849 protein-coding genes, 12 tRNA genes, 12 pseudogenes and 1 riboswitch (2 of these 874 running past the window's edge) are annotated in these 889,950 nt (G+C 64.8%); of the genes and pseudogenes, 467 read left to right on the top strand and 406 right to left on the bottom strand.

Annotated features, from left to right (window positions below; genetic code table 11):
* Positions 1-1,290 carry the 3' portion of a PleD family two-component system response regulator gene (locus ACVW1B_RS15960; protein WP_028336389.1) on the top strand. It extends 84 nt beyond the left edge of the window, so only the last 1,290 of its 1,374 coding nucleotides appear in the window; the start codon falls outside the window, past its left edge; it ends in the stop codon at positions 1,288-1,290.
* A 104-nt stretch (positions 1,291-1,394) separates the two neighbouring features.
* On the opposite strand, the gene ACVW1B_RS15955 is transcribed toward ACVW1B_RS15960, so the two are convergent.
* Together ACVW1B_RS15955 and ACVW1B_RS15950 are read right to left on the bottom strand one after the other, a co-directional pair.
* Positions 1,395-2,600: a serine hydrolase domain-containing protein gene (locus ACVW1B_RS15955; RefSeq protein ID WP_456821765.1), complete on the bottom strand. Its 1,206-nt coding sequence runs from the start codon at positions 2,598-2,600 to the stop codon at positions 1,395-1,397.
* 149 nt (positions 2,601-2,749) lie between these two features.
* Positions 2,750-3,352 (bottom strand): TetR/AcrR family transcriptional regulator, encoded by a 603-nt coding sequence (locus ACVW1B_RS15950; protein ID WP_057020800.1) that lies wholly within the window; start codon positions 3,350-3,352, stop codon positions 2,750-2,752.
* A gap of 133 nt (positions 3,353-3,485) precedes the next feature.
* On the opposite strand from ACVW1B_RS15950, the gene ACVW1B_RS15945 reads away from it, so the two are divergent.
* From ACVW1B_RS15945 to ACVW1B_RS15935, 3 genes are all read left to right on the top strand, one after another.
* Positions 3,486-4,718, top strand: coding sequence for an MFS transporter (locus ACVW1B_RS15945; RefSeq protein ID WP_456821764.1), 1,233 nt, complete (start codon positions 3,486-3,488; stop codon positions 4,716-4,718).
* A 501-nt stretch (positions 4,719-5,219) separates the two neighbouring features.
* Entirely contained in the window at positions 5,220-6,617 is a 1,398-nt protein-coding gene (locus ACVW1B_RS15940) for an ammonium transporter (protein ID WP_274612836.1), read from the top strand.
* Between the two features lie 72 nt (positions 6,618-6,689).
* Positions 6,690-6,818: a hypothetical protein gene (locus tag ACVW1B_RS15935; RefSeq protein ID WP_256527872.1), complete on the top strand. Its 129-nt coding sequence runs from the start codon at positions 6,690-6,692 to the stop codon at positions 6,816-6,818.
* Here ACVW1B_RS15935 and ACVW1B_RS15930 read toward each other — a convergent pair.
* The 8 genes from ACVW1B_RS15930 to ACVW1B_RS15895 all read right to left on the bottom strand — a co-directional run bounded on the left by ACVW1B_RS15930 (position 6,815) and on the right by ACVW1B_RS15895 (position 17,188).
* On the bottom strand, positions 6,815-7,345 hold the full coding sequence (locus tag ACVW1B_RS15930; RefSeq protein WP_456821763.1) for a hypothetical protein: 531 nt from the start codon (positions 7,343-7,345) through the stop codon (positions 6,815-6,817). The genes ACVW1B_RS15935 and ACVW1B_RS15930 overlap by 4 nt on opposite strands.
* A 109-nt stretch (positions 7,346-7,454) precedes the next feature.
* A complete protein-coding gene (rpmG, locus tag ACVW1B_RS15925; protein ID WP_018271988.1) occupies positions 7,455-7,622 on the bottom strand; it encodes a 50S ribosomal protein L33 in 168 nt (55 codons plus the stop codon).
* Positions 7,623-7,750: 128 nt separating this feature from the next.
* Positions 7,751-9,076, bottom strand: coding sequence for an LLM class flavin-dependent oxidoreductase (locus ACVW1B_RS15920; protein WP_057020797.1), 1,326 nt, complete (start codon positions 9,074-9,076; stop codon positions 7,751-7,753).
* A 205-nt stretch (positions 9,077-9,281) separates the two neighbouring features.
* A complete protein-coding gene (locus ACVW1B_RS15915) occupies positions 9,282-10,031 on the bottom strand; it encodes an NUDIX hydrolase (RefSeq protein ID WP_310880581.1) in 750 nt (249 codons plus the stop codon).
* 36 nt (positions 10,032-10,067) lie between these two features.
* Positions 10,068-10,505, bottom strand: coding sequence for a DUF983 domain-containing protein (locus ACVW1B_RS15910; RefSeq protein WP_253608355.1), 438 nt, complete (start codon positions 10,503-10,505; stop codon positions 10,068-10,070).
* Positions 10,496-12,853 (bottom strand): ribonuclease R, encoded by a 2,358-nt coding sequence (gene rnr / locus ACVW1B_RS15905; RefSeq protein ID WP_456821762.1) that lies wholly within the window; start codon positions 12,851-12,853, stop codon positions 10,496-10,498. Before rnr ends, ACVW1B_RS15910 begins: the two co-directional genes overlap by 10 nt.
* Positions 12,854-15,628 (bottom strand): type I DNA topoisomerase, encoded by a 2,775-nt coding sequence (topA, locus tag ACVW1B_RS15900; protein ID WP_253608357.1) that lies wholly within the window; start codon positions 15,626-15,628, stop codon positions 12,854-12,856.
* 1,083 nt (positions 15,629-16,711) lie between these two features.
* Complete coding sequence (locus tag ACVW1B_RS15895; RefSeq protein WP_253608358.1) at positions 16,712-17,188, bottom strand: winged helix-turn-helix transcriptional regulator; 477 nt, start codon at positions 17,186-17,188, stop codon at positions 16,712-16,714.
* 109 nt (positions 17,189-17,297) lie between these two features.
* Here ACVW1B_RS15895 and ACVW1B_RS15890 point away from each other — a divergent pair, with 109 nt between their 5' ends.
* Both ACVW1B_RS15890 and ACVW1B_RS15885 read left to right on the top strand, forming a co-directional pair.
* A complete protein-coding gene (locus ACVW1B_RS15890; protein ID WP_057020793.1) occupies positions 17,298-18,071 on the top strand; it encodes an SDR family NAD(P)-dependent oxidoreductase in 774 nt (257 codons plus the stop codon).
* 254 nt (positions 18,072-18,325) lie between these two features.
* Entirely contained in the window at positions 18,326-18,484 is a 159-nt protein-coding gene (locus ACVW1B_RS15885) for a hypothetical protein (RefSeq protein ID WP_092078167.1), read from the top strand.
* Positions 18,485-18,541: 57 nt separating this feature from the next.
* Here the strand turns inward: ACVW1B_RS15885 and ACVW1B_RS15880 are convergent, their stop codons facing one another.
* Positions 18,542-19,150 (bottom strand): FMN-dependent NADH-azoreductase, encoded by a 609-nt coding sequence (locus ACVW1B_RS15880; protein WP_456821761.1) that lies wholly within the window; start codon positions 19,148-19,150, stop codon positions 18,542-18,544.
* A gap of 99 nt (positions 19,151-19,249) precedes the next feature.
* On the opposite strand from ACVW1B_RS15880, the gene ACVW1B_RS15875 reads away from it, so the two are divergent.
* Positions 19,250-19,654: a winged helix-turn-helix transcriptional regulator gene (locus ACVW1B_RS15875; protein ID WP_253608360.1), complete on the top strand. Its 405-nt coding sequence runs from the start codon at positions 19,250-19,252 to the stop codon at positions 19,652-19,654.
* Between the two features lie 124 nt (positions 19,655-19,778).
* Here the strand turns inward: ACVW1B_RS15875 and dprA are convergent, their stop codons facing one another.
* Positions 19,779-20,894, bottom strand: coding sequence for a DNA-processing protein DprA (gene dprA, locus ACVW1B_RS15870; protein WP_456821760.1), 1,116 nt, complete (start codon positions 20,892-20,894; stop codon positions 19,779-19,781).
* Between the two features lie 124 nt (positions 20,895-21,018).
* Here dprA and ACVW1B_RS15865 point away from each other — a divergent pair, with 124 nt between their 5' ends.
* Complete coding sequence (locus ACVW1B_RS15865) at positions 21,019-22,257, top strand: amidase (protein ID WP_253608367.1); 1,239 nt, start codon at positions 21,019-21,021, stop codon at positions 22,255-22,257.
* Between the two features lie 125 nt (positions 22,258-22,382).
* Here the strand turns inward: ACVW1B_RS15865 and plsY are convergent, their stop codons facing one another.
* From plsY to ACVW1B_RS15850, 3 genes are all read right to left on the bottom strand, one after another.
* Positions 22,383-22,979 (bottom strand): glycerol-3-phosphate 1-O-acyltransferase PlsY, encoded by a 597-nt coding sequence (gene plsY, locus ACVW1B_RS15860; RefSeq protein ID WP_076834465.1) that lies wholly within the window; start codon positions 22,977-22,979, stop codon positions 22,383-22,385.
* Positions 22,980-23,203: 224 nt separating this feature from the next.
* On the bottom strand, positions 23,204-24,505 hold the full coding sequence (locus tag ACVW1B_RS15855; protein ID WP_141341912.1) for a dihydroorotase: 1,302 nt from the start codon (positions 24,503-24,505) through the stop codon (positions 23,204-23,206).
* A gap of 5 nt (positions 24,506-24,510) precedes the next feature.
* On the bottom strand, positions 24,511-25,464 hold the full coding sequence (locus ACVW1B_RS15850) for an aspartate carbamoyltransferase catalytic subunit (RefSeq protein WP_026192854.1): 954 nt from the start codon (positions 25,462-25,464) through the stop codon (positions 24,511-24,513).
* A gap of 268 nt (positions 25,465-25,732) precedes the next feature.
* Between ACVW1B_RS15850 and ACVW1B_RS15845 the strand changes: the two genes are divergently transcribed.
* The 8 genes from ACVW1B_RS15845 (at position 25,733) to ACVW1B_RS15810 (ending at position 33,958) form a co-directional block, all read left to right on the top strand.
* Positions 25,733-26,467: a M15 family metallopeptidase gene (locus ACVW1B_RS15845; protein WP_456823035.1), complete on the top strand. Its 735-nt coding sequence runs from the start codon at positions 25,733-25,735 to the stop codon at positions 26,465-26,467.
* Positions 26,468-26,640: 173 nt separating this feature from the next.
* Positions 26,641-27,054, top strand: coding sequence for a hypothetical protein (locus ACVW1B_RS15840; RefSeq protein ID WP_092078151.1), 414 nt, complete (start codon positions 26,641-26,643; stop codon positions 27,052-27,054).
* A 32-nt stretch (positions 27,055-27,086) separates the two neighbouring features.
* Positions 27,087-27,539 carry a hypothetical protein gene (locus tag ACVW1B_RS15835; RefSeq protein ID WP_456821759.1) on the top strand — a complete coding sequence of 151 codons (453 nt, stop codon included), beginning with the start codon at positions 27,087-27,089 and terminating at the stop codon, positions 27,537-27,539.
* A 160-nt stretch (positions 27,540-27,699) separates the two neighbouring features.
* Positions 27,700-29,343: an acyl-CoA dehydrogenase family protein gene (locus tag ACVW1B_RS15830; RefSeq protein ID WP_253608369.1), complete on the top strand. Its 1,644-nt coding sequence runs from the start codon at positions 27,700-27,702 to the stop codon at positions 29,341-29,343.
* A gap of 128 nt (positions 29,344-29,471) precedes the next feature.
* Positions 29,472-30,242 carry a CPBP family intramembrane glutamic endopeptidase gene (locus tag ACVW1B_RS15825; protein WP_141341898.1) on the top strand — a complete coding sequence of 257 codons (771 nt, stop codon included), beginning with the start codon at positions 29,472-29,474 and terminating at the stop codon, positions 30,240-30,242.
* 66 nt (positions 30,243-30,308) lie between these two features.
* The gene (locus tag ACVW1B_RS15820; RefSeq protein ID WP_456821758.1) at positions 30,309-31,064 is read left to right on the top strand and encodes a CPBP family intramembrane glutamic endopeptidase; all 756 of its coding nucleotides are present in this window, start codon (positions 30,309-30,311) and stop codon (positions 31,062-31,064) included.
* A 210-nt stretch (positions 31,065-31,274) separates the two neighbouring features.
* Positions 31,275-32,486 carry an ABC transporter substrate-binding protein gene (locus ACVW1B_RS15815; protein WP_253608371.1) on the top strand — a complete coding sequence of 404 codons (1,212 nt, stop codon included), beginning with the start codon at positions 31,275-31,277 and terminating at the stop codon, positions 32,484-32,486.
* 353 nt (positions 32,487-32,839) lie between these two features.
* On the top strand, positions 32,840-33,958 hold the full coding sequence (locus ACVW1B_RS15810) for a GNAT family N-acetyltransferase (protein ID WP_253608372.1): 1,119 nt from the start codon (positions 32,840-32,842) through the stop codon (positions 33,956-33,958).
* A gap of 44 nt (positions 33,959-34,002) precedes the next feature.
* Here ACVW1B_RS15810 and ACVW1B_RS15805 read toward each other — a convergent pair whose 3' ends face one another.
* From ACVW1B_RS15805 to ACVW1B_RS15795, 3 genes are all read right to left on the bottom strand, one after another.
* The gene (locus ACVW1B_RS15805) at positions 34,003-34,929 is read right to left on the bottom strand and encodes an AEC family transporter (RefSeq protein ID WP_225158880.1); all 927 of its coding nucleotides are present in this window, start codon (positions 34,927-34,929) and stop codon (positions 34,003-34,005) included.
* A 2-nt stretch (positions 34,930-34,931) separates the two neighbouring features.
* Positions 34,932-35,414, bottom strand: coding sequence for a Holliday junction resolvase RuvX (ruvX, locus tag ACVW1B_RS15800; RefSeq protein WP_253609996.1), 483 nt, complete (start codon positions 35,412-35,414; stop codon positions 34,932-34,934).
* Between the two features lie 76 nt (positions 35,415-35,490).
* Positions 35,491-36,381 carry a LysR family transcriptional regulator gene (locus ACVW1B_RS15795; RefSeq protein ID WP_253608373.1) on the bottom strand — a complete coding sequence of 297 codons (891 nt, stop codon included), beginning with the start codon at positions 36,379-36,381 and terminating at the stop codon, positions 35,491-35,493.
* A 118-nt stretch (positions 36,382-36,499) separates the two neighbouring features.
* Between ACVW1B_RS15795 and ACVW1B_RS15790 the strand changes: the two genes are divergently transcribed.
* From ACVW1B_RS15790 to ACVW1B_RS15745, 10 genes are all read left to right on the top strand, one after another.
* On the top strand, positions 36,500-37,516 hold the full coding sequence (locus ACVW1B_RS15790; RefSeq protein WP_253608374.1) for an NAD(P)H-dependent flavin oxidoreductase: 1,017 nt from the start codon (positions 36,500-36,502) through the stop codon (positions 37,514-37,516).
* 109 nt (positions 37,517-37,625) lie between these two features.
* Positions 37,626-38,705, top strand: coding sequence for an NAD(P)H-dependent flavin oxidoreductase (locus tag ACVW1B_RS15785; protein ID WP_253608375.1), 1,080 nt, complete (start codon positions 37,626-37,628; stop codon positions 38,703-38,705).
* Between the two features lie 361 nt (positions 38,706-39,066).
* Positions 39,067-39,354 (top strand): Asp-tRNA(Asn)/Glu-tRNA(Gln) amidotransferase subunit GatC, encoded by a 288-nt coding sequence (gene gatC / locus ACVW1B_RS15780; RefSeq protein ID WP_225158886.1) that lies wholly within the window; start codon positions 39,067-39,069, stop codon positions 39,352-39,354.
* 78 nt (positions 39,355-39,432) lie between these two features.
* Entirely contained in the window at positions 39,433-39,675 is a 243-nt protein-coding gene (locus tag ACVW1B_RS15775; RefSeq protein ID WP_253608376.1) for a hypothetical protein, read from the top strand.
* On the top strand, positions 39,672-41,147 hold the full coding sequence (gatA, locus tag ACVW1B_RS15770; RefSeq protein ID WP_456821757.1) for an Asp-tRNA(Asn)/Glu-tRNA(Gln) amidotransferase subunit GatA: 1,476 nt from the start codon (positions 39,672-39,674) through the stop codon (positions 41,145-41,147). The genes ACVW1B_RS15775 and gatA overlap by 4 nt, the downstream gene beginning before the upstream one ends.
* A gap of 3 nt (positions 41,148-41,150) precedes the next feature.
* Positions 41,151-41,441, top strand: a complete 291-nt coding sequence (locus ACVW1B_RS15765) for a hypothetical protein (RefSeq protein WP_456821756.1) — start codon at positions 41,151-41,153, stop codon at positions 41,439-41,441.
* A 156-nt stretch (positions 41,442-41,597) separates the two neighbouring features.
* Entirely contained in the window at positions 41,598-42,959 is a 1,362-nt protein-coding gene (locus ACVW1B_RS15760; RefSeq protein WP_168858152.1) for a patatin-like phospholipase family protein, read from the top strand.
* 118 nt (positions 42,960-43,077) lie between these two features.
* The gene (gene gatB / locus ACVW1B_RS15755) at positions 43,078-44,565 is read left to right on the top strand and encodes an Asp-tRNA(Asn)/Glu-tRNA(Gln) amidotransferase subunit GatB (RefSeq protein WP_456821755.1); all 1,488 of its coding nucleotides are present in this window, start codon (positions 43,078-43,080) and stop codon (positions 44,563-44,565) included.
* 30 nt (positions 44,566-44,595) lie between these two features.
* Positions 44,596-45,273: a hypothetical protein gene (locus tag ACVW1B_RS15750; protein ID WP_456821754.1), complete on the top strand. Its 678-nt coding sequence runs from the start codon at positions 44,596-44,598 to the stop codon at positions 45,271-45,273.
* Positions 45,274-46,099: 826 nt separating this feature from the next.
* On the top strand, positions 46,100-46,366 hold the full coding sequence (locus tag ACVW1B_RS15745) for a hypothetical protein (RefSeq protein WP_456821753.1): 267 nt from the start codon (positions 46,100-46,102) through the stop codon (positions 46,364-46,366).
* Positions 46,367-46,407: 41 nt separating this feature from the next.
* Here ACVW1B_RS15745 and ACVW1B_RS15740 read toward each other — a convergent pair whose 3' ends face one another.
* The 4 genes from ACVW1B_RS15740 to ACVW1B_RS15725 form a co-directional block, all read right to left on the bottom strand.
* Positions 46,408-47,172 (bottom strand): sulfite exporter TauE/SafE family protein, encoded by a 765-nt coding sequence (locus ACVW1B_RS15740; RefSeq protein ID WP_456821752.1) that lies wholly within the window; start codon positions 47,170-47,172, stop codon positions 46,408-46,410.
* 72 nt (positions 47,173-47,244) lie between these two features.
* The gene (locus tag ACVW1B_RS15735) at positions 47,245-47,967 is read right to left on the bottom strand and encodes a helix-turn-helix domain-containing protein (protein WP_456821751.1); all 723 of its coding nucleotides are present in this window, start codon (positions 47,965-47,967) and stop codon (positions 47,245-47,247) included.
* A gap of 68 nt (positions 47,968-48,035) precedes the next feature.
* Positions 48,036-49,298, bottom strand: a complete 1,263-nt coding sequence (locus ACVW1B_RS15730) for an MFS transporter (protein ID WP_456821750.1) — start codon at positions 49,296-49,298, stop codon at positions 48,036-48,038.
* The gene (locus ACVW1B_RS15725; RefSeq protein WP_456823034.1) at positions 49,295-49,636 is read right to left on the bottom strand and encodes a PaaI family thioesterase; all 342 of its coding nucleotides are present in this window, start codon (positions 49,634-49,636) and stop codon (positions 49,295-49,297) included. Before ACVW1B_RS15725 ends, ACVW1B_RS15730 begins: the two co-directional genes overlap by 4 nt.
* On the opposite strand from ACVW1B_RS15725, the gene ACVW1B_RS15720 reads away from it, so the two are divergent.
* Both ACVW1B_RS15720 and gcvA read left to right on the top strand, forming a co-directional pair.
* Positions 49,598-49,852, top strand: a complete 255-nt coding sequence (locus ACVW1B_RS15720; protein WP_456821749.1) for a hypothetical protein — start codon at positions 49,598-49,600, stop codon at positions 49,850-49,852. The genes ACVW1B_RS15725 and ACVW1B_RS15720 overlap by 39 nt on opposite strands.
* A gap of 134 nt (positions 49,853-49,986) precedes the next feature.
* Positions 49,987-50,886, top strand: a complete 900-nt coding sequence (gcvA, locus tag ACVW1B_RS15715; RefSeq protein ID WP_456821748.1) for a transcriptional regulator GcvA — start codon at positions 49,987-49,989, stop codon at positions 50,884-50,886.
* An 80-nt stretch (positions 50,887-50,966) separates the two neighbouring features.
* Here the strand turns inward: gcvA and ACVW1B_RS15710 are convergent, their stop codons facing one another.
* A complete protein-coding gene (locus ACVW1B_RS15710) occupies positions 50,967-52,130 on the bottom strand; it encodes an IS4 family transposase (RefSeq protein ID WP_057015126.1) in 1,164 nt (387 codons plus the stop codon).
* A 263-nt stretch (positions 52,131-52,393) separates the two neighbouring features.
* Complete coding sequence (locus ACVW1B_RS15705; protein WP_456821747.1) at positions 52,394-53,167, bottom strand: AraC family transcriptional regulator; 774 nt, start codon at positions 53,165-53,167, stop codon at positions 52,394-52,396.
* A 111-nt stretch (positions 53,168-53,278) separates the two neighbouring features.
* Here ACVW1B_RS15705 and ACVW1B_RS15700 point away from each other — a divergent pair, with 111 nt between their 5' ends.
* A complete protein-coding gene (locus ACVW1B_RS15700) occupies positions 53,279-54,187 on the top strand; it encodes a DMT family transporter (protein ID WP_253608383.1) in 909 nt (302 codons plus the stop codon).
* A 423-nt stretch (positions 54,188-54,610) separates the two neighbouring features.
* Here ACVW1B_RS15700 and ACVW1B_RS15695 read toward each other — a convergent pair whose 3' ends face one another.
* Together ACVW1B_RS15695 and ACVW1B_RS15690 are read right to left on the bottom strand one after the other, a co-directional pair.
* The gene (locus tag ACVW1B_RS15695) at positions 54,611-54,892 is read right to left on the bottom strand and encodes a hypothetical protein (protein WP_141341851.1); all 282 of its coding nucleotides are present in this window, start codon (positions 54,890-54,892) and stop codon (positions 54,611-54,613) included.
* 163 nt (positions 54,893-55,055) lie between these two features.
* A complete protein-coding gene (locus ACVW1B_RS15690; RefSeq protein ID WP_456821746.1) occupies positions 55,056-55,730 on the bottom strand; it encodes a hypothetical protein in 675 nt (224 codons plus the stop codon).
* A gap of 1,250 nt (positions 55,731-56,980) precedes the next feature.
* Between ACVW1B_RS15690 and ACVW1B_RS15685 the strand changes: the two genes are divergently transcribed.
* Complete coding sequence (locus ACVW1B_RS15685) at positions 56,981-57,289, top strand: hypothetical protein (RefSeq protein WP_157340985.1); 309 nt, start codon at positions 56,981-56,983, stop codon at positions 57,287-57,289.
* A gap of 241 nt (positions 57,290-57,530) precedes the next feature.
* Here ACVW1B_RS15685 and ACVW1B_RS15680 read toward each other — a convergent pair.
* Both ACVW1B_RS15680 and ACVW1B_RS15675 read right to left on the bottom strand, forming a co-directional pair.
* Positions 57,531-57,624: transfer RNA gene (locus ACVW1B_RS15680), tRNA-Ser, on the bottom strand.
* Between the two features lie 239 nt (positions 57,625-57,863).
* Complete coding sequence (locus ACVW1B_RS15675; protein ID WP_456823033.1) at positions 57,864-60,350, bottom strand: transglycosylase SLT domain-containing protein; 2,487 nt, start codon at positions 60,348-60,350, stop codon at positions 57,864-57,866.
* Between the two features lie 331 nt (positions 60,351-60,681).
* Here ACVW1B_RS15675 and dapA point away from each other — a divergent pair, with 331 nt between their 5' ends.
* From dapA to ACVW1B_RS15655, 4 genes are read left to right on the top strand one after another with little or no spacing between them, the layout of a single operon-like run.
* Positions 60,682-61,572 (top strand): 4-hydroxy-tetrahydrodipicolinate synthase, encoded by an 891-nt coding sequence (gene dapA / locus ACVW1B_RS15670; protein ID WP_076834417.1) that lies wholly within the window; start codon positions 60,682-60,684, stop codon positions 61,570-61,572.
* Between the two features lie 59 nt (positions 61,573-61,631).
* Positions 61,632-62,048 (top strand): large conductance mechanosensitive channel protein MscL, encoded by a 417-nt coding sequence (gene mscL, locus ACVW1B_RS15665; protein WP_057020874.1) that lies wholly within the window; start codon positions 61,632-61,634, stop codon positions 62,046-62,048.
* A gap of 1 nt (position 62,049) precedes the next feature.
* Positions 62,050-62,523, top strand: coding sequence for an SsrA-binding protein SmpB (gene smpB / locus ACVW1B_RS15660; RefSeq protein ID WP_076834415.1), 474 nt, complete (start codon positions 62,050-62,052; stop codon positions 62,521-62,523).
* Between the two features lie 49 nt (positions 62,524-62,572).
* Positions 62,573-63,154 carry a peroxiredoxin gene (locus tag ACVW1B_RS15655; protein ID WP_253608387.1) on the top strand — a complete coding sequence of 194 codons (582 nt, stop codon included), beginning with the start codon at positions 62,573-62,575 and terminating at the stop codon, positions 63,152-63,154.
* Between the two features lie 230 nt (positions 63,155-63,384).
* Here ACVW1B_RS15655 and ACVW1B_RS15650 read toward each other — a convergent pair whose 3' ends face one another.
* Together ACVW1B_RS15650 and ACVW1B_RS15645 are read right to left on the bottom strand one after the other, a co-directional pair.
* Positions 63,385-64,044, bottom strand: coding sequence for a uracil-DNA glycosylase (locus ACVW1B_RS15650; RefSeq protein ID WP_076834401.1), 660 nt, complete (start codon positions 64,042-64,044; stop codon positions 63,385-63,387).
* A complete protein-coding gene (locus tag ACVW1B_RS15645; RefSeq protein WP_016844002.1) occupies positions 64,025-64,657 on the bottom strand; it encodes a LabA-like NYN domain-containing protein in 633 nt (210 codons plus the stop codon). The genes ACVW1B_RS15650 and ACVW1B_RS15645 overlap by 20 nt, the downstream gene beginning before the upstream one ends.
* 361 nt (positions 64,658-65,018) lie before the next feature.
* Here ACVW1B_RS15645 and rpoZ point away from each other — a divergent pair, with 361 nt between their 5' ends.
* The 12 genes and pseudogenes from rpoZ to ACVW1B_RS15585 all read left to right on the top strand — a co-directional run bounded on the left by rpoZ (position 65,019) and on the right by ACVW1B_RS15585 (position 77,594).
* Positions 65,019-65,411 carry a DNA-directed RNA polymerase subunit omega gene (gene rpoZ / locus ACVW1B_RS15640; protein WP_016844003.1) on the top strand — a complete coding sequence of 131 codons (393 nt, stop codon included), beginning with the start codon at positions 65,019-65,021 and terminating at the stop codon, positions 65,409-65,411.
* 210 nt (positions 65,412-65,621) lie between these two features.
* Positions 65,622-67,913 (top strand): RelA/SpoT family protein, encoded by a 2,292-nt coding sequence (locus ACVW1B_RS15635; protein ID WP_456821745.1) that lies wholly within the window; start codon positions 65,622-65,624, stop codon positions 67,911-67,913.
* 101 nt (positions 67,914-68,014) lie between these two features.
* On the top strand, positions 68,015-68,788 hold the full coding sequence (locus ACVW1B_RS15630) for a pyridoxine 5'-phosphate synthase (protein WP_310881964.1): 774 nt from the start codon (positions 68,015-68,017) through the stop codon (positions 68,786-68,788).
* Complete coding sequence (gene acpS / locus ACVW1B_RS15625) at positions 68,785-69,201, top strand: holo-ACP synthase (RefSeq protein WP_021078359.1); 417 nt, start codon at positions 68,785-68,787, stop codon at positions 69,199-69,201. Before ACVW1B_RS15630 ends, acpS begins: the two co-directional genes overlap by 4 nt.
* Before the next feature lie 283 nt (positions 69,202-69,484).
* A complete protein-coding gene (gene lepB / locus ACVW1B_RS15620) occupies positions 69,485-70,246 on the top strand; it encodes a signal peptidase I (protein WP_028333840.1) in 762 nt (253 codons plus the stop codon).
* On the top strand, positions 70,243-71,064 hold the full coding sequence (rnc, locus tag ACVW1B_RS15615) for a ribonuclease III (RefSeq protein ID WP_092078074.1): 822 nt from the start codon (positions 70,243-70,245) through the stop codon (positions 71,062-71,064). The genes lepB and rnc overlap by 4 nt, the downstream gene beginning before the upstream one ends.
* Positions 71,057-71,981 (top strand): annotated as a pseudogene (era, locus tag ACVW1B_RS15610) (GTPase Era). Before rnc ends, era begins: the two are co-directional and overlap by 8 nt.
* A gap of 14 nt (positions 71,982-71,995) precedes the next feature.
* On the top strand, positions 71,996-72,376 hold the full coding sequence (locus ACVW1B_RS15605; RefSeq protein ID WP_028333841.1) for a hypothetical protein: 381 nt from the start codon (positions 71,996-71,998) through the stop codon (positions 72,374-72,376).
* Positions 72,377-72,432: 56 nt separating this feature from the next.
* Positions 72,433-73,182: a DNA repair protein RecO gene (gene recO, locus ACVW1B_RS15600; RefSeq protein WP_057020749.1), complete on the top strand. Its 750-nt coding sequence runs from the start codon at positions 72,433-72,435 to the stop codon at positions 73,180-73,182.
* Positions 73,183-73,254: 72 nt separating this feature from the next.
* Positions 73,255-75,510: a DNA topoisomerase IV subunit A gene (gene parC, locus ACVW1B_RS15595; protein ID WP_456821744.1), complete on the top strand. Its 2,256-nt coding sequence runs from the start codon at positions 73,255-73,257 to the stop codon at positions 75,508-75,510.
* A 173-nt stretch (positions 75,511-75,683) separates the two neighbouring features.
* Entirely contained in the window at positions 75,684-76,634 is a 951-nt protein-coding gene (locus ACVW1B_RS15590; protein ID WP_253608392.1) for a cation diffusion facilitator family transporter, read from the top strand.
* Between the two features lie 132 nt (positions 76,635-76,766).
* The gene (locus ACVW1B_RS15585; protein ID WP_456780440.1) at positions 76,767-77,594 is read left to right on the top strand and encodes an N-acyl homoserine lactonase family protein; all 828 of its coding nucleotides are present in this window, start codon (positions 76,767-76,769) and stop codon (positions 77,592-77,594) included.
* Here ACVW1B_RS15585 and ACVW1B_RS15580 read toward each other — a convergent pair.
* On the bottom strand, positions 77,585-78,403 hold the full coding sequence (locus ACVW1B_RS15580) for a helix-turn-helix domain-containing protein (protein WP_456821743.1): 819 nt from the start codon (positions 78,401-78,403) through the stop codon (positions 77,585-77,587). The genes ACVW1B_RS15585 and ACVW1B_RS15580 overlap by 10 nt on opposite strands.
* Before the next feature lie 79 nt (positions 78,404-78,482).
* Here ACVW1B_RS15580 and ACVW1B_RS15575 point away from each other — a divergent pair, with 79 nt between their 5' ends.
* Complete coding sequence (locus ACVW1B_RS15575) at positions 78,483-79,361, top strand: DMT family transporter (protein ID WP_253608394.1); 879 nt, start codon at positions 78,483-78,485, stop codon at positions 79,359-79,361.
* Here ACVW1B_RS15575 and ACVW1B_RS15570 read toward each other — a convergent pair whose 3' ends face one another.
* Positions 79,362-79,553, bottom strand: coding sequence for a hypothetical protein (locus ACVW1B_RS15570; protein WP_028333848.1), 192 nt, complete (start codon positions 79,551-79,553; stop codon positions 79,362-79,364).
* 174 nt (positions 79,554-79,727) lie between these two features.
* Here ACVW1B_RS15570 and ACVW1B_RS15565 point away from each other — a divergent pair, with 174 nt between their 5' ends.
* Entirely contained in the window at positions 79,728-80,984 is a 1,257-nt protein-coding gene (locus ACVW1B_RS15565; RefSeq protein WP_253608395.1) for an adenylate/guanylate cyclase domain-containing protein, read from the top strand.
* 107 nt (positions 80,985-81,091) lie between these two features.
* Here ACVW1B_RS15565 and ACVW1B_RS15560 read toward each other — a convergent pair whose 3' ends face one another.
* The 4 genes from ACVW1B_RS15560 to ACVW1B_RS15545 all read right to left on the bottom strand — a co-directional run bounded on the left by ACVW1B_RS15560 (position 81,092) and on the right by ACVW1B_RS15545 (position 86,023).
* On the bottom strand, positions 81,092-82,333 hold the full coding sequence (locus ACVW1B_RS15560; protein WP_057020872.1) for an MFS transporter: 1,242 nt from the start codon (positions 82,331-82,333) through the stop codon (positions 81,092-81,094).
* A 142-nt stretch (positions 82,334-82,475) separates the two neighbouring features.
* The gene (locus ACVW1B_RS15555; protein ID WP_092078048.1) at positions 82,476-84,230 is read right to left on the bottom strand and encodes a flotillin family protein; all 1,755 of its coding nucleotides are present in this window, start codon (positions 84,228-84,230) and stop codon (positions 82,476-82,478) included.
* A gap of 3 nt (positions 84,231-84,233) precedes the next feature.
* Positions 84,234-84,896, bottom strand: coding sequence for an OB-fold-containig protein (locus ACVW1B_RS15550; protein WP_253608396.1), 663 nt, complete (start codon positions 84,894-84,896; stop codon positions 84,234-84,236).
* Entirely contained in the window at positions 84,893-86,023 is a 1,131-nt protein-coding gene (locus ACVW1B_RS15545) for a PspA/IM30 family protein (protein WP_253608397.1), read from the bottom strand. Before ACVW1B_RS15545 ends, ACVW1B_RS15550 begins: the two co-directional genes overlap by 4 nt.
* 121 nt (positions 86,024-86,144) lie before the next feature.
* Here ACVW1B_RS15545 and ACVW1B_RS15540 point away from each other — a divergent pair, with 121 nt between their 5' ends.
* The gene (locus tag ACVW1B_RS15540; RefSeq protein ID WP_253608398.1) at positions 86,145-87,521 is read left to right on the top strand and encodes an Nramp family divalent metal transporter; all 1,377 of its coding nucleotides are present in this window, start codon (positions 86,145-86,147) and stop codon (positions 87,519-87,521) included.
* Here the strand turns inward: ACVW1B_RS15540 and ACVW1B_RS15535 are convergent.
* The 3 genes from ACVW1B_RS15535 to hemB all read right to left on the bottom strand — a co-directional run bounded on the left by ACVW1B_RS15535 (position 87,518) and on the right by hemB (position 90,189).
* Positions 87,518-88,294: an arginyltransferase gene (locus ACVW1B_RS15535; protein WP_028340961.1), complete on the bottom strand. Its 777-nt coding sequence runs from the start codon at positions 88,292-88,294 to the stop codon at positions 87,518-87,520. The two genes, ACVW1B_RS15540 and ACVW1B_RS15535, sit on opposite strands and share 4 nt — an antisense overlap.
* 86 nt (positions 88,295-88,380) lie before the next feature.
* Positions 88,381-88,938, bottom strand: a complete 558-nt coding sequence (locus ACVW1B_RS15530) for an RDD family protein (RefSeq protein ID WP_092078031.1) — start codon at positions 88,936-88,938, stop codon at positions 88,381-88,383.
* A gap of 186 nt (positions 88,939-89,124) precedes the next feature.
* Positions 89,125-90,189, bottom strand: coding sequence for a porphobilinogen synthase (hemB, locus tag ACVW1B_RS15525; protein ID WP_253608399.1), 1,065 nt, complete (start codon positions 90,187-90,189; stop codon positions 89,125-89,127).
* A gap of 197 nt (positions 90,190-90,386) precedes the next feature.
* Here hemB and ACVW1B_RS15520 point away from each other — a divergent pair, with 197 nt between their 5' ends.
* The 4 genes from ACVW1B_RS15520 (at position 90,387) to ACVW1B_RS15505 (ending at position 92,708) form a co-directional block, all read left to right on the top strand.
* Positions 90,387-90,848 (top strand): DUF6163 family protein, encoded by a 462-nt coding sequence (locus ACVW1B_RS15520; protein WP_016845013.1) that lies wholly within the window; start codon positions 90,387-90,389, stop codon positions 90,846-90,848.
* A gap of 665 nt (positions 90,849-91,513) precedes the next feature.
* Complete coding sequence (gene ldtR, locus ACVW1B_RS15515; protein WP_018271925.1) at positions 91,514-92,032, top strand: transcriptional regulator LdtR; 519 nt, start codon at positions 91,514-91,516, stop codon at positions 92,030-92,032.
* 203 nt (positions 92,033-92,235) lie between these two features.
* On the top strand, positions 92,236-92,466 hold the full coding sequence (locus ACVW1B_RS15510) for a hypothetical protein (RefSeq protein WP_016845011.1): 231 nt from the start codon (positions 92,236-92,238) through the stop codon (positions 92,464-92,466).
* Positions 92,467-92,486: 20 nt separating this feature from the next.
* Positions 92,487-92,708 carry a hypothetical protein gene (locus ACVW1B_RS15505; protein ID WP_050384934.1) on the top strand — a complete coding sequence of 74 codons (222 nt, stop codon included), beginning with the start codon at positions 92,487-92,489 and terminating at the stop codon, positions 92,706-92,708.
* Positions 92,709-92,955: 247 nt separating this feature from the next.
* On the opposite strand, the gene ACVW1B_RS15500 is transcribed toward ACVW1B_RS15505, so the two are convergent.
* Positions 92,956-93,336, bottom strand: coding sequence for a hypothetical protein (locus ACVW1B_RS15500; protein WP_141341081.1), 381 nt, complete (start codon positions 93,334-93,336; stop codon positions 92,956-92,958).
* Positions 93,337-93,359: 23 nt separating this feature from the next.
* Here ACVW1B_RS15500 and ACVW1B_RS15495 point away from each other — a divergent pair, with 23 nt between their 5' ends.
* Positions 93,360-93,779: a DUF3551 domain-containing protein gene (locus tag ACVW1B_RS15495; protein WP_375167296.1), complete on the top strand. Its 420-nt coding sequence runs from the start codon at positions 93,360-93,362 to the stop codon at positions 93,777-93,779.
* A gap of 311 nt (positions 93,780-94,090) precedes the next feature.
* Here ACVW1B_RS15495 and ACVW1B_RS15490 read toward each other — a convergent pair whose 3' ends face one another.
* The 7 genes from ACVW1B_RS15490 to ACVW1B_RS15460 all read right to left on the bottom strand — a co-directional run bounded on the left by ACVW1B_RS15490 (position 94,091) and on the right by ACVW1B_RS15460 (position 97,657).
* Positions 94,091-94,264, bottom strand: coding sequence for a hypothetical protein (locus tag ACVW1B_RS15490; RefSeq protein ID WP_225158918.1), 174 nt, complete (start codon positions 94,262-94,264; stop codon positions 94,091-94,093).
* A 767-nt stretch (positions 94,265-95,031) separates the two neighbouring features.
* Positions 95,032-95,214: a hypothetical protein gene (locus ACVW1B_RS15485; RefSeq protein ID WP_253608400.1), complete on the bottom strand. Its 183-nt coding sequence runs from the start codon at positions 95,212-95,214 to the stop codon at positions 95,032-95,034.
* Positions 95,211-95,516: a hypothetical protein gene (locus ACVW1B_RS15480; protein ID WP_225644760.1), complete on the bottom strand. Its 306-nt coding sequence runs from the start codon at positions 95,514-95,516 to the stop codon at positions 95,211-95,213. Before ACVW1B_RS15480 ends, ACVW1B_RS15485 begins: the two co-directional genes overlap by 4 nt.
* 9 nt (positions 95,517-95,525) lie before the next feature.
* Positions 95,526-95,849 (bottom strand): hypothetical protein, encoded by a 324-nt coding sequence (locus tag ACVW1B_RS15475; RefSeq protein WP_092078022.1) that lies wholly within the window; start codon positions 95,847-95,849, stop codon positions 95,526-95,528.
* Positions 95,850-95,937: 88 nt separating this feature from the next.
* Positions 95,938-96,393: an Hsp20 family protein gene (locus tag ACVW1B_RS15470; RefSeq protein ID WP_057020733.1), complete on the bottom strand. Its 456-nt coding sequence runs from the start codon at positions 96,391-96,393 to the stop codon at positions 95,938-95,940.
* Between the two features lie 532 nt (positions 96,394-96,925).
* Positions 96,926-97,315 (bottom strand): PRC-barrel domain-containing protein, encoded by a 390-nt coding sequence (locus ACVW1B_RS15465; protein WP_028340955.1) that lies wholly within the window; start codon positions 97,313-97,315, stop codon positions 96,926-96,928.
* Between the two features lie 108 nt (positions 97,316-97,423).
* Positions 97,424-97,657, bottom strand: a complete 234-nt coding sequence (locus ACVW1B_RS15460; protein WP_253608401.1) for a hypothetical protein — start codon at positions 97,655-97,657, stop codon at positions 97,424-97,426.
* A 329-nt stretch (positions 97,658-97,986) separates the two neighbouring features.
* Here ACVW1B_RS15460 and ACVW1B_RS15455 point away from each other — a divergent pair, with 329 nt between their 5' ends.
* The 3 genes from ACVW1B_RS15455 to ACVW1B_RS15445 are packed head-to-tail and all read left to right on the top strand — an operon-like array spanning position 97,987 to position 100,951.
* Positions 97,987-98,955, top strand: coding sequence for a Bug family tripartite tricarboxylate transporter substrate binding protein (locus tag ACVW1B_RS15455; RefSeq protein ID WP_456821742.1), 969 nt, complete (start codon positions 97,987-97,989; stop codon positions 98,953-98,955).
* Positions 98,952-99,452, top strand: a complete 501-nt coding sequence (locus tag ACVW1B_RS15450; protein WP_253608403.1) for a tripartite tricarboxylate transporter TctB family protein — start codon at positions 98,952-98,954, stop codon at positions 99,450-99,452. Before ACVW1B_RS15455 ends, ACVW1B_RS15450 begins: the two co-directional genes overlap by 4 nt.
* Entirely contained in the window at positions 99,452-100,951 is a 1,500-nt protein-coding gene (locus tag ACVW1B_RS15445) for a tripartite tricarboxylate transporter permease (protein ID WP_456821741.1), read from the top strand. Before ACVW1B_RS15450 ends, ACVW1B_RS15445 begins: the two co-directional genes overlap by 1 nt.
* Positions 100,952-101,142: 191 nt before the next feature.
* On the opposite strand, the gene ACVW1B_RS15440 is transcribed toward ACVW1B_RS15445, so the two are convergent.
* Positions 101,143-103,419, bottom strand: coding sequence for a TonB-dependent siderophore receptor (locus ACVW1B_RS15440; protein WP_253608404.1), 2,277 nt, complete (start codon positions 103,417-103,419; stop codon positions 101,143-101,145).
* A gap of 603 nt (positions 103,420-104,022) precedes the next feature.
* On the opposite strand from ACVW1B_RS15440, the gene glyA reads away from it, so the two are divergent.
* The 9 genes from glyA (at position 104,023) to ACVW1B_RS15395 (ending at position 112,724) form a co-directional block, all read left to right on the top strand.
* The gene (gene glyA / locus ACVW1B_RS15435; RefSeq protein WP_253608405.1) at positions 104,023-105,324 is read left to right on the top strand and encodes a serine hydroxymethyltransferase; all 1,302 of its coding nucleotides are present in this window, start codon (positions 104,023-104,025) and stop codon (positions 105,322-105,324) included.
* Between the two features lie 26 nt (positions 105,325-105,350).
* Positions 105,351-105,833: a transcriptional regulator NrdR gene (gene nrdR, locus ACVW1B_RS15430; RefSeq protein WP_016844999.1), complete on the top strand. Its 483-nt coding sequence runs from the start codon at positions 105,351-105,353 to the stop codon at positions 105,831-105,833.
* Positions 105,830-106,990: a bifunctional diaminohydroxyphosphoribosylaminopyrimidine deaminase/5-amino-6-(5-phosphoribosylamino)uracil reductase RibD gene (gene ribD / locus ACVW1B_RS15425; RefSeq protein ID WP_253608406.1), complete on the top strand. Its 1,161-nt coding sequence runs from the start codon at positions 105,830-105,832 to the stop codon at positions 106,988-106,990. The genes nrdR and ribD overlap by 4 nt, the downstream gene beginning before the upstream one ends.
* 110 nt (positions 106,991-107,100) lie before the next feature.
* A complete protein-coding gene (locus tag ACVW1B_RS15420) occupies positions 107,101-107,709 on the top strand; it encodes a riboflavin synthase (protein ID WP_253609999.1) in 609 nt (202 codons plus the stop codon).
* A gap of 224 nt (positions 107,710-107,933) precedes the next feature.
* Complete coding sequence (gene ribH, locus ACVW1B_RS15415; protein WP_076834363.1) at positions 107,934-108,425, top strand: 6,7-dimethyl-8-ribityllumazine synthase; 492 nt, start codon at positions 107,934-107,936, stop codon at positions 108,423-108,425.
* A gap of 2 nt (positions 108,426-108,427) precedes the next feature.
* Entirely contained in the window at positions 108,428-108,922 is a 495-nt protein-coding gene (nusB, locus tag ACVW1B_RS15410; protein ID WP_016844994.1) for a transcription antitermination factor NusB, read from the top strand.
* A 150-nt stretch (positions 108,923-109,072) separates the two neighbouring features.
* Positions 109,073-110,074 (top strand): thiamine-phosphate kinase, encoded by a 1,002-nt coding sequence (gene thiL / locus ACVW1B_RS15405; protein WP_253608407.1) that lies wholly within the window; start codon positions 109,073-109,075, stop codon positions 110,072-110,074.
* Between the two features lie 285 nt (positions 110,075-110,359).
* Positions 110,360-112,480: a sodium-translocating pyrophosphatase gene (locus ACVW1B_RS15400; protein ID WP_028333872.1), complete on the top strand. Its 2,121-nt coding sequence runs from the start codon at positions 110,360-110,362 to the stop codon at positions 112,478-112,480.
* Between the two features lie 88 nt (positions 112,481-112,568).
* Entirely contained in the window at positions 112,569-112,724 is a 156-nt protein-coding gene (locus tag ACVW1B_RS15395) for a hypothetical protein (protein WP_167350400.1), read from the top strand.
* A 42-nt stretch (positions 112,725-112,766) separates the two neighbouring features.
* Here ACVW1B_RS15395 and ACVW1B_RS15390 read toward each other — a convergent pair whose 3' ends face one another.
* Together ACVW1B_RS15390 and ACVW1B_RS15385 are read right to left on the bottom strand one after the other, a co-directional pair.
* Entirely contained in the window at positions 112,767-113,774 is a 1,008-nt protein-coding gene (locus tag ACVW1B_RS15390; RefSeq protein ID WP_253608408.1) for a Bug family tripartite tricarboxylate transporter substrate binding protein, read from the bottom strand.
* 154 nt (positions 113,775-113,928) lie between these two features.
* The gene (locus ACVW1B_RS15385) at positions 113,929-114,405 is read right to left on the bottom strand and encodes an outer membrane protein assembly factor BamE (protein ID WP_018271914.1); all 477 of its coding nucleotides are present in this window, start codon (positions 114,403-114,405) and stop codon (positions 113,929-113,931) included.
* A 137-nt stretch (positions 114,406-114,542) separates the two neighbouring features.
* Between ACVW1B_RS15385 and ACVW1B_RS15380 the strand changes: the two genes are divergently transcribed.
* From ACVW1B_RS15380 to ACVW1B_RS15350, 7 genes and pseudogenes are all read left to right on the top strand, one after another.
* Positions 114,543-115,094, top strand: coding sequence for a ubiquinol-cytochrome C chaperone family protein (locus ACVW1B_RS15380; RefSeq protein WP_253610000.1), 552 nt, complete (start codon positions 114,543-114,545; stop codon positions 115,092-115,094).
* Positions 115,091-115,678, top strand: a pseudogene (locus ACVW1B_RS15375) (YceD family protein); the annotation flags it as partial. The gene ACVW1B_RS15380 and the pseudogene ACVW1B_RS15375, both read left to right, overlap by 4 nt.
* Before the next feature lie 317 nt (positions 115,679-115,995).
* Positions 115,996-117,051: a phosphate acyltransferase PlsX gene (plsX, locus tag ACVW1B_RS15370; RefSeq protein ID WP_225158932.1), complete on the top strand. Its 1,056-nt coding sequence runs from the start codon at positions 115,996-115,998 to the stop codon at positions 117,049-117,051.
* Positions 117,048-118,025: a beta-ketoacyl-ACP synthase III gene (locus ACVW1B_RS15365; RefSeq protein WP_092077980.1), complete on the top strand. Its 978-nt coding sequence runs from the start codon at positions 117,048-117,050 to the stop codon at positions 118,023-118,025. The genes plsX and ACVW1B_RS15365 overlap by 4 nt, the downstream gene beginning before the upstream one ends.
* A 170-nt stretch (positions 118,026-118,195) precedes the next feature.
* Complete coding sequence (locus tag ACVW1B_RS15360) at positions 118,196-118,492, top strand: integration host factor subunit alpha (RefSeq protein WP_456821740.1); 297 nt, start codon at positions 118,196-118,198, stop codon at positions 118,490-118,492.
* Between the two features lie 127 nt (positions 118,493-118,619).
* Positions 118,620-119,213, top strand: coding sequence for a MerR family transcriptional regulator (locus ACVW1B_RS15355; RefSeq protein WP_456821739.1), 594 nt, complete (start codon positions 118,620-118,622; stop codon positions 119,211-119,213).
* 112 nt (positions 119,214-119,325) lie between these two features.
* Positions 119,326-119,403: transfer RNA gene (locus tag ACVW1B_RS15350), tRNA-Pro, on the top strand.
* 837 nt (positions 119,404-120,240) lie between these two features.
* On the opposite strand, the gene ACVW1B_RS15345 is transcribed toward ACVW1B_RS15350, so the two are convergent.
* Positions 120,241-120,753, bottom strand: coding sequence for a MarR family winged helix-turn-helix transcriptional regulator (locus ACVW1B_RS15345; protein ID WP_168855931.1), 513 nt, complete (start codon positions 120,751-120,753; stop codon positions 120,241-120,243).
* A 454-nt stretch (positions 120,754-121,207) separates the two neighbouring features.
* On the opposite strand from ACVW1B_RS15345, the gene ACVW1B_RS15340 reads away from it, so the two are divergent.
* The gene (locus tag ACVW1B_RS15340; protein WP_057020678.1) at positions 121,208-122,740 is read left to right on the top strand and encodes a porin; all 1,533 of its coding nucleotides are present in this window, start codon (positions 121,208-121,210) and stop codon (positions 122,738-122,740) included.
* Positions 122,741-123,179: 439 nt separating this feature from the next.
* Positions 123,180-123,359 carry a hypothetical protein gene (locus tag ACVW1B_RS15335; protein WP_050999539.1) on the top strand — a complete coding sequence of 60 codons (180 nt, stop codon included), beginning with the start codon at positions 123,180-123,182 and terminating at the stop codon, positions 123,357-123,359.
* A gap of 184 nt (positions 123,360-123,543) precedes the next feature.
* On the opposite strand, the gene ACVW1B_RS15330 is transcribed toward ACVW1B_RS15335, so the two are convergent.
* Positions 123,544-123,681: a hypothetical protein gene (locus tag ACVW1B_RS15330; protein WP_253608412.1), complete on the bottom strand. Its 138-nt coding sequence runs from the start codon at positions 123,679-123,681 to the stop codon at positions 123,544-123,546.
* Positions 123,682-123,909: 228 nt separating this feature from the next.
* Here ACVW1B_RS15330 and ACVW1B_RS15325 point away from each other — a divergent pair, with 228 nt between their 5' ends.
* Positions 123,910-124,872: an SDR family oxidoreductase gene (locus ACVW1B_RS15325; RefSeq protein WP_310881940.1), complete on the top strand. Its 963-nt coding sequence runs from the start codon at positions 123,910-123,912 to the stop codon at positions 124,870-124,872.
* Between the two features lie 41 nt (positions 124,873-124,913).
* Here the strand turns inward: ACVW1B_RS15325 and ACVW1B_RS15320 are convergent, their stop codons facing one another.
* The 4 genes from ACVW1B_RS15320 to ACVW1B_RS15305 all read right to left on the bottom strand — a co-directional run bounded on the left by ACVW1B_RS15320 (position 124,914) and on the right by ACVW1B_RS15305 (position 128,801).
* Complete coding sequence (locus tag ACVW1B_RS15320; protein WP_076825272.1) at positions 124,914-125,381, bottom strand: GcrA family cell cycle regulator; 468 nt, start codon at positions 125,379-125,381, stop codon at positions 124,914-124,916.
* Between the two features lie 107 nt (positions 125,382-125,488).
* Positions 125,489-125,689, bottom strand: coding sequence for a hypothetical protein (locus tag ACVW1B_RS15315; RefSeq protein WP_016844973.1), 201 nt, complete (start codon positions 125,687-125,689; stop codon positions 125,489-125,491).
* Between the two features lie 174 nt (positions 125,690-125,863).
* On the bottom strand, positions 125,864-127,690 hold the full coding sequence (locus ACVW1B_RS15310; protein ID WP_253608414.1) for an AMP-binding protein: 1,827 nt from the start codon (positions 127,688-127,690) through the stop codon (positions 125,864-125,866).
* A 169-nt stretch (positions 127,691-127,859) separates the two neighbouring features.
* Positions 127,860-128,801: an acetamidase/formamidase family protein gene (locus ACVW1B_RS15305; protein WP_028340203.1), complete on the bottom strand. Its 942-nt coding sequence runs from the start codon at positions 128,799-128,801 to the stop codon at positions 127,860-127,862.
* 66 nt (positions 128,802-128,867) lie between these two features.
* Here ACVW1B_RS15305 and ACVW1B_RS15300 point away from each other — a divergent pair, with 66 nt between their 5' ends.
* From ACVW1B_RS15300 to ACVW1B_RS15290, 3 genes are all read left to right on the top strand, one after another.
* Complete coding sequence (locus tag ACVW1B_RS15300) at positions 128,868-129,662, top strand: YdcF family protein (RefSeq protein WP_253608415.1); 795 nt, start codon at positions 128,868-128,870, stop codon at positions 129,660-129,662.
* Positions 129,663-129,748: 86 nt separating this feature from the next.
* Positions 129,749-130,531: a DUF169 domain-containing protein gene (locus ACVW1B_RS15295; RefSeq protein WP_092077950.1), complete on the top strand. Its 783-nt coding sequence runs from the start codon at positions 129,749-129,751 to the stop codon at positions 130,529-130,531.
* 66 nt (positions 130,532-130,597) lie between these two features.
* On the top strand, positions 130,598-131,773 hold the full coding sequence (locus ACVW1B_RS15290) for a saccharopine dehydrogenase family protein (RefSeq protein ID WP_253608416.1): 1,176 nt from the start codon (positions 130,598-130,600) through the stop codon (positions 131,771-131,773).
* Positions 131,774-131,950: 177 nt separating this feature from the next.
* Here ACVW1B_RS15290 and ACVW1B_RS15285 read toward each other — a convergent pair whose 3' ends face one another.
* The gene (locus ACVW1B_RS15285; protein WP_253608417.1) at positions 131,951-133,150 is read right to left on the bottom strand and encodes an FAD-dependent oxidoreductase; all 1,200 of its coding nucleotides are present in this window, start codon (positions 133,148-133,150) and stop codon (positions 131,951-131,953) included.
* A gap of 123 nt (positions 133,151-133,273) precedes the next feature.
* Here ACVW1B_RS15285 and ACVW1B_RS15280 point away from each other — a divergent pair, with 123 nt between their 5' ends.
* On the top strand, positions 133,274-133,768 hold the full coding sequence (locus tag ACVW1B_RS15280; RefSeq protein ID WP_141341084.1) for a MarR family transcriptional regulator: 495 nt from the start codon (positions 133,274-133,276) through the stop codon (positions 133,766-133,768).
* On the opposite strand, the gene ACVW1B_RS15275 is transcribed toward ACVW1B_RS15280, so the two are convergent.
* The 4 genes from ACVW1B_RS15275 to ACVW1B_RS15260 form a co-directional block, all read right to left on the bottom strand.
* A complete protein-coding gene (locus ACVW1B_RS15275) occupies positions 133,740-135,008 on the bottom strand; it encodes an O-antigen ligase family protein (protein ID WP_253608418.1) in 1,269 nt (422 codons plus the stop codon). The two genes, ACVW1B_RS15280 and ACVW1B_RS15275, sit on opposite strands and share 29 nt — an antisense overlap.
* A gap of 144 nt (positions 135,009-135,152) precedes the next feature.
* Entirely contained in the window at positions 135,153-136,697 is a 1,545-nt protein-coding gene (locus tag ACVW1B_RS15270; RefSeq protein WP_092077940.1) for an undecaprenyl-phosphate glucose phosphotransferase, read from the bottom strand.
* A 115-nt stretch (positions 136,698-136,812) separates the two neighbouring features.
* Positions 136,813-137,952 carry a glycosyltransferase family 4 protein gene (locus tag ACVW1B_RS15265; RefSeq protein ID WP_168855926.1) on the bottom strand — a complete coding sequence of 380 codons (1,140 nt, stop codon included), beginning with the start codon at positions 137,950-137,952 and terminating at the stop codon, positions 136,813-136,815.
* Positions 137,953-137,955: 3 nt separating this feature from the next.
* Positions 137,956-138,567 (bottom strand): polysaccharide biosynthesis/export family protein, encoded by a 612-nt coding sequence (locus tag ACVW1B_RS15260; protein WP_253608419.1) that lies wholly within the window; start codon positions 138,565-138,567, stop codon positions 137,956-137,958.
* 175 nt (positions 138,568-138,742) lie between these two features.
* On the opposite strand from ACVW1B_RS15260, the gene ACVW1B_RS15255 reads away from it, so the two are divergent.
* Positions 138,743-141,079 (top strand): GumC family protein, encoded by a 2,337-nt coding sequence (locus ACVW1B_RS15255; protein WP_253608420.1) that lies wholly within the window; start codon positions 138,743-138,745, stop codon positions 141,077-141,079.
* A 9-nt stretch (positions 141,080-141,088) separates the two neighbouring features.
* On the opposite strand, the gene ACVW1B_RS15250 is transcribed toward ACVW1B_RS15255, so the two are convergent.
* Entirely contained in the window at positions 141,089-142,069 is a 981-nt protein-coding gene (locus ACVW1B_RS15250; protein WP_456821738.1) for a Bug family tripartite tricarboxylate transporter substrate binding protein, read from the bottom strand.
* 139 nt (positions 142,070-142,208) lie between these two features.
* Between ACVW1B_RS15250 and ACVW1B_RS15245 the strand changes: the two genes are divergently transcribed.
* Positions 142,209-143,168 carry a LysR family transcriptional regulator gene (locus tag ACVW1B_RS15245; RefSeq protein WP_253608422.1) on the top strand — a complete coding sequence of 320 codons (960 nt, stop codon included), beginning with the start codon at positions 142,209-142,211 and terminating at the stop codon, positions 143,166-143,168.
* Between the two features lie 34 nt (positions 143,169-143,202).
* Here the strand turns inward: ACVW1B_RS15245 and ACVW1B_RS15240 are convergent, their stop codons facing one another.
* Complete coding sequence (locus ACVW1B_RS15240; RefSeq protein WP_016844958.1) at positions 143,203-144,540, bottom strand: MFS transporter; 1,338 nt, start codon at positions 144,538-144,540, stop codon at positions 143,203-143,205.
* A gap of 323 nt (positions 144,541-144,863) precedes the next feature.
* On the opposite strand from ACVW1B_RS15240, the gene ACVW1B_RS15235 reads away from it, so the two are divergent.
* On the top strand, positions 144,864-145,802 hold the full coding sequence (locus ACVW1B_RS15235; RefSeq protein WP_253608423.1) for a LysR family transcriptional regulator: 939 nt from the start codon (positions 144,864-144,866) through the stop codon (positions 145,800-145,802).
* A gap of 4 nt (positions 145,803-145,806) precedes the next feature.
* Here the strand turns inward: ACVW1B_RS15235 and ACVW1B_RS15230 are convergent, their stop codons facing one another.
* Entirely contained in the window at positions 145,807-147,000 is a 1,194-nt protein-coding gene (locus tag ACVW1B_RS15230; RefSeq protein ID WP_253608424.1) for a GNAT family N-acetyltransferase, read from the bottom strand.
* Positions 147,001-147,167: 167 nt separating this feature from the next.
* On the opposite strand from ACVW1B_RS15230, the gene ACVW1B_RS15225 reads away from it, so the two are divergent.
* The gene (locus tag ACVW1B_RS15225) at positions 147,168-148,196 is read left to right on the top strand and encodes a polysaccharide deacetylase family protein (protein ID WP_253608425.1); all 1,029 of its coding nucleotides are present in this window, start codon (positions 147,168-147,170) and stop codon (positions 148,194-148,196) included.
* Here ACVW1B_RS15225 and ACVW1B_RS15220 read toward each other — a convergent pair.
* On the bottom strand, positions 148,193-148,402 hold the full coding sequence (locus ACVW1B_RS15220; protein ID WP_016844954.1) for a DUF2842 domain-containing protein: 210 nt from the start codon (positions 148,400-148,402) through the stop codon (positions 148,193-148,195). The two genes, ACVW1B_RS15225 and ACVW1B_RS15220, sit on opposite strands and share 4 nt — an antisense overlap.
* 195 nt (positions 148,403-148,597) lie before the next feature.
* On the opposite strand from ACVW1B_RS15220, the gene ACVW1B_RS15215 reads away from it, so the two are divergent.
* On the top strand, positions 148,598-149,683 hold the full coding sequence (locus tag ACVW1B_RS15215; protein WP_168855922.1) for a COX15/CtaA family protein: 1,086 nt from the start codon (positions 148,598-148,600) through the stop codon (positions 149,681-149,683).
* Between the two features lie 4 nt (positions 149,684-149,687).
* Here ACVW1B_RS15215 and nadC read toward each other — a convergent pair whose 3' ends face one another.
* From nadC to ACVW1B_RS15175, 8 genes are all read right to left on the bottom strand, one after another.
* Positions 149,688-150,539, bottom strand: coding sequence for a carboxylating nicotinate-nucleotide diphosphorylase (gene nadC / locus ACVW1B_RS15210; protein WP_456821737.1), 852 nt, complete (start codon positions 150,537-150,539; stop codon positions 149,688-149,690).
* Entirely contained in the window at positions 150,536-152,086 is a 1,551-nt protein-coding gene (locus ACVW1B_RS15205; RefSeq protein ID WP_456821736.1) for an L-aspartate oxidase, read from the bottom strand. Before ACVW1B_RS15205 ends, nadC begins: the two co-directional genes overlap by 4 nt.
* On the bottom strand, positions 152,083-153,069 hold the full coding sequence (nadA, locus tag ACVW1B_RS15200; RefSeq protein ID WP_253608428.1) for a quinolinate synthase NadA: 987 nt from the start codon (positions 153,067-153,069) through the stop codon (positions 152,083-152,085). Before nadA ends, ACVW1B_RS15205 begins: the two co-directional genes overlap by 4 nt.
* Before the next feature lie 54 nt (positions 153,070-153,123).
* Positions 153,124-154,080 (bottom strand): NUDIX hydrolase, encoded by a 957-nt coding sequence (locus ACVW1B_RS15195; protein ID WP_456821735.1) that lies wholly within the window; start codon positions 154,078-154,080, stop codon positions 153,124-153,126.
* Positions 154,081-154,094: 14 nt separating this feature from the next.
* Positions 154,095-154,502 (bottom strand): hypothetical protein, encoded by a 408-nt coding sequence (locus ACVW1B_RS15190; RefSeq protein WP_018271884.1) that lies wholly within the window; start codon positions 154,500-154,502, stop codon positions 154,095-154,097.
* 157 nt (positions 154,503-154,659) lie between these two features.
* On the bottom strand, positions 154,660-155,940 hold the full coding sequence (locus ACVW1B_RS15185) for an O-acetylhomoserine aminocarboxypropyltransferase (protein WP_038385449.1): 1,281 nt from the start codon (positions 155,938-155,940) through the stop codon (positions 154,660-154,662).
* 148 nt (positions 155,941-156,088) lie between these two features.
* Positions 156,089-156,673, bottom strand: a complete 585-nt coding sequence (locus ACVW1B_RS15180) for a CoA-binding protein (protein WP_057020656.1) — start codon at positions 156,671-156,673, stop codon at positions 156,089-156,091.
* Positions 156,674-156,779: 106 nt separating this feature from the next.
* A complete protein-coding gene (locus ACVW1B_RS15175; RefSeq protein ID WP_253608430.1) occupies positions 156,780-157,607 on the bottom strand; it encodes an enoyl-CoA hydratase in 828 nt (275 codons plus the stop codon).
* Between the two features lie 70 nt (positions 157,608-157,677).
* Here ACVW1B_RS15175 and ACVW1B_RS15170 point away from each other — a divergent pair, with 70 nt between their 5' ends.
* The 5 genes and pseudogenes from ACVW1B_RS15170 (at position 157,678) to ACVW1B_RS15150 (ending at position 160,948) form a co-directional block, all read left to right on the top strand.
* The gene (locus ACVW1B_RS15170; protein WP_028340177.1) at positions 157,678-158,106 is read left to right on the top strand and encodes a PaaI family thioesterase; all 429 of its coding nucleotides are present in this window, start codon (positions 157,678-157,680) and stop codon (positions 158,104-158,106) included.
* 152 nt (positions 158,107-158,258) lie between these two features.
* Positions 158,259-158,723, top strand: coding sequence for a 50S ribosomal protein L13 (gene rplM, locus ACVW1B_RS15165; RefSeq protein WP_016840522.1), 465 nt, complete (start codon positions 158,259-158,261; stop codon positions 158,721-158,723).
* Positions 158,723-159,199, top strand: a complete 477-nt coding sequence (gene rpsI / locus ACVW1B_RS15160; RefSeq protein WP_028333930.1) for a 30S ribosomal protein S9 — start codon at positions 158,723-158,725, stop codon at positions 159,197-159,199. The genes rplM and rpsI overlap by 1 nt, the downstream gene beginning before the upstream one ends.
* Before the next feature lie 249 nt (positions 159,200-159,448).
* Positions 159,449-160,667, top strand: a pseudogene (locus ACVW1B_RS15155) (GGDEF domain-containing protein).
* A 44-nt stretch (positions 160,668-160,711) separates the two neighbouring features.
* Positions 160,712-160,948 carry a hypothetical protein gene (locus ACVW1B_RS15150; protein WP_028333932.1) on the top strand — a complete coding sequence of 79 codons (237 nt, stop codon included), beginning with the start codon at positions 160,712-160,714 and terminating at the stop codon, positions 160,946-160,948.
* Between the two features lie 7 nt (positions 160,949-160,955).
* Here the strand turns inward: ACVW1B_RS15150 and ACVW1B_RS15145 are convergent, their stop codons facing one another.
* Complete coding sequence (locus tag ACVW1B_RS15145) at positions 160,956-162,092, bottom strand: AI-2E family transporter (protein WP_253608431.1); 1,137 nt, start codon at positions 162,090-162,092, stop codon at positions 160,956-160,958.
* 278 nt (positions 162,093-162,370) lie between these two features.
* Here ACVW1B_RS15145 and ACVW1B_RS15140 point away from each other — a divergent pair, with 278 nt between their 5' ends.
* Both ACVW1B_RS15140 and ACVW1B_RS15135 read left to right on the top strand, forming a co-directional pair.
* Positions 162,371-163,141, top strand: coding sequence for a gamma-glutamyl-gamma-aminobutyrate hydrolase family protein (locus ACVW1B_RS15140; RefSeq protein WP_021079122.1), 771 nt, complete (start codon positions 162,371-162,373; stop codon positions 163,139-163,141).
* Between the two features lie 359 nt (positions 163,142-163,500).
* The gene (locus tag ACVW1B_RS15135; protein WP_225642830.1) at positions 163,501-164,790 is read left to right on the top strand and encodes an IS4 family transposase; all 1,290 of its coding nucleotides are present in this window, start codon (positions 163,501-163,503) and stop codon (positions 164,788-164,790) included.
* Positions 164,791-164,803: 13 nt separating this feature from the next.
* Here the strand turns inward: ACVW1B_RS15135 and ACVW1B_RS15130 are convergent.
* Positions 164,804-165,567, bottom strand: a protein-coding gene (locus ACVW1B_RS15130; RefSeq protein ID WP_092083899.1) for an IS5 family transposase whose coding sequence is annotated in 2 segments (ribosomal slippage) — positions 164,804-165,229 and positions 165,232-165,567 — 762 coding nt in all. Because the reading frame shifts where the segments join, the coding sequence is not laid out codon by codon here.
* A gap of 493 nt (positions 165,568-166,060) precedes the next feature.
* Positions 166,061-166,870 (bottom strand): hypothetical protein, encoded by an 810-nt coding sequence (locus ACVW1B_RS15125; protein ID WP_456821734.1) that lies wholly within the window; start codon positions 166,868-166,870, stop codon positions 166,061-166,063.
* A 760-nt stretch (positions 166,871-167,630) separates the two neighbouring features.
* Here ACVW1B_RS15125 and ACVW1B_RS15120 point away from each other — a divergent pair.
* Together ACVW1B_RS15120 and ACVW1B_RS15115 are read left to right on the top strand one after the other, a co-directional pair.
* Positions 167,631-169,904: a PAS domain S-box protein gene (locus ACVW1B_RS15120; protein WP_253636033.1), complete on the top strand. Its 2,274-nt coding sequence runs from the start codon at positions 167,631-167,633 to the stop codon at positions 169,902-169,904.
* Between the two features lie 181 nt (positions 169,905-170,085).
* Positions 170,086-171,153 carry an ABC transporter substrate-binding protein gene (locus ACVW1B_RS15115; RefSeq protein WP_456821733.1) on the top strand — a complete coding sequence of 356 codons (1,068 nt, stop codon included), beginning with the start codon at positions 170,086-170,088 and terminating at the stop codon, positions 171,151-171,153.
* Between the two features lie 274 nt (positions 171,154-171,427).
* Here the strand turns inward: ACVW1B_RS15115 and ACVW1B_RS15110 are convergent, their stop codons facing one another.
* Both ACVW1B_RS15110 and ACVW1B_RS15105 read right to left on the bottom strand, forming a co-directional pair.
* Positions 171,428-172,657 carry an ABC transporter substrate-binding protein gene (locus ACVW1B_RS15110; protein WP_456821732.1) on the bottom strand — a complete coding sequence of 410 codons (1,230 nt, stop codon included), beginning with the start codon at positions 172,655-172,657 and terminating at the stop codon, positions 171,428-171,430.
* A gap of 184 nt (positions 172,658-172,841) precedes the next feature.
* Positions 172,842-173,819 (bottom strand): GlxA family transcriptional regulator, encoded by a 978-nt coding sequence (locus ACVW1B_RS15105; protein WP_456821731.1) that lies wholly within the window; start codon positions 173,817-173,819, stop codon positions 172,842-172,844.
* Positions 173,820-173,971: 152 nt separating this feature from the next.
* Here ACVW1B_RS15105 and ACVW1B_RS15100 point away from each other — a divergent pair, with 152 nt between their 5' ends.
* On the top strand, positions 173,972-174,235 hold the full coding sequence (locus ACVW1B_RS15100; RefSeq protein WP_225158964.1) for a tautomerase family protein: 264 nt from the start codon (positions 173,972-173,974) through the stop codon (positions 174,233-174,235).
* A gap of 166 nt (positions 174,236-174,401) precedes the next feature.
* Here ACVW1B_RS15100 and glnA read toward each other — a convergent pair whose 3' ends face one another.
* Positions 174,402-175,811 (bottom strand): type I glutamate--ammonia ligase, encoded by a 1,410-nt coding sequence (gene glnA, locus ACVW1B_RS15095; RefSeq protein ID WP_028333940.1) that lies wholly within the window; start codon positions 175,809-175,811, stop codon positions 174,402-174,404.
* Between the two features lie 151 nt (positions 175,812-175,962).
* Positions 175,963-176,301 (bottom strand): P-II family nitrogen regulator, encoded by a 339-nt coding sequence (locus ACVW1B_RS15090; protein ID WP_011441447.1) that lies wholly within the window; start codon positions 176,299-176,301, stop codon positions 175,963-175,965.
* Positions 176,302-176,655: 354 nt separating this feature from the next.
* Here ACVW1B_RS15090 and ACVW1B_RS15085 point away from each other — a divergent pair, with 354 nt between their 5' ends.
* The 3 genes from ACVW1B_RS15085 (at position 176,656) to ACVW1B_RS15075 (ending at position 178,914) form a co-directional block, all read left to right on the top strand.
* Positions 176,656-178,155: an NAD(P)H-hydrate dehydratase gene (locus ACVW1B_RS15085; protein ID WP_253608436.1), complete on the top strand. Its 1,500-nt coding sequence runs from the start codon at positions 176,656-176,658 to the stop codon at positions 178,153-178,155.
* Complete coding sequence (locus tag ACVW1B_RS15080) at positions 178,145-178,270, top strand: hypothetical protein (RefSeq protein ID WP_309145028.1); 126 nt, start codon at positions 178,145-178,147, stop codon at positions 178,268-178,270. The genes ACVW1B_RS15085 and ACVW1B_RS15080 overlap by 11 nt, the downstream gene beginning before the upstream one ends.
* Positions 178,271-178,356: 86 nt before the next feature.
* The gene (locus ACVW1B_RS15075) at positions 178,357-178,914 is read left to right on the top strand and encodes a flavin reductase family protein (protein WP_253608437.1); all 558 of its coding nucleotides are present in this window, start codon (positions 178,357-178,359) and stop codon (positions 178,912-178,914) included.
* Here ACVW1B_RS15075 and ACVW1B_RS15070 read toward each other — a convergent pair.
* The gene (locus tag ACVW1B_RS15070) at positions 178,911-179,810 is read right to left on the bottom strand and encodes a LysR family transcriptional regulator (RefSeq protein ID WP_253608438.1); all 900 of its coding nucleotides are present in this window, start codon (positions 179,808-179,810) and stop codon (positions 178,911-178,913) included. The two genes, ACVW1B_RS15075 and ACVW1B_RS15070, sit on opposite strands and share 4 nt — an antisense overlap.
* Positions 179,811-179,967: 157 nt before the next feature.
* On the opposite strand from ACVW1B_RS15070, the gene ACVW1B_RS15065 reads away from it, so the two are divergent.
* From ACVW1B_RS15065 to ACVW1B_RS15045, 5 genes are all read left to right on the top strand, one after another.
* Positions 179,968-180,969 (top strand): HpcH/HpaI aldolase/citrate lyase family protein, encoded by a 1,002-nt coding sequence (locus tag ACVW1B_RS15065; RefSeq protein WP_253608439.1) that lies wholly within the window; start codon positions 179,968-179,970, stop codon positions 180,967-180,969.
* Complete coding sequence (locus ACVW1B_RS15060; protein ID WP_456780443.1) at positions 180,959-182,158, top strand: CaiB/BaiF CoA transferase family protein; 1,200 nt, start codon at positions 180,959-180,961, stop codon at positions 182,156-182,158. Before ACVW1B_RS15065 ends, ACVW1B_RS15060 begins: the two co-directional genes overlap by 11 nt.
* Before the next feature lie 39 nt (positions 182,159-182,197).
* A complete protein-coding gene (locus ACVW1B_RS15055; protein WP_253608441.1) occupies positions 182,198-183,571 on the top strand; it encodes an LLM class flavin-dependent oxidoreductase in 1,374 nt (457 codons plus the stop codon).
* A gap of 62 nt (positions 183,572-183,633) precedes the next feature.
* The gene (locus tag ACVW1B_RS15050) at positions 183,634-185,052 is read left to right on the top strand and encodes an MFS transporter (protein WP_456780444.1); all 1,419 of its coding nucleotides are present in this window, start codon (positions 183,634-183,636) and stop codon (positions 185,050-185,052) included.
* Between the two features lie 140 nt (positions 185,053-185,192).
* Positions 185,193-186,020, top strand: coding sequence for a tetratricopeptide repeat protein (locus ACVW1B_RS15045; protein ID WP_456780445.1), 828 nt, complete (start codon positions 185,193-185,195; stop codon positions 186,018-186,020).
* A gap of 35 nt (positions 186,021-186,055) precedes the next feature.
* Here the strand turns inward: ACVW1B_RS15045 and ACVW1B_RS15040 are convergent, their stop codons facing one another.
* From ACVW1B_RS15040 to ACVW1B_RS15030, 3 genes are all read right to left on the bottom strand, one after another.
* Entirely contained in the window at positions 186,056-186,766 is a 711-nt protein-coding gene (locus tag ACVW1B_RS15040; protein WP_456821730.1) for a hypothetical protein, read from the bottom strand.
* 77 nt (positions 186,767-186,843) lie between these two features.
* Positions 186,844-187,929, bottom strand: coding sequence for an enolase C-terminal domain-like protein (locus tag ACVW1B_RS15035; protein WP_456821729.1), 1,086 nt, complete (start codon positions 187,927-187,929; stop codon positions 186,844-186,846).
* A gap of 18 nt (positions 187,930-187,947) precedes the next feature.
* Positions 187,948-189,297: a multicopper oxidase family protein gene (locus tag ACVW1B_RS15030; RefSeq protein WP_456823032.1), complete on the bottom strand. Its 1,350-nt coding sequence runs from the start codon at positions 189,295-189,297 to the stop codon at positions 187,948-187,950.
* A 136-nt stretch (positions 189,298-189,433) separates the two neighbouring features.
* Here ACVW1B_RS15030 and ACVW1B_RS15025 point away from each other — a divergent pair.
* From ACVW1B_RS15025 to lon, 5 genes are all read left to right on the top strand, one after another.
* Positions 189,434-189,518 (top strand) — tRNA-Leu (locus ACVW1B_RS15025).
* A 164-nt stretch (positions 189,519-189,682) separates the two neighbouring features.
* On the top strand, positions 189,683-191,041 hold the full coding sequence (tig, locus tag ACVW1B_RS15020) for a trigger factor (RefSeq protein ID WP_253608445.1): 1,359 nt from the start codon (positions 189,683-189,685) through the stop codon (positions 191,039-191,041).
* 240 nt (positions 191,042-191,281) lie between these two features.
* Positions 191,282-191,917: an ATP-dependent Clp protease proteolytic subunit gene (locus ACVW1B_RS15015; protein WP_016847729.1), complete on the top strand. Its 636-nt coding sequence runs from the start codon at positions 191,282-191,284 to the stop codon at positions 191,915-191,917.
* A gap of 441 nt (positions 191,918-192,358) precedes the next feature.
* Positions 192,359-193,633 carry an ATP-dependent Clp protease ATP-binding subunit ClpX gene (gene clpX, locus ACVW1B_RS15010; RefSeq protein ID WP_018271869.1) on the top strand — a complete coding sequence of 425 codons (1,275 nt, stop codon included), beginning with the start codon at positions 192,359-192,361 and terminating at the stop codon, positions 193,631-193,633.
* A 322-nt stretch (positions 193,634-193,955) separates the two neighbouring features.
* A complete protein-coding gene (gene lon / locus ACVW1B_RS15005) occupies positions 193,956-196,385 on the top strand; it encodes an endopeptidase La (protein WP_028333951.1) in 2,430 nt (809 codons plus the stop codon).
* A 66-nt stretch (positions 196,386-196,451) separates the two neighbouring features.
* Here the strand turns inward: lon and ACVW1B_RS15000 are convergent, their stop codons facing one another.
* The 3 genes from ACVW1B_RS15000 to ACVW1B_RS14990 form a co-directional block, all read right to left on the bottom strand.
* Positions 196,452-197,111 carry a glutathione S-transferase family protein gene (locus ACVW1B_RS15000; protein WP_253608446.1) on the bottom strand — a complete coding sequence of 220 codons (660 nt, stop codon included), beginning with the start codon at positions 197,109-197,111 and terminating at the stop codon, positions 196,452-196,454.
* A 133-nt stretch (positions 197,112-197,244) separates the two neighbouring features.
* Entirely contained in the window at positions 197,245-198,456 is a 1,212-nt protein-coding gene (locus ACVW1B_RS14995; protein ID WP_253608447.1) for an MFS transporter, read from the bottom strand.
* A 1-nt stretch (position 198,457) separates the two neighbouring features.
* Positions 198,458-199,126, bottom strand: coding sequence for a GntR family transcriptional regulator (locus ACVW1B_RS14990; protein WP_456821728.1), 669 nt, complete (start codon positions 199,124-199,126; stop codon positions 198,458-198,460).
* A gap of 199 nt (positions 199,127-199,325) precedes the next feature.
* Here ACVW1B_RS14990 and ACVW1B_RS14985 point away from each other — a divergent pair, with 199 nt between their 5' ends.
* Positions 199,326-199,736 (top strand): GFA family protein, encoded by a 411-nt coding sequence (locus ACVW1B_RS14985; RefSeq protein WP_076825336.1) that lies wholly within the window; start codon positions 199,326-199,328, stop codon positions 199,734-199,736.
* 63 nt (positions 199,737-199,799) lie between these two features.
* Positions 199,800-199,876, top strand: a tRNA-Val gene (locus ACVW1B_RS14980).
* A 127-nt stretch (positions 199,877-200,003) separates the two neighbouring features.
* On the opposite strand, the gene ACVW1B_RS14975 is transcribed toward ACVW1B_RS14980, so the two are convergent.
* Positions 200,004-200,252, bottom strand: coding sequence for a hypothetical protein (locus ACVW1B_RS14975; RefSeq protein ID WP_050384893.1), 249 nt, complete (start codon positions 200,250-200,252; stop codon positions 200,004-200,006).
* Positions 200,253-200,464: 212 nt separating this feature from the next.
* Between ACVW1B_RS14975 and ACVW1B_RS14970 the strand changes: the two genes are divergently transcribed.
* The 3 genes from ACVW1B_RS14970 to ACVW1B_RS14960 all read left to right on the top strand — a co-directional run bounded on the left by ACVW1B_RS14970 (position 200,465) and on the right by ACVW1B_RS14960 (position 202,015).
* Positions 200,465-200,746 carry a hypothetical protein gene (locus tag ACVW1B_RS14970; protein WP_038385060.1) on the top strand — a complete coding sequence of 94 codons (282 nt, stop codon included), beginning with the start codon at positions 200,465-200,467 and terminating at the stop codon, positions 200,744-200,746.
* Positions 200,747-200,768: 22 nt separating this feature from the next.
* Positions 200,769-201,074: a YciI family protein gene (locus ACVW1B_RS14965; RefSeq protein WP_253608448.1), complete on the top strand. Its 306-nt coding sequence runs from the start codon at positions 200,769-200,771 to the stop codon at positions 201,072-201,074.
* An 89-nt stretch (positions 201,075-201,163) separates the two neighbouring features.
* Positions 201,164-202,015: a class I SAM-dependent methyltransferase gene (locus ACVW1B_RS14960; protein ID WP_253608449.1), complete on the top strand. Its 852-nt coding sequence runs from the start codon at positions 201,164-201,166 to the stop codon at positions 202,013-202,015.
* Here the strand turns inward: ACVW1B_RS14960 and pepT are convergent, their stop codons facing one another.
* Together pepT and ACVW1B_RS14950 are read right to left on the bottom strand one after the other, a co-directional pair.
* Positions 202,016-203,272 carry a peptidase T gene (gene pepT / locus ACVW1B_RS14955; RefSeq protein WP_253608450.1) on the bottom strand — a complete coding sequence of 419 codons (1,257 nt, stop codon included), beginning with the start codon at positions 203,270-203,272 and terminating at the stop codon, positions 202,016-202,018.
* Between the two features lie 172 nt (positions 203,273-203,444).
* Complete coding sequence (locus ACVW1B_RS14950) at positions 203,445-203,768, bottom strand: HU family DNA-binding protein (RefSeq protein ID WP_259171327.1); 324 nt, start codon at positions 203,766-203,768, stop codon at positions 203,445-203,447.
* A gap of 308 nt (positions 203,769-204,076) precedes the next feature.
* Here ACVW1B_RS14950 and ACVW1B_RS14945 point away from each other — a divergent pair.
* A tRNA-Asp gene (locus ACVW1B_RS14945) sits at positions 204,077-204,153 on the top strand.
* A gap of 114 nt (positions 204,154-204,267) precedes the next feature.
* On the opposite strand, the gene ACVW1B_RS14940 is transcribed toward ACVW1B_RS14945, so the two are convergent.
* The 5 genes from ACVW1B_RS14940 to ACVW1B_RS14920 form a co-directional block, all read right to left on the bottom strand.
* The gene (locus ACVW1B_RS14940) at positions 204,268-205,572 is read right to left on the bottom strand and encodes a hypothetical protein (RefSeq protein WP_456821727.1); all 1,305 of its coding nucleotides are present in this window, start codon (positions 205,570-205,572) and stop codon (positions 204,268-204,270) included.
* Between the two features lie 157 nt (positions 205,573-205,729).
* A complete protein-coding gene (locus ACVW1B_RS14935; RefSeq protein WP_456780447.1) occupies positions 205,730-205,879 on the bottom strand; it encodes a hypothetical protein in 150 nt (49 codons plus the stop codon).
* A gap of 56 nt (positions 205,880-205,935) precedes the next feature.
* Positions 205,936-206,136, bottom strand: coding sequence for a hypothetical protein (locus tag ACVW1B_RS14930; RefSeq protein ID WP_028333962.1), 201 nt, complete (start codon positions 206,134-206,136; stop codon positions 205,936-205,938).
* A gap of 98 nt (positions 206,137-206,234) precedes the next feature.
* The gene (locus tag ACVW1B_RS14925; RefSeq protein ID WP_456821726.1) at positions 206,235-206,879 is read right to left on the bottom strand and encodes a haloacid dehalogenase-like hydrolase; all 645 of its coding nucleotides are present in this window, start codon (positions 206,877-206,879) and stop codon (positions 206,235-206,237) included.
* Positions 206,880-207,072: 193 nt separating this feature from the next.
* Entirely contained in the window at positions 207,073-207,276 is a 204-nt protein-coding gene (locus ACVW1B_RS14920) for a hypothetical protein (RefSeq protein WP_253608454.1), read from the bottom strand.
* Positions 207,277-207,475: 199 nt separating this feature from the next.
* On the opposite strand from ACVW1B_RS14920, the gene ACVW1B_RS14915 reads away from it, so the two are divergent.
* Entirely contained in the window at positions 207,476-208,489 is a 1,014-nt protein-coding gene (locus tag ACVW1B_RS14915) for a TRAP transporter substrate-binding protein (RefSeq protein WP_456823031.1), read from the top strand.
* Positions 208,490-208,530: 41 nt separating this feature from the next.
* On the opposite strand, the gene ACVW1B_RS14910 is transcribed toward ACVW1B_RS14915, so the two are convergent.
* On the bottom strand, positions 208,531-209,823 hold the full coding sequence (locus ACVW1B_RS14910) for a spinster family MFS transporter (RefSeq protein ID WP_456821725.1): 1,293 nt from the start codon (positions 209,821-209,823) through the stop codon (positions 208,531-208,533).
* Positions 209,824-209,872: 49 nt separating this feature from the next.
* Positions 209,873-211,063 (bottom strand): Rieske 2Fe-2S domain-containing protein, encoded by a 1,191-nt coding sequence (locus ACVW1B_RS14905; protein WP_456821724.1) that lies wholly within the window; start codon positions 211,061-211,063, stop codon positions 209,873-209,875.
* Between the two features lie 131 nt (positions 211,064-211,194).
* Between ACVW1B_RS14905 and ACVW1B_RS14900 the strand changes: the two genes are divergently transcribed.
* From ACVW1B_RS14900 to mtnK, 22 genes are all read left to right on the top strand, one after another.
* On the top strand, positions 211,195-211,710 hold the full coding sequence (locus tag ACVW1B_RS14900) for a MarR family winged helix-turn-helix transcriptional regulator (protein WP_057016467.1): 516 nt from the start codon (positions 211,195-211,197) through the stop codon (positions 211,708-211,710).
* Between the two features lie 214 nt (positions 211,711-211,924).
* Complete coding sequence (locus tag ACVW1B_RS14895; protein ID WP_018271860.1) at positions 211,925-212,290, top strand: NADH-quinone oxidoreductase subunit A; 366 nt, start codon at positions 211,925-211,927, stop codon at positions 212,288-212,290.
* A 50-nt stretch (positions 212,291-212,340) separates the two neighbouring features.
* On the top strand, positions 212,341-212,886 hold the full coding sequence (locus tag ACVW1B_RS14890; RefSeq protein ID WP_018271859.1) for a NuoB/complex I 20 kDa subunit family protein: 546 nt from the start codon (positions 212,341-212,343) through the stop codon (positions 212,884-212,886).
* Positions 212,887-212,896: 10 nt separating this feature from the next.
* Positions 212,897-213,514 (top strand): NADH-quinone oxidoreductase subunit C, encoded by a 618-nt coding sequence (locus ACVW1B_RS14885; protein ID WP_076825355.1) that lies wholly within the window; start codon positions 212,897-212,899, stop codon positions 213,512-213,514.
* The gene (locus ACVW1B_RS14880) at positions 213,511-214,707 is read left to right on the top strand and encodes an NADH-quinone oxidoreductase subunit D (protein WP_092077512.1); all 1,197 of its coding nucleotides are present in this window, start codon (positions 213,511-213,513) and stop codon (positions 214,705-214,707) included. The genes ACVW1B_RS14885 and ACVW1B_RS14880 overlap by 4 nt, the downstream gene beginning before the upstream one ends.
* A 41-nt stretch (positions 214,708-214,748) precedes the next feature.
* Positions 214,749-215,360 carry an NADH-quinone oxidoreductase subunit NuoE gene (nuoE, locus tag ACVW1B_RS14875; protein WP_253608458.1) on the top strand — a complete coding sequence of 204 codons (612 nt, stop codon included), beginning with the start codon at positions 214,749-214,751 and terminating at the stop codon, positions 215,358-215,360.
* On the top strand, positions 215,360-215,584 hold the full coding sequence (locus ACVW1B_RS14870; protein ID WP_050384881.1) for a hypothetical protein: 225 nt from the start codon (positions 215,360-215,362) through the stop codon (positions 215,582-215,584). Before nuoE ends, ACVW1B_RS14870 begins: the two co-directional genes overlap by 1 nt.
* 19 nt (positions 215,585-215,603) lie before the next feature.
* Positions 215,604-216,929 (top strand): NADH-quinone oxidoreductase subunit NuoF, encoded by a 1,326-nt coding sequence (gene nuoF / locus ACVW1B_RS14865; protein WP_028333971.1) that lies wholly within the window; start codon positions 215,604-215,606, stop codon positions 216,927-216,929.
* A gap of 8 nt (positions 216,930-216,937) precedes the next feature.
* Positions 216,938-217,426 carry a hypothetical protein gene (locus ACVW1B_RS14860; RefSeq protein ID WP_456821723.1) on the top strand — a complete coding sequence of 163 codons (489 nt, stop codon included), beginning with the start codon at positions 216,938-216,940 and terminating at the stop codon, positions 217,424-217,426.
* Between the two features lie 7 nt (positions 217,427-217,433).
* Positions 217,434-219,509 (top strand): NADH-quinone oxidoreductase subunit NuoG, encoded by a 2,076-nt coding sequence (gene nuoG, locus ACVW1B_RS14855; protein WP_456821722.1) that lies wholly within the window; start codon positions 217,434-217,436, stop codon positions 219,507-219,509.
* Between the two features lie 10 nt (positions 219,510-219,519).
* Positions 219,520-220,590: an NADH-quinone oxidoreductase subunit NuoH gene (nuoH, locus tag ACVW1B_RS14850; protein WP_018271855.1), complete on the top strand. Its 1,071-nt coding sequence runs from the start codon at positions 219,520-219,522 to the stop codon at positions 220,588-220,590.
* Positions 220,591-220,597: 7 nt separating this feature from the next.
* On the top strand, positions 220,598-221,092 hold the full coding sequence (nuoI, locus tag ACVW1B_RS14845; protein ID WP_018271854.1) for an NADH-quinone oxidoreductase subunit NuoI: 495 nt from the start codon (positions 220,598-220,600) through the stop codon (positions 221,090-221,092).
* A 9-nt stretch (positions 221,093-221,101) separates the two neighbouring features.
* Positions 221,102-221,740 carry an NADH-quinone oxidoreductase subunit J gene (locus ACVW1B_RS14840; protein ID WP_028333975.1) on the top strand — a complete coding sequence of 213 codons (639 nt, stop codon included), beginning with the start codon at positions 221,102-221,104 and terminating at the stop codon, positions 221,738-221,740.
* The gene (gene nuoK, locus ACVW1B_RS14835; protein ID WP_016841823.1) at positions 221,737-222,045 is read left to right on the top strand and encodes an NADH-quinone oxidoreductase subunit NuoK; all 309 of its coding nucleotides are present in this window, start codon (positions 221,737-221,739) and stop codon (positions 222,043-222,045) included. Before ACVW1B_RS14840 ends, nuoK begins: the two co-directional genes overlap by 4 nt.
* Positions 222,046-222,053: 8 nt before the next feature.
* On the top strand, positions 222,054-224,126 hold the full coding sequence (nuoL, locus tag ACVW1B_RS14830; RefSeq protein ID WP_057016474.1) for an NADH-quinone oxidoreductase subunit L: 2,073 nt from the start codon (positions 222,054-222,056) through the stop codon (positions 224,124-224,126).
* The gene (locus ACVW1B_RS14825; RefSeq protein WP_016841819.1) at positions 224,127-225,641 is read left to right on the top strand and encodes an NADH-quinone oxidoreductase subunit M; all 1,515 of its coding nucleotides are present in this window, start codon (positions 224,127-224,129) and stop codon (positions 225,639-225,641) included.
* A 10-nt stretch (positions 225,642-225,651) separates the two neighbouring features.
* Positions 225,652-227,088 carry an NADH-quinone oxidoreductase subunit NuoN gene (nuoN, locus tag ACVW1B_RS14820; RefSeq protein WP_456821721.1) on the top strand — a complete coding sequence of 479 codons (1,437 nt, stop codon included), beginning with the start codon at positions 225,652-225,654 and terminating at the stop codon, positions 227,086-227,088.
* A 61-nt stretch (positions 227,089-227,149) separates the two neighbouring features.
* A complete protein-coding gene (locus tag ACVW1B_RS14815; protein ID WP_456823030.1) occupies positions 227,150-227,956 on the top strand; it encodes a biotin--[acetyl-CoA-carboxylase] ligase in 807 nt (268 codons plus the stop codon).
* Entirely contained in the window at positions 227,956-229,626 is a 1,671-nt protein-coding gene (locus ACVW1B_RS14810) for a ribonuclease J (protein WP_456821720.1), read from the top strand. The genes ACVW1B_RS14815 and ACVW1B_RS14810 overlap by 1 nt, the downstream gene beginning before the upstream one ends.
* A 71-nt stretch (positions 229,627-229,697) precedes the next feature.
* The gene (mce, locus tag ACVW1B_RS14805) at positions 229,698-230,102 is read left to right on the top strand and encodes a methylmalonyl-CoA epimerase (RefSeq protein ID WP_057016476.1); all 405 of its coding nucleotides are present in this window, start codon (positions 229,698-229,700) and stop codon (positions 230,100-230,102) included.
* A gap of 6 nt (positions 230,103-230,108) precedes the next feature.
* Positions 230,109-230,384 carry a DUF1467 family protein gene (locus tag ACVW1B_RS14800; RefSeq protein WP_057016477.1) on the top strand — a complete coding sequence of 92 codons (276 nt, stop codon included), beginning with the start codon at positions 230,109-230,111 and terminating at the stop codon, positions 230,382-230,384.
* A 177-nt stretch (positions 230,385-230,561) separates the two neighbouring features.
* Complete coding sequence (gene mtnK / locus ACVW1B_RS14795) at positions 230,562-231,866, top strand: S-methyl-5-thioribose kinase (protein WP_456821719.1); 1,305 nt, start codon at positions 230,562-230,564, stop codon at positions 231,864-231,866.
* 367 nt (positions 231,867-232,233) lie between these two features.
* Here mtnK and ACVW1B_RS14790 read toward each other — a convergent pair whose 3' ends face one another.
* From ACVW1B_RS14790 to ACVW1B_RS14775, 4 genes are all read right to left on the bottom strand, one after another.
* Positions 232,234-233,268: an ABC transporter permease gene (locus ACVW1B_RS14790; RefSeq protein ID WP_038385101.1), complete on the bottom strand. Its 1,035-nt coding sequence runs from the start codon at positions 233,266-233,268 to the stop codon at positions 232,234-232,236.
* 94 nt (positions 233,269-233,362) lie between these two features.
* On the bottom strand, positions 233,363-234,865 hold the full coding sequence (locus ACVW1B_RS14785; RefSeq protein ID WP_253639759.1) for a sugar ABC transporter ATP-binding protein: 1,503 nt from the start codon (positions 234,863-234,865) through the stop codon (positions 233,363-233,365).
* A 9-nt stretch (positions 234,866-234,874) separates the two neighbouring features.
* Positions 234,875-235,912 carry a sugar ABC transporter substrate-binding protein gene (locus ACVW1B_RS14780; RefSeq protein WP_016848453.1) on the bottom strand — a complete coding sequence of 346 codons (1,038 nt, stop codon included), beginning with the start codon at positions 235,910-235,912 and terminating at the stop codon, positions 234,875-234,877.
* Positions 235,913-236,000: 88 nt separating this feature from the next.
* A complete protein-coding gene (locus ACVW1B_RS14775; protein WP_456821718.1) occupies positions 236,001-236,426 on the bottom strand; it encodes a globin in 426 nt (141 codons plus the stop codon).
* A gap of 427 nt (positions 236,427-236,853) precedes the next feature.
* Here ACVW1B_RS14775 and ACVW1B_RS14770 point away from each other — a divergent pair, with 427 nt between their 5' ends.
* The 10 genes from ACVW1B_RS14770 to ACVW1B_RS14725 all read left to right on the top strand — a co-directional run bounded on the left by ACVW1B_RS14770 (position 236,854) and on the right by ACVW1B_RS14725 (position 247,666).
* Entirely contained in the window at positions 236,854-237,255 is a 402-nt protein-coding gene (locus ACVW1B_RS14770) for a DUF2946 domain-containing protein (RefSeq protein ID WP_456821717.1), read from the top strand.
* A gap of 82 nt (positions 237,256-237,337) precedes the next feature.
* Positions 237,338-239,746: a TonB-dependent receptor family protein gene (locus tag ACVW1B_RS14765; RefSeq protein ID WP_456821716.1), complete on the top strand. Its 2,409-nt coding sequence runs from the start codon at positions 237,338-237,340 to the stop codon at positions 239,744-239,746.
* An 11-nt stretch (positions 239,747-239,757) separates the two neighbouring features.
* On the top strand, positions 239,758-240,984 hold the full coding sequence (locus ACVW1B_RS14760) for a sialidase family protein (RefSeq protein ID WP_456821715.1): 1,227 nt from the start codon (positions 239,758-239,760) through the stop codon (positions 240,982-240,984).
* Positions 240,981-241,478: a TlpA family protein disulfide reductase gene (locus ACVW1B_RS14755; protein ID WP_225647468.1), complete on the top strand. Its 498-nt coding sequence runs from the start codon at positions 240,981-240,983 to the stop codon at positions 241,476-241,478. The genes ACVW1B_RS14760 and ACVW1B_RS14755 overlap by 4 nt, the downstream gene beginning before the upstream one ends.
* 35 nt (positions 241,479-241,513) lie before the next feature.
* Positions 241,514-242,020 (top strand): copper chaperone PCu(A)C, encoded by a 507-nt coding sequence (locus ACVW1B_RS14750; RefSeq protein WP_253608467.1) that lies wholly within the window; start codon positions 241,514-241,516, stop codon positions 242,018-242,020.
* A 7-nt stretch (positions 242,021-242,027) separates the two neighbouring features.
* On the top strand, positions 242,028-242,555 hold the full coding sequence (locus ACVW1B_RS14745) for a YcnI family copper-binding membrane protein (protein ID WP_253608468.1): 528 nt from the start codon (positions 242,028-242,030) through the stop codon (positions 242,553-242,555).
* Between the two features lie 3 nt (positions 242,556-242,558).
* Positions 242,559-244,121 carry a copper resistance CopC/CopD family protein gene (locus ACVW1B_RS14740; protein ID WP_456821714.1) on the top strand — a complete coding sequence of 521 codons (1,563 nt, stop codon included), beginning with the start codon at positions 242,559-242,561 and terminating at the stop codon, positions 244,119-244,121.
* A gap of 164 nt (positions 244,122-244,285) precedes the next feature.
* On the top strand, positions 244,286-245,605 hold the full coding sequence (gene proS, locus ACVW1B_RS14735) for a proline--tRNA ligase (protein ID WP_456792300.1): 1,320 nt from the start codon (positions 244,286-244,288) through the stop codon (positions 245,603-245,605).
* A gap of 72 nt (positions 245,606-245,677) precedes the next feature.
* Positions 245,678-246,958 carry a lipoprotein-releasing ABC transporter permease subunit gene (locus tag ACVW1B_RS14730; protein WP_028339647.1) on the top strand — a complete coding sequence of 427 codons (1,281 nt, stop codon included), beginning with the start codon at positions 245,678-245,680 and terminating at the stop codon, positions 246,956-246,958.
* A gap of 9 nt (positions 246,959-246,967) precedes the next feature.
* Positions 246,968-247,666 carry an ABC transporter ATP-binding protein gene (locus ACVW1B_RS14725; protein WP_092077449.1) on the top strand — a complete coding sequence of 233 codons (699 nt, stop codon included), beginning with the start codon at positions 246,968-246,970 and terminating at the stop codon, positions 247,664-247,666.
* A gap of 111 nt (positions 247,667-247,777) precedes the next feature.
* Here the strand turns inward: ACVW1B_RS14725 and ACVW1B_RS14720 are convergent, their stop codons facing one another.
* Both ACVW1B_RS14720 and ACVW1B_RS14715 read right to left on the bottom strand, forming a co-directional pair.
* Positions 247,778-248,050 carry a DUF3551 domain-containing protein gene (locus ACVW1B_RS14720; RefSeq protein ID WP_057016489.1) on the bottom strand — a complete coding sequence of 91 codons (273 nt, stop codon included), beginning with the start codon at positions 248,048-248,050 and terminating at the stop codon, positions 247,778-247,780.
* 115 nt (positions 248,051-248,165) lie between these two features.
* Positions 248,166-248,462: a DUF3551 domain-containing protein gene (locus tag ACVW1B_RS14715; RefSeq protein ID WP_310879542.1), complete on the bottom strand. Its 297-nt coding sequence runs from the start codon at positions 248,460-248,462 to the stop codon at positions 248,166-248,168.
* Between the two features lie 291 nt (positions 248,463-248,753).
* On the opposite strand from ACVW1B_RS14715, the gene ACVW1B_RS14710 reads away from it, so the two are divergent.
* From ACVW1B_RS14710 to fabZ, 14 genes are all read left to right on the top strand, one after another.
* The gene (locus tag ACVW1B_RS14710; RefSeq protein WP_028333998.1) at positions 248,754-249,488 is read left to right on the top strand and encodes an outer membrane protein; all 735 of its coding nucleotides are present in this window, start codon (positions 248,754-248,756) and stop codon (positions 249,486-249,488) included.
* A gap of 192 nt (positions 249,489-249,680) precedes the next feature.
* A complete protein-coding gene (locus ACVW1B_RS14705) occupies positions 249,681-249,884 on the top strand; it encodes a GDCCVxC domain-containing (seleno)protein (RefSeq protein ID WP_253590635.1) in 204 nt (67 codons plus the stop codon).
* Positions 249,885-250,361: 477 nt separating this feature from the next.
* Complete coding sequence (gene dnaE / locus ACVW1B_RS14700; protein ID WP_253608472.1) at positions 250,362-253,886, top strand: DNA polymerase III subunit alpha; 3,525 nt, start codon at positions 250,362-250,364, stop codon at positions 253,884-253,886.
* 217 nt (positions 253,887-254,103) lie between these two features.
* Entirely contained in the window at positions 254,104-255,096 is a 993-nt protein-coding gene (locus ACVW1B_RS14695; protein WP_057016493.1) for a 30S ribosomal protein S2, read from the top strand.
* A 127-nt stretch (positions 255,097-255,223) separates the two neighbouring features.
* Positions 255,224-256,147 (top strand): translation elongation factor Ts, encoded by a 924-nt coding sequence (gene tsf, locus ACVW1B_RS14690; protein ID WP_057016494.1) that lies wholly within the window; start codon positions 255,224-255,226, stop codon positions 256,145-256,147.
* Between the two features lie 71 nt (positions 256,148-256,218).
* Complete coding sequence (gene pyrH / locus ACVW1B_RS14685; RefSeq protein ID WP_028334006.1) at positions 256,219-256,935, top strand: UMP kinase; 717 nt, start codon at positions 256,219-256,221, stop codon at positions 256,933-256,935.
* A gap of 74 nt (positions 256,936-257,009) precedes the next feature.
* The gene (frr, locus tag ACVW1B_RS14680; RefSeq protein WP_456792297.1) at positions 257,010-257,573 is read left to right on the top strand and encodes a ribosome recycling factor; all 564 of its coding nucleotides are present in this window, start codon (positions 257,010-257,012) and stop codon (positions 257,571-257,573) included.
* Positions 257,574-257,594: 21 nt separating this feature from the next.
* Positions 257,595-258,353 (top strand): isoprenyl transferase, encoded by a 759-nt coding sequence (locus ACVW1B_RS14675; protein ID WP_456821713.1) that lies wholly within the window; start codon positions 257,595-257,597, stop codon positions 258,351-258,353.
* Positions 258,350-259,198, top strand: a complete 849-nt coding sequence (locus ACVW1B_RS14670; protein WP_456821712.1) for a phosphatidate cytidylyltransferase — start codon at positions 258,350-258,352, stop codon at positions 259,196-259,198. The genes ACVW1B_RS14675 and ACVW1B_RS14670 overlap by 4 nt, the downstream gene beginning before the upstream one ends.
* Before the next feature lie 4 nt (positions 259,199-259,202).
* Entirely contained in the window at positions 259,203-260,429 is a 1,227-nt protein-coding gene (gene dxr, locus ACVW1B_RS14665) for a 1-deoxy-D-xylulose-5-phosphate reductoisomerase (RefSeq protein ID WP_253608475.1), read from the top strand.
* A gap of 44 nt (positions 260,430-260,473) precedes the next feature.
* The gene (rseP, locus tag ACVW1B_RS14660; protein WP_456821711.1) at positions 260,474-261,625 is read left to right on the top strand and encodes an RIP metalloprotease RseP; all 1,152 of its coding nucleotides are present in this window, start codon (positions 260,474-260,476) and stop codon (positions 261,623-261,625) included.
* Positions 261,626-261,800: 175 nt separating this feature from the next.
* Positions 261,801-264,341 (top strand): outer membrane protein assembly factor BamA, encoded by a 2,541-nt coding sequence (gene bamA / locus ACVW1B_RS14655; RefSeq protein ID WP_253608477.1) that lies wholly within the window; start codon positions 261,801-261,803, stop codon positions 264,339-264,341.
* A 32-nt stretch (positions 264,342-264,373) separates the two neighbouring features.
* A complete protein-coding gene (lpxD, locus tag ACVW1B_RS14650) occupies positions 264,374-265,435 on the top strand; it encodes a UDP-3-O-(3-hydroxymyristoyl)glucosamine N-acyltransferase (protein ID WP_253608478.1) in 1,062 nt (353 codons plus the stop codon).
* Positions 265,435-265,893: a 3-hydroxyacyl-ACP dehydratase FabZ gene (gene fabZ, locus ACVW1B_RS14645; RefSeq protein ID WP_076857667.1), complete on the top strand. Its 459-nt coding sequence runs from the start codon at positions 265,435-265,437 to the stop codon at positions 265,891-265,893. Before lpxD ends, fabZ begins: the two co-directional genes overlap by 1 nt.
* Positions 265,894-265,905: 12 nt before the next feature.
* On the opposite strand, the gene ACVW1B_RS14640 is transcribed toward fabZ, so the two are convergent.
* The gene (locus ACVW1B_RS14640; protein WP_253608479.1) at positions 265,906-266,229 is read right to left on the bottom strand and encodes a KTSC domain-containing protein; all 324 of its coding nucleotides are present in this window, start codon (positions 266,227-266,229) and stop codon (positions 265,906-265,908) included.
* 147 nt (positions 266,230-266,376) lie between these two features.
* Between ACVW1B_RS14640 and lpxA the strand changes: the two genes are divergently transcribed.
* The 5 genes and pseudogenes from lpxA (at position 266,377) to ACVW1B_RS14615 (ending at position 270,464) form a co-directional block, all read left to right on the top strand.
* On the top strand, positions 266,377-267,171 hold the full coding sequence (lpxA, locus tag ACVW1B_RS14635; protein WP_028334015.1) for an acyl-ACP--UDP-N-acetylglucosamine O-acyltransferase: 795 nt from the start codon (positions 266,377-266,379) through the stop codon (positions 267,169-267,171).
* Positions 267,172-267,190: 19 nt separating this feature from the next.
* Positions 267,191-268,050: pseudogene (locus tag ACVW1B_RS14630) on the top strand (LpxI family protein).
* On the top strand, positions 268,050-269,228 hold the full coding sequence (gene lpxB / locus ACVW1B_RS14625; protein ID WP_456821710.1) for a lipid-A-disaccharide synthase: 1,179 nt from the start codon (positions 268,050-268,052) through the stop codon (positions 269,226-269,228). Before ACVW1B_RS14630 ends, lpxB begins: the two are co-directional and overlap by 1 nt.
* 114 nt (positions 269,229-269,342) lie before the next feature.
* Positions 269,343-270,002: an SRPBCC family protein gene (locus ACVW1B_RS14620; RefSeq protein ID WP_456821709.1), complete on the top strand. Its 660-nt coding sequence runs from the start codon at positions 269,343-269,345 to the stop codon at positions 270,000-270,002.
* Positions 270,003-270,101: 99 nt separating this feature from the next.
* On the top strand, positions 270,102-270,464 hold the full coding sequence (locus ACVW1B_RS14615) for an ArsR/SmtB family transcription factor (protein ID WP_456821708.1): 363 nt from the start codon (positions 270,102-270,104) through the stop codon (positions 270,462-270,464).
* A 34-nt stretch (positions 270,465-270,498) separates the two neighbouring features.
* On the opposite strand, the gene gltA is transcribed toward ACVW1B_RS14615, so the two are convergent.
* Both gltA and gltX read right to left on the bottom strand, forming a co-directional pair.
* Positions 270,499-271,800 carry a citrate synthase gene (gltA, locus tag ACVW1B_RS14610; RefSeq protein ID WP_225647497.1) on the bottom strand — a complete coding sequence of 434 codons (1,302 nt, stop codon included), beginning with the start codon at positions 271,798-271,800 and terminating at the stop codon, positions 270,499-270,501.
* Between the two features lie 160 nt (positions 271,801-271,960).
* Positions 271,961-273,382 (bottom strand): glutamate--tRNA ligase, encoded by a 1,422-nt coding sequence (gene gltX, locus ACVW1B_RS14605; protein ID WP_456821707.1) that lies wholly within the window; start codon positions 273,380-273,382, stop codon positions 271,961-271,963.
* Between the two features lie 177 nt (positions 273,383-273,559).
* Here gltX and ACVW1B_RS14600 point away from each other — a divergent pair, with 177 nt between their 5' ends.
* The 3 genes from ACVW1B_RS14600 (at position 273,560) to ACVW1B_RS14590 (ending at position 276,321) form a co-directional block, all read left to right on the top strand.
* Positions 273,560-275,239, top strand: coding sequence for a glutamine--tRNA ligase/YqeY domain fusion protein (locus tag ACVW1B_RS14600; protein WP_456821706.1), 1,680 nt, complete (start codon positions 273,560-273,562; stop codon positions 275,237-275,239).
* 44 nt (positions 275,240-275,283) lie between these two features.
* Positions 275,284-275,670, top strand: a complete 387-nt coding sequence (locus ACVW1B_RS14595) for a YybH family protein (protein WP_253608487.1) — start codon at positions 275,284-275,286, stop codon at positions 275,668-275,670.
* 288 nt (positions 275,671-275,958) lie between these two features.
* The gene (locus tag ACVW1B_RS14590; RefSeq protein ID WP_225647504.1) at positions 275,959-276,321 is read left to right on the top strand and encodes an SPW repeat domain-containing protein; all 363 of its coding nucleotides are present in this window, start codon (positions 275,959-275,961) and stop codon (positions 276,319-276,321) included.
* Between the two features lie 313 nt (positions 276,322-276,634).
* On the opposite strand, the gene ACVW1B_RS14585 is transcribed toward ACVW1B_RS14590, so the two are convergent.
* Positions 276,635-277,963, bottom strand: a complete 1,329-nt coding sequence (locus ACVW1B_RS14585; protein ID WP_253608488.1) for an MFS transporter — start codon at positions 277,961-277,963, stop codon at positions 276,635-276,637.
* 430 nt (positions 277,964-278,393) lie between these two features.
* On the opposite strand from ACVW1B_RS14585, the pseudogene ACVW1B_RS14580 reads away from it, so the two are divergent.
* Positions 278,394-280,652 (top strand): annotated as a pseudogene (locus tag ACVW1B_RS14580) (ComEC/Rec2 family competence protein).
* Here ACVW1B_RS14580 and ACVW1B_RS14575 read toward each other — a convergent pair.
* The 11 genes from ACVW1B_RS14575 to ACVW1B_RS14525 all read right to left on the bottom strand — a co-directional run bounded on the left by ACVW1B_RS14575 (position 280,649) and on the right by ACVW1B_RS14525 (position 290,423).
* Positions 280,649-280,876, bottom strand: a complete 228-nt coding sequence (locus tag ACVW1B_RS14575; RefSeq protein ID WP_229193503.1) for a hypothetical protein — start codon at positions 280,874-280,876, stop codon at positions 280,649-280,651. The pseudogene ACVW1B_RS14580 and the gene ACVW1B_RS14575 sit on opposite strands and share 4 nt — an antisense overlap.
* Positions 280,877-281,021: 145 nt before the next feature.
* A complete protein-coding gene (locus ACVW1B_RS14570; protein ID WP_026192810.1) occupies positions 281,022-281,450 on the bottom strand; it encodes a hypothetical protein in 429 nt (142 codons plus the stop codon).
* Between the two features lie 243 nt (positions 281,451-281,693).
* Complete coding sequence (gene lexA / locus ACVW1B_RS14565) at positions 281,694-282,398, bottom strand: transcriptional repressor LexA (protein WP_016841600.1); 705 nt, start codon at positions 282,396-282,398, stop codon at positions 281,694-281,696.
* A 243-nt stretch (positions 282,399-282,641) separates the two neighbouring features.
* Entirely contained in the window at positions 282,642-283,853 is a 1,212-nt protein-coding gene (locus tag ACVW1B_RS14560; protein WP_253608489.1) for a molybdopterin molybdotransferase MoeA, read from the bottom strand.
* Between the two features lie 26 nt (positions 283,854-283,879).
* A complete protein-coding gene (locus tag ACVW1B_RS14555; RefSeq protein ID WP_229162852.1) occupies positions 283,880-284,506 on the bottom strand; it encodes an HAD family hydrolase in 627 nt (208 codons plus the stop codon).
* 453 nt (positions 284,507-284,959) lie between these two features.
* Complete coding sequence (locus ACVW1B_RS14550) at positions 284,960-285,115, bottom strand: hypothetical protein (protein WP_168855882.1); 156 nt, start codon at positions 285,113-285,115, stop codon at positions 284,960-284,962.
* An 87-nt stretch (positions 285,116-285,202) separates the two neighbouring features.
* Positions 285,203-286,474: a serine hydroxymethyltransferase gene (locus ACVW1B_RS14545; protein WP_456821705.1), complete on the bottom strand. Its 1,272-nt coding sequence runs from the start codon at positions 286,472-286,474 to the stop codon at positions 285,203-285,205.
* Positions 286,475-286,510: 36 nt separating this feature from the next.
* Positions 286,511-286,596: riboswitch (ZMP/ZTP riboswitch) on the bottom strand.
* A gap of 289 nt (positions 286,597-286,885) precedes the next feature.
* Positions 286,886-287,332: a YybH family protein gene (locus ACVW1B_RS14540; protein ID WP_028334032.1), complete on the bottom strand. Its 447-nt coding sequence runs from the start codon at positions 287,330-287,332 to the stop codon at positions 286,886-286,888.
* Between the two features lie 101 nt (positions 287,333-287,433).
* Positions 287,434-288,126 carry a winged helix-turn-helix transcriptional regulator gene (locus ACVW1B_RS14535; RefSeq protein ID WP_456821704.1) on the bottom strand — a complete coding sequence of 231 codons (693 nt, stop codon included), beginning with the start codon at positions 288,124-288,126 and terminating at the stop codon, positions 287,434-287,436.
* Between the two features lie 210 nt (positions 288,127-288,336).
* Entirely contained in the window at positions 288,337-288,999 is a 663-nt protein-coding gene (locus ACVW1B_RS14530; RefSeq protein ID WP_253608492.1) for a response regulator transcription factor, read from the bottom strand.
* Complete coding sequence (locus tag ACVW1B_RS14525) at positions 288,996-290,423, bottom strand: histidine kinase (protein ID WP_456821703.1); 1,428 nt, start codon at positions 290,421-290,423, stop codon at positions 288,996-288,998. Before ACVW1B_RS14525 ends, ACVW1B_RS14530 begins: the two co-directional genes overlap by 4 nt.
* A gap of 237 nt (positions 290,424-290,660) precedes the next feature.
* Here ACVW1B_RS14525 and ACVW1B_RS14520 point away from each other — a divergent pair, with 237 nt between their 5' ends.
* The 3 genes from ACVW1B_RS14520 (at position 290,661) to ACVW1B_RS14510 (ending at position 293,210) form a co-directional block, all read left to right on the top strand.
* Positions 290,661-291,596 carry a DUF2380 domain-containing protein gene (locus tag ACVW1B_RS14520; RefSeq protein WP_456821702.1) on the top strand — a complete coding sequence of 312 codons (936 nt, stop codon included), beginning with the start codon at positions 290,661-290,663 and terminating at the stop codon, positions 291,594-291,596.
* A gap of 137 nt (positions 291,597-291,733) precedes the next feature.
* Positions 291,734-292,645 carry an amino acid ABC transporter substrate-binding protein gene (locus ACVW1B_RS14515; protein WP_456821701.1) on the top strand — a complete coding sequence of 304 codons (912 nt, stop codon included), beginning with the start codon at positions 291,734-291,736 and terminating at the stop codon, positions 292,643-292,645.
* Positions 292,646-293,060: 415 nt separating this feature from the next.
* A complete protein-coding gene (locus tag ACVW1B_RS14510) occupies positions 293,061-293,210 on the top strand; it encodes a hypothetical protein (RefSeq protein WP_310879564.1) in 150 nt (49 codons plus the stop codon).
* Between the two features lie 54 nt (positions 293,211-293,264).
* On the opposite strand, the gene ACVW1B_RS14505 is transcribed toward ACVW1B_RS14510, so the two are convergent.
* Entirely contained in the window at positions 293,265-293,669 is a 405-nt protein-coding gene (locus ACVW1B_RS14505) for a hypothetical protein (RefSeq protein ID WP_456780455.1), read from the bottom strand.
* Positions 293,670-293,757: 88 nt separating this feature from the next.
* On the opposite strand from ACVW1B_RS14505, the gene ACVW1B_RS14500 reads away from it, so the two are divergent.
* Complete coding sequence (locus ACVW1B_RS14500) at positions 293,758-295,116, top strand: NADH:flavin oxidoreductase/NADH oxidase (protein WP_456821700.1); 1,359 nt, start codon at positions 293,758-293,760, stop codon at positions 295,114-295,116.
* Between the two features lie 153 nt (positions 295,117-295,269).
* A complete protein-coding gene (locus ACVW1B_RS14495; RefSeq protein ID WP_456821699.1) occupies positions 295,270-296,628 on the top strand; it encodes a S41 family peptidase in 1,359 nt (452 codons plus the stop codon).
* Between the two features lie 36 nt (positions 296,629-296,664).
* Here ACVW1B_RS14495 and ACVW1B_RS14490 read toward each other — a convergent pair whose 3' ends face one another.
* From ACVW1B_RS14490 to ACVW1B_RS14480, 3 genes are all read right to left on the bottom strand, one after another.
* Positions 296,665-298,014 carry an IS701 family transposase gene (locus ACVW1B_RS14490; RefSeq protein ID WP_225648232.1) on the bottom strand — a complete coding sequence of 450 codons (1,350 nt, stop codon included), beginning with the start codon at positions 298,012-298,014 and terminating at the stop codon, positions 296,665-296,667.
* A 267-nt stretch (positions 298,015-298,281) separates the two neighbouring features.
* Entirely contained in the window at positions 298,282-301,014 is a 2,733-nt protein-coding gene (locus tag ACVW1B_RS14485) for a bifunctional diguanylate cyclase/phosphodiesterase (protein WP_456821698.1), read from the bottom strand.
* Positions 301,015-301,287: 273 nt separating this feature from the next.
* Positions 301,288-302,694 (bottom strand): FAD-dependent oxidoreductase, encoded by a 1,407-nt coding sequence (locus ACVW1B_RS14480; protein ID WP_456821697.1) that lies wholly within the window; start codon positions 302,692-302,694, stop codon positions 301,288-301,290.
* A 163-nt stretch (positions 302,695-302,857) separates the two neighbouring features.
* Between ACVW1B_RS14480 and ACVW1B_RS14475 the strand changes: the two genes are divergently transcribed.
* Positions 302,858-304,075 (top strand): alpha/beta fold hydrolase, encoded by a 1,218-nt coding sequence (locus tag ACVW1B_RS14475; protein ID WP_456821696.1) that lies wholly within the window; start codon positions 302,858-302,860, stop codon positions 304,073-304,075.
* A 16-nt stretch (positions 304,076-304,091) separates the two neighbouring features.
* Here ACVW1B_RS14475 and moaC read toward each other — a convergent pair whose 3' ends face one another.
* The 4 genes from moaC to ACVW1B_RS14455 form a co-directional block, all read right to left on the bottom strand.
* Entirely contained in the window at positions 304,092-304,619 is a 528-nt protein-coding gene (gene moaC / locus ACVW1B_RS14470; RefSeq protein WP_456792284.1) for a cyclic pyranopterin monophosphate synthase MoaC, read from the bottom strand.
* Positions 304,620-304,623: 4 nt separating this feature from the next.
* Positions 304,624-305,445, bottom strand: a complete 822-nt coding sequence (gene trpC / locus ACVW1B_RS14465) for an indole-3-glycerol phosphate synthase TrpC (RefSeq protein WP_456792283.1) — start codon at positions 305,443-305,445, stop codon at positions 304,624-304,626.
* Positions 305,446-305,460: 15 nt separating this feature from the next.
* On the bottom strand, positions 305,461-306,474 hold the full coding sequence (trpD, locus tag ACVW1B_RS14460; RefSeq protein WP_028334043.1) for an anthranilate phosphoribosyltransferase: 1,014 nt from the start codon (positions 306,472-306,474) through the stop codon (positions 305,461-305,463).
* A 70-nt stretch (positions 306,475-306,544) separates the two neighbouring features.
* Positions 306,545-308,446 carry a peptidyl-prolyl cis-trans isomerase gene (locus ACVW1B_RS14455; protein WP_456821695.1) on the bottom strand — a complete coding sequence of 634 codons (1,902 nt, stop codon included), beginning with the start codon at positions 308,444-308,446 and terminating at the stop codon, positions 306,545-306,547.
* Between the two features lie 241 nt (positions 308,447-308,687).
* On the opposite strand from ACVW1B_RS14455, the gene tpiA reads away from it, so the two are divergent.
* On the top strand, positions 308,688-309,440 hold the full coding sequence (tpiA, locus tag ACVW1B_RS14450) for a triose-phosphate isomerase (RefSeq protein WP_456821694.1): 753 nt from the start codon (positions 308,688-308,690) through the stop codon (positions 309,438-309,440).
* Between the two features lie 223 nt (positions 309,441-309,663).
* Here the strand turns inward: tpiA and ACVW1B_RS14445 are convergent, their stop codons facing one another.
* Positions 309,664-310,194, bottom strand: coding sequence for a GNAT family N-acetyltransferase (locus ACVW1B_RS14445; protein ID WP_456780462.1), 531 nt, complete (start codon positions 310,192-310,194; stop codon positions 309,664-309,666).
* Positions 310,195-310,197: 3 nt separating this feature from the next.
* Entirely contained in the window at positions 310,198-310,764 is a 567-nt protein-coding gene (locus tag ACVW1B_RS14440) for a helix-turn-helix domain-containing protein (RefSeq protein ID WP_456780463.1), read from the bottom strand.
* A gap of 204 nt (positions 310,765-310,968) precedes the next feature.
* On the opposite strand from ACVW1B_RS14440, the gene secG reads away from it, so the two are divergent.
* Both secG and ACVW1B_RS14430 read left to right on the top strand, forming a co-directional pair.
* The gene (gene secG / locus ACVW1B_RS14435; RefSeq protein WP_283061332.1) at positions 310,969-311,358 is read left to right on the top strand and encodes a preprotein translocase subunit SecG; all 390 of its coding nucleotides are present in this window, start codon (positions 310,969-310,971) and stop codon (positions 311,356-311,358) included.
* Between the two features lie 167 nt (positions 311,359-311,525).
* The gene (locus tag ACVW1B_RS14430) at positions 311,526-313,157 is read left to right on the top strand and encodes a CTP synthase (RefSeq protein ID WP_057016524.1); all 1,632 of its coding nucleotides are present in this window, start codon (positions 311,526-311,528) and stop codon (positions 313,155-313,157) included.
* 23 nt (positions 313,158-313,180) lie between these two features.
* Here ACVW1B_RS14430 and ACVW1B_RS14425 read toward each other — a convergent pair whose 3' ends face one another.
* Positions 313,181-313,843, bottom strand: a complete 663-nt coding sequence (locus tag ACVW1B_RS14425; protein ID WP_057016525.1) for a class I SAM-dependent methyltransferase — start codon at positions 313,841-313,843, stop codon at positions 313,181-313,183.
* A gap of 204 nt (positions 313,844-314,047) precedes the next feature.
* On the opposite strand from ACVW1B_RS14425, the gene ACVW1B_RS14420 reads away from it, so the two are divergent.
* Positions 314,048-315,130, top strand: coding sequence for an IS630 family transposase (locus ACVW1B_RS14420; protein WP_253604297.1), 1,083 nt, complete (start codon positions 314,048-314,050; stop codon positions 315,128-315,130).
* 113 nt (positions 315,131-315,243) lie between these two features.
* On the opposite strand, the gene ACVW1B_RS14415 is transcribed toward ACVW1B_RS14420, so the two are convergent.
* On the bottom strand, positions 315,244-316,623 hold the full coding sequence (locus ACVW1B_RS14415) for a sensor histidine kinase (protein WP_057016526.1): 1,380 nt from the start codon (positions 316,621-316,623) through the stop codon (positions 315,244-315,246).
* Positions 316,620-317,294: a response regulator gene (locus ACVW1B_RS14410; RefSeq protein WP_141342680.1), complete on the bottom strand. Its 675-nt coding sequence runs from the start codon at positions 317,292-317,294 to the stop codon at positions 316,620-316,622. The genes ACVW1B_RS14415 and ACVW1B_RS14410 overlap by 4 nt, the downstream gene beginning before the upstream one ends.
* A 169-nt stretch (positions 317,295-317,463) precedes the next feature.
* Here ACVW1B_RS14410 and ACVW1B_RS14405 point away from each other — a divergent pair, with 169 nt between their 5' ends.
* The gene (locus tag ACVW1B_RS14405; RefSeq protein WP_456780466.1) at positions 317,464-317,790 is read left to right on the top strand and encodes an NIPSNAP family protein; all 327 of its coding nucleotides are present in this window, start codon (positions 317,464-317,466) and stop codon (positions 317,788-317,790) included.
* A 187-nt stretch (positions 317,791-317,977) separates the two neighbouring features.
* Here the strand turns inward: ACVW1B_RS14405 and ACVW1B_RS14400 are convergent, their stop codons facing one another.
* Entirely contained in the window at positions 317,978-318,313 is a 336-nt protein-coding gene (locus ACVW1B_RS14400) for a PAAR domain-containing protein (protein WP_456780467.1), read from the bottom strand.
* Between the two features lie 165 nt (positions 318,314-318,478).
* Here ACVW1B_RS14400 and kdsA point away from each other — a divergent pair, with 165 nt between their 5' ends.
* The 3 genes from kdsA (at position 318,479) to glsA (ending at position 322,562) form a co-directional block, all read left to right on the top strand.
* Positions 318,479-319,336 (top strand): 3-deoxy-8-phosphooctulonate synthase, encoded by an 858-nt coding sequence (kdsA, locus tag ACVW1B_RS14395; RefSeq protein WP_456792278.1) that lies wholly within the window; start codon positions 318,479-318,481, stop codon positions 319,334-319,336.
* 15 nt (positions 319,337-319,351) lie between these two features.
* Positions 319,352-320,545, top strand: coding sequence for an MFS transporter (locus tag ACVW1B_RS14390; protein WP_456780469.1), 1,194 nt, complete (start codon positions 319,352-319,354; stop codon positions 320,543-320,545).
* Between the two features lie 166 nt (positions 320,546-320,711).
* Positions 320,712-322,562 carry a glutaminase A gene (glsA, locus tag ACVW1B_RS14385; RefSeq protein WP_456823029.1) on the top strand — a complete coding sequence of 617 codons (1,851 nt, stop codon included), beginning with the start codon at positions 320,712-320,714 and terminating at the stop codon, positions 322,560-322,562.
* Between the two features lie 9 nt (positions 322,563-322,571).
* On the opposite strand, the gene queF is transcribed toward glsA, so the two are convergent.
* Together queF and ACVW1B_RS14375 are read right to left on the bottom strand one after the other, a co-directional pair.
* Positions 322,572-323,033: a preQ(1) synthase gene (gene queF, locus ACVW1B_RS14380; RefSeq protein WP_092083871.1), complete on the bottom strand. Its 462-nt coding sequence runs from the start codon at positions 323,031-323,033 to the stop codon at positions 322,572-322,574.
* 69 nt (positions 323,034-323,102) lie between these two features.
* Complete coding sequence (locus tag ACVW1B_RS14375) at positions 323,103-324,086, bottom strand: Vgb family protein (protein ID WP_253608511.1); 984 nt, start codon at positions 324,084-324,086, stop codon at positions 323,103-323,105.
* 173 nt (positions 324,087-324,259) lie between these two features.
* Between ACVW1B_RS14375 and eno the strand changes: the two genes are divergently transcribed.
* The 13 genes from eno (at position 324,260) to ACVW1B_RS14310 (ending at position 336,518) form a co-directional block, all read left to right on the top strand.
* Entirely contained in the window at positions 324,260-325,543 is a 1,284-nt protein-coding gene (gene eno, locus ACVW1B_RS14370; protein ID WP_057016595.1) for a phosphopyruvate hydratase, read from the top strand.
* Between the two features lie 47 nt (positions 325,544-325,590).
* Positions 325,591-326,727, top strand: a complete 1,137-nt coding sequence (locus ACVW1B_RS14365; RefSeq protein ID WP_456780471.1) for a zinc-binding dehydrogenase — start codon at positions 325,591-325,593, stop codon at positions 326,725-326,727.
* Positions 326,728-326,897: 170 nt separating this feature from the next.
* Entirely contained in the window at positions 326,898-327,449 is a 552-nt protein-coding gene (locus tag ACVW1B_RS14360; protein ID WP_212057694.1) for an NADPH-dependent FMN reductase, read from the top strand.
* Between the two features lie 139 nt (positions 327,450-327,588).
* Positions 327,589-327,900: an FtsB family cell division protein gene (locus tag ACVW1B_RS14355; RefSeq protein WP_028334062.1), complete on the top strand. Its 312-nt coding sequence runs from the start codon at positions 327,589-327,591 to the stop codon at positions 327,898-327,900.
* A 166-nt stretch (positions 327,901-328,066) separates the two neighbouring features.
* Positions 328,067-329,086 carry a pyruvate dehydrogenase (acetyl-transferring) E1 component subunit alpha gene (gene pdhA, locus ACVW1B_RS14350; protein WP_092083877.1) on the top strand — a complete coding sequence of 340 codons (1,020 nt, stop codon included), beginning with the start codon at positions 328,067-328,069 and terminating at the stop codon, positions 329,084-329,086.
* Between the two features lie 45 nt (positions 329,087-329,131).
* Entirely contained in the window at positions 329,132-330,526 is a 1,395-nt protein-coding gene (locus ACVW1B_RS14345; RefSeq protein ID WP_456821693.1) for a pyruvate dehydrogenase complex E1 component subunit beta, read from the top strand.
* 5 nt (positions 330,527-330,531) lie between these two features.
* A complete protein-coding gene (locus tag ACVW1B_RS14340; protein ID WP_456780472.1) occupies positions 330,532-330,837 on the top strand; it encodes a DUF5076 domain-containing protein in 306 nt (101 codons plus the stop codon).
* A 2-nt stretch (positions 330,838-330,839) separates the two neighbouring features.
* Positions 330,840-332,210 carry a pyruvate dehydrogenase complex dihydrolipoamide acetyltransferase gene (locus ACVW1B_RS14335; RefSeq protein ID WP_456780473.1) on the top strand — a complete coding sequence of 457 codons (1,371 nt, stop codon included), beginning with the start codon at positions 330,840-330,842 and terminating at the stop codon, positions 332,208-332,210.
* A gap of 12 nt (positions 332,211-332,222) precedes the next feature.
* Complete coding sequence (locus ACVW1B_RS14330; protein ID WP_168858567.1) at positions 332,223-332,399, top strand: hypothetical protein; 177 nt, start codon at positions 332,223-332,225, stop codon at positions 332,397-332,399.
* Positions 332,400-332,642 (top strand): hypothetical protein, encoded by a 243-nt coding sequence (locus tag ACVW1B_RS14325; RefSeq protein WP_456780474.1) that lies wholly within the window; start codon positions 332,400-332,402, stop codon positions 332,640-332,642.
* A gap of 17 nt (positions 332,643-332,659) precedes the next feature.
* Positions 332,660-334,081 (top strand): dihydrolipoyl dehydrogenase, encoded by a 1,422-nt coding sequence (lpdA, locus tag ACVW1B_RS14320; RefSeq protein ID WP_076825475.1) that lies wholly within the window; start codon positions 332,660-332,662, stop codon positions 334,079-334,081.
* Positions 334,082-334,228: 147 nt separating this feature from the next.
* Positions 334,229-335,470 carry a threonine synthase gene (locus ACVW1B_RS14315; RefSeq protein WP_057016596.1) on the top strand — a complete coding sequence of 414 codons (1,242 nt, stop codon included), beginning with the start codon at positions 334,229-334,231 and terminating at the stop codon, positions 335,468-335,470.
* A gap of 79 nt (positions 335,471-335,549) precedes the next feature.
* Entirely contained in the window at positions 335,550-336,518 is a 969-nt protein-coding gene (locus tag ACVW1B_RS14310; RefSeq protein ID WP_456780475.1) for a tripartite tricarboxylate transporter substrate binding protein BugD, read from the top strand.
* Between the two features lie 48 nt (positions 336,519-336,566).
* Here the strand turns inward: ACVW1B_RS14310 and ACVW1B_RS14305 are convergent, their stop codons facing one another.
* Positions 336,567-338,786, bottom strand: coding sequence for a lytic transglycosylase domain-containing protein (locus tag ACVW1B_RS14305; protein ID WP_456780476.1), 2,220 nt, complete (start codon positions 338,784-338,786; stop codon positions 336,567-336,569).
* Between the two features lie 300 nt (positions 338,787-339,086).
* On the opposite strand from ACVW1B_RS14305, the gene ACVW1B_RS14300 reads away from it, so the two are divergent.
* Positions 339,087-339,935 (top strand): SMP-30/gluconolactonase/LRE family protein, encoded by an 849-nt coding sequence (locus ACVW1B_RS14300; protein WP_456821692.1) that lies wholly within the window; start codon positions 339,087-339,089, stop codon positions 339,933-339,935.
* 17 nt (positions 339,936-339,952) lie between these two features.
* Here the strand turns inward: ACVW1B_RS14300 and ACVW1B_RS14295 are convergent, their stop codons facing one another.
* A complete protein-coding gene (locus ACVW1B_RS14295) occupies positions 339,953-340,153 on the bottom strand; it encodes a hypothetical protein (RefSeq protein WP_456821691.1) in 201 nt (66 codons plus the stop codon).
* Between the two features lie 85 nt (positions 340,154-340,238).
* On the opposite strand from ACVW1B_RS14295, the gene ACVW1B_RS14290 reads away from it, so the two are divergent.
* Positions 340,239-340,376, top strand: coding sequence for a hypothetical protein (locus ACVW1B_RS14290; protein WP_456780478.1), 138 nt, complete (start codon positions 340,239-340,241; stop codon positions 340,374-340,376).
* Between the two features lie 38 nt (positions 340,377-340,414).
* Here the strand turns inward: ACVW1B_RS14290 and ACVW1B_RS14285 are convergent, their stop codons facing one another.
* The 3 genes from ACVW1B_RS14285 to dctP are packed head-to-tail and all read right to left on the bottom strand — an operon-like array spanning position 340,415 to position 343,343.
* Positions 340,415-341,773: a TRAP transporter large permease gene (locus tag ACVW1B_RS14285; RefSeq protein ID WP_141340612.1), complete on the bottom strand. Its 1,359-nt coding sequence runs from the start codon at positions 341,771-341,773 to the stop codon at positions 340,415-340,417.
* The gene (locus ACVW1B_RS14280; protein WP_016842495.1) at positions 341,770-342,324 is read right to left on the bottom strand and encodes a TRAP transporter small permease; all 555 of its coding nucleotides are present in this window, start codon (positions 342,322-342,324) and stop codon (positions 341,770-341,772) included. The genes ACVW1B_RS14285 and ACVW1B_RS14280 overlap by 4 nt, the downstream gene beginning before the upstream one ends.
* Positions 342,321-343,343, bottom strand: coding sequence for a TRAP transporter substrate-binding protein DctP (dctP, locus tag ACVW1B_RS14275; RefSeq protein ID WP_057016540.1), 1,023 nt, complete (start codon positions 343,341-343,343; stop codon positions 342,321-342,323). Before dctP ends, ACVW1B_RS14280 begins: the two co-directional genes overlap by 4 nt.
* Positions 343,344-343,698: 355 nt before the next feature.
* On the opposite strand from dctP, the gene ACVW1B_RS14270 reads away from it, so the two are divergent.
* Entirely contained in the window at positions 343,699-343,932 is a 234-nt protein-coding gene (locus tag ACVW1B_RS14270; RefSeq protein WP_016842498.1) for a pentapeptide MXKDX repeat protein, read from the top strand.
* 73 nt (positions 343,933-344,005) lie between these two features.
* Here the strand turns inward: ACVW1B_RS14270 and ACVW1B_RS14265 are convergent.
* The 3 genes from ACVW1B_RS14265 to ACVW1B_RS14255 all read right to left on the bottom strand — a co-directional run bounded on the left by ACVW1B_RS14265 (position 344,006) and on the right by ACVW1B_RS14255 (position 345,627).
* Positions 344,006-344,769 (bottom strand): IS5 family transposase gene (locus tag ACVW1B_RS14265; RefSeq protein WP_092083899.1). Its coding sequence is split into 2 segments (ribosomal slippage): positions 344,006-344,431 and positions 344,434-344,769, totalling 762 coding nucleotides; the frame shifts between segments, so codons are not numbered across the junction.
* A gap of 68 nt (positions 344,770-344,837) precedes the next feature.
* A complete protein-coding gene (locus ACVW1B_RS14260) occupies positions 344,838-345,194 on the bottom strand; it encodes a DUF6481 family protein (protein ID WP_225161949.1) in 357 nt (118 codons plus the stop codon).
* A 208-nt stretch (positions 345,195-345,402) separates the two neighbouring features.
* Positions 345,403-345,627 carry a hypothetical protein gene (locus ACVW1B_RS14255; RefSeq protein ID WP_057016542.1) on the bottom strand — a complete coding sequence of 75 codons (225 nt, stop codon included), beginning with the start codon at positions 345,625-345,627 and terminating at the stop codon, positions 345,403-345,405.
* Between the two features lie 188 nt (positions 345,628-345,815).
* Between ACVW1B_RS14255 and ACVW1B_RS14250 the strand changes: the two genes are divergently transcribed.
* A complete protein-coding gene (locus ACVW1B_RS14250) occupies positions 345,816-345,992 on the top strand; it encodes a hypothetical protein (RefSeq protein WP_456780479.1) in 177 nt (58 codons plus the stop codon).
* A gap of 140 nt (positions 345,993-346,132) precedes the next feature.
* Entirely contained in the window at positions 346,133-346,408 is a 276-nt protein-coding gene (locus ACVW1B_RS14245) for a hypothetical protein (RefSeq protein WP_143270721.1), read from the top strand.
* 15 nt (positions 346,409-346,423) lie between these two features.
* On the opposite strand, the gene ACVW1B_RS14240 is transcribed toward ACVW1B_RS14245, so the two are convergent.
* On the bottom strand, positions 346,424-346,600 hold the full coding sequence (locus ACVW1B_RS14240; RefSeq protein ID WP_166205288.1) for a hypothetical protein: 177 nt from the start codon (positions 346,598-346,600) through the stop codon (positions 346,424-346,426).
* Between the two features lie 208 nt (positions 346,601-346,808).
* Between ACVW1B_RS14240 and ACVW1B_RS14235 the strand changes: the two genes are divergently transcribed.
* The 3 genes from ACVW1B_RS14235 to ACVW1B_RS14225 all read left to right on the top strand — a co-directional run bounded on the left by ACVW1B_RS14235 (position 346,809) and on the right by ACVW1B_RS14225 (position 348,729).
* The gene (locus ACVW1B_RS14235; protein ID WP_026192800.1) at positions 346,809-347,024 is read left to right on the top strand and encodes a hypothetical protein; all 216 of its coding nucleotides are present in this window, start codon (positions 346,809-346,811) and stop codon (positions 347,022-347,024) included.
* Positions 347,025-347,164: 140 nt separating this feature from the next.
* The gene (locus tag ACVW1B_RS14230; RefSeq protein WP_456781908.1) at positions 347,165-348,082 is read left to right on the top strand and encodes a 2-dehydro-3-deoxygalactonokinase; all 918 of its coding nucleotides are present in this window, start codon (positions 347,165-347,167) and stop codon (positions 348,080-348,082) included.
* An 11-nt stretch (positions 348,083-348,093) separates the two neighbouring features.
* A complete protein-coding gene (locus tag ACVW1B_RS14225) occupies positions 348,094-348,729 on the top strand; it encodes a 2-dehydro-3-deoxy-6-phosphogalactonate aldolase (RefSeq protein ID WP_229191489.1) in 636 nt (211 codons plus the stop codon).
* Positions 348,730-348,745: 16 nt separating this feature from the next.
* Here the strand turns inward: ACVW1B_RS14225 and ACVW1B_RS14220 are convergent, their stop codons facing one another.
* Complete coding sequence (locus ACVW1B_RS14220) at positions 348,746-349,051, bottom strand: hypothetical protein (RefSeq protein ID WP_057016599.1); 306 nt, start codon at positions 349,049-349,051, stop codon at positions 348,746-348,748.
* A gap of 232 nt (positions 349,052-349,283) precedes the next feature.
* Here ACVW1B_RS14220 and ACVW1B_RS14215 point away from each other — a divergent pair, with 232 nt between their 5' ends.
* The gene (locus ACVW1B_RS14215; protein WP_456780480.1) at positions 349,284-349,697 is read left to right on the top strand and encodes an SRPBCC family protein; all 414 of its coding nucleotides are present in this window, start codon (positions 349,284-349,286) and stop codon (positions 349,695-349,697) included.
* Between the two features lie 20 nt (positions 349,698-349,717).
* Positions 349,718-349,957: a YdeI/OmpD-associated family protein gene (locus tag ACVW1B_RS14210; protein ID WP_456780481.1), complete on the top strand. Its 240-nt coding sequence runs from the start codon at positions 349,718-349,720 to the stop codon at positions 349,955-349,957.
* Between the two features lie 666 nt (positions 349,958-350,623).
* On the opposite strand, the gene ACVW1B_RS14205 is transcribed toward ACVW1B_RS14210, so the two are convergent.
* Positions 350,624-351,094, bottom strand: a complete 471-nt coding sequence (locus ACVW1B_RS14205) for a DUF992 domain-containing protein (protein ID WP_456780482.1) — start codon at positions 351,092-351,094, stop codon at positions 350,624-350,626.
* Between the two features lie 736 nt (positions 351,095-351,830).
* Positions 351,831-351,907: transfer RNA gene (locus ACVW1B_RS14200), tRNA-Arg, on the bottom strand.
* 287 nt (positions 351,908-352,194) lie between these two features.
* Between ACVW1B_RS14200 and ACVW1B_RS14195 the strand changes: the two genes are divergently transcribed.
* From ACVW1B_RS14195 to ACVW1B_RS14165, 7 genes and pseudogenes are all read left to right on the top strand, one after another.
* Positions 352,195-357,402, top strand: coding sequence for an alpha-2-macroglobulin family protein (locus ACVW1B_RS14195; protein ID WP_456821690.1), 5,208 nt, complete (start codon positions 352,195-352,197; stop codon positions 357,400-357,402).
* A gap of 68 nt (positions 357,403-357,470) precedes the next feature.
* A pseudogene (gene pbpC / locus ACVW1B_RS14190) lies at positions 357,471-359,598 on the top strand (penicillin-binding protein 1C).
* An 82-nt stretch (positions 359,599-359,680) separates the two neighbouring features.
* On the top strand, positions 359,681-361,426 hold the full coding sequence (locus tag ACVW1B_RS14185) for an ArnT family glycosyltransferase (RefSeq protein ID WP_456821689.1): 1,746 nt from the start codon (positions 359,681-359,683) through the stop codon (positions 361,424-361,426).
* Between the two features lies 1 nt (position 361,427).
* Positions 361,428-362,273 carry a phosphatase PAP2 family protein gene (locus ACVW1B_RS14180; protein ID WP_168858553.1) on the top strand — a complete coding sequence of 282 codons (846 nt, stop codon included), beginning with the start codon at positions 361,428-361,430 and terminating at the stop codon, positions 362,271-362,273.
* Between the two features lie 66 nt (positions 362,274-362,339).
* The gene (locus ACVW1B_RS14175; protein WP_456780486.1) at positions 362,340-363,131 is read left to right on the top strand and encodes a glycosyltransferase family 2 protein; all 792 of its coding nucleotides are present in this window, start codon (positions 362,340-362,342) and stop codon (positions 363,129-363,131) included.
* Positions 363,131-363,469, top strand: coding sequence for a lipid-A-disaccharide synthase N-terminal domain-containing protein (locus ACVW1B_RS14170; protein WP_016845896.1), 339 nt, complete (start codon positions 363,131-363,133; stop codon positions 363,467-363,469). The genes ACVW1B_RS14175 and ACVW1B_RS14170 overlap by 1 nt, the downstream gene beginning before the upstream one ends.
* 203 nt (positions 363,470-363,672) lie before the next feature.
* A complete protein-coding gene (locus tag ACVW1B_RS14165; protein ID WP_456821688.1) occupies positions 363,673-365,472 on the top strand; it encodes a M23 family metallopeptidase in 1,800 nt (599 codons plus the stop codon).
* Between the two features lie 49 nt (positions 365,473-365,521).
* Here ACVW1B_RS14165 and ACVW1B_RS14160 read toward each other — a convergent pair whose 3' ends face one another.
* On the bottom strand, positions 365,522-367,222 hold the full coding sequence (locus ACVW1B_RS14160; protein ID WP_456821687.1) for a Na/Pi cotransporter family protein: 1,701 nt from the start codon (positions 367,220-367,222) through the stop codon (positions 365,522-365,524).
* A 334-nt stretch (positions 367,223-367,556) separates the two neighbouring features.
* Here ACVW1B_RS14160 and ACVW1B_RS14155 point away from each other — a divergent pair, with 334 nt between their 5' ends.
* Complete coding sequence (locus ACVW1B_RS14155; RefSeq protein WP_076828746.1) at positions 367,557-367,802, top strand: PilZ domain-containing protein; 246 nt, start codon at positions 367,557-367,559, stop codon at positions 367,800-367,802.
* 140 nt (positions 367,803-367,942) lie between these two features.
* Positions 367,943-368,767: a tetratricopeptide repeat protein gene (locus tag ACVW1B_RS14150; protein ID WP_076828747.1), complete on the top strand. Its 825-nt coding sequence runs from the start codon at positions 367,943-367,945 to the stop codon at positions 368,765-368,767.
* A gap of 19 nt (positions 368,768-368,786) precedes the next feature.
* Here ACVW1B_RS14150 and ACVW1B_RS14145 read toward each other — a convergent pair whose 3' ends face one another.
* The 5 genes from ACVW1B_RS14145 to metC all read right to left on the bottom strand — a co-directional run bounded on the left by ACVW1B_RS14145 (position 368,787) and on the right by metC (position 374,587).
* Positions 368,787-370,055: an AAA family ATPase gene (locus ACVW1B_RS14145; protein ID WP_456821686.1), complete on the bottom strand. Its 1,269-nt coding sequence runs from the start codon at positions 370,053-370,055 to the stop codon at positions 368,787-368,789.
* The gene (locus ACVW1B_RS14140; protein ID WP_456821685.1) at positions 370,052-370,792 is read right to left on the bottom strand and encodes a CpaD family pilus assembly protein; all 741 of its coding nucleotides are present in this window, start codon (positions 370,790-370,792) and stop codon (positions 370,052-370,054) included. Before ACVW1B_RS14140 ends, ACVW1B_RS14145 begins: the two co-directional genes overlap by 4 nt.
* A gap of 33 nt (positions 370,793-370,825) precedes the next feature.
* Entirely contained in the window at positions 370,826-372,274 is a 1,449-nt protein-coding gene (locus ACVW1B_RS14135; protein ID WP_018271717.1) for a type II and III secretion system protein family protein, read from the bottom strand.
* Positions 372,275-372,308: 34 nt separating this feature from the next.
* Entirely contained in the window at positions 372,309-373,109 is an 801-nt protein-coding gene (cpaB, locus tag ACVW1B_RS14130) for a Flp pilus assembly protein CpaB (protein WP_057016555.1), read from the bottom strand.
* A 281-nt stretch (positions 373,110-373,390) separates the two neighbouring features.
* Positions 373,391-374,587, bottom strand: coding sequence for a cystathionine beta-lyase (gene metC / locus ACVW1B_RS14125; protein WP_456821684.1), 1,197 nt, complete (start codon positions 374,585-374,587; stop codon positions 373,391-373,393).
* A gap of 329 nt (positions 374,588-374,916) precedes the next feature.
* Here metC and ACVW1B_RS14120 point away from each other — a divergent pair, with 329 nt between their 5' ends.
* From ACVW1B_RS14120 to ACVW1B_RS14105, 4 genes are read left to right on the top strand one after another with little or no spacing between them, the layout of a single operon-like run.
* Positions 374,917-375,933, top strand: a complete 1,017-nt coding sequence (locus tag ACVW1B_RS14120) for an amino acid ABC transporter substrate-binding protein (protein WP_028331912.1) — start codon at positions 374,917-374,919, stop codon at positions 375,931-375,933.
* 23 nt (positions 375,934-375,956) lie between these two features.
* Positions 375,957-377,162, top strand: a complete 1,206-nt coding sequence (locus ACVW1B_RS14115; protein ID WP_438080043.1) for an ABC transporter permease subunit — start codon at positions 375,957-375,959, stop codon at positions 377,160-377,162.
* Positions 377,159-378,679, top strand: coding sequence for an amino acid ABC transporter permease (locus tag ACVW1B_RS14110; RefSeq protein ID WP_456780492.1), 1,521 nt, complete (start codon positions 377,159-377,161; stop codon positions 378,677-378,679). The genes ACVW1B_RS14115 and ACVW1B_RS14110 overlap by 4 nt, the downstream gene beginning before the upstream one ends.
* Positions 378,680-378,690: 11 nt before the next feature.
* A complete protein-coding gene (locus tag ACVW1B_RS14105) occupies positions 378,691-379,431 on the top strand; it encodes an amino acid ABC transporter ATP-binding protein (protein WP_028331915.1) in 741 nt (246 codons plus the stop codon).
* A gap of 142 nt (positions 379,432-379,573) precedes the next feature.
* Here the strand turns inward: ACVW1B_RS14105 and ACVW1B_RS14100 are convergent, their stop codons facing one another.
* Positions 379,574-380,608: a cysteine synthase A gene (locus ACVW1B_RS14100; RefSeq protein ID WP_076828754.1), complete on the bottom strand. Its 1,035-nt coding sequence runs from the start codon at positions 380,606-380,608 to the stop codon at positions 379,574-379,576.
* Between the two features lie 614 nt (positions 380,609-381,222).
* On the opposite strand from ACVW1B_RS14100, the gene ACVW1B_RS14095 reads away from it, so the two are divergent.
* From ACVW1B_RS14095 to ACVW1B_RS14070, 6 genes are all read left to right on the top strand, one after another.
* Complete coding sequence (locus ACVW1B_RS14095) at positions 381,223-382,692, top strand: efflux transporter outer membrane subunit (RefSeq protein WP_456823028.1); 1,470 nt, start codon at positions 381,223-381,225, stop codon at positions 382,690-382,692.
* Entirely contained in the window at positions 382,682-384,127 is a 1,446-nt protein-coding gene (locus tag ACVW1B_RS14090) for an efflux RND transporter periplasmic adaptor subunit (protein ID WP_456821683.1), read from the top strand. Before ACVW1B_RS14095 ends, ACVW1B_RS14090 begins: the two co-directional genes overlap by 11 nt.
* Before the next feature lie 48 nt (positions 384,128-384,175).
* A complete protein-coding gene (locus ACVW1B_RS14085) occupies positions 384,176-387,304 on the top strand; it encodes an efflux RND transporter permease subunit (RefSeq protein ID WP_456821682.1) in 3,129 nt (1,042 codons plus the stop codon).
* Entirely contained in the window at positions 387,301-390,405 is a 3,105-nt protein-coding gene (locus tag ACVW1B_RS14080) for an efflux RND transporter permease subunit (protein ID WP_456821681.1), read from the top strand. The genes ACVW1B_RS14085 and ACVW1B_RS14080 overlap by 4 nt, the downstream gene beginning before the upstream one ends.
* Positions 390,406-390,440: 35 nt before the next feature.
* Entirely contained in the window at positions 390,441-391,166 is a 726-nt protein-coding gene (locus ACVW1B_RS14075) for a tRNA-uridine aminocarboxypropyltransferase (RefSeq protein WP_141340592.1), read from the top strand.
* 55 nt (positions 391,167-391,221) lie between these two features.
* Positions 391,222-391,295 (top strand) — tRNA-Cys (locus tag ACVW1B_RS14070).
* A 43-nt stretch (positions 391,296-391,338) separates the two neighbouring features.
* On the opposite strand, the gene ACVW1B_RS14065 is transcribed toward ACVW1B_RS14070, so the two are convergent.
* Positions 391,339-391,521: a hypothetical protein gene (locus ACVW1B_RS14065; protein ID WP_016842103.1), complete on the bottom strand. Its 183-nt coding sequence runs from the start codon at positions 391,519-391,521 to the stop codon at positions 391,339-391,341.
* Between the two features lie 396 nt (positions 391,522-391,917).
* Positions 391,918-392,538, bottom strand: a complete 621-nt coding sequence (locus tag ACVW1B_RS14060) for a TetR family transcriptional regulator (RefSeq protein WP_456780498.1) — start codon at positions 392,536-392,538, stop codon at positions 391,918-391,920.
* A gap of 111 nt (positions 392,539-392,649) precedes the next feature.
* On the opposite strand from ACVW1B_RS14060, the gene ACVW1B_RS14055 reads away from it, so the two are divergent.
* The 7 genes from ACVW1B_RS14055 (at position 392,650) to ACVW1B_RS14025 (ending at position 400,325) form a co-directional block, all read left to right on the top strand.
* Positions 392,650-393,135, top strand: a complete 486-nt coding sequence (locus ACVW1B_RS14055; protein ID WP_229161046.1) for an anthrone oxygenase family protein — start codon at positions 392,650-392,652, stop codon at positions 393,133-393,135.
* A 269-nt stretch (positions 393,136-393,404) separates the two neighbouring features.
* Positions 393,405-393,479 (top strand) — tRNA-Asn (locus ACVW1B_RS14050).
* Between the two features lie 135 nt (positions 393,480-393,614).
* Entirely contained in the window at positions 393,615-393,794 is a 180-nt protein-coding gene (locus ACVW1B_RS14045; RefSeq protein ID WP_028331942.1) for a hypothetical protein, read from the top strand.
* 135 nt (positions 393,795-393,929) lie between these two features.
* Positions 393,930-394,595, top strand: a complete 666-nt coding sequence (locus ACVW1B_RS14040; RefSeq protein ID WP_253608568.1) for a protein-L-isoaspartate O-methyltransferase family protein — start codon at positions 393,930-393,932, stop codon at positions 394,593-394,595.
* A gap of 215 nt (positions 394,596-394,810) precedes the next feature.
* Positions 394,811-396,214, top strand: coding sequence for a TolC family outer membrane protein (locus ACVW1B_RS14035; RefSeq protein WP_028331944.1), 1,404 nt, complete (start codon positions 394,811-394,813; stop codon positions 396,212-396,214).
* 334 nt (positions 396,215-396,548) lie between these two features.
* Complete coding sequence (locus ACVW1B_RS14030; RefSeq protein ID WP_456821680.1) at positions 396,549-397,283, top strand: DUF2497 domain-containing protein; 735 nt, start codon at positions 396,549-396,551, stop codon at positions 397,281-397,283.
* 174 nt (positions 397,284-397,457) lie between these two features.
* Positions 397,458-400,325: a valine--tRNA ligase gene (locus tag ACVW1B_RS14025; RefSeq protein ID WP_456821679.1), complete on the top strand. Its 2,868-nt coding sequence runs from the start codon at positions 397,458-397,460 to the stop codon at positions 400,323-400,325.
* 18 nt (positions 400,326-400,343) lie between these two features.
* On the opposite strand, the gene ACVW1B_RS14020 is transcribed toward ACVW1B_RS14025, so the two are convergent.
* Positions 400,344-400,949, bottom strand: a complete 606-nt coding sequence (locus ACVW1B_RS14020; RefSeq protein ID WP_456780501.1) for a DNA-3-methyladenine glycosylase — start codon at positions 400,947-400,949, stop codon at positions 400,344-400,346.
* Between the two features lie 165 nt (positions 400,950-401,114).
* Between ACVW1B_RS14020 and lipA the strand changes: the two genes are divergently transcribed.
* The 3 genes from lipA (at position 401,115) to ACVW1B_RS14005 (ending at position 403,171) form a co-directional block, all read left to right on the top strand.
* A complete protein-coding gene (gene lipA, locus ACVW1B_RS14015; protein WP_038386732.1) occupies positions 401,115-402,074 on the top strand; it encodes a lipoyl synthase in 960 nt (319 codons plus the stop codon).
* A 90-nt stretch (positions 402,075-402,164) separates the two neighbouring features.
* A complete protein-coding gene (locus ACVW1B_RS14010) occupies positions 402,165-402,704 on the top strand; it encodes a DNA topology modulation protein (RefSeq protein WP_456821678.1) in 540 nt (179 codons plus the stop codon).
* Positions 402,704-403,171 (top strand): type II toxin-antitoxin system RatA family toxin, encoded by a 468-nt coding sequence (locus ACVW1B_RS14005; protein WP_456780503.1) that lies wholly within the window; start codon positions 402,704-402,706, stop codon positions 403,169-403,171. Before ACVW1B_RS14010 ends, ACVW1B_RS14005 begins: the two co-directional genes overlap by 1 nt.
* Positions 403,172-403,257: 86 nt before the next feature.
* Here ACVW1B_RS14005 and ACVW1B_RS14000 read toward each other — a convergent pair whose 3' ends face one another.
* The 3 genes from ACVW1B_RS14000 to ACVW1B_RS13990 form a co-directional block, all read right to left on the bottom strand.
* Positions 403,258-403,653, bottom strand: a complete 396-nt coding sequence (locus tag ACVW1B_RS14000; protein WP_456780504.1) for a BA14K family protein — start codon at positions 403,651-403,653, stop codon at positions 403,258-403,260.
* Positions 403,654-403,827: 174 nt separating this feature from the next.
* A complete protein-coding gene (locus ACVW1B_RS13995; RefSeq protein WP_038386736.1) occupies positions 403,828-404,427 on the bottom strand; it encodes a CinA family protein in 600 nt (199 codons plus the stop codon).
* 1 nt (position 404,428) lies between these two features.
* Positions 404,429-405,655 (bottom strand): bifunctional 2-C-methyl-D-erythritol 4-phosphate cytidylyltransferase/2-C-methyl-D-erythritol 2,4-cyclodiphosphate synthase, encoded by a 1,227-nt coding sequence (locus tag ACVW1B_RS13990; protein WP_456821677.1) that lies wholly within the window; start codon positions 405,653-405,655, stop codon positions 404,429-404,431.
* Between the two features lie 285 nt (positions 405,656-405,940).
* Between ACVW1B_RS13990 and dusB the strand changes: the two genes are divergently transcribed.
* From dusB to mgtE, 8 genes are all read left to right on the top strand, one after another.
* Positions 405,941-406,942, top strand: a complete 1,002-nt coding sequence (gene dusB / locus ACVW1B_RS13985; protein WP_456823027.1) for a tRNA dihydrouridine synthase DusB — start codon at positions 405,941-405,943, stop codon at positions 406,940-406,942.
* Positions 406,939-408,114: a two-component system sensor histidine kinase NtrB gene (locus ACVW1B_RS13980; protein ID WP_026192783.1), complete on the top strand. Its 1,176-nt coding sequence runs from the start codon at positions 406,939-406,941 to the stop codon at positions 408,112-408,114. The genes dusB and ACVW1B_RS13980 overlap by 4 nt, the downstream gene beginning before the upstream one ends.
* Before the next feature lie 9 nt (positions 408,115-408,123).
* A complete protein-coding gene (gene ntrC, locus ACVW1B_RS13975; protein ID WP_050419700.1) occupies positions 408,124-409,566 on the top strand; it encodes a nitrogen regulation protein NR(I) in 1,443 nt (480 codons plus the stop codon).
* Positions 409,567-409,755: 189 nt separating this feature from the next.
* Entirely contained in the window at positions 409,756-412,239 is a 2,484-nt protein-coding gene (locus ACVW1B_RS13970) for an ATP-binding protein (protein ID WP_456821676.1), read from the top strand.
* A gap of 17 nt (positions 412,240-412,256) precedes the next feature.
* The gene (gene ntrX, locus ACVW1B_RS13965; RefSeq protein WP_028331957.1) at positions 412,257-413,627 is read left to right on the top strand and encodes a nitrogen assimilation response regulator NtrX; all 1,371 of its coding nucleotides are present in this window, start codon (positions 412,257-412,259) and stop codon (positions 413,625-413,627) included.
* A gap of 376 nt (positions 413,628-414,003) precedes the next feature.
* Positions 414,004-414,252 (top strand): RNA chaperone Hfq, encoded by a 249-nt coding sequence (gene hfq / locus ACVW1B_RS13960; RefSeq protein WP_006020546.1) that lies wholly within the window; start codon positions 414,004-414,006, stop codon positions 414,250-414,252.
* A gap of 11 nt (positions 414,253-414,263) precedes the next feature.
* Positions 414,264-415,646, top strand: coding sequence for a GTPase HflX (gene hflX / locus ACVW1B_RS13955; protein WP_456821675.1), 1,383 nt, complete (start codon positions 414,264-414,266; stop codon positions 415,644-415,646).
* A gap of 153 nt (positions 415,647-415,799) precedes the next feature.
* Entirely contained in the window at positions 415,800-417,170 is a 1,371-nt protein-coding gene (gene mgtE / locus ACVW1B_RS13950) for a magnesium transporter (protein WP_456821674.1), read from the top strand.
* 171 nt (positions 417,171-417,341) lie between these two features.
* Here the strand turns inward: mgtE and mazG are convergent, their stop codons facing one another.
* Positions 417,342-418,196 carry a nucleoside triphosphate pyrophosphohydrolase gene (gene mazG / locus ACVW1B_RS13945; protein WP_456821673.1) on the bottom strand — a complete coding sequence of 285 codons (855 nt, stop codon included), beginning with the start codon at positions 418,194-418,196 and terminating at the stop codon, positions 417,342-417,344.
* Positions 418,197-418,324: 128 nt separating this feature from the next.
* Between mazG and queC the strand changes: the two genes are divergently transcribed.
* Positions 418,325-419,044: a 7-cyano-7-deazaguanine synthase QueC gene (gene queC / locus ACVW1B_RS13940; protein ID WP_456821672.1), complete on the top strand. Its 720-nt coding sequence runs from the start codon at positions 418,325-418,327 to the stop codon at positions 419,042-419,044.
* A 236-nt stretch (positions 419,045-419,280) separates the two neighbouring features.
* On the opposite strand, the gene ACVW1B_RS13935 is transcribed toward queC, so the two are convergent.
* The 4 genes from ACVW1B_RS13935 to nthA all read right to left on the bottom strand — a co-directional run bounded on the left by ACVW1B_RS13935 (position 419,281) and on the right by nthA (position 422,743).
* Entirely contained in the window at positions 419,281-420,597 is a 1,317-nt protein-coding gene (locus ACVW1B_RS13935; RefSeq protein ID WP_456779949.1) for an ISNCY family transposase, read from the bottom strand.
* 483 nt (positions 420,598-421,080) lie between these two features.
* Positions 421,081-421,458, bottom strand: a complete 378-nt coding sequence (locus ACVW1B_RS13930) for a nitrile hydratase accessory protein (protein ID WP_456821671.1) — start codon at positions 421,456-421,458, stop codon at positions 421,081-421,083.
* Positions 421,458-422,117, bottom strand: coding sequence for a nitrile hydratase subunit beta (nthB, locus tag ACVW1B_RS13925; protein ID WP_456821670.1), 660 nt, complete (start codon positions 422,115-422,117; stop codon positions 421,458-421,460). The genes ACVW1B_RS13930 and nthB overlap by 1 nt, the downstream gene beginning before the upstream one ends.
* Entirely contained in the window at positions 422,114-422,743 is a 630-nt protein-coding gene (nthA, locus tag ACVW1B_RS13920; RefSeq protein WP_028344028.1) for a nitrile hydratase subunit alpha, read from the bottom strand. The genes nthB and nthA overlap by 4 nt, the downstream gene beginning before the upstream one ends.
* Before the next feature lie 74 nt (positions 422,744-422,817).
* On the opposite strand from nthA, the gene ACVW1B_RS13915 reads away from it, so the two are divergent.
* Together ACVW1B_RS13915 and ACVW1B_RS13910 are read left to right on the top strand one after the other, a co-directional pair.
* Positions 422,818-423,624, top strand: coding sequence for an enoyl-CoA hydratase/isomerase family protein (locus ACVW1B_RS13915; RefSeq protein ID WP_456821669.1), 807 nt, complete (start codon positions 422,818-422,820; stop codon positions 423,622-423,624).
* A 310-nt stretch (positions 423,625-423,934) separates the two neighbouring features.
* Positions 423,935-424,114, top strand: a complete 180-nt coding sequence (locus ACVW1B_RS13910) for a hypothetical protein (RefSeq protein WP_456821668.1) — start codon at positions 423,935-423,937, stop codon at positions 424,112-424,114.
* Here ACVW1B_RS13910 and ACVW1B_RS13905 read toward each other — a convergent pair.
* Genes ACVW1B_RS13905 through ACVW1B_RS13895 form a run of 3 tightly spaced genes read right to left on the bottom strand, consistent with a single transcriptional unit; the run spans position 424,111 to position 428,076 of the window.
* The gene (locus ACVW1B_RS13905; RefSeq protein ID WP_456821667.1) at positions 424,111-424,440 is read right to left on the bottom strand and encodes a DUF6496 domain-containing protein; all 330 of its coding nucleotides are present in this window, start codon (positions 424,438-424,440) and stop codon (positions 424,111-424,113) included. The two genes, ACVW1B_RS13910 and ACVW1B_RS13905, sit on opposite strands and share 4 nt — an antisense overlap.
* A gap of 42 nt (positions 424,441-424,482) precedes the next feature.
* A complete protein-coding gene (locus ACVW1B_RS13900) occupies positions 424,483-425,667 on the bottom strand; it encodes an acetate/propionate family kinase (protein ID WP_456821666.1) in 1,185 nt (394 codons plus the stop codon).
* Positions 425,668-425,670: 3 nt separating this feature from the next.
* Positions 425,671-428,076, bottom strand: coding sequence for a phosphoketolase family protein (locus ACVW1B_RS13895; RefSeq protein ID WP_456821665.1), 2,406 nt, complete (start codon positions 428,074-428,076; stop codon positions 425,671-425,673).
* 663 nt (positions 428,077-428,739) lie between these two features.
* Here ACVW1B_RS13895 and ACVW1B_RS13890 point away from each other — a divergent pair.
* From ACVW1B_RS13890 to ACVW1B_RS13880, 3 genes are all read left to right on the top strand, one after another.
* The gene (locus tag ACVW1B_RS13890) at positions 428,740-429,087 is read left to right on the top strand and encodes a response regulator (protein WP_057018642.1); all 348 of its coding nucleotides are present in this window, start codon (positions 428,740-428,742) and stop codon (positions 429,085-429,087) included.
* Between the two features lie 393 nt (positions 429,088-429,480).
* Entirely contained in the window at positions 429,481-429,678 is a 198-nt protein-coding gene (locus ACVW1B_RS13885; RefSeq protein WP_076828802.1) for a hypothetical protein, read from the top strand.
* 224 nt (positions 429,679-429,902) lie between these two features.
* Positions 429,903-430,082, top strand: a complete 180-nt coding sequence (locus ACVW1B_RS13880) for a hypothetical protein (RefSeq protein ID WP_456821664.1) — start codon at positions 429,903-429,905, stop codon at positions 430,080-430,082.
* Between the two features lie 316 nt (positions 430,083-430,398).
* Here ACVW1B_RS13880 and ACVW1B_RS13875 read toward each other — a convergent pair whose 3' ends face one another.
* Both ACVW1B_RS13875 and ACVW1B_RS13870 read right to left on the bottom strand, forming a co-directional pair.
* The gene (locus ACVW1B_RS13875; protein WP_456821663.1) at positions 430,399-430,578 is read right to left on the bottom strand and encodes a hypothetical protein; all 180 of its coding nucleotides are present in this window, start codon (positions 430,576-430,578) and stop codon (positions 430,399-430,401) included.
* Between the two features lie 87 nt (positions 430,579-430,665).
* Positions 430,666-431,286 (bottom strand): hypothetical protein, encoded by a 621-nt coding sequence (locus ACVW1B_RS13870; RefSeq protein WP_456823100.1) that lies wholly within the window; start codon positions 431,284-431,286, stop codon positions 430,666-430,668.
* Here ACVW1B_RS13870 and ACVW1B_RS13865 point away from each other — a divergent pair.
* From ACVW1B_RS13865 to ACVW1B_RS13805, 13 genes are all read left to right on the top strand, one after another.
* Positions 431,180-432,190, top strand: a complete 1,011-nt coding sequence (locus ACVW1B_RS13865) for a chemotaxis protein CheB (protein WP_456821662.1) — start codon at positions 431,180-431,182, stop codon at positions 432,188-432,190. The genes ACVW1B_RS13870 and ACVW1B_RS13865 overlap by 107 nt on opposite strands.
* Complete coding sequence (locus ACVW1B_RS13860; RefSeq protein ID WP_456821661.1) at positions 432,190-432,459, top strand: hypothetical protein; 270 nt, start codon at positions 432,190-432,192, stop codon at positions 432,457-432,459. Before ACVW1B_RS13865 ends, ACVW1B_RS13860 begins: the two co-directional genes overlap by 1 nt.
* Before the next feature lie 364 nt (positions 432,460-432,823).
* Positions 432,824-435,994: a CheR family methyltransferase gene (locus ACVW1B_RS13855; RefSeq protein WP_456821660.1), complete on the top strand. Its 3,171-nt coding sequence runs from the start codon at positions 432,824-432,826 to the stop codon at positions 435,992-435,994.
* The gene (locus ACVW1B_RS13850) at positions 435,995-436,741 is read left to right on the top strand and encodes a Crp/Fnr family transcriptional regulator (protein WP_310879221.1); all 747 of its coding nucleotides are present in this window, start codon (positions 435,995-435,997) and stop codon (positions 436,739-436,741) included.
* A 304-nt stretch (positions 436,742-437,045) separates the two neighbouring features.
* Positions 437,046-437,246: a hypothetical protein gene (locus tag ACVW1B_RS13845; protein WP_028331978.1), complete on the top strand. Its 201-nt coding sequence runs from the start codon at positions 437,046-437,048 to the stop codon at positions 437,244-437,246.
* A gap of 359 nt (positions 437,247-437,605) precedes the next feature.
* Positions 437,606-437,860 (top strand): hypothetical protein, encoded by a 255-nt coding sequence (locus tag ACVW1B_RS13840; protein WP_156436345.1) that lies wholly within the window; start codon positions 437,606-437,608, stop codon positions 437,858-437,860.
* A gap of 246 nt (positions 437,861-438,106) precedes the next feature.
* Positions 438,107-438,955 carry a hypothetical protein gene (locus tag ACVW1B_RS13835; RefSeq protein ID WP_456821659.1) on the top strand — a complete coding sequence of 283 codons (849 nt, stop codon included), beginning with the start codon at positions 438,107-438,109 and terminating at the stop codon, positions 438,953-438,955.
* Between the two features lie 33 nt (positions 438,956-438,988).
* Complete coding sequence (locus tag ACVW1B_RS13830; protein WP_050385371.1) at positions 438,989-439,210, top strand: hypothetical protein; 222 nt, start codon at positions 438,989-438,991, stop codon at positions 439,208-439,210.
* Between the two features lie 5 nt (positions 439,211-439,215).
* On the top strand, positions 439,216-439,659 hold the full coding sequence (locus tag ACVW1B_RS13825) for a hypothetical protein (protein ID WP_456821658.1): 444 nt from the start codon (positions 439,216-439,218) through the stop codon (positions 439,657-439,659).
* Between the two features lie 95 nt (positions 439,660-439,754).
* Positions 439,755-440,267, top strand: coding sequence for a hypothetical protein (locus ACVW1B_RS13820; RefSeq protein WP_456821657.1), 513 nt, complete (start codon positions 439,755-439,757; stop codon positions 440,265-440,267).
* A gap of 2 nt (positions 440,268-440,269) precedes the next feature.
* Positions 440,270-441,352, top strand: coding sequence for a YihY/virulence factor BrkB family protein (locus tag ACVW1B_RS13815; RefSeq protein ID WP_456821656.1), 1,083 nt, complete (start codon positions 440,270-440,272; stop codon positions 441,350-441,352).
* A 53-nt stretch (positions 441,353-441,405) separates the two neighbouring features.
* Positions 441,406-441,630: a hypothetical protein gene (locus tag ACVW1B_RS13810; protein ID WP_028331984.1), complete on the top strand. Its 225-nt coding sequence runs from the start codon at positions 441,406-441,408 to the stop codon at positions 441,628-441,630.
* A gap of 9 nt (positions 441,631-441,639) precedes the next feature.
* Positions 441,640-441,969 (top strand): four-helix bundle copper-binding protein, encoded by a 330-nt coding sequence (locus ACVW1B_RS13805; RefSeq protein WP_028331985.1) that lies wholly within the window; start codon positions 441,640-441,642, stop codon positions 441,967-441,969.
* Between the two features lie 192 nt (positions 441,970-442,161).
* On the opposite strand, the gene ACVW1B_RS13800 is transcribed toward ACVW1B_RS13805, so the two are convergent.
* From ACVW1B_RS13800 to ACVW1B_RS13780, 5 genes are all read right to left on the bottom strand, one after another.
* Positions 442,162-442,593 (bottom strand): CBS domain-containing protein, encoded by a 432-nt coding sequence (locus ACVW1B_RS13800; protein ID WP_057018654.1) that lies wholly within the window; start codon positions 442,591-442,593, stop codon positions 442,162-442,164.
* Positions 442,594-442,726: 133 nt separating this feature from the next.
* Positions 442,727-442,903: a hypothetical protein gene (locus ACVW1B_RS13795; protein WP_310879226.1), complete on the bottom strand. Its 177-nt coding sequence runs from the start codon at positions 442,901-442,903 to the stop codon at positions 442,727-442,729.
* 64 nt (positions 442,904-442,967) lie between these two features.
* Positions 442,968-443,720, bottom strand: coding sequence for a DUF72 domain-containing protein (locus ACVW1B_RS13790; protein WP_456821655.1), 753 nt, complete (start codon positions 443,718-443,720; stop codon positions 442,968-442,970).
* 33 nt (positions 443,721-443,753) lie between these two features.
* Positions 443,754-445,001 carry a DUF763 domain-containing protein gene (locus tag ACVW1B_RS13785; protein WP_456821654.1) on the bottom strand — a complete coding sequence of 416 codons (1,248 nt, stop codon included), beginning with the start codon at positions 444,999-445,001 and terminating at the stop codon, positions 443,754-443,756.
* An 87-nt stretch (positions 445,002-445,088) separates the two neighbouring features.
* Positions 445,089-445,577, bottom strand: coding sequence for a YciE/YciF ferroxidase family protein (locus ACVW1B_RS13780; RefSeq protein ID WP_456821653.1), 489 nt, complete (start codon positions 445,575-445,577; stop codon positions 445,089-445,091).
* A gap of 238 nt (positions 445,578-445,815) precedes the next feature.
* Between ACVW1B_RS13780 and ACVW1B_RS13775 the strand changes: the two genes are divergently transcribed.
* The 5 genes from ACVW1B_RS13775 to ACVW1B_RS13755 all read left to right on the top strand — a co-directional run bounded on the left by ACVW1B_RS13775 (position 445,816) and on the right by ACVW1B_RS13755 (position 451,902).
* A complete protein-coding gene (locus ACVW1B_RS13775) occupies positions 445,816-446,019 on the top strand; it encodes a CsbD family protein (RefSeq protein ID WP_028331989.1) in 204 nt (67 codons plus the stop codon).
* 101 nt (positions 446,020-446,120) lie between these two features.
* Complete coding sequence (locus ACVW1B_RS13770) at positions 446,121-446,729, top strand: cysteine hydrolase family protein (RefSeq protein WP_310879229.1); 609 nt, start codon at positions 446,121-446,123, stop codon at positions 446,727-446,729.
* A gap of 569 nt (positions 446,730-447,298) precedes the next feature.
* Positions 447,299-448,318 (top strand): TRAP transporter substrate-binding protein, encoded by a 1,020-nt coding sequence (locus ACVW1B_RS13765; protein WP_018271684.1) that lies wholly within the window; start codon positions 447,299-447,301, stop codon positions 448,316-448,318.
* A 22-nt stretch (positions 448,319-448,340) separates the two neighbouring features.
* Positions 448,341-450,227, top strand: coding sequence for a TRAP transporter large permease (locus tag ACVW1B_RS13760; protein ID WP_456821652.1), 1,887 nt, complete (start codon positions 448,341-448,343; stop codon positions 450,225-450,227).
* A 25-nt stretch (positions 450,228-450,252) separates the two neighbouring features.
* Positions 450,253-451,902, top strand: a complete 1,650-nt coding sequence (locus ACVW1B_RS13755; RefSeq protein ID WP_456780534.1) for an acyl-CoA synthetase — start codon at positions 450,253-450,255, stop codon at positions 451,900-451,902.
* Between the two features lie 4 nt (positions 451,903-451,906).
* Here ACVW1B_RS13755 and ACVW1B_RS13750 read toward each other — a convergent pair whose 3' ends face one another.
* The 6 genes from ACVW1B_RS13750 to ACVW1B_RS13725 form a co-directional block, all read right to left on the bottom strand.
* Positions 451,907-452,713, bottom strand: coding sequence for an MBL fold metallo-hydrolase (locus ACVW1B_RS13750; RefSeq protein ID WP_456821651.1), 807 nt, complete (start codon positions 452,711-452,713; stop codon positions 451,907-451,909).
* Complete coding sequence (locus ACVW1B_RS13745) at positions 452,710-453,501, bottom strand: TatD family hydrolase (protein WP_456781911.1); 792 nt, start codon at positions 453,499-453,501, stop codon at positions 452,710-452,712. Before ACVW1B_RS13745 ends, ACVW1B_RS13750 begins: the two co-directional genes overlap by 4 nt.
* A 14-nt stretch (positions 453,502-453,515) precedes the next feature.
* The gene (gene metG / locus ACVW1B_RS13740; RefSeq protein WP_456821650.1) at positions 453,516-455,510 is read right to left on the bottom strand and encodes a methionine--tRNA ligase; all 1,995 of its coding nucleotides are present in this window, start codon (positions 455,508-455,510) and stop codon (positions 453,516-453,518) included.
* A 73-nt stretch (positions 455,511-455,583) separates the two neighbouring features.
* On the bottom strand, positions 455,584-456,624 hold the full coding sequence (locus ACVW1B_RS13735; protein WP_456821649.1) for a DNA polymerase III subunit delta': 1,041 nt from the start codon (positions 456,622-456,624) through the stop codon (positions 455,584-455,586).
* Positions 456,621-457,307: a dTMP kinase gene (gene tmk / locus ACVW1B_RS13730; protein ID WP_456780537.1), complete on the bottom strand. Its 687-nt coding sequence runs from the start codon at positions 457,305-457,307 to the stop codon at positions 456,621-456,623. The genes ACVW1B_RS13735 and tmk overlap by 4 nt, the downstream gene beginning before the upstream one ends.
* A 1-nt stretch (position 457,308) precedes the next feature.
* Positions 457,309-458,568, bottom strand: coding sequence for a D-alanyl-D-alanine carboxypeptidase family protein (locus ACVW1B_RS13725; RefSeq protein ID WP_456780538.1), 1,260 nt, complete (start codon positions 458,566-458,568; stop codon positions 457,309-457,311).
* 162 nt (positions 458,569-458,730) lie between these two features.
* Here ACVW1B_RS13725 and ACVW1B_RS13720 point away from each other — a divergent pair, with 162 nt between their 5' ends.
* Complete coding sequence (locus ACVW1B_RS13720) at positions 458,731-459,666, top strand: alpha/beta fold hydrolase (protein ID WP_456780539.1); 936 nt, start codon at positions 458,731-458,733, stop codon at positions 459,664-459,666.
* 33 nt (positions 459,667-459,699) lie between these two features.
* On the opposite strand, the gene ACVW1B_RS13715 is transcribed toward ACVW1B_RS13720, so the two are convergent.
* Entirely contained in the window at positions 459,700-460,632 is a 933-nt protein-coding gene (locus tag ACVW1B_RS13715; protein ID WP_375166483.1) for a septal ring lytic transglycosylase RlpA family protein, read from the bottom strand.
* A 787-nt stretch (positions 460,633-461,419) separates the two neighbouring features.
* Between ACVW1B_RS13715 and ACVW1B_RS13710 the strand changes: the two genes are divergently transcribed.
* Positions 461,420-461,854, top strand: coding sequence for an NUDIX domain-containing protein (locus tag ACVW1B_RS13710; protein ID WP_456792249.1), 435 nt, complete (start codon positions 461,420-461,422; stop codon positions 461,852-461,854).
* Here the strand turns inward: ACVW1B_RS13710 and ACVW1B_RS13705 are convergent.
* Complete coding sequence (locus ACVW1B_RS13705; protein ID WP_253610014.1) at positions 461,808-462,287, bottom strand: arsenate-mycothiol transferase ArsC; 480 nt, start codon at positions 462,285-462,287, stop codon at positions 461,808-461,810. The genes ACVW1B_RS13710 and ACVW1B_RS13705 overlap by 47 nt on opposite strands.
* A gap of 987 nt (positions 462,288-463,274) precedes the next feature.
* Between ACVW1B_RS13705 and ACVW1B_RS13700 the strand changes: the two genes are divergently transcribed.
* On the top strand, positions 463,275-463,403 hold the full coding sequence (locus ACVW1B_RS13700; protein ID WP_310879235.1) for a hypothetical protein: 129 nt from the start codon (positions 463,275-463,277) through the stop codon (positions 463,401-463,403).
* Positions 463,404-463,447: 44 nt separating this feature from the next.
* Here the strand turns inward: ACVW1B_RS13700 and ACVW1B_RS13695 are convergent, their stop codons facing one another.
* Entirely contained in the window at positions 463,448-463,693 is a 246-nt protein-coding gene (locus ACVW1B_RS13695; RefSeq protein WP_141342008.1) for a hypothetical protein, read from the bottom strand.
* Positions 463,694-464,634: 941 nt separating this feature from the next.
* Here ACVW1B_RS13695 and ACVW1B_RS13690 point away from each other — a divergent pair.
* From ACVW1B_RS13690 to ACVW1B_RS13680, 3 genes are all read left to right on the top strand, one after another.
* Entirely contained in the window at positions 464,635-465,111 is a 477-nt protein-coding gene (locus ACVW1B_RS13690) for a hypothetical protein (protein WP_456780541.1), read from the top strand.
* A gap of 479 nt (positions 465,112-465,590) precedes the next feature.
* Positions 465,591-465,680, top strand: a tRNA-Ser gene (locus ACVW1B_RS13685).
* A 299-nt stretch (positions 465,681-465,979) separates the two neighbouring features.
* Complete coding sequence (locus ACVW1B_RS13680) at positions 465,980-466,534, top strand: SGNH/GDSL hydrolase family protein (RefSeq protein WP_456780542.1); 555 nt, start codon at positions 465,980-465,982, stop codon at positions 466,532-466,534.
* 7 nt (positions 466,535-466,541) lie between these two features.
* Here ACVW1B_RS13680 and ACVW1B_RS13675 read toward each other — a convergent pair whose 3' ends face one another.
* Positions 466,542-467,462 carry an alpha/beta fold hydrolase gene (locus ACVW1B_RS13675; RefSeq protein WP_456821648.1) on the bottom strand — a complete coding sequence of 307 codons (921 nt, stop codon included), beginning with the start codon at positions 467,460-467,462 and terminating at the stop codon, positions 466,542-466,544.
* A gap of 150 nt (positions 467,463-467,612) precedes the next feature.
* Here ACVW1B_RS13675 and ACVW1B_RS13670 point away from each other — a divergent pair, with 150 nt between their 5' ends.
* Both ACVW1B_RS13670 and ACVW1B_RS13665 read left to right on the top strand, forming a co-directional pair.
* The gene (locus ACVW1B_RS13670; protein WP_028340657.1) at positions 467,613-468,071 is read left to right on the top strand and encodes a winged helix-turn-helix transcriptional regulator; all 459 of its coding nucleotides are present in this window, start codon (positions 467,613-467,615) and stop codon (positions 468,069-468,071) included.
* 86 nt (positions 468,072-468,157) lie between these two features.
* On the top strand, positions 468,158-468,325 hold the full coding sequence (locus tag ACVW1B_RS13665) for a hypothetical protein (protein WP_016847764.1): 168 nt from the start codon (positions 468,158-468,160) through the stop codon (positions 468,323-468,325).
* 12 nt (positions 468,326-468,337) lie between these two features.
* On the opposite strand, the gene ACVW1B_RS13660 is transcribed toward ACVW1B_RS13665, so the two are convergent.
* Positions 468,338-469,156: an aminoglycoside phosphotransferase family protein gene (locus ACVW1B_RS13660; protein ID WP_456780544.1), complete on the bottom strand. Its 819-nt coding sequence runs from the start codon at positions 469,154-469,156 to the stop codon at positions 468,338-468,340.
* Between the two features lie 200 nt (positions 469,157-469,356).
* On the opposite strand from ACVW1B_RS13660, the gene ACVW1B_RS13655 reads away from it, so the two are divergent.
* Complete coding sequence (locus ACVW1B_RS13655) at positions 469,357-469,614, top strand: hypothetical protein (RefSeq protein ID WP_028340659.1); 258 nt, start codon at positions 469,357-469,359, stop codon at positions 469,612-469,614.
* An 18-nt stretch (positions 469,615-469,632) separates the two neighbouring features.
* Here ACVW1B_RS13655 and ACVW1B_RS13650 read toward each other — a convergent pair whose 3' ends face one another.
* The 5 genes and pseudogenes from ACVW1B_RS13650 to ACVW1B_RS13630 all read right to left on the bottom strand — a co-directional run bounded on the left by ACVW1B_RS13650 (position 469,633) and on the right by ACVW1B_RS13630 (position 481,713).
* Positions 469,633-470,976, bottom strand: coding sequence for a PQQ-dependent sugar dehydrogenase (locus ACVW1B_RS13650; RefSeq protein ID WP_456780545.1), 1,344 nt, complete (start codon positions 470,974-470,976; stop codon positions 469,633-469,635).
* Between the two features lie 79 nt (positions 470,977-471,055).
* Complete coding sequence (locus ACVW1B_RS13645; protein ID WP_456780546.1) at positions 471,056-472,669, bottom strand: DHA2 family efflux MFS transporter permease subunit; 1,614 nt, start codon at positions 472,667-472,669, stop codon at positions 471,056-471,058.
* A complete protein-coding gene (locus ACVW1B_RS13640; protein WP_456780547.1) occupies positions 472,666-473,694 on the bottom strand; it encodes an HlyD family secretion protein in 1,029 nt (342 codons plus the stop codon). Before ACVW1B_RS13640 ends, ACVW1B_RS13645 begins: the two co-directional genes overlap by 4 nt.
* A 213-nt stretch (positions 473,695-473,907) precedes the next feature.
* A complete protein-coding gene (locus ACVW1B_RS13635) occupies positions 473,908-475,404 on the bottom strand; it encodes a sensor histidine kinase (RefSeq protein ID WP_456781912.1) in 1,497 nt (498 codons plus the stop codon).
* Positions 475,405-475,420: 16 nt separating this feature from the next.
* Positions 475,421-481,713: pseudogene (locus tag ACVW1B_RS13630) on the bottom strand (HAMP domain-containing protein).
* Between the two features lie 273 nt (positions 481,714-481,986).
* Here ACVW1B_RS13630 and ACVW1B_RS13625 point away from each other — a divergent pair.
* On the top strand, positions 481,987-483,975 hold the full coding sequence (locus ACVW1B_RS13625) for a PAS domain S-box protein (protein ID WP_456821647.1): 1,989 nt from the start codon (positions 481,987-481,989) through the stop codon (positions 483,973-483,975).
* Between the two features lie 176 nt (positions 483,976-484,151).
* On the opposite strand, the gene ACVW1B_RS13620 is transcribed toward ACVW1B_RS13625, so the two are convergent.
* Both ACVW1B_RS13620 and ACVW1B_RS13615 read right to left on the bottom strand, forming a co-directional pair.
* Entirely contained in the window at positions 484,152-484,334 is a 183-nt protein-coding gene (locus tag ACVW1B_RS13620; RefSeq protein WP_225646739.1) for a hypothetical protein, read from the bottom strand.
* A gap of 169 nt (positions 484,335-484,503) precedes the next feature.
* A complete protein-coding gene (locus ACVW1B_RS13615; RefSeq protein ID WP_092084726.1) occupies positions 484,504-484,815 on the bottom strand; it encodes a hypothetical protein in 312 nt (103 codons plus the stop codon).
* Positions 484,816-484,876: 61 nt separating this feature from the next.
* On the opposite strand from ACVW1B_RS13615, the gene ACVW1B_RS13610 reads away from it, so the two are divergent.
* Both ACVW1B_RS13610 and ACVW1B_RS13605 read left to right on the top strand, forming a co-directional pair.
* Positions 484,877-485,077 (top strand): DUF3072 domain-containing protein, encoded by a 201-nt coding sequence (locus ACVW1B_RS13610; protein WP_026192767.1) that lies wholly within the window; start codon positions 484,877-484,879, stop codon positions 485,075-485,077.
* A 117-nt stretch (positions 485,078-485,194) separates the two neighbouring features.
* Positions 485,195-485,449, top strand: coding sequence for a hypothetical protein (locus ACVW1B_RS13605; protein WP_225164411.1), 255 nt, complete (start codon positions 485,195-485,197; stop codon positions 485,447-485,449).
* 173 nt (positions 485,450-485,622) lie between these two features.
* Here the strand turns inward: ACVW1B_RS13605 and ACVW1B_RS13600 are convergent, their stop codons facing one another.
* A complete protein-coding gene (locus ACVW1B_RS13600) occupies positions 485,623-485,880 on the bottom strand; it encodes a hypothetical protein (protein WP_456821646.1) in 258 nt (85 codons plus the stop codon).
* Positions 485,881-485,992: 112 nt separating this feature from the next.
* Here ACVW1B_RS13600 and ACVW1B_RS13595 point away from each other — a divergent pair, with 112 nt between their 5' ends.
* Positions 485,993-488,062: an ATP-dependent helicase gene (locus tag ACVW1B_RS13595; RefSeq protein ID WP_456821645.1), complete on the top strand. Its 2,070-nt coding sequence runs from the start codon at positions 485,993-485,995 to the stop codon at positions 488,060-488,062.
* Between the two features lie 159 nt (positions 488,063-488,221).
* Here ACVW1B_RS13595 and ACVW1B_RS13590 read toward each other — a convergent pair whose 3' ends face one another.
* Both ACVW1B_RS13590 and ACVW1B_RS13585 read right to left on the bottom strand, forming a co-directional pair.
* Positions 488,222-488,953 (bottom strand): adenylate/guanylate cyclase domain-containing protein, encoded by a 732-nt coding sequence (locus ACVW1B_RS13590; protein ID WP_225646743.1) that lies wholly within the window; start codon positions 488,951-488,953, stop codon positions 488,222-488,224.
* Between the two features lie 85 nt (positions 488,954-489,038).
* A complete protein-coding gene (locus ACVW1B_RS13585) occupies positions 489,039-489,335 on the bottom strand; it encodes a PilZ domain-containing protein (protein WP_210262664.1) in 297 nt (98 codons plus the stop codon).
* 219 nt (positions 489,336-489,554) lie between these two features.
* Between ACVW1B_RS13585 and ACVW1B_RS13580 the strand changes: the two genes are divergently transcribed.
* The 3 genes from ACVW1B_RS13580 to ACVW1B_RS13570 are packed head-to-tail and all read left to right on the top strand — an operon-like array spanning position 489,555 to position 492,586.
* The gene (locus ACVW1B_RS13580; RefSeq protein ID WP_456821644.1) at positions 489,555-490,961 is read left to right on the top strand and encodes an MFS transporter; all 1,407 of its coding nucleotides are present in this window, start codon (positions 489,555-489,557) and stop codon (positions 490,959-490,961) included.
* Positions 490,962-490,972: 11 nt separating this feature from the next.
* Positions 490,973-492,160, top strand: coding sequence for an acyl-CoA dehydrogenase family protein (locus tag ACVW1B_RS13575; protein ID WP_456792207.1), 1,188 nt, complete (start codon positions 490,973-490,975; stop codon positions 492,158-492,160).
* 24 nt (positions 492,161-492,184) lie between these two features.
* Complete coding sequence (locus ACVW1B_RS13570) at positions 492,185-492,586, top strand: VOC family protein (RefSeq protein WP_063790124.1); 402 nt, start codon at positions 492,185-492,187, stop codon at positions 492,584-492,586.
* A gap of 305 nt (positions 492,587-492,891) precedes the next feature.
* Here ACVW1B_RS13570 and ACVW1B_RS13565 read toward each other — a convergent pair whose 3' ends face one another.
* A complete protein-coding gene (locus ACVW1B_RS13565; protein ID WP_076828866.1) occupies positions 492,892-493,632 on the bottom strand; it encodes a Spy/CpxP family protein refolding chaperone in 741 nt (246 codons plus the stop codon).
* 454 nt (positions 493,633-494,086) lie between these two features.
* Here ACVW1B_RS13565 and ACVW1B_RS13560 point away from each other — a divergent pair, with 454 nt between their 5' ends.
* The 9 genes from ACVW1B_RS13560 (at position 494,087) to ACVW1B_RS13520 (ending at position 503,654) form a co-directional block, all read left to right on the top strand.
* Entirely contained in the window at positions 494,087-495,427 is a 1,341-nt protein-coding gene (locus ACVW1B_RS13560) for an ABC transporter substrate-binding protein (protein WP_028340671.1), read from the top strand.
* Positions 495,428-495,543: 116 nt separating this feature from the next.
* Positions 495,544-496,482 carry a carbohydrate ABC transporter permease gene (locus tag ACVW1B_RS13555; protein WP_028340672.1) on the top strand — a complete coding sequence of 313 codons (939 nt, stop codon included), beginning with the start codon at positions 495,544-495,546 and terminating at the stop codon, positions 496,480-496,482.
* Complete coding sequence (locus tag ACVW1B_RS13550; RefSeq protein WP_016847559.1) at positions 496,482-497,393, top strand: carbohydrate ABC transporter permease; 912 nt, start codon at positions 496,482-496,484, stop codon at positions 497,391-497,393. The genes ACVW1B_RS13555 and ACVW1B_RS13550 overlap by 1 nt, the downstream gene beginning before the upstream one ends.
* Before the next feature lie 4 nt (positions 497,394-497,397).
* A complete protein-coding gene (locus ACVW1B_RS13545) occupies positions 497,398-498,498 on the top strand; it encodes an ABC transporter ATP-binding protein (RefSeq protein WP_456784949.1) in 1,101 nt (366 codons plus the stop codon).
* A gap of 29 nt (positions 498,499-498,527) precedes the next feature.
* A complete protein-coding gene (locus tag ACVW1B_RS13540; protein ID WP_225646746.1) occupies positions 498,528-499,517 on the top strand; it encodes a hydroxyacid dehydrogenase in 990 nt (329 codons plus the stop codon).
* A 69-nt stretch (positions 499,518-499,586) separates the two neighbouring features.
* Positions 499,587-501,011 (top strand): amidase, encoded by a 1,425-nt coding sequence (locus ACVW1B_RS13535; protein ID WP_456821643.1) that lies wholly within the window; start codon positions 499,587-499,589, stop codon positions 501,009-501,011.
* Positions 501,012-501,153: 142 nt separating this feature from the next.
* Entirely contained in the window at positions 501,154-501,819 is a 666-nt protein-coding gene (locus ACVW1B_RS13530) for a hypothetical protein (protein ID WP_310879251.1), read from the top strand.
* A gap of 55 nt (positions 501,820-501,874) precedes the next feature.
* A complete protein-coding gene (locus tag ACVW1B_RS13525; protein ID WP_456821642.1) occupies positions 501,875-502,648 on the top strand; it encodes a transporter substrate-binding domain-containing protein in 774 nt (257 codons plus the stop codon).
* A 172-nt stretch (positions 502,649-502,820) separates the two neighbouring features.
* Positions 502,821-503,654, top strand: a complete 834-nt coding sequence (locus tag ACVW1B_RS13520; protein ID WP_456780555.1) for a DUF2147 domain-containing protein — start codon at positions 502,821-502,823, stop codon at positions 503,652-503,654.
* A 163-nt stretch (positions 503,655-503,817) separates the two neighbouring features.
* Here ACVW1B_RS13520 and ACVW1B_RS13515 read toward each other — a convergent pair whose 3' ends face one another.
* Entirely contained in the window at positions 503,818-504,222 is a 405-nt protein-coding gene (locus ACVW1B_RS13515) for a (R)-mandelonitrile lyase (RefSeq protein WP_076828878.1), read from the bottom strand.
* A 23-nt stretch (positions 504,223-504,245) separates the two neighbouring features.
* Positions 504,246-504,944, bottom strand: a complete 699-nt coding sequence (locus ACVW1B_RS13510) for a ribonuclease activity regulator RraA (RefSeq protein WP_076828879.1) — start codon at positions 504,942-504,944, stop codon at positions 504,246-504,248.
* A 212-nt stretch (positions 504,945-505,156) separates the two neighbouring features.
* Here ACVW1B_RS13510 and pxpB point away from each other — a divergent pair, with 212 nt between their 5' ends.
* From pxpB to ACVW1B_RS13490, 4 genes are all read left to right on the top strand, one after another.
* A complete protein-coding gene (pxpB, locus tag ACVW1B_RS13505) occupies positions 505,157-505,888 on the top strand; it encodes a 5-oxoprolinase subunit PxpB (RefSeq protein WP_456780556.1) in 732 nt (243 codons plus the stop codon).
* Entirely contained in the window at positions 505,885-506,919 is a 1,035-nt protein-coding gene (locus tag ACVW1B_RS13500) for a 5-oxoprolinase subunit C family protein (RefSeq protein WP_456821641.1), read from the top strand. Before pxpB ends, ACVW1B_RS13500 begins: the two co-directional genes overlap by 4 nt.
* A gap of 31 nt (positions 506,920-506,950) precedes the next feature.
* Complete coding sequence (locus ACVW1B_RS13495) at positions 506,951-507,724, top strand: LamB/YcsF family protein (RefSeq protein ID WP_057018693.1); 774 nt, start codon at positions 506,951-506,953, stop codon at positions 507,722-507,724.
* Positions 507,725-507,873: 149 nt separating this feature from the next.
* Positions 507,874-508,290, top strand: a complete 417-nt coding sequence (locus ACVW1B_RS13490) for a hypothetical protein (protein ID WP_253608640.1) — start codon at positions 507,874-507,876, stop codon at positions 508,288-508,290.
* Positions 508,291-508,364: 74 nt separating this feature from the next.
* On the opposite strand, the gene ACVW1B_RS13485 is transcribed toward ACVW1B_RS13490, so the two are convergent.
* The 3 genes from ACVW1B_RS13485 to ACVW1B_RS13475 form a co-directional block, all read right to left on the bottom strand.
* Positions 508,365-508,517: a hypothetical protein gene (locus ACVW1B_RS13485; RefSeq protein ID WP_016844408.1), complete on the bottom strand. Its 153-nt coding sequence runs from the start codon at positions 508,515-508,517 to the stop codon at positions 508,365-508,367.
* Positions 508,518-508,857: 340 nt separating this feature from the next.
* A complete protein-coding gene (locus tag ACVW1B_RS13480) occupies positions 508,858-510,015 on the bottom strand; it encodes a CmpA/NrtA family ABC transporter substrate-binding protein (protein ID WP_456780558.1) in 1,158 nt (385 codons plus the stop codon).
* Complete coding sequence (locus ACVW1B_RS13475) at positions 510,012-510,602, bottom strand: ANTAR domain-containing response regulator (RefSeq protein WP_028332037.1); 591 nt, start codon at positions 510,600-510,602, stop codon at positions 510,012-510,014. Before ACVW1B_RS13475 ends, ACVW1B_RS13480 begins: the two co-directional genes overlap by 4 nt.
* Before the next feature lie 116 nt (positions 510,603-510,718).
* Between ACVW1B_RS13475 and rimO the strand changes: the two genes are divergently transcribed.
* The gene (gene rimO, locus ACVW1B_RS13470; protein WP_456780559.1) at positions 510,719-512,044 is read left to right on the top strand and encodes a 30S ribosomal protein S12 methylthiotransferase RimO; all 1,326 of its coding nucleotides are present in this window, start codon (positions 510,719-510,721) and stop codon (positions 512,042-512,044) included.
* Positions 512,045-512,278: 234 nt separating this feature from the next.
* On the top strand, positions 512,279-513,475 hold the full coding sequence (locus ACVW1B_RS13465; RefSeq protein WP_456780560.1) for an acetylornithine transaminase: 1,197 nt from the start codon (positions 512,279-512,281) through the stop codon (positions 513,473-513,475).
* A 102-nt stretch (positions 513,476-513,577) separates the two neighbouring features.
* Here ACVW1B_RS13465 and ACVW1B_RS13460 read toward each other — a convergent pair whose 3' ends face one another.
* From ACVW1B_RS13460 to pcsA, 3 genes are all read right to left on the bottom strand, one after another.
* Positions 513,578-514,552 carry a quinone oxidoreductase family protein gene (locus ACVW1B_RS13460; RefSeq protein ID WP_456780561.1) on the bottom strand — a complete coding sequence of 325 codons (975 nt, stop codon included), beginning with the start codon at positions 514,550-514,552 and terminating at the stop codon, positions 513,578-513,580.
* 158 nt (positions 514,553-514,710) lie between these two features.
* Positions 514,711-515,436 carry a TerC family protein gene (locus ACVW1B_RS13455; protein WP_456780562.1) on the bottom strand — a complete coding sequence of 242 codons (726 nt, stop codon included), beginning with the start codon at positions 515,434-515,436 and terminating at the stop codon, positions 514,711-514,713.
* Positions 515,433-516,161, bottom strand: a complete 729-nt coding sequence (gene pcsA / locus ACVW1B_RS13450) for a phosphatidylcholine synthase (protein ID WP_456780563.1) — start codon at positions 516,159-516,161, stop codon at positions 515,433-515,435. Before pcsA ends, ACVW1B_RS13455 begins: the two co-directional genes overlap by 4 nt.
* Positions 516,162-516,293: 132 nt before the next feature.
* Here pcsA and ACVW1B_RS13445 point away from each other — a divergent pair, with 132 nt between their 5' ends.
* Positions 516,294-517,478 (top strand): UbiH/UbiF family hydroxylase, encoded by a 1,185-nt coding sequence (locus tag ACVW1B_RS13445; protein ID WP_456780564.1) that lies wholly within the window; start codon positions 516,294-516,296, stop codon positions 517,476-517,478.
* Between the two features lie 70 nt (positions 517,479-517,548).
* Here ACVW1B_RS13445 and ACVW1B_RS13440 read toward each other — a convergent pair whose 3' ends face one another.
* The gene (locus ACVW1B_RS13440; RefSeq protein ID WP_016845765.1) at positions 517,549-518,502 is read right to left on the bottom strand and encodes an AEC family transporter; all 954 of its coding nucleotides are present in this window, start codon (positions 518,500-518,502) and stop codon (positions 517,549-517,551) included.
* Between the two features lie 121 nt (positions 518,503-518,623).
* Here ACVW1B_RS13440 and hspQ point away from each other — a divergent pair, with 121 nt between their 5' ends.
* The gene (hspQ, locus tag ACVW1B_RS13435; protein WP_021081543.1) at positions 518,624-518,956 is read left to right on the top strand and encodes a heat shock protein HspQ; all 333 of its coding nucleotides are present in this window, start codon (positions 518,624-518,626) and stop codon (positions 518,954-518,956) included.
* A 47-nt stretch (positions 518,957-519,003) separates the two neighbouring features.
* On the opposite strand, the gene ACVW1B_RS13430 is transcribed toward hspQ, so the two are convergent.
* Both ACVW1B_RS13430 and ACVW1B_RS13425 read right to left on the bottom strand, forming a co-directional pair.
* Complete coding sequence (locus tag ACVW1B_RS13430; RefSeq protein ID WP_456780565.1) at positions 519,004-520,278, bottom strand: MFS transporter; 1,275 nt, start codon at positions 520,276-520,278, stop codon at positions 519,004-519,006.
* Between the two features lie 339 nt (positions 520,279-520,617).
* Positions 520,618-521,448 (bottom strand): invasion associated locus B family protein, encoded by an 831-nt coding sequence (locus ACVW1B_RS13425; RefSeq protein WP_028340693.1) that lies wholly within the window; start codon positions 521,446-521,448, stop codon positions 520,618-520,620.
* 370 nt (positions 521,449-521,818) lie between these two features.
* Between ACVW1B_RS13425 and ACVW1B_RS13420 the strand changes: the two genes are divergently transcribed.
* From ACVW1B_RS13420 to ACVW1B_RS13410, 3 genes are all read left to right on the top strand, one after another.
* Positions 521,819-523,552: an extracellular solute-binding protein gene (locus tag ACVW1B_RS13420; RefSeq protein WP_310879262.1), complete on the top strand. Its 1,734-nt coding sequence runs from the start codon at positions 521,819-521,821 to the stop codon at positions 523,550-523,552.
* A gap of 28 nt (positions 523,553-523,580) precedes the next feature.
* Positions 523,581-525,134 carry an AMP-binding protein gene (locus tag ACVW1B_RS13415; protein WP_456792195.1) on the top strand — a complete coding sequence of 518 codons (1,554 nt, stop codon included), beginning with the start codon at positions 523,581-523,583 and terminating at the stop codon, positions 525,132-525,134.
* Positions 525,135-525,240: 106 nt separating this feature from the next.
* Positions 525,241-526,467 carry a GGDEF domain-containing protein gene (locus ACVW1B_RS13410; RefSeq protein ID WP_253608650.1) on the top strand — a complete coding sequence of 409 codons (1,227 nt, stop codon included), beginning with the start codon at positions 525,241-525,243 and terminating at the stop codon, positions 526,465-526,467.
* Positions 526,468-526,520: 53 nt separating this feature from the next.
* Here the strand turns inward: ACVW1B_RS13410 and ACVW1B_RS13405 are convergent, their stop codons facing one another.
* Genes ACVW1B_RS13405 through ACVW1B_RS13385 form a run of 5 tightly spaced genes read right to left on the bottom strand, consistent with a single transcriptional unit; the run spans position 526,521 to position 530,968 of the window.
* Positions 526,521-527,456, bottom strand: coding sequence for an arginase family protein (locus ACVW1B_RS13405; protein WP_456780567.1), 936 nt, complete (start codon positions 527,454-527,456; stop codon positions 526,521-526,523).
* Positions 527,453-528,709 (bottom strand): M20/M25/M40 family metallo-hydrolase, encoded by a 1,257-nt coding sequence (locus ACVW1B_RS13400; RefSeq protein WP_456821640.1) that lies wholly within the window; start codon positions 528,707-528,709, stop codon positions 527,453-527,455. Before ACVW1B_RS13400 ends, ACVW1B_RS13405 begins: the two co-directional genes overlap by 4 nt.
* The gene (locus tag ACVW1B_RS13395) at positions 528,696-529,361 is read right to left on the bottom strand and encodes an amino acid ABC transporter permease (RefSeq protein ID WP_456780569.1); all 666 of its coding nucleotides are present in this window, start codon (positions 529,359-529,361) and stop codon (positions 528,696-528,698) included. Before ACVW1B_RS13395 ends, ACVW1B_RS13400 begins: the two co-directional genes overlap by 14 nt.
* Before the next feature lie 8 nt (positions 529,362-529,369).
* Positions 529,370-530,164: an ABC transporter substrate-binding protein gene (locus ACVW1B_RS13390; protein WP_456821639.1), complete on the bottom strand. Its 795-nt coding sequence runs from the start codon at positions 530,162-530,164 to the stop codon at positions 529,370-529,372.
* A gap of 27 nt (positions 530,165-530,191) precedes the next feature.
* A complete protein-coding gene (locus tag ACVW1B_RS13385) occupies positions 530,192-530,968 on the bottom strand; it encodes an amino acid ABC transporter ATP-binding protein (RefSeq protein WP_038386315.1) in 777 nt (258 codons plus the stop codon).
* Positions 530,969-531,158: 190 nt separating this feature from the next.
* On the opposite strand from ACVW1B_RS13385, the gene ACVW1B_RS13380 reads away from it, so the two are divergent.
* The gene (locus ACVW1B_RS13380; protein WP_076828905.1) at positions 531,159-532,064 is read left to right on the top strand and encodes a LysR family transcriptional regulator; all 906 of its coding nucleotides are present in this window, start codon (positions 531,159-531,161) and stop codon (positions 532,062-532,064) included.
* Between the two features lie 25 nt (positions 532,065-532,089).
* Here ACVW1B_RS13380 and mfd read toward each other — a convergent pair whose 3' ends face one another.
* Both mfd and ACVW1B_RS13370 read right to left on the bottom strand, forming a co-directional pair.
* Positions 532,090-535,608, bottom strand: a complete 3,519-nt coding sequence (gene mfd / locus ACVW1B_RS13375) for a transcription-repair coupling factor (protein WP_456780571.1) — start codon at positions 535,606-535,608, stop codon at positions 532,090-532,092.
* Complete coding sequence (locus ACVW1B_RS13370) at positions 535,605-535,895, bottom strand: FAD assembly factor SdhE (RefSeq protein WP_057018711.1); 291 nt, start codon at positions 535,893-535,895, stop codon at positions 535,605-535,607. The genes mfd and ACVW1B_RS13370 overlap by 4 nt, the downstream gene beginning before the upstream one ends.
* Positions 535,896-536,139: 244 nt before the next feature.
* Here ACVW1B_RS13370 and recG point away from each other — a divergent pair, with 244 nt between their 5' ends.
* On the top strand, positions 536,140-538,245 hold the full coding sequence (recG, locus tag ACVW1B_RS13365; RefSeq protein WP_456821638.1) for an ATP-dependent DNA helicase RecG: 2,106 nt from the start codon (positions 536,140-536,142) through the stop codon (positions 538,243-538,245).
* 247 nt (positions 538,246-538,492) lie between these two features.
* On the opposite strand, the gene ACVW1B_RS13360 is transcribed toward recG, so the two are convergent.
* The 6 genes from ACVW1B_RS13360 to ACVW1B_RS13335 form a co-directional block, all read right to left on the bottom strand.
* Positions 538,493-539,275 carry a DUF502 domain-containing protein gene (locus ACVW1B_RS13360; protein WP_456780573.1) on the bottom strand — a complete coding sequence of 261 codons (783 nt, stop codon included), beginning with the start codon at positions 539,273-539,275 and terminating at the stop codon, positions 538,493-538,495.
* 95 nt (positions 539,276-539,370) lie between these two features.
* The gene (gene glmS / locus ACVW1B_RS13355; RefSeq protein WP_456780574.1) at positions 539,371-541,197 is read right to left on the bottom strand and encodes a glutamine--fructose-6-phosphate transaminase (isomerizing); all 1,827 of its coding nucleotides are present in this window, start codon (positions 541,195-541,197) and stop codon (positions 539,371-539,373) included.
* Between the two features lie 174 nt (positions 541,198-541,371).
* On the bottom strand, positions 541,372-542,019 hold the full coding sequence (locus tag ACVW1B_RS13350) for a hypothetical protein (RefSeq protein ID WP_456792192.1): 648 nt from the start codon (positions 542,017-542,019) through the stop codon (positions 541,372-541,374).
* Complete coding sequence (locus tag ACVW1B_RS13345) at positions 542,016-542,291, bottom strand: hypothetical protein (RefSeq protein ID WP_057018715.1); 276 nt, start codon at positions 542,289-542,291, stop codon at positions 542,016-542,018. Before ACVW1B_RS13345 ends, ACVW1B_RS13350 begins: the two co-directional genes overlap by 4 nt.
* Before the next feature lie 135 nt (positions 542,292-542,426).
* A complete protein-coding gene (locus tag ACVW1B_RS13340) occupies positions 542,427-543,221 on the bottom strand; it encodes an adenylate/guanylate cyclase domain-containing protein (protein ID WP_057018716.1) in 795 nt (264 codons plus the stop codon).
* A 175-nt stretch (positions 543,222-543,396) separates the two neighbouring features.
* A complete protein-coding gene (locus tag ACVW1B_RS13335) occupies positions 543,397-544,461 on the bottom strand; it encodes a carbon-nitrogen hydrolase family protein (protein WP_456780576.1) in 1,065 nt (354 codons plus the stop codon).
* Positions 544,462-544,636: 175 nt separating this feature from the next.
* Here ACVW1B_RS13335 and ACVW1B_RS13330 point away from each other — a divergent pair, with 175 nt between their 5' ends.
* The 3 genes from ACVW1B_RS13330 to ACVW1B_RS13320 all read left to right on the top strand — a co-directional run bounded on the left by ACVW1B_RS13330 (position 544,637) and on the right by ACVW1B_RS13320 (position 547,586).
* The gene (locus ACVW1B_RS13330) at positions 544,637-545,587 is read left to right on the top strand and encodes a LysR family transcriptional regulator (protein WP_028332060.1); all 951 of its coding nucleotides are present in this window, start codon (positions 544,637-544,639) and stop codon (positions 545,585-545,587) included.
* A 76-nt stretch (positions 545,588-545,663) separates the two neighbouring features.
* Positions 545,664-545,990 carry a DUF485 domain-containing protein gene (locus tag ACVW1B_RS13325; protein WP_456780577.1) on the top strand — a complete coding sequence of 109 codons (327 nt, stop codon included), beginning with the start codon at positions 545,664-545,666 and terminating at the stop codon, positions 545,988-545,990.
* Positions 545,991-546,002: 12 nt separating this feature from the next.
* Entirely contained in the window at positions 546,003-547,586 is a 1,584-nt protein-coding gene (locus tag ACVW1B_RS13320; RefSeq protein ID WP_456792191.1) for a solute symporter family protein, read from the top strand.
* A 257-nt stretch (positions 547,587-547,843) separates the two neighbouring features.
* On the opposite strand, the gene glmU is transcribed toward ACVW1B_RS13320, so the two are convergent.
* Entirely contained in the window at positions 547,844-549,202 is a 1,359-nt protein-coding gene (gene glmU / locus ACVW1B_RS13315; protein ID WP_456780579.1) for a bifunctional UDP-N-acetylglucosamine diphosphorylase/glucosamine-1-phosphate N-acetyltransferase GlmU, read from the bottom strand.
* A 183-nt stretch (positions 549,203-549,385) separates the two neighbouring features.
* On the opposite strand from glmU, the gene ACVW1B_RS13310 reads away from it, so the two are divergent.
* Both ACVW1B_RS13310 and ACVW1B_RS13305 read left to right on the top strand, forming a co-directional pair.
* A complete protein-coding gene (locus ACVW1B_RS13310; protein ID WP_456780580.1) occupies positions 549,386-550,753 on the top strand; it encodes a hypothetical protein in 1,368 nt (455 codons plus the stop codon).
* Between the two features lie 94 nt (positions 550,754-550,847).
* Entirely contained in the window at positions 550,848-551,228 is a 381-nt protein-coding gene (locus ACVW1B_RS13305; RefSeq protein WP_016844836.1) for a hypothetical protein, read from the top strand.
* Here ACVW1B_RS13305 and ACVW1B_RS13300 read toward each other — a convergent pair.
* Positions 551,188-552,816: a glycoside hydrolase family 17 protein gene (locus ACVW1B_RS13300; protein WP_253608663.1), complete on the bottom strand. Its 1,629-nt coding sequence runs from the start codon at positions 552,814-552,816 to the stop codon at positions 551,188-551,190. The two genes, ACVW1B_RS13305 and ACVW1B_RS13300, sit on opposite strands and share 41 nt — an antisense overlap.
* Before the next feature lie 245 nt (positions 552,817-553,061).
* Here ACVW1B_RS13300 and ACVW1B_RS13295 point away from each other — a divergent pair, with 245 nt between their 5' ends.
* The 4 genes from ACVW1B_RS13295 (at position 553,062) to ACVW1B_RS13280 (ending at position 557,652) form a co-directional block, all read left to right on the top strand.
* Entirely contained in the window at positions 553,062-553,661 is a 600-nt protein-coding gene (locus ACVW1B_RS13295; protein WP_456780582.1) for a beta-1-3, beta-1-6-glucan biosynthesis protein, read from the top strand.
* Between the two features lie 194 nt (positions 553,662-553,855).
* Positions 553,856-556,705 carry a glycosyltransferase gene (locus tag ACVW1B_RS13290; RefSeq protein ID WP_456780583.1) on the top strand — a complete coding sequence of 950 codons (2,850 nt, stop codon included), beginning with the start codon at positions 553,856-553,858 and terminating at the stop codon, positions 556,703-556,705.
* 178 nt (positions 556,706-556,883) lie between these two features.
* Positions 556,884-556,959 (top strand) — tRNA-Lys (locus ACVW1B_RS13285).
* A 561-nt stretch (positions 556,960-557,520) separates the two neighbouring features.
* A complete protein-coding gene (locus tag ACVW1B_RS13280) occupies positions 557,521-557,652 on the top strand; it encodes a hypothetical protein (protein ID WP_256438746.1) in 132 nt (43 codons plus the stop codon).
* 364 nt (positions 557,653-558,016) lie between these two features.
* On the opposite strand, the gene ACVW1B_RS13275 is transcribed toward ACVW1B_RS13280, so the two are convergent.
* The 6 genes from ACVW1B_RS13275 to ACVW1B_RS13250 all read right to left on the bottom strand — a co-directional run bounded on the left by ACVW1B_RS13275 (position 558,017) and on the right by ACVW1B_RS13250 (position 561,241).
* Positions 558,017-558,253 carry a hypothetical protein gene (locus ACVW1B_RS13275; protein WP_057018484.1) on the bottom strand — a complete coding sequence of 79 codons (237 nt, stop codon included), beginning with the start codon at positions 558,251-558,253 and terminating at the stop codon, positions 558,017-558,019.
* Between the two features lie 142 nt (positions 558,254-558,395).
* Positions 558,396-559,301 carry a ribonuclease Z gene (locus ACVW1B_RS13270; protein ID WP_456780584.1) on the bottom strand — a complete coding sequence of 302 codons (906 nt, stop codon included), beginning with the start codon at positions 559,299-559,301 and terminating at the stop codon, positions 558,396-558,398.
* 215 nt (positions 559,302-559,516) lie between these two features.
* Positions 559,517-559,711 carry a hypothetical protein gene (locus ACVW1B_RS13265; RefSeq protein WP_016846119.1) on the bottom strand — a complete coding sequence of 65 codons (195 nt, stop codon included), beginning with the start codon at positions 559,709-559,711 and terminating at the stop codon, positions 559,517-559,519.
* Between the two features lie 522 nt (positions 559,712-560,233).
* Positions 560,234-560,692 carry a hypothetical protein gene (locus ACVW1B_RS13260; protein WP_456780585.1) on the bottom strand — a complete coding sequence of 153 codons (459 nt, stop codon included), beginning with the start codon at positions 560,690-560,692 and terminating at the stop codon, positions 560,234-560,236.
* Positions 560,693-560,728: 36 nt separating this feature from the next.
* A complete protein-coding gene (locus ACVW1B_RS13255) occupies positions 560,729-560,893 on the bottom strand; it encodes a hypothetical protein (RefSeq protein ID WP_016846117.1) in 165 nt (54 codons plus the stop codon).
* A gap of 87 nt (positions 560,894-560,980) precedes the next feature.
* Positions 560,981-561,241 (bottom strand): DUF3551 domain-containing protein, encoded by a 261-nt coding sequence (locus tag ACVW1B_RS13250; protein ID WP_028340725.1) that lies wholly within the window; start codon positions 561,239-561,241, stop codon positions 560,981-560,983.
* Between the two features lie 333 nt (positions 561,242-561,574).
* Between ACVW1B_RS13250 and ACVW1B_RS13245 the strand changes: the two genes are divergently transcribed.
* Entirely contained in the window at positions 561,575-562,366 is a 792-nt protein-coding gene (locus ACVW1B_RS13245) for a hypothetical protein (RefSeq protein WP_456780586.1), read from the top strand.
* A 156-nt stretch (positions 562,367-562,522) separates the two neighbouring features.
* Here the strand turns inward: ACVW1B_RS13245 and ACVW1B_RS13240 are convergent, their stop codons facing one another.
* Together ACVW1B_RS13240 and ACVW1B_RS13235 are read right to left on the bottom strand one after the other, a co-directional pair.
* Entirely contained in the window at positions 562,523-563,374 is an 852-nt protein-coding gene (locus ACVW1B_RS13240) for a 3-hydroxybutyryl-CoA dehydrogenase (protein WP_456780587.1), read from the bottom strand.
* 138 nt (positions 563,375-563,512) lie between these two features.
* The gene (locus ACVW1B_RS13235) at positions 563,513-563,704 is read right to left on the bottom strand and encodes a hypothetical protein (protein WP_310879275.1); all 192 of its coding nucleotides are present in this window, start codon (positions 563,702-563,704) and stop codon (positions 563,513-563,515) included.
* Between the two features lie 249 nt (positions 563,705-563,953).
* Between ACVW1B_RS13235 and ACVW1B_RS13230 the strand changes: the two genes are divergently transcribed.
* From ACVW1B_RS13230 to ACVW1B_RS13200, 7 genes are all read left to right on the top strand, one after another.
* Entirely contained in the window at positions 563,954-564,100 is a 147-nt protein-coding gene (locus tag ACVW1B_RS13230) for a hypothetical protein (protein ID WP_176936926.1), read from the top strand.
* 213 nt (positions 564,101-564,313) lie between these two features.
* Complete coding sequence (locus ACVW1B_RS13225; RefSeq protein ID WP_456780588.1) at positions 564,314-564,529, top strand: hypothetical protein; 216 nt, start codon at positions 564,314-564,316, stop codon at positions 564,527-564,529.
* 128 nt (positions 564,530-564,657) lie between these two features.
* A complete protein-coding gene (locus ACVW1B_RS13220; protein WP_057018491.1) occupies positions 564,658-564,915 on the top strand; it encodes a hypothetical protein in 258 nt (85 codons plus the stop codon).
* A 164-nt stretch (positions 564,916-565,079) separates the two neighbouring features.
* Positions 565,080-566,369, top strand: coding sequence for a hemolysin family protein (locus tag ACVW1B_RS13215; protein ID WP_028332081.1), 1,290 nt, complete (start codon positions 565,080-565,082; stop codon positions 566,367-566,369).
* Positions 566,370-566,490: 121 nt separating this feature from the next.
* The gene (locus tag ACVW1B_RS13210; protein WP_018271570.1) at positions 566,491-567,090 is read left to right on the top strand and encodes a formyltransferase family protein; all 600 of its coding nucleotides are present in this window, start codon (positions 566,491-566,493) and stop codon (positions 567,088-567,090) included.
* Positions 567,091-567,282: 192 nt separating this feature from the next.
* Positions 567,283-567,642 carry a hypothetical protein gene (locus ACVW1B_RS13205; RefSeq protein ID WP_076828571.1) on the top strand — a complete coding sequence of 120 codons (360 nt, stop codon included), beginning with the start codon at positions 567,283-567,285 and terminating at the stop codon, positions 567,640-567,642.
* A gap of 121 nt (positions 567,643-567,763) precedes the next feature.
* Positions 567,764-568,141, top strand: coding sequence for a hypothetical protein (locus ACVW1B_RS13200; protein ID WP_256559005.1), 378 nt, complete (start codon positions 567,764-567,766; stop codon positions 568,139-568,141).
* A 70-nt stretch (positions 568,142-568,211) separates the two neighbouring features.
* Here ACVW1B_RS13200 and ACVW1B_RS13195 read toward each other — a convergent pair whose 3' ends face one another.
* Positions 568,212-568,610 (bottom strand): RidA family protein, encoded by a 399-nt coding sequence (locus tag ACVW1B_RS13195; RefSeq protein WP_057018605.1) that lies wholly within the window; start codon positions 568,608-568,610, stop codon positions 568,212-568,214.
* 231 nt (positions 568,611-568,841) lie between these two features.
* On the opposite strand from ACVW1B_RS13195, the gene ACVW1B_RS13190 reads away from it, so the two are divergent.
* Positions 568,842-569,717 (top strand): DMT family transporter, encoded by an 876-nt coding sequence (locus tag ACVW1B_RS13190; RefSeq protein WP_456780589.1) that lies wholly within the window; start codon positions 568,842-568,844, stop codon positions 569,715-569,717.
* 81 nt (positions 569,718-569,798) lie between these two features.
* Here ACVW1B_RS13190 and ACVW1B_RS13185 read toward each other — a convergent pair whose 3' ends face one another.
* Together ACVW1B_RS13185 and cysK are read right to left on the bottom strand one after the other, a co-directional pair.
* The gene (locus tag ACVW1B_RS13185) at positions 569,799-570,038 is read right to left on the bottom strand and encodes a BrnA antitoxin family protein (RefSeq protein WP_050400483.1); all 240 of its coding nucleotides are present in this window, start codon (positions 570,036-570,038) and stop codon (positions 569,799-569,801) included.
* An 18-nt stretch (positions 570,039-570,056) separates the two neighbouring features.
* Entirely contained in the window at positions 570,057-571,031 is a 975-nt protein-coding gene (cysK, locus tag ACVW1B_RS13180; protein ID WP_456780590.1) for a cysteine synthase A, read from the bottom strand.
* Between the two features lie 224 nt (positions 571,032-571,255).
* On the opposite strand from cysK, the gene ACVW1B_RS13175 reads away from it, so the two are divergent.
* Positions 571,256-571,471, top strand: coding sequence for a hypothetical protein (locus ACVW1B_RS13175; RefSeq protein ID WP_028332087.1), 216 nt, complete (start codon positions 571,256-571,258; stop codon positions 571,469-571,471).
* A gap of 9 nt (positions 571,472-571,480) precedes the next feature.
* Here ACVW1B_RS13175 and tgt read toward each other — a convergent pair whose 3' ends face one another.
* Positions 571,481-572,614, bottom strand: a complete 1,134-nt coding sequence (tgt, locus tag ACVW1B_RS13170) for a tRNA guanosine(34) transglycosylase Tgt (protein WP_456780591.1) — start codon at positions 572,612-572,614, stop codon at positions 571,481-571,483.
* 249 nt (positions 572,615-572,863) lie between these two features.
* Here tgt and ACVW1B_RS13165 point away from each other — a divergent pair, with 249 nt between their 5' ends.
* From ACVW1B_RS13165 to ACVW1B_RS13150, 4 genes are all read left to right on the top strand, one after another.
* Complete coding sequence (locus ACVW1B_RS13165; protein WP_456781915.1) at positions 572,864-573,997, top strand: patatin-like phospholipase family protein; 1,134 nt, start codon at positions 572,864-572,866, stop codon at positions 573,995-573,997.
* A gap of 96 nt (positions 573,998-574,093) precedes the next feature.
* Positions 574,094-574,855, top strand: coding sequence for a TetR/AcrR family transcriptional regulator (locus ACVW1B_RS13160; protein ID WP_253608676.1), 762 nt, complete (start codon positions 574,094-574,096; stop codon positions 574,853-574,855).
* Positions 574,856-575,117: 262 nt separating this feature from the next.
* Positions 575,118-575,735, top strand: a complete 618-nt coding sequence (locus ACVW1B_RS13155) for a PepSY domain-containing protein (RefSeq protein ID WP_057018499.1) — start codon at positions 575,118-575,120, stop codon at positions 575,733-575,735.
* Between the two features lie 244 nt (positions 575,736-575,979).
* Complete coding sequence (locus ACVW1B_RS13150; RefSeq protein ID WP_057018500.1) at positions 575,980-577,017, top strand: aspartate-semialdehyde dehydrogenase; 1,038 nt, start codon at positions 575,980-575,982, stop codon at positions 577,015-577,017.
* 167 nt (positions 577,018-577,184) lie between these two features.
* Here ACVW1B_RS13150 and queA read toward each other — a convergent pair whose 3' ends face one another.
* The 5 genes from queA to coaD all read right to left on the bottom strand — a co-directional run bounded on the left by queA (position 577,185) and on the right by coaD (position 580,366).
* Positions 577,185-578,261 (bottom strand): tRNA preQ1(34) S-adenosylmethionine ribosyltransferase-isomerase QueA, encoded by a 1,077-nt coding sequence (gene queA / locus ACVW1B_RS13145; RefSeq protein WP_253608677.1) that lies wholly within the window; start codon positions 578,259-578,261, stop codon positions 577,185-577,187.
* 114 nt (positions 578,262-578,375) lie between these two features.
* Complete coding sequence (locus ACVW1B_RS13140; protein WP_028340742.1) at positions 578,376-578,840, bottom strand: peptidylprolyl isomerase; 465 nt, start codon at positions 578,838-578,840, stop codon at positions 578,376-578,378.
* The gene (locus ACVW1B_RS13135; RefSeq protein WP_253608678.1) at positions 578,816-579,253 is read right to left on the bottom strand and encodes a TonB C-terminal domain-containing protein; all 438 of its coding nucleotides are present in this window, start codon (positions 579,251-579,253) and stop codon (positions 578,816-578,818) included. Before ACVW1B_RS13135 ends, ACVW1B_RS13140 begins: the two co-directional genes overlap by 25 nt.
* Before the next feature lie 5 nt (positions 579,254-579,258).
* A complete protein-coding gene (locus tag ACVW1B_RS13130; protein ID WP_028332096.1) occupies positions 579,259-579,822 on the bottom strand; it encodes a peptidylprolyl isomerase in 564 nt (187 codons plus the stop codon).
* A 46-nt stretch (positions 579,823-579,868) separates the two neighbouring features.
* Positions 579,869-580,366, bottom strand: coding sequence for a pantetheine-phosphate adenylyltransferase (gene coaD, locus ACVW1B_RS13125; RefSeq protein ID WP_076828588.1), 498 nt, complete (start codon positions 580,364-580,366; stop codon positions 579,869-579,871).
* A 267-nt stretch (positions 580,367-580,633) separates the two neighbouring features.
* On the opposite strand from coaD, the gene ACVW1B_RS13120 reads away from it, so the two are divergent.
* The 3 genes from ACVW1B_RS13120 (at position 580,634) to ACVW1B_RS13110 (ending at position 583,937) form a co-directional block, all read left to right on the top strand.
* Entirely contained in the window at positions 580,634-580,891 is a 258-nt protein-coding gene (locus tag ACVW1B_RS13120) for a hypothetical protein (RefSeq protein WP_028340746.1), read from the top strand.
* Between the two features lie 166 nt (positions 580,892-581,057).
* Entirely contained in the window at positions 581,058-582,956 is a 1,899-nt protein-coding gene (locus ACVW1B_RS13115) for a potassium transporter Kup (protein WP_425249202.1), read from the top strand.
* Between the two features lie 21 nt (positions 582,957-582,977).
* A complete protein-coding gene (locus ACVW1B_RS13110) occupies positions 582,978-583,937 on the top strand; it encodes a phosphotransferase family protein (RefSeq protein ID WP_456780592.1) in 960 nt (319 codons plus the stop codon).
* A gap of 70 nt (positions 583,938-584,007) precedes the next feature.
* Here ACVW1B_RS13110 and ACVW1B_RS13105 read toward each other — a convergent pair whose 3' ends face one another.
* From ACVW1B_RS13105 to ACVW1B_RS13090, 4 genes are all read right to left on the bottom strand, one after another.
* Entirely contained in the window at positions 584,008-585,783 is a 1,776-nt protein-coding gene (locus ACVW1B_RS13105; RefSeq protein WP_456780593.1) for an adenylate/guanylate cyclase domain-containing protein, read from the bottom strand.
* A 171-nt stretch (positions 585,784-585,954) separates the two neighbouring features.
* Positions 585,955-588,681 (bottom strand): DNA gyrase subunit A, encoded by a 2,727-nt coding sequence (gene gyrA, locus ACVW1B_RS13100; RefSeq protein WP_456780594.1) that lies wholly within the window; start codon positions 588,679-588,681, stop codon positions 585,955-585,957.
* A gap of 224 nt (positions 588,682-588,905) precedes the next feature.
* Positions 588,906-589,304, bottom strand: a complete 399-nt coding sequence (locus ACVW1B_RS13095) for a DUF2306 domain-containing protein (RefSeq protein ID WP_456780595.1) — start codon at positions 589,302-589,304, stop codon at positions 588,906-588,908.
* A gap of 256 nt (positions 589,305-589,560) precedes the next feature.
* Complete coding sequence (locus ACVW1B_RS13090) at positions 589,561-590,055, bottom strand: single-stranded DNA-binding protein (protein WP_057018508.1); 495 nt, start codon at positions 590,053-590,055, stop codon at positions 589,561-589,563.
* A gap of 448 nt (positions 590,056-590,503) precedes the next feature.
* On the opposite strand from ACVW1B_RS13090, the gene ACVW1B_RS13085 reads away from it, so the two are divergent.
* The 5 genes from ACVW1B_RS13085 (at position 590,504) to ACVW1B_RS13065 (ending at position 596,329) form a co-directional block, all read left to right on the top strand.
* Positions 590,504-591,250 (top strand): outer membrane protein, encoded by a 747-nt coding sequence (locus ACVW1B_RS13085; protein WP_137480818.1) that lies wholly within the window; start codon positions 590,504-590,506, stop codon positions 591,248-591,250.
* Positions 591,251-591,506: 256 nt separating this feature from the next.
* Positions 591,507-592,166, top strand: coding sequence for an outer membrane protein (locus tag ACVW1B_RS13080; RefSeq protein ID WP_253608683.1), 660 nt, complete (start codon positions 591,507-591,509; stop codon positions 592,164-592,166).
* Positions 592,167-592,517: 351 nt separating this feature from the next.
* Positions 592,518-595,505, top strand: coding sequence for an excinuclease ABC subunit UvrA (gene uvrA / locus ACVW1B_RS13075; RefSeq protein ID WP_057018510.1), 2,988 nt, complete (start codon positions 592,518-592,520; stop codon positions 595,503-595,505).
* 13 nt (positions 595,506-595,518) lie between these two features.
* The gene (locus ACVW1B_RS13070; RefSeq protein ID WP_253608684.1) at positions 595,519-595,890 is read left to right on the top strand and encodes a hypothetical protein; all 372 of its coding nucleotides are present in this window, start codon (positions 595,519-595,521) and stop codon (positions 595,888-595,890) included.
* A gap of 76 nt (positions 595,891-595,966) precedes the next feature.
* On the top strand, positions 595,967-596,329 hold the full coding sequence (locus tag ACVW1B_RS13065; RefSeq protein ID WP_375167086.1) for an HNH endonuclease: 363 nt from the start codon (positions 595,967-595,969) through the stop codon (positions 596,327-596,329).
* A 39-nt stretch (positions 596,330-596,368) separates the two neighbouring features.
* Here ACVW1B_RS13065 and ACVW1B_RS13060 read toward each other — a convergent pair whose 3' ends face one another.
* The 5 genes from ACVW1B_RS13060 to ACVW1B_RS13040 form a co-directional block, all read right to left on the bottom strand.
* Entirely contained in the window at positions 596,369-596,737 is a 369-nt protein-coding gene (locus tag ACVW1B_RS13060) for a VOC family protein (protein WP_253608685.1), read from the bottom strand.
* Between the two features lie 117 nt (positions 596,738-596,854).
* Positions 596,855-597,187, bottom strand: a complete 333-nt coding sequence (locus ACVW1B_RS13055; RefSeq protein WP_229158910.1) for a PRC-barrel domain-containing protein — start codon at positions 597,185-597,187, stop codon at positions 596,855-596,857.
* A 261-nt stretch (positions 597,188-597,448) separates the two neighbouring features.
* Positions 597,449-598,387 carry a YVTN family beta-propeller repeat protein gene (locus tag ACVW1B_RS13050; RefSeq protein WP_253608686.1) on the bottom strand — a complete coding sequence of 313 codons (939 nt, stop codon included), beginning with the start codon at positions 598,385-598,387 and terminating at the stop codon, positions 597,449-597,451.
* A gap of 102 nt (positions 598,388-598,489) precedes the next feature.
* Positions 598,490-599,029 (bottom strand): SRPBCC family protein, encoded by a 540-nt coding sequence (locus ACVW1B_RS13045; protein WP_057018515.1) that lies wholly within the window; start codon positions 599,027-599,029, stop codon positions 598,490-598,492.
* A gap of 158 nt (positions 599,030-599,187) precedes the next feature.
* Positions 599,188-599,955 carry an AAA family ATPase gene (locus ACVW1B_RS13040; protein WP_253608687.1) on the bottom strand — a complete coding sequence of 256 codons (768 nt, stop codon included), beginning with the start codon at positions 599,953-599,955 and terminating at the stop codon, positions 599,188-599,190.
* Positions 599,956-600,038: 83 nt separating this feature from the next.
* Between ACVW1B_RS13040 and ACVW1B_RS13035 the strand changes: the two genes are divergently transcribed.
* On the top strand, positions 600,039-600,362 hold the full coding sequence (locus ACVW1B_RS13035) for a hypothetical protein (protein ID WP_253608688.1): 324 nt from the start codon (positions 600,039-600,041) through the stop codon (positions 600,360-600,362).
* A gap of 313 nt (positions 600,363-600,675) precedes the next feature.
* Here the strand turns inward: ACVW1B_RS13035 and ACVW1B_RS13030 are convergent, their stop codons facing one another.
* The 4 genes from ACVW1B_RS13030 to ACVW1B_RS13015 all read right to left on the bottom strand — a co-directional run bounded on the left by ACVW1B_RS13030 (position 600,676) and on the right by ACVW1B_RS13015 (position 604,933).
* Positions 600,676-601,551: a PCC domain-containing protein gene (locus ACVW1B_RS13030; protein WP_456792188.1), complete on the bottom strand. Its 876-nt coding sequence runs from the start codon at positions 601,549-601,551 to the stop codon at positions 600,676-600,678.
* 4 nt (positions 601,552-601,555) lie between these two features.
* Entirely contained in the window at positions 601,556-603,196 is a 1,641-nt protein-coding gene (locus ACVW1B_RS13025) for an acyl-CoA synthetase (RefSeq protein ID WP_076828728.1), read from the bottom strand.
* A gap of 210 nt (positions 603,197-603,406) precedes the next feature.
* The gene (locus ACVW1B_RS13020) at positions 603,407-603,808 is read right to left on the bottom strand and encodes an SPW repeat protein (protein WP_253608690.1); all 402 of its coding nucleotides are present in this window, start codon (positions 603,806-603,808) and stop codon (positions 603,407-603,409) included.
* 180 nt (positions 603,809-603,988) lie between these two features.
* Positions 603,989-604,933, bottom strand: a complete 945-nt coding sequence (locus tag ACVW1B_RS13015) for a tetratricopeptide repeat protein (RefSeq protein ID WP_456780597.1) — start codon at positions 604,931-604,933, stop codon at positions 603,989-603,991.
* A gap of 101 nt (positions 604,934-605,034) precedes the next feature.
* Between ACVW1B_RS13015 and ACVW1B_RS13010 the strand changes: the two genes are divergently transcribed.
* On the top strand, positions 605,035-605,307 hold the full coding sequence (locus ACVW1B_RS13010) for a GNAT family N-acetyltransferase (RefSeq protein WP_456780598.1): 273 nt from the start codon (positions 605,035-605,037) through the stop codon (positions 605,305-605,307).
* Positions 605,308-605,582: 275 nt separating this feature from the next.
* Here ACVW1B_RS13010 and ACVW1B_RS13005 read toward each other — a convergent pair whose 3' ends face one another.
* Positions 605,583-606,374: a fumarylacetoacetate hydrolase family protein gene (locus ACVW1B_RS13005; RefSeq protein WP_456780599.1), complete on the bottom strand. Its 792-nt coding sequence runs from the start codon at positions 606,372-606,374 to the stop codon at positions 605,583-605,585.
* A 105-nt stretch (positions 606,375-606,479) separates the two neighbouring features.
* Positions 606,480-606,893, bottom strand: coding sequence for a DUF3597 domain-containing protein (locus ACVW1B_RS13000; protein ID WP_229160630.1), 414 nt, complete (start codon positions 606,891-606,893; stop codon positions 606,480-606,482).
* 287 nt (positions 606,894-607,180) lie between these two features.
* On the opposite strand from ACVW1B_RS13000, the gene ACVW1B_RS12995 reads away from it, so the two are divergent.
* The 3 genes from ACVW1B_RS12995 (at position 607,181) to ACVW1B_RS12985 (ending at position 609,139) form a co-directional block, all read left to right on the top strand.
* On the top strand, positions 607,181-608,092 hold the full coding sequence (locus ACVW1B_RS12995; protein WP_057018609.1) for a DUF2189 domain-containing protein: 912 nt from the start codon (positions 607,181-607,183) through the stop codon (positions 608,090-608,092).
* 83 nt (positions 608,093-608,175) lie between these two features.
* Positions 608,176-608,316, top strand: a complete 141-nt coding sequence (locus ACVW1B_RS12990; RefSeq protein ID WP_156436338.1) for a hypothetical protein — start codon at positions 608,176-608,178, stop codon at positions 608,314-608,316.
* 7 nt (positions 608,317-608,323) lie between these two features.
* The gene (locus ACVW1B_RS12985) at positions 608,324-609,139 is read left to right on the top strand and encodes a lytic murein transglycosylase (protein WP_253608693.1); all 816 of its coding nucleotides are present in this window, start codon (positions 608,324-608,326) and stop codon (positions 609,137-609,139) included.
* Between the two features lie 145 nt (positions 609,140-609,284).
* Here the strand turns inward: ACVW1B_RS12985 and ACVW1B_RS12980 are convergent, their stop codons facing one another.
* On the bottom strand, positions 609,285-609,569 hold the full coding sequence (locus tag ACVW1B_RS12980; protein ID WP_028332121.1) for a hypothetical protein: 285 nt from the start codon (positions 609,567-609,569) through the stop codon (positions 609,285-609,287).
* 721 nt (positions 609,570-610,290) lie between these two features.
* Between ACVW1B_RS12980 and ACVW1B_RS12975 the strand changes: the two genes are divergently transcribed.
* From ACVW1B_RS12975 to ACVW1B_RS12960, 4 genes are all read left to right on the top strand, one after another.
* Complete coding sequence (locus ACVW1B_RS12975) at positions 610,291-610,443, top strand: DUF1127 domain-containing protein (RefSeq protein ID WP_016846063.1); 153 nt, start codon at positions 610,291-610,293, stop codon at positions 610,441-610,443.
* Between the two features lie 110 nt (positions 610,444-610,553).
* Complete coding sequence (trmFO, locus tag ACVW1B_RS12970; RefSeq protein WP_456780600.1) at positions 610,554-611,987, top strand: methylenetetrahydrofolate--tRNA-(uracil(54)-C(5))-methyltransferase (FADH(2)-oxidizing) TrmFO; 1,434 nt, start codon at positions 610,554-610,556, stop codon at positions 611,985-611,987.
* A gap of 5 nt (positions 611,988-611,992) precedes the next feature.
* Complete coding sequence (locus tag ACVW1B_RS12965; RefSeq protein WP_456780601.1) at positions 611,993-613,096, top strand: serine/threonine protein kinase; 1,104 nt, start codon at positions 611,993-611,995, stop codon at positions 613,094-613,096.
* A gap of 87 nt (positions 613,097-613,183) precedes the next feature.
* Complete coding sequence (locus ACVW1B_RS12960; RefSeq protein ID WP_225644360.1) at positions 613,184-613,468, top strand: DUF1488 family protein; 285 nt, start codon at positions 613,184-613,186, stop codon at positions 613,466-613,468.
* On the opposite strand, the gene ACVW1B_RS12955 is transcribed toward ACVW1B_RS12960, so the two are convergent.
* The 5 genes from ACVW1B_RS12955 to yajC are packed head-to-tail and all read right to left on the bottom strand — an operon-like array spanning position 613,465 to position 617,757.
* On the bottom strand, positions 613,465-614,328 hold the full coding sequence (locus ACVW1B_RS12955) for a phytoene/squalene synthase family protein (RefSeq protein ID WP_225644358.1): 864 nt from the start codon (positions 614,326-614,328) through the stop codon (positions 613,465-613,467). The two genes, ACVW1B_RS12960 and ACVW1B_RS12955, sit on opposite strands and share 4 nt — an antisense overlap.
* Positions 614,325-614,708 (bottom strand): Mth938-like domain-containing protein, encoded by a 384-nt coding sequence (locus tag ACVW1B_RS12950; protein ID WP_456780602.1) that lies wholly within the window; start codon positions 614,706-614,708, stop codon positions 614,325-614,327. Before ACVW1B_RS12950 ends, ACVW1B_RS12955 begins: the two co-directional genes overlap by 4 nt.
* A gap of 6 nt (positions 614,709-614,714) precedes the next feature.
* Positions 614,715-615,749, bottom strand: coding sequence for a protein translocase subunit SecF (gene secF, locus ACVW1B_RS12945; RefSeq protein WP_168858627.1), 1,035 nt, complete (start codon positions 615,747-615,749; stop codon positions 614,715-614,717).
* 10 nt (positions 615,750-615,759) lie between these two features.
* A complete protein-coding gene (gene secD, locus ACVW1B_RS12940; RefSeq protein ID WP_057018530.1) occupies positions 615,760-617,361 on the bottom strand; it encodes a protein translocase subunit SecD in 1,602 nt (533 codons plus the stop codon).
* A 39-nt stretch (positions 617,362-617,400) separates the two neighbouring features.
* Positions 617,401-617,757 carry a preprotein translocase subunit YajC gene (yajC, locus tag ACVW1B_RS12935; protein ID WP_026192737.1) on the bottom strand — a complete coding sequence of 119 codons (357 nt, stop codon included), beginning with the start codon at positions 617,755-617,757 and terminating at the stop codon, positions 617,401-617,403.
* 190 nt (positions 617,758-617,947) lie between these two features.
* Here yajC and ACVW1B_RS12930 point away from each other — a divergent pair, with 190 nt between their 5' ends.
* Positions 617,948-618,931, top strand: coding sequence for an ATP-binding protein (locus ACVW1B_RS12930; RefSeq protein WP_141340434.1), 984 nt, complete (start codon positions 617,948-617,950; stop codon positions 618,929-618,931).
* A gap of 241 nt (positions 618,932-619,172) precedes the next feature.
* Here ACVW1B_RS12930 and ACVW1B_RS12925 read toward each other — a convergent pair whose 3' ends face one another.
* Both ACVW1B_RS12925 and ACVW1B_RS12920 read right to left on the bottom strand, forming a co-directional pair.
* Entirely contained in the window at positions 619,173-620,564 is a 1,392-nt protein-coding gene (locus ACVW1B_RS12925; protein ID WP_253608698.1) for a LysM peptidoglycan-binding domain-containing M23 family metallopeptidase, read from the bottom strand.
* A gap of 110 nt (positions 620,565-620,674) precedes the next feature.
* A complete protein-coding gene (locus tag ACVW1B_RS12920; protein ID WP_253608699.1) occupies positions 620,675-621,331 on the bottom strand; it encodes a protein-L-isoaspartate(D-aspartate) O-methyltransferase in 657 nt (218 codons plus the stop codon).
* A gap of 536 nt (positions 621,332-621,867) precedes the next feature.
* On the opposite strand from ACVW1B_RS12920, the gene ACVW1B_RS12915 reads away from it, so the two are divergent.
* Positions 621,868-622,245, top strand: a complete 378-nt coding sequence (locus tag ACVW1B_RS12915) for a response regulator (RefSeq protein WP_026192734.1) — start codon at positions 621,868-621,870, stop codon at positions 622,243-622,245.
* A 108-nt stretch (positions 622,246-622,353) separates the two neighbouring features.
* Here ACVW1B_RS12915 and surE read toward each other — a convergent pair whose 3' ends face one another.
* From surE to ACVW1B_RS12855, 12 genes and pseudogenes are all read right to left on the bottom strand, one after another.
* Positions 622,354-623,121 (bottom strand): 5'/3'-nucleotidase SurE, encoded by a 768-nt coding sequence (gene surE, locus ACVW1B_RS12910; RefSeq protein WP_456821637.1) that lies wholly within the window; start codon positions 623,119-623,121, stop codon positions 622,354-622,356.
* Between the two features lie 79 nt (positions 623,122-623,200).
* On the bottom strand, positions 623,201-624,259 hold the full coding sequence (locus ACVW1B_RS12905) for a hypothetical protein (protein ID WP_456792187.1): 1,059 nt from the start codon (positions 624,257-624,259) through the stop codon (positions 623,201-623,203).
* 15 nt (positions 624,260-624,274) lie between these two features.
* Positions 624,275-625,606 carry a serine--tRNA ligase gene (serS, locus tag ACVW1B_RS12900; protein ID WP_253608701.1) on the bottom strand — a complete coding sequence of 444 codons (1,332 nt, stop codon included), beginning with the start codon at positions 625,604-625,606 and terminating at the stop codon, positions 624,275-624,277.
* Between the two features lie 204 nt (positions 625,607-625,810).
* On the bottom strand, positions 625,811-626,617 hold the full coding sequence (gene tatC / locus ACVW1B_RS12895) for a twin-arginine translocase subunit TatC (RefSeq protein WP_028342074.1): 807 nt from the start codon (positions 626,615-626,617) through the stop codon (positions 625,811-625,813).
* Positions 626,614-627,156, bottom strand: coding sequence for a Sec-independent protein translocase protein TatB (gene tatB / locus ACVW1B_RS12890; RefSeq protein ID WP_456780604.1), 543 nt, complete (start codon positions 627,154-627,156; stop codon positions 626,614-626,616). The genes tatC and tatB overlap by 4 nt, the downstream gene beginning before the upstream one ends.
* A 160-nt stretch (positions 627,157-627,316) precedes the next feature.
* A complete protein-coding gene (locus tag ACVW1B_RS12885) occupies positions 627,317-627,550 on the bottom strand; it encodes a twin-arginine translocase TatA/TatE family subunit (RefSeq protein ID WP_028332136.1) in 234 nt (77 codons plus the stop codon).
* Between the two features lie 162 nt (positions 627,551-627,712).
* Positions 627,713-628,597, bottom strand: a pseudogene (gene scpB, locus ACVW1B_RS12880) (SMC-Scp complex subunit ScpB); the annotation flags it as partial.
* A 22-nt stretch (positions 628,598-628,619) separates the two neighbouring features.
* The gene (locus ACVW1B_RS12875) at positions 628,620-629,441 is read right to left on the bottom strand and encodes a segregation and condensation protein A (protein WP_050420355.1); all 822 of its coding nucleotides are present in this window, start codon (positions 629,439-629,441) and stop codon (positions 628,620-628,622) included.
* Positions 629,438-630,460: a beta-N-acetylhexosaminidase gene (nagZ, locus tag ACVW1B_RS12870; protein ID WP_253608703.1), complete on the bottom strand. Its 1,023-nt coding sequence runs from the start codon at positions 630,458-630,460 to the stop codon at positions 629,438-629,440. Before nagZ ends, ACVW1B_RS12875 begins: the two co-directional genes overlap by 4 nt.
* 46 nt (positions 630,461-630,506) lie before the next feature.
* The gene (locus ACVW1B_RS12865) at positions 630,507-631,973 is read right to left on the bottom strand and encodes an SPOR domain-containing protein (RefSeq protein ID WP_253608704.1); all 1,467 of its coding nucleotides are present in this window, start codon (positions 631,971-631,973) and stop codon (positions 630,507-630,509) included.
* A gap of 118 nt (positions 631,974-632,091) precedes the next feature.
* Positions 632,092-633,888, bottom strand: coding sequence for an arginine--tRNA ligase (argS, locus tag ACVW1B_RS12860; protein WP_456780605.1), 1,797 nt, complete (start codon positions 633,886-633,888; stop codon positions 632,092-632,094).
* 9 nt (positions 633,889-633,897) lie between these two features.
* Entirely contained in the window at positions 633,898-635,106 is a 1,209-nt protein-coding gene (locus ACVW1B_RS12855; protein WP_141340440.1) for a deoxyguanosinetriphosphate triphosphohydrolase, read from the bottom strand.
* Positions 635,107-635,244: 138 nt separating this feature from the next.
* Here ACVW1B_RS12855 and erpA point away from each other — a divergent pair, with 138 nt between their 5' ends.
* Positions 635,245-635,574 carry an iron-sulfur cluster insertion protein ErpA gene (gene erpA / locus ACVW1B_RS12850; RefSeq protein WP_016846874.1) on the top strand — a complete coding sequence of 110 codons (330 nt, stop codon included), beginning with the start codon at positions 635,245-635,247 and terminating at the stop codon, positions 635,572-635,574.
* 63 nt (positions 635,575-635,637) lie between these two features.
* On the opposite strand, the gene ACVW1B_RS12845 is transcribed toward erpA, so the two are convergent.
* Positions 635,638-638,766, bottom strand: a complete 3,129-nt coding sequence (locus ACVW1B_RS12845; protein WP_253608707.1) for an efflux RND transporter permease subunit — start codon at positions 638,764-638,766, stop codon at positions 635,638-635,640.
* A 3-nt stretch (positions 638,767-638,769) separates the two neighbouring features.
* Positions 638,770-639,903: an efflux RND transporter periplasmic adaptor subunit gene (locus ACVW1B_RS12840; protein WP_456821636.1), complete on the bottom strand. Its 1,134-nt coding sequence runs from the start codon at positions 639,901-639,903 to the stop codon at positions 638,770-638,772.
* A 236-nt stretch (positions 639,904-640,139) separates the two neighbouring features.
* On the opposite strand from ACVW1B_RS12840, the gene ACVW1B_RS12835 reads away from it, so the two are divergent.
* Both ACVW1B_RS12835 and xth read left to right on the top strand, forming a co-directional pair.
* A complete protein-coding gene (locus tag ACVW1B_RS12835) occupies positions 640,140-640,565 on the top strand; it encodes a GNAT family N-acetyltransferase (protein ID WP_456780607.1) in 426 nt (141 codons plus the stop codon).
* Positions 640,566-640,610: 45 nt separating this feature from the next.
* A complete protein-coding gene (xth, locus tag ACVW1B_RS12830; protein WP_253608709.1) occupies positions 640,611-641,408 on the top strand; it encodes an exodeoxyribonuclease III in 798 nt (265 codons plus the stop codon).
* A 21-nt stretch (positions 641,409-641,429) separates the two neighbouring features.
* Here the strand turns inward: xth and ACVW1B_RS12825 are convergent, their stop codons facing one another.
* From ACVW1B_RS12825 to ACVW1B_RS12815, 3 genes are all read right to left on the bottom strand, one after another.
* Complete coding sequence (locus ACVW1B_RS12825; protein ID WP_026192730.1) at positions 641,430-642,266, bottom strand: tetratricopeptide repeat protein; 837 nt, start codon at positions 642,264-642,266, stop codon at positions 641,430-641,432.
* Positions 642,253-643,977, bottom strand: coding sequence for a dihydroxy-acid dehydratase (gene ilvD, locus ACVW1B_RS12820; protein WP_253608710.1), 1,725 nt, complete (start codon positions 643,975-643,977; stop codon positions 642,253-642,255). The genes ACVW1B_RS12825 and ilvD overlap by 14 nt, the downstream gene beginning before the upstream one ends.
* Positions 643,978-644,574: 597 nt before the next feature.
* Positions 644,575-646,191 (bottom strand): diguanylate cyclase, encoded by a 1,617-nt coding sequence (locus ACVW1B_RS12815; protein WP_456792185.1) that lies wholly within the window; start codon positions 646,189-646,191, stop codon positions 644,575-644,577.
* Positions 646,192-646,679: 488 nt separating this feature from the next.
* Between ACVW1B_RS12815 and ACVW1B_RS12810 the strand changes: the two genes are divergently transcribed.
* On the top strand, positions 646,680-646,862 hold the full coding sequence (locus tag ACVW1B_RS12810; RefSeq protein WP_092083416.1) for a hypothetical protein: 183 nt from the start codon (positions 646,680-646,682) through the stop codon (positions 646,860-646,862).
* A gap of 252 nt (positions 646,863-647,114) precedes the next feature.
* Here the strand turns inward: ACVW1B_RS12810 and ACVW1B_RS12805 are convergent, their stop codons facing one another.
* From ACVW1B_RS12805 to ACVW1B_RS12790, 4 genes are all read right to left on the bottom strand, one after another.
* Positions 647,115-648,029 carry a hydroxymethylglutaryl-CoA lyase gene (locus ACVW1B_RS12805; protein WP_456780609.1) on the bottom strand — a complete coding sequence of 305 codons (915 nt, stop codon included), beginning with the start codon at positions 648,027-648,029 and terminating at the stop codon, positions 647,115-647,117.
* Positions 648,026-650,035, bottom strand: coding sequence for an acetyl/propionyl/methylcrotonyl-CoA carboxylase subunit alpha (locus ACVW1B_RS12800; RefSeq protein WP_253608713.1), 2,010 nt, complete (start codon positions 650,033-650,035; stop codon positions 648,026-648,028). Before ACVW1B_RS12800 ends, ACVW1B_RS12805 begins: the two co-directional genes overlap by 4 nt.
* Before the next feature lie 14 nt (positions 650,036-650,049).
* Positions 650,050-651,654, bottom strand: coding sequence for a carboxyl transferase domain-containing protein (locus tag ACVW1B_RS12795; RefSeq protein WP_253608714.1), 1,605 nt, complete (start codon positions 651,652-651,654; stop codon positions 650,050-650,052).
* A 129-nt stretch (positions 651,655-651,783) separates the two neighbouring features.
* On the bottom strand, positions 651,784-652,956 hold the full coding sequence (locus ACVW1B_RS12790; RefSeq protein ID WP_456780610.1) for an isovaleryl-CoA dehydrogenase: 1,173 nt from the start codon (positions 652,954-652,956) through the stop codon (positions 651,784-651,786).
* 192 nt (positions 652,957-653,148) lie between these two features.
* Here ACVW1B_RS12790 and ACVW1B_RS12785 point away from each other — a divergent pair, with 192 nt between their 5' ends.
* On the top strand, positions 653,149-653,802 hold the full coding sequence (locus ACVW1B_RS12785) for a TetR/AcrR family transcriptional regulator (RefSeq protein ID WP_253608716.1): 654 nt from the start codon (positions 653,149-653,151) through the stop codon (positions 653,800-653,802).
* Between the two features lie 2 nt (positions 653,803-653,804).
* A complete protein-coding gene (locus tag ACVW1B_RS12780; RefSeq protein WP_028332152.1) occupies positions 653,805-654,299 on the top strand; it encodes an Lrp/AsnC family transcriptional regulator in 495 nt (164 codons plus the stop codon).
* A 34-nt stretch (positions 654,300-654,333) separates the two neighbouring features.
* Here the strand turns inward: ACVW1B_RS12780 and ACVW1B_RS12775 are convergent, their stop codons facing one another.
* Positions 654,334-654,639: an ETC complex I subunit gene (locus ACVW1B_RS12775; protein ID WP_016846428.1), complete on the bottom strand. Its 306-nt coding sequence runs from the start codon at positions 654,637-654,639 to the stop codon at positions 654,334-654,336.
* 243 nt (positions 654,640-654,882) lie between these two features.
* Here ACVW1B_RS12775 and ACVW1B_RS12770 point away from each other — a divergent pair, with 243 nt between their 5' ends.
* A complete protein-coding gene (locus ACVW1B_RS12770; RefSeq protein ID WP_050384313.1) occupies positions 654,883-656,046 on the top strand; it encodes an OpgC domain-containing protein in 1,164 nt (387 codons plus the stop codon).
* A 154-nt stretch (positions 656,047-656,200) separates the two neighbouring features.
* A protein-coding gene (locus ACVW1B_RS12765; RefSeq protein WP_456823026.1) for an IS5 family transposase occupies positions 656,201-656,964 on the top strand; the annotation gives its coding sequence in 2 pieces (ribosomal slippage) (positions 656,201-656,536 and positions 656,539-656,964; 762 coding nt in all).
* 53 nt (positions 656,965-657,017) lie between these two features.
* On the opposite strand, the gene ACVW1B_RS12760 is transcribed toward ACVW1B_RS12765, so the two are convergent.
* The 8 genes and pseudogenes from ACVW1B_RS12760 to ACVW1B_RS12725 all read right to left on the bottom strand — a co-directional run bounded on the left by ACVW1B_RS12760 (position 657,018) and on the right by ACVW1B_RS12725 (position 666,545).
* Positions 657,018-658,367, bottom strand: a complete 1,350-nt coding sequence (locus ACVW1B_RS12760; protein ID WP_253605578.1) for an IS701 family transposase — start codon at positions 658,365-658,367, stop codon at positions 657,018-657,020.
* Between the two features lie 92 nt (positions 658,368-658,459).
* Positions 658,460-659,542, bottom strand: a complete 1,083-nt coding sequence (locus ACVW1B_RS12755; protein ID WP_253604297.1) for an IS630 family transposase — start codon at positions 659,540-659,542, stop codon at positions 658,460-658,462.
* A gap of 180 nt (positions 659,543-659,722) precedes the next feature.
* Positions 659,723-661,541, bottom strand: a pseudogene (locus tag ACVW1B_RS12750) (carbamoyltransferase family protein).
* A gap of 994 nt (positions 661,542-662,535) precedes the next feature.
* Positions 662,536-663,312 carry a cyclase family protein gene (locus ACVW1B_RS12745; RefSeq protein ID WP_253608721.1) on the bottom strand — a complete coding sequence of 259 codons (777 nt, stop codon included), beginning with the start codon at positions 663,310-663,312 and terminating at the stop codon, positions 662,536-662,538.
* An 800-nt stretch (positions 663,313-664,112) separates the two neighbouring features.
* Positions 664,113-664,189 (bottom strand) — tRNA-Pro (locus tag ACVW1B_RS12740).
* Positions 664,190-664,309: 120 nt separating this feature from the next.
* The gene (locus ACVW1B_RS12735; protein WP_057018558.1) at positions 664,310-664,789 is read right to left on the bottom strand and encodes a DUF192 domain-containing protein; all 480 of its coding nucleotides are present in this window, start codon (positions 664,787-664,789) and stop codon (positions 664,310-664,312) included.
* Positions 664,790-664,911: 122 nt separating this feature from the next.
* The gene (locus ACVW1B_RS12730) at positions 664,912-665,574 is read right to left on the bottom strand and encodes a cold-shock protein (RefSeq protein ID WP_057018559.1); all 663 of its coding nucleotides are present in this window, start codon (positions 665,572-665,574) and stop codon (positions 664,912-664,914) included.
* Positions 665,575-665,783: 209 nt separating this feature from the next.
* On the bottom strand, positions 665,784-666,545 hold the full coding sequence (locus ACVW1B_RS12725) for an SIR2 family NAD-dependent protein deacylase (RefSeq protein WP_456792184.1): 762 nt from the start codon (positions 666,543-666,545) through the stop codon (positions 665,784-665,786).
* Positions 666,546-666,797: 252 nt separating this feature from the next.
* Here ACVW1B_RS12725 and ACVW1B_RS12720 point away from each other — a divergent pair, with 252 nt between their 5' ends.
* Positions 666,798-666,959: a hypothetical protein gene (locus tag ACVW1B_RS12720; protein WP_229189477.1), complete on the top strand. Its 162-nt coding sequence runs from the start codon at positions 666,798-666,800 to the stop codon at positions 666,957-666,959.
* Between the two features lie 434 nt (positions 666,960-667,393).
* Here ACVW1B_RS12720 and ACVW1B_RS12715 read toward each other — a convergent pair whose 3' ends face one another.
* Complete coding sequence (locus ACVW1B_RS12715) at positions 667,394-667,579, bottom strand: hypothetical protein (RefSeq protein ID WP_057018561.1); 186 nt, start codon at positions 667,577-667,579, stop codon at positions 667,394-667,396.
* A 254-nt stretch (positions 667,580-667,833) separates the two neighbouring features.
* The gene (locus tag ACVW1B_RS12710) at positions 667,834-668,277 is read right to left on the bottom strand and encodes a GrlR family regulatory protein (protein ID WP_253608724.1); all 444 of its coding nucleotides are present in this window, start codon (positions 668,275-668,277) and stop codon (positions 667,834-667,836) included.
* A gap of 75 nt (positions 668,278-668,352) precedes the next feature.
* Here ACVW1B_RS12710 and ACVW1B_RS12705 point away from each other — a divergent pair, with 75 nt between their 5' ends.
* The 5 genes from ACVW1B_RS12705 to ACVW1B_RS12685 all read left to right on the top strand — a co-directional run bounded on the left by ACVW1B_RS12705 (position 668,353) and on the right by ACVW1B_RS12685 (position 671,515).
* The gene (locus tag ACVW1B_RS12705; RefSeq protein WP_456821635.1) at positions 668,353-668,526 is read left to right on the top strand and encodes a hypothetical protein; all 174 of its coding nucleotides are present in this window, start codon (positions 668,353-668,355) and stop codon (positions 668,524-668,526) included.
* 68 nt (positions 668,527-668,594) lie between these two features.
* Complete coding sequence (locus ACVW1B_RS12700; RefSeq protein ID WP_456780611.1) at positions 668,595-668,819, top strand: hypothetical protein; 225 nt, start codon at positions 668,595-668,597, stop codon at positions 668,817-668,819.
* A 214-nt stretch (positions 668,820-669,033) separates the two neighbouring features.
* Positions 669,034-669,240: a hypothetical protein gene (locus tag ACVW1B_RS12695; RefSeq protein WP_253608725.1), complete on the top strand. Its 207-nt coding sequence runs from the start codon at positions 669,034-669,036 to the stop codon at positions 669,238-669,240.
* Between the two features lie 833 nt (positions 669,241-670,073).
* The gene (locus ACVW1B_RS12690) at positions 670,074-670,526 is read left to right on the top strand and encodes a VOC family protein (protein ID WP_016844600.1); all 453 of its coding nucleotides are present in this window, start codon (positions 670,074-670,076) and stop codon (positions 670,524-670,526) included.
* 347 nt (positions 670,527-670,873) lie between these two features.
* Positions 670,874-671,515, top strand: coding sequence for a glutathione S-transferase family protein (locus ACVW1B_RS12685; protein ID WP_253610018.1), 642 nt, complete (start codon positions 670,874-670,876; stop codon positions 671,513-671,515).
* An 18-nt stretch (positions 671,516-671,533) separates the two neighbouring features.
* Here the strand turns inward: ACVW1B_RS12685 and ACVW1B_RS12680 are convergent, their stop codons facing one another.
* The 5 genes from ACVW1B_RS12680 to ACVW1B_RS12660 form a co-directional block, all read right to left on the bottom strand.
* Positions 671,534-671,782, bottom strand: coding sequence for a hypothetical protein (locus ACVW1B_RS12680; RefSeq protein WP_092083430.1), 249 nt, complete (start codon positions 671,780-671,782; stop codon positions 671,534-671,536).
* 130 nt (positions 671,783-671,912) lie between these two features.
* Entirely contained in the window at positions 671,913-672,170 is a 258-nt protein-coding gene (locus ACVW1B_RS12675) for a PilZ domain-containing protein (RefSeq protein ID WP_092083431.1), read from the bottom strand.
* A 168-nt stretch (positions 672,171-672,338) separates the two neighbouring features.
* Positions 672,339-672,413, bottom strand: a tRNA-Glu gene (locus ACVW1B_RS12670).
* 154 nt (positions 672,414-672,567) lie between these two features.
* Positions 672,568-672,717 (bottom strand): hypothetical protein, encoded by a 150-nt coding sequence (locus tag ACVW1B_RS12665; RefSeq protein WP_016844593.1) that lies wholly within the window; start codon positions 672,715-672,717, stop codon positions 672,568-672,570.
* An 84-nt stretch (positions 672,718-672,801) separates the two neighbouring features.
* On the bottom strand, positions 672,802-673,146 hold the full coding sequence (locus ACVW1B_RS12660) for a hypothetical protein (RefSeq protein ID WP_253608726.1): 345 nt from the start codon (positions 673,144-673,146) through the stop codon (positions 672,802-672,804).
* Between the two features lie 166 nt (positions 673,147-673,312).
* Between ACVW1B_RS12660 and ACVW1B_RS12655 the strand changes: the two genes are divergently transcribed.
* Complete coding sequence (locus ACVW1B_RS12655; protein WP_253608727.1) at positions 673,313-674,545, top strand: Zn-dependent hydrolase; 1,233 nt, start codon at positions 673,313-673,315, stop codon at positions 674,543-674,545.
* Positions 674,546-674,552: 7 nt separating this feature from the next.
* Here the strand turns inward: ACVW1B_RS12655 and ACVW1B_RS12650 are convergent, their stop codons facing one another.
* On the bottom strand, positions 674,553-675,458 hold the full coding sequence (locus tag ACVW1B_RS12650; protein WP_092083434.1) for a sulfite exporter TauE/SafE family protein: 906 nt from the start codon (positions 675,456-675,458) through the stop codon (positions 674,553-674,555).
* A gap of 345 nt (positions 675,459-675,803) precedes the next feature.
* Here ACVW1B_RS12650 and ACVW1B_RS12645 point away from each other — a divergent pair, with 345 nt between their 5' ends.
* The 4 genes from ACVW1B_RS12645 (at position 675,804) to ACVW1B_RS12630 (ending at position 680,763) form a co-directional block, all read left to right on the top strand.
* Positions 675,804-676,841 carry a PrsW family glutamic-type intramembrane protease gene (locus ACVW1B_RS12645; RefSeq protein ID WP_028342108.1) on the top strand — a complete coding sequence of 346 codons (1,038 nt, stop codon included), beginning with the start codon at positions 675,804-675,806 and terminating at the stop codon, positions 676,839-676,841.
* Positions 676,842-676,962: 121 nt separating this feature from the next.
* Positions 676,963-678,780, top strand: coding sequence for an acyltransferase family protein (locus tag ACVW1B_RS12640; protein WP_456821634.1), 1,818 nt, complete (start codon positions 676,963-676,965; stop codon positions 678,778-678,780).
* An 88-nt stretch (positions 678,781-678,868) separates the two neighbouring features.
* Positions 678,869-679,441, top strand: a complete 573-nt coding sequence (locus tag ACVW1B_RS12635; protein ID WP_253608730.1) for an HdeD family acid-resistance protein — start codon at positions 678,869-678,871, stop codon at positions 679,439-679,441.
* Between the two features lie 236 nt (positions 679,442-679,677).
* Positions 679,678-680,763: a 3-deoxy-7-phosphoheptulonate synthase gene (locus tag ACVW1B_RS12630; RefSeq protein WP_057018573.1), complete on the top strand. Its 1,086-nt coding sequence runs from the start codon at positions 679,678-679,680 to the stop codon at positions 680,761-680,763.
* Between the two features lie 66 nt (positions 680,764-680,829).
* On the opposite strand, the gene ACVW1B_RS12625 is transcribed toward ACVW1B_RS12630, so the two are convergent.
* The 4 genes from ACVW1B_RS12625 to epmA are packed head-to-tail and all read right to left on the bottom strand — an operon-like array spanning position 680,830 to position 683,479.
* Complete coding sequence (locus ACVW1B_RS12625; protein ID WP_225644401.1) at positions 680,830-681,075, bottom strand: hypothetical protein; 246 nt, start codon at positions 681,073-681,075, stop codon at positions 680,830-680,832.
* A gap of 43 nt (positions 681,076-681,118) precedes the next feature.
* Entirely contained in the window at positions 681,119-681,370 is a 252-nt protein-coding gene (locus ACVW1B_RS12620; RefSeq protein ID WP_225644190.1) for a hypothetical protein, read from the bottom strand.
* Positions 681,339-682,430: a lysine-2,3-aminomutase-like protein gene (locus tag ACVW1B_RS12615; protein ID WP_253608731.1), complete on the bottom strand. Its 1,092-nt coding sequence runs from the start codon at positions 682,428-682,430 to the stop codon at positions 681,339-681,341. Before ACVW1B_RS12615 ends, ACVW1B_RS12620 begins: the two co-directional genes overlap by 32 nt.
* Positions 682,427-683,479: an EF-P lysine aminoacylase EpmA gene (epmA, locus tag ACVW1B_RS12610; protein WP_253608732.1), complete on the bottom strand. Its 1,053-nt coding sequence runs from the start codon at positions 683,477-683,479 to the stop codon at positions 682,427-682,429. The genes ACVW1B_RS12615 and epmA overlap by 4 nt, the downstream gene beginning before the upstream one ends.
* Before the next feature lie 416 nt (positions 683,480-683,895).
* Between epmA and efp the strand changes: the two genes are divergently transcribed.
* The 3 genes from efp to ACVW1B_RS12595 all read left to right on the top strand — a co-directional run bounded on the left by efp (position 683,896) and on the right by ACVW1B_RS12595 (position 686,964).
* The gene (gene efp / locus ACVW1B_RS12605; RefSeq protein ID WP_016844580.1) at positions 683,896-684,462 is read left to right on the top strand and encodes an elongation factor P; all 567 of its coding nucleotides are present in this window, start codon (positions 683,896-683,898) and stop codon (positions 684,460-684,462) included.
* A 128-nt stretch (positions 684,463-684,590) separates the two neighbouring features.
* The gene (locus ACVW1B_RS12600) at positions 684,591-686,195 is read left to right on the top strand and encodes a M23 family metallopeptidase (RefSeq protein WP_253608733.1); all 1,605 of its coding nucleotides are present in this window, start codon (positions 684,591-684,593) and stop codon (positions 686,193-686,195) included.
* A gap of 532 nt (positions 686,196-686,727) precedes the next feature.
* On the top strand, positions 686,728-686,964 hold the full coding sequence (locus ACVW1B_RS12595; RefSeq protein WP_456821633.1) for a DUF805 domain-containing protein: 237 nt from the start codon (positions 686,728-686,730) through the stop codon (positions 686,962-686,964).
* Between the two features lie 21 nt (positions 686,965-686,985).
* On the opposite strand, the gene ACVW1B_RS12590 is transcribed toward ACVW1B_RS12595, so the two are convergent.
* The 3 genes from ACVW1B_RS12590 to ACVW1B_RS12580 form a co-directional block, all read right to left on the bottom strand.
* Positions 686,986-687,879, bottom strand: a complete 894-nt coding sequence (locus tag ACVW1B_RS12590) for a dihydrodipicolinate synthase family protein (RefSeq protein WP_253608735.1) — start codon at positions 687,877-687,879, stop codon at positions 686,986-686,988.
* 146 nt (positions 687,880-688,025) lie between these two features.
* Positions 688,026-688,532, bottom strand: coding sequence for a cupin domain-containing protein (locus ACVW1B_RS12585; protein WP_253608736.1), 507 nt, complete (start codon positions 688,530-688,532; stop codon positions 688,026-688,028).
* A gap of 41 nt (positions 688,533-688,573) precedes the next feature.
* Complete coding sequence (locus tag ACVW1B_RS12580) at positions 688,574-689,053, bottom strand: carboxymuconolactone decarboxylase family protein (protein WP_253608737.1); 480 nt, start codon at positions 689,051-689,053, stop codon at positions 688,574-688,576.
* 95 nt (positions 689,054-689,148) lie between these two features.
* On the opposite strand from ACVW1B_RS12580, the gene ACVW1B_RS12575 reads away from it, so the two are divergent.
* Positions 689,149-689,724 carry a MarR family winged helix-turn-helix transcriptional regulator gene (locus ACVW1B_RS12575; RefSeq protein ID WP_456780615.1) on the top strand — a complete coding sequence of 192 codons (576 nt, stop codon included), beginning with the start codon at positions 689,149-689,151 and terminating at the stop codon, positions 689,722-689,724.
* A 113-nt stretch (positions 689,725-689,837) separates the two neighbouring features.
* A complete protein-coding gene (locus ACVW1B_RS12570) occupies positions 689,838-691,073 on the top strand; it encodes a lytic murein transglycosylase (RefSeq protein ID WP_253608739.1) in 1,236 nt (411 codons plus the stop codon).
* 223 nt (positions 691,074-691,296) lie between these two features.
* Here ACVW1B_RS12570 and ACVW1B_RS12565 read toward each other — a convergent pair whose 3' ends face one another.
* The 7 genes from ACVW1B_RS12565 to ACVW1B_RS12535 all read right to left on the bottom strand — a co-directional run bounded on the left by ACVW1B_RS12565 (position 691,297) and on the right by ACVW1B_RS12535 (position 699,018).
* Complete coding sequence (locus ACVW1B_RS12565) at positions 691,297-692,112, bottom strand: SDR family NAD(P)-dependent oxidoreductase (protein WP_253608740.1); 816 nt, start codon at positions 692,110-692,112, stop codon at positions 691,297-691,299.
* Between the two features lie 18 nt (positions 692,113-692,130).
* Positions 692,131-693,972: a single-stranded-DNA-specific exonuclease RecJ gene (recJ, locus tag ACVW1B_RS12560; protein ID WP_253608741.1), complete on the bottom strand. Its 1,842-nt coding sequence runs from the start codon at positions 693,970-693,972 to the stop codon at positions 692,131-692,133.
* A gap of 55 nt (positions 693,973-694,027) precedes the next feature.
* Positions 694,028-694,747: a haloacid dehalogenase type II gene (locus tag ACVW1B_RS12555; protein ID WP_456821632.1), complete on the bottom strand. Its 720-nt coding sequence runs from the start codon at positions 694,745-694,747 to the stop codon at positions 694,028-694,030.
* Positions 694,748-694,867: 120 nt separating this feature from the next.
* Positions 694,868-695,866 (bottom strand): class II fructose-bisphosphatase, encoded by a 999-nt coding sequence (gene glpX / locus ACVW1B_RS12550; RefSeq protein ID WP_050420275.1) that lies wholly within the window; start codon positions 695,864-695,866, stop codon positions 694,868-694,870.
* A gap of 79 nt (positions 695,867-695,945) precedes the next feature.
* A complete protein-coding gene (locus ACVW1B_RS12545) occupies positions 695,946-697,265 on the bottom strand; it encodes a homoserine dehydrogenase (protein ID WP_028342125.1) in 1,320 nt (439 codons plus the stop codon).
* Positions 697,266-697,303: 38 nt separating this feature from the next.
* Positions 697,304-698,524, bottom strand: a complete 1,221-nt coding sequence (locus ACVW1B_RS12540) for an LL-diaminopimelate aminotransferase (RefSeq protein WP_016842955.1) — start codon at positions 698,522-698,524, stop codon at positions 697,304-697,306.
* Between the two features lie 218 nt (positions 698,525-698,742).
* Positions 698,743-699,018 (bottom strand): hypothetical protein, encoded by a 276-nt coding sequence (locus tag ACVW1B_RS12535; RefSeq protein ID WP_253608743.1) that lies wholly within the window; start codon positions 699,016-699,018, stop codon positions 698,743-698,745.
* Between the two features lie 291 nt (positions 699,019-699,309).
* Between ACVW1B_RS12535 and ACVW1B_RS12530 the strand changes: the two genes are divergently transcribed.
* Both ACVW1B_RS12530 and ACVW1B_RS12525 read left to right on the top strand, forming a co-directional pair.
* Positions 699,310-701,118 (top strand): PHA/PHB synthase family protein, encoded by a 1,809-nt coding sequence (locus tag ACVW1B_RS12530; protein ID WP_253608746.1) that lies wholly within the window; start codon positions 699,310-699,312, stop codon positions 701,116-701,118.
* A gap of 73 nt (positions 701,119-701,191) precedes the next feature.
* Positions 701,192-701,590 (top strand): MAPEG family protein, encoded by a 399-nt coding sequence (locus tag ACVW1B_RS12525; RefSeq protein WP_253608747.1) that lies wholly within the window; start codon positions 701,192-701,194, stop codon positions 701,588-701,590.
* A gap of 50 nt (positions 701,591-701,640) precedes the next feature.
* Here ACVW1B_RS12525 and ACVW1B_RS12520 read toward each other — a convergent pair whose 3' ends face one another.
* From ACVW1B_RS12520 to ACVW1B_RS12490, 7 genes are all read right to left on the bottom strand, one after another.
* The gene (locus tag ACVW1B_RS12520; protein ID WP_456780617.1) at positions 701,641-702,231 is read right to left on the bottom strand and encodes a class I SAM-dependent methyltransferase; all 591 of its coding nucleotides are present in this window, start codon (positions 702,229-702,231) and stop codon (positions 701,641-701,643) included.
* 14 nt (positions 702,232-702,245) lie between these two features.
* On the bottom strand, positions 702,246-703,226 hold the full coding sequence (argC, locus tag ACVW1B_RS12515) for an N-acetyl-gamma-glutamyl-phosphate reductase (RefSeq protein ID WP_253608752.1): 981 nt from the start codon (positions 703,224-703,226) through the stop codon (positions 702,246-702,248).
* A 120-nt stretch (positions 703,227-703,346) separates the two neighbouring features.
* Entirely contained in the window at positions 703,347-704,393 is a 1,047-nt protein-coding gene (argC, locus tag ACVW1B_RS12510; protein WP_456780618.1) for an N-acetyl-gamma-glutamyl-phosphate reductase, read from the bottom strand.
* The gene (locus tag ACVW1B_RS12505) at positions 704,390-705,064 is read right to left on the bottom strand and encodes an FMN-binding negative transcriptional regulator (protein WP_057018592.1); all 675 of its coding nucleotides are present in this window, start codon (positions 705,062-705,064) and stop codon (positions 704,390-704,392) included. Before ACVW1B_RS12505 ends, argC (ACVW1B_RS12510) begins: the two co-directional genes overlap by 4 nt.
* Before the next feature lie 337 nt (positions 705,065-705,401).
* Entirely contained in the window at positions 705,402-706,391 is a 990-nt protein-coding gene (locus ACVW1B_RS12500; protein ID WP_253608755.1) for an MBL fold metallo-hydrolase, read from the bottom strand.
* Positions 706,392-706,608: 217 nt separating this feature from the next.
* Positions 706,609-709,260, bottom strand: coding sequence for a DUF3857 domain-containing protein (locus tag ACVW1B_RS12495; protein WP_456821631.1), 2,652 nt, complete (start codon positions 709,258-709,260; stop codon positions 706,609-706,611).
* A 141-nt stretch (positions 709,261-709,401) separates the two neighbouring features.
* The gene (locus ACVW1B_RS12490) at positions 709,402-709,932 is read right to left on the bottom strand and encodes a DedA family protein (protein ID WP_028332199.1); all 531 of its coding nucleotides are present in this window, start codon (positions 709,930-709,932) and stop codon (positions 709,402-709,404) included.
* Positions 709,933-710,117: 185 nt separating this feature from the next.
* Here ACVW1B_RS12490 and ACVW1B_RS12485 point away from each other — a divergent pair, with 185 nt between their 5' ends.
* The 4 genes and pseudogenes from ACVW1B_RS12485 (at position 710,118) to ACVW1B_RS12470 (ending at position 714,660) form a co-directional block, all read left to right on the top strand.
* The gene (locus tag ACVW1B_RS12485; protein ID WP_253608758.1) at positions 710,118-710,486 is read left to right on the top strand and encodes a hypothetical protein; all 369 of its coding nucleotides are present in this window, start codon (positions 710,118-710,120) and stop codon (positions 710,484-710,486) included.
* A gap of 126 nt (positions 710,487-710,612) precedes the next feature.
* Positions 710,613-712,674, top strand: a pseudogene (parE, locus tag ACVW1B_RS12480) (DNA topoisomerase IV subunit B).
* 226 nt (positions 712,675-712,900) lie between these two features.
* Positions 712,901-713,692: an outer membrane protein gene (locus tag ACVW1B_RS12475; protein WP_076828706.1), complete on the top strand. Its 792-nt coding sequence runs from the start codon at positions 712,901-712,903 to the stop codon at positions 713,690-713,692.
* A gap of 197 nt (positions 713,693-713,889) precedes the next feature.
* Positions 713,890-714,660 (top strand): SDR family NAD(P)-dependent oxidoreductase, encoded by a 771-nt coding sequence (locus tag ACVW1B_RS12470; RefSeq protein WP_253608761.1) that lies wholly within the window; start codon positions 713,890-713,892, stop codon positions 714,658-714,660.
* Positions 714,661-714,696: 36 nt separating this feature from the next.
* Here ACVW1B_RS12470 and ACVW1B_RS12465 read toward each other — a convergent pair whose 3' ends face one another.
* Positions 714,697-715,941, bottom strand: a complete 1,245-nt coding sequence (locus tag ACVW1B_RS12465) for an FAD-dependent oxidoreductase (RefSeq protein ID WP_253608763.1) — start codon at positions 715,939-715,941, stop codon at positions 714,697-714,699.
* 72 nt (positions 715,942-716,013) lie between these two features.
* Positions 716,014-717,510 (bottom strand): caspase family protein, encoded by a 1,497-nt coding sequence (locus tag ACVW1B_RS12460; RefSeq protein WP_253608764.1) that lies wholly within the window; start codon positions 717,508-717,510, stop codon positions 716,014-716,016.
* Positions 717,511-717,740: 230 nt separating this feature from the next.
* On the opposite strand from ACVW1B_RS12460, the gene ACVW1B_RS12455 reads away from it, so the two are divergent.
* The 4 genes from ACVW1B_RS12455 to ACVW1B_RS12440 all read left to right on the top strand — a co-directional run bounded on the left by ACVW1B_RS12455 (position 717,741) and on the right by ACVW1B_RS12440 (position 722,869).
* Positions 717,741-718,694, top strand: coding sequence for a helix-turn-helix transcriptional regulator (locus ACVW1B_RS12455; protein WP_253608765.1), 954 nt, complete (start codon positions 717,741-717,743; stop codon positions 718,692-718,694).
* Between the two features lie 252 nt (positions 718,695-718,946).
* A complete protein-coding gene (locus tag ACVW1B_RS12450) occupies positions 718,947-719,639 on the top strand; it encodes a helix-turn-helix transcriptional regulator (RefSeq protein ID WP_456780621.1) in 693 nt (230 codons plus the stop codon).
* A 251-nt stretch (positions 719,640-719,890) separates the two neighbouring features.
* The gene (locus tag ACVW1B_RS12445; protein WP_057018600.1) at positions 719,891-721,384 is read left to right on the top strand and encodes a DEAD/DEAH box helicase; all 1,494 of its coding nucleotides are present in this window, start codon (positions 719,891-719,893) and stop codon (positions 721,382-721,384) included.
* A gap of 417 nt (positions 721,385-721,801) precedes the next feature.
* Positions 721,802-722,869: a GGDEF domain-containing protein gene (locus ACVW1B_RS12440; RefSeq protein WP_253608768.1), complete on the top strand. Its 1,068-nt coding sequence runs from the start codon at positions 721,802-721,804 to the stop codon at positions 722,867-722,869.
* Between the two features lie 116 nt (positions 722,870-722,985).
* On the opposite strand, the gene ACVW1B_RS12435 is transcribed toward ACVW1B_RS12440, so the two are convergent.
* The 8 genes from ACVW1B_RS12435 to ACVW1B_RS12400 all read right to left on the bottom strand — a co-directional run bounded on the left by ACVW1B_RS12435 (position 722,986) and on the right by ACVW1B_RS12400 (position 730,688).
* On the bottom strand, positions 722,986-723,453 hold the full coding sequence (locus tag ACVW1B_RS12435) for a TfoX/Sxy family protein (RefSeq protein ID WP_253608769.1): 468 nt from the start codon (positions 723,451-723,453) through the stop codon (positions 722,986-722,988).
* Between the two features lie 176 nt (positions 723,454-723,629).
* Positions 723,630-724,019 carry a HesB/IscA family protein gene (locus tag ACVW1B_RS12430; RefSeq protein ID WP_146984699.1) on the bottom strand — a complete coding sequence of 130 codons (390 nt, stop codon included), beginning with the start codon at positions 724,017-724,019 and terminating at the stop codon, positions 723,630-723,632.
* Between the two features lie 158 nt (positions 724,020-724,177).
* Positions 724,178-724,549: an SUF system Fe-S cluster assembly protein gene (locus tag ACVW1B_RS12425; RefSeq protein ID WP_016845787.1), complete on the bottom strand. Its 372-nt coding sequence runs from the start codon at positions 724,547-724,549 to the stop codon at positions 724,178-724,180.
* On the bottom strand, positions 724,546-725,793 hold the full coding sequence (locus ACVW1B_RS12420; protein WP_253608770.1) for a cysteine desulfurase: 1,248 nt from the start codon (positions 725,791-725,793) through the stop codon (positions 724,546-724,548). The genes ACVW1B_RS12425 and ACVW1B_RS12420 overlap by 4 nt, the downstream gene beginning before the upstream one ends.
* Positions 725,790-727,112 carry a Fe-S cluster assembly protein SufD gene (sufD, locus tag ACVW1B_RS12415; protein ID WP_253608771.1) on the bottom strand — a complete coding sequence of 441 codons (1,323 nt, stop codon included), beginning with the start codon at positions 727,110-727,112 and terminating at the stop codon, positions 725,790-725,792. Before sufD ends, ACVW1B_RS12420 begins: the two co-directional genes overlap by 4 nt.
* A gap of 17 nt (positions 727,113-727,129) precedes the next feature.
* A complete protein-coding gene (gene sufC, locus ACVW1B_RS12410) occupies positions 727,130-727,882 on the bottom strand; it encodes a Fe-S cluster assembly ATPase SufC (RefSeq protein WP_028342146.1) in 753 nt (250 codons plus the stop codon).
* A 57-nt stretch (positions 727,883-727,939) separates the two neighbouring features.
* Positions 727,940-729,436, bottom strand: a complete 1,497-nt coding sequence (sufB, locus tag ACVW1B_RS12405; RefSeq protein ID WP_038380064.1) for a Fe-S cluster assembly protein SufB — start codon at positions 729,434-729,436, stop codon at positions 727,940-727,942.
* A 94-nt stretch (positions 729,437-729,530) separates the two neighbouring features.
* Positions 729,531-730,688 carry a cysteine desulfurase family protein gene (locus ACVW1B_RS12400; RefSeq protein ID WP_253610020.1) on the bottom strand — a complete coding sequence of 386 codons (1,158 nt, stop codon included), beginning with the start codon at positions 730,686-730,688 and terminating at the stop codon, positions 729,531-729,533.
* A 459-nt stretch (positions 730,689-731,147) separates the two neighbouring features.
* Here ACVW1B_RS12400 and ACVW1B_RS12395 point away from each other — a divergent pair, with 459 nt between their 5' ends.
* A complete protein-coding gene (locus ACVW1B_RS12395) occupies positions 731,148-731,795 on the top strand; it encodes an alpha/beta hydrolase (RefSeq protein ID WP_016843213.1) in 648 nt (215 codons plus the stop codon).
* Positions 731,796-731,988: 193 nt separating this feature from the next.
* Here the strand turns inward: ACVW1B_RS12395 and ACVW1B_RS12390 are convergent, their stop codons facing one another.
* The 3 genes from ACVW1B_RS12390 to ACVW1B_RS12380 form a co-directional block, all read right to left on the bottom strand.
* On the bottom strand, positions 731,989-732,318 hold the full coding sequence (locus tag ACVW1B_RS12390; protein WP_456821630.1) for a DMT family transporter: 330 nt from the start codon (positions 732,316-732,318) through the stop codon (positions 731,989-731,991).
* A gap of 3 nt (positions 732,319-732,321) precedes the next feature.
* Positions 732,322-732,999 (bottom strand): glutathione S-transferase family protein, encoded by a 678-nt coding sequence (locus tag ACVW1B_RS12385; protein WP_253608775.1) that lies wholly within the window; start codon positions 732,997-732,999, stop codon positions 732,322-732,324.
* Between the two features lie 82 nt (positions 733,000-733,081).
* Positions 733,082-734,185: an anhydro-N-acetylmuramic acid kinase gene (locus tag ACVW1B_RS12380; protein ID WP_456821629.1), complete on the bottom strand. Its 1,104-nt coding sequence runs from the start codon at positions 734,183-734,185 to the stop codon at positions 733,082-733,084.
* Between the two features lie 152 nt (positions 734,186-734,337).
* Between ACVW1B_RS12380 and tyrS the strand changes: the two genes are divergently transcribed.
* Entirely contained in the window at positions 734,338-735,591 is a 1,254-nt protein-coding gene (tyrS, locus tag ACVW1B_RS12375; RefSeq protein WP_253608780.1) for a tyrosine--tRNA ligase, read from the top strand.
* Positions 735,592-735,647: 56 nt separating this feature from the next.
* On the top strand, positions 735,648-736,895 hold the full coding sequence (locus ACVW1B_RS12370) for an MFS transporter (protein ID WP_253608781.1): 1,248 nt from the start codon (positions 735,648-735,650) through the stop codon (positions 736,893-736,895).
* Between the two features lie 677 nt (positions 736,896-737,572).
* Here ACVW1B_RS12370 and ACVW1B_RS12365 read toward each other — a convergent pair.
* Positions 737,573-741,274, bottom strand: coding sequence for a hypothetical protein (locus ACVW1B_RS12365; RefSeq protein ID WP_456780622.1), 3,702 nt, complete (start codon positions 741,272-741,274; stop codon positions 737,573-737,575).
* Between the two features lie 227 nt (positions 741,275-741,501).
* Here ACVW1B_RS12365 and ACVW1B_RS12360 point away from each other — a divergent pair, with 227 nt between their 5' ends.
* Positions 741,502-742,227 carry a peroxiredoxin gene (locus ACVW1B_RS12360; protein WP_253608785.1) on the top strand — a complete coding sequence of 242 codons (726 nt, stop codon included), beginning with the start codon at positions 741,502-741,504 and terminating at the stop codon, positions 742,225-742,227.
* A 100-nt stretch (positions 742,228-742,327) separates the two neighbouring features.
* Positions 742,328-743,683, top strand: a complete 1,356-nt coding sequence (locus tag ACVW1B_RS12355; RefSeq protein ID WP_456780624.1) for a peptidoglycan DD-metalloendopeptidase family protein — start codon at positions 742,328-742,330, stop codon at positions 743,681-743,683.
* Positions 743,684-743,753: 70 nt separating this feature from the next.
* On the opposite strand, the gene ACVW1B_RS12350 is transcribed toward ACVW1B_RS12355, so the two are convergent.
* Complete coding sequence (locus ACVW1B_RS12350) at positions 743,754-744,983, bottom strand: DUF5666 domain-containing protein (protein WP_456780625.1); 1,230 nt, start codon at positions 744,981-744,983, stop codon at positions 743,754-743,756.
* Complete coding sequence (locus tag ACVW1B_RS12345) at positions 744,980-745,855, bottom strand: DUF6502 family protein (RefSeq protein WP_253608790.1); 876 nt, start codon at positions 745,853-745,855, stop codon at positions 744,980-744,982. The genes ACVW1B_RS12350 and ACVW1B_RS12345 overlap by 4 nt, the downstream gene beginning before the upstream one ends.
* A gap of 162 nt (positions 745,856-746,017) precedes the next feature.
* On the opposite strand from ACVW1B_RS12345, the gene ACVW1B_RS12340 reads away from it, so the two are divergent.
* The 6 genes from ACVW1B_RS12340 to ACVW1B_RS12315 all read left to right on the top strand — a co-directional run bounded on the left by ACVW1B_RS12340 (position 746,018) and on the right by ACVW1B_RS12315 (position 752,375).
* Positions 746,018-746,449, top strand: a complete 432-nt coding sequence (locus tag ACVW1B_RS12340) for a hypothetical protein (protein ID WP_456780626.1) — start codon at positions 746,018-746,020, stop codon at positions 746,447-746,449.
* A gap of 294 nt (positions 746,450-746,743) precedes the next feature.
* The gene (locus ACVW1B_RS12335) at positions 746,744-746,956 is read left to right on the top strand and encodes a hypothetical protein (RefSeq protein ID WP_253608793.1); all 213 of its coding nucleotides are present in this window, start codon (positions 746,744-746,746) and stop codon (positions 746,954-746,956) included.
* Between the two features lie 17 nt (positions 746,957-746,973).
* Positions 746,974-748,914 carry a glycosyltransferase gene (locus ACVW1B_RS12330; RefSeq protein ID WP_253608795.1) on the top strand — a complete coding sequence of 647 codons (1,941 nt, stop codon included), beginning with the start codon at positions 746,974-746,976 and terminating at the stop codon, positions 748,912-748,914.
* 3 nt (positions 748,915-748,917) lie between these two features.
* The gene (locus ACVW1B_RS12325) at positions 748,918-749,658 is read left to right on the top strand and encodes an ABC transporter ATP-binding protein (protein WP_253608796.1); all 741 of its coding nucleotides are present in this window, start codon (positions 748,918-748,920) and stop codon (positions 749,656-749,658) included.
* Positions 749,655-751,082, top strand: a complete 1,428-nt coding sequence (locus ACVW1B_RS12320; RefSeq protein WP_456821628.1) for a glycosyltransferase family 4 protein — start codon at positions 749,655-749,657, stop codon at positions 751,080-751,082. Before ACVW1B_RS12325 ends, ACVW1B_RS12320 begins: the two co-directional genes overlap by 4 nt.
* A 6-nt stretch (positions 751,083-751,088) precedes the next feature.
* Positions 751,089-752,375: an O-antigen ligase family protein gene (locus ACVW1B_RS12315; RefSeq protein ID WP_456780629.1), complete on the top strand. Its 1,287-nt coding sequence runs from the start codon at positions 751,089-751,091 to the stop codon at positions 752,373-752,375.
* Positions 752,376-752,574: 199 nt separating this feature from the next.
* Here ACVW1B_RS12315 and ACVW1B_RS12310 read toward each other — a convergent pair whose 3' ends face one another.
* A complete protein-coding gene (locus tag ACVW1B_RS12310; RefSeq protein WP_253608802.1) occupies positions 752,575-753,810 on the bottom strand; it encodes an ABC transporter substrate-binding protein in 1,236 nt (411 codons plus the stop codon).
* Positions 753,811-753,970: 160 nt separating this feature from the next.
* On the opposite strand from ACVW1B_RS12310, the gene ACVW1B_RS12305 reads away from it, so the two are divergent.
* On the top strand, positions 753,971-756,124 hold the full coding sequence (locus tag ACVW1B_RS12305) for a carbamoyltransferase C-terminal domain-containing protein (RefSeq protein WP_456780631.1): 2,154 nt from the start codon (positions 753,971-753,973) through the stop codon (positions 756,122-756,124).
* On the opposite strand, the gene ACVW1B_RS12300 is transcribed toward ACVW1B_RS12305, so the two are convergent.
* From ACVW1B_RS12300 to ACVW1B_RS12275, 6 genes are all read right to left on the bottom strand, one after another.
* The gene (locus ACVW1B_RS12300) at positions 756,084-757,019 is read right to left on the bottom strand and encodes a DMT family transporter (protein ID WP_253608806.1); all 936 of its coding nucleotides are present in this window, start codon (positions 757,017-757,019) and stop codon (positions 756,084-756,086) included. The genes ACVW1B_RS12305 and ACVW1B_RS12300 overlap by 41 nt on opposite strands.
* Before the next feature lie 83 nt (positions 757,020-757,102).
* On the bottom strand, positions 757,103-757,972 hold the full coding sequence (locus ACVW1B_RS12295; RefSeq protein WP_253608807.1) for an NAD(P)-dependent oxidoreductase: 870 nt from the start codon (positions 757,970-757,972) through the stop codon (positions 757,103-757,105).
* A gap of 3 nt (positions 757,973-757,975) precedes the next feature.
* A protein-coding gene (gene prfB, locus ACVW1B_RS12290; RefSeq protein ID WP_141342568.1) for a peptide chain release factor 2 occupies positions 757,976-759,107 on the bottom strand; the annotation gives its coding sequence in 2 pieces (ribosomal slippage) (positions 757,976-759,037 and positions 759,039-759,107; 1,131 coding nt in all).
* Between the two features lie 106 nt (positions 759,108-759,213).
* Positions 759,214-761,715 (bottom strand): penicillin-binding protein 1A, encoded by a 2,502-nt coding sequence (locus tag ACVW1B_RS12285; protein ID WP_253608809.1) that lies wholly within the window; start codon positions 761,713-761,715, stop codon positions 759,214-759,216.
* Positions 761,716-761,952: 237 nt separating this feature from the next.
* Positions 761,953-763,266 carry an N-acetylmuramoyl-L-alanine amidase gene (locus ACVW1B_RS12280; protein ID WP_253608810.1) on the bottom strand — a complete coding sequence of 438 codons (1,314 nt, stop codon included), beginning with the start codon at positions 763,264-763,266 and terminating at the stop codon, positions 761,953-761,955.
* Between the two features lie 615 nt (positions 763,267-763,881).
* Positions 763,882-764,595: a hypothetical protein gene (locus ACVW1B_RS12275; protein ID WP_309145031.1), complete on the bottom strand. Its 714-nt coding sequence runs from the start codon at positions 764,593-764,595 to the stop codon at positions 763,882-763,884.
* Between the two features lie 27 nt (positions 764,596-764,622).
* Here ACVW1B_RS12275 and ACVW1B_RS12270 point away from each other — a divergent pair, with 27 nt between their 5' ends.
* On the top strand, positions 764,623-767,151 hold the full coding sequence (locus ACVW1B_RS12270; RefSeq protein WP_456780632.1) for an Rne/Rng family ribonuclease: 2,529 nt from the start codon (positions 764,623-764,625) through the stop codon (positions 767,149-767,151).
* A 106-nt stretch (positions 767,152-767,257) separates the two neighbouring features.
* Positions 767,258-768,490, top strand: a complete 1,233-nt coding sequence (locus tag ACVW1B_RS12265) for an NAD(P)/FAD-dependent oxidoreductase (RefSeq protein WP_456792178.1) — start codon at positions 767,258-767,260, stop codon at positions 768,488-768,490.
* 10 nt (positions 768,491-768,500) lie between these two features.
* Here the strand turns inward: ACVW1B_RS12265 and ACVW1B_RS12260 are convergent, their stop codons facing one another.
* Together ACVW1B_RS12260 and ACVW1B_RS12255 are read right to left on the bottom strand one after the other, a co-directional pair.
* Positions 768,501-769,835: a dicarboxylate/amino acid:cation symporter gene (locus ACVW1B_RS12260; RefSeq protein ID WP_057020000.1), complete on the bottom strand. Its 1,335-nt coding sequence runs from the start codon at positions 769,833-769,835 to the stop codon at positions 768,501-768,503.
* Positions 769,836-770,054: 219 nt separating this feature from the next.
* Complete coding sequence (locus ACVW1B_RS12255; protein WP_253608817.1) at positions 770,055-771,242, bottom strand: pyridoxal phosphate-dependent aminotransferase; 1,188 nt, start codon at positions 771,240-771,242, stop codon at positions 770,055-770,057.
* A 227-nt stretch (positions 771,243-771,469) separates the two neighbouring features.
* Between ACVW1B_RS12255 and ACVW1B_RS12250 the strand changes: the two genes are divergently transcribed.
* A complete protein-coding gene (locus tag ACVW1B_RS12250) occupies positions 771,470-772,876 on the top strand; it encodes a M48 family metalloprotease (RefSeq protein WP_057019998.1) in 1,407 nt (468 codons plus the stop codon).
* Positions 772,877-772,963: 87 nt separating this feature from the next.
* Positions 772,964-773,731 carry a DsbA family protein gene (locus ACVW1B_RS12245; protein ID WP_016840097.1) on the top strand — a complete coding sequence of 256 codons (768 nt, stop codon included), beginning with the start codon at positions 772,964-772,966 and terminating at the stop codon, positions 773,729-773,731.
* A gap of 18 nt (positions 773,732-773,749) precedes the next feature.
* On the opposite strand, the gene ACVW1B_RS12240 is transcribed toward ACVW1B_RS12245, so the two are convergent.
* On the bottom strand, positions 773,750-774,013 hold the full coding sequence (locus ACVW1B_RS12240; protein WP_253641399.1) for a hypothetical protein: 264 nt from the start codon (positions 774,011-774,013) through the stop codon (positions 773,750-773,752).
* A 110-nt stretch (positions 774,014-774,123) separates the two neighbouring features.
* Here ACVW1B_RS12240 and ACVW1B_RS12235 point away from each other — a divergent pair, with 110 nt between their 5' ends.
* From ACVW1B_RS12235 to ACVW1B_RS12200, 8 genes are all read left to right on the top strand, one after another.
* On the top strand, positions 774,124-774,942 hold the full coding sequence (locus ACVW1B_RS12235; protein WP_057019995.1) for a DUF1236 domain-containing protein: 819 nt from the start codon (positions 774,124-774,126) through the stop codon (positions 774,940-774,942).
* 334 nt (positions 774,943-775,276) lie between these two features.
* Entirely contained in the window at positions 775,277-775,750 is a 474-nt protein-coding gene (gene aroQ, locus ACVW1B_RS12230; protein ID WP_253608820.1) for a type II 3-dehydroquinate dehydratase, read from the top strand.
* Positions 775,751-775,802: 52 nt separating this feature from the next.
* Entirely contained in the window at positions 775,803-776,300 is a 498-nt protein-coding gene (gene accB, locus ACVW1B_RS12225; protein WP_253608821.1) for an acetyl-CoA carboxylase biotin carboxyl carrier protein, read from the top strand.
* 24 nt (positions 776,301-776,324) lie between these two features.
* On the top strand, positions 776,325-777,683 hold the full coding sequence (gene accC / locus ACVW1B_RS12220) for an acetyl-CoA carboxylase biotin carboxylase subunit (RefSeq protein ID WP_028344933.1): 1,359 nt from the start codon (positions 776,325-776,327) through the stop codon (positions 777,681-777,683).
* A gap of 99 nt (positions 777,684-777,782) precedes the next feature.
* Complete coding sequence (locus ACVW1B_RS12215) at positions 777,783-779,312, top strand: sensor histidine kinase (protein WP_253608822.1); 1,530 nt, start codon at positions 777,783-777,785, stop codon at positions 779,310-779,312.
* Positions 779,309-779,749, top strand: coding sequence for a response regulator (locus ACVW1B_RS12210; protein ID WP_092084305.1), 441 nt, complete (start codon positions 779,309-779,311; stop codon positions 779,747-779,749). Before ACVW1B_RS12215 ends, ACVW1B_RS12210 begins: the two co-directional genes overlap by 4 nt.
* The gene (locus tag ACVW1B_RS12205) at positions 779,746-780,837 is read left to right on the top strand and encodes a sensor histidine kinase (protein WP_253608823.1); all 1,092 of its coding nucleotides are present in this window, start codon (positions 779,746-779,748) and stop codon (positions 780,835-780,837) included. Before ACVW1B_RS12210 ends, ACVW1B_RS12205 begins: the two co-directional genes overlap by 4 nt.
* Before the next feature lie 236 nt (positions 780,838-781,073).
* The gene (locus ACVW1B_RS12200; RefSeq protein ID WP_253608824.1) at positions 781,074-781,688 is read left to right on the top strand and encodes a hypothetical protein; all 615 of its coding nucleotides are present in this window, start codon (positions 781,074-781,076) and stop codon (positions 781,686-781,688) included.
* Positions 781,689-781,713: 25 nt separating this feature from the next.
* On the opposite strand, the gene ACVW1B_RS12195 is transcribed toward ACVW1B_RS12200, so the two are convergent.
* The 7 genes and pseudogenes from ACVW1B_RS12195 to ACVW1B_RS12165 all read right to left on the bottom strand — a co-directional run bounded on the left by ACVW1B_RS12195 (position 781,714) and on the right by ACVW1B_RS12165 (position 793,166).
* Positions 781,714-782,040: a BA14K family protein gene (locus tag ACVW1B_RS12195; protein ID WP_253608825.1), complete on the bottom strand. Its 327-nt coding sequence runs from the start codon at positions 782,038-782,040 to the stop codon at positions 781,714-781,716.
* 11 nt (positions 782,041-782,051) lie between these two features.
* On the bottom strand, positions 782,052-782,360 hold the full coding sequence (locus tag ACVW1B_RS12190; protein ID WP_253608826.1) for a hypothetical protein: 309 nt from the start codon (positions 782,358-782,360) through the stop codon (positions 782,052-782,054).
* Between the two features lie 8 nt (positions 782,361-782,368).
* Positions 782,369-783,805 carry an efflux transporter outer membrane subunit gene (locus ACVW1B_RS12185; protein ID WP_456823025.1) on the bottom strand — a complete coding sequence of 479 codons (1,437 nt, stop codon included), beginning with the start codon at positions 783,803-783,805 and terminating at the stop codon, positions 782,369-782,371.
* Positions 783,806-783,841: 36 nt separating this feature from the next.
* Positions 783,842-787,127, bottom strand: a pseudogene (locus ACVW1B_RS12180) (efflux RND transporter permease subunit).
* A 3-nt stretch (positions 787,128-787,130) separates the two neighbouring features.
* Entirely contained in the window at positions 787,131-790,238 is a 3,108-nt protein-coding gene (locus ACVW1B_RS12175; protein ID WP_253608829.1) for an MdtB/MuxB family multidrug efflux RND transporter permease subunit, read from the bottom strand.
* Positions 790,235-791,542 carry an MdtA/MuxA family multidrug efflux RND transporter periplasmic adaptor subunit gene (locus ACVW1B_RS12170; RefSeq protein WP_256558727.1) on the bottom strand — a complete coding sequence of 436 codons (1,308 nt, stop codon included), beginning with the start codon at positions 791,540-791,542 and terminating at the stop codon, positions 790,235-790,237. The genes ACVW1B_RS12175 and ACVW1B_RS12170 overlap by 4 nt, the downstream gene beginning before the upstream one ends.
* A 178-nt stretch (positions 791,543-791,720) precedes the next feature.
* The gene (locus ACVW1B_RS12165) at positions 791,721-793,166 is read right to left on the bottom strand and encodes a DASS family sodium-coupled anion symporter (protein WP_225162515.1); all 1,446 of its coding nucleotides are present in this window, start codon (positions 793,164-793,166) and stop codon (positions 791,721-791,723) included.
* Positions 793,167-793,389: 223 nt separating this feature from the next.
* Between ACVW1B_RS12165 and aat the strand changes: the two genes are divergently transcribed.
* Positions 793,390-794,070 (top strand): leucyl/phenylalanyl-tRNA--protein transferase, encoded by a 681-nt coding sequence (gene aat / locus ACVW1B_RS12160; protein WP_057019982.1) that lies wholly within the window; start codon positions 793,390-793,392, stop codon positions 794,068-794,070.
* A 107-nt stretch (positions 794,071-794,177) separates the two neighbouring features.
* Here the strand turns inward: aat and ACVW1B_RS12155 are convergent, their stop codons facing one another.
* Positions 794,178-795,176 carry a DUF2155 domain-containing protein gene (locus tag ACVW1B_RS12155; protein ID WP_253608831.1) on the bottom strand — a complete coding sequence of 333 codons (999 nt, stop codon included), beginning with the start codon at positions 795,174-795,176 and terminating at the stop codon, positions 794,178-794,180.
* Positions 795,177-795,422: 246 nt separating this feature from the next.
* Here ACVW1B_RS12155 and ACVW1B_RS12150 point away from each other — a divergent pair, with 246 nt between their 5' ends.
* The 4 genes from ACVW1B_RS12150 (at position 795,423) to ACVW1B_RS12135 (ending at position 799,192) form a co-directional block, all read left to right on the top strand.
* Complete coding sequence (locus ACVW1B_RS12150) at positions 795,423-796,202, top strand: SDR family NAD(P)-dependent oxidoreductase (protein WP_253608832.1); 780 nt, start codon at positions 795,423-795,425, stop codon at positions 796,200-796,202.
* A gap of 111 nt (positions 796,203-796,313) precedes the next feature.
* Positions 796,314-797,255 (top strand): alpha/beta hydrolase, encoded by a 942-nt coding sequence (locus ACVW1B_RS12145; RefSeq protein ID WP_253608833.1) that lies wholly within the window; start codon positions 796,314-796,316, stop codon positions 797,253-797,255.
* 164 nt (positions 797,256-797,419) lie between these two features.
* The gene (locus ACVW1B_RS12140; protein ID WP_456780635.1) at positions 797,420-798,643 is read left to right on the top strand and encodes a citrate transporter; all 1,224 of its coding nucleotides are present in this window, start codon (positions 797,420-797,422) and stop codon (positions 798,641-798,643) included.
* A gap of 9 nt (positions 798,644-798,652) precedes the next feature.
* Positions 798,653-799,192: a hypothetical protein gene (locus ACVW1B_RS12135; protein ID WP_246715851.1), complete on the top strand. Its 540-nt coding sequence runs from the start codon at positions 798,653-798,655 to the stop codon at positions 799,190-799,192.
* 247 nt (positions 799,193-799,439) lie between these two features.
* On the opposite strand, the gene ACVW1B_RS12130 is transcribed toward ACVW1B_RS12135, so the two are convergent.
* Both ACVW1B_RS12130 and ACVW1B_RS12125 read right to left on the bottom strand, forming a co-directional pair.
* Positions 799,440-799,658 carry a hypothetical protein gene (locus ACVW1B_RS12130; protein ID WP_456780636.1) on the bottom strand — a complete coding sequence of 73 codons (219 nt, stop codon included), beginning with the start codon at positions 799,656-799,658 and terminating at the stop codon, positions 799,440-799,442.
* Between the two features lie 122 nt (positions 799,659-799,780).
* Complete coding sequence (locus ACVW1B_RS12125; RefSeq protein WP_310879417.1) at positions 799,781-800,719, bottom strand: GlxA family transcriptional regulator; 939 nt, start codon at positions 800,717-800,719, stop codon at positions 799,781-799,783.
* Between the two features lie 173 nt (positions 800,720-800,892).
* Between ACVW1B_RS12125 and ACVW1B_RS12120 the strand changes: the two genes are divergently transcribed.
* Positions 800,893-801,579, top strand: coding sequence for a DJ-1/PfpI family protein (locus ACVW1B_RS12120; RefSeq protein ID WP_456792173.1), 687 nt, complete (start codon positions 800,893-800,895; stop codon positions 801,577-801,579).
* Positions 801,580-801,952: 373 nt separating this feature from the next.
* On the opposite strand, the gene ACVW1B_RS12115 is transcribed toward ACVW1B_RS12120, so the two are convergent.
* Positions 801,953-802,363 (bottom strand): NADH:ubiquinone oxidoreductase subunit NDUFA12, encoded by a 411-nt coding sequence (locus ACVW1B_RS12115; RefSeq protein WP_057019975.1) that lies wholly within the window; start codon positions 802,361-802,363, stop codon positions 801,953-801,955.
* A gap of 268 nt (positions 802,364-802,631) precedes the next feature.
* On the opposite strand from ACVW1B_RS12115, the gene ACVW1B_RS12110 reads away from it, so the two are divergent.
* The gene (locus tag ACVW1B_RS12110) at positions 802,632-803,186 is read left to right on the top strand and encodes a BA14K family protein (RefSeq protein ID WP_456821627.1); all 555 of its coding nucleotides are present in this window, start codon (positions 802,632-802,634) and stop codon (positions 803,184-803,186) included.
* Positions 803,187-803,252: 66 nt separating this feature from the next.
* Here the strand turns inward: ACVW1B_RS12110 and ACVW1B_RS12105 are convergent, their stop codons facing one another.
* A complete protein-coding gene (locus tag ACVW1B_RS12105) occupies positions 803,253-804,149 on the bottom strand; it encodes a DMT family transporter (protein ID WP_253608837.1) in 897 nt (298 codons plus the stop codon).
* Between the two features lie 180 nt (positions 804,150-804,329).
* Here ACVW1B_RS12105 and ACVW1B_RS12100 point away from each other — a divergent pair, with 180 nt between their 5' ends.
* Positions 804,330-804,734, top strand: a complete 405-nt coding sequence (locus ACVW1B_RS12100) for a response regulator (protein ID WP_026192708.1) — start codon at positions 804,330-804,332, stop codon at positions 804,732-804,734.
* A 19-nt stretch (positions 804,735-804,753) separates the two neighbouring features.
* On the top strand, positions 804,754-806,991 hold the full coding sequence (locus ACVW1B_RS12095; RefSeq protein ID WP_253608838.1) for a CHASE3 domain-containing protein: 2,238 nt from the start codon (positions 804,754-804,756) through the stop codon (positions 806,989-806,991).
* Positions 806,992-807,204: 213 nt separating this feature from the next.
* Here ACVW1B_RS12095 and ACVW1B_RS12090 read toward each other — a convergent pair whose 3' ends face one another.
* Positions 807,205-808,098, bottom strand: a complete 894-nt coding sequence (locus ACVW1B_RS12090; protein WP_456821626.1) for a DMT family transporter — start codon at positions 808,096-808,098, stop codon at positions 807,205-807,207.
* A gap of 808 nt (positions 808,099-808,906) precedes the next feature.
* Between ACVW1B_RS12090 and ACVW1B_RS12085 the strand changes: the two genes are divergently transcribed.
* From ACVW1B_RS12085 to ACVW1B_RS12070, 4 genes are all read left to right on the top strand, one after another.
* Positions 808,907-812,680, top strand: a complete 3,774-nt coding sequence (locus ACVW1B_RS12085) for a vitamin B12-dependent ribonucleotide reductase (protein WP_456792170.1) — start codon at positions 808,907-808,909, stop codon at positions 812,678-812,680.
* Positions 812,681-812,819: 139 nt separating this feature from the next.
* Positions 812,820-813,374, top strand: coding sequence for a hypothetical protein (locus ACVW1B_RS12080; protein ID WP_456821625.1), 555 nt, complete (start codon positions 812,820-812,822; stop codon positions 813,372-813,374).
* Between the two features lie 104 nt (positions 813,375-813,478).
* Positions 813,479-813,619, top strand: a complete 141-nt coding sequence (locus ACVW1B_RS12075; RefSeq protein ID WP_456821624.1) for a hypothetical protein — start codon at positions 813,479-813,481, stop codon at positions 813,617-813,619.
* Between the two features lie 299 nt (positions 813,620-813,918).
* The gene (locus tag ACVW1B_RS12070; RefSeq protein WP_253641398.1) at positions 813,919-814,767 is read left to right on the top strand and encodes an SDR family NAD(P)-dependent oxidoreductase; all 849 of its coding nucleotides are present in this window, start codon (positions 813,919-813,921) and stop codon (positions 814,765-814,767) included.
* Positions 814,768-814,900: 133 nt separating this feature from the next.
* Here ACVW1B_RS12070 and ACVW1B_RS12065 read toward each other — a convergent pair whose 3' ends face one another.
* Positions 814,901-815,290 carry a lysozyme inhibitor LprI family protein gene (locus tag ACVW1B_RS12065; RefSeq protein WP_309145202.1) on the bottom strand — a complete coding sequence of 130 codons (390 nt, stop codon included), beginning with the start codon at positions 815,288-815,290 and terminating at the stop codon, positions 814,901-814,903.
* A 93-nt stretch (positions 815,291-815,383) separates the two neighbouring features.
* Positions 815,384-816,091, bottom strand: coding sequence for a L,D-transpeptidase (locus ACVW1B_RS12060; protein ID WP_168859022.1), 708 nt, complete (start codon positions 816,089-816,091; stop codon positions 815,384-815,386).
* Between the two features lie 352 nt (positions 816,092-816,443).
* Between ACVW1B_RS12060 and ACVW1B_RS12055 the strand changes: the two genes are divergently transcribed.
* On the top strand, positions 816,444-817,139 hold the full coding sequence (locus ACVW1B_RS12055; protein ID WP_253608844.1) for a hypothetical protein: 696 nt from the start codon (positions 816,444-816,446) through the stop codon (positions 817,137-817,139).
* Between the two features lie 283 nt (positions 817,140-817,422).
* Complete coding sequence (locus ACVW1B_RS12050; protein ID WP_063790162.1) at positions 817,423-817,677, top strand: hypothetical protein; 255 nt, start codon at positions 817,423-817,425, stop codon at positions 817,675-817,677.
* 97 nt (positions 817,678-817,774) lie between these two features.
* Here ACVW1B_RS12050 and ACVW1B_RS12045 read toward each other — a convergent pair whose 3' ends face one another.
* Both ACVW1B_RS12045 and ACVW1B_RS12040 read right to left on the bottom strand, forming a co-directional pair.
* A complete protein-coding gene (locus ACVW1B_RS12045) occupies positions 817,775-818,899 on the bottom strand; it encodes a metallophosphoesterase (RefSeq protein ID WP_253610021.1) in 1,125 nt (374 codons plus the stop codon).
* Positions 818,900-819,215: 316 nt separating this feature from the next.
* Positions 819,216-819,806 (bottom strand): hypothetical protein, encoded by a 591-nt coding sequence (locus tag ACVW1B_RS12040; RefSeq protein ID WP_253608845.1) that lies wholly within the window; start codon positions 819,804-819,806, stop codon positions 819,216-819,218.
* A gap of 311 nt (positions 819,807-820,117) precedes the next feature.
* Here ACVW1B_RS12040 and ACVW1B_RS12035 point away from each other — a divergent pair, with 311 nt between their 5' ends.
* The gene (locus ACVW1B_RS12035) at positions 820,118-820,846 is read left to right on the top strand and encodes a hypothetical protein (protein WP_253608846.1); all 729 of its coding nucleotides are present in this window, start codon (positions 820,118-820,120) and stop codon (positions 820,844-820,846) included.
* Positions 820,847-821,030: 184 nt separating this feature from the next.
* Here the strand turns inward: ACVW1B_RS12035 and ACVW1B_RS12030 are convergent, their stop codons facing one another.
* A complete protein-coding gene (locus ACVW1B_RS12030; RefSeq protein WP_456821623.1) occupies positions 821,031-821,171 on the bottom strand; it encodes a hypothetical protein in 141 nt (46 codons plus the stop codon).
* A gap of 85 nt (positions 821,172-821,256) precedes the next feature.
* Between ACVW1B_RS12030 and ACVW1B_RS12025 the strand changes: the two genes are divergently transcribed.
* Positions 821,257-822,252, top strand: coding sequence for an LLM class flavin-dependent oxidoreductase (locus tag ACVW1B_RS12025; RefSeq protein WP_253608848.1), 996 nt, complete (start codon positions 821,257-821,259; stop codon positions 822,250-822,252).
* Positions 822,253-822,290: 38 nt separating this feature from the next.
* Here the strand turns inward: ACVW1B_RS12025 and ACVW1B_RS12020 are convergent, their stop codons facing one another.
* Positions 822,291-823,520, bottom strand: coding sequence for a S1C family serine protease (locus ACVW1B_RS12020; protein ID WP_253608849.1), 1,230 nt, complete (start codon positions 823,518-823,520; stop codon positions 822,291-822,293).
* A gap of 273 nt (positions 823,521-823,793) precedes the next feature.
* On the opposite strand from ACVW1B_RS12020, the gene ACVW1B_RS12015 reads away from it, so the two are divergent.
* On the top strand, positions 823,794-824,144 hold the full coding sequence (locus ACVW1B_RS12015) for a zinc ribbon domain-containing protein YjdM (RefSeq protein WP_028332282.1): 351 nt from the start codon (positions 823,794-823,796) through the stop codon (positions 824,142-824,144).
* A gap of 11 nt (positions 824,145-824,155) precedes the next feature.
* Here the strand turns inward: ACVW1B_RS12015 and panD are convergent, their stop codons facing one another.
* The 6 genes from panD to ACVW1B_RS11985 form a co-directional block, all read right to left on the bottom strand.
* Positions 824,156-824,545 carry an aspartate 1-decarboxylase gene (gene panD, locus ACVW1B_RS12010; protein ID WP_253639907.1) on the bottom strand — a complete coding sequence of 130 codons (390 nt, stop codon included), beginning with the start codon at positions 824,543-824,545 and terminating at the stop codon, positions 824,156-824,158.
* Positions 824,546-824,787: 242 nt separating this feature from the next.
* Positions 824,788-825,090 carry a putative quinol monooxygenase gene (locus ACVW1B_RS12005; RefSeq protein WP_057019963.1) on the bottom strand — a complete coding sequence of 101 codons (303 nt, stop codon included), beginning with the start codon at positions 825,088-825,090 and terminating at the stop codon, positions 824,788-824,790.
* A 112-nt stretch (positions 825,091-825,202) separates the two neighbouring features.
* Entirely contained in the window at positions 825,203-826,486 is a 1,284-nt protein-coding gene (locus tag ACVW1B_RS12000; RefSeq protein WP_253608851.1) for a cystathionine gamma-synthase family protein, read from the bottom strand.
* A gap of 183 nt (positions 826,487-826,669) precedes the next feature.
* Entirely contained in the window at positions 826,670-826,930 is a 261-nt protein-coding gene (locus ACVW1B_RS11995; RefSeq protein ID WP_092086263.1) for a PepSY domain-containing protein, read from the bottom strand.
* 129 nt (positions 826,931-827,059) lie between these two features.
* Positions 827,060-827,797, bottom strand: coding sequence for an ROK family protein (locus ACVW1B_RS11990; RefSeq protein WP_456821622.1), 738 nt, complete (start codon positions 827,795-827,797; stop codon positions 827,060-827,062).
* Positions 827,798-828,253: 456 nt separating this feature from the next.
* Positions 828,254-829,192, bottom strand: coding sequence for a LysR family transcriptional regulator (locus ACVW1B_RS11985; RefSeq protein ID WP_253608853.1), 939 nt, complete (start codon positions 829,190-829,192; stop codon positions 828,254-828,256).
* A gap of 116 nt (positions 829,193-829,308) precedes the next feature.
* Here ACVW1B_RS11985 and ACVW1B_RS11980 point away from each other — a divergent pair, with 116 nt between their 5' ends.
* Complete coding sequence (locus ACVW1B_RS11980; protein ID WP_253608854.1) at positions 829,309-830,112, top strand: alpha/beta fold hydrolase; 804 nt, start codon at positions 829,309-829,311, stop codon at positions 830,110-830,112.
* Between the two features lie 273 nt (positions 830,113-830,385).
* Here ACVW1B_RS11980 and ACVW1B_RS11975 read toward each other — a convergent pair whose 3' ends face one another.
* Complete coding sequence (locus tag ACVW1B_RS11975; protein WP_253608855.1) at positions 830,386-831,051, bottom strand: FMN-binding negative transcriptional regulator; 666 nt, start codon at positions 831,049-831,051, stop codon at positions 830,386-830,388.
* An 86-nt stretch (positions 831,052-831,137) separates the two neighbouring features.
* Entirely contained in the window at positions 831,138-831,380 is a 243-nt protein-coding gene (locus tag ACVW1B_RS11970; RefSeq protein ID WP_253608856.1) for a hypothetical protein, read from the bottom strand.
* A gap of 588 nt (positions 831,381-831,968) precedes the next feature.
* Here ACVW1B_RS11970 and ACVW1B_RS11965 point away from each other — a divergent pair.
* The 7 genes from ACVW1B_RS11965 to ACVW1B_RS11935 all read left to right on the top strand — a co-directional run bounded on the left by ACVW1B_RS11965 (position 831,969) and on the right by ACVW1B_RS11935 (position 835,128).
* Complete coding sequence (locus ACVW1B_RS11965; RefSeq protein WP_016840760.1) at positions 831,969-832,142, top strand: hypothetical protein; 174 nt, start codon at positions 831,969-831,971, stop codon at positions 832,140-832,142.
* Positions 832,143-832,152: 10 nt separating this feature from the next.
* Positions 832,153-833,025 (top strand): pyridoxal kinase PdxY, encoded by an 873-nt coding sequence (pdxY, locus tag ACVW1B_RS11960; RefSeq protein ID WP_253608857.1) that lies wholly within the window; start codon positions 832,153-832,155, stop codon positions 833,023-833,025.
* A gap of 18 nt (positions 833,026-833,043) precedes the next feature.
* On the top strand, positions 833,044-833,670 hold the full coding sequence (locus ACVW1B_RS11955; RefSeq protein WP_028344883.1) for a LysE family translocator: 627 nt from the start codon (positions 833,044-833,046) through the stop codon (positions 833,668-833,670).
* Positions 833,670-834,014, top strand: a complete 345-nt coding sequence (locus tag ACVW1B_RS11950; RefSeq protein ID WP_057019951.1) for a tRNA-binding protein — start codon at positions 833,670-833,672, stop codon at positions 834,012-834,014. The genes ACVW1B_RS11955 and ACVW1B_RS11950 overlap by 1 nt, the downstream gene beginning before the upstream one ends.
* Before the next feature lie 140 nt (positions 834,015-834,154).
* Positions 834,155-834,385, top strand: coding sequence for a DUF6894 family protein (locus tag ACVW1B_RS11945; RefSeq protein ID WP_028332292.1), 231 nt, complete (start codon positions 834,155-834,157; stop codon positions 834,383-834,385).
* A 9-nt stretch (positions 834,386-834,394) separates the two neighbouring features.
* On the top strand, positions 834,395-834,568 hold the full coding sequence (locus ACVW1B_RS11940) for a hypothetical protein (protein ID WP_253608858.1): 174 nt from the start codon (positions 834,395-834,397) through the stop codon (positions 834,566-834,568).
* Positions 834,569-834,891: 323 nt separating this feature from the next.
* Complete coding sequence (locus tag ACVW1B_RS11935) at positions 834,892-835,128, top strand: hypothetical protein (protein WP_016840755.1); 237 nt, start codon at positions 834,892-834,894, stop codon at positions 835,126-835,128.
* Positions 835,129-835,213: 85 nt separating this feature from the next.
* On the opposite strand, the gene ACVW1B_RS11930 is transcribed toward ACVW1B_RS11935, so the two are convergent.
* Positions 835,214-835,399, bottom strand: coding sequence for a hypothetical protein (locus ACVW1B_RS11930; RefSeq protein WP_016840754.1), 186 nt, complete (start codon positions 835,397-835,399; stop codon positions 835,214-835,216).
* A 128-nt stretch (positions 835,400-835,527) separates the two neighbouring features.
* Here ACVW1B_RS11930 and ACVW1B_RS11925 point away from each other — a divergent pair, with 128 nt between their 5' ends.
* On the top strand, positions 835,528-836,256 hold the full coding sequence (locus ACVW1B_RS11925; RefSeq protein ID WP_253608859.1) for a class I SAM-dependent methyltransferase: 729 nt from the start codon (positions 835,528-835,530) through the stop codon (positions 836,254-836,256).
* On the opposite strand, the gene ACVW1B_RS11920 is transcribed toward ACVW1B_RS11925, so the two are convergent.
* The 3 genes from ACVW1B_RS11920 to ACVW1B_RS11910 all read right to left on the bottom strand — a co-directional run bounded on the left by ACVW1B_RS11920 (position 836,253) and on the right by ACVW1B_RS11910 (position 837,769).
* A complete protein-coding gene (locus tag ACVW1B_RS11920; RefSeq protein WP_057019948.1) occupies positions 836,253-836,459 on the bottom strand; it encodes a hypothetical protein in 207 nt (68 codons plus the stop codon). The genes ACVW1B_RS11925 and ACVW1B_RS11920 overlap by 4 nt on opposite strands.
* 104 nt (positions 836,460-836,563) lie before the next feature.
* The gene (locus ACVW1B_RS11915; protein ID WP_456821621.1) at positions 836,564-836,977 is read right to left on the bottom strand and encodes a hypothetical protein; all 414 of its coding nucleotides are present in this window, start codon (positions 836,975-836,977) and stop codon (positions 836,564-836,566) included.
* A 210-nt stretch (positions 836,978-837,187) separates the two neighbouring features.
* Positions 837,188-837,769, bottom strand: coding sequence for a septal ring lytic transglycosylase RlpA family protein (locus ACVW1B_RS11910; protein ID WP_253608861.1), 582 nt, complete (start codon positions 837,767-837,769; stop codon positions 837,188-837,190).
* Between the two features lie 582 nt (positions 837,770-838,351).
* On the opposite strand from ACVW1B_RS11910, the gene ACVW1B_RS11905 reads away from it, so the two are divergent.
* Positions 838,352-839,227, top strand: a complete 876-nt coding sequence (locus ACVW1B_RS11905) for a hypothetical protein (protein WP_225163042.1) — start codon at positions 838,352-838,354, stop codon at positions 839,225-839,227.
* A gap of 74 nt (positions 839,228-839,301) precedes the next feature.
* On the opposite strand, the gene ACVW1B_RS11900 is transcribed toward ACVW1B_RS11905, so the two are convergent.
* Positions 839,302-839,931: a L,D-transpeptidase gene (locus tag ACVW1B_RS11900; protein ID WP_016843930.1), complete on the bottom strand. Its 630-nt coding sequence runs from the start codon at positions 839,929-839,931 to the stop codon at positions 839,302-839,304.
* A 175-nt stretch (positions 839,932-840,106) separates the two neighbouring features.
* On the opposite strand from ACVW1B_RS11900, the gene ACVW1B_RS11895 reads away from it, so the two are divergent.
* Complete coding sequence (locus ACVW1B_RS11895) at positions 840,107-840,490, top strand: hypothetical protein (RefSeq protein WP_016843931.1); 384 nt, start codon at positions 840,107-840,109, stop codon at positions 840,488-840,490.
* 85 nt (positions 840,491-840,575) lie between these two features.
* Here the strand turns inward: ACVW1B_RS11895 and ACVW1B_RS11890 are convergent, their stop codons facing one another.
* On the bottom strand, positions 840,576-841,358 hold the full coding sequence (locus tag ACVW1B_RS11890; RefSeq protein WP_253608862.1) for an SDR family NAD(P)-dependent oxidoreductase: 783 nt from the start codon (positions 841,356-841,358) through the stop codon (positions 840,576-840,578).
* 34 nt (positions 841,359-841,392) lie between these two features.
* Entirely contained in the window at positions 841,393-841,983 is a 591-nt protein-coding gene (locus ACVW1B_RS11885; protein WP_253608863.1) for an NADPH-dependent FMN reductase, read from the bottom strand.
* Positions 841,984-842,175: 192 nt separating this feature from the next.
* Between ACVW1B_RS11885 and ACVW1B_RS11880 the strand changes: the two genes are divergently transcribed.
* The gene (locus ACVW1B_RS11880) at positions 842,176-842,427 is read left to right on the top strand and encodes a hypothetical protein (RefSeq protein WP_057019943.1); all 252 of its coding nucleotides are present in this window, start codon (positions 842,176-842,178) and stop codon (positions 842,425-842,427) included.
* A gap of 166 nt (positions 842,428-842,593) precedes the next feature.
* On the top strand, positions 842,594-844,675 hold the full coding sequence (locus ACVW1B_RS11875; protein WP_253608864.1) for a methyl-accepting chemotaxis protein: 2,082 nt from the start codon (positions 842,594-842,596) through the stop codon (positions 844,673-844,675).
* A gap of 149 nt (positions 844,676-844,824) precedes the next feature.
* On the opposite strand, the gene ACVW1B_RS11870 is transcribed toward ACVW1B_RS11875, so the two are convergent.
* A complete protein-coding gene (locus tag ACVW1B_RS11870) occupies positions 844,825-845,985 on the bottom strand; it encodes an acyl-CoA dehydrogenase family protein (protein ID WP_456821620.1) in 1,161 nt (386 codons plus the stop codon).
* A 232-nt stretch (positions 845,986-846,217) separates the two neighbouring features.
* Positions 846,218-846,895 (bottom strand): nitroreductase, encoded by a 678-nt coding sequence (locus tag ACVW1B_RS11865; RefSeq protein WP_456780639.1) that lies wholly within the window; start codon positions 846,893-846,895, stop codon positions 846,218-846,220.
* 150 nt (positions 846,896-847,045) lie between these two features.
* On the opposite strand from ACVW1B_RS11865, the gene ACVW1B_RS11860 reads away from it, so the two are divergent.
* Entirely contained in the window at positions 847,046-847,294 is a 249-nt protein-coding gene (locus tag ACVW1B_RS11860; RefSeq protein ID WP_021079659.1) for a hypothetical protein, read from the top strand.
* Between the two features lie 125 nt (positions 847,295-847,419).
* Here ACVW1B_RS11860 and ACVW1B_RS11855 read toward each other — a convergent pair whose 3' ends face one another.
* The gene (locus ACVW1B_RS11855; protein ID WP_076832093.1) at positions 847,420-847,665 is read right to left on the bottom strand and encodes a hypothetical protein; all 246 of its coding nucleotides are present in this window, start codon (positions 847,663-847,665) and stop codon (positions 847,420-847,422) included.
* A 71-nt stretch (positions 847,666-847,736) separates the two neighbouring features.
* Positions 847,737-848,570 carry a helix-turn-helix domain-containing protein gene (locus ACVW1B_RS11850; RefSeq protein ID WP_456780640.1) on the bottom strand — a complete coding sequence of 278 codons (834 nt, stop codon included), beginning with the start codon at positions 848,568-848,570 and terminating at the stop codon, positions 847,737-847,739.
* A 447-nt stretch (positions 848,571-849,017) separates the two neighbouring features.
* Here ACVW1B_RS11850 and ACVW1B_RS11845 point away from each other — a divergent pair, with 447 nt between their 5' ends.
* From ACVW1B_RS11845 to ACVW1B_RS11835, 3 genes are read left to right on the top strand one after another with little or no spacing between them, the layout of a single operon-like run.
* Positions 849,018-850,127: a DUF2336 domain-containing protein gene (locus tag ACVW1B_RS11845; RefSeq protein ID WP_253608868.1), complete on the top strand. Its 1,110-nt coding sequence runs from the start codon at positions 849,018-849,020 to the stop codon at positions 850,125-850,127.
* A gap of 8 nt (positions 850,128-850,135) precedes the next feature.
* The gene (locus ACVW1B_RS11840; RefSeq protein WP_253608869.1) at positions 850,136-850,438 is read left to right on the top strand and encodes a PilZ domain-containing protein; all 303 of its coding nucleotides are present in this window, start codon (positions 850,136-850,138) and stop codon (positions 850,436-850,438) included.
* A 36-nt stretch (positions 850,439-850,474) separates the two neighbouring features.
* Complete coding sequence (locus ACVW1B_RS11835; RefSeq protein WP_253608870.1) at positions 850,475-850,666, top strand: hypothetical protein; 192 nt, start codon at positions 850,475-850,477, stop codon at positions 850,664-850,666.
* 25 nt (positions 850,667-850,691) lie between these two features.
* Here the strand turns inward: ACVW1B_RS11835 and ACVW1B_RS11830 are convergent, their stop codons facing one another.
* The gene (locus ACVW1B_RS11830) at positions 850,692-851,567 is read right to left on the bottom strand and encodes an MBL fold metallo-hydrolase (protein ID WP_253608871.1); all 876 of its coding nucleotides are present in this window, start codon (positions 851,565-851,567) and stop codon (positions 850,692-850,694) included.
* A 110-nt stretch (positions 851,568-851,677) separates the two neighbouring features.
* On the opposite strand from ACVW1B_RS11830, the gene ACVW1B_RS11825 reads away from it, so the two are divergent.
* From ACVW1B_RS11825 to ACVW1B_RS11810, 4 genes are all read left to right on the top strand, one after another.
* Entirely contained in the window at positions 851,678-852,589 is a 912-nt protein-coding gene (locus tag ACVW1B_RS11825; RefSeq protein ID WP_253608872.1) for a dienelactone hydrolase family protein, read from the top strand.
* 65 nt (positions 852,590-852,654) lie between these two features.
* Entirely contained in the window at positions 852,655-853,629 is a 975-nt protein-coding gene (locus ACVW1B_RS11820; RefSeq protein WP_253608873.1) for a glycerophosphodiester phosphodiesterase family protein, read from the top strand.
* Positions 853,630-853,705: 76 nt separating this feature from the next.
* Complete coding sequence (locus ACVW1B_RS11815) at positions 853,706-854,338, top strand: DapH/DapD/GlmU-related protein (RefSeq protein WP_253608874.1); 633 nt, start codon at positions 853,706-853,708, stop codon at positions 854,336-854,338.
* Positions 854,339-854,446: 108 nt separating this feature from the next.
* Positions 854,447-854,983: an REP-associated tyrosine transposase gene (locus ACVW1B_RS11810; RefSeq protein WP_253608875.1), complete on the top strand. Its 537-nt coding sequence runs from the start codon at positions 854,447-854,449 to the stop codon at positions 854,981-854,983.
* 56 nt (positions 854,984-855,039) lie between these two features.
* On the opposite strand, the gene ACVW1B_RS11805 is transcribed toward ACVW1B_RS11810, so the two are convergent.
* Positions 855,040-856,662: an ABC-F family ATP-binding cassette domain-containing protein gene (locus tag ACVW1B_RS11805; RefSeq protein WP_253608876.1), complete on the bottom strand. Its 1,623-nt coding sequence runs from the start codon at positions 856,660-856,662 to the stop codon at positions 855,040-855,042.
* 159 nt (positions 856,663-856,821) lie between these two features.
* On the opposite strand from ACVW1B_RS11805, the gene ACVW1B_RS11800 reads away from it, so the two are divergent.
* Positions 856,822-857,265 (top strand): DMT family transporter, encoded by a 444-nt coding sequence (locus ACVW1B_RS11800; protein WP_016843015.1) that lies wholly within the window; start codon positions 856,822-856,824, stop codon positions 857,263-857,265.
* A 10-nt stretch (positions 857,266-857,275) separates the two neighbouring features.
* Here ACVW1B_RS11800 and ACVW1B_RS11795 read toward each other — a convergent pair whose 3' ends face one another.
* A complete protein-coding gene (locus ACVW1B_RS11795; RefSeq protein WP_057019933.1) occupies positions 857,276-857,980 on the bottom strand; it encodes a GrlR family regulatory protein in 705 nt (234 codons plus the stop codon).
* A gap of 288 nt (positions 857,981-858,268) precedes the next feature.
* Between ACVW1B_RS11795 and ACVW1B_RS11790 the strand changes: the two genes are divergently transcribed.
* From ACVW1B_RS11790 to ACVW1B_RS11775, 4 genes are all read left to right on the top strand, one after another.
* The gene (locus ACVW1B_RS11790) at positions 858,269-859,360 is read left to right on the top strand and encodes a hypothetical protein (protein WP_253608877.1); all 1,092 of its coding nucleotides are present in this window, start codon (positions 858,269-858,271) and stop codon (positions 859,358-859,360) included.
* A 145-nt stretch (positions 859,361-859,505) separates the two neighbouring features.
* Positions 859,506-862,280 (top strand): xanthine dehydrogenase family protein molybdopterin-binding subunit, encoded by a 2,775-nt coding sequence (locus tag ACVW1B_RS11785; RefSeq protein WP_456823024.1) that lies wholly within the window; start codon positions 859,506-859,508, stop codon positions 862,278-862,280.
* Positions 862,277-862,801: a (2Fe-2S)-binding protein gene (locus tag ACVW1B_RS11780; protein WP_253608878.1), complete on the top strand. Its 525-nt coding sequence runs from the start codon at positions 862,277-862,279 to the stop codon at positions 862,799-862,801. Before ACVW1B_RS11785 ends, ACVW1B_RS11780 begins: the two co-directional genes overlap by 4 nt.
* A gap of 10 nt (positions 862,802-862,811) precedes the next feature.
* Positions 862,812-863,429 (top strand): Isoquinoline 1-oxidoreductase subunit, encoded by a 618-nt coding sequence (locus ACVW1B_RS11775; protein ID WP_253608879.1) that lies wholly within the window; start codon positions 862,812-862,814, stop codon positions 863,427-863,429.
* A 16-nt stretch (positions 863,430-863,445) separates the two neighbouring features.
* Here ACVW1B_RS11775 and ACVW1B_RS11770 read toward each other — a convergent pair whose 3' ends face one another.
* The 5 genes from ACVW1B_RS11770 to ACVW1B_RS11750 form a co-directional block, all read right to left on the bottom strand.
* Entirely contained in the window at positions 863,446-863,595 is a 150-nt protein-coding gene (locus ACVW1B_RS11770; protein ID WP_092086355.1) for a hypothetical protein, read from the bottom strand.
* A gap of 63 nt (positions 863,596-863,658) precedes the next feature.
* A complete protein-coding gene (locus ACVW1B_RS11765) occupies positions 863,659-864,480 on the bottom strand; it encodes a tetratricopeptide repeat protein (protein ID WP_253608880.1) in 822 nt (273 codons plus the stop codon).
* 32 nt (positions 864,481-864,512) lie between these two features.
* Positions 864,513-865,199 (bottom strand): substrate-binding domain-containing protein, encoded by a 687-nt coding sequence (locus ACVW1B_RS11760; protein WP_225163023.1) that lies wholly within the window; start codon positions 865,197-865,199, stop codon positions 864,513-864,515.
* A gap of 5 nt (positions 865,200-865,204) precedes the next feature.
* Positions 865,205-865,909 (bottom strand): hypothetical protein, encoded by a 705-nt coding sequence (locus ACVW1B_RS11755; protein ID WP_057020062.1) that lies wholly within the window; start codon positions 865,907-865,909, stop codon positions 865,205-865,207.
* 183 nt (positions 865,910-866,092) lie between these two features.
* Entirely contained in the window at positions 866,093-867,127 is a 1,035-nt protein-coding gene (locus ACVW1B_RS11750; protein WP_024581543.1) for a glutamine synthetase beta-grasp domain-containing protein, read from the bottom strand.
* Positions 867,128-867,666: 539 nt separating this feature from the next.
* On the opposite strand from ACVW1B_RS11750, the gene ACVW1B_RS11745 reads away from it, so the two are divergent.
* Entirely contained in the window at positions 867,667-867,879 is a 213-nt protein-coding gene (locus ACVW1B_RS11745) for a DUF2735 domain-containing protein (RefSeq protein ID WP_456821619.1), read from the top strand.
* Between the two features lie 90 nt (positions 867,880-867,969).
* On the opposite strand, the gene ACVW1B_RS11740 is transcribed toward ACVW1B_RS11745, so the two are convergent.
* Positions 867,970-868,281 carry an MliC family protein gene (locus ACVW1B_RS11740; RefSeq protein ID WP_253608881.1) on the bottom strand — a complete coding sequence of 104 codons (312 nt, stop codon included), beginning with the start codon at positions 868,279-868,281 and terminating at the stop codon, positions 867,970-867,972.
* 85 nt (positions 868,282-868,366) lie between these two features.
* Here ACVW1B_RS11740 and ACVW1B_RS11735 point away from each other — a divergent pair, with 85 nt between their 5' ends.
* Positions 868,367-869,110 carry a tyrosine-protein phosphatase gene (locus ACVW1B_RS11735; RefSeq protein ID WP_253608882.1) on the top strand — a complete coding sequence of 248 codons (744 nt, stop codon included), beginning with the start codon at positions 868,367-868,369 and terminating at the stop codon, positions 869,108-869,110.
* Positions 869,111-869,182: 72 nt separating this feature from the next.
* Here the strand turns inward: ACVW1B_RS11735 and ACVW1B_RS11730 are convergent, their stop codons facing one another.
* Positions 869,183-869,389, bottom strand: coding sequence for a hypothetical protein (locus tag ACVW1B_RS11730; RefSeq protein ID WP_035634033.1), 207 nt, complete (start codon positions 869,387-869,389; stop codon positions 869,183-869,185).
* A 134-nt stretch (positions 869,390-869,523) separates the two neighbouring features.
* Positions 869,524-870,213 (bottom strand): SGNH/GDSL hydrolase family protein, encoded by a 690-nt coding sequence (locus ACVW1B_RS11725; RefSeq protein ID WP_253608883.1) that lies wholly within the window; start codon positions 870,211-870,213, stop codon positions 869,524-869,526.
* 125 nt (positions 870,214-870,338) lie between these two features.
* Between ACVW1B_RS11725 and fabG the strand changes: the two genes are divergently transcribed.
* Positions 870,339-871,019, top strand: coding sequence for a 3-oxoacyl-ACP reductase FabG (fabG, locus tag ACVW1B_RS11720; protein ID WP_028332327.1), 681 nt, complete (start codon positions 870,339-870,341; stop codon positions 871,017-871,019).
* On the opposite strand, the gene ACVW1B_RS11715 is transcribed toward fabG, so the two are convergent.
* Positions 871,016-871,360 (bottom strand): GrlR family regulatory protein, encoded by a 345-nt coding sequence (locus ACVW1B_RS11715; protein WP_035634127.1) that lies wholly within the window; start codon positions 871,358-871,360, stop codon positions 871,016-871,018. The two genes, fabG and ACVW1B_RS11715, sit on opposite strands and share 4 nt — an antisense overlap.
* A gap of 134 nt (positions 871,361-871,494) precedes the next feature.
* Between ACVW1B_RS11715 and ACVW1B_RS11710 the strand changes: the two genes are divergently transcribed.
* The 3 genes from ACVW1B_RS11710 to ACVW1B_RS11700 all read left to right on the top strand — a co-directional run bounded on the left by ACVW1B_RS11710 (position 871,495) and on the right by ACVW1B_RS11700 (position 872,983).
* Complete coding sequence (locus ACVW1B_RS11710) at positions 871,495-872,178, top strand: DUF2161 domain-containing phosphodiesterase (protein WP_253608885.1); 684 nt, start codon at positions 871,495-871,497, stop codon at positions 872,176-872,178.
* Positions 872,179-872,285: 107 nt separating this feature from the next.
* Positions 872,286-872,585 carry a putative quinol monooxygenase gene (locus ACVW1B_RS11705; protein WP_253608886.1) on the top strand — a complete coding sequence of 100 codons (300 nt, stop codon included), beginning with the start codon at positions 872,286-872,288 and terminating at the stop codon, positions 872,583-872,585.
* 89 nt (positions 872,586-872,674) lie between these two features.
* Complete coding sequence (locus ACVW1B_RS11700) at positions 872,675-872,983, top strand: hypothetical protein (protein WP_016843036.1); 309 nt, start codon at positions 872,675-872,677, stop codon at positions 872,981-872,983.
* 136 nt (positions 872,984-873,119) lie between these two features.
* Here the strand turns inward: ACVW1B_RS11700 and ACVW1B_RS11695 are convergent, their stop codons facing one another.
* Positions 873,120-873,743: an N-acetyltransferase family protein gene (locus ACVW1B_RS11695; RefSeq protein WP_456821618.1), complete on the bottom strand. Its 624-nt coding sequence runs from the start codon at positions 873,741-873,743 to the stop codon at positions 873,120-873,122.
* A gap of 140 nt (positions 873,744-873,883) precedes the next feature.
* Positions 873,884-874,282, bottom strand: coding sequence for a PaaI family thioesterase (locus ACVW1B_RS11690; RefSeq protein ID WP_253608888.1), 399 nt, complete (start codon positions 874,280-874,282; stop codon positions 873,884-873,886).
* 149 nt (positions 874,283-874,431) lie between these two features.
* On the opposite strand from ACVW1B_RS11690, the gene ACVW1B_RS11685 reads away from it, so the two are divergent.
* Entirely contained in the window at positions 874,432-875,220 is a 789-nt protein-coding gene (locus ACVW1B_RS11685) for a cobalamin-binding protein (RefSeq protein ID WP_456821617.1), read from the top strand.
* Positions 875,221-875,325: 105 nt separating this feature from the next.
* Here ACVW1B_RS11685 and ACVW1B_RS11680 read toward each other — a convergent pair whose 3' ends face one another.
* Both ACVW1B_RS11680 and ACVW1B_RS11675 read right to left on the bottom strand, forming a co-directional pair.
* A complete protein-coding gene (locus ACVW1B_RS11680; RefSeq protein WP_456780641.1) occupies positions 875,326-876,603 on the bottom strand; it encodes an ArgE/DapE family deacylase in 1,278 nt (425 codons plus the stop codon).
* A gap of 54 nt (positions 876,604-876,657) precedes the next feature.
* Positions 876,658-877,350, bottom strand: a complete 693-nt coding sequence (locus tag ACVW1B_RS11675) for a pyridoxamine 5'-phosphate oxidase family protein (RefSeq protein WP_456823023.1) — start codon at positions 877,348-877,350, stop codon at positions 876,658-876,660.
* A 105-nt stretch (positions 877,351-877,455) separates the two neighbouring features.
* On the opposite strand from ACVW1B_RS11675, the pseudogene pdxR reads away from it, so the two are divergent.
* From pdxR to ACVW1B_RS11660, 3 genes and pseudogenes are all read left to right on the top strand, one after another.
* A pseudogene (gene pdxR / locus ACVW1B_RS11670) lies at positions 877,456-878,969 on the top strand (MocR-like pyridoxine biosynthesis transcription factor PdxR).
* Positions 878,970-879,015: 46 nt separating this feature from the next.
* Positions 879,016-879,165 carry a hypothetical protein gene (locus ACVW1B_RS11665; protein ID WP_167350431.1) on the top strand — a complete coding sequence of 50 codons (150 nt, stop codon included), beginning with the start codon at positions 879,016-879,018 and terminating at the stop codon, positions 879,163-879,165.
* A gap of 11 nt (positions 879,166-879,176) precedes the next feature.
* Positions 879,177-879,422 (top strand): DUF6719 family protein, encoded by a 246-nt coding sequence (locus ACVW1B_RS11660; RefSeq protein ID WP_210262764.1) that lies wholly within the window; start codon positions 879,177-879,179, stop codon positions 879,420-879,422.
* Positions 879,423-879,473: 51 nt separating this feature from the next.
* Here the strand turns inward: ACVW1B_RS11660 and ACVW1B_RS11655 are convergent, their stop codons facing one another.
* Together ACVW1B_RS11655 and ACVW1B_RS11650 are read right to left on the bottom strand one after the other, a co-directional pair.
* Complete coding sequence (locus tag ACVW1B_RS11655; protein ID WP_057019915.1) at positions 879,474-879,881, bottom strand: hypothetical protein; 408 nt, start codon at positions 879,879-879,881, stop codon at positions 879,474-879,476.
* A gap of 39 nt (positions 879,882-879,920) precedes the next feature.
* On the bottom strand, positions 879,921-880,301 hold the full coding sequence (locus ACVW1B_RS11650) for a hypothetical protein (protein WP_253608892.1): 381 nt from the start codon (positions 880,299-880,301) through the stop codon (positions 879,921-879,923).
* A gap of 212 nt (positions 880,302-880,513) precedes the next feature.
* On the opposite strand from ACVW1B_RS11650, the gene ACVW1B_RS11645 reads away from it, so the two are divergent.
* A complete protein-coding gene (locus ACVW1B_RS11645; RefSeq protein WP_076832039.1) occupies positions 880,514-880,738 on the top strand; it encodes a hypothetical protein in 225 nt (74 codons plus the stop codon).
* 49 nt (positions 880,739-880,787) lie between these two features.
* On the opposite strand, the gene ACVW1B_RS11640 is transcribed toward ACVW1B_RS11645, so the two are convergent.
* The gene (locus tag ACVW1B_RS11640) at positions 880,788-881,345 is read right to left on the bottom strand and encodes a CreA family protein (protein WP_253608893.1); all 558 of its coding nucleotides are present in this window, start codon (positions 881,343-881,345) and stop codon (positions 880,788-880,790) included.
* 223 nt (positions 881,346-881,568) lie between these two features.
* Here ACVW1B_RS11640 and ACVW1B_RS11635 point away from each other — a divergent pair, with 223 nt between their 5' ends.
* The 5 genes from ACVW1B_RS11635 to ACVW1B_RS11615 all read left to right on the top strand — a co-directional run bounded on the left by ACVW1B_RS11635 (position 881,569) and on the right by ACVW1B_RS11615 (position 886,182).
* Entirely contained in the window at positions 881,569-883,290 is a 1,722-nt protein-coding gene (locus tag ACVW1B_RS11635; protein ID WP_253608894.1) for a L,D-transpeptidase family protein, read from the top strand.
* A 128-nt stretch (positions 883,291-883,418) separates the two neighbouring features.
* Entirely contained in the window at positions 883,419-883,988 is a 570-nt protein-coding gene (locus tag ACVW1B_RS11630) for a glutathione peroxidase (RefSeq protein WP_253608895.1), read from the top strand.
* Between the two features lie 171 nt (positions 883,989-884,159).
* Positions 884,160-885,161 (top strand): polysaccharide deacetylase family protein, encoded by a 1,002-nt coding sequence (locus ACVW1B_RS11625; RefSeq protein WP_253608896.1) that lies wholly within the window; start codon positions 884,160-884,162, stop codon positions 885,159-885,161.
* A gap of 17 nt (positions 885,162-885,178) precedes the next feature.
* Positions 885,179-885,736 (top strand): dihydrofolate reductase, encoded by a 558-nt coding sequence (locus ACVW1B_RS11620; protein ID WP_253608897.1) that lies wholly within the window; start codon positions 885,179-885,181, stop codon positions 885,734-885,736.
* A 17-nt stretch (positions 885,737-885,753) separates the two neighbouring features.
* A complete protein-coding gene (locus tag ACVW1B_RS11615; RefSeq protein ID WP_253608898.1) occupies positions 885,754-886,182 on the top strand; it encodes a hypothetical protein in 429 nt (142 codons plus the stop codon).
* Between the two features lie 91 nt (positions 886,183-886,273).
* On the opposite strand, the gene ACVW1B_RS11610 is transcribed toward ACVW1B_RS11615, so the two are convergent.
* Together ACVW1B_RS11610 and ACVW1B_RS11605 are read right to left on the bottom strand one after the other, a co-directional pair.
* Complete coding sequence (locus ACVW1B_RS11610) at positions 886,274-886,726, bottom strand: DoxX family protein (RefSeq protein WP_253608899.1); 453 nt, start codon at positions 886,724-886,726, stop codon at positions 886,274-886,276.
* Positions 886,727-886,882: 156 nt separating this feature from the next.
* On the bottom strand, positions 886,883-889,192 hold the full coding sequence (locus tag ACVW1B_RS11605; RefSeq protein ID WP_057019906.1) for an NADP-dependent malic enzyme: 2,310 nt from the start codon (positions 889,190-889,192) through the stop codon (positions 886,883-886,885).
* A gap of 232 nt (positions 889,193-889,424) precedes the next feature.
* Between ACVW1B_RS11605 and ACVW1B_RS11600 the strand changes: the two genes are divergently transcribed.
* Positions 889,425-889,950, top strand: partial view of a hypothetical protein gene (locus ACVW1B_RS11600; protein WP_456821616.1) — the start only. 1,466 nt of this gene lie beyond the right edge of the window; only the first 526 of its 1,992 coding nucleotides appear in the window; the start codon lies at positions 889,425-889,427; its stop codon lies off the right edge, out of view.

Raw genomic sequence — 889,950 nt, 5'->3', positions numbered from 1 at the left:
GTGCTGACTGCCTCCAACGGGACTGAGGCACTGGAAATTTGCGCACGCGCCGAATGCGACATCATCCTGCTCGACGTCATGATGCCCGACATGGACGGCTTCGAGGTCTGCCGCCGGCTGAAGTCGAATCCGGCGACCCATTTCATTCCGGTCGTCATCGTCACCGCGCTCGACAGCCCGGCCGATCGCGTGCGCGGCCTTGAAGCCGGCGCCGATGACTTCCTGACCAAGCCGGTGTCCGACGTCGTGCTGATCGCGCGCGTGCGCTCGCTGACGCGGCTGAAAATGATGACCGACGAATTGCGCATGCGCGCCATCACCTCGCTCGAGATCGGCATGCAGGCGCCCGAGCGCAGCGCGATCGCCGACAAGGGCACCGGCGGCCGCATTCTTCTGGTCGACGACCGGCCGTCGTCCTACGAGAAGCTGGCGCCGATCCTCTCGGCCGAGCATACCGTCGACGTCGAGATCAATCCGTCGGAAGCCTTGTTCCACGCCGCCGAGGGCAATTACGACTTGCTGATCGTGTCGCTCAGCCTCGACAATTACGACGGCCTGCGGCTGTGCAGCCAGGCCCGCTCGCTGGAGCGCACGCGCCAGGTCCCGATCCTCGCCATCTCGGATGCCGACAACAACACGCGGCTCATGCGCGGGCTCGAGATCGGCGTCAACGACTACCTGCTGCGTCCGGTCGACAAGAACGAGCTCTTGGCGCGTGCGCGCACGCAGATCCGCCGCCGCCGCTACACCGATCATCTGCGCGACAATGTGCAGAACTCGATCGAGATGGCGATCACGGATGCGCTGACCGGTCTCAACAACCGACGCTACATGGAAAGCCACCTCGCGACACTGGCGGAGCAGGCCTCGATCCGCGGCAAGCCGCTGGCGCTGATGATCCTCGACATCGACTACTTCAAGGCGATCAACGACACCTACGGCCACGATGCCGGCGACGACGTGCTGCGCGAATTCGCCGTCCGTATCCGCAAGTCGATCCGCGGCATTGATCTCGCCTGCCGCTATGGCGGTGAGGAGTTCGTCATCGTGATGCCCGAGACCGACTTGCATGTCGCCGGGATGGTCGCCGAGCGGCTGCGCCGCTCGATCGCGGGCGAGCCCTTCACCGTCGACAAGGGCGGCAAGCGGATCACCGTCACGATCTCGATCGGTCTCACCACGCTGGAGCGCAAGGGCGAGCAGGTCACCGATGTGCTCAAGCGCGCCGACACTGCGCTCTATCGCGCCAAGCATGACGGCCGCAACCGCGTGGTGTCTGCGGCAGCGTAGCGCGATCTCGTAGCCCGGATGCAGCGAAGCGCAATCCGGGGTATCGCGCCGCTTGCACCAGCTTCCCGGATTTCGCTGCGCTCCATCCGGGCTACGAAATGCCCTTAGCGGCCGCGTCTCACCGCGTCATAGGCCATCCGCTTGAACTCGAACGAGAACGGATGGACGAACGCCATCTGGCGCTGCGCCATCATCACGCCGGCGATGCCCGTTTTGGGCGAAATCCACCACTGCGTGCCTGCGACACCGCCCCAATAGAGCTCGCCGGCGGCGTCGGGATGATCGATCGGGGAGGGGTTGAGGATCAATCCGCCGGCGAGGCCGTAGGTCTTGCCGGGCTGCTCGCCCATCATCGCGAAGCGGATCCATTGGCCCGGTGTGAGCTGGTTGGTCATCGCCTCTGCGATCGTCTCCGGCTTCAGCAGCGTCGGACCGCCGGGCAGCAGGCTGCGGATCAGCGCGACCATGTCATGCAGCGTCGAGACGAGGCCGCCGCCGCCATTGAAGCGCGGCACCGGGCGCAGATAGGCGCCAGGATAGGGCGCGTTGTCGGTGCGCGTCAGCCCGGGCTTCATCGGGTCCATCAGATCGGCGCCGGCGTAATAGGCGACGAGCCGGTTGTGATCCTTCTCCGGAACATGGAAGCCGGTGTCGACCATGCCGAGCGGATCGAGGATGCGGGCCTTGATGAACTTGTCGAACGGCTGGCCGCTCACCACCTCGACCAGCCGTGCGACCACGTCGATGGCAACGGAATATTCCCATGACGAGCCGGGATGGAACACCAGCGGCAGATCGGACAGACCGTCGACCATGTCAGCGAGCGTCGTCATCGGATTGAGGATCTTGCGCTCGTTGTAGGCCTTGAAAATCGGTGTGCCCGGATCGAACAGGCCGTAGCTGAGGCCGGCTGAGTGGCTCAGCAGATGGCGAATGGTGATCGACCGCTGCGCCGGCTCGGTGTCGTCGACCGACGTCGCGCCCGGCCGCAGCACCTTGCGGTTTCTGAGTTGCGGGATGAAGGTCTCGATCGGATCGTCGAGCCGGAAGCGGCCTTCCTCGACCAGCAGCAGCACCGCGCAGGAGGTGATCAGCTTGGTGTTGGAGAAGACGCGGAAGATGTGATCGGTGCGCAGCGGAATCTGCGCTTCCTTGTCGGCCCATCCGACGCAGCCCGTGTCAGCGATGTCGCGCCCGACCAGAACCGTCCAGGAGATGCCGGACAGGAGATCGTTGTCGATGTAGCGCTGCATGGCCGCGCGCGCCGGCGCGAAATCATAGCCGGTGGCCGTCACCTTCAGATCTTCCATGGTCGTTTCCCCTGTTGTGCCGCAAGTCTTCTAAGTAGCAGGTCTTCGCGCGGTCGCTGCCAATCTCGCCGGACGGAATATCCAGCCGGGAATGCCGTGGCCTGCGGTCGGTGTTAACAACCAAACCTGACTTCCGCACGCAACCGGATTTATCCGGCGCGTTTCTTGCCGGCGGGGGCGGGGCTGCCGACCTTGACGCCTGCATTTGCCAGCAACACGCGCGCGGCTTCCTTGGCCGCGCGCGCCATCGCCGGATCGTCGCGCACCAGATCCTGCGCGATCGAGCCGTCGACCAGCAGCGTGAGCTGGGTCGCAAGTCCCTCGGCATCGGCGACGCCGAGCCGCCGCAGCAGATCGCGAAACCAGAGCCGGCGGCTTTCCTTGAAGGCGATTGCGATGTTCCTGAAGGTGCGATCCTCGTCCTCCGGCCCGAGCTCGGCCACCGCGTTCACGAACGGGCAGCCGCGAAAGTCCTTCGCCGAGAAGCGCCGCTCCAGCGAATCGAAGGTTGCGAGAATCTGCTCGGCCGGCGGCTTGTCGGAGGGACGCGGCTGCACGAAGCGGCGTTGCAGATAGGCTTCTATCAGCGCGTCCTTCGACGGGAAGTGGTTGTAGAGCGTGCGCTTGCTGATGCCGATCTCGGCCGCGATGGTGTCGACGCCGATGGCGCGAATGCCCTGCAGGTAGAAGAGCTTGTCGGCGGTCTCGAGGATCCGCTCCTTCATGGTCTGTTTGGGAGGCGGGGAAGCCATGCGCCAGCCGTGATCCTCTTCGCTTGACAGTCAGCCCCCTGTATAGCCTAAGTACACAGGTCTGTGTAACCAAAACATGCATGAATCGCAGGCCATGGCACGCGTGCCGTGCCGTTATGGGAGAATAAGAACAATGCCCCTGTTGCAGGTCCTGCGTCCCACCCTTCCCATCCTGATCGGCGCCTCCATCATGCTCACGCTGAGCATGGGGCTGCGGCAGAGCCTCGGCATCTTCATGCAGCCGCTGACGCACGACATCGGCATCTCGATATCCCACTTCACGCTGGCGCTCGCGGTGCAGAACCTCGCCTGGGGTTTTCTGCAGCCGGTCGCCGGCGCGATGACGGTGCGTTACGGCTTCCGCCCGATCATGGTGGTCGGCGCGCTGGCCTACATCGCGGGCCTCGTGCTGATGACGACGGCGCATGGGCTCGTTGCCATCATGATCGGCGCCGGTGTCCTGATCGGCCTTTCGCTCGCCTGCACCGCGAATGCGATCGCAATGTCGGTCTCGGCGCGCGCGGTGCCGGAGACGGTACGCTCGACAGTGCTCGGCATGGTCTCCGCCGCGGGCTCGCTCGGCGCGCTGCTGTCGGCGCCGATCGGCCAGATGCTCAATGAGGGTTTCGGTTGGCGCGTCGGACTTGCCGGTTTTGTCATTCTCTCGATCTTCATGATCCCGGCGGCGTTGTACGCCGGGCGCGTCGACAAGATTCCGCTGCCGAAGCCCGCTGGCGACGACATCGGCAACGCCACCGCGGCGACGGCGGCGAAGACCGCGTTCGGCAACGCACCCTTCGTGGTGATGACCTGCGCCTACATGGTCTGCGGCATGCAGCTCGTCTTCCTCACCACGCATCTGCCGTCGTATCTCGCGATCTGCGGGCTCGATCCGATGCTGAGCGCGCAGACGCTCGGCATGATCGGCGGCTTCAATGTGCTGGGCTCGCTGTTCTTCGGCTGGGCCGGCCAGCGCTGGAACAAGCTGGCGCTGCTCGGCGCGATCTATATTCTGCGCTCGCTGGCGCTTGCCTGGTACTTCATGCTGCCGGCAACGCCGGGCTCGACGCTGCTGTTCGGCGCGATCATGGGCTTCCTCTGGATGGGTGTCGGTCCGCTGGTCGCGGGCGCGGTGGCCGAGATGTTCGGCTTGCGCTGGCAGGCGATGATCCAGGGCCTCGCCTTCATGAGCCACCAGGTCGGCAGCTTCCTCGGCGCTTACGGAGGAGGGCTGATCTACGACTCGCTCGGCTCCTACACCATGGCCTGGCGCATCGGCGTCGCGCTGGGCCTTGCCGGCGGCATCATCCAGCTCGCCTTCGCGCTGATCCGGCCGGCGCAGCCGCCGCTGCTGAAGGCCGCTTAGCAGAATCCCTGCGAAGCTGGCGGCTGCTCCTTGCGAGGGCAGTCGCCAGATGCTGCCTAGTTTTTGACCGGCCACTTGCCGCAAGAGCGTGCAATGGAGCGCGATGCTGTTCCGGCCGCGGATCGAAGCGATAGCGTTTTCAAAGTGTTACGCGGCGCGCAGTGGTGGCACGAATCTTGTTTCAATTTGGCTAGAAATCGTGCCGGAAACCCTCGCTGAGGGTTCCGGCCTGGGGACTTTGGGAAGGGCTGGCCGCGATGGGGCTAGTCGCCGTCATTCTCCAGCCATCCGCGCACCACGGCCTTTGCCGCGCCGCCGAGCAGGAGGCCCTTGTGCCCTGCGTCGGGCCTGATGCCGCTGCGACTTCGCTGCATCCGGCCACCCGCACCGCGGCACTTCGAGACATCCCGATAGCCGGACGCGCGCTGTCCTTCGGCGCTCACGCTGCGAACGCGCCGCGCCCATTCCGAACGCCAGCATTTCTCTTGTGATGGGAGGTCGATGATGGAGTCTGCGACACACACGCGCCAGAAGCTCGTGAGAATCGTGGTTGCCTTGTTGGGCGTGGCGTTCCTTTGCCTGCTGTTCAACGATCTCGCGCTGGCCGAGGATGCGGCGGCGCCGCCTGCCTGTGGCGGCAAGATTCTCGAGAAGTGCACGCCGAATTCCGGCGACACCGCCTGGATGCTCACGTCAGTCGCGCTCGTCCTGATGATGACGATCCCGGGGCTCGGCCTGTTCTATGGCGGCATGGTGCGCAAGAAGAATGTCGGCGATACCGTGATGACCAGCTTCGCGGTCACCTGCCTGGTCACGATCCTGTTTGCCGTCCTTACCTACAGTCTGGCGTTTCGTGCCGGCACGCCGTTCATCGGCGGCCTCGATCGCCTGTTCCTCAAGGACATCCTGAGCGACATCGGCAAGGGAGGCATCGGCAATCCCAATCCGCTCGCTGCGACGATCCCCGAGTCCGTTTACATCTGCTTCCAGATGACGTTCGCCATTATCACACCGGCGCTGATCGCCGGCGCGTTTGCCGAGCGCATGAAGTTCTCCGCGATGCTCTGGTTCATCGGGCTGTGGGCGATCTTCGTCTATGCGCCGATCGCGCACTGGGTCTGGGGCCCTGACGGCATATTCTCGGCCGGCAACGACGCTGCGTATGTCAAGGTTCTCGATTTCGCCGGCGGCACCGTTGTGCACATCAACGCCGGCGTCGCGGGCCTGATGTGCGCCATCATGCTCGGCAAGCGCGTCGAGACGGGGCCGGCGCACAATATGGTGCTGACCTTCATTGGCGCCTCGCTGTTGTGGGTCGGCTGGTTCGGGTTCAACGCCGGCTCCGCTGTCACGGCCGGAATGCAGGCGGGCATGGCCATGCTGGTGACCCAGATCGCCACGGCGGTGGCGGGCTTCACCTGGATGCTGGTGGAATGGGCGTTGAAGGGCAAGCCGACCGTCGTCGGAATCTGCTCGGGTGCCGTGGCGGGCCTCGTCGCGATCACGCCGGCCTCCGGTTTCGTCGGGCCGGTCGGCGCTTTCGCGATCGGCATCGCCGCCGGCGTCTGCTGCTACTGGGGATGCACCGGCTTGAAGCGCATGTTCAGCTACGATGATGCGCTGGACTGCTTCGGTGTCCATGCCCTTGGCGGCATCGTCGGAGCGCTGCTGACCGGGGTGTTCGCGGTCGAGCAGTATGGTGGAACGGCAGGTGTTCTGGAAGGAAATCCCGGGCAGTTCCTCAATCAATGCATCGGCGTCGCGACGGTTTTCGTGTATGATGCCGTGGTGAGCCTGATCATCCTGTTCGTGATCAATCTCTTCGTCGGGCTTCGAGTGACGCGGGACATCGAGCGCGAAGGGTTGGATCTGGCACTGCACGGCGAGGTCGTGCAGTAGACTTTGGCGGCATTCCGCGCAGCCAGCGATCTTCGCCGGCTGGCGCGGATCTAAGCTGTTCGAGGTGATCCGATGAACTGGTTCTATTGGAACACAGCGTGGTCGCTGTTCTTCAGCCTCATTTGGTTCATGACGATCACACACAATCCGGATGCAGAGATCGCAGACGCGCATCTGCGTGACGAGGCGTTCAAGGGTTAGCTCCGGTAGTAACGCCACATCCTGAGGAACGTCCGGTGGATCTCGTCGGGCGTCCGGTCGAATGGCTCCAGATTGACGCGGACTACGCCACGATGGTCCATGCGCCACGGCAGGCGCATCAGCCGCCGGTAGGGTGGCCGCTTGCGCCAATCGGCCACCAGCGCGCTGCCGAGCGGCCCGCTGAGTGCGATCTGCAATTCGTGAACGGTCATAGCGCGCTCGGCGATCTCGACGAGGTCGATGCGTGTGATAGCGCGCCAGCGGATCAGCCCGAAGGCCTGGATGAAGATGCCGTACTGGTTGGCCCCGATCGTCGGACGACCGGCCTCCAGCAGGGGGATGTTGTAATAGGTGAAGCCGCCCGCTGCCGCTGCCGGCGCCAGCCAATAGATCGCGCCCGTGATCCAGGTCGCGGTCAGAAAGATCGCGGCGAGGGCTGCCGTGACATAGACCGGAAAGTAGATGTCCTCGCGTCCGTAAGCGACCGAGTAGCCGCCGACGTTTCCCTCGTCCAAGGTTACGATCATCTGAGCCCTGCGCCCGGGACTGCTCCGGGAATCATGAGGGATGACGCAAGCCTAGAAAGCAAAAACGGGGCCGCGAGGGCCCCGTTTGAAACGTCGGAAGCAGCCGATCTTACTTGATCTTGGCTTCCTTGAACTCGACGTGCTTGCGCGCGACCGGGTCGTACTTCTTCTTGACCAGCTTGTCGGTCATGGTGCGCGAATTCTTCTTGGCAACGTAATAGAAGCCGGTGTCGGCCGTCGACACGAGCTTGACCTTGATGGTGACCGCCTTGGCCATGTGCAAAACCTCGAAAATCGGGGGAATTCGGGAGCCGGCCAAATCGGCCCGCGTTTGGCCCGGAAACTAGCCAGAAACAGCCCAAAGTCAAGGATTTCTGAGCCAAGATCACCCCGATTCCGGGCCTATTACCCCTCGAAGAACTGATTTTTCGGCCGCGGCAGGCCCAAATTCTCGCGCAGGGTCCGACCTTCGTACTCAGTGCGGAAAATCCCGCGCTTTTGCAGTTCCGGCACCACCTTGTCGACGAACTCGAACAGGCCCTGCGGCAGATAGGGGAACATGATGTTGAAGCCGTCGCTGCCCCGGCCGGTCAGCCATTCCTCCATCTGGTCGGCGATGGTCTGCGGCGTGCCGACGAAGGCGAGCCCGCCATAGCCGCCGACGCGCTGCGCGAGCTGGCGCACGGTGAGCTTGTCGCGCGCCGCGACATCGACGAGGCGCTGCCGGCCGCTTTTGCTTGCATTGGTTTCGGGGATCGGCGGCAACTGTCCGTCGGGATCGAAGCCGGACGCATCGGTGCCGAGGATCACCGACAGCGAGGCGATCGCGCTGTCGTAATGCACGCGGCTGTCGAGCAGCGCGCGCTTCTCTTTTGCTTCTTCGACGCTGTCACCGACCACGACGAAGGCGCCGGGCAGGATCTTCAGATGCTCGGGATCGCGGCCGATCTTCTCCATGCGGCCCTTGATGTCGGCATAGAGCTTCTGTCCGTCGGCCAGGCTGCCGCCGCCGGTGAACACGGCTTCCGCGGTCTCGGCCGCAAGCTGCCTGCCGTCATCGGAAGCGCCGGCCTGCACGATGACAGGCCAGCCCTGCACGGGGCGGGCGATGTTCAGCGGACCGCGGACCGAGAGATATTTGCCCTTGTGATTGAGCACATGCATCTTGTCGGGATCGACGAACAGTCCGGACTCGACGTCGCGCACGAACGCGTCATCGGCGAAGGAATCCCACAGGCCGGTGACGACATCGTAGAACTCGCGGGCGCGCTTGTAGCGCTCGGCGTGCTCCATATGGTCGTCGAGCCCGAAATTCAGCGCCGCGTCCGGATTGGACGTGGTGACGATATTCCAGCCGGCGCGGCCGCCGGAGATGTGGTCGAGCGAGGCGAAGCGCCGCGCGACGTGATAGGGCTCGTCGAAGGTGGTCGAACCGGTCGCGATCAGGCCGATATTCTCCGTCACGGCGGCGAGCGCCGATAGCAGCGTGAACGGCTCGAACGAGGTCACGGTGTGGCTGCGCTTCAGCGCGTTGATCGGCATGTTCAGCACGGCAAGATGGTCGGCCATGAAGAAGGCGTCGAATTTGCCGGCCTCGAGCTTGCGGATCAGCGTCTTGATGTGGTCGAAGTTGAAATTGGCGTCGGGCCAGGCCCCGGGATAGCGCCAGGCACCGGTGTGAATGCTGATCGGCCGCATGAACGCGCCGAGCTTGAGTTGACGCTTCGCCATTGCCCCGTTCCGTTCTTGATGTCGTTAGCGGAACAGATAGGGAGGCGTTTCGCGGCGCGCCATCGGGAAGATTATTTTGTTTTTGGCCGCTCTCTCGACAGTGTCATTCCGGGGCATCGCGCAGCGATGAACCCGGAATCTCGCGCCGCAATCTCGGGATTCCGGGTTCGATGCTGCGCATCGCCTCGGAATGACGAGGATCATACTACGCCCCCAGCACGTCCTTCTGCATCTTGCCGCCGTAGAAATGGAAGAACGGCACCGGCGCGTCGTGGCGGAGCGGGCCGGTGGCGAGACGGCGATCGAGCTCGGCGAGCACGTTCTTGGTCATGGCATGCGCGTCGGCGAGCGGCTCGGAGCCGATCTCGACCCAGACCAGCTCAACCAGCTCGGCATCGGCATGCACCACGCCCTCGACACGATGCGCGATGGTCGACGCGTCGGCAGTGAAGAAGCGTGTATCGAAGCGGCGGACGCGGCCGGGCGGGGTGATCGCACGCGCGATCAGGAACAGACCGGACGGATCGGGCAACAGACCTGCATCGGCGAACGGCGCCCACGGGCCCTCGAGCTTGTGCGATTTCTCGACCTTGCGGCCGAGGCAGAGCCCGGTCTCTTCGCAGGCCTCGCGGATCGCGGCGTTGGCAAGCGCACGCGCGCGGCCGGGCGTGATCTTCGGGCTGCCCTTCAACAGATTGGCTTCGAGCTCCGGCGTGATCGGCGCTGCGACCGGCACGCGGTTGTCGGCCTTGTCGACGCGGCCGCCGGGGAAAACGAATTTGCCGGGCATGAACACGACCTTGTCGTGACGCTTGCCGACCAGCACCTTCGGCTTGGCGCCGGAGCGATCGATCAGGATCAGCGTCGCCGCATCCTTCGGCCGGAAATACGCATGATGGTCGGCTTCTTTTTCGCCCTGGTGGACGACAGCGGCGGGCGCGGCAGCTTCAGTCATTTCATCCCTTTCATTTCTTCTTGCGGCCCGGTTTAGCTAGACCGGCGGGATGTCGCTAGGGGGATTCTCGTCAAAGCCATGCATGCGCAGGGCCCATTGCAAGCCGATCACGGCTCCCTTCACCGGCTGCAACAGCGCCAGCGATGCGAACAGCGTGAACGGCAGATAGATCGCAAGTTGCAGCCACACCGGCGGCGAATAATTAGTCTCGATCCACAGCGCCATCGGTACCACGATATGGCCGACGATAACGATGACGAGATAGGCAGGCAGATCGTCGGCGCGATGCGGCGTGAAGTCGAGGTCGCAGACCGGGCAATGGCCGTCGCATTTGAGAAACTTGCGGAACAGTCTGCCTTTTCCGCAGCGCGGACAACGGCTGCGGAACCCGCGCTTCATCGCGCTCCACACGTCGCGCTTCTCGGGCTCGGCCGCCTCGCGAGTCCAGACCACCGTCGGCGGTGTCACATCCATGACTTGCCTCGCTTCGATTTGCCGGACTTCTGCTGCGCCGGCTTGCGATCCTTCTTGCGCGATTTCCGCTCCTTGTGCGCCTTCTTGCCTGATCCTTTCGGTCCATTGCCAAATCCGGCGGCACGGCGCTCGGCCGTTACGCTGTCGCGTTTTCTGCCGCGCGGAATTGCCTGACCATCGGATAATAACTCAAACCGCAGCGCGCCCGCTATCGGCGCGGCCTCCACCAGACGCACATCGACGACGTCGCCGAGCCGATACATGGTGTTGCTGCGCGTGCCGATCAGCGCGTGGCGGGTTTCGTCGTAATTGAAATATTCGCTGCCGATGGTGCGGATCGGGATCAGACCGTCGGCGCCGGTGTCGTCGAGCTTCACGAACAGGCCGGATCGCGTCACGCCGGATATGCGGCCCTGGAACGAGGCGCCGACCTTATCGGCAAGGAAATGCGCGATCAGGCGGTCGGTGGTCTCACGCTCCGCCTTCATCGCGCGGCGCTCGGTGACGGAAATCTGCGCGGCGATCTCGGCGAGCGTCTCCACGGTTTCATCGGTCGGCAACGCGCCTTCGCCAAGCCCGAGCGCGCGGATCAGCGCGCGATGCACGATCAGATCGGCATAGCGGCGGATCGGCGAGGTGAAGTGCGCGTAGCGACGCAGGTTCAAGCCGAAATGGCCGTAGTTCTCGGCGGAGTATTCGGCCTGCGCCTGCGAACGCAGCACCACCTCGTTGACCAGCGGCTCGTAGTCCTCGCCGGCAACCTGCGCCAGCACGCGGTTGAATTGCGTGGGACGCAGCGCGCCCTGCTTGGTGAAGGGCAGGTCGAGCGTCTTGAGGAATTCCTGCAGGTTGTGCACCTTCTCCTGGCTTGGCTCGTCGTGCACGCGGTAGATCAGCGGCAGCGCCTTCTTCTCCAGCATCTCGGCCGCGGCGACGTTGGCGAGGATCATGAACTCCTCGATCAGCCGGTGCGCGTCGAGCCGCTGCGGCACGATCACGCGATCGACGGTGCCGTCGGCTTTCAGCAGGATCTTGCGCTCGGGCAGATCGAGATCGAGCGGGTCGCGCTCGTTGCGTGCAAGCTTGACCAGCTCGTAGGCCGACCACAGCGGCTTCAGGATCGGATCGAGGATGGGGCCGGTGGTGTCATCGGGCCTGCCGTCGATCGCAGCCTGTGCCTGCGCGTAATGGAGCTTTGCGGCCGAGCGCATCAGCACGCGGTGGAAGGTATGCGAGCGCTTGCGGCCGTCGGCGCCGATCACCATCCGCACCGCGAGCGCGCCGCGCGGCTCGCCCGGCACCAGCGAGCAGAGATCGTTGGAGATGCGCTCGGGCAGCATCGGCACGACGCGATCAGGGAAATACACCGAGTTGCCGCGCTGCAGCGCGTCGCGGTCGAGCGCCGAGCCGGGCCGCACATAGAAGGCGACGTCGGCGATCGCGACATGGACGATGAAGCCGCCCTTGTTGTTCGGATCGGGATCGACTTCCGCATGCACCGCGTCGTCGTGATCCTTGGCATCCGGCGGATCGATGGTGACGAGCGGCACGTCACGCCAGTCCTCGCGGCCCTGCAAGGTTGCGGGCTTGGCGTCTTCAGCTTCGCGCAGCGCAGAAGTGGAGAACACCTGCGGGATATCGTGGGTGTTGATCGCGATCAGGCTGATCGCCTTCTCACTGGCGATCGAACCGAGCCGCTCCTTGACGCGGGCGGAGGCGAGGCCGTAGCCGCGGGTGCGGATCAGGTCGACGCTGATGAGATCGCCGTCTTCGGCGCCGCCGCTGTCGGCCTTGGCGATGTTGAGCTCGCGGCCGGCCTGCTTCTTGTCGACCGGGATCAGGCGCCCGCCGCCATCGGGATTGCGACGGAAGATGCCGAGGATCCGGGTGCGCCCGTGATCGATCACCTTGATGACGCGGCCGCGATAGGGTGTGCCGTCTTGCTCGTCCGTGACTTCGACGCGCAGCAGCGCGCGGTCGCCGACGCCGGCGGTGGTGCCGGGCTTCGGCCGCCGCGGCGTCTCGATACGGATTTTCGGGGCGGTGCCGTTCTCGTCCGAGTCCCACTCGGCGGGCGTGGCGATCAGCTCGCCGTCGCTGTCGCGGCCGGTGATGTCGGCGAGCAGGGTCGGCGGCAGCGCCGCCGGCTCGTGGATCTTGCGGCCGCGCTTGGCAATCGTGCCATCGTCGGCGAGCTCGCGGAGGATCCGCTTCAGCTCGACGCGGTCGGCGTTCTTCAGGCCGAACTCGCGCGCGATCTCGCGGGTGCCGACCTTGCCTGGATTGGCGCGGATGAAGGCGACGATGGCATCCCGGCCCGGAAAGCCATGGTCGGGTTTTCGTTTCACTTATCCTCGTGCCTTGCCGGCGCTCTTCTTCGCGGGCGCTTTCGCTGGTGCCGATGATTTTGCAGGCGACGTCTTGGCACCGGAGGCGACCGGCGCGCGCGCCTTGCTGGTCGCATCCGTCTTCGGCTTCGCCGCGGCTTTTTTCGACGCAGCCTTCTTGGCGGGCTTGGCGTCGGCGTCACCGTCGGCATCTTCAGCCTTTGCTGCCTTGGCCTTCGTGGCCTTGGCGGGCTTTTCCGCCTTCGCCTTCTTGGCCTTCTTGCCGCCGCCCTTGGCCGCGCGCTCGTCGATCAGCGCGATCGCCTCCGCGAGCGTGATCTGGTCGGGCGCGCGGTCGCTCGGAATCGTCGCGTTGACGCCGCCGGCCGCGACATAGGCACCGTAGCGGCCGTTCTTCAGCGCGACCGCGCCGAGCGTCGGGTGATCGCCGAGCGGCTTGCCGGGATCGGCGCCGAAACGGCGGCCGCTCGGGCCCTTCGCGATCTTCTCCGCGATCAGCGTGACGGCACGGTTCAACCCGATGTCGAAGACCTCGTCGCCGGCCTCGAGGCTGGCATAGGTCTTCTCGTGCTTGACGAACGGCCCGAACCGGCCGAGGCCGGCGGTGATCGGCTGTCCGGTTTCCGGATGCTTCCCGATCTCGCGCGGCAGCGACAACAGCTTCAGCGCCAGTTCGAGATCGACATCGGCGGGCGAGGTGCCCTTCGGAATGCCCGCGCGCTTCGGCTTCTCGCCCTCGGCGTAATCCTTCTGCTCGCCGAGCTGGATGTAGGGGCCGAAGCGGCCGGCCTTCACCGTGACATCGAAGCCAGTGTCGGGATCGGTGCCGAGCACGCGGTCGGCGCTCTCGGCGCTGTCGGCCGCGAGCGGACGGGTGTAGCGGCATTCCGGATAGTTCGAGCAGCCGACGAAGGCGCCGAACTTGCCGGCCTTGAGGTTGAGCCGGCCGGTGCCGCAGGTCGGGCATTGCCTGACGTCGCCGCCATCCGCGCGCGGCGGATAGATGTGCGGGCCGAGCATCTCGTCGAGCGCGTCGAGCACCTCGGCGACCCGGAGGTCCTTGATGTCGTTGACCGCGCCGATGAAGCCGCGCCAGAAGTCCTGCAGCACCTGCTGCCAGGCGATCTCGTTGTTGGAGATGCGGTCGAGCTGCTCCTCGAGATCGGCGGTGAAGTCATATTCGACGTAGCGCGAGAAGAAGTTCTCCAGGAACGCGACCACGACGCGGCCCTTGTCTTCGCCGTGCAGCCGCTTCTTCTCGAGCTTGACATAGCCGCGGTCCTTCAGGACCTGCAGGATCGAGGCGTAGGTCGAGGGGCGGCCGATGCCGAGCTCCTCCATCCGCTTCACCAGCGAGGCTTCCGAGAAGCGCGGCGGCGGCTCGGTGAAATGCTGGGTGACGGCGAGGCTCTGGCGCTTCACCGCCTCGCCCTCGCTCATCGCGGGCAGGCGGCGCGAATCCTCGTCCTCCTCGTCGTCGCGGCTTTCCTGATAGAGCGCGAGGAAGCCGTCGAACTTGATGACCTGGCCGGAGGCGCGCAATTCCAGCACGCGGGAGCCGGCCTTGGCCTCGATGTCGACGGTGGTGCGCTCGAGTTCGGCCGACTCCATCTGGCTCGCAATGGTGCGCTTCCAGATCAATTCATAAAGCCGCGCCTGATCGGCATCGAGTCTTCGGCCGATGGTGGCCGGGCGACGCGACAGATCGGTCGGGCGGATCGCTTCGTGGGCTTCCTGCGCGTTCTTGGCCTTGGCCTGGTACTGGCGTGGGGCGTCCGGCACGTAGGCGTTGCCATAGTCCTCGCCGATCACCTTGCGCGCCTGCGTGATCGCTTCGGGGGCGATCTGCACGCCGTCGGTTCGCATATAGGTGATGAGGCCGGTGGTCTCGCCGCCGATGTCGATGCCCTCATAGAGCCGCTGCGCGATGCGCATGGTGTGTGCCGGCGCGAAGCCGAGCTTGCGGCTCGCTTCCTGCTGCAGGGTCGAGGTGGTGAAGGGGGCCTGCGGATTGCGCCGCGCCGGCTTGGCCTCGACGGTCGCGACCTTGAACAGCGCGGCCTCGATCGCCTTCTTGAAATCCTCGGCTTCCGCGCCGGAGCCGATGTCGAGCCGTGCGATCTTCTTGCCGTCGGCGCCGACCAGCCGCGCCTCGAAAGCGTCGCCGCGCGGCGTCAGCAGCGTCGCGACCAGCGACCAGTACTCCTTAGGCACGAACTTCTCGATCTCGAGCTCGCGGTCGCAGACCAGCCGCAGCGCGACCGACTGCACACGGCCGGCGGAGCGGGCGCCGGGTAGCTTGCGCCACAGCACCGGGGAGAGGGTGAAGCCGACCAGATAGTCCAGCGCACGACGCGCCATATAGGCGTCGACCAGCGCGCCATCGATCTGGCGCGGCGCCTTCATCGCCTCGGAGACGGCCTGCTTGGTGATGGCGTTGAACACCACGCGCTCGACCTTCTGGTCCTTCAGCGCGCGCTTCTCCTTCATCACCTCCAGCACGTGCCAGGAGATCGCCTCGCCCTCGCGATCAGGGTCGGTTGCGAGGATCAGACGGTCGGCCCCCTTGAGCGCCTTGGCGATATCGTTGAGCCGGCTCGCGGCCTTGGCATCGACCTCCCAGATCATCTGGAAATTGGCGTCGGGATCGACGGAACCATTCTTGGCCGGGAGGTCGCGAACATGGCCGAACGACGCCAGGACCTCATAGGAGGACCCCAGATATTTGTTGATCGTCTTGGCCTTGGCCGGCGACTCCACAATGACGATATTCATGTCATTCCAATAGCTTACGGGAAAACTTGAAGACGGATTCCGCTAGACTCGCGGCCCGCCGTGTCGGGGCGAACATGGGTGCTGGGGCGGTCCCTGTCAAATCGCCAGATATTGAAGGGAGGCGCCAAGCTGTGGAGTTTCTATCCCAGGGGTTGCAAAATGCGTCCTAGAGTTGCGGCCGGAAAGGGCGTATCTCTTTATATATATATAGGGTAGGAATCGGATTAGGCCTTTTGAGCAGCACAGGGGGCGGCCGGAAGCGCAAGGCGTCCGGCGGCGGCGACCGGCGGGCGACGAGACGACTGGGGAGGGCGGCCCGGACGACGCCCTGGTCCTGATCGCAGCGGCGGCGACCGAACTCGCCAAACTCGCCCAGCGCCACAAATTCGAAGTCCTCGAGCGCCTATTCGCGATGGCCCGTCTGGAGGCCGACGAGCAGTTGCGCTCGCGCAGCCGGAGGAAGCTGTCGTGAGGGGCGTTACGGGAAGCAGGGCGCCTATGAGCGGAGCTCTCTCCATTCGTCGTCCTGGCGAAAGCCAGAACCCATAACCACCATGAACGAGATTGTGGCCCCAACGTCGCGCATCAATTGAGATTTGGGGTAATGGGTCCTGGCTTTCGCCAGGACGACGGTGGGGATGGTTCTCGATTCATGATGTCAAACGGCGCGGTGTCATCACCCGCGAAGGCGAAGGCAGGTGATCCAGTATTCCAGAGACGGCCGTGCTTGAATCGAGGGCCGCGGCGAAACAGAAGGCGTGATTTGCCACGCTTCCTGGAGAAAGGAAGAACGCTAGCTCGCGCCACATCCACCGCCGTCGTCCCGGCGAAGGCCGGGACCCATACGCCGCAGCGGGTGTTGTGAATGGGACTCGTCGTCTCAGCATCGTTCAACAACCAGCATTTGTGGTTATGGGTCCCTGCTTTCGCAGGGACGACACCCAATATGGGTCGTCGTATGTGAGTCATACATCCGCATCCTCGCGACGCGAGGCGTATTCGGATAAAGCGAAATATTTTCGCGGGCGAGGATTGACAAGTTTTTGGTGAGTTGCCCGTCGTGTCGTACCAGCAACACCGATCCTACGCACTGACGAGGCGCCGCGCGCGCTTTGCTGCAGGCCGCGGCTTCAGCGCGGTGTCGGCCGCGCCAAGCACGCGTCCGTCCTGCGAATAGAGCGCGAGCTTCTTCACCGGCTTGCCCTTGTCGCGGTCGACCAGGATGGTCGCGATCTCGTCCGGATGCTCGTCGAATTCCTCGGTCCATTGCCGCAGCGCGACCAGGATCGGAAAGATGCCGTGGCCCTTTGGCGTCAGGACATATTCTTGATAGGCGCTGCCGTCGGAGGCGGGGACCGTCTTCAGGATGCCGCGCTCGACCAGCGCGCGCAGCCGGGTGGCAAGGATGTTCTTGGCAAGCCCGAGGCTCGCCTGGAATTCGCCGAAGCGGCGCCGGCCGAGGCTGGCGTCGCGGATGATCAGGAGCGACCACCAGTCGCCGAACACGTCGAGCGCGCGCGCGACGGGACAGCTGTCGCCGGCAAGGCTGGTTCGTTTCACCGACCGTCTCCAGGGATTTGGGCCATCACGACCTTGTGTGGTTGCAATATTAAACCGTATGCCCTAGCTAAGCAACGAAGTTTAATAATGCAACCAACTGGAGGCGGACATGAGACTGGCGAACAAGACGGCGTTGATCACCGGCGGCAACAGCGGCATCGGGCTCGCGACAGCGAAGCTGTTCGTGGCGGAGGGCGCCAAGGTCGTCATCACCGGGCGCAACAAGGAGACGCTTGCGGCGGCATCCAGGGAGCTCGGGCCGAACGCGCTCGCGGTGGCGGCCGATGCCACCGACGTCGCGGCGCTGGAAGCCGCGGTGAAGCAGGGCGCCGAGAAGTTCGGCAAGTATGACGTGCTGTTCGCCAACGCCGGCATTCCCGGCCAGACGCCGGTGGGCGGCACCACGCTGGCCGCATTCGAGAATGTGATCCGGACCAATCTCACCGGTGTGTTCTTCACGGTGCAGGCGGTCGCGCCGTATCTCAACGACGGCGCATCGATCATTCTCAACGGCTCGGTGATTTCCGTGCTGGGCAATCCCGGCTACTCGGCCTATGCCGCGAGCAAGGCCGGCGTGCGCGCGATGGCGCGGGTGATGGCGTCAGAATTCTCGCCGCGCAACATCCGCGTCAACGTGGTGGCGCCGGGTGCCGTGCGTACGCCGATCTGGGGCGCGGCGATCGCGACGCCCGAGGCCGAGAAGATCTTCGAGCAGCGGATCGGCAAGACCACGCCGCTCGGGCGGATCGGCGAGCCCGATCACATTTCGAAGACCGTGTTGTTTCTCGCGTCGGACGACGCCGCGCATGTGCAGGGGCAGGAGCTGTTCATCGATGGCGGTGCAACGGCATCACCGGCGGGCGCACCGATCTATCGCGGATAGGGCCTTTCCGTTTCGATTAAATCGGAACGGGGCTCTGGTTTTATTCTGACGCGTTTTCTTCACGCGAACCGATATCCACTTCGCTCGAAAACGCTCTGGTTTGTTTCTCATTGTAACGAACGGCCGGTGTGAAGCGTTTCATACCGGCCGGTTTCGCTTGCGACTATCATCGCGCGCATTGAACCTTTGGCGTACTGCCCGGACTCCTGATTGGGCGGGGAATTTTTCACCACGGAATCATTTGGAGTGCCGCCATGCCGAAAGCAGCCCGCATTTCGACGTCGATCCCGGTTTCGCCCGCATCCGAAAGTTCAGATACGACGCAGTTCGTGACGGTCGCGCTGTTCTCCGGCATCGGCCTGTTGATTTCGCTGGTCGCCGTCATCCTCGGAATTCAGGGCGTCTGGTTCTGAGTTCCTCCACCTGAACGGCCTGCCGCCGCCAAGCGACGGCAGGCGCTTTGAATCACATCAGGCTGCGTTCAGGCTACCGGCGGCCTGCAGCGCGCCCGCAACAGCCTTTTCGCGATGCTCGGGGCCGACCTGGATGCCGTCGGCGGGGATGAACTCGACATTCCTGACGCCGATGAAGCCGAACACGCCGCGCAGGTAGGTCTCGAGGTGCTCGAGCGCGGCCATCGGCGTGTCGGCGCCGTAATAGCCGCCGCGCGAGATCGCGATGATGACGCGCTTGTTGCCGGCCAGTCCCTCGACGCCGCCGGCGCCATACTTGAACGTCTTGCCCGCGACCAGGATGCGGTCGATCCAGGCCTTGAGCTGGCTCGGAATCGTGAAATTGTACATGGGCGCGCCGATCACGACGATGTCGGCGGCGAGGAACTCGTCCAGCACCGCCTGGCCGGTCGCGATGTCGTCGCGTACCGACGGGTCCGGCGCCGCGCTCTGGCTGGCGGCGAGGTGCAGGCCGGAGAGGTGGGCGAGCGGCGTCTGGCTGAGGTCGCGGTAGCTGACGACGAGGCCCGGATTGGCCTGGCGCAGCCGCTCGACGGCAGCGGCCGAGACCTGGCGGCTGACGGAGTGGGGGCCGAGGACCGAGGAATCGATGTGCAGAAGTTTCATGGCTGGGGTCACCTTTGGTATAGGTTTGTAACTGGCGCTATATGAGTGACCGCCCTAAATCTCCGCAAGAACGCACATTTTTGAAACCCGAGCACAGAAATGAGACCCGAGAACATCGATGTGACTGCTCCGCCGCCGCGGCCCAGCCCCGACCACAGCGATTGCCGCGCGGTCGCCTCCGTGCTGGCGCGGGTCGGCGACAAATGGAGCGTGTTCGTGATCATGATGCTGATCGACGGGCCGAAGCGCTTCAACGAGTTGAAGCGCATGATCAATGGCATCTCGCAGCGGATGTTGACGCTCACGCTGCGCGGGCTGGAGCGCGACGGCCTGGTGACGCGTACGGTGTTTCCGACCATCCCGCCGCGGGTCGACTATGAGCTGACGGATCTCGGCCGCGGACTGGCGGCACCCGTGAAGGCGCTCGGCCAGTGGGCGTTCGCGCATCTGCCGGAGATCGAAGGCGCACGAAACGACTTCGATGCGCGCAACAGCGATGGTTAAGCACCCAGTTCCATCCGCGTCATTGCGAGCGAAGCGAAGCAATCCATCGCGCCGCGAGCGGGGAGATGGATCGCTTCGTCGCTGTCGCTCCTCGCAATGACGGGGAGGTCGGCGCAAGCCCGTGCTAGATCATCGACACCAGTCCGCCACCGTGGCGTTCGAGCCTGCCGGCGAGCTCGAGCTCGAGCAGCACGGCGCGGACAACGGCCGGCGACACGTCGGCCATCCGGATCAGATCGTCGATGCTGATCGGGCTCGGCCCGAGCAGGTCGATGATGCGGGCGCGATCGCCGCTATCAGTGGCAAAGTCCAGCGGCTCGTCGTCCTCGCGCGCGCCAAGCATCACCGGCCGCTCCATGATCGGCGTCACCGCGCTGATGACGTCGGCGGCTTCGGTGACCAAGGTGGCGCCTTGCTTGATCAGATCGTTGGCGCCGGCGGCGCGCGGATCGATCGGCGAGCCTGGCACCGCGAACACCTCGCGGCCCTGTTCGGCCGCCATCCGCGCAGTGATCAGCGAGCCCGAGCGATGCGCGGCCTCGACGATCACGACGCCGAGCGAGGCGCCCGAGATCAAACGGTTGCGACGGGGAAAGTCGCGCGCCCGCGGCACGTGGCCGAGCGGCATCTCCGAGATCGCCGCGCCGCGCTCGAGGAGGGCGGCCAGCAGATCCTCGTGCTCCGGCGGGTAGATCCTGTCGTGGCCGCCGGCCAGCACGGCGACCGTGCCGCTGGCAACGGTGGCGCGGTGCGCTGCCTGATCGATGCCGCGGGCGAGGCCCGAGATCACGACAAAGCCGGCGTCACCGAGATCGCGCGCAAGGGTGCCTGCAAATTTCAGCCCGGCGCCGGAGGCGTTGCGCGAGCCGACGATCGCGATCATCGGCCGCATCAGGACCTCGCGCGCGCCGCGCACGGCAAGAAGCGGCGGCGCGTCGTCGATGGTGGCAAGCCGCGCCGGATAATGCGCTTCCTCCGGCGCGACGAGATCGATGCCGAATTTGCGGCAGGCCGCGAGCTCGGCGGCGGCGTCGGCCTCGCTGCAGATCCGCCCGGGGCCGGAGGCGCCGCCGCGGCGCGCGAGGTCGGGCAGGCGCTCCAGCGCGTGCGCCGCATCGCCAAAATGGCGGAGCAGCGATGCAAAGGTGCGCGGGCCGACATTGTCGGAGCGGATCAGCCGCAGGCGGTTGAGCCGTTCGGTGTCGGTGAGTCTTGTAGGGCTGGGCGAGCGGTCATGCATGCGGGGCGCAGCTTCGCCCAACCTGAGATTGTGATCAACTGCGACATTGGCGCAGCCGCGCGCGACGCGCTAAAAGCGCTGGGCAAGAAGCCGCCAAAAACCGTCAAGGAACAGGAATCCGCCGATGATTTCGCTTGCCGATCTCCAACGCCGCATCGCCTCCGGCGAATTGTCCACCGATGTCGCCATTGCGCAGACGCGGGACGCCATCGCGGCGCAGGACAAGACCATCGGCGCCTTCGTCCGCCTCGACGAGAAGGCGCGTGCGCAAACTTCCGGACCGCTGCGCGGGATTGCGGTCGGCATCAAGGACATCATCGATACCGCTGACCTCCCGACCGAGATGGGTGCCGCGATCTATCGCGGGCATCAGCCGCGCGCCGACGCGCCGGTCGTGATGGCGCTGAAGCAGGCCGGCGCCACCATCATCGGCAAGACCACGACAACGGCATTCGCGGCGAACGATCCGACCGCAACGCTCAATCCGCACAATCACGCGCACACGCCGGGCGGATCGTCGTCGGGCTCGGCCGCCGCGGTCGCCGCCGGGATGATCCCGCTCGCGCTCGGCACGCAGACCGGCGGCTCGGTGATCCGACCGGCCTCGTTCTGCGGCGTCGCCGCGATCAAGCCGAGCTACCGGCTGCTGCCGACCGTCGGCGTGAAATGCTTCTCCTGGACGCTCGATACCGTCGGGCTGTTCGGCGCCGGCGTGCGCGACGTCGCGCTGGGGCTCGCTGCGATGACGAAGCGGCCCGAGCTGGTGGTGCCGTCGAAGGTTTCCGCGCCGCGCATCGGCGTCGTCACGCAGGCCTTCGCCGGCGCGCCTGAACCTTCCGGCGCGGAGGCGTTGCAGAAGGCCGCGCGTGCGGCGGAGCAGGCCGGTGCGACCGTGCGCGAACTCGCGATGCCTGAGGTCGTCGCGGAGGCGTGGCGGATCCATCCGGTGGTGCAGGAGTTCGAGGCGCATCAGTCGTTCGCCTGGGAATACGGCCAGAACTACGATGCGATGCCGCCGCTGCTGCGCGGCCGGCTCGACGAGAGCAAGGGTGGCACGCCGGCGGAATACGACGCGGCGATGGACGTCACGCTGCGCGCACGGCAGGCGCTGGCTGCTGTTCTCACCGAGGTCGACGTGCTCGTGACGCTGTCGGCACCGGGCGCGGCACCCGAGGGTTTGGCGTCGACCGGCGATCCCCGTTACAACCGGCTCTGGACCTTGTTGGGCGTGCCCTGCGTCAACGTGCCGACGCTGACCGCCGAGGGCGGATTGCCGGTCGGCGTGACCGTGATCGCGGGTTTTGGCAATGATGCCAAAGCGCTGGCGGCCGCGAGCTTTGTCGAGGACGCGCTGAAGCGGTAGGCTTGGTCATTCCGGGGCGATGCGCCGCATCGAACCCGGAATCTCGCCCCACAACTTCTGGATTCCCCGGTGCGCAACTGCGCACCTGAGGTTCATCGCTGCGCGATGCCCCGGAATGACATACGTCACTTCCGCTCGCCGATCTTGCCCTCGGTACCGGCCTGCAGGCGCTGGATGTTCTCGCGGTGCATGTAGAACAGCAGCAGCGTCAGCACGGCGAACAGCGAGGCGAGCGCGTTATGGCCGAACCACCACAGGAACAGCGGCGTCACGAACGCGGCGATCAGCGCCGACAGCGACGAGTAGCGCGTGGTGTAGGCGGTGCCGAGCCAGATCACGGCGAAGATCAGCGCCGCCGGCCAGAACAGGCCGAGCAGCACGCCGAGATAGGTCGCGACACCCTTGCCGCCGCGAAACTTGAGCCAGACCGGGAAGAGGTGGCCGAGGAAAGCCCCCAGCGCCGCCAGCATCGCCGCGTTCGGGCCGTCGATGGTGCCGGCGATGATGACGGCGACGGTGCCCTTCAACATGTCGCCGAGCAGCGTCGCCGCGGCGAGGCCCTTGCGGCCGGTGCGCAGCACATTGGTGGCGCCGATATTGCCCGAGCCGACCGTGCGCAGATCCTGCGTGCCGGCCATCCTGGTCAGCACCATGCCGAACGGGATCGAGCCCAGCAGGTAGCCGATCAGGAAGGCGAGCGGCAGCAGCCCATCAGCAGACATCGCAGTGGTTCCCTGGAGCGGTCCGGCCCGAACGGGGCAGTGCCGTCAATGAAATATTAACCATAAATCCGCACCATGGCCTTGGTAATGAGGGAGCTTATCATGGCTTCTGTTCGCAGGCGGCTGGAGCAGTTTTTCTTTGTCGTTTACGTCGCGGCCATCGTCGTTGGCACAACGATGGAAGCGATGTCGCAACTCGCGTCGCGCTAAGTTCCACCCCAGTTTCAGACGTGCTCGTAAACGGTCCGTCCGCCGACGATCGTCCGCGTCACGCGGCCCGAGAAGCGGGCGTCGTCGAACGGCGTGTTCTTGCACAGTGATTTGAGATCGTCGCGGTCGAGGACCCAGGGCGTGTCGGCGTCGATCACGATGACGTCGGCCGGCGCGCCCGCGCGCAGCGTGCCGCCGGGCAGGCCGAGCAGCTCCGCCGGCCGTGTCGACATCGCCCGGATCAGCGTCTTGAAGTCCATCTCGCCATTGTGGATCAGCCGCAGCGCCGCCGGCAGCATGGTCTGCAGGCCGACTGCGCCGCTCGCCGCTTCCGCGAACGGCAGCCGCTTGACCTCGACGTCCTGCGGATTGTGGTCGCTCATCACGACGTCGATCAGCCCGGAGGCCAGCGCCGCGACCAGCGCCTTGCGGTCCTCCTCGGTGCGCAGCGGCGGGGCCAGCTTGAGGAAGGTGCGGTAGGGGCCGATGTCGTTCTCGTTCAGCGTCACGTGATTGATCGAGACCGAGGCCGAGACATTGTGGCCGGCGTCGCGGGCGCGCTTGAGGATCTCCAGCGACTCGATCGAGGTCAGCGAGGCTGCGTGATAGCGCCCGCCGGTCAAGCCTGCGAGCCGCATGTCGCGTTCGAGCATGATCGACTCGGCCGCGGTGGGAATGCCGGCGAGGCCGAGCCTTGTGGCGAATTCGCCCTCGTTCATCACGCCTTCGCCCACCAGATTCGGATCCTCGGTGTGATGCACGATCAGCGCGTCGAAATCGCGGGCATAGGTCAGCGCGCGCCGCATCACCTGGGCGTTGGTGACGCTGCGGTCGCCGTCGGTGAAGGCGACGGCGCCGGCGGCCTTGAGCAGGCCGATCTCGGTCATCTCCTGGCCCTGCATGCCCTTGGTCAGCGCCGCCATCGGATGGATGTTGACGATCGCGGTGTCGCGGGCCCGGCGCAGCACGAAGTCGACGGTCGCCGAATTGTCGATCACCGGCGAGGTGTCGGGCTGGCAGATGATGGTGGTGATGCCGCCGGCCGCGGCGGCCTGGCTGGCGGAGGCGAAAGTCTCGCGGTGGCTGGCGCCGGGCTCGCCGACAAAGGCGCGCATATCGATCAGGCCGGGGGCCACGATCTTGCCGGCGCAATTGACGATGTCTGTGCCTTCGGGGACGCCGGCGGCGCCGATGCCGCGCTTGGCGTCACGGATGACGCCGTCGGCGATCAGGACATCGCCCGGACCGTCGAAATCGCGCGACGGATCGATGACGCGGGCGTTGGCGAGCAGGATGGGGCGGCGGTCGGTCAGCATCGGTCTCACGCGTTTGGCAGGTTGCGGGCGAGCGCTTCCAGCACCGCCATACGCACTGCCACACCCATTTCAACTTGTTCACGGATCAGCGACTGCGCGCCGTCGGCGACGAAGGTGTCGATCTCGACACCGCGGTTCATCGGGCCCGGATGCATCACCAGCGCATCCGGCTTGGCATAGCCGAGCTTCTTCTGGTCGAGGCCGAAATAGTGGAAATACTCGCCCGACGACGGCACGAAGGAGCCGTTCATGCGCTCGCGCTGCAGCCGCAGCATCATCACGATGTCGGCGCCGTTCAGCCCCTCGCGCATGTCGCGCGCGACCTCGACGCCCATCCGCTCGATGCCGGGCGGCAGCAGGGTGGAGGGGGCCACCACGCGGACGCGTGCGCCCATCGTGTTGAGCAGGAAGATGTTGGAGCGCGCCACCCGCGAATGCAGCACGTCGCCGCAGATCGCGATCGTCAGCCCCTCGAGCCGGCCCTTGTTGCGGCGGATCGTCAGCGCGTCGAGCAGCGCCTGGGTCGGGTGCTCGTGGCTGCCGTCGCCGGCATTGATCACGGAACCGTCAACCTTGCGCGCCAGGAGCTCGACCGCGCCGGAGGCGTGGTGGCGCACCACCAGGATGTCCGGGTGCATCGCGTTCAGCGTCACCGCGGTGTCCATCAGGGTCTCGCCCTTGCGGGTCGACATCGACGACACCGACATGTTCATGACGTCGGCGCCCAGGCGTTTTCCGGCGATCTCGAACGAGGATTGGGTCCGGGTCGAGGCCTCGAAGAACAGATTGACCTGGGTACGGCCGCGCAGGCTGGCGCGCTTCTTGTCGACCTGGCGGTTGAGCTCGACATACTCCTCGGAGAGGTCGAGCAGGCCCGTGATGTCGTCAGCGGAAAGGCCCTCGATGCCCAGCAGATGCCGGTGACCGAGGACAAAAGTCGATTTCAATGATGGGGTCATTAAAGCGAGAGCTATAGGCGCGGATGGCCGGTGGGGCAAGCGCGAAGAGGGCTCGCGGGAGTTTTCCCCGAGTAAGATATCGCCGCCTTCCCGGCGGTCCTGCCGGGGCTCGCCGCGGGACATCCGCGCCTTGCTTTTGCGGGGGTTTCCGGAACAAGACGTGGATGGCGGGGCACAGGCGGAGCGGCAGCGACGCCGTCCTCCTGACGGGCTATACCCGGCCGTGACGCCGGAGCGAGACCTCGTGAAAATTGTCGTGATCGCATGGATGGCCATCGCATTGATCCCGGGGGCGATCTCGCCTGCCTTCGCTCAGAACTTGCCCGGCGACTTCGCGTTCCTTCGCGACATCGATCCGACCATCATCCAGGACATCCGCTACGCCGGCGCGAACAATTTCATGGGGCGGCCGATCGCGGGCTATGGCGCGGCGGAATGCGTGGTGAAGCGGGAGGTCGGGCTTAGGCTCAAGGCCGTGCAACAGGAACTGGCCCGGCAAAGACTGTCGCTGAAGATGTTCGATTGCTACCGGCCGGCTCGCGCCGTCGCCGACATGGTGGCATGGTCGAAGAACGACACCGAGACCGCCGCCGAGCGGCGCTACAACCCGGCCTTTTCGAAGGCGGACCTGTTCCGCCTCGGCTACATCGCCACCCATTCGGGCCATTCGACAGGGGCCGCGGTCGATCTCACGCTGGTCGATCTTGGCGCCGACAATTCGCGCAAGTTCGATCCGGCCAGGGACTATGCCGACTGCACCGCGCCAGCCGCCACGCGCGCTCCGGAGGGCAGCGTCGACATGGGCACCGGTTACGATTGTTCCGACCTGAAGGCCCACACCGCGACGGGCTCGATCACGCCTGCGCAGAGGCGCTGGCGCGCCATGCTGGTCGCGGCGATGGCCCGGCAAGGGTTCGCGAACTATGCCAAGGAATGGTGGCACTTTTCGCTGCCGGGGGCAGGCCGGCCAGCTTACGACTTCCCGATCGTCCGGGCGCGGTAGCGCGTTTTCGAGCGAAATGGACGCCGGTTGGCGCGAAGCTCTAGTGCAGGATTTTCCTCAAATCCGAAACATTTTCGCAAGACGACGCTTGCCATCGCAAAAGTAGCCGAGCGCACTTTCAACACTCCTTAATTGTGGCCGTATGAAGTGCGGGCAACACGGGAGCATGCAGCATGCGTTTCGCAGCCATTGCAATTGTCGTCGTCGGCGTCGCCGGAGTCTTGATCTACGATCGACACGACAAGAGCGCGAATTATCAGCGCGTCGATGCCCGCATCAGCGGCGTCAGCGAGCAATGCTATCTGGAAAAGGTCGAGCGCGGGGTCATCACCAAGACGACGTCGACCTCCGATCTGACTCGCTGCGAGATTGCCGAGCTGCTGCGCAAGGAGCATCCGAAGTGGCAGGGCTATGACGTGAAGCACAAGATCGAGGTGAAGGTCGTCTATGTCTCGCCGGTCGACGGGGCCACCCACCAGTCGAGCCTGCAGATGTCCTATTTCCCCAACGGCAAGCCGCTGCGCGCCGGGGACGTGTTTCCTGTCCTCGCCTCCAAGACCAAGGCGGACAAGACGCGTTCGATTTGACCGACGCTGTTCGACAGGACGGAAGCACAACCATGCGCCTTGGCCTCTACGCTATGATCGCTGTCGCCGTCGCGAGCTTCTATGTCTATAGCGAGCTCGACAAGCGGTTGAACTTCCGGCCGATCGATGCGCGCGTCAGCAGCGTCAAGGAACAATGCTACATGGAGAAGACCGAGGGGGCGCGAAGCTCGACCTCCGATCTGTTGCCGTGCGAGCTTACCGAGCTGCTGGCACGCCATCATCCGAAGTGGCAGGGCGCCGACATCAAGCACAAGATCGAGATCCGGTTTGCCTACATCTCGCCGGTGGACGGCGCCGCGCATGAGTCCAACCTGCAGTTGGCGGCCTATCCCGATAACCGGCAATTGAGCAGCGGCGACATTTTTCCTGTCCAGGCTTCCAGGAAGGAGGCGAACCGGACCCGCGTCAATGACTGGGTCGACCGCTGGCTCGGCCGCCATGCGCCCAAGCGCGCAAGCATCTAAAGCATGGAAGCATCCAGCGGACGTGTACTTTTCGCTGCCCCGCGTCGGCTCGCAGGCTTATGATCCTCCGATTCCATTGCGCCGCGGCTGGCCCGTGATCCCGGCCGGAAGAGGCCGGTTGTCCAGGCCGCATGCGTGCAGACCAGTTGCCGAGGAGACCATGACGCAGGCTCCGTTTGCCACCCACGACGTCTTCAACCAGTCGCCGCCGTTCGAAAATATCGACCTGTTCACGGTGGATGCGCCGCTCGCCGCGGCGGTTGCCGCCAATGGCGGGGCGGCGGCAACGGCTGAGCTGTCGGATTTCGGCAAGCATTGGGGATCCGCCGCCATGGCGGAGCGCGGCCGCGTTGCCAACGAGAACACGCCGAAACTGCGGCTGTTCGATGCCAGGGGCAATCGCCGCGACGAGGTCGAGTTTCACCCGGCCTATCACGAGCTGATGGCGCACTCCGCGCATGCCGGCGTGCACAATTCGACCTGGAGCGCCGACGGCAGGCCGGCCGGCGGGGCGGCCGAGGTGGTGCGCGCGGCAAGGTTCTACATCGCCGCGCAGGTCGAGACCGGCCATCTCTGCCCGATCACGATGACGCGCGCCTCGGTCGCGGCGCTGGCCTCGCAGCCGGACATTCTGGCGAAGACGATGCCGGTGATCGAAACGCGCGCCTACGATCCCACCTTCGCGCCGTGGTGGACCAAGCGCGGCATGACCCTCGGCATGGGCATGACGGAAAAGCAGGGCGGCACGGATGTGCGCGCCAACATGACGCGCGCCGAGCGCGACGGCGGGGCCTGGCGCATCACCGGGCACAAATGGTTCATGTCGGCGCCGATGTGCGACGCCTTCCTGGTGCTGGCGCAGACCATGAATGGGCTGAGCTGCTTCTTCATGCCGCGCTTTGCGCCCGACGGCACGGTCAACGCGATCCACTTCCAGCGCCTGAAGGACAAGCTCGGCAACCGCTCCAATGCCTCGTCGGAGGTCGAATTCCACAGCGCCTATGCCGAGCTGATCGGCGAGGAAGGCAAGGGCATCCGCACCATCATCCAGATGGTGCAGCTGACGCGGCAGGATTGCGCGATCGCATCCGCCGGGCTGATGCGCTCGGGGCTGGCGCATGCGCACCATCACGCGCGGCATCGCAGCGTGTTCCAGAAACACCTCGCCGACCAGCCGCTGATGCAGGCGGTGCTGTCGGACATGGCGCTGCATGTCGAGGCGTCCATCGCGCTGGTGATGCGGCTCTGCCGTGCCTTCGATCGCGCACCGGGCGATGCGGGTGAGGCCGCCTATATGCGGCTGCTGACGCCGGCGATCAAATACTGGACCTGCAAGAGCGCGCCCGGCTTCCTCTATGAGGCGATGGAGTGCCTCGGCGGCAATGGCTATGTCGAGGAAGGCATTTTGGCGCGCCATTACCGGGAGTCGCCGGTCAACGCGATCTGGGAGGGGTCCGGCAACGTGATGTGCCTCGACGTGCTGCGCGCGCTCGGCCGCGAGGCCGATGCCGCGCTCGCGGTGCTGCGCGCGCTCGCCGAGGAGACCAGGGGCCTGCCCGGCGCCGCCGAGGCTGTTGCCTCGATCGGGCAGTCGTTCCGGCGGCCGGACAGCGAGCGCGTCGCGCGGCTTGCGGTCGAGCAGCTGGCGCTCCTGGCGGCAACCGCGGCGCTCAACCAGGTCTCGCCGAAAAACGCCGAACTGTTCGCGGTGACACGGCTTGCCGAACGCCACGCCGGCATGTACGGCGCGGTGGACTTATCCGATGCCGATCAGCGCGCGCTGCTGGCGCGGGCGCTGCCATGACCACATTGACCACCGTCATGCCCGGCCTTGTGCCGGGCATCCACGTCTTTGCTTCGACAGGGCAAGGAAAGACGTGGATGGCCGGGACAAGCCCGGCCATGACGAATTGATAGAGCCGAGGTTCGCTGATGGATTCTCTCACGCCGCAAGACGCGACTGCCGCGATCGAACCGCCGCCGCTCCCCCCGCGGGTCTGGAAATTCTGGGGCACCGCGCTGTGGGGCCTGTTGATCTTCGCCGCGATGTTCGTCGGCCAGGTCACGGTCATCGTCTGGCGCATCGTCGCGCAGGGCGGCGAGGTGTCGACGGCCGGCATCACTCATGTGGTCGCCGACGGCCTGACGATCTCGCTCTCGGTCCTCGCCGGCCTGCCGATGGTGCTGCTGGTGCTGTGGTTCGCGATCCGCCGGACCCGGATCCCGTTCGCCGATTACCTCGGGCTGCGCGGGACGTCGTGGAAGAACGTGATCATCGGCATCGTCGCGCTCGTCGTGCTGGTCGGAGCCTGGGACATGGTGTCCCGCGCCGCCGGCCGCGAGGTGTCGCCGGGCTTCATGGGCGACGTGCTGAAATCGGCGCAGGAGCACAGTGCACTGTGGCTCCTGGTGATCGCCTTCGCCGTGGCCGCGCCGCTCTGGGAGGAACTGTTCGCACGCGGCTGGCTCTACCGCGGCTGGTCGGAATCCGCGCTCGGACCCTATGGCGCGATCCTGCTGTCGTCGATCGTCTGGACGGTGATGCACCTGCAGTACGACTGGTTCTTCCTCTGCCAGGTGCTGACGATCGGCCTCCTGTTCGGCTATTTGCGCTTCCGCACCGGCTCGACCTGGCTGACCATCCTGCTGCACGGGCTGAACAATTTTGCGGCGACGATCCAGACCTGGTGGCTGGCTGGCTGAGAGTTCCCTATGCTAGGTTGAAGCTAGGCCCACCTTCGCTGCAACGTTGTTGCAGAAGAATCCCATATGTCGAACTTCGAGAATGCCAACGCGCCGGTACCGGCACCGCCGCAGCGGACCTGGGATTTCGTGGAGACGGCATTCGTCATCCTGATCGCTTACGGCGTTTTTACGCTGGTTGGAGGTTGGGCCATGACGATCATCATCGCGGCGCAAGACGGCGTAGCCAGAATGTCGCCGGCTCAATTGCGGGATTTCGCCGCCCAGGGGCGATGGTACGGCGCTGGCCTTACCATCGCGAGCCCCTTGACGATCGGCGTGCTCTGGATCGCGATCCGGAAGGCTCGCCGCGGGTTCGAGGAATATCTCGCGCTCAACTGGCCGAGCCCGGCCGAAGCCATGCGCGCATTTGCAATCTTTGCCGGCATTCTGCTCGGTGAATCGGTCATCAATTCGAGTGTTGGTGGCGAGGGGGCCGCGGTGGATGACCCGGTCTTCGTGGTCAAGGGCGCGAACGGCTTGATGATCCTGCTCATCGGTACCTGCATTGCAGGACCCATCATGGAAGAGTTCCTCATTCGTGGCTTCTTGTATCGCGGCTGGTCGGAGTCGTTTCTGGGTCCGATCGGAGCGATCGTTCTGACCGCCGCCGTCTGGGCTATGACCCACACACTTTATGACGTTTATGGGAAGTTGGAGATATTCGGGATGGGATTGGCGCTGGGCTATTGCCGTTGGCGCAGCAACTCAACCTGGCTGACGGTCATGATCCATTCCGCCCTCAACACATTCATCTTTTTCGTGACAGGCCCGTATGTCTAGGGCCCAACGGCTGCGATCACGATTGGCATCGTGATGTCCGGGATCGTCTGCGGCGTGATCATCATCCGGAACCAGCGCCGGTGCGTCGCCAGCCATCGGAAGGTTGGAGGATGCCAGCGGCCCCCTCGAGTGCTATGATCTAGATCAATGAATGAGCGCGGGCCGGACTGAAACCAGGCAGCGGCGGCTGCCGTCGTGCGAGCTCTTCTCATGGCTATCTTGATCCGAGCACTCCTGGCCGGCGTCGTCGCGCTGGCGTCTCTCGGCGCCATCACGCAGCAGGTGCGCGACCAGGGCGTTACCGACACCGAAATCCGCATCGGCAATGTCATGCCGTATAGCGGCGCGCTGGAGATTTTCGGCCAGATCGGCAAGGCGGAAGCCGCCTATTTCGAGATGATCAACGAACGCGGCGGCATCAATGGCCGCAAGATCCGCTTCATGTCCTATGACGATCTGTCAGATCCCTCCAACGCCATGGATCTCACGCGAATTCTGGTCGAGACCGACAATGTGCTCTTGATGTTCGGTTCGTTCGGCACGCCGGGGAATCTCGCGGTGCGGAAGTATCTCAACGAACGCAAGATCCCCCAGCTTTTCGTTGCTTCCGGCGATCACGAGCTCAGCGAGCCGTCGCGTTATCCGTGGACCATGGGCTGGCAGCCTTCGTATCGCGAGGAGGGACGCATCTACGCGAACTACATCCAGGCTTTCTATCCCGGCAAGAAAATCGTGGCGCTTTGGGAGAATGACCAGTTCGGGCGCGAATTGTTCAAGGGACTGGTGCAAGGGCTGGGCGACGTCGCCCACAACATCAGGGTCGACATCGCCTATGATGTCGACGATCAGCACCTGGACGGCCACGTTTCGATCCTGAAGCAATCTGGCGCCGAGGTCTTCGTGTTTGCCGGAGTACCGGAAAATGCCGCCAAGGTGATCCGCGCGGCGGCCGACCACGGCTGGCGGCCGGTGTTCGTCGTGAACCAGATGGCGTCATCGATCGAGACGGTGCTCAAGCGGGCCGGCACGGAGAATGCGACCGGCGTCATCACCGCCGCGTTCCTGAAGGATGCGAGCGATCCGGCCTGGAGGGCGGAGCAGGGCGCCTGGTACAGCTTCCTGGACAAGTATACCAAAGCCGGCGGCAAGGATGACGCGGCCGCAGTCTACGGCTATGCCGCCGCCGAAACGATGGTCGAGGTGCTCAGGCAATGCGGCAACGACCTGTCGCGCGAGAACGTCATGAAGCAGGCCGCGGCGCTCAGGGATTATCAGGCGTCCGCCTTGCTCCCCGGCATCAAGATCAACACCGCTCAGTTCCGACCGGTCGAGCAATTGCGGTTGCTTCAGTTCGATGGCCGTAGCTGGCAGCCGATCGGGGATGTGCTCGATACGGCGTTCGCCGGTTCGGCCGGGAAATAGCGGCGATCAGGAGAAGCCGTACAAGCTGCACCCAGTCGTTGCAGGCCCTCGCTCTTGCTGAAGCGCAAGGGCGAGTTGTGGCGCTACGTCGCTGGGACTCGCGGGCTGGTCTATTGCGGGAGGGCGCGCGCCGCTCGGCGCCGACGGGGCTTCAAAAGAGACGCGACTTCGAAAGTGATGACTTGTTGCGCGGATGGCACAGGAGCCCGCGGCCAAATCAGGTACATTGATACTGTATTGAAAGACTTTTCATCACCCGGAGCATTGCGTTGGCGTCAGACGCAGTCAGTCTGGCTGATACTACAAGCGTAGCGGACGCGGCGGCTGCTACAGCGCCTTTTCGCGTAAAGATCGTGACGCGCGACGAAATCGCCGGTTGTCCCGCTTGGGCTGCCAGTTTCGCCGACCTGCGCAAGGATCACCGTTACTACGAGATCCTGGAGGATACGCTCCGCGAGCGTGTCGAGTACCGGTACTTCGCGATCATCGACCGGGCGGGCTGTCTCCACGCCGTCCAGCCGTTCTTTCTTCTCGACCAGGACGTTCTCGAGGGACTTGGAGCGGAATGGCAGCCGCTGCTGGCGCGCATCCGAGGCTTCGTTCCCGGGTTTCTCAAAATGCGAACCCTGATGGTCGGATGCTTCGCCGGTGAAGGGCATCTTGCCGGATCAAGCACGGTGCCGTCCGGCAAGATCGCCGAGATTCTTTGCGGCGAAATCGTCACGCTCGCCCGATCGTGCGGGGCGCAACTCATCGTCCTGAAGGAATTTCCTGCGCGCTACCGGCCGGTGCTGGATTGCTTCGTCCGGCGCGGCTTCGCCCGTGCGCCGAGCATGCCGATGACGGCGCTCAATATCGAGCACGACGACTTCGATGCCTACATGCAAAATGCGCTGCCGCGATCGGCACGCTGGCAGCTCCGCAAGAAATTCAAGGCAACCGATGGTGAAACCATAGCCCTTACCGTCACCGACGACGCAAGGGATGCCGTCGACGAGATCTATCCGCTCTACCTGCAGGTCTTCGACCGCTCGAAATTCCGTTTCGAGAAACTGACAGCCGACTATCTTCGCCGGCTCGGCAGCGACATGAAGGACAAGGTCCGCTTCTTCATCTGGCGCCGTGGCGGGAAGGTGATCGCCTTCAGCCTTTGCATGGTCGAAGGCGACAGTCTGTTCTGGGAGTATGTCGGCCTCGACTATGCTGTCGCACTCGACCTTCATCTTTATTACTACACCATTCGCGACATGATGAATTGGGCGATCGCCAACGGTTACAGGTGGCTTCGAAGCACGGGTCTCAGCTACGAACCGAAATTCCGGATGCGGCATGACCTCGATCCGCTCGACCTCTATGTGCGGCTTCGCTCTCCGCTTCCGAACGCGATCTTCAGGCTCCTGTTGCCCTGGATCGTACCGGCCCGCTATGACAAGACCTTGCGCAAATTCGCGAACTATCGCGAAGTCTGGTAGCGACCGATTGCGCGGCGATATTCAAGGCCGATCGGGTACGCCTTCTAAAGCCCCACCGCGGCAATCACGATCGGCATCGTGATCGCGGCCAGAATTGTCTGCAGCGTGATGATCTGGGCGAGTAGCGGCGCGTCGCCGCCCATCTGGCGCGCCAGCACATAGGCTGACGGCGAGGTCGGCACCGCGGCGCAGGCCGCGACGATGGCGAGGTTGGACCCGGTGACGCCGAACCACACCGCGAGCGCGACGGTCAGCGCCGGCATCAGCACGAGTTTCAGCACCAATGCCGCGCTGGCAGCGAGGCTGGGGCGAAAGATGCCTTCCAGATGCAGCCCGGCCCCGGTGACGAGCAGGCCGATCGCCAGCGACGAGCCGCCGAGCGCGTCGGCGACGTCATACCAGATCTGTGGCAGCGGGATGTGCGCGACATTGATGACGAGCCCGATGACGCAGGCCCAGATCAGCGGGTTCTGTACGACAGTCATCACGATGGCGCCGGTCGAACGCTTCTCGGACGAGGCATATTTCGCCAACACGGCGACGCTGAACACATTGACCAGCGGGATGATCGCGACCATCGCGACCGAAGCCAGGGCAAGGCCTGTGCTGCCATAGAGATTGCGCGACACCGACAGCGCGACATAGGTCTGCCAACGGGTCGCGCCCTGGAAGATCGAGGTGAAGGCGGGGCCGTCGACGCCGGCGCGCGCCAGCGGGCCGCGCAGCGCGAGGCAGAATAGCGACATCACCAGCGCCGCGAGCAGCAGCGCGCCGCCGACGCCCGCGACCGGCACCGTGGTCAGGTCGGCCTTCACCAGTGTCTGCACCAGGAGCACCGGGAACAGCACGTAATAGGTCAGCCGCTCCAGCCCGTGCCATTGCGTATCGAGCGGCATCAGCGTGCGCTTCAGGACGAAGCCGAGCACGATCAAGAGGAACACCGGCAGCAGCGCCGCGATCACCACGACCATGGTCAGCGCTCACCGCGCAGCTTCGCGAGCCGGTCCAGCGCACCCTGCAGGATGAAGATCGCGGCGTGCTCGTCGATTACCTCGGCGCGACGAGCGCGGCTGACGTCCATCCCGATCAGCTCACGCTCGACCGCCGCAGTCGAGAGCCGCTCGTCCCACAGCCCGATCGCAAGCGCGGTGAGGCCGGCGAGGTTGCGGGCAAACGCCCGGGTCGACTGCGCGCGCGGGCCTTCGCTGCCGTCCATGTTGATCGGCAGGCCGAGCACGAAGCCGACGGCATTGCGTTCGGCGGCGATCGCGAGCAGCCGCGCCGCATCGGCCTTGAACTGCTTGCGCTGGATGGTCTCGACGCCAGTCGCCAGCCGTCGGTCCGGATCGGAGGCGGCAACCCCGATGGTCTTGGTGCCGAGGTCGAGGCCGACAAGCGCGCCGCGCTCGGGCCAGTGCGGCGCAGCTTCGATCAGGGGAAGGATGGGGGCGAGCATGGCGCTAGCGCTTAGCACGCAGCCGCGCGCCGAGGCAAAGCCCGGCACTGCCGTGGCGTCCATGCGAAAACGCCGGTCAGGCGGCGATCACCCGCTCGTCGCCACCGAGGCACGCGGCCAGCCCCTGCAATGCGCTGTACTGATGCGCGGTGCGGCGCTGGATGAACAGCGTCTCGACATGCGCATGCTGCGGACTGAGCTTGTGGATGTTGATGTCGCGCTGGACGTGATCGCGATCGACGACGGCGCGCGGCAGCAGGGTGACGCCCATGTCGGCGGCGACGCAGCCGACCATGCCGTCGAGCGTGCCGAACTCGAAGCGGACCGCCGACGGCCAGCCGAACTCGGTGAACACCTGTTCGAGACGCTGCCGGTAGGTGCAGCCGGTGCGGAACACCAGCGCGGTCGGGCCCGACTCCGGCGTGCCGGCGCGCAACGCGGCCAGCGATTTCCAGCGCTGCGCAGTGACCAGCACCAGTTCCTCGGTGAATGCTGATGTGGCTGACAGTTCGGCATGCTCGATCGGGCCGGCGACAAAGGCGCCGTCGAGCGTGCCGTCGAGCACGGCGGCCACGAGGTCGGCGGTCGGCGCGGTGCGCAAGGTCAGGCGCACCGCCGGATAGCGGCGATGAAACTCGGCGAGCAGCGTCGGCAGCCGCACCGCAGCGGTGGTTTCCATCGAACCGATCGACAGCGGACCCTTCGGCTCGCCATCGTCGCGCGCGGCGAGCACGGCTTCGCGCGACAGCGCCGCCATGCGCTGCGCATAGGGCAACAGGCGGCGGCCGGCGCCGGTCAGCGACATGCCGCGGCTGTGGCGCTCGAACAGCGCGGTGCCGATCTCGGCCTCCAGCGCCTTGATGCGCTGGGTGACGTTCGACTGCACGGTGTTCAGCTCGTCGGCGGCCCGGGTGATGCCGCCGAGCCGCGCGACCGTGGAAAAGGTGAGCAGGTCGGTCAATTCCATCTGGGACCACCGTTCTGATTTAGAGATGGTAGCGTTCTCTAGTATTCATTATCCGAGAATGTTAGGCCCGCTTAGGCTGCAAGTCCAGAACAGCAAGTCCAGAACAGGGAGCAAGCGCATGCCGATCAGCACCGAATTGACGGCACGTCTGGACATAGAGCATCCGATCCTGCTCGCGCCGATGGACACGATTGCCGGCAGCGGGCTGGTCAAGGCGGTCAGCGCCGCCGGCGGCTTCGGCATTCTGGGCGGCGGCTACGGCGACAAGACGCGGCTCGAGACCGAGACCGCGAAGCTGAAGGGTTTTGCAAAGCCGTTCGGCATCGGCTTCATCACCTGGAGTCTCGCCAGGCAGCCCGAGCTGATCGACATCGCGCTGGATGCGCGGCCGCGCGCGGTGATGCTGTCATTCGGCGATCCCGCGCCGTTCGCGCCGAAGATCAAGGCCGCAGGCGCGCTGCTGATCTGCCAGGTGCAGAACGAGGAGATGGCGCGGCAGGCGCTCGATTGCGGCGCCGACATCCTGATCGCGCAGGGCACGGAGGCGGGCGGTCACGGCGCATCGCGCACCACGCTCGACATCGTGCCGGCGATCATCGATTTCGCGGCGGGGCGCGTGCCTGTGGTCGCGGCCGGCGGCATCGCGGACGGGCGTGGCTTAGCTGCGATGATGATGCTCGGCGCATCCGGCGTGCTGATGGGAACGCGCTTCTACGCCAGCGTCGAGGCCGACGCGGCCGAGCAGGCCAAGCAGCTGATCTGTGCGGCAAAGAGCGGCGAGACGGTGCGCGGCGTGGTGTTCGACTGGTCGCGCAAGCTGATGTGGCCGGCGCCGTTCACCGCGCGTTCGCTTGCCAACGATCATCTGCGGCGCTGGAGCGGGCGCGAGATCGAGCTGATGCAGCGCGCTGACGAGGTCGCGGTGGAGTACGCCGCCGCGAAGGCCGCGGCCAATTTCGATGTCGCCGCGGTGTTTGCCGGCGAGTCCGTCGGCCTGATCCATGATATCGTTCCGGCGGCCGAGATCGTCGGCCGCATCGTCGCCGAGGCCGAGCAGTCGCTGCAGGGCCGGCGCAACTTTTTTCCTTCTCCCCTTGTGGGAGAAGGTGGCGCGGACGCAGTCCGCGACGGATGAGGGGTCTGTCCCCGCGGAGGGAAACCCCTCACCCGCGCTCGCCTTGCGAGCGCACCCTCTCCCGCAAGGGGAGAGGGTAATTCCGAGCAAGCCAGGAAAGAGACACGCCATGTGGCCGGACCGTCGATTGATCGATCGTTTCAAGACCGAATTCCCGATCGTGCTGGCGCCGATGGCCGGCGTGATGGATGCGGAGCTGGTGATTGCGGTGGCGCAAGGGGGCGGGCTCGGCTCGCTGCCATGTGCGATGCTGTCGGCCGAGAAGGCGCGCGAGCAGGTCAACATCATCCGTCAACGCGTCTCTGCGCCGGTCAACCTCAACTTTTTCTGCCACAAGGCGGTCGACGCCGATCCGGCGCGCGAGGCGAACTGGCGGCGACGGCTGGCGCCCTACTATCGCGAGCATGGTCTCGATCCGAACGCGCCGATCAATGCGGCGAACCGCGCGCCGTTCGATGCGGCGTTCTGCGCCGTGATCGAGGAGCTGAAGCCGGAGGTCGTCAGCTTCCATTTCGGCCTGCCGGAGCCAAATCTGTTGCAGCGGGTGAAAGCCACCGGCGCCACCGTGATGTCGTCGGCGACGACGGTGAAGGAAGCGATCTGGCTCGAGGAGAACGGCGCCGACGTCATCATCGCGCAAGGCGCCGACGCCGGCGGCCATCGCGCCATGTTCCTGACCGACAACATCGCCGAGCAGCCCGGGACGTTCTCGCTGCTGCCGCAGTTGGTGGATGCGGTGAAGGTGCCGGTCGTCGCGGCCGGCGGCATCGCCGACGGGCGCGGGATCGCCGCGGCATTCGCCCTCGGCGCCTCCGGTGTGCAGGTCGGTTCGGCCTATCTGCGCTGCCCGGAGTCCAAGGTGACGGCGCAGGCCCGCGTCGCGCTGGCGCAGGCGAGCGACGAATCCACCGTCATCACCAATGTGATGACCGGCCGCCCGGCGCGCGGCGTTGCCAACCGTGTGATGCGCGAGGTCGGGCCGATCTCGCCGGACGCGCCGGCGTTCCCGCACGCAGCAACCGCCCTCGGACCGCTGAAGGCGGCTGCCGAAAAACAGGGGAAGGTCGATTTCACCAATCTGTGGGCCGGGCAGGCGGTGCGGATGGGCAAGGAAATGCCGGCGGCCGAGTTGACCCGCGCGCTGGCCGGCGCCGCACTGGCGCGGATGGCGGCTCTGTCTCAGGCCTGACGCGCGGCCTCGTTCAGACCAGGCAGGCCACGTAGAGGATCGCGACCCCCAGCGCCGTGCCGATCGACCAGAGGGCCGGGTCCCAGCCCTCCGGGCGGGGGCTGCCGTTGAGCATTGACATGACGCGCTCCGAACTTTTCTGTTTGGGTCGAGTAGGCGCCGTGAATGTTTCGGGACGACTTCGCGGCGGCCGCGAACTGGTTTCGTCGTGCGTTTCGCAGCCGGAATCCGTGGCAGGATGTCTTGTCGGTCGCCGGATGGGCTCCAAAGCCCCGTCGGGTGGGCAAATCCGCGCGGTTGCGGCGCAAAACCGGCCTCTGCTATACGGCAGGCTGACCTTTCAGCCCCGAGGCCCTATATAATGTCCGTAGACGCCACGACCGTCCGCCGCATCGCGCATCTGGCGCGGATCGCGGTCAGCGACGCCGAAGTTCCCCATCTCCAGGGCGAGCTGAACGCGATGCTAGCCTTTGTGGAGCAGCTGTCGGAAGTGAATGTCGACGGCGTCGAGCCGATGACCTCGGTGACGCCGATGGAGATGAAGAAGCGCGCCGACGTGGTCAATGACGGCGAGATCGCCGACGTCATCGTCCGCAACGCGCCCGACACCGTGAACGACTTCTTCCTGGTGCCGAAGGTGGTCGAGTAACCCAAGCATCGCGTTTTCGAGCGAAGTGGATACCGGTTCGCGTGAAGAAAACGCGTCAAACAAAAGCGACAAAGTCCAATGTGTCTGCTGTGCGACGATGAGAAGGCCTACAAGGCCTATATGGACTTCCTCGATGCCATGGAGCGCAAGGGGAAGGTCGCCGATCCCAACGCGGCGATGGACGCCGTGCTCGACCATCTCGAGGCGCTCGACGCCGAGCGCGCCAAGGAAAATGGCAAGGCAAATAACCTGGCGCGCCAAGACGACCCCGCCAACGACAAGACCCTGTCTCCGTTCTTCTGCAGCCCGATCAATAAATGACTGATTTGACATCGCTGACGATCGCCGAGGCTCGCGAGGGCCTGGCGAGCAAGTCTTTCACCGCCCGCGAACTGACCGATGCGCATCTCGCCGCGATCGAAGCCGCGCGTGTGCTCAATGCCTATGTGCTCGAAACGCCCGACCGCGCCCGCGAGATGGCGAAGGCCGCCGACGCGAAAATTGCAAAAGGCGAGGGCGGACCGCTCGCCGGCATCCCGCTCGGCATCAAGGACCTGTTCGCGACCCGCGACATCAGGACCACGGCGTGCTCGAATATCCTCGGCAATTTCATTCCGCCCTACGAGTCGACGGTGACCTCGCAGCTGTGGCGCGACGGCGCGGTGCTGCTCGGCAAACTCAACAATGACGAATTCGCGATGGGCTCGTCGAACGAGACCTCGTGCTTCGGCCCGGTCACCAACCCGTGGCGACGCGAGGGCTCCAACACCAGGCTGGTGCCGGGCGGCTCGTCCGGCGGCTCGGCTTCGGCGGTGGCGGCTGCTCTCTGCATGGGCGCGACCGCAACCGACACCGGCGGCTCGATCCGCCAGCCTGCCGCGTTCACCGCAACCGTCGGCATCAAGCCGACCTATGGCCGCTGCTCGCGCTGGGGCATCGTCGCGTTTGCATCCTCGCTCGACCAGGCCGGCCCGATCGCGCGCTCGACGCGCGATGCCGCGATCCTGATGCGCTCGATGGCGGGGCACGATCCCAAGGACACCACGTCGGTCGACATCGCCGTGCCGGACTACGAGGCCGCGATCGGCAAGTCCGTGAAGGGCATGAAGATCGGCATCCCCAGGGAATATCGGCTCGACGGCATGCCGGCCGAGATCGAAAAGCTCTGGAGCGAGGGCGCGCAGTGGCTGAAGGCGGCCGGCGCCGAACTCGTCGAGGTGTCGCTGCCGCACACCAAATACGCGCTGCCGGCCTATTACATCGTTGCGCCGGCCGAGGCCTCGTCGAACCTCGCGCGCTATGACGGCGTGCGCTACGGGCTGCGCGAACCGGGCAGGAACATCATCGAGATGTACGAGAACACCCGCGCCGATGGTTTTGGCGACGAGGTGCGCCGCCGCGTGCTGATCGGCACCTATGTGCTGTCGGCCGGCTACTACGACGCCTATTATCTGCGCGCGCAAAAGGTCCGGACGCTGATCAAGAAGGACTTCGAGGACTGCTTCGCCAAGGGTGTCAACGCGATCCTGACGCCGGCGACGCCGTCGGCGGCGTTCGGCATCGGCGAGAAGGGCGGCGCCGATCCGGTCGAGATGTATCTCAACGACATCTTCACGGTGACCGTGAACATGGCGGGCCTGCCGGGCATCGCCGTGCCCGCCGGCAAGGACTCGCAAGGCCTTCCGCTCGGCCTGCAACTGATCGGCCGTCCGTTCGACGAGGAGACGCTGTTCTCGCTCGGCGAGGTGATCGAGCAGGCGGCCGGCCGGTTCACGGCGCCCAGATGGTGGTGAGCGATGGCGGATTTCCGCGCCAGTCTCGCTGACACCGCGCCCGATGCGGCGCTGTCGCCGCCGCTCGCCGCGTTATGGTGGGCGAAGAAGGGCGATTGGGACCAGGCGCACCGCATCGTGCAGGATGAGGGCGACGCCAATTCGGCCTGGGTGCATGCCCATCTGCATCGCGTCGAGGGCGATCTCGGCAATGCCGGCTACTGGTACCGCCAGGCCGGCCAGCCGGTCGCAAAGGACACGCTCGAGGCCGAGTGGGAGCGGATCGTAGCCACGCTGCTGGCGCAGCGCGGCTAAAGGACGCCGGTGCGGAGGCACCGCGAGCATTAACCTTGTTTCGGCCGCCATGCCGCCGCCCAGATTGGCCGTGATAGGCTAATGGAACCGGGCGGGGGCCAGCGGCAAAAGAGAGTATTCGTGCGTGGGTCGGGCATAGGGGGATGGCTGTCAGCAATGCTGGTGGCCGTGGTGGCGGCGGGCCTTGCCGGCTGCGCCTCCGTCTACAATCTGCCCGGCAATGTGCCGCTCGGCGCCGCGCTCGCCGACAACAGCAGCGCTCGCGACATTCCGGCCTACGAAGATGATCTGCTGCTCGCGCTGTCGTTCTCCGGCGGCGGCACCCGCGCGGCGGCGTTTTCCTTCGGCGTGCTGGAGGAGCTTGACCACACGCGTTCGAGCGCGGCGGGCACCAAGACGCTGCTCGACCGCGTCGACTTCGTCTCCGGCGTTTCCGGCGGATCGGTCACCGCCGCCTATTTCGGATTGAAGCGCCGCGCGGCGCTCGACGATTTCCGCCAGCGCTTCCTGCTGCGCAATGCCGAGGAGGGACTGAAGACCCGGATCTCGCTCGGCAATATCGGGCGCGCGCTCGGCGGCGGCGTCAACGACAGCCAGTTCACCGACTGGCTCGATCAGAATTTGTTCGATGGCGCGCGGTTCGACGCACTGGCCGACGATCGCCGGCCGCGGGTCTGGATCAACGCGTCTGATATCTACAACCGCACGCCGTTCGTGTTCGGCAAGACGTCGTTCGATGCCTTGTGCAGCGACATCAGATCGTATCGTGTCGCCGAAGCGGTGGCGGCATCCGCCGCGGTGCCGCTGGCGTTCGCCCCGATCGTGCTGCAAACCTATCCCGGCGGTTGCGCCGCGCCACTGCCGGCCTGGCTCGAGCGGGTGCGCAACGATCCGAACGCACAGCCGTTGCTGCGCGCCTATGCCGAGGCCCAGGCACATTACCGCGACGGCTCGATGCGCTACGTCAAGCTGCTCGATGGCGGCCTCGTCGACAATTACGGTCTGTCGGGGCTGAGCATCGGCTTGCTCGCCGCTCAGCGTCCCTACGAGCCGCTGAACGAACGGCAGGCGGCCAAGCTGAAGCGCATCCTGTTCCTGGTGGTCGACGCCGGCCGCGGCATCTCCGGCGACTTCGTGCAGACGCTCGAAGGGCCGAGTGGCGTCGAACTGGTGTCCGCGGCCGCCGACACCGCGATCGATGCCAGCGTGCGCTCCAGCTACGCCGCATTCACGGCGCTCGCCGAGGACTGGTCCGGCAAGCTGAAGCGCTGGCGCTGCGGGTTGTCGGCGGCGGAGCGCAGCCGGCTCGGCGTCGGCGCCGGCTGGAAATGCGGTGACGTCGCGATCTATGTCGAGCGGCTCGGCTTCGACCGCCTCGGACCGGACCGCGCCGGCATCCTGAACGCCATCCCGACGCGGTTGTCGCTGCCGCCGGAGCAGGTCGACCAGCTGATCGCGGGCGGTGCCGACGCGCTGCGCTCGAGCAAGGCCTACCAGCAGTTCCGGCGCGGGCTCTGATCCCGCCTCAGGCGACGGCGGCGGGCTGGAAGGGGACTGCAAGGCGGCTTGACTGGCGCGATCGGTTGCGCGAAGCCCAAGCCATCCCAGATATCCTTTTATCCGGAAACCGAGATCCATGACCGCATCTGCCGCCCCGCACAAACTGATCAAGAGCGCCACCGGCGATTGGGAGGTCGTGATCGGCATGGAGATCCATGCCCAGGTCACCTCGAACGCGAAGCTGTTCTCCGGCGCATCGACCGCGTTCGGCGGCGATCCCAATTCCCATGTCTCGCTGGTCGATGCCGCGATGCCGGGCATGTTGCCCGTGATCAATGAGGAGTGCGTCCGCCAGGCCGTGCGCACCGGTCTCGGGCTGAATGCGAAGATCAACCTGCGCTCGGTGTTCGACCGCAAGAACTATTTCTATCCGGACTCGCCGCAGGGCTACCAGATCAGCCAGTACAAGTCGCCGATCGTGGGCGAGGGCGAGGTGTCGCTCGAGCTCGACGGCGGCCGCAGCGTCACGATCGGGATCGAGCGGCTGCACCTGGAACAGGACGCCGGCAAGTTGCTGCACGATCAGTCGCCGACGATGTCCTATGTCGACCTCAACCGTTGCGGCGTTGCGCTGATGGAGATCGTCTCCAAGCCCGACATCCGCGACGCCGAGCAGGCCAAGGCCTACGTCACCAAGCTGCGCTCGATCCTGCGCTACCTCGGCACCTGCGACGGCGACATGGAGAAGGGCAATTTGCGCGCCGACGTCAACGTCTCGGTACGCCGTCACGGCGAGACCGCGCTCGGCACCCGCTGCGAAATCAAGAACATGAACTCGGTCAACTTCATCGGCCAGGCGATCGAGTACGAGGCGCGGCGTCAGATCGAGATCATCGAGGACGGCGGCTCGATCGACCAGGAAACCCGGCTGTTCGACCCGAACAAGGGCGAGACCCGCTCGATGCGCTCCAAGGAAGAGGCGCACGACTACCGTTACTTCCCCGATCCCGATCTGTTGCCGCTCGAGTTCAGCCAGGCCTTCGTCGACGATCTCAAGGCGCAGCTCCCGGAACTGCCGGACGAGAAGAAGTCCCGTTTTATTACGGGCTTCGGCCTGTCGCCCTATGATGCGAGCGTGCTGGTTGCCGAGCGCGAGAGCGCGGAGTTCTACGAGACGGTGCTGTCGGGTCTTGCCGACAAGGCGCGCGATGGCAAGCTCGCCGCCAACTGGGTGATCAACGAACTGTTCGGTCGTCTCAACAAGGAAGGCGTCGAGATCGCGGCCTCGCCGGTGTCGGCGGAGCAGCTCGCCGCGATCGTCGACCTGATCGGCGAGGAAACGATTTCCGGCAAGATCGCCAAGGACTTGTTCGAGATCGTCTGGCAGGAAGGCGGCGATCCGCGCGCGCTCGTCGAGGCGCGCGGCATGAAGCAGGTCACCGACCTCGGCGCGATCGAGAAGGTGGTCGACGACATCATCGCGGCCAATCCCGACAAGGTCGAGCAAGCGAAGGCGAAGCCGCAACTGGTCGGCTGGTTCGTCGGTCAGGTGATGAAGTCGTCGGGCGGCAAGGCGAACCCGCAGGCGGTCAACGACCTTTTGAAGTCGAAGCTCGGCATCTGAACAACAGGACAATGATGTTGTCCTTGGCGCATGATCCAACCGGATCATGCTCCCTTGCATGCTCCTTTGCCGTCACCTTCGGTGTCGTCGCGCGCGCGTGAACGCGGCGTGATCCTGCCTCACACCCTCCGTTCGTGGCGCGCCGGCGCCACCGGCGCCGAATCGCAGAAGCCGCGATTCGTTCGCAAATCCGGTTCGGATGACCTCAAACGAGGCAAAACCCGTCTTACCCACGAAATTTTTTTCGTTGCCAAAAATTACGACTCGGCGTCGGCGTCGCGCCGCTTTTTGTCGTTGCTCGCGACTCAGCGCAATGACGGTCGCGTGTCGATCGCTTCAATGCGAATTCAAGAAAGGCCTGCAATACAAGCGTTTCCTGCAAAGTTGACAAATGCCGATGTCGGCGGCTGTTGCACTTCTTGCATCGTCGCGCGATTGCATCGTCGATTTGAACGGCGACGCGCGCTGTGCGCGTTGCCACCGCTGCGTCAACACTTCCTTAAGCGGGACACTGTTTTTTTCGGTCTGTTGGTGTATTCGGGAAGTAGTGCATATCGATTCCCGAGTGCACGCAGCGAAGTAGAGCCATCTCACATACTGGAGGGCAACATGGCTAAGAAGGCAAAGAAGGCGAAGAAGGCGAAGAAGGCGAAGAGCGCAGTGAAGAAGACTGCGAAGAAGACCCGCAAGGTCGCCAAGAAGAAGTAAGCCTCTCGCCTCGAGAGGATTGCCGGCGGCTTGACGCCGGCACGTCGCGAGAGCCAGCGGACGGACTGCTGAGAGGCACATCCCACCCCCAAGGCTCTGGCTGACGAAAGAGGGTGTCGGCGAGACATCAGGTCAAACGGCTGGATCGAATTTCGGAGAGGGCAACCTTCCCAAAACCGGTCCGGCAGAAGAAACAGAGATTTCTTCGTTCGGTGCGGAGCCCGCTTGGTTCCGCAATTTCACCGGCGAGAATGCCGAGCTGAAATCTGGTCCTGACGTGTTCGCCGACCCCCTCGTTCCGGCGGCCCGCGCAGTCCGCGCCCGGCAGCCACTTTCCCCATCCATCCCCGTTCCGGATCGACGCTGGGCCTGACGGCCTCGCGTTGCTTTTGTCTGTGCACCCGACCGCACGCCGTTCCGCGGCTCGTCCATGGTCGCGCCGCCCCTCCGTCAATTTCGAAACTGATTGCCTGGTGGGACCCGCCGGCGCCGCGGCCAATGTCCGCCATGGTTATCGTTGTCCCAAACACCAGGGTAAACCGGCGTTCACGAATGCAAGGAAGTGCCTGCGGCACAGGCACTTCTGCGATTCCTCGATGCGCCCTCGGCGACGCCGATTTACATCCCGTTCATCGCGATACTTAAACCGCTCTTCAAATTTGATGGGCCATGATCATCCCAACAAGCCGGCAAACGGCACGCGGTGATCCCGAGGATCGGCGCGGGGCATGATCAAGAGATCAGCCCGGGAATGACAGGGTAGTTTCAACAGTGGACGGGGGCCGCGCTCGGGGGAGGGCGGCCAGCAACAAAAAGGGGAATGAGAATGTTTCAGGGGGTCATCGATCAGGAAGGCGCTGTCCCGGTTGCTGCAACGGCGATCCAGGACGTGCTGTTCGAACGTGGCATGTATTGGGCGAGCGGCCGCTCCGGCGTGGTCAACCTCGTCGCGGCGCACAAATGGTTCAACCTGGCGGCGCTCAAGGGACGTACTGACGCGATCGCGCACCGCCGCGAAGTCGCCGAGCAGATGTCCGATGTCGAGATCGCGGTCGCCCAGCGTGAAGCCCGCGCCTGGATGACGACGCACTAAGCCAACCGATATCGATGGGAGCCTCGGCTCCCTCGCTCCACCTAGAACCAGTATCGCGCCGCGTAGACCACCGTCATCAGCGCTCCGGCCACGATGACGAACTGCCGGACGGTGTGGCCGGGAAGGATCCGGATCAGGAAGCCTCCGGCATAGCCGCCGATCATGGCGCCGAGCAGCATCGCCAAGGTCTCTGGCCACCGCACCGCTCCCTGCAAGATAAAGATCAATGTGGCAGCGAGCGACACGCAGGTCGCGAGCAGGTTCTTCAACGCCTTGATCGCCCTGATGTCGTTGGGCTCGGTGATCGACAGCACCGCGGTCAGGATGACGCCGAGACCGGCGCCGAAGAAGCCTCCATAGATGCACGCCAGCCCCAGCCCAGCACCGCTCGCGCCGGTCGAGGGCAAGGCCGCGGCCTTGTGGCGCCCGACGGTCCATCCCTGGATCTGCGGGGCGAAGCCGAACAGCAGCGTTGCGAATGCAATCAAGGCCGGTACCGGCAGCAGGAACAGCCGCTCGGGAAGCAGCAACAGCACGCCGGCGCCGACCGCGCCGCCCACCGTGGCGATCACGACGTAGCTGATCGTGCGCCGCGTCGGCGGCGGCAGCTTGCCGCGATCGGCGAGCGCGGCGATCAAATGCCCCGGCGAGATCGCCACCGCATTCGACGCGTTGGCGATGACGGCCGACAGGCCCGCCGCGAGCATCGCTGGAAAGGTGATGAGCGTCGCACCGCCCGCCAGCGCATTGATGATCCCTCCGGCAATCCCGGCCGCCAGCAGCAGAAGACTTGTCTGGGTATCCATCCTTCACCCTCTTCAGGGTGAGCAGGCTAGCAGGCGGCGCGCCAATCGGTCTGGAACGTCTGTGACGTCACTTCAGTCGCGCCAGTAGACGCCCGGCGTCGTGCCAAAGGTGCGGCGGAACAGCCGGGTGAGGTGGCTCTGGTCGGAAAAGCCCGCATCGGCCGCGACGGCTGAGATCGGCTCGCCGGCGCGCAGCAATTGCCGGGCAAGATTGAGGCGGGCCAGCAGGCGGAAGGTATGCGGCGGGATGCCGAGCTCGCGGCTGACCATGCGGCTGAACCCTTCGCGGCTTCGCCCGAAGCCGGCGGCAATCGCGCCGATCGGCGCGACGCTCTCGGTCAGCGCGATGTCGAGCTTCGTCCTGTCGGTGTACCCGGCGGGGTAGGACGGCGCGCACGACAGGATGTCGTCGGCGATCTCGCTGACGTGCTCAGGCGAGATCTCGTCGACGTTCCGCCAACGCTGCCCGAAACGGATGATCCGCACCGACGAGCAGACGCGGCCGGCTGGAACGTAGGCGTTCAGGCAGACCGTTTCCTCGTCCGACATCGTCATCGGCGCATGCAGCATGCCCGCCGGAATGAGCGCGGCATGGCCGGCAGGCACGGTGACGGTCGCGCCGCCGATGCGAAAGGCGCGCGACCCCGACAGCACCAGCACGATCTGGCTCTCGTCATGGAAGTGCGGCTTGAGGCCAAGCGAGCCGGCGCCGCGCCACGATGCCAGCTCGACGATGTCTTCCCTGTCGGCTCGCTGATAAGTCCAGGCATTGGTCATGACGAGGCGCGTGATCACAGAGGCTCGAAACGATGGGGCGGTGATCTCCGAGCGTAGCACGGGGGATCACCGCCCGTCATGGGACGTCACCGCTGCGCAACCGAGGCGATCGGCGAGGCCGTTCGCATGGTCGCCATTGCAATGAGGACGGCGACGAGATTGGCGGCTGCACTGATCGCCACCGGAATGAAGTAGCTGTGGCTGATGTCGTAGGCGAAGCCGGCGGCGCTCGGGCCCAGCAGCGTGCCAACCGCGACGCTGGTGTAGAGGATGCCGATGATGCCGCCGACATTGCGGCCGCCGAAATGGTCGGTGACGACAGCGGGCAGGATCGCGACCCAGCCGCCATAGAACAGGCCGAACAGCAGCGCGAAGGCCGTGAGCGACCAGAAGGTGCCGGCGATCGCCCAGATCGCCAGCGAGACGGCCATGCCGAGATACATCGCGACCAGGAATACATCGCGGCCGACCCGGTCGGCGATGCCGCCGAGGAAGAACCGGCCGGCGGTGCTGCCGACCCCGATCATCCCGAGCAGCAGCACGGCAAGCGTCGGCGCCACCTGATGATCGACCGCAAACGGCACGAGGTGAACGAAGGGCACGAACACGCCGAACGCGCTGATCAGGCAGGCAGCATAGAGCCCGGCGAAGCGCGCGCTCCGTACCGCAGCGCGGATCGAGACGCCCTGGCGGAGCGGCGCGCCCGATACCGTCTCGAGCGGATCGCCGTCCGGTCCGGTGCCGTAGCGGCGCGGATCGTCCGCGATCAGCAGCGATGCACCGATCCCGGCGAGGGCGGCGACAACGCCCAGCACGACATAGGCATCGCGCCAGCCGAGGCTCGTGATCAGCCAGGTCGCAAGCGGCGGCATCACCAGTGTGCCGACCCCGATCCCGCTGACGGCGAGGCCCGACGCAAAACCGCGCCGCCTGACGAACCAGCGCTGCACGGCGCCCAAGGTCGGCACGTAGGCGCAACCGACACCGGCGCCGATCCCGATGCTGTAGGCGGCATAGACCTGGAGGATGGTCTGGGCCTGTCCCGCCAGCACCATGCCGAGACCGACCAGCGCCATTCCGAGGCTAGCGAGCCTGCGCGCGCCCCAGCGATCGGCAAGCGGACCGGAGATCATCCCCAGGCCGAAATACAGGAAGCCAGCGAAGGAGAAAACCAGCGACACCGAGCCGCGCGAGGCGCCGAACTCCCGCTGCAGGGACTCGACGAAGGACGAGAATGTGTAGGCGCTGCCGAAGCCGATCAGCGTCACGACGAAGGCTGCTGCGACGACGTACCAGCCGTAGAACGGTCTGGCTCGTTGATAACCGGCGTGCATGACGGCATTCCTCATGATCGTTCTCCCTGTGCCGCGTAACCACCGGCCTTGCTCGGCGGGTAGGGCAGCATCTGCGTGCAGCGAAACAGCGCGATGGTCTTGCCTGTCGCCTCGCTGCGGATCTCGGCGTCCCACACCTGGGTGGTGCGCCCGGCGTGAACGAGGCGCGCCTCGCAGCTCATGCCGCCTTCGCGCGCGGCGCCGATGAAGTTGATCTTCAACTCTCCGGTGGCGAAGCCGATGGCGCCGTCCGGCAACGAGGCGAGGCAGCCGAACCCGCATGCGGTATCGGCCAATGCGACGATGCTTGCGCCGTGCAGCAGCCCGTGCGGCGAGAAGTGCTTTGCGGCAATCTCGAAGCGGCCGCGGATCTGGCCGCGTCCGCCTTCGAGCCATTGAAAATCCAGCGGCCGGGCAGGCTGCCGGCTTGCGACGCGTTGATGCGCTCGACGAGCGGGCCGGTCTGGCCGCCTGCAGCGATCTCGCGGATGGCGAGCTTGCTTGCGACCTCAGTCATGGCTTGGCTCCATCAAGAAAACGGAGCCGTCGGGAGCGGCAAAGAAGGTTAGAAAATCTAAGTTCCATGGTTCGACTTTCTCTGCGTTGACGCGGCTTTCAGCATCGGATTAAGCTGATAGGGCGCCCGGAACGCCGAGTTGGCAAACCAGATTTGCTGGTCGATTAAGATTAGAAAATCTAAATCATGGAAAGCAGGCTTCCACCGCTGAACGCGCTCAAGGCGTTCGAATCCGCCGCTCGCCATCTCTCGGTGAAGCTCGCGGCCGAGGAGCTATGCGTGACGCCGGGCGCGGTCAGCCAGATGCTCAAGACGCTCGAAGCCGATCTCGGCGTGAAGCTGTTCGAGCGGGTGCCGCGCGGCATCTATCTCACCGACGCCGGCCGCGACTATCTGCCGTCGATTCGCAACGCGTTTCGCCAGATCGCGGATGCCTCGCGCCGCGTCGCGGCATCCGTCGATGTCGGTACGCTCACGGTGAGCGTCACGCCGTTCTTTGCGTCGGCCTGGCTGGTGCCCCGCATGGCCTCGTTTCAGGGTGCGCATCCCGAGATCGATCTGCAGATCGTCACCAGCAACACGGTGGTCGATTTCTCGCGCAGCGGCGTTGACGTCGCGGTGCGCCACGGCCTTGGCCGCTATCCGGGGCTGCGCAGCGACCGCGTCGTCACCGTGGAGATGGTGGCGGTCGCATCGCCGTCGCTGGTGGAGCAACTTGGCCGGCCGGCATCTCCGGGCGAACTCGCGGGCTGGCCGCAGGTGCATGACGCCGATCGCAAGGGGTGGAGCCTGTGGTTTCAGGCCAACGGCATCGCGGAGGTTCGCACGCCGCGCGGACCCTCGTTCGATGACAGCGGCCTTCTGCTGAAGGCCGTGCTGACGGGGCAGGGCGCGGGCCTGCTGCCGGCCGCGATGGTGGCACTTGAGATCGCGAGCGGTGAACTGGTCCAGCTGCTCGAGACGGCGCATCTGGAGGAGTTCGCGTACTATCTCGTCTGTCCCGACAACCGGCAGTCGCTTCCGAAGATCGCGGCGTTCAGGGAATGGATCCTGGGACCGGAGGCTCAGTCGGCGGCGGAGCACTAAAGCGCGACGAGATTATGTCAGGCCGAGCAACGGACTCTGCTTCACCTCGCCCCGTGTGCGGCAGGGGTGTCCGGGGAAATTCAGGCATAGCGGAGCTCCATCTGGTCAGGTGAGATGGTTGATTTCCGACGGCTGGGGTTGATGGGCGGAGGTTTGTCGATGGCAGCGAGGGATCGACGCGTGAGCAGGAGCTGGCCGACGAGTTCGGCGAACCTGAGCGGGAGCATTTTGATGCAGTTGGTGTGAGCGGCGATGCGCAGCAGCAGGTAGGCAATCATCGCAGCGAGCACCTGAAGGCGGATCGCGTTGTCGTTGGCGCCGAGGAACTTGCGAATATCGAGATGCTGCTTGATCCAGCGGAACAGCAGCTCGATTTGCCATCGGCTCTTGTAGAGGGCGGCGATCTCGACGGCGCTACGGGCAAGGTCGTTGGTCAGGAGTGTGATCTTGCCGCCTTTCTCGCGTCTGATCTTGATGCGGCGGAGCGGGATTGGAAGGCGCGAATCGCCCTTGCTGGTGAGCTTCACCTCGTCATCGGCAAGGATTTCGAAGCCATCCCCGTTACGCTTGCGGATGGCGCGATGCCTGAGCGAGCGAAGACGGATGCTCGTCTTCGCCCGGGTAACGAAGAAAGCCTTGCTATCATTGATCTTCTGCCACCAGTCGAAACGGCAATAGCCCTTGTCAAACACATAGGTGGTGGCGGGCTGGATTGGGGTCTGTCGGCCGATCTCGATGTCATTGACGTTCGCGGCCGTCATCTCGACGCAGGTCGGGACATCGCTCCTTGGGTCGTAGACGACATGCAGCTTCATGCCGCGGATGCGGCCGTTCCACGTCGCCCAACTGCAGACCTTGCCGAGCGGGATCGGACTGGCGTCGATCAGACGCACCATCTCCATGCCTTCACTCCGCAGCTGGCGACGCGCCATCGCCGACAGCGCCGCAAAGGTTTGCGCGAAAATGCCGATCGGACGGCGGGCATTGGCATCGGACAACGTCGAGCGCGACAGCTTGCCGGTTCCCAAGTGATAGTGATGCTGCGAATTGGCGTTGAAGCCAGTCACCACCCCGCGCAGACTGCTGTTGCCGCTAAGCTGGGCATAGATCAGCGCCACCAGATGATCCCAGCTCCTGAACGACTTGTCGTAGGCATCCCCGTCCAGACGATCCACAACCGTCTGAAACTGCCGTCGATTGATCGGTTCAAGCAGCCTTCCAAAAATGCTACCGCGATATCGCATGCTCGGCCCTCTGTGTCTCGACAACCAGAAAAGACCGATTTGCCTCGGTCCTGCCGAGCATGCACCGCGACACAGTGAATCATTCCCCGGACACCCCTGCGTGTGCGGGGAGAGGCCGGATCGCATGGAGCGAAGCGCAATGTGATCCGGGTGAGGGGGAAATCTCCGCGAGTCTAACTCGAAGTTGTTTTGCGGATGCAGCCTCTCACCCCAACCCTCTCCCCGTAAGAACGGGGAGAGGGAGCACAGCGGCAGTGGACGGCTTACCGATAGAACGCGTTGGGCGGCATGCCAAAATGCTTGCGGAACATCGCGGTGAAGGCGCTCTGGCTGGCATAGCCGGCATCGAGCGCGACATCGACCACGCGGGCGCTGCGCGCGAGGCGTTCGAGCGCGAACAGCAGGCGGGCCTGCTGACGCCATTCGCCGAACGTCATGCCGGTTTCCCTGGCGAACAGACGATGGATGGTCTTCGACGTCAGCTTCAGCCGGCGCGCCCAGTGCTCCGCCGTGGAGCCGTCGTCCGGGTGGGCCACCAGCGCGGCGCAGATCCGCGCGAGCCTTTCGTCGCGCGGCATCGGCAGGTGCAGCGGCAGCACATCGACTTCGCGCAGTTGGTCGAGCAGCACGCGCATCAGGCGCTCATCGGAGGTCGAGGGCGCATAGTCCAGCGGGACGCGCATCGCGGCGACGAACAATTCGCGCAGCAGCGGCGAGACCGCGAACACGCAGCTGGCCTGCGGCAGATTGGGAGCCGCGTCGGCGTCCACAAACACGGTGCGGATCTTGACCGCGCCGCACATCCGGACCTCGTGCGCGAGATCGGCCACCAGCCACACCGCCCGGTTGGGCGGCACCACCCAGGTGCCTTCAGCGCAGCGCACGACCATCACGCCCTCGATCGCGTAGAGCAGCTGGCCGCGCGGATGCGCGTGCAGGCCGGTCGACGCGCCGCTCGGATAGTCGATCTCCATCGCCGCCATCGGCCGCGCCGTGGCGTGATAGTCGAGGTGGCGTGTGATCAGCTCGTCCAACACGTCTTCATCTCGTATGTCCCAATCTCGCTAGGTGAGGTCATTCTAGCGTGAGACGGACGTCGGCGCGACAGGTAGTTGCTGGTGTGTCCTTCACCAACGCGCTGCCGGGTCATGTTCAAGCAGAAAGTCGCACTTCTCTATCCCTTCGTTGCCATCGTGCTGTGGGCAGGCAACGTCATCGTTTCTCGCCTCTCGGCGCACACGATCGGTCCGCAGGCGATCACCTTCTATCGCCTGCTGGTCGCGGTGCTGCTGATGTCTCCGTTCGTGGCGCGCGGCGCCTGGCGCAATCGGCATGCGATCTGGCCGCATCTTGGTCCGCTCGCGATCCTCGGCTTTCTTGCGATGTGTCTGTTCCAGAGCCTGTCGTATCTGGCGGCCGAGACCACCACCGCGACCAACATGGCGGTGTTCACCGCGCTGACGCCGCTCTTGACGGTCGCCCTCAGTGCCGCGCTGCTCGGCGAACCGCCGACGCTTGGCATGATCTGCGGCGCGCCGCTGTCGTTTGCGGGCCTCGTCTATCTCGTCAGCGGCGGCCACTTGTCGTCGTTATTGCAGAACGGCGTGCATGCGGGCGACGCGCTGATGCTGCTGGCCGCGATTGTCTATGCGCTGTACGGCGTGCTGCTGAAACGCTGGAATCTCCCGATCACTGGATGGCAATCCACCTACATGCAGGCGCTGTGCGCGCTGGCCGTGATGTTTCCCGCGTTCCTCGCGACGCCGGCGCCGCTGCGTCAGGTCAACGCCGAGACTTTGCCGCTGATCGTCTATGCCGGCGCGCTCGCCTCGGTCGTGCTGCCGTTCCTCTGGATCCGCGGCGTCGCGCAGCTCGGCCCGAACCGCTGCGCGATCTTCATGAATCTCTTGCCGGTGCTGACGGCCGCGGCCGCGATCGTGATGCTCGGCGAGCCGGTCAGGCCGTTCCACGTCATCGGCGGCGGCCTCGCGCTGCTCGGTGTCGCCTGCGCGCAAGCCTTGCCGCGGCCGCTAAAGATCACGATCGGTGCGCGATAACGAAGTGACGGATCGCCGATCTCGCTGTTTTGATCGCATGTGAGAAGCCAGGGCAGAATACAGCGCTACGTTCGGCGATCACCTGTTCGGTGAAACGGAGTGATCGTGATGCGTGTTGCCTTGCGTGTTTGCTTGCCTGTTGCCTTAGCCCTGACGTTGCCCCTTGTGGTCCTGTGGAGTGCGGATGCTGACGCCGCAAAGGCGCATCATCGTCGCGGGCGACAGCACCTCATCATCCGTCCAAGTGAACAGGTCGTGTCTCCGGACCGGTACGTATATCCGGGCTTTGGCCCGATCCCGCCCGGCGAGAACCGAAACCTCGATCCATCCACCCGCGGCAGCGGCTGACGTCGTCGCCGCCGCACTGATGCTTCATCGCATCGATCGCTCTGCCCGCGTGCAAGGAGCTGGTCAAAGACCGAGCTATGCTGCGTCGGTCACCAGCTTGTGCTGAGATCTCTCGGCGACACGCTTTTCGAGCGTGGCAATCGTTCCCTTGAGATTGGCGTGCCGCTCATTGAGCGACCTTGCCAAAATCGGATACCTCGCGTCCGATCGGTCATAAATTCCCACGCGCGCTTCTTCGGTCGCGATGTCGGCTTCGATCTGCCGGCAGGCCAGGACGAGATCGGACAGCATCTTGCTGACCGTCGACTCGCGTCCGCTACGTCCGCCAGCTGTCTCAAAACGATGATGCATGTTCATTTGCGTGCTCCGAATGTCTGAGTTCGGCACACCGAGAACAGCTGGCGCCGAACTATTCACGGATACATCGCAAGTTCCCTGCCAGTTGGGGGTCCGTAAGAATACTGTCGGGGCGGTGCGGCGCGGCGTGTGCCGCCGGCTGGCGACAGTCTGATGGCTCGGACTATTCTCGCCGCCACGCCGGAACGCAAGCACCTAGCGTGACGCGCTTGTAGTCTCGCGCGGCGTCCTGATCTCCTGCCTGTTCGGCAAACCTGACCGCTGCTTCCATGTCTTGAGCGGCGGACGCGCTGTCGCAGAATTGGCTGCGAATTTCAGCCCGGTATCGATATGCCCTGTAGTTCATCGGGTTGTACCGAAGCGCAAGGTTGTAGCTGTTTTGCTCCTCAGTGGCGCCTCGGCGTGCTTCATCCGACTGACTGCCGAAATTGGTTTGGCGATTGAGCGCCTGGAGTGTCCCGAGCTCCGTGTAACGCAGAGACATCGCGCCGAAACTGGCAGGAAGTGCGTCACCCGACGAAGAAGGTTGCCTCGCCGAGGTGCGTTCAATTTCGATCTTCTTGTACTTGATGGCGTTGCCGTAGTCCCGCAAGCCTTGGAAGGTGCTCGATATTTCGCCGGTGATCGACGCAAGATAAGCGGTCGAGAGGCGTCGATCGCTCAGCAGGTTGAGACACGCCCGTATCTTTGCCTGCGCAGGCAAGACGTCGCGACATTCCTTGTCAACCACACGCCACTCGTCCCGCGAATGCAGCGTCGGCGGCGTCTGCGCAGCAGGCAGAACGAGAACCAGCGCGAAACAGATCGCTAACCTGAGACCGCGACTTGGGCCATCCATCTATTTCTTCGCCTTCAGCTCGATCTCGACCGGCCGACGGATTCTTCGCGCGGGCGCCTTGATCATTTGATGCCAAATAATCAAGCCGAGGGAAAGCTGACGCGGTTCATGGATGGGCCTAAAAGTGGGGCCGTTCGTGACTGGGAAAGACCGAACGGCCCCAGCCGGCCCGTAGTGCCAAAATGGAAGAAATAGGCCGGCGCTCCAGTTACGGAGTCGCCGGACAAATGGTTTCACCAGAGCCAATTGACGTCGCTACCGTACGTCCCCAATGCGGCTGCTTGCTATGAACGGGCGGGGTCGGCTTGACGGCAGGTCGTCAGGACAAACGCTGCCTTGCTACATTGCCACTCGCTGCCAAGCGCAGCGCTCGAGACCGGCCGCGGGGCAGCAGCGATCGCCAGCACAACAACCATGCAAGCCAGCGAAGTTGCGACCACGAGCCTGCCTGCCTTGGATGAGAAGCGCTGCCGTAACCAGGGACCCAAGTCGGCGGATCGGCGAAGCTGGGCGTTACGCAGAACCTGGTCGGTATCCTGGAAGTGGATGCCACTGTCTTGCTGCATGGCTTTACCCCGGAAATGTTCAGGTGAAATAAACAATGCGGGGATGGTGGGCGCGGTTTGTTGCGTGCTCGCTTCGCGGAGCCGGGAATGATGTTTCATTCACGCGGAGGTGACAACCGGTCCAGGCCAGGGGCCGATGCCGGCATTCCTCCAGGACGACCCTCTTAGGACCGCCGCTCAAGAGTGAGTAAAGGGCTGCTTTTTCTGCGGCTTATGGACAATACCGGGCGAACAAGAGATCTGGAAAATACTTTCGAAGTCACAGTCAGCGGGTCGCACGCCAACACCGTTTTGGATGTGGGCGATTGCCTCGGCGGTCCCCCATTTCGGATGGAGCAACGGCGAAGGCGCCATCAAAGGTGCGGCGCTCGCCGTGTTGTTCGCTGGCCTGCTCGATAGGCCGCTTCCGGATCGTCTGCCCGGCTGGGCAACCGACTGGATCTGATCGAATCCCCAAAAAGTACGCCGCCGGTCTCAAAAATACACGCCCGGCGGCGTTTCCTTCCTGAACTGGGACACTGAAATCCCCAGCACGGTCCAGAGTGCAGGCACTATGCCATCGCGGTTCGCGCCGGGGCAGCTAAGTACCCATGTCGCGTCGCTGGATTGCTTGACCTAGATCAAACCCCACGACCGAAAAACAGCCTCGCATGCGCTCCTCCTGTAATTTCAATGGAGGGTAGCATGGCAGTAGTCGTGCAGTACGTGGTCAAGCCGAATCCAGGCGGTGACCTCGCAGGAATACTCGAATTGGCAAAGGAGAGTGCCGGGCTTTGGCGCAAGCATGGTGGCAAACCAAGGTTCTGGTCTGTCGCCGTCGGTGAAGCCGGCAATTTCGTTTTCTCAGTAAATTTTGAGACGTTTTCGGCTTATGGCGCGGCGGTTGACAAGCTGAACGCCGATCCAGCTTTCCAGACCTGGCAAGCGAAGAGATTGAAAGCGGGCTTGACCACCCTTGTGCGCGCGAACATGGCAATCGAGATTGAACTTTAAGGGAGCGCCGTTCAGCACGCCAAAAGTACGCCGCCGGGCTCGAAATGGCATTGTCCCGGCGGCGCTTCTTTATCCAGCCTTGGTCATATTTGCAGTAACGGTCGAACTGATCGCCGTCTCAAGTTTCGGAAAATCGGCGCGATTCTGAGAGATGAATTTGACCATGCTCTCGCACGAGGTTGTCACCCATGTCTGAGGTACGACCTGTTACCCATGTCTCCGGGCTGGACACATAGTTGGCTGGCGGAGACGGAGGGATTCGAACCCTCGATAGGCCTTTACAAGCCTATAACGGTTTAGCAAACCGCCGCCTTCAGCCACTCGGCCACGTCTCCAATGGCGCCGATATGCCCGAGAGGGCGCTGAGCCGCAAGCGGCAGATTCAGATTGCGCCAAGGTGATTTGAGGGCAGCTCGGCCGCCGGCCGTCCCCAAGCCTTTATAAACCGCGCCGATCGGCTCGTATCAGAGCGCGCGGTTGCTTAAAATGCAAGATATAACAATAGATTAGCTGGATCTTTGGTCGAGGCTGGAAGCTGCGGTCGCCCAGCCTGTTGAAAACCGGTTGCGCCGGCTCATTCCACGCTGGCGCCGCGTCGCAAATCGGCCTCGATCTGCAATTTGGTGCCGCCGCCGAACCGGGCCCGATAGACCTGCAGGTTTTCCATGATCCGCTGGACGTAGTTCCGCGTCTCCGAGAACGGAATCAGCTCGACCCAGTCGACCGCGTCGACCTTGGGATCGCGCGGATCGCCATAGCGCTCGATCCACTTCCGCACGCTGCCGCGGCCGGCATTGTAGGCGGCGAAGGTCAGGATGTAGGAGCCGCGATAGTCCTCGAGCAGGCCGCCGAGCTCGGCGGCGCCGAGCATCGCGTTGTAGACCGGATCGGTCTTCATCCGGTTGAGGTCGAAGCCGATGCCGGCGCGCTTGCAGACGTAACGTCCGGCGTCCGGCGTCACCTGCATCAGGCCGTAGGCCTGGGCCGGTGACACCACCGCAGGATTGAACGCGCTCTCCTGGCGCGCGATCGCGTAGACGACGCTCTGCTCGACCTCCGGCCCGACCTGGCGGAACGAGGGGATGCCGTTGACCGGATAGGCGTAGTGGTCGAACGGCAGTCCGCGGTTGAGCGCGGCCTTGCCCATCAGCAGCATGCCGCGGGCATCGCCATGGCGCGCGGTGAGCTCGCCGAGGCCGGCGAGGGCCTCCGGATCGCCATTGTCGCCCATGTCGCCGAAGATCGGGATCGCAAGCTCGCGCGCGTCGATTTCGTAGAGCAGCGCCACCGCGCGCACGATCTCCAGCCGCTCGGCGCCGCGGCCGCGCGGCGCGCTGTTCAGCTCGATCTGCGGCAGGCCGAGCTTGGCGCGCGCGAGCTGGCCGTAATAACTGGTGGACTGCTCGGCAGCGCGTCCGTAGGCGGCGCGCGCCTCCTGGCCGCGGCCGGCGGCCTCGGCGGCGCGGCCCTGCCAATAGCCGGCACGCGCCAGCGCGGTCGGATTAGCGCTGCCGACGCCGATCCGCGCGAAATGCTGGGCGGCGAGGGCGGGATCGTTGAGGAAGCGCAGCGCGATCCAGCCCGAGGTGAATTCCTGCTCGGTCTTGTAGATGTCGCGGGCCGGTAGCGCCGCGTCGCGCGCGATCAGATAGGCGGTGCGAAACTCGTTGGTGTCGATCATCTTGCGCGCCAGCAGCCGGCGCTCGATCCACCATTCGTCGACGTTGTAGAGGCGGGAAGCTTCCTTCGGTGCGCTCAGCATCAGCCGCGCGGCTTCGGAGAATTTCTCCTCGCGGCGGAGCAACTGGATCCTGGCGAACAAGTAGCCGGTGTCGCCGGAGAGTTCGCTCGGCACGGCTTCCAGCAGCGCGCGCAGGTTCGAACCCTTGCGGGTGGCGGCGATGCGTGCTTTCGCGAGCGCCACGTAGCCGGAGCCAAGGCGCTTGGCTTCGCGCATGCCGGCGGCCTCGTTGTCGGTGCCGTACAGCATGGTGTCCATGCGTGCCTTGTGGTCGCCGGCAGTCAGGAAGGAGCCGAACAGCTCGAGCGCGGTGTTTTCGGTATCCTCGCTCATTCCGTCGTTGCGCCAGGCCTCGCGGACCAGGCGCTCGGCATTGCCGCGGTCGCCGCGTCCGATCATCACCTTGGCGAGCGCGAGCCGGCCCTTGGCCGAGACCGGCGATTCATTCTGGAACCAGGCCCAGACCGCGGAGTCGTCGCGGTGGTCGTCCCACAGCGAAGCCTCGATGCGGCGACGCAGGAAGGTCTGCGACGGCCAGCTCGGATTGGCATCGAGGAAGGCGCGGTAGCGCTCGACCGAGGCGCCGTTGTCCTCGCTGCGCAGGATCAGCCATTCGGCAAGCTTGCGCGCGACCGGATCTGAGATCGAGGCCTCGGCCTCGGTGGCGTCCGCCGGCTTGCGCTTGCGCAGCAGCTCGACGACGCTTGCAAGCGCTTCCTTGTCCGAGTGCGACGTCGAGGATGTCGCGGCCACGGCCGCAGGCAGCACCGGCTTGCGCGCGATCGGCGCGGCATGCTGGCGGGTTGCCGGAACCAGTGCGGGCGCGGGCACTGACCTGTTCGATACAGTTCCCGTTGCAACCGGAGAGGCGGGCTTGGACGTGGTGGTCTTGGCCGCGGTGGTCTTGGACGTGGTACCCTTGGATTCCGTGGGCTTCGGAGCCGTTGGCTTGTGAGCTTCGGTCTTCGCAGGAGCGGCCTTGGCTCCGACTGTCTTGACCGCGCCGGACTTGGGAGACGTTGTCTTGTGAGCCTCGGTCTTGTGAGTGTCAGCCTTGGCCGCGTCGGACTTGGCCGCGTCAGTCTTGGCTGCGCTGGGTTTGGTTGCCGCTGGCTTTGAAGCCGCAGTCTTCGGAGCGGTGGACTTCGGTGCGGTCTTGGAGGCAGCGCTCTTGGAAGCGGTGTCTTGGGTGGCCGGCTTTGCGGTTGGAGCATCCTCGGCGGCCCAGGCATCGGCCGTGATGGCGGCAAGGCCGACAAAGAGCGCCAGGCTCGTCGCCAGCGCCGTCGACCGCAATGTGCCTGCACGAACGGAACGGATCACAGAAGTCCTCTGCGGCCCCGAATCATCTGGTCGTTTGGGCCATGGGTTCTTATTTGATTGAAAACGTACACAAAATACTAAGAAGCCTGCCGGTGCGGCTGTTTGCGCCAGCACAACGGCAAAATCGCGGCTGGAAACGATTTCGCGCGCCGCAGATTACCGCTGGGAATAGGTACGGTACGGCCCTTTCGCCTGTCCGCCAGACCCGATATGAATTGCCTTTCATGGCGTTTCGCAACAACCGGGTGCCGGTCGCACGGACGTGAAGCGCGCCAACAACAAAGGTCCGTCGACCTAGCCCTTAGCCTGAAGCGTTTGGAGGAAGTCCATGGCAGCCAAGACAAAATTCCGGGGATCATTCACTGCCTTGGTGACGCCCTTCAAAAACGGCTCGGTGGACGAAGCCGCCTTCCGCGGCCTTGTGAACTGGCAGATCGCCGAGGGCACCCACGGCCTAGTGCCGGTCGGCACCACCGGCGAGAGCCCGACGCTGAGCCATGACGAGCACAAGCGGGTGGTCGAGTGGTGCATCGAGGAGGCCAAGGGCCGGGTGCCCGTGATCGCCGGTGCCGGCTCGAATTCGACCAAGGAGGCGATCGAACTCGCCGAGCACGCCGAGAAGGCCGGCGCCACCGCGGTGCTGGTCGTGACGCCGTACTACAACAAGCCGACCCAGGAAGGCATGTACCAGCACTTCAAGGCGATCAACGATGCGATCGGCATTCCGATCATCATCTACAACATCCCGCCGCGCTCGGTGATCGACATGTCGGTCGACACCATGAAGCGGCTGTTCGAGCTGAAGAACATCGCCGGCGTCAAGGACGCCACCGCGAGCATGGTGCGGGTCTCGCAGCAGCGCGCCGCGATGGGCGAGGATTTCAACCAGCTCTCCGGCGAGGACGCCACCATCATCGGCTACATGGCCCATGGCGGCCATGGCTGCATCTCCGTGACCTCGAACGTCGCGCCGCGGCTGTGCTCGGAGTTCCAGACCGCCTGGCAGAAGGGCGACGTCACCACGGCACTGAAGATCCATGACAAGCTGATGCCGTTGCACACCAACCTGTTCATCGAGAGCAATCCGGCGCCGGTGAAGTACGCGATGTCCCTGCTCGGCAAGCTCGACGAGAAGCTGCGCCTGCCGATGGTGCCGGTCACCGAAGCGACCCGCCAGGCGGTCCGCAGCGCCATGGTCCATGCCGGCCTGATCAACTGAGCCGGACCGCGACCGCCGTGAACAGTGCCGTGCGCAACGTCGAGCAGAAGGGGATGGGCATGCTGAAGGAATTCCGCGAATTCGCCATGAAGGGCAATGTCGTCGACCTCGCCGTCGCCGTCATCATCGGTGCAGCCTTCGGCGCGATCGTCACCTCGCTGGTCGGCGACATCATCATGCCGATCATCGGCGCGATTACGGGCGGGCTCGACTTCTCCAACTATTTCACCGGGCTTTCCAAGGCCGTGAACGCGACCAACCTCGCCGACGCCAAGAAGCAGGGCGCGGTGCTGGCCTGGGGCAGCTTCCTGACGCTGACGCTCAATTTCCTGATCGTCGCCTTCGTGCTGTTCATGGTCGTCCGCTTCATGAATCAGTTCAAACGCAAGGATGAGGCCAAGCCCGCCGAACCGCCGAAGCCGTCCGACGAAGTCGTGCTACTGACGGAAATCCGCGACCTCCTCAAGAAGAGCTAAAGTGGCCGAGAAGAACGAACGCCCGATCAAGGTTGTTGCCGAAAACCGAAAGGCCCGCTTCAACTACGCAATCGAGGACACGATCGAGGCCGGCATTTCGCTGACCGGCACCGAGGTGAAATCAATCCGCAACGGCAAGAGCACGATCGCGGAATCCTATGCGGATTCCAAGAACGGCGAGATCTGGCTGATCAACGCCAATATTCCTGAATATCTGCAGGCCAACCGCTTCAACCACGAGCCAAAGCGGCCGCGGAAGCTGCTGCTGCATCGCAAGCAGATCAACAAGCTGCTCGGAGCGGTCGACCGCGAGGGCATGACGCTCATTCCGCTGAAGCTGTATTTCAACGAGCGCGGCCGTGCCAAACTGCTGCTTGCGGTCGCCAAGGGCAAGAAGCTGCACGACAAGCGCGAGACCGAGAAGAAGCGCGACTGGAGCCGCGAGAAGGGCCGCCTGATGCGGGCGCGGGGATAGCACGGTGCGGAACGGCGTCATTGCGATGACGGCGGATGGAGAGGGTCCGATGAGCCAAAGCAGCCTCACTGACGTCGACTGGAGCAAGATCCCGGCGCCGACGGATGACGGCGGCGCGGCGCACCTCGTCGGCATGACGATCCCGCCGGTCAGGCTGCGCGCCACCGACGACACCGCGGTGGCGCTGTCGGCGCTCAAGGGCCGCACCGTGGTGTTCGCCTATCCGCGAACCGGCGAGCCCGGCAAGATCGGGCTGGTCGACGATTGGGACATGATCCCGGGCGCCCGCGGCTGCACGCCGCAGACCTGCGCGTTCCGCGACCTGTTCGCCGAGCTGAAGGCGGCCGGCGCTGCCCAGGTGTTCGGGCTGTCGACGCAAAGCAACGCGTACCAGACCGAGATGGCCTCGCGCCTGCATCTGCCGTTTCCGGTGCTGTCCGACGAAGCGCTGGAACTGACGCACACGCTGAAGTTGCCGACGATGTCGGTGGCGGGGCTGATCCTGATCAAGCGGCTCGCCCTTGTGATCGACGATGCGCGCATCAGCCACGTGTTCTATCCGGTGTTCCCGCCCGACCGGAACGCCGGAGACGTGCTGGAATGGCTGAAGGCCAATCCGCGGACGGACTAGAGCAATATGAAGTCATGGGGTCGTTGCAGGGGGCGCTGCCAAAATATCGAGAACAACCCCATGCAAAGTAGCCGGCGGCGGCCGGCGTTCACCCAGGCAACTGTTCACCCAGGCAACTTGACACGTCGGGCAATTCAGGGGTATTTTCTATTATTCCGAAGTCGCGCGAGCGTCCTGTAGCATTTGCATGCTTTGGATAGCGGTTCGCAAAGCGGATACCGGAAGGGGCGCTAGCCGAGCTCCTTGCGCACGGTCGCGAACACCTTGCGGAACATATCGGTCGTCAACACGCCGGTGTTCGTGTTGTAGCGCGAGCAGTGGTAGCTGTCGTAGAGCTTGAATTTGCCCGCACTATGCACGGCACCGTGCACAAAGGGCGCGGCAGCCAAACGAACATCCAGTGCCTTGAGAGTCGATTCGTGGGCGATTCGCCCGAGCAGCACGATCGCGCGCAGCTTCGGCATCGCGGCGATGGTGGCGCGGAGGAATTGCCGGCAGGTGTTGATCTCGGCCGGCAGCGGCTTGTTCTGCGGCGGCACGCAGCGCACCGCATTGCTGATCCGGGCGTCGACCAGCTTCAGCCCGTCGTCCGGCCGCGCCTGATAGACGCCGCTGGCAAAACCATATTCGAGCAAGGTCGCGTAGAGCAGATCACCGGCGTAGTCGCCGGTGAAGGGACGGCCGGTGCGGTTGGCGCCCTGCAGGCCCGGCGCGAGGCCCACGATCAACAACCGCGCATTCGGATCGCCGAACGATTCCACCGGCGAGTTGAACCAGTCCGGATGCAGTGCGCGCGCCTGCGCGCGGAAGTCGGCCAGCCTGACACAAAGCTGACAGTTGCTGTCGGGGCGCGTAGCAGCAGCGACGAGATTACTCGTCGAAATCGTCATCGGCTCCCCGTGGGGCCATGGTGGTCGCGCGCTGCAGGAATTGCGGGGAGTGGTGGCGCGGTTCGCGCGGGGCCGGGCGTTCGGACGGATCACGGCCAAGCTTGGATTGCAACTCGACGAGGTCGGTGAAGACGTCGGCCTGGCGGCGCAGCTCGTCGGCGATCATCGGCGGCTGGCTGGCGATGGTGGAGATGACCGTGACGCGAACGCCGCGGCGCTGCACTGCTTCCACCAGCGAACGGAAGTCGCCATCGCCGGAAAACAGAATCATCTGGTCGATGTGCTCGGCGAGTTCCATGGCATCGACGGCGAGCTCGATGTCCATGTTGCCCTTCACCTTGCGGCGGCCGCTGGCGTCGATGAATTCCTTGGTCGCCTTGGTGACGACGGTGTAGCCGTTGTAATCGAGCCAGTCGATCAACGGGCGGATCGACGAATACTCCTGATCCTCGATGATCGCCGTGTAGTAGAACGCACGGAGCAGGGTGCCGCGACTCTGGAACTCCTTGAGGAGGCGCTTGTAGTCGATGTCGAAGCCCAGCGTCTTTGCGGTGGCGTAAAGATTCGCTCCGTCGATGAAGAGCGCGATCTTGTTGGAAACAGGTGACGACATCAAAGTGTTCTCGCGTGGTTGTTAGTGTTCTTAGCGCGGCGGTGATCAACCGCGCGCAATTTCCGGCGTTGCTGCCTAAAGTTCTGTGAATCTTTCCCCACGACAGTCACCACCGCAATTATGGTGAGGCGAGGGCAAAAAGCCCAGACCCTTGACATTGCAATGAAGAGATTTACTCGCCTGGGACAGCAACCTGGCCATGTCGTCAGACGCTCCGGCCCTTCTGGCCCCCGTCAGACCGGGTTATCAGAGCCTGTTCGGAAGGCAAATCACAAATTTTACCTTGCGAAACGGGGGCTAGCCCTATAACTAACCCTCATAACCTACATGTTCGGTCCCTTTTACCACGGAGCGCCTCGAGATGGCTCGCGTCACCGTCGAAGATTGCATTGACAAGGTCGACAATCGTTTCGACCTCGTCCTGTTGGCCGCGCATCGCGCCCGGATGATCTCCTCGGGGTCGCAACTCACGGTTGATCGCGACAACGACAAGAATCCGGTCGTCTCGCTGCGCGAGATTGCCGATTCGACGATCTCGCCGGAAGACCTGAAAGAGGAACTCGTTCACTCCCTGCAGAAGTTCGTCGAGGTCGACGAGCCCGAGCCCGACACCGTGCCGCTGATCGGTTCCGCCGGTGCCAGCGTCGACGCCGACGACACCGAGGTCGCGGTCGAGCGGATGACCGAGGAAGAGCTGCTGAAGGGCCTCGAGGGTCTGGCGCCCCCTGAGGAGCAGCCCGAGGAAGACGAGTAAGCTTGCCGTCGTTTCGAACAGGTTTGCCGAAGGCCCGGACATTGCTCCGGGCCTTTGCTTTTGTTGACAATTTTGCTGTTACGGTGCGTCCTACGCGGACGCGGGAAATTGAATGGTTTCAGGGCCCGCGCGGGGTGCTGCTTCATTGGAAAGCGCACTAGATTGAGGAAAGGTGGGACGTTCCGGTCCCGCGCGAGAGGCAGCGAGTCCATGGCGTATCGACGCCGCAGTTCCATCCAGATGCAGGCTGCAACCGAAACGGTCGCGGTGGCGCCGACGTCGTCCATGGCGGAGAGGCCGGCCAAGCCGCGGACGCGAATGATGCGACAATATGACCTTGTCGAGCGCGTCCGCTCCTACAACCCCGACACCAACGAAGACCTGCTCAACCGCGCCTATGTCTACGCCATGAAGGCGCACGGCACGCAGACCCGTGCTTCCGGCGATCCCTATTTCTCGCATCCGCTCGAGGTCGCCGCGATCCTCACCAACCTCAAGCTCGACGACGCCACGATCGTGGCGGCGCTGCTGCACGACACGATCGAGGACACCGAGGCGACGCGGGCCGAGATCGACAATGTGTTCGGCCACGAGATTGGCGCGCTGGTCGAAGGCCTGACCAAGCTGAAGCGGCTGGAACTGGTGTCGCGCGAGGCCAAGCAGGCCGAGAATTTGCGCAAGCTGCTGCTTGCGATCGCCGACGACGTCCGCGTGCTGCTGATCAAGCTCGCCGACCGGCTGCACAACATGCGCACGCTGGAATTCGTGCCGCCGGCCTCGCGCCGCCGCATCGCCGAGGAGACGCTGGATATCTATGCGCCGCTGGCCGGTCGCATGGGTATGCACGAGATGCGCGAGGAACTCGAGGACCTGTCGTTCTTCGTGCTCGATCCAGAGGCCTATGCGGTGGTCAAGCAGCGGCTCGACTCGCTGGCCGAGCGCAACCGCAATTTGATCGGCGAGATCGAAACCCAGCTCTCCAAGAACCTGCAGAAGAACGGCATCACCGCGCGGGTGTTCGGCCGCCGCAAGCAGCCGTTTTCGATCTGGACCAAGATGGAGCGCAAGTCGGTCGGCTTCGAGCAGCTGTCCGATATCTACGGCTTCCGCATCATCCTCGACGATGTCGGCGCCTGCTACCGCGCGCTCGGCATCGTCCACACCACCTGGCCGGTGGTGCCGGGCCGCTTCAAGGACTACATCTCGACCCCGAAGCAGAACGACTACCGCTCGATCCACACCACGGTGATCGGGCCGGGCAAGCAGCGCGTCGAGCTGCAGATCCGCACCGAGGACATGAACCAGATCGCCGAGTTCGGTATCGCCGCGCATGCCTTCTACAAGGAGGGCGCGGGCTCGCCGCACGAGCGGCTGAAGCACGAGTCCAACGCCTTCGCCTGGCTGCGCCACACCATCGGCATCCTCTCGGAAAGCGCCAATCCGGAAGAATTCCTCGAGCACACCAAGCTCGAGCTGTTCCACGACCAGGTGTTCTGCTTCACGCCGAAAGGCAAGCTGATCGCGCTGCCGCGCAACGCCAACGTGATCGATTTCGCCTATGCCGTGCACACCGGCGTCGGCAACAGCGCGGTCGGCTGCAAGATCAACGGCAAGTTCGCGCCGCTGTCCTCCGAGCTGCAGAATGGCGACGAGGTCGAGGTGCTGACCTCGAAGGCACAGTCGGCGCCGCCGTCGGCCTGGGAAGCGCTCGCCCGCACCGGCAAGGCGCGCGCCGCGATCCGCCGTGCCACCCGCGACGCGGTGCGCGACCAATATGCCGGCCTCGGCCGCCGCATCGTCGACCGCCTGTTTGCCCGCGCCAAGATCGAATACGCCGACGACAAGCTGAAGGGCGCGTTGCCGCGGCTCGCGCGCGGCTCGATCGAGGACGTGATGGCCTCGGTCGGGCGCGGCGAGATCAAGGCCTCCGACGTCGCGCGCGCGATGTATCCCGATTACAAGGAAGAGCGGCTGGTGCGCTATGGCGCCAAGAAGGGTCTCGCCGCCAAGCTGAAGACGCAGAACCCGCCGCATCCGGCGCGCGCCACCTCGGTGATCCCGGTGCGCGGCATCAATTCCGACCTGCCGGTGAAGTTCGCGCCGAACGGCGGTGCGGTGCCGGGCGATCGGATCGTCGGCATCGTCACGCCGGGCGAGGGGATCACGATCTATCCGATCCAGTCGCCGGCGCTAAAGGATTTCGAGGAGGAGCCGGAGCGCTGGCTCGACGTGCGCTGGGATATCGACGAGACCATGCCGCAGCGTTTCCCGGCCCGCATCCTGGTCCATAATGTCAACGAGCCCGGCAGCCTCGCCCAGATCGCGACCGTGATCGCCGAGCACGACGGCAATATCGACAACATCCACATGTCGCGCCAATCGCCTGATTTCACGGAGCTGACCATCGATCTTGAGGTCTATGACCTCAAGCATCTCAGCGCTATCATCGCCCAGTTGCGCGCCAAGGCCGTCGTCGCTCGGGTCGAGCGCGTCAATGGGTAACGTCTCGTCGTTGCCGGGCTTGACCCGGCAGCCCATCTTTCCAAAAGGATGGATGCGCGGGTCAAGCCCGCGCATGACGGGCTAGATTGCAGGTCAAAGAGATGTCCAAAACTCCGCCGCTGCGTCTCGGTATCAATGTTGATCACGTCGCCACCCTGCGCAACGCGCGGGGCGGAGCGCGGCCCGATCCGGTGCGGCTGGCGCTTGCCGCGATCGCGGCCGGCGCCGACGGCATCACCGCGCATTTGCGCGAGGATCGCCGCCACATCCGCGATGAGGACATGGCGCGGCTCAAGGCCGAGATCTCCAAGCCGCTGAATTTCGAGATGGCGGCGACCGACGACATGCTGCGGATCTCGCTCGCCACCAAGCCGCACGCGGTTTGCCTGGTGCCGGAACGGCGCCAGGAACTCACCACCGAAGGCGGCCTCGACGTGGTCGGCCAGCACAACGCGCTGGCCCCGTTCATCGCGCGGCTCAATGACGCCGGCATCCGCGTCTCGCTATTCATTGCTGCCGATCCCAGGCAGATCGAGATGGCCGCGAAGCTGAAGGCGCCGGTGATCGAGATCCACACCGGTGGCTGGTGCGACGCCGTGGTCGACAGCCACCAGGACAAGGCGGAGGCTGAATGGAAGCGCATCGTCGCCGGCGCCAGGCTCGCGCAGGCGGCCGGGCTCGAGGTCCATGCCGGCCACGGGCTCGACTATGACACCGCGGAGACGATTTCCGCGCTGCCCGAAATCCGGGAGTTGAACATCGGCTATTTCATGATGGGCGAGGCGCTGTTCGTCGGCATCGCCGGGACGGTGCGTGAGATGCGTGCGGCGATGGACCGCGGCCGCGCCAGGGCGCAGGGTGCGGTCAGCGCATGATCATCGGCATCGGCTCCGACCTGATCGACATCACCCGGGTGGCCAAGGTGATCGAGCGCCATGGCGAGCGATTCCTCGACCGCATCTTCACCGATGCCGAGCGCGCCAAGGCGATGCGCCGTGCCAACAACGAGAAGATGGTGGTCGCAACCTACGCCAAGCGCTTTGCCGCCAAGGAAGCCTGCTCCAAGGCGCTCGGCACCGGTATCCGGCGCGGGGTGTGGTGGAAGGACATGGGCGTCGTGAACCTGCCGGGCGGGCGGCCGTCGATGCGGCTGACCGGCGGGGCGCTGGCCCGGCTGCAGGAACTGACGCCCGAGGGCATGCAGGCGCAGATCGACCTTTCGATCACCGACGATTGGCCGTTGGCCCAGGCCTTCGTCATAATTTCGGCGGTTGCCCCCGCCAGATGATCCCGCGGTGCCGGATTCTGCCGGAAAACTTCAGCAAACTAAAAAATCATTGATATTTCAATGAATTGCGAAGTTTTGAGGCGGCGATTGATTGCGCCCCTGCGAACAACCGTCTAAAACGCCGCAGGGTTATATCGAGCGAGACGCTGATTCCGGGTTTAGGCCGGAATTTGCCCTCAAGATCAGAATCAAGGCCATTTTCCTCACGCGAAGGCCGAACGCTTCGCGCGAAGAGAACGTTCTGCCACCGCGTGGACATCAGTCCACGGGAATTGGGAAAGCAATGAGCGTGACCACCGGGACCAAATCTGAAAGCGGCTTGGGCGAGACCATCCGCGTCGTCATCCATGCTCTTCTGATCGCGCTCGTCATCCGCACCTTCCTGTTCCAGCCGTTCAACATCCCCTCCGGGTCGATGAAGGCGACGCTCCTGGTCGGCGACTACCTGTTCGTCTCGAAATATTCCTATGGCTACAGCCACTACTCGATCCCGTTCTCGCCGAACATTTTCTCGGGCCGCATCTTCGGTTCGGAGCCGAACCGCGGTGACATCGTGGTGTTTCGGCTGCCGCGGGATGACTCCACCGACTACATCAAGCGTGTCATCGGGCTGCCCGGCGACCGCATCGAGGTCAAGAGCGGGCTGCTCTACATCAACGATGAGCCGATCAAGCGGGAGCGGCTGAGCGACTTCGTCGGCGAGGATCCCTGCGGCTCGGCGGATGCGACCGCCCGCGTCAAGCGCTGGAAGGAGACGCTGCCGAACGGCGTCAGCTATGAGACGCTGGACTGCACCGACAACAGCTACATGGACAACACCATCGTCTACACCGTTCCGCCCGGGCATTTCTTCATGATGGGTGACAACCGCGACAACTCCACCGACAGCCGCTTCCTGTCGCAGGTCGGCTACGTGCCGTTCGAGAACATCATCGGGCGAGCCCAGATGATCTTCTTCTCGATCGCCGAGGGCGAGCAGGCCTGGATGATCTGGCGCTGGCCGCTTGCCGTGCGGTGGAATCGCCTATTCTCTATCGTGCGATGAACGACGATACCGCATCCATCAACGATCAAGCGCCGACCGGCGAGCCGAGCCAGACGCCTGCCGCCGACAGCACAGCCGCGCCGAAGAAGCGGCGCAGCAAGGCGGTCAAGGCCGCTGAGGAGAAGGCCGCGATCGCGGGCACCGAGGCGCGGATCGGGTACACGTTCCAGGATCCCGCGCTGCTGACCACTGCGTTCACCCACGTGTCCGCGCTGAAGCCCGCCACCCGCAACCGCGCCGACAGCTACCAGCGGCTGGAGTTCCTCGGCGACCACGTGCTCGGGCTGATCGTATCGGACATGCTGTTCCGGTCGTTCCCCAAGGCCGACGAGGGCGAATTGTCGAAGCGGCTCGCCGACCTCGTGCGCAAGGAGAGCTGCGCCGACGTCGCCAAGGCGCTCGGGCTGCTCGAGGACATCAAGCTCGGCATGGTGAAGGCGGTCGAGGGCGCCCGGCTGCGCAAGTCTGTGCTCGGCGATATCTGCGAAGCGGTGATCGGGGCGATCTTTCTCGACGGCGGCTACGAGGCCGCGCGCCAGTTCGTCGAGCGCAACTGGACCGAACGGATGCACAAGCTGCGCCGGCCGCTGCGCGATCCCAAGACCGTGTTGCAGGAATGGGCCCAGGGCAAGGGGCTGCCGACGCCGGTCTATCGCGAGGTCGAACGCACCGGTCCGCATCACGATCCACAATTCCGCGTTGCGGTCGACCTGCCGGGCCTGGCCTCCGCCGAGGGCCTCGGTGGCAACAAGCGCGCGGCCGAGAAGGCGGCGGCATCCGCGATGATCGAGCGCGAAGGCGTCGGCACCAATGACTGACGAGGCCAAAGGGCAAGGGGACGCGACGCGCTGTGGCTTCGTCGCGCTGATCGGTGCGCCCAATGTCGGCAAGTCGACGCTGGTCAATGCGCTGGTGGGCTCCAAGGTCACGATCGTTTCGCGCAAGGTGCAGACCACGCGCGCACTGATCCGCGGCATCGTGATCGAGGGCAACGCGCAGATCATTCTGGTCGACACGCCCGGCATCTTCGCGCCGCGGCGCCGGCTTGACCGCGCCATGGTGTCGACCGCCTGGAGCGGCGCGCACGACGCCGATCTCGTCTGCGTGCTGCTCGATGCGAAGTCGGGCCTCGACGAAGAGGCCAATGCGATCCTGGCCAAGCTCGAAACCGTCGCGCATCCGAAAATCCTGGTGCTGAACAAGGTCGATCTCGTGCAGCGCGAGAAGCTGCTGGCGCTGGCGCAGGCCGCCAACGAGCGGATGCGCTTCGAGCACACCTTCATGATTTCGGCGCTATCCGGCGACGGCGTTGCCGATTTGCGCCAGACGCTCGCCAAGCTAGTGCCGGCGGGGCCGTTCCTCTATCCCGAGGACCAGATGTCGGATGCGCCGATGCGGCATCTGGCGGCCGAGATCACGCGCGAGAAGATCCTACAGCCATCTGCATCAGGAACTGCCGTACCAGTCGACGGTCGAGACCGACAGCTGGACCGACCGCAAGGACAAGTCGATCCGCATCGAGCAGACGATTTTTGTCGAGCGCGAGAGCCAGCGCAAGATCGTGCTCGGCAAGGGCGGCGCCACCATCAAGTCGATCGGCGCGCAGGCGCGTGCCGAGATCGCCGAGATCATGGGCGTCCCCGTGCATCTGTTCCTGTTCGTCAAGGTGCGCGAGAACTGGGGTGACGATCCCGACCGCTACAAGGAAATGGGACTGGAATTCCCCAAGGAATAAGAGTCGACGCTTGCATGAACGTGCCCAGAAACGTGCTGTGGTTTGAGGTTCTGCTCTATCTGTCGCTGACGCTGGATGCGCTGTCGGTGGCGTTCCAGGACCGCACGCCGACCGTCCTGAAGACCGAGCAGGTGATCATGGGTGAGACCCTGACGGCCGGCTGCATGATCCTGCTCCTGATGTATTTCGTCCGGCTTGCCGCGCAGCACCGCAAGAACTGGCCGCGCTGGGCGCTGCTCGCGGTGCTTGTGTTGTCGGTGATGTCACTGGTGCAGGTCATCGGCGCAAGGGGCATGGAGATCGACAGCGCCATCGAGGTGGTGTCATGCATCCTGACCACGGCCGGGCTGTATTATTCCTTCACCGGCGACGCGCGGGGCTGGTTCAACGCGTAGCGAATGACGCGTGCGGAAAGCTGCGTTCATCCGCGGAATCCTGCTAGACTCCGCACATGGAATGGACCGACGAAGGCATCGTGCTGGGCGTGCGGCGGCATGGCGAATCCTCCGCCATCGTCGAGCTGTTGACGCGCGAGCACGGCCGCCATCTCGGCCTGGTGCGCGGCGGCGCCAGCTCGCGGATGCGGCCGCTGCTGCAGCCCGGCAACAGCGTCACCGCGGTGTGGCGGGCGCGGCTCGACGAGCATCTCGGCATGTATGCGCTGGAAGGCACGCGACTGCGCGCTGCGACGCTGCTCGGCTCGTCGCATGCGGTCTATGGTGTCACGCATCTGGCGGCGCTGGCCCGGCTGCTGCCCGAGCGCGATCCGCATGAGGACATCTACGAGATGCTGGAGGGGACGCTCGACGATTTCGAGGACGCCGGCGTTGCCGCCGTGCACCTGATCCGGTTCGAGCTCGCGATGCTGACCGAGCTCGGCTTCGGGCTCGACCTGGAAAACTGCGCAGCCACCGGGGAGACCACCGACCTGATCTACGTGTCGCCGAAATCCGGCGGCGCGGTGTCGCGCGCCGCCGGCGAGCCATGGCGCGACCGGCTGTTGCCGCTGCCGGCGTTCCTGCGCGAAGGCGAGGGCGGCGCCAACAGCTGGTCGGACCAGGACCTGCTCGACGGCTTCCAGATCACCGGCCTGTTCTTGCTCCGCCACGTGCTGGAGCCCCGCGGCCAGGGCCATTCCGACGCCCGCGACGGATTTATCAACGCCGTAACGAGGCGACGGGGCCGGAGCGCGGTTCCGTAAGGCCGATTCGGGCCTTAAATTCCCGCTGATTCGCGGCTTGCCCGATTCACCGCCAAGGTTTAACGCCTCCCCATGGGAAAACGACAGATTCCGCCGGAAGAGCCGGCCGAAATTCACGAGGTGCCGCTGCGTGACGCGCTCGAGGAGCGCTATCTCGCCTATGCGCTCTCGACCATCATGCACCGCGCGCTGCCTGATGCCCGCGACGGGCTGAAGCCGGTGCACCGGCGCATCCTCTACGGCATGGACCTGCTCGGGCTCGACCCGCGCGCCGCGTTCAAGAAGTCGGCCAAGATCGTCGGCGACGTGATGGGATCGTTCCATCCGCACGGCGACCAGGCAATCTATGATGCCATGGTGCGCTTGGCGCAGGATTTCTCCTCGCGCTACCCGCTGGTCGACGGCCAGGGCAATTTCGGCAATATCGACGGTGACAACCCGGCCGCCTACCGCTACACCGAGGCGCGCATGACCGAGGTCGCGCGCCTCTTGCTCGAAGGCATCGACGAGGACGGCGTCGAGTTTCGCCTCAACTACGACGGCCAGTCGAAAGAGCCTGTCGTCCTGCCCGGCGGCTTCCCGAACCTGCTCGCCAACGGCGCGCAGGGCATCGCGGTCGGCATGGCGACCTCGATCCCGCCGCACAACGCCGCCGAACTCTGCGACGCCGCGCTGCATCTGATCGAGAAGCCCGACGCCAAGTCGAAGGCGCTGCTGAAATGGGTCAAGGGCCCGGACTTCCCGACCGGCGGCATCGTGGTCGATTCCAAGGAAGCGATCGTCGAGGCCTACACCACGGGGCGCGGCTCCTTCCGCACCCGTTCGCGCTGGATCCAGGAGGAGGGCGCCCGCGGCACCTGGGTGGTCGTCGTCACCGAGATCCCGTGGCTGGTGCAGAAGTCGCGGATCGTCGAGAAGATCGCCGAGCTCATCAACGAGAAGAAGCTGCCGCTGGTCGCCGACGTCCGCGACGAGTCGGCCGAGGACGTCCGGCTCGTGATCGAGCCGAAGTCGCGCACCGTCGATCCGGCGCTGATGATGGAGTCGCTGTTCCGGCTGACCGAGCTGGAAAGCAAGATCTCGCTGAACCTCAACGTGCTGATCAAGGGCCGCATCCCCAAGGTGGTCGGCCTTGCCGAGTGCCTGCGCGAATGGCTCGACCATCTGCGCGACGTGCTGGTCCGCCGGACCAAATTCCGCAAGACCCAGATCGAGCACCGCCTGGAAGTGCTGGGCGGCCACCTCGTGGCCTATCTGAACCTCGACAAGGTGATCAAGATCATCCGGACCGAGGACGAGCCGAAGCCGGTCTTGATGAAGACCTTCAAGCTCACGGAGATCCAGGCCGATGCCATCCTCAACATGCGCCTGCGCAATCTGCGCCGCCTGGAGGAGATGGAGATCCGCACCGAGGACAAGGATCTTCGCAAGGAGCTGAAGGGGATCGAGGGCCTGCTCGCTTCCGAGACGGAGCAGTGGGCCAAGGTCAGCGATCAGGTGCGCAAGGTCCGCGACATCTTCGGGCCCAAGACGCCGCTCGGCAAGCGCCGCACCACCTTCGCCGATGCGCCCGAGCATGACCTCGCCGCGATCGAGGAAGCGCTGGTCGAGCGCGAGCCGTGCACCGTCGTGATATCAGAGAAGGGCTGGGTGCGGACGCTGAAGGGCCATGTCGAGGATCTCTCGGGGCTTGCCTTCAAGACCGACGACAAGCTCGAGCACTCGTTCTTCGCCGAGACCACCTCGAAGCTGCTGCTGTTCGCGACCAACGGCAAGTTCTACTCGCTCGACGTGGCAAAACTGCCGGGCGGCCGCGGCCATGGCGAGCCGATCCGCATGTTCATCGACCTCGAGCAGGACGCCGCGATCATCTCGCTGTTCGTCAACAAGGGCGAGCGCAAGTTCCTGATCGCGAGCAGCGAGGGTCAGGGTTTTGTGGTCAAAGAAGAGGACTGCGTCGGCAACACCCGCAAGGGCAAGCAGGTGCTCAATGTCGAGATGCCGAACGAGGCCCGCGCGATCACGACCGTGAACGGCGACACCGTTGCGGTGATCGGCACCAACCACAAGATGGTGCTGTTCGGCCTCGACCAGGTGCCGGAGATGGCGCGCGGCCGCGGCGTGCGCCTGCAGAAATACACCAGCGCGTCGCTGTCTGACGTTGCGGTGTTCGACGCCAAGGCCGGCCTGAGCTGGAAGGATTCCGCCGGCCGCGAGCACAGCATGACCATGAAGGAACTGGCCGACTGGCGCGGCAACCGCGCCGACGCCGGCCGGCTCGCCCACGGCCTGCCGAAGTCGAACAAGTTCAATCGCGGCGTGGAGTAACGGTGTTGTAGCCCGGATGAAGCGAAGCGAAATCCGGGAGTTCGCGCCGGATCACCAGTGATCCCGGATTGCGCTGCGCTCCATCCGGGCTACGGGGGCTCAGTGCGCGGTGTGATAGTATCCACATTTCACCGCGCTATAACCGTCGCCGACGACATCGGGCGACGGTTGCCATGGCGCACAATCACGACCACGACCACAGCGGTCATTCTCACGGACATGCCGGGCATTCCCATGCCGGGCACAGCCACGCGCCCGACAGTTTCGGCACGGCCTTTGCGGTCGGCGCGTCGCTGAACACCGCTTTCGTCGTCGCGGAGCTGATCTTCGGCTATTCCGCCAACTCGTTGGCGCTGGTCTCCGACGCGGTTCACAATCTCTCCGACGTCATCGCGCTGCTGTTGGCCTGGGGCGGGGCATGGCTCGCCGGCAGGCGACCGACCGATACTCACACCTATGGCTACCGTCGCGCCTCGATCCTGGCGGCGCTGTTCAATGCCGGGCTGCTCCTGATCGCGGTCGGCGGCATCGCGGTCGAGGCGATCAACCGCTTGCGCGAGCCGGCCGAGGTCGCAAGCTGGACCGTGGTCTGGGTCGCGGCGCTCGGCATCCTGATCAATGGCGGCACCGCGCTGCTGTTCATGCGCGGCCGCGACAGCGACCTCAACGTCCGCGGCGCCTATCTGCACATGGCGGCGGATGCCGGCGTCTCGCTCGGCGTCGTGATCGCCGCGCTCTTGATCATGGCGACCGGTTGGCAGTGGCTCGATCCGGCGATCAGCCTGGTCATCGCGGTGGTGGTGCTGCTGAGCGGCTGGGAGCTTGCCCGCGACAGCGTCAACCTCGCGCTCGACGCGGTGCCGAAGGGGATCGATCTCAAGCAGGTGAGGGACTACCTCGCCGCGCTCGAGGGCGTCACCGAGGTGCACGACCTGCACATCTGGGCGATGAGCACCAGCGAGACCGCGCTGACCGCGCATCTGGTGCGGCCCGGCGGACACGATGATGTCTTCCTGCATCACGTCTGCGCCGAGCTCTCGGAGCGCTTCAGCATCCACCACGCGACGCTGCAGGTCGAGATCAGCAGCGAGACCTGCCGGCTGGCGCCGGCGGAGATGGTCTAGCCTAGGCAGCCGCGATCCACTCGCATTCAATTGATCGATCGACCCATGTCCACGTCTTCCACGGGCGGCGACGACACGGCACATTGCGACCGCACGCGTTCAAATCACCGGCGCGATCAAACGGGGGGCGACATGAAGAAGGCAATCGGTCTTGCGATGCTGCTCTGGACTGTGGGCGCGCTGCCGCATGCGGACGCCGAGCCGGCGAAATCGGGCGTCGAGAAGCTCTACATCCTCAACTGCGGCGAAGGCGTTGCCGGCGACATTTCACGCTGGTCGCCCGGCGTCAATGAAGGCAAGTCGATGGACTTCGTGGACAATTGCTACCTGATCAAGCATGCCCAGGGCTGGTTCCTGTGGGACACCGGGATTCCCGACGCGGTGGCGGCAATGCCGAACGGCCTTGCGCCGGCCGACCCCAAGGCGGTCACCTGGCGGCGGCCGAAGACGCTCGCCGCGCAGCTCGACCAGCTCGGCGTCAAGCCGTCGGACATCAAGGCGATCGCCGTGTCGCACACCCATCCCGATCACATCGGCAATGTCGAGCTGTTCCCGGCCGCGATGCTGTATGTGCAGAAGGCGGAATATGAATGGCCGGGCGCCAACAACGCGCCGCGCTTCAAGCCCGAGCATCCAGTGACGAAGCTCGAAGGCGACCGCGACGTGTTCGGCGACGGCAGCGTCACCATCCTGTCGACGCCGGGCCATACGCCCGGCCACCAGTCGCTGCTGGTGAAGCTGCCGAAGACCGGCGCGATCGTGCTGACCGGCGATGCCGTTCACTTCAGGGATAATTGGGACAATCGGCGCGCGCCGAGCATGAACGCCAGCAAGGAGCAGACGCTGGCCTCGATGCAGAAGATCGCCGACACGCTGACGAAAGAGAAGGCGCAGCTCTGGATCAACCACGACAAGGCGCAGCGCGACGGGCTGAAAATGTCGCCGGAGTTCTACGACTGAGCCGCCTTGGCGGCGTTCGCTTTCGACCAGTTTCGAAAAATCAGCGCGGTCTGATCGTCCATCGGAAAGAAGCTTTCGATGCGCAGCTCCTGCAGCGTGACGTCCTGCGGCGTCCCCAGCGTCGCGATCGTGGTGAACAATTGCAGGCTGACGTCGCCCTTGCGGAATAGCATCGGCAGCACCGGTCCGGATGCGGGCCCGGTCGGCGCGGCCAACGCGGCCTCGACACCGTCATAGGCCAGCAGGCGCTTGAGCAAATCCGCCGTCGCGGTGGTGCCGTCGGCGGCGGCATCGGCCTCGACGCTGCGGATGAAGTAGCCGGCCACCTCGGTCCAGTTGGTGAGATAGGGGCGCAATACGCCGGGCGCGACCAGCGCGTCGGCGAGGTTGACCGCCGTGCCTGGCGCCAGCGGCCCGACCAGGAATTCCACCAGTTGGCTTGCGCCTGCATTGGCGAGCAGCAGATTCCAGTGCCGGTCGACCACGACCGCCGGGAAGGGCTCCTGCTGTGCCAGGATGAAATCGAGCGCGTAGCGGATCTGGGCGAGCTCCGGCGCGGCGAGGTCGGTTTGCCGCCAGACCGGCGCGAAGCCGGCTGCGACCAAGAGTGCGTTCTGCTGGCGCAACGGCACGTCGAGCGCCGCGGCAAGCCGGATCACCATGTCGCGGCTCGGAGCGGCGCGGCCGAGCTCGAGGAAGCTGAGATGGCGCTGGGAGATATCCGCGCGCCCGGCGAGCTCGAGTTGCGAGTGGCCCTTGCGCTGCCGCCACCAGCGCAGGCTGGCCGAAAAATCGCGCTGCTGCGACATGAATACCTGTGAAGTAGTTGCCGGAATGATCTCGCCGGGCAAGATGCCACAAACGAACCGAAAACGCATGGGGATCGGGATGGGCGAGTGGATCGGCGTTGCGATTGCACTGGTCTCGAGCTGCCTCGGCGGCACCGCCGCGGCGATCACGCGTTATCTGGCGGGCAATGCCGACCCGATCACGCTGGCGATCCTGCGCTGGGCGATCGGCTTTCTCTGCGTGCTACCGGCCGCGGTCCTGCTCGGCGCGAAGTGGCCGCGACGCGCGGATTGGCCGGCGGTCGCGGCGCTCGGCGTCGCCTTCTTCGGCGTGTTCTTCGTGCTCTATAATCTCGCGATGTCCTACACGACGGCGGCGCGCGCCAGCCTGGCGCTGGCGACCTTGCCGCTCTCCACCATGGTGGTCGGCGCCATGCTCGGCATCGAGCCGCTGACGATGCGCAAATCGATCGGGGTCTCGATCGCGGTGCTCGGCGTGGCGGCGGCGCTGGCATCCGGGCTGGCGGCGGCGCCAGTCGGTGCATGGCGCGGCGAACTGATCATGGCCGCCGCGGTGCTCTGCATGGCCTTCTACAACGTGCTGTCGCGGCCGTTCATCCGCCGCTCCAGCGCGCTCGGTTTCCTTGCCGTCGGCATGGGCGCCGGCGCGGCGGCGCTGGTGGCGGTGGGATCGTTCACTGACAGTCTGGCGACAATGCGCGAGTTCGGCACGTCGCAATGGATCGCGGGACTCTATCTCGGCATAGCCGGCGGCGCGCTGGCTTTCATCCTGTGGGTGCTGGCGCTCGAGCGGGCCTCGCCGACCCGCGTCGCCAACACCATGACGGTCAATCCGATCGCTGCCGGGCTGCTTGCGAAGCAATTGGTCGGCGAGCCGATCACGGCCAATCTGGTCGTCGGCCTGATCGCGGTCTTCGCCGGGATCTGGATCGCGACCTCGGAAACCAAATCGGGCTGATCAGCTGCGCGGGGCGGCAGGCGTGGCCGCCGGCGGCGCAGGCGAGTGCGTCGGCTTCAGCGTGCCGGCGTAGAACGACAGGACGAACACCAGGATGAGACCGACAAGATAGACCCCATAGGATTGCGGCGGGGTGATCGCCCATTGCATGAGGCGTCGGATCGGGTTTGGCGGGCCAGCGTCGTTGTCCATGCGCTGTTGTGCGCGAAGGGGTGGACAAAAGGAAGCGGAATCGGCGCCATTCGGCGGCCGTGTTCCGCGCGAAATGGTGAGGCGGGCGGCCTTGCAATGCCGCATTGGCGTTCGCATCTGTCACGCGACCACCAACCCTTCCTCCCGCACCAATTGCCCGGCATAATCCAGCTTATGGAACTGACGCCCCGTTTGCGCCTCATGAATTGGCTGGTCCGCCAGGGTCTGACGGGCCTGCCGGAAAACGACCTGCTGCGCGGTTTCTGCGAGCGCTGCCGGGCGGCCGGCATGCCGCTGTCGCGGGCAATCGTCTTCATCGATACGCTGCATCCGATCTTCGAGGGACGCGGTTTCCGCTGGAACGACGGCGAGAGCAACGAGGCCGACATCTTCGAATACGGCTCGACCAGCACCGGCGAAGCCAGCCAGACCTGGCGGCGGTCGGCCTTCTATCACATGCTCGAAAACGGCCATGACGAGATAGTGATTGATCTCGCCGACACCTCGCACGATTTCTCGATGATCGGCGAGCTGGCCGAGAAGGGCCACAAGCATTTCGCCGCCTTCGTGCATCGCTTCGGCGAGGCCGGCACGATCGGCGAGATGGACTGCTTCTACTCCTACTACACCACCCGCCATTCGGATGGGTTCGACGAGAACCACATGGCGGCGTTGCGCGACCTGGTGCCGGTGCTCGGGCTCGCGATCAAATCGGCCGCCCAGGTCGAGATCGCCCGCACGCTCGGACGGGTCTATCTCGGCCGTGACACCGCGGAGCAGGTGCTGCGCGGGCGCATGCAGCGCGGCATCACCGAGAAGATCAAGGCCGTGCTGTGGTACTCCGACGTGCGCGGCTCCACCGCGATCAGCGAACGGATCGGCCCGGACGAGATCATTCCGTTCCTCAACGATTATGCGCAGGCCTCGATCGACGCGATCCATGACGCCGGCGGCGAGGTGCTGAAGCTGATCGGCGACGGCGTGCTGGCGATGTTCACCGGAGAGAACGTGGCAGGCGCCAAGCGAGCGGCGCTGCGGGCCGAGCACAGATTCCGGCATAACATCCGCGTGCTGAACGATCGCCGCGAGAACGAGGGCCGGCCGACCACCACGGCCTATGTCGGGCTCCATGTCGGCCAGGTGTTCTACGGCAATATCGGCAGCGAGGACCGGCTGGATTTCACGGTGGTCGGGCCCGCCGTCAACGAGGTCAGCCGGATCGCATCGATGTGCGCCTCGGTCGACCGCGAACTATTGACCTCGACCGATTTCCGCACCGGGCTCGACGTCGCCGGCCGCAACTATCTGGTCTCCACCGGCCGCTTCGTGCTGCGCGGCATCGGCCATGCACAGGATCTATACACGCTGGATCCGGCGATTGCCGCCGACGAGGTCGTCGGCGGCAAATACGAGCGGTACCTGGCGAGCTAGACCTTCCCGTCATTGCGAGGAGCGAAGCGACGAAGCAATCCATCCCTCCGCAAGTGGAGACATGGATTGCTTCGCTTCGCTCGCAATGACGTGGGTGGAGAGTCCGTTCAGCACCGCGCGGGTTCGCCGACCATGTCGGGCTGGCGCGTCAGCGACACCGCGGGCGACATCAGGATCACCAGCGCCTGGGCGGCGAAGATCGCGGCCGCGAGATAGAGGCAGGCTTCGGCGCCGTAGAGGCCGCCGACGACCGCGCCGAGCGCGGAGCCGAGCGGGCGCGCGCCGTAGCTCATGATGTTGATCGCCGAGACGCGCCCGAGCAGCGAGGGCGGCGTCACCGACTGCCGCAGCGTGGTGGTCGAGATCACCCACAGGATCGGGCCGACGCCGAGCAGGAAGAAGCTGAGGCCCGCGAGCAGCGGCGTCGCAATCCAGGTCGTCAGCGCCATCACGGCCGCGGCGACGAAGCCGGTGACCGGGCCGAGCCCGATCACGGTGCCGAACGCCAGCCGCTTCATCACGCGGGTCGCGAACAGCGCACCGACCACCATGCCGACGCCGTACATCGCAAGCGTGGTGCCGACGCCGGTGGCGCTGAGCCCGAGATGGCGCACCGCATAGGGCACGAACACGGCGAGCAGCAGGAACGACGCGGTGTTGAAGATGAACTGGGTAATGAACACCGGCCGCAGCAAGGCGTGGTGCATCACGAAGGCCGCGCCTTCCTTGATGTCCTGCAACGGATGGCGCCGCGGGGCAGGCTGCCGCGCCGGCTCGTAGATGCCGGCGAGCAGCACGACCGCGATCGCCGACAATGCCGCGGCGAAGCCGAATGCGGGCGCGGCCCCGACCCAGCCGACCAGCACGCCGCCGAGCGCGGGGCCGCTGGCGAACGCGACGGTACGCGCGAGCTCGATGCGGGCGTTCGCCGCCGGCAATTGCTGTGACGTCACCAGCGAAGGGACCAGCGCCGGCGCAGCGACGCTGTAGGCGACCGTGCCGCAGACCGCGATGAAGCCGAGCAAAGCGAGCAGCGGCAGCGTCATCAGGCCGAGCCACAAGAGCAGCAGGATCGCGGCAAGCGCGGCCGCGCGCAGCGCTTCGGAGCCCGCCATCACCCAGCGCCGCGACACGCGGTCGGCGAGCAGGCCGGCGGGAATCGCAAACAGGATGAAGGGCAGCGTCAGCGCGGTCTGCAACAGGCCGGTCTGGCCTTCGCCGACGCCGAGCAGCAGCACGGCGACGATCGGCGCAGCCGCAAGCGCAATCTGTTCGGCCGATTGCGCGGCGAGGTTGGACCAGGCCAGGCGGTTGAAGGTGGCCGGCAGACGAGGCGTATCGGCAGACATGACGGAATCCTTGATCATTCGACTGCCCATAGTGTGTGGTTGGAAGAGGCCCGATCCCACCCGTTTCCCGATAACGCCAAAAGCAGAAGCCCGCCGAAGGGGATCGACGGGCTCTTCCAGAGTCAGACTTGGCTGAAAGCCGTCACTGCGGTTTGGGAGCAGGCGCCAGTTGGCCCGTAATGGTGCCGACCAGCGCGGTTGGCGCGCTTTCGATGCCCACCGTCGGTGTTTCGGCGACCTCGGCCTTGCGCTGCGCCAGCGCGCTGGTCAGGCTGGTGAGCGCGTCGGCTCCGGCCGGGAAGCCGGCCTCCGAGAGGATCTTGTCGATCATCGGCTTGAATGCCGAGACCGACAGCAATTGCGCGGCGAGGCCGTCGCCGAGCCCGAGGCCGCCATTGCCGTTGGCGTGGCCGTTGGCGCCGCCGCGGCCGAGCATGCTGCCGGTGTCGAAGATCCGGATGTCGGAGATCTTCTCGATCGGCTTCACCGCCTCGGCGAGAGCGCTCGGGATCACGTTGATCCGCGCGAGGTTGAGATCGTAGGCGATCATGTCGGCGCTCAGTCTGTTGCGCGCCTCCGCCTTCATGGTCGCGACCTCGGCTTCGGCCTGGCCGAGCGCCTTGACGCCGGCAGCGCGGGTGGTGGCAGCCGCCGCATCGGCCTTGGCCAGCACGTTGGTGGCTTCCGCCTTGTTGGCGGCGGCCTGGCGTTCGGCCTCGGCCATCACCGTGATCGGCATCGCGTCGGTCTCGGCCGCCTTGCGCGCCGCGATCACGTTGATGATCTTGTCGCGCTCGGCGATCTCGGTGGCGCGGGCGGTGGTGACCTTTTCCTCGGCGGCGATCGCGACGGCACGCGCGGTCTCGGCGATGGTCTGGGCTTCCGACTGCTCCTTGCTCTTGGCCGCGACCGCGATCGCGCTTTCCTGCGCCACGATCTGAAGGTCGCGCTCCATCTCGGTGTTGCGGCGCTTGACCGCGAGATCGGCCTCGATCTTGCGGGTGTCGCGGGCCTGGTTGGCCTCGGTCTGCTTGTTGGCGACCGCGAGCTCCTGCTGGATGCGGTATTCGGCCTCGTTCTGCAGCGCGGTCTGTTCGACCTGCGCCGTCTGCGCGCGCATCGCGGCGGTCTTGTTGGCGATGTCGCGCTGCTGGGCGAGCTCGGCCTCGCGTTTGGTGCTTTCGATCGTCAGCGTGGTCTGCCGCGCCACCAGGTCCTGCTGGGCGATGTTGACCTCGGTGGTGCGGACGATCTGGTTGCGCTCCTGCTCACGCTCCTTGGTGATCTTGGTCAGCGTGGTGAGACCATGCGCATCGAAGAAATTGCTCGGGTTGAAGTGCTTGATGTCGCTCTGGTCGAGCTTCGTCAGCGACACCGATTCAAGCTCGAGACCGTTGTTCTGGATGTCGGCGCCGACCGCGTCCTGCACCGCCTTGACGAAGGTGGCGCGCTGCTCCTGCAATTCCTCGAGGTTCATGGTCGCGGCGACCGAGCGCAGGCCATCGACGAACTTGGCCTCGACCAGCTCGCGCAGCTCGGCCGCGTCATTGGTGCGGTTGCCGAGCGTCTGCGCGGCGAGCGCGATCGACGACGAGTCGGGTTTGACCCGCAGGTAGAACTCGGCGCCGATGTCGACGCGCATGCGGTCCTTGGTGATCAGCGAGTCCGGGCCGCCGCGCGCGACCTCGAGCCGTAGCGTTTTCAGGTTCACCGCGGCGGTGGAGTGGAAGATCGGCAGCACGAGCGAGCCGCCGTCGAGCACCACCTTCTGGCCGCCGAGGCCGGTGCGGACATAGGCCTCGTCGCGCGTCGAGCGTTTGTAGAGCTTTGCGAACAGGAGACCGATAACGAGGATGACGATGACGCCAATAACGACGGGTACAGCAAGTTCCCACATGTGTTATGCCCTGTTGGAAGATCGTTGTTGTTCGACGAGGTCGGCTGGAGCGGCAATCGCGATGAAGCCCTTGGCATCGCGATCGACCAGCAGCACGCTGGCGCCGACCGGCAATGCCTCGGACTCCGCGCTGGCACGCGCCGACACGGTGTGCCAGTTGCCGAAGACATCCTTGAGACGGACCCGGCCGGGCAGGCCCTGATCGAGCGGGCCGACCGACACGGTTGCGACCTTGCCGACAAAGTCGCTGTCGTTGACCGCATAGCTCTCGTCGCGCGGAATGATGCGGGCGAGGCCACGGCTGGTATTTCTGATCACGGGGATGCTGCCTGCGGCAGCAACCACCGCGGCAAGCGAGACCGGGATGGCGGTGCCTGCGGCGTGCGCCAGTCCCTGAAGCAGGAAGCCTCCGATCGAGAAGATGCCGAGGATCAGGATGATCAGGATCAGGAGGGGAAGCCGCCCGGCGTTGATCCAGAGAAACAGGCCACTGAGAGCATTGTGGCTCTCGGCCTCGACCGCGAAATCCTTGCCGATCAATTCGCTGATCGAAAGTCCGACCATGGTGCTGAGCAGTTCGATACCGCCAAGTGCCATCATGATCGCAGCCGCGACCGCGAAGGGCCGCACGTCGGGGGCGAGCAGAATGTCGCCAACTGCACTCATTTTTCTGACTTGATCCTTTCAAGCCGCGCCGCGATTTCCTTCTCGCGATGCAGGCGATCGAGTTCGTCAAGCTCCTTGTCGCCGAGCACGCTGGAGGCGGGAACACCGGTGACCCGGGCGATCGCCGCCATGGCGCGCTCAGCACTCAATGTATTGGTCGCGGATGGGCCCCGGCTGGTTTCGTCCTGGGCCTCGCGGATCAGGCTTTGTTCGAGATCGGCCAAGCGCGTCTCCGCCTCGCGGCGCGCGCCGAGCATGGCCTGCAGCGCCTTGGTCTGCTCGTCGATTTCGAGCTCGATAAAATCCATCGCGCGTTCCAGCGCGATCACCTGCGACTCCAGATCAATTTGCCGTGCGACGCCGGCGCGCGCGAGATCCTCGCGATTTTCCGCAAGTGCGAGACGAATCTTCTCGTTCAGACCAGCCGTTTCGGTATCCAGTTCTTCGCGCCGCTTCTTCAGGCGGAATTCTTCGGCGCGCGACTTGCCGAGCGCGTAGCGCGCCTCGTCGGCGCCGGCGTCGATCTCGCGGATCGCCTGTTTGACCAGCGCGACCTTGTTGTTGTTCTCGACATTGTCGATGGTCTGGCTCGCGATGGCGGCAAGAAGCCGGCCCATGCGCGCAAGGATGCCTTCGTGAAGCATGGTCTTCTCCTCCGGTTGTGCTGATTTCGATTTGACGGCGATGTGGATTTCGTAGCCGCGTCCATCCGAGATCAAATGCGCCGGGAAGGGGCTTTCCCAGCCCGAGACATATCCCGGCACATCGAACGGCACCAAGACGCGTCCGCTAACAGTGCTAATGGTCAGTGAAGTTGGGCCCTTGATCGCAAACAACTTGTCGTCGAGCGGTATCCGGCGGACGGCGGCGCCTGCGATGTAATTGGCACGGTCGCGCAGGCCGAGCGTCACCAGCCGTGCGGGGAGGCCGGTCTCCTTGCGGATCTTCTCGTAGGCCTGGGCGTGCAGCGAGACGAGGTTGGCGCCGACGGGGGCGACCTCGGTGAGGATCGCCATCATCCGGTCATAGGCCGCAAAGGTCGCCTCGATCGCCTCGATGCCTGAAGGGTCAGGGGCGAGGGCGTAACGCAGGGTTGCGGTCGGCGTCTCGACGGGCAGCTTGATCATACATGTAACGTAAAGCACTTCCTCAGTACTTTACAAGCAGGACGGCTGATATCATTTTCGTGAGCCTAGATGCAGTTGCAAATGAGTTGCAATAACGGGACAGATCGGCCATCCTTGTCGGATGGATGCTAGGACCCCTGAACTGTCTTCCGTTTCCGTTCCCAATTCCGTGCCAGGCGGCGGCTGGCGGGGCGATGCCGGACATGTGCGCAGCCTACCGGAGGTGAATGCGACCGTCGCGGTGCCGTCAGGCGGCCTGTGGTGGCGGCGGCTGCTGGCGTTCGCCGGGCCGGGCTATCTGGTTTCGGTCGGCTACATGGACCCCGGCAACTGGGCCACCGACCTCGCGGGCGGATCGAAGTTTGGCTACACGCTGCTGTCGGTCATCCTGCTCTCCAACCTGATGGCGATCCTGCTGCAGGCGCTCGCAGCACGGCTAGGCATCGCCACCGACCGCGATCTGGCCCAAGCCTGCCGCGCGACCTACTCGCGCCCGGTGAATTTGCTGCTGTGGCTTGCCTGCGAGGCCGCGATCATCGCCTGCGACCTCGCCGAGGTGATTGGCACCGCGATCGCGCTCAAGCTGCTGTTCGGCATTCCCCTGATCGGCGGCGCGCTGCTGGCGGCGCTGGATGCGTTCCTGCTGCTGCTCCTGATGAATCGCGGCTTCCGCTTCCTCGAGGCCTTCGTCATCGCGCTCTTGATCGTCATCGCGGTCTGCTTCGTCGTCCAGATCGCGGCCGCCGCGCCGCCGGTGGCCGCCGTGCTCGGCGGCTTCATCCCGTCGCGCGAGATCGTCACCAATCCGGAGATGCTGTACATCGCGATCGGCATCATCGGCGCCACCGTGATGCCGCATAACCTCTATCTGCACTCCTCGATCGTGCAGACGCGTGCCTATCCGCGCACTGAGGAGGGACGGCGCGACGCGATCAAATGGGCGACCACCGATTCCACCATCGCGCTGATGCTGGCGCTGTTCGTCAATGCCGCGATCCTGGTGCTGGCGGCCGCGACCTTCCACAAGAGCGGCCATTCCGATGTCGCCGAGATCGACCAGGCGTTCGAGCTGCTGTCGCCGCTGCTCGGCCTCGGCATCGCCTCGACGCTGTTTGCCGTGGCGCTGCTCGCCTCCGGCCTCAACTCGACGGTGACGGCGACGCTGGCCGGCCAGATCGTGATGCAGGGCTTCCTCGACCTCAAGCTGCCCGACTGGCTGCAGCGGCTGGTGACCCGCGGCATCGCGATCGTCCCTGTCATCGTGGTCGCCGCGCTCTATGGCGAGAGCGGCACGGCGCAGCTGCTGGTGTTCAGCCAGGTCGTGCTGTCGATGCAGCTGCCGTTCGCGGTGATCCCGCTGGTGCGGTTCGTGTCCGACAAACGCAAGATGGGCGCGTTCGCGATCTCACGCCCCGTCGCGGTGGCGGCGTGGATCGTCGCCGGGTTGATCGTGGTCCTGAACGTGAAGCTGCTGATCGATACGTTCTTCGGCAGCTAGTCCTGCGGCTCGGCGAGCACCTCGCCTGATGCGTCGACGCGCAGCCAGCCCGACGGCGCGAGCCGCTGCTGCGGCAGGAAACGGCCCTTGTAGTCCATCTTCTTGGAGCCCTCGATCCAGTACCCGAGATAGACGTAAGGAAGGCCCTGCCGGCGGGCTCGGGCGATATGGTCGAGGATCATGAAGGTGCCGAGCGAGCGCGCCTCCAGCCCCGGCTCGAAGAACGAATAGACCATCGACAGCCCGTCGCTGAGCACGTCGGTCAGCGCCACCGCCATCAGCTCGTCGCCGCGACCGGTGATGGCGCTGTCGGCATTGCGCTTGCGGTACTCGATGATCCGGGTCTCGACATGGCTGTCCTCGACCATCATCGCGTAGTCGAGCACGGTCATGTCGGCCATCCCGCCGTTGCGGTGGCGGCGGTCGAGATAGGCCCGGAACACCGAATATTGCTCCGAGGTCGGCACTGCGGTGCGCTGCTCGCCGATGACGTCGGCGTTGCGGGCCAGCACCTTGCGGAAGTTGCGGGAGGGGCGGAATTCGTTGGCGATCACCCGGACCGAGACGCAGGCCCGGCACTGGTCGCAGGCCGGGCGGTAGGCGATCGACTGGCTGCGGCGGAAGCCGCCATGGGTCAGCAAGTCGTTGAGATCGCCCGCTTTGTCGCCGACCAGGTGCGTGAAAACCTTCCGCTCATGTCGGCCCGGCAAATACGGGCAGGGCGACGGCGCCGTCAAATAGAACTGAGGAGTATCACGCGAATGCTGGGTCACGTCAGATCGTCGGGCTCCACAAACAATACAGGCAGCCGAGTTAACATCGCCCCCCTGAGGCTAACGGTCAATTGGTTTAGGCGGGCCTAATAGGAGGTCCGCGCGGCCGGGGCGACCGGGGTCCGGACCGAGCTGTTGATAATGACGGTTCCGAGGATGATGTCGTGCAGCAGCCGGCGGCGGCCGTTGAGCAGCCCGATCAGGAGCACCAGCGGCGACAGGAACGAGATCGTCACCCAGAACAGCACCGCATGGGTGGCGCCGAGCACGAAATAGCCGCGCGCGCCGTACCAGGTCCGCAGTTCCAGATCCATCATGCGCATGCCGATGGTGGCCGAGTGCTGCCCGCCGATCGAGGCGCCGTAATAGACGATCGCCCAGACGATCGAGGCCGGCGAGACCAGCCAGAACAGCGCCCAGCCGAGACCGAGCGTGACGAGGCCGAACACCGCGATGAAAATCACCGCCAGGATCACCGGCACCGACAGCACGAACAGGTCGATCAGGAACGCAAAGACACGGCGCGTCAGCACGCCGCGGAACAGGTCCGGCTGCATCATTGGGTCGAACGCATGCGGAGGAACGCCGCCGTCGTTGCGCCAGGCCTCATTGCGCCAGGTGCCGCCGTCATTGCCGTAGGACATGACCAGCCTCCGATGAAAGTCCCGCGCAGGACATGGGAACAGGAGGCTAGTTCGCCAAGCCTGCGCGAACATTAACTAGCCGAAATATTCCGGCGATTCGGGGGCTGGATCGAGCGGTTCTACCTTCACGCCGTCATTGCGAGCGGAGCGAAGCGATCCACTTGTCGCAATAACGGGCGGCGGCCGTCAGCTCTCCGCCTTGATCCTTTCGGCGGCCTTCGGCGCGAAATAGGTGAGGATGCCGTCGGCGCCGGCGCGCTTGAAGCCGACCAGGCTCTCCATCATCGCGCGCTCGCCGTCGATCCAGCCATTGGCGGCGGCGCCCGCGATCATCGCGTACTCGCCGGACACCTGGTACACGAAGGTCGGCATCGCGAAATGGTCCTTCACGCGGCGGACGATGTCGAGATAGGGCATGCCGGGCTTCACCATCACCATGTCGGCGCCCTCGGCGATGTCGAGCTCGACCTCGCGCAGCGCCTCGTCGGAATTGGCGCTGTCCATCTGATAGGTGCGCTTGTCGCCGGTTAGCGTCTTGGCCGAGCCGATCGCGTCGCGGAACGGGCCGTAGAAAGCGGAGGCGTATTTCGCCGCATAGGACATGATTTGCACGTCGCCGAAGCCGCTGTCGTCGAGCGCCTCGCGGATCGCACCGATCCGGCCGTCCATCATGTCCGACGGCGCGATCACGTCGCAGCCGGCCTCGGCCTGGGTCAGCGCCTGCTTCACCAGCACTGCGACGGTCTCGTCGTTGAGGATCCTGCCGTCCTCGATCAGCCCGTCATGGCCGTGGCTGGTGAAGGGATCGAGCGCGACGTCGCAGAGCACGCCGATGTCGGGAAATTCCTTCTTGATCGCGCGCACCGCCTGGCAGACCAGATTGTCGGGATTGAGCGCCTCCGAGCCCTGCTCGTCGCGCAGCGACGGCTCGGTGAACGGGAACAGCGCGATGCAGGGGATGTTGAGCTTTGCCGCGCGCTCGGCGTCGCGGACGATCTGGTCGACGGTGAGCCGGTCGACGCCGGGCATCGAGGCCACCGGCGTGCGGGTGTTGTGGCCATCGACCACGAACATCGGCCAGATCAGGTCGTTGGTGGTCAGCACGTTCTCGCGCACCAGGCGGCGCGCCCATTCCGACTTGCGGTTGCGCCGCATCCGGATCGTGAGGTCGAGCGAGGGGGAGGCGAGGGCGTCAGTCTGGCGCCGCGGCGCATCGCGCAGTTCGATCGGGCGCCCGAATTTGATCGCCATGTTGTCTTCTCCTCGACGGACGGCTGGTCTGGACCTGATATAAGTCCGGTTCTAGCACCTGTCAGGGCCGCCGTCATTGCGCCGCTATTGCATCCGTGGCGCCCTTGATTTGCCGCAACGGCAATTGATTTTGCGTCCCCGGCGGGCCAAGACTGCGCCCATGAACCCCATTTTGCAGCCGCTCTGCGGCGATTCGGATGTCTGACACCTCTGCACGCGATCAGGCGCGGGACAATGCCATCTCGGTGAGCGCGATCTCGTCCGACCGGATCGAGCCGGACGACAATGCGTGGACGCGGCGCCTCGTCATCTTCCTGCGCATCATGGCTGTCGTCTCGGTCGCCAAGGGCCTCTATCACTGGGCCCAGGTAACCGGCTTCGTCGGCGGCGAGGAGGAGGCCTTCGAGAACCAGTCGATGGCCTGGCAGACCGCCACGATCTATTTCGCCGTCATAGAGCTCGTCGCCGCCGTCGGGCTCTGGCTCGCGACGCCCTGGGGCGCCGTGGTGTGGCTGACCACCGTGGTGTCGATGGCGGTCATCGAGCTGATGTTTCCCGGCATCTATGGCGGCAGTCTCACCGTGGTCGGGCTCGAGGCGCTGATGCTCGCCGCCTATCTCGCGCTGGCCTGGATGTCGGCGCGCGAACGCCCGCCATAGGCCGGCGTGCAGCGCTGGCCTGATGCACTGTTGCCCCGTGGCGACAGCGCCACGAATAGCCGGCCGCGGCCGGCAATATTTGCCAGCCGTGCGCGCAACGAGAAGACAGCTCTGCTGGTTCTGATAGGTGGGTGCCGACAGATCGCATCCGTTTGAGACACTCCCTTGCGGGACCGTCTCTACGGGACCTGCCGTCGGGGCCCATTTCACCGGACCTCGGCGCGTGTGCCGGCCGGCTTTGCGCGGGCCGACGGCGGAACCGGTCTTGCTCTCCGCAACAGATCTGCACCCGCTTGCGCGCATCGCGTGCACGTCTCGCCGCTGCACTCCGATAAAATTTTCAAAGAATTTTCCGGTAACCAATCGGTCACCGTAAAGGGTTCCCTCATACCCGTTACGCCACCGTTTCGAATTCAGACGATGCTGTTTCCGAATGTGACAGGGCAGGCAGACGAAGCGTGAACAAGGGTCCGCCACCGTCAATGAAAAGTTGCGAAAAGCCTTTGATCCATGGGCTTAATCCACGATTCACTGTCTTAAATTCATGATCTCTTTATTCTCTTATTTAAGCGGATATTCAAACGGCCCCCTTACGTTGGACCTATCAGGCGGGACACAAGTTTCGTCGAATAAAGTCGATAAAAACGACAAACAGGGGAAGTGTCATGATGAAAGCCGTTGCGACAACGGCGGCGGATGCCGCTGATCGCGCTACCGGTCAAGCTCCGGTGCAGCCGCTCTATCTCGAAGCCCTGACTTTGGTGGAGCGGCTGCATCGCCGGCTCCTCGACGTCATCAAGGACGAATTCGATCGTCGTGGCCGCGCCGACATCAACTCGGTGCAGGCGCTGCTCCTGTACAACATCGGCGACAAGGAGTTGACCGCCGGCGAGCTGCGCACCCGCGGCTACTATCTCGGCTCCAACGTCTCCTACAATCTGAAGAAGCTCGTCGAGCTCGGCTTCCTCGATCATCAGCGCTCGCGCGTCGATCGCCGCTCGGTCCGTATCCGTCTGACCCCGCAGGGCCAGGAGGTCCGCAAGATCGTCGACGCGCTCTATCAGAAGCACGTCAAGACGGTGGAGCAGGTTGGCGGCATCTCGAACGAGGAGTTCGCGAGCCTCAACAAGTCGCTGCATCGCCTCGAGCGCTTCTGGACCGACCAGATCCTGTATCGCCTCTGAGCCTTCCCGTTTTCGCCTGATGGCCAAGCCGGCCGCGCGAGAAGACCGGCAGCCTTCCTTCAGTCCAGCCTTGCTCCAGTCAACGCATCGGTCATGCCCGGCCGATGCGTTTTTCATGCTGCACCTGCGAAAATAAATGGGCCCCGGCGAGGAACCAAGGCGTTCCCGGCGGCTTATCCGTTAGCCAACGGAGAGGCAGGGATATGTTGCTCGAACGCGGGATTGAGGTGCTGAATGTCGAGGTCGTCGGTGACGCCTACGCGATCGCCTCGAACTATCTGCGCAAATCCGGCGCCATTCCCGACAATTTCGCCACCAATGAGCGCCTGCTCGGCATCATCGTGAAGCTGTTCCAGCGTGGTGAGATGAATCGCCTCCGCCTCGCCAACAAGGCGATCGCGAAGTTCGAGGCCGAGACGCTGGTGGTCGCCTGAGCGTCAACCCGGAGACTTCAATGGAAGCCGCTATCGATCGGATCATGCAGACGTATGATCTGCTGCTCAACCGCACGCCCGCTGCGAGCGAGGAAGCGCGGGCGAAGGTGACAGAGTACGTGCAGACGCTGTTCGACGCCGGCGAGCGCGATCCGCATCGCTTGACGGTGTGCGGGCTGACCTATCTGCGCCAGCTCGACGGTAGTACCGACCACGTGAAGGCCGGCTATACCGGGCTGTAGCGGCGCGCCTGGCTTCGCGGTCTGATTCCGCGTCGTCGGCAAGGCTTCCTCGGCGGCGATTTGCTTTGCTCGCAACGACGCGATGACGGTGCAGGTTCCTCGCGCACGATCGTCGTCCTGAAAGCAGGACCTATAACCACCGCATTTGGCGATGAGCGGGATCGCGGCCCCAGCGTCGCGCAACAATAGTGATTTGGGGTAATGGGTCCCCTGGCTTTCGCCAGGACGACACTGAGTTTGTCGCAACTCAAAACTGAAATGGAGCAACCGAAACCGCCAACTTTCCGTCGCTCGATTTCTGCACGGTGAATTCGACTTCCTTGGAAGCCTTGATGTCGCCCACGGAAACCGAGATGCCGCCGCTGCATTGCAATGTTCGCTTGTCCTCACTTGCCGAGGTCGTGACGATCTTTTCACCGAGGAGGTATTGTGGATTTGCGTTTTCCGCAGTGGGCTTCGCCGTCGATTCCCTGGCGGCGAAATTGACAAGCGGATTGCGGTGATCGTTGGAGATGGTCTGGAGCACGGCCTTCCGGGTTTCGATTGAATCGCACTCGAGTTGATCGCCGCAACCACCCAGAACAACCAGAACCGGAAACCCTAAAAACCAAAGCAGTCGTGACGGCATGCCGATTGACTTGTGTGGGATGGATGGTTTCCGACAACCGACCCAACGGAGCATGGTTCCTGCGCTCGCGCTCGGCGCGGCCGCTCCGGCTGCGGCTTGCGATCTTGCTAACCGGCCGGCCACTATCGAAGGGAACGCTGATCTTGCTGCTCCGTTGGTCCTCGATTGCTTGCGAGGAGCCGATCATGCGCACAACCGTCCTATTCGCTGTCCTGGCGTTCGTCCTGGCGTTCGGCGTTGCAGGACTAGCAAGTGTGAGCCCAGCCAGCGCCCGGGATTATCGCTGGTGCGTGCAGGGGCGCGGCGTCGGCTATCCCGGCGATTGCATGTACCAAACCCGCGCCCAGTGTCTTGCGTCAGCTTCCGGAAGGAACGTGACCTGCGGGATCAATCCTCGCGCCGCATATGGTCAGCAGCGGCGGGGATATCGCGACCGCTATTGATTGTCTCGCCGATGGCGCGTGCGAGACGGATGGGGAAGGGCGCACCCTAAGGGTGATGCGGTTAGCCGGGGCCGCTCTTTGAGCCTGCCGTTTTGAAACCTCTACCACCCTATGGATAGGTGTGGCCTTTCTGAGCAACGCGCACAGCCAATGGCGTGCGGGGAAGATCTCCAAACTCGGACGAGTCGTAGTCTCGGCCTTCAGGTGTCACGATGTGGATGTCGTAACACTGCGACCGTGAAAGCTCTTTTGCCTTGCGTAGAGCTGCCTCGGCCGTGCCACGACGGTGCACGATCTCTCCAAACTTGCACCTAGCTTTTACGGTGAAGCTCATCTTTCTTCTTTTTCTTGTTTCGCTTGACGACCTCGGCCTGAGCCCGGAACGCTTGCGCGAGGCTCTTCATTTGCTCGGCCGCGAATTCGTCAGCCGTCCGCACCGCCGCCTGCTCGGCGGTCTTGGCCTGTTTCTTCAGGTCCTTGGCCATGCCCATGCCCTGTAACGTCCATGCCGTTTCGCCAGTTCCATCCGTCTGATCTCATTGACGCGAAGCTGGCAGGAACTTTTTAGGCTTCCCGGGCTTTTTGATTTTGCTTTTGGGGCAGCCAAACGTCAGCGTTGGAGAGAGGAGCCATGAAGCGACGACGCCGGGTTAGGCAGATTTTCCCTCTTGAAAAACGCCTCGCCCAAGAAGCCGAACGGCTACGTCAACGGGCCAAGAACCTTCCTCCCTGTCGAGAGCGAGAGACCCTGTTGAGGCAGGCGCGGCATGACGAAACCACCGCCAATTTGGCGGCGTGGCTACTGTCTCAAGGTCCGCGGGCACCCATCTAGGAGGACGCTCAATGCAAACAAACCACCACCATATCGACGGTGTGGAGATTGCCTTTGTCAGCGCTGCGACCGTGTCGCTTGTGGCTCTCATCGCCTCCATGGCCTGGCTTTTGCTAGGGTAAAATTCCGAACCAGGGCTCCGATCCGAGACCTTCGATCGGGATCGTTAGGCGGAACCCATGGAATGAAAGATCTTCTCCAGCGTGACCAATGAGCCAAAGATTGCGCCGGTCACAGCGAGGAAGACAGCGAAATAGTAGATCCGATACATAAGGCAACCTCTCCCGGATGCGTACCAAGCCTCCGGATAACGGACGCGTCCTTTGATGGTTCGAAGGCACGCGGGTGGCTTTGCGGCCTTCGCGCGAGGCGAGCGGCGGGCATCACGAGCGGATTTGCTCTCCCGCCGCCATGAATCGCTCACGCCGCGCGTGACGACCGATCGGAATCGTCGAGCAACCGGCCTAGCATCCGGCGTTCTTCCTCGATCCTCCGTCGATAGCGTTCGCGCTCTTGTTCCGAGGTCGCGCTATCCAGCAGGAATTGATAGTGACCGATGACTTTTTCGCTGCCTCTTATAAGCAGTTGTTGCAGCCCATTCATGGCGTGATCTCCTCGCAAGCTGCGCGATCGAACGAGGAGGGAAGGGATGGAATGTCGGCCGCGAGGCCTTGCATTGCCGTGGTTTCTTCGGACAGCCGTCTTTCGATGAATTCGCGCTCGAGGTCGGAGAGCTGGGTCTGCAGCAATCGCCGATACCGATGAATATTGTTGCGATGAGCGCGCAACTGTTCAAGCCGGTGGTCGAACAGTTCTGAGCTCCGGCGCCTTGCCTGTCCAAATCTTGACCGCCAGCGTCCCTCGAGGCGGTCGATGACGTGCTTCGGTAGCCTGATGTCTGTCATCTCGCGCTCCTATGCAGCCAGGCAGCGGTCGACGGAGCGCAGGCGGGCAGGCCGGCCGCCTGGCGGATGGTGCGGATCGCTGTCGAGCGCGCGAAGCGCTTCGAGGATGTCGCTGACAGGAACGGGCGCTTTGAGCCCCTTGGGTGCGCGCAAAGCGGGATTGGACGCTACAGCGCTGGCGTCCGAGGCCCAGGATGCCAGGAGAGCGCGTTTCTCGGCCAGGCTCAGGCGAGAATCCCGCACCACATCGTGCGGGACCTCATATTGGTGGTGATCGCCAATCGGCAGATGAAAGCCAATAACGTTATGAGCAGGCGCGGTCGTCGGCCGCATGGATACCTCCGTTCGAAAGACGAGTTGCTGAGAAGAGTGAGAAGACGAAGCCGCGACCTGTTCGTCGGACGCGGCTTCGCCGGTTCAATCAGGCGGCGACGTTTTCGAGCTGTCGGGGCGCTGTGTTCGATGCCGCGTTGATCGCGATGCGTCGCGGCTTCATCGCCTCCGGCACTTCGCGCGCCAGCTCGATCCTGAGAAGCCCGTTGTCGAACGCCGCGCTCTTGACCTCGACGTAGTCGGCCAAGCTGAACTGGCGCTTGAATCTGCGCGTCGAGATGCCCTGATAGATGTATTCGCGCTCGGCCTTCTCGACCTTGACGCCTTCGACAGTCAGAACGTTCTGCTCTGCCGTGACGGAAATCTCATCCGGCGCAAAACCGGCGATCGCGAGCACGATCTGATAGCTGTCTTCGGACAGCCGTTCGATGTTGTAGGGCGGGTAGTGATCTTCGCCGGCCCGGTGGGCTGCTTCGGCGAGATCAAAGAGCCGGTCGAATCCGATGGTCGACCGGAACAGGGGAGAGAAGTCGTATGTGCGCATAGCCAAATCCTCCATAGAGCAAGATGGATATGAACGGCACCGGACACGACCGGTGCCCGTCTCGCCTGGCCCCGAGAGGCGACCAGGCCCCAGCCTCCGCGATGGGGGCTGGCGCGGAAGAAAATAAAAACCGGAGAAATCGTGTCAAGAACCCGGCCGAAAAATTTTTGCGGTTGCCGCGTCAGAACTGCCACCTGCGGCCGCGCCGTTTGAATGCCTGCGATCAGCCCGCCTCGCGGGAGGCGTGTTGCAGACAGGACATCGCCGTGGAAAATCGGATCGCCGATTTACATAAGCTAATGCTGGAACCGCGCGGTTCTTGATGGATGGGGGAGCCTGCCTCCAATAGCTCAGCCCCGGATCAGGCAAACGGCCCCAGCACCGGCCTCCAGGCCCCCAAAGGTGCTGGGGCCATTTCGTGGTTTGGCGCGTTACCTGATGCGTTTCGGGCGAGCTTCGACAGCGCCACCATCCCGTGAGTGATCTGCCGCAGCGTCCCGTCTGCCCTCAGTGAGCAGACGGGACGTCGGTGTTACTTGTTCTCCGGCTTCCACGTCGTGCTGGCGCGATCGTATTTGAAACCGGGCGCGGCCTTCAGGCTGTCCTTGGTCTCGTCGAGCGTAAGCCACCACTTGTCGTCCTTCTTTTGAGACTTGACGGCCGTGAATGGCACGATCACGTCCTTCTCGCCGGCGCCGAGGAAGCCGCCGACACCGACGACGAGACCGGTCACCTTGCCGGACTTGTCGACAAGCACGTCGTCGATTGTCCCGATCTTGGATTCCTTCGGGTCGTAGACATTCTGCTTGTAGTAGTTGGTGATGGTCGAACTGTCCGCCGGCGCGGCCGGCATGGTGGTTGCTGCATGCGCGGCGGTAGCGAACGCCGCAGCCATGATGCAGCCGATAGCCAACTTCTTCATAAGAGGTCTCCTTGCTTCAGTGCATATGGCCGATCAGGTAGATGCCGCCGCCGATGACGATGATCGCCGGCACAGCCCAGAGAATGATGACTGGCATGCGATCGCCTTCTAGTTCGAGGTGCAGACCTTGACGCTCTTCATGCCGGTCTCGGCCTCGGAGCGCGTCTTGTAGACAGTGCCCGACGCGCTGACGACGGTGGTCGTCGTGTCGACCGGCTTCTTGTCGACGATCGTGCACTTCTTCGTCTTCACGTCCTGCACGACGTAGAATTCATCCGCTGCAAATGCCGGCGTGACGAAAGCGGCAAGCAAAGATGCCGCGACAATGGTCTTAAACTTCATGTTCTCTCCTCCAATAGCCGTACCAATCGGCGGAGGTGGAACGGGAGAAAATGGCGAAGGTTCCTAGAACAGGCTTGCGTTGGCGAGACGCTCCGAATCAAAGCAAGCGAAAAATGATCGGAGATGGTGCGGCGATTTGCAGCACTGGCTAGCCGCGCCCTCCGGCTTGCCGAAGGCTGTGGCGAATGGTCGCTAGGGATACGCAGACGCGAGATCGGCGAGCGATTCCTGACCCGAAGGGACCGCGCTGTCCGAATGGCGATGCGGTCACGTGACCGGATGCAGCCGGCGATCGGCAGGCTGTTTCCGAAAATTCAGGAGGAAGCCTCATGATCCCGTCCCACATGCGCCTGGTCGGCGCGGTCGTCGCGCTGTTGCTTGGGGCGAGCGGTCCGGCGCCCGCGCAGCAGCTCGAGCTCAAGCTGATGGCGCCGGCGGCGCCCGGCGGCGGCTGGGATCAGACCGCGCGCTCGATGCAGCAGGCGCTGGTCGCCTCCGGTGTCGCACGCAGCGTCCAAGTCACCAACGTTCCCGGCGCCGGCGGCAGCGTCGGCATCGCGCAGTTCGTCAACGGCGCCAAGGGCGACGGCAACCAGATGATGGTGAACGGCTTCGTCATGGTGGGCGCACTCGCCATGAACAAGTCGCCGGTGACGCTGGATCAGGTGACGCCGATTGCGCGCCTCACCGAGGAGACCCAGGTCATCGTGGTGCCGGCGAACTCGCCGATCAAGACGGCGCAGGATCTCGCCACCGCGGTGAAGGCCGATATCGCCAAGGTGACCTTTGCCGGCGGCTCGGCCGGTGGCGTCGACCACGTGATGGCGGCGCTGTTCGCGGGCACGGTCGGCGCCGATGCCAAGAAGATCAACTACATTCCGTTCTCGGGCGGCGGCGAGTCGCTCGCAGCCATTCTCGGCGGCAAGGTCACGGCCGGCATTTCCGGCCTCAGCGAATATGAAGGCCAGATCAAGGCCGGCAAGTTACGCGCGCTCGGCGTCACGTCGGCGAACCGACTGCCGGGCGTCGATATCCCGACCTTCAAAGAGCAGGGCATCGATCTCGTGCTGGCCAATTGGCGCTCGGTGGTCGCACCGCCCGGCATCACGCCGGAGCAGCGCAAGGTGCTGAGCGATGCTGTCGAGAAGATGGTGAAGTCCGATTCTTGGAAGGAGATCCTGAAGCAGAAGGGCTGGGATGACGCCTATCTCGGCGGCGACGCCTTCGCGGATTTCCTAAAGAAGGAGATCACGCGCGTGACCGAGGTGCTGAAGTCCGTCGGCCTCGTGAAGTCATGACGCCGGACGCGGCGTCTGAAAACCTCCGGCCGGCGCCGGCACGCCGCGTCGATCGCGCCGGCGTGGTCATCGCGGCCGCGCTTGCCGGGCTTGCTGCGGTGCTGGTGTGGGACGCCAGCAAGCTGCCGTCGACCACGATGTACGGCATGGGGCCGGAGGCGATGCCGGTCGTCATCGCGATCGGCCTTGTCATCCTCGCGGTCGGCAATCTGATCGACGCGCTGCGCGGCAAGCTGCCGCCGCGCGAGAGCATGGATCCGAAACCGGTGTGGCTGATCATCGGGGGCCTGGTGCTCCTGATCGCCATCATCGGCTTTGGCGGCGGCTTCATCCTCGCCACCTCGGCGCTGTTCGTCACCACGTCGGCGGCGTTCGGCCGCCGCGCCGTCCTGGCCGACACCGCCATCGCGCTGGTGATCACGACGCTGATTTATCTCGCGTTCGACAAGCTGTTGACGCTGAGCCTTCCCGCCGGCCCGCTGGAGCGACTGCTGTGATGGACACTTTCGCCGCGCTGGCGCACGGCATGGCGGTCGCCATGCAGCCGATGAACCTGCTCTACGCCCTGATCGGCGTGTTCCTGGGCACCGCGGTCGGCGTGTTGCCGGGCATCGGACCGGCGCTGACGGTCGCGCTGCTGCTGCCGGTGACCTACAAGCTAGATCCCGGCGGCTCGCTGATCATGTTCGCCGGCATCTATTATGGCGGCATGTATGGCGGATCGACCACCGCGATCCTGATCAATACGCCGGGCGAGAGCGCGTCGATGGCGACCGCGCTCGAGGGCAACAAGATGGCCAAGGCCGGCCGCGGCGGCCCGGCGCTGGCGACCTCGGCGATCGGCTCGTTCGTGGCCGGCACCATCGCCACCATCGGCCTCGCATTCCTCGCGCCATGGCTGGTCGATTTCGCCGTGCGCTTCGGGCCGGAGGATTACTTCGCGCTGATGTGCGTTGCCTTCGTCACGGTGTCGGCGACCTTCGGCGACTCGCCGGTCCGCGGCCTCACCAGCCTGTTCATCGGCCTCACGCTCGGGCTGGTCGGCATCGACAAGCTGACCGGTCAGGCGCGGCTTGCCTTCGGCATCCCCGAACTGCTCGACGGCGTCGAGGTGACGACGCTCGCGGTCGGCCTGTTCGCGGTCGGCGAGGCGCTCTATGTCGCCTCGCGCCGGCATCACGCCGAGGAGAAGCTCGAGCCGGTGCGCGGCTCGCTGTGGATGACGCGGGAGGACTGGCGGCGGTTGTGGAAGCCGTGGCTGCGCGGCACGCTGTTCGGTTTTCCGATCGGGGCGCTGCCGGCCGGCGGGGCGGAGATCCCGACATTCCTGTCCTATTCCACCGAGCGGCGGCTGACCAAACATCCGGAGGAGTTCGGCAAGGGCGCGATCGAAGGCGTCGCAGGGCCGGAAGCGGCGAACAACGCGTCCGCCGCCGGCACGCTGGTGCCACTTTTGACGCTCGGACTGCCGACCTCGGCAACGGCTGCAATGATGCTGGCGGGCTTCCAGCAATACGGCCTCAACCCGGGGCCGCTGTTGTTCGCGGAGCGGCCCGACCTGGTGTGGGGCCTGATCGCGAGCCTGTTCATCGCCAACGGCATGCTGCTGGTGCTCAATCTGCCGCTAGTCGGCCTTTGGGTGCGGCTGCTGGCGATCCCGCAGCCCTGGCTCTATGCCGGCATCCTGGTGTTCGCCACCATGGGCACGATCGCTGCGAAGCCGTCGGTCGTCGAGCTGTCGATGCTGGCGGCGTTCGGCGTCATGGGCTTTCTGATGCGCCGGTTCGACTTCCCGATCGCGCCCGTCGTGATCGGGCTGATCCTCGGGCCGATCGCCGAAAGCCAGTTGCGCCGCGCGCTGGCGATCAGCCTCGGCGATCCCATGGTGCTGCTGCAAAGCCCGATGTCGGCGACGCTGCTCGGCATCGCGCTGATCGCGCTGCTGGCACCGTTTGTGCTCAAGGGATTGGGACGATTCAAGGCGAACGAGGATTAGGGCGCGACCAGACCGTAAAAGGCCCGCTCCGGGGCTCGCATTTCGGAGCGGGCCAGTCTGGGCACGGCAAATATCGCCGCGACGCGAAACCTAGCGCGACAAGCTGACACCACCCTGACGACAGCGAAAAAAGAGAGGCGGCCGGATACCGCCTCTCGGTCACATGATTTTCCGTGAACTGAAAGTTCAGCTCACCATTTGTAGGCGAGGCTCGCCGTGATGCGGCGGCGATCGCCGTAGTAGCAGGAGCTGATGGTCGCGCAGCTCGCGACATAGATCTTGTCGGTGACGTTCACGACATTGAGCGCCGCGCGCCAGTTGTTGTCCCATTCGTAATGCAAGGCGAGATCGCCCAGCACGACCCCCGGGACGCGTGCGGTGTTCGCTGTGTCGGCAAAGGACGAGCCGACATAGCGCACGCCGCCGCCGAAGCCGAAGCCCGTGAGCGGCCCGTCGCGGAAGGTGTAGTCGGTCCACGCCGATGCGAGCTGACGCGGCGCGTTGGTCGGCACGGTGCCGATCAGCGCGGGATTGAGGTCCTTGCTGACGAACAGCTCGTAATTGGTGTAGCTCGCCACCAGCTTGAAATCGCGCGTGATGTTCGCGACCGCCTCGAGCTCGACGCCGCGCGAGGTGACTTCGCCGTTCTGGGTCTGGAACAGCGGGTTGTTCGGATCTGTTGTCAGCGCGTTCTTGCGCTTGAGGTCGAAATACGCGACGCCGAACCGTGCGTTGAGCCCGACCGGCTCGTACTTGACGCCGACCTCGGTCTGCTCGGAGGTTTCCGGCAGCAGCAATTGGCCGGCCGCGGTGGTGCCGATGACCGGATTGTAGCCCGTCATGTAGGAGACGTAGGGCGCAACGCCGCTGTCGAAATTGTAGATCGCGCCGACACGGCCGGAGAACTTGCTGTCGTCGCGGCCCTGGGAGACGCCGATCCGGTTGTTGTTGGTGAGATCGACCCAGTCCTGGCGTCCGGACAGCACCACCGTCAGGCGGTCGAGCTTGACCTGATCCTGCAGATAGAGGCCGGCCATACCCTGGGCGAGATAGCCGTTCTGATAGAGCGGGCCGCTATACGGCAGGTTGGTGCCATAAACCGGATTGAGCACGTTGAGATTCGTGCCCATGCCAAAACCCTGGCGGTCGTCGATGCCGTAATATTTCAGATCGACGCCGACCAGCGCGGTGTGCTGCAGCGCGCCGGTGGTGAAGCGGTATTCGAGCTGATTGTCGAGGTTGAGCTGGGTGGCGATGCCGCGGGTGTAGAAATTGCCGCGGGTGATGTCGGCGGCGGCCGGCGTCGTCGCGTAGCCGAGCCCATAGAGGCCGGCATAATAGACGTCGACATGCGCCATGCGCGCGTTCTGGCGGAAATCGACGCTGTCAGTCACGCTCTTCTGGAACTGGTAGCCGACCATCTGCTGGTCGCGGCGGAACTGGTCCGCGCTGGGATCGCCGACGAACAGGCTGGTCGGAATCCGGCCGAACGGCGCGTTGGTGACGGTGCCGACATAGGGCAGGAAGTTCAGCGCGCGGGTGTTGCTGTGCGAGGCCATGCCGAACACGGTGAGGCTGGTGTCGGCATCGGGCCGCCAGGTCACCGACGGGGCGAAGAAGAAGTTGTTGTCGTAGACATAGTCGGTCTGGGTGCCGCCGCCCTGGGCCTGGCCGACGAGGCGGTACTGCACCTGGCCGTTGCCGGGCTGCGCCGTCGCGCCGCCGATGTCGAACTGGGTATAGGCGTTGCCGAAATTATTGACGCCGGTCTCGATGTAGCGAATGGGCTCGGCCTGCGGCAGCTTGCTCACCGCGTTGACGAGGCCGCCCGGCGCCGAGCCGCCATACAGGATGCCGGACGGACCGCGCAGCACCTCGACGCGCTCGAGATTGAAGGGCTGCAGCTTCCAGCTCGCATAGGAGGTGTAGAACAGCTGCAGGCCGTCGAGGAACAGCGACTCGTTCTGCGCCGGGAAGCCGCGGATCATGAACCAGTCGTTGCGGAAATCGGCGCCATAGGTGCCGCCGATGACGCCCGGCGTGTAGCGCAGCACCTCGTCGAACTTGCTGACGATCTTCTGGTCGCGGATCTGCTCGGCGCTGATGACCGACACCGATTGCGGCGTCTGGATGATCGGCGTGCTGGTCTTGGTGCCGCTGGCGCTCAGCCGCGCCAGATAGCCGGTGACCGGGCCGTTGGCGCGTTCGTGCCCGCCGCTGGCGCCCGCGGGTTGCTGAGCGGTCTGTGGCTGCGCGCCCACCGGGGCGGCCGTCGCGCGGCGCGAGGCGCTGCGTGCGCGCGTGGACCGTTGCGAAGGCTGCTGCGATCGCGCCGCTTGCCGCTGCGGCGCCTCGACCGTCACGGACGGCAATTGCGTCTGGGCGAAGACATCGTCCGCACCAACAACCGAAAACACAACGACAGCCGAAGCAGCAAACCGCTGCGGCCGAATCCACCTGCACGACATTTATTCCACGCTCCGTAAAAAAAATCTTGAGCGAGTCGTTATCACGGTGATTTTCGCGAGCAGCCTGCACGCGGTTAGAAGCTGTCGAAGTTGCACGCAAAGCTTGGCTGGGTGACCGGGAGACAACGGCGTATGACGCGCAATTGCACGCATCGCGTGAGAGCCTTGAATCGATCCAGTGTTGAACGATTCAAAAATCGAACGATTCAAAAATTGTCTCGTCATCTCGTGAGTCGATGCATCGCGATCGCGCGCGACATGATCAAGCCAGTCCGATGTCGCGCGGTTGCGCGAGCAACGCGTTGAAACCTCGAGGCGATAGTTGTCTCGTTCCGCGGTCCCGCGCGGTCGGGAAGGGGTGTCACGTTCCATTCGGCGGCTGCCACAGCCGTGCTGGCCGAGCGGCGGGAACCGGGGGGGCGGCCGTCCGGCCGGCTGGCAATCCCCGCCATCCCCACCATATCTGGCATAATTGACCGGCAGGGACCGCAACCGCTTGGCCATTTTGGGGCGATGTGATAACGCTCTGAAACCAGCTTCGACCGCCACTCGTGACCGTCCGCATCCTGCCTAAAGGCTTGCGGCGGTGGAGATATTTCGCCGATGACCTCGTCCAGCAAGACCGCTTCCGCGCCCGATTCCTTCTTCACCGCGACCCTCGCTGAGGCCGATCCCGAGATCGCTGCCGCGATCAAGGGCGAGCTCGGCCGGCAGCGTCATGAGATCGAGCTGATCGCCTCCGAAAACATCGTCAGCCGCGCCGTGCTGGAGGCGCAGGGCTCGGTGATGACCAACAAATACGCGGAGGGTTATCCGGGCGCGCGCTACTACGGCGGTTGCGAGTGGGTCGACGTCGCCGAGACGCTGGCGATCGAGCGCGCCAAGAAGCTGTTCGGCGCCGGCTTCGCCAACGTCCAGCCGAACTCCGGCAGCCAGATGAACCAGGCGGCGTTTCTGGCGCTACTGCAACCCGGCGACACCTTCATGGGCCTCGACCTCGCCGCCGGCGGCCATCTCACCCACGGTTCGCCGGTCAACATGTCCGGCAAGTGGTTCAAGGCCGCGCACTACACCGTGCGCCGCGAGGACCAGATCATCGACATGGACGAAGTCCAGAAGCAGGCCGAGCAGGTCAAGCCGAAGCTGATCATCGCCGGAGGCTCGGCCTATTCGCGCGCCTGGGACTTCAAGCGCTTCCGCGAGATCGCGGATTCCGTCGGCGCGTATCTGCTGGTCGACATGGCGCATTTCGCGGGCCTCGTGGCCGGCGGCGTGCATGCCTCGCCGGTGCCGCACGCCCACGTCACCACCACGACGACGCACAAGTCGCTGCGCGGCCCGCGCGGCGGTCTGATCCTCACCAATGACGAGACGCTGGCCAAGAAGCTGAACTCGGCGATCTTCCCGGGCCTGCAGGGCGGTCCGCTGATGCACGTCATCGCCGCCAAGGCGGTGGCGTTCGCCGAAGCGCTGCGGCCGGACTTCAAGGTCTACGCCAAGAACGTGGTCGAGAACGCCAAGGCGCTGGCGGAGACGCTGCGCGGCCATGGCCTCGACATCGTCTCGGGCGGCACCGACAACCATCTGATGCTGGTCGACCTCAGGCCGAAGGGCCTGAAGGGCAACATCTCGGAGAAGGCGCTGGTGCGCGCCGCCATCACCTGCAACAAGAACGGCATCCCGTTCGATCCCGAAAAGCCGTTCGTCACCTCCGGCCTGCGGCTCGGTACGCCGGCGGCGACCACGCGCGGCTTCGGCGTCGCCGAGTTCAAGCAGGTCGGCGGCATGATCGCGGAAGTGCTGAACGCGCTGGCGCAGTCGCCGGACGGCAAGGCGCCGCTGGTCGAGGCCGCGATCAAGGAGCGCGTCAAGGCGCTGACCGATCGCTTCCCGATCTATCAGTAAAAGGTCGTTGCTAGAGGTCCCGTCGGATGCGCTGCCCGAGCTGCAATTCTCTCGACACGCAGGTCAAGGACTCGCGTCCGACCGAGGACTCCGCGGTCATTCGCAGGCGTCGCGTCTGCATGGCCTGCAACTTCCGCTTCACGACCTTCGAGCGGGTGCAGCTGCGCGAACTGACCGTCATCAAGCGCAACGGCCGCCGCGTGCCGTTCGACCGCGACAAGCTGGTGCGCTCGCTGCAGATCTCCTTGCGCAAGCGCCCGGTGGAATCCGAGCGGGTGGAGAAGATGGTGTCCACCATCGTGCGCGAGCTCGAAAGCGGCGGCGAGGCCGAGGTCTCCTCTGAGGCGATCGGCGAGATCGTGATGGAGCATCTGCGCCAGCTCGACGACGTCGCCTATGTGCGCTTCGCCTCGGTCTACCGCAATTTCCGCGAGGCCAAGGACTTCGAGGCCGTGCTCGACGAATTGACCGGCGAAGAGGACCCGCGGCTCGCGACGCTACGCAAATGATCTTCCGCATTCTGGAAGACCAGTTCGCGCAGAAGGCCAGAGAGGCCAAGGAAGCGGCAAAGGCGGCCGATCTGCGCTTCATGCAGCTGGCGCTGGCGCTTGGCCGGCGCGGGCTCGGGCGCACCTGGCCCAATCCGGCGGTCGGCGCCGTCATCGTCAAGGACGGCGTGATCGTCGGCCGCGGCTGGACGCAAGCAGGCGGCCGGCCGCATGCCGAGGTCGAGGCACTCAGGCGCGCCGGCGGTGCCGCGCGCGGCGCCACGCTCTACGTGACGCTCGAACCCTGCTCGCATTTCGGCCGCTCGCCGCCCTGTGCGGACGCCGTTGTGGCGGCCGGGCTCGCCCGCGTCGTCTCGGCGATCGAGGATCCCAATCCGGAAGTCGCGGGGCAGGGGCACGCCAAGCTGCGTGCCGCGGGCATCGCGGTCGATGTCGGGCTGTGCGCGGAAGAGGCCGCGCGCGACCATGCCGGGCACTTCCGCCGCATCCGCGACAAGCGCCCGCATGTGATCCTCAAGCTCGCGGTGTCCGCCGACGACAAGATCGCTGCCAGCGGCCGTAAGCCGGTTACGATCACCGGAGAGGCCGCGCGGACGCGCGTGCATCTGCTGCGCGCGCAGAGCGATGCGATCCTGGTCGGCATCGGCACGGTCAAGGCCGACGATCCGCTCTTGACCTGCCGGCTGCCCGGCATGGCGGTGCGCTCGCCGGTGCGCCTGGTGCTGGACCGCGCGCTGCGGATCTCTGGCGACAGCCGCCTGGTGCATTCGGCGCGCGAGACGCCGCTCTGGGTGCTGACATCTGATATGGCGGAGGCGCCTGCCGCGGTGAAGCTAGGTGCCGCCGGCGCGCAGGTGATCCGCGTCGCCGCCAGCGCGCCCCAAGGGCTCGATCTGCCGTCCGTCCTGCATGCGCTGGCGGAGAAGGGGATCTCGCGCCTGCTGGTCGAGGGCGGATCGCGCGTGGCAAATTCTTTCGTGGCAGCCGGCCTTGTCGACGAGATCTGGCTGTTGCGCGGGCCTGATGCGATCGGTGCCGACGGCGTTCCCGCGCTGGACGCAATGCCGCTCGACGCAATCACGCAGTCGCCCGCCTTCAGCCTTCGTGCTAGCGAAGCCTTGGCCAAAGATGTTTTGACTATCTACGATCGATCCTAGGTCGTCATGCCCGGGCTTGACCCGGGCATCCACGTCTTGGTCGCCAGCAGTGAAGTAAGTCGTGGATGGCCGGGTCAAGCCCGGCCATGACGAAGAGTAAGAGGTTTGTTGTGTTCACGGGAATTGTCACCGATATCGGTGAGATCACCAGCCTGAAGCAGGTGGCGCAGGGGCAGCTGCACCGGATGCGGATTGCCTGCGACTACGACCAGACCACGATCGCCGACGGCGCCTCGATCGCCTGCAATGGCGTCTGCCTCACCGTCGTCGCCTCCGGCACCGCCGATGGCAAGACCTGGTTCGATGTCGATGCGGCGGCCGAGACGCTCGGCATGACCACCGCCAAGCATTGGGGACAGGGCAGCCGGCTCAATCTCGAGCGCGCGCTCAAGATCGGCGACGAACTCGGCGGTCACATCGTGGCCGGGCATGCCGACGGCATCGCGACCATCGTCAAGCGCGACGATCTGCCCGACATGGCGCGCTTCGAGCTGCGAACCACTCGGGAGCTGGCGCGTTTCATCGCGGCGAAGGGATCGGTCACGCTGGACGGCGTGTCGCTGACCGTGAATACGGTCGACGACATCAGCTTTTCGGTGCTGATCATCCCGCACACGCTTTCCGTGACGACCCTGAACGGCTGGAAGGCGGGCAGCGAGGTCAATATCGAGGTCGATCTGATGGCCCGCTACGCGGCGCGGCTGTCGGAGATGAAATGACGGCATGGCGGTCATTCCGGGGCGATGCGCAAGCATCGAACCCGGAATCTCGAGATTCCCCGGTGCACTATTGTGCACCTGCGGTCTGGTCCTTCGGACCATCTCGGAATGACAGTGCCTGAGGCATTCGTGCTTGGCTTCAGTCGTCGGGGCGACTACAAACTCGCGAAACGTTGACATCCAACGTTATCGGTAAATGTCAACAATATGAAATGGATACGTAGATGGCTGACGCGCGGCGCGCACCCCTGAAGGACCAGACCGACATTACCGGCGCACGCGTGCTGATCGTCGAGGCGCGGTTCTATGACGACATCCAGGACGCGCTGCTGGAAGGCGCGTTGGCCGAGATCAAGGCCGCGGGTGCGACGCACGACGTGATCACGGTGCCGGGCGCGCTGGAGATTCCGGCGGCGATTGCGATCGCGATCGATGCGGCTGAAGCGAACGGCAAGCCGTATGATGCGGCGATCGCGCTCGGCTGCGTGGTGCGCGGCGACACCATCCATTTCGAGATCGTCTCGCAGGAGTCCTCGCGCGGATTGATGGATTTGGCCATCAGCCGGAAATTCCCGCTCGGCAACGGCATCCTCACCGTCAACACCGAGGCGCAGGCCTGGGCGCGGGCGCGCGCCAGCGAACTCAACAAGGGCGGCGACGCGGCGCGTGCGGCGCTGGCGATGCTGCGGATCAAACGCCGCCTGGCAAAGGCCTGACCATGGCAGACAACAAGAAGCCCGCGAAAGCCCCCGACAGAAAAGCCAACCGCCGCGGCGCGGCACGGCTCGCGGCGGTGCAGGCGCTCTATCAGATGGACATTGGCGGCGCCGGCATCAACGACATCTTCGCCGAGTTCGAGAGCCACTGGCTCGGCAACGAGGTCGAGGGCGAGAAATATTTGCCGGCGGAAGCCGCGTTCTTCCGCGACGTGGTCTCCGGCGTGGTGCGCGACCAGGCCCGGCTCGATCCTTTGATCGACGAGGCGCTGTCGAAGGGCTGGCCGCTGAAGCGGATCGACGCCATCCTGCGCGCGGTGCTGCGGGCAGGCTCCTACGAGCTCGAGCACCGCAAAGACGTGCCGGGCCGCGTGGTGGTCTCCGAATATGTCGACGTCGCGCATGCCTTCGTTGAGAAGGACGAAACCGGCATGGTCAACGCCGTGCTCGACCAGATCGCGCGCCAGTTCCGCGGCGACGAGTTTGTGCGGAGCTAGGTGCCGCGATGCCGCCCACCTCCGTAGCCGTCACCCTGAGGTGCCGTAGCGAAGCGGAGGCCTCGAAGGGCGACGGCGTGGCGCTACGGTCGCATCGGGGCCGTGCATCCTTCGAGGCTCGCTTCGCTCGCACCTCAGGATGACGGGTTGATGACCCAAGCAAGTAAACATACCTCCGGCGAAGACTCCCTAATCGCGCGCTATTTCAAGCCGCTCGCGACCGATCCGGGTGCGTTCGGGCTCGACGACGACGCCGCCGCGCTGAGGGCGGCCGGCGAGGACATTGTGGTCACCACGGACGCCATCGTCGAGGGCGTGCATTTCCTCGGCGATGATCCGCCCGACACGCTGGCGCGCAAGGCGCTGCGGGTGAACCTCTCCGACATCGCCGCCAAGGGCGCGGTGCCGGCGGGCTTCGTGCTGACGCTGGCGCTGCGCGGCGCCGAGGAGGCCTGGCTGAAGCCGTTTGCCCGGGCGCTCGGCGAGGACGCCGCGCATTTCGGCTGCCCGCTGCTCGGCGGTGACACGGTCTCGACACCGGGGCCGCTGATGATCTCGATCACTGCGTTCGGCCGGGTGCCGCAGGGCACGATGGTGCATCGCGCGGGAGCACAGGCGGGCGACCGTGTGTTCGTCACCGGCACGATCGGAGACGCCGCGCTCGGCCTCGATGTGCTCCGGGGTGGCCCGGTCGCCGCGGCTCTGGCGGACGATGTCGTCGGGCGGGATTTTCTTGCCGCCCGTTACCGTGTTCCGCAGCCGCGCAACGCCTTGGCCACGGCCGTCCGCACCCACGCCAGCGCCGCGATGGATGTGTCCGACGGTCTTGCCGGCGATCTGACCAAGCTTTGCGCAGCCAGTGGTGTGGCGGGCGTGATCAACGTGCCGAGTATCCCGTTGTCGTCCGCGGCCGCAGGGCTGCTCGCACGCAAGGCGATCGATATCGAGACCTTGGTGGCCGGCGGTGATGATTACGAGCTCTTGTGCGCGGTCCCGAGCGATCATGTCGACGCCTTTCTGCGCGACGCACGGCAGGCAAAGGTCGCGGTGACCGCAATCGGCGGCCTGATCGCAGGCTTGTCGCCACCGAGCTTCCTCGACGGGCAGGGCCGGGAACTGAAGCTGAAGCGGCTGTCCTACAGCCATTTCTAGAGCGTTTTCGAGCGAAGCGGGCACCGGTTCGCATTAAGAAAACGCGTCGGAACGCAAGCAGCGCTAGACTCCCCGCGCCTGATCGCGCCGATTTTCCTTCTAAATAGCTGCCGATATCGGCGTTTTCGGCCACAGGTGGCGTTGCACAGCGGTAACGATTTTGGCAAGGTCGCGCCCGATTTGAGGCAATCCGTTTTTGGGGAGGATTGTCCTCGCAAAATAAGCGCCTGCCGCCCCCTAGCGGCACAAGAAGGCGCGGGGGTTACATCAAGGATCTGAGGCAACATGACAGCTTTATGGTTGATTGTGCTCTGCGGGGCGCTTTCCATCGTCTACGCGATCTGGGCGACGCAGTCGGTCTTGAACGCGGATGCGGGTAATCCGCGCATGCAGGAAATCGCGGCCGCGGTGCGCGAGGGCGCACAGGCCTATCTGCGGCGGCAGTACACCACGATCGGCATGGTCGGTATCGTGATCTTCGTGGTGCTGGCCTACTTCCTGGGCCTGCCGGTGGCGATCGGCTTTGCGATCGGCGCCATCCTGTCGGGGGCTGCCGGCTTCATCGGCATGAACGTCTCGGTGCGCGCCAACGTCCGCACCGCGCAGGCGGCAACCACCTCGCTCGCCGGCGGCCTCGAGCTCGCCTTCAAAGCGGGCGCGATCACCGGCATGCTGGTTGCCGGTCTCGCGCTGCTCGGCGTCACCATCTACTTCATGGTGCTGGTCAAGTTCATGGGTCTGGAAGCGGGCAGCCGCACCGTGGTCGACGCCATGGTGGCGCTCGGCTTCGGCGCCTCGCTGATCTCGATCTTCGCCCGTCTCGGCGGCGGCATCTTCACCAAGGGTGCGGACGTCGGCGGCGACCTTGTCGGCAAGGTCGAGGCCGGCATCCCCGAGGACGATCCGCGTAACCCGGCCACCATCGCCGACAACGTCGGCGACAATGTCGGCGACTGCGCCGGCATGGCGGCGGACCTGTTCGAGACCTATGCGGTGACCGCGGTCGCCACCATGGTGCTCGCGGCGATCTTCTTCGCCAAAACGCCGATCCTGGTGAACATGATGACGCTGCCGCTCGCGATCGGCGGCATCTGCATCATCACCTCGATCATCGGCACCTTCTTCGTCAAGCTCGGTGCCAGCCAGTCCATCATGGGCGCCCTCTACAAGGGCCTGATCGCCACCGGCATCCTGTCGCTGGTCGGCGTCGCGCTCGTGATCAATTGGCTGGTCGGCTTCGGCAAGCTCGACGGCGTCGACTACACCGGCATGGCGCTGTTCTGGTGCGGCGTGGTCGGTCTCGTCGTCACCGGCCTGATCATCTGGATCACCGAATACTACACCGGCACCGACTATCGCCCGGTGAAGTCGATCGCCTCGGCCTCGGTCACCGGTCACGGCACCAACGTGATCCAGGGCCTCGCGGTCTCGATGGAAGCGACCGCGCTGCCCGCGATCGTGATCATCGCCGGCATCCTCGTCACCTACAGCCTTGCCGGCCTGTTCGGCATCGCGATCGCGACCGCCACCATGCTGGCGCTGGCCGGCATGATCGTCGCGCTCGACGCCTTCGGCCCGGTCACGGACAACGCCGGCGGCATCGCCGAGATGGCGGGGCTGCCGAAGGAGGTGCGCAAGTCGACCGACGCGCTCGACGCGGTCGGCAACACCACCAAGGCGGTGACCAAAGGCTACGCGATCGGCTCCGCCGGTCTCGGTGCGCTGGTGCTGTTTGCGGCCTATAATCAGGACCTCAAATTCTTCATCAGCGACGCCAACGCCCATGCCTACTTCAAGGGCGTCAACCCGGACTTCTCCCTGAACAATCCTTACGTCGTGGTCGGCCTGCTGTTCGGCGGCCTGCTGCCGTATCTGTTTGGTGCGATGGGTATGACCGCGGTCGGTCGCGCCGCCGGTGCGATCGTCGAGGAAGTGCGCCGTCAGTTCCGCGAGAAGCCCGGCATCATGCAGGGCACCGACAAGCCGGACTACGGCAAGGCGGTCGACCTGCTGACCCGGGCGGCGATCAAGGAGATGATCATCCCGTCGCTGCTGCCGGTGCTGTCGCCGATCGTGGTCTACTTCCTGATCTACGCGATCGCGGGCGGTGGCGCAGCCGGCAAGTCGGCGGCATTCTCCGCGGTCGGTGCCATGCTGCTCGGCGTCATCGTCACCGGTTTGTTCGTCGCGATCTCGATGACCTCGGGCGGCGGCGCATGGGACAACGCCAAGAAGTACATCGAGGACGGCCACTACGGCGGCAAGGGCTCTGACGCCCACAAGTCCGCAGTGACCGGCGATACCGTTGGCGATCCCTACAAGGACACGGCGGGCCCGGCGGTGAATCCGATGATCAAGATCACCAACATCGTGGCGCTGCTGCTGCTGGCGATCCTGGCGCACTGAGCGGCGGACACGACTGAAACGAAGCCCCGCGGTGAAAGCCGCGGGGTTTTATTTTTGAACCAGACGCGAACAACACGGAGATCAATCGATGTCGCTCTCATCCGCACGGAACTACGCGCTCCGCGCCTCCAAATCGCAGGATCAGAAGGAGGCCATCGAGCTACTCTCGAAGGCGATCATGGAACTGGCGATGTCGATTGAAGCGACCGACGCCAAGGTCAAGAAGATCAACAAGTCGTCGTAGCATTGGCCGCAACGTGGTCAGGAAAGATCGTGACGGCGGCTGCTACTTGACCTCCATCTGCAAGCCTTCCTTCTCGATGATCGCCGCGAACTTCTTCGTCTCGGCATCGACGAAATCGGAGAATTGCTGGGGCGTGCCGTAGTCGGCGCGCGCGCCCATGCCGGCGATGTTCTTCTTGACGTCGTCGCGCTCCAGCATCGCCTTGACCTGGCGGTTCAACTCGTCGAGCACCGGGGCGGGCGCGGTCTTCGGCAGGAACACGCCGAACCAGGACGAGACGTCGAACTTTGCCAGTTCCGGCGCGCCCTCGCGCATCGTCGGCAGGTTCGGTGCGGAATCGCTGCGCTCCGGCGTGGTGACACAGAGGCCATTTAGCTTGCCGTCCTGCACCTGCGGCAGCGACGGATAGAGGTTGTCGAACAGGATCTGGATGTCGCCGGCGAGCCCGGCCTGCAATGCGGGACCGGCGCCGCGGAACGGCACGTGCGTCATCTTCAGCCCGGTGAGCTGCAGGAACCAGGCACCGGTGAGGTGAGGGCTTTGTCCGGTGCCGGACGAGCCGTAGGTGAGCTTGTCTGGATTCTTCTTCAGGAAGGCGATTAATTCGGGGATCGACTTGAGGCCGGTCGACGGATGCGCCGATACGATGTTCGGAATCCGGATCATGTTGGAGACCGGCTGCAACTGGTCGGCCGTGTAGGTCAGGTTGCGGAAGATGCTGTAGGCGATCGCGTTGGGGCCGGGATTGCCTATCAGGATGGTGTGGCCGTCGCCCTTGGCGCGTGTGACCTCGGATGTGCCGATGGTGCCGCCGGCGCCGGAGCGATTCTCCACCACCACCGACTGGCCCCAGAGCGGCTGCAAATGCGCCGCGAGCAGCCGCCCCATCACGTCGGTCGAGCCGCCGGCCGCCGCCGGCACGATGATGCGGACGGTCTCGGTCGGCCGCCAGTCGCCGGCGCCGAGGCTCGCGCGCGGCAGGATCGCCGCGGCCGTCAATGCGGCCGTGCCCGACAATACCGTACGACGGGAAAATCTCTTGGCTCTCATGCGTTTACCCCCTGCTCAGGCTCTTGTTTGCGAGCAAACTAGGGGACCGCTTGCCCCTCGGGCAAGCGACAACTTGGCGCAGCGGCTCATGCTCTGGACTCCGGTTTGACGCGTTGTCTCACGCGAACCGGAGCCCACTTCGCTCGAAAACGCTCTAGTTGAAGCTCAGCAGCTTGAAGAGCGGTGTCAGGTAGGACATTTCCTGGCCCGACGTCGGCGTGGACCGGCTGACGAAGTCGAAGATCTTGCCGTCCTTCAGGCCGTAATTGGCCAGTCGGCGCACCTGCCGGTTCTTGTCGAAATAGACCGCGATCACGCGCTGGTCGATCACCCGCTGATTCATGAAGGCGACCGGGCGGGAGGTCCGTTGCGAGATGTAATAAAACACCTCGCCGTCCAGCGTTGCGACCGTCGAGGGCGTGCCGAGCACGATGAGCACCTGGTCCTGGCTCGCGCCGATCGGGATCTGCTCGAGCGCCCCCTCGGGCAGGATGTAGCCCTTCTGGAATTGTTCCCCGGCGCAGCCGCCGAGTGCGGCGCAGACGAGGCCAATCGCCGCGACGGCGCGGAGACGCGAAAAGAACCCGCGCGCGGAAGCGGCGCGAGACTGTCGTGAAAGAGTGTGGTTCATCGGCGGAACTGATCCGTCCCCTTGCATCGGCCGAGGCATTGACGTACCGGGCAGCTCAATGGATTGCAATCATGCCGAGCTCCAATGGGCGACCTCTCAACAGGCGACCCTTTGGGGACCGGCAGCCGGAACCCGTCATGCTTTGGCCGTTCAATCACTTCAGAAGACCCCGGGTGCCCGCGCGCAGCACCATTGAGATCATCTATGGCATGATCGTGACGCAGGCGCGAGAACCGTTGTTTTACCGTGACTTGGGCGTTCCGGACACGGTTAACGGCCGTTTTGACCTGCTTCTGATGCATCTGTGGCTGGTGCTGCGGCGACTGAAATCCGTCGAGGGCGGCGTGGCGCTGTCCCAGGCCCTGTTCGATCATTTCTGCATCGATATGGACGACAATCTGCGCGAAATGGGCGTCGGCGACCTCACGGTGCCGAAGCGCATGCAGGCGTTCGGTGAAGCCTTCTATGGCCGCACCGCGGCCTATGATCTGGCGCTGACCGACAGCGAGGCGGCCTTGGCCGAGTCGTTCTGCAAGAACATCCTCAACGGTCAGAACATCGACAAGGCCCGCGAGCTCGCCGCCTATGCCAGGGAGGCGATCGAAGAGCTGGCGCGCGCCGATCTCGCGGCGTTGGCCAAGGGCGCGTGGCGCTTTCCGGTACCACAGGCTGCGGGGACGGCGGCATGAGCGGCGGCACCACAGGGCAGCCCGATGCACGGCGCGACCGCGACCCCTGGCGGGTTCTCGTCAATGTCGCGCAGATTCCGGAGACCGGCCTGCATCGCGAGATCGTAGCCGACGAGGCGGCGCGCAAGGCGATGGCCGAAGTTGCCGAGTTGCGGGAGGTCGTCTCCGCGCGTGCAGAGTTCGACCTGCAGCCCAAACGCGACGGCAGCTACCACGTCACCGGCAGAGTCAAGGCCAGGGTCGGGCAGACCTGCGTAGTGACGCTCGATCCGATCGAGAACGAGATCGATGAGCCGATCGATGTGGTGTTCGCGCCGCCCGAGCAGATCCCGCAAATGGCCGACTTGGTCGACGACGCCGACGACAGCGATGAGGAAACGCCGGACCCGCCGGAGCCGATCGTCGGCGGCTTCATCGACATCGGCCGGCTCGCCACCGATGCGCTGTTTCTCGGCATAGACCCGTATCCGCGCAAGATGGATGCGGTCTTTGAACAGAAGGCTGAAGCCCCTGACCCGGAAAATCATCCTTTCGCGGCGCTGAAGGCGCTGAAGGAAAAGCCGGACGGCAAGAAGCCCAAAGGGAAGTTGAGGGCGCCTGGCGCCACATTTGCGGGGATGGCTTGCCTGCAAGCTTGCGCGAGCACTGCTCCTTGTTACTTCAAATACGTGTCACAATACATTGAAATACAATGTATTTCTGGTATGCTCTGATGTGTTGCGTGACGGTTCGGCAGCTGCCTCATTTGCGGTCAAGAGGTTGTGTCGGACCGAGGACACGCTATTGTCGCGGCCCGGCCGGGACGCGAGTTGGTGTTTCGCCGCGCGCCGTTAACGGCGGTGACTTCAAGCTCGCGGTCCTCGTCTGAAGGGCTGCGGGAAAGCAGGCTTCCGGGACGTTCATGCCTCAAAAGGTTCGAATAGCGCTTGACGCCATGGGGGGCGATGTCGGCGCTGCCGTCGTCATTCCCGGCGCTGCGATCTCGCTGAGCCGTCATCCCGACAGCGAATTCCTGTTGATCGGGGACCGGGCCCAGATCGAGCCGGAGCTCGCCAAGCATCCGGCGCTGAAGGCGGTATCGAAAGTGATCCATACCGACGTCGCCGTGAAGAACGATGAGAAGCCGAGCCAGGCGTTGCGGCGGACCCGGCGGGCGTCATCGATGTGGCTCGCGATCGACGCCGTGAAGCATGGCGAGGCCGATGTCGCGGTCTCCGCCGGCAACAGCGGCGCGCTGATGGCGATGGGCAGCATCAATCTGCGGACGCTGCCGGGCGTCGACCGCCCGGCGCTCGCCGGAGTTTGGCCGACTCTGCGCGGTGACTCCGTGGTGCTCGACCTTGGTGCCACGATCGGCGGCGACGCCCATCATCTCGCGACACTGGCGGTGATGGGGAGCGCGATGGCCAGCGTGCTGTTCAACATCGAACGCCCCACCGTCGGCCTCCTCAACATCGGAGAGGAGGAGGTCAAGGGACATGAGGAAATCCGCGAGGCCGCCGAAATGCTGCGCGCCCTATCTGACATCAACTATATCGGCTTCGTCGAAGGGGATGGCATCGGCAAGGGGCGTGCCGACGTAATCGTGTCCGAAGGATTCAGCGGCAATATCGCGCTCAAGACCGCCGAAGGCACTGCCCGCCAGATGTTCGACCTGTTGCGCGAGGCGATCGGTTCGAGCTGGATCTCGCGCATCGGCTATCTGCTGGCCCGCGGTGCATTCCGGAAGCTGCGCGACAAGCTCGATCCCAACAAGTCGAATGGCGGCCTGCTGCTCGGCCTGAAGGGCGTGGTGGTCAAGAGCCATGGCGGCGTCAACACGGAAGGCTTTGCTTACGCGGTCGATGTTGGCTATGAGATGGCCCACTACGATCTCCTCACCAAGATCAATCAGATGCTTAATCGCGACGGCAGTGCGCTGGTGCAGGCGCAGACCGCGCAGGAGGCTGTCTCGTGACTGCGATACGTTCGGTAGTGCTCGGCTGCGGCTCCTATTTGCCGGAGCGGGTTTTGACCAATGCCGAACTGGCCAGCCGGATCGACACGTCGGACGAATGGATCGTGCAGCGCACCGGCATCAGCGAGCGCCACATCGCGGCCGACGACGAATTCACCTCGCATCTGGCGATCAAGGCGGCGCAGGCCGCGCTCGCCCACGCGCAAGTCGATGCGCAGTCGATCGACCTGATCGTGCTCGCGACCTCGACGCCGGACAACACCTTTCCCGCCACCGCGGTCGCCGTCCAGCACGCGCTCGGCATCAACCATGGCGTCGCCTTCGACCTGCAGGCGGTCTGCTCCGGCTTCGTCTTCGCGCTGGCCACCGCCGATAATTTCCTGCGCGCCGGCACCCACAAGCGGGCGCTGGTGATCGGTGCCGAGACCTTCTCACGCATCCTCGACTGGAACGACCGCGGCACCTGCGTGCTGTTCGGCGACGGCGCCGGCGCGGTCGTGCTGGAGGCGCAGCAGCAGTCCGGCACCACCAGCGACCGCGGCGTGTTGACGACGCATCTGCGCTCCGACGGCCGCCACAAGGCGAAGCTGTTCGTCGATGGCGGGCCCGGTTCGACCAGGACGGTCGGATACCTCCGGATGGAGGGCCGCGAGGTGTTCAAGCACGCCGTCGGCATGATCACCGACGTGATCGTCGACGCTTTCAACGCCACCGGCTTTACCGCCGAGGACATCACCTGGTTCATCCCGCACCAGGCCAACAAGCGAATCATCGATGCGTCGGCGCATAAGCTTCATATTGCGCCGCAGAAAGTGGTCCTGACGGTCGACAAGCACGGCAACACATCGGCGGCCTCGATCCCGCTCGCGCTGTCGGTCGCCGTGAAGGACGGGCGCGTCAAGAAGGGCGATCTGGTGCTGTTCGAGGCAATGGGCGGCGGCTTCACCTGGGGCTCGGCGCTCGTGCGCTGGTAGCGTATCGCCAAACAGTATCGACAGGTTGCCGGTATCTTTCCTGCGCCTGGGTGCTGGTCGCTGTTGACCATTGCGCGCTAAGCTTTTAATTTCAGTCAAGAAATTGTTCGCCGAGAGTGCGGGGCAGGCGATGACCACGGGAACCGGAAAAAACAGTTACGCGCGTCGATTTGTGTGAGGCGGTCTACCAAAAGGTGGGTCTGTCGCGCACGGAATCGTCGGCATTTGTCGAGTTGGTGCTGAAGGAGATCACCGATTGCCTGGAAAAGGGCGAGACGGTGAAGCTGTCCTCATTCGGCTCCTTCATGGTGCGCAAGAAGGGCCAGCGTATCGGCCGTAATCCGAAGACCGGCACCGAGGTGCCGATTTCGCCGCGGCGGGTGATGGTGTTCAAGCCGTCGGCGATCCTGAAGCAGCGGATCAATGGCCACGTCGTCACCAATGGCGACGGCAGCAAGGCCGACTAGAGCGTTTTCAAGCGAAGTGGATACCCGGTTCGCGTGAAGAAAGCGCGGCAAACCTAGAATCCGGAGCCCCGTTCCGATTCAATCGGAACGGAAAGGCTCCAGGCATTGAGCTCAAAGGAGCGGGCATTTGGACAAGGCGCCGGATGCGTTCCGTACCATCAGCGAGGTCGCTGATGAACTCGATATTCCCCAGCATGTGCTGAGATTCTGGGAAACGCGCTTCGCGCAGATCAAGCCGATGAAGCGCAGCGGCGGACGCCGCTATTATCGCCCCGACGACGTCGACCTGCTCAAGGGCATCCGCCGGCTGCTGTACGGCGAGGGCTACACCATCCGCGGTGTGCAGCGGATCCTGAAGGAGCACGGCATCAAATCGGTGCAGGGCATCGCCGACCAGACCGCGGCGGTCTCGTTCGGCGCGGTCGAGGAAGCCGTCGGCAACAGCATGGCCGAGCCCGACGATCTCGAGAGCAGCGACGGCCTCGATTTCGACGGCGAGGAGGGGGATGGCGACGAGAAGGGGATCGACTACCGATTCGTCGATCCCGACGAGGATCCGATCCTGTCGACCTACAAGGCGCACGCCCAGCCGGGCAAGGCGGCCGCCGCGCCGCCGGTTCGTCCCTCCGTTCCGTCAGTCGATCGGGAGCGGCTCGAACGCGTGCTGCAGGAGCTGGTCGCCTGCAGGCAGATGATCGACGCGGCGATGAAGGACGGCTGAGGCAAGGAAGCCCTTTCAAGGAAACCTGCCAAGGGAACCGGCCTCGGAATACAGTCTTTGAGAGCCTGCCCCGCCTTGCGCGAACGCAGGATCGCAGCTAATGGAACGGCATCGGAGCGTGGCGCAGCCCGGTTAGCGCACTAGTCTGGGAGACTAGGGGTCGGAGGTTCAAATCCTCTCGCTCCGACCATTTTTCTCAAAATTCGTTCGGTGTGGTTTGAAGCGGGCGCGCATCGCTCGCCGTCGGCTTGCGATTGGTTGCCAATGCTGTTCGCCAGTCGCGGAAAGCTGTGCGCGGAAGCCAACACGCTGTCGTTAATATCGAGCAAACGCTCGTTGAAGAGGCAGCACCAAGCCGATCGCATCGGCGGCTGTCGTTGTCGATGAACAAGCGTTCATGGAACGTCACTGATTTCAGGCGGTTAGTTGCGGGGCGCATTTTGGAGGACAAAATGAAGCACGCAATCATCGTCCTTTCCGCGGCATGCCTGATGGCTTCCACCCCGGTTGCTTTTGCACAGGGCGTTTCGAGCAAATCACCTGGACACGAGATGCAAAAGAAGGGCTCCAAGAAAGGCAGTCACGGCGCTTCGGGCTATGCACCCGGGCACGAGATGCAGGCACGAGGATCGAAAGCCGGGAGCCCAGGGGCCTCTGGCTACGCCCCTGGTCAGACGACGGGGTCGGGCAGCGGGATGACCGGAGGCAGCCCGACCAAGTCCAGATAGTTACACTCTAAGTTTTTCGGGGCCCCGGCCGTCAGCGCCGGGGCTCCTTTTCCATGGCCCGTTCACGGATCGACCGCGGCTTGGCCCGTTTCATGCTTTCCATTGAGGGGCAAATGGGGGGCCAACATGATTGCTGAACACTTTCTGGTCTGGGCTGCGCTGCTGAGCGTTCTCGCCTTCCTGGCGTTCCAGTCGCCGGGGCGCGGACACCGATAAGTCTCCGCTTCCAACGCTTCGCGAGGTGAGCGGCGCGATCATGCCGGTTGCCAGTCGTCCCGTCTGCTGCAGAGCCGGTCGCCTCAGGCCTCGGCCTCCATCGCAACAATCAGGCAGGCCTTTTCCAGGCGGTTGGTAAGCATCGAAAGCTTGGCCGTGAACTCGGCCAGCTCAGCCTCGCTGAACTCCTCGAACACGGTTTTCTTGAACGCCTTGTGCTGCTCGGCGAGGCCTGCGAGGTGCCTTTTGGTCTTGTCGGTCAGCGACAGCCGCACCACGCGCGCATCGGCCGGGGAGGGCGCGCGCCGCAGCAGCTCCTTCTGCTCGAGCAGCTTGGACTGCGTGGTCACGAACGACGGATCAACGTGCAGCAGTTTCGACACCACGTTGATCGGCACGCCGTCATCCTTGTCGAGATCCGAGATCGCGATGAGAATCATCCATTGCGGACCGCTGACGCCAAGCGACTTGCCCCAGAACTGACGGACGCGCTCCAGATGCGAGTTGATGGCCGAAATCTCGAGCGTGAACCGCTTGATGATGTCGAGATGTTCGATGGCGCGCTGGCGCGTCGAATCCTTCCTTGTCACTGACACAGCTTCCTCTTCCCTCGGGCGCCGACTCAGCTTTGTGCTGATTTATTTCTTGTTTTCCGCGCTGCAGTAGGTTTTTTCCCGCAAGCCGCCAACGAACGCAAGTGAACGTAAAGTAATTATGATGGTCGTATGACGGTTGGACTATTTGGGGTGTGACAAGTTTTCTCAGGTCGGCAAAGGGCTTACAGGCAGCGTTGCCGGCGAGACACAGTGTGGCCGCATTCGCATTCCTGACTTTATAAACTATTTTGATTGGCGAACTCGCCAATGCATATTGAACCCGGCGGTAGGGGAATCTCGATCGTCCCGTTGCGGTGATCGTTCAAGTCCGTCGCACACCACAGATTGATCTGAGGGTGCGGGGTTTGGGGAAAACGGTCTTGGACAATGCGGGAGGATCACGGGGCGCTCGCGGCCTCGGACTCTCCGCATATGAGCAACTTGGAGGTTTAATATGAATTTGAAGAGCCTTATCCTGGGCTCGACGGCTGCGCTGGTCGCGGTCGGCGGGGCACAGGCGGCCGATCTTCCCGTCAAGGCCAAAGCGGTCGAGTACGTGAAGGTTTGCTCGCTTTACGGTCCGGGCTTCTACTACATCCCCGGCACCGACACCTGCATCAAGCTGGGCGGCTATGTGCGTGCTGACGTCGTGGTGAACGGCAACAGCGTGTACGGCGCGAACTACAACGGCGCCAGCGGTGCCAACAACCGTTTCACGAACGGCTACACCTGGCGTTCGCGTGAAGACTTCAACATCGATACGCGCACCGCGACCGAATACGGCGTGGTCCGCACCTATTTCGATGCGGTGTTCACCTGGACCTCCGACACCTATGCCGGCCAGGGCAACGGCTCGACTGTGTACTCGGCGATCGGCTCGTCTTCTGCGCCGAACAACGCAGGTTCGGGCAACGTGGCTGCCGGTACGGTCGGCGTCTACTACGCCTTCATCCAGTTCGCCGGCTTCACGATGGGTAAGGCGGTTTCGCAGTTCGCTGCCCCCTGGAACGGTTATCCGGGCAACAACTACGACGCACTCGTCGGTGGCGTGAACACCACCAACGGCATCAACCAGTTCACCTACACCGCGCAGTTCGGCAACGGCGTGTCGCTGGCTCTGTCGGCGCAGGACCAGGTTGCCTACATGCAGGCTGGCGTGAACAACCTCGGCGTCGGTGGTGCCTACGGCTCCAGCGACTACGCCGGCACGATCGCTCCGGACTTCGTCGCTTCGCTCAAGGTTGACCAGGCTTGGGGTATCTTCCAGGCGTCAGTCGCCGCGCATGACAACCACGCTGCCTACTACGGCGGCACCGAGTTGACCGGTCATCCCGACGACAAGTGGGGTTGGGCTGGTGCGTTGGCCCTGTCGATCAAGAACATCCCGACCGGACCCGGTGACACCATCAACATCCAGGGCGTCTACACCGACGGTGCGACCCGTTACAACATCCAGGAACTGGCCAGCCAGGCCGGCGCGATCGCCATCTTCGGCGGTTCGAGCCTGCCGGGCGTCTATGGCAGCGTTGGCTTCGGTACGGCACCCGACACGGTGTTCGGCCCCGGCGGTCAGCAGCAGTCCATCAAGACCTGGGGTATGCGCGGTGCGTACACCCACAACTGGGATCCCTACTGGAACACCAGCTTGTACGGTGCGTTCGCCGCTGTTTCGTACAACGATGCGGCTAAGTCGCTCATCTGCGGCGTTGGTGGCGTCGGTGGTTCGTTCCGTGCCGCATTCGCTGGCGGCGCTGGCGTGACCGCCTGCAACCCCGACTACAACATCGCGCAGATCGGCGTGATCACCCGTTGGACCCCGGTCAAGAACCTGACCTTCTCGGCCGACGTGACCTACTCGCACCTCGATCAGAAGTATGCCGGCATCATCACGACGTCGTCGACTGCTATCGGCAAGCCGACCGCGACCTACGAGCTGAAGGATCAGGACACTGTCCAGATGCTCTTCCGCGCTCAGCGCAACTGGTAATTCCGGTTGATCTGATCACGATCCAACAGAACCCCGGCAGGCAACTGCCGGGGTTTTTCTTTGCGAAAGATTCTAAGGAGAGCTGAGCTGCGTCATTTCGGTCCACGCGAACGACGAAGACGAGCCATGCGATTCATTAGCCGCAGACTTATTTACTTACCTGATCTACTAAACTATATACGCCACGGCCAACACATTGAATGATGGCTCTTAGCTAGCTGCTAAGCCTCCCAAACCTCCGGCAATGCCCTGCCGGAGGTTTTTGATTCAAGGGCCCAGCCGGCGTCGACGATGGTGGCGCGCGCGGCCCGCGCAAGCTGCGGCCGGCGATCGGGTTGCCGTCGCCTTGCCGATTCGACGCCGTCAGGATTTGACGGAATCGATCCGCAGTGCATTCTCGCCATTCATGGGACGCTTCAAGAATAGCCGCCTGGCGCGCATGAGCAGCGGCCACTATTGCCTGATCCGGGATCTCGGGCTGGTAAAGGGCGGCAAGGGATTGCGGCACCATGAGGTGATCATCGATTTCTCGTGGCGCGGCCTGCTCAAGCTGGCCCTGAGTGCGGGTGCAGGCGTCCTGCGGCGGCGCGCATCCGTGCGCATCGAGACAGCCGAATAGCGCCACGCCGCGTCATGACGCGGCGTGGCCTGCAGCCAGGATGCGCGAGATCATCGCGTGAGGCTCACGCGCTTCGCAAACAAGTGTTCGAGTTCGGACGACGTGATCGCAACATTGTCAGAGCTTCGCCTATGACGATCGCGCGGTGTGCCACGCAGCGCGCTGCGCTATGCGCCGATTGCGATCAACGTGGTCCATCTGCACAGGTGCTGTCGCGCTGCTTCGCTGGTTTTACCTCGGCAGCTGCGGCCGCGGTGGAAATTTCGGCCGCGATCGCCATCAGCGTTGTCGCGACCAATCTGTTCAGGATGTGCACGATCATGGTCTCCGATTGTCGATGTCGGATTGTTCGCAACGCGGAATGATTTCGTTACGCGGCCACCGTCTCAACCCGCTGCAGGCGGCTCACTTGCGCGTGAGGCGGCGCCGTTGCTGGGCGACAATTCGGTGATGTAAGGTGCCGCAGCCAAGCGGTTGGGGTTGCGATCCGCGCTCCGGCCGAAACAAAGAAGAACAGGGCAAGAAAAATAAGGGAAGGAACGGATCTCACATGAAGGATTTCGCCGGAAAGATTGCCGTCATCACCGGTGGCGGCACGGGCATGGGGCGCGAGCTGGCACGGCAGCTCGTTGCCGAGGGCTGCAATGTCGCGATGTGCGACGTCTCGGCCGAGGCGATGGCCGAGACCAAGCGGCTCTGCGAGGTCGAGAAGCTGCCGCAGGGCCTGCGCATCACGACCCACATTGCCGACATCTCGATCGAGGATCACTACAAACGCTTCCGCGATGAGCTGATCGAGCAGCAGGCGACCGACAAGATCCACCTGCTGTTCAACAACGCCGGCATCGGTGGCGGCGGCAGCCTGTTCTCCAACACGCGCGAGCAGTGGGAGCGCACCTTCAACATCTGCTGGGGCGGCGTCTATCTCGGCGTCCGCACCTTCCTGCCGCTGTTGGTGAAGGCCGACGAGGCGCACATCGTCAACACCTCGAGCGTCAACGGCTTCTGGGCCTCGGTCGGCATGGGCGTGTCGCACACCGCCTACAGCGCGGCGAAATTTGCCGTGAAGGGATTCACCGAGGCGATGATCAACGATCTCCGGCTCAACGCGCCGCATGTGAAGTGCTCGGTCGTGATGCCCGGTCACATCGGCACCTCGATCGTGTCGAACTCGCGCAAGGTCCAGAACGGCTCCGACCAGCTCAACGCCGACGAGCTCAAGCAGGCCCGTCAGCGTCTGCAGGGGCAGGGGATCGACGTCGCCAAGATGTCGGACGCCGACATCCAGCAGCTCGCGCTCGATCGTGCCCGCATCTTCCACGACGAGGCACCGACTTCGGCCGCGGCCGCCGCCAAGATCATCCTCGACGGTGTGAAAGCCGAACGCTGGCGCATCCTGGTCGGCGACGATGCGCATCTGCTCGACGAGCGCGTGCGCAAGACGCCGGAACAGGCCTACACGCCGGAGTTTTATCAGGACCTCGTGGCAGCAACCGGGTGGAAGGTCGGCTGAACGGCCGTCCCGCATCGCGTGGGGACGGCTTCACTCAAGCGCTATCCGCGCATCGCGCGTTGGCGCGATCCCGCTTGATAGGCGAGGCGGTAATGCCCTGAGCAATAGGGCATGCCGCCGAGCGGTGTGTTGCCGCAGAAGCAGAAATCATCGGCGCCCGGGGTGCTGATCGGCCAGCGGCAGCGCTGCTCGCTCAGCTCGAACAGCGAGCAGCTGTTGGCGCTGACGATCGGGGCGTCGTCGGGCTCCTGCTCGTAGACCGCCTGGAGCAACCGGAGCTGCTGCTTGGCAGTCGCCCGTTGCGCGGCGTGGGCGGCGGATTTCTTGCGCCGCGCCCGACGTTCGTCCGGCGTCGTGCGTGTGAGGTTCAGCCGCGACAGCTTGCCGATCACCGCATTGCGGCTGACGCCGATATTGACGGCGATGTCGCGGCAGGAGAGGCCGGCTTCAAAGTAGATCTTGAGTTGGTCGACGCGCTCCGGCGTCCAGGTCTCTTGGATGGCAATCATCTGACGGTTCCACGTTCTGTGTTGAACCGCCGCGCCGGCACACGCGCCCTTAGTTCTTGAGCATGATCTTTTCGGAAAACCGGTTTCCACTTTTCCGGATCATGCTCTCAGGGCGTGCGGCCGTTGTCGCGGATTGCAAGCAACCCGTCCTTGATGGCGAGCCGAATGCCTTCCTCGATCAATGTCCGTGCGACGCCCGGGACGCTCGTGCCGTGGGTGCCCTGTCTCACCAGCTTCTCGAGGTATCCGATGGTCGAGAGCGCCAGCGTGACCGGGACGCGGTCGGTTTCGGCCTTTTCCGTAGCCATGGTGAAACGCTTAACCCCGAACGCCTGTACTGAAAAGTATCTATTTAGAGTCTATTTAGGAATGAGGCGGTTCGTCAAGCCGTGGGCGGCAAGAAACAGCCAGCCGCGCCCAAGCGCGCTGGAAGCGAGTTCCAGCGCGCGGGTGTCATCGAATTATTGAGATAGATGAAGGTGTTAGGGCCGTAACTCGACCTTGACCGGGAACTTCTTGAGAAGCCGCTCAGCCTTCTCGGCCTTTTCCGGAGGCGCGCTCACGCTCAGGTACAGTCCGCGCGACGGGTCGGTGATCGCGTCGACAGTGACCTCGCCGGACAATCCTTCCAGCGCCAGCAACTCGCGCGCCGCCTCGCCGGCGGCGATCTCGCGCAGCTTCGGCTTGAAGATCTTGCCGACCGGAGTCACCGGCATCTCCGGAATCACCGACACCACGCGCGGGCGCGCCGGCGGCTCTAGGATGTTGTCCTGCACGAAGGCGGCGAGCGCGTTCGGATCGATATGGGTGCCGGGCTGCGCCGAGACGAACAGCATCGGCACTTCGCCGGCGTAGGTGTCGGGACGTCCGACGGCCGCGGCAAGCGCCACGCCCGGAAACGCCAGCGCGGCGTCCTCGATCGCGCGCGGATCGATGTTGTGGCCGCCGCGGATGATGACATCCTTGGCGCGGCCCATGATGTAGACGAAGCCGTCAGCATCGATCCGGCAGATGTCGCCGGTGCGCAGCCAGCCGTCGCGGAACGCCTCCTCGGTCTGCTTCTTGTCGACATAGCCGGCGAACACCTGCGGGCCCCTGGTCAGCAGTTCGCCGACCGGCGAAGGCCACGGTCCCGTGTGGAGCTTGCCGCCGTCGAGGATCGCGAGTTCGACCAGCGGATTGCGGGTGCCGACGCTCTCGGCGCGCGGCTTCACACCGTGCACATCGTGAGTGATGGCGCCGGCGAGCTCGGTCATGCCGTAGAGCTGCTGGATGCAGGGGCCGCCCCAGGTCGCAAGATAACGGCGCTCGATCTCCGGCGGGCAGATCGAGGCGCCGGTGGCGGTGACGCGCAGGGTCGAGATGTCGCTGTCCGCGACCGGGATATCGGCGAGGGCGCCAAGTATCGTCGGCACGTTGCCGGCGATGTTGATGCGGTACTGCTCGATGATCTGCCAGAAGTGCCGGACCAGCGCCGGATCGCGCGCGCCGGCGGGACCGGGGATGACCATAGTCGTGCCGGCCGCCAGGGAATTGGCCGTGGTGCAGAAAAGGCCGCCGACATGGAACAGCGGCATCGTGATCATCGCGCGCTCGCCGCGATGGAAATCGAGCGCCATCCGCGAGGATACTGTGGAGGCGACCATCGCGCGGTTGGTGAGCCGCGCCACCTTGGGATGGCCGGTAGTGCCGCCGGTCGGGAGCATCACGGCGACGCGGTCGGCCTCGCTCATGTCCTTGGACTTGCCGTAGTCGTCGCGCCAGGCGGGATCAGGCCGCAGCACCTCACCGTCGAAGGCGATGCTGCCGTCGAGCGGCACGATCACAATGTGCTTCAGGGAAGGCACCTCGCGCTGCAGGCCCTCGACCCTCTCATAGAGCCCGCCTGGCATGCCCGGCGGCGGCGCCAGCAACAGCTTCGCGTGGATCGCATTGAGCTGGGCGACGATCGCTTCGCGCGTGAACAGCAAATTGAGCGGCTCGGCGACGCCGCAGGCGGCTGCGCCGAAGATCGCGACGACGGTCGCGGGGCACGCCGGGAGCAGGACAGCCACCGCGTCGTCCTTGCCGATGCCGTGCTTACGGAAATAGGTTTCAGCGGCCTTGATGCAGCCCATCAAGTGATCGTTCGAGATCACGACCGGATTGGGATCGAGCGGCGAGCGCAGATAGATCGCGGCTTCAGCGTCCGGCGCGCCCTGCGGGCCGCGGGCAATGAGGTCGAGGATGCGCGGGCAGGCGGCGAGCGTCTCCTGCATCTCCCTGTCGCGCGCAGCCTCGTCGGCCGGCGAAAGCCTGTCCTTCAGCATATCCGTCCCCGTCCATTCTTGTTCGTTGGGACGGGGATTGTATCGAGCCGTGCTCGCGGAACACAAGTGCGGCCATAGCACTCAGTCATCCCGGGGCGATGCGCAGCGTCGAAACCCGGAATCTCGAGATTCCGGGTCTGGTCCTTCGGACCATCCCGGAATGACGATCTCAGCCGTGGACCACGGATTTGGCGATCATGCAGTGGATGCCCTTGGAGCCGTTGACCGTCTGCGTCACGCGCAGGTCGGCCGCCAGACTGCACAGCGTGTAGGCATCCTCGCGCGACAGATTGCGCTTCTCGCCGAGCAGCACGATCATGTCGCGCAGCGCCCGCACCACGCACTGGTCGAGATCGGGATCCATCGCCATGGTCATGTAATGATCCGCGGTCTCTGCGCGCGGATAGGCGAGCTTGATATCCTTGCGCAATGTGAGGCGGAAGCGGCCGGTCAGCGCGGTCTCGATTGCGGTGACGCAGACCTCGCCGTCGCCCTGCACGCCATGGCCGTCGCCGCAGGAGAACAGCGCGCCCGGAACGAACACCGGCAGATAGAGCTTGGCGCCGGCGCCGAGCTCCTTGTTGTCGAGATTGCCGCCCATCGCGCGCGGGATCAGCGAGGAGATCCGGCCCCAGGCCGGCGGCGGCGACACGCCCATCACGCCGAAGAACGGCTTGAGCGGCAGATCGAGCCCCCAGGGCATGCGGCCGACCATGCGCCCGCGATCGAGCGGGATGTTGAGGACGCGTGTTTCGTGGAAATCGTCGGGCAGGGTGCCGGACAATGGCTTGATCAGATTGTAACCCCAGTCCTGTCGCAGCTGAACGTCGAGAATATCGACCTCGAGCACGTCGCCAGGTTCGGCGCCGGCAACGGCGATCGGGCCGGTCAGAATGTGTCCGGGTACCATCCGCTCGCACTTCGCATGGATGTCGTCGAGCTCCGGCGGAACGAAGAATTTGCCGCGGTCGGGCACCACGTCCGGGCCGCCGCTGACGGTCTCGATCGTGATCTCGTCGCCGCTCGCAACGGTCAGAACCGGTTTCAGCTTGGCTTCAAAGAAGCCCCAATGGCAGGTTTCAGGGCTCGACTTCAGATGATGATGGGTCATGTGACGGCTTTTGATTAGTTTCCCAGCAGCGTATGACGCTGTAGCAGAACTTCGCAGGGGCTTCTCTTGTTTTTTGTGCTCTCCAAGACGCTCGGCATCATGCTGTTGCCGATCAACTTCCTGATCGGTATCGGCGTGATCGGCACCGTGCTGCTGTTGACGCGGTTTGCGCGCCTCGGCCGCAGGTTGATGGTGGCCGCGCTGCTGCTGCTCGCGATCTGCGGCTTCTCGCCGCTCGGCAATGTCCTGATCTCCACTTTGGAGCAGCGCTTCCCGCCATGGGACGCCTCGCGCGGCGTGCCGGACGGCATCATCGTGCTCGGCGGCTCGATCGATGCCGATCTGTCGGTTGCGCATGGCACGCCGGTGGTGCGCAGCGCGGCCGATCGCGTCATCGCGGCGGCGACGCTCGCGCGCAGATATCCGAATGCGCGCCTCGTGTTCACCGGCGGCAGCGCGAACCTGATCTCGAACGATGCGCGCGAAGCCGACTATGCCGCCGAGATGTTCGAGGGGCTCGGCATTGCCAGGTCGCGATTGATCATCGAGCGCCGCTCCCGCAACACGGTGGAGAACGCCGAGTTCTCCAGGGCACTGGTCGATCCCAAGCCGGGCGAGCGCTGGCTGCTCGTCACCTCGGCCTACCATATGCCGCGCTCGGTCGGGCTGTTCCGCAAGGCGGGATTCAACGTCGAGGCCTATCCGGTCGACTGGCGCGTCGGCAATGTCTTCAGCTTCGCGACGCTTGCGATCGAGGGCCTGTCGCGCACCGATCTCGGCACACGCGAGTGGATCGGGCTTCTGGCCTATCACCTGGCCGGCCGAACCGATGATTTGCTGCCGGGGCCGGCCGCGCGCTGAGGCGTAGGCACTTGTCGCCTCCAACGGCCAATCCTAACATCGACGCAACAGGCGGCGCCAAGCCGCCGATCACGGGAGTTCACGCCATGCAACAGCAGACACCGCCGGAACAGTTCGACCTCGGCGCAATCGTCACCGATCTGAACAATCTGCTGCGGCTGAAGACCACGGTGATCGGCATCAAGATGTTCGCGCGCGCCGAGGAGATGGAGGCGATCCCGAAGATTCGCCGTCCGTCGGCGGTCCACACCACGGACCAGATCGTCAGCATGGCCTCGCGGCTCGGCTGGACCGTCGGCATCACCGGCGACGATCTGGTCGGCGCGCAATGCCGCGCCGTGATCGGGCTCGCGCCGCAGGATGAGAAATGGCTTGCCGGCGAGAACTATGTCGGCGTCTGGCACGGCACTGCCGAAGACGCGCGCAAGCGCCAGGAGGCGCTCGACGTGGTGCCGTACGGTCAGTACCAGGCGATGGCGGTCAGCCCGCTGACCAGCGGACGGCTCAACCCGCCCGACATCTGCCTGGTCTATGCGACGCCGGGCCAGATGATCATCCTGATCAACGGGCTGCAGTACACCGGCTACAAGAAGTTCGAATGGGGCGTGGTCGGCGAGACCGCCTGCGCGGATTCGTGGGGGCGGGCGCTGAAGACCGGCGAGCCGAGCCTGTCGCTGCCGTGCTTCGCCGAGCGCCGCTATGGTGGCGTGCCGGACGAGGAGATGCTGATGGCACTGCCGCCGGCCTATCTGGTGAAGGCGATCGCCGGCATGAAGCAGCTCGCCAAGAACGGTTTGCGCTACCCGATCGCGCCCTACGGCATCCAGGCCGACGTGCGCGCCGGCATGGGCGTCTCGTACAAGAAATAGCCGATTGCGTCGCCGCGTCCGCGATGACAAAAGGGCGCCCAATTCGCTGCGCAGGGAGCCTGATCCATGTCCTCGTCGAAACTCGACATCGTCGTCTATGGTGCGACCGGCTTCACCGGCCAGCTCGTCGCCGAATATCTCGCGGCGCATTATCGCGTCGGCAGCCTGAAATGGGCGATGGCCGGGCGCAGCAAGGACAAGCTCGCCTCGGTTCGCGACGCGATCGGCGCGCCCGCCGACACGCCGCTGATCGTCGCCGATGCCGGCGATGCCGCCTCGCTGAAGGCGATGCTTGCGCAAACCAGGTCTGTCATCTCGACGGTCGGACCGTATCAGCTCTATGGCAACGAGCTGATCGCGGCCTGCGTGGAAAGCGGCACCGACTATTTCGATCTCTGCGGCGAGCCGATCTGGATGCGGCAGATGATCGACAAATACGAAGCCGCCGCGAAGGCCAGCGGCGCGCGCATCGTGTTCTCCTGCGGTTTCGACTCGGTGCCGTTCGAACTGGGCGCGTTCTTCGTGCAGGAGGAAGCGAGGCGCGTGTTCGGCGCGCCGGCGCCGCGCATCAAGGGCCGCGTGCGCGACATGCGCGGCACGCTGTCCGGCGGCACCGCGGCGAGCGCCAAGGCGACCTTCGATGCGGTCGCCAAGGACCTCAGCCTGGTTGCGATCCTCAACAACCCGTTCGCGCTGACGCCGGGCTTCGAGGGTCCGAAGCAGCCGCGCGGCAGCAAGCCGGCCTATGAGGAGGATTTGCACTCCTGGACCGCGCCGTTCATGATGGCGCTGATCAACACGCGCAACGTGCACCGCTCCAACATGCTGATGGGCTTTCCCTACGGACAGGACTTCGTCTACGACGAGATGGTCCTGACCGGCCCGGGCGAGAAGGGCGAGGCCAACGCCAAGAAGGTGATGGCGTTGAATTCCGAGAAGACCGGCCCAAGCGCGCCGAAGCCGGGCGAGGGGCCGTCAAAGGAGGAGCGCGAGAACGGCCGCTACGATCTGCTTTATCTCGCGGTCGCGCCTGACGGCCGCATGGTCCGCGCCGGCATCAAGGGCGATCGCGATCCCGGCTACGGCTCGACCTCGAAGATGATCTCGGAATGCGCGATCTGCCTGCTGCGCGATACACCCGACGTCGCCGCCGGCTTCTGGACGCCGGGAGCCGCGATGCAGCACAAGCTCATCAGGCGCCTGGTCGATCACGCCGGGCTGACCTTCGAGGTCGAGAAGTAGCTTCGCTTACCTCGCCCCGCTTGCGGGGAGAGGTCGGATCGCTTCGTCAGATGCGATCCGGGTGAGGGTACAGGTCCGTCCGATCGCATTGCTCGTGGAAAGAGCCCCTCACCCCAACCCTCTAAGAGCGAGCTTCGCTCGTCTCGACCCCGTGAAGGACGGGGAGAGGGAGAGGCGCTACGCCGCCGCCCGCGGATCATACGCGTACATGAAGTCCATGCCCTTGGACGACACCGGCAGCAGCAGCTTCAGCATGTGATCGCGGAGCCAGGCGCCGGTCGGGCTGAACTCACGCTTGCTGTTGCCGTTGCGGCGGGCGATCGCCACGATCTTCTCGGCGCGCGGGCGCCGCTCGTGCTCGAAAGCCTGGAACGTCATGCCGAGCTCCTGGCCGCCGCGCATCAGGATGCCGAGCCGCAGCGCGTCCTCCAGCGCCAGCGATGCGCCCTGGCCGGCATGCGGGCTGGTGGCGTGCGCGGCGTCGCCGATCAACAGCGTGCGCTTGCGCGACCAGGTCGGCAGCGTCGCGACGTCAAGCGTGTCGGTGACCACGATATTCTGGGCGGCTTCGATGATCTCGGGGATCGGCGCGTGCCAGCCGGCGTGGAAATCGCGCAGATGCTGCCTGATCGCGTCCTGGCTCCGCAGGCGGTAGGCCGCCGCGGTCATGCCGTGCGACGGCTGCGTGCTCCACCACATCGCGCCCGTGTCCGGATCGGGGCTGCACATCCCATAGCCGAAGAAGCCGCTCTGCCCGAACGTGGTCGCCACCCTCTGGCCGATCGGCAGCTTCTCGATCACCGCGCGGGGCACGAATCCGCCGAAGCCGATCAGCCCGGTGTCGAACGGCGTCGGGCCGTCAGGGATCACGTGGCGCCGCACCGCAGAGTGCACGCCGTCGGCACCGATCACGAAATCGCCCTCGGCGGTGGTGCCGTCGTTGAAATAGGCGATCACGGGCTGGTCGCCGCGGTCTTCGATCTTTACAAGTTTCTTCTCGAAGAACACCGAGACGTTGGAGGCCCAGGCCTTGTCGATCAGCGTCTCGTTCAACGTCGCGCGGCACATGTTCACCGCGGGCTGGCCGAAGCGCTGCTGCATGTTCTGGTTGAGCGAGCCGAGCTTCTTGCCGCCCTGCGAATAGAAGTCGAAGGACTCCGCGATCGAGCCGTTTCGGATCAGTTCGTCGGCGAGGCCGAGCTCGGCCAGCACATGCATGCCGTTCGGCGCGATCTGAAGCCCGCCGCCGACCCCGGTGGAGTAGGGCCAGGCTTCATAGAGCTCGGTCTCGATGCCGGCGCGGGTCAGGAACATCGCAGTGACAGGACCTGCGATGCCGGCGCCGATGATCAGAGCTTTACGGGGACGTGAGGTCATGCCTTGCTCCATGCATCCGTGTGGGATAGGAAAGGTCAGTTGCTAATTATCTTAGTATATAAGATATTAGGCGAGTAAGATATAGGAGCCGATTTGTCAAGCACGACGTCGCGCGAAACGCTGATGCAGGAACTCGAGGAGGCGATGCGCCGGTCATCCGCGCAGGGCGTGATGTACGGCCAAGCCGTTGCAAACATGGCCGGAATCTCCAATTCCGACATGGAATGCATGGACATCCTGCATCTGGAGGGGCGGGTAACCGCGGGGCGTCTCGCCGAGGTCACCGGGCTGACCACCGGCGCGATCACCGGCGTGGTCGATCGTCTGGAGAAAGCGGGTTACGTGCGCCGCGAGCGGGACGAGAGCGACCGCCGCAAGGTCTTCATCTCGGTGGTGGAGGAAAAAGCGGCGGAGATCGGCAAGTTCTACGTGCCGATGCAGGAGGCGATGCTCAAGCTGTGGAGTAGCTACACCGACGACGAGCTGCGCTTGCTGCTGCGTTTCGCCAATGACGGCTACAAGGGCGTGCTGGAAGCGACCGGAGCATTGAAGGCGGTGATCGACATGCCGCCGGAGCAGCGCGCCAGCCTCAAGATGCCGCCGAAGACTCGTCGATGATCCGTGCCGACGTCGCGCGGTAGTGCTCGGCTGCCGCATACATGCCCCACATCGTGCCCAGCATCATCCAGAAGTGCCGCCAGTGGTCGGTATCGATGATGAAGCTCTCGCCGACGAAGCCGAGGAACGCCGAGAAGACCGCGAGATAGCCGCGCTGCCACGGCACCCGCATGTAGATGTAGCGGAAGCCGATGATCGCGGTGACGAACACCAGCGCCGGATAGCAAATCCCCGAGATCCAGCCGCCCGACATGAAGGCGTTGAGATAGGAATTGTGGGTGTCCTCGGGGAAGTAGGTGTGGAATTGCAGCGGCCCGATGCCGAACGGCAGCTCCAGCGCCATCTGGGCGCCGAGGATGTGGCGGCCGAACCGGCCGAAGCGGCCTTCGTCATAGCTCTGGTCGAAGCTCGCGCGCTGCTTGAACATGTCGGCGACCGAGCCGATCGAGAGCAGCACAGCGATCAGCGCCACGGCCAGGATCGCGGCGATCAAGGTCATCACGATGATGCGCGAGCGCTGCGCCTGCGAGCGGCTGGTGAACACCATCAGCGCCAGCATGAAGGCCGCGGTGATCACGAGGCCGCCCCAGGCGGCGCGCGAGAACGACAGCAGGATCGCGAGCGAGATGATGCCGAAGGCGATGGCGTTGCGGAGCGCCTTGCCGAAGCGGTCGGAGACCACGCTCTGCAGTGTGAACAGCGCCGGCAGGATCAGGAAGGCGCCGAGCACGTTCGGGTCCTTGAAGGTTCCGCGGGCGCGGTCATACAGCGTCAGCAGGTCGTAGCCGCCGGGCACCAGACGGAAGTAGCCGGCGATGCCGGCGAGCGAAGCGATCATCGCGCCGACGATCAGGCCGCGGCGCAGCATGTCGAGGCGGGCTTCGGTATCCTCCGACATCACCATCGCGAAGAAGATGACGGTGATGGCCATGTACCAGGAGGTCAGGATCCAGTTCACCACCTCCGGCTTGTCGAGGAACGGCACCGCACCGATGCTGTAGCCGACATTGAGCACGATCAATGTGAACAGCAGCGGCATGAACACCAGCCGCATGCGCAGGCCGGTGGCGAAGAACAGCACGCAGGCGGTCAGCGTGACGAGCTCATACGGGCTCGGCTCGATGAACACGATGGCGCCGGACGCGCCGGCCAGCCACACCAGCGCCCGCTGCAGCGCCAGCACGCCCGTTGGTGCTGATGTCAGCGAATGGGACGTCCCGGCTGTCGCCGCATAGGCCATCGGATACTCACGCAACTTGGTACAAGCACTCAACACATTGCTTCGTCATTGCGAGGAGCGAAGCGAGGAAGCAATCCATCTATCCCCGAGCCGCGATATGGATTGCTTCGCTGCGCTCGCAACGACGTCAGTAAGTCTCAACCTTCAGTACGCGTTCTCGCTTTTGGTCAGCAGCGAGAACGGGGTCTTGAGCAGGATGTAGAGGTCGAACAGCACCGACCAGTTCTCGATGTAATAGAGGTCGTATTCGACGCGCTTCTGGATCTTCTCGTCAGTGTCGACCTCGCCGCGCCAGCCGTTGATCTGCGCCCAGCCGGTGATGCCGGGCTTGACGCGGTGGCGGGCGAAGTAGCCGTCGACCGCCTCGTCGAACAGGCGGTTCTCCAGCTTGCTCTGCACGGCGTGCGGGCGCGGGCCGACCAGCGAGAGATTGCCCTTCAGCACAACGTTGAACAGTTGCGGCAATTCGTCGAGCGAGGTCTTGCGGATGAAGCGGCCGACGCGGGTCACGCGTGGATCGTTCTTGGTCACCACCTTGGAAGCGGTGGGGTCGGCCTGGTGGTGGTAGAGCGAGCGGAATTTGTAGACGTCGATCCGCTCGTTGTTGAAGCCGAAGCGCTTCTGGCGGAACAGCACCGGGCCGGGGCTGTCGAGTTTCACCGCGAGCGCCACCAATCCCAACACTGGCAGCGCCGCAAGCAAGGCCAGACCGCCGACCACGCGGTCGAACAGCCATTTCAGCACCAGATCCCAGTCGGTGATCGGCGCCTCGAACATATCGAGCGTCGGCACCTTGCCGATATAGGAATAGGAACGGGGGTGGAAGCGCAGCTTGTTGGTATGGGCCGACAGGCGGATGTCGACCGGCAGCACCCAGAGCTTCTTCAGCATTTCCAGGATGCGGGTCTCCGCCGAGATCGGCAGCGCGAACAGCACGAGGTCGACGCGGGTGCGGCGGGCGAATTCGACGATGTCATCAATCTTGCCGAGTTTCGGTGAGCCGGCGCAGGTATTAGTGGCGCGATCGTCATTGCGGTCGTCGAACACGCCGAGCAGATGGATGTCGGAATCATCCTCGGCGTTCAGCGCCTCGATCAGCTGCTCGCCATTGTGGTCTGCTCCGACGATGATGGTGCGGCGGTCGAGCCGGCCGTCATGCGCCCAGGCGCGCACCATCGATCGCAGCAGCAGCCGTTCGGCGATCAGCACCGCAAGGCCGACGCAGAAGAACGACGACAGCCAGACCCGCGATACCTCGCCGCCGAGCTTGACCAGGAAGGAGATGCCGATGAACAGCAGGAACACGACGGCCCACGACGAGATCATGCGCGTCATCTGGCGAAGCTGGCCGCGGAAGATCTGCACCTGGTAGATATCGGCGGCCTGGAAGCAGACCACGGCGGCAGCCGACATGCCGAGGATCGATGCGATGTACCCCCAGTGAATACTGCCGCCGGCGAGCGGCCTGACATAGGCGAGATAGAGCCCGACGCCGACCAGGCTGAGCAGCACGAAGTCGGCGAGGCGAACCACGCCGGCGATCACAACCGGCGAGTAGGCGCCGCGAACCTTCTGGTTGGTAACGGCGAGCGCGGCCGGCGAGAGGCGCCGGCGCCGTTCGATCTGCGGCTGAGCGGCCGTCGCAGACGCAGCGGCATCCAGCATCGAGCGTGCGTTAAACGGTTCCACGAGTCCACGTCCATTCCTGCGCATGCAGATGGGCATCCGCGCGCAGCACGAAAATTCCCCCGGGCGTGACTTAAGGGGACAAATCGGAAGAAACGGTTACGTGTGCAAGAAGTGGTTAACGTTTGGCAAATGCGTCGCGATAGCCGGCCAGTACCCCCTCGACCATCGCGCTTTGCGAGAAATGTTCCGAAATCCGCTCGCGCAGTCTCTCGGCGCGCGCCGCGGTCGCGGCGGGATCGTCGAGCGCGGCCTTGATCGCGTCGGCCATCGCTCCGGCATTGCTCGGCGCGAACAGGGCGTCGGTGTGGGTATCGAAGATCTCCGGGATGCCGCCGACATCGGCTGCGATCATCGGAACGCCCGCCGCGCCCGCCTCGATCACCACATAGGGCATCGAATCGCCGCGCGAGGGCACCACGAGCAGGCTGCCCTTCGAGAAGCCGTAGCGCGCCTTGACGTGACCGATGAAGCGGACTGCCTCACCGAGCGACAGCCGCGTCACCTGCTCCTTGAGGCGCTCGAATTCCTCGCCGTCACCGCCGAGCGTCAACGTCACCGGCTTGCCCTCGGCGCGCAGCTTCGCTACCGCGTCGATCAGGAGATCGGCGCCCTTGATGCGCCGGAACTCGCCGACATAGGCCACGTCGGTGGCATCGTCGGCGCCGGGGACCGGTTCGAATTCCTCCGCGGTGACGCCGTTGAACACGCAGCGCACGAGGCCTGCCGGCTTGCCGACCGTGCGCTGATAGGTGTCGCGGGCAAACGCGCTCTCGAACAGGAATAGGTCGGTGCTGTTCATCAGGGTGCGCTCGAGCTGGCTGTAGAAGCGGCCCTTCCAGGTGTCGAGCGGGTAGTGCAGCGAGCCACCATGCGGCGTGTAGACCCGGATCACCTTGCTCGACCGCCGCCGCAGCCGGACATAGGCGCCGGCCTTGGCGCCATGCCCGTGGACGACATCGGGTTTCAGCTTGCGGATCAGGCCGGCGATGTGGGCCCAGACCATGAAATCGGCGAAGCGCGGCTCGCGGCGTATTGCCACGCGGTGGACGCCGAGCTTGAGCCGCGGCTCGATCTCGGCAAGCGCCGCGTCGGCCCGCGCGCCGCCGGTCAAACTGTCGGCGACGATGCCGACATGATGGCCGCGTTCGATCTGGCCGTTGGCGACGTCGAGGATGTGACGAATGATGCCGCCGACCGGGGCACGCACCACGTGCAGGATGCGGAGGGGCGGTTGCTGATTTTGATCCTGCGCCATCGATCAGAACCAGCGCTCGCCGACGAACACGGTGTCGCCGGGGCCGATCGGCGTGCCCAGGGGAGCGACGAAGCGGCCGGCGCCGGATGCATTGGTGTGGGTGACGGTAACCTCGTCGCGCCTGGCGCGCGGCGAGAAGCCGCCGGCGATCGCGATCGCGCTTTCGACCGTCATCTTGGGCACATAGGGATATTGGCCGGGGGCCTGGACTTCGCCGAGGATGAAGAACGGCCGGTAGGCCTCGATCTCGACTGCGACCGACGGCTCGCGGATGAAGCCGTTGCGCAGCCGCGCGGTGATCTCGGCGGCAAGCCCGGCGGGCGTCCGGCCGCGCGCCGGCACCGAGCCGATCAGCGGCATGGTGATCGCGCCCGCGGCGTCGATCGCATAGGCGTTGGTCAGCCCTTCCTGGCCATAGACCACAACGCGGAGCTTGTCGCCGGGGCCGAGATTATAGCCCTCGCGCGTCGGTGCGGGATCGGCATAGGCCACGGGCGCAGCATACGCCATCGGTTCGAGACCGGGGTCGCCGGCAAGCGGCGACGTTCGGCCCATGCAGCCCGACAGCGCGAGCGCAGCGACCAGACAAATAAGGGGAGCGCGCAGATCGCGCATGCAAGGAATCCCGCGACAATATCGGCTCCGATTAACGGCACCCATGGTTAACAAAGAATGACGGGGCGGGTGGTGGCGGCCATGCCCGTCAACCCCACCGATTAACCCAGCGGCAACCTTAATGGACTGTAATCGCCCCATTGAGATGGAGTCGCGGTGTCCGCGGGGGTTCGTTATGCGTTTTGCATTCTGGCGTAGAGGCAAGGATAAGGCCGTCGTGCAACGGGCGTTGCCGAAGTCTGCGCCCGTCGCCGACGAAGCTGTCGTGAAGCCGGCTGCGCCCAAGCCTGCTCCTGACAAGCCTGCGCCCGACAAGCCGGCGCGCCCGGCGGAGGCGGCCGATCTCGACCTGCACGTGCTCGGCCGCGCGCTGGCGCGCAAGCGCGGCTGGATCATCGTGCCGACGGTGCTGGTGTTCGCGTTGTCGCTTGCCGCGGTCAACGTCGTGACGCCGCGCTACAAGTCGGAAGCGCGAATCCTGATCGACAATCGCGAGAACGCCTTCCTGCGTCCGAACGGCGAGCGCGACCTGGAGCGCACCTCGCTCGACGCCGAGGCGGTGACGAGTCAGGTGCAGCTGTTGCTGTCGCGCGATCTCGCGCGCGACATCATCAAGAAGAACAAGCTGGCCGAGCGTCCGGAGTTCGATCCGGTGTTGCGGGGCTTTTCGCCGTTGAAGTCGCTGCTGGCGCTGTTCGGCATCGGCCGTGATCCGTTCAGCCTGACGCCGGAAGAGCGGGTGCTTGATTCCTATTACGAGCGCTTCCAGGCTTTTGCGGTCGACAAGTCGCGCGTCATGGTGATCGAGTTCCAGTCGGAAGATCCCGAGCTTGCGGCGCGCGTCGCCAACTCGATCGCGGACGGTTATCTCGTGTTGCAGCAGGCCGCGCGACAGGACCAGGCCAAATCCGCCAGCACATGGCTGCTTGGCGAGATCGACAAGCTGCGCACCAAGGTCGCGGAGGCGGATTCGCGCGTCGAGGAATTCCGCTCGAAGTCGAGCCTGTTCGTCGGCACCAACAACATCCCGCTGTCGAACCAGCAGATGGGTGAGCTGAACACGCAGCTCAACAATGCCCGCGCGCTGAAGGCGGATGCCGAGACCAAGGCGCGGCTGATCCGGGAGATGCTTCAGGGCGGCAAGCCGATCGAGGCGTCCGAGGTCCTCAATTCCGAGCTGATCCGCCGGCTCGCCGAACAGCGCGGCACGCTGCGCGCGCAGCTTGCCGAGCAGTCGTCGACGCTGCTCGACAACCATCCGCGCATCAAGGAATTGAAGGCGCAGATCGCCGATCTCGACAGGCAATTGCGCGAGGAAGCCGGCAAGGTTTCGCGCTCGCTGGACAATGACGCCCGCGTCGCCGATGGCCGGGTCATGGCGTTGCAGGCGAGCCTGGACCAGTCGAAGAGGCAGGCGTCGTCTAGCAATAGCCAGGACGTGCAACTGCGCGGGCTGGAGCGTGAAGCCAAGGCGCAGCGCGACCTGCTGGAGGCCTATCTCGCCAAGTATCGCGAGGCGACGGCGCGCGAGAACATCGAGGCCGCGCCGACCGACGGTCGCATCATCTCGCGCGCCTCGGTTTCGAATACGCCGGCCTATCCGAAGAAGCTGCCGATCGTGCTGATCGCGACGTTGGCGACGCTGCTGCTGTCGTCCGGCATCATCATTACCGGCGAGCTGCTGCGCATCTCCGCGCCCGGTGCGGTTGGCCGCGCCTTCGCGCCGGCGGCTGCCGTGATCAGGCGCCGCGAGCCGGTCATGGATGCCGCAACCGTGGACCAGCCCGCGCTGTCGCCCGAACCCGCGCTCGCATCGCCGGTCGCGCCGAAGCCGGCGGTGGAGCCCGAACTGCCGCTGGAGCCTGCGGCTGCCTATGAATCTCCGCCGCAGCCTGATTCCGCCCAGACCGCCGACGAGATCGATGAGCTCGCCGAGCGCCTCGCCGCCGCCGGTCCCGCCGCCCACAAGGTCACCGTGCTCGGCCCGGCCGCGGCTGATAGCGTTACGCTGACCACCCTGACGCTGGCGCGTCTGATGGCGCGCCAGGCCAAGGTCGTCGTCGTCGATCTCGTCGCGTCCTCGCCGGTACTGACGTCGGCGACCGTCGATCCGGCGGCGCCCGGCCTTGCCGAGCTGATGCAGGGCGAGGCGACCTTCGCGCAGATCATCACCAAGGATCGGCAGTCGCGTGTTCAGATCGTCAGCGCCGGGCGTCCGGGCTTCGATCGCTCGCATCTGCAATCGCCGCGGCTCGCACTTGCGATCGACGCGCTGCTCAGGGTCTACGACCACGTGCTGCTCGACGCCGGTTCGGCCGTCGACCTTCCGGCCGAACTGCTGACCGCGAAGGCGCAGGCGGTCGTCGTGCCCGACGCCGCCATGGCGCAGGATGCCCGCCACTCGATGGTCGAGCAACTCAGGGCGGTCGGCTTCGCCGAAGTGACGATGCTGAGCAAGCCCTGCGCGGCGTCGGAAGCGGCTGTGAGGAGCCCGCGGGTGGTGGCTGCCTGAGCGCCGCCGTCAGCCCGTCGGGGTAAATCCTGTCGCCCGCACGATCCCTTTCCAGCGATCGGATTCGGTGGCGAGCAGTTGCGCAAAGTCATTCATCGCGATTGCGTCGACGTCGACCGACAGTTTGGCCATGCCGGACTTGACCTCGTCGCTGCGCAATGACGCCTGGATCGCGCTGTTGAGTTGCGCGACGATTGCGGGAGGCGTCTTCGCCGGCAGGAAGATGCCGAACCAGGTCACGTCCTGAAGCGCGGGGTAACCGGCTTCCGCCACCGTCGGCACATCGGGGAGAGATTTGAGACGGCTGGGACCGGTCGTCGCAAGAGCGCGAAGCTGTCCGGACTGGACCTGGCCCAGCAGGCTGTCGATCGGCATCACCGCCGACGCGATCTCGCTTTTCAGGAGATCCTGGACCGCCCCTCTGCCTTGATAGGGCACGTGGAGATAGTCGAAGCCCGCGGTCCGGCCGAGCATCGCACCGATGAAATGCAGCGTGGTGCCAACGCCCGGCGTGCCGTAGGTCGCCTGTGTCGGGTTGGCGCGGCACCAGGCGACGAAGTCGGCGAGGCTCCTGACATCGTTCGGGACTTTCGGGCCGATCGCCAGCAGCGTCGCGAATGAGCCGACGGTTGATACCGGCGTGAAGTCCTGCGGTGCGTATGTCAGCGACTTGTAGGTGTGCGGAAACAGCGCGATGAATCCAAGCGGCGCGAGCAGCATGACCGATCCATCGGCCTCGGCGTTCTTGACGGCCTCGATCGCAATCCGGCCGCTTGCGCCGGGCCGGGTCTCAACGACGATGGAATCGGCATAATCCTGCATCTGCCCGGCGATGAGCCTTGCGACGGCGTCCGGCAATCCGGGCGTGTAGCCGGTCAGGATATGGGCGGTCTTCAGGCGGGGCTGCGCGCCGACTGGCCGGACCAGGCCCGCGGCGGCGAGCGCGGCACCTGCCGCTGACGCGGTCAGGACGTCGCGACGGGTCAACATGCATGCCTCCAAGGTCATGGAGTCGCGCCGTCCGGGGCGCGACGATCTGCGTCATCGCACGCGGAGGATGCGTGAGGCGGGGATAAACGTCCAATGCTAGTGTCTGAGGCTTCCATAACCGTTTTGGTAAGGATCGCTGATGCAGGACATCGAGCGTGCCCGACGCCGGATCAAGCTGCGCGACCTGCACATCCTGCTCGTCATCGCGCAGCGCGGCAGCATGGCGAAGGCTGCCGCGGAGCTCGCGGTGTCGCAGCCGGCGATTTCGCGGGCGGTCAGCGACATGGAGCACGCGCTCGGCCGTCGGCTGCTCGATCGTTGCCGTACCGGCATCGAACTGACGGCCTATGGCCATGCTCTGGTGCGACGCGGGGTCTCGATCTTCGACGAGCTTACCCAAGGCTTGCAGGAGCTCGAGTTTCTGGCCGATCCGAGCATCGGAGAGTTGCGCATCGGCAGCACGGAGAGCATCGCAGCGGGCTTGCTCCCGGTGGCGATCGACCGCTTCACGCGGCAGCATCCCGGCATCCGCATCAATGTCGCGCAGACCGTTCTCAGCGATCTGCGCTACCGCGAACTGCGCGAGCGCAACATCGATCTGTTGCTGGGATGGACGCCGACACCGTTTGACGAGACAGACCTGGCGGTCGAGCCCTTGCTCGATGATCAGCGCGTCGTTGTCGCAGGAAAGCGAAGCAAATGGGCGCGCGCATCCAGGCTCGAATTGGCCGACCTCGCACACGAGCGCTGGGTGTTACCTCCGCCGGACACCTTTCCGGGCGCCGCAGTGGCGGAGACGTTTCGTGAATTCGGAATGCAGATGCCAAGCGCGCCGATCACGACGCTGTCGCTTCATTTGTGCTGCCGGCTCGCCGCGACCGGCCGCTTCATTACGGTGCTGCCGGGCTCGGTCGCGCGGTTTGCCGGCGGCGATCTCGGGCTGAAGGTGCTTCCGGTTCAGCTTCCGCGGGCGGCCGCCGTCTCGGCCGCGATCGTCACGTTGAAAGGCCGCACCTTGGGCCCGACCGCCGAGATCTTCATCGCCTGTATCCGTGAGATCGCCAAGGCGGCCGCAAGCAAGGCGGCCGCCGGCAAATGACGGATATTACAGGCGCCGTTCCGCGCAGGCGCGTTTAGTGCGCCATCATCGGCTCGCGCGCGGTTCGCTCGAGCACCGGATCGATCCGCAGCCTGATCGTGACCAGCGCGCCGATCAGTCCCATCACGGCGAGCAGCAGCAGCCCTGCCGTAAAGCTGCCCGTCAGGTCCTTCAGATAGCCGACGGCGAATGGGCCGGCGAAGCCTGACAGGTTGCCGAGCGAGTTGATCGCCGCAATGCCTGCCGCCGCCGAGGCGCCGGTCAGGATGCCGGCCGGCATCGGCCAGAACATCGGCGGCACTGCCGACACGCCGATCTGCGCAAGGCAGAGCAGGGCGACGATCAGCACCGGATTCGATACCAGCCCGGCAAGGCCGATACCGACGGCGGCGAGCGTCAGCGCGCCGGCGACATGGTATCGCCGCTCGCCGGTCTTGTCGGAATGGCGGCCGAGCAGCACCATGCCGACCGCGCCGAACACGAAGGGCAGGGCCGCGATCAAGCCAGTCTGGGTGTCGGTGACGCCAAACGCCTTGATGATGGTGGGCAGGAAGAATGCGACGCCGTAGCTTGCCGCGTTGAGGCAGAAATACACGAAGGCGCAGGCAAGGACCCGCGAGTCGGTGAGCGACTGCAGAACGGAAATATGCTCCACGGCCTCGGTTTGCTGCCGCTCGCGCTCAAGCGTGGTCTGGATCCACTTGACCTCGTCGGGCTGCAGCCAGCTTGCCTGACGCGGAAAGTCCGGCAGGAAGGTCAGGACAGCGAAGCCGACCAGGACCGACGGCAATGCCTCGCAAACGAACAGCCACTGCCATCCGGTCAGGCCGGCGCCCGACAGGTTGAGCAGCAATCCCGAGATCGGCGCCCCGATGATGCTCGAGATCGGGATCGCGAGCATGAACAGGCTGATGACGCGCGCGCGGTACACCGACGGGAACCAGAGCGTCAGATAGAAGATGATGCCGGGGAAGAAGCCGGCTTCGCAGGCGCCGAGCAGGAGGCGCAGGAAGTAGAAGATCCATTCGCTCGACAGGCCGCTCGCCGCGGACATCTGCGGGATGAAGGCAAATGCGGCCGAGACGATGCCCCAGCTGATCATGATGCGGGCGATCCACCGCCGCGCACCGAACCGCTCCAGCAGGATGTTGGAGGGCACCTCGAAGAAGAAGTAGCCGATGAAGAACAGACCGGCGCCGAGCCCGTAGGCAGCCTCGCTGAGGCCGAGCGCCGCGTTCATGTGCAGCTTGGCGAAGCCGACATTGACGCGATCGAGATAGGCCACGAAGTAACACAGGATGAGGAACGGAATCAGCCGCCGCATCATCTTTCCGATCGCGCGCTTCTCGACATCGTCGCTCATCGTTCCCATCCCTTCCTGTTTTTCGATTCGGCAGACGATCACTGCGCTGTTCGGGGCGGCACCTGGCGCACCCGCAGCGGTTCGTCGCGTTGCTCTTGCAAGTCTTCTTCATTGTTGTGTAATCGACTGCCGCGTGACTAATGGCATTTGGGAATGGAGCCACGGCGAAACTGTCATGATGCACCGCGGTATAAACGCGGGAACCCTGGAGCGTTTTCCGGCGAAGTGGCTGCCGGCTCGCGTCAAGAAAACGCCTCAAAGCAGAATCTGGAGCCCCGTTCCGGTTTAGCCGGAGCGGAAGAGGCTCTTTCCGGGCAGGATGGTGGCGGGCCGTGATCAGTAATCTGAAACTGCGCCAGCTGCGCCTGCTGGTCGCTCTCGACAATGAGCGCAAGTTGCAGCTCGCCGCCGAGCGGTTGAACATCACCCAATCAGCGGCATCGAAGATGCTTGCCGAAATCGAGGCGCTGGCGCGGGTTCCCTTGTTCGAGCGCACGGCGCGCGGCGTCGAACCGACGGCCTATGGGTCGATCCTGATCCGTGGCGGCAAGAGCGTGCTGGCCGATCTCGACCAGGTCACCGACGAGTTCGCGGGTTACAAGTCCGGTGAGCTCGGCACCGTCTCCGTTGGAACAGTCGCCAAGCCGAGCATCGACCTCGTCGTCGACGTCATCCAGTATCTCGGCGAAAAGCTGCATCGGGTGAACATCTCGCTCGATGTCAGCACCAGCCCGCCATTGATCACGCGACTGCTGGCGCTCGAGTTCGATTTCGTCGTCGCCAGGATTCCCGCCGGCATCGACCCCCGGCAATTCGACTATTACGAGATCGGCGCGGAGGAGGCGGTGCTGCTCGTTCGCGCGGAGCATCCGTTGGCCGGCCGCGAGACGGTCGAGCTGGAGGACATGGCCGACCAGCAATGGATCTGCCAGCCGCGCGAATCCTTCATGCGCCAGGCGCTCGAGAGGCTGTTCATGAGCCGCGGCGTGACGCCGCCGCGCCGGGTCATCAACACCGAGTCGTTTTTCGCCTCGGTCGGAATTGCGGCGGGCATCGACGCGATCGTGCCGGTCCCCATGCTGGTGTTCGATCTGGTCGATCCGCAGCGGTTCAAGGTGCTGCGCCTGCGCGACAGGCTGTTGTTGGAGAATTACGGCCTGATCAAGTTGCGCAAGCGCGCGCTGTCACCCGCCGCGACACTCTTGTTCGACGCGATGAAACGGCTCGGCGTACCGAATGGCGGTGCAGAGCAGGGCGACGCGGCGAGCTGAACACTCAGCGGAACATGCTGCGCAGGTTCTGGGCAATCTCGAACAGCGCCGGATTTTGCTTCACGGCGCGCTTGGCGCGATTGATGGCCGACAGCGCGCTGGCCGCCGGCTTGCCGCGCAAGCTGAGCGGAATGAAGCTGTCGACGACGGCTTCATCGTCCTTGCAGAACAGCCGCTTGTACTCGTCCGAGCCGATGCCGAGATCGAGAGCGCGGTAGTTCAGGCCGGCATGGCGATCGATGATATCGCGCATCAGGATCAGGCCGGGGCTGAACTTGGAATTGGCCGACATCGTGTAGGTGTTGAACATCATCGAGAAGCGATGACCGTCGGACACGCCGGCGAAGATCGCGATCACTTCCTCGTCGCACTCCAGCGCGTGGATGTCGATCGCATAGCCGTTGCCGTCGGCGCGCGGCGCGAGGCAGGCGGCACGAATGAACTGCTCGATGCCCGGCTCGGCGAACACGTTCGGCAGCTTCTGCTCGGCCATGCGCTGCGGCTTGACGCGGAAGAACCAGTCGAGCAGGCGGCAGACATCGGCGCTCTCGCTCGCGACATAATAGCGATAGCCGGGCAGCGCCTGCAGCTTGCGCTCCTTGCCCTTGAGGCGGCGGCGGAACGAGTTGCTGACCAGCGTCGCCGGTGCCGCGCCGGGCTCGATCGCCAGCACCGGGCAGTCGTTGACCGAAGGCTGACGCGGCAGCAGCGCCAGCGGATTCGGGAGGTCCTGCCAGCGCAGCGGCTGCTGGCAGAGCACGAGCGCATCGGCGCGGGAGCGTTCGGCGATCGATCCGATCAGAGCCGCGATGTCGGCTTCCGTCGCGTTGGCGGCGAAATCCTTCTCGCACAGCGCCATGTTGAAGGTCGTATGCTTGCCGCCCATGAAGCTCGCGCAGTTCGCGCCGAGGCGGGACTCGATTGCGAGCGGCAGCAGCAGCAGCGGCCGGCGTTCGCTGTCATGAGCGACGACGATGAAGGGCCGCAGGCCCTCGCGCTCGCCGACCTGGCGTTGCCAGCTGGCGAGGAAATCGAACCGCTGATAGGGCGTGTAGCTGTGCTGCGATGTCTCGAAGCCGCGCCAGGTCGCTTCGGCCGCGGTGAGATCATGAAAGATGTCGACGCCGGCAACGCGGATCGCGTTCGGCCACGCCCGCGTCTCAGCCGTCTGGCCTTCGATTGCCGCCGCCATGGTCATCTCGGAACCCGAAATTTTAGGGTATTAATTTACAGTTCTCGGCTGGGGCCGACCTTCGCAGGGAAATGTCAACAAAGAGTAAGAACAATGCCGCGGCGGTGTGCGGGAACCGCCTGACAAGGACGGGGATCTTGGCGCCGGACAGCGGGATTTTACGACGGGCCCGAATGGAGCTCGCGTATTTCAGTGGCGCCTTCAAGCTGCGGGAACGCGAGAGCGGCGGCGCCGGGGTGATCCTGCGCTTCGGCCGCGTTCGTCCCGCGCGACGCGGCCGGTTTCAGCCGCTGAAGTCCCAGGAGATCACCCCGGCTTTCCTCGATCGCACGATCCGCGCGTTGAAGCGCTGGCAGTATGACCTCGTCGGGATTGACGAGGCTTGCCGCCGCGCGGTGACTTTGCCGGAGCGCCGGCGCTTTGCCTGTCTGACCTTTGACGGCGCCAGCAAGGACATCGTCGCCCATGCCTGGCCGGTGCTCGCCAGGCACGGCGTTCCCTTCGCGCTGTACCTGCCGACGGCCTTTCCCGATGGCGTCGGCGTGGCGTGGTGGCTGGTGCTGGAGGACATCATCGCGCGCGAAAACCGCATCAGCATGATGATTGACGGCCGGGAGCGGCACTTCGCGATTTCAAATCTCTCGGACAAATACGAGCTGTTCGATTTCCTGTCCGGCTGGCTGCGCAAGCTGCCGCCGTCGGACCTGTCCTACGCGCTGAACGATCTCGCCAGGCGCTATTCGGCCGACGCAGCCCAATTGTCACGCAATGCGTCACTCGACTGGCAGGATCTGGCGAAGCTTGCCGCCGATCCGAACGTGACGCTCGGCAGCGCCACGGTGAACTATCCGGCGCTGTCGAGCCTCAGGGATGCCGACGCGCAGCGCGAGATGGCGATGGGCAAGGCGGTGGCCGAGAGCGCGCTTGGGCGGCAGGTCAGGCATTTCGCATTCCCGTTCGGGGACCGCGATGCGTTCGGCCGTCCGCATGTCGTGATGGCCGAGGAGGCCGGCTTTGCCAGCGCGGTGTCGACCATACCAGGGGTCGTCGAGGCGCAGGGGCGCACCAACCTCCACGCGCTGCCGCGCATCGCATGGGACGGCCGCGTGCGTTCGCTGCGGATGATGCGGGTGCTGCTGTCGGGCGTGATGTTCGCGCCGGTGCGGCCGACGCGCAGCGCGCGCGACCAGAACGTGACTTAGGCGCGATCGGGCCGCGACATCCAGGCGACGATCGGCATCGCCGGCAGCACCCAGCCGAGGCCGGCGACGACGTAGAAGATCGCCTGCAGCAACCCCGAATTGGCAAGCCACGGCGTCTGGGCGACCGTCATGCCAAGCAGTGACCACACCACCACCAGGATCAGCAGGAAGATGGTTCCGAGCAGTTTGCGGGTGCGTATGGCCATGGCGGATATTTGCAACTCGTGATCCAAGGCGTTTTTTCGAGCGAAGCGGGCACCGGTTCGCGCAAAGAAAACGCGTCAAAACAACGTTCTGGAGCTTGCTTCCGACTTGATCGGAAACGAGGCTCCGGACGGCGGCTTGCGCCGCGGGCGCGGCGGACTATAAGGGGCCCGAAAATCCAATCAAGTCAGGGCGAAATGGCCGGTATTTCCGCAAAGACATCGCAGCTTCGCGCCGTCAGGGTATGGCTGGTCGCGGTGGCCGCCCTGATCGCCCTGATGGTCTTGGTCGGCGGCGCCACGCGGCTGACCGAGTCCGGCCTGTCGATCGTCGAATGGAAGCCGGTGACCGGTACGCTGCCGCCGCTGACCGAGGCGCAGTGGACCCAGGCCTTCGAGGGCTACAAGAGGATCCCGCAATATCGCGAGCTCAACGCCGGGATGACGCTCGAGCAATTCAAGACGATCTTCTGGTGGGAGTGGAGCCACCGGCTGCTTGGCCGCGTGATCGGCGCGGCCTATTTGCTGCCGTTCCTGTATTTCCTGTGGCGCGGCGCGGTGAGCGGCGAACTCGGCCGGCGATTGTGGGTGATTTTCGGCCTCGGCGCGCTGCAGGGCGGCGTCGGCTGGTGGATGGTCGCGTCCGGCCTCTCGGAACGCATCGAGGTATCGCAGTATCGGCTGGCGACGCATCTTGTGCTGGCGCTTCTGATCTTCGCGGCGATCGTCTGGACGCTGCGGCGCCTGACCGACCGCCCAAGCGTGATCGCGCCGCTCAGGCTGAAGCTCACGAGCGCGGTGCTGCTCGTGCTGACCTTCGTGCAGCTCTATTTCGGCGCGCTGGTCGCGGGGCTGCGCGCGGGCAGGGTTTATAATACTTGGCCCGACATCGACGGCGGCTTCATTCCGTCGGCTGACCGGCTTTGGTTCGAGACACCGTGGTGGCGCAATCTGTTCGACAACACGCTGACGGTGCAGTTCGAACATCGCATGACCGCCTATCTGCTGTTCGCGCTGGCGATCGCGCATGCGATCGATGCCATGCGCGCGCGCGCCGGCGGCGCGGTGATCGCCGGCGCCTGGTGGCTGGTGGCGGCGATCACGCTGCAGGCGACGCTCGGCATCCTGACGCTGCTGCATCAGGTGCCGATCGATCTGGCGCTGACGCACCAGGCCGTCGCCATCGTCGTGCTGACGCTCGCGGTGCTGCAGGCCGAGCGCTTCGCCGCGCGCCGGACCGAGCGGGACCAGCCGACCCTCGTTGCGGTCGGCCAGCCCGGTTGATCGATCAGGACAGGTAGTCGAGCCCGATATCGAGCGCGGCCGAGCTGTGGGTCACCCAGCCGACCGAGATCAGATCGACGCCGGTTGTGGCAATCGCTGCGGCCGTCGCCGCGGTGATGCGGCCGGAGGCCTCGGTGATCGCCTTGCCGCGCGCCATGTCGACCGCCTGGCTGAGCTGCTCGGTCGTCATGTTGTCGAGCAGCACCGCGTCGACGCCGAGCGTCAGCGCCTCCTCGAGCTGCGACAGCGTGTCGACCTCGACCTCGATCTTGACGAGATGGCCGGCATTGGCCTTGGCGCGCTCGATCGCGGTGCGGATGCCGCCGGCGAGCGCGATGTGGTTGTCCTTGATCAGCACCGCGTCATCCAGCCCGAAGCGATGATTGCCGCCGCCGCCGGCGCGCACCGCATATTTCTCCAGCGCACGCAGTCCCGGCGTGGTCTTGCGGGTGCAGACGATCTGCGCGCGGGTGCCCGCCACGGCCTTGACCAGCGTAGCCGTTGCGGTGGCGACACCGCTCAGATGGCAGAGGAAGTTGAGCGCGGTCCGCTCGGCGGTGAGCAGGCTGCGGGCCGGGCCGTCGATGATCGCGATGACCTGGTCGGGTTCGACCGCGCTGCCGTCGGGCCGTTCGGCGCGCAGCGTGATGGCCGGCGACACCGTCTGGAAGGCTGACCGCGCGACATCGAGCCCGGCGATCACGCCGGGCTGCCGCGCCCGCATCACCAGCCGCGCCTGCTGGCCGGCCAGCACGATGGCGTCTGCGGTGATATCGCCGGCGCGGCCGAGATCCTCGCGCAAGGCGGTCTGCACGATCGGCTCATAGATCAGCGGCAACAGGGGGGTGAGGGTCATGACAGGGCACTCCTGGCAAATGGCGTGGATTCGACGATGTCGCGCGCGGCGGCGAGTGCATCGGCGCGGGTAAGGGACGACGTAACGGCCGACGCAGCAATGTGCGGGAAATCGGTGCGGAAGTGGCCGCCGCGGCTTTCCTCACGCCGGATGGCGGCAACCGCGACCATCAATCCGACCAATGCTGCGTCGGACGCCGCACTGTGACCGCATGCGAGTGGATAGAGACTGCGGATCGCGCGGGCGATCCCGTCGCGATCGCGCAGGACGCCGAGTCCCTGGGTGAGGATCGGTCGCACGGCGGAGTGATCGGAAGCCTGTGGCATCGCATCGTCGCGCAGCATGGCGCGCGGGCCCGCACTTACGCTTTCGATGCTCTCCGCGACCCAGCGCGCGCAGACGATCGCTTCCATCAGCGAGTTGCTGGCGAGGCGGTTGGCGCCGTGCAACCCGGTGCGCGCGGCCTCGCCGCAGGCCCACAGGCCCTGCACCGTGCTGCGGCCATAGCCATCAACCGCGATGCCGCCCATATGGTAGTGAACCGCCGGCCGGATCGGGATCGGATCATGGGCGGGGTCGATGCCGGCCATCTTGCAGAACGCGCTGATCACGGGATAGCGCTGCGCAAACTCCGCGCCCGGATGTTGGCGCGCGTCGAGGAAGGTGCGATGCCCCGCGGCGCGGTGGTGCCACACGGCGCGCGCCACGATGTCGCGTGGCGCAAGCTCGGCGCCGGACTGATCGGCCATGAAGCGCTCGCCGGTCTCGTCGATCAAGACCGCGCCGTCGCCGCGGATCGCCTCGGTCAGCAGCGGCATCGGGCGCGACGGCCCGTCGAACGCGGTCGGATGAAACTGCACGAACTCGATGTCCGACAGTTTTGCACCGGCATGTGCGGCAAGCGCGAGCCCCTGGCCGAAACATCCGCCGGGATTGGTGCTGTCGGCGAACAGCCCGCCGATGCCGCCGGTTGCGATCACCACGCGATTGGTCGTGATCGTCAGCGCGCCACGGTCGCTCGCTGCAAGCACGCCCCTGACTGCATTGTCCTCGACGATCAGCCGGCGCGCCTCGACGCCTTCCAGCAGTGTGATCGACGGCGTCTGGCGGACCGCCGCGATCAGCGCGCGCATGATCTCCCGGCCGGTGCCGTCGCCGGTGGCGTGCACGATGCGGTTGCGGCGGTGTGCGGCCTCGAGCCCGAGGCGCCAGCTGCCGTCGGCGTGCCGGTCGAAGGCGACGCCGAGTCTCGCCAGCTGCTCGACGGCGGCGGGCGCGGCGTGGACGATCCGACTCGCCGCGGCCGCGTCGCAAAGGCCGGCGCCGGCCGCGAGCGTATCGGCGAGATGCAGGGCAGGGCTGTCGTCGGCGCCGACCGGTGCGGCAAGGCCGCCCTGTGCCCACATGCTGGAAGCTTCCGCGCCGAGCGGCGACTTCGACAGCAGCACGACCGGCTCGGGTGCGAGCTGAAGCGCGGTCATCAGCCCGGCGGCACCGCCGCCGATGATCACCGGCCGGCCGTTGAGATCGGAGATATCGGTGCTCATATCGCCAGCATCCTTTCGACGCTCTTGCGCGCGCGATCGGCGATCGCGGGGTCGATGGTGACCTCGTGCTGGTTGGTCTCCAGCGCGTGACGGACGTTCTTCAGCGTGATCCGCTTCATGTGCGGACAGAGATTGCAGGGGCGGATGAAGTCGACACCGGGATTTAGCGCAGCGATGTTGTCGCTCATCGAGCATTCCGTCAGCAGCACGACGCGCGGCGGACGTTTGGTCTCGACAAACGACTGCATCGCAGCCGTCGAGCCGGCAAAGTCCGCTTCGGCGACCACCTCGGGCGGGCATTCCGGATGCGCCAGGATGGTGACATCGGGATGATCCTCGCGCAGCTGGCGCACGTCATCGGCGGTGAACAGCTCGTGCACCTCGCAGTGGCCCTTCCAGGCGATGATCTTCTTGCTGGTTTGCTTGGCGATGTTCTGCGCCAGATATTCATCAGGGAGCATGATGACGCGCTCGGCGTCGAGCGATTCAACCACCTTCAGCGCATTGCCCGACGTGCAGCAGATGTCGGACTCGGCCTTCACCGCGGTCGAGGTGTTGACATAGGCGACGACCGGTGCGTCCGGGTAGCGCGCGCGCATCAGCCGCACGTCCTCCGCCGTGATCGAATCCGCCAGCGAGCAGCCGGCCTTGAGGTCGGGGATCAGCACGGTCTTGGCCGGATTGAGCAGCTTCGCGGTCTCGGCCATGAAATGCACGCCCGCGAGCACGATGACATCGGCATCGACCTTGGTTGCTTCGCGCGCGAGCAACAGGCTGTCGCCGACGATATCGGCGACGCCGTGGAAGATCTCCGGCGTCTGGTAATTATGCGCCAGCACCACCGCGTTGCGGCGGCGTTTCAGCGCGAGGATCGCATCGACGTCCTCGGCGAATGTGGCCCATTCGAACGGCGGGATGACGCGCTTGACGCGCTCATAGAGCGGCGCGGTGCGGGTGAGCAGATCGGTATCGAGTGCAACCATTTATACTCTCCGTGAGCATAAGATGGCTTATACTTATCCTGAGCATAAGGCGTGTCAAGTGCGCGAAAGCGGGAGCTTGGTGCCGGCGATGGCCCGTTCGGCCAGCACGGCATGGCGGAAGCGGAATAGCTTGGCCGGCCGGCCGACGGTATCGGCGGCCATTGCGCCAGTCTCTTCAACGAGTTCCTGCTGCTCGATCAGCCGGCGGAAGTTCTGCTTGTGGACCAGCCGGCCTGCGAGCGCCTCAACACTGCGTTGCAGTTGCAGCAGGGTGAACTCGGCCGGCATCAGCTCGAATACCACCGGACGGTATTTGATCTTGGCGCGCAGCCGCGCGATCCCGGTCGCGAGAATGCGGCGATGATCCGCCGTCATCGGCTTGCCCGGCACGATCGGCGCCTCGCGGCCATGCCCGCGGCCGGCTTCCGGGATCAGCGCGGCCTCGTAGAGCAGCTCATAGCGCTGCAGCACCAGCTCTTCGTTCCAGTCGCGATCATCGAGACCGAAGGTGATGGCGCAACGTTGCCAGCGCTCGCGCTGCAGCGTCGGTGACGGCGCCGCCTTCGCCCACGTTTTGAGCTTCGGCGCGATCGTCTTGGCCAGGAAGGCCGGCGCGCCGGCGCGATGATCCTCCCAGGGGAAGTAGTCGTACCAGCCGGACCAGTCCGCCTCAAAGCCTTCGCCGACACGATCCTCGCGGGTCAGGCCGAGATAGCTGATCGAGACGCTGTGCGGCCCCTTGGTGTCTCCGGAGCGGCCGCGGTCGGCAAAGGTGTAGAGCTGCTCGACATAGCCGAGCGGGTGGCCGGTCTGCGCTTCGACCCAGGCCCGCAGCGCGGTCTGCAGCGAGCGATGGGTGAACTCGAACGGGCCGCTCGGCAGCGCGGAGCCGCCGGCGATGGTCATGATCTTCGGCGTGCCCTCGGTGACGGCGACCAGCACCGCGACGAGATCGGCGGTCACCGCATTCCCCGAAGCCGGTGTGCTGGATTTCTGCGGCGATCTGGCCACCCGATCGGTCCGCGCTAGCAGTAGCCGTAGACGCCACAGGCGTAGGGCAGGCGGTCCCAATAGGTCACATAGGCACCGCCGTAGTACGGGCCGAAATAGTTGTAGGAGTGCCAGTTGCCGTAATAGCCGGGCAGCGACGACGACCCCGGCAGCAGCGGTTCGCCGGGCACGAACGGGATATACGGCTCGGAATTGAGCGGGATCACCACGGGCTGCTCGACGACCACGAGCTGGCGTCCGCGCCGCACATAGGTCGGCGATGTGATCGTGGTGCGGTAGGCGTAATGCCGGTGCGGCAGGCCCGCCGGCAGCTGGCGCGCGGCCTTGACGGTCGCGCTCTTGGCGACGGCCGGGCCGTCGGCGGCGTCAGCAGGCGGGATCGCAAACAATGCGATCGCGAGCGGCAATGTCCAGCGCAGCATCAATGGTCTCCCGAATCATCCGGAGCCTATCACTGCCACTTTAAGCCGGATTGAACGTTAACGAGAGGCCCGTCGGTATTAAGCGTTAACGGGAGGTCGGTCGCTTTGGGCAAGTTGCCGGAGCGATACGGCGCACCGCTCCGGAACAATTGCGGGATCAGGCGCGCAGGGCCTGGTCGAGGTCGGCGATCAGGTCCTCCTTATCCTCGATGCCGATCGAAAGCCGCACCACCTCGGGCGCCGCGCCCGACCTCACCTTGGCGGCGTCGTCGAGCTGGCTGTGGGTGGTGGAGGCCGGATGGATCACCAGCGAGCGGGTGTCGCCGACATTGGCGAGATGCGAGAACAGCTGCAGGTTCGACACCAGATTGACGCCCGCGTCATAGCCGCCCTTCAGGCTGAAGGTGAACACCGCGCCGGCGCCCTTCGGCGAATATTTGCGCTGCAGGGCGTTGTACCTGTCGCCGGGCAGGCCGGCATAGTTCACCGCTGACACGGCGGGGTGGGTGGAGAGGAATTCCGCCACCGCCTTGGCGTTGTCGCAGTGCTTCTGCATGCGCAGCGGCAGCGTCTCGATGCCGGTCAGGATCATGAAGGCGTTGAACGGCGACAGCGCGGGGCCGAGGTCGCGCAGGCCGAGCACGCGGCAGGCGATCGCGAAGGCGAAGTTGCCGAAGGTCTCCTGGATCCGGATGCCGTGATATTCCGGGCGCGGCTCGCTCAGCATCGGGTATTTGTTGTCCTTCGACCAGTCGAAGGTGCCGGCATCGACAATGATGCCGCCGAGCGAGTTGCCGTGACCGCCGAGGAACTTGGTCAGCGAGTGCACGACGATGTCGGCGCCGTGGTCGATCGGCTTGATCAGATAGGGCGAGGCCAGCGTGTTGTCGACGATCAGCGGCACGCCGGCCTTGCGCGCAACGGCCGCGATCGCCTCGATATCGGTGATGCTGCCTGCCGGGTTGGCGATCGACTCGATGAAGATCGCCTTGGTGTGCGGCGTCACCGCGCGCTCGAAGCTTTCGATCTCATCGGGGTCGGCCCAGGCCACATTCCAGCCAAACGCCTTGAAGGCGTGGGTGAACTGGTTGATCGAGCCACCATAGAGCTTGCGTGCCGCGATGATCTCATCGCCGGGCTTCAACAGCTGCTGCAGCACGACGACCTGCGCCGCGTGACCGGAAGCGACGGCGAGCGCCGCGGTGCCGCCTTCGAGGGCTGCGACACGTTCCTCGAGCACGGCATTGGTCGGGTTGCCGATGCGGGTATAGATGTTGCCGAAAGCCTGCAGGCCGAACAGCGAGGCCGCGTGGTCGGCGTCGTTGAAGACGAATGACGTGGTCTGGTAGATCGGCGTCGCCCGTGCGCCGGTGGTGGGATCAGGCTGCGCGCCGGCGTGCACGGCGAGGGTGGAAAATCCCGGAAGGCGATCGGTCATTCTTTAGTATCCTGTTGTGGCCTGGTCGAAACGCGCGGCATGCTGATGGCGACGGCGCCCGCCGTCAAGCGAGTTGGGCGCATCGCCAGTTTTTGGAGGGGCATCCCGCGCTATACCGGATGATCGCAGCGATTATTCCGCCGCGAAGTCAGGTCGTCTCGGTCTTGTTCTTTGCCGCGCGGTCGGACGCCGCGGTCTGTCCGCCGCCGAAGCTCGTGCGATTGAGCGACAGCCGCATGCCCTGCGTCGGGATCGGCGCGCGTTTGGAACTCAGCGTGCGCGAGTTGACGCCCATCCACGAGATCTCCGACGACAGCCGGCCATACTCGATCTTCGGGCAGCGGTTCATCACCACTTTGAGGCCCGCGGCTTCCGCCTTCTCGGCCGCGGCGTCGTCGCGTGCGCCAAGCTGCATCCAGATCACCTTCGGCGGCGTCGACAATTTCAGCGCCTCCTCGACCACGGGCATGATGTGGCTTGAATTGCGGAAGATGTCGATCATGTCGATCGGCCGATCGATGTCCGCAAGCGAGGCGACGAACGGCTTGCCCATCAGCGTCTTGCCGACATGGCCGGGGTTGACCGGGATCATGTCGTAGCCGCGCTGCGCCAGATATTTGAACGCGAAATAGCTCGGCCGCACATTGACCGGCGAGGCGCCGACCATCGCGATGGTCTTGACGTTGTTCAGAATGCTGCGGATGTAATTGTCGTCGTAGGCGTCGTGATTCATTTTTCTTCCGGGTTTGTCATTCCGGGGCTCGCGCAGCGAGAACCCGGAATCTCGAGATTCCGGGTCTGGTGCTAACGCACCATCCCGGAATGACGACCTCAGGTCGTCACTTGTCCTGCCACTTCGGATCGCGCTTCTCGATGAAGGCACCGATGCCTTCCTCGGCGTCGCGCGCCATCATGTTTTCGGTCATCACCTCGGCGGCGAAGCGATAGGCATCGGCGAGGCTCATCTCGGCCTGGCGATAGAACGCCTCCTTGCCGAGCTTGACGGTGTAGGCCGATTTCAGCGCGACCTTCTCGGCCAGCGCGATCGCAGCGTCGCGTTCGGTGCCCGCGGATACCACGCGGTTGACGAGGCCGATGCCCTGCGCCGTTGCCGCCGAGACCGGCTCTCCGGTCAGCAGCATCTCCATGGCCTGCTTGCGCGGCACGTTGCGCGACAGCGCCACCATCGGCGTCGAGCAGAACAGCCCGATGTCGACGCCCGGCGTTGCGAACGCCGCCGCTTCGGAGGCGACCGCGAGGTCGCAGCTTGCGACGAGCTGGCAGCCGGCTGCAGTGGCGATGCCCTGGACGGACGCCACCACCGGCTTCGGCAGGCGCACGATGGCCTGCATCATCGCGCTGCAGGCGTTCATGATTTGCGCGAAATAGGCGCGGCCGCGGTCGGCATCGCTGCGGCGCGCGGTAAGTTCCTTGAGGTCGTGGCCGGCGCAGAACGCCGGGCCGTTGGCGGCGAGCACGACGGCGCGGATGCGCTTGTCACCGCCGACATCGTTCAGGGCGGCGTGCAGCTCGGCGATCAGGCCCTCGGAGAGGCTGTTGCGCGCTCCGGGGCGATTGAGCGTCAGTAGCGCGATACTGCCGACGGTCTCGCGCAGCAGGATCGGCTGGTGTTGCGGCGCTTCGGCGCGGGCGGCTTGGGCGGACATGCTGAAATTCCACTTTGGTCTCTGTGACAACTTAATGTAACAGGCAGGCTGAAGCGAGGGCAGGGACGGCATGGCGACTGCGAAAATGAGCGTGGCTGACGTGGAGGAGTTCCTGCGGAGGGAATTCCCGCAGGCGTTCGTCCACGACGATGTCCGGATCGAAAGCGCCGACGGCGAGACGGCCCTGCTGCGCCAGCGCTTCAGCGAGCGCATGCTGCGGCCGGGCGGTACGGTGTCCGGGCCGACCCTGATGGGGCTGGCGGATTTCGCGATGTACGTGGTGCTGCTGTCGGCGATCGGGCCGGTTGGCCTTGCCGTGACCACCAACCTCAACATCAACTTCCTGCGCAAGGGTCAGCCGGGGCAGGACGTACTTGCGGTGGCGAGGCTGCTCAAGCTCGGCAAGCGGCTCGCGGTCGGCGAGGTCAACCTGCTGTCCGGCTCGTCTCCCGATCCCATCGCCCATGTCACGGCGACCTATTCCATTCCAAATCAATAGGCTTTTCTACGGTATTATTGCACCATAATTGCAAGCCATTGTTTTTTCTGATGTAATTTGAGCGCGTGGGCGTTGACGCGCGATCGCGGCTTCTCTAGAAAGCTGCCAGTTCGGCGCATACGGCGCCGATTTCTTTTTCACGGATTTCACACATGAGCACGTTCTCGGCCAAGCCCGCCGAAGTGACGAAGAAGTGGGTCGTGATCGACGCCAAGGGTCTGGTCGTCGGTCGCCTCGCCACGCTCGTCGCGATGCGCCTGCGCGGCAAACACCTGCCCACCTACACCCCGCATGTCGATTGCGGCGACAACGTCATCATCGTCAACGCCGCGCATGTGGTGCTGACCGGTCGCAAGCGCGACCAGAAGACCTACTACAAGCACACCGGCTTCATCGGTGGCATCAAGGAGCGCACCGCGAAGCAGATCCTCGAGGGTCGCTTCCCCGAGCGCGTCGTCGAGAAGGCGATCGAGCGCATGATCCCGCGCGGTCCGCTCGGCCGCATGCAGATGGGCAATCTGCGCGTCTATCCCGGTGCTGATCATCCGCATGAAGCGCAAAGCCCCGAGAAGGTCGATATCGCTTCCCTGAATCGCAAGAACACGAGGGCCGCATAATGTCCGATACGTTGCAGTCCCTCGACCAGCTCTCGCAGGTCAAGCCGGCCGCTCCCGACGCGCCGAAATACGTCAAGAAGGTCGACAAGTACAATCGCGCCTACGCCACCGGCAAGCGCAAGGACGCGGTCGCCCGCGTCTGGGTCAAGCCGGGCTCCGGCAAGATCTCGGTCAACACCCGCGAGTTCGAAGTCTACTTCGCCCGCCCGGTGCTGCGCATGATGATCCAGCAGCCGCTGGTCGCTGCCGCCCGTAACGGCCAGTACGACGTGATCTGCACCGTCGCCGGCGGCGGTCTCTCCGGCCAGGCCGGTGCTGTCCGCCACGGCATCTCGAAGGCGCTCACCAACTTCGAGCCCGAGCTGCGCGGCGTCCTCAAGAAGGGCGGCTTCCTGACCCGCGACAGCCGCTCGGTCGAGCGCAAGAAGTACGGCAAGGCGAAGGCCCGCAAGTCCTTCCAGTTCTCGAAGCGCTAATTCGAGTTCTAAAATTCGCGGCAATTGCCGCGGGCATCGAGTTGCAGAGGGCGCCGCGAGGCGCCCTTTTTGCTGCGTCCGACCGGCGATGCTTCGGCGCGAATTAGCGCAGTTTTTCATGAAAACTTGCGTGTGCGTGCAAACGAAATTGGAACTCGCACCTTCTAGCTTGCGGGCTCGCAATGGCGCTGCATCACCGTATTTATTTGCGCCTGCGAACGTTGCATCACACCGGGCTGGGGTGAGTTTATGTCGTTCGATCCATCGACACTTTATTTGTTCGCCACCATGGTCGCGGGCATGCTCGGCGCCATGCTGTGGTTGTTCGGTAGGCAGGAGAACATTTCCGCGCTGAAATGGTGGGGCACCGCCTATCTGCTCGGCGCGGCCTCGGTTGCGGTCTGGACGGTCGGCAGTTCGACGCTCGATCCGATGGTTCTGCTGGGCCTCAATGCGATCGGCTTCGCCGCCTGCGGCGCTGGTCTGGAATGCCGCGCGCATTTTCCACGGCCGCAAGGCCAATTTGCTGGGCCTCGTGCTCGGCCCGATCGCATGGATCGGGGCGGTGACGACGGTTGAGGATCCCGCGATGCGCCTGACGATCGGCGCCGGGATCGTCGCGATCTACGCCGCGCTGACCGCATCAGAACTGTGGAGCGAGCGCCGCCGCGCGATGCAACGGCGCTGGCTTGCGATCGTCATCCCGGTCGCGCACGGTTGCGTCCTGATGCTGCCGATCCTGGTCGGCGACCTGCTGCGATTGAACGGCCAGAATTTCGTCTCCAGCTTTTGGGTCACGCTGTTTTCGATCGAACTCGTGCTGTACGCGATCGGCACGGTGTTCGTGATCTTCATGATGGTGTCGGACCGCGCGGTGGCCGTGCACAAGACGGCCGCGTCGATCGACCCCCTGAGCGGCATGCTCAACCGCCGCGGCTTCACCGAGGCCTGCGCGCGGGTGATCGAGCGCGAGTCCATTGCCGGCCGGCCGGTCACCGTGATGATCTTCGACATCGATCACTTCAAGTCGATCAACGACCGCTTCGGCCATCCCGCGGGTGACGAGATCCTGAAGCTGTTCTCCGCCGTCGTGGTCAACAGCCTCAGGATCAGCGATCTGTCGGGCCGGATCGGCGGCGAGGAATTCGCGGCGCTGCTGCCGTGCTCGCTGGAGGAAGGTGTGCTGGTCGCCGAGCGCGTGCGCGAAGCCTTCGAGAACAGCAACATCACCTGCGAGGAAGGCGCGGTCGACACCACGGTCAGCATCGGCGTCGCCGGTGGCCCCGCCGGCACCGAGCTCGAGGTGCTGCTGGCCTCGGCCGACACCGCGCTCTACCAGGCCAAGCGCGGCGGCCGCAACCGCGTCGAGGCGGCGGAGGAATTGCCGCTCTCGCTTGAGAACTGGCGGCGCAAGACTGCGGGCCTGCCGGCTTCGGCGCGGCAAAAGCCGGCAAGCGTCCGGGCATGAGTGCGGTAACGAGTGGTTAACCATTCGATCCCATGCTTTCGGGCATGGAGTCGATCCGCACCCGCAATCCTCAGTCAGCCCTGATGTCGCTCGAAGCCGACGCGGTTTCGGCGCGCAGCGGTTTCGCCTGCCTGTTCTCGGACTCCCATGAATACGAGACCGCGCTGATCGCTGAACGACGCGCGCAGGGGCGATACCAGCCGCCGAAGAGTCGCTGGCCGATGGTGATGCTGGCCGGCGTAATGCTGATGGTCGCGGGAACGGTGCTGCTGCTCTCCTGACGTGCGGTCACGCGGCCCGCTCCGGATCCTCGGTCTTGAAGTGATCGATCATCACCTTGGCGATCGCCATCAGCGGCAGCGCCAGCGCCAGCCCCCAGATGCCGAACACGACGCCGAGCAGGATCTGGAACGCGAACAGCGTGGCCGGCGGGATGTCGAGCGCCTGGCGCTGGATGATCGGCGTCAGCACGTAGCTTTCCAGCGCGTGCACGCCGAGGAACAGGATGAAGGCCGACAGCGCCGCGATCCATCCGGTCGCCAGACTCGCCAGCACCACGATCAGCCCGCCGAGGATCGCGCCGACGGTCGGAATGAAGGCGAGCAGGCCGGCCTGGATGCCGAGGATGAACGAGCTCGGAATGCCGATGATGGCAAGCCCGATCCAGGTGACGAGGAACACCGCCGTCATCGTGATGATCTGCGCGATCAGCCAGCGCTCCAGCGTCTCGCCGATGCGGTCGACGATGACGGTCGCCTGCGCGCGGTACTTCGCCGGCGCGATGAACAACAGCCCGGCGCGGTAGATGCTCGGCTGGGCCGCGAAGGCGAGCCCGAGAAACAGCACGATGAAGAAGTTGCCGACGACGCTGACTGTGCCGAGCAGCACCTTCAGCGTCTGGCTGATGATGGCGCCGCCGCTTGAGGCGAGCGCACCGGCGCCGGGGATGCCGTGGGACTGGGACGATGGGGGCGTCGTCGTTGTCGTCGTCACGGCGGTGCCTTCGCCCTTCGCCTCGCCCGCGGCATTGGTGAAATCGAGATAGCTGGTGTCGACCCCGTGCTGTTCGAGGAAGTCCTTGACGCTGCCGAGCTGTGATTTGATCGTGTTGCTCAGCACCGTGGCCTGCTGCGCGATCGTGGTGCCGCCGAGGAACACGATGCCGGACAGCAGCCCGGCCATCGCCAGGCAGACGATCGCAAGACGCAACGCGTGGGGCAGCTTGGTCAGCCGGCCGAGCAGGGTGGTCATGGCATTGAGGGCGACTCCGAGCAGCATGCCGGCGAACAGCAGGAACAGGGTCGCGGCAAAATGCCAGGCGAAGGTCAGCAGGGCAGCGAACAGCACCACGCCGATGCCGCCGACGGCGATCGCCCATGCCAAGTCGTTGCGGGCCTGCAGGCGATTGTCAGCCGAGTCTGTCACGGGTGATTCCCCCTTCGCGACGGTGTTTCGAGCAGTCTTTGGCGAAAACCGCGCCGGGATCAAGCTGGCGGGGCCATGCCGGTTCGCCGCTGACGCGCCGCGGCGCCCGGCGCGATCGGTGGGCATCTGGCCGGCTTTGGGTCCCGAGGGGTGCGAATCTGTGCAGGACTGCAAGCCCCCCTGTGCAGATATAGACAGTTGATCCAGCGGGAACTCGAAGGCATGATCGTCTCCGCAACGTCGCAAACTTAGAAGAATCATTGCGCGAGACTTCAATAATGAGACGGCCCGTGGTCGGCGTGATCGGAAACGCCCATCGCATCGAAAATCGTTTCACAGTCCAGATGGTCGGGGAGCGCAACCTTCGCGCGGTTGCCGAGGTGTCGGGCGCGGTGCCGCTGATGTTCGCCGGCAGCCCCGAAATCACCGAGGTCGGCGCCTTGCTCGACGTGGTCGATGGGGTGGTGCTGACCGGGGCCCGCGCCAATGTTCATCCGACCCGCTTCAATACCGAACCTTGCGCCGCCCACGAGCCCTACGACATCCACCGCGACGACGTTGCGCTGGCGCTGTCGGAAGCCTGCGTCGCGCGCGGTGTGCCGATCTTCGGCATCTGCCGCGGCCTGCAGGAGATGAACGTCGCCTTCGGCGGCTCGCTGCATCCGGAGATCCGCGAGATTCCGGGCCGCATGAACCACCGGATGCCGCGGCTGGAGAACGGCGAGATCCATCCTGACCCGACCGTTGTGTTCGCCGACCGTCATGACGTCGCGCTGACGCCGGGCGGCGCGTTCGCAAAAATCCTCGGCCGGGAGACCATTCGAGTCAATTCGCTGCACGGCCAGGGCATCCTCGAGCCCGGCAAGCGCGTCGTGATCGAGGGCATCGCCGAGGACGGCACCATCGAGGCGATCCGCATCGCCGATGCGCCGGGTTTTGCGCTGGGTGTGCAGTGGCACGCCGAATACGATCCGCAGCGCAATCCGATCAACCGCGCGCTGTTCGAAGCCTTCGGCGACGCGCTGCGCGAACGGCGGCGGGCGGCGTAGGACGGTTTCACCGCCTCCGTCCCTGTCCGTTAATCACGACGACGACGCGCTGTCGTCTTGCGAAAGCAAGGGACCCATGCTCCGCAGCGGTTGTTGTGGAGGGGCTCGTCATTGCAGCACTGCTCAACAATGACCATCGGTGGTTGGGTCCCTGCTTTCGCACTAGGGGATGCACACATCTGGTGCGACGGATTGACTCGGGTCAGAGATTGGGGATTCCAGAATCGGGGGTCTCGGTGACTTCTATTACGGCACTTCGGCTTGGGCGGAGGTGCCAGCATGTTGTCGCGGATTGACTGGACGTTGGGCCGGTTCGAGGATGGTCGTCTCGATAAAGGGGGGCGGCGCTCATCGGACGCATGGTCGCGGGCAAGGATGTATGCCTTCGGCGGCTTTCCAAGGGAGACCGCGCGCTGGAGGTGCGGTTCAACCGCTTTCTCGGTAACTCCAAGGTGACGAAGGAGCGCATCATCGAAAGCTGGAGCGAAAGCACGGCTGCGGCGGTTACAGGCCGCCATGTTTTGGCGATCCAGGACACCAGCGAGATCCACTTCAACACCACGCCGCAACGCCGGCGCGGGCTCGGGGAGATCGGCAAGGGCAATCACCACGGCGTGCTGCTGCACCCGATGCTGGCGGTGGATGCGGACAATGGCACCTGCCTGGGACTTTTGAGCGGCGAGGTGTGGACGCGTGAAGGCCCTCGGAGCGTCTCGCATGACAGCCGCGACCTGTCGGACAAGGAATCGCAGCGCTGGATTGCCACCGCCCTTGCGGCCAAGCCGCTGCTTACCGGTGCTGCAATGGTGACCCTGCTTGGTGACCGCGAGAGCGACATCTTTGCTCTTTATGCCAGCGCAGCCGAGCAAGACTACCGCGTGATCGCCCGCAGCATGCATGATCGCAAGCTGGCCGACACGACGGGTTTGTATGCGGCGATCGACGCCATGACGGCGGTAGAGCGTCGCATCATCGAGTTGCCTGCGCGTGCGGGGCGGCCTGCACGTCCGATGGACCTCGAACTTCGCTTCGGCGCAATCGAGCTGGCCCGGCCGCAAAGCAAGTTCCTGCGCCATTTGCCGAAAAGCCTGCATCTGGCCATCGTTGACGTCCGCGAGATCAATGCCGATCCCAACGTCGAGCCGTTGCACTGGCGTCTTCTCACCTCTCACGAGGTCACCAGTTCAGACGATGCCTGGCGCATTGTCGCCTGGTACAAGCAGCGCTGGATCATCGAGCAGTTCTTCCGCGTCCTCAAGACGCAGGGCTTCAAGCTCGAGGATAGCCAGATCGGCACCGCCGGCCGGCTTCTCAAATTGGTTGCCATCGCTGCCAAGGCCGCGATCATCACCATCCAGCTCCTGCAAGCGCGCAACGGGAGCCAGCAGTCGCTTCACGTTGCCTTCAATCCCAGCGAGATCGATGCGTTGACCGCCCTCAATCAGCAGCTTGAAGCCAGGAACAGACGACTGAAGAACCCGCATCCGTCCGATCGTCTTGCCTGGGCGGCCTGGATTATCGGCCGCATTGGAGGATGGGACGGCTATCCGTCCTCCAAGCCACCAGGCCCCATCACCTTCAAAAACGGTCTCGATTACTTCCGCGCCGTCGCTCTCGGATGGAGCCTCAGAAATGTGTGCATGCCCTAGGCGGTGTGGACAGTTATCGCAGCCATAGGACGATGGCTGCGAGAGTGATGACGGCAAGGTAATTTCGGGCGGTCTTTTCGAAGCGGGTTGCGACGCGGCGGAATTGCTTGAGCTTTGAGAAGCAGCATTCGACGAGATGGCGCTGGGCATAGAGATGCTTGTCGAGCGGATACTTGAGCGCGCGTGACGGGTTGTTGGGGATGACGGCGAGCGCGCCCTTGGCTGCAATGTCCTGGCGCAGGTGATCGGCGTCATAAGCCGTATCGGCCATGAAAACCTCGGCAGGCAATCCCTCGATCAATGTGGCGGCTTGCGGTGCATCGCCCTTCTGGCCTGCGGTGATCGTGAACCGTACCGGACATCCCAAGCCGCGAACGGCCATATGTATCTTGGTGCTCAGGCCGCCGCGCGAACGGCCAAGCGCCTGATCTTCAGACCCCCTTTTTTGGCCCCGGCAGCATGCTGATGGGCTCGAACAATGGTGGAATCGACAATCAGATATTCGAAGTCCGGATCGTCGGACATTGCCTCGAAGATCCGCCACCAGACGCCTTTGGCACTCCATCGGCTGAAGCGCCGGAACGCGCTGTTCCAATCCCCGAACGCTTCCGGAAGATCACGCCAGGGAGAGCCCGTGCGAACGATCCACAGCACACCTTCCACGAACATCCGATTGTCGCGCCCGGTCGAGCCCTTCTGGTCAGGCCGGCCTATGATCAGCGGCGCCATCCGCTCCCAAGCCGCATCGCTCAACACCAGACGATCCATCACACCCAAGACTGCCTCCCAAAAGCAGCCTTGAATCTGATTTGCTCCTAAAAGGGAATCCTTAGAGTCCACACCGCCTAGTGCTTTCGCAGGGACGACACCGAATGTGTGGCGTCGTCTGTCCGTCGGGTCGGTTTGTGGCACCTCGGTTCGGGAAGCAATGAAAGACGTGGAGCTTTCCTTTGCCAATCCATGCGAGCCGAGCGGCAGGCGAGTGGATCGTCCACTCAGGGCGTCACGAACGCAAAGTGTGTTGTCCCCGCAACGTCACAAGAGTTCCGTTGAGCATCGTACCTGTTGGGGCTTCACTGTGTGGCAAATTCCCAGTCTAATAACGGCGGACCTGAGGCAAAGATTTTACCACCAAGACGTTCATTTAAGATCAGGTTCAAGAGGCCGCTGACCAGCGCCAGCGGCCTCTTCGTGTTGCTTCATTGATCGCAAAGTGCAGGTATCGGCCGTTGCCGCGTCGACGGCACGCAGGAAGCAGCACGTCACGGCATTAGCGCACTGACCATGGCCATGCCGGCGGTTGCGGTTTGCTGGTGGCGTGCGGCCGCGTCGGGGTTGGCGCCGGTTTGCGCGCCTGGGCAACATCGGTCGACGGCCGCGGACGCGGCAGTGGTATTTCCGGGGCTACCGTTGGCTGTTCGGGGCTTACCTTTGGCTGTTCGGGGCTCACCTTCGGCTCTGCGGCGTTGGCAATGACACCGGCCAGCTGGTCCTGGCTTGCGTTGAGCCGCTCGGTGACCGTCTCGCTTTCGCGAGCCATCTGATCCTGGGTCGCCTTGATCTGGTCGATGATATCTTTGCTGCGTGCCATTTCTGCTTGGCTCGCCTCGAGTTGGCTTGCGACATTTTTATGGTCGCGGACCAATTGTTCTTGCCTCACCTCAAGCTGTTCGACCGCTTGCCTCAAGGCAGCGAGATCGCGCGCCATCGGTTGAAGCTGCTGCGCCAAGTCGGAAGAAAGTGCGGCGGCAGTCGGCGCAACGTCTTTCGGCGCGGCGTCCTTCGGCGGGGTTTGCGCAGGAGGTGAGGAGTGGCCAGGGGAGGCCGCCATCGCCGTATCGCTGGGTGACGACCACCACCAAGCAGCGCCACCAATGCATGCTGCCAGCACGGAACCGACAATGGCCAGGTGGCGCCAATCCGCCAATCGATGAACCGCTTCTAGCGGCGCGTGAAACGCTTTCTTGCCGGTCGGCGGGCCGGAAGGGCTGACTCCTGCTTCGCGCGCGAGGTTCGAAAGCTGCTCTTCCAAGCTCACGAGCCGCCCTTCCGCGACCCTGTCATTCAGCATGGAATCCATTTTGTGCTCCGTAGCAAATGCAAGGTCACCCGCCTTGAGAGCAGATCCGCTCTTCGGCGCGCTAACATTCAACGGGACCCAGATCGGTATTTGCAGCTTAAGCCTACGAGGGATGAGGATGCGGCCTGCACGTCACATCGTCTCTCTTTTTGTAAGCTCATCCTTCCTGAACTGTCCCGACGATTTTGGCCGAGATATTGTTCGTCCGCAATCGGGAACACCGCTTGCCACGGGGCGCTCGAGCTCGTGGATCGAGGTCCTGTTCGGCCGCCTCACGATGCGTCTCGCAGCCGAGGCACGTTACTTCGAGGTGTCGTAAGTCGGCGTTGAGAGCGTCGCCAAGCGCCGGCGAGGGCTGGGCTGGACCCTGAAACGCGGGAGTGTTCCATGTTTGGCGAGCGACCATGTCGGCATCCCGCCTGGCGCGTTCGGCCGACGGCTGACCACGGCGCCAAACATGTACTCCGGGGCCCTCCTGCAAATTCTCGGTATATTGAGTTGTGCTGCCGGCGAGATGTACCGCTGGTCGACAGGTCGCAGCTATACTTCCGGTATTGCGCGTGCGCCGGAATCGGCCTCCCTCCGTACTAATACGGATACGAAAGTGGCGGATTGCGGCGCCGGACTCGGCTAAGCAACAGGGATATTTGCTCCGGCGCCGACGCCCCTTTCCGAATACTGCTTTTCCTTTTCCATTTTCGGGTGCAGCCGACACGAGGGGTTGGTCGGGATGAATTTGTCGGGCCGTCTGGCGATGGGGATGTTGTTTCCCGTCGCCGCGCTCCTGCTCGCGCTGGGCTTCATCCATGGCGTGACCTGGCCGGGCGTTCTGCTCGCGGGTGGCGCGGTTGCGGTGGTATTGATGACGGCTGAGGTGATTGCGAGATCGCTGTCCAGGACGCCCGCCCAGCTGGTGCGGGCGGCGGAGGCGCTGTCGCGCGGCCAGCAGGTCTCGCTCGGCTCAAGCGATGACGGCGAGACCGCTCAGCTCGCGGCGACGCTTGCCGAATTGTCGGCGCAGCTGGGCAGCAGGCAGCACCTGCTGGAGAAGACCGTCGAGAGCATCCGCGATCCGGTGGTGGTCGCCGACGAGCACGGGATGATCGTGATCGTCAACGCCGCGGCGCGACGGCTGTACAGTGTCGAACCCGGTTTTGATACCCTGACCGGCGTTCGCACCTTCCAGAACTATTATGCCGACGGCACCACCGTGATGCCGATCCCGGACACGCCGATGGCGCGTGCGCTGCGCGGCGATGACGTCGACGATTTCGAGCTGATCGTCAAACCGCAACCGCCGCAACCGGCCGTCTTCCTTGTCGTCAACGCGCGGCCGCTGCGCGACGATACCGGCAATCTGCGGGGCGCGGTCGCCGTACTGCATGACGTCACCGCGCAGCGGCGGGCACACCAGGCGCTGGTCGAAAGCGAGCAGATGGCGCAGGCCATCGTCAGGACCGCGCTCGACGCCTTCGTCCAGACCGACCAGGACGGCGTCATTCTCGACTGGAGCCCGCAGGCCGAGGCGCTGACCGGCTGGACGCGCTCCGAGGCGGTCGGTTATCGGGTGGTCGAACTGGTGTTTCCGGAGGAGCTGCGCCTCGCGCACCGGCAGCGGATCACCCGCTTCCTGCAGGAGACCGCGGCCGGCGGCATGGGCATGCGCTTTGAAACGGCGTGCCTGCACCGCGACGGTCACCGGTTCTATGTCGAGGTGTCCCTCAACGCGCTGCGCCGCGGTGACGGCTGGATCATCAATTCCTTTGTCAGGGACGTCAGCCAGCGCCGGATCGCCGAGGAGCAGTTGATCCAGGCCCAGAAGTCGGAATCGCTGGGGCGGCTGACCGGCGGCATCGCGCACGACTTCAACAACATGCTGACCGTGATCACCGGCACGATCGAGATCCTTGCCGACGGCGTCAAGGACAACCCGCAACTCGCCGCGATCGCCAAGCTGATCAGCGATGCCGCCGATCGCGGCGCGCAGCTCACCTCGAGCCTCCTGGCATTCGCGCGCAAGCAACCGCTGCAGCCCGGCGAGACCGACGTCAACGACCTGGTCGGCGAGGTGGTCCGGCTGCTGTCGCAGACGCTCGGCTCGCAGACCGAGATCAGGACGGAGCTCGGCCGCAACGCCTGGCTCGCCTTCGTCGACCGCAGCCAGCTTGGTGCCGCGCTGGTCAATCTCGCCATCAATGCGCGCGATGCCATGCCCGACGGCGGCATGCTGAGCTTTGCGACCCGCAACATCCAGCTCGGGATTCCCGACGCCGTGGCGTGCGGCGTCGAGCGCGCCGGCGATCATCTCGTGATCGAGGTGACCGATACCGGCACCGGCATTTCGCCGACGCATCTAGAGAAGATCTTCGATCCGTTCTTTTCCACCAAGGAGGTCGGGCAGGGCGCCGGGCTTGGGCTCAGCATGGTGTTCGGCTTCGTCAAGCAAAGCGGCGGCGGTATCGAGGTCAAGAGCGAGCAGGGGCGCGGCACCATCTTCAGGATCTATCTGCCGAAGGCCGACGGCACCGCACAGCGCGCGGCGGAGGAGGACGATCTGCCCGTCAGGGGCGGCGACGAGACGATCCTGTGCGTCGAGGACGATCCTACGATCCGGGACTATGTCACGGGCCAGCTCGAAAGCCTCGGCTACCACGTTCTGGTTGCGGCGAACGCGGACGCCGCGCTCGAGATCGTCAAACGCGGCACCGCGTTCGACCTTCTGTTCACCGATATCGTGATGCCCGGCAGCATGAACGGCCGGCAATTGGCGGAGACGCTGATGGCCGGGCGCCCGGCACTGCGGGTGCTGTTCACCTCGGGCTACAGTGACGGCGTGCTGCCCGCGCAGCAGGGGCGTGGCGGCCACGGCATTCCGCTGCTGACCAAGCCCTATCGGCGCGGCGAGCTGGCGCGGATGCTGCGGCGCTGCCTTGATCTTCAGGTCGACTTTCAGGGCGATCCGGTTCCGCAGCCTTATTCCGTGCAGCCCGATCTCGAACGCTTCCTGCGCGAGAATCCGCCCGCGAAGACGTAGCCGCGGCGTGACCTGGATGCCAACGGGTCCGCAAGCGCGGCCCGATGATAAACTGCGCGAAACCCATCATCCCTGATGCGGCCGCTATTTGATGGGTTTCGCTTCGCTCTACCCATCCTACGCGCTAAGCTCCCGCGACAAAGGCGCGGCCGGTCAACGGCCCGATTTCAGGGAGTATGGAATGCAGGACCGCAAATGGTCGAGGCGCGACTGGCTCAAGGTGACGGCGGCCACCGCCGCCGGCATGGTATTCGCGGAGCCGCTGCACGCGGCGGCGCCGCCGGCGGAAGCCGTGACGCCGGAGCTGATCGCAGCCGCCAAGAAGGAAGGCAAGATCTCGTTCTACAGCGCGCTGGAGCTGAACACGGCCGAGCGTCTCGCGCGTGACTTCGAGCAGAAATATCCCGGGATCAGCGTCCGCGTCGAGCGCTCGGGCGCGGAGCGTATCTTCCAGCGCATCGCACAGGAGCAGGGCAGCGGCATCAACGCCGTCGACGTCGCCAATTCCACAGATCCCGCGCATTACCTCGACTGGAAGAAGAACGACTGGCTCGCGGCCTATGTGCCGGAGGACGTCGCCAGGCATTTTCCGGCCGACCAGATCGATCCCGACGGCACCTCGGCGACATCCTGCGCCTGGTTCGAGGTAATCGGCTACAACACCGAGCAGGTGAAGCGCGAGGAGGCGCCGAAGAGCTACGCCGACCTGCTCGATCCCAAGTGGCGCGGCAAGATCGTCAAGGGCCACCCGAGCTATTCCGGCGCGATCATGACCGCGACCTTCGTGCTGGCGCGCGACCTCGGCTGGCCGTATTTGGAGAAGCTTTCGCAACAGCGCGTGATGCAGGTGCAGTCGGCGGCCGATCCGCCGAAGAAGATCCTGCTCGGCGAGCGTGCGGTGATGGCCGACGGCAACGACTATAACCTCGTGCTGGCCAAGGATCAGGGCAAGCCGGTCGAGGTGGTCTATCCCGCCGAGGGCGCGCCGCTGATCATCGTCCCGAGCGGCATCTTCAAGAACGCGCCGAACCCGAATGCGGCGCGGCTGTTCCAGAGCTATTTTTTCAGCGCCGAGACCCAGCAGATGTTGGCTGACGAATTCGCGCACCGCTCGTTCCACGCCAAGGTGAAGGAGAAGGCCGGTCACGCGCCGCTCGACAAACTGAAAATGCTCAAGGCCGATCCGGCCCAGGTGCAGGTGCAGTCGGAGGAGATCAAGGCGAGGTACGCGAAGCTGTTCCGGGTGTAGGTCAAGCTCCGTAGGATGGGTAGAGCGAAGCGAAACCCATCGCTTGTGCAGGGGGCGAGATGATGGGTTTCGCTGCGCTCTACCCATCCTACAGATCCAAGGCTACTAGCGTCATTGCGAGCGAAGCGAAGCAATCCATCTTTCCGGATACGCGGAGAGATGGATTGCTTCGTCGCTTCAGCGCAAAATTGCTTTGCAATTTTGTCGCGAGCTCCTCGCAATGACGCGGATAACGCTCGGACCGCCGGGCGGCGCAGTGAGGGGCTGCGGTCGGCTAACCTCCCACTTCCGCGCTGAGCATCGGCCCGAACAGCTCCCATCGCTCGCCCTTGAGTCGTCTGAGCTGCATCTGCTTGATCGGCGCGAAATCGATCGTGCTGGTGTTCATTGTGATGCCGGGCAGCAGGTTGGTGGTGCGGAAGGCCTTCAGGTTGGCGGCCTGCTTCATGACGTTGGCGCGCGTGAGATCGTCGCCGCACTGCTTAAGCACCTGAACCAGCGTCTGAGCCGCATTGTACCCTGTCATAATCAGGCTGTCGGCCCGATTGCCTTCGGGGAAATATTTGGAGAGATATTCGTCGAACGCCTTCATGCCGGGATCGTCCTTCCATTGCGGATCGAGCGGATCCATCAGGTAGGCCACCGAGATGATGCCTTGTGCGTTCTCGAAGCCGGCAGGCTGGATCACGGCGCCGAGCGAGGAACCTACCGAGTTGAGGATGTGCAGCGGTTTCCAGCCGATCTCGGCCGCCTTCTTGATGGCCTGCGCCGCGAATTTCGGTGTGGCGATGTCGACGAATACATCGGCATTCATCGATTTCATCTTGACGATGTGCGTGTCGATGGTCGGCTCGGCCACCTCATAGGCATCCTCGATCACGATCATCGACGCAGCCTTGTCGCCGAGGCCGTCCTTCAGGCCCTTGAGATAGTCCTTTCCATAATCGTCGTTCTGGTAGAGGACCGCGATTCTGCCGTTCGGCTTTTCCTTCAATATGTGCTTGGCGTAGATCCGTCCCTCGCTCTGATAACTGGGCTGCCAGCCCATGGTCCATGGGAAGCTTTGCGGATCGTTCCACTTGGTGGCACCGGTCTGAATGAACAGCTGCGGTACCTTCTTCACGTTCATGTATTTCTGAATCGCGCCGTTGGATGCCGTGCCGAGAGAGGCGAAGATCAGCAAGACCTCGTCGCCTTCGACCAGCTTGCGCGCCTGCTCGACCGTCTTCGGCGGACTGTAGCTGTCGTCGTAGGAGATGAAGTTGATCTTGCGGCCATTGATGCCGCCCTCGGCGTTGATCTTGCGGAAATAGGCCGCCTGGGCCCGGCCGCTGGTGCCGTAGGCGGATGCGGGCCCGCTATACGGCATGATGTTGCCGATCTTGATTTCAGTATCGGTTGCGCCGATGTCGTATTTCTTCTGTGCCAATGCGCTGCCAGCACAGACAGCGAAAATGATGATGGCGGTCGAAAGCGCCGCCATTCGTCGAGCGACGAAAGACATCTCGTTTCTCCCCATGCAGAAAATGATTGCGTGTTTTATCGGAGGCCGCTTTCGGGTCCTTGCAGGCAGTGAACACCCGAGCCCAGGCGTTGTCGATCCCGGAAACACAACCTTGTGTGCGGTTCGCATCACGTCATCAGGTTCGTCAGCGTTGCTGACCGTAGTCTTCCGGGGCTTCCCGCGATCAGGCCGCGCGCATCGATCGCTGCACGCGGTAGGCCTGGGGTGAGGTGAGCGTGAGCTTGCGGAAGGCTTTTCGAAAGCTGCTCTCGTCCTCATAGCCGGTGGCGCGGGCGATCGCCTTGATCGGCTGCGCCGTGGTCTCCAATAGCGTGCGGGCGTGCTCGACGCGGCGGCGCATGATGAAGGCCTGCGGCGGCTCGTGGGTCAGTTCGCGGAAGCGGCGGTTCAGGGTGCGTTCGCTGAGGCCGAGCGCGTGTGCGAGGCCGCGCACCGTGATCGGGGCCTTGCCGGTGCGGCGCACCAGCATGTCCGCCTTGATCAGCAGCGGATCCTGGCCGAGCATGTAGCCGAGCGGCATGAAGATCGCCTGGGTGCGCTGCGCGGTGTCGATCACCGCATAGTCGGCGCAAATTTTTGCGACCTCCGCGCCTTCGACAAGCTCGATCAGCCGCAGCAACAGATCGACCCACGACATCGGGCCGGCGGCGCAGACCAGGCGATCGGCCTGCGTGATCACGGCATCACCGGCGAGATCGACCTTGGGATGGCGGCGGCGCAGCTCGCTCTGCAGCCACCACGTGATGGTGGCGCGGCGGCCGTCGAGCAGGCCGGCATTGGCGAGCAGCAGCACGCCGCTGCAGAATGCACCGATCAGCCGGCCGCTGGCATGCTGCCGGCGCAGCCAGGCGCCAGCACGGTCATATTGCGGTTGCAGGCGCTCGGCGGTGAGATGATCGACCAGGCTGCCCGGCACGATGATCGCGTCGCACGCCGTCCGCCTGCCCACCGCACCATCGACGGCGAGCAACTTGCCGCCGCCGGCGCGCACCGCCTTGCCGTCGAGCGAGAGCGTCTGCCAGCTGAAGCGCGCCTTGCCGCCGCGCAGCTGCATCACGTGGTTGGCGAGGGTGAGGATGTCGGCGATGCCGGCGACCGCCGATTGCATGCAGCCTTCCAGCGCGAGGATCGCAAGCTTCATGGGACCTCCGGAATTTGCCGTCATGCTAGCCGATCAGCGCAATCGGGCGGTGGCAGATATTGCCCGATCTCTGTCCGATCGGCCACTGCCTGATTGTGCCGTGCCGGTCCATCTTCGCTGCGTTGTCACACCCTCAGCAATGGAGAGAGACCATGCCTTACGTCACCATTTCCACCGTCCGCGGCATCTTCGATGTCGCGCAGAAGCAGGCGCTGCTGGAGCGCGTCACCGACCTCATGGTCGAGATCGAGGGGCAGGGCAACCCGGACTTCCGCCGCAACGTCTGGGTCAAGATCGAGGAGGGTGAGCCGGCGAGCTGGTCGCTCGGCGGCATGATCCCGACGCCCGACATGATCGCCGGTACCTTCGGCGCGCTCGACGCCGGCGGACGGCGGCTCGCCAAGGCGAAGGTGTAACCGCCCTTCGTAGGATGGGTAGAGCGAAGCGAAACCCATCATCTCAAGGCTTGCACCGGTGCGATGGGTTTCGCTTCGCTCTACCCATCCTACGCACCGTTCTCACCCAAAAACAAAAGGCGCTTCCGGTGGAAGCGCCCTTCGCTTGTCGTCGGTGCCGTAAGATTTACAGCGAGTAGTACATCTCGAATTCCACCGGGTGCGGGGTCATTTCGAAACGCGCGACCTCGGTCATCTTCAGCTCGATATAGGCGTCGATGAAGTCGTCGTCGAACACGCCGCCGTTCTTGAGGAACGCGCGGTCCTTGTCGAGGCTCTCGAGCGCCTCGCGGAGCGAGCCGCAGACGGTCGGGATCTGCTTCAGCTCTTCCTTCGGCAGATCGTAGAGGTCCTTGTCCATCGCCGGACCCGGATCGATCTTGTTCTTGATGCCGTCAAGACCGGCCATCAGCATCGCGGCGAAGCCGAGATAGGGGTTGGCCATCGGGTCCGGGAAACGCACCTCGACGCGCTTGGCCTTCGGGTTCGCGGTGTAGGGGATGCGGCAGGCCGCCGAGCGGTTGCGCGCCGAGTAGGCGAGCAGCACGGGGGCTTCATAGCCCGGCACCAGACGTTTGTAGGAGTTGGTCGACGGGTTGGTGAAGGCGTTGATCGCCTTGGCGTGCTTGATGACGCCACCGATGTAGTGCAGGCAGGTCTCCGACAGGTCGGCGTATTTGTTGCCGGCGAAGGTCGGCTTGCCGTCCTTCCAGATGGACTGATGCACATGCATGCCCGAGCCGTTGTCGCCGTAGACCGGCTTCGGCATGAAGGTGGCGGTTTTGCCGTAGATGTGGGCGACCTGGTGGATGCAGTACTTGTAGATCTGCATATGGTCGGCCATCAGCGTCAGGGTGTCGAACTTCATGCCGAGCTCGTGCTGGGCCGAAGCGACTTCATGGTGGTGCTTCTCGACCTTGACGCCCATCTTGGCCATCGCGCCGAGCATCTCCGAGCGCATGTCCTGCACCGAGTCCTGTGGCGGCACGGGGAAGTAGCCGGCCTTGGTGCGGATGCGGTGGCCGAGGTTGCCGCCCTCATATTCGGTCGCCGAGTTGATCGGCAGCTCGGAGGAGTCGAGGCGGAAGCCGGTGTTGTATGGTTCGGCCGAATAGCGCACGTCGTCGAACACGAAGAACTCGGCCTCGGGGCCGACGAACACGGTGTCGCCCACGCCCATCGACTTCACCATCGCTTCGGCCTTCTTGGCGATGCCGCGGGGGTCGCGGTTGTAGGGCTCGCCGGTGGTCGGCTCGAGCACGTCGCACGTGATGACCATGGTGGTCTCGGCGAAGAACGGGTCGATCGTCGCGGTGACCGGGTCGGGCATCAGGCACATGTCGGATTCATTGATCGCCTTCCAGCCGGCGATCGACGAGCCGTCGAACATCGTTCCCTCGGCGAAGATGTCATCGTCGATCATGCTGACGTCGAAGGTGACGTGCTGCCACTTGCCGCGCGGATCGGTGAAGCGCAGGTCGACGTATTTGACGTCGTTGTCCTTGATCGATTTCAGGACGTCTTTGGCGGTCTTCATGAATACCCCTTATGGATGTGCGGGTCGGTTTCCAGCGGAGAGCGACGTTATTCCCGCTTTTGGCGAGTTCGTGTGACTACACAAACGAAATCAGGCTGCCGAAGCAGCCTTTTTTCTCTTTTGCCGTCAGAAAATCCGGATAGCACCGCCCTTAAATAGCGTCCAGCCCGGATTCGCCGGTCCGGATGCGGATGGCTTCCTCGATGTTGGAGACGAAAATCTTGCCGTCGCCGATCCGGCCAGTCTGCGCCGCGCGGCGGATCGCGTCGATCGCCTTCTCGACCAGGTCGTCGCCGATCACGATCTCGATCTTCACCTTGGGCAGGAAGTCGACGATGTATTCCGCACCGCGATAGAGTTCGGCATGGCCCTTCTGGCGGCCAAATCCCTTGGCCTCGGTGACGGTGATGCCTTGCAGTCCGACTTCCTGGAGCGCTTCTTTCACCTCGTCGAGCTTGAAGGGCTTGATGATGGCTTCAATCTTCTTCACTGAGCGCCTCCCGGGCATTGCAGATTGCAGGGTCGAGTTCGATGCGCGTGGGGCGCAGTCTGGTTGGTCTTAAGGCTTCCGGCCGGTGGCCGGAAACACGCGCAATGGTCGCATGAAGCGGCCTTGCGCGCGGCTTCCTCAAAAGCAGGGTCTATGCCAAGTTGTTAAGGTCCCCGATTTCAGAATGTTATCAGCCTTTTAACAGGCAATCGGCTGATATCGAACCACATGGGCTATGATATCCAAGCCTAACAAATAGGCAAATAGATCAATCCGTATGCAGTCGGCCAGTAGAAACCCCACGAACGTCACAGGAATTGCCTCTCGAAAAGGCGAAGCGATTGAGGATTCGGCATGGACGTTCTGACCACGACCGAGATGGAGCGCGCTGACCGGCTGACCATCGCAGCCGGAACGCCGGGCTTTGCGCTGATGATGAGCGCGGGCCAGGCCGTCGCGGAAGCCGCGATGGACCTGGTCGAGGAGGGGCCGATCGTGGTGGTCGCCGGCCGCGGCAACAATGGCGGCGACGGCTTTGTCGCTGCCGCCGAGCTTGCCGCGCGCGGCCGCGAGGTCTCGGTGATCCTGCTCTGCGAGCGCGACAGCCTGCAGGGCGACGCGGCGCTGGCGGCGAAGGGCTGGAAATATCCGGTGCTGCCGTTCAACCCGCAGGCGCTCGGCAAGCCGGCGCTGATCGTCGACGCGCTGTTCGGTGCCGGCCTCAACCGGCCGGTAAAGGGCGATCCGCTGGAGATGATCGCGGCGATCAATGCCAACGGTACGCCGGTGCTGGCGGTCGACCTGCCGAGCGGCATCAACGGCACATCGGGCGCGGTGATGGGCACGGCCGTGCAGGCCACCGAGACCGTCACCTTCTTCCGCAAGAAGCCCGCGCATCTGTTGCTGCCGGGCCGGATGTATTGCGGCCGGGTGCGCGTCGCCGACATCGGTATCGCCGCGCAGGTGCTCGACGAGATCAAGCCGCTGACCGCGGAGAATGCGCCGGAGGCCTGGCGATGGTCGTTTCCGGTACCGCGGATCGACGGCCACAAATACGCGCGGGGGCACGCCGTCGTGGTGTCGGGCGATCTCGCCTCGACCGGGGCGGCACGGCTCGCCGCGCGCGCCGCGCTGCGCGCCGGCGCCGGCCTCGTGACGCTGGCCTCGCCGCGCGACGCGCTTGCCGTCAACGCTGCGGCGCTGACCGCGGTGATGGTGCGCGCGGTCGACAACCCGATCCAGTTCGCCGAGTTGCTTGGCGACAAGCGCCTCAATGCCTGCGTGATCGGTCCTGGCGCTGGGGTCAGCGCGCGGACCCGTGACTTCGTCCACACCGCGCTGTCGGCGCAGCGGCATCTGGTGCTCGACGCCGATGCACTGACCAGCTTTGCCGGCGCGCCGGACCGGCTGTTCGAGGCGATCAAGTCAAGCGCCGGTCAGCAGGTGGTGCTGACGCCGCATGAGGGCGAGTTTCCGCGGCTGTTCAGCGATATTTCCAACAAGCATCCCGGCCGCTCCAAGCTCGAGCGCGTGCGCGCGGCGGCCGAGCGCTCCGGCGCGGTGGTGCTGCTGAAAGGCGCCGACACGGTGATCGCGTCTCCCGACGGCCGCGCCACTGTCGCCGCCAACGCGCCGCCGTGGCTCGCCACCGCCGGCGCCGGCGACGTGCTGTCGGGCATCATCGCGGGTTTCCTGGCCCAGGGCGTCGCGGCCTTCGAGGCGGCCAGCATCGGCGTCTGGATGCACGGCGAGAGCGCGAGCGAGGCGGGCCCCGGCCTGATCGCGGAAGATCTCACCGAAGTGCTGCCCGCCGTGTTCCGCCGTCTCTATGACGAGTTCGGGATTGAGTATTAGGCGGCTCGTGCTGGCCGACATGGATGTTGCCGCGCGCGTGCATCGCGCGGCATTCGATCAGGCGCTGCCGCGGCTCGCCGGCCTGCACACGCCCGGCATTGATCGGATGATCTGAACAACTGGTTAGATATTTGCGTTTCTGCGATCGATCCGGCTGGCCTATACGATTCAAAACCGTCGCCTCTCGCCCGGAACAGCCAGATGAATGCACCGACCAGCCTGCTTTCGACCGCCTCACGGACCGCCGCCGCTCCGGCTCACGGGAGCGTCGACCCCGCGTCCTATCGCGCGGCGATGCGCCACCACGCCGGTGCGGTGACGATCCTGTCGGCGGGCGGCCCGGGCGACAGAACGGGGATGACGGCGACGTCGGTCTGTTCGCTGTCGGACACGCCGCCGCGGCTGATCGCCTGCGTCAACCTCTCGGCGAGCGCGCATGGCCTGATCCGGCGCACCGCCGCGTTCGGCGTCAACATGCTGCACGCCGACCAGGCCGAACTGGCCAACGTGTTCGCCGGCCGCCGCGGCATCGAGCGGGACGATCGCTTTTCCGACGCCGACGGCTGGCTGTCGCTGGCCGCGGGCGCGCCGATCCTTAAGGATGCGCTGATCGGGCTCGACTGCGAGCTGATCGACGAGCATGCGCACGACACGCATTCGATCTTCGTCGGCGCGGTCCGCGCGATGCATCTGCGTGAGGGGGAGACGCCGCTAATCTATTTTGGTGGCGCGTTCTGCGGGTTGGCCCGGCGGACCTAAGGGCGCGGCTTGAGGAATTTGTGAATCACTGATGTCAGCGCGCCGGCGGCCGGCGAGAACGATTGTCCGCGCAGCGAGACGATGCAGACCGTGCGCTCCAGCACAGGATTGACAATCGGCAGCGCCTGCATCGTCTTCCTGACCGGCCGCGGCAAGGCGACCTTCGGCAGGATGCCGACGCCGAGGCCGGCGCCGGCCAACGCGGCCAGCGTATAGCTGTGTTCGACCTCGAACTTGATCTTCATTTGCAGATTGCGCGTGGCGAGCGCACGCTCCAGCATCGAGCGCAGCGCCGCCGATTTTGAGTTCAGCAGGATCGGATAGGCGGACAGTTCGGTGAGGTCGACCGCGCTGCGCTTGCGAAACGGAAACGCTCTTGTCGCCAACGCATAGATCGGGTCGTTGAACAGCGGCGCGAACTGAAACTCGGTCGAGCCGTCCATCTCCGGCCCGATGCCGAAATCCGCCTCGCGCCGGCGCAGGCAGTCCAGCATGTCCTCGGCCGCAAGCTCGCGCAGATTGATGTTGATGCCGGGATAGCTCGCCTGGAAGGCGTGCAGCGCCTGCGGCAGGATGGTCGCGGCAATGGTCGGGACGCAGGCCAGCGACAGCGTGCCGCGCTGGATGTCGATGACCTCACGGATCTCGCGCAGGCCGTTCTCCCATTCGCCGAGCGCGCGCCGCGCATGCGTCAGCAGTTGCAGTCCCTCCGCGGTCAGCTCGACGCGTCGCGTCGTGCGATGAAACAGCGCGGCACCGACCTGATCCTCCAGCAGCTTGATCTGCATGCTGACCGCGGATTGCGAGCGGTTGAGCTGCTCGGAGGCCTGGCGAAAGCTCTTGTTCTCCGCGACCGCGATGAACATGTGCAGCAGCTTGAAATTGATCTGCGACATCGTTTTGCCCTGCAGACGATTGTCCCGGAGAACTGAACAGTTCTTAAGATAATCTCGTTAGAAAGATCAGTGTCGGACATCTAGCATGATTGTTGTTGGCCGTGGGAGACGATCCTGCGGCGCGATGCAGAAAAGATGCTCCAGAAAAGACGCTCCGATGTCCTTCACCGTCACCAAGCCGCGCACGCGCCGCGTCCAGCGTTCCGAACTCGCGGTTCCCGCGACCTCGACCCATTTCTTCGAACGCGCAGCGAGTAGCGCGGCCGATTTCATTTTCCTCGATCTGGAGGACGCGGTTGCGCCGCCGCGAAAACCCGAGGCGCGCGAGATCGCGATCGAGGCGCTGAACCGGATCGACTGGGGCAACAAGACGCTGGCGGTGCGGATCAACGGGCTCGACACCGAATGGGCGCATCGCGACGTCATCGAGATCGTCAGCCGCGCGCCGCGCCTCGACCTCGTCATGGTGCCGAAGGTTGGCACCGCGTTCGACGTCCGTTTCGTCGACGCGCTGCTGGCGGGGCTCGAGCGCGAGTTCCCGCGCGCAAGGCCGCTGGGCATCGAGATCCTGATCGAGACCACGCTTGGGCTCGCCAATGTCGAGGACATCGTGCAGGCGTCGGAACGGCTGGAAGCGGTCATCTTCGGCATCGGCGATTACTCGATCGACCTGCGTACCTGCGGCGAGATCATCGGCGCCTCCGATCCGCGCTATGCCGTGCTCACCGATGCGGTCGAGGGCGGCGCGCGCCGCATGCACTGGAACGACCAGTGGCACTTCGCGCTCGCCCGCATCGCCAATGCCTGCCGCGCCCACGGCCTGCGTGCGATCGACGGCCCCTATGCCAATTTCGGCGATGCCGCAGGCTTTCGCGCCAGTGCGGCGCGGGCGGCCGCGCTTGGCTTCGAGGGCAAATGGGCGATCCATCCCTCGCAGCTCGAGACCGCCAACGAGGTGTTCTCGCCGACCGCACGCGAGATCGGCTGGGCGCGCGAGATCACGGCCAAGATCCAGTCCGCCAGCGCCGGCGGCGACGGCGCCTTCGGGCAGGACGGCGTGCTGATCGATCTTGCGGTGCTCAAGCGCGCGCAGGCGATCATCGAGCGCCATGACGCAATTCAGGCGGCAGGCAGACAAGGAGTGCGGGATGTCGCATGAGCCACCGCTCTCCGGAATTCGCGTGCTCGACATCGCGACCTTCGTGGCGGCGCCGTTCTGCGGGACGGTGCTGTCCGATTTCGGCGCCGAGGTGATCAAGATCGAGCAGCCGGGCACAGGCGATCCCTTGCGCCGGTTCGGCACCCCGAGCGACTGCGGCGACACCTATGTCTGGCTCAGCGAGGCCCGCAACAAGAAGTCGGTGACGCTCGATCTGCGCACCGAGCAAGGTGCCGCGCTGTTTCGCGAGCTGGTCCGCCAATCCGACGTGGTGCTGGAGAACTTCCGGCCGGGCACGCTGGAAAAATGGAGGCTCGGCTTCGAGGCGCTGCGCGAGATCAACCCAAAACTCGTGATGCTACGCATCAGCGCCTATGGGCAGGACGGCCCGCTGCGCGACAAGCCGGGCTTTGCCCGGATCGCGCACGGCTTCAGCGGGCTCGCTTATCTTGCCGGCGAGGCGGGACGCCAACCCGTGATGCCGGGATCGACCTCGCTCGCCGATTACATTTCCGGGCTATGGGGCGCGCTCGGCGTGCTGCTGGCGCTGCGCCATGCCGAAGCCACCGGACACGGGCAGGTGGTCGATATCGGGCTTTATGAATCGGTGTTTCGGCTGCTCGACGAGATGGCGACCGTGTTCGCCAAGACCGGCTTCGTCCGCGAACGCCTCGGTGCCGACACCGTCAATGTCGTGCCGCACAGCCATTACCAGACCGCCGACGGAAAATGGGTGGCGCTGGCCTGTTCGAGCGACAAGATGTTCGAGCGCCTGGCGCAGGCGATGCAGCGCCCCGAACTCGCGACCGACCCGCGCTATGCGGCCATGGCCGGCCGCCTGGCGCGGCGCGAGGAGGTCAACGGGATGGTCGCCGACTGGATCGGCTCCAAGCCGCTGGAGACGGCGCTTGCCGAGTGCGAGCGCTACGACGTGCCCTGCGGGCCGATCTACAGCATCAGTGACATCTTCGCCGACCCGCAATACCGCGCCCGCGGCAACATCGCCGAGGTGCCCTCGCGCGCCGGGCCGATTGCGGTGCCGAGCGCGATCCCAAAAATGTCGCGCACGCCGCCGCAGTTCAAGCATGCCGGCGTCGCGCTCGGCGCGCACACCGACGAAGTCCTGACCTCACTTGCCGGCGCAACCGCGGCGGCGCTCGCCGCGCTGCGCAGCGACGGGGTGATCTGACATGCCCCAATTCTCCCGCGGCCACGAAGGAACCACGCCATGACCAGGCAGATGAAATTGATCGGCTTCCTGCAGGCCCAGAATTGCTCGAACTATCCCGCCTCCTGGCGCCATCCCGACTCGAAGCCGAACTGGTTCTCGCGCGACTATTACCAGGAGATCGGGCGCACGCTGGAGCACGGCAAGTTCCATCTCGCCTTCTTCGACGACCGGCTCGCGATCCCCGATCGCTTCGGCGACGATTTCCGCGAGACCATCCGCCACGGCGTGCGCGCGGCGAAGCTCGATCCGGTCTCGGTTGCGCTCACGATGGGATTGGCGACCGAGCGGCTTGGCATCGGCGTGACCTATTCGACCACCTATTACGAGCCGTTCCACGTCGCGCGGGTGTTCGCGACGATGGACCTGCTGCTGAACGGCCGCGCCGCCTGGAACGTGGTGACCTCGCTGAACGACTCCGAGGCGGCGAATTTCGGCGCCTCGCAGCACCTCAGCCATGATCTGCGCTACGACCGGGCCGACGAGTTCATGGAGGTCGTGCTCGGCCACTGGAACAGCTGGGAGGACGGCGCCGTCAGCTTCGACCGCGAGAGCGGGCTATTCGCCGACCCGGCCAAGGTGCACCGGCTCGACCATCACGGCCAGTTCTTCCGCTCGCGGGGCCCGTTCACGGTGCCGCGCTCGCCGCAGGGCCATCCGGTGATCATTCAGGCCGGCCAGAGCGGCCGCGGCAAGACCTTCGCGGCGCGCTGGGGCGAACTGATCTTCGTGATCTATCCCAATCTCGACATCGCGAAGAAGCAGTATGCGGACTTGAAGGGGACGCTGGCCAAGACGGGCAGGGACATCAGCATCGCGCCGGCGGTCTATCCAGTCGTCGCCGAGACCCAGGCCGAGGCCGAGGACAAGTTCGCGGCGATCAACCGGCTCGCCAAGCCGATCGATGCGCTGACGCTGTTGTCGGAGGTGTTGAACTACGATTTCGCGGCCAAGCCGATGGACGAGCCGTTCACGTCGGATGAGCTGGCTTCGATCAGCGGGCTGCAGGCGATCCGCGACCGCGTGATGAATCTCTGCGGCAAGCCCAATCCGACGCCGCGCGATTTCGTGCAGTTCAGCGGCAGGGGAACGCTCGCCGAACTGCCGACCTTCGTCGGCTCGCCCAAGGCGGTCGCCGATCAGATGGAGCGCTGGTTCTGCGAAGGCGGCTGCGACGGCTTTGTCGTGGCGGCCACCCATGTGCCCGGCACCTATCAGGACTTCGTGCGCCTCGTCGTGCCCGAGCTGCAACGCCGTGGCCTGTTCCAGCGCGAGTATCAGGGCGACACCTTGCGCGAGAATCTCGGCCTGCCGCGGCCGCAGGCCGTGCATGCCGGCGTAGCCGACGAGGAGGCGCGCGTCTCGACCGGATGAGGTCGGGACAGAACGCCGGCGCAGACAACGATCAAAACAAAATCAAAATCAGGGAGGCTGAAGTGACCAAGGGCGTTAACGCGGGGGGCCGGCTCGATAGATTGCCGATCGCCGGATTTCACTACCGGATATTCGCGCTGATCGGAGCCGGGCTGTTCGTCGACGGCTTCGAGATCTTCCTCGCCGGCAGCATTCTCGGCGCACTGGTTCAGTCCGGCTATTCGGACCTCGCCCAGAATGCGCGCTTCATCTCGGCGACCTTTGTCGGGATGCTGATCGGCGCCTGGCTGGCGGGCGTCGCCGGCGACCGCTTTGGCCGTAAGTTCGCTTACCAGGCCAATCTCCTGATCTTCGGCCTCAGCGCGCTGGCGGCAACGCTCGCGCCGTCGATGAACTGGCTGATCGGGGCCCGCTTCGTGATGGGCCTCGGGCTCGGCGCCGAGATCGTCGTCGGCTATGTCGTGCTCAGCGAATTCATCCCGCCGCAGCAGCGCGGCCGCTGGGGCGCGGCGCTCGCGACCTGCACCAATGGTGCGTTGTTCGTCGCGACCCTGGTCGGCTGGGTCGTCATTCCGCATCTCGGCTGGCGCTGGATGTTCGCGCTGTGCGGCGTCGGCGCGATGATCGTCTGGTTCCTGCGGCGCTCGCTGCCGGAATCGCCGCGCTGGCTCGAGACGCAGGGCAAGAGCGCCGAGGCGGAGGCCGTGCTGACGGCGATCGAGCAGGAGGTCGGCAAGGGCCGGACCCTGGCGACCCCGGCCTATCAGCCGGCCCCGGTGCAGCCGGACGTTCGCTTCACGCGCCTGTTCTCGCGCGCACTGATCGCGCGGACCATCGTCGGCTGCCTGATCCTGATCGGGCTCAACACCGCGGTCTACGGCTTCATCGCCTGGATCCCGACCTTCTTCGTCAAGCAGGGCATCAACCTGTCGTCATCGCTCGGCTACACCATGCTGATGACGCTCGGCAGCCCGCTCGGCACGCTGTCGGGAATGTGGATCGGCGAGAAGATCGACCGCAAGCCGTCGCTGATCGTGCTGTCGCTCGCGGCTGCCGGGCTCGGACTGATCTATCCGATGTTCATCAACCCCGTCGCCTTCGTCGTGATCGGCTTCCTCCTGGTCTTCACGGTGGCGGTGATGCTGGCGCTGGCCTGGGGGCTCTACATCCCCGAACTGTTCCCGACCGAGCTCAGGATGCGCGGCTCCGGCATCTGCAACACCGCCGGTCGCCTGATGTCGATCGTGACGCCGTTCATCGTGGTCGAGCTGTTCACAAGGTTCGGTGTCACCGGCGTCGTCTCTGTGGTAGCCGGGCTCCTGGTGGTGCAGGCGATCGCGGTCGCGGTGCTCGGCATCGAGACCCGCAAGCGTCCGCTGGAGGCATTGCGGCCGGAGGCGATGGACGGCGAAGCCTCATCCGCGGAGGTGCGCGGCAAGCTGCAACCAAGCCCTAGTGGGATCGCCGCCGGCGGGGAGTAGCGGGACGAAGCGCGCGATGTCCGCGTGATCAACGGATGCGGACATCCGGGTCTCGTCCGTCTTACGATACTTTTGGTGGACGCGTCGAAAGATGCGGGCTAAACGCGCAGGGTATTCCCTCGGCACCGTGAATCTCGCTCGTGAGTGGCAGGCAGAACAATTTCCTCGCTCAGGCGCTGCAACAAGGTGCCTTGGCGTTGCGGGCGCAGCAGTTTGCTCAGGCCGAGCAGATTGCGACGAACGTCCTGAAATCGAACCGCACGGACAGACACGCCGCGCTTCTTCTTGCGCATGCCCTGATGGGGCAGAACCGGGGAGGCGAGGCGATCGCCGCGCTCGAGCGCGTTGCCCGTCGCGGCGACGATGGAGAGGTCGAGACGTTGCTCGGCGCGTTGCTGTGCGGCGCGGGCCGCGTCACCGACGGCATCGCACAGCTTCGGCGCACGGCGGCACGCCGCCCGCCATATTTTCCGTCCTTTCAAGAACTCGCCGGGCAGCTGGCCAAGGCCGGGCAACACGACGAGGCGATCAGCACGATCGAGGCCGGTCTCGCGCTGGCCCCTGAGAGCGTCGACCTGAAGCTCAATCTCGGGCGCCTGTTGCAGGAGACCAATGACATCGCGCGGGCTGCAAGCGTCCTGACGGCGGCACGTGATGCCGCGCCGGGACGCCCCGACATTCTCAACCAGCTCGGGCGGGTCCTGATCCTCCGTGGCGACTACGCCGCAGCCGCGGATGCGTTCCGCCGCGTGCTCGCGCAATACCCGGATGATCGCTCAACCCGCGCCCACCTCGCCACCTGCCTTTTCGAGCAGGGGGAGCGCGATGCTGCCGAGGCAGCGCTGCGCTCGGTGATGCGCGGTCAGCCCCAGCTGTTTGGACGCGCGGCATTCGTCATGGCCTCGGGATCTCATGGCCGCTTCTTCTTCTCCCAGAGCGCCGCTGCGAAGTTCCTCGGCGGGGAGTGAGATTGAGCGCGCGGCGGACGGCATTCCGCCATGCCTTACGCCCTGAAGTTTCTCCGGTAGAGGTTCAGCTGCCGTCTGAGCTCGGTGCGGAGTTCGCCGACCCGCTTGGCGTCTTCGGCGGTGAACGGCGTTGCCTGCGCGGTCCAGTCGTCTCGCTTGACGGGAATACATTGCGCGATCGGAGTCCCCTTGGGGAGGACGCCTCTGAAATTCCTGTCGTGCCAGTACGCCGGAAAGTGCACCCAATTGTCGGCATAGAGGTCGGAATTGACCAGGCCGCTGAGTGTGGTGAATGGCAGGTCGAAGCGGTTGACGGGATGGGTGAAGTAGATCGCGTAGCCTTCCGGGGCTTCGACGGTCCACAAATTGTGGAATTTGAGAAAGAAGCGGCCCTCTTCAAACAGCGGAGTGCCGGTGACCTGACCCGGGTCGTGGAAGCCGATCGGTGAGCGTGGGAATTCCGGCGTGCCTCCCGGCGGCAGGTCCTGGTCCCAGGTGATTTCGCCGTCCTCGACCTTGAGATCGCAAACCAGCGGCAGCAAGAACCCGCAGGTCATCGCATCCACGAACGGCGGGCAGCGCTTGATGGTGTCCTCGTCGTGCAGGTTGATCGAGGAGAAGGCCGTCGCCGGCATGGCCTTGAGCCAGTCGGGAACGCCCTGGGCCGCCGGTATGGGGGCCGGTATCAGTCCGTCAAGCTCCGTCGGACAGCGGAATTTGAGCGTCAGCTTGCTATTGGTCGACATTGGGCGCTCCGATTTCGGATCGACCTACATGAATGCGTCGCAAAGGTGAAGCGTGCGCTCACCGGCCAGGATCGCCGCTAGCTGACGAGATACTTCGCGACGGCCGACTCGTTCCACTCGATGCCGAGCCCGGGACCGCGAGCGGTCACGGCGCCGTCGACGATTTCGGCGGGCCTTGTGAGGATCGCGCCGGCGAAGTCGAGGAACTCGAGCCAGTGCGCGGTCGGCGTCACCGCGAGCAGATGCGCGCTGACTTCCGCGAACAGATGGCTCGACATCGGGATCGATGCGGCGTCGGCTTGGCCCGCGACCTGCATCCAGCCGGTGACGCCGCCGACCTTCATCACGTCGGGCATGATGAAGTCGGACGCGCCGGCCGCGATCGCTTCGGCAAAGCCGCGCGGAAACCACCAGTTCTCGCCGGCCTGGATCGGCGTCGGCGAGGTCTCGCGGACCTTGGCGTGGCCGGACAGACTCTCCTGCGGCACCGGCTCCTCGATCCAGTGCAAATCGTAGGGCGCAAGGCGGGCGATGCGGCGGGTCGCCTCCGCCGGATCGAGCGACTGGTTGAAGTCGATCATCAACGCAATGTCGGGGCCGAGCAGGGCGCGCACGCCCTTCACGACGCGCTCGTCATTGGCGGCATCACCGTCGCCGCCCTTGATCTTGATGCCCTTGAAGCCCTGGTCGAGCGAGCGGCGCAGCGCGCGCTCGTCGGCGACGGGATCGACTACGCCGTAGCTGTCATAGGCCTTGATCGGCTTCGCCGAGCCGCCGAGCAGTTCGACCAGCGGCCGGCCGGCAAGCTGTCCGAGTACATCCCAATACGCCATGTCGAGACCGGATACCGCCATGCCGACCAGGCCCTGCCAGCCGAGCAGCCGAAACCTGGCGTCCATCGCCTTCATCAGGTCGAACGGCGCGACCGGCTTGCCGATGAGCTCGCGGCCGATCTCCTCGATCAGATAGGCAAGTGCTCTAAGCGTGAGCTTGCTGTAGGCGAAGATATAGGTGCGGCCGGTAACGCCTTGGTCGGTCTCGACATCGATCAGAACCAGCGGGCCGGAATCGATCACGCCGAAGGCGTTCTTCACAGGGCGCTTGAGCGGCACCACGACGCTTCGCGCACGAACTCCGCGGATCGCTGCAACTGTCTGGCTCATGGACGTTTCCTCTTTTTGTTATTGGACACTGTACCATCGGACCAGCCGCGGCGCGGCCCAGTCGGTCGCGACCTGCTCGACCAGATAGCGGCCGGGATATTCGGCAAGGAAGGCGATGCGCTGGGTCTGGCCCGGCTCAATCGCGAGCGTGTCGAGCCAGAACGGCTTCCAGCCGTCGTCGAGCCGGTCGAGCAGACGGAAGTGATGGCCGTGCAGATGAAACACGCTGGCGATCGGGCCGCGGTTGGTCAGCGCGAGCACAACCGGCCGGCCGGCTTTGGCCTGAAAGGCCGGAGCGGCTGATGGCTTGAAGTCCGCCGGCCGGAACCATTCGGTCGGCGTGCCGAGGGTTAGCTCGAACCTTGCGGCGCTCTTGAGATCGAGCTGAGCGGGCATGTCGTTGCCGGGCAGCGGCGGTGCCGGCGGGAACGGCGCCGAGCGGACCGGCGGGTCGTTCGAGACGGCCAGCTTGCCGACCGGGCGAGCCTGTTTGCCGTCGTGCAGCAGGATCGGAAAGCTGGTTCCGGCCGGTCCGGCGGCGTCGACGAAGACATCGGTGCGGCTGCCGGGAGCGAGGACGAGCGCACCGTTGCGGGCCGAAAACGGTTCGGCCGGCTGGCCGTCGATGGCCATCACACGGACGTCGAGGTTCTCCAGCTTGATCGCCAACACGCTGCGTTGGCTGCCGTTGATAAAGCGGAGTCTGAGGCGGGCATTGGCCGGTGCGGAGATGTCGTATGAGGTTTTCCCGTTAATCGTATGAATTTGCGTCGAATCTTTTGGATCATTGCCGGCCGGGATTGCGCTTCCGTCCGGCCGCAGGCGCCACTCCTCGATCAGCAGGACCTCGTCGTGGTCGACCGCGACCGGCGAGGTGCCGCTCACGATAAGCGGCCGCGGCCGTGCCGGCGCCGTGCCGCCATCGCCGATCAGCGGCTCGCACAGGAAGGTGCCGGCATGCCGAAGCGGCAGCTGGAAGCTATCCTTGGCCCCGGCGGCAAGCAGCGCCCGGGAGGCCAGTGGCTCCGCCGCCGCGACGCCGTCGAGCCCGCGGCAGTCCAGCGCGGCCGCGACCGGCAGGTCATTGCCAAAGGTCACGTCAAGGACCTCGCCGCGTTTGAAGCGGAGGTCGCCGCTGCCGAGCGACCAGACCGATGTCTCCGGTCCGCCAGGACCCGGTCCGTCCGGACGAAGCGAGATGCGGTCAGGTTTGGCCTGGAGCGCGACCGCGGTCCGGCCCTGCGCCGCGCCGGTGGCCGGCAGAGCGGGGCAAAGCGCCGCGGCGCCGAGGGCGGCGATCAGGTTGCGCCGGGTGAGTGAAAATTCGGGACTTGCGGGAGGACTTGCCATCCGGCCGATGCGGACCATTTTCAAGAGTACCTGTCCAGTCGCGATCGGTCGCAGGGCGGGCTCAACAGCGGCCATTTTTTTGCTGCGAACCGGTGGGCGCATGTTATAAGCCCGGCCGCCCGCGGCATCGCGGCCGGACTGGGATGCTTTTCGCGCGGGCGTGGCGGAACTGGTAGACGCGCTGGATTTAGGTTCCAGTGACGAAAGTTGTGGGGGTTCGAGTCCCTCCGCCCGCACCAAGCGCTTACAGCGTTTGCATGACGAATTCTTGGAGAACCTTTGGCCCCGATGGGGTGAGGGTTCGCCGAACCCACAGACGTTAGGCCGCAAGGCCCATCGTCGAACAGATTGAACACTGCCACGGCCGCTCGGGCCGCGGCAAAAGCGGAAGAAGATTGATACCATGCAGGTCACCGAGACCCTCAACGAGGGATTGAAGCACGAATTCAAGATCAGCGTCCCGGCATCCGATCTCGATGCCAAGGCGGACGCCAAGCTGGTCGACCTCAAGGACAAGGTCCGTCTCAACGGCTTCCGTCCCGGCAAGGTGCCGGTGGCGCATCTCAAGAAGATCTACGGCCGCTCGGTGATGGCCGAGACCATCGACCAGACCATCAGCGACACCAACCGGCAGATCTTCGAGGATCGCGGCTTCCGCCTCGCCGGCGAGCCGAAGATCACGATGCCGACCGAGAAGGACCAGGTCGAGGAATTGCTGTCGGGCAAGACCGACCTGACCTACACCGTCGCGATCGAGGTCGTGCCGCCGATCCAGCTCGCCGATTTCAAGTCGTTCTCGGTCGAGAAGCCGGTCGTCGAAGTCTCCGACGCCGATGTCGACGACGCCATCAAGCGGATCGCCGAAGGCAGCCGCCCGTACAATGCCAAGGCCGAGGGCGCGGCGGAGAAGGGCGACCGCGTCACCATCAGCTTCAAGGGCACCATCAACGGTGAAGCCTTCGAGGGCGGCACCGGCGAGGGCATCCAGGTCGTGATCGGCGCCGGCCAGTTCATCCCGGGCTTCGAGGAGCAGCTGATCGGCATCGGCACCAATGAGACTCGCACGCTGAAGGTCTCGTTCCCGAAGAACTATCTGAACGAGAAGCTCGCCGGCCAGCCGGCCGAGTTCGAGACCACCGCGACGCTGATCGAGGCGCCCGGTGAGACCACGATCGACGACGAGTTCGCCAAGACGCTGGGCCTGGAGTCGCTCGACAAGCTGAAGGAGGCCGCCCGCGAGCGCCTGACGGCCGAGTTCGCCGGCGCCACCCGCCAGAAGGTCAAGCGCGCGCTGCTCGACCGGCTCGACGAGAGCCACAAATTCGAGGCGCCGCCGTCGCTTGTCGCCGAAGAGTTCAATCTGATGTGGAACTCGATCAAGGCCGAGATGGACTCGTCCGGCAAGACCTTCGCCGACGAGAACACCACCGAGGAAGCGGCAAAGGAGGAGTACCACAAGATCGCCGACCGCCGCGTCCGCCTCGGCCTCGTGCTGTCAGAGATCGGCGAGAAGAACAAGATTACCGTGACCGACGACGAGGTGTCGCGCGCCGTGATCGAGCGCGCGCGCCAGATGCCCGGCCGCGAGAAGGAAGTCTGGGACTACTACCGCAGCAACGCCCAGGCGTTGGCCCAGCTCCGCGCCCCGATTTACGAGGACAAGGTTGTCGACTTCGTCCTGGAGCTCGCCAACGTGACCGAGAAGAAGGTCACCAAGGAGGAGCTGTTCAAGGATGAAGACGCCGAGAAAACTGCCGCTTAATTTCGGCACCTCGCGTTAATGATGAACCGCGAAAGCGCGCCTCGCGACGGGTCCCGTCGCTAGGCGCGAAGACGCGAATCAGCTTGAACTTCTGCGACCTGCCCAGGTGGCTAGTGCGGCGAGTTGACGGCCTTGTCGGCCGGAAATTGGCCCATATCTGGGTTAAGCCTTGAGGCAGTGGTCTTGAGCCAAGTAGTCTTGAGCAAAGTTCTGCATCACCCCTAACCCTTGGGTTCTTTCATGCGCGATCCCGTTGAAACCTACATGAACCTCGTGCCGATGGTCGTCGAGCAGACTAATCGCGGCGAACGCGCCTACGACATTTTCTCGCGCCTGCTGAAAGAGCGCATCATCTTCGTCACCGGTCCGGTGGAAGACGGCATGTCGACGCTGATCGTCGCGCAGCTGCTGTTCCTCGAGGCCGAGAATCCGAAGAAGGAAATCTCGATGTACATCAACTCGCCGGGTGGCGTGGTGACGTCGGGCCTTGCGATCTACGACACGATGCAGTTCATCCGTCCGCCGGTATCGACGCTGTGCACGGGGCAGGCGGCCTCGATGGGCTCGCTGCTGCTGGCCGCCGGCGAGAAGGACATGCGCTTCACGCTGCCGAATTCCCGCATCATGGTGCACCAGCCGTCCGGCGGCTTCCAGGGCCAGGCCACCGACATCATGCTGCACGCGCAGGAGATCCTGAATCTCAAGAAGCGCCTCAACGAGATCTACGTGAAGCATACCGGTCAGACCTACAAGGCGATCGAGGACGCGCTGGAGCGCGACAAGTTCCTCACCGCCGAGGACGCCAAGGCGTTCGGCCTCGTCGACAAGGTCATCGACAAGCGTCCGGACGATCCGGCCGCCGCGAAGGCGGCCTGATCTGGGCAGGCATCTCGAGGCGTCGGTGTGATCTCCACATTGACGCCTCACATAACCGGCAAAAGCAGGGTGCTGGACCCGCCGGCGGGTGCATGCGCACAGCGGAAAGTTCCGCTTTCGTGCTCATATACCGACGTGGTAATCCCGCAACGTTCCGTGGATTTCGACGCGTATTCCACGTGCGATCGTTGAAAATCACGGTATTGTCACGGTCTTGAGCCGGCCATCCGATTAGCGAATTCTTGATAGTCGGGTGCCAGCATGGTTGGCTGTGATGCATCGGCTATGATCGCGGAGATTCGAATAAACCGTGATCCACACGGTCAGTATTGCGTAGGGTCTTTTTTGGTACGGAATTTGCTCTATCTACCCAACAGCCCGGTTGTGTGCCGGATTGGGTCGATCTGGCAAACAAGATCGAACGGCGGACGGAGATAATGAATGAGTAAGGTCGGCACGAGCGACGCCAAGAACACGCTATATTGCTCGTTCTGCGGCAAGAGCCAGCATGAAGTTCGCAAGCTGATTGCCGGACCGACTGTCTTCATTTGCGACGAGTGTGTCGAACTGTGCATGGACATCATTCGCGAGGAGAACAAGTCCTCGCTGGTGAAGTCGCGCGACGGCATCCCGACGCCGAAGGAAATCTGCAAGGTCCTGGACGACTACGTGATCGGCCAGAGCCATGCCAAGAAGGTGCTGTCGGTCGCCGTCCACAACCACTACAAGCGGCTCAACCATCAGACCAAGCACAACGACGTCGAACTGGCGAAGTCGAACATCCTGCTGATCGGTCCGACCGGTTCGGGCAAGACGCTGCTCGCGCAGACGCTGGCCCGCATCCTCGACGTGCCCTTCACCATGGCTGACGCGACGACGCTGACCGAAGCCGGCTATGTCGGCGAGGACGTCGAGAACATCATCCTGAAGCTGCTGCAGGCCGCCGACTACAACGTCGAGCGTGCGCAGCGCGGCATCGTCTATATCGACGAAATCGACAAGATCAGCCGCAAGTCGGACAACCCCTCGATCACCCGCGATGTGTCGGGCGAGGGCGTCCAGCAGGCGCTGCTGAAGATCATGGAAGGCACTGTGGCCTCGGTCCCGCCGCAGGGCGGCCGCAAGCATCCGCAGCAGGAGTTCCTGCAGGTAGATACCACCAATATCCTGTTCATCTGCGGCGGTGCGTTCTCGGGCCTCGAGAAGATCATCTCCGCGCGCGGCCGCTCGACCTCGATCGGCTTCGCGGCGCAGGTGCTCGCGCCGGAGGACCGCCGCACCGGCGAGATCTTCCGTCACGTCGAGCCGGAAGATCTGCTGAAGTACGGCTTGATCCCGGAATTCGTCGGCCGTCTGCCCGTCGTTGCGACGCTGGAGGACCTCGACGAGACCTCGCTGAAGAAGATCCTGACCGATCCGAAGAACGCGCTGGTGAAGCAGTACCAGCGGCTGTTCGAGATGGAGAACATCGAGCTGACCTTCGCCGACGAGGCGCTTGGCGCGGTCGCCCGCAAGGCGATCGAGCGCAAGACCGGCGCGCGCGGCCTGCGGTCGATCCTGGAGAGCATCCTGCTCGAAACCATGTTCGATCTCCCGGGCCTGGAAGGCGTCGAGGAAGTCGTTATCTCGCGCGAGGTCGTCGAGGGAACGGCGCGTCCACTCTACATCTACGCGGATCGTTCCGACCGCGCCGTCGAGAGCAGCGCGAGCGCCTAAACGGCGCTCGTCTCGACCCGCCAAAAATGCACGGCTGCCGGACGCTCCGGCGGCCGCCGTGGCGCAGCACCGGCGCCCTTACGGCGTAGCAGCAAATGCTTGTTTAGCCTATATTTCTCGACACTTCTGAGACTTGACACCCCCCCGCCTGATAGCCACCTAATGCTATCGGTGAGGGATCTCATCCGTTGAGATTCGTCGCTTCACGATGCGGAATAAGCGGCTGCCGACGGCATTCTCATTCCGCATCACCAAGGCACCTTGTGGCGGTTGCGCAAGCAGGCGGACTGCGTGCAAGGGGGCACAACAAAAGGATTAGGCCATGACGACCTCAAAACCCCGGCCAACGATCGTCCACGGCGAAAGCCACTCCTATCCGGTGCTGCCGCTCCGCGACATCGTCGTCTTCCCGCACATGATCGTGCCGCTGTTCGTCGGCCGCGAGAAATCGATCCGCGCGCTCGAAGAGGTGATGAAGAACGACGCGCTGATCATGCTCGCGACGCAGAAGAACGCGTCCGATGACGATCCGGCACCCGATTCAATTTACGAGACCGGTACGCTCGCCAGCGTCCTGCAGCTCCTGAAACTGCCCGACGGCACCGTGAAGGTGCTGGTCGAGGGCCTCGAGCGCGCGCGCGTCGAGAAGTATTCCGACCGCAGCGAATATTACGAGGCGACCGCGGTCGCGCTCGCCGACACTGACGCCAACTCGGTCGAAGCCGAGGCGCTGGCGCGGTCGGTCGTGTCCGACTTCGAAAGCTATGTGAAGCTGAACAAGAAGATCTCCGCCGAAGTCGTCGGCGTGGTTCAGGCGATCACCGATTTCGCCAAGCTCGGCGATACCGTTGCTTCGCATCTCGCGGTCAAGATTGCCGACCGGCAAGCGATCCTGGAGACGTTGTCCGTCACGCAGCGCCTGGAGAAGGTGCTGGGCCTGATGGAAAGCGAGATCTCGGTGTTGCAGGTCGAGAAGCGCATCCGCTCGCGCGTCAAGCGCCAGATGGAGAAGACCCAGCGCGAGTATTACCTGAACGAGCAGATGAAGGCGATCCAGAAGGAGCTCGGCGACGACGAAGGTCGTGACGAGTTGGCCGATCTGGAGGAGAAGATCTCCAAGACCAAGCTGTCCAAGGAAGCACGCGAGAAGGCCCAGCACGAGCTGAAGAAGCTGCGCCAGATGTCGCCGATGTCGGCGGAAGCGACCGTCGTGCGCAACTACCTGGATTGGCTGCTGTCGATCCCGTGGGGCAAGAAGTCCAAGGTCAAGAAGGACCTCGAGGCCGCGCAGGCGGTGCTGGACTCCGATCACTACGGACTCGAGAAGGTCAAGGACCGTATCGTCGAGTATCTCGCGGTGCAGTCGCGCGCCAACAAGCTGACCGGACCGATCCTGTGCCTGGTCGGGCCTCCCGGCGTCGGCAAGACCTCGCTCGGCAAGTCGATTGCGAAGGCCACGGGGCGCGAATTCGTGCGCGTGTCGCTCGGCGGCGTGCGTGACGAGGCCGAGATCCGCGGTCACCGCCGCACCTATATCGGCTCGATGCCCGGCAAGATCATCCAGTCGATGCGCAAGGCGAAGACCTCGAACCCGCTGTTCCTGCTGGACGAGATCGACAAGATGGGCGCCGATTTCCGCGGCGATCCGTCGTCGGCGCTGCTTGAGGTCTTGGACCCCGAGCAGAACTCGACCTTCAACGACCACTACCTGGAGGTCGACTACGACCTGTCCAACGTGATGTTCATCACGACCGCGAATACGCTGAATATTCCCGGCCCGCTGATGGACCGCATGGAGATCATCCGGATCGCCGGCTACACGGAGAACGAGAAGGTCGAGATCGCGCGCAAGCATCTGATCCCGAGCGCGCTCTCCAAGCACGGTCTGGACTCCAAGGAATGGTCGATCGACGACGCGGCCTTGCTCTTGATGATCCGCCGCTACACCCGCGAAGCGGGCGTGCGTAACCTGGAGCGTGAGCTCTCCACACTCGCCCGCAAGGCGGTGAAGGAGCTGATGATCTCCAAGAAGAAGTCGGTGAAGGTCACCGAGGCGAACATCGAAGAGTTCCTCGGCGTTCCGAAGTATCGCTTCGGCGAGATCGACGACGAGGATCAGGTCGGTATCGTCACCGGTCTGGCCTGGACCGATGTCGGCGGCGAGTTGCTCACCATTGAAGGCGTCATGATGCCCGGCAAGGGCAAGATGACCGTCACGGGCAATCTGCGCGATGTGATGAAGGAGTCGATCTCGGCGGCGGCGTCCTACGTCCGCTCGCGTGCGATCGTCTACGGCATCGAACCGCCGATGTTCGACCGCCGCGACATCCACGTTCACGTGCCGGAGGGCGCAACGCCGAAGGACGGTCCGTCTGCCGGTGTTGCGATGGCCACCGCGATCATCTCGGTCATGACCGGCATTCCGGTCCGCCACGATGTCGCGATGACCGGCGAGATCACGCTGCGTGGTCGCGTGCTGCCGATCGGCGGTCTGAAGGAGAAGCTCCTGGCCGCCGCCCGCGGCGGCATCAAGACGGTGCTGATCCCGGAGGACAACGCCAAGGATCTCACGGAGATTTCCGATGCGATCAAGGGCGGCATGGACATCATTCCGGTCTCGCGGCTGGATGAGGTCGTCGCCAAGGCGCTGGTCCGCGTGCCCGCGCCGATCGTCTGGGAAGAGGAGACCAGCAAGGTCGACGTCAAGCCCGATGCTTCCGATGAAGCGTCCGGCGGCCTGACGGCGCACTGAAGCGAGCTGCGATCGACATAAGAAAACGGCGCCTTCGGGCGCCGTTTTTGTTTTCGCTGTTCGCGATCAGGTCGGGAAGGCTGCGGCTCTGTCCGCGGCGGCAAAGTGCGCCATCTGATCGGCATGCGCTTTTGCGAAAGCCGGCCGGGCCGTGGCGCGCGCGACGTAGTCGCGACACGCGGGATATTCCGCCAGTCCGTCGAAGCGGTCGACCAGGCGCAGCACATCCGCCATGAGAACGTCGGCGACGGAGAACGGCCCGGCCAGCCATTTGCGGCCCGCGAGCACCGGCTCCATGTGCCTGAGCCGGGATTGCAGGAAGCCGTCGAAGCGTGTCCATGCCGACGTGCCGCCGCTCTCGCCCGAGAATACCAGGAGCGACCAGGGCAGGCTCGCCATCTCGACCGAGTTGAGCGCTGCGAACAGCCATTTCAAAGCCTCGTTGCGTTGGTGCGGATCGGTCGGCAGCAGCGCGTCGCTGCGCTCGCCGAGATGCAGCAGGATCGCGCCGCTCTCGAAGATCGAGATGTCGCCGTCGGTCAGCCACGGCACCTGGCCGAACGGCTGGTGCGCGAAGTGCTCGGCGCTCCGATCGCGAAATGGCACGCTCGCAACGCGATACGGCAAGCGCGCCTCTTCCAGTGCCCAGCGCACGCGGAGGTCGCGCACAAATCCCCGCGGCATCTCCGGAACCCAATCGAAGGTGGTCAGCGTCAGGTCGGCCATTGGGTATCTCCATTTGCTGGCTTCACAGGCAAAAGGACGAACGAATGGCGCGCGTTCCGACACCCCGACGGGCTTTTTCGTCGTTGCGGTACGGAACGATCGAGTTGTCGACGTGGGTACGCCGGCGCCGGAACTAGTCTTTCCTCTCGACGACGAAGTTGCCGATCGCGCCGAGCGCCATCAGCACGCTGGTGCCGAGGAACACCGCGGCCATGCCGATATGTCCGCCGATGAAGCCGCCGGCGAGCGGGCCGATCACCTGGCCGGCATATTGCGCCGAGATCGAATAGCCGAGCATGCTGCCGGTGACCGCATCAGGCACGTTGTGCCGGATCACGCTCGCGATGCAGGGCAGGAGGCCGCCGAGCGCGAGCCCCATCAGGAAGCGCAGCAGGATCAACTGCCAGCCGCTGACCACAAAGGCCTGCGGGATCAACAGCAGCGCGGAGGCAGCAAGGCAGATGGTGATGATCCGCCAGTGGCCGACCCGATCGGCCAGCTTGCCGAGATGCGAGGACGACAAGAGGCTGCCGAAGGCTGCCGCCGACATCACGAGGCCGGCGACGAACGTCACCTGCGGTGCCTCGACCAGTTGCGCGACATAGACCGTGATGATCGGCTCGATCGACATGTTGGCGACCATCAGCAGCAGGCCCGTTCCCCACATCGCGACGACAGGGCGCTTGTCCGGAACCAGCGACCAGCCGCCGCGCGCCTTGCCGCCTTTCGCGGTCTTCGGGCGTGCTTCCTCGCGGATCAGGAACGTCGTGCCGAGGAAGGTGAAGAAGATGACGCCGCCGATCAGGAAGAATGTCGCGCGGATGCCGATCAGCCCCGGCAGCACGCCGCCGATCAAGGGACCGACCAGGCTGCCGGCCATGATGCCGGCCGACAGCACGCCGATCGCCCAGCCGGATCGCGCTTTCGGCGTCTGCGCCGCGACCAGCACGGTCGAACCCGACGCGTAGCCGCCGAGCAGGCCGGTCAGCAGCCGCAGGCCGACCAGCTCATAGACGTTGTGCGCCATGCCGATCAGCGACATCGCGATCGCCATGCCGAGGCTGGCGCGGATCAGCATCAGCTTGCGGCCGTAGCGATCGGCGAGCCGTCCCCACAGCGGCGCCGTCAGCGCCGCGCTGAAGAAGGTCGCGCCATAGGCGAAGCCCGACCATTGCACGATCGCGGCATGATCGGTCACGCCGAGCTGCTCGACATAGAGCGGCAGGAACGGCAGCAGCAGCGTCATCCCCACGATTGTCGTGAAGGAGCCGAACACGCAGACGATCAAATTGCGTTTCCAGGGGCCCGCGTCGAGCAGGGCTTCGCGATCGACTTCGATGTTCATGTCAGCGCAGCCCGATCACGGCGAAGCCGCGCGCCCGCAGGCCGCGGCGATCCTCGTTCAGCGAACGCAGCAGGCGATCACGGGTATCGGTGATGTGGTCGGCGGCCTCGCGCGCGGCGGCCTCCGGATCGTTGGCCTTGATGAAGCCGAGGATGCGCCGGTGCTCGCGCCAGGCCTGCTCACGCGAGGGCTCGGTCCACACTTCCAGCCAGCGCGCCCGCGACAGCCTCGTCATGGCGCCGGCGATCGCCTTGACGATGAAGGGATTGCCGGAGAGCCGCGCGATCTCGACATGGAAATCGGTGCCGACCCGATGCCATTCCTCGCGCGGCGCGCCGGACTGGCAGGCATTCAGCATCTCCTCGACGCCGGCGATATCGGCTGCGCTCGCCCGCGCGCAGGCGAGGCGCACCGCCGTCGTCTCCAGCGGAATCCGGAACTCGGCCAGCGCCTCCAGCTCACCGAGGTCGATCGGTGCGACGATCCAGTTGCGGCCGTCGCGGCGCACCAGCTCTTCGCCTTCGAGCCGGACCAGCGCGGCACGGATCGGCGTGCGCGATCCCTCGAACCGGCTCTCCAGCCAGCGCTCGGTCAGCCGCTCGCCGGGGCCCAGGTCGAGCGACAGGATCATCTCCCGGAGCTGGTCATGGATCTGAAGCATCTGCGACATGGCGCCGTCCTTTGGCCGCTCGTTGGCGGGCGCGGAATCTCCATCAGGCGGCTTTCGTATCCCGATTTGGTATCCCAAACAAGGCGGCTATGGGATACCACGTTGCTCCGTTAAGGGAGGTGGGCCGAGAGCCAGGGCCCTGGACGATGGAACCGCGCCCACGGCGGTTGCTTGGTTTGACGGAATTGGAGAGCGCTACATGCGTATCGACGGGCAATGCCATTGCGGGGCTATCACCTATCAGGCCGAGATCGACCCGGAACGGGTCTCGATCTGCCATTGCACGGACTGCCAGGCGCTGACCGGCTCGCCCTACCGCGTCACGGTGATCTGCGACGCCGAACAGGTGCGGCTGACCGGAGGTGCGCCGAAGGTCTACGGCAAGCGGGGCGACAACGGCCGAATCCGCTTCCAGCACTTTTGCGGCGATTGCGGTTCGCCGCTGTTTACGAGCGGCGAGGACGGCGGGCCCGACGACTGGGGCATCCGCTGGGGCAGCATTCGCCAGCGCGGCCAATTGACCCCGCGACGCCAGGTCTGGTGCCGCTCCGCTGCGCCATGGATCAATGATCTCAAGGAATTGCCAGCGCACCCCAAGGACTGGAGCTGACGGATTGAGGTGTTGCGGCCTTGCGCCTCGGGGGCAGGCGAGGCTAAAGAGGCGCGCAGGTAAGGGCGGCTAGCTCAGCTGGTTAGAGCATCTCGTTTACACCGAGAGGGTCGGGAGTTCGAATCTCTCGCCGCCTACCAGCCTTTGAGCACGAATTCATCCGCTTGTTCGGTTCGCAGGGCGAAGGCTGTCGCACCGAAGCTCGAAGAGCGCAGGCGGACCGGCTGCCTGAATGTGCGGGCGTGCTTCCCCGTTTTGGATCCAGCCCTATGGCTGAAGCATCCTGATGGTCGCGATCGGCCACTTCCCGATGTGGCCCTTGATCGAGATGCGCAACCCATGAGATTCGTCCAGAAACACGCCCTCGACGGTCCCTGCGGTTCCATCGGTGAGAACCGCGGCTCGTCCGACCAGCTCGGCCTCCGCTTGCACATGCTCGCGCAGGATGACGGTGGCGCGGTGTTTCACGAGCTGCAAAGCGGCCTCTGGTTGATGAGCCCTACGGAGCAAGGCCATTGCACGGCTCTCGGTGAACGCGCGGAGAGGGCGCGATCCCGGCCGTGGGGTAGTTAGTCTCATGGGGTGGCCGGGACCGCGCTTGCTCCGCGCTGGCGTGCCGAATGTCATTCGATCCCCGATGGTGCGAAAGGTGCCGAAAGTCACGCGCTCAGATTTGATGCCGACGCTGCAGCGATGCTATTCTGTCCGCCTAACCGGGAACTTGATGCATGCGCAAACTCGCCGCGATTTTTCTTCTCACCATGATTGCCGGACCCGCATTCGCACAGTCGGATCACGTTCAGCGCTATCGCGAAGAGGTCGAGAAGTCGCCGGCCGATGCGGCCAACGAGGCGCGCCAGCAGCGAGCCTATCAGCGTGCGCTCAGCGGTGTGCCGGATCAGAAGCCGACCGATCCCTGGGGCATCGCGCGCAGTGACGGGCAGGGCGCGCCCAAGGCGAATGCCGCGAAGCCGAAGCCGGCCAAGCCCACGAGCGCAGCCGCCAAATAATCTCCGAGCGCGGATCAGGTCGATGAAATACTACGTCTGCAAATTGACCGGACCGCGCCCGACCTTTCCGCAGGACATGACGTCGCAGGAAGCCGCCATCATGCAGGCGCACGTCGCCTATTGCGGCGAACTGCTGCAGGCCGGCAAGGCGCTGGTGTTCGGACCGGTCGCCGATCCGGCCGGCGTCTGGGGCCTCGGCGTGCTGCAACTGCCCGACGACGCCGATCCGCAGGAGATCGTCGCCAACGATCCCGTCACCAAGGCGGATGCCGGATTCACCTATCAGCTGATGCCGATGCTGCGCGCCGCGACGCGCGAGACTTGCTAGGGCAAGATCCGGAAAAGTGCGAAGCGGTTTTCCGAAAGAGCATACCCAAACGTGAGACGACAGAAGGTTCCTGAGAAGGTTTGGATCGCATGAACGCAGGCCACCCGCAAAACGCCGATCAGATCGCATACTGGAACGGGCCGGGCGGTCAGCGCTGGGCCACACGGCAGGCCGCGCAGGACATCGTGCTGCAACCGGTGCTCGACCTCCTGATCGATCGCGCTGCGCCGAAAGCCGGCGAACGCGTCGTCGATGTCGGCTGTGGCAGCGGTGCCTCGAGCTTCGCGCTGGCGGCCAAGGTCGCGCCCGCTGGCCACGTGCTCGGCGTCGATGTCTCGGAGCCGATGCTGACGCGGGCGCGGCAGAGCGCGCCGCAGGGTTTGCCGGTCGAGTTCGCGCTGGCCGATGCGACCGTCTATCCGTTTGTCAGCGAGAGCTTCGATCTGTTGGCCTCGCGCTTTGGCGTGATGTTCTTTGCCGATCCCGTGGTGTCGTTCGCCAATCTGCGCAAGGCGATGAAGCCGACCGGCCGTCTCGCCTTCGCCTGCTGGCAGGAGCCGCGTGAAAATCCGTTCTTCATGACGCCGCTTGCTGCCGTCTACAAGCACGTGCCGAAACTGCCGCCGCTAGGGCCCGAGGATCCCGGCCCGTTCGCGTTCGCCTCCGAGGCCCGGGTGAAGCGGATCCTGGGCGAAGCCGGCTTCTCCGGCATTGCCATGGAGCCGTGCCGGGTTGAGCTTGATGTCGCGACCGGGCGCGGCATCGATGCCGCGATCCAGGGCGCGCTCGAGATCGGGCCGGCCAGCCGCGCGCTGGAAGGGCACCCTGATGAGGTGCGCGCTGCGGCGATCGCCTCGATGCGCGAGGCGCTGGCGCCGTTTGTCAAGGGCGATGCGGTGCTGCTGCCCGGCGCGATCTGGATCGTGACCGCGCGGGCCTGATCAGGCCTTCTCTTCCCAGATCATCGCCAGGTGCACGATGGTCTGCACGGCCTTCTCCATGTCCTGCCGGCTGACCCATTCGAGCCGCGAATGGAACGCGTGCTCGCCGGCGAAGATGTTCGGGCAGGGCAGTCCCATAAAGGACAGCCGCGAGCCGTCCGTGCCGCCGCGGATCGAGGTCTTCACCGGCGTGAGACCGGCGCGCTCGATCGCCTCGATCGCATAGGCCACGATCTGCGGGTGGCGATCGATCACATCCTTCATGTTGCGGTACTGCTGCTTGACCTCCATGCGGTAAGTCGAGCGCGGATAGCCCTTCATGACGTCCTTCACGATGTCTTCCAGCAGCGATTCCTTCTGCTTCAGGCCAGCCTCGGTGAAATCGCGCACGATGAAGTCGATCCGCGCGTTCTCCAGCGCGCCGGAGATCGCGACCGGATGCAGGAAGCCCTCCTTGCCCTCGGTGGTCTCGGGCGAGCAGGTGTCCTTGGGCAGGCGATCGACGATCGCGGCGGCGATCTTGATTGCGTGCTCCATCTTGCCCTTGGCGAAGCCCGGATGGGTCGCGACGCCTTCGATGATGATGCTGGCGCCGTCGGCCGAGAAGGTCTCGTCCTCGATATGGCCGGCGGTCTCGCCATCCATGGTGTAGCCGAAATCGGCCCCCAGCTTCTTGAGGTCGACCTTGTCGACGCCGCGGCCGATCTCCTCGTCCGGCGTGAACAGGATCTTGATGGTGCCGTGCTTGACCTGCGGATTGGTGATCAGGAAATGCGCGGCACCCATGATCTCGGCAAGGCCCGCCTTGTTGTCGGCGCCGAGCAGGGTGGTGCCGTCGGTGGTGATGATGTCGTTGCCGATCTGGTCGGCTAGCGCTTCGTGCTCGGCGGGGCGGATCACCTGCGAGGCATCGGCGGGAAGCACGATGTCGCCGCCCCGATAGTTCTTCACGACCTGCGGCTTGACGTTCTTGCCGGTGCAGTCGGGAGAGGTGTCCATGTGCGAGCAGAAGCAGATCACCGGCACTGTCTTGTCGGTGTTGGCCGGGATCGTCGCATAGACGTATCCGTGCGGATCAAGATGCGCGTCGGATATCCCCATCGCCTGCAGCTCGGCGACCAGCAGGCGCCCGAGATTCTTCTGCTTCTCGGTGGAAGGCGTGGTGGGTGAATCCGGATCGGACTGGGTGTCGATCACGACATAGCGCAGGAAGCGCTCGGTGACGGTGTGTTTGAAGTCGAGAGCCGGTGCCAGCATGAAAACCGCGCAAAAAACTGGAGAAAGGAACAATGCGCTTTGGCGAAGTTGGTTCGCGCGAGCAAACCGCGTCAAGGCGAGTTTCGAAGGACAATCCTATAACAGAAAAGCGCCACTCCGGGGCCGCGTCACGAGCCGGAATGGCGCTTTGTCTTAACGGAGAGAGTAGGCGCTAGACGGCTTCCTTCAGCTCCTTGGCGGCGCGGAAGGCGACCTTCTTGCTGGCCTTGATATGGATCTGTTCGCCAGTCGCGGGGTTGCGGCCCATGCGGGCGGCGCGCTTGCGGACCTGGAGGATGCCGAGGCCAACGATCCTGATGCGCTCGCCCTTCTTGAGGTGCTTGGTGATCCTGGTGACCATATCGGTCAGGATCGCCTCGGCCTGCTTCTTGGACAGCTCCTGCTCCTCGGCGATGGCCGCCGCCAAATGCTTCAGCGTGATCGTCGCCGGTGTCGCTGCTTTCTTCGCCATGTCTGGCCCTCCTCGTTGCTGAATGGCTGGATTGCTGCTTTTCACGCGAATGGCGCGCCGTTCGCGTCGGGAAAATGCGTCCGGAAAAGTCCTGAAAACCGCCGGTTCCGGGAACGGGCAGCGCCGGGCCGGCCACAGGAAACCCAGACGTATCAGGCCTTATTTGATTCGGGGCTTCGCTGACTACGCCGTTTCCCCTGAAAACAGGCGACAACCCGCGTACGCGCCGCGAAAATGCCGACGCTGTGCAGGGATCCGCAACGTCCTTGACTAACCGGATGCGGGCCTTTATGCCCTCGGTCCTGCGCGGATCAATCCGACGATCGGCATCCGCGGGAGTAGCTCAGTTGGTTAGAGCGCCGCCCTGTCACGGCGGAGGCCGCGGGTTCGAGTCCCGTCTCTCGCGCCATTCATTTCAATGACTTAGCAGCGTGTTTGGCCCGAAACCATTGGTCCCTGTGGACCGGTGCCATAACGAGTTGCCTCCCTCCTGTTCACTGCACCTGGCGACTGCCGCGACAGCTCAGGACGCCGCGAGGCCGACAACGCTGACCGGTTGAGCGGCCTGCTCGGGCCTGACCGATAATGCCACGCGCTGTTCGGGCGTCAGCCACCACAGCAGGAACAGCAGTGCTATCCCGTTCGACAGCAGGCCTGTCGTGAGCGGCACGTTCATGATCGCCTGAACTGCGATGCCCGACGAAACCGCGATGAAGCGCGGCGACAGGTGCTTTGAGACCATCGATCCCACTGACAGGATCAGACCACAGACGAAAGCCGACACCGGGGCGAGCGCAAGACCGACCGATGCGATGCCCTCGGTGGCGAGGAAGGACGCGTTGAAATTGCCGTCCTGATAAATCGCTCCGAGGGTCGGGCCAAGCTCGCCGTACGGGCAGGCGGCCATGTATCGCAGGACGGTGATCTGGCAGAACCGGGTGTGCTCGCGGTGCGCGAAGAAGTCGGCGTATTGATCGAGCGCGAGCGACGGGATCGCGACGAAGCGCAGATTGATGGTGCTGAACACGATGTAGGTCTTGTCGGCGACGAGAATGGCGAAAGCCAAAAGGCCGACGATCATCGGGATCAGAAATGCGAGCACCGTGGCCAGCCGCGGGTCGAACCGGCCGTACAGCCAGAACAGAAACGGCAGCCAGATCGGCAGCAACAGGACGGTCTTGTTGTTGACGACGGGATAAAAGCAAAGCGCAAGCAGCAGCACCCCGGCCGCCGGCATCCACCGCCTGCGCGATGCGAAATGCGCGAACAGGTAGGGCAGGACCGCGCCGATCATGATCCCGGTGAGATAGTTCATTAGGGCCGGCCGCACCACGGCGGTGCGGGCTGCGCCATAGGGATCGCCAAGATTGGCCCCGTAGGAGATGTCGCCGATCAGCACGGCAAGGCACGACGCCAGTAGCAGAACCGCGATGCGCTTGACGGCCGCTTCGGACAAATCGGGCCGCCAAACCGGGATGTTCTGTAACATCAGAGGGATCATCGCTGCGGCCAGCGCGGCGATCATGGCCCAGCGGGCGATGGCGTGCGGATAGTCGAACGCGCTGAAGAAGCTGAGCCAGACGAAGCCGAACACGGCTGACAGCAGCGAGAAGCCGACCAGATAACCGAAGCTGAATCGTACCGCGACGAACGCCGGGACGAACGCGACCATGATGGCGGTGCCGAGGACGGCTTGCGCGTTGATGCCGGATCGCCAGACATGCATCGCCGGAAATGCGTGCCCGCAGGCGATCATCGAGGCGACGCTGAGGACGAAGAACCCGGGGATGGTGATCCCGACAACCAGGTCATCGCGCGTCAATGTCATCGGTCCGTCCGAATCCGAAAGCTGCCAGGCAGCTAGCCGGTCGGCCCTGGACGAAGCAAGTTAAGCAATATCTCGGTCTGTGTTGTTATGTTTCTGCCTGGCCATTCGTCACCGCGATGCCCTATTGAATTCACACAACGGCAACACCTTGCCTTGATCAGGCAAAGAATGCGGCGACCGCGTTGAGGTCGGATTGTCCCGGCGCATCGCCGCGCAAATTGGCGTCGATGATGCGGCGACAGGCGTCAACCGTGTGGGTGTCGCCCAATTCGTTGGCGGCTTCGAGGATCGACCAGACCGTGTCCAAGGGAACGTCGCTCTGCGTAGTCGCCTTCGGGTCTGACAGCATTGACGGGGCCGCGGTTAGAATTCGAATAGGTCGCGGCCGCGCCGCGCCAAATTGTGCAGGTCCGCCACCGTGCCGCGCACAGCGTTGCAGCGGCGGCATTCGATGATGGTGTCGCCGGATGCATGCGCCGGATCGGCGACCTTGATCGCCAGGCTGCCGCAATCCGTGCAGATGATCTTGAAGCCGGTTGAAATTACTTGCTGCTGCAAATTCATTGTGGCCTGCGCCTTTGTTGACGCCGACCTTAGCCGGGCAACTTTTAAGACTGGGGTCGCGGAGCGGATTGCAATCGAACAACCGCGTTAGGGCGCGGTTAAGATTTCGCCGCGGCCGCGCGGCCCTGCAGATGCAGCGTCGGCCTGCCGAGCCCTGCCGCGGCGGCGCGCACGGCATCGCGGGCATTGACGGTGATGATGCCGGCGGCGTGGGCCCAGACCGCGAGGTCGGAGGCGCTGTCGCCGGCGTAGATGAAGCCCCCGGGGAATGTCTTCCGCAACAGGTCGGCCTTGTTGGCGCCCTTGAGATTATGTTCGCCGTCGGAGGCAAGCACCTGGTCGATCCAAGGCAGACGCGACGCCAGCTTGTGTGCGAGCAGCGCGTCGGCCGCGGTTGCCAGCACGATGCGGCGGCCGGCCACGTTCTCGCGCTCAGCCAATGCGACGACGTCCTGGTGCAGTTCGATCCGGCTCCAGTCGATGCGCTGGCGCTGTGCGAGCCGGCGCTTCAGCGCCGCGCGGCCGCGCGTCAGCCAGGCGGCGCATGACACGACGATCAGCGGATTGCGGCGCAGGATCGAGAAGAAGCTGAGATAGAGCAGGTCGCCCGTGATCAGCGTGCCGTCGAGGTCGAGCACCAGCGGCAGCGATGCCGGGAGGCCGAGCAAAGGGGGCGACCCGTCGGGGCGGGAAGCATCCTGTGGCTTCGCAGTGTCGTCGCCGGCGAGGCGAGGCTCAGTCATTCGCGGCACTCAGCCGGGTTGCGACGTTGCACACGCCTATGGCGCGCGCCCCGGTCTCGATGGTCCTGCAGTCGCCGTAGCCGAACTTGCTCGCAAAGGCCACACCATGCTGGTCCGAGCTTGAGACGATCAGGACCAACAAAAAAGGCCGCCCGAGGGCGGCCGTCTTACCTGTGGAAGCCAGCAGAAATCTTTAGCGGACCGTCGAGGTGCCCGACGAGGTGATCGCCACCGGTTTGCCGGCCTTGATGACCTGGGTGGTCTGGGCAGTCTGGGCGAAATCCGCGTTGTTCCGGGCCGAAATGCCGAGCGCCGCGATCCCGATCCCCGCAATAAGGGCAACCACCACAATCTTGAGATGGGTCGCGCGGTCAGCTGAATGGATCGAGTGGTTCATGGTCGCCTCCGGGCGTCTGTGCGCCGTCTATGGCAGGTACTGGTAAGGCCCATCTGTTTCCGGATCGTTTCGTGAGTTCCGGGAAATGGTTTCGTGCCACGGGCGGATTGGTTTCACCGTGCCTTGCGTCACACTGCCGGCCGGCTAAAACTGCCCCAGGCGCGGAAATGCGCTTGGGAGAAAAACAATAATGAAAACAATGAGACTAACCCGGCGCCGGGTGCTTGGAACCGGCTCCGCGGCACTCGCCGCCACGATGTTTGGTAAGCGCGCCGTTGCGGCGGCCGAGTTCGACTTCAAACTCGGTGTCAACACTCCGGAAACCCATCCGCTAACAATCCGCCTGACTGAGGCTGCCAAGGCGGTCGGCGCCCAGTCGTCCGGCCGGGTCAACATCACGGTGTTCGCCAACAGCCAGCTCGGCGGCGATCCGGAGATGCTGTCGCAGGTCCGCGCCGGCGGGATCGAGCTGTTGGCGGCGCCCAGCATGACGCTGTCGACGCTGGTGCCGCTATCGGGGCTGCCCAGCATCGGCTTTGCCTTCCAGTCTTACGACCAGGTCTGGGCGGCGATGGACGGCGGCGTCGGCGACCTCGTGCGCGAGGCGATCACGAAGACCGGCGTCGTGCCGCTCAAGAAGGCCTGGGACAACGGCTTCCGCCAGATCACCTCGTCGTCGAGCCGGCAGCTCAACAGCGTCGACGATCTCAAGGGTTTCAAGATCCGCGTGCCGGTGACGGCATTGCTGACGTCGCTGTTCTCAGGGCTCGGTGCGCTGCCGTCGAGCATCTCCTACAGCGAACTCTATTCGGCGCTGCAGACCCACATCGTCGAAGGGCAGGAGAACCCGCTGGCGCAGGTTTTGACCGGCAAGCTCTACGAGGTGCAGAAATTCTGCGCGCTCTCGAACCATTGCTGGAGCGGTTACTGGATCCTCGGCAACCGCCGCGCGATGGCCGGCCTGCCGCCCGATCTGCTCGAGCTTATCAATGCCGCGTTCGACGCCGCGGCGGTGAAGGAGCGCACCGATCTGGTCGAGATGGATCGCTCGCTGCAGGCCGAGCTGACCGAAAAGGGCATGACGTTCAACAAGCCCGATCCGGTGCAGTTCAGGGCCGCGTTGGTGAAGGCCGGCTTCTACACGCAGTGGCAGAAGACCTACGGCGCGGACGCCTGGGCGGCGTTGGAGAAATATACGGGAAAGCTAACGTGAGCGCCGCCTGTCATCACGCGCCGGCTCGGCTGAGACGGGTGCTAGCTCGCGCGCGCGATGTCGGCGCGGATCGCGCGTGCCGCCAACACGAACAGCAGGGCACCGAGCGTCGTCGTGAGCGCGGCCGACAGCAGCGAGTAGCGAACCGCATCGACACCGTAGGTGCCCTTCAGCGCGTCGTTGATCATGCCGACGGCGAGGGGGCCGACGCCCTGGCCGAAGCAGGTGGCGGTCAACAGCACGATCGCCGAGGCCAGCGCGCGCATGCTGGGTTTTGCCACCGTCTGCGCGATCGCGAAGATCGGGCCGAGATGGAAGCCGACCATGAACGAGGTCAGCGCCAGGGTCGCGACCATCAGCGTGAAGTTTTGCGTCAGCATGCACAGCGCGAACACCGGGCCGGCGAGGCCGGACATGATCGCGGGCGCCCACAGCTTCCAGCGGTCGTCGCGACGGCCGATCTGCGCCACCACGATGCCACCGATCAGCGTGCCCGCCATGCCGGCGAGACCCTTGAAGGTGCCAGCATAGGTGCCGATCTCGGCGCTGGTGAGGTGATGGATGCGCGCAAGGAACGGCGGGATCCACACCGCGGTGGCGTAGTTGGTGTAGGTCGTCAGACAAAAGCCGACCAGCACGATGACGAAGCTCGGCTGCGATACCAGGAAACGCAATGTCGGCCCGATCGGCTCGGCCTTGAAGCTCTCGGCCATTGCGCCGCGCTTCGGCTCAGTGATCGTCAGCCACAGCACGGCGGCGAGCGCGATGCCGGGCAGGCCCGCGGTGAAGAAGGCCATTCGCCAGCCATAGTGCTGGTTGACATAGCCGCCGATGAAATAGCCGAGGAAGACGCCGAGATAGGTGCCGATCGCGTAGATGCCGAGCGCGCGCGGTCGTTCGTTCTTGTCGAACAGATCGGCGATCATCGATTGCGAGGCCGGCGTGCCCGCCGACTCCCCGATGCCGACGCCGACCCGGGCCAAGGCCAGCGTCGTGACGCTGGAGGCGAGGCCGCAGAGATAGGTCATCGCGCTCCAGAACGCGAAGGCGACCGCGACGATGTTGCGGCGGTTGAGGCGATCGGCCATCCGCGCGATCGGAATGCCGAGCAGCGAATAGAACAGCACGAAACCGAACCCGGCGAGCAGGCCCATCGTGGTGTCGCTGAGCGTGAACTCCTTCTTGATCGGTTCGATCAGCACGTTGAAGATGGTGCGGTCGAGGAAGTTGAGGGCGTAGATGATCGTGAGCAAGGCGAGGACGTAGTAGCGGCGCGCCGAGGGCGCGGCCGCAGCTTGGGTTGGCGCGGCCGCTTGCGGTGCGACATCGACCATGACTTCCTCCCCCCGGATATTCTTTATTGTTGTTGCTTGCGCGCGGGCCTTACGCCTCGCGGCTGTAATTCCCTGCCTCGAATTCGACCGGCCTCGTGTCGGCGTCGAACGACACCCCGATCGGGTCGCGGCCGGCGGCCATGGCCTCGAGCTGCTCAGCGAGCATCCGGCGGATCATCAGGATGCCGCGGTCGCTCTGGCCAAAATGCTCTTCGGAATGGATCGTCACCGCGCCCTGGCCGACCTGGGCCTCGTAGTCGCCGGGAAATTGCTGGTGCTCGGCCTCGGTCATGTCCCACCAGAACTTGCCGTTGAACTTCGAGCGCATCCGCCCGATATCGCCCGCGTTCTTGACCCGGCCGGCGACGTAGATGCGAAACGAGGTGTCGTCGATCGGCAAGGTCCAGCCGATCGATTCGACGCGCGCGAACTGCGCGACGCGCGGATTGGGCACGACGCGGAGTGTGGGGAGGGCGGCCTCGGTGACGCGATAGAACACCTTGCCGTCGTCCTGCCTGCGGATCGAGCGCACCGCGACGCCGCGCGGCGACATCTCGAACTTCACTTCGGGCATCGAGGCCATCATGTTGGTGAACTGCGGCCCTGAGAACGAGCCGTGCAGCACCGGCACATGGTAGGGGTCGGCGACGTTCTCGAAATGCTGCAGCCAGTTGCAGGGGATCACGGCAGGGCCGCCGCCGCCGATCGAGGAATCGTCGGCCTCGACGAACTCGCCGTCGTCCATGTTTTCCAGGCACTCGTAGCGCGGCAGCACCGGCCTTTTCTCGGCCGGCCCCATATAGGCGAAGATCAGGCCGTAGCGTTCCTGCACCGGATACCAGGGCTGGCGCACCTTGTCCTTGAACAGGCCGCCGTCGGGCTCGCAGGGTTGTTCGAGGCAGCGGCCCTCGGTGTCGAATTTCCAGCCGTGATAGCAGCAGCGGATACCGTCTTCCTCGACCTTGCCGTAATAGAGCGTGGTGCCGCGGTGGCAGCAGCGCGCATGTAGCAGGCCGGCCCGGCCATGCCGGTCGCGGAACAGGATCAGGTCTTCGCCAAGTGCGCGGACTTTTCTGGGGATATCGGAGGCGTCACCGGTGAGGCCGACCGGGTGCCAATACCGGCGCAACAGCTCGCCCATCGGCGTGCCGCGGCCGACCGAGGTGAGCTCGGTCCGGGTGCTCGACGGCTTCATCGCATAGGCCGTGCCGAGATCGCGGTCCCGCTGGGTGATCGTCATGTTGTCCTCCCCCGCCGCTGGTCTGGCGCCGGCGGCTGATCTATCGTTGACCAAGTCAACGATATATCGATGACAATGTCAACGATATCGTTAAGCTTGGCAGCGCGCGGCTTTGTTGGCAGAGGTTGGTGATGACCGAGAAGCTCAGGACTGAGAGGGCCTTGCCGCCGGAGGCCGTTGTCGATTCCGAACTGGCACCGATCACCGCGATGATGTCGTCGCGGCTGATGGTGCTGGCGAACCTGCTCAGGCGCGGCGCGATGCTGCGCTACAAGCGCCTGACCGGCCTGTCCTCGGTCGAGTTCGGTCTGGTCGCCTCGCTCGGCCGGCGGCCGCCGATGAGTGTGGTGCGGCTCGCCGAGGCCGTCGGCATGGACAAGGGGCAGATCAGCCGGGCGCTCGCCGAGCTCGTGGCGCGCAAGCTGGTGGCGAAGGCGGCCAATCCGCGCGACAACCGGGAGACCCTGGTCTCTCTCACCAAGGCCGGCCTGGCCGCCCATGATGCCATCGTGGCCGGCGCGCAGGAGCGAAACCGGCACCTGCTGGAACAGCTTGCGCCGGGGGATCTTGAGCTGCTGCTCGGACACATCGATCGGCTCACCCTGACCGCCGCCGAGATGCTCGCCGCCGAGCGGGGGCTGGGCTGATATGGGGAGAGCGCAGGGCACCGGATGGCCGCCGCGGCGTTGCCCATGGAGGCAAGCGCATCCGCCTGATGAGGCCAAGAGCCCGCGGGAAGGACGGTAAAAGCGTCAAAATAGCTTGTCTTGCGCCCTCTGTTGCGCTGCGCTAAAGCCTCAAGAACAATTCCAATCAACGAATCTGCGGCACGTCCGAAACCGCAGCAAGAAGGCCTCGCCGATGACCGGCATCCTGCAGAATTATCTCCCACTTGTGGTCTTTATCGGAGTCGCGAGCCTGATCGGTCTGGCACTCCTGATCGCGCCGTTCCTGGTCGCGTTCCAATCGCCGGACCCGGAAAAGCTGTCCGCCTATGAATGCGGATTCAACGCTTTTGACGACGCCCGCATGAAGTTCGACGTCCGCTTCTATCTGGTGGCGATCCTCTTCATCATCTTCGACCTCGAAGTGGCGTTCCTGTTCCCCTGGGCCGTGGCGTTCGGAAAGCTCGGCGCCACCGGGTTCTGGTCGATGATGGTGTTCCTGGCCGTGCTGACGGTCGGGTTTGCGTATGAATGGAAGAAAGGCGCGCTCGAATGGGATTGAGCCCCACCGCCGCAACCTCCCAGCCGGCGATTGCCAAATCTGAGATCGCCATGGCTCCGAAGGGTATTCTTGATCCGTCGACCGGCAAGCCGGTCGGCGCCAACGATCCGTTTTTCCTTGAGGTGAATCACGAGCTGTCCGACAAGGGCTTCTTCGTCGCCGCGGCCGATGACCTCATCACCTGGGCGCGCACCGGCTCCCTGATGTGGATGACCTTCGGTCTGGCCTGCTGTGCGGTCGAGATGATGCAGGTCTCGATGCCGCGCTATGACGTCGAACGCTTCGGCTTCGCACCGCGCGCCTCGCCGCGGCAGTCCGACGTGATGATCGTTGCGGGCACCCTGACCAACAAGATGGCGCCCGCGCTGCGCAAGGTCTACGACCAGATGCCGGAGCCGCGCTACGTCATCTCGATGGGCTCCTGCGCCAATGGCGGCGGCTACTATCACTACTCCTATTCGGTGGTGCGTGGCTGCGATCGCATCGTGCCGATCGACATCTACGTGCCCGGCTGCCCGCCCACGGCGGAAGCGCTGCTCTACGGTGTGCTGCTGCTGCAGAAGAAGATCCGCCGTATCGGCACTATTGAACGCTAAGGTTTCAGGTATGGACGACGGCAAGCTCGACGCCCTTGGGCAGACGATCGTGAGCGCGCTTCCGGGCGCGGCCACGGCGCACTCGGTCGCGTTCAATCAGCTCACTATCGACGTCGAGATTGGCAGAATCGTGGAGGTCGCCAGGTTTCTGCGTGACGATCCCGGCTGCCGTTTCGTCAACGTCACCGACGTGACCGCGGTCGACTATCCGAGCCGCGAGAAGCGCTTCGACGTCGTCTACCATCTGCTGTCGCCGACGCTGAACGCGCGCGTCCGTTTGCGCGGGCAGGCCGACGAGACCACGCAGGTGCCGTCGATCATCGGCGTCTTCCCGGGCGCCGACTGGTTCGAGCGCGAGACCTACGACCTCTATGGCGTGATCTTCACCGGCCATCCCGACATGCGCCGCCTGCTGACGGACTACGGCTTCGACGGCCATCCGCTGCGCAAGGATTTCCCGCTCACCGGCTTCGTCGAGGTCCGCTACGACGACCAGGAGAAGCGGGTGCTGTACGAGCCGGTCCGGCTCAACCAGGAATTCCGCAAGTTCGATTTCCTTTCGCCCTGGGAAGGCGCGGACTATCCGCTGCCCGGCGATGAGAAGGCCAAGGCGGAGCCGAAGCCATGAATGAACAACCGCAAAACCTTCGTAACTTCACCATCAACTTTGGGCCGCAGCATCCGGCGGCGCACGGCGTGCTTCGTCTTGTGCTGGAGCTTGACGGCGAAGTCGTCGAACGCGTCGATCCGCATATCGGCCTGCTTCACCGCGGCACCGAGAAGCTGATCGAGCACAAGACCTATCTGCAGGCGATTCCCTATTTCGACCGGCTCGACTATGTCGCGCCGATGAACCAGGAGCATGCGTTCTGCCTCGCGGCGGAAAAGCTGCTCGGCATTACGGTGCCGCGCCGCGGCCAGTTGATCCGCGTGCTCTATTGCGAGATCGGCCGCATCCTGTCGCATCTGCTCAACGTCACCACCCAGGCGATGGACGTCGGCGCGCTGACCCCGCCGCTGTGGGGCTTCGAAGAGCGCGAGAAGCTGATGGTGTTCTACGAGCGCGCCTCGGGCTCGCGCATGCACGCGGCGTTCTTCCGCGTCGGCGGCGTGCACCAGGACCTGCCGCCGAAGCTGATCGACGACATCGAGGCGTGGTGCGATCCGTTCCTCAAGGTGGTCGACGACCTCGATCGGCTGCTCACCGGGAACCGCATCTTCAAGCAGCGCAACGTCGATATCGGCGTGGTGCCGCTGAAAGAAGCCTGGGAGTGGGGCTTCTCCGGCGTGATGGTGCGCGGCTCGGGCGCGGCCTGGGACCTGCGCAAGTCGCAGCCCTACGAGTGCTACGCCGAGATGGATTTCGACATTCCGATCGGCAAGAACGGCGACTGCTACGACCGCTATCTGATCCGCATGGAAGAGATGCGCCAGTCGGTGCGCATCATGAAGCAGTGCATCCAGAAGCTCAAGGCACCCGACGGGCAGGGCCCGGTCGTGGTCGAGGACAATAAGATCGCGCCGCCGCGCCGCGGTGAGATGAAGCGCTCGATGGAAGCGCTGATCCATCACTTCAAGCTCTACACCGAAGGCGTGCATGTGCCGGCCGGCGAAATCTATGCCGCGGTCGAGGCGCCGAAGGGCGAGTTCGGCGTCTACCTCGTCGCCGACGGCACCAACAAGCCCTACAAGTGCAAGATCCGCGCGCCGGGCTTCGCCCATCTGCAGGCGATGGATCACATCTGCAGGGGCCATCTGCTGGCCGACGTTTCCGCCATCCTGGGCTCGCTGGACATCGTGTTCGGCGAAGTCGACCGGTGACGATGTCCGCATCCGAACCGCGCGCAATGAGAGTTTGATCGATGTCCGTCCGCCGCCTTGCCCCGAAGGAATTGCAGCCCGCGAGCTTCACGTTCACGGACGAGAATCTTGCCTGGGCCAAGAAGCAGATCGAGAAATATCCGCCGGGCCGTCAGGCCTCGGCCGCGATCGCGATCCTTTGGCGCGTGCAGGAGCAGCATGACGGCTGGGTTTCGGAAGCCGCGATCCGCGCCGTCGCCGACCTGCTCGAGATGCCGCATATCCGCATGCTGGAGATCGCGACCTTCTACACCATGTTCCAGCTCTCGCCGGTCGGCAAGAAGGCACATGTGCAGGTGTGCGGCACCACGCCGTGCCGGCTGCGCGGCGCCGCCGACCTGATCGAGGTCTGCCAGCACCGTATCCATCACGATCCCTTCCAGCTGTCGAAAGACGGCAACTTCTCCTGGGAAGAAGTGGAGTGCCTAGGGGCCTGCGTGAACGCGCCGATGGTGCTGATCTGGAAGGACACCTATGAGGATCTGACCAAGGAAAGCTTCGGCAAGGTGCTCGACGGCTTTGCCGCCGGCAATCCGCCGAAGCCGGGCCCGCAGATCGACCGTCAGTTCTCGGCGCCCGCCGGCGGGCCGACGACGCTGAAGGAAATCACCTGATGCGGAGCTTTCAGGTGCTGGCAAACGGGCAGGAAAACAAGGCAGGGAGGGGCGCTGCGATGAAGGCCTGGCGCACGATCGCCCTGCATACCGCTGTCGCGGCGGGCTTCATGTTCCTGCTGCAACGCTACGGCCTGAGCGCCACGCTGGAATCCAGCCTGTTGTGGGCCATCGTGTTCGGCGGCTGCGCCGCCGGGCTCGCTTATTCGCAAGCCAATCGGTGATGTTCGGAAAGTTTTGAGCATGCTCGACGACAAGGACCGCATCTTCAAGAACCTCTACGGCCTGCATGATTGGGGCCTCGAGGGCGCGCGCCGCAGAGGCGCCTGGGATGGCACCAAGGGGATCATCGACAAGGGTCGCGACTGGATCATCAACGAGATGAAGGCGTCGGGCCTGCGCGGCCGCGGTGGCGCCGGCTTCCCGACCGGCATGAAGTGGTCCTTCATGCCGAAGGAATCCAAGGACGGCCGTCCGAGCTATCTCGTCGTCAACGCCGACGAGTCGGAGCCCGGCACCTGCAAGGACCGCGAGATCATGCGGCACGATCCGCATCTTTTGGTCGAAGGCTGCCTGCTCGCGAGCTTCGCGATGGGCGCGCATGCCTGCTACGTCTATATCCGCGGCGAGTTCATCCGCGAGCGCGAGCGGCTGCAGGCGGCGATCGACCAGGCCTATGAGGCCAAGCTGGTCGGCAAGGACAATATCAACGGCTGGCCGTTCGACATCTATGTCGCGCACGGCGCCGGCGCCTATATCTGCGGCGAGGAGACCGCGCTGCTCGAGAGCCTCGAGGGCAAGAAGGGCCAGCCGCGGCTGAAGCCGCCGTTCCCGGCCAATGTCGGCCTCTATGGCTGCCCGACCACCGTCAACAACGTCGAGTCGATCGCGGTCGCGCCGGACATCCTGCGCCGCGGCGCCGCCTGGTTCGCCGGCATCGGCCGGCCGAACAATGTCGGCACCAAGCTGTTCTGCATCTCCGGCCACGTCGAGCGGCCCTGCAACGTCGAAGAGGCGATGGGGATTCCGTTCCGCGAGCTGATCGAGAAGCATTGCGGCGGCATCCGCGGCGGCTGGGGCAATCTCAAAGCCGTGATCCCCGGCGGCTCGTCGGTGCGCATGGTGCCGGCCGAGCAGATCATCGACACGCCGATGGATTTCGACTCTTTGAGCAAGCTGCGCTCGGGTCTCGGCACCGCGGCGGTGATCGTGATGGACAAGTCGACCGACCTGATCCGGGCGATCGCGCGAATCTCCTATTTCTACAAGCATGAGAGCTGCGGCCAGTGCACGCCGTGCCGCGAGGGCACGGGGTGGATGTGGCGCGTCCTGACCCGGATGGCCGACGGCCGTGCCCACAAGCGCGAGATCGACATGCTGCTCGAGGTTACCAAGCAGGTCGAGGGTCACACCATCTGCGCGCTCGGCGACGCCGCGGCATGGCCGATCCAGGGCCTGATCGCGCATTTCCGTCACGAGATCGAAGAGCGCATCGACCAGTATTCGCACAAGGCCGATCTCGACGATCAGGGCGTTCGCGATCCCATGCACATGGTAGCCGCGGAGTAATGCTGGCGATGACGCAACAGGCCGCATGGTGGCAGAAATACGGGACGCTTGCGCAGATGGCGCAGGCGACCGTGGCGCTGCTCGGCTTTGTTGCAATCCTGCTGCAGATCAACGAAATCCGCACCTCGAACCGCGCCTCCAGCGCGCGTTCGGCGTTTCTCGGCTACACCGATCTCGCATTCCAGAATCCGAAATTCGCTCAGCCCGACTACGAGGCCATCAAGGCCGCCAGTCGCGAGGAGCGATCGCAATATGAGAGTTTTGTCTCGTACTTCCTCTATGCCTGCGAGGAGACCTTTGCCGCCTTCGCGGACAAGCGCGAATGGCAGGCATCGTGTGACTACGACCTGAAACCGCATCTGCCGTTCCTCTGCGAGAAGAACCAGGCGCAGCCTGCCTATCTCGCGACCTACGGCGCCGACACCCAGCAATGGGTGAAGACCTCATTGAAAACCGCGAGCGTCGCACCGCCCGACTGCAAGCTCGGAAAGACTTGAGACAGACATGAGCAAGATCATCGTCGATGGCAAAGAGATCGATGTGCCGCCGGAGTACACGCTGCTGCAGGCATGCGAGGCGGCCGGCGCAGAGATTCCGCGCTTCTGCTATCACGAGCGGCTGTCGATCGCCGGCAATTGCCGGATGTGCCTGGTCGAGGTGAAGGGCGGCCCGAAGCCGGTCGCGAGCTGCGCCTGGGCCGTGCGCGACTGCCGGCCGGGCCCGAAGGGCGAGCCGCCGGAAATCTCGACCCGTTCGCCGATGGTGAAGAAGGCGCGCGAAGGCGTGATGGAGTTCCTGCTGATCAACCATCCGCTGGACTGCCCGATCTGCGACCAGGGCGGCGAGTGCGATCTGCAGGACCAGGCGATGGGCTACGGCGTCGACACCAGCCGTTTCGCCGAGAACAAGCGCGCGGTCGAGGACAAGTATCTCGGCGCGCTGGTCAAGACCTCGATGAACCGCTGCATCCAGTGCACGCGCTGCGTCCGCTTCTCCGCCGAAGTCTGCGGCGCGCCGGAAATGGGCGCGACCGGCCGCGGCGAGGACATGGAGATCACCACCTATCTCGAGCAGGCGCTGAGCTCGGAGCTGCAGGGCAACCTCGTCGATATCTGCCCGGTCGGCGCGCTGACCTCGAAGCCCTACGCCTTCGCGGCGCGGCCCTGGGAGCTCGGCAAGACGCAGTCGGTCGACGTCATGGACGGCGTGGGATCTGCGATCCGCGTCGACACCCGCGGCCGCGAGGTGATGCGCATCCTGCCGCGCATCAACGAGGCGGTGAACGAGGAGTGGATCTCCGACAAGACCCGCCACATCGTCGACGGCCTGCGTACGCAGCGCCTCGACCGGCCCTATGTGCGCGAGAACGGCCAGCTCCGGCCGGCGACCTGGCAGGAAGCCTTCGCCGCCATCGCCGCCAGGGCCAGCCGCAGCGACGGCAAGCGGATCGGCGCGATCGCCGGCGATCTGGCCGCGGTCGACGAAATGTATGCGCTGAAGGAAATGCTCGCGAAGTTCGGCTCGGTCAATCTCGCCGTGCAGGGCGGCGATGCGTTCGACGCCAAGGCCGGCCGCGGCTCCTACATCTTCAATCCGACCATTGCCGGCATCGACCAGGCCGACGCGATCCTGATCATCGGCTCGCATCCGCGCAAGGAAGCCGCCGTGCTGAACGCGCGGATCCGCAAGCGCTGGCGCACCGGCGGCCTCAAGGTCGGCATGATCGGCGCCAAGGCCGATTTCACCTATGACCACGACTATCTCGGCGCGGGCACCGATACGCTGGCCGATCTCGCGGCGGGCAAGCACTCCTTTGCCGACGTCTTGAAGAAGGCGCAGCACCCGATCATCCTGGTCGGCGCCGGCGCCTACACCAGGCATGACGGGGCGGCCGTGCTGGCGCAGGCCGCCAAGCTCGCAGTCGACGTCGGCGCGCTGAAGGACGGCTGGAACGGCTTTGCCGTGTTGCAGGATACCGCCTCGCGCGCCGGCGCGCTCGATATCGGCTTCTCGCCGGCGGCTGGTGGCCTGACCTCAGCGCAGATGACGACCTTCGGCACGCTCGACGTGCTGTTCCTGCTTGGCGCCGACGAGATCAAGGTGCCGGGCGGTACCTTCGTGGTCTATATCGGCACCCATGGCGACCAGGGCGCGCATCGCGCCGACGTCATCCTGCCGGGCGCGGCCTATACCGAGAAGTCCGGCATCTACGTCAACACCGAAGGCCGGGCGCAGATCGCCAACCGCGCCGCATTCCCGCCGGGCGAGGCCCGCGAGGACTGGGCGATCATCCGCGCGCTGTCCGACGTGCTCGGCAAGAAGCTGCCGTTCGACTCGCTGCAGGCGCTGCGTCAGGCTATGTTCAAGGCCTACCCGCATCTGATGCGGCTCGACCAGATCGAGGCCGGCAAGCCCGACGACGTCAAGGCGCTGGCAGGCAAGGGCGGCAGCGTCGACAAGGCGGCATTCAAGCCGACCGTCGAGGACTTCTATCTGACCAACCCGATCGCGCGGGCCTCTGCCGTGATGGCGGAGTGCTCGCGGCTGGCGTCGGGCCGAATGCTGACGGCAGCGGAGTGAGCGTGACCTGATGGCTGAATTCTTCGCAAGCTCGTTCTGGACCGGCTTCCTCTGGCCGCTGATCATCATGGTCGCGGAGAGCCTGTTGCTGCTGGTCGTGCTCCTGATCGCGATCGCCTACATCCTGCTCGCCGACCGCAAGATCTGGGCGGCGGTGCAGATCCGCCGCGGCCCCAACGTGGTCGGGCCGTTCGGATTGCTGCAATCCTTCGCCGACCTCCTGAAATTCGTGCTGAAGGAGCCGGTGATTCCGTCCGGCTCCAACAAGGGCGTGTTCCTGCTCGCGCCGCTGGTGTCGTGCATCCTGGCGCTGGCCGCCTGGGCGGTGATCCCGTTCGATCTCGGCTGGGTGATCTCCGACATCAATGTCGGCGTTCTCTACATCTTCGCGATCTCGTCGCTGTCGATCTACGGCATCATCATGGCCGGCTGGTCGTCGAACTCGAAATATCCGTTCCTGGCCGCGCTGCGCTCGGCGGCGCAGATGGTGTCCTACGAGGTCTCGATCGGCTTCGTCATCATCACCGTGCTGCTCTGCGTCGGCTCGCTGAACCTGTCGGCTGTGGTCGAGGCGCAGAACACCCGCGGGCTTGCGCACCTGATCGGCCTGCCGCAGCTCACCATCCTGAACTGGTATGTGTGGCCGCTGTTCCCGATGTTCGTCGTGTTCTACGTCTCGGCGCTGGCCGAAACCAATCGTCCGCCGTTCGATCTGGTCGAGGCCGAATCCGAGTTGGTCGCCGGCTTCATGACCGAATACGGCTCGACCCCGTATCTTTTGTTCATGCTCGGCGAGTATGTCGCGATCACCACGATGTGCGCGCTGGCGTCGATCCTGTTCCTGGGCGGCTGGCTGCCGCCGGTCAATCTGCCGCCGTTCACCTGGATTCCGGGCATCGTCTGGTTCGCCCTGAAGGTGTTCTTCATGTTCTTCATGTTCGCGATGGCGAAGGCGATCGTGCCGCGCTACCGCTACGATCAACTGATGCGGCTCGGCTGGAAGGTGTTCCTGCCGCTGTCGCTGGCGATGGTGGTGATCGTGGCCGGCGTGCTGCAGTTCGCCGGCATCGCGCCGAAGTGAGGCCGTCATGAGTGTCAATGTCAACGCAACAGCCCGCTCGCTTCTGCTGTCGGAATTCGTCTCGGCGTTCTTCCTGGCGATGCGCTATTTCTTCCAGCCGAAGCCGACCCTGAACTATCCCTTCGAGAAGGGTCCGATCTCGCCGCGCTTCCGCGGCGAGCACGCGCTGCGCCGCTATCCGAACGGCGAGGAACGCTGCATCGCCTGCAAGCTGTGCGAGGCGATCTGCCCGGCGCAGGCGATCACGATCGAGGCCGGCCCGCGCCGCAACGACGGCACCCGCCGCACGGTGCGTTACGACATCGACATGGTGAAGTGCATCTATTGCGGCCTGTGCCAGGAGGCATGCCCGGTGGACGCCATCGTCGAGGGACCGAATTTCGAATTCGCGACCGAGACCCGCGAGGAACTGTACTATGACAAGGCCAAGCTGCTCGCCAATGGCGACCGCTGGGAGCGCGAGATCGCGAAGTCGATCGCGCTCGACGCGCCGTACCGGTGAGGTGAGGGCATGATCCTTCCGGCGCTGTTCTTCTACCTGTTTGCTGCGGCCTGCGTGGCCTCGGCGGTCATGGTGATTGTCTCGCGCAATCCCGTGCACTCCGTGCTGTTCCTGATCCTGGCCTTCGTCAACGCGGCCGGGCTGTTCATCCTGATGGGCGCCGAGTTCCTCGGGATGATGCTGATCGTGGTCTATGTCGGCGCCGTCGCGGTGCTGTTCCTGTTCGTGATCATGATGCTCGACGTCGACTTCGTCGAGCTGCGCGAGGGCTTCATCCAGTATCTGCCGATTGGCATCGTGATCGGCGGCATCTTCATGTTCGAGCTGCTGCTCGTCGTCGGCGCCTGGGTGATCAACCCGGCCGTGACCAAGACGATCACCGCGGCGATCCCGACCAATGTCAGCAACACCGAGGCGCTCGGCCTCGTGCTCTATACGAAGTATATCCATTACTTCCAGCTCGCCGGCATGGTGCTGCTGGTTGCGATGATCGGCGCCATCGTGCTGACGCTGCGCCACAAGGCCAAGGTCAAGCGGCAGAACATCAACGTGCAGAACGCGCGCACGCCCGAGATGGCGATGGCGATGCGCAAGGTGGCGTCGGGGCAGGGCCTGCAGGATGCCGACGCGGCGGAGTGGGTGAAATGACGATCGGGCTCGGACACTATCTCGCGGTCGCCGCGATCCTGTTCACGCTCGGGATCCTCGGCATCTTCCTCAACCGCAAGAACATCATCGTCATCCTGATGTCGATCGAGTTGATCCTGCTGTCGGTCAACATCAACCTTGTGGCGTTCTCGACCTTCCTCGGCGACATCGTCGGCCAGGTGTTCGCGCTCTTGGTGCTGACGGTGGCCGCCGCCGAGGCTGCGATCGGTCTCGCCGTGCTGGTGGTGTATTTCCGCAACCGCGGTTCGATCGCGGTTGAAGACGTCAATCTGATGAAGGGCTAGGCGCAGTTATGGTTCAGGCAATCGTATTCCTGCCTCTGCTGGGCGCCATCCTCGCAGGCATTATCTCGCTGGTCGGTGCCCATGCGCGCTGCCCGAGCGGCGATACCGTCGACCATCACGACGATGCGCATGGCGACGCCCATGCCTCCGCGGCCCATGACGATCACGGCCATGATGACCATGGCCATGACGATCACCATGTCTCCGAGCCGGCGGCCGCCGGCTCGCGCCTTGCCGAGCTGATCACCACGGGCCTCTTGTTCGTGTCGGCGGCGCTGTCGTGGTTCACGCTGGTCGATGTCGGCTTCATGCACCATGACGCGCGCGTCGTGCTGCTGCCCTGGATCAACTCGGGCGACCTGCAGGTGGCCTGGACGCTGCGGGTCGACACCCTGACCGCGGTGATGCTGGTCGTGGTCAACACGGTGTCCGCGCTCGTCCACCTCTATTCCATCGGCTACATGGACGAGGATCCGAACCGGCCGCGCTTCTTCGGCTATCTCTCGCTGTTCACCTTCGCGATGTTGATGCTGGTGACGTCGGACAACCTCGTTCAGCTGTTCTTCGGCTGGGAGGGCGTCGGCCTCGCGAGCTACTTGCTGATCGGGTTCTGGTACCAGAAGCCGTCGGCCAATGCCGCGGCGATCAAGGCCTTCGTGGTCAACCGCGTCGGCGACTTCGGCTTCGCGCTCGGCATCTTCGCGATCTACGCGCTGGTCGGCTCGACCGATTTCGAGACCATCTTCCATGCCGCGCCCGGTCTGACCGGCAAGACCATCAACTTCTTCGGCTGGCAGGCCGACGCGCTGACCTTGACCTGCCTGTTGCTGTTCATGGGCGCGATGGGCAAGTCGGCCCAGTTCCTGCTGCACACCTGGTTGCCGGACGCGATGGAAGGTCCGACCCCGGTGTCGGCACTGATCCATGCCGCGACCATGGTCACCGCCGGCGTGTTCATGGTGGCGCGGCTGTCGCCGCTGTTCGAGCTGTCGCCGACCGCGCAGGCGGTGGTGATGTTCTTCGGCGCGACCACGGCGTTCTTCGCCGCCACGATCGGCCTCGTGCAGAACGACATCAAGCGCATCGTCGCGTATTCGACCTGTTCGCAGCTCGGCTACATGTTCGTGGCGATGGGAGCGGGGGCCTATTCGGTCGGCATGTTCCATTTGTTCACGCACGCCTTCTTCAAGGCGCTGCTGTTCTTAGGGTCAGGCTCGGTGATCTACGCGATGCACCACGAGCAGGACATCCGCAACATGGGCGGGCTGTGGCGCAAGATCCCGTACACTTTCGCGGTGATGTGCATCGGCACCCTGGCGCTGACCGGCTTCCCGCTGTTCGCCGGCTACTTCTCCAAGGACGCGATCATCGAGGCGGCCTATGCGGCGCATAACCCGTTCGCGACCTACGCCTATCTCTTGACCATCGTGGCCGCCGGCCTGACCTCGTTCTACTCTTGGCGTTTGATCTTCAAGACGTTCTTCGGCGAGCCGCACGACCAGAAGCACTACGAGGCGGCGCATGAGAGCCCGGTGTGGATGTTGGTGCCGATCGGCGTGCTCGCCGCCGGCTCGATCCTGGCGGGCCTGCCGTTCAAGGAGCTGTTCGTCAACCCGCACGGCGTGGAAGAGTTCTTCCGCGAGTCCGTGAAGATGAACCCGCACATCCTCGAGGACATGGAGCACATGCCGGGCTGGCTTGCGCCGCTGCCCACCGTGATGATGGCGCTCGGCCTGTTCATCTCGTATCTGTTCTACATCCGCAGGCCGTACCTACCGGTCGAGCTCGCGCAGCAGCAGCCGATGCTGTACCAGTTCCTGCTCAACAAATGGTACTTCGACGAGCTGTACGACTGGATCTTCGTGCGCCCGGCGAAGTGGCTCGGCTACACGCTGTGGAAGAAGGGCGACGGCTTCATCATCGACGGCTTCGGTCCCGATGGCGTCTCCGCCCGCGTGCTCGACGTCACCCGCAACGTCGTGAAATTGCAGACCGGCTACCTCTATCACTACGCATTCGCGATGCTGATCGGGGCCGCCGGATTGATCACCTGGTTCATGTTCGGCTTGGGAGGCCAGTAGATGACAACCTGGCCCATCCTTTCGGTCACGACCTTCCTGCCGGCGGTCGGTGCGATCCTGGTCTATCTGCTGGCGCGGGGCGGTGACGAGACCGCGAGCCGCACGGCGCGCTGGATCGCGCTGTGGACCACGCTGATCACCTTCGCGATCTCGCTGATCCTGGTGGCGCGCTTCGATCCGGCCTCGACCGACTTCCAGTTCGTCGAGAAGGCGTCCTGGCTCGCCACCGGCATCACCTATCACATGGGCGTCGACGGCATCTCGCTGCCGCTGATCATCCTGACCACCGCGATCATGCCGCTCTGCATCATCGCGAGCTGGAAGTCGGTGACGCAGCGCGTCGGCGAATACATGATGGCGTTCCTGATCCTGGAAACGCTGATGGTCGGCACCTTCTCGGCGCTCGACCTCGTGCTGTTCTATTTGTTCTTCGAGGGCGGCCTGATCCCGATGTTCCTGATCATCGGCGTCTGGGGCGGCCCGCGCCGGGTCTATGCGTCGTTCAAGTTCTTCCTCTACACCTTCCTCGGCTCGGTCCTGATGCTGCTCGCCATCATGGCGCTGTACTGGAACGCCGGGACGACCGACATCCCGACCCTGATGCACACCGCGGTGCCGCGGTCGATGCAGACCTGGGCGTGGCTGGCCTTCTTCGCCTCGTTCGCGGTGAAGATGCCGATGTGGCCGGTGCACACATGGCTGCCCGATGCGCACGTCGAGGCGCCGACGGCGGGCTCGGTGATCCTGGCCGCGATCCTGCTGAAGATGGGCGGCTACGGCTTCCTGCGCTTCTCGCTGCCGATGTTCCCGCTGGCCTCGCACGACTTCGCGCCGTTCGTGTTCGTGCTGTCGGTCATCGCCATCATCTACACCTCGCTGGTGGCGATGATGCAGGAGGACATGAAGAAGCTGATCGCGTATTCGTCCGTCGCGCATATGGGCTTCGTCACCATGGGCATCTTCGCGGTGACGACGCAGGGCGTCGCCGGCGGCATGTTCCAGATGGTCTCGCACGGCATCGTCTCCGGCGCGCTGTTCCTTTGCGTCGGCGTCGTCTACGACCGCATGCACACCCGCGAGATCGCGGCCTATGGCGGTCTCGTCAACCGGATGCCGCTCTACGCGCTGACCTTCATGGTCTTCACCATGGCCAATGTCGGTCTGCCGGGCACCAGCGGATTCGTCGGCGAGTTCATGACGCTGCTCGGCACCTTCAAGATCTCGCTGCCGACGGCGTTCTTCGCCACCACCGGCGTGATCCTGTCGGCCTGCTACGCGCTCTGGCTCTACCGCAAGGTGGTGTTCGGGGCGCTGGTCAAGCCGTCGCTGATGTCGATCAAGGATCTCACCTTCCGCGAATGCGTGACGCTGTTCCCGCTGATCGCACTGACCATCCTGTTCGGCGTCTATCCGAAGCCGGTGCTCGACATGTCGGCGGCCTCGGTGCAGCAGCTCGTCAACAATTACCAAACCGCCGTGACTGCCGTGAAGGCAGCCGCGCTGACCGTCCAGTAAGGCCCTCGTCATGAGCTTTTCCAGTGCAGGTTATCAGTTGCAGCCGGTGCTGCCGGAGCTGGTGCTCGCGGTCGGCGCCATGGTGCTGTTGATGATCGGAGCCTATCGCGGGCAGGGGACGACGCGGCTCGTCACGGCGCTGGCGATCTGTCTCCTGGTGCTGACCGGCGTGCTGGAGCTCTGGTTGCCGGCCGGCAAGCTCGTGACCTTCGGCGGCAGCTTCATCGTCGATGATTTCGCGCGCTTCCTGAAGGTCCTCGCGCTGATCGCCTCGGCGGCAACCCTGATCCTGTCGACGGAGTACCTGTCACAGCCGTCGAGCCGCAACTTCGAGTTCTCGATCCTGGTACTGCTGTCGACGCTCGGCATGATGGTGCTGATCTCGGCCGGCGACCTGATCTCGCTCTATCTCGGCCTCGAGCTGATGAGCCTTGCGCTCTACGTCGTCGCCGCCAGCCAGCGCGACAACGCCAAGTCGAGCGAGGCGGGCCTGAAGTATTTCGTGCTCGGGGCGCTGTCGTCGGGCATGCTGCTCTACGGCGCCTCGCTGATCTACGGCTTCACCGGCACCGTCAGCTTCGCCGGCATCGCGGCCGCCGCGACGACCGGCAGCATCGGCATCGTGTTCGGCCTGGTGTTCCTGCTCGCCGGCCTCTGCTTCAAGGTGTCGGCGGTGCCGTTCCACATGTGGACGCCCGACGTCTATGAGGGCGCGCCGACGCCGGTGACGGCGTTCTTCGCGTCCGCCCCGAAGGTCGCGGCGCTCGCGGTGTTCACCCGCGCGACGCTGACCGCGTTCCCGGGCATCGTCACCCAGTGGCAGCAGATCCTGGTGTTCGTGGCGATCGCCTCGATGGCGCTGGGCTCATTCGCGGCGATCGGCCAGACCAACATCAAGCGGCTGATGGCCTATTCCTCGATCGGCCATATGGGCTTTGCGCTGGTCGGCCTCGCCTCCGGCACGGTCGAGGGCGCCCAGGGCGTCCTGATCTACATCACGATCTACGTCGCGATGACGCTCGGTTCCTTCAGCATCATCCTGGCGATGAAGCGCAACGGCCAGGCGCTGGAGCAGATCAGCGATTTCGCCGGGCTGTCCCGCACCAACCCGTTGCTCGCCTTCATCTTCGCGATGCTGCTGTTCTCGCTGGCCGGCGTGCCGCCGCTCGCCGGGTTCTTCGGCAAATGGTACGTGTTCGTCGCCGCGATCAAGGCCAATCTGTTCACGCTCGCCGTGATCGGCGTGCTGACCAGCGTGGTGGGTGCGTTCTACTATCTGTCGATCGTCAAGGTGATGTATTTCGACCAGCCGCTCGGCAAGCTCGACCCGGTCCGCGTCGAGCTGCGCACCGTGCTGGCGGTCGCCGGCATCTTCAATATCTTCTACTTCGCCTATCCGAGCCCGCTGGTGAGTGTGGCCACGGCGGCGGCCAAATCGCTATTTTGACGCGTGCGGTTCCGAAATCGGGATGCTGGCTTTCGGAACCAATCATGCGCATAACGCTGACATGACCTTCACGCTCGGGCCCCGGGCCATAGCGGCGGGCTATCGGCTCGCCGCCTTCGATCAGATCGGCTCGACCAATGCCGAGGCGATGCTGCGCGCCCGCGGCGGCGAGCGGGGGCCGATGTGGTTCGTGACGCCCGAACAGACCGCGGGCCGCGGGCGGCGGCAGCGGGTCTGGGTCGCGCCGCGCGGCAATCTCGCCAGCACGATCCTCGAGGTGACGGACGTCCAGCCGGCAGTCGCCGCCACGCTCGGCTTTGCCGCCGGGCTGTCGCTCGAAGCCGCGCTGCGGAAGGTCAGCATCGAGGCGGCGCTGCGGCTCGGGCCGGACAGCCCGAAGTTCACCCTGAAATGGCCGAACGACGTGCTGGCCAACGGCAAGAAGCTCTCGGGCATCCTGCTGGAGGCCGAGGCCATCGGGAGCCGGCTGGCGGTCGTCGTCGGCATCGGCACCAATGTCGTCGCAGCACCCGAGGGGACGCCGACGCCGGCCGTATCGCTCGCGGCGCTCGGCATCCAGATCGGGACGGAGGAGCTGTTTGCCGCGCTGTCGGACGCCTGGGTCGAGTTTCGCGGCATCTGGGACGACGGCCGCGGCTTCCCCGAGATCCGCCGGCTGTGGCTGGAGCGCGCGGCCGGGCTCGGCGAGAAGGTCGCGGTCCAGACCGGCTCGGCGACCCTTGAGGGCACGTTCGACACCATCGACGACACCGGCTGCCTGATCGTCCGCACCGCTGATGGCGAGCGCCTCCCCGTGACGGCGGGCGAGGTCTATTTCGGCTCCGCAGCCTCGGTGAGGGCGAACTAATGGCGCGTCCGGACGAGCTCACCTTTGCGCCGCTCGGCGGCGTCGGCGAGATCGGCATGAACCTGTCGATCTACGGCCTCGGCAACCGCCACCAGCGGTCCTTCCTCGCGGTCGATCTCGGCGTCTCCTTCGGCGACGAGGAGCATCTGCCGGGCATCGACCTGATCATGCCCGACGTCCGCTTCCTCGAGAAGGAGCGCAACAATCTGGTGGGCCTCGTGCTGACGCACGCCCATGAGGATCATTTCGGCGCCATCATCGATCTCTGGCCGAAGCTCGGCTGCAAGATCTACGCGACGCAATTCAGCGCCGCACTGTTCGAGGCCAAATGCGCCGCCGAGCGCAACCCGCCAAAAATCCCGGTCACGGTGATTCCGTCGGGCGGGCGGGTCGATATCGGTCCGTTCAATGTCGAGTTCATCCCGGTCGCGCATTCGATTCCGGAATCGCACGCGCTGGCGATCAAGACCGAGGTCGGCACTGTGCTGCACACCGGCGACTGGAAGATCGATCCGACCCCGATCATCGGCCAGCCGACCGACGAGCGGCGGCTGCGCGAGCTCGGCGATGAAGGCGTGCTGGCGCTGGTCGGCGACTCCACCAATGCGGTGCGCGACGGGCGTTCGCCGTCGGAGACCGAGGTCGCCGCCACGATCAAGAAGCTGGTCAAGGCGGCCAAGGGCCGGGTCGCGGTCACGACCTTCGCCTCCAATGTCGCCCGGGTGCGGGCGGTGGCGGACGCCGCCAACGCCGCCGACCGCGAGGTCGTCGTGGTCGGCCGCGCCATGGAGCGCGTGGTGCAGGTGGCGCGCGAATGCGGCTATCTCGACGGCTCGCATAAATTCCGCAGCGCCGACTATTACGGCCATTTCCCGGCCGACAAGGTGCTGGCGCTGTGCACCGGCAGCCAGGGCGAGCCGCGTGCGGCGCTGGCGCGGATCGCCAATGACGACCATCCGCAGGTCACCCTGAACAAGGGCGACACCGTGATCTTCTCCTCCCGCACCATTCCCGGCAACGAGAAGGCGGTCGGCTCGATCATCAACAACCTCGTCATGCAGGGCGTCGAGATCATCACCGACCGCGAGCATCTGGTGCACGTCTCCGGCCACCCGCGCCGCGACGAGCTGCGCGACATGATCTCCTGGGTGCGGCCGCAACTGCTGATCCCCGTCCATGGCGAGGCGCTGCATCTCGCCGAACACGCCAAGCTGGCGCGCGCCGCCGGCGTGCCCAAGGTCCTGACCTGCCGCAACGGCGACCTCGTCAAGCTCGGGCCCGGCGAGCCCGGCATCATCGGCGAGGTGCCGGCGGGGCGGCTCTACAAGGACGGAACCATCCTGGAGGACGCCAAGTCGCGCGCTGTGGTGGAGCGGCGGCGGATGGGCTTTGCCGGCTGCGCCTTCGTCGCCATCGCCATGACCGAGCAGGGCGAGCTCGTCGACGATCCCGAGGTTGATCTGGTCGGCATGCCGGAGAACAATGCGGCGGGCGAACTGCTCGACGACATCGTGTTCGATGTGGTGGTATCGACGATCGAGGGCCTGCCGAAGCCGCGGCGGCGCGATCCGGACGCGCTGGGGGAATCGGTGCGGCGCGCGGTGCGGGCGGCGCTGAACGAGCAATGGGGCAAGAAGCCGATCTGCGTCGTGCACGTTCTGACGGTTTGAGCCTAAGCATGATCCGGAAGAGTGCGAAGCGATTTTCCGAAAAGATCATGCTCAACTAAAGGGAGAGAGAGATGCTGGGCCGGCTCAATCACGTCGCGATCGCGGTCAAGGACGCCAAGCAGGCCGCGAAGATCTACGGCACTGCCTTCAATGCCGAGATTTCCGATGCGGTGCCGCTGCCGGAACACGGCGTGATCACCGTGTTCGTGACGCTGCCGAACACCAAGATCGAGTTCATCGAGCCGCTGGGCGAGACCTCGCCGATCGCGAAATTCGTCGAGCGCAATGCCGACGGCGGCATCCACCATGTCTGCTACGACGTGCCCGACATCATCGCGGCCCGTGACCGCATGATCGCCGAGGGTGCGCGGGTGCTGGGCGACGGCCAGCCGAAGATCGGCGCGCATGGCAAGCCGGTGCTGTTCTTCCACCCGAAGGACTTTTCCGGCGCCCTGGTCGAGATCGAACAGGCCTGAGGCCGCATGGCTTACCAAATCTCCACCGGACTTGCGATCTACTTCGTGCTTTGGTGGCTCGTGCTGTTCCTGACGCTGCCGTTCGGCGTGCGCAGCCAGCACGAGGACAATGTCGGCGCGCCCGGCACCGACCCCGGCGCGCCGATCCTGGCGCGGATGGGCCGCAAGCTGCTGTGGACCACACTGATTTCCGCCGTGATCTTCGCGATCGCGATGTGGGCCTATCATTCCGGCTATCTCTCGATCGAGCGGCTGTCGAAGCTGATGGGGATGCCGTTCTGATACGCAGTTTTCGTGGGATCAGAAGTAGCCCGCATGAGCGAAGCGACATGCGGGATCACTTTCCCGGGTATCGCTTCGCTCACCCGGGCTACGAACCGATGGGGATGCTGTCTTAGAAACTGATGCCAATGGAGTGGGGATCAACCTCGCCCTGGCAATGCGGAGGAGGCGACCACGATGAACCTGCAGTCCCAGCCGGGCTCCGGGCCGAGCGCATATCGAATCCTGCGGGAAGCCGATCTGCGGGCTTATCTCGCGGGACTGCCCGCCATCGTCGCGCAGCTCGGCGGCGCGCCGGCGGACTGGTCAATCAGCGAGGTCGGCGACGGCAATCTCAATCTCGTCTTCATCGTCAAGGGCGGAAGCGGCGGCCTCGCGGTCAAGCAGGCGCTGCCGTATGTGCGCCTCGTCGGCGAGAGCTGGCCGCTGCCGCTGTCGCGGGCGCATTACGAGCACATGGCGCTGGTGCATCAGGCGCGGCTGGCGCCGATGCTCGTGCCGGCGGTGCTGCATCATGATGCGCCGCTCGCGCTCACCGCGATGGAGCTGCTCGAGCCGCACATCATCATGCGCAAGGGCCTGATCGAGGCCACGTGGTACCCGCGCTTTGTCGAGGATATCTCAACCTTCCTGGCGCAAACGCTGTTCTTCACGTCCGACCTTGCGTTGTCGGCCGCGGAGAAGAAGCAGGGCATCGCCGATTTCGCCGGCAACCACGCGCTCTGCAAGATCACAGAAGACCTGATCTTCACCGATCCCTACCGCATCGCCGAGCAGAACCGCTGGACCGCGCCGTATCTCGACGCCACGGCGGCGGCGTTCCGCGAGGACCTCGACCTGCATGTCGCGATCTCCAGGCTGAAGCTGAAATTCATGGCGAGCCCGCAGGCGCTGCTGCACGGCGATCTGCATACCGGCTCGATCATGGTTACAGACAGCGAGACCAGGGTAATCGATCCCGAGTTCGCCTTCTACGGCCCGATGGGCTTCGACATCGGCGCCGTCATCGGCAACCTCCTGATGGCCTATCTGGCCTCCGCCGGCCACGAGCGCACGCCGGGCGAGCGCGCCTCGTTCGAGGCCTGGCTACTCGCGACCATGGAGGGCGTCTGGAGCGAGTTTTCCCGAAAGTTCTTGGCGCTGTGGCGCAGCGAGGCGAACGGCGACGGCTATCCGGTGTCGCTGTTTACCGGCGAGGCAGGTGCCGCGCGGTTGGAGGCAGAACGGCAGGCGTACATGGCGCGGCTGTTCGAGGACACCGTCGGCTTCGCCGCGGCCAAGACCATCCGGCGCATCCTTGGTCTCGCGCACAACATCGACTTCGAGTGGATCGCCGACGAGAAGCAGCGCGCGATCTGCGAGGCGCGGGCCCTCAAGCTCGCCCGCAATATGATGCTGGAGGCGCCGTCCTACACGACGATCGGCGCGGTCACCTACGCCGCCCGCGAGCTGCGCCACTGGCAGCCCGGTTTTGCGAGGTAGCCGGGAAGCGTAGGATGGGTGGAGCGAAGCGGTACCCATCATTCTGACCGCGCGATAAGAGTTGATGGGTTTCGCTTCGCTCTACTCGTCCTACGCAGCGCGGCTTTCCCTGCGCCCTCTTCAAACGCGAGGGCGGAACGAACAGCAAGCTCGGACAAATCATGTCGCGAGAATGCGGATGTTTGACTCACGAGCGATACACACTCGGCGTCGTCCCGGCGAAGGCCGGGACCCATAACCACCAACGATCATTGTTGAGCGACGCTGGAATGACGAGTTCCTTCAACAATACCCGCCGCGGCGTATGGGTCCCCTGCTTTCGCAGGGACGACGAATGGAGAGAGCTGTGTGCTCAGCTCCTTCATCCTTAATCCGCCGCCTGTTCCCGCAGCCGCTGCGCGTACACGTTGATGATCAGCGCCGCGAGCAGGATCAACCCGCGGATCAGGATCTTCAGGAAGCTGTCGATATTGACGTGGTCGAGGCCGTTGTTGAGAACGCCGAGCACGAACAGGCCGACGATGGTGTTGCCGATGCCGCCGCGGCCGCCGAACAGGCTGGTGCCGCCGACCACCACGGCCGCGATCGAATCCAGCAGATAGGTATCGAACTCGTTCTGCTGGGCGCTGCCGAAATGGGCGACGCCGAGCATGCCGCCGATCCCCGAGCACACCGCCGAGATCACCATCACACTGCCGAGGATGAGCTTGACGTTGAGGCCGGCAAATTCCGCGGCCTCGCGGTTGCCGCCGACCATGTAGACGTAGCGGCCGAACCGTGTGTAGGTCAGCACCAGGTGGCCGCCGAGCAGCATCACCGCGGCGACGATCACAATCCAGGGGATGCCGCCGATCGAGCCGGAGCCGAGCGTCGTGATCAGGTCCGGCACCTTGTAGGCGATCTGGCCGCGCACCAGCAGCGCCGAGACGCCGGCCGCAATCTGCATCATGGCGAGCGTCATGATGAAGGAGGGGATGCCGATCATGGTCAACCCCAGCGCGTTGACGAGGCCGAGCAGCGCGCACAGCGCCAGCGCCAGCAGGATCGCGACGATGCCCGGCATCGGGACATTGGCGATGTTGACGTAGGATTCCTGCAGCGTGAAGTACGCCACCGCAATGCCGGTGACGTTGGCGATGCTGGCGATCGACAGGTCGATCTCGGCGCACAGGATCACGAAGGTGAGGCCGACGGCGATGATGCCGGTGACCGACACTTGCGTGAGGATGTTGCCGACATTGTCGATGGTGGCAAACGACGGGCTCGCGATCGCGAAGAAGGCGCTGAGGAAGATCAGCGTCAGGAACGGCGCAATGTTGCGCATCTGCGAGCGCAGGAAGGGCGCCAGCCCGCGCGACCGCTGGTGATCCGCTCGCGCCGTGGCGCCGTCACTGCTTGCCATCATGTCTCTCCATCAAGCGCGATGAGGTGGTCATCGCGCTTTCTCTGTTTGTTTGAGCATCGGAAAACCGCTTCGCACTTTTCCGGATCATGCTCTAGGCCGCCTCCAGCAGCCGGTCCTTGCTGACCGCTTCGCCCGCGAATTCGCGCACCACCGCGCCGCGCTTCAGCACCAGGATCCGGTCGGCCAGCGACAGCACCGTCTCCGGCTCGGTCGACAGCACGATGATCGCCAGCCCCTTGGCGCGGAGATCGCGCACGATGTTGATCACGTCGTTCTTGGCGCCGACATCCATGCCGCGGGTCGGCTCGCACAGCACCAGGACGCGCGGCGGATAGGCTAGCCATTTCGCCAGCGCCACCTTCTGCTGATTGCCGCCGGACAGCATGCCGAGATCGAGGCCGACCACCGGCGGCCGGATCTGCAGTTGCTCGACCTGGCGCTGGGCGATCGCACGCTCGCGCACCGGCTTGAGCAGCAGCGCCGAGATCCGTTCGAGGATGCTGATCGAGATGTTCTTGTAGACCGGTTCCTGGTGGAACAGCATGGCGCGCCGGCTTTCCGGCACCAGGGCGACGCCGGCCCGTCGCGCCGCCGCGGTGCTGCGAAACGTCTTCGTGGCGCCGTCGACCGCAAGCGTTCCGCCGTCGGGTCGCAGCTTGCCGAACAGGATGCGCGACAGCTCCAGCTGCCCGCAGCCCATGAAGCCGTAGATACCGAGCACTTCGCCGGAGCGGGCCTCGAACGAGACGTCCTGCAGGCTGCGGCGCAGCGAGAGCTGATCGACCTTCAGCACCGCCGCGCCTCCGCTCGATTGCGGGAGCATCAGGTCATCGGTGTAGCTGTGTTCCAGCGCCTCGCCGCCGCGGCCGATCATGGCCTCGATCAGGGCGCCCTTGGTGGTGTCCGCGGACGCGGTCTCCGCGATCTTCCGCCCGTTGCGGAACACCGTCACCACGTCGGAGACCCGCAAAATGTCCTCGATGAAGTGCGAGATGAAGACGATGCTGGTGCCTTCGTCGCGCAGCCTGTGCAGCGTCGCAAACAGGCGTTCGACCTCGGGCGGAGAGAGGGCGGAGGTCGGCTCGTCCAGGATGATGATGCGTGCGCCGGAAAACAGCACGCGGGCGATCTCGATCAGCTGCTGCAGGCCGATCGGCAAATCGCCGAGCCGCGTCATCGGGTTGACGTCGATGCCAAACCGGGCCAGCTGCTCGCCGGCCTCGCGCGCCATCCGCCGCCATTGCACGAAGCCGAGGCGGTTGGTCGGCTGGTTGCCGAGGAACACATTCTCAGCGACCGTGAGATCAGGCGCGACGCTGAGCTCCTGATGCACCATGCCGATGCCGGCGGCGTGCGCGTCACGGGTGGAGCGGAAGCGGGTCTCCTTGCCGTCCAGCATGAAGCGGCCGGAGAACTCCGGATGCACGCCGGCGATGATCTTCATCAGCGTACTTTTTCCGGCGCCGTTCTCGCCGACGAGACCATGGATCTCGCCGGCGTGCAGCGCGAAGTCGATCCCACGAAGGGCTTCGACGCCGCCGAAGGCCTTCGTGATCTGGTGCAATTCGAGGATCGCCGAGCGTCCCTGCGTCATGAGGCCCGCTCAGATCAGGAAATGATCCTCCATCCATTGCATGCCGGCGGCGTTGGCCTTGGTCACGACGGGACCGTCGGTCACGACATTCTTCGGAATGCCCTGGCCGCTCTTTTCGCCGCCGACCACGGCGGCGACGCCCGCGACGATCGCGCCGCCATGGATGCGGCAGGACGGATTGCGGACGGTCGCGAACATGCGGCCTTCGCTGACCGCCTGAATCGCCGGCGGCATGGCGTCGACACCGCCGATCAGGATGTTGGTGCGGTTGCGCGCCTTCATGATGTTGTAGGCGGCGAGCGCCATGTCGTCATTGTGGAAGAAGGCGGCGTCGATCTGCGAGTATTTGGTCAGATAGGTTTCCCAGAGCCGGGCGGTCTTCGAGACGTCCCAGTCGGCGGGCTGCGTATCCAGCACCTCGATGTTCGGGAACTGCTTGATGACCGAGTTGAAGCCCTTGGCGCGGCCCTGCGCGCCGGTATGGCCGAGCGCGCCCTGGGTCATGATGACCTTGCCCTTGCCGCCGATCGCGTTGCACAGCGCCTGCGTTACGGAGGCGCCCATGAACTCATTGTCAGGTGCGAGGAACGAGTGGACGTTAATTTGATCGAGAGGAGCAATAAGCGTGTCCATGTCGATCACGGGGGTCCCGGCGTCGATCATCTTCTGCACCGGCTGTGTCAGCGTGCCGATGCCGAACGCTTGGATCGCGACGAAGTCCCATTTCTGCGACGCCATGTTGTCGATCGCGGCGCGCTGCTTGACGGCATCGAGCTGGCCGTCGAACCAGGTCACCTCGACGTTGAACAGCTTGCCCCAGAACTCGGCGGCCTGCTTGCCTTGCGCGCACCATGTCGCCTGCAGTCCGGCATTGGAGAACGCCGCCTTCAGCGGCTTTTCCGAGCGTCCCATTTCGGCGGCGAGCGCGGACGTCGTCATGCCCATTCCGCCGAACAGGCCGGCCGCAGCTCCACCTGCCGCCGCCATCTGCAGAAGGTCGCGCCGCGTCGTCGACGCCTTGTCCATCCCCTTGTCGGTCCCTGGCATTGCTTGCTCCCTCTTCGTTTTTCTGACCGTCGGCGTCTATTGCACGCGCCGCGGATAAAGCGAGTGTGTCACAATCGGAACGGTGACGCTACGGCCTCTCTTCCACGAGATGTTTCTGCTGCAGCACGATGGCTTCGATGTCGCCGAGCAGCTTGTGCCACGCAGCATCGATCTCCGCAGTCCACTGCTCGCCGAGAATGTCGCGCAGCGTATCGGCAATCACGGCGAAGAACGCGACGAACAGTTCGCGCGGCGTTCCGTAGGCGTCGTGTGAGAACACTTCCGATTCGATCAGGCGAAAATGTCCGCGGCGCTCCCCCGCGAAATCGAGGATGGCTTCGATCGTCAGCGCCAGCATCGAGCCTTTCACCGGCTCGCTGCCTTCGGTGCGAAACATCGCCTGCGCTTCGGGATGATCGCCAAACAGGCGGCGATAGACTGACGGTGTCAGATCATCGCAAGCCGCGGCTGCGAGTTCAAAGCTGCGTTCGATCGGATTCGATGATGGAGTCATAGCGGATTGCGATCATCACATAAAAAAAGAGCAGGGCTGAAAGCCCTGCTCCAAAAATTGTGTCGACCCTATTTGCCCCAAAAATTCGATTTGATCTTGATTGATGGGGTGACGCTGCTTGTGCGCGTCGGGCTCCTCCCGAGACTTGGACCACCAGGACACACCTCGCGGCTGGCCTGAGCCCGAATTGGTAGACTATCTTTCCAGGCTTGTCATCATTTTCGGCAACGATTGTTCAATTTTCGAGCAATTTGCGAAATGATTGGGATGGCGCCACTGGCGGTTGTAACCGGAGATGCAAAACACGTGGCAGGGTAAGGGGATACGACTGATTTCGGAGTTGCCGTGACGCAAGTGCCACGCTCGGTTATTTCCGTCGGCTGGAAGAAACTGGACGCGTCGGCGATCTCGACTTCCGGCGTGCATGGTGGTTAGTTCCGTCCCGGATGGTTTTGCGATGCGCCGGCGGCTGAAGAATTTTCTGCCCATCGTCCTGGTTGCCCTGCTGGTGCAGATTCTTGCACCGATCGGGGCCTGCTGGGCGGCGAGCCTTGCCGCGTCCGATCCGCTCGCGGCCGCCACCATCTGCCACGGCGATGCCGGCTCCGGAGCCGGGCAGGGCGACCAGACCGGTCACGACGCCCATGACGGCTGCTGCTCGGCGTGCAGCGTGCTGCAGACCGGTGCGCCCGTTGATAGCCCGCAAGTTGCGGCCCAGGCTGTCGAACGCCTGCCGAGCCGGATCGCCTGGCTTGATTTCGCCTCCGAGCTCGATCGTTCGCGCGCCGGCCTCTCGGCGCAAGCCCGCGCCCCGCCGCTGTTTTCCTGACGACCTTGTCGCTGCCGGTGCGTCCCGCGCCGGCAAGTGCCCTTGAGCAAGCCGGCCGAAGTGCCGGTGTCAGGATTCATCCATGTTTCGCTATCACCCGCTGGAGGCGGCAAGCATGCTCGCGCTGGGCGCGACGCTTTGCGCATTGCCGTCCGCTGCCGAAGCCCAGGCGCCCAGCACAGAGCTACCCTCCGTCACCGTCGAGGCGCCCCGGACGGCGGTGCGCGCCAAACCGGCGGCGCTGAAGCCGCGCGCTCGTGCGGCGTCCGTGCGGCGGCCACCGAAGCCGGCGACAGCGCCAGCCGTGACGGCGGCCCCGGCGGGCGGCGCGAGGCCGGGGGAGACGCTTGCCGCGACCCGCGACGGTTTGAACCGGGCGCCGACAGGCCAGACGCAGACGACCATCGACCGCAGCCAGTTCGACAACCGACCGGCGTTCTCCGTCGCCGATGTGCTGCGCGACAGTCCGGGCATCTCGATCAAGCAGGGCAACGGCCCACGTGATTTCGGTATCTCGATCCGCGGGTCGAATGCGCGGAACGGCTTCGGCATCCGCAACCTCGTCATCTTCGACGACGGTTTCCCGGTGACCCAGCCGGACGGCCTGTCGCGCAGCGACCTGATCGATCCGCATGCCTATGGCGCCATCGACGTGGTCCGCGGGCCGTCATCGGCGCTCTACGGCAATTATGCGACCGGCGGCGCGCTGAATTTCAGGACCCGGCCGGGCGGCACGATCGACGGCGTCGAGTATGGCGTCGACGGCGGCAGCTTCGGTTACCTCAACAACTATCTCGCGGCGGGCAAGAAGGTCGGCAATTTCGAGGGCTCGCTGTTCGCGAGCGACGCGCGCGGCGACGGCTACATCGGCAACAGCTGGTTCAACACCCAGACCGTCAATTTCCTCGGCACGCTGCAGGTCACGCCGGACGACCGCTTCACGGTGAAGCTGATCAATAATGACCTGACGACGCGCCTGCCGATCCGCTCCTCGCTCAACCAGTTCTACCAGAACCCGTTCCAGCAGGGTTGCACGACCGGCGCGACGGCCGCGCCGGGATGCGCCACCGTGACGCTGTTCAACAATGGGTTCAACGCGGCGGCCGGGACCGACAGGGAGACCGCGCTTCAGGCGGGCCTTGGGCGCGACGACCGCCGTACCATCGTCGGCGGCCGCTGGGAGCACGACTTCGACAACCAGACCACCTGGCGCAACCAGTTCGTGTTCGACGACCGCAACATCAACCAGCCGACGGGATCGACGAGCGCGATCGGCGACTTCCCGTCCTACAACTACATGAGCGACGTCGTCAGACGCGGCGATGTGTTCGGACTGGATTCGACCACCTATTTCGGCGGCTTCTACAATACGCTCACCGCCTCGAGCGATACGCGCAATGTGATGCCGGGCGGAAATGCGACGCTCGGAAGCCTGTCGAGCAATTTGTTCAGCACGACGACAAATTACGGTGTTCGCGCACGCGAGGAACTGAAGCTCACACCTGCGCTGACCGCCGTTGCCGGCATTGGCTGGGAGACCACCAGTCTGACGGGGCGAAACACCGCCTATAGCTATGCCGGCGCGGCCGGGACCAGGACCACGGCGATCACGACGGCGGACCGGCAATTCCAGAATACCGCGCCCGAGCTCGCATTGCTGTACCGACTGAGCAGCGAGTGGCAAGTCCGCGGGCGGGTGGCAACCGGATACGGCACGCCGCAGGTCGGCAATCTGTTCGTCCTGCCGAGTGGCGCCTCGGGCAACAACACCCAGCTGCAGACGCAAAAGAATCTCGGTTACGATGTCGGTGCCGACTGGACACCGAACAACGCGCTCAAGCTCAGCGTCACCGGCTTCTACGAGTTCTTCAAGGACGAGCTCGTTTCTCAGGCCACGCCGCTTGCGGGCATCTCCTACACGTTCAACGCGCCGCGATCGGAGCATCGCGGCGTCGAGCTGGCCGCCGACTGGAAATTCCTGCCGGGCTGGCGGTTCTCGGCGGCCTACACTTATCTCGACGAGGTCTACACGGAATACGTCGAGAACATCACGAACGGCGCGGTGTTCAGCTTCAATCGCGCCGGCAACAAGATTCCCGGCATTTCACCGAACGAGCTCACGGCGCGGTTGGGCTACGACCAGCTGTCGGGTCAGTTTCAGGGACTTGGCGGGTTCGTCGAAGTGCAGTGGAAGGACAGCTTCTACATGGACAACGCCAACCTCTTGAAGGCGCCGGGCTATGAGCTGGTCAATCTCAACCTGCACTACAAGACCGATCTCGTCTCCGATTACTTCAAGGCGCTGAACCTCTACATCGAGGTGAGGAACGTTTTCGACCGGACCTACGTGGCGTCGGCGAACAACATCTCAAATTCGGTGACCGCGGCAGGCATTCAAAATCCCGCGAGCGTACTGGCGAACTCGACCAACTCGATCTATGCCGGATCGCCGCGCGCCTTCGTGGCGGGTATGAAGATTGCGTTCAAATGAGGAGCGCATCGATGACCTATCGCAAACCGGTCGCCCTGACGCTGCTTGCAACGCTCGTGCTCGCGGCCTTGCCGAGCCTTGCCGTCGCACAGATGAGCCATCAGCACGCCTCCGAAGCGGCCTGCCAAGAGACGGACCTGCGCTGCGCGACCAAGGTCACGCCCGCCTTTGGCCAGGATGGGACATTGTGGCTGGCGTGGATGGCCGGAGGTCAGATCTCCGTCGCGAGCTCAAAAGACCAGGGCAAGAGCTTTTCCACACCGGTGCAGGTCACCCGGGAGCGGCTCAATCTCGATTGGGGACCGGATGCGCGGCCGAAGCTTGCGATCGATGCCAAGGGCAACATCGCTGTGGCCTTCTCGATCTTCCGCGATCAGAATTTCAACGGTCAGGTGCTGACCACGCGATCGACCGATGGCGGGCGCAGCTTCGAAGCGCCGAAGCCGATCACCGCGAGCAATGAGAGCCAACGTTTCGAGGCGATTGGCTTCGATCCTGCGGGGGCGGTGTTTGCCGCGTGGCTCGACAAGCGTAACCGCGTGCCGGCGCAGCAGCGCGGCCAGAAATATGATGGTGCCGGATTGTTTTTCGCGTCATCCGGAGATGGCGGAGCAACCTATTCCGACGCGCGGCTCGTCGCCGACAACACCTGCGAGTGCTGCCGCCTTGCGCTGGCATTCGATGGCGCGGGCCGTCCGGTGGTCGTGTTCCGGAACATCTTTGAGGGTGGCGTGCGCGACCATGCGATCGTGACGTTCTCCGACCTGGCTACGCCCGGCGAGATCGATCGGGTGAGCCACGACGACTGGCAGATCGCGGCCTGTCCGCATCACGGTCCGAGCCTGACGATATCGCGCGAAGGAACCTACCATGTGACGTGGTACACCAACGGCAAGGCGCGCAAGGGATTGTTCTATGCGCGCTCGCACGACGGCGGCAAAACCTTCTCCGATCCGCTTCCGGTCGGTCAGCCGAACCGCAGCCCGTCACGGCCGCAGATTATCGCGGGGCCGCAGGGGCTTGTCATGGCCTGGAAGGAATTCGACGGGCAGAAGACGACAATCGATCTCATGACATCGCACGACGATGGAGCGACATGGTCGAAGCCAAGGGTGATCGCGGATACCGCCGACAGTTCCGACCATCCGCTGCTCGTCTCGGACAGCCGGCAGACCTATCTGTCGTGGATGACGAAGGCCGACGGCTACCATTTTCAAGCGATCGAGGGCGAACCATGAAGCGTTATCTGCTCGCGGCGCTGGTCCTGCTCGCAACGCTGCCGTCCGCATTGGCGGCGGGAGAGGGCGCGCCAAAGCCGTTCGAACGCGGCAGCTGGCAGAAGCTGCTGCATGCGCATGCCGGTCGTCCGACCCTGGTGCATTTCTGGGGAGTGACCTGCGGACCATGCAAGGTCGAGCTGCCGGAGCTTGGCCAGTTCATGAAGGATCATCCCGGAATCGATATCGTCACGATCAGCGCGGATCTGGTTCCCAACCTTCCGGAAGCGACGCGATCGATGCTGGATCGCGCCGGCCTCGGCGCGGCCGAAAACTGGATCTTCGACGACGGCTTTGCCGAGCGGTTGAGATTTGAGATCGATCCGGCCTGGCAAGGCGATATCCCGCGAACCATGCTGATTTCCCGGGATGGAACGATCACGACGATCGAAGGGTCGGCCGAAATCGCCGATCTGAACAAATGGTCCAGCGCCCAGTCGGCAGCAACCCGATGACACTTGAATTTCAACTTGAAAGGAAATCCGTCGCCATGAAGACGCTCTCCCGCATCCTTGCCCTCGCAGCGCTGACCGCTGCACTCGTCTCGACGTCCGCGCGCGCGGAGGACGTCAAGGCCGGCGATCTCGTGATCACGCAGGCCTGGACGCGCGCAACGCCGAACGGTGCCAAGATCGGCGGCGGCTACCTGACGATCGAGAACAAGGGGACGACGCCCGACCGGCTGGTGTCAGGCACCGGCGATGTTGCCGGCAAGATCGAAGTCCACGAGATGTCGATGGACAATGGCGTGATGAAGATGCGTGCGCTCGACAAGGGCCTCACCATCGAGCCCGGCAAGACCGTGAAGCTCGCGCCGGGCGGCTATCACCTGATGATGTTCGATCTGAAGAATCCGCTGAAGCAGGGCGACAAGGTGCCGGTCACGCTCGAGTTCGAAAAGGCCGGCAAGGTCTCGGTCTCGCTGGACGTGCAGGCCGTCGGCGCGCAGGGGCCGGGCGGCGGTCATTCCGGTCACATGGACATGAAAAAGATGTGAGGCAGCCATGCGATCACAGACGCTCCTCATTGCCACGGCGGCGCTGCTCGCAGCGCAGCCGGCGATCGCGCATATCACGCTCGAAGGAAAGCAGGCGGTGGTCGGATCGTACTACAAGGCGGTGTTCGCCGTGCCGCATGGCTGCGCGGGCTCGGCGACAATCAAGATCCGGGTGCAGATTCCGGAGGGTGTGATCGGAGTTAAGCCAATGCCGAAGGCGGGTTGGACTCTCGATACGGTCACCGGCAAATACGCCGCGCAATACGACTATCACGGCGCCAAGCTTTCCGAGGGCGTCAAGGAAGTCGCCTGGAGCGGTGGCAAGCTTGCGGATCAGAACTACGACGAGTTCGTGATGCAGACGTTTGTCACCGATACCTTGAAGCCCAACACCACGTTGTACTTTCCGGTCGTGCAGGAGTGCGAGCAGGGCGTCAGCCGCTGGATCGATACCCCAGCCGACGGGCAGGGCGGCCGGCACGACCATGGCAGCAAGACACCGGCTCCCGGCGTCAAGCTGCTGCCGAAGTCGTAAGCGATGCGGCTGGTCGCAAACCTCGCAACGCTGCTCGTGGCGCTGTGTCTTGCGACCTCGGCCCATGCGCATGCCGTCCTGATCGGCGCAGAACCGGCCGACGGCAGTGTGATGGCTGAAGCACCCAGGACGGTGGTGCTCCGCTTCAACGAAGCGGTGGCGCCGACGGCGGTCAGCCTGCTCGACGCTGCGGGCAAGCCGCGCGACGTCGCGATCCGCGCCGTCGACCAGTCGGTGGTGGTGACGCTGCCGGCGGGCCTGCCGCAGGGCACGCAGGTGGTCAGCTATCGCGTGGTGTCGCAGGATGGCCATCCGGTCGCCGGCTCGTTGCTGTTCTCGATCGGCGTCGTCACCGGCTCGGCGGCGCCGTCAAGCGACGGCGTGCTCCATGCACTGATCTGGCTCGCGCGGCTCGGGCTCTATCTGGGCTTGTTTGTCGGCGTCGGCGGCGTGTTCTTTGCCGCCTGGATCGGGCAGGGCCCGGCCGGCGAACGGTTGATCATGTGGTCGCTGAAGATCGGCCTTGTCGGCGCGATCGCGTCGCTTGGACTGCAGGGCGTCGACCTCTTGAACCTGCCGCTCTCGGGCATCGTGACGTGGGCGGCGTGGGCCAGCGCCGCCGGCACCAGCCTGTTCCCATCGCTGCTGCTCGCGATGGCCGCGATGCTGATCGCGGCGATTGCCTGGCGCAGCCCGTCGTTCGGTGCAGCCTTTACCCGCACTGCAATCGCAATGATCTGGGTCGGGCTGTCGTTTGCGGTCAGCGGCCATGCCGCCACCGCCTCGCCGCAATGGCTGACGCGGACCGCGCTGTTCATCCACGGCATTGGCCTGGCGTTCTGGATGGGCGCGCTGGCGCCGCTGGCAGTGCTTGCCTGGCAGCGCAAGGATTCGCTGCTGCGGGTGCTGCGGCATTTTTCGACGCTCGCGGTGCCGGTCGTCGCATTGATCGCCTTGTCGGGCCTGGCGCTCGCCATCGTCCAGCTCGAAAGCTTTCACGCGCTGATCGACACCGGGTACGGCAACATCCTGGTCGCGAAACTGGTGCTGGTGGTGCTGCTGCTCGGGCTCGCTGCGCTGAACCGGTTGGTGTTCACGCCGGCCATCGCGCGCGAGTTTCATCGGACACGGCCGCTGCAGCGCTCGATCGGGCTCGAATTCGTGCTGATGATCGCCATTCTGGGCCTCGTCGCACTCTGGCGCTTCACGCCGCCGCCGCGCGTGCTGGCGATGTCGGCCGATGTTCCGCTCGCGGTCCACATTCACACTGATGCCGCGATGTTCCAGGTGCTAATCGCGCCGGGCAAGGTCGGGCCGAACAACTTCGTGCTGCAGCTGATGAACGGCGATGCCAGTCCGTTCGCGGCCAAGGAAGCGACGCTGACGCTGAGCCTGCCCGAGCGCGGCATCGAACCGATGGAACGCGCCGCGGCGCGCGGTGCCGATGGCTATTGGCACGTGCGCAAGGTGCCGCTGCCGGTGCCGGGCCGCTGGCACATGCAGATCGACGCCCTGGTGACCGATTTCAAGAAAGTGACACTGGAAGACGATTTCGAGGTCAGGTAAAGCCGCGGTCGGCGCGCTCGGCACTTCGATGGTACGCAATTCGTTCAAATGGCCGAAAATCGCCTGATTTGAAGGGTTTTTCTTATTTGGCGGCCTTGTGTTTTCACAGCCGATCCGGTTTCACTGCAGCTCTTCCCACGCTTTCCTGATTCCCGAGTAACGCCATGCGATTGTCGCGGTTTTTCCTGCCCATCCTGAAAGAAAACCCGAAAGAGGCGGAGATCGTCTCGCATCGGCTGATGCTGCGCGCGGGCATGATGCGGCAGGAGGCTGCCGGCATTTATGCCTGGCTGCCGCTCGGCTTCCGGGTGCTGAAGAAGATCGAGCAGATCGTTCGCGAGGAACAGGACCGCGCCGGCGCGCTCGAGCTCTTGATGCCGACGCTGCAGCTCGCCGATCTCTGGCGCGAAAGCGGCCGCTACGACGCCTACGGCCCGGAGATGCTGCGCATCCTCGATCGTCACAAGCGCGAGCTGTTGTACGGGCCGACCAACGAGGAAATGATCACGGAGATTTTCCGCTCCTACATCAAGTCCTACAAGAACCTGCCGCTCAACCTCTACCACATCCAGTGGAAATTCCGCGACGAGCAGCGTCCGCGCTTCGGCGTGATGCGCGGCCGCGAGTTCCTGATGAAGGACGCCTATTCGTTCGACCTCGACGAGGCCGGCGCGCGGCGCTCCTACAACAAGATGTTCGTTGCCTATTTGCGCACCTTTGCGCGGATGGGCCTCAAGGCGATCCCGATGCGGGCCGAGACCGGCCCGATCGGCGGCGACCTCAGCCACGAATTCATCGTGCTCGCAGAGACCGGCGAGTCCGGCGTCTACATCAACCGCGATGTGCTGGACCTGCCGGTGCCGGGCGCGGACGTCGATTATGACAGTGATCTAACGCCGATCATCAAGCAGTGGACTTCGGTCTACGCCGCGACCGAGGACGTCCACGAGGCTGCGCGCTTCGAACAGGAAGTGCCTGAGGCAAAGCGGCTGAACACGCGCGGCATCGAGGTCGGCCAGATCTTCTATTTCGGCACCAAATATTCCGAGACCATGAAGGCGATGGTGGCCGGTCCCGACGGCGTCGACGTGCCGATCCATGGCGGCTCCTACGGCGTCGGCGTGTCGCGTCTGGTCGGTGCGATCATCGAAGCGTGTCATGATGACGCCGGCATCAAATGGCCCGAGGCCGTCGCGCCGTTCCGCGCCGCGATCCTCAATCTCAAGCAGGGCGATGCCGCGGTCGATAGCGCCTGCGAGCAGCTCTATCGCGAGCTGTCGGCGAAGGGCGTCGACGTGCTCTACGACGACACCGACCAGCGTGCCGGCGCCAAGTTCGCCGCGGCCGATCTGATCGGCATCCCGTGGCAGATTCTGGTCGGACCCAAGGGGCTTGCGGACGGCAAGGTCGAAGTGAAGCGTCGCAGCGACGGCTCACGCGACAACATGAGCCCCGCCGACGTGGTCGCGAAGCTCGCGGGTTAAAGTTTATTCACGCCGTGCTGATCGGCGGGGTAATCCGGCCACATTTGGCCCGAATCATGGGATTATCGACAGATGGATGAGACCATGAGCGAGCCAGTCCGTACCCCGCCCTTTGCGCCATTCGAATGGCTGCTGTCCGGACGCTATCTGCGCGCGCGCCGCAAGGAAGGGTTCATTTCGGTCATCGCCGGCTTTTCGTTCCTCGGCATCATGCTCGGCGTCGCCACGCTGATCGTGGTGATGGCGGTCATGAACGGCTTCCGCAAGGAATTGCTGGACAAGATCCTCGGCCTCAACGGACACATTCTGGTGCAGCCGCTGGAATCGCCGCTGACCGACTGGAAGGATGTCGCCGACCGCATCAGCCAGGTGCAGGGCATCCGCCTCGCCGCACCGGTGGTCGACGGGCAGGGGCTCGGCTCATCGCCGTTCAACGCCGCCGGCGTCTTCATCCGCGGCATCCGCGCCGACGATCTCAACAACCTCACCTCGATCGCCAAGAACATCAAACAAGGCTCGCTCGAGGGCTTTGATGAGGGGCAGGGCGTCGCGATCGGTCGCCGCCTCGCCGACCAGCTTTCGCTGCATGCCGGCGACATGATCACGCTGGTCTCGCCGAAGGGCGCGGTGACGCCGATGGGCACCACGCCGCGCATCAAGCCCTACAAGATCACTGCGGTGTTCGAGATCGGCATGTCGGAATATGATTCGACCTTCGTGTTCATGCCGCTGACCGAGGCGCAGGCCTATTTCAACCGCAACAACGACGTGTCCTCGATCGAGGTGTTCACCACCAATCCGGACAAGATCGAAACCTATCGCAAGCTGGTGACCGAGGCGGCCGGCCGGCCGGTGTTCCTGGTCGACTGGCGGCAGCGCAATTCGACCTTCTTCAACGCGCTTCAGGTCGAACGCAACGTGATGTTCCTGATCCTGACCATGATCGTGCTGGTCGCGGCGCTCAACATCGTCTCGGGACTGATCATGCTGGTGAAGGACAAGGGCCAGGACATCGCGATCCTGCGGACCATGGGCGCCTCGCAGGGCTCGATCATGCGGATATTCCTGATCACTGGCGCATCGATCGGCGTCGTCGGCACGCTGGTCGGTCTGCTGGTCGGCTTGCTGATCTGCTTCAACATCGAAACCATCAGGCAATTCCTGTCGTGGCTCACCAACACGGAATTGTTCGATCCGACGCTGTATTTCCTGTCGAAGCTGCCTGCTGAAATCGATTTTGGCGAGACGCTCGCCGTCGTGATCATGGCGCTGACGCTGTCCTTCCTTGCGACGCTCTACCCGTCGTGGCGCGCCGCGCGCCTCGATCCGGTCGATGCGCTCCGGTACGAATAAGGAGCGCACATGGCGGAGGGGGCGGAAGACACACCGGTCGTCTATCTTCATGACATCAAGCGGGAATACCGGCAGGGCGAAGCGACGCTGACCGTCCTGAACGGCGCCACGCTCGCGCTGTGGCCCGGTCAATCGGTGGCGCTGGTGGCGCCGTCGGGATCCGGCAAGTCGACATTGCTGCACATCGCGGGCCTGCTGGAGACCCCTGATGACGGCGAAGTCTATGTCGCGGGCACGCCGACCTCGCAGATGTCCGACGTCGACCGCACCCAGATTCGCCGTTCCGATATCGGCTTCGTCTATCAATCGCACCGGCTGCTGCCGGAGTTCTCGGCGCTCGAGAACGTCATGCTGCCGCAGATGATTCGCGGCCTCAAACGCTCCGAAACCGTGAAACGGTCGACCGAGATTCTCTCCTATCTGGGGCTCGGCGATCGCATCACCCATCGCCCAGCCGAGCTCTCGGGCGGCGAGCAGCAGCGTGTCGCGATCGCGCGCGCGGTTGCCAACGCGCCCCGGGTACTGTTCGCGGACGAGCCGACCGGCAATCTCGATCCCGGCACGGCCGACCACGTCTTCAACGCGCTGATGCAACTCGTGAAGGCGACCCGGGTCGCGATGCTGATCGCGACTCACAATCTGGATCTCGCCGCGCGAATGGATCGCCGGGTGTCGCTGTCGAACGGACAGGTTGTCGAGCTCGAATAGTGCGCCGTCGCGTGAACTGGCTAGCGGTGCGCGTGAAGAAGCCGCGCTAAGACGAGAGAATCCGGAGCCTTTTTCCGTGTCGCTTCGATCGGAACGAAATGCTTCTGGCTCTCAATAAGCGGGGCGAGGCCGTCTGCCGGATGCTCTCGGCTGCCTGTCGATCGGCGGCCCGGCATAATAGGGGTTGTTGATGCAGATCGCCGCGAGGCCGGACGCCGAAGCCTGGCACTGCGCGATCGACGTGTAGCCGCAGTCGGTATCCTCACCGCCCCATCGGTAGTTGGTTTTGCAGACCGGCGAGGTCGAATCGTATTTCTGGGCGCTGGCCGGCGCGGCTGCCAAGGCCAGGAGTGTCGGCAAGAGTGCCAGAATCAGACTGCGCATCAGAAATCTCCTCGTCGGCGCCGGCAATGCTGATGCCGAGCGCGCGCGAATAGGCACCTGTGCGCAGCGCCGGATCAACTCACATTCCCGCGCCGGGGTTGCCGGACCGAGCGTATCAGTGGATGAACAGGTCGAAGAAATTGCCCTCACGGCGGTCCCGCGGGGACACGTGAAGATACGAGCGCGGGTCGTTGTCGCCGGCATAATAGGGGTTGGCGATGCAGTTCTGCCCGATGCCCGAAGCGGTGGCCAGGCACGCCTCATACGACGGATAGGAGCAGTTGCTCAGGCCGGGATAGCGGTCGCCTTGAATGCAGAACGGGTAACGCACGCCGACGGCGTGTGCGGGCGCAGTCCCCAGCGTCGCGAATGCGACCACGGACGCCGCAGCAGCAAGAATCATCGTCCGCATGTGCATTCCTTTTGCTGCGAAGATTCGACCTTGGCGACGATCCAAATCGGACAAGCCGGTTCCGGTCAACGATCTTGCGCGCAGCTGCGCACGCAGATCCGAATTGTGAAGATTGTGCGGCAACTATGTGGCAAAAGTTCCAGGAAGTGCCCGTAATACAGTATTAACTTCAAATTTGAGGGAAGTCGTTTGGCCCTGCCTGTTGCCGCGAAGTTACAGCAATTCCGCCGGGGGCTGCTATGACGGTGTCTCGCGGCCTTGGGGGCCTGTAGAAAAAGTTGGAACGGGAAAATGAAAAAGATTTTGCTTGTCACCGCCAGCATGCTCGCGCTCAGCGCGACTGCTGCTTCCGCGGCTGACCTCGCGGCTCGCCCTTACACCAAGGCTCCGCCGCCCATGGTTGCCGCTGTTTATGATTGGACTGGCTTCTACATTGGTATCAACGGTGGTTGGGGCCAGAGCCACGACAACCGTTCGGTCGACGGCTTCGGCGGCGTCGGAAGCTTCGACGCCAACGGCGGCACCGTCGGTGGCCAGATCGGCTACCGCTGGCAGGCCGGCGGCTGGGTGTTCGGTCTGGAAGCTCAGGGTAACTGGGCTGACTTCTCCGGCAGCACCGGCAACCTGGTCGTCCCGGGCGGCATCGTTCGCTCGAAGACCGATGCGTTCGGCCTGTTCACCGGTCAGATCGGCTACGCCTGGAATAACGTCCTGCTGTACGCCAAGGGCGGTGCTGCGGTCACCGATCGCAACTTCCAGTTCCTCAACGCGGCCGGCAATCTGGCGTCCGAGACCGGCTTCGACACCCGTTGGAGCCCGACGGTCGGTGTTGGCCTCGAATTCGCCTTCTCGCAGGGCTGGTCGCTCGGCGTCGAGTACAACCACATCTTCGAAGACACCCATGGCGCGACCTTCGTGACCCCGGCTGGTGTTGCCGTGACCGGCTTCCACACCGGTGGCGACACCGACATGGTCCTCGGCCGTCTGAACTACAAGTTCGGTGGCCCGGTCATCGCGAAGTACTGATCGCTCGCTTAATTCAAGCGGCATCGAAAACCCCGGGCTTTGGCCCGGGGTTTTTTGTTGGCCTGGCGGCGCCGCCGATCGGCCAGGAGCAGGGGACGGGCTTTGCCGTCCGCTCCGGGATTCGGGTCGGGTTTGATTGGGCGGGGCTTTCCAACCGAACAGTCAACGCCGCATATTCGCGGCATGACGGACCTGCAGCTGACTTCCCAACTGACGTGCCCATCCTGCGGCCATGTCTCCATCGAGACGATGCCGACCGACGCCTGCCAGTTCTTCTATGATTGCAAGGGCTGCGGCACTCGCCTGAAACCGAAAGCAGGAGATTGCTGCGTGTTTTGCTCATACGGAACGGTCCCTTGCCCTCCCAGGCAGGCTGGGAATTGCTGCGGTAACTAGCTCCCCGGAGGCTCAAGACGAGTTCGCCATCCGGATCACTGTCGGCGGCGAGACGTCGGCCGCTCAGGAATTAACCACAGGGGTCACTTCTCGAACTGAGTCGCCGGCATTGCTTGACTCCTAGAACAAAAAAGGAACAATGTTCTGCATACGTTCCGGTTCAGGGAGAGCGGCCATGTTGAAGATTTTCGTGCAAGAAGCTGCAGCGCTGGCATCGATCACGCTGTTCGTCGGGATGATCGCGGTGTGGGCCCAGCTGATCACCCAATTCTGAAAATTCGCCCGCGGGGACAGGGGCATCGCCGGCGGCATGGTCTGCCCCTGGGGAAAAGCAGGAGGACTTGCCGCCACGCCGCGTTCGGCGTGGACTTGGCAGGGGTCAGGCCCCACCATGGGATTGCGAGTCGGGTCTGACACTTTCGAGTTCCGGCCCTGGCGCTCGCTCCATCCCTGACTCAAGAGATTCCGTAAGCAGCCATGCCGAATGCCGGATTCGTTCACCTTCACGTTCATTCCGCCTATTCGCTGCTGAAGGGCTCGATCAAGATCGCCAAGCTGGGCGAGCTCGCGAAGGCCGACCGCCAGCCGGCGCTGGCGCTGACCGATACCGACAACATGTTCGGCGCGCTGGAATTCTCCGACAAGATGGCCGGCTACGGCATCCAGCCGATCGTCGGCTGCGAGCTGGCGGTGGATTTCGGCGACGTCGATCCGAATACGCGCAGCATCCTTGCGACGACGGGCCCGGCGCGAATCGTGCTGCTGGCGGCGCGCGAGCGCGGCTACCGCAGCCTGATGCGGCTGAACTCGCGGGCGTTCCTGGAGACGCCGGTCAACCAGACCCCGCACATCAAGTTCGATTGGCTCACCGACGACGCCGAAGACCTGATTGCGCTGACCGGCGGCCCGGACGGGCCGATCGCGCTGGCGCTCCGGGCCGAGCAGGCGGCGCTGGCGATCACCCGCTGCGAACGCCTGGCCGGCCTATTCGGCGATCGCCTCTACATCGAATTGCAGCGCCACGGCGCCGACAAGGAACGCCGCACCGAAGGCGGCCTGATCGATCTCGCCTACAGCAAGGGCCTGCCGCTGGTGGCGACCAACGAGCCGTATTTTGCCAGCAATGACGACTACGAATCGCATGACGCGCTGCTCTGCATCGCCGGCGGCCATCTGATTGCCGAGACCAACCGCGAGCAACTGACCCCGGATCACCGCTTCAAGACCCGCGCGGAAATGGCGGTGCTGTTCGCCGACATCCCGGAGGCGCTGGCCTCGACGGTGGAGATCGCCGAGCGCTGCTCGTTCCGGCCGAAGACCCGCAAGCCGATCCTGCCGTTCTTCACGGTGGGTGCCGCCGCCAGCGCCGATGCCGCCGCCGACGAGGCCGCCGAGCTGAAGCGCCAGGCCGAGGAGGGGCTCGCGAATCGCCTGCGGGTGCACGGTCTCTCGCCGGGAATGACCGAAGAGGACTACAGCAAGCGGCTTGCCTTCGAGCTCGACGTCATCACCCGCATGAAATACGCGGGCTACTTCCTGATCGTCTCCGACTTCATCAAATGGGCGAAGGCGCAGGGCATTCCGGTCGGACCGGGCCGCGGCTCCGGCGCCGGCTCGCTGGTCGCCTGGGTGCTCACCATCACCGACCTCGATCCGATGCGGTTTGCGCTGCTGTTCGAGCGCTTCCTCAATCCCGAACGCGTCTCGATGCCGGACTTCGACATCGACTTCTGCCAGGACCGCCGCGGCGAGGTGATCCAGTACGTGCAGGAGCGCTACGGCCGCGACCAGGTGGCGCAGATCATCACCTTCGGTACGCTGCAGGCGCGCGGCGTGCTGCGCGACGTCGGGCGCGTGCTGCAGATGCCCTATGGGCAGGTCGACAAGCTGACCAAGCTGGTGCCGCAGAATCCCGCTGCACCCGTGACGCTGGCGCAGGCGATCGAGGGCGAGCCCAAGCTGCAGGCGTTCCGCGACGAGGATCCGGTGGTGGCGCGTGCGTTCGATATCGCGCAGCGCCTCGAAGGCCTGACGCGCCACGCTTCGACCCACGCCGCCGGTATCGTGATCGGCGACCGGCCGCTGAGCGAGCTGGTGCCGCTCTACCGCGATCCGAAATCCGACATGCCAGTCACCCAGTTCAACATGAAATGGGTCGAGCCGGCGGGCCTCGTGAAATTCGATTTCCTCGGCCTGAAGACGCTGACCGTGCTGGACGTCGCGGTGAAGCTGCTCAAGCAGCGCAACGTCCATGTCGATCTCGCGACGCTGCCGATCGACGATGCGCCGAGCTATCAGATGCTGGCGCGGGGCGACGTCGTCGGCGTGTTCCAGGTGGAAAGCCAGGGCATGCGCCGCGCGCTGATCGACATGCGCCCGGACCGCTTCGAGGACATCATCGCGCTGGTGGCGCTGTATCGCCCGGGCCCGATGGCGAACATCCCGACCTATTGCGCGCGCAAGCACGGCGACGAGGAATCGGAATATCTGCATCCGATCCTGGAGCCGATCCTGAAGGAGACCTTCGGCGTCATCATCTATCAGGAACAGGTGATGCAGATCGCGCAGCAGATGGCGGGCTACTCGCTCGGCCAGGCCGACCTGCTGCGCCGCGCGATGGGCAAGAAGATCCGCGCCGAGATGGACAAGCAGCGCGACATCTTCGTCGACGGTGCGATGAAGAACGGCGTGGCGAAGGGCCAGGCCGAGACGATCTTCGAGCTGCTCGCCAAGTTCGCCGACTACGGCTTCAACAAGAGCCACGCGGCGGCCTATGCGCTGGTGTCGTACCACACCGCCTATATGAAGGCGCACTACCCGGTCGAGTTCCTCGCGGCGTCGATGACGCTCGAACTCAACAACACCGACAAGCTGTCCGAATTCCGTTCCGAGGCGCAGCGGCTCGGCATCAAGGTCGAGGCGCCCAACATCAATCGCTCCGGCGCGACCTTTGAGGTCAGCGACAACACGATCTACTACGCGCTCGCGGCGCTGAAGGGCGTCGGCATCCAGGCGGTCGAGCAGATCATCGAGGAGCGCAACAAGAAGGGCGCCTTCACCTCGCTCGCCGATTTCGCCGCGCGGGTGAGCCCGCGCGCCGTCAACAAGCGGATCATCGAGAGCCTTGCGGCGGCCGGCGCCTTCGACACGCTGGAGCCGAACCGCGCGCGCGTCTTCGCCGGCGCCGATGCGATCCTCGCCGCCTGCCAGCGCAGCCATGAGGCGGCGACCTCGGGTCAGAACGACATGTTCGGCGGCGCGGCGGATGCGCCGAGCATTATGCTGCCGCAGATCGAGCCGTGGCTGCCCGCGGACCGGCTGCGGCGCGAATACGACGCCATCGGCTTCTTCCTGTCGGGCCATCCGCTCGACGACTACGCGACCGCGCTGAAGCGGCTGCGCGTGCAGTCCTGGGCGGAATTCTCGCGCGCGGTGAAGACCGGCGCCACGGCGGGCAAGGTCGCGGCAACCGTGGTGTCGCGCATGGAGCGGCGCACCAAGACCGGCAACAAGATGGGCATCATGGGCCTGTCGGACCCGACCGGCCATTTCGAAGCGGTGCTGTTCTCGGAGGGCCTTGCGCAATACCGCGACGTGCTCGAGCCGGGCGCGGCCGTGCTGTTGCAGCTCGGCGCCGAATTGCAGGGCGAGGACGTGCGGGCGAGGGTGCTGCACGCCGAGCCGCTGGATCACGCCGCGGCCAAGACGCAGAAGGGCCTGCGGATATTCGTGCGCGACACCAAGCCGCTGGAGTCGATCGCCCGCCGGCTCAACATGCCGGAAGCCGCGCCCGCCCCGGGCGGCGCCGCAAAGGCACCGGCCGTGAAGCCGGCCGCCGCGCCGCCACCGGCGGCGGGGGCCGATGGCGACGTCTCGCTGGTGATGATGCTGGACCTCGAGACCGAGGTGGAGATGAAGCTGCCCGGCCGCTACAAGGTCTCGCCGCAGATAGCCGGCGCGATCAAGGCGGTGGCGGGCGTGGTCGACGTGCAGACGCTGTAAAGGGGGCCTCCGGGCCGCCAAACAGGGCCGTTTCGGCACGATTTTGGGCCGTCCGGCCGGTGCAACCGGCCGTATTTCCTTGCTTCTGGCGCAAATCGCGCTATACAGCGCGCCATCTCACACGGAAACATGGCTCAAAAGGCCGTCCGGTGGCAGCCGGGCCATAAGGCGCGTCTGCTCACACGTTTCCGGAGGAACCAACCGGAGAATTATCACTATGTCGCTACCCGATTTTTCTATGCGTCAGTTGCTTGAAGCTGGCGTTCACTTTGGCCACCAGGCCCACCGCTGGAATCCGAAGATGCAGGATTACATCTTCGGCGCCCGCAACAACATTCACATCATCGACCTCGCACAGACCGTGCCGATGCTGCACCGTGCCCTGCAGGCGGTCAGCGATACCGTCGCCAAGGGCGGCCGCATCCTGTTCGTCGGCACCAAGCGCTCGGCCCAGGACGGCGTTGCCGACGCTGCCAAGCGTTCGGCGCAGTACTTCGTCAACTCGCGCTGGCTCGGCGGCACGCTGACCAACTGGAAGACGATCTCGGCCTCGATCAAGCGTCTGCGCCATCTCGACGACGTACTGTCGTCGGGCGAAGCCAACTCCTACACCAAGAAGGAGCGACTGACGCTGCAGCGCGAGCGCGACAAGCTCGACCGTTCGCTCGGCGGCATCAAGGACATGGGCGGTCTTCCCGACATGATCTTCGTGATCGACACCAACAAGGAAGACATCGCGATCCAGGAAGCCCAGCGGCTCAACATCCCGGTCGCGGCGATCGTCGACACCAATTCGGACCCGAAGGGCATCACCTATGTGGTGCCGGGCAATGACGACGCCGGCCGCGCGATCTCGCTGTATTGCGATCTCGTGGCGCGCGCCGCCATCGACGGCATCTCGCGCGCTCAGGGCGATTCCGGAATCGACATCGGCGCGTCGGCGACGCCCGTGCAGGAAGACCTTCCGGCGGCTGCGCCGTCCGGCTTCCAGGGCCTCGCCGGCCCGCGCGGCACCGCCGACAACCTCAAGAAGCTCACCGGCGTGTCCGGTGCGATCGAGAAGAAGCTCAACGACCTCGGCATCTTCCACTACTGGCAGCTCGCCGAGCTCGACCACGACACCGCGCACAAGATCGGCGAAGAAGTCGGTCTGCCGAGCCGTGCCGACGCCTGGGTCGCCCAGGCCAAGACGCTCGCCGAAGCGGAATAAAGGCTACGCGGCGTGGCCGGGTCTCGCCCGGCCGCCGCTTCTATTCCACGAACAACGATCTCCCTGTCGCAGATAGCGGCGCCATCGGGCGCCGCGGTTTCTGTACAGGCAAGAAGGACATTGAACGATGGCAACGATCACAGCAGCGATGGTCAAGGAGCTCCGCGAGTCGACTGGCGCGGGCATGATGGATTGCAAGGCGGCGCTGACCGAGAACAACGGCGACATGCAGGAAGCGCAGGATTGGCTGCGCAAGAAGGGCCTCTCCAAGGCCGCCAAGAAGGCCGGCCGCGTCGCGGCCGAGGGCCTGATCGGCGCGCTGACCTCCGGCACCAAGGGCGTGCTGGTCGAGGTCAACTCGGAGACCGACTTCGTTGCGCGCAATGAGCAGTTCCAGGGCCTGGTCAAGATGATCGCCCAGGTCGCGCTGCACAACGGCGCTGACGTCGAGAAGATCAAGGCGGCCAAGGTCGGCGACGTCACCGTCGAGACCGCGATCTCCGACGCGATCGCGACCATCGGCGAGAACATGACGCTGCGCCGCGCCGCCTCGCTCGAGGTGAGCAAGGGCGTGGTGTCGAGCTATGTCCACAACGCGGTCGTCGAGGGCGCCGGCAAGATCGGCGTGATCGTGGCGCTGGAGTCCGCCGGCAAGACCGACGAGCTCGCGGTGCTCGGCCGCCAGCTCGCCATGCACGTCGCGGCGGCGAAGCCGCTGGCGCTCGACCCGGCCGGGCTCGATCCGGAGACCGTCAAGCGCGAGAAGGACGTGCTGGCCGACAAGTACCGCCAGCAGGGCAAGCCGGAGAACGTCATCGAGAAGATCGTCGATTCCGGCCTGAAGACCTACTACAAGGAGGTCTGCCTGCTCGATCAGGCCTTCATCCACGATAGCGGCAAGTCGGTTGCCCAGGCGGTGAAGGAAGCTGAGGGTAAGGTCGGCGGGCCGATCAAAATCGCTGGCTTTGTGAACTATGCTCTCGGTGAGGGAATCGAGAAGCAGGAAAGTGACTTCGCCGCCGAAGTCGCGGCCGCCAGCGGCAAGAAGTAACCGCTGACACCAGGGCGTCCGGCGCTCTGCGCCGGAGGCCTGCCTGCGCGGGATAAGAAAGCGATCGCATCATGGCTGAGCCGATCTATCGTCGCGTGGTGATCAAGCTGTCCGGCGAATATCTGGCCGGCTCTCACGGGTTCGGTATCGATCAACCGACGGTCGATCGCATCGCCGACGACCTGATCGCGGCCCGCAAGCTCGGTATCGAGGTCGCCGTCGTGATCGGCGGCGGCAACATCGTCCGTGGCGTCGAGGTGTCCTCGCGCGGCGTCTCCCGGCCGACCGGCGACACCATGGGCATGCTTGCCACCATGATGAACTGCCTCGCGCTGGAGGCGGCGATCGAGCGCAAGGGAACCCCGGCGCGGACCTTGTCGGCATTCGTGATGCCGGAGATTTCCGAGCTGTTCACCCGTAGTGCAACGCACAAATATCTCGCCGAGGGACGCATCGTCCTGCTCGGCGGTGGAACCGGCAACCCGTTCTTCACGACCGACACCACCGCCGTGCTCCGCGCGGCCGAAATCGGTGCGCAGGCGGTGCTGAAGGCCACCAATGTCGACGGCGTCTACAGCGCCGATCCGAAGAAGGACCCCAAAGCCAAGCGCTTCGACCGCCTGACCCATTCGCAGGCGATCGAGGGCGGCTACAAGGTCATGGACGCGACCGCTTTCGCACTTGCCCGCGAGACGTCGCTGCCTATCATCGTGTTCTCTATCGCGGAGCCCGGTTCGATCGGTGCGATTCTGCGCGGTACCGGACACGGCACCGTCGTCGCCGGCTGATTGCCGCGCCTCCGGGTCCAGATTTTGGATCCGAGGGCGTCGACAGCCGGTTTCTAGTGAAAGGGAGAAACGTCATGGCCGCAGCTGGTTTTGACATCAACGACGTGAAGCGCCGCATGCAGGGCGCCACGCAATCGCTCAAGCACGAGCTCGGCGGCCTGCGCACCGGCCGTGCCGCGGCCTCTATGTTGGAGCCGGTCCAGGTCGAGGCTTACGGCTCGCATATGCCGCTCAACCAGGTTGCCACCATCAGCGTGCCCGAGCCGCGCCTGCTCTCGGTGCAGGTCTGGGACAAGACGATGGTCAAGGCCGTGGAGAAGGCAATCGTCGACTCCAACCTCGGCCTGTCGCCGGCGACCGAAGGACAGGTGCTGCGCTTGCGGATTCCCGAACTCAACGAGGAGCGCCGCAAGGAGCTCGTCAAGGTCGCGCACAAATATGCGGAAGCGGCCAAGGTCGCGGTACGCCACGTGCGCCGCGACGGCCTCGACGTGATCAAGAAGCTCGAGAAGAATCACGAGATCTCCGAGGACGATCACGAGCGCCTGTCGAACGAGGTGCAGAAGGCGACCGACGGCGTGATCGCCGAAGTCGATCAGCTGCTTGCCGCCAAGGAAAAGGAAATCCTGACGGTCTGAAGGCGCTACGGGAACGAGCCGATGTCGAACGCCGCCGCCCCAGCAACTGACGGACCGGATCGCTCCGGCAGTCCGTTGCATGTGGCCATCATCATGGACGGCAACGGGCGCTGGGCCGCTTCGCGCGGCCTGCCGCGCGTCGAGGGCCATCGCCGCGGCGTCGAAGCGCTGCGCCGCGTGGTGCGTGCGGCCCATGAACTCGGCATCGTCTATCTCACCATTTTTTCTTTCAGCTCGGAAAACTGGTCGCGGCCCGCGAGCGAGATCGGCGATCTGTTCGGCCTGTTGCGCCGCTTCATCCGCAACGATCTGGCGACGCTGCATCGTGACGGGGTGCGGGTGCGCGTGATCGGCGAGCGTGACGGGCTTGACGCCGACATCTGCGCGCTGCTCAACGAGGCGGAGGAGCTGACGAAGAACAACGTCAAGCTCAACCTTGTGGTCGCCTTCAACTATGGTTCGCGGGCGGAGATCGCCGCCGCGGCGCGGCGCCTTGCGCGCGAGGTCGCCGAAGGCAAGCGCGACGCCAACTCCATCGATGCCGACACGCTCGGGCAATATCTCGATGCGCCCGACATTCCGGATCCGGATCTGATTATCCGCACCAGCGGCGAGCAGCGTCTGTCCAACTTCCTGATGTGGCAGGCCGCCTATAGCGAACTCGTGTTCGTGCCGATTCACTGGCCGGATTTCGACAAGGCGGCGCTCGAAGGCGCGATTGCGGAATACGGCAAGCGCGAGCGCCGGTTCGGCGGGCTCGCTGCGAAAACCGGATCGTGACCGAGGACGAAGCCGCGCCGGCGGCCGCAAGCGAGCAGGGTTCGCGCAATCTCGTGATGCGCGTGGCCGCTGCGCTGGTGCTGGCGCCGGTTGCGATTGCACTGGCCTATATGGGTGGCGTCGCCTGGTCGCTCCTCGTGACATTGGCGGCGGCCGGATTGTTCGCGGAATGGCTTGGTGTCACCGGACTCGGACGCGAACTCCCTGTCGTGGTGCCCGGCGTGGTCGCGTTGCTGCTCGCCGGACTGTGCCTGATGGCCGGCCGTATCGATGCGGCCCTGATCGTACTCGCCGCCGGTGCGGTTGTTGTGGCGCTGACGTCCGGCGCGCGGCGCAACTGGGCCATTGCGGGATTGCTCTATGCGGCAGGGGCCGAGATCGCATCGGTCCTGCTGCGCCTCGACACGGCGAAGGGCTTTGCCGCGCTGATGTTCGTGTTGCTGATCGTGTGGGTCACCGATATCGGCGGCTATTTCGCGGGCCGCAGCATCGGCGGGCCGAAGCTCTGGGTGCGGGTCAGCCCGAAGAAGACATGGGCGGGCGCGGTTGGCGGCTTCGTGGCGAGCCTGCTGGTCGCTGCCGGCTTTGCCGCCCTTGAGATCGGCTCGACCGGTCCGCTCTTGATGCTCGGCGCCGTGTTGTCGGTGGTCTCGCAACTTGGCGATCTCTTCGAATCCGCGGTGAAGCGGCGGTTCGGCGTGAAGGATTCGAGTCACATCATTCCCGGTCACGGCGGCCTCCTGGACCGCCTGGACGGATTTGTCGCGGCCGTCATTGTGGCGGCGATTTTCGGCTTTCTCCGTGGTGGCGCCGATGGCGTCGGGCGCGGTCTTATGGTTTGGTGATGAGATGAGCGCAGTTCCGTTGCGTAACAACAAGGCCGCGGCGGCATCCGCCGCGCGCACCGTAACCGTCCTCGGTGCCACCGGCTCGATCGGCGACAGCACTATGGACCTGCTGCGTGGCGCGCGCGACCGCTACCGGGTCGAGGCGCTGACCGCGAACAGCAATGTCGAGGGCCTCGCCAAACTGGCCAAGGAATTCGGCGCGCGGTTCGCAGCCATTGCCGATCCGGCGAAGCTTTCGGAACTGAAGGACGCGCTGGCCGGAACCCGGACCGAATGCGGGGCCGGGGAGAGCGCGATTATCGAAGCGGCCGCGCGGCCGGCCGATTGGGTGATGGCGGCGGTCAGCGGCGCGGCCGGGCTGAAGCCCGCGCTTGCCGCGGTCGATCGTGGCGCCACCGTCGCGCTGGCCAACAAGGAATGTTTGGTCTGCGCCGGCGATATCTTCATGGAGCGGGCCAGGAAGGCCGGCGCCTGCATCCTGCCGGCGGACTCCGAGCACAATGCGCTATTCCAGGCGCTGGCTTCCGGCAACCGCGAGGAACTGACGCGGGTGATCATCACCGCGTCCGGCGGGCCGTTCCGCACCTGGGCGCCCGCCGACATCGAGCAGGCGACGCTGGAACAGGCTCTGAAGCATCCCAATTGGAGCATGGGGCAGAAGATCACGATCGATTCCGCCTCGATGATGAACAAGGGTCTCGAGGTGATCGAGGCGTCCTATCTGTTCGCTTTGACGCCCGACGAAATCGACGTGCTGGTGCACCCGCAGTCGATCATCCACGGCATGGTCGAGTTCTCCGATCGCTCAGTGGTCGCCCAACTCGGCACGCCCGATATGCGGATCCCGATCGCGCATTGCCTCGGCTGGCCCGACCGCGTCGTCGGCCCGTCCGCCAAGCTCGACCTCGCCAAGATCGGACAGCTCACCTTTGAGGCGCCGGATTTTGAACGCTTCCCGGGGCTGCGGCTGGCCTACGAGGCGTTGCGGATGGGGCACGGCGCGACGACGGTCTACAACGCTGCGAACGAGATCGCGGTCGCCGCGTTTATCGCCGGCAAGATCAAGTTCGGCGCGATCGCCCGGCTGGTCGAGGCGACGATGAACGATTGGATCAAGTCAGGGAATCAGCCACCACTGCACTCGGCGGATGATGCGATTTCCGTTGACCATATCGCGCGAAATAAAGCTGCCGCCCTATTGCCTCAAATTGCCTTAAAGGCAACCTAGAGGGTTGGGGACGGAGCCTTTGGCTCTTGTCGAGGGAAAATCGAATGCCCGAGTATTTTATTCATAGTATCAATGCGTTGAGTCATGGGCTTCTCGGTACCATCGTTCCCTTCCTCTTTGTCCTGACCATTGTCGTCTTCTTCCATGAGCTCGGCCACTTCCTGGTCGCGCGCTGGGCCGGCGTGAAGGTGTTGACGTTCTCGCTGGGCTTCGGGCCGGAGCTCGCCGGCTTCAACGACCGGCATGGCACGCGCTGGAAGATCTCGGCGATTCCGCTCGGCGGTTACGTCAAATTCTTCGGCGACGAGAGCGAGGCTTCGACGCCGTCCACCGAGGCGCTCGCCGCCATGACGGCGGAAGAGCGTGAAGGCAGCTTCCATCACAAATCGGTCGGAAAGCGCACCGCCATCGTTGCGGCCGGCCCGGTGGCGAACTTCATTCTCGGCGCCCTGATTTTCGCGGGCATGGCGCTCTACTACGGCAAGCCGAGCACGATTGCCCGGGTCGACGGCCTGGTGGCCGAAAGCGTCGCCGCGAACGCCGGCTTCAAGGTCGGCGATGTCGTCGTGGATATCGACGGCAGCGCGATCCAGAGCTTCGCCGACATGCAGCGGATTGTAGCTTCGAATGCTGGTTCAGAGCTTGGATTCAAGGTGAAGCGCGATGGTGCGATTGTCGCGCTCAAGGCGACGCCGGCGCTCCGGGAGGTCAAGGACCCCTTCGGCAATGCCCACCGAATCGGCGTGCTCGGAATTGAGCACAAGGCTCAGGTCGGCGAAGCGACCAGCGCCTCGGTCGGCGTGCTGGAGGCCCTCAAGATCGGCGTCGAGCAGGTTTGGTACATCATTTCCAGCACGTTCAAGTTCCTGGGCTCGCTGTTCGTTGGAACCGGCAATCCGGCCGAGGTGAGCGGCGTCATTGGAATCGCGAAGCTGTCGGGGCAGGCCGCGAGCGCCGGGTTCCAGTTCGTGATCAATCTTTGCGCCATCCTGTCGGTCTCGATCGGCCTGCTGAACCTGTTTCCGATCCCGCTTTTGGATGGCGGACACCTGCTTTTCTACAGCGCGGAGGCGCTGCGGGGACGCCCGCTGTCGGAGCGGACTCAGGAGGTGGGTTTCCGAATCGGGCTGGGTCTGGTCCTGATGTTGATGGTGTTTGCGACGTATAACGACATCCTCAGGATCGCCGGGTCCTGAAACAGGCTTTTTTGTGGCGTTGCCAATGGGCAACGTCTTGGAACGAAAATGGAAATGTTCGGCTCTAGTAAGTTTGCCCCCTTGGCAAATTTGGTTACAAGCTGAGCGGCAGGTTGGGAATCTGTCGGGTCGTTGGGGAACGATCTGGCATCGTTAAGATAAGGGCGCATTGCGCATGATGTTTGGAATGCGAGTGAGGGGGGGGCTGTTCGCCGCCTTGGTCATGTTCGCCGCGCCGGTGGTTGCCACCTTGGCGACCGTAGCTGTGTCTGTGCCTGCGTCGGCGCAGACCGTCGATTCGATCACGGTGGAGGGGAACCGCCGTGTCGAGCTTGAAACCATCCGCTCCTACTTCCATCCCGGACCGGGCGGTCGGTTGGCCCAGGCCCAGATCGACGACGGTCTGAAGGCGCTGATCGAGACCGGCCTGTTTCAGGACGTCCATATCGACCAGCGGGGCGGGCGCCTCGTCGTGGTCGTGGTCGAGAACCCGGTGATCGGCCGCGTTGCCTTCGAGGGCAACAAGAAGATCAAGGACGAGCAGCTCACCGCTGAAGTTCAGTCCAAGCCGCGCGGCACGTTCTCGCGCCCGATGGTCCAGTCGGACGCCCTGCGCATCGCCGAAATCTACCGTCGGTCCGGCCGCTATGACGTGCGGGTCAATCCGCAGATCATCGAGCAGCCGAACAACCGCGTCGACCTGATCTTCGAGGTCAATGAAGGCGTGAAGACCGGCGTCCGGTCGATCGAGTTCATCGGCAACAGCGCCTATTCGGCGTCCCGCCTGCGCGACGTCATCAAGACCCGCGAATCGAACATCCTGAGCTTCCTCGGCGGCAACGACGTCTACGATCCCGACCGGGTCGAGGCCGATCGCGACCTGCTGCGTCGCTTCTATCTCAAGAACGGCTATGCCGACGTCCAGGTCGTGGCCGCGCTGACCGAATACGATCCCGAGAAGAAGGGCTTCCTGGTTACCTTCAAGATCGAGGAAGGCCAGCAGTACCGCGTCGCGTCGGTCAACTATACGTCGTCGATCGCAACGCTCGACCCGAACGCGCTGCGCACCTACTCGCGCGTCAATGTCGGCTCGCTCTACAACGCCGAGGCGCTGGAGAAGTCGGTCGAGGAGATGCAGATCGAGGCATCGCGCCGCGGTTACGCCTTCGCGGTGGTCCGGCCGCGCGGCGATCGCAACTTCGACAATCACACGGTGTCGATCACCTTCGCGATCGACGAAGGTCCGCGCACCTATATCGAGCGCATCAACATCCGCGGCAACAGCCGTACCCGCGACTACGTGATCCGCCGCGAGTTCGATATCTCGGAAGGCGACGCCTACAACCGTGCGCTGGTCGACCGTGCCGAGCGCCGGCTGAAGAACCTCGACTTCTTCAAGACGGTGAAGATCACCACCGAGCCGGGCTCCTCCAGCGATCGCGTCATCCTGATCGTCGATCTCGAGGAGAAATCGACCGGCGACTTCTCGGTGTCGGGCGGCTACTCGACCACCGACGGCGCGCTGGCCGAAGTCAGCGTCTCCGAGCGCAACCTGCTCGGCCGCGGCCTGTACGCGAAGGCGTCGGTGACCTACGGCCAGTATGCCCGCGGCTACTCGCTGTCGTTCGTCGAGCCCTATCTGCTCGACTACCGCGTCGCGCTCGGCCTCGACCTGTATCAGCGCCAGCAGCTGTCCAACAGCTACATCGCCTACGGCACCAAGACGCTGGGCTTCAGCCCGCGGCTCGGCTTCAGCCTGCGGGAAGATCTGTCGCTGCAGCTGCGCTACTCGATCTACCAGCAGGAAATCACCCTGCCGTCGACGCTGAACAACTGTAACAACGTGCCGACCCTGCCGGATGGAACGCCCAACCCCGCGTTCAATCCGAGCCCGGCCTATGCGAACCTGAACGGGATCAGCCTGGTGTCGACCAATGGTCTCGGCTGCTTCTTTGACGGCGAAGCCTCGCTGCCGGTCCGCAAGGAGCTGGCGGGCGGCAAGACCCTCACATCGGCGCTGGGTTACACGCTCAACTACAACACGCTCGACAACAACAAGAACCCGACCGACGGTCTGATCGTCGACTTCAAGCAGGACTTCGCCGGTGTTGGCGGTGACGTCAGCTACATCAAGACCGCGATCGACGCGAAGTACTACACCCCGCTGGTCTCCGACATCGTCGGCGTGATCCACGCGCAGGGCGGCATCCTGAACAAGCTCGGGACCTCGGATCTGCGCATGCTCGATCACTTCCAGATGGGCCCGAACCTGGTCCGCGGCTTTGCGCCGAACGGTATCGGTCCGCGTGACATCAACCCGTACGGCACCATGGACGCCATCGGCGGCACCAAGTACTGGGGCGTGTCGGCGGAACTGCAGATGCCGTTCTGGTTCCTGCCGAAGGAAGTCGGGCTCAAGGGCGCGGTCTATGCCGACGCCGGCGGCCTGTACGACTACCAGGGCCCGACCTCGTGGGCGGCGACCGGCGAAGTCAACGTGCCTGGCTGTATCAGGCCGACGAACAATCCGCCGTCTCCGGGTACGTGCCTTGGCCTGAGCTACGACGACAGCAAGGTTGTCCGTACCTCGGTCGGTGTCGGCCTGATCTGGCAGTCACCGTTCGGCCCGCTGCGCTTCGACTACGCGGTGCCGCTGACCAAGGGTGCGTTTGACCGCACGCAAGAATTCCGGTTTGGCGGCGGTACGACGTTCTAAGACCGATTGCCAACCGGACTGCGACGGATGGAATGGCGCAGCCGATCTTCTACAAGAGTCCTCCTTCGTCATCGCTGGCCGAAATAGCCGCGCTGACGAAGGCGCAACTGGTCGACCCCGAAAGGGGCGCGCTTCAGATCAGGGGGCTGGCCTCGCTCGACGAGGCCGGTCCGATGCATCTCGCCTTTTTCGACAATCTGAAATACGCCGACCAGCTTGCCGCGACCAAGGCCGGGGCGTGTCTGGTCAGCCCGCGCTTCGAGGCGCAGGTGCCGAAGGGCACTGCCGTGCTGCGGGCGGCGAAGCCGTTCCAGGCGTTCGTCGAGCTCGCCCGGCAATGGCACGCCGATGCCCTGCGGCCGCAATCCTGGTTCGACACCGAGGGCATCGCGCCGTCGGCGATCATCGATCCCACCGCGCGCCTCGAGGACGGCGTCATCGTCGATCCGCTGGTCGTGATCGGCCCGCGGGTGGAGATCGGCTCGGGCACCATCATCGGCGCCGGCGCGGTGATCGGGGCCGACGTCAAGATCGGCCGCGACTGCAATGTCGGCGCCAAGACCACCATTCAGTTCGCGCTGATCGGCAACAACGTCCTGATCCATCCCGGCTGCAATATCGGCCAGGACGGCTACGGCTTCATCTTCTTCGGGCCGGCCGGCCATGTGAAGGTGCCGCAGACCGGCCGCGTGGTGATCCAGAACAATGTCGAGGTCGGCGCCGCCTCGACCATCGACCGCGGTTCCCTGCGCGACACCGTGATCGGCGAGGGCACCAAAATCGACAATCAGGTCCAGATCGGCCACAATGTGACGATCGGCCGGCACTGCCTGCTGGCGGCCCAGATCGGGCTCGCCGGCAGCCTGACCATCGGCGACAATGTCGCGCTCGGCGCCAAGGTGGGCATCAACAACCACCTCAAGATCGGCGACGGCGCCCAGGTGACGGCAATGAGCGCGGTCAAGGACGACATCCCGGCCAACGGTCGGTGGGGCGGGCATTTCGCCAAGCCGACCAAGCAGTGGTTCAGGGAAATTATCGCAGTGGAGCGTCTGGTGCGCGACAACGAAGCCAAAGGTGAGGGGCAGGAGTGATGGAGGAGGCACCGGTCAAATTCGAGCTGGTGGATATCAACGATATCCTGAAGACGCTTCCGCATCGCTTTCCGATGTTGCTGATCGACCGGGTGATCAATATCCGCACCGACTACAGCGGCATCGGCATCAAGAACGTCACCTTCAACGAGCCGCCGTTCCAGGGCCACTTCCCGGACCGCCCGGTCTACCCCGGCGTGATGATGATCGAGGCGATGGCCCAGACCGCCGGCGTCATCGGCATCAAGTCGGTCGAGGGCACCGAGAAGCCGCGCGCGGTGTATTTCCTCACCATCGACAAGTGCAAGTTCAGGAAGCCGGTGATGCCCGGCGACACCATCGAGTATCACATGCGCTCGCTCGGCCGGCGCAAGACGATGTGGTGGTTTCACGGCGATGCCAAGGTCAACGGCCAGGTCGTCGCCGAGGCCGATGTCGGTGCGATGCTGACGGATTAGTCCGCGCCGGGCTCACGACGTTGTGCAGGTGTAGCGGCCGTCCGCGCCCGCGATCCGCAGGACGCGATTGAGGAAGATGCCCATCGACGGTGCGTTCATCAGCGCGTCGTAGGTTTCGGCAGGGACGCCGCAATAGTGCTGGTAGCTGCCTCTGACCGCGACCAGCAGCGCGCGTTGATCCGTGCTGTAGCAGACCCGCTGGACGATCGTGCTCCGGTTGATGTCGTGGCATTCGAAGCTCGAGAGATCGACCGCCGTGCTGTTGCCGAGATCGACCGTCTCCGGGCCGACTGGCGCAGAGAGCAGGCTGAGGATCAGCGCGGCGGCCCGGACCATGGATCGGTTGCGACCTTCTCTTGCAACAGGCCGTCATCATACGTCACTGGACAGGGCAGGCAAAGTCGCGCTAACGACCGCCCAAATCGACAGCCTGGCGCCTCGATAGCACCTTGGCGCCATTAACGAATTCCGGACCGAAACTTCATGAGCATGATCGACCCGACTGCGCGGATTGCCGATGGCGCTGTGATCGGGGCCGGCACCGAGATCGGTCCGTACTGCATCGTCGGCCCCAATGTCGTGCTCGGCGAGAACTGCAAGCTGATCGCGCATGTCACGATCAGCGGGCATACCAGGATCGGCGCCGGCTGCATCATCTCGCCGTTCGCAGCGCTCGGCGGGCCGCCGCAGGATCTCAGCTATCGCGGCGAGCCGACCCGCCTCGAAGTCGGCGAAGCCTGCACCATCCGCGAGGGCGTGACGATGAATGTCGGCACGGTCAAGGGCGGTGGGCTCACCCGCGTCGGCGATCGCGGCTTCTTCATGAACAACAGCCATGTCGGCCATGACTGCATGGTCGGCAATGGCGTGATCTTCGCGACGTCGGCGACGCTCGGCGGCCACTGCGAGATCGGCGACTTCGTCTATATCGGCGGGCTGTCGGCTGTGCACCAGTTCACCCGCGTCGGCTCGCAGGTGATGATCGGCGGCGTCTGCGGCGTGCGTGGCGACATCATCCCGTTCGGCCTCGCCAACGGTCAGTACGCGGTTCTCGAAGGACTCAACATCATCGGCATGCGGCGCCGCCAGTTCACCAAGGCGCGGCTGGCGACGGTGCGCGCGTTCTATCAAAAGCTGTTCCACGGTCCCGGCATCTTCGCCGAGCGGCTGGCCTCGGTGCAGCCGCTGGCGGGCGAGGATCCCGCGATTGCGGAAATCCTGGCCTTCATCGAGGGCGGCAAGCTGCGCCCGCTCTGCCTTCCCGCCGATACCAATTGAGCAGGGGATGGCCGCCAGCATGACGTCAGCGGCTCCCTCGCTTTCCTCGCCGGTCGGCGTCATCGCCGGCGGCGGCGCCATGCCGTTCGCGGTCGCCGAGTCCCTGGTTGCGCGCGGCATCACACCGGTGCTGTTCGCGCTGCGCGGCGCCTGCGATCCGGCGCGCGCGCAGCGGTTTCGTCACCGCTGGATCTCGGTCGGCCAGCTCGGGCGGGCGACCCGGCTGTTCCACGACGAAGGCTGCCGCGATCTGATCTTCATCGGCACCCTGGTGCGGCCCGCGCTGTCGGAGATCCGGCTCGACTGGGGCACGCTGCGCCTGCTCGGCCACGTCGTGCGCGCATTTCGCGGCGGCGACGATCATTTGCTGTCGAGCGTTGGCCGCATCCTCGAGCAGCAGGGCTTCCGCATGGTCGGGATCAAGGATGTCGCGCCCGATCTGTTGATGCCGGAGGGCGCCGTGACGCGCGCGGCGCCCGACAGCACGGCGCTCGCCGACATCGCGCGCGCGGACGCGGCGTGCTTGACGCGCTCGGCCCGTTCGACATCGGTCAGGCGGCCGTGGTGATCGACGGTCATGTGGTAGCGGTCGAGGATATCGAGGGTACCGACGGGCTGCTCGCGCGCGTCGCGCGGCTGCGCGCCGAGGGTCGCATTCGCGCCAAGGCCGGCCGCGGCGTGCTGGTGAAGGCTCCGAAGAGCCGGCAGGATCTGCGCTTCGATCTGCCGACAATCGGCCCGCGGACGGTCGAGGGCGCGGCAGCAGCCGGTATCGCCGGCATCGCCGTGATCGCCGGCAATACGCTGGCCGCCGAGCCGCAGGCCCTGGTCGAGGCCGCCGACGCCAGGGGGCTGTTTGTGATCGGACTGGCGGGCTGATGCAGCTGCGCAGCCACAGCACCGCTCGCAAGATCTTCCTCATCGCCACCGAGGAATCCGGCGACCGCCTCGGCGCGGCGCTGATGCAGGTGCTGCGCCAGCGGCTCGGCGATGCCGTGCAGTTTTCCGGCGTCGGCGGCCGGGCGATGACTGCTCAGGGAATCGTCCCGCTGTTTCCGATCGAAGAACTCTCGATCATGGGCTTTGCCGCCGTTGTGAAGCAATTGCCGAAAATCCTGCGATTGATCCGGCGCACCGCCGATGCCGTGCTCGCCGACGCGCCTGACATGCTCGTCATCATCGACAGCCCCGATTTCACCCACCGCGTCGCCCGTCGCGTCCGCGCCCGCAACCCGAACATTCCGATCGTCGATTACGTGTCGCCGTCGGTCTGGGCGTGGCGGCCGGGCAGGGCGCGCGCGATGCGGGGCTATGTCGATCACGTGCTCGCGCTGCTGCCGTTCGAGCCGGAGGAATATCGCAAGCTGCAGGGACCGCCGTGCAGCTATGTCGGCCACCCCCTGACCGAGCAGCTCGCCTCGCTGCGGCCGAACGAGGACGAGCAGAAGCGGCGCGATGCGCAGCCTCCGGTGCTGCTGGTGCTGCCCGGAAGCCGGCGCAGCGAGATCAGGCATCATCTGGCGCTGTTCGGCACGGCGCTCGGCCAGCTCAACAAGCAAACGCCGTTCGAGCTCGTGCTTCCCACCATGCCGCATCTCGAGGCGATAGTGCGCGAGGGAGTCGCGTCGTGGCCGGTGGTGCCGCGGCTCGCGATCGGCGAGACCGAGAAGCGCGCCGCGTTCCGTGTCGCCCGCGCTGCGCTCGCGAAGTCGGGCACGGTGACGCTGGAGCTCGCGCTGTCAGGGATTCCCATGGTGACGGCCTATCGCGTCGGCGCCGCCGAGGCGTTCATCCTGCGCCGGGCGATCCGGGTCTCCTCGGTGATCCTCGCCAATCTCGTGATCGGCAGCGATATCATTCCCGAGTTCCTGCAGGAGGACTGCACGCCGGACAAGCTCGCAGCGGCGCTGGGCGACGTGCTTGCGGATACGCCCGATCGTCTGCGGCAGCTCGTGGGATTCGCGACGATGGACGGGAAGATGTCGACCGGCGACCAGCCGCCGAGCGTCCGCGCCGCCGACATCGTGCTGGCGGAAATGGGCCGCCGTTCGACCTAGCCAATCGATCGTGTCCTCGTTCTGTAGCGACATCCCGCCGCGACGATCCCGCTTGCGCCAGATATTTAGACCGTACTAATATTAGCAATAGCTAATATTAGTACGGAGCCTGCCATGAAGATCGACCCGGTCGCCTATGTCGAAGCCGTCGTTCGCGAAGTCGCGTTCCGGGAACGCGACGGCAAGCCGGCGCGGGCGGTGATCGCGACCCGCAGCTACGACACCGACATCGCCGATCTCTGGGATGTGCTGACCAACCCCGAACGTATTCCGCGCTGGTTCCTGCCGATCTCGGGCGACCTGAGGCTTGGCGGCCGCTATCAGTTCCAGGGCCATGCGGGCGGCGAGATCACGGCGTGTGAGCCGCCGCGCCGGCTTGCCGTCACGTGGGAGTCCATGGGCACGGTCAGCTGGGTTACCGTGACGCTGGCCGAGAACGGTCCGGACGCCACGCGCCTGGAATTGGAACACCTCTCGGTGATCGAGGGCGACTTCTGGGGCCGCTACGGGGCCGGTGCGGTCGGCGTCGGCTGGGATCTCGCGCTGCTAGGGCTCGCGCTCTATCTGGCCATGCCGCCCGGCGAGCAATTCGACCGCGCCGCCGCGTCCGCCTGGCCAGCCACCGACGACGGCAAGGAATTCATCCGCCGCGCCAGCGAGGACTGGTGCAGCGCCTCGATCGCGGCGGGCACCGAGGAGGCTGCGGCGCGCAGATCGGCCGCAAACACCACGGCGGCCTATTGCGGCGAGCCGGAGCCGGGGAGCGGAGGCTAGAGCATGATCCGGAAAAGTGTGAAGCGGTTTTCCCTCGCGACAAACGCGAAGCGTTTGCGCGGAGATCATGCTCAAACGAAGGGCTAAAGCGGGATGACGATGCAGTCTCATCGCGCTTTAGCGACCTTGCACGCCTTCGACATCCTCGGCGATCCCGTCCGCCGGCGCATCCTGGAACTGCTTGCGACCGGCGAGCACAGTTCGGGCGACGTCGTTGCGGTCGTGCAGCGCGAGTTCGGCATCACCCAGTCGGCGGTGTCGCAGCAGCTGCGGATCTTGCGGGACGCCGGTTTCGCGTCGGTGCGCGCCGAGGGCACGCGCCGCATCTATGCGGTCGAGCCGGCGCGGCTGCGCGAGGTCGACGACTGGCTCGACCGGTTCAGGGCGTTCTGGCTGCCGCGCCTTGACGCGATCGCGACCGAAGTTGCGCGGGGCAAACGAAAACGGCGCCATCAGGAATGATGGCGCCGTCCCGGATTCTCTTCAGCGATGCAGCTTACTTGCGCTTGTCGATCTGCACATAGTCGCGGCGCGCGACGCCGGTGTAGAGCTGGCGCGGACGGCCGATCTTCTGCTGCGGGTCCTCGATCATCTCGCTCCACTGGCTGATCCAGCCGACGGTGCGGGCGACCGCGAACAGCACGGTGAACATCGAGACCGGGAAGCCCATCGCCTTCAGCGTGATGCCCGAATAGAAGTCGACGTTCGGGTAGAGCTTGCGATCGATGAAGTAGGGATCGCTGAGCGCGATCTTCTCGAGCTCCATCGCGACCTTTAGCATCGGATCGTCGCCGTGGCCGGTCTCCTTCAGCACCGCGTGACACATCTTCTGCATGATCTTTGCGCGCGGATCGTAGTTCTTGTAGACGCGGTGGCCGAAGCCCATCAGGCGAACTTCGCTGTTCTTGTCCTTCACCTTGGCGATGAAGTCCGGAATGTTTTCGACCTTGCCGATGTCGTAGAGCATGTTGAGCGCGGCCTCGTTGGCGCCGCCATGCGCCGGGCCCCACAGGCAGGCGATGCCGGCCGCGATGCAGGCGAACGGGTTGGCGCCCGAGGAGCCGGCGATGCGCACCGTCGAGGTCGAGGCGTTCTGCTCGTGGTCGGCGTGCAGGATGAAGATCTTGTCGAGCGCGTCGGCGAGCACCGGGTTGATCTTGTAGTCCTCGCAGGGCACCGCGAAGCACATGTTGAGGAAGTTCTCGGCAAACGAGAGCGAGTTCTTCGGATACACGAAGGGCTGGCCGACGGTGTACTTGTAGGCCATCGCCGCCAGCGTCGGCACCTTCGCGATCATGCGCATCGAGGCGATCATGCGCTGGCGCGGATCGTTGATGTCGGTGGAGTCGTGATAGAACGCGGCCAGTGCGCCGACCGCGGCGACCATGATCGCCATCGGATGAGCGTCGCGGCGGAAGCCCTGGAAGAACCGCGCCATCTGCTCATGCACCATCGTGTGATGGATCACGCGATGGTCGAAGTCCTTCTTCTGCGCCGGGGTCGGAAGATCCCCGTACAGCAGCAGGTAGCAGGTCTCGAGGAAGTCGCCGTGCTCGGCGAGCTGCTCGATCGGATAGCCGCGGTATTCGAGCACGCCGGCGTCGCCGTCGATGTAGGTGATCTTCGACTGGCAGCTGCCGGTCGAGGTGAAGCCGGGGTCGTAGGTGAACACCCCGGCCTGGCCGTAGAGCTTGGCGATGTCGATGACATCAGGCCCAACCGTGCCGCTCAGGATCGGGAAATCGTAGTTCTTGTTGCCGATGGTGAGTGTGGCTGTCTTGCTGGATTTTGCGTCCATCGTGATATCCCCGATGAATTCGTTGCGAAAACCGACCTTGCCCAGTCGCTAAATTGCGGCCCGTGGCGGGGCGGAACGGCTTGTGGAGAAAGCGTCCGGGATTGGGTAGCTCATTGCCATGTGCGCTGCAAGATGGACCCTGGAGGGGGTCCATGCAGGATCACGCCGCCTGATCGGCGAGACGGGCAAGGCACTCCTGGCGTCCCAGCACGGCCAGCACGTCGAATATGCCCGGCGACGTCGTACGCCCCGTCAGCGCCACCCGCAGCGGCTGGGCGACGGCGCCGAGTTTCAGGTTGCTCTGCTCGGCGAAATTCCGCATCGCGGTCTCGGTGGTTTCCGCCGTCCAGTCGTTGACGGCTTCCAGCGCGGTGCGCAGGCGGCCGATCAACGCGCGCGTTTCCGGCGTCAGCAGCGCCACAGCTTTCGGATCGAGCGCGAGCGGACGATCGGCGAAGATGAAGTAGGCGCCCGCGATCAGCTCGATCAGCGTCTTGGCGCGCTCCTTCAGGCTCGGCATCGCCCGCAGCAATTGCGCGCGTGTGGTGTCGTTGAGCTTGGCCTTCAGCGCGGCGCCCTCGGGAACATAATCCAGCACGCTCTCGAACTGGGTCACGAGGGATTGATCGTCGCTCTGCCGGATATAGTGACCGTTGAGGTTTTCCAGCTTGGCGAAATCGAACCGCGCCGCAGAGCGGCCGATGCCCGAGAGGTCGAACGCGTCGATCATCTCCTGGGTCGAGAAGATCTCCTGATCGCCATGGCTCCAGCCGAGCCGGACGAGGTAGTTGCGCAAGGCGGCCGGCAGGTAGCCGAGGGCGCGGTAGGCGTCGACGCCGAGCGCGCCATGGCGCTTCGACAGTTTCGAGCCGTCGGGACCGTGGATCAGCGGAATGTGGGACATGCTCGGCAGTTCCCACTCCAGCGCGTCGTAGATCTGCTTCTGGCGCGCGGCGTTGATCAGGTGGTCGTCGCCACGGATGATGTGAGTGACGCCCATATCGTGGTCGTCGACCACGACCGCGAGCATGTAGGTCGGGGTGCCGTCGCCGCGCAGCAGGACGAGGTCGTCGAGGTTCTCGTTCTGCCAGACCACGCGGCCCTGCACCTGGTCCTCGATCACGGTTTCGCCGGTCTGCGGCGCCTTGAGGCGGATCGTCGGCTTGATGCCGGCGGGCGCGGTGGCCGGATCGCGGTCGCGCCACATGCCGTCATAGAGGCGGGTGCGGCCCTCGGCGCGCGCCTTCTCGCGCATCGCGGTGAGCTCTTCCGGCGAGGCATAGCAGTAATAGGCGCGCCCGGCGGCGAGCAGGCTCTCGGCGACCTCGCGATGGCGGGCTGCGCGGCTGAACTGGTAGATGACCTCGCCGTCCCAATCGAGCTCGAGCCACTTCAGGCCGTCCAGGATGGCGTCGATCGCCTCCTTGGTCGAGCGTTCGCGGTCGGTGTCCTCGATCCGGAGCAGCATCTTGCCGCCGAGTTTCCTGGCATAGAGCCAGTTGAACAGCGCGGTGCGGGCACCTCCGATATGGAGGAAGCCGGTCGGTGAGGGGGCGAAGCGGGTAACGACGGGTTTGTTCATGATCGAGCGAGACGTATGCTGAGACGGCGGTGGTGTATATCAGGAACCGGACATAACTAAACCCCCGGCTGACCTTTTGCCCACCAAACCAGGCCTCAAACCAGACTTGAAACCAGGCTTGGCCGGACGGCACGAATTTGGCAGAAGGTTGAGCCGACTCCTCCAGGGAACCCTTTGATGACGACTGATACGACGGCAGAGGCAGGGCGCGACTTCATCCGCGACATCGTCCAGGCCGATCTCTCCTCCCACAAGCACAACCGGATCGTGACCCGTTTTCCGCCGGAGCCGAACGGCTACCTGCATATCGGCCACGCCAAGTCGATCGCCCTGAATTTCGGCATCGCGCAGGAGTTCGGCGGCCAGTGCAATTTGCGCTTCGACGACACCAATCCGACCAAGGAGGAGCAGGAGTACATCGACTCCATCCAGGCCGACGTCCATTGGCTCGGCTATGACTGGGGAGCCAACCTGTTCTATGCGTCGGACTATTTCGAGCGCCTGTACGATTGGGCCGAGGGTCTGATCAAGGCCGGCTATGCCTATGTCGACGATCAGTCCCAGGAGGAAATCCGGCTGTCTCGCGGCACGCTGACCGAGCCCGGCAAGAACTCGCCGTTCCGCGACCGCTCGGTCGAGGAGAACCTCGATCTGTTCCGCCGCATGAAGGCCGGTGAGTTCTCGAACGGCGCCCGCGTGCTGCGCGCCAAGATCGACATGGCCGCCGGCAACATCAATCTGCGCGATCCGGTGCTCTACCGCATTCTGCACGCCCATCATCCGCGCACCGGGGAAAAGTGGTCGATCTATCCGAGCTACGACTACGCGCACGGCCAGTCGGACGCGATCGAGGGCATCACCCATTCAATCTGTACGCTGGAGTTCGAGGATCACCGCCCGCTCTATGAGTGGCTGCTCGACAAGCTGCCGGTGCCCTCGAAGCCGCGCCAGTACGAAATGGCACGGCTGAACCTGACCTATACGCTGCTGTCCAAGCGCGTGCTGACCCAGCTCGTCCGTGACGGCCACGTCTCGGGCTGGGACGATCCGCGCATGCCGACCATTGCCGGCTTGAAGCGGCGCGGCGTGCCGCCGGCCGCGGTGCGCGAATTCATCAAGCGCATCGGCGTCGCCAAGGCCAACAGCGTGGTCGATGTCGGCATGCTCGAATTCTGCATCCGCGAGGAGCTGAACCGCACGGCGCTGCGCCGGATGGCGGTGCTGCGGCCGCTCAAGGTGGTGATCGAGAATTATCCGGAAGGGCAGGTCGAGCAGATCGAGGCGATCAACCATCCCGACAATCCGGAAGCCGGCACCCGCAAGATCGCGTTCGGACGCGAGCTCTATATCGAGCGCGACGACTTCATGGAGAATCCGCCGAAGAAATTCTACCGCCTCTCGCCCGGCAACGAGGTGCGGCTGCGCTACGCCTACTTCATCAAGTGCACCGGCGTGGTGAAGAACGACGCCGGCGAGATCGTCGAACTCCGCGCGACCTACGATCCCTTGACCAAGGGCGGCAATGCGCCCGACGGCCGCAAGGTCAAGGCGACGATGCACTGGTTGCCGGCGGCGCAGTCGAAGCCGGCGGAGATCCGCATCTACAACCAGCTGTTCGCCAATCCGAGCCCGAACGCGGCCGATTTCGCCGCCGACCTCAATCCGCAGTCGCTCGAAGTGCTGAAGGATGCGCGCGTCGAGCCGGCGATCGCCGAGAGCAATTCACCCGATCCGGTGCAATTCGAGCGGCAGGGCTATTTCGTGCGCGACGCGGATTCGACGCCGGACCGGCTGGTGTTCAACCGCACCATCGGCCTGCGCGACACCTTCGCCAAGGAAGTCGGCGGCAAGGGCTAGCCGAGAGGAAGCGCGTCCCGCGCGGACAAGCGGACGGGGGATCGATGCCTGATGAATCCGACGAGATCGTCTCCGCCATCATCGCCAGATGGTCGGCGGGTTTCAGCAGGCTCGATGCGAATGCGTTAAGCGCGCTCTATTCGAAGAGCGCGTTCTTCTTCGGCTCGAACCCGACGCTGTATCGCGGCCGCGACGGCGTCAAAGCCTACTTTGACGGTCTGCCGCGCTGGCACGCGCCGCGCGTTCAGTTCAGCGATGTCAGGGCAGAGCGGGTCAACGCCGATCTCGTCAACATGGCGGGCATCGCGTCATTCGTCCTCGACGGAGATGCGCCCTCGCTCGCCGTCAAGATCACCTGGGTGATCGCGCGCGAGGACGGCGACTGGAAGATCGTCTGCCACCACGTCTCGTCGCAGACGCCGCTGATCTAGGCTCAGCGCTGGAGCTGACGAAAAAAGTCGAGGGCCGGCCGGGCCCTCGTAGTCAGGGAGGGTGCGCGGGGCCGGGCGCCTCGCGGCTGCACCCAACTCGCAGGCTATCCGGATCGCGCTGCATTGCGAGGAGGGACCAAGGTCGTAGGCTGCGGAGCGCGGCTTCGGGGCGCCCGGACGGCAGCATGGTCGTCGGCTCGCGGATCAGCAGCGGCAACACATCGCAGGTCGGACAGATGCTTTTTTGTCCGCGCCGCACCATATCTTCGGAAGAAGGAGGTGAGGATCATGCGCATTCAACACTGGCAGGATGCTGCCAGCCTGTTGGTAGGCGCCTGGCTGGTCGCATCGCCGTTTGCACTGGGCTTTTCCGGGGCAGCTCTCTGGATCTCCATCGCGCTCGGATTGGGCGTCGTGCTGTTCGCCCTGGAGGCATTCATCATTCCGTCCTATCTGGAGGAATGGGGCGAGATGCTGATGGGGTTGGCTCTGGTGGTCGCACCCTGGACGTTCAACTACCAGCAGGGATCGGTCACGACGAGCAGCGTGCTCGCCGGGGTCGCGGTGATCGTGCTCGCGTGCTGGGAGCTGACGATGGATCGTGATTTCGCCACCTGGTGGCACGATCGCTGGCATCACCGAGCTGGCTGAGAGGAAGCTGACTGAGACGTTGGCCTGACCGCCAACCAAAGGCGGCCGGAGCGGGGATTTGCGTGGCGCGGGATCCCCTCTGCCGCCCGATGCAGGTTCTACAGAGACATCACGCCAGAGACGGCGGGTACGGGACGGATTCAGAAGCGTCGTCCCGCGCTCGCTGGACCGCAGCATGGCGCCAGGGTGAGAGCGGTTTCGACTGGCGTGGATAGCGGCTCGCGTAAGGAAAACGCGTCGAGACAAGCTTCTAGAGCTCCGTTCCGATCCCGTCGGAACGGAGCTCTAGTCGCCCGTCAGCATGGTGACTCCCTCACGATGCGGCTTTCGCCTCGATCTGCTCCCAAATTCTGGTCTTGCGTGTCTCGGGCATGATGAAGACGGCGATCACGAAGCACACCGCGGGAACGACAATCGGGTAGATCAACGCGTAGCCGATGCTGCCGGTCGCCGCGAAGGCGGCCGATGTGATGAACGGCACCAATCCGCCGCCCCAACCATTGCCGATATGATACGGCACCGAGACCGAGGTGTACCTGATCCTGGCCGGGAAAAACTCCGCCAGGAACGCGCCGACCGGCCCGTACACCATCCCGACATAGCAGACGAGGATGAAGATGATGAAGACGGCGACCGGATAGTTGATGTGTCCCGGCTGCGTGACCATGCCGAGCCACAGATACAGCGGATAGTAGGTGATCGCGGCAAGCAGCATTCCTCCGAGGATCACGGACTTGCGGCCGATCTGATCCGACAGCCAACCAAAGAAGATCAGGCTCGGCGTTGCGATCAACAATGCGGCCCCCACGATGTAGGCCGAGGTAACCGCATCGACCTTGGAGACCTGCTGCAGGAAGTACAGTGCCCAGAATTGACCACTGTACCAGACCACGCCCTGTCCAATCAGGACGACGATGGCGATCAGGATGTACTTGATGTTGGCGCTGAGGAAAGCTTCCCGCCAGGGATTCCTGGTCATCTGTCCCTGTGCCTTGATCTCCTGGAAAATCGGTGTCTCCTGGAGCTGCAGGCGGATGTAGATGGCGATGGCCACCAGCAGGAACGAGACCAGGAACGGGACGCGCCACGCCCATTCGTCAAAGGCCTGATTGCCGGCCCAGGTTCGGGTCAGAACGATCACCGCCAGCGACACCACGATCCCCAGCGTCGGCGAGGTTTGTAGCCAGCCCGTGTAGTAGCCGCGGCTGTCGTCCGGAACATGCTCGGCGACGTAAGTGATGGCGCCGCCATACTCGCCGCCCAGGCACAGACCCTGGATCATCCGCAAACCGAACAGAATGAATGCGGCCGTCAGGCCGATCGACTGATAAGTTGGGATCAGTCCGATCGCTCCCGTTCCTAGGCCCATTCCGCTCAGCGTAATGAGGAATGTATATTTGCGGCCGACCCGATCGCCCATCCATCCGAACAGGAAGGCCCCCAGCGGGCGGATCAGGAATCCCGCAGTGAACAGCGCGATCGTGCTCAGCAGGGCTGCGACAGGGTGGGATTGCTCAAAGAACTTGACCGAAAGAACCGCGGCCAGGCTGCCAAAAATATAAAAGTCGTACCATTCAATGATGTTTCCCACTGACGCAGCGACAATCACGCGGCGAAAATCGCTTGGTACTTGAATTGCCATGTGCTGCTCCTCTCAAAAGCAAACGCTACTCCTCGCGTTTTTCAGCGATCTATCCGCTCGCGGAGTGCGCGTGGTGCGCGGCGTTACAGGCGAGATTTGCGCGTTCGTCCGCAACGCCTGATCTCAGGGGAGTTGTGGCCACCTGAGAGGAGCTCCAGCGGCCTTCAAGTGCCGCGAGCCGTCACTGCCTCATCCCCGTCTCTTTGGGAGTGGAGGCATCGGAACAGTCTATTCCTAATGTGATCGGTATCTTAGTGAGACTTTCGGCTCGATCGATTTGACGCAGGCGGCAGCCGTGGCCCGGCGCGAGCTAGGCAAGGCGCGACGATCCAGGTACCCGGGCGTTGCCGGTCCGTATTCTGCATCCGTTCCGCTAGTCGGGTGACGGGGCCATCCGCTAGCCTGCCGCCCGGCAGGGATCGCAAGCGGAATGGCGGAGCAGGGCACGACGCCGGGCGGCAAACGCGGCTACGCGGGGACGTGGCCGCCGCGCACGGCTGCGCCGGTCGGCGGCTTTCTCCCGGCGCGCGCCGGCATCTGGAAGCCTCTCGTCGAGACAGTGCGGCAATCGGCGCGCGCGGAGGCGGGGGCGGGCCGCCTGTTGCCCTGGGTGCCGGTGGCGTTCGGCACCCGCATCGCGTTCTATTTCGCGGCCGAGCACGAGCCGGTGCTGTCGGTCGCGGCCACCGTCGCAATCCTGCTCTGCCTGCTGGCGCTGCTGCTGCGGCGGCGCAGCGTGTTTCCCGTTATCGTGATGCTGGCCGCGGTCGCCGCGGGCCTTGCGACGGCGACCTGGAAGACGGCGCGCGTCGCTCACACGGTGCTGGCGCGACCGATGTTCTCGGTGGCGCTGACCGGCTTCGTCGAGACGCGCGACATCCGCGAGTTTCGATGGAGAGCCCGCGCGACATGACGAAGCTCAATCGGGTCCGGCTCTCGGTGAAGAAGGGCACCGCGCCCGATGTCGGCAGCTTCGTTGAGTTGAAGGCGCGGCTGTTGCCGCCGCTCGGGCCGCAGCGCCCGGGCTCCTATGATTTCGGCCGTGACCTGTATTTCCAGGGCATCGGCGCCTCCGGCTTCGTGATGGGCGCCGTCAAGACCAGGGAGCCGCCTGCGACCGGCGGCTTTGCGCTGCGCTACGCCGCCTTCATGCAGGGCCTGCGCGACGCCATCGACGCGCGGATTCGCACCACGCTCGACGGCGACCAGCGCGCGATCGCAACCGCCTTGCTCACCGGCCGGCGCGATGCGATCTCGACGCCGGTCAACGATGCGATGTTCATCTCGGGGCTCGGCCATGTGCTGTCGATCTCCGGCTACCACATGGCCGTGGTCGCCGGCGTCGTGTTCTTCGCGGTGCGCGCGCTGCTCGCGCTGTTTCCGGCGCTGACGGCGGGGCATCCGATCAAGAAATGGGCCGCGGCGGCCGCGCTGGTCGCCGCGGCGTTCTATCTGTTGCTGTCGGGCGCGGAGGTCGCGACGCAACGGTCGTTCTTCATGACCGCCGTGGTGCTGCTCGCCGTGATCGTCGACCGCCGCGCGATCACCTTCCGGACGCTGGCGGTGGCGGCGCTGATCGTGCTCGCGATCGCGCCGGAGGCGCTGGTGCATCCCAGTTTCCAGATGTCGTTCGCCGCGACGCTCGGGCTGGTGGCGCTGGTGCAGATCGGGCTGCCGAACCTGCTGGCGTCGCCCGACCATTCGGCGACCGCGCGCGTCGCGCTGTGGGGCGGGCGCGAGCTCACGATGCCTGATGCTGGCCTCGCTGGTGGCGGGGCTGGCGACGACGCCCTATGCCGCATTCCATTTCCACCGCGTGACGCCCTACGGGCTGCTTGCGAACCTTGCGGCGATGCCTGTCGTCTCGGCGGTCGTGATGCCGGCCGGCCTGCTCGGGCTCGTCGCCATGCCGGTCGGCTTCGACGGACTGTTCTGGGCGATCATGGGTCTTGGCATCGACTGGATGATCCTGGTGACGCAATGGGTCGCCGCACTCCCGGGCGCGGTCGGCCGCATGGCGGCGTTCGGCATCGGGCCGCTGATCGCAGCGAGCGCCGGCATCATCCTGCTCGGGCTGCTGCGCACGCCGCTGCGCTGGTCAGGCGCGGTGCTGCTGCTGGTGGCCTCGGTCTGGGCGCTCAGGGTGCCGCAGCCGGACGTGCTGATCTCGGGCGACGGCCGCAACGTCGCGGTGCGTGGCGGTGACGGGTGGCTGCATCTGATGCACAGCGCCAAGGATGCATTTTTGGTCAAGGAGTGGCTGGCGGCGGACGCCGACGCGCGCACCGCCACCGATGCGTCGCTCGGCGAGGGCGTCTCGTGCGATGCCGGCGGCTGCGTGACCCAGGGACCCGGCGGCGTCTTCGTCGCGCTGGCGACCCGGCCGGAGGCGCTGGCGGACGACTGCGAGCGCGCAGCCCTGATCGTGACGGCGCGGCCGGCGCCGCAGGGCTGCGCGGCATCGGTGATCGATGCCGAGCGGCTGCGCCGCCACGGCGCGCTGGTGCTGCGAAGGATCAGGGACGGCTACGCCGTCGATGCGGTCAAGCCCGGCGGGATCGACCGGCCGTGGTCGCCGGCGGTTCCCGGCGACGGCGAGAGCGAAACGACGCTGCGCGCGCCCGCCGCCGCGCCGCGGCCTGCGGTGGATGCGACGCCGGCCGAGACCGATCTGCAGGGCGATGATTAGCCGTGGTCCGGCGAGGGGCCGCTCGGCAGCTCGAACAGGCCGAGATGGTATTCGTCGGAGTCGGGGCCGGCGTCGGGCTTCTTGACGAGGGTGAAGGAAGCCTCGGGAAATTGCTCCCAGACTTTCAGGTCGTCGGCCGTTACCGTCAGCCAACCGAACCGGAACATGTAGCGGCCCGGTTCCGTGACGCGTCCAGCCTTTTGCCATGTGACCTTATCGACCACCGCGCACGTCCTCCGTGCCCGATGATGCGCCAAGGCGCCGGCCGACGCAAATCTCCTTCTGCGCCCCGGAAGCGGGAGTCCGGGGTCGCCCGAAATTGCTTAGGTCATCCGCCGCCGAACAGCTCATTCCGCGGCGACGATGCGCTCAACCCAAAAACAGCGTTGCGAATGCGGAGGGCCGCCGCTCCACAACCTTCGGCTTCTGCTCGACCGGCGGATGCAGCGCCGGCAATTGCAGCACGCTAACGCGCTGTCCCTCGACCAGCTGGGTCACCAGCACATGGCTGCCGTCGGGGAATTCGACCGCGTCATGATGCCGATCAGGCACGTCGGGCTCGACTTCGTTGAACACGCCGACGCGATAGTTCAGCGTCTTGGTCCAGATCCAGCGGCTGTCGTAGCGAACGTTCTCGGCGAAAGCGAGCTCGGTGCCCGGCAGCATGCAGACCGCGACAGTGGGGTCATTCTCCGAAGCAAAGCCGCGGGTCGACGTGCCGCGGAACGTCGTCGTGATCAGCGTCTCTCCGACAATGGCGGGGCGCGATGCCACGGCGTGCAGACTATAGTCACACATCGGATGGCTCCTCATTTCGAGGTAGCGACCCGTGCCTCTCCTTGAGGCATTAGGGCCTCTACCAGAGTGGACGATAGCGAACGAGCGTCTGCTCGTTTCTGGGCGATTGTACGACTGGTCCGAGATCGCTCCGATCACAAACACGCGACGCTGCGCGAGAGGTATCGGAGCGCATCGGGCAGGCCGTACGCAAGGAACGATCCGACGTGTTGCTCGTTCCCGGCCGCCGCAAGTATTTGCAATTCAGTATTTGCGATAAAGGCCGATCAGCTTGCCCTGGATGCGGACCCGGTTCGGCGGCAGGATGCGCACTTCATAGGCGGTGTTGGCCGGCTCGAGCGCGATCGATGCGCCGCGGCGGCGGAAGCGCTTCAGGGTGGCTTCCTCCTCGTCGATCAGCGCCACCACGATGTCGCCGGTATTGGCGACGTCGTTGCGCTGGATCAGCGCCATGTCGCCGTCGAGGATGCCGGCATCGACCATCGAGTCGCCGCGCACCTCGAGCGCATAGTGCTCGCCGGCACCGAGCATGTCGGGCGGCACGCTGATGGTGTGGCTGCGGGTCTGCAGCGCCTCGATCGGCGTACCGGCGGCGATCCGGCCCATCACGGGGACCGCGACCGGACGGTTGCCGTCGTCCTCGGCAATCGGCGGCGTGCTGGCGCGCCGGCCGAGGGTGCCTTCGATGACGCTGGGCGTGAAGCCGCGGCGGCCGTTGCCGCCGCCGGCCGAGAGTTCGGGCAGCTTGATGACCTCGATGGCGCGGGCGCGGTTCGGCAGGCGGCGGATGAAGCCGCGCTCCTCCAGCGCAGTGATCAGGCGGTGGATACCGGACTTCGAGCGCAGGTCGAGTGCATCCTTCATCTCGTCGAAGGAGGGCGGTACGCCGGCCTCTTTCAGACGTTCATTGATGAAACGCAGTAGTTCGTACTGTTTGCGCGTGAGCATCTCGAGTATTCCCCCGGTTGATAGCGTCGTTCGATTCCGAGACTCTTCTGGTGGGGCCTGCAGGCCGGGCCTGACCTCAGGAGCATGTGCTCGATGCACCTGCTTCCACGCGGCTTCCCGATTGTAGACACCAGTACTCGAAACAAATCATGAACGGACACTATATGTTCGATATGTGTTCCGCAACCACTTAATTTCCGGTGAACGCGTCGGGCAACGCACAATCGGCGGGGCGCGAAAACCCTATTCGGGCAGTGTCAGAATCTCGCATTCGCTGCCTTCGACGGCCGCCGCTGCAAACGGCGGACGCACGAGAAGTGCCCGTGCCGCAGCGAGATTCCCGAGCAGCGACGAGTCCTGCTGCGTCACCGGCGTTGCGATCAGCGTGCCGTCCTCGCGCGCTTCGAGCCGCGCACGCAGATAGTCCTCGCGCTGGTCGTTGGCGGCGAGGTCGCGGCCGAGCAGGGCGCTCGCGCGGCGATGATGAATCACTTTCCGGCCGCTCAGCGCCCGAATCAACGGCACCAGGAACAGGAAGGCGCAGACATAGGACGACACCGGATTGCCGGGCAGACCGATCACCCGCATCGCGCCGAGCCGGCCATGCATCATCGGCTTGCCGGGCCGCATCGCAATCCGCCAGAACGCCATCTCGACGCCCTCGGCTTCCAGCGACCGCTTGACGAGATCGTGGTCGCCGACCGAGGCGCCGCCTGTCGTGATGAGGACATCGGCGCCGGCCTCGCGTGCCCGGCGGATGCCCGCCGTGGTCGCCTCTACCGTGTCGGCGGCAACGCCGAGGTCGACGGTCTCGGCGCCTTCGGCGCGCGCCAGCGCCCGCAGCGCGTAGCCGTTGGAATAGACGATCTGGCCGGGACCGGGCTGCGAGCCCGGCATCACCAGCTCGTCGCCGGTCGCCAGCACCGCGACCTTCGGGCGGCGGCGCACCGCAAGTTCCGGATAGTTCATGGCGGCCGCCAGCGACAGCGCGCGGTCGGACAGGCGGCTGCCGCCGGCGAGCAGCACCTCGCCCTCACGGAAGTCGACCCCAGCCGGGCGGATGTGCCGCCCGACGCTGGCGGCCTCCGTGATCGTGATGTGGTCGCCGTCGACGGCGGTGTCCTCCTGGATGATCACCGCGTCGGCGCCATTGGGGATCACGCCGCCGGTGAAGATCCGCACCGCCTCGCCGGCGCCGACCGTCCGCTCGAACGGCCGGCCGGCGGCGACTTCGCCGATCACCTTGAGCCGGGCCTTTAGATCAGCCGCATCGGCGGCGCGCACCGCATAGCCGTCCATCGCCGACATCGGCTGCGGCGGCTGGGTGCGGAGCGCCGCGAGGTCGTGCGCAAGCGTGCGGTGGTAGGCGGCATCGAGCGCGACCATCTCCTCCGGCAGCGGTTCGGCGCCGGCGAGGACGGCGGACAGGGCATCGGCAACCGGCATCAGGGCCACGCTCAGAGCTCCTCAATTCTTAATGTTCAAATTCCAAGTGCGGTCAAAGCCCTTGCCACGTCATCCGTCGACGTCACGTGGATAGCATGAAGGCCGCGCGCCCGCGCACCTTCGATATTGGCGGCCAGGTCGTCGAAGAACAGGATCCGCGACGCCGGCACGCCGATGGCTTTTACCACATGATCGTAGGCCTCGGCGTCGGGTTTGCGGAAGCCGATGCTCGAGGACAGGAAGACGTTGCGGAAATGGCTGAGCAGCTCGGCATGGGTGACCGAGAAATGCGCGACATGGGCCGGATTGGTGTTGGAGAAGGCGTAGAGCGGCATCCGCTTGGCGGCCGCCGCGAGCAGCGGGGCGATGCCCGGCATCTCGCCGGTGAAGATCGCGTTCCAGCCTTCGAGGAACTGGGCGTCCGTGATGTTGATGCCGAGCGTCCGGCGCAGATTCTCGAAGAATGCCGCGTCGTCGATCCGGCCGATCTCGTGATGCTTGAAACTGTCGTCGACGACAAAGCGCGTGGCGAGCTCGGCGGGCGCACAGCCGGCATGCTGCGCCCAGTGCGCCATCACCTTGTCAAAGTTGATGTCGAGCACGACGCGGCCGATATCGAACAGCAGCACGTCGACGGAGTTGGGAGAGAATTGCGAGGTCATTGCGTGAAACCGTGTACGAGAATTGCGGGCAGGCGGCAATGTCCTCGATTTCAGTGACCGGTGTGTGGATTGTGCGTGGCGTTGCATTCATCGCGAGACTGTTCCCGCGCACACCGTCGTCCCGGCGAAGGCCGGGACCCATAACCACAGGGTTGGGTTGTTGAGAGGAAGCTGTGGCCCCAGCGTCGCGCAACAATTGAGATTTGGGGTAATGGCTCCCGGCCTTCGCCGGGACGACGGCGGGTGTCGTCGCTTGTGCGTCAAACATCCGCATTCTCGCGACATGATCTGTCCGAGCCTTGCTCTTTTCACCCTATATTTTTGCTGCGGGGCTTGGCTTGCCGCGTCGGGCAACTCAGTGGCACGCACGCACGAGCTTTCAGCGCACCAAGCGACTTGATGCTTGCCGCGGCCTGACGCCCGCGGTGGCTTGGTGCCCGCCGGACGTAGCTCTCACAGCCTGGACAGTGCCAAGCCGAGGTAACCGATCAGCGCACCGGTGCTGAGAATGATGACGACGAGCGCCTGTTCCGAGCGTGCTTGCAAGGTTTTCCGGGTCACGGCGTTGGACGCTCCGTCTTCGAGATCATGCGGTCCAACGAACAGCATCAATTTCCGTTCCGGTCCTTCCCCCGGGAACCTTCACGACCTGCCGAGTGACGCGACGGGCGCGGAACAGGAACGCGGGTCGGCCGCCTACGAGGGCGGCGCGATGCCCGGAACGGGGAAAGCGCGGCACATCTCGACGCTGTTCGACCTCAGTCGCTTGACGACCGCTGCATCTCCCTTCGACCGGAGGGACTCCGCAATGAGTTCGGCGATCAGGCGCATTTCGGGCTCACCCATGCCGCGCGTGGTCGGCGCCGGCGTCCCGAGGCGAATGCCGCTCGGCTTGAGCGGCGGACGCGGATCGTCGGGAATGATCTGCTTGTTTGCGGTGATCCCGACGGCGTCGAGGATGTTCTCGGCCGCGCCGCCGTCCACGCCGACGCTGGCCACCGTATCCACAACCATCATGTGATTATCGGTTCCGCCGGTGATCAACGTTATGCCGCGTTCCATCAACGCTTCGGCCAGGACCTTCGCGTTGCGCATGACCAGTCTTGCATAGGCCTGAAAATCGGACGTCGATGCCTTCTTTAGCGTGACCGCGGTTCCGGCCACAACGTTCATGTGCGGACCTCCCTGCAGCCCCGGGAACACCGACGCGTCGATCTTGCCGGCGAACTCCCGGCGACAGAGAACGATGCCGCCGCGCGGCCCGCGAAGCGTCTTGTGCGATGTCGTCGTCATCACGTCGAAACCCGCATCGAGCGGATTGCGCAAGGCATTGCCGGCGATCAGGCCGCCGTAATGGCTGACGTCGGCCATGGTCAGTGCACCCACCTCATCGGCGATGCTCTTGAAGGACGCATAATCCAGATCGCGCGGATAAGAGCTGTAGCCGCACAGCACCAGCTTCGGGCGGACGTGCCGGGCCATGGCGCGGAGCTCATCGAAATCGATGGCGCCGCCGTTTGACGGCTGCGTCTTGTAGCGGGCGAAGTTGAAGAGCCGCCCCATGTGCGACACCGGCGCGCCATGAGTGAGATGGCCGCCGTGTGACAGGTCCATCGCCAAGATCGTATCGCCGGGCTGCAGCAGGCCGAGATACACGGCCTGGTTCATTGGCGACCCGGACAGAGGCTGAACGTTGGCATGTTCGGCGCGGAACAGCGCGCAAGCGCGCTGGCGGGCAAGGTTCTCTATCTGGTCGGTAAATTCCTGGCCGCCGTAATAGCGGCGTCCCGGATAGCCCTCGGAATACTTGTTGGTGAACACCGATCCGAGCAGCTCGAGCACCTCGGGATAGGTGTAGTTCTCCGACGGAATCAGCTCGACGCCGTCTTGCTGGCGGCGCTCTTCGCCCTCGAGCGCAAGGGCAACTTCCGAATCGTTGAGATGGAGTTCATTGCGGAATGACGGCATGGTCCGGGCTCCCTAAGACGCTGAATCATCAGCTGAACGGGTTGCCCAGGCGAACGGCGTTGGAACCCTTCGCGCTTCACCGTGGTCAATTCCACGTAAGCTCGCCAGTCGCGCGAGGGGCGAATGAGCCTGCGAAGCTCATCGCGAGCAGAAGGCTATCCAATCCCCGGCGGGCTCGCAAGGGTTGATCGCGGGCGTCGCCGCGGGCCCAGCGTTGGGCGAGATCGAACATCTGGCGACAGCCACGGCAATGGCGACCAAACCGAGGGACGTCCGGCTTACCCAATGAACCGATGTCCCGATGATCAATGCCGTCTTCGGCTGAGGGCCAACAAGGTGCATGACCATCCGTCACTTGCGGCCCGTCAGGCTTGCGGGGTGGCTGACCGTGTGGCTGTGGCACCCGCGAATCTATTCCTTGACGAAGATATGAGACTTTATCTTCCACTGCCCGTCGGGTTGGCGTTCAAGCAATCTCACGGTGCTGCCAGAAATTGGCGCCGCCTTCTCATTTACTACTAGCGTGGCCGTGAAATGCGAGGTGGTGTAGGCGTAGTTTCCCATGGGCAACACATCGAGCAGCTCAACCTTGTGATCTCTGACGCTTCTTCCCCGCCCGGCAAAGAAATTACGGATTGCCAAAGGGCCGGTGACTGGCTGCGCACCAGGCGGCATCAATCTGGCGTCAGCGGCATACAACGGTAACAGGGCATCGAAGTCTGCGTTGTTGATGGCGGCATCCCATTTGGCAGCCGCCGAGGAAAGTTCGTCGGCAGGTGGGGCTGCCCCTGCGGGACTGACGCAAGTACAAGTAAAGATCAACAACAGGGTGCATGAAAGAAGAGAAGGGCGGCTCATCTTTGCCTCCTTTAGCTGAGATGCTTAGCGCGGGAGCGCATTCGCAAACGCTATAGCCGAGGCAAGCAGAACCACTAGTCCAGAAAGTGGACTGGATATCCTCAACTGGCTGAGACTCGATCTGCGGCCGCCGGCGCCTCATCGGCATATTTGCTGCGTGGGAACCAAGCCCGCATGCTGTTCACAAGATGCCTGGGACCGTCGATCTCGATTTTGCCGAGCTCACACGCCCGTAGCAGCGGCATCTCGTCTACGAAAATCTGCACGAGCGTCAGCAGACTCGCATAGAGGCTGATATCGACCTTGAAGCCGGGGTCATCCCAGCAAAGATCGGCTTCCTCCTTCTTCACAACAAACCACCAGCGCTTTGGCCGAGCGTCCGCAATCTCGATGTACAGAACGAAGTCGCATGGAATGTGCCTTAGATCGAACGAACGGCGCATATTCCACATGAGCCGGCCCGCGTGAAGTTCGTTGGGTGTGAGCTGGCTGCGAGCCCATTTGTGGCCCCAATAGCCCATTGCATCGATAATTGGCTTGGCTTCCCTGGCTGCCTGGGTTGGATGGTACTCCCAATGCCCGTTATCGCCTGATCTGCGTGAGATTAGCCCGGCTTCTTCTAGCGTTTGCAGGCGCTTGGAGAGGAGGGTCGGCGACATCTGCGGGATGCCGCGGCGAAGCTGGTTGAAGTGGTGGGACCCCAGCAACAGTTCGCGGAGCAGGAGCGGGGTCCACCGCTCCGTGAGAATTTCCGCAGCTTTGGCTACGGGGCAAAATGATCCATAGCCTTTCATGACGAGAACTTTAGCATCACGAGGGCTACCAAGGTAGTCCAGGTTCTGAACTATGTCCCAGACGAGCCAGCATCGAGGCTGTCCTGGAGGTCTGTTACGCGATTTTCTCGAGACTCGGCCATTCGACGATGCCGGCTCGATGTTCGGTTTGCCCGAAGGCAGATGCGGCTCGATTTGCCAGTACGCGGCCTGGCTGGTGCCACCGCGGGCTCAGCGTTCGCCGAGATCGATCTGCGTGAGGATGCCTTGCCGCAGCGCGAGGCGGACCAACTCGATATCGGTGCCGACGCCGAGCTTGTCCTTGATCAGGGAATGCAGGTTCGCGACCGTCTTGGGGCTGAGGTGCAGCGCCTCGGCGATCTCCTCGGTGGAGTTTTCCGCGAGCAGCATCCGCAGCACCTCGAATTCCCGCGCGGTCAGGAGGTCGGCCGCCTTGGTCTCGCCGGCAAGGTGGCTGAGCGCGAGCTCGTGGTCGATATCCGGGCTGATCGCGATCTTGCCCGACAGCGCATCCATCACGGCGTGCACCAGCGTCTCCGGCGGGCTGGTCTTGGTGACATAGCCGCTCGCGCCGGCGCGGATCGCCTGCACGGCAAAGGCCGCGTTCTGGTGCATGGTGAACACCAGGATTTTTGCGCGCCTGTCCCACTGCCGGAGGCGGCGGATGGCCTCGATGCCGCCGATGCCGGGCATCGACAGGTCCATGATGACGAGGTCGGGCCCGGTCTCCTTGTAGAGGCGGTAGGCCTCGACGCCGTCGGAGGCTTCGGCGACGACGCAGAGGCCCGGCTGCTTCTGCAGCATCGCCCGGTAGCCCTCCCGGACGACGGCGTGGTCGTCGACCAGCATGATGGTGCGCGCCGCGTGGCTCATGCCGCGCGCTCCACCGGTGCGGCCTCTCGGCTGGCCGCGACGGGAACGATGACGCGGAGCGAGGAGCCGCTGGGCTGTCCGGTCTCGAAGCTGAGCCCCCCGCCCAGCGCGGCGACCCGTTCGCGCATGCCGAGCAGGCCGAGGCCGGACCTGAGCTGGGGATCGCCTTTGGGATCGGGATCGCCGGGCTGGCCGTCATCCTCGATCGCGAGCACGATCGCGCTGTCGCCGCCGCCGGGCGCCGCCTCGCGCATCTCGAGCCGCAGCATCACGCGCGTGGCGCCGGCATGCTTGGCGGCGTTGGTGAGCGCCTCCTGCACGATGCGGTAGAGATTGGCGCTGACGGAGGCGGCGAGGTGCTCGAACGATCCCGATATGGCGATCTCGAACCGCGGCTGTCCGCGGCTGCGGCCGTTCCAGCCGGCGACTAGGCCCTCGAGGCTGGCCGCAAGTCCGAGTTCGTCGACATCGGGCGGGCGGAGCCGGAAGAGGGCGCCGCGCAACGTCTCCATCATGTCGGTCGCGGTCCGCGCGATGCCGTCGCATTCGGCGAGCAAAGGCGGGCAATCCGCGGCCGCGGTCTGGCGCGCCGAGGCGGCGAGCGCACGGATTGCGGCCAGCGACTGCCCGAACTCGTCATGCAGCTCACGCGCGAGGTGCCGGCGCTCCTCGTCCTGCACCAGGATCAGTTTCTGCGTCAGCGCGTTGCGGTCGGAGAGCGCGGCGGCGAGGCGCTCGGCGAGCTGGTTGAAGACGTTGCCGATCGCGGACAGTTCGGCGAGATCGAACGGCGGCAGGCGCGCGGCGAGGTCGCCTGCCGCGATCCGCTCGAGCCCGTCGCGGATCTGCCGCGTCGGACGCAGCGCCCGTGCCAGCGCCGCATAGACCAAAGCGCAGAGCAGCGGCAACGCGATCATGAACACCGCCATCAGCCGGCCGGCATCGTGCCAGGCCTCGGCTGTCGGCACCGCCGGATCGATCCAGGCGACGGCCTCGCCGATGGCGTTGCCGCGCGAAACCACTTGCCGCACCGCCTCGCGGCCGGGATCGAACAGGCGGCGATAGAGCGCCGCGAAGGCCAGCGGCGGCGCGGCCGTGTCAGTCTGCGCGCCGCCGCAGAAGCGTTGGCTGATCTCGCCGCTATTGCTGCGAAAGGCGATGCACAGTCCCGGCGTCATGACCGTCGCGGCAACGCTGTCGAGATCGGGAAAGTCGGAACGCGCATTGTTCAGCCACTGGATCTTGCTCTGCTGCAGCTCCAGCGTCTTGGCGGCGACATCGGCAACGGCCGCGATCCGCCCGCGCACCGAGCGGTCGGCCTCGATCAGGAAATAGCCGGAGATGACGGCAAAGCAGAGCGTCGAGACGATCGCCACGCGCAACGTCAGCCGCAGTTTCAGATCGCTTCCGGACCAATTCCACATTGGCGTATCCTCAAGATCGAAGGCGGGCTTCGGCGCGCGATCGCGGGCAGGGCTGTCAGGCACATTAAACGGCAGAACGGAGGCGCCGAGAAGCGCCGGCTTGGGCGTTCTTTTGGCGCGGACCATCGTCGTGAAAATTTCCCGGCACCGGGCGGGAGGCACTCCGCTGCGGCGCGGCGGCCAGTTGGCCCAGGATGCGACCGACCCGCCCGCGCCAGCACCCGAAAGGCCCAGACCATGCGACAATCCCGTCTTGTCTTGTACGCCCTCGCGTTGACCGGCCTTCTGGCCGGACCTTGTCAGTTGCGCGCCGAAACCGGCGTGGTGGCGGCATCTCAGCTTGGCGTCAGCATCGACGATTTCAGCTATGTCGACACCTCGGGCGAGATCATTGATCAGACTGCCGCGCATCAGAAGCGGCTCGACGCGTTCATGCGCGCGCTGCGCGCCGACATCGCCGCGGAGCCGCGCTATCGCCTGGTGCCATCGAAGGCACCCGCAGGCGAGGCCCGGATCAAGGTGGTCGGCGGCGTGCAGAAGATGAGCACGCTGGTGCAGTGGGCCAAGGTGGCGGTCATCGATGTTGAAGGGAGCCGCGTGCTGTACGAAAAGCTCTACACGTTTCGCGGCGACAATGACGAGGCATGGGACCATGCACGGGTGTTCGTGTCGCGCGAGGTGCGCAGCGTCCTCGCGGGCGTGTTGCCGCCGACGCAGACCGCCACGGCTGCGCCGATCGGGCTTGCGGTGTTCGAATTCGAGCTTGAGGACACCTCCGCGGCGCCGGCATCCGGTCTTGCCGACGCCGATGCGGCCTACCTCGCCGATGTGACCAAGGGCGTGCGTGACCGGCTTGCGCAGTCGGGCCGCTACCGCCTGGTCGATACCGGCGGCGCGACCGCGGCGCTCGTCAAGGCACGTGCGCTGCGCGACTGCGATGGCTGCGAGGCCGCGATTGCACAGCAGCTCGGCGCCGATCAATCGCTGATCGGCGTGATCAGGCGGGTCAGCCGGACCGAATACACGATCGGCTTCCAGCTGCGCGACGCCCGCAGCGGCGCGGTCGTCTCACGCGGCGACAGCGGCCTGCGGATGGGCGCCGATTATTCCTGGACCCGTGGCGCGGTCCGCCTGGTCGGCGATCGCCTGCTCGAAGGTGGGGCGCAGCGCTAGGGATGCTTCGCGGCTGCGGCTGCAACTCTGGCAGGCGGACCATAGCAAAGTGCGATAGCTGCTAGACACACCGTCGTCTGGCTCCGGGCTCATGCGTGCGCTATCACCGCCGCCCGATCACCGCACAGGAGCCGCCGATGCGTTTGCCCGCCATCTTCTTCGCCCTCACGCTCGCGGCAAGCCCCGCGGCGGCCGAGGAGCTGTCGGGCACGCTGCAGAAGATCAAGGAGACGAAGAAGGTGACGCTCGGCTTTCAGGAGGCTTCCGTTCCCTTCAGCTATCTCGACGACAATCAGCGGCCGATCGGCTTTGCGCTCGACATCTGCCTGAAGATCGTCGATGCCGTGAAGAAGGAGCTCGGCGCATCTGACATCGCCATCGATTACCTCCCGGTGACCTCGTCGAACCGCATTCCGCTAATGGTCAACGGCACGATCGATTTGCATTGCTCGGCGACCACCAACAGCGCGGACCGCCAGAAGCAGGTGACCTTCACCAACACGCACTTTCTCAGCGCGACACGCTTTGCCGCCAAGAGATCCGCAGGGATCAACACGATCGACGATCTCAAGGGCAAGTCCGTCACCGCCGTTGCGGGCTCGGTGAACCTCACGCAGCTCATCAAGGTCAACACCGAACGCAAGCTCGGCATCAACGTTCTCCCGGCAAAGGACCAGGCCGAGGCGTTCCTGATGCTGGAGACCGATCGCGCCCAGGCCTACGCGCTCGACGATGTCCAGCTTGCGGTTGCGATCGCGCGATCGAAGCAGCCTTCGCTCTACATGATCAGCGAGGAGGCCTTCTCGAAGGCAGAGCCGTTCGGCATCATGCTGCGCAGGGAGGACATCCCGTTCAAGGCGCTCGCCGACCGCGCCACGGCGGAGCTCTACAAGAGCCCCGAGATCGAGGTCATGTACAGGAAGTGGCTGGAAGCGCCGACCCCGCCGAAAGGTATCAATTACAACGTCCCGATGTCGCCGGCGCTGCGCCACGCGTTCGCCCATCCGAGCTCGAGCTTTGATCCCGATGTGTACGAGGTCGGCAAGTAGCGTCATTTGCGGGCGCGCCCGCGCAAATCGATCGTGGCTCTCGGAGATCGTTCACTCACCCCGCAACCAACAGCAGTCCGCGTGCAGCTCCAATGATTTGCGGCCCCAGCGTGACGGCTGGGGCCGCAGGAGGTGGTGTGTGCCTCTGGGGCAATGAATCAGAGGACAGCCACTGAACCGCACACCGATGACAATGTTCCAACCGGCTGCGGCCGGCCGTGCCATGCTGCCATGCAGACTGAGAAGCTTGCAGACCGCGCCAGGACCGTACCATCATGACGTCGGCCGGCCCGAATCGAATGCGGGTCCGGTGGACGTCCCCAGCGTCGGCCTTCGGCCCCCAACGGGCGCTGGCGACCGCATTCTGCTTGCAGCTGATTTTTTTCGCTATGCCGATTGTTCTGCGGAGCCGACATTGAACCACGACGCATTGGCCAAGCTCACCGTCACCATCATTGTCCTGGTCGCGTTGCTGATATGGCGCGTTGCTGACCAGAAGAAATCGATTGAATGCGGCGCAAATTGCCCAACCGACCTCTCTGCGAGCCGGAAGGCCGCCCAATAATATCTGAGCGACTCGATCCCGGTTCACGGCCGCCTGGTCAGCATGGCGCGTAGCCTAGCGCTTTGCGGGTGGGCCGCTCTTGTTGCCTGGTTGTCCCTTGATGTTCGACGAATCCTGTTCCTGGACATGCAGGTTCTGCGAGTTCGAGCCGACCGTGCCTTGCTTGGCGGGCGGCCCGCTCTTGTTGCCCGGCGCGCCGGCGATTCCGGTTCCGGAACTTTGAGCGCTCGGGGACGTCGTGGCGTTTGGGGAACCGGCGGCCGTGTCGGGGCGCCCCGGAGGCGTTGCGGCCGCGCCGGGCCTGTCCTGATCGCCGACATAGCCGGATTCACCGGAGTTGCGGGTCTTGGCACCCTTGTCGGCCTCGTTTTGCAGGTTCTGGGCAACCGCGTGTTGCGCCAGTATCGGGCCGGTTGCCATGGCACCGGCGATGAGCAGTGCGATTGTGCGGGTCCTCATGAGTGTCCCTCCTCTGGGTTGCCGGGGACAACACGCATCGCGATCATCATTTCCTGTGCGCGCGAAAAATCGCCGCGAGGGAACAGGCATGGCGAAGGTGCCGCGGCCCGCTACAGCGCTGCCATGCCGCGATCCGTTTGAGCGGCCGCCCGCGTGCCTCTATCGGCCATCGCGCGGTGCGTATATCGTCCGCGCCAAATACAAGATCGGTCCCGCGCGCCGGGTAACGACGCCTAATGAGGAAGCGATGTCCGACAAGCTGCTGTTCTCGCCAATGACCATCAGCGGCGTCACGCTGAAGAACCGCATCGTGGTGCCGCCGATGCACCAGTATTCCGCCGAGAAGGGCTTTCCGACCGACTGGCATCTGATGAATGCCGGCAAGTTCGCCGCCGGCGGCGCCGGTCTCGTGATCGTCGAATCGACCAAGGTCGAGCGGCGCGGCTGCGGCACGATCGGCGATCTCGGCATTTGGGACGACAAGTTCATCGCGCCGCTCAGCCGCCTCGTCGGCTTCATCAAGCAGCAGAATGCGGTCGCCGGCATCCAGCTCGGCCATTCCGGCCGCAAGGCGCGCGCGAGTCGGCCCTGGGAGGGCGATCGCCCGCTCGAACGCACCGCCGAGATCGAGGACGAGGACTGGGATGCCTGGACGCCGGTGGCGCCGAGCGCGATCGCCCATAGCGAGCGCTGGCCGGTGCCGCGCGCGCTGGACACGCATGAGGTGAAGGACCTCGTCGCAGCCTGGGGGCAGGCGGCACGGCGCGCCCATGCGGCAGGGTTCGAGGTGCTGGAACTGCACGGCGCCCATGGCTATCTCGTGCACGAATTCCTCTCCGGGCGCTCCAACCAGCGCAGCGACGAATATGGCGGCTCCGAAGCCAACCGGATGCGCTTCCTGATCGAGGTCACCGAGGCGGTGCGGGCGCACTGGCCGGATCACAAGCCGCTGTTCGTGCGGCTGTCGGTCGAGGACAACGCCGGCTGGGGCCCGGAGCAGAGCGCCCGGCTCGCCAGGATCCTGAAAGCGAAGGGCGTCGATGTGATCGACTGCTCATCGGGCGGAATCAGCGAGATGGCGCCGATCCTGGGCAAGGAGATCAAATACAACTATCAGGTGCCGCTCGCGGAATATGTCCGCACCCATGCCGATATCATGACCATGGCGGTCGGCCTGATCATCCACGGGGACCAGGCCGAACAAATCCTGCGTGATAAACAAGCAGATTTGATCGCGGTCGGCCGGGAAATCCTCAATAACCCGAACTGGCCGATGGACGCCGCGCTCAAGCTCGGCGTCGAGGGGCCGTTCCTCAATGTTCCTCCGCAGTTCGGCTACTGGCTGGGCACGCGGGCCAAGCGCGGATTCGGCACCCAGCCGTCGACCTGGCAGAACGGGTTGCAGGAGACTGGGCCAGAGGCCGACGAAAGGCTGACAGGGGGCTGACAAGAGGCCGATCCGGGCACCGTGACAGGACCGTAATGGTCCGGTGACAGGGCGGCCTTGATCCGACCAAAAAGCCGTTGTGTGGTGCCCCGCGTCGGGGTGGGGCCGAATGTTGCGAAACGTTGCCGGCCGTTAGCGAAGGGATCACGGATAATGCGCAAACATGTTGGCTTCTTGCTCGGGACGGTCGCGGGCGCGTGTCTCACCCTGCTCGTGGCCTCGCCGCAGGGCGCGCATCTGTTCGCCGTCGCCAACGCCGCCGCGCATTCCGACAACAGCAACACCTATTCGCAGCTCAACCTGTTCGGCGAGGTGTTCGAGAAGGTCAAGACCGACTACGTCGAGAAGCCCGAGGACTCCAAGCTCGTCGAGGGCGCGATCAACGGCATGATCTCCTCGCTCGATCCGCACTCCCGCTACATGAACGAGAAGGGCTGGGCGGAGATGCAGGAGACCACGCATGGCGAGTTCGGCGGGCTCGGCATCGAGGTCACCATGGAGGACGGCTTCGTCAAGGTGGTGGCGCCGATCGACGACACGCCGGCCTCGCGCGCCGGCATCATGTCGGGCGACGTGATCACCTCGATCGACGATGACCAGATCCAGGGCATGACGCTCGACCAGGCCGTCAACAAGATGAAGGGCGCGCCCAACAGCTCGATCCGGCTGAAGATCATCCGCAAGGACGCCGACAAGCCGATCGAGGTCTCGATTACGCGCGAGATCATCCGCGTCCGCCCGGTGAAGTATCACGTCGAGGGCGGCGACATCGGCTATATCAGGATCACCTCGTTCAACGAGCAGACCACCGAAGGTCTGCGCAAGGCGATCGGCGATATCCAGAAGCAGGTCACGCAGGACAAGCTCGCCGGCTACGTCGTCGACCTCCGCAACAATCCCGGCGGCCTGCTCGACCAGGCGGTCTCGGTGACCTCGACCTTGATGCAGCGCGGCGAGGTGGTCTCGACCCGCGGCCGCAATCCCGAGGAAACCCAGCGCTTCACCGCGCATGGCGGCGACATGACCAAGGGCAAGCCGCTTGTCGTGCTGATCAACGGCGGCTCGGCCTCGGCCTCCGAGATCGTCGCCGGCGCGCTGCACGACCACAAGCGCGCGACCCTGATCGGCACCCGCTCGTTCGGCAAGGGCTCGGTGCAGACCATCATTCCGCTCGGCACCGGCAATGGCGCGCTGGCGCTGACCACGGCGCGCTATTTCACGCCGTCGGGCCATTCGATCCAGGCACTCGGCATCAAGCCCGACATCGAGGTGCTGCAAGACGTGCCGGACGAGTTCAAGACCCGCTCGGAGATCAAGGGCGAGGCTTCGATGCGCGGCCATCTCTCCGCCGAGGGCGCCGAGCAGACCGGCTCGCAGTCCTACGTCCCGCCGGACGAGAAGAACGACAAGGCGCTGGCCGCGGCGTTCAACCAGCTGCGCGGCGTCACCGTCAACGCCGATGCCAAGAACGCCGACACCAAGGCCGCGCAGAAGCGGCCGGTGCCGAACTAGCACTACTTTGGCAGATTGTGTTTTCGCCGCTGTTTTTCAGGGATTTCCTTTCGGCAATATGGGCACTGCTGAGGCGGCGGCCGAAGGATGAGATCGACGATGGCGTGACGTACGGCTGGCATGGTTGGCTGAGGCGGAGGCCCGTTGATTCTTTTTTTTCCGCCCCGCGTATGCGAGGCGACGATGTTGCAGGAAGGCGTAGGCAATCATTGTCATCAAGGCGTGGCGATGAAGACCTTGCCATGACCGCCCTTCGAAGTGATCAAGTCCAAGCTCCTCCTTCAGCTGTTGATGCGCCTGCTCACAAATCCACCGTGCCTTGATGGTGGCGGCCAGCGTGCGCAGATCCGTCGCCGCCGGAAGATTGGCGAGATAGTATTTCTTCTCCCCGGAGGCACGTTGCTCACCAATGAGCCAGGCTTCGTCGCCTGGCAGATGCTGCTGACCTTTATCCCATATTCGCTGCGGAGGGCCGTCGGCGGTGCGGACACGGAGAGCAGCAAATCGAGCTTTGAGCCGACCTTTCGTCCCGCTACGCCAACTCAGGGTTTTCCATTTGGCGCTGGCCAGCATTTGTTCGGCCGCAATCGATAAGATATCGGGCACGTGGTGCTTTCGTGGTTTGCCACGGACTTTGGTGATCGGCCAAATGAGCTTCACATCGACCGGATACACTTTCTGGTGCCGAGGGATACCGACAGCCCAGGTCAGCCCGCGCTCTGTTAGCCCTTGTCGAAACGGTGCGCTGAGGCCGTATCCTGCATCCGCCAGCACACATCCAAAGCGCATGTTGGCTGCCATCGCGCGGTCAATCTCGGCCAAAGCGATCTCCGGCTTGGACCGTGGCGTTCGGTGTTCGACTGGCACGCGAGCGCGCTTCAAACGAGACATGTCGCTTGTCCAGCTGTCAGGCAGAAAGAGACGTAACGCGACCATCACTGGCACTTCGCCGCGTGCAAGCGTTAAAGACACCAGCGTTTGGCAATTTGCGGTTTTACCGAGAGCCGACGCGTATTGAGCCGCAACACCGACCGATCGCTCACCCTTCTTGGGAAGTGAGGTGTCATCGATAACCAGCATCGCATCCCTGCCGCCGACAAGTCGGTCCGCCTGGTTGAGCAGCTCCGTCTCCAGCGGCGTCGCATCCCAGACACCGTCCGCAATGAAATGGTGCAACTGGTCGTAGTTGCTCGTGGCAAGGCGTTCCGCCATCGGCTGAACGCTCTTGCGATCGCCCGGACCGATCAATCCCGCAACATACAGAGGACACATCCGCTGCCGGGTCTTATGACCCAGCCGGTCCAAGAACGGCATTAGCCAGCGTTCGAGTTCGTCTTCCCATCTCGGCATGGTCAGCCCTCCAAGAGCCGACCACCCATGAATCATTGAAAAATTGATTCGGGAATCCTATAAAACGCGGCAAAATCAACAATCTGCCAAAGTAGTGCTAGAACCTGTAGCCCGGATGGCTCCATCCGGGCTACGCAGCTGCCAAAATATCGAAAACAACCCCATGCAAAGGAGCCGGTGGCGGCTGGCGCTCGACCAGGCAGCGCTCGACCAGGCAATTTGACACGTCGGGCAATTACAGGGTATATTTCCAAAATTCCGAAATCGTGCAGGCGCCCCTCGGGCTCCGACTTGCGAGCAGCCTTACGCCGCGCCGGCGACCGGCTTGCGTCGCCGCGCCGTGCTCGCGCCCGCAGCGGGGCCGCGGCGATGCCCGGCCAGCAGCTCGCGGATCTGGGCAGCGGGCTTTGGCGGGCTGAACAGATAGCCCTGCATCTCCGAGCAGCCGAGCTCGCGCAGCAATTGCTGTTGCTGCGCGGTCTCGACGCCTTCCGCCGTCGTCGTCATGCTGCGCTCGGCGGCGATGTTGACGACGGCCTCGACGATGCCGGCCGAGCCTTGCGGATCGGCGATGTCGGTGACGAAGCAGCGGTCGATCTTGATCTTGTCGAACGGGAATCGTTTTAGGTAGCTCAGCGACGAATAGCCGGTGCCGAAATCATCAAGCGCGATCCTGATCCCGATGGCGCGCAGCTGGTGCAGTGCGGCCAGCGCCGTCTCGTCGTCGCGGATCAGCACCGCCTCGGTGATCTCGAGCTCGAGCCGGCTCGCTGACAGCCCCGACGATGCAAGCGCCGCGATCACCTTGAGCGCCAGCGTGCCGCTGCGGAACTGCACCGGCGAGACGTTGACGGCGAGCCTGACGTGGTCGGGCCAGTTCACGGCTTCCTTGCAGGCCGTCATCAGCACCCACTCGCCGAGCTGGTTGATCAGGCCGGTCTCTTCCGCGATCGGCACGAATTCGGCCGGCGAGATCATGCCGCGCTGTGGATGACGCCAGCGCACCAGCGCCTCGCAGCCGGTGATCTCGTTGCTGCGCAGGTCGACGCAGGGCTGGTAATGCACTTCGAGCCCGCTGCCGGCGGCGATCGTCTGCCGCAACTCCATCTCGAGCTCGCGGCGGGCGCGGGCGTCGGCATCCATCGCCGGCTCGAAGAAGCGGAAGACGCGCCGGCCGGCCGACTTCGCCGCATACATCGCAAGGTCGGCGTTCTTCATGATCTGGTCGAGATCGGTGCCGTCCTTCGGTGCCAAGGCGATGCCTATGCTGGCGTCGGTCGTGACCTGGTGGCCGAGGCACTGATAGGGCGCGCGGATCACCTCGTAGATGCGCGCGACGAGGTCGGCGACCTCGGCCTCGCTCTTCACCCTGGTCTGCACGATCGCGAACTCGTCGCCGCCGAGGCGGGCGACGAAATCGCCTTCGCCGATCACGCCGCTCAGCGTCCGCGCCACGGACTTGAGAAGCTCGTCGCCGACCATGTGGCCGAGCGAGTCGTTGACGCCCTTGAATTCGTCGATGTCGATATAGAGCACCGCAAGCTGGCTGTCGGGCGTGACATGCGGCAGCTCGCGCCTGATCTCCTCGTGGAACAGCGCGCGGTTCGGCAGGTCGGTGAGTGCATCGTAGTGGGCAAGATGCGTGATGCGCTCCTCGGCGCGGCGGCGCTCGGTGACGTCCTCGTGGGTCGCAAGCCAGCCGCCGTCGGCCAGCGGCTCGTTGACGACCTGGATCGAGCGCCCGTCGGGCGTCGTGATCACCATGGTGTTGCGGATGCCGACGTCGCGCAGCACGAGATTGACGTAGCGCTCGACGTCGCCCTGGAACGATCCGGTCCGGTGTCGATGCACGATGACGTCGCGGAAGCTGCAGCCGGGCCTGATGATGTCGGCCGACAACCCGTACATCTCGATATAGCGCCTGTTGCAGATCACGAGGCGCTGCGCGGCGTCGAACAGCAACAGCCCCTGCGTCATGTTGGTGACGGCGGTGTCGAGCCGCAGCTTCTCCAGCGTCAGGCGTTGCTGCTGGGCGCGATGCTGCTGCACCAGCTTGCGCACCACCAGCGTCAGCAGGATCGCGATCGCCAGCACCGAGATGCTGGTCACCGCGATCAGGATGCCGATCTGCTCGCGCCAGTTGGCGAGCGCTGCCTCGGTAGTGCTTGTCGCGACGACGACGATCGGGAATTTGGTCAGTGCCCGCGACGACACCAGGCGGTCCTTGCCGTCGACCGGGCTGGCGAGCCGCGTCGTGCTCTGCGGCTGCTCGAAGACCTGCTGCTGATTGACCGGACCGTTGCGGAAGTTCCTCCCGATCAGCTCCTCGACATGGGGATAGCGCGCCAGCAGCGTGCCGTCGCGATGATGCATCGAGATCGCGGCGCCGTCGCCGAGCGCCACCGTGGAGAAGAACTTCTCGAAGGTCGCCGGCTCGATGCCGCGGCCGACCACGCCGAGGAATTCGCCATGCGGACCGGTGACCTTGCGGACGATGACGGTGGTCCAGTTTCCGGTGACGCGGCTCACCACCGGCGCGACCTGCATGTCGGGCGAATAGGGGCTCGATTTGAAGATCTGGAAATAGGGGCGATCGGCAATGCTGGCCTGCGGCAGCGGCCAGGCGCCCGAGCTGTTGATCAGAACGCCGTCGGCGTCGAACACGTTGAGGCTGCCGACATTGGACAGCGCGTCCATCTTGGATTTGAGCATCGCATGGATGTCGGCGGCCGACATCCGGCGCCTGTAGTTCTCCGGCGTCGCGATTGCATTGTCGCGCATGAACGCGATCAGGTCGCGCTGGACGACCTCGAGATCGTCGAGCTGCTGGTCGAAATGCCGCGCCAGCAGCAGCACGGTGTTCTCGAGCTCACGCTCGCTGTTGTGCAAGGCGCGATCGCGGAAATTCTCCGCCATCAGCGTAGCGCCGATCGCGATCGCGGCCATCAGCACGGCGCCGCCGAGGATCAGCCAGCGGATCGGACCGCTGCCGATCACCGAGGTGATGTTGAACGAGGCGCTGCCGTTTGGATTCATGTGCCGCAATCGCTTCCAGGTGTTTCACCCGGAAGTAGGTTTCGTGCACCCCCGGCCCGCGAAAGTCGTATCCAATCGAAATGGAGCGCGGGTTAGCGAGATTGGTTAACGAATGGTTGATGAGGGCGGCGAGGGAGCAGAGCTCACGCCGCATTTGCGCTATGGCGCGACGGCTCAGAGTGCGCCTCAGCATCATGCTCGTCGCGATTCCACAGAATTGCCACGCGCCGGAAGTCAGGCAGTGAATGCTTGGGCGGCGCGGCAGTTCGAAGATCAGCCGTCCAGCAGCGCTGCCATCCGACGTCGATCGATGATGCCGGGAGCCGACGCCAACGGCTGGTCGTCCAGTTCGGCCAGCTTTGCCGCGACATGCGGTCTGGCGATGACCTCCTGAGGCAGTGCAACGCACATCGCGATTTCAAGCATGCCGCGAAACACATCGGCGTCGTGGGATGCGGCAGCAAGAAGCCTGGCCATGACCGGATTGGGCGCCGGCATCGGCAAACCTTCGTCCAGCGCGTTCATCTCGGCGACGCGCGCGCGGTCGGCGGCGATCTGGTTTCGATAAAACGGACCGACCTGGCGTTCGGTCTCCGCGTCGTAGTCCCGGGTGAACGCTTCGGGATCGTTGATATGCCGGCGCGCGACATCGCGGAGCAGCTGCGCGTGCAGAAGACCGACGCTCAAGCCCCGCCCGGCGGACGGGTTCGTGCAGGCCCACGCGTCACCGACAGCGGCGAATCCCGTGACGACGGGCCGGTCGTCGACGACGAACCGCCGGTACCGGTCGAGAACTCCCGCCAGCAAAAGGACTGGCGTGATCGGCTCCCCATCGAGCCAGTGGGCGTGCTGCGGGCACGCGGACACGACGCGATGGAATGTGACCGGATCACGCAAGGCGCGCATCGCCTTGTTTTTCGACGAGGTATACAGAGTGACCGACCAGGTGTCGTTGTCTCCGTCCAGCGTCAGGATCGAGACCAGGCCCATTGGCGTGAGTGTGCTGCCCATCCTGCGTGGCCGTTGCCGCCCCGAGAAATAGCGTCCGAAATAGACGAAGTTGCAATCTTCGGCTTCCTCGATCGGACTGCGGCCACCTGCATTGAGGATCCATTCGCGGGCCGGGCTCCCCCGTCCCATGGCGTCCACGACCAGATTGGCGCGGATCTCTTCGGCAGACGTCGTGCGGACCCCGGCGATATGCGACACCCCTGACATGGCCGATCTGCCCGTGATCAATTCGCGAACCTTCACGCCCCGGCGGATGGTCACGTTCGGCGCCGTTTGCGCCATCGCGGCCACCGCCCATTCGACGGTCGGCCTGCGCCCGGCGATGCATCGCATCGCTTCATCGCCCGGACGCGGCGCCCGGTCCGTGATCGTTGGGGGAAGGAATTGACAGTCGAGATAATCCACCCAGACGCATCCGGCGCGAAGCAGGCCGTCCGTGAGCCCTGGCAGTTCACGATCGCTGATCATCCGAAATCGCGAATGGAGGCTATGGGGTTGTCTGAATTGGGCAACCCCGGGGCGTTGCCACGAATCCCAGCCCTCGATGGAGGTCGAAGGTTGATCTTCGGGGTCGGCCTCCAGCACCGTGACGCGGTGGCCGTCGCGGCCAAGCATCATCGCCGCGCACAACCCGATCACGCCGCCGCCGCAAACCAGGATTTTGCTCATGTCTTCTCCCCTTGCTGCCGTGGATGGCTCCGGAGCGCGGGGCGAGCCAAATCCCGACCTTAGCGTTATCAAACGACCGTGGTATTGCCTTTCAGAAAGCCTTGATTTTCGCTTGAGAAGCTTGTGATTTGTATGCGAGCCAAGCTCACCCCTGAGGGGCCTTATGCGCTTCAAGTTCGGCGACTACGTTCTGGATGCGGGGCGACGCGAGCTGCAATGCGGCGTTCAAACAATTTCCATCGAACCGCAGGTCTTCGATCTGCTTCTGTACCTCGTTCGGCAACGTCATCGGATTGTTTCCAAAGATGATCTCGTGACCTCGGTCTGGTGCGGCCGGATCGTCTCGGACTCGACGATAGCCAGCCGCATCAACGCCGCTCGCCGCGCCGTCGGGGATGACGGCGTCAACCAGCGATATATTCGGACAGCCGCGCGGCGTGGAATCCGCTTTGTCGGTGAGGTGCAGCAGGAGGAGACACGAGCAGCCTCAGAACATGCCTCGCCCCGTTTTCCAAGAGGTGCGTCGGGGCCGCCCAAGGAACTTGGATTGCGCGAGGAGATCACGTTCTGCAAATCGGCGGATGGCGTCCATCTTGCCGCGGCGAGCGTTGGCCAAGGTTCTCCCATCGTCAAGACGGCGAGCTGGCTGACACATGTCGAGCATGACTGGCAAATGGAGGTTTCGAGTCCGCTCTTCGCTCAACTGGCTCCTCGGCACAAACTGGTTCGATACGATCAACGCGGTAACGGTTTGTCCGACTGGCGCGTCGCCGACTTCTCGTTTGCGGCCCTCGTGCAGGACCTTGAGACTGTCGTGGATGCACTGTCGCTGGAGCGTTTCGCCTTGTTCGGCATATCGCAGGGCGCTGCGGTTGCCATCGCGTATGCCGCGCGACATCCCGATCGCGTGGCGCGCCTCGTCTTGCACGGCGGATACTCGCGCGGTTTTCGCAAACGGGGCGCTCCGGACCAGATTGCCAGGTGCGAAGCTCTCGCGACTCTGATCCGGGAAGGGTGGGGCAAAGACACCCCGGCATTCCGTCAGGTCTTCACCTCGCTGGTGCATCCAAACGCGACGCAGGAGCAAATGCGCGACTTCAACGAAGTGCAGCGCATTTCAACATCGCCGGAGAACGCTGCGGCGCTATTCCTGGCCTTTGGCGACATTGACGTTTCCGAGGCGCTGCAACACATCGCGGCGCCGGCACTCGTCATGCACAGCCGCGACGATGCACTGGTCCCGTTCGATCAAGGCCTGGCACTCGCGCACGCTATTCCGGATGCGCGGTTCGTTCCGCTTGAAAGCCGCAATCATATTCTGCTTCCAGACGAACCTGCATGGCCCGGTTTTGTCGCCGAGATATGCGATTTCCTCGAGTAGTCGGGCGCCAAAAAATTCAAGCGCCGGCGCGATAGTGCCCCGACTTGCCGCCGATCTTCTCGACGAGGTGGATGCCCTCGATGCGGATGCCGCGATCGACTGCCTTTACCATGTCGTAGATCGTCAGGCATGCGACCGAGACCGCGGTCAGCGCCTCCATTTCGACGCCGGTCGGCCCCGTCACCTTGACGCTGGCGCGGACGATGCAGCCGGGCAGCTTGCGGTCGGGTGTGATCTCGATCGTGACCTTGGTCAGCGCCAGTGGATGGCAGAGCGGGATCAATTCCGAGGTCCGCTTCGCCGCCATGATGCCGGCGATGCGCGCCGTCGCAAGCACGTCGCCCTTCTTGGCCTGGCCGGTTTCGATCAGCGCCAGCGTCGCCTTGCTCATCACGACGCGGCCTTCGGCGACCGCGGTCCGCTCGGTCGCGGGCTTGGCCGAGACATCGACCATCCGCGCGTCGCCCTTGGCGTCGATATGGGTGAGGGCGGTGCCGGAGCCGGACGGCTCGGCCTTGGTCTTGCCCTTGCTGTTCCGCGCCATTGCGTCAGCGCGTTGCGGTGGCGCGCGGGGCGGCCTGCCGCGCCAGCAAGGCGCGGGTGGCCGCGGTGACGTCCTGCTGCCGCATCAGGCTTTCACCGACCAGGAAGGTCGACATCCCGACCCGTTCGAGCCGGGCGAGATCGTCCGGCGTGAAGATGCCGCTCTCGCCGACCATCAGGCGGTCGCGCGGGATCAGCGGCGCCAGCGCCTCGCTGGTCGCGAGCGTGGTCTCGAAGGTGCGCAGATTGCGGTTGTTGACGCCGATCATCGGCGAGCGAAGTTTCAAGGCACGGTCAAGCTCGGCGCGATCATGGATCTCGACCAGCACGTCCATGCCATAGCCGAGCGCGGCGTCCTCGATCTCCCCGGCCGCCGCGTCGTCGAGCGCGGCCATGATGATCAGGATGCAGTCGGCGCCATGGGCGCGCGCTTCCGCTACCTGATAGGTGTCGAACATGAAATCCTTGCGCAGCACCGGCAGGCTGGTCGCCGCGCGGGCCGCAACCATGAAGTCGAGATGGCCCTGGAACGAGGGCGCGTCGGTCAACACCGACAGGCAGGCCGCGCCGCCGGCCTCATAGGCCTTCGCGAGCACGGGCGGATCGAAGTCGGCCCGGATCAAGCCCTTCGAGGGCGAGGCCTTCTTCACTTCCGCGATCAGCGCGTAGTCGCCGCGCGCATGCTTGTCCTTGAGGGCGCGGACGAAGCCGCGCGGGGCCGAGGCCGATTTGGCCTGCGCCTCGACCTCGGCGAGCGGATGGGCGCGCTTCGCGGCGGCGATCTCCTCGCGCTTGTAGGCCTCGATCTTGGTCAGGATGTCCGACATCGCTTGGCGCCTTGCTTAACCGTTCGAAACCGCGACCAGATGCTTCAGCCGCGCCGCGGCAGCGCCGCTATCGAGCGACTGCGCGCCGATCGCGACGCCTTCCTTGAGGTCCTTGGCGCGGCCGGCCACGATCAGCGCGGCGGCGGCGTTGAGCAGGGCGACGTCGCGATAGGCGCTCGGCTTGCCCTGCAGCACGCTGGAAAGCGCGATCGCATTGGCATCGGCGTCACCGCCCTTTAGCGCCTCGCCGCCGACGCGGCCAAGGCCGGCATCCTCGGGCGTCACCTCTGATGTCCTGATCTCGCCGTTCTCGAGCGTCGCAACGAAGGTCGGGCCGGTGAGGGTGATCTCGTCGAGGCCATCGGAGCCATGCACGACCCAGACCTTGTCGGAGCCGAGGTTCTTCAGCACCTGCGCCAGCGGCTGCACCCATTGCCGCGAGAACACGCCGACCATCTGCCGCTTGACGCCGGCCGGGTTCGACAGCGGCCCGAGCAGGTTGAAGATGGTGCGGGTGGCGAGCTCGACCCGGGTCGGACCGACATTCTTCATCGCCGGATGATGCGCGGGCGCGAACATGAAGCCGATGCCGGCTTCCTTGACGCAGCGCCCCACCTGTTCGGGCGTCAAATCGAGCTTGACGCCGAGCGAGGCCAGCACGTCGGCGGCGCCCGAACGCGACGACAATGCGCGGTTGCCGTGCTTCGCCACAGGCACGCCGGCGCCGGCCACGATGAAGGCCGCGCAGGTCGAGACGTTGACCGAGCCGGAGCCGTCTCCGCCGGTGCCGACGATGTCGACGGCCTCCGCCGGCGCCGTGACCGGCAGCATCTTGCCGCGCATCGCGGTGACGGCGCCGGTGATCTCCTCGACGGTCTCGCCGCGCACCCGCAGTGCCATCAATAGCCCGCCCATCTGCGAGGGCGTGGCTTCGCCCGACATCATGCTGTCGAAGGCGGACGCGGCCTCTTCACGCGTCAGCGTGGCGCCGGTGGCGACTTTTCCGATGATCGATTTCAGGTCGTCCATTCGCTGGCTCAGGGTCTGTTGTTGGAGCTTGATCGCCGCGCAGCGCGTCGTCGCGCTGTCCCGATCATGCTCAATTATTTGCGCCTGTCACCTGTGCGAAGGCTGCCTGGTTGATGGTCACGCCGATATCGGACTCGATCTTCGTGACATATTGCGCGACCTGCTCGTCGCTGAGCGACCGCCGCAGCGCCTCGGTGAGCTGCTTGGCCGCGTCGGACGCGAAGTCGACCGGCGGCACCGTCACGTTGGTGACGCGGAAGACCACCCACTGACTGCCGCCGGCGACGGAAGTCTGTCCATCGCCGTCCTTGGCGGTCCGGAATGCGGCCGCAATCACGCCTGCCGGCACGGCAGGCAGCGAGGCCTCGCGGTTGAAATTCGCCGCGGTTTCGACCTTGACGCCGGCAGCGGCGGCTTCGTCGGCGAGCTTGGCGCCGCTGTCGAGCTTCTGGACGATCTCGGTCGCCTTGGCGCGCAGCTTGGTGGAGATCTGGTCTTCGCGCCACTTGGCCTCGACCTGATCGCGAACCTCGTCGAGGCTGCGTTCGCGCGACGGCGTGATGCCGAGCACGTCGTACCAGACATAGCCGCCGTTGAACTGGATCGGGTCGTTGTCGACGCCAACGTCGCTGTTGAAGGCCTGCGACACCACGTCGAGGCCGCGCGGGATGTTGGTCGCGACCTGGCCGTTCGGCAGCCGCCCGGAGCGATCGACCGCGTCGATGGTGACGGGCGTCAGCTTCAGCTTCTGTGCGGCTTCGACGACGCTGGCGCCGCCGCCGCGTTCGTCTTCCATCTTGTCGCGCAGGTCGGCGACCTTGGTGCGGGCGCGCTCGGAGGCGATCTCGTTCTTCACCTGCTGGGCGAGGCTCTCATAGCTCGGGGTCGCGCCGGGCTCGACCTTGCCGACCTTGACCAGCGCGACACCGAAGCGGCCCTGCACCGGCTGGCTGACTTCGCCTGCGGGCAGGGAGAAGGCGGCATCGGCGACGGCAGGGTCGAGGATCGCCGACTTCGCGACCAGCCCGAGATTGACGTCGGCCAGATTGAGGTTGCGCTCCTTGGCGATGTCGTCGAACGACGTGCCCGACGCGATCCGCCCGCGCGCGGCCTGCGCCTCGCCGGCGTCCGGAAACACGATCTGCGAGACCTCGCGCTTCTCCGGCGTGCTGAGCCGGTCCTTGCGCTCCTCGAAGATCTTCCTGGCGTCCTCGTCCGACACCGTTTCCCACTTGCCGATCTCCTCGGGCGTGATGGCGACGAAGGAGATCTTGCGGTATTCGGGCGCGCGGAACTGGGCCTTGTGGTCCTCGAAATAGGCGGCGAGCGCCTCGGGCGAGGGCGGATCGATGGTTCCGGCCTGCGCGGCGCCGAGCGTGATGTAGTCGATCGAACGCTGCTCGTTCTGGAACCGGGTCAGCGCCTCGACCAGAGATTTCGGCGGCTCGATCCCGGACGAGATGGTGCCGGCGATCTGCCGCCTGAGGCCTACGCGGCGCTGCTCGGCGATGTAGCGACCTTCGGTATAGCCATAGTTGCGGATCACGGCCTGGAAACGCTGCGGGTCGAACTGGTTGTTGAGGCCCTTGAAGTTCGGATCGTTGTAGATCGCGCGCAGCACCTCGGCGTCGGACACATTGAGGCCCATGCGGCGTGCTTCCTCGTCCATCGCGGCTTCCGCAAGCGTCTGCTGCAGCACCTGGCGGTCGATGCCGAAGGCGCGCGCCTGGTCCGGCGTCAGCGGGCGGCCGAACTGGCGGCCAAGCTGCTGCAGGCGGTCGGTATAGATCTGGCGGAACTGCTCGGCCGAAATCTCGGTCCCGCCCACCTTGGCGAAGGTCGACTGGCCAAACCCCTTGAAAATGTCGGCAATGCCCCAAATTCCGAAACTGACGATCAAAACGCCCATCACCACGGCCATAATCGTCTTGCCGAGCCAGTTTGATGAGGCTTTCCGCATTCCTCGAAGCATGGGTCCAACTTGTTTTACAGGAGGGGAACCGGGTCGTGCCCAATGGGGAGCTGAAAGTCGAGGCTTTTGTCCCGCAGCAGGGCGTCACCGGATTGAAAACCCATCATAAAGTGGCCGAAGCGCCCCCGCAACCTTGGCCGCGCGGGTGGAAGCGTCGCACGGTGTGCGCGAAGCCGCGCTCTGGAAGTCGCCGCCCGGCTCTGGTAGCGCAGGGACACGCTTGAACGATGGGAAATCCGACATGACGGACGCCATCCGGCCGCTGATCGCCGGCAACTGGAAAATGAACGGCCTGAAATCCTCTTTTGTCGAGTTCGACGCGATGCTGGCGGGCGCCGGCGATGTCGCCGGGAAGGCTGATCTCCTGGTCTGTCCGCCCGCGACATTGGTCGGGGCGTTCGCTGACAAGGCGCGCGGCTCGAAGGTCGCGGTCGGCGCCCAGGATTGCCATCCCAAGGCATCGGGCGCCCACACCGGTGATCTCTCGGCGGAGATGTTCAGGGATCTCGGCGCGGTCGCGATCATCGTCGGCCATTCCGAGCGGCGCGCCGACCACGGCGAGACCGACGCCTTGATTCGGCAGAAGGCGGAGGCCGTCTGGCGCGCCGGGTTGACCGCGATCGTCTGCATCGGCGAGACGCGCGAGCAGCGCGACGCCGGCAAGACGCTCGATGTCTGCGGTACCCAGCTTGCGGGCTCGCTGCCCGACGGCTCGACCGCGGCCAACCTGGTGGTGGCCTATGAGCCGGTCTGGGCGATCGGCACCGGCCTGACCCCGACCGCCAAGGATGTCGAGGAAATTCATAGGTTTATCCGAGGTCAGCTCACCGATCGCTTCAAGGGCGAGGGAAACAGGATCAGGATCCTCTATGGCGGCTCGGTCAAGCCGTCGAACGCGGCCGAGCTGATGGCGGTCGCCAACGTCAACGGCGCCCTGGTCGGCGGCGCCAGCCTGAAGGCGTCGGACTTTTTGGCGATCGCTGCGGGGTGTTAGGGCTGCCCCTTTCGCACCGAGCTCTCACACCGTCATCCTGAGGAGGCCGCAACGCGGCCGTCTCGAAGGATCGACGGCCCAGCTGGTGGCCGTCGACCCTTCGAGACGCGCGGAGCCTGTCATCGGGCCGCGCTTTGCGCGGACCCGTTGGCGCTCCTCAGGGTGATGGGATTGGCAGTGTTGCGCAGACAGTTGCCATCGGCATCTCTGCTTGGCTACGGATTCAGGCTGCCGCCGCCCCGATCCGCTTCCAGTAGATCATCGTCCCGGTGAGGCCGCCATGCGGCTTCAGCGCGTAGTCGGGGATGATGCCGGTGAGCTGAAATCCCAGTCCTTCATAGAGTGGCGCGGCGCCATCCTCTTCGGCGGTGTCGAGCACCAGCAGCGTGCGGCCGTGCGCGATCGCAAGCTGCTCGACCGTGCGCATCAATTCCGTCGCGACGCCGCGATGGCGATGGGCGACGCGTGTCATCATCTTTGCAATTTCCGCCCGATGCGGCTGGTTGGGCGGCAGGTTGAGCAGAAGCGTCACGGTGCCGATCAGATCATTGCCGGTGAATGCACCGAGCACGATGCGCTCGCCACGCGTGGCGGCGCCGAGCGAGTCCTGCCAGAATGCATCGGCGTCATCCGGCGACAGCGGATGCATGAAGCTCACCGAGCCGCCGCTGGCGACGGTCTCGATCAACAATTCGCTGAGCGCGCTGCGAATCCCGGGCTCATCGGCGAGTGGCTTGATCGAAAACTGCGGCATGCATCAGCTCCGGGCCAGGGCGACCACATAGGTGCAGGAGGCGTTGGTCTCGTTGGCGAAGGTCGTCTCTGCCGGCGGGCCGAATCCGAGGCAATCGCCGGCGGCGAGCACGTGGCGTGCGCCGCCTTCGGTGATGACGAGGCTGCCGCTGAGCACCCAGACCAGTTGGCGGATATGCGCGTAGGAGGAGGCGGGCAGGGTCACGGTCTGCTTCGGCGGCAGCTCGACCCGCACCAGCTCGACCGGATGGTCGGGACGGCTGAACACCTGGCGGCGCAGATAGCCGGTTTCCGGATCACGCCAGGCCGGTTGCGCGGCGGCGCGCGACAGCCGTTCGCCCTGGCCTTCGGCGCGCAACATCAGGCCGGCCAAAGTGAGGTCGAACGCCGAGGCGAGGCGCACCAGCACGACCGCGGTCGGGCTGACCTCGGCGCGCTCGATCTTGCTGATCGTCGCCTTCGAAACCCCGGCGCGCTCGGCAAGGTCGGCCAGCGACCAGCCCCGGCCATCGCGTTCGAGCCTGATCCGCTGCGCCAGGCGCTGGCTCAGATCGTCTACCAAAGTATCCATCTGTCTACTATAGTAGAAATTGCCGATTCCCGGCAAGGCCTGGCCGGGCCGCGATCGGCGCCGCTTGTGATCGTCGACAGTGCGACTATCTCGGGGGTGACAATGCCCGGTGCAATCGTGTAACAGGGCGCGACTTCACGAAAACCGTAGAGCCGATAGCGCCGTTTGTCTGGCCGCTTGGCGGCTTGTCACGGAAGGCTTGCGATGCAGACTGTCGTTATCATTGTCCACCTCATGATTGTCGCCGTCATGATCGGCGCCGTGCTGTTGCAGAAATCCGAAGGCGGTGGCCTTGGCATGGGAGGCGGCGCCGGCTTCATGTCGAGCCGCGGCACCGCCAATTTGCTGACGCGAACCACGGCGATCCTCGCGGTGGGCTTCTTCGTGACCAGCCTGTTCCTGTCCTGGTACGCGGGCTACGACCGCAAGCCGAGCTCGATCGTCGGCACCGGCGCACCGGCACAGACGCAGCCGGCCGGCGGCACGCCGATGAACGCACCGACCTCGGGCGGCATCCTCGATTCGCTGAAGAAGGCCGACGAGCAGCAGGGGCAGCAGGCCCCGAGCGGCCCGCAGGCGCCACGGTCGCAATAAAGCAGGGTGGCCATGCAGGATGCCCCGCTGGCATCCTGCATCAGAAACCCCCATCAATGCTCTGAAATCGCTTCCAGTTTGATGCAACCCACAGCCCGGCGAATTGTTTGCCGGGAACAGCCGATTCGTTTTGCGAATCGCCGGAGTCGGATTAAAGGTAAAGTCCCATGGCGCGGTACATATTCATCACCGGCGGCGTGGTCTCCTCGCTCGGCAAGGGTCTGGCTTCAGCGGCGCTCGGCGCTCTGCTGCAGGCCAGAGGCTACAAAGTCCGCCTTCGCAAGCTCGATCCCTATCTCAACCTCGATCCCGGAACGATGTCGCCGTATCAGCACGGCGAAGTGTTCGTGACCGACGACGGCGCCGAGACCGATCTCGATCTCGGCCATTACGAGCGTTTCACCGGTCGTCCGGCCACCAAGGCCGACAACATCACGACCGGGCGAATCTACCAGGACATCATCACCAAGGAGCGCCGCGGCGATTATCTCGGCGCCACTATCCAGGTGGTTCCGCACGTCACCAATGCGATCAAGGAATTCGTGCTGTCGGGTAACGACGAGTTCGATTTCGTGCTGGTCGAGATCGGCGGTACCGTCGGCGACATCGAGGGCCTGCCGTTCTTCGAGGCGATCCGCCAGCTCAAGAACGAACTGCCGCGCGATCACGCCGTCTACATTCACCTGACGCTTCTGCCGTACATTCCAAGTGCCGGCGAACTCAAGACAAAGCCGACGCAGCACTCGGTGAAGGAGCTGCGCTCGATCGGCATCCAGCCGGACATCCTGCTGTGCCGCACCGACCGCGAAATCCCCAAGGAGGAGCGGCGCAAGCTCGGCCTGTTCTGCAACGTGCGCGAGAGCGCCGTGATCGAGGCGCGCGACGTCGACAACATCTACGCCGTGCCGGAGGCCTATCACGCCGCCGGCCTCGACGACGAGGTGCTGGCCGCGTTCGGCATCACCGCGAAGATTCCGCCGGCGCTGCAGAGCTGGCACGTCATCAACGAGCGCGTCCGCAATCCGGAAGGTGCGGTGACGATCGCCATCGTCGGCAAATACACCGGCATGAAGGACGCCTACAAATCGCTGATCGAGGCGCTGTCGCACGGCGGCATCGCCAACAAGGTGAAGGTCAATCTCGACTGGATCGAGAGCGAGGTGTTCGAGAACGAGGACCCGGCGCCGTTCCTCGAACACGTCAACGGCATCCTGGTGCCCGGCGGTTTCGGCCAGCGCGGCGCCGAGGGCAAGATCCGCGCGGCGCAGTTCGCGCGCGAGCGTGACGTGCCGTATTTCGGCATCTGCTTCGGCATGCAGATGGCGGTGATCGAGGCGGCGCGCAATCTGGTCGGCATCGAGGACGCCAACTCGACCGAGTTCGGCCCGACCAAGGAGCCGCTGGTCGGCCTGATGACGGAATGGCTGCGCGGCAACGAGCTCGAGAAGCGCTCGCAGAGCGGCGATCTCGGCGGCACGATGCGGCTAGGGGCCTATCCCGCGGCGCTGAACCGCGGCAGTCGCGTCTCGCAGGTCTATGGCGGCGCGACCGAGATCTCCGAGCGGCACCGCCATCGCTACGAGGTCAACACCGCCTACAAGGACCGCCTCGAGCAGCACGGCCTGCGCTTCTCCGGCATGTCGCCCGACGGCGTACTGCCGGAGATCGTGGAGTACGAGGACCATCCCTGGTTCATCGGCGTCCAGTTCCATCCCGAGCTGAAATCGCGGCCCTTTGAACCGCATCCCCTCTTCGCGTCGTTCATCGAGGCGGCAGCCAAGCAGAGCCGGCTGGTTTAGCTGAGCGGCCGTCAGCTGCGCCGCTACACGGCGCAGTCCTCGCTGGTCCGGCGTTCTTTCTTGATCGGTGAAACGTTTGCACCAGCCGCCGGCGTGCCGTCGCGCGTCATCAGCTTGTATTGCGGGCGTCGCGTCAGCCGGTAGACCGCGGCCGGCGGCACGTTGAGGATGGCGCGATCGACCAGCGTGGCGCGCAGGCCGAGTCGGTCGAGGATCGGCCGCGGCACCGGACAGCGCATGCCGTAGGTGAATTGATAGAACGCGCCGCCGGGACGTAGATAGCTGAACGCGCCGCCGACGATCGAGATGACCTTGCGCGGCGACATGTTGAGCAGCGGCAGTCCGCTGACGACGGCGCCGACCGGCGCGCCATCGTAGAGCCGCTCAGAGGCGAGGCGCGCCGCGTCCATCCACAGCACGCGCGCGCCGGGAAAGCGCAGCTGCAACAGCCGCATGAAATCCGAGCCGTATTCGATCAGCGTCAGATCCTGCTGGCGCACGCCGCGCTTCAACAGCTGATAGGTGAACGCGCCCGTGCCCGGACCGAGCTCGAGCACCGGGCCGGTGTCGGCGCTGATGTCGCGCGTGATCAGTTCGGCGAGCGCGGCGCCCGACGGCGCGATGGCGCCGACGCGGCCGGGGGCCGCCATCCACGCCGTGAAGAAAGACAGCAGATCATGTGACATTGGGATTCCCAGCAAAGTGTCGCGGCGCTTCGACTCAGATGCGAAGCGTGACGCCTTGTTTGCGGGAGCTGCATTGCGACAACATTGCGCGAGAGCCCCGTTCCGATTGAATCGGAATGGACTCTAGTGTCCTGAATCAAAAGTTCGGCGGACTCCAAATCGACTCGATGATAGCGGACTCTCCTGATTTGGGGAGGATTGGCGATGGGTCGGCGCTTTGCTCCGCTGGAGCTTGATGAGGTGGAACGTGCTGAGTTGACATCGTTGGCGTCGCGTCGAAGCACTGCTCAGGCGTTGGCACTGCGGGCTCGGATCGTCCTGGCCTGTGCTGAGGGCGAGCAGAGCAAGGTCGTGGCGGCCCGTTTGGCTGTCGATCCCGACACGGTCGGCAAATGGCGGCGGCGGTTCTCCGAGCATCGGCTTGAAGGTCTTTGGGACGAGCCGCGATCGGGGACGCCACGCACGATTGAGGATGCCCGGATCGAGGCGGTGATCGTTCGCACCCTTGAGACCCAGCCTCCCGGGGCCACCCACTGGAGTTCGCGCAGCATGGCGCGGGCCAGCGGGCTGTCAGTCTCAACAGTACAGCGTATATGGCGCGCTTTCGGCTTGCAGCCGCATCGGTTGGAGACCTTCAAGCTCTCAACCGACCCCGACTTCGTCGCCAAGGTTCGCGACATCGTCGGCCTTTACGTAGCTCCGCCCGAGCGCGCCATCGTACTGTGTGTCGATGAGAAGTCGCAAATCCAGGCGCTGGATCGCAGCCAGCCCATGCTGCCCATGCGACCTGGCCAGCCGGCGCGCCGTAGTCACGACTACAAACGCCATGGCGTCACCTCGCTGTTTGCCGCCCTCGACGTCGCAACCGGCCGGGTCATTGGCAAATGCTATGGACGCCATCGTGCCAAAGAGTTCCGCAAGTTTCTCGATGAGATCGAAGCTGCGGTTCCAGACGATCTGGACGTCCACCTCGTCATGGACAATTACGCAACCCACAAGACGCCGTTGATCCGCAACTGGCTGGCAAAGAGGCCGCGCTGGCACGTCCACCTGACGCCAACCAGTTCATCCTGGCTCAATCAGGTCGAACGCTTCTTTGCACTCATCACCGAGCGTAAGATTAGGCGCGGCATCTATCGCAGTGTGGCGGCGCTACGGGCCGAGATTGCCTCCTTCATCGACCATCACAACGCTGACCCAATGCCGTTCCGATGGACCAAATCAGCTGACGACATTCTCGGCTCAATCGAACGCTTCTGCGCTTACAATCTGCCCGCCAAGGCATAAAATGCCATGAACTTTTGGTTCAGGACACTAGTTTCGACGCGTTTCCTTCACACGAACCGGTGCCCGTCCCGCATCGAGTACGGGACAGGCTTCGCTCGAAAACGCTTTGGCAGTCACGACGCGAACGGCGCCGGCGGTAAGGTGAGGCGAAAGCACGCGCCGCCCTTCGGACCGTCGAGCACGGAGACGTGACCGCCGTGCAGCCTTGCGATCTCGCGCACCATGTTGAGGCCGAGGCCGGCGCCGCGGTCGAGCGGCGCGAGCCGATAGAACGGATCGAAGATCCGCGTGCGCTGATCCTGAGGAATGCCGTCGCCTTCATCCGATACGTCGATCGTCGCGGCGCTGCCGACATGGATGGTGATGGTGCCGCGGCGGCCGCCATGCTGGATGGCGTTCTGCACCAGATTGGTGAGCGCGCGCTCCAGCGCGGCGCGATCGCCCAAGGTCTCGACGCGATCGGTTGCGGTATCGAGCGACAGCTCGTAGCCGGCCGCGATCGCGAGCGGCGCGAGGTCGGCCGCGACATTGCGGGCGACCGCGACGAGATCGACGCGGACGAACGGATTGCGGCACTGGTCGAAGCGCTGGATGTCGAGCAGTTGCTCGGCCAATGTCGCAAGCCGCGCCGAATCCTCGAGCAGGCGGGTTTTCTCCGGACCTGGCGGCAGCGACTCCAGCCGCGTGTTGAGGATCGCGATCGGCGTGCGCAATTCATGCGCCGCGTCGGCGACGAATCGCTGGTGCCGGGAATAGCCGTCGTCGAGCCGTTTCAGCGCATCGTTGATGGCGGTCACCAGCGGCGCTACCTCGAGCGGCAGATGGTCCGCCGACAGTCGGCTGCCGCGCTGGCGGAAATCGATGCGGCGCGCTTCGTCGGCGGTGGTATCGAGACCGGCGAAGGCGCGCTTCACCACCATCGGCGTCGCGATGAAGGTGGCGCATGCCATCAGGAAAAGGCCGGGCAGGGCAATGGCGAGGAATGCCAGCGTCGTGGCGAGCGCGGTCTTGACGCTCGACATTGGCCCTTGCGTCGCTGTGAGCACCTGCACGGGGCCGGCGTCGGAATTGACGCGCTTCAGCCGCGCCGGCGGCTTGCGCGGATCATCCTCGAACATCTGCCAGCCGAGCCGCGCCTGGCTGATCTGGTCGAGCGCGTCGCCGATCCTGGCAAATTCCGGCGGCACGGCGCCTTCCGTCAGCGATCGGCCTTGCCGGTCGCGCACTAGGAACCAGAGGTCGGGCGTGTCGTCACGAAGCTTTTGCAGTTCGGCCGTCGGGCGCAAAATCAGCTCGCCCTTGCCGTCGCGTGCGACCGCGCCCTGCACGATGGAAATCACATGATCCTCATCGCGCGGAACGATCAGGAAGCCGGTGGCACACAACGCGCTGATCAGGCAAACGATCAGCATGGCAAGCAGCAGCGCCTGGAGCGTCACCAGCCGCCAGCTCAGTTGCGAGCGCAAGCAATAGTGCTCGGCCTGTTCGCTCATGACGTTTGCTTCAAGAGATAGCCGACGCCGCGGATGCTGTGGATCTCGACGCCGGCGTTGGCGTCCGCGAGTTTGCGGCGCAACCGCGAGACGTGCGCGTCGAGCGCGTTGGACTGGATCTCGTCCTCGAAATTGTAGACCGCTTCCTCCAGCGTCGCGCGCAGCACGGTGCGGCCCATGCGGCGCAGCAGCGTCTCCAGCACCAGCAGCTCGCGCCGCGGCAGCTCGAGCGGACGGCCGTCGACACTGGCCTCGCGATGGCCGCAATCGAACGCCACCCGGCCGGCCCTGATGATCTCGAGCTGCAGGCCGGCGGGGCGGCGCAGCACGGCGCGCAGCCGCGCCATCAGCTCCTCGACCGCGAACGGCTTGGCCAGATAGTCGTCGGCGCCGCTGTCGAGGCCAGTGATGCGGTCGGTGAGATCGCCGCGCGCGGTCAGCACGATGATCGGCACGCCGTCGGCCTTGGCGCGCAGCTTCGGGATCAGCGTGAGGCCGTCGCCGTCCGGAAGCTGGCGGTCGAGCAGGACCGCGCCATGCACGTCGGCACAGATCGCTTCCTCGGCCTCGGCAAGGTTCGGCACGTGGTCGACCACCATGTCGTAGCCCTTCAGCGCCTGTGACAGCGCCGCCGCCATTTCGGCCTCATCCTCAACCAGCAGTATCCGCATGTCCTTGTGGGTCCAGCTCCTGAAGGCAGGTTTTAGGGCAAGTAACATTGCAACAACATTGCGGAAATGGCTGCCTGTCGCGAGCAGGGGTGCCATGTTGTCACCCCCTCAAGACAGTCCGGAAGGCGCTGGCTATAACCGCCCGCACACAAATCTGGGAGGACTGCCAATGATCTACGAGACCCGCGTCTATCGCTGCCTGCCGGGACGGCTGCCGGCGCTGCTCAAGCGCTTCGAGACCATCACGCTGAAGCTCTGGGACAAGCACGGCATCAGGCAGGCCGGTTTCTTCACGACGCTGGTCGGGGAATCCAACCAGGACCTGACCTATCTGCTGGCCTGGGAATCGCTCGCCGAGCGCGAGAAGAAGTGGACCGCGTTCGCGACCGATCCGGAATGGATCGCCGCACGCGCCAAGACCGAGGAGGACGGCCAGATCGTTCTCACCATCGTCAACCAGCTTCTGGTGCCGACGGCGTTTTCGTCGGTCAAGTGACGCCCGCTGCGGCCATGTTCCCGTCATTGCGAGCGAAGCGAAGCAATCCATTCGTACTGCATATGCGGAGCGATGGATTGCTTCGTCGCTTCAGCGCAAAATTGCTTCGCAATTTTGTCGCGAGCTCCTCGCAATGACGGGGAGGCATCTTTTCTCGGTCCCTTGGGGAGGGAAAGTTGCAGCGACGCTATTGCAGGCAGCCCGAGGTCTGATCGCCCTGGGTCACCATCGGCTTGCCGTTGATGAAGACGCCGTGGCTGCCGGAGGTCGTCTTGCCGCCGCAATGCGTGCGATCGCCCATGACCACCGCCGGCTTGCCGTTGATCAGGACGTTGGGCACGCCCTCGACGAGCGGGCCGCCATTGCTGGTGGTATCGCCGCTGCGCGCCGCCGGCTTGCCATTGACGGTCACGCCGGTGGCGCCGCTGGTGACGACCCCGGGCTGGCTGCTGGTCTGGCCGTAGGCGAGGCCCGACATCGCCGACAGGGCGGCGACGGCTCCGATCATCAGCGGGATGCGCATGGCTTCCTCATGGGAATCTGTTCCGCGCCAGTTTATAGGCGCTGTTTGGGCGGGATTGTGTTAGCACGGCGCACCCACGGCGTCAGCGCAACCCCCTCATCGTGCGGGATGGCTTGATCCGTCCCGCGCGGGACTGCATGGTCGCCGGCAAAAGGATGCAGCATTTTGACCAATCAGGTTTCCGCGCAGGCCGCCGCGCCGATCGTTGCCGTCGGATCGGCCAAATTCGGCAATGCCTTGCCGATTTCGATCATCGCCGGTCCCTGCCAGCTCGAGAGCCGCGCGCACGCGCTTGAAGTGGCGTCCGCGCTGAAGGAGATCGCGGCGCGGCTCAAGATCGGTCTGGTGTACAAGACCTCGTTCGACAAGGCGAACCGCACCAGCGCGACGGCGGCGCGCGGCATCGGATTGGCGCAGGCGCTGCCTATCTTCGCCGAGATCCGGTCTTCGCTCGGGCTGCCGGTGCTGACCGACGTGCATGAGGCGACCCAATGCGCCGAAGTGGCGCAGGCGGTCGACGTGCTGCAGATCCCGGCCTTCCTGTGCCGGCAGACCGATCTCTTGCTGGCCGCGGCCGCGACCGGCAGGGTCGTCAATGTCAAGAAGGGCCAGTTCCTGGCGCCGTGGGACATGGCCAATGTGGTCAGCAAGATCACCGGCGCCGGCAACGCCAATGTGCTGGTCACCGAGCGCGGCGCGTCGTTCGGCTACAACACGCTGGTCTCGGACATGCGCGCGCTGCCGATTCTTTCGCGCACCACCGGCGCGCCTGTGATCTTCGACGCCACCCATTCGGTGCAGCAGCCGGGCGGCAAGGGCACCTCGTCGGGCGGTGAGCGTGAATTCGTGCCGGTGCTGGCGCGCGCCGCGGTCGCGGTCGGCGTCGCCGGCGTGTTCATCGAGACCCATCCCGATCCGGATCACGCGCCGTCGGACGGCCCCAACATGGTGCCGCTCCGCGACTTCGAGTCCCTCGTCAAGCGGCTGATGCAGTTCGACGCGCTGGCCAAGACGGCGGCCTGACCGGCGGACAACGACATGACCGCAACCAGCGGCATGCCGCAGGCCCTTAACGTGATCACGCTGGCGACCTTCGCAGCGAGCCTGTCGGTGCGCGCGCTGGATCCGGTTCTGCCGCATGTCGCTGAGGATTTCGGCGTCAGCATCGCGACGGCGGCGAGCTTTGCCGCGGTGTTCGCCTTTACCTTTGCCGCGGTGCAGCCGGCGATCGGCGCCGCTGCCGACCTGTTCGGCAAGGCGCGGCTGATGACGATCTGCCTCGGACTGCTCGGCGTCGCCAACATTCTCGGCGCGCTCTCGACCTCGTTTCCGATGCTGTTCGTGACCCGCATCCTTGCCGGCGTCGGCTCGGGCGGCGTGTTTCCGGTGGCGCTGTCGCTGACCAGCGATCTGGTCGGTCCGGATAAGCGGCAGCTCGCGATCGGGCGAACGCTGGCGGGCTCGATGACCGGCAATCTGCTCGGTGCCACGGCATCCGGCCTGATCGGCGACTTCCTCGGCTGGCGCGGCGTGCTCGCGGTTCTCGGCGGCCTCGTGATCATCGTCGCGCTGGCGGTTGCCTCCGGCTTCCGCGGCGCCGCGCTGAACCGTCCGCCGCGCACTAGCCTGAAGGCGCTTCGCCACGGTTATCGCACCATCTTCACCAATCCGAATGCCCGCATCTGTTACTCGGCGGTCTTCATCGAAGGCTGCTGCGTGCTCGGGCTGTTTCCCTTCATCGCCTCGTTCCTGTTCGAGCTCGGCGAGACCTCGCTGTCGATCGCCGGCATCGTGATCGCAGGCTTTGCGATCGGCGGATTGCTCTACACGCTGACGGTGTCGCGCCTGCTGCCGTGGATCGGGGTGAGGGGCATGATGGTCGTCGGCGCGACGCTGGTTGCAATCCAATTGGTCGGCGTCGCCTTCGGGCCGCACTGGAAGCTGCAGATGGCGGGCCTCCTGGTGATGGGCCTCGGCTTCTACATGATCCACGGCTGCCTGCAGGTGTTCGCCAGCGAGCTGTCGGTCGAAGCGCGCGCCACCGCGCTGTCGCTGCACTCGTTCTTCTTCTTCATGGGCCAGACCGTCGGCCCGATCGCTTACGGCTTCGGCCTGCAACACGTCGGCAAGACCGCGACGTTGGTGTCAGCCGCCGCCGTGATGGTCGTGCTCGGCTTTATCTGCGCGCGGTTTCTGCGGCAGACCAGGCCCGCCGATGCGCAGACAACCTAGGCGTCCACGGGCCCACCGGCGGTGGCAGACACAACAAGCAGGGAAGCGGGGTGCAGCGTCAGGATGACGCATGTCGCAGCAGCGTTCGGACGACCGCGCATGGCATGAGGATTGCTTATTTCTCGCCATTTGAGGTGAGAGCGTGGACGTCCAGACTGGCTGGCCTATTCGAGGGAATGCGGACGTCAGGACAACGGGATATGGCACCGAGCCTCCACTTCAACGTTTTCTGGCCTCCTGCCACCAAGAATTCAAATCGGACAATTCCGGCGCGCTCGCCGACTACATTCCGGAGCTGAAACGGGCCAACCCGGCGCATTTCGGCATCAGCCTCGTCACCATCGATGGCCATGTCTACGAAGTCGGCGACAGCGCCGCTCCTTTCACCATCCAGTCCGTTTCGAAGGCGTTCGTGTTTGCGCTGGCCCTCGATCTCGTCGGCGAAGCGCGCGTCGCGTCGGCGATCGGCGTCGAGCCGAGCGGTGAGGCATTCAACTCCATCCGGCTGACCAACGACAACAAGCCGTTCAATCCGATGGTCAACGCCGGCGCGATTGCCTGCTCCGGGCTGATCCACGAGGTCGATGGCCGCGCCGCATTCGAGCGCATCCGGGACAAGCTCGGCCAGTTTGCCGGCCGCGAACTCGACGTCGACGACGCGGTCCATGCGTCGGAGACGGCGACCGGCAACCGCAATCGCGCGATCGCCTGGCTGCTGCGCAACTACCTCGTGCTGCAGGACGGCGTCGATGCCGTGCTCGATGTCTATTTCCGGCAATGCGCAATTCTCGTCACCGCGCGCGACCTCGCGGTGATGGCCGCAACGCTCGCCAATCGCGGCGTCAATCCGGTCACCGGCGTCCAGGTGGTGACGCCGCATGTCGTCGCGCGCACGCTGTCGGTGATGACGAGCTCGGGCATGTACGACTATGCCGGCGAGTGGATCTATCGCGTCGGAATGCCCGCCAAGAGTGGGGTCGGCGGCGGCATCGTCGCAGCGCTCCCGTCGCAATTGGGGCTCGGCACCTTTTCGCCGCTGCTCGATGGGCACTTCAACAGCGTGCGAGGCCTGAAGGTTTGCGAGGCGCTGTCGGCGCGATTTGATCTGCATATGCTCAACCGCAGCGGCGACGTCCGCACCTGCATCATCGCCGACTACGACATCTTCGGCATCACCTCCCGCCGCAGCCGCCAGCCGCACGAACAGCAGATCCTCGATGACCGCCACAGTGACACCCGCGTCATCGAGCTGGTGGGGGCGCTCAACTTCGCGTCGATCGACTACGTCACTCGCCGGCTGTCCAGCGAGCCGCCCGGCGCGCCGCTGCTGATCCTAGATTTCCACCGCGTGCCCGACATCACGGCAGCCGGCGCCCAGCTGCTGGCTGAGAAAATCGCCACGCTCGGAAATTCCGGTGTCACCACGATCATCTCCGGTGTCGAGACGACGTCGCCGGTCTGGGCCACGATCCGCGCGCAGATCGAAGAGCCGAAGCGGTTGCGGCATTTTCCGCTGCTCGACGACGCCGTTGAATGGGCCGAGGATCAACTGATCTACCGCTATGGCGGCTTCACCGAGACCAAGGAGACCGCCCATCTCGGCGAGCAGGCGCTGTTGGCCGATCTCGCGCCCGAGGAGATCGCTGCGCTCGCCGAACTCTCGACGCCGCGCCGCTACGACGCCGGCCAACGCATCGTCGTGGCCGGCGAGCCGGCCAATTCGTTGTTCTTCCTGCAAAGCGGGATGGTGAGCGTGAAGCTGCCGAGCGGCGTGCGGCTTGCCTCCCTCGGGCCGGGGATGGAGTTCGGCGAGATGGCGATCATCGAGCGCCACCGCAGCGCCGACGTCTGGGCGGACACGCCGGTCAAATGCCTCGAGCTACCGATCGACAGCTTTGCCGACTATCGTCAGCTCCACCCGCAGATTTCGATGAAGATCATGCGCAATCTTTCCGCACTGCTGGCGCGCCGCCTCATCCTCGCCAATGCCAAGGTCGATCTGCTGAGCGCCTATTGAGACGCCGGATCAGCCCCGGCCTCGATAGGGCGCGACGCCCTGATCGGGAACCCAGACGCCTTTCGGCAGTCGGCCGGTCTGAAAGAACACGTCGATCGGGATACCGCCACGCGGATACCAATAGCCGCCGATGCGCAGCCATTTCGGCTTGATCTCGTCCGAGATGCGCTTGCCGATCATGACGGTGCAATCCTCGTGGAAGGCGCCGTGATTGCGGAAGCTCGCCGCATAGAGTTTCAGCGACTTAGATTCCAGGAGCCATCGGCCCGGCACATAGTCGAGCACCAGATGGGCGAAGTCCGGCTGGCCGGTGATCGGGCAGACCGAGGTGAATTCCGGGATAGCGAAGCGCACCAGATAATCCGTGCCGGCCTGCGGATTGGGGACGCGGTCGAGCACCGCCTTGTCCGGGCTATCCGGCCACGCGACGGCACGGCCGAGTTGCAGGGTTTTCTTCGCCATGGGCCTCATCCTTGTGGGAGCGGCCGAAATGAACGGAAGCGGGCGGTTCGTCAACCGTCCGCGTGCGGGGGCAGGGTGCTACGCGGGCGCGGCAGTCTGGATCAGGACCAAGCGGTCTTGGCCGGATTCACAGCCCCAGACCTCGCCGGGCCGGCCATCGAGTTGCCGGACATTCGCGCCGGCGCGGTCGCTCGGAAAGGCGTTGAAGGTCGCGCCCACCGGATCGAAGCGCATGATCGCGTTGGCCGAGAAATCGGTGAGCCAGACCTTGTCCTTGTCGTCGACATAGACGGCATAGGTCCGTGGATTGCTGCCGGGCAGCTTCCAGGCCCTCCACGTCCCGTCGGCGGGATCGTGCACCGACACGTTGCCGCTGTTCCATTCGCTGACCCAGATCCGCCCCCGCGAATCCGACCACACCCGTCGCGCGCCCTGTTTCGGCGTCGGCGGCTGGACCACGCTGGCGTTGCCGGTCGCAAGGTCAATCCGTGCGATATAGCTGCCGGCAAGCGAGGCGTACCAGATGTCGCCGTTTGGGGTCACGGTGATGCCGTAGGGGCCGACGCCGCGCGGTGCCTCGAACACCTTCATCTCACCGGATTTCGGATCGAGCCGGCCGTAGAAGCCGGACTGGCCGGTGAACCAGTAGACGCCGCGCTTGTCGAACACGCCGGTATTGAGATTGGCGTCAGCGGCTTTCTCAGGCAGGCGGAACAGCGTCACCTTGTGGTCGCCGGGGTCGACGCGGGCGATCGCATTCTGCCCGCCCTCGGTTACCCATGGCGCGCCGTCGGGGCCGATCGTGACGCCGTGCGGGGCCGCACCCTTGCCGAGGCTGACCAGCTTGAACGCACTGTCGCGCGGATTGAGCCGGCCCAGCGCACCGCTGCGCTGGCCCGTGAACCAGACGGTGCCATCGGGCGCCGGCGTGACATCGTGCAGGCCGGTCCCGGCGTCGACGTTGAAATATTTCACCCGGAACGGCGTCTGGGCATCCTGCGCCTGCGCTCTCTTGGTCAAAATCGCGGCAGTGGTGGAGGCGAGAAACTGGCGACGGTTCATTGCGTTATCCCGGCTTCGTGAAACAATGGGCCAGCACGCGAAGGTAATCCCGACAGCATAAACCCACCACATTGCACCGTCAGACGGGCCGGGCGGGCGGGCCGTTCACATTTGCTTGCGCGCCGTGTATGACGCGGCGCATCAGCCAACCCCATATCGAGAAAGAGCACGTCATGACTGACATCGTCGACATCATCGGCCGCGAAATCCTTGATAGCCGCGGCAACCCCACGGTCGAGGTCGATGTGGTGCTGGAGGATGGGTCAATCGGTCGCGCGGCCGTGCCGTCGGGCGCCTCCACCGGCGCGCATGAGGCGGTGGAACTGCGCGACGGCAACAAGGCGCGCTATCTCGGCAAGGGCGTCGAGAAGGCGGTCGCCGCCATCAACGGTGAGATCTTCGAGGCGCTCAGCGACCAGGCGGTCGAGGAGCAGGTCGCGATCGACCAGATCATGATCGAGCTCGACGGCACGCCGAACAAGAGCCGGCTCGGGGCCAACGCCATCCTCGGCGTCTCGCTGGCCTGCGCCAAGGCCGCCGCCGAATCCTTCGACATGCCGCTGTATCGTTATGTCGGCGGCACCTCGGCGCGGACGCTGCCGGTGCCGATGATGAACATCATCAATGGCGGCGTGCATGCCGACAACCCGATCGACTTCCAGGAGTTCATGATCCTGCCGGTCGGCGCCACGTCGTTCGCCGAGGCGCTACGTTGCGGTTCGGAAATCTTCCACACGCTGCGCGGCGAGCTGAAGAAGGCCGGCCACAACACCAATGTCGGCGACGAGGGCGGCTTCGCGCCGAACCTGCCGTCGGCCGACGCCGCCCTCGAGTTCGTGATGAATGCGATCGGCAAGGCCGGCTACAAGGCGGGCGACGACGTCGTGCTCGGCCTCGACTGCGCCTCCACCGAATTCTTCAAGGAAGGCTCCTACGTCTATGGCGGCGAGAACAAGACCCGCTCGCGCTCCGAGCAGGTGAAGTATCTCGCCGATCTCGTCGGCCGCTATCCGATCGTCACCATCGAGGACGGCATGTCGGAGGACGACATGGACGGCTGGAAGGAGCTGACGGATGCGATCGGCAAGAAGTGTCAGCTGGTCGGTGACGATCTGTTTGTCACCAACGTCACCCGGCTTGCCGACGGCATCAAGAACGGCCGCGCCAATTCGATCCTGGTCAAGGTCAACCAGATCGGCACGCTGACCGAGACGCTTGCGGCGATCGAGATGGCCTACAAGGCCGGCTACACCGCCGTGATGTCGCACCGCTCCGGCGAGACCGAGGATTCCACGATCGCCGATCTTGCGGTCGCCACCAATTGCGGGCAGATCAAGACCGGCTCGCTGGCGCGCTCCGACCGTACCGCCAAGTACAATCAGCTGCTGCGCATCGAGCAGCAGCTCGGCACCCAGGCGAAATACGCGGGCAGGGCGGCCTTGAAGGCGCTGGCGTAGCGCCCCAGCTTGAACGGGATCCAACAAAACGCAAAAGGGAGGTCGGGATGAGCGATGGCAAGAGCGGTCTGCAACTGCGTTCGCTGCTCAAGAAGAATGGCGAGCTCGAGATATCGCTGGTCAATGTCCCGACCCCCGAGCCCGGCCCCGACGAGGTCGTGGTCCGGGTCGAGGCGACCCCGATCAATCCGTCCGACCTCGGTCTTTTGATCGGCCCGGCCGACATGTCGGCCGCCAAGGTCTCCGGCAGCAAGGAATTGCCTGTGGTGGCTGCGCGCGTGCCGGAAGCGGCATTGCCGGGCCTCGCCGCACGGCTCGATGAGTCCATGCCGGTCGGCAATGAAGGTGCCGGCGTCGTGATCAGGACCGGTTCATCGGATGCGGCGAAAGCGCTGATGGGCCGCACGGTCGCGATGATCGGTGGCGCGATGTATGCGCAATACCGCACGCTGCGCGTCAACGAATGCCTGCCGCTGCCCGACGGCACCACGCCGGCGGAAGGCGCGTCCTGCTTCGTCAATCCGCTGACCGCGCTCGGCATGACCGAGACGATGCGGCGCGAGGGGCACAAGGCGCTGGTGCACACCGCGGCGGCGTCCAATCTCGGCCAGATGCTCAACAAGATCTGTCTCAAGGACGGCATCGGCCTCGTCAACATCGTGCGCAACAAGGAGCAGGCGGACATCCTGCACAAGATCGGCGCCAAACATGTCGTCGATTCCTCCGCGCCCGATTTCATGGACAAGCTCACCGGCGCGCTGGTGGAAACCGGCGCCACTATCGCTTTCGATGCGATCGGCGGCGGCAAGCTCGCGGGCCAGATCCTGGTCGCGATGGAGACCGCGATCAACAAGACCGCCAAGGCCTACAGCCGCTACGGCTCGAATGTGCACAAGCAGGTCTATGTCTATGGCAGCCTCGACACCCGCTCGATCGAATTGCCGCGCGGCTTCGGCATGGCCTGGGGCGTCGGCGGCTGGCTGCTGTTCCCGTTCCTGATGAAGATCGGTCCGGAGGCCGGCAACAAGCTGCGCCAGCGCGTGGTGGCCGAACTGAAGACGACTTTCGCCAGTCACTACACCAAGGTGGTCTCGTTGCAGGAGACCCTGCAGCTCGACAACATCGCCGTCTACAACAAGCGCTCGACCGGCGAGAAATTCCTGATCAACCCGAACAAGGGCTGAGGATCGAAACGCAGGGGCCGTCCCGATGGGGGCGGCCTTTTTGCTTTGCATAGACCAATTCCGCGAAACGCTGCGTTTCCGGAATTGGACGATCCATGCACTTGCATCTTTCTTGGTGCGCCGGTAGGTGAGGGGCACCAGTTTCACGCGCAATCCGAGGGGAATTTGCTATGGCCTATAACATCGTCACCATTGTCGGCAGCATCCGCAAACAGAGCTTCTCGCTCAAGATCGCCAATGCGCTGGCCAAGCTTGCACCGGCGTCGCTGAAGCTCGATGTGACGACGCTTCAGGAAATTTCCTTCTTCAACCAGGACCTCGAGGCTGCGCCGCCGGCGGACTGGCTTGCCTTCCGCGAGAAGCTGCAGAAGTCGAACGGCGTGCTGTTCGTGACCCCCGAATACAACCGCTCGATCCCGGGCGTGCTGAAGAACGCCATCGACGTCGCCTCGCGGCCCTACGGCAAGAGCTCGTTCATCGGCAAGCCGATCGGCATCATCGGCAATTCGCCCGGACCGCTCGGCGGCGTCAACGCAGTGAAGCACCTGCAAAACATCCTGCCGGGCATTTCCGGCCCGATCCTCGGTCAGCCGGAAGCCTATCTCAACGGCGTCGGCGATGCCTTCGACGACAACGGCGAACTGACCAAGGAGTCGCTCAAGGGCGTGCTGCAGCAGTATCTCGATGCTTTCGCGGCCTTTATCGAAAAGCAGAACCGCTGAGCAAGAGCCCCGTTCCGATTGAATCGGAACGGGCTCTGAACATGTTTTGACGCGTTTTCCTCACGCGAACCGGTACCCACTTCGCTCGAAAACGCTCTGGTTCAGCGTTCGTTAACCCCATGGCCGCATGCTCGCGGCCATGGTTTCCCGCACACGCCTCAAATCGATTCTGACCGGGCTCGCCCTCTATACGCTGGCGGCGCTGATGGTCGGCTATTTCGGCGTCAACGCCTACACCGGCAAATACGGCTTGAACGCGCGGCAGGAGCTCGATCAGGAGATCATCGCGCTGACCTCCGAGCTGGCGCGGCTGAAGAAGGAGCGGGCCGAGGGCGAGCAGCGGGTGTCGCTGCTGCGGTCGGACCGGGTCGATCCCGACATGTTGGACGAGCGCGCGCGCTTCCAGCTCGACTACGCCAATCCGCGTGACCTCGTTCGGATCAACAAGTAACTGACGACGCGTTCTCAAATTTCAAAATCATTCGCGCGCTATCACAAAAATGTCGCGCTGCGCTGCAGTGCGGCATAGCAAAATTCCATCGGGCGAACGCAATCCTTCCAAGGCGATTTGAGTTGGGTTAGAGAGGGTTCTCCGACTTCTCTCACCCGGAATTGCCATGGCCGCACCCAAGAAAAGCGTCGCAAAAGAATCAGGGCAGGAGAAGGCCGGCTCTCCCCCCGAATTCACCAAGGAGCAGGAGCTCAAGGCACTGCGGGACATGCTCCTGATCCGGCGCTTCGAGGAGAAGGCCGGTCAACTCTACGGCATGGGTGCGATCGGCGGTTTCTGCCATCTCTATATCGGCCAGGAAGCGGTCGTGGTCGGCATGCAGATGGCGCTGAAGCCGGGCGACGAGGTCATAACCGGCTACCGGGACCACGGCCACATGCTGGCCTGCGACATGGAAGCCAAGGGCGTGATGGCCGAATTGACCGGACGCCGCGGCGGCTATTCCCGCGGCAAGGGCGGCTCCATGCACATGTTCAGCAAGGAGAAGCACTTTTATGGCGGTCACGGAATCGTGGGCGCGCAGGTCTCGCTCGGCACCGGCCTTGCGTTCGCCAACCGCTATCGCGGCAACGATAACGTCAGCGTGACCTATTTCGGCGACGGCGCGGCCAACCAGGGCCAGGTCTATGAAAGCTTCAACATGGCGGAGCTGTGGAAGCTGCCGGTGATCTACGTGATCGAGAACAACCGCTATGCGATGGGCACCTCGGTGTCGCGCGCATCGGCCCAGCAGGACTTCTCCAAGCGCGGCGCCTCCTTCAACATTCCGGGCAGGCAGGTCGACGGCATGGACGTGCGCGCCGTCAAGGCCGCCGCCGATGAGGCCGTGGCCTGGTGCCGCGGCGGCAACGGTCCGATGATTCTGGAGATGCAGACCTACCGCTACCGCGGCCACTCGATGTCCGATCCGGCGAAGTACCGCACGCGCGAGGAGGTCGAGAAGGTGCGTCACGACCAGGACCCGATCGAGCAGGTGCGCAATCGCTTGCTGGCCTCGGGCGCCAGCGAGCAGGACCTCAAGGCGATCGACGCCCAGGTGCGCGAGATCGTCAACGAGGCCGCCGACTTCGCGCAGCACGATCCGGAGCCGGATCCAGCCGAGCTCTACACCGACATCTACCGCTGACCCCACCCGCGCAGACGAATTTCAAGACCGATTTCGGGAGCCGATATGCCCATTCAAGTGCTGATGCCTGCGCTGTCGCCCACCATGGAGAAGGGCAACCTCGCCAAATGGCTGAAAAAGGAAGGCGAGACCATCAAGTCCGGTGACGTCATCGCCGAGATCGAGACCGACAAGGCGACGATGGAGGTCGAGGCAACCGACGAGGGCACGCTCGGCAAGATCCTGATTCCGGAAGGCACCGCGGACGTTGCGGTGAACACGCCGATCGCCACCATTCTCGTCGACGGCGAAAGCGCCGCCGACCTCGCCAAGGCGCCGGCGGCACCGGCGCCGCAGCCGAAGGCCGCCGAGGCCGCGCCTGCCGAAGCCAAGGCGGAAGCGCCGCAGCCCGCGGCGAAGGCGCCGGCCGCGCCCGCGACCGAGCCACTGCCTGATCCGGAAATCCCCGCGGGGACCGAGATGGTCACGCAGACCATTCGCGAGGCGCTGCGCGATGCGATGGCCGAGGAGATGCGCCGCGACGGCGACGTCTTCATCATGGGCGAGGAGGTCGCGGAATATCAGGGCGCCTACAAGGTGACACAGGGCCTGTTGCAGGAATTCGGCGCCCGCCGCGTGATCGACACGCCGATCACCGAGCACGGCTTTGCCGGCGTCGGCGTCGGCGCGGCGATGGCGGGCTTGAGGCCGATCGTCGAGTTCATGACCTTCAACTTCGCCATGCAGGCGATCGACCAGATCATCAACTCCGCCGCCAAGACGCTCTATATGTCCGGCGGCCAGATGGGATGCTCGATCGTGTTCCGCGGCCCGAACGGCGCCGCCGCGCGTGTCGCCGCGCAGCACAGCCAGGACTATGCGGCGTGGTACTCGCAGATCCCGGGCCTCAAGGTGATCGCGCCGTATTCGGCCGCCGATTACAAGGGCCTGCTCAAGGCCGCGATCCGCGATCCCAATCCGGTGATCTTCCTCGAGAACGAGGTGCTGTACGGCCACACCGGTGAGGTGCCGAAGCTGGCTGATTTCGTGGTGCCGATCGGCAAGGCGCGGATTGCCCGCGCCGGCAAGGACGTCACCATCGTCTCCTGGGCGATGGGCATGTCCTATGCGCTGAAGGCTGCCGACGAACTCGCCAAGGAAGGTATCGAGGCCGAGGTCGTCGATCTCCGCACCATCCGTCCGATGGATACCGAGACCATCATCAACTCGGTGAAGAAGACCGGCCGCGCGGTGACGGTCGAGGAGGGCTGGCAGCAGAGCGGCGTCGGCTCCGAGGTCGCCGCGCGCATCATGGAGCACGCCTTCGACTATCTCGACGCGCCGGTGGCGCGCGTCTCCGGCAAGGACGTGCCGATGCCTTATGCCGCCAACCTTGAAAAGCTTGCTCTGCCCTCCGTCGCCGAGGTGGTCGCCGCCGCCAAGGCCGTATCCTACCGGTAACGCCGATGACCGGTCCCAAGGAGCAGCCGCTGCCCCCTGACGTGATGGGCCGCGACGATGCCATTGAAGTGCTGCGCGCCTTCGTCGTCGATGGCGGCCTGTCGATCGCGTTCCAGCGCGCTTTCGAGGAGCCGGACATGTGGGGGCTGATGCTGGTCGACATCGCCCGCCATGCCGCACGCGCCTATGCGCGCGAGAGCGAATACACCGAGGACGAGGCGCTCGCGCGCATCGTCGAGATGTTCGAAGCCGAAATCGCCCGGCCGACCGACATGGGCCAAACCAAACCGCGGTCGCAACAAGGTCACTGACAATGCCGATCAATATTCTCATGCCCGCGCTGTCGCCGACGATGGAAAAGGGCAACCTCGCCAAGTGGCTCAAGAAAGAGGGCGACAAGGTCAAGTCCGGCGACGTGATCGCGGAGATCGAGACCGACAAGGCGACGATGGAAGTCGAGGCGGTCGATGAAGGCACGATCGCCAAGATCCTGGTGCCGGAGGGCACGCAGGACGTGCCGGTCAACGACGTCATCGCCGTCATGGCCGGCGACGGGGAGGATGTGAAGGCGGCAGCCAGCGCCGGAGCGGGTGCCGCACCGGCCGCTAAACCCGCCGAGGCGCCGAAGCCCGCCGCCCAGGCCGCGCCTGCGGCGGCTCCCGCACCGGCGGCGGCGCCTGCGCCGAAGCCGGCCGCAGCGCCAGCGCCGGCAGCGGCGCCTCAGGCTGCTGCACCGGCCGCGCAGGCTAACGGCCACGCCCGGGTGTTCTCATCGCCCCTGGCGCGCCGGCTGGCAAAGGAAGCCGGCATCGATCTTACCCGCATCACCGGCACCGGCCCGCATGGCCGGGTCATCGCGCGCGACGTCGACGAGGCCAAGTCCGGCAAAGGCCTGAAGGCGCCGGCGGCAGCGCCCGCCGCGGGACCGAGCATCGCGCCGTCAATGTCGGACAAGCAGATCCTCGCGCTGTTCGAGCCGGGCTCCTACGAGGTGGTGCCGCATGACGGCATGCGCCGCACCATCGCGCAGCGTCTCACCGCCTCGGTGCAGAACGTCCCGCACTTCTACCTCACCATCGACTGCGACATCGGCAAGCTGCTCGCCGCGCGCGAGGAGATCAACGCCGCAGCGCCGAAGGACAAGGAGAAGAAGCCGCTCTACAAGATCTCGGTCAACGACTTCGTCATCAAGGCGATGGCGGTCGCGCTGCAGAAGATTCCGAACTGCAACGTCAGCTGGACCGAAGGCGGCATGCTCAAGCACAAGCATTCCGACGTCGGCGTCGCGGTGGCGATGCCGGGCGGCCTGATCACGCCGATCATCCGCAAGGCCGAGACCAAGACGCTCTCGACCATCTCCAACGAGATGAAGGATTTCGCCGCCCGCGCCCGCGCCCGCAAGCTGAAGCCGGAGGAATATCAGGGCGGCACCACCGCGGTCTCCAACCTCGGCATGTACGGCATCAACCACTTCACCGCCGTGATCAACCCGCCGCACGCCTCGATCCTCGCGGTCGGCACTTCGGAGGAGCGTCCGGTGGTGCGCGGCGGCAAGATCGAGATCGCGCACATGATGAGCGTGACCCTGTCGTGCGATCACCGCGCGATCGACGGCGCGCTAGGCGCCGAGCTGATCGGTGCCTTCAAGCAGCTGATCGAAAACCCCGTGATGATGATGGTGTGACGGGCATCCGCCATGTACGCGATCGTCGGTCCGTACGTCCTGCTCGCCGCTATCGCCGTCGCGTTGCTCGTCGCGGTCAACCGCGACCTGATATCGACGATCCAGTTCAGGATCATGATGATCGGCGCCGCGGTGCTGGCGCTGGCGTGGTCCGTGTTCCTCGGTGCGGTATGGCGGGAGTACGGATGAATGGCCGGCACGGCTTGCACGCGCTGGCTCTGGATCTCGCTGTTGCTGTCGGCCGCACTGGTGCTCAATCCGGTCGGATTGGATCTTCTGCACTCCGCGTTCTTCGCCGGCGAACAGCTGGCGCGGAACATCGCCCAGCCGATCGTGCTGACGGCCCTGGCCATCATGGCCGTGGTGATCGGGCTCGAATGGCTGGTCAGGTCATTGATCGCAAGAAGCCGCGCCCGCGGCGTCACACGTTGAGTTGAACGGGAGCCGCCATGGCCGACACATCCTTTGACGTCATCATCATCGGCTCCGGCCCCGGCGGCTACGTGACCGCGATCCGTGCCGCGCAGCTCGGTTTCAAGACCGCGATCGTCGAGAAATCCTATCTCGGCGGCATCTGCCTGAACTGGGGCTGCATTCCGACCAAGGCGCTGCTGCGCTCCGCCGAGATCTATCACTACATGCAGCACGCCAAGGATTACGGGTTGTCGGCCGACAATGTCTCGTTCGATCCGAAGGCGGTGGTGCAGCGCTCGCGCGGCGTCTCGAAGCGCCTCAATGACGGCGTCGGCTTCCTGATGAAGAAGAACAAGGTCACGGTGATCTGGGGCGAGGCCACGATCGACGCGCCCGGCAAGATCACGGTGAAGAAGTCGGCGGTCGAGGCGCCGAAGGGCGCCAGCGGCGAGGGCAGCTATCAGGCCAAGCACATCATCGTGGCGACCGGCGCGCGGCCGCGCGTGCTGCCCGGGCTCGAGCCCGACAAGAAGCTGATCTGGACCTATTTCGAGGCGATGGTGCCGGAGCGGATGCCGAAGTCGCTGCTGGTGGTCGGCTCCGGCGCGATCGGCATCGAGTTCGCCTCGTTCTTCCACACCATGGGCGCCGACGTCACCGTGGTCGAGGTGCTGCCGCAGATTCTCCCGGTCGAGGATGCGGAAATCGCAGGGCTCGCCCGCAAGCGGTTTGAGAAGATGGGGATCAAGATACTCACCTCGACCAAGGTGACAAAGCTCGAGAAGAAGGCCGACAGCGTGGTTGCGACCATCGACGACGGCAAGGAGAAGCCGCAAGCGGTGGAGTTCGAGCGCGTGATTTCGGCGGTCGGCGTGGTCGGCAATATCGAGAATCTCGGGCTGGAGAAGCTTGGCGTCAAAACCGATCGCGGCTGCATCGTGATCGACGGCCTCGGCAAGACCAACGTTCCCGGCATCTATGCGATCGGCGACGTCGCGGGACCGCCGATGCTCGCGCACAAGGCCGAGCATGAGGGCGTGATCTGCATCGAGGCGATCAAGGGCCTGCATCCGCATCCGATGGACAAGCTGATGATCCCGGGCTGCACCTACTGCAACCCGCAGGTCGCCTCCGTCGGCCTCACCGAGGCCAAGGCCAAGGAAGACGGCCGCGAGATCCGGGTCGGCCGCTTCCCGTTCGTCGGCAACGGCAAGGCGATCGCGCTCGGCGAGGACCAGGGCCTCGTCAAGGTGATCTTCGACAAGAAGACCGGCCAGCTGCTCGGCGCACACATGATCGGCGCCGAGGTCACCGAGCTGATCCAGGGCTACGTCGTGGCGATGAATCTGGAGACCACGGAAGAGGAACTGATGCACACCGTGTTCCCGCATCCGACCTTGTCGGAAATGATGAAGGAAGCGGTGCTCGACGCCTACGGGCGGGTGCTGAATATTTGAGTGGCCGAATTCAGCTCGTCATGCGCGGGCTTGACCCGCGTATCCATCAAGCGAAAGCTTTTTTGCAAGATGGATCGCCGGGTCAAGCCCGGCGATGACAAGCGGAAAGAGCCGTTGACGCAAGAAGCCTGAGAAAGAACAGAGCCAGTGAAAGACAACGACAACCTCACCATCGAACGCCCGACTTTCGTCACCCATCTCGAATGCGCGATGGAGGGCGATCATTATCCCGCCGACCAGGTGCACAACCTCTCCAAGGCCGGCAAGCCGCTGCTGGTGCGCTATGACCTTGCCGGGGTGAAGAAGGCGCTGACGAAGGACGCCCTGGCGCAGCGTCCCGCCGATTTGTGGCGCTACCGCGAACTGCTGCCGGTGCGCAAATGCAAGGATATCGTCAGCCTCGGCGAGGTCACGACGCCGCTGATCCGGCTGCCGCGGCTCGGCGCCAAGCTTGGCGGCGGCGAGATCATTGTGAAAGATGAAGGCCGGCTGCCGACCGGCTCGTTCAAGGCACGCGGCCTGGTGATGGCGGTGTCGATGGGCAAGGCGCTCGGCATCAAGCACATGGCGATGCCGACCAACGGCAATGCCGGCGCGGCGCTGGCGGCCTATGCGACCTCCTGCGGCATCAAGACCACGATCTTCTGCCCGGCCGATACGCCGGAGGTGAATGTCAGCGAGATCGAGCTGCAGGGCGCCACCGTTTATCGCGTCAACGGCTATATCGATGACTGCGGCAAGATCGTCGGCGAGGGCAAGGCGAAGGTCGGCTGGTTCGATACCTCGACCCTGAAGGAGCCGTACCGGATCGAGGGCAAGAAGACGATGGGGCTTGAACTTGCCGAGCAGCTCGGCTGGGACGTGCCCGACGTGATCTTCTACCCGACCGGCGGCGGCACCGGCCTGATCGGCATGTGGAAGGCGTTCGACGAGCTCGAGAAGATCGGCTTCATCGGAAGCAAGCGCCCGCGCATGGTCGCGGTGCAGGCCTCCGGCTGCGCGCCGATGGTGCGGGCCTATGAGGCCGGCACCGAGCACGCCGCGCGCTGGGAGGACGCCCACACCATCGCCTCGGGCATCCGCGTGCCCCAGGCGATCGGCGACTTCCTCATCCTGCGCGCGGTGCGCGAGAGCAAGGGCTTTGCGATCGCCGTCGATGACGACAAGATCAGCGCCGCCCTCAATGAGGTCGCGCGCGAGGAGGGGCTGTTGCTGTGCCCCGAGGGCGCCGCGACCTACGCCGCCTACAAGGAGAGCCTCGCCGACGGCCGTGTCAGCAAGACCGACCGCGTGATGCTGTTCAACTGCGCCAGCGGCCTGAAATACCCGCTGCCGCCGATCACCCGCACGCTCGACCGGCACAAGCCGATCGACTTCTCGCAGTTCTGACGCCTCATCCGAAGGGCCATCTTGTCGAGAGGTGGCCCTTCAAAAATAATTGGAAACAAGAAAATTGAGGGAGAGCGTGATGCGGAAGCTGGTTCTGGCCGTGTTGGCGATGTTGGCGTTAACGGGGAACGTTTCCGCGGAAACCTATCCGACGCACCCGATCACCATCGTGGTGCCGTTTGCCGCCGGCGGTCCTTCGGATGCGATGGCACGCATCCTCGGCGAGCGCATGAAGCAGTCGCTCGGTGAGGTGCTGCTGATCGAGAACGTGACCGGTGCCGGCGGCTCGATCGGCGTCGGCCGTGCGGTGCGCTCGGCGCCCGACGGCTACACCATCTCGTTCGGCCATCTCGGCACCCATGTCGCCAACGGCGCGATCTACAAGCTCGGCTACGACCTCGTCACCGATCTCGAGCCGGTGGTGCTGCTGCCGAGCAACCCGATGATCATCGTCAGCAAGAACGCCGTGCCGGCGAAATCGCTGAAGGAATTGCTGGAGTGGCTGAAGTCGCGGCCGGCGCCGCCGACCGCGGGCACCGCCGGCGCCGGCAGCGGCAGCCATATCGCCGGGCTCTATTTCGAGAACGTTTCCGGCATCAAGCTGCAATATGTGCCGTATCGCGGCACCGGGCCGGCGCTGAACGACCTCGTCGCCGGTCAGATCGACATCATCGTCGACCAGACCTCGAACTCGATCAACCAGGTCCGCGCCGGCAATATCCGCGCCTATGCGGTCACCGATTCCAAGCGGGTCGCGAATGCGCCCGACGTCGCGACGGTCGACGAGGCCGGCCTGCCGGGCTTCCACATGACGCTGTGGTCCGGCCTCTGGGTGCCGAAGGGTACCCCGAAGGAGATCGTGGCCAAGCTCAACGCCGCTGCGGTCGAGGCGATGGCCGATCCGGCCGTGCAGAAGCAGCTCGAGAATTTGGGCTTGCAGATGCCGCCGAAGGATCAGCTCACGCCGGATGCGCTCGGTGCCTGGCAGAAGGCGGAAATCGCCAAATGGTGGCCGATGATCAAGGCCGCCAACGTGAAGGTGGATTGAAACTTGTCATCCCGGCCGCGCGCAATTGCGCGCTAGGCCGGGACGACGTTATTGCGACGGCATTGCCTCAGCCGGCGCCGCGTTGCTCTCCTGCGTTACGACGCGCTCGCCGTTCTTGGCCACTGCCGTGTCGGCATCCTCGAACCGCGCCCGGTAGACCGCGAAATTCTCCATCACGCGCTGCACGTAGTTGCGCGTCTCGGAGATCGGGATCCGCTCCACCCAGTCGACTGGATCGACCTTGGGATCGCGCGGGTCGCCGTAGGCCTTGATCCAGTCGCGGACGCGGCCGCGGCCGGCGTTGTAGCCGGCAAAGGTCATGATGTGGCAGTTGCGATATTCCGACAGCAACGCGCTGAGCTCGGCTGCGCCCATCTGGGTGTTGTAGACGGGATCGGACACCATCCGGCTCCAGTCATAGCTGACGCCGAAGCGCTTGGCGGTGTCACGACCAGCTTCCGGCGTCACCTGCATCAGGCCGACGGCGTTGGCCGCTGACTTGTCGCGCTGGTCGAACGCGCTTTCGGTACGCGCGATCGAGTAGGTCATGCTGCGCCCGATATCTGGCGCGATCGGCATGTGCTTGGGAATGCCGATCACGGGGAAAGCGTAATGGTCGAAGGCAAAGCCGCGCGCGAGTGCGATCTTGCCGATCTGCAGCATGGCGCGGGCATCGTTGCGGCGGCCGGTCAGCTCGCCGAGCGCCTCGAGCATCCCGACATCGGTGCTTTCCTCGGCGAGGTCGGCGGCGAAATAGAGCACGATGTCAGGCTCGCCGATCGCATAGAGCATATCGGCGGCGCGGACGCGCTCATCCGCCGCCATGCTGCCGGCGCTGGCGGCCGGCGAGGGCGCGCGCAGCTCGACGCCACCATCACGGCCGAGCTTGGCCAGCGCGAGCTGACCGTAATAGGCCGTCGGGTAGCGCGCGGCGGCCTGGTAATCGGCCCGCATCGCCGCGGAATTGCCGAGTGCCTCTGCGGCGCGGCCACGCCAATAGGCGGCGCGCGCCAGCACGGTCGGGTTGGTCTGGCCCTCATCGATATGCGCGAAGTGCGCCGCGGCGGCCTTGGCGTCGTTGAGATAACGCAGCGCGATCCAGCCGCGCATGAAGTGCATGTCGGAGCGGTAATAAGGATTGTCCGGCGCCGCCGCGGGCCGGATCACGTCATAGGCCGCCTGGTACTCGCCCTGGTCGAGCAGCTTGCGGGAGAGGATGCGGCGCTCGCGCCACCACTGGTCGGTGTCCTGCTGCGCCATCGTCTCCGGCTCAGCCGCGATCGTCACGCGCGCCGCTTCGTCGACCTTGTTCTTCGCAAGCAGCCATTGAATTCGGCACAGCGTGTAGCCGAGATCGCGGCGGGCATCGGCCGGCACATCGTTGAGCGTGTCCTCTGCCTTGCTGGATTGTCCGCGGACCGCGCCGCAGGCTTTCACGATCGCCAGATCGTTGCTGCCGAGCCGCTGTGCCGCGCGCCTCGCGCCGGCGAGATCCTTGGCGCCGATCCGCTTGTCCATGCGCGCCCGATGGTCGTCGCGCGTCAGCAGGTCCTTGAACGCATCATAGGCGTCGCTCTCGGTGCGATCGGACAGCTCCTCCGAGCGCCAGGCTTCGCGCACCAGCCGGGTGGCGCCGTCGCGGTCGCCTTCAGCCAGCAGCGTGCGGGCGAGCGCGAACTTGCCCTTGCCGCTGATCGGCTGATCGAGGGTGAAGCCGTGCACCGTGGCCGGATCGCTGCGCTCCTGCCAGATCCGCGCTTCGGCGCGCTTGCGCAACAGCGTGACGCTTGGCCAGTCCGGATTGGCCGTCACGAATGCCGCATAGCGGCTGAACGGCGCGCTCGATTCCGAGTGGCGCAGCAGATACCACTCGACGAGTTTTCGCCCGACCGGGTCGGTGATCCTGGCCTGGATGTCGGTCGCATCGCTGGTCTTGCCTCTGCGCGCGGCGAGGATCGCATCCCTGATCGTGGCGAGATCGCCCGACAATTGCGGCCCTGCGGGCTTCTCCGGCTCGGGCGCCTTCTCAGCGGATTTGGAAGGATCGGATTTGGCCTTCGCGGATTTACGTTTGTCGGCGCCATGTCTGGCGTGCCGCCGCTTGCCGGAGGTGCTCTCGCGCGCGGCCTTGCCGCCATGCGCCTTCTTGTCCCCGTGGCCGCTCTTGGCCTGGTGCTGGTGATGCGGCTTGGCGGTCGCCTGGACCGGAAGCAGCGCGAGCGCGGCGGCGGTGGCGAAGCACGCCAGCGGACGTAGGCAACGGTTCATTCCCTGGTCCCCCCTGAGAAACCATGAGGCACAACAGAACGCGTCATACGGCGGCACAACCGCCGCAGATTATCACTACCCTCGATTCTCGAGTCTTAATGCAGCTGCAACTCAACAGGGAAAACGCGGCGAAATATGGAATATGGCGTGTGGAACCCGCTGGAACCGGGATTATTACGGGTGAAAACGGACAGGCAGCACCGTGCTTTGACCGGTTCCGCCTGAGTTGTATCGTCGTAGCGAGCGCACGTGGGGGCTGACGATGTCACTGCAACATCACTTTTCTCGAACCGGTGCATCATGACGGCGTGCCTCAGAACGATCCTCGACGGCGGCCGCTATTTCGAAGGCCCGCGCTGGCATCGCGGGCGGCTCTGGTTCGTCGATTGCATGGCGCGGGCGCTTCTGAGCATCAGCTCGTCGGGCGAGTTGCAGGAGCATGCTGCGCTGACCGACGACACGCCGTGTGGTCTCGGCGTCCTGCCTGATGGCGACATCGTCGTGCTGACGATGTTCAGGAAGCGGCTGCTGCGGTTTTCCGATGGAGCGCTGTCGCTCTATGCCGATCTCTCCGAGGTCGCGACCGGCACGATCGACGACATGATCATCGACGGGCAGGGACGCGCCTATGTCGGCGATCTCGGCTTCGACCTGCCGCCGCCGGAGCGCCGCGGTGCGGTCGGCCGGATCATCCTCGTGATGCCCGACGGCAGTGCCCGCGTCGTCGCGGAAGGCTTGCGGTTTCCCAACGGCATTGCCGTCTCCTCCGACCATCGCCGGCTCGTCGTTGCCGAAATGGATGGCGCAGGTCTCGCCGAATACGACATCGCGCCGGACGGCGGCCTGACCCTGCGCGGGCGGTTCGGCAGCATCAACGATCCCGACGGCATCTGCCTCGATGCCGACGGGGCGACCTGGGTCGCGTCCTTCACGGAAGATGCTTTTGTCCGGATCGATCGCACTGGCGTGGAGCGTGAGCGCATCACGGTGTCCGGTCGCCGCGCGCTTGCCTGCGCGCTCGGAGACGCGGACCGCAGGACGCTGTTCTGCCTGAGCGCGGAGACGTCCTACGAAGAGCTACGCAAGGGCAGGTCCACGTCGCGGATCGATGTGGTCGAGGTCGACACGCCGGGTGATGGCTATCCCTGAGCCGACCGAGGCGAGTCTCACTTCTTCTTTTTCTTCTCTTTCTTCTTCAGGATATCGGCCTGGCTCCTGAAGGCGCGGGCGAGGGAGCGCATCTGGTTGGCGACAAGTGCGTCGGCCGTCGTCAATGCAACCCGCTCCGCGGTCTGCGCCTGCCTGCGAATTGCCTTGGCCATTTTCATGAAGGAACCAATCGCGCCGCGTCGCTCTCGTTCCTGCACCAGCGACAGCGTCTTGACGGCATCTCGCGGTCTTGAGTTTCGTTCTCGTTTCGTTCATAGGAGCGCGCTCCGGGAGAGTGCTGCCATGGACGACGAGCGAGACCGCGAAATCATCAGGCTGTGGAACGAGGTCCGCCGGCTGCAGCGCGAGGGGCGTCCGACGGCGGTGCTGGTCCGCCGGATCGAGAGGGCGCTCGCGGAACGCGAGCAGGAGGCTGCCTGAAACTACGGTCTGCCGCGTCCTCGCAGCGCGCAAGCGGTCTAGCGCCCGCCGTCCGGCCCCATGATCAGATTCGGCAGCCAGGTCGAGATCTCCGGAAAGAAGCAGAGCAACAGCACTGCGAACATCATCAGCAGCACGAATGGCAGCGTGCCCCAGATCACCTCGCTCAGCGGGATGTCGGGCGCGACGTTGCGGATGACGAAGATGTTGAGGCCGACCGGCGGATGGATCAGGCCCATCTCCATCACGATGGTCATGACGACGCCGAACCAGATGATGTCGAACTCGGCCGCGCGCAGCGGCGGCAGGATGATCGGCGCGGTCATCAGGATGATCGAGACCGGCGGCAGGAAGAAGCCGAGCACGATCACCATCACGAGGATCGCAAACAACAGCTCCCAGCGCGGCAGGTGCATGGCGACGATCGCCTCCGCCGCCGACTGCGAGATGTGCAGATAGCTCATCACATAGGAATAGAGCAGTGACATGCCGATGATCAGCATCAGCATGGTGGACTCGCGGATGGTCGATTTCAGGATCGGCGACAGGTCGCTGGGCGTCCACACGCTGTAGATCACGGCGATCAGCCCGAGCGCCAGGAGGCCGCCGAGGCCGGCGGTTTCCGATGGCGTGGCGTAGCCGCCATAGAGCGCGATCATCACGCCGGTCAGCAGCAGCACGAACGGGATCACGCGCGGCAGCGCGCTGAAGCGCTCGGCCATGGTGAATTCGTCATGCTGCAGGATCGCCGCGTCCTTGCCGGTCGCGTCATAGACGGCGCGGGCCATGGCGTATTCCTTGCGGAAGCGGAACACGGCGTAGAAACCGAACAGCGTCACCAGCAGCAGGCCGGGGCCGATGCCGGCGAGAAACAGCCGTCCCAGCGATTTCTCGGCTGCGACGGCGAACAGGATCATCGTGATCGAGGGCGGCAGCAGGATGCCGAGCGTGCCGCCGGCGGCGATGATGCCCGCGGCAAAGCCGCCGGAATAGCCGCGCTTGCGCATCTCCGGGATGCCGGCCGAACCGATCGCCGAGCAGGTCGCCGGCGAGGAGCCGGCCATCGCCGCGAACAGGGCGCAGGCGAATACGTTGGCGACGCCGAGGCCGCCGGGCACGCGGTGCAGCCAGGCGTGCAGCGCCGAATAGAGGTCCTGGCCGGCCCGCGATTTGCCGATCGCCGCGCCCTTCAGGATGAACAGCGGGATCGACAGCAGCGTGATCGAGGCCATCTCCTCGTAGACGTTCTGCGTCACCGTATCGAGCGAGGCCGCCGGCATGAAGATCGCCATGAACACGACCGCGACGGCACCGAGCGCGAACGCGATCGGCATACCGGAGAACATCGCAAACAGGGTGGCAAGTCCGTAGGAGATACCAATACCAAACACGGTCATCGGCGCGCGCCACCCGTCAGCGGAATGATGATTTGCAGGAGGATCTGCACGCAGAGCAGCGTCATGCCCAGCGCCATCAGCACGTAGGGGATGGCGAGCGGCGGCGACCACATCGAGTTGGACACCTGGCCGTCGACATAGGCTTCATGCGCCAGGGTCCAGGATTTCCAGGCGAAGAAGGCGCAGAACGCGAAGCTCGCGACGTCGACCAGCCACAGCCGGATGGCGTTGGCGCGCGCCGAGAGCAGCCCGACGAACGCCTCGATGCTGACATGGCCGCGCTGGCTCTGCACATAGGCCGAGGTCATGAAGGTGGCGCCGACCAGGAGGAAGACGGCCGCCTCGTCCTGCCAGTAGTTCGGGCTGTGGAACAGGGCGCGGCCGAGCACGCTGTAGCTCAGGATCACGCAGGCCGCGACCAGAGCGAGCGCGGCGAACACCACGATGATGTTGTTGCAGATGGACAGCGCGCGCCCAAGCAAGGCCACGGGCGTGTTGCCCGCGGCGATGCTTGCGGTTTCGGCCTGATCCGCGACCGGACCATGCATCATGCGGCGACGTCGCTTGCGAGCTTCAGCAGGTTGGCGGCGGTGGCGGTCTTGGCGCCATAGTCCTTCCATGCGGTATCGCGCGCGATGTCGCGCCACTTGCCGACAATGGTTGCATCGAGCGCGCTGACCTTGGCGCCGGCCTTCTCATAGACCTTGGCGACTTCGGTATCGTCGTCCTGCGCCCCCTTGCGGCCGAACGCCTCGAGCTCGGTGCCGACGGCAAGGATGATGTCCTGCTGGTTTTTCGGCAGCTTGTCGAAGATCGCCTTCGACATCATCAACGGCTCCAGCATGAACCAGTAGGAGGCGCCGGCGCCCGAGGTCAGCGACTTCGCGACCTCCTCGAGGCGGAACGAGATCAGGCTGGTGGAGGAGGTGATGCCGGCGTCGCAGGCGCCGGTCTGCATCGCGGCGTAAAGCTCGTTGGACGGCACCGAGAGCACGGCGGCGCCGGCGGTCTGCAGCACCATGTCCATCTCGCGCGAGCCGCCGCGCACCTTGAGGCCCTTGGCATCTTCAGGCGCCACGATCGCCCTGGAGCGGCTGGCGACGCCGCCGGCCTGCCAGACCCAGGAGATCAGCAGAATGCCCTTGTCGGCGAGGAAGTCGCTCAAGGCCTTGCCGACCGGCTCCTTCTTCCAGCGCAGGCCCTGGTCGTAGGTGGTGACGAGGCCCGGCATCAGGCCGATATTGGTCTCCGGCAATTCGCCGCCGGCATAGGGCATCGGATACAGGCTGAGGTCGAGCGCGCCCTTGCGCATCGCCGAGAACTGCGCGTTGGTCTTGATCAGCGACGAGTTCGGATAGACCTCGGCGGTCAGCTCACCGCCCGAGCGCTTGGCGACCTCGGCCGCGAACATCCTGCACAGCCGGTCGCGGAAGTCGCCCTTGTCGATGGTGCCGCCGGGGAACTGATGCGAGATCTTCAGCGTGGTCGCGGCATGCGCGGTCCCGATGCCCATCCGCAGGACGGCGGGTGCGGCAAGGGCGGAAGCGAGGACGTGGCGGCGTGTGAGCATGGTTCTCCCCTGAGAGCTTCTTGAGTGGCTGTTAGGCCGGCGCGGAGCTTTAGCTTAGCCGGTCTTCGCGTGAATATTCTCTAGTCTGATAGTTCGAGGCGCCCTGATAGTGCGAGCCGATACGGGGCTGCAAGTCCTGACGTTCAAGTCCTGACATTCAAGCCTTGCCGTTGCTGCGGCGCACACAGCCGGCGCCGGCCCATGGCTATTCAACCGTCGCGCGACCATCCGTCGGTGATCGCGCCGCGTCGCTTCAAGAATTTGTTATTGGAGGTAACGACGGCCGGCGCAAGTGCGTCGAGTAGAGAGCGGCAAGTCGTCGCGCTCACATTCGACCACACAAGGGATCATCACCATGACCACCAAGACCCGCCTCGGCCTTTCCGCCGCGCTGCTCTCGTTCAGCCTGGCGCTGGCGCCCGCCGCCTTCGCTCAGGACAAGATGGGCAAGGATGACGCGATGAAGAAGGAAGACACGATGTCCAAGGATGCCATGAAGAAGGACGGTGGCATGATGAAGAAGGACGACGCCATGAAGAAGGATGGCGGCGCGATGATGAAGAAGGACGACGGCATGAAGAAGAACTGACTGCCGTCATCGCCCGCTGTCCGCAGGCCCGCCGCTCTGGCGGGCCTGGTTGTGCCTTAGGCGGTGTGGACAGTTATCGCAGCCATAGGACGATGGCTGCGAGAGTGATGACGGCAAGGTAATTTCGGGCGGTCTTTTCGAAGCGGGTTGCGACGCGGCGGAATTGCTTGAGCTTTGAGAAGCAGCATTCGACGAGATGGCGCTGGGCATAGAGATGCTTGTCGAGCGGATACTTGAGCGCGCGTGACGGGTTGTTGGGGATGACGGCGAGCGCGCCCTTGGCTGCAATGTCCTGGCGCAGGTGATCGGCGTCATAAGCCGTATCGGCCATGAAAACCTCGGCAGGCAATCCCTCGATCAATGTGGCGGCTTGCGGTGCATCGCCCTTCTGGCCTGCGGTGATCGTGAACCGTACCGGACATCCCAAGCCGCGAACGGCCATATGTATCTTGGTGCTCAGGCCGCCGCGCGAACGGCCAAGCGCCTGATCTTCAGACCCCCTTTTTTGGCCCCGGCAGCATGCTGATGGGCTCGAACAATGGTGGAATCGACAATCAGATATTCGAAGTCCGGATCGTCGGACATTGCCTCGAAGATCCGCCACCAGACGCCTTTGGCACTCCATCGGCTGAAGCGCCGGAACGCGCTGTTCCAATCCCCGAACGCTTCCGGAAGATCACGCCAGGGAGAGCCCGTGCGAACGATCCACAGCACACCTTCCACGAACATCCGATTGTCGCGCCCGGTCGAGCCCTTCTGGTCAGGCCGGCCTATGATCAGCGGCGCCATCCGCTCCCAAGCCGCATCGCTCAACACCAGACGATCCATCACACCCAAGACTGCCTCCCAAAAGCAGCCTTGAATCTGATTTGCTCCTAAAAGGGAATCCTTAGAGTCCACACCGCCTAGCGCTTCTTCTTGCCGCGCTCCTTGCGTGCCGCGTAGCGGGCATCGCGCTTGGCCTTCTGCTCGGCGAGCAGCGCCTCCTCGCGGGCGGCTTCCTCTTCCTTCTCGCGCGCAATGCGGGCGGCGTCGGCGGCGGCGGCCTCTTCCTCGCGGCGCTTCTGCTCGGCCTTTTCGGCCTCACGGGCCTCCTTGGCCTTGGTGCGGCGTTCGGCGATCGCCGCGCGCTCCTCGGCACGTGCCTTCACAGCGGGATCGTCAGCTCCCGGCTGGGCGCGAAACTTGTTGAGGAGGTTTTGCCGCGCCTGCAGGGCCGCTTTCTGGCGGTCGGCAAAACCCGGTTCCTTGAAGCCACTCATAGAGGAAGCCTTGCTGCTTTCTGTTCGGGTGATGGATGGGGTTGGTTCGGCGTTTCAATAAGTGAATGGCGACGAAATTGCCAGTGGTGAACGGAGGGCTGTGGAGCAAGGGAGATATGAGCCAGCGTCAAGCAGCCATCGTTCGCCCCGCGGACGCGTGGTGAGTGGCTGGTCACCAAGGGCTGTTGAACAAGGGCTGTTGAAAAGTTCAGCCGCGCTGGAGGTGCTCGCGTCGTCCGTTACCCAGGACTTTGGCGACCGTCTCGGCGGTCATCGCGCTCCGGTCCGAGGCGCGCTGGGCTTCCAGCCTGTCGCGCGCCCTTTCGACGATCAGGAGGCTGATCAGCCGCTGCCTGCTGCTCTCATCGACAGCCTCCGAGAGCAACTGCCTGTAACGCTGATAGTCGTACGTCGTCGCTTCTTGTTCGCTCATCGGCACGCCCCGCATACGCGCTCCACTTCAGCGAGTAGTCTTTCGCGAGTCGCCCCTGGCGCGCAACGGAATTGCGGTGCCGACGGCCGCGGCCGTGCATTTCGTTGTGCGACTGTTGCAGAATTGATCGCACGCAACCATGCAAAGGGTCATGATGCGGACCGTGGCAACCGGGAACCGAAGCGGGCATGAGCGAATCCGACGACGGAAGCAGCAGAAGGGGCGCGCTGATCGGACTGCTGGTCGCAGCGGTCATGCTCGCGGTCGGCCTCTGGCTCGCGCATGACCTGACGGCGGCGAGCAAGATGCAGGACTGCCTGATGTCGGGCCGGACCAACTGTAATGTGATCGAGCCGGCGCGCTGACCCCGTCTTGCGGCAGTGCAATATCGATCACACATCAAGCCCAAAGACTCGGGCTGAACTGTTTGATCCCGGTTGTGATTCCGATCACACGCGGACAGGCGGGCTGCCTCGTCTCCTGGAGATCGGCGGGAACCAAGGCCATGATGTCCAAGCTGTGGTCCGGAAAGGGCGCGGCGCTGGCTGCCGCAGGCGCGGCGGGTGCCGTTTTGGTGGCGTATCTATCCCTGACACTGGCGTCGCCCGAGCCGGTGTCCAATGCGGCGCTCGGGCCGGAATGGCAATGCAGCCGGGTTGCTTTCGTGCTGACCACCTGCACCAGGGGGACCGAGGCGGAACGCGAGGCTGAGGCCAAGCCGGAAGGCGAGGTCAGAGCGATCCCGGTGCGGGCGAAGGACGATTGTCCGCCAGAACTCTAGCGGCCGTATTTCAAGTCATTTCTTGGTGGTACTGCGCGGCTTGATCGACAGGCCGAGGCGCATCGCCATCTTCTTGATCCGCTCCGGCGAGCGGCCGGTCGCCTTCACGACCTCCTCCAGCGACTTCGAGGAGCGTGCCAGTTCCATCAGTCGTCGGTCCTCCTTGAACGACCACCGCGGCTTTCGGGCCATCTTGTTGGTTTCCTTGTGCATTGCTGGGCAACAAAGCCGCCAGGCGGGGTCGCCTGACGGCCTTGCCGGTGTGGGCCCGGACCTTGGGGAAATGTCCGGTGGATAAGCAATACTGCTTCCGAATAAGGCCGCAATTGAAACCGGAATTTAACCTAACCCATCAAGGTTACTTGCAACATTACTCGGATACGGCGTGGCAGGAGGCCTTATGCGCAAGGTCGCCATTTTGAGTGCCGCAGCATTTTTACTGTCCGGTTGCTGGTCCGACCCGGAGGTTACGGGATCGACCAACAGCTGTGCGGCCAATCTTTACAGTCAGTACAATCCCAAGGTCATGGATCAGTGCGTCAACGCCTGCATCAAATGTGACCGCGGCAACGTTACGACCTGCACGACCTCCTGCACGCTGAAGGGCGCGCGGTAATCGATCCGCGCGTCCGATGCCAGCGAGGCCTCGTGGCGTCACGCCACCGAGCCGCCTTGCGTGGCGCGATGATCGCCTTTATCGCGTCTGGCAGCGGCGCCGTCGGCGCGCGGGACACTGAGAGCGTGGAACAGGGCGCGATGAGCGGGCTTTCCTATGTCGCGGTCGACTGGGGCACCAGCAGCTTCCGGCTCTGGCTGACGGGCGCCGGTGGCAAGGTGCTCGGTGAGCGCCGCAGCGATGAAGGCATGACCGCGGCAGCCAGGACCAGCTTTGCGGCCGTGCTGCAATCGCATCTCGATGCGCTGGGTGTGCCGGCCGACCTGCCGGTCGTGATCTGCGGCATGGCGGGCGCGCGGCAGGGCTGGGTCGAGGCCGGCTATATCGATACGCCGGCGCATCTGTCGGACATCCTCAAGGGCGCTGTCGTGGTCAGCGGGCAGACGCGCGAGATCCGTATCCTGCCTGGAATTGCGCAGCGTGATGCCGCCGCGCCGGACGTCATGCGCGGCGAGGAGACCCAGCTGCTGGGGGCGCTCGGCTTGAATGCGCCGGGCGAGGCGCTCGTCTGCATGCCGGGAACGCATTCCAAATGGGTGAGGGTCCGCGGCGGAACGGTCGAACGCTTTGCGACCTTCATGACCGGAGAGCTGTTCAGCGCGGTCGCGCGCGACACCATCCTGTCGTCGCACGCAGTCGCCGGCGCCGAGGAAGCGGTTGACGGCGATGCGTTCCGCGCGGCGGTCGCGGCGGCATTCGCGGCGCCGGCGCTAGCGGCCAATCTGCTGTTTCGCGTGCGATCGCGGCAGCTGCTGTTCGGCGGCAACGCACAGGCCGCGCGCGAGACGATCTCGGGCACGTTGATCGGCGTCGAACTCGCGGCGGGCCTTGCGGAGCGGGAGCAGGGAGCGCCGGTTACGCTGATTGCCTCGGGCCGGTTGCAGCGGCTCTATCAGATGGCGCTCGAATGCCTTTCGATTCCGCTCAATGTTATGGATGCGGAGGAGGCGGTTCGCCGTGGCCTCGCCGGCGCGGCGGCGGCGATCTGGAAGAACTGAGGGATCAACGCATGAGTATTCCGTTTCCGCCGATGAAGCGGCCGCTGGTCGCGATCCTGCGCGGCGTCAAGCCGGACGAGGTGCTGGGCATCGTCAGCGCGCTGCTCGACGCCGGCATGACCGCGATCGAGATTCCACTGAACTCGCCCGAGCCGTTCCGCTCGATCGAGATCGCGGCGAAGCGCGCGCCGGCCGATGTTCTGATCGGCGCCGGCACGGTGCTGACTGCAGCCGACGTCGATCGCCTGCATGACGTCGGCGGCCGCCTTATGGTGTCGCCGAATGTCGACGTCGAGGTGCTGGCGCGTGCCCGGGACCACGCGATGATCACGATGCCCGGCGTATTCTCGCCGACGGAAGCGCTGCTCGCCGCGCGCGCGGGGGCATCGAGCCTGAAATTCTTTCCGGCCAGCGTGCTCGGTGCCGCCGGCATCACCGCGATCCGCGCCGTGCTGCCGCCGGATGTGACGATCGCCGCGGTCGGCGGCGTCTCGGACCAGAATTTCGCCGAGTATGTGAAGGCGGGCATTCGCGCCTTCGGTCTCGGCAGCAGCCTTTACAAGCCGGGCATGACGGGTGCGGATATTGCGGACAGGGCAAGGGTGACGATCGAGGCGTATGACAGGGCCGTGCAGGGTACCGGCTAGGCTCGGTGCAAGCGCGCTAATCGTCCCGCCTGCCGCCGTCGATCACCCTGAACAGCGGGGCCGCCTCGCGGGGATTCTCAAGCAGCTCTTCGACCATGGCGATCGCGGCCGCGACGTACTTCCCGGTCGCGGCGTCCAGCGGCCGTTCGGCTTCGTCCGAGAGCGCAAGCCTTGCGCCTTCGAGCAGCTTGCGGGTGCGGACGGCGGACTCGTCGCCGGCGGTGAGGGCGGCGCGCGCGATCGATCGCAGCACGAACAATTCGCCCTCCAGCCGCAGCAGGCGGTCGTTCAGCTTGCTCAGGACGGTGTTCAGGTTCCGCATGACGCGCTCTCCGGGCATTGGACCCGTCTTCCATACACGGTCATTCCTGACGAAATTCTTGTGGCGACCACGCACCATTTGGTTGGTTGAATGGCGTCCCGGATCTCCTCATGTTCCCGGCGGCCCGGGCATTGCCATTTGACGAAGGCGTCGATGGCCCTAATAGAATGGCCGCGGTCCGGCGCCGCCCGGGAGGCGCGTCAGCTTCACCCATCGCTACGAGGGAATAGATATGAGGATTGCCGTCGAAACGACCGTTGCCGCGCCGATCGCGGATGTCTGGCGCGCCTATACGACGCCCGACGACATCAAGCAGTGGAACGCGGCTTCCGACGATTGGCACACGACCGCCGCGACCGTCGACCTGCGCACCGGCGGCGCCTTCTCGTCGCGGATGGAAGCCAAGGACGGCAGTATGGGGTTCGATTTCGCCGGCACCTACACCAGGGTCGAGGAGCCCCGGCTGCTCGAATATTCGTTCGGCGATCGCAGCGCGCAGGTCGCATTCACGCCGGAGACCGGCGGCGTCAAGGTGCAGGTCAGCTTCGACAGCGAGGATACCCACTCGGTCGAGCAGCAGCGCGACGGTTGGCAGGCGATCCTGGATAACTTCAAGCGCTACGTCGAAGCCAAGCGGCGGTCCTGATCCGGCGATCGGAGGGCGGCGTGACGCTGAAGCGACCCCGCGCGGCGATGCCGGCGAGCATTCGCCGCGAGCTCGATGCTGCCGGACTGATGCAGGCGTTCAAGACGCGCCCGCCGTATCAGCGCAACGACTATCTGCACTGGATCGGCCGCAGCGTGCGAACTGCAACACGGCGCAAGCGGATCGACCAGATGCTGGCGGAATTGAAGGCCGGCGGGGTGTACATGGGAATGGCGCATCGGCCAAGCAAACCAAAGTGAGACTCTCGCGGCGTGACCGCTGCGCGCTGTGCGTTCGCATCGCTCGCGTGATGTTTTGGTCGTGCGAATCCTCATCGAACAAAAAGGACGATCTCGGAATCGTCCATCGCGGTCCTGAAAATATCGACGACCGACGCGCGCTCACAATCTTCCAGAGAAACATTCTTGGATTAAGAAATTGCGAAGCGCGCTGCCGGCGCTCACGGCAAGTGGAACCTGCAATCGCACGAACGGAAAGCGATCAGTCCCTCAATCGCCGCCGGAACTTTGTTCACGCACGGAGAACTACGGAATCGTTTCGTGCGCTGAATGATAAAAACGGCGAGTGATTTCACGGCACACGGCGAACATCAAAAAAGAAAGGCCTCAGCGCGTGGGCCACGCTGAGGCCAAGTAGACACTTTGGTCGTGAGGCACCGTCGCCGGCGCCTCGATGCCTAACCTATCTTTGTTTCTGTGTTTCCAAATGGCCCATTTGGGCCATGCCGCGTGATAGCCAATTTGGGACATGCGCCGCTGGCACAAAGTGTGCAGACTTGGAGCTGTCAGGATTTTGCATCACCTTCCTGGGGCTAGGGCCAACGCCGTCCGCATCTATTTCAAGCGGACGGCGTTGTGCATTCTGGCGACCGCGCCGGCCATCGCCTGGCTGCGCCGCGCTCAGGGTCAGCGGTCCACCGGCCGAATCTCGAGGTTCTCGATTTTCAGAGGCGGCGTTGAGGGGACGTTCTGCTCGTTCAACGGATGCAGCGTGATCGGCGTATTCGTGCCGCCGGCGAGAACGTTGACGCCGGCGCCGTCGGCATGGGCGTAGCCGCCGGCGAGGTCGTCGCTTCCAAGCCACGGCACGGGCGCCGTCACCTTCCAGGTCATGGCGACTTCTTGATCTCCGATCAAAACGCCGAGGTTGCGGATGGCCGCGACAAAACGACTGTCCGGCGCGCTATCGACGTGCAGCACGCAATTGAGATTGGTCACCGGACCCACGACGAACCCGGTATCGGGGCCGCCACGACACTCAAGCGTTCCGGCCCGCACCTGCTGCGCATTGGCGGCTGCGAGCGGCGCAGCGAGAACCGCCGCACCACACGCAGCAGAGGCGATCGCACGGCTTGTCATACGCATGGTGCCGGACAACACGGATCGACGCGCGATCGGCCCATGCCCCCGCGTGCGGCCTTCGTTTGTGGTTAAGAGAGCCTTAGAGATTGGTTTGATTGCTGCCGACGGTCGACGTTCGCGAGCGACCGACCAGGAGGAAAACGATCGACCAACGGCGATGCTTTTTCGTCGTCGTCGCGGCTGACATCTCGATGGTGGGTCTATCGACGTCGAACGAGCGTGCTCGATTTCCAGGCAGGAGAGGCCGCGGGCGAAGCAAGGCAGCGGTCCTGGCACTGACGTCAGGCCGTTCGGATCTCGGTGGTGAGCCTGCCCCGAAAAATTACACCGCCGGGCTCGAAATGCATTGTCCCGGCGGCGCCTGTTCCAATCTGGGCCCGCAATCCCAGTCATGTTTGTGTCTGCAAAACCGGCGCCAAGGTTCGAGCGCCACCGTAATCATACGGGGACTGGGGGGGGGCCGCGATGGGATTGGTGTTGGCTGCTTGTGCGCTGGCGAAGGTCCGATTGTCCGGGGTGATCCAAGCCGCGGCGCGAGAACGGCTGATCGCCACCGATGCTCTGCCCGCTCAGATATGATGCTCGAGCTTCCGCATCTCCTGCAGGCGAGCCAGGCAGAAATCCCGATACAATTCGTTGATGAAATCCCACATGACCTAATCCCCTTGGTCCAGTGCCGGGATACTACGCCGGGTTTGTTTCCGGCCGGCTTCGCGGCTTCTGGAAAATGGTTTCATTGGAGGGAGTAGGGTGGCGATCCCGGCAGGATTCGAACCTGCAACCCGCGGAGTAGAAATCCGCTACTCTATCCAGTTGAGCTACGGGACCGTGGCGGCCTTGTAGCACCGCCAATATGAAAAATCCGCTTTTCCGCCAAGTCCGTCCGAACCGATTTTTGTGGTCGAGCGACAAAGGCGAGCAGGGACCCGCCCTGCGTTGGCCTGGCCAGCCCGCCGCGCCGCACGACGCTGCCGTCGGGGGCTGGTCAAAGGAATGTCGGCAATGCGATCTGCGACGTTTTCGTCCGTTCATGTCCGCGCCTTCACTCCGTCACCTTTTCGCGCACTTTTGGCCCCAACGCGACGTTCGACCGCGGGGCGTTCAGGAGCTCCATCATGATCGGATTGGTTCGTGCCGCCACGATATGCGCCACGCTGTTGCTCGCCCTGGTGACCGCCCAGGCCGCGGACAAGGCGTTCAAGCGCGACGATCTCGCCGATTCCGCGATCAAGCTGGAAGCCCAGATCAAGAGCGAGGCCGGCGCGGTCAACAAATCGGCCGCGACCCTGCGCACCGACGCCGACGCCGCCTTCAAGCGCAATGATTTCCGCGGCGGGCTGCAGATCCTCGGCCAGATCGCGGCGACCACGCCGGAGGACGGCGCCAACTGGCTGCGCCTCGCCAGGACGATCTTCCAGATCCGGTCGGCGAGCTCCAGCGAACAGACGTTCCTGATGGAGCGCGCCTCCACCGCCGCCTACATCGCCTACCAGCGCGCCGGCAATGCGGGCGAGGAGGCGGACGCGCTCGCCGTGCTCGGCAAAGCGCTTGCCGAGCGCAAGCTGTGGCGCCCGGCGCTGGACAGCTTGCGGCTGTCGCTCGACATGCGCGAGGTCGCCGATGTCCGCGGCCAGTACGAGAAGATGCGCGACGAGCACGGTTTCCGGCTGCTCGATTATACCGTCGATTCCGACGCCGCCTCGCCGCGGGCCTGCTTCCAGTTCTCGGAGGAACTCGCCAAGCGCGTCGACTTCGCGCCGTATCTCGCGCTCGCCGGCACCGACAAGCCGGCCTTGTCGGCGGAGGGCCAGCAGCTCTGCGTCGACGGGCTCAAGCACGGCGAGCGCTACAACATCAATCTGCGCGCCGGCCTGCCGTCGACCGTCAAGGAGACCCTGCCGAAATCGGCCGAGTTCAACATCTATGTCCGCGACCGCAAGCCGTTCGTGCGGTTCACCGGGCGGGCCTATGTGCTGCCGCGGACCGGACAGCGCGGTATCCCGGTGGTCAGCGTCAACACGCCGGCGGTCAAGGTCGACGTCTTCCGGATCGGCGACCGCAACCTGATCAACACGGTGATCGACAGCGACTTCCAGAGCACGCTGAGCCGCTATCAGCTCTCCGATCTCGGCGACCAGCGCGGCGTCAAGGTGTGGTCCGGCGAGCTTGCGACAGCGACCACGCTGAACCAGGACGTCGTCACGGCGTTTCCGGTCGACCAGGCGCTCGGCGACCTGCAACCCGGTGTCTATGTCATGACCGCCGCGGCCAAGGGGCCGGGCACCGATGACGACGGCACGCTGGCGACGCAATGGTTCATCGTCTCGGACATGGGCCTGTCGGCCTTCTCCGGCAATGACGGTATCCACGTCTTTGTCAACTCGCTGGCTTCGACCGAACCGGTCGCCAACGCCGACGTGAAACTAGTCGCCCGCAACAACGAGATCCTGGTGACCCGCAAGACCGATGCCGCCGGCCATGTGCTGATCGAGCAAGGCCTGGCCCGGGGCGAGGGCGGGTTGTCGCCGGCACTGCTGACGGTCATGGGCGAGAAGGCCGACTACGCCTTCTTGAGCCTGAAGACCAATGCGTTCGACCTCACCGACCGCGGCGTCGCGGGCCGGGCGATCCCGGCCGGCGCGGACGCCTTCGTCTACGCCGAGCGTGGCGTCTACCGCTCCAGCGAGACCGTCTATCTGACCGCGCTGTTGCGCGACGGGCAGGGCAATGCCCTGACCGGGACGCCGCTGACCATGGTGATCGAGCGCCCCGACGGCGTCGAATTCCGCCGCGCCGTGCTGCCCGACCAGGGCGCCGGCGGCCGGATGCTGGCGGTGGCGTTGAACTCTGCGGTGCCGACCGGCACCTGGCGCGCCCGCGTCTTTACCGATCCGAAAGGCTCGTCGGTCGGCGAGACCACCTTCATGGTCGAGGATTACATTCCCGAACGGGTCGAATTCGATCTGACCAGCAAGGAGAAGGTGATCAAAGCTGAAGTTCCAGTGGAGCTTCAGGTCTCCGGCCATTTCCTCTACGGCGCGCCGGCCTCGGGCCTGCAGCTCGAGGGCGACATGCTGGTAGCGCCCGCGGCGAACGGCCGGCCCGGTTATGCCGGCTATCAGTTCGGCGTCGACGACGAGCAGACCGCGAGCAACGAGCGGATCCCGATCGAGGACCTGCCGGAGGCCGATGCCAACGGCGCGGCGACCTTTCCGGTGAAGCTCGAGAAGGTGCCGACCTCGACGCGGCCACAGGAGGCCCAGATCTACATCCGCATGGCGGAGACCGGCGGCCGCTCGGTGGAACGCAAGATCGTGCTGCCGGTGGCCCCTGGCGCCTCGCTGATCGGCGTCAAGCCGCTGTTCGGCGACAAGAGCGTGGCCGAGGGCGACAAGGCCGAGTTCGACGTCGTGTTCGTCGCGCCCGACGGCAAGCAGCTGCCGCGCAACGGGCTGCGCTACGAGCTGTTGAAGCTGGAGTCGCGTTACCAGTGGTACCGGCAGAATTCGTCCTGGCAGTATGAGCCGGTCAAGTCGACCCGCCGCGTCGCCGATGGCGACGTCAACCTCGCGGCCGACAAGCCGATGCGCCTGGCCTTCCAGCCGCAGCCCGGCCGCTACCGGCTCGACGTGAAATCGACCGACGCCGACGGCCCCGTCACCTCGGTGCAGTTCGACGTCGGCTGGTATTCCGACGGCAGCGCCGACACGCCCGATCTATTGGAAACCTCGATCGACAAGCCGGAATATGCCTCGGGCGACACGATGACCGTGTCGGTCAATGCGCGCACGTCAGGCAAGCTGACGGTCTATGTGCTTGGCGACCGCCTGCTGACCACCCAAAGCGTCGACGTCACGGAGGGCACCCGGCAGGTCAAGCTCCCCGTCGGCAAGGACTGGGGCACCGGCGCGTATGTCATGACGACGTTGCGCCGTCCGCTCGATGCCGCCGCCGGGCGCATGCCCGGCCGCGCGATCGGACTGAAATGGTTCGGCATCGACAAGAAAGCGCGCACGCTTGCCGTCGAACTGTCGCCGCCCGCGTTGGTGCGGCCGGGCTCGACACTGAAGATCCCGGTCAAGCTCGGCGGGCTCAATCCCGGCGAGGACGCCAAGGTGGTGCTGGCCGCGGTTGATGTCGGCATTCTCAATTTGACCAATTACAAGCCGCCGGCGCCGGACGACTACTATCTCGGCCAGCGCCGTCTGACCGCCGAGATCCGCGACCTCTACGGCCAGCTGATCGACGGCATGCAAGGTACCCGCGGCCAGATCCGCAGCGGCGGCGACTCTGCCGGCGCCGAGCTGCAGGGCTCGCCGCCAACGCAGAAGCCGCTCGCGCTCTATTCCGGCATCCTCACGGTCGGGCCTGACGGGACGGCCGAGGTGAGCTTTGATATCCCGGAATTTGCCGGCACCGCGCGGGTGATGGCGGTGGCGTGGAGCGCAACCAAGGTCGGCCGCGCCAATGTCGACGTGATCGTGCGCGATCCCGTGGTGGTGACCGCGACCTTGCCGCGCTTCCTGCTGACCGGTGACAAGGGCACCATCAGCATGGATATCGACAATGTCGAAGGTGCGGCCGGCAACTATGCCATCAGCGTCAAGGCGAGCGGCCCGATCAAGGCTTCCGGCAATTCGACCACGATGGTGAAGCTCGCCGCCAAGCAGCGCTCCTCGCTGTCGCTGGGCCTCGAGGCCGGCGGCGCCGGACGTGCCGAGTTCGACGTCGACATCTCCGGGCCGAACGGGCTGACGCTGGCGCGGCATTATGCGCTCGACGTCAAGCCGGCGACCCAGGTTCTGGCGCGCCGTTCGATCCGCACGCTGGCGAAGGGCGAAAGCCTGACGCTGACCTCGGACATGTTCTCCGATCTTGTGCCGGGTACCGGCAGCGTTTCGGTCTCGGCGAGCCTGTCGACCGCGCTCGATGCCGCGAGCATTCTGAAGGCGCTCGACCGCTACCCGTATGGCTGCTCCGAGCAGATCACGAGCCGCGCGTTGCCGTTGCTCTATGTCAATGATCTCGCCGCCGGTGCCCATCTTGCGATGGACACCGCGGTCGACCAGCGCATCCGCGACGCGATCGAGCGGCTCCTCGCTCGACAGGGGTCCAACGGCTCGTTTGGCCTGTGGTCGGCGGGCGGCGACGACGCCTGGCTCGATGCCTACGTCACAGACTTCCTGACCCGGGCCCGCGAAAAGGGCTTTGCGGTGCCGGACGTGCTGTTCAAGAACGCGCTCGACCGCGTCAGGAACTCGGTGGTCAATGCCAACGAGCCGGAGAAGGACGGCGGCCGCGATCTGGCCTACGGCCTCTATGTGCTCGCGCGCAACGGCGCGGCGCCGATCGGTGATCTGCGCTATCTCGCCGACACCAAGCTGAACAATCTGGCGACCCCGATCTCCAAGGCCCAGCTTGCGGCGGCGCTGGCGCTGGTCGGCGACAAGGCGAGGGCCGAGCGGGTCTATGGTGCCGCGCTCGATGCGCTGAACCCGAAGCCCGTGATCGAGTTCGGCCGGGTCGACTACGGCTCGGCGCTGCGCGATGCTGCAGCGCTGGTCTCGCTCGCTGGCGAAGGCAATGCACCGCGCACCACGCTGACCCAAGCCGTGCTGCGGGTCGAGGCGGCGCGGGGACTGTCGCCCTACACCTCGACGCAGGAAAATGCGTGGATGGTGCTGGCGGCGCGGGCGCTCGCCAAGGAGACGCTGGCGCTCGACATCAACGGCCAGCCGGTCAAGACCGCGGTCTATCGCAGCTACAAGGCCGAGGAGATGACCGGCCAGCCGCTCAGGATCACCAATACCGGCGATGCGCCGGTGCAGGCGGTGATCTCGGTATCGGGCTCGCCGGTCACGCCGGAGCCGGCGGCCTCCAACGGCTTCAAGATCGAGCGCAGCTATTTCACGCTCGACGGCAAGCCGGCCGATGTCACCAAGGCGAAACAGAATGACCGCTTCGCGGTTGTCCTGAAGGTGACGGAAGCCAAACCGGAGTTCGGTCACATCATGGTGGCCGACTATCTGCCGGCCGGGCTCGAGATCGACAACCCGAACTTGGTGTCATCGGGGGATTCCGGCACGCTCGCGTGGATCGAGGACGGCGTCGAGCCGAAGAACACCGAGTTCCGCGATGACCGCTTCACGGCGGCGATCGATCGGGGCGCCAACGACAAAGCGGTGTTTACGGTCGCCTATGTCGTGCGCGCGGTGTCGCCGGGCAAATATGTGCTGCCGCAGGCCTATGTCGAGGACATGTACAATCCCTCGCGCTATGGCCGCAGCGGAACCGGTGCGGTTGAGGTGAAGCCGGCGAAATGAACAAGGACGCGCGGCGCAAACTCTTCTCGTCATGGCCGGGCTTGACCCGGCCGTTCATAGGCGCGTCCATGCGAACGAAGGATGTGGATGCCCGGGTCAAGCCCGGGCACGACAAGCGCAGCGGGCGGCTGGCGCTCCGCGTCGCGGCCGCAATGGCCGTCGTCCTTATTGCGATCACCGGCGCCTTCGCCGCCTGGATCGTTTCGCTCGGGCCGTTGCCGCTCGACAAGGCGCAGCAGGTCTCGACCACGGTGATCGATCGCAACGGCAAGCTGCTCCGCGCCTATGCGATGACGGACGGGCGCTGGCGGCTGCCGGTCGATGCGAAGACGTCAGTCGATCCCACCTATCTGAAGCTCTTGTTCGCCTATGAGGACAAGCGCTTCTATGAGCATCACGGCATCGATCCGCTGGCGCTGTCGCGCGCCGCATTCCAGCTTCTCACCAGCGGTCATATCGTCTCGGGCGGTTCGACGATCACGATGCAGCTGGCGCGGCTGATCGAGCCGCGCCACCAGCGCTCGGTCTACGCAAAGCTGCGGCAGATGGTGCGGGCGGTCGAACTGGAGCGGCAGCTCTCGAAGGACCAGATCCTCGATCTCTATCTTGCGCTGGCACCGTTCGGCGGCAATCTCGAGGGCGTCCGCGCCGCCTCGATCGCCTATTTCGGCAAGGAGCCGAAGCGGCTGTCGCTCGCCGAAGCCGCGCTGCTGGTGGCGCTGCCGCAATCGCCGGAGCGGCGGCGGCTCGATCGTTACCCCGACGCCGCCCCACGCCGCCCGCGACCGCGTGCTCGAGCGCATGGTCGAGGATGGCGTGGTGTCGAAGGACGATGCCGCGCAGGCCACGGCGACGGCGGTGCCGAAGATGCGCAAGCAGATTCCGATCCTGGCGCCGCATTCGTCCGATCAGGCGATCGCGACGATGAAGGATGCGCCCGTCATCAAGCTGACGCTCGACGCCGCGCTACAACGGAACCTGGAGGCGCTGGCGCGCGACCGCGCCATCGCGCAGGGGCCTGACGTCTCGGTTGCGATCGTCGTGGTCGACAATGAGACGGGCGACGTGCTCGCGCGCGTCGGCTCGGCGGATTATTTCGATGAGCGGCGGGCCGGGCAGGTCGACATGACGCGCGCGGTGCGCTCGCCGGGCTCGACCTTGAAGCCGTTCATTTATGGCCTTGCCTTCGAGGATGGCTTTGTCCATCCCGACAGCCTGATCGAGGACCGGCCGATCCGCTTCGGCACCTACGCGCCGGAGAATTTCGACATGACGTTCCAGGGCACGGTGCCGATCCGCAAGGCGCTGCAATTGTCGCTCAACGTGCCGGCGATCGCGCTGCTCGACCGGGTCGGTGCCAGCCGGCTGTCGTCGCGGCTGAAGCAGGCCGGCACCAGTCTCGTGCTGCCGAAGGACGAGGCGCCGGGCCTTGCGATGGGTCTCGGCGGTGTCGGCATCACGTTGCAGGATCTCGCTCAGCTCTATTCCGGCCTGGCACGGCTCGGCGCGACTAAACCGTTGCGCGAGATCATGCAGGAGAATGACAGCCGCGACACGATGCGGCTGATGGATCAGGCTGCGGCCTGGCAGGTCGGCAACGTCCTGCTCGGCACGCCGCCGCCGGAGAACGGCGTGCACAACCGGATCGCGTTCAAGACCGGCACCAGCTATGGCTATCGCGATGCCTGGTCGGTCGGCTTCGACGGCCGCGTCACGATCGGCGTCTGGGTCGGCCGTCCCGACGGCGCGCCGGTGCCGGGTCTGGTTGGCCGCACCGCCGCGGCGCCGATCCTGTTCGACGCCTTTGCACGCACCGGCAAAATCCCGGCGGCATTGCCGAAGCCGCCACGCGGCGTGCTGGTCGCATCCAACGCGAAACTGCCGCCGCCGCTGCGCCGCTTCCGGCCGCTCGGCGAACTGGTCCGTAGCGGCAACGACCAGGCTCCGCACATCCAGTTTCCGCTGAACGGCTCGCGCATCGATGTCGATCAATCCGAGGGCGGCCGCAATGCCGCGCTGCCGGTCAAGGTCGCCGGCGGGGTGCTGCCGCTGACGGTCCTTGTGAATGGTGTCTCAGCCGGGGACATCGACAGCCGGCGCCAGCGCCTGATCGAGCCGCCCGGGCCGGGCTTCGCGCGGCTCACCGTGATCGACGCCACGGGGGCCGCGGATACCGTTGTGATCCGCGTGCAATGATCGCACGGGAAAGCGGAGCGGCACGGTCGGAAAGCGGAACAGCACAGTTGTTTGCGGTGCGGTTTCATCGTATGCGAAACCCATGGTGGATGGCCTCCAACCCCGGCGCTTCGGAGCAGGGCAACAGTCTGTAAAACCTGCGCATTCGGGCCGCAGGCTGTTCATGGCGTTCGAGTTCGCAACGGCCAGCCAATGGCGTTCGATCCTGTTCCTGACGCTGACCTGCCTGGTGCTGTTCCTGCCGGGGTTCTTCACCATCCCGCCGATCGACCGTGACGAGGTCCGCTTTGCCCAGGCGACCAAGCAGATGGTCGAGAGTGGCGATTTCGTCGACATCCGCTTCCAGGACGACGTCCGTTACAAGAAACCGGTTGGCATCTACTGGATGCAGGCGGCTGCGCTGAAGACCGTCTCCGCGCTCGGGGTGCCGCGCGCCCAGGTCCGCATCTGGGTGTACCGCCTGCCGTCCCTGATCGGCGCCATCGGCGCCGTTTTGCTGACCTATTGGACCGCGCTGGCCTTCGTGACGCGGCAGGGGGCGGTGCTGGCCGCCCTGATGATGGCAAGCTGCGTACTGCTCGGGGTCGAAGCGCGGCTCGCCAAGACCGACGCGATGCTGCTGCTGACAGTCACCGCGGCGATGGGCGCGATGGCGCGAGTCTATCTGTCGTGGCAGCGCGGCGAGGATCCCGCACACCCGTCATGGGGTCCGCCCGCGGTCTTCTGGACGGCACTGGCGGTCGGCATCCTGCTCAAGGGGCCGCTGATCCTGATGTTCGTCGGCCTTGCGATGGCGGGGCTTGCGATTCTCGACCGATCGGCGGCCTGGTTCTGGCGCATGCGCCCGGTCTGGGGCCTGATGTGGACCCTGGTGCTGGTGCTGCCGTGGTTCGTGCTGATTTTCCTGCGCGCCGGCGAGACCTTCTTTGCCGACTCGGTCGGCGGCGACATGCTGAGCAAGCTCGGTGCTCAGGAATCCCATGGCGCGCCGCCTGGACTCTATCTGCTGCTGTTCTGGATCACGTTCTGGCCCGGTGCGCCGCTGGCCGGCATGGCGGCGCCTGCGGTGTGGCGGGCGCGGCGCGAGCCCGGTGCGCAGTTCCTGCTAGCCTGGCTGATCCCGTCCTGGATCGTGTTCGAGGCCGTGCTGACCAAGCTGCCGCATTACGTGCTGCCGCTCTATCCGGCGATCGCGATCCTGACCGTCGGCGCGCTGGAGCGGCGCGTGCTGTCGCGCTCGCCCTGGCTGTTGCGCGGCGCCGCCTGGTGGTTCGCGATCCCCGCCTTCGGCGCGGTGCTGGTGATCGTCGGCGCCATCAAGGCGATCCATCAACCGGTGTTTCCGGCCTGGCCGTTGTTCGCCGTCGCGATGGTGTTCGGCCTGATCGCGTGGTGGTTGTTCGAGGACAGCCGCGCCGAGCGCTCGCTGCTCAATGCGGTGATTGCCGCGGTGCTGATGGCAGCCGGCACCTATGGCGTGGTGCTGCCGCGGCTCACCACCGTATTTCCGAGCCAGGAGGTCGCACGCGCCTTGCGCAACGTGACCTGCGTCGGCCCGAAGGCGGCAGCCGCCGGTTTCCACGAGCCGAGCCTCGTGTTCATGACCGATACCTCGACGCTGCTTACCGACGGATCGGGCGCCGCGGATTTCCTCGGGCAGGGCTCCTGCCGCTTCGCGCTGGTCGAACAGCGCTCGGAGCGCGCCTTCGTGCAGCGCGCCGAGGCGATCGGCCTGCGCTACAACGCGCCGGTGCGCGTCGAGGGCTACAACATCTCGCAGGGCAAGGCGGTCTCGATCGCGATCTTCCGTTCCGAAGGGACGGAATGACATGCCGGCGCTGCCAGCCAACCCGGAATCCGCCAACTATTTCGGACGATTGCTGACGCTGGTTTGGCTGTCCTTTGCCCAGCTCGTGCGGGCGCCGTCGCATTCGCGCCGTGCCGAGGCGGCTCGCCGCTCCGCGCGCCACGGACTTTTGCTCGTCGTCATCGTCGGCGCCGTGATCATCACGCTGATGTATGCGTTCGATGTCACCGAGATCAGTCTGATGCCGCCACGCGGCACGCCGGGTCTGTGGTGGGTGAAGACGCTCACCGATTTCGGCAAGGACGAGTATGTGCTGTGCGCGCTTGGCCTGCTGCTGATCGTGGTCGCGCTGGCGGCGCCTGCGCTGCGCGGCGTGCCGCGCGCCACCTTGCTTGGCTTCGGGACAAGGCTGCAATACCTGTTTCTGTCGGTCGTGCTCTCGGTCGCTGTCGGCGAATTGATCAAGTGGATCGTCGGCCGCGGGCGGCCCTTTGTCGGCGGCAAGGCCAATGCCTTCAACTTCCAGCATTTCGCCGGCACCGAGGCCTATTCGAGCTTTCCGTCGGGACATTCGATCACGGCGTTCGCGCTGGCCTTTGCCATATCCGCGGTGTGGCCGGGCGCGCGGTTCGCGATGCTGGTCTATGCGCTGGTCATCGCCGCAACCCGGCTCGTGCTGCTGGCGCATCATCCGAGCGACGTGGTGGCCGGCGCGCTGGTCGGGGTGATCGGCGCAATGGTCGTGCGCTACTGGTTCGCCGCCCGCCGCCTTGGTTTTGCCATTCATCGCGACGGCACTGTGGTGGCGCTGTCAGGACCGTCGGACGGGCGTCTCAAAAGGGTTGCGAGGAGCGCCTTCGCCCCATAAAAGCGGTCGCCCGACGGCCGGATCGGGCTGGTTCCATCGCCGACAACACCAACCACGAGTGCCGATTTGCCTGCTCCCGACCAGACGCCGGTCGCCGTTTCCATCGTCGTGCCTGTGCGCAACGAGGCGGACAATATCGCGCCGTTGATCGCCGAGATCGCGGCCGCGCTCGACGGACGCTGGGCTTACGAGATCGTCTACGTCAATGACGGCTCGACGGATGCCACCGGCGAGCGGCTGAGCGGGGTCATGGCCGGGCGGCCCAATCTCCGGCAGCTCCGCCACGCGGTCTCGTCGGGCCAGTCGGCGGCCGTGCGCAGCGGCGTGCGCGCCGCGCGCGGCGCGATCGTGGCGACGCTCGACGGTGACGGGCAGAACAATCCCGCCTTCTTGCCGGACCTGATCGCGGCGGTCGAGAGTGGCAACGGCCGCGTCGGCCTCGCCGCGGGCCAGCGCGTCGGGCGCAAGGACACCGGCTTCAAGAAGCTGCAATCGCGCATCGCCAACACGGTGCGCGGTATCATCCTGCGCGACGGCACCCGCGACACCGGATGCGGTCTGAAGGCGTTTCCGCGCGAGGTGTTTCTGGCGATGCCTTACTTCGACGGGCTGCATCGTTTTCTTCCGGCACTGGTCCGCCGCGAGGGGCTGACGATTGCCTATGTCGACGTCGTCGACCGGCCGCGCCATTCCGGCGTGTCGAACTATGGATTCTTCGACCGGCTCTGGATCGGGATCATGGATCTCGCCGGCGTGTGGTGGCTGATCCGCCGCAAGAAGCCGACGCCGGTCGTCACTGAAGTGGTCGCTGAAGTGCCCGATGTCACTGGTGTGCCGGGCGTGACCGAGGTGAAGTGATGCTGATTCAGTACGGTCAGGCGCTGAGCGCCTATCTCTACGACGTGTTCATCGCCAAGTTCGACTTCTGGCTGGCGTTCGGACTGATCGCGCAATTGTTCTTCACCGCGCGCTTCCTCGTGCAGTGGATCTCCAGCGAACGCGCCGGCCAGAGCGTGGTGCCGATGGCGTTCTGGTTCTTTTCGATGGGCGGCGGCCTGATGACGCTGATCTATGGGCTTGCCAAGCGCGAGCCCGTCATCATCATCGGGCAGGGTCTCGCCACGCTGATCTACATCCGCAACATCATGCTGATCGTGAAGAACCGCGGCCGCGGGTCGAAAACGCTCGACAGCTGATTGCCGTCATCGTCGGAGCGGCGAGCGGTATGCCGGGCCTTGTTCGGGAAGCTCGATAGATTCCAGCATCGGGCTCAGCCCGGCATCAATTGCGACCGAATCTGAACCAAGGTCAAACATTCGCCCCAAGCCGCATGGCATCTACGGCTTGCCGTGGGCGTGGCGGCATCTCGAGACCGTGCCCCAGGGGATGAGGGGCGTTGATGACCAGCCGTGACGAAGCGACGAAAGCGGGTGGTTATCTATCGACCGTCCGCGATATTCCGTCGCTTGACGAGCCACCGCTCACCGGCGAGCGCAAATTGCCTGACCGGCGCGCCGTCAGTCTCCGCTGGATGGCGGGGACGATTCTGATCGGATCCGCCGCCGTCGCTCTTCTTGCCGGTGCGCTTCGTGGGGCGTTTGGCGATCACGCGCGATTCGCAGCCGCGCCGGACGTGTCACTTCCGCGCTTTGCAGGGCAGGTGGTTGACGAGGCGCGACGCGGCGATCGTCTCGACCGGAGGCTCGGCCCGCAGGGCAATTCCGCTGCGCTCAAGATTGAGCAGCTGAGCGATGCCGGCGCGGTCCGTCGATTTACCCGCGTGTCAGCGCGGCTCGCGGAGATCGATCTCGCGCCACACCAGGAAGCGCGGGGAGACGAAAAGGACGACGCGCGAGCGGGCTCGCAACGCGACCTGCTGTCGGAGCTGCCGGCCATCATACGGACAGGTCCAGCGCGGCGCCCGCTGCCGGGCGGCACCAGCGCCTATGCTGACGGTGAAGACGTGCCGCATCCGCCGGCTCCGATCGGCGAGGCTGTCAACGTCACCAACCTTCCGAAGTCGCCTACGTCGTCGCGTCACCGTCGACATGTCATTATCGCGAGGAGCGGCGACACGCTGTCCGCCATTCTGCGGGCGCTGGCGGCGGCCGCGGAGGACGCGCCGGCGATCCTGGCGGCTTTCCCGTCGCCTGGCGCTCTGGAGACGCTGTCCGGTGGCGAGAAAATCACGGTCATCGAACAAGGCGAAGACGCCGGTTCGCCGCGCGGCCATGTCGCGAAGGTGTCGATCGAACGCGCCGGCTCCGATGTGTCCGCCGTCGGTCGCACCGATGGCGGCCAATACCAGCCGATCGCGCCCGAACAGCCCGACATCGCCGCGCGCAGCGAGAGCCCGCTGCGTGAGTCGATCGATACGCATTCCGTTCCGGGCGAAACACTGCGTGACGGCCTTGACGCGCTTGCGCGCTCCAACCACGTCGACCAGGGGATCGTTGCTGAACTGATGCGGCTCTGTGGCCGCGATTTCGATCTCGACGAGCCGCTCGGCGACGCCGATGTGGCCGAGATCATCTACGCGCCGAACGACATCGGTCAGCCGGAGTTGGTCTTCATCGATTTGACGGCGGGCGGGCAGACCCGCCGGTACTATCGCTTCACGGCGCCGGACGATGGCAGCTCCGATTTCTATGATGAGACCGGCCAGTCCATCACCAAATTCCTGTTGCGCAAGCCGGTCGTGAGCGGGCGGCTCGGCGACGGCTTTGGTTGGCGGATTCATCCGATCCTTGGCGACCGCCGCTTCCATGAGGGCGTTGATTATGCAGCGCCCTATGGGTCGCCCATCGCGGCCGCGGGCGCCGGCGTCGTCGAGACCGAAGGGTACGAACGCGGGTACGGGAAATATATCCGCGTGCGGCACGACCGCGGCTATGAGACGACCTATGCCCACGTCGCGAGCTTCCCGCCCGGGCTGAAGATCGGAGACCGCGTCCGTCAGGGCGAGACGATCGCCTTTGTCGGATCGACCGGGCTCTCGACCGGACCGCACCTTTATTACGAGGTGCGGATCAACGGCCGCAACGTCGATCCGCTTCGGATGAAGCTGTCGGGCGGCCGGCTGCTGCAAGGGGATCTGCTCGGGGCCTTCGATCGCCAGCGTGACAGCATCAACCAACTCGCTGCGGTTTCTGCGCTTCCGCAGCGGCGTTCCGGCTCCGAACATCGGCCGCCGACATAGCGAGCGCAGATCGCATCACGCCATGCCGGCGCGGCGGGCCTTGCCGGCGTTAGGAACCCGGAGAGCTCGAAGCCGCGGGCGCCGCAACCTCGGTCGCTTCCATGGTGGTGCTCTCGCGATCGGCGGCGGTCTCGCCGGCGGCGTCGAGAACGGGATAGGCAACCGAGCAGATGTGCGAATGGATGCGGCGAAGGTCGCGCAGCACGTCGAGATGCAGCGAAGTGGTCTCGATGGTTTCGGGCCGGCCTTCGCGCAGGCGCTCCAGATGACGCTCGACGGCGGCCAATTCGGCCGCGCGCAGCGCCGCCTTCTCGGTGAGCAGCTTGCGCGCCTCGTTGGCATCGCCCGACATGAACACGCCGAACGCGATCCGCAGCGAGTCGATCGTGCGCTTATGGAACGCCGACAATTCCTCGGCGCCTTCGCTGGAGAATTGCAGGCGATGCTTGATCTTCTTGGTCGCGAGCTCGCTCAGGTTCTTGTCGATGATGTCGCCGATATGCTCGAGATTGATCGCGAACGCGACGATCTCCATCGCGCGCTGGCCCTCGCGCTCGTCCAGGCTGCCGCGGGTGAGTTTCGTGACGTAAAGCTTGATCGCCTCGTTCAGCCGGTCGACGGTGTTGTCCATCTTCGACACCTGGTCGACCAGGGCGCGATCGTTGGTCAGCATCGCCGCCATCACCTTGCGCAGCATGGCCTCGGTGTGATCGCCCATATGCAGCACCTCGCGCGCCGCATCGGCCAGCGCCAGTGAAGGCGTCTCCAGCGCACTCTCGTCGAGATAGCGCGGCCGTGATGGATCGGTCTCCTGCGCTCGCTTCGGCAGCAGACGCTCGAGCAGCCGCGCCATGTGGTCGAGCACGCCGATGAACAGCAGCGCGGTCGCGACGTTGAAGGCGATGTGGAACAGCGCAGTCGCCTTGGCGAGATCGGGCTGCCAGGCGTAGATGATCTCGGTGATCGGGCGCAGGAACGGCGCCACCAGCAGGATGCCGACGACGCGGTTGACGAGATTGCCGACCGGCAGCCGGTAGCTCGCCGGATTGTCGCGCCGCGCGCCCTCCAGCAGCGGATTGATGGCACTGCCGAGGTTGGCGCCGAGCACCAGCGCAAATGCGGCATAGGGCGAGATGAACTGGGAAAAGGCCAGCGACATCACCAGCAGCACGCTGGCGACACTGGAATGGACCAGCCAGGTGACAACGGCGCCGATCAGGATGCAGAGCACGGGATCGCCGGTGATCGCGCCCAGGAACACGCGCACGCCCGGAGCATTCTCGGCGGGCGCCATCGTATCGAGCAGGATGTGCAGCGCCAGCAGCATCAGGCCGAGGCCGATCGAGACGCGGCCGAGATCCTTGATCCGGGAGCGCGGCCCGCTGCGGAACGCGACGAGGCCGACAATGAACAGAACCGGCGCGACGGCGGCGACGTTGAACGACAGCACCTGCACGATCAGCGTGGTGCCGATATTGGCACCGAGCATGATCGCGAGCGCCGGCACCAGGCTGACGATCTCTTCGGCGGCGAAGGAACTGGTGATCAGGGCAGTCGCGGTCGAACTCTGGAGCAGGGCGGTCAGGCCGAGGCCGGCGCCAAGGGCGGTAAAGCGATTGCGCAGCGCCCGGGCGAGCAGCAGCCGCAAATCCGGTCCGAAGGCGCGCAGAATCCCGCTATGGACCATGTGCAGGCCCCACAGCAGGAGCGCCACGCCCCCCATCAGATCGAGCAGAACAATGCTTCCCATGCTTCCTGGCATCCCGGCGAATTCGAGTCGAATGAACATAGGTATCGTCTATCGACTGGCGATCAACCCCTTTTTGTTCTCATGCGACCACGGCGGGAGCGACGCACGCGATCGAGTGAGGCGGCCCATCGGGGGCGTCATTCGACCTGCAGCACAGATCCTCCAACTATTCAATCTTTGATTGATCCAAGCTCGTGTCGCCCGGCGAGGGCGCCCCGGTAAACGAATCTCGAACGCGACCGCTCAATTGCGATGGGTTCCGCTAGGCAGTTTCCAATCTTTCTCCGCTATGACGATAGGCCAGGAAGTTGCCCAGAAAGGCTTGGGGATCAGAATGTTTATGAATCGCCGCAAGAGCGAACGCCGCCCGTGCCGGAGCGTCGCCAAAATTCAGCTGGGCACAGGGTCGCTGCCACGCGACTGCATGATCACCGATATTTCGGCCGGCGGTGTCAAGGTGATCGCCGAATATCTGGAGATCCCGCCGGAATTCACCATCATCCTGTCGAGCGGCAGTCCGCGTCAGTGCCGGCTGGCCTGGCAAATCGGGCACGAGTTCGGCGCCCAGTTCGTCGATTGAATCTGCCATTTGGCTGCTGTCTCGCCAGGCGTCCGGCACCGCATCTGGGCCGGATGACGGCGACATGATGGCATCCTTAACCGGACCTTAGGGTTAAGCTGTGAGCATCCCGGAACCTTCGCCGTTCCGAGTCTCGCTTTATGTTTGAGAAATTCCCCCGACCCTCAGGCCGCGTGCGCCGTCTCGCGGGCACGGTATCTGCCGCGATCCTGCTGATCGGGTTGTCTGCCTGTCAAACCTCCGGCCCGTCTGACATCACCGGCTCATTGGGCGACACGGCGGAGGCCACGCCGGCCCCGGCCGATCCGCGGCGCGACATCGCGACCTACCACGAGCGCGTCCGCGCCAACCCGAAAGACACCGACGCCGCGCTGAAATACGCCCGGGCGCTGCGCGCCACCGGCCAGCGGGCCCAGGCGGTCGCCGTCATGGAGCAGGCGGTGCTGGCGCAGCCCAGCAACAAGGCGCTGCTCGCGGGTTACGGACGGGCGCTCGCCGACAACGGCAATTTCCAGCAGGCATTCGACGTGCTCGGGCGCGCGCATACCCCGGAAGATCCGGACTGGCGCATCCTATCGGCGCAGGGCGCCGTGCTCGACCAACTCGATCGCCACGACGAGGCGCGGCAGTATTATGCGAGTGCGCTGAAGATCGTGCCTGACGATCCGTCAGTGCTCTCCAATATCGGGCTGTCCTATCTGCTGTCGAAGGACCTGCCGAAGGCCGAGGAGACGCTGCGCCGTGCGCGGGAGCGCGCCCCCGGCGACATGCGGGTGCGAACCAATCTCGCCGTCGTGGTTGGCTTGCAGGGCCGCCAGTCCGAGGCGGAAACCATCATGAAGGCCGATTTGCCGGCGGAGCAGGGCTCAGCCAACGTCGCCGCGCTGAAGCGACTGTTGGCGCGCAGGGATGCGAGCCGCGCCGACGCCGAGAAGATCCCGGTCGCAGCCAGTCGCCGCGACTAGGGCGCTTTCAGGCGGGACGCTAGCCGGCGGCCCGGCGCCCGTCGGTTCGGCGCGACTGCAGCTTCTTGAGGATCGGCGACAGGAACGACTCGCGGGCTTCGGCGAGATCGGGACGGCCGGTGAGGCGCTGCGCGATCTGCAGGAAAGTCCTTGTGGTGCGGTGACGCGCGGAGACTTCCGCGATCATCTGGCCGTTGTTGGCGGCTTCACCGAACAGCCTGCAGTCGAACGGGATCGCCGCGATCGGCTGGCTCTCGATGGTCTTGGCGAAATCCTTGACCTCGATCTCGGGGCGCTTCGACATGCCGACCTGGTTCAGGCAGTAGAGCGGCGGACGGTCGTTCGGACGCGCGGTCCTCAACAGGTTCATCATGTTCTTGGTGTTGCGCATGTTGGCGAGGTCGGGCTCGGCCACGATCAGGATATCGTCGGCACCGACCAGCACGCGTTTGGTCCAGGCGGTCCATTGATGCGGCACGTCGAGCACGATGCAGGACGTCGTCATGCGCATCGTATCGAAGATGGCATCGAACGCCTCGGCGCCGAAATCGTAGACCTGGTCGAGGGTGGCCGGCGCCGCCAGCAGGCTGAGATGATCGCCGCACTTTGCGAGCAGGCGTTCCATGAAGGCAGAGTCCGGACGCTCAGGCGAGAACACGGCGTTGGCGATGCCCTGCACCGGGTCCTGATTGTAGTCCAGGCCGGCGGTACCGAAGGCGAGGTCGAGATCGACGACGACCGAATCCAGCCCGAGGTCGCGTGCGATGGTCCAGGCGACATTGTGGGCAATGGTCGAGGCGCCGACGCCGCCCTTGGCGCCCGCGACCGCGATCAGGCGGCCGACCGAGACCGCTTCGGAGGCCGAGAACAGGCTGCAGATCGAGCGCACGATGTCGAGCACCTTGACCGGCCCGATGACGTAGTCGTTGACGCCGCGCCGGACCAATTCGCGATACGGCGCAGTCTCGCCGGCCGTGCCGAGCACCACGACGCGGGTGCCGGGATCGCAGACCGTGGCGAGCTCGTCGAGACCGGCGAGGAAATCATGATCCGGCTCGGTCTCGAGCATGATGACGTTGGGCGTCGGCGCCTTGTGGTAGGCGTCGATCGCCGCGGCGATGCCGCCCATATGGACCGAGAGATGAGCCTTGGCGAGCCGGCGGTCGTCGGCAGCCGCGCGTGCGTTCGCGGCGGTCGCGACGCTGGCGCAGAAGGCCTGCACGGAAATCCGCGGCGCCGGCGCGATGTAATCGTTGGCGTGCTGCGGCTCGTCTTGTTGTTCGGTCATTTCGCGGCGTCGCTCAGCTTGGCTTTCTCGGCTTCGGGGTAGGCGGTCGCGGTCGACTCACCCTTGCGGTATTTATCGAACGCGATCGTACGGCGCGGCGTATAGGCTGCGGTCTCGGTTCGCGGCTGTTCGAGGTCGGATGGATTGGCGACCATCGCGGCAAGGTTACGCTGCGTGGCGCAGCCGAAATTGTCGTACTGCTTGTTCTGGTTGTAGCTCGGATTGTAGATCGAGGGACCGAGGTCGCTCGGCCACACTCCGCAGGGACCGGCGACGGCGGTCATCTTCGGATAGCTCAGCCGAATGGTCGGAAGCGCGCGCGGATCATCGAGATGGTAGGAGCGCTTGGTGATGGCATGGGCGGGCACGCCCATCGACGCCAGCAGGCCGCGGATCTCCTGATACACCGCCTGTGCCGAGCGCGCGTTCGAGCTGTCGGTCGGCACGTCGATCGCAATCGCGCCGGTGCCTTCGCGGCGCCAGGTGCGCGCCAGCCCCATGACGTCGTCGCGCTGCGCTTCGGTGAGGTTGCCGCGGGCGCGGCCGACGAAGACGACGATTGATTGCTCGCCCTCGGTCACCGCGATCGGATGCCGCTGCCGGTAGTCGTCGCCCACGGCGCCGGTGGCAAGATTGTCGCCCGTCAGATTGCAGCCGCCGAGCGCGATCGCTGACGTGACAAGGGCGCCGAACAGCGACAGCGTCCTGGCACGACCGGCTTGTGTGTTGCGTGTCATCATAGGATCCCCCAACCCTTCAAGGTCCGCGCCTCAGTCGATGATGAAGCCGAAATTGACCGGCGTGGCACCGATCGGCTCGCCGCGGGCGGCAACGCCGTAGATGCGATTGACGCGCGCCAGCAGTGCCGACTGCGCGTCGGAAGCCGGGGCAAATCCGTCGTCGGGACGGGACAGCTCCTTCTGCGCAACGGCGCGCACCACGTAGGGCGTCACGATGACCATGAGCTCGGTCTCGTTGTTGACGAAGTCCTGGCTCCGGAAGAGCTGGCCGAGGATCGGGATCTGATCGACGCCGGGCATGCCGTTGATGGCCTGCTTGGTCTGCTCCTGGATCAACCCGGCCATCGCGATCGAGCCGCCGGAGGGCACCTCCAGCGTGGTGTCGGCGCGGCGGGTCTTGATCGAGGGAATGGTCGTGCCGTTCTGGCCGCCGGTCAGGGCGTTTTCCATCGAGACTTCGGAGACCTCGGTCATCACCTTCAGGCTGATCCGGCCCTCGGTCAGCACCACAGGAGTGAAGTTGAGCGAGATGCCGAATTTCTTGAAGCTGACGGTCTGAACGCAGTTGCCGATCGTGCCCGACGTCGTCGTCTGGCAGGTGACGCCGGTCGGAATCGGAAACTCGCCGCCCGAAATGAAGGTCGCCGACTCGCCGGAGATCGCGGTGAGGTTGGGTTCGGCCAGCGTCTTGACCACGCCGGCGCTCTCCATCGCGCGCAGCGTCGCCGTGACCGTCGGTACGCCGAGCTTGTTCAGGGCTGCGCCCGTCAGCCCGTTGTTGGGGGCGAGCGCGCCGTTATTGGCCGTGAAGGCGTTGGCGTTGTTGAAGACCACCGCGGCGGTGCCGTAGTTCATGTTGGCGCTGAGGTCGACGCCGAGCTGCTTGACGACGTCCCGGCGGACTTCGGCGACGGTGACTTTCAGCATCACCTGGTCGCGGCCGCGGACCACGATGGAATTGACGACCTTGTCGGCGCTGCCGACCAGTTTGGCGGCGATGTCGCCCGCCTGCTGGGCTTCGACCGGGCTTGCCACCGTGCCGGTCAGGACGACGCTGTCGCCGACGCCCTCGATCTGGACGCCGGGCAGCATCTGCTTCAGCGCGGCGCGCATGCCGTTGAGGTCGCGCTTGATCGCGATGTCGTAGGAGGCGACCTGGTTGCCGTCGGCGTCGAAGAACACCACGTTGGTCTGGCCGACCGCCGCGCCGATGATATAGGCGCGCTGCGCAGAGCGGATCACGGCGTTGGCGATCTTGGGATCGGCGACCAGAACGTCCTTGGCCTCGCGCGGCAGATCGACCACGACCGACTTGCCAACGCCGAGCGAGACGGAGCGCGTCTTGGCGGCGATGCTGCTCGTCACCGCGACATCCGCGTTCTTGTCGGGATCGGTCGCGCTGGCAAGGGCAGGGATCAGCATCAGCGCGGTGATCGCCGACAATGACAGCGCGCGGACCAGCGTGGTCGACGTCGCCATTTGTTTCGCACCCGTCGTCATATCGAAGCCCCCATCACTTCTGTGTCGTCAGAGAGCTCGGGATGCCGAAGCGCACCACCTTGATGCTCTCGCCCCGCTTCGGGGCATGGTCTCTGGTCTCGTCGGTCTGCTCGTTGACGTCGGCGATGCTGCGCAGCGCCAGCGCCAGCGTTCCGCTCTGCCGGGCGCGCGCCAGCGTCTCGGCCTGTTCGGGCTTGAGCTCGAGGGTCACGGTCTTGCCGACGAGGGAGTTGTTGCCGTCCTTCTCCTTCGGCGCCTGGTCGATCGCCAGCACGCGGACGTTGGACAGCAGGATTTCAGTGGTGACGATATCGCGGCCGCCTTGCTGATCGGGATTCTTGTCGCGACGCGACAGGATCACATCGACGCGGTCGTTCGGCAGAATGAAGCCGCCGGCGCCCGTCTCCGGCGAGATTTCGGTGGAGATCGCGCGCATGCCGGAGGGCAGGATCGCGGCCATGAAGCCGCTTCCGTTGGCCTTGACCAGCTTTTGCTCGCGGATCGGTTCGCCGACGATGAAGGGCGCGCGTGCGATCGAACCGATGATGTCGTTCATGGCATTGGCGTTGGCGTCGTGACGGATGAACGCGCTGCTTGCAGTTTCAGCCGGCCAGCGCTGCCACTGGATGTCTTCGGCCTTGACCGATTGACCGAGCCCGATGTCGGACTTTGCGACCAGCACTTCGACGGTCGGCAGTTGCGCGACGGGCGGCGCGACCGGCGCCGGTTTGCGATCGCCAACGCTCGCGAGATACATGGCCGCGAGGCCTGCGACGCCGGCGATGCCGAGGACCACGATGCGTGCCGTTTTCATGCGATTGTCTGAATGCCCTTCACACAGGGCAATCGCGTCCTTGCGGCACTGACAGCCCTTCCCGAGGCATCACTACGGCCGCAAAAGTATAAGGGAACTTGATGGAAGGTCCGGACAATTAAGGGATTGGTGGGGATGGTGAACGGCGAGTTATCGGCGCCGTTGCATCTCCGCAGAATCCCGGAGATCGCGCGTGCTTAAGGCGTACGACGTTGGTCGCAACGCGGCGTCAGCGCCGGTGGAGCGTGGTTAATGTCGTCTAACGTGGCAGGGCGCGAGGATCAGAGCGCGGCCTTCAACGCCGCAAATCCACGGTCGAGATCGACCTTGAGGTCGTCGAGATTCTCGAGCCCGATATGCAGCCGCAGCGTCGGCCCGCCCGGCGACCATTTGGTCGCGGTGCGATAGTCGCTGCAGTCGAACGGGATGGCGAGGCTTTCGAAGCCGCCCCAGGAAAAGCCCATGCCGAACAAAGTGAGCGCGTTCAGCATTGCATCGACCGCGGTCTGTGGCACCGGCTTCAGCACGATGCTGAACAGCCCGGAGGCGCCGGTGAAGTCGCGTTTCCAGATCGCGTGCCCGGGATCGGTGTCGAGGGCAGGGTGCAGCACGCGATCGACCTCGGGCCGCGCGCCGAGCCAGCGCGCGATCTCGAGTCCGGAGCGGTGGTGCTGCGCAAGCCGCACCGATAGCGTGCGAACCCCGCGCAGCGCGAGATAGACGTCGTCGGGGCCGGCGCAGACGCCGAGCAGGCGGATCGCCTCCTGGATCAGCGGCCAGGCTTTCGCATTGGCTGCGATGGTGCCGAACATGATGTCGGAGTGGCCGCCGATATATTTGGTGCCGGCCTGCATGCTGATGTCGACGCCCTGTTCGAGCGAGCGGTGATAGAGCGGCGTCGCCCAGGTGTTGTCGTCGATCATGAGCGCGCCGCGGGCGTGCGCCACGGCCGATATCGCCCGCACGTCCGGCATCTCGAACGTCTGCGAGCCGGGCGCTTCGATCAGCACCGCGCGGGTGTTCGGCTTGAACAGCGTCTCGATGCCGGCGCCGATCAGCGGATCGAAATAGCTGGTCTCGATGCCGTAGCGCTTGAGCATGTTGTCGCAGAAATTGCGGGTCGGCCGATAGGCATTGTCGCACACCAGGAGGTGATCGCCGGTCTTGAGCACGGCGAGCAGCGTGGTGCTGATCGCCGCCAGTCCCGACGGGGCAAGGCCGACGCCAGCGCATTGCGGGCCTTCCAGCGCCATCAGCACGTCCTGCAGCGCCCGCGTGGTCGGGCTGCCATGGCGGCCATAGGTAAATTCGGCGCGATGGGCGTGGAGGTCCTCCGCGGTCGGATAGAGCACGGTCGAGCCGTGAAACACCGGCGGATTGACAAAGCCCTTCTGGGCCTTGGTGTCGCGGCCGGCCGTGACCAGGCGGGTGGCGGCCTGTTGCGGGTGGGAGGGCGTGGAGCCGTCGGAGGAGGTCATGGAGCGCTGCCGTTAGACTTTTGACTTTTTGCCGCAGCCGTACCGCGCCGGGAAGACGGGGCCGGGCCGGGAGGTGTTACTAACAAGAGGTAGAAGACATGCGTCAACCCCTTGACCCGGCTCGTCAGTCGCTATGTGATGCGGCGCAACTACCAGTCGCCGCACGTTGAGGGGCCTGCCGCGACCTACGATCCGTTGCCTGACCGGTTTGCAGGTCAAAACTGCCGGTCAAATCGGCATTTTTGCTGCAAGGGATCATTGGGATGGCCCGTGAACGCGAGGCGATCACAATGCAAACGTCCACCGGACGACCCTGAAAGGCCCCGCCCATGAAACGCGTATCCCTGGCTGTCACCCTTGCCGCTGCCGCCGCCCTGTCGGTCCAGGCCGCCTCGGCGCAAACCCTCAAGACGGTCAAGGACCGAGGCCAGCTGTCCTGCGGCGTCAGCGGCGGCCTGCCGGGCTTCTCGTCGCCGGACGACAAGGGGAACTGGACCGGCATCGATGTCGACATCTGCCGTGGCATCGCGGCGGCGATCTTCGACGATCCGTCCAAGGTCAAGTTCGTGCCGCTGTCGGCCAAGGACCGCTTCACCGCGCTGCAGTCGGGCGAGATCGACGTGCTGTCGCGCAATACCACCTGGACGCTGTCGCGCGATACCTCGCTCGGCGCCAACTTCACCGGCGTGACCTATTATGACGGGCAGGGCTTTCTGGTGAAGAAGTCGCTGAAGGTGAATTCGGCGCTGGAGCTGAACAGCGCGTCGGTCTGCGTGCAGACCGGCACCACGACCGAGCAGAACCTCGCCGACTACTTCAAGGGCAACAACATGAAGTACGAGGTGATCGCGTTCGCCGGTGCCGACGAGACCGTGAAGGCCTACGAGACCGGCCGCTGCGACGTGTTCACCTCCGACGTGTCCCAGCTCTATGCGCAGCGACTGAAGCTCGCCAACCCGGCCGACCACGTCGTGCTTCCCGAGATCATCTCCAAGGAGCCGCTCGGCCCGATGGTTCGCCATGGCGACGACCAGTGGTTCGACATCGTGAAGTGGGCGCTGTTCGCCCAGATCAATGCCGAGGAACTCGGTGTCACCCAGAAGAACGTCGACGAGATGGCCAAGTCGGACAAGCCCGACCTCAAGCGCGCCTTCGGCACCGACGGCAATCTCGGTGAGCAGCTCGGCCTGACCAAGGACTGGTTCTCCCGCATCATCAAGGCCGTCGGTAATTACGGCGAGATGTACGATCGCAACGTCGGCGCCGGATCGAAGCTGCAGATCGCACGCGGGCTCAATAATCTCTGGAACAAGGGCGGCATCCAGTACGCGCCTCCGATCCGCTGATCGGCGACGAGGCGGCTGCGGCGATGACGACCGAGCCCCGAAAACCACCGCCTCAGTTCATCTTCCGCCTGAAGCGCGTGCTCGGCGGCCAGTCCGGCTGGACTGGCCTTGCCGTGCAGATCGTGTTCGCGGCGGTGTTGGCCTGGGTCGCCTATGAGATCGTGGCCAATGCCCGCGCCAACCTGGAGACGCAGCGCATTGCCTCCGGGTTCGGGTTTCTCAAAAACAATGCGGGCTTTGATGTCAGCCTGAATCTGATCCCGTATTCGGGATCGGACACCTATACGCGGGTGTTCTTTGTCGGCCTGTTCAACACGCTGCTGGTTGCGGGCATTGGCATCGTCTTCGCCACCATGATCGGCTTCATCATTGCGCTGTGCCGGCTGTCGCCGAACTGGCTGTTGGCGCGGCTCGGCGAGATCTATGTCGAGATCGTCCGCAATCTGCCGCTGCTGTTCCAGCTGTTATTCTGGTACCTCGCGGTGCTGGCGGCGCTGCCGGGGCCGCGCCAGAGCATCTCGCTGTTCAACGCCTTCTTCCTCTCCAATCGCGGGCTGGTGATTCCGCGGCCGATCGGCGAGCCCGGGCTTGATCCGTTTCTGATCGCGCTTGCGATTGGCGTCGCAGGCGCGCTGGCGCTGCGCGGCTACGCAAGGCGGGCGCTGTTTCAACGCGGGCAGGCGATCCGGATCTGGCCCTATGTGCTCGGCCTGCTGGCCGGATTGCCGCTGGTGACGATGCTGGTGTTCGGGCTGCCGGTGACCTTCGAGCTGCCGCAACTCAAGGGCTTCAACTTCGCCGGCGGCGCGCGGGTGATTCCGGAGCTGGTTGCGCTGGTGGTCGCGCTGTCGACCTATACGGCGGCCTTCATCGCCGAGATCGTCCGCGCCGGCATTCTGTCAGTCCATAAGGGACAGATGGAAGCCGGCTCGTCGCTCGGCCTGTCGCGCGGCACCACCTTGCGGCTGATCGTCGTGCCGCAGGCGATGCGCGTCATCGTTCCGCCGCTGACCAACCAGTACCTCAACCTGACCAAGAATTCGTCGCTGGCGGTCGCGATCGGCTATCCCGACCTGGTCTCGGTATTTGCCGGAACGACGCTGAGCCAGACCGGCCAGGCGATCGAGATCATCGCCATCACCATGGGCGTGTACCTGCTGATCTCGCTGGTCACCAGCGCGATCATGAGCGTCTATGGCTGGCGCATCAACCGGAGCCTTGGGGCATGACCGACGCCACCGCGTCATCCTTCGTCCGGCAGGATCTGGTGCCTGAACGCCGGGCGCCGGTGAAGACCACCGGCCTCGTCGGTTTCATCCGCACGCGGCTCTTGAATTCGCCGACCAACATCCTGCTGACGATCCTGGCGCTGGGGCTGCTCTGGTACACGATCGTTCCCGCGTTCAAATTCCTGCTGGTCGATGCGGTCTGGAGCGGCAAGGACCGCAATGCGTGTCTCGCCGAAACCGCCGGCCGTCAGGTCGGCGCCTGCTGGCCCTACATCCAGGCCAAGCTCACCCAGCTGATCTATGGCTTCTATCCGGAAGCCGAACGCTGGCGCGTCAACCTGACCTTCGTCCTCGCGGCCGTCCTGTTGCTGCCACTCCTTATTCCGCGCCTGCCGGCGAAGGGCCTGAATGCGAGTCTGTTCTTCTTCGCGTTCCCGGCGATCGCCTTCTTCCTGCTGCGCGGCGGCGGACTATCTGGTTTCGGCGTCAGCTGGGTGGCGAGCCTCTTGCAGCTGTTCGACGACAGCATCGTCAATGCCGGTCAGGTGCTGGTCAATCTCAGCCGGAGTTCGGCGATCGGGCCGCTGCTGTGGGCCGTCGGCAACATCATCGTGCTCGCCGGCAGCCTGATCGGCTGGCTGATCTTTCCGTTGACCTGGCTGCGCGAGCAGCTCCAGATGTCGAGCCAGCCGCTGTGGTTCGACTTCCTGCTGACCACGGCGATCGTCTCGCTGATCCTGTTTTTCCTCGGCGGCGGCATGCGAACCGGACAACGGGCGCTGCTCGGGAGCCTGGCGAGCTTCGCCGGCATCGCGATCGTGATCAAGCTGATGGGGCTCGACCGCGGCGGACTGCCTATCGTCGACACCAGGCTGTGGGGCGGCCTCCTGGTGACGCTGGTGGTGTCAGTCACCGGCATCGTCACCTCGATGCCGATCGGGATCGCGCTGGCGCTGGGTCGCCGCTCGACCATTCCGCTGATCCGGATCTTCTCGATCGCCTTCATCGAGTTCTGGCGCGGCGTGCCGCTGATCACGGTGCTGTTCTTCGCAACCTACATGCTGCCGCTGTTCCTGCCGGGCAACTTCAACGTCGACGGGCTGGTCCGCGCGCTGATCGGCATTGCGCTGTTTGCCGGCGCCTATCAGGCCGAGGTGGTGCGCGGCGGCCTTGCCGCAATCCCGCGCGGGCAGGGCGAGGCGGCGAGCGCGCTCGGCCTGTCCTGGTGGAAGACCACGTCGCTGATCGTGATGCCGCAGGCGCTGCGCCACGTCATTCCGGGTCTCGTCAACAGCTTCATCGCCCTGTTCAAGGACACCTCGCTGGTTTCGATCGTCGCACTGTTCGACCTCTTGGGATCGTTGCACGCGACGTTCTCCGATCCGACCTGGTCGACGCCGACCACGGCCTTTACCGGCTTCGCCTTCGCTGGAATGATCTACTTTGTGTTCTGCTTTGGAATGTCGCGCTACTCGCTGTTCGTCGAAAACCGGCTCAACGCTCACCGCCGCCACTGAACAAGGTCATCATGTCCACAACCCCGATCGTCAACATTTCCGCTCTCAACAAATGGTACGGCGACTTCCACGTGCTGCGCGACATCAACCTGGAGGTCGGCAAGGGCGAGCGCATCGTGATCTGCGGCCCATCCGGTTCGGGCAAGTCGACCCTGATCCGCTGCATCAACGCGCTGGAGGAATTCCAGGAGGGCGAGATCGTGGTCGACGGCATCGACCTCGGCCCGAACCTTCGCCGTGTCGACGAAGTCCGCCGCGAGGTCGGCATGGTTTTCCAGAGCTTCAACCTGTTCCCGCATCTCACCGTGCTCGACAACTGCACTCTGGCGCCGATCTGGGTGCGCAACATCCCGAAGAAGGATGCCGAGGCCACCGCGATGAAGTTCCTCGAGCGGGTCAAGATCCCGCATCAGGCCAACAAGTTTCCCGGCCAGATGTCGGGCGGTCAGCAGCAGCGCGTTGCGATCGCTCGCGCGCTGACCATGAACCCGAAAGTGATGCTGTTCGACGAGCCGACCTCGGCGCTCGACCCGGAGATGGTCAAGGAAGTGCTCGACACCATGGTCGATCTTGCCAAGGAGGGCATGACCATGCTGGTCGTCACCCATGAAATGGGCTTTGCCCGCGAGGTCGCCAACCGCGTCGTCTTCATGGACGCGGGCCAGATCATCGAATCGAACACGCCGCAGGAATTCTTCGCCAACCCGCAGCACGCGCGGTCGAAGCTGTTCCTGAGCCAGATTCTGCGGTGATTTCTGCCGTCATTGCGAGCCACCCGGTCGGCGCAAAGCGCCGCCGGATGACAGGCTCCGCGAAGCAATCCAATCTTCCGCATCGGAAGCATGGATTGCTTCGTCGCAATAGCTCCTCGCAATGCGGGACGCCATTCGCTCCCTAGACCAGCGGCAGCTCGATCTTGCTGCGCTTTTCCAACCATTCCGGGACCGGCAGGTTCTTCGAGCGCATGAAGGCCGGGTTGAACAGCTTGGACTGATAGCGGTTGCCGGAGTCGCAGAGGATGGTGACGATCGTCTTGCCGGGGCCGAGCTGCTTGGCGAGCTGGATCGCGCCTGCGATGTTGACGCCGGTCGAGCCGCCGAGGCACAGGCCTTCGTGCTCCAAAAGCTCATAGATGATGGTCACGGCTTCCTCGTCGGAGATCAGGAACGCGGTGTCGACTTTCGCCGTCTCGACCACCGGCGTGACGCGTCCGAGCCCGATGCCTTCCGTGATCGAATCGCCCGGCGTCGATTTGACCTGTCCATTCTTGAACAGTTCGTACATCCCGAAGCCGTGCGGGTCGGCGCAGGCGGTGACGATGGCCGGGTTCTTTTCCTTTAGGTAGCGGCTGATGCCGGCAAGCGTGCCGCCGGTGCCGACCGAGCAGATGAAGCCGTCGACCTTGCCGTCGGTCTGCTGCCAGATTTCCGGTCCGGTCGAGTCGTAATGTGCCTTGGGATTGTCGAGATTGTTCCACTGATCGGCGAACAGCACGCCGTTCGGTTCGGTCTTGCGTAGTTGCTCGGCGAGCCGCCTGCCGAGATGCTGATAATTGTTCGGATTGGCGAAGGGCAGCGCCGGCGCCTCGACCAGTTCGGCGCCGCACAGCCGCAGCATGTCCTTCTTTTCCTGGCTCTGCGTCTCCGGAATGACGATCAGGGTGCGGTAGCCGCGCGCACTCGCCACGACAGCAAGCCCGATCCCGGTATTGCCCGCGGTCGACTCGACCACGAGGCCGCCGGGCTTCAGCGTGCCGCGCCTCTCGGCCTCCAGGATCATCCATTTGCCGGCACGATCCTTCACCGACTGCCCCGGGTTCATGAATTCGGCCTTGCCGAGAATGGTGCAGCCGGTCAGTTCGGACGCGCGTTTCAGCTTGATGAGCGGGGTGTTGCCGATCGCTTCGATGACGTCTTTATTGAATATCATGTCGGGGAATTTCTTTGCCGGGCTGTATCTTGCTTGGCGAACCTAGTGTGCTGATCGAAAAAGGGAAGGGCTTTTGCACTGCGGCAAAAGGCGGGGCCAACGCGCTTGACGTCGCACGCGCGGAGGCCACGAGCTCGGGGAGAACGCCGTTTTGCGGCGGTCGGGTCGGCCAGCAGAATCATCCTGTGGTCCGCGGTTTCGCGTGAGTTGCGCGCTCTCGGCCAATCAAGACCTGACGGCGCGGTGCGCGGTGGCGCGAGTCTGGCGCCGCGCCGGCACATCTTGCGGATTCAATGCAACAGGAGCCGAGAAATCCCCATGAAATCTTTGTAAGAATCGTGACTTCCGGCACCGGTCCGAAATGCGCGGAAATGCCGTAAAAAATAGGGAAAAGTCGGCATTCAAGGTAGCTACGAATCGCTTGCGATGCGACGCCACGCAATCGTGACGGGGCTGTCCGCCCCATTGTCCCAAGGGTAGGATGGGACAGGCAGGTTCCATTGGAAGCATACCCCCGTGAACGTCACCCAGACCATCGCTGAACGCGTCATTCGTGCGCCACGGGCGAAGTCTGGCTTCGGCGGAGAACGGGTGTGACCCAGCCGGTGTCCGTGATGGTGCCTGGAGGCCGGTTCGGCCTCGCCGCCCGCGTGCGCCGGCTCGCGGCACGTTCGCTCGTTGCGCTCGGCCTGGCCGCCGGCGGCGCCGGCTGCATTCTGACCCAGGACATCCCGGATCCTGCGCTCGACGTGCCGCAGGGCTACAAGGCCGCGCGTCTCGGCCGCCCGGGCGACGCGCTTCCGACGCTCGATTGGTGGCGGGGCTTCCGCTCCAGGGAGCTGACGCAGCTGATGGAGGAGGCGCAGACCGTCAACCTCGACATCGCCGCTGCGGTTGCGCGCTTCCGCCAGGCCGACGCGCTGGCGCGGCAGGCCGGCGCGGCGCTGCTGCCGACCCTCAATCTCAACGGATCGGAAACCTACTCGCGCACCTCCGGCTCCAGCGCCAGCGGCCTCACCAATGGCGGGCGCGAGGTGGTGAACTACAACGCCTCGCTGAGCGCCAGCTATCAGCTCGACTTCTGGGGCCAGAACCGCGACGCCGCGCAGGCGGCGGAGGAGACCGCCGTTGCCAACCGGTTCGACCGCGAGGTGGTGGCGCTGACCACGCTGGCGAGCGTCGCCAATGCTTATTTCACCGTGCTCGCGACGCAGGACCGGCTGCGCACCGCGCAGCGCAACATCGCCAGCGCCGAGCGCATCCTCAATGCGATCAAGGAGCGCTTCAAGGCCGGCACCGGCTCCGATCTCGACGTCGCGCAGCAGGAGACTGTGCTTGCCAACCAGCGCGCGCTGGTGCCGCCGCTGCGGCAGACGCTCGATCAGAGCATCAATGTGCTCGCGGTGCTGGTGTCGCGGCCGCCGGAAAGCGTGCGCGTCTCCGGCGGCTCGCTCAACGCCGTTGCGATCCCGCGCGTCAGGCCGGGCCTGCCGTCCGAATTGCTGACCCAGCGTCCCGACATCCGCCGGCAGGAGGCGCAGCTTGCATCCGCCACCGCCAATGTCGGCAGCGCGCGGGCGCAGTTCTTCCCGAGCATCCAGCTGACCGGGACGGGCGGCTACCAGAGCCAGGCGCTGGTCTCGCTGTTCCAGCCGCATGCCGCCTTCTTCAACCTGGTCGGCAGCATGACCCAGCCGATCTTCGACGGCGGCCGGATCCTCGGCAATTTCGAATACACCAAGGCCAAGCAGGACGAGTTGCTGCAGACCTACCGCAAGACGGTGGTGCAGTCGTTCACCGACGTCGACAATGCGCTGGTCGCGATCCGCGAGACCACGCGCCGGCTGCAGCTGCAGCGCGACGTGCTGTCGTCGTCGCGGCGCGCCTTCGACCTCGCCGAGCAGCAGCTCAAGGCCGGCACCGCCGATATCGTAACTGTGCTAAACACGCAGCTGACCCTGTTCCAGGCGGAAGATGCCTATTCGCAGGCCCAATTGGCCCGGCTATTGGCGATCGTGAGCCTATATCAGGCATTAGGGGGCGGCTGGGAACCGAAGATGGAAAGACCGGTCGATGCTCTTTAAGCCCGACTCGACGGACGAGGGGAAAAGCACGGCGCCGCGCAAGCGGAGCCTTCTCTCGCGCCTGCTTGGGCGCATGGTGTCCTTGCTCATCACGCTCGTGATCCTCGGCGGGCTCGGCTATCTCGGCTGGCTCGCCTTCCAGCCCAAGCAAAATGGCGGCGGCGGGCGCGGCGCGGGCGGGCGGCCTGACCTGCCGGTGCCGGTGCTTGCGGCGATGCCGCATGTGCAGGACGTACCGGTTTATCTCGACGGCGTCGGTTCGGTGAAGGCGCTCAACACGGTCACCGTGCGCTCGCAGGTCGATGGCAAGCTGCTCAAGGTGAATTTCGTCGAGGGCCAGGACGTCAAGAAGGACGACGTGCTGGGCGAGATCGATCCTGCGATCTATCAGGCGCAGTACGACCAGGCGGTGGCTACGAAGGCCAAGGACGAAGCGCTGCTCGCCAATCAGAAGATCGATCTTGCCCGCTATGAGCAGCTCGCTGCCACCAACGCGGGCTCCAAGCAGCAGGCCGATACGCAGCGGGCGCTGGTCGCGCAGCAGCAGGCCATCATCAAGGCCGACCAGGCCCAGATCGACAATGCGCGCGCCACGCTCGGTTATACCAAGATCGTCGCCCCGATCGCGGGGCGCGCCGGCCTGCGCCAGGTCGACCAGGGCAACATCATCCACGCTTCCGACACCACTGGGCTCGTGATCCTGACCCAGTTGCGGCCGATCGCGGTGTGGTTCAGCCTGCCGCAGCAGCAGATCATGCGCGTCAACGCCGCGGCGGCGAAGGGCCAGCTTACGGTCGATGTGTTCGGCAATGACGGCGTCACCGTGATCGATACCGGCAAGCTGACCGGCATCGACAACCAGGTCGATCCGACCACCGGCACGCTGAAGCTGAAGGCGGAATTCCCCAACGCCAGCTACCAGCTCTGGCCCGGACAGTTCGTCAATGTCCGGCTCAAGGTCGAGACCCTGCCGCAGGCGATCGTGGTGCCGACCTCGGCGGTGCAGCGTGGTCCGGCCGGCACCTTCAGCTACGTGATCGGCGAGGGCGATATCGTCACCGCCAAGCCGGTCACGGTCACCCAGCAGAACGAGCATGAGGCCGTCATCGCCAGCGGACTGACCACGTCGGACCGCGTCGTGACGACCGGCTTTGCCAATCTCGCCGATGGCGCGAAGGTCGTGGTCGGCAAGGACGACGGGCCGCCGGCCGCCGATCTCGCGCCACGCAAGCGCAGCCGCAACCCTGACGGCAAGCGCGGGGCGCAAGGCGAAGGTCAAGGCAAGGACGGTAAGAAAGACTGGCAGGGCAAGGACGGTGAGCATCGCGGCCGGCACGAGCATAGCGAAGGCGATCAGAAGGGGCAGACCGGACCGGCGCCCGCGCCGGCAGCAGGGGGCGAACAGTCGGGCGGCGCGCCGAAGGCGCAGCCATGACCGGCATCCTGACTTCGTAATGGCCGATCTTACAGAGAGCACGCAGCCATGAGCGTCTCCGAACCGTTCATCCGCCGGCCGATCGCCACCTCGCTGCTCGGCATCGCCCTGATGATCGGCGGTGCGCTCGGCTATTGGGCGCTGCCGGTCTCCGCGCTGCCGCAGGTCGACTTCCCGACCGTGCAGGTGACGACGCAATTGCCGGGCGCCAGCCCCGACGTGGTGGCCTCGCTGATCACGGCGCCGCTGGAGCGGCAGCTCGGGCAGATCCCGTCACTGTCGTCGATGAACTCGACGAGCTCGTTCGGCGTCAGCCAGATCTCGCTGCAGTTCGACCTCAACCGCGACATCGACGGCGCCACGCAGGATGTGCAGGCCGCGATCAACGCTGCCGCCGGCATCTTGCCGAAGACGCTGCCGTATCCGCCTGTCTACGCCAAGGTGAACCCTGCGGACGCGCCGGTGATGACGCTGGCGCTGACCTCGGACACGATCTCGCTGCGGGCGATGAGCGATCTCGCTGACACCATCCTGGGCCAACGGCTGAGTCAGATTTCCGGCGTCGGCCGGGTCTCGATCCTCGGTGGATTGAAGCCGGCGGTGCGCGTGCAGGCCGATCTGGCCCGGCTCGCGGCCTACGGCATCGCGATGGAGGATCTCCGCAACGCGATCGCCGGTGCCAACGTGTCGGGGCCGAAGGGATCGCTCGACGGTGCCCAGCAATCCTACACCATCGCCGCCAACGATCAGATCGCCGCCGCCGACGCCTACCGGCCGATCATCATCGCCTATCGCAACGGCTCGCCGGTCACGATCGGCGACGTCGCCCAGATCGTCGATGGCCTGGAGAACGACCGCACCGGCGGCTGGTACCAGGGCACGCCGGCCGTCATCATCGATATCCAGCGCCAGCCGGGCGCCAATGTCATCGACGTCGTCAAGCAGATCCGCGCCGAAATCCCGCGGCTGCAGCGGGCGGTCCCGGCCGGCGTCAAGCTGACCATTGTCTCCGACCGCACCGTGACGATCCGCGCCTCGGTGCGCGACGTTCAGTTCACGCTGATCCTGAGCGTCGTGCTGGTGACACTGGTGGTGCTCCTGTTCCTGCGGTCGCTGCGCGCGACCCTGATCGCCGGCGTTGCGCTGCCGCTGTCGCTGATCACGAGCTTCGGCATCATGTATTTCGCGGGCTTCAGCCTCGACAATCTATCGCTGATGGCGCTGACCATCGGAACCGGGTTTGTGGTCGACGACGCCATCGTCATGATCGAGAACATCGTCCGCCACATGGAAGGCGGCGAGACTGTGATGGAGGCCTCGCTGAAGGGGGCCAGCGAGATCGGCTTCACCGTGATCTCGCTGACGGTGTCGCTGATCGCCGTGTTCATCCCGCTGCTGTTCATGTCCGGCCTGGTTGGCCGCATGTTCCGCGAATTCGCGCTCACTTTGACGATCGCGGTCGTAACCTCGGCGATCGTCTCACTGACGCTGACGCCGATGATGTGCTCGCGGCTGCTCAAGAACATCCATGAGGAGATGGCGGTCCCGGGCCTCGCCGCGGTCAGCCGTTTCATCGACCGCATGGTGGAGTTCTACCATCGGACGCTGCTCTGGGTGTTGCGGCGCCAGCGCGCGACGCTGCTGGTGACGTTCGCGACCATCGCGTTGACGCTGATCATGTATGTGCTGGCACCGAAGGGTTTTCTGCCGCTGCAGGACACTTCATCGATCACGGCGGTGACCGAGGCCGGGCCCGACGTCTCGTTCGCCGAGATGCAGCGGCGGCAGAGCGCGGTCTCAAACATCATCAAGGCCGATCCTGATGTGGTTGGCGTTGTCTCGGTAATCGGTTCGGGTTCGGTCAATCCGACCACCAATGTCGGCCGGCTGGTGATGACGCTGAAGCCGCTCGACCAGCGGCGCGAGGGCGTCGTCAAGGTGATCGAGCGGCTGAAGGAGAAGATCGCGACGGTGCCCGGCATGACGGTCTACTTCCAGCCGGTGCAGGATGTGCAGATCTCGACCCAGTCGAGCCGCTCGCAATACCAGTACACGCTGACCGCGACCGACGCCGCCGAGGTCTCGCAATGGGCGCAAAAGCTCGTCGCCGAGATGCGGCGGGACCCGATCTTCCGCGATGTCTCCTCGGAGGCGCAGGAGGGGGGCCTGCGCGCGGCGCTCGACGTCAACCGCCAGCGTGCCGGCCAGCTCGGTGTCAGTCTGCAGGGCGTCACCGATACGCTGAACGACGCCTTCGCACAGCGGCAGATCTCGACGATCTACGGCCAGGCCAACCAGTACCGCGTCGTGCTCGAAGCGCTGCCGATGTATCAGCGCGACCCGTCGATCCTCGACAAGCTCTATCTGCCCGGAGCCAACGGCGCGCAGGTGCCGCTGTCGGCGGTGGCGACGCTGGTCCGGACCACGGCGCCGCTCGCGATCTCGCACCAGGCGCAATTCCCGTCGGTCTCGCTCAGCTTCAACCTGGCGCCGGGCGAGGCGCTGGGCGACGCGGTCGCGGCCGTGAAGGCGATCGAGAGCAGGATCGGAATGCCCGGCAGCATCGTCGGGATCTATTCCGGCGACGCCGCCGAATTCTCGCGCTCGCTCGCCGGCCAGCCCTGGCTGATCCTGGCGGCGATCATCACGATCTATATCGTGCTCGGCGTGCTCTATGAGAGCTATATCCATCCGATCACCATCCTCTCGACGCTGCCCTCGGCCGGCGTCGGCGCCATCCTCGCCTTGATGCTGTGCGGGCAGGACCTCTCGGTGATCGGCCTGATCGGCATCATCCTGTTGATGGGTATCGTCAAGAAGAACGCGATCATGATGATCGACTTCGCGCTGGAGGCCGAGCGTCACCAGGGCATGTCGTCCTATGACGCCATCGTGCAGGCCTGCCTGCTGCGCTTCCGCCCGATCATGATGACGACGCTGGCGGCGTTGTTCGGCGCGCTGCCGCTCGCGATCGAAAGCGGCACCGGCGCCGAACTGCGCTTCCCGCTCGGCATCTCGATCATCGGCGGCCTGCTGCTGAGCCAGCTGCTGACGCTCTACACCACGCCGGTGATCTATCTGGCGCTCGACCGCCTCAACCGCCGGATCGAGCGGGCCGTGCCGGAGCCGGGTCCCAGCGGCCCGCCGATCGCGGGCGCCACCGAGGGCATGCAGTGATCTCGATCTCCGAGCCCTTCATCCGCAGGCCGGTGGGCACCACACTGCTTGCGATCGGGCTGTTCCTGGTCGGGATCGTCGCCTACCAGTTCCTGCCGGTGTCGTCGGTTCCGAATGTCGATTTCCCGACCATTCGGGTGTCGGCGTCCAGGCCGGGGGCCGATCCCTCCGTAATGGCCGCGACCGTCGCCGCACCGCTGGAGCGCAAGCTCGGCACCATTTCGGGCGTCGACCAGATCACCTCGACGAGCTCACTCGGCACCACCAGCATCCAGGTGCAGTTCTCGATCGGCCGCAATATCGACCGCGCCGCGCGCGACGTGCAGGCCGCGATCAACGCCTCGCTCGCCGATCTGCCGAGCGACCTGCCGTCGCTGCCCAGGTTCCGCAAGGCCAACCCGGCCGCGTCGCCGGTATTTGTGCTGGCGCTGACCTCGAAGACGATCTCGACCAGCGCGATGTACGATGTCGCCGACACGGTGCTGGCGCAGCGCATCTCGCAGGTGCCGGGAGTGGGCGAGGTGACCGTGAGCGGCGCCGACCAGCCGGCGGTGCGCATCGCGCTCAATCCGGTGTCGCTGGCGAATGCCGGAATCGCGACCGACGACGTCCGGCTCGCGATCATCAATGCCAACCCGCTGGGACCGGTCGGCATCTTCAATGGCGGCCGGCTCAGCGAGACGCTCTCGATCAACAAGCAGATGCGCACCGCGGCCGAATTCCGCGACATTGTCATCAAGAGCTCGAACGGCAATTACGTCCGCCTCGCCGACGTCGCCGAGGTCGAGGATTCCGTGCGCAACTCGCGCTCGATCGCCTGGTTCAACAGGCAGCCGGCGGTGCTGATCCAGATCACCAAGCAGGGCGACGCCAATGTCATCGACACCGTCGACGGCGTTCGCAGGATGCTGCCGGAACTGAGGAAATGGATTCCGGCGGGCGTCGAGATCTCCACCCTGGTCGATCGTACCGGAACGATCCGCGCCAGCGTCGAGGACATGCAGTTCACGCTGCTGGCGACCGCAGTGCTTGTGATGATCGTGGTGTTCGTGTTCCTGCGCCGTGTGGTGCCGACGATCGCCGCCGGCGTCTCGGTGCCGCTGGCGCTGGCCGGCACCTGCGCCGGAATGTGGCTCGCCGGCTTCTCGATCGACAATCTGTCGCTGATGGCGCTGGCGATCTCCGTCGGCTTCGTGGTCGACGACGCCATCGTGATGATCGAGAACATGTACCGCAATCTCGAGCAGGGCATGGCGCCATATCCGGCCGCGGTCGAAGGCGCCAAGCAGATCGGCTTCACGGTGCTGTCGATCTCGCTGTCGCTGATCGCGGCCTTCACGCCGCTGATCTTCATGGATGGCATCGTCGGGCGGCTGCTGCGCGAATTCTCGCTGACGCTGGTGTTCGCGATCGCGGTCTCGACCGTGGTGTCGCTGACCATCACGCCGATGATCTGCGCGCATTACATCAGGGACGCGACCTCGGATCATGCCACCTGGTACGATCGCGTCATCGAGGGCACGCTGTCCCGTGTCGTGGCGTTCTACGCAGCGACGCTGCGGATCGTGCTCGGCTATCCCTTCCTGACCCTGGTCGTGTTCTTCGCCACCGTCGCGCTGACGGTGACGCTCTACATCAAGACGCCGAAGGGTTATTTCCCGACCGACGACAGCGGCTTCGTGATCGGCTCGACGCGGGCGTCGGCGGATATCTCGTTCCAGGCGATGCTTCAGCTGCAGCAGCGGCTCGCCGACATCGTGATGGCCGACCCCGCGGTCGCCGGCATCGGCTCGTCGGTCGGCTCCGGCGGCGGCCCGGGCGGCGCCACCTCCAACCGCGGCATCATGTACATCAGCCTGAAGCCGCCGGAGGAGCGGGGCGGGCTTTCGACCGCGCAGGTGATCGACCGGCTGCGCCGCAACCTGTTCATGGTGCCGGGCATTCGCCTGTTCATGTTCGCCGCTCAGGATATCCGCACCGGCGGCCGGCAGAGCGATTCCGACTACCAGTACACGCTCGCCTCGACCGATCTCGAGCTGTTGCAGAAATGGGCGCCGATCGTGGCCAAGCGCATGGAGACGGTGGAGGGCATCACGGACGTCTCCTCCGACCGCGATCCCGGCGGCCTGCAGCTCAACCTCGTGATCGACCGCAAGACCGCCTCCAGCCTCGGTGTCCGCGTGCAGGACATCGACAACGCGCTCAACAACGCCTTCTCGCAGCGGCAGATCTCGTACATCTACACCCAGCGCAACCAGTACGTGGTGGTGCTCGAGATCGATCCGAAATTCCAGAGCGATCCGTCGAACCTCGAGCGCATCTACGTTGCCGGCGCCAACGACGTGCAGGTGCCGCTGTCGGCGCTGGTGCACTACCAGCGTGGATTGTCGGCGCTCGCGGTCTATCACTCCGGCGGCTTCCCCTCGACCACGGTGTCGTTCAACCTGCTGCCGGACGTGCCGCTGGAGGTCGCGACGACGAACATCCAGCAGGCGGTCGACGAGCTGCACATGCCCGAGGGCATCCGCGGCAGCTTCGACGGCAATGCCGGCGATTTCAACAAGACCAGCGGGAGGCAGCCGCTGCTGATCCTCGGCGCGCTGGTCGCGATGTATATCGTGCTCGGCGTGCTCTATGAGAGCCTGGCGCATCCGATCACGATCATCTCGACACTGCCGTCGGCCGGCCTCGGCGCCTTGCTCGCCTTGCAGGTGACCAACACGCCGCTGACGGTGATCGCCTTCGTCGGCATCATCCTGTTGATCGGCATCGTCAAGAAGAACGGCATCATGATGGTCGATTTCGCGCTCGAGGCCGAGCGGCACCAGGGCCTGTCGTCGCGGGACGCGATCTTCGAGGCCTGCCGCGCGCGCTTCCGTCCCATCCTGATGACGACGATGGCCGCGCTGTTCGCCGGCATTCCGCTGGTCATCGCGACCGGCCCGGGCACCGAGCTGCGCCGGCCGCTCGGCATCACCATCATCGGCGGCCTGTTCGTGTCGCAGATCCTGACGCTCTACACGACACCGGTGATCTATCTGTTGATCGACCGGCTGCGCCAGCGCCGCGAGCCGTCAGGCGTGCACGCACCCGCGGAATAGTTTGAATTGCACGATTGCAAGCGTATAGCGGAGCGATGTCCGAACCGACCGAAGCAAAAACCGATATTGTCGCCGAGATCGAGGAGTGCGCGCATTGCGGCAAGCCGTTGCCGCTGTGCATCTGCGACAGCGTCACGCCGATCGAGAGCCGCATCCAGCTCCTGATCCTGATCCATCCGCAGGAGCAGGACAGGGCGCTCGGCACCGCGCGACTGTTGGCACAGCATTTCGAAAACGCCGTGGTGCGGATCGGGCTGTCCTGGCCGAGCCTGGCCAAGGCGCTCGGCCGGCCGGTACCCGATCCGTCACGCTGGGCGGCGCTCTATCTCGGCTCCGCCAAGGTCGAAGACCTCGAGACCGATGCCGAGATCGTTGCGATCAACCGCAAGGGCGAGCTCGAGCCGCATCAGCGCGCCATCCTCTCCGACATCGAGGGCATCGTGCTGCTCGACGGCACCTGGAGCCAGGCCAAGGCGCTGTGGTGGCGCAATGCCTGGATGCTGAAGTGTCAGCGGGTGATTCTCGGGCCGAAACGGCCCTCGCTCTACGGCAGACTGCGGCGGGAACCGCGCCGCGACGGCCTGTCCACCATTGAGGCGGCCGCGATCCTGCTGGCGGGGCTGGAGAAGCGGCCGGATATTGCCGCAACGTTAACTAATAGTTTCGAGCGGATGCTGGCGAGATTCCGCGAAGTGCAGGCCAAAATGCCGGAATTGGCGCCAAAACCGAAGAAGCGGGACTTTCGCAGACGCCGGCGTTAGCCGTCCGGCTTGGTTGCCTATCGCAGAGAGGGCGTATATGAAGTGCGCCGCAAGGGGCCACGTGGCGGAGTGGTTACGCAACGGTCTGCAAAACCGTGTACACCAGTTCAATTCTGGTCGTGGCCTCCACTCATCTCATCAATGGCTTGCAGCCAGTCAATGAGAAGCCGCATTAACTCGCGGCGTACCAACCTTCAGGAAACGGAATCAGCGGCCACGGCGCCTGGTTGTCATTGGCCGCGCGCGGTGGCGGCTGAATGCGGGGCGAGGGCTGAGCCACGAGATCCTCCTGAGCAATGGGCGCGATCGCCGTTCGCACGGCGTCCAGCAGCAGATCAAATTCGACTTCGCTCATCACGCTCTCCGAGGTTCGAGAGCGCCATGGTCGCAAAACTGTCTTCGGTCCGGATTGAGCGATTCGTTCGAATTTTATGAAAAGAACGATGGCGCCCGCTTTGGTTAATGAATCGTTGGTGATCCCTTCGGGAACCTAGGTCGGCATGGCCGCACCTCGTGTGAAACAAATCACAACTTTCTAAAAACTCTTGCCGGGATTCCCGGCGGTATTCATAGCCGTCAAATATCGCAGGAATTTTAGGGAGACGTGACAATGGAGGCAAGTATCGCACGGTGGGGACCAGTCGCATGCCGCACGATCCTCGGCTCCTGCTGACGCGAACGGCGTAAGCCGTATGCGCCTGTATCTATCGTTTCTGTACAGGGAATATTCCCAACGCTCGTGCCGGAGTCGTTACGTCAGCCCAGCGAGGTCGTGCGGCAGCATGGTCTTGAACTGCGTCAGCGCCTGCCGCGCCTTCCGCGGTGGCAGCGTGATCGCGTGACGCACGGCGGCTGCGATCAGCGTCATGGTCAGGGCGGAAAAGGTGGCGAGGGCGGCAGTCGGCATGTCGGGCGCGATCCGCCTGACCGCGTCGGACAACAGGCCGGAGAGCACGGCCATGTCGTCCGCATCGAGCTTCTGCAGGGCGCGGTCGGCTTGCGTCGCCTGCCAGATGTCGCGCATGACAGGCTCGCGCATGAACATCTCGTAGTAGCTGTCGACGATCCTGCACAGCGCCGGGTGCAGGTCGCGCGCGGTCATTACCGTGGCCAGATCGCGCCTGACGCAATCGCGCCCGACTGCGTTATGGCGTTCGGCCAGGGTGCCGATGATCGCGGCCTTGTCCGGGAAATATTGATAGAGCGAGCCGAATGCGACGCCGCTGCGCGCGACGACGTCGCTCATGCGGAAAGCCTCGCTGCCCTTTTCCGCCATGATCTCGGTCGCGCAGGCGAGGATGCGCTCGAAGCGCTCGCGGCTGCGCTGCTGGGTCGGGGCAAGCCGCGCCAGCCCGGGCAGGGGAACGTCCACGGGCGCGGCCTTTCGTCTCGACATCTCTCTGCGATCGGGGTTGACGGCCCTAATACGAGAGTTTATCGCATTTTACAAATACGAGTATATCTCGCATTTGGAGGCGGAACGATGCGCCAGATCCTGACCTCGGGCTTGCTTTGGTTTTCCGCGCTCGGCTGCGGCCTGCTCGCTGGGCTCTATTTCGCGTTCTCGGCTTTCGTCATGACCGCGCTCGGCCGCATCGATCAGGCCGCCGGCATCTCGGCGATGAACGCGATCAATGTCGATATCGTCCGCTCGCCGTTCATGCCGGTGTTCCTCGGCACCACGCTGTCCTGCGCCGTGCTGGTCGTGCTCGGCGGGCTCAGATGGCAGGAGCCGGGCGCGGTTGCGATGATTTGCGGCGGCGGCCTCTACGTGGTCGGCATGTTCGTCGTCACCGTCGTCTTCAATGTGCCGCTGAACGATCAGCTTGCGGCCTCTGACCCGGCGGGCACGTCGGCGGCGTCGGTTTGGGCGCGCTATCTGACCGACTGGACCTTCTGGAACCACGTGCGGACCATCGCCTCGCTGGCCGCGACTGCGCTGTTCATCGTTGCCATCGCCGGGCGGTAGCCAACCCCGTTTGCGCGAGGAGCTGGGCCGTCGCGCCCCTGACAGAATCACGGGCGCCGCGCGACCGCCGCGCTGGCGGTGTTTCCAGGCGCCCGCAGGAGCGCGGGGGCCGGCGGGCTGGGCATGTTGCACGCCGGGCGACAGGTAAGCCCTTGTATCGCAGAGGCTTACCGTGCGCGCTAAAGTTTCGCGTGAGGGGCCATTTGGTTCTTTGCAAGGCCGAAAGGCTTTGTTATACGCTGCCCGCTCGCGAACAGATGTTCGCCTATTCCTCGGTAGCTCAGCGGTAGAGCATTCGACTGTTAATCGAATGGTCGCTGGTTCGAATCCAGCCCGGGGAGCCAGTTTGGTCTGGCCCCATCGATCCCCCAAATCGCCATCACAAGCCCGTGGTCCGCAGCGGACAGGCCGAAAACGTCGTCAAATCGACTCAATAACCCTCAACACTTGCTTTCGTCGGGTCTTGAGAGGTGATTTTGATGACCATTAACTTGATCGACCTGTCGATGCCGCAGCCGACGCTCGTTCCGAATGATGCCCCCGACATCAGTGACGATGAATGCGTCCGCCGACTCGCGAAGGCTGTCGAGGAGCATGATTCCGAGCACCTCGACGAAGTGGCCCGCCTGATCGGCCGGCTTGCCGTCACGATCGAATAAACGGAGCCGCGAGCCCGTTTTGGGAGCACGTTTCGCCCGCCAACGGCGTGTTGCGTTTTGGCGGAGCTTGTTCCAAAAGATGGCCCTGTTCTAGCTTCTCCAGCGGCAATGCCGCAACTTGCAGGGTCTCCGCCAATGACCGGTTTTTCGACCGCGCGCCAGTATATGGTCGATGGTCAGGTGCGTCCGAGCGACGTGACCGATGATCGTATTCTCGATGCCATGCTGACCGTGCCGCGCGAGGTCTTCGTGCCGGCCAGCAAGCAGGCGCTGGCCTACCTCGACCTCGACCTCGATGTCGCCGAGGGCGGTGCGACCAGGCGTTGCCTGATCACGCCGGCGCTGCTCGCCCGGATGCTCCAGGCCGCCGAGATCAAGGCCACCGACCGGGTCCTGGTGGTCGGCTGCGCGACCGGCTACGCCGCCGCCGTCGTGGCGCGCTTTGCCGCAGAGATCAGCGCGACCGAAAGCGATCCGGCGCTTGCCGCAAAGGCGAATACGACTTTCGCCGAACTCGGGATCCAGAATATCACCGTCAAAACGGCCGCGGCCGCCGACGGCGATGCCGCGGGCGCCCCGTTTGACGTCATTATCCTCAATGGTGCGACGGAAATCGTCCCGACCGGGCTGTTCGGCCAGCTCAAGGAGGGGGGCCGGCTGGTCGGAGTGTTCGGCCTGTTGCCGCCGCCGCGCGCCACCCTGGTGACGCACTCCCACGGGGATTTCGGCCATCGCGAGCTGTTCGACGCCTCGGCCCCCGTTTTACCCGGATTCGAGCGAGTTCCCGCCTTCGTCTTCTAACCGTGATCGCGGCGCATTGGCTGATAAAATCCCGTTCCGAATCAGAAGTGTGGCCCGTTTGCCCCATGTGAAGAGTTTCGACCGTGTTCCGTTGCGGGGTAGTTCCGTTGGGCCTAGCTGCGGACTAAGGTGAGGCGGGACTCACTTCGACTGAAGCGACCGCCGGACTGATTTGCGTGTGGGAGACGGCGACTACAATGATTGGATTTCCGGGGATGCGTGGGGTGAAGGTTGTCACCGCGGCTGCGACTGCCGTCCTTCTGTTGGCGGAGATGGGCCCCGTGCCCGCACTCGCCGATACAATCGAGGCCGCGCTGGTGCGGTCCTACCAAAACAATCCCCAGCTGAACGCGCAACGCGCGCAGGTGCGGTCAACTGACGAGAACGTTCCGCAGGCACTGTCGGGCTACCGCCCGAAAGTCGCACTGACGGCAAGCGCGGGGTACCAATACACCGATACGCTGACGACACAGGGTGGCGACGCGAACAATCTTGTCCGCACCCAAATCCATGGCGCCAACGCCCCACGCAGCGCAGGCCTCACGGTCAACCAGTCGCTGTTCAACGCGCAGACCGCGCCCAGGGTGCGCGCGGCGGAAAGCCAGGTCTCGGCGGCGCGCGAGGGCCTGCGTGTGCTCGAGCAAACCGTGATCCTGAGCGCGGCCACGATCTACATGGACTATCTCCGCGACTCCGCCATCGTCGAGGTTCAGCGCAGCAACACGCGCGTGCTGGAACAGACGCTGAAGCAGACCCAGGACCGCTTCAATGTCGGCGAAGTGACGCGCACCGACGTCGCGCAATCCGAAGCGCAGCTCGCGGCAGGCAAAACCCAGCAGCTCACCGCCGAATCGAACCTGACGACGACGCGATCGAATTTCCGCCGCATCATCGGCAACGAGCCGCAGAATCTCGCGCCGGGCTCGCCGGTCGACCGCTTCCTGCCGACGACGCTTGCCTCCGCCGTCGATCTCAGCCTGACCCAGAATCCGAACGTCACCTCGGCGATGTACGGCGTCGACGTCAACTTCCTGCAGGTCAAGGTCAGCGAGGGTGCGCTGTTCCCGTCGGTCAACCTGCAAACGTCCGTGCAGCAGCAATACGAGCAGACCCTGATCAGCCAGCGCGCATTCAGCGCGGGAACGGCGGTCCAGCTGTCGGTGCCGCTCTACCAGGGCGGTGCGGAATATTCGCTGATCCGCCAGTCCAAGGAATCGCTGGCGCAGCAGCGCCTCGTGCTCGAACAGACCCGCGATCAGGCGCGCGCCAACGTCGTCACCGCGTGGGGCCAGCTGGTCGCCGGCAAGTCGCAGGTGGCGTCGGCACAGGCGCAGGTGACCGCGTCGGAGATCGCCCTGAACGGCGTGCGCGAAGAGGCCAAGGCCGGTCAGCGGACCACGCTCGACGTGCTCAACGCGCAGCAGGCGCTCGTCAACGCGCGCAACGCGCTGGTGACCGCGCAGCACGACCGCGTCGTCGCGTCCTATAACGTGCTGAGCGCGGTTGGCCGCTTGTCGCCGCAGGTGCTCGGCCTTTCGACCAACGTCTACGATCCGAGCGTGCATTACCAACAGGTTCGTGACAACTGGGCCGGCGTGCGCACGCCCGACGGCCGCTAAACACCTTCGCATCATCATCGCTTGTCGCGTCATGTTTGTGGTTCTGAGTTAATCAGGATCACAAACAGGCGCGTTTGCTTGCATTCGATAATTGGCCTGACATACCGTTTTGTCGGGCAGCAAGGCGATTCGCGGCGCGCCGGCGTAGCGTGATGACAGGTGCGACGCCACCTGTGATCACGCTGCATTGGGCGACACGAAGCTTGCACAAAGCCTCGGGCGGGCTTGATCTGGGGACAAGTCGGGCGGGAGCAGTCAAAATCTCCGCCCGCATCATCGGAACCGGCGAATCCTCTCGGGCTTGATGTAAAATCGTTTCGATGTGGAGTCGGAGATGACGCAACCTGCGAAGGTCCAAGAGCCCTCGATGGAGGAGATCCTGGCGTCGATCCGTCGCATCATTGCCGACGACGAGGCGAAGCCGGCCGCGGTCGAGAAGCCTGCGGCCGCCGCTGCAGCGCCGGCGCCGAAGGTCGAGCCAGCACCAGCAGCCAAACCCGCGATGAAGAGCCCGCCGCCCGCGGCGCCACCGGCTGCGAAGGCCGCCGCGCCCGCGCCGAAAGCACCGCCGCCTGCGTCGGCACCGGCGGCCAGTAACAGTCAGGACGACATCGACTCGCTGCTCGCCAGCCTCGACGAGGCGACGCCCGCAGCCGAGATCAGGCCGTCGCCGCAGCCCGCGGCCCAGCCCGAAGCCGACGTGTTCGAACTCACCGACGAGATGGCGCTGCCGGACCCGGCCGCCGCGCCGTCGTTCCGCAAGGTCGAGCCGCAGGACGACCTCGAGTTCACGGAAGCGCGGAGCCGGGCGCCGGAACCGGCCCGGGAGCCGCCGGCAATCGAGACCGCGCCCATGCAGCAGATCATCTCGGGAACCACGATGCGGGCCGTTGAGTCGGCCTTCAACTCGCTGGCCAACACGGTGCTGAGCAACAATGCGCGGACGCTCGAGGATCTGGTCAAGGAGATGCTGCGTCCGATGCTGAAGTCCTGGCTGGACGACAATCTGCCCGGGCTGGTCGAGCGGATCGTCAAGGCCGAGATCGAGCGGGTATCCCGCGGGCGTTAGCTCCGCCGCGGGCGCTAGCACCGCAGTCGGCGCGAAGCTGGCTCCCGCCGTTGGGCCTGGCGGCCCTCAATCAGCTCCCCAAATGCCCTAAACGTCGATTTGACGTGCCGGTCCGGTTGACTTGGTGCGCTCCGGCGGCTTTCTAACGCTTTCCATGGTCCACAGCGCATTGTCATGATCGAGAAAAACTACCAGCCCGCCGATATCGAGCACCGGATGGCCCGGATCTGGGAGGAGAGCGGTGCGTTCAAGGCCGGCCGGCCTGAACGCAAGGACGCCGCGCCTTTCACCATTGTGATCCCGCCGCCGAACGTGACCGGCTCGCTGCACATGGGCCACGCGCTCAACAATACGCTGCAGGACATCCTGTGCCGCTTCGAGCGGATGCGCGGCCGCGACGTGCTGTGGCAGCCCGGCACCGATCACGCCGGCATCGCCACCCAGATGGTGGTCGAGCGTCAGCTGATGGAACGGCAGGAGCCGGGCCGGCGCGACATGGGCCGCGCCAAGTTCCTCGAGCGAGTCTGGCAGTGGAAGGCCGAGAGCGGCGGCACCATCGTCAACCAGCTCAAGCGTCTCGGCGCCTCCTGCGACTGGTCGCGCGAGCGCTTCACCATGGACGAGGGCCTGTCGCGCGCCGTCGTCAAGGTGTTCGTCGAGCTGCACCGCGATGGCCTGATCTACAAGGACAAGCGCCTGGTCAATTGGGACCCGAAGCTGCTCACCGCGATCTCCGATCTCGAAGTGCAGCAGGTCGAGGTCAGGGGCCATCTCTGGTACCTGCGCTACCCGATCGAGGGCCGCAGCTTCAGCCCCGAGGATCCGAAATCGTTCATCGTGGTCGCGACGACGCGCCCCGAGACGATGCTCGGCGACACCGCGGTCGCGGTGCATCCGGACGACGAGCGCTACGCCGATCTGGTCGGCCAGCACGTCATCCTGCCGCTGGTCGGCCGCAGGATTCCGATCGTCGCCGACGACTATTCCGATCCGGAGAAGGGCTCGGGCGCGGTCAAGGTGACGCCTGCGCACGACTTCAACGACTTCGAGATCGGCAAGCGTCACGGCCTGCCGCAGATCAGCGTGCTCGACCAGGAAGGCAGCCTCAGCCTGGTGGGCAACGAGGATTATCTGCGCGGCCTGCCGATGGGCGCCGACGAGTTCGCCGCCGAGTTTGACAAGATCGAGCGCTTCGCGGCGCGCAAGAAGATCGTCGCAAGGCTGGAGGAGTTCGGCTTCCTCGAGCGGATCGAGCCCAACACCCACATGGTGCCGCATGGCGACCGCTCCGGTGTCGTGATCGAGCCGTATCTGACCGACCAGTGGTATGTCGACGCCAAGACGCTGGCGCAGCCGGCGATCGCGGCGGTGCGCTCGGGCGAAACCACGTTCGTGCCGAAGAACTGGGAAAAGACCTATTTCGAGTGGATGGAGAACATCCAGCCTTGGTGCATCTCGCGCCAGCTCTGGTGGGGCCATCAGATCCCGGCGTGGTACGGACCCGACGGCAAGGTGTTCGTCGCCGAGACCGAGGAAGAGGCGGTCGGCCACGCGCTCGGCTATTACGTCGAGCAGGAAATCATCACGCCGGAGCAGGGCCACGACATGGCGGTCGACCCCGCCAAGCGCGAGGGCTTCATCACGCGTGACGAGGACGTGCTCGACACCTGGTTCTCGTCGGCCCTGTGGCCGTTCTCGACGCTGGGCTGGCCGGACGACACGCCGGAGGTCGCGCGCTACTACCCGACCAACACGCTGGTTACCGGCTTCGACATTATCTTCTTCTGGGTCGCCCGCATGATGATGATGGGCCTCCATTTCATGAAGGAGGCGCCGTTCTCGACCGTCTACATCCATCGCCTCGTCCGCGACGAGAAGGGCGCCAAGATGTCGAAGTCGAAGGGCAACGTCATCGACCCGCTCGGCGTGATCGACGAATACGGCGCCGACGCGCTGCGCTTCGCGCTGACCCGCGAGGCAGCGCAAGGCCATGACATCCGCCTGTCGCCGCATCTGGTCGAGACCAACCGCAATTTCGCGACCAAGTTCTGGAACGCCTGCCGCTTCGCCGAGATGAACGAGTGCGTCAAGCCGGACGGTTTCGATCCGAAGGGCGCAAAGGAGACGCTGAACCGCTGGATTGCGCACGAAACCTCGCGCGTCACCCGCGAGGTCACCGAGACGATCGAGGATCATCGCTTCAACGATGCCGCGGGCGCGATCTACCGCTTCGTCTGGAACGTGTTCTGCGACTGGTATCTTGAGCTCGCGAAACCCGTGCTGATGGGCGAGGAAGGTGCGGCCAAGGCCGAGACCCGCGCCATGGTCGCCTGGACCCGCGACGAGATCCTCAAGCTGCTGCATCCGTTCATGCCCTTCATCACCGAGGAGCTGTGGGCGGTGACCGCAAAGCGCGACGGCCTGTTGGTGCTGGCGTCCTGGCCGCGCAAGTCGGGCGTGACCGGCGAGCAGCTGGCCGCGATCGCGACAGCCGGTCCGGTGGTCGATCCGATCATTCCGCCTGTCATTGCCGTGCTCGACGCCGACGAGTTCAGCGATCCTGCGGCCGAGGCCGAGATCGGCTGGGTGGTCGATCTCGTCACTGCGATGCGGTCGGTGAAGGCGGAAATGAACATCCCGCCGTCGACACTGACGCCGCTGGTGATCGCGGGCGCCTCCGACGAGACGCGGGACCGCGCGCAGCGCTGGAACGACACCATCAAGCGGCTCGCGCGATTGTCGGATATCTCGTTCGCCGATCACCCGCCGGAAGGCGCGGTGCAGCTCCTTGTCCGCGGCGAAGCGGTCGCGCTGCCGCTGAAGGGCGTGATCGATCTCGCGGCTGAACGCACGCGGCTGGAGAAGGAGCTCGGCAAGGCCGACGCCGACATCAAGCGGGTCGATGCCAAGCTCGCCAACGAGAAGTTCGTCGCCAACGCGCCGGAAGAGCTCGTCGAGGAAGAGAAGGAAAAGCGCGCGGCAGCAGCGGAGCGCCGCGCCAAGATTCTCGAGGCGATCGAGCGGTTGAAGAAGGCGTCATAGCTGATAACGCCGTGGTGCTCAAAACCGCTTGCTGAGGAATTTCGATCCCTTCAGCCCGTAGCGCCAGGGCAGGTCGACGGCCTTGGTGATGCCGATCCGCACCCCGGTGATGATTTCGGGCATTTCCAGGCGCGCATGGAGCGCGATCGGTGCGCGGTCGAGTGGCAATTCGCTGTGCGCGATGGTGATGCCGAGCGCCTCGCAGAGCTTGCCGGGCCCCGAGCACAGCGCGCGCTCGTCCTCCAGCCCGCGCCGCCTGCGCATCGCCGCGAGCCCATGGGTCGGCTCGATCGCGCGGATCAGCACGGCGCTGGCCGAGCCCGCTTCCTCGCAGACGAAGTTGACGCACCAATGGATGCCGTAGGAGCGGTAGACGTAGGAGAAGCCCGGCGGGCCGAACATCACCTGGTTGCGCGGGGTCGGCCCGCGGTAGGAATGCGCCGCCGGATCGGTGTGATGATAGGCCTCGACCTCGGTGATGATGCCGCCGGCGCCGCCGACCAGGAAGGTCGCGCCGATCAGGTCGGGGGCGACCTCGTGGACGCTGCGATCGAAGAAGGAGCGTTTCAGCGCCTTGCCGAGGCGCGGCGCGGTCGCGCTGATGGATCGGGGTTTTTGAGCCATTTTGAGGTGGGAATCGGCATGGAACGGGCCGCAAGACTGCCAATATATGGGCAGGTCTGCTAGGGTCGCGGGGCGGGTTGCGAGCCGCGTCAACACCGATTAGCTAAGCCCTTGGTTCGGAGCATTGATCTGCCTGGATCATGCTCCCGCGACTTGCAGGCATCCATGGTCACCATCGTCGATACCATCTCCACCACTCAGCTCCGCCCGCGGCACCCCGAAAAGGTCAACCGGCCGGATGCCGTGTCGCCGCCGAAGCCGGACTGGATCCGCGTTCGTGCGCCGAACACGCGCGGCTATGCAGATACGCGCCGGATCGTGAAGGAGAACGGCCTCGTCACGGTGTGCGAGGAGGCGGGCTGCCCCAATATCGGTGAGTGCTGGGACAAGAAGCACGCCACCTTCATGATCATGGGCGACACCTGCACGCGCGCCTGCGCGTTCTGCAACGTCAAGACCGGCATGCCCGGCGCGCTCGAGGCGAGCGAGCCGGAATACGTCGCGGAGGCAACCGCCAAGCTCGGGCTCAGTCATGTCGTGGTCACTTCGGTCGACCGCGACGATCTCGCCGACGGCGGCGCCGAGCATTTTGCCGAGACCATCCGCGCCATCCGCGCGCGCTGCCCGACCACCACGATCGAGATCCTGACACCGGACTTCCTGCGCAAGGACGGCGCGCTGGAGCGCGTGGTCGCGGCCAAGCCCGACGTCTTCAACCACAATCTGGAAACCGTGCCGTCGCGCTATCTGACGGTCCGTCCCGGCGCCCGCTATTTCCATTCGATCCGGCTGCTGCAACGGGTCAAGGAAATGGACCCGACTATCTTTACCAAGTCCGGCATCATGGTCGGCCTCGGCGAGGAGCGGCACGAAGTGCTGCAGGTGATGGACGACCTGCGCTCGGCCGAAGTCGATTTCCTGACCATCGGCCAATACCTGCAGCCGACCCGCAAGCACCACGCCGTGATGCGCTACGTGACGCCGGACGAGTTCGCAGGCTACGAGCGCGTCGCCTATACCAAGGGCTTTTTGATGGTGTCGGCGAGCCCGTTGACGCGCTCGTCGCATCACGCCGGCGAGGATTTCGCCAAACTGCAGGCGGCGCGCACGGCCCGCGGCCGCTAGATTTTTGCAAACGGCGGTAAGCCGGCGCCGTCACGCGCCGTTGCTTGATCGGGCCTTGACCGAACCTTGAGCGAACCTTGGACTGGACCAATGCAGCGCGTTCTGGTGATGGGATCGTCGGGATCCGGCAAGTCGACCTTTGCGCGGCGGCTGTCCGCGATGACAGGGATTCCGACCGTGTCGATCGATGCGCTGTTCTGGAAGCCGGGCTGGGTCGAGTCGGGCAGGGACGAATTCGAGCGCCGCATGACCGAAGCAGCCGAGGAGCCGCGCTGGATCATGGATGGGAACTACATGAGGCATGGTGCAGGGCAATTGCGCCGGGAGCTCTCCGATACGATCATCTGGTTCGACCTGCCGCGGTCGACCTGCATGCTCGGTATCTTCAGGCGGATAGCCGGGAGCTATGGCCAGGTCCGCCCGGAGATGGCGGAAGGCTGCCCTGAGAAGATCGATCTCGAATTCTTCCGCTACGTCTGGACCTATCGCCGGCAGCAGCGGCCGAAGCTGATCGAGTATTTTGCCGGCTTGCGGCCCGATCAATCGCTGGTTTGCTTCACCGATCGGGCGCAGGCGGATGATTATCTGAAGCGCCTCGCACTCGGGCAAAACCGTGCGAGTATCCACTGATGCCACGATTCTCAAGCAAGCGGCGGGTCCGGCACACCGCACCCCAAATGTTCGATCTGGTCGCCGACGTCGAGCGCTATCCCGAATTCGTGCCGCTATGCCATTCGCTCAAGATCCGCCAGCGCACGCCCAAGGACGACGGCACCGAGGTCGTGGTGGCGGACATGACCGTGTCCTTCAAGCTGGTGCGGGAAACCTTCACCAGCAAGGTGACGCTCGATCGGCCCAATCTGAAGATCCTGGTCGAATATCTGCGCGGCCCGTTCAGCAATCTGGAGAATCGCTGGAGTTTTGAGCCGAAGTCGGAAACCGAATGCGATGTCGGCTTCTTCCTGAATTACGAATTCAAGAGCCGGATGCTGGCGATGCTGATGGGCGCGATGTTCGACGCCGCATTTTCACGCTTTGCCGCGGCGTTCGAGAAGCGCGCGGATCAGGTCTACGGCAAGCCGCAGCTATCGACGTAGCGAAGCCGTCTCGTCTACATCCCTGGAACGCAAATGCCCGGCACGAGGCCGGGCACGACGGATGATGCGGGAGACCGTTCGCCGACTTACGGGCAGGATCGCCGCACGCCGCCGGATGCGATGTAGGTGCCCGAAGCCGGGTCGTAGGTGCGGAAACGCTGGGAGCAATAGGCGTCGTTGTTGGCCTTGGCTTGGCTCGCCGCAATCGCGCCGCCGATGATCGCGCCGGCCGCCAGCCCGCCGATGATCGCCGCGCCGTTACTGCCACGATCGCGATAGTAACCACCGCGGTAGCCGTATCCGCCGCGATAGCCGTAACGCGGACCACCGTGCCAGTGCCGATACTGCACATGCTCGACGGAGGTAGGCTCATCCTGCAATCGCGCGGGAGCGAGTGGTGCGGCGGACGAAGGCACAACAGTCGACAGCGTCATGGCGCCAGCGCTGATGGCGGCCACGACCAAAGTTCCCAACTTCATCATTTTCTCCTTGTTGTGGGATTTTGCTGTTGGACGAACAATCGAAACAGCAGAGTTGGAACAACATAAAGCGGCGAAGCCGCGTCAAAGTTCCATTTCAGGTAAGCGTCACCGGGCCGCACTTGACACAAGCCCGTGTAAGGCGGGCCGTGGCGCCACTCGACTTTGGGGGTGGGCCTATCCGCGCGGCGGCCGGCGGCGTTTCGCAGCGTGGCTCCGCGGCGACCGGGCCACCCTTGGCCGCAACCGGCTGGCGGCCTCGCGACGCGGCTTGGCGGCCTGCGGCGGGCGCGCAAGCTCCATCAGCATGCGCAAGGCTTCGACCACGGAGCGCTGCCGCACCGTGCTGCGGCCGATTGCGCCAAATCGCTGTTCACGATGAATGATGCGGCCGTCGCGCGCGGCGACGGCGAAATGCACCAGGCCGACCGGCTTGCCTGGTGTCGCACCGCCAGGGCCCGCGATGCCGGTGATCGAGACCGCAAGGTCGACGCCGGCCTTTTCCAACGCGCCGATCGCCATCGCGGTCGCGGTTTCCTTGCTCACCGCGCCGAACGTTTCGAGCGTCGCCGCCTTGACGCCAAGCATGACCCGCTTGGCCTCGTTCGAATAGGTCACGAAGCCGCGGTCGATCACGTCGGAAGAGCCGGGAATGTCGGTGAGCGCACCCGCGACCAGGCCGCCGGTGCAGGATTCGGCGGTCGCTATGGTCAGCTTGCGCATCCGGCACAGGTCGAGCAGCGAGCGGGAGAGGGCACGAGCGTCGCTGCCGCCCATGTCAGGCACTCCGGCCTTTATCGTCCCAGCCTTTATCGTCCCAGCCTTTATCGTCCCAAGGGAGACGGACCGTGGCGCTCGCGGTTGCCGCGATGCCTTCCTCGCGGCCGGTGAAGCCGAGTCGCTCGCTGGTAGTGGCCTTGACTGCCACGCGCGAGATGTGGACGCCGGAGATCTCCGCGATCTTCGCCCGCATGGTGTCGCGCAAGGGCCCGATCTTCGGCCGCTCGCAGATCAGCGTCACCTCGAGATTGGCAATCCGTCCGCCACGCGCGGTGACGCGCTCGACCGCGTATTTCAGGAACTGGTCGGAGGAGGCGCCTTTCCACTTGGCCTCGCTCGGCGGGAAATGCGAGCCGATATCGCCGTCGGCCAGCGCGCCGAGGATCGCGTCGACCAGCGCATGCAGCCCGACATCGCCGTCGGAATGGGCCAGGAATCCCTTCGTGTGCGGCACGCGCACGCCGCAGATCATCACATGGTCACCGTCGCCAAAGGCGTGCACGTCGTAGCCGGTGCCGGTTCTGATGTCGCCGAGCTGGCTTGCGAGCCGCGCTTCCTCGCGCACGAAGTCCTCGGGTGTGGTGAGTTTCATGTTGGCAGCATCACCTTCAAACGTCGCAACCGTCAATCCCGCCCACTCGGCAAGCGCCGCATCGTCGGTGAAATCGGAGCGGCCATCGCGCGCCGCGCGACGATGCGCCTCCAATATTACGTCGAAGCGAAAAGCCTGTGGCGTCTGCGCGATCCGCAGGCGCGCGCGCTCCGGCGTCGCCTCGACGTCGCCGGCATCGCCGGTGAGCTTGATCGTGTCGGTGACGGGAATCACGGGGATCGCAGCGCCGGTCCGGCCGGCCGCGGCGATCGCGCGCGAGATCACGGCTGATGTGACGAAGGGGCGCGCGGCATCGTGGATCAGCACGATGTCCGGCTTTTCGCTTGCGAGCGCCTCGAGCCCGGCATGGACCGAGGCCTGCCGGGTCGCGCCGCCCGGCGTCGGCGGCCGATGGCGGAGGCCTGCGACTGCTTCATCGAACAGCGCGGTGTCGTCAGGATTGACCACAGGCTGCACCGCAAACACGTCCGGATGTCCGGAGAACGCCTCCATGGCGCGGTAGATCACCGTCTGTCCGCCGATCGTCCGGTATTGCTTCGGCCCGCCTGCGCCGGCGCGCAGTCCACGGCCGGCTGCGACAAGGATGGCTGCGGTACGCTCAGGCTTCGGCATTTTGAACCAGTGACAGACGAATCGGGGATGAGGGGGACGGCGAGGATCGCCGCGCACAGCCCTTAGCATGACCGCTGCGCAAAAACAGAGCGTTTGCCGATGACTGTGGGAAAAGCAGATTTTGTTGCAGTGCACCTGCACTGATGATAGGAATGTCTAAACCGTAGGCATGAGCCTTGACTGCACAAGAATTGTGCGCAGAATAGGCGACGTCAGCTGCAATGGCGTGGCTGACAGAACGACGAGACGGCTGTGACCGGCGTGCAAAGTACTCCTCGTAACCCATTGAAGATCGGCGATATTGCTGTCGCCAACCGGGTTCTCCTCGCGCCCATGTCCGGCATCACCGATGCGCCCTTCCGGCGACTCGTTGCCACTTTGGGCGCCGGCCTGGTGGTCTCCGAGATGACCGCCAGCAACGATCTGGTGAACGGCAAGCCGATGTCGAAGCTGCGTTGCGAGGCAGCCGGGGTCGGGCCGCATGTGGTCCAGCTGGCGGGCTGCGAGACCCACTGGATGGCGGAGGGCGCACGGATCGCCGAAGGCGCCGGCGCCGACGTCATCGACATCAACATGGGCTGTCCGGCCCGCCACGTGACCGGGGGCCAGTCCGGCTCGGCCCTGATGCGCGACCTCGACCACGCGATCACGCTGATCGAGGCGACGCTGTCGGCGGTCAAGGTGCCGGTGACGCTGAAGATGCGGCTCGGCTGGGATGACCGCTCGCTCAATGCGCCGGAACTGGCGCGCCGCGCCGAGGACGCCGGCGTGCAGATGATCACCGTGCATGGCCGGACCCGCTGCCAGTTCTACAAGGGCGAGGCGAACTGGAACGCGGTGCGCGCGGTCAAGGACGCCGTCACCGTCCCGGTCGTGGTCAACGGCGATATCACCTCGTTCGACAAGGCTGTCAGTGCGCTCGAGATGTCGGGCGCCGACGCCGTCATGATCGGCCGCGGCGCACAGGGGCAGCCCTGGCTGCCGGGACAGATCGGCCGTCGCCTCGAGACCGGGATCGCCGAGGCCGCGCCGTCGCTCGCCGAGCAGCTCAAGCACGTTCGCGCGCTCTATGACGAGGTTTGCAGCCACTATGGCCTGCGCATCGGGCTCAAGCATGCACGCAAGCATCTGGGCTGGGCGCTGGAGGCTGCTGCGGCCTATAGCTGCGCGCCGGCCGCGACATTGAAGGCCTGGCGGCAGGCCATCCTGACCGCGGAAGAGCCGTCCAGCGTGCATCGCTCGCTTGCCGACGCCTACGAGGATTTTGCCTGGAGTGCTGCCGCATGACGTCAGCCATGGAATTCCGCCGGCCGGTGCCGACTGACGGGGAGGCCATTCTCAATGCGCTGCCCAATCCGGTGCTGCTGGTCGCACCCGACGGGCGGATCGTCGACGCCAATATCGCAGCCGAATCCTTCTTCGAGATCTCGACCCAGTTCCTGCGCCGGCAATCGCTGAAGGAGCTGGTGCCGTTCGGCAGCCCGCTGCTGGCGCTGATCGAGCAGGTGCGGACGAGCGGCTCGCCGGTCAACGAATACAAGGTCGATCTCGGCACGCCGCGGATCGGCGGCGATCGCCAGGTCGATCTGCACGTTGCGCCGCTGACCGAGCGGCCCGGGCATATCGTGGTGATGCTGCAGGAGCGCACCATCGCCGACAAGATGGATCGGCAGCTCACCCACCGCAGCGCGGCGCGCTCGGTGATCGCGCTGGCGGCGATGCTCGCCCACGAGATCAAGAACCCGCTGTCGGGCATCCGCGGCGCAGCGCAGCTTTTGGAGCAGCAGGCCTCCTCCGAGGACCGGCTCCTGACGCGGCTGATCTGCGACGAGGCGGACCGCATCGTGACGCTGGTCGACCGCATGGAGGTGTTCGGCGACGACCGCCCGGTGGCGCGCGGTCCGGTCAACATCCATTCCGTGCTCGATCATGTGAAGCGCCTGGCGCAGTCCGGCTTTGCCCGCAATGTCCGCTTCATCGAGGACTACGATCCGTCGTTGCCGCCGGTGCTGGCCAACCAGGACCAGCTGATCCAGGTGTTCCTCAACCTCGTGAAGAACGCGGCCGAAGCGGTGGCCGATCTCGGCACCGATGCCGAGATCCAGCTCACCACTGCGTTCCGGCCGGGCGTGCGGCTGTCGGTGCCCGGCAAGAAATCGCGGGTCTCGCTGCCGCTGGAATTCTGCGTCAAGGACAACGGCTCTGGCGTGCCGGAAGACCTGCTGCCGAACCTGTTCGATCCCTTCGTCACCACCAAGCAGACCGGCAGCGGGCTCGGCCTCGCGCTGGTCGCCAAGATCGTCGGCGATCACGGCGGCATCATCGAATGCGAGTCGCAGCCGCGCAAAACCACTTTCCGCGTGCTGATGCCGATGTACAGCGCCGCCAAGCAACTCGACCAAAGCAACCGCGATGACGTTCCGGGTACGTCCTCGCCTGCCTCTCAGGATGCACGATGAGGAACACCAATGCCTGCAGGTAGCATACTTGTCGCTGACGACGACACCGCCATCCGGACCGTCCTGAACCAGGCGCTGTCGCGCGCCGGCTATGAGGTTCGCCTCACCGGCAATGCCGCCACGCTGTGGCGCTGGGTCAGCCAAGGCGAGGGCGATCTCGTCATCACCGACGTCGTGATGCCCGACGAGAACGCGTTCGATCTCTTGCCGCGGATCAAGAAGATGCGGCCGAATTTGCCGGTCATCGTGATGAGCGCGCAGAACACGTTCATGACCGCGATCCGCGCCTCCGAGCGCGGCGCCTACGAATATCTGCCGAAGCCGTTCGACCTGAAGGAGCTGATCACCATCGTCGGCCGCGCGCTGGCCGAGCCGAAGGAGCGGGTCTCCAGCCCTGCCGACGACGGCGAGTTCGACTCGATCCCGCTGGTCGGCCGCTCGCCGGCGATGCAGGAAATCTACCGCGTGCTGGCGAGGTTGATGCAGACCGACCTCACCGTGATGATCTCGGGCGAATCCGGCACGGGCAAAGAGCTGGTCGCGCGCGCGCTGCACGACTACGGGCGGCGCCGCAACGGCCCGTTCGTCGCGGTCAACATGGCGGCGATCCCGCGCGACCTGATCGAATCGGAGCTGTTCGGCCATGAGCGCGGCGCATTCACCGGCGCCAACACCCGCGCCTCCGGCCGCTTCGAGCAGGCCGAGGGCGGCACGCTGTTCCTCGACGAGATCGGCGACATGCCGATGGAGGCGCAGACCCGGCTGCTCCGCGTGCTGCAGCAGGGCGAGTACACCACGGTCGGCGGCCGCACCCCGATCAAGACCGACGTCCGCATCGTCGCCGCCTCCAACAAGGACCTGCGCATCCTGATCCAGCAGGGCCTGTTCCGCGAGGACCTGTTCTTCCGCCTCAACGTGGTGCCGCTGCGGCTGCCGCCGCTGCGCGAGCGCATCGAGGATCTGCCCGACCTGATCAGGCACTTCTTCTCGCTCGCCGAGAAGGACGGCCTGCCGCCGAAGAAGCTCGACGCCCAGGCGTTGGAGCGGCTCAAGCAGCACCGCTGGCCGGGCAACGTCCGCGAGCTGGAAAACCTCGCGCGGCGGCTCGCCGCCCTCTATCCGCAGGACGTCATCACGTCTTCCGTCATCGACGGCGAGCTGGCGCCGCCCGCGGTCACCTCGGGCAGCACGGCGACCGTCGGCGTCGACAATCTCGGCGGCGCGGTCGAAGCCTATTTGTCCTCGCACTTCTCCGGCTTCCCGAACGGCGTGCCGCCGCCGGGCCTCTACCACCGCATCCTCAAGGAGATCGAGATCCCGCTGCTGACCGCCGCGCTGGCGGCGACTCGCGGCAACCAGATCCGGGCCGCCGACCTGCTCGGGTTGAACCGCAATACGCTGCGCAAGAAGATCCGCGACCTCGACATCCAGGTCTACCGGAGCGGCGGCTAGGGCTGCCAGGGCGGGGCGCGAGCCTCGCTTCAAGCTCGCTACCGTTATTGAGTAGTCACAAATGGTTTTGGGGACACGGCGCCGCACCAGGGGTTTGCGCCGCGGAAATGTCGCAATTCGGCAACATTGTGATATGATTGCATCAGTTCGCAATTCCCGCGGGCGATCGCTCTCAGCTCAATTGCCGGTATGACCAGCGCAGAGACCACCGCTTCAACATTACGCGCCCCGTCGGCCGAGCCCAATGCAGAGGCGCGGGGCTTCCCGCTGCGGCGCTGGCTGGCGCCGTTTGCCGTGGCCATCGCGCTGCTGTCCGCCTTCCTGACCTTCGTGGTGCTGACCGGGCTGACCCCGATCGAGCCCACGTCCGAGGTGGTCCGCTCCTTCCTGATGATCAATGCCGGCACCATCCTGCTGCTGGTCGGCATCATCGTCCGGGAAGTCTGGCAGATGGTGCAGGCGAGGCGGCGCGGCCGGGCGGCGGCGCGGCTGCATGTGCAGATTGTCGGCCTGTTCTCGGTGATCGCGGTGCTGCCCGCCGTGCTGGTGTCGATCGTCGCCAACGTCACCATCGAGCGCGGCCTCGACCGGCTGTTCTCGGGTCCCACCAAGCAGGTGATCCAGAATTCGCTGACCATCGCCAGTGCCTACATGCAGGAGCACGCCCAGCTCATCAACGGCGACACGCTGGCGATGGCCAATGACCTCGCCCATGCCCGGCCGCTCTACGACCAGGATCGCATGACGTTCCTGCAGCTGATGACGGCCGGCGCCGAGTCGCGCAATCTTCCGGTCGCGGTGCTGATGGACAAGGACGGCAAGATCGTCGCCAGCGCCGAGACCGGCGTTCGCCTGAACTACGAGGCGCCGCCGCCCGACATCCTGAAGGACATCAACGAGACCGAGCCGAAGATCTCGGTCTTTCCGGAGAACTACGTCGCCTCCGTGGTCCGCCTGCGGGCCTATGACGACATGTTCCTGTATGTGGCGCGACTGCTCGATCCGGCGGTGGTGGCCCAGCTCAAGCAGACCCAGACCAGCGCGGCCGAATATGCCCAGCTCGAGACCCGCAGGCTCGGCATCCAGGTCGCGTTCGCGCTGATGTTCGCGGTGATCGCGCTGACCATCCTGATGGCCTCGGTGCTGATCGGGCTGAACTTCGCCAACGGGCTGGTGTCGCCGATCCGCCAGCTGATGGGCGCGGCGAGCGAGGTCTCGACCGGCAACCTCAATGTCCAGGTGCCGGTCAACAAGTCGGAAAGCGACCTCGCGCTGCTCGGCGAAATCTTCAACAAGATGACCCAGGAGCTGCGCACCCAGCGCAACGAGCTGGTCGACGCCAGCGAGACCATCGACAGCCGCCGCCGCTTCATCGAAGCGGTGCTGTCGTCGGCCTCTGCCGGCATCATCGGGGTCGACGCCTCAGGCACCATCGGCGTCCTCAACCGCTCGGCGGAGAAGCTGATCGGGCACGCCGAATCGGAGACGCTCGGCCATCCGCTCTCGGACGTGCTGCCCGAGCTCGACGAGATGATGAAAACCGCGCGCGAGGGAACGCAGCGCCTGGTGCAGGGGCAGGTCACGATCCTGCGCGACGGCCATGAGCGCAATCTGTCGGTCCGCGTCTCGGCCGAGCAGACCAGCCAGTCGCGCGACAGCTACATCATCACACTCGACGACATCACCGAGCTGGTGTCGGCGCAGCGCACCTCGGCCTGGGGCGACGTCGCCCGCCGCATCGCCCACGAGATCAAGAACCCGCTGACCCCGATCCAGCTCTCCGCCGAGCGCATCCGCCGCAAGTTCGGCAAGACCATCACCGAGGAGAAGGACAAGTCGATCTTCGAGCAGTGCACCGATACCATCGTGCGCCAGGTCGACGACATCAGGCGGATGGTCGACGAATTCTCGCGCTTTGCGCGGATGCCGAAGCCGGTGATGGAAGGTGAGGACGTCGCCGACGTGGTGCGCCAGGCGGTGTTCCTGATGAAGGTCGCCCATCCCGATCTCGACATCGAGGCCGACATCAAGCAGTCGCCGCTGCCCGCCCAGTTCGACCGCCGGCTGATCTCGCAGGCGCTGACCAACATCATCAAGAACGCCACCGAGGCGATCGAGCAGGTGCCGCGCGAGGAACTCGGCAAGGGCCGCATCGACGTCGTGGCGCAGCGCGAGAACGACGACATCCTGATCGACGTGGTCGACAACGGCATCGGCCTGCCCAAGGTCGCCCGCGCGCGCCTGCTCGAGCCCTATGTCACGACCCGGGCGAAGGGCACCGGCCTCGGCCTGGCGATCGTCGGCCGCGTTCTGGAGGACCATGGCGGCCGCATCGAGCTCAAGGATGCCTCCGATTTCCGCGACGGCCAGCGCGGCGCCTGGATGCGGCTGCGCTTTGCCGTCACGGGCCAGGCGGCCAAGCCGGAGAACAAGCCCGAAAGCAAGGACCAAAAACCGGACGTCAAACCGGACAAGACCGAACCGGACCGTGAAAAAAATCCGCCGGAGGAGCCGACCAACGGCCCGGCACAAGCGACCAACAATGAACCAAAAATCCAAGAACCGACCCAAGAACCAATCCAAGAACCTATCCGATATCCCGCTGATCAAGGGCCAAACAATCAAGAGCCAAATGCGCAAAAGCCAAAATTCAAAGCCGCGACGAGCGACTGACAAGGCAGGTGTAACCCATGGCAAGTGACATTCTGATTGTCGACGACGAAGCTGACATTCGCGACCTCGTTGCGGGTATTCTGGACGATGAGGGCTTTTCCACGCGCACCGCGCGCGACAGCGACTCGGCGCTCGCCGAGATCGCCAACCGCCGGCCCAACCTTGTCTTCCTCGACATCTGGCTGCAGGGCTCCAAGCTCGACGGCCTGCAGTTGCTCGAGCAGATCAAGAAGGACAATGCCGATCTGCCCGTCGTGATGATCTCGGGCCACGGCAACATCGAGACCGCGGTCGCCGCGATCAAGCGCGGTGCCTACGACTTCATCGAGAAGCCGTTCAAGTCGGACCGGCTGATCCTGGTCGCGACCCGGGCGCTGGAGACCTCGCGGCTCAAGCGCGAGGTGAAGGAGCTCAAGCAGCTGGCTCCGGCGGCGAGCGTCCTGACCGGCCGCTCGGCCTGCATGAACCAGCTGCGCCAGACCATCGATCGCGCCGCCAAGGCCAACAGCCGCATCCTGATCGTCGGTCCCTCCGGCGCCGGCAAGGAGCTTGCCGCGCGCACGCTGCACCATGCCTCCGGGCGCGCCGAGGGGCCGTTCGTGGTGATCAATGCGGCCGCGATCACGCCGGAGCGCATGGAGATCGAGCTGTTTGGCATCGAGGGATCGAACGGCGAGCAGCAGCGCAAGGCCGGCGCGCTCGAGGAGGCGCATGGCGGCACGCTGTTCATCGACGAGATCGCGGACATGCCGCGCGAGACCCAGAACAAGATTCTGCGCGTGCTGGTCGATCAGACCTTCCAGCGCCAGGGCGGCACCGGCAAAGTCCATGTCGACGTCCGCATCATCTCCTCGACCGCGCGCAATCTCGAGGAGGAGATCGCCGCAGGCCGCTTCCGCGAGGACCTCTATCATCGCCTCTCGGTGGTGCCGATCCGGGTGCCGCCGCTGTCGGAGCGTCGCGAGGACATCCCCGAGCTGATCGACTATTTCATGGACCAGATCTCGGCCGCCACCGGCCTGCCGAAGCGGCAGATCGGGCAGGACGCGATGGCGGTCCTGCAGTCGCATGTCTGGCCAGGCAACGTCCGCCAGCTCCGCAACAATGTCGAGCGCGTGATGATCCTCGCCGGCGGCGGGCCGGAGGCGATCATCACCGCCGACATGCTGCCGCAGGACGTCGGCTCGATGGTGCCGGCGATGCCGACCTCCAACAATGGCGAGCACATCATGGGCCTGCCGTTGCGCGAGGCGCGCGAGGTGTTCGAGCGCGACTATCTGATCGCCCAGATCAGCCGCTTCTCCGGCAATATCTCGCGCACCGCGGAGTTCGTCGGCATGGAGCGCTCGGCGCTGCATCGCAAGCTGAAGGCGCTTGGGGTCGGCTGACCCCGGCGCGGCAGGCCGGCAGGTCCGCCGGCGGCTCGGAGCGAAGCCCCTGCGGTCACCCCGCCGGGGAGCCGACAGGCGGCTCTCGGGGCGGTTTGGATCGATCAGCGGGGCGAGGGCGGGGCCGGTACAACCGGGGATTTATCCACTCTCCACGAGAATATTCGTCTCTTTCCCCGCACTTTCTTAGAATTGCCACCGTGTTCCTACCGACTGCACCGCGAACTGGCTTGCCTAAAAACCGCGCGTAGCCTCTAATCCTACCGCTATGCCTGCCGGAGGGGGATCTCGTGGCAGGTGGGCAGCCGGAGGAGGCTCCGTCAGAGAGCAACAACCGGTTCAATAAAAAGAAGCACAAGCTTGCGGGACAAAAACAATGGCGGCAGACCGCGCACAAAATCTACAAGACACCTTCCTTAATCACGTTCGTAAAACCAAGACGCCACTGACGATATTTCTGGTCAACGGAGTAAAGCTGCAGGGCATTGTCACATGGTTCGACAATTTCTGCTTGCTGCTGCGGCGCGATGGTCACTCGCAGCTGGTCTACAAGCACGCGATCTCGACCATCATGCCCGGAGCTCCGATTCAGTTGTTCGAAGGTGGTGAGGACGCACCGGCTTGAGAGTGAACTGATTGGAACCCTTCAATCGTGAAGGGGGCGCCGACCGTGCACGGTCGGCGGGGGACGGCAGCACCGGGCGGGTGATCGTCATCGGCCCGTACCTGCGCACGCGCCGTGGCGACGGCGATGCGCAAACAGATTCGTCTGTCCGCGACTATGAAGCGCGGATCGAGGAAGCCGCCGGCCTCGCTGGTGCGATCGACCTCACGGTGGTGGACTCCGTGATCGCGCCGATCAGCCAGATCCGGCCCGCAACCTACCTCGGCAAGGGCAAGGTCGAGGAGATCAACGGCCTCGTCGCCAGCAACCAGGTCGAGCTCGTGGTGATGGATTGCGCGCTGTCGCCGATCCAGCAGCGCAATCTCGAGAAGGCCTGGAGCACCAAGGTGCTCGACCGCACCGGCCTGATCCTGGAAATCTTCGGCCGCCGCGCCAAGACCAAGGAAGGCGCGTTGCAGGTCGAGCTCGCGCATCTCAACTACCAGCGCAGCCGTCTGGTGCGGTCCTGGACCCATCTCGAGCGCCAGCGCGGCGGCTTCGGCTTCATGGGCGGCCCCGGCGAGACCCAGATCGAGGCCGACCGCCGCCTGATCAGCGAGCGTATCACCAAGCTCGAAGGCGAGTTGAAGAAGGTGCAGGCGACGCGGCGGCTGCATCGCGCCGGCCGCCAGCGCGTGCCGTATCGCGTGGTGGCGCTGGTCGGCTACACCAATGCCGGCAAATCGACGCTGTTCAACCGCCTGACCCGCGCCGACGTGCAGGCCGCGGACATGCTGTTTGCGACGCTCGACCCGACCCTGCGCGCGCTCAACCTGCCGCATGGCGGCAAGGCGATGCTGTCGGACACGGTCGGCTTCATCTCCAATTTGCCGACCCAGCTGGTGGCCGCGTTCCGCGCCACGCTGGAAGAGGTGCTGGAAGCCGACATCATCCTGCATGTCCGCGACATCTCCCATGAGGACGCGGAGGCGCAGGAGCGCGACGTCGAGGCGGTGTTGCGCCAGCTCGGCATCGATCCCGATGCCGACGGTGGCCAGCGCATCATCGAGGTCTGGAACAAGATCGACCGCTTCGATCCCGAGGAGCGGGACAATTTGCGCAATATCGCCGCGCGCCGTCCGCCGGAGCGGCCATGCTTCCTGGTTTCGGCCGCAGCAGGCGAGGGGATCGATGCGCTGCTCGCCGCGATCGAGGATCGCCTCGCGGCCAAGCGCTCGACGCTCAATCTTTCGATCGACGCCTCCGATGGCGCCGGCATTAGCTGGCTGCACCGCAATGCCGAGGTTCTGAACAAGGAGCTGCATGGCGAGCGCTTCGACATGACGGTGCGCGTCGACGAGACCAAGCGCGACATCGTGATGAGCCGGTTCGCCGCCGTCCCCCACGAGGCGTAAGCCCTCGAATACGGGCCCTGCAATCTTCCGAAATATGACGATGCCGTGACGTTGCGGGCGCCGATATGCCTGCGACGCGGCGTCGCACTTTCTGTTTGAAATCCGCGCCGCCTTGGTTCATTGCGCTGCAGAACGCAAAGCCGAGGCGGATCGATGCAGGACACCAGCGAAACCATCACGAGAGAGACGCTCGCCGGCCAGAGCGGTGATCTTGCCCAGGAGCGGGCGCCCGAAATCGTCGAGGCGCTCAATGCCCGCGAGCCCGCGGATGCCGCGAAGCTGCTGCGATCGCTGCCGGCCGAGAAGGCGATCGAGGTGCTTGACCTGCCCGGGCTCGACAACACCTGCGAGATCCTCGTCGAGCTGCCGAAAGATACCGCGGTCTCGCTGCTGTCGGGCGTCTCCGACGACCGTGCCGCCGATATCTTCAAGGAGCTGGTCGAGCCGCTGCGCACCACGCTGCTGAACGGGCTCAATCCGGAGACCCGCAACGTCATCTCCGGGCTATTGGCCTATCCCGAGCGCAGCGCCGGCAGCATCATGACGACCGAGTTCGTCAGCGTACCCTCGAGCTGGACCATCGCCGAGGTCCTGCATCACATCCGGATGGTCGAGCGCACCCGCGAGACCGTCTACTCGATCTTCGTGATCGACCCGATCAAGAAGACCCTGATCCAGGCCGTGCCGCTGCGTCGCCTGATCTCGGGCGATCCGCACGCCAATGTGCTGACCGCGGCGCCGGCGCGGAAGCCGCTGATGATCTCGCCGGAGGCCGACCGCATGGAGGCGGCGCGGCTGATCTCGCGCTACGACCTGCTCGCCGTCGCCGTCGTCGACGGCCCCGGCCATATCCTCGGCATCGTCACGGTCGACGACGTCATCGACGCCATCGTCGAGGAATCGACCGAGGACGCCCAGAAGTTCGGCGGCATGGAAGCGATCGACGAGCCGTATTTGCGGATCGGTTTCGGCGAGATGATCAAGAAGCGCGCCGGCTGGCTGTGCGCACTGTTCCTGTCGGAAATGCTGACCGCGACCGCAATGCAGTCGTACCAGAGTGAGCTCGAGAGGGCGATCGTCCTGACGCTCTTCATCCCGCTGATCATGAGTTCGGGCGGCAATTCCGGCTCCCAGGCAACCTCGCTGTTGATCCGTTCGCTGGCGCTGCACGAGGTGCGGCTGCGCGACTGGTGGCGTGTCGCCGTGCGGGAATTGCCGACAGGCATCGTGCTCGGCGCCATTCTCGGCCTGATCGGCGTCGTCAGGATCACGCTCTGGCAGTCGCTCGGCCTGTTCGACTACGGCCCGCATTGGGTGCTCGTCGCAGCGACCGTCGGCACCGCGCTGATCGGCATCGTCACGTTCGGATCGCTGTGCGGCTCGATGCTGCCCTTCATCCTCAAGCGCATCGGCTTCGACCCGGCTAGCGCGTCGGCACCGTTCGTCGCGACACTGGTCGACGTTACAGGTCTCGTGATCTATTTCGGCGTTGCCGCGGTGATCCTGCGCGGGACGCTGTTGTGAGGCGAGGGGATTGCGTGTTTTGACGCGGCCCATCCACATTTTCGATGTCGTCCCTGCGAAGGCAGGGACCCATAACCACCGGCCATCATTATTGCGCTTGGTCGCAGTTTCACACAAAAACTTCAGCTGCCGGTGACTCGCGCGGGACTGACACCGTCAGTCACCGTTAGATCACGCGGTATGGGTCCCTGCCTTCGCAGGGACGACAGCCAGGGTTGCGCTCTTCGCTTCATTCCACAACGCGTCCATCTCCTCCAGCGATGCCCCCTCCAGCGAACGCCCCTGCGCCGCCAGCGCCTTCTCGATATAGGCAAAGCGCCGCTCGAACTTGGCGTTGGTCGCACGCAGCGCCGCTTCCGGATCGGCGTCGACGTGGCGGGCGAGGTTGACCAGCGCGAACATCAGGTCGCCGGTTTCCTCCGCGATCTCCGCCTTGTCCTTGCGGTCGAGCGCGGCCTCGATCTCGTCGGCCTCCTCGCGGATCTTGGCGAGCACCGCGCGCGGGTCGTTCCAGTCGAAGCCGACGGTGGATGCCTTGCGCTGCAACTCCATCGCGCGCGTCAGGGCAGGCAGGCCCGCCTTCACGCTCGCCAGCAGCGATTTGTGCGCAGTCTCTTCGGGCGGCCGCCGCGCGGCGCGCTCGGCCTTCTCCTCGGCCTTGATCCGCTCCCAGGCGCTCTTGACGCCGGCCGGCTGGATATTGCCGTCCTTGTCGGCGAAGACGTGCGGATGACGGCGGATCATCTTCCTGGTGATCGCCTCGACCACATCGCCGAACGCGAACGCGTTCTGCTCCTCGGCCATCCTGGCGTGATAGACCACCTGCAACAGCAGGTCGCCGAGCTCCTCGCGCAGATCGTCGAGATCACCGCGCGTGATCGCATCCGCAACCTCATAGGCCTCCTCGATCGTGTAGGGCGCGATGGTCTCGAAATTCTGCACGAGGTCCCATGGGCAGCCGGTCTCCGGCGTGCGCAGCGCAGCCATGATCTCGATCAGGCGGGAAATGTCGCGGGATGGGGTCATGGGGCACCGGCATCAAAGAGGTATTGGCTTTATGCCAAAACACCCCTCCCGATCCCAGTAAAACACGCCGGAATCGCGACGCTGTCCACGGATTGGCCACGGCGCCGTCAGGTGCTAAATCGCGTTCCATGACCGATCAGAACACTTCCGACACTGCGCTGGTGCTGTTTTCCGGCGGCCAGGATTCCACCACGTGCCTTGCCTGGGCCTTGTCGCGCTTTGCCCGCGTCGAGATGCTCGGCTTCACCTACGGCCAACGGCACGCGATCGAGCTCGATTGCCGGGACCAGCTGCTGGCCGGGATCAGGCGGGTCCGGCCGGAATGGTCTGCGAAACTCGGCGACAGCCACACGCTTGATATCCCGACGCTGTCGGAGATTTCCGACACCGCGCTGACCCGCGACGTCGCGATCGAAATGGGCGCGGACGGCTTGCCGAACACCTTCGTGCCCGGCCGCAACCTCGTGTTCCTCACCTTCGCTGGGGCGCTGGCCTATCGGCGCGGCATCCGCCACATCATCGGCGGCATGTGCGAGACCGACTATTCCGGCTACCCGGATTGCCGCGACGAGACCATCAAGGCATTGCAGTCCGCGCTCAATCTCGGCATGGCCAGGGATTTCGAGCTGCACACGCCGCTGATGTGGCTCGACAAGGCCGCGACCTGGCGGCTTGCGCACGAGCTCGGCGGAGCCGGGCTGGTCGACCTGATCCGCGAGCACTCGCACACCTGCTATCTCGGCGAACGTGGCGCGCAGCACGATTGGGGCTATGGCTGCGGCGAATGTCCGGCCTGCAGCCTGCGGGCCAAGGGGTGGCGGGAGTACGTCGCGCAGGGCGGCCCGTAACGGTGGACTGATAGCCGTCCGCAGGGGCGCACGGCCAAAATATCGAAAACAACCCCATGCAAAGCAGCCGGCGGTGGCCGGCGTCCGACCAAGCGACTGCAACCAAGCGACTGCAACCAAGCGACTGCAACTGTCCGTAGCGGGTGAAGATGTCGTGTTTTTGTAGCTCGTGATCTGTCGCCTTCGTTTCTGATTTGCAGGGGAGCCGGAAGGCGGGGACGGCTTTCCCTGATTGATCATGCCACGGCTGTTGTGGCGGTTTTAGCCCTGTGGGTGAGTTTCTTTGTTCGACTTGAAGCCCGTTTCTCCGTCCCGACCCGCGCTGTCTCGACGGCGGCGCGCGCAGGAGCGGTCAAGGACGCGCGCTTGCGCGCCCGCCAGGGCTTGTCCTTGACGGCTCCGAGCACGCCGCCAGGCTGAAGCGCGTCGGGGCTGATCTGCTGTCCGTCAGGCGCAAACCTCGCCAATCGATGCGGTCCAAGGAACACGCTGACGGTGCCATCGGGATACTCATGTAGCCGCACCAAGGCCTTGACGAAGTGAGGTCTTAGCCGGCTCTCCGGCAACTGCAGCCGCCGACCGTTCCATGCAACGGTATTGTCGTTGGCGACGGTTCGCTCCTCGATCACGCACAGCGCCTCGCGCCAGGCCTCATGCCGGTCGGCCACGAATGCCGAGCCTTCCTGTTCGGGCTTGATCGCAAACGCGGCGTTGTGCCCGGGGATGTAATGCGCCTTCAGCCACGCGTTGGCAGCCTCAACCGTCGTGATCCCGGCAAGCCGCAGCTCCTTCGGCAGCCGGTCCTGCAAGGTGCCGAACACCCGCTCGGAGCGCCCGCGCGCCTGCGGCGAATAGGCTGCGATATGCTCGATCCCAAGATGCGACAAAGCCCGTCCCACCTGGGTTTGTTGCGTCTTCGAGATCTTCTCGCCAGCTTTTGGGGTCAGGAAATAATGGCTGCCGCGGTCGGTGTAGAGCGCGCAGAACAGGCCATGCTCGCCAATCACTTCGCGCAAGGCCTGGAAGGTCGAGGCCGTTCCTTCTTCCTCGACCAGCACCATCGAGTAGATCTCGCTGGTCGCATCGTCCATCGTGACGATCAGGTCCCTCGCGGGCAGGCCTTCGATCCAAACGTGGCGCGATCCGTCCTGGTGCAGCAGCATGCCCCGAAGCGGCCGCCGCGGCCGCTTCTTGCGGTGCGCCGAACGCTTCGGAGCCTTCCGCACCAGCCCTGCCGCGTGCAGCGCCAGCTTCGTCACCGTATAGCCCAGCACATAATCATGCCGCTTTTGCATCTGCTCGTGGAAGTGCTTCACCGTGAAGTCCGCGTACTTGTCCCGGTACAGCGCAAGCATTCGTTCCAGTTCCTCCTCCGGCGCCCGCCGTGGCGAACGACGCCCCAGCCGGCGGTCGACCAGCCCGTCGTCGCCCTCCGCCTCATAGCGCTCCGCCCAGCGTTGAAACGTCCGAACACTGATCCCAAGAACCTCCGATGCTGCCTCCTGCGTCAGTTCCTTCGCCTCCGTCCGATCCAGCAAATCTGAAAACCGCATCCGTCGTACACCCTCGTGAATGGATGCCGTGCCCATCGCGCCCCCTTTGTTCCGGAGCACCGAAAACACGACACTTCACGAGCTACAAACAGGCGACAGATCACGAGCTACTGACACCAAGCGACTGCAACTTGACACGTCGGGCAACTCAGCGGTATTCTTCTATTATCCAGAAATTCTGCAGAGCGACCCGACCGGGCGATCCGGTATGCTGCGGCTTCTCGGCTCCAGCACTCCCGTCTCTGGAATCCGTGCGCGCGGTTCTCTCCCCGTCGTCGTCCCGGCGAAGGCCGGGACCCATACGCCGCGGCAGGCGTTGTGGGTGGGACTCGTCGTTCCAGCATCGCGTAACAATTTGCATTTGGGGCTATGGGTCCCGGCCTTCGCCGGGACGACGATGAGGATGAGTTCGCGATTCAAGGCGACCCACCACGCGATGACATCACCCGCGCATGCGCATGTAGGTAATCATGGCATTCGAGGCTACTCGAAATCCGCGGCCGTCAGCACGATCGGCTGGCCGTGCGGGGTGCGGTCGGCGGCGTGGTCCCAGGCGTCGCGGTAGCGGTGCAGTGTCTCATGCGTCGTGACGCCCTTGGCGGCGACGAGATGTTCGAGCGTCGCGAGCCAGTGCTGGTAATAGGTCTCGCCGGTGTCGGGATCGCCGGCAGCTTGCGCGCGCTTGATCTGGTCGGCGAGCGCGGCGGCCCATTCGGGCCAGGTGAACACGCCGCGGTCATGCAGCGTCAAGGCCATGGCGAACGCCTGCGCCTCCCACGGTGCGCGGAATACCGGGCCGTCCAGGTCGCGGGGAATGCTGGAGACGGCGCTGGTGGCGCGCGCGGCGGCACCTGCATCCATCACACGGCCTCCAGATACGGCTCGAACGCGTCGATCGAGACCTTGATGGTCGGATCGGAGTCCGGTCCCCATAGTTCACGTCCGTCGAACACGACGGTGTACAGCCATTGCGGATGTTCGCCGGCGTCGTTGGCCACCGTATCGGGAAATACGTGACAGCCATGATCGCGCTCAACCACTCCGACGTGGCCGCGCACGTAGCGCGGTAGCCGAGTGTGCGTGGCGGGATGGATGTTCTTCGCCCGCACCCGATCGCCGGCCTTGAATTTCGCAGATCCCGGCGCGGCGCGGCCGAACTTGCCGCGCACCATCACGCGCTCGACATCGGCGACGGAGAACTTGCCGTGCTTGAGCGATTTCGCCGGCGCGACGGAATGTCCGGCGGCGACGTCGTCGTTCGAGATGAAGCCCTTGTCGAGCAGCAGGGCTTCCAGCCCGAGCAGCCATTTCCTGTAGTAGGAGCTCGACAGATAGACCTGCGGGGGCAGGGTCTCGCGATAGAAGCGCGAGGCGTCGATGTTGAAGGCGCCGGCCGCGCCCATCGCGCGGACCATGGCGAGCACCCGGGATTCCCATTCCTCATGGAACATCGGCTCGTTCGGCTCGGGCTCGACCTTGCCGAACCCGTCCATGCCGCCCATGTCGTGGACGCCGTTCATGACGGCGCTCCCGGCTTCTTGGGAAAGCCGGTGCCGATCATGGAATCGCGCGTCACCAGCTCGGCGAGCTGGTCTTCGCTCCAGCCCTCGGTGCCTTCGGGCCGCATCGGCAGCACCAGGAAGCGCGTTTCCGCGGTCGAATCCCAGACCCGGATTTCCGTCTCCTTCGGCAGGCTGACGCCGAAATCGGCGAGCACGCCGCGCGGATCCTTGACCGCGCGCGAGCGATACGGCGAGGCCTTGTACCAGACCGGCGGCAGCCCGAGCATTTCCCAGGGATAACAGGAGCACAATGTGCAGACGACCATGTTGTGGCGGCCGGGTGTATTCTCGATCGCGACCAGATGGTCGCCGACCCGGCTGACATGGCCGAGGGTGCCGACCGCCTTGCTGGCGTCCTCGAGCAGCGCCTTCTTGAAGGCGGGATCGGTCCAGGCCTTGGCGACGACCCGGGCGCCGTTATGCGGGCCGATCTTGGTCTCATAGGCCTGCACGATGGCGTCGAGCGCGGCAGCCTCGACATAGCCCTTCTCGGTCAGGATCGATTCCAGCGCGCGGACGCGCAGTTCGGTCTCCGACAGTTCGGAATGGTCGTGATCGTGGTGGTGATGATCATGTTCGCTCATGCCCACAGAATAGGCGAAACCGTCGTGCTATGTCGAGGCAGGCAGTACACAAGAATGCGAGCGGGGAGGTATGCGTGGTTGACTATGTGACGATCGAGAAAGGCCTCGGGCCGGAGGGCCGCATCGCCGTGGTGCGGTTCGACCGCGGCGACGGTATCAACGCGCTGTCGCCGGAGGCGCTGCGGCAGCTGACCGACGCGGCGCGCAGTTTCGAGGACGATAGCGAGACCTCGGTGGTGGTGCTGACCGGCGGCGCCAAATCGTTCAGCGCCGGCTTCGACCTCAAGGACGCCGAGGGGCGTTCTCGCCAGACCATGGACATGGGCACGCTGCGCCGGCACCTGAAGCTCGGGCCGCGGCTGACCCGCGCCTGGCAGGACATGGAGCAGGTCACGATCGGCGCGATCGAGGGGTTTTGCGTCGGCGGCGGCGTGGCACTCGCGGTCGCGCTGGATTTCCGCGTCATGGCGCGCGACGCGCATATTCGGGTGCCGGAAATCGCGCTCGGCATGAACATGAGCTGGCAGAGCGTGCCGCGCATGCTGCATCTGATGGGACCGGCGCGCACCAAGCAGGCGGTGATCCTGGCCGACGACCGGATCTCGGCCGAGGAGGCCTACGAATGGGGCCTGGTGGAGCAGGTGACCGATCCTGGAAAGTCTTATGACATCGCGATGGCGCTCGCGGCCAAGGTCGCTGCCCAGCCGCCGATCTCGGTCGCGATGACCAAGCTGACGGTCAACCGGCTCGCACATGCGCTCGACGATCTCGCCAGCCACATGGACCTCGACCAGTTCGCGCTCGCGAGCCTGACCGAGGATCACAAGGAAGGCGTCGCGGCCTTCCTCGGACGGCGGAAGCCGCGCTTCAAGGGGCGCTGATGCGTGTCGTTCAAGAGCCTTTCCAGGCTTCGGAATGGCGAAGGCCCTGACGCCGGGCCGGTGCGTCAGGGCCTTTGCGGTGCGGAGACGACCCCAGCGCCTTTGCGGGCCCTGGGGCCGACGCTGGGGTCATCCGCCTGCACCGTTGTCGAGACCGAGCAGGCAGCGCGTACCATGCGCCCATCACCGGTATCCGCATTTGCCTATGTGAATCGCGATCGTCGTCCTCTCGGACCGCCGGGCTTACTTTCGCCGCCGCGCTCTGGTGCGGGCTGCTTTCTTTGCTGCGGCCGAACGAACGGCCGATCCCTTGGTTTTTGCCGCCTTGCGTGCCGCGGCCGAGCGGGCCGATGCAGAACGCCGCGAGGCCGCGCGCCGCGTTTGTTTCGACAGCGCCGTGTGCGACGCCGCGCTGCGCGATTCCCGTTTCAGGACGTTGGACACCGCTCGCGAGACGCGTGGCCTGCGTCTGGTCTTTCGTTTGCCCTAGCCCGCCTCATAGGCGTACTCCGCGCTCTTGCGGGTGGTCGCCTTGGCCGCGCCTTTCTTGGGTGGACGGAGCGGAACGCCCGCGCGCCTCGCCTTCGACAGGCCGATTGCAATGGCCTGTTTGGAAGATCGCGCTCCGTGCTTGCCGCGGCGAACCTTGCGAATTTCCTCGTGCACGAACTCGCCCGCCTGGGTGGTCGTCGACTTTCCCGCGCGCCGGTCCTGTCTGGCCTTTTGCATCGTCTTTCGTTCCGGCATCATCGTTCTCCCGTTGCCGATTTCGGTTTCCGGGACATCAACGTCCGGCTCAAGCAAACGGTCCTTCAAGCATCGATTTAGCCACGGCCGCAGGAGCGCCTCTCGTCGATCCTAGGTTCCCGGGATCAAGGCTGCGCAGTGGCGAGCGATCATTGCTTCCTCGTTTGTCGCCATGACGAGCACGTCCACTGAACTGTCCTTGCCAGCAATGTGCAGCTCTGCCGCGGCGTTGGCGGATGGATCGAGCTGGACACCCAGCCATCGCAGTCGTTCGCAGACCTGGTTGCGAACCTCGCCCGCGTGCTCGCCGATACCGCCGGTGAACACCAGGCATTCCAGTCCGCCCAGCGTGCCAGCCATCGCGGCGACCTGCTGCGCGATGCGGAACGTGAAGAGATCAACCGCTTCCTTCGCGGCGGGCTCCTGGCTGGCGAGCAGGATACGCATGTCGGAGGAGATGCCCGAAACGCCGAGCAGCCCCGATTGGTGATAAAGCAGCTGCTCAAGGTCGTCGACCGACATGCCGTTCTGCTGCTGGAGGTAAAGCAGAACGCCCGGATCGATCGTGCCGCAACGGGTCCCCATGACCAGGCCGTCGAGCGGCGTCAGACCCATCGTGGTGTCGATGCTCCGGCCGTTGCGCATGGCGCAGAGGCTTGCGCCATTGCCGAGATGCGCCACCACGGTGCGCTTTGCGGAAAATTCCGGCGAGATGTCGGCAAGGCGGCCCGCGACATATTCAAAGGAAAGCCCATGAAAGCCGTAGCGGCGAATGCCGGCGCGTTCGAGATGTCTCGGGATCGCAAACCGACTGACGGGCGGCGCGAGGCCATGATGGAACGACGTGTCGAAGCATGCGACCTGCATCAGTTCCGGCCGGATCGCGCTGATTGCCCGGATTGGCGTCAGGCAGCGAGGCTGATGCAGCGGCGCCAGCGGGGTGAGGGCGTCGAGGACGGCAAGCACCGTCCGATTGACTTCGACCGGTCGCGAAAATTCGCGGCCGCCATGTACGACGCGATGCCCGACGGCACGCAGCCGCTCGCCTAGATGATGCTCGATCCGTGCCAGGACGTCGGCGAACAGCCGATCGGGCGACGCATCTGGTTCGGCTTGCTCCAACGCGAACGACGCGCGGCCGGCCGGATCGGTGAAGACCAATCGCGACGCGCCCTCGTGCTCGTCGACCTGTGCCTTGCAGAGCAGCGCGGGATCGGTATGCGAAGCATCGAAAACGCCGAACTTGATGCTCGACGAGCCGGAGTTGACGACCAGAACCGCATCGGACGTCGGCATGGCTCAACCGCCCGCAGGTGTGGCGCCGCCAGTGCCGTTCGGCCAGACCCAGTCTCGAACCTCCGGCATGTCCTCGCCATGTTCGCGCACATATCGCGCATGCGCGATCAAGGCGTTCCGGTATCCTTGCTTGATCTGTGCGGCCTTGGTGGCGAGCCCCGGCACGCGCTCGATCACCTCGATCGCGAGATGATAGCGGTCGAGCCCATTGAGAACGACCATGTCGAAAGGTGTGGTCGTCGTGCCTTCCTCCACAAAGCCGCGCACATGCATGTTGTCGTGATTGGCCCGGCCATAGGTGAGCCGGTGGATGAGATATGGGTAGCCGTGGTAGGCAAAGATGACGGGGCGATCGCGCGTGAACAGGCTGTCGAAGTCGCGATCGCTGAGGCCATGAGGGTGCTGTTGCCTCGGCTGCAGCGTCATCAGGTCGACGACGTTGACCACGCGGATCTTGAGGTCGGGCAGGGCCTTGTGCAGCAGATCAACGGCGGCGAGCGTCTCCAGCGTCGGAACGTCACCCGCGCAAGCCATCACGACATCGGGCTCGCTTGTGGCATCTCCGGTTCCGGCCCACGTCCAGATGCCAATGCCGGCGTCGCAATGGGTGGCGGCGTCCTGCATCGAAAGCCATTGCGCGGACGGTTGTTTGCCGGCGACAATGACATTGATCCGATCGTAGGTCCGCAGGCAGTGATCGGCGACCCATAGCAGCGTGTTGGCGTCGGGCGGGAAATAGACACGGACGATGTCGGCCTTCTTGTTGGTGACCAGATCGACAAAGCCGGGATCCTGGTGGCTGAAACCGTTGTGATCCTGTCGCCAGACATGCGACGTCAGCAGATAGTTGAGCGAGGCGATCGGACGCCGCCAGGCCAATTGGCGCGAGACCTTCAGCCATTTGGCGTGCTGGTTGAACATCGAATCCACGATGTGGATGAACGCTTCATAGCAGGAGAAGAAGCCATGGCGTCCGGTCAATAGATAACCCTCCAGCCAGCCCTGGCAGAGGTGCTCGCTGAGGACCTCCATGACACGGCCGTCTTGAGCGAGATGGACATCATACGGCTCGGTCGGCTCCATCCAGACCCGGTCTGTGGCTTCGAATACGGCATCCAGCCGGTTCGATGAGGTTTCGTCGGGTCCCATGATGCGGAAATTGCCGGCATCGGCATTCAGCTTGAGGACATCGCGCAGGTATTTTCCAAGTTCGTGGGTCGCTGCGGCGATCGCCTGACCCGACTGCTTCACGTCGACGGCAAATGCGCGGTAGTCCGGCAGCCGGAGCTCGCGTTTCAGAAGGCCGCCATTGGCATGCGGATTAGCGCCCATCCGGCGGTTCGCGGTCGGGGCGAGGGCCTGGAGCTCCGGGATCAGCGCACCGTCCTTGTCGAACAGGTCCTCGGGATGATAGCTGCGCATCCAGTCTTCAAGCAGCCTGAGATGCGCGGGGTTGTCGCGGACTTGCGCGATCGGCACCTGGTGCGCGCGCCAAAAGCCCTCGACTTTGAGCCCGTCGACTTCCTTCGGTCCGGTCCAACCCTTTGGACTGCGCAGCACGATCATCGGCCAGCGCGGCCGCTCCGATCGGTTGCCGCCGCGCGCCTCGGTCTGGATCTTGTGAATGGCTGCAAGCGCCTCATCCAGGGCAGCGGCCATGGCGCGATGCATCGGCATCGGATCGTCGCCCTCGACGAAAAGCGGCTCATGTCCGTAGCCGCGGAACAGGTTGCGGATTTCCTCGTCGCCCATCCGCCCGAGCACCGTCGGATTGGCGATCTTGTAGCCGTTGAGATGCAGGATCGGCAGCACCGCGCCGTCACGCGCGGGATTTAAGAACTTGTTCGAGTGCCACGATGCAGCGAGCGGACCGGTTTCCGCCTCGCCATCGCCGACGACGCAGGCCACGATCAGATCGGGATTGTCGAATGCCGCGCCATAGGCGTGGACCAGCGAATAGCCGAGTTCGCCACCCTCATGGATGGAGCCGGGCGTTTCCGGTGCTGCGTGGCTTGGGATACCGCCGGGGAAGGAAAACTGCCGGAACAGTTTGCGCAGACCGTCCATGTCTCGGCCGACATCGGGATAGATCTCGCTATAGGTGCCTTCGAGATATGTGTTCGCCACCATGCCCGGACCGCCGTGTCCCGGACCGCAAATGTAGATGACGCTGAGATCGAGCGCGCGAATGACCCGGTTGAGATGGGCATAGACGAAATTCAGGCCCGGCGTGGTGCCCCAATGGCCGAGCAAGCGGGGCTTGATGTGTTCCTTGCGCAGCGGCTCGCCGAGCAGCGGATTGTCGAGAAGATAGATTTGCCCGACCGAAAGGTAATTGGCGGCGCGCCAGTAGCGGTCGAGCAGGTCGAGATTGCTGGCGGTCGTTCTTTGTTCGATGGATGCTTTCATGGAGCCAACTCCTCCCCAAAACTATCACAACAGCTACAGGTTGATCCGGCCGGTGATGATCGTGCTCGACTGATGGCGGGGCCGGGCGGGACGTCGGGCAGCGATAGCGGCGGCGGTTCTTGGCTGCGGTTCTTGACTGATGCATTGCGTTCGCTGGCTCCAACCGCAGGCGCCGACCCTCGTTCCTTCGTTTGCCGCCTTGGAGCGGCGCACCCGCTGCAGCCTAGCGGTGACGGCGACTGGTTTGTTCTTCGGCATCGGCAAACGAGCCATCTCCGGGCGGGATCACCGGTCTCTCATATGTAAATGCCGGAACTAGGCAGAGAGATGACAAGCGGCAGCGACTGATGTTTCGACCGCGATTCGATATCCGCCATAGTCAGCCGAAGGTGCAGTTGATGAATCTCATCGACCGCTACTTTTTCGCCGCAACGATCACTGTGACAATTGTACTCTGGCTGTACGTCGGGTTGCTGGTGGCCGGTAGCTGACGGCGCGCGCCTGGAAAATCGGGACCACCCTCGGCCTTGAATTCCCGCTCTTTGAAATGGGCCACGACCGCTGTCCTAACGGTGCGCGGAACGACGCGCCTGGGAAACCCAACCGGCGGGAGAACGTTAACGCCTCGATCATCCGCGAAGATCAACTGGCAGAGGTACTGCTATGCGTACGATCTTGATCGTGGAGGACGAGTATTTCATTGCCGATGACTGTGCCACGCTGGCACGACAGGCCGGCTATCACGTCGTCGGCCCGTTCGCTTCGATCGACGAAGCCCGCCCGCACGCGTCCGGAGCGTCCGGCGCGCTGATCGACATCAACGTCAATGGAACCTCGTCCTACAAGTTGATCGATACCCTGCTTGCGATGGGAACACCGGTCACCCTGTATACCGGCTACGACCCCAGCACGCTGCCCGAGAAGTATGCGCATCTCCCCGTGGTAACCAAGCCGCGCGGGTGTGCGGAGGCTCTCGGGATACTGTGCAAGCAGATGAGCGTCGCCGAATAGCTGGTCGGCTGGACTCGGATCGATGCGCGCGCCGGGATGCGCAGCGGTGGTTATGGGTCCGGCCCCCCGTGCGCAATGACACCAAAGGGAATGAGAGTTCGCTGCTCTTTCCACACGTCGTCCCTGCGAAAGCAGGGACCCATAACCACAGGGCTGCGTTGTTGAAACAGGCTGTGGCTCCAGCGCAGCAAGCCAACTGACGTCGGCGGCTATGGTCCCTGCTTCGCAGGGAGGACACCGTATGTATTGCGCTGTGGTTCCCAGCACAGCACTTTGTTGGCAACTTTCCTGGTCGAGGTTTGTTGTCTCCTCATCACCGGCCAAGGCTCTGCCCGTAGGCGTCGGTGGCTGAGAGACCGATTGTGCTCCCGCCTGCATAACAGGAAGTACGTCATGCCCATCGAGCGGCAAATCTATCGTCTTTCCAATTACCGTGATCTCAACGATACCGAGCGGATGATCCGGGTCGTCGAGCACGCGCGCAAGCTCCTCGCCGAAAGCCGCGCCAGCACGTTTCTGGGCCGCAAGACGCAGGAACCCTTCCCGCAGGCGGAAAGCCAATATGGAATCTTGAATCCTGACCTGTGTTGAGCTTTCGCACCTTGCGGAGGCGGAACCATGCTGGATGGGGTGATTACTGTGTCACCCCCGCCAGGGAGCAGGCCATGAAGCGGCGCATCGACGCCGGCGACGACCGCGTTCGAACAATCTTCGATGTCTCATGAGATACGTTTGTCGCACTGCCTCGGAGCAAACCCGCTTCGGACTTATCACATGACAGGGCGGCGGCAGCGATCGGGTGACATGTTTCGTCGATGATCGATCCCCTGTTCGCCCGCGCTCAGCTTGCCATCGAAGAAAGTCTCACTTTGCGCGCCCAGAAGAAATCGCTCGCCGATCAGCGAGACGATCAGCTCGCCGAGTTGCGGCAATCGGTGCGTAATTCCGCGAGCACGCGCATGGAGATCAAGGCCCACCGCGACAACAGTACGTAAGGCTTTCGCTGGTGGGGGCGGGCAGGTGCAATATCCCGATCGGCCGGTGGGCCGACTAGCGGGCCTTGATGAAGCGTTCGAGCTGCATGGAGAATTCGTAGCTCAGCGCCAATTGTCGCCAGGACCTGGCCAGCAACTCGTAATCCTTGCGCGTCCTTTCGACGCCGGACGTCGAGGCCAGACGGTCGGCCTCGTCGGCCAGTTGCCGGCATTCCGCGATCCGATCCGTTGAATCGTGCAGTGTCGTTGTCCTTCCTGAAAACGATGGGAGGATGCGTCACGCCGCCGGTTCACCGGAGATCGTGGACCGAGACAATCAGACAATATGAGCGTCATCCGGCCTCAAGGTCCTGAGCTGCGCGACGACGAGGCGCAACTCGTTTGCCAATTGGGCGTTACGGATGCGGGTTTCCGTGACGGTTGAGAGGTCGGCGACCAGCGCGCGTTCTGCGGCCGTCTGCTCCAGCAGCTCGATACGTCTTTCGATCTCGGTCATTACACACCCCCGGTCCGATATCGTGACCGGAGTATCGTGAGGCCCTCTGCAGACCTCCGCACTAACATTTGCAAATGCTCCAGCGGATTATTCGTGTCCGGCAGCGTCATTGCCGCGCAGGATCATGCCGGCGAGCCCGTGCGCCATGGCGCGATGATCGAACGGCTTCTCCCACAACGGAACGTCCGCGAACTCGCTGCTCAGCACGATCTTGTCGTATCCCGAGGTGAACACCATCGGCACGCCGCGCGCCTGCAGCTCGCGCGCGACCGGATAGATCATCTGCTTGCGGATGTTTACATCGAGCACCGCACCATCGATCACGCCGCCGTCGTGAAGGATACGAAGCGCATCGTCGATGTCACCGGCCGGCCCAGCGATATCGGCACCGAGCGCGCGCAGCGCGCTGCGCATGTCGTCGGCAAGGAAATATTCGTCTTCGACAATCAGGACGCGCCGTCCGGTCAGGAGACGGCGTTCGCGCAAAGGTGCAAATTCAGACATGTCGATTCGGGCCGTACCCGGTGTGATGTCGTCGCAAAATTGGAACATAAGCCGAATGCTCGCCTTGTTGTAAACAATATTGGAAAAGGCAGGTTCCATGTCCAATCGGGACATCATCGTCATCGGCGGTTCGGCTGGGGCGACTGCACCGTTGAAGCAGATTCTAGGGCGGCTGCCGGTGGATCTGCCGGCCGCGGTCTTCATCGTATTGCACATACCGTCTCAGGGCATCGGCATTCTCTCCACGGTCGCGAGCGCAGCCGGCAAGCTGCCGGTCCGGCAGGCGGAAAGCGGCATGGTCATCGAAAATGGTCACGTCTATCTGGCGGCGCCGGACCACCATCTGCTGATCCAGAACGGCCACCTGATGCTCGGCCGCGGGCCACGCGAAAATCTGGTCCGGCCGGCGATCGACGCGCTGTTTCGCTCGGCCGCACTGCACTATGGACCGCGGGTGATCGGCGTCGTGCTCAGCGGCCTATTGTCCGACGGCGCGGCGGGCCTGAACGCGATCAAGCGCTGCGGCGGGGTCGCGCTGGTTCAGGAGCCCCGGGACGCTATGTCCGACGAAATGCCGCTCAGGGCGTTGGAAGCGACCACGGTTGACCTCTGTATCCCGGGTGCACGGCTTGGCGATGTGCTGTCCGATCTGGCTCGGGAGCGGCCCGGCGCGATCCTGCCGATTCCGCCGGAGATCGTGCTGGAGGTGAAAATTGCGGCGGGCGAGCGCGTCGGCAGCGATACGCTGGTCGAGATTGCCGATCCGGCACCGCTGACTTGTCCGGGATGCGGTGGCGTCCTTTCCGAGCTCAAGGTCGGGCACCCGCTGCGATTTCGCTGTCAGGTCGGTCACGCCTATACGGCCGACGCGCTTGCCAAGGAGCAGGAGGGCCGGGTTGACGAGGCGCTCCGGGTCGCACTCCGCATCATCGAGGAGCGCGCCGAACTGGTGCACCGGATGGCCGAGGACGGCCGCCAGAGCGGTCGCCCGGCGGTCGCGCAAATGTATGACGCGCGCGCCGCTGAATATCGCGAATACGCCGATATGATCCGGCGAGTCATGCTACAATCGCTCGACCCGAAGCGACCGGCGCGGAAGGAACCGTGATGGCCAGCGCTGAGCATGCGAACTGGGCCGAACAGCTGCGGTCCGAACGTGAGTTGCTGGTCAAGGCGGACGTCGACATCGAGGAGGGCTGGAGGCGGCTACGCAGCCAGCAGGATCTGCTGGATTGGCTGCAACGGGCCGGTCACGATACGGTGCAGGCCGAGCGGCTGATCGGCTTGCTCAAGCAGACCCTGATCGAGTGGGAGCGGCATCGAACCCTGATCGTGCAGCGGGTCGCATATCTCGAGGAGCGGGTGACATCGCACTAGCGCCCGGGAGGAGGATCGGGGACGCGCCTCAGTGCCCTGAACTCCGCTCCAAGTTCGAACATGTGGTCAAACTGCTGCAGGACGCGCTGGCGCCAGAGGTCGTTCTCGTCGATGAGGCGATGGGCTTCCGCGGTCGCCCGTTCCGCGCGCTTGATCAGGGCCGCGAGCTCTCCGGATCCATCTATCGTCGGGTCGGCTGCCATCACCTAACTATGACCCTTCGGGCTCTGGGCGGCAATCGATCCCGAAGGCGAGGTTCCGGCGAGGTTGGAGAATTCCTACCTATCTCATTGGGATAGGACTAAACTCTGCTATCAAAAGACGCGGGCGAGATGCCAGCAGGAGAATGAGAGCCGCTGCAATCATGGATGATGTTGGCCAACCCCAGAGCGGAGACGAAGAGCGCCAGTCCAAGGCGCCGCTGATCATAGGTGTGGGCGCGTCCGCCGGCACCCTCGACAGCATCGAGCGGTTCTTCTCGAAGCTGAGGCTCAATCCGGACCAGGCCGTCGTGCTCGTGTTGCAGTACCGGGATGCCATCGAGGACACCCGGTTGCGCGAAGCGTTGCAGCGATCGGAAGGCGCCCGGCTGTCCGAGATCAGCGACGGACAGCTCGTCGAGGGTGGCACGATCCATCTGTGTCCGTCCGACATGATCACCACCGTTCATGGCGACCGTTTCGCGGTCCGGCGCGCCGAGCAGGCGCGCGCCGAGCGGGCCACCATCGACAGTTTCCTGGTGTCGCTGGCGGAGGAGCGCGCCGAGGAATCGATCGGCGTGGTGCTGGCCGGCACCGGTGGCGACGGCACGCTCGGGGTCGCGACCCTGAAGGATCATGGCGGCCTGGCGATCGCCGAGCGCATCGGGGATGGCGAACCCGATCCGCACGCCGAAGGCAATTCGGCCGTCGCGATCGCGGATTTTGTGCTGCCGCCCGAGGCCATTCCCGAGCATATCGACGTCTATGCCCGCCACCTGCGCCGGCTCGAGGAGAAGCAGGGGTTCGACGAGGTGCTGGCCGCGGCGGCAACCTCGCTTGCGCGCATTGCGGATATCCTTCGCAACAAGACCGGCAACGATTTCCACGGCTACAAGCAGAACACCTTCCTGCGCCGCGTCCAGCGCCGCATGCAGGTGGTGCAGATCGACGATATCTCCGCCTATGTCGATTTCCTGAGAAACGACAAGGACGAGGCGCAACATCTGTTCAACGACCTTCTGATCGGCGTCACGGAGTTCTTCCGCGACAAGAAGGAGTTCGACGTCCTGGAAACCCAGATCATCCCGAAGATATTCGAAGGGAAGGGCGTCGGCCAGCAGGTGCGTGTCTGGGTGCTTGGCTGCGCGACCGGCGAAGAGGCCTATTCGATCGGCATCCTGCTGCGCGAGCATATGGCCGGTCTCGACTCGGTGCCGCAGGTGCAGATCTTCGCGACTGACATCGACGGGCGCGCGCTCGCCGCCGCGCGCGTCGGGCGCTATCGCACCAGCATCGAGAACGATATGACGCCGGAACGGCTGGCGCGCTGGTTCGTACGCGAAGGCGACACCTACTGCGTCGTCAAGGAGCTGCGCGAGATGTGCATTTTCTCGCAGCACAACGTCATCAAGGACGCGCCGTTCTCCAAGCTCGATCTGATTTCGTGCCGCAATCTCCTGATCTATCTCAATGCCGAGCTGCAGAACCGCGTCATTCCGCTGTTCCATTTTGCGCTGCTGCCGGACCGGTTCCTGTTTCTCGGCAATTCCGAGAACGTCACGCGGCATCCGAAGCTGTTCGCGCCGGTCGACCGGCGCGCACGCATCTTCAAGAAGCTCGAGACCGGGACGCGGCTGCCGCCGGAATTCCCGATCACGACGGCGGCCGGGCGAGCCGCGGTCGACATACCGCCGGTGCGCTCCGTTGGGCCCGATGTCGGCCTCGAGCGCCGCGCCCAGCGCATCGCCGAGCGCTATGCGCCGGCCTATGTGATCACCGACGACCACTTTCACATCCTGCATTTCTCCGGCCGCACCGGCCGCTATATCGAGCCGACCGCGGGCACGGCGACGCTCGACCTGCTGCAACTCGTGCACCGCGACCTCAGGCTGGAGCTGCGCACGGCGCTCAGCCGTGCCGCGGAAACCCACGAGGCCGCGCATGCCGAGCAGGTGCAACTCGGCGTCAACGGGCATCGCGTGCTGGTCGACATCACGGCCGAACCAATTCTCGACGGCCCTGCGGGTCACCGGAATTTTGTCGTGCTGTTCAAGGATGGGCCGATCCGCCCTGTGGATCGCGCCGAAACCAATCCCAACATTCTGGTCAGGACCGAGCATGTCGAGCGGCTGGAGAGCGAGCTGCGCGCCACCCGCGAGCGGCTGCAAGCCACGATCGAGGAGCTCGAAAGTACTAACGAGGAATTGAAATCCTCCAACGAGGAATATCAGTCGCTCAATGAGGAGCTGCAATCCGCCAACGAGGAACTGGAGACCTCGCGCGAGGAATTGCAGTCGGTCAACGAGGAGCTGACGACCGTCAACGGCGAACTGGCGCACCGCGTGCAGGAATTGACCCGCGCCACCAGCGACCTGAAGAATTTCCTCGAGAGCACGCAGATCGCGACCGTGTTCCTGGACAACGATCTGAAGATAATGAACTTCACGCCGGCGATCACGCATTTGCTGCATCTGGTCGAGACTGATGTCGGCCGCCCGATCGCGCATATCAAGGCGCGCATCCCGATCGAGGAGCTCTACGACGATGTGCGGCGCGTGCTACGTACGCTGGCCAGCGCCGAGCGCGAGCTGACCGCGCCCGACAGCGGCACGCGTTACATCGTGCGCATCCTGCCGTACCGCAGCATCGACAATTTCATCGCCGGCGTCGTGATCACCTTCATCGACGTCACCGCGATCACGCGGGCCGAGGAACGGCAGCGGCTGCTGCTTGCCGAGCTGCAGCATCGCGTGCGCAACACGCTCGGCGTGGTCCGCTCGATCGCGCGCCGCTCGGCCGAGACCAGCGCGAACGTCGAGGACTACGCATCGCATCTCGACGGCCGGCTCAACGCCTTCGCGCGGACCCAGTCGCTGGTGACCCGCGATCCGGAAGGCGGCGTCGACCTCGAATATCTCGTGGTCGAGGAATTGCTTGCGTACAACGCGAAGGAAGGCGAGCAACTGAAGGTCGCAGGTCCCAGGATCCGGCTCCAGCCCAAGGCCGCGGAGACCTTCGCGCTGGCACTCCACGAGCTCGCAACCAATGCCTTGAAGTATGGCGCGCTGAGCGATACGGCCGGGCGCATCGACGTCTCATGGCGCATCGATGATGCGGCCGATCCGCGGCAACTGCTGTTCGACTGGCGCGAGCGCAACGGGCCCGCGGTGGCGCCGCCGCGCCGCAGGGGATTTGGATCCGATCTCCTGGAGCGGACGCTGGCGTTCGAGTTCAAGGGCAAGAGCACGCTCGAGTTCAATCCGTCGGGACTGCACTGCACGATCGCCATACCGATGAACCCGCAAGCCATCCATACGCCGAGCATGGGGAGCTAGATGCATCCCCCGATCCTCGAGGGAAATCTGGCGCAGCCGGTGATCCGGCGGCTCAATGCCCTGCGGCAATTGTCCGAACGCGGGATCGCGTTGCTGCAACAGGCGATCCAGGAAGGGCTGCATCGGGCCCGCCCGGGCGAAGACCTCGCCACCGAGGGCGATCCGGTCGAGAGCGTCAGGATCATCCTGTCGGGCTGGCTCTGCCGCTACAAGACGCTGCCGGACGGCCGCCGCCAGATCGTCAATTTCATCCTGCCGGGCGACAGCTGCGATGCCTGCGTTTATCTGCTGTCGGTGATGGATCATTCGATCGGCGCATTGACCCCGGTCACCTACGCCGACATCAAGCGCCCGGCGTTCGAGCAGTTGCTGGCGGGCGACCGTTCGCTGGAGGAAGCGCTGTGGTGCGAAACCATGGTGAACAGCGCGATCCAGCGGGAATGGACGGTCAATATCGGGCGGCGCGTGGCGCTGGAGCGGGTCGCGCATCTGTTGTGCGAACTCTATGAGCGCCTGCTGCCGGTTGGAATGATCGACGGCGATTCCTGCCTGTTCCCGGTCACGCAGATGGATCTCGCAGATGCCACCGGCCTGTCGGTGGTCCACGTCAACAGGACGCTGCAGGAGCTGCGCGGCTCCGGCCTGATCGTGCTGCGCGACCGCATGCTGACGATCAACGACCTGAAGCTGCTCAAGGACACGGCGCTGTTTTCGGCCGACTATCTGCACACCAAGCGGCGCGGCTGAGACGCGGCAAGGCGGCTCTATGCTGCTCCCCCTGAAATCGCGACGGATGCCGGTGCGGCGGGCGCGCGAGGCGCCGCAGGCGTTCGCTGATGCGATCCTTGAAATGTCGCAGCGGGACTGACGCGGAGGCGCGTCATTTTGCAGAGCGCACTGACGATCTGAACATGACAGTGATTTGTCGCGACGAAGACAGCGCGACGGTCGGCCGCGCAAGATTTGGATACGGCTGTTAACATACTTGAACTCCTCTCGCGCGGTGTCGCGCTACGATGCAGTTCGATCCACGAGGGCAGGGGAGGCAATCATGCTCGATGGAGAGACGGCCGCAGTGCTTCGCGCGGTGCTCGACGAGGTCTGCGGAGGCGTGCCGCGTTCGGATACGACAAAGCGGACCAACGTCGCCTCTGGATTGCTGCAGGCCATTCGCGAGGGACGCTCGTCAATCGATGAGCTGCGTATCGCAGGCCAGGCCGCGTTGCGCACCGCCCCGAGCATGTGGCGCTAGGCGGTCTGATCGGGCAATCGCAACGGCACGATTGTGCGTCGCACATTTGCAGACGTTAGTGCCGGAACTGATTGCGACGCGCATGCTCTCGCGAGCTGACGCGCCGACCGGCCGTCAGCGCTAACCAGGAGAACCCCGCTACGACCCCAGCTCTCCACCCCTGAGCTGGGGTCACTTGTGTCGAACAGAGAGTGGAGCCACAGCGATCGAGCAGAGCTCGTCGAGGGCTCCTCGATCTCGTTCTCCGGTCACGTCCAGCCGCCATGATGGTGAAGGAACGTTCAGGAAAGTTCCGATCCTGTTCCTGCAACATGCGCGGACGCCGGTCGTTATCACGGCGTACTAGAAAGGAGGATGCCATGACGAAGCTTACTTACGCTCTTGCCGCGGCTGCGGCACTCTCGATAGCGGCACCGACCGTTGCGAGCGCGCAGGGTGTGGGCATCTATGTCGGCCGCGACCACGGCTACTACGGCGATCGATATTATGGTGGCCCGCGCGTCGACGTATACCGGCATGACCGGGGCTGGCACCACGGCTGGTACAACCATCATCGCGACTACTACCGCGACCGCGGCTTCGTGATCCGTGGTCATGACTGGGACGACGACTAACGGTGCTGGTCGCACGTCGTGATGAGCAGATCGCGACGACCAATGAGGGCCTCGCTTCGGCGGGGCCCTTTTTTGTTGGCTTGCCGCATCGCGCCCGTTCGTCGGCGTAGGAACCTTGGCTCCTCCACCAGATTGTCAGGACGAGAAGGACGGAGGAGGTTTTCATGAACCAGTTGATTTATCTGGTCGGACTGATCGTGGTCATTTTGGCGATATTGTCGTTCTTCGGGCTGCGGTAGGCGCGTCATGGATAGCGAGCGAGGGCTTGCCGTGTCCGCCGCCAACAGGACCGGGCTTCGGCTGCAATGGAGCCCGGTCATCGCCGGCGCGCTGGCCGCGGCGGCGCTGTCGGTGATTTTGATCGGCTTCGGCGCGGCGGTCGGGTTGGGTGTGAGTTCAAGCTCGTCGTCATGGCGCGACGCATCAGCCGCGCTCGCGTTGCTGTCGGGATTGTATCTGATCCTGCAGGCGCTGGTGAGCTTCGGCGTCGGCGGCTACATCGCCGGCCGGGCTCAGCGCGTGATCGGCGCGACGCCATCCGACGAGATCGACAGCCGCGACGGGCTTCACGGCCTGACCGCCTGGGCGCTCGCCGTCATCCTCGGTGCTACGATCGTCGGGCTGGTTGGCCTGTCGACCGCGCGTCCGGTGGTTCAGAACCGGCCATCTGCGACGGCCGCGGAGCCGTTGCTGAGCGCCGAGCTCGACCGTCTGTACCGGTCAGTTCGGCGTCCGGCCAATATCGATATCGGCTATGAGCGGGCGGAGTCGGGCCGCATCCTGCTGACGAGCTCCGGCCGCAGCGGCGTCAGCGCCGACGATCGCAGCTACCTGATCCAGCAGGTCGCGGCCGCGACCGGTCTGCCTGCGGCGGAGGCGGAGAAGCGCGTCGACAGCGTGATGGGCGATGCCAGGACCTCCATCCAGCGGTCGCGGCGCAGCGCAGTGATCTTGGCTTTCTCGGTTGCGGCGGCGCTGCTGTTCGGTGCGGTCGCCGCGTGGGCCGCGGCCGGCGCGGGTGGCCGTCACCGCGACGGCGCCGCGCTGCCGGAGTGGATGGGCGGCAGGCCGACGACGGCCGTGCCGATTGTCTGATGCAGTTGTGAATGTCCTTCAAGGGAGACGATGATGGCAACGATCTTGGTGATGGACCACTCCGGCGACACGAGACAGCAGTTCGACCCCGACAACAGTGAGCAGCTGGCCTGGGCGAATGCTCGCTTCACCCAGCTCACGTCGGACGGCTACACCGCCGCAATCCGGCAAGCGACCGGAGAGGCGAAGTTGGTCCGCGCGCTCGATCCGACCGCCGAGGAAACCCTGTTCTATCCGAGGCTGGTCGGCGGCTGACGCCAATGCTCGCCCGTCTGCGCGAGATGTCCCTGCGGACCGTGCTCCGGCGCGCCGCCGGCACGCTGGGTGCGACGCTGGCCGCGATCTGGGATCGCTGGCAGGCCTATGAGCGAATTGAGGCGCGCGGACTTGCGCTGCTGTCCGCGTGGCTGTCACCCGAGCAGCGGGCGCAGTTCGAAAAGTATAAGCGCTTCGACGTCATCGGCTCGGACTCCGGCAAGCGATACCGGATTTGCTACGGCACTTCGACCAACGTCTATGAGATGGACGGCGGCGATCGTATCGTGCTGGGCTGGTGCTTCCGGCCCGTCGGCGCGCTGGCGGCGGGCGACGTGATGCTCGCCCAGAAGATCGCGCTCGAAACCGACGAGCGCGGGACGCTCATGGTCGCGAAGCCATTCCCGAGCTCCATGCCGCCACGCGCAAATCTCCCTCCGGTCAGTTAGCGCTCGGTTCGCGCTGTCCCGCATGGCGCAAACTGTTGCGCGTTGCCGGGGGGGAACGTCGATCTTCCCGCCGGGTTGTCGGATGCCGACTTGCAATGGACCTCGTCATGCGCGTCAACACGTCGCCTTCGCTGAGCCTGATCTTCCGTTCCTACCTTGCGGACCTGCGACAATGGATGACGCGCCTGGTGACCGGCTACGCATTTGCATGCAGCTTCATGCTGGCGGGTGCGGTCTCGCTTCTGATCGCGATCGGGATCGGGGTTGGCGCGGCTTTCCATGCCCTTGATGTGCACTACGGCATCTGGATCGCATATGCCGCGATCGGGGGCGTCTTTGTCCTCCTCGGGATCCTGGGGTTGGTCATGGGCCGCGTGCTGCTCGCGCGTCCTGCGCCGGCCGTGCCGCGCCCGGGCCGACAGGCCGACATGCTCAAGCGGGCGATCGCAGTGCCTGTCGCCGCGCGGCTGATCGCCACCACGCGGTCGGGAGCAGGGGCGAGCGTAGATCCCACCACCCGCGCACTGGCCGCCGGGGCTGCAATCATGCTTGTCGGCTGGTTTGCTGCATCGCGCGCCCGGCGCCAGCGCGACGCGATCCAGGACTAACGATGGCGCCGCGCAATTGGACGAACGATCTGATGCTCGCCGGTGCAACGGCTCTGGCGACGTTGGCGATCGCTCGCCAGCTGTCCCGATCGGAGCGGCCGTCCGCTCGGGAGCAGGGCGTCGAACCCGCGCTGGCCGAAACGCAGGATCGTGGACGACTCGCCGACACACCGCTCGAGATTCCGACTGCCGGCTGGAAGGACATTCTGCTCCGCACCTATCAGCAGATCGACGAGGACCGTCTGCTGGCAACCGCGGCCGGCGTCGTGTTCTACGGCTTGCTGGCGATCTTCCCGGCGATCACCGCGCTGGTCTCGAGCTACGGCCTGTTCGCCGATCCGTCCACGATCTCATCGAACCTGCAGAGCCTGGCGCTGATGCTGCCGGAAGGCTCGTTTGCGATCGTCCAGGACCAGATCGCCCGCGTGCTCGCGAAGGGGACCTCGACGCTCGGCCTGACCTTTGCCGCCGGCCTGCTGATCGCGATCTGGAGCGCCAATGCCGGCATGAAGGCGATCTTCGATGCGCTCAACGTCGTCTATGACGAGAAGGAAAAGCGCAGCTTCGTCAAACTCAATCTGATGTCCCTCTCGTTCACGATCGCCGGGCTGATTTCCATCATGCTGATGGTCGGAGCGGTGGTCGTCGTCCCGCTTCTGCTGCAGCAGCTCGGACTGGGCACGACGGCCGAGCTCGTCATCCGGTTCGGACGGTGGCCGATCCTGGTGCTCCTGCTCCTCACCGCGCTCGCGGTGCTGTACCGCTATGGCCCGAGCCGAACTAGGCCGCGCTGGCAGTGGCTCAGCGTCGGCGCCGTCGCAGCGGCCGTGCTGTGGCTGGCCGGTTCGGTGCTGCTCTCCTGGTATCTGGCGAACTTCGGCGATTACAACGCGACCTATGGCTCGCTGGGGGCGGCCATCGGTCTGATGACGTGGATGTGGATGTCCGCCATCATCGTGCTGTGCGGGGCAGAGCTGAATTCAGAGATCGAGCATCAGACCTTGCTCGATTCGACCGAGGGCCGCCGCAAGCCGCTCGGAGCGCGTGGCGCAACCATGGCCGACACGGTCGGCAGGGCGTCTTAGCCGGCGCAGACCCCGCCGCAGCGCACCCGGCAATGAGCATAGGAACCAACGGCATGACCCGGGCTTATGCCAAAATGGTTGAGATCAACGTGCTGGAAAAACCGATCGAGCGGATCAAGCAAACCTGCGAGCTGATGGGCATCGCGGACAGGTTCGACCGCGCGCTTCCCGAACTCGAGACCTTCCTCGAAGCCGAGATCGCGCAGGGCGAAGTCCGCGAGTCGAAGCTGACCCTTGACGGGCTCTGCTACCTGCGCCAGCTGCTGGCGCAGGCGTGAGGTATCGACATGGCATTCTCTGAGGAAATGAACCGATGCGTCGAGACCTGTCTGTCCTGCTACAGGACCTGCCTCGGCACGGCCATGAACCATTGTCTCGTCACCGGCGGCAAGCATGTCGAGCCGGCGCATTTCCGATTGATGATGGCTTGTGCGGAAATGTGCCGGACGGCGGCCCACTTCATGCTGATCAACACCCCGCACCACAAGCACACCTGCCGGGAATGCGCGGAGATCTGTGGTGAATGCGCCGAGGACTGCGAGCGCGTCGGCGGCATGGACGAATGCGTGGCGATGTGCCGTGCCTGCGCGGAATCCTGCCGCAAGATGGCGGCCTGACGGCGCGAGCTCCCCGTTCGGTCAATCGGAGCTGACGTAATGGGCGCGCCAGAGCAGCGCCGTGACGATCAGGGCGATGACCCCGGCGGCAATCACGATCCAAGGTACATAGTCGGCCATTGGCGCACCTGACGCTCCGCTTCGCGAGCCGAGCCTTTGCGAGCCAGGGCCGCGAAGCGGAGCCGTGTAAGTCTAGAGTTGCGCGTGTTGGGTGGTCGGGCGTGAGATCTGGCTGAGCGCCATGCCCGTACCATCGCTGGCCTGGATCAGGGCGATATCCCCGAGGGCAATGATTCCGACCAGGCGCTTGTCCCGGCTCAGCACCGGCAGGCGCCGAACCTGGATCGCACCCATGTTCTGCGCGATGTCGTCGAGCTCCTGATCCTCGAAACAATACTTCACCTCGGCCGTCATGACGTCGCCGACCCGCGAGTCGGGGCCGCGACCCATTCCGATGCCGCGAAGCGCGATGTCGCGGTCCGTGATCATGCCGACCAGGCGCTCGCTATCGGTAACCGGCAGCAGGCCAACACCGAGCGCTGCCATCGCTTCTGCGGCATCGCGGAGCGTATCGTCGGGGGTGCACAGCTGGACGTCAGGTGTCATCGCGTCGCAAACCTTCATGAGAGCCTCTCCATTTGATTTGGCTGGTTGCGTCAACGGCCTAACGATGCCGCCCGGAACGGCGTTCCTATCAAGGCGAGGCGGATGGCGATGTTGGTCCAGGTCGGATGAAGCGGCATGTCCCGCTCCGTGCCTAGGCTACGCCGGGATAGGTCGCCGACTTCAGCAGGCGTGCAAGATGTGCCGCGTTGGCCGCAAGCATGGCGGTGGTCTGCACTGTCTTGTCGTAGGGCTTTTCGAGGTCCTTGTAGTGGGTCGGGGAGGGATCCTTGCCCCGCTTCAGCGTGTAGTTCAGCGCAATGGCTTTCAACGATCGGATGGCATCGCGTCGGCTCGTCTCTTTGGCAGCCAATGCAGGCTGGAACCGTTCGTTCCTATTGCGAACGCCGCCGAGGAACGGTGGCGCCGAGCAGCGCGCAAAGCCGTTTGGCATCCGCCGGCGCTGCGCTCTTCTGGTCGTTGTCGAAATAGACATAGATGTCGCATCCCTGCCGCTTCCAGCCGCGGATGCGTTTAGCCCAGTCGGAAAGCTCGGCCGGCTTGTAGTGCCCGCGATATCGGCCGCCCGGGCCATGGCCGCGGACGTAGACGAAATCCGCGGTCCGTTTCCACGGCGCCGGCGCGTTGTGGTGATCGGAAATGCAGAGCGCGATATTGCGATCCGCCAACAGTTTCAGGACATGCGGCGCGTACCAGCTGGGGTGGCGGAATTCGAACGCATAGCGCCGCCGCCGCTTCAACAGCGTCAGGAACGAGGCCAGCCGATCGGCATCGATCGTGAAGTTCGGCGGCAGCTGAAACAGGACCGGGCCGGCCTTGTTGCGCAGCAACGACAGACGCTCTTCCAGCAATTGGAGACTGTTGACCGAGTTCGCGGAGAGGCGCTTCCAGTGCGTGACGAATTTCGACGCCTTCCAGGCGAAGACGAAATCCGCATCGGTCGCATCGCGCCAGCCTGTCACCGCCTGTTCGGTCGGCGTGCGGTAGAAGACGCCGTTCAGCTCAGTCGTCGGAAACTGCGTCGCGTAGTAGTCGAGTTGCCGCTTGAGCGGCAAGCCCCTGGGAAAGAACGGACCGCGCCAGGACGAATAGTGCCAGCCGGAGGTGCCAATCAATACGCGCGCCATGCGATGGTCCAAGCGGTGGATCAAGCCTTCGCTTTAAGGCTTGGTGATCCCGTCGCGCTCTGCAAGGTCCGCTTCCCAGCCGAACACCGAGCGGCCGTCGAGCGCGGGCGAACGGGCGCGCTCGTTCGCGACAAACGCCTCGAAGGAGGGGCCGGTGGCGGTTCGTTCCAGCCTGCGGGCCTGATCGTCGAGCCGCTTCAGGGCCTGCATCTCCTCATCGCGGCCGAGCTTTGCCTGCTGCACGGCCGACTTCAGCACGCGGATGGTCTCGTCATAGACCTTGATCGGCACCGGGAAGGGATGACGGTCCTTGCCGCCATGGGCGAGCGAGAAGCGCGCCGGGTCGCGGAAGCGGTAGGGCGTCCCGTGAACGACCTCGGCGACCATCGCGAGCGACTGCACCGTGCGGGCGCCGACGCCGGGCGTCAGCAGCAGTTCGGGAAAATCCAGTGGCCCGCGATCGGCAGCCGCGGCCAGGGTGCCGTGCAGGCGGCGGACGAACACGTCGCTCGAGCGCACGTCGTGATGCGCGGGCATGATCAGGTGCAGGAGATCCGGTTGCGCGGTCGCGCTCTGCGTCAGCTCGGCATATTCGCGCGTGATGCCGTCCGGCCCCAGCGCAGCGAGCAGATCGAGCTGCGCCTGGCGCGAGCCTTCGGCGCGGTGATCGGTGAGATTGACGATCTCGCCCTGCGTCGGGCCGTCGATCGCGCTGTGCGGCTCGTCGACGAAGCTGCGCAGGCCTTCGGAGTGCCAGTGATAGCGGCGGGCCTGCCGCTTGTCGCCGTTCATGCCTTGCTGGACGACGGTCCATTTGCCGTCGTCGGTGACGAAGAAGCCGTGCAGGTAGAGCTCGAATCCGTCCTGCACCGCGGCGCTGTCGACCTTGGCCACCAGCCGGCTCGTGCGGGTCAGGGCGGCACCGTCGAATCCGACGCGGTCGCCGAGGGTGGACAGTTCATCGGGCGTGCGGCGCGAATGCCTGCCGCGCCCGCCGCAGACGTGGATTCCGAGCTCGCCTTGCAGCGGCGCCAGACCTCGCTTCAACGCGCCGATGACGCTGGTGGTGATTCCGGACGAGTGCCAGTCCATGCCCATCACGGCGCCGAACGACTGGAACCAGAACGGATGCGACAGTCGCTGCAAAAACGCATCGCGGCCGTAATGGTGGACGATGGCCTGGGTGATGATGCCACCCAGCGTCGCCATGCGCGCCGCCAGCCATGGCGGCACGCGGCCACCATGGAGCGGAAGATCGGCGCTGCCGGTGCGTCGGGCCATCGGGCTCCCGGATGCTGAATCGGCGTCCAATCTACCAACAAATGCGAGCGTGTGTACAAAGCGGACGTCGCTTCATCGCGCGTCTGGTCAGGCGGCTTCGGCGTTGATGCCGCTGACGGCGAGCTTGGTGAGCGCTTCATCCGTCTTCTTTTCCTCGGCCAGGGTCTGGTCGATGAGCTTGACCGCATCCTTCATGCTGAGCCGGTTGGCCCAAGCCTTCAAGGTGCCGTAGCGGGCGATCTCGTAATGTTCGACCGCCTGGGCTGCCGAGAGCAGGCCCGCGTCGAGCGCCCGCGTGTCGGCATACTCCTCCATGATCTCCTTACCCTCGTCGATGATCCCCTCGATGGCGTCGCACTTCTTGCCGCGCGCCGGCTTGCCCATCAGGTCGAAGATCTGCTCGAGCCGCTCGATCTGTCCTTCGGTCTCGTCATGATGCTTCTCGAACGCCGCACGCAGATCGTCGGACTCGGCGGCCTTGGCCATCCGCGGCAACGCCTTCAGTATCTGCTTTTCCGCGTAATAAATGTCCTTGAGGGTATCGAGGAAGAGGGCGCTGAGATCCTTGTCCGGCATTGGTCGCTCCGTGTGTTGGGTGAATAGTCCGGAGTGCCAACACGAGTGCGGAAAGCAAGTTCCTATCCTTGATCGATGCGTGGCAAAGCGCCTCGTCGGCCGTCGCACATTCGAGCGGGTCACGATGGAGCTTGGTCGGATTGCGAAGTCTGGATTGCGAAGTCTTGCCGCAACGTGACTTCGGAACGAAGCCACGGCCGTCCCGTTGGTCGGTCTCATCGTTCAAGGGAGAACCGCAATGGATTGGAATCGTGTCGAAGGCAACTGGAAGCAGGTCAAGGGCAAGGTCAAGGAGCAGTGGGGCAAGCTCACCGATGACGATCTCGATGTGATCGACGGCAAGCAGGACCAGCTCGAGGGCCGTCTGCAGCAGCGCTACGGCTATGCCAAGGATCAAGCCGCCAAGGAAGTGAACGACTGGTACGGCCGCCAGAAATGGTGAACGGGACCGCGTTCCGGGCCCCGCTTCGGCGGGGCCTTTCGCGGCCTGGGCGGCTGAGCCTGCGTGTGACGGCATCCGGTCGGCGCGCGCAGGAGTGAGCGATGGGACAGCTTCTGAGCCCGCCGGGTCCGCGCGCGGCGCACCTTTGCATCGACATGCAGCGGCTGTTCGAGCCCGGAGCGCCCTGGGCGACGCCCTGGATGGACCGCGTGCTGCCATGCATCGTCGAGCTGGCGCAGCATGCACCTGAACGTACCGTGTTCACCCGCTTTATTCCGCCGCGCTCGAAGCACGACGCGCGAGGGATTTGGCGGGCTTATTACGAGAAATGGGAATGCGTGACCCGCGAGCGGCTCGATCCGGAGTTGATCGAGCTCGTGCCGGCGCTCGCCGCCTGTGTGCCGCCGGCCGCCATCATCGACCGGCCGATCTATAACGCGTTCGGTAATGGGCGCCTGCAAGCTCATCTGGATGCGCATGGGATCGATACGGTGATCGTGTCGGGCGGTGAGACCGACGTGTGCGTGCTCGCCACCGTGCTGGCCGCGATCGATATCGGCTACCGGGTGATCGTGGCCGAGGACGCCCTGTGCAGCTCTTCCGATCAAAGCCATGACGCGCTGCTGCAGCTCTATGCCGAACGCTTCAGCATTCAGATCGAGGTGGCATCCACGGCCGATATCCTCCGGATGTGGACCCTCGACGACTGAAGCGACAACGGGCCGAAACGAGGTACCGGTATCAGGGCAATCGGAGCAGGGGTGGCAATACCTGCTTCCTGGGGCTGAGCTGACGCTGGCGATGCGTAGCTGCGAGGCAGGCGTGCCTGGCTGATACGGCTCATCGCTCAACCGCTGGAAGGTAGGACTGGGCCGTCGATCTGTCAGACGGAGCCAAGGTTCCTGATTCTCGGCGTCGCGGCGAAGGTGAGCGGAGCAATGGGAAAGCTGCCGGCGATCGTAGTCACGCCCATATCCGTAATTCGCATAAGGTATATTATGGAATATTTATATCTACAATTAGATCAGATATTTAGTGGGAAATCTTCGCACTGGTCCGCAAGTTGGCGCGCGTGACGGTGTGTCCCGAACTGTCGCCTAGCCGGTGCTGGTGCCGCAGCGATGCGCGCGCGCGCATCTCGTCTGAAAGCCGATATTGCCGCCGCGTACGGACGCTGCAATAAGCCCCAGCTGTGCAGAGATCGCTGGTGACCCGGCGGCATCAGGTCCGTATAGGATGGCATCTCAGAACAACAACAAGCCTCTTGAGGGAGCAACCAATGAGCTTTTCACGACGCACGCTGCTGAAGGTTTCCGCCGCTTCCGCCGTCCTCGGCGGGATCGGCGCGCCCTATGTCGCGCGCGCCCAGTCGGCCGAATTCTCTTACAAGTTCGCCAACAATCTGCCGGAGTCGCATCCGTTCGTGGCGCGCGCCCGGGAGATGGCCGCGGCGATCAAGACCGAGACCAACGGCCGTTTCGACCTGCAGGTGTTCCCGAACAGCCAGCTCGGTTCCGATACCGACATGCTGAGCCAGGTGCGCTCCGGCGGCGTCGAGTTCTTCACGCTGTCCGGCCTGATTCTGGCGACCCTGGTGCCGGCCGCCTCGATCAACGGCATCGGCTTCGCATTCCCGGACTATCCCACGGTCTGGAAGGCCATGGACGGCGAACTCGGCGCCTATGTGCGCGGCGAGATCAACAAGGCCGGCCTCGAGGTCATGGAGAAGATCTGGGACAACGGCTTCCGCCAGACCACGTCGTCGACCAAGCCGATCACCGGTCCCGACGACCTCAAGGGCTTCAAGATCCGCGTGCCGGTGTCGCCGCTATGGACCTCGATGTTCAAGGCGTTCGATGCATCGCCCGCCTCGATCAATTTCAGCGAGGTCTATTCGGCGCTGCAGACCAAGATCGTCGAAGGCCAGGAAAACCCGCTGGCGCTGATCTCGGCGGCGAAGCTCTACGAGGTGCAGAAATACTGCTCGATGACCAACCACATGTGGGACGGCTTCTGGTTCCTGATGAACCGCCGGGCCTGGGCGGCGCTGCCGGACGACATCAAGACCATCGTCGCCAAGAACGTCAACGCGGCGGCCGTCAAGGAGCGTGAGGATACCGAGAAGCTGAACGCCACCGTGAAGCAGGAGCTCACGGGCAAGGGGCTCGTCTTCAACCAGCCCGAGGTCGGGCCGTTCCGCGACAAGCTCCGCGCCGCCGGCTTCTACGCCGAGTGGAAGGGCAAGTACGGCGAGAAGGCCTGGGATCTGCTCGAGAAGTCCGTCGGCAAACTGTCCTGATCGATCAAACAGGAGGCTTGCCATGGCTCATGTCGAGATGACGCCGGCCGTGGCCGGCGAGGCGGCGTCGCAGCCCCCTCGCCGCCACTCCGTTCTCGGCTCCATCGACGCAGCGCTCGGGATGCTGGTGGAAATCCCGGCGGCGATCCTTGTCGTCGCCGAGGTCGTGATCCTGTTCGCCGGCGTGGTGTCGCGCTACGTGCTCCATGCACCGCTGATCTGGTCCGACGAACTGGCGTCGATCCTGTTCCTGTGGCTCGCGATGCTGGGATCGGCGGTTGCGTTCCGCCGCGGCGAGCACATGCGGATGACGGCGCTGGTCGCAAGTGCGGGACCGCGGCTCTGGGCCTATCTCGATGTGATCGCGACCTGCGCCGCGCTGGCGTTCCTGATCCTGATCGTGCGGCCGGCCTATGAATATGCCTACGAGGAAAGCTTCATCACCACGCCGGCGCTGCAGATATCCAACACCTGGCGCGCGGCGGCGCTGCCGGTCGGCACCTGCCTGATGGCGCTGTTCGCGCTGCTGCGGCTGGCGCGGGTCGGCGATTTCAGGACCTTCCTGCTGGCCGCGCTGACCGTAGCTGCGCTGATCGGGCTGTTCTGGCTGGCACAGCCGATGCTGCGGCCGCTCGGCAATCTCAACCTGATCATCTTCTTCGTCGGCGTGGTCGGCTTCTGCGTGTTCGCCGGCGTACCGATCGGCTTTGCCTTCGGCATGGCGATCTTCGGCTACCTGGCGCTGACCACGCGGACGCCGCTGATGGTGCTGGTCGGCCGGATGGACGAGGGCATGAGCCATCTGATCCTGCTGTCGGTGCCGCTGTTCGTCTTCCTCGGCCTCCTGATCGAGATGACCGGCATGGCGCGGGCCATGGTGGCGTTCCTCGCGAGCCTGCTCGGCCATGTCCGCGGCGGCCTGCATTACGTGCTGGTCGGCGCCATGTATCTGGTCTCCGGCATCTCCGGATCGAAGGCCGCCGACATGGCCGCAGTCGCGCCTGTGCTGTTCCCGGAAATGAAGCAGCGCGGCGCCAAGCCGGGCGATCTGGTCGCCCTGCTCGCCGCCACCGGCGCGCAGACCGAAACCATTCCGCCGAGCCTCGTGCTGATCACGATCGGCTCGGTGACCGGCGTCTCGATCTCGGCGCTGTTCACCGGCGGCCTGCTGCCCGGCGTGGTGCTGGCGATCACGCTGTCGGGGCTGGTGTGGTGGCGCTACCGCGGCGAAGACCGCAGCCACGTCCAGCGCGCCACCGGCAGCGAGATCGGCAAGGCGTTGGTGTTCGCCCTGCCCGCATTGGCCCTGCCCTTCGTGATCCGCTACGCCGTGGTTGAAGGCATCGCCACCGCCACCGAAGTGTCGACCATCGGCATCGTCTACGCCTTCGTCATCGGCCTCTTGATCTACCGCCAGTTCAACTGGCGACGTCTGTTGCCGATGCTGATCGACACGGCATGCCTGTCGGGGGCGATCCTGTTCATCATCGGTACCGCGACCGGCATGGCCTGGGGCCTGACCCAGTCCGGCTTCTCGCGGGCGCTGGCGGCGGCGATGACCGGGCTGCCGGGCGGTTCAGCGACCTTCATCGCGGTCTCGATCCTGGCCTTCGTGATCCTCGGCAGCGTGCTCGAGGGTATCCCGGCGATCGTGCTGTTCGGGCCGCTGCTGTTTCCGATTGCGCACCAGGTCGGCGTCCACGAGGTGCACTACGCCATGATCATCATCCTGGCGATGGGCATCGGGCTGTTCGCGCCGCCGTTCGGGGTCGGCTATTATGCCGCCTGCGCCATCGGGCGCGTCGATCCGGCCGAGGGTATCCGGCCGATCTGGGGTTACATGCTGGCGCTGTTGATCGGCCTGATCATCGTCGCCATCTTCCCCTGGATATCGATCGGCTTCCTGTAAAGCACCTTGCGGATGGGATAGAGCCATGAGTGCAGCTCAGAACCAGTACTCGATCGGGTTGGACAAGACGCCGGCCAACTACGTGCCGCTCTCGCCGCTGAGCTTCCTGGCGCGCTCGGCTGCCGTCTATCCCGACCATCTCAGCGCGGTCTATGAGGGCCGCAGCTTCACCTGGAAAGAGACCTACGAGCGCTGCAGGCGCTTTGCGTCCTATCTCGCGGGCCATGGCATCGGCCATGGCGACACGGTCGCGGCGATGCTGCCGAACATCCCGGCGATGAACGAATTGCACTTCGCGGTGCCGATGACCGGCGCGGTGCTCAACGCGCTCAACATCCGCCTCGACGCGGCATCGATCGCGTTCCAGCTCGAGCATGGCGGCGCAAAGATCATTCTGGTCGATCCCGAATTCTCCGGCGTGATCGCGGAGGCCCTGACCCTGATGAAGGGCGCAAAGCCGTTCGTGATCGACGTCGATGACGCGGCCTTCGGCGGCGGCAAGCGGATCGGCGCGATCGAGTATGAGGCGGCGGTCGCGGCGGGCGATCCCGGCTTCGTGGAACGGCCGCCGGCCGACGAATGGGATGCTATCGCGCTGAGCTACACGTCGGGCACGACGGGCAATCCCAAGGGCGTCGTGACCCATCACCGCGGCGCCTATCTCAACGCGGTCAGCAACATCCTCGCCGGCAATCTCGGCCAGCATCCGGTCTATCTCTGGACGCTGCCGATGTTTCATTGCAACGGCTGGTGCTTCCCCTGGACGATCGCGGCGGCCGCCGGCGTCAATGTCTGCCTACGCAAGGTCGACCCGGCCAAGATCTTCGAACTGATCCCGAGACACGGCGTCACCCACATGTGCGGCGCGCCGATCGTCTACAACACGCTGATCAACGCGCCCGATGCGCCAAAGGGCGGCAAGGCAAAGCCCGTTGTCGGCCTGATCGCCGGCGCGGCGCCGCCGGTTGCCGTCCTCGAGGGTGGCGAGCGCATCGGCATCAAGCTGACCCACGTCTACGGGCTGACCGAGGTCTATGGCCCCGCCTCGGTCTGCGCCGAGCAGCCGGGCTGGGACGAGCTGTCGGCTGATGCGCGCGCGCAGCTGAAGCGGCGCCAGGGCGTGTCCTATCCGCTGCAGGAAGGCGTCACGGTGCTCGATCCCGAGACCATGCGCGAGGTGCCGCGCGACGGCGAGACCATCGGCGAGGTCATGTTCCGCGGCAACATCGTGATGAAGGGCTATTTGAAGAACGCGAAGGCGACGCAGGAAGCCTTTGCCGGCGGCTGGTTTCACACCGGCGATCTCGGCGTGCTCGACGAGCACGGCTACGTCATCATCAAGGACCGCTCCAAGGACATCATCATCTCCGGCGGCGAGAACGTCTCCTCCGTCGAGGTCGAGGACATCCTCTACAAGCACCCGGCGGTGCTGTTCGCGGCGGTCGTGGCAAAGCCCGACCCGAAATGGGGTGAAGTGCCCTGCGCCTTCATCGAGCTGAAGGACGGCGCCAAGGCGACCGAGGCCGAGATCATCGCCTATTGCCGCGAGCACATGTCGGGGTTCAAGACGCCGAAATCCGTGGTGTTCGGCGTGATCCCGAAGACCTCGACCGGCAAGATCCAGAAATTCCTGCTGCGCAACCAGGTCGGATCCGCCAAGGCGATCTCGGCCTGAGTCTTCAGCCTGCCCGGTCGAGCGTCAGCCGCATGCCGTCATGGGCCGGGATGACGTCGGCCGGCAGGCTCTGCCGCAGCACCTCGTAGTCGAGGTCGGAATGCATGTTGGTGATGACCGCGCGCTTCGGCTTGAAGCGCTCGATCCACGACAGCGCGTCCGCAACGCTGAAATGGCTGGGATGCTGCGCATAGCGCAAGCCGTCGACGATCCAGAGATCGAGACCTTCGAGCGCCGACCAGCTCTCCTGGGGGATGTCGTGCAGATCGGGCGTGTAGGCGGCGCCGCCGATGCGGTAGCCGAGCGCCGGGATCTTGCCATGGTGCACCAGGAAGGCCGCGAGCTTCAGCGGGCCGCCCTTCCCCTGGACCGTATGGCTCTCGCCGGCCTCGATCGAATGCCGCGTCAGGATCGGCGGATAGTCGCTGCCTTCCGGCGAGATGAAGCAATAGGAGAACCGCGCCATCATGTCCTTCGCGGTCGACTGGTTGAAGTAGACCGGGATGCGGCGGCGTTGGTGCAGCACGACCGATCGTAAATCGTCGATGCCGTGGGTCTGGTCGGCATGCTCATGCGTCAGGAACACCGCGTCGATGTGCTCGACATTGCTGTCGATCAGCTGCTCGCGCAGATCGGGCGAAGTGTCGATCACGACCCGCGTGGTGCCGTGCTCCATGGTGCGCTCGGCCATGATCGAGCAGCGGCGGCGGCGGTTCTTGGGATTGCTGGGGTCGCAGGCGCCCCAGCCGAGTGCCGGGCGCGGCACGCCGGCGGACGAGCCGCAGCCCAGAATGGTCAGTGTCAGCGTCATGCAGCAACCTTCGGCGCCGGCACCTTGGAGAACAGCCGGAAGAAGTTTTCGGTGGTCTGTCGCGAGATCTCCTCCAGGGAAACGCCGCGGGTTTCCGCGAGCACCCTGGCGACCTCGACGACATAGGACGGCTCGTTGCGCTTGCCGCGGAATTTGCCGGGCGCAAGATACGGCGCGTCGGTCTCGACCATGATGCGGTCGGCCGGCAGCTCGGCTGCCAGGGCCCGCAGCGCGTCGGACTTCTTGAAGGTCAGGATGCCCGTGAACGAGATCGACAGCCCAAGCGCGATCGCCTTCATCGCGAGTTCGCGCCCGCCGGTGTAGCAGTGCAGAACCGCCTTGAACGGGCCGTTCGCGACCTCGTCCTCCAGGATGCGGCCGCAATCCTCGTCGGCCTCCCGGGTGTGGATGACGAGCGGCAGGCCGGTTTCGCGAGCCGCCGCGATGTGCGCGCGAAAGCCGCGCTCCTGGGCCTCGCGCGAACCGTGCTCGTAGAAATAGTCGAGCCCCGCCTCGCCGAGCGCCACGACCTTCGGATGCTTCGTCAGTTCGATCAGTTCGCTGGCCGGGATGCCGTCCTCTTCGTCGGCATGATGCGGATGGGTGCCGACCGAGCAGTAGACGTCGGGAAAGCGCTCCGTGATCGCGAGCAGACCGCCGAGCCGCTTCACCCGGGTCGAGATCGTGACCATGCGGCCAATGCCGGCCGCCTCGGCGCGCCCGACGATCCCGTCGAGATCGTCGGCAAAGTCGGGAAAATCCAGATGGCAATGACTGTCGACCAGCATGAATTTCGAACCACTCACTCGGTCTTCGGTTCCACATAGCGCGGGAAGACGCCGACAGGCGCAGGCAAAACCGTACCCGGCTTGATCCGTTCGGCGACCGCCGCGAAGCTGCGGGCGTCAGCAGCGATACCGAGGCTGTCGAGCATCTTGCCGCAGGACTCCGGCATCACGGCCTGCGCCATGATCGCGATCTGGCGCACGACCTCGGCGGTGACATACAGCACCGTCTTCTGGCGCGCGGGATCCGTCTTCGCCAGCGCCCACGGCGCTTCGCCGGCAAAATAGCGGTTGGCCTCGGCGACCACGGCCCAGACCGTGTTGAGCCATTGATGGATCTGCTGCGTCGCCATCGCGGTGCGTGACGTCTCCAGCATGGCGTCGGCCTGCGCCAGAATCGCCTCGTCGTTGTCGCTGAATTCGCCGGGCTCCGGCAGCACGCCGCCGAGTTGTTTGGCGATCATCGACAATGAACGCTGCGCCAGATTGCCGAAATCATTGGCGAGGTCGGCGTTGATACGCGCGACGATGGCCTCGTGGTTGTAGTTGCCGTCCTGGCCGAACGGCACTTCGCGCAGAAAGAAGTAGCGCATCTGGTCGACGCCGTACTGCTCGGCGAGATTGAAGGGGTCGACCACGTTGCCGACCGACTTCGACATCTTCTCGCCCCTGTTGAACAGGAAGCCGTGTGCATAGACCCGCTTCTGCACGGGAATGCCTGCCGACATCAGGAAGGCCGGCCAGTACACGGCGTGGAAGCGGATGATGTCCTTGCCGATGATGTGCACGTCGGCCGGCCAGTAGCGCCAATGCTTGTCGTTCTCATCGGGATAGCCGACGCCGGTGATGTAGTTGGTCAGCGCGTCGACCCAGACATACATCACGTGCTCGGGATCGTCCGGGACCTTGACGCCCCAGTCGAACGTGGTGCGCGAGATCGAGAGGTCCTTGAGCCCGCCGCGCACGAAACTCATCACTTCGTTGCGGCGCGAATCCGGGCCGATGAAATCGGGCCGGCTCTCATAAAGGTGCAGCAGCTTGTCCTGGTAGGCCGACAGCTTGAAGAAATAGCTCTTCTCCTCGACCCATTCGACCGGCGTGCCCTGCGGGCCGCGGCGGACATTGTCCTCGCCGACGACGGTCTCCTCCTCGGCGTAATAGGCCTCGTCGCGCACCGAGTACCAGCCGGCATAGGTGTCGATATAGATGTCGCCATTGTCCTGCATACCGCGCCAGATCGCCTGCACCGACTCGTGATGCGCAGGCTCCGAGGTGCGGATGAAGCGGTCGAACGAAACGTTGAGACGCTCGTCCATCTCCTTGAACCGCGCCGCGTTGCGGGTCGCGAGATCGTACGGCGTCATGCCCTCGCCGGCCGCGGTCTGGATCATCTTCTGTCCGTGCTCGTCGGTGCCGGTGAGGAAGAACACGTCCTTGCCGTCGAGCCGCTGGAAGCGCGCCAGCGCATCGGTAGCGATCGCCTCATAGGCGTGGCCGATATGCGGCTGACCGTTCGGATAAGCGATCGCGGTCGTGATGTAGAAGACGTTGCCGCGGTCCGCGGCGGGCACCGGGACGGAAGCGGCCGCAGGAGCTGCCGCTGCGGGTTGCTTCGGCGCGCGAACCTTTGCCGGTCTCGGCGCCTTCTCGGTAACGGGAGCCATCGGCGCGGCGGGCTTCTTTGCCGCCGGTGCGACGGCTGCTGCGGCTACTTTCTTCGGCGGAGCTTTGATGGCCTTCGCAGCAGCCTTCTTGGCCGTGCTCTTGGCCGTCTTCTTCGCAGCCTTCTTGACGGTCTTTTTGACGACCTTCTTCGCCGCCGATTTCCTGGCGCCCTTGGCTCCGGTCTTGAACGTGGACTTGGACTTGGCGGCCTTCTTCGCTTTCTTGGCGACGCGCCCGGCCTTCTTGGCCGCGCGCGATTTCGCCGTGGCTTTGCTGGTCGCGCGAGCGGGCGATGCCTTTTTCGTCTTCTTGGCTTTCTTCGACGATTTCTTCTTAGCGGTCGCCACCACGGAATCCTTTGCAGATCGAAACGAGATTGTCGGGAGTGTTGTCAGACGGATGTGTTGTCAGACGCGGTGTCTATCGGGTCGCATCCGCGAGCATCGAAAACACCGAGAAAACCAGCGGCTTGCGCTCCAGATTGTAGGCTTCGGTATCGCGCGCGGCGCGGACGATCTTTTCCCATACCTCCGCCAGCCGTGCAAGGCGCGGCAGATTGGCATTGGCGTCGCCCGTGCGCATGCGCTCGCTCATCCAGCGATCGATGCCGTCGATGAAGGCGGCGAGCGCGACGCGGTCGCTGGTGCCGAGCGCTTCGCCCAGCGCATGCAGCTCACGCGGATCGACGCTCGGGAGCGTCGCGAGCAGCGCGGCCGTGCGTTGCTGCAGTTTCAGCGCATCGCCGCCGAGCAGCGACAGCGCCCGCCCGACGCTGCCTTCGGATGCTGCGGCGGTTTCCGCCAGCGCCGGATCTGCGGCTTCGATATCGGTTGCGGCCGCGGCCGCACGCACCACATCGTCCGTCTCCAGCGGCCGCAGCAGCAATTTGCGGCAGCGGGACAGAATGGTCGGCAGCACCCGTGACGGTGCGTGGCTGACCAGGAGGAACAGCGACTGCTGTGGCGGCTCCTCGAGAATTTTCAGCAGCGCGTTCGCGGCGTTGGGATTGAGCTCGTCGACGGTGTCGACGATGCAGACGCGCCAGCCGTCGACCGCGGCCGTCGAGCCGAAGAACGAGATGGTCTCGCGTGTCTCGTCGACGGTGATGACGGTCCGCATCACGCCGCGATCGTTGAGGCCGCGCTCGAGCACAAGGAGCCCGCCATGAGCGCCTGCCGCGACCTGCCGCGCCACGGGGTCGGCCGGATCGACCCGCAGCGTTGGCGCCTGCTGCACCTGGGACGATTTCGGATTGCCAAACGCCAGCACGAACCGCGCCATGCGGTAGGCCAGCGTCGCCTTGCCGATGCCCTGCGCGCCGCCGATCAGCCAGGCGTGCGGAATTCGCCCGCTGCGATAGGCATCGAGCAGCGCGGTCTCCGCCTCGCGATGCCCGAACAAATCCGGCGTTTCGCGCGGATGGCGGGCGGCGCTCTCCTGTTCGACCTTGCGCGCGCTCATGCGATGCTGTCCGCCGCAAGCGTTGCGCGCAGATGTTCGCGCAGCGCGGCCCATATCCTGGCCGTGACCGTGTCCGGATCGGCCGTGGCGTCGATCAGCACGCAGCGCTCCGGATCTTCGGCTGCGATCCGGCGGTACGCGTCACGCAAATCCTGATGGAACTTGATGCCTTCGGCTTCGAAGCGATCGGCCGTAGCGGTGCCGCGGCGCGCGGCAGCGCGTTGCAGTCCGACCTCGACCGGCACATCGAGGATGAAGGTCAGATCGGGCTTGAGATTACCGATGGTCACGCGCTGCATGGCGTTGACGAGTTCGGGCGACACCTGCCCGAGCTGGCCCTGATAGGCACGCGTGGAATCGAAGAAACGATCGCACAGCACCCAGATGCCCTGGTTGAGCGCCGGCAGGATCACGGTGCGGACATGGTCGTCGCGCGCGGCGGCGAACAGCAGCGTCTCGGCCTCCGGCCCGAGCAGCTTGCCCATCCCCGACAGCACGAGGTGACGGATGATCTCCGCTCCCGGCGAGCCGCCCGGCTCGCGGGTCACGATCGCGCGCAGTTTGGCGACATCGAGCCGTTCGGCAAGCTTGCGGATCTGGGTCGATTTGCCCGACCCCTCGCCGCCCTCAAAGGTGATGAAGCGACCGCGCAAGCTCGGCCGTTGGACTGCTGCTTCCGCCATGTCAGAGCTTCTCGACCCCTGCGCGGAACATGCCGATGACCAGCTCCTGGGCGCCATCGAGCGCGCGACGCATCGTCGATCCGGTGCCGACGGCGTCCGCTGCGAAGACCGGAGCCTCCATCGCGACATTGGCGCCGCGCCACACCCGCACCACCCCGATCTTCTGGCCGGCGGTGATCGGCGCCTTGACCGGGCCGCTATAGATGACGCGCGCGAGCAGCTTGTCGTTGCCGTTCTTCGACACCATCACCTTGATCGGATCGGGGCTGACGAGCTTGACCGAGCGGCTCTCGCCGCCGAACACCCGCGCGTAGCCGACCGGCTGATTGGCCGCGATCAGGGTCCGCGTCTCGAAGCTGCGGAACCCCCATTCCAGCATCTTCTTGGCTTCGGTCGCGCGGTCCTCGGAATCCTCGAGGCCATTGACCACGACGATCAGCCGCGTGTCGTTCTGCATCGCCGAGCCGACCATGCCGTAGCCGCCTTCCTTGGTGTAGCCGGTCTTCAGGCCGTCGGCACCGGGCAAGGCGTTCAGCAGCGGATTGCGGTTCTGCTGGCGGATCTTGTTCCAGGTGAATTCCTTCTCGCCGAACAGCTTGTACCTGTCCGGGTAGGTCAGGATGATGTGCCGCGCCAGCATTGCGAGCTCCCGGACCGTCATCTTGTTGGCCGGGTCGGGCAGCCCGTTGGAATTGCCGAAGGTCGACTTGGTCATGCCGAGTTCGCGGGCGCGCTTGGTCATGACGTCGGTCGCAAAGGTATGCTCGTTGCCGGCAATGCCTTCGGCGAGCGCGATGCAGGCGTCGTTGCCGCTCGGGATGATCGCGCCATGCAGGAGATCGTCGACCGAGACCTTGCTGTTGATCGCCGCGAACATCGTCGATGTGCCGGACGGCGCCCCGCCCCGTCGCCAGGCGTTCTCGCTGATCCGGTACTCGTCCGTGAGCTTGACGTCGCCCTTCTTGATGGCGTTGAACACCACCTCGGCCGTCATCAGCTTCATCATGCTGGATGGCGCGCGCAATTCGTCGGCGTTCTTCTCGAACAGCACGCTGCCGCTTGAGGCCTCCACCAGGATCGCGGTCGGCGCATCGCCGTCGAAGCCGCCCTCTTCTTTCTTGGCGCCCTGGACGCTGTTGTTGGCGGCGTAGACCACCCCGCCGCAACCGATCGCCAGCGCGACCGCGGCCGCGACCAGGCCGCGCCAGCAACGCCCGGCGCGAGCTGACAACGTGCGGGGAACTGCGGTCTGGGCTGCCATCGGCGATGTCCTGAAAGACTGCGTTCTAACAGCTGGAAGTATCGCAAACAACTGAGGTTTCTGCGCTTGTGCACGGCAAGCTGGATTGCCGCCTGCGTCGAACGTCCGTATCCTTGGAACCAGCTAACGTCAGCAGAACCGGCAAACAAGGCGGAAACGCGAATGTCATCCTCCCGCACCATCTCCGCCAACGGCATCGACATGTTCCTGCGCGAGGCCGGGCAAGGCCCGCTGGTCGTGCTCTGTCATGGCTGGCCGGAACTGTCCTATTCATGGCGGCACCAGATCGCGGCGCTGGCCGCGGCAGGCTTTCGGGTCGTCGCGCCTGACATGCGCGGCTTCGGCCGCACCGGCGCGCCGGCCGAGGTCGGCGCCTACACGATCTTCGATACGGTCGGAGACATGGTGGCGCTGGTTGCCGCGCTCGGCGAGACACGCGCGATGATCGTCGGCCATGACTGGGGCGCGCCGGTGGCCTGGCACGCGGCCCTGTTCCGTCCCGACATCTTCACGAAGGTCGCCGGCCTCAGCGTGCCGCCGCCGTTCCGCGGCCGTGGTCGCCCGCTCGAGACCCTGCGCGACAGCGGCATCACCAATTTCTATTGGCAGTACTTCCAGCCGCCCGGCGTGGCCGAGGCCGAGTTCGAGCGCGACATCGCCCACACCATGCGCCTGGTGCTCGGGCGTGGCGTCTCCGATCCAAGCTCGATGTTCGTCGACGAGGCCAAGGGCTTCCTCGGCAAGCTGCCGGCCGGAATGCCGTTGCCGGCCTGGCTGACCGAGGCCGACATTGCCGAATTCGCCGAAGGCTATCAGCAATCCGGCTTCCGCGGCGGCCTCAACTGGTACCGCAATCTCGACCGCAACTGGGAGCTGACCGCGCCCTGGCAGGACGCGCAGATCCATCAGCCGTCGCTGTTCATCGCCGGCTCGAATGATTCGGTGATCACCGGGCTGATCGGCGCCAAGCGGGTCGCGGACATGGAGCGCGTGCTGCCGAACCTCAAGCAGAAGCTGATCATCGAGGGGGCCGGCCACTGGATCCAGCAGGAGCGTCCCGACGAGGTCAACGCGGCGCTGATCGCGTTTCTGAAGTGATCAGGCCAACAGCCTGATCTGTAAACGCATGGCTCAGTAGAGCCCGCGCCCGCTCAGGACTTCGGCCGGTCCGCGCGCGTCGATCGGGACATAGGCGGCCGCCGGGCTCGGGCTTGCGGCGTAGCGCGCGTCGCCCTCATAGGAGACTTCGCGCGGATTGTTCAGGGCGCGGCGGTGTGACCGGCTCGAGGCCGACATTTCCGAGGTGGCGCTCACCGAGGCGTAGTCGGCCTGGGTGTTGCCGAGGCTGTAGGGCCGCCCCTCAGGCAACGGAACGTCGCCACGGACCCGGCCCGAGGAGGACGACATCTCCGGCACGAACGGCCGTGCGGAGGCGACGCGGACCATCGACGGGGACGGCGCTGGAGTACCGGTGCGCAAGGTCGCCATCAGCTGGCGGTCGTCGGACCCCTCGAGCGGCGCCCGGCCGACATATTCGACGCGAACGCGCGCCACGCCATTGCCTTTGAATTCAAGCAGTTCTGCGGCTTTGTTCGAGACGTCTATGAGGCGATTGCCGTGGTACGGGCCGCGGTCATTGACCCGAACGACGAGCGATCGGCCATTACTCAGATTGGTGACGCGGGCGTAGCTCGGCATCGGCAAGGTCGGATGGGCGGCGGTGAGCGAGCCCATGTCGAACACCTCGCCATTGGCGGTCAGGCGGCCATGGAAATCGTCGCCGTACCAGGACGCCATGCCCTCGGCGCGGTAGTTCTCGTTCTCCTCCGGCACATAGGTGCGGCCGGCGACAACATACGGCTTGCCGATGCGATAGGTGCCGCCGCCTTTCGGCACGGGATCACCCAGCGCCACCACGCGCGGGCTCGACGACACCCCGTATTTGGGGTCGACCCGGTTGGCGAACTTGTTCGAGGAGGCACAATTGGCGAGGACGAGGCACGTCGCCACCGCAACGGCGCCGCGCGCCGTCCGGATCATCGAATCTGGCCGTCTAATCCCCATCTGCCCCAAGTACCATTCTGCCGGACGTGCGCCTACTCCGAGGCGTCGAAGTCGTTTGCCGTCGCTGTGCGGCCCACCTCCGCACCAGAGCGTGACGATATCGCAACCGGAACACGGCGGAAATGGGGAGAGCCGGCGGGCGGTGGCGTCTTGGTGAATGGTCTGTTGCGCCGCCTCCGTCGTTCTACTGACCTTCGCCCCTGCCAAACGCCCTCGCCTGTCCCGCGATCAGACACACTGTTGCAGCAAATCATCAGTCCGGGCGCATCTTGGATTCCAACAATTGAATCTTTTTGACTGTGCAAGCCTGCAATCGTTCTCTCCTCCGTGTGGGGCGCAAAGGAAGTTTGCGATGATCGAGACGGTTACAGCGGTGATGGGCCTGGTGAGTGCGGCGATCTTCTTGGCGCACGCCGTGGAAGGCTATCGGTACCGGGCCTGACAGTCCGTTGAAGGCGGAAAGACGCGTCACCTCTTTCCAGGAGTGAATGTTCGGAAAGCTTTAATCAATTCGGATGAGCATCGATTGAAGGCAGGTGTATCATGCGTAATCACGATTTGGTCTCCGACGGGTTTCTGACCCTGACCGCAGCAAGCCTCGTGCTGCTGTGCTCGAGCCTGCTGGCGTTCGCTTTCGGCTGAACGTTTTTGAGATTCTACCGGCGCCCGTGCGACGGGCATCGGTTACCCCTACTCATTCCCCGCCAAACGGGTTGCGGCAGACGCGCTGTCTTCTCCCCGCCCCACTCGTGACGCATCCTCGCCGTTTCCCGAAGAGGGTGTACGGATGACCGGCAGTGTCAGGGAGGGAACGTCCGCCCTTCTCGTCAGCACAGATGGCCGGCTGCTGATGCAACTGCGCGACGACCTCCCGCATGTTACCGATCGCGGAAAGATCAGCCTGTTTGGCGGACGGCGGGAGGGCGCCGAGACCTTCCTCGAATGCGTCGTTCGCGAGATCCACGAGGAGATCGGCTACTACCTGCCGCCCGAGCGTTTCGAGTTGATCGGCCGCTATTCCGGTCCCGATCATGCAACGCCAAACGGCACGCTTCGCGGCGAGGTGTTCCTCGCGCGCGATGTGCCCATCGGCCAATTGACGGTGACCGAAGGCCGCCTCGAGATCGTCGCCATCGACGATCTCGAACGCATCAGCGACATGCTCGCGCGACCGGCTACGTTTGCGCTGGAGATCTTTCTGAAGCGCGAACCGATGACCTGAGCGCCGAAACCAGTGCGCGGATGTGATCGTCGATCATGGCCAACGCGACTGACGGATGAGCAAAGTCGATATCGTCCACGTGCCAGTAAGTCACACTGTCGGCGACCTCGGGGAACCGGCGCTCGATCAGCGGACGGTGCTCGGTCTCCTTGAGCGCGATCACCAGGTCGGCATCGTCGAAGTCGGCCAATGAACAGGGCTGCGGAAAGCGCGTTGCGCCTTCCGGCACGATGCCGCTCGCGCGGAGACGATCGTCGGTGAAGACTGACATCGGCCCGACATTGTCGGGCGATCCCCGCTCGGCCGCGCCTCTGGAGGATGCGCGCCACGCCAGTTGTTCGGCTCTTGCAAGATGATTGAACAGTTCCTCGGCGTATCGACTGCGATAGTAGTTGCCGGTGCAGAGAAAGAGGACCCGCTTCATGGGCGTCATGATGGCCAAGGTGGGCCCTCGCGGTCAACGGCGTTGCAAGCGTGGGCCCTTTGAGTTCACGGACCGGCGAATGACGGGCCCGCCCGGGTTTCGCTGCCAAGTTCGCGTTGCGTTCGGCGCCGCCCTACGCTAAGGGCCTGATCCTTGATCCGGAAGGGTGGCCGAGTGGTTTAAGGCACCGGTCTTGAAATACAGTTTTCGCTGTCCTTCCAGTCCCGCCCCATCCCCGAGCATCTTGTTTTGTTGGCGTTTCTCGAGGCGGTCGCGCCGGCTGATGCCTGCTCGTCCCTACCCGTTTTATTGAGTTGGGTGCCAATTGCGGTGCCAATCGGCGCTCAGAAATCGACATCCAGTAGGTGTTGCCAATCTCCGAGTAGGTGTTCCTTTTCATACCTAGTAACGGGGGGCCGAGACGAAACATCGCCGCCCAGCGCTCCGCCAATGTGTATCTGAAGTAGAGTTGGCGGAGCGGGTGCCAATTTTGCGGCGGGCGGCAACGAAAACGGCCCCAGCTTGGGGATCGCTGAGGCCGTCGTTTCGTCTGCTGGGGGCACGGGCGCCAATGAGCAGGCCGCCTCGATTCAGCAGAGCGCCGGTACATCCGCGGCAGTCTGAATAGTACTCGACGTCGCTCGTGCTTGCCGAGGTCTCATGGGGTACCCCAGAGGGGCGCATCCGGAAATGTGGGGCCGTTAGCAAATCAGCAACCCCATCGGCGCAGGCTCCTCTGAGGGACGGGACCGTTGGGGACGCAGCACGGTCACGTTTCGGAGGAGCTGGCGCGCCGGCCCTGAGCGTCGGCTCCTCTTTTCGACCTTGTGTGAGTTAGGCAACAGCCGTCACTCCGCGTGCCTGCTAAGGAAATGATGCTGGGAATTTCAGGGCCCTAGCACTGGGAATGACAGGGCGCCGCCGGGACAAACCATTTCGGGCCCGGCGGCGTAATTTTTGAGATTTACCGCGCTGACGCGTGAGAGGCGTCTCGAGATGTCTGGCGACAAGATTGCTGCAAAGACCGTGCTGTTCGCGCTGGCCATCGGCATTGCCGTATGGGCAACTATGGGGGCGCCCGAGCCAGGCACAAATTCGCCGATGCACGTCGCCAGCAGGCGATGAGGCCCCCTACTTGGTAGATTGGGCGCTGTCGGTTTAGGTCGCCGTCATTCGAGCGGTAGAGAAAGCGTCGGCAGCGGCTTATTGCCCTGCTCGCAACCTGTTCGCCCCTTGACCGGTAGAACCGGCGTCGAGGCATCCGGGGCAGTCCGGCCAATGAAATGGGTCAGATTAACGCCCGATGACCACTCCACATAACCAATAGCCGAAAAGGCGAACGCTCCCACGATGAGAATACTGAGCACTGAAGCGGCGGCTGCTGACGGCAAGCTTTGGCTGCTAAAAAACGGCATCATGATTCTCCGACACCGAGTTGCCACCCATCCGTGCGTTAGGCCGACTCGCGATGATCGAGTGTGAACGGCCTCACACATCACGCACACTTGATGCCGGAGCGTTCGGCTTCAGGTCATTGGCCCGTGGCATAGCCGCATAGCCCCCTGCAGTTTGCTCGGTGCTGGGGATTTCAGCGTCCCAGTTTAGGAAGGAAACGCCGCCGGGGAGTGTATTTGTGAGACTGAGGGCGTCTTTTCTTGGAACTATTTCGATGATCCACAGGGGTATCGTGAAGCTGCTGGGCAGCAAAGACAGTAGCTAGCCGCCCCTCACCAAAAGCCCGATTCCAAAATCTTTAATAAATTCGGACCAGCCTCCTTCCGCGACAGGGAGGTGTATCATGCGTAACCATGACTTCGTGTCCGATGGATTCCTCGCGTTAATCGCGACCTGCCTTGTGCTGTTGTGCTCGGGCCTGCTCGTTATCGCATTTAGCTAGTCTGACCTTGGCGCCCTCATCGTTCCGGATGCTCCTAGGGCCGCTTGGGGCTCCCCCCGCGCAGAGCCGTGGTCGCGCGTTGGCTGGCGCGCCTGGTCTGCACAGCTTGCGGCGCGGCCGGCGTTGCGAACATCGTTCCGGATTGGCATGACAGAATTGGTCACGCGATGACACTCAGTCAGGGATGGAGGTCGCAATTTCCCTGACGTCGCCTAGCTATTTAGAGTTATGACAACCCGCCGCATCTCCGATTGCCACCTTTTCCCCATACACTTTGCATAGGTGCACCGCGGGGCGCCCATGGGAGCGAGACTGCTCCGGCGTCTATGCCGCCGGGGCTCCTCGACCGCGCCCTGTCTTTGAGAATCCTCTTTGAAATCGACGGGCAATGTTTTTTGCGTGTGCCTTCACACCTGCTCGGCGTCTCTTGCTGTGCGCACCCATTGGAGGATTAACGTTATGCCCAACAGGCCTCTAATTACGCTTCCTCAAGCTGCTACCGATCACATGTCGACGATAGGTCAGCAGCAACTGCCGTCAAACATTTCTCCGGCCGTGCACATCGTTCATGACGACGCAAGTATCCAATTCCAACTCTATACTGGTACCACCGGCGTAACTGACGTCTTCGTTCTTGATTTGAGCCAGTACCAAGGCAATAGCGTTGACGCAATCGACAACTTCGAAGCTGATCGTGATGTCATCGCCTTCATAAATGCTCCAAGTGATTTCACCTACGAGAACGTAACGAACGTGGCGATGATTAAAGGGTTTCCACCTACGGACGACGATCCCTCCATCGTGAATAGTTTAGCTTCGGCATACACCGACTTTCGATCCGTTGACGCATACGTCTTCGACACACTGAGCACGAATACGTCGTTCTCCGCCACGAACCTCGTTCATCTCACCGATGGAACAACAATACTAGTATAGGAGGGGAAAATGCGAAATCCGCGACTTCGTTACCGCAAGCCGCATTGGACAATATGTCCGGCACCGCCGCAGAACCATCTGCCGTTGTGTGATTGAATACTTGGCGGCCAGAAAAAGCCCAACCCCGGCTGCTTCGCCAATTCGATTCGCAAAACCAGCCGAGGATACCGTACCAAAGCGCTACGGCAAGGCGTGGAGCGACTTCCAGCCCGAGATAGGGTTCCACAATCTCCGGCACACCCACGCATCTCAGCTGATCGACGCCGGCGTGGACATCCTCACCATCTTGAGCGGCTCGGCCACGCGAAGCCGGACATCACCTTGCGCGTCTACGCCCACTTGTTTAGGAACGACGACGGCAACGCGGCGGCGATCAATGCGGCGTTTGCGCGTTAGGTGCCAATCGGGTGCCAATCGGGTGCCAATTTCGCAGTTTGTTCTATTCAAACAAGCTGCTAAGCGATTGAAATTGTTGGATTGGAAGGGTGGCCGAGTGGTTTAAGGCACCGGTCTTGAAAACCGGCGTGCCCGCAAGGGTACCGTGGGTTCGAATCCCACCCCTTCCGCCACTGCTTTCGATTGGGCGACTGTCCGGCCGGGCTCGGAGCTGAGACCAAAGCGGCCGCGATAGCCAACCACCAGATGGCCGCAACGAAGGTAACGGGTTGCGCGCCGCCGTATCCGGCAACCTCCCGCAAGACGTGATCCGCAGAATGTGATCGCTCCGGCGTTGCGCGGTTGTTTCTGAATATTGCTCGGGCTGGAGCCGCGATGATAGCTCTGAAGAGCAATGCGTCGCGCACTACCTTGGGTTTTGGCCGTTACTTTTCTGATTGGTTTTGTCGCTTCCTTTGCGGAGCTGCAGAGGATGCGCAACCGCTTCGGCGAAGTGTCTCAGCACGCCTTTCACGATCATGCGGCTGTGCGCGAATTCATGATACGCGCTGCGCTCGCCGACGCGCCGGCGCCGATCGTTGTGCTTGGCGATAGCATCACCGAAATGGCTCCGCTGCCCCGGCAGCTCTGCGGACGTCCGGTCGTCAATGCCGGCGTTGGCGGTCAGACCATCGCGGAGGCAAAGCAGCTCGCCGGGCGCGTACTGCAGGACCAGGGCGCGTTCTTGCTCGTCCTCGCAGTGGGCGCGAACGACGCCGGATCGCCAACGGCGCAACGCGACTTCACCGACCTCATCGAGACCGTCAAGTCGCTGTCGACGCGGCCATTGGTGGTCATCGCCGTCGCAGCTGACGAATCGACCAACCGGGCGATCGAAGCCGCCGCAGTTGCGCGCGGTGTTCGGTTTATCGACCCGCATTTGCCGCCCGGCGCGAAGATGGCCGACGGCATTCACTTCACCGCGGCCGCCTACAAGGCCTGGGTGCCGGCACTTGAGGCGGCGATCTCGGCGGAATGCACGATGTGACGCGCAGTCACGTTTGTTGGATGAACTCCGCGATCAAGCCGGTGATTTCCTCAGGCGCATCCTCGAAGCAGTAATGCCCGACACCGGCAAGGCGCCTGACCGGCGCCGTCGGGAAGATTGCGGAAAACAGCAGCAGGAAATGCTCCGCGCGCAGCGTGCGGTCCGCCTCGCCCCAGATCGCGAGCGCAGGCTTGCTGCGGATCAAGCGGTCGGCGGCGGGATCGGGCGCCTGGAATTGATGCGCGCCGATCGCAAATCCCTTGGCCCAGCCAATCGCACCGAGGCAGTCCGCCGGACGGGCGAAGTGCGCGCCGTAGGCGGCGAGCCAGGTGTCCGTGATGACGGCGTTGTTCTCGAATCCGTTGAGCTTCAGCGTGCTCAAAATGTTGAAGCCGAGCTGTCCGAGAACCGGCTCGAGGTCGCCACTCGCATCGGCCTTTGCGATCCATTGAAACCACGGCGAGACCTGCGCGTTGGCGGCGACGCGATCGAACAGATCGCTCTGCCCGAACGGCGTTGGCCCATTGGCGGCGACGATGCGGCGGATCCAGCCCGGATGACGGGCCGCCAGCCCCATGCCGACCGGGCCGCCGAAATCATGCATGACGAGCGTGATGTCGGTGAGATCGAGCGCGCGGACCAGCGCTTCGAGATTGTCGACATGGTCCTGCAGCCAATAGCTGCGATGCGCCGGCGTCGCGCTCTTGCCAAAACCCATGTGATCCGGAACGACCACCCGGTGCGTCGCACTGAGGCCCGGCACGAGGTGGCGGAACAGATAGCCCCAGCTTGGTTCGCCGTGCAGGCAAAGCACCACCTCGCCGTCCCGCGGACCTTCGTCGACATAATGCATCTGAAAGCCCGGCGCCGCACTGAAATGCGGTGCGAAAGGAAAGGTGCCGTCGAACGCGGCGTCGGCTTGGATCATGGTGGACCTCGGGAGGTTTTAATTTGAAACCATCGTGTATCGCTTGAGGTTTTACTTTGCAACCAATATATCGAACCCACGATCGGGTGGTTTTCCGGCCGCGGCACTGAGCGCCGATCATCCCCCAGGGAATGAGTGTTGAGGATCACGATGGCCAAGCGAGTGAGCCACAGGGACTCGATGTGCGGCGTTGCCCGGCCGCTGGATGCGATCGGCGACTGGTGGTCGCTGCTGATTGTCCGCGATGCGTTCGACGGGCTGCGCCGCTTCGGCGAATTTCAGAAGAGCCTCGGGCTTGCCAAGAACATCCTCTCGGCCCGGCTCCGCAATCTTCTGGCGCACGGCATCATGGAGACGGTGCCCGCAAGCGACGGCAGCCCCTACCAGGAATATGTGCTGACCGAAAAGGGACGCGGCCTCTTCCCGCTCCTCGTTGCGCTCCGCCAGTGGGGTGAGGACTTCTTCTTTGAGCCCGATGAGGCGCATGTGCTGCTGGTCGACCGCAAGAACGGGTTGCCGGTGCGACGGCTCGAATTGCGCGCGCAGGATGGACGCGTCGTTGGCGCGGAGGACACGATGGTACGGCTGCCGCCGGCTTCACCTGAGTGAGAGAAGCGAGCGTGTCGCGCGCGCCGTCAACGGCAACTGGATGTTAACTCTCCGTGCCGCAGCATCCGCGCGTGGAGGTTCGACCAATGCAGACATTCCGGATTTCGCTGAGCGATGGGACGCGGCAATTCCACACGGCGATTCAGGCGCCGGACCCCGCTTCCGCGCGCATCAAGGCCGCCTACTTCTTCGATATCTCGAAGTGGCGGATTCTGAGCGTGTCGCTGAGTGGAGCCAGCGCCGCGGCGGCGTAGTCGCTGCGCGCCCTACGCCATCCGGTCGAGTTCGGCGGCGGCGAGCTGTGCAATCGTAAGGTCGATTTCGGCGAGCGGATCGTCATCCCCCAGAAACCATGCGGCAGACAAGCCGGTCCAGGCTACGATCCATGACAGCAGGCGCCGGCGATCCAGCCGCGCGGCTTCAACGACGATGTCGAGCCGCCGCGCAAAGCGTCCGGGTTCGGTCGCGACCGGCCGTGTCGGATCCGCAAGATCCGGATTGGTGAAGATGTTGGCGAAGTCGAAGCTGCGCTCGCCGACGAGATGCTTCGGATCGATCGCAAGCCAGCCGCGCGCGCCGAAGTCGAGCACGTTGTCATGGTGCAGGTCGCCATGCAGGACCACGATCTCGCGCTGACTGCCCAGCAGAGCTTCGGCAACTTCCGCCGATCGGCTCAGAATGCCGCCATGCGCCCTCGCCGCGGGCCACAACTCACGAAACCAGTGCGTCAGCGGCGTCAGATCCGGCCGCGGCTTCGCTCGCTCGGCGTGAAGCCGATCAGCCGTTGCGCAGAGAATCCTGCAGGCCTCGTCGTCCCGGCCGGTTCGCGCCATTTCGCTGAGCGAAGCCGATCCCGTCGCCCTCTCGAGCAGAAGGGCGTCGCCGTCACGGGCAAGAACCCGCGCCGCACCTTCGCCGTCCCACCACTCCATCACGACGGCACCGAGGCGCTCGTCCGGCTCGTGCGAGAGCTTGAGCATCGCTGGCTCCCCATGCCGGCGCACCGGCAGCAACCGTGCGGCGCGCGTCACGATCGGGTCGCCGTCGGGGACAAGGCTCCAGGCCGAGAGATAGGGAGCGAACATTTGGGTGGACTGACCGGGGACGAAGAAGCGAGCCTCGTGGTTCTAATCATTGCTTCCGCGCGCTGCCACGCCGGTTCCCTGCGGCGCATCGTGGCAGGGCCACGCGAACCGGTTCCTCGCTGCCTGCCCATGTTGGCTGATGACAGCCCCCACCCATCTCGCGCTACAATGTCGCAGCCGGTGCTACGGAGGGTGTGGCGATGCCGCGAAAGGGAATTACCGGACACGACGAATGGGTGGTCACGGAGGCCCTGGCCACAGCGCTGGTGGCGCTCGAACAGCTACCGTCAAAGCATCAGCCGCGCGCGCATATGGAGGATGTCCGAAAAATCCTGACCGCCAGATGTGAGGCCGGCGCCGTCACGCTGCATCTTGCGCAGGCCAAGTGCCGGTTGTTTCCCGACACCGATCCCCTGACCATCTACGAGGAATATGGCCTCAAGGACGGGCTCGGCTAGCGCGCGCCGCCTGCAGCGCTAGTCGCGGCTGACGCGCCAGATCGTGCCGTTGCCGTCTTCGGAGACCAGCAGTGCGCCGTCGCGCGCGACCGTCACACCGACCGGACGGCCCCAGACCTCATTGTCGCCGATGACGAAGCCGGTGACGAAATCCTCGTACTCGCCGGTCGGTACGCCGTCCTTCAGCCTGATGCGAATGACCTTGTAGCCGGTGCGCTTCGACCGATTCCACGAGCCGTGTTCGGCGGCAAACGCATCGCCGCGATATTCCGGCGGAAAACTGCTGCCGGTGTAGAAGGTCAGGCCGAGCGACGCCGAGTGGGCCTGCAACAACACGTCGGGGACCGTCACCTTGTCCTTCAGGTCGGGCCGCGCGCCGGCATGCGCGGGGTCTTCGTTGCCGCCGATGTAATACCAGGGCCAGCCATAGAACGCGCCTTCGCGGACCCGTGTCACGTAGTCGGGCACGAGGTTGTCGCCGCGGCCATCGCGCTCGTTGGTCGAGCACCACGGCGTACCGCTTCCCGGCTGGATCGCAAGCCCGACGCAGTTGCGGATCCCCGTGGCAAACAGCTTCTGGTTCTTGCCGTCAGGATCGAAGGCGAGCACGGCGGCGCGATCGGTCTCGTCGCCCCAGGCAGCGCCGAGCGCATGGTCGCGGCTCCAGGCCTCGATGCCCTTCGGCGGGCGGCCCAGCCCCTCGCCTGCGTTGCCGGCGGAGCCGACCGACACCAGCATTCGCTTGTCGTCCGGCGTGAACACGATATCACGCGTGGAATGGCCGTAGCCGGGCGGCAGCCGGGCGACGATCGTCTCGGGCTTTCCCGATGCCTTGAGATCGCCGTTACGGTAGCCAAAGCGCACGACGCTGTCGGTGTTGGCGACATAGAGCCATTGCGGATTGTCACCGCTCGGAAAGAACGCGATGCCGAACGGCTGGTTCAGGCCGGTTGCGTAGACTTCATTGGTCGCAGGCCTGGTGGCGCCGTCGGCGCTGCGCAGGATACGAATGCGGCCGGAGCCCGTTTCCACCACGAAGATATCGCCATTGGGCGCGGTCCGGATGATCCGCGGACCGCTGAGCCCGCTCGCAAACAGTTCGACCTTGAACCCTGCCGGCACCTGCGGCGCGGCCGACGCAGGTCTCGGCATGACGCGCGGAAACTTGCTGCTCGACGCCGTTGCCCCGGGCTTGGGTAAGTCCTGCGGCGTGATCAGGCGCACCGTGCCCGGCTTGTCGCGTTGCCAGTCGCCGAAAGCTTCCGCGCCTTTCAGCACGGGCTCGGCGCCCGACCGCGTGATGCTGATCGCCGCAAGGAAGACGGCCGACAGACCCGCACCGGCAAGATTCGTCCTGGGCATAAGCTCCTCGCGCGATTTCCTTCGGCCACGCCGTTCATAGCGCGGTTCGGCCGCTCCCGCGTTCACAATGTCGTCTGCATTAATGTCCCTGGGGCGGCGCCGTCAGATCGACCGGTTTGATGATCAGCGCCAGCGGGATCATCACGAGGCCGATGATCGAGAGCATCCAGAACACGTCGATATAGGCGAGCAGGTCGACCTGCCGCTGCAAGGTCTGGCCGACCCAGGCGACCGCCTGGGACGCGGCGTCCGATGCGTTCGACCCCTGTGCCTCAAAGAAGCGCGTCATCGTGTCGATGGTCTGCTGATACCCGATGTCGGACGGCGCGGCATGTTCGACCAGCCGGCTCTGGTGGAATTGCTGGCGTTGCGCCAGCGCGGTCTGGGCGAGTGCGACGCCCATCGACCCGCCGATATTGCGCGCGACGTTGATCAGTGCCGAGGCCTGGTTGGTCTTGTCCGGCGGCACGCCGTCATATGAGGCCGTCGTGACGGGCAGAAACAGGAACGGAAGCCCGGCGGAGAGGAAGATGCGTGCGAGCGCGGCATAGCCATAGGTGATGTCGCCGTTCAGTCCCGTCAGATGCCACATCGAGAATGCAACGATGCAGCCGCCGATCGCGATCAGATATTTCGGCTGAACGCGACTGACGAGATGGCCCACCACCGGCATCAAGATCAGCGTGACGACGCCGCCGGGCGACAGTGCGAGCCCGGCAAGCAGCGCAGTATAGTTCAGCTCGGTCTGCAACAGCTGCGGCAGGAGCTGCGTCGACGAGATCAGCACCGCGCCGGTGCACAGCATCACCAGGAAGCACGATCCGAACTGGCGACGTCCCAGCAGGCGGAGATCGACGATCGGGTCCTTGCGCGTCAGCTCCCAGGGGATCAGCGCGATCAGGCAAATCGCCGAGGCCAGCGCGAAGCCGACGATCATGTTGGACCCGAACCAGTCCTTGCGCTGGCCTTCGTCGAGCACGAATTCGAGCGAACCGAGCCCGATCGCGACCAGTACGAAGCCGATGTAGTCGACGCGCAGGCCGTCCTTGAGGAGCTGCTTGCGCTCCTGCTCGGCGCCGGACGGCTCCTTGACCAGCGTCCCGACCAGGACCAGCGAGAGCAAGCCCATCGGCACGTTGATCAGGAAGATCCAGTGCCAGCTATAGGTGTCGGTGATCCAGCCGCCGAGCGTCGGCCCGACCACGGGAGCAACCACCACCGCGACGCCGTAGATCGCGAACGCCTGGCCACGCTTGGCCGGCGGAAAGGAGTCGGCGAGGATCGCCTGCTCGCTCGTCGCCATCCCGCCGCCGCCAAGGCCCTGGATGATCCGGAACAGAACCAGCGCCTCCAGGCTCCAGGCAAGCCCGCACAGCAGGGACGCGAACGCGAAGGTGCCGACGCAGATCATGTAGAAGCGCTTGCGGCCGATCACGGTCGAGAGCCAGCCCGAGATCGACAGCACGATCGCGTTGGCGACCAGATAGCTGGTGATGACATAGGTGCTCTCGTCGATGCCGACCGCCAGGCCGCCCGCGATATGGCGCAAGGCCACATTGGCGATCGTGGTGTCCAGCACCTCCATGAACGTCGCGATCGAGACGACGAAGGCAATCAGGTAGGGATTATGTCCGCCGGCAGCCGAACGCTCCGGCGACCAGGCTGCGCCGCCGCCTGCCGCAACGTCGCTCATCGCACCCTGGTCCAGGGCACGACCGACATGCCCGGCCCGATCGGAAGGTCATTCGGCCAATTGTCGATCACGATCTTCACGGGAACGCGCTGCACGACCTTGACGAAATTGCCGGTCGCGTTCTCCGCCGGCAGCAGGCTGAACGCGGTGCCCGAACCCGGCTGAACCGAAGCCACGCGGCCAGTGAGCTTGCGCCCCGGATACGCATCGATCCTGATCTCGACCGGCTGGCCCGGGCGCATGTCCGTCAGCTGCGTTTCCTTGTAGTTGGCGGTGATCCAGACCTCGTCAGGAACGAACATCATGACGCTCTGGGCCGGCGCCACATAGGTGCCGACCGCGCCGCTCAGTTTGACGACGCGCCCGGACTGCGCCGCGACGATGCGGGTATATTGCAAGTTCAATTTGGCCTGATCGAGCTGGGCCTGCGCCTGCTCCAGCGATGCCTTGCTGCTCTTGAGCTGAGCCTCGAGCGTCTTGACGCCGAGCTCGGCCGCGGTCACTGCCGTCCTGGCGCGGCTGGCATTGGCCTGCTGGGCATCGAGATCCGAGCGGGTCTGCTGCTGCCGCTGCACGGTGCCCGCGCCCTTCTCGACGAGGTTCTGGGCGCGCTCCGCCTCCTCCTGCGCGAACTTCAATTGCGCCTCGGCCTGCTGCTGCTGCGCCTTGGCTTCCTTGATCTGCTCCTGCTGGCTGTCGATCTGTGCCTCGACATTGGCGATATTGGCCTCGGCGACCGCGACCTGTGCGCTGGCCTGATCGACGGCGATCTTGTAGTCGCGCTCGTCGATCCTCGCGAGGAGGTCGCCGGCATTGACGTGCTGGTTGTCGGTGACGGGGACCTCGACGACATAGCCGCCGACCTTCGCCGCCACCGCAAAGCTGCGTGCGGCCACGAACGCGTCATCGGTCGATTCATAGTGACGCACGTTGAGCCAATAGCTCGCGCCACCGATGATCGCGAGCAGGAGCAGACAGGCGCCGACTGCGGTAAGCAGCCAGCGCTCGCGCAGCCGATCGCGCATCGATGGCTTGCGCTCGGTTTCCTGCTGTGGCGAGGATGCGCGGTCAGGTCGCGATCCTTGCTCGGGATTGCGCTTGGGCTGCCGTGGCTTCTCCCCGGACGGCCCGCGCTCTCGGGTTTGGGCATCCACGGTAGCACCTCAAGCCACGAATGGAGCGATCAAGCCCCGTTAACCGCAGCGTCCGGCGCTTGGTTCCTGTTCGGGTGGGATGCGCTATACGGCCCTGGAACTGACCATGGGCTGGCGCTGCTCGGCCGTCGACAAATCGCGGTAGGCCGCGGGCTCTCCAGCCAGCGCCTTGAGCGGAACCGTGAGCCGGCATACCAGGCCCTCGGTGCGCCAATCGAAGTCGGCGCGGCCGCCGAGCTGGGTCTCGATGCTGGCGATGACGCTTCTCGTGCCGAAACCTCTCTGCTTCGGCTTGGTCACGGGAGGTCCGCCGGATTCCACCCAGGCCAGGATCAACGTTTCGTCGTGCAGTTCCCAGGTGATCGCAAGCCGGCCCGACAGCACCGACAGGCTACCGTATTTGGCGGAGTTGGTGACGAGCTCATGCAGCGCCAGCGCCAAGGTCTGCGCGGTCGCGGGCTGCAACTGCACCTCTTCGCCATCGATCTGGATCTGTCCAGCTTCCGAATACGGCGCGATCTCCTCGGTGACCAGCCGCCGGATTTCGGCGCCCTGCCAGCTCGACAGCGACAGCACGGTGTGCACGCGTGCCAGCGCCGTGATGCGGCCCTCGACCGCCCGCACATAGGCGGTCACGTTCTGCGCGCGCGTCAGCCGCACGATCGATTGCGCCAGCGCGAGCGCGTTCTTGGCGCGATGGTCGACCTCGCGGGTGAGCAGGCTCTGCCGCTCCTCGGCCCTCTTGCGATCGGTGATGTCGACGGTAACGCCGCTCACCCGCACCACCTTGCCGTTGCGGTCGCTGGTGGCCGCGGCTGTACCGACGCACCAGCGCACTTCGCCGTCCGGCCGCATGACGCGGAATTCGGTTTCATAGGACGTCTGGCCCTTGCCGAAGCCGGTCCAGGCTTGTCGGAGGTGCTCGACATCGTCGGGATGAAACAGCGCCTGTATATTGTCGGAGGTGAGCTTGAAGGATTTCGGGTCGACGCCGAAGATCTTGTATTGCCCCTCGTCCCACATCCAGTCGCCGTTGACCCAATCCCAGTCCCACGAGCCCATCTTGCCGGCCGCAATCGCCATGCTGCGGCGCGCCTCGCTTTCGACCAGTCGCGTGGTCGACTGCTCGAGCTCGGCGGTGCGTGCGCGCACGCGGTCCTCGAGCTCCGCGTTGAGGCGTTCGAGCTGCCGTGTCTTGCGGTAGAGCTCGGCGAACACGCGGATCTTTGCCCGCAGCACTTCGGGCACAACGGGCACCGGCACGTAATCGACCGCGCCCATCTCGTAGCCGCGGAGCCGGTCGATATCGCTGACCTGGATTGCCGAGATGAAGATCATCGCGGTCTTCTGGAAGCGCGGATGGTCGCGGATCATCGCCGCGAGCTCGAAGCCATCGAGCTCTGGCATGCAGACGTCGACCAGGATGACCGCGACCTCGTTCTTGAGCAGGAACTCCAGCGCCTCGCGGCCCGACGACGCGGCGACCAGCGTCTCGCCGAGCTCCTTCAGGATGACCTCATAGGCCAGCAGCTTCGCCGGCTGGTCATCGACCAGAAGGATGTTTACCTTTTCGTGGTCCATCATGTTCGATCGCCGATCAGCGGTGCAGCCACATGCGGATCGCCAGCAGCAGTTGCTCGGTGTTCACGGGTTTCGCCAGATAGTCGGACGCGCCTGCCTCCAGGCATTTCTCTCGATCGCCTTTCATCGCCTTCGCGGTCAGCGCGATGATCGGCAGCCGCGCGAAGGCGGAGTTTTGCCGGATGGCGCCGATGGTCTGGTAACCGTCCATCTGCGGCATCATGATGTCCATCAGCACGATCGCAATCTTGGGATTGGATTCGACCAGCGAGATGGCCTCGTGACCGGTTGTCGCAGTCAACACCTTCATACCTCGCCGCTCCAACACGCTCGAGAGCGCGAAGATGTTGCGGGCATCGTCGTCGACCAGCAGAGCGGTCTTGCCAATAAGATCCTCGTCGGAACTATTGAGCTTCTCCAGCATCCTCTGTTTTTCGACGGGCAATTCCGTGATCACACGGTGCAGGAACAGTGACGTTTCGTCGAGCAGACGCTCCGGCGATTCCACGCCCTTGACGACAATGCTGCGCGCCATCGTATGCAGTTCCGCATCTTCTTCCGCTGAGAGTTCCCGGCCGGTAAACACGACAACGGGTATATTGGACAGCGTTTCGTCCTTGCGGATCTGGTCCAGCACTTCGAAACCGCTCATGTCGGGCAGGCGCAGGTCGAGCACGACGCAGTCGCACGGATTTTCGCGCATCGTCGAGAGCGCTCCTGCCCCGGTGCCGCTGGTCACGATCTCGATATCCTCGTGCCCGAGCAGTTCGGTGATGCTGAGCTGCTCCGCCGCATTGTCCTCCACGATCAGCAGGCGCTTGCGGCGTGGTCTGGCGTATTCCTTGATCTGCGACAGCGCAGCGCTGACGCCTTCCGTCGTCGTCGGCTTGTTGACGAAGGAGAACGCGCCGCGCGCCAGCGCGTGCTGCCGGTCCTCGTCGAGCGTGATGATCTGAACCGGAATGTGACGGGTCAGCGGATTGTGCTTGAGCTGGCTCAGCACCGTCCAGCCGAGCATGTCGGGCAGGAAGACGTCGAGCGACACCGCGCTCGGCTGGAACTGCTTGGCCAGATCCAGCGCTTCGGCGCCGCGGCTTGCGACCAGCACCTTGAAGCCCTTGTCGCGCGCCAGATCGATCAGCACCCGCGCATAATGCGGATCGTCCTCGACGATCAGCAGGATGGTGTCGCCGGGCTCGAGATCGAGCCGGTCGTCGGGAAGCTGCTCGATCACACGCTCCTGCGCGCCTGACACCTGCAGCGCCGGCGCCGGCGTATGCGGCATCGCTATCGGTCGAGCCTGCGGGCGCAGCGCCACCGAGGGGCCGGCATATTTCAGCGGCAGATAGAGCGTGAAGGTCGAGCCCTTGCCCGTCGCACTGCGCAGATGGATCTCGCCGCCGAGCAGACCCGCGAGCTCACGGCTGATCGCCAGTCCAAGACCGGTGCCGCCATATTTGCGGCTGGTGCCGGCGTCGGCCTGCTGGAACGCCTCGAAGATCAGCTTCTGCTTGTCTTGCGGAATGCCGATGCCGCTATCCGAAACCTCGAACGCAACGACCGCGGGCGCCGCATTGAGGATCGGATGCTCCACACTCCAGCCGCCGAGCGCGGCCGACACGGTCAGGCTGACGCCGCCTTCCGCAGTGAACTTGAACGCATTCGACAACAGGTTCTTGAGCACCTGCTGCAGCCGCTTAGAGTCGGTGACCATGCTGCGCGCAAGATTGGCGTCGACATCGATGCTGAACGAGAGATGCCGGTTCTCCCCGCCTCGTGCCGGAACGGCCGTCCGACGGTCTCGAGCAGGCTCGATGTCAGAATTTCCTCGGCGTCGACCGTCACCGTGCCGGACTCGATCTTGGAGAGATCGAGGATGTCGCTGATCAGGTTCAACAGGTCGGTGCCGGCGCCGTGAATGGTGCGGGCGAACTCGACCTGCTTGCCGGTCAGATTGCCGTCGGGATTTTCGGTGAGCTGCTGGCCCAGGATCAGGATAGAGTTCAGCGGTGTCCGCAACTCGTGAGACATGTTGGCGAGGAATTCGGATTTGTACTTCGAAGTCAGCGACAGCTCGGTCGCCTTTTCTTCCAGCGCGCGCCGCGCCTGCTCGATTTCCTGGTTCTTGCGCTCGACGTCGACATTGCGTTCGGCAAGCTGCTGGGCCTTCTGCTCCAGCTGATCGTTGGTCTGCTGCAATTCCTTCTGCTGGGTCTGCAACTCGCCGGCGAGCTGTTGCGACTGCTTGAGCAGCGCCTCGGTCTGCATCGTCGCCTCGATGCTGTTGAGCACGATGCCGATACTGTCGGTCAACTGTTCGAGGAAGGTGATCTGCGAGGTCGTGAACGAGGAGATCGAGGACAGCTCGATCACCGCCTTGACCTGGTTCTCGAACTGCACCGGAAACACGACGAGGTTCTTCGGCATGATCCGCATCAAGGCCGAATTGATCGGCACCGCATCGCCGGGAATTTCGGAGACGAGACGCTGGCGCTTGTCGAGCGCGCATTGGCCGATCAATCCCTCGCCGAACTGGACGATCTGCGGATGCGGATTGCTGCTGTCGCTGGCATAGGCCGACAACAGGCGCAACTGCGCATTCTCGGGATTGTCGACCTGGTAGATCACGCCCATATGCGCATTGATCAGCGGCGCAAGCTCGGTCAGCAGCAGCCGGCCGACGGTCGCAAGATCGCGCTGGCCCTGCAGCATGTTGGTGAAGCGCGCCAGATTGGTCTTCAGCCAGTCCTGTTCGGTGTTGCGCTCCGTGGTGAGACGGAGGTTGCCGATCATCGTGTTGATATTGTCCTTGAGCTCGGCGACCTCGCCGCGGACGTCGACCTGGATCGAGCGCGTCAGGTCGCCCTTGGTCACGGCGGTCGCCACTTCCGCGATCGCGCGCACCTGCGAGGTCAGGTTGGCCGCGAGCAGGTTGACGTTGCCGGTGAGATCCTTCCAGGTGCCGGCCGCGCCGGGCACGTTGGCCTGACCGCCGAGCCGTCCCTCGACGCCGACCTCGCGCGCCACGCTGGTGACCTGTTCGGCGAAGGTCGCAAGCGTCTCGGTCATGTTGTTGATGGTGTCGGCGAGCGCGGCCACCTCGCCCTTCGACTTCACCGTCAGGTTCTGCTTCAGATCGCCGTTGGCGACCGCGGTCACCACCTTGACGATGCCGCGCACCTGCTCGGTCAGGTTTACCGCCATGACGTTGACGGTGTCGGTGAGGTCCTTCCAGGTGCCGGCAACGCCGCGCACCTCGGCCTGGCCGCCGAGCTTGCCTTCGGTGCCGACCTCGCGCGCCACGCGCGTCACCTCGCCCGCAAACGCGTTGAGCTGGTCGACCATGGTGTTGATGGTGTTCTTGAGCTCGAGGATTTCGCCCTTCACGTCGACCGTAATCTTGCGCGACAGGTCGCCGCGCGCCACCGCGGTGGTGACTTCGGCGATGTTGCGTACCTGGGTGGTCAGGTTCGCCGCCAGCAGGTTGACGTTGTCGGTGAGATCCTTCCAGGTGCCGCCGACGCCGGGCACCACGGCCTGGCCGCCGAGCCGTCCCTCGGTGCCGACCTCGCGCGCCACCCGCGTCACTTCGGCGGCGAACGAGCGCAGCTGCTCGACCATCGTGTTCAGGGTGTCCTTGAGCAGCAGGATCTCGCCGCGCACGTCCACGGTGATCTTCTTCGACAGGTCGCCGCCGGCGATCGCGCTCGCGACCTCGGCGATGTTGCGGACCTGCGCGGTGAGGTTCGACGCCATGAAGTTGACGTTGTCGGTCAGATCCTTCCAGGTGCCGGCGACGCCGGGCACCTCGGCCTGGCCGCCGAGCTTGCCCTCGGTGCCGACCTCGCGCGCCACGCGCGTCACCTCGCCCGCAAACGCATTGAGCTGGTCCACCATGGTGTTGATGGTGTTCTTGAGCTCGAGGATTTCGCCCTTCACGTCGACGGTGATCTTGCGCGACAGGTCGCCGCGCGCCACGGCGGTGGTCACCTCGGCGATGTTGCGGACCTGCGCGGTGAGGTTGCCGGCCATCGAGTTGACGTTATCGGTCAGGTCCTTCCAGGTGCCGGCGACGCCGGGCACGTTGGCCTGGCCGCCGAGGCTGCCGTCGGTGCCGACCTCGCGCGCCACGCGCGTCACCTCGCCCGCGAAGCGGTTGAGCTGGTCGACCATCGTGTTCAGCGTTTGCTTCAGCTGAAGGATCTCGCCGCGCACGTCGACCGTGATCTTGCGCGACAGGTCGCCGCCGGCGATCGCGGTCGCGACTTCAGCGATGTTACGCACCTGCGCGGTGAGATTGCCGGCCATCGAGTTGACGCTGTCCGTCAGGTCCTTCCAGGTGCCGGCGACGCCGGGCACCTCGGCCTGGCCACCGAGCTTGCCGTCGGTGCCGACCTCGCGCGCCACGCGCGTCACCTCGCCCGCGAAGGCGTTGAGCTGGTCCACCATCGTGTTCAACGTTTCCTTCAGCTGAAGGATTTCGCCCGACACGTTCACCGTGATCTTCTTCGACAGGTCGCCCTTCGCCACCGCGGTCGCGACCTCGGCGATGTTGCGGACCTGCGCGGTCAGGTTCGACGCCATCGAGTTGACGCTGTCGGTGAGATCCTTCCAGGTGCCGGCGACGCCGCGCACCTCGGCCTGGCCGCCGAGCTTGCCTTCGGTGCCGACCTCGCGCGCCACGCGCGTCACCTCGCCCGCGAACGCGTTGAGCTGATCGACCATCGTGTTGATGGTGTCCTTCAGCTCGAGGATTTCGCCGCGCACGTCCACCGTGATCTTCTTGGAGAGGTCGCCGCCCGCGACCGCCGTCGTCACCGCGGCGATGTTGCGCACCTGCGCGGTCAGGTTCGACGCCATGAAGTTGACGTTGTCGGTCAGGTCCTTCCAGGTGCCGGCGACGCCGAGCACGTTGGCTTGGCCGCCGAGCTTGCCTTCGGTGCCGACCTCGCGCGCCACGCGCGTCACTTCCGATGCAAACGCGTTGAGCTGGTCCACCATCGTGTTCAGCGTTTCCTTCAGCTGAAGGATCTCGCCCGACACGTTGACCGTGATCTTCTTCGAGAGGTCGCCGCCGGCGATCGCGGTCGCGACGTCGGCGATGTTGCGGACCTGCGCGGTCAGGTTCGACGCCATGAAGTTGACGTTGTCGGTCAGGTCCTTCCAGGTGCCGGCAACGCCGGGCACCTGGGCCTGGCCGCCGAGCTTGCCCTCGGTGCCGACCTCGCGCGCCACACGCGTCACTTCCGACGCGAACGAGTTGAGCTGGTCCACCATCGTGTTGATGGTGTCCTTCAGCTCCAAAATCTCGCCGCTGACGTCGACCGTGATCTTGCGCGACAGGTCGCCGCGCGCCACGGCCGTGGTCACGTTGGCGATGTTGCGCACCTGGGCGGTCAGGTTGCCGCACATCGCGTTCACGGAGTCGGTGAGGTCCTTCCAGGTACCGGCGACGCCGGGCACGATCGCCTGGCCGCCGAGCTTGCCGTCGGTGCCGACCTCGCGCGCCACGCGCGTCACTTCGGAGGCGAACGAACGCAGCTGATCGACCATCGTATTGATGGCTTCCTTCAGCTGCAGGATCTCGCCGCGAACGTCGACCGTGATCTTCTTGGACAGGTCGCCGTTGGCGACCGCGATCGTCACCTCGGCGATGTTGCGGACCTGGCCGGTCAAATTGTTGGCCATCGAGTTGACGCTCTCGGTCAGGTCCTTCCAGACGCCGGTCACTTCCGGCACCTGGGCCTGGCCGCCGAGCTTGCCCTCGGTGCCGACTTCGCGCGCCACGCGCGTGACCTCCGAGGTGAACACCGAGAGCTGCTTGATCATCGTGTTGACGATGTTCGCCGACTGCAGGAATTCGCCGCGCAGCGGCCGGCCCTCGACGTCGAGCTGCACGGTCTGCAGCAGGTCGCCTTGCGCCACCGCAGCGACCGCGCGGGTGACCTCGCGGGTCGGCCACAGCAGATCATCGATCAGCGTGTTGACCGAGCTCTCCATATCGGCCCAGGCGCCACTGGCGAGGCCGAAATTGACGCGCTGGCGGGTCTGTCCCTCGCGGCCGACGACCTGGCCGACGCGCGCCAATTGCTGCGCCATGCGCTCGTTGGCGGCTGCGATTTCGTTGAAGGCGTCCGCGATCTTGCCGTCGATGCCGAGATAGTCGCCACGCATCCGGACTGAGAAGTCGCCGGCGCGCATCGCCTGCAGCGATTGCAGCAGGTCATGCGAAGAATCGAGGCTTCCGTTTGACTGCTGGCTGCGGCGCGTATCAGCACGGGGACGAGGCGACGAACCGAGATCGGTCATGTAATTTCCCCTACGCGCTGGCTGCGAATCCAGAGACTCGGAAAAGCCAGTGTGACCATAAGAATGACTGCCCTTGATCTATTCAAGCGGGAAAACGCCAAAACCGCAATTTGTGACGCAAACCGAGTACCTTAATCGCGATTGGAACCAAAAGTTCCGACCGTTGGCCGAACTTTTCCGAAGAACGACGGAGCCGGCCCTGATCGCCCGGTCCTCGTGCTCGCATGGAACATTGACCATCCCCGCGCGTTTCGGGCGGGGGCAGGATCGGCGATGGTTAAGAAATCAGAACAACTCAAACGGGGCATCGTCGAGAGCCGGCACGATCGTCGGCCGGTGGCTGGCGGCGTGGTCGACTACGCCATTTGCACGCTCGGCCCCGATGGCCGGGTCATCAACTGGAACAAGGGCGCCGAGCGCATCACGGGCTATCCGGCCAAGGCGATCCTCGGCAAGCACTTCTCGGTCTTCTATCCTGCCGAAGACCGCGCATCCGGCGTTCCGGCGAGAGCTCTGCAGATGGCGCGGAAGGACAAGCACTCAGCGGCCGAAGGCTGGTCTGTCCGCAAGGACGGGTCGCGATTCTACGCCGCTGTGGTCATCGATCCGATCTACGAGAAGCGCAAGCTCGTCGGCTACGCAATGGTCACCCGCGACATCACCGAGCGGCATCAGGCGCGCGCGGATCTCGAGGCCAGCGAAAGCCAGTTCCGCCTGCTGGTGAGCAATGTCACCGACTATGCGCTCTATATGTTGACGCCGGCCGGCATCGTCGCCAATTGGAACGCCGGCGGCGAGCGCATCAAGGGCTATTCGCCCGGCGAAATCATCGGCCAGCACTTCTCGCGGTTCTATACGCCGGCCGACCAGGCTGCCGGCAAGCCCGCCCATGCGCTCAAGATCGCGGAAGAGACCGGGCATTACGTGGAGGAAGGCTGGCGGGTCCGCAAGGACGGTTCGTTCTTCTGGGCGAGCGTCGTGATTGATCCGATCCGCGATACCGACGGCAGCCTGGTCGGCTTCGCCAAGATCACCCGGGATATTTCCGAGCGGCGCGACGCGCATCAGAAGCTCGAACAGGTGCAGCGTCAGCTTGCGGAATCGCAAAAGATGGATGCGCTCGGCCAACTGACCGGCGGCGTCGCGCACGACTTCAACAACCTGCTGATGATCATCTCCGGCAATCTGCACCGGATCAAGCGCGAGGTGATGAGCGAACGGGGGACGCTTGCACTCGGCGCGATCGAAACCGCATCCGAGCGTGCCGCGTCCCTGACCAGGCAGCTCCTCACCTTCGCGCGTCGGCAGAGTGTCAATCCGCAGACCATCAACGTCGCTGACAGGATCACCGCGGTGCGAGAGGTTTTGACCAGCGCGCTCGGCGGCGCGATCAAGCTGAACATGGAGATCGGACCGGATCTCTGGCCGATCTTCGTCGATCCGACGGAATTTGAGACCGCGCTGATCAACCTCGTGGTCAATGCCCGGGATGCGATGACCTGCGGCGGCACGCTGACCGTCGCGGCGCGCAATGTCCCGGAAGCCGCCCAGGTGGTCGTCAGCATTACCGACACCGGCGAAGGCATTCCCGACGATGTCATGAACAAGGTCTTTGATCCCTTCTTCACCACCAAGCCGGTCGGCAAAGGGACCGGCCTTGGGCTGTCCCAGGTTCACGGCTTCGCGCACCAGGCGGATGGCCGGGTCGAGATTACAAGCGCGCTCGGCAAGGGCACGACGGTCAGCATCTATCTTCCGCGGGGGACTGCGGCCGCAAAGCGCACGGCTACGGGGCACAGCACGCCCGGCTTGGCCACGATCCTGCTGATCGAGGACAATCCTGCCGTCGCCGATGCGAGCACGGGCCTGCTCGAACAGCTCGGCTATACCGTGCGCTGGGCCTCGAACGCGGAGGCCGCCTTGTCGGAGATCGACGCCAACGGGATCGATGTGGTGTTCAGCGACATCGTCATGCCCGGCAGGATCGATGGACTGAAGCTGGCGCGCACGATCCGGGACAGAAAGCCCGAGCTGCCGATCCTGCTGACGACAGGCTACAGCGCGAGCGCGCGCGACGTGAGGTCCGACTTTCCGGTGTTACGCAAGCCGTACCACATCCACGACCTCAGCCGCGAACTCGCAAAGTTGACGGGGCACGGCGTCGGCAGCGCGACGAGCGGGCCATCCGGCAACGCTTCGAGCGAGTTCGATGCCACCGCGCATGACGTCGTGGCAAGACCAAAGGCGAAAGCCCGCTCCTAGTGTGCTGAATGCGAAGTTCGTGCGATTTCGCGGCAGCCACTTTCACGAACTTCGCATTCATAAAGCACACTAGAATCATAAGTTTGCTAGTGTCCTCATCGAATCCGAAGTTCGCTCCGAAGATGCGGCAAATGATGCGAACTTCGGATTCGGGACACTAGTTCAAAATCGAAAGGCTAGCGTTCCGCCGGCCAGCTTCGCCGCACCAATTGCACCCGCTCGATGCGGCTGCATTGCTCGCAGCGGTACTGAAGAATATCCCTGCCCTCGCTGCCCGGATGGCTGCTCTCGAGCCGCATCGTCCTGATGCAGCTGATGCAGGAGATCAGCGTCAGCAGTGGACTGCGATCGTCATTCATCGATGCCCGCGGTGGCGCGGTCGGATCGGCGATCATGGCGCTGGGCGATGCTATGGTATTGGCTCTCACCACAAGAAAATGCAGATCCTGCGGTCCCGGTTCCTTCCTTGAAACCTGATTTGGGCCTGAGCCGGTGTTCGAGGCTCCCTTCTTTGGACAAACCCCCGGATCACACCCGGGCGTTGCTGTGACCGGGCGTAGGCTTCGCCTTGTCCTTGTCCACCTTGACCTTCGCGCCGGTGCGATCCTCGAAGCTCCGGCTCAGCCGCTCCCGGACCGTGGGGAGACGCTCGCCGCCGCCGGCGGCCTTCCACCGGCCGACCAGTTGGGCCACTTCGGCTCGCATCGCCATCAGCCGGTAGGATGCTTCACTGCAATCGAGGTCGCGGTTGACCTGATCCCTGATCGACGCCTCGATCAGGGTCATCTCAGCTCGCAACGTGCTGATCTTGCGCCGAATTTCATTGATCTTGTTATCCATAGCTTGTTAGAACAAAAATAGAACATATTGTCAAGTCACGATCCAGCAAGCGAGGCAAGCAATGAGCGTGGCAGCGGTAAGATATGGTGGGGTTGCGGAGCGCCTTGGCGGGCTGATGACCCGTGCCCAGGCGCTGCGGTTGAGGAGCCTCGCCGAGGAGGCCTATCAGCCGAACCAGTACGCACGCGACCTGACATCCGAGGAAGCCGAACGGCGCATCGACGCGCTGAAGGCGGAGATCGCACTGGCGGATTCTTTCTGAACCGTCCACTCCAGCCAGGCCGGACGTCCCCTTAAGGCTTTGATATAGCGGCGCAGCTAGGTCTGTTCCTGTTATTGCTGCTTTGTCTATTGCTGCTTGGTCCTGGGGGAGCCTGACGTGCTGGAGCTGGAGAAGCGGTCGCCGCTTGCGTTCCCGATTACGCTGAAGGACGGGCGAACGCTCGCGACGGTCGGCGACGCCGCGGACTACCTGTCCGCGCTGAACCTGGATCAGCGCGAGCGCGGCTACTGGAAGACGGCGATCATGATGTTCAACAACGCCATGCGCGAGCCGGGCTATCTGAAGATCGCAACCATGAACCTCCGGTCTGCGCTCGTGTATGACCGCCTGGTCGATGACGTTGGCCCGTGATTGTGGTGCCGCGGCTACAGCCGAATCGGCGGTGGTTGCGTAAGGCGCTGTTCGTTATGGCCGCAAACAAGGTAACGGCGGTACACGCGACGGCCGGGTGCGCAATGCGCTTTAGCCGCACTCTCGGGCCGCCTTGGAGGGCCAATGGAACACCAAGGCGGCTCATTTTCTTTTCAAAGCAGTTTCGCGCGGACGAACAGTATCCGCAACGCGTTGGTCGCTTGCACCGTCAGCATGGCGTTACCGGCCGCTCTCTCGAGCGCAACCAATGCCTCGTCATGCAGCGAGCGGAACTCCATCCATTCGACGGCGCTGAGATTGCTGATGAAGCTATAGGCCTGGCCGACGGTCGCGAGCGTCACCGTCTCGCCGTTCAGCCGCACCTTGAACGTCGCCTTCAGCGGCGTGTCGGATTTGGATACGTCACCCATGGCGGGGTTGTGCGCCGCGCCGCGTTAATGTCAATCTAATTTCTCTGCGTCCGCCTCGGCGCGTCGGCCCCAATGAATCGCAATGTCTGTTAGCGTTTCGTGGGGGTGATTCGTGACTGATCTTGCCAACACAGCCTATCTCGATGCGCTCAATGCCGAGCAGCGCCGCGCTGTCGAGCACGGGGTCGGCAAGGATTGCATCGTCGGCGCGCCGCTGTTGGTGATCGCGGGCGCGGGGTCCGGCAAGACCAACACCCTCGCCCATCGCGTCGCGCATCTGATCGTCGCTGGCGCCGATCCGCGCCGCATCCTGTTGATGACCTTTTCGCGGCGCGCCGCCGCCGAGATGGCCGGCCGCGTCGAGCGCATTGCGCGCCGCGTGCTCGGCGATCGCGCCTCGGTCATGACCGACGCGCTGAGTTGGGCCGGCACGTTCCACGGCATCGGCGCGCGGCTGCTGCGCGAATTCGCCGAGCGTATCGGCCTCGACCCGGCCTTCACGATCCATGACCGCGAGGATTCCGCCGACCTGATCAATCTGGTCCGCCACGATCTCGGGTTCTCCCGCACCGAAGGCCGGTTCCCCACCAAGGGCACCTGCCTTGCGATCTATTCGCGCTGCGTGAACGCGGAGATGCCGATCGAGGCCGTGCTCGGCCAGTTCTTCCCGTGGTGCTCCGGCTGGGCCAGTGAATTGAAGCAGCTGTTCGGGGCCTATGTCGAAGCCAAGCAGCGGCAGAACGTGCTCGATTACGACGACCTCCTGCTCTACTGGGCGCAGATGGTGATGGACACCGCACTGGCCGAGGAGATCGGCGGCCGCTTCGACCAGGTGATGGTCGACGAATATCAGGACACCAACCGCCTGCAGTCCTCGATCCTGCTCGCACTCAAGCCCGCGGGACGCGGGCTCACCGTGGTCGGCGACGACGCGCAGTCGATCTATTCGTTCCGCGCCGCCACCGTGCGCAACATCCTTGACTTCCCGGCCCAGTTCAGCCCGGCCGCCGAGATCGTCACGCTCGATCGCAACTATCGCTCGACGCAGCCGATCCTGTCGGCGGCCAATGGCGTGATCTCGCTCGCAAAGGAGCGCTTCACCAAGAACCTGTGGACCGACCGGACCTCGACCCGTAAGCCGCTGCTCGTCACGATCCGCGACGAGGCCGATCAGGCCCGTTACATCGTCGAGCAGGTGCTGGCCAATCGTGAGGAAGGCACCCTGTTGAAGCACCAGGCGGTGCTGTTCCGCACCTCCTCGCACAGCGGACCGCTGGAGGTCGAACTGACCCGCCGCAACATTCCGTTCGTGAAATTCGGCGGCCTCAAATTCCTCGACGCCGCGCATGTCAAGGACATGCTGGCGCTGCTGCGCTTCGCCGCCAATCCGCGCGACCGGGTTGCAGGTTTTCGCATCCTGCATCTGTTGCCCGGCGTCGGTCCGGCCTCGGCGCAGCGGGTGCTCGACCGCATGACGGAGGCCGCCGATCCGATTGCTGCGCTCGTCGCGCTGCCCGCTCCGCCCCGCGCCGGTGCGGATTGGCGGCTGTTCGTGGAGACCATCGAGAACCTCCGCTACTCGGAATGGCCCGTCGATATCGAACGCGCCCGCCTCTGGTACGAACCGCATCTCGATCGCATCCACGAGGACAGCGAGGTACGCCGCGCCGATCTCATTCAGCTCGAGCAGATCGCCGCCGGCTACCCGTCACGCGAGCGTTTTCTCACCGAACTCACGCTCGATCCACCCGATGCGACCAGCGACCAGGCTGGCGCGCCGCTGCTCGATGAGGATTATCTGATCCTGTCGACGATCCATTCCGCCAAGGGCCAGGAATGGAAATCCGTCTATGTGCTCAATGTCGTCGACGGCTGCATGCCCTCCGACCTCGGCGCCGGCACGTCGGCCGAACTCGAGGAGGAGCGCCGCCTGCTCTATGTCGCGATGACCCGCGCCAAGGACGATCTGCATCTGCTGGTGCCGCAGCGCTTCTTCGTTCACGGCCAGGCCACCAAGGGCGACCGCCACATGTATGCCTCGCGCACCCGCTTCATCCCGGAACGACTGCTGCCGATGTTCGAGCGGACCACCTGGCCGCGCGCCGCGGCCGCGCAGGCATCCGCAGCCAACCGCGCGCCGCCGATCGACATCGGCGCCCGGATGCGCGGCATGTGGCGCTGACGCCGGTTCGAAGCTTTTCATCCGGGCTGGAACAAAGCCGCCGACCTTGCGTTGAGGCGGCGTTCGTAATCGGCAAACGACCATCCCCGACGGCTTCGGCGCGCAGTTGCACGCTGGAGCCGTCTTTTTTGCGCCGCGTCAATTCACGCGAAAGCCAATTCACGCAGGAAATAATGTGACGGGCTGGTCGAAGCCCTTCAGGGTGTAATCGGCACCGGCTGCCGTGATCATGTCGCGGGTTCGATCCCGCACGGCCGTCGTCACAAGAATCTCGCCTGACCTGGCGGCCGCCTGCGCGCGCGCCGCGCGATTGACCACCGTGCCGACTGCCGTCAGGTCGCGGTGGGCCTGGCCGAACTCACCGAAATTGGTGTCACCGCTATCCATTCCGATTCCGATGCCGATCTCGATGTCGCCGGCGCCGATCGCCCGCACCAGCGCGTCGTGCCTGTCGCGAAAACTGCGCTGGATCTGGCGCGCCGCGAGCAAGGCCTGCACGGCATGATCGTCGCGCCGCACCGGAAAATTGAAGATCGCGAACACGGCATCACCGATGGTCTTGTTGAGGATGCCGTCATAGCGCCAGATCGCGGCGGCGCAGTCGTCGTAGAACGCGTCGAGCAGCGAGGTCAGCCCGTCCTGCGCGATGGTCTGCGTCAGTGTGGTGTAGCCGCGCAGATCGGCGAACAGGATGGTGGCGTCGATGGTCACGGCGCGCGCCTTCATGATCTTCGAGAAGGCCATCTCGCAGAGCGTGCATGTGTTCGGGTTCATGCGGCTCGGCCGGACGCCGAACAGACGGAACGGCGCCGCCAAGGGACCGCGCAACGGGATCGGCATATGCAGGTTTTGCCAGCAGCCAAGGCAGATCGTTGCAGGTTCCGGAGTCATCGGCGGATCACCTGCTGTTCCAGCAACGAAACCCGACCGCCTTGGCACGCAGGTTCATGGGCGTCCCCAATCGAGATAGCCGCGCTCAGGCGGTTGCCACGAAACTCACTCCAATTCGCGACTTCTTACTCCAGATCACCTGGCACTCGTAGACGACCGAGGCGTCGCGGGCCATCACCAGGCGGAATCGGTGCGGGACGAAGGCCGGATTCTCGACCTCGATGGCCGCCCCCTCCGGCGAGATGTTCACGATCGTGCAATGCATGACCGAACCGCCCGACGAGACATAGCCGGGTTCATTGACCTCGGTTCGCGGATGCTTGCGCTTTTCGTCCACCCGGCTGCTCCCCGCTTCCTCCACGCAAACGTGGGCGATCGGCATTGCAGAAGTCAACGGCTCCGGCGGCTCACATCGGGCTTTCGCACCACCATTTGTGCGCAGCAGTACGCCGAACCGCTTATCGCGCCAATGCAGATGAGCCCCGCGTCGGCGCGGGCTTGTCGTTCGCGCTGGCACGAGGATAGCCTCATCCTATGGGCGATGCGCTGGCGCGACGCACGCTCCGGGGAACAATGAACAGGCGCCATGGGGAGACGCGCCATGTTCGAGATTCTCGATCGCCGGACGACTCTGACCGGCAACCAGATCAAGATCCTTGCGGCGGCCATCATCGGCGATGCGCTGGAATTCTTCGACTACTTCCTGATTGGCTTCGTGCTCGCGTTCCTGATCGGACCGTGGAAGCTCACCTTCGGCCAGTCGGCCACCGTGCTGATGAGTTCCGGCATCGGCGCCATCCTCGGCGCCTACCTCTGGGGCTGGCTCGCCGACCGGGTCGGTCGGCGTATCGTCTTCATCGGCACGGTGCTGAACTTCTCGATCGCGACCGGCCTGCTCTATTTCACACCCGATAACGGCTGGGTCTATCTGGCGATCCTGCGCTTCTTCGTCGGCACCGGCGTCGGCGGTCTTTATTGTGTCGACCTGCCGCTGGTGCAGGAGTTCATGCCGTCGCACAAGCGCGGCTGGGTCGGCGGCCTCGTCACCTGCGTGATCCCGCTCGGCGTCGGCCTCGGCGCGGTGCTCGGAGCCGTCATGGGAACCGATCAGTGGCGGCTGTTGTTTGCGATCGGCGTGCTGCCGTCGGTCCTGGTGCTGCTGGTTCGGATCTGGGTCCCGGAGTCGCCGCGCTGGCTGTGCCGGCAAGGACGCTATGACGAAGCCCGCAAGTCGCTGGCCTGGGCGCTGCAGGTGCCGCCGTCGGAGCTGCCGCTGCCGAGCGCGGCCGACGCCGGTCCGGTCGTCACGACGAGCTGGTTCGATCTGTTCAGATATCCGCGCAGCCTGATCGTCTCCTGGCTCGGCAATGCAGGCGCGCAAACCGGCGTCTACGGCATCACGCTATGGGCCCCTGCGCTGTTCGTGCTGCTGCTGAAGGTGACGCCGCAGGAAGCCGCCAAGATGATGATCCTGCTCAGCATCACCGGCTTCCTCGGCCGCATCTCGTTCTCCTGGTTCTCGGAGCTGCTGGGGCGGCGTGTTGCAGGCGGCCTGCTCGGCTTCGGCGCCGGCGCGCTGACCATCATCGCCGGCTACCACTACGACGCGACTTTGTTCGGCATGTCGGCGTTCTGGCTGCTGCTGGCCGCCGCCTTCTTCTTCGCCGACGGCGGCTTTGCGATCGTCGGTCCCTACGCGGCTGAGGTCTGGCCGTCGCATCTGCGCACCACGGGGATGGGGTCGGCCTATGGCTTCGGCGGCATCGGCAAGATCATCGGGCCGGTCGGGCTTGCGCTGATCGTCGGTTCGAACAACTACCTCAAGCCCGACGTGCCACTGACCCAGATCCCGACCGCCTTTGTCTATCTCGGCTGCTGGTTCCTGATGGCGGGGGCCGTCTATTTGTTCTTCGGGCTCGAGACCCGGGGCAAATCGATCGAGCAGATCGACAAGGAGCTCAACGCGACGGTCGACGTCGCGGCCTCCGCAACGATCCGGCGCGCCTGAGGGAGGCGAACATGAATGTGACTTCTGCGGACCTTATCGGTGATCGCGACGTGATTGCCCGCGCCGAGGCGATCAGGGACACGGTGGCGGCCGCCTCCAACGATATCGAAACGACGCGCCGCCTGCCGCCCGACCTGCTCGACCGACTGCATGAGGCGCGGCTGTTCCGCCTGCTGCTGCCGCGTTCAAGCAACGGGATCGAGACCGATCCCGTCACCTTCTTCCATGCCATCGAGACCATCGCCAAGGCGGATGCCTCGACGGCGTGGTGCCTGAGCCAGGCCGGCGGCTGCGCGATGTCGGCGGCCTATCTCGACCTGCCGGTCGCGCAGGAAGTGTTTGCCGACCCGCGTGCCGTGCTGGCCTGGGGCCCCGGCCCGAAGGTCAAGGCGATCGAGTGCGAGGGCGGCTACCGCGTCACCGGGGTCTGGTCGTTTGCCTCGGGCGGGCGGCACGCCACCTGGCTCGGCGCGCACTGCCCGGTCTATGCCGCGGACGGCTCGCCGCGCCGGGATGCCAATGGCGAGCAGGTCGAGCGCACCATGCTGGCGCGGACCGAAGACGTCGCATGGACCGACATCTGGAACACGGTCGGATTGCGCGGTACCGCCAGCGACCAGTTCGCGCTCGACGATTTCTTCGTCCGCGCGGACCATTCGATCACCCGCGAATTCGACCGCGAGTGCCGCGAGGACGGCCCGCTGTACCGGATGAGCAACCACACCTGCTACCAGATCGGCTTTGCCGGGGTCGCCTGCGGCATTGCCCGCAGCGCGCTCGACAATTTCGTCGACGTCGCCCGCAACAAGGTGCCGCGCGGCATGAAGAAGACGCTGCGGGACAATGCGGTCGTGCAGTCCGGCCTCGCCCAGGCCGAGGTCAATCTGCGCGCGGCCCGCGCCTTCCTGCTGCAGTCGATGGCCGACATCTGGAAGGATCTGGTTGCCGGCCACAGCATCACGGTGGCACAGCGCATGACGATCCGAATGGCGGCCACGCACGCCATCCACAAGGCGCGGGAGGCCGTCGATTTCGCCTACAACACCGCAGGCGCCACTGCGATCTTCGACGGCCATCCGCTGGAGCGGCGCTTCCGCGACATCCACACCGTGACGCAGCAACTGCAGGGCCGCTTCAGTCATTTCGAGACCGTCGGCGCCTGGATGCTGGGCGTCGATGCCGACCTCAGCTTCGTTTAACCCGATTTCTCAAGGAGAAGAACCATGCCATTGGGTGGACTACAGCATTACACCATCGAGCCGCAGGATCTGGAGAAGACCAAGGCGTTCTATTGCGATGTGCTCGGGCTCGAGAACGGCGAACGGCCGCCGCTCGATTTCCCCGGCTACTGGCTCTATTCCGGCGGTCAGGCCACCGTCCATCTGATGGGCACCCGCAAGCCCCGCGACGGCATCGTGGTGCGCGGCACCGCGAAGAAATATGAGGACACCGGCCGCCTCGACCATATCGCCTTTGCCGCCAGCGACGTCGAAGCCGTGCGCAAGCGCCTGCAGTCGAAGAACGTCACCTTCCGTGAGCAGATCGTGCCGCGCACCGGCGACACCCAGATCTTCCTCTACGATCCGGACGGCGTCGGTGTGGAGCTGAACTTCCCGAAGAGCTAAGCGCCGGCGTTTTGCGGATCGCTGATTGCCGGGCAGAGCCGTCCGAAGGACATCGTCGCTTTGCCGCGCCGATGTCCCGGTCATTGACGGCTCAATCCGCGCTGGCCTCGGGCGCTGTGGATGGTTCCCGACAAGGCCCTGACTCGGCCATCACTCGGGCGTGATCCGGTCCGTTTTTCTTCAACATTGAATGACGAATTAACCGGGCCGCGCCGCTGCGGCAGAATAGCCGGGTGCTGCGCCTTTAACCTACCCCAGGGCTTGGTGGCCCGGCTATTCGTCCCCACTTGGCCGGCGAGATTTCCTCAGTCGAGCCCGCGTTCGTGGCTCAGGCGGACCATTTCGTTGATGAAGATTTGTTTCTGCTTGTCGTCGAGGCTGGCAAACAGCGGCTCGGCGGCGTCGGCGACGCCGCGCTGATCGACCGCCCGGTCATTGAGGAACTGGGCCTCGTTGCGCATCTGCTCGATGATGTCATCCGGCGGATCGCGCTGCGCCCGCGCGATGCGCAGGTTGAGTCGGTCGGCGCCGTTGTGGCCGAGATAGTGCATCGCACTGTTGAAGCCGGCCCAATTCTTCTCCTGCTCCGGCGTCAGGTTGAGCTCCTTCTTGATCCGTTCGATGTTGGCGTCGCTGTTGGCGACGATCTGTTCGGCCGTCAGCTGCGGCGCGCCGGCCTGGGTCAGCACGGTCGGCGCTTGCTTCGCGCCCTTGTCCTTGGCGGCAGCCTTGGCCGACTTGGGGGCCTTGGCGCCGGCCGCCGCGCCCTGTGCGTTCTTGCCGCTGCCGGCATTGGGGTTGTTGCCATTGTTGCCGGTCAACACCCCGGTCACGCCGGTCACCACCCCGACAACGCCGCCGATGGCTCCGCCGAGAACGCCGCCGACCGGCCCGGCAGCCTTGTTGCCCTCGCGCGCCCCCTTTTCGACGCCCTGCACGATCTGCGCATCGACCATATGAGGCACTGCGAGCAACGTGACGGTGGCGGCCCCAACCGCGGCGCACAATCTCCATTGTGCGCGCAGCTTCGCTACCGGGATGAGCATGATCGGGTCTCCGTGATCGGTGGTGGATTGCGGAATTGATGCGGGAGTAGGTTCGACAAATCCGGACTTTAGCGTTTCCGGCTTCAGCAAGTCTATCGGCCGCGCCGGGCATCAACATGGCGGAACAGAGTTCGCTGAGGCTTGATCGGAAAGCTGCGGCTCAACCGCGCACCGTCTGCGACCTTGTCTGCGTCGCCGCCCGCGTGCGTCGCAGCATGATCGCAAGACGCACGGCAAACCGCCGGCAACTGCAGTGATGCGAACGGCACTGCCTGCTATTTGACCACAACGTTAGTTCTAGTTGGCATCAGCATCTCGTTTCTCGACAGATGCCGGCAATTCTGTTCTGATCGGTTTCAACGCAATCCCGCGACGTCGCGCAAACGCGACGCACAAAAAAGAACAACGGGATTCAAAAAGTCTTTTGTCCGTCGGCTACCAGGGAGGGAATGCCATGTCACGGAAGAAGCTCTCGCGCCGAGAATTCGTCGCAGCGACAGCGCTGTCATCGGCCGCGCTGATTACAGCCCCCTACGTGCGTGGCGCCTACGCAGCCGGAAAGCTCTCGATGGGCTTCTGGGATCACTGGGTGCCCGGCGCGAACAGTGCGTCCACCGAGCTGGTCAATGAATGGGCTGCCAAGGAGAAGGTCGAGGTCCAGATCGACTACATCACCAGCCAGGGCAACAAGAACATCGTCACCATCGCCGCCGAGGCGCAGGCGAAATCCGGTCACGATATTTTCCAGATGCCGACATGGTGGCCGCAGGCTAACGCCGAGCTGCTAGAGCCGGTCAACGACATCATGGATCCGCTCCTCAAGCTGAACGGCGATGTCAACGGCACGGTGAAATATCTCGGCCAGGCCGGTGGTAAATGGCTCGGCGTTCCCGCCAGCGTCGGGAGCCAGATCAAGGGTCCCTGCTCACGCATCGACCTGATGAAGAAACACGCCAACATCGACGTGCAGGAGATGTATCCGGTCGGAAGCGAGCCGAAAGCCGATAACTGGACCCTCGATACCTTCCTCAAGGCGGCCGAAGCCTGCCACAAGGCTGGATTCCCGTTCGGCATCGGCCTTGGCGAAACCAGCGACAGCGTCGACACCGCCGGCGCGATCTTCCAGTCGTTCGGCGCGCAGCTGGTCGATGCCAAGGGCAATCTCACCGTCAAGACCGACGCGGTGCGCCAGGCCCTCGACTACTACAAGAAGCTGCTCGCCTTCCTGCCGCCCGATGTGGCGGCATGGGACGACGCTTCCAACAACAAGTGGCTGGTCGCCGGCAAGGGCGCGATGATCCTGAATCCGCCGAGCGCGTGGGCGGTCGCCAAGCGCGATGCTCCGCAAGTCGCCGAGCAGTGCTGGACGCACGGGTTCCCGGCCGGGCCGAAGGGACGCTTCGCGCCCTACCTGCCGTTCTTCTGGTCGATCTGGTCGTTCTCGAAGAACAAGGAGGCGGCGAAGAGCCTGCTGTCCCACCTGTCGCAACCCGCGTCGATCGAGAAGATGGTGGTCGCAAGCGGTGGCTATGACCTGCCGGCCTACGAAAAGCTCACGACCTTGAAGGTCTGGGCGGAGCAAGCGCCGCCAAAGGGGACGCTCTACCACTATCCGAACCCCTACAAGCACCAGACGCTGTCGATTGCGGCCTCGCCCGCGCCGCCCAAGATCGCGCAGCAGATCTACTTCCAGGCCACGCTGACCAAGATGTGCCTGCGGTACTACCAGGGTGAAAGCATGGAAAAGACGCTCGCCTGGGCCGAGGGCGAGTGCGAAGGCTTCATGCGAAGCTGACGACAAGCGAGGTCTCGCGCGACCACCCGTAATGTTGGCTGCGCGAGGTCCCGTCTTCACATCCCAGCCGCCGAACCGGCGAGCTGTGCAACCAACCCGCGCGAGGGACCTGCGTTATGGTTGATGTCGCATTCCAATCCAACCGCGCAGCCGCTGCCCAGACGGGACGAAGGCGCGTCGGCCTGCGCAACGCGCTGCGGCGCAAGTCGATGGCCGCGTTCCTGATGACCTTGCCGCTGATCCTCCTGATCGCGATCCTGGTGCTCTACCCGGCCCTCTACTCCTTGCACCTCGCGACGCTGAACAAGGCGATGACGAAGTTCGTCGGGTTCGGCAATTTCGAGTTCCTGTTCAAGCGCGACACCTTCTGGCTGGTGGTCAAGCAATCCTGCATTTTCGCGATCTCGGCGGTGATCTTCAAAGCCCTGATCGGCTTCATCGTCGCGCATTTCGTGCACAACGTACCCGCCAACAAGCAGCGCAAGTGGCGCGGCATGCTGCTGGTGCCGTGGGTGATCCCGCCGGCGATGAGCACGCTGGCTTGGCTCTGGCTGTTCGACCCCTCCTACAGCGCCTTCAACTACACGCTTTCCTTCTTCGGCATCGGGCCGATCCCGTGGACCGGCGATGCGATGTGGGCGCGCTTCTCGGTGATCCTGGTCAACGTCTGGTACGGCGCGCCATTCTTCATGATCATGTATCTGGCGGCGCTGAAATCGGTACCCGACCAGCTTTATGAGGCGGCCGCGATCGACGGCGCCAATTGGTGGCAGCGCATCTGGTACGTGACCCTGCCGATGATGCGCAACATCATCGCGATCACGACGCTGTTCTCGCTGATCGTGACCTTCGCCAATTTCGACATCGTGCGCATCCTGACCGCCGGCGGCCCGCTCGACCACACACATATCTTCGCCACCTGGGCGTTCCGCGTCGGCATCGAGGGCAGCGATGTGCCGCTCGGCGCCAGCGTTTCGCTGTTCATGGTGCCGATCCTCGCGGTCGCGGCGATTTTCATCCTGCGCGACATCACCAAACGCGGGAACGAAGCCTGATGAGCTCGCTGACGATCGACAAGTCCGGACCGACCCGCAAGGTCAAGTACGGCAGCATGAGCCGCGACCGCGCCTGGGCGCTACGCTGGTCCTATTTCTTCCTGGTGCTGTTTGCGATCTTCTCGCTGACGCCGCCGATCTACATGCTGATCACCTCGCTGAAGAGCAGCGCCGAGATCTCGGCCGCGACCAATCCGTGGTGGGTCTATCATCCGACACTCAGCAACTACATCGAGCTGCTGACCTCGAACCAGTTCCTGCGCTTCTTCTGGAATTCGGCCTGGGTCTCGATCATCGTGGTCACCATCACGATGCTGATCAGCGTGCCGGCGGCCTTTGCGCTGGCGCGGATGAAATTCTGGGGTTCGGCGACGCTCGCGACCGGCGTGTTCCTCACCTATCTCATTCCGGACAGCCTGCTGTTCATTCCGCTGTTCAAGATGTTCGCCGTGTTCGGCGACTGGACCGGCATCCAGCTGGTCAATCGCTGGTACGTGCTGCTGTTCATCTACCCGACGCTGACGGTGCCGTTCTGCACCTGGATCATGATCGGCTATTTCGCCTCGATCCCGAAGGAGCTCGACGAGGCGGCGATCATCGACGGCGCGAGCTGGTTCCAGACGCTGACCCGGATCTTCATCCCGGTCGCGCTGCCCGGCCTGATCGCGGCCACGATCTTCGCCTTCACCGTCTCCTGGGCTCAGTTCCTCTATCCGCTGGTGTTCACGACATCGACCGATCAGCTGGTGCTGCCGGTCGGCATCATCACGACCCTGATCAAGGGTGACGTCTTCAACTGGGGACAGATCATGACCGGCGCCCTGCTCGGCGCCGCGCCGCCGCTGATCATCTATGCCTTCCTGATGGACTACTACATTGCTGGCCTGACCGCCGGTGCGACAAAGGGTTGAACTTATGGCTGATGTCAGTTTGCGGAAGGTTGTGAAGCGTTACGATGAGGTCGAGGCGGTGCGCGGCATCGACCTTGATATCGCCGACCATGAGTTCGTGGTGCTGGTCGGGCCGAGCGGCTGCGGCAAGTCGACGACGCTGCGGATGATCGCCGGCCTCGAGGACATTTCCGACGGCGACATCATGATCGGCGGCGACGTCGTCAACGACGTGCCGCCGAAGGACCGCGACATCGCGATGGTGTTCCAGAACTATGCGCTCTATCCGCATATGACCGTTGCCGAGAACATGTCGTTCGGCCTGCGGCTGAAGCACTATCCCAAGGCGGAGATCAAGAGCCGGGTCACTGAGGCCGCCCGCATGCTTGACATCACGGATCTGATCGACCGCAAGCCGAAGCAGCTTTCCGGCGGCCAGCGCCAGCGCGTCGCGATGGGACGGGCGATCGTGCGCAATCCGAAGGTGTTCCTGTTCGACGAGCCGCTGTCCAACCTCGACGCCAAGCTCCGCGTGCAGATGCGGATCGAGATCAAGAAGGTGCACCAGAAGGTCCGCACCACGACCGTCTACGTCACCCACGACCAGGTCGAGGCGATGACGCTCGCCGACCGCGTGGTGGTGATGAACCACGGCAGGATCGAGCAGATCGGCACGCCCAACGAGCTCTACCACAAGCCGGCGACCCGGTTCGTCGCAAGCTTCATCGGCTCGCCCGCGATGAATTTCGTGCCCTGTCGGCTCGAGGACACCGGCGGCAAGCTCAACGTGCGGCTGACCGATCGCCTCGCTTTCTCGCTGCCGCCGGCACGCGCCGCCCGCTACCAGGCTCTCTCCCGCACCGACAAGCTGTTGCTGGGCATCCGGCCTGAGCACGTCATGGAGGCGCGGCCGCATGCCGAACCGGGCATCGAGCCGTTCGACGCGATGCTCGACGTTACCGAGCCGATGGGGATGGAGACCCTGGTCTATTTCACGCTGGAGGGCACCCAGGTCTGCGGCCGGGTCAATCCCAATGCCGGTGCGCAGGATGGCAGCCCGCTCCGATTGGCTGTGGACCTCAACAATATGCATTTGCTAAACGAGGTGACCGGCGTCGTCCTTTGACGGCGCACAAGAAACCTCAAGGGCAGGAAATGGCCACCAACAAGAAGAAGATTTTCGTCACCCAGACTTTGTCACCGGGGGCACGGGTGCTCCTCAACGAGCGGGATGACGTAGAACTCATCGAATTTCCCAACCTGATCTCCGCCAAGGACTTTCAGACCATGCTCGAGCAGCATGCGCCGGTCCATGGCGTGGCGCTCGGCGCAACCCGCTTCGGCGAGGCGGAGCTGGAGGCGTCCAAGGGCATGATGGTGGTGACCCGGATCGGTGTCGGCTATGACGCCGTCGACGTTCCGGCGCTGTCGCGCCGCAAGGTGCCGCTGATGGTCGCAGGCACGGCGAACTCGCCGTCGGTCGCCGAACAAGCTGTGTTCATGATGCTGACGCTGGCCAAGCGCGCGCAGGAAATGCACACGATGGTCAAGGACGGCACCTGGGCGAGCCGGCTCGGCGTGCTGCCGTTCGATCTCTACGGCAAGACCGTCCTGATCGTTGGCTTCGGCCGCATCGGCACCCGCACCGCCAAGCGCTGCCTCGCCATGGAAATGAACGTGCTGGTCTACGATCCCTACAAGCCCGCCAGCGAGATCACGGCTGCCGGCTGCGAGGCCGTGTCGAACCTCGAAGCGGCGCTGCCGCGGGCGGACTTCGTCACGATCCATTGCCCGAAGAATCCCGAAACCGTCGGGCTGTTCAACGCCGCGCGGATCAGGCTGATGAAGCCGACCGCCTATCTCATCAACACCGCCCGCGGCGGCATCGTCGACGAGAAGGCGCTGCACGACGCGCTGGTGTCGGGCAAGCTCGCCGGCGCCGGCCTCGACGTGTTCGAGGTCGAACCGCCGCCGGTCGGCCAGCCCCTGCACGCTTTGCCCAACGTGATCATGGCGCCGCATGTGGCCGGCGTCACGGTCGAGGCCGTCGATCGCATGAGCGAGCAGACCGCACGCAATATCCTGAGCGTGCTGGACGGCAATCCGCTGCGCCAGAACGTGATCAACCAGGACGTCCTCGGCTGAGCTTTCAGCCTTCCTCGTTTGCGCCGCGGCCGATCCGAAAGGATCGGCCCGGCGATGCGGAGTACCCACATGGCCTTCAAGGAATTCGGCAACTACGATGCGGTCGGTCTCGCCGAGCTCGTCCGCAACAAGGACGTGACGCCGAAGGAGTTGCTCGACGAGGCGATCGCGCGCACCGCCGCCGTCGATCCCAAGATCAACGCTGTGGTCGTCAAGCATTACGACTATGCCGAGCGCCAGATCGCCAAGGGGCTGCCTGACGGTCCTTTCACCGGCGTGCCGTTCCTGCTGAAGGACCTCGATCTGCTCGAAGGCACACGCACCACGTCGGGCGCCAGCCTGCTAAAGGACTTCGTCGCCGATCACAACGGCACCCTGGCCCAGCGCTTCCTCGACGCCGGGCTTGCGATCTTCGGCAAGAGCTCGAGCCCGGAATTCGGGCTGATGCCGACGACGGAATCCCGTCTGTTCGGCCCGACCCGCAATCCCTGGAATCTCGACCATTCCTCCGGCGGCTCGTCCGGCGGCGCTGGGGCTGCGGTCGCGGCCCGCATCCTGCCCGTCGCGCATGCCAGCGACGGCGGCGGGTCGATCCGGATCCCCGCCTCCGCCTCCGGCGTGTTCGGCATGAAGCCGACGCGTGCCCGCAACCCCTGCGGGCCCGATCGCGGCGAAGGCTGGGGCGGCTTCTCGGTCGGCCATGTGCTCAGCATCAGCGTCCGCGACAGCGCGGTGATGATGGATGCGATCCACGGCCCGGAGCCGTCGAGCCTCTATGTCGCGCCGCCGCCGGAGCGACCGTTCTCGCAGGAAGTCGGCCGCGATCCCGGCCATTTGCGCATCAGCTTCACCGACAAGTCGCCCTACGGCGATGCCATCGATCCCGAGATCGCCGCGGCGGTGCGCGGCATAGCCAAGCTGCTGGCGGGGCTCGGCCATCATGTCGAGGAGCGCGCACCGCCGCTGGCGGCCGATCCCGCCGCGGTCATGACGACCATCGTCGGCGGCAACACGGCGCTGACCATCCGTCTGCTCGAGCAGCGCGTCGGGCGCACCCTGACGTCGGACGATGTCGAGCGGCTGACGCTCGCCAGCGCCCAGAATGCGACCAAGATGAACCCGGCCGACTACGTGGCCGCGCAGCTTGCAGCGTTCCAGATTTCGCGCGCGCTTGCGACCTTCTTCGAAGGTTGCGACATCTTCCTCAGCCCGACGCTGTGCGCGCCGCCGCTCCGCCTCGGCGAGCTGAACACGATGTCCGAGGACCTCGGCCACATCGCGCCGGTGCTGCGCCGCTACATGCCGGGCACCTCGATGTTCAACATGTCCGGACAGCCGGCGATGTCGGTGCCGCTGGCCTGGAACAAGGCCGGTCTGCCGCTCGGCATGATGTTCGCGGCCAAGCTCGGCGAGGAAGGACTGCTGTTCCGCCTGGCCGGCCAGCTCGAACAGGTCCGCCCCTGGAAGGACCCGCGTCCGCCGGTTTGTGCCTGACGACGCTTTCAGGCGAAGCGGATCCCGCTTCGCCTCAAGACTGCGCGCCAGAACCACCGGGGCTGACAAAGGATAGTCAGATCAGGTAGATAGGGAGGGCGTCGGCACGATTCCGCGCGCCGTCAGCCTGGGAGACCAAACCGTGAATGACCCGACCGACAATGCGCTGGCCGCAATCGCGAGCATTCTCGACCAGACAACCACACCTCCCGAGACCTCCAAATCGACCGACAAGACGGCGGACAAGCCAGTCGAGCCCGCCGCGGAGCCCCCGGCGTCGATAGCGATGCCGCCGCCTTTGCCGCCGTCCATCCAGGTCGAGTCCATCGCGGCCGTGTCCGTCGAGGCCGCGCCTGCCGAGCAGACGGCGGTCGAGCCGCCGCCGATCGAGGAGCCCGAGCCGGTCGAACAGCCTGAGCCAAGCAAGGCTGAGCCGAGCAAAGCTGAGGCAAGTGAACCGGAGCCAACCGAACCGGAGCCGAGCCAGCCGGAAGCGGAGCCGGGGTCGATCCAGCCGCCGCCCCAACCGATCGAGGCCAATGGCTATTCCAAGTCCGGCCCAGGACCAATGGCCGCGCTGCGCTTCCGCTGGACGGTGCGCCAGGACGGCGCCCAATATTATGTCGACGAGACCGTCGGCGAGGCATCGACCCCGCTCGTCAACGGCCCGATGGAGCGGGACGCCGCGATCAAATTCGTCGACGATCGCGAGGCCCACGCGCGGCGGCGCTTCGAGCATTTCAAGCACGAGATGCTCAGCCGCACTGCAAGCGTCGTTCAGGCGAGCAAGGACAGCAACGAGGCCTGAGACGCGATACGTGCCCTTCGGGCATCGCAATCAAATGCGGATGGAGAAGACCTCGATGTTTCGCGCGCTGGCCGGCCTCGCTCTCGCTTTGCTCCTGTCCGCCGCGCACGCGCAGCAGGCGCCGTCCCGGCTCGATGAGATCGTCAAGCGCGGCATCCTGCGCGTCGGCATGACCGGCGACTATTTGCCCTTCACCTATCTCGACAAGGAGACCAAGGCCTTCCGCGGCTTCGATGTCGACATGGCGCAGTCGCTCGGCAAGGCGCTCGGCGTCAAGGTCGAGTTCGTGCCGACATCGTGGCCGCAAATGACCAAGGATTTCGAGGCCGACGATTTCGACATCGCGATGGGCGGCGTCTCCATCACCTTCGATCGGCAGAAGAAGGGTCTGTTCTCGACGCCGATCATGCGCGAAGGCAAGACGCCGATCGCGCGCTGCGCCGACAAGGGCAAGTTTGAGACGATCGCCGAGATCGACAAACCCGGCACCCGAGTCATCGTCAATCCCGGCGGCACCAACGAGCGCTTCGCGCGCGCCCACGTGAAAACCGCCGAGATCCGCGTCTTCAACGACAACACCAAGATCTTCGACGAGATCGCCAAGGGCGACGCCGACCTGATGATGACCGATGCGTCCGAGACGCGCTATCAGCAGAAGCTGCATTCCGGCGTGCTGTGCGCCGTGCATCCCGATAAGCCGTTCGACTTCGCGGAAAAGGCCTATTGGATGCAGCGCGACGTCGCCTTGAAAGCGTTCGTCGACCAATGGCTTCACATCGCGCGCGAAGATGGCAGCTACGCGAAGATCTACGCTGCATGGTTCGAATAGCCCGCGCCACGCTCAAAATTTGAAGCGCACGGCCTGAAACCAGACCGCAATCCAGCGATTTGAACCTTAGCCGCAAGGATACGACTCATGTTCTGACCGTGATCTGGGACACGTTCAACGGGGTGGTCACCGGATAGCCTTGCGAACGCGGCTCCCTGCACCGGAGGTCGAGATGAGAAAGCTTCTGGCGATCGCCACGCTCGTGCTGGCAAGCACGGCCGCAGCGCAGGCGCAGTACACATTCGATTACGGCGGCCGCACTATTCGCATCGATCCCGATCGCGGCACGGTTTCGATCCCCGGCGTCTACGACAATACTCCCCGCCGCACCAAACGCGCCAAGAGCGACGACACCGAGCAGAAGCGCAAGGCTCCGAAGGAAGCCAACACGAACGCCAAGTCGGACACTAAGTCGGACACTAAGACGAATTCCCAGGCCGCGCCGCCCAGCGCGCCAGCAGCGGCTGCTCCGCCTGCCGTCGATCAGGCCGCCGTCCCGCCGGCGCCTGCCGCAACGGCAGAGCCGCCCAGCACGGGCGTTGCGGCCACGCCGCCTTCAGCTACAGCCGCGACCACACCGCCGCCGCCCGCGGCGCCAGCCGTCCAGCAAACTGCGCCGGCTGCAAAGCCCACCACCGCTCCAACGGTCGGCGCCGCCTCGCCGAGCGCTCCGGTGCCCAAGCCGCTCGCCAATCCCGTGCAAGCAGCGAACTCGCCGCTCGGCGTCTGGCTCACCGAAGAAAAGGAAGGCAAAATCCGCATCGAGCAATGCGGCGCCAATCTCTGCGGCTACGCCGTCGACAAGAAATCGAACGCCAACGGCGAACAGGTCCTGATCAACATGAAGCCGGGCAAGGACAAGTGGAGCGGCCGCATCTTCGATCCGAACAGCGGCAGCACCTACGATTCCACCATCGCGATGAGGAGCCCGGACACGCTACGCGTCCAGGGCTGTGCGTTCGGCGGCATGTTCTGCGGCGGCCAGACCTGGACGCGGGTGAATTGATTGCCTGCAAATCGTAGCCCGGATGGAGCGAAGCTTAATCCGGGATTTTCACCATGGGAGAGACCGCCCCGGATTGCGCTTCGCTCCATCCGGGCTACGGTCTCATAAAATCAAAAGCCCCGCCTGATAGCGGGGCTTTCATCTTGCGAACTGCTACGACGCTTCAGCCGACCTTGCCGCTGTATTCCTCGTCGGTGACGTGCTCCATCCAGGTCGAATAGACGCCATCGAGCGCCTCCTGCATGGCGATGTGGGTCATGCTGTTGTCCGGCGAGGCCCCGTGCCAGTGCTTCTCGTTCGGCGGAATCCAGACGACGTCGCCAGGGCGGATCTCCCTGATCGGGCCGCCCTTGGCCTGCACACGCCCGATGCCGGAGATCACATACAGCGTCTGTCCGAGCGGATGGGTGTGCCAGGCGGTGCGTGCGCCGGGCTCGAACGACACGCGCGAGGCGTTCAGCCGCGCCGGCGCAGGCGCCATGTTGATCGGGTCCTGCAACACCGTGCCGGTAAAATTCTCCTTCGGCGCGCGGCGGGTCGGCCGCGAGCCGGAAACGTGGATGTCCATGGGGTTACCTCCCTTTCTTGACGTTATTTCTTGGTCGCGGCGTAGCGCGCCTTGGTCTCGGCATTCATCGGATACAGGCCGGGCAGCTGGGCGCCATTGTTCACCTCGTTGACGATCCAGGCTTCCATCCGTTCCTGCTCCGGCCCCTCGGCCAGCACATGATCGAGGAACGCCTGCGGGATCAGCACCGCGCCGTCCTGGTCGGCCACCACCACGTCATTCGGGAATACGGCAACGCCGCCACAGCCGATCGGTTCGCCCCAGCCGACGAAGGTCAGACCTGCAACCGACGGCGGAGCCGCGTAGCCGTCGCACCACACCGGCAGGCCGGTGCCGAGCACGCCCTCGACGTCGCGCACCACGCCGTCGGTGATCAGCGCCGTCACCCCGCGCTTGGCCATGCGGGCGCAGAGGATGTCGCCGAAAATGCCGGCATCGGTGATGCCCATGGCATCGACCACGGCAATGCAGCCCGCCGGCATCGCCTCGATCGCGGTGCGGGTCGAGATCGGCGACGACCAAGATTCCGGCGTCGCCAGATCCTCACGGGCCGGCACGAAACGCAGCGTGAAGGCCGGTCCGACCAGCCGCTTCTGCCCGGGCTTCAAGGGCTTGGTGCCGCGCATCCAGATGTTGCGCAGGCCCTTCTTGAGCAGGACGGTGGTGATGGTGGCGGTGGACACGTGCGACAGCGTCGCGATCGCTTCGGCGGACAGTGACATCTGGAAAGCTTGCTCCGATGGGAGGAAAAGACCGGCGCATGTTGCCGGGCAAAGGCCTTGCGTCAAGGGCTGCGCGAAAAAGCTGCGATCATCCAAATTTATCGCCGGCATGCCGATTAATTTATTGAAGTTGCTGCATCATTTTGCACGAAGCGAATTCCGTTTTATCTCGAAACACGCTAGCTTGATGGCTGACGACAGCGCTTGACCCAATGGCCGAACCCTTAAGTCCTCCCCGCCTTTTGCCGAGTGGCGACAGCGCCATCACGGTGGAATTCAGCCGCACCATCGACGACGCCGCCAACCGGCGGGTGCTGGCGCTCGACCACGTGATATCCGCCGAGCCGATCGCCGGCATCACCGAGACCGTGCCGACCTACCGGTCGCTGCTGGTGCATTACGACCCCGTGCAGATCGGCTTCGATGCGCTCGGGGAGCAACTGCTCGCACGCTCCGCAAAGGCGCCGCCGACCGAGACCGGAACGCGGCGCTGGCGCATCCCGGTGACCTATGGCGGCGAGCACGGCATCGATCTCGAGGACGTCGCGAAGGCGCTCAAAACCACGCCCGACCAGATCGTGGCGCGCCACGTCGCCGGCGACTATCGCGTCGCCATGATCGGCTTCACGCCAGGCTGGTCCTATCTCAGCGGACTGGAGAAGTTCCTGCACATGCCGCGGCGCAAGGATCCGCGGCTACTGACCCCGGCCGGCACCATTTCGATCGGTGGCATCCAAACCGGCGTGCAGTGCCTGGCCGGCCCGAGCGGCTGGCACCTGCTCGGCCGCACGCCGGTGCGAACCTACCAGTTGCATCGCGAGCCGACCTTCCTGCTCGAGCCGGGCGATGCCATCACCTTCACCGCGATCGACGCCAAGACCTTTGCCGAACAGGACCGCGCCGCCGAGGCCGGCGAGTTCGTCGCCGAACTGGTGACGCCATGAGCAAGCTCGTCGTCACCTCGATCGGCCCGGCGAGCTCGGTGCAGGACGCTGGTCGTCCGGGCTCGCAGCGCTACGGTCTCGTGCCGAGCGGCGCGATGGACCGGCTTTCGCTGGCGGCCGCCAACACGCTGGTCGGCAACGACCTGTTCGCCGCCGCGGTCGAGATCGGCCCGTTCGGCGCCAGCTTCACCGCGCGCGGGGGCGCGGTGCGCGTCGCCCTCGCCGGCGCGTCGCGCAATGCCGATATCGGCGGCCGGCCAGTCGCGTTCGACAGCTCGGCGACGCTCGCCGAAGGTGAGACGCTCACTCTCGGCTTCGCGCGCGGCGGCTCGTTCAGCTATCTCGCGATCGAGCACGGCATCGAGGGCGAGCCGATGTTCGGCAGCCTCGCCGTCAACGCCCGCGCCGGGCTTGGCAGCCCCTACCCGCGGCCGCTGCAAAGCGGCGACGAGTTGACGACGCAAGCCGCGAGCGGCGCGCCCGAACGCCGCATCGAATTGCCTGCCGCGACCGATGCGCCGATCCGCATCGTGTTCGGCCCGCAGGACGACGAGTTCGCCGAGGACCACAAGAAGCTGCTGGTCGACAGCGAGTGGAAGATCTCGGCGACCAGCGACCGCATGGGCTATCGCCTCGAAGGTCCCGTCATCAAGCATCTCGACGGCCACAACATCGTCTCCGACGGCACCGTGAACGGCAGCATCCAGGTACCCGGCAACGGCCAGCCGATCGTGCTGATGCCGGACCGCGGCACCAGCGGCGGCTATCCGAAGATCGCAGCCGTGATCACGGCCGATTTCGGCCGCTTCGCGCAGATCTCGGCCGGCCGACCGTTCCGCTTCAAGGCGGTGACGATGGCGGAAGCGCAGGCCGAGTCGATCAAGTTCCACGAGCTGCTGCGTTCCCTGCCCGACCGCCTCCGCGGCATTGAGGATTTTGGCCTCAACATCGAGGCGCTGCGGGATGCGAATGTCGCGGGTCAGGCCGTCAACGCCGTCGATGTGTCGACCTGGCAAGTTGCGCTACCCTGAATCTATACGAACAACAGACGGATCGATCGTCATGACCTCAACCATCGACCTCAATTGCGATCTCGGCGAAAGCTTTGGCCCCTGGGAAATGGGCAATGATGCCGCGATGATCGAGCTTGCGACCTCGGTCAACGTCGCCTGCGGCTTTCATGCCGGCGACGCCGACATCATGCGCAAGACGGTCGAGCTGGCGAAGGCGCGCGGCGTCAGCGTCGGCGCCCATCCCGGCTATCGTGACCTGCACGGCTTCGGCCGCCGCCCGATGCCGGGACTGACGTCCTCGGAGATCGAGAACCTGATCGCCTATCAGATCGGCGCTTTGCAGGCGATCGCGACCGCGGCCGGCCACAAGGTCACCCACGTGAAGGCGCATGGCGCGATTTCCAACGTCGCTTGCGAGGACGACATGACGGCACGAGCGATCGCCAATGCGATCAAGGCAGTCGATCCCAATCTCATCTTCGTGGTGCTCGCCAACTCGAAGCTGGTGCGCGCAGGTGAAGCGGCGAATCTGCGGATGGCGCATGAGGTGTTCGCCGACCGCGCCTATGAGGACGACGGCAACCTGGTGTCGCGCAAGAAGCCCGGCGCGGTGCTGCACGATCCCAAGGCGATTGCCGATCGTGTGGTGCGGATGGTGCAGGACGGCGCGGTCGTCTCGGTCACCGGCAAGGTGATCAAGATGCAGACCGATACCGTCTGCATCCACGGCGACACGCGCGGTGCCGTCGAGATTGCGCGCGGCCTGCGCGAGGCGCTGAAGCAGGCGGGCATCACCGTTGCGCCGTTCAAGACCGCGCACTAAGCCGCGAACATCGATCAAAAAAGGGCCGGTCGCCGCGCCGGCCCTTTTAGATTCCGCTAAGAGTCTTCTTAAACCCAAACTTGCCGTTTGATTGTTAGGTGCAGCTTCCGAGCCTTTGATTGTCCTCTTAGGAAATTGGGTACGAAAGCATGTTCCGCACCAGCCTCTCTCTCACCATTGCCGCGGTTGCCACCGCCGCCTTCACCAGCGCGGCATCCGCCGGCTGCTACAGCTGCTATACGCCGCCGCCCCAGCCGTGCACGACCTGCTATCAGGTGCAGAGCGTGCCGCCGCAGTATCGCACTGTGCAGGAGACCGTCATGGTGGCGCCGGGCCGCGTCGTCGCGCATCGCACGCCGGCACAGTATCGTACCGTGATGGTGCCGAGGACGGTGATGGTCGCGCCCGAAGGCGTCGCCTATGAGCGCATCCCGCCGCAATACGCCACCCAGGAGCGCACCCAGATGGTCTCGCCGGGCTATTCCTACTACGCGCCGGTTCAGCCGACCTGCAACACCTGCGGTGGCGGCTACGGCTACGGATATGGTCGCGGCTACGGCTACTGAGCCGTCAGCATCCAGCCAACACAAAGCCGCCGCCTGATGACATCAGACGGCGGCTTTTGAATGTTCTGAAGGGCTCAGAACGGGTGGACGGACAGCGTGCCGAACACGATGGCCGCGATCACCGCAAAGGCACTGTACAGCGCCGCGGTGTGAATTCCGGTCCCGGACTTCCGTGAAATGTTTCGCGCGTAAAGGTGCAGGCGGGCCTCCGCCGATAGCTCGCGCATGGTCGATCTCCAACGCCCCATTCTCGGGCATATGGAATATCGTTCGCGGGCGGATTCAAGCGGGCGGCAAAAATAGCGATGCCGCCGCCTTCGGGAACCGGGTTCCGAGAGGAATATTCCTTCCCGCGCGCTCGGCCGAGAATCCTATTCGCTGCAATTCGAGGCGTCGGGAACCCGCGCCAGTCCTGCAATAACCGAAAATCTCGAAAACAACCCCATGCAAAGTAGCCGGAGGTCGATAGCTGAGGCGCTACCGCGCCCGCGCCTGTTGCCCATCCCTGTCCCGGCAACACCACGCACGGTCGTGCACGTGCCGCCGGAAGCGGCCGCTGCGGCGCGCTCAGGCCTTCCAGCGCCCGATCTTGAACGCCGCCAGATGCCCCGGAACGTCGCTCGGGTCGAACGGCGGGCCGGCGAACGCCCCGATGGCGCTGGAGGCGCCGGCCGGGCGGCCTGATGCGGCGTCGTAGAGATCGGGCCTGAACACGGCCATGGCGATCTTCAGCGCCTCCGGCCGGTACGGCGTCTGGCCCCAGCGAACCATCTGCGCATAGAGCCAGGCCGCCTGCCCCGGATCAGGCCGCGCCGCAGCCTCGCGCCCGACCAGCAGATAGCGATTGCTCTCGCGCATGGTGCCGTCGGGCGAGATCTTCAGGTGGCCATCGAGCGTGCGCTGGATGACGCTGGCATCGACGCCGATCCGCTCGGGCTGCGCCAGGATGCGCGCGACCTCGGACCGGTTCTCGGGCCGCTCGATGAACTCCACGGCGCGCAGATGCGCACGCACCAGCGCCGCCACGATGTCGGGATGCTTCTCCGACCAGCTCTGCCGCACTGCCAGCACCTTTTCCACCGCGCTGAGCAGGATGTCGGAGACGAAGTGCAGGATGTGGCCGATGCCAAGATCGACCGCGATCGAATTCCAGGGTGCGCCGACACAGAACGCGTCGACATGGCCGTTGGCTAGACTGTCGACCATGTAGGGCGGCGGCAGCACCACGAGCTGAACATCCTCATCGGGATCGACGCCTCCCGCGGCCATCCAGAACCGCAACTGGTAATTGTGGGTCGAGAACGGGAAGGTCATGCCGAAGGTCAGCGGCTCCGCCCCGCTCTTCCGCCGCTTGGCCACCACGCGGGCGAGCGCCTGTGCGGTTGCCATCGGATCGAAGCGGTCGCCGTCGATCTCTTCCATCAGCGCGGCGTGCAGCGCCGGCGATACGGTGATGGCATTGCCGTTGAGCCCGAGGTTGAAGGGCGCCGCGATCGGCACCTTGACGTGACCGAGCCCGAGGCTCGAGGCGATCGCCACCGGCGCCAACAGATGAGCGGCGTCGAACAGGCCGATATTGAGCTTGTCGCGGACGTTCGACCACGACACTTCCCGCACCAGCGTGACGTCGAGGCCTTCGGCCGCCGCGAATTCCTTGTCGACGGCAACGATCAGCGCGGCAGCGTCGACCAGCGGAATGAACCCGATGCGCAATGGTGTGGTCATTTCAACAGCTCCGACGCCGTCAGGATCGATTGCGCGATCTCTCCGATTTTCTTTTTCTCGCGCATCGCGGTCGAGCGCATCAGCACGTAGGCCTCCTCCTCGGTCAGCCCCTTCACCTTCATCAGGATGCCCTTGGCGCGGTCGATCACCTTGCGCTCCTCCAGCGCGTGCTTGGTGCGGTCGAGCTCGTCCTGCAGCTTGGCGAAGGCATTGAAGCGGGAGACGCAGAGATCGAGGATCGGCTTCATCCGCTCCTTCTTGAGACCGTCGACGATGTAGGCGGAGACGCCCGCCTCGACCGAGGCCTGGATCGAGGCGGCGTCGCTCTGGTCGACGAACATCGCGATCGGCCGGCGGACGGCACGGCTGACCTGGAACATTTGTTCCAGCACGTCGCGACTGGGGTTCTCGAGGTCGATGACGATGATCTCGGGGTCGAGCGCATAGATTCGCGAGAGCAGGCTCTGCATCTCGCTGATATGCACGACGTCCGTATACCCGGCCTCCCGCAGTCCCTCCTCCAGGATGGCCGCTCGGATCGGGCTCTCGTCGACTATGACGATCTTGGGAGACGATTCAGCGCTCATCGACAACTCTTAAGGCCCGGCAGATGCATCCATATCATGCCGGAAGCCCCGGGAAAGGGTTGTAATTCTCGGCAATTGGGACTAGCTCCTGCCCATTCATCAGGCAGATCAGAGATATGCAAGAGGCCGCCGCGCCGAAAGTGAGCTTTGTGTCCTTGGGGTGCCCCAAGGCGCTGGTCGATTCCGAGCGCATCATCACCCGGCTGCGCGCGGAAGGCTATGAGCTGGCGCGCAAGCATGACGGCGCCGACATCGTCATCGTCAACACCTGCGGCTTCCTCGACAGCGCCAAGCAGGAATCGCTCGCCGCGATCGGCGAGGCCATGGCCGAGAACGGCAAGGTCATCGTCACCGGCTGCATGGGCGCCGAGCCGGAGCAGATCGAGAGCGCCTATCCCGGCGTGCTCTCGATCACGGGGCCGCAGCAATATGAGAGCGTGCTGGACGCCGTGCACCGCGCGCTGCCGCCGGCGCACAACCCGCATATCGACCTGGTGCCGCCGCAGGGCGTCAAGCTGACGCCGCGGCACTACGCGTATCTGAAGATTTCCGAAGGCTGCAACAACCGCTGCAGCTTCTGCATCATCCCGAAGCTGCGCGGCGATCTGGTGTCGCGGCCGGCCAACGACGTGCTGCGCGAGGCCGAGAAGCTGATGAAGGCCGGCGTCAAGGAATTGCTCGTCATCTCGCAGGACACCTCGGCCTATGGCATCGACCTGAAATACGCCGAGAGTCCCTGGCAGGATCGCAGCGTCCGCGCAAAATTCTTCGATCTCGCCAAGGAGCTCGGTGAACTCGGCGCCTGGGTGCGGCTGCAATATGTCTACCCCTACCCGCATGTCGACGAGGTCATCGGCCTGATGACCGAGGGCAAGGTGCTGCCTTATCTCGACATCCCGTTCCAGCATGCGAGCCCGGACGTGCTGCGCGCGATGAAGCGCCCGGCTGCGCAGGAGAAGACGCTGGCGCGGATCCAAAAGTGGCGCGAGCAGTGCCCGGAGCTGACGCTGCGCTCGACCTTCATCGTCGGCTTCCCCGGCGAGACCGATTCCGATTTCGCCTATCTGCTCGACTGGCTCGATGAAGCCGGGATCGACCGCCTCGGCTGCTTCAAATATGAGCCGGTTGCCGGCGCCGCGTCGAACGCGATTGGCAACGCCGTGCCCGACGAGATCAAGCAGGAGCGCTGGAATGCGCTGATGGCGCGGCAGCAGAAGATCTCCGCGAGGCGCCTGAAGCGCAAGGTCGGCACCCGCCAGCAGGTCATCATCGACGAGGTCGGCCCCACGGTGGCGAAGGGCCGGTCAAAGGCCGACGCGCCTGACATCGACGGCGCCGTCTACCTCACCAGTCGCCGCCCGCTGAAGGTCGGCGAGATCGTCACCGCCAAGATCGAGCGCTCCGACCAATACGACCTCCACGGCAGCGTCGCCGGATTCTGACGCTTGACATGTTCCGGCGTTCGGCTGTATGGCCCTCCGCCATGAAGCTGAACCGGACCCACCGCCGCGCCATCTGCCGTCGTCGCACCCGCGACGATGCTGGGCTGCGCCGTGTCCGACGCCATCGCTGATCCTATAAATCAGCCAAGGTTTTCGAGAAGGCCGCGCCCCCAAAGCGCGGCCTTCTCGCTTTTCGGCCTGCCCTTTCCCAACACCGACCCAGAGGAGAACGACATGACCAACGCTACCCATCCGTTCGATGCGCTGATGGACATCACCGCTCGCCCCGAGGTCGTGTTCGTGCGCGGCGCGGGCTCGTATTTGTGGGACAGCAAGCGCAACCGCTATCTCGACTTCGTGCAGGGCTGGGCCGTGAATCCCCTCGGCCACTCGCCGGTCATCGTAGCCGACGCGCTGGCCGCGCAGGCGAGACGGCTGCTGACGCCAAGCCCGGCGTTCTACAACGAGCAGAGCCTGAAACTGGCAAAGTTGCTGGTTGACAACAGCTGCTTCGACCAGGTGTTCTTTGCCAATTCGGGCGCGGAGGCCAATGAAGGTGCGATCAAGCTCGCGCGGAAATTCGGCGCCAAGTACAAGAATGGCGCCCACGAGATCATCAGCTTCGAAGGCGGCTTCCACGGCCGCACGCTCGCGACCATGTCGGCCTCGGGCAAGAAGGCGTTCGAGCCCCTGTTCGAGCCGAAGGTCCCGGGCTTCCGCAAAGCCAGGCTGAACGATATCGAGTCGGTGCGAAGGCTGATCTCGTCGTCGACGGTCGCGGTCATGCTGGAGCCGATCCAGGGCGAGGCCGGCGTCTGGCCCGCGACGGATGAGTTTTTGCAGGAGTTGCGGGTGCTGACCCAGCAGCGCGGCCTGCTGCTCATTGTCGACGAGATCCAGACCGGCATCGGCCGGACCGGAAAGCTGTTCGGCTATCAGCACGCCGGGGTCGAGCCCGACATCATGACGCTCGGCAAGGGCATCGGCGGCGGCGTGCCGCTCGCGGCCCTGCTCGCGACCGAGCATGCCGCGTGCTTCGATCACGGCGATCAGGGCGGCACCTTCAACGGCAATCCGCTGATGTGCGCCGCGGGGCTTGTCGTGCTCGATCAGATCGGAAAGCCCGATTTCCTGAAATCGGTCGTCGATGCCGGCCTTTTGCTCGAGCGCGAATTGCAGCGGCTGTCGTCGCGGCACGGTCTCGGCGAGATCAGGGGCCGCGGCCTCCTGCTGGCGCTCGACCTGAAGATGCCGATCGGTGCCGCCGTGGTTGCCGAGGCGTTCGCGGCCGGCGTGCTGATCAACTCGCCGCAGCCGGACACGCTGCGCTTCATGCCGGCGCTGAACGTGACGCGGGAGGAGATTTCCGTTGTCATCGACTGCCTGGATACGGTGCTGACCAAGGTCGGCGCGGCGCGGCGGGTGGCGTAGGATCCTCCCCGCTCGTCATTGCGAGGAGCGAAGCGACGAAGCAATCCATCTTCCCGGGTGGAGAGGTGGATTGCTTCGCTTCGCTCGCAATGACGGCGAGAATTACGGCCGCAGGATCGCTGCGCCCGTCGTCGTCCGGCTCTCCAGGTCGATATGCGCCTTGGCCGCATCCTTCAGCGCATAGGCGTGGTTGATCGGCACATGCAGCTTGCCGTTGATCACGGCGGCGAACAGCGTGTCGGCGCCTTCGAGCAATTCCTTGCGGGTGCCGACATAGTCGTTGAGCTTGGGCCGCGTCGCGAACAGCGAGCCGTGGTTGTTGAGCTCGGCGAGCGGGAACGGCGGTACCGGGCCCGACGCGTTGCCGAAGGAGACGAACAGACCGCGTGGCCTGAGGCAGGACAGCGATCCCGGGAACGTGGTCTTGCCGACGCCGTCATAGACGACGTCGCAGAGCTCGCCCCGGCTGATCTGCTTGACGCGTTCGACGAAGTTCTCCTCGTTGTAGAGGATGACGTGATCGCAGCCATTGGCGAGTGCGAGATCGGCCTTCGCCTTCGAGCCGACGGTACCGATGACATGCGCGCCGAGCGCCCGCGCCCATTGGCAGGCGAGCAGCCCGATGCCGCCCGCCGCGGCGTGGATCAGCACGCGATGGCCGTGCTCGACCTTGAAGGTCTTGTGCAGGAGATACCAGACCGTGAGGCCCTTCAGCATCAGCACGGCGCCCTGCTCGTAGGTGATATGGTCGGGCAGCTTGACGAGCTTGTCGGCCGGGATGACGCGCTCGGACGCGTAGCCGCCGAGATTGTAGTAGTAGGCGACGCGATCGCCGGGGTGGAAATTGGTCACGCCCGGACCCACGGCCAACACCTCGCCTGCAGCCTCATTGCCGGCAATGAACGGCAGGCCGGGCGCCTTGTAGAGGCCGGTGCGGAAATAGACGTCGATGAAGTTCAGACCGACCGCATGCTGGCGGATCCGGACCTCGCCCGTCCCCGGCGCGCCCACCTCGACGTCCTCGTAGGTTAGGACTTCCGGGCCTCCCACCTGGTGCACGCGCACAGCCTTGGTCATGTCGTCGCTCCCCTCAATATCAGCGTCAAGCGAGCGAATGCCATCGCGGCCGGCTTGTCAACCAAGCGGGCCGGAACCGGCTACGGCACGATCCGGAAAAGTGCGAAGCGGCTTTCCCTCGCGACAAACGCGCAGCGTTTGCGCGGAGATCATGCCCATCAGCGCGCCGGCTTCCTGCGGTTGCGCTTGGCCATGACGTTGAACGCCTCGACCGCGGCCGAGAAGGCGATCGCGAAATAGATGTAGCCGCGCGGGATGTGGAATTTGAAGCCGTCGGCCACCAGCGCCACGCCGATCAGCACCAGGAAGGCCAGCGCCAGCATCTTGGTGGTCGGATGCTCCGCGACAAACCGCGCCACCGGTCCCGACGAGATGTACATGATGGCGCAGGCGATCACCACCGCCGCGATCATGATCTCGATGTCCTGCGCCATGCCGATCGCGGTGATGATCGAATCCAGCGAGAACACCAGGTCGATGATGATGATCTGCACGATCACCCAGAAGAACGCGCTGGCGCTCGGCCTGTCATCGGCGTCCGCCTCGCGCGCCTCGACCTCGCCGTGGATCTCATGGGTCGCTTTCGCGATCAGGAACAGGCCGCCGCCGATCAGGATGATGTCGCGCCACGACAGCGCGACGTCGCTGACGGTGATCACCGGTTGGGTCAGCCCGATCAGCCAGACCAGGATCGAGAGCAGCACAATGCGGAACACCAGCGCCAGCAGCAGGCCGATCTGCCGCGCGCGCTTGGCCTGCGCCGGCGGGATCCGCGACACGATCACCGACAGGAAAATCACGTTGTCGATGCCGAGCACGATCTCGAGCGCAGTCAGGGTCAGCAGCGCCGCCCAGGCTTCCGGGCTGGTGATCAGTTGCATCATGCTCTGAAGGCTTTCATCCGGCGGATCACGGTATCGCTGCCGATGATGTAGACGGCGATGGCGCAGAGACCGAAGGTGATCGGGGCTCCGACCACGAAATCGTTGGCAAGCGTGTACATGCCGAGCAGTGCCCATGCGCCGAGCAGCCACAGCGTCAGCCAGCGCAGCCGCACCACACGCAGCGGATGCAGCACGTGGAACGGCGCGAAGGTCAGCGCGATCAGGGCCGCGACCACGATCGTCGACAGCACCGGCGGCAGGTGCAGCAGGAACAGGTAGAACGCCGCCGCATTCCACAGCGCCGGGAAACCGCGGAAATGGTTGTCATCGGCCTTCATGCGGCGGTCGGCGAAATACAGCGCGCTGGAGACCACGATGCCGATGCCGAGGATCGGCGCCGCCAGCGGCAGCAGCATGCCGCTCGCGGTGATCGCATAGGCCGGCACGAACACATAGGTGACGAAATCAACCACCAGGTCGAGCACCTCGCCCGACCAGTTCGGCTGCAGCCGCACCACGTCGAGCCGGCGCGCCAGCGGGCCGTCGATCCCGTCGATGATGAGCGCAACCCCGAGCCAGGCGAACATGTTGGCCCAGTGCTCGCGCACCGCCTCCAGCATCGCCAGCAGCGCGACCCCGGCGCCGAGCGCCGTGAAAATATGAACGGTGAATGCGGCGGTCCGCATCCGTTCTGGCAACGCATCGGGCTGGCTCGAATGCTCCATCGGCCGAGTGCTATCAGGAATCGGACCGGTTTGCATATGCGGTCTTGCGGCGTTCCGCCGCGCAAAGCGTTGGAAACTCTTGGTGGTTACCGATGGCTTGAAAATCGGGCCAAGCATGTCAAATGTCCTGATATGACCGACAGCTCGCTGGATTATGACGTTATCGTAATAGGCGGCGGTCCGGCCGGATTAACGGCTGCGATTGCCCTTGCCGACGCAGGTGCGCGGACTGCGCTGCTGGCGCGCCGCGCGCCCTATGCCGACAACAGGACCACCGCGCTGCTCGGTGCCTCGACCGATATCCTGGATCGGCTCGACGTCTGGCGGCGCTGCAGCGACCGAGCGGCGTCGCTCAAGACCATGCGCCTCGTCGACGACACCGGCCGCCTGATCCGTGCGCCCGAGGTGCGCTTCTCGTCCGACGAGATCGGCCGCGAGCAATTCGGCTTCAACATCGACAACCGCTCGCTGGTCGCGGCGCTCGAGGACCGCGCCGGCGAAATGTCCGCGCTGACGCGGTTCGACGATGAAGCCGCCTCGGTGCGGCCGGACGATGCCGCGGTCACCGTGGTGACGCGGCAGGGCCAGTCGCTTCACGCCCGGCTCGTGGTCGGTGCCGACGGGCGCCATTCATTGTCCCGCGAGGCCGCCGGCATCGAGGTGACAAGCCGCGAGCTCGGGCAGTCCGCCCTCACCTTCAACGTCACCCACACCCGGCCGCACCACAACATCTCGACCGAGTTCCACACCGAGCACGGCCCCTGCGTGTTCGTGCCGCTCAGCGGCGTCAGAAGCAGCGTGGTCTGGGTCTCGGCGCCCAAGGAGGCCGAACGGCTGATGGCACTCGGGGACGACGAATTGTCCGTCGCCGCCGAGCGACAATCGCATTCGATCCTCGGCCGCGTCGAGGTCCAGGGCGGCCGTCACGTGTTTCCGCTGGCGATCGAACGGCCGCGGCAATTCGCCAAGGACCGGATCGCGCTGGTCGGGGAATCCGCCCATGTGCTGCCGCCGATCGGCGCGCAGGGCCTCAATATGGGACTGCGCGATGCCGCTGATATCGCCGAGATCACGGGGCAGGCGATCGGTCGTGGTGAAGATCCCGGCGCGCCCAATGTGCTGTCGCGCTACCAGGCGGCGCGGCGCCCCGATGTCGCCAGCCGGACCTGGGCGATCGACATCGCCAACCGGTCGCTGCTGAGCGATTTCCTCGGCATGCAGACGGCGCGTGCTGCCGGCCTGCATCTGCTCGGCGCATTCGGCCCGTTGCGGCGCCTCGCGATGCGCGAAGGCCTCGCGCCATCGTGGCGGCGGTGAGCAAAGCGTTTTCGAGCGAAGTGGGTACCGGTTCGCGTTAAGAAATCGCGTCAAATAAGAAGCGCGCCGATCAGGGAAACACCAGCCGTCCGCTCTGGATGAACCACATCACGCTGGTCAGCGTGACAACCGAGGCGAAGGTGCCGATCAGCACCGCGACCGACGCCGGCTCGATCCAGGTGTCGTTCTGCCGCGCGATCACGAACACGTTGAGCGCCGGCGGCAGCGAAGCCATCAGCACCGCTGTCGCGGCCCAAGGCTGCGCGAACGGGCCGAACAGCAGCATCAGGCCGAACGCCAGCAGCGGATGGATCAAGAGCTTGATCGCGACCACGCCCGGGACCTCCCACGGCACCCGCTCGAACGGCCGCAGGGCCACCGTGATGCCGAGCACGAACAGCGCCGTCGGCGCGGCGGCGTTTTCCAGGAACTGGATGGTGCGATCGAGCGCGACCGGGATCGGGATGTGAAACGCGGCGACCAGCGCCCCGAACACCGCCGACATGATCAGCGGGTTCTGCACGATCTGCCGCAGCACCACGCCGAGTGCGTGCAGCAGCGAGGGATGGTCGCGGTCGGTGAGCTCGATCAGCAGCGGCACGATCGAGAACAGGAAGATGCTGTCGCAGCAGAAGATCAGCGCGGTCGGCGCCGCCGCCTTGGCACCGAGCACGGCGAGCGCGAGGCCAGGCCCCATATAGCCGATATTGCCATAGGCGCCCGACAGGCCGGCCAGCGTCGCCTCGCGCAGCGTGAGCCCGCCGATCACCTTGCCCGCGACCATCGCCAGGAAGAATGCGAGCACGGTTCCGAGCGTGGTGGCGATCAGGAATGGCGGGTTGTTCAGCTCCGCAAACGGCGTCTTGGACATGATCCCGAACAGCAGCGCCGGCAACGAAACGTAAAGCAGGAAGAAATTCATCCAGGCGAGCCCGCTCTCGGGCAAACCCTTGGCCTTGCCGCACGCGTAACCGATGAAGATCAAGCCGAAATACGGCAACGCCAGATTGAGGATATCGATCATTCTGAAAGTAGTTTCTCGGCCGGATTTCGGGTCGTTTTTGCAGGGCTGGAATCGGTAAAGCGCGGGTTAATTCGGACCTTAGCCCCTAGCATCGGCCACAATGTTGGTCTATCGACGAGCCATGATCAAAGCGCGCACCGCCAAGTTTCAGATCGGGCAGATCGTCCGTCACCGGGTGTTCTCCTTCCGGGGCGTGATCTTTGATATCGACCCGGAGTTCAACAACACCGAGGAATGGTGGCTGTCGATCCCCGAGGACATGCGGCCCCACAAGGACCAGCCGTTCTACCATTTGCTCGCAGAAAACTCGGAGACCGAGTACGTCGCCTATGTCTCGGAGCAGAACCTCTTGCCCGACGAGTCCGGCGAGCCGATCCGGCATTCGCAGGTGGCGGAGATCTTCATCAAGGACAAATCGGGCGGCTACCGTCCGCGCAATCCGTCGCTGAACTGAGGTCCGGCGGCGCTCCGGCGAATGCCACGGCGTTCGCGCTGCCACGCTCACACCCCCTCGCGCTTGGCCAAGACAACCGCGATTGCCCAGACGGCAAAGCCCGCCAGCGCCAGCCCCGCGCCGACGAGGCCGGTCGACGTCCAGCCATAGCCGGCTGCAACCGCCATTCCGCCGAGCCACGGACCCAGCGCATTGGCGACGTTGAAGGCGGAGTGGTTGAGCGCGGCGGCGAGGCTCTGCGCCTCGCCCGCGACGTCCATCAGCCGGGTCTGCAACACGGTGGCGAGCGCCCCGCCCAGCCCGATCAGGAACACGTCGGCGGTCAGCGTCCAGAAATTTCCGGCCGCCAGCGGATAGAGCGCGAGCGTCGCCGCCGACCACAGCAGGAGCCTGCCCGCGGTTGCCATCAGCGCGCGGTCGGCGAAGCGCGGCACGATGATGTTGCCGGCGGTAAGGCCGGCGCCGAACACGCACAGCGTGACCGGCACCAGCGCGGCCGAGGTGTGGGTCACCGCCAGCATGGTCGAGGCCAGATAGGTGTAGACCGAGAACAGCCCGCCGAAACCGATGGCGCCGATCGCCAGCGTCAGCCAGACATGCTTGCGCCCGAGTGCCGACAGTTCACGCAGCGGGCTCGCCTTGCTGTTGGCGGCATCACGCGGGGCGAAGATCAGGACCAGGACCGCGGTCAAGAGCGCGAGGCCGGCGACGATCGCGAAGGCCCAGCGCCAGCCGATCGCCTGCCCGACCCCGTTGGCGAGCGGAACGCCGATCGTGGTCGCGATGGTGAGCCCCAGCAGCACTCGGCCGACAGCCGCCGTGCGCTTGTCTGTAGGGACCAGCGAGGCCGCGACCAGCATGGCGATGCCGAAATAGGCGCCGTGCGGCAGCCCCGCCAGGAAGCGCAGCGCCAGCATGGTGTGATAATCGGGTGCGAGCCCCGAAAGGCCGTTCATCAGCGCGAAGAAACCCATCAGCGCGATCAGCAGCGTCCGCCGCGTCATGCGCGCCGACAACACCGCGATGACCGGCGCACCGACGACGACGCCGAGCGCGTAGGCGCTGATCGCATGGCCGGCCTGGGGCTCGCTGATGTGCATGTCGTGGGCGAAGAACGGCAACAGGCTCATGGTCGCGAATTCGGCGATGCCGATCGCAAAGCCGCCCATCGCCAGCGCGAGATGGACGATGCCGGGATGAAACGTTCCGGGGACGTTGTCCTGGCTGACGCGAACGCCAGCATCGACCGAAGCACCGCCGGTCGGCTGCTCCCGAGGCCGGGAGCGCGGTTCCCGCCGCTGCGTGCTGACTTGCTGGGACATTGCGCGACTTCCATGACTGCGAACGGCGGCCAGGATTCGCGGAAGAACCACGCGCAGATTTGCGCACCGAAGGCGCTGTTCGCGCTTTCGTCTGGCCTCCCGTCTCGGATTTATGATTGTGCTTCGACGCCGGACTGGTCCGGACAAGGCACCAACGATGCGCGCTCATCGCGCGACGCAATCGCAGCACCCTGCGGCGACCATCGCACACGATCTGCGCGATCACCAGCGCAGCAGGCTGCCAGCAGCCAGTCTGTTTCGCATGACAAAAAAGGCGCCCTTCCGGGCGCCTTTTGATCGCGATGATCTCGCGTTTTCTTGAACGCGTGATTGAAGTGCTTACTTGGCCGCCGGGTTGGCCGGCGCCGGAGCCTGCGCAGAGCCACCGCCCGCGCCTTCCAGCTTCTTGCGCTGCTCTTCGGCGCGCTTCTGCAACTCTTCCTGCAGCTTCTTCGAGTTTTCCTCGAACACCTTCGGATCGGTCGGCGGGCCGTCATAGGCCTTGGCGAATTCGGTGTTGAGCGGCAGCGGCAGCGTCAGCGGCGCGCCGTTGGAATTGATCGCCTGGACCACGAGGTTCTGGCCCTTCTTCATGTTGGCGATCAGCTCGGGCGTTGCTTCATAGTCGGACATGCAGCCGTTCTGGAAGCAGATCACATAGGGCGCCTGCTGCGGCGGGTTGCCGTCGACGATGATGCGGGTGCCGTGCACGAGCTGCATGCCGAGCGGCAGCGTGACGCGCAGGATCTTCTTCGGCTCGCCTTCCGGCTCGATGATCACGGCGGCGATCACCGGCTGGCCGGACTCGATGCGGCCGTCCTTGCCGGTGAAGCAGACCTGCTTGGCGTTGGCTTCCTGGCCCTTCAGGCAGAACTTGGTCCAGGGGGCGTAGATCAGCTGGATCTGCTGATCCTGCGCCGGCGGCTGGGCGGCCGCAGCGGGCGGCTGGCCGGCGGCCGGTGCTTGGGCGGGCGCCTGGGCTGCCGGAGCCTTTGGAGCTGCCTTGGGTGCCGCCTTGGGCGCAGCCTTCGGTGCCGCAGGCGCCGGCGCTGCCGGCTGCTGGGCCCGAGCGGCAGGAACCAGGAGCGCTGCAGAGAATGCCGTCGCCGCCATCAGGGCAACAATTCGCCCATGCGGCCGGACCGGGGCGGCCAAGATACGGAAATTCATTGCGGAAAACCCTTTCTGAACGGAAGCCCGAAACCGCTGCAGGCGCCGACACATAGCCGTTTGGGCGGCTGTCTCCTAGTCAATTGAGGCGGATACGTGACAGGCGTTCCCGCCTTCGAATTGCACGCCTTCAATACAGCGGCGCGCGGAAAGATCAATGCCGACAAGCGGATTTGCGCCCATCTCGCGGCGAGTTTCAGCCGCCTGTGATAAACCTCCGGACGTGACGTTTCGCGAATCAAATCCGGCGCCTCACGCACGTGTTCCCGGGCACACTTGGCGCGCCGCATGGGCCGCCATCTGGCTGGTCCTGGGGTACACGACGAGCGGGCTGGTCCCTGCGGCGGCCGCCGAGAGCCACGCGATCGCGATGCATGGCGCCCCAGCGCTGCCACCCGACTTTACCCACCTGCCCTATGCCAATCCCGACGCTCCCAAGGGCGGCCGCCTGGTCCAGGGCGTGATTGGCACCTTCGACAGCCTCAATCCCCTGATCATCAGGGGCATCGCCGTGCAGCAGGTCAGGGGCTACGGCTATGAGCGCGGTTATGTCTACGAAAGCCTGATGGCGCGGGGCAATAACGAGCCGTTCACGCTGTACGGCCTGCTCGCGCGCAGCGTCGAGACCGACGACGCCAGAAGCTATGTGACATTCCACATCGATCCACGCGCCCGCTTCTCGGATGGACGGCCGGTACTCGCCGACGACGTGCTGTTCTCGCTGGCGCTGCTGCGCGACCATGGCCGTCCGATGCACCGCCAGTATTATTCGAAAGTCGCAAAGGCCGAGGCGCTCGACCCGCTCACGGTCCGGTTCGATTTCGGCGGCGTGGCGGATCGCGAATTGCCGCTGATCCTCGGCCTGATGCCGATCCTGCCGCGGCACGCCATCGATCCCGAGAAGTTCGAGGAAACGACGTTGGCCCCGCCGATCGGGTCCGGCCCCTACCGCGTGACGGCGGTCAAGCCCGGCGCCAGCGTCACCTTCACGCGCGATCCCAATTATTGGGGCCGCGACCTGCCCATCAACCGCGGCCTCTGGAACTTCGACGAGATCAGGCTCGATTACTACCGCGAGGCCAACGGCATGTTCGAGGCCTTCAAGCGCGGCCTGTATGATTTCCGGACCGAGACCGAGCCGTTGCGCTGGCACGACGGCTATGACTTCCCGGCGGCGCGCAACGGCGAGGTGATCCGCGACACCATCAAGATCGGCACGCCGCGGCCGTCCGAATTCCTGGTTTTCAACAGCCGGCGGCCGAAATTCGCCGACCTGCGGGTGCGTCAGGCACTGGCGATGCTGTTCGATTTCGAATGGGTCAACCGCAACTATTATTTCGGACTGTTTTCGCGGGCCGGCGGTTTCTTCGCCGGATCGGATCTGTCCGCCTATGGCCGCCCCGCCGACGATCGCGAGCGCGAGCTGCTCAAGCCATATCTGTCGCACATCCAGCCCGATATCCTCGACGGCCGCTATCGACTGCCGGTCACCGACGGGTCGGGGCGCGACCGCGGCCTCCTGCGCAGTGCGCTCGCGCTGCTCGCCGAGGCGGGCTACGCGCTCGACGGCACAGTCTTGAAGCAGCGCTCGACAGGGACGCCGCTGCGCATCGAGATCCTGGTGACGACGCGCGAGCATGAGCGGATCGCCCTCGCCTATCAGCGTGACCTGAAGCGGGCCGGCATCGAAGCCGCGGTGCGGGTGGTCGACGCGGTGCAGTTCGAGCAGCGCCGGGTCGGCTATGACTTCGACATGATCCCCATCCGCTGGGACCAGTCGCTGTCGCCGGGCAACGAGCAGTGGTTCTACTGGAGCAGCCAGGCCGCCGATGTGCCGGGCACAAGGAATTACATGGGCGCCAAGGATCCCGCCATCGACGCCATGATTGCGGCGCTGCTCGCGGCACGCGAGCGGCCGGCTTTCGTCTCGGCGGTGCGGGCGCTGGACCGGGCCCTGATGTCGGGCTTCTACGCTATCCCCCTATTTAACTTGGGAGAGCAATGGATCGCGCGCTGGAATCGGATAGAACGGCCTTCGACCACGGCGTTGACGGGCTACCTGCCGGAGACCTGGTGGCAGAAGCCCGGCACGCAATCCAGATGATTTGCCGAGTGATACGACCCGACGCGGCATGACCTGGTCCGAGCGAAGCGATGCAACCGACGTTGAACCCGTGAACCAGTCGATCACCTCGCCAACGCTCGATACCCTGTTCAAGCGCACTTTGTCGCGGCAACCCGAGGCGCTGGCGCTGGTCGACCCGCTCAACAAGCAGCGCATCACCGGACAGACCCGCAAGCGCCTGACCTATGCCCAGGCCGACCGCGCGATCTCGGCGATCGCCGCCCACTTCGTGCAGAGCGGATTGCCGGCCAACACGGTGATCGCCGTGCAGCTGCCCGGCACGGTCGAATTCGCTCTGACCGTCCTTGCCGCGCATCGGGTCGGCCTCGTGGTGGTGCCGCTGCCGCTGCTGTGGCGGCAGGCCGAGCTGACGTCTGTGCTCAACCGCACCGCGGCGCGGGCAATCGTCAGCTGCGGCCGGATCGACGGCGTCTCCTATGCCGACATCGCCATGAACGCCGCGGCGGAAGCGTTCTCGATCCGCCATGTCTGCGGCTTCGGGACCGATCTGCCCGAAGGCATGGCGTCGCTCGACCAGGCGATCCTGGAGGACTCCCGGGCCTCGCGCCCGATGATCCAGGACGGCCGCAAGCCGGCGCTGATCTCCTTCGACGTCACCAGCGAAGGTCTTCGTCCGGTGCCGCGGGCGCATTTTGGCCTGATCGCCGGCGGGCTCGCGATGTCGCTGGAGAGCGATCTGCCGCCAGGCGCCACCATCATGTCGGCGTTCGCGCCGATGTCGTTCGCCGGCATCTGCGCGTCGCTGGTGACCTGGCTCCTGTCGGGCGGAACGCTGGTGTTGCACCACCCCTTCGACGAGGACGCGTTCGAGACCCAGTTCAACGATCACACCTGCAATACGCTGATCGCGCCGGCGCAGCTCGCGCTGCGGCTCGACGAGCGCGGCCTGTCGGAGCGCCTGCCCAGCCTGCGCACCGTGATCGGCCTCTGGCGTACGCCGGAGCAGGTTGCCTCCAGCGCGCACTGGAGCTCGCGGCGGGTGACCATGACCGACGTCTATCTGTTCGGCGAGGCCGGGCTGTTCGGCGCCCGCCGCACCGCCGAGGACGGATCGCCGGCCGTGATCAAGCCGGGGCCGCACAGTGCGCCGCGCGAAGCGCCCGGCGCATCGGTCGCCGGCGAGATCCTGCTGACGCCGAAGGGCACGCTCGGCCTGCGCGGCCCGATGGTGCCGGTCGCCGCCTATGCGCCGCCGCCTCCGCCCGGCGACAGCCTGATCGCGCCGCCGCCGCGCGATTTCGTCGACACCGAATATGCCGCGCGGGTCGATCGCGCGACCGGGGCCGTCAACATCACCGCGCCGCCGTCGGGGGTGATGACGGTCGGCGGCTACCGCTTCCTCGCCCAGGAGCTGCAGGAGTGGTCGCGGCGCCTCGGCCAGGGCGCGCTGCTCACCGCATTGCCGGACCGTCTCAGCGGCCACCGGCTCGCCGGACGGGCACAGGACAATGCGCGCGCCCGCGACGCCCTCACAGAACTTGGGCTTAACCCCTTGATGGTCGAGGCATTTCGCGACCGTGGTGGCGCCGGGTTGAGTTAAAATCTTATCATTGTGTTAGTCTTATCATTGTGTTGACGCCGCATTAAGCCATGCGAACTAGCATCGCAGCCGTTGCTGATCTTAAGCATTGGTTTCGAGCGTTCGAATGTCCCAACAAGGTCCGGTCCTCATCGTATCGGCGTCGACAAAGCCGTCGTTTGCCGCAGCCCTCGATGAGACGAAACTCTTCCCGGTCGTGGTCACCGACTGGAACGAGGTCGGACGGGCCATCGAGCAGGTCAAGCCGGCCGCGATCATCGCGGCCGCCGAGGGGGTCGACTTCGTCACCCTGTCGGGCCTCGCCAAGCGCGCCGCCGCCCGTGCGCCGTATCTGCCGCTGATCGCGGTCGATCCCGCGACCACCCTGCCCGACACCGTGATCGCATTCTTCCAGAGCAAGGGTCTGCCGGATCGGCTGGTCGCCCGGCTCAACGCGTCCTTACGCGTTCGCGCGCTGCATTCTACCGTGATGCGCCGCCTGGTGCCGCCGGCACCGATCGCCCTGTCTGACATCGATCCGATCGGAGAGGCCACCGCGCTGTTGATCGGCCGCGGCGGCGCCTACCCGACGCTGTCGGTCGCGCTCGGCGAACGCGCCGGCGTGGTCGGCGCACTGAGCATCGAGGCCGCCGCCAAGCATCTCTCGAGCCGCGACATCGACGGCATCGTGCTGGCGGAAGGCTTCACGCCGCGGGTGATGGATGCGTTCCTGACCGTGCTGACCGAGGATGTCCGCTTCCGCCCGTTGCCGGTGATCGTCGCCTCGGGCGAGCTGACGCCGCGATACGAGCTGCCCAATCTCGAGATCGTCACGGCCGGGCCGACCCGCATCGCCGACATGGCGCTGCCGATGATCCGCCAGCACGCCTTCGAGGCGCGGCTCGGCCGCATGCTGAAGGCGATCGACGCCAAGGGCCTGATCGATGCCCGCACCGGCCTGCTCACCAAGGCCGCGTTCGAGCGCGACTTCGCGACCGCGGTCTACCAGACCGCCGAGCGCGGCGGCGCGCTCTCGGTGGCACGCTTCACCTTCGACAACACGCAGCCGCGCGCGCAGTTCGACGGCGCACGGATCATCAGCCGGCTGATGCGCCGGGCCGATTTCGGCGCGGTGCATGACGACCGCTCGCTGGTCGTGGCATTCGCCGGCACCGACCTGCGCAACGCACAAGCGATCACGCGGCGTCTGGCGAGTGTGATGCGCCACACCCAGAACGGCCGCCGCGATGCCCGCTCCGAGCCCGCCGTCAGCGTCGCAACGCTGATGCCGGGCGATTCCGCACTGTCGCTGCTCGGCCGCCTGTTCGGAACGCCGGAGCGCGCTGCGTCGTAAGGCCCGCGGATTTTTAGGGCACAGTCAGGGTGACCTATCAAGCCGCCGCGATTTCAGTCCGGCAACAGCCCCATGCCCGCGGCAAGCAGCACGAGAGCCTCCATGATCATATGGGCGCAGAGCTGGGCGGCCATCCCCTGAACGTCCTGTGGCGGGCTGACCGTGTTGAAATCCATCGCGACGATATTCAAGCCTGAAAGGCTGCGCAGCAATTCGATCCCCTCGCGGGCCGACAGGCCTCCCCAGGCGGGCGTGCAGACGCCGGGAGCAACCGATGGATCGAACACATCCATGTCCCAGCACAGATAGACCGGCCGCGCGCCGACGACCTGGCTGAATTCCGCGACGGTCTGCGCGAAACCGCGCCGCATCAGCTCCTCGATCGTGACGACGCGAAATCCGAGCGACCGCGTATGTTCGAGCACACCCGGGCAATAGGTGAAGCCGCGCACGCCGATGTGCCAGGATCGGCCGGCGTTCACCACGCCTTCCTGCGCCGCGTTGGTGAACTGCGTGGCCGCATTGTACCGATCGTCCGGCGTATACGGATATGCATCGGTATGGCTGTCGATATGCAATGCGACGAGATCCTTGTGATACCGGGCGGCGGCGCGCATCAGCGGAAGCGAAACCGAACCGTCGCCGCCGATCCCGACCGGCACCGCGCCAAGCTCGAGAATCTGGCCAGCGGCAGCCTCGATCTTGACAAAGGCGTCTTCAATGCGTCCCGGCACCAAGGCAACATCGCCGGCATCGACCGCCCCCAGCAATGACAGCACATCGACGTCGGCGAGCGACGGATGATAGCGGCGAATGAGCCGCGACTCCCGCCGGACCTCCAGGGGACCTTGCCGGGCGCCGACGCGGAACGGATGCGTGCCGCAATCGAACGGCACGCCGAGCACGGCAGCGCGGCTGCCCGGCCGCGGTAACCCCGCCGGCAATCCCATGAATGTTTCCGGACCCACGAAACCCACCACGTCGCTCATTCTCTGTTCTCTCTTGTCAGCATGTCGAAGGCGGTCAGCGCGTGCACGCGCGACACCGTCGCCAGTTCGGCGATGTCAGCGTACTCGTCCGGCGCGCCCATGTTGTGAGGTGTCGGTCCATAGACGACCGTCGGGATTCCGGCCATGCGAAACCAGCGCGCATCGGAGCCGCCGACGCGCATGTTGATCGCCGGCGCCCTGCCGATGATGTCCGTCGCCGCAGTTGCGCAGCGCGTGACGATCTCGTCACCGGGGTCGGTGTGATTGGGTTCGAAGCAGCGCAACACGCGCCATGTGATGCCGGGCAGATCGAGCACCTCTCGCAACAGCGCGAGAACAGCTTCCGACGTGACGCCGACCGGCAGACGCAGGTCGATGGCCGCTCGCGCATGGCTCGGCACCAGGTTCGGTGACGAACCGCTACTCACCGTTCCGATGTTGACCGTGACGTTCGACAGGACGTCGGCTTCGCCGGCGCCGCACAACGGTTCGGAGACGGGCCTTGCGCGGCGGATGGCATCGGTGACATTGACCGGCATCGCAACTGCCAGGCTGCGCAGCTCACTCACTCTGTCCAGCGCTTCGCGCAAGCGATCGATCGCATTGATGCCGAGATGGACATGCGCGCCGTGCGCCGCGCTGCCCTCCGCCTCGATCTCGATCCAGAGGAATCCCTTCTCGCCGAAGCGCAACACCATCGGCGAACCGGCGTCGCCAATGATCACGGCGTCGCCGCTGGCATGGGAGACCTGGTCGAGCAGGTATTTGGTGCCGTACGGGCCCATGCTTTCTTCGTCGCCGGCGAGCGTCAGCACCACCTCTCCCGCCCATGCCTCGCGCTGCTCGGCCAGTGCGGCCATCGCGGCCATCGATGCCGCAATGCCGCCCTTCATGTCAGCCGCGCCGCGGCCGTAAAGGCGGCCGCCGACGACCTCTCCGTCGGGATTGACCGACCAGCTCATCCGCTCGCCCAACGGATAGGTGTCGAGATGGCCGTTGAACACGATGCGGCGGCCGGGGGCATGGCCTTTGATCCGCGCGACGACGTTGACGATCTCGGCTGTCCCCGGATGCAGCTCAACCGCAACGCCCGGCACATGCGCCCTGAGGAGATCGGCCGCCAGCGCCGCGACGGCGCGCGTGTCGCCGTCCGGATTTGGCGACGCCACTCCGATCAGCCGCATCGCCAGCTCGACGACCTGGCTGGTCCGATCGCTCGAAACCGCGCGGCGAACTCGATCAACGTCGTGCAAGGCGCGCTTCCCATATGCGGATTGAGTGGGTGAGCGGCCAGCAGATCGCGAAATACACCCCCGCGATGAAGGTGAATATTTCCAGCGGCCTGAACGTTGACGACGACAACTCCATGCCGCGCCGCGTGACCTCGCCGACCGACACCACGGACGCAAGCGAGGAATATTTGATGAGCTGGACGAAATTGGCGGCCAGCGGCGGCAGCACGCTGCGAATCGCCTGCGGGCCAACGATCCGCACAAAGCTCTGCGCGGGCGTCAGGCCGAGCACCTGCGCCGCCTCGCGGTGCCCGACCGGAACGGTCTGGATGCCCGCCCTGAAGACCTCGGAGATGAACACCGCCGAATAGAGCGAGAGACCGAGGATCGATGCGGCCAGCGCATCGATCCTCACATTGAAGACGATCGGCAGCACGTAATAGACCCATAGCAGCTGCACGAGGATCGGCGTATTGCGGACGATTTCGCCGACCGAAAGCGCGATGATGCGCGCGAAGCGGAAGCGGGACATCTGCATGATCGCGATGACGAGCCCCAACAGGGTCGCCACCACGAGCGTGACAATTGAAATGAAAAGGGTCATTTCCATGCCGGAGGCAAGAAAACCCAGATTGTTCGGGATGACGTCCCAGCGAAAGCTGTAGCTTTGCATCTGATGTCTCAGGGCGCGACGATCGGTCCGAGCTTGTTCTTCTCGGCGGCGGCCTTGAGCCGGCCATCGAGCTTGATGGTGCGAACGAACAGGTTCACGTAATTGAACCAGATCTGGTCGCCCTGGTTCATGACGTACGCGTAAGGCGTCACGGACAGGTTTTCCGGCGGCGCCACCGTCGTGGTCCAGTCGAACTGGGCATTCATTTTGATCGAGGCCGGATAATCGGTCATGACGACGTCGACGCGTTGCGCCATCAGCTCAGCCTGGGTCGTGGCCGGAGGTGCGACCGCGACGGTCTTGGCGTTCTTGAAGTAGGACCGCATGAAGTTCTCGACATAGCTGCCGAGCGAGACGCCGGCGTTGACGCCCGGCTTGTCGATATCCGCCCAGGATGTGATAGGGCCGCCCTTGCGCACGACGGCATAGACGCCGCTCGTCAGATACGGGTCCGAGAACGCGACGGCCTGCGCGCGCTTCATCGTCGCCCCGACGCCGAACATGCCGAGATCGCATTTGTTGGCCTGCAGGTCGGCGATGAAACTGCCAAAGCTGGTCTCCACATAGTCCAGCTTCACGCCCATGTCCTTGGCGAGCTCCTTGGAGAGATCGATGTCGATCCCCTCGAGCTGTCCGCTATCTGGATTGCGGAACGAAATTGAATAGTACATCGGCCAGATGCAGACCCTGAGTACCCCGCTCTTGGTGATCTCGTAGAGGAGCGACTGCGTCTGCTGGGCAGCCGCCGGCGTCATCGAGAGAAAGAGCGCGCAAACGAAGGCAAGTCGGCGCAGATTCGGCATGAGCTTCAATCTCCTGTCGTGCATTGATCACTCGTCAAACTGATTGAGAAAGCGCTTGGCGCGCTCGGTTGTCGGCCGTTCGAAAAAGGCGGCCGGAGTGCCGTGCTCAACGATCATCCCCTCGTCCATGAACACGACATGGCTCGCCACGCGCCGGGCGAAGCCCATCTCGTGCGTCACCACGAGCATCGTCATGCCTTCGAGCGCGAGCGTGCGCATGACCTGCAGCACCTCGCGGCGAAGTTCGGGGTCGAGCGCCGACGTCGGCTCGTCGAACAGGAGTATCTTCGGCTGCATGGCAAGCGCCCGGGCGATCGCGACGCGTTGTTGCTGGCCTCCGGACAGCCTGGCCGGATAGGCATCGCGCTTCGCCTCCATGCCGACCTTCTGAAGCAGCCGTTCGGCCGTGACGACCGCCTCATCCCGGCTGACCCCGCGCACCCGCATCGGGGCCTCGATGATATTTCCCAGCACCGTCATGTGCGGCCACAGATTGAACTGCTGGAACACCATTCCGATTTCCGGCCGCACCTTGCGGGCAGCGAGCCGCACATCGGACGATGGCCGGGCCTGCGAGACCGTCGCCCCCTCCATCACGACGCGCCCGTCGGAAGGAGCCTCCAGCAGCGCCATGCATCGCAGAAGGGTCGTCTTGCCGGAGCCGCTTGGACCGATGATGCAGGTCGACTGCCCGGTGCCCAGCGCAAGATCCACGCCGTTCAGAACGGTGTGGGCGCCGAAGCGTTTGACCACCGCTTCGGCGGCCAGGACCGACGCGGCGCACGATGCGTGGCTTGTGTTCATCCCCGCAGACCCTCCAGACGACTTCATCTCGAAACATAAGCAAATATAATGCCAATGCTCGTCACGCTCAGATTGCGGTAACATTATCTGGAATTTCGCCGGCGTGATGTGCGAAAATTCCTTGTGTTATTAGCGTTTCCCTTCATGCTCATACCACGAGCGACATCGAAACGATATATAGATATTGGTTATGGATCGGCGTCTTGTTGAGATTTTTCATGCTGTTATGCAGCATCGATCGGCAACCGAGGCCGCGCGTGCACTCGGGGTATCGCAGCCGGCTGTGAGTGCGGCCTTGAAACGGCTGGAGGCAGATGTCGGGTTTGCGCTGTTTCGCCGGGAGAGCCGCCATATCGTGCCTACGCCGGAGGCGCATCTGTTGCACAATGAAGCGATCCGGGCGCTCGCCGGGTTTGCCGAACTGGAGGACGCCGCTGCCGGAATCTCCGCAGGCAAGCGCGGCGTTCTGACGATCGCGAGTCCGGGACCTGGGATAGTCTGGCTTCCGGGCGTCGTCAGCCGCTTCCAGCGCGAGCGCCCGTCAACAACGATCAGGCTCCTGACCCGAAGCTCCGAGAATGTCCGGAGCCTGGTCTCGGCACGTGCATTCGACTTCGGAGTCGCCGAGCCGCCGTTCGACCGCACCAATGTCGTATTGCGGCGCTACCGAATGTCCCTGGACTGCGTGATGCCTGCAACGCATGCACTGGCTGACCGGAAAGTCGTCACTCCCGATCTTCTCGAGCGACATGATCTGATCATCACCTCGCAGAGCCGATCGACCTATGCCGCGGTATCTCGCGCCTTCGAAGCCAGCGGTACGCCGTTTCATCCGGCGATCGAGTGTGAATTCTTTGCCGTCGCGCTCAACCTCGTCATCGATGGCGCGGGTGTCTGCCTCGTCGACGCGCTCAGCGCGTCCGAAACGCTCAGGCGAACCAGCGGAGCGAGCAAGCTCGTCGTCCGCCCCTTCGCGCCGGCGATCCACTACGAGGTCGGAGTCCTGAAGCCGACGATCGGCGAACTCAGCGTTCTCGCCGAGCAATTCCTGAAACTGCTCGACGACCACGTTGCGCCCTATTTGATCCGATCCTGAGCCGAGGCCTGCGTCGGACCGCGTGTTAAGCCGCCTTCTTGCTCTCCGCGAGGTTGGCGAGCTGGCGCAGGATCTCGGTGGTGCCGGCGAGCCGCTCTTCCGGCGTATCCCATTCCTGGAAGAACACCACCTTCATGTCGGGCCGCACCTTGGCGGCCTGGCCGTGCTGGCGGATGAAGCTCACCAGCCGCTCCGGATGCGCAAAGCTGTTGTCGCGGAATGCGATCACGGCGCCCTTCGGGCCGGCATCGACCTTGCCGACATTGGCCCTTCGGCAATAGGCCTTGATCGCCGCGACCTTGAACAGATAGCGCACCTCGTCCGGCAGCACGCCGAAGCGGTCGCGCATCTCGGCGGCGAAGGCGTCGATGTCCTCGTCGGTGTCGAGATCGGCGAGCCGGCGATACAGCGACAGCCGCACGCTGAGGTCGTTGACATAGTCCTCGGGGATCAGGACCGGCATGCCGATCGTGATCTGCGGCGACCAGCGGTCGGCGGCCGGCTCGGCGACGCCGGCCTTGAGGTTGACGATCGCCTCCTCCAGCATCGACTGGTACAGCTCGAAGCCGACTTCCTTGATGTGGCCGGATTGCTCTTCGCCGAGCAGATTGCCGGCGCCGCGGATGTCGAGGTCGTGCGAGGCGAGCTGGAAGCCGGCCCCCAGCGTCTCCAGCGATTGCAGCACCTTGAGCCGTCGCTCCGCCTGCGCCGTGATCTTCTGCTGTGCCGGCAGCGTGAACAGCGCATAGGCGCGCAGCTTGGAGCGGCCGACGCGGCCGCGCAGCTGGTAGAGCTGGGCGAGGCCGAACATGTCGGCGCGGTGCACGATCAGCGTGTTGGCGTTCGGGATGTCGAGACCGGACTCGACGATCGTGGTCGAGAGCAGGATGTCGTACTTGCCGTCGTAGAACGCGGACATGATGTCCTCGATCACGGTCGGCGGCATCTGGCCGTGGGCGACCGCGACCTTCATCTCCGGCACGTTCTTGTCGAGGAAATCCTTGACGCCGGCGAGGTCCTCGATCCGCGGCACGACGTAGAACGCCTGGCCGCCACGGTAGCGTTCGCGCAGCAGTGCCTCGCGGATCATCAGGGGATCATGCGGCGCGACGAAGGTGCGCACCGCGAGGCGATCGACCGGCGGCGAGGCGATGATCGAGAGCTCGCGGACGCCCGTCAATGCAAGCTGAAGGGTGCGCGGGATCGGGGTTGCCGACAGCGTCAGCACATGGACCTGGGCGCGCAGCTGCTTCAGCCGCTCCTTGTGGCTGACGCCGAAATGCTGCTCCTCGTCGACGATCAACAGGCCGAGGTCCTTGAACTTGATGGTCTTGCCGAGCAGCGCATGGGTGCCGACGACGACGTCGACGTTGCCGTCGGTGAGCCCCTTCTTGACCTGGTTGAGCTCCTTGGTCGACACCAGCCGCGAGGCCTGCGCGACATTGACCGGGAAGCCGCGGAAGCGCTCGGTGAAAGTCCGCGAGTGCTGACGCGCCAGCAGCGTGGTCGGCACCACCACCGCGACCTGCCTGCCCTCCAGCGCCACGGCGAACGCCGCGCGCAGCGCCACCTCGGTCTTGCCGAAGCCGACGTCGCCGCAGATCAGCCGGTCCATCGGACGGCCGATCTCGAGGTCCTTCAAGGTCGAGGTGATGGCCCCGAGCTGATCCTCGGTCTCCTCATAGGGGAAGCGCGCACAGAACTCGTCATAGACATGCGGCTGCAGCGGGAATTTCGGCGCCTCGTGCAGCTGCCGCTCGGCCGCGATCTTGATCAATTCGCCCGCGATCTCGCGGATCCGGTTCTTCAGCTTGGCCTTGCGTGCCTGCCAGCCGCCGCCGCCGAGACGGTCGAGCTCGACATTGGCGCTGTCGGAGCCATAGCGCGACAGCAGCTCGATGTTCTCGACCGGCAGGAACAGCTTTGTTTCGGCGGCATAATGCAGCTCGAGACAGTCATGCGGCGCGCCGGAGACTTCCAGTGTCTGCAGCCCGACGAAGCGGCCGATGCCGTGCTCGACATGGACCACGAGATCGCCGGTTGCAAGGCTCGTCACCTCCGAGATGAAATTGTCGAGCTTGCGGCTCGCCTTGCGCGGCCGCACCAGGCGGTCGCCGAGAATGTCCTGCTCGCTGATGACGGCGAACTCGTCGGTCTCGAAGCCGGATTCCATCCCGAGCACGGCCAGCATGGTCTCGTTGCGCGGCGTCGCCTGCACGATCCGCCAGGTGTTGACGCTGGTCGTGTTCAAGAGCTTGTGGTCGCGCAGCATCGCGCCCATGCGGTCGCGCGAGCCCTCGCTCCACAACGCGATCACCACCTTCTTGCGCTGTGACTGCAGCGCGCCGACATGGCCGACCACGGCCTCGAACACGTTGACATTGCTGTCGGCGCGTTCGGGGGCAAAATTGCGGCCCTGCCGCGCGCCGGCGTCGAACACGTCGGGCGAGCCTTCGGGCACCGCGAACGGCGTCAGCCGCGCCAGCGGCGCATCGCCGAGCAGCTTGGTCCATTCGGCCTCGGTCAGATAGAGCTGGTCCGGCGGCAGCGGCTTGTAGATCGCGCCGCTGCCGGGATGCTCCAGCGCCTCGCGCCGCGCGTCATAGTAGTCAACGATCTGCGAGAAGCGTTCGCGCGCCGCGTCCTCGCCCTGCGGCTCGATCGCGACCGTCGCGCCGTCGAGATAATCGAACAGCGTGTCCATCCGCTCCTGGAACAGCGGCAGCCAGTGTTCCATGCCGGGGTGACGCCGTCCCTCGGAGACGGCTTCATAGAGCTGATCGTCGCGCCCCGGCGCGCCGAACGCGGCGACATAGCCCATGCGGAAACGCCGGATGGTTTCGGTGGTGAGCTGGAATTCCGACACCGGCACGAGATCGAGCCCGCGCATGTCGAGCAGCGTGCGCTGGGTCTCGGCATCGAAGGTGCGGATCGATTCCAGGCTGTCGCCGAAGAAGTCGAAGCGCACCGGCTGGTCGAGGCCGGCCGGAAACAGATCGAGGATGCCGCCGCGCACGGCATATTCGCCGGGCTCGCGCACCGTGGACGAACGGGTGTAGCCATTGTGCTCGAGCCAGGCCACGACCGAATCCATCGGCACCACATTGCCTGGCGCAACCGACAGCGCTTGCGCTGCGACCTGATCGCGCGCCGGCACCCGCTGCACGGCCGCATTTACCGTGGTGAGCACGATCAGCGGCTTGTCGCTGCCGACCAGCCGCGACAACTTGGCCAAAGCGGTCAGGCGTTGCGCCAAAATGCCGGCATGCGGCGAGACGCGGTCATAGGGCTGGCAGTCCCAGGCCGGAACCTGCATCACGGCGATATCGGGCGCGAAGAACTCCAGCGCGCGGGCGAGCTGCTGCATCCGCGCGCCGTCGCGGCACACCACGGCAAGGCTCACCGCCGGACGCTTCGGCTGCGCCGCGATGGCGCGCGCCAGATCCGAGATGACGAGCCCCTCGGCGCCCTCGGCGACGTTGGCGATGGTGAGCACCCGGCCGGGCGCGAGCATCGCGGCCGGTGATTTCATCGGCTGTTTCATGCGCTGGGATCCGCGACCCGGAACGCCTTGATGCGGGCAAACAGCGCGGTGGCATATTCGGACGGCAGCACCTTGTCGCCGGTCAGCGCCGCATAGAGGTCGGGATCCGGGACCTCGATCAGATGCTCGAGCTCGCCGAGCTCGTGGTCGGACAGTTCGCCAATGGTCGCGTCGGCGAAGCGGCCGAGGATCAGGTCCATCTCCCGGGTGCCGCGGTGCCAGCAGCGAAACAAAAGCCGCTTGCGGCGGTCATCGAGCCCGCTGCTCGATCGTGTCGATCCCGTCATGTCCCAAAATCCATCCAACGCCAAAAGCCCGGACGTGCCGGGCGGGCCTGATATAGCCATGGCGATGGCCGATGTCAGCCCTCATTCGCCGCGTTTTGGGTTTCCCTGGGCGCATGCCGTCGCCGGGCTTGCGCGCCCGTCGAAGCCTTGTAGACGGGACCCGGCCGACATCAGCTCCAAAAAAAGACGTGGATGCCCGGCACAAGGCCGGGCATGACGGTGTGAAACGGTCTTGGATTCGTCGATGCGCCCAGCCCTGCTCAATCCGCTGTTTGCCCAGGTCACGACCCTGCAAGGGGTCGGCCCGAAGCAGGACAAGCTGCTGCGCTATCTGCTCGACCGCAGCGAGACGCCGCGGCTGGTCGACCTGCTGCTGCATCTGCCGGCGAGCGTGATCGACCGCCGCGCCCGGCCGAAGATCCGCGACGCCGCGGTCGGAATCATGGTGACGCTTGAGGTCACCGTCGACCGCCATCGTCCGCCGCCGCGCAATTCGCGCGCGCCCTACCTCGTCTATGCCAGCGACGACACCGGCGACGTCGTGCTGACCTTCTTCCGCGCCCAGCCCGGCTATGTCGAGAAGCTGCTGCCGGTCGGCGAGAAGCGCTACGTCTCCGGCACGCTGGCGATGTATGACGGCATCCCGCAGATCGTGCATCCCGATCGCGTCGTCGATGAAGCGGGCTTTGCAAAACTGTCCGGCATCGATCCGGTCTATCCGCTGACCGAGGGGCTTGCGATCGGCTCGCTCCGCCGCGCCATCGCGCAGGCGCTGACCAGGCTGCCGGATCTGCCGGAATGGATCAGCCCCGAGGTGCTGCGCCGCTGCAACTTCCCGCCGATCAGGGAGGCGCTGACCCGCGTGCATGTGCCGGTCGAGCTGACCGACATCCTGCCCGACGGCCCGTTCTGGTCGCGCCTCGCTTTCGACGAACTGCTGGCAGGCCAGCTCGCGCTCGCCCTGATCCGCGCCACGCTGCGCCGCCCCGCCGGTGTGCGCAACGCCGGCGATGGTCATCTGCGCCGGAAGATCATCGATGCCCTGCCCTATGCGCTGACCAGGTCGCAGCAAGAGGCGGTCGCGGCAATCATCGCGGACCTGCAGCAGCCGGTGCGGATGCTGCGCCTCGTGCAGGGCGATGTCGGTTCCGGCAAGACCGTGGTGGCGCTGCTGGCTGCCGCCGCGGCTGCGGAAGCCGGCAAGCAGGCCGCGCTGATGGCGCCGACCGAAATCCTGGCGCGCCAGCACATCAAGACCATCGCGCCGCTCGCCGAGAGCGCCGGCCTACGGGTTGCGATCCTCACCGGCCGCGAGAAAGGCAAGGAGCGCCGCGAACTTTTGGCACAGCTCGAGGCCGGCGAGATCGATCTCTTGGTCGGCACCCACGCGCTGATCCAGGACGACGTGATCTACAAGGCGCTGGCGCTTGCCGTGGTCGACGAGCAACATCGCTTCGGCGTCCGCGAGCGCCTCGCGCTGACGTCCAAGGGCGAAGCCGTCGACGTGCTGGTGCTGAGCGCCACCCCGATCCCGCGCACGCTGGTGCTGACATATTTCGGCGACATGGACGTCTCGGAGCTGCGCGAAAAGCCCGCCGGCCGCCAGCCGATCGACACCCGCGCGGTGCCGATGAGCCGGATCGAGGACGTGATGGACGGCGTCGGCCGCGCGCTCGGCGCCGGCAAGCTGGTCTACTGGATCTGCCCGCTGGTCGATGAATCCGAGGCCGAGGGCACCGAGCATCTCACCAACGCGACCGAACGTTTCGAGAGCCTGCAGAAGCGGTTCGGCGATCGCGTCGGTCTCGTGCACGGCCAGATGAAGGGCACCGAGAAGGACCGCGTGATGGCGCAATTCGCCGCGCACGAGATCGGCCTCCTGGTCGCGACCACGGTGGTCGAGGTCGGCGTCGACGTGCCGGCGGCGACCATCATGGTGATCGAGAACGCCGAACGTTTCGGGCTTGCGCAGCTGCATCAACTGCGCGGGCGCATCGGCCGCGGCTCCGAAGCCTCGACCTGTCTGCTGCTCTACAAGGAGCCGCTCGGCGAGATATCGAAGGCGCGGCTGAAGGTGATCCGCGAGACCACGGATGGATTCCGGATCGCCGAGGAGGATCTGAAGCTGCGCGGCGAAGGCGACGTGCTCGGCATCCGCCAGAGCGGCCTGCCCGGCTACCGCATCGCGCGCTCCGAGGTGCACGGCCAGCTCATCACCCAGGCCCGCGACGAGGCGCTGCGGATCATGAAGGACAACCCGAAGCTGAAGGGCGAACGCGGCGAAGCGCTGCGCGTCCTGCTCTACCTCTACGAACGCGACGAAGCCGTGCCGCTGATCGGCGCGGGGTGATTCAGCGCGACGCACGCCGCCGTCCGTCCCGTCATCCCCGCGCAAAGGCTTCGCCTTTGTCGCTGGAGGAGCGCCAACGGGTCCGCGCAAAGCGCGGCCCGATGACAGGCTCCGCGCGTCTTGAAGGATCGACGGCCACCAGCGGGGCCGATTCATCCTTCGAGACGCGCGCAAGAGCGCGCTCCTCAGGATGACGGTGCGATAGCGCGATGGTACAGCTAGACACGCCGCATAGGCGCGCCGGCCGCTACTCCACCTTCGCCGGCGCGGGCTGAGTTGCCGGCTGCAGCGAAGCCTGGCTCGCAATGCGCGCAGCATTGGCCATGCCGGCGAGCGCCGCGGCGCGCTTCTGATCGTTGGCGCCGGGCTGCACCACGCCGGCGGACATGATCAGCGTCGCGGCATCCTCGGTGCTCATCTCGATCTCGATGATCTTGCTCTTCGGCACGTAGAAGAAGAAGCCGGTGGTCGGGTTCGGCGCGCACGGCAGGAACACCGAGATGTGCTCTTCCGCTCCGGGCAGGCTAGCGGCAAGTTCGGCGCTCGGCGCCTGCGAGATCAGCACGATCGACCACATGCCGGGCGAGGGAAACTCGACGAGGCCGACGCGGCGAAAGCTCGAGCCGTTGCCGGAGAACAGCGTTTCGAACACCTGCTTGAGGCCACGATAGATCGCGCGCACCGCAGGGATGCGGCCAAGCAGCCGTTCGCCGAGATCGACCAGGGTTCGCCCGATCAGATTGGCGGTGAGGAAGCCGAGCAGCGTCAGCGCGATGACCGCGACGATCAGGCCGGAACCCGGCAGCCCGAACGGCAGATAGGTTTCCGGCCGGTAGGCCGTGGGCACGAACGGCCGGACCAGATTGTCGACCCAGTTCACGAACCACCAGGTCAGATACAGGGTGATCGCAACCGGTCCGGCCACCACGAGGCCGGTCAGGAAATAGTTGCGAAACCGCGCCATCAGCCCGCGCGGGGCATCCGGGGGCAATTCACCGGTCGAGGCGGGAGGCACTTGGTTGGAGGTCATTGCGGTTCCAGGGTCGTCGAAGCGGCCGTAGTCCACCACCCAGCTAAGCCATTCTGTCGCATTTTTGAAGGGCCGCGTGAAGCTGCGGCTTGCGACTATTCGACCGTGACCGATTTGGCCAGATTCCGCGGCTGGTCGACATCGGTGCCCATCACGACAGCGGTATGATAGGCGAGCAGCTGCACCGGAACGGCGTAGACCATCGGCGCGAAGGTCGCCCCCATGTCCGGCATCACGATCGTCACCAGCGACTGGATGGTCGCTTCCGCCGCGCCCTTGGCGTCGGTCATCAGGATGATCTTGCCACCGCGGGCGGCGACCTCCTGCATGTTGGAGACGGTCTTCTCGAACACCTTGTCGTAGGGCGCGATCACCACGACCGGCATGTGCTCGTCGATCAGCGCGATCGGCCCGTGCTTGAGCTCGCCGGCGGCGTAGCCCTCGGCGTGGATGTAGGAGATTTCCTTCAGCTTCAGCGCGCCCTCCAGCGCCAGCGGATAGCTGGTGCCGCGGCCGAGATAGAGCACGTCGCGCGACTTCGAGATCTCGCGCGCCAGCTTCTCGATCTGCACTTCGGTGGTGAGCGCTTCCGACATCAGGCGCGGGATCTCGACCAGACCATGCACCAGCTTGGCCTCGTCGGCATCGGACAGCTCGCCGCGCGCCTTGCCGGCGGCGACCGCGAGCGAGGCCAGCACCATCAGCTGGCAGGTGAACGCCTTGGTCGAGGCAACCCCGATCTCGGGACCGGCGAGCGTCTGCAGCACGGTCTCGCTCTCGCGCGCGATCGTCGAGGTCGGCACGTTGACGACCGAGAGCGTGTGTGCGCCCTGCGCCTTGGCGTAGCGCAGCGCCGCCAGCGTGTCGGCGGTCTCGCCCGACTGCGAGATGAAGATCGCAAGGTCGCCCTTGCGCAGCGGTGCCTCGCGGTAGCGGAATTCGGAGGCGACATCGAGCTCGACCGGCAGCCGGGCCAGCCGCTCCAGCCAGTATTTCGCGACGAAGCCGGCATAGCTCGCGGTGCCGCAGGCCGTGATCGAGATGCGCTGGATATCCTTGAAGTCGAACGGCAGCTTCACCGGCATGGTGACGCGCTCGGTCGCCATGTCGACATAGCGCGCCAGCGTGTGCCCGACCACTTCCGGCTGCTCGTGGATCTCCTTCGCCATGAAGTGGCGGTAGTTCGCCTTGTCGACCAGCGCCGTTGCCGTCGTGTGCTTGATCGCCTCGCGGTGGACGATGGCGTTGTCCTTGTCGAAGATCGTGGCGCCCTTGCGGTTCAGCACCACCCAATCGCCATCCTCGAGATAGCTGATCGTATCGGTGAACGGCCCGAGCGCGATCGCGTCGGACCCGAGATACATCTCGCCATCGCCATGGCCGACCGCGAGCGGCGGGCCGTTGCGCGCGCCGATCATCAGATCGTCCTCGCCGGCGAAGATAAAGCCGAGCGCGAACGCGCCGCGCAGCTGCGACAGCACCGCCCTCACCGCCTCGATCGGCTTGACGCCGCCCTTGAGCAGATTGTCGACCAGATGCACCACGACCTCGGTGTCGGTCTCGGTCGAGAACGCCGCACCCTTGGCCTCGAGCTCCTCGCGCAGCTCGCGGAAATTCTCGATGATGCCGTTATGCACCACGGCGACGCGCTCGGTGGCGTGGGGATGCGCGTTGTTCTCGGTCGGCCGCCCGTGCGTGGCCCAGCGGGTGTGGCCGATGCCGGTATGGCCGCCGAGCGGCTTGGCCTCGAGCCGGGCCTCGAGGTTCTTCAGCTTGCCCTCAGCGCGGCGCCGCGCCAGGCCGCCATTCTCCAACGTGGCGACACCCGCGGAATCATAGCCGCGATATTCGAGCCGCTTGAGCGAATCCACCAATTGCTCCGCGACCGGAGCGCGTCCAAGAATGCCGACGATGCCGCACATGCGGTTCAATGTCCCCAAAAATCGCCGAAAATTTGCCAAAGCGGCGACACGGTCCCTTAACGGGAATCGCCGGCCGCAAGATACTCAATAATTATTGCCGATTGCGACAGTCTTAAACGGCAAGGTGATGCGAAAGGTTGGTTAATCGGGGCTAACCATTTTGGCAAGAGCGCGTCAGTGCGGATCCGCCGGCGCGGGCCACGGTTTCGCCTCCCAGATCGTGGTCCATTCCTGACCCGCGCCGCACGCAGGCGCGCTGACCTCGACGCGAACCACGACAAAGCTTTCGCGATTGGTCACGTCTAGCCGATAGACATGCCGCAGGTGTGGGCTGGGACACAGGTCCGATCCGGTTTCAGCCTGAAACAAGCCGGCCTCCTCCCTCCATGTGATGAAACCCGGAGTGTCCGTCGTACCGAAGCCGTTCAGCGCGACGTACGGAAATTCCATCGGCTTTGGTCTGCTGACGTCGGAAAGATCGAACGCGCGATGCGATCCAGTCACGGAAAGCCGACAGAACATCAGCGCGAGACGGTGCCCGGCCACTTTCATGAAGCGAACCGGCAGCTTTTCGATGTCATCACTGTATTTGCAGCCGGATTGCTCGGCCGCAAGCGCGAGCATCCTTGGCACCAAGGCCGGATCGGAAATTTCAAAGTCCGTGCGTCCATTGGCAAGGCTGCTCCATTCGCGAAGCGCCTCGCGTCGTGCATTGATGCTCGCAGTTTCGTCGCCGCGCGCGACCGACACGAGCGGCGGACCGGCCGTGAGAAGACCTCCGAGCAGCACCCTGATCAATCCAGCGATCAGCCGCGCGCTCACGGTTCCCATCCCCGGCCACGCAGCCAGACCTCGCGGCACGTAACCAGCATGCCGAGCAGTCCGTTCTTGAGGAAAAACAGATAGAGCGCGAACAGCAGCACGAAGCTGGGCCGATCGTCGCCCCAGGAAACGAACTCAGGCTGGTCGTGTGTCTTCCGGGACAGCACCGCCAACTGTCCGGTCTCGGCCCATTGGTAGAGTCGTGCGGCGCTGAAGTACGTCACCAGGCTGCAAAAGACTCCAATCAGAACGGTCGCGGCATGTTTGCGCATGCCGTGTTTTGCCTTGTCGCCTCCTAAGAGCGATGAAACCGCAGACGGCAAACGTCGTTAACCGCATCAATATGTCATTAACGCCTTTCGGCGAGGCCAGCCGACGCTGGCGGTAGTCGACGCTCCCGGGACGCCCTAATGCTCCACCCGGTAGAGCCGCCATCGCTCCGGCACGCCTTTGAGCTGGTGCGCGCCGCGGTCCTTGAAGCGGATTTCGGACTTTGACATCAGGTCCTTGACCGCGCTCGAGACCAGCACTTCGCCGGCCCGCGCTTTCGCCGCGACGCGCGCGCCGATGTGAAACGCAAGCCCGATCACCTCCGCGCCACTCACCTTGTATTCGCCCGCGTGCAGTCCGACCCTGATCTCCAGCCCCAGCGTGCGCACGGACTCGCGGATCGCGGTCGCGCAACGGATCCCGGCTGCCGGCGCGCGGAACGTCGCCAGCAACCCGTCGCCCGTCGTCACGACTTCCTTCCCCCGCAAGGCCTTCAGCTCCCTGCGCACAGCGACATAGTAGTGGTTCATCACCGTCGCCCAGCGCGTGTCGCCGAGCCGCGCGGCCTTTTCGGTGGATCGGACGATATCGACATAGAGGATCGTGGCGAGCGCCTGCTTGAGCTGCGAGTCCCGGTCGGTGGTTCGCCGCCGGTTCGCGATATTCCCAGCCAGCGGTTCATAGCGATGGCTGCGTCGCCGCGCGATGGCGGCCTTGGTGTAGTCCTGGGCGCGCTGCACCGTGCGGCAGCGAATGGTTTTTTCCTGCGGTGGAAACGTCCAGTGGACCTTTCGCCTGTCGCCCGCGCCATCAACCTGCACGGCGCCCCATTTCAGGAAAACCGTCGAGCCGGCCCGTCGAATGCACCATGCCTTCGACGTGTATCCGGAAACGTTCGACTGATGGACTCCGATGCGAAGGAATTTTGGCATGAGCGTCCGGCCGATCGAAGGAACGTTTGGCAGCCTACCCAGGGTAAAGCGTAGCCATACATTCCCGCGTTGGCAACGGTGCAGGTTTGCGGACTATCGAGAATGCCGGACCGCGATGTCCGCGTCGGGTCCCGCCCGCGGACGAAGGATCGTGTGAGGCAGCACCAAGGCTTCGTCAGCTCCGGAGGTCGCGGCCCTGCCCATTCGATGCAGCGTCGGCATCGACCGACAGAATTGCCGCGTCTTGCACGTCCGCTATCGGCTGCTCTGGATCGCGGAATCGAGCCGGGGTCAACCGGCTGCGGTCGACCGTCACGCCGAAGATGTCGAAGCGGTTGTAGTAACCGACTACGTCGTGAAACTGTTTCGGCTCGACGCAGCGATTGAGATCGATCTCCGCGTAGGCGATCCCCTCCTCGTCCTGCAATCCATCGCCGAAGACGCTGCCGGTCGGATCGACGAAGAAGCTCGCCGCACGTGGTGTCTGGTCGATCACGTCGGCGATCGTTCGATCGCGTTCAATGAGGAAGGCGCGCAACGCCTGGTCCATGTAGCCGGCGGTGACGATCCCGAATACCTTGGCTTCGAAGCAATGGGCGCTGGCCCGGATGCGGTTGGCGGCCACGTTGTCGAAATTGCCGCCGCCTGCCGGGCGCCGGGTGGGCCACATCGGCGGCCAGCTCGAAATGTGCACCTGCTCGCCCTGCGCCATCAGCGCGAAGCGGGCCAATGGATTGGTATTCTCGCCGCAAATCAACCCGCCGATCCGGCCCTGCCGCGTCTCCGCGACTTTAAGGCCCGCACCATCCCCGGACGACCACACCAGCTTCTCATAGAAGGTCGGAACCAGCTTGCGGTGATGGACGAGAATTTCTCCGGTCTCGCCGATCAGCAGGTTCGAGTTCCACAGCCCCCCGACGCTGACGGCCGAGCGCTCGCTGATACCGATCGAGACCGTGACGCCGAGGGCGCGCGCCTCGGCGCAGAGCCGCGCCACTTCCGGTCCGTCCGCCAGCACGGATTGCTCCGCCATGCGCACGAACAGATCGTGGTTGTCGATTGGAGGCCACAGCGCAGCCCAGACCGGAAAGGCGGGAATATAGGTTTCGGGAAACGCGATCAGCTCGGCGCCGGCTCTGGCCGCCTCGCGAATGATGGCGATCGCCTTTTCGGTGGTCGCCCAGCTGTCGAGGAAGACGGGCGCGGCGTGGACGGCAGCAGCCTTGAAACGAGGAAGCATGTCGAAAATCCCGGCTAGGACTAGGAGAGCGAAGCGGTATCATCCCTGGCTTGCCGGCGTGCATGGGAATTGTCGCAAGGTCGGTTGCGAAGGATCGGAACCGCCACGCGCTGGAACGGGAATTGCTTTGCTGACAAGGGCCGCAATTTCAACGGCCGCAACCTGGAGGCCGGTGATGTTCGACACGATCAACTGGGACGATCTGCGGGTGTTTCTCTGCGCCGCCCGCGCCGGGAATTTGAGCCAAACGGCAAAGCGGCTGCGGCTCGACCATTCCACCGTCAGCCGGCGCATCGCCCAAATGGAAGCTTCGCTCGGGGTTGCGGTGTTCGAACGCCACCGCACCGGCCTCAAGCTCAACGAAGTCGGCGAGCGGTTGCTGCGTCATGCCGAGCGGGTCGAGAGCGCGGTGATCGCGATCCGCGAGGAAGCCAGCGCCAGCGACACCCAGGAGCTCGTCGGGACCGTGCGGCTCGCCACCATGGAGGGGATCGCCTCGCTCTATTTGGCGCAACGCTTTGCCAAACTGCGACGCACCACGCCGCAGCTCACCGTCGAACTCGTCACGTCCGCCCAGACGGTCTACGTCCATAAGCGCGAGGCCGATCTGTTCGTGTCCTTCTTCCGGCCGCCCGGTCCGGGCCTGATCTCGGAGCGCATCGGCAAGTTTCGGCTCGGGCTATTCGCGAGCCAGGACTATCTCGACCACCACGGGATGCCCGCAAGCCTGCGCGACCTGCAGGATCATTGGTTCGTGTCCTATATCGAGGACCTGATCCAGGTCGATTCGGTGCGCTGGCTCGCCGACGTCATCGAAGAGCCGAAAATCGCCTTCCACTCCAACAGCATGATCGCGCAGATGAACGCCGCGGCGGGCGGCCTCGGCATCGTGATGCTTCCGAGCTTTGCCACAAGGGACCGGCCCGACCTGATACCGGTGCTGCCGGCTCTCGCCGGCACCGTTCGCGAGGTCTGGCTCAACGTCCACAGCGACCTGCAATTCGCCCCGCGCATCCGCGCCGTCCGCGCCTTCCTGAAAAATACCCTGAAGCAGGATCCCGACATGCAGGTCACGCTGGCCGATGTCGTGCCGCAGCCGCGCACAGCAGATTGCAAAAATCCATAATTCCCTTCCGTCAGCCCCCGGCTGAAGCTCGTCCGATTGGCGCAAGCAGAGCGCGCTGAAGTTTTGAGGGGCCGATATGAACGTGGTTATTCCCGGCAATGCCGATCCGGCGCCGAACGGCGGCGCATTGGCCAAGAAGCAGGCCGAGCAGCTGGCCAAGAAACTGGCCAAGAAGCGGCTGACGGTCGCGCTCGTTCTGAGCGTTGCGATGATCGTGATCTATTTCGGCTTCATGGGGCTCTTCGCGTTCGACAAGCCGCTGCTCGGCACCATCCTGGTGCCCGGCCTGTCGCTTTGCATCGTGCTCGGCCCGCTCGTCATCATCTCTTCCTTCGTGCTCTGCCTGGTCTACGTGCTGTGGGCGAACCGGGTGTTCGACGCAGGCGTTCGCGAGCTTCGCTAAGGGGACAGGCAAATGGGCAGCAGCACGCTTTCGATCGGGTTCTTCTTCGCCTTCATGGCGTTGACGCTGGCAATCACCTATTGGGCTGCGCGGCGCACGCGCACCACCGAGCACTTCTTTGCCGCCGGCGGCCAGGTCACGCCGTGGCAGAACGGCTGGGCACTCGCGGGAGACTTCCTGAGCGCCGCGGCCCTGCTCGGAATTGCCGGCATCGTCACCTCGAACGGCTTCGACGGCATGATCTATTCGATCGGGTGGCTGGTCGGCTGGCCGATCATTCTGTTCCTGATCGTCGAGCCATTGCGCAATGTCGGCCGTTTCACCTTCGCCGACGTCGTGGCCTATCGCCTGCGCCAGCGCCCGGTGCGCCTCGCCGGCGCCATCGGTACACTTGCCGTGATCCTGTTCTACCTGATCGCCCAGATGGTCGCGACGGGATCGCTGATCAAGCTGCTGTTCGGCCTGCCCTACACCTGGTCGGTCATCGTCGTGGGCAGCGTGATGCTGGTCTATGTGCTGTTCGGCGGCATGTTAGCGACGACCTGGGTGCAGGTGGTCAAGGCGGTGCTGCTGATGGGCGGCGGCATCCTGCTCGCCCTCCTCGTGTTGACCCATTTCGACATGAACCCGCTGAAGCTGTTCGCCGCGGCGTCCGAGAAATACGGCACCAAGGTGCTGCAGCCGGGATCGAAGGTGGTCTCTGGTCAATGGGATGCCATCTCGCTCGGGCTCGGCCTGATGTTCGGCACCGCCGCGATGCCGCATGTGCTGATGCGGGCCTACACGGTGAAGGATTCCAAAGCCGCACGGCTGTCGATCCTCTATGCCACCGGCCTGATCGGCGTCTTTCATCTCATGGTCTTCATCATCGGCTTCGGCGCCATGGTGCTGGTCGGCGCCGAGGCGGTGGCCAAGGCCGGCGGCGGCGGCAACATGGCAGCGCCCCTGCTCGCACTCACCGTCGGCGGCAATGCGTTCTTCGGCTTCATCTGTGCGGTCGCGTTCGCGACCATGCTTGCCGTCGTCGCGGGGCTGACGCTGTCGGGCGTCGCCACGCTCTGCCACGACGTCTGGACCAATGTGATCCGGAGCGGCACCGCTTCCGAGGCCGAGCAGCTCAAGGTCGCGCGGGTCGCGACCGTTCTGATTTCCATCCTCGCCATCGGTCTGGGGATTGCGTTCGAAGGCCAGAATGTCGCGTTCATGGCGGGACTTGCGTTCTCGATCGCCTGCGCCGCCAACTTCCCGTCGCTCGTGCTCGCCATCACCTGGCGCCACTTCACGACGCCTGCTGCCGTGGCGAGCATCCTCGTCGGCACACTGAGCTCGCTGGTGCTGATCTATCTGTCCCCGACCATCCAGGTCGACATTCTCGGCAAGCCGCTCGCCGCGGTCGAGCATCAATGGTGGTTCGTGTCGCTGCGCAATCCCGCGATCATCAGCATGCCGCTATCCTTTGCGGTCGCGATCCTGCTGTCGCTGGTGACACGGGAGAAGAACGCAAACCTCGCCTTCGACGAGATGCAGCGGCGCATCCTGCTCGGACCGGTAGAGCCGAAGACCGACGAGCCGCGCCAGGCGAAGAATGCGGCATGAACCGGGTCAACCGATCGACGTTGCGATCAGCCCGTTGCGAACCCCGTCACCCGATTCGCATGTGTGACTCACAGATCGCGCAACACACTCAGTGTCGTCCCGGCGAAAGCCGGGACCCATAACCACCGACGGTTATTGCTTCACGATGCTGGAACGACGAGTCCTGTCCCCAACTTCCGCCGCGGAGTATGGGTCCCGGCTTTCGCCGGGACGACACCTTATGGTCGAGACAGGCTCGCAAAGATGTCGCGAGAAGATCACTTCCCCTTCGCCGCCTTCTCCTTCAGCTTCGCCGTACGGTAGCGCGCGGCGCCGCCTTCGCGGATGGACTGCTCGCTGCGCTCGAGCGCCATCGCATCGTCGGGAACGTCCTTGGTGATCACGGAGCCCGAGCCGATATAGGCGCCCTTGCCGATCGTGACCGGCGCGACCAGCGAGGTATTGGTGCCGATGAAGGCGCCCTCGCCGATCAGCGTCTTGTGCTTGAGGAAGCCGTCATAGTTGCAGGTGATGGTGCCGGCACCGAGGTTGGAATTGGCACCGACATGGGCGTCGCCGACATAGGAGAGATGGTTGACCTTGACGCCGGCCTCCAGCCTCGAACCCTTGGTCTCGACGAAATTGCCGATCTTCACGCCATCGCCGAGCGAGGTGCCGGGCCGCAGCCGCGCGTAGGGTCCGAGCTCCACCTTCTTGCCGATCGTAGCTTGGGTGATGTGCGAGAAGGAGTGGATCACGGCGCCGTCGTCGATCGAGACGCCCGCTCCGATCACAACGAACGGCTCGATCGTGACGTCCTTGCCGAATTTGGTGTCGGCGGCGAGATAGACGGTCTCCGGTGCGATCAGGGTCACGCCGGCCTCGAGCGCCTGGTTGCGCAGCCGCGCCTGCATCACGGCCTCGGCCTCGGCGAGCTGCGCCTTGGTGTTGATGCCGCGCACTTCGTCTTCGCTTGTCTCGATCACGACGGCCTCCAGTCCGAGTTCCCTGACAATGCCGACGGCATCGGTCAGATAATATTCGCCCTTGGCATTGGCATTGCCGATCTTCTCGATGATCGCGAGCGCCTTCTTGCCGTCGAACGCCATCACGCCGGCATTGCACAGCGTGATCTTGCGCTCTTCGGCACTTGCATCGGCCTGCTCGCGGATCGCGACCAGCTTGCCGTTCTCGACCACCAGGCGGCCGTAGCCGGTCGGGTCGGCGGCATGGAAGCCGAGCACCGCAAGCGCCGCGCCGTCGCGCAGCGGTGCGCGCATACGGGCGAAGGTCTCGGCCGAGATCAGCGGCGTGTCGCCGAATGCGATCAAGAGGTCGTCGGCGCTGCGGGCGATCGCCTCGCGCGCCGCCAGCACCGCATGCGCGGTGCCGAGCCGCTCGCGCTGCACGAAGGTCTGCGCATCGGGCCGCACCCGGCGCGCCTCGGCGGCGACTGCCTCATGGTCCGGGCCGACCACGACCGCCAGCTGCGATCCCTCGCCTGAGGCCGCGGCGTTGAGCACGTGCGCCAGCAGCGGCTGCCCGGCCACCGGGTGCAGCACCTTCGGCAGCGACGAGCGCATCCGCGTGCCCTCACCGGCCGCAAGCACCACTGTCAGGCTCGTTCGCGCAGTCATTCGCAATCCTCGATGTCGCGCGCAGTCCGCTGCGCAAAGCTGTCTTCGAGGCCGTCTTTAATTGTTTTCCCCGGCAGAAGAAACCGATTCGCCTCCGTGGCGCTCCGGATTCAAGTTCCCGGTCCATTTCCTGTTAATCTTTGCCTCGTGATTCGGCGGGCCTCGAGGAGGGCCAAGCGGGCTTTGGCCAAAGATCGCGACAATCTGGCGGCGGAATTCGACACCGAGAGCACCACCGGCTTTTTGGCCGAGGAGGATGCTCTGGATCGCCGCATGCTGTGGCGGCTCGGCTCGTGGGGCGTTGCCGCGGTCGGCGCCGTCACCGTCGCGGTGATGGCCAACCAGTCGGCGTTGACGCTGCGGCGCGACCAGGTTGCCGCAGCGGACCTCGCGCGACAGGCCCAGCAGTTGCAGACGCTGGCGAAGGAGAGCCACAACGAGACGCGCCGGCTGGCGTCTGCGATCGATACGCTCAACGGCGACCGCGACCGGCTGTATTCGCGCGTCACCACGCTGGAGCAGGGTCTCGACTCCGTGACCGGCGCGATCGCCAGGCAGCCGCCGGCACCATCGCCCTTGGCAGCGCCCGGTACCTCGCCCGCAACCGCCAGTTCGTCGCCCGCCGCCTCCGCGCCAACCGTTGCCGCCGTCGCAACGATGCCGACGGTCGCATTGGACAAGCCGGCGGCGATCGACAAGCTGCCCACAGCCGGCGACAGCAAGGCGACGGGGCCGATCGAGAAGCTGGTTGCGGCGGCCGAAAAGCCGGCAACGGCCGACAAGAAACCGGCGCCCGCGCCCGCCAAGCCGCAGGCCGCCGCGGAGAAGCCGCCAGCCTCCGACAATTCGCCGCCGAATTCCGCCACGGCCGCATCGATCGCAAGTCCAATGAGCGCCGCCGCGGCCGGCGCCGAGGATGCACCCGCTGCGCCGGCGCCGGTCGCGGACAAGCCGCTTGCCGACAAGCCGGTCCTGGCATCGCTCGATCCTGCGGCGAACAAGGCAACCGAAACCGTCAAGCCGCCGACCGCCAACGATGTCACCGTCGCACCGATCCCTCCGCTGGTGATCACGGCGGATCCGGACGCCGAGGACGATGCGCCGCAGGCACAGATCCACCGCACCGAGTTCGGCGTCGATCTCGGCACGGCCAACTCGGTCAATGGACTGCGCGCGCTGTGGCGCGGCCTGTTGAAGTCGAAGGCCAACGCGCCGCTGGCGGCGCTGCGGCCGATCATCGTGATCAAGGAGAGCAGCAACGGGCTCGGCATGCAGTTGCGCCTGGTGGCTGGACCGCTGAACGACGCCGGCACCGCCGCCAGGATCTGCGCGGGCCTCAGCCTGGTGCAGCGGACCTGCGAGACGGCGATCTATGACGGCCAGCGGCTGGCCCTCAACGAGCCGGCCGCCGGAGCCAAGCCGGCGCCATCGCATCGGCGGGCCGTGCCGAAGCGCGCCGTCGCACCGCCGCCACCGCAGCAGCCGGTCGCCGAGGACAAGAAGCCGGAGCCGACCACGATCTCCTCGATATTCCGGCGGAACAGCCAATAATCATGTGAGCCAAGGGATTGTGGCCGGATTTTCAACCGATTTCGATGCTCCGACCGAACTTGTCCCGCAACCCGATCCCGACCATAGTGCCGCGATGACAAAACCTCCGTTCCGCCTCTCCCCCTATCAGGTCCAGTTCCTGATGGTCGTGGGCTTCGTCACCGTCGGCTACGCGCTCTACGTGCGCTATCTGGCAATCGAGTTCTCTCCCGTTGCGCTGGCCTGCGACGCCGGCGCGCAGACCATGCTCTGCAAGGCTCGCGCGCTGTCGACCGTACTGTTCAAGAACTCGGTGTTCGGGATCACCGCGCTGGTAATCGCGGTGCTCAACCTGACGCGGCCGTCGATCGTGCTGCTCACCGTCGGCTTGATCGCCGCGGGGCTCGGGATCGTGCTCTACAATGTCGTGCTGTCGGGGCTCGCGATCGGGCTGTTCATCCTGGGTTTTGCGCGGCCCGCGCCCGCCACAGCGTAGCGGCGAGCAGGAGGTACATCACGCAGGTCCAGTCCGACTGCCAGTTGATCGTTCCCTCGTTGTAGATCGTGTAGCCGGCGGCGATCACCAGCAGGCCGGCGAACACGGATTCAGCGAGCGGCCGGATGCCTTCCTTCGGGCGATTGAGCATGGTCAGCAGCGCGAATGGCACCACCGCCATGGTCAGCGAGGCATACGGGAAATCGCGGTAGCGCGGATCGAAGGTGAAGCCGAGCGCGGTTTCGGCAGCAATCACCGTGGTGATGATCAGCACAATCGCCAGCACCGCGCCGATCACGCCCTTGCCGCGATAGTCGCGCGGCCCGACCAGCTCCAGGAAGGTCGGCAGCGAGCGGCCGGCGATCAGCGCATGCGCCGTCAGCAGCGGCGCGGCAATGCCCGCCGCGAGCAGCACGCCCCAATGCAGCCAGCCGCCGACGCCGTAGCTCTCGTAATACATCTTGTCGCCGGCAATCCCGAGCAGCGCCCCCGCCGTCGTCGCCGAAATGGCGACCGCGATCCAGGCCGACGGCCGCGGCGTCCAGGGCCGGCGGCGCAGCGTCAGCCAGGCCGCGAGGAATGTGGCGACGGACAGCGCCATGCCGCCCGCCATCTGCAGCTTCCAGTCCGGATAGTTCGTGATAGCAACGCCGGGCGGATATTTCACCTGCCGCTTGACCGAATCGAACAGGCCCCAATTGCCGCCGACGGTGCCCTCGAGCTTGCGCTTCCAGGGCTGGTCGTAGGCCTCGATCAGGTTGACCCGAAAGCCCTCGCGCTTGGCGAGGTCGAGGATCTCGGACACCACCCGCGCCTGGTTGGTGCGCGACGGCAATGCGCCCTCCCGCATCCGCCCCTGGCTCGGCCAGCCGGTCTCGCCGATCAGGATCTCCTTGCCCGGGAATGTCACCGCCATCCGCTTGCGGATATCGTCGACATGCGCCGCGGCGTACTTCGCCTTGACCGGGATGTCCTCCCAATACGGCAGGATGTGAATGGTGACGAAATCGACCGCGTCATAAATCTCGCGGTTCTTCACCCAGTATTCCCAGACGTCGGCATAGGTGACAGGAAGATTGCCCGCCGCCGCCTTCACCGCGCGGATGTTGCCAGCAAGATCGGTGGCAGTCATCTCGCCGCGCAGCAGCACCTCGTTGCCGACGATCAGCGAGGTGACGACGCCAGGATACTCCTTGGCGAGCCGGACCGCGATCGCGATCTGCTGCAAATTCTTGAAGCGGTTGCTGCTGAGCCAGATGCCCTGCATCACCTTCAGCCCGACCTTGGCCGCAACGCCGGGGACCTGGTCGAGGCCGTTCTCGATCGAATAGGTGCGCACGCAGTCGGTGACCTTGGCGAGATCGGTCAGATCCTGCTCGATCTGCTCGACTGGAATCTGCGTGGTGGGATCCAGCGGCGTCTGCGCGCCGCGGAACGGCGTATACGACACGCATTGCAGCTTTGCAGCGGGATCGATCGGCGCGCGCACGAGCGTAATCGGCGTGGCGAGCCACCACCACACGGATGCAATCACGGCGAGCGAGATCAGGAGAAGCGCCAGCGGCGTACGAAGCGAAATCGGTTCCATCCTCCGGGGGACCGTCGAATTAGCCGGTCACAGCCCATCTGCCAAGAGCGGGATTAGGTCAATACCATGGTTGTCCTGCGACAGTTTTGCGCTGGGTCGATAAAGTTGTGAGTTTGCTGGACAAAATACCAAATTCCAGTCATCAGATTTCGCCAGAGTCTCCGCCGCACTGGAGACCTATTTGGACGGCATCACGCGAGCCGTTAGGATGATCCCGCGGGGGCAGGAACATTATCGGGGAATACATGCGTCGACGGCTGCTTGAGTTGAAGAACACTACTTTGCGCCATCTTGCCGTAACGGGCCTTGCGCTCCTCATTGGGGCTGGCGGCGCGTTCGCCCAGAGCGGCACGCCGAATCCGGCGGATCAGGCCAAACAGCAGCCTGGACAGCCCGACGCCAACGCAAATGCCGCACGGGAAGCCAACCAGCGCAAGGTCGAGGAATTCGTCGAGGCCCAGCAGGCCATCAACGGTCCGGCCGGCAACCCGGAATGCGTCTGGCTCGGCCGCCGCGTCGTCCGCCTGATGTGGAACGACGACCTCGATACCGCGTTCCGCCATCTCGACCTCTACGACCGGTTCGGCTGCCCCGGCGGCCACGTCCAGGCGGCGTTCCGCTGCCTGACCCGGTTCGGCGCCCAGATCGACGACAAGGTCCGCGGCAGCCTCGACGGCCGCATCCACGCCTGCTGGATCAATCCGGGCGCGCAGCCCCAGGCCGCGGCCGCCGCCGCTGCTCCCACCCCGGCGCCGGCGACGGCCGGCACCGCCGCACCGGCACCCGCAGCCTCGCCCTCGCCTGCACCGACCCCGTCGGCGTCACCTGCACCGGCGTCGAAATAGCCATATCCCGCGACCGGGGTCCGGCCGCGATTTTTTTCGCGGCTGGAACGGCTTGCGCCCTTAAAACGCCATCGCGGCACACCAGTTGTTAAATCGGATGGCGGAGATATCTTTCCCTCCGCTGTCGTGTTGGTCGAACCCAGGGGACGGGTTCGCTTAGTCCTCAATCTCAGGCCCCGTATGGTTTAACCGCGATGCGCGCCGTCGTCGCCGTCCTGTTGCTTGTCACCGCCGCCCACGCCGCCCTGTGGGGTCTCTTCCAGGAGAAGCAGCCGGCGCCCGATTTCCGTGGCACGCTGCCGAGCCTGTCCTACGCTCCGTTCGAGTCCGGCCACACCGTCGCCGACGTCGCCGCCGACACCGAGAAGGTGCGCACCGACCTGCGAAAGCTCTCCACGCTCACCAAGGCGGTCCGTCTCTATTCATCGACCGAAGGCAACGAGCTGGTGCCGCCGGTCGCCGCCGAATTCGGCATGAAGGTCACGGTCGGCGCGTGGATCGACAAGGACGCCAACCGCAACAACCGCGAGATCGAAGCCGCGATCAACCTGGCCAAGCGCAACAGCAACGTCATCGGCATCGTGGTCGGCAACGAAACCGTATTCCGTGGCGAGCAGGTGCCGCTGGAAAACCTCGGCTCGGTTCCGGAGATCGGCGTGCCCCCCGAGGAGTCCGAGAGGATTCTTCGCGAGGAAGCGCAGCGCCTCCACGACGCGGAAATGCAGCCGGATGAAGATGGCAGCAGCGGTTTGAGCAAGCGCGCTGAAGCGATCAAGTGGGCGATCGCTGAAAACAACGTGCACCGGCTGATCAAGGTGATCCAGCGGGTCAAGAAGTCGGTCAACGTTCCCGTCACCACCGGTGAAATCTGGAACATCTGGCGCGACCATCCGCAGCTCGCCAACTCGTCCGACTTCGTCGCCGCGCACGTGCTGCCCTACTGGGAAAACTTCACCGACAAGCAGGCGGTGGACCAGGCGGTCGACCGCTACAATTTGTTGCGCGACTCCTTCCCCGGCAAACGCATCCTGATTGCCGAATTCGGCTGGCCGAGCCAGGGCTACAATCTGCGCAGCGCCGTTCCCGGCCCGTTCCAGCAGGCCACCGTGCTTCGCAACTTCGTCACCCGCGCCGAAGCCATCGGCATGGACTACAACATCGTCGAGGCGATCGATCAGCCCTGGAAGTTCTTCGAAGGCGGCGTCGGCCCCTACTGGGGCATCCTCAATGCCGACCGCGAGCCAAAGTTCGCCTGGACCGGACCGGTCACCGATCCGAACTACTGGAAGATCGCGCTGGTCGCCGTCCTGGTCGGCCTGTTCATGTCGCTGCCGATCCTGCGGCTGGACCAACCGACCGTGATGCAGGCGCTGCTGCTGTCGGCGGCCGCCAATGGCGTCGGCGCGTGGGTCGCGACGGTGTTCTCCTACTGGACGACGCACTACTTCGTCTGGGGCTCGGCCTTCGCGCTCAGCCTCGGCCTGGTGCTGCTGGTTCCGCTGGTCCTGATCGCGATGGCGCGGATCGAGGAGATCGCGGCGGTGGCGTTCGGCCGCGGCCCGCGCCGGCTGATCGGCAAGAGCGAGCCGCTTGCGCCTGCCACGATCGGCGAGAACGTGAAGTTTCCGAAGGTCTCGATCCACATCCCGGCCTATTTCGAGCCGGTCGAGATGCTGAAGCAGACCCTCGATGCGGTGTCGCGGCTCGACTATCCGAACTTCGAGTGCGTCTGCATCATCAACAACACGCCCGATCCCGACTTCTGGCGGCCGATCCAGGATCACTGCCGGCTGCTCGGCGAGCGCTTCAAGTTCATCAATGCCGAGAAGGTGCAGGGCTTCAAGGCCGGTGCGCTGCGCATCGCGATGGACCGCACCGCGGCGGATGCCGAGATCATCGGCATCATCGACGCCGACTATGTCGTGCATCCGGACTGGCTGAAGGATCTCGTGCCGGCGTTCGCCGATCCGCGCGTCGGCCTCGTGCAGGCGCCGCAGGAGCATCGCGACGGCGATCGCTCGCTGATGCACTACATCATGAACGGCGAATATGCCGGGTTCTTCGACATCGGCATGGTCCAGCGCAACGAGTTCAACGCCATCATCGTGCACGGCACGATGTGCCTGATCCGCCGCGCCGCCATGGACAAGGCCGGCGGCTGGTCCAGCGACACGATCTGCGAGGACACCGATCTCGGCCTCTCGATCCAGCAGCAGGGCTGGCTCACGCACTACACCAATGTGCGTTACGGCGAAGGCCTGCTGCCCGACACCTATGAGGCTTTCAAGAAGCAGCGCCATCGCTGGGCCTATGGCGGCTTCCAGATCGTCAAGAAGCACTGGCGGCGCTTCCTGCCCGGCGCCAGCCGGCTGACGCCCGATCAGCGCCGCGAGTTCTCGCTGGGCTGGCTGAACTGGCTCGGCGCCGAAAGCCTCGGCGTCGTGGTCGCGATCCTCAATCTGATCTGGGTGCCAATCGTCGCCTTCGCCGACATCGCAATCCCCGACAAGATTCTGACGCTGCCGATCATCGCCTCCTTCATCGTCTCGCTGGTGCATTTCGTCGCGCTCTACCGGCTGCGCGTGAACATCAAGGCCGGCCAGATGTTAGGAGCCATGATCGCGGCGATGAGCGTGCAGTGGACGGTGTCGCGCGCGGTGGCGCAGGGCCTGATCACCGAGCATCTTGCGTTCGCCCGCACCTCCAAGGGCGGCCTGTCGCGGATGTCGATCGAGTTCCAGGCGTTCTGGGAAGCCGTGATCGGCGTGTTGCTGCTGATCGGCGCCGTCGTGCTTGTCGTCACCAACGGCTACAAGCAGGTGCGCGAGATCTACATCTTCGCCGGCGTCCTGGTGTTGCAGAGCCTGCCATTCCTGGCGGCGGTCTCCATCGCGATCCTGGAAAATTCGCGGATCAACGAGTTCGCATTCTGGCGCAACAGCGCGATCCGCACCGCGGAACTGATCGGGTTGCGCCCGGTCAGCCTGCCCTCGGTCGCCGCCCCGTCGCAGCCGGTCGGCTCGGAAATCCGCCGCGACAACTGAGCCAACTTCAAGAAGCGGCCCTAAGCACAGGCGCCGGAACAGCAAATCCGGCGCGTCGGTGCACAATTGAGCGCCCCTCGGCTATTGACCCGATGGGCCCTGCCCCCTACACAGCGCGGGCTGGAGCACGATCCGGAGCGGTTCACCGCTGGCGTCCGGATCTAATGTTCAGGTGAGTGAGCGCGTAGCTCAGGCGGTAGAGCACGTGACTTTTAATCATGGGGTCGAGGGTTCGAGTCCCTCCGCGCTCACCAAACAAATTCAAACATTCGCGAAATTTCCGTGCGGCAGTGACGTCGCTCCCATGGTGTTGGGTAGCCGGCCCGGGCCCTGACGCCGGCTCTTCTTCTTAATTTTGTGTGAACCAAGCCACAGTTGTTCGGCGTGATCTTTAGTAGGTTTTCGGCGCTGGGGATTTCAGGGCCCAGAGGCTGGAAGAACAGGGCGTCGCCGGGACAAACCATTTCGGGCCCGGCGGCGTAATTTTTCGGGACGGTCAGAACTGCAATCCCAATGCTCGGACCAGACGCATCCGGACGCCAACGGCTCGTTGCTCTCCCTGTCGCAGTCATCACGTTCGGCGTCGCCGGCGTCGAGCCTGCCTGCGGTTCTCCGGACCGGTCGGCGGCGCGCGTATTCCGGCATGAGCCTTGCTCTTTAGGTGGCGCAGGAAATTTCAGTGTCCCGGTTCAGGAACAAGCTGTCACCGGATGTGTCTTTTGGAGACGAGCAGCTGGATTCATTGGGAGGTATCGTTGAGATACGCAGCGCCCCTACAGTCAAGGTTTGTCGTTCGGAGAGGAAGCACCGACTGGATGGTCTATGATCGAGAGCTCAAGGGTCCAGCGCAGTTGAAGAAAGACGGCCACTTCGCCGAGAAGCTGACGAAGGAACAGGCCGAACACATAAAGCAGGCCTTGACGGACGCCCTGAAGCCCGAGCCGTAGACAAAGTTAGATCGAGTACCCCGATCGGTGGCGACACAAACCGCGAACAGATGACATCTGTGTTACCTCGTAAGGTATATGAACAGAGTTGGGCAAAGCGAACGAGGCGCGGCAAAATGGCGGCGCATCGGTGGAGCAAATTAGGCCCTTGCGGAATTCAGCTTTGGCCACTGGACGTTCTGATCGGGCCAGCGTCGTCGTTGAAAGGGAACGATCGGGGAACAGCTCAAGGCAGCTCGAAAGCAGCCCGCGTCAGAGAGGTCGCCCCCGCGCCGAGGGGTGGAGCGCGACGCATGACGGCGCAAGCGCGCCGTTCAGCGCACAATTCGGAGCGAACATTCGGAACGCTGCTGGAGTTCGGCCGTCAAGATAACGGCAGTTCGCCCTGACCGCCTGTCCAGTCGATGATATCGAGCTGCATCCCTCGCTTCAGCATCTCGGCCTCGAGGCTGCCGGCATGCCGCTTCCACTCGGGCGTCGCGCGGACGCGGAATTTTGGCTCTTCGCCGGCTGCCTCGAATTCGTCGTCGGCTCTGAGCGCACCGCGGACGGCTTCGTACATCATCTTCAGGCTGGCGTCGGTGAAGGCGCCGTAGTCCATCGGTCGTCTCCCTTGGCACTGTGGGACGCAAAAAGCCGCCACGTAGTCACTCGTGGCGGCCTTCTGCTAGCGGCCCATCCAGACGGCCTGGGACGACGTTGCGTGAGTCGGGTTAATGAAACGTTGTTCGTGCGGCGCGCACTCAGATAGCGATGCGTTCGAAGTCGATGGCTATCCGGCTGTTCGGGAAAGTCCTCGTCGCCTCCGCCAGAATGTCCTCGTCCGGGTAGCGGCCGGAGATGTGGGTGAGGATGAGCTGCTTGACCTCGCTCCGCGCCGCGAGCGCGGCGGCTTCGCTGGCCGTCAAATGCCCGTAGTCGCGCGCGATGGCCGCGTCGCGCTTGAGAAACGTCGCTTCGATCACCAGCACGTCGGCGTCCCCGACGTGTTCGGCGAGCCCCTCGGTTGCTTCAGCATCACCGACAATGACGAGCTTCTTTCGCCCCTGGGCCGGGCCAAGCACCTGCTCCGGATCGATGGTGCGACCATCGTCCAGCTTCACCTGCCGGCCCTCCGCCAGCTCCCGGCGAACCGGCCCATCAGGCACGCGCAGCGCCAGAAGCCGGTCCGGGAGGAGATGCCGGCGCACCGCGCTCTGAAAGGAGAAAGCGAAACTGTCCGTATCCCGGTGGCGGACCGGAAAGCAATCGATGGTGAATTCGCCGGCGTCGAGGACTCGCCCCTCGCTCAACGGCACCAGATCAAGCGGGATCGGCGCTCGGCCCTCGCCCCATAGGCCTGCCAGCATCCGGACGACGACATCGAGCGTGCCGGGCCCGGCATGAATCGTCATCGCATCCGAACTTTGCCGCAACCGGAGGGTCGAAAACAGCCCGGGGATGCCGAGCACATGATCGAAATGCCCGTGGGTCAGCAGCAGGTGATCAAGCCGTCGAAAGCCGGCGCCGCTCCGCAGCAGCTGGCGCTGCGTTCCCTCGCCGCAATCGACCAGAATACGACTGCCGGCTGCCTCGACGAGAATGCCCGGGTGATTGCGCTCGGGAGACGGCACGCTTGCCGACGTTCCCAGAAAAGTCAGCGAGAACATCGCAGCACCTCGCCTTCCGACTGCCGACGGCGCCATGCCGCCGGGATCGCGCAATCTGATGGCAGCGTCGCCCGATGTGTTCAAGCATTTCGATACCGACGAAGGTGGACCGAGGCGTCCTGAAGCCGGCGGCGTTACGGGCAGACCGCATCCGCGCCAACGGGATCGATCGTCGTGACCGGCGCACGCGGTGCCCTCGTCACGCTTTCAACCGGTCACAGCCTCAAGCATCGAAACAGCTGCGCGAGCGCAGTGTTGGCGGATTGCGCGCGCCGTTCGACGATTTCGGCCGCGGCGGCGTAGTTGCGCGCCAGGATCTGGAGCGCGCGGCGGGCATCCGGCAGCGTGGATTGCTCCGCCATCTCCAGGCACTGATGCTCGAAATATCTGAGCTCCTCAAGTTCGGTCATTGGCGAATCGTCCGATCGGGTCCTGCATTTTCGAACTCAGTGCGCCAGCGCCCTAGTGAAAGTTTGGCAAGTTTGTTGCGGGGGCCGCGCAATCTGGTCGGAGTGTTTCTGGACGCAGGATTTGATGATCACCGCTCCGTAACCGATGCGAGGGTGAGCCGCGCGGATCGACAAGCGCATGCAATCGTCTCACAATGCGGCGGGCTCGCTTGGCGAGCCTCGGAGCACACGCGGTTGGTGCGGTATCGAATTGGCTTTGTTGGACCGATGAGGAAACGCGATTGGGCTTTCGTGGCGGCCTGTGTGGCAGGCGCGCTGCTCTTTGGCGTCTGGAGTTTCCAGATGGGTATCGCGTTTCATCGATCCCAGCACGCCGCGACCGACCTCTCCAGTTCGCACCGGCGGAGCCAGGACGGCGCGTCCGCGCACAGCCCGGCCCGGCCGAAGGCGGATGATGGCGATCAGGCCGGGCAGCCGCGATAGACGCCACGATCGCGTTCGTCACCGCCACATCGCGTCGGACTAGGCCCAAGCCAAGCCTGCCATGCCGGCGGCGCCATCGTCATCTGTCTTCGCATGCATCAGCCGCTTGCGGCGCGGACCGTCCTTGGCACGACGGTGACGAACGCCAAACCTGTGCAGCGCCATCGGCACATGCTGCATCACGCCGCGGACGAGACCGATAGCCTGTCTGACGACCGCCACAACCGTCGCAACCCGGGTAAAGAAGCCGATCAGGAAGATCATCGAGAAGATGTCGATATAGGCCAGCACATCGCCGACCAGCATCAGCTCGGGAGGAAGCGGAATCCGGTGCCAATAGGCGCCGATCACGATCGCAACCGGGATCAGCGCGATCAGCTTCCGCAACGTCAGCCGATCGAGCAAGGCGGCGAGCTCAACGACCAGGATCTGCCACAGCCAATCGCCAAGCGCGGCCGGCTTGTCGATCGTCCAAGTTTGCCACAAACGCTGCCACATCGCCGCTCCGCCCCCCTTGCGCGCAATACCGGCGCGCTACGGCTTCGACGACGCCTCGCTGCCGCTGCCCTCGTCTGCGGCGCCCTGCGCATCAGCCGGGTCGGCCGATGGAAAGATGCGCTCATAGTTCGCACGCGCCTCGCGGATCAGACGCGCACGCTCGCGTTCGGACTTCGAGATGAACCTGATGATCTCGCCCATATTCGCTCCAAGGCAGAAATGATGATCCGACCGTCAGCTATGCAACCATCGTGCCCGACGGTCGCATGCCCGACCTCCTCGCGCCGCTCAGCGGAACGCCCGCGGCGCCATCCGCTGCTGGCTGAAGGCAACGCGCGGATTGATGCCGCAATAGGCGTCGCGGCCCGACGCGGATGCCTGGCACTGCTGATAGGTCTGGTAGCCGCAATAGCCGGGATATCCCTCCTGCCGGCCCTGGATGCACCAGGGATACTCGTAGGGATCGGCCGCCGCAGGCGACGCGGAACCGACAATCCAGCTCGTTCCGAGCGCCGCGAACGCCAGAATTGCCCAATTCGTCCTGCGCATGATCGTGTTTCCTTGCTCAATCGGCTCCCAGCCGCTGATCTAGGTACGGCGGCAGGATCTGCGAGGTTTCCGGGCACCGCCTCAAGAAGCTGTGACGATGGCTCAAAGCCCGGTCGCGGCACGGTGAGGACCGGCTGACGGGTCATCGGCCCCCGCGGCCTCCAGACCCGCTGCCCGCCGGGCCATCCCAGCGCATGTAGTTAACCGGCGCCTAATCGCAGATGCCCGGTTGAAATGTACGACTTAAGCGCGCCGCAAGGCGGCTGCCCTAGTCTCCCGCGCGGCTCAATGGACGACGACACCCGGAGAGGGCTCGTCGCACGGGGGATAATCATGCGCAGCGCGCTCATTGCTTCAATGATCCTGTCACTTGCGGCCGGCCCGGCCGTTGCCGGACCACGAATGTCGGGGCCGTCCGAGGCGGCACCAAGCAGCGTCGAGAAATATCGCGGCTACGTCTTCGATCTCTCCGAGAACGCCGACCGCAAGGACGTTACCAGCATCGCTGACATGGTCCGCCGCCAGCTCGACGTCGTGGAAACCGCGGGCTTCAGCCCGAAGGTGTTGCAGTTCTTCCATCGCGTGCCGATCGTTGCGAGCGAGATGGCGTGTCTCGACGAAGGCGCGGCAGCGGCCTGCTATGGCTTGACGCCGCCGGAATGGGACCGCGGCACGACGCGCGACGTCACCATCTGGGATCACGACAAGCAGCAATGGACCAATTCGGATCCGCTCGCGCTTGCGCTCGATTCCGGCATCGGCATCATCAGGCTGCGTCCGAACATGATGCGTTACGCGAAGGAGCCGGTGCTGCTGCACGAGTTCCTTCACGCCTATCACGTCCGGCTGATGCCGAACGGCTATGAGAACAAGGGCATCAAGGGCTTCCTCAGCCAGGCCAAGTCGAAGGAGTTGTTCGCCAAGGAGGCCTACGCGTTGAAGAACCAGCAGGAGTTCTTCGCGGTGACGGCGAGCATCTTCCTGGCCGGCAAGGATTCCGAGCACGAACCCTATACGCGCGCCACGCTGAAGGAGAAGATGCCGGACTACTACAAGTTCCTCGTCGGCCTGTTCGGCGCCGATCCCGACGAAACCGGCGTCACGCCGGTCGCATCGGCCAACTGAGCCCGGAATCCCACAAAAAAACGAGGCCCGGTGTGCCTAGGAGACCGGGCCTCGTTTCTGATGTCCCCCGCCTCGTGGCGGATCAGGTCTTGTCGTTACGCGACCTTGTCCGCGCGATCCATCCCGGATGATTACGGGGTCAGGCGCGCGCCGGCCTCACTTGCTGTAGCTGTAGAACCCCTGCCCGGTCTTGCGGCCGAGATGACCGGCATCGACCATCTCCTTCAGCAGCGGCGCCGGCCGGTACTTGGGGTCGTTGAAGCCGGTGTAGAACACCTCCATCACCGACAGCATCGTGTCGAGCCCGATCAGATCGGCGAGCGCGAGCGGGCCGATCGGATGGTTGCAGCCGAGCTTCATGCCGGCATCGATCTCCTCGGCGGTGGCAATGCCTTCCTGCAGCGCGAAGATCGCCTCGTTGATCATCGGGCACAGGATGCGGTTCACTGCAAAGCCGGGACTGTTCTTCGCCGTGATCGCCACCTTGCCGACCCGCTTGGCGAAGGCTTCGGCCTTGGCGACGGTGTCGTCCGAGGTCTGCAGACCCCGGATCAATTCGAGCAGCGCCATCACCGGCACCGGATTGAAGAAATGCATCCCGATGAAGCGGTCGGGACGATCGGTCGAGGCCGCAAGGCGGGTGATCGAGATCGACGAGGTGTTGGTTGCGACCAGCGCGCTCGGCTTCAGTCCCGCACAGAGATCCTTCAGGATCTTGATCTTCAGCTCCTCGTTCTCGGTCGCGGCTTCGATCACCAGATCGCAGGCGGCGAGCTTGGCCTTTTCGGTGGTCGCGTTGATGCGCCCGAGCGTCGCGTCGCGATCGGCCGCGGTCATCTTCTCCTTGGCGACCAGCCGATCGAGACTGCTCCCGACCGTCTTCAGGCCGCGCTGGACCGCCGCGTCGGAGATATCCACCATGGTCACGCCGAGGCCTGCCGCCGCGCAGATCTGCGCGATGCCGTTGCCCATGGTCCCGGCGCCGATAATGCCAACCGTCTCAATCATTGCGTTCGTCCCTCGTCGCTTGCGCGGCCGCGTGGCCGCATCATCAAAAACGGCGGACCGGAGGGGGTCCGCGGATGGCGCATGAATAGCAGTCCGGCCGCACGGCCGATACAGCGGAAGCCGGTAATCCGGTGGGGTCTATTCCGGGCGCGGCGGGACAGGCCGCCGTGGCGGAACGGCCGGCCGCGGTGGCAACTGGGTGCGCGGTGGTTCGGCCGCGCGCGACGGTTCGAGCACGCGGTTAAATCGGACGATCCACCAGGCCAGCCGCCCGTAGCTGCGGCGCAGCGCCGATCCAAATCCCTCGTCGATGTCCTGGTCACGATCCATACCCCTATCAATAACGTGCATCCTTGAAGGAACGGTGAGCGCCATCACGTGCTGCACCGGCAATCGTTAGGAAGCTGGCAACTATTTCGCGCGAGCCTCGGTTGACGGCGTGGGCGCCGTAATCTCCCGGATTGCGTGCGAGAGACATTGCGCCGCAGCATCGCCATGCCGGTGCGACTCGCATTTTGTTGATCGAATTTTCCGCGGCGCGCCGCGACACAAGGACATTAGACGACGAGGGCTACGCCCATGCTTGCTGAAAAATTCTTTTTGGTGCTCGAGACATTGCTCAACGGCCAGACCCATTCCGACGGAAGCCCCCGCGTGGTGAGCACCGCGCCCCACATCCCGGTCGAGCTTCCGCGCGAAGGCCAGCCGAAACGCAGCCCCCGCTAGGCCGCTTGCTGGCGGCAGGTGGTCGCCAAGGCCGAGCTGGAGTCGCCGCGGCCACGTTGCTGCGGAATGCTGATCGCGACGTTTGCCTCCGCCAGTTGGCCCGTCGTGACGCACGAAGCCATTTGGCCGGAGCGGCTCCTCCGCTCGTGATCCAGCTCATAGTTGGTGAAGCCGAGCCACGCTACACCGCTCCCGCAACGACGTGGTGCCGCCGTGGACGATAAGACCGACAGCAAGACCGATTTCGCAAGCATCGCCGTCGCAATCTGCGTCGCCGCCTACATCGCGATCATGCTGGCCTATCTCGCCCAATACGATCTCGGACTGACCGCCGCGCGGACGCGTCATCTCTCGATGCTCGCAGCGCTGTTCCTCGCGCTGCCGGTCGCGCTGGATTTGCTGCGCACCGGGCCCAGCGACGCTCGCTGACGCGGACACGAACACGCCTGCAGCCTTCGATCTCCCCTGCCGCAAACGCGCCTGCGCAACATTGCGCTAGGTGAAGCGACGCGAATCAGCGTTACTTTGCAACTGATCGTTTCGTGGGATTTGGCGGCATGACCCAGCCCGACGTGTTTGATCAGAAGGTTCTGGATCAGAACATTCGCGAACTGCAGGAATGGCTGCGCAAGGCCTGGCAGCAACTCGCGGACCCCTCACTCACCGCCTTCTCCCGCCGCGAATTGCGCAACCAGATGAAGCAATGCAACGCGGATTTGCGCGTGCAACTGCAAGCCGCCTCCAAACGCATGCTGATGCAGCCCGCCTCGTCGGGCAGGAGGTTCGCCAAGCCGGCGCTGCGGATCCTCGCCTAGGACATGATGCCAGCGCGCCAAAATGCCGCGATCTCTTGCCGCATGCTGGCCATACGCACCCTCTGCTTGTGCAGCAACGCCCGACAAGGCACAGCAAAACCGCTCCGGTATGCCTATATTGGGCGTCGTGTAGCGGCCAACTCCGCCAATGTTTAGGGACTCCCGTGTTATATCTGGAACTTGCGATCGTGGCGGTCTTGATCGTCGTCAACGGTCTGTTGTCGATGTCGGAGCTCGCGATCGTCTCCTCGCGTCCGGGGCGTCTTGCGGCGCTGGTCGAACGAGGCGTCAGCGGTTCGCGCCGCGCCCTTGCACTGGCCTCCGATCCAGGCAAGTTCCTCTCCACGGTGCAGATCGGCATCACGCTGATCGGCGTGCTGTCGGGCGCCTTCTCGGGCGCAACGCTTGGCCAGCGTCTGACCCAATGGCTGCTTGAGCTCGGCGTGTCCGCAAGCATCGCGGACGCGGTCGGCGTCGGCCTCGTCGTCGGCGTGATCACCTATGCCTCGCTGATCGTCGGCGAGCTGGTGCCGAAGCAGATCGCCTTGCGCGATCCCGAGTCGATCGCGGTCAAGGTCGCTCCGGCCATGACCATGATGGCGCGGCTGTCGCTGCCGCTGGTGTGGCTGCTCGACCGTTCAGGCAAGCTGCTGCTGTGGGTGCTCGGCCATCGCGAGGATGCACAGGACCGCGTCAGCGAGGACGAGATCAAGACGCTGGTGGTGGAGGCCGAGAACGCCGGTGTGCTCGAGCCCGGCGAAAAGGAGATGATCGCCGGCGTGATGCGGCTCGGCGATCTGCCGGTCGGCGCAGTGATGACGCCGCGCCACGAGGTCAGCCTGATCGACCTCGCCGCCCCTGCGGCCGAGATCCTGGCGACGCTGCAAAAGAGCAGTCACTCGCGCTGCGTGGTGTTCGACGGCAACCGCGACCATGCCCTCGGCATCGTGCAGGCCAAAGACGTGCTCGACGTCTACCTCGCGGGCCAGACGCCCGACATACGCGCGCTGACGCGCGATGCGCCGATCATTCCGGAGACCGTCGATGCCCGCGACGTGGTCGCGATCCTGCGCGACTCCAGAGTGCATATCGGCCTCGTCCACGACGAGTACGGCACCTTCCAGGGCGTCGTCACCAGCGCCGATATCCTCGAGGCCATCGTCGGCGCCTTCCACACCGAGGAAGGCCCGGCCGAGCCTGCCTATGTCCGGCGCGCCGACGGCTCCTATCTGATCTCGGGCTGGATGCCGGCGCTGGAATTCAGCGAGCTGCTCGGCATCACGCTGCCATCGCCGCGGCCCTACCAGACCGCGGCCGGCTTCCTGCTGCATGAATTCGGCGCGATCCCCGATGTCGGCGCGAAAACCGCCGCGCAGGGCTGGGAATTCGAGATCGTCGACCTCGACGGCCGGCGCATCGACAAGGTTTTGGCCAGCAAGCAGCCGGCGGCCTGACATTTGCCACCCGGCCGTCCTGTTGATAAGCGGCAAGACAGCGAAACAGGCCGCCGCGGTGTGCTATCGGCATAGCGGCGGCCCGAGCAATCCCCGAGTAAACCCCACGGAATAGATCCCCATGCGCATTACCCTTGTCGGTTCCCGCCATTTCGGCGTGACGACCCTGAACATGCTGCGCGAACACCACGTCACGCTGGTCAGGGTGGTCGTCCATGACGGCGAGGACCGGCTCGCGGCAGCAGCCAGGGCGGCCGGCATCGAAGTCGTTGTCCAGGCCGATCCCAAGCTGGTGACGGCCGCCGAGATCGCGCCGGACACCGACCTGATCGTGACCGCCCACAGCCACGCCCGGGTCAGCAGGGAGGCGCTTGCCGCGTCCAGGCTCGGCGGCATCGGATACCATCCGTCACTGCTGCCGCGCCACCGCGGCATCGCGGCGGTGGAATGGACCATCAAGGAAGGCGATCCGATCGCCGGCGGCAGCATCTATCACCTCGCCGACCGCATGGACGCCGGCGCCATCGCCGCGCAGGACTGGGTGTTCGTCAAGAAAGGCGAGACCGCCCGCGAGCTGTGGGAGCGCGCGCTGGCGCCGCTCGGTTTGCGTCTGCTCGCCCAGGTCATCGACTATGGTAAGGTCAACGGCTCGCTGCCGGCCAAGGTCCAGGATGAGCAGTTTGCGACCAAGGCGCCGAATCTGAGCCCTGGCAAACACTAACCCGAGCTAGGGTACATGAATACCTCGTTCGAAAAAGCCATGCTCGGATTTTCCGTTCCTGATCCGGAACCGAATTCACCATGATGTGTTTGGGTTCACAGGAACATTTGGGGCTCCCGCGACGCAGCAAATTTTGAACACATTGTGACAGGATAAGCCGCGTCATCACACGAAATTACAGGGATTTGATTCATGCGTTCGATCCGCATTCGCGACCTGATTTTGGTCACTTCGGTCGCCTCGGCTGCCGCCCTCACCGCTGCTCCCGTGTCCGCTCAGCAGCCTTATGACGGGCTTTGGAACGTCACCGTCGTCACCAAGACCGGCAGCTGCGAACCATCGCAGAGCTCGACCGTGACCGTCGCTGAAGGAAAGATCTCGGCACAGGGCGCGGCGATCTCCGGCACCGTCGGCAGCGGGGGACTTGTGCGAGTCTCGATCAATGGTGCATATGCGAACGGACAACTCAGTGGCAACTCCGGATCGGGGAAGTGGAATGGGGCATCAGCTGGCGTACCCTGCAGCGGCCGATGGGAAGCATCCCGTCAGTAAGATCACCAGCCTAGCAAGTTTCTTTGCCATCGCGCGGCGGCCAGCATTTGCAGCCGCCGCGTTTTTCGTGACCGCACTCTCGAGCACCACGGGCCATGCCCAGTCCGGCCCGTTCGCCGGCATGGCGGGCACCTGGTCGGGCGCCGGCTCGGTTACGCTGGACGACGGCTCCAGCGAGCGCATCCGCTGCCGGGCGACGTATCACGTCGGCGGGCCCCGGATGACCATGAGCCTCACCTGCGCAAGCGACGCCTACAAGTTCAACCTGGCGGCCGATGTGCAGGCCGAAGGCAGCGCGGTCAGCGGCAATTGGAGCGAGTCCAGCCGCAATGTCAGCGGCTCGTTGCAGGGTCGCGGCGGCGGCGGCAACTTCCAGGTCGTTGCCAGCGCTCCCGGCTTCAACGCCGATATCTCGATGCGCACCAGCGGCAACAAGCAGGCGGTCACGATCAGGGCCGACAGCCAGTTCCGCGGCGCCAGCATCACGCTGTCGAAGTAATCGATCCGCGCTCCAACGTGGAAAGCCCTCGGGTCATCCCCGAGGGCTTTTTGTTTACGCCCCAGCGGTGCTATGCCGCAGGCACGAATGCCGTGACCTCGATCTCGACCTTGGCGCGCTGATCGACCAGCCCGTCGATATAGAGCAAGGTGGACGGCGGGAAATTGCGCCCGAGCGTCTCCTTCCACGCCGCGCCGATACCGGCGCCCGCGGCCTCATATTCGCTGCGGCTGGTCAGGTACCAGGTCAGGCGGACGATGTGCTCGGGGCCAGCGCCGGCTTCGTTCAACAGCTTGATGATGCGCTTCAACGCGGTGCCGACCTGGGCGGCCATCTCGGGGGCGTAGTCGCCCTTCTCGTCGCCGCCGGTCTGCCCCGCCAGCACGATCCACTTGCCGGGCGCGTCGAACGCGACACCGTGCGAGAAGCCGCGGGGTTTCGACCATTCGGCCGGTTGCAAGACGCGCATGAGCAGATCCTCCTTTTTGGCGTTCGTCATTCCGGGATGGCTCGCAGAGCCAGACCCGGAATCTCGAGATCCCGGGTTCGCCCGTTTCACGTGCGCCCCGGGATGACAGCGTAGTCGATGCTGCTTAGCAGAGATCGCGTGGGTGACGCATCACCGCGCAGACGGAATTGCGCGTTGCAAATTCATGGCAGCTCGCCGATACCGGGCACCCCTCCTCCGCCGTTCCCCGTCATGGATCGCACGCCCTCAAAGACCCGCGCAGCATTGTGGATGTCCGGCTGGCTCGCGCTGATGCTGATCGTTGCGGTGGCCGGCCGCGAGGCGACGCGCGAGGTCAACGTCATCCAGCTGATGGCCGTGCGCGGCGTGCTCGGCTTCGCGATGCTCTATCCGCTGATCCACATGAATGGCGGGTTTGCGATCGTGAAGACGGCACGGGTGCACGTCCATATCGTGCGCAACCTGATCCATTTCTGCGCGCAGCTCGGCTGGTTCTTTGCGCTGACATTGATCCCGATCGGCCAGGTGGTCGCGATCGAGTTCACGATGCCGATCTGGACCGCGATCCTCGCGGCGAGCTTTCTCGGCGAGTGGATGACGCGGTGGAAGATCGTCGCGATGGTGCTTGGCCTGGTCGGCGTGTTCGTGATCGTGCGGCCGGCGGCCGGCGCGATCAATCCGGGCCAGCTGATCGCGCTCGCCGCGGCGGTCGGCTTCGGCATCTCGGTCGCCGTGGTCAAGTCGCTGACGCGGACCGAGCAGACGCTGACGATCATGTTCTGGATGCTGGTGGTGCAATCGCTCGCGAGCATCGGGCCTGCGCTCTATGTCTGGACCTGGCCGCCGCTCTCGACCTGGGGCTGGCTCGCCGTGATCGCGTTCTGCGGCACGTTCTCGCACTATTGCATGGCACGCGCCCTGCTCCACGCCGACGCGACTGTCGTGATCCCGATGGATTTCGTCCGCGTGCCGCTGACGGCGATCGCCGGTTGGCTGATCTATGCCGAAAGGCTCGATGTTTACACGGTGCTCGGCGCGGCCATGATCCTGGCCGGCAACCTCATGAACCTGAAACCGACCGCAAGGAAGCCGGCGCGCGCGAGGTGACGCTCGCGTCGCGCCGCAGCCAGCGCGGCCGCGCCCGCCAGAGCCCGGGGATCGTCCCGGGCCTCCCGGTTTCGAAAGGTGTTACTTTCCGGCGGCCTTGCGCAGCGCCGCGTTGATGCGGTCCTGCCAGCCGGGGCCGCCCTCCTGGAAATACTCCAGCACGTCCTGATCGATCCGCAGCGTGACCTGCTCGCGGACGCCGGGGACAGCGACGGTCTTTGGCACCGCGTCCGCGACCTTGGTGGTGGCGCGCTTGAACGCCGCCTCGGCTTCGCTGCGGGCATCGTTCAGGGTTCGCGGTCGCCTCGGCTGGTCAGCCATATGCTGGATTCCTGTGTCTCAGATTCCTTCAAACAGTACCGTAGAGAGATAGCGCTCCGAGAATGACGGCACAATCGCCAGAATGGTTTTGCCGGCCGCTTCCGGCCGCTTGCCGATCTGCAAGGCGGCAGCGATCGCGGCACCCGACGAGATACCGCCGGGGATGCCTTCGTTGCGCGCCAGCTCGCGCGCGGTCTCGATCGCGGTCGCGCTATTGACCTTGACGATCTCGTCGATCACGGAGCGGTCGAGGATGTCAGGGATAAAGCCCGCGCCGATGCCCTGGATCTTGTGCGGCGTGTGCTGGCCGCCCGACAGCACCGGGCTCTCTTCCGGCTCCACCGCGACGACACGCAATGATGGCTTGCGCGGCTTCAGCACCTGGCCAACGCCCGTGATGGTGCCGCCGGTGCCAACGCCGGCGACGAAGTAATCGATGTTGCCGCTGGTGTCGTTCCAGATCTCCTCGGCGGTGGTGCGGCGATGGATCTCGGGATTGGCGAGGTTCTTGAACTGCTGCGGCATGACAGCGTTGGGCGTCGTGCGCACCAATTCCTCCGCGGTCGCGATCGAGCCCTTCATGCCCTGCGCGGCCGGGGTCAGCACAATCTCCGCGCCGAGAAAGGCCAGCATCCGCCGCCGCTCGATCGACATCGATTCCGGCATGACGAGCTTGAGCCGATAGCCGCGCGAGGCCGCGACATAGGCAAGCGCAATCCCGGTGTTGCCCGAGGTCGGCTCGATCAGCACGGTGTCGGCGTTGATGATGCCGGCCTTCTCCATCGCCACGATCATCGCCGCGCCGATGCGGTCTTTCACGCTGGCTGCCGGATTGAAGTATTCGAGCTTGGCGAGGATCGTCGCGTTGACGCCAGCCGCCTGCGGCAATCTGCGCAGCCGCACGATCGGCGTAGAGCCGATCGCATCGACGATGGAGTCAAAGACGCGGCCGCGTCCGGGTTGCACTGCACTCGTTGTCGACGGCGCGTCCATCAAGCGGCTCCTGTAGCGGATGTGCTGGGAATATGCGGTCTTGTCTCATTAGAAGCAGCGCACCATGGCGCGCAAGTGAGAAACCGCCGCAACGCGAATTCGTTGCATCGCAAAATAGAACCTGCGCAAATAACGTAAAACCTACGCATTTGTGTTGCGACAAGGTCAAACAAATGGGTTTATATACTTTCGTCAGGTGCAGCTCAGAACGCAAAGGAGGTCACATGCCAGCTCTCGCTGAAGTTCTGTCGACCACAGCGTCCAGGCCCGATCCGCGCGGCTGCGATTTGCCGACCTGTCCGGTGTGTGCGGACTCCATGGTGGCGGCGGAAGCCTCCGCGTACCTGTTCGACAATTTGATCAGTTATCTCTGGACCTGCGACAACTGCGGTTACGGGTTCGTTACCAAACACGCGGTGAAACCGATCGTGTGCAACTGATCACACAGCTCATCTTGGAGCGATGTCACCGCGCGCCCAACCGGCGCGCGTTTTCGTTCTGAAGTCCTCGAACGTGCCGTTCGCCACCGCATCGCGGATGCCCTGCATCAGCTGCTGGTAGTAGGCGACGTTGATTTCGGACAGCAGCATTGCCCCAAGTGTTTCGCCTGATCGAACCAGGTGATGCAGATAGGCACGCGAATAGCCGCTCGCCGCCGGCCACGGGCTCTCTTCATCGAGCGGGCGCGGATCGTCGACGTGCCGGGCGTTGCGCAAATTGATCTGCCCGAAGCGGGTGAACGCCATGCCGTGGCGTCCGTTCCGTGTCGGCATCACACAGTCGAACATGTCGACGCCGCGCGCTACCGCCTCGAGGATGTCCTCCGGCGTGCCGACGCCCATCAGATAACGCGGCCGATCGACCGGGAGCGCCGGCGCGGACTCCTCGATCATCGCCAGCATCACCGCCTGCGGCTCGCCGACCGCGAGGCCTCCGATCGCGTAACCGTGAAAGCCGATGTCGGTCAGCCCGCGTGCGCTGGCGTGCCGCAAATCCGGGACGTCGCCGCCCTGTACGATGCCGAACAGCATGTAGCCGTCCGGCGCCGCCTCGAACGCGCGCTTGGAGCGTTCGGCCCAGCGCAGCGACAACTGCATCGCGCGCTCGATGTCGGCGCGCTCCGCCGGCAACCGCACGCATTCGTCCATCTGCATGGCGATGTCGGAGCCGAGCAGCCGCTGCACCTCGATCGAGCGCTCCGGCGACAGCTCGACCTTGGTGCCGTCGATATGCGAGCGGAAGGTCACCGCCTTCTCGGTCACCTTGCGCAGCTCCGACAGCGACATCACCTGGAAGCCGCCGGAATCCGTCAACATCGGGCCGCCCCAGCCGGTGAAGCGCTGCAGGCCGCCAAGTCCGGCAATGCGCTCGGCGCCCGGGCGCAGCATCAGGTGATAGGTGTTGCCGAGCACGATATCGGCGCCCGCATCGCGCACCTCGCGCCAATGCATGCCCTTCATCGCGCCCGCGGTGCCGACCGGCATGAAGGCGGGCGTCCGCACGAGGCCGTGCGGCGTGGTCAGGCGCCCGGTGCGGGCGGCGCCGTCGGTCGCCAGCAGCTCGAAATGATTGGGAAGAGTCATGCGGCTGCTTATTGCGTGTCGCCGGTGCCCGATCAACCCGTCGGATAGCGGCCCTCGCGCGACTTCGTGAACGTGGACAACCGGCTGGACGCTTGCCTTGCATCATCAGTCCCGTTAAATAAAACGAAACCGTGTCGTTTTATGACGACAATCTGGCAACCGGCTTCCCGCAGCGACGTCGATCCGCGAACGTGACTGGCAGAGATGGTCTTACCCCCTAGCGTCCAGCGCGCCGGCGCCGGTCTTCGGATGACGGATGCCCGCGCGATCCGGCAAGCGATCCTGCTGTGCGGCCTCGCCTTGGCGCTTTCGGCCTGCAGCTCGTTGCCGCGGATGTCCTACACGGCCGCCGACGCCGCCAATTCGCGGGTGCTCGACCTCGATGGGCTGCGCCGCTATGCCGACGAGCCGGCGTCAAAATTCAAGTTCGAGAAGCGCAGCGTCGCCCCAATCACGAGCTACCTCGCCCTCTCCGGCGGCGGTGCCGACGGCGCCTATGGCGTGGGCGTCCTCAACGGCTGGACCGCGGCCGGCAACCGCCCGGCCTTTTCGGTCGTCTCCGGCGTCAGCACCGGCGGACTGATTGCGCCCTTTGCCTTCCTTGGCCCGCGCTACGACGACACGCTGAAGGAGGTCTACACTTCGGGCATCGCGGAAAGCCTGCTGCAGGACCCCAGCCTGATGCGGGTGCTGTTCGGCTCCGGGCTGTTCGGCAACAAGCGGCTGCGCGAACTGGTGGCGCGTTACGTCGGTCCGGACATCCTGAGCGAGGTGGCGCGCGAAAACGCCAAGGGCCGAAAGCTCCTGATCGTCACCACCGATCTCGACACCCAGCGCACGGTGATCTGGGACATGGGGCGAATCTCCGCTGTCGGAACGCCCGAGGCGCTGCAGCTGTTTCGCGACGTGATGGCCGCCTCCGCCAGCATCCCGCTGGTGTTTCCGCCGATCATGATCGACGCCGAAGGCCAGGGCCGCCGCTTCCAGGAGATGCATGTCGACGGCGGCGTGACCGCGCCGGTGCTGACATTGCCGGATGCGCTGCTGTTCCGCGAGCGCGGCTGGCCCGCCAACAGCCGCATGAACATCTACATCCTCGTCAACAAGAAGCTCGAGGGCAACTTCGAGCTGGTCTCGAACTCGACGATCGAGGTCGCCTCCCGCAGCATTTCCGCGATCACGCAGGCGCAGACACGCTCCGTGATCCTCTCGACCTATGACTTCGCCCGGCGCAACCGGCTGGGTTTCCATCTGTCCTACATCGAGCGCGACTATCCGGCTCCGGAATCGCAGGGCTTCGACACCGCCTATATGCGCGCGCTGTACCAGTACGGATACGACAAGGCCGCCGCTGGGCAGGCCTGGACTGCGACGCCCCCTTAAGCGGCCTGCTCCTGGTACCGCCGAATGGACGAATCCGCACGGCGCGGGTTATAGACCGGACAGACCCGTCCGATGCACAACGAGATGAATGGGCAAATGGGATTGACGGCAACCAAGGCCAAGGTGGCCAAGCGCGGCGTGATCAAGTCACGCGGCGGCCGGCCGACGCGGGACGCTGCGATCGAGCGCGACCAGCGGCTGATCGAGGTCGCCACCCGCCTGTTCCTCGAGCGCGGCTTCGATGCGACGTCGATCGACGCGGTGGCCGAGGCCGCCCGCGTCAGCAAGCCCACGGTCTATGGTCAGTATGGCGACAAGCGGGGCCTGTTCGCCGCGGTGCTCCGCCGCGAGATCGCCCGCTGGCTTGCCCCGCTCGCCGCCGCGGCGGCCGAAGCGCAGGCCGGCGGCAACTGCGACGGTTCGGTCGAGGAACGGCTGACCGAGCTCGGACGCCAGCTATTGGTGCTGAATTGCAGCGCCGACTCCATCGCTTTCAGCCGGATCCTGACCGCGCAGGCAATTAATTTCCCCGAGGTCGCCAAGCTTGCCGTCGACGAGGGCTGGTCGAAGGCGGTATCCACCACGGCGGATTTCTTCGACCATCTGGTCCACAAAGGCGCCCTCGACCTCGAGGACACCACGATCGCGGCCGAGACATTCCTCAACATGGTGGTCGGCCACACCCACCGGATGGCAACATTCGGAATTCCGATCGACATGAAGACCGCCGAGACCCGGATGGAAGTCTCGATCCGGCTGTTTCTCGCCGGCGCCGTCGGGCCGCAGGACCGGCTTCGCGATGCGGCCAAAGAGGCGATCAAGGAAGCGACGAAGGCGCGCCGCCGCCCGGCCCGCTGACAGTTTTAGGATCGTTGCATCGCCTCACACGTTGTCGTGATGAGCCTTGAAGGAAACAGAACGAAACCGTATTGTTTAGTTGCAATGAGACGCGGAACCCAAGTTCAGCCCCCCAACGGTTTCGTGTCGCCTTGTCACTTCGATCGTCACGACGGAGCTGCCGCCATCGCTCCGTCTGAACGTTCGGCGGCCGACCTCTGACTAACAAAGGTCGGCCGCACTTTCTCTGCCCGGGCGGCGGTTCGACGCGACGGATGCGACCATGACGACGGGACGATTACACGCACTGCGGCATTGGGCATTCGGCACGCGGCTGCTGGCAACCGCGCTCATTGCCCTGCCCTTCGCGACGCCGGCGCACGCGATCACGAGCTCAACGGCTGCAGCGCTTACCCCGCAGGATAACGACACCGCGCTCGATGCGCACACGGTTCGCCGCGAGCTCGACAGCTTCCAGGCGGCCCAGATCTCGCTGCGCAAGGCGATGGCGATTGCGGAGGCGCTGCATTCCGGTTCGATAACCGCCGACATCAGCTTCGACGGCGCGTCGGAGCCTGCGGTCTACCGGGTCAAGACCATGCAGCAGGACCGCATCTGGCGGCACGCCATTGACGCGGCGACCGGCGAAGTGGTGGGTGGCGAGGCCGCCGCGCCGCTGAAGTCGCTCGGCACCGAAGACCGTGACAACCTCGCCGTGCTGAGGGCGCTCCGGCATCGCCTCGCCGACGCCGTGCGGGTGGCCGAGCGCACGACCTCCGGAAAGGCGATCAGCGGTGGCCTGATGCGCGAACGCGGCAAGCTCAATTTCGTTATCGTCGTGCTCGCCGGCAGCGACCTGAAAGAGGTGATCCTCGAACCGCCCGGCGCGCGCAGGCGCTGAGGCCGGCGCGGCACTCGCCAAGTTTTCTCTCGCCAAGTTTTCGCCCAAAAGCCGTTGACGGACGCCGATCTGTCCCGCATAAGTCCGCTCCATGATCACCGCGACCAAACGCACCAGCAAAACCACCAAGCCCTCCGGGGCCTCGGGAGGCGTGCGCGCGTAGTCGGTCGAACCGCATCATCTCTACCCGAAGCCCCGCCTGATGAAGGTCCGGGGCTTTTTTGTTGCCTGAAATACAACTCGAATGGAGGACAAAGTGAGTAACGATCCCGTCGTCGCGATTGTCGGCGTCACCGGTGCCGTCGGCGCCGAATTCATCGCCACCATGGACAAGCGCGGCTTCCGCGTCGGCAAGCTGAAGGCGCTGGCGAGCGCCCGCTCGGCCGGCAAGACCATCAGCTTCCGCGGCAAGCCGATCGTGATCGAGGAACTGACCGAGCGCGCCTTCGAGGGCGTCGACATCGCGCTGTTCTCGGCCGGCAGCGGCATCTCCAGGAAGTTCGCGCCGCTTGCGGTGAAGTCCGGCGCCGTTGTGGTCGACAATTCCTCGGCGTTCCGGATGGATCCGAACGTGCCGCTGGTGATCCCCGAGATCAACGCCAACCGCATCCGCGACCACAAGGGCATCATCGCCAACCCGAACTGCGCCGCCATCACCGCGCTGGTGCCGCTGTGGCCGATCCACCAGAAGAACCGCATCAAGCGCGTGATCATCTCGACCTACCAGGCCGCGAGCGGCGCCGGCGCAGCTGCGATGGAGGAGCTCGTCGAGTCCACCCGCGCCAATCTCAACGGACAGGTCTACACCCCGAAGGTGATGCCGCACCCCTACGCCTTCAACCTGTTCAACCACAACACGGCGATCGATCCGGAGACCGGCTACAACGACGAGGAGACCAAGGTCATCAAGGAGACCCACAAGATCTTCGAGGACGAGAAGATCGCGGTCGGCGTTACCTGCGTGCGGGTGCCGGTGCTGCGCGCGCATTGCGAGTCGATCACCTTCGAATGCGAGAAGCCGATCACCGAGGACCAGGTGCGCGCGATGATGGCGCAGGCGCCGGGCGTCAAGGTCGTCGACGATCGCGCCAAGAACTACTTCCCGATGCCGATCGACGCCTCCGGCCAGGACGACGTGCTGGTCGGCCGCATCCGCAAGGATCTCAGCGACCCCAGCGGTCACTCGATCTCGATGTTCGTCGCGGCCGATCAGTTGCTCAAGGGCGCCGCCCTCAACGCGGTGCAGATCGCCGAGCTGCTGCCCGAACGCGCGATGGCGTGAATGCAAGAACCGTCATCCCCGCGCAATGGCGCAGCCATTGTCGCTGGAGGAGTCCGCGCGGCGGGCGTCTCGAAGGATGCATCGGCCCCAGTCGGGCCGTCGCCCTTCGAGGGCCGCTGAAGAAGCGGCCGCCTCAGGGTGACGGTGAAGCAGCCGTGCTTGCGGAGCTAGCCTCGCGCGCGAAACAGCAAACACGCATCGCCATACGAATAGAACCGGTAGCCGTCCCTGATCGCATGCGCGTAGGCGCCCTGCATCGTCTCGAGGCCGGAGAAGGCCGAGACCAGCATGAACAGCGTCGAGCGCGGCAGATGGAAGTTGGTCAGCAAAATATCGACCGCGCGGAAGCGGTAGCCCGGCGTGATGAAGATCGAGGTTTCCGCCGCAAACGGCTCGATGGTGCCGTCGGCATTGGCGGCGCTTTCCAACAGGCGCAGCGACGTGGTGCCGATCGCGACGATCCGGCCGCCTTTTGCGCGCGCGGCATTCAAGGCGGAAGCGGTCTCGGCGGTGATGCAGCCCCACTCGGCATGCATCTTGTGCTCCGAGGTCTCCTCGGTCTTCACCGGCAGGAAGGTCCCTGCCCCGACATGCAGCGTCAGGCGGTGCAGCTCGACACCGCGGCTCTTCAGCGCGGCCTCCAAGGCCGGCGTGAAATGCAGCCCCGCCGTGGGCGCTGCGACCGCGCCCTCATTGGCGGCGAACATGGTCTGGTAGTCGCTGACGTCCTTCTCGTCAGGCGTGCGCTTGGAAGCGATGTAGGGTGGCAGCGGCGTGGCGCCGACATCGGCGATCGCCTGGTCGAGCACCGGACCATGGAACGAGAATGACAGCGTCACCTCGCCCTCCTGCCCCTTGGCCTCGACCTCTGCATCGAGATTGCCGAGCAGGCACACCCTGCCCTCATTGCCGAAGCGGATGGTGTCGCCGGGGCTGAGCTTCTTCGCCGGCTTCACCAGCGCCTGCCAGCGTGAGCCGTCGAGCCGCTTGATCAAGGTCGCCTCGATCTTCGGTTCGGTGTCGCGCCCGATGCGGCGGCCCTTGAGTTGCGCCGCGATCACCTTGGTGTCGTTGACGACGATCTGATCACCCGGCTCCAGCCACTGCGGCAGGTCGGCGATCGCGGCGTCGCGCAGCACGCCGTCCGGATGCACCACCAGCATCCGCGCGGCATCGCGCGGGTTCGCGGGGCGAAGCGCGATGCTTTCCGGGGGCAGTTCGAAGTCGAAGAGGTCGGTGCGCATGGCGGTGACTAATACTTCAGCGCCGTCATTCCGGGGCACGCGAAGCGTGAACCCGGAATCTCGAGATTCCGGGTTCGATGCTGCGCATCGCCCCGGAATGACGGAGTGTTTGACTTACGCCGCGTCGACGGCCATGCGCGCCTTGACGATCTTGTCCGGATCCTTCACCGGCTCGCCGCGCTTGATCTTGTCGACGTTCTCCATGCCCTCGGTGACCTTGCCCCAGACGGTGTACTGGCCGTTGAGGAACGAGGCGTCGTCGAAGCAGATGAAGAACTGGCTGTCGCCGGAATCCGGATTGGCGGCGCGGGCCATCGAGGCGGTGCCGCGGACATGCGGCTCCTTGTTGAATTCGGCCTTCAGCTTCTTGCCGGAGCCGCCCATGCCGGTGCCCTGCGGGCAGCCGGTCTGCGCCATGAAGCCGTCGATCACGCGGTGGAATACGATGCCGTCATAGAAGCCCTCGCGCACCAACTCCTTGATCCGCGCGACGTGGCCGGGCGCGAGATCCGGACGCATCTCGATCGTGACCGGGCCCTGCGTGGTTTCGAGGATCAGAGTATTTTCGGTAGCAGCCATGCTCGCTTCTCCTGGCTTCGGGGTGGATACTTCTTATTCCTGAACGGGATCGCGAATGGGCGGCCGGCGACTGCGCCGCCCAGGCTCTCGGTAAATGGCAACGGCGTGCAGCGTTGCAACGTCTCCATCACCGCGATCCGGTATGCAATCCGGTCGTTGTCGGTCGCCTCCTGCGATTCATAGCTGATCCTGGGATGCCCGAGGATCGCGCCCTCGCGGTTGAAGCTGACAATGACGGTGATGTCGATCGGGCCGGCCTTGTCTGCCGGCGGCGGCCGCCAGCAGCGGTGGATGGCAAGAACAACGTCCTTGATCGTATTGAGTTGCTCCGGCTCGGCCTGCACCGGTACGGTCAGCGTCAGGCAAACCAGCGGCGCGGCGAACCAGGCGAGTGGTTTGCAGCGCGCCGCCATGCGGATCACTTGATGTCGGATGCGACCTGCACCTTCACCATCTTGTCGGGATCGGTGACGGCTCCGCCAGGAGAGCCCGCAGACGCCTTCTTCAGCTTGTCGACCACGTCCATGCCCTGCACCACCTCGCCGATCACGGTGTACTGGCCGTTCAGGCTCGGTCCGTCGGCGAACATGATGAAGAACTGCGAATTGGCGCTGTCGACGCTGTCGCCGCGCCGGGCCATGCCGACGATGCCGCGCTTGAACGGGACCTGGGAGAATTCCTGCTTCAGGTTCGGATATTTCGAGCCGCCGGTGCCGTTGAAGTTCTGGCCGTCGCCGGTCTGCGCCATGAAGCCGTCCATCACGCGATGGAACGGCACGTTGTTGTAGAAGCCCTCGCGCGCCAGCTGCTTGATGCGCTCGGCATGCTTGGGCGCGATATCGGTGCGCAGCTTGATGACGATGCGGCCCTTGGTGGTGTCGATCACGATCGCATCGGCCTTGTCGAGATTGGCCGGCAGCGGCTGCGCGACCGCGGGCACGACGCAGAGCAGCGCGGCAACGAATGCGAGAATGCGGATCATGGCAACTCCGGAGCTTTAACGTTCGGGGTGTGGCAGGCCGCCGGGATCAGCCGGCGAACTTGGCCTTCAGGCTAGCTGCGACTGATGACGGCACGAATGCAGAGAAGTCGCCGCCCATCTGGGCGATTTGGCGCACCAGTGTGGCGGTGATCGGGCGGACCGCGACCGACGCCGGAACGAACACGGTATGCACCTCGGGCGCCATCGCATCGTTCATACCGGCAAGCTGCATCTCGTAGTCGAGATCGGTGCCGTCGCGCAGGCCGCGAATCATCAGCGTGGCCTTGGCCGCGCGGGCCGCCGCGACCGTGAGATTGTCATAGGTCGCGCTCTCGAAGGCGCAGCCTGCCTGCTGGGCGATGGGGCCGAACACCTCATGGACCATGGCCAGCCGTTCCTCGGTGGAAAACAGCGGCTTCTTGCCGGGATGGACGCCAATGGCGACGATCAGGCGGTCGCAGAGGAAGACGGCCTGTTTCACCACGTCCAGATGGCCGTTGGTGACGGGATCGAAGGAGCCGGGATAGATCGCGATACGGGACATGGTCCCTCCTAACCCGCCCGGCTCTCCCCGGCAAGCCGCCCGGGTTCCATTGCTTGCTCGAAACAAATTTCCAGTCGTCCAGTGAACGAGTCCTGGGATGCCAGCGTCTACGGGGGTGAATGTTTCGTCGGCCGTTGGCGGACGAAACAAAACCGGCCCGCGACGAAACCATTTCCCGCGGTGGCGAAGACACCGGGAAACTTGCTGCCGGTAGACATTGGACAACGAAACGACGGGCCCGGGCGGCCCGATCAACTGGGGACCGTCATGATCAAGGCACTTTCCGCCATCGCTGTTGCCGCGTTCATTGCCGCCGCGCTCACCGTGCTGCCGGGCTTTGCGCCGCAGGTCGAAGCCTCCACCCCGCAGCCGCTGGCCAAGAGCGACCGTCTCGACGTCCACCCGGTCGGCAAGGACTGCTCGCAGCAGGCCTGGCCGAATTTCGAAGCCTCGTGCCTGCGCAGCGCCGGCAACAAGACAGTGGTTCGCGAAGCCCGCCTGGTCACCGCCGACCGTACCCCGTAGCGCGTAGTCGAGCGACGTCCCTCGTCAGCCTGGCGTAAGGTCAGGCCGTCACACAAAACCCAATGGTAATTTGCGACGTCCCGTCGCAGACTATCGTCTAAGGCGCCCGGCCGGATGATCCGACGGGCGCAGCCATCGGGGGATTGCCGTGACGAGTACGCCCGCCATCGTTTCTTCTGGCCACCCCCCGTCCAGTCCGATCCCGGTTGCCGTCACGCTCGGTGCCCTCGGCGTCGTCTATGGCGACATCGGCACCAGCCCCCTCTATGCCCTGAAGGAAGCCGCCAAGGCCGCCACCCATGGCGGTCCGCTCACCGAGAGCGCGGTGCTCGGCGTGGTCTCGCTGATCCTGTGGGCGCTGATCCTCATCATCTCGATCAAATACGCGATGCTGATCCTGCGCGCCGACAACCGCGGCGAAGGCGGCATCGTCGCGCTCTTGGCGCTGCTCTCGGCGCGCAACGCGGCGCCCGGCACCTGGCGCGGCCATCTTCTGGTGGTCGGCCTGATCGGCGCCGCCCTGCTCTACGGCGACGGCGCCATCACGCCGGCCATTTCGGTGCTGTCGGCGATCGAAGGCCTCAAGGTCGACGCGCCCTCGCTGACCCCTGCGGTGGTGCCGATCACCGTCGTGATCCTGATCGGCCTGTTTATGATGCAGAAGCGGGGCACCGGCTTCATCGGGAGGATCTTCGGTCCGGTGATGCTGTTCTGGTTCGCCGTGCTGGCAGCGCTCGGCATTCACGGCATCGTCAAGGCGCCCGGCGTGCTGGTTGCGCTGAGCCCGCTCTATGCATTCGATTTCCTGATCCATCAGGATTTCCACGTCAGCTTCGCCATCCTTGGCGCCGCCTTCCTCGCGGTGACCGGCGGTGAGGCGATGTATGCCGACATGGGGCATTTCGGCCGTTTTCCGATCCGGCTCGCCTGGTTCGCCGTCTGCCTGCCCGCTTTGGTGCTGAACTATTTCGGCCAGGCCGCGCTGTTGATCACCGACCCGACCGCGATCGAAAATCCGTTCTTCCAGTTGTCGCCGGACTGGTCGCATTACCCGCTCGTCCTGCTCGCGACGATCGCCACCGTGATTGCCTCGCAGGCCATCATCTCGGGTGTGTTCTCGCTGACCCAGCAATCGATCCAGCTCGGCTTCCTGCCGCGCATGCACATCGAGCACACCACGAGCGATGCGATCGGGCAGATCTACGTGCCGCTGGTGAACTGGATGCTTGCGGCGGGGACACTCGGCGCGGTGCTCGCCTTCGGCACCTCGGACGCGCTCGCCGGCGCCTACGGCATCGCAGTGTCGCTGTTGATGGCGATCACCACGCTGCTTGCAGCGCTGGTCGCGATCCAGTGGGGCTATTCGCCGATCATCGTGATCGCGGTGAACGGCTTCTTCTTCATCATCGACGCGATCTTCTTTGCGGCGAACTCGACCAAGCTGTTCGAAGGCGGCTGGTTCCCGCTGCTGCTCGCCGCTGCGGTGGCCTTCCTGATGCTGACCTGGCGCGGTGGCGTGAAACTGGTCGAGACGGCGCGCAGCAAGCTGCGTCAGCCGGAAGAAGATCTGATCGAGACCGCGGTCAACAAGTGCCACAGCCGGCTGCCGGGCACCGCCATATTCCTCGCCTCCGCCCCTAACGGCGTGCCGCTTGCCTTGACCCAGTTCGTCAAGCACAACCACGTGCTGCACCAGCGCGTGCTGCTGGTCACCGTACAGATCGAGGAATCCCCCCGCATCTCGGACGAGGATCGCGTTGTGGTTCACGACGTCACCCCGGGCATCATCCGCGTCATCCTGCGTTACGGCTTCATGCAATATCCGACCGTTTACGAAGGGCTAAAGCTCGCCTGTCGTCAGGGCAAACTGCCCGGTCTGCGTCTGACCGATGTGACCTACTACATCGGCCGCGAGACCATCATCCCGCGGGAAGACATTCCGGGCATGTGGGTGTGGCGGGAATCGCTGTTCGCCTTCCTCCAGCGCAACGCCGAGCGGTCGGCGGCGTTCTTCGGCGTGCCGACCGGACAGGTCGTGGAGTTCGGGACGGAGATCGAGATCTAGTCCCACAGCCCGGATGCGGACATGTCAGACGATCCGCCTCTTCAGCTGAAGCCGCGGCTGGCGATTTCGATCGACCAGGCTCAGGCGATCATCGATCGGGTTGCGCCAGGCGCGCGCGTGGCAGGCATCACCGAGCTACGCGGCGGCGAGATCAGCACGATCCTCCAGATCACGCGGGCTGACGCGCCAAGCTGCATCCTCAAGGTCTACCCCGCCCAGCTGCAATGGAAGATGGCGAAGGAGGTCTATGTCCTCGGTCTTCTGCGCGACGCCGGCATTGCCATTCCCCGCATCCTCGTAGCCGACGACAGCCGCGCGCTGATCGACTTCAATTTTGTGCTGATGAGCAAGCTCGACGGCGTCGTGCTCGGCAACCGCGAGGCGGCACTGACGGATCAGGAACTGTTTTCGATCTACGCCGCCATGGGCACGGCGCTCCGCCATATCAATGGCATCACGCTCGACAGCTTCGGCTATATCGGTCCGCACGGCGTCTGGACGTCGCACCCGACCAATCGCGCCTACATGTCCGCGCAGTTCGAGCGGAAGCTGACCGAGTTTTGCACGCGCGGCGGGGACGAAGCGCTGGCCGCGCGGCTGCGGGCCAGCATCCTGGCGCGCAGCGTCCTGCTCGACGCAGCCGACACGCCCCGCCTCTGCCACTATGACTTCCACGCCGGCAACGTGCTGGTGACACCGGAGGGGCAGCCGCGTCTCACCGGCATCGTCGATTTCGAGAATGCCACCGCCGGCGATCCGCTGATGGACATCGCCAAGGCGCTCTATTACTTCACGCCGAGGGACTCGCCGAAGCGCGACGGATTGCTCGCGGGCCACGGCACGAGCGACCGGCCGGACTGGGAGGCCACGATCGCGCTCTACCGGCTGGCCTCGACGCTCGAGCTCTGGTGCTGGTTCGCGCAGATCGGCCGGATGGACGCCCTTCCCGGGCTCACGCGCGAACTGGAAAGCGCCGTCTAGGCCGCGCCCCCACAAACACAGAGCCTGCGGTGCTCCCGATGGCGGCCTCGTCGGCGCCCGCGGGCACAATTCATTCGGGCAATCCCGCCTTCCGAAGCCCCTCGATCAACAGCTGTGCGTTTGGGTACCCGCCCCTGGCGATCATCGCGGATATTGTAAAGGCGGGATCGAGCTGAAGCAGGAGCGCCGCCGCCTCACGCGCCTCCGGATCGCGTCCGAGATGGGCGAACGCGGACGCGAGACAACGGTAAGCCAGCGAATAGGAGGCATTCTGGCGCCGGCATTTGTTGGCTGCGGCAATGGCCTCGTCAAAGCGGCGAAGCTCGATGAAGGCCATCCCCATCCCGACAAGTGTGATGGGTAGCCGCGGGTCTAACGGGCTCAGGCGGATGGCGCGTTCAAAGCTCCGGACCGCTTCTTCCGGAAGCCCCGCAACTCGATAGACACTGCCTCTGGCGGTCCATGCGCGATACGAATTCGGATTAAGAGCGATCGCCCGGTCGGCCAATTCGATCTCACTCTCGCAATCGCCGACCATGTACGCCGAGGTGAGGGAAACCCAGGCCAATGTTTCCGCATCACCATCGTCGATGCTCAATGCCAGGCGAAGCAGCCGAACGGCTTCCTTGCGGTCAAATTGAGGATCGACGGCATGCCCCCAAAGGATGTTCTGCATGTGAGCGAGACCTGCCAGAGCGGCGACAAAACCGAACCGGGGGTCAAGCTCCAAAGCACGATGCGCCAGCCTGATCGCCTCGGCCAACCCGTCGGCGGTCATCAGGTAATGCTGCTGCATGGCGCGGAGATAGAAATCATAGGCGGTGAGGTTCTCCGGTCGCCGTGCCGACAGGCCGATTTCGATCTGCAGCAATTTTGGTTGAATGGCCGAGACGACGGCGACGGTCACTTCGTCCTGGAGAGCGAATATGTCCGTCAGGTCACGCTCGAACCTGTCTGCCCAGATGTGCGTTCCGGTCACCGCATCGATCAACTGCCCGGTGATGCGAACCTTCCCCGCGGCCTTGCGCACAGACCCCTCAAGGACATAGCGGACGCCGAGCCTGCGGCCGACCTCCTTGATATCGACGGCCCGGCCCTTGAAGGTAAAACTCGAATTTCGGGCGATCACGAACAGCCATTTGAAGCGCGACAGCGCCGTGATGATTTCCTCGACCATTCCGTCCGCGAAGTATTCCTGCTCGGGGTCGCCGCTCATATTCTCGAACGGCAGCACGGCGATCGACGGCTTGTCAGGGAGCGCCAGAGCTTGCGCGCTGTCGACCGGCGGCTCGATCGGGGCGCTCGCGGGATGGCCCGCGTTTATCCTCAATCGCCACGCGCGCATCGGCTCAGCAATGTTCTTCAGGTTCTGCGAGCCCATGTCCGCGAACACGGCATCGACCTTGCCGCGGATTTGACGTTGCGCATCGTCCGAGATGCAGATCCCGCCGGGCTCCGCGATCCCTTCAAGGCGGGCGGCGATATTGACGCCGTCTCCAAAGATATCGTTTTCATCGACGATGATGTCGCCGACGTGGATGCCAATGCGGAATTCGATCCGCTTGAGTTGCGGCACCGTGGCATTTCGCTCGGCCATTCCGCGCTGGACCTCAATGGCGCAACGCACCGCATCCACGACACTGCCGAACTCGGCGAGCATGCCGTCGCCCGTGTGCTTGACGACCTTGCCACGGTGTTCGCTGATCTTGGGATCAGCGAGTCCACGCAGACACTCCCTCAGCCGGACGTGTGTCCCTTCCTCGTCCAGGCCGGTCAGCCGACTATATCCGGCCACGTCAGCCGCCAGGATAGCTGCAAGCCGCCGCTCAACGCGATGATCGGTCACAACGGCCTCCCGAAATCGGTAGATCCGCCGGCCCCCATCAAAGCATAGGGCGTTGCCCTTGGGCTAGGGGCGTACGGCATGCCGCCGGATTTTGCGGAGCCTGTCAACGGGGCGCGCATGTTGCGCGCCCGTTGGCTGCGTTCGGGCTGGGGGTTCTCCGAAGCGGCGGCGCTAGCCGCCGTTGCCGTTCTCGCCGCTTTCCTCTTCCGGAATGTGCTCGACCGAGACCACGTGCTCGTCCTCGGCGGTGTCGAACACGATCACGCCCTGGGTCGAGCGGCCGGCGACGCGGATATCGGCCACCGGGCAGCGGATCAGCTGGCCCTTGTCGGTGACCAGCATGATCTGGTCGGCGTCCTCGACCGGGAACGACGCCACCAGGTTGCCGTTCCGGTTGTTGACGCTCATCGCGACGATGCCTTTGCCGCCGCGGCCGGTGGTGCGGTACTCGTAGGACGAGGTCCGCTTGCCATAGCCGTTGACGGAGACGGTCAGCACCACCTGCTCGGCCGCCGACAGTTCGGCATAGCGCTCCTGCGACAGCTGGATCGCATTCGCGGTCTCCTCGCCCTCGGCCTCGACCGGCTCCTCGGTCGCGGCCTCGCCGGCCACCGCGCGCCGCATCTTCAAATAGGCCGAGCGCTCGTCCGAGGTGGTCTCGACATGGCGCAGGATCGCCAGCGAGATCAGCTTGTCGGCCTCGGCCAGCGCAATGCCGCGCACGCCCATCGAGGTGCGGCCGGTGAAGACGCGCACATCGGTGACCGGGAAACGGATGCACTGGCCGCCGGCGGCGGTCAGCAGCACGTCGTCATGCTCGGTGCAGATCTGGACGTCGACGATCGCCTCGCCTTCCCCGAGCTTCATGGCGATGATGCCGGAGCGGCGCACGTCGACGAAGTCGGACAGCTTGTTGCGGCGAACGGTGCCGCCGGTCGTCGCGAACATCACGTCGAGATTGGCCCAGGAGGATTCATCCTCCGGCAGCGGCATGATCGTCGTGATGCGTTCGCCCTGCTCCAGCGGCAGGATGTTGATCAGCGCCTTGCCGCGCGCGTTCGGCGCGGCCATCGGCAGCCGCCAGACCTTCTCCTTGTAGACCTGGCCGCGCGACGAGAAGAACAGCACCGGCGTGTGCGTGGACGCCACGAACAGGCGCGAGACGAAATCCTCGTCGCGGGTCTGCATCCCGGCGCGGCCCTTGCCGCCGCGGCGCTGCGCCCGGTAGGTCGACAGCGGCACGCGCTTGACGTAACCCGCATGCGACACGGTGACGACCATGTCCTCGCGCTGGATCAGGTCCTCGTCCTCGACCTCGCCTTCCTGCTCGATGATCACGGTCTTGCGCGGGGTGGCGAACTGCTGCTTCACCTCGGCCAGTTCGGTCTTGACGATGCCCTGCACGCGGGCACGCGAACGCAGGATGTCGAGATAGTCGGCGATCTCGGCCGCCAGCTTGTCGAGCTCTTCGGAAATCTCGTCGCGCCCCAGCGCGGTCAAGCGCTGCAGGCGAAGGTCGAGGATGGCCCTGGCCTGCTCCATCGACAGCCGCAGCGTGCCGTCCTCGTTGATGCGATGCCGGGGATCGTCGATCAGCGTGATCATCGCCTCGACGTCGCGTGCCGGCCAGTCGCGCGACATCAGGGCCTCGCGCGCGGTGTTCGGATCTGGCGAGGTCCGGATGACGCGGATGATCTCATCGATGTTGGCGACCGCGATCGCAAGGCCGACCAGAATGTGGGCGCGGTCGCGCGCCTTGCCGAGCAGGAACTTGGTCCGCCGGGTCACCACCTGCTCGCGGAACGCGACGAAGATGGTGAGCAGGTCCTTCAGATTCATCGTCTGCGGACGGCCGGAATCCAGCGCCAGCATGTTGGCCGGGAAATTGGTCTGCAGCGGTGTGAATCGGTAGAGCTGGTTCAGCACCACGTCGGGCACCGCTTCGCGCTTCAGTTCGATGACGACGCGATAGCCGTCGCGATCGGACTCGTCGCGCAGGTCCCCGATGCCCTCGATCTTCTTCTCTTTGACGAGATCGGCGATACGCTCGACCATCGTCGCCTTGTTCACCTGATAGGGAATCTCGGTGATGATGATCGCTTCACGGTCCTTGCGGATGGTGTCGATCGTCACCTTGCCGCGCATCACGATCGAGCCGCGGCCGAGATGGTAGGCGCTACGAATGCCCTGGCGGCCGAGGATGACGCCGCCGGTCGGGAAGTCCGGTCCGGGAATAATGTCGATCAGTTCGTCGATCGTGAGCGCCGGATTGTCGATCAGCGCCACGCAGGCGTCGACGACCTCGCCGAGATTGTGCGGCGGGATGTTGGTCGCCATGCCGACGGCGATGCCGCCGGCGCCATTGACCAGAAGGTTCGGGAACCGGGCCGGCAGAACCGACGGCTCTTTCTCGGAGTTGTCGTAGTTCGGCTGGAAATCGACCGTTTCCATGTCGATGTCAGCCAGCACGGCCAGCGCCGCCTTGGTCAGCCGCGCTTCGGTATATCGATAGGCCGCCGGTGGATCGCCGTCGACCGAACCGAAATTGCCCTGGCCGTCGATCAGCGGCACGCGCAGCGAGAAATCCTGCGCCATGCGGACCATCGCGTCGTAAATCGACTGGTCGCCATGCGGGTGATATTTACCGATCACGTCGCCGACGACGCGCGCGGATTTGACGTATTTCTTGTCCGGCGTATGTCCCTGCTCATGCATCGAATAGAGGATGCGCCGGTGCACCGGCTTGAGCCCGTCGCGCGCATCAGGCAGCGCACGCGACACGATCACGCTCATCGCGTAATCGAGGTAGGACTTCTTCATCTCGTCGAGAATGGAAACGGGACGAATATCTGAGGGTCCCGGCGGCTCGCCGGGCTTGTGGTCGTCGTTATCGGACAAAGGGGAAATCCGGTCGGTTCTACTGGGGAATCATATAGCCCATCGGGGGCCTGATAACCACCCTTGCACGGCTCCGGCAAGCCGTTTTTCCGTTCGTTTTTTCATGCACTTACGGGTGGAGCACCGAGGTTCCGGCTGTTTGCTCGGGAAGCGCGTGGCGAATGGCGAACAGCAATGGAAAAATCCCCTATTCGCCACCCGCCATTCGCGACTTGCCTCTCCCGTCAGTGGCCGAAGACCACCGCGTGCATGATCCGCCCGGGCATCAAGGTGAACAGCCCGGCAATGACTAGCGCGCCGAAGAAAATGCCGATCATCGTGAACCTGTGGCGGCGGACATCGTGGCTCCGCGCAGCCGTGACGCCGACCACCAGCATGGCGAGCGAGAAGATCGACAGCAGGTGGATCGGGCTCCAGGGACCGACCAGCTGGATCTGATGGATCCAGAACGAGCTTCCGGCGACCACCAGCATCAGGATCACCCAGATCCAGCCCAGGGTCCGGTGCGGCAGCGTGCCTTTGGGGGCGGCGAGCTGGATGGAGCCCAGCACGAAGGCGGCCATCGCGGCAAAGGCATGGAGCGGGATCGCAGGCACAGCGTCGAGCAATGGCACGAGGCTCATGGTGGCGGCCCTCGAGTGAAGCTCGCGGCCAGGCATCAAATGCCGCAGGCCAATGTAAATATCATTCACATCGAGCTGTGTCAAAGCCCCGCGGAACCGCAAAGGTTCCCTGTCAATGCTCAAATGAGATCAGCCGAGTGCAAGGTTATCCTCATAATCCACACGAAGACATCCCTCCCCGCAATCAGGACGCCGATCCGGAGAACGATCTTCACGGAACGGCGCCTGACGGAATCGATGGAAGCGCGACCACTCCTCAGAACGGGATGTCGTCGTCCATGTCGCTGTTGCGGCTGCTGCCACCACCCGCGGCGACGGCGCGGCGCGGCGCTGAGCTGACCGGTCCGGCCGAGCCGAAATCGCTGCCGCCATCATCGGAGAAGCTGCTGCCCCCACCGCCACGCCCGTCGAGCATGGTGAGGTTGGAGTTGAAGCCCTGCAGCACGACTTCGGTCGAGTACTTCTCGACGCCGCTCTGGTCGGTCCATTTGCGGGTCTGCAACTGACCCTCAATGTACACCTTGGCGCCCTTCTTCAGATACTGCTCGGCGACCTTGCAGAGGCCCTCGTTGAAGATCACGACGCGGTGCCACTCGGTCTTTTCCTTACGCTCGCCGGTGCCCTTGTCGCGCCAGGTTTCCGAGGTGGCGATGGAAAGGTTTGCGATCGGACGGCCGTCCTGCGTCCGCCGGATTTCCGGATCCTTGCCGAGGTTTCCCACCAGGATCACCTTGTTCACGCTTCCTGCCATCGCATCATCTCCACTCAAAAACCGGGCGTCCGGACATTCGGCCGCCACTCTCAACCTTCGCCACTTACGTCGCAGGCGTCGTGGATGACCCTATACGCCGGTGCCGGCTCGTCGCCTTTGCCGTCGCGCGGTTATCCACGGATATCGGGATATAGCACCGGATCCGGCATCGTTCCAGTTTTGTTCGCCACAACCATCCGTAGAAGCGGCCAGTGCCGTCGGAGCGGCAGTCGATCTCGGCGCAGGCCGACGCTCGGCAGCAAGATTTAGAAAAACAACAAACAAACCAGCAGCTTGCCTTATCGATACTTCTCCCGCGAGTGTTGCATTTGGGAGACTGCGTTTGCGGTTGAATCAGCGTATAGCTCCAACCATGGCGCGGGCGCTCGCGTCTGGGATCGTGCTTCGGGACCGTTTGGAAGCCGATCGGGGTGCTGGGGGATTGATAATGAAGAAGTTTTTGCTCGGTACGGTTGCTCTGATTGCGTTTGCTGCGCCTGCCGCGGCTGCCGATCTCGCTGCGCGCCCCTACACCAAGGCGCCGCCGCCAGTGGTTGCCCCGATCTATGACTGGACCGGCTTCTACATCGGCGCCAACGGCGGCTGGGGCTCGAGCCACAATTGCTGGGACCAGCTCCCGGCCGGCATCTTCCTCGCATCAGATGGTTGCCATGATGCAACCGGCGGCGTCGCCGGTGGCCAGATCGGCTATCGCTGGCAGGCCGGCACCTGGGTGTTCGGCCTTGAAGCGCAGGGCGACTGGGCTGACCTGAAGGGCAGCAACAACAGCGCGATCTTCCCGGGCCTGTTCACCAACCAGTCCAAGATCGACGCGTTCGGCCTGTTCACCGGCCAGATCGGCTACGCCGTCAACAACGTGCTGCTCTACGCCAAGGGCGGCGCGGCACTGACCGACAACCGCTTCAACACCTACTTCACGCCGACCGGTGTGCTCGTCGGCAGCGCCAGCGACACCCGCTGGGGCGGTACCGTCGGCGCCGGCATCGAAGTCGGCTTCGCGCCGAACTGGACCGCAGGCATCGAATACGACCACCTGTTCATGCAGGACAAGACCTACAACCTGATCGCTCCCAACGGCACGCTGAACAGCACCATCCGCGATCGCCAGGACGTCGACCTCGTCACCGTCCGCGTGAACTACAAGTGGGGTGGCCCGGTCGTCGCGCGCTACTGATCGCGCCAGGCCGATTGATCCAGACGAAAGGCCGGCCTCGCGCCGGCCTTTTTGTTTGCGCCTGTTTGTGCGCCGGCTTTTTCGTTGCGTGTGCACGCGCACCTCACCGGGGCCGTTTTCGGTGCGTTGTGGTTTCGCGGATACACACGTTCCGGCATTTCTCTGTAGAAGCACCAGCACGTCACGCGACACTGCTGTGACGCTCTCTTCAAGATCTCTGAAGGGACAACAAGAAAATGGGACTGGGACTTTGAAAATGAGGATTGTTTTGCTGGCCTCGGCCGGCATGTTTGCACTGAGCGCTTTTGCACCGGCAATGGCCGCCGACATGGCGGCACGCGCGCCTTACGTGAAGGCTCCGGCGCCGGCCGCGATCTACAACTGGACCGGCTTCTACGTCGGCGGCTTCGGCGGCTACGCCAGCGAGAACTCCGGCACCCCGAGCATGGAAGGCGGCTTCGGCGGCGGCACCATCGGCTACAACTGGCAGGCCGGCAACATCGTGTACGGCCTCGAGGTCGACGCTGCAGGCGCTGACATCGACGCATCGGTCTCGACGCTCGGCGTCACCGCCCGCAGCAAAATCGACTCGCTCGGCACCGTGCGCGGCCGCCTCGGCTTCGCCGTCGACAAGGTGCTGTTCTACGGCACCGGCGGCTACGCCTGGGCCAACAACGAGGTCAGCGTCACCGCGCTCGGCGTGACCGCCTCGCAGAGCAACTTCCACTCCGGCTGGACCGTCGGCGCCGGCGTCGAAGCCTTCATCGCCCCGCAGTGGTCGATCAAGGGCGAATACCTGTATCGCAGCCTCGACAGCGAGAACTATTTCGGCGTGCCCTCCGGTACGCTCGAGCTGCACAGCGCCCAGTTCGGCGTGAACTATCACTTCGGCGGCCCGATCGTCGCCAAGTACTAAGATTGATCTGCGATCAGAACGCACCGAAAGGCCGGCCTCGCGCCGGCCTTTTTGCGTAAGAGCGTTTTCGAGCGAAGCGGATTCCGGCTCGCGGAAAGAAAACGGGTCAAAGCAGGAATCTGGAGCCCCTGTTCCGATTCCATCGGAACGGGGGAAAGGCTTTAGCGGAACCGGCCCTGCTGACGGCTGCTGCCATCAGGCAAACTATCCGTTGATGGACGCGACTCAGCACTGGAAATTGTCGGCCGTTCTTCCTACGTTCCAGCCTTCACACCCCATCGGCGCAAGGTCCCGGCATCACCGGCGATGCGCGCCCAAAAGGCGCCCAAGCATGCGCCCGGAACCGTCGCTATGGATGAAGTGCTCAAGGCGAAGCGCCAACAGAACGCCGGCTCCTCATCGCGCGCCATCACGATCCGTGGCGCGCGCGAACACAATCTGAAGAACATCGACGTCGAGATTCCCCGCGACAAGCTCGTGGTGTTCACCGGCCTGTCCGGTTCCGGCAAATCGTCGCTCGCGTTCGACACCATCTATGCCGAGGGCCAGCGCCGCTACGTCGAGTCGCTGTCGGCTTATGCGCGCCAATTCCTCGAGATGATGCAGAAGCCGGATGTCGACCAGATCGACGGCCTGTCGCCGGCGATCTCGATCGAGCAGAAGACCACGTCGAAGAATCCGCGCTCCACCGTCGGCACCGTCACCGAGATCTACGACTACATGCGCCTGCTCTGGGCGCGCGTCGGCGTGCCCTATTCGCCGGCCACCGGCCTGCCGATCGAGAGCCAGATCGTCTCGCAGATGGTCGATCGCGTGCTGGCGCTGCCGGAAGGCACCCGTCTATATCTGCTGGCGCCGGTCGTGCGCGGCCGCAAGGGCGAGTACAAGAAGGAGCTCGCCGAGTATCTCAAGAAGGGCTTTCAGCGCGTCAAGATCGACGGCACCTTCTACGAACTGTCCGAAGCGCCCGCGCTCGACAAGAAATTCCCGCACGACATCGACGTCGTGGTCGACCGCATCGTGGTGCGTCCCGACCTCGCCCAGCGCCTTGCGGAAAGCTTTGAGACCGCGCTGAAGCTCGCCGAGGGCCTCGCCGTGATCGAATACGCCGATGCGCCGGCGGCGGCAGCGCAGGACGACAAGAAAGAGGACAAGAAGAAGACCGCCAAGATCCACGACAAGAGCGGGCCCGAGCGTATCCTGTTCTCGGAGAAGTTCGCCTGTCCGGTCTCCGGCTTCACGATCCCCGAGATCGAGCCGCGCCTGTTCTCGTTCAACAACCCCTATGGCGCCTGCCCGGCCTGCGGCGGCCTCGGCGTCGAGCAGCATATCGACGAGGACCTGGTCATCCCCGACAAGGAGCTGACCTTGCGCAAGGGCGCGATCGCGCCCTGGGCGAAATCGTCCTCGCCCTACTACATCCAGACCCTGACCGCGCTCGGCAAGCACTACAAGTTCACGCTCGACACCAAGTGGAAGGACCTCACCAAGAAGGTCCAGAACGCGCTGCTGCACGGCTCCGGCGACGACGAGATCAAGTTCTCCTATGAGGACGGCGTCCGCTCCTACGACACCAAGAAGCCGTTCGAGGGCGTCATCACCAACATCAACCGCCGCTACCGCGAAACCGAGAGCGAGTGGGCGCGCGAGGAGCTCGGCAAGTATTTCTCCGACGTGCCCTGCGAAGGCTGCAACGGCCATCGGCTGAAGCCCGAGGCACTGTGCGTTAAGATCGGCGGCAAGCATATCGGCGAGATCTCCGAGCTCTCGGTCAAGCGCGCCGGCGAATGGTTCGAGACGGTGCCGGAGGCGCTGAACGCGCAGCAGAACGAGATCGCGACGCGCATCCTGAAAGAGATCCGCGAGCGCCTGACCTTCCTGCTCGATGTCGGCCTGAACTACCTGACGCTGTCGCGCTCCTCCGGCACGCTGTCGGGCGGCGAGAGCCAGCGCATCCGCCTCGCCTCGCAGATCGGCTCGGGCCTCACCGGCGTGCTCTACGTGCTGGACGAGCCGTCGATCGGCCTGCACCAGCGCGACAATGCCCGCCTGCTCGACACGCTGAAGCGGCTGCGCGACCTCGGCAACACCGTGGTCGTGGTCGAGCATGACGAGGATGCCATCCGCCTCGCCGATTACGTGCTCGACATCGGGCCCGGCGCCGGCATGCATGGCGGCCACATCGTCGCCGAAGGCACGCCCGACCAGATCATGCGCAACCCGAAATCGCTGACCGGCAAGTATCTCACCGGCGAGCTGTCGGTGCCTGTGCCCGACCGGCGGCCGCCGAACCACCGGCGCACCATCAAGGTCGTCAACGCGCGCGGCAACAACCTCAAGAACGTCTCGGCCGAAATCCCGCTCGGCCTGTTCACCTGCGTGACCGGCGTCTCCGGCGGCGGCAAGTCGACGCTGCTGATCGACACGCTGTACCGCGCCATCGCCCGCAAGCTGAACAACGCCAGCGAAGGCGCCGCGCCGCACGACCGCATCGAGGGCCTCGAGCACATCGACAAGATCATCGACATCGACCAGTCGCCGATCGGCCGCACGCCGCGCTCCAACCCCGCGACCTATACCGGCGCCTTCACGCCGATCCGCGAATGGTTCGCCGGCCTGCCGGAGGCGAAGGCGCGCGGCTACGAGCCCGGGCGCTTCTCCTTCAACGTCAAGGGCGGCCGCTGCGAGGCCTGCCAGGGCGACGGCGTCATCAAGATCGAGATGCACTTCCTGCCGGACGTCTACGTCACCTGCGACACCTGCAAGGGCAAGCGCTACAACCGCGAGACGCTGGAGGTCCTGTTCAAGGGCAAGAGCATCGCCGACGTGCTCGACATGACGGTCGAGGAAGCCGCCGAGTTCTTCAAGGCGGTGCCGCGCGTGCGCGAGACCTTCCAGACCCTGCACCGCGTCGGCCTCGACTACATCCATGTCGGCCAGCAGGCGACGACGCTGTCGGGCGGCGAAGCCCAGCGCGTCAAGCTGGCCAAGGAATTGTCAAAGCGCGCCACCGGCCGCACGCTCTACATCCTGGACGAGCCGACCACCGGCCTTCACTTCCACGACGTGGCCAAGCTGCTCGAGGTGCTGCACGAGCTGGTCGCCCAGGGCAACACGGTGGTGGTGATCGAGCACAATCTCGAGGTCATCAAGACCGCCGACTGGGTCATCGACCTCGGCCCCGAAGGCGGCGACGGCGGCGGCGAGATCGTCGCCTGGGGCCCGCCCGAGGACATCGTCAAGGCCCCGCGCAGCTACACCGGCAAGTTCCTGGCTCCGGTGCTGAAGAAGGCGAACAGCAAGCCGAGGAAGAGCTCAGCGAGCGAGGCGGCGGAGTAAAAAGGACCTGTACGTGGACACGCGCGATCCAAAAGAGAAGGGTCTCGATGATCGGCTGAATGCGCTAACGGCGGTTCGTCCTGACTGTCTCTATTTCGCGATTACGCTGACGGCAGACGACGATGGCAAGGTTATTTTTGGAACGCAGACTGAGTGGGTGGGCTGGTCAGACGAAGACCGACGCGAAGAGCTCCGAACTGCGCGTCTCGTTTACCCACAGTTCGTGGAGCTTTGGAGGCATGCACATCAGCCCTATGCTGTTGTTCATACACCCGACGAGTTGTGTCTCTTCCTGATTGGTGGCCGGAAACGCTCTACTGGAAGAATCTCTGGGACGGTCCATTTTTCTTCGTCTCTTGGGAAGGGCCGGACGTTCGATCCATGACGGCGCGACCGGATTCATTTCGCCTGGTCTACTGCCCGAAACTGCTTTTCGGCGAGCGCCGACGCCAAAAGTAAGAATGCAGGTTTTAACGCGTGACAGGCGACGTTGCCGCATTTGCGGGCGACGTCCTGACGATTGCGAGGACGTTGTGCTTCATGTGCATCATATCCGACCATGGGAAAAGGGCGGCGTCACTGATCTGAGAAATTTGATTACTCTTTGTCACACGTGTCACGGCGGTCTAGAACCTCACCATGATCCCAGTCTTTTTCAATATTTGACGCCTGACGACCCGGTTGCTGCTCAGCTAGCTAGCTTCCGAAAGGGAGTTGCAAACTACCGCCGCGTCGGCTTTCTCTCTGGAATACAAACCAGCACTGATCGACGGATGGCATCAGCACGACGTCGCCGCAATCAACCGAGTGCGCAGCAAGCGTAGTGCTGTTGGCCCAATAGTGGTGGCTTGCCCCTACGGTCCTCACTTCCCGCGATAGGTGGCGACCTGCCAGACGTTTGCCCAGGCATCCCGGACCGTCGCGCGTCGGTCGCCATACGGCATATCCGCGGGTATCTCGATGGATTCACCGCCTGCCGCGATCGCCCGCCGATAGGTCTCGTCTACGTTCGGAACATAGACGTAGAGAAAGGCCGGCATCGCCTCGCGCACGCCTCCGCCGTCGCTGATCAGGATGATCGAGTCTCCGATCCGGATTTCCGTTGGCGCGCCGGAGCGGACTTCGCCCTGCGCATCGAAAACGTCTCGAAGAAATCTGGCCAAGCCGGTGAGGTCGCGGGTGACAATTCGCGGTATGACGGAAGGCCAGCCTGCGGACTTGAATTGGGTCATGTGCCTGACTTAGTAGCCCGCATGAGCGGAGCGATATGCGGGGTCTATCAGCCGAACAAGTTGACCGCTCCCGCATGTCGCTTCGCTCATGCGGGCTACGGTCTCTCAACCGCTCTGCTACACCGCCCAATAATTCGGGTGCGTGTAGGATCGCGAGCGGTCGCCCCAGTCGAATTCGTCGCCGTCGAATTCGGAGGGTCCTGACCGCAGATCATCCAGCGTCACCTCGGCCTCGAAGGCCTGCCGCACAGGATCAAATCGCAGCGCGGTCCATCTGACGGGATAGTGGTGATGGGTGCTCAGCACGCCGCCGGTCTTGATGATGGCGTAGGCCACCGTTCCGCTCACCTTGTCGAGCATCAGCCGCTCGATCGACCCAAGTTTCGTCCCGTCGCGCCCGAAGACGCAGACGTGCTCGACCCGGTCACTGGGCACCAAGGTATGATGCATGGCATCCTCCCTGTTTCCTGGCGTTTGTCTGATAATATAGGCCTGTCGCGCTGGTGAGCCAATGGGTCGCAGCTCGGCGACACGTCGCAGGGCGCGGTTGGCTCTATCCTGCGGCGGCGGACGCTTGCACAATTTCGGAATAATAAAAACGTACCGCTGATTTGCCCGACGCGTCAAGTCGCTTTTCCGAGTCTCGGCGGCAGCCTGCTCCTTTGCATGGGGTTGTTTTCGATATTTTGGGACACCCCACGCACCTTCCCCCTACTCCGTCCGTCTCAGGAATGCCCCGAACGCGCGCGGGCCGTCGCCGACCTTGACCTCGCCTATCACCTTCATCTCGGCGGCGTCGATCACGCTCAGCGTGTTGCTTTCCCAGTTCGCGACCAGGATGCGCTTGCCGTCGGCGGTCGCCTCGATGCCTTCGGGGTAATCGCCGACCGTAATCCGCTTCACGGGCTGCAACGTCGCGAGGTCGAACACGCTGACCTTGCCGTCATACTGGTCGGTGACGAAGCCGCGGCCCTGCGCCAGCGCCACCGCGTAGGGGCGCAGGCCGACATGCACGCGGCCGATCTCGCGCGCGGTTGCGACGTCGATCACCGAGACGTCGTTGGTGCCGACATTGGCGGTGTAGGCACGCTTGCCATCGGCATCGATGGTGACACCGAACGGCCGACTCCCGACCTTCACGATCCCCCTCCGCTCGCGCGAGGCGGTGTCGATGATGGAGACGCTGTCATCGTCGCGATCCGCCGACAGCAGCAGCAGCCCATCCGGCGTCACCGCCAGCCCGGACGGGGATGCACCGACCGCGATACTTGCGACGACACGCCGCTCTCTGGCATCGATCACCCGCACCGCGGCGGCGTACCAGTCGGCGACATAGACCGTCGCGCCGTCGGGCGCGACCGCGATGCCGAGCGGCCCGCCGCCGACATCGACCCGGCCTACCACCTTTCGCGCCGGCGCGTCGACTACCGTGACCGCCTTGGCATCCGGGCTGGTCACATAGGCGAAGCGGCCGTCATTGCTGACGGCAACGCCGGCGGGCTTGCCGCCGATCGCGATGGTCGCAACCGGCTTCGAGGTCGCGAGATCGACCACCGTGAGGTCGTCGCTGAGCTGGTTGGTGACGAACGCCTCCTCGGCATGCGCGGCGCCGAGGCTGGCAAGCAGCGCGACGAGCGCAATCGCGCGCACGGCTAAAGCCCGATGAGATTGGGACAAACCATCATCGCGCTTTAGCCCCTCGTTTTGAGCATGATCTTGTCGGAAACCGCTTCGCACTTTTCCGGATCATGCTCAGGTCCCGCTCTCGATCTTCTTCTTCAGCGCTTCGAGCCCGGCCTTGTAGAGCCCGCTCACCGCCTTCACCGCGGCCTCGTCGCTCAGTTCCGGCGGCGGATCATTGTTCGGAAAACCGCGGTAGAACGCGCCGGCCCATTCCAGCTTCGACTTGCCGTCCGGCGCCGGCGACACCGTCAGCGTCGAGGAATAATTGGTGACCGGCAGCACCTTCACGTCGACCGCCGTGATCCGGTACGAATAGCTCATCATCTCTGGTTCGTATTTGTAGAGCTCCTCGTCGATGGTAATGCCGGGCGCCAGTGTCAGCCGCCGTGTGGCGCCGATCTCGTTGCCCTTCTCGCCCTCGGTCTTGGCGACACCGGCAAGCCAGCTCATGTCCTGGAAATTGCCGATCACCGCCCACACCTTGGCCTGCGGCGCATCGATCTCGATGGATTCCCGCACCTTCTGGCGGGTCGGCCCATGGGCCCAGGCGGCCCCCAACACGGCCAATGCCGCCACCACCACGAAAGTCCGTGCGATCGTCCGCCTCATCCTTGGTCCTCTCCCGATGTCTGTCGGCCCTGCGCCGCCTGGCGCATGCCGCAGTTTATGATTGGAGGTTCTAGACTAGACCGGCAACCTGCTTCTTGCACCAGAGCGAAGTCGCGGCCGGCGGCTTCCCCGGGAGGCAAGCCTGCCGGTCAGCGGTTTCACTCCTCGATCGCCGCCTCGACGAACCCTTTCGGATCGTCGCAGAACTCGCGCATCAGCCGGTAGTGATCGGTGTCCTTCAGGCCCACCGGCTCCAGCCCACATTTGGTAACCCGCAACAGCGTCGCGTTCGGATACGCCATCAGCATCGGCGAATGCGTCGCCATGATCACCTGGCAGTGGCCGGTGCCGTTCATCCGGTGCAACAATTTGAGGAATTCGATCTGCCGCGACGGCGACAGCGCGGATTCCGGCTCGTCGAAGATGAAGATGCCCTGCCGCTGGCAACGCTCGTTGAAGAAGCGCAGGAAGCCCTCGCCGTGGGAATAGGACAGGAAGTTCGGCGGCACGTCTCCGACATCCAGCGCGGCCTCGTCGACGTAGCGCGCCACCGAGAAAAAGCTCTCGGCGCGGAAGAACCAGCCATTCGTGATCTTAGGTAGCCAGCTGGCACGCAGCGCCGACGCAAGCGAGCCGCCCATCTTCTCAACGGCATTGCCGTGGTCGACCGCGCGATAGCCCTTGCCGCCGCCGGCGTCATCATAGCCGGCCATCACGGCGATCCCCTCGAGCAGTGTCGACTTGCCGGTGCCGTTCTCGCCGACGATGATGGTGATCGCCATGTCGAAGCTGAGCTCGAATTCGTCGCGCAGCAGCGGCAGCGCGAACGGATATGCGTTGCGATTGGGAATGCGCTCGGGATCGAGCCAGACGCGCCTCAGATATGGCGCGGGCATGTTGATCGGGCGGTGTCGTCCTCTGGCCATCGGCGCGGATCCGGGGAAACAACGGCGGGTGGCCCAGTTTATATGATAGGAGCCCGCAGCAATCCTAGATGGCCGGATGTCCCATGGCTAGCAAAGCTTACGCCCTCTTCCGCAAGGCGATCCTCAACGAACAGCAAGCGGTCTGCATCTATGACGGCCGGCCGCGCGAACTCTGCCCGCACATCATCGGCCACAACAAGAGCGGTGAGGAGGTCGTGCTGGCCTGGCAGTTCGGCGGCTCGAGCTCGGGCCAACTGCCGCAATGGCGCTGCCTGCGGCTCGCTCACGTCACCGACATCAGCCTGCGCAACGGTCCTTGGCACGAGGGCGGATCGCACCGCACCGAGCAGACCTGCGTCAGCGCCATCGACCTCGACATCAACATCGATGTCCGCAAGCGGCGGTGAGTGGCCCCTGCGCCCTCTGGTCAAGAGAAGGCGGCAAAGGCGGCAAACCTCGGACAATTCATGTCGCGAGAATGCGGATGTGTGACTCGCAGATCGCGCAACAGATTAGGCGTCGTCCCGGGCAAGCGAAGCGCGACCCGGGACCTATAACCACCGAAGGTCAATAGTGCACGACGCTGGAGCCACAGCTCGCTTCGACAACGAACGTCTGTGGTTATGGGTCCCTGCTCTCGCAGGGACGACAGCGGAGGCCGCGGCGCGATATCGGCTCCGGCGAACGCCAGGACGACCGCCGGGAGAACGCGCCCGCCCCCTACGGCTGCTCCGCCTCCTCCAACACCTCCAGCGCCAGCTCCATCGTCATCAGCACCGGATTGTCGCCGCGCACCAGGCGTCCCTCGGCGATGCCGCCGAGATAGTCGACCAGTGCGATGTCGAGCTCTGCATGCAGCCGGCCATCCGCGTCCGGTGCGATCTCGCCCGCGGTCACCGCGAGCTCGGTCGCGAACGGCACCACGCTGTGGCCGTCAGTGAAGACGGCGCCGATGGTCGAGCCGACGCCGCCATGCAGCCGCGCGCGCAGGATGCCGTGCTGGCGGCAGAAGCCTTCCAGCGCGCAGGCAAAATCCTGGTTCGGCCGCAGCCGCAGCGCGAAGGCATGGCTCGTGGTCCTGGCCCCACGCGGCGCGCTGGCGACGGGACCGAACAGCTTGAAATTGGTCTCACTGTCCGCTTCGGCCAGGAACGTCGCGCCGTCGATCCCGAACGCGTTCACCTCGAACGGCTCGGCGACAATGGTTTCGTCCGGCAGCATGTGGCCGCCGTTGAAACGGCCGTCGGCTTCGGTCCACAGGCCGTGGCAATGAAAGAACGGCGCGCCGTCGCGTTCGCCGAAGGTCAGCGCCGCGAGCTTGAGCCGCGTCACGCCGTCGAGACGGAACGTGTCGCTGTAGAACGCAGCGTTGACGCCATCCTTCGACAGCGCCGGCATCACATAGGCGAACGGCCCGAGCGCGCCGCTTTTCGCGCTCAGGACGCCGCTGCAAAAGCCCTCCGCCGCAAAGCCGCGGCGCACGGCTTCGAGCAAGGGAATGCCGGCCTCGAGCACGAATGAAAAGGCGCGGCCGCGCGCGCTGACCCATTGGATGCGCTCTGGATGCGGAGCGCCAGGCTGGGCGATGCTGCGCATCGCCTCACGCTCCCGTCGATTTGGCGATCACCTCGAGCAATCCGCGCGCCTCGAGTTCGTCGCGGATCAGCCGCTTCGGCACCTTGCCGTAGCCGGACTTCGGCAGCGCCTCCCAGAAGAAGAAGCGTTTCGGCATCTTGTAGCGCGGCACTTTTGGCGCGAGATAGGCGGCAAGCTCCGCCTCCGCGACCGCCTCGGCGCCCTCGCGCGCGACGCAGACGGCGACGCCGACCTCGCCCCAGAAGGGATCGGGTACGCCGAGCACCGCGACCTCGCCGACCGCGGGATGGGTCAAGAGCTTCTCCTCGATCTCGCGCGGATAGATGTTGGAGCCGCCCGAGATGTACATGTCGGAGGCACGGCCGGTGATGTAGACGAAGCCCTCCTCGTCCATGTGGCCGAGGTCGCCGGTGCGGAACCAGCCGTCGCGAAACGCCTTCGCATTGGCCTCGGGGTTGTCGTAGTAGCCCGCGAACACGCCGGGACCGATCACGCAGATCTCGCCGGTCTCGTGCGCTTTCAGCTCGCTTCCATCGTCGCCCTGGATCGAGACCTGCATCCCGGTGCGCTCGAAGCCGCAGGTGCCGATCCGCGCATGCGGCCCGTCCTCGGGATCGTGCAGGCCGGGCGGCAGCACGGTGATGTTGCCGGTGACCTCACCGAGACCGAAATACTGCACCAGCACGCCACCGAGCTTGTTCAGCGCCGCCTTCTGGTCCTCGCGATACATCGGCGCGCCGGCGTAGATGATGTAGCGCAGCGAGGAATGGTCGTGCTGGTCGGCGGCGGGATGCTCGACCATCATCTTCAGGATGGTCGGCACCGTGAACATGTTGCTGACGCGATGCTTGGCGATCAGCCGGAAGGCTTCGGCGATGTCGAACTTCTCCGACGGCAGCAGGATGGTCGGCACGCCGCGCGCGGTCTGCACCAATTGATGCACGCCGGCGCCATGCGACAGCGGCGCCACCACCAGCGAGGCGTCCTCTTCCGTGGTGCCGGGCATCAAGTCGGCGAGATGGTTGGTGATGACGAAGGCCATCTGGCCATGGGTCAAGACCGCGGCTTTGGAGCGGCCGGTGGTGCCGGAGGTGAAGAAGAACCAGCAGGGATCGTCATAGTCGACGGCAACGTTCTCGACCACAGCGCCGGCGTGCTTGGCGATGACGTCGCCGAGCGTCGCCTCGCCGAACGTGCCCTCCTCCCCGATCTGCCAGACGAATTCGAGCGCGGGATTGGCGGCTGCCTTGGCATGTTCGGGGAAGTCGGCGTGGCACAGAAACGCCTTGGCGCCGGAGGCCGCCGCGAGATAGGCGACCTCGTCCGGCATCAGGCGGAAATTGGTCGGCACCCAGACCGCGCCGAGCCGGAAGGCCGCGAACATCGACCAGAACATCTCGTCGCAGTTCTTGGAATGCACCAGGATGCGGTCGCCCTTGACGATGCCGCGCGCCGCCAATGCCGCCGCCAGCGCCGAGACGTTCTGGTCGATGTGACGCCAGGACCAGGCCTTCTCGTTCCAGACGAAGCCGGGGCGATCGCCGTGGCGGCGGGCGTTCTGTGTCAGGATGTAGGCGAGGTTCATCACCCGGCGCGACACCCGCGCGATCCCGCCGCGCGGCGCGGCAGCAGCCGTCCCGCTCATTGCCGCCCCGCCGATACGCACAACAGACAGGGCAAGGTCAGGACGATCATCGGGTGTTTCCTCGGTCAGAACCGGGCGTCTTCAAGCGCCGCAAGGGATTGGTACCGCCCGGTTTATCGCCAAGCCGCCGCCTTCGGCAAGGCCCGCCGGGCGCGGCCCGATGATACCGCGCGCCGGCGGCGGTCAACCCGTTGTTTTCTGCCCAGCCCACTACTGCGGGTGCTTGGCAAGTTCCTGCTCGCTCAGGTTCCAGTCCTGCCACAGCTGCAACGCGCCTATAAAGGCGACCAGCGCGCCGAGCAGGATGTGCCAGAACTGCAGCGCGTGGTCCTCGGCGTAACCAAAGACCATGGGCGATGCCATCAGCCAGAGACCGAGCAGAATGCTGGCCACCTCCTCCCAGCGGTGCAGCGCGACATATTCGAGCTGGGCGATGCCGAGCACCAGCATGCCGACCATGAAGCTGTTGAGGACGAGGTGGCTGCGCTCGATATCGACGGCGCCGCTCACCTGCATCGGAAACCAGGGCGAGACCATGATCAGCACGCCGAGCAGCATGCCGAGCCAGTCCTCCCAGGGACGGTGTGTGTTGAAGAAACGATTGTCCGACATGACGAACCTCCTCCGACAAGAGGCATACGTCGGCGGCCGGCTCCGCCACTCCGTACCAGACGACCATCCAGCCGCATCAGGGGCGTATGTCTGTCATCAAACGTAATCGAACTGCATCCATCCGCAAGGCCTATCCCCCGTGCGTGAGACGCGACGGGAGCGATCGTTGCCGGCAAGATGTCACCGCGCCCCACCGAGCCGCGCCAGTGCCCCCTTGGCGCTCTGCAAATCGGGCTGCAGCTCGAGCGCCTTGCGGAAATCGGCCGCCGCGCCCTTCTTGTCGCCGAGCCGCAGCTTGGCCTGGCCGCGATTATTCCAGGAATAGACGTCGGTCGGATCGTATTGCAGCGCCTTGTCGTAATCGGCGAGTCCGCCCTTGTTGTCACCCTGAAAGAGACGGATCATGCCGCGGTTGCGCCAGCCGCGCGCATCGGTCGGCGCGATCCTCGCCGCCTCGCCATAGTCGGCGGCGGCGCGATCGAGCTGCTCGGTATCGCGATAGACATTGCCGCGGTTGATGTAGGCGAGCACGTTGGGCTCGAGCTTGATCTCGGTGGTGAAGTCGGCGATCGCATGCGCCGCGTCGCGCTTGCGGTAGTAGACGAAGCCGCGATTGCCATAGGCGGTGGCGAGCTGCGGATTGTATTTGATGGCGAGGCTGAGATCGGCCAGCGCGCGGTCGAGATCGCCCTTGTTGAGCCAGGCATCGCCGCGATTGTTGTAGGCCAGCGCGAGCGCCGGATCGATGCGGATCGCCTCGTCGTAATCGGCAATCGCATGATCGAGATCGCGCTTGAAGGCGTAGACGCGGCCGCGATTGGTGTAGGCGCAGGCATAGGCGGGATCGAGCTTGATGGCCTCGTTGAGATCGGCGAGCGCTGCATCGAGCTCGCGCTTCTCGGTCAGCCCATGGCCGCGATTGCAATACGCCCCGGCCAGCCGCTTGCCGGTCTCGGTCTTGCCGTCGATCACCGTGGTGCAGGCGGACACGCGGTCGCCGGGTGCCGTCGTCAGGCCGACGCAGGTCTGCCAGCTCGGATCGTCGGCGGCGGCGGCTTGCGGCGGGTCTGGAAGCGTCAACGCGGCGCCGAGCAACACGGCGGTCAGGCAGGCCAAAATGCGCATATCGTCAATCCACAAATGCCAATTTGCGGGTTGGTCGCGGCTTTGCACCGGCGGGTTCACACGCTTACATCAGGGCCTGTAAATCAACCCGGGATTTTGCGATGGCCGCCGTCCGCGACAACAAGGACCAAAACCGCTTCGAGCTCGACACCGAGGGCGGCCTCGCTTTTGCGAACTACCGGCGGACGCCCGCGGCCGTGATCATCACCCATACCGAGACACCGCGCGCCCTGCGCGGCCGCGGCATCGCATCGGAGCTGGTCAAGGGTGCGCTGGAGCTGATCCGCGCCGACGGCCGCAAGGTGATCGCCGGCTGCGGTTTCGTGGTTGATTACCTCAACAAGCATCCGGAATACGCGGACCTTGCCGGCTAGTGTGCTGAATGCGAAGTTCGTGCGATTTCGCGGCAGCCACTTTCACGAACTTCGCATTCATAAAGCACACTAGAATCATAAGTTTGCTAGTGTCCTTATCGAATCCGAAGTTCGCTCCGAAGGTGCGGCAAATGATGCGAACTTCGGATTCGGGACACTAGAGCCCGTTCCGTTCCGATGGAAGCGGAACGGGGCTCTAGCTGCTCCTTATGACGCGTTTTCTTTACGCGAACCGGTATCCACTTCGCTCGAAAACACTTTTTGCGCCGCGTTCGTCAGACGATCTTGATCGACATGTCGGGCAGGCCCTCGAGCTTGCACAGCAGCACGTCGCCCTTGACCACCGGGCCGACGTTCTCCGGCGTACCGGAATAGATGATGTCGCCGGCCTTCAGCTCGAATGCCTCGGACAGCTTTGCGATCTGCTCGGCGACGCTCCAGACCATGTTCTTCAGATCCGAGCTCTGTCGCACCGTGCCGTTGATCGCGAGCGAGATCGCGCCATGCGTGAAGTGGCCGGTCTTATCAGCCGGATGGATCGGCCCGAGCACCGCGGCATGGTCAAAGCTCTTGCCGATCTCCCACGGCTTCTTCTCCGCGGCCATGCCGTTCTGCAGATCGCGCCGCGTCATGTCGAGGCCGAGCGCATAGCCATAGACGTGATCGAGCGCCTTGTCGGCCGGAATATTGGTGCCGCCGGATTTCAGCGCGGCGACCAGCTCGACCTCATGGTGATAATTCTTGGTCAGCGACGGATAGGGATGATCGGCGACGGTGCCGATCGCGACATTCTGGATCGCATCCGTCGGCTTCTGGAAGAAGAACGGCGGCTCGCGCGTCGGGTCCGAGCCACGCTCGATGGCGTGCGCGGCGTAGTTGCGGCCGATGCAGTAGATGCGGCGAACCTGGAACACCTCGCTGGCGCCGACGATCGGGATCGTCACGGCCGCGACCGGAAACATCGCCTTCGGCGCGGCCTCGGCATGGGCAGGCGCGGATTGCGCGGCGGCGCCGGCCAGTGCGAGAGCGCCGGTCGCAAGCATCGTCCGGCGATCGAGATCAGTCATGGGCGTTCTCCTTGTTGTTGTTGGCCGACCTATAGATGTTCGCCGATCGATAAAAAAGGGCCCGCGTTGGCGCGGGCCCTTTCTATGCACGGGAGGATGATCCTGTCAGTGCTTGATGTCGGGGGGCAGCTTGCCGCCATTGGCCGCGAGCTTGGTCATCACCTGCTTGTGCAGCCAGATGTTCATGCTGGCGGAATCGTTGGTGTCGCCGCTGTAGCCGAGCTCCTTGGCGAGCTCCTTGCGGGCCGACAGGCTGGAGTCGATGTCGAGCGCCTTCATCAGGTCGACGATCGAGGTCCGCCACTCGAGCTTCTCGCCCTTGGCGGCAACCGCCTTGTCGAGGATCGGGGCGACGTCAACGGACTGCGCCGGCGCCGCGCCGGCGGGCACTGCGGCAGGAGACGACGATGCGCTGCCGGATCCACCGGCGGGAGCTGCGCTTGTGGCCGTTCCGCCGGCGGGCGCAGCGGTGGCGCTACTGCCGAAGATCGCGCCCATGATTTTTCCGAAAATGCTCATCGTTCGCTCCCAAGAGAGTTGAGATGTGAAGGCCAGACGGCCTTGGGCGCCTGACCGAGGTCGCAGTTCAAGTCTATCGCCCCCTCCATAGCTTGCCAATGCGACATTCACTTAAGCGTGAGTGCTTTTGGCACAGTTTGGGAGTACCCTCGTTTTACAGTTCGCGACACGGCCAGTTCCCTGCTCTGTCTTTCGCGTCTGGCTTGATCGTGATCGCTTCGAGAAGCGGCAGGTTTGTGCCCGCATGCCGGGCGCCAGATGCGACCGCCCAGAGGGAGACAACGACCATGGCCACGTCATACCAAGGCAATGTCAGTTCGATGACGCAGAGCGGACAAGGCGCCGCGTCTGCGCCGGTCATCCGCACCATCGGCTTGTCCGATTTGCATCATGCGCTGCGTCTCGGCTGGGAAGACTTCAAGGCGGTGCCAAGTCACGCCATCGTCCTCTGCCTGATCTATCCGGTGCTCGGCCTCGTGCTTGCGCGCACCGTGCACGGCTATTCCGTGCTGCCCCTGCTGTTTCCGCTGGCCGCGGGCTTTGCCCTGCTCGGCCCGTTTGCCGCCATCGGCCTCTACGAGATGAGCCGCCGCCGCGAGGACGGCGGGGAAGCATCTGCCTGGGATGCCATGGAGGTATTCCGCTCACCGTCATTCGGCGCGATGCTTGGGGTCGGAACGCTGCTGTTCGCGCTGTTCGTGACCTGGATCGCCACCGCCCAGGCGATCTACACGGCGGTGTTCGGCTATGAGACCGCGGCCAACATTCCCGATTTTGCCGCGCGCGTGCTGACCACCCAGCAAGGCTGGTGGCTCGTCGTGGTCGGCTGCGGCGTCGGCTTCCTGTTCGCGCTCGTCGCGCTTTGCATCAGCGTGATCGCCTTCCCCATGATGCTCGACCGCCAGGCGACCGCCGGCGAAGCCATGGTGACGTCGATGCGCGCCGTCGCACAGAACCCGGTGCCGATGGCGGCCTGGGGCCTGATCGTCGCGGTGCTGCTGGTGCTGGGAACGATTCCGTTCTTCCTCGGGCTTGCCGTGGTGATCCCGCTGCTCGGTCACGCCACCTGGCATCTCTATCGCGAGGTCATCGTCAAGGATCCGAATGCGCGGCCGGTGATCCCCGAACCGCGCGAGCGCAAGCCCGCCGCGGACTTCCCGGCCAATCTGTTTCCGTGGCGGCGCAGCGATCGCGGCTAAGCGCCGCTAACCCGGATTCGTAAACGTCAAAGCAACCGCCGGCCGATATGTTCGGCCGGCGGTTTGTCGTTCAGGATCGTCAAATGGGTGTGAAACTGGCGTGGCATTTGCAGCGCGGCCTGAGAAAAAGCGGCTCGGTCACGAGCCTTGTTTTGGCCGCTGTTGCCGCGAACATACCCGCCGCCTTGCGCGACCAATCGATGACATCGCAGACCCCGGAGTGAATCGCTTATGACCTCTCGCTCTTGCTTTCGCACGCTCGCCATCGGCGCGTGGCTCCTGACCTCGACGGCATCGGCGCTGGCCGCTCAATGCGGCACGGGCACGTTCGAATCCTGGCTCGACGATTTCAAGAAGGAAGCTGCGACGAAGGGCATTTCGCAGAACGCGATCCAGGCCGGGTTGACTGGCGTCACGCAGGACAAGGCGATCCTCGCCCGCGACCATTCGCAGCAGGTGTTCAGCCAGACCTTCGAGCAATTCTCGGGCCGCATGGTGCCGCCGCGGCTCAATCGCGGCTCCGACATGATGAAGCGCTACGGCTCGGTGCTGTCGCGAATCGAGGAGGCCTACGGCGTACCGGGCGAAATCCTGGTCGCGATCTGGGGACTGGAGACCGATTTCGGTGTCAACACCGGAAAGTTTCCGACCATACGTTCGCTGGCGACGCTCGCCTATGATTGCCGCCGCTCCGACATGTTCAAGGCCGAGTTGATGGATGCCTTGCGCATCGTCGAGCGCGGCGATCTGCCGCCGCAGGAGATGCGCGGCGCCTGGGCCGGCGAGATCGGCCAGACTCAATTCATGCCGTCGTCCTACATCAAGTTCGCGGTCGACTTTGACGGCAACGGCAAGCGCGACCTCCTGCACAACGTGCCCGACGTGCTGGCGTCGACGGCGAACTACCTGAAGAGCTATGGCTGGAAGAAGGGCAAGGGCTGGGAGCCCGGCAGCGAGAATTTTGCGGTGATCCAGCAGTGGAACAAGAGCGAAGTGTACGCCAAGACAATCGGCTACTTCGCCACCCAGCTCGCCAAGGCTCCGTAGCGCTTTCACACCAGCGTGCGTGGCGCAGCGAGCCAAGGATGAGGCCAACCTTCTGCTCTGACTCGATCAAAGCTGGTCCAGCTGCGGATGAATCAAAAAGGGCCGACTGCCCCAGGCAATCGGCCCCTATCGCTATGACCAAAACCTACTTCGCCATGCTGGCTTCGGCAGCCTTGCTGAGATGCGCGCCGCAAGCGCCCCACTTGTTGTTCAGCATCGCGTCCTGAGCGAGCGAGACTTCCTTCTCCGCCGCGAATTTGACCTCATTGTCAGCCATAGCTTCGACTGCAGCTTCGGTCTTGCCGAGATTGGCACCGCTGCAGCCGAGGCCCGCGTGATGACGATGCGCGGCCTGAGCGGGAGCGACAGCGTAGGCAACGGCAGCCACGGTGGCTGCTGCGATCAATGTCTTAATCATGGGATGATCCATCTGTTGTTCTTGGACAGATCCCAGCGTGATTGCGGAATCTGCGGAACGATTATTCGCTGTCCCCGGCACCGTTCAGAATGAACTTCGCGCGATACAAACGTGATGAGCGCTGCGCGCGCATCGCGCATGCGTTGCATAGTGTTTTGATTACATGTCGGTAAGGAAGCGGCGCCGCAATAGCTTTGCTCGATGCGTTCACTTCAATCGAGCTGCACTTCCGATAATCAGCAGCGCGTTCGCGCGGCAGGCGAAAATCTGAACGGGCGGGAGGACCGAATTACCTCCGAGGTCAATGCGACTGATTGACGCTGCGTCCGCCTAGGTGCCGCCCCATCATGCTATGAATATCAAATCATTCATACAGCAATATTCCGCATGCGAATCGCGCATGGAACACGCCGCCGTGATCTGGCGTCAGACGCGCGTCATCCCTTGACCGAACGGTTCGTAATTACCATATGAACGGCGTAGTTCAAGCCACCACCATTCTTCTAACTCACTGATCTCAAGAAGATTTTTTCGCCGTCGCCGAGCTATGCGGAACTTTGGTCCACCGGACCTGGCTCGATGCGCCAAACGGTTAACCGGAACTTACCATCGCTATGCGTTTTGAGCTTAGCTGCATCGCAACATCGGAACTACCGCACTGCACTATATCATCTATATTCACTTCAACGATGAGGCTTTGGAAAAGCTGAATCTGAATTACTAGGAGACTACCATGTTGCTCTCGCTCATCCGCATGATCCAGGCTTTCCGGGATTATCAGCGCAATGTCAGCGAACTGTCCCAGCTCAGCGATCGCGAACTCGCCGATATCGGCCTCGACCGCTCGGACATTCCGCGCGTTGCCGCCGGCACCTACAACGGCTAATCGGCCGCAAGCCATCTGCTAAACGGATAACGCCCGCTTCCACAGCGGGCGTCGTCGTTTGTGGTGCGGTTTCAGATGCATATGAGATCAAAACGCGCTAACGCTGCGCGATGACACCGCATCAATCCTCTTCCCAACCCGTGCACATCGTGGGCGCGGGGCTCGCCGGCTCGGAAGCCGCCTGGCAGGTCGCCAATGCCGGCGTCCGCGCCGTGCTGCACGAAATGCGCCCGCACCGGATGACCGAGGCGCATCGGACCGAAGGCTGCGCCGAACTGGTCTGCTCGAACTCCTTCCGCTCCGACGATGCCGCCAACAACGCGGTCGGGCTGCTGCACGCGGAGATGCGGCGGCTGGGCTCCCTGATCATGCGCTCGGCCGACGCCAACCAGGTGCCCGCCGGCGGCGCGCTGGCGGTCGACCGCGACGGCTTTTCGGCGGCCGTCACCAAGGTGCTCAACGAACATCCGCTGATCGAGATCAGCCGGGAGGAAGTCTCAGGGCTGCCGCCGGCCGACTGGAGCAACGTCATCGTCGCGACCGGTCCCCTCACCTCGGCACCGCTTGCCGACGCCATCAGGCAGCTGACCGACGAGAGCGCGCTGGCATTCTTCGACGCGATCGCGCCGATCGTGCACAAGGATTCCATCGACATGTCGGTGGCCTGGTTTCAGTCGCGCTACGACAAGGTCGGCCCCGGCGGCACCGGCGCCGACTACATCAACTGCCCGATGACGAAGGAGCAGTATGACGCCTTCGTCGCGGCGCTGCTCGACGGCGAGAAGGTCGACTTCAAGGACTGGGAGACCAACACGCCCTATTTCGACGGCTGCCTGCCGGTCGAGGTGATGGCCGAGCGCGGTCACGAGACGCTGCGCCACGGGCCGATGAAGCCGGTGGGATTGACTAATCCGCACAACCCGACGGTCAAGCCGTATGCGATCGTCCAGCTGCGGCAGGACAACAAGCTCGGCACGCTCTACAACATCGTCGGCTTCCAGACCAAGCTGAAGCACGGCGCGCAGCAGCGCGTGTTCCGCACCATCCCCGGCCTCGAGAACGCGGAGTTCGCGCGCCTCGGCGGCCTGCATCGCAACACCTTCCTGAATTCGCCGAAGCTGCTCGACGGTCAGCTGCGTCTGCGCGCGCAGCCGCGGCTGCGCTTCGCCGGGCAGATGACAGGCTGCGAGGGTTACGTCGAGTCGGCCAGCGTCGGCCTGATCGCCGGCCTTTGCGCTGCCGCCGACATGCGCGGTGCCGCGCTGACGCCGCCGCCGGCGACGACCGCGCTCGGCGCGCTGCTCGGCCACATCACTGGCGGCCACATCGAAACAATCGAGGCCGGTTCGCGCTCGTTCCAGCCGATGAACATCAATTTCGGTCTGTTCCCGCCGCTGGCCAGTGCGCCGACCAAGAAGCCGGACGGCTCGCGGCTGCGCGGCAACGAGAAGACCGTCGCCAAGAAGCAGGCAATCAGCGCCCGCGCGCTCGCCGATCTCGACCACTGGATCGCAGAGCACCTGCGCGTTGCGGCAGCGGCCTGACAGTCATGAGCTTGCCGAAAGACGATGACGCCACCCTGTCGGTGCGGTGGAGCCAGGGCGTGCTGCTCAAGCGCGACGTGTTCTCGACCGTCGAGCGCGGCCGCTTCCGCGCCGCTGACGGCGAGGTCGACGGCGTGCTGCGCCGGCTCGATCAGGTGCCGTTCTGGTCGTTCGCCCTGGCGCTGCATCTGTTCTCGCGCGAGCGCCGCGCGCTGACCTTGGCGCGCGACCTCGACGTCGGGCCGAAGCTGTTGTGGGCCGGCCGTCGCGCGCTGGTGCGTGGCTTCATCGACGGCGCGGCGCTGCATCTGGCGAAGCCGCACGGCGACGTCGCCTATTTTCGTTCCGCCAAGGCCGCGTTGCGCAAGCTGCATCGCGCCGGCATCTGCCACAACGATCTCGCCAAGGAGCAGAACTGGCTGGTCGGCCGCGATGGCCGCGCCTACCTCACCGACTTCCAGCTTGCCGCCTGCTTCAAGACCCGCAGCCGACTGTTCCGCATCGCCGCCTATGAGGATCTGCGGCATCTGTTGAAGCACAAGCGCAGCTACGCGCCGGAGGCGTTGACGCCGAAAGAGCGCAAGGTGCTCGCAAAGAAGTCCGCGGTCGCCAGCATCTGGCTCAAGACCGGCAAGAAGGTCTATCAGGCGATCACGCGCGGCATCTTCAATTTCACCGACCGCGAAGGCGGCGGCCGGAGGCTGGTCAACGACGCCCCGGTATTGATCGATCTGATCCGCAAGAATCCGCAGGTGCGCGACACCGCGATCGTCGCCTTTGCCGACCGGCGCGTCGGCGTCGGACTCTACGCCTTCGTCGAGGCGGACCAGTCCGCGCTGGAAAAGACGCTACGCAACGAGCTTACCGCCGCCAGGGACGTCAAGCCGCCCGAACACATCCAGATCGTGCACGCGCTGCCGCGCGATGCCGCCGGCAAGCCGCGCACCGAAATCCTGCAGCTCGTCGCCATGAACCAGATCGACCTGATCGAACCGATGATGCGCAGCGACGCCGATCGCGAGTTCCTCAAGGACATCCTCGAGCAACGCAAGAATCTGCGCGACCGCTTCAATTTTGAAGTCGCCGAGATGGACCGGCCGGCAGGTTAGCGCGCGCTTGTCGGCGCGGGGCCCTCGACAAACGCGGCGCGAAGCTTCACTCTTTGCGAGGGGTAGCGCGCTCAAGGGACAAGTTTAATGCCACTCACCCGTGGCCGGATCGGGGGATACGATTCCGAACGACTGGCGTTCGGATTCACCATGATGAACGGCGACCAGGAAATCGAATGCCAGATCAGCGACGCCGCGTTGGACGAGCTGGCCGGCACGCGTGGAACGGCGAGCATGGCGCGGCAAGCCCAGTTCGTTGCGCTGCGCGACGCGGTCGAACAGATCGCATCCGACATCTATGACAGTGGCCCGATGGTCAAGGGCATAACGATCCGGATCTTCACCAAGCACATCCCGAAAGCGCAGAGCTAGCGACCGAACTCCTCCGTGCGCGCGGCTCGCCACAACGTCCAGAGCGTGCGCAGGCGCGAAACCGGCTTCGGCAGGAACGGGTCGTAGTCCTCCCTCCTCGCCCGGTTCAGCTCGCGCCTGACATGGGCGAGCGGCAGGAAGATCGGCCTCACGCCGGACGGAACATCCGCAAGCAGCCCGAACGAGGTCTTGAGATGGCCCTGGGCCTCGTCCGCAAGCTGATCGATCGCGGCACGGATGTTCGGCGTCACCTTGCCGGCAAACACCTCCTCCTTGCTGCCGCCGTGCTGCTGCAGCAGCTGTAACGGCAGAAACAGCTGATGCCGTGAGGCGTCGCGGCCGAGCGAAGCGATGACTTGAGCCATGCCCTGGGCAAGACCCGCATGACGGGCCAGATGATCGATCGCCTCCGACGGCCGCGCCACCACGCGCGTCGCCTGCGAGAACAACACTGAGGTCGTGGCGTCGAGATAGCCCTCGAGCGCGGCCAGCGACGGCATTGGGTCGTTGTAGAGATCGAACTGGTGCTCCTCGACCAGCCGCGAGAATGGCGAGACCGGCAGACGGTGATTGCGGATCGTGTGCAGCAGTTCTGCCGCGACCGGATTGCCCTCGACGCCGCCATGGCCCGCACCGGCCAGCATATCGGTCCACCATTGCAGCCGCATCTCGCCGGGCAGCGGCTGGCTGACCTGCTCGTGCACGCGCGAGACCTCGATGTTGAAGGCGTAGATCGCAAGCATCGCGCGCCGTTCCGGACCCGGCAGGAACAAGGTCGACGCGTAGCGCACGAAGTCATGGCTCCGCACCAGATCGGCGCAGAAGGCCGCGCCGTCCTTCGGTGCCTCTGTCGCGCTCATTGCACCGCGATCAGCGCCGCCGCGACGCGACGCCGCTCGCCCAGCATGATGTTGTAGGTGCGGATCGCAGGTCCCGTCTGCATCGGATCGAGCACCACCCGCACGGCCCGCAGAGCCTCGCGCAGGCCCTTTGGCGGGACCCAGACGTCGGTGCCGGTGCCGACGATCAGCGTGTCGATCGCATTGGCGGCCGCGAACACCTTTTGCAGCGAGTATTCGTCGATCTCTTGCGGCCTGGTGACCGGCCAGGCCCAGATCGAGTCAGGCAGGCACAAGAGCGAGCCGCGGTGCGACATATCGGCAAACGCGAAGCCGCCCTTGCCGTAGGCCTCGATCGGCGCCGACCTCGGAAGATGGGGAGCGTCCGAGGAGTTGCTCATGACCGGCTACTTCTTGGCTGCCGCCGTGTCCGGCTTCTTGGCCGGCGCGTCCTGCGCCGCCTCTCCACCCCGCGTGGTGTGAACACCGAGATAGATCAGGATCGGCGCCGCGATGAAAATCGAGGTGTAGGTGCCGACCAGCACCACGCCGAACATCATGACCGCGGTGAAGCTGTGGATCGCCTGGCCGCCGAACAGCAGCAGCGCGAGCAAAGCCAGCGTCACGGTGACGTGGGTGATGATCGAGCGCGACAGCGTCGAATTGATCGATTCGTTCAGCAGCTGCGGCATCGGCATCTTCTTGTAGCGCCGCAGCATCTCGCGGATACGGTCGTAGATGACGACGGTATCGTTGAGCGAATAACCGAGAATCGTCAGCAGCGCCGCGATGCTGGTGAGGTCGAAATCGACCTGGGTGATCGACATGAAGCCGATCGTGAGCACGATGTCGTGGACGTTGGCGATCATGGCGCCGAGCGCGAACTGCCATTCGAACCGGAACCAAAGGTAGATCAGGATGCCCATGATCGCGAACATCAGGCCGATCATGCCGTAGGCCAGCAGTTCGCCGGAGACGCGCGGTCCTACCACCTCGACGCGACGGTAATCGACGGATTCGCCGAGCGCGCCGCGCACTTTCGTCACCGCATCCTGCTGCGCCTTGTCGCCGCCGGGCTGCTCGGCGACGCGGATCAGGACTTCCGCCGGACCGCCGAACTGCTGAAGCTGCACCTCGCCGAGGCCAAGGCCGTTCAAGGTGGTGCGCATCGCGGCGATGTCGGCGGTGCCGGACTTGGCCTGCACCTCCAGCAGCGTGCCGCCCTTGAAGTCGATGCCGAAATTCAGGCCGTGGGTGAAGAACAGCGTGATGGCAAGGATCGAGAGCAGCGCCGAGATCGGGAAGCTGATGCGGCGAAAGCGGGTGAAATCGAAATGCGTGTCGTCCGGCACGATGCGCAGCGGCGGCAGCAGGCCGAGCGCCGCGACCACGGTCAACACGGCGATCAGGATGCCAAGGCCAATGAGAACGGTATGAGTCACAACAGGCCTCTCAGATCGGCACGGTTTGCGGCCGCTTCCACCGCACCCAGCCGGCGACGATCAGGCGCGTCAGGGTAAAGGCGGTGAACACCGTGGTGATGATGCCGATGCCGAGCGTCACGGCAAAGCCGCGGACCGGTCCGGTGCCGATGTAGAACAGCACGGCGGCGGCGATGAAGGTGGTGATGTTGGAGTCGAGGATGGTCGCCAATGCCCGCTTGAAGCCGGCGTCGATCGCCGAGATCGCGTTGCGGCCGCCGCGCAATTCCTCGCGGATGCGCTCGTAGATCAGCACGTTGGAGTCGACCGCGATGCCGACGGTCAGCACGATGCCGGCGATGCCCGGCAACGTCAGCGTGGCGTTGAGCAGCGACAGCAGTCCGAAAATCATGGCGACGTTGATCGCCACCGCGATGTTGGCGAACACGCCGAACAGCCGATAGGTGATCAGCATGAACACGATGACCAGGATCGAGCCGACATAGGCCGCGAGCTCGCCCTTCTCGATCGAGTCCTGCCCGAGGCCGGGACCGACGGTACGCTCTTCGATCACGGTCAGCGGCGCCGGCAGCGCGCCGGCACGCATCAGGATCGCCAGATCGTTGGCCGACTGCACGGTGAAGCTGCCGGAGATCTGGCCCTGTCCGCCGGTGATCGGTTCACGGATCACGGGTGCCGAGATCACCTTGTTGTCGAGCACGATCGCAAACGGCTGGCCGACGTTTTCGGCCGTCGCCTGGGCAAATTTGCGCGCTCCCGACGTATTGAACTTGAAGCTGACGATCGCCTCGCCGGTGCGCTGGTCAAAGCCTGGCTGCGCATCGGAGAGCTCGCCTCCGGAAACCAGGACCTGCTTCTTGACGACATACGGAACCGGCGGCGGTGACGCGCTCATCAAGAGTTCGGAGTCCGGCGGCAGGCGGCCCTGCTGGGCCTGGTCCGGCGACACCGAGCTGTCGACCATGCGGAATTCCATCTTCGCGGTCTTGCCGAGCAGCTCTTTCAGGCGGGTCGGGTCCTGCAGGCCCGGCACCTGGACCAGGATGCGGTCGGTGCCCTGACGCTGGATCACCGGCTCGACCGTGCCGAGCTCGTTGACGCGCCGTTCGACGATCTGGATCGATTGCTCGATGGTCTGCCGGATGCGCTCGGTGATCGCGGCCTGCGGGACCGTCAGACGGATCAGGCCGCCGCCGGCATCGGCAACCTCGAGGCTGCGCTGGCCGCTGGAGCCGAGCAGGCCGCCGAGCGGTTGCGACAGCTCGCGGAGCTTCGACAGCGCCGTCGCCTGGTCGCCTTCCCTGGAGATGCGGACTTCCACCGCGTCGTTACGCGTGTTGAGCCCGGTGTAGCCGATCTTGGCTTCACGAAGCACCTTCCGGACATCGTCGCGGATCTGGTCGAGCTTCTCCTTCTTCACGTAGTTGGAGTCGACTTCGAGCAGCAGATAGGAGCCGCCCTGCAAATCGAGGCCGAGAACCAGGCGCCGCTGCGCCCAGGCCGGCCAGGTCTTCACCTGCGCTTCGGGGAAGAAATTGGGCACGGCGCACAGGCAGACCACCAGCGCTGTCAGGATAATCCCCAGCGCTCGCCACCGCGTGAAATACAACATCGAGTTGACCCGTCAGATTCCAAAAAGGCGCCGCGGCAATCAGCTCGCGGACGCCTCGTCCTTGGCGTCGCCCTTCGCCGGCTCACCCTTGGTACGCACACCCGAGATCATCTGGCGCATCTGGCGCACGCGAACGCCGTCCGAAATCTCGAACTCGATCTGGTCGTCGTCGACCACCTTGGTCACCTTGCCGACGAGGCCGCCCGAGGTCACCACGGTGTCGCCGCGGCGGATGTTCTTCACGAGGTCCGCATGGTCGCGCACCTTCTTCTGCTGCGGGCGCAGAATCAGGAAGTACATGATGACGAAGATCAGCGCGAATGGCAGCAGCGACATCAACATGCTGTTGGTGTCACCAGTCGCTCCAGCCTGGGCAAACGCAGGAGTAATCAGCATTCGGACGATCCTCGGATAAGACGGGAAAGAACCGGCAGCGCCCTCGGATTCGGGGCGGTATGGCGGTCCGGACAAATTCGCGCGGACTATAGCGGCCGCGGTCCCAATTGCAACGTTAACGGACCTTCATTTAGGGCGCTTGCGGGACCGCCGCCAGCCCGATAAGGCTGCGCCGTCAGGAACTGGACAAATGCCGAAAAAAGCCAAGAAAACGACCAGTAAAACAACCCGCAAAACCACCCCCAAGGCTGCCGCCAAGCGCGCTGAAAACGCCGCGACAAAACGCCCGGTAACGGCGCTCGACGGCGCAGCGGCCGAGCGGATCGCGAACGCCCTGGAGGTCATCGCCAGCCGCCTCGCGGACGCCTCCCCGGCCCTCGATCCGGCCGAGACCTTCGGCGCCGCGGACGCCTTTGTCTGGCATCCGGACGGGCGCCTCGCCCCGGTGCCGCGCGTCAGCCGCGTCGAGATCGGCCTGCTCAAGGGCGTCGACCGGATGCGCGATATCCTGATGGAGAACACCGAGCGCTTCGCCGACGGCCTGCCCGCCAACAATGCGCTGCTCTGGGGCGCCCGCGGCATGGGCAAGTCGTCGCTGGTCAAGGCCACCCATGCCAGCATCAATCTCGACCGCAAGCCGGCCGACCGGCTGAAGCTGATCGAGATCCACCGCGAGGACATCGAGAGCCTGCCCGGCCTGATGGAGCTGCTGCGCAGCTCCTCCTTCCGCTTCATCGTGTTCTGCGACGACCTCTCGTTCGACGGCAACGATGCCTCATACAAGTCGCTGAAGGCCGTGCTGGAAGGCGGCATCGAGGGGCGCCCCGACAACGTCATCCTCTATGCGACCTCGAACCGGCGGCATCTGCTGGCGCGCGAGATGATCGAGAACGAACGCTCGACCGCGATCAATCCCGGCGAAGCGGTCGAGGAAAAGGTGTCGCTGTCGGACCGCTTCGGCCTCTGGCTCGGCTTCCACCGCTGCAGCCAGGACGAATACCTCGCGATGGTGAGGGGCTATTGTGACCATTACGGCATCAAGATCGCCGAGGACGAACTCGAGCGCGAGGCGCTCGAATGGTCGACCACCCGCGGCTCGCGCTCGGGCCGCGTCGCCTGGCAGTACACGCAGGAACTCGCAGGCCGGCTCGGCGTGCGGCTTAGTGGCAATTAACAGGAATGGGAGGCATAGCCCTCCCGCCATCGCCTGTGTAGCCCGGATGGAGCGCAGCGCAATCCGGGATCGGTGCACGCCGCGGGTGAGCTCCCGGATTTCGCTTCACTCCATCCGGGCTACGCGGCTGAGCGGCAAGTAATCGTCGCTGCAATCGTCAAAACAAAACGGGGGAGGCTTGCGCCTCCCCCGCTGTCTTTGTTGTGAGACTTGGAAGTCCCTTGAAGTCCCGACGCGTAGCTTACGCGCCGTTGAGGAACTGGAGCGGATCCACCGGCGACGATCCCTTGCGGATCTCGAAGTGGAGCTGCGGCGAGCCCGCCTCGCCGGACTGGCCCGACTTGGCAATCACCTGACCGCGCTTGATGGTATCGCCGCGCTTCACCAGGATTTCGCTCGCATGGGCGTAGGCGGTGACGTAGCCGTTGGAATGGCGGACCAGCACGAGATTGCCGTAGCCCTTCAGCTCATTGCCCGAATAGGCGACGACGCCGTCTTCGGCCGCTTTCACCGGCGTGCCCTCGGGCACCGCAACGTTGATGCCGTCATTGACCTTGCCGTTGGTCTTCGAGCCGTAGGCGGTGATGACCTTGCCGCGCACCGGCCAGCGGAAGGTCGGCAACGCGCCGGTGGCCTCGCTCGACTTGGTGACGACGGGCGCTTCAGCCGCAGCCGCCGGCTGTTCGACGGTCGCGGTCGGCTGGACCAGCCGCGCGCTCTGCTGCGGCAGCGCGGTTGCAACGACCTTCGGGGCTGCGACCGCCGGTGCTGGAGCCACGGCAGCAACCGGCGCGGCAGCAATGGGTTGCGCAACGGACGCGGGTGCGGCCATCGCCGTCTTGGCGCCGGGCACCACGAGCTTCATGCCGAGGCTCAGCCGGGCCGACTGGTCAAGATTGTTGGCGCGGGCGAGCTCGGCCACCGGGATGTGGTGCTGGCGCGCGATGCTGTGCAGCGTGTCGCCGCGATTGACATAGTGGACGCCGGCGGGCGCGGCTGCCACGGCGACAGGGCGCGTGGCCGGTGCGGCCATTGCTGGCGCCGCGGCCGACGCCGTCGGGCGCGGAATGACCAGCTGCTGGCCGGGCGACAGCGCGCGCGGTCCCTTGTAGCCGTTGGCGCGCAGGATCTCGGCGGTCGAGACGTTGTAGCGGCGTGCCAGCACTTCCAGCGTATCGCTGGTGCCGACGATGATGGTGGTGCCGTTGTGCCCGGCAGGGCCTGCGGCGACCGAATGCGGAACGGTGCCGGTGGATTCGATCTGCGGACGCGCGGGCGGCGGCGTGTAGGACGAGACCCCGCGCCCTCCTCCGGAGACGCCGGCATTGCCATTGGCGACCGGATAGGACTGCGGCGCCGCTGCGACCGGCGGCGGCAACGGCTGTGACTGGTATTGCGAATACTGCGGTTGCGTTCGCGGCCGCGCGTATTGCGGCAACTCGCGCGGCGGCGGCGCCTGCTGCACGGTGCCGGTCGGCTGCGGATCAAACGCAAACGGATTTTGCGAGTAGGAGTTTTGCGAGAAGCGCGACGACATATCGGCGCTGCAACCGGCAAAAGCCATGGACATCAGCGTCAGCACCGCAACCTGCGGTACGCGACGCGAGCGAAGCAACTCAACAACCCCAGACATGGTTACTCACTCGTACGCAACAAAAGACTGTTTTGAGTAAACACGTACCGAGTAAATAACCGCTTAACCCTGCGAATAAGGCGTTGGTGCCAAGCAGCAAATCGCCAAATTTACAATTCGCGCGCGATTCCCGGCAACGCCGGCACAAAGCGGACGTCGACCAATTCCTTGCGGTCGAAGCGGTTCTCGGTCCGCACCACGCGGACGAGGGTCTGGATACCCTGATGCGGCCCGACCGGGGCGATCAGGATGCCGCCGGGTTCGAGCCGCTCCAAGAGCTTCTCCGGGATCTGCTCCATCGCCGCGGTGACGATGATGCGGTCGAAGTCGCCTGCCCCGGCCGGAACGTCGAAACCGTCCCCGAGCAGCACCTCGATATTGTAATAACCCAGCTTTTCGAGGCGCTTGCGGGCGCCGTCGGCCAGCGTCCGGTAGCGCTCGATGGTCAGCACCTGCTTGCACAACCGGGACAGCACGGCCGCCTGATAGCCCGAGCCGGTGCCGATTTCGAGCACGCGATGGTCCTGCTGCAGTTTCAACTGCTCGGTCATGTAGGCCACGACGAAAGGCTGGCTGATGGTCTGCCCACAGGCGATAGCAAGCGCGCTGTCGCGATAGGCCTCGTTGCGATCGCGCGGATCGACGAAGACCTCGCGCGGCACCTCCTCCATCGTACGCAGCACCGCCTGATCGCTCACCCCACGCCGCCGCAGGGTCAGCTGAAACATCATCTTCTCGGTCGGATCGGGGTTCACGGCCATGTTCATCAGCGTCTCTGGGCGGCAGCGCGGAATCTTGCCCTCTAGTGTGCTGAATGCGAAGTTCGTGCGATTTCGCGGCAGCCACTTTCACGAACTTCGCATTCATAAAGCACACTAGAATCATAAGTTTGCTAGTGTCCTTATCGAATCCGAAGTTCGCTCCGAAGGTGCGGCAAATGATGCGAACTTCGGATTCGGGACACTAGATGCCATTGAAATCCGAAATACCGCGTTAAGGAAAAATTTCCCGTCGCGTTTTGTTCCCGGCCAGGAACCATCGCCAGATTTGGCATTGGCGCCGGCCCGGCCCCCTCACATATAATCGGCGGCGATGCGCAGTTAACGTCTGGGTGGCGCAGATCAGGGCGCTCGTAGGGCCAACACACCTCGTTGGCTGTTGGGCAAATCTTGCGCAGCAAAGCCCGCCAGCGCGATGCGGAAAACGCTGTGGCGCGCCGGAAAAGGACCAATTCCCGAACGTTTGCATTGCGCGCTGTAATGTTATTTGCGAGCCTGATTCAGGGAAGGGCAAGGATTCCATCATGACAGCGATACGGCCGGCGGGCTGTTCAGTTTTCCTCGTAGAGGACGAGGTCATGATCCGGATGATGGTCGCCGATATGCTGGAGGAACTCGGCCATAGCGTTGCGGCCGAGGCCGGCGAGATCGGCGAAGCGGTCAAGCTTGCGCAATCGACCGAATTCGACCTCGCGATCCTCGACGTCAACGTCAATGGCAAGGTGATCACCCCGGTCGCCGAACTGATCAACGCCCGCAACCGCCCCTTCATCTTCGCGACCGGCTATGGCTCGTCCGGCCTGCCTCCGGAGTATCGCGACCGTCCGGCGCTGCAAAAGCCCTTCCAACTGGAAACGCTGGCCCAAGTGATCTCCAGCGCGATGAAGGGCGCGCCGGTCTAGCCGCAAGTTGCGCACGTAGCCCGGATGGAGCGAAGCGTAATCCGGGGACTTCACAATACGGGTCCCGGATTTCGCTTCGCTCCATCCGGGCTACAGATTCCCCGAGGATTACTTCAGCGTATCAATCAGCGTTTCCGAAAATGCTTCATCGGTGCGGTCGAGCCGCAGCGGTGTGACCGAGACGTAGCGCGCCGCAAGCGCGGCGAGATCGGTGCCTTCGGCCGGCGCATCCATCATCGCCGCGCGCTCGAAGCCGATCCAGAAATATGGATTGCCGCGTCCGTCGTGACGGCGATCGATCTTCAGGAACCCCTGATTGCGCTTGCCCTGCCGCGTGATCCGGATGCCCTTCACGTCATCGGGCATGCAGGACGGGAAGTTGACGTTGATGACGGTGTTTCTGGCGACGCCGGCGCCGATCACCTTGCGAATGATGTCGGGCCCGAATTTCAACGCGGTGTCCCACAGCGGCGCGTTGCGCGTCTCAATCGAGAATTCCTGCGACAGCGCGAATGACGGAAAGCCCAGAATGGTGCCTTCGAGCGCGCCGGCGATGGTGCCGGAATAGACCACGTCCTCGGCGACGTTGCGGCCCTTGTTGACGCCGCTCAGCACGAGATCGGGCAGCTTGTCTCCGAGAATGTGGCGCGCGCCCATGATGACGCAATCGGTCGGCGTGCCGCGCACCGCGAAGTGACGCGGGCTGACCTCGCGCAGACGCAGCGGATCGTTGAGCGACAGCGAATGCGAGACGCCGGACTGATCGAGCTCGGGGGCAACGATCCAGACGTCGTCGGACAACGCGCGTGCGATCTGCTCGACGACCTGCAGGCCTGGAGCATGGATGCCGTCATCATTGGTGCAGAGAATTCGCATCCGTCAAAGTGCCTTTTGTTCCGATTCGGCGCGGGTATCTTACGCTGCGGCTTCTTGAGTTGACTGCCGTCTTAACCGGCTAGGGCCGCGGAGGCAAACCTGGCGATGGCCCGCGCCATCGTGCCGACGTCACGCGCCATGGACGGACAAATCGCGCGCTGCCGGCGATCTTGCGCTCGAACACCGGCCAGGCTGCTCTGGCCGGCCGCCGAACAACCGCAATCACGGGCGTTGGCCGCGGCGCCTCTGGCACTTTGACCCGTGGGGTCTGACGCAGTTCGGCCCCGAGACCTCGGGACGCGACAGCTTCCGACCTTGGAGGCTCGGGCCTGGCAGGTTCAGGCTTGGCAGGTTCAGGCTTTGCTTCAACCTTGGGAGCTTCAGATTTGAGAGCTTCAACCTTGGGAGCTTCAACCTTGGGCGGCTCAACCCTCCGAGCTTCCGGCCTGGCCGGCTCAAGAGCAATTGGTGCGGTTTGGCGAGGCTCGGGCTCGGGAGGCTTCGGAAGCTCCGACGTGGGGAGCTCGGACTTCTTGATGGGATCGGCCGTGATGGAATCGGCCTTGATGGGATCAGCTTTGGCGGGCGCGGTCGTGAGCGACTCGGCCTTCGGAATTTCAAACGCGCGAGGCTCAGCCCTGGACGGTTCGGGGGCGACCCAAGCCGCTTGGGGGAGCTCGGACCTCGCCGGCTCGACCTTCCGAGGCTCAACCCTGAGCGGTTCGGGTTTGGGCGGCACCGGAGCGAGCGCTTCGCCCAGCGCCGTCGCAGCGGATTTCGATTTCAGCCTGGCCAGCAGCTCCTCGATCGAGGGCACCGATGTCGCGTCAAGCGGCGCGCGCGGCGCGGCCGGCGGCGTCGCCCGGACCGGCGGTGGCGGCGACCCAATCGGTGCAGGTGGTGGCGGCAGATCTGCCGGCGCCAATTGGGCGAACTTGCCGCGCGCGATCTCCAGCGCCTTGTCGAAGTCGGGCCTGTCGATCCAGGCCTTCGATTGCACCTCGGTCACGCGCGCGTCCCACAGGCGCGCGGCCTCGATGTCGTAATAGCCCATCTGCTTCTGATTGATCAGCTGCAGACCGTGGCCCGTGACGGCCCATTGTCGACCTAGCCAGTGGATGTCACGGTGCAGCGGCATCACACTGGCCTCGCCTCACATGCCGTGCTCGATGACCTTGAGCCCGCCCATATAGGGCTGCAGCACATCGGGCACCGCGATCGAACCATCTTGCTGCTGATAGGTCTCCATGACGGCGATCAGAGCGCGCCCGACCGCCGTGCCGGAGCCATTCAGCGTATGCACGAAGCGCGGCTTGCCGTCGGGGCCGCGATAGCGCGCGTCCATGCGACGGGCCTGGAAATCGCCGCATACCGAGCAGCTCGAAATCTCGCGATAAGCGCCGCCGTCGCCCTGCCCCGGCATCCACACCTCGATGTCGTAGGTCTTCTGCGCGGAGAAGCCCATGTCGCCGGCGCACAGCGTCATCACGCGATAATGCAGGTCGAGCTTCTGCAGCACCTGCTCGGCGCAGGACAGCATGCGCTCGAGCTCATCCTTGCCGGCTTCCGGCGTCGTGATCGACACCAGCTCCACCTTTGTGAACTGGTGCTGGCGGATCATGCCGCGCGTATCGCGTCCCGCCGCGCCGGCTTCGGCACGGAAGCACGGCGTCAGCGCGGTGAGCCGCATCGGCAGCTCCTTCTCGTCGAGGATGGATTCGCGCGCGAGGTTGGTCAGCGAGACTTCCGCGGTCGGGATCAGGCCGAGGCGCTCGCTGCGCAGATCGGCATTCGGCGACGCGAGCAATTCGCCCTTGATCGCCCAGAACTGGTCGTCCTCGAATTTCGGCAACTGACCGGTGCCGAACATCACGGCGTCGCGCACCAGCAGCGGCGGATTAATCTCGGTATAGCCATGCTCGCCGGTGTGCAGGTCGAGCATGAACTGTCCGATCGCACGCTCGAGCCGCGCCAGGCCCTTCTTCAGCACGACGAAGCGTGCGCCGGACAGTTTCGCCGCCGCCTCGAAATCCATATAGCCGAGCGCGGTGCCGAGATCGTCATGCAGCTTCGGCGCAAAGCCGTAGTCGCGCTTCTTCCCGTACACGTGGTGCTCGACATTGCCGTACTCGTCGGTGCCGTCGGGCACCTCGTCGAGCGGCAGGTTCGGAATCGACGACAGCTCTTTGGTCAGCTCGTCATCGGACGATTTCGCCGCCAGCTCGAGCTCCGGCATCGTGGTCTTCAGCTCGGCGACTTCAGCCATCAGCTTGGCCGCGCGCGCCTCGTCCTTCGCCTTCTTGGCCTCGCCGATCTCCTTCGAGGCCGCATTGCGCCGCGCCTGGGCCTGCTCCGACGCCAGGATCGCCGCCCGTCGCTTCTCGTCGATCGCCAGCAGCGACGGCGACAGGGCCTCTAGCCCGCGGCGCTTCAGGCCGGCGTCGAAGGCTGTCGGGTTGTCGCGGATCGCTTTGATGTCGTGCATGGGTCAGTCCTGGCAGGCTATGCGTAAGCAACCAACCATTGCGTTGGCAAACTACGGCTATGTAGTTCCACTATCACGACCCTCATCGTCAGCGAAAGCGGGTGATCCGGTATTCCAGAGACGTCGGCGTGTCACCGGGAAGCCGCAGCGTACTGGATACCCCGCTTTCGCGGGGTATGACACCGACTGTGAGGTGAAATCACCCTACTCGGCCGGATTGGTCGCCGACGGCGCCCCGGACGAGGCGGTCGAGGTCGCGGCCTTCTTCTCCACGATCCGGACCGCGATGATGGCGCCCTCGTAGAGCGCGAGCAGCGGGATCGCGAGCGAGGCCTGGCTCAGCACGTCGGGCGGTGTCAGCACGGCGGCGATGATGAAGGCGATCACGATGAAGTAGCGCCGCTTCTCCTTCAGCATCTTCGAGGTGACGATGCCGATGCGGCCGAGCAGCGTCAGGATCACCGGCAGCTGGAACGCGATGCCGAAGGCGAAGATCAGCGACATCATCAGCGAAAGATATTCGCCGACCTTGGGCAGCAGCTGGATCTGCGCGGTCTCCGCGCCGCCGGCCTGCTGCATGCCGAGCGAGAATCGCACCAGCATCGGCAGCACGACGAAATAGACCAGCGCCGCGCCCATCACGAAGAACACCGGAGTGGCGATCAGGTATGGCAGGAACGCGTTGCGCTCATGACGGTAGAGACCGGGCGCGACGAATTTGTAGATCTGGGTGGCGACGATCGGAAACGAGATGAACCCAGCGCCGAACAATGCGAGCTTCAGCTGGGTGATGAAATATTCCAGCAGCGCGGTGTAGATGAACTTCGAATTCTCCGGCCCCGCGATCCAGACGAACGGCCAGACCAGCACGTTGTAGATCTGCTTGGCGAAGAAGAAGCAGATGATGAAGGCCACGCCGAAGCCGAGCAGCGCCTTGATCAGCCGCGAGCGCAGCTCGATCAGGTGATCCATCAAGGGGGCCTTGCTGGCCTCGATGTCTTCGGCGCTCATGACGCCCTCGCGTCCTTGCGCACATCGGGCTGCGCCGGCGTCACGTCCTGCGGCGACGGCTCGGCCTTCACCTCATTGGTGATCGCGAGCGGCTCGCTGGCGGCAGCATGCGCCTCGGCCTCGACGAAGGTTTCCGGCGTCGGCTCGGCAGGAGTCGTGGGCGTCACCGGTGCGTCACTTGACGTCACAAGTGCGTCGCTCGACGTCACCGGTGCGTCGATCGCGGACGCGACCTGCGCATCGACCGGCTTGTCGATCTGCAGGGCGTCGCTGACGTCCTTCTGCAGCGAAGTCATGATGTTGCCGCTGGTGATGCCGGTTGCGGCCTCCTTGACCTCGTCAAAGCTCTTCTTGAGGTCGGCCATCTCGGCCTCGCGCATGGCTTCCTGGAACTGGCCCTGGAATTCGGAGGCCATCTTGCGGGCCTTGCCCATCCATTGCCCGACCATGCGCAGCACGCCCGGCAGTTCTTTCGGGCCGATGGCGATCAGCGCGACGACCGCGATGACGACCAGTTCACTCCACCCGATATCGAACATGAATTCTTCCGCCTAAGCGCGCCGCCATCGGCCCCATCGCTCCCATCAGGATCTGGGGCTGCCGGCGCCTTTTCTCACTCGGCGTCCATAGCGCGTCTCTGCGACGGCGTCACCGTTTCGCGCAAGAAAAAACGTCGAAATATGCGTCAGTACAAGCGCGTTAGACGGCCTTGCTGCCGACGTCCTGGCGCGCGGCCGACGGCGCCGCATTGTGATCGATCGACTTCGTGGGCTCGGTCTTCTCGGCGACCTTGTCGTCGTCCTGCATGCCCTTCTTGAAGGCCTTGATGCCCTGGGCGACGTCACCCATCAGATCAGAAATCTTGCCGCGTCCGAACAGCAGCAGGACCACTGCGATCACGACGATCCAGTGCCAAATGCTCAACGAACCCATCCTGCAACCCTCCAGAAATGGCCGGCGGACCGGCCTGAACTTTGCCGGAAGGTAGGCCCGCGGGGTGTCAAAAACAAGGACCTCGGCCGCGGCAAATCGCTGTCGCGGCTACGTAATATTGCTAGCCTTAACCGGGAATATTCAGGCTTATTCGCCCTTGTCCTCGGTGTCGGCGTCATCACCCGCGTGGTCGGCGCGGTCTTCCGGCTCGCCCGCGTCGGGTTCGGCCGCATCCGCGTCAGAGGCAACGTCCGCCTCGACCTCGACCTGAGCGGTCGTTTCGACCTCGGCAGTCCCAACCTCATCGGTCGTTTCTGCGTCGGCTTTCGGTTCCTCGGCTTCCGGCTCGACGGCCGGCGCCAGCAGCAGTTCCAGCGTATCACCCGGCTCGAGCGGCTCCTCGTCCTCCCGCAGCGTCGCGTCATCCGACGGCGACGGAACGGAAAATCCGGTCGGCAGACGCGAGTCGAGCAGACCCGTGCCCTTCAGCTCCTCGAGCCCCGGCAGGTCGCCGAGCGCTTCCAGGCTGAACTGCGACAGGAACGCGTCGGTGGTTCCGAAGGTGAGCGGACGGCCCGGCGTCTTGCGGCGGCCGCGCGGGCGGATCCAGCCGGTCTCGAGCAGCACGTCGATCGTGCCCTTCGACGTGACCACGCCGCGAATCTCTTCGATCTCGGCGCGAGTCACCGGCTGGTGATAGGCGACGATCGCCAGCACCTCGATCGCGGCACGCGACAGCTTCCGGGTTTCGGTGCTCTCGCGCGTCATCAGCCACGACAGATCGCCGGCGGTGCGGAACGTCCACTTGTTGGCGACACGCACCAGATTGACGCCGCGCGGCGCGTATTCCGCCTGCAGCTGCGCGAGCGCCGCCTTGACGTCGACGCCGTCGGGCATCCGCTTTGCCAGCGTTGCCTGATCGATCGGCTCGGCCGATGCAAACAACAGGGCTTCCAGGAGCCGCAATTCCTCAGGACGCGCCACCGGATCCATAGGAGAAACCTCCTCCTCGGGCTCTTCTCTGCGCACTTCCGCCAAGCTTGCCATGGGCTTGCTCTCCTTCTTCCACTTACTCAACCGACAGGTCCGGCGCTGCCATTGCGGCCTGCGCTTGACGCTTTCGGAAATAGATCGGCGCGAACGCCTGCTTCTGGTTGATCTCCATCTCGCCCTCGCGAACCAGCTCGAGGGCGGCAGCGAAGCTCGATGCGAACACCGTCGCCTTCTGGGTGGGATCGGCGACGTAATTCATCAGATACTCGTCGAGGCAGCTCCAGTCCTCGGCGATGCCGACCAGCCGCTCCAGCGACGCACGCGCTTCGGCCAGCGACCATACGGTACGCTTTTGCAGATGAACCGTCGTCAGCACGCGCGACTGGCGCTGCGTGGCGTAGGCCGACAGCAGGTCGTACAGGGTCGCGGTGAACTTCGGATGCTTGATCTCGGCGATCGATTCCGGATTGCCGCGCGGAAAGATATCGCGCTGGAACTGGGGCCGGTTCATCAGCCGGTTCGCCGCCTCGCGGATCGCCTCCAGCCGGCGCAACCGGTTGGCGAGCGCGGTCGCCATTTCCTCGGCGCTCGGCCCCTCCGCGCTCGGCGGCTCGGGCAGCAGGAGCCGCGACTTCAGGAACGCCAGCCACGCCGCCATCACCAGATAGTCGGCCGCAAGCTCGAGGCGAATCTTGCGGGCAGCCTCGATGAACGAAAGATACTGGTCGGCAAGCGCAAGGATCGAGATCTTCGACAGGTCGACCTTCTGCTGCCGCGCCAGCGTCAACAGCAGGTCGAGCGGGCCCTCATAGCCCTCGACGTCGACCACCAGCGCCGGTTCGCCCTCGGCGAGGTCGGCCGGCCGCCCGGTATCAAACGAAAGAATTTCAGCGGTCATGCCGTCCCTACCCGATCCAACAACGCATCCAGTTCAGCCCGTGCCGCCTGCCGGTCGAGCGGCTGAGGCGGCTTGCGCGCGGCGAGCGTCGCCTTGGCGCGCTCAAGCGCCTTGCCGGTCAGTTCCGGCGTTTCGCGTGCGACCTCGCGCATCTCGTCAATATTGCCGTTGCAGTGCAGAACCATGTCGCAACCGGCGGTGACGATGGCGCGGGTCCGCTCGGCAATCGATCCGGCCAGAGCATTCATCGACACGTCATCACTCATCAACAAACCCTGGAACCCGATCAGGCCGCGAATCACCTGTTCGACGATTGTCGCAGAAGTCGTCGCCGGATGGACGGGGTCGAGCGCGCTAAACACAACATGTGCAGTCATGGCCATCGGCAGATCGGCAAGCGGCTGGAACGCAGCAAAATCGGTCCGTTCCAGCTCGGCCTTGGCGGTATCGACCGTCGGAAGCCGGAAATGGCTGTCCGCGGTGGCCCGGCCATGGCCGGGAATATGCTTGAGAACCGGCAATACCCCGCCCTGTTCCAGCCCGTCCGTGACCGCCTGGGCGATCGCCGCGACCTTGCCGGGTTCAGTTCCATAGGCCCGGTTGCCGATCACCGCATCCGCCCCGGCCACGGGAACGTCGGCCAAAGGCAGGCAATCGACAGTGATTCCGAGGTCGGTCAGATCGGCCGCAATCAGCCGTGAGCTGAGCCGGGCTGCCGCAAGCCCGAGCTTCGGATCGATGTCGTAGAGCGCCCCAAAGCTCGCGCCCGGCGGATAGGCCGGCCAATGCGGCGGACCAAGCCGCTGCACCCGCCCGCCTTCCTGGTCGATCAGGACCGGAGCATCGGAAACGCCGACTGCGGACCGGAGTTCCCCAACAAGAGCCGCCACTTGGGCAGGACTCTCGATGTTGCGCTTGAACAGGATGAAGCCCCATGGCCGCTCGGCGCGAATGAATTCGCGCTCGGCGTCGTTGAGGATCAGCCCGGATATGCCCGTGATGAATGCGCGGTTCGTCATTCGGCCGATTAGGCCGTATGCAGCTCACGGGTCAAGGAAACGGCCTTTAATTTCTTTGGATGAGGCACTGCGGTCCACCCGCCGACATCAGGCTCTTGCACACTTGGCTCGCCTCTTCCGAGGACGCGAACGGGCCCGCGAAGGCGCGGTAGTAGACGCCTTTCTCTCCGAGATCGACGCGCTTCACCACCAAGGGCTGCGAACCGAGCACGTTGCGATACTTGCCCTGCAGCGTCCGGTACGACGCCTGGGCGTCCGCCTCGTTCTTCTGCGAGGAGACCTGGACCAGATATCCGCCGCCCCCAACCGGAGCCGCCGAGGTCGAGGCCACCCGGGTCGGAGGTGCGGCCGGAGCCGCCTCAGCCTGGCCGGGAACAAGCGACATTGGCGAGTTGACGCTGGCGTTGGCCGCAGCCGGGTTGCCGCGCGACACCGGAGACTTCGCCGCCGCCGGAGGTTTCGCCGGCACGGTTGCGGTGGCCTGCGTGCCATCGGGCGTATCGCCCTTGACTGAAAGCGTGCGGACCTTGCGCGGCTCGTTGTTCGGCAACGTGCCGTTCGCGGTGATCGGCGCCGGCGCCGGCTGTGCCGTCTGCACGCTGGCGGGCGGCGGTGGATTCGCATTGGCGTTCAGCGGCGGAAACACGACGCGCGGTCCGGCGGTCTTCGAATTGACGTCGACCGGCGTCTCTTCGCGCGAAACGATCTTCTCGGTGCCGTCGCCCGTCGCCATGCGGTCCGGCGTCTTGGCCGGCGCGTCGGCCTGGGCCGGGATCACCTTGGTCGGCGTGTTGTCAGCCTTGATGATCGGCGGCTCACCGCTGCGGGGCGAGCCGACATAGGTCCGGTAGGCATACGCGCCACCGACACCGAACACGCCGAGCGCCAGCACCGCGGCGACCGTTATCAGGCCGCTGCGCCGCCGACGGGGCTCGGGTTCTTCCTCGTAGGCCTCCTCATAGGCATAGGGATCGTCCGGATAGGCGGGATCGCGCTGCAGGTCCTGCTCGCCGGCTTCCAGCTGGCCGTAGAGCGCGTCGTCATAGCGCGACGGATCCTGACTCTGACTGCCACTCTGATAGCGCGGCTCCTCGTCAAATGCCTCCGGCTGCCGAGGGGCCTCGACCGGCCGATACTGCGCCACCGGCGCGGGCGCGGGCTGCGCCTGCTGAGCCGCGTAGCGATGCAACGGATGCACCGGCTTCGGCTGGTAGTCCTGCTCGGGCTCTTCGTCTTCGATGTTCTGCACGGGAGGCGGAGCGACAGCCTCCTGCCGCGCGCGCTGCATCCAGGGCGGCGGGCCCGCGGGCGGCGCATCCTCGTCCGCGGCCTGCGGCTCGTATTGTTGCGGCCGCGCGTTGGCGCGCGACTGCAGCGGTCGCGGCGGCGGCTTGTTGGCGGAGCCGAAGGGATCCGTCTGGCCGATCAGCCGTGCCAGTTCGGCAAGCGGATCGCTGTCGGCCTTGGAAGCCGTGTCGGCGGGAAAATGTCGGTCCTGATATCGATCAGCCATTGTGATGATGCATCCCCTTCGGGACAGCGCCAAGATCGCCGGCACAGCCGGTCCGTACGAGTTGGCCTCTGCCAGATGCCCTCACAAATCCCCACTCGTGAGGGCCTAATGCCCCTGCCTACCGCATCTCGGTCGGAGCGTGGACGCCTAGAACAGCTAAGCCCGATGCCAGAACCGAGACGACGCCCTGAACCATTGCCAGTCGCGCCCTCGTGATCTCTGCATCATTATTGATAATGAAGCGTAAATAGGGCAAATCGCGCCCCTTGGTCCAAAGCGCATGAAATTCACTGGCCAAATCATAGAGATAAAAAGCGATTCGGTGCGGCTCATGCGCCACCGCCGCAGCCTCGATCATCCGCGGATAAAGCGCAAGCCGCTTGAGCAGCTCGAGCTCGGCCGGGTCGGTCAGCCGCTCGACCGTAACATTACGGAGATAGGCCAGCCGGGCCTCATCGGTCTCGGGCAGATCGGAAACCGCTTCCTCCCGCGCGTTGCGGAAGATCGAATGGCCGCGGGCGTGGCCGTACTGGACGTAGAAGACCGCGTTGTCCTTTGACTGCTCGATCACCTTGGCGAGGTCGAAATCGAGCACCGCGTCGTTCTTGCGGAACAACATCATGAATCGGACAGCGTCGGAGCCGACCTCGTCGACCACCTCGCGCAGCGTGACGAATTCGCCGGACCGCTTCGACATCTTCACCGGCTCGCCGTCGCGCAACAGCTTCACGAGCTGCACGATCTTGACGTCGAGCACAGCCTTGCCCGCGGTCACCGCCTTCACGGCGGCCTGCATGCGCTTGATGTAGCCACCATGATCGGCGCCGAACACGTCGATCAGATTGGTGAAGCCACGCTCGAATTTGTAGCGGTGGTTGGCGATGTCGGATGCGAAGTAGGTGTAGGAGCCGTCCGACTTGATCAGCGGACGATCGACGTCGTCGCCATAGGCGGTGGCGCGGAACAGCGACTGCTCGCGGTCCTCGTAGTCCTCGACCGGCTTGCCCTTCGGGGGCGGCAGGCGGCCCTCGTAGATGTCGCCCTTGGCGCGCAGGAAATCGATGGTCTCGGCGACCTTGTTGTTGCCTGACGTGATAAGCGAGCGCTCGGAGAAGAACACGTCGTGATGGATATTGAGCGCGGCGAGATCGCCCTTGATCATCTCCATCATCATCGCGATCGCCTTGTCGCGCACGATCGGAAGCCACTCGGCTTCGCTCATGTCGAGCAGCTTCTCGCCATATTCCTCGGCGAGCGCCTCGCCGACCGGCACGAGGTAATCGCCGGGATAGAGCCCTTCCGGGATCGCGCCGATGTCCTGGCCCAGCGCCTCGCGGTAGCGCAGGAACGCCGAGCGCGCGAGCACGTCGACCTGGGCGCCGGCATCGTTGATGTAATACTCGCGGCAGACGTCGAAGCCGGCGAACTGCAGCAGGCTGCACAGAGCGTCGCCGAACACGGCGCCGCGGCAATGGCCGACATGCATCGGTCCGGTCGGGTTGGCCGAGACATATTCGACATTGACCTTCTCGGCCTTGCCGATGTCGCTGCGCCCGTAAGCCGAGCCGGCGGCCAGCACGGCACGCAGCGCGTCCGCCCAGACCTGCGGCTTCAAGGTCAGGTTGATGAAGCCGGGCCCGGCGACATCGACCGAGGCCACCAGCGCATCGGCGCGCAGCCGGTCGGCGATCTTGTCGGCGAGCTCGCGCGGCTTGGCCTTGGCATCCTTGGCGAGCACCATCGCGGCATTGGTCGCCATGTCGCCATGGCTGGCGTCGCGCGGCGGCTCCACCACGACGCGGGACAGATCGATGCCGGCGGGCCAATTGTCCTCGGTTGCGAGCGCGGCACAGATCGCGTGCACGCGCGTCAGCATGTCGGCAAAAAGGTGTGGTGAAGCAGTGGTGTCGGCCATGGCAGGGCGCTAACGCAAATCCGGGGTCGAGTCAAAAAGCCTTTGGTGCTCGATCAGGGCGAAACGGTCGGTCATCCCGGCAATGAAATTGCCGATCCGCCTGTTCCGAGCGCTCCCGGTCTCCTGCACGCTGCCCTCGATCCATTCCGCCGGCAGGTCTTCCGGCGATTGCTGGTAGCGCTCGAACAGATTGCGGACCACCTCCTCGGCCTCCCCCATCACCAGCATCACCCGCTTGTGGCGATACATCCGCCGGAACAGGAACGCCTTGATCGCCGCCTCCTGCTCCGCCACCTCGGACGGAAACGCGATCAGCGGGGTATTGTGGTGGCGCACGTCATGGGCCGATTGCGGCTGCGCGGCCGCGAGGCGCCGGCTCGCCTCGTTGAAGACCGCGCTGATGAAGTGTGAGATCAGCTCACGCACCAGTTCGGCGCCGCGCCGGACCTCGTCGAGCCCGGGATAGTGGCGGTCGATCTCGGCGATGATCTCAGCGGTCAGCGGCATCTCCTTGAGGTCGTCGACCGCGAACAGACCGGCACGCAGGCCGTCATCGATATCGTGCGCGTCGTAGGCGATGTCGTCGGCGAAGGCCGCGATCTGCGCCTCGAGCGAGGCATAGCTCCAGAGCTCGAGGTCGTGGCCCTTGTTGTAGTCGGCAATTCCGATCGGGATTCCACTCACCAGGTAGCGGCCGGCGGGTGCGCCACCGCGCTCGGTCAGCGGACCGTTGTGCTTGACGATCCCCTCGAGCGATTCCCAGGTCAGGTTCAGCCCGCCGAATTCGGGGTAGCGATGCTCCAGCGAGGTGACGACCCGCAGCGCCTGCGCATTATGGTCGAAGCCGCCGTCATCCCTGAGGCATTCGTCGAGCGCCCGCTCCCCGGCATGGCCGAACGGCGGATGGCCGAGGTCATGCGCCAGCGCCAGCGTCTCGGTCAGGTCCTCGTCGACCCCAAGTTGGCGGGCCAGCGCCCGGGCGATCTGCGCGACCTCCAGCGAATGGGTCAGCCGCGTGCGGTAGTGATCGCCTTCGTGGAAGACGAAGACCTGGGTCTTGTGCTTGAGGCGGCGGAACGCGGTGGAATGGATCACCCGGTCGCAGTCGCGCCGAAACGGGCTCCGGGTCCGGCTCGGCGGCTCCGCGACCAGCCGGCCGCGGCTGCGATCGGGGTCGCAGGCATAAGGCGCGCGGGGGGCAGCCATTCCGACCGACACTGTATTTTAGTCCTTATCCATTTGATTCCATGGTCCGACGCACTTAACTATGACTGAGGCGGCCGACCAAATGAATTGGGGATGACGCCGGGCCTGATCCGGATCAGATCATGCTCAAATAGGGTTTCGGAGACCGACATGACTGCTGCCATTACCGTCAGCGAACGGGCCGCCCGCCGTATCGGGCAGATCCTCAGCAAGGAAGGCGAAGGCGCCAAGCTGCGCATTTCGGTCGAGGGCGGCGGCTGCTCCGGTTTCCAGTACAAGTTCGACGTCGAGCGCACCCAGGCCGATGACGACCTCGTGATCGAGCGCGACAGCGCGGTGGTGCTGATCGATCCCGCCTCGGTCCCGTTCCTCGCAGGCTCGGAGGTCGACTTCGTCGACGACCTGATCGGCGCCTCGTTCCGCGTCGTCAATCCCAACGCCACCGCCTCCTGCGGCTGCGGCACCAGCTTCTCGATCTAACGCTTCGCGATCCCGAGCGGTTTCTCCCGGCGAGCCGGTTTCCGGCTCGCGCCGAACGCTCGGCTATTCCGCCGCGACCACCTGCGGCCGTTCGACGTCGCCGCCTGCCTCCGCCTGCGGGTCGAGCTTGCGGCGCAGCCTGCGGTCGATGCGGTCGAGATAGATGTAGATCACGGGCGTGATGAACAGCGTCAGCAGCTGCGACACGCAGAGGCCGCCGACCACGGCGACGCCGAGCGGTTGACGCAGTTCGGCGCCGGCACCCGCGCCGAGCGCGATCGGCAGCGTGCCGAAGATCGCCGCGAACGTCGTCATCATGATCGGACGGAAGCGCAGCAGTGCCGCCTCGCGGATCGCGTGCTCGGCGCTGAGGCCGACGCGGCGACGCTCCAGCGCGAAGTCGACCATCATGATCGCATTCTTCTTGACGATGCCGACCAGCATCACGATGCCGATCATCGCAATCACAGACAGCTCCATCCCGAACATCATCAGCGTCAGGATCGCGCCGATACCGGCCGACGGCAGGCCGGAGATGATGGTGATCGGGTGGATGAAGCTCTCGTAGAGAATGCCGAGGATCACGAAGGCTGCGAACACCGCGGCGAGGATCAGCACGCCCTGCCCGCGCAGCGAATCCTGGAACACCTGCGCGGTGCCGGAGAAGCCGGTCACAATCGTCGGCGGCAAATTCGCGGTCTGCTCGAGTTCGGTGATCTTGTCGACCGCGTAGCCGAGTGAGGTGCCCGGCGCGAGGTTGAACGAGATCGTCACCGCCGGCTGCTGGCCCTGGTGGTTGATCTGCAACGGCCCGACCGTCGGCACCAGCCTCGCCACCGCATCCAGCGGAATGGTCTGGTTGTTCGCGGTCTTCATGTAGAGCTTCGAGAGGTCGGACGGATCGACGCGGAACTGCGGCTGCACCTCGAGGATGATCTGGTAGTCATTCGACGGCATGTAGATGGTGCCGACCTGCCGCGCGCCATAGGCGTTGTAGAGCTGGTTGCGGACCTGATCCACGGTGACGCCGTAGACCGCCGCCTTCTCGCGGTCGATGTCGACCGTCATCTGCGGGTTCTTGATGTAGAGGTCGGTGGTAACGTCGAGCAAGCCCGGGATCTTCTCGATCTTGTCGCGCATCTCGGGCGCCAGCCGGTACAGCGCCTCGGTATCGCCGCTCTGCATCACATACTGATACTGGCTCTTCGAGATGCGGCCGCCGATGCTGAGGTTCTGGATGCTCTGGAAGAACGCCTGCATGCCCGGGATCTCGCGCGCCTTCTGCCGCAGACGGCCGATCACCACGGTGGCGTTGTCACGCATCTTCTGCGGCTTCAGCGCGATGAACAGACGGCCGTAATTCGCCGTCGGATTGGGACCGCCGGAGCCGACCGTAGAGTTGATGTACTCTATCGCCGGATCGGTCCGCAGCACCTCGACCAGCGCCTGCTGGCGCACCTTCATCGCCTCGAACGAGGTGTCGGTCGCAGCCTCCGTCACGCCGATCAGAAAGCCGGTGTCCTCCTGCGGGAAGAAGCCCTTCGGCACGATCATGTAGAGGTAGATGGTGCCGCCCAGCGTAGCCAGCGTCACCACCAGCATCAGGGCCTTCTTGGCCAGCACCCAATCCAGCGCCCATTCATAGGCCCGCAGCCAGGCCTCGAACATCGCCTCGAACGCCCGCAGCACGACGTTCGGCCGCTTGGTCGCGTCATGCGTGCGCAGCACGCGGGCGCACAGCATCGGCGTCAAGGTCAGCGACACGAAGCCGGACACGATGATGGCGACCGAGATCGTCACCGCGAATTCGCGGAACACGCGGCCGACGATGCCGCCCATCAGCAGCACCGGGATGAACACGGCGATCAGCGAGAAGGTGATCGAGATGATCGTGAAGCCGATCTCGCGGGCGCCCTTCAGCGCCGCCTCGAACGGCTTCATGCCGTGCTCGATATGGCGGACGATGTTCTCCAGCATGACGATGGCGTCGTCGACCACGAAGCCGACCGAGAGCGTCAGCGCCAGCAGCGTCATGTTGTTGATGGAGTAGTCCAGCGCGTACATCGCCGCGCAGGTGCCGAACAGCGAGATCGGCACCGCGAGCGCCGGGATGAAGGTCGCGGACGCCGAGCGCAGGAACAGGAAGATCACGAGGATCACGAGCCCGATCGCGATCAGCAGGGTCTCCTCGACGTCGCTGACCGCCTGGCGGATCGAGACCGAACGGTCCATCATGACCTGCATGGTCACCGAGGGCGGGATCGCGGCGCGCAGCGCCGGCAGCTTGGCCAGCACGGCGTCGACCACCGCCACGGTGTTGGCGTCGGGCTGCTTCTGGATCGCGAGCACGATCGCCCGCTCGTCGTTCATCCAGGTCGCGATCTTGTCGTTCTCGACGCTGTCATAGACCTTGGCGATCTCGTCGAGCCGGACCGGCGAGCCGTTGCGCCAGGCGACATAGATCTGGCGGTAGTCGGCCGCCTTGTCCATCTGGCCGGAGGCCTGCAGCGCGACGTCCTGCTTGGGGCCATTCAAGGTACCGACCGGCGTCGACGAATTGGCGCGCGACACCGCGGCGCGGATATCCTCCATCGAGACGCCGCGCGCGGCGGCGGCCTCCGGATCGGCCTGAACGCGGATGGCGAATTTCTGCGCGCCGTAGATCAAGACCTGGGCGACGCCCGGCAGCTGCGACAGTGCCTGCCCGATCGTGATGTCGCCGTATTCGTTGACGCTCGACAGCGGCAGCGTCGCCGAGCCGAGCGAGACGAACAGCACCGGGAAGTCCGCCGGGTTCACCTTCCGGAAGCTCGGCGGGATCGTCATCTCGATCGGCAGCCGTCGTTGCGCGATCGTCAACGCGGTCTGCACGTCGAGCGCGGCGGCATCGATGTTGCGGTTGAGGTCGAACTGGATGGTGATGACGCTCGTGCCCTGCGAGGAGTTCGAGGACATCGAGGAGATGCCGGCAATGGTCGAGAGCTGGCGCTCGATGATGCCGGCGACCGAGGCCGCCATGGTGTCGGCGCTGGCGCCGGGCAGGGTCGCGGTCACCGCGATGGTCGGGAAGTCCACCTTGGGCAGCGCCGAGACCGGCAGCAGGCGGAAGCCGAACACGCCGAATGCGATGATCGACGCCGTGATCAGCGTCGTCATGACCGGGCGGCGGATGCAAAGCTCGGAGAGCGTCATCGGTCAGGCTCCGGCCTTGCGCGCCCGCAGTTCAACCCGCGATCCCTCCGAGAGCAGCAGCTGGCCGTCGACGACGACGCTTTCATCGCCCGCCAATCCGTCTGAGATCACCGAGCTGCCCTGGAAGGTGCGATCGACCTTGACCGGCCGGACCTTGGCAACGCCGTCCTTGACGACGAAGACGAAATTGCCGTTCTGGCTGCGCTGCACCGCGACCGTCGGCACCACGACCGCGTCTTCGCTGCGGATGATCAGCTTGGTCTGCACGATGGTGCCGGGCCAGAACGTCTCGCTCTCGTTGTTCATGATGCCGCGCACGGTCACCATGCCGGTGGTCGCGTCGACGGCGTTCTCCACCATCGCGACCTTGCCGCGCTCGGAGCGCTGGTGGCCGGGAATGGTCGCGATCACCTTTGAATCGCCCTTCCCCATGGCGTCGCGCAGATCGACCAGCGCCCGCTGCGGAATCGCGAAGGTGACGTAGACCGGTGCCATCTGGTTGATGACCGCGAGCGGCTGGGTGTCGGCGGGGCGGACGAAGTTGCCGACCTTGACGTTGGCGGCGCTGATCCGTCCCGCGAATGGTGCGCGGATGACGGTGTAGCTCTTCTGGACGCGGAGGTTCTCAAGCGCGAACCGGTCGGCCTTGATGGTGCCGATCAGGACGTCGGACTGGGTCTTGGCGTTGTCGAGGTTGACTTGGGTGGTCGCCCCCTTGCCGACCAGTTCGGTGTAGCGGCGGAGGTCGCGCTGCGCGCCCTCGAGCTGGGCCTGGTCGCGGGCCAGGACGCCCTCGGCCTGCTCGATCTGCGCGTCGATCTGGCGCGCGTCGAGCGTGAACAGCAGGTCGCCTTCATTGACCCTGGCGCCGTCCTCGAAATGCACCGAGACGATGGTGGTCTCCAGCCGTGACTTCAGCGCCACGCTGGAGATCGGCGTGACCTGTCCGATGGCATCGACATCGACCGGAACCGATTTGCGTTCCGCCTTGGCGAGATCCACGGACACTACGCGCGGCCGCGCCGTCCCTTGCGCGGTGGCGGCGCCGCCACCCATCCATGAAGTGCGGGTCATGTAAGCCGCCCCGGCCGCAATGCCGAGAACAGCGACAGTCAGAACCAAATTGCGTTTTTTCATAAGTTTTGCACGTGCGCCGCCAGCTTCCCTTGAAGGCCGGTGCGCGTCGTCACTCCCCCGTCGGCAATTGTTGCGCCTTGTTTCCTGAGAGGGTTAGCACAGGCGGACCGCCCATGGTATGCCACCTAAGTGAAATAGTGCGGCTTCAATCCGGTGATTTGCATGCGCATCGCCGGACGTTTTGAGTAACCGGGCCGCATCCGTTCTGCTTCATTGAGCTTTCGAATCGCGACCTTATGTCCACCTCCGTCCTTGTCTGCCCCTGGGAAGAAGCTCGCGAACGCTCCCGTGCCATCCGCTACAGCGTCTTCGTCGAGGAACAGCGGGTGCCGGTAGAACTGGAATGGGACGACATGGACGCATCGAGCTGGCATGCGCCGGCGTTCGCCGACGACGGTGCGCCCTTGGCCACGGGCCGGCTGCTGCCGGACGGTCATATCGGCCGCATGGCCGTGCTCAAAGCGGCGCGCGGCACAGGCGTAGGCGCCCGCGTGCTGGACGCGCTGATGGCCAAGGCGGCCGAACTCGGCTATCCGGAACTGATCCTCAACGCGCAGACGCACGCGGAGCCGTTCTACGCGCGCGTCGGCTTCGAGCGGATCGGCGCGGAATTCGAGGAGGCCGGCATCCCGCACATCGAGATGCGGAAGCGCTTGGTCTAAGCGGGGCGGCGCTCGGTCACGTTCCCCCACAATGAAGGAAGTCCGATGGCAGTTCGCATCGCTACGTGGAACGTCAACTCGGTCCGGCAACGGATCGAGCTTCTGGTCAGCTGGCTGAAGGAGTGCTCCCCCGACATCGTCTGTCTGCAGGAGATCAAATGCGTCGATGATGCGTTTCCCCGCCTCGAGGTCGAGGCGCTCGGGTACAATGTCGTCACGCACGGCCAGAAGACCTTCAACGGCGTCGCGCTGCTGTCGAAGCTGCCGTTCGACGAGACCAAATCGGGCCTCGCCGGCGACGACGAGGACGCCCATGCCCGCTTCCTCGAAGGCGTCGTCACGCTGAAGCAGGGCGTGATCCGGGTCGCGTGCCTTTACCTGCCCAATGGCAACCCCGCCAATACCGACAAATATCCGTACAAGCTCAAGTGGATGTCGCGGCTTTTTGAGTATTCGAAGGAGCGGCTTAGGGCCGAGGAGCCGTTGATCCTGGCCGGCGACTTCAACGTCATCCCGGCCGCGCGCGACGTCTACAATCCCGCCGCCTGGGCCGATGACGCCCTGTTCCGCCCCGCCACCCGCGAGGCCTTCCAGTCGCTGCTCGGCCTCGGCCTGACCGACGCGCTGCGGGCGGTCAATGACGAGCCGGGCCAGTACACCTTCTGGGACTACCAGGCCGGCGCCTGGCAGAAGAACTGGGGCCTGCGCATCGACCACCTGTTGATGTCGGCACAAGCGAGCGACCGGCTGATCGACGTCGGCATCGACAGCTATGTCCGGGCCTGGGAGAAGCCGTCCGACCACGTCCCGGTCTGGGCCGATCTCGATTTCGAGATCGCCTGACCCCGCCGGCCGGCCGGAAGTTCAATCCCGGCGGCCCTGCACCCAGTGCTCGAGCATCTGCAGCGCCATCGCGCGATCGTCCTCGGAGGCCTTGGCGATCGCCCGGTTGTAGCTTTCCTTGATCCAGGCCTCATCCGGCGTCGCGCTGTCGCGCGCCAGCGTCAGCCACATCAGGCCGCGTGCCCGCTGCGGCGGCAGGCGGTCGCCGTTGAACAGCATCTGGCCGAGCAGCGCCTGCGCCTGATGCTGGCCCTTCTGGGCGGCAAGGCCGAGCCAGCGCGCGCCGTAGCGGAAGTCGTCCCGCGAGGCGTCCGGCGTCTTCAGGTAGAGCCGGGCAAGATCATACTGGGCGTCGGCATTGCCGAAATAGGATGCGGCATAGGAGAACATCTCCCGCGCCCGCTCGGTGTCCGCCTTGACCTTGGAATTGGGAATGCCGCTCAGATAGTAGCGGCCGAGCGCGACGAAGGCGTTGGCCACGATCGAGGCCTGCGGCGCCGACGGGGAATCCTCGGCATGCGCATTGGCGATCCGGCTGAAATACTCGAAGGCGCGCATGTCGTCCTGGATGACGCCGTCGCCCTCGGCGTACATCTTGCCGAGCTTCCACTGCGCCACGGGGTGGCCGCCTTCGGCCTGGTACTGCAGCGTGCTGAACGACGAGGTCGGCGAGGTCGCCGCAGGCGCCACCGGGGTGGCGGCCCGTTTCAGCGCGCCGGCGGTCCCCGGCTGCGGGGAAACCACAGGAAGAACCGTATCTTGTGGGTTGACCGGGGCGCCGTCGAATCCGAATCCGGGGCCCGCCACCGGGATGGCCCCTAACGCAAACGCCAATATCGTACGCCTAAACGTCCGCATAACACTGTTTCTCGTACGCGCCACCCGGATGGGTGACTGCGCCATCCACCGCCGGCCCCACTTGCTCGGCGTACTTCCACAGCGCACCAGATGTATGGTTCGTCGCGCGAGGGGCCCATTTGGTCTTACGATTTGCGAGTTCGGCGTCGCTCAAATTTACGTTAAGGGTGCCGGAGACCGCATCGATCTCGATGATGTCGCCGTCTTGCAACAACCCGATCGGCCCGCCGACGGCCGCTTCAGGTCCAATATGTCCGATGCAGAAGCCACGGGTGGCGCCGGAGAACCGGCCATCGGTGATCAGGGCGATCTTGCCGCCCATCCCCTGCCCGGTCAGTGCCGCCGTGGTCGCCAGCATCTCCCGCATGCCGGGACCGCCCTTCGGCCCCTCATAGCGGATCACGATCACCTCGCCTTCCCTGTAGGTGCGCTTCTGCACCGCCTCGAAGGCGTCTTCCTCGCGGTCGAAGCACCGGGCCGGACCGGTAAACCTCAGGTTGGACATTCCCGCGACCTTCACGATCGCACCCTCCGGAGCGAGATTACCCTTTAGCCCGACAACGCCACCCGTCACGGTGATCGGATTGTCGGCGGGCCGCACCACATCCTGGTGCGGATTCCATTTCACGCTTTTGAGGTTTTCGGCGATCGTTCGGCCAGTGACGGTCAGGCAATTCCCGTGCAGGTGGCCATTGTCGAGCAGCGTCTTCATCAGCAGCGGAATGCCACCTACTTCAAACATGTCTTTGGCAACATAACGGCCGCCCGGCTTCAAATCCGCGACGTAAGGAGTCTTTTTGAAGATTTCGGCAACGTCGAACAAATTGAATTTAATGCCGCACTCATGGGCGATCGCCGGCAGGTGCAGCGCAGCATTGGTCGAACCACCTGAGGCTGCAACCACGGCCGCAGCATTTTCAAGGGCTTCGCGGGTGACGATGTCGCGGGGCCGGATGTTTTTCTCGATCAGCTCCATCACCTTCTCGCCGGCGGCGGCGCAGAAGGAGTCGCGGATCTCGTAGGGCGCCGGAGCCCCGGCGGAATACGGGAGCGCGAGTCCGATCGCCTCGGAGACGGTCGCCATGGTGTTGGCGGTGAACTGGGCGCCGCAGGCGCCGGCCGACGGGCACGCCACCCGCTCGATCTCGTCGAGGTCCTCGTCCGACATGGCGCCGACCGAGTGCTTGCCAACCGCCTCGAACATGTCCTGGACGGTGACCGGCTGGCCGCGGAAGTTGCCGGGCAGGATCGAGCCGCCATAGATGAAGATCGACGGAACATTGAGGCGGACCATCGCCATCATCATGCCCGGCAGCGACTTGTCGCAGCCGGCGAGCCCGACCAGCGCGTCATAGGAGTGGCCGCGGACCGTCAGTTCGACCGAATCGGCGATGCATTCGCGCGACGGCAGCGACGAGCGCATGCCGTCATGACCCATCGCGATCCCGTCGGTGACGGTGATGGTGCAGAACTCGCGCGGCGTGCCGCCGGCCGAGGCCACGCCCTTCTTCACCGCCTGCGCCTGGCGCATCAGCGAGATGTTGCAGGGAGCGGCTTCATTCCAACATGAAGCAACGCCGACAAAGGGTTGATGAATCTGGGCTGTCGTCAGCCCCATCGCATAAAGATAGGACCGGTGCGGTGCGCGCTCGGGGCCCTCCGTCACGTGACGGCTGGGCAGCCTGCCCTTGATGTTCGTCTTGGCGTCCATCGCGACCCTGTTCCCGGCGCTCTTTCCTCCATCAACGCCGGAACCCGAAAAAATGTCCCGTCGTCGGAGCGCTGGCTATTCAGCTACGTGAATATCCTTTCATGTCGGGGTGTGGCTAAAAAGCGGCGCGAGTGCGGACCGGGTGCTTTTAAGGTTAAATGTTCAAGCACCGTTGCAACATCGCAACAATCGTGGCCGCCAGGCAACCATGTATTATCAGTCCTTATAGGAACCAGACGCGGGCCCGACCACATAGCCGATAGATTGCCGCCTTGTGATGGAACCCGCTGGAGTAGCGGGAAAGGCCAGCCCCTGCTCACGGATTCAACTGTCAAACAGCGTATTCGGTGTCATCACCCGCGTGCGCGTGCGAGTGATCCAGTATTCGAGAGGCGCCAGTTGCTGAGCCGAGAGGACACGTCCTCCGCCGTCGTCCCGGCGAAGGCCGGGACCCATACTCCGCAGCGGGTGTTATGGATGGTACTCGTCGTTCCACCGATGCGCAGCGATGTCATCCAATTCGCGGTGACGCGATGGGCGTATCGCTTCAGCCTTCGCTCTTCGGGCTACGGCGGACAAGTCCCTCCATCCTGCAATTTACCCGGCGGCCAGCTTCGGTGGCGACGGAGGTGACCAGCACTCCGTACGATTCCGGCCGTGCTCCTTGGCCTGGTAGAGCGCCGCATCGGCGGCCTTCGTCAGGGCATCAATCCCGGGCATGCTTGTGAGGGCCTCGGCAACGCCGATGCTCACTGTCAGTGGCACCAGTCGATCATCAGCCCTCAACGACAGCGCTTCCGCCCTCTTGCGGATGCGCTCGGCGACGGTTCGAGCGCGCGACAATGTGGTCTCCGGCAGCAAGACGGCGAACTCCTCGCCTCCAACGCGGCCGACGACGTCGGACTTGCGCTTGCCCCGAATGCATATCCCGGCAACAGCCTTGATGGCCTCGTCACCGACCGCATGTCCGAAGCGGTCATTGATGCTCTTGAAGTGATCGATATCGACCATCAGCACAGATACCGAACGATAGTAGCGCTGGAACCGGCTCCACTCCGCATCCAGCGTCGCCAGGAAGTGCCGACGGTTGAACAATCCGGTGAGCGGATCGGTGGTCGCGAGCACCTCCAGCTGCCGTGCGTTGCGTACGAGATCGGTCACGTCGACGAAGGTCAGCATGCGACCGCCGTTTGCCATCGTCGAGCAATGGATCCTGATATGGCGGCCGTCCGGCGTCTGCACGTCGCGCTTGTGATCGCCTGCCTTGATCTCCGCAATCCGCTTCGCAGGAAAGGCCCTGATCTGCTCCGGGGTCGCGCCCGTCGGAACGGCGCGGCGGTTGCGCGTGAGCAGTGTGATGTATGCCGGATGCCGCGCGACCTCCTCCTCGCTCACCTCCCAGAATTCCCGCATTCGCCGATTGAGGAAGATCGCATTGAGATCGCGGTCGAGCAGGACGACGCCGTCCTCCACAGTCTCGAGCGCGCCGGTCAGCACCTTCAGCTTGTCGGACGCGCGCACGATGTCGGTCACGGGCGTGTAGCTCACCATCCGGCCGCCGTCGGGCAGCGGCGTGCACTGACATCGAACCACGTCGCCATTGCTGCGCCTGAGATCGATCGGGCTCGGGTCCCCGACGTTCACGAGGCGGACGCGCTCGGCAACATAGGCTTCGAGCTGCGCGGCCGGCAGCTCGTAGGCCATCGTCTTGCAGCCGTGATGCATCAGGTCGGTTAAGCTGGGGTTGCGGTCGGCCACCTCGTCCGGAAGCCGCCACATGTTCCGAAACGCGCGGTTGATGAACTGGGCCTTCAGCTCCACGTCCAACAGCAGGATGCCGACGGGTATCTGATCGAGCGCCGCGCGCAGCGCCAGCATGTGCCCGCGCAGAATATCGCCGCTGCGCCGCTCCGGAATGGCGGCCGGCGCAGGAGCGGCAGGCGTGGGCGCCGCAGCGTTGGCCTGCTGCTCTTCAAAAGCCAGGCCGAGCTGGCGGTCCGATTGCCACAGCCGTTTGCATGGCTTCACCTGATTGCTGCCGACGAGCAACAGTTGAATGTGATCGGGAATGCCTACGACACTTTCGAGTTCCACGGTGGCGCCCGTCTCCGTGAGCTGGCGGACCGTGCAGTCGAAGGCCGACCGGCCGAAATTGAAGACGATCTTTCCGGCCAGAAACGTTCGGCCGCGGGAAGCTGACACCTGTCCGGACATGGCGAGAATCCACCTGGAGCAATTGCGAGCCCTCTCACCTCAGCACGTTTGAGTCACCAAGCCATGAACGCTTTCGGGAGGGTTTAATCGGGAGCCGAGCCGATGACGGCGGCTGTGTGCGCCGCAAAACGGGTTCCATCCGGCGGAAGGACTCGCTCATAGGGTAGAGCGAAGCGATACCCATCATTTGCGCCGCGGATACTGAATTGATGGGCTTCGCTGCGCACTACCGATCCGATTACGGCTCCGCCGCATCGTCAGTTGCTCACCTCATACCGAGCGCTGCGATTTGCCTCCGGAATTCCTCGAAACGCTCATGCGCTTCCGCCTTCGCTGTTAGAGCTACGGCGGACAAGTCCGCTCCCATCAATCGGTCAAAGTCGCTGCCGGGAAGAATTTAATTCTACCCTATAATTATGCTGTGTTAGACGCAGTCCGAGTAGTAGCGTCGCAACTCCCTCAGTAACGGTGTCAGGGAAACGCCCGCCATGTCTGCTCTCCAAGCAAAACTGGAACGATTTGAGATCCTCGCCGACGAATGCGAGCTGATCGCTAGCAGGACGCTGGATGGGAGCAACCGCGAGCTATACCAGCGGCTGGGCGGGCACTATCGCGAGCTGGCGACCGATATGAGGGCCGTGATCGCGACGGTCAATGCTCCGGCGGCGTAAGAAAAAGGGCCGCTCGAAACAACAAGCGGCCCAAGTCTAGGGAGGAAACGCCCTCAAGGAGGGCGGCGATAGCGCGAAGCGCTGTCGCACCATGCGCATATGGGTCGAGAGTCCAGCTTCGGGAGCCCAGATTGCGCAAGCCAGGGGCGCGACTATGTGCCTTGAATCTGCGCTTCGCAGCGCATAACTCCGGGCGCGACCGCCGAAGATTGAGGCGGCTGCAATCCCAAATCGCTCCAAGCATCCCACAATTTACGATTTGGCGAGCCGCGTGCGCTTCGCGTTGAGCGCGGACGCAACACGGCTGACCGGCGGACGGCCGAGCAAGCCGGCCATCTCGTTGGTCGCGGCCAGCAGTCTGTCCATATCGATCCCGGTCTTCACGCCCATGCCCTCGAGCATGTAGGCGACGTCCTCGGTCGCGACGTTGCCGGTGGCGCCGGGGGCGTAGGGGCAGCCGCCGAGACCGCCGGCGGCGGCATCGATGACGCGGACGCCCTCCTCCATGCCGGCGTAGAGATTGGCGAGCGCCTGGCCGTAGGTGTCGTGGAAGTGCATCGCGAGGTTGCCGATCGGCAACTCAGAACCGACCGCACGCAGCATCCGTTTGGCCTTCAGCGGCGTGCCGACCCCGATGGTGTCGCCAAGCGAGATCTCGTAGCAGCCGAGATCCCACAGCGTCACCGCGAGGTCGGCGACCGCCTTCGGCTTGATCTCGCCGTCGAACGGACAGCCGAGCACACAGGAGATATAGCCACGCACCTTGACGCCGTCGGCCTTGGCGCGCGCCAGCACCGGCTTGAAGCGCTCGATCGATTCCGCGACCGAGCAATTGATATTGGCGCGCGAGAAGCCTTCGGAGGCCGCCGCGAACACCGAGACCACCTCGGCGCCGGCCGCGCGCGCGGCGTCATAGCCCTTCTCGTTCGGCACCAGCACGTGGAATTCGGCGCCCTTGATGTGGCTGACGCCGCGCAGCACCTGATCGGAGCTCGCCATCTGCGGGATCGCCTTCGGCGACACGAAGGCGCCGACCTCGACGGTATTGAGCCCGGCCGCCACCAGCGCCTCGACGAAGGCGATGCGCGCCTCGACGCTGACCGGCGTCTTCTCGTTCTGCAGGCCGTCGCGCGGCCCCATCTCGATGAGTTGGATCTGATCGCTCATGACGCGGCCGCAGGTTCGACTTCGGCAAGCTCGACGCCCTCGCCGACGATGTCGCCGACCTTGCATTTGAGCTTCTTCAGCACCCCGGCATAGGGCGCGCGCAGGGTCTGCTCCATCTTCATCACTTCGAGCGTCAGGATCGGGGCGCCCTTCTCCAAGCTCGCGCCCTCCTCGGCCAGCAGCGCGACCACGGTGCCCGGCAAGGGCGCCACGATCTTGTCCTCGCCGACCTGCTCCTCGCTCTCGCCGCCGAACGGATCGACCCAGTGCAGGTCGAAGCGGCCGTTGCGGGTGCGCAAGTAAAGCTCGTGGCCCTCGATGACCGAGGCAATACGCGACTTGAGGCCCTTGAGCGTCAGGTCAAAGCCGTCATCGCCGGCTGACGAGATGGCGAAGACGAGTTCGCGCCCGCCGACCGTGAGCGTCGACGGTCCGTTGCCATAGTGCAGCGTGATCGTCTGCGCGGGCCCATGGCCCTGCCGGAACGAAAACACCCGCTGCCGGCGGCCGACCGGCATCCAGCCGAACGCCTGCCAGGGCGAGTTGGCCTCGCGCTGCGCCGCCTTTTGCTCGTCGTTGACGATTGCGGCGACTGCCGCGCAGAGCTCGAACTCGCCGGCCGTGCCGGTACCCGATGTCAGGTTCTTTAGCTCGCGCTCGATGAAGCCGGTGTCGATCGCATTGGCTTGTGTGTCCGGATGCGTCACCAGCGCCGACAGGAACGGGATATTGGTGACGATGCCGCGGACATCGGTTTCCTGCAGCCCGCGATTGAGCTTGTCGATCGCGCCCTCGCGCGTTGGCGCCCAGGCGATCACCTTGGCGAGCATCGCGTCATAGTAAGGCGAGACGTTATCGCCACTGCGATAGCCGGCATCGATGCGCAGGCCGTCGCCTTCCGGCGGCGTCCGCCAGGTCTTGATGCGGCCGACCGAGGGCATGAAGTTCTTCTGCGGATTTTCGGCGTAAACGCGCGCCTCGATGGCATGCCCGTTCAGTTTGATCTCGTCCTGCTTCAGCGGCAGCGCCTCGCCGAAAGCGACGCGCAGCTGCCATTCAACGAGATCGACGCCGGTGATCAGCTCGGTGATGGGATGCTCGACCTGCAGGCGGGTGTTCATCTCGATGAAGAACACGTCCTTGCCGTCGGAGACGAACTCGATGGTGCCGGCGCCGATATAGTTGACCGCGCCGGCGGCCTTGCGGGCGGCCTCGCAAACCGTCTCGCGTTGCGCGGCGTTCAGCGTCGGCGACGGCGCCTCCTCGATCACCTTCTGGTGGCGGCGCTGCAGCGTGCATTCGCGCTCCCACAGCGAGAGCAGATTGCCGTGGCTGTCGCCGATGATCTGCACCTCGATGTGGCGCGGGTTCTGCACGTATTTCTCGATCAGCATGCGGTCGTCGCCGAACGCCGCCTTGGCCTCGCGCTTGGCGCTGGTGATCGCGGCCGTGAGCTCAGCCGCCGAATTGACCACACGCATGCCGCGGCCGCCGCCGCCGGCCGACGCCTTCACCAGCACCGGGAAGCCGATCCGGTTGGCGGCTTCTGCCAGCGTCGCCTCGTCCTGCGCCTCGCCGTGATAGCCCGGCACCAGCGGCACGCCGGCCTTCTCCATCAGCGCCTTCGAGCCGGACTTCGAGCCCATCGCCGTCATCATCTCGGCGGTCGGGCCGACGAACACCAGACCGGCCTCGAGGCAGGCCTGCGCGAACTCGGCATTTTCAGACAGGAAGCCGTAGCCGGGATGCACCGCCTCGGCGCCGGTCTCCTTGGCGGCGGCGATGACGCGCTCGATGCTGAGATAGCTGTCGCGCGCCCGGGCCGGACCGAGCAGCACCGCCTCGTCGGCGAGCGCGACATGCATCGCGCCGCGGTCGGCCTCGGAATAAACCGCGACGGTGCGCAGCCCCATGGCGCGCGCCGAGCGGATGACGCGGCAGGCGATCTCGCCGCGGTTGGCGATCAGAAGCGTGCGGAAACGCCGGGTGAGTTTTGAGCGGTCCATGATCAGATCCTGGGTCACATCCTGAACAGGCCGAATTTCGTTGGCTCGATCGGCGCGTTCGCCGCCGCCGACAGCCCAAGCCCGAGCACGAGGCGCGTATCGGCCGGATCGATCACGCCGTCATCCCACAGCCGCGCCGTGGCGTAATAGGGATTGCCCTGCTTCTCGTATTGCGCGCGGATCGGCTCGCGGAACTTGTCTTCCTCTTCCGCCGACCAGCTCTCGCCCTTGGCCTCGATGCCGTCGCGCCGCACCTGGCTCAGCACCATCGAGGCCTGCTCGCCGCCCATCACCGAGATGCGCGCATTCGGCCACAGCCAGAGGAAGCGCGGGCTGTAGGCGCGGCCGCACATGCCGTAATTGCCGGCGCCGTAGGAGCCGCCGATCACGACGGTGAATTTCGGCACGCCGGCGGTGGCGACCGCCGTCACCAGCTTGGCGCCATCGCGCGCGATGCCGCCCGCCTCGTATTTCTTGCCGACCATGAAGCCGGTGATGTTCTGCAGGAACACCAGCGGAATGCCGCGCTGGCAGCACAGCTCGATGAAATGCGCGCCCTTCAGCGAGCTCTCGCTGAACAGGATGCCGTTGTTGGCGATGATGCCGACCGGATAGCCAAAGATATGGGCGAAGCCGCAGATCAGCGTGGTGCCGTAGAGCTTCTTGAACTCGTCGAATTCGGAGCCGTCGACGATCCGCGCGATGATGTCGTGCACGTCGAACGGTTTTCTGCCGTCGGCGGAGACCACGCCGTAGATCTCCTCGGCCGGAAACAGCGGATCCTGCGGGGAACGCATGTTGAGCTGTGCCTTCACCGGCTGCTTCAGAGTCGCCACGATGCGGCGCGCGATCCCGATCGCGTGGGCGTCGTTCTGCGCATAATGATCGGTCACGCCCGACTGGCGCGAGTGCACATCGGCGCCGCCGAGCTCTTCGGCGGTGACGACCTCGCCGGTCGCCGCCTTCACCAGCGGCGGACCACCGAGGAAGATCGTGCCTTGATTCCGCACGATGATGCTCTCGTCGGACATCGCCGGCACATAGGCGCCGCCAGCGGTGCAGGAGCCCATCACGATCGCGATCTGCGGGATGCCCTGCGACGACATCTGGGCCTGGTTGTAGAAGATGCGGCCGAAATGCCGCTCGTCGGGAAAGATCTCGTCCTGCAGCGGCAGGAAGGCGCCGCCGGAATCCACCATGTAGACGCAGGGCAGATTGTTCTGCCGCGCGATGTCCTGGGCGCGCAGATGCTTCTTCACCGTCATCGGGTAATAGGTGCCGCCCTTGATGGTGGCGTCGTTGGCGACGATGATGCACTCGCGCCCCGCGATGCGCCCGACGCCGGTGATGACGCTGGCGGAATGCACGTCACTGCCATAGAGCCCGTTGGCGGCGAGCGGCGACAACTCGAGGAACGCGGTGCCGGGATCGACCAGGAGATCGACACGATCGCGCGCCAGCATCTTGCCGCGCGAGGTGTGCCGCTTGCGCGAGGTCTCGCCGCCGCCGCCGGCCACCTGGTTGAGCTTGCCGCGGAGCTCCGCGACCAGGCCGCGCATCACCTCGGCGTTGCGGGCAAATTCAGAAGATGTGGGATCGATCGTCGAATGAAGCGGCATCGGTGTTGCACGTTTCGTTGGAGTATCGGTAGGGTTCAAGGTCAATTATCGTGCCGGGGCGAGCACAACTGCCACCACTGGTGCGGTGACAGCCCCTCTCCCCGCAAGCGCGGGGCGAGGGAGAAGACATCAGGCTGTCTTGGCGAACAGCTCGCGGCCGATCAGCATGCGGCGGATCTCGCTGGTGCCAGCGCCGATCTCGTAGAGTTTTGCGTCGCGCAGCAAGCGGCCGGTCGGATAGTCGTTGATGTAGCCGTTGCCGCCCAGCAGCTGGATCGCATCCAGCGCGCACTGGGTGGCTTTCTCCGCGGCGTAGAGGATGGCGCCGGCGGCGTCCTCGCGCGTGGTCTCGCCGCGATCGCAGGCCTTCGCCACCGCGTAAACATAGGCGCGCGAGGCGTTCATCGTGGTGTACATGTCGGCGACCTTGCCCTGCACCAGCTGGAACGAGCCGATCGGCTCGCCGAACTGCTTGCGCTCGTGCACGTAGGGCAGCACCACGTCCATACAGGCCTGCATGATGCCGATCGGCCCCGCCGCCAGCACCGCGCGCTCGTAGTCGAGACCACTCATCAGCACGTTGACGCCGCGGCCGACCTCGGAGAGCACGTTCTCCTCCGGCACCTCGCAATCCTCGAACACCAGTTCGCAGGTGTCGGAGCCGCGCATGCCGAGCTTGTCGAGCTTCTGCGCGGTGGAAAATCCCTTCATGCCCTTTTCGATGATGAAGGCGGTGATGCCGCGCGGGCCGGCGTTCGGATCGGTCTTGGCGTAGACCACCAGCGTATCGGCGACCGGGCCATTGGTGATCCACATCTTGTTGCCGTTGAGGACGAAGCGGTCGGCCTTCTTGTCGGCGCGGGTCTTCATCGAGACCACGTCCGAGCCCGCCGACGGCTCCGACATCGCGAGCGAGCCGACATGCTCGCCGGAGATCAGCTTCGGCAGGTATTTGCGCTTCTGCGCCTCATTGCCGTTGCGGCGGATCTGGTTGACGCAAAGGTTGGAATGGGCGCCGTAGGACAGGCCGACCGAGGCCGACGCCCGCGAGATCTCCTCGACCGCGATGCAGTGCTCGAGATAGCCGAGGCCCGAGCCGCCATACTCCTCCTCGACGGTGATGCCGTGCAGGCCGAGCGCGCCGATCCGGGGCCAGAGGTCGCGCGGAAACTGGTTGCTGCGGTCGATCTCGGCGGCGCGCGGCGCGATCTCGTTGGTCGAGAAATCATGCACCGTCTCGCGGATCGCATCCGCGGTCTCGCCAAGGTCGAAATTGAAGATTGCCGCCTGGTTCGAGGCCATGATCCCTCCCGTGAGATTCATCTTGCAATTAAACGATCATACGTTTTTTTCTTGGCTTCGCAAGCAATCGTGCTATGGTTTGCGGGCGAAATCCGCAGTTCATTGAATTCACTGGGATTTCATGCGATATACATACGGTCGTTCGCTTGTTTCCTGGTCCTCCCTGGCAAGCCAACACCCTCCGAGGCCCCGATGGCACGCACGATCGGCTCACACGGCCCCACCACGCTGGAGGCGATCCGCAAGGCCGGCGTGCGCCTGATCTTCGAGCACGGTTACGAGGCCATGAGCCTGCGCCAGCTCGCCGCCGAGGTCGGCATCCAGGCAGGCTCACTCTACAACCATATCTCAACCAAGCAGGACCTGCTGTTCGATCTGGTCCAGGACCATATCAACGATTTGCTGCGCGAGCTTGATCTTGCGCTCGAGGGCAAGGCCGATCCGGTCGAGAAGCTGCGCGCCTTTGTCGCGTTCCACGTCACCTACCACATGACCCGCAAGCGCGAGGTCTTCATCGCCAATTCCGAGCTGCGCAGCCTCGATGCGAAGAACTACGACGCGGTGGTGGCGCTGCGCGGCGCCTATGAGCAGCGGCTGGCGCAGATCCTCACCGACGGGGCGGCGGACGGCGCGTTCGAGGTGGTCGACATCCAGGTCGCGACCTTCGCGATCCTGGCGCTGCTCACCGGGCTGTGCACCTGGTACCGCCCCGGCGGCCGGCTGACCCGCGACGCCATCATCGCGGCGCATGAGAAGCTGGTGCTGTCGGGCGTCGCGCCGCGGGCTGCGATCGGCCAGGCGAGCCACGGCAGCGACAGCCGGCGCGCCGCCGTGGCGGGCTCGTGACCGTGACCGAGCGCCCACAGCTCGATGACATCGATCTGCGGATCCTGTCCGAGTTGCAGCGGGACGGCCGGATCAGGATCAACGAGCTCGCCGAACGGGTCGGCATCACCGCCCCGCCCTGCCTGCGCCGGGTTCGCGCCCTGCGCAGCCGCGGCGTGATCCAGGCGATCCGCGCCACGCTGGACGAGCGGCTGCTCGGCTATGAGGTGACGACCTTCGTGCTGATCCAGCTCGACAGCCAGACCCTGAGCGCGATCGAGGCGTTCGAGGCTGATGTGGCGGCCGTGCCGCGCTTCCTGCAATGCTGGCGGATCTCGGGCGATGCCGACTTCATGCTCCGATGCGTCGCGCCCAGCGTCGACGACATGCGCCAGCAGCTGCTGCAATTCGCCGGCCTGCCCAATGTGCGTAAGATCAGAAGCTTTCCGGTGCTCGGCGTCTCCAAGGACGCGCCGCTGCCGATCCCGGGCGCCCTCGCCGCGCCCGCGGCGAGCTGATCCGGGCGCCAGTCAGGACTTAGTGGGTCCAACCTTAGTGGGTCCAAGGCTCCCAACGGCGGAACGCGAAATTGTCGGCATAGGCGATCTGGCGGTGCGCCGAATCCTTCGGCTCGATCACCTGGTAGGCGATGCCCTTGCGCTCGCAATAGGCGACCGCCTCTTCCTTGGTCTCGAACTGCAGCGTCAGCTGCTGCTTCATGTCGGTGGACGAGGTCCAGCCCATCAAGGGCTCCACGGAGCGCGGCTGCTCCGGCTCGTAGTCCAGTTGCCACTCTTTGGTCTTGGCACGTCCCGATTGCATCGCGTTTTTGGCGGGCTTAAAAATGCGTGCGGTCATGGATGGTCGGCCCCGTGGGATGTGCGACATGGAAGCGATTTGAAGGAAACCACCGGGATAGTATAGAGACACCTATCAACGATCTGATCGGTGATTCCTCGATCTCGGAGGCAGCCTTCGCCGGACCGGTATAGTCATTCTACCGCGCTGTGACAATCTGGCCTCGGGAGGCTTCCCTTAGCAGTCCCCCGGGCCCGCGGCGCGATCTTCTCGACAAGCATCACCTCGAGGAAACGGCGCGCCATGGAAATCCACGCTACCCTGCCCGAAAAAGGACGCGACCTCCGGCTCGACCTGTTCCGCGGGGTCGCCAACTGGGCGATCTATCTCGATCACATCCCCGACAACGTCGTGAACTGGATCACGACGCGGAATTACGGCTTCAGCGACGCCGCGGACCTGTTCGTCTTCATCTCCGGCTACACCGCCTCCTTCGTCTATGCCCGCATGATGCTGGAACGCGGCTTCATCGTCGGCGCCACCCGGCTGACCAAGCGGGTCTGGCAGCTCTATGTCGCCCATATCATCCTGTTCGTGATCTACATCGCCTCGATCAGCTATCTGGCGCTGCGCTTCGGCGATTCCGAGATCATCAACGAGTTCAACGTCGCCGGCCTCGTCGACAACGCCACCGAGACGCTGCGCCAGGGCCTGTTCCTGAAATTCAAGCCGGTCAATCTCGACGTGCTGCCGCTCTATATCGTGCTGATGGGCCTGTTCCCCCCGGTGCTGTGGTTCATGCTGCGGCGGCCGAACTGGACCATGGCGGCCTCGCTCGTGCTGTGGCTGGTGTCGCGCCACCAGGGCTGGAACCTGCCGGCCTACCCGGCCGGCAGCTGGTATTTCAATCCGTTCGCCTGGCAGGTGCTGTTCGTGTTCGGCTCGTGGTGCGCGATGGGCGGCGCCCGCAACAACATGCGCATCATCAACTCGCGCTACACGCTGTGGTTTTGCATCGCCTATATGATCTTCGCGCTGATCATGACGATGGCCGGCCGCTTCCCGGACTTCGGCGCCATGTTCCCGGACTGGCTCTATTCGGCCTTCAACCCGAACGACAAGACCAACCTCGCGCCGTATCGCTTCCTGCACTTCGTGGTGATCACGGTGCTGGTGATCCGCTTCATCCCGAAGGACTGGGCGGCGCTGGAGTGGAAGGTGTTCGATCCCCTGATCGTCTGCGGCCAGCAGTCGCTGGCGGTGTTCTGCGTCGGCGTGTTCCTGTCCTTTGTCGGACATTTCGAGCTCTCGATGAGCTCGGGCTCGCTGTTCGCGCAGATCTTCGTCAGCATCTCCGGCATCGCGATCATGACGATCGTGGCCTATTACATCTCGTGGTCGAAGCGGCAGGACAAGCCGGTCAAGCCGCCGGCGGCAAAACCCACGGCGCCGGCGAAGGCGGCGTAAGTCCCTTATTTTTGAGCAAGGCCGCGCAAACGCTTCGCGTTTGTCGCGGGGAAAACCGCTTCGCACTTTTCCGGGCCATGCTCTAGGCGGTGTGGACTCTAAGGATTCCCTTTTAGGAGCAAATCAGATTCAAGGCTGCTTTTGGGAGGCAGTCTTGGGTGTGATGGATCGTCTGGTGTTGAGCGATGCGGCTTGGGAGCGGATGGCGCCGCTGATCATAGGCCGGCCTGACCAGAAGGGCTCGACCGGGCGCGACAATCGGATGTTCGTGGAAGGTGTGCTGTGGATCGTTCGCACGGGCTCTCCCTGGCGTGATCTTCCGGAAGCGTTCGGGGATTGGAACAGCGCGTTCCGGCGCTTCAGCCGATGGAGTGCCAAAGGCGTCTGGTGGCGGATCTTCGAGGCAATGTCCGACGATCCGGACTTCGAATATCTGATTGTCGATTCCACCATTGTTCGAGCCCATCAGCATGCTGCCGGGGCCAAAAAAGGGGGTCTGAAGATCAGGCGCTTGGCCGTTCGCGCGGCGGCCTGAGCACCAAGATACATATGGCCGTTCGCGGCTTGGGATGTCCGGTACGGTTCACGATCACCGCAGGCCAGAAGGGCGATGCACCGCAAGCCGCCACATTGATCGAGGGATTGCCTGCCGAGGTTTTCATGGCCGATACGGCTTATGACGCCGATCACCTGCGCCAGGACCTTGCAGCCAAGGGCGCGCTCGCCGTCATCCCCAACAACCCGTCACGCGCGCTCAAGTATCCGCTCGACAAGCATCTCTATGCCCAGCGCCATCTCGTCGAATGCTGCTTCTCAAAGCTCAAGCAATTCCGCCGCGTCGCAACCCGCTTCGAAAAGACCGCCCGAAATTACCTTGCCGTCATCACTCTCGCAGCCATCGTCCTATGGCTGCGATAACTGTCCACACCGCCTAGCACTACTTTGGCAGATTGTGTTTTCGCCGCTGTTTTTCACGGATCTGCTTTCGGCAATATGGGCACTGCTGAGACGGCGGCCGAAGGATGAGATCGACGATGGCGTGACGTACGGCTGGCATGGTTGGCTGAGGCGGAGGCCCGTTGATTCTTTTTTTTCCGCCCCGCGTATGCGAGGCGACGATGTTGCAGGAAGGCGTAGGCAATCATTGTCATCAAGGCGTGGCGATGAAGACCTTGCCATGATCGCCCTTCGAAGTGATCAAGTCCAAGTTCCTCCTTCAACTGCTGATGCGCCTGCTCACAAATCCACCGTGCCTTGATGGTGGCGGCCAGCGTGCGCAGATCCGTCGCCGCCGGAAGGTTGGCCAGATAGTATTTCTTCTCCCCGGACGCACGTTGCTCGCCAATGAGCCAGGCTTCGTCGCCTGGCAGATGCTGCTGACCTTTATCCCATATCCGCTGCGGAGGGCCGTCGGCGGTCCGGACACGGAGAGCAGCAAATTGGGCTTTAAGCCGACCTTTCGTCCCGCTACGCCAACTCACGGTTTTCCATTTGGCGCTGGCGAGCATTTGTTCTGCGGCAATCGATAAGATATCGGGCACGTGGTGCTTTCGTGGTTTTCCGCGGACTTTGGTAATCGGCCAAATGAGCTTCACATCGACCGGATACACTTTCTGGTGCCGAGGGATGCCGACAGCCCAGGTCAGCCCGCGCTCTGTTAGCCCTTGTCGAAACGGTGCGCTGAGGCCGTATCCTGCATCCGCCAGCACACATCCAAAGCGCACGTTGGCTGCCATCGCGCGGTCAATCTCGGCTAGAGCAATCTCGGGCTTGGACCGTGCCGTTCGATGTTCGACTGGCACGCGAGCGCGCTTCAAACGAGATATGTCGCTTGTCCAACTGTCAGGCAGAAAGAGACGTAACGCGACCATCACGGGCACTTCGCCGCGAGCAAGCGTCAAAGACACCAGCGTTTGGCAATTTGCCGTTTTACCGAGAGCCGACGCGTATTGAGCCGCAACACCGACCGAGCGCTCACCCTTCTTGGGAAGTGAGGTGTCATCAATAACCAGCACCGCATCCCTGCCGCCGACAAGTCGGTCCGCCTGGTTGAGCAGCTCTGTCTCCAGCGGCGTCGCGTCCCAGACACCGTCCGCAATGAAATGGTGCAACTGGTCGTAGTTGCTCGTGGCAAGGCGTTCCGCCATCGGCTGAACGCTCTTGCGATCGCCCGGACCGATCAATCCCGCAACATACAGAGGACACATCCGCTGCCGGGTCTTATGACCCAGCCGGTCCAAGAACGGCATTAGCCAGCGTTCGAGTTCGTCTTCCCATCCGGGCATGGTCAGCCCTCCCAGAGCCGACCACCCATGAATCATTGAAAAATTGATTCGGGAATCCTATAAAACGCGGCAAAATCAACAATCTGCCAAAGTAGTGCTAGTGTCCTGAACCAAAAGTTCATGGCATTTTATGCCTTGGCGGGCAGATTGTAAGCGCAGAAGCGTTCGATTGAGCCGAGAATGTCGTCAGCTGATTTGGTCCATCGGAACGGCATTGGGTCAGCGTTGTGATGGTCGATGAAGGAGGCAATCTCGGCCCGTAGCGCCGCCACACTGCGATAGATGCCGCGCCTAATCTTACGCTCGGTGATGAGTGCAAAGAAGCGTTCGACCTGATTGAGCCAGGATGAACTGGTTGGCGTCAGGTGGACGTGCCAGCGCGGCCTCTTTGCCAGCCAGTTGCGGATCAACGGCGTCTTGTGGGTTGCGTAATTGTCCATGACGAGGTGGACGTCCAGATCGTCTGGAACCGCAGCTTCGATCTCATCGAGAAACTTGCGGAACTCTTTGGCACGATGGCGTCCATAGCATTTGCCAATGACCCGGCCGGTTGCGACGTCGAGGGCGGCAAACAGCGAGGTGACGCCATGGCGTTTGTAGTCGTGACTACGGCGCGCCGGCTGGCCAGGTCGCATGGGCAGCATGGGCTGGCTGCGATCCAGCGCCTGGATTTGCGACTTCTCATCGACACACAGTACGATGGCGCGCTCGGGCGGAGCTACGTAAAGGCCGACGATGTCGCGAACCTTGGCGACAAAGTCGGGGTCGGTTGAGAGCTTGAAGGTCTCCAACCGATGCGGCTGCAAGCCGAAAGCGCGCCATATACGCTGTACTGTTGAGACTGACAGCCCGCTGGCCCGCGCCATGCTGCGCGAACTCCAGTGGGTGGCCCCGGGAGGCTGGGTCTCAAGGGTGCGAACGATCACCGCCTCGATCCGGGCATCCTCAATCGTGCGTGGCGTCCCCGATCGCGGCTCGTCCCAAAGACCTTCAAGCCGATGCTCGGAGAACCGCCGCCGCCATTTGCCGACCGTGTCGGGATCGACAGCCAAACGGGCCGCCACGACCTTGCTCTGCTCGCCCTCAGCACAGGCCAGGACGATCCGAGCCCGCAGCGCCAACGCCTGAGCAGTGCTTCGACGCGACGCCAACGATGTCAACTCAGCACGTTCCACCTCATCAAGCTCCAGCGGAGCAAAGCGCCGACCCATCGCCAATCCTCCCCAAATCAGGAGAGTCCGCTATCATCGAGTCGATTTGGAGTCCGCCGAACTTTTGATTCAGGACACTAGGGCATTTTCGGTTCTGATTGAATCAGAACCGAAGCTCTAGATTCTTGTTTTGACGCGTTTTCTTCACGCGAACCGGTGCCCACTTCGCTCGAAAACGCTCTAGCCGCCGCGACTGGTGTCCTGCGTCGTCGAGGAGACGATGGTGGCGACGTCGCCGAACGTCGTCATCACAGGCGTGACCACCTTGTGCATGGCGGTCTTCGACACCAGCGTGTCATGCATCACGAGGTTGTCGATCCCGGTGGTGAGGAAGCAGCTCACCGCGTCCTGCGGCGTCTCGATGATCGGCTCGCCTTTGACGTTGAACGAGGTGTTGATCAGGACCGGCACGCCGGTCAGCGCCTCGAACTCCTTCAGCAGGCGATAGAGCATCGGGTTGGTCTCTTCCCGCACGCTCTGCACCCGCGCCGAACCGTCGACATGCACGATCGCCGGGATCTTGTCGCGCCATTCCGGCCGCACCGGCTTTGCGATCAGCATGTAGGGCGAGTCCTCCTCGCCTTCGAAGATCTCCTTCATGCGCTCGGCCAGCACGATCGGCGCGAACGGCCCGGAATGCCTGGCGGTGCTTGACCCGGCTGTTGAGGATGTCCTTCATCTCGGCCTTGCGCGGATCGGCGATCAGGCTGCGGTTGCCGAGCGCGCGCGGACCGAACTCGGAACGGTCCTGAAACCAGCCGATCACGCGCTGGTCGGCGAGCAGCTTTGCGGTGTCGCGGCAGATATTGTCGCTGCGCTTCGCGTCGATCTGGATGCGCACCAGGAAGCTTTGCAGCGCGGCGGCCACCTCGGCCTCGCTGTAGCGCCGCCCGACATAGGCGTGGTCCATCACGAACGAGCGGCGCTGCTTGAGCACCTCGAGCCAGCCGTAATAGGCGCAACCGATGGCGATCCCGTCGTCGCCGGCGGCGGGCTGGATCCAGATGTTTTCGAAACCCGACTCGCGCGCGATGCGGCCGTTGGCCACGCAGTTCAGCGCGACGCCGCCGGCGATGCAGAGATTTTTCGCACCCGTGGTCTCGCGCAGCCAGCGCGCCCGCGCCAGCAGCACGTTCTCGGTGTCGTCCTGCACCCGCCAGGCGATGTCCTCCCAGTGCCGCATCGTCGGGCTTTTGTCCCAGCTGCCGCTGTCGAGCACGAAGGGCTGCTGGTTCTCGGCGCCCCAGAACGGCACGTGCAGCTTGCCGTCCTTCATCTCGAGCAGATGGCCGACCTGCTCATGGCGGCCATAGGGCGCCAGCCCCATCAACTCGCCGCACTTGTTCCAGTCGCCGAACACATAGGTCGAGACCCGGCTGTACAGCGCCCCCAGTCCCGGCATGTTGTAGAACTCGTCCGACAACAGCCCCCGTGCCGGCTCCATGAAGACCTTCTTCAGGCATTCGAGCCTGGTGTCGTCGAACCTGTAGTAGCTCTCGGACTCGCGGGCCAGCGGCGACGCCTCATCTTCGGAGCAGGACTCCATCGCGTCGGCCCGATAATTGCCGACGCCGTCGACGATCATCACGACGCCGTCCTTGAATGGGGACACCGCGAACGCGCTGTAGGCATGCGCGAGGTGGTGCGAGATCGACACCACCTTGTCGGATTTGGAACGAAACAGCGGGTGCTTGATTGCCTCGTTGCGTTCGGCGATCGGCAGGAAGCCCGGCATATCCTGGTGGAGCATCCGCTCCTCCATCTCGGGCACCGGCAGGATGTAGCTGTTGCGCACCACGAGATCGACGTCGTCGAGGGTGATGCCCTCGGCCGACAGGCAGTAGTCGACGACTTCCTTGTAGAAGCCGGAGGCGTGCTTCTCGCGGGTGATGCGCTCCTTGGAGATCGCGTAGGCGATCGCGCCGTCACGCAGCAGGCAGGCGCTGACGTCATGGTCGTAGACGTTGAGACCAAGGACGTAAGTGTGTTGTTTCGGCATGGGCACTCTTTGGAAGGATACAGCAACGCTGAGAGAACAGGATCGTGTCGACTTCAAGTTCTCGCCGGCATTTTCCGAGGTTCTCAAATCTCTGCTTCTGCGATGCACAAATCAAATCGGCGCAACGCAAGATGAACAGAATGAACGGCGGATGAACGACAAGATGAGCGCAGCAACGACAGTATCCTTTGCAGGCGGGACTGTAACTTGACCTTACCTGTTGGTCTCAATAGAGTCGTTAAAGCTCGCAAGAACCTTAGTGAAAATATTGTCTTAGCATGCACGAACCGAATGCCGGTGTCGCGCGTCTAAGCGAGACAGCCAGCATCAGTTCAGATGTTTGGAAGTGGACTGGAGATCTTCAGAATGACTAAACGCTACAATATCCTGACTCGTTGCCTAGCAGCAGTCGCTTTGTTGTTCGTCTATGTCGCAAGCACCTCTGCCATCCTGGTCGGCGTCACCACAGCGCCTGCGCAAGCCTGGCGCGGACGCGGCGGTGGCTGGGGCTATCGCGGCGGCGGCTGGGGTCGCGGTCGCGGGTGGGGCTATGGCCGCGGATATGGATATGGCCGTGGCTATGGCTACTACGGCGGTTACGCCGGTCCCCGTTGTTGGTGGACCCCGCGTGGTGTTCGCGTTTGCCGGTGGTAACAACCGCCCGGTCGACACAAGCGATATTAAAGACATGAAATCAGGTGCGTCGGTCCCGACGCACCTGATTTGCTTTTTGGGGGTTGGTTCACCTGCCGGGCTTGGCTCAGCTGCGGCACGCAAGAAAGAGCCCCGGAGACGCCGGGGCTCTAGTCACGGGAGAGAACGCTTCCGAAATCGGGACGCGAGGACGAGCCGGCGGCCCGATCACCCAATGCATCTACTGCGTGCATGAAAGCAGATTCGGCTGCCTCAAGCTGTAGCGGTGCCGCAACAACCCGCCGTAATGCACAGCCTGTCCACCGGTTCCCGAAGCTGGCCGATCAGAACCCCGGCGCGCCTAGCCGTCGAGGATGGCGACCGCCCTCGTCCAGCCCGCCGACGCGCGCTCGATCTTCACCGGGAAGCACGACACCATGAACCCGGTCGACGGCAAGAGCTCGAGATTGTGCAGCTTCTCGATGTGGCAGTAACCGATGTGCCGCCCGGCCTTGTGGCCTTCCCAGATCAGGCTGGCGTCCCTGGTCTCAGCGTATCTCTTCGCGGTGAAGACGAACGGCGCGTCCCAGCTCCAGCCGTCGATGCCGGTCAGCCGCACGCCGCGCTCGAGCAGATACATCGTCGCCTCGTAGCCCATGCCGCAGCCCGAATTGACGTAGTCGGGCTGGCCATATTTCGCGCCCGCGCTGGTGTTGACGACGACGATCTCGAGCGGCGACAGCGTGTGGCCGATGCGCTTCAGCTCGGCTTCGACATCGTTGGCGGTCGCGACATAACCGTCAGGCAGATGGCGGAAGTCGAGCTTCACGCCCGGCTGGAAGCACCATTCCAGCGGCACCTCGTCGATGGTCCAGGATCGCTCGCCGCGGTTCATGGTCGGATGGAAATGCCAGGGCGCATCGAGATGCGTGCCGTTGTGGGTGGAGAGCGAGACCTGTTCGACGGCCCAGCCCTGTCCGTCGGGCAGGTCCTCCGCCTTCAGTCCATCGAAGAACTGCAGCATGCGCGGCAGCCCCTGCTGGTGATCGATATACTGGATGGTCGGATGGTTGCCGGGCGGATCGGCCGGAACGTCGTTCTGCAGAGGAACGGAGATATCGATCAGTCTGCGCGCCATGGTGCTTTCTCGCGGATTGGTCTTGTCGGGCCGAACTACCCTGCCAGCGCGCGCGCGTTATCGGCAAGCCACATCCGCTCGAGATCGCGCAGCTCACGATGTCGTGGCTTGGACTGCGGCAAGGCGGCGCAACGTTGAACCTATCCCCCGCCGGCACGACCCATTGGCACTGGGGATTTCAGGGCCCAGTATTTCGACGGCGCCGTCTGGACGAGCATATTCCGTCCAGGCGGCGTTGTTGCCTCAGGCGAGACAATCTCGGCCGAAGCTTGGTTACCCGTACCGGAACGCTGTTCACGCACAGAGAGCCACAGAAACAATACGTGTGCTCATTTCGCGCGGATTGCTGGTGGTGTTGCCACGCCGATACAGAGATACCCCCGCAACGATGCTAACCAACCTGCATCTGAACCAAGACGGGGTTGCGTCGTGTCGGGATTTGATCACTGGAACGGTGCAAATAGAGCCTACTCGTCCGCCGAAGCGCCACATCTGCGCGATGAGCAGCAGCAGTTCGACCGCTATCACAAATTCGACGACCCCATCTCGCGACCGCCGGAGGGTGGCTCAAGAACCGTGATCCTCGATCGCTACAACCCGCCGGCTCGTTGATCTGGTCAGCGCCCGGGCGGCTGAAGTTGCGAGCAGTGGAGCGCGGGGGGCTTCGGTCCCGCGCTTGCTATTTCAGGGTGCCAACTGACCGCGATTTGCGGACCAGGTCAGGCGCGAATGCCGAGCATGCGCCAATCATAAACATCGCGTCTACCGACGGAGCGTCTCTGTTAAGTCTTTGATTTGGATGGTCGGGGCAGCTGGATTCGAACCAACGACCTGCAGTACCCAAAACTGCCGCGCTACCAGGCTGCGCTATACCCCGACATTTCCGAGAAGCCCCGTGGATACACGCTTCAGCCAGCGCCAGCAAGGCACCGGTGCGGGGCTTCGTGCGGCGAATCCGGCATCGGTTTCCGCCCGGAAATCGCGTCGAAACTGGCTGCTAACGGCCGCCGAACAGCGGATGGGCAACCCGGTCGCCGGGCTGGATGCCGTATTTCTGCGCGGTCCCGGCAATCACCTCGAGCACGCCCTTGGCGAGCCCGCGCGACGGAATGATCCGGGTCGAGAGCGGCTCGGTGTTTTCCGCGATCCGCAGGATGCGCCCGTCGGCGCGGATGAAGATCATGTCGAGCGAGATGTAGGTGTTCTTCATCCACATCGACACTTCCTGCTCCGGCGAGAAGTCGAACAGCATGCCTTTGCCGTCCGCGAGCTCCTTCCGGTACATCAGGCCGGTCTCCTTCTCCTGCTCTGTGGTTGCCATTTCGACCGAGAAGACGTGCACGCCCGATTTGGTGACGATCTCGAGCGGCTGGACGCTGGCGGCCTGCGCGGCCGGAGCCAGCAGCGCACCGAACATGATCACGAGGCAGGCCATCAGCCACGAACGATGGCGTCCAACAATGCGAACGAAATTCATCGACAAATACTCACACCGGGGAAGATTTTCCGGCGGACCCTAACCCGACGATTGCGGCAAATGCCAGAGCCGAGACGGCTCGCCGGCGGCTCACGTTTCCGTCAGGGAGGATCAGACCTGGATCAGTGCGACGACAGCGCCGACGGACCGGTCTCCGGGTGGATCTCGGCGGCCATCATGCCCTTGGAGCCGGGCCCGAACCGCACCAGCACGTACTGGCCGGGGCGCAGTTCGGTCATGCCGAAGCGGCGCAGCGTCTCCATATGCACGAAGATGTCGGGCGTGCCCTCGCCGCAGGTCACGAAGCCGAAGCCGCGCAGCCGGTTGAACCACTTGACCTGCGCGCGCTCGAGCCCGCTGGTCGCGGTCACCGTGACATGGGTGCGTGGCGGCAGCATCTGCGCCGGATGGATTGCCGTCGATTCGTCCATCGAGACGATGCGGAAAGCCTGGTAGCCCTTCGCGCGCTGCACGCATTCGACGACCAGCCGCGCGCCTTCATAGGCGGTCTGATAACCGTCGCGCCGCAGCACGGTCACGTGCAGCAGGATGTCGGGCCAGCCATTGTCGGGGACGATGAAGCCGTATCCCTTCGAGGCGTCGAACCATTTGATGACGCCGGAAACTTCGACGAGGTTGGCCGCTGCGTCGCCGAGGCCTGAGAAAGCATCCATCGCCGGATCGCGTGGCGCGCTTCCATACTCGCCTTGACCAATCCTGCTTTGCCCAACTCCGCCCATCGGCGGTCCGCCGAGCTTCTTGGACTCAAATCCGTCCGACCCCATGACCCCGGACCCCACACATCAAATGCAGATCGCCGTCGTTGCGGCGCACCCTGTACACGCTGCTCTCCATGACCAACTCACTCGGACTGATTTGGACGCGGCGCGAATCTCTCAACTAAAAGATAACACTCCCGCTTGCGGGGCATAGCTAAAAAACGATTCTTGCGGGAACTATGAACAGACTTGCACAGCCGCGAATCAATCAGGCATCAATTGCCTACGAAAGGACCAAGCGTGTCGCCGATGTCGTGGCGGATCACCAGATCGGCGATGTCGTCCTGATCGGTCGGCTCGTTGTTGATGATCACGAGCCGCGCGCCGCTCTCCTTCGCCGTCATCGGAAAGCCTGCGGCGGGCCACACCACAAGCGATGAGCCGATTGCCAGAAACAGGTCGCAGTGCCTGGAGAGTTCCGCCGCGCGGCGCATCGCATCCTCAGGCATCGATTGCCCGAACGAGATCGTCGCGGTCTTCACCGGATCGCCGCAGTCCGCGCAATCGGGCGCGCTGCCCGCCTTGTCGAACTGCTGCTTCACCCACGACAGCTCGTAGTCCTTGCCGCAGCCGATGCAGCGGCCATAGGTCGTGTTGCCGTGCAGCTCGATCACGTCGTCGGCCTTGAAGCCCGACGCCTGATGCAGGTTGTCGATGTTTTGCGTGATGATGCCGGGAACCTTGCCGGCCCGGTAAAGCGACGCAAGCGCGCGATGCCCGCGACCGGGTTTGGCCGCCGCAAACGTCTGTTCCATCGCAAAGCGGCGCCGCCAGGACTCGTCGCGCGCGTCCTGGCTGGCGACGAACTCGTCGAACGGAATCGGTCGGTTGCGGGTCCACAGCCCGCCGGGCGAGCGGAAATCGGGAATGCCGCACTCGGTGGAGATGCCCGCCCCGGTGAAGGGCACGATGGACGACGCCTCCGCAATCATGTTGCCGAGCTGCTCGACGCCGCTGCGCAAGTCTTTTGCGATCACTGAAAACAATCCGGTTGGCCGCAGCGACTATAGCACGGCCAGACCGATTGCGAGCTCAACCGTTGCGCGAGCGATCGGCTGCGAGCGGCGTGTCTTGATCGATCGGCTTGCGATCAGCTGCGTCGGCGCCTCCGCTTGGTCGCTCTTCCAGCGCCTCAGCATCATCACATTCCTGCACTGGCTGCTCCGCATTGACGCCCAATTCGCCGACGCCAATGCGCCCGGGACAGGACCACGGCCAGGAGGATGGGCATGACCGATCAGGAAGACCGCGTCGCGCGCGAGCGCGAGGAGATCGTCGCACGCATTGCCAGCTTCAGGGCGACGCAGCAGAAGTTCGAGCGCGATCGCCAGGAATATTACGACAACACGCTCGGCAATGCCTGGAGTGGATTTCAACGCAAGACCGCTTAACGCAAGACCGCTTGATGCCCTGCCAGGCGACCGCGTTCATGGTCCGGGCGCCATGAGGCGCAAGTGAGAAAGCCCCGGGCGGTTTGCTCCGGGCTTATGTCTATTGCCGGTGCCGCCGTGCGATGGTTGCCGCAAACGCAGTTCCGGTTCCCTCGAGCGTTTTCCGTTCCGATCGGATCGCTCGAAAACGCGCCAGCCATGCGATAGCGCAAAGCTACCATCGGTTAGCGCTGGAACAAAAATACAACCTCAGAGATTAGCTTGGCGGTGAACGAGGTTGGCATCAATGCCGGCATGGATGGAACTGCTGCTTAACGTGATGGGCTTTGCCGGCTTCATCGGCATCGCGATGTATCACAAGCATCCGAATGGGAAGCTGCCCGACTGAGCGCCGGCGGCGCGTCTCGGCTTGCCGCTCCCCCGGCTTGCCGTCTTCAGTTTGCCTTCCGGGCCTCTCCCGCGGTCCGGACCAGCCGGTCCGACTTCACTAGCACTTTGCCGCTCTCCGGCTGCGGCCGCAGCCAGAAGCTGATCACGACAAAAGCCGAGCAGAACAGCAGTCCCACCACCATCACGCGCCGGTGGGTCGGTCGATCAGCACTGTGGAACGATGGCATCATGGCTGTCACCCGCAGCCATCCCAATCGCAATCGCAGGTGGAGACAACACGATGCTGCTCTTAACCTAACCAGGTAGGGTTAGCGGTGGCCGGGTAACGCCTCGTCCGGATCTCCCGATCGGCGGCCGCAGCGGGATTCACAGCGATATCCCCTGCTTGTCCGCAGCAAATCCACAACGCCAGCGGGTCCAATTATCCAACGAAATACGCATCTTGCTGCGCGCTTGTCCACAGCCTCGCGCCGCGTGCGCGCATTCAGGCATGGGCGAGCCATTTCAGGGTGGCCCGGAAACCCAGGCTGCGGGTTCCAACCAGCACGGTTCCGAACACCTCAGCCTCGTCGCCGCTGAATGTGCCGGAGAACCCGCTCGTCACTTCCTGTCCGGCGAACAGCGGACGGGTGAACGGGTCCGCGAAGGGCGAATGCTGGTTGGTGCTGAGATGTCCCTTCCAGGTGCCCTCGCCGGCCGTATAGGCCCCGATTGACCAGAAATATGGCCCGCCGCCGATCAAGAGACCGTCGCGCAGGATCAGGATGCCGCTGTCGCGGCCCCTCACGCCGTCGGTCATGTGGATGTGGATCGAATAGAGCCCGTTCTTCATCGATCGCGCCGCCCGGTCCTGGCGGCCCGCAGTATGGCTCCAATCCGGCCGGCGTGCGAGCAGGCCGATACCGCCCGGCCCTCCGAATCGGCGCAAAAAGGCAGCTCCCCGGGCGCTTACAAATCGTTAAGAAAGCACTGACAAGGTTCGATCCTCCGGAGGGAGAGAGCCATGCTCGTATACCCCGTACCTGTCGAAGTGACGCAAGCCAGAGTGCAGCTCGTCGTCGACCAGACGGCGAAGGAGCAGCCGCGCATCATCAATAAGGATGTGCTGGATGTCTTCGCCGCGAAGAACCAGGCCGACCGTGAAGCGGTCGAGACCATCCTCGACATCAAGGTGTGAGAGCAGCAGTAGCCGACAGGAACCTCTCGACTGCGCACGGGTCATCCTGGTGACGCCAGGAGGCACCCATGTGCAAGCTGATCGCGGTCACCGTCTTCACCCTGATATGCGGCGCGGCCTTTGCCCAGGATATTGGTCCAGCGCCGCAGAGCGGCATGGAACGGCCTGAAAACACCAACGGAGCCACTCAGAGCGGCGCGATGGACACCACGGGGATGGATGTGAAGCGGGCCAACAAATCCGAGATGAACACGGCAAAGGGCGCGGCAAAAAGGGACGACGCAAAAAAGTAGGTTCCCACGACGGAACGTCCGGGAAGCTGCGACCTTAAAAAACGACCTTAAAAAAAAGACGCGACCATCAAAAAAAGGAAGGAACGAGTCTCTCGTTCCGCCGTTAGTTTGGCGAGCGGTACAACGAGGGAGAAATCCACCGGAAATATCAGCTCAACAAGCCCCGTCAGCTTACTTCGGTAACTGGCGGGGTTTTTGTTTTGTGGAGGCGCCCATGTACGCCCTGTTCCGCGGCAAGACTCAGCTCGGAAGATCGTTCGCGACGGAGAAGGAAGTTTGGGAGACGGCGCTGATCGACGGTCTTGTCGAGGATGTTCCGGTCGCAGACGAACTCGGTGGCCAGATCCTGCCCGCCGGCTATCGCGTCGAGCGGGTCGATGAATACGAGGCGCAGCCCGATTGGAAAGCCGGACGTTCCTGACGCCGATCGGCCAGCCGGCGGACCCCAGCCGGCCGGAACCGCGTTGAACAGCGCAACGGCACATCACGCGTGGTGCCGACAGCTCACCGCCCTGTCGGCTTTGGAAGACCCCGCGCCCCCCCCCCCCTCGCGGGGTCTTTCTTTTGAACCTTTCGCGCGGCGCGAAGACATAAAGGGCGCTGGGGGATTTCAGGGCCCAGCATCCGGCGCAGCGCTGTGGGACGAACATACTCCGTCTACGCGGCGCTGTTGCATTTTACAAATTCAACCTTAAGTTTGGTCTCCAACAGTTGACGGCTCACGCCCTGAGAGATCCCCAGTCCGTCAGCTGGGAAAGCCCCGCATCCAGCCTGCGGGGCTTTCTATTTTCCGGACCCAGGAACCTTCCGCGCGCAGCGACATTGTCTGCCCGGTTGCCGGCACGATCTCCCCAAGGCCGGTCGGCATAGACCTCGCGAGCCCACTCGCGGGGTTTTGCGCTTTAGAGGCCGTCCAACCTCGCGCGTCCTTGATTGGCCGTGATCGGCAATCGGTGCGATAGAGGCCGCGCCTCCAAGGCTCGACCACAAGCCCCGTCCCAGAAATTTCGCTGGGCGGGGCTTTCTTGCATCCGCTGCTGCGCAAGCGTGTCGCGGCACGTCCCGTCCATATCCGGCCGCGTGATCGCGCGGCGCAACCGGAGCCAACGCTCGCGAAGGCGTGAGCATGCGAAGGCGAAATGCGATCGGCAAAACTCGCGCTAACCCCTGCCCCGCGTCGCGTTTTGCTGCTATTCCTTGCCCCGTCTCGCCCGAGCCCAAACAAAATCTCTGAATCTGCAGGAGGATAAAAAAATGCGCTATCTGCACACCATGCTGCGCGTCCGCAATCTTGATGTCGCGATGAAATTCTATCAGGACGCGCTGGGGCTGAAGGAAGTGCGCCGCATCGACAATGAGAAGGGCCGCTTCACGCTGGTGTTTCTCTGCGCGGAGGAAGACCTCCATCTGCTCAAGTCCCTGCCGCAGACCCGCGGCGCGCCGCTGGTCGAGCTGACCTACAATTGGGATGAGGAGAAATACGGCGAGGACCGCCATTTCGGCCATCTCGCCTACGAGGTCGACGACATCTACGCGACCTGCGAGAAGCTGATGAAGATGGGCGTCACCATCAATCGTCCGCCGCGCGACGGCAACATGGCGTTCGTGCGTTCGCCCGACCTGCACTCGATCGAGATCCTGCAAAAGGGCGAGCCGAAAGCCCCGGCCGAGCCGTGGGCATCGATGCCGAACACCGGCCATTGGTAAACACCGCGCCCGCTCCTACGTTCCTGTCGGCGTTTCGCCCTTGCTGAAGCGCCGAGCGATCGCGAGGAACGCGACACGATCGTTGACGTTGCTCCCTCACAAGCATGCGAGGAGGCAACGATGGGAAGAGGAATTTTGCTTTGGCTGTTGGGTGTGCCGATCCCGGTGATCATCGTGTTGTGGTTGTTGTTCGGTCACTGACGGCGTCTTGATGCATAGCGATCAGCGAGGCTCTGCCGCTATGCGGCGGAGCCTTTTTTTGCTCTCGGTACAATTCACCCCCGCGCTTTTCCCCGACGCTTCAGCTATGAACGCGCGCAAAGCACAACAGCGGGAAGAAACGCGTGATGGACAGTAAGCCGCAAGTGACGATCTGGGGTCGGGCGAACTCGGTCAACGTGCAGAAGGTGCTCTGGTGTCTCGCCGAGCTCGACCTCCCCTATCAGCGCATCGATGCCGGCATGCAGTTCGGCAAGAACGATCAGCCCGACTATCTCGCGATGAATCCGAATGGCCGTGTCCCGACGCTGGTCGACGGCGACTATGTGCTGTGGGAATCCAATTCGGTGATGCGCTATCTCTGCATGGCCTATGGTCATGGCGCGCCGCTCTATCCGCAAGCGCCCAAGGCGCGCTCCGCCGTCGACCGCTGGCTCGACTGGACGCTGTCGACGCTGCAGCCGGTCGACCGGCCGGTGTTCTGGGGGCTGGTGCGCACGCCGCCGGAGAAGCGCGATATGGTCCAGATCCAGAAGGACGCCGATGCCGAGGGCGTGGTGTGGCGCGTCGTCGAGGCGCAGCTTGCAAGGCGCCGCTTCATCGAGGGCGATCAGTTCACGATCGCCGACATCGCGCTCGGCGCCTTTGCGCGGCGCTGGCTCGGCGTCCAGGGCGTCACCAAGCCGAAGCTGCCCCATCTCGAACGCTGGTTCGGTGAGATCGCGGGGCGGCCGGCCTTCGTGCGGTTCATCGCGCCGCCGATGTCGTGAGCGCGGGCGGCAAGCCGCTCAACGCCCGCCGCTGGACATCCCGCCACCGACGCTGACGGCGCCACCGAGTTTCACGCAGGTGTCGGAGCCCTCCACCTTGACGAAGCCGGGTCCGTACGACGCGCATGGATTGCTCCGCGTCGCGGATTTCGACGGCAAGGTTTTGCCGGCATCAGTGGGCGTCTGGAAATTGCGGCGGTCGCCCTGCTGGGCGAACGCGGCGGCTGGAAGCAGGACGGCGATGATGGCAATGCAGGTCTTGCGCATCCGGCCTTTTATCCCACGCCACCGGATGAGGCTAGCTCATGATGCGATCGGGAAGGGTCGCAGCATGAGCTAGCTCTTTTCTTGAGCATGATCTGTTCGGAAAACCGGATCCACTTTTCCGGATCATGCTCTATCGCACGAACTTGACGCCGAACGTCCTGCCCTCGCGCCACACCACTTCGCAGGCGCGCCCGGTGCGGGCGTCGCGCGAGAACGCCAGCCGCAGCTTGGCCGGCAGTGTGTTGTTGTCCTGGACCGTGATCTTGGCGCCCGACGAGGACATGTCCTCGACCACGCAGGGCCGCGCGGCGAATCCGCCGTCGAGCGTGATCCAGCCGGATTGCCGCAGCGATTTGCGCGTTTCGCGCTTCTTGGTCCCTGGAGCCATCACATCATCCCGAGCCCAGCCGTATCGCCGCTAACTTACCAAAGGGTTGCGAAACAGCTGCGGATTGCAGCGATCCGCCGACCCGTGCACAACGGCCGAGACGGCGCGGCGAGAGCGTCCGTCCGAGCACAATGCGTTGAGTTGGCTGGATTTCCAGTCTGGCCGTGATGGCGCTCCCTAGCGGAATCGAACCGCTCTCTCCACCGTGAAAGGGTGGCGTCCTAACCGATAGACGAAGGGAGCAAAACTCCCGGCAAATCAATACGTTAGACGTGAGATGCGCCGGACCGGCCACAGCCCTCAAGCCGCGACCGGCGAACGTATAGTGGCGATTGGCCGGGCGGGCAAGCGTTCAGAACGCTTTTCCCGGGTTGCCGCTGGGATCACCGGAAGGACATCACCTGCAGGACAATCCGGCCTCGATCGAGGTCCAGAAGCCGCAATGCGTCGGCACATGCGCATGCGCCCGCGAACCGCCGACGTGAATCAGGATTGCGGCGGCAAGGGCGACGACGACGACGGGAACAATGAATCTTCGGATCGACATGGGCCTGCGCATCGACCGACATCGTGGCCTAACTAAGGCCTGCGGGCCGGCTCGATGTCCGGCAACAGCGCTCAGCGCCAGCCGCTAGTGATTGCTGGCGACGTTCTGACGATTATTCGGCTGCGCCGCCACGGGCGTCCGCTTGATGCAGGTGCTGCAGATCACGAGCTTGCGCGCCAGCCGGTCGTCGGCATCCGCTTCCGACAGTTGCTCAGGCGACGCCTCCGCCACCGCGGGCGACGCATTCCGCGCATGGCGCCGCGGCTGCGGGAGATTGGGGTCCTGTCCGGCACCGTCCCAGGCCAGCGGACCTGTCCCCGGCGGCGGCGTGGTCATGCTGTATTGCTGCGAGACCTGCGCGCAGGCGCCGACAGCGATCGGAAGAAACAGCACAGCGGCCTTGCGAGCCCAGTTCCGGAATGCAGACATGATCACACTCTCACGCTATTCGTACTGCGACCTAAGAGCAGAACCGCTAAGAAATCGTTTGCCCTGATTGTTCCGTCGCATCCAACCGCGTCGGCATCAAGACGGGATTGAGGCGCCAAGGCGCACATCAAGACGTAAAATCAAGACGGCAATCCGGAGTCCAATCATGCCAGGCATCAACGGTCGCTTCGACGGCAAGCGCGTGCTCGCCGATCTCAACGCGCTGCGCGCGATCGGCGCCTACAAGACCGGCGTGCACAAGCCGACATTCTCGGAACCGCATCTGCGCTCGCTCGACTGGCTCGCGACGCGTTTGCCCGACGCCAATCTCACCGCAACAATCGACGGCATCGGCAATGTGCTCGGCTCCAGCGCGAAGGCGGGACCAAAGCTGCTCGCCGGCTCGCATCTGGAGAGCCAGAACCACGCGGGCTGGCTCGATGGGCCGCTCGGCGTGATCTACGCGCTCGAGGCGGCGCGCGTCATCAACACCGACCCGGACGCGAACGGCGCGGTCGAGGTCGCCGCGTGGTGCGACGAGGAAGGACATTTCGGCAGTTTCCTCGGCAGCCGGTCGTTTGTCGGTGCGGTGACCGAAGCCGACATCGATGCAGCCCGCGACCGCTCCAGCGATCGCACCATGCGCGATGCATTGCGCGACGCAGGCTTCGCCGGCCGCCCGCGCCTCAATGCCGAGGCCGGCCGTCATATCGGCTATCTCGAAGCGCATATCGAGCAAGGCGACACGCTGGAAAGCAGCGGGCTCAGGATCGGCGTCGTCACCTCGATCGTCGGCATCTGGCAGTATCGCATCACGTTCACCGGCGAGCAGAACCACGCCGGCACCACGCGGATGGCGGTGCGCAAGGACGCCGGCCTCGCGCTGGCGCGGTTCTGCGTCGCGATCGACGACAGCTTCCCTGCCCTGTCGGGACCGCGCACGGTGTGGACCACCGGCCGCATCACGCTGGACCCAGGCGCACCGAGCATCATTGCAGGCGGCGCCGAGATGCTATTCCAGATTCGCGACGACAATCCCGAGGTGATCGCACGTCTCGAGGAGCAGCTGCATCGCCTGGCGGCCGAGGCCACCGCTCAGGGCCGTTGCGGCGTGAAGGTTGAGCGCATCCGCACCGGAGTGCCCGCGATGATGACGCGCGCATTCCAGGATGCGATCGAAGCCGCGAGCGCAGCCTGCGCCGGCGGCAGATCGATCCGCATGCCGAGCGGCGCCGGCCATGACGCCCAGGTCCTCGCCACCATCATGCCGGCGGCGATGCTGTTCGTTCCGTCGATCGGCGGCATCAGCCATCACTGGAGCGAGAACACCGACGATGCCGATATCGTCACGGGTGCCGAGGTATTTGTCGAAACCTGCCGGCGCCTGCTCGCAGGTTAGAGCACCTTCAGGTCGGACCGCCCCGGTTGCCCGACTTCAGCGAAGCCAACGCGTGCGAGTTCTGCACGGTGCTTCTCCTCGCGGTGAAGAAAACGTACAGCAAGCAGATGTCGATCAGGATCGTGCCGGCCATGACGCTGTAGGCCCACGGGCTTTCCATCAGCTTCACTTCGATCAATACGCGCGACAGGCCGAATCCCACGACCCACGCATCAAAGCTCATGCAGATCCGGCGAAACGTCTCGGCGTCCAACCGCCGGATCAGCCAGGCACCGAGCGGTATGCCGACGACAACGCAGGGAACCAGCACGAGCAGGATGCTCCGGCTCTCGTCGATGAACAGACCGAGCTTGTAATATGCGATTGCAGTCAGGCTGGACTCCGTCACCCGAACCAGCGCGAGACCGGCCCTAAACTCATCTTTGACGAGGCCCTGATTGTTGAAGAGGATCGCCAGCGGCGGGCCCGAAATGGTCGTGACCGAGTACAAGATCCCGAGCATCGTTCCGAAGGGCAAACCGACCAGCCATTTCGACTGGATCGGCCTCCGCCAACCGGCCGCCTGCAACAGAATGAGCGGCAGAATAATCGAGTAGGTGGCGAACTTGGTCCAGCCGGGCTGAAGCGACGTCAGCGCAAAGGCTCCGACCGCGATACCGGGCAGCATGCCGATGAGAATAGGCAGCACGCGCCGCCACACGGCCGGAACGCCGCTCAGGTTGATGCACAGGACATACAGATTGACGAAGACTTCGACGATGACCACCGCGGGATTGAGGACGCGGTTGGTGTAGAAGACGAGTGCGACCGGCACCGTGAGCGAGGAAAACCCGTAACCAAGCGCGCCATTTACAAACGCCGCAAACAGCGCGATCACGGCAAGAACGATCACAGCAGAATCAATCGAAAGCATCTCTGGCTTTTACCGGATCAGTCGCCTTGCCCACGGCATTATAGCCCAACGACGGGGACGCGGTGCCGAAAGCTGATCGGACCCACAGGTCGCGATCCCGGAATCGTCGGGCTACCAAAGCGCCTGGAACGCCATGGACCTGCCGCCGTCAGGAACCTGTCCGGGAGCCGCGCTCGGCCCTTAGCTGATCAAGGCCCGCAACGGCACCTTTCCAGCCTGCTTTCGTAAGGCACCGTGGCATATTGGTCACGAGAACGGCATCAGACCGATTTGCAATCCGCTGAACTTGCTGCCATTTCTTCGGCACGCATCGCTTTGGTGCCATCAAAGGGGCCCGTCCGGCTCATGTTGTTGCTTGAGTCGCTTCCAACCGTCATCGGCGCCGCCGCCATTGCCCCCGCATTGCTGGTGTTGTGGCTGGTCATCGCCGCCGACGAGCGGCCCGGACCGCCGGTTCAGGTGTGGCTCGCCTTCGTGCTCGGCGCGGCCAGCATCTCCCTGCTCGGCCTGGCGCGAATTCCGTTCAATGCGCTGCTTGCGATTCCCGACAATCCCTGGGCGACGCAGGCGGTGCGTGCAGCTTTCGGAGTCGCGGCACCGGAGGAGATCGTCAAGGTGCTCGTCATCGTCGTCATCTCGACGCGGCGCCGCGCCTTCGCCGATCCGATGGATACGGTGGTCTATGGCGCGGCCGCCGGACTTGGGTTTGCCGCCTATGAGAACCTCGCCTATCTGGTCCAGCACAAGGACATGTGGCGCGCGCTCGCGGCATTGCGCAGCGTGCTCACGGTGCCGTTCCACGGCGCGCTCGGCATCATCGCCGGCGCCTATCTTGCGATCGCGCGCTCCGGCGGCGCGCTCGGCGCCTACCGGGGTCACCGCGACTGGGCGCGCATGACGAATTGGGCGCTGGTGCTGGTCGCGCCGGTCGCGCTGCACGCGGCGTTCGATTTTCCGCTGCTCGCGCTCCAGCGCATCCCCGATCTCGGCTCGACCACGCGGCTGCTGCTCGGCTCGGCCAGCGTGCTGATCGGCTTCTCCTCGATCGGCTTTGCAATCCGCCTCGTGCGACGCCTCGGCAAGCATCATGCGCCGCGCACCGACGTTGCGCGCGAGCGGCTCAGCCAGCTGCGGCGGATGTGGGCGCTGCTGCTGATCGGCGGCGGCGCCGGCTTTGCCGGCGTCTCCTTCCTGCTCACCTCGCTGCATCATTGGTACGTCAATCCCGAGCGCAATGCGTCGTTCATCCTGGTCCCGATCGGCTTCACCTCGATCCTGATCGGACTGGCGCTGCTCATCGCGACCACCGCCGTCTACTTCCTCGGCCGCAACCGGATGCGGACCGCCTCGGAGGGCTTTCCGTCCGCTCCCGGTCAAAGCTAGCGCCCCGGCCGGCACCGCTCCCCTTGCAAAACAACCTCGGCGGGTTCAGGGAGAGACACAGACCAGGCGCGAGAGGACGATGGGGCACAACTACAAGAATTATCGGCCGGATATCGACGGCTTGCGGGCCGTTGCCGTCTCGTTGGTCGTGCTCGGCCACGCGTTCCCGCAATATGTTCCCGGGGGTTTCGTCGGGGTCGACATCTTCTTCGTCATTTCCGGCTACCTGATCACCGGGATCATCTATGGCGACATTCAGAACGGGAGCTTCAGCCTTGCGACGTTCTATGCGCGTCGCATTCGCAGGATTTTTCCTGCCCTGATCGTCGTCTTGATCGCCGCCTTCGTTGCCGGATGGCAACTTCTGATGCCGAGCGAGTTGGTGGCCCTTGGAAAGGAGATTGCGGCAGGCGCGGGTTTCTCGGCAAACCTGCTGTTCTATTCGGAGGGTGGCTATTTCGATGCGGCCGCGCAAACGAAGCCGCTGCTCCATCTCTGGTCGCTCGGCATCGAGGAACAGTTCTACCTTGTCTGGCCCTTGCTGCTGTGGGCGCTGGTGCGATGGCGGATCGCCGCCGCCGCTCCCCTTGCCCTGATCTTCATCGCATCGCTTGTCGCAAATATCCTGGTCGTTCGAACCAACCCTGAAGCCGCATTCTACCAGCCGTTCACGCGGGCGTGGGAGCTCGCGGCCGGAGCATTGGTGGCCGTCTGCCTGCCCAGCGGATTCTCCGCGGCGCGCGACCTTCTCGGATGGTCCGCGCTCGCGGTGATCGCGGCGGTAACCGCGTTCTATTCGCCCTCCATGACCTACCCCGGGATCGCAGCGGTGGCGCCGGTCGCCGCTGCCGCCGCCCTCATCATGTCAGGTCGCAATCGATTTCTCTCGACGCGTACCGCGGTCGCGATCGGGCTGATCAGCTATCCGCTCTACCTCTGGCATTGGCCGATCCTGGTTTTTGCGGCGAGCTTCAAAGGTCGTCCCCTGACTTTGGCCGAGAACGGGCTGGCCGTTGGGGCCAGCTTCATTCTGGCCTGGGCAACCTATCGCTACGTCGAGCGCCCAATCAGGTTCGGGCAGTGGCGGGTGGCGCCGGTCCTTGCGGCATCGATGGTGGCCGTTGCATCGGTGGGAGCATTGGCGATCGTCGACGGCTTTGCCTTTCGGCTTCCGGCGATCGTTCGCGAAGCCGGCGCCATGACCGTATCCAGGGACTTCCTGAGATACGGCGAATGTCATATCTCGGCTTCCGCCGATCCCGCATTTGATCCGAGCTGCGTTGACGCCAGCAAGCGCCCGCTTGTTTTCGTATGGGGCGATTCGACCGCCGGCATGCTTGCCGCCGGGCTGCGGCAAGTCCAGGGCGATCAATTCGGGTTAGCCCAGTTCACCGTCAATTCCTGCCCGCCACTCTTCACCGCGCAGGCCGAGACCATTCCGTTTTGTGTTCAAACCAATCGCCACATCGTTGCTGCGGTTGCCCGCTCGCACCCCGATGTCGTGCTTCTGCACCTGGCGTGGAGCAAAGAACCCACCGCCGACGATCTCCGCCCGACGATTGTCGCCCTCAGACAGGCCGGCGCCGCCCGTGTCATCCTGGTCGGCCCTGTCCCGGTCTGGACCGACACTGTGCCCCATCTGACGGTGCAATATTTCCTGCGCCATCATACATTGATCCCGGAACGCAGCCACGATGTGCGATCGACCAAGCAGACTGACGACAGGATTGGGCAGATCGCCGCCGATCTCGGGATCGAATATCTGTCGCCCTATGACGAGCTCTGCAACGCGGACGGATGTCTGACGAGGGTCGGGACCAGCGCAAACGACCTGGTATCGGCCGACTTCCTGCATCTGTCGCCACGCGCCTCGCGATATCTGGCGGCCAGGCTTGTGCCAAGGATTCTGGCTGTCGAAAACCGCCATGCAGAAAGATGAGCGCACAGCTATTGCCGCCGCAACTGACGGGCTGACCATTTATAACCGGTTAGGATAGACTGCACACGCGCAGATCCGGAGAGCCGCGATGCCCCTGTCCAACGACCTCGACAAGCTGCGATCGAAAATGCAGGCCGCGGTGAAGGCGCACTGGAAGGCGTTCCTGTTCGAAGGCATCCTGCTGGTGATCCTCGGCATCGCCGCGATGATCGTGCCGACCTTCGCGAGCCTCGCCGTCACCATCTTCCTCGGCTGGATGTTCCTGATCTCAGGGATCGGCGGGCTGATCGTGACGTTCTGGGCGCGCAACATGCCGGGCTTCTGGTGGTCGCTGATTTCGGCCGCGCTCGCCGTGCTGGCCGGCATGGTGCTGCTCGCCCGTCCGATGCAGGGTGTGCTGACGCTGACCATCGTGGTCGGCGCCTATTTCGTCGCCGAGGGCGTCGCCACCGTCATGTACGCGCTGGAGCACCGCCGCGAATTGTCGGGACGCTGGTCCTGGCTGCTGATCGCCGGCCTGATGGACATCGTGATCGCCTTCTTCATCATCGCGGGCTTGCCGGAATCCGCGGGATGGGCGATCGGCCTCCTCGTCGGCCTCAATCTGATGTTTGGCGGGGCGACCCTGATCGGCATGGCGTTGGCGGCGCGCAACACCTGACGCCGAACCGCGGGGGGCTTGCATTTGGGGGGTGACAGCCCCAAATCCCTGCGCTATAGAGCCGCCCCATGATCACCGTCGCCACCAGCTATTTTTGGTACTTTAGCTACGACAGCTCGCTGGCGGCAGGAGGATCGCGCTCAATCTGAAGAATTGCAGCAAACGTCCAAAACAAGCCGCCAGACCTGGCGGCTTTTTTGTGTGCCGGCAGGTCCCGAAATCCAAAGGAGCCAGCCGTGTTGAGTACGACAGACGATCTTCGCATCAAGGAATTGAAAGAGCTCAGTACGCCCGAGGAGGTGATGCGGGAGGTCCCGCGCACCCTGACGGCGACCCGGGTGGTGATGGGCGCCCGCAACGCCGTCCACGCGATCCTGAACGGCACCGATGACCGCCTGCTGGTCGTCGTCGGCCCCTGCTCCATCCACGATCCCGCGGCGGCCGTCGATTACGCCGAGCGCCTCGCCAGCCTGCGCGAACAGCTCGCCGACCGCCTCGAGATCGTGATGCGGGTCTATTTCGAGAAGCCGCGCACCACCGTCGGCTGGAAGGGGCTGATCAACGATCCCGATCTCGACGGCAGCTTCGACATCAACAAGGGCCTGCGGCTCGCCCGCAACGTGCTGTCGGCGGTGAACAATCTCGGCCTGCCGGCCGGCACCGAATTCCTCGACATGACGACGCCGCAATACATCGCCGATCTGGTTTCCTGGGCCGCGATCGGCGCGCGCACCACCGAGAGCCAGATCCATCGCGAGCTGGCTTCCGGCCTGTCCTGCCCCGTCGGCTTCAAGAACAGCACCGACGGCGGCGTGCGGATCGCGGCGGACGCGGTGAAGTCGGCCTCGCACCCGCATCACTTCATGGCGGTCACCAAGGGCGGCCGTTCAGCGATCGCCGCGACCAGCGGCAACGAAGACTGCCACGTCATCCTGCGTGGCGGCCGGGCGCCGAACTATGATGCCGCGAGCGTCGATGCTGCCGCCGCCGAGCTCGGCCGCGCCGGTGTCGCGGCGCGGCTGATGATCGACACCAGCCACGCCAACAGCAGCAAGAAGCCGGAGAACCAGCCAGCGGTTGCCTCCGACATCGCGCGCCAGGTCGCAGGCGGCGAACAGCGCATCATCGGCGTGATGATCGAGAGCAATCTTGTCGCGGGACGCCAGGACGTCGTGCCAGGCAAGGCGCTGACCTACGGCCAGAGCATCACGGATGGCTGCATCGACCTCGGGACGACGGCTGACGTGTTGAAGCAGCTGGCCGATGCCGTCGACGCAAGGCGCAGCGTGCGGCGTGACGGCCTGCAGGAGCGTTCGGCCTGACGCGGCCGAACGGATTGAGCGTTGCCGGCGGGGCGAATATCGCGCCTCGCCGGTCAGCTGCGTGGGTTAGCAACCGCGGCAGATGCTCTTGATCTTCCTGTCGAGCGCCGCGTCTTCCTTGTTGGCCTGACTGTTCGGATCGCTGATATTCTTCTCGCTGCCAACGTCGCCGCGGCGCGGCTGACGATGTCCGATCGGCGCCTCCGGGACCGTCCCGCCCTTCTGCATGGAGGACGATCCGCCCTGTTGCTGCGCCCAGGCTTGGGAGATGCCAAGCTGGGGCGCTCCGGCCGCAACCATCATCAGAGCCATCAACAAAACTGTCTTCCGCATCTCGCGTCTCCGCTTCTCAACCCTATCGCGCCCGTTCCGGCACCTCGACGGTAGCACAGTTGCGTCGCCCCTGCGCTGCGCAATCCTGTACCTTCCGTATATCGGCCATCGTGCCAAGGAGCCAGATTCCCGCGGCGACCAGCACCACAAAGAAGCCGAACATCACAGCATTTTCGATGCTGCGGTTGCCCTCATCCTCGGGCGGCTCCTGCCGTCCGTCCCCGGCCCCGCTCATCGCCGCCTCAGGATTGCGGCGGGTAAAGATGAACGTCACCACAATAATCGACGATACGGTAGCGCCGTTCCACCGGATCTTCACGTTCGCGGGAAGCCGGCTGCGACAAATAGCTCGGGCCGATCGGCGCCTTGCCGTGGCCGCCGGGGATGTCGAGCACATAATCCGGCTGACAAAGTCCGGACACACGCCCGCGCAACGCCCGCATCAGTTCCTGCCCGGTTTCGATCGTGGTGCGCAAATGCGCTGTGCCGGGCGCAAGGTCGCCGTGATGCAGATAATAGGGCTTGATTCGGCACTCGACGAAGCCGCGCATCAGCGCCTCGAGCGTCGCGGCATCGTCATTGACGCCGCGCAGCAGGACGGACTGGCTTACCAAGGGAATGCCGGCGTCTGCAAGGCGCGCGCACGCTGCGCGGGCATTGTTGCTCAGCTCACGCGGATGGTTGGCATGGATCGCAATCCAGGTCGTCGCGCCTTCGACCCGCAGTGCCGCGATCATCTCGGGATTGATACGGCCCGGATCGGCGATCGGAACACGGGTGTGGAGGCGAACGATCTTCACATGATTGATGTCGGCGAGATCGGCCATGATCTCGGTCAGCCTGCGCGGCGACAGCATCAAGGGATCGCCGCCGGTCAGGATGACTTCCCAGATCTCCGGATGGCTGCGGATGTAATCCAGCGCCGCACGGTAGGCGTCATCGGACAAGGCCGAGGCCTTTCCCGGCCCGACCATTTCGCGCCGGAAACAGAACCGGCAATACACCGCGCAGACATGGACGAGCTTGAACAACACCCGATCGGGATAGCGATGCACGATTCCGGCGACCGGCGAATGCGCATCGTCGCCGATCGGATCGGCGTTCTCGCCCGGCTGCTCGACGAGTTCGTCGGCGCTCGGGATGAACTGCCGCGCGATCGGGTCGGCGGGATCGGCCGGATCAATCAGCGCGGCGAGCTCCGGCGTCACCGCGACCGCGTAGCGCGCAGCAACCCGCTCGAGCCCGGCCAGTGCTGCGACCGGCGCGAGCCCGGCATCGACCAGCTCGCGCGGCTGTCGCAGCGTCGCCGCCAGTTTTGGATCGATCCTGTTCATGTCTCTCCCGCAGGCGGCGTCCAGACCACCTGATCAATTCGTGGCGCGCCGCTCGCCAACATCACCAGCCGGTCGAAGCCGAGCGCGACGCCGCTGGCCTCCGGCATCTGGCCGACCGCGGCAAGGAAATCGTCATCGAGCGGATAGCGCTCGCCATAACGGCGGGCCTTCTCGTCCATCGCTGCGGTGAAACGATGGCGCTGCTCGGCCGCGTCGGTCAGTTCGCCGAAGCCGTTGGCGAGCTCGACGCCGCAGGCATAGACCTCGAAACGCTCGGCGACGCGCTGATCGCCGGCCTTGGTGCGCGCCAGCGCGGCCTCTGGCGACGGATATTCGAACAGCACCGTCAGACGGCCCTGTCCCAGATGAGGCTCGATATGCTCGACCAGCACCTTGCTGAAGATATCGGTCCAGGTGTCGTCATCTGCAACCCGCACCCGCGCTGCTGCAGCCGCCGCAAGCGCCTCGCGGTCGCCTTCGCCGCCTGAGATCGTCGCCAGGAGATCGATGCCGGCGAAGCGCTCGAAACCCGCCGCGACCGTCAGCAGCTCCGGCTCCGCAAACGGATCGGCCGTCATGCCGCGGAAGGAAAACCGCCCGATCCCGGTCGCCTGCGCCGCATGGGCGATCACGACGATCGTGTCGGCCATGATGGCGTCATAGCCGGCATTGGCGCGGTACCATTCCAGCATGGTAAATTCGGGCAGATGCAGGTCGCCGCGCTCGCGGTCGCGGAACACCCGCGCGAACTCGTAAATCTTCGGCTCGCCGGCCGCGAGCAGCTTCTTGCAGGCGAACTCCGGCGAGGTGCGCAGATAGCGGGGCGCATGTGAGCCATCGGCCTGCCTGAGCTCGGTGCGAGGAGCGTGCAGATGGGTCTCGTTGCCCGGCGAGATCTGCAGGATCGCGGTCTCGACCTCGGCAAATCCCTGCTCCTCGAACCAGGCGCGCAGCGCTCGCGTGATCGCCGTCCGCGCCTGCAGAAACGGCCTGCGGTCGGCATAGCGCTGCGGCATCCACCAGGGCGACGGCCGGTCATGAGCTGTCATCGCCAGAGCATCCTCATGGATTCAACATCAACGAGCCGCCATCCGCACTCAAGAGTACTGCGCAACCGATTGATTCTACGCAAGTTCATAAGCCTACACAGCCCGAGCCTCCGCGGAACGCCGCGAGGCTGATCCCTTCTTGTCGAAAGACGCGCACCTTGTCCATGCGCGCACGTGGCTGAACTTGAACGACGGCTCGCGCGTCCCATCGGCAGATTCGCTGAAACGGATGAGCCCATGGCCGAAAAATAGGGCCGATCGGGACGGCCGGGACGGTTGGCAACCTTGCGAATTCGGCCGCAAAAGACTGGCATCTCAGGGACAAATCAGTATGTTGCAGCCCGAAATCGCCGCCATGACCGAGGGGCTGCCGATCCGGTTGGCGCCCTTAGGCTCTCAAATTCAGGAAAACACCTTTGAAAGTCATCGCCAGTTCCATCCGCAAGGGCAACGTCATCGAGCAGGACGGCAAGCTCTATGTGGTCCTTTCCGCCGAGAACATTCATCCCGGCAAGGGCACCCCGGTCAGCCAGATCGAAATGCGCCGCATCGGCGACGGCGTGAAGGTCTCGGAGCGCTACAAGACCACCGACCAGGTCGAGAAGGCCACCGTCGAGGACCACAACTACAACTACCTCTATGAAGATGGCGACGGCTTCCACTTCATGAACAACGACAACTACGACCAGGTCCAGGTCTCCAAGGAGATCGTCGGCTCGTCCGCGCCGTATCTGCAGGAGAACATGACCGTGAAGCTCTCGATGCACGAGGGCAACCCGGTCGCGATCCAGCTGCCGCAGCGCGTGACGCTGGAAGTGGTCGAGACCGAGCCCGTGACCAAGGGCCAGACAGCCTCCTCGTCCTACAAGCCGGCCATGCTGTCCAACGGCCTGCGCACCGGCGTGCCGCCGCACATCACCACGGGCACGCGCATCGTGGTCATGACCGAAGACGGTTCCTACGTCGAACGCGCCAAGGACTGAGCGCTTGAGGCGCGGTGGGATTTGAAATGAATCGTCACCGCGCCTCAACTTGTTGGTTAAGCGTCAACTTTACCGAAAACCGCTACACACTTTTCCGGAACTTGCTTTAGTCTCTCGGGCGATCAGACATGAGCCCGGGGTGTGCAGTGAACAGGAAGGTGGTCAGCTTCGTCAGTTGCTGGCTGGCAGCCCTGCTCTCGCCTCTTCCCGGCGCCCATGCCGACGAATTCCGAACGCCATCGATCTCGGCCATGCGGGTCGAATGGCGCGCCGTGCTCGACCAGCTGCGGCAGGAGATCGGTAGCCGCCCGGCCATCGCCGCCGGCTTCACTTTCGCAGGCCAGCGCCGCGTCCCCGCCACCGATCCGCGGGCGACGCCTGCGCTGGTGCAGTTGAACGCGGTGACAGCGCCGCTGTTTCCCGGCATTGCGCAGAGCCCGATCCCGGTGCTGCTGCCGTTCGACCCCGCAAGCTATCTCGACGCGCGACAAAACGGTGCGCCGGACAGCCTGTCGATCGCGCGCTACCAGGCCGACTTCCGCGCGGTCGATTTCTTCCATGCCGGTGCGTCGGGCTACGATGCCGTGTTCTCGCTCGACCCCGGCGCCGGCGACGGCCTGCCGCCGCGGACATTTGCCAAGCCGGTCGAGGTGCAGATTTCCGGCTCGATCCTCGTCTACGACCTCGCCGACCGGCTCGGCGGCAAGGGCGAGCCGGTCAGGACGCTGGCCGCGCAGTTTCCGGACCTGCGCCGCTTCGTTCGCGAGGGCTATGTCCGCTACGCCTTCACCCGCTTCGGAATCCCCTATGTGGTCTCGATCCAGTGCCTCGACAGCGCGCCGCGGCCGAAGCGGCTGGCCTGCCGCGAGGCCTATCCGGTCGCCGAGCGCTTTCTGAAGGCCCTGCGCATCGCCGGCGGCCAGCCGTCACGGCCGCGCAGCGACGTCGCCTCCGATATCGCCGAGCGGCCGGCCGTGCAATCCGCCGACTTCACCTACCACCCGAGCGGCGACATCGTCGCGGGCAGCGGCGGCCGCAGGCAACAAGGCGGCCACGCCGACTTCACCGTCTATTCGCAGATCCGCTTTCCGCTCGAGAAGGCGCCGGCCTTCGCCCACTCGCAATCTTTCGCCAAGCGCAAGCCCGGCGCGGCCATCGACACGTATCCCTGGCAAGACAATTTCTGCGAGGCGCGCAGCTTCGAGGTCGGCCAATGCGCCAGCGGCTACGGCCATCAGGGCCAGGACATCCGCCCCGGCGCGTGTCCTGTCGACAGCAAGGATGGCTGCGACCCCAAGCAGCAGGCGGTCGTTGCGGTGCGCGACAGTATCGTGATCCGCTCGGCGCAACAGCAGGCCGCAACATTGCAGGTCAACACCCGCACCGAGCATGTCCGTTTCCGCTACATGCACATGAACCCGTCAGTGATGGATGCCGACGGCCTGCTCAACGGGCGCCGCGTCAGCGAGGGCGAGAAGATCGGCGTGGTCTCGAATTATCTCGACCACCCCAACGGCACATCGCGGCATCTGCATTTCGACGTCCAGCTGTTCACGCGCGACGGCTGGCTGTGGGTCAATCCCTACACCACGCTGGTGTCGGCCTATGAGCGGCTGATCCGCGGCCGCGGCCGCGAGATCGGACCGGAGCCCGGGCTTGCAGCCGCCGTGGCCCATGCCCTGCCCGACGACGTCGTGCATCGCATCGACACCCAGGAAGGCGGCGGCAATTAGAGTGTTGTCGACCGAAGGGGACACCGGTTCGGGGCGCACTGCCAAAATATCGAAAACAACCCCATGCAAAGGAGCCGGCGGTGGCAGGCGTTCGACCTAGCCACTGTTCGACACGACGACTTGACACGTCGGGCAAATCAGCGGCATTATTTCATTATTCCGAAATTGTGCAAACGCCCCACCGCAGGTTCCATTCGGAATCGCGTCGGTGCGCGCCATGTCGCGGCGACAATTGCCAGCTTCAATGATCATGATGGAAGCAGCAAACGGCGGGAACCCGTCCCGCTTTGACCATCGGACGCAAGTCTCTATCAGATGCCCATTCAGGCTGGACCACAACCAAGCATGCTCTCGACCTTCAGCTGGTTCTTTCTTTCGGTGAAAGGCCGCATCAGCCGGCAGGAATTCAGCCTGGGATTTTTCGGCCTTATGCTGGTCGACATGCTCGTCATTCGCGTCGGCGTAAGGCTCGACCCCGGGTCCACGCTATTACGACAGCAGCCCGCCCGCCGACGACCTGTCCGTCCTGCGCTTGCTGCTCATGCTGTCATTGTGGCCATTCGCGGCGATCCTGGTGAAGCGGCTGCACGACCTCAACGTCTCGGGTTGGTGGGCGCTGACGATCCTCGCCATTCCCCACCTCGCCGCCGCGCTGCACGTCAAATACTGGATCCCCTATCTGGCGCTCGTTGCAACGCTAAGCGTGCTGCCGGGATCGAAGGGTGACAACCGGTTCGGCCGCGACCCGATGGCGCGCGCCGGCATCTAGCGCCCTCCGCCGTGGTTGCGATCAGTCGATCTCCATCGCCGCCAACGTCTCCTTGACCCGCCTCTGAGCGTCCGCGGGCAGCGGCAATATCGGACGTGGAGGCTCGGCCGTGCAGACCCCTCTGAGATCGGCAAGTGCGTAGACGACACGCAGACTGGAATATGTCCTGAACAGATCCCAAATCGGCTGCAGTCGCCCGTTGAGCTGTCGCGCGCGGGCCGCATCGCCGCTCGTCGCGGCGCGCACGATGTCCACGCAGACCTTCGGGAAGATTCCTGCGAGAACGCTGTACCAGGTGTCTCCGCCCGCCAGCAGCGCCTCGGTGCAATTCCAGTCGGCGCTGTATCCCAACGCAACGCCGTCCGGAACCACAGCCCGCAATTCCCCGAGATGGCCCGCCACGGTCGAAGCATCCAGCGCCGGACTTTTCACCGCGACGATTCCCTCGACCCGGCTCAGACGGCCGATGAGAGCCGGCGTGAATTGAAAATGAGTCGTTCCGGGATTGTCATAGATGCAGATCGCCAACCCGCTCTCGCGGGCCACGGTTTGGAAGTGCTCAAAGACCTCGTCATCGGTCAGCGGCGTATAGGAAACCGCTGCCAACAGGCCCGCCGTCGCGCCGGCATCACGCGCATCCTTCGCCAGCCGCACCGCATCGTCGGTGCGCAGTGCGCCGATGCCAACCAGTATTGGTGTGTTGCCGTCCGCCAAGGCGGTGGCCGCCTGCACGGCGCGCCGCCGCTCATCGCGGCTGAAATACGGATATGAGCCGGTACTTCCGAGCAGCCCGACCGAATCCACCTTCGCCGCAATCAGGGGGTCGAGCAAGGCGCGGAGCGCACCCACATCGACCCGTCCATCCCGGTTCGAAGGCGTGATCGGGAAGGCAGAGAGCCCCTTCAGGCTGATCATCGGTTTGTCCCTCGTCGGCAATCGTCGCCGCAACGTGTCCTGCAATCAATCGACACGCCCCGTTGCGCGCAAGGTCCAGTTTCACGCGAACTGGGCACCAAACTGGTCCAGTGCGCATGTCTAGCAGAACGAGCGCCAACCGATCGCTAATCGAGCATCGTGGTCAGCTGCGCGCCCTCATCCGCCACGAACACCGCGATCAGCTCCGCCGGCTCCGTGGTGCTCGCATTGGCCGAGACCATGTGGGTCGAGCCCGGCGGCTCGAAGAAGGACTGGCCGACCTTGAAGGTCTCGACCGGCCCGCCACCGAGCTGTGAGCGGATTTCACCCTTGGTGATGTAGGCCGTCACCGAACCGGAATGGCGGTGCGGCGGCGTGAAGCCACCGGGACCATAGAACACGCGCACCACCGTGACACGCTTGCCCGCCACATTGGGCAGCGCGTGCGAGCTGATGACCTCGACCTTGTCGAGCGGCGACGCCGCATTGGCGCTGGCGCACAGCGGCGCGATGACGGAGGAGATCGCGTCCATCGGGGTCGGCAGTGCCTTCCCGATCACGAAGGCGGAGACCAGTCCCGCGATCACGGCCAGCATGACCGGCCGCGGCGGCCGCGCGAATGGAAGGGATGGTGTCATCGCCATCGAGGTCATTGTTTTTCTCCCTGTCGGTTGCCGTTTGATCCGTCTCGACGTTACGAAGCCGCCGCGTCCGCGCGCTGCCGGCGCGGCGGCGGCGTCCAGCGATAGGCCGCGCCGAACCGGTTCCAGACATTGATCGATGCGATCGCCGAGGTCAGGTAAGTCAGCTCCTGCTCGGAGAATTCAGCGGTGGCCTCGGCATAGACCTCGTCGCTGACGCCGTTCGGCAGGGTCGTTAACGCTTCGGTCCAGGCCAGCGCGGCGCGCTCGCGCGGCGTGAACTGCGGCGCCTCGCGCCACACCACGACGAGGTTCAGCTTGTCGGCGGGCACGCCGAGGCTCTCGCCCTGCAGGATGTGATACTGCACGCAGAACGCACAGCCGTTGATCTGCGAGGCGCGCAGCTTGACGAGTTCGAGCAGCTGCTTGTCGAGGCCGGCCTTGGCCGCGAACTGGCCGAGTGCGCGCACCGCGGCGAAGACGTCGGGCGCGAGCTTCTCGAAGTCGGTGTATTCCTTGCGGGCATGTGACATTGGTCCGGCCTCATGTTATCAGTGTACTGAGATATTATCAGAGCTCTGATATCATCGGCAAGATGCGGGCATCGGCCGAGGCGACAGCAGGCGACATGGCGGCAATGCAGAAACGAGGCAAATTCGGCACCGCCGAACGGCGTCCAGTCGGAAAAGCCGCCGGCCGAAGGGCCGCAGTGAATGCGGGATCGAGCGCTGGCGACGTCGTGTTCGCCCCTTCCGTTCCGGCGCCGGGCGAAGGCAAGCGCGGCGAGCAGGGCTATCTCGCCTATCTGCTGCGTCAGGCCCACGCGGCCTCGCGGCTGTCGATGGAGCGCCAACTGGGACGGCTCGGCGTCACCTCGCCGCAATTCGTCGTGCTGACGATGCTGAAGGCCTATCCGGGGCTCTCCGGCGCCGATCTGGCTCGCGTCGCGCTGCTGACGCCGCAGACCGTGAGCGTGATCATCCGCAACCTCGAGCGCGACGGCGCGATCGGCAAGACGGCGCACCCGGTCCACGGCCGCGTGTTGCAATGGACCCTGACCAGCCATGGAACCAGACTGCTGGAGAAATGCCGGCAGATCGCCCAGGCCCAGGAACGCCGGCTCGCCGCCGGCCTCGATGCCAGGTCGGAACACGTGGTGCGCCGGTGGCTGTCAAAAATCGCCACAGATTTGCAGGATAGCTAGAGCATGACCCGGAAAAGTGGGAACCGGTTTTCCGATGAGGTCATGCTCAAAACTATAGCTCCTGCGGCGGCGTGGCTTTTGGCTCACCCGCTCGGCGCCGCTAGACTGGCCCGATGAAACAGCCTGATTCTCCGAAATCCCCTGCCCGCCGCGCCGTCCTGAAGGCCGGGCTCGCGGCCGGCGTGGTACTCGTCAATCCGCTCGGCGCGCTCGCCGCCGCCCCTCCGGGCTTCGACCAGTGGCGCGACAATTTTCGCGCTCGCGCGCTCGCCAAGGGCATCTCGGAGGCGACCTGGAATCGCTGCATGGGGCGGATCGAGCCCGACATGAGCGTGTTCAGGCAGATGCGCAACCAGCCTGAATTCCACGAGCAGATCTGGCAGTACATCAACCGCCGCGTCTCCGACTGGCGGGTCATTCACGGCAAGGAGGCGCTGAAGAAGAACGAGGCGCTGTTCGGCCGGATCGAACGCGATTTCGGCGTCGAGCGCGGCACGCTGCTCGCGCTGTGGGGCGTCGAATCCGCCTATGGCGATCCGCTGGTGCAGCAGAACCACATGACGCCGGTGTTTCCGTCGCTGGCGGCGCTCGCCTGGAACGAGCCGCGCCGCAAGGCCTATTGGGAGACCGAACTGATCAACGCGATGAAGATCGTGCAGCGCGGCTGGAGCACGCCTCAGGAGATGAATGGCTCCTGGGCCGGCGCGATGGGTCATTCGCAGTGGATGCCGGAAGTCTGGCTCAATGTCGGCTTCGACTATGACGGCGACGGCAAGGTCTCGCCGTTCGGCCGGCCCGACGACGCGCTGGGCTCGACCGCGAAATATCTCGTCAACCGCGGCAAGTGGCACCGCGGCGAGCATTGGGGCTACGAGGTCCGCGCGCCCGGCGGCGGCGCCAGCGGCAGCCGCACCTACGCGGCCTGGGCCAGCGCCGGTGTGACCCGCGCCGACGGCCAGCCGTTTCCGCAGCCAAATGCGTCAGCGCAACTGTGGATCCCGGTCGCGGGTGGTCCGGCCTTTCTGCTCGGTCCGAACTTCAATTCGGTGAAGAGCTACAACCCGTCGATGAACTACGCGCTGGCGATCTGCCATCTCGGCGATCGCTGCCTCGGCGGGCCGCCCTTCATCCAGCCCTTCCCGGGCTCGGAACGCGCGCTGACACTGGCCGAGGTGCAGGAGATGCAGACGCGGCTGACCAAGGCCGGCTTCGACACCGGCGGCACCGACGGTCGCGTCGGCAACGACACCATGAAGGCGATCAAGGATTTTCAGATCAAGATGGGCCTGTTGCCCGCCGACGGTTACGGCGGGCTCAAGGTGCTGGCGCGGCTACGGCAAGGCGGGTAGGCATCATGCGATCTGCGTAGCCCGGGTGAGCGAAAGCGATACCCGGGCACGCATTTCCCGCATATCGCTCCGCTCATGCGGGCTACGACAGTTCGCTCCTATCGGCTCGCAGGCTGCCACATTGACCGCTCACCGTCATTGCGAGCGCAGCGAAGCAATCCATCCCTCCGCATATGCGGGACTATGGATTGCTTCGTCGCTTCGCTCCTCGCAATGACGGAGACTATTTCGCAGGCTGCCGCACCACGCCGCCGGCATTCATGCCGCCGTCGATCACGAGCTCGCTGCCCGTGACGTAGCGCGACGCGTCGGAAGCGAGATAGAGCACGCCCTGGGCGATCTCGATGGCCTGGCCGGCGCGTCCGAGTGGCGTGGCGAACCTTGCCCGCTCCTCCGGATCGATCGGCGCGTTCTGGCCGGCACCGGTCGCGCCGGTCGGGATCTTGCCCCAGATCGGCGTGTCGATGATGCCGGGATGCACCGAGTTGACGCGGATACCGTCGTTGACCTGCGCGCACTCCATCGCGATCGACTTGGCGAACAAGCGGACCGCGCCTTTGGTGGCGCTGTAGCCGGAAAGGGTCGCCGCACCACGCAGGCCAGCCAGCGACGACATCATGATGATGGAGCCGCCGCCGTGCTTGCGCATCAGCGGCAGCGAGTGCTTCACCGACAGGAATACGCCGTCGATATTGATGGCGGTCTGGCGACGCCAGTCCGCGAGCGACATCTCGACAATCGAGGGCGCTCCGATGCCGATGCCGGCATTCGAGACCATGATATCTAGGCGGCCATGGCGCTTGCCGATCTCACTGATGATTTCGATCCAGCGCTCCTCGCTGGTGACGTCCTGCGGCAAGAAGGTCACGTTCCGCCCGGCCTTGGTGAGCCGCGCGGCGAGCTCGGGTCCCCTCAACTCATCGATATCGGTCGCAATAACGGTCGCGCCTTCCTGCGCGAACAATTCAACGATGGCCTCGCCAATGCCCGATGCGCCGCCGGTCACCAGCGCGACCTTGCCTTCTACCTGTCCTGACATGTCCTCTCCCAACGTTTCTTATCGGATCACCGTCGGGCCCTGATCCGGCACCGCGACGTCGAGGACACGGAATTGCACACGTTCGGTGCCTTGCCAACGGTCGACCGCAAGAGAGCCCGCCACGTGCAATTGCTGGCCGCGATTTTGCGTCAAGGCGCTGCCGAGCTTCTGTCCGACGGAACGGAACGCGATACCGTTGACGATGGAGCCGTCGCCTGACTTGAAGCGCAGCCGCAGATGCGCCTGCCCGACTTCGTCGGCATAGACCAGCTGATGCGACGGCAGCGCGATCACCGGTTCCGGATTGGCGCTGCCGAACGGGCCAGCACGATTGAGTGTCGCGGCGAACTCCGGCGTCACCGCGCGCGCGGTCACGGCGCCGTCGATGAACAGCTCGTTCTCGTGCCGCGAATTGGCGACGTCGGCCGCCAGCGCGCCTTCCATGTAGGCGCGGAATTCGGCGAGCTTCTCCTTGCGCAGCGTGACGCCGGCCGCCATCGCGTGCCCGCCGCCCTTCATCAAAAGGCCGTCGTGCACCGCCTGCCGCACCGCCTTGCCGAGATCGACGCCGCCGATCGAACGGCCCGATCCGGTGCCGATGCCGCCGGGCTCCAGCGCGATCGCAAACGCGGGACGCGCGAACTTCTCCTTCAGCCGCGCCGCAACCAGCCCGACCACGCCGGGATGCCAGCCTTCCGCCGCGGTGACGATGACAGCACCCTTGTCCTCGAGCCCGAGCGAAGCCAGCGCCTCGGCCTCGGCCTGCGCCTCGGCCGCCTGCTCGATCAAGCGCCGCTCGGCGTTGAGACGATCGAGCTCGGCCGCGATCCGCGCGGCTTCGGATATATCGCCTTCGAGCAACAACCGCACGCCGAGATCGGCGCGCCCGATGCGGCCGCCGGCATTGATGCGCGGTCCCAGCATGAAGCCGAGATGCCAGGCCTCCGGCGGCCCGTTCAGCCGCGCGACGTCCATCAACGCAGTGTGGCCGACATGGTCGCGGCGGCGCATCGCGATCAGGCCCTTGGCGACGAAGGCCCGGTTGAGCCCGATCAGCGGCGCGACGTCTGCCACGGTGCCGAGCGCGACGTGATGCAGCACGCTGAGCAGGTCCGGCTCCGGCATCTCGCCGGTCCAGAAGCCGCGCTGGCGCAGTTCGCGATTGACCGCGACCAAGGTCACCAGCACGAGGCCGACCGCCGCGAGATGGCCGAGCCCCGAGAGATCGTCGGGCCGGTTCGGATTCACCAGCGCGTCGACCTCGGGCAACACATCGCCGGTCTGGTGATGATCGATCACGACGACCGACATGCCGAGCTTCCTGGCTTCCGCCAGCGGCTCGATGCTGGTGGTGCCGCAATCGACCGTGACCAGCAGCGTCGCGCCCTTCGCCGCCAGCGCACGCACGGCGTCGACGTTCGGCCCGTAGCCTTCGAAAATACGGTCGGGAATGTGGATCAGCGGGTCCAGCCCGCAATGGCGCAGATGCCAGGTCAGCAGCGCGGCCGAGGTCGCGCCGTCGACGTCGTAGTCGCCGAAGATCGCGACCTTCTCGCCGCGCACCGCGGCATCCGCGATGCGCTTGGCGGCGTGCTCCATCTCGGTGACCGTGTGAGGATCCGGCATCAGCTTGCGGATGGTCGGGTCGAGGAAGTCGGGAACCTCGTCGATCCCGACGTCGCGCCCCGCCAGCACGCGCGCCAGCATTTCCGGCAATTGATAGCGCTGCACGATCGCGAGCGCCCGCGCCGCCCCGCGCGGATCCAGCCGGTCGCGCCAGAGTTTTCCGGTCAGCGACCGCGTCACGCCGAGGAACGCCTGTGGCGCCTCGACGGGCAGTGCGGATGCGTGCAGCGTCATGAGCCCTTCCCAATCAGGCAGGAATCGTAACGCTTCGATGATTTGTGGACCAGTTCTAGCAGCCCATTCGGCTGGCGATTTCCCCGAAATCCTTGGCCACGATGTCCCACTCGCCGGTGGCCTCGAAATCGTACTTCTGCAGCGGACCGTATTCGGTCGGACGCGCCACGAAGGCGGTCTTCAGGCCGAGCTTCTGCGCGTGCTTCAGGTCGTAATTGTGCGCGGCGACCATCATCACCTGCTCCGGCGGCACGCAGAGCAGCTTCGCGGCGCCGAGGTAGGTTTCCGGATCGGGCTTGTAGTGCTCGAACAGTTCGGCCGACATCACGAGATCCCACGGGAGCCCTGCGAACTTCGCCATGTTGGTGAGCAGCGCGACGTTGCCGTTGGAGAGCGGTGAGATGATGTATTTGGTCTTCAGCCGGGTCAGGCCGGCGACGCTGTCGGGCCAGGCGTGCAGGCGATGCCAGCCCAGCGTCAGATGCTGCAAATCGGCCTCGGTCAGCCCCTTGATGTCGAATTGCGCGACGAGTTTTTCCAGCGAGCGGCGGTGCAAGACGTCGAGGATGACGTAGCCGTTCTGCGGGTTCTTGCGCACCTCGTCCATCGAGGCCGCATAGACCGCGCGCCAGCCGTCGACCAGCGCGGTCCAATCGGCCTTGATACCTGATGTCTCGCCCCATCTGGTGAAGTCGTTGATCAGGCTGGTGCGCCAGTCGACCACGGTCCCGAACACGTCGAATACCAGCGCCTTGACCCCGGACAGATCGGACATGGGTGCCTCCCTTTTTCTTGTTGTTGTTTACGCTGTCGTTCCGGGGCGATGCGGAGCATCGAACCCGGAACCTCGAGATTCCGGGTTCGTCCTTCGGACGCCCCGGAATGACAGCGGATATTAGTCCAGGTGGAATTTCTCGAGCTGCCGATGCTCGGCCTTGATGTAGCGCACGGTGCCGGTGACCGAGCGCATCACGACCGTCTCGGTCTCGATCACGTCCTTCTTGAACTTCACGCCGGTCAGCAGCGAGCCGGTGGTGACGCCGGTAGCGGCGAACAGGCAGTCGCCCTTGGCCATGTCCTCGATGCCGTAGATCATCTTCGGATCGGTGACGCCCATCTTGTGCGCGCGCTCGCGCTTCTCCTCGGTGTCGAGGATCAGGCGGCACTGCATCTGGCCGCCGATGCAGCGCAGCGCGACCGCCGCGAGCACGCCCTCTGGCGCGCCGCCGGTACCGATATACATGTCGACGCCGGTCTCATCGGGTTTCGCACAGTGAATGACGCCAGCGACGTCGCCGTCGGTGATCAGCTGCACGGCAGCGCCGGTCGAACGCACGCTGTTGATGATGTCGGCATGGCGCGGACGATCGAGCACCAGCACGTTGATGGCGGTCGGGTCGACGCCCTTGGCCTTGGCGAGCCGGCGGACATTGTCGGCCGGCGGCGCGTCGAGCTCGATCACGTTCTTGGCGTAGCCCGGGCCGATCGCGATCTTCTGCATGTAGACGTCGGGCGCGTGCAGCAGCGTGCCGCCGTCGGCCATCGCCATCGTGGCGATCGAGCCCGGCATGTTCTTGGCGCACAGCGTGGTGCCTTCGAGCGGGTCGACCGCGATGTCGACCTTCGGGCCAGCATTGAGGCCGACCTTCTCGCCGATGAACAGCATCGGTGCCTCGTCGCGCTCACCCTCGCCGATTACGACCGTCCCCTCGATCGGCAGCTTGTTGAGCTCGCGCCGCATCGCGTCGACCGCGGCCTTGTCGGCGGCCTTCTCCTGGCCGTGGCCACGCAGCCGCGCGGCCGACACCGCAGCGCGCTCCGTCACGCGCACGATTTCGAGCGTCAGGATGCGCTCGAGCAGCATCTGCGGCGGAACGGAAATATGGGTCGACATCGGCGTACTCCTTAAGCCTCTGGGACAGGGCAGCCTGCCCGCATCAATCGTCTCACGCCCGACCCGTTCAGGCCATGCGCTAGTTTTTCTCGATCCGGATCACCTGCGGCCGCCCGCTGATGACCTTATCGCGCTGCACTGCGGCCAGCGCACGATGCACGGCATCCTCGCTGGTCGCATAGGTAATCAGAATGACCGGGACCGGTGAAGGTTTTTTGGCCGCGCCGTTCACATCGACGCCATCCGGGTGCCGTTGCACGATGGATTCCAGAGATATCTTCTGTTCCGCCAGCCGGGTGGCGATTGTTGCGGCAGTGCCTGCAAGATCGCGCGCCATCAGGCGGATATAATAGCCACCTTCATGGCGTTCCATCGGCGCCTTGGTGGTGTCGCGCAACCGCTCCACCGGACGGCCGAACGGCTTAGCGCGGATGCCGCGGGCGACGTCGGCGATGTCGGCGACCACGGCGGAGGCCGTCGCGCCGCCGCCGGCGCCGGGTCCCACCAGCGTGATCGGCGGAATCCCCTCGCCGTCGATCGCCACCGCATTGGTGACGCCCATCACCTGCGCGATCGAGGATGATTTCGGCACCATGGTCGGGTGCACGCGCTGCTCAATGCCCTTTGCCGTGCGGACCGCGACGCCGAGCAGCTTGACCCGGTAACCGAGTTCCGCGGCGGCCTTGAGGTCTTCCGGCGTGATCGAGGAGATGCCTTCGACGTAAACCGCGCTTTCCGCGACCTTGGTTCCGAAGGCGAGGCTGGCCAGGATCGCGAGCTTCTGCGCGGTGTCATGACCATCGACGTCGAATGACGGGTTGGCTTCGGCATAGCCGAGCCGCTGGGCGTCCTTCAGACACTCCTCGAACGACAGGCCCTCCTGCTCCATCCGGGTCAGGATGTAATTGCAGGTGCCGTTGAGGATGCCGTAGACGCGGTTGACGCTGGTGCCCGCGAGGCCCTCGCGCAGCGTCTTGATGACCGGGATCGCCGCACCGACCGCCGCCTCGAAATTCAGGGCGCCGCCGTGCTTTTCGGCAGCCGCGGCGAGACGCAGTCCATGCTTGGCGATCAACGCCTTGTTGGCGGTGACGACCGACTTGCCGGCCTTCAGCGCGGTCTCGATCGCGGACAGCGCGGGATCTCCGGCGCCGCCCATCAATTCGACGAAGCAGTCGATATTGGGATCTTCGGCGAGCGCCTCGGGGCTCTTCGCCCAGGCGATGCCGCGCAGGTCGAGGCCGCGCTTCTTGGCTTTCGAGCGCGCCGTGACCGCGACGACGCGAACGCCGCGGCCGCTGCGCTCGGCCAGCGCCCGTCCTTGCGTTTCGATGAGGCGGACGACATCGGCACCGACGGTGCCGAGCCCCGCTATGCCCACGTTCAGGGGTGCGACCATGGATTTAAGGGACCTGGAGATTAAGCAACCTGGAAGGATTAGCGTCGGTTGGCGAGAGGAACGACGTTGTGCAACGTTTCGATGCCGCTTTCAAGGAAGCGGCGCACGCCGCGCGCGGCCTGCCGGATGCGCTGCTCGTTCTCCACCATCGCGATGCGGACATAGCCCTCGCCATGCTCGCCGAACGCAACGCCCGGCGACACCACGACGCCGGATTTCTCCACCATCAGGGTCGCGAACTGCATGCTGCCGACCGCCTCGAACGCCTTGGGCAGCGGCGCCCAGGCGAACATCGAGGCCTGCGGCGGCGGAATGTCCCAGCCGGCGCGGCCGAATGACTCGACCAGCGCATCGCGGCGCTTGCGGTAGGTGTCGCGCATCTCGCGGATGCAGTCGTCGGGACCGTTCAGCGCCGCGGTCGCCGCCACCTGGACCGGCGTGAACGCACCGTAATCGAGATAGGATTTGACCCGCGCCAGCGCCGCGATGATCCGCTCGTTGCCGACCGCAAAACCCATGCGCCAGCCGGCCATCGAGAACGTCTTCGACATCGAGGTGAACTCGACGGTGACGTCGATCGCGCCGGGCACCTGCAGCACCGACGGCGGCGGATTGTTCTCGTCGAAATATACCTCGGCGTAGGCGAGATCGGACAGGATGAAGATGTCGTGCTTCTTCGCGAACGCGACGAGGTCCTTGTAGAAGTCGAGGTCCGCGACATAGGCGGTCGGGTTCGACGGATAGCAGACGATCAGCGCAATCGGCTTCGGGATCGAATGGATGATCGCCCGCTCGACCGCCTCGAAGAACTGCGGCGTCGGCTCCGAGGGCACCGAGCGGATCACGCCGCCCGCCATCAGGAAGCCGAAGGCATGGATCGGGTAGCTCGGATTGGGGCACAGCACGACGTCGCCGGGCGCCGTGATCGCTTGCGCGACGTTGGCAAACCCCTCCTTCGAGCCGAGCGTCGCAACCACCTGGGTGTCGGGGTTGAGCTTGACGCCGAAGCGGCGCGCATAATAGGCGGCCTGGGCCTTGCGCAGGCCGTTGATGCCGCGCGAGGCCGAGTAGCGGTCGGTCCGCGGCTTGCCCAGCGTCTCCTTGAGCTTCTCGATCACATGCGGCGGGGTCGGCAGGTCCGGGTTCCCCATGCCCATGTCGATGATGTCGGCCCCGGCGTTGCGCGCGGCCGCCTTGGCCTGGTTGACCTTCTCAAAGACGTAAGGCGGCAGACGGCGAATGCGGTAAAAATCTTCCATGGGACCCTTGCTCCGACAACCGCGATGCCAGAATCGACCCCCCTTGGTCCTAGCTTGCGGAAGCCGGCTCGGCCTCTGACAGAAATCGCACTGAATCAATGACTTAGAGCGAATTCAGGCGCACGATCTGGGGGCTGCGGCCGGATCTGCGGTTGAACTGGGTTTCTTTTAGCACGGACACCGGGCGGCGCCAGCGCTGATCGGCCGTTTGTCGGGTGCTACTTCCCGCTTTGGGCAGCCGTCGAGGCCTGGCGCGCGCGCGCGGCAATCAGCTCCTGCTCGATCTTGGCCTGGTCCGCCGGCTTGATCGTCGGGTCGGCGCGGTCGGGCGGAAGATCATGGACCGGCAGGTAGCCGGTGGCGTCCTTCTCGCGCGCCGGCGCATCGGCCGGCATCGTCATATCGGCGATCGTGCTCGAGCACCCGCTCAGCGCCACCAACGACGCGAGCAGCACTGCGGCCGCGAGCCCCCTGTTCATTCGATCGATCGGCATGCGCCGAATTGTCCCCAACAAGCTAGCGCGCACGTCGCACGTTGCCGACACGGGTCGCACTGGTACGAGCCTTGCAGCGTCCCCGCTGCGTTAATTTCGACTTCAGCGTTTCAAACCATTGTCGCCCGAAACGCTTAAAGCGGGAACACCAAAAGCGAACCCTGAGGCTTCAATATGACGGAACAAAGATTTTTTCTCGCACCGCAACAGAGCGAAATGCTGGATTTTGACTGATTTGCGTTGCCGCACCGCGCGATGACGCCCTCCAAACGACGCGATATTGTACCTCAGATGAGCAACGTTAGTACCGACACCCAGGCCACCCCGAAATTCAACGCCGAAGCCTTCGCCATGAACATCGCGCGGGCGATGGAGAGCAGCGGCCAGGCGCTGGCAGCCTATCTCAAGCCGCGCCAGACGGGAGAAGTCCGCGACAAGCCGCCGAATGAGCTCGGTGAGGTCATCAAGACCTTCAGCGTGATCGCCGAATATTGGCTGTCCGACAAGGAGCGCGCCTCGTCGCTGCAGATGCAGCTCGGCAAGGACTATCTCGATCTCTGGGGCTCGGCGGTGCGCCGCATGGCCGGCGAGGCAGACGCCAAGCCGGCGATCGCCCCGGCCCCGCGCGACAAGCGCTTCCAGGATCCGGAATGGAAGTCGAACCAGTTCTTCGACTTCATCCTGCAGCTCTATTTGCTGACCTCGAAATGGGCGCAGCAGCTGGTCCATGACGCCGACGGGATCGATCCCCACACGCGCAAGAAGGCCGAATTCTACGTCCAGCAGATCACCAACGCGCTGGCGCCGTCGAATTTCGTGCTGACCAATCCGGAGGTGCTGCGCGCCACCGTCGAGACCAACGGCGACAATCTGGTGCGCGGCATGAAGATGCTGGCCGAGGATATCGAGGCCGGCCACGGCACGCTGCGGATCCGCCAGTCCGACTCGAGCAATCTCGAGGTCGGCGTCAACATGGCGACGACGCCGGGCAAGGTGATCTTCCAGAACGAGCTGATGCAGCTGATCCAGTATTCACCGGCGACCGAGAACGTGCTGCGCACGCCGCTCCTGATCGTGCCGCCCTGGATCAACAAGTTCTACATCCTCGATCTGCGCCCCGAGAAATCCTACATCAAATGGTGCGTCGACCAGGGCATCACGGTGTTCGTGATCTCCTGGGTCAATCCGGACAGGGAGCTCGGCAAGAAGACCTGGGCCGACTACATGACCGAAGGCCCGCTCACGGCGATGGACGTCATCGAGAAGGTCACCGGCGAGATGAAGGTGCACACCGCCGGCTATTGCGTCGGCGGCACCCTGCTCGCCTCGACGCTCGCCTATCTCGCCGAGAAGCGCCGCCAGCGTGTGACGTCGGCGACGTTCTTTGCCGCGCAGGTCGACTTCACCCATGCCGGCGATCTCCTGGTGTTCGTCGACGAAGACCAGATCTCGGCGCTCGAACGCGACATGCAGGAATCCGGCGTGCTCGAGGGCAGCAAGATGGCGATGGCCTTCAACATGCTGCGCTCGAACGACCTGATCTGGTCGTATGTCGTGAACAATTATCTGAAGGGCCAGACGCCCTCCTCATTCGACCTGCTGCACTGGAATTCGGATGCGACGCGGATGCCGTCGTCGAACCACTCCTACTACCTGCGCAACTGCTATCTGGAGAACCGGCTGTCGACCGGCACCATGGTGCTGGACAACACGCTGCTCGATCTGTCGAAGGTGAAGGTGCCGGTCTACAACCTCGCCGCCCGCGAGGATCACATCGCGCCGGCGGAATCGGTGCTCTACGGCTCGCAGTTCTTCGGCGGCCCGGTGAGATATGTGCTGTCCGGCTCCGGCCATATCGCCGGCGTGGTCAATCCACCCGCGTCGAAGAAGTACCAGTACTGGACCAACGACAACATCAAGGACATGAAGCTCGCCGACTGGCTGAAGGGAGCCGAGGAGCACAAGGGCTCGTGGTGGCCCGACTGGCGCGGCTGGCTGGAAAGCCATGACCCGGAGACGGTCCCGGCGCGCATGGTCGGCTCCAACGGCACGCAGGTGCTCGAGGACGCCCCGGGCAGCTATGTCCGCGTCCGCGCGTAGCGCCAACTCTTCCGCTCAGCTATAAACAGACGGTCCCGACGGTCGGGAATCGAATTCACGTGAGGGGGAGACGATGACGCGCGAACTGTTCTGGCTGTCGCTGACGGTGATCCTGACCGGGCTGCTGTGGATTCCTTACCTCATCAACCGCTGGCAGGTGCGCGGCCTCTCCGGCGTCATCGGCAATCCCTCGCGTGGCGACAAGCCGCACGCGGAATGGGCCAACCGGCTGATGTTCGCCCATGACAACGCGGTCGAGAACCTCGTGATCTTCGCGCCGCTGGTCCTGATCCTCAACGCGGCCGACTATTCCACGAAATGGACCGTGCTCGCCTGCGCCGTCTATTTCTGGGCCCGCGTCGCCCATCTGATCGTGTACACGCTGGGCCTGCCGGTGTTCCGCAGCGTGGCCTTCACGGTCGGCTTCCTCGCCCAGGCGGTGCTGGCGCTCGCGATCTTCAAGATCGTCTGATCCAAATATTCCCGCCGGTTGCGGCGACAGCCGCGCCGGCGCGGCATCAACTACCGGCTCTTGCGCACCACGATATGCAGCATCGTCGCGGGAGCCTCGTCAAAGCTCTTGATCTCGCTGGTGTCGGACGAGACTTGCGTCCACGCCCCTGAGGCGGCGTAGGTCGCAGCGAGCCAGTCCGCCGCGGGATAATTGTAGTAGCGGCCGATGCTGTCGCGGCCATCGCCATGGCCGATCTTGTAGCTTGCGTAGAACAAGCCACCGGGTTTCAGCGCCCGAAGGATGCGGCCGATGATGCCGACCAATTCGTCGCGCGGCACGTGCAGCAGGCAGGCGCTGGCCCAGACGCCGTCATAGGCTTCGCGGTCCTCGAGCTCGTCGAACAGCATCGCCTCGACGGGATGATTGATGCGGCGCGCCGCGACCTCGGCCATCTCGGGCGACCCGTCGGTCGCACGCAGCACAAAGCCTTCGGCGAGCATGACAGCGGCATGATTGCCGGCGCCGCAACCGAGTTCGAGGATCGCGCCGCCCGGCGGCAGCAGCTTCAGAAAGCCGATCAGCCGGGTGGACGGGGCTTTCGCCCACCCGGCATAGGTCTCGGCATTGCGCCGATAGAATTGCAGCGTGGCGTCGTCCACGATCCGCTTCGCCGTCAGCTGTCGGCCAGCCCGAGCATCAGCCGCATGTTCTGGACCGCGGCACCCGAGGCGCCCTTGCCCAGATTGTCGAGCCGCGCGACCAGCACCGCCTGGTGGTGCTTGTCGCTGGCGAAGACGTAGAGCTCGAGCTGGTTGGTCTCGTTGAGCGCCTCCGGCTCGAGCCGCCCGCCCTTGGCGGCCTCGTTCTGCAGCGGCATCACCGAGACATATTTGCTGCCCGCGTACCACTTCGCGAGAACAGCCTGCAGGTCGGCACCGGTCACCTTGCCCGGCAGCGCGTCGAGTTGCAGCGGCACCGAGACCAGCATGCCCTGCCGGTAGTTGCCGACCGACGGGATGAAGATCGGCCTTCGCGTCAGATGCGAGTAGAGCTGCATCTCCGGCACGTGCTTGTGCTCGAAGCCGAGGCCGTAGAGTTCGAAGGCCGGCGCCGAGCCGTCCTCGAAGCTGGCGATCATCGACTTGCCGCCGCCCGAATAGCCGCTCACCGCGTTGACGGTGACGGGATAATCCGCCGGCAGCAGGCCGGCGTCGACGATCGGCCGCAGCAGCGCGATCGCGCCGGTCGGATAGCAACCCGGATTGGAGACCTTCTTCGCGTTACGGATCTTGTCGGCCTGGTCGGGCGCGAGCTCGGGGAAACCGTAGGCCCAGTCGGGCGCAACGCGATAGGCCGTCGAGGCGTCGAGCACTTTCGGCGCGGCATTGCCCATCGTGTCGATCAGCGCCACAGTCTCCTTGGCGGCCTCGTCAGGCAGGCAGAGGATCACGAGATCCACCTCCTCCATCAGCGCGCGCTTGGCGCCGGCATCCTTCCGCTTGTCCTCGGCGATGTGCTTCACCGCAACGTCGCCGATCGAGAGCAGCCGCTCCTGGATGCCGAGGCCGGTCGTGCCGGACGCGCCATCGACGAACACGGTGGCCTTGGTCGCACCGCTCCTGGTTTTCGGTTGGTTGGTGTCGGTGAGGGTCATGGCACGTTCCTTTCGAGCTCGTTCGTTTCGTTTAACACATCTGGCCGCGCCTGCGCCGCCAACGGGGATGGGCAGTTATCCTTAGATTGAGCGCCCCTCGCCAGCGACAACAACCCCCGCTCATGGAAACAGCGCGATCTGCTCCAGTCCAGTGGTTTCGGGCAAGCCGAACATCAGGTTCATGTTCTGGATCGCCTGTCCGGCCGAACCCTTCACAAGATTATCGAGCGTCGAGAGCACGATGGCGCGGTTCTTGATCCGGTCGGCGACGACGCCGATCTGAACATAATTCGAACCACGCACGTTCTGCGTCTGTGGCAGCACACCCTTCTTCGTCACATATACGAACGGCTCGTTGGCGTAGGCCCTTTCCAGCTCGGCGCGCAAATCGTCCGGCGTAGCCCCGTTGAGCTTGACATAGGATGTGCAGAACTCACCCCGCGCCATCGGAATGAGATGCGGGGTGAAGTTCACCGTCACAGCCGAGCCAGCGGCCGCGCCAATCTCCTGCTCAATCTCCGCCGAGTGTCGATGGCTTCCGATCGAATAGGGCGACAACCCTTCGCCGGCCTCGCTGAACAGCGTGTTCTGCTTCAGTCCGCGTCCGGCGCCGGTGACGCCCGACTTTGCGTCGATGATGATGTCGTCGACGTCAATCAGCTTTGCCTTCGCCAGCGGAACAAGCGCCAGCAGCACCGCCGTCGGATAGCAGCCGGGACAGGCTACCAGCCGCGCGGCCGTGACCTCCTCCCGGTAGAGTTCGGTCAGCCCATAGACCGCCTCGTCCTGCAATTCGAGCGCCCGGTGCTCATGGCCGTACCATTGCGCATAGCTGTCTTTGTTGCGCAGCCGGAAGTCCGCGGACATATCGAGGATCTTGATTCTGGGATTGGCTTTCAGCACCGCGGCGATGATCTCTTGCGTCGTCCCGTGCGGCAGTCCGCAGAACAGGGCATCGAGCCGCGTCCAGTCGACCTTTTCCCATTCCACGAGTTTTGGCAGGTCGAGCATGAAGAAGTGAGGAAACACCTCGCTCATCGTCTTGCTGGCATGGGTGTTAGCGGTAAGCGCGGTGATTTCGGCATTCGGGTGCCGCGCCAACAGGCGCACCGCGTCGGCGCCGGTGTAGCCGGACGCGCCCAAAATTCCGATTTTCTTCTTCGTCATTGCTCGCTCCTCGGAAGCGTAGTCATCTCGGTCTGTATCAGCGCGAAAGCCTGCGGGCGCACCTCGCGCATCAAGGCCGCGATGTCTTGGGCACCGGCTTCGGCCTGCAAAGCGAGCGTGTTGCCGACCGCCGCGAAATCGGTTTCAGACTTGTGCTGGTTCAGCTTGAAGCTGCCCTCCACCTCTTCCACCATCATCTCGAGACCCACGATGGCCTTCTTCATGGTTTCCAGCCTCGCGGCGGTCATCTTGCCCGACACCCACGGCTTTTTCGGCAGCAGCCGGTCCTCGAACTTGGCGCTCAGCGCGTCGATCTGAACGGCAAGCTCGTCATCCGACAACGTCCGCACCGGCCCGGTCAGATGCACCGCCTGATAGAGCCAGGTCGGCACCTGATCGGGTGACACGTACCAGTCCGGCGAAACATAGGCGTCGGCGCCGGTAACGGCCAGCAGCCAAGGTGACCCGCCCGCCAGCTTTACCAGCGGATTGTGACGGGCAACATGAAACAGCGCCCGCGGCGTCCCGTCGGCGGCGTAAGTCAAGTAGAACGGGAGCGCGGAGGCGATCGGCTTGCCGCCGTCCCACGCGCAGGCCATGCCGAAACCGCGCGCTTCCGCGAAGGCAAGGCTCGCGGCACGGTCAGGCTTGAAGGGCGGTGGCGTATACATGGTCAAAGCTCCTGCATGACGAAGGAGCCGCCAGATCGAACCGCGTGTCTTTTTCAGGAGAGCGCCGCGGGATCGGGTCCGGCGGCAGAGGCGATGGTCTTAAACGCGAGCGACCGCTCATACCGCGATAATGCGGCGGCGGCGGGCAATGATGATGGTCGCGGCGTTGATCATGGGCGCGGCTATAAGGCCGCGCCCCCTTGACGTCAAGTTGTTGCTTGTCATTCCGGGGCGATGCACAGCATCGAACCCGGAATCTCGCGCTAGGACCTCCAGATCCCGGGGTTCGCGCTCCGCGCGCCCTCAGGTGCGCAATGGCGCACCGGGGAATGACTGGCTAGATCGCCGGATTCCACGGTGCCGGCACGACGCGATAGCCGCCGCCGTCCTTCACCACATTGCCGAGGCCCGGGAACGGATAGTGGAAGCCCTGCACCTGGAGCCGCTCGGCAACCACCATGTCGTAGATGCGGCGGCGGGTCTTCTCCGCCACGTCGCCGTCCTGGTCGAAGAACGCATGCCAGCCGGGGTTGGTCGCGAACAGGTTCGGATTGTTGGTGACGTCGGACTGGATGAAGACCTTGTCCGGGCCCGAGGCCAGCACGTAGGAGGTGTGGCCCGGCGTGTGGCCGACGGTCTCGACCGAGGTCAGGCCCGGCGCGATCTCCTTGCCCCACTCGTAGGGCGTGACCTTCTTCTTCAGGCCGGCTTCGAAGATATTGCGGTTGTTCTTGAACAGGCCCTGCATGCGGCCGGCCGGCGCCCGGCTCATCTCGCCGTCGTCCATCCAGAACTTCCACTCGGTCGCCGGCACCAGCACCTCGGCATTCGGGAATGCCGGCGTGCCTTCGGCGGTCAAGAGGCCGTTCACGTGGTCGCCGTGGAAATGCGAGATCACGACCATGTCGACATTCTTGGGATCGAAGCCGGCGGCGACGAAATTGTCGGCGAACAGGCCATTGGCGCCCTTCGTGCTGGCCTTCGCCAGCGCGCCATTGCCGGTGTCGATCACCACCAGCTTGCCGCCGGTGTTGAGCACCAGTGGCGCGAACCAGATCGTCATCATGTCGCGCGGCATGAACGCCTTCTCCAGCGCCGCGTTGACGTCGTCCCGCTTCGCATTGGGGATGAAGGAGTCTTCCAGCTTGAAGACGTTCTTGCCATCGGACACCACGGTGACGAGGATGTCGCCGACCTTGTAGCGATAGAAGCTCGGCGCCTGCTTGTCGGCGACCGCCGCCACAGCGGCCGCAGGAACGGCTGATAGCAACGGTGCAGCGGCAATGCCGGCAGCACCCGCGAGAGCGTGACGTCGTGTCAATTCCATGTGGTGTCCTCCCAGTGAAGCGGCGCCCGGTGAATTCGCAGTTGGCAGGCGAGGTTGTATCAGCCTTTCGATGCCCGCGCGATGACGGTTGCGCGACTTGGCCATCGTCCGGGCTAACCCCTGCGCCGCGGCCTTATTCCGAGGCCGACGGTCGGCAAACGGCTCTCGTGGGTCGGATGCGCTGGCGCACGGTCGTCGGCGTAGGCAGATCAGGAGCTCAAAGACGACCGAAGAGTTGGCGCAGGTGACCCAAAATTCCGCCGCCTCCCAGCAATCCCTCGAGACGCGTGCGGGCGAGCGCATTACCGCGATCGGACGCCCTGCTGTACCACTTGGCGGCTTCCCGGATGTCCTTCGGAACACCCGTGCCGCTCTCGTAGGCATATCCCAGATTGTACTGGGCCTCACTGTCGTTCTGATCGGCGGCAACCCGAAGCAGCGCGATGCCCCGTGATAGATCGAGCGGCAAGCCACGGCCCTTAATGTAGAGCAATGCGAGATTCCCCTGCGCCCAAGCCGAGCCCTGATCGGCAGCCTTCGAAAACCAGGTCGCAGCTTGCTGATAGTCCTGGGCGAGACCGGCGCCATCCCGATAGAGGCGCGCGAGGTGGGTCTGACCGAAGACATCGCCCTGCTCGGCTGCCTTGGCGTACCATTGGGCTGCGACCTTCTCGTCGCGCGCCGTGCCAAGCCCGTATTCATATGCGTAGCCCAGCTTCCCCTGGCTGTAGGAATCGCCCTGCTCGGCGGCCATCAGAAACCAACGGATCGCCTCGGCGTAGTTGCGCTCGACGCTGTAGCCGCTTTCGTACATGTACCCCACATAGGATTGAGCCTTGGCGTTGCCATGCTCGGCATACGGTCGGAGCAGAGCCATCGCGCGCACGTAGTTTTGCGCCTGATACGCGTTCACGCCATCGGTAAACTCGGCGCTGATTTCCGTAACGAGCGGTACCGGTTTCGGCGTCAATCCGATCGGCCCGTATTTGAACTCCGCGAACTTGTCCAAGCCAGCCTTGATCGCCGCAGCAAATTCCGCCGGACAGACCGCAGCGTCGACGCTGAATCGCACCAACGCGCTGGAGCGAATCGTGCGGCTGCTGAGCGTGGCGGTCGCGTTGACCTCGATCCGCCCCGTCGCAGCGCCGTATGCCGTGCTGCCGCTGAAACTCTTGCTATAGATGACCGGCGCTGGCTTTTCGTAGAAGTTGGTTCCCTCAGGCACGGTGAGCGAACTGGTCTCCCGATATTCCAGCGAGCGGCACGGAAAGGCCCGGTCGGTTGGCCCGCTGGTGGCGAGCAGCAGCAGCGAGGGGCGCGGGTCAGTCAGCGGCAGCATCCTGATCCGCTCGAGATGATTGAGGCCGACGGGCTTGGTGATCTGGAAGTTCGTGGTGATCGCATAGCTGTCGGACAGGTCGCGCGGATTCGGGAAGCTGTAGTCGCCCGTGCCGCTCAGCCCCGCCTGCTCGATCAGCTTCCTGGCGCCGTTCTGCCGGTCCCCCGCGTCAAGGCCTAGTGCGACGGATCGTCCAACACTTGCTCCCAGTCCATTGCCGGACAACACCGAGCGCGCCTGACGTGTACCATCGCTGTGCAGCGTGTATTCCGTATCCGCTGCCAACACGAAGCGCTGCGGTGCCGTCACCGGGATACGGCCCATCGTCCCCTTGTCGATGTTGAGCGCGGGTTTGCCGCCGAGGTTCGGCGGCAGGGAATCGAACGCCACCAGCGACGAGGTCGGGTCGAGATAGCGGTCGATTGCCGGAACATAGACAATCGCGTGGTCGAAGTTCTGCGTCGCGACCTCCGTCAGCGTGTACTGCAGGCCGGCATTCACCACGACAAGGTTGGCTTCGATCCCCTGAACCGCGAGCAACGCCTTGAGGATCGTCGCATGCGCCTTGCAGTCACCGTAGCGCGCCGCGAGGACTGCGGATGCGGGTTGCGACGTCAAGCCACCATCCTCGAGCCCGATCCCAACGTACCGGATATTCCGCGCGACCCAGTTGTGAATTCGTTCAACTTTGCTTCGGGCGTCCGCGGCGTCGCCGACGATCTCGGCAGAGAGCTTTTCCAAACTCTCGTCAGGCTGCGCCATCGGCGCGTTACGGGCGTTCAATACCGCCGCAAGAGTTGCATAGTCCGCGAAGGTGCTGACCTCGAACCGCCGGGCATCGTCGAATGTCCCTGCGTCCATCTCGCGCGGCCTCGGCGTTTCTTGCCTGAAGAGAACATGATGGACGATCCGGTCGCCTCGCCTCTCCTCTTCATGTTCGACATTGCGCAACCCGACATACAACGGCTTCGACGCGGGCGCATCGAGCGTGAGCTCCATCACCTCGCGAGGTTGATCCGCCATTTGACGCCAGTAGCCCGCAAATTCGCCGGGAAACACGGCTCGCTTCGCCTTGTAGATCAACCGCCCCTTGACCTTGTCGCCGGGAGCGACGTCCGGATAAGCAACCAACCGCTGCCGCTGCTCGTCAAAATAGGGAGAGGAGCCATCCGTCGAGGCCGGCTGGTCTCGGATTGCGCGTTCGTCGACCGCAATGACCCGGCCGTCGGCTTTCAACGTAGCGAGCTCGCTGGATGACAAGTCGTAGAAATAGCTGTTGTAGCGGAAGGTTCGTCGAGCGAGCGCCTCGGCCCCCTTCTCATCGAGCGCCTGGGCTTCGAAATCGAAGATAGTCGTGCTCAGGCCTTGCTCGTCGAAAGTAATCGCATAGCGGCTGATCGTCCGCCGCCAACCCGGATCGATCCAGACCCGGTGCGGGTCCGCAGTCGTTGAAGTCGATGTATCGGCTGCGGCAAAGCTCAACGGCGTCAGTAGCAGTAAAGCGAAAAGGAGACAGATGCGCGCGATCATGGTGATGCAAGCCCGACGACGACCGAAACGTCGGCTGTTGAGCTAGCACCGCGAGATTACCGTCGCCTCGCCGGGATAGAAAAACTTTTAGGTTTCTCTTTTCGCGTGTGGGCACCCGTCCGATGTCGCGGACTGACGGCGCTACACCACCCGCCACACCCACTCGATGGCATGGGCAATGACGTCGCCGAACAGCAGCAGTGCCGCCGACCAGACCAGCGCGGAGACGAAATTGGCGATCTGGAATTGCCAGTACGACATCTCGAAAATGCCGGCCGCAAGCGGCACCGAGGCGCGCAGTGGACCGAAGAAGCGGCCGATGAAGATGCTGGGCACGCCCCAGCTCTTCACGAAGGCCTCGCCCCGCGGCAGGATCTCCGGGTAGCGCGACAGCGGCCACATCTGCGCGACCTGCTCCTTGTAGCGATAGCCGAACCAGTAGGAGACCCAGTCGCCGAGTGCAGCGCCGACGCCGCCCGCGATCCAGATCGGCCAGAAGCTGATCCCGCTGACGCCGATCAGGGCGCCGATCGCGACCAGCGCACCCCAGGCCGGAACCAGCAATGAAATGAAGGCGAGCGATTCAGCGAACGCCAGCAGCATGACGATCGGAGCGGCCCAGGCCTGGTGGTGCCGCACGAATTCGGCCAGGGCCCGCGCAAGGTCTTCCATCTCGTCGTGTGCCTTCCCGCTCCGTTGAACCTCGAATGAACCTTTCTAGCGGCACGCAGCCTAAGAACAGGTAAGCCAGCCGATTGCGTGACATCAAGTCACAAAGGCGGGGATCGACCGTGATTTCCCGTAAGGCCCCTGAGGTCCAGGTTGGCATCTCCCTCACAAGAAAAAGGAATGACTGGATGATCGGATCGCTGATGATGTGCGTGAGCGTTCTCGTCCTGCTGTTCGGAATGCTCGCGGGCATCGCCATGGGTATCCAGCACGACTTCACGTTGGGACCGGCGCATGCGCATCTCAATCTGGTCGGCGGCGTGCTGCTGTTCCTGTTCGGCCTCTACTACCGGCTGGTGCCGGAAGCGGGCAGCATGCTGCTCGCCAGAATCCAGGGCTGGCTGCATATCGTCGGCGGCGTCCTGTTCCCGGCCGGCGTGGCCGCCGTGCTGCTGAAGGGACCGTCGTTCGAGGCGGCGCCGATCGTCGGGTCACTGCTGGTGGTCGCCGCCATGGCCCTGTTCACGGTCATTGTAATCCGCACCTCGCGGGCGTAATCGCGGTTTCCTATCTATGGGGATGGCCAGGCTCCAGGGCGCGGCCGTCCCCATTGGCAGCCCATCCGTGGCATAGTCAGAGCAACCGATTCGCCGCGCCGTGACCGGCGCGCCACTTGAAGAACCATGGCCAAATCATTGAAGTCGAACGCCAAAAGTAAATCTGCCGACGATCTGTTCGGAGCCCCCGGAAGCGAAGGGACGCGCCCCGGCGAAGGCTGCATCGCGATCCGCTGGAAGCGCCGAAGCCGGCTATACGGCGGCTGACATCGAGGTGCTGGAAGGGCTGGAACCGGTCCGCCGGCGCCCCGGCATGTATATCGGTGGCACCGACGAAAAGGCCCTGCACCACCTGTTCGCCGAGGTGATCGACAACTGCATGGATGAGGCGCTGGCGGGCCACGCCACCTTCATCGACGTGGAGTTGACCGCCGACGGCTTCCTGACCGTGACCGACAATGGTCGGGGCATTCCGGTCGACCCGCATCCGAAATTCCCGAAGAAGTCGGCGCTCGAAGTCATCATGTGCACGCTGCACTCGGGCGGCAAGTTTGACTCCAAGGTCTATGAGACCTCGGGCGGCCTGCACGGTGTCGGTGTCTCCGTGGTCAACGCCCTCTCCTCGCTGCTCGAGGTCGAGGTTGCGCGCAGCGGGCAGTTGCATCGCATGACCTTCGAGCGCGGCCACCCCAAGGGCAAGCTCGAAGACCTCGGCAAGGTCAGCAACCGCCGCGGCACGCGCATCCGCTTCAAGCCGGACACCGACATTTTCGGCGCCAAGGCGGCTTTCAAGCCGCAGCGTCTGTTCAAGATGACGCGCTCGAAGGCCTATCTGTTCGGCGGCGTCGAGATTCGCTGGCACTGCGACCAGGAGCTCTTGAAGGGCATCGAAGACGTCCCGTCGGAAGCCAAGTTCCACTTCCCCGGCGGACTGAAGGATTATCTGGCCGCGGCGATCCACGCCGATACGCTGGTGCATCAGGATATCTTCTCCGGCAAATCCGGCCGCAGCGGCGCGCATGGCGCCTGCGAATGGGCCGTGGCCTGGACGGCCGATGCCGACGGCTTCCTGTCGTCCTACACCAACACGGTGCCGACGCCCGATGGCGGTACGCATGAATCCGGCCTGCGCAGCGCATTGTTGCGCGGTCTCAAGGACCACGCCGAACGCGCGGGCCAGGGCAAGCGCGCGGCGTCCATTACCTCGGAAGACGTGATGGTGGGCGCGGCCGTGATGCTCTCGGTGTTCGTGCGCGAGCCTGAATTCCAGGGCCAAACGAAGGACCGCCTCGCCACCGCCGAAGCGCAGCGCATCGTCGAACAGGCGATGAAGGATCCGTTCGACCACTGGCTGTCAGGCAATCCGAACCAGGCCAACCGGCTGCTCGATTTCGTGATCGATCGCGCCGAGGAACGGCTGCGCCGCCGTCAGGAAAAGGAAACCGCGCGCAAGACCGCCGGCAAGAAACTGCGTCTGCCCGGCAAGCTCGCCGATTGCTCCGACGCCGGTACCGAAGGCTCAGAGCTCTTCATCGTCGAAGGTGACTCGGCCGGCGGCAGCGCCAAGCAGGCGCGCGACCGCAAGACGCAGGCCGTGCTGCCGCTGCGCGGCAAGATCCTCAACGTCGCCTCCGCCGGCAAGGACAAGCTGACCGCCAACGCGCAGCTCTCCGATCTCGTGCAGGCGATCGGCTGCGGAACGCTCGCGCATTACCGCGAAGAGGATCTGCGCTACCAGCGCATCATCATCATGACCGACGCCGACGTCGACGGCGCACACATCGCATCGCTCCTGATCACCTTCTTCTACCGGCAGATGCCGCGGCTGATCGACGAAGGGCACCTCTATCTGGCGGTTCCGCCACTCTACAAGCTGAAGCACGGCACCAAGTCGATCTACGCCCGCGACGACGCGCACAAGGACGAGCTGCTGAAGAGCGAGTTCAACGCCAACGCCAAGGTCGAGGTGAATCGCTTCAAAGGCCTCGGCGAGATGATGCCGGCGCAGCTGAAGGAAACCACGATGGATCCGGCCAAGCGCACGCTGCTGCGCGTGGTGCTGCTGGCCGACGATCGCGAGGGCACCGCCGATTCGGTCGAGCGGCTGATGGGTACCAAGGCCGAAGCCCGCTTTGCCTTCATTTCCGACAAGGCCGAATTCGCCAGCGACGACCTGCTCGACGTCTAGGCCCAACCGATTGATCTGAAATGAGTTTCCGGCCGCTCCCAGATTGGGGCGGCCGTTGCCATTTTGCCCGTTCGGAGAGCCCCAGTGGCTTCGTTTTCAGCCGGATGTGTCTCACCAGCAACAGCATTTCCAACGGAACCACGTATAGTTCGATCATGAGTTTCGGGAATCGGTGCCAGCGCACTCCCCTGAGCGACCTGATCGAACGCTAGTCGAGGATTTGGATATGAAGAAGATTTTGCTCGCTCTGACCGCGGTTGCTGCGATGACGGCATCGGCGTCGGCGGCCGATCTGGCCGCCCGCCCCTACACCAAGGCTCCTGCTCCGGTTCCGGTCGCTCCGAGCTGGACCGGCTTCTACATCTTCGGCGGTGGCGGCGGCGGCGTCTGGGATGCTGACACGGGCGTCCAGTCGACCGTCACGGGTGCGCCGATCCTCGGCTTCAACCAGCGCCAGGGCGGCGATGGCTGGTACGGCACCGTCGGCGCCGGTTACGACTGGCAGACCGCCAACAGCTGGGTCATCGGCGTGTTCGCCGACGGTCAGTTCGGCAGCCTGAAGGGCACCATCCAGGATCAGGGTCCGTTCGTCGCCGGCAACATCAAGAACGACTACAGCTGGGCGGCTGGTGCGCGCCTCGGCTACCTGATCGCGCCGAACGTCCTGTCTTACGTCAACGCCGGTTACTCCAGCTCGCACTGGAAGGGCACCACGCTGTTCAACACCGCGAGCGCGCTTCCCTCGGGTCTGCACACCAACGACTTCGATCGCGGCGGCTGGTTCGTCGGCGGCGGCGTCGAGAACAACCTGAACATCTTCGGCATCACCGCGCCGGGCTGGTTCATGAAGACCGAGTATCGCGCCGCTTACTACGACAACAAGAACATCTCGGAGCTGGTCGACGGCACCAACCTCTCGAACGGCCGCGACATCACCTTCAAGCCGCTTGTCCAGACCATCAGCACCTCGCTGGTCTACCGCTTCAACTGGACCGGTCCGGTTGTTGCCAAGTACTGAGCTGCGTACTGATCCCTGCTGAGATAGCAGACCAAAAGCCCCGGCATTGTCCGGGGCTTTTTTGTTGCCCGAACGTCATCGAAATCTCCCCACGCGCAGGCCCGCCGGCGCAGGGCGGACCGGCGGTGGCCGATCTGGTCAGCGCCGGGACGATCGGGCACTCTCGCGCCCGGTTCAAACCTCAGCGGACAACAACAATGAAAAACGGACAGTTTGATCTCTCGGGCCGGGTCGCCATCGTCACCGGTGGCAATGGCGGCATCGGGCTTGGCATGGCGCGCGGCCTGGCGGACGCCGGCGCGGCGGTTGCCGTGGTCGGCCGCAACGAGGCGAAGTCGAAGGCCGCCGTCGAGGATCTCGGCAAGCGCGGCGCCAAGGCGATCGCGGTGGCAACCGACGTGACCGACAAGGCCGCCGTCGCGGCCATGGTCGAACGGGTCGTTCGCGAGTTCGGCCGGATCGACATTCTCGTCAACAACGCCGGCATGAGCATCCGCAAGCCTCCGCACGAGCTCGAGCTGGAGGAGTGGAGCAAGGTGATCGACACCAACCTGACCAGCGCGTTCATGTGCTCGAAGGCGGCCTATCCGGCGCTCAAGGCGTCGGGCCACGGCAAGATCATCAATATCGGCTCGATGATGTCGATCTTCGGTGCGAGCTTCGCCGCGGCCTATGCCGCGAGCAAGGGCGGTATCGTGCAGTACACCCGCGCCTGCGCCAACGCCTGGGCTCCCGACAACATCCAGGTCAATGCCATCCTGCCCGGCTGGATCGATACCGACCTGACCAAAGGCGCGCGCCAGCAGGTGACCGGGCTGCACGAGCGCGTGCTTGCGCGCACGCCGGCGGCACGCTGGGGTGCGATCGATGACTTCGCAGGCATCGCTGTGTTCCTGGCATCGCCGGCGTCGGACTTCGTCACCGGCACCGCGATCCCCGTCGACGGCGGCTATTCGGTGATGGCCTGAAAGCACAAGCGCTCTTCCGGTCGCGCGGCGCGCAGTTCAGCCCGCGGCCGGCGAATGCACGTGCTCCGGCCGCACCCCGACGGCGACCAGACGTGCGGTGAGGCCCTGCAGCCAGGGCATTGCCGTGATCAACCGCAGCGCCAACGGCACCGGCTGATCGCCGGCCTTCAGCGCCGCGCTGATGATGTTGTTCTGCGCAATCACCTGCATGCGCTGCGTCACGCGCACCGGGAATTCGCGGCGACGCCGCACCGCATCGAGTTCGTCTTCCGACGGCACGCCGTGAACGAGCTTCGCCGCCAGGATGTTGGCGGTCGCGACCGCATCCTGCACCGCGAGGTTGACGCCGACGCCGCCGATCGGCGACATCGCATGCGCGGCGTCGCCGATGCAGAGCAGGCCGGAACGGGTCCAGCGCGTCAGGCGATTGATCGCGACCGTGAGCAGCTTGACGTCGTCAAAGCTCTTCACGTCGGCAATGCCGGCCTTGAGGATCGGCGCCAGCCGCAGCACGTCGTCGAGCAGCGCCGGCAATCCCCTCGCCTTCACCGCCTCGTATTGGCCCTTGGCGATCACATAGGCGCATTGCCAGTAGTCGCCGCGATCGAACGTCACCATCATCTTGCCGTGCTCGACGCGGGCGAACAAATTCTCGGTCTCATCCGGACGCCGCCCGACGCGAAACCACAAAACGTCCATCGGCGCGCCGATCTCCTCGACGTCGAGGCCGGCGCGCTCGCGCACGATCGAATGACGTCCGTCGCAGCCGATGGTCAGATCCGCCTCGATCTCGACCGGGCCGTCGGGCGTGTTCGCGTGCACGCCTGCGACAGCATCGCCGCGCCGGATCAGATCGGTCGCCTCGGCCTTCATCAGCACCTTCAGCGAGGGGAAGCGCTTGCCGCTCTCGCGCAGGTAATTGAGGAAGTCCCACTGTGGCATCATCGCGATGAAGGGGTATTTGACGCTGAGGCGGCGGAGATCGGCGATCCGCACCGAGGTGCCGCCGAACATGCCGTCGAGCGTCTGGATGTCCTGATGCGGCAGCTTCAGGAAGCCGTCTATCAGGCCGAGTTCGTCCATCACCTGCAGGGTCGACGGATGCACGGTGTCGCCACGGAAGTCGCGGAAGAAGTCGGCGTGCTTCTCCAGCACCACGACATCGACTCCGGCGCGTCCGAGCAGATAGCCAAGCATCATGCCGGCCGGCCCGCCGCCGACCACGCAGCAGCGCGCCCTGATCTGACGCGTGTTCGGCCCTGCCGGATTGCCTGCATCCATGATGCCGTCCTCACCGCTGCCTCGCCCCTCAGAATCCGATTGTAACGCGGATCGGGCGGCAAGGATGCAAGGCTATCGCCTGAAGGTCTTGATTTCCGACACGCTGCCGTCGCGATAGGTCAGCTCGACCGAGACCGCCTTGGTCTGCGGCGCAAGCTTCAGATAAGGCTGCGCGTCAGACGGGATCGCGCTGGGATCGCGCGAATTGCAGGATGGCATCTTCAGGACCTTGTCCGGCACCGCGGTGTCGATGCCGATGCGCACCTCGCGGATCGCGCAGCGATACGACATCAGGTGCGTATAGTAGACCAGCAGTCCGTTGAACTCGCGGAATGACAGCCAGCTGGTCGCGGTCATGTCGAGGATCTTGCGCTGGTCGCGGATCAGCGCGGCGTCGGGATCGAACTTGATCGGGAACGGCCCCTGCATCATGCCTTGCGTATCGACATAGCGAATCTCGATCGTTGCGGCCGGCGCATCGGCCGGCAGCTCGACCGACGGATTGGGCATCCGCTTGCGCGTGCGCGGATCGAGCGTGTCGATGAAGCCGGTTTCGCGGAAATCGCCGCTGTCGCCGATCCGCCAGGAAATCCCGAGCGTTGGATCGGCGATCGAGAACACCACGGTCCAGCCGCCATTGTGCCGCGAGAAGCTCGCGATCGGCGCGTTGATCGAATCCTCCTTCGGCAGCTTCGGCACCGCGACCGGCGGCAGCGCGGCCACCTGCTGCGGCGGCGCGGACGGCTTGGCCGCCTCGGCCTGCCCCTTCGCGATCCCGTTCAGGAAGACATCGTCGACCATCTGGTCGAAATAGACCGGGATCTGCTTGTGCTTCACGGTCTCGGCCATCTCGCTGACCAGGCGCCGCGTGCGCTGCGCGACCTGCACGAGATTCTCGCCGGGCTGCAGCAGCTCCTTGGCGAAGGTCCGCGTGAACACCGAATTGGGATTGGCATCATCGTTCGAAAGACGGTCGAGCGCGGTCTGGCGCGGCCCCGCCGAGAACACCGAGAACACGCCCTCCGGCAGTTGCGTCATCGGCGCGAGGCCACCGCCGCCGGCGACCGCGCGCGTGCCGGCGCGCTCGAACGGATTGTTGCGGCAGGCGTCGAACACCAGGATCGAGGTGCGCGCCTTCTTGTTCTGCAAGCGCTCGACGATGCGGTCGGCGAGAACAGAGGCGTCGCGCACCAATTCCTCCTGCCCTTCGGTGGCGGCCGGCACGTCGGTCGGCAGCAGGAAATTCTGGCCGGCGATCTCGAAGCCGTGGCCGGCATAGAAGAAGAACGCGGTATCGCCGGGTTCCACGGAGCGGTCGAACGCGAGCAGCGTCTCGGAGAACGCCTGCCGGTTGAGGTTCTCGGCTACCATGACGCTGAAGCCGAGCTGCTTCAGCGTGTCGCCCATGGTGCGGGCGTCGTTGACCGCCTTCTGCAGCCTGGGCACGTTCCTGTAGTCATTGTTGCCGATCACCAGCGCGACGCGCTTTTCGGCCTGGGCGGGTGCGGCCGATGCGACAAATGCAACCGCCCAAAGGATCGCCGAAAGTCTCGAAAGCCAGCTCTTCATCCCGTTTTCCCGCCTGCACGACAAATGCGCCGCCCGTGCGACCGCCGCCTAATAGTCGGACCAGCCGTTTCGCCGGTTCAAGGCCGGCCGCGGACGGCCGTTCCGGCCGGCCACGCCAGGCCGAAATGAGGGATCCGATTTGTCTTAGGTCAAGTTTCTTTTTACGGCCCGCGTGATAGATTCGAACCTCCATCCGGTTCGAGCTCTCCGCACGTCGCAACGGCTTTTCCGTGCACACATGGTCTACTGATCAAGTCGATCCCAAGGATCGCTTCGACTATTGGCGCGAGGTCCGCGCCAAGGGGCTGTTCGGCGTCACCGCCGAGCTGGAAGCCGACCGGCGCCGCGACTTCTTCGGCGAGTTCTCGCTGCGCAAGCTCGGCGATGCCGGGCTGGTCGAGCTGCGCGCCTCGCCGTACCGTGTCGAACGGCGCACCGGCGACATCGCCGACGCGGCCAGCGACAGCCTGTGCATCTATCAGCAGCTTGGCGGCGGCGGCTGGTTCGGCGGCGCGCGGCTCGATGAATTTGCCGTTCGCGACGGCATGTTCGCGACCAGCTACTCGGACCTGCCCTATCGCACTGTCCCCCTGCACGACGACGGCTTCCACCTGCGCATCATCAAGGTCCCGGTCGCGAACATCGTCCCGCCGGGCGCCGAGCTCGGCGAACTCGTCCCCAGGCCGGTGCAGGATGAGACCGCGCTGCGGGCCCTGCTGGAAGCATGCTTCCGCGACCTCATCGAGAGCAACGATGCCGCGGCGGCGGGCACGGCGCCGACGGTGCAGGCGCTGGCCCATATCGCGCTGATCGAGCGCGGCATCATGCGGCCGAAGAGCCGGCTTGCGCAGCAGGCCTTGCGAACCGCCCATTTGTCGCTGGCCCGGCGCCTGATCCGGCGCCACCTGGCGCGTGCGGCGCTGTCGCCAACCCTGATTGCCGGCCTGCTCGGCATCTCGGTCCGTCACCTGCACATCCTGTTCGAGGAAACCGAGATGAGCTTCTCGGAGACCGTCACCGCGCTCCGGCTCGAGCAGAGCCGCCGCCTGCTCCGCGAGCAGCCCAGGCAAACGATCGCCGAGGTCGCCTTTGCCTGCGGCTTCGAGAGCCTTGCGACGTTCTACCGCCTCTTCAATGCATCCGAATCCATGACGCCGGGCGACTATCGCGCACAAACGGCCTGAGCGCCCGTCCGGACCGGCCGGGACACCACGCTCGCAATTCGCCGAAGCTTGGCCGCGCCCCCTTCAGCTCCTTGAACTTCACATCGCCGCGCGATCCGACTTTCGCTGAACCGAAGTGATCAGCCTGCGCGCATTGAGAAGATATTTTCCGGCCATTTCGCCAGAACCACTGCGGCGCTTCGCCCGGGTTCGGCACCGCAAATTTCCTTACCGGCGACGCGCGCGCTCATGCAGAGCGAGGGATCAGTCACGATGCGCGGTAAGCACGGGGATCACAGCCAGGAAACGCTAGCTACAGGCGCGACGCGCATTTATCTCGATGCCGCGGACCCGCGGGCGGATCAAATCCAGGCGTCTGAGCCTGCCCGTGAGGGCTCACCGGCGACCAGCAATCGCGGCTGGGCGCCGTTGCTCGAAGCTTGCCTCGCCGACTTCAAGGAGGCCACGGAGGCCGGTGATACCGCTTGCATTCCTGCGCTGGTCAAGATCGTGGCGGACCTTGCGCTGATCGAGCGCGGTGTGATCAGGCCGGGCAGCCGCCGGGCGCAGCAGGCGCTGCGCGTCGGCCGGCTCAGCCTCGCGCGCCGCCTGATCACGCGCCATCTTGCCAGGCCAAGCCTGTCGCCAGGGATGGTCGCTGGCATCCTCGGCGTCTCGGTCCGCTACCTGCACGTCTTGTTCGAAGCGACCGGGACGAGCTTTTCGCAGACCGTCACCGCCCAGCGCCTGAGCGAGAGCCGAAGGCTGCTTTGCGAGAAGCCGCCGCGGCCGATCGCCGACATCGCCCTCACCTGCGGGTTCGGCAGCCTCGCCACCTTCTACCGGATATTCGGCGATTCCGAAGGCCTGACGCCTGGCGGATTCAGGATGAAAAACAGCGCGGAGGCCCCCGCTGTGGCCCCGCCGTCCGGGACGGGGGTCGTGATTCATTTGACCGCCAAATGACGAAAAGGCGCGTATTTCAGTCAAAACGTTAAGCTTTTTCGGCTATCCGGCCGGTTCCAAGATTGACTTTACCGCTTTCGCCCCTATGTTGCGGGCAACGCGGCCCTCGGATCGAAACGCGATTCGTCAGGTTTGCCGTCCGTCGGCGTTAGTCAGAGCCCCCGAGCTTTATAGAAAAGCGAGCCGTTTCGGGGCCGAACGCGACAGCCTTTTACCTGCGATGCCGAACGGCGGTTTCGACCAGAGGCTCAATGTCTTTTTCCAATCTAGGCCTGTCCGATAAGGTCCTCGCCGCAGTTGCGGCCACCGGTTACACCAACCCCACTCCCATCCAGGAACAGGCAATCCCGCACGTTCTCGCCCGGCGCGACGTCCTCGGCATTGCCCAGACCGGCACCGGCAAGACCGCTGCCTTCGTTCTCCCGATGCTTACCCTGCTCGAGAAGGGCCGCGCCCGGGCACGGATGCCGCGCACCCTGATCCTCGAGCCGACCCGCGAGCTTGCCGCGCAGGTGAAGGAGCAGTTCGACAAATACGGCGCCGGTCAGAAATTGAACGTGGCGCTCCTGATCGGCGGCGTCTCGTTCGGCGACCAGGACTCCAAGCTGATGCGCGGCGTCGACGTCCTGATCGCAACGCCCGGCCGCCTGCTCGACCACACCGAACGCGGCGGATTGCTGCTCACCGGCGTCGAACTGCTGGTGATCGACGAAGCCGATCGCATGCTCGACATGGGTTTCATCCCCGACATCGAACGCATCTGCAAGCTCGTCCCGTTCACGCGGCAGACCCTGTTCTTCACCGCGACGATGCCTCCGGAGATCAGCCGCATCACCGAGGCCTTCCTGCACAATCCTGCGCGGATCGAAGTCTCCAGGCCCGCGACCACCGCCGTCACCGTGACGCAATTGCAGGTCCCGGCCGGTCGCGAAGCGCATGACAAGCGCGAGATCCTCCGCCGCCTGCTGCGCGATGCCAAGGATCTCAACAACGCGATTATCTTCTGCAATCGCAAGCGCGAAGTCGCCGTCCTTCACAAGTCACTCCAGAAGCACGGCTTCAGCGTCGGTGCCCTGCACGGCGATATGGATCAATCCGCCCGCACCGCGGCCCTCGATCAATTCCGGAAGGGCGAGATTCCGCTGCTCGTCGCCTCCGACGTCGCCGCCCGTGGTCTCGACATTCCCGCGGTGAGCCACGTCTTCAATTTCGACGTACCGCACCACCCCGACGACTATGTCCACCGCATTGGCCGTACTGGCCGCGCCGGACGCACCGGTACTGCGATCTCCATCGTCACCTCGCTCGATAGCAAGTCGATGACCGCGATCGAGAAGCTGATCGGCCAGCCGATCCCGCGCGCTGAGGGCGACTACACCGTTCACAGCGAAGCCTCCGACGAGGACGCCGCGCCGCGCCGCTCGCGTGGCCGCGAAGGTTCGCGCGATGGTGCCCGCGGCGGCCGCAAGCCGCGCCGCGAGCGCGAGGCGCGCCACGGTGAACGCGAGCCGCGTCACGGTGAACGCGAAGCGCGTCACGAGCGGGAGCCCCGCGAGGAGCGCGCAGCGAAGCCGGAGCGTGAACCGCGCCACGGCCGCAATTCGGCTCCGCAGGCCGCTCCGTCGCACGTGCCGTCGATCGGGCGTGCCGAGCCACGGCGGCCGCAGCGCGAGGTGGACCACGAGCCCGCCGATCATTCGCACCTGCCCGCCTTCCTGCTGCGACCTGTGCGCGCACGCGCATAAGGCCTGCTCTGACGCCGCCGCGCTAGCGGCGGTATTCCGGACAATTCTCTTGCCGCCCGCGACCGGCGCACGCGCTGATCCTCAGCGTTTGAAGCAAATGCGCGCAGTTTGCGCCTCGCGACAAAGCGCGATGAGATTTGCGTGAAGCGTCATTGTGCCTTAGCTCGTTGTTTGAGCATGATCTTTTCGGAAAACCGCTGCGCACTTTTCCGGATCATGCTCTAGCGAACAAACGAAAAGCGCCCGAAAGTGGCGCTCAAGGCGGACAAACATCGGGCGCGCCGCATGGTCGCCGCAGCCGGCTTCCCCGTAGTTCCACTGTTTACCTTGCCTTCACTCTCGTCCCGTACCCTCGCCCCAATAGTTTAGTCATTGCTGCCGGGTTTAATCGGCATTGCGTGCATTGAGGACGTGACAGTGGTCAAGCTGCTGGACGAACACGAACGTACGTTGGCCTTTGCCGAAGTCGCGCTTGGCCAGATCCGCTCGCTTCGCCAGACCGCAGTCCCCCGCAACTATGAAATCTGGTACGTCTACGCGACCGGATACAACGCGCCGCTCAACAAGGTCATCAACGAGACGCTGGCGCGCAGTGGCAAGCTCTCTGAATCCGATCTCGAGCAGATCTACGAAACCTACCTTTCGCACATCAAGACCTCGGACCGCATCGACAAGGTCGGCGCGCGCGTCATCGGCGAGATCGACGCCGTCATGAAGCTGATCACCGATGCGCTCGACGTGTCCGCGACCTATGACGCCAGCCTCGTCGGCGCCAGCGATAAGCTTGCGAGCGCGACCACCCGCGATCACATCAAGGCAATCGTCGATAGCCTGGCGAAATCGACGCGCGAGATGCGCGAGACCAATCAGGCATTGGAGAACCGGCTCGCGCTGTCGAAGTCGGAGATCAGCGACCTGCAGCATAGCCTCGAGGCGATCCGTGCCGAGAGCCTGACCGATCCGCTCACCGGCCTCGGCAACCGGAAATATTTCGACCGCTCGATCGACATGGCGGTGCAAGCCGCGCTCGCCAGCGGCGAGCCGCTGTCGCTCCTGATGTTCGACATCGACCACTTCAAATCGTTCAACGACTCCTACGGCCATCTCACCGGCGACCAGGTGCTGCGGCTGGTGGCACAGTCGCTGAAGCAGAACATCAAGGGCCAGGACATCACCGCCCGCTATGGCGGCGAGGAATTCGCAGTGGTGCTTCCCAACACGGCGCTGCGGCAGGCGCTGACGGTCGCCGACCACATCCGCCGCGCCGTGATGGCCAAGGAGCTGAAGAAGAAGTCGACCGGCGAGATCCTCGGCCGCGTCACGATCTCGGTCGGCGTCTCCATGCTGAAGCCGACTGACGACACCGACTCGCTGATTGAGCGCGCCGACGCCTGCCTCTATGCCGCCAAGCGCGCCGGCCGCAACCGTGTGATCTGCGAGGCCGATCCGGAATACAGCACCGAGATCCAGACCCGCGTGGCGTGACTTCCCTCACGTCCTCCACAGTCATTGCGAGCGAAGCGAAGCAATCCACCTGCCGCATATGCGGATCCATGGATTGCTTCGCTTCGCTCGCAATGACTGTGGATGGATTGGCTGCCTCAGGATGCGGATCGCTTCTTTGCCGATCGCTTCTTCTTGGCCGATGGCCTCTTCGCAACCGCCTTTTCTGCCGTAGCTTTCTTGCCTGCAGTCTTCTTCGCAGGCGCCTTCGACTTTCGCGCAACCGCTCGTTTCCTTGGCCGCTTGCGCAGCGCGGCGCGCTGGGCGGCGCCGAGTGCCGACCGTGCCCAGACCGCGAGTTCTTCCGAATCATCGAACAGCCGTGCCGGCAGCTGCCAGTAGGAGTTCACCGTGACGGTCTTCGACCGTGTCTGATATTGGAATGGCCCGCAGCCCTCCGCCTCAAATTGCGGGATGGTCTGCTCGTCGGCGCGGAAATAAAGCCCGGCCCGCAGGGCCAGCGCGAAATTGGTGCCGTCAGCCGAGATACCATAGCCGGAGAACATCCGGCGCAGCGTGACCGGGCCGAAATCGGCGAACAGGTCGGTGAGGAATTCGCGGTCCATGTGCCAATCGCCCCCGTTCTGTCGCCTCATGGTAAGGAGCACGTCTCCATCCATGTCATTGCGAGCGTAGCGAAGCAATCCATCGCGCAACAAGCGGAAACATGGATTGCTTCGCTACGCTCGCAATGACGGGCAACACAGGTGCCGATCACACAACAATCGATATGCGGACGTCTCTAGACCGTGGCCGGCTTGAGCTGCACCGATTCGCCGCAACCGCAAGCGGAGACCTGGTTCGGGTTATTGAACACGAACTGGGCCTGCATCTTGTCGGCCACATAGTCCATCTCGGTTCCAAGCAGGAACAGCACGGCCTTCGGATCGACCAGGATCTTCACGCCCTTGTCCTCGACCACTTCATCGGTCGGACGGATCTCGTGAGCGTATTCGACGGTATAGGACTGTCCGGCGCAGCCGCCGTTCTTGATGCCGACACGCAGCCCGACGATCTCCGAGTCGGCGCGTTTCGTCAGCTCAGTGATCCGTTCCGCGGCGGCATCGGTCAGTTTCATGACCTGCGGGCGCGGCCGCTTCGGTTTGGCTGGGGTCGGTGAAACTTGCGTCATGTCACTCATGTGGTCAGTCCCAGCGGCAAATCAATTGCCGATCTTCTTGAGCCTAAGTCCAATCCGTAAAGGTTCTTGATCAGAACCTTGACCTCTTGTTCTGACGCGTTTTCTTCACGCGAACCGGCATCCACTTCGCTCGAAAACGCTGCGACGCATCACCACATATTGAGGACGAGGCGCGCCTCGTCCGACATCCGGTCCGGCGTCCAGGCCGGATCCCACACCAGATTGACGTTGACGACGCCGACGCCGGGAACGCTGGCGACCGCGTTCTCCACCATCTGCGGCAGCTCGCCGGCGGCCGGGCAGTTCGGCGTGGTCAGCGTCATCATGATGTCGACCGAGCGATCATCCTTGAGATCGACCTTGTAGATCAGGCCGAGTTCGTAGATGTCGGCCGGGATTTCCGGGTCGAACACCGTCTTCAGCGCCGCGACGATCTCGCCGCTCATGCGCTCGGTCTCTTCCGCCGGCAGTGCCGAGGTGGTTTCCATGGTGGCCGTCTTGACTTCGGCTGTATCGGTCATGCGAACAATTCCCGCGTCTTGATCAGCGCCTGCGCCAGATGGTCGACTTCTTCCCTGGTATTATACATCCCGAAGGATGCACGGCAGGTGGCCGTGACGTTGAACCGCTCTAAAAGCGGCATCACGCAATGCGTGCCGGCGCGCACCGCAATGCCCTGACGATCGATCACGGTCGCGACATCGTGGGGATGCGCGCCCTTCATTTCGAACGAGATCACCGGTCCCTTGTTGCGGGCGGTTCCGATCACCCGCAGCGAGTTGATCTCGCGCAGGCGCTCCTGCGCATAGGTGAGCAGTTCATGCTCATGCGCGGCGATGCGCTCCTTGCCGATCGAATTGACGTAGTCGATCGCAGCCCCCAGCCCGATGGCCTCGACGATCGGCGGCGTCCCGGCCTCGAACTTGTGCGGCGGATCGCCATAGGTGACCCAGTCCTTGGCCACCTCACGGATCATCTCGCCGCCGCCGTTGAACGGCCGCATCGCCACCAGATGCTCGTGCTTGGCATAGAGCGCGCCGATGCCGGTCGGTCCGTACACCTTGTGGCCGGTGAAGGCGTAGAAATCGCAATCGAGGTCCTGGACGTCGATCGGCAGGTGCACCGCACCTTGTGCGCCGTCGACCAGCACCGGGATGCCGCGGTCGTGCGCCAGCCGGATCACGTCCTTGACCGGAACCAGCGTGCCGAGCGCGTTCGACATCTGGGTGATCGCGACGATCTTGGTGCGCGGGGTCAGGAGCTTCTCGAACTCCTCGATCAGGAAGTTGCCCTCGTCGTCGACCGGTGCCCACTTGATCACGGCACCATGGCGCTCCCGGAGGAAATGCCAGGGCACGATGTTGGAGTGGTGCTCCATGATCGAGAGGACGATCTCGTCGCCCTCCTTGATGTTCACCCCGCCCCAGGACGACGCCACCAGGTTGATCGCCTCGGTGACGTTGCGGGTGAAGACGATCTCTTCATTGCGGCGGGCGTTGATGAACTGCGCGACCTTGCCGCGGGCGCCCTCATAGGCCTCCGTCGCGGCATTGGCGAGGTAATGCAGGCCGCGATGCACGTTGGCGTATTCGCTCTTGTAGGCCTCGGTCATGCGGTCGAGCACCGCATTCGGCTTCTGCGCCGAGGCCGCGTTGTCGAGATAGACCAGCGGCTTGCCGTAGATCTGCATGGCGAGCGCCGGGAAATCCTGCCGCACCAGTGCGACGTCGTAACTGCCGTTGGCGACCGCCTTGTGCATGCTCACGCCCTCGCCTGAAGCCAGCGCTGCGCGGTGGCAATTGCGACCTCGCGCAATGCGTCGCTGGCGATGGTCTCGATCGCCTCGCCGACGAAGGCCTGGATCAGGAGCGCCTGCGCTTCCTTCTCGGGCAGTCCGCGGGCGCGCATGTAGAACAGCAGGCTCTCGTCGAGCGCGCCGGTGGTCGCACCGTGACCGCAGGTGACGTCGTCGGCGAAGATCTCGAGCTCGGGCTTGTTGTCAGCCTCCGCGTCGTCGGACAGCAGCAGCGCACGGGTCATCATCTTGGCGTCGGTCTTCTGCGCGTCGGGGCGGACGATGATGCGGCCCTGGAACACCGAATGGGCGCGGTCGTCGACAACGGCGCGGAAGATCTCGCGGCTCGCGCAGTGCGGCACCGCGTGATCCACGAACAGCGTGGTGTCGGCGTGCTGCTTGCCGTTGATCAGATTGACGCCGTTGGTCTCGACCGTCGAGCCCTCGCCGGCGCAGGTCACCGTCAGCTGATAGCGGCTGACATGACCGCCCGAGGTCAGGCCGAAGGTATTGAAATGGGCATGCGCGCCGAGCGACACCGTCGCCGAGGAAATATTGAAGGCATCGACGCTGTCTTCGACCAGGCGCACGTGATCGAGCCGTGAATTGTCACCGATCGCAACAACCAGTCCGTCATGGGTCTGGTAGGCCTTGGCGCCGTCGGCGGCGAGACAGCTCTCCACCAGCGTCACGCCGGCATCGCGGCCGAGCCGGAGCAGCGACCGCGTGAACGTCGAGGCCGGCACAGTGCCGGATGCGACATGCACGATGTGCAGCGGCTGGGTCAGCACCGTGCCGTTGGCGACGTCGATGACGACCCCGTCGGTCGCCATCGCGCCATTCAGCGCGATCATGGGGTTGGCGACATCGGACGCGAGAGCCTGTGTCGCGACGATCTCGTCGCCGGCTTCCAGCGCGAGGCGCAGCGGATTGATCGAGAGCCCTTTCTCCAGATCTCGCCAATCGGAGAGATCAGGCGCGAACGCGCCGTCGACCAGCACCAGACGCCGGACGCCTTCGATCGCGCGGGCCTGTACGACGGCCCTGGCGCGGCTCAGCGCGGCATCATCCGGGGCCGCCGCGAGCGGCAGCACCTCGCGCATCAGCGCGCGCAGGTCGGTGTATTTCCAGTCCTCGATCCGGCGATGCGGCAGGCCTGATCGTTCATAAGCCTCGAACGCCTGGCGCCGCTGATCGGCGATCTTGCCCTCGCCCGGCAGACGGTCGCGCACCACGGCGAATGCGTCGCCCAGCGCGCGCCCGGTCTCGGTCTTTGCAACAACGTTCATCACAAAACCCGCGTTTGTCAGGCAGCGTCTTCGAACTGCGTGTAACCGGACTCTTCCAGCTCCAGCGCCAGCTCCTTGCCGCCGCTCTTCACCACCCGGCCCTTCGACATCACGTGCACGAAGTCGGGCACGATGTAGTTGAGCAGCCGCTGATAGTGGGTGATCACGACCATCGCGCGCTCCGGCGAGCGCAGCGCGTTGACGCCGTCGGCCGCGATCCGCAGCGCGTCGATGTCGAGGCCGGAATCCATTTCGTCGAGGATGCAGACGGCCGGCTCGAACAGCGCCATCTGCAGGATCTCGTTGCGTTTCTTTTCGCCGCCGGAGAAGCCGACATTGACGCCGCGCTTCAGCATGTCCTGCGGAATGTTCAGCGACTTGGCGACCTCGCGGACCTTCTTGAGGAAGGCCGGCGACGAGATCTCGTCCTCGCCGCGCGCCTTGCGCTGGGCGTTGAGCGCCGCGTGCAGGAAATTCCAGGTGGTGACGCCGGGAATCTCGACCGGATACTGGAACGCCAGGAACACACCCTTGGCGGCGCGCTCGTTCGGCTCCATCTCCAGGAGGTCCTCGCCCCTGAACAGGATCTGCCCGCCGGTGACTTCATAGCCCGGCTTGCCGGCGATGACGTGGGAGAGCGTCGACTTGCCGGAGCCGTTCGGCCCCATGATCGCGTGCACCTCGCCCGGGTTCACCGTGAGCGATAGCCCGTGGAGGATTTCACGCTCCTCGACACGAACCTGCAGATCTTTCACTTCAAGCAGAGACATCTGATTTTTCCTGAGCGTCACCCCGAGGCGCGTCGGCCGCGCCGTTGGCGGGATGGATTAGCCAACTGAACCTTCAAGGCTGATCGAGATCAGCTTCTGCGCTTCCACCGCGAACTCCATCGGCAGTTGCTGCAGCACGTCCTTCACGAAGCCGTTGACGACGAGGCCGACGGCTTCTTCCTGCGAGAGCCCGCGCTGGATGCAGTAGAACAGCACGTCCTCGGAAATCTTCGACGTCGTCGCTTCATGCTCGAACGTCGCCGAGGAATTCTTGGCCTCGACATAGGGCACGGTGTGCGCGCCGCATTTGTCGCCGATCAGAAGCGAGTCGCAGGCGGTGTAGTTGCGCGCGCCGGTGGCCTTGCGGTGCGCGCTGACCAGGCCGCGATAGGTGTTCTGCGACTTGCCGGCGGCGATGCCCTTGGAGATGATCCGGCTCGACGTGTTCTTGCCGAGATGGATCATCTTGGTGCCGCTGTCGACCTGCTGGAAGCCGTTCGAGATCGCGATCGAGTAGAACTCGCCGCTCGAATTGTCGCCGCGCAGGATGCAGCTCGGATATTTCCAGGTGATCGCCGAACCGGTCTCGACCTGGGTCCAGGAGATCTTCGAATTGCGACCACGGCAGTCGCCACGCTTGGTGACGAAATTGTAGATGCCGCCCTTGCCTTCCGAATTGCCCGGATACCAGTTCTGCACCGTCGAATACTTGATCTCGGCATCGTCGAGCGTGACGAGCTCGACCACGGCGGCGTGCAGCTGGTTCTCGTCGCGCTGCGGCGCGGTGCAGCCCTCGAGATAGGAGACGTAGGAGCCCTTGTCGGCGATGATCAGCGTGCGCTCGAACTGGCCGGTGTTGCGCTCGTTGATGCGGAAATAGGTCGACAGCTCCATCGGGCAGCGCACGCCCGGCGGCACGTAGACGAACGAGCCGTCGGAGAACACAGCCGAATTCAATGTCGCGAAGTAGTTGTCCGAGGTCGGCACCACGGTGCCGAGATATTTCTGCACCAGCTCGGGATGCTCGCGGATCGCCTCCGAGATCGGCATGAAGATCACGCCGGCCGCCTTCAGCTCCTTCTGGAAGGTGGTCGCAACAGAAACCGAATCGAACACGGCGTCGACCGCGATCTTGCGGTTCGGCGTCTGCTCGCCACCGGGCGGCGGCTCGACGCCCTCGAGGATCGCGACCTCGCGCAAGGGGATACCGAGCTTCTCGTAGGTCTTGAGGATTTCCGGATCGATCTCGTCGATCGAGGACAGCGTTTTCTTCGGCTTCGGCGCCGCGTAGTAGTAGATGTCCTGGTAGTCGATCTTCGGATAGTCGACGCGCGCCCAGGTCGGCTCGGTCATGGTCAGCCAGCGGCGATACGCCTCCAGGCGCCATTCCAGCATCCAGGCCGGTTCGTTCTTCTTTGCGGAGATGAAGCGGACGGTGTCTTCCGACAGCCCCTTCGGGGCCTTGTCGGACTCGATCAGCGTCTCAAACCCATATCGATACTGGTCGACGTCGATGCGCCGGACGCGCTCGACCGTCTCTTGTACAGCAGGCATTCAATCCTCCGCTCGCGGTTTCAAGGACCGCGGTGGATCTCAAGTTCCGAAAATCTCTTACGATGCTTTGATGACGAAATCCGCTTAGAACAGTTCAAGCTGTGTTTCGTCGTCCCCCCTTAACTAAGGTATCGGCGAGCTTTCGCCAAGCCTTGAGGGTCAAATCCACGTCTGTCTCCGTGGTAGACCAGCCAAGACTAAGTCGCACCGCTCCTTGGGACACCTCCGAACGGTACCCCATTGCCTCCAGCACGTGGGACGGCTGGACCTTGCCCGAGGAGCAGGCGGAACCGGACGAGACCGCGATTTCCCCAAGGTCGAACCCGATGACCGCCGTCTCGGCCTTCATTCCGGGTGCCGTGAACAAGACGGTATTCGGCAACCGCTTGACGTCATCGGAGAACACCAGCACGTCCGGCGTCTGCCGCAGCCCGTGCTCGAGCCGGTCGCGCAGTCCCCTGACGCGGGCTGCATCGGCCTTCAGCGCCGCCATCGCGGCCTTGGCGGCCGCACCGAACCCGGCGATGCCGGCGATATTCTCGGTCCCTGCCCGCCGCCCGAGCTCCTGCCCGCCGCCGCGCAGAAACGCCTCAAGGCCCTCGACGCCCTCGGCGAGCACCAGCGCGCCTGCGCCCTTCGGTCCGCCGATCTTGTGCGCCGACAGCGTCACCAGGTCGGCCTGCGTCGAGGCCAGATCGAACGGGATCTTGCCGAACGCCTGGATCGCATCGACATGCAGCAGCCCGCCGGCCGCATGGACGATTTCGGCGACGTCAGCCACCGGCTGAATGGCACCGGTCTCGTTGTTCGCCAGCATCACCGAGACCAGAGCCGGCGGACCATCGGCCAGCAGTGCGCGCAGATGGTTGAGATCGATCACACCGGCCCGCGTGACATGGATTGCGGAGGTCGCCTCCGTCGCAAACCGACCGCCCGCGAGCACGGACGCGTGCTCGATCGCCGACACCAGGAGCCGCTGCACCGGCGCGCCCGCAGCGCGGCGCAATCCCGGCGTCAGTGCGAGCGCATTGGCTTCGGTCCCGCCGGAGAGAAACACCACGTCCTGCGGCCGGCCGCCGACCGCCTTCGCCACGGCATTGCGGGCATCCTCAAGCAGCCGTCGCGCCCGCCGTCCCTCGCTGTGCACCGAGGACGGGTTGCCGATCAATTCCCACGCCGCAGCCATCGCCGCCTTCGCCTCCTGGCGAAGCGGCGTGGTGGCATTCCAGTCGAGATAGACGCGATCGGCCATGGAGCTATCCGCGGCAACCACCGTGGTTGCGGCCTTCACTGCGAGATAACGACAGTTGACGACCGAGACCAGATCAGATGTCACCGGCACGGGAGATTTTTCACGCGCGGCGGGAGCCTTGCTGCCGCGAGACACGGCGTTCGCGATCCCCTGAGCGCGATAGCATTATGACAGACTGAAACTTCAGGTAGCCTTCGAGGCGATCCGGCGTGTCGATCCGGATCGCCGCCGACGCACTGGCTGCGCGCGCGTTCGCACGCGGATTCGCGACCGCCAAGCGGCACAATTTCCTTGATTTTTGCCCCTTGCGTCATGCTAGAAGGCCTCCAGCGTGCCGCGCGGCGGTGCCTGCGCCGATTTCATCACGAGCTGCTCTGTTCGCGAACCGTCGCTGAAGATGGCTCCAACCGGTTGATTGATCGACGTCAATCAAGGGAACGCGGCAATCAAGGGAACACAATGCCTGAAGTCATTTTCACCGGCCCTGCTGGCCGCCTCGAGGGCCGCTACCACCCGGCCAAGCAGAAGAACGCGCCGATTGCGATGATCCTGCATCCGCATCCGCAGTTCCACGGCACGATGAACCACCAGATCGTCTATCAGTGCTACTACGCGTTCGCGCATCGCGGCTTCTCGGTGCTGCGCTTCAACTTCCGTGGCGTCGGTCGCAGCCAGGGCTCGTTCGATCACGGCACCGGCGAATTGTCCGATGCCGCCAGTGCGCTGGACTGGGCGCAGGCGATCAATCCGGAGGCGCGCGCCTGCTGGGTTGCGGGCTTCTCGTTCGGCGCTTGGATCGGCATGCAGCTTCTGATGCGCCGGCCGGAGGTCGAGGGATTCATCTCGATCGCGCCGCCCGCCAATCTCTACGACTTCTCGTTCCTCGCGCCCTGCCCGTCGTCGGGCCTGATCGTGCACGGCGACAAGGATGCCGTGGTGCCGCCCAAGGACGTCAACACGCTCGTCGAGAAGCTGAAGACGCAAAAGGGCATCGTGATCGACCAGCAGGTCATCCCCGGCGCCAACCACTTCTTCGACGGCAAGCTCGAGCCGCTGATGGAGACGGTGACCGGCTATCTCGACATGCGTCTCGCCAACGTGCGCTGACGCGATCTTGTAGCCCGGATGGAGCGAAGCGAAATCCGGGATCACGGACTCCGTGGTTGGACCTGCCCCGGATTGCGCTTCGCTCCATCCGGGCTACGGATTCCACGTAGCCCGCATGAGCGAAGCGACATGCGGGGCGCGGCCGACAAGAACCCGGATATCGCTGCGCTCATCCGGGCTACGGTCCCTACTTTCATTCCGGCGCCAGCTTCAGCGCCGCAATCCCGACCAGCACCAGCGCAATCCCCGCGACCTTCATCGGGTTCAAGGCCTCGTTGAACAGCAGCACGCCCATGGCCAGCGTGCCGGCCGCGCCGATGCCGGTCCACACCGTGTAGGCGACGCCGACGCCGAGCACCTGTAGCGCGCGTCCGAGCAGGAACACGAACGCGGCGAGCAGCAGCAGCGAGACCAGCGTCCAGCCGAGCCGCGTATAGCCTTCGGCATATTTCATCGAAATCGCCCAGCCGACGTCCAGCAGGCCGGCGACGACGAGCGCGGTCCAGGCAACCGAATGAGACATGGCTTACGCGGCAAGCTTCAGCATATGCGCGCGGTGGCCGACCAGGAACGCATGCAGCAGCGCCGGATAGTCAGGCGACACCGCACTGCGTACGCTCGGCCGCTGTGCCAGCGCGCTGCGCCAGGCGCGAAGTTTTGGCGTGTGCGTGAACACAGCGAGATCGGTCAGCTGGTCGAACAGATCGAAATAGCGGAAGATCGGCGCGAACACCGCATCCACCAGACTGAAATTCTGGTCGGCGAAGAACGGACCGGCGCCGAGCGCAGCCTCGACGCGCGCGAATTTCGCCGCGACCGCCTGCCGCTTGCTCTCGAATGCAGCGGCATCGGTTGCGGTCTCGAGCCCCCAGAGATCGCCGAGAATGGCCGAGCCGAACTCCATCCAGGCGCGATGCTCGGCACGCGCGAGCGGATCTTGCGGATGCAGCTTCGCGCCGCCTTGCGTCTCCTCGATGTACTCGCAGATCACGTTGCTCTCGAACAGCGCGACCTCCTTGCCGTCGTCGCGCGTCACCACCAGCACCGGCACCTTGCCGAGCGGCGAGATCTTCAAAAACCAGTCCGGCTTGCTGGCGAGATCGATGTCGATCCGCTCGAACGGCACGCCCTTCTCACGCAGCGCGATCACCGCGCGTTGCACATAGGGACAGAGCTTGTGGCTGATCAGTTTCAGGGCGGCCATGACGAACCTCGGGTTCAATGCAACTGCATCGAATTAAATGCAACAGCATGGAACTGTCAAGGTAGATGCATTTGCATCTAAATCACGGTCGCGCGATAATGCCGCCGGTCATCGGGATCGGCACCCCCGTGGTGGCGGGGTAGCTCAGCGGCAGGCCCTTCATGCCGCGCGCGGCAAGGAAGCCGAACGCCTGCGCCTCGATCGCGTCCGCCGCCCAGCCGAGCGCCTCGGCCGGCTCGACGGTCGCCGGCGCCAGGCGCTCGCGCAGCATCCGCAGCATCGTGAGGTTGGAGGCGCCGCCGCCGCAGATGATCCAGCTTTTCGGCCGTTTCGGCAGCAGCGGCACGACGCGGGCGATGGCCGCGGCAGTGAAGGCGGTCAGCGTCGCGGCGCCATCGGCCGGCGCCACGGCGCCGAGCTTGAGGCTGGCGAAGTCGTTGCGGTCGAGCGATTTCGGCGGCAGCAGCGCAAAGAACGGCAGCTTCAGAGCCTGTGCGATCCAGGCCTCGTCGGGCCTGCCCAGCGCGGCGAACTTGCCGGCGGTGTCGAACGGCTGGTGCATCTGACGGAACATGAAGTCATCCAGCAGCGCATTGCCCGGCCCGGTGTCGCAGGCGATCAGCGTGTCCGTGCCGTCGATATAGGTGATGTTGGAGACGCCGCCGATATTGACCACGACGATCGGCCCCTCGCGGTTCAGCGATTGCACCAGCGCGCGGTGGTAGACCGGCACGAACGGCGCGCCCTGCCCGCCGGCCTCGACGTCGGCGGCGCGGAAATCGTGCATCACCGGAATGTGGATCACCTTGGCGAGCGCCAGGGCATCGCCGATCTGCACCGTCAGCCTGCGCTCAGGGCGATGCAGCACGGTCTGGCCATGGAACCCGACGATGTCGATGTCCTGGGCCGAGATCCGGTGCTGTGCCGTGAAGCTGGCGACCGCCTCGGCATGGGCCGTGGTGACGGCCTGCTCGGCCTGCCGCAAAATCCCCGGCCGGGCGTCGCGCCGCGACAGATGGACCGCCTCCGTCAGCGCCTGGCGCAGCAGGCTGCGCTCGCCTTCGGTATAAGGCCGATAGCCCGAGGGGCCGAAGGCCTTGATCTGGCGGCCGTCGGTCTCGATCAATGCCACGTCGACCCCGTCGAGCGAGGTACCGCTCATCAGACCGAGTGCCGTTAACATCATGCTGGAAGCGCCCCAGCCGGGAACCCCCGGCTTGTCTCAAACAAGTACATCCTATAATGCCACTGCGCGTCCGCCTGCGGCAGCCTCAAGCATCAAGGTTCCGCAAATAGATGCAAAAACCGTAAAACAAGAATGATCTGGCTCGCCGACAAATGACTGCATTTAAATCGGATTTCCTGAACACTTTACAGGAACGCGGCTTCGTCCACCAGTGCTCCGATTTCGAGGGCCTCGACGCGCTTGCCGCGAAGGGCCAGGCGACCGCCTATGTCGGCTATGACTGCACCGCGCCGTCGCTGCACATCGGCAACTTCCTCACCATGATGATGCTGTACTGGCTGCAGCAGAGCGGCAACAAGCCGATCACGCTGATGGGCGGCGGCACCACGATGGTCGGCGACCCCTCCGGCAAGGACGAGACGCGCGCAATGCGCACGGTTGCGGAGATCGAAGCCAACAAGGCCTCGATCCGCGGCGTGTTCGCCAAGGTGCTGCGCTATGGCAACGGGCCTTCCGACGCCATCATGCTCGACAATGCCGAGTGGCTGACCAAATTGAACTGGATCGAGATGCTGCGCGACATCGGCCGGCACTTCTCGGTCAACCGCATGCTGACCATGGACTCGGTGCGGCTCCGGCTCGAGCGCGAGCAGGAGATGAGCTTCATCGAGTTCAACTACATGGTCTGCCAGGCCTACGACTTCGTCGAGCTGTCGCGCCGCGCCGGCTGCCGGCTGCAGATGGGCGGCTCCGACCAGTGGGGCAATATCGTCAACGGCGTCGATCTCGGCCGCCGCATGGGCACGCCGCAACTGTTCGCGCTGACCACGCCGCTGCTCACCACCGCCTCCGGCGACAAGATGGGCAAGACCGCCAAGGGCGCGGTGTGGCTCAACGCCGACCAGTTCTCGCCCTACGATTTCTGGCAGTACTGGCGCAATGTCGAGGACGCCGACGTCGTCAAGTTCCTCAAGCTGTTCACCATCCTGCCGATGAGCGAGATCAGCAAGCTTGCGGCGCTGGCCGGCGGCGAGATCAACGAGGCCAAGAAGGTGCTGGCGACCGAGGCGACCGCCCTGCTCCATGGCCGCGATGCAGCGAACGAAGCCGCCGAGACCGCGCGCCGCACCTTCGAGGAAGGTGCGCTGGCCGAAACCTTGCCGACGGTGGAAATTCCGCGCGGCGAATTTGAAGCCGGCGTCGGCGTGCTGGTCGCCTTCGTCAAGGCCGAGCTCGTCGCTTCCAACGGCGAAGCGCGCCGGCAGATCAAGGGCGGCGGCCTGCGCGTCAACGATGCAGCCGTGACCGATGAGAAGATGCTGCTGACTTCGGCCAATCTCACGCCGGAAGGCGTGGTGAAACTGTCGCTCGGCAAGAAGCGCCACGTCCTGCTGAAGCCTGCATAGGCGCATTCGCATTTGTCGGTTGTCGGGAGCGCGGAAAGCGCGCTCCCATCTTTCCGATGGACCAGACCACGCCTCCGAACGACACGCTTGCAACGCCGGCGAAGCAGTCCCGCGTCGCGCTGAACGTGCTCGCGCTCTGCTTCGTGCTGTCGGTGCTTGGGCGCGGCCTTAGCGACAGCTTCACCGTTTTCCTGAAACCGATCTCGGAAAATTTCGGCTGGGACCGCGCCTCTGTGGTGTCGGTCTACTCGCTGACCTGGCTCGCCAGCGGCCTGACCGCGCCACTGGTCGGACGCCTGTTCGACCGCTCGGGTCCGCGCGTGGTCTATGCGCTCGGCCTGTCGCTGCTCGGTTGCGCCTTCCTCGTCGCCTCGCGCGCGCAAGCGCTCTGGCAATTCCAGCTCAGCGTCGGCCTCTGCGTCGGTTTCGGCACCGCGCTGATCGGCAACGTGTCGAATTCGATCCTGCTCGGCCGCTGGTTCGGACCACGCCTGCCGACCGCGATGGCCGTGATGTATTCGGCGACCGGCGCCGGCCTGTTGCTGCTGTTGCCGCTGTCGCAGGTTCTGATCGACCGGATCGGCTGGCGCGAGGCCTATCAGGTGTTCGGCATCGGCGCGCTTTGCCTGCTTGTTCCGCTGGTCTTTCTGCCGTGGCAGCTGCTCGCCGGCGGATCGCCGCATATCGTCCGGAAGGCGGAAAGCAGCTTGGCCGACGACGGCTGGACACTGCTCAGCGCGATGCGCCACCACGCCTTCTGGGCGCTGTTCTCCACCTTCTTCTTCACCGCGATCGCGATGTATGCGCTGACCGCGCAGATCGTCGCCTATCTGATCGATGTCGGCTTCCCGCCGCTGCAGGCGGCAACCGCCTGGGGCTTCTCCGGCGTCGCGCTGTTCGTCGGCATGCTGGGCGTGTCCACCCTCGACGGCATCATCGGCCGCCGGCCCTCGGTCTTGTTCAGCTACGGCGTCTCGATCCTCGGCATCATTCTGCTCTGGCTGTTGCAGTGGTATCCGAACTACTGGCTGCTGACCGGCTTCATCATCTGCTTCGGAAGCATGATCGGCTCGCGCGGCCCGCTGATCACCGCGACCGCGCTGAAGATCTTCCGCGGCGAGCGGGTCGGCACGATCTACGGGACGATCATGATCGGCAGCGGCCTCGGCTCCGGCCTTGGCTCATGGGGCGGCGGCCTGATCCACGACTGGACCCACAGCTACAATCCGTTGATCGCCTTCGCGCTGGTCAATGTGGTGCTCGGCCTGATCCCGTTCCTGGTGGTGCCGGCGCTGCGACGGTGAGTTCGGACGCGTCCGCTTGCCCCTGCGGAGGCGATGTGGAATCCGACATGAACGCATGCCGGCCTTGGACCCAACACCTTGGGCCGATAGGCGGCATTCGCGAAATGAAACAGGCCGCCAACAGCAGCGGCCCTAGTCGATGGCTCCAATTCCTTGATTGCGAGAACCGGCTCGAACGGTCTTTTAAGACCCGGAAGTCGATCCTCTGGTCCGGTACTGCTAGCCGCAGCGACGAACTCTCCGGACCGATCCGTCGTCACGCTCGATCGTGACGGTGCGGCATCCGCGATATCCGCGATCATACCCGTAGGCGCGATAAGCGGGTCGATCGTAGTCTCGGTAGTAACGGGGCTCCGGGCCCACTCTCACGCCGCCGAGCGGAGTATCAACGGCAACCTGAGCTGACGCGGGTGCAATGGAGATCGGCGTGGCCATAGCGAAACCGGCGACCGCCAGTACACCAGCCAATAACAGGGCTCTCATGAGAGTTCCTCCTGAGTTTGTTGAATTGCTCTCCAACATCCCAGACAGGGCAAGGTTCCTGCGCGAACGTCATCCGGACGGCGGGCCGCTCGGACTTGGTCGCAGCCTCGGATGAATGCGGACAGGAACCCGCCGCCGCGCGTCAGCGCGCGATCTCAACCGACCTTGAAAGCAGGCGTCGACGAGCGAGCGTTCTAGTTGTTCGTCGTCGGCAGATCGTTCGGGCCGTACTGCTTGAACTCGAAGATCTTGCGCGTCAGGCCGGGCGCCAGCGCGGAGATCGGATTGACGCGCAGCACCGGCGCGCTCGGCGTGCCCACCACTTCGTAGGTCACGCCGATCAGGCCTTCATTGCTGCCGGCGCCGAGGAAAATCCCGAAGAACGGGATCTGGCCGAACATGTTGTTCAACCCGTACATCGGAATGAAGGTGCCGTTCATCCGCACCTGGTTTCCGATATAGTCGATGCTGCCTTCGATGGTCGCGCCGATGGTCGGTCCTTTGACCACACCATTGCGGATCGAAAGCTGGCCGCTCTGGCGCGTGAATTCGGCGCGCAGCGCGTCGAACCCGATGCCGTTCTGGGTGCTGACCGGCCCGCCGGCAACGGCGCGATCGAGTTGGGTTTCGCCCTTCACCGAGAATCCGGTGATATTGATGAGCCCCTCCCTGGGGCTCGGCTCGGGGATCGGCGGCTCCATCGCGAGCGTAAGCTGGCCGCCGACCACCTTCGAATAAGTGTCGATGAAGCGCAGGAACGCACCGGCGTCGCTGGTCTGCAGATAGATCACCTCGCGGCCCTGCTGGCGTCCGCGCATATCGACCGTGACGGGGGTGTCGCGGCCGACCTTGCCGCTCAGCGTGAACGCCTTGAAGAACCCGTTGCGGCGCGAGACCTTGGCGTCGACGCTGCGCAGCGCTTCGCCGTTGAATCCTGCGACCGCGCCGAGTTTCAGATCAACATCGAAATCGGTGGTCCTGGTCTTGCTCTTGGGATCGTTATCGCGGCCGGAGATCGCCGACTTCAGGAAGCCGCGACCGTCGAACACGTCGCCGCGCATCGTCACCTTGATCACGCCGTCGGGACCGCGATCGGCCCGCAGCGAGGTCTTGTCGCCTTCCGACGGCGCGTAGGTCGGGAAGTACGCATTCATGAGATCGCCGTTCTGGTCGACCTCGAGCGCCCCCTTGATCGACACGCCGGCGCCGTCGATCGAGATATCCTCGAACCTGGTCGATTGCCCCTTCGGCACCACGTTGAAGGTCGCCTTGCCGGCCCGGCCCTGCGCCTTGACCCAACCCGGCAGGATGTTGTCGAGCTTGAGCTGGGTCAGGTCGGCCTCGACGCCCATCTTGGTGGTGGGATTGTCGCCGCTGCCGATCTTGCCGCTCAGCTTGATCGGGATCGCGCCCGAGACCGCGGGACCGAGATCAAGCCCGAGGCGCGCGCGGCTCGCATCGTCCAGAGTCGCCTGCAACTTGACGTCGGCATCGCCCTCGGCTGGCTTGCGGTAGTCGAGCGAGGCCGCCTGCCCGTTGATCTTGACATCGCCCTTGACCTGGAAGCCGGTATTGCTGGCGATCACCTTCAGCGCGTTGGCTTCGAGCTTCTGGTTCATCACCAGCTTGTCGACGGCAACGCCGGAGATGTCGGCGGTGACCGAGTAGAGCGTATCGGCCTTGGTCAGCTCGCCCTTCACGGGCATGCCGAGATTGATCGTCGCGGTGACGTTGCCCTTGCTGGCGTTGGGATCGATCGGCGGACCGGAGAGATCGCTGAGCCGGTCGGAGGCGAGGATTTCGGCGGCGGCCGGCACCGGACAGTCGACCCGGAACTTGACCTTCGACGGTGACGGCTTCGGCGCCATGTCCGGCACCTCGAAGGTGAAGTCCGACAGCGTGATCTTGCGGCCCGCCGGCGTGTCGGCAATGCCCTGGTTGATGGTCACGGTCGCGGTGCGGCCGGTCACCCTGGCCTTCAGATCCGCGTCATGCACCGCGGGCATCTGGTCCACCGGACGCACCGTGACACCCGAGGCGACAATGTTGACCGAGAGGCCGTCATCCGGGATCGGCGGTCCCTTGCGCGACAGGTTGTGTACCGGCGAATTGACGCCGACATCGATACGCTGGAGCGTGCCGCGGTCGATCCGCTCGAGCACCCATTCGCGCACCTCGGGCACGATGATGACCGGCCACATCCGTTTCAGGGCCGAGGCCGACATCGGCGTGCCGGCGAATCCGAGCTGCAGCCGCGGCTCGCCGGAATAGTCGATGCTGCCGGTTCCGGCGACGCCGATCTCGCCATTGGAGATGTCGGCCTGGGTCAGCAGCACGCGCTTCTTGTCGGTGTCGAACCGGAAGCCGATGTTGATGCGATTGAAGATCAACGGCGGTTCGTTCTTGTCGGCGCCGGCCAGCACGATGGTGCCGCCCGACAGGCCGGCCTGCCAGTCGGTGACGTTGTCGTTCGGCGGCTCGAGGTGGCCGAGCAGCGTGATGCGGTTGGCGCCCGAGATGATCTTGATCGGCGCCAGCAGCACGCGCCGCCCCGAATCCCATTCCACGCTCATCTCGGCGGAATCGATCGGCATCGGGTAGTCGGGCGTGTCGGTGTCGATGATGTTGCCGGCGCCGACATTGATCTTGCCGCGGAAGTAGGTCGGCAGGCCGTCGCGGCCGAGTTCGCCCTTCATCTCGCCCGACAGCGGCAGGTCGGCGGTGTAGGTCAGATCCTTGGTCCGGAGCGCGAGCAGGATGTTCCGGGTGGAAACCTTGTCGGCCTTGATGTCGACCGAGCGCACGCCATTCTGCTGCGGTCCGACCAGCACGCGCACCGACCAGGGTTTTGCGCCTTCCTCGCCGAAGCTGAGCGCAACGCCGCCGCCGCTCGGGCGCCGCAGGCTGAGGCTGATGTTCTCAAAGCTCCATTTGTTGCCGCGCTGCTGATCGTCGACGACGAGATTGCCGTTCTTCAGGCCGATCTCGTTGAGGTTCTGCCCGTCGAGGCCGGTCATGCTGAGGCTGTCGAGCCAGTCGAGACCGGCGAGCAGCCCGCTCTGGGCCGAATCGGGCGACGCCGAGGGCTCGGCGGCAGCTGGCGGCGAAGCAACCGGCGGCGGCGGGGCTGCGGGTGTCGGACGCGGGAATGTCGGCGGCATCCCCGCCTCCCGCTTGGAGGCAACGCCGGTGGCCAGCGGTTTTGCGGTGTCGCCGGCGGACACGGTAACATTGCCGTCCGGCGTGATGCGCACCGACAGTTCAGCATCGACCAGATTGAGGCTCTCCGCCCGCAACTGGCCCATCAAGAGCGCGGTTCCCGACAGGCGCACTTCGGCCTTGGGCGCGCTCGCAACCACCGCATGGTCGCGGTCGCGGACGATGATGTCGCGGATGCGCACCGCGATCCTGACGCGGCCGGCGCGCTCGATCTGCGTTCCGCCGACCTCGACCGTGTTGCCGTGGCCGATGTTCTCCTCGATCGCCGCGGCGAGCCACGGCGTCGCCATGTCGAGATTGATCGGGCCGGCGCCGAGCCGCCACCACAGCCCGCCGAAGCAGGTCGCGAACATCGCGACCAGCACCACGAGGACCAGTCCGATGCGACGGATCCAGCGCTCGCCGTTCAGCCAGCGCTGCATGCCGGAGCAGAAATCGGTGAAGCGATGCAGGTTGGTGTGGGAACGCGCCAGCAACTGCCGCGCACGGTTGCCCGCCGCCTCATCCTGCTCGTCCCACGCAGCGTCGTCCTCCCATTGCGAGAGGTCAGCCCCGGCGCGCGGATTTGGACCCTGCGGCGACGTGTTCCTTGCCATTGCCTCTCGGTGCTGACGGCGAAGCTGATCGCCGCCATCGGGGCGCCCGTCGATTCGTATCGAGCGCTCCTGTGCCGGCATCGCCGCCTATCCTCGCCTAATCATGTTACTCGCCGATGGCCCCCAGAGCGGACCAAACCAACCAATCAAAAGCCAATTCAGCAAGCGGACGGGTCACGCGTCGAATTCCTTGTCACCTTACTCCGTGGCCATCAAACTTGCCCAGCGGCCGGTGCGAATCCGGCCGCCGCCAATAAGACCGCAATACCCCAATGGTTGAGCTTCGGAAAGCGACGAAAGGAAGGCGTATGTCCAAGAAAACGCGCAAGAAATCCTCCAACACAACCGGGAAGCGGGTCGCAACAAAGGTTGCGCGCGCCGCAAGCGCAAGCACTGGGAAGTCCGCGACGAAAACCCGCACAGCGGTTGCGAAGAAGGCAGCGGCCAAGAAAACAACTAAGAAAACGACCAAGGCGACCGCAGCGGGTGTTCAAAGCAAAGCCTCGCACAAGGCGGCATCGAAACCGTTAAAGCGAGAGCCGGCCGCTACCGTGACCAGTTCGTCCGCCGTCACACTTGTCGAGGGCGCCACTGCACCGGCCTTCAACCTGCCGCGCGACGGCGGGGACAGCGTTTCGCTGAAGGATTTTGCCGGCAAGAAGCTGGTGCTGTTCTTCTACCCCCGCGCCGACACCCCCGGCTGCACCAGGGAGGCGATCGATTTCACCCGGCTCAAAAGCGAGTTCGTAGCGGCAGGGACCGAAGTGGTCGGCATTTCCGCCGACACGGTTAAGGCGCAGGAGTCATTTCGAAACAAACACCAGCTGTCGGTGCCGCTGGTCTCCGATCCGGCCCACCAGATGCTGGAGGCCTATGGCGCCTGGGGCGAAAAATCCATGTATGGCAGGACCTTCATGGGAATTATTCGCACGACGGTTCTGGTCGATTCCGGTGGAAAAATTGCCCGGATCTGGCGTCATGTGAAGGTCGACGGCCACGCCGAAGCGGTATTGGAGGCTGCCCAGGCGCTCTGATCGGGCGGGTTCCGTTTCCTGAAAATTAACCATGACGGGCTCAAATCGGCCCCGCAAATTAGCCGTACGGAGCTTGGTCCGACCGGCCGCGGGAGTACCGATGTCGAGCCGGTCCGGTCACCACAAACACCATCATCCGCAGGACCATGGCCGGACGCCGATACGCCGTCCGGCAGCCCATCACCCCGCACCTGCCGCCGCGGTGGTGGCGGCCTCCGGCGAGGGCTATACCCTGGTCCATGCCGGCAAGCAGGTCCGGTTCGGGCCGGTGGTGTTCTGGATCATCGTCGGCACCGTGGTGCTGCTCGGCATGTGGTCGGCGGCGACCGCGACCTATTTCGCGTTCCGCGACGACGTGCTGACCCGGCTGATCGCGCGCCAGGCCGAGATGCAATACGCCTATGAGGACCGCATCTCGGAGCTGCGCGCCAAGGTCGACCGCACCACCAGCCGCCAGCTGCTCGACCAGGAGCAGTTCGACCAGAAGCTCGACCAGATCATGAAGCGGCAGTCGACGCTGGAATCGCGCGCCACCGCGCTCGGCGCGATGCCTGACGTCACGAGCACCGGATCGATCAAGCCGCAGGGCCGCGCCGAGGCGGCGCCGTCCTCAGGCACGCCGAAACCCTCCCCGATCAGCGACACCGTGATCTTCGTGGCGCCGCCGGATCGCGAGGCGCGGCTGGAATCGCGCGCGCCGCTGATCGCCAAGACGCAGCCGAACCAGTTCGCCAAGGCCCAGGGCGTCGACAACGTGCTGGTCCGCCTGCAAACCTCGCTTGACCAGGTCGAGCGGCGCCAGGTTGCCGCGCTCGCCTCGGTCGAGGACAGCATCGATTCCAAGGTGCGCCGGATGCGCGGCGTCATCTCCGATCTCGGCCTCAACATGGCGCAGCTCGAGGCGGCGACGCCGCGCTCCGGCATGGGCGGGCCCTTTGTCCCTGTGAAACTCTCTGCCGACGCCGGCGCGTTCGAACGCCAGCTCTATCGCATCAACATCAACCGGGCACAGATGCAGCGACTGAACCAGACGCTGGCGCTGGTGCCTTACCGCAAGCCCGTGGTCGGTGAAGTCGAATTCACCAGCGGCTTCGGCGTGCGCTCCGATCCCTTCCTCGGCCGGCCGGCAATGCACACCGGCCTCGACTTTCGCGCCGCGCAAGGCGATCCGGTGCGTGTCACCGCCAACGGCAAGGTGGTGTCGGCGGGCTGGGCCGGCGGCTATGGCCGCATGGTCGAGGTCGATCACGGCAACGGGCTCTCCACCCGCTACGGCCATCTCTCCGAGATCGGCGTCAAGGTCGGTGAATACGTCAAGATCGGCCAGGTGATCGGCGCCGTTGGCTCGACCGGCCGCTCCACCGGTCCGCATCTGCACTATGAAACCCGCATCGACGGCGAAGCGGTCGATCCGCAGAAATTCCTCCGCGCCGGCGTTCGGCTCAGCGCCGGCTAGCTCAATCTCACGACGATCGATCTGAACATCGGCGCAAGCGGTCTCGCTTGCGCCGATCTTGTTTGTGGTTTCAGCGGCGGCCGCCGCCGCCCATGCCACCGGGCGGTCCGCCACCGCCGAATCCGCCGCCGGGCCCGAACGGACCACCACCGCCGCCAGGACCGAACGGTCCGCCGGGCGGGCCGAAGCCACCGGGACCGGGGCCGGTCGGTCCACCACTCAGGGGATCAGGCGCAGGCCCGCCGCCTGGCGGGCTGCCGCCCGGCATGCCGGACGGCGCCCCACCGCCGCCACCAGGCGCGCCGCGGCCGCCCGGGCCGCCCGGTCCCGATCCATGACCCGGCCCGGATCCGCCGGGGCCGCGGCCCGGCGTGCCCGGGCTCTTCACCGACGAGCCCGGGAACTTGCCGACCGACTGCACCGATTCGACGCGCAGCTCGCGCGGGCCCGACAGCTGCGCGTTGACGACGACGCGCGTATCGGCCGCCGGCGAAAACCGCGAATGGTCGCGCGCGACAAAGCCGGAGCCGAGCTGCAGGTCGTTGCCGACCCGCCGCACATAGGCCTCGATCAACAGCCGGTTCGCGCCGGCGAGATCGGAGAAGTCGTCGGCCCGACTGCGCGACACCTGCATCACGCCCTGCGCGACGTGTCCCTCGGCCTGCACGCGCTGACCGACCAGCGCCGCATCGACGCCGGCGAGCTTGAGCTCGCCGATCCGCAAGACGCCGGCACGGTCGCGCTCGAGCGGCCCTGCGACACGCGCCGCGGCGTCATGGCGCTCCTGCACCAGACTTGCGACGACGATGCCGTCGGTACGGCGCAGCCCGAACACGGCGACATGCGCGCCCACTTTCAGCCAGCTCTCGCGTCCGGTCCAGGCGACCGTCTGGCCGAGCACCGTCAGCCCGCCCGGCTTCATTTGCTCGACCGGCCCGGTCACCTCGCTGGTCACATCGATGCGTTTGGTCGACAGCGTGCCGCCGGCATCGCGCTGCGCCACCACGCGCGCGAGCTGTCCGATCCGCAGCGCCTTGGCGCTCGCCGCCTCGCCGTCGATTCTGACCGGCACCTCGGGTGCGTAGGCGACGCGCTCGCCATTGACATAGATCGAGCCGAACCGCTGGATCACCCCGACGATGCCGGTGCCACCGATGCCCTGATCGGAACCGGTGATGCCGGTGCCGCCGATGCCTTGGTCGTTGCCGCGCTTCTTGACCTGCGCGCCCGCGAGCGACGTTCCGGCAAGCCAGAACGCTGCCAGCAGCGCGCGGCGCGAAATGACCGGCGGGCGCTTCACGCTGCACCGCCTTCGTCGGCATCGTCATCGACCGGACCATCCGGCCCCTCGCGGTAGATGTAGATGCCGAAATTCCAGCGATAGTCGCCGCCCTTGTCTTTTGCGAGCGCGCGGTTGGCCTCGCGGTTGGCAACCTTGAGCGCCTCCATCGCCAGCTCGCGCGAGCGGCCCTCGAGCCGTTTCGCCAGCTTCGCCGACAGGCCGTCGTAATGCACCGCGCGTTCGAGGAAGCGCGGCGCGGCCGACGACACGTTCATCTCGGCGGCCGCCACGTGATCATGCAGGTTGCGGCCGAGATAGTGCCATTTGCGGTCGTCGTCGCCATGCGGCACGAAGGCCTCCTCGACCAGCATGATCTCGTCGTCGTCATTGATGGTGACGAGCTTGCGGTCGAGCCATTCGTCCAGCACGGCGCGCGGCCGCACATCCTTGGTGATCGATTCGACCAGCGTCTCGAACGACGGCGCGCCTCCGTCCGCGGTGCGCGGCAGCGGCAGCGGATCGCCCTTGGCATCGGTGAACTCGGGCCCGGCCAGCCAGCGCGCGATGATCGCGCTGGTGCGCGACAGCGTCGCCGGCACCGCATTGACCGGCGCGCCGGCGCCGCGCAGCCGCGCCACCTCCTTGCGGTGGATGCCGGTCAGCAGGCTGACGCGGCTGTCGGTCTGCTCTTTGCCCTCGAGCGCGAAGTCGTGCTCGGCGACGTTGACATAGAGCTCGCGCAGCAGCTGGGTCAGCGCCGGAAACGTCATGCCGCCGCGGATGCAGAGCCGCACCAGCGGACGCAGCATCCGCGCCAGCGGCGCATGCAGCTTCGCTGCGGCGATCGGCGCAGACGATCCCACCTTCGACTTCGGGCCCTTGGCATTCATGCCTAACTTTTAGCCGTCCGCGCCGTGGGACACAATCCCACCTCACTTGACGTGTGACATTTTCCCACTTATGGGAAACAAAATCACCTCCGGACACAGCTCGCGCGCTCGCCAGCGGGTGTCACGGAGTCCGGCACTGCCGCCATCGCCACGGACCGCTCCATGACGTTTGCCCGATTCGACCTTGCGATCGCGGAAGCCTGCCGGATCGCCCAGGTTCCCTTTGAGGAGTTCGTGTCGACGGTGATGGCGGGCGGCTATCCCTGTCTGCCGGGCGTTGCGCCCGGATCGCCGCGCCGCTTCGACGAAACCGACCTGCTCGCGCTCTACATCTACGGCCGCCTGCTCGCCTTCGGCTTCGGCGGTCTGCGCGCCGGCGAATATGCCTGCCGCGCGCATGCCGGCCTCCGCGCCGAGCCACGCGCGCAATCGATCTCGATTGCGCTGACCTCCGACGGCGGCAAGCGCGTCGTGATCGAGCAGGATCTGCAGCGCCCGGCAGCGGCAATGCTGCCTGAGCGGATTCATTTCGACATCGCCGCGATCAGGCGCCAGTTGCAGCCGATCGAACGCAGCACCGCCGAGCCGGCCTGACGCTCCGCTAGAGCACGCATCTGACGATGCGTTCCGACCTCTCCCCGCACGCGGGGCGAGGTGAAGCGGAGGCCGTTGCTCGATCCACAAGTAGGCTCATGGCGCTTTAGATACGCCCGCATTCGCTCGCCCGCGCCGTCGCGGCGCGATCGCACCGTCATGCGTTCCGCCGCCGTCCGCAAAAAGTTGTCCACCGCCATACGTGGGACATAATCCCACATTTTAGTCCGCCCGCCATTGACGTGTGAAATTTTCCCACGTATCCAGAATTCATCCAAAAGGGAATCCGACCCAATGTCTCTTCGTTCGTCCCGCGAATCCTGTTCATTTCAGGAACCCGGTCGGTTCGCCGCCACCGCACTCCGTTTCACGCCGCAGGCGCCATTCTGTTTCACGCCGCAGGCGCCTTGCGGCCCGATCGAGCCGGTGTTTCCGGCGCTGCTGCGCTCGCTGGTGTTCGCCGCCGCGCTGGCGCTGCCGTTCATCGTCGCCCTGTTCGTCGCATGATCCGGATCGAGCCGCCCATGATCGTCGTCAACGAGCCGGCCCGGCGTCCGTCGGTGCTCCACATCTTCAAGGTCTACTATCCCGACCTGTTCGGCGGCACGCTGACGGTGATCCGCGATATCTGCGCCGGACTAAAGGACACGTTCAACGCCGCCGTACTGGTCTGCTCGCGCTCCGGCGGCGAGCAAAAGATCGTGGTCAACGACGTTGCGGTCGAGCGCGTGCACTCGTTCGGCGACGTGCTGTCGCTGCCGGCCGCGCCGACCTATCCGTGGCGGCTGTGGCGCCGCATCGCCGAGCACGACCTGCTGGCGCTGCACGCCCCCTTCCCGCTCGCCGACCTCGTCTTCGCATTCGGGCTCGGCCGCACCCGCCCGCTGGTCGTGCACTGGCACGCCGACATCGTCTCGCACGCGGCCTTGCGCTTCCTCGTCGAGCCGATGATGCGGCGAACGCTGCGCCGGGCCGCCGCGATCATCGTCTCCGATCCGGTGCTGATCGAAACCACGCCGCTGCTGCAGGAATTTTCCGACAAGTGCCACGCCGTTCCGTTCGGCGTCGATGTCGCCAAATATGACAGGCCGGCCGCACAGGCCGACGACGTCAATGCCCGCGGCCGTCTCGTGCTCGCCTGCGGACGGCTGGTGCCCTACAAGGGTTTTGACGTGCTGGTGCGCGCCGCGCATGCCCGCAATTTCGAGGTCTGGATCGTCGGCGAGGGCCGCGAGCGCGACAACCTCGAGCAGCTGATCCGCGACTATGGCTTGCAGGACCGCGTCCGCCTGCTCGGCTCGGTGTCCGAGAGCGAACGCATCAAGCTGATGCGCATCGCCGACGTCTTCGTGATGCCGTCGGTGACCAATGCGGAGACTTTCGGGCTGGCGCAGCTCGAGGCGATGGCCGCAAGCCGGCCCGTCGTCAACACCGCACTCGACACCGGCGTTCCGCATGTCGCCCGCGACGGCCTCGAGGCCATCACGGTGCCGCCCGGCGATCCCACCGCGCTCGCCGACGCCATCGAGACGCTGATCAACGATCCCGAGCGGCGCCGCCGCATGGGTCAGGCCGCACGCCATCGCGCGATGACGAAATACTCAACCGCAGCCTTCAAGGAGGGAGTCGAGACGGTGTATCGCAAGGTCGTTACCGAGGAGGCCGCCGCAAGGGACGCGGGGTCGTCAGCCCCAGCCCCGCGTCCCCGAACGGCAGGTTTCGTCGGCGCGATCCAGATCGCGGCAACACTGGCCTGGTCCGACGTGCGTCATCGCTACGTCCGCTCCCTCCTTGGACCCTTCTGGATGTCGATCCAGATGGCGATCATGGTGGCCGTGCTCGGCTCGGTCATCGGCCATCTCTCCAACGCCAGCGCGGTGGCGCGGCTGCCGATGCTGGCGGCGAGCCTCACCGCCTGGACCTTCCTGAACAGCGTGGTGCTCGACGCCACCACCGCGCTGCAGGGCTCGGCCAGCCTGATCAAGGATCGCGCGCTGCCGCCGGTGATCTTCCTGCTGCAATGTACCTTCCGCCAGGCGCTGTTCGCCGCCCATAACGCGGTCGTGCCGCTACTCCTGTGGCTCGTGCTGACGCCGCGCGATGTTGGCGGCGCCATTGCCGCCCTCCCCGGCCTCGCCCTGTTCGTGGTCTGCACGCTGGGGCTGAGCCTCGTGCTCGGCGCGCTGGCGACGCGTTACCGCGACATCAAGCCGATCATCGAGTCCTCGCTGACGCTGGCCTTCCTGGCCTCGCCGATCATCTGGACATCCGAGATGATCGATCGCGGCTCGACCGTGATGCGGCTCAATCCGCTGACGCATCTGTTCGCGATCTGGCGCGACCCGCTGGCGACCGGTCATGTCGCAACGGCAAGCGTGATCTACGTGCTGGCGTGCCTCGCCGCGCTCGCGATCGCCGCGATCGTCACCACGACTCATCTGCGCAAAGCGGCATTCTGGATCTAGGGCATGGCAAGCATCCACCTCCGCGACGTCTGCCTCGATTATCCGCTGTACGGCGCCTACGACTTCTCGCTGAAGCGCCGCCTGCTCGGCCGCTTGTTCCGCCAGGCCAGCGAGATGCGGACCATCCGCGCGGTCGACAGCATCTCGATCGAGGCGAACGCCGGCGCCCGCATCGGCCTCGCCGGCCCGAACGGCTCCGGCAAGTCCACTCTGCTGCGGCTGATCGCCGGCGTGTTCCCGGCGACCAGCGGCCGCGTCGAGATATCAGGCAACATCGTGCCGCTGCTCGGCCTCGGTGCCGGCGTCAATCTCGATTTCGTCGCCGCCGACAATATCAGCCTGCTGCTGCGGATCTCGGGACGCAAGCCGACGCCGGCGATCCTGGACGAGATCTGGGCGTTCACCGAACTGGAGGAGCGCATGCAGCGGCTGCCGCTGCGCATGTTCTCGTCGGGCATGCTGATGCGCGTGCTGTTCGCGACCGCGACCGCGTTTCCCGCCGATATCCTGCTGCTCGACGAGTGGCTCAGCGTGGTCGACGAGAATTTCTCGGCCAAGGCCGAGCAGCGGCTGCGCAAGATGGTCGAGACCGCGGCGATCGTGATCATCGCCTCGCACGACCACGCCCTGCTGCGCCGGACCTGCAACAGCATCATCAATCTCGATCACGGCCGCATCGCCAGCACCGTCGGGCTGGATGCGCCCGTCCCGCATCACCTCGAGCTTAGAGAAATCAGCGCATGACAAAGATCCTGGTCGTCAGCGAGGCGCTTGGCGAGCCCAACCACAAGCGCGGCATCTTCCATTTCACCCGTGAATTGATCCGCTCGCTGGCCGGCGACGGCCATGCCCTGACCCTCGTCGTGGAGACCACGCGCCGGTACCGGAAGCTGCGCCGCAGGCAGCAGCGGACGCGCCTGCTGCCCGAGGACTCCCGGCTGATCGAGCTGCTCGCGCTCTATCGTTACCTCGATGAAACCGACATGAACTCGCCGATCATGCGCGGCGGCCTGCGCCGCACCGTCAGCTGGTTCAAGCACAAGCTCGACGCGGCGACCTCGCTCGAATTCATCATCGCCTTCCTGCGCTCGATTCATCTGCTGCCGACCAGCGTCAAGCTGATCGAGAACCGGACCGAGGGCCTCGAATACATTCCGACCGATTTGCGCCATCTCGAATTGTTCGGCGATTTCCTGCTCGAGCCCGGCTTCTACAGCTATCAGGACACCTCGGCCCTGACCCGGTTGCCGCCACCGCGGGTCGATGCGCGCGACTATGACGTCATTCTCGTCGACACCCCGACCCGGGTTGCGATCCAACGCCGCCCGGGCGCAAAGGTGATTTGCGTCGTGCACGACCTGTTGCCGATCACCGATCTCAAGCTGGACGACATCGCGACACGCCTGTTCCTGTCGCGCCTTTTCACCAGCGTGAATCAGGCTGACGAGCTCGCCTTCGTCTCGAACTACAGCATGAACCGCTTCCGCGCCCTGCTCCCGCAATATGCGCATATTCCGGCGCGAGTGGTCTATCCGCGGACCCGCTTCGACGTCGCGGAAGCGCCGCTTGCGCCGGTGCCAACCGCCGTCCCGGCTCGGCCGAGCTTCGTCGTCATCGTTTCGAACGAGCCCCGCAAGAACCTCGCGGCCGTCATCCGCGCCTTCCGCAAGCTGCCGGAGGCCGATCTCGTCGTGATCGGCTATGCCGGCGGCGCCAACCAGGCGCGCAACCTGCCGAAGAACGTCCGCTTCTCCGGCTATGTCGACGAGCACGAGAAGGCGGCACTGATCGCGGACGCGCATGGCCTGATCATGCCGAGCCTCGCCGAAGGCTTTGGCGTCCCGATCATCGAGGCATTCGCGGCCAACACTCCTGTGCTGTGCTCCGATATTGCCGTGTTCCGCGAGGTCGCGGGCGAGCTTGCCGACTATTTCGATCCGTTCTCGACCGACTCGATCTGCGCTTCGGTGCGGCGCGTGCTGGCGCAGCAGGAGCAATGGCGCGACCGGATCCGCGCGCGGCGGGCCGAACTTGCAGAGCGGTTCGGCCACCACACCCAGGCGCGCGACCTGCTGTCGCATTGGGCTGCCCCGGACGTCGCGGCCGCCGCCGAGGCGCTCACCGCCGCGATGGCGACCTTCAACGGTGCAACCGCGCACGGCGTGTAACCGGTCATGAGCACCGATTCCGACGCCATTGGTCTCGCAATCGAACCGCCAGCACGATGGCGCGATCGCGTCCGCACCTGGTCCGGCTCAGTCCCCTATGTCCGCGCCGCCGATACCCTGATCGTCTTGGCCGCGGCGTCGCTACCCTGGTCGACCACGGCATTCGCCGTCTTCATGCTGCTGTGGCTTGTCGCCGTGATCCCGACCATCGACTGGGAGCAGTTCATTCTCGACCTCGCGCAACCGGCCTTTGCCTTGCCGATCGCGCTGGTCGCACTCGCGGTGATCGGCCTAGCGTGGTCGGAGACGAGCTGGGTCGAACGGCTGCAAGGCATCAAGCCGCTCAGCAAGCTGCTGCTGCTGCCGTTCCTGCTCGGCTATTTCCAGCGCTCACAGCGCGGGCTCTGGGTATTCGTAGCCTTCCTGGTATCGTGCACGCTGCTGATGATCCTGTCCTGGATCGCGCTGGCGGTGCCGCAGCTCAAGCTCGCGCACACCGCATCCGACGGCGTGCCGGTCAAGAACTACCTCGACCAGAGTCAGGAGTTCGCGCTCTGTGCGTTCGCGCTGGCACTGCCGGCATTGACGACGCTGCGGGCCCGGCAATGGCGCTTCGCTGCCGGCGCCATCGCGCTGATGCTGCTGTTCGTCGCCAACATGCTTTATGTCGTCTCTGCGCGGACCGCGCTGGTCTACATGCCGGTGCTGTTGATCCTGTTCGCCTCGCTGCATCTGTCGCGGCGCGCCACGCGGCTGCTGTTCGCCGGCGTCGCGGTCACCAGCCTCGTGGTCTGGACCACGTCTCCCTACCTCCGCCAGCGCATCGCCGACGTCGGCATCGAGTATCGGGCCCACGATACGTCAGGCATCGCTTCCACGGCGCAGCGCCTGACCTATTGGCGGAAGTCGGTGAAGTTCATCGGCGAGGCGCCGTGGCTCGGGCACGGCACCGGCGCGATCAGGCGCATGTTCACGCAGGATGCCGTCGGACAAGCCGGCCTTGAGGCCGAGGTGATCAACAACCCGCACAACCAGACCCTCAATGTCGGGGTCCAGTGGGGGCTGATCGGCATCCTGCTGCTCTACGCGATGTGGATCAGCCACGTCAGGCTGTTCGCCGGCCGCGATCTCGTGAGCTGGATCGGACTCGCCGTGGTCGTGCAGAACATCACAAGCTCGCTGCTCAATTCGCATCTGTCCGATTTTCACGAGGGCTGGATGTACGTGATCGGCGTCGGCGTCGCCGGCGGCATGGCGCTTCGCGCCCGCCGGCCGGAGAAAATTATGGCGTAGATTTGTGACTCACGCCGCGCAGCACATTCGGTGTCGTCCCTGCGAAAGCAGGGACCCATAACCACAAATACTGATTGTTGCGCGATGCTGGAACGACGAGTCCCTTCAACAACATCCGCTGCGGCGTATGGGTCCCGGCCTTCGCCGGGACGACAGCGGTGTTTACCGAGCCAGCGCCGCCCTCATAACGACCACTCGCCTACCGCGACGCCTCGTGCCCGACCTCGCCGGTGATGACGTCACCGAACAGCTCCCAGGCCTCGCCGTTGAAGCGCATCAGCTGCATCTGCTCGATCGGGAAGTAGTCGTCGGGGGAGGTGTTGACCATGACTCCCGGGAGCATCAGGTCGGAGTGGAAGTTCTTCAGGCTGGCGGCCTGCTTCATCACGTTCTCGCGCGTGAGATTGTCGCCGCATTGCTTCAGCACCTGCATCATCGCCTCGGCCTGGACATAGCCATAGAGGTTGTTGGCATTGGCCTTGTCGCCGTCGGGATAATATTTGTCCATGAAGGCGCGCCAGCTTTGCACCGCCGGATCCTTGTCCCAGGTCGGATCGGTCGGGTCCTTCAGATAGGCGGTCGAGATGATGCCCTTGGAGAACTCGAGTCCGGCCGGCTTCAGCACCGAGGCGACCGAGGTCGCGGTGTTGGCGAGGAAGAATTTCGGCTTCCAGCCGAGCTCGCCCACCTTCCGGATCGCCTGCGCCGAGCCCTTCGGCGCCGCCCAGGAGAAGAAGATGTCGGCGCCGGAATCGTGCAGCGCGACGATCTGCGAATCGATCGAGGGATCGGAGACCTCGTACGACTTGTCGGCGATGATCATGCCGACCTTGTCGCCGAGCCCGTCCTTCAGGCCCTTGAACTGATCCTTGCCGGCATCGTCATTCTGCCAGAACACCGCGATCTTGCTGTCAGGGAATTTGTCGCGAATGTACTTTGCGTAGATGCGGCCCTCGCTCTGGTAGTTGGGCTGAAAGCCCATCGTCCAGGGGAAGTTCTTGGGGTCGCCGAATTTGGTGCCGCCGGAGGCGACGAACAATTGCGGCACCTTCTTGGCATTCATGTATTTCATGATCGCCGAATTGGACGGCGTGCCGAGCGGCTGGAAGATCAGCAGCACCTCGTCGCTCTCGACCAGCTTGCGCGCCTGCTCGATCGCCTTCGGAGGCGAATAGGCGTCGTCGTAGCTGATGAAGTTGATCTTGCGGCCGTTGATGCCACCCTGCTCGTTGGTCATCTTGAAGAACGCGGCCTCGGTCTTGCCGATCACCCCATAGGACGACGCCGGGCCGCTGTATGGCATGATGTTGCCGATCTTGATTTCGCCATCACTCGCGCCGGGATCGTATTTCTTCTGCGCGGTGGCCGAGGTCGCGATCAGTGCCGCACTTGCGAACGCCGCGATTGCGCCAATATATCCGAAACGAGCCGGCATCGTTTTCTCCCGATTTTTGTCGTTGGTTTTGGCGGCAAGTCTCGCAAGAGACGCATGTGCTGGCAAGCGCTGGGTTTTTCCGTTGGGCGAAACGGCATTGTTGCCTGGCGCTATTTATGATTGAAGGTCGATCTGGGGATCACGAGTCGAGGCGTTCTGATTGCGTAAACCGGACATCCGTACCGGTCCGCGGCATCCGCATCTTGCGGCCGCGGGCTATGAGATCACGCGCCGCCTCAGCGAGTCTGCGCTGGCGAAGCGTGGCCTGCACAAGGCAAATGGCGCGTTCGCGCAGCGCACGATCGCCTCGATCCGCGAAAAGCTGCAGCGCGGCGAGACCGTCTATATCGCAGGCCTCGCCTGCCCCGGCACGCACAATACCGGCGTCGCGCTGGTCGAGATCACCCAGAAGGACGGACCGCGCCTGATCGTCAACAACGAGGAAGAGCGCTTCTCCGGTAACAAGCACACCAACGAGTTCCCGCAACACGCGCTCGACGACATGCGCAAGGTGTTGCAGCGGATGGGCCGCGACATCGGCGATATCGCCGCCTTCGTCACGACATGGGACTATCCGGCGCTGCTGGCGATGCTGATCCGCACCTCGCTCGAGGAAGCGCCGGCCAGCCTCAAACTGCTGCGCGCCCCGATCGCACCGGCGATCAATCTGCGCCAGCTGGATCAGGTGCGGCGGCTGTCGCGCCGGCTCGGCAGGATGTACGGGCTCGACAAGCAATTGCCGCTGATCTGCATGCCGCATCACGACAATCACGCCTGGTACTCGTTCACGGCCTCGCCGTTCGCCGATGCGCGCGAGCGTGTCGCGATCGCGGTGCTCGACGGTACCGGCGACGTCGGCTCGATCTCGCTCTATGTCGCCGAGAACGGCGAGATGAAGCAGCTCTATTGCAACGAGAGCCTGTTCGACTCGCTCGGTGCTTTCTACACCGTGATCTCATCCAGCCAGGGCGGCTGGACCTGGCTCTCCAGCGAGGGCCGCTACATGGGCGCCGCCGCCTGGGGCGACATGAACCGCGCCACCAATCCGTATTATCAGCGCTTGAAGGCGGTGCTACAGCTCGGGCCCAATGGCAGCGTTCAGCTCAATCGCGCGATGGCCAATTGGTACGCCGATCCCGCCGACAATCCCTATCATCAGCCGCTGATCGACATTCTCGGCCCGCCGCTGCGCCCCGACCAGCTCTGGAATCCCGACGCCGTGCTGCGCGTCGAGAACATCAATCACCGCCCCGACACCAAGGACCGCGTCGACAAGGCGGCCGCGACGCAATTGGTGTTCGAGGACGCGATGATCCATGTCATCGACCATCTCCTGCGCACCACCGGCACCGACCGCCTGGTGCTGACCGGGGGCGTCGCGCTGAACGCGCTCGGCAACATGCGTCTGCTCGAGCATTTCGACGAGGCCTGGTTCGAAGGCGCACAGCAGCGCAAGACGCGGCTGCATATGTGGGTGCCGCCGGTGCCCGGCGATCCCGGCGTGCCGATCGGCGCCGCCTGGCTGTTCGCGCATATGGCGGGCGCGCCGCGCGGCGCGCCGCTGTCGCACGCATTCTATTGCGGCCTGCCGCCCTCGAACGCCGACATCGCGACGGCGCTGCAAGCCGACGACGTCGCCTCGACCGAGATCGGCAATGTGGCGACATCAGAAGGGCGCGACGCGGTTGCCGACCTGATGGCGTCCATGGTGGCGCGAGGCGGCGTGATCGCGATCTATCAGGGCGCCGCCGAAACCGGCCCGCGCGCGCTCGGCCATCGCTCGATCCTCGCCAATCCCTGCGACCCCGAGGTGCGCGAGCGGCTCAACGAGCGCGTCAAGTATCGCGAGGCGATCCGGCCGCTGGCACCGATGGCGACACTGCAAGCTGCGCGCGATTATTTCGAGCTCGCAGACGGCGCCTCCGACGCCGACTACAACGCCTATAACTACATGGTGCTGACGGCGCATTCGAAGCCCGAGGCGCGCGCGAAAATTCCGGCGGTGGTGCATGCCGACGGCACCGGCCGCATCCAGATCGTGCGCGAGGCCGACGATCCCCTCACCTACGCCTATCTGAAGGCGCTCGGCCGCCATATCGGCGTCGAGATGTCGGTCAACACCTCGTTCAACGTCGCAGGTCCGATCGCGCAGACGCCGGCGCAGGCGATGGACACGCTGCGCCGCTCCAAGGGGCTAGATGCCGTGGTGTTGGTCGCCGACGACGGCACCGCCTACGCCGCCTGGCACGGCGGCGAGCGTGACAGCGGCCGCTTCAGCGGATGGTATGCGGCGTGGAAGCAGGCGCGCGGCTGAACCAGGCCAGCACGCGGCCGTCGATCAAGAGCAGCGCGCTCGCGATCACCAGCGCGCCGATCACCTCGCGCAGTGCGATCGGCTCGCCGAGCACGAGATACCCGAGCAGCATCGCGGTGACCGGAATCAGCAGCGTCACCAGCATCACATTGGTCGCGCCGGAGCGCTGCAGGATCTGAAAGAACACTATATAGGCCAGCGCCGTCGACAGCGCCGCGAGCCCGAGCACGGCGAGCCATGTCGCGGGATGCGGCATCGGCAACAGCCACGGCCGATCGACGACGGCGGCGATGGGCGCCATCAGCACCGCCGAGGCCATCATCTGGAACGTCGCGGTCCCCAGCGGCGGCACGCGCTGCGGCAGCCGCCGCCCGACTAGCGCCGCGATGCCGTAGCTGAAGGCGCCCGCGAGGCACAGCAGGATGCCGATGCCCTGCCGGCTCTCGAAGCCGAGCGCATCGCCATGCAGGATCGCAACCCCGATCAGCCCGACCAGAACGCCCGCCACGCGGCGCGCTTGCAACCGTTCCTCGCCGACCGCCGCCATCACGATCACCGCGAACAGCGGCGTCGTCGCGTTGAGGATCGAGGCCAGCCCACTCGGAATATAAGTCTGCCCGAACACGATCAGCGCGAACGGCAGCACATTGTTGAACAGCCCCATCGCAACGAACGGCGCCCAGCCGGACAGGCTGCGCGGGAATTCGATTCCGGCGGCCCGCAGCAGCGGCAGCAGGATGATCGTGCCGAGCACGACGCGCAACAGCACCAGGGTCAGCGGCGGCAATTCGCGCAGGATCACGCCGTTGAAGAAGAACGAGCCGCCCCAGAGTACCGACAGCAGGACAAGCAGCCCCCAGTCGCGGCGATCGATCCAGTTGTCGGCGGAAGGCATGTCGGGCACTCACCTGCAGTCGGACAGGTGACTAGGGCAGCGCCGCGAATATTCCCACCCGATTTCCGACAATGGCGGCCCGCCTATTTCGGCCGCGACACGATCTCGATCATCTGGCCCTCGTCGGCGTCGGGCGCATGGGCCTTCGCCTTTTCGTAGGCGGCGAGCGCGGCGCGGCTGACGGGTACTCCGGGCAGCAAGGTCTCGGCGAGCCGCACGGCGTAGTCGGCATCCTTGTGGCGCAGCGCCGCGGTGAAGGAGGCGCCGGAGAAGTTGCGGTCGATCATCCGTTTGCTGTGGCGGATCACCTGCGGGCTTGCCACCGCGCCGGTCGCCAGCGCCTCGGCGACCAATTGCATGTCGAGGCCCGCCTGCTCGGCAATCGCCACGCCCTCGGCGAGGCTTGCGATCTGCACCGCGCCGATCAGGTTGTTGATCAGCTTGAACACGGTGCCGGTGCCGACGGGGCCGAAATGCCGGATCGTGCTGCCGATCGGCGCGAGATAGGGCTGCGCGCGTTCGAGATCGGCCGGATCAGCGCCCACTAGCAGCGTCAGCTTGCCGGCGGCCGCCGCCTCCGGCAGGCCGGTGACCGGACAATCGATGTAGATCAGGCTGCGGCTGTTGAGCTCGCGCGCCATCTCCAGCGTGTGCTGGTATGAGACCGTGGAGCATTCGATCGCGAGCGTACCGGCCTTCATGTTGGCGGCAGCGCCGTCCTTGGTCAGCCAGACCGCGCGCGAGGCCTCGTCGTCGGCGACCATGGTCACCACCGCATCGGCGTCGATCGCGGCATCCTCCGGCGAGGTCGCCCACAGCGCGCCGCGGGCAATCAGGTCCGCGGCCTTGGCCCTACTCCGGTTCCACACGGCGACCGTGAAGCCGGCATCGAGGTAACGGCCGGCCATGCCATGGCCCATGCGTCCCAATCCGATGAAAGCGACGCGCGGCATGGGCTAATCCACATCTTCGACGGATCCTGGCCCGGTGCCGAAGGCACGCTGCGCCAAGGTCGCCGCCATGAATTCATCGAGGTCGCCATCGAGCACCCCCGACGTGTCGGAGGTCTGCACACCGGTGCGCAGGTCCTTCACCATCTGATACGGCTGCAACACGTAGGAGCGGATCTGGTGACCCCAGCCGATGTCGGTCTTGGCGGCCTGATCGGCAGCAGCCTGCTCCTCGCGCTTCTTCAGCTCGATCTCATAGAGCCGCGCGCGCAGCATGTCCCAGGCCTGCGCCCGGTTCTTGTGCTGGGAGCGGCCGGCCTGGCAGACCACGGCGATGCCGGTCGGAATATGGGTGAGGCGCACCGCCGATTCGGTCTTGTTGACGTGCTGACCGCCGGCGCCGCCCGACCGCATGGTGTCGGTGCGGACATCGGACTCCTTGATCTCGATCTTGATGGAGTCGTCGATCACGGGGAAGATCTGCACCGACGAGAACGAGGTGTGCCGCCGCGCGTTGGAATCGAACGGCGAGATGCGCACCAGGCGATGCACGCCGGCCTCGGTCTTCAACCAGCCATAGGCGTTGTGGCCACTGATCTGGATGGTGGCTGACTTGATGCCGGCCTCTTCGCCCTGGGACTCTTCGAGGAACTCGATCTTGAAGCCGTGCTTCTCCGCCCAGCGCGTGTACATGCGCAGCAGCATCTGCGCCCAGTCCTGGCTCTCGGTGCCGCCGGCGCCGGCATGGACTTCGAGATAGGAATCGAACTTGTCGGCCTCGCCCGACAGCAGCGCCTCCAGCTCGCGCCGGGCGACCTCCTTCTTGAGATCCTTGAGCGCCTTCTCGGCCTCGGCGACCACGCCCTCATCGTTCTCGGCCTCGCCGAGCTCGATCATGCCGATATTGTCCTCGAGCTCGCGCTCGACCTTGCCGATGCCTGAGAGCGCGTCCTCCAGTGAGGTACGCTCCTGCATCAGCCGCTGGGCCTTCTGGGGATCGTTCCAGAGATTGGGGTCTTCTGCGAGCTTGTTCAGCTCAGCGAGGCGTGCCGTCGATTGTTCGACGTCAAAGATGCCTCCTCAGCAGCCCGACTGACTGCTTGATCTCTTCAACAAGGCGTTCGATTTCCGCGCGCATGGTCTTTCAGGTGTTGGCTAAAAAGGTTCCGGGGGATGTAGCGACCGGCGCGGCAAAGCGCAATCGACTTGGCCGCACTATCCCGGCGATTTGGCCGGATCGACCGCTAGTAAAGCCCCCCGGTTCCCGGACGCATGAAGAAGCCGCCATCCGGCTGCGCCCCATTCTGCGACGGCTGCGGGCCAGGCGCAGGGCCGCGCCCATCGGCATCGGCGACGCCGATGACCGAATAGTTCTCCGGCGGCGCGGTGCCCGGCTTGAAGGCTTCGAGGATGGTGTTGCCGCCGTCGCCGGGACCGGCGCGCATGCCGGTCTTGGCGTCGACGCGGATCAGCTTGATGCCGGCCGGAACCTTGAACGGCGTCGGCGGCTTGTCGGCGAGCGCAAGCTTGAGGAAATCGCGGGCGATCGGCGCGGCGACGTGGCCACCGGTGGCGGCGCGGCCGAGATTGCGCGGCTTGTCGTAGCCCATGTAGACGCCGACTGCGAGATCGGGCGAGAAGCCGACGAACCAGACGTCCTTCTCGTCGTTGGTGGTGCCGGTCTTGCCGGCGATCGGCTTGCCGACCTCCTTCACGACGGTCGCGGTGCCACGCTGGACCACGCCTTCCATCATCTCGGTGATCTGGTAGGCGGTCATCGGATCGAGCACCTGTTCGCGGCGGTCGACGAGCTGCGGCTCCGGCTGGCTCTTCCAGCCCCCGGGCGCGTCGCAGCCGCGGCATTCGCGGGTGTCGTGCTTGAAAATGGTATGCCCGTAGCGATCCTGGATGCGATCGATCAGCGTCGGCTTCACCCGGCGGCCGCCATTGGCGAACATCGAATAGGCCGTGACCATGCGCATCACGGTCGTTTCGCCGGCACCCAGCGCATACGACAGATAGTTCGGCAATTCGTCATAGACGCCAAAGCGCTTGGCGTATTCGCCGACCAGCGGCATGCCGATGTCCTGCGCGAGCCGCACCGTCACGGTGTTGAGCGAGCGCTGCAACGCGTTGCGCAGCGTGGTCGGGCCGTAATATTTGCCGGTCGAATAGTTTTCCGGACGCCACACGCCGGCGCCCTGCCCCTGATCGATCTCGATCGGCGCGTCGATCACGGTGGTCGACGGCGTATAGCCATTGTCCAGCGCCGACGAGTACACGATCGGCTTGAACGACGAACCCGGCTGCCGGTAGGCTTGCGTCGCGCGGTTGAACTGGCTCTGGTCGAACGAGAAGCCGCCGACCATCGCGAGCACGCGGCCGGTCCACGGATCCATCGCCACCATGGCGCCGGACACTTCAGGCAATTGCCGCAGGCGATACTGGCCTTCGACCGCGTTGCCGTCCTTGGTCACCAGCGGATCGGCGTAGATCACGTCGCCGGGCTGCAGCACCTGCGAAACGGCGGTCGGCGCCTTGCCCTTGGTCTTGGCCCAGCGCACGCCGTCCATCGTGATGATGCCGGTCTGCCGCTCCTTGCTGACCGCGCCGCCGAGCTCGCGACCCGGCTGGAAGCCGATCCGCGCCGACTGATCGCTGGTCTCGAGCACGACAGCCATCCGCCACGGCGAGATGTCGGACAGCGACTTCACGTCGGCGAGCTTGACGCCCCAGTCACCGGAAATGTCGAGCTTGTGCAGCGCCCCGCGCCAACCCTGCGCCTCGTCGTAATTGACGAGCCCCGCCACCATGGTCTTGCGCGCCATCACCTGGATCTTGGGATCGAGCGTGGTGCGCACCGACAGGCCGCCCTCGTAGAGCTTCTTTTCGCCGTAGCGCTCGAAGATGTCGCGGCGGACTTCCTCGGCGAAATATTCGCCGGCGAAGATGTGCGCGCCGTTCGAGCGGCTGGTGACGTTGAGCGGGTCCTTGCGCGCCTTGTCGGCGTCGGCCTGCTTGATCCAGCCGTTCTCCAGCAGACGATCGATCACATAGTTGCGGCGCTCGATCGCGCGGTCACGGTTGCGCACCGGATGCAGCGCCGCCGGCGCTTTCGGCAGCGCAGCGAGATAGGATGCCTCCGCGATCGTCAGCTCGTTGACCGACTTGTCGAAATAGACCAGCGACGCCGCCGCGATGCCGTAGGCACCGAGGCCGAGATAGATCTCGTTCAGATAGAGCTCGAGGATGCGGTCCTTGGAATAGGCGCGCTCGATGCGCATCGCCAGCAAGGCTTCCTTGATCTTACGGCTGAACGAGACCTCGTTGGTGAGCAGGAAGTTCTTCGCGACCTGCTGGGTGATGGTCGAGGCGCCCTGCGGGCGGCGGTTCGAGCCGTAGTTCTGCGCATAAAGGATGGCAGCGCGCGCCATGCCCTGATAGTCGATGCCACCGTGCTCGTAGAAGTTCTTGTCTTCGGCGGCGAGGAAGGCGTTGATCACGAGCTTCGGCACCGCCTGGATCGGCAGATAGAGCCGGCGCTCCTTGGAGTATTCGCCAAGCAGCGCGCCGTCGGTGGCATGCACGCGGGTCATCACCGGCGGCTCATAGTCCTGCAGCTGCGAGTAGTCGGGCAAATCCTTGGAGAAATGCCAGATGGCGCCAGCGACGGCGGCGACACCGACCAGGAACACGACGGTTCCGGCGGCGAACAAGAAACCCATAAACCGCACGAGCAGGCGCATTATCGACGTTCCGTTCCTACCCTCCGGCGCTCAGTCATCAGAAGCGCCTGTCCAAAAGTGCGAGAGCCTCACACAACGAAGCCTTGGCCCAGCGAGCCACCTTGCGCACGCGAGTATACAAGAGCCGCCGGACAATATGGTCGATTCTGCGGACCTGCGGTCCATTGTCTATACCGTCGCGGCTGTGGCCAAACTAGGGCTTCGGCGCAGCGGCCCCGGCTTTTCAGCGAGCCGATTTCACTTTGCCGACCCAGCAGTTGCCAGCCGTTTGGCGAAGAACGTGTCGATCGCCTGCACCATCGAGCCGACCGCCTTGTTCCGCCAGCTCTCGGAGACCAGGTGCTCGAGGTCCCCCTTGTTGGAGACGTAGCCGATCTCGACCAGCACGGACGGCACGTCGGGCGCCTTCAGCACCCGGAAGCCGGCCGATTTGAGCGGATGCTTGTGCATCCGCACCGTGGTCTTCATCTCGTCCATCAGAAGACGGGCGAAGCGATTGGAGAACGTCTTGGTTTCGCGCTGCGCGAGGTCGATCAGGATGTCGGCGACCTCCGTCGGCTCGTCGGTCAGGTTCACGCCGGCAATGGCGTCAGCCTTGTTTTCTGCCTCGGCCAGCCGTTCGGCCTCGGCGTCGGAGGCCTTGTCCGACACCGTGTAGATCGTGGCGCCTTGGGCATCGCCCTCGCGGCGCGGCAGGGCGTCGGCGTGGATCGAGACGAACAGCGCCGCGGACTGGGAGCGCGCGATCTTCACCCGATCGTTGAGCGGAATGAAGGTGTCGTCGGACCTCGTCATGACCACCCGATACTTGCCCGACTTCTCGATCCGGTCGCGCAGGGCAAGGCCAAAGCCCAGCACCAGGTTCTTCTCGGTCTGGTCGCCGGATTGCGTGCCGTTGTCGATGCCGCCGTGACCGGGATCGATCACGATCAGCGGGCGCGCGTCGGTGACCGCGACCGGCGGCAGCGCCGCCGAGGTGACGGCCGGAATGGTGGCGGTGGTGGATTCGGAAATCGCCGGTTTCGATTCGGGCCGGCTCGCGGGCGCCAGCGACTGCACGAAGCTGGTGCGGTCGACCTCCTCGAAGTCCAGCACCAGCCGCGGCGGCTGGCCGTTGGCGGCGTCGAGCACGTAGGAATTGGCGATCTTCACCGGTCCGGTCAGGTCGAACACGATCCGCGAGCCGCCGGGCATCACGAGGCCATAGCGGAACGCCTTCACCAGGCCCCGCCCCGCCGAGCCGGTGCCGGCCGCGAGCTGAAAATCGACCTGCGGGATATCGACCACGACGCGGTAGGGGTCAGCCAGCGGGAAGGCGCGAAACTCGATCTTGCGGTCGAGGTCGAGGATGAATCGGGTCTGCTTGGCGTCGCCGGCGAGCCTGGCGCCGGATGCGACCGGGAAATTCGGGGCGCTCGCGGCCGGTGGTGCCGGCGGGCCGTTCTGCGGTCCCTCGGCGGCGCTCGGGGCGCCGGCAATGGCAAACACCGATGCTGCGGCGCACAACAGCCCGCATCCCAGAAAAACAAGGTGTTTTGCGCGGTTCGCCACCCGATTCGTAGCCTCCCAGCTGCTTCTTACCGCATTAGAACCACACGGTTAATCGCCCCCTAATGACGCTCCGGTGAAAAGAACCGAGTGTTGCGGCGGCGTGACGCTTCCCTTGCACGCGGCGGTCAATCCACGTATGTACGAGGTGCTGACGGCTAGTACTCCCGGTTGTGTCGCGTTCAGCCTCCCGGTGCAGCGGTGGAACCTTCCCGATCGAAGATCCCGCCGTGTTTTTCCGGTCCCTCCCCAGCCAGCGCCGCGCGCGGCTGACACGGAGTGGCGGATTCAAGCCCGAGCGGCGTCCGGTCCCAGGCACACTCCCTCGCCAGAGGGACGGTTTGAGACAAGGCATAACCGATTATCCGGTCCCTTGGGGCCTCGATATGCGATGGCCGGCAGGCGCTTCGGCGCCAGACGGGGCTTTCAGCAAAAGATACGGCGGTATTTTTCGCCGCCAACATGTTTAGACGGGCCGACGCTTAATGCGCCAGACTGCATTGCCGACCAGGATCCCCCGAATGATCGCGCTGACGCGAGGTGAAAACTTCGCCCGTCGCATCATCCCGGTGAGTTCCCGTCCGGCGCTGCGCCGCGAGATGCGTTTCGGCCTTCCCCTCACCCCCGAATCAGGTGGACCGTCGCGTCACCGGGCGGCGCAGTTTGCGCGCGCCATGATCCGCGCCCGCCGCCGTCAAGAGCTCCAAAATGCCCAACAAGATGTTGATCGATGCCACCCACCCGGAAGAGACCCGGGTCGTTGTGGTCCGTGGCAATCGCGTCGAAGAGTTTGATTTCGAGACCGCCCAGCGCAAACAGCTGCGCGGCAACATTTATCTCGCCAAGGTTACGCGCGTAGAGCCGTCGCTGCAGGCCGCCTTCATCGAGTATGGCGGCAACCGGCATGGCTTCCTGGCCTTCAGCGAAATCCATCCCGACTATTACCAGATCCCGGTCGCCGACCGTCAGGCGCTGATCGAGGCCGACGAGCGCGCCCATCGCGAGGCCGAGGAAGAGCACGAGAACCGCGGCCATCGCCGCCGGTCGCGCCATCGCAACGCCCGTCGGCGCGGCCATGGCGAGCGCGTCCAGAGCGAGGTGATCGAGGGGGCGAACGACACGCAGGCGCTGCCCACCATCGAGGCCCACGAACATCCCGTCGATGCCGAGCATCATGAGCAAGATGCCGGGCACCACGATCACGGCGTGGTCGCCCACGAAGGCCACGAGCATGAGGAGCATGATCATGCGCATCACGAGGACCATGAGCATGACCACGACGATCATGGCCACCACGATCATGGTCACGACGACCATCACGACCACGATCATGCACATGATCACGACCACGCCCCCGAGGTGAGCGAGGCGGCGGTTGCCGACGCCCCGTCCGACCCCGTCGTTGCTGTGGTCGAAGCCTCCGCCGCGTCGGCCGCGCCCGAGACCGTCGAGACGGTCGAGGTCAATCATGAGCCCGAGCGCGCCCATGAGGAGCAGATCGAGGAAAACGCCGCGCATGCCGACGACGCGCCGCATGTGGCGTCCGACGAGGTTCACGCCGCCGCCGATGAGCACGCGGTCGCCGAATACGGCGCGCTCGCCGAGGTGGTCGCGCCAGAGACCGGGCCTGGCGACGAGGCCGGCGAAGATGACGAAGAGGATGACGGCGAGGAAGGCGAGGAAGAGGACGTCGTCGAGTCGGTCGGCGGCGACGATGTGCTCGAGGAGGTTCCGGAGCGCCCGTTCCGTCCGCGCCGCCAGTACAAGATCCAGGAAGTGATCAAGCGCCGGCAGGTGATGCTGGTGCAGGTCGTCAAGGAAGAGCGCGGCAACAAGGGCGCCGCGCTGACCACCTATCTGTCGCTCGCCGGCCGCTACGCCGTGCTGATGCCCAACACCGCGCGCGGCGGCGGCATCAGCCGCAAGATCACCTCCGCCCAGGACCGTTCGCGGCTGAAGGAAGTGGTGCAGGATCTCGACGTGCCCGAGGGCATGGGGATCATCCTGCGCACCGCCGGCGCCTCCCGCAGCAAGCCGGAGATCAAGCGCGACTTCGAATACCTGATCCGGATGTGGGAAACGGTGCGCGACCTGACGCTGAAGTCGCAGGCGCCGACGCTGGTCTACGAAGAAGGCTCGCTGATCAAGCGCTCGCTGCGCGACCTCTACAACAAGGAGATCGACGAGATCCAGGTGGCGGGCGAAGCCGGCTACCGTGAAGCGCGCGACTTCATGAAGATGCTGATGCCGGCCAATGTGCGGGCGGTGAAGCAATATCGCGACGGCCAGCCGCTGTTCTCGCGCATGGGCGTCGAAAGCCAGCTCGACGCGATGTTCTCGCCGACCGTGCAGTTGCGCTCCGGCGGCTACATCGTGATCAACCAGACCGAGGCGCTGGTCTCGATCGACGTCAACTCCGGACGGGCGACGCGCGAGCACCATATCGAGGACACTGCGCTCAAGACCAATCTGGAAGCGGCGGAAGAAGTCGCGCGCCAATTGCGCCTGCGTGACCTCGCCGGCCTGATCGTCATCGACTTCATCGACATGGACGAGAAGCGCAACAACCGCGCGGTCGAGCGCAAGCTGTCCGACTGCCTGCGCCAGGACCGTGCGCGGATCCAGGTCGGCCGCATCTCGCATTTCGGCCTCTTGGAAATGTCGCGCCAGCGCATCCGCGCCAGCGTGCTCGAAAGCTCGACGGAGCCCTGCCCGCAATGCGGCGGAAGCGGTCACGTCCGCTCGGTCTCATCGGTGGCGCTGCAGCTGTTGCGCGGCATCGAGGAAATCCTGATGAAGGGCGCGACCCACAATCTGGTGGTCCGCACCCGCACCGACGTCGCGCTCTACGTGCTCAATCACAAGCGCGGTCATCTGCGCGACCTCGAAGACTCCTTCCGGGTTTCGCTGTCGATCGTCGCGGACGCCACGGTGCACGGCCAGCAGTCCTACATCATCGACCGCGGCGAACAGGTGCATACGCTCGAAGCGGCCAAGGCGCTGCTCGCTGCGCAGGCTGCCGCTGCGCCGGCCCAGGCCGAAGAGGCCGATGACGAGGAAGAGCTGTTCGAATACGAGGCCGAGATCGAGACCGACGAGACCGAAGGCCTCGCCGACGAGCGGGCGGCCGGTGATGAAGCAGGCTCCGCCGAGGGCGAAGGCGACGGTCAGCGCCGCAAGCGGCGCCGCCGGCGTCGCGGCCGCGGCGGCAGCGAGGCGCGTGAAGGCGCCCAGCAGCCGCGCGAGGACGGCGATCTCATGCATGTCCTGCCCGAAGGCACCGAGGCGGTTGCTGCCGCCGAAGCCGAAGGTGATGAGGACGAAGGCGACGAGCAGCAGGGCGTTGCCCGCGACGACCAGGCCGGCAATGGCGATCGCCGTCCGCGGCGCCGCGGGCGCCGTGGCGGCCGCCGCCGGCGCGGCGGTGGCGGACCGGATGACGGTCTCGCCGGATCGATCTCCGATGAGTTGAGCCCGGCGGCGACGTCGGAGGCCTCCGACGCAGTCGCCGATTTCGATAGTCATGATGCGGAGCCGGCTCCCTCGCTGGCGCAGCCCGAACTGGTCGCCGAGCCGCCGGAGTGGCAGCCGACCGAGGTCGCACCCGTCGAGCCGGTCGCGGCACCCGAGCCCGAAACCGCCGCGGCGTCTGCAGCCGAGGACACGGCTGCCGAAGGCGACCGCGCGCAGCGCCGCCGCTCGACGGTGCGCGAAAAGGTCAACTTCGCGTCGAGCCCACTGCCCGAGGCATCAGCGGCGCTGGTTCAGAGCCCCGCGGAGGAAGCCCCTGAGCCGGCCGCGGCTGCTCCAGAGCCGGCACCGGCCGCTGCGGCCGAGGCTCCGGCCCGCAAGGGCTGGTGGTCGCGCCGCTTCGGCGGCGGCAACTAGCGCCACCTGCAAGTCAAAACGCCCGGTTCACGCCGGGCGTTTTTGTTGAACAGGCAATCCGTTCGTCAGACGCCGGCGTAACGGAGCCTGACGGAGACGGATCCCAATGCAAAGCGCGATCGTTCTTGGCGGCGGCATGGTGGGCGTCAGCACGGCGCTGCATCTGCAGCGTCGCGGCTGGTCGGTGACGCTCGTCGACCGCAGGGAACCAGGCCGCGAAACCAGCTACGGCAATGCCGGCATCATTCAGAGCGAGGCGGTGCGGCCCTACCCGATGCCGCGCGATCCTGCCGTCCTTGCCAGGATCGCGATGGGACGCACCAACGACGTGCGCTATCGCCTGGCGTCGCTGCCGCAGCACGCCGGTCCGCTGCTGCGCTATTGGTGGAACTCGACGCCCGAGCGGCACCGCGAAGCGACCCTCGCCTGGGCGCGCCTGATCGCCTACGCCACCGCCGAGCATGACACGCTGATCCGCGATGCCCATGCCGATAATCTGATCCGCCGCGCCGGCTATCGCCTGCTGCATCGCGACCCGGCCGCGCTCGAACAGGCCATTGCGATCGCCGAGGAGAACCAGCGTGACTTCGGCGTGACGTTTCGCGTGCTTGACGGCCGCGAGCTCGCCAAGGCGGAGCCGTTGCTGCGCGACGACCTGCCCGGCGCCATTCACTGGCTTGGGCCCTGGACCGTGTCGGACCCCGGCGGGCTTGTTTCCGCCTATGCCGGACTGTTCGAGCGCCTCGGCGGCAAGCTGCTGCGCGGCGACGCCCAGACGCTGACGGAGACGACGTCCGGCTGGTCGGTCGACACCAGTGGCGGCCGGATCGATGCCGCCCACGTCGTGGTCACGCTCGGCCCGTGGTCACCGCAATTGCTGCGCAAGTTCGGCTACCGGATCCCGCTGGTACGCAAGCGCGGCTACCACATGCACTACCAGGGCGGCCGCTCGCTCGACCTGCCGCTGGTCGACACTGCAAATGGCTACGCGATGGCGCCGATGGCCAAGGGCATCCGCATCACCACCGGCGCGGAGCTGACCAGTCCCGACGCACCGGCGACGCCGATCCAGCTCGGCTACGCCGAAGCGGCGGCGCGCGAGCTGATCGAGATCGGCAGCCGCGTCGAGCCCGAACCGTGGTTCGGCACCCGCCCCTGCACAACCGACATGCTGCCGGTGCTCGGGCCGGTGCCGCGGCATCGCGGGCTGTGGGTGAATTTCGGCCACGGCCATCAGGGCTTCACGCTCGGCCCCGCGACCGCGCGGGTGCTGGCCGAAACGATGAACGGCGAGGCATCCGCGGTGGACACCTCGCCGTATCGGCTGGACCGGTTCTAACTAAGGAGAACTAGTCCGTCGTCAACGCGGTCTCCATGTCGGTTGGGTCGACCTGTTTGGCGAGATTGGCATTGAGCTTGTCGCGGTCGAGCTCGCCCTCCCACCAGGCGACGATCACGCAAGCCACGCCGTTGCCGCACAGATTGGTCAGCGCGCGGCACTCGCTCATGAACTTGTCGATGCCGAGCACGATCGCCATGCCCGGCACCAGCCGCGGATCGACCACCGCAAGCGTCGCCGCCAGCGTGATGAAGCCGGCACCGGTGATGCCGGAGGCACCCTTCGAGGTCAGCATCGCCACGATCAGGATGGTGATCTGCTGGCTGAAGGTGAGATCGAAGCCCAGCGCCTGTGCGATGAACAGGGTCGCCAACGTCATGTAGATGTTGGTGCCGTCGAGGTTGAACGAATAGCCCGTGGGCACCACGAGGCCGACCACCGATTTCGAGCAGCCGAGACGTTCGAGCTTCTCCATCAATGATGGCAGCGCGCTCTCGGAGGACGAGGTGCCGAGCACGATCAGGAGCTCGTCCTTGATGTAGGCCAGGAACTTGAAGATCGAGAACCCGGCGATCCGCGCGATGATGCCGAGCACCACGAACACGAACAACGCGGCGGTCAGATAGAACGTCGCGATCAGCCCCATCAGGTTGAGGATCGCGCCGGTGCCGAACTTGCCGATGGTGAAGGCCATCGCGCCGAATGCGCCGATCGGCGCCGCCCGCATCACGATCGAGATGACGCCGAACACCGCATGCGCGGCGTCGTCGATGAACGAGCGGATGGTGTGGCCGCGCTCGCCAAGGCCCATGATCGCGAAGCCGAACAGCACCGAGAACAGCAGCACCTGAAGGATCTCGCCCTGCGCGAATGCGCCGACCACTGTGTCCGGAATGATGTGCAGCACGAAGTCGACGCTCTTCTGCGCCTCCGCCTGCTTGGCATAGCCGGCGACCGCCTGCGCGTTCGCCGCCGCATTGCCGAAGCCGGCGCCAGGCCTGACCAGATTGCCGACGAGCAATCCGATCACCAGCGCGAAGGTCGAGACGACCTCGAAATACACCAGCGCCTTGACACCGATGCGGCCGACCTTCTTGGCATCTTGTATATGGGCGATGCCCGATACCACGGTGCAGAAGATGATCGGCGCGATCACCATCTTGATCAGCTTGATGAAGCCGTCACCGAGCGCCTTGATCCACTCGTTGGTGGCAAGGCCCGGCCACAACCAGCCGACCAATGCGCCGAGCACGATCGCGATCAGGACCTGGACATAGAGAACTTTATACCACGGCTTGCTGCCGGCGCTCGCCGGCGCAGCCGTGACAACGGTTGCCGTTGCCATGTGTCACTCCCCCTCAGAAATGGCGGAAACAGCCAAGATCAACTTGGCGGTTCAAGTCAAATGGAACTGTGTGGGCCCTGCCGCTTATCCGCGATGATCCGCCCGCCACAGTGCCGGCGAAACCACGGCACTGCGCTGCGAAACCGATCCGAAAGGCAAAGCGAACGCCGGAAGGCTCTTGATGGCTCTTGGAGTTTGAAGGCTCCTGGAGTTCGCGGGCTATTTAAGCCAATGCGCGATCCGTGCAACTGCTTCCTGCATCTCCGCGGCCGAGCGTGCATAGGAAAAACGGATGAAGGCGCCGCCGTGGATCGGATCGAAATCGACGCCGGGGGTCGCCGCGACATGCGCCTTCTCGAGCATCTCGCTGGCGAAGGCGAAGCTGTCCGAGGTGAAGTCGGAGACGTCGGCGTAGAGATAGAACGCGCCGTCAGCGGGGAGGAATTTGGTCAGGCCGGCCTTCGGCAGCCCTTCGATCAGGATGCGGCGGTTCTCCTGATAGCCGCGCTTGATCGCCTCCATCTCCTCGCGGCCTTCGAACGCCGCTTCGGCCGCGATCTGCGACAGGGTCGGCACCGAGATCGACAGGTTCTGCTGCAGCCGCTCGATCGGCCGCACCAGCACGTCGGGCACCACCATCCAGCCGACACGCCAGCCGGTCATGCAGAAGTACTTCGAGAACGAGTTGATCACGAGCGCGTTCGGCGACAGCTCTGCGGCCGTCACCGCAGGAAACGCATAGTCGAGCCCGTGATAGATCTCGTCGGAGATGAAGCGGATGCCCGCGCTGTCGGCGGCCGCCATCAGGGTCGACAGCGCCTCGCGCGACATCATGGTGCCGGTCGGGTTGGCGGGGCTGCCGACCAGCACGCCCTTCAGCGGCGCCTTGCGATGGGCGGCGAGCAGCGCCTCGCCGGTCAGGGCATGGCGGGTGTCGCCGGAGGTTTCGATCAGCACCGGCTCGCAGCCCAGCGCGGTCAGGATATGCCGGTACGGCGGATAGCCCGGCACGGTCACGGCGACCCGGTCGCCCGGCTCGAACATCGCAAGAAACGCCAGGATGAATCCACCCGACGAGCCGGTCGTGACGATGATGCGCTCAGCGTCTACCGCGCAACCATACGTGTCGCTGTAGTGCCGGGCGATGCGTGCGCGCAGCGAGGGAATGCCAAGTGCCGAGGTGTAGTCGATCCGCCCGTCCGCAAGCGCGGCCTGCGCGGCCGCGATCGCCGGCTTCGGCGCGCCTGCGGCAGGCTGCCCCACCTCCATATGGATGACATGGCCGCCGGCGGCCTCGATTCGCGCGGCCGCCGCCATCACGTCCATCACCATGAACGGCGGAACATCGCTCCGTCCGGACGCTGTCAACAGGCTGCCTACACGGTCTCTCGGTGTCGCTTCACGCATGGATTTCTGCTATTGCACGGCCGCTGCCGAATTCGGGTTCCCGTTACCGGCTGCCGCCCCAGACTGGCCGCATTCGGTGGCTCCTTATAACGCTTTCAGGCCAAGTGAATACCCGGTTCGCGTGAAGAAGAACTGCAAAAACAACAGACTGCGCCACGCGCCAAATCCGGTCGGGCCCGGCCCCCGGACTCGCGCCGGCGCGGCCAGTCATCGCCGATAGATCGCCCATGCTGTTCCGCCTCGCGCTTCGCACCAGGACCTTCAAGCTCACCGCGCTCATGACTGCGGTTGCGCTCGCGGTCGGCCCCGTGGTCCCTGCGCGAGCCCAGCAAAAAGGCCCGCCGGTGCTGCGCGACACCGAGTCCGAGCAGCTGCTGCGCGAATACACAAGGCCGATCCTGCGCGCCGCCGGTCTGGAGAAGCAGAACATCCAGATCGTGATCATCAACGACGGCTCGTTCAACGCCTTCGTCGCCGACGGCCGGCGCATCTTCGTCAATTACGGCGCGCTGCTGCAATCGGAGACGCCGAACCAGATCATCGGCGTGCTGGCGCACGAGACCGGCCACCTCGCCGGCGGCCATCTCGCCAAGATGCGCGAGCAGCTGGCGCAAGCCCAGACCCAGATGATCATCGCGATGCTGCTCGGCGTCGGCGCGCTTGCCGCGGGTGCGGGCGGCCGCGGCGGCGGCAACGGTCTCTCCAGCGCCGGCGCCGCGGCGATCTCGGCGCCGCAAGCGGTCATTCAGCGCACGCTATTGTCCTATCAGCGCCAGCAGGAAGAAAACGCCGATCGCGCCGGCGTCAAGTTCCTGAACGCGACCGGACAGTCCGCCAAGGGCATGTACGAGACGTTCAAGCGCTTCACCGACGAGAGCCTGTTCGCCTCGCGCGGGGCTGACCCTTATCTGCAGTCGCATCCGATGCCGGTCGATCGCGTCTCCGCGCTGCAGGAACTGGCGCGCTCCAGCCCCTATTGGGACAAGAAGGACGATCCGGCGCTGCAGCTGCGCCACGACATGATGCGCGCCAAGATCTCGGGCTTCATGGAGCGGCAGGACACGGTCTACCGCCGCTATCCGCTGTCCAACACCAGCCTGCCGGCGCGCTATGCACGCGCGATCACGACCTATCTGCACGGCGATCTGCGCTCGGCGATCGCGCAGATCGACGGCTTGATCCAGGTGCAGCCCAACAATCCCTATTTCCATGAATTGCGCGGCCAGGCGCTGCTCGAAGGCGGCCGGCCGGCAGAAGCCATCGCGCCGCTGCGCCGCGCAGTGCAGCTCTCCAGCAATTCGCCGTTGATCGAGATGCTGCTCGGCCAGGCGCTGGTCGCCTCGGACAACAAGGCCTACACCGACGAGGCGATCAACATGCTGCGTGCCGCGGTGGCGCGCGAGCCCGAGGCGCCGCTCGGCTATACCCAGCTCGCGATGGCCTATGGCCGCAAGGGCGACTATGCCCAGGCCGACCTCGCCTCGGCGCAGGCCGCCTATCTCCGCGGCGACACCAAGACCGCCCGCGATCTTGCGTCACGCGCCAAGACGCGGTTCGCGATCGGCACGCCCGGCTGGGTCAAAGCTGACGACATTGTGAGCGCCAAGCCCATGCCGGGTCAGAAAAACAACTAGAAATAAACCGTAGTTCCATACAACGATCACCGAAACCGGCTCACGGCCCCGCCGTTTTTTTGAGCCACCGCGAACAAGGATTTTGTCATGCCAGCGCTTCGTTTTCTTGCCCCTGCCCTGCTCGCGCTCGGCGTTTGCGCCGCGCCGCTTCCGGCGTCCGCGCAGAGCTTCACCGACACCCAGCGCGGCGACATCGAGACCATCGTGCGCAACTATCTGATCGCGCACCCGGAGGTGCTCGAGGAGGCGATGAACGAGCTGAGCAAGCGGCAGGCCGCCGCCGAAGCCGAGAAGCATGAGCAGAGCGTCGCCAAGAACGCCGACACCATCTTCAATTCGCCGCGCGGCGTCATGCTCGGCAACAAGGACGGCGACGTCACCTTCGTCGAGTTCTTCGATTACAATTGTGGCTACTGCAAGCGCGCGATGTCCGACATGCTCGATTTGATGAAGGCGGATCCGAAGCTGAAGGTCGTGCTGAAGGAATTCCCGGTGCTGAGCCAGGGCTCGGTCGAGGCCGCGCAGGTCGCGGTCGCCGTGCGCATGCAGGATCCGACCGGCAAGAAGTATCTCGATTTCCACCAGAAGCTGCTCGGCGGCCGTGGCGCCGCCGACAAGGCGCGTGCGCTGGCGGTCGCCAAGGAGGTCGGTCTCGACATGGCGAAACTCGAGAAGGATATGGCGAGCCCCGAGGTGAAGGCGACCATCGAGGAGAACTTCCGACTCGCCGAATCCATGGGCATGAACGGCACACCGAGCTACGTGATCGGCAAGCAGGTCGTGATCGGCGCCGTCGGCGTCGACAACCTCAAGGAAAAGATCGGCATCGCCCGCTGCGGCAAGGCGACCTGCTGATCGCCGCTCCGACAGCGCTCATCGCGTACAAAATCCGGCTGCGATGCAGCCGGATTTTTTGTTGCCGCCACCCGAACCGATTCCGCGCGGGTCGCAACCAAGGGCCGTCACCAACGACGCAAGTCGCGCGAAGCCGAAAATATAGCGCGACCTAATCTCGAGATCGAAGAGCATTTCGGCGGCTTCAATTTCGGCGGCGGCAACGGCCAGCTCGATCATGCGGGCGCGGAGTTCGACTGGGCCTGCGGTTGAAGCAGCCGCGCATTCATCTCGCGCGTTCATCGCGCATTCACCTCAAGAACAAACCGCAAGGAACCGCAAATCAACAGGAACATCGCACATGCTCTCCCGTTGTCGGCGCGGGCAATGCTGAAAAACGAGGAGGAATTGCGATGTCTAACCGCTTTCTGATTTCGGTCGCGGCGGCGGCTTTGATCGCCGGCACCGGTTTCGCGAACGCACAGGGCGCCGGCGGCGCCAACAAGGAAACCGGGGCCGGTGGTGGTGCGACCACGCAGCAGTCTGCACCGTCCGGTGGTGCGTCATCGGGCACCATGCAGCATGACAAGAGCGGCATGAAGGGTTCCGAGCATTCGACGACCGGTGAGTCGAGCACCAAGGGTGCGGAGTCCGACAAGTCCGGCACTGCCACCAAGGGCGCGCAGGACAGTACCCAAAAGTCGAAGGGCATGAGCTCGGAGAACGAAGCGACCAAGGGCTCCAAGGAGGGCTCGAAGGACATGAAGGCCGAAGGTCGCGACAAGAGCGGCAACATGAAAGCCGAGGAGCGTGACAAGAGCGGCAAGATGAACGCCGAGGGCCGCGACAAGAGCGGTGCCGGTGCCACGACCAACCAGAACGCTCAGACCAAGAGCCCGGCCGACCCCAACCGCGCGCAGACCAACGACACGAGCCGCACGCAGACCACGACCGGTAACGCGGCAACGTCGGCCACCGCGGCTCCGCCGGCCGAGAAGCGCAGCCAGATCACGACCGCGATCAAGTCGGAGCACGTGACCGAAGCCACCAACGTCAACTTTAACGTGTCGGTCGGCACCCGCGTTCCGGCTGACGTTCACTTCTACCCGGTGCCGGAGCGGGTCGTGACGATCTACCCGCAGTGGCGCGGCTATCAGTTCATCCTGGTCAAGGGCCGCTACGTGATCGTGCAGCCTGAGACCCATGAGATCGTCTACATCATCGAGGGCTAAACCGGCCTCGGTGCGAGGGCGCCCAAACGGGCCCTCGCCTTCATCTCGACCCCGCCCCTTCGGGGCGGGGTCTTGCTTTCGGCCGCACCCCGCATCGCGCAGTGGATGGCGGGCCGGAGCGCCCGCCGAAGGCGCTTCCGCAAGATTTGGTTAATCAGCATTTTCCGCAGGTTAGGACAGTCATCTAACAGGTCGGAGGAAGTTGTTGAAGACGTTCCGATTTCACCTAAAGACTTCCCCTTCGGCCGGTTGTTACCTATAACCCGGCCCACTCCACCCCTTGTCGGACCCCCTTCGGAACCTTTGGCCGGAACCCTTAGCAGGAAACTCTGGAATGGCTGCTGCCGGAACGATCTATGTGCTGAACGGCCCGAACCTCAATCTGCTGGGGACGCGCGAGCCGGAGACCTACGGCCATGCCACCCTCGCCGATGTCGAGAAGCTGTGCGCAGACACCGCGCGCCAGTTCGGGCTGAGCGCCGACTGCCGACAGTCCAACCGCGAGGGTGAACTGATCGACTTCGTCCATGAGGCCCACGCCAAGAAGGCGGTCGGCATCATCATCAACGCCGGTGGCTACTCTCATACCTCGATCGCGCTGCATGACGCGCTGATCGCGGTCAAGATCCCCGCGGTCGAAGTTCACGTCAGCAACATCCACGCCCGCGAAAGCTTCCGGCACCACTCGTTCACTGCTAAAGCCGCCTTCGCGTCACTTTGCGGCTTCGGCATCGACGGCTACCGGCTTGCGATCATCGGCCTCGCCACCAGGATCGGCGTCAAGATCGACGCCAAGCCAAAGACTTAATCGTCAATCCTGACGTTCCCCGTCACCAGACAAAGATTTTGGATCACAGAGCATGGCGCGCCAGCCAGACGACAAATCAACCGCAAAAAAGAACGACTCCAAGAGCGACGACAGCGCCCTCATTCGCGAACTCGCGCTGCTGCTTGCGGAAACCAATCTGACCGAGATCGAGATCGAGCGTGCCGGCCTGCGTGTCCGCGTCGCGCGCAACATCAGCATCGCGGCCTCGGTGCCCGCCGCCTCCGTGGCGGGCGTTGCCGCACCGGCCGCCATTGCCGTCCCGGTGGCTGCGGCTGCGACCGATCTCGCCAAGCACCCGGGCGCCGTGCCGTCGCCGATGGTCGGCACCGCCTATTGGGCGCCCGAGCCGGGCGCCAAGCCGTTCATTGAAATCGGCACCAAGGTCTCCGCCGGCCAGACGCTTCTGATCATCGAGGCCATGAAGACGATGAACCAGATCCCGTCGCCGCGCGCGGGCACCGTGACGCAGATTCTCGTCGAGGACGGCCAGCCGGTCGAATTCGGCGAGCCGCTCGTCATCATTGAATAGCTTCCGTCAACACCAGGCGCTGCGATGTTCGACAAGATCCTCATAGCCAATCGCGGCGAGATCGCGCTTCGCGTGCTGCGCGCCTGCAAGGAGCTCGGCATCTCGACCGTCGCGGTGCATTCCACCGCCGACGCCGACGCCATGCATGTGCGGCTCGCCGACGAGAGCGTGTGCATCGGCCCGCCGCCGTCGAAGGATTCCTATCTCAACGTGCCGGCGCTGCTCGCGGCGTGCGAGATCACCGGCGCCGACGCCGTGCATCCCGGCTACGGCTTCCTGTCCGAGAACGCGCGCTTCGCCGAGATCCTCGCCGACCACAATCTGGGCTTCATCGGACCGAAGGCCGAGCACATCCGCCTGATGGGCGACAAGATCGAAGCCAAGAAGACCGCCAAGCGCCTCGGCATTCCCGTGGTGCCCGGCTCGGACGGCGCGGTGACCTCGGAGGCCGACGCGCTCGCGATCGGCAGAGACATCGGATTCCCGGTGCTGGTCAAGGCGGCGGCCGGCGGCGGCGGCCGCGGCATGAAGGTCGCCCATACTGAGGCTGACCTCGCGCTCGCGCTCTCGACCGCGGCCAACGAGGCCAAGTCGGCATTCGGCGACGCCTCGGTCTACCTGGAAAAATATCTGCAGAAGCCGCGCCACATCGAGATCCAGATTCTCGGCGACGGCCGCGGCGGCGCAATCCATCTCGGCGAGCGCGACTGCTCGCTGCAGCGCCGTCACCAGAAGGTCTGGGAGGAAGGCCCGTCGCCCGTGCTCGCGGCGGCGGCGCGCGCCAGGATCGGCGAGACCTGCGCCAAGGCGATGCGGGACATGAAATATCTCGGCGTCGGCACCATCGAATTCCTCTACGAGGACGGCGAGTTCTATTTCATCGAAATGAACACGCGCATCCAGGTCGAGCATCCCGTCACCGAAAGCATCACCGATATCGATCTCGTGCTGGAGCAGATCCGGATCGCCGCCGGCGGCGACCTTCCGGCCAAACAGGACGACATCGCGATCATCGGCCACGCCATCGAGTGCCGCATCAATGCGGAGAACCCGCAGACCTTCCGTCCCTCGCCCGGACGGATCACGCAATTCCATCCGCCTGGCGGCCTCGGCGTGCGGATCGATTCCGCCGTCTATCAGGGCTATGTGATCCCGCCCTATTACGACTCGCTGGTCGGCAAGCTGATCGTGCACGGCAAGACCCGCGGCGAATGCCTGATGCGGCTGCGCCGGGCGCTGGACGAGATGGTGGTCGACGGGATCGAGACGACGCTGCCGCTGTTCCGCGCGCTGGTGCGCGAGCCCGACATCATCGAGGGCGACTACCACATTCACTGGCTGGAGCAGTACCTCGCCGGTCAGCCGTCCGACGCCGCAAAATAGTTCGGAACTCCGTGGAACCCAGCCCTTCCTCAGACGTACTATAGGGTTATTGGCTTTCCACGGGGACGCGTTGAATCCCACTCCCATAGCGAGATCGTCGTGACGGTCGTTTCACGACGCCGATCGACGTTACAGATCCTCCTGCTGTCGGCGGGATTTTTCGTGCTGGTCGCGGTCAGCGTGGCGTCCGTCCTGCTGGTCAACAAGGCGCGCGAGGACAACGCCTGGGTGATTCACACCGTCGAGACCGACAGCCAGATTGCCAACCTGCTGCTCGACGTCAGGCGCGCCGAAAGCGCGACCAGGGCATATCTGCTGACATCAGCACCACAATACCTGTCCGAGTACCAGTCCGCGGCAGCGGGAGTCCCGGCCGCGCTCAACCATCTCCAGATGATGACCGTGGATAATCCGGCGCAGGTCGCCAATGCCGCGAAGCTCAAGGCCGCCGTCGAGCAACGGCTGGCCGAGTTCGCGCTCAGCATCGAGCGCGTCAAGAACAACGACACGGCGACCAGCGTCGACGTCCTGCGCAAGACCACATCGACCGATGCGGTCGAGGCGATCGCCCGGATCGCCCGCGACATCCGCACCGAGGAGGATCGTCTGCTGGCATTGCGCACCGCGACGGCGGACAAGACCCAGGTGCTGGCCTCCTCCGTCACGATCGCCGGCTCCTGCATGGTGCTGGCGCTCGCCGCCCTCTCGGTGGTGCTGCTGCGGCGATCGTCGCGGGCACGCGACGAGGCCGAGGCCAGGTTGCGCGACAGCAACGTCAATCTCGAAACCATCGTCGACGAGCGCACCTCCGACCTGCGCGAGGCCAACGAGGAAATCCAGCGCTTCGCCTATATCGTCAGCCACGATCTGCGCTCGCCGCTGGTCAACATCATGGGCTTCACCAGCGAGCTCGAGGAACTGCGCGGCGACATCTTCAAGCGGATCGCCACGCTCAATCGCGCCGCCTCGCTAGCGCCGGCGATGCCGGAAGACGCGACCGATGTGGCCGAGCCAGAGCTCGAAGGCTCCGACAAGCAGCTATCCGACGACTTCAATGAATCGCTCGGCTTCATCAAATCGTCGATCGCCAAGATGGATCGCCTGATCAGTGCGATCCTCAATCTCACCCGCGAGGGCCGCCGCGAGTTCAAGCCCGAACGCATCGATCTGCGCGAGCTGATCGACGGCATCGTCAAGACGATGGCTCACCAGGCCGTCGAGGCCAACGCGACCGTCGAGGTCGGCGCGCTGCCAAATATCGTCAGCGACCGCCTCGCGCTGGAGCAGATCTTCTCCAATCTGATCGACAACGCCCTCAAGTACCTCAGGAACGGCGTTCCCGGCGAGATTTCGATCGAGGGCCGCACCAAGCTCGGCTTCGCGATCTTCGAGGTCACCGACAACGGCCGCGGCATCGATCCCAAGGACCACCAGCGCATCTTCGATTTGTTCCGCCGCGCCGGAACCCAGGACAAGCCCGGTCAGGGCATCGGGCTTGCCCATGTCCGCGCACTTGTGCGCAGACTGGGCGGCACCATGTCGGTAGCATCGGAACTTCACAACGGCAGCACCTTCACGATTACGCTGCCTATCAATTGGTCAGGCAAGAACCGGGACAAAGTGACATGAGTGATCCAGTCACCATCATCATGATCGAGGACGACGAGGGCCATGCCCGCCTGATTGAGCGGAATATCCGGCGCTCGGGTGTCAACAATGAGATCATCCCGTTCACCAACGGTACAGAGGCGGTCAACTACCTGTTCGGCAAGGATGGCAGCGCCGTCGAGCGCAAGGGCCAGGCCCTGCTGATCCTGCTCGATCTCAATCTGCCCGATATGACCGGCATCGATATTCTGAGGCGGGTCAAGGAGAACAAATATCTCAAGTCGACGCCGGTGGTCGTGCTGACCACGACCGACGACTCCCAGGAGATCAAGCGTTGCTACGAGCTGGGTTGCAACGTCTACATCACCAAGCCGGTGAACTACGAAAGCTTCGCCAACGCCATTCGTCAGCTTGGCCTGTTCTTTTCCGTGATTCAGGTGCCGCCGGCTTCCGTATGACCAGCGCAACGCCGACACTGCTCTACATCGACGACGACGCGGCGCTGGCGCGCCTCGTCGAACGCGGGCTAACGCGCGCGGGTTATAAGGTCGTGCACGCCGCAAGCGGCCAGGAAGGCCTCGATCGGCTCGCCCAGGGCGGCATCGACGTCGTCGCGCTCGATCAGTACATGCCCGGCCTCGACGGGCTGGAGACGCTGGAGCAGATCCTCAAGATACCGGACGCTCCGCCGGTGGTGTTCGTCACCGCGTCGCAGGATTCGGCGATCGCCGTCACCGCACTGAAGGCCGGCGCGGCGGACTATCTGGTCAAGGACGTCAGGGGCGAGTTCATCCCCCTGCTCCAGGTCGCGGTGAACGGCGCGATCCGGCAGGCCGCGCTCCAGAAGGCGCGCGACGAGGCCGAGGCCGAGGTGCACGCCTCGCGCGACCGCTATGCCGCGCTCGCCGCAGAGCGTGAGGTTCTGCTCCGCGAGGTCAACCATCGCGTCGGCAATTCGCTGCAGATCATCGCCTCGTTGCTGCATCTGCAGGCCAACTCCTCGACCCAGCAGGATGTGAAGGCGGCGCTCACCAACGCGATGGGGCGCGTCGCGGCCGTCGCACAGGTGCACCGCCGCCTCTACACCTCGCACGACTTCAAGACGGTGATGCTCAACCAGTATCTCGAGGCACTGCTCGAGGATCTCCGGCGATCGGCCGAAGGCAACAAGATGTCGCGGCTGACCTTGAAGGCCGACCCGATCGAGATTGATCCCGACCGCGCAGTCGCGATCGGCATCATCGTCAACGAGCTGGTGATGAACGCCGTGAAGTACGCCTATCCCGACGGCGCCGGCCCGATCCATGTCGAGCTGAAGCCGCAAGGCGACGATCTGCAGCTCGCGATCAGCGACGACGGGGTCGGCTTTTCCGATAAGGCCGATCCGCGCGGCACCGGCATGGGCCAGCGGATCGTCAGCGCGATGGCAGCCAAGCTCGATGCCAGCGTCGAGCGCGACCCCGGCCACAAGGGCACCCGCTTCGTGGTGCGGTTCGCCCGCGTCAGCCCGGCGCTCGACAAATCGACAAGCGCCGCCGCCAGCTAATGCCGCCAATTTCAGCAAATTCGATTGATTTGTCCGGTTCGTTTTAACGACTGCGTCATGCTGTTGATCGATCGCTGCCCGCCAGGCCTGACCGTTTAAGAAAGTTCTGGGCGTCCTTTGCGATGCTTGTGCCGACTGCTTGGCAGGAGCGGCACGCGATGTTCGGGCGCAGGCCAGTTTTTGGAAAGAAGCAAGAGACGACCCAAGAGACAAACTCGGGCGAGCTCAAGGAGACCGTGCGTCCGGCGTCGGGCGCCGAGGGCGCGACGCCGGCTTTTCACAAGCAGCAGTGGGATCACCCGCTGATCGGGTCGATGCTGCGCGATGCAGGCTTCGCGCCTGATGGCGAAGCCAGCATCGTACCGACGGCAGACAATCGCCTTGCCGTGTTCGCTGCGGCCAGCAAGCGATTGCAGGACCGTACCGAGACCTTCAACCGCGACATGACGGCGCGGCACGGCCACTGCCACGCGGTGCCGTTCCTGGTCATCGACCAGAAAATCTGGGATGGACCGCAAGGCGCGTTTCTCTACGCGCAGATGGGGCTGATCGGCTACGACGAGTGGAACGTGATCATGCTGGCAGAAGACCCGCAGACCACGGCGTCATGCGGTCTCGCAGGCCATCCCGGCTTCCTTCCATCCGTGACGCAAGTCATGACCGAGCATGTGATCGCGTGGAAGGCGCGGCACAACGCCCTGCTCGAGACGTTCGGGATCACCGCGACCGGCGGCCGGGATATCTCGCACGAACAATACGAGATGGAAAAGGACACCTTGCGCAACGAAATCATCGACAAGGCCGGCTGGATGAAGCTGCGCATCATCGACGAGCTCTTGCGCAAGGCCTAGAGGCATCAAGCCTTTGCGAAGCGCCTCACTCGTGCCTGCCGCGGTGCCGGCGTGCGCGGTGCGGACGGCAGTCCTGGCACGGCGCGCCAAACACAACCTGCGACGGATAGGGTCGCGCGGAATGCCACGGCGTCGAGCCGAACAGGCCGGCCGCACCGAACCCCGCGCTGAAGGGATCGGCCGCGAAATTGCCGGGGAAATAGCCGTTGCTGCGAAAATCCCGGTCGTCGTCCCTGCCGTCGAAATACGCGCCGCCGGTGCTGCCGTAGCGCAGCGGCCGCTGCTGGGCCGATGCCGCGGCTACGCTGAGCGCGATGGCGGCGCAGGCGATCAATCCTCTCATGGCGATCATGGCCAGAACCCTCATTGCGGAAGGGTGCCCCAGTCGCCCTTCCAGGCGATCAGGCGTCCCTTGCCGAATTGCAGATAGAGCCCGTCGCTGCGCCTCGACAGCACGCTGCCCCTGACATTGGGCAGCGCGACGAACAATTCATTGCCCGGCGTGCCGCGCACATAATTCAGGGGAACGCCGAGCGACCGGCTGGCCTGGTCGGCGCTCATGCCGAAGGCGAGCGGAACGCTGTTGGGTGGACGTTGCTGCGCGCGGGACGCGCCGGTCGATACGCCGAGCCCGATGACGAGGGCAACGAGGAGTGTCGCGAAACGCTGCATGGCTGACCTCATGGCACTGCCGCCGCCAGCGTACCGGCGGGCGTCCAGCCGCCGCCGAGCGCCTGGAACAGGCTGCTCGCCGCCAGCAGCTTGTTGAGCCGGACCGTAACCAGATTGTTTTCTGCCGTGAACAGCGTCTGCTGCGCCTGCAGCACCGTGATCAGGTTGACCGTGCCGCCGCGCAGCTGCGTCTCGGCGACCTCGAACGCCTTGCGCGAGGCGGCGACGACGTCGGACTGCAGGCGCTCCTGCAATGTGTACTTCTGCAACGCGATCAGCGCCTTCTCGACATCGGCGAAGGCCGACAGCACCGCCTTGCGATAGGCCTGCAGGTTTTGCAGCTGCTGCCCCTTGGCGAGCTTGAGCTGGCTCTCCAGCAGGAAGCCGTCGAACAGCGGCTGGGTTAGCCCGGCGGCGAGCGTGTAGTACCAGGCGCCGGGCGCGAACAGCGCGGCGAGCGCCGCGCTCTGGAAGCCGGTAGTGCCGGTCAGCTGGATCTGCGGAAAGAATGCCGCGCGCGCCGCGTCGACGCTGAAATTGGACGACGCCAGCTGCGCCTCGGCCTCGCGGACGTCAGGCCGCTGGTAGAGCAATTCCGACGGCAGTCCCGGCGTGACGCGCGGCACCGCGATCTGCGTGGTGGACCCGCCGCGCACCTTGAAATCGGCCGGCGCGCGCGCCACGAGCACGGCGAGCGCCGCGGTGTTCTGCCCGACCGTTACCTCGAGCGGCGGGATCGCCGCGCGCTGCGTGGCGACCAGCGCCTCCTGCTGCGACAGATCCAGCTGCGAAGCGGTGCCGCCCGCAAATTGCGACTTGATCAGCGCAAGGATGCGCTCGGCCGCCGCGAGGTTGCGGCGGGTGACCTTGATCTGGTCCTGCGCCGCCAGCAGCTGGAAATAGGTATTGGCGACCGTCGCCATCGTGGTCAGCGCGACCACCTCGCGATTGTAGCGCGCGACGGTCGCGCTCTCCTCCGAGGCCGACAGCGTCGCGCGGTTCTTGCCCCAGAAATCGACGATGTAGCTTGCGCTCAGCCCCAGGCTGTACTGCGAGAAAGTGCCGCTGGTGCCGAACGACGAACTGGATCCCGTTGCCACACGCTGACGCTCGGCGTTCGCCGATCCGGAGATGGACGGCAGCAGCGCGGCGCCGGACACGCCGACCTGGGCGTCGGCCTGCACGATCTGGGCGATCGCCACCGCGATGTCGAGATTGTAGAGCTGCGCGGACTCCATCAGCCCGGTCAGTTCGGGCGAGCGGAAGCCGCGCCACCAGGCAAGCGCCGGAACAGCCGCGTCGGCATCGCCTTTGGCCGCAGTCTTGTAGCTCGCCGGCACTTCGAGGCTGAGCTCCGGCTTCTCCGCCCCGGGAATACAGCCGGACAGACCGAGGCTGAGGCCGCCGAACGCCGCCACGCGCAGAAACCGGATCGGCTTGCGCATCAACTGAAGATTTCGCAACGCTGTACCTGTCGGCATTTACTCGCCCGGTTGAAGTGAGGAGCCCGGCGTCCGCATCGCGCCGCCACGGCGCGCGCGCTGGGCCCACAGGCGGAACCGGTCGAGATAGAGGTAGATAACCGGCGTCGTGTAGAGCGTGAGGACCTGGCTCAGGATCAGGCCACCGACGATGGCGATGCCGAGCGGCTGCCGCAGCTCGCCGCCGTCGCCCATGCCGATCGCCAGCGGCACCGCCCCGAGCAGCGCGGCCATCGTCGTCATCATGATGGGGCGGAAGCGCAGCAGGCAGGCCTCCCGGATCGCCTCGAGCGGCTCCAGCCCGCGCCTGCGTTCCGCCTCCAGCGCAAAGGTCGATCATCATGATGGCGTTCTTCTTCACAATGCCGATCAGCAGGATGACGCCGATCAGCGCCATGATACTGAACTCGGTCTTGAATGCCATCAGCGCCAGCAAGGCGCCCACACCCGCCGAGGGCAATGTGGACAAGATGGTCAGCGGATGGATGTAGCTCTCGTAGAGCACGCCCAGCACGATGTAGATCGCCACCAGCGCGGCCAGGATCAGGAACGGCTGGTTGCTCAGCGAGTCCTGGAACGCCTTGGCGGTACCCTGGAAGGTGCCGCGGATCGTGGCCGGGACCCCAATCCGGTTCATGGTCGCCTCGATGCTGCCGACCGCCGTGCTCAGCGACACGTTCGGCGGCAGGTTGAACGAGATGGTGTTGGCGACCAACAGACCCTGGTGATTGACCGCAAGCGGCGTCGCGCCCTGCTTGAATGCTGCAACTTCCGACAGCGGGATCATGGTCTCGCTGCTGGTGGAGACGGCCGATCCGGTCGAGGCAACGCCCTTCCCGGTCGAACCGATCGAGTTGGTGGCCTGGTTGCGCGCGGCCTGGGCGTTGGCTGCACTGGCCGCGCTGGAGTTGCCTGGGGCGACGACCGTGCCTGCCACCGCGTTGGTCGATTGCGAGCCGCCGACCGATCCGCCGGACGTGCTGATATAGACGTCCTTCAGCGTCTCCGGGTTCTGCCAGTAGCGCGGCGCGACCTCCATGATGACGTGATACTGGTTGCGCGCGACATAGATCGTCGACACCTGCCGCTGGCCGAAGGCGTCGTAGAGGGTGTTGTCGATCTGGCTCACCGTGATGCCGAGCCGGGCCGCGGCGTCGCGGTCGATCACGAGATCGGATTCCAGGCCCTTGTTCTGCTGGTCGCTGTTGACGTCGGCGAGATCAGGATCGCGCTGCAGGGCCGCCGCGATCTTCGGCGTCCATTCATTGAGCTCCTCCAGCGTCGATCCCTGCAGCGTGTACTGATACTGCGCGTTCGAGGCCCTGCCCCCGACCCGGATGTCCTGCACCGCCTGCAGGAACAGGCTCGCGCCCGGCACCACCGACATCTCGCGGCGCAGCCGCGCGATCACGCCGTCGGCGCCGATCTTGCGCTCATCAAGCGGACGAAGCGAGACGAACACGAAGCCGGAATTGGTCTGCCCGCCGCCGGTGAAGCCGACCGCCGTCTCAACCGCCGGATCGCGCTTGATGATGCCGACGAACCGCGCGAGCTTCTGCTGCATCAGCTGGAACGACACGCTCTGGTCAGCCTGGATCGAGCCGACCAGCCGGCCGGTGTCCTGCTGCGGGAAGAAGCCCTTCGGGATCACGTCGTAGAGATAGAAGTTGAGGCCGAACACCGCCGCCAGGATCAGCATCACCGACAGCGGATGCACCAACGCCGCGGTCAGCGTTCTGCGGTAGAAATTTAGCATCGCCTCGAAGAAGCGCTCGCTCGCCCAATAGAGCCGGCCATGGCCGCCGGTGTCCGGCTTGAGCAGCACGGCGCACATCATCGGCGTGGTCGCCAGCGAGACCGCGAGCGAGATCAGGATCGAGATCGAGATCACCATCGCGAACTCGCGGAACAACCGCCCGACGATGCCGGCCATCAGCAGGATCGGGATGAACACCGCGATCAGCGAGATGCTCATCGACAGCACGGTGAAGCCGACCTCGTTGGCGCCCTTCAGCGCCGCCTCGAGCGGGCTCAGACCGTCCTCGATGTAACGGGTGACGTTCTCCAGTACCACGATGGCGTCGTCGACCACGAATCCGGTCGCGACCGTCAGCGCCATCAGGGAGAGATTGTCGAGGCTGTATCCGAACAGGTACATCGCCCCGAAGGTCGCAACCAGCGACACCGAGACCGCCACCACCGGAATGAAGGTGGCCCGCGCATTGCGCAGGAACGCGAACACCACGATGATGACCAGCAGCACCGCCAGAACGAGGGTTCGTTCGACGTCCCGGAGCGAGGTGCGGATGGTGGTCGAACGGTCGACCGCAAAGCCTATATCGATCGCCGGCGAGACTGACGCCTGCAGCTGCGGCATCACCCCCTTCACGAGGTCGACGGTACTGATGATGTTGGCGTTCGGCTGCCGGTAGAGGATGATCAGCACCGCCGGCTTGCCGTTGGCGAGCCCGGCATTGCGCAAATTCTCGACGCCGTCGGCTACCTCGCCGACGTCGGAGAGATGAACCGGTGCGCCATTACGGTAGGCCACGATCAGCGATTTGTAGTCGTCGGCCTTGTTGGCCTGGTCGTTGGCGTAGACCTGGTAGCGCTGGTCGCCGACGTCGATGCCCCCCTTGGGGCTGTGGGCGTTGGCGCTCGACAGCGCCGCGCGGACGTCTTCCAGCCCGATGCCGTATTTGTAGAGTGCCTGCGGGATCAGATCGACGCGCACGGCCGGCAGCGAGCTGCCGCCGACCACCACCTCGCCGATGCCCTCGACCTGCGACAGCTTCTGCGCCAGCACCGTGGAGGCGGCGTCGTAGAGATCGCCGCGCGTCAGCGTATCCGACGTCAGCGTCAGGATCAGGATCGGCGCGTCGGCCGGGTTGACCTTGCGGTAGGTCGGATTGCTGCGCAGGCTGGTCGGCAGGTCGGCCCGCGCCGCATTGATCGCGGCCTGCACGTCGCGCGCCGCGCCGTTGATGTCGCGGTTCAGCCCGAACTGCAGCGTGATGCGGGTCGCGCCCACCGAGCTCGACGACGTCATCTCGGTGACGTCGGCGATCTGGCCGAGATGTCGCTCGAGCGGACTTGCGACCGTGGTCGCGACATCCTGCGGGCTGGCGCCGGGCAGCGTCGCCTGCACCGAGATGGTCGGGAAATCCACCTGCGGCAGCGGCGACACCGGCAGCTTGAAGAACGCGACAATGCCGGCCGCCGCAAGCCCGAACGTCAACAGCGTCGTTGCCACCGGCCTACGGATGAAGGGCGTTGACGGATCCATGGCTCAACGCGACCCGCTCGCCTCGCCGATCTCGTCCGCCCGCCCGGCAAATCGCAGCGCGAGGCGATCGAACCAGAGGTAGATCACCGGTGTCGTGAACAGGGTCAGCAGCTGGCTCACCAGGAGGCCGCCGACGATCGAAATGCCGAGCGGATTCCGCAGCTCGGACCCCGCGCCGCTGCCGAGCATCAGCGGCAGCGCGCCGAGCACAGCTGCCATCGTCGTCATGATGATCGGCCGGAACCGCAGCAGGCAGGCCTGATAGATCGCCTCCCGCGGCGGCTTGCCCTCGTTGCGCTCGGCATCGAGCGCGAAGTCGATCATCATGATCGCGTTCTTCTTCACGATGCCGATCAGGAGGATGATGCCGATGATCGCGATGATCGTGAGATCCTGTCCGGCCATCATCAGCGCCAGCAGCGCGCCGATCCCGGCCGAGGGCAGCGTCGAGAGGATGGTTAAAGGATGGATGAAGCTCTCATAGAGCACGCCGAGCACGATATAGACCGTGATGATCGCGGCGAGGATCAGGAACAGCTGGTTGGACAGCGAGGACTGGAACGCCAGCGCCGCGCCCTGGAAGCTCGTGATCATGCCGAGCGGCTGGTTGATGTCGGCCTGCGCCTGCTTGATCGCCGTCACCGCCCCGCCGAGCGAGGCGCCGGGCGCCAGGTTGAACGAGACGGTCGCCGACGGGAACTGGCCGAGATGCGAGATCTGCAGCGGCGCGGTCTCCACCCGCATCTTGGCCATCACCGACAGCGGCACCGGCGTCGAGCCCACCGATGACGGCAGGTAGATCGACGACAGAGAGTCCAGCGAAGTCTGCAGCGACGGATCGGCCTCGAGGATCACGCGGTACTGGTTCGAATTGGTGAAGACGGTCGAGACGATGCGCTGGCCGTAGGAATCGTACAGTGCGTTGTCGATCGTCGCCGGCGTGATGCCGAACCGCGCCGCCTGGTCGCGGTCGATGTCGACGAACACCGAAAGCCCCTGCGCCGAAATATCGCTCGTGACATCGCTGAGCTGGGGCAATTCCCGGAGCTTGTCGACCAGCTTCGGCGTCCATTCCGCAAGCTCGTTCGGATCGGCATCCTGCAGGATGAACTGGTACTGCGTCCGGCTCACCGTGCCTTCGATGGTGAGGTCCTGGACCGGCTGCATGTAGAGCGTGATGCCGGTCAGCGCCGCCGTGCTCGCCTTGATCCGGTCCATGATCGTCGAGACATTGGCCTTGCGCTGCTCATGCGGCTTCAGATTGATCAGGATGCGGCCGCTGTTCAGCGTGGTGTTGGTGCCGTCGACGCCGATGAACGACGACAGGCTCTGCACGTCCGGATCCTTCAGGATCGCGCTGGCGAGCCGCTGCTGCCGCTCGGCCATCGCCGCATAGGACACCGATTGCGGCGCCTCGGAGATCGCCTGGATCACGCCGGTGTCCTGCACCGGAAAGAAGCCCTTGGGGATAACGACGTAGAGCAGCGCCGTCAGACCAAAGGTGGCGAGCGCGATCAGCAGCACGAAGGTCTGGCGATCCAGCACCCAATTGAGCATCCGGGCGTAGATCGCAATGACGGCCTCGAAGCCTTCGCGGCTGAGCCGCTGGAAGGTGTTTTCCCGCGCCATGGCCTCCGGCTTCAGTAGCTTGGCGCAGGCCATCGGCACCAGGGTCAGCGACACCACGGCCGAGATCAGGATCGTGACCGACAGCGTGATGGCGAATTCGCGGAACAGGCGGCCGACGACGTCGCCCATGAACAGCAGCGGGATCAGGACCGCGATCAGCGATACCGTCAGCGAGATGATGGTGAAGCCGATCTGCTCCGACCCTCGCAGCGCCGCCTCGAGCGGCGACTCGCCCTCCTCGATGTAGCGCGAGATGTTCTCGATCACGACGATGGCGTCGTCGACCACGAAGCCGGTCGCGATCGTCAGCGCCATCAGCGACAGATTGTTCAGGCTGAAGCCGAACAGATACATCGCGCCCAGCGTGCCGACCAGCGATAGCGGCACCGACAGGCTCGGGATCAGCGTGGCGCGGGTCGAGCGCAGGAACACGAAGATCACAAGCACGACCAGGATCACGGCGAGCGACAGCTCATATTCGACGTCGCGCACCGAGGCCCGGATCGTGACGGTGCGGTCGGTCAGGATATTGAGGTCGATCGCGGCCGGCAGCGTGGCCTGCAGCTGCGGCAGCAGGTCCTTGATGCCCTGCACCACCGAGATGACGTTGGCGCCGGGTTGGCGCTGGATGTTGAGGATGATCGCCGGCGTCTCGTTCATCCAGGCGCCGAGCTTGTCGTTCTGCGCGCCGTCGACGACGTTGCCGACATCGCTGAGGCGGACCGGCGAGCCGTTCTTGTAGGCGATGATCAGCGAGCGGTAGTCGCTGGCATTGCGGATCTGGTCGTTGGCATTGATGGTGTAGGCGCGCATCGCGCCGTCGAAGTTGCCCTTCGGCGTGTTGACGTTGGCGTTGCCGAGCGTGGTGCGGAGATCGTCGATGTTGAGGCCATAGGCCGCGAGCTTGCGGATATCAGCCTGGATGCGCACCGCGGGCCGCTGGCCGCCGCTGATGCTGACGAGGCCGACGCCCGGCAGCTGCGAGATCTTCTGCGCCAGCCGCGTGTCGACGAAATCCTGTACCTGGGTCAGCGGCATGGTCTTCGAGGTCAGGCCGAGGGTCAGGATCGGCGCATCGGCCGGATTGACCTTGGCGTAGATCGGCGGCGCCGGCAGGTCCGACGGCAACAGATTGCCCGCGGCATTGATCGCGGCCTGCACCTCCTGCTCGGCGACGTCGAGCGAGATCGACAGGCCGAATTGCAGCGTGATCACGGACGAGCCCGCCGAGCTCACCGAGCTCATCTGGGTCAGGTTCGGCATCTGGCCGAACTGCACCTCGAGCGGCGCCGTCACCGACGAGGTCATCACGTCGGGGCTCGCGCCCGGATAGAAGGTCTGCACCTGGATGGTCGGATAGTCGACCTCCGGCAGCGCCGCGACCGGGAGAAATCTGAACGCCAGCATGCCCGACAGCATGATGGCGATCATCATCAGGGTCGTCGCTACCGGCCGCAGGATGAATGGCCGCGACGGGTTCATTTCTTCTGCCCGTCCTCGGACCGCTTGTGGTGGCCGCCTCCGGGATCAGCGCCGTCCTTACTATCTCCCTTGCTATCTCCCTTCGCCGCCCCCTTGGCCGCAGCGGCAGGGTTCGCGGCATCGGCAGCGGAGCGCACGACCACCTTCGCGCCCTCGCGCAGCTTGTCGGCGCCGTCGATCACGATGCGATCGCCGGCCGCGAGCCCGGACAGCACCTCGACCCGGTCGCCGTCGGTGACGCCGAGCTTGACCGGCCGCACCGAGACCGTGCTATCGGCGTTGACGAGATAGACGAAGGTGCCGGGGACACCGCGCTGGATGCCGGCGGTCGACATCGTCGTCGCATCCTTGTGGGTATCGAGCAGCAGGCGGACGTTGACGAACTGGTTCGGAAACAGCGTGCGCTTGTCGTTCTCGAACTGCGCCCGCAGCTTGATGGTGCCGGTGGTCGCATCGATCTGGCTGTCGAAGGTCTGCAACGATCCCTCGGCGAGCTTGTTGGCGCCGCTGCGGTCATAAGCCGCCGTCGGCAGCACCGCGCCCTCCCTCAACCGCTTCGAGACCGCCTGCAGATTGTCCTCCGGCAGCGTGAACAGCACGCTGATCGGCTCGAGCTGCGTGATCACGACGAGGCCGTTGGTATCGCCGGGCGTCACATAGTTGCCGAGATCGACCTGGCGCAGTCCGACGCGCCCGTTGATCGGCGACACGATGTGACAATATTGCAAATTCACCTCGGCCGACTTCACCGAGGCGCGATCGGCCTCCACCGTGCCCTGGTACTGCGCGACCAGCGCGACCTGGGTGTCGAGCGTCTGATGCGGCACGGCGTTCTGCGCGGCGAGGTTCTGGTAGCGGGTGAGATCGACCTGGGCGCCCTTCAGCTGCGCCTCGTCGCGGGCGAGCTGGCCCTTGGCCTGCGCCAGCGTCGCCTCGTAGGGGCGCGAATCGATCTCGGCGATCAGGTCGCCCTTCTTGACCTCATCGCCCTCCTTGAAATCGATCTTCATCAGATAGCCGCTGATCTGGCTCCTGATCGTCACGGTCGCGAGCGACGTCACGGTGCCGAGCGCATTCAGGCTGACGCCGATATCGCCCTTGCCGATCGTCTCCGGTACGATCGACATCGGCCCGGCGTTGCGCCCGCCACCGGCCTGCGGCGGCGCGGCCTGCTGCCGCGTCCACCAGACGATGCCGGCCAGCACCGCCAGCACGAGACATCCCGTCAGAAACCCCCGCCAACGCGATCCTCGCCTGGTTCGCTCGGGCGCCACAATCGACGGGTCTTTGATCTGCTGGTCCATAACCTGCCCACGAAGAAACACGAATGAGCTCGCGCGGCTCTATGTGTCCCCTGAACTCCGCGCGCGCCACATCCGACGAAGCATTTTGAAGGCTTCTGCCGGACAAAGCGCGTTAAGAATTGTAAAGGATAGCGGCTCTTCCCGGTCGGCCGCTGTTTCTCGCTGGATTGTGGCTATTTTACCCGATCATTTGTAACCAAGGCAACACGATCAGCAACAATCCGGCAAAGTAGATCAGGCCGAAGATCAGCCCGAATTTCCAGAAGTCGCCTTTGCCGATATAGCCGCTGCCGTAATACATCGGCGCCGGTCCCGTGGCATAGGGCGAGATCACGCCCATCAGGCCCAGCGAATACACGCAGAGCAGCATCAGGGTCTGCACCGACAGGCCGGGAATGCTGGAGCCGACGGCGAGCACCACCGGCAGCACCGCGGCGGTATGCGAGGTGATGCTCGAGAAGAAATAGTGGATCCAGAAGAAGAAGGTGACGAGCAGGATCATCCCGACCATCGGCGACGTGCCGGAAAGCGGCTTGGCATAACCCTCGGCCACCCATTTGATGAAGCCGATCTCGTTGAGGCCGGACGACAGCGTGAGCAGCGAGGTGAAATAGAAAAATACCTCCCACGCACTCTTCTCCGCGACGATGTCCTCGAACGCGATCACGCCGGTCAGCAGCATCAGCGAGATCACGACGAACACGACCGTGGTCGCGTTGATGAAATTCGAGCCGAGCAGCGGCACGCTGATGTTGGGGTTGGAGCCGCAGATCCACAGGAACATCGCGAGCACCACCAGCACCGCCATGATCCATTCGTGCCGCGACGGCGGCCCCATCTTGGCGAGCTCGCCCTCGCTCCAGGTCACGATCTCGGGGCTCTCCTTGATCTCGGGCCGGCAGACCAGATAGCTGAGCAGCGGCACCAGCAGCAGCAAGAGGATCCCGAGCGGCGCGAAGCCGATGAACCATTGCGACCAGCCGACCTCGATGTTGACGAGCTTCTTGGCGATCGAGAGCGCGGCGGCGTTCGGCGCCAGCGCGGTCAGGAACAGCGAGCTGGTGACGGCCGTGGTCGCGAACGCGGTCCACATCACGAAGGTGCCGATCTTGCCCGCGGTCGGGCCGGGCTCGGAGCCGTAGATGCGCGGGATGTTGCTGACGATCGGATAGATGGTGCCGCCGGAGCGCGCGGTGTTTGAGGGCGTCGCCGGCGCCAGCACGAGATCGGAGAACGCCACCGCATAGCCGAGCCCGATGGTGCGGCGGCCGAGGCCGCGCACCAAGAGCAGCGCCAGCCGGCGGCCGAGCCCGCTCTTGCGATAGCCGATCGAGAACACGAAGGCGCCGACGATCAGCCACACCGTGCTCTCGGAAAAGCCGCCGAGCATCCAGCGCAGCGATTTGTTCGGGTCGTGCTCGACATAGCCGCCGATGCCGGCGACCGTCAGGCCGATCAGACCGACCGCGCCGACCGGCATCGATTCAAGGATCAGCCCGGTGATCACGGCGGCGAACACCGCGAAATAGTGCCACTGATTGGCGTTCAGCCCCGAAGGCACCGGGACCAGATAGATCACAAGCCAAACCAGCAACGGCGCAAACGTCCGCCATGACCATTTCATGCAGCGTCCCCCTCACCTGTGTCGATTGTCGGGCGCGCAAGCCGCCGTGTCCCGGCAGCGCCGCCATCTTTTTGTTGCAATCTAGCACGACCGCGCAGTCCGTCTCGGGAAACTGCTGCGGAACGGCGCGGCTTGTGGAGGAACCAGCGCGTTTCGTCAACACGTAGCGTCCCGGTGGCAGCCCCCATCGCAAGACCGCCCGCGCTTTGCTATCCTTGGCGGTATGACGTCACGCGACTCCGCCTCCTCCGAGATCACGCCCGAGGTGCTGCTGCGCGCCTATGCCTGCGGCATCTTCCCGATGGCGGAGAGCGCCGACGATCCGACCCTGTTCTGGGTCGAGCCGGAATTGCGCGGCGTGATTCCGTTCGACGGCTTCCGTGTCGCCTCCCGCCTGGCGCGCACCGTGCGCTCCGATGCCTTCACGGTCACCGTCGATACCGCGTTCAAGGCCGTGATCGCCGGTTGCGCGGCGCCGCAGCCCGGCCGCGACGACACCTGGATCAACAGGCGCATCCGCGATCTCTATGTCGGGCTGTACGCGTCGGGCCATTGCCACAGCGTCGAGGTCTGGCAGGACGACAATCTGGTCGGCGGGCTCTACGGCGTCAGCCTCGGCCGCGCCTTCTTCGGCGAAAGCATGTTTCACACCACGCGCGACGCATCGAAGGTCGCGCTGGTGCATCTGGTGGCGCGGCTGATCGCGGGCGGGTTCGAACTGCTCGACACGCAATATGTGACGGAGCACCTGAGGACGTTCGGCGCGATCGAGATCTCGCGGCGCCGCTATCGCACGCTGCTCGACAAGGCGATCACGGGCGCGCCGGCGGATTTCCGCAGGCTCGACGCCACCCAGCCGGTCAAAGGTGCCGACGCGCTGGCAATCATCGCCGAACGCAATTGAACGGTTGATCGCGTAGCCCGGATGAAGCGAAGCGCAATCCGGGACAAGTCTGTCCGCGGAGAGAAACCCGGATTTCGCTGCGCTTCATCCGGGCTACGCCGTGCTTGCTAGTTCCCAAACAATCCGCCGAACAACCCGCCCGGCCGCTGCTGTTGTTGGGGCGGGGGAGGTGGCGGCTGCTGCTGGTATTGCGGCTGCGGCGGCGGACGCGGCGCGGCCTGCTTCGGCGGCGCGCGCTTCTGGGCCGGCGGCGGCGGAGGCGTCGGCGCCTTCGGCGGATCGGGCGCGGCGGTCACGATGGTCTGGTCCGGCCCTTTGCAGTCGGTCAGCCAGATGTCGTAGATCGGATGCTCGACGCCGTGCAGGCCGGGGCTCGCCGCGAACATCCAGCCCGAGAAGATCCGCTTCACCTCGCCCTGCAGCGTGATCTCGTCGACCTCGACAAAGGCATCGGTGTTGGCGGCTTCCGTCGATGGCCTCGTGTAACAGGCATCGGTCTTCACCCGCAGCGCGCCGAACTGCACGGTCTCGCCGATATCCTCGTCGAAATTGATGATGCGCCCGGTGATCTTGTCGAGACCGGAGAAGCTCGCCTTCTTGTTGGTGATCTTGGTCGACGGCGGCTCCTGCACGACCTCGTCGCCCGGCTGCAACGTGGCAGGCGTCTGCGGCGGGGTGCCTGGGGGCGTGCCCTTGGGACGCTGCCCCGGCGGCAGCGGGTTGGCGCCGGGCGGCGTATTGGCGACGGCGGGACCGCCGGGTTGCGGCGGCTGCACTGCGACACCGGGCTGGGTGCCCTGCGGAGCCACCGTCGAGCCCGGCGGCGGCGCCAGCGGCTGCGACTGCACGCTGCCGGGCGGCGGCACCGCCTGGCCTGGCGGCAGCGCCCGCGGCTGTGTCGGCAGCAGACGGCCGCGCGGCAATTCCGGCACTTCCTCGTCGTCGTCGCTGGGAGGAGCCGGCTGACCACGCGGGATCGAGCCGGGCGGACGCGGCGCGGGATCGGAGAAAATCGTTCCGATCTGCGCGCGCGCGGGCGGCGCAAGCGAGATGGTTGAGGCGGCAACCAGGGCCGCAAAGCCAGTCAGGGCAACGGTTCGAAGCATCTCGCGCGGCTTTAAAGGGCGAATCGGGCTCGCGACAGTCTACCTTGATATCGGCCGCTCGCAGGCCACCGGTTAACACGCCGAATACGGCGGGGAAAGGGCACCCGGCCACCTCTCCCCGGTCCACTGGGCAGCCTCTGGTCACTCCTGGGAACACGTGTGATAGTCCTCACGCTGAAGGCACGCCGCCGCGCGTGAAAACCAGGAAAATCCGGATCGAACCGGACCAGCCAGAGGAAACCCACCATGCCCGATCGCATCAGGCTCGACGGCCGGGTCGCCGTCGTCACCGGGGCTGCCGGCGTCATCGGAACCGCCTCGCTCCAGCTGCTCGCCGAACGGGGTGCGCGGATTGTCGCAGTCGACCGCAAGGGCGCCGATCTCAAAGCCGCCATCAAGGACCTGCCGGCCTCGGCCGAGGCCCTCGCAATCGAAGCCGACGTCACCGACGAGAACGAGGTCAAGGACTATGTCCGCGCCGCCGTCGACCGCTTCGGCACCATCGATGCCTTCTACAACAACGCCGGCGTCGAGGGCGACATCAGGCCGATCCCCGAATATTCGCTGGAGAGCTTTCGCCGGGTGCTCGACGTCAATGTGGTCGGCGTCTTCCTCGGCATGAAGCATGTGCTGCCGGTCATGCTGAAGCAGAACAAGGGCAGCATCATCAACACCGCCTCGATCGCCGGCCTTGTGGGATCGCCGATGATCGCGGTCTACAGCGCGAGCAAGCACGCGGTAATCGGGCTGACCAAGAGCGCGGCCTGGGAATGCACCGGCACCGGCGTGCGGGTCAATTGCGTCTGCCCCGGCATGATCGAGAGCCGGATGCTGAGCACGATCCTGCAGGGCCGCTCCGGCGGCAACGCGCCGCCGCCGATCGAGAAGATCGTCGACCGCATCCCGGCGCGCCGGCTCGGCCTCGCAAGCGAGGTCGCCTCCATTGTCGCTTTCCTTGCCTCCGACGAGGCGAGCTACGTCTCCGGCTCCGCCTACACCGTCGACGGCGGCCGCACCGCCGCCTGACACGACCGTCATTCCGGGATGGTGCGCAAGCACCAGACCCGGAATCTCGAGATTCCGGGTTCGATGCTTCGCATCGCCCCGGAATGACATCACCAAAAGAAGGTCCCCCCAATGCCCGTCGTTCTCGATCCCGATGCCGCTGCCGTCTACAAGGCGTTCCAGGAGGCCGGCCGTCCCGCCTACGAGACGCTGACCGCGCCGGAAGCGCGCGACTATTACCGAGCCGCCCGCGTCGTCTCCAATCCCGAGCCGCCCGCGCTGCAATCGAGCAAGCCGCTCGCGATCCCGGCGCCGCACGGCACGATCCCTGCCCGCATCTACACGCCGAACACGCTGCGCAAGAAAGACGGGCTCGCGCCCTGCCTGGTGTTCTTCCACGGCGGCGGCTGGGTGATCGGCGACCTCGATACCCATGAGGTGGTTTGCCAGAAGCTTGCCCATGAGGGCGAGCTGATCGTGATCTCGATCGATTATCGGCTCGCGCCCGAGCATCGTTTCCCTGCCGCGGTCGATGACGCCATCACCGCGACCCGATGGGTCGCCGCCAATGCCAGGGATCTCGGCATCGACGCCGCGCGCCTGATCGTCGGCGGCGACAGCGCCGGCGGCAACCTCGCGGCGGTGGTTGCCCTGACCGCCCGCGACGGCGGGCCGAAGCTCGCGGCCCAGCTGCTGATCTATCCCGCGACCGATTTCTCGCGGAAGCATCCCTCGCATCGCGAGCCCGAGACCAGCATCCTCCTGACGCATTCGGTGATCGGCTGGTTCGCCAACCATTATCTCGGTGACGCCGACAACAACGACTGGCGTGCCTCGCCGGCGCGCGCGAAGGACTTTGCCGGCTTGCCGCCGGCCTATGTGCTGACCGCCGGCGCCGATCCGCTCCGCGACGAAGGCGACGAGTATGCGAAATTCCTCAAGGACGCCGGCGTGCCGGTGACCTATCGGCATTTCCCCGGCCAGTTCCACGGCTTCTTCACCATGGGCAAGCTGCTCAATCAGGCCAATATCGCGGTGACCGAGATCAGCGCCTGGCTGAAGACGCTGGGCTGAGCAATCGGACCCGCGGCGACGTGGCTGGCGTCGTTCCCGATCGGGGCTCGCGAGCGCATCGCGAGCCTCTTGCGGCGTTAGTGCGCCTTGAAGTTCCCCACGCCGCGCGATAGTGCCGCCGTCAGCGCTTCACGCCGCCGGGCACTCCAGCCATCGAGATCGTCTTGCTCACGCCACTCCTCGTCTACGGTATCCCGCTCGATTTCATCCTGTTCGCGCTGACGCTGCTCGGCGTCGCGATCTTCCATCACCACACGCTCGCGGTGGCGCTGACGGGCCTTGCCGCGATCGTCGCCTACAAGCTGCTGTTCGCGGGCTTTGCGAAATTCGGCGCGGGCCTGCCCGGTCTCGCGCATCACATGGAGCATGAGTGGGTCACGCTCGCCAACCTGTTTCTGCTCCTGATGGGCTTTGCGCTGCTGTCGCGCCATTTCGAGGAGAGCCGCATTCCCGACGAGATGCCGGCGCTGCTGCCCGATGACTGGAAGGGCGGACTGATCCTGCTGGTCATCGTGTTCGTGCTGTCGGGCTTCCTCGACAATATCGCGGCCGCGCTGATCGGCGGCACCGTGGCCCGCCACGTGTTCCGTGGCCGCGTCCATATCGGCTATCTCGCGGCGATCGTCGCCGCATCGAATGCCGGCGGCGCCGGCAGCGTCGTCGGCGACACCACGACGACGATGATGTGGATCGACGGCATCAGCCCGCTCACGGTCGTGGAGGCATATGTCGCAGCCATCGTCGCGATGCTGGTGTTTGCGGTGCCGGCCTCGCTGCAACAGCACCGCTTTTCGCCGATCGTGAAGGATGCACCGTCCGGCCTCAGAATCGACTGGGCGCGGGTTGCGATCGTGGCCGTGATCCTGCTCGCCGCGCTGACGGCCAATGTGACGGCCAATCTGAAGTTCCCCGCGCTGCTCGATACGCTGCCCGTGCTCGGGCTCGCGGTCTGGGCCGCGATCCTGGTCACCTCGGTGCTGCGGCGGCCGGACTGGTCGGTGATGCCCGAGACGCTGAAGGGCACCGTCTTCCTGCTCGCGCTGGTGACGGCGGCCTCGATGATGCCGGTGGAGAAATTGCCCGCCGCATCGTGGCAGACCGCGCTCGGGCTCGGCTTCGTCTCGGCGGTGTTCGACAATATTCCCCTGACCGCGCTGGCGCTGAAGCAAGGCGGCTATGACTGGGGCTTCCTCGCCTACGCGGTCGGATTTGGCGGGTCGATGGTCTGGTTCGGCTCGTCGGCGGGCGTTGCGGTGTCCAACATGTACCCGGAAGCCAAATCGGTGGTCCGCTGGATCACCCAGGGCTGGCCGATCATGGCGGCCTATGTCGTCGGCTTCTTTGTGATGCTCACACTGCTTGGCTGGCATCCCGACGCGCCACATTGACGCAACACAATGCTGCAGCGCACAATTGCGCTTACCTCAAAACTGTGGAAAATCGAGACAATTCCGTTGACATTGCTAAACTCCATTCGCCGTAACAAGTTATGGAGAGTTCGCATGAGTGTTAGTGCAGAAGTCCTCGCCCGCGCTCCGTCGGAGCAGATGGAGGACGAAATCAACACGGTGACTTCGCATCGACCACGCAGCAACATCCGGCCCCTCTCACCGATGCCGGACTATGTCGAGCATCGCAACGGCGTCAACGAGGTGGGCAAGCTGTCGGCCGAGGCGGTCGTGCGCGAATATGAAGCGGCGGTGAAAGAGATCGAGGCCCTTGGATCGGAACTGCAATTGGCCGCGAAGAACTGCGAGGTCATGGTCGCAGGCGTTCATGACATGATCGCCGAGATCAAGGAGTTCGCTGCCGGTTACCGCGATCAGGGCAAGCGTTTCTTCCTGCAGATCGAAGCCGTCTCGTTGATGACCGCGGAGGTCAGGGATACCTGCGAAGCACTCAAGAAGAAGATCGCAACCGATACATTGGGCCAGTGATCTTTCGGTTGAAGCACGGTTCGTGATCAGAGCATCCGTGGATCTCTGCGATCGTGGGCTGATCCTGTATTGGTGAATGACTGCGCTATTCCGGCGCGGTGGAACCGTTAGTTCTATTCAAGACCAAGTCGCTCAAGACTAAGTCGTTCAACATCTTGCCCCGCTTCGGCGGGGCATTTTTTGTTGCGAGACGAGTGATCTCTGCACGGGCTGCGTCCTCGAACCGGCCGGACCTCCGTCCATGCCCTTAACGTGCGTCAGTTGCACGCCCGGTCATGTCCGTTGCCGGAGGCAAATCGGATATCGCGGACCAGCGATCGCTGAAATCCCTGGCCGGGAGCGCGTCCGTGCCGGCGACGGCAATGCCGTCGGTCCGGGGCGCGTGCGACTTGATGGTCGCGGCGGTCGCGGTGACAGCCAGCAGGGCGACAGCCACGAACCCGGTAATCGTTCGATGCTTTGTCATTAGAACCTCCTCGGGGTCCCCAATGCCCACTTAACGTGGGTCACGGGAACCCTCGCCAGGTTCATCACTGCAAAGACAACATGGATCGGGTGAAATCGGACAACGAGCTTGTCCCAACTCGCCTACCCTGCCCGCGCCGCACGCCGCAGTGATTGCGGCGGCTGGCCGAAGGCGCGGATGAAGGCGCGGCGCATCCGCTCGGGATCGCGGAAGCCGGTGATCTCGGCGACGCGCTCGATCGCCTCGCCCGACGACTGCACGCGCTGCCGCGCGACTTCGATCCTGAGCCGCTCGACCGCTTTCGATGGCGTCGTGCCGGTCTCCGCGATGAAGGCGCGGGTGAAATGCCGCGAACTCATCCCGGCCTTGTCGGCGAGGTCCTCGACCGTCAGCGGCGCATCGAGATGCTCGCGCGCCCAGGCGAGCAGCGGCCCGAACCGGCCGTTCGGCGTCTTCAATTCCAGCAGAGAGGAAAACTGCGACTGCCCGCCGCTGCGCCGATGATACAGCACGAGTTGCCGCGCGGTGTTCTGCGCGACCTCGTCGCCATAGTCCTCGGTGATCATCGCGAGCGCGAGGTCGATGCCGGCGGTGATGCCGGCCGAACTCCAGATATTGCCGTCACGCACGAAGATCTGGTCCGGCTCGAGCTTGATCTTCGGATAAGTCTTCACGAAATGCGGCGTGCGCTGCCAATGCGTGGTGGCGCGGCGGCCGTCGAGCAGGCCCGCCTCGGCCAGCACATAGGCGCCCGAGCAGACGCTGGCGACGCGAATGCCACGGCCGGCCATCCGCCGCACGAATGACAGCGTGGCTGGACAGGTCGCCGGCGTGCGCACGCCGTTGCCGCCCGCAATGATCAGCGTCGTGATCGCCGTCGATGGCTTGAGGCCGCGCGCGAGCATCTCGACACCGGACGAAGAGCGCACCGGTCCTGCCTTCACCGCAAGCGTCCTGATCGCTGGCGCGTTGTTGGCGAAGCGCGCCGCGATCTCGAAGGCCGCGATCGGCCCGGCCGCGTCGAGCAGCTGGAAGTCGGGAAAGATCAGGATGCCGATCATCGCCAAATCCTCGCAGGTGACGTTACTTTCTTGGCGATCCTCTCTCAGGAGCCTTGCGTCTCTTGGGAGCCTTGCTTCAGGAGACCTGCGTCCGAAAATGAGGGAAATACGCCATTTTGGACGAGAGGCCATCATGACATCGTGGTTCCGTCAAGCGCTATTTGGAGCCCCCGATGACCGAACCCCTGCAGATTGGATTGCTCGTCTTCCCGAAGGTGACCCAGCTCGACCTGACCGGTCCGCTGCAGGTGTTCTCCTCGGTCCCCGGCGCCAAGGTCCATTTGATCTGGAAGCGCATCGAACCCGTTCCGACTGATTCCGTCATGGTCCTGACGCCGACCACGACCTTTGCCGACTGCCCGCAGCTCGACGTGATCTGCGTGCCCGGCGGCTTCGGCACCGACGACATGGTCGGCGACGAGGAGATGCTGGCCTTCCTGCGCAAGCAGGCCGAGGGTGCGAAATACGTCACGTCGGTCTGCACGGGATCGCTGGTGCTCGGCGCGGCCGGCCTGCTCAAGGGCTTTCGCGCCACCACGCATTGGAGCTCGATCGATTTCCTGTCGGGCTTCGGGGCCATTCCGACCAGGACGCGCGTCTGCGTCGACCGCAACCGCTTCACCGGCGGCGGCGTCACCGCGGGCATCGACTTCGCGCTGACGCTGGTGTCGGAGCTCGTCGACCGCAAGACCGCGGAAGCGATCCAGCTCAGGCTCGAATACAACCCGGCCCCGCCGTTCAACGCGGGCTCGCCGGAGACCGCACCGGCCGAGATCCTCGCTTTCATGAAAGAGCGGATCGCGCCGTCGCAGGCGCGCCGCGCCGACTTGATGGGCCGTGCCGCGGCACGGCTGTCCTGACCTGATTGCCGCAAAGAAAAAGGCCGCCCGGTTTCCCGAGCGGCCCTTCCTGTCTCACGGTAGCCTCACATTTGCGGGCGATTTCAGGACGTCTGTACCGGGGGCCTATCTCCCGGCCGCATCCAACTCGGAGGCCGCTGCACATCGGGACAGTCGCGATCTGGAGCCCGATCCGACGCGATGGTTTCCCATCTCCGTAAGATGGCCCTATTGAGCCGCGAACCCGCGCCCGGCGCAAGCGGGCAGCATCGGCTGCGGCCCATCTGTCCCCGCTGTTACCGTTGTTCACAGGCGCGCGCTTGCGCTGCCGGGCGCGTGTGCGATGCACGCGCGTCGTTACGCACGTGCACGTCAGAACAACAATGCGTGAAAGTCAGCTTCCCGGCGTCCAGGCGTGATAGTCGCCGGTCGCCTTGGGGCGGCGGCCGCTCGCCAGCGTCGAGCCGGACGGGCGGTAAGCCTGCGCGGTGCCGGTCAGGTTCGGCAGATGCGGCTTCTCCCATTCGCGCGCCTGGTAGCTCTCCTCGGTCGGCGGCACATCAACCGTGTGATGCAGCCAGCCGTGCCAGCCGGCCGGAATGCGGGAGGCTTCGGCGTAGCCGTTGTAGACCACCCAGCGGCGCTCGAAATGCAGCGTCGGGTCGATCTCACCGCCCTTGGTGCGGTAATAGCGGTTGCCCTGCTCGTCCTCGCCGACCAGTTCGCCGAATCGCGAGGTCCACAATTGCGTGCCAAAGGTCTGGCCATTCCACCAGGTGAAGAATTTCAGCAGGAATTGTTTCATGCGTGGCCGGTCGTCGGTTCGATGCTATGGGCTCTGATGCCACCTCATTCCCCAAATGTCCAGCCGCCGCCAAGGTAGCCCCGCACCCCTCGGACAGCCCCCGGTTTATGCACCCAGTTGGCGACCAAATGACGCGCTCACGAGGAGTTTTGTTCAGCTGCCATACATGAGCCGCCGGCTACGCGAAGATGACCCACAATCAATGTGGAGCACGGGAACGTCCGACCACAGAGATGGTTAGACATTCACCGTTTTGATGGAGTCCAAAATGATCAATATGAAGGTTCTGAGCACCGCCGCGGCTCTGGCGCTTGCGCTGCCGTTGGCTGTGGCGCCGACCGTTTCGTTCGCCCAGTCTGCCGCACAGATGGGTGCGATGGGCGGCGGCGGTGGCCACGTTGGTGGTGGTGGTGGCGGCGGTGGTGGCTTTGGCGGCGGCGGCCGCGGAGGTGGCATGGGCGGCGGAGGCGGCGGCTGGCACGGCGGCGGTGGCGGCGGTCACTGGGCCGGTGGTGGCGGCGGCGGTTGGCGCGGCGGTGGCGGCTGGCACGGCGGGTACCATCGTGGCGGCGGGTTCTGGCCCGGCGCGGTGGCCGGTGCGGTCGTCGGCGGCGCCCTCGCCTCGGGCGCGTATTACGGCTCCGGCTATGGCTACGGCCCCGGCTATTATGACGACAGCTACGGCTATTACGATGAACCGTCTGTCGCCGTGGAGGTGCCGAGTGGCGGCGGCGCCAGCTACTGCGCGCAGCGCTACAGGTCTTACGATCCGGCCTCGGGCACCTATCTCGGCTACGACGGCCGGCGGCATCCCTGCCCGTAATGAAGGCCTGAATTCTTGATTGCAAAAGGGCGGCGCCAGCGCCGCCCTTTTTGATGTACGCAAGTCTTATGTGCGCAAGGCGACCGCGACGGCCGCGAACGTCACCACGAGCGCTGCGATATCGCTCGCGTTGAGCGGCTCGCGCAGCATCGCCGCTGCCGCGAGCACGCCGACGACGGGGACCAGCAGCGTGCCGATCGACGCGGTCGCCGCCGGCAATCGCTCGAGCGCCGCAAACCAGCAGACATAGCAAAGGCAGAACTGGATCAGCGTCATGTAGATCATCGACGCCCAGCCGAACTGCGACAGCGCGGCGAGCTGCGGCTGCTCGATCATGATGCCGATGATCGCGATCGGCACGCAGCCGATCGCAAGCTGCCAGGCCGCGAGCGACAGCGGCGGCATCGCGAGCTTGAACGATTTGGTCATCACCGTGCCGAGCCCGACACAGAGCGCGCCGGCGAGCGCGAACAGAATCCCCGGCAGCTTGCCGAGGCTTGTGTCGATGCCGCCGCCGCCGATCAGCGCCGCGATCCCGGCGAGCGCCACCGCAAGCGCAAGCGCACGCGGCAGCGACACGCGCTCGCCGAGCACCGGCCAGGCCACCAGCGCGACCCACACCGGAATCGATATCCCGAGCACAGCCGCCTCGCTGGCCCGCAGCCAGATCAGCGCGAGGCCCATGGACGCGACCCAGCCGCCGATCGACAGTGTCGACACCAAAGCAAGCCGCAACCACATGCCGTCGGGCACGCGCAGCGTCTGTCCCCGCATCAGCGCGACCAGACCGAGCGCAACCGCGCCGACCACGCCGCACAGCCCGCGCGCGGACAGCGGCGGCCACTCCGTGAGCAGGAACTTCATGATCGGGAAGTTGAGTCCCCAGCCGATCGAGGCAACGACCAGGAATGCGAGGCCAAGCGGTGACAGCGGGGCGCGGCCGGCGACGGGAACTGCAGTCATGGACCTGTCGTAAAGGGGATGGACAAATACAGGTGATGTGTCACGGCTAGCTGGAAATCTGCTTGTCAGCAAACAGCATATGCATTCTATGATACAGACTTTCCGTCCAGGTTCCGCCTTAATTGACGAACAGGCCAAGCGAGTCGCCGGCACGCGAGGCCGTTAGAAAGAGGATGCATCGTGCCGAGCGTTCTCGTGGTTGATGACGACCCGATGGTGTGCGTTGCCATCGAGGTGTGTCTGCAACGCCAGGGCTTCGAGGTCACCGTCGCCGATGGCGGCGAAGCCGGCATGCGCGCGCTGGAGCAGGCCACCTTCGATGTCATGCTGGTCGACGTCTTCATGCCGCATATGCGCGGGTTCGAGGCGATCCGCGTCTTCCACGAGCGTGCCCCCGATATTCCCGTCATCGCGATGTCCGGCTATGCCTTCGCCAATGCCGATCGCGCGCCGGACTTCCTGCGGATGACGATCGAGCTCGGCGCGTCCGCCTGCCTGCGCAAGCCGTTCACCCCGCAGGCGCTGATTGCCGCCGTTAACGAATGTCTTGCGAAGTATGCACCTTCCGCTCGTCTTTCGAAATAATTGCTCGTACTAATCGTCGATGGCTTCCCAGCGTCTCATTCTCGGCAGCGGCCTTGCGATCCTCCTCGTCATCAGCGCGGCGTCGATCGGATTGGACGTCAAGTCGCGCAGCGAGATTGATTCGGTCGACCGCACGCTCAGCATCCTGAAGCGCATTTCGGACGCGCGTCAGCTGCCGCGCAGCGTCGAGAGCGCGGCGCGCGGTTTCGCGCTGACCGGCGATGCGTCCTTTGCCGACGAGTTTCGCGAGCAGAGCGCAGCCCTCACCGCGGCCTTCGACGATCTGATGGCGGCGGTGACGTCGGCCCCCGAGGAGGCGCAGCTGATCACGGGCACCAGGGTCGAGGTCCAGCGTGCCATTGCGCTCGGCGCCGAGCTGATCAGGTTGCGCAGCGCGGGCGACACGGCCGGCGCCGCGGCGCTGGTCTCCGCGGGCGAGAGCCGCGCGCTGACCGACAAGGTCGGCGCGGCGCTCGACCGCCTGGTCACCGAAGAGCGCCGCCTGCTCCGGATTCGCACCGACCAGTCCAAGACCAATGGACGGCTGCTGCTGATGATCGATCTCGCCGGCGTGGCGATGATCCTGCTGCTCGCGATCGCGCTAACGGTGACGGCCCGGCGCGCCAGCCGCGAACTGCAGGGCGCGCTCAGCGCGACCAAGGCGACCAATCTGTCGCTCGAGGGCAAGGTCGCCGATCGCACCAAGGATCTCGGTGCCGCGCTCGAAGAGCTCCGCCGTTCCACCTCGGTGATGGAAACCACCTTCCGCACCATGGCGGAGGCGGTGCTGGTGATCGACAGCGCCGGCACCGTGCTGCTGTCGAACCCGGCCGCCGAGAAGATGCTGCGCTACAAGCCGGGCATGACGGTCCGGCAGCTGCGCGCCATGAGCAACGTGTTCCAGTCCGACGGCGTCACGCCGATGCAGGCCGACGACATGCCGTCGGCCAGGACGCTGCGCGGCGAGGAATTCGACGGGCTGGAATTCGTCGCCAAGCCGGTGCGCGGCGCGCCGGAGATTCACCTCGTGGTGTCGGGCCGGCCGCTGCGCGATGGCGACGACACCATCACCGGCGCGGCGCTGATCTATCACGACATCACCGCCTCGCGCGAAACCGAGCACAAGCTGCAGCAGGCACAGAAGCTCGACGCCATCGGCAAGCTGACCGGCGGCGTCGCGCACGACTTCAACAACATGCTGACGGTCATCACCGGCACCACTGAGACGCTGGTCGACAGCCTGCGCGCCCAGCCGCAGCTCGCGAAAACCGCCGAGCTGATCGACCGCGCCGCCGAGCGCTGCCGCGAGCTGATCCAGCATCTGCTCGCCTTCGCGCGCCGCCAGCCGCTGGAGCCGCGCACCGTCGACATCAACGGCACCGTGGTCGACATCGCCAAGCTGCTGCGGCCGACGCTCGGCGAGCAGATCGAGATCAATTCGGTGCTGGCGCCCGATGTCGCCAGCGTCCATATCGATCCGTCGCAGCTTGCCAACTCGCTGCTCAACATGGCGATCAACGCCCGCGACGCGATGCCGAACGGCGGCAAGCTGCTGTTCGAGACCAGCAACATCGTGCTCGACGACGCCTATGCGGCTGTCAATCCCGACATCACGCCGGGCCGCTACGTGCTGCTCGCGGTCAGCGACACCGGCACCGGCATGTCGCACGCGGTGCAGGACAAGGTGTTCGAGCCGTTCTTCACCACCAAGGAAGTCGGCAAGGGCTCCGGCCTCGGCATGAGCATGGTCTACGGCTTCGTCAAGCAGTCCGGCGGACATATCAAGATCTACAGCGAGGAAGGCCACGGCACCACGATCAAGCTCTATCTGCCCCCTGCCCGCGGCCAGGTCGAGGTCGAGGCGCCCCCGCCGGAGCCGGTGCGGCGCGGCAGCGAAGTCATCCTGGTGGTGGAAGACGACCAGCTGGTGCGCAACTACGTCGTCACGCAGCTAGGCGCGCTCGGCTACAAGACCATCGCCGTGCCCGACGCCCGCGCCGCGCTGGCGCTGGTCGACAAGGGCGAGAAGTTCGACCTCCTGTTCACCGACGTGATCATGCCCGGCGGCATGAACGGCCGCCAGCTCGCCGACGAGGTGCAAAAACGCCGCCCCGGCATCAAGGTGCTCTACACCTCGGGCTACACCGAGAACGCGATCGTGCATCACGGCCGCCTCGACGAAGGCGTGCTGCTGCTGGCCAAGCCCTACCGCAAGGCGCAGCTCGCCAGCATGCTGCAGCAGGCGCTCGGCGAGTGAGGTGAGCTAGACCAGCGCGATGGATAAGGTCGGGTAGCAACCACAACGGCGCTTTGCTCCCTCGCCCCGCTCTTGCGGGGAGAGGGTTGGGGTGAGGGGCCGTCTCCGCGCATTCGCTGCTAGCTGCGTCTGCGGAGACTCCCCCTCACCCGGAACGCATCTAACGATGCGTTCCGACCCCTCCCCGCAAGCGGGGCGAGGTGGAGTCCATCGCTACCTCGTCGCGAGCGCGACGCCGGCGAGCGTGAACAGCAACGCGACGATCTGGCTTGGCCCCAGCGGCTCGTGCAATGCGACCGCGGACGCCACCACGCCGATGACAGGCACCGCCATGGTGCCGATCGCCGCCACCGAGGCCGGCAGGCGGGCGAGCGCGGCGAACCAGGCGACATAGGCGACGCAGAACTGGATCAGCGTCGAGTAGACCAGCAGCCACCAGCCGACCGTCGTGATGCGGTCGAGATGTGTGGTCTCGATCAAGAGGCCGACGATCGCGATCGGCACGCAGCCGAGGCCGATCTGCCAGGCCGCGGCCGGGATCGGCGGCATCACCAGCGGGTACTTCTTGGCCAGCACGGTGCCGAGCGCAAAGCCGAAGGCGCCGCCGAGCGCCATGATGATTCCCGGCAGCTTCTCTCTGCTCGCGGTGATGCCGCTGCCGCCCATGATCGCGGCGAGGCCTGCAAAGGCCATCACCAGCGCGATGGTCCGCAGCAGCGTCGGCCGCTCGCCGAGCACCGGCCAGGCCAGCAGCGAGGCCCATACCGGCATGGTGTAGGCGATCAGCGCCGCCTCGCTCGCCGGCAGCCAGAGCAGCGCGAGCCCCATCAGCACCATCCAGCCGGTGACGTTGAGCGCCGCATACTGCGCGAGCCGCGGCCACAGCCGTTTCTCGACATGCAGGCTCTGGGCACGGATCAGCGCCAGCACCGCGAGCAGCACGGCGCCGATCACCCCGGTGGTGCCGCGCAAGGTCAGCGGCGGCAGCTCGCCGAGCAGGAACTTGGTGGACGGCCAGTTGAACCCCCAACCCACCGAGGTGATGGCGAGGAACATCAGGCCGGCGGGCGCAAGGCGCGGCCGCGCGGAGGGCTTCTGGACTGTCATGGAACCCGGCGGGGATGTGAGTCGGCCTCACCTTGCCCGCGATTTTGTCGCCCGACCATCACGGCTCTGACATGCCTGATCCGTACTTTGCCCGTAGGCCTACGTGAGTCCCCAAAATTCAATCCGGGACCGCGAATAAAAACTTCGCCTGTGAACAGCGGGGCGAAGCTCCGATCCACAGGCGATAGGAATTTTTTTGGCTTGGGAATCCCTGAGGACTCACCGATAGTTGGCCCGATCACAGGCGCGGCACCGACCCCTGTTATCCCCCTCTTTCCACCATATTTAGTGTTTGATTCAGAAACTCGTACTAGTCCTTGACGGGCGTGACGGACATGGCCTAGCTTTCAACCTGTTCGGCGCGAGTGTGTTTGGGTCCCCGCCGGTCGCTCCCACAAGGGTTCCAAAATGACCACTCCGCCAGGCCCTCGGGCCGCGGGTGAAGGGCTTTTCTGCCCTGATTTTGGGGCCGCCGTCGGGGACGACAAACGGGCCGCGAAGGACCCGGAAACAGAGGCCGCAACCGGCCCGCAAGAAGCGTACGCGTGACGTGTCGCGTGAAGCGTTTGGGGCGTTTGAATGCATGACCCGGAGCACCCGACCAGTCGGGCGCCGCGCCGGGACGATGCCGCCGCAGGACCGGTCATACCGGTGCCCAGCGGATGAGAGAAAACAGGCCGGATCCACCGGCTGAGCTGCGGATGACGGGAGGCGTGCTGACGCGTGTTCCCGGAGTCCGCGAACAGACAACATTCCGGCACCTGCGGGGAAACGTGGGGCCGGGCAGAAGAAGAGACGGGGCTCGACCATGCGAATCGAACGACGCAACACCACCAGCGGACAATCTCCCTATGCCGGGATCAATTTCCGCCTGACCACATCAGAGATCCGCAATCCGGACGGCTCGGTCGTGTTCCGCGCCGAGAACGTCGAGGTTCCGGAGTTCTGGTCGCAGGTCGCCTCCGACGTGCTGGCGCAGAAGTATTTCCGTAAAGCGGGCGTTGCCGCGCGCCTGAAGAAGGTCGAGGAAGAGACCGTGCCGTCGTGGCTGTGGCGTTCGGTGCCCGACACCGAGGCGCTTGGCCTCCTGCCGGAGAACGAGCGCATCGTCGGCGAGACCTCGGCCAAGCAGGTGTTCGATCGCCTCGCCGGCTGCTGGACCTATTGGGGCTGGAAGGGCGGCTACTTCTCCACGGAAGAAGACGCCCTCGCCTTCTTCGACGAGCTCCGCTTCCAGCTCGCAAAACAGATGGTCGCGCCGAACTCGCCGCAGTGGTTCAACACCGGGCTGCACTGGGCCTACGGCGTCGATGGCCCCGGCCAGGGCCACTATTACGTCGACTGGAAGACCGGCAAGCTGACCAAGTCGAAGTCGGCCTATGAGCATCCGCAGCCGCATGCCTGCTTCATCCAAGGCGTCGGCGACGACCTCGTCAACGAGGGCGGCATCATGGACCTCTGGGTGCGCGAGGCGCGCCTGTTCAAATATGGCTCCGGCACCGGCTCCAACTTCTCGAGCCTGCGCGGCGAAGGCGAGAAGCTGTCCGGCGGCGGCCGCTCCTCCGGCCTGATGAGCTTCCTCAAGATCGGCGACCGCGCCGCGGGCGCGATCAAGTCGGGCGGCACCACGCGCCGCGCCGCCAAGATGGTCGTGGTCGACGCCGATCACCCCGATATCGAGACCTATATCGACTGGAAGGTGAAGGAGGAGCAGAAGGTCGCCGCCCTCGTCACCGGCTCCAAGATCAACCAGAAGCACCTCAAGGCCGTGATGAAGGCCTGCGTCAACTGCGAAGGCAGCGGCGACGACTGCTTCGATCCCGAGAAGAACCCGGCGCTCCGCCGCGAGATCAAGCTCGCGCGCCGCGCACTGGTGCCCGACAACTACATCAAGCGCGTCATCCAGTTCGCCAAGCAGGGCTACAAGGATATCTCGTTCGACACCTACGACACCGATTGGGATTCCGAGGCCTACCTCACCGTCTCCGGCCAGAACTCCAACAACTCGGTGTCGCTGAAGGACGATTTTCTGCGCGCGGTGGAAACGGACGGTGACTGGAATCTGGTCGGCCGCACCACCAAGAAAGTCACAAAAACGCTGAAGGCCCGCGACCTCTGGGAGAAGATCGGTTACGCCGCCTGGGCGAGCGCCGATCCGGGCCTGCACTTCAACACCACGATGAACGACTGGCACACCTGCAAGGCGTCCGGCGACATCCGCGCGTCCAATCCGTGCTCGGAATACATGTTCCTGGACGACACGGCGTGCAACCTCGCCTCGGCCAACCTGCTGACGTTCTACAGCACCACCACCAAGCGGTTCGACATCGAGTCCTACGAGCACCTGTGCCGGCTCTGGACCATCGTGCTCGAAATCTCCGTCATGATGGCCCAGTTCCCGTCGAAGGCGATCGCCGAGCTGTCCTACGAATTCCGCACGCTCGGCCTCGGCTTCGCAAACATCGGCGGCCTGCTGATGACCATGGGCCTGCCCTATGACAGCAAGGAAGGCCGTTCGCTGTGCGGCGCGCTGACCGCTGTGATGACCGGCATCTCCTACAAGACCTCGGCCGAGATGGCGGCCGAGCTCGGCACCTTCCCGGGCTACAAGAAGAACGCCGCGCACATGCTGCGCGTGATCCGCAACCACCGCCGCGCCGCCCACGGCAACGCCGCCGGCTACGAGGCGCTCTCGGTCAACCCGGTGCCGCTCGATCACGCCTCCTGCCCGCAGGAGGACATCGTCACCCATGCCAGGCTGGCCTGGGACGACGCGCTGGCGCTCGGCGAGGTCAACGGCTATCGCAACGCCCAGACCACCGTGGTGGCGCCGACCGGCACCATCGGCCTGGTGATGGATTGCGACACCACCGGCATCGAGCCCGACTTCGCGCTGGTGAAGTTCAAGAAGCTCGCCGGCGGCGGCTACTTCAAGATCATCAACCAAGCGGTACCGTCGGCGCTGCGCGCGCTCGGCTATCGCGAGAGCGAGATCGCGGAGATCGAGGCCTACGCCGTCGGCCACGGCTCGCTGTCGAATGCGCCCGGCATCAATGCCTCGACCCTGAAGGCCAAGGGCTTCACCGATGAAGCCATTGCCAAGGTGGAAAAGGCGCTGCCGACCGCGTTCGACATCAAGTTCGCCTTCAACAAGTGGACTTTCGGCGAAGACTTCATCCGCGACCAGCTCGGCATCGGCGCGGAAGCGATCGCAGCCCCCGGCTTCGACCTGCTCCAGGCCGTCGGCTTCACCAAGCGCGAGATCGAGGCCGCCAACGTGCACATCTGCGGCGCGATGACGGTCGAAGGTGCCCCCCATTTGAAGGCCGAGCACTACCCCGTGTTCGACTGCGCCAACCCCTGCGGTAAAATTGGAAAACGCTACCTCTCGGTCGAGAGCCACATAAGGATGATGGCGGCCTCGCAGCCGTTCATCTCGGGCGCGATCTCCAAGACCATCAACATGCCGAACGACGCCACGGTGGAGGACTGCAAGTCCGCCTACCTGTTGTCGTGGAAGCTGGCGCTGAAGGCCAACGCGCTGTACCGCGACGGCTCGAAGCTGTCGCAGCCGCTGAACTCGCAGCTCATCGCCGACGACGAGGACGAGGACGATGCGGTCGAAGCGCTCTACGAGAAGCCGATGGCCGCGCGTGCCGCCCAGGTCTCGGAGAAGATCGTCGAGAAGCTGGTCGAGCGCATCGTCGTGATGCGCGAGCGCGAGAAGATGCCCGATCGCCGCAAGGGCTACACCCAGAAGGCGGTTGTCGGCGGCCACAAGGTGTACTTGCGCACCGGCGAATATGACGACGGCCGGCTCGGCGAGATCTTCATCGACATGCACAAGGAAGGCGCGGCGCTGCGCTCCTTCATCAACAACTTCGCGATCGCGGTGTCGCTCGGCCTGCAATACGGCGTGCCGCTGGAGGAATATGTCGATGCCTTCACCTTCACCCGCTTCGAGCCCGCGGGTCCGGTGCAGGGCAACGACTCCATCAAGTACGCGACCTCGATCCTCGACTATGTCTTCCGCGAGCTCGCGGTGAGCTACATGGCGCGCTTCGATCTCGCCCATGTCGATCCGAACGAGTCTGGCTTCGACGCGCTCGGCAAGGGCGTCGAGGAAGGCAAGGAGCCGGATGAGGCCCCCGCCCAGCACCAGGCCACCAAGTACCTGTCGAAGGGCCTGACCCGGTCGCGCACCGACAACCTCGTCGTCATGCGCGGCGGCTCGGCCGCGGTGAGCCCGGGCGCCGACAACGCGCCCGCCGGCAACCGCGTCACCGCGCTCGCCTCCCACGGCGCAACCTCGCGCGGCGCCTCCGACACCGTCGAGGGCGCGGTCGCCCTGAAGCAGGAAGTCAGCCACGACCTCTCGCCGACCGAGAAGCTCGAGGCGCTGAACTGGAGCAAGCCCGGCACCGCAGCCGCCGCCGCCCCGTCCAAGGCCGAGCGTCGCGCCGAGGCGAAGGCCAAGGGCTACGAAGGCGAGATGTGCTCGGAGTGCGGCAACTTCACGCTGGTGCGGAATGGGACCTGCATGAAGTGCGATACTTGCGGGTCCACGACGGGGTGTTCGTGAGAAGAGCCAGAAGACGATAGTCTTCTTCACGACCGGGCTTGGCCCGGGCATCCACGAAGGGCGGCCCGAAGGGGCCGCCCTTCTCTTTTGACCAGATAACCTTTATGAGCAACTTATACGCGTAACTACGGGGCGGTACATGCCTGTCAAGGTAAGCATCGGCGATCATCTCACTTTCTGGAAATTCGCGGCCTTCGGCTTTTTGCCAGAAGTACTACCTCCGATCTTTACGTCGGTGGGCTTCGCTAACCAGTGCCAGCTCGGGGTCGACGTTGACTTAAAAGGTCACACGTTTGATCGCATTTCCTACAGCTGCACCAAAAGAGGTTATTCAAGACGAGTGTTCAATTTGATGCACCCGATATCCGTTGCGCTAGCATCGGGCTGGCTGTCCTCGCATTGGGACAAGATAGCGGATCATTGCAACGCTTCAAAATCAACTGCGTCGCCGCTTTCCCTATCCGACGGCCAAGGAACGGACCGCGCGATCCGGACGCCCTCCTTTGAAAACGTGCAGCGTGAAGCAAAGAACCGCTCGGCGCGTGCCCGGCACATTATCAGGGCCGACATCGCCAAATTCTATCCATCAATTTATACGCACTCGATCCCATGGGCCCTTCATGGGAAGCAAGCGGCAAAGTCTAATACGGATCCAAACGATCCAAACAACTACGGGAACCAACGGCCGAAATAATTGGTTCGGCGGTCGATCGCATCGTTCTCGAACGGTCCGGGTCGCGCGCGGTCGGTTATATTCGAAATATAGATGATTTCTATATCGGATGTACCAGCTTAAACATGATCAACAGGCCCAACGACTATTGCATCGGATTCGAGATACGCGCACCTGGATGCTACGTGGAAGGCACGAACTATCTGATCGTCGAGTATGGAAGGCAACTCGCGATCGTTACCGAGGCCAACAAGGGCCTCAGCTAAAGATCCCCGTCCAATACCCATACTCCATTAGAGAAATTCAGAGCTGTCTTTCGTGGTCGTGAAAATGAAAGCAAGGCAAGCGTAGGACGAATTAGCCGAAGGCATAATCCGCCCTTTCGGTGAAAACGATCGCGGCGGGTTACGCTTCGCTGTCCCTATCCTACGCTCCGCGCTTAGATCACCTGGGCCAGACGCAGACATCCGGCACGCTTCCCAATCGCGCGAAAGTGCGGTCATATACCGTCCGGGGGCACTCGGCGTTTGGGGCGAGGGTCTCGGCTTGCGGGGGGAGAATGCGCGTGAAAGAACTCGCTGGAAAGACCGCGTTCGTGACCGGTGCAGCGTCGGGCATCGGACTGGGGATCGCGACGGCTTTGGCCCAGGCGGGGGCGAAGGTCATGCTTTGCGATATTGAGGAAGCGGCTCTGTCCGCGGCGCTCGAGCAACTGAGGCGCACCAACGTCGATGTCGACGGCGTGAAAGCGGACATCTCCCTCAAACCCGAACTCGTGGCGGCCGCCGAAGCCACGACTGCCCGCTACGGCAAGGTGCACATCCTCGTCAACAACGCGGGCGTTGGTGGCGGTGGGCCCTATGGCACCTGGACCGACGGGTCGTGGGATTGGACACTGGGCGTCAACCTGATGGCGACCGTTTGGGGAATCGAGATTTTCGGGCCGTTGATAGAGCAGCATGGCGAGGGTGGACACATCATCTCCACAGCCTCGATCGCCGGTCTTATTTCAGGGGCCAGCAACGCATACAATGTTTCGAAATACGGCGTTGTCGCGCTATCCGAGGGACTGCGGCTTGAACTCGCACCCCGCGGAATCGGCGTATCGGTGCTGTGTCCCGGGTTCATCCGCACGCAAATCGTGAACTCGAGGCGCAACCTTCCCGAGCGCTTCGAGGGGGCGGTCCGTACCTTGCCGACGTCGGGCCCGATTGCCGAGCAGATCAATCTGATCCGCCAACGCGTCTCTCAGGGCATCGATCCCAACTATGTCGGTGAGCTCGTCCGCGAAGGCATCGAAAACGACTGGCCCTATATCTTCACCGACCTCGAATTCGAGCCGATTGTCGACGCGCGCTTCGCCGCAATCAAGCAAGGCTTCGACCGGATCCGCGGGCGCACCCCGAAGCGATGAGCGCGCAGCAAGCGTAGGGCGGATGAGCCAATGGGCCGCGCGAATGCGCGCCCGATGACAGGCTCCGCGACATCCGGGACAAGCATCACAGCACGTGACCACCCGACTCCGCATATCGCTTCGCTCCTGCGGGCTACCGGCTGGCACGCTTTTCAAGAAGCAGCGTGCGGTCGGCGATGTCCCTCAATTCGAACGCCTGGGAGTCGAGGAATGCGACGGAGCCGTTGTTGGGGTCCGCGGCGAGGCGATGGGTTTCGCTGAGATGATGCTTCAGCCAGGCCCGCTGCTCCCTGAGCAATTGCGCGTGCGCCTCGCCCTTCGAGCTGGCGAGAAGGGCTTGATAGGCGGTGTTGAGCCTCGTGTCCCACTTATCGATTTCGGTCTTGCCGCAATCGAGCATCTTCGTCGACACCCCTTCGGCCTTGTCCATGCACGCATCATACTCGACGCTTTGCTGCGCGCGGACCGATAAGGTCCCGAGCACGAGCATCGCCGCAACAATGACTGGCCTCCGCGAAAGCATCACCACGTCCAAATCACCCTGCCTGCGTCTTTCGACAACCATCGCCGCACAAAGGCGTCCCTGGCAGCGCCTGGGGCCGACGGCCGACGCAGTTTACGCCGGCAGCACGATCACCTTCGTTTTGAGGGGCGTTCGCGAATAGAGGTCGATCATGTCCTGACTGAGGAGGCCGGTACAGCCGCTCGTAATACCGTTCCCGATCGTTTCGGGGGCGCTGGTGCTATAGATCGTGTAAAGCGTGTACACCCCATTTTGGTAGAGGTAGAGCACGCGCGCGCCAAGTGGATTGTCGAGACCCCCCGCCATGCCGCGAGCATATTTGCCCGCCTCCGGCTGGCGCGCGATCATCTCCTTGGGCGGCGTCCAGGTCGGCCATTCGGCTTTGCGCCCGACATAAGCCTCCCCGCTCCACCGGAACCCATCGCGGCCGACATTGGCGCCATAGCGGGTCGCGTTTCCTTCGCCTTCGATGCGGTAGACATAGTATTTGCTCGGATCGACGATGATCGTACCGGGCGCCTCATCGCTGTGGTACTTCACGGTCTTGCGGAAATATTTCGGATCGACCTTACTGACGTCGACCGCGGGGATCGGGAATTTCTCGTCGGGCACGGGTCCGTAGACCTTCTCCGCCTCGGCCAGGCTCATGTAGTCGGACGCACAACCGGCCAGGCTCAGTGCGGCGAGACCAGCAGCAGAACCGACCAGAAACGCCCGGCGGTTGAGAAGCCGCGACCGAGGCCCAGGCAGAGCGCCCTCGCCCATCGCACCAGCGTCGGCAATTCCACGGTCCATGATCATGATTTCTGATTTTCCCTTGTCCCGTTGCGCGGCCGAAGCAGACTTTGGCATACAGTAGAAGGGAAAAGAAAAGTTCTTCGTCATTGTCTGAGGTTGACCAACAGATGGTCTTGTGAATCCTTCCGAGAACAATGCGAGAACTTCGGCGGATTACGCTTCCGCCTTCGCTCAATGAGCTAAAGGTCGGCGGGTTACGCCTTCGGCTAATCCGCCCTACGCGATGGCAACAACTGATTGATCACGTTTTCATGCGATTGATCTGCGGCGCTTTGTCGGACCAAATTAGTATGGAATCACCGCCCCGCCACCCTGCCGCATTCCATGCGGAAAATGAATCGAAGGTGAAAACCCAATGAGACGCGTTGTCCAGGCTTCGCTCGGACTCCTCGCATGGAGCATTCTCCAAACCTCGCCCGCATCCGGCCAGCTCAAGGGCAACGCCGACAACATTTGTCGGAACGGATATTTCCCGCGCGAGAGCACCGACTACAGGCTGGCGAAGATCAAAGGCGCAGCCGGCGACAGGATCTATTTCCGCGGCGACGGCAACGAGCGTTGCCCCGACGACCAAGCCTGTCGTCTGAAAACTTATGTCGTTCGCAACGATGAAGTCATTGTTTCCCGGACGTCAGGCAAGTTCGCATGCAGTTGGTTTCAACCTCGCAAGGGCACTGAGACGGTCGGCTGGATCGAGATCGAAAGGCTTGCGTGGCAGGAGGACATACGACGACCGGCAGAACGGGATTGGCTCGGCGAATGGCGTGCCTACGACAACGTCATTCGCATCTCGAAATCGAAAGAGGAAGGTCAGCTGGCCATCAAGGGCGAGGCCATTTGGGGTTCGGGCAGCCGCACCCATTCCGGCGAGCTTGATTACGAAGCAAAACCTTCAGGCGATAAGATGAAATTCGGTGACGGGACGGACGAACTCGACTGTCAGGTCACGATGCAGCTCGTCGGCAAGTTACTGGTTGTCGGCGACAACCTCCATTGCGGCGGGACAAACGTCTCATTTTCAGGTGTCTACCAAAAGAGACCGACGCGATGAACATCTCGCGGCTCGTAGGGCGGATTAGCGCAGCGTAATCCGCCCTTCGTCGCGGTAACGCCGAGCGGCGGGTTACGAGGAGTCTATCATCGGACACGCGCTCCGCGCGATCCGTTGGCGAACCCACCCTATTCGTTACGTGCTTGTTCGTTTCGCTCAGGCCGCCTTCGCTGCACCTCGATCGCGAAGAGATTGGTGTGAAGCTGGCAAGATCATTGCCGCTGTCAGACCGAGATCGGCGGGACGAAATCGACCCGTTGCGGACGTAGATGGGTCGGCCATAATGTCTTCTTTTCAAGGCAATTCGGTCGGAGGCGAGATGGTCGATCCGTGGCCCGCAGATGCAAAGTTTCAGATGGGTGACTATGCCGCCAAGAAAGGGCGAGCATCATGGCGCGGTCGAATCGTTGGTTGGTATCGTACGGATTTGACCAGGCTCGGATATGCGATCGAGAGCTACTTCGAGCCCGGCTCGGTGCAGATTTACCCGGAGACGGCGATCGACGCATGGCAGCCGCCGGCCTTGGAACGTGAGTGACCGATTCTCACCCTCCTGCGACCTTCGGAACGTCCGCGCTAACCCGGCCACCTCGGCGCGCCATCGCAAGCGTCACGGCGTCATTGCAATCGATCGGTCAGGTGTCGCCCGCCACGCGCAACGTGATCCGGGTCAATTCGGACGGGCGGCCGAGCCGCAAGGCAAAGCCGGGCCATAGCGCGGTGCCGTTGTTGACGTAGAGCGTCATCCCGTCGACGTCGTAGCGGCCGGAGACGAAGCCGGCATTGGCGCGCGCGGCGAGGCGATCGATCCCCAGGATCAATCCGCCATGGGTGTGTCCGGAGAGTTGCAGCGCGACGCCGAGCCGGGCTGCCTTTCGTGCGTCGCTCGGCTGGTGGTCGAGCAGGACGATGGGCGCGCCTTTCGGGGCGCCGTCGAGAACCGCGGCAAGGTCGCGGATGGAATGCCCCCGGTGGCGCGACGCGCGATCGGTAATCCCCGCGATCACCAGGCGGCCGCCACCGCGTTCGAGCACGATGTGCCGGTTCTCGAGCGAGCGCAGGCCGAGCGCTTCGTAGTGCGCCATCCAGCCGTCATAGCCGAAGATATATTCGTGATTGCCCGAGATCACGTAGACGCCATCGGCCGCCATCAGGTCGCGCAGCGGCGCGATGTCGCCCCGCCGCGCATCGATGGTGCCGTCGATCAGGTCGCCGGTGATCGCGATCAGGTCGGCGCCGAGCTTGTTCGATCGCTCGACCACGGCGCGCGCCCATGGCGCAGGAAACAGCCGGCTGATGTGAAGATCGGTCAGTTGCAGGATGGTGTAGCCGTCGAACGCTCGCGGAAGTCCGCGGATCCCGACCTCGACATCCCTGAGCGGCGGAATGCGCATCGCCTGATGGACGCCGATCGCGGCGGCTGCGGCCGCGACCGCTGCAAGTGCGTAGCGGACGCCATCAGGCGCGCCGACGAAGCCGCCGTGGATCAGCGCGGCAACCAGCAGCCCGGCATCGAGCGCCAGTTGCAGCAGCGCCAGCAGCATGATCGCGCCGAACGCCCAGTTGAACAGGACGACCACCGGACGCGGAAACTCCGGCGAGAATTCCGATCCCGACGACAGCCTGTTCCAGCGGTGAAACTGCAAGGCGACCAGCACAAGCAACGCGGCAACGATCTTTGCCGCGAGCGGCCAGTCGAGCGGCCAGATGAAGCGGGCCAGGATCAGCAGGCTGGTCAGGCCGAATATGAGCTGGGGAATAGGTCTCGCTCCGGATCGGATCGGTTAAGGCTGTGCGGGTCGGCGCCCTGCGAAGGTAGGGTGGATCGGCCGCGGGCGTAAGCCGCCATCGTCAGCACATTTTCGGCAAGTCGCGCTTCGCCGAAACGCCCTGCGCTTTTGTCCCAGTAGCCCGATGAGCCAACGGGTCGCGCGAACGCGCGCCCGATGACAGGCTCCACGACATCCGGGATCCGCCTCGCAAGAACACGCCACCGGCCCCCGCATATCGCTTCGCTCATGCGGGCTACGGGCTGGCCGCCCCTGTGTCATGGCGCATACGCCAGAAGCCGCCCGATCAGTCTTCGATATCCGCAATGCGCCTGAGCACGATCACGACGGCGAGGACCAGGCCAAGTACGCCGCCGGCAACTCCGGCCAGACCAGAACCGAAGGCGCCACTGACATCCCGGTCGGACAGAACGAACGCAACCACTTCAGCGGCAAAGCCCATCCCCAGCGTCAGAGCCATGATGATTGCGACGGATTTGAAGAGTTCGATCGCAAATCGAACCGCCATGTCTTCCAGGGCGTCGAGTGCGCGGGTCATACGACGATCCGGACGAGGCACGGCCGGGCGAAGCGCGCTCCGATGCGTTCTGATTGAGGCGCTGGAGGTATCGCCGATCAATCGGTTCGCTCGGGGATTGTCGTTGGGATCGTCGAGGGCTCTGATGTCCCGCTTGAGTTCTCGCCGCACGATCAGCGTAACAAACAGCGCAAGACATAAAAGTACGGCCAGGCCAGCGTAGATGCTGATGCTACCTGCCAACAGGATCAGAAAAGCGCCGGCCCACCCGAACGCCTCGCCACAAACGTAAGCCACCGCCGTTGTGGCGATATCGGCGAAAGACGGTCTTCTTTTGGCGACGAAATCCGCCAGCCGCATCGGTTTGCCTTTCGACAGTCCGCTTCTGCACGATCAGCCTCAATCCATCAAGATGTGGAGCTGCGGTCGTCGGGTGCAATCCTTCCGCACGCAACGGCGGCGAGAATCACAAAAGCCGCTGCAAAGGCGGCCAAAAGCTCCTCTCAAATAAAACTTGAACATCGCTCATTTTCCTGATTTATTGTTGAACAATGTTCATTTCTGCGGAGCCGGTGATGCAAACCACCTCCTGGACGGACGGATCGATCGGGCCCAACCGGTCCGTGAAATCGTGGATCAAGTACGCCCCGACGATCATCACGATCGGCATCATGGCGGCATTCGCGGCGCACGGACGCATCGCACAGCCGGCCCACTACAACGATTTCGCCGACCACTCGGCCCTCTTGGGCATCCCCCACGCAGGCGATGTCTTGTCGAACATCGGCTTCGCCCTGGTCGCGAGCTGGGGCTGGCTGGCGCTGCGCCCTCACCGCAACAGCGATCAGCTTCGCACCGGATGGCCGGGCTACCGCCTGTTCCTGATCGGATTGTTCCTGACCGCCTTCGGGTCCGCGTTCTTTCACCTCGCCCCCGGCAATGGCCGGCTGACCTGGGACATGCTGCCGATTGCGCTTGCCGGCGCGGGCCTGCTCGTCGGCGTCCGCGGCGACACCCAGCCGGGATCGAAGACGAATATCGAAGCGATCGTTCTCGGGCTTTACGCCACCGCCAGCGTCGCGTGGTGGGTCGCCACCGACCGGCATGGTACGGGCGACCTTCGACCGTATCTGCTGCTGCAGGTCCTCCCGCTCATCCTGATCCCGCTCTGGCAGTCGATCTATCGTGCGCCGCGCGCCGACCGCATCGCATTCGCTGCCGCGATGATGTTGTACGTTGTGGCCAAGATCGCCGAGGTGCTCGACCATCAGATCGCAGACACGCTTCAGTACGTCAGCGGACACACCTTGAAGCATCTGCTCGCGACTTCAGCCACGGCCGCAATCGTCTGGGGACTGACGCGTCGGTTCTCCGATAGCGGTGGTCGAGCGTGCGAATGAGGACTGTAGGATGGGTAGAGCGAAGCGAAACCCATCAGGCTGCAAGCCGAGTGGCGAGATGATGGGTTTCGCTGCGCTCTACCCATCCTACGCTACGCTGCTGACCGCCGAAGCCATTGTGCAGCAATGGGCTGCCTGCACTATTTCGGAATAATGGAAAAATATCACCGATTTGCCCGACGCGTCAAGGCGCGTTTCCGAGTGCCGGCGGCAACCTGCACCTTTGCATGGGGTTGTTTTCGATATTTTGGATGGGCAGCCCTGCTTCGTCGATCGCATCAGGCGGATTGACCGGCATGGCGACCGCATCCATATGCATCTGCATGAACCGGCTGTTCCCCGCCGTTTCGCATCCACCTGGACACAGCCAAATACCATCGGCTCCCCGTCCCTAACGCTCCGGAGTCGCCGTGGCCGCCCTCTCCATTCTCGATCTCGTCCGCGTCACCGAGGAAACCGACGCGCGCGGCGCGCTCTATAACGCGCGCGATGTCGCCGTGCATGCGGAGGCTCTCGGCTATCGCCGCATCTGGGTGGCGGAGCATCACAACATGGCGGGCATCGCCAGCGCCGCGACGTCGGTCGTGATCGGGCACATCGCGGCGGGCACCAAGACCATCCGGGTCGGCGCCGGCGGCATCATGCTGCCGAACCACGCACCCTATGTCATCGCCGAGCAGTTCGGCACGCTGGCGCGGCTGTTTCCCGATCGTATCGACCTCGGCCTCGGCCGCGCGCCCGGCACCGACCAGCTCACGCTGCGCGCCCTGCGCCGCACGCCGGAATCCGCCGAGAACTTTCCGCAGGACGTGCTCGAGGTGCAGGCCTTCCTCGCCGCCGCCGGTCCCAACCAGCGCATCCAGGCGGTGCCGGCCGCCGGCACCGACGTGCCGCTGTGGATTCTCGGCTCGAGCAATTTCGGCGCGATGCTGGCCGGCGAGCTCGGCCTGCCCTACGCCTTCGCCTCGCATTTTGCCCCCGAGCTGCTGATCCAGGCGCTGCAGATCTACCGCGCCCGCTTCAAGCCGTCGGAGCAGCTCGATCGTCCCTACACCATGGTCGGCGTCAACATCATCGCCGCCGACACCGACGAGGAGGCGCGGCGGCTCGCGACCACGCAGCAGATGTCGTTCACCAACATCTTCCGCGGCGCGCGCGGCCTCAGCCAGCCGCCGATCGACGACATCGAGAGCTACTGGTCGCCGTCGGAGAAGGTGCAGGCGATGCGGATGCTCGCGCGCTCCATCATCGGCTCGCCCGCGACGGTGCGCGCCGGCATCGACGCGCTGGTCGCGGAGACCGGCGCCGACGAGCTGATGATCGTGTCCGACGTCTATGATCACCAGAAGCGGCTGCGATCGTTCGAATTGATCGCCCAGGCCGGCGGGATCACACCGCAGACGTAGCCTGCAGGATGGGTAGTGGCCTACGCACTAACGCAGCCTCACTTCGGCGCGCCGGCGGGCGCCTGCGACTGTGCGAGCTGGCCGAGCGTCACGCTCAGCGAATTCGGCGCATTGTCCCGCAGCATCGAAAGCTTGACCGAACTGCCCGGCGCGCCCGCATAGACCTTCTTGGTCAGCTCGTTGGCGCTCTTGATCGGCTCGTCATTGACCGAGGTGATCACGTCGCCTCGCCTCAATCCGGCCTTCGCTGCCGGACCGCCGGTCTGCACGCCGACCACGACCGCGCCGTGCAGATTGTTCGCACCTAAGCTTTCGGCAATGCCGGGGGTGATCGATTGAATCTGGGCGCCCATCCAGCCGCGCGTGACCATGCCCTTGTCCTTCAGCTGCGGGATCACCGTCTTCACGGTATCGGCGGGTATCGCAAACGCGACACCGACCGAGCCGCCGGAGGGCGAGAAGATCAGGCTGTTCACGCCGATCACCTCGCCATGCGTGTTGAAGCTCGGCCCGCCGGAATCGCCGCGGTTGATCCGCGCGTCGATCTGGACGAAATCTTCCGACGACCCGGTCTCCAGGTCGCGCGCACGCGCCGAGACGATTCCCGCGGTGACGGTGTTTCCGAGGCCGAATGAATTGCCGGCCGCGAGCACCCAATCGCCGGTGCGCGGCGCTTGATCCGCGAGCTTGACATAGCTGAAGTCGGTCCGCCCATCGACCTTGAGCAGGGCCAGGTCGCTGACCGGATCCTTGCCCAGGACTTTCGCCTTGTAGACCTTGTTGTCACTGGTGCGGACGTCGGCGCGGTCGCTGCCGCCGAGGACATGATTGTTCGTCACTGCATAGCCGTCCGCCGAGATGAAGAAGCCCGAACCGATCGAGGTCATCTCACCCAACTTCGGCAGATTGCCCGGTCCGCGCCTGCCGGGATCCGGAACGGCCCTTCCCGGCGTGTCCTGATCGGGAGAGCCGTCCGGCCCGAGAGAACCGCCAGGGGAGTCACCGGGAGACTCGCCTGGAGAAGAATCGTCGTCATCCGCCGCAGCCGCCACCTTGGCGTTGACGCCAATCACGGCCGGCCCGACCTTCTCGGCAAGGTCGGCGAACTCGCCAGGACCACCATTGCCATGATCCGCGCGCGAATTCACTGGCTGTGCGTGGGCAAGACTTGCGCTCACAAGACTAGCGCCCACCAGCAACGCCGACGTGAAGGCGGCGGTGACGAGCGACGTGCGAAGGCAGACGAAGGCCGAATTTCTCTGATTCATCTTCCGCGTCCATGTTTGGGATCAGCCGATTGCTCCTGGATGAATTGCCGGCCCGGACGCGACGATCAGTGAACCGTTCCCTGCAGCACAGGGGCGCAATGCCGAGCGACGGACGGCAACGGATAGAGGCGCAGACCGTTCCACCGGCATCCGCGGGTGGACGAGTGGCTCGCCACCTTTGCGCCGCTTTGCGCATCAAATCGCCGGGTTTTTGCTTGCTTTGGCCGCCTGTGCCTCTACGGTGCGCCCGCAACGACGGAGACGATCTCGACTATGGACGCCGCAATGAACTGCCCGAAATGCAATTCCGAGCATGCCTATCAGGACGGCGCTCTCTGGGTCTGCCCGGAATGTGCCCATGAGTGGAGCAGCGATGCGGCCGCGGCCGCCGAGACCGCGCAGGAAGCGGGCGTGCGCGACGCGCACGGCAACCCGCTGACGGACGGCGACAGCGTCATCGTGATCAAGGACCTCAAGGTCAAGGGCTCGTCGTCGGTGGTTAAGGGCGGCACCAAGGTCAGGAACATCCGCCTCACCGAGGGCAGCGACGGACACAACATCGCCTGCAAGATCGACGGCATCGGCGCGATGAATCTGAAATCGGAGTTCGTCAAGAAGGCCTAGCGTAGCCCAGCTTACGCATCCGCCAAGGCTTTCGCCGGTGCGGCGGCAGCCTTCGCGATGTGCCGGTTCTTGTCGTCGACCAGCACGACCCGCGGATGAAATTTGCGCGCCTCGTCGGCGTCGAAGCTGGCATAGGCGACGATGATGACCTTGTCGCCGGCCATGGCAAGCCGTGCGGCCGCGCCGTTGAGGCCGATGGTGCCCGATCCCGCCGGCGCCTCGATCACGTAGGTCGAGAACCGCGCGCCGGTGTCGATGTTATAGATGTCAACACGTTCATTGATGAGGAAACCGGCGGCCTCGATCAAATTGCGGTCGATCGAAATCGACCCCTCATAATGCAAGTCCGCTTCGGTGACGTGCGCGCGATGAATCTTGCCCTTCATCAAAGTCACTTGCATCGAGACCATCCCGTATCGTTGCGTCGGAATTTTCCGCGCCGCCAATAACGGCGCGCCGCCTCCGCGTCAACGTTGTCCGGGTGTACGCTCGCTTCGAGCGCAGTTCCGCGACGATGGGTTTGTCCTGAAATCGTCGACCGCGCCGGGCTGCAATGCTCCGCGCCACCGAAATCGGAGAATGAATGCGCTGCGGCGGAGCCTTTCCGGAGCAGGCTATTATTTGTGACCCGGTAGCGAACGCCCTACTCTCGCTTGCTCGCAATCTCGTTCGCCAAGACCACTATCACCTCGCCGTCGAGGATCGGCTTCGCGACCTCAAAGAAGCGCGCCACAGCCGGCGAATTGTTGTGCCGGTCCATCGCCGCCTGATCCAGGTATCGCTCATACGTCGAAAATATCCGCGGACTGTCGACATCCTGCGAGACGTAGTAGCCGACGGTGGACGGCTCGTTGGCGCGGACATGCTCGACGACGTCGAGCAACGCCTGACGCATCGCCGCCTCATGGCCCTTCTTCGCGCGGATGATCGCCGTGATTGCCAGCATGCACTCTCTCCGGAGGTTGGTAGCCCGTAGGACGGGTTTCGTGGAGTTTATCATCGGGCCGCGCGACGCGCGGCCCCGTTGGCTCGACCCATCCTACACGCTTTTGACTGGCTCACACCCGGCTCAACGCCTGCGCGATGTCGGCCACCAGGTCGGACGGATGCTCGATCCCGATCGAGAGCCGGATTGTCGAATCCAGCACGCCGATCCGCTTGCGGATGTCGGCCGGCACGCCGGAATGCGTCATGGTGGCCGGCAGGCTCGCGAGCGACTCGGTGCCGCCGAGGCTGACTGCGAGCTTGAAGATCTGCAGCGAGTTGAGGAATTTCTCCGCCGCCTGCTGCCCGCCGACGATATCGAACGAGAAGGTCGAACCGGCACCGCTGCTTTGGCTCGCGAACACGCGCCCCGCGGGGGACGCCGGATCGTGATGGCCGAGGTAATGCACCTGCGCCACCTTGGGATGATCGCGCAGATAGTCGGCGACGATCCGCGCGTTGCGGTCGGCCTTTTCCATGCGCAGGCTGAGCGTTTCCAGCGAACGGCTGATCATCCAGCAGGAATGCGGATCGAGCTGGGTGCCGATCGCGCCGCGCAGCGCCTTGACGTCCTTCATCAGCTTCTTCGAGCCGAGCGCCGCGCCCGCGATCAGGTCGGAATGGCCGCCGACATATTTCGTCAGCGAGTACAGCGAGAGATCGGCGCCGTGCTCGATCGGCCGCTGAAACACCGGCCCGAGCAGCGTGTTGTCGCAGGCGATGATCGGCGTATGGCCCTGTGCCTTGCCGATCGCGTCGGCGATGCGCCGCATCAGCGCGATATCGACCAGGCCGTTGGTCGGATTGGCCGGCGTCTCGATGAAGATCATCGCGACACGGCCCTTCTTCATCGCCTCGTCGGCAGCGGCGCGGATGACACTCTCGTCGAGGCCGTCGGCAAAGCCCACGGCGTGAATCGAGAAGCCCGCCAGTGTCCTGGTGAACAGCGTCTCGGTGCCGCCATAGAGCGGCTGCGAATGCAGGATCACGTCGCCGGGCCGCGCGAAGGCCAGCACCGTGGTCGAGATCGCCGACATGCCGGAGGAGAACAGCGCGCAGCTCTCGGTGCGCTCATAGATCGCAAGCCGGTCCTCGACGATCTCGCTGTTCGGATGGTTGAAGCGCGAATAGACCAGCCCCGCCCCCATGCCTTCCGGAGGCTCGCGCCGGCCCGCGACAAAGTCGAAAAAGTCCTTGCCGTCCTCGGCGGTGCGGAACACGAAGGTCGAGGTCAGGAACACGGGCGGCTTGACGGCCCCCTCCGACAGCTGCGGATCGTAGCCGTAGTTCAGCATCTGGGTTTCCGGATGCAGCAGGTGATTGCCGATATGGGTTTTGGACGGAAACGGTTTTGTCATGGCCGGTCTCCTGTTCACGGGCCGCCGCGCTGGCGGCGATTCCCGGAATGATGGGACCAGCATACCCCAGCTTTATGCCATTCAGCCAAAGCACGGCATCAGACAGTTCTGGATAACGAACGGCCGGCGTGCGCCCTGCTCCGCCGGCCGTTCCGAATTTTCACGCAGTGGTGAAGACGCGGGCTACCAGCCGCGATCCACGTTGCGCACCTCGCCGGTCCGCGCGTCGACATCGACCTTCATCCAGCGGCCGAGGCGGTCACGCCCCTCGACCTCCCACTCGTCGCCGAGGAACTGGGTATTGGACACCGTCACGATGCCGAGACCGGTCGCGACATCGAGCGCGGCCTCCATCGAGATCTGGCTACCGGAATCGTAGGCCATCGCCGGCGTCGCTGCGCCGATCGCCAGGGCCGCGATCGCGGGAATAATGAAACTTCGCATGGCTCACTCCTCATGGAACAGGATGTTATGCCGCATAAAACGAGCGGCGCACCCATCAGTTCCGACAACAGGGGTGACGATGCAGCGCGAAACTTCGGCAGTTGCGGCGATTTGGTGGCGGTTCCGGTTTCATCGACCCGCGCCGTTCGCCTTGCGCGCTCGCTTCTTCCACATTCGAAATCCGCCCTCGAATGCGTTGGCGTTGTCGCCGAACCTCACCTTGGGCGGCGGGTTGTCGACCTTGTCGGCATTGCCGCCGCCGAGCACGATGTACTCGGGCTCCAGCGCTGCGGACAGCCGCGCGATGACGTCGTCGACGCTCTTGCGCCATTTCTTCCGGCCGCGCCGCTCGAGACCCGCGGCGCCGACATAATCCTCGAACGTCGCGCCCTTGCGGTACGGCAAATGACCAAGCTCCATCGGCTCGTAGACACCGTCCACGATCATCGCGGAGCCGAGGCCGGTGCCGAGCCCGAGAAACAGCATCCGGCCGCCCTGATAGCTGCCGATCGCCTGCATCAGCGCATCGTTGACGACCCTGGTCGGGCGGCCGAACGCCCGGTGAATATCGAAGCCGGCCCAGCCGCGGCCGAGATTGTGCGGCTCGGTCAGCGGACGGTTGTGAACGACGGGTCCCGGATAACCGACCGAGATCACATCATAGGACCAGTCCTTTGTGAGCAGCTTGACCTGCCGCACCATCTCGGTCGCGGACAGAGTTGGACCTGACTCGAATTCGCGCTTGATGCGCTCCTTGTCGGTCATGACCTTCACATGCGTGCCGCCGACGTCGATCACGAGCACCGTGCGCCGCGACGCGGGCCTGTTCATTTTCTTGCTGGTCTTGTTGCCTGCCTTCTTGGCCATCAATCCGCTCTCCTATGCGCCGAGTGGAGCAGAGAAACGTATCGCGCGCCACAGCGGCGTTCTGGATCCGACTCCAATTTGTTCGCCAAGAACGAATCGGAATCAGGAAAATCGGCGCGATCCAGATGTTAACAACGCACATACATCGACCGCATCCGAACAATCGATGTTGTATCATGATGGGATTATTGCTCTCGGCGTGCAACACCGCGGCGCATCTCAGGCACACTGCGTTCTCCCGCATCACTGATCGATCGATGAGTCGCACTAAGGCAGCGTTCCCGATCCGACTCCAGTTTGTTCGCGAGGAACGAATCGGAATCGAAAAATCGGCGCGAAGCGATTCTTAACAAGAGGTTTGCGCGCTCGATGCCGCGGCACTTGGTATGGCGGATGAGCGCAAGCGTAATCGGACATCCATCGACGACATCACTGCGTCGGGTTACTCCGCGCCGATTATCGGCCGTGCTTCGCGCGGACCGGTCGGGCCGCCCGCCCTGCACGCTGAGCGAGCCGCCAGCCTTTGAGGTGAAGCCAGAGCGCTTCGGCGACCGGTCCGTGCGAATGCTGGCGATGACGGACTGCCGCAAGATTTTCCTCGCGGCCCGGAAAATTCGGTCCGGCGATGCTGATCAGCCTGCCGTCCCGCAGCTCGTCCTCGATCAGCCATGCGGGCAGATGGCCCCAGGCAAGACGATGCAGGATCAGCTCCTTCTTCATCATCTGGTCCGGCACGCTACACCGGTGCGCACCTTCGATCAGGAAGAAGTTTTCCGACGACGCTCGCCGCGCCGTGTCGCGGATGACGCACTGCGTGAAGGGACGTATCTGCTCCGGCGAGATCCGCTTCGTCCACGCAAACGGCAGAAAGCCGGGAGCGACGACCGGCACCATGGTCGTGCGCGAGAGCTTGATCTGTTCGAAGCGCGGATCGGACGGCTCCGCGCGATGAAACACCAGATCAGCGTTATCATCGATCAGGCGCTCGAGCGGCCCGCCGACCGCCTCATACTCCAGGTGCAGGCGCGTGTTGGGATAGCGGGCAAAGAACGCCGAGAGCATCTGCAGCACCGGCGGCCGCGGGCACAGGTCGCCGATGACGACGCGCAGGACGACCTCTTCTCCGCCGGCAAGCTGCTCCGCATACCCCTGCAGCAGATCGAGCTCGCGCAGCGTCACCTGCGCGCGTGCGTGAAACGTCCGGCCGGCGTCCGTCAGCCCGATACGGTATCCGCTGCGATCGAACAGCGTGAGGCCGAGCTGCTGCTCGAGCCGGGCGACCGCCGCGAACACCGACGGGTGCGACCGGTTCAGCGCCGTGCCGGCGGCCTGAAAGCTTCCCTTGGTCGCGACAGCGTCAAAGCAGCGCAAATCGTGCAGCTTGATCCGATCCATTGTCCATAAAACCTACAGAGATTGATCAATCTTAGTAATTTTTCTTCGGAGGCGCGAGTCCTAGCCTGGCTCGACGCGAAGCCTGCCGGCTTCCACCAGCACAAGGGACTGACGAGATGAGCAGCGATCGACACTTCACCACGGCGGATGGCTGCCGGATTGCGTACTGTATCGACGGCCCCGTCGATCGGCCGGTGCTCGCGCTGTCGAACTCGATCGCCACCAACCTGCACATGTGGGATCGTTCGATGCCGGCCCTCAGCCGGTCGTTTCGGGTGCTCCGCTACGACACCCGCGGTCACGGCGGGTCGGACGCACCGGTGGGCGCCTACTCGATCGACCGGCTCGGCCGCGACGTGGTCGAACTGCTCGACGCCCTCGGCATCGATCGCGCGCATTTCCTCGGTCTGTCGCTCGGCGGCTTCGTCGGGCAATGGCTCGGCATCTTCGCGCCTGACCGCATCGACCGCCTGATCCTCTCGAACACCTCGTCCTATCTGGCGTCCGAACTGGCGTTCGACGAACAGATCCGCGCGGTGCTCGCGGCCACGGACATGAATGGAATCGCAGACGGCTTCATGCGCAACTGGTTTCCGGCAGCGATGCTGGCCGCGCCGAACGAGGTCGTCGACGAATTCCGCAACATGGTGCTGACCACGCCGCCGCGCGGTCTCGCCGGATGTTACGCCGCACTGCGCGACGTCGATCTCCGCCGCGTCATCTCGCTGATTGCGGCGCCGACCCTCGTGATCGGCGGCGAGAGCGACGCGGTCACGCGGGCCAATCATAGCGCTGATATCGCCGCGACAATCACCGATGCCAAGCTCGTTCTGCTGCCCGGCGTTCATATCCTCAATATTGAGCAGGCGGATCGATTCAACAGCGAGGTCGTGAGCTTCCTGGCGCTCTCCGCCCTATGACTGTGTAGCCCGGATGAGCGAAGCGACATCCGGGACCGCTCCAAGAGTACGTGATCGGGCCCCGCTTATCGCTTCGCTCATGCGGGCTACATGGATCACGCACCACATGTTCCCCATTCGACTCCATTTTGTTCGCAAAGAACGAATCGGAATCGAACAAATCAGCGCGGAGCGATTCTTAACAACAGGTTTGCGGACCCAATGCCGATCGGCTCTGTGGAGCGAATTAGCGCAAGCGTAATCCGCTCTCTGCCGCCTTGAGACAGCGCCGGGTTACACGGAGCTGACCCGTCCGTGCCGTCCAACGTCGTATCCAAGCTCCGGCCGCAACGCGCGCATCTTCTCCGCCAGCCTTTGGCTCGCCGTCTCCTGCGCCCGCGCAAGGCGATTGACCAGCGCGACATATTCCGCATCGCTCTTGTGCTGGTTGAGCTTTGACTGGCCCTCGATCTCGTCGACGACGATGTCGATCACCCTGATCCCCGCCAGCATCGCTTCGCGCTTGCCGGGCTCCATCTGCGTCAGGTCCCAGGGCTGCTTTTGCAACCGCGCCTCGGAGACCGCGAGCAGCGCGTCGCCATGGCCGCGGTTCTCGCCGTGATCGCGCAGATGCGCGACGCCGGACAAATGCACCGCCTCGTAGAGCCAGGTCGAAACGTTGTCGGGTGAGACATACCAGTCGTTCGAGATGTAGGCGTCATCGCCGGAGACGATCAGGAGGAAGCGCCTGACACCGTCGGCGAGCTCGACCAGCGGATTCTTCGCGGTGAGATGGATCTGCACGATCATGCGCTCGTCGCGCCGCTCGATCACGAACGGCACGTGGGACGCGCGCGGGCCGCGTGCATCGGCGGCGACGATGGCGCCGAAGCCGCGCGCCGCCGCAAAGGCGAGCGCGCGGTCTTGCTCAATGCGAAACTGGGGACGGAGGATGTGCATGGCGGCAGCGCTCGCGAGCTGGAGGGAGACGACCCAGCAAGGCTAGCGCAACTTTCGCCGGAGATCACCGCCATGCACGATCCGGCTCAGCAGATCCTGGCATTGTCGCCGTGATCGCAGACGCCGCCGGGCTGGTCGCGCGGCGGCGCCTCGGACTCGCCGAAATGCGGGACCGCCATGCGCGGCGGACCACCGCTCCAGCGGCCGGCGGCGGCATGGCTCTTCGCGAGCGCGGATGGGCCCGCCGCCGGCACTTCGTGTGCCATGGCCGACGCCGTCAGCATGGCGAGCGCGGTCAGCGCGGCCGCAATCTGTTTGATCCTGGACATCAGTTGCTCCTGTTGGACTCGGCGCGCCGGCGCATTGTTCGCCGCCCGCCGATCGGTTCGCGCTCACATCAAGATCGATCGCTCTGCCGTCTTGTTCCGACGCCATGAGGCAAGCGTTTGGATGCAAGACAGTCCACCCGTGCATCTTCTTCCACGTCGACCCGACACGATCGGTTGATCGCAGCGTGACAGACGAGATCCCGACGCGAACCCGCAAATCAAACCGGCTCCGCCGCCTGCGACAAGACAGCCCGACGGACAACTCAGCAAAACATGTCGATATCAGAATAAGAAAATATTCCGCTTACTGCCCTTTGCTCGCGGCCCATGGGTGCGATCAGACAAAACATGTCGCGAGAATGCGGATATATGACTCGCAGCGAACCACACATTCGATGTCGTCCCGGCGAATGGAGAAAGATGCGCGCACCGACTCCATCACCGTCATGCCGGCAGCAGAGGCGAAGGCTTTGCCCGAGAATGATCGAGCTTAGCAATGCCGCGGAATTCCAATCCGCCGTTGAACTGACGGCAACTAGCAGGTTACGCTGCCTTCACGCTCACGCCCTCCCGCTGGAAGGATTCCCCATGAACGGCAATCGATATTATGGCGTCCGCGTCGAGGGCGCGAAATACGGCGTGGGGTTCGGCTCGGCGCTGGCGATCGCGATCTCCTACACCAAGAACCATTCGATCCTGTGGGCCATCATCCACGGTATCCTGGGCTGGCTCTACGTCATCTACGCCGCACTGTTCGGGTGATGCGCACAAGATGACGGTCATCTCAATCCAGTCACAGGTCGCCTGGGGCCATGTCGGCAACAGCGCCGCCAGCTTTCCGATCCAGCTGCACGGCATCGATGTCGTCGCCGTGCCGACCACGCTGCTCAGCAACCGGCCGGGCTATCCGACCATCCGCGGCCGGGTGCTCGACGTGCAGCTGGTCGCTGACCTGCTGCGCGGCATCGAGGAGCGCGGCGCGGTCGAAGCCGCGCGGCTGATCCTGTCGGGCTATCTCGGCTCGGCCGACATCGCGATGGACGTGGCCGACTTCGTCGAGCGCGCGAAGGCGACGAACCCGGCCCTGCTCTATTGCTGCGATCCCGTGCTGGGCGACCGCGACCGCGGCATGTTCGTGCGATCGGACATTCCGCCGCTGGTGCGCGACCAGCTCTGCCCGCTCGCCGACATCATCACGCCCAACCATTTCGAGTTCGAATTCCTCTGCGGCGCGCGCGTGACGACGATCGATGACGTCGTCGCGCAGGCGAGCGCGCTGATGGCGCAGGGACCTGCGACCGTTGTCATCACCAGCGCCGAGCTGGCGGGCACGCCGCACAGCGAGATCGAGACGCTGGCGATCGAGCGCACTCAATCCGACAAGACTTGCGCCTGGCGCGTGCGCACGCCGAGGGTTCCGATCAGCCCGTCCGGCACCGGAGACCTGTTCGCCGCGCTGTTCGTCGCCGCCCGCACGCGCGGCCTGGCGACGCCGGATGCGCTCAGCCACGCCGCGTCAGGCATCCACGGCGTGCTGGAGCGCACGGCGCAGAGCGGAACCGAGGAAATGCGCATTGTCGAAAGCGCCGGCGTGATGCTTGATCCGAAGCCGCGCTTCGCGGCGGTTACCATCGCCGCATCCTGACATCCGGGACAGGTCTTCATGATCGACATCACCACCCTCCTCACCTACGCCGCCGTCGTGCTCGGCCTGTTCCTGATCCCCGGGCCGGCGGTGCTGCTGGTGCTCGCGCGCTCGGTCACCGGCGGAGCGCGCGTCGGCGTCGCGACCGGGTTCGGTATCGCGCTCGGCGATCTCGTCCACACCGCGATGGCGACATTCGGCCTCTCGGCCGTGCTGATGACCTCGGCGCTGGCGTTCTCGGTCGTGAAATATGCCGGCGTGATCTACCTGATCGTGCTCGGCGTCCGCGCCCTGTTCGAGAAGAACGACGAGCTGGATTTGCCGGCGGCGCAGCCGGTCGATCCGCGCCGCGCGTTCCGGCAGGCAATCTGGGCGGAAATGCTCAATCCGAAGACCGCGCTGTTCTTCCTCGCCTTCCTGCCGCAGTTCGTGCATCCCGGCCACGGCTCGGCGGTGGCGCAGTTCGCGACCCTCGGCCTGATCTTCGTCGTCATGAGCGCGGTCTACACCTCGCTGCTGGCGCTCGCCGCCGGCCAGATCAGCCCGTGGATCAGGCGGCATCGCCGCATCGGGCAATGGCAGGGCCGCGTGGTCGGCACGATCTATATCGCGCTCGGCGTCCGCCTTGCGTTCCAGGAGCGCTGATGTCTCCGCTCAAGCCGCAGGCCAGCTACGACGACTTCGCCCGCCTCGATATCCGGATCGGCAAGGTCGTCGAGGTGCAGCCGTTTCCCCGCGCCCGCAATCCGTCCTACAAGGTCGGCGTCGATGTCGGCGCCGGGCGAATCATGTGGTCGAGCGCGCAGATCACGAATTACGAGCCGGCGGCGCTGGTCGGCTCGCTGGTCGTGTGCATCTGCAATCTTGGGCCGAAGAACATCGCGGGTTTCACCTCGGAACTCCTGATCCTCGGCGCCAAGGACGCCAGCGGCGAGGTGATCGTGCTCGGCCCGCGCAGCGAGGTTGCGATCGGCGAGCCGATCTTCTGACGTCGGGCTGATCACGGCCGCGTGATTCAAATCGTCTGGATTCCCCGTAGTTTACCGATGGGGGATCACCCGGATTCTCAGTGCCCGCGCGCGCTGCTATTGCAGCGCGCGAGAATCGCTTCGGCATGGGAATCGGAAGAATGTCCGCAGTTTTCTTTCACTGCTCCGACGACAAGCACGTCATCCTGGATCGCACCGGCGCCGCGATGGATCTGGCGGAGGCGCGCGTGTATGCGGAGCAATTGGCGCGCAGCTTTGTCATGACACCGAGCGTGGAGGACTGGCGCAACTGGGCGGTTCACGTCACCGACGACATCGGAACCGAGATCTTCGAGCTGCCGTTCACCGCCATCCTCGGCGAGCTGCACTGAGGGCATGCCATGAATGCGATGGAACTTGCCCTGCAGCCGTTGCGGCGCCACCTCGCCCGCCTCGTCGCGCGCTGCGTCGCGCTGATCGATGGCGTCATCAATCCCTATCGCCCCGAACTGTACTACATGCGCGGACCAGGCCCGAAATGCCGCGCCCGGCGGCAAGCCACACTGCGCGACTAGCTTCGCGGCATCCCCGACGAGAAAAGGCCGGCGGGCGTTACGCCACCGGCCTTCTCCTGCAGCTGCCGGTTCCCGGAGTCCGGTTCCGCTGCGATTCCACTTGGTCTTGAGCTTGCGACGACTGTTTTAATCAAATCTTAACGGCATGGCGGTGAGCTGGTTCAAAGGACTCCTTCGCCGTGCGGCGTGGCTTGTTCGTTCGTCGTGCTTGATGCGCTGCACATCGTTTTTGCGCCGATCGCACGCCGATTGTGCGCCACGCATCTTAGGGAATGCTCGACTCAGTGTTACCCTGTGATGCAAACCGAAACGGAGACTTCGGAATGCCGTACTACACCTTCGATCTCGTGGTGGGGGACGAGTTCCGCAATCAAGGAACCATCATCCTCGAAGACATCAGCCTCGCCTCCGACCGCGCCGACCAGCTCGCCAACGAGCTGTCGCAGGTCAAGCCGGAGCTGAAGGCGCGCGGCTGCGCAGTGCGCGTCACCGACATCGACCGGCGCGAGCTCTACCGCACGCCGCTCGATCCCGTGCCGCGGTGGCGCCGGGCGGGCTAGCGTCCGTCGGTTAGGGTTGCGGCGATCGCGCTCGCGCGGTCCCTGTGTCGTTGCGCGACGGCGGGGTCGTCTAGCCTGCCCGCCGTCAGCTCTGATGCGGTCCGCGCATCATCTTCAGCGCGTCCTCGATATGGCGCCAGTCGCGCGCGTCGTCGGTCTCGCCCTTGCTCTCGCAAGCCACGGCGTTCTGCGCGGCCTGGGCGATCGCCTCCGGACCGTGCTTCAACAGCATCTGCCGCGCGATGGTGTGGATTTGCATCTCGGCTAACATGGCGCTCTCCTCGGCTGTCGACTGCTGACATCAGAAACCACTGAGCGCCGCGTCTGGTTCCAGCAGCGCGCCGGGCGCGACACAATCAGCGGTTCCCACACGGTGCGGCGGCGGTTACAGAGAGAGCCATGGCGCAGAACATCTACGACGATCCCGGCTTCTTCGCCGGCTACAGCCAGCTGCCGCGGCAGGTCCGCGGACTGCTCGGCGCGCCCGAATGGCCGGCGATCCGCGCCATGCTGTCCGATGTCGCGGGCAAGCGCGTGGTCGATCTCGGCTGCGGCTTCGGCTGGGTGTCGCGCTGGATGCGCGAGCAAGGCGCATCCGACGTGCTCGGCATCGACCTCTCGCAGAACATGATCGCCCGCGCCGCGGCCATGACGCAGGATGCGGCGATCACCTACGAGATCGCCGACCTCGAGACGCTCGAGCTGCCGAAATCGACATTCGATCTCGCCTACTCCGCCCTCGCCTTCCACTACATCAGGGATTTCGATCGCCTGGCGCGCATGCTGTATCGCGCGCTGGTCCCGGAGGGGCATCTGGTCTTCACCGTCGAGCATCCGGTCTACATGGCGGCCGTCCATCCGGACTGGGGGCAGGACGAAGACGGCCGCAAGACCTGGCCGGTCAACCGCTACTTCATCGAAGGCGAGCGCCGGACCGACTGGTATGTGAAGGGTGTGCTGAAATATCACCGCACCATCGGCACCACGCTCAACGCGTTGATCGCCGCCGGCTTCACGCTGCGCCATGTCGAGGAGTTCTGCCCGACGCGGGAGCAGATCAAGGCCGCACCCGAACTGGCCGACGAGCTCGAACGGCCGATGATGCTGCTGGTGTCAGCGCAGCGCTAGGCCGCGAGCAGCTTGTCGAACTCCTCGGGCGGGTATGATTTCCCGTCCTTGTCGGTGATCACCACCTGCCACCCTTCGCTCGCCCAGACCTTGGCCTTGGCGATGATGATGAAGGTGCTCTCGCGCTCGATCCTGACCGTTTCGTTCTCGCGTTCTGCGATCATCTTGTAGGCCAACGCTTGTCCCTCGCCGACTTGGTCCATCCGGCGTTTGTTGGCAGCGGCTTTGGGCCGGATTTCGCTGGGACTGTGACAATTTGGTGGAACCGCCGGCGCAGGATCCGCCAGCGCGCAACCTTCGGTCGCGCCTATGCGAGCTTTCCCATCAAGGTCGGCATATCCAGCGCCAATGAGCTGACGTTGACGCTGCGCGCGAATCGCATCTGCGGTCCCTCGAAGGTGCGGGTCACGGTGTCGCGAAACGCCGATTCCACGAAGGTCCAGGTCATCACGAAAGTGCGCAGGTCGCGCCAGGTACCGCTCGCGACCACGCGCATCAGGTCGGGCTGGTATTCGTGATGCAACTTGTTGCCGGTCATCGTCGTGGTGCCCTCGCGCGGCGCATCGAGGCCGACCTCGATCCGGTGCGTGCCTCTGCCGTCCTCGAGCGTGCGAAGCCGTCCGTTTCTTGATTGTTGTTTGGCATCGCCGCCCTCCAAAGCAGAACGGAGGCTATGGCGTCGGCCTGCGCTGTCAACGCATGCGGCGCGCATGGCGGCCACAAGAAAAAATCCCGCCTTGGAAGGACACCAAGGCGGGGAAGGTTCATTGGGTGGAAATCCACGCGCCCGGAAATGGAGAGCGCGGGGAAGTAGCGGCAACAATTCTATTTGCCGCCGTCGTTCGGACAACAGGATTAAAGCGCGCGCAGCGCCGGGACTTTTTCCCGATCCAGCTGGCAAAAATCCCGGACCTCGCCTGTGCGGCGCGGTTCACTGCACCACGTCGAGCCTGACATTCGTGATGCCCTTGCCGATCATGCCGAGCGATTGCGCCGCAGAATGCGAGACGTCGACGATGCGCCCGGGAACGTAGGGTCCGCGGTCATTGACGCGCACCGTGACCGAACGGCCGCTCTTGACGTCGGTGACGCGAAGCCTGGTGCCGAACGGCAATGTCGGATGCGCGGCGGTCAACTCGCGCCCGTCGAACTTCTCGCCGCTCGCGGTCGGCTGCTCCTCACTGTAGAAGCTCGCGACGCCGTGCGAGGCGATCTTGCTGTTGCCCGTCCTGCGCGAGGCATAAGGCGTATGCCTGCGCGCCGTGGCGACGCGTGTGCGCGTGGCAGATGACGCAGCCCGTGACGGCTCGATCGATGCCGGCCGGCTCGCGAGCGCCTGCGAGCGCTGGCTGACAACGGAGGACTGCGCGCACGCCGCGAGCGACGCCGCGCCGATCATCACGGCGAGCAGCCGGAGCGGCTTTCGGGCATGCGCAAACAGGATCGGGGCCGCAGCACCATGCGCGCTGCATTTGACGCCGACGTACGAGTTGACTGCATCGTCGCGTGACATGTTGCACCCCCAACTTGCGCCCCCAGCCCAAGCCGAAAATCCAACGGCCTATCAGCCGAATCCAATCGGGGCGGAACGGTGGCGGAGCGCGGTCAGACCTGCCGCACGCGATGCGATTTCCCCTCGGATGTGGTGGATGCGCCACACAACCCGGACGCTTCACCCGGAAATGCCGGCTTGAAGCGCCGCACTCGGGCCGTGGATGGCCACGCCCCCTCGCCCCCGGGTTTCGGTTCCCCAAACTCCCCAACCTCTCCACCCTCTCGCCTTGCTTTGGTCAAACCGGACTGGAGTCGTGGGGACAGGGTCAGGGGTCAATACAGAGCGTAAATTTGCCGGCCGCCCATTTGCGGTTGACCTTGGAATGAAACGGGGACCGCCATGCAATCGACACTGAAAGACGCAGATCCACACGATATTTTCGCGATCGAACCGAGCTTCGCTCCGGTACGTCCGGACAACGCCGCAGCGCCAGCCGGAAGGGCAGCGCCGGGGCAACGCGAGCCCTATTTCGGCTCAAGCCTCGCGCCTACGTCCACACCCCCGGTCGCGGCCGTCGCCTCGGTGCCGCCGGTCACGCCAATGTCAGTGGCGGCCGAGCCGGCCTATAGCGCGCCAAGCCATGACGGCCGACTGGACGACATCAGATTGGACCGCGCGCCGCGCCCCACCAGCAAATGGGCGATCCGCGCCTTCTGGTTCTGCTTCGCGATCGCTGGCGCCATGGGCACCGCGGCGTGGCAGCACTACGGCGATCGCGCCAAGCAGATCGCCGCCGAGTGGGCGCCCCAGATCGCTGCACTGACTTCGCTGATCCCAGGCAAGGCAGCCTCCGCCTCGGATCAGGCGAGTGCGCCGCCAGCACCGGCGGCGACAACCGATCAGGCGGCAGCTGAAGCTGCACCGGCCACTCCGCCACAGGACGTCGCCACGGCCGTGCCCGCCGCAGCCGCGCCGGCGCCCGCCCCTGTCGCGGCCCCGGCTGCCACAGCAGCACCGGTTGCGCCCGCTACCGCGGCGGCACCAGCCGCAACGGCACCCGACCAGACGCAATTGCTGCAATCGATGGCGCGCGATCTCGCGTCGATGGGACAGCAGATCGAGCAGTTGAAGACCAGCATCGATCAGCTCAAGGCCGGCCAGGATCAGTTGGCACAGCGCGTCGCGAAGACGACCGAGACCAGGGCCGTCGAGCCGCGGCCGGTCGCTCCGCCGCGCCCGCGCGCCGCGGTCACGCCACAGGCGGCGCCGCATGCCGCCGTTGCGCCGCCGCCGGTGCGCCGACCGGCGCAGGCCTATATCCCGCCGCCTCCACCGCCCGCATCAGCAGCGCCGCTGCCGGCTCCCGCCGCCGCCCCACAGGCGGTTGCGGCACCGCGGCCGGTGCAGCAGCAGTCCTCGGTTGTTGACGCGGATGATGGCGGCCCGGTGGTTCGGCCGCCGATGCCGCTGCGCTGAGCCTGACTGACCTTTAAAAAAGCGTGCGGCCGATCGCGATGACGCGATCGGCCGCAATACACTTTGTATTCGAATTACGCGCTCTGTCCCGGCGGCAGAACGACCACGGTCGCGCCCGGCTTGACCCGCTGATAAAGGTCGATCACGTCGCCATTGGTCATGCGAATGCAGCCCGACGAGATCGCCTGCCCGATATATTCGGGCTGGTTGGTGCCATGGATGCGATACAGCGTGTCCTTGTTGCCCTGGTAGAGGTAGATGCCGCGGGCACCGAGCGGATTGGCCGGTCCACCGGCGACACGCTTCGGATACGGCCCGAGCCGCTCCTGGATATCCTGGGTCGGAACCCAATCCGGCCATTCGGCCAGGCGGCCGACCGTGGCGACGCCGGAGAAGGCCATCGCCTCCTCGCCGACGGCGACGCCGTAACGGATCGCCTTGCCGCCGGGCAGCACGTAATAGAGGTAGCGCGCGTCGGTATCGACCAGGATCGAGCCCGGCTGCTCCCGACGGGTGTACTCGACAATGTGCCGCTGGAACTGCTGCGGGATCTTGGCATCCGCATAGGGCGGATGCGCCAGCAATTGCCGATCGCGCGACGTCATCGCGACATCCGTCGCCGGCGACAGCGTCGCCTGCATGCACCCGCCAAGCGCAAGTGATCCCACCAGCACCGCAGCAAGCCCCAACTTTGACACGATCATTCTCCCCTGCGTCAACTTGTGCCACATGCTGCCGAAATCGTGCTCAAATCGTGGCAGCGCAGGTTGGAACACGTCCGTTTGATCGGTTCTTTCCGTGAGTGTGTCCTGGCGGTTGCACTCGGTTCCCTTGGACGCTAGCTTCACAAAAAACGTCCAAAACCTCCGGAGGAAATTCATGCGTTACGCCCTGCTGATCGGCGGCCTGATTGTCGCAGCAACCCCTGCCCATGCCGATCCGCGCGCGGCCTATGTCACGATGGTGCTTCAGGCCTTTGCCGCCAAGGTCGAGTGCCCCGGCACCGATCTGGTCTATCAGGACCTCGTGCAGCGGGCGCAGGACATGCATCTGCCCGACGGCACCACCGAGAAGGTGCGCAAGGCGATCGCCTTCATGCATACCGGCGGCAAGATGGGCGAGAAGCAGGCCGACGACCTGATGACGGAAGTTGCGATCGCAACCCAGACCACCGACCTCGATCAGCGCCGCGCCGGCAGCATGACGACCTGGTGCCAGGACCAGAAGACGCGGCTCGCGGGCTACATCAGGACGAAGGAATAGAAAGCGTTTTCGAGCGAAGCCTGTCCCGCACTTGATGCGGGATGGGCACCGGTTCGCGTGAAGAAAACACGTCGAACGAGAATCCTCAATCGAGCTCCGGCGGCGCGAACCAGTTGGTCAGCGACAGGCCGCCATCGACCACGATCGACGCCCCGGTGACGTAACCGGAGAGCTTGTGCGAGAGCACGGCAAGCGCCATCGGCGCAAGATCGTCCGCCTGGCCAAGCCGTCCGAGCGGAATATGCTTTGCCAGCGCGGGATCGGCGACGAAGCCGCCGGCCGCGATCGCGCCGGGCACCAGCGCATTGACGCGGATGCCATAGCGGCCCCAGCTCTTGGCAAGCTCCTTCACCAGCATCGCCATGCCGGCCTTCGCGGTCGAGTAATGCGGCAGGTTGCGTGGCGTGCCGGCATGCAGCGAGGTGAGCAGCAGGAACGAGCCCGGCGTCTTCGCCGCGATCAGCCTGCGCGCCAGTTCGCGCGACAAATGAAAGCCGGCATCGAGATTGACCGCATGCATCTGCCGCCAGATCTCTTGATCGACGGCCATCGCATGATCGGCTTCGCGGCGCGGCGGCGAAGCACTGTGGACGAAATGGGTCACCTGCCCGAGCGAGGCTTGCGCATGCGCCAGCAGGGCGTCGTACGCCGCGTGCTGCGCGAGATCGCCGGCCCACGCGACCGCGAGTTCGGGACGCGGCGCGGCCTTGATCGCCGCCAGAACCCTGTCCTCATGCAGATCGGCAAACACCGTCCGCACACCTTCGCCGACCAGGGCCTGCGCAATGGCGCGGCCGATGCCGTTGCCCGCGCCGGTGACCAGGGCTGTCTCGCGTGCGGGATCGAACGGCGATGTGAAGAGGCTCATGATCGCGAAACTCCCGGGATTGGCAGACCTGCGCTCAGTAGGGCGGCGCCTTGCGCGCCCGCTGTACCTTGGCGGCTTCGATCCACCAGGAAAAATCCTCGGCAAAGCGCGGAAAGGCGCGTTCGAGCGCCTTGCCGCCCTCGCCGATCGGCTTGCCCTCGGCCGACAGCGTCTGCGCGATCGGCCCCGCACCGATCGTGCTCGATACCACCACCATGCCCATCTCGGACAGCGTACCGTGCCAGGCGGTCGCGGCACGCACGCCGGCGAACCGCCCGGCCGAATAGCTTGCGATCGCCGCGGGACGCCAGAACCATTCCTCGAGGAAATGGTCGGTCAGGTTCTTCAGCCCGGGCTGAATGCCCCAATTGTATTCGCCGGTGACGAACAGGAAGCCGTCGGCGTCGCGGATTTTTCCGGCGAGCGTTTCGAGCACGGCCGGCGCCTGCCCCTTGGGATGTTCCTTGTACATCCGGTCGAGCATCGGCAGGCCGACCTCCTTGGCATCGATCAACTCGACATCGTTGCCGCGGGCACGAAGGCCGTCGACGACGAAGTGTGCCAGCCGGATGCCCATGCGATCCGAGCGATAGGAGCCGTAGAACACGAGTATGCGGTGGGTCATGGGGCGATCCTAGCACGGTGCGGCAACAGCGTCCTGCGGCGCGGGCGCGGTGAGCCGCCGCGCACAAGTGTTAACCGGCATGCCGGCTCGTTCCGCCAGCATTAAGCAATTCGTCGCAGGCCCTTCGCCGTGGCCAAAAATCGCCAGATTTGTTTTCTGGATATGTTTTCGCTTCGAGAAGGAGGAACCGACATGCGGATCGCAAAGCTGGTTTTCGCAGGCTCGCTCGCAGCCATCGCTGCCGTTGCCACGCCCGCGCTGGGCAAGAGTACCGAGCGGCAGAAGGCCGACGACAAATCCACGACCACCACCTCGTCCGGCTGCCAGGCCTATCAGCAGGCCGCCGATGGCACCTGGAACCAGCTCCCCTGCGGCGAAGCGGGCTCGAACGGCGCCACCCAGCACCGCCCCGCGGCCAAGGGCGCTGACGACGACGAGCACTGACGTGTCACGCCTGCCGCCCCACGCGGCCGGGGCGATGCGGCGCCTTCGACTTTCGGACCAAACTGCCGGGACCGTTGCGGCGACTCCCGCATCATAAACCCAAGCTTAATGCACGCCCGCTACGGTTGAGGCCTCCCCCTCTCTCGTCAAGAATGGCGCGCATCCCATGAAAATCGGTACTCTCCTGACGGCCGCGATCGTCTCATTGTCCGCGGTCGGCGGCGGACTGGCGGCCTATGTCGCGGTGACCAAGTACCAGACCATGGACAAGGTCTCGACCGCGCAGAGCCGGCTCGAAATCGTCCGCGCCGTCGGCGACATCCCGCGCTACATGAACTCCGAACGCGGCATGTCCACCAACCTCTTGTTCAGTACCGGCGCGATCGACCAGAAGCAGATCACCGATCTCGACAAGCTGCGCAAGCTGACCGACGGCGCGCTCGCCAAGGTCAATCAGGTCCGCGCCACGCTGCCCGGCTCGCTCGACGACGGCGAAGCGGTTGCGAGCGCGATCGATGCGCTGAAGGCCAAGTTCGCCGCGCTCCGCGACGCGATCGAGAAAGCGATCGCAGGTCCGCTCGACGCCCGCCGTCCGGCGGCAACCAAGATCGTCGCCGACAACTCCGTCTTCAACGCCGGCGTCACCGTGCTGCTCGACGAGCAGGTGCGCCGCCTCGCCGGCCTTGACGGCAACGCCTACCGCCAGGCCAGCTACGCCAATGTCGCCTGGACCCTGCGCGACACCGGCGGCCTCAATGCCAGCCTGCACAAGGCGCTGGTCGGCGCCAAGCGCGTCGCGACCGAACAGGAAAAGCTGGAGCTGTTCCGCAGCACCGGCCGCACCGAGCAGATCCTCTCGACGCTGCAGGAGTTGCGCAACAATCCGGCGACATCAGCCAATGTCCTGACGGCGCTGGGCAAGATGCAGGCCGACTATGTCGAGCGTTTCGGCAAGGCCCTGAAGCTCGCCAAGGAAGGCGCGATCTCCGGCAAGTATGAGCAGGACGTCGAGACCTACTATGCCGAGTCCCAGATCGGGCTCGCCTCCATCATCACCGTGCGCGACGCATTCTACGAGAATGCCGAGCAAGGCCTTGCGGGCGCCTATTCGTCGGCGCGCTTCAGCTTCGTGGTGGCGCTGATCGGGCTGCTCGCGGTCGTTGCCGTCAGTGCCGGCCTGATCGTCATGGTCCGCCGCCGCATCCTCAACCCGATCGCGGCCCTCACCGGCCGGATGTCGCGTCTTGCCGCGGGCGAAGTTGCCGAGACGATCCCGGGCGCCGCGCGCAAGGACGAGATCGGCGCGATGGCCGCCGCCGTGCAGGTGTTCAAGGACAACAAGATCGAAGCCGATCGCCTCGCTGCCGAGAAGGAAGCCGAGAACGACGTCAAGATGCGCCGCGCCCGCGTGCTCGACGATCTGACCCGCGCCTTCGAAGCCAAGGTCACCGAGCTGGTCGGCGGATTGTCCGCGGCATCCTCGGTGATGGAGGACACGGCGCAATCGATGTCGGCCACCGCCGCCGCCACCAACCGCCAGGCCGCCGTCGTCGCAGCGGCGTCCGATCAGACCTCGACCAACGTGCAGACGGTGGCGAGCGCCACCGAGGAGCTGACCTCCTCGATCTCGGAGATCGCCCGCCAGGTCGCGACCTCGACCGAGATCGCCGCGCGCGCGGTCGATCATGCCCGGCGCACCGGCGACACCGCGCGCTCGCTGGCCGAGGGCGCGCAGAAGATCGGCGACGTCGTGACGCTGATCCAGAGCATCGCGGCACAGACCAATTTGCTGGCGCTCAACGCCACCATCGAGGCGGCCCGCGCCGGCGAGGCCGGCCGCGGCTTTGCCGTGGTCGCGTCCGAGGTGAAGTCGCTGGCCGGCCAGACCGCGAAGGCAACCACGGAGATCTCCGAGCAGATCACCGCGATCCAGACCGCGAGCGACGAGACCGTGACGGCGATCCGGAGCGTCATCGACGTCATCACCGAGATCGACCAGATCGGCACCGCGATCGCCGCTGCGATCGAGGAACAGGGCTCGGCGACCAAGGAGATCTCACGCAGTGTTCAGGAAGCCGCGCGCGGCACGCAGGAGGTCAATTCCAACATCTCCGGCGTGCAGCGCGCCGCGGACGACACCGGCGGCGCCGCGAACCAGGTGCTCGGCGCAGCCGAACAGCTCTCGACGCAGTCCAAGGACCTCGCCGGCCAGGTCAACCGCTTCCTGTCCGACGTGCGGGCGGCGTAACCGAGAGCACGTGGTGACCACGTGGCAGGTTTTCTCCTCGTCATTGCGAGGAGCGACAGCGACGAAGCAATCCATGTCTCCACTGCGGCACGATGGATTGCTTCGCTTGCGCTCGCAATGACGGGTTTGCTTGAGGGCCGCGCGCCCTGCTAGCCGCCGCGCAAGCCGAGCACGCGGCGGGCGATCGCCTGGCGATGGACCTCGCTCGGGCCTTCGTAGACCCGCATCAGGCGGGCCTTCTGCCACAGCGCGTTCAGCGGCAATTCCAGCGTGACGCCGAGCGCGCCGAGCGTCTGCATGGCTTGGTCGCAGGCGTCATAGGCCATCTCGGTCGCGAACACCTTGATCATCGAGGCCTCGTGGCGGATGTCCTCGCCGCGGTCGGTCTTGTCGGCAGCCTCGCGCACCATCAGCCGGCACGCATGCATGCGCGTGGAGATATCGGCAATCCACCACTGGATCGCCTGGCGCTCGGCGAGCTTGACGCCGAAGGTCTCGCGCTGCCTGGCGTGCTCGCACATCATGTCGAGCGCACGCTTGGTGATGCCGACGCAGGTCGATCCCATCTCGAGCCGCCGCGTGCGCAGCCGCAGCTGCATCGGCGCATAGCCCTTGCCGACCTCGCCCAGCACGGAGTCCTTCGGGATGCGGCAATCCTCGAACACGATCTCGTAGGTCGAGCCGCCGACCATCGGAATCTCGCGCTCGATGATGAAGCCCGCCGTGCCCTTCTCGACGATGAAGGAGGTGATGCCGCCCTGGCGCTGATCGTTGCCGACCCGCGCCATCACGATGATGAAGTCGGCGGCGCGTGCATTGCTGATCCAGATCTTGCGGCCGTTGAGCACCCACTGTTCGCCTTCGAGCACCGCGCGCGTCTTCATGCCCGCGGGATCGCCGCCGGCGCCGGGCTCGGAGATCGCGATCGCCGAGGCCATCCGGCCTTCGATATAGGGCTGCAGATATTTCTTCTTCTGCGCGTCGGTACCGACCGCCTGCAGCATGCGCAGGTTCGGCGAGTCCGGCGGCAGCACGAACGGCACGCAACTGCGGCCGAGTTCTTCGTGCACCGCAGCCATCGTGCGCGTCGGCAGGTCGTGGCCACCGAGATCCTCGGGCGCATCGAGGCCCCAGAGGCCGAGCTCCTTCGAGACGTCGCGCAGCCGCTTGCGCTGTTCCGACGTGAGCTCGGGGTGATCGCTGCCGGGCAGCTTCGATTTCAGATAGTGCGGCTCGAGCGGGATCAGTTCGCGATCGACGAATCTCGCGACGGTCTCGCGGATCATGGCTGTCTGTTCATCGTCGCTCATCTGGGATTCCTCGCCCGCGCTGGTGCTTCAAAAAACCAGTAGCGCATTTTTTACCGGCGAGAATAGCGGAAACGCGCAGCCGTGCTCACGCTCGCGCGATGGTTTCACGGCGCGGAATTCAATATCCCGCGGCGTGGTCGGCGCGTACGCAAATGCGCCGGACACGCCCGTGCATCGCGCAACCGAGCGTGCCGCACGAGGTTGTTCCCCTGAGCAAGCGAACGACGCGGCGCTAATCGGCAAAGCCGACGTAGCGGACAAAATCGTTGTTGGCCTCGCGGTCGGAGCGTACCGCATTGGCGGCAAAGCCGTCGTCGGGATAGCCCATTGCGACGCAGGTCATGATCACCTCGTCTTCCGGGATGTCGGCGACCTCGCGCACGATGTCGGAGCGCATGATGCCCTGGCCGTTGATCACGCTGCCAAGGCCGCGATCCCAGGCTGCCAGCACGATGCCGTAGCAGAGCGCGCCGAGATCGAAATGGCAGACCGCGCCCGGATCGAGGATCCGGTCGTAGGTCAGGACCAGCGACACCGGGGCGTCGAACTGGCGGAAGCCGCGCAGCACCCAATCCTGCCGCATCGGCTTGTCGTCGCGGGCGATCCCCATCGCCCCGAACAGCTTCTTAGCGATGTCGACCTGGCGGCCGCGGTGCACGCCCTGGTATTCGCCATGGCTGACGATGTCGCGCTTCACCTTGGCACCGGCGACCATCTCTTCCATGTTGCGGCGGCGCACTTCCTCCAGCGGCGCCCCGGTCAGGACGTGGACGTGCCAGGGCTGGGTGTTCATCGAGGACGGCGCGCGCTTGGCCACCTCGATGATCTCCTCGACCGTCGCCCGCGACACCGGCTGCTGCTTGAACCCGCGCACGCTTTTGCGTGACTGTACCAGCGTCTCGAATTCCATTCCGCGCTTCCCCGATTTTGTTCCGCGCTGCACGCGGAATTTCCTTGATCTGATCGGGGTATTTTATCGACAAAATCGGCCATGGGAACTTGATCGGGCCAGGAATCCCGTATCCAATCCGGCCGCTGGTTTGGTTTAGGGAGAACCCAGATGAAGCGGATTTTCTTGGCGGCCGTGATCGCGACCTTTGCCGCCGGTTCGGCATTTGCACAGGACGCCTCCTGCGAGACGAAAGCCGTCGGCAAGGACGGCAAGCCGCTGGCCGGCGCGGCCAAGACCTCGTTCATGAAGAAGTGTACGACGGACGCCTGCGAGACCAAGGCGGTCGGCTCCGACGGCAAGAAGCTCGCCGGCGCGGCCAAGACCTCGTTCATGAAGAAGTGCCAGAGCGGCGCCTGAGCCCCTCGACGGGCGTCTACACGCCCCAACAATCGGGAACAGACCATCGGGTCGCGCCGGGCCGCGGCCCGATCGGCTTTTGGCGGTAGAGGGCCGCTGGACGGGACGCGTATTCTGAGGCGCCCTCAGAACGAGACGCCGACCCGCACGCCCCTGCTCCAGACCCGCCGGCAACGCTTCCGGGTGTTGCCGTGAAACATTTCGAAACGTTCCGGCAACTGGGTCGGCTTGGCAAATTCCAGGCACGCTCCGCCGGCGGAATAGTCCACCAGCCGGCATTCGATCAGCGGCGCCTTCGGTTCAAGCTGGAGCTTGACCACGCTGGATACGCATCCGCTCGGACGAACACGCGCAAATCTCCGGGGATGCATTGCCGTCGCCTCTGGTGAAATCGTACCCACAGGCTCGTCGGCGGCCGTTAAGATTCCGTTCAGATCGATGGTTACGAACCGTGTCCGCGGGACGGATCGGCGCGGGTGGCGCCCGGACGGCGCGAGGCGGCCAGCGTCTCCGACGGCGCTTCCCCGAACTGCGACCGATAGCTGCGCGAAAAATCGCTCAAGTGCCAAAATCCGTAGGCCAGCGCGCACGTCTTGACGCTCGGCGCACCGGCCAGCAGTTGCTGGCGCACCAGCCAGAGCCGGCGCAACCGCAAATAGCGATGCAGGCTGACGCCCCGGTAGCGCTGGATGGCGTCATGCAGCGTGCGCACCGACACGCCGATCTGCCTGGCAAGTTCGCCGCTGTAGATCGGGTGCGCCACGTCGCCTGCCAGAATTGCGCGCGCGTCGTTGAAGACCTTGAACTGGCGCGTCGTGTTGGCCCGCGTCGTCCACTTGGCCGGCACGATCTCGGCGAAGGCGTTGTCGATCGCGGCAAGCAGCGTCTCCTTGATCGACTCGCCGCTAGCGAACTGGGCATCCTCGGTCGGCTGCGAGGTCACGAGCAGGATGTGCCTTACCACTTCACGCAGCCGATCCTGCGCGCGTTGAGAAATTTCGTGGATGCTGAAATGAAGACCCGCCCGCGGCCAGCCGCGGTCGACAATCTCCGGCGTGAACATCACCGAGGCATATTGGCGGGGCGTCTCCTCCACCGAGGTGTAGAACGCGCCGCCGCCACCGAGCACAATGACCGCGCGATCGCGCTCGACGCCGTTGAAGCGGATCGGGACCCCGTCATCCATCGTGAAGCCGACCGCAGTGGTGTGCGGCGCAAGCTGTGCGTCGACGATCCGCGGAAAGGACTGCGTGTAGTTGAGCTCGCATCCCGGCAAACTCAGGATGACCTGCTCGGCCGAAATCTTCCGCGCAAGTGGCGTGAAATCAACATCCAGATTTCGGATCGAACTCCGGAATGCATCAACATCGTCAAAACGAAAGACTCTCGGCACCGGTAATGGCGCCGTCAAATGACCGCTCCCGTGAAATGCTCTTGAAAAATTGCGCGCGACGCGGCGCCTTGCGCGCCGGCCGCATCAATAAATTCCATGCACAAAATGCGAATCGTCCAATAGGTTCAATCAGGAAAAATGCGGTCCGTTCGTCGAACCGGACAATCCGCCAATGTAACGCGGCTGCCGAATTTCGATAGTCTTTAGCGGGATATCCACCGCCGCAATCGGCCCTCCCCATCAATTTCTATACCCCTATTAAAGATTCGAGGAGCAAATTGGCATCGGGAACGATGATGTTCCTCGTCGCGGACCATTTTAGAGACCGCAATGACAGTTATTGCCTCGCCCGATCTTATTGCCAAACTCGACCATGTCTTGAAAGCTGGCTCGCCCGACCTCCGCACGCGCATGCTGCAGGAGGTGGCCGGGTTGTTTCTCGAAGACGCTCACCGCCTCAGCGCGCACCACGTCGAGATGTTCGACGGCATCCTGGTCCGCCTGACCGAGAGCGTCGAACTACGGACCCTGACCACGCTCAGCCGCTCGTTTGCCGATTTGCGCCTGGTGCCGCGGGAACTCGCGCGCCGTCTGGCCAACCATGACGACGCCGATGTCGCCGCTCCGATCCTGCGCAAATGCGAATGCCTCCCCGATGCCGACCTGATCGACATCGCCTGGATGCGGGCCGAGGGACACCTCTGCGCGATCGCAGGACGCAAGGCCGTCAATGCGGAGCTCACGGACATTCTCCTGATGCGAGGCGACAGCAGCGTGCTTCGAGTCCTCGCGCGCAATCCCGGCGCTGATCTGACCAGCGCAGGCCTCGCCATGATGGTCGATGCCGCCGAGCGCGACGACGACATCGCCGACGCGCTGATATCGCGCAGCGACCTGCCCCATCGCGTTCTTGTCGACCTCGTGATGCGATCAACGCCGCGCCAACAGGCCCGGCTGCTCAAACGCGCACGCCTCGACATTCAGGACGCGATCCGCGCTGCGATCGATGCCAGCGCAGCCCGCGCCTCCGCAACCCCACCAGCCACAATCGACTATGCGGAGGCGCGGGCCACCGTGCTGGCCTTGAACAGAACCGGGCGGTTGAACGATTCCAGCGTCAACCGTTTCGCGATCAGGCGAGAGGTCCGCAACGTCGTTGCGGCGCTGGCGCAGCTCGCAACCGTTCCGATCGAGACGATCGCACCGCTGATGGAAGCCGCCGACATCAGCGGGCTCGTGATCGCCTGCCGCGCATCGCGACTGAACTGGAACACGACGGCTGCCATCGTCAGCTACCGGAAGGCCGGGCTGACGGTTGCACCCGAGGAGCTGCAGCGCGCACGGGACATGTTTGAAGGACTGGCGCTATCCAACGCGCAGCGCACGATCCGGTTTGGTTCGCTTAGCGAGCTGACCGCGAAGCGCTCCCAGGCAGTGTGAGTGATGCAATGACGTATGGTGACCGCAGGGCGGAGCGCGTCAAGCTCGAGACGCGCTATCCCGTCAATCTCATGGGTGTCGACGGCACGTGGCGGCGGAGTTGCATCCTGCTCGACGTCTCGCAGAGCGGGGCCCGGCTCGAGGTCGACGGATCGCTCGATGTGCTGAAGGCCCAGGAGTTCTTCCTGGTGCTGTCCTCGCGTGGACTGGCCTTCCGCCGCTGCGAGCTGGTTCGCGTCGACGGTGCCGAGATCGGCGTGAGGTTCATCGAAGAGAGACGGCGAAAGGGACGCCCCGTCATTCCAAGGTGAGGATTGCCGCAACCGGCCCGAAGGGAAGTTGACGACATGACCGTACAGAGAGCGACCAACATCAGGGTATCGACCACCTCCGCCGCACCGTTGCGCGGGACCATCGAGATCGACTGCGCCGGCACCGTCGCGACGTTTGCGATCGACGAGGAAATGGCGCATCGCCTGTGCGCCGATCTGGAACGGTTTCTGACCCAGGTCCCGCGCCGGACCCGCGCAGCGCGGTGACCTTGAGCTACCGACTGTCGCGCGCCTACTCCCGCTTGAAGCGATAGTCGAAGCGATCGCCATCCGCCTTGATCAGGCCGACCGTCGGGGCCGGAAAATGGATCGGCAGGATCAGCGTGTCGGTCTCGGCAACGGAGGCAAAGAATTTCCGCCGCGATATCGCCGACTGCTTCGGGTCCCAATCGGGCTTGGCCGACCATTCCGGTTCGCGGCACTGGATTGCATGGTGCATCAGGTCTCCGGCGACCACCGCGCGCTGCCCCTTCGAGAAGATGTTGATGCAGCAATGGCAGGGCGAATGGCCCGGGGTCGGCGTCAGCGTCACGGTGTCGTCGAGCGCGTAGTCGTCGTCGACCAGGAGCGCCTGCCCGGCCTCGACGATCGGCAGGCAATTGTCGCGGAACACCGTACCGGGCGGATTGGCGCCCTTGGCGTTCTCGGCCTCCCAGGCCGCATACTCGCCCTTGTGGAAGACGTATTTCGCGTTCGGGAAGGTCGGCACCCAGCGCCCGTCGCGCAGCGTCGTATTCCAGCCGGTGTGGTCGATGTGCAGATGGGTGCAGAACACATAATCGATCTGCTCATAGGAGATGCCGAGCGCAAACAGCTCGTTGCGCCAGCGCTCCTTGCCCGGGAAGTCGAACGGCGGCGGGTGGCCCTTGTCCTCGCCGGTGCAGGTATCGACCAGGATGGTGTAACGCGGCGTCCGCACCACGAAGGTCTGATAGGTGATCATCATCATGCCGCGCGCGGCGTCGAAGACCTCCGGCTCCATCGTCTTCAGATGATACTTGAACACATCGTCGTTGTAGGTCGGGAAGAAATCCTGCGGCCGCCGCCACGGTCCTTCGCGCTCGATCACCGCGTCGATCGTGATGTCGCCGATCCTGATCTGCTTCATGGTTGTTTCGCTCCCGGTTTTTTGTAAAGCGTAGCGGGCGGCACCTCGCCTCACAAGCCGAGCGCCGTGCAGCACGCCATGCGGCTTTGCATTGCTGGAAGGAAACAACCATGCCGCAATTCATCCGAAATCCTGTTCATGCTGCGGGAATGACCCATCGCGCGATTCCGATCGTCCTCCTGATGCTTACGACATTGCCGACAGCGGCGGCAGCCGCGCCCGACACCGTTTTCTTTCCGAGCGCCGACGGCAAGACCGAGATCGTCGGCTACCTGTTCAGGCCGCAAAAGCCGGGTCCGCACCCCGCGATCGTGCTGCTGCACGGCCGCGGCGGCCCCTATTCGACCAACGTCAACAAGGACTGCACGCTGGTGTCGCGGACCAATCCGTCGGCGGCCTGCAATGCCGGCAGCCTGTCCAAGCGCCACGCGATGTGGGGACAGTATTGGGCCGACCACGGCTATTTCGCGCTGCTGCCGGACAGTTTTGGTCCGCGCGGCAAGGCGCACGGCTTCGGCCGCTTCACGCATGACGATCCTGATCGCAGCGACGTCAATGAAAGGACCGTGCGGCCGCTCGACGCCGAGGGCGCGCTGAGCTGGCTGCGCAGCCAGCAGGAGATCAGCGGCAACCGCATCTTCCTGCAGGGATGGTCGAACGGCGGCAGCACCGCGCTGAACGTGATGCAGCGGCAAGGCGCGGCGACGTCGGGCTATCGTGCCGCGCTCGTGTTCTATCCGGGCTGCGGGCCGGCCGCGCTGCTGGCGCAGACGCTCAGGTCGGCAGCACCGATCACGATGTTGCTCGGCACGGACGACGAGGAAGTATCGCCCGACCGCTGCCGGGACGTCGCCAGCCGCTCCATTGCCGCCGGCAGCAAGATCGACGTCGTGGTTTATCCGGGTGCCACCCACGATTTCGACGATCCCGGCCGTCGCCGCCAGTCGAATCTCGCCAACAGCGCGGCGCTCCAGGACGCGATGGTGCGGGCGATTGCCGCAGTGGACGGCTTGAAGGATTAGGCCGCCGCAAATCGACCAGAAAGCACCCCTACCCGGGCCGGCGATCCAGCAAGGAACCGAGTCGCTTGGGCAGGAAACTGAAATACGCGGCAGCGACGATCGTCGCCGTCGCCGCCGCAATCTACCTCAACAACACCAGCCTTCTCGCAACGCATGCCGGCGGCAAGCCGGTGCTGCTCGCCCATCGCGGCATGGCGCAGCGTTTCGACGAGCGCGACCTCAGGAACGACACCTGCACCGCGGCGCGCATGCTGCCGCCGAGCCATGACTATCTCGAGAACACGGTCCGCTCGATGCAAGCGAGCTTCGAGCGCGGCGCCGATATCGTCGAGCTCGACGTCCATCCGACGACCGACGGCGAGTTCGCGGTGTTTCACGACTGGACCGTCGATTGCCGCACCGATGGCCAGGGCGTCACCCGCGAACAGCCGATGGCGCGGCTGAAGATGCTCGATATCGGCTATGGCTACACGGCCGATGGCGGCAAGACCTTCCCGTTCCGCGGCAAGGGCATCGGCCTGATGCCGTCGCTGGACGAGGTGCTTAAGACCTTTCCGGATCGCCGGCTCTTGATCAACGTCAAGAGCCGCGATCCCGCCGAGGGCGAGAAGCTCGCAACGGTCTTGAACCGGCTCGCCGCCGAGCGGCGCAAGCTGATCTTGGTTTATGGCGGCGACGAGCCGATCGAGACGATCCGGCGGCTTGCGCTGGAAACCCGCACCATTTCCCGCGCGGCGCTCAAGAGCTGCCTCATCCGCTATATCGGCTATGGCTGGACCGGCATCGTGCCTGATGCCTGCCGCAACGCCATCGTGCTGGTGCCGATCAACTACGCGCCATGGCTATGGGGATGGCCGGACCGCTTCCTCAACCGCATGGCCGCAGCCAACAGCGCGGTCTTCGTGCTCGGGCCTTATCAGGGCGGCGAATTCTCGACCGGGGTTGACGATGCCGACCTGTTCAGGCGCCTGCCCGAAAGCTATTCCGGCGGGATCTGGACCAACGAGATCGAGACCATCGCCCGCCTCGCCGGGCGTTAGATCCGGCCTCCTCCTGTCATCTCTCCGTCATAGAAATTGTGCGACTGAAGCGGCTCGTCGCATCGAGGACAACGCTATGAACGCACCGAGCCTGACCCGCCCCAAGATCGCCGAAACCGTCATCGAGCCGACGGTCAAGCTGCGCGAGGTCAGGGTCGGACGTTGCTGTGAGGTTCTCGGCGACACCGCGATCGAATACACCGAGCTTGGCGACTACTCCTATCTCGGCAGCGGCTGCATCGTCGCCGACGCCGTGATCGGCCGCTTCTGCGCGATTGCGGCGCAGGTCCGGATCGGCGCGCCCAATCATCCGCTCGAGCGCCCCTCCCAGCATCGCTTCACCTATTGTCCGGAATATTACACCGCCTCAGCCGAGCGCGATCATGACTTCTTCAGGAACCGACGCGCGGATCGCGTCGTGATCGGTAACGACGTCTGGATCGGCCACGGCGTGATCGTGCTGCCCGGCGTCACCGTCGGAGACGGCGCGGTGCTGGCGGCCGGCGCCGTGGTCTCGCGCGATGTCGCGCCCTACACCATCGTCGGCGGCGTGCCGGCCCGGCCGATCAAGGAGCGGTTCAACCGAAAGATCGCCGCCGAGCTGTCGCAGATCGCCTGGTGGAACTGGCCGGCTGAAACCCTCTGGGAGCGCCTGCCGGAATTCCAGTCCGGCGACGTCGAGGCGTTTTGCGCGCGATGGCGGACTTGAGCATAGGACTGACGCGGATTTCGCTTCGCTCCATCCGGGCTACGGGATAGAGCCGTTTGACTTCGTAGCCCGGATGGAGCGAAGCGAAATCCGGGGTAAGCTAGCCGCATGGTACAATATCGGCGTAACTTCATACCCGGCGGCACGTTCTTCTTCACAGTCACATTGGAAGATCGGACTTCGTCGCTACTGGTCGAACAAGGCGGGCTGTTGCGCGATGCCTTTCGCGCAGCGCGCGCCAAGAAGCCGTTCACGCTGGATGCCATCGTGATCCTGCCAGATCACCTGCATACGGTCATGACACTACCACCCGGCGACAGCGACTTCCCGGATCGCTGGCGGCAGATCAAGAGTTACTTCACGCGCGCCGTTGTTGCCGCCGGCGTGCCGCTCTCGGTAAACCACCGCGGCGAGTACCCGCTTTGGCAGCGACGGTTTTGGGAACACACCATCCGTAATGAACGCGATCTCGAACGTTGCGTCGACTACGTCCATTACAATCCGACCAAACACCGCCTCGTTTCCTCGCCTGTCGACTGGCAACACACGTCTCTTCACCGATATGTCCGGGGTGGGATATTGCCGGCTGATTGGGGCGGTAGCGGAGCTATGGACAACGACGACTTCGGCGAGCGGAAGGACTGACCCGGATTTCGCTTCGCTTCATCCGGGCTACGAAGTGGGCGGGGTAATCGCGAACGCTAGCTCCGCAGTCCCGGCGCTTCCTGGCCGGTACGCGCGACATATTCAGTGTAGCCGCCGCCATATTGATGGATGCCGTCAGGGGTCAGCTCCAGCACGCGGTTGGAGAGCGCGGCGAGGAAGTGCCGGTCGTGCGAGACGAACAGCATCGTGCCCTCGAACTCGGAGAGCGCATTGATCAGCATCTCCTTGGTGGCGAGATCGAGATGGTTGGTCGGCTCGTCCAGCACCAGGAAGTTCGGCGGATCGAACAGCATCTTGGCCATCACCAGCCGCGCCTTCTCGCCGCCCGAGAGCACCCGGCACTTCTTCTCGACGTCGTCGCCGGAGAAGCCGAAGCAGCCGGCGAGCGCGCGAAGGCTGCCCTGGCCGGCCTGCGGAAACGCGTCCTCCAGCGACTGGAACACGGTGCGCTCGCCATCGAGCAGGTCCATCGCATGCTGGGCGAAATAGCCCATCTTGACGCTGCCGCCGACCGCGACCGCGCCGTCGTCGGGCTCGGTTGAACCGGCGACCAGCTTCAGGAGCGTCGACTTGCCGGCACCGTTGATGCCCATCACGCACCAGCGCTCCTTGCGACGGATCATGAAGTCGAGGCCGTCATAAATGCGCTTGCTGCCATAGGCCTTGTGGACGTTCTTCAGGCTGACGACATCCTCGCCCGAGCGCGGTGCCGGCTGAAATTCGAACGCCACGGTCTGCCGCCGCCGCGGCGGCTCGACCCGTTCGATCTTGTCGAGCTTCTTGACCCGGCTCTGCACCTGGGCGGCGTGCGAGGCGCGCGCCTTGAAGCGCTCGATGAATTTGATCTCCTTGGCGAGCATTGCCTGCTGCCGCTCGAACTGCGCCTGCTGCTGCTTGTCGGAGAGCGCGCGCTGCTGTTCGTAGAACTCGTAATTGCCGGAATAGGTGGTGAGCTGGCCGGCGTCGATCTCGACCACCTTGTTGATGATCCGGTTGATGAACTCGCGGTCATGCGAGGTCATCAGCAACGCGCCCTCATAGCCTTTCAGGAACTGCTCGAGCCAGATCAGGCTTTCGAGATCGAGATGGTTGCTCGGCTCGTCGAGCAGCATGACGTCCGGACGCATCAAGAGGATGCGCGCCAGCGCCACCCGCATCTTCCAGCCGCCGGAGAGTTTGCCGACGTCGCCGTCCATCATCTCCTGGCTGAAGCCGAGACCAGCCAGCGCCTCGCGCGCGCGGCCGTCGAGCGCATAGCCGTCGAGCTCCTCGAACTGATGCTGCACCTCGCCATAGCGCGCGATGATATCGTCCATCTCGTCGGCCTTGTCGGGGTCGGCCATCGCGGCCTCGAGTTCCCTGAGTTCGGCCGCGACCACGCTGACGGGCCCTGCCCCATCCATCACCTCGGCGACCGCGCTGCGGCCGGACATCTCGCCGACATCCTGGCTGAAATAGCCGATCGAGATGCCGCGATCGAGCGAGACCTGGCCCTCGTCCGGGATTTCCCGGCCCGAGATCATCCGGAACAGCGTGGTCTTGCCGGCGCCGTTCGGCCCGACGAGGCCGATCTTCTCGCCCTTCTGGAGCGCCGCGGAGGCTTCGATGAAGAGGATCTGGTGGCCGACTTGCTTGGAGACGTTATCGAGGCGGATCATGCTCTAATACTGGGGAACTGAGGGTTTGCGGCCTCTTATTCGATCTGGGACGTGGGTGGAAGCCCATTCCGCAGGTTCGTGCCGCGTTTCGTGCATGCCACGATCGTTGCCAATCGAATATGACATGAAGCGGTTCGACGATCGGTTTTGGGGCATCTTATGCAAGTCTGGTTTCTCTATCTGCTCGCGCTCGGCGCCGGCATCTGCGTCGCCGTTCAGCAGGTCCTGAACGGCAATCTCAGGTCAGCCCTCAACTCGCCGGCCTGGGCCGGGCTCGTCAGCTATCTCGGCGGGCTCGTGACGATGGCGGTCGTGCTGGTCGCGACGCGCGAGCCGGTGCCGTCCTGGAAGCTGGTGACGGCGGTGCCGTGGTGGGCCTGGAGCGGCGGCGTCCTCGGCGGCATCTTTATCCTGCTGATGATCCTGCTGCTGCCGCCACTCGGCGCCGCGACCCTGCTGGCACTGGTGGTTGCGGGTCAAATGCTCGCGGGCATCGCGATGGACCATTTCGGCTTGTTCGGGCTGGCGCAGCACCCGGTGTCGGTTTCACGGCTGGCCGGCATCGCGCTGATCATCGGCGGCGTGCTTCTGATCAAGGATTGACGGGCTCTCGTCAGGCGCGGCGCATCAGGCGCAATTCGGCGGACAGGCGAAGGCTGCGCTTGCCGGCCAGCGCGATGCCTTCGAGCTCGGCACCGTCCGCACGGCACGAACCGGCAAAACCGATGCCGACTTCATAACCGCCGAACACCGGGTACTCGCCCTTCGCCGGCGTATGCTCCTGGTTGACGATCTCGCCTCGCCAGCGGCCATCGGCCGACGAATACGAACCGAGATAGTAGAAGAACGCATCGCCGCCGAGGATGCGGCCGTCCATCAGCAGCATGACCCCGGTGAGCCCGGCATCGACACCGTCGAGCGCGCGCAGATGGATCGAGTACAGTCCGTTGACGATGCCGCCGGGACCGACCGCCCCGCGCGGCGGCAAGGCCTCGTCGTCGAGCGGCGCCAAATTCGCCCAGAACACGCCGTCCGGCATGGCGTCAGCCTTGCCCTCGAGCAGGATGGTGGACCCCTCGCTCCTGCCGCGCACCTTGATGACGGTGACGTCGGCGCCCATCAGCGGCTTGAAGTTCGGATCGTCATTGTGGCGCTCGGTGATCACCTCGGCGGCGATCTCGCCTTCCGTCACCTGATAGGTGCCGAGATGGGCAAAGGCCGAATTGCCGCCCAGCATCCTGCCGTCATGCATGCACATGATGCTGCGGCCGAATGCGCCGTTGATGCCGTACTCGACCTTGTAAAGTCCGTTGAGCACGCAAAAAATCCAAAAAAAATAAAATTGATTCTGTTCGCCACATAGCACCGGGCCGAACGCCGCACCATTGCGTCTTTTGGCGCAGGCAAACCCGCGATGTCCGGGTGTGGACAGCGGCCGATTCGTCGCTTAGCTGTAGGCACCGCCCGCGTCGTGCTGCGTCACGCGGGATCCGGTCTGCCGGTTCTCTACTCTCCCAGTTCATTGTGTCCAAGCATTTGCGCATTCCGCCAATGGTCGCGCGGCCGCACCCGGCCTCGACACAGGCGAGGCTTCGAGGAGCATCACATGATCAATCGCCTTGGCCTGGCCGCCGCGCTGGCGCTGCTGCTCGGCAGCGGTGGCACAGCCCTGGCGCAGTCGCTGCCCGACTATATGGGACCGATCTCCGGTAAGACCTCATCAACGCCGGCCGACGTCGCGACCAAGGACGTGCTCGCGCTCAACACCGGCATGTTCGAGCTCTATGGCGATGCGGCGCGGATTTTCCAGAAGAACATCCTCGACAAACACCCTGTGATCCTCGGCCTGTTCTCCGGCGCCGGCGGCCGCCTGATCCTGTACCGGCCAGGCAAGCCGCCTACCGAGGCGCCGCAGGTGCCGATCGTCTATCAGCTGCTCAAATCGGTCGGCCACAGCACGATGGCGCTGGCCGAAGTGGTCGGCCCCTATGTCAACAATCCCGACGACAAGGCATGGCGCGGGTCGATGCAGGCCTATCGCAGCCGGATGCAGTCGGCGCTCGACGGGCTCGATGCCACGCCGATGCAGGCGGACTGGCGCGACAACAACCGTGCCATCCTCAAGAACAACATCGCCTTCATGGATGAATGCCTCACCGCCGGCGCGATCCCCTTCGCGACGCTCGAGGCGTTCGGCAAGAAGCAGGCGCCGCTGCTCGCCAAGAACGTCGCCTGGGCCGCGCAGACCCAGGTCGCGCACTGGATGACGGTCATGGCCGACTGGAAATCCCAGCTCGGCGCCGACTGGGACAAGACCTACGGCGCGAGCAACACGATCTATGTAGCGCGGCAGAACAACGTGATCTTCAGCGTGCTGGCGCAGTTCTTCGGGCCTGACGCCATCAACAGCCGCCTGATGCTGATCGAGACGATCTCCTTCACCACGACGCCGTCGGACATGCTGGAGTCGCTGACCCGGATCATCGCGGACCGCTCGGTCGGCGCGCTGTTCTTCGGCAGCTATCACCTGATGGACTATGAGCTGATGGGGGGCGACGCGCGCGAGGCGATCATCGCCGAGACCAAGAAGCGCGGCATGACCGCCTTCCTGCCGCCGCTGGTGCCGTTCGGTTCCAAGCAGTGGCCGACGCTGATCACGCCAGGTCCGGGACCGGCCACCATCGCCGACCTGAAGTGAGCCCAAAGCTACAAGTGAGGCAGCTACGACCTATTGCGGCGTTGCGGTTGCGCTCGCTTTGCCGCAATACTTTCGCGTGTATTGCACCAATTGTTAAACCCCGGCGCGATATGCCGTCGTCGAGGTGTCGATGAAAGATCAGACCATGCGGCCTTCGCGACGCGATTTCGTGAAGTGGTTGTCGGCAGGCGGCATCTCGGTCAGCCTGTCGCATCTGGCGCTGGCGAAGGAACCGGCTTTCGCGACCCGCGAGACGCTGCCCGGCCGCGGCCATTTCAACCCGGCGGAAAAGGGCGCCGGCCGTGTCGACGGCGTCGCCAAGGTCACCGGCGCAAAACTCTACGCGTCCGACTTCCGCGCCGCCGACATGGCGGGCTGGCCCGCGACCACCGCGCACGCCATCCTGGTCCGCGCCGATGACGCGACGCATGTCTATGCCGGCATGGACCTCGCCCGTCTCGATGGTCCGGCAAAGCCGTCGGTTATCGTAACCGCTGCCGATCTCGACCGGATCGGCACGCGGGTCCCGGAGTTCTACACCGGCGACCTGTTCTGCCCGGTCGGCAAGACGCCGCTCTATCTCGGACAACCGGTCGCGCTGTTGATCTTCGAGCAGTTCGACGCCTTCGACCGCGCGCGCCTCGCGCTGCGCGACGGCGGCTTCGTCAAATTCGGCGACGAGACCGGGCCGGTCATCCTGCCGAACTACGGCGCGTATCGCTTCACGCGCGTGGCGGGCGCCTCGCCTGACGCGCCCGACGTCTATTCGCCGATCCAGGCCGGTTGGGTTTCGCCGAGCCGCATCCAGAACGCGGCGCTGCCGGTCTGGCTGCCGCTCGCCAAGGAGACCAAGGCCGACTACGCCAAGGCCGCAACCCATGGCGAAGCGATCCGCGCCCAACTCGCCAAGGACGATCCGACACAGCTCGTGCTCGACCGCGAGTTCGAGACCCAGTCGGTCGATCCGATGTTCCTCGAGCCGGAGAGCGGGCTCGCCTGGTACAGCGACAACAGCGGCAATCTCGAACTGGTGCTCGGCGTGCAGTCGCCCTATGAGGCGACCGAGTCGATCGCCTTCATGCTCGGCAAGGCTCGCCCGCCGTTCCGGCCCTCGCACATCAACGCGCAGTTCGCCCATGTCGGCGGCGGCTTCGGCGGCCGCGACCATACCCCGTTCGTGCTTTACGTGGCGCTGGCGGCGATGTTCTTTCCGGGCCGTCCGGTGCGGCTGGCGCAGGACCGCTACCAGCAATTCCAGGGCGGCATCAAACGCCACCCGATCAAGATGCGCTCGCGGATCGGCATCGATCACGCGAGCGGCAAGATCACGGCATTCGCCGCCGACCATGTGCTCGACGGCGGCGGGCTCGCCAACTTCTCCGCCAATGTCGCGGTCGTTGCCGCGACGGCTGCGATCGGTATCTACGACATCCCGAAAGTCGACGTCACCACCGTGGCGCTGCATTCGCGCGGCGTCACCGCAGGCTCGATGCGCGGCTACGGCACGCTGCAGACCATGACCGCGCTCGAAGTCCTGATCGACGAGGCGGCGAGCGAGCTCAAGGTCGATCCGATCGCATTCCGGCGCAACAATGCGCTGAAGCAGAACGGCCGGACCATGACCGGCAATCCCTACATCGTGTCGGTGCGCACATCAGACATCCTCGACAAGCTCGAGAAGCATCCGATCTGGCGGCAGCGTGCTGACTTCAAGCAGAAGGCGCCGGAGGGGCGGCTGGTCGGCACCGGCGTCGCCTGCGTCACCAAGGATTACGGCTCGGGCGCGGATTGCTCGCTCGGCCGGGTCGAGATCGATGCCGAAGGACGGATCGCGATCCACTGCGACCACGTCGAGATGGGCAACGGCGTCGGCACCGCGCTCGCCAACCGGGTCGCGAGCCATCTCGGCGCCGTCGCCGACGAGGTCGCGGTCTCCCGCGTCGACAGCTACGACGCGCTCGGGCTCGTCACCTCGGGCGATCCCTACACGATGGATCAGAAGACCCAGGATCTCGCCGAGAAGAACCCGCGCTGGGTGCCGGCGATCAGCTCGGCAACCAGCGCGTCGATCGGCGCCCATGTCGGCACGCACTCGTCGGCCGAGGCGGCCCGCGTCATCTTCCGCTTCGGCCTGTGGCCGGCGGCGCTCGAGCTCTGGCACATCGCCAAGGCCGATCCCCGCACCCGCCAATGGGACAAGGCGCACTGGAAGGATGGCCAGCTGGTGCTCGACGATCTCGCGCCGCTACCCTTGCCAAAGCTTGCCGCGACCGCGCATGCGCGCGGCTTCGTCACCGGCGCCATCGCGCACAGCTTCTCGCGCTGGGCCTGGTCGCGCGCCCGCTTCCCGCTGTTCGACGAGCAGTACCGCGCCGAGATCGACGCGCTCGCTGTTCGTCGCGGCCGAAGCCAGTTCGAGCGGATCGACCGAACAAGCGTGAAATTCCCGCCGACCGACAACAACCGGATCGGCACCGCCTACACCTCGATGTGCGGCACGCTGGTCCGCATCGAGATCGAGCGCGCGACTGGCATCTTGCGCATCGCCAGGGCCTACAGCGTGTTCGAATGCGGCCAGGCGCTGGTCCCCGAAGTGGTGCTCGGCCAGTCGCATGGCGGGTTCGCGATGGGCGTCGGCTACGCGTTGCTGGAAACCCTGCCGCCGTTCGAAGGCGGGCCCGGCAACGGGCAGTGGAATCTCGGCCAGTACCTGATCGCGCGCGGCTCCGACCTGCCGCTGCACGATCTCGAGATCGAGATGCTGCCGCCGCTGACGCCGGACGAGCCGCCGAAGGGCATGGCCGAGGTGGTGATGATCCCGATCGTGCCGGCGCTGCTCAACGCCATCAACGATGCCACCGGCCACCGCTTCCGCTCACTGCCGGTGACAACAAGCCTGCTCAAGGGAGCGCTGGCGTGACGACGCTCAACCTTACCATCAACGGCCAGAAGCACGGCCCGATCGAGGTCCGCGACGACCTCTCGATGAACGATTTCCTTCGGGAAATGCTCGGGATGACCGGCACCAAGTTCGGCTGCGGCGCCGCGCAATGCTTGAGCTGTGCCGTTATCATCGATAATCCCGACGGCACGAGCTACACCACCCCGACCTGCGTGGTGCCGGCGGCCAATTTCGACGGCAAGGCGATCCGCACCGTCGAGGGCCACGCCAGGGACGGCGAACTCTCGGCGTTGCAGCGCGCCTTCATCGACCACTTCGCGTTCCAGTGCGGCTATTGCACGGCCGGTTTCCTCAACGAAGGCCAGGTGCTGCTCGAACGGCTGGCGAAGGCGCCGGTGGCGCGGGACCAGCTCGAGAGCGTCATTGCGGATGCGCTCGACGGCCATCTGTGCCGTTGCACCGGCTACATCAAGTATCACCAGGCGGTGCGCGACGTGATCCTCGCCGATTCCAAACGCTATCTGACCGCCAGCAAGTGAGCGCGCAAGAATGCCATCGGAAACGTGGTTTCGGATCGTTGCGGTGCTGACGGCGCTCGCGACCAGCCTGTGCGCAGGCTACGCGGCGTCGGAAAGCGCGAGCCACGCCCTCGCCTCGCCGGAAAGCTTTGCCGGCATCGAGAATGTCGAGCAGCGCTCGGCGGCGATCTTCACCGAGCTCGGCAAGGTGTTGACGCATCCGCGCTGCACCAATTGCCATCCCGCCGGCGACAGCCCGCGGCAGGGCGACATCAGCCGCATGCATCAGCCGCCGGTGACGCGCGGTGCGGACGGCCACGGCAAGGACGCCATGCGCTGCTCGATCTGTCACCAGCACGCCAATTTCGACCCCGGTCGGGTGCCGGGACACCCGGAATGGCACCTTGCGCCGCGCGAGATGGCATGGGCCGGCAAGACCGTCGGCGAGATTTGCGCGCAAATCCGCGACCCCGCGCGCAATGGCGGCCGCAAGGTCGAGGAGCTGGTCGAGCATATCGGCAAGGACACGCTGGTGGGCTGGGCCTGGCATCCCGGCTTCGGCCGCGCACCGGCACCGGGCACGCAGGCGCAGGCCGGCGCGCTGGTCGAGGCCTGGGTGAAGACCGGCGCGGCCTGCCCAGTGCCTTAAGTCGCGCAACTCCGAACTAGTGGCGCTTGAAATACTGCACGTCGCGCTCGTGCTTCTCCGCCGCCGCGCGCGACTTGAAGGTGCCGAGATTGCGGCGCTTGCCGGTCTTCGGATTGACCTTGCGGGAATAGAGCCGGTACTCGCCGGAACTTAGTTTGCGGATCATCGCAACGCCTCGCCAATGCCTTTCGCATGTCAACGACATGCCGCGGAGAGCGTTCCAGTTCGGTTAGAAGCAGAGATTGGTCACGGCATTGCCGCGCTTGTCCTTGATGACATAGGGACAGCGGGCCCGCTCCAGCGCCTTCTTGGCATCCTCGTCGCCGAGCGCCGCCGCCCGCTCGTAATAAGCTTTCGCGGCATCGCTGTCCTTCGGCCCGCCGCGACCGGCCTGCGCGAAGGCGCCCATCCGCTCCAGCGCGCCCGGATGGTTCTGCGCAGCGGCCTTCTCGAACAGCGCCCGCGCGCCGACATCGTCCTGCGCGCCGCCCTGGCCTTCGGCCAGCATCATGCCGAGCTGGTACTGCGCTTCGGCATTGGTCTCGGCGGATTTGGCGAGCAATTCGCGCGCGCGTGCCGGATCAGCTGCCGCGCCGCCGCCGCCGAGCGCGGCGAGATTGCTGACGCCGCGCGCGTTGCCGGCCTGCGCCGCGCGCTCGAACAATTTGCGGGCCTGCGCCTCGTCTTTGGCAACGCCGGTGCCGTTGCCGTAGAGCACGCCGAGCTCGACCATCGCCGAGGTCGAGCCCTTGTCGGCGGCCTTGCGCCAAGCGCTTGCGGCTTCCGCCGTCTGCCGGTTGGCGGCATAGGCCCGGCCGAGCTGGTACATCGCGCGGCGCGACGATCTTGCGGCCACCGCGCAGTACTTGATCGCGGTCGCGATGTCGGCCGACGCGATGTCGGGCACGCCCTTCACGTCGGCCGGCTTGTCGGGATCGGTGGGATCGGCGGCAAGCCGGTCGCACAGCACGAGGTCGGCCGATTGCGCGTGGGCAGACACGGGCGCGGCAAGCGCCGCAGCAAAGACAATCGCGTGAAGTGGTTTGAACATGACCAGCAGGTTGCGTCGCGGTGCGGGCAAATTCAAGGCTCGAGCCCGGTCTCGCGCAGCACTGGCGCGACATCAGCCGACGACAGATAGCGCAGCAGATGATCGGCGGCCGCTGCGCGCTGCGAGGCTGCCATGCGGCCGGCGGAAAACACCGCCGGGGTCTGCAAATCCAGCGGAATCGGCCCGACGACCTCGATGCCCTCGATCTGCTTCAACTCACTGATCTGCTGGATTGCGAGATCGGCGTCGCCGCTGACGAGCTTTTCCGCGGTGAAGCCGCTCGGAATGATCACCGCCCGCGCGTTGATCGCCGCCACAATGCCGAGACGCGCGATCAGCTGCGCGAACAGGATGCCGCTGGCGCCGAGCCGCGAATAGGCCACCGCCCGCGCACCGAGCAGCGCCGCACGCAGCGCGGCTTCAGTTGCGATGTCGGGATGCGCCGCCCCCGCCTTCACCGCGACGCCGACATGGGAACGCGCAAGATCCACTGCGCTCTCCCGCGCAACGCGGCCCTCGCCGATCATCTCATCGAGGCCTTCGCGGGTCAGGATCACGAGGTCGGCGCCCTCGCCGCCGCGCAGGCGTTTGAGCAGCGCCAGCGTCGGCGCAAAATCGGCGTCGATCGCAACGCCGCTCGCCGCCTGATAGGCGGCGGCAAGCCGCGCGACCGCGCCCTTCAACGCCAGTGTCGAAAGAACACGAACCGAATTGCTCATATGGCCTATGCCCGCCGCATCAGCTTGAGCGCGGCCGTGAGGCGCAGGCTGCGCTTGCCGGCAAGCGCGGTCGCCTCCAGCACGGCGCCCTCGGCGTCGCAGGTGCCGGCAAAGCCGATGCCGACCTCATGGCCGCCAAAGATCGGGTTCTCGCCCATCGCCGAAGTGTGCTCCTGATTGAGGATCTGGCCCTTCCAGCGGCCTTTCTCGGAAGTGTAGGTGCCGAGATAGTAGAAGAAGGCGTCGCCGCCAAGGATGCGGCCGTTGTTCAGCAGCATCACGCCGGTGAGGCCGCCGTCGACCCCGTCGAGCACGCGGATGTGGATCGAATAGAGCCCGTTGATGACGCCGCCCTCGCCGACCCCGCCGGCGAGCGGGATGTCCCCCTCGGTGATCGGCGTCATCACCGACTGGAACGGCACGCCGGGCAACTCCTTCAGCTCGCCCTTGAAGCGGTAGAGGTCGCCGTCCGGCCGGCCTTTGGCAATCAGCGTGGCGTCATCGGTACCGGCCATCGCGCGGTAGTTCGGATCGGGGTTATGGCGGACGGTCTGGATCTCGACTGCGACCTCGTCGCCGGCTTTCTCGTAGGTGCCGATATGGGCGAACGCCGAATTGCCGCCCAGCATCTTGCCATCGCCGACATACATCACGCCGCGGCCGACGGCGCCGCCGAGTTCGAACCGGACCTTGTAAAACCCCTCAAACAAGCGCCGCATCCCCGGCAGCCAAGATGCACCCGTTATCTAGCGCGGTTCATAACGCAGCGAAACCGGTTTCGGCGGAACGCCGCCTGCAAAGGGTATCGCTAAATAGCGAAGGTCCGCCAAGGCTGTCGCCCTGGCGGACCCGATTTGCGGTACCGGATGGCTCCATCCGGGTCCGATAGCAGCTTAGGCCGCAGCCTTGGCGCCGGTCGGAACCTCGGAGATCGTCTTCAGGATCTGCGAAGCGATCTGGTAGGGGTCGCCTTGCGAGTTCGGGCGACGGTCTTCCAGATAGCCCTTGTAGCCGTTGTTGACGAAGGAGTGCGGAACGCGGATCGAGGCACCACGGTCAGCCACGCCGTAGCTGAACTTGTTCCAGGGCGCGGTCTCGTGCTTGCCGGTCAGGCGCTTGTCGTTGTCCGGGCCGTAGACGGCGATGTGATCCATCAGGTTCTTGTCGAAGGCCTTCATCAGGCTCTCGAAGTACTCCTTGCCGCCGACTTCGCGCATGTACTTGGTCGAGAAGTTGGCGTGCATGCCCGAGCCGTTCCAGTCGGTGTCGCCGAGCGGCTTGCAATGGAATTCGATATCGATGCCGTAACTCTCGGTGAGGCGCAGCATCAGGTAGCGGGCCATCCACATCTGGTCAGCGGCGGTCTTGGAGCCCTTGCCGAAGATCTGGAATTCCCACTGGCCCTTCGCCACTTCGGCGTTGATGCCTTCGTGGTTGATGCCGGCGGCGAGGCAGAGATTGAGATGCTCTTCGACGATCTTGCGGGCGACGCTGCCGACGTTCTTGTAGCCGACGCCGGTGTAGTACGGGCCCTGCGGCGCCGGATAACCCTCTTCCGGAAAGCCGAGCGGACGGCCGTCCTTGTAGAAGAAGTATTCCTGCTCGAAGCCGAACCAGGCGCCTTCGTCATCCAGAACGGTGGCGCGCTTGTTCGAGACATGCGGCGTCTTGCCGTCGGGCATCATGACTTCGCACATCACCAGCACGCCGTTCTCGCGCGCGGCGTCGGGATAGCAGGCGACCGGCTTCAGCACGCAGTCAGAGCTGTGGCCTTCAGCCTGCTGGGTGGACGAACCGTCAAAGCCCCACAGCGGAAGCTGTTCGAGGGTCGGGAACGACGCGAATTCCTTGATCTGCGTCTTACCGCGCAGGCTCGGCGTCGGCGTATATCCGTCGAGCCAGATATACTCGAGCTTGTACTTGGTCATTGAACCTCTCTGTTGATGATGCAAAACCGTGAGGAACCGAAAGCCAGTCGGCCGCCGCACGCGTACCCGGCCACCATCGGCCGGCTCTTACTAAGCAATTAAAATGCCAGTTGCTGCACTGCGGCGCCCGCCCGGCCGCGGATGTCCACAGCGGAGATCACATTTTTTTCTGCGACATAGCAGCGCGGCTGGCATGCGCCGCGGTCAGTCAAAATCTTCTCTCAACGCTCTCCACCGCCCGTTTCTGCAGCAAATTCGGCTACGGCATCGCCTGCCGCTTATTGCGGCGGCAGCGCCATGTGACAGTTCGTGTCCAACGGTCGGGCGCCCTGCAACCACCGCCGCGGCTCAAGCGTTGGTCAGCTGCATCCTGCCTCACAGGAAGCAAACCCGAATCTGCCCACGAATTGATCAAACAATGACTATTTCTTGTTCACTTGCACCCCGCCGAGCCCGGGCCGATATCGAAAACACGGTAACCACACGCGAATGAGTCGGGCGCACCATGGAGGCTCGCTCCGGCCAAAGGAGACTTTGACATGATCACCACGGGCCAAAACCAAGGACCGATCCAGGGATCGGCAACAGTCTATCAATTCCCGGCAGGAGGCCGCGCGGCTCTTGGCGGACGCCGCTACGGCGAGACGCGGACCGCGCTCGAACTCGCCGCTGAAGTCGAGACCTCGGCCTGCAGCGAGAGCTGGTACCATCAGGCGGCCATCGACGACGCCAAGCCGGGCCGCGATCACTGATGCCGATGCGATCGAGGGGCGCGACGCAAAAACGTCAGACAGCAGCAGAACAATAACAAGGGTCGGAACGCGAGCGTTTCGGCCCTTTTTTCATGCCGGCTCGCAGGCTGTCGCCGGCCGCCTCGCATGCCGGAGCCTGGCAAGCCCGGCCCGGCTGATCTCGAGCGTGACCCCGCCGCCCTTGTAGCGCGTGCCAGTCAGCGACAGGCGCTTCTTCAGCGTCACCGCCTTGCCGTCGAGTTGCAGATGCGCGCGCGTATCCCCGTTGAAGAACCCGGCAATGAATTGCGTGCCGTCAGCGCAGCGATAATTCCGGAAGGCGGACTGCGCCGACACGTTCGAGGAACCAAAGAGCTCGAAAAGAATTGCGCCGATGACAATGGCGCCCCCGCGATAAGTCATATTCTCCCCCCAACGGGCCGGTTATAGACCTGTCTGCGCCGCTATTCCTGCGCCAAGACCTCATCAGCTGCAACAGGCCCGCCCGATGTCCGAAGCCCCTGCCCGTCATCTCAATCTCGCCGGCGCCAGCAATTTTCGCGACCTCGGCGGCTACCAGACGCGCGACGGGCGGACGGTGCGCTGGCGCCAGATCTTCCGCTCCAACCATCTTGCGCATCTTACCGAGCAGGACGTCGCCGTGGTGCGCTCGCTCGGGGTCAGAAGCGCGTTCGATTTTCGCGGCGTCGCCGAGCGCGCCGAGGCGCTATGCGGCATGAGCGACGTCACCGTGCATTCGCTTCCCGTCGAGCCGACCGTGGTGGCTTCGCTGCGCGAGATCGCCAGCAACCGTCAGCTCTCGGAAGCCGATGCGATCGACGTGATGCGGGACTCCTACCGGGGCTATGTGCAGGACAACACGGCGCGTTACCGCACGCTGTTTGCCCATCTATTGGAAGACCGGGCGCCGCTGGTGATCCACTGCACCGCCGGCAAGGACCGCACCGGCTTTGCCTGTGCGCTGATCCTGCACGCGCTCGGCGTGTCCGATCAGGTGATCGCGGACGACTATCTCCTGACCAACCAGTTCTACAAGCGCGACCCGGCCCACAGCACCGAGCTGCCTGACGACGTCAAGCAGGTGCTCGGCACCGTGCGCGCGGCGTTTCTGGAGGCTGCATTCGAGGCGATCGATGCCGACTATGGCGGCCTCGACGGTTATTTCCGCGACGGCCTCGGGCTCGGCCAAGCCGAGCGCAAGGCGCTCGAAGGCCGCTATCTGCAGGCCTGATCAGTTCGCCCGACTTTTCGAGCGACGTGCACACCGGTTCGCGTGAAGGAAACGCGGCTGAACTAAAAAAGCTCAGGCCGCTGCGGCCTCGAGCTCGAGCTCCGCATCGAGGTCGGCAATCACATCCTCGAACGCCGAGATTGCCTGCTGGATCGCGGCGATCTGCATCAATTCCCAGCTGCCCACTGGTCCCTTGCGGTTTTGCAGCGCCACCACGAGATCGCGCCGCTGCTCCTTAAGCTGAACCAGCGGTAAACCGTGATCCGGAAGATTTCCCATTCGCATAACCCCTACCTTGGCTGGAGTTCCGCTTCTAAGGAAAGGGTTCTGCAAACGACTTACAGAACTGCTGCAAATTTTATCCAACCGGCCCTACCCCGTAGTCTTACGTAGTCGGGCCGACGTCGTTGGGCTTACGTGATCGCCTCCGGCTTCAAGGCGTCGTCGATCGCGCCGAACAGCGACTGGGTTACGCAATTGGTCGCCCATTCGCTGGTATGAAGCTGCCCGCCATCGTCGAGCTCGGCGAGTGGAATCCCGTCATCGGTCCAGCGCTTCATCAGCGCGAAGCGGCTGAACAGATTCACCTTCTTGCTTGCGGTCACTTCGGCGATCATCGGCATGATCACGTTGGCGAGATTGAGCGCAGCTTCAGTGCCGACGATCGCCTGCGTGTACTGGGAATCCATCACGACGACGTCAAGCGGAAGCGCTGTGAGCACGTCGAGCCCGGCCTCCAGCGTCGCGCGCACCTCGGCCGGATTGTAGCCCTTGTAGACGGCGTTGGTGCCGACCTGCCAGATCACCAGCACCGGCGCCTCAGCCGTCACGTCGGACTCGATGCGCGAATATTCCTCCGGCGCCTCCTGCCCGCCGATCCCGCGATTGATCACGTCGATCATCCGGCCGAAGAAGCGTTGCCGCAGCAGCATCTCGAGCCGCGGCGGAAACGGCAGGATGTTGTCGGCGCCCGCGGTCGAGGACGATCCAAGCGCCACCAGCTTGATCTTGCGCTGATGCCGCAGCGCATCCGCGAAGTGCGGCAGCTTATGTCCGAACCTGACGAGATCGGGATGGGTTTCGCACGGTCTGGGTGTCGGCATAGCAAACATCCTTGAGGTGAATGAATTGATGAATGCGCGCAGTAGGCGGCGAAATTGGCGGCATTGCAAATGAATTCCGCCTGATCATAGTGGGCATTCGTTTGCTCGCGAATGCGGAGACCGCCATGCACGGAAAAGCCATCGTCATCACGGGCGCCCTTGGCGCGCTTGGCAAAGTGGTCGCCACAGAGGCGCTGGCGCGCGGCGCGCGCGTCGCCGGCATCGATCATGCCGCGTCAACGCTTGCGGCGACGGCCGACCATATCGAGCTGGGCGGTGTCGACCTCACCGACACTGCGCAGGCGACGGCCGCGATCGACAAGGCGGCCGCGCATTTCGGCCGGCTTGACGGGCTGATCAACATCGCCGGCGGCTTTACCTTCGAGGCGGTCGGCGACGGCGATCCGGCGACCTGGCAGCGCATGTACGCGATGAACGTGATGACGGCGCTCAACACCTCGCGCGCCGCCATCCCGCATCTCACCAAGTCGGGCGCCGGACGGATCATCAATATCGGCGCGCTCGGTGCCCTGCAGGCGGCCTCCGGCATGGGTCCCTACGCCGCCTCCAAGGCCGGCGTGCACCGCCTTACCGAGTCGCTCGCTGCGGAACTGAAGGGCAAGGTCACGGTCAACGCGGTGTTGCCCTCGATCATCGACACCGCCGCCAATCGCGCTGCGATGCCGAAGGCCGACATCTCCAAATGGGTGACGCCGAAAGAGCTCGCCGACGTGATCTTGTTCCTCGCCAGCGATGCCGCGAGCGCCGTCACCGGCGCGCTCCTGCCGGTGAACGGGCGGGTTTAATCCGCAACCAGCAGCCGCAGTTTCGACCTGAAGCGGATGCTCTGCTTGCCGGCGAGCGCCATGCCGTCACCTTCGGCGGTCTGATCGGTATAGGTGCCGGTAAATCCGATCGTGACCACCTTGCGTTCCCACACCGGGCGCTCGCCATAGGTCGGCGAATGCTCCTCGTTGGTGACCTCGCCCTTCCACTTGCCATCGGCTGCGGTGTAACTGCCGTAGGCAAAGAAAAACGAGTCGCCGCCGCGCATCTGTCCGTCGCGCAGCACCATGACGCCCTGGTTGCCGCCAGAGACGCCGTCGAGAAATTCGACGGTGATGTGATAGAGCCCGTTCCGGATCATGAGCTGCGCCTGGTCCCGGTTCCGACAATAGCCGTTCAGCCGTGCCTTGCGCAAATTCCATCCGCCCTCGGCGGGCCCAATTCCGCGCTATGCTGGCGCACCGAGTCGCGGCCGATGCCGCAGGAGCCTGCCTGTTGGAAACCGCGCTTTATCTGCCCGTCAAACGCTTCCTGGAAAAGCTCGGCTTCACGGTGAAGGGCGAGATCGGCGGCTGCGATCTCGTAGCGCTGAGCGGCGATGATCCACCGGTCGTCGTGATCGGCGAACTCAAGCTCGCCTTCAATCTCGAACTGATCCTGCAGGCGGTCGATCGCGCCGGCGCCGCTGACGAGGTGTGGATCGCGGCCAAGGTGTCGGCCCGCGGCAAGGGCCGCGAGAGCGACGCGCGCTATCGCAATCTGTGCCGGCGGCTCGGCTTCGGCATGCTCGGCGTCACCGATCGCGGCGACGTCGAGGTGCTGGTGCCGCCGCCGACCGCCGCGCCCCGCCGCAATCCGAAGAAACGTTCGCGGCTGATCACCGAGCACCAGAAGCGCAAGGGCGATCCCGCAATGGGCGGATCGACGCGGGCGCCGATCATGACCGCCTACCGGCAGCAGGCGCTGGCCTGCGCCTGTGCGCTTTCGGATGGGCCGCGGCGGGTGCGCGACCTTCGCGCGGATATTCCCGACGCCGGCAAGATCCTGCTGCATAATGTCTATGGCTGGTTCGATCGCGCCGAGCGCGGCATCTATGTGCTGACCGATGCCGGTCGCGCCGCGCTGAAGCGTTGGCCGCAGCAACAGACGAGTGCATCCGGGGCAGAAGCCGCCCCGTAGAGCATGATCCGGAAAAGTGCGAAGCGGTTTTCCGAAAAGATCATGCTCAAACAAGAACCTAAAGCGCGATGATGACTTGGCTTCATCGCGCATTGGAGGGGGAAATCATGATCGTCGTCACCGGCAGCGTCACCGCCCGCCCCGACTCGTTCAACGAGGTGCGGCGGCTGAGCCTTGAACATGTTCATCGCTCACGCACCGAGCCCGGCTGTATCTCCCACGCGGTCCATGTCGACTGCGAGAATCCGCTTAGACTGGTGTTCTTCGAGCAATGGGCCGACCGCGCCGCGCTGGCGGCGCATTTTGCGGTCCCTGCGTCGCGCGATTTCGTCCGCTCGCTGCAATCTCTCGCGGCCGCGGCGACCACCATCGAACTTTATGACGCTCACAAGATTGAGAGACTCTAGCTGCATGGCTGGATTGCCATCTCACATTCATATTGCAATGCAACATTGGGGACCTTACGTATCTCCCGCGATTCAATGATGAGGCGGCGATGAGCGGAGACTGGAACACCAAGTATGGCACCCGGCGCGTGCGGCATGATCCGCCGACGCTGGAAGAAGCAATCTTCGCTGCCATCGGCATCACCGATGACGTGGAGGCCCAGGCCGAGATCGCGTCGGCCCTGATGGGACTGCCCTATGACGACGTGCTCGCCGAGGTGAAGAAGACCGCGCGCGTCAGTGCCCGCACCGGCACAGCAACCCGCGTCATCGCCGGCGAACAGGGCGCGCAGCGCTCCGTGGTAGTCGAGCGCCGCGTGGTCCGCCGCTTTGCGACCGACAAGCGCACCGGCACCTGAGACGCACCATCCAATTGCTGAAAGAAAGAGGGCAATCCATTGAGTGGATTGCCCTTTTTCGTTTGATCCGAGATTCTTGTTGGGCGCGTGTCCTTCACGCGAACCGGTATCCACTTCGCTTGGAAACGCTGCCGATTCAGGCCGCCCGGCCCCAGCCGGAGATCTGCATCACCATGCGCCAATACGCGCGGTTCATTTCGACGATCGCGTGCGCAGCCTCGACCGGCGTCACCACGGCGACAGCCGGCGCCGCTTCGGGCTGCTGCCGCTCGCTCAGGTCGATGCTGCCGGTCGACTCGCCATGACGGAAGGTCAGCTGGGCACCGAACTTGGTAGCGAGCGCCCGCATCGCATCGTTCTGTGCGCCAGTGGTGATGCGCAGGCTGCCGTAGCCCTTGGCGTGCGCCTCGGCGATCAGCTTGCGGAACAGGGTGCTGCCGACGCCCTTCCGCCGCGCCGACCGCTCGACGCTGAAAGCGATCTCGGGCTGGGCATCCGGTGACTGCTCCGGCGGATGCAACTCGGCCGCGCCGCGGACCACGCCGTCCTCGAAATAGGCGATGATGACCGTGCCGTCATTGGCGCAGCGCTCGGCGTAGCGGCGGATGAAACTGTCGTCGATGAAGCCATGAAAACGATCATGACGGCTGGTGCGATCCAGCCGCAGCAGGTGATCGCGCAGCAGCGGAAGCTCTTCCTGCTGGCTCAACGTCCGCACGGTGCCCTTGGCGGCCGTCGAACAAATGGAATCATAGTTCATTTCATAACTCCTCTTGGTAGCCCTCGAGGAGGCGTCGAGTCCCTAGCAATACCTATATTGTGCGACGCACCATAAAATTCAAGTACCGAGATTCATTCAATTAAGGCATGTGGTGATTGGAAAATCACATTATCGCCCCATCATAGTACCAGCTGTGTCTGGGTCACCACCGCGACCAGCTTGCCGTCTTCGGTCTCCAGCCTGGTCTGCCACACCTGGGTCCGTCGCCCGCGGTGAACCGGTGTTGCGGTCGCAATCACGGTCGTCCCCTCCTTGGCGCCGCCGATGAAGTTGGTCTTGCTCTCCAGCGTCGTGGTGCCCTTGGCGTCCCCGGGCAGGTTGATCACGGTCGCGGCGGCGCCGACCGAGTCCGCAAAGGCCATTACCGCGCCGCCATGGATCGTGTTGCGGAGGGTGCAGAGGTCCGGCCGCACCACCATTTTCGCGACCACCCGGTCCTGATCGGCCTCGATGAACGTAACGCCCTTCAGTTCCGCAAACGGCATCTTCATCGACTGGATCTTTTCGAGCGGCGTCATGGGCACTCCCTGCTTTGTGGCCTTCTTCGAGGTTGATATCGGGCATGATGGATTGCCAGAGCGGGCCCGGCAATGACGTCTGAGGTAATGGCGCGAATGACGTCATGACATGAGTGACAATGTGCCTCCGAGCCTGCATACCGCCTGCCATGCGCGACTTCCCTCCCCGCCGGATCGTCTGCCTGACCGAAGAGACGGTCGAGACGCTCTATCTGCTCGGCGAGCAGGACCGCATCGTGGGCGTCTCCGGCTACGCGGTGCGGCCACCGCAGGTCCGCCGGGAGAAGCCGCGCGTGTCGGCGTTCATCTCCGCCGACATGCCAAAGATCCTGGCGCTCGACCCCGATCTGGTGCTCGCCTTCTCCGATCTGCAGGCCGACATCGTCGCCGATCTCGTGCGCGCCGGCGTCGCCGTCCACGTCTTCAACCAGCGCGACGTCGCCGGCATCCTCGCGATGATCCGCAGTCTGGGCGCAATGGTCGGTGCCGCCGACCGCGCCGATCGGCTCGCGCAAAACCTCGAACAACGGCTGGCGACGATCGCGGCAACGCCGCGTCCGGCACCGCGGCCAAAGGTCTATTTCGAGGAATGGGACGATCCGCTGATCAGCGGCATCGGCTGGGTGTCCGAACTGACCGAGATCGCCGGCGGCGAGGACGCGCTGCCGCATTTTCGCGTTCACAAGGCGGCCAAGGATCGCATCGTCACGCCTGACGCGGTGCGCGCGGCGATGCCCGACGTGATCCTGGCGTCCTGGTGCGGCAAGAAGGTCGTGCCCGACCGCATCCGCAAGCGTGAGGGCTGGAGCGAAATCCCGGCGGTGCGCAACGACCGCATCGTCGAGATCAAGTCGCCGATCATTCTGCAGCCCGGGCCTGCCGCGCTGACGGATGGGCTCGATGCGATCGTGAAGGCGTTGTGGCCGGAGCCCCCTTAAGCTCTCGCCATCGTCATTGCGAGCGAAGCGAAGCAATCCATGTCACCGCTTGCCGAGAAATGGATTGCTTCGTCGCTTCGCTCCTCGCAATCACGGAGAGACTACCTACGCCTTCTCTACGCCGCACCATTCCGCGATGAACAGCGCCATCGCCTTGGTCGCTTTGCGCAGCGACTCCAGCTCGACATATTCGTTGAAGCCGTGCATCGCCGCGCCGGTGGCGCCGAAGCAGAGGCTCGGGATGTTGTGGTTCAGACCGTAGAAGCGCGTGTCGGTCAGCGCGGTGAAGGCGCGGTCTTCCACCGCGCCGCCATAGACGACCGAGTGCGCCTTGGCGAAGGCAGCTTCCGGTGCCTCGGAGTTCACCAATTCGTAGCCTTCCGACAGGAAGCCCGACCATTCGACCTGCGGCGGATTATTGGAGAGGAAGCGATGATCGCGCGCCGCCGCCGACACGCAGGCAAGAATCTCCTTCTGGCACTCGGCGATCGACCAGCCCGGCAAGACCGCGATGCGGCAGTCGACGTCGCACCAGGCCGGCACGCTGGAGGCCCAGTCGCCGCCCTTGATGATGCCCGGATTGAAATTGATCGGGTGATTGACGTCCTTGAAGTGGCGGTCGGCCTTGGCGCGCTCGTTCCAGGCGATCTCGAGTTTCTCCAGCGCATGCACCAGATGATACGCCGCCATGATTGCGTTCGAGCCCGCGCCGGCCTCGAACACATGCACCGGGAAACCGCGCACCTTCAGGCGGAACCAGATCACGCCGACCTGCGAGCGGATCATCGTGCCGTTGGTCGGCTCCGGGATGAAGCAGGCATCGGCGCGATAGCCGCGCTGCAAGGTCGAGAGCGCGCCGACGCCGGTGCTCTCCTCCTCGATCACGGACTGGAAGTGAATCCGCGCTGTCGGCTTCAGCCCGGCCTTCCTGATCGCATCCAGCGCATAGAGCGCGGCGATGGTGCCGGACTTCATGTCGCAGGCGCCGCGGCCATACATCCTGCCGTCCTTGATGACGGGCGAGAACGGCGGCGTCTCCCACATCTCGAGCGGACCGGTCGGCACCACGTCGCAGTGGCCCTGCAGGATCAGCGATTTGCCGGCATTGCTGGCCGGGCGGTAAGTGCCGACCACCGTGCGCGCCTTCGAGAAATCATGCTCGATCGGGCCGAAGCCGCGCAAATCCTTCAGCTCGTCGAGATTGATGTGCCAGTCGTCGACCTCGTAGCCGCGCTCGCGCAGGAGATCGCCGATCATGTCCTGGCACGGCCCCTCGGCGCCGCGGGTCGAGGGGATCGCGACAAAGGCCTGCGTCGTCGCAAGCTGCGCATCGAATCCCTCATCAACAGCGGCAAGGATTCGTTGTTGCGTCTCGGCAGTCATGCTTTGGCTCCATCGGGAAAACAGATCAGGCGGGAGCCGCAGCGTAGCCCGATTTCACTCCGCGGGGTATTGCGCAAAATAGGCGTCCCGCAATGCATCTTCGAGCAGCCGGCCTTCCGAATAGCCATCGAGCGTCTTCGGCCGCGTCACGCCGTCGAGCAGCCGCGGGCACGGCTCGGGCGCGCCGAGCACGGCGCGCACCGGAATGCGCTCGGCATAGATCGGCAACTCGTAATCCTCGTCATCGTCGGCGACGCCCTTGGCGCGAATTTTTGCCGAGGCCTCCTCGATCTCCATCGCGATGAACGAGGTCGCCTTGATCTCCTGCTTGTTGCTGGCACGCAGGCTCGCGGTGCGCTCGGGGAAGAAACGGTCGACCATCGCGACGATCGCGCGTTCCTTCTCTGCGGGGTCGGTGACGAGATAGGCTGACCCGAACGCCATCGCCGCGCGATAGTCGGCCGAGTGGTTGAAGCCGCAGCGCGCCAGCACCAGGCTGTCGAGATGGGCGACCGTCAGGCACACGCGTTGCCCTTCGGACTGGTTCTCCAGCATCCGGCTCGCGCTCGAGCCGTGCCAGTAGAGCCTGGTGCCCTCGCGCCAGAAGAAGGTCGGCGTGCAATAGGGCTGGCCGTCGATCACGTAGGAGACGTGGCACAGCATCGAGGCGTCGAGGATCTTGTGCACGGTGGCGTGGTCGTAGAAGCCGCGGTCGTGGCGGCGCTTCACGCGGCTGCGGGACGACATGGGATAGGACGGAGCGGATGCGCCTTCGGTCACGGTGAGCCTTTCGAAATCTGGAATCTGTCCAGAATTGTAGCGGCTCATTTGGTCTGCGATAGTGCCAATTCCATGCGAAAAATTCCGACCAATTCCCGGGAGCCCGCGGCGCGCAAGGCCGAGCTGCCGCTCGATCTCGCCGGCCCGCACGTCACCCCCGGCGCGGCCTCGCAGCAGCGGCTCTATCAGGCGCTGTGCCACGCGATCGTCGGCGGCCTCGTCAAGCCGGGCGAGCCGCTGCCGCCGTCGCGCGCGCTCGCCAAGCAGACCGGCTTCCGCCGCAACGCGGTCACCACGGCCTATGAGCGGCTGATCGCCGACGGCTTTGCGGTGGCAACCACGGGCTCCGGAACTTTCGTCGCGGCGCGCATTCCGGCGCAGGCCGCCGCGCCGCGCCGCGCAAGGATCGCGATCGAGCCGCCGCAGCACAATGCGCTGTCGCTCGGCTGCACCCATATCGACGAGCGCGCATTGCAGCGCTTCCGCGCCTTCGCCGGCCGCAGGCTGCGCGCCTTCGGGTCCGAGCATCTGCATTACGGCGATCCCCGCGGCAGCAGCGAGCTGCGCGCGGCGATATCGGACCATCTGCTGTCGGCGCGCGGGCTGCGCTGCGACCCCGACCAAATCATGCTGGCGTCCGGCACGCTGCATGCCCTGCGCATCGTGCTCGGGGCGATCCTCAAGCCCGGCGACCAGATCTGGTGCGAAGACCCCGGCTATCCGGCGGCGCGGCGCGCGATCGAGCATTGCGGCTATCGTCCGGTGTCGGTGCCGGTCGACATGTCGGGCATGCGCATCGACAAGGGGCGCGCGTCCGCGCCGCAAGCGCGCGCTGCCTATGTCACGCCCTCGCACCAGTTTCCGCTCGGCGTGCAGATGTCGATGCCGCGCCGGCTCGAGCTGCTCGACTGGGCACGGGATGCCGGCGCCTTCGTGTTCGAAGACGACTACGACAGCGAGTTCCGCTACGACGGCGCGCCGCTGTTGTCGCTGGCCGGCATCGATCATCTGCGCCGCGTGATCTACATGGGCACGTTTGCGAAGACGTTGTTTCCCGGATTGCGGATCGGCTATTGCGCCCTGCCCGAAGCCTTGATCGGACCGGTGACGGCGGCGCGCGCCGCGCTCGACCGCTTTCCCGCCACGTTGATGGAAGGCGCGGTCGCCGACATGCTGAACTCCGGCGCCTTTGCGGCCAACTTACGCAAATCGCGCAAACTCTATCGCGAGGCGCGCGACGTCCTGGCGTCGACGCTTGTGAGCGCATCCGAAGGCGAGCTCACGGTTCCCGTGCCCTCGCAGGGCCTCACCTCGTGGCGCGGCTCGATCCCGCGACCGATCCGCTGATTGCCGCGCAGGCAAAGGCTAATGCCGGCGTCGGCGGCTGGTTGCTCGCCGAGACCTATCATCGCGCGCGCCCATTGCCTGGCTTCGTGCTGGGATTTTCCGGGCATCCGGCTCCGCAACTCGTTGCATCGGCGGAACGATTGGCGAAGACAACGCTCGCCGCGCTGCGCGCGACGCGCAAGACATCGGTCAAGCCATCCGCCAAGCCGCAGCGCTCTAGGAGAATCGCAGTCACCTGACTAAGGTCGCCCGCGTTCAGTCAGTGTCCGCTTACGGAGATACCGGATGCCAAATCGCAACGTCCTGTATCTCGTGATCGCCGCGCTGGTCGTGATCGCAGGCATGCTCGGCTACAATCTTTATCAGGCGAACAAGCAGCCCGAAGGCCTTCAGATCAATGTCGGCCCCGACGGGCTCAAGATCCAGAACAAGTGAAGGAGGCTGCGATGCTGCGCTTGGGATTCGTCGCGCTGGTCAGCGTCGCAGCTCTTGGCGCGATGACTCAATCCGCCGCAGCAGAGCAGTCCTACATGCGCGAGGGCGACATCGTCGATCTGCGGGTCGGCCAGCGCGTCCTTGTCGATGACGGCTCGTGCCCGGCCGGGCAGATCAAGCAGGTCGTCGGCTCCAGGCTGAGCCAGAACGGCGTGGTGCGGACCAGCAGCTGCGTGCCGCGCCTCGCCAAAAAGTAAAACGCCCCGCTGACGCGAGGCGCTGCGGTCCTCATTGCTTTGAGGCGCGGCTCAGTTCGAGACCGGCTCGAACATGCATTGCAGGGTCGGCTTGGCGATCTTGGTGAAGGTCGGCCCGATCTCGCCCTGCTTGGACGGCGGCACCCAATCGGTCTCGATGGTCGGCACGCCGGTCTCGCTGATACCGCGTAGCAGCGCCTGGCGTAGGTCGGGATCGTCCACGGTCGCGGCGGCGTGGTCGTGCAGGCAGCCGCACACGGCCTCGGGATGCGCCCAGCGGCCGAGCATATGCGGCGCGCATTGCCGCACGAACTCGTCGCGCGGTTCAGGCACGCGGTACAGCGAGCGGATCTGCATCGATTCGAGGGGGAGCTGGGATTGGGCCTGCGCGGCGCCCGCCAAGGGCCCCATCAGGACGAGCGATGCCAACATCGCGGCGGAACAGATACGGAGCAGCATGGGGAGCCTTTACCGGCAGTTCTGTTTTTTGCGTCGCGCTCAGTTGGCCTGCGCCAGCACCATCGGGACCGGGGTGACTACCGGCGAGCCGTTATAGGAGAAGGTGCCAATCCCGGGCAAACCGCTGTCCGGCGAGCCTGCCATCGACGAACCGGCCATCACAAAGGCGAAGGCGAGGATCAGGCTCATGGTTCGCATCTGAAAGTCTCCGTTATTCCGCTCGTCGGCGTCCGGCGCCGTTGTGTGACGGTCTGATAACGATCTGCCGTTTCCGGAGTTCTGCGGAACAAGCCGAAAATGGTTTCGTCGGAACTCGAATTGTTTCGTCGACCAGCGGTCCACGAAACATTCGGCGGAAAACACCAATGATTTCAGCGGCAGCAGCGTGACTGAAAAGCTGTTGAAAACTTCGCGCGACAATGCCGGCCCCCGGCCACTGCCGGAGCGACAGCCAATTATGCGTGCAAACTGAACGAGCTACCGCGCTTTGTTAACTTTCCTCTGCTGAGAGGAGAAGCAGCACAGCAAGGGCTGCGGTGAACCGGGCGGCGGTTTCGTCGACTCATGTCTGGGCGCCGTGCAACCATCTTCGCGGTGGCACGTTGTCGTAATCCCTCCCGATCCAACGAAGGATGTCAGTCGTGGGCAATGGCAACATCGGTGTTGGCAATGAATCCGCGGCGAGCAAATCCGGCCAGCAGCAGATGACGGCCGCGATGCCGCAGCAAGGCGCCTACGTGATGGGCGACAATGAGTGCGCGCCGCAGAAGCTGGTCCGCCTCGTCGGCTGCCGCGACTCGAAGGTCAAACCGGGCCTTGGCATCAGCGCGAAGCAGTTCGGGCAAACCGAGCGCTAGCTCGCCCACCGCCTCAGCCGCCTGGGCCAAGCCCCTGCCCCTGCTCCAGCTATTGAATGAACTCGCCGCACTTCTGCACGGCAGTATCGGCCGCGCCCCACGGCATGATCGGCACCGACGACGTCGAGTTCTTTGGCGAGCCCTCGATCAGGCGGTCCGAATAGACCATGTAGACCAGCACATTGCGCTTGGCGTCGCAGCCGCGCACGATCTGCATCTTCTTGAAGAACAGCGACCGGCGCTTGCTGAACATGTCATCGCCCTGCCCGAGCTTGGTCTTGAAGCGGATCGGCCCGATCTGCCGGCAAGCCAGCGAGATATCGGAGACTTCCTCGGCAAGGCCAAGCCAGCCCTTGAAGCCGCCCCTCTCCGGCACCGTGAAGTGACAGGCGACGCCCTCGACCTCGGGATCGTCGACGCCATAGGTCGCGAGCTTGTCGTTGGGGCTCACCCATTTGAACACGGTGGAGCGGCGGAAGATCAGGTCCGGCTCGTCGGCCGCGACCGCAGGACCCGCCTGCCCCAAAGCCAGCAACATCAGCAGCACCGCGCATCCCCATCGAGACAACCGTCGCAGGTCACACAAGCTCACAGTTCTCGATGTCATTGAGGTCTCCGCGGGGTGGGTCCCGCCTATGTAGTGCGCAAACGCCGCACAGGAAGGCGCTGACAGTTCGGTGATCGAACGCGGCGCTTTAACCTCTTGTGAGGCTTTTTTGTTACTCTTTCGTCGAAAATACCGCCCTCACGGAAGGGTTAGATCGCTTGCGCTGGTGAACGCGTTGTGCGTCTGCGACAACCAACATGTAGTTTGGACTGGGATTCGGAATATGCGCGCAGGTGGACGGCGGATTTCGGTTTTTGACTTCGCGAATGAGCGGTTCTGGCAGCTGGCAATTCTGACGACCGCCGGCACCGTCGCCGCCTCCACGCAGGCCGATGCAGCGCTCTATTACTGGAACCGCGACTCCGCCTTCTACGGCGACTACGAGCCGATGCCGCTGCCACAGCCGCACCGGCAAAAGCCGAAGCGCAGCACAGCCAAGAAGAATCCGGCGATCGAGAAGGAGGCCGGCAGCAAGCCGCAAGGTCCCCTGATCATCTCGGTCTCGATCGACCAGCAGCGGGTCAGCCTCTACGACGCCAACGGCCTCTATGCCGAGAGCCCGGTGTCAACGGGCATGAAGGGGCATTCGACTCCGATGGGTGTCTTCAGCGTCATCCAGAAGCAGAAGTACCACCAGTCCAACATCTATAGCGGCGCGCCGATGCCGTATATGCAGCGCATCACCTGGTCGGGCATCGCCATGCACGCCGGCGTGCTGCCCGGCTATCCGGCGTCCCACGGCTGCATCCGCATGCCGATGTCGTTCGCGGTCAAGATGTACAATTGGACGCGGATGGGCGCCCGCGTCTTCGTCACGCCGGGCACGATCTCGCCGGAAAGTTTCTCGCACCCGCTGCTGGTCACGCAGAAGGTGGCGCCGCAGCAGCCGGTTGCCGACGACATTCTGAAGATGGATGCGCCGCTCGGCGTGAAGAGCGACAAGGGCGCCGACAAGCAGTCCAGTCTCGATTTGCGCAGCAGCGTCGGTCATGCCGCCGCGTCGCTGCGCGACAACACCCACACCGCCGACGCCAGCAGCGCGATGCCGGCAGCGAGTGCGTCAGTGACAATGTCCGATGCGTCCTCTTCCACGGCGCGCGACGCCATCGCGGAGAAGATCGCAGCGGACAAGTCCGAGACCGTGAAGCCCGAGACGGCCGCCGCCGACAAGCCGGCCGAGACCAATTCCGCCGGCCACGACAGCAACGCGACCACAGATGACAAGACGGTCGGCGAAACCACCGCCAGCACCGACACGCCAAAGAGCGAGGTCTCCGCAAGCGATCCGGTGAAGGCGGAAGCCAAGGCCGACGAGCCGAAGGCGGACGCCGCCAAGCCTGGTGTTGCCGAGGCGCCCAAGATCGATGCACCGAAGGCCGATGCATCGAAGGCCGCTGACAAGCCCGCCGAGGCAGCGATCGCAGCTGATGGGCCCGACGCCAAGAAGGATCCGGCGCGGCTGCCGGGCACCGCCAGGATCGACGTGCCGAAGCGCGCCGGCCAGATTGCGGTGTTCATCAGCCGCAAGGATTCCAAGCTCTACGTGCGGCAGAATTTTGCACCTCTGTTCGAGGTGCCGGTGACGATCGCGGCAAGCGACCGGCCGCTCGGCACCCATGTGTTCACCGCACAAGCCGACAAGACCGATACGAACCTGCTGCGCTGGTCGGTGGTGACGCTGCCGACCCGCAACGTCGCCCGCATCGACGTCGAGGAGCGTGCCTCGCATCGCCGCAAGGTCGCGGCCGCAGCAGTGGCCGAGGCCAGGCCGCAGCCGGTGACCAACAGTCCGGCCGAGGCGCTCGACCGCATCTCGATTCCGGCCGACGTGATGGCGCGGATCAGCGAAGCGCTCGGCACCGGCGGATCGATCATCGTCTCCGACCTCGGTGTGAACCAGGGCGAGACCGGCGAAGGCACTGACTTCATCCTGCCGCTGCGTTGAGGCGATCGATCCCGGATTTCGCTTCGCTCCATCCGGGCTACTCGCCTCCGGCAATAACGCCTTCTTGAAAGCCTGCGCGTCCCCTCCGGATTATGATCCCGACGAACATCTGTTCCGGGGACGAGACCATGATGGACCGCAGGACCCTGATCGTGACCGCGATCGCCGCAGCCGCGGCATCCCGCCCGCTGCATGCCGAGCAGCCCGCGATAAGCCGGATCACCGCCTACGCCTTCTCATTTCCGGCACTCGGCGGCGGCGATATCAGACTTGCCGACTATGCCGGCCGTCCGCTGATGATCGTGAACACGGCCTCGCTTTGCGGCTTCACGCCGCAATATGCCGGCCTGCAGCAACTCTGGACCGAATTCCGCGATCGCGGCTTCGTCATCATTGGCGTCCCCTCCAATGATTTCGGCGGCCAGGAGCCCGGCGGCCCAACCGATATCGCCGAGACTGCGCAGCATCAATATGGCGTCACCTTCCCGATCGCGGCAAAAGCAATCGTCCGCGGAGCGAGCGCGCATCCGTTCTACCGCTGGGCGGCGGAGGCTCGGCCAAAGGACGTGCCGCGCTGGAATTTTCACAAATACCTGATCGGCCGCGACGGCTACATCGCCGACGTTTTCGCTGAGTCGGTTGCGCCCGACGACACGCGCATCAAGACCGGGATCGCACGGGCATCGGCGGCCGCGTGAGATATGACGATAATCCCCGGAATTAACTGATCCGACGAGGATTTTGGACACGCGCTCGCCACGTTCATTGCCTTGGCGTCGCCACTGCGACTAGGGTACGATCGGTTGGGGGCGAAGCGACCCGGTCGCGGCAATGCCGGCGCCGGGAGCGCGAGCAGCAGGGAACACGCCATGCGCATTGCGACAGGTCTGATTTTTGCGGGGACCGTATCGTTGCTCGCGTCGAGCGCAGCTTGGTCGCAGACGTCGCCCCCCAAGGGCGCTACTGCGGCACCGGCGGCACCAGCGGCCGCGGCTCCCGCGCCCGCCGCCGCAGCACCGGCCCCGGCAACCGCAACCGCAGCCCCGGTTCCGCCGAAGCAACCGCCACAGCCGGCGCGCGCCGCCTGCAACAATCCGAACGCGCTCGGCGTCGGCCGCACGGTCGAGATCGATACCACCGGCGGTCCGGGCTTCGGCTTCGAGCATTTCAAGCAGCTCGACTTCCTTCGCGACCATGAGGTGGTGCTGACCTTCGACGACGGCCCGTGGCCGGGCAACACGCCGGCAGTGCTGAAGGCGCTCGCGGATGAATGCACCACGGGCATCTTCTTCCCGATCGGCAAGCACGCGACCTATCACCCCGAAATCCTGCGGCAGGTCTATGCCGCCGGCCACACGGTCGGCGCTCACACCTGGTCGCACGCCAATCTGAACAACAAGAAGCTGACCGAGGATCAGAAGAAGGACGAGATCGAGCGCGGCTACGCTGCGGTCAAGTGGGCGCTCGAGACCTCACCCTCGCCGTTCTTCCGCTTCCCGGCGCTGCAGCATCCGCCGGAGATGGTGACCTATCTCGGCAACCGCAACATCGCGATCTTCTCCTGCGACCTCGACTCCTTCGACTTCAAGGCGAGCAAGCCGCAGCAGGTGATCGACACCGTGATGAAGAAGCTGAACAAGCTCGGCAAGGGCATCATCCTGATGCACGACTTCCAGAAGCACACCGCGGAAGCGCTACCCACGCTGCTGACGCAGCTCAAGGCCGGCGGCTACAAGGTGGTCGCGATGCGCGCCAAGTTCCCGGTGACGGTGCTGCCGCAATACGAGCAGGAGCTCGCCAAGGACGTCAAGCTGCCGACTGTAAGCTCGCGCCCGGTGAACAGCGTCGTCACCACCGTCGATCAGCAATAACGCCGGCGACAATCCTGGTGCCGGCGCTGCGTATCGAAGGCTTCGTCATCGTCTCCGCCGATGGCCGGCTGGCGAATGCGCGGAACGTAATGCCCGACGACCTCAAGATCGAGGGCGACAAGCGGTTCTTCACCGCGGCCCTCGACCGCGCCGACCTCGTCGTGCATGGTCGTAACTCCCAGGAAGAGCAGCCGAACGCGCCGAAGCGGCGGCGCCTGATCCTGACCAGCAAGGTTGCGGCGACCGCGCCCGACCCCGACAATCCGAAGGCGCTGTTGTGGAATCCCGCCGGCTGCCCGTTCGAGACCGCGAGCCGCGAGGCCGGCGTGACCTCGGGCATGGTCGCGATCATCGGCGGCCCCGGCGTGTTCGGCATGTTCATGGATCGCTACGACACGTTCTGGCTCTCGGTCGCGCCACGGGTGCGCATCCCCGACGGCGAGCCGTGCTTTCCCGGCGTCCCCGCCCGCACCCCGCAGCAGGTGCTGTCAGCGCACGGCCTGCACGCCGGCGCGCCGCAGCTGATCGATGCTGCGCAGGACGTCAGCGTTACGCCGTGGCGGCGAAGCGCATAGATCCCGAGCAGCTTGCGATGAACAACGGCATGACCTCCCTGGCGAAGGCCGTAGCTCTTGTGGCGATGGCGTCGCTGGTCGCAACCAGCGCAGTCGGCGCCTGCAAAACCACCCTGCGCGGCGAACTCGTGCAAGCGCCCGGCGACCGCAAGGCCTATGTCGGGGAATTCCTGTACTTCTACCTCGTCGAAATGACGACGGAGGGCCCGACGGGCCCGGAGAAGCTCTTTCAATCGTTCGTGGTTCCCAACACGAGCGAGACGCTTCCCATTCCGTTCGCCCTGGAAATCGATCAGCCCAAAGACTGTCCAGGCGAACTCGAACTGCGCGTCGATACCAAAGACCGGGATATCATGCGACTTGGCACCGACACGTCATCGGCTGGCGGGAAAACGATCAGGCTAGAAAGGTTTGAGAGCGTACCGATGTGGGGACCACTTTTCTGAACCTCACAGTGGCGCATGGATGCGTGACAAGCCGGCAATAACTCGTCGGACGAGCTAGCGCAGCGTAGATCGCCCGGCGGTCTGCCGTGACCTACACGTCCCCATAGGCCGGGTCGTCGCGGCGCGGGCCGCGGCCGTAGCCGGCGATGATGAACAGCGCGCCGATCAACGACAGGTTCTTCAGCGCATCGATCAGCGTCCTGAGGTTGTCGGGCGCCGGCTGATTCCAGAAGTCATGGAAGTAGAAGGTGGCGAAGCACACGAAGATGATCAGGAGAATCGCGAAGAACCGCGCCAGCACGTTCACCGCGATCATCAGCCCCGCGACGATCTCGAAGCCGCCGATCGTGACCGCCAGCAGCTGCATGAGGGGCATGCCGACGGCGGTTTCGATCTGCTGCGTATAGGGCGCGACCACGGCCGGGATCGTCACCTTGGCCGCCAGCAGATCCGCCGTCGCCTGGATGCCGAACAGCTTGCTCGCTCCCGAATAGAGGAACAGCACGGCGAACAGGATCCGCCCGAAGGTGATGAACGCTGGCATGGGTCGGCCTCACTGGATGGCAGAAATCGGACGAAGCAGGCGAAGCGATTATGGTCGCTCCACCTGCCTCGATCAAATCGAATCCATCTCGGTTCAAACACGATGCGGAAAACCGCGCTGCGGTTATCCGAACATAACGTGCTCAAACAACGGCCGTCAGCCGAACAGCGTCGGCTGCGCGCGGCCGGCGCGTTCCTGGGCTTCGACGGCGGCCACCGCCGTCATGTTGAGGATGCCGCGCGCCGTCACGCCGGGGGTGAGGATGTGCGCCGGGCGCGCCGGACCGATCAGGATCGGCCCCACCGGCAACGCGTTGGCCAGCGATTTGATCATTTGATAGGCGATGTTGGCGGCATCGAGGTTCGGCATGATCAGGATGTTGGCCTCGCCTTCCAGCCGCGACTGCGGCAGCACCAGGCGCCGCGCCGCCGCCGACAGCGCGGTGTCGCCCTGCATCTCGCCGTCGGCCTCGATCTCCGGATGCTTGTCCTTCAAGAGCTGGGTCGCTCGCCGCATCTTGCGCGAGGAATCCGTGTCATAGCTGCCGAAGTCGGAATGTGACACGAAGGCGACCCTCGGCTTGAAGGCGAAGCGCTGGACGTGGATCGCCGCGAGCGATGCCACTTCAGCGAGTTCCTCCGCGCTCGGGTTCGGCCGCACCTGGGTATCGGCGAGGAAATGGGCTCCGGTGGAGGTGATCATCAGCGCCAGCGCGGCATAGTCGCTGACCCCCGGCAGGAAGCCGATGATCTCGCGGACATGGCGCAGATGGCTCATGTAGCGGCCCTCGACGCCGCACAGCATCGCGTCGGCCTCGCCACGCGACACGGCAAGCGCCGCGATCACGGTATTGTTGGTGCGGACCACGGTCCGCGCGGCCTCCGGTGTCACGCCGCGCCGGCCGGCGACGTCGATATAGGACTGCACATAGGAACGGTAGCGCGGATCGTCCTCGGGATTGATCAGGTCGAAATCGCGGCCGGCCTTGATCGACAGGCCGAAGCGCTTGATCCTGGTCTCGACCACCGACGGACGGCCGACCAGGATCGGCCGCGCCAGCTTTTCCTCGAGCACCACCTGCGTCGCGCGCAGCACACGCTCGTCCTCGCCTTCGGCGTAGATCACGCGCACCGGCTGGGTCTTCGCCTTGGCGAACACCGGCTTCATGGTGAGGCCGGAGCGGAAGGCGAAGCGTTCGAGATTGGCGGCGTATTCGTCGAAATTGGTGATCGGCCGGGTCGCGACGCCGGACTCGATCGCGGCCCTGGCCACCGCCGGCGCGATGCGCAGGATCAGGCGCGGATCGAACGGGCTCGGGATCAGCGAACCGGGGCCAAACCCCTGGGTCTCGCCGCTCTCGAAACCATGGGCCACCGCATCCGACGGCGGATCGCGCGCGAGCTGCGCGATCGCGTCCACCGCGGCATGCTTCATCGCCTCGTTGATCGCGGTGGCGCCGACGTCGAGCGCGCCGCGGAAGATGAAGGGGAAGCAGAGCACGTTGTTGACCTGGTTCGGAAAGTCCGACCGTCCGGTGCAGATCATCGCGTCGGGACGCGCCAGACGCGCCTCATCCGGCATGATCTCCGGCACCGGATTGGCCAGCGCCATCACCAGCGGCTTGTCGCCCATCTGCTTGACCATTTCGGGCTTCAGCACACCCGGCGCCGACAGGCCGATGAAGATGTCCGCGCCCGGAATGACGTCGGCGAGCACGCGTGCGTCGGTCTTCTGGGTATAGACCGCCTTCCAGCGATCCATCGTGGTGTTGCGGCCCTCATAGACCACACCGTCGATGTCGCAGACCCAGATGTTCTTGCGCTGCGCCCCCATCGAGACCAGCAGATTGAGGGTTGCGATCGCGGCGGCGCCGGCGCCCGAGCAGACGATCTTCACGTCAGACAGTTGCTTGCCGTTCAACAACAGCCCGTTGACGATCGCCGCGGCGACGATGATGGCGGTGCCGTGCTGGTCGTCGTGGAAGACCGGGATCTTCATGCGCTCCTTGAGCTGCGCCTCGATCTCGAAGCACTCAGGTCCGCGGATGTCCTCGAGATTGATGCCGCCGAAGGTCGGCTCCAGCGCGGCAACGGTCTCGACTACGCGCTCGATCGTGTCGGCCTTGATCTCGATGTCGAACACGTCGATGCCGGCGAATTTCTTGAACAGCACCGCCTTGCCTTCCATGACGGGCTTCGAGGCCAGCGGACCGATATTGCCGAGACCGAGCACCGCGGTGCCGTTCGAGACCACGGCGACCAGATTGGCGCGCGCGGTCAGCGTCGCCGCCTCGGCCGGGTTCTTGGCGATCTCGGTGCAGGCGGCGGCCACGCCCGGCGAATAGGCCAGCGCCAGGTCACGCTGGTTGGCAAGCGGCTTGATCGCCTGGATCTCGAGCTTGCCCGGCCGCGGCAGCCGGTGGTAGGCGAGCGCCGCGTTGTGGAGTTCTTCAGACGATGACGACATGCGTGCTCCCCGCGTTTCCGGCCCAAATTTCTTGTTTCTGTGCTAATCCAGGCAAAAGTCAGTTGTCCGGCAAATCGAGCCGGATGTGAAGCATGTCCAACCACTTGGATGCAACATCCGATAATGTCCCCGTCAACAGGCCCGGGCCGGCCGTTCATCGACGCCTGCCCCTCCCCGCGCCTTTCGGCCGGGATTGGCAATTTTTTTCCCTTGATGATCCGGAGTTGACCGAATGAAGAAAATTCTGCTCGGCCTGATCGCCGTGGTTGTGATCGCGGCCGCCGGCTTCTTCGGTTTCGACTTTTACGCCCAGCGCCGGGTCACGCGCGACGTCGAGGCCGCCTTCGAGCAGGTCCGTGCCACTGGCGCCAAGGCGAGCCACGGCAAGATCACGTTCGACGTCAAGAGCCGCACCCTGACGATCGCCGACGTCGCCACCGAGTCGGGGACGCAATCCCCGGTCAGCGTCAAGATTGCCAGTCTCACGATGACCGGCCTCGGTCAAACCGACGCGGCACGGGTCTCCGCCGGCAATGTCGAGTTCAGCGATGTCGAGATCGGCGTGGCAGGACCTACCCCGACGATCACCTCACTGACCTACAAGGCGCCGCGGATCACTGTGAAGGATTTTTCCGGCCCCGCCAGCCTGCCCCAGCTTCCGGCGTCGTCGTCGATCTTCGAGCTGTACCGGTCCGCGTTCGGACTGCTCGCGAGCATCAACGCATCATCGGTCGCTGCGCCTAGCCTGACCGGAACGA

The organism is Bradyrhizobium sp. USDA 4502 (genome assembly GCF_054063355.1).
The sequence above is the reverse complement of the archived record's forward strand: the minus strand, read 5'-3'. Positions and strand labels throughout refer to the sequence as shown.

Excerpts from the sequence above, each read along its gene's own strand:
- ACVW1B_RS13835 (WP_456821659.1), top strand. The coding sequence starts at position 438,107 with ATGGATAGCGAGCGAGGGCTTGCCGTGTCCGCCGCCAACAGGACCGGG.
- ACVW1B_RS15255 (WP_253608420.1), top strand. The coding sequence starts at position 138,743 with ATGCGTTTTGCATTCTGGCGTAGAGGCAAGGATAAGGCCGTCGTGCAA.
- ACVW1B_RS12075 (WP_456821624.1), top strand. The coding sequence starts at position 813,479 with ATGATCAACAGGCCCAACGACTATTGCATCGGATTCGAGATACGCGCA.
- ACVW1B_RS13160 (WP_253608676.1), top strand. The coding sequence starts at position 574,094 with ATGGGATTGACGGCAACCAAGGCCAAGGTGGCCAAGCGCGGCGTGATC.
- ACVW1B_RS11700 (WP_016843036.1), top strand. The coding sequence starts at position 872,675 with ATGAGCGGAGACTGGAACACCAAGTATGGCACCCGGCGCGTGCGGCAT.
- ribH (WP_076834363.1), top strand. The coding sequence starts at position 107,934 with ATGGCTGACGCGCGGCGCGCACCCCTGAAGGACCAGACCGACATTACC.
- aroQ (WP_253608820.1), top strand. The coding sequence starts at position 775,277 with ATGGCTGCTGCCGGAACGATCTATGTGCTGAACGGCCCGAACCTCAAT.
- ACVW1B_RS13455 (WP_456780562.1), bottom strand. The coding sequence starts at position 515,436 with ATGATGCAACTGATCACCAGCCCGGAAGCCTGGGCGGCGCTGCTGACC.
- ACVW1B_RS13140 (WP_028340742.1), bottom strand. The coding sequence starts at position 578,840 with ATGGCTGCTACCGAAAATACTCTGATCCTCGAAACCACGCAGGGCCCG.
- ACVW1B_RS11640 (WP_253608893.1), bottom strand. The coding sequence starts at position 881,345 with ATGACATCGAGAACTGTGAGCTTGTGTGACCTGCGACGGTTGTCTCGA.
- ACVW1B_RS15685 (WP_157340985.1), top strand. The coding sequence starts at position 56,981 with ATGGCAGTAGTCGTGCAGTACGTGGTCAAGCCGAATCCAGGCGGTGAC.
- moaC (WP_456792284.1), bottom strand. The coding sequence starts at position 304,619 with ATGGCGCGGAACAGCAAGGGCAAGACCAAGGCCGAGCCGTCCGGCTCC.
- ACVW1B_RS14915 (WP_456823031.1), top strand. The coding sequence starts at position 207,476 with ATGAGACTAACCCGGCGCCGGGTGCTTGGAACCGGCTCCGCGGCACTC.
- ACVW1B_RS14775 (WP_456821718.1), bottom strand. The coding sequence starts at position 236,426 with ATGACTCCATCATCGAATCCGATCGAACGCAGCTTTGAACTCGCAGCC.
- rpsI (WP_028333930.1), top strand. The coding sequence starts at position 158,723 with ATGTCCGATACGTTGCAGTCCCTCGACCAGCTCTCGCAGGTCAAGCCG.
- lpxD (WP_253608478.1), top strand. The coding sequence starts at position 264,374 with ATGGCGCAGCCGATCTTCTACAAGAGTCCTCCTTCGTCATCGCTGGCC.
- ACVW1B_RS14930 (WP_028333962.1), bottom strand. The coding sequence starts at position 206,136 with ATGAATTTGCAGCAGCAAGTAATTTCAACCGGCTTCAAGATCATCTGC.
- ACVW1B_RS12745 (WP_253608721.1), bottom strand. The coding sequence starts at position 663,312 with ATGGCGCGCAGACTGATCGATATCTCCGTTCCTCTGCAGAACGACGTT.
- ACVW1B_RS15170 (WP_028340177.1), top strand. The coding sequence starts at position 157,678 with ATGGCGACTGCGAAAATGAGCGTGGCTGACGTGGAGGAGTTCCTGCGG.
- ACVW1B_RS13445 (WP_456780564.1), top strand. The coding sequence starts at position 516,294 with ATGACCGACAGCTCGCTGGATTATGACGTTATCGTAATAGGCGGCGGT.
- gcvA (WP_456821748.1), top strand. The coding sequence starts at position 49,987 with ATGGAAAGCAGGCTTCCACCGCTGAACGCGCTCAAGGCGTTCGAATCC.
- ACVW1B_RS15835 (WP_456821759.1), top strand. The coding sequence starts at position 27,087 with ATGCGCCTTGGCCTCTACGCTATGATCGCTGTCGCCGTCGCGAGCTTC.
- ACVW1B_RS13440 (WP_016845765.1), bottom strand. The coding sequence starts at position 518,502 with ATGATCGATATCCTCAATCTGGCGTTGCCGTATTTCGGCTTGATCTTC.
- ACVW1B_RS12680 (WP_092083430.1), bottom strand. The coding sequence starts at position 671,782 with ATGCGCAAGACCTGCATTGCCATCATCGCCGTCCTGCTTCCAGCCGCC.
- ACVW1B_RS15260 (WP_253608419.1), bottom strand. The coding sequence starts at position 138,567 with ATGCGCGATCTGCGCGCTCCCCTTATTTGTCTGGTCGCTGCGCTCGCG.
- glpX (WP_050420275.1), bottom strand. The coding sequence starts at position 695,866 with ATGTCGACCCATATTTCCGTTCCGCCGCAGATGCTGCTCGAGCGCATC.
- ACVW1B_RS15115 (WP_456821733.1), top strand. The coding sequence starts at position 170,086 with ATGCAGGACCGCAAATGGTCGAGGCGCGACTGGCTCAAGGTGACGGCG.
- ACVW1B_RS15920 (WP_057020797.1), bottom strand. The coding sequence starts at position 9,076 with ATGGCGAAGCGTCAACTCAAGCTCGGCGCGTTCATGCGGCCGATCAGC.
- ACVW1B_RS14520 (WP_456821702.1), top strand. The coding sequence starts at position 290,661 with ATGCGACAATCCCGTCTTGTCTTGTACGCCCTCGCGTTGACCGGCCTT.
- ACVW1B_RS12475 (WP_076828706.1), top strand. The coding sequence starts at position 712,901 with ATGAAGAAGATTTTGCTCGCTCTGACCGCGGTTGCTGCGATGACGGCA.
- ACVW1B_RS13825 (WP_456821658.1), top strand. The coding sequence starts at position 439,216 with ATGCTCGCCCGTCTGCGCGAGATGTCCCTGCGGACCGTGCTCCGGCGC.
- ACVW1B_RS13175 (WP_028332087.1), top strand. The coding sequence starts at position 571,256 with ATGCCAGCTCTCGCTGAAGTTCTGTCGACCACAGCGTCCAGGCCCGAT.
- ACVW1B_RS13270 (WP_456780584.1), bottom strand. The coding sequence starts at position 559,301 with ATGTTCTCGCTGACTTTTCTGGGAACGTCGGCAAGCGTGCCGTCTCCC.
- ACVW1B_RS11765 (WP_253608880.1), bottom strand. The coding sequence starts at position 864,480 with ATGTTCAAACCACTTCACGCGATTGTCTTTGCTGCGGCGCTTGCCGCG.
- nuoE (WP_253608458.1), top strand. The coding sequence starts at position 214,749 with ATGTCCGTCCGCCGCCTTGCCCCGAAGGAATTGCAGCCCGCGAGCTTC.
- ACVW1B_RS13885 (WP_076828802.1), top strand. The coding sequence starts at position 429,481 with ATGCCCATCGAGCGGCAAATCTATCGTCTTTCCAATTACCGTGATCTC.
- glnA (WP_028333940.1), bottom strand. The coding sequence starts at position 175,811 with ATGAAGACCGCCAAAGACGTCCTGAAATCGATCAAGGACAACGACGTC.
- ACVW1B_RS14310 (WP_456780475.1), top strand. The coding sequence starts at position 335,550 with ATGCGGAAGCTGGTTCTGGCCGTGTTGGCGATGTTGGCGTTAACGGGG.
- dctP (WP_057016540.1), bottom strand. The coding sequence starts at position 343,343 with ATGCTCACACGCCGCCACGTCCTCGCTTCCGCCCTTGCCGCACCCGCC.
- ACVW1B_RS13425 (WP_028340693.1), bottom strand. The coding sequence starts at position 521,448 with ATGAATTTCCGTATCTTGGCCGCCCCGGTCCGGCCGCATGGGCGAATT.
- ACVW1B_RS12755 (WP_253604297.1), bottom strand. The coding sequence starts at position 659,542 with ATGGGTCGGCGCTTTGCTCCGCTGGAGCTTGATGAGGTGGAACGTGCT.
- ACVW1B_RS13560 (WP_028340671.1), top strand. The coding sequence starts at position 494,087 with ATGTCACGGAAGAAGCTCTCGCGCCGAGAATTCGTCGCAGCGACAGCG.
- ACVW1B_RS15320 (WP_076825272.1), bottom strand. The coding sequence starts at position 125,381 with ATGATTGCCATCCAAGAGACCTGGACGCCGGAGCGCGTCGACCAACTC.
- ACVW1B_RS11760 (WP_225163023.1), bottom strand. The coding sequence starts at position 865,199 with ATGAGCAATTCGGTTCGTGTTCTTTCGACACTGGCGTTGAAGGGCGCG.
- ACVW1B_RS14235 (WP_026192800.1), top strand. The coding sequence starts at position 346,809 with ATGCGCAAGGTCGCCATTTTGAGTGCCGCAGCATTTTTACTGTCCGGT.
- ACVW1B_RS14540 (WP_028334032.1), bottom strand. The coding sequence starts at position 287,332 with ATGAGCCGCCCTTCTCTTCTTTCATGCACCCTGTTGTTGATCTTTACT.
- ACVW1B_RS13720 (WP_456780539.1), top strand. The coding sequence starts at position 458,731 with ATGTCATCCTCCCGCACCATCTCCGCCAACGGCATCGACATGTTCCTG.
- ACVW1B_RS14245 (WP_143270721.1), top strand. The coding sequence starts at position 346,133 with ATGATGTCCAAGCTGTGGTCCGGAAAGGGCGCGGCGCTGGCTGCCGCA.
- trpC (WP_456792283.1), bottom strand. The coding sequence starts at position 305,445 with ATGTCGGACATCCTGACCAAGATCGAGGCCTACAAGCGCGAGGAGATC.
- ACVW1B_RS12315 (WP_456780629.1), top strand. The coding sequence starts at position 751,089 with ATGAGCACCGATTCCGACGCCATTGGTCTCGCAATCGAACCGCCAGCA.
- ACVW1B_RS12190 (WP_253608826.1), bottom strand. The coding sequence starts at position 782,360 with ATGCAGCGTTTCGCGACACTCCTCGTTGCCCTCGTCATCGGGCTCGGC.
- ACVW1B_RS12040 (WP_253608845.1), bottom strand. The coding sequence starts at position 819,806 with ATGCGGCTGGCGGATTTCGTCGCCAAAAGAAGACCGTCTTTCGCCGAT.
- ACVW1B_RS14750 (WP_253608467.1), top strand. The coding sequence starts at position 241,514 with ATGAAGACGCTCTCCCGCATCCTTGCCCTCGCAGCGCTGACCGCTGCA.
- dnaE (WP_253608472.1), top strand. The coding sequence starts at position 250,362 with ATGCCGAATGCCGGATTCGTTCACCTTCACGTTCATTCCGCCTATTCG.
- ACVW1B_RS14000 (WP_456780504.1), bottom strand. The coding sequence starts at position 403,653 with ATGATGAAGTTGGGAACTTTGGTCGTGGCCGCCATCAGCGCTGGCGCC.
- ACVW1B_RS13800 (WP_057018654.1), bottom strand. The coding sequence starts at position 442,593 with ATGAAGGTTTGCGACGCGATGACACCTGACGTCCAGCTGTGCACCCCC.
- ACVW1B_RS13185 (WP_050400483.1), bottom strand. The coding sequence starts at position 570,038 with ATGGCTGACCAGCCGAGGCGACCGCGAACCCTGAACGATGCCCGCAGC.
- ACVW1B_RS15790 (WP_253608374.1), top strand. The coding sequence starts at position 36,500 with ATGCCGATCAGCACCGAATTGACGGCACGTCTGGACATAGAGCATCCG.
- ACVW1B_RS12050 (WP_063790162.1), top strand. The coding sequence starts at position 817,423 with ATGTCTTCTTTTCAAGGCAATTCGGTCGGAGGCGAGATGGTCGATCCG.
- ACVW1B_RS15750 (WP_456821754.1), top strand. The coding sequence starts at position 44,596 with ATGATCCAACCGGATCATGCTCCCTTGCATGCTCCTTTGCCGTCACCT.
- ACVW1B_RS14745 (WP_253608468.1), top strand. The coding sequence starts at position 242,028 with ATGCGATCACAGACGCTCCTCATTGCCACGGCGGCGCTGCTCGCAGCG.
- eno (WP_057016595.1), top strand. The coding sequence starts at position 324,260 with ATGACTGACATCGTCGACATCATCGGCCGCGAAATCCTTGATAGCCGC.
- ACVW1B_RS13390 (WP_456821639.1), bottom strand. The coding sequence starts at position 530,164 with ATGCCGAATCTGCGCCGACTTGCCTTCGTTTGCGCGCTCTTTCTCTCG.
- ACVW1B_RS14090 (WP_456821683.1), top strand. The coding sequence starts at position 382,682 with ATGCTCTTTAAGCCCGACTCGACGGACGAGGGGAAAAGCACGGCGCCG.
- ACVW1B_RS15325 (WP_310881940.1), top strand. The coding sequence starts at position 123,910 with ATGAAGGATTTCGCCGGAAAGATTGCCGTCATCACCGGTGGCGGCACG.
- ACVW1B_RS12165 (WP_225162515.1), bottom strand. The coding sequence starts at position 793,166 with ATGAAATGGTCATGGCGGACGTTTGCGCCGTTGCTGGTTTGGCTTGTG.
- ACVW1B_RS12660 (WP_253608726.1), bottom strand. The coding sequence starts at position 673,146 with ATGTCTGCATTCCGGAACTGGGCTCGCAAGGCCGCTGTGCTGTTTCTT.
- ACVW1B_RS15530 (WP_092078031.1), bottom strand. The coding sequence starts at position 88,938 with ATGTCCTACGGCAATGACGGCGGCACCTGGCGCAATGAGGCCTGGCGC.
- ACVW1B_RS11695 (WP_456821618.1), bottom strand. The coding sequence starts at position 873,743 with ATGAACTATGATTCCATTTGTTCGACGGCCGCCAAGGGCACCGTGCGG.
- ACVW1B_RS14025 (WP_456821679.1), top strand. The coding sequence starts at position 397,458 with ATGATCGAGAAAAACTACCAGCCCGCCGATATCGAGCACCGGATGGCC.
- ACVW1B_RS13495 (WP_057018693.1), top strand. The coding sequence starts at position 506,951 with ATGACCTCAACCATCGACCTCAATTGCGATCTCGGCGAAAGCTTTGGC.
- ACVW1B_RS11635 (WP_253608894.1), top strand. The coding sequence starts at position 881,569 with ATGCGCGCAGGTGGACGGCGGATTTCGGTTTTTGACTTCGCGAATGAG.
- ACVW1B_RS12145 (WP_253608833.1), top strand. The coding sequence starts at position 796,314 with ATGCCCGTCGTTCTCGATCCCGATGCCGCTGCCGTCTACAAGGCGTTC.
- ACVW1B_RS13935 (WP_456779949.1), bottom strand. The coding sequence starts at position 420,597 with ATGCGGTTTTCAGATTTGCTGGATCGGACGGAGGCGAAGGAACTGACG.
- ACVW1B_RS12625 (WP_225644401.1), bottom strand. The coding sequence starts at position 681,075 with ATGGCTCTGATGATGGTTGCGGCCGGAGCGCCCCAGCTTGGCATCTCC.
- ACVW1B_RS14155 (WP_076828746.1), top strand. The coding sequence starts at position 367,557 with ATGTTTATGAATCGCCGCAAGAGCGAACGCCGCCCGTGCCGGAGCGTC.
- ACVW1B_RS14790 (WP_038385101.1), bottom strand. The coding sequence starts at position 233,268 with ATGGCAAGCAGTGACGGCGCCACGGCGCGAGCGGATCACCAGCGGTCG.
- ACVW1B_RS11890 (WP_253608862.1), bottom strand. The coding sequence starts at position 841,358 with ATGAGCCTCTTCACATCGCCGTTCGATCCCGCACGCGAGACAGCCCTG.
- ACVW1B_RS11610 (WP_253608899.1), bottom strand. The coding sequence starts at position 886,726 with ATGCCAGCGTTCATCACCTTCGGGCGGATCCTGTTCGCCGTGCTGTTC.
- ACVW1B_RS13870 (WP_456823100.1), bottom strand. The coding sequence starts at position 431,286 with ATGAAGACCGCGGCCGGCAGATCCACCGGCAGCCGCCCTAGAATCTGC.
- ACVW1B_RS13360 (WP_456780573.1), bottom strand. The coding sequence starts at position 539,275 with ATGACCTCCAACCAAGTGCCTCCCGCCTCGACCGGTGAATTGCCCCCG.
- ACVW1B_RS14040 (WP_253608568.1), top strand. The coding sequence starts at position 393,930 with ATGACCGGTTTTTCGACCGCGCGCCAGTATATGGTCGATGGTCAGGTG.
- ACVW1B_RS13625 (WP_456821647.1), top strand. The coding sequence starts at position 481,987 with ATGGTTAAGAAATCAGAACAACTCAAACGGGGCATCGTCGAGAGCCGG.
- rnc (WP_092078074.1), top strand. The coding sequence starts at position 70,243 with ATGAACGACGATACCGCATCCATCAACGATCAAGCGCCGACCGGCGAG.
- ACVW1B_RS14715 (WP_310879542.1), bottom strand. The coding sequence starts at position 248,462 with ATGCGGACGATGATTCTTGCTGCTGCGGCGTCCGTGGTCGCATTCGCG.
- ACVW1B_RS14720 (WP_057016489.1), bottom strand. The coding sequence starts at position 248,050 with ATGCGCAGTCTGATTCTGGCACTCTTGCCGACACTCCTGGCCTTGGCA.
- ACVW1B_RS15295 (WP_092077950.1), top strand. The coding sequence starts at position 129,749 with ATGCAACAGCAGACACCGCCGGAACAGTTCGACCTCGGCGCAATCGTC.
- ACVW1B_RS11660 (WP_210262764.1), top strand. The coding sequence starts at position 879,177 with ATGCTGCGCTTGGGATTCGTCGCGCTGGTCAGCGTCGCAGCTCTTGGC.
- tmk (WP_456780537.1), bottom strand. The coding sequence starts at position 457,307 with ATGGCGGAAGCAGCAGTCCAACGGCCGAGCTTGCGCGGTCGCTTCATC.
- ACVW1B_RS14340 (WP_456780472.1), top strand. The coding sequence starts at position 330,532 with ATGACCGGTCCCAAGGAGCAGCCGCTGCCCCCTGACGTGATGGGCCGC.
- ACVW1B_RS11770 (WP_092086355.1), bottom strand. The coding sequence starts at position 863,595 with ATGATCCGCAAACTAAGTTCCGGCGAGTACCGGCTCTATTCCCGCAAG.
- ACVW1B_RS14960 (WP_253608449.1), top strand. The coding sequence starts at position 201,164 with ATGAACGCAGGCCACCCGCAAAACGCCGATCAGATCGCATACTGGAAC.
- ACVW1B_RS15445 (WP_456821741.1), top strand. The coding sequence starts at position 99,452 with ATGGACACTTTCGCCGCGCTGGCGCACGGCATGGCGGTCGCCATGCAG.
- ACVW1B_RS14920 (WP_253608454.1), bottom strand. The coding sequence starts at position 207,276 with ATGAACCACTCGATCCATTCAGCTGACCGCGCGACCCATCTCAAGATT.
- ACVW1B_RS15340 (WP_057020678.1), top strand. The coding sequence starts at position 121,208 with ATGAATTTGAAGAGCCTTATCCTGGGCTCGACGGCTGCGCTGGTCGCG.
- ACVW1B_RS14240 (WP_166205288.1), bottom strand. The coding sequence starts at position 346,600 with ATGGCCCGAAAGCCGCGGTGGTCGTTCAAGGAGGACCGACGACTGATG.
- ACVW1B_RS15100 (WP_225158964.1), top strand. The coding sequence starts at position 173,972 with ATGCCTTACGTCACCATTTCCACCGTCCGCGGCATCTTCGATGTCGCG.
- ACVW1B_RS12015 (WP_028332282.1), top strand. The coding sequence starts at position 823,794 with ATGGACGCCGCAATGAACTGCCCGAAATGCAATTCCGAGCATGCCTAT.
- ACVW1B_RS12235 (WP_057019995.1), top strand. The coding sequence starts at position 774,124 with ATGTCTAACCGCTTTCTGATTTCGGTCGCGGCGGCGGCTTTGATCGCC.
- ACVW1B_RS13525 (WP_456821642.1), top strand. The coding sequence starts at position 501,875 with ATGTTTCGCGCGCTGGCCGGCCTCGCTCTCGCTTTGCTCCTGTCCGCC.
- ACVW1B_RS15915 (WP_310880581.1), bottom strand. The coding sequence starts at position 10,031 with ATGACTGAAGCTGCCGCGCCCGCCGCTGTCGTCCACCAGGGCGAAAAA.
- ACVW1B_RS12655 (WP_253608727.1), top strand. The coding sequence starts at position 673,313 with ATGCCAGGCATCAACGGTCGCTTCGACGGCAAGCGCGTGCTCGCCGAT.
- ACVW1B_RS15460 (WP_253608401.1), bottom strand. The coding sequence starts at position 97,657 with ATGAAGTTTAAGACCATTGTCGCGGCATCTTTGCTTGCCGCTTTCGTC.
- ACVW1B_RS14140 (WP_456821685.1), bottom strand. The coding sequence starts at position 370,792 with ATGACACGCAACACACAAGCCGGTCGTGCCAGGACGCTGTCGCTGTTC.
- ACVW1B_RS14195 (WP_456821690.1), top strand. The coding sequence starts at position 352,195 with ATGATCGGATTGGTTCGTGCCGCCACGATATGCGCCACGCTGTTGCTC.
- ACVW1B_RS13615 (WP_092084726.1), bottom strand. The coding sequence starts at position 484,815 with ATGGATAACAAGATCAATGAAATTCGGCGCAAGATCAGCACGTTGCGA.
- ACVW1B_RS12005 (WP_057019963.1), bottom strand. The coding sequence starts at position 825,090 with ATGCTGGCAATCACGGCGATCATCCGCGCGAAGAAGGGCCATGAGGCG.
- ACVW1B_RS13515 (WP_076828878.1), bottom strand. The coding sequence starts at position 504,222 with ATGGACATCCACGTTTCCGGCTCGCGGCCGACCCGCCGCGCGCCGAAG.
- mfd (WP_456780571.1), bottom strand. The coding sequence starts at position 535,608 with ATGAAACAGCCGATGAAATCACCGGCCGCGATGCTCGCGCCCGGCCGG.
- ruvX (WP_253609996.1), bottom strand. The coding sequence starts at position 35,414 with ATGCTCGCCCCCATCCTTCCCCTGATCGAAGCTGCGCCGCACTGGCCC.
- ACVW1B_RS12950 (WP_456780602.1), bottom strand. The coding sequence starts at position 614,708 with ATGAGCAACTCCTCGGACGCTCCCCATCTTCCGAGGTCGGCGCCGATC.
- ACVW1B_RS12615 (WP_253608731.1), bottom strand. The coding sequence starts at position 682,430 with ATGAACAGGATCGATCCAAAACTGGCGGCGACGCTGCGACAGCCGCGC.
- ACVW1B_RS12345 (WP_253608790.1), bottom strand. The coding sequence starts at position 745,855 with ATGAATGCCAAGGGCCCGAAGTCGAAGGTGGGATCGTCTGCGCCGATC.
- ACVW1B_RS15840 (WP_092078151.1), top strand. The coding sequence starts at position 26,641 with ATGCGTTTCGCAGCCATTGCAATTGTCGTCGTCGGCGTCGCCGGAGTC.
- ACVW1B_RS13135 (WP_253608678.1), bottom strand. The coding sequence starts at position 579,253 with ATGGCGGCGCGCTGCAAACCACTCGCCTGGTTCGCCGCGCCGCTGGTT.
- ACVW1B_RS14255 (WP_057016542.1), bottom strand. The coding sequence starts at position 345,627 with ATGAGCGAACAAGAAGCGACGACGTACGACTATCAGCGTTACAGGCAG.
- ACVW1B_RS13330 (WP_028332060.1), top strand. The coding sequence starts at position 544,637 with ATGTTCGACACGATCAACTGGGACGATCTGCGGGTGTTTCTCTGCGCC.
- ACVW1B_RS15245 (WP_253608422.1), top strand. The coding sequence starts at position 142,209 with ATGCAGGACATCGAGCGTGCCCGACGCCGGATCAAGCTGCGCGACCTG.
- ACVW1B_RS12885 (WP_028332136.1), bottom strand. The coding sequence starts at position 627,550 with ATGGGTTCGTTGAGCATTTGGCACTGGATCGTCGTGATCGCAGTGGTC.
- ACVW1B_RS14035 (WP_028331944.1), top strand. The coding sequence starts at position 394,811 with ATGCGTGGGGTGAAGGTTGTCACCGCGGCTGCGACTGCCGTCCTTCTG.
- ACVW1B_RS13725 (WP_456780538.1), bottom strand. The coding sequence starts at position 458,568 with ATGGCAGCCCAGACCGCAGTTCCCCGCACGTTGTCAGCTCGCGCCGGG.
- ACVW1B_RS15805 (WP_225158880.1), bottom strand. The coding sequence starts at position 34,929 with ATGGTCGTGGTGATCGCGGCGCTGCTGCCGGTGTTCCTCTTGATCGTG.
- ACVW1B_RS13430 (WP_456780565.1), bottom strand. The coding sequence starts at position 520,278 with ATGTCCCAGCAAGTCAGCACGCAGCGGCGGGAACCGCGCTCCCGGCCT.
- hfq (WP_006020546.1), top strand. The coding sequence starts at position 414,004 with ATGGCGGCAGACCGCGCACAAAATCTACAAGACACCTTCCTTAATCAC.
- ACVW1B_RS14345 (WP_456821693.1), top strand. The coding sequence starts at position 329,132 with ATGCCCATTCAAGTGCTGATGCCTGCGCTGTCGCCCACCATGGAGAAG.
- ACVW1B_RS14045 (WP_028331942.1), top strand. The coding sequence starts at position 393,615 with ATGACCATTAACTTGATCGACCTGTCGATGCCGCAGCCGACGCTCGTT.
- ACVW1B_RS14285 (WP_141340612.1), bottom strand. The coding sequence starts at position 341,773 with ATGACCGTGTTTGGTATTGGTATCTCCTACGGACTTGCCACCCTGTTT.
- lpdA (WP_076825475.1), top strand. The coding sequence starts at position 332,660 with ATGGCCGACACATCCTTTGACGTCATCATCATCGGCTCCGGCCCCGGC.
- ACVW1B_RS12555 (WP_456821632.1), bottom strand. The coding sequence starts at position 694,747 with ATGTCCGATCTGTCCGGGGTCAAGGCGCTGGTATTCGACGTGTTCGGG.
- recO (WP_057020749.1), top strand. The coding sequence starts at position 72,433 with ATGGAATGGACCGACGAAGGCATCGTGCTGGGCGTGCGGCGGCATGGC.
- coaD (WP_076828588.1), bottom strand. The coding sequence starts at position 580,366 with ATGTCCCGTATCGCGATCTATCCCGGCTCCTTCGATCCCGTCACCAAC.
- ACVW1B_RS15730 (WP_456821750.1), bottom strand. The coding sequence starts at position 49,298 with ATGAGGAATGCCGTCATGCACGCCGGTTATCAACGAGCCAGACCGTTC.
- ACVW1B_RS11685 (WP_456821617.1), top strand. The coding sequence starts at position 874,432 with ATGCGCGACTTCCCTCCCCGCCGGATCGTCTGCCTGACCGAAGAGACG.
- ACVW1B_RS12965 (WP_456780601.1), top strand. The coding sequence starts at position 611,993 with ATGAGCTTGCCGAAAGACGATGACGCCACCCTGTCGGTGCGGTGGAGC.
- ACVW1B_RS12675 (WP_092083431.1), bottom strand. The coding sequence starts at position 672,170 with ATGGCTCCAGGGACCAAGAAGCGCGAAACGCGCAAATCGCTGCGGCAA.
- ACVW1B_RS13025 (WP_076828728.1), bottom strand. The coding sequence starts at position 603,196 with ATGAGCGGGACGGCTGCTGCCGCGCCGCGCGGCGGGATCGCGCGGGTG.
- ACVW1B_RS13190 (WP_456780589.1), top strand. The coding sequence starts at position 568,842 with ATGGATCGCACGCCCTCAAAGACCCGCGCAGCATTGTGGATGTCCGGC.
- ACVW1B_RS15225 (WP_253608425.1), top strand. The coding sequence starts at position 147,168 with ATGGAGCTCGCGTATTTCAGTGGCGCCTTCAAGCTGCGGGAACGCGAG.
- dprA (WP_456821760.1), bottom strand. The coding sequence starts at position 20,894 with ATGCATGACCGCTCGCCCAGCCCTACAAGACTCACCGACACCGAACGG.
- thiL (WP_253608407.1), top strand. The coding sequence starts at position 109,073 with ATGACCCAAGCAAGTAAACATACCTCCGGCGAAGACTCCCTAATCGCG.
- ACVW1B_RS15330 (WP_253608412.1), bottom strand. The coding sequence starts at position 123,681 with ATGATCGTGCACATCCTGAACAGATTGGTCGCGACAACGCTGATGGCG.
- ACVW1B_RS13805 (WP_028331985.1), top strand. The coding sequence starts at position 441,640 with ATGGCATTCTCTGAGGAAATGAACCGATGCGTCGAGACCTGTCTGTCC.
- ACVW1B_RS13250 (WP_028340725.1), bottom strand. The coding sequence starts at position 561,241 with ATGCGCAGGACGAATTGGGCAATTCTGGCGTTCGCGGCGCTCGGAACG.
- ACVW1B_RS13045 (WP_057018515.1), bottom strand. The coding sequence starts at position 599,029 with ATGAGGCGGACGATCGCACGGACTTTCGTGGTGGTGGCGGCATTGGCC.
- ACVW1B_RS14725 (WP_092077449.1), top strand. The coding sequence starts at position 246,968 with ATGGCGGAGGGGGCGGAAGACACACCGGTCGTCTATCTTCATGACATC.
- ACVW1B_RS11910 (WP_253608861.1), bottom strand. The coding sequence starts at position 837,769 with ATGTCACGCGACGATGCAGTCAACTCGTACGTCGGCGTCAAATGCAGC.
- ACVW1B_RS11925 (WP_253608859.1), top strand. The coding sequence starts at position 835,528 with ATGGCGCAGAACATCTACGACGATCCCGGCTTCTTCGCCGGCTACAGC.
- ACVW1B_RS13655 (WP_028340659.1), top strand. The coding sequence starts at position 469,357 with ATGCCGCGAAAGGGAATTACCGGACACGACGAATGGGTGGTCACGGAG.
- nusB (WP_016844994.1), top strand. The coding sequence starts at position 108,428 with ATGGCAGACAACAAGAAGCCCGCGAAAGCCCCCGACAGAAAAGCCAAC.
- ACVW1B_RS14985 (WP_076825336.1), top strand. The coding sequence starts at position 199,326 with ATGCGTATCGACGGGCAATGCCATTGCGGGGCTATCACCTATCAGGCC.
- ACVW1B_RS15175 (WP_253608430.1), bottom strand. The coding sequence starts at position 157,607 with ATGTCCGCCCAAGCCGCCCGCGCCGAAGCGCCGCAACACCAGCCGATC.
- ACVW1B_RS15180 (WP_057020656.1), bottom strand. The coding sequence starts at position 156,673 with ATGAATCACGACGCCTACGACGACAATTACATCCGCAGCATTCTGAAC.
- ACVW1B_RS12135 (WP_246715851.1), top strand. The coding sequence starts at position 798,653 with ATGCTGCAGCGCACAATTGCGCTTACCTCAAAACTGTGGAAAATCGAG.
- ACVW1B_RS15650 (WP_076834401.1), bottom strand. The coding sequence starts at position 64,044 with ATGACGATTTCGACGAGTAATCTCGTCGCTGCTGCTACGCGCCCCGAC.
- ACVW1B_RS15105 (WP_456821731.1), bottom strand. The coding sequence starts at position 173,819 with ATGAAGCTTGCGATCCTCGCGCTGGAAGGCTGCATGCAATCGGCGGTC.
- ACVW1B_RS12825 (WP_026192730.1), bottom strand. The coding sequence starts at position 642,266 with ATGCGGACGTTTAGGCGTACGATATTGGCGTTTGCGTTAGGGGCCATC.
- ACVW1B_RS15645 (WP_016844002.1), bottom strand. The coding sequence starts at position 64,657 with ATGTCGTCACCTGTTTCCAACAAGATCGCGCTCTTCATCGACGGAGCG.
- ACVW1B_RS14815 (WP_456823030.1), top strand. The coding sequence starts at position 227,150 with ATGACCTTCACGCTCGGGCCCCGGGCCATAGCGGCGGGCTATCGGCTC.
- ACVW1B_RS11840 (WP_253608869.1), top strand. The coding sequence starts at position 850,136 with ATGACGTATGGTGACCGCAGGGCGGAGCGCGTCAAGCTCGAGACGCGC.
- ACVW1B_RS12495 (WP_456821631.1), bottom strand. The coding sequence starts at position 709,260 with ATGATCGCGCGCATCTGTCTCCTTTTCGCTTTACTGCTACTGACGCCG.
- erpA (WP_016846874.1), top strand. The coding sequence starts at position 635,245 with ATGACTGCTGCCATTACCGTCAGCGAACGGGCCGCCCGCCGTATCGGG.
- nrdR (WP_016844999.1), top strand. The coding sequence starts at position 105,351 with ATGCGCTGCCCGAGCTGCAATTCTCTCGACACGCAGGTCAAGGACTCG.
- ACVW1B_RS11725 (WP_253608883.1), bottom strand. The coding sequence starts at position 870,213 with ATGCCGACACCCAGACCGTGCGAAACCCATCCCGATCTCGTCAGGTTC.
- ACVW1B_RS12295 (WP_253608807.1), bottom strand. The coding sequence starts at position 757,972 with ATGCCGCGCGTCGCTTTCATCGGATTGGGACGCATGGGCCATGGCATG.
- ACVW1B_RS11905 (WP_225163042.1), top strand. The coding sequence starts at position 838,352 with ATGTCAGTGGCGGCCGAGCCGGCCTATAGCGCGCCAAGCCATGACGGC.
- ACVW1B_RS15290 (WP_253608416.1), top strand. The coding sequence starts at position 130,598 with ATGTCCTCGTCGAAACTCGACATCGTCGTCTATGGTGCGACCGGCTTC.
- ACVW1B_RS14335 (WP_456780473.1), top strand. The coding sequence starts at position 330,840 with ATGCCGATCAATATTCTCATGCCCGCGCTGTCGCCGACGATGGAAAAG.
- ACVW1B_RS11945 (WP_028332292.1), top strand. The coding sequence starts at position 834,155 with ATGTCCGCAGTTTTCTTTCACTGCTCCGACGACAAGCACGTCATCCTG.
- lipA (WP_038386732.1), top strand. The coding sequence starts at position 401,115 with ATGGTCACCATCGTCGATACCATCTCCACCACTCAGCTCCGCCCGCGG.
- ACVW1B_RS13465 (WP_456780560.1), top strand. The coding sequence starts at position 512,279 with ATGACCAACGCTACCCATCCGTTCGATGCGCTGATGGACATCACCGCT.
- parC (WP_456821744.1), top strand. The coding sequence starts at position 73,255 with ATGGGAAAACGACAGATTCCGCCGGAAGAGCCGGCCGAAATTCACGAG.
- ACVW1B_RS14840 (WP_028333975.1), top strand. The coding sequence starts at position 221,102 with ATGATCCTTCCGGCGCTGTTCTTCTACCTGTTTGCTGCGGCCTGCGTG.
- cpaB (WP_057016555.1), bottom strand. The coding sequence starts at position 373,109 with ATGAAAACGGCACGCATCGTGGTCCTCGGCATCGCCGGCGTCGCAGGC.
- ACVW1B_RS15540 (WP_253608398.1), top strand. The coding sequence starts at position 86,145 with ATGGATGCTAGGACCCCTGAACTGTCTTCCGTTTCCGTTCCCAATTCC.
- ACVW1B_RS13705 (WP_253610014.1), bottom strand. The coding sequence starts at position 462,287 with ATGACGCCCATGAAGCGGGTCCTCTTTCTCTGCACCGGCAACTACTAT.
- ACVW1B_RS13550 (WP_016847559.1), top strand. The coding sequence starts at position 496,482 with ATGAGCTCGCTGACGATCGACAAGTCCGGACCGACCCGCAAGGTCAAG.
- yajC (WP_026192737.1), bottom strand. The coding sequence starts at position 617,757 with ATGCTGATTACTCCTGCGTTTGCCCAGGCTGGAGCGACTGGTGACACC.
- ACVW1B_RS15935 (WP_256527872.1), top strand. The coding sequence starts at position 6,690 with ATGAACTGGTTCTATTGGAACACAGCGTGGTCGCTGTTCTTCAGCCTC.
- ACVW1B_RS12055 (WP_253608844.1), top strand. The coding sequence starts at position 816,444 with ATGAGACGCGTTGTCCAGGCTTCGCTCGGACTCCTCGCATGGAGCATT.
- ACVW1B_RS14760 (WP_456821715.1), top strand. The coding sequence starts at position 239,758 with ATGACCTATCGCAAACCGGTCGCCCTGACGCTGCTTGCAACGCTCGTG.
- ACVW1B_RS15930 (WP_456821763.1), bottom strand. The coding sequence starts at position 7,345 with ATGATCGTAACCTTGGACGAGGGAAACGTCGGCGGCTACTCGGTCGCT.
- tsf (WP_057016494.1), top strand. The coding sequence starts at position 255,224 with ATGGCAACGATCACAGCAGCGATGGTCAAGGAGCTCCGCGAGTCGACT.
- ACVW1B_RS12465 (WP_253608763.1), bottom strand. The coding sequence starts at position 715,941 with ATGGATGCAGGCAATCCGGCAGGGCCGAACACGCGTCAGATCAGGGCG.
- ACVW1B_RS15850 (WP_026192854.1), bottom strand. The coding sequence starts at position 25,464 with ATGACCCCATCATTGAAATCGACTTTTGTCCTCGGTCACCGGCATCTG.
- ACVW1B_RS13240 (WP_456780587.1), bottom strand. The coding sequence starts at position 563,374 with ATGATTGAGACGGTTGGCATTATCGGCGCCGGGACCATGGGCAACGGC.
- ACVW1B_RS14115 (WP_438080043.1), top strand. The coding sequence starts at position 375,957 with ATGACGACCGAGCCCCGAAAACCACCGCCTCAGTTCATCTTCCGCCTG.
- ACVW1B_RS15520 (WP_016845013.1), top strand. The coding sequence starts at position 90,387 with ATGTCTGACACCTCTGCACGCGATCAGGCGCGGGACAATGCCATCTCG.
- ACVW1B_RS13775 (WP_028331989.1), top strand. The coding sequence starts at position 445,816 with ATGGATTGGAATCGTGTCGAAGGCAACTGGAAGCAGGTCAAGGGCAAG.
- argS (WP_456780605.1), bottom strand. The coding sequence starts at position 633,888 with ATGGCCGACACCACTGCTTCACCACACCTTTTTGCCGACATGCTGACG.
- ACVW1B_RS12330 (WP_253608795.1), top strand. The coding sequence starts at position 746,974 with ATGATCGTCGTCAACGAGCCGGCCCGGCGTCCGTCGGTGCTCCACATC.
- metC (WP_456821684.1), bottom strand. The coding sequence starts at position 374,587 with ATGACCTCCTCCGACGGCTCCACGCCCTCCCACCCGCAACAGGCCGCC.
- ACVW1B_RS14990 (WP_456821728.1), bottom strand. The coding sequence starts at position 199,126 with ATGTCGCAGATGCTTCAGATCCATGACCAGCTCCGGGAGATGATCCTG.
- ACVW1B_RS15250 (WP_456821738.1), bottom strand. The coding sequence starts at position 142,069 with ATGTTGACCCGTCGCGACGTCCTGACCGCGTCAGCGGCAGGTGCCGCG.
- ACVW1B_RS13405 (WP_456780567.1), bottom strand. The coding sequence starts at position 527,456 with ATGAGCGACGTGGTGGGTTTCGTGGGTCCGGAAACATTCATGGGATTG.
- ACVW1B_RS14415 (WP_057016526.1), bottom strand. The coding sequence starts at position 316,623 with ATGAGCGAACAGGCCGAGCACTATTGCTTGCGCTCGCAACTGAGCTGG.
- ACVW1B_RS13815 (WP_456821656.1), top strand. The coding sequence starts at position 440,270 with ATGGCGCCGCGCAATTGGACGAACGATCTGATGCTCGCCGGTGCAACG.
- ACVW1B_RS14360 (WP_212057694.1), top strand. The coding sequence starts at position 326,898 with ATGGCCTATAACATCGTCACCATTGTCGGCAGCATCCGCAAACAGAGC.
- ACVW1B_RS13840 (WP_156436345.1), top strand. The coding sequence starts at position 437,606 with ATGACGAAGCTTACTTACGCTCTTGCCGCGGCTGCGGCACTCTCGATA.
- secG (WP_283061332.1), top strand. The coding sequence starts at position 310,969 with ATGCAGACTGTCGTTATCATTGTCCACCTCATGATTGTCGCCGTCATG.
- ACVW1B_RS12175 (WP_253608829.1), bottom strand. The coding sequence starts at position 790,238 with ATGAACCCGTCGCGGCCATTCATCCTGCGGCCGGTAGCGACGACCCTG.
- ACVW1B_RS15500 (WP_141341081.1), bottom strand. The coding sequence starts at position 93,336 with ATGCCGTCACGACTGCTTTGGTTTTTAGGGTTTCCGGTTCTGGTTGTT.
- ACVW1B_RS13020 (WP_253608690.1), bottom strand. The coding sequence starts at position 603,808 with ATGTCGGACAATCGTTTCTTCAACACACACCGTCCCTGGGAGGACTGG.
- accC (WP_028344933.1), top strand. The coding sequence starts at position 776,325 with ATGTTCGACAAGATCCTCATAGCCAATCGCGGCGAGATCGCGCTTCGC.
- ACVW1B_RS12435 (WP_253608769.1), bottom strand. The coding sequence starts at position 723,453 with ATGGACCGCGAATTCCTCACCGACCTGTTCGCCGATTTCGGCCCGGTC.
- ACVW1B_RS14480 (WP_456821697.1), bottom strand. The coding sequence starts at position 302,694 with ATGAGCAAAATCCTGGTTTGCGGCGGCGGCGTGATCGGGTTGTGCGCG.
- tpiA (WP_456821694.1), top strand. The coding sequence starts at position 308,688 with ATGACGGACGCCATCCGGCCGCTGATCGCCGGCAACTGGAAAATGAAC.
- tyrS (WP_253608780.1), top strand. The coding sequence starts at position 734,338 with ATGACTGCATTTAAATCGGATTTCCTGAACACTTTACAGGAACGCGGC.
- ACVW1B_RS13340 (WP_057018716.1), bottom strand. The coding sequence starts at position 543,221 with ATGCCAAAATTCCTTCGCATCGGAGTCCATCAGTCGAACGTTTCCGGA.
- ACVW1B_RS11855 (WP_076832093.1), bottom strand. The coding sequence starts at position 847,665 with ATGCATCCCCGGAGATTTGCGCGTGTTCGTCCGAGCGGATGCGTATCC.
- ACVW1B_RS13195 (WP_057018605.1), bottom strand. The coding sequence starts at position 568,610 with ATGCGCGTCTTGCAACCGGCCGAATGGTCGAAACCCCGCGGCTTCTCG.
- ACVW1B_RS14570 (WP_026192810.1), bottom strand. The coding sequence starts at position 281,450 with ATGTGTGACTATAGTCTGCACGCCGTGGCATCGCGCCCCGCCATTGTC.
- ACVW1B_RS15605 (WP_028333841.1), top strand. The coding sequence starts at position 71,996 with ATGAACGTGCCCAGAAACGTGCTGTGGTTTGAGGTTCTGCTCTATCTG.
- ACVW1B_RS12325 (WP_253608796.1), top strand. The coding sequence starts at position 748,918 with ATGGCAAGCATCCACCTCCGCGACGTCTGCCTCGATTATCCGCTGTAC.
- ACVW1B_RS14400 (WP_456780467.1), bottom strand. The coding sequence starts at position 318,313 with ATGCGCATCCCGCTGATGATCGGAGCCGTCGCCGCCCTGTCGGCGATG.
- ACVW1B_RS15565 (WP_253608395.1), top strand. The coding sequence starts at position 79,728 with ATGGAACTGACGCCCCGTTTGCGCCTCATGAATTGGCTGGTCCGCCAG.
- ACVW1B_RS12260 (WP_057020000.1), bottom strand. The coding sequence starts at position 769,835 with ATGGCAACGGCAACCGTTGTCACGGCTGCGCCGGCGAGCGCCGGCAGC.
- ACVW1B_RS14170 (WP_016845896.1), top strand. The coding sequence starts at position 363,131 with ATGCTGATTCAGTACGGTCAGGCGCTGAGCGCCTATCTCTACGACGTG.
- ACVW1B_RS15950 (WP_057020800.1), bottom strand. The coding sequence starts at position 3,352 with ATGGCTTCCCCGCCTCCCAAACAGACCATGAAGGAGCGGATCCTCGAG.
- ACVW1B_RS15060 (WP_456780443.1), top strand. The coding sequence starts at position 180,959 with ATGTCGCATGAGCCACCGCTCTCCGGAATTCGCGTGCTCGACATCGCG.
- ACVW1B_RS13155 (WP_057018499.1), top strand. The coding sequence starts at position 575,118 with ATGACGACGGGACGATTACACGCACTGCGGCATTGGGCATTCGGCACG.
- ACVW1B_RS11690 (WP_253608888.1), bottom strand. The coding sequence starts at position 874,282 with ATGACGCCGCTCGAAAAGATCCAGTCGATGAAGATGCCGTTTGCGGAA.
- ACVW1B_RS12960 (WP_225644360.1), top strand. The coding sequence starts at position 613,184 with ATGCCACTCACCCGTGGCCGGATCGGGGGATACGATTCCGAACGACTG.
- ACVW1B_RS15910 (WP_253608355.1), bottom strand. The coding sequence starts at position 10,505 with ATGGATGTGACACCGCCGACGGTGGTCTGGACTCGCGAGGCGGCCGAG.
- ACVW1B_RS12265 (WP_456792178.1), top strand. The coding sequence starts at position 767,258 with ATGCAAAGCGCGATCGTTCTTGGCGGCGGCATGGTGGGCGTCAGCACG.
- ACVW1B_RS14300 (WP_456821692.1), top strand. The coding sequence starts at position 339,087 with ATGACGGCGTGCCTCAGAACGATCCTCGACGGCGGCCGCTATTTCGAA.
- ACVW1B_RS13850 (WP_310879221.1), top strand. The coding sequence starts at position 435,995 with ATGCATCCCCCGATCCTCGAGGGAAATCTGGCGCAGCCGGTGATCCGG.
- fabG (WP_028332327.1), top strand. The coding sequence starts at position 870,339 with ATGCACGGAAAAGCCATCGTCATCACGGGCGCCCTTGGCGCGCTTGGC.
- ACVW1B_RS15230 (WP_253608424.1), bottom strand. The coding sequence starts at position 147,000 with ATGACCATGGCGGCGGCAATCGAAGGCCAGACGGCTGAGACGCGGGCG.
- ACVW1B_RS15140 (WP_021079122.1), top strand. The coding sequence starts at position 162,371 with ATGAGACGGCCCGTGGTCGGCGTGATCGGAAACGCCCATCGCATCGAA.
- ACVW1B_RS13735 (WP_456821649.1), bottom strand. The coding sequence starts at position 456,624 with ATGAGCGCGCGCAAGGTCGAACAGGAGAGCGCCGCCCGCCATCCGCGC.
- ACVW1B_RS11990 (WP_456821622.1), bottom strand. The coding sequence starts at position 827,797 with ATGGCCAAGAAGGCAGGCAACAAGACCAGCAAGAAAATGAACAGGCCC.
- ACVW1B_RS13300 (WP_253608663.1), bottom strand. The coding sequence starts at position 552,816 with ATGGAACCGATTTCGCTTCGTACGCCGCTGGCGCTTCTCCTGATCTCG.
- nuoI (WP_018271854.1), top strand. The coding sequence starts at position 220,598 with ATGAGTGTCAATGTCAACGCAACAGCCCGCTCGCTTCTGCTGTCGGAA.
- ACVW1B_RS15220 (WP_016844954.1), bottom strand. The coding sequence starts at position 148,402 with ATGGCCATACGCACCCGCAAACTGCTCGGAACCATCTTCCTGCTGATC.
- ACVW1B_RS15570 (WP_028333848.1), bottom strand. The coding sequence starts at position 79,553 with ATGGACAACGACGCTGGCCCGCCAAACCCGATCCGACGCCTCATGCAA.
- ACVW1B_RS12980 (WP_028332121.1), bottom strand. The coding sequence starts at position 609,569 with ATGGATCATCCCATGATTAAGACATTGATCGCAGCAGCCACCGTGGCT.
- hemB (WP_253608399.1), bottom strand. The coding sequence starts at position 90,189 with ATGGCGATCAAATTCGGGCGCCCGATCGAACTGCGCGATGCGCCGCGG.
- ACVW1B_RS12150 (WP_253608832.1), top strand. The coding sequence starts at position 795,423 with ATGCCCGATCGCATCAGGCTCGACGGCCGGGTCGCCGTCGTCACCGGG.
- ACVW1B_RS12770 (WP_050384313.1), top strand. The coding sequence starts at position 654,883 with ATGGAAATCCACGCTACCCTGCCCGAAAAAGGACGCGACCTCCGGCTC.
- ACVW1B_RS12275 (WP_309145031.1), bottom strand. The coding sequence starts at position 764,595 with ATGATCGTGGTCGTGATGGTCGTCGTGACCATGATCGTGGTGGCCATG.
- ACVW1B_RS11735 (WP_253608882.1), top strand. The coding sequence starts at position 868,367 with ATGTCCGAAGCCCCTGCCCGTCATCTCAATCTCGCCGGCGCCAGCAAT.
- ACVW1B_RS13500 (WP_456821641.1), top strand. The coding sequence starts at position 505,885 with ATGAGCAAGCTCGTCGTCACCTCGATCGGCCCGGCGAGCTCGGTGCAG.
- dxr (WP_253608475.1), top strand. The coding sequence starts at position 259,203 with ATGAGCGCAGTTCCGTTGCGTAACAACAAGGCCGCGGCGGCATCCGCC.
- nuoG (WP_456821722.1), top strand. The coding sequence starts at position 217,434 with ATGAGCAAGATCATCGTCGATGGCAAAGAGATCGATGTGCCGCCGGAG.
- ACVW1B_RS13000 (WP_229160630.1), bottom strand. The coding sequence starts at position 606,893 with ATGAGCATTTTCGGAAAAATCATGGGCGCGATCTTCGGCAGTAGCGCC.
- ACVW1B_RS13245 (WP_456780586.1), top strand. The coding sequence starts at position 561,575 with ATGCGCAGCGCGCTCATTGCTTCAATGATCCTGTCACTTGCGGCCGGC.
- ACVW1B_RS13305 (WP_016844836.1), top strand. The coding sequence starts at position 550,848 with ATGACAAAACCTCCGTTCCGCCTCTCCCCCTATCAGGTCCAGTTCCTG.
- ACVW1B_RS13335 (WP_456780576.1), bottom strand. The coding sequence starts at position 544,461 with ATGCTTCCTCGTTTCAAGGCTGCTGCCGTCCACGCCGCGCCCGTCTTC.
- ACVW1B_RS15865 (WP_253608367.1), top strand. The coding sequence starts at position 21,019 with ATGATTTCGCTTGCCGATCTCCAACGCCGCATCGCCTCCGGCGAATTG.
- ACVW1B_RS12170 (WP_256558727.1), bottom strand. The coding sequence starts at position 791,542 with ATGGACCAGCAGATCAAAGACCCGTCGATTGTGGCGCCCGAGCGAACC.
- ACVW1B_RS13095 (WP_456780595.1), bottom strand. The coding sequence starts at position 589,304 with ATGAGCCTCGTGCCATTGCTCGACGCTGTGCCTGCGATCCCGCTCCAT.
- ACVW1B_RS12535 (WP_253608743.1), bottom strand. The coding sequence starts at position 699,018 with ATGCCGATCGATCGAATGAACAGGGGGCTCGCGGCCGCAGTGCTGCTC.
- ACVW1B_RS11740 (WP_253608881.1), bottom strand. The coding sequence starts at position 868,281 with ATGACTTATCGCGGGGGCGCCATTGTCATCGGCGCAATTCTTTTCGAG.
- ACVW1B_RS14545 (WP_456821705.1), bottom strand. The coding sequence starts at position 286,474 with ATGCCGTCATTCCGCAATGAACTCCATCTCAACGATTCGGAAGTTGCC.
- ACVW1B_RS15030 (WP_456823032.1), bottom strand. The coding sequence starts at position 189,297 with ATGGTCCGCATCGGCCGGATGGCAAGTCCTCCCGCAAGTCCCGAATTT.
- sufC (WP_028342146.1), bottom strand. The coding sequence starts at position 727,882 with ATGTCTCTGCTTGAAGTGAAAGATCTGCAGGTTCGTGTCGAGGAGCGT.
- ACVW1B_RS13875 (WP_456821663.1), bottom strand. The coding sequence starts at position 430,578 with ATGACCGAGATCGAAAGACGTATCGAGCTGCTGGAGCAGACGGCCGCA.
- ACVW1B_RS14280 (WP_016842495.1), bottom strand. The coding sequence starts at position 342,324 with ATGATGCATGGTCCGGTCGCGGATCAGGCCGAAACCGCAAGCATCGCC.
- ACVW1B_RS11825 (WP_253608872.1), top strand. The coding sequence starts at position 851,678 with ATGCCGCAATTCATCCGAAATCCTGTTCATGCTGCGGGAATGACCCAT.
- pepT (WP_253608450.1), bottom strand. The coding sequence starts at position 203,272 with ATGCTGGCACCGGCTCTCGACTTCAAACACACCGTCACCGAGCGCTTC.
- ACVW1B_RS14110 (WP_456780492.1), top strand. The coding sequence starts at position 377,159 with ATGACCGACGCCACCGCGTCATCCTTCGTCCGGCAGGATCTGGTGCCT.
- ACVW1B_RS15760 (WP_168858152.1), top strand. The coding sequence starts at position 41,598 with ATGCTGGTGGCCGTGGTGGCGGCGGGCCTTGCCGGCTGCGCCTCCGTC.
- ACVW1B_RS14010 (WP_456821678.1), top strand. The coding sequence starts at position 402,165 with ATGCAGCGCGTTCTGGTGATGGGATCGTCGGGATCCGGCAAGTCGACC.
- ACVW1B_RS14095 (WP_456823028.1), top strand. The coding sequence starts at position 381,223 with ATGGTGCCTGGAGGCCGGTTCGGCCTCGCCGCCCGCGTGCGCCGGCTC.
- ACVW1B_RS13565 (WP_076828866.1), bottom strand. The coding sequence starts at position 493,632 with ATGCTCATCCCGGTAGCGAAGCTGCGCGCACAATGGAGATTGTGCGCC.
- ACVW1B_RS14590 (WP_225647504.1), top strand. The coding sequence starts at position 275,959 with ATGCGCATTCAACACTGGCAGGATGCTGCCAGCCTGTTGGTAGGCGCC.
- ACVW1B_RS12805 (WP_456780609.1), bottom strand. The coding sequence starts at position 648,029 with ATGAGCGATCAGATCCAACTCATCGAGATGGGGCCGCGCGACGGCCTG.
- ACVW1B_RS14895 (WP_018271860.1), top strand. The coding sequence starts at position 211,925 with ATGACCGGCATCCTGCAGAATTATCTCCCACTTGTGGTCTTTATCGGA.
- ACVW1B_RS15745 (WP_456821753.1), top strand. The coding sequence starts at position 46,100 with ATGTTTCAGGGGGTCATCGATCAGGAAGGCGCTGTCCCGGTTGCTGCA.
- ACVW1B_RS15700 (WP_253608383.1), top strand. The coding sequence starts at position 53,279 with ATGTTCAAGCAGAAAGTCGCACTTCTCTATCCCTTCGTTGCCATCGTG.
- pdhA (WP_092083877.1), top strand. The coding sequence starts at position 328,067 with ATGGCCGCACCCAAGAAAAGCGTCGCAAAAGAATCAGGGCAGGAGAAG.
- ACVW1B_RS13900 (WP_456821666.1), bottom strand. The coding sequence starts at position 425,667 with ATGCCGACGTCCGATGCGGTTCTGGTCGTCAACTCCGGCTCGTCGAGC.
- ACVW1B_RS15550 (WP_253608396.1), bottom strand. The coding sequence starts at position 84,896 with ATGAGTGCAGTTGGCGACATTCTGCTCGCCCCCGACGTGCGGCCCTTC.
- ACVW1B_RS14870 (WP_050384881.1), top strand. The coding sequence starts at position 215,360 with ATGCGGAGCTTTCAGGTGCTGGCAAACGGGCAGGAAAACAAGGCAGGG.
- pxpB (WP_456780556.1), top strand. The coding sequence starts at position 505,157 with ATGGCCGAACCCTTAAGTCCTCCCCGCCTTTTGCCGAGTGGCGACAGC.
- ntrC (WP_050419700.1), top strand. The coding sequence starts at position 408,124 with ATGCCTGCAGGTAGCATACTTGTCGCTGACGACGACACCGCCATCCGG.
- ACVW1B_RS13895 (WP_456821665.1), bottom strand. The coding sequence starts at position 428,076 with ATGAAAGCATCCATCGAACAAAGAACGACCGCCAGCAATCTCGACCTG.
- ACVW1B_RS15150 (WP_028333932.1), top strand. The coding sequence starts at position 160,712 with ATGGAGTCGATCCGCACCCGCAATCCTCAGTCAGCCCTGATGTCGCTC.
- uvrA (WP_057018510.1), top strand. The coding sequence starts at position 592,518 with ATGGATGAAGTGCTCAAGGCGAAGCGCCAACAGAACGCCGGCTCCTCA.
- ACVW1B_RS12875 (WP_050420355.1), bottom strand. The coding sequence starts at position 629,441 with ATGACCGCTGAAATTCTTTCGTTTGATACCGGGCGGCCGGCCGACCTC.
- ACVW1B_RS13485 (WP_016844408.1), bottom strand. The coding sequence starts at position 508,517 with ATGCGCGAGCTATCGGCGGAGGCCCGCCTGCACCTTTACGCGCGAAAC.
- ACVW1B_RS14225 (WP_229191489.1), top strand. The coding sequence starts at position 348,094 with ATGAGTATTCCGTTTCCGCCGATGAAGCGGCCGCTGGTCGCGATCCTG.
- ACVW1B_RS14390 (WP_456780469.1), top strand. The coding sequence starts at position 319,352 with ATGACCGCAACCAGCGGCATGCCGCAGGCCCTTAACGTGATCACGCTG.
- ACVW1B_RS15890 (WP_057020793.1), top strand. The coding sequence starts at position 17,298 with ATGAGACTGGCGAACAAGACGGCGTTGATCACCGGCGGCAACAGCGGC.
- ACVW1B_RS11985 (WP_253608853.1), bottom strand. The coding sequence starts at position 829,192 with ATGGATCGGATCAAGCTGCACGATTTGCGCTGCTTTGACGCTGTCGCG.
- ACVW1B_RS11750 (WP_024581543.1), bottom strand. The coding sequence starts at position 867,127 with ATGACCAAGTACAAGCTCGAGTATATCTGGCTCGACGGATATACGCCG.
- ACVW1B_RS14005 (WP_456780503.1), top strand. The coding sequence starts at position 402,704 with ATGCCACGATTCTCAAGCAAGCGGCGGGTCCGGCACACCGCACCCCAA.
- ACVW1B_RS13345 (WP_057018715.1), bottom strand. The coding sequence starts at position 542,291 with ATGCGCAAACATGCCGCGACCGTTCTGATTGGAGTCTTTTGCAGCCTG.
- ACVW1B_RS14220 (WP_057016599.1), bottom strand. The coding sequence starts at position 349,051 with ATGCGGAACCTGAACACCGTCCTGAGCAAGCTGAACGACCGCCTGCTG.
- ACVW1B_RS11790 (WP_253608877.1), top strand. The coding sequence starts at position 858,269 with ATGATCAATCGCCTTGGCCTGGCCGCCGCGCTGGCGCTGCTGCTCGGC.
- topA (WP_253608357.1), bottom strand. The coding sequence starts at position 15,628 with ATGAATATCGTCATTGTGGAGTCGCCGGCCAAGGCCAAGACGATCAAC.
- nuoL (WP_057016474.1), top strand. The coding sequence starts at position 222,054 with ATGGTTCAGGCAATCGTATTCCTGCCTCTGCTGGGCGCCATCCTCGCA.
- ACVW1B_RS13085 (WP_137480818.1), top strand. The coding sequence starts at position 590,504 with ATGAAGAAGTTTTTGCTCGGTACGGTTGCTCTGATTGCGTTTGCTGCG.
- ACVW1B_RS14355 (WP_028334062.1), top strand. The coding sequence starts at position 327,589 with ATGGTTTCCCGCACACGCCTCAAATCGATTCTGACCGGGCTCGCCCTC.
- dapA (WP_076834417.1), top strand. The coding sequence starts at position 60,682 with ATGGCAGCCAAGACAAAATTCCGGGGATCATTCACTGCCTTGGTGACG.
- ACVW1B_RS13460 (WP_456780561.1), bottom strand. The coding sequence starts at position 514,552 with ATGACCAAGGCTGTGCGCGTGCACCAGGTGGGAGGCCCGGAAGTCCTA.
- ACVW1B_RS12525 (WP_253608747.1), top strand. The coding sequence starts at position 701,192 with ATGACGCGCGAACTGTTCTGGCTGTCGCTGACGGTGATCCTGACCGGG.
- ACVW1B_RS14810 (WP_456821720.1), top strand. The coding sequence starts at position 227,956 with ATGGCGCGTCCGGACGAGCTCACCTTTGCGCCGCTCGGCGGCGTCGGC.
- clpX (WP_018271869.1), top strand. The coding sequence starts at position 192,359 with ATGAGTAAGGTCGGCACGAGCGACGCCAAGAACACGCTATATTGCTCG.
- ACVW1B_RS11730 (WP_035634033.1), bottom strand. The coding sequence starts at position 869,389 with ATGGGAAATCTTCCGGATCACGGTTTACCGCTGGTTCAGCTTAAGGAG.
- ACVW1B_RS15510 (WP_016845011.1), top strand. The coding sequence starts at position 92,236 with ATGTTGCTCGAACGCGGGATTGAGGTGCTGAATGTCGAGGTCGTCGGT.
- tatB (WP_456780604.1), bottom strand. The coding sequence starts at position 627,156 with ATGTTCGATATCGGGTGGAGTGAACTGGTCGTCATCGCGGTCGTCGCG.
- ACVW1B_RS14940 (WP_456821727.1), bottom strand. The coding sequence starts at position 205,572 with ATGACATTGACGCGCGATGACCTGGTTGTCGGGATCACCATCCCCGGG.
- ACVW1B_RS15215 (WP_168855922.1), top strand. The coding sequence starts at position 148,598 with ATGGCCGGTATTTCCGCAAAGACATCGCAGCTTCGCGCCGTCAGGGTA.
- ACVW1B_RS13260 (WP_456780585.1), bottom strand. The coding sequence starts at position 560,692 with ATGTGGCAGCGTTTGTGGCAAACTTGGACGATCGACAAGCCGGCCGCG.
- ACVW1B_RS11845 (WP_253608868.1), top strand. The coding sequence starts at position 849,018 with ATGACAGTTATTGCCTCGCCCGATCTTATTGCCAAACTCGACCATGTC.
- ACVW1B_RS13290 (WP_456780583.1), top strand. The coding sequence starts at position 553,856 with ATGCGCGCCGTCGTCGCCGTCCTGTTGCTTGTCACCGCCGCCCACGCC.
- ACVW1B_RS12360 (WP_253608785.1), top strand. The coding sequence starts at position 741,502 with ATGTCCAAGAAAACGCGCAAGAAATCCTCCAACACAACCGGGAAGCGG.
- ACVW1B_RS14495 (WP_456821699.1), top strand. The coding sequence starts at position 295,270 with ATGCGCAAACATGTTGGCTTCTTGCTCGGGACGGTCGCGGGCGCGTGT.
- ACVW1B_RS13415 (WP_456792195.1), top strand. The coding sequence starts at position 523,581 with ATGACCTGGTCCGAGCGAAGCGATGCAACCGACGTTGAACCCGTGAAC.
- ACVW1B_RS12835 (WP_456780607.1), top strand. The coding sequence starts at position 640,140 with ATGTCCACCTCCGTCCTTGTCTGCCCCTGGGAAGAAGCTCGCGAACGC.
- ACVW1B_RS13995 (WP_038386736.1), bottom strand. The coding sequence starts at position 404,427 with ATGGGCGGCAGCGACGCTCGTGCCCTCTCCCGCTCGCTGCTCGACCTG.
- ACVW1B_RS11665 (WP_167350431.1), top strand. The coding sequence starts at position 879,016 with ATGCCAAATCGCAACGTCCTGTATCTCGTGATCGCCGCGCTGGTCGTG.
- ACVW1B_RS15490 (WP_225158918.1), bottom strand. The coding sequence starts at position 94,264 with ATGGCCAAGGACCTGAAGAAACAGGCCAAGACCGCCGAGCAGGCGGCG.
- ACVW1B_RS14325 (WP_456780474.1), top strand. The coding sequence starts at position 332,400 with ATGGCCGGCACGGCTTGCACGCGCTGGCTCTGGATCTCGCTGTTGCTG.
- ACVW1B_RS12400 (WP_253610020.1), bottom strand. The coding sequence starts at position 730,688 with ATGGCCGATCGCGTCTATCTCGACTGGAATGCCACCACGCCGCTTCGC.
- ACVW1B_RS14890 (WP_018271859.1), top strand. The coding sequence starts at position 212,341 with ATGGCTCCGAAGGGTATTCTTGATCCGTCGACCGGCAAGCCGGTCGGC.
- ACVW1B_RS13005 (WP_456780599.1), bottom strand. The coding sequence starts at position 606,374 with ATGACTGATCTCGATCGCCGGACGATGCTTGCGACCGGCGCTCTCGCA.
- ACVW1B_RS12505 (WP_057018592.1), bottom strand. The coding sequence starts at position 705,064 with ATGTATACGCCACCGCCCTTCAAGCCTGACCGTGCCGCGAGCCTTGCC.
- ACVW1B_RS14445 (WP_456780462.1), bottom strand. The coding sequence starts at position 310,194 with ATGCCGCAGTTTTCGATCAAGCCACTCGCCGATGAGCCCGGGATTCGC.
- ACVW1B_RS11870 (WP_456821620.1), bottom strand. The coding sequence starts at position 845,985 with ATGAGCGACGATGAACAGACAGCCATGATCCGCGAGACCGTCGCGAGA.
- ACVW1B_RS12810 (WP_092083416.1), top strand. The coding sequence starts at position 646,680 with ATGTCTGCTCTCCAAGCAAAACTGGAACGATTTGAGATCCTCGCCGAC.
- ACVW1B_RS12500 (WP_253608755.1), bottom strand. The coding sequence starts at position 706,391 with ATGGAATTGACACGACGTCACGCTCTCGCGGGTGCTGCCGGCATTGCC.
- ACVW1B_RS13200 (WP_256559005.1), top strand. The coding sequence starts at position 567,764 with ATGGCGGGCACCTGGTCGGGCGCCGGCTCGGTTACGCTGGACGACGGC.
- ACVW1B_RS14970 (WP_038385060.1), top strand. The coding sequence starts at position 200,465 with ATGCGCAAACTCGCCGCGATTTTTCTTCTCACCATGATTGCCGGACCC.
- rseP (WP_456821711.1), top strand. The coding sequence starts at position 260,474 with ATGCCCGAGTATTTTATTCATAGTATCAATGCGTTGAGTCATGGGCTT.
- ACVW1B_RS12255 (WP_253608817.1), bottom strand. The coding sequence starts at position 771,242 with ATGCGTGAAGCGACACCGAGAGACCGTGTAGGCAGCCTGTTGACAGCG.
- ACVW1B_RS15830 (WP_253608369.1), top strand. The coding sequence starts at position 27,700 with ATGACGCAGGCTCCGTTTGCCACCCACGACGTCTTCAACCAGTCGCCG.
- ACVW1B_RS12845 (WP_253608707.1), bottom strand. The coding sequence starts at position 638,766 with ATGACGCTCTCCGAGCTTTGCATCCGCCGCCCGGTCATGACGACGCTG.
- bamA (WP_253608477.1), top strand. The coding sequence starts at position 261,801 with ATGATGTTTGGAATGCGAGTGAGGGGGGGGCTGTTCGCCGCCTTGGTC.
- rimO (WP_456780559.1), top strand. The coding sequence starts at position 510,719 with ATGCAAGAGGCCGCCGCGCCGAAAGTGAGCTTTGTGTCCTTGGGGTGC.
- ACVW1B_RS12470 (WP_253608761.1), top strand. The coding sequence starts at position 713,890 with ATGAAAAACGGACAGTTTGATCTCTCGGGCCGGGTCGCCATCGTCACC.
- ACVW1B_RS14595 (WP_253608487.1), top strand. The coding sequence starts at position 275,284 with ATGCCTGATGAATCCGACGAGATCGTCTCCGCCATCATCGCCAGATGG.
- ACVW1B_RS15075 (WP_253608437.1), top strand. The coding sequence starts at position 178,357 with ATGAATGCACCGACCAGCCTGCTTTCGACCGCCTCACGGACCGCCGCC.
- ACVW1B_RS13610 (WP_026192767.1), top strand. The coding sequence starts at position 484,877 with ATGAGCGTGGCAGCGGTAAGATATGGTGGGGTTGCGGAGCGCCTTGGC.
- ACVW1B_RS12105 (WP_253608837.1), bottom strand. The coding sequence starts at position 804,149 with ATGACTGCAGTTCCCGTCGCCGGCCGCGCCCCGCTGTCACCGCTTGGC.
- glmS (WP_456780574.1), bottom strand. The coding sequence starts at position 541,197 with ATGTGCGGCATCGTCGGCATTCTTGGACGCGCTCCGGTCGCGGAGCAA.
- ACVW1B_RS15000 (WP_253608446.1), bottom strand. The coding sequence starts at position 197,111 with ATGGCCGACCTGACGCTGACCACCTTCGATTGGGTTCCGGAGATGCCG.
- cysK (WP_456780590.1), bottom strand. The coding sequence starts at position 571,031 with ATGGACGCGCCGTCGACAACGAGTGCAGTGCAACCCGGACGCGGCCGC.
- ACVW1B_RS14270 (WP_016842498.1), top strand. The coding sequence starts at position 343,699 with ATGACCACCAAGACCCGCCTCGGCCTTTCCGCCGCGCTGCTCTCGTTC.
- ACVW1B_RS14020 (WP_456780501.1), bottom strand. The coding sequence starts at position 400,949 with ATGGCTCAAAAACCCCGATCCATCAGCGCGACCGCGCCGCGCCTCGGC.
- ACVW1B_RS13970 (WP_456821676.1), top strand. The coding sequence starts at position 409,756 with ATGACCAGCGCAGAGACCACCGCTTCAACATTACGCGCCCCGTCGGCC.
- ACVW1B_RS14075 (WP_141340592.1), top strand. The coding sequence starts at position 390,441 with ATGTCCGAACCGACCGAAGCAAAAACCGATATTGTCGCCGAGATCGAG.
- ACVW1B_RS12575 (WP_456780615.1), top strand. The coding sequence starts at position 689,149 with ATGGCGGCAATGCAGAAACGAGGCAAATTCGGCACCGCCGAACGGCGT.
- nuoN (WP_456821721.1), top strand. The coding sequence starts at position 225,652 with ATGAGCTTTTCCAGTGCAGGTTATCAGTTGCAGCCGGTGCTGCCGGAG.
- lpxA (WP_028334015.1), top strand. The coding sequence starts at position 266,377 with ATGAGCATGATCGACCCGACTGCGCGGATTGCCGATGGCGCTGTGATC.
- pcsA (WP_456780563.1), bottom strand. The coding sequence starts at position 516,161 with ATGGAGCATTCGAGCCAGCCCGATGCGTTGCCAGAACGGATGCGGACC.
- ACVW1B_RS12795 (WP_253608714.1), bottom strand. The coding sequence starts at position 651,654 with ATGCCGCTTCATTCGACGATCGATCCCACATCTTCTGAATTTGCCCGC.
- ACVW1B_RS11920 (WP_057019948.1), bottom strand. The coding sequence starts at position 836,459 with ATGGACCAAGTCGGCGAGGGACAAGCGTTGGCCTACAAGATGATCGCA.
- ACVW1B_RS12395 (WP_016843213.1), top strand. The coding sequence starts at position 731,148 with ATGCCTGAAGTCATTTTCACCGGCCCTGCTGGCCGCCTCGAGGGCCGC.
- ACVW1B_RS12920 (WP_253608699.1), bottom strand. The coding sequence starts at position 621,331 with ATGAACATGGCCGTGAACCCCGATCCGACCGAGAAGATGATGTTTCAG.
- ACVW1B_RS14695 (WP_057016493.1), top strand. The coding sequence starts at position 254,104 with ATGTCGCTACCCGATTTTTCTATGCGTCAGTTGCTTGAAGCTGGCGTT.
- queA (WP_253608677.1), bottom strand. The coding sequence starts at position 578,261 with ATGCGCACCGACCTCTTCGACTTCGAACTGCCCCCGGAAAGCATCGCG.
- ACVW1B_RS12955 (WP_225644358.1), bottom strand. The coding sequence starts at position 614,328 with ATGAGCGCGACAGAGGCACCGAAGGACGGCGCGGCCTTCTGCGCCGAT.
- rplM (WP_016840522.1), top strand. The coding sequence starts at position 158,259 with ATGAGCACGTTCTCGGCCAAGCCCGCCGAAGTGACGAAGAAGTGGGTC.
- ACVW1B_RS12110 (WP_456821627.1), top strand. The coding sequence starts at position 802,632 with ATGATCAATATGAAGGTTCTGAGCACCGCCGCGGCTCTGGCGCTTGCG.
- ACVW1B_RS11955 (WP_028344883.1), top strand. The coding sequence starts at position 833,044 with ATGATCGACATCACCACCCTCCTCACCTACGCCGCCGTCGTGCTCGGC.
- ACVW1B_RS13545 (WP_456784949.1), top strand. The coding sequence starts at position 497,398 with ATGGCTGATGTCAGTTTGCGGAAGGTTGTGAAGCGTTACGATGAGGTC.
- ACVW1B_RS15635 (WP_456821745.1), top strand. The coding sequence starts at position 65,622 with ATGGCGTATCGACGCCGCAGTTCCATCCAGATGCAGGCTGCAACCGAA.
- ACVW1B_RS11815 (WP_253608874.1), top strand. The coding sequence starts at position 853,706 with ATGAACGCACCGAGCCTGACCCGCCCCAAGATCGCCGAAACCGTCATC.
- ACVW1B_RS12370 (WP_253608781.1), top strand. The coding sequence starts at position 735,648 with ATGGACCAGACCACGCCTCCGAACGACACGCTTGCAACGCCGGCGAAG.
- ACVW1B_RS13420 (WP_310879262.1), top strand. The coding sequence starts at position 521,819 with ATGCATGGCGCCCCAGCGCTGCCACCCGACTTTACCCACCTGCCCTAT.
- ACVW1B_RS13765 (WP_018271684.1), top strand. The coding sequence starts at position 447,299 with ATGAGCTTTTCACGACGCACGCTGCTGAAGGTTTCCGCCGCTTCCGCC.
- ACVW1B_RS13585 (WP_210262664.1), bottom strand. The coding sequence starts at position 489,335 with ATGCCGATCGCCCACGTTTGCGTGGAGGAAGCGGGGAGCAGCCGGGTG.
- ACVW1B_RS15740 (WP_456821752.1), bottom strand. The coding sequence starts at position 47,172 with ATGGATACCCAGACAAGTCTTCTGCTGCTGGCGGCCGGGATTGCCGGA.
- ACVW1B_RS13370 (WP_057018711.1), bottom strand. The coding sequence starts at position 535,895 with ATGACGGGATCGACACGATCGAGCAGCGGGCTCGATGACCGCCGCAAG.
- ACVW1B_RS11615 (WP_253608898.1), top strand. The coding sequence starts at position 885,754 with ATGAACAACGGCATGACCTCCCTGGCGAAGGCCGTAGCTCTTGTGGCG.
- nthA (WP_028344028.1), bottom strand. The coding sequence starts at position 422,743 with ATGAGCGAACATGATCATCACCACCACGATCACGACCATTCCGAACTG.
- ACVW1B_RS13065 (WP_375167086.1), top strand. The coding sequence starts at position 595,967 with ATGCAGGTTTTAACGCGTGACAGGCGACGTTGCCGCATTTGCGGGCGA.
- ACVW1B_RS12730 (WP_057018559.1), bottom strand. The coding sequence starts at position 665,574 with ATGGGGTCGGACGGATTTGAGTCCAAGAAGCTCGGCGGACCGCCGATG.
- ACVW1B_RS15065 (WP_253608439.1), top strand. The coding sequence starts at position 179,968 with ATGTCCTTCACCGTCACCAAGCCGCGCACGCGCCGCGTCCAGCGTTCC.
- ACVW1B_RS15560 (WP_057020872.1), bottom strand. The coding sequence starts at position 82,333 with ATGTCTGCCGATACGCCTCGTCTGCCGGCCACCTTCAACCGCCTGGCC.
- ACVW1B_RS13235 (WP_310879275.1), bottom strand. The coding sequence starts at position 563,704 with ATGGATCGTGACCAGGACATCGACGAGGGATTTGGATCGGCGCTGCGC.
- ACVW1B_RS12790 (WP_456780610.1), bottom strand. The coding sequence starts at position 652,956 with ATGGCCTCGAACCAGGCGGCAATCTTCAATTTCGACCTTGGCGAGACC.
- ACVW1B_RS12800 (WP_253608713.1), bottom strand. The coding sequence starts at position 650,035 with ATGGACCGCTCAAAACTCACCCGGCGTTTCCGCACGCTTCTGATCGCC.
- ACVW1B_RS15470 (WP_057020733.1), bottom strand. The coding sequence starts at position 96,393 with ATGCGCACATACGACTTCTCTCCCCTGTTCCGGTCGACCATCGGATTC.
- ACVW1B_RS13295 (WP_456780582.1), top strand. The coding sequence starts at position 553,062 with ATGCGTCGACGGCTGCTTGAGTTGAAGAACACTACTTTGCGCCATCTT.
- ACVW1B_RS14055 (WP_229161046.1), top strand. The coding sequence starts at position 392,650 with ATGCGCCAGATCCTGACCTCGGGCTTGCTTTGGTTTTCCGCGCTCGGC.
- ACVW1B_RS15815 (WP_253608371.1), top strand. The coding sequence starts at position 31,275 with ATGGCTATCTTGATCCGAGCACTCCTGGCCGGCGTCGTCGCGCTGGCG.
- ACVW1B_RS14900 (WP_057016467.1), top strand. The coding sequence starts at position 211,195 with ATGACCGAGAAGCTCAGGACTGAGAGGGCCTTGCCGCCGGAGGCCGTT.
- ACVW1B_RS15440 (WP_253608404.1), bottom strand. The coding sequence starts at position 103,419 with ATGTCGTGCAGGTGGATTCGGCCGCAGCGGTTTGCTGCTTCGGCTGTC.
- ACVW1B_RS12205 (WP_253608823.1), top strand. The coding sequence starts at position 779,746 with ATGACCAGCGCAACGCCGACACTGCTCTACATCGACGACGACGCGGCG.
- ACVW1B_RS15575 (WP_253608394.1), top strand. The coding sequence starts at position 78,483 with ATGGGCGAGTGGATCGGCGTTGCGATTGCACTGGTCTCGAGCTGCCTC.
- ACVW1B_RS12685 (WP_253610018.1), top strand. The coding sequence starts at position 670,874 with ATGGACAGTAAGCCGCAAGTGACGATCTGGGGTCGGGCGAACTCGGTC.
- ACVW1B_RS14215 (WP_456780480.1), top strand. The coding sequence starts at position 349,284 with ATGAGGATTGCCGTCGAAACGACCGTTGCCGCGCCGATCGCGGATGTC.
- ACVW1B_RS13035 (WP_253608688.1), top strand. The coding sequence starts at position 600,039 with ATGGCTAGCAAAGCTTACGCCCTCTTCCGCAAGGCGATCCTCAACGAA.
- ACVW1B_RS15545 (WP_253608397.1), bottom strand. The coding sequence starts at position 86,023 with ATGATCAAGCTGCCCGTCGAGACGCCGACCGCAACCCTGCGTTACGCC.
- ACVW1B_RS12060 (WP_168859022.1), bottom strand. The coding sequence starts at position 816,091 with ATGATCATGGACCGTGGAATTGCCGACGCTGGTGCGATGGGCGAGGGC.
- ACVW1B_RS14785 (WP_253639759.1), bottom strand. The coding sequence starts at position 234,865 with ATGACGCAGGGACGCTCGGCGATCCTCGAATTGCACCAGATCACGAAG.
- ACVW1B_RS12840 (WP_456821636.1), bottom strand. The coding sequence starts at position 639,903 with ATGAAAAAACGCAATTTGGTTCTGACTGTCGCTGTTCTCGGCATTGCG.
- ACVW1B_RS14975 (WP_050384893.1), bottom strand. The coding sequence starts at position 200,252 with ATGGCCTTGCTCCGTAGGGCTCATCAACCAGAGGCCGCTTTGCAGCTC.
- ACVW1B_RS15775 (WP_253608376.1), top strand. The coding sequence starts at position 39,433 with ATGTGTCTGCTGTGCGACGATGAGAAGGCCTACAAGGCCTATATGGAC.
- ACVW1B_RS14530 (WP_253608492.1), bottom strand. The coding sequence starts at position 288,999 with ATGAGCCACGCGGCGCGCACCATCATGCTGGTCGACGACCACGCCGTC.
- ACVW1B_RS13665 (WP_016847764.1), top strand. The coding sequence starts at position 468,158 with ATGCAGACATTCCGGATTTCGCTGAGCGATGGGACGCGGCAATTCCAC.
- ACVW1B_RS12580 (WP_253608737.1), bottom strand. The coding sequence starts at position 689,053 with ATGTCACATGCCCGCAAGGAATACACCGACTTCGAGAAGCTCGCGCCC.
- ACVW1B_RS12705 (WP_456821635.1), top strand. The coding sequence starts at position 668,353 with ATGCTCGTATACCCCGTACCTGTCGAAGTGACGCAAGCCAGAGTGCAG.
- ACVW1B_RS14180 (WP_168858553.1), top strand. The coding sequence starts at position 361,428 with ATGCCGGCGCTGCCAGCCAACCCGGAATCCGCCAACTATTTCGGACGA.
- argC (WP_456780618.1), bottom strand. The coding sequence starts at position 704,393 with ATGACGAAGAAGAAAATCGGAATTTTGGGCGCGTCCGGCTACACCGGC.
- ACVW1B_RS14535 (WP_456821704.1), bottom strand. The coding sequence starts at position 288,126 with ATGAAAGGCTATGGATCATTTTGCCCCGTAGCCAAAGCTGCGGAAATT.
- ACVW1B_RS11805 (WP_253608876.1), bottom strand. The coding sequence starts at position 856,662 with ATGATCCGCCTCGATAACGTCTCCAAGCAAGTCGGCCACCAGATCCTC.
- ACVW1B_RS12065 (WP_309145202.1), bottom strand. The coding sequence starts at position 815,290 with ATGCTTTCGCGGAGGCCAGTCATTGTTGCGGCGATGCTCGTGCTCGGG.
- ACVW1B_RS13750 (WP_456821651.1), bottom strand. The coding sequence starts at position 452,713 with ATGACGCTGACACTGACCATTCTGGGCTGCGGCTCGTCCGCCGGCGTG.
- ACVW1B_RS13010 (WP_456780598.1), top strand. The coding sequence starts at position 605,035 with ATGGCCGCCGTCCGCGACAACAAGGACCAAAACCGCTTCGAGCTCGAC.
- ACVW1B_RS11715 (WP_035634127.1), bottom strand. The coding sequence starts at position 871,360 with ATGATCCGGAACGGGCTCTATCACATCACCGTCGAATTTCTCGACGGC.
- ACVW1B_RS13080 (WP_253608683.1), top strand. The coding sequence starts at position 591,507 with ATGAGGATTGTTTTGCTGGCCTCGGCCGGCATGTTTGCACTGAGCGCT.
- nagZ (WP_253608703.1), bottom strand. The coding sequence starts at position 630,460 with ATGACGAACCGCGCATTCATCACGGGCATATCCGGGCTGATCCTCAAC.
- ACVW1B_RS13650 (WP_456780545.1), bottom strand. The coding sequence starts at position 470,976 with ATGCCCAGGACGAATCTTGCCGGTGCGGGTCTGTCGGCCGTCTTCCTT.
- ACVW1B_RS11800 (WP_016843015.1), top strand. The coding sequence starts at position 856,822 with ATGCAAGTCTGGTTTCTCTATCTGCTCGCGCTCGGCGCCGGCATCTGC.
- ACVW1B_RS12700 (WP_456780611.1), top strand. The coding sequence starts at position 668,595 with ATGTGCAAGCTGATCGCGGTCACCGTCTTCACCCTGATATGCGGCGCG.
- ribD (WP_253608406.1), top strand. The coding sequence starts at position 105,830 with ATGATCTTCCGCATTCTGGAAGACCAGTTCGCGCAGAAGGCCAGAGAG.
- acpS (WP_021078359.1), top strand. The coding sequence starts at position 68,785 with ATGATCATCGGCATCGGCTCCGACCTGATCGACATCACCCGGGTGGCC.
- ACVW1B_RS15845 (WP_456823035.1), top strand. The coding sequence starts at position 25,733 with ATGGCCATCGCATTGATCCCGGGGGCGATCTCGCCTGCCTTCGCTCAG.
- ACVW1B_RS13275 (WP_057018484.1), bottom strand. The coding sequence starts at position 558,253 with ATGGACTACGGCGCCTTCACCGACGCCAGCCTGAAGATGATGTACGAA.
- ACVW1B_RS15880 (WP_456821761.1), bottom strand. The coding sequence starts at position 19,150 with ATGAAACTTCTGCACATCGATTCCTCGGTCCTCGGCCCCCACTCCGTC.
- ACVW1B_RS14885 (WP_076825355.1), top strand. The coding sequence starts at position 212,897 with ATGGACGACGGCAAGCTCGACGCCCTTGGGCAGACGATCGTGAGCGCG.
- ACVW1B_RS11835 (WP_253608870.1), top strand. The coding sequence starts at position 850,475 with ATGACCGTACAGAGAGCGACCAACATCAGGGTATCGACCACCTCCGCC.
- ACVW1B_RS12645 (WP_028342108.1), top strand. The coding sequence starts at position 675,804 with ATGTTGTTGCTTGAGTCGCTTCCAACCGTCATCGGCGCCGCCGCCATT.
- recG (WP_456821638.1), top strand. The coding sequence starts at position 536,140 with ATGCGCCCAGCCCTGCTCAATCCGCTGTTTGCCCAGGTCACGACCCTG.
- mgtE (WP_456821674.1), top strand. The coding sequence starts at position 415,800 with ATGCAGGACACCAGCGAAACCATCACGAGAGAGACGCTCGCCGGCCAG.
- ACVW1B_RS14730 (WP_028339647.1), top strand. The coding sequence starts at position 245,678 with ATGGATGAGACCATGAGCGAGCCAGTCCGTACCCCGCCCTTTGCGCCA.
- ACVW1B_RS14755 (WP_225647468.1), top strand. The coding sequence starts at position 240,981 with ATGAAGCGTTATCTGCTCGCGGCGCTGGTCCTGCTCGCAACGCTGCCG.
- ACVW1B_RS13660 (WP_456780544.1), bottom strand. The coding sequence starts at position 469,156 with ATGTTCGCTCCCTATCTCTCGGCCTGGAGCCTTGTCCCCGACGGCGAC.
- ACVW1B_RS13760 (WP_456821652.1), top strand. The coding sequence starts at position 448,341 with ATGGCTCATGTCGAGATGACGCCGGCCGTGGCCGGCGAGGCGGCGTCG.
- ACVW1B_RS11830 (WP_253608871.1), bottom strand. The coding sequence starts at position 851,567 with ATGAAGCAGATCAGGATCGGCGACATCACGATCGACGCGGTGATCGAG.
- ACVW1B_RS13210 (WP_018271570.1), top strand. The coding sequence starts at position 566,491 with ATGCGCATTACCCTTGTCGGTTCCCGCCATTTCGGCGTGACGACCCTG.
- ACVW1B_RS14065 (WP_016842103.1), bottom strand. The coding sequence starts at position 391,521 with ATGAGCGAAGTCGAATTTGATCTGCTGCTGGACGCCGTGCGAACGGCG.
- ACVW1B_RS11930 (WP_016840754.1), bottom strand. The coding sequence starts at position 835,399 with ATGTTAGCCGAGATGCAAATCCACACCATCGCGCGGCAGATGCTGTTG.
- ACVW1B_RS12195 (WP_253608825.1), bottom strand. The coding sequence starts at position 782,040 with ATGATCGCCATGAGAGGATTGATCGCCTGCGCCGCCATCGCGCTCAGC.
- ACVW1B_RS12905 (WP_456792187.1), bottom strand. The coding sequence starts at position 624,259 with ATGCCGCTGCACCGTGACATCCACTGGCTAGGTCGACAATGGGCCGTC.
- ACVW1B_RS15110 (WP_456821732.1), bottom strand. The coding sequence starts at position 172,657 with ATGTCTTTCGTCGCTCGACGAATGGCGGCGCTTTCGACCGCCATCATC.
- ACVW1B_RS15655 (WP_253608387.1), top strand. The coding sequence starts at position 62,573 with ATGAGCCAAAGCAGCCTCACTGACGTCGACTGGAGCAAGATCCCGGCG.
- ACVW1B_RS12815 (WP_456792185.1), bottom strand. The coding sequence starts at position 646,191 with ATGTCCGGACAGGTGTCAGCTTCCCGCGGCCGAACGTTTCTGGCCGGA.
- ACVW1B_RS15385 (WP_018271914.1), bottom strand. The coding sequence starts at position 114,405 with ATGAACCACACTCTTTCACGACAGTCTCGCGCCGCTTCCGCGCGCGGG.
- ACVW1B_RS14825 (WP_016841819.1), top strand. The coding sequence starts at position 224,127 with ATGACAACCTGGCCCATCCTTTCGGTCACGACCTTCCTGCCGGCGGTC.
- ACVW1B_RS15555 (WP_092078048.1), bottom strand. The coding sequence starts at position 84,230 with ATGTGGGAACTTGCTGTACCCGTCGTTATTGGCGTCATCGTCATCCTC.
- ACVW1B_RS15035 (WP_456821729.1), bottom strand. The coding sequence starts at position 187,929 with ATGAGCCAGACAGTTGCAGCGATCCGCGGAGTTCGTGCGCGAAGCGTC.
- ACVW1B_RS13490 (WP_253608640.1), top strand. The coding sequence starts at position 507,874 with ATGTTCCGCACCAGCCTCTCTCTCACCATTGCCGCGGTTGCCACCGCC.
- ACVW1B_RS12210 (WP_092084305.1), top strand. The coding sequence starts at position 779,309 with ATGAGTGATCCAGTCACCATCATCATGATCGAGGACGACGAGGGCCAT.
- ACVW1B_RS12095 (WP_253608838.1), top strand. The coding sequence starts at position 804,754 with ATGGCTTCCCAGCGTCTCATTCTCGGCAGCGGCCTTGCGATCCTCCTC.
- ACVW1B_RS12600 (WP_253608733.1), top strand. The coding sequence starts at position 684,591 with ATGAGCCCGGGGTGTGCAGTGAACAGGAAGGTGGTCAGCTTCGTCAGT.
- ACVW1B_RS14780 (WP_016848453.1), bottom strand. The coding sequence starts at position 235,912 with ATGCCAGGGACCGACAAGGGGATGGACAAGGCGTCGACGACGCGGCGC.
- ACVW1B_RS15240 (WP_016844958.1), bottom strand. The coding sequence starts at position 144,540 with ATGGGAACGATGAGCGACGATGTCGAGAAGCGCGCGATCGGAAAGATG.
- ACVW1B_RS13755 (WP_456780534.1), top strand. The coding sequence starts at position 450,253 with ATGAGTGCAGCTCAGAACCAGTACTCGATCGGGTTGGACAAGACGCCG.
- ACVW1B_RS12545 (WP_028342125.1), bottom strand. The coding sequence starts at position 697,265 with ATGGTCGCACCCCTGAACGTGGGCATAGCGGGGCTCGGCACCGTCGGT.
- ACVW1B_RS15630 (WP_310881964.1), top strand. The coding sequence starts at position 68,015 with ATGTCCAAAACTCCGCCGCTGCGTCTCGGTATCAATGTTGATCACGTC.
- ACVW1B_RS11680 (WP_456780641.1), bottom strand. The coding sequence starts at position 876,603 with ATGACTGCCGAGACGCAACAACGAATCCTTGCCGCTGTTGATGAGGGA.
- ACVW1B_RS13620 (WP_225646739.1), bottom strand. The coding sequence starts at position 484,334 with ATGAATGACGATCGCAGTCCACTGCTGACGCTGATCTCCTGCATCAGC.
- ACVW1B_RS12240 (WP_253641399.1), bottom strand. The coding sequence starts at position 774,013 with ATGAACGCGCGAGATGAATGCGCGGCTGCTTCAACCGCAGGCCCAGTC.
- sufB (WP_038380064.1), bottom strand. The coding sequence starts at position 729,436 with ATGCCTGCTGTACAAGAGACGGTCGAGCGCGTCCGGCGCATCGACGTC.
- mce (WP_057016476.1), top strand. The coding sequence starts at position 229,698 with ATGCTGGGCCGGCTCAATCACGTCGCGATCGCGGTCAAGGACGCCAAG.
- serS (WP_253608701.1), bottom strand. The coding sequence starts at position 625,606 with ATGCACGACATCAAAGCGATCCGCGACAACCCGACAGCCTTCGACGCC.
- ACVW1B_RS12115 (WP_057019975.1), bottom strand. The coding sequence starts at position 802,363 with ATGAAACAATTCCTGCTGAAATTCTTCACCTGGTGGAATGGCCAGACC.
- ntrX (WP_028331957.1), top strand. The coding sequence starts at position 412,257 with ATGGCAAGTGACATTCTGATTGTCGACGACGAAGCTGACATTCGCGAC.
- surE (WP_456821637.1), bottom strand. The coding sequence starts at position 623,121 with ATGCGAATTCTCTGCACCAATGATGACGGCATCCATGCTCCAGGCCTG.
- mscL (WP_057020874.1), top strand. The coding sequence starts at position 61,632 with ATGCTGAAGGAATTCCGCGAATTCGCCATGAAGGGCAATGTCGTCGAC.
- ACVW1B_RS12285 (WP_253608809.1), bottom strand. The coding sequence starts at position 761,715 with ATGCGCCTGCTCGTGCGGTTTATGGGTTTCTTGTTCGCCGCCGGAACC.
- ACVW1B_RS12085 (WP_456792170.1), top strand. The coding sequence starts at position 808,907 with ATGCGAATCGAACGACGCAACACCACCAGCGGACAATCTCCCTATGCC.
- ACVW1B_RS15885 (WP_092078167.1), top strand. The coding sequence starts at position 18,326 with ATGCCGAAAGCAGCCCGCATTTCGACGTCGATCCCGGTTTCGCCCGCA.
- ACVW1B_RS11645 (WP_076832039.1), top strand. The coding sequence starts at position 880,514 with ATGTCAGTCGTGGGCAATGGCAACATCGGTGTTGGCAATGAATCCGCG.
- ACVW1B_RS15475 (WP_092078022.1), bottom strand. The coding sequence starts at position 95,849 with ATGCGGCCGACGACCGCGCCTGCTCATAACGTTATTGGCTTTCATCTG.
- ACVW1B_RS12570 (WP_253608739.1), top strand. The coding sequence starts at position 689,838 with ATGAAACAGCCTGATTCTCCGAAATCCCCTGCCCGCCGCGCCGTCCTG.
- ACVW1B_RS12300 (WP_253608806.1), bottom strand. The coding sequence starts at position 757,019 with ATGCCTTCCGCCGACAACTGGATCGATCGCCGCGACTGGGGGCTGCTT.
- ACVW1B_RS14515 (WP_456821701.1), top strand. The coding sequence starts at position 291,734 with ATGCGTTTGCCCGCCATCTTCTTCGCCCTCACGCTCGCGGCAAGCCCC.
- ACVW1B_RS13060 (WP_253608685.1), bottom strand. The coding sequence starts at position 596,737 with ATGACCCAATTCAAGTCCGCAGGCTGGCCTTCCGTCATACCGCGAATT.
- ACVW1B_RS13555 (WP_028340672.1), top strand. The coding sequence starts at position 495,544 with ATGGTTGATGTCGCATTCCAATCCAACCGCGCAGCCGCTGCCCAGACG.
- nuoF (WP_028333971.1), top strand. The coding sequence starts at position 215,604 with ATGCTCGACGACAAGGACCGCATCTTCAAGAACCTCTACGGCCTGCAT.
- xth (WP_253608709.1), top strand. The coding sequence starts at position 640,611 with ATGGCAGTTCGCATCGCTACGTGGAACGTCAACTCGGTCCGGCAACGG.
- ilvD (WP_253608710.1), bottom strand. The coding sequence starts at position 643,977 with ATGGACGCCAAGACGAACATCAAGGGCAGGCTGCCCAGCCGTCACGTG.
- ACVW1B_RS13255 (WP_016846117.1), bottom strand. The coding sequence starts at position 560,893 with ATGGGCGAGATCATCAGGTTCATCTCGAAGTCCGAACGCGAGCGTGCG.
- ACVW1B_RS13790 (WP_456821655.1), bottom strand. The coding sequence starts at position 443,720 with ATGGCGCGCGTATTGATTGGCACCTCCGGCTGGCACTATTCGTCCTGG.
- ACVW1B_RS12130 (WP_456780636.1), bottom strand. The coding sequence starts at position 799,658 with ATGACAAAGCATCGAACGATTACCGGGTTCGTGGCTGTCGCCCTGCTG.
- ACVW1B_RS12020 (WP_253608849.1), bottom strand. The coding sequence starts at position 823,520 with ATGAATCAGAGAAATTCGGCCTTCGTCTGCCTTCGCACGTCGCTCGTC.
- ACVW1B_RS15785 (WP_253608375.1), top strand. The coding sequence starts at position 37,626 with ATGTGGCCGGACCGTCGATTGATCGATCGTTTCAAGACCGAATTCCCG.
- ACVW1B_RS12720 (WP_229189477.1), top strand. The coding sequence starts at position 666,798 with ATGACCGATCAGGAAGACCGCGTCGCGCGCGAGCGCGAGGAGATCGTC.
- ACVW1B_RS15190 (WP_018271884.1), bottom strand. The coding sequence starts at position 154,502 with ATGCTGCGCTGGACATTGCCGCTCGCGATCGCATTGTTTGCGATCCCG.
- ACVW1B_RS12320 (WP_456821628.1), top strand. The coding sequence starts at position 749,655 with ATGACAAAGATCCTGGTCGTCAGCGAGGCGCTTGGCGAGCCCAACCAC.
- ACVW1B_RS15480 (WP_225644760.1), bottom strand. The coding sequence starts at position 95,516 with ATGACAGACATCAGGCTACCGAAGCACGTCATCGACCGCCTCGAGGGA.
- ACVW1B_RS12035 (WP_253608846.1), top strand. The coding sequence starts at position 820,118 with ATGGCGGCATTCGCGGCGCACGGACGCATCGCACAGCCGGCCCACTAC.
- glyA (WP_253608405.1), top strand. The coding sequence starts at position 104,023 with ATGACCTCGTCCAGCAAGACCGCTTCCGCGCCCGATTCCTTCTTCACC.
- ACVW1B_RS13150 (WP_057018500.1), top strand. The coding sequence starts at position 575,980 with ATGGAGGACAAAGTGAGTAACGATCCCGTCGTCGCGATTGTCGGCGTC.
- ACVW1B_RS15795 (WP_253608373.1), bottom strand. The coding sequence starts at position 36,381 with ATGGAATTGACCGACCTGCTCACCTTTTCCACGGTCGCGCGGCTCGGC.
- ACVW1B_RS11655 (WP_057019915.1), bottom strand. The coding sequence starts at position 879,881 with ATGCTGCTCCGTATCTGTTCCGCCGCGATGTTGGCATCGCTCGTCCTG.
- tatC (WP_028342074.1), bottom strand. The coding sequence starts at position 626,617 with ATGAGCGCCGAAGACATCGAGGCCAGCAAGGCCCCCTTGATGGATCAC.
- rpmG (WP_018271988.1), bottom strand. The coding sequence starts at position 7,622 with ATGGCCAAGGCGGTCACCATCAAGGTCAAGCTCGTGTCGACGGCCGAC.
- ACVW1B_RS13745 (WP_456781911.1), bottom strand. The coding sequence starts at position 453,501 with ATGCTGGTCGACAGTCATTGCCATCTGGATTTTCCCGACTTTGCCGAC.
- ACVW1B_RS12985 (WP_253608693.1), top strand. The coding sequence starts at position 608,324 with ATGACCTCTCGCTCTTGCTTTCGCACGCTCGCCATCGGCGCGTGGCTC.
- ACVW1B_RS13480 (WP_456780558.1), bottom strand. The coding sequence starts at position 510,015 with ATGACCACACCATTGCGCATCGGGTTCATTCCGCTGGTCGACGCTGCC.
- ACVW1B_RS12185 (WP_456823025.1), bottom strand. The coding sequence starts at position 783,805 with ATGCGCAAGCCGATCCGGTTTCTGCGCGTGGCGGCGTTCGGCGGCCTC.
- ACVW1B_RS12380 (WP_456821629.1), bottom strand. The coding sequence starts at position 734,185 with ATGATGTTAACGGCACTCGGTCTGATGAGCGGTACCTCGCTCGACGGG.
- ACVW1B_RS13110 (WP_456780592.1), top strand. The coding sequence starts at position 582,978 with ATGTCAGACGATCCGCCTCTTCAGCTGAAGCCGCGGCTGGCGATTTCG.
- ACVW1B_RS11810 (WP_253608875.1), top strand. The coding sequence starts at position 854,447 with ATGGTACAATATCGGCGTAACTTCATACCCGGCGGCACGTTCTTCTTC.
- ACVW1B_RS15580 (WP_456821743.1), bottom strand. The coding sequence starts at position 78,403 with ATGTCGCAGCAGCGCGATTTTTCGGCCAGCCTGCGCTGGTGGCGGCAG.
- sufD (WP_253608771.1), bottom strand. The coding sequence starts at position 727,112 with ATGAACGTTGTTGCAAAGACCGAGACCGGGCGCGCGCTGGGCGACGCA.
- ACVW1B_RS13890 (WP_057018642.1), top strand. The coding sequence starts at position 428,740 with ATGCGTACGATCTTGATCGTGGAGGACGAGTATTTCATTGCCGATGAC.
- ACVW1B_RS11885 (WP_253608863.1), bottom strand. The coding sequence starts at position 841,983 with ATGACCCACCGCATACTCGTGTTCTACGGCTCCTATCGCTCGGATCGC.
- ACVW1B_RS11965 (WP_016840760.1), top strand. The coding sequence starts at position 831,969 with ATGAACGGCAATCGATATTATGGCGTCCGCGTCGAGGGCGCGAAATAC.
- ACVW1B_RS13810 (WP_028331984.1), top strand. The coding sequence starts at position 441,406 with ATGACCCGGGCTTATGCCAAAATGGTTGAGATCAACGTGCTGGAAAAA.
- argC (WP_253608752.1), bottom strand. The coding sequence starts at position 703,226 with ATGACCCTCACCGACACCAACCAACCGAAAACCAGGAGCGGTGCGACC.
- ACVW1B_RS14500 (WP_456821700.1), top strand. The coding sequence starts at position 293,758 with ATGGCGAAGGTGCCGCGGCCCGCTACAGCGCTGCCATGCCGCGATCCG.
- ACVW1B_RS15280 (WP_141341084.1), top strand. The coding sequence starts at position 133,274 with ATGCAGGAACTCGAGGAGGCGATGCGCCGGTCATCCGCGCAGGGCGTG.
- ACVW1B_RS14305 (WP_456780476.1), bottom strand. The coding sequence starts at position 338,786 with ATGAACCGTTGCCTACGTCCGCTGGCGTGCTTCGCCACCGCCGCCGCG.
- ACVW1B_RS15585 (WP_456780440.1), top strand. The coding sequence starts at position 76,767 with ATGAAGAAGGCAATCGGTCTTGCGATGCTGCTCTGGACTGTGGGCGCG.
- ACVW1B_RS13090 (WP_057018508.1), bottom strand. The coding sequence starts at position 590,055 with ATGGCAGGAAGCGTGAACAAGGTGATCCTGGTGGGAAACCTCGGCAAG.
- ACVW1B_RS15855 (WP_141341912.1), bottom strand. The coding sequence starts at position 24,505 with ATGCTGACCGACCGCCGCCCCATCCTGCTCGCCAACGCCCGCGTCATC.
- ACVW1B_RS13165 (WP_456781915.1), top strand. The coding sequence starts at position 572,864 with ATGACGGATGCCCGCGCGATCCGGCAAGCGATCCTGCTGTGCGGCCTC.
- ACVW1B_RS13055 (WP_229158910.1), bottom strand. The coding sequence starts at position 597,187 with ATGCATCATACCTTGGTGCCCAGTGACCGGGTCGAGCACGTCTGCGTC.
- ACVW1B_RS14120 (WP_028331912.1), top strand. The coding sequence starts at position 374,917 with ATGAAACGCGTATCCCTGGCTGTCACCCTTGCCGCTGCCGCCGCCCTG.
- ACVW1B_RS14100 (WP_076828754.1), bottom strand. The coding sequence starts at position 380,608 with ATGATATTCAATAAAGACGTCATCGAAGCGATCGGCAACACCCCGCTC.
- panD (WP_253639907.1), bottom strand. The coding sequence starts at position 824,545 with ATGCAAGTGACTTTGATGAAGGGCAAGATTCATCGCGCGCACGTCACC.
- ACVW1B_RS12355 (WP_456780624.1), top strand. The coding sequence starts at position 742,328 with ATGTCGAGCCGGTCCGGTCACCACAAACACCATCATCCGCAGGACCAT.
- ACVW1B_RS13520 (WP_456780555.1), top strand. The coding sequence starts at position 502,821 with ATGAGAAAGCTTCTGGCGATCGCCACGCTCGTGCTGGCAAGCACGGCC.
- ACVW1B_RS13220 (WP_057018491.1), top strand. The coding sequence starts at position 564,658 with ATGACCCAGCCCGACGTGTTTGATCAGAAGGTTCTGGATCAGAACATT.
- secD (WP_057018530.1), bottom strand. The coding sequence starts at position 617,361 with ATGTTGTATTTCACGCGGTGGCGAGCGCTGGGGATTATCCTGACAGCG.
- ACVW1B_RS15485 (WP_253608400.1), bottom strand. The coding sequence starts at position 95,214 with ATGAATGGGCTGCAACAACTGCTTATAAGAGGCAGCGAAAAAGTCATC.
- ACVW1B_RS12775 (WP_016846428.1), bottom strand. The coding sequence starts at position 654,639 with ATGACCGCACGCATTTTTAAGCCCGCCAAAAACGCGATGCAATCGGGA.
- ACVW1B_RS15310 (WP_253608414.1), bottom strand. The coding sequence starts at position 127,690 with ATGCTGAAGGACAGGCTTTCGCCGGCCGACGAGGCTGCGCGCGACAGG.
- ACVW1B_RS14965 (WP_253608448.1), top strand. The coding sequence starts at position 200,769 with ATGAAATACTACGTCTGCAAATTGACCGGACCGCGCCCGACCTTTCCG.
- aat (WP_057019982.1), top strand. The coding sequence starts at position 793,390 with ATGACGTCACGCGACTCCGCCTCCTCCGAGATCACGCCCGAGGTGCTG.
- ACVW1B_RS15820 (WP_456821758.1), top strand. The coding sequence starts at position 30,309 with ATGTCGAACTTCGAGAATGCCAACGCGCCGGTACCGGCACCGCCGCAG.
- ACVW1B_RS13640 (WP_456780547.1), bottom strand. The coding sequence starts at position 473,694 with ATGCGCGATCGGCTGCGCGAGCGCTGGCTGCTTACCGCAGTCGGCGCC.
- ACVW1B_RS14440 (WP_456780463.1), bottom strand. The coding sequence starts at position 310,764 with ATGGATACTTTGGTAGACGATCTGAGCCAGCGCCTGGCGCAGCGGATC.
- ACVW1B_RS13535 (WP_456821643.1), top strand. The coding sequence starts at position 499,587 with ATGGCCTTCAAGGAATTCGGCAACTACGATGCGGTCGGTCTCGCCGAG.
- accB (WP_253608821.1), top strand. The coding sequence starts at position 775,803 with ATGGCGCGCCAGCCAGACGACAAATCAACCGCAAAAAAGAACGACTCC.
- ACVW1B_RS13675 (WP_456821648.1), bottom strand. The coding sequence starts at position 467,462 with ATGATCCAAGCCGACGCCGCGTTCGACGGCACCTTTCCTTTCGCACCG.
- ACVW1B_RS15085 (WP_253608436.1), top strand. The coding sequence starts at position 176,656 with ATGGACGTTCTGACCACGACCGAGATGGAGCGCGCTGACCGGCTGACC.
- ACVW1B_RS15825 (WP_141341898.1), top strand. The coding sequence starts at position 29,472 with ATGGATTCTCTCACGCCGCAAGACGCGACTGCCGCGATCGAACCGCCG.
- ACVW1B_RS13540 (WP_225646746.1), top strand. The coding sequence starts at position 498,528 with ATGGCCACCAACAAGAAGAAGATTTTCGTCACCCAGACTTTGTCACCG.
- queF (WP_092083871.1), bottom strand. The coding sequence starts at position 323,033 with ATGAGGCCCATGGCGAAGAAAACCCTGCAACTCGGCCGTGCCGTCGCG.
- ACVW1B_RS12735 (WP_057018558.1), bottom strand. The coding sequence starts at position 664,789 with ATGAATTTCGTTCGCATTGTTGGACGCCATCGTTCGTGGCTGATGGCC.
- ACVW1B_RS12445 (WP_057018600.1), top strand. The coding sequence starts at position 719,891 with ATGTCTTTTTCCAATCTAGGCCTGTCCGATAAGGTCCTCGCCGCAGTT.
- gltX (WP_456821707.1), bottom strand. The coding sequence starts at position 273,382 with ATGAACAAACCCGTCGTTACCCGCTTCGCCCCCTCACCGACCGGCTTC.
- ACVW1B_RS12585 (WP_253608736.1), bottom strand. The coding sequence starts at position 688,532 with ATGACCTCGATGGCGATGACACCATCCCTTCCATTCGCGCGGCCGCCG.
- ACVW1B_RS12490 (WP_028332199.1), bottom strand. The coding sequence starts at position 709,932 with ATGGAAGACCTTGCGCGGGCCCTGGCCGAATTCGTGCGGCACCACCAG.
- ACVW1B_RS14710 (WP_028333998.1), top strand. The coding sequence starts at position 248,754 with ATGAAAAAGATTTTGCTTGTCACCGCCAGCATGCTCGCGCTCAGCGCG.
- queC (WP_456821672.1), top strand. The coding sequence starts at position 418,325 with ATGACCGATCAGAACACTTCCGACACTGCGCTGGTGCTGTTTTCCGGC.
- glmU (WP_456780579.1), bottom strand. The coding sequence starts at position 549,202 with ATGACTGCGCGAACGAGCCTGACAGTGGTGCTTGCGGCCGGTGAGGGC.
- pdxY (WP_253608857.1), top strand. The coding sequence starts at position 832,153 with ATGACGGTCATCTCAATCCAGTCACAGGTCGCCTGGGGCCATGTCGGC.
- ACVW1B_RS12565 (WP_253608740.1), bottom strand. The coding sequence starts at position 692,112 with ATGTCAGGACAGGTAGAAGGCAAGGTCGCGCTGGTGACCGGCGGCGCA.
- ACVW1B_RS12385 (WP_253608775.1), bottom strand. The coding sequence starts at position 732,999 with ATGGCCGCCCTGAAACTGATCAGCCACAAGCTCTGTCCCTATGTGCAA.
- ACVW1B_RS13395 (WP_456780569.1), bottom strand. The coding sequence starts at position 529,361 with ATGCAAAGCTACAGCTTTCGCTGGGACGTCATCCCGAACAATCTGGGT.
- ACVW1B_RS13785 (WP_456821654.1), bottom strand. The coding sequence starts at position 445,001 with ATGGCCCGACGCACCGGCAGCGCCGATCTTCCGCTCCATGGTGGCCGC.
- ACVW1B_RS12120 (WP_456792173.1), top strand. The coding sequence starts at position 800,893 with ATGACCGAACCCCTGCAGATTGGATTGCTCGTCTTCCCGAAGGTGACC.
- ACVW1B_RS11940 (WP_253608858.1), top strand. The coding sequence starts at position 834,395 with ATGAATGCGATGGAACTTGCCCTGCAGCCGTTGCGGCGCCACCTCGCC.
- ACVW1B_RS13265 (WP_016846119.1), bottom strand. The coding sequence starts at position 559,711 with ATGACCGAACTTGAGGAGCTCAGATATTTCGAGCATCAGTGCCTGGAG.
- ACVW1B_RS14880 (WP_092077512.1), top strand. The coding sequence starts at position 213,511 with ATGAATGAACAACCGCAAAACCTTCGTAACTTCACCATCAACTTTGGG.
- ACVW1B_RS13030 (WP_456792188.1), bottom strand. The coding sequence starts at position 601,551 with ATGCGCAGCATCGCCCAGCCTGGCGCTCCGCATCCAGAGCGCATCCAA.
- gatB (WP_456821755.1), top strand. The coding sequence starts at position 43,078 with ATGACCGCATCTGCCGCCCCGCACAAACTGATCAAGAGCGCCACCGGC.
- ACVW1B_RS14600 (WP_456821706.1), top strand. The coding sequence starts at position 273,560 with ATGACGACTGATACGACGGCAGAGGCAGGGCGCGACTTCATCCGCGAC.
- ACVW1B_RS15710 (WP_057015126.1), bottom strand. The coding sequence starts at position 52,130 with ATGCGATATCGCGGTAGCATTTTTGGAAGGCTGCTTGAACCGATCAAT.
- nuoK (WP_016841823.1), top strand. The coding sequence starts at position 221,737 with ATGACGATCGGGCTCGGACACTATCTCGCGGTCGCCGCGATCCTGTTC.
- ACVW1B_RS11625 (WP_253608896.1), top strand. The coding sequence starts at position 884,160 with ATGCGCATTGCGACAGGTCTGATTTTTGCGGGGACCGTATCGTTGCTC.
- plsX (WP_225158932.1), top strand. The coding sequence starts at position 115,996 with ATGCCTCAAAAGGTTCGAATAGCGCTTGACGCCATGGGGGGCGATGTC.
- ACVW1B_RS12650 (WP_092083434.1), bottom strand. The coding sequence starts at position 675,458 with ATGCTTTCGATTGATTCTGCTGTGATCGTTCTTGCCGTGATCGCGCTG.
- ACVW1B_RS15695 (WP_141341851.1), bottom strand. The coding sequence starts at position 54,892 with ATGAACATGCATCATCGTTTTGAGACAGCTGGCGGACGTAGCGGACGC.
- ACVW1B_RS13865 (WP_456821662.1), top strand. The coding sequence starts at position 431,180 with ATGTCCAATCGGGACATCATCGTCATCGGCGGTTCGGCTGGGGCGACT.
- ACVW1B_RS14430 (WP_057016524.1), top strand. The coding sequence starts at position 311,526 with ATGGCGCGGTACATATTCATCACCGGCGGCGTGGTCTCCTCGCTCGGC.
- ACVW1B_RS12030 (WP_456821623.1), bottom strand. The coding sequence starts at position 821,171 with ATGCAGATGCATATGGATGCGGTCGCCATGCCGGTCAATCCGCCTGAT.
- ACVW1B_RS13980 (WP_026192783.1), top strand. The coding sequence starts at position 406,939 with ATGACGTCAGCCATGGAATTCCGCCGGCCGGTGCCGACTGACGGGGAG.
- ACVW1B_RS11875 (WP_253608864.1), top strand. The coding sequence starts at position 842,594 with ATGAAAATCGGTACTCTCCTGACGGCCGCGATCGTCTCATTGTCCGCG.
- ACVW1B_RS15590 (WP_253608392.1), top strand. The coding sequence starts at position 75,684 with ATGGCGCACAATCACGACCACGACCACAGCGGTCATTCTCACGGACAT.
- ACVW1B_RS15505 (WP_050384934.1), top strand. The coding sequence starts at position 92,487 with ATGGAAGCCGCTATCGATCGGATCATGCAGACGTATGATCTGCTGCTC.
- ACVW1B_RS12125 (WP_310879417.1), bottom strand. The coding sequence starts at position 800,719 with ATGATCGGCATCCTGATCTTTCCCGACTTCCAGCTGCTCGACGCGGCC.
- ACVW1B_RS14185 (WP_456821689.1), top strand. The coding sequence starts at position 359,681 with ATGGTGGATGGCCTCCAACCCCGGCGCTTCGGAGCAGGGCAACAGTCT.
- ACVW1B_RS12915 (WP_026192734.1), top strand. The coding sequence starts at position 621,868 with ATGACAGCGATACGGCCGGCGGGCTGTTCAGTTTTCCTCGTAGAGGAC.
- ACVW1B_RS15135 (WP_225642830.1), top strand. The coding sequence starts at position 163,501 with ATGGTCGCGGGCAAGGATGTATGCCTTCGGCGGCTTTCCAAGGGAGAC.
- ACVW1B_RS13280 (WP_256438746.1), top strand. The coding sequence starts at position 557,521 with ATGGTCTATGATCGAGAGCTCAAGGGTCCAGCGCAGTTGAAGAAAGAC.
- ACVW1B_RS14365 (WP_456780471.1), top strand. The coding sequence starts at position 325,591 with ATGAGCGATGGCAAGAGCGGTCTGCAACTGCGTTCGCTGCTCAAGAAG.
- ACVW1B_RS11900 (WP_016843930.1), bottom strand. The coding sequence starts at position 839,931 with ATGATCGTGTCAAAGTTGGGGCTTGCTGCGGTGCTGGTGGGATCACTT.
- trpD (WP_028334043.1), bottom strand. The coding sequence starts at position 306,474 with ATGGACGACCTGAAATCGATCATCGGAAAAGTCGCCACCGGCGCCACG.
- ACVW1B_RS13645 (WP_456780546.1), bottom strand. The coding sequence starts at position 472,669 with ATGAGCGACGTTGCGGCAGGCGGCGGCGCAGCCTGGTCGCCGGAGCGT.
- ACVW1B_RS11970 (WP_253608856.1), bottom strand. The coding sequence starts at position 831,380 with ATGTCCAGGATCAAACAGATTGCGGCCGCGCTGACCGCGCTCGCCATG.
- ACVW1B_RS13880 (WP_456821664.1), top strand. The coding sequence starts at position 429,903 with ATGATCGATCCCCTGTTCGCCCGCGCTCAGCTTGCCATCGAAGAAAGT.
- ACVW1B_RS11630 (WP_253608895.1), top strand. The coding sequence starts at position 883,419 with ATGATGGACCGCAGGACCCTGATCGTGACCGCGATCGCCGCAGCCGCG.
- ACVW1B_RS12995 (WP_057018609.1), top strand. The coding sequence starts at position 607,181 with ATGGCCACGTCATACCAAGGCAATGTCAGTTCGATGACGCAGAGCGGA.
- ACVW1B_RS14165 (WP_456821688.1), top strand. The coding sequence starts at position 363,673 with ATGACCAGCCGTGACGAAGCGACGAAAGCGGGTGGTTATCTATCGACC.
- ACVW1B_RS13130 (WP_028332096.1), bottom strand. The coding sequence starts at position 579,822 with ATGATCCGCATTCTCGCATTCGTTGCCGCGCTGCTCTGCGTCGTGCCC.
- ACVW1B_RS13930 (WP_456821671.1), bottom strand. The coding sequence starts at position 421,458 with ATGGATGCAGGTGCCGCCGCGCGCGCCACCAGCGCCGTCTCCAGCATT.
- ACVW1B_RS11935 (WP_016840755.1), top strand. The coding sequence starts at position 834,892 with ATGCCGTACTACACCTTCGATCTCGTGGTGGGGGACGAGTTCCGCAAT.
- ACVW1B_RS15495 (WP_375167296.1), top strand. The coding sequence starts at position 93,360 with ATGGTTTCCGACAACCGACCCAACGGAGCATGGTTCCTGCGCTCGCGC.
- ACVW1B_RS15945 (WP_456821764.1), top strand. The coding sequence starts at position 3,486 with ATGCCCCTGTTGCAGGTCCTGCGTCCCACCCTTCCCATCCTGATCGGC.
- plsY (WP_076834465.1), bottom strand. The coding sequence starts at position 22,979 with ATGTCTGCTGATGGGCTGCTGCCGCTCGCCTTCCTGATCGGCTACCTG.
- ACVW1B_RS11995 (WP_092086263.1), bottom strand. The coding sequence starts at position 826,930 with ATGCGAAGTTTCATTATTCCCGCGATCGCGGCCCTGGCGATCGGCGCA.
- ACVW1B_RS13710 (WP_456792249.1), top strand. The coding sequence starts at position 461,420 with ATGACCGGCAGTGTCAGGGAGGGAACGTCCGCCCTTCTCGTCAGCACA.
- nuoH (WP_018271855.1), top strand. The coding sequence starts at position 219,520 with ATGGCTGAATTCTTCGCAAGCTCGTTCTGGACCGGCTTCCTCTGGCCG.
- ACVW1B_RS11705 (WP_253608886.1), top strand. The coding sequence starts at position 872,286 with ATGATCGTCGTCACCGGCAGCGTCACCGCCCGCCCCGACTCGTTCAAC.
- ACVW1B_RS14455 (WP_456821695.1), bottom strand. The coding sequence starts at position 308,446 with ATGCTTCGAGGAATGCGGAAAGCCTCATCAAACTGGCTCGGCAAGACG.
- ACVW1B_RS12390 (WP_456821630.1), bottom strand. The coding sequence starts at position 732,318 with ATGTCTCATTCGGTTGCCTGGACCGCGCTCGTCGTCGCCGGCCTGCTG.
- ACVW1B_RS14925 (WP_456821726.1), bottom strand. The coding sequence starts at position 206,879 with ATGACTGAGCCTCGCCTCGCCGGCGACGACACTGCGAAGCCACAGGAT.
- ACVW1B_RS13120 (WP_028340746.1), top strand. The coding sequence starts at position 580,634 with ATGATCAAGGCACTTTCCGCCATCGCTGTTGCCGCGTTCATTGCCGCC.
- ACVW1B_RS13410 (WP_253608650.1), top strand. The coding sequence starts at position 525,241 with ATGTCCCAACAAGGTCCGGTCCTCATCGTATCGGCGTCGACAAAGCCG.
- ACVW1B_RS12335 (WP_253608793.1), top strand. The coding sequence starts at position 746,744 with ATGTCTCTTCGTTCGTCCCGCGAATCCTGTTCATTTCAGGAACCCGGT.
- ACVW1B_RS13780 (WP_456821653.1), bottom strand. The coding sequence starts at position 445,577 with ATGCCGGACAAGGATCTCAGCGCCCTCTTCCTCGATACCCTCAAGGAC.
- ACVW1B_RS13380 (WP_076828905.1), top strand. The coding sequence starts at position 531,159 with ATGGATCGGCGTCTTGTTGAGATTTTTCATGCTGTTATGCAGCATCGA.
- ACVW1B_RS14085 (WP_456821682.1), top strand. The coding sequence starts at position 384,176 with ATGAGCGTCTCCGAACCGTTCATCCGCCGGCCGATCGCCACCTCGCTG.
- ACVW1B_RS12080 (WP_456821625.1), top strand. The coding sequence starts at position 812,820 with ATGCCTGTCAAGGTAAGCATCGGCGATCATCTCACTTTCTGGAAATTC.
- ACVW1B_RS14410 (WP_141342680.1), bottom strand. The coding sequence starts at position 317,294 with ATGCGGATACTGCTGGTTGAGGATGAGGCCGAAATGGCGGCGGCGCTG.
- ACVW1B_RS14150 (WP_076828747.1), top strand. The coding sequence starts at position 367,943 with ATGTTTGAGAAATTCCCCCGACCCTCAGGCCGCGTGCGCCGTCTCGCG.
- ACVW1B_RS15455 (WP_456821742.1), top strand. The coding sequence starts at position 97,987 with ATGATCCCGTCCCACATGCGCCTGGTCGGCGCGGTCGTCGCGCTGTTG.
- ACVW1B_RS15120 (WP_253636033.1), top strand. The coding sequence starts at position 167,631 with ATGTTGTTTCCCGTCGCCGCGCTCCTGCTCGCGCTGGGCTTCATCCAT.
- ACVW1B_RS12430 (WP_146984699.1), bottom strand. The coding sequence starts at position 724,019 with ATGACGCAAGTTTCACCGACCCCAGCCAAACCGAAGCGGCCGCGCCCG.
- ACVW1B_RS15875 (WP_253608360.1), top strand. The coding sequence starts at position 19,250 with ATGAGACCCGAGAACATCGATGTGACTGCTCCGCCGCCGCGGCCCAGC.
- fabZ (WP_076857667.1), top strand. The coding sequence starts at position 265,435 with ATGGAGGAGGCACCGGTCAAATTCGAGCTGGTGGATATCAACGATATC.
- ACVW1B_RS13770 (WP_310879229.1), top strand. The coding sequence starts at position 446,121 with ATGGGACAGCTTCTGAGCCCGCCGGGTCCGCGCGCGGCGCACCTTTGC.
- ACVW1B_RS12310 (WP_253608802.1), bottom strand. The coding sequence starts at position 753,810 with ATGCCGGCTCGTTTCGGATATATTGGCGCAATCGCGGCGTTCGCAAGT.
- ACVW1B_RS14475 (WP_456821696.1), top strand. The coding sequence starts at position 302,858 with ATGCGCTTCAAGTTCGGCGACTACGTTCTGGATGCGGGGCGACGCGAG.
- ACVW1B_RS13695 (WP_141342008.1), bottom strand. The coding sequence starts at position 463,693 with ATGCCGTTTTTTAGCAGCCAAAGCTTGCCGTCAGCAGCCGCCGCTTCA.
- ACVW1B_RS15040 (WP_456821730.1), bottom strand. The coding sequence starts at position 186,766 with ATGTCGACCAATAGCAAGCTGACGCTCAAATTCCGCTGTCCGACGGAG.
- ACVW1B_RS12665 (WP_016844593.1), bottom strand. The coding sequence starts at position 672,717 with ATGTCGATCCGAAGATTCATTGTTCCCGTCGTCGTCGTCGCCCTTGCC.
- ACVW1B_RS13635 (WP_456781912.1), bottom strand. The coding sequence starts at position 475,404 with ATGGACCACGAAAAGGTAAACATCCTTCTGGTCGATGACCAGCCGGCG.
- ACVW1B_RS11675 (WP_456823023.1), bottom strand. The coding sequence starts at position 877,350 with ATGTCGTCCCGCAGCCGCGTGAAGCGCCGCCACGACCGCGGCTTCTAC.
- nadC (WP_456821737.1), bottom strand. The coding sequence starts at position 150,539 with ATGACCCTCACCCCCCTGTTGCCGCTGATCTATGAGCCGATCGTGCAG.
- ACVW1B_RS14555 (WP_229162852.1), bottom strand. The coding sequence starts at position 284,506 with ATGACCTCGCAATTCTCTCCCAACTCCGTCGACGTGCTGCTGTTCGAT.
- ACVW1B_RS15305 (WP_028340203.1), bottom strand. The coding sequence starts at position 128,801 with ATGACCCATCATCATCTGAAGTCGAGCCCTGAAACCTGCCATTGGGGC.
- ACVW1B_RS15335 (WP_050999539.1), top strand. The coding sequence starts at position 123,180 with ATGAGCAGCGGCCACTATTGCCTGATCCGGGATCTCGGGCTGGTAAAG.
- ACVW1B_RS12425 (WP_016845787.1), bottom strand. The coding sequence starts at position 724,549 with ATGACCGATACAGCCGAAGTCAAGACGGCCACCATGGAAACCACCTCG.
- ACVW1B_RS13680 (WP_456780542.1), top strand. The coding sequence starts at position 465,980 with ATGCGCAACCGCTTCGGCGAAGTGTCTCAGCACGCCTTTCACGATCAT.
- ACVW1B_RS12485 (WP_253608758.1), top strand. The coding sequence starts at position 710,118 with ATGATCGGATCGCTGATGATGTGCGTGAGCGTTCTCGTCCTGCTGTTC.
- ACVW1B_RS14490 (WP_225648232.1), bottom strand. The coding sequence starts at position 298,014 with ATGATTCATGGGTGGTCGGCTCTTGGAGGGCTGACCATGCCGAGATGG.
- ACVW1B_RS14330 (WP_168858567.1), top strand. The coding sequence starts at position 332,223 with ATGTACGCGATCGTCGGTCCGTACGTCCTGCTCGCCGCTATCGCCGTC.
- ACVW1B_RS14615 (WP_456821708.1), top strand. The coding sequence starts at position 270,102 with ATGCAGTCTCATCGCGCTTTAGCGACCTTGCACGCCTTCGACATCCTC.
- ACVW1B_RS13855 (WP_456821660.1), top strand. The coding sequence starts at position 432,824 with ATGGATGATGTTGGCCAACCCCAGAGCGGAGACGAAGAGCGCCAGTCC.
- ACVW1B_RS14505 (WP_456780455.1), bottom strand. The coding sequence starts at position 293,669 with ATGAGGACCCGCACAATCGCACTGCTCATCGCCGGTGCCATGGCAACC.
- ACVW1B_RS12340 (WP_456780626.1), top strand. The coding sequence starts at position 746,018 with ATGACGTTTGCCCGATTCGACCTTGCGATCGCGGAAGCCTGCCGGATC.
- ACVW1B_RS14765 (WP_456821716.1), top strand. The coding sequence starts at position 237,338 with ATGTTTCGCTATCACCCGCTGGAGGCGGCAAGCATGCTCGCGCTGGGC.
- ACVW1B_RS11880 (WP_057019943.1), top strand. The coding sequence starts at position 842,176 with ATGCGGATCGCAAAGCTGGTTTTCGCAGGCTCGCTCGCAGCCATCGCT.
- ACVW1B_RS15940 (WP_274612836.1), top strand. The coding sequence starts at position 5,220 with ATGATGGAGTCTGCGACACACACGCGCCAGAAGCTCGTGAGAATCGTG.
- ACVW1B_RS13830 (WP_050385371.1), top strand. The coding sequence starts at position 438,989 with ATGGCAACGATCTTGGTGATGGACCACTCCGGCGACACGAGACAGCAG.
- ACVW1B_RS11605 (WP_057019906.1), bottom strand. The coding sequence starts at position 889,192 with ATGTCGTCATCGTCTGAAGAACTCCACAACGCGGCGCTCGCCTACCAC.
- ACVW1B_RS12990 (WP_156436338.1), top strand. The coding sequence starts at position 608,176 with ATGGGTGTGAAACTGGCGTGGCATTTGCAGCGCGGCCTGAGAAAAAGC.
- ACVW1B_RS15450 (WP_253608403.1), top strand. The coding sequence starts at position 98,952 with ATGACGCCGGACGCGGCGTCTGAAAACCTCCGGCCGGCGCCGGCACGC.
- ACVW1B_RS13320 (WP_456792191.1), top strand. The coding sequence starts at position 546,003 with ATGGGCAGCAGCACGCTTTCGATCGGGTTCTTCTTCGCCTTCATGGCG.
- ACVW1B_RS11745 (WP_456821619.1), top strand. The coding sequence starts at position 867,667 with ATGATCACCACGGGCCAAAACCAAGGACCGATCCAGGGATCGGCAACA.
- ACVW1B_RS12530 (WP_253608746.1), top strand. The coding sequence starts at position 699,310 with ATGAGCAACGTTAGTACCGACACCCAGGCCACCCCGAAATTCAACGCC.
- ACVW1B_RS15395 (WP_167350400.1), top strand. The coding sequence starts at position 112,569 with ATGTCGCTCTCATCCGCACGGAACTACGCGCTCCGCGCCTCCAAATCG.
- ACVW1B_RS13590 (WP_225646743.1), bottom strand. The coding sequence starts at position 488,953 with ATGACTCCGGAACCTGCAACGATCTGCCTTGGCTGCTGGCAAAACCTG.
- trmFO (WP_456780600.1), top strand. The coding sequence starts at position 610,554 with ATGACACCGCATCAATCCTCTTCCCAACCCGTGCACATCGTGGGCGCG.
- ACVW1B_RS14420 (WP_253604297.1), top strand. The coding sequence starts at position 314,048 with ATGGGTCGGCGCTTTGCTCCGCTGGAGCTTGATGAGGTGGAACGTGCT.
- ACVW1B_RS14375 (WP_253608511.1), bottom strand. The coding sequence starts at position 324,086 with ATGAACCGTCGCCAGTTTCTCGCCTCCACCACTGCCGCGATTTTGACC.
- ACVW1B_RS13600 (WP_456821646.1), bottom strand. The coding sequence starts at position 485,880 with ATGGGTGACGTATCCAAATCCGACACGCCGCTGAAGGCGACGTTCAAG.
- ACVW1B_RS13670 (WP_028340657.1), top strand. The coding sequence starts at position 467,613 with ATGGCCAAGCGAGTGAGCCACAGGGACTCGATGTGCGGCGTTGCCCGG.
- ACVW1B_RS11895 (WP_016843931.1), top strand. The coding sequence starts at position 840,107 with ATGCGTTACGCCCTGCTGATCGGCGGCCTGATTGTCGCAGCAACCCCT.
- ACVW1B_RS15070 (WP_253608438.1), bottom strand. The coding sequence starts at position 179,810 with ATGTCGCAGATCAATTTCAAGCTGCTGCACATGTTCATCGCGGTCGCG.
- ldtR (WP_018271925.1), top strand. The coding sequence starts at position 91,514 with ATGATGAAAGCCGTTGCGACAACGGCGGCGGATGCCGCTGATCGCGCT.
- ACVW1B_RS12245 (WP_016840097.1), top strand. The coding sequence starts at position 772,964 with ATGCCAGCGCTTCGTTTTCTTGCCCCTGCCCTGCTCGCGCTCGGCGTT.
- ACVW1B_RS12975 (WP_016846063.1), top strand. The coding sequence starts at position 610,291 with ATGTTGCTCTCGCTCATCCGCATGATCCAGGCTTTCCGGGATTATCAG.
- ACVW1B_RS15315 (WP_016844973.1), bottom strand. The coding sequence starts at position 125,689 with ATGGCTACGGAAAAGGCCGAAACCGACCGCGTCCCGGTCACGCTGGCG.
- mazG (WP_456821673.1), bottom strand. The coding sequence starts at position 418,196 with ATGACCCCATCCCGCGACATTTCCCGCCTGATCGAGATCATGGCTGCG.
- ACVW1B_RS13700 (WP_310879235.1), top strand. The coding sequence starts at position 463,275 with ATGTCTGGCGACAAGATTGCTGCAAAGACCGTGCTGTTCGCGCTGGCC.
- ACVW1B_RS13570 (WP_063790124.1), top strand. The coding sequence starts at position 492,185 with ATGCCATTGGGTGGACTACAGCATTACACCATCGAGCCGCAGGATCTG.
- ACVW1B_RS12460 (WP_253608764.1), bottom strand. The coding sequence starts at position 717,510 with ATGAAGAGCTGGCTTTCGAGACTTTCGGCGATCCTTTGGGCGGTTGCA.
- ACVW1B_RS15690 (WP_456821746.1), bottom strand. The coding sequence starts at position 55,730 with ATGGATGGCCCAAGTCGCGGTCTCAGGTTAGCGATCTGTTTCGCGCTG.
- ACVW1B_RS11775 (WP_253608879.1), top strand. The coding sequence starts at position 862,812 with ATGCCATCGGAAACGTGGTTTCGGATCGTTGCGGTGCTGACGGCGCTC.
- ACVW1B_RS13475 (WP_028332037.1), bottom strand. The coding sequence starts at position 510,602 with ATGAGCGCTGAATCGTCTCCCAAGATCGTCATAGTCGACGAGAGCCCG.
- pyrH (WP_028334006.1), top strand. The coding sequence starts at position 256,219 with ATGGCTGAGCCGATCTATCGTCGCGTGGTGATCAAGCTGTCCGGCGAA.
- gltA (WP_225647497.1), bottom strand. The coding sequence starts at position 271,800 with ATGGACGCAAAATCCAGCAAGACAGCCACACTCACCATCGGCAACAAG.
- ACVW1B_RS12155 (WP_253608831.1), bottom strand. The coding sequence starts at position 795,176 with ATGCTTCGAACCGTTGCCCTGACTGGCTTTGCGGCCCTGGTTGCCGCC.
- ACVW1B_RS13575 (WP_456792207.1), top strand. The coding sequence starts at position 490,973 with ATGAATGTGACTTCTGCGGACCTTATCGGTGATCGCGACGTGATTGCC.
- ACVW1B_RS13690 (WP_456780541.1), top strand. The coding sequence starts at position 464,635 with ATGCCCAACAGGCCTCTAATTACGCTTCCTCAAGCTGCTACCGATCAC.
- ACVW1B_RS12930 (WP_141340434.1), top strand. The coding sequence starts at position 617,948 with ATGCCGAAAAAAGCCAAGAAAACGACCAGTAAAACAACCCGCAAAACC.
- ACVW1B_RS15955 (WP_456821765.1), bottom strand. The coding sequence starts at position 2,600 with ATGGAAGATCTGAAGGTGACGGCCACCGGCTATGATTTCGCGCCGGCG.
- lexA (WP_016841600.1), bottom strand. The coding sequence starts at position 282,398 with ATGCTCACGCGCAAACAGTACGAACTACTGCGTTTCATCAATGAACGT.
- ACVW1B_RS13580 (WP_456821644.1), top strand. The coding sequence starts at position 489,555 with ATGTTCGAGATTCTCGATCGCCGGACGACTCTGACCGGCAACCAGATC.
- ACVW1B_RS15390 (WP_253608408.1), bottom strand. The coding sequence starts at position 113,774 with ATGAGAGCCAAGAGATTTTCCCGTCGTACGGTATTGTCGGGCACGGCC.
- ACVW1B_RS14230 (WP_456781908.1), top strand. The coding sequence starts at position 347,165 with ATGAGCGGGCTTTCCTATGTCGCGGTCGACTGGGGCACCAGCAGCTTC.
- ACVW1B_RS14160 (WP_456821687.1), bottom strand. The coding sequence starts at position 367,222 with ATGGGAAGCATTGTTCTGCTCGATCTGATGGGGGGCGTGGCGCTCCTG.
- ACVW1B_RS12785 (WP_253608716.1), top strand. The coding sequence starts at position 653,149 with ATGGCACGCACGATCGGCTCACACGGCCCCACCACGCTGGAGGCGATC.
- ACVW1B_RS12865 (WP_253608704.1), bottom strand. The coding sequence starts at position 631,973 with ATGGCTGATCGATATCAGGACCGACATTTTCCCGCCGACACGGCTTCC.
- tgt (WP_456780591.1), bottom strand. The coding sequence starts at position 572,614 with ATGACTCTTCCCAATCATTTCGAGCTGCTGGCGACCGACGGCGCCGCC.
- ACVW1B_RS14675 (WP_456821713.1), top strand. The coding sequence starts at position 257,595 with ATGTCGAACGCCGCCGCCCCAGCAACTGACGGACCGGATCGCTCCGGC.
- ACVW1B_RS12540 (WP_016842955.1), bottom strand. The coding sequence starts at position 698,524 with ATGGAAGATTTTTACCGCATTCGCCGTCTGCCGCCTTACGTCTTTGAG.
- recJ (WP_253608741.1), bottom strand. The coding sequence starts at position 693,972 with ATGACGCTGCACGCATCCGCACTGCCCGTCGAGGCGCCACAGGCGTTC.
- ACVW1B_RS15265 (WP_168855926.1), bottom strand. The coding sequence starts at position 137,952 with ATGGCGCAGGATCAAAATCAGCAACCGCCCCTCCGCATCCTGCACGTG.
- ACVW1B_RS14030 (WP_456821680.1), top strand. The coding sequence starts at position 396,549 with ATGACGCAACCTGCGAAGGTCCAAGAGCCCTCGATGGAGGAGATCCTG.
- frr (WP_456792297.1), top strand. The coding sequence starts at position 257,010 with ATGGCCGCAGCTGGTTTTGACATCAACGACGTGAAGCGCCGCATGCAG.
- proS (WP_456792300.1), top strand. The coding sequence starts at position 244,286 with ATGCGATTGTCGCGGTTTTTCCTGCCCATCCTGAAAGAAAACCCGAAA.
- ACVW1B_RS11785 (WP_456823024.1), top strand. The coding sequence starts at position 859,506 with ATGCGGCCTTCGCGACGCGATTTCGTGAAGTGGTTGTCGGCAGGCGGC.
- gatA (WP_456821757.1), top strand. The coding sequence starts at position 39,672 with ATGACTGATTTGACATCGCTGACGATCGCCGAGGCTCGCGAGGGCCTG.
- epmA (WP_253608732.1), bottom strand. The coding sequence starts at position 683,479 with ATGACAGCTCATGACCGGCCGTCGCCCTGGTGGATGCCGCAGCGCTAT.
- ACVW1B_RS12090 (WP_456821626.1), bottom strand. The coding sequence starts at position 808,098 with ATGACAGTCCAGAAGCCCTCCGCGCGGCCGCGCCTTGCGCCCGCCGGC.
- ACVW1B_RS14525 (WP_456821703.1), bottom strand. The coding sequence starts at position 290,423 with ATGTGGAATTGGTCCGGAAGCGATCTGAAACTGCGGCTGACGTTGCGC.
- ACVW1B_RS12925 (WP_253608698.1), bottom strand. The coding sequence starts at position 620,564 with ATGTCTGGGGTTGTTGAGTTGCTTCGCTCGCGTCGCGTACCGCAGGTT.
- ACVW1B_RS14250 (WP_456780479.1), top strand. The coding sequence starts at position 345,816 with ATGAGCGAATCCGACGACGGAAGCAGCAGAAGGGGCGCGCTGATCGGA.
- ACVW1B_RS13325 (WP_456780577.1), top strand. The coding sequence starts at position 545,664 with ATGAACGTGGTTATTCCCGGCAATGCCGATCCGGCGCCGAACGGCGGC.
- ACVW1B_RS15400 (WP_028333872.1), top strand. The coding sequence starts at position 110,360 with ATGACAGCTTTATGGTTGATTGTGCTCTGCGGGGCGCTTTCCATCGTC.
- ACVW1B_RS14995 (WP_253608447.1), bottom strand. The coding sequence starts at position 198,456 with ATGAACATCGAAGTCGATCGCGAAGCCCTGCTCGACGCGGGCCCCTGG.
- ACVW1B_RS14740 (WP_456821714.1), top strand. The coding sequence starts at position 242,559 with ATGCGGCTGGTCGCAAACCTCGCAACGCTGCTCGTGGCGCTGTGTCTT.
- ACVW1B_RS12000 (WP_253608851.1), bottom strand. The coding sequence starts at position 826,486 with ATGACAAAACCGTTTCCGTCCAAAACCCATATCGGCAATCACCTGCTG.
- ACVW1B_RS15285 (WP_253608417.1), bottom strand. The coding sequence starts at position 133,150 with ATGACCTCACGTCCCCGTAAAGCTCTGATCATCGGCGCCGGCATCGCA.
- ACVW1B_RS14260 (WP_225161949.1), bottom strand. The coding sequence starts at position 345,194 with ATGAGTGGCTTCAAGGAACCGGGTTTTGCCGACCGCCAGAAAGCGGCC.
- ACVW1B_RS13820 (WP_456821657.1), top strand. The coding sequence starts at position 439,755 with ATGGACCTCGTCATGCGCGTCAACACGTCGCCTTCGCTGAGCCTGATC.
- nthB (WP_456821670.1), bottom strand. The coding sequence starts at position 422,117 with ATGAACGGCGTCCACGACATGGGCGGCATGGACGGGTTCGGCAAGGTC.
- ACVW1B_RS13860 (WP_456821661.1), top strand. The coding sequence starts at position 432,190 with ATGGCCAGCGCTGAGCATGCGAACTGGGCCGAACAGCTGCGGTCCGAA.
- ACVW1B_RS15380 (WP_253610000.1), top strand. The coding sequence starts at position 114,543 with ATGCTTTGGCCGTTCAATCACTTCAGAAGACCCCGGGTGCCCGCGCGC.
- lpxB (WP_456821710.1), top strand. The coding sequence starts at position 268,050 with ATGCAGCTGCGCAGCCACAGCACCGCTCGCAAGATCTTCCTCATCGCC.
- ACVW1B_RS15275 (WP_253608418.1), bottom strand. The coding sequence starts at position 135,008 with ATGGCCTATGCGGCGACAGCCGGGACGTCCCATTCGCTGACATCAGCA.
- ACVW1B_RS14290 (WP_456780478.1), top strand. The coding sequence starts at position 340,239 with ATGGACGACGAGCGAGACCGCGAAATCATCAGGCTGTGGAACGAGGTC.
- ACVW1B_RS14585 (WP_253608488.1), bottom strand. The coding sequence starts at position 277,963 with ATGGCAATTCAAGTACCAAGCGATTTTCGCCGCGTGATTGTCGCTGCG.
- ACVW1B_RS12760 (WP_253605578.1), bottom strand. The coding sequence starts at position 658,367 with ATGATTCATGGGTGGTCGGCTCTGGGAGGGCTGACCATGCCCGGATGG.
- ACVW1B_RS12250 (WP_057019998.1), top strand. The coding sequence starts at position 771,470 with ATGCTGTTCCGCCTCGCGCTTCGCACCAGGACCTTCAAGCTCACCGCG.
- ACVW1B_RS13205 (WP_076828571.1), top strand. The coding sequence starts at position 567,283 with ATGCGTTCGATCCGCATTCGCGACCTGATTTTGGTCACTTCGGTCGCC.
- ACVW1B_RS12635 (WP_253608730.1), top strand. The coding sequence starts at position 678,869 with ATGCCCCTGTCCAACGACCTCGACAAGCTGCGATCGAAAATGCAGGCC.
- ACVW1B_RS13385 (WP_038386315.1), bottom strand. The coding sequence starts at position 530,968 with ATGAACACAAGCCACGCATCGTGCGCCGCGTCGGTCCTGGCCGCCGAA.
- ACVW1B_RS14405 (WP_456780466.1), top strand. The coding sequence starts at position 317,464 with ATGATCTACGAGACCCGCGTCTATCGCTGCCTGCCGGGACGGCTGCCG.
- tig (WP_253608445.1), top strand. The coding sequence starts at position 189,683 with ATGCAGGTCACCGAGACCCTCAACGAGGGATTGAAGCACGAATTCAAG.
- ACVW1B_RS15185 (WP_038385449.1), bottom strand. The coding sequence starts at position 155,940 with ATGACCGATCGCCTTCCGGGATTTTCCACCCTCGCCGTGCACGCCGGC.
- ACVW1B_RS13015 (WP_456780597.1), bottom strand. The coding sequence starts at position 604,933 with ATGCGCATTTTGGCCTGCCTGACCGCCGTGTTGCTCGGCGCCGCGTTG.
- ACVW1B_RS12690 (WP_016844600.1), top strand. The coding sequence starts at position 670,074 with ATGCGCTATCTGCACACCATGCTGCGCGTCCGCAATCTTGATGTCGCG.
- ACVW1B_RS11860 (WP_021079659.1), top strand. The coding sequence starts at position 847,046 with ATGAAGCGGATTTTCTTGGCGGCCGTGATCGCGACCTTTGCCGCCGGT.
- ACVW1B_RS14640 (WP_253608479.1), bottom strand. The coding sequence starts at position 266,229 with ATGGTCCGGGCCGCCGCGCTGATCCTCAGCCTGCTCTCTGCGCCAGTC.
- ACVW1B_RS11975 (WP_253608855.1), bottom strand. The coding sequence starts at position 831,051 with ATGCACATCCTCCGTCCCCAGTTTCGCATTGAGCAAGACCGCGCGCTC.
- ACVW1B_RS12715 (WP_057018561.1), bottom strand. The coding sequence starts at position 667,579 with ATGATGCCATCGTTCCACAGTGCTGATCGACCGACCCACCGGCGCGTG.
- ACVW1B_RS12695 (WP_253608725.1), top strand. The coding sequence starts at position 669,034 with ATGTACGCCCTGTTCCGCGGCAAGACTCAGCTCGGAAGATCGTTCGCG.
- mtnK (WP_456821719.1), top strand. The coding sequence starts at position 230,562 with ATGAACCTGCAGTCCCAGCCGGGCTCCGGGCCGAGCGCATATCGAATC.
- ACVW1B_RS13230 (WP_176936926.1), top strand. The coding sequence starts at position 563,954 with ATGCTTGCTGAAAAATTCTTTTTGGTGCTCGAGACATTGCTCAACGGC.
- lepB (WP_028333840.1), top strand. The coding sequence starts at position 69,485 with ATGAGCGTGACCACCGGGACCAAATCTGAAAGCGGCTTGGGCGAGACC.
- ACVW1B_RS14550 (WP_168855882.1), bottom strand. The coding sequence starts at position 285,115 with ATGCTGTTCGTTGGACCGCATGATCTCGAAGACGGAGCGTCCAACGCC.
- ACVW1B_RS14620 (WP_456821709.1), top strand. The coding sequence starts at position 269,343 with ATGAAGATCGACCCGGTCGCCTATGTCGAAGCCGTCGTTCGCGAAGTC.
- ACVW1B_RS13510 (WP_076828879.1), bottom strand. The coding sequence starts at position 504,944 with ATGTCACTGTCCGCCGAAGCGATCGCGACGCTGTCGCACGTGTCCACC.
- ACVW1B_RS15055 (WP_253608441.1), top strand. The coding sequence starts at position 182,198 with ATGACCAGGCAGATGAAATTGATCGGCTTCCTGCAGGCCCAGAATTGC.
- rpoZ (WP_016844003.1), top strand. The coding sequence starts at position 65,019 with ATGGCTCGCGTCACCGTCGAAGATTGCATTGACAAGGTCGACAATCGT.
- ACVW1B_RS13845 (WP_028331978.1), top strand. The coding sequence starts at position 437,046 with ATGCTCGATGGAGAGACGGCCGCAGTGCTTCGCGCGGTGCTCGACGAG.
- ACVW1B_RS11980 (WP_253608854.1), top strand. The coding sequence starts at position 829,309 with ATGAGCAGCGATCGACACTTCACCACGGCGGATGGCTGCCGGATTGCG.
- ACVW1B_RS15205 (WP_456821736.1), bottom strand. The coding sequence starts at position 152,086 with ATGAGCACCGATATCTCCGATCTCAACGGCCGGCCGGTGATCATCGGC.
- hspQ (WP_021081543.1), top strand. The coding sequence starts at position 518,624 with ATGATCAAAGCGCGCACCGCCAAGTTTCAGATCGGGCAGATCGTCCGT.
- ACVW1B_RS12450 (WP_456780621.1), top strand. The coding sequence starts at position 718,947 with ATGCGCGGTAAGCACGGGGATCACAGCCAGGAAACGCTAGCTACAGGC.
- ACVW1B_RS14905 (WP_456821724.1), bottom strand. The coding sequence starts at position 211,063 with ATGACGATCACCCAGCGGGACCGCGATCTCGGCACGGCCTATGCGATG.
- ACVW1B_RS14105 (WP_028331915.1), top strand. The coding sequence starts at position 378,691 with ATGTCCACAACCCCGATCGTCAACATTTCCGCTCTCAACAAATGGTAC.
- ACVW1B_RS11950 (WP_057019951.1), top strand. The coding sequence starts at position 833,670 with ATGTCTCCGCTCAAGCCGCAGGCCAGCTACGACGACTTCGCCCGCCTC.
- ACVW1B_RS14910 (WP_456821725.1), bottom strand. The coding sequence starts at position 209,823 with ATGGTCGATGTCGCACCGCAAGCGGCCGCGCCAACCCAAGCTGCGGCC.
- ACVW1B_RS12365 (WP_456780622.1), bottom strand. The coding sequence starts at position 741,274 with ATGCCGGCACAGGAGCGCTCGATACGAATCGACGGGCGCCCCGATGGC.
- ACVW1B_RS11865 (WP_456780639.1), bottom strand. The coding sequence starts at position 846,895 with ATGGAATTCGAGACGCTGGTACAGTCACGCAAAAGCGTGCGCGGGTTC.
- ACVW1B_RS13040 (WP_253608687.1), bottom strand. The coding sequence starts at position 599,955 with ATGGCCAGAGGACGACACCGCCCGATCAACATGCCCGCGCCATATCTG.
- ACVW1B_RS14135 (WP_018271717.1), bottom strand. The coding sequence starts at position 372,274 with ATGGCGACGTCGACCACGCTGGTCCGCGCGCTGTCATTGTCGGCGATC.
- ACVW1B_RS15015 (WP_016847729.1), top strand. The coding sequence starts at position 191,282 with ATGCGCGATCCCGTTGAAACCTACATGAACCTCGTGCCGATGGTCGTC.
- ACVW1B_RS14860 (WP_456821723.1), top strand. The coding sequence starts at position 216,938 with ATGACGCAACAGGCCGCATGGTGGCAGAAATACGGGACGCTTGCGCAG.
- ACVW1B_RS14145 (WP_456821686.1), bottom strand. The coding sequence starts at position 370,055 with ATGACCGAACAACAAGACGAGCCGCAGCACGCCAACGATTACATCGCG.
- ACVW1B_RS15465 (WP_028340955.1), bottom strand. The coding sequence starts at position 97,315 with ATGAAGAAGTTGGCTATCGGCTGCATCATGGCTGCGGCGTTCGCTACC.
- ACVW1B_RS15765 (WP_456821756.1), top strand. The coding sequence starts at position 41,151 with ATGGCGGATTTCCGCGCCAGTCTCGCTGACACCGCGCCCGATGCGGCG.
- ACVW1B_RS13715 (WP_375166483.1), bottom strand. The coding sequence starts at position 460,632 with ATGGGGATTAGACGGCCAGATTCGATGATCCGGACGGCGCGCGGCGCC.
- ACVW1B_RS15125 (WP_456821734.1), bottom strand. The coding sequence starts at position 166,870 with ATGGATTCCATGCTGAATGACAGGGTCGCGGAAGGGCGGCTCGTGAGC.
- ACVW1B_RS13990 (WP_456821677.1), bottom strand. The coding sequence starts at position 405,655 with ATGCCGAAGCCTGAGCGTACCGCAGCCATCCTTGTCGCAGCCGGCCGT.
- ACVW1B_RS14425 (WP_057016525.1), bottom strand. The coding sequence starts at position 313,843 with ATGTCACATGATCTGCTGTCTTTCTTCACGGCGTGGATGGCGGCCCCC.
- ACVW1B_RS14800 (WP_057016477.1), top strand. The coding sequence starts at position 230,109 with ATGGCTTACCAAATCTCCACCGGACTTGCGATCTACTTCGTGCTTTGG.
- nadA (WP_253608428.1), bottom strand. The coding sequence starts at position 153,069 with ATGGTTGCACTCGATACCGATCTGCTCACCCGCACCGCGCCGCTCTAT.
- ACVW1B_RS14485 (WP_456821698.1), bottom strand. The coding sequence starts at position 301,014 with ATGAATCCAAACGGCAGCGCCTCGTTCAACATCACCTCGGTGATCGGC.
- gatC (WP_225158886.1), top strand. The coding sequence starts at position 39,067 with ATGTCCGTAGACGCCACGACCGTCCGCCGCATCGCGCATCTGGCGCGG.
- lon (WP_028333951.1), top strand. The coding sequence starts at position 193,956 with ATGACGACCTCAAAACCCCGGCCAACGATCGTCCACGGCGAAAGCCAC.
- ACVW1B_RS12590 (WP_253608735.1), bottom strand. The coding sequence starts at position 687,879 with ATGATCAGCCTGAAGGGGCTCTCTGCCTTCCCGATCACGCCTTCGAAC.